The sequence below is a fragment of the Streptomyces chromofuscus genome (assembly GCF_015160875.1).
GTDB lineage: Bacteria > Actinomycetota > Actinomycetes > Streptomycetales > Streptomycetaceae > Streptomyces > Streptomyces chromofuscus.
This window is the reverse complement of the sequence record NZ_CP063374.1, coordinates 968,554-1,891,299: the sequence shown is the minus strand read 5'-3', so window position 1 is coordinate 1,891,299 and position 922,746 is coordinate 968,554. Positions and strand designations below refer to the sequence as shown.

Here is a 922,746-nt window from a genome sequence, read left to right as displayed (position 1 = left end):
CGATGTGCATCACGAACTCGTCGAACGCGTCGTCGTCCGGCTGCTCGTTCACCTGCAGGTCGTGGTGGAGCTCGGCCGCCTTGACGAGGGTCCAGATCTGCGCGCGCACTGCGGGCGCCTTCGCCGGGTCGAGGTCGGAGACCAGCGCGTACTCGTCGAGCAGCTGTTCCAGCTTGGCCAGGTCGCCGTACGTGTCCGCACGCGCCATCGGCGGCACGAGGTGGTCGACGACGGTGGCGTGACCGCGCCGCTTGGCCTGGGTGCCCTCGCCGGGGTCGTTGACGATGAACGGGTAGATCAGGGGCAGATCACCGAGGACGGCGTCCGCAGCGCAGCCTCGCGACAGCCCGAGTCCCTTGCCGGGCAGCCACTCCATCGTGCCGTGCTTGCCCATGTGCACGACCGCGTCGGCGCCGAAGCTGTTGTCCAGCCAGCGGTAGGCCGCCATGTAGTGGTGGGACGGCGGCATGTCGGGGTCGTGGTAGATCGCGATCGGGTTCTCGCCGAAGCCGCGCGGCGGCTGGATCATCACGACGACGTTCCCGAACCGCAGGGAGGCGAGCACGATGTCGTCACCGTCGACGTACAGCGAGCCCGGCGGGTCGCCCCACGCCTCGGCCATGGCGTCCCGCAGCTCCGGGTCCAGCTCGTCGAACCACGCTTGGTAGTCGGCGAGCGGGACGCGCGCCGGCGCGGCGGCCAGCTGGTCCTCCGTCAGCCACTCCACGTCGTGCCCGCCGGCCTCGATCAGCCGGTGGATCAGCTCGTCGCCGTTGTCGGGGTACCCGGTGACGCCGTACCCGGCGTCCCGCAGCGCGTCGAGCACCCGCACCGCCGACGCGGGCGTGTCCAGGCCCACCGCGTTGCCGACGCGCGAGTGCTTGGTCGGGTAGGCGGTGAAGACCAGCGCGATCCTCTTCTCGGCGTTCGGCCTGTGCCCCAGTCGGGCGTGCCGTACGGCGATCCCGGCCACCCGCGCGGCCCGCTCGGGGTCGGCGACGTACACGGGCACGTCGTCGGGGCCCTGCTCCTTGAAGGAGAACGGCACGGTGATCAGACGGCCGTCGAACTCGGGGATGGCCACCTGCATGGCCGCGTCCATGGGGGACAGGGCCGCGTCCGACTCGTCCCAGGCGGCCTTCGACGACGTCAGGCACAGGCCCTGCAGCACCGGCACGTTCAGCTCGGCGAGCGCGCCGATGTCCCAGGCCTCCTCGTCGCCGCCCGCCGAGGCCCGCGACGCGTGGGTGCCGCCGGCGGCGAGGACGGTGGCGACCAGGGCGTCGGTCCGCGCGAGGATCTCGTACAGCCCGGCGTCGGCCCCGCGCAGCGAACCGCAGTAGACCGGCAGGGCGTTGGCGCCGTGCACCTCGATCGCGTCGCAGAGGGTGTCGACGAAGGCGGTGTTGCCGCTCAGTTCGTGCGCCCGGTAGAAGAGCACGCCGACGGTCGGCCGGCCGTCCTGGAGCGGACGGGAGCCGTGGACGCCGTACTGCGGCATCTTCCGCGGCTCCTCGAAGCCCTCTCCCGTCAGCAGCACGGTGTCCGACAGGAACCGCGCCAGCTCGGTGAGGTTGGCGGGCCCGCCCTCGACGAGATAGCGCAGCGCCTCCGCCACGACTCCCGCGGGCACGGACGACTCCGCCATCAGCTCGGCGTCGGGCACGGCCTCCCCGCCGAGCAGCACGGTCGGAATCCCTGACGCCTTCAGCGCGGCCAGCCCGTCCTCCCAGGCACGCTTGCCGCCCAGCAGCCGTACGACGGCGACGTCCGCGCCCTCGATCAGCGTCGGCAGCTCGCCGGCGACGTCGACGCGGGTCGGGTTGCCGATCCGGTACGAGGCGCCGGAGGCACGGGCCGCCAGCAGATCGGTGTCCGCGGTCGACAACAACAACACAGTGCTCATGCGGGCGCTCCCGGTGGGATGAAGGGCAGTCCTTGCGGCGCGCCGGACTCGATGAGCCGCCACAGCGCGTCCGTGTCCGCGTGCTGTTCGATCAGGTCGCCGAGCCGGTCCAGCTGCTCCTCGCGCAGCGCGGCGAAGGAGGTGTCCGGCGCGGGCACGAAGCGGCGGCCCGCGGCGGCGGCCACCTCGCGCAGGAAGGCGCGCCGGAAGCCGTCCGACTCCAGGGAACCGTGCCAGTGGGTGCCCCAGGTCTGGCCGACCCGGCAGCCGTCCAGGAAGGGTTCACCGCCGTGGACGTCGGCGACGCCGTGGTGGATCTCGTAGCCCTCGACCGGCTCCCCGAGGGCCTCGCCGACGGGCCGGGTGAGGGTCTTCTCGCGGGCGAAGCGCACCCGCACGGGCAGGATCCCGAGGCCGTCGACGTGGCCGCGGCGGCTCTCGACGTCGTCCTCGATGTGCCCGCCGAGGATCTGGAAGCCCCCGCAGACGCCCAGCACCGGCCGGCCCTCGGCGGCTCTGCGGGCGAGGGCGTCCGCCAGCCCCCGCTCCCGCAGCCACTCCAGGGCCCGGACGGTGCCGCGCGTGCCCGGGACGACCACGAGGTCGGCGTCGGCCAGCTCCTCCGGGCGGTCCACGAACCGGACGACGACTCCGGGTTCGGCGGCCAGCGCGTCGACGTCGGTGAAGTTGGACATCAGGGGGATCGCGCACACGGCGACCCGCAGCACGTCCTCACCGACGGGCGGGGCGACGGCCGACTCCCGCACGGTGCCACGCAGCGACACCCTCAGACCGTCCTCCTCGTCGATGCCGAGACCGTGCCGGTACGGCAGCACGCCGTACGCGGGCCGACCGGTGAGGTCGCGCAGCATGTCGAGGCCGGGTGCGAGGAGGCTGACGTCCCCGCGGAACTTGTTGACGAGGAACCCGGCGACCAGGGCCTGGTCCTCGGGCGACAGCAGCGCCACCGTCCCGAAGAAGGAGGCGAAGACCCCGCCGCGGTCGATGTCGCCGACGACGAGCACGGGAAGCCCGGCGCCCCGGGCGATCCCCATGTTCACGATGTCGGTCCGCCGCAGGTTGATCTCGGCCGGACTGCCGGCCCCCTCACAGATCACCGCGTCATACGTGCCCCGCAGTTCGGCGAGGCAGTCGAGAACCGTCCCCAGCAGCCGCTGCTGCCGTCCGCCGTGGTACCCGCGCGCGCTCATCTCCCCGACGGGTTTGCCCAGCAGCACCACCTGGCTGCGCCGCTCCCCGCCCGGCTTGAGCAGCACCGGGTTCATCAGCGCGGTCGGCTCCACCCGGCACGCCTGCGCCTGCATGGCCTGCGCCCGCCCGATCTCGGCGCCCTCGCGGGTGACGAACGAGTTGAGCGACATGTTCTGCGCCTTGAACGGCGCGACCTTGACCCCCTGCCGCACCAGCCACCGGCAGATCCCGGCGGTGACGACGCTCTTGCCGGCATCGGAGGTGGTGCCGGCGACCAGCAGCCCACGGCCGGTCACGCGGGCCTCCCCGACAGCCGCGCCCACAGCAGCGCCCCCGCCGCGGTCACCCCGAACGCCAGCCCGCCGACCCGCCGGGACAACCGGACGGCCCGCTCGATGTCGGCCACTTGCACCGCACGCCCCCCACCGTTCAGTACGGGCCGGTGCTCGACCCGGCCCGCATACGACAACGTCCCCCCGAGCCGCACCCCCAACGCCCCGGCGAACGACGCCTCCACGGGCCCCGCGTTGGGACTCGGGTGCTTCGCGGCATCAGCCCGCCACGCCCGCACGGCGCCCCGCGGGTCACCACCCGCCAGCACGGCGAGGACTGCGGTCAACCGGGCCCCCGGCCACCCCGCGAGGTCGTCGAGCCGCGCCGAAGCCCACCCGTACTTCCGGTACGCGGGCGACCTGTGCCCCACCATCGCGTCCAGCGTGTTGACGGCCCGGAACCCGAGCAGCCCCGGCACCCCGCCGACGGCCCCCCACACCAACGCCCCCACCACGGCGTCGGAGGTGTTCTCCGCGACGGACTCCACCACCGCCCGCGCGATCCCGTCCGCGTCCAGCGCCTGAGGATCCCGCCCGCACAGGTGCGGCAGCCGCGCCCGCGCCCCCTCGACGTCCCCCGCCTCCAGGGCACGCCCGACGGCCCGGGCCTCCCGGCCGAGCGAAGTCCCGCCGACGACGGCCCAGGTGGCGACGCCGGTCAGCGCGACGGAAGCGGCGGGGGAGGAGCGTACGGACCGACGGGCCGCGGCGCCCAGCGCGACGGCGCCACCGGCGCACACGACGGTGTGCAGCACGCCCCACCCGCGGTGGTCCCGCCACAGCACCCGCTCCACGGCCCCGGCGGCGTGCCCGAACGCGGCGACCGGATGCCCGCGGCGTGGATCGCCGAGCAGGAGGTCGCCGAGGAGGCCGGCGGCGGCGCCGTACGCGAAGACGCGACCGGCACGCATGCGGCTCAGCCGGCCGTGGGGTCGGGCAGAGACCTGGTACGGGACCTGACTGGGCAGCCGAGCATCGCGTTATGTCCTCACTCAGGGTGTCCACGCCCTGGTTCGACGAGACCGGCGGTGAGAGTTCCTGGCTCCCGGGGGTTTCCTCCCCGGTCACAGTGGCGGGACCGCGCCGGATTCGCACCGGGCTTCCTCTCCTGCCGCCGTACATGGCTCCGGCAGTCCACCATGGGGCCGGAACACCCGTCAACTTGCCGTTGACCTGCGACGGGGCAAGTGTGCTGAGGCCCACACGGCACGGGCGGCACGGGTCTCCCGCACGTCCGCGCCCGTCCGTCGCGCCGCACGACGAAGCGCCCTGCCGGAGCCCTCGTCGAGGGCCCGCGCAGGGCGCGACAGCACCGAAGGCCGTCAGTGAGTGCCCTCAGGGACAATGTGACGGCCGTCGGGCCGCCAAGACGTAACTGCCGTCAGGCCGCCAAGAGGTGGCGGCCGTCGGGCACGACCTTGTGACGACCGTCAGGCGACGATCAGATAGATGCCGTATCCCACGGCCGCCGCGCAGGCCGCGAACGCGGTGTACGCGCCGGTGACGGCCAGCGCCGCCGACTCACCCCGCTCCGCGGCGCGTTCGCGCCGCGACAGGCCGGTGATACCGAGGGTGAACAGGCCCACCAGAGCCACCGTGACCACGAGGCTGACGCCGAAGACGGAGCCGAGGGCCGCCCAGTCGATCTTCATGTTGCTGCTGCTTCCTTCAGTAACCGGGTGCTCAGACGCTGGCCTGAGAGGGCGTCGGCTCCGCGGCCGGGGATTCGGGGCCCGCGGCGGGGGAGGGGATGGTGACCTGCGCCGCCGGGCCCTCCGCCGGGGTGCCGACCGGGGGCGGCGTCACCGCGGCCATCGCCGCGGTCACCACGCCGGCCGGTTCCTCGTCCGTGTCGTTGACGTTCGTGTGGTCGACGACCTCACGGCGGGAGATCTTCCAGATCGCGGCGCTGGAGGCGACCAGGAAGACCGCGACGAGGGCGGTGCCCCAGGAGCCGAAGCCGGTCACCCACTCGGCGATCGCGCCGACCAGCGCGGCGGCCGGGAGCGTCAGGCCCCAGGCGACGAACATCCGGGTCGCCGTCGACCAGCGGACCACGCCGCCCTTGCGGCCCAGGCCCGCGCCCATCACCGCGCCGGAGACCGAGTGCGTGGTGGAGAGGGAGAAGCCCAGGTGTGAGGAGGCCAGGATGACGGTGGCGGCGCTGGTCTGCGTGGCGAAGCCCTGCTGCGGCTGGAGGTCGGTCAGGCCCTTGCCCATCGTGCGGATGATGCGCCAGCCGCCGAGGTAGGTGCCGAGCGCGATGGCCAGGCCCGCGGAGAGGATGACCCACATCGGCGGGTCGGAGTCGGGGGCGAGGGTGCCGCCGGCGACCAGGGCGAGGGTGATGATGCCCATGGTCTTCTGCGCGTCGTTGGTGCCGTGGGCCAGGGAGACCAGGCCCGCGGAGGCGATCTGCCCGGCGCGGTAGCCCTTCGCGGCGGCCTTGCCGTCGGCCTTCCTGCCGAGCGTGTACGTCAGCCGCGTCGCGATCATCGCCGCGATGCCCGCGACCAGCGGAGCGGCGATCGCCGGGATCAGCACCTTGGTGACCAGCACGTCGCCGTGGACCGCGCCGACACCGGCCGAGGCGACGGTGGCGCCGATCAGGCCGCCCAGCAGGGCGTGCGAGGAGGAGGACGGCAGGCCGACCAGCCAGGTCATCAGGTTCCACAGGATCGCGCCGACCAGCGCGGCGAAGATGACCTCGGGACGCATGCCGCTCTCGTCCACCAGGCCCTTGGAGATCGTGTTGGCGACTTCCACGGAGAGGAAGGCGCCGACCAGGTTGAGGACGGCGGACATGGCCACCGCGACCTTGGGTCTGAGGGCACCTGTCGAGATGGTGGTGGCCATCGCGTTCGCGGTGTCGTGGAAACCGTTCGTGAAATCGAACGCGAGTGCGGTTACCACCACAATCGCGAGGATCAGCGAGATGCCTTCCATTTACCCAGGCAATCGTTCGAGGTCATTGGCTGGATGAACGTAGGTAACCTAGATGAACGAAAGGTGAACTGAGGGGGGCTTCCCGATGTCCTGAAGTGAGGGTGGACACAGCCCGGGGAATCGACGGTTCCCCGGACGGGGCCACGGGCCTTGCCCCACACGGCTGGACGCCCTTCGCGAACCGCCTCAGCCGGGTCGTCGACCCGGTGAAGAGATTCTGGTCACCCGGCACGCTGCCGCCGTCGTCGTACGGGTTGTATGCGATGTCCAGCGCCGGCGGCGGCGTCCTGCCGTCCGCCTGCCGTGCGTCCGCCGTCGCGGACGAAGTGGGGCGCCCTGATCGATCCCCGGCCAATCGGGGCAGCGGGGCGGGACGGCGATGCGCGCCCTGCCGGAGGGGGAGAGTTCCCCCTGCGGCGCGCCCGCGCCGGGACGCTCCTGCGGTTCGGCTGGCAGGATCGCGGCATGGCCGAACAGCGGTGGGAAGAGCGGGAAGAGCGGGAAGAGCGGGAAGCGCGGGGCGTCCCCGGCGACGCCCGGGAGGTGCGCGAGTCGCCGGGGAGCGGCGGGGTGGCGGAGGAGGCCCGGGCCTGGGAGGAGCTCGTGGCCACGGCGCGCCGGACCGTTTCCGAGGGACTGGTCGTCGGTACGTCCGGCAACGTCTCCGTCCGTGTCGGGGACACGGTCCTGCTCACCCCGTCGGGCGTCCCGTACGACCGCCTCACCCCGGACGACCTGACCGGTGTCGACCTCGACGGCCGGCAGGTGCGCGGCACACTCGTCCCGACCAGCGAGCTGCCCATGCACCTCGCCGTCTACCGCGTCACCGACGCCCGCGCCGTCGTCCACACCCACGCCGTGCACGCCACCGCCGTCTCCACGCTCGTCCCGGAGCTCCCGGTGATCCACTACATGGCCGGCGCGCTCGGCGGACCCGTCCGAGTCGCCCCGTACGCGACCTACGGCACCGACGAGTTGGCCGAGAACATGCTGCGCGCCCTGGCCGACCGTTCCGGCTGCCTCCTCCAGAACCACGGCACCATCACCTACGGCACGACCCTGGCCCAGGCCTACGACCGCACGGCCCAGCTGGAGTGGATGTGCCGCCTGTGGCTGACGGCGTCCTCCGTACCGGGCCTGTCGCCGTCCCTGCTGTCGGAGGAGCAGCTGCAGGAGGCGGCGGAACGGCTGCGGGGGTACGGGCAGCGGGGGTGACCGGGCGTGACTGCCGGGGGTGAGGGGGCGTGACTGCCGGTGCCGGTGCCGGTGCCGGTGCCGGTGCCGGTGTGGGCGCCGGGCGCTGGGTGCGGGGGTGCCGGCGGTGCGCGGCCAGGTGGCGGAGTGACCGTTCGTCGGCGTACCTCCCCGGTGCCGTTCTCCCGCCCGCGGCGTCGAACCCGCCCGTACCACCCGGAACCACCCCCGCACGCGCCGAGTCGCATCACACCGCCCTGTCCTTCCGCTGGCCGCCGGGCGGGTCGGACTGGACACTGGACCCGTGCGCACTGTCAAAGCGACGGCCGCTGCCGTCACCGCCATGACGGTGGCCGGCGCCGCAGCCGTGGCCGCCGGCCGGTTCGCCAGTGACGCCGCGCTGAAGGCACCGCCCGGTCGGCCCCTGCCCACCGAACCCCGGCTCACCGTGCACGGCACCGCCGCGGGCCGCGTCACCCTCACCCGCGCGCTCGCCTCCCTGCGCCCCGGCACCTACGGCCTCGCCGGCGCCGCCTCCCACGCGGTCGTCGGCCCCGTCCTGGACTCCGCCCCGCACCCCGCGGACTCGGTGGTACGCCGCCTCGAACGCGTCACCCACGGCACCCTCGAGCCCGGCGACAAGGTCTGGTTCACCCCGAGCCTGTACACCGGCGACCCCGGAGCGGCCCTCGGCCTGGACCACAGGGACGTCGAGGTACCCGGCGAACTCGGGCCCCTGCCCGCCTGGTTCGTGCCCGGCGCCCGGGACACCTGGGTCATCACCGCGCACGGTCTGGGCACCACCCGGGAACACCCCATGAACTTCATGGAGTTCCTGCACGACCTGCGCTTCCCGGTGCTCGACCTCTCCTACCGCGGCGACCTCGGCGCCCCGCGCCCCCCGGACGGCCTCAGTCATCTCGGCGAGACCGAGTGGCGCGACGTGGACGCGGCGATCCGGTACGCCATGAGCCACGGCGCCGCGCGCGTCGTCCTCTACGGCTGGTCCACCGGCGCCACCATGGCCCTGCGGGCCGCCGCGCACTCCACGGTGCGGGCCCGCATCCGCGGACTCGTCCTCGACTCACCGGTCCTCAACTGGGAGGCGACCCTGCGTGCCCTCGCCGCCGCCCGGCGGACCCCGGGACCCCTGTTGCCGCTGGCCGTCCGCGCCGCCCAGGGGCGCACCGGTCTGTACGGCGACGGCATCGACGAGGCCGCGCACCCCGAGCGGCTGAGGGTCCCGACCCTGATCTTCCACGGCCCCGACGACATGGTGTCCCCCTGGGTGTTCTCGCGCCGCCTGGCCGAACGCCGTCCCGACCTGGTCGCTCTCCGCACCGTCCGGCAGGCCCCGCACAACGCCATGTGGAACGCCGACCCGGCCGGATACGAAGAAGCCCTCCGCCGCTTCCTGACACCCCTGATGTGACGCCCTCTCTTACGGGGGTGTTTCTCACAGGGCCTGCCGCGACCACCTCACGGGGCCTGCCGACGGCCGGCGTGCGAACGTCGCACCAAGCACCAAGCACCAAGCACCAAGCGCCAAGCGCCAAGCACCGACCACCGACCACCGGGAACCCCCCTCCAACCCCCTCGCCCCACGACTCACCGCCCACGCCCGCCACCCCACTCCACGGTTCCGTTTAACGCCGTACCACTGTCCGGATTCCGTCCGGCACCTCCTCCCAACGCCCGTCCCTTGGCCACTCCCGTCGCCCCCCGTGACATTCCGTTTGGGTTTTCGGACCGTCAACCGGAAGACTGCACCCGTGACGTCCCGTATCCCGCGCGACTCCAGGCTCCGACTCGTCCGCCCGCGACCCCTGGCCGCCGCCCCCCGAGCGATGAACCAGCGGCGCTCGCGCCGCCCCGCCCCCCGCCCGCCGGAGGGCACACCGGCCCCGGCGGAGCTGGCCGGAATGGCACGCTCCAGGCTCGCCGGCGCGGCCCGCGTCGCCCGCTGGGCCGACGCCGCGCTGCGCCCCGGCAGGGGCAACGCGACCTCCGACGGCAAGGCCACCCTCGCCGACGCCACCACCCAACGCGCAGCCGTGGACCTCGGCCTGACACCGGCCCAGGTCCGGGCCGACTGGGACACCGCCCGCCTCGCCGGGCTCGTCGAGGTGCACGGCGGCAGCGCCCGCCCCGGCTGGCGGCTGCGTGCCTGGGACCGTGACGACACCGCCGTCCTGCGCGGCTGGGTCGCCCTCTTCGACGCCTGGTCGCTCGCCCATCCCGAGCCCGCCGAGCACGAGCCCGCCGCCGTCGCCGAGGTCGTGTCCGCGATGCCGCAGGTGCTCTCCTTCCTCCAGCTCTCGGCCGGCCCGGTCCCCGTCGAGCAACTCCTCGACCTCCTCCAGCAGCGCGTGCAGGAACTGCGCACCGAACGCTGCGAGGTCCCCTACGGCCCCCAGCGCGAACCCGCGAGCCCTCCGGAGCCCGGCACCGCGTCCGCCCACGACGCCGCGTCCGGTGACACCGCGCCCGAGGATGCCGAGCTCGCCCCGCTCCTCGACTGGGCCCTGCACGCCCTCGCCTCGGTCGGCGCCCTCACCTACGGCGAGGCACAGGCCACCCTGACCCCGCTGGGCAGCTGGGCGGTCTGGGTCAAGCTGGAGCAGATCTGCGTCGCCGCGCAGAGCCCCGCCGGCAACATCGAGGCCGCCGCCGAGGACATGCTGCGCGGCTGCGCCCAGCTGCGGCCCAACGCGGCCCGCGCGGAGTACCGCGCCTGGCTCGCGGCCCGCCCCGTCGGCAGCGCCGTCACCGAACTGCTCGACGCCGCACGCGGCGAGGACGCCCTGCTGCGCGGCCTGGCCTTCGAGGCCCTGCGCGTCGTCGGCGCCCCCGCCGAGCCCGACGTGCGGGCCGTGCTCGACGAGCCGACCCTGCGGCCGTACGCCCTGCTGTGGCTCGCCGAGCACGACGGCGCCGACCCCGAGGACGCCCACGAGGTGCTCACCCGTGAGGAGGCCACCTGGCTGTGGGTCGACACCGCCGCAGCCGTCGCCGACCACGGCGAGGCCCCGCTGCTGGTGCGGCATCTGGAGTCAGCCGTGCAGCCGACCGTGCCCGCCCTGCTCGACGAGGTGCGGGCGGTCGGCCACCCGCGCACCGTGCAGGTCCTGGTCGCGCTGGCCGCGGCGCACCCCGACCCCGCCCTGGCCAAGGCCGTGCGCCGCGCGGCCTTCCAGGTGCACACCGGGGGCAGTTGAGCCGCTCGGTCGCCGGGTGGGCGAGGTCAGTCGCCTGTCCGGGGTGCGTACGTGCCGAAGCTCCAGACGTTGCCCTCGGCGTCCCGGGCCATGTAGTCGCGCGACCCGTAGTCCTGGTCCGTCGGGGGCATCAGGATCTCCACGCCGTGGTCCAGGGCCCGCTGGTGGTGTGCGTCGACGTCGTCCACCACGACGTACACCCCGGCCGGACCCGCGTCCTTCATCACCGTGTCGTAGAGCCCGCCGCTCCCCTTCGAGCCGATCATCACCGCGCCGTTGCCCTGCGCCAGCTCGGCGTGGGTCACGGTGCCGCCCTCGCCCTCGTACACGGCCAGTTCCGTGAAGCCCAGGGCCTCCGTCAGCTGTTTGATCGCCGCCTTCGCGTCCGCGTAGAGCACCGTCGGGTAGATGCTCGGTCCACCACCGCTCGTGCCTGCCATGCCGATCACTCCTTCGTGTGTCGGGACCGCGAACCGTGGACTCATCCTGGCATCCGCCACTGACAGAGACACCACCCTCGGCCACCGCCCCCAGGCACCGCTCTCACCGGGCCTCCGCCCGTCCGGCGCCGGACGAGCGGCCGAACGGGCGACGCGCCCACCGCGGGCCCGTCACCTCCCGGCGGCGCCGCGCACCCCTGGCTACGCTCTGCGCCTGTCCGCGAGCACGGTCGTCGAAGGGAGCCCGGTGGTCGTCCTGCCGGCCGAGGCGATGCCGAACGATCCCCTCCGCCCGGACACGGCACCCGCCGTCCTCCCGGCCGCTGCGCGCGCCCGCCGCCTCCTGACGACCGTCGCCGCCCTGGTCCTCACGGCCCCGCTCCTCGCCACGGCCCACCAGTCCCGGCCGGCTCCTTACGGCGACCGCCTCACCGTGCACGCGCGCGTGCAGCACTCCGCGCCGCACCTGCGCATCCGCAGGGCGGCCGTCGAGGCGTACGACCGGGCCACCGGCGCGGTGCGCTGGCGCTACACCCGCGAGGCCCGCCGCCCCCTGAGCGTGCTCCTCACACGCGGGGAGGTGCTCACGCTCTGGGACGACGGGCTGGTCACCGACACCGACGGCACCTCCGTCCGCTGGCACCGCGCGCTGCCGGCGGCCGCCGACTGGCTTCCGGCGCACGGCGGCACCGGCGTCCTGCGCCCCCTGGGACGCGGCATCCTCGCCGCCGTCACCCCGCGCCGCGTCGCGGCGTACCGCACGGCCGACGGCGACCTGCGCTGGGTGCTGCCCGCCCGCCGGGGGTGCGTCTTCCGGCCCGAACGCGCGCTCCGCCGCGGCGGGGTCCTGCTGATCGCCCAGCCCTGCGCACGCGCCGCCTGGACCGCCCAGCTCGTCGCCGTCGACGACCTGGGCCGCGTCACCCCGCAACGCCCCCCCCTGGGCAACGCCGCACCGGGCCACCGCCCGCAAAGCCCGCCGCCCTCGCAGACCGAGGCCCCGCCGCCCCCGCACACGGAAGCCTCGCTCGCAGGTCCCGAAGGCCCGCACCCGACTCCGGACATCACCCCCCCATGACCCGAACACCCACCCCGGCGGCCCGGACGAACGAACGAACCCGCGAAAACTGGTTGCAGCACCCCGTTAGACTGGCCCTATGGCCATTCTCCTCGCGCATTAGACGGCGGGAACGTCCTCAGCCGCCTGTCCCGCCACCAACCCGCCCTGGAGTCTGTCCGTGATCTCCGCCTCCGGTATCGAGCTGCGCGCCGGTGCCCGCGTCCTCATCGAGTCCGCCACTTTCCGTGTCGCCAAGGGCGACCGCATCGGCCTGGTCGGCCGCAACGGCGCCGGCAAGACCACCCTCACCAAGGTGCTGGCGGGCGAGGGCATCCCCGCCGCGGGCGCCGTCACCCGCTCCGGCGAGGTCGGCTACCTCCCGCAGGACCCCCGCACCGGCGACCTCGACATACTCGCCCGTGACCGCATCCTCTCCGCGCGCGGTCTGGACGTGCTGATCCGCAAGATGCGCGACAACGAGCAGCGCATCGCCAGCGGCAAGGGCGCCACCCGCGAGAAGGCGATGAAGCAGTACGAGCGGCAGGAGACGGAGTTCCTGACCAAGGGCGGGTACGCCGCCGAGGCCGAGGCCGCCACCATCGCCGCCGCGCTGAACCTGCCCGACCGGGTGCTCGGCCAGCCCCTGCACACGCTCTCCGGCGGTCAGCGCCGCCGTATCGAGCTGGCCCGGATCCTGTTCTCGGACGCGGACACACTCCTGCTCGACGAGCCAACGAACCACCTCGACGCGGACTCGATCATCTGGCTGCGCGACTACCTCAAGACCTACCGCGGCGGCTTCATCGTCATCTCGCACGACGTCGACCTGGTCGAGACGGTCGTCAACAAGGTGTTCTACCTGGACGCCAACCGCGCCCAGATCGACATCTACAACATGGGCTGGAAGCTCTACCAGCAGCAGCGCGAGGCCGACGAGAAGCGCCGCAAGCGCGAGCGCGCCAATGCCGAGAAGAAGGCCGCCGCCCTGCATTCGCAGGCCGACAAGATGCGCGCCAAGGCCACCAAGACGGTCGCCGCGCAGAACATGGCCCGCCGCGCGGACAAGCTGCTGGCCGGTCTCGAAGCGGTGCGCCAGTCCGACAAGGTGGCCAAGCTGCGCTTCCCCGAGCCCGCGCCCTGCGGCAGGACCCCGCTGACCGCCGAGGGGCTGTCCAAGTCGTACGGCTCGCTGGAGATCTTCACCGACGTCGACCTGGCCATCGACAAGGGCTCCCGCGTGGTCATCCTCGGCCTCAACGGCGCCGGCAAGACCACCCTGCTGCGTCTGCTCGCCGGGGTGGAGAAGCCGGACACCGGCCAGGTGACCCCCGGCCACGGCCTGAAGCTGGGCTACTACGCCCAGGAGCACGAGACCCTCGACCCCGACCGCACGGTCCTGGAGAACATGCGCTCCGCCGCGCCCGACATGGACCTGGTCGAGGTCCGCAAGGTGCTCGGCTCGTTCCTGTTCTCCGGCGACGACGTCGACAAGCCGGCCGGAGTCCTCTCCGGCGGTGAGAAGACCCGGCTCGCCCTCGCCACGCTGGTGGTGTCGTCGGCGAACGTGCTGCTCCTCGACGAGCCGACCAACAACCTCGACCCGGCCAGCCGCGAGGAGATCCTCGGTGCGCTGCGCACCTACAAGGGCGCGGTCGTCCTCGTCACCCACGACGAGGGCGCCGTGGAGGCGCTCCAGCCGGAGCGGATCATCCTGCTGCCGGACGGCGTCGAGGATCTGTGGGGCGCGGACTACGCGGACCTGGTCGCCCTCGCCTGACCACCCGCACACGCGCTGGTGATCACTCGCACACCCGCCTGCCGGTTGATCGCTTGATCAACCGGTCAGCGCGGCGTGTTCGAATGGTTGATCCACTGCGTATGGATCATTCGGCCTAGCCGTGATCCATCATCTGTGTGAGATCTCCTCGTACCCGGGTGTGTCCTACACCGAATTTCCGGTGCGTCCCTTTATCGACAAGAGTTCGGCTGTGCCGCGTTCCTGACCTGCCACTTCACGGGACAACCCGTTCGGCCGTATGCGCGCCACTCCTAGGAACCACAGATTCCGCTTGTGGGGATGCGCTCCTGTCGTCACAACCCTGTCCCACGGACCTTGCCGAATGGGTGGCCATGAAGGCCCGGAGGGGTGATCATGAGGGGACCAGAGCGCACTTCCCATGAGGAGGCACGGGTGGCCGAGACTCTGAAGAAGGGCAGCCGGGTGACCGGCGCCGCGCGCGACAAGCTCGCGGCAGACCTGAAGAAGAAGTACGACGCCGGTGCGAGCATCCGGGCGTTGGCCGAGGAGACCGGCCGCTCGTATGGCTTCGTGCACCGCATGCTCAGCGAGTCGGGCGTCACGCTCCGTGGGCGTGGCGGGGCGACGCGGGGCAAGAAGGCCGCTTCGGCCTGACCCCCGGGTGCGCCCCTCGACTTCGACGGTGGCCACCCGGTCGGTCCGGTGATCGGCTGGGTGGTTACTGTGCAGTCACTTATGAGTGCCTCGGTACGGCACTCACGATGACCGCACCCATCGGAGGCGCCCCATGGCTTCGCTCGACCCGGTACTCGACAAGGACGGCGTACGGCTCACCGTCGACGACGCGATCGCCACGGTGACGCTGACCAACCCGGACAAGCGCAACGCGCAGAGCCCCGCTCTGTGGCGGGCGCTGGGCGAGGCGGGTCGGCTGCTGCCGGGAACCGTCCGTGTGGTCGTGCTGCGTGCCGAGGGCAAGTCCTTCTCGGCGGGCCTCGACCGGCAGGCCTTCACTCCCGAGGGCTTCGACGGCGAGCCGTCCTTCATCGACCTCGCGCGCGGCAGCGACGCGGAGTTGGACGCGACCATCGCCGAGTACCAGGAGGCGTTCACCTGGTGGCGGCGCAGCGACATCGTCTCCGTCGCCGCCGTGCAGGGGCATGCCATCGGCGCGGGCTTCCAGCTCGCCCTCGCCTGTGACCTGCGCGTCGTCGCCGACGATGTGCAGTTCGCCATGCGCGAGACCAGCCTGGGCCTGGTCCCGGACCTGACCGGCACTCATCCGCTGGTCGGGCTCGTCGGCTACGCCCGTGCGCTGGAGATCTGCGCCACGGGACGCTTCGTCCAGGCCGGCGAGGCCGTGACCACCGGGCTGGCGAACGTCGCCGTGCCGGCGGCCGAACTCGACGACGCGGTCCGCGATCTCACGGCCGCGCTGCTCGCCGCGCCGCGCGACGCGGTGATCGAGACCAAGGCGTTGCTGCGCGGCGCGGGGGAGCGGACGTACGAGGAACAGCGCGTCGCCGAACGCGCCGCGCAGGCACGGAGGTTGCGGGACCTCGCGGGCCTGGGCGAGTGACGCCTCACCCCACCGCCGTGATCAGTACCGCCACGGTCGGGTGATCCCGGAGCGCGATGCCCACCCTGGTGCGGACCTTGCGGGCCACCTCGACGGCCCGGTGGTCCGCGTCGACGGCCAGCTCCACCCGGACGTGACGACGCGGCAGCGCGGCGCCACCCGGGCTCTCCTCGATGTGCACCGCCCGGCCCGCCCCGCCCAGCACGCCGGTCAGGCAGGTGACGCCCGGCACCGCGAGGGCCGCGGCGGCGACCGCTCCCGCCTCGCCTTCCCCGGGTCGCCGCGCCCGAGCCGGTTGCGGCGGTCGGGCGGCGCCGGGTTCCGTCTCGTCCTCCAGCAGGGCCGTCACCCGCAGGTCGACCTCCGTCACCGTCAGCCCGAGCCGTTCCGTCGCGGCCGTCGACAGCGTCGTACGCAACCGGTCGGCCGTCGTCGGCAGCGGCTCGGTCGCCGTGGCCGCGAAGTCGGCCGTCAGCCGGAGCGGACCCGGCGGCAGGGCGCTCGGTGGCGGGGGTACGGCGGGGGCCTGGGCGGCGTCCGGGTCGGCCAGGGCGATCCGGAGCGCGCCGACGCGCACCCCCGGCACCGCCTCCGCCGCGCGCCGCAGGACCGTCCCGGCCGCCCCCTCGGAGATCCACGCGCCGTCGCGCGGCCCGCCCAGCGGGAGCAGTCGGCCGAGGCCCAGCTGCTGTTGTACTGCCTGTGTCCATCGGTCCGCCGTCATTGCTCCAGCGTGCCGCATTCCCGGCGCGGGACCTCGGAGCCTCACTTACCGTGGTCGCAGGACGACGGAAGGACGCACGGCGATGACCGACATGGACCCCAACGGGACGCAGACGGCCGAAGGCGAGACCGAGCCGCCGGCGCAGATCCGCAAGCCCGTCAGGCGCGGCGGCGGGGAACCGGGAACCCGGGGCAGGACCACCATCGCCGACGGGGTCGTGGAGAAGATCGCCGGGCTCGCCGCCCGCGACGTCGAGGGCGTCCACGCGATGGGCAGCGGACTGAGCCGCACCTTCGGGGCCGTGCGGGACCGGGTGCCCGGCGGGTCGAAGTCCGTGACGCGCGGGGTGAAGGCCGAGGTCGGCGAGGTGCAGACCGCTCTCGACCTGGAGATCGTCGTCGAGTACGGCGTGTCGATCGCGGACGTGGCACGCGGCGTGCGGGAGAACGTCGTCGCGGCCGTCGAGCGGATGACCGGCCTGGAGGTCGTCGAGGTCAACATCGCGGTGAGCGACGTCAAGCTCCCGGAGGACGAGGAAGAGGAACCGGAACCCCGAATCCAGTGACGTACCGTCACCCAGAGGCCGTAATGCGTCAGAATAGCAGCGAATACACCCAAACGGGCCCGAACGACCCGCACGGCTACGAGCTGAGGAGCGCACGATGAGCAGGGCCGTGGTCGGCATGATCGCCGGAATGGCGCTGGGCTTCGCCGGGTATTTCGGCGGGTTCGGCGCGTTCGTGCTGGTGGCGGCGCTGGGCGCCGTCGGGTTCGTCGTCGGCCGGTTCCTGGAAGGGGACCTCGAAGTCGGCGACTTCTTCCGCACCCGCGACCGGCGGCGGTGACGTCGGTGAGCAGCGGGGCCGTCGAACCCCGGGCGACGGGCACCGTCATCCCGGCGGGCGAGCGCGGGCAGACCACGGTCGCCGACCGGGTGGTGGCGAAGATCGCCGCGCAGGCCGCGAGCGAGGCCGTCGGAAGGCTCCCGCGCGAGGCGGCCCGTCCGAACGCCACGGTCGTCACCCACCACGACACCGCCCGCGTCCGTGTCCATCTCGAACTCGACTACCCCAGCGACATCGGCTCCCGGTGCGGGGAGGTGCGTCGTCATGTCGTCGAGCGGGTAGGCGCGTTGGTGGGAATGGAGGTTCCGGAGGTCGCCGTCCACGTGGAGCGGTTGCACCTGGCGGCGGCGTACGCGGCACAGGGGAGGACGCGATGAGCGAGCCCCAGGGCTCCGAGGGCACACAGAGACTGCCGGTGATCGAGAAGACCGAGCCGGACCTGGGCCAGTCCGCGTCCGCGGCCGCCTACGAGCCCCGGCCCGGACTCGACGGCGACGACGGCAGGACCCACCGCTTCTGGTCCGCCCGCCGCGTTCCCGCGGCCGTCGTCGCCGCACTGCTCCTGGCCCTGGCCGGTGTCTTCCTCTACGACATCGCAGCCGTGCGCGCCGGCCGCCCGGCCATGTTCTGGCGCCGCGAACTGGCCCGGCAGCTCGCCGAACGCCCCCTCGACGACATCTGGGTCCTGGTCGGCGCGGGCGTCGCCGCGGCCCTCGGCCTGTGGCTGCTCGTGCTCGCCGCCACACCCGGACTGCGCGACGTCCTGCCGATGCGGCGCACGCACCCCGACGTCCGCGCCGGACTGCACCGGGGGGCCGCCGCGACCGTCCTGCGCGACCGGGCCATGGAGGTGTCCGGCGTGCAGTCGGTACGGGTGCGGATGCGCCGCCGACGGGCCGACGTGCGGGCGGTGTCGCACTTCCGTGAACTGGACGACGTACGCGCCGACCTGGACGACGTGCTTGCCGACGCGATCCGGGCGCTGGGCCTGTCCCGCCGCCCCGCGCTGTCGGTGCACGTCCGGCGGCCCGGCCGGAAGGGGTGAGGACGGTGCTCAGGACCGTCAACCGGGTACTGCTCGGCCTCGTGGGACTCGTGCTGCTCGCGCTCGGCGGTGCGGTGCTGGCCGTCGGGCTGGGAGTCGAGGCGCCGTCCTGGTGGATCCACGACAGCCGCGACGACGTCCTGCTCAGCGGCGCCGAGCGGACCCGGTGGCGGGACGCCGGCTGGTGGTGGCCGGCCGTGCTCGCCGCCCTCGCGGTGCTCGTCCTGCTGGCCCTGTGGTGGCTGGTCGCGGCGGTGCGCCGGCGCCGGCTGGCGGAGGTGCTGGTCGACACCGGCGACGGCGAGGGCGCGCTGCTGCGGGGCCGGGCCCTGGAGCACGTACTCGCCGACGAGGCCGGCGCCCTCGACGGTGTCTCCCGCGCCCAGGTGCGCCTCACGGGCCGCCGCAGCGCCCCCGCGGCCCGCACGAGGCTCCTGCTGGAGCCCCATGTGGACCCGGGGGAGGCGCTGCACCATCTGACGACCCGGGCGCTCGCCCACGCCCGCAACTCGGCGGGGCTGGCGTCACTGCCGGCGGAAGTGCGCCTGAAGGGCGTCAGGCACCCGGCGGAAAGGGTCGGTTGACGGCCTCAGAAGCCGTGCCGTGCCCCACCGTCCACCGGCACCATGACCCCGGTCAGGTACGACGCGGCCGGCGACAGCAGGAAGGCCGCCGTGCGCCCGAACTCCTCCGGCGCGCCGTACCGCCGCAGCGGAATGCGTGACTCACTGGCCGCCCGGGTGGCCTCGGGATCCGCCGACAGCGCGTCCAGCTCCCGGACCCGGTCCGTGTCGATCCGCCCCGGCAGCAGGCCCACCACCCGGATGCCCCGCGGACCCAGCTCGTCCGACAGGGACTTGGCGAACCCGGCCAGCCCGGGCCTGAGCCCGTTGGAGATCGTCAGCCCCGGAATCGGCTCGTACACCGACCCCGACAGCACGAACCCGATGACGCCCCCGGCCTCCAGCTCCGCCGCCGCCGCACGGGCCAGCCGCACCGCGCCGAGGAACACCGACTCGAACGCCCCTTGCCACTGCTCGTCGGTGTTGTCGGCGACGAACCCCGCGGGCGGGCCGCCCACGCTCACGAGAATCCCGTCGAACCCGCCGAACCGTTCCCGCGCGGCACCGATCACCCGCGCCGCCGCCTCCGGGTCGGCGTTGTCCACGGCCACCCCGTGCGCGTTCGGCCCCAGCTCCGCCGCCGTCGCGGCGACCCGCTCCTCGTCCCGCCCCGTGACGACGACTTTCGCGCCGTCGGCCAGCAGCGCACGCGCGGAGGCGTTGCCCAGCCCGCGGGTGGCCCCGGTGACGACGTACACCCGGTCCTTCAGTCCAAGATCCATGGGCCCTATCCTGCCCCCTCGTCCCCGAACAGGGCGAGGGCCGTGTTCACCAGGCCGATGTGGCTGAACGCCTGCGGGAAGTTGCCGAGCTGACGGCCGGACACCGGGTCGTACTCCTCGGCCAGCAGCCCCACGTCGTTCGCCAGACCCACCAGCCGTTCGAACAACTCGCGGGCCTCCTTCCCGCGGCCCGTAGTGTGCAGCGCGTCCGCGAGCCAGAACGAGCACACCAGGAAGGCGCCCTCGCCGCCGGGCAGGCCGTCGACGCCCGTGCGGTCGGCGCTGTAGCGGTGCAGGAAGCCGCCCTCGCAGAGCTCGGCGCGGACCGCGTCGATGGTGCCCGTCACGCGTGGGTCGTCCGGTGGCAGGAAGCCCACCCGCGGGATGAGCAGTGTGGCGGCGTCGAGTTCACGGGAGCCGTAGAACTGCGTGAAGGTGTTCCGCCCGGGGTCGTAGCCCCGCTCGCACACCTCCCGGTGCACCTCCTCGCGCATCTCCCGCCAGCCCTCCAGATCGCCCTTCAGCTCCGGATGCCGTTCCATGGTGCGCACCGCGCGGTCGGCGGCCACCCACACCATCACCTTGGAGTGCACGAACTGCCGGCGGCCGCCGCGCACCTCCCACACCCCCTCGTCGGGCTGCCGCCACGCCGACCGCAGCCAGTCCATCAGGGCGCACTGGAGTGGCCACATGTGCGGCTTGACCGTCATCCCCGACGTCCGCGCCAGGGACAGCGAGTCCATCACCTGGCCGTACACGTCCAGCTGGAGCTGCCGCACGGCGTCGTTGCCGATCCGGACGGGGGCGGAACCGGCGAAACCGGTCAGCCAGGGCAACGCCGCCTCGGGCAGCCGTCGCTCGCCGGCCAGCCCGTACATGATCTGCAGGTCCGCCGGGGCGCCCGCGACCGCGCGCACCAGCCAGTCGCGCCAGGCCTCGGCCTCCTCGTGGTAGCCGGCTGCCAGCAGGGCGCCCAGGTTGAGGGTGGAGTCACGCAGCCAGCAGTAGCGGTAGTCCCAGTTGCGCACGCCGCCGATCTCCTCCGGCAGGGAGGTGGTGGGCGCCGCCACGATGCCGCCGGTCGGGGCGTAGGTGAGGGCCTTCAGGGTGATCAGCGAGCGGAGCACGGTGTCCCGGTGCGGGCCGTCGTAGCGGCAGCGGGCCGACCAGGCCTGCCAGTCCGCCACGCTGTGACGCAGTGCCTCGTGCGGGTCGACGAGGGGCGGGCGCGGCTCGTGGGAGGGGTGCCAGGTGAGCACGAACGCGACCTTCTCGCCCGCGCCGATCGTGAACTCCGAGTGCGTTCCGAACTTCTCGCCCCAGGTGGGCACGGGCGGTTCGCTGCGCAGCCACGCCGAGTCCGGGCCGGCGACGGCCACCCGGTGGCCGTCCGACCTGCGCATCCACGGCACGATCGAGCCGTAGTCGAACCGCAGGCGCAGCGTGCTGCGGACGGTCACGCGACCGCTGAGGCCCTCCACGACGCGTACCAGGTCGGGGGAGCGGTCGCGCTGCGGCATCAGGTCGGTGACCCGGACGGAGCCCTCCGGGGTGTCCCACTCGGTGTCCAGGACCAGCGTGCCGGGCCGGTAGGCACGCCGTGTGCAGCCGCGTGGGGTGCCGTCGGCGTCCTCGGCGTCCCTGGGGCCGATGCGCCAGTGGCCGTTCTCCTCGTCGCCGAGCAGCTTGGCGAAGCAGGCGGCCGAGTCGAAGCGGGGCAGGCACAGCCAGTCGACGGAGCCGTCCCTGCCGACGAGTGCGGCGGTCTGCTCGTCACCGATGAGGGCGTAGTCCTCGATGCGGCTCTTGGCGATGTCCTCGGCGGAGATCCTGGTGGGCTGGTGCACGGAGTGCGGGTTCCCGGAGGACCGCCCGGACAATCGGGCGAGGACCGGGTTGGGGGGCGCGCGACCCGTCCCGGCGGTGGTGCGGCACGGCGCGCGGGCTACACCGGCGCCGGCGCCGTCTCCTGTCGCCGCTGCTGCTCGGCCGCCGCCTGCGCGCGGTCCCGGGCCTCGCGGCGGACCAGGATCACCCAGCCGACGGGGACGCCCGCGGAGAACAGCCACCACTGGATGGCGTACGCCATGTGGTTGCCGATGCTGTCGTGGTCCGGCGCGGGGATCAGCTCGGGTGTGTCGCCCTGCGGCTCGGGCTCGGTCAGTTCGACGTACCCGCCGAGGACCTGCCTGCCGAGGCGCTCGCCCTCCCGCTCGCTGTCGATCAGCATGATCTGCCGGTCCGGCAGGCCCTCGACGTTCTTGATGCCGCTCTCGGCCGTCGTCTGGTCGGGCATCAGCCGCCCGGTGACGGTGATCTCACCCCGCGGGGGCGCCGGGATCTTCGGGAACGCCGTCTGGCTGAGCCCGTCGGAGGGCACCCAGCCCCGGTTGACCAGCAGCACCTTGCCGTCGGTGAGCACGAAGGGGGTCAGCACGTGGTAGCCGACCTTGTCGTCCGCGTTGGTACGGCGGCGTACGACGACCTCGTCCGCGGTGTCGAAACGCCCCTGCGCGGTCACGCGCCGGTACAGGTCCGCGTCCTGGACCGCGGCGCCGGGCGAGGTCAGCGACTCGACCGGCACGGGCTCGGCGGCCAGCGACTCGGCGATCACGTGGTTCAGCGCAACCCTGCGCTCGTGCCGGTGCAGCTGCCAGAAGCCCAGCTCGATCATCGTCGGGATCAGCGCGAGGACGACGAGGGTGAGGATCACCCACTGCCGGGACAACAGGAAGCGGTACACCCCACGACCGTACATCTCGGACCGTGGGGTGCGGTGGGTGGGGGTGGGTGGGGGCAGGCTCCCCGGGGCTCAGACGCGGTCGACGATGCCCACCCTCCCCTCCGCGCGGGCGCAGTGGGCGCCGCAGTACCAGTGGCCCTCGACCTCGACGCCCTGTCCGATGATCTGGACCCGGCAGTGCTCGCAGATCGGTGCCATGCGGTGGATCGCGCAGGCGAAGCAGTCGAAGACGTGCACCGCGCCCTGCGCGTGGACCTCGAAGGTCATTCCGTAGTTGTTGCCGCAAACCTCGCAAGTCGCCATGCGCCACAGGGTGAGCCGTCCCCGGGGCGCGGGCGAGCGGGCGCCGGGCGAGTCGCGTGCCAATCACCCGTCCGTACGGTCACGCCTCCGACGCCGGTTCCACATCCCCCAGGAGCTGCCCGAAGGCCGCCTCGTCGACCACCGGCGTGCCGTACTGCCGGGCCTTGACGACCTTCGAGGTGCCCGAGTCCGGGTCGTTCGTGACGAGCAGGCTCGTCAGCCGGGACAGGCTCGTCGCGACATGCAGACCGGCCTCGACGGCGCGGTCCTCCAGCAGCTCGCGTTCGACGGAGGTGTCCCCGGAGAAGGCGATCCGCATGCCCTGCTTGAGGCGTTTGCCCTCTTCGTACCGCCCCGGGTTGGGGTACGGGCAGGCGGGCCGCTTGCGCGACGGACGCCAACCGCCCGGGCGGTAGCCGCTGTAACCGCCGTGTCCGCCCGGCTGCTGCCCGATCCGGGCCGCGGGCCGCTCCACCCACTCGGTCAGCGGCCGGCACTCGTGCAGCGGCAGCCGCAGGCACCCCTCGGCCGCGGCCCGCAGGCTCGGCCGGAACGCCTCCGCCAGCACGCGCGCGTCGTCCAGCGCGTGGTGCGCCCGCCGCTGGACGACGCCGAAGTGGGCGGCCAGCGACTCCAGCTTGTGGTTGGGCAGCGGCAGTTCCAGCGCCTTGGACAGGGCGATGGTGCACAGCCGCTGACGCACCGGCGCCTCGCGCCGCACGCGCGCGTACTCACGGGCGATCATCTGCCAGTCGAACACCGCGTTGTGCGCGACGAGCACCCGGCCCTCCAGCCGGGTCGCGAACTCCTCCGCGACGTCGGCGAAGAGCGGCGCCCCTTCGAGCGCCTCGCTCGTCAGGCCGTGGATCCACACCGGCCCCGGGTCGCGCTCCGGATTCACCAGCGTGTACCAGTGGTCCTCGACCTCACCGCGTCCGTCCAGCCGGTAGACCGCCGCGGAGATGATCCGGTCGTCCCGGGCCAGGCCCGTGGTCTCCACGTCAACGACCGCGTATCCACGCGGATACGCGGCCGGCCAGACTGTCGGGGAGGGCGCTGCGGTCGTACGGTCTTCGAGCATGGTCACTGAGGATACGGGCCGGCACCGACACCGCTGCCCGTCAGGTCTCCTGCCCCGCCCGGCCGTTCGCGAGACGCCCCACCCCCGCGGGCGTGACGGCCGGTCAGGTGCGCGCCATTGGCGGAGATCGCCAACAAGCAAGCGCGTACCCACGGTAATACTTGTCGGTAACAACCCCTAGCCCTGGCGGTGTGGGGGTCCTACGGTGCACCCATGCCGAACCTCCCCAATGTCGTGGTCTGGTCCATACCGGCCTTCGTGCTGCTCGCCGTCATCGAGATGATCAGCGTCCGTCTCCACCCGGACGAGGACGCGGCCGGCTACGAGGCCAAGGACGCCGCCACGAGCGTCACCATGGGACTCGGCAGCCTCTTCTTCGACCTGCTGTGGAAGATCCCGGTCGTCGCCATCTACACGGCGGTCTACGAGCTGACGCCGCTGCGTGTGCCCGTGCTGTGGTGGACCGTCCTGCCGATGCTGCTCGCGCAGGACTTCTTCTACTACTGGTCGCACCGGGGACACCACGTCGTCCGCATCCTGTGGGCCTGTCACGTGGTCCACCACTCGAGTGAGAAGTTCAACCTGACCACCGCGCTGCGCCAGCCGTGGACGTCCTTGACCGTGTGGCCGTTCTACGTGCCTCTGATCGCTCTCGGCGTGCACCCGGCCGCGCTGGCGTTCTGCTCCTCCGCGAACCTCGTCTACCAGTTCTGGATCCACACCGAGCGGATCGACAGGATGCCCCGCTGGTTCGAGTTCGTGTTCAACACGCCCTCCCACCACCGGGTCCACCACGCCTCCCAAGGCGGCTACCTTGACCGCAACTTCGGCGGGATCCTCATCGTCTGGGACCGCCTCTTCGGCTCCTTCGTCGCCGAGACCGAGCGGCCGGTGTACGGACTGACCAAGAACATCAACACGTACAACCCGCTGAAGGTCGCCACCCACGAATACGTCTCCATCGCCAGGGACCTGAGGGCGGCCCGCGGTTGGCGCGAGCGCGCGGGGCGGCTGTTCCGCGGGCCGGGCTGGCAGCCGGCGCAGGCGCCGTCGCCCGCGCCGCCGCGGGCACCGGCCGGGGAGAGCGCGGCCGCGTGAGCGCCCTCCGCGTCCCGCGCGCCGACGCCGCTCCGGCGGTCCTGGCCGCCTTCGGCGTCGCCGCCGCCGTCGACCTCGCCTCCCTCGCCACCGGCTTCGAGGCCGGGCACACCGTCGCCAAGCCGCTCCTGATGCCGCTCCTGGCCACCTGGGCCGCCCTGCGCGGCGCGCCCCGGCTGCTCGTCGTCGCCCTGCTGTTCGGCTGGGGCGGGGACGTGCTGCTCCTGTCGGACGCCGAGCCGGCCTTCCTCGCCGGGATGGCCTCCTTCGCCGTGGGACACGTGTGCTACCTCGCCCTCTTCCGGGCACACGGGCGGCGCGAGACCGCACCACGCGCGCGTGCGGGCTTTGACGCCTCGGCCGTCGACGTGCACCCCGAGGAGGCAGCTCCACGCGCGCGTGCGGGCCTGGTCGCCCTCGGCTACGCCGCCGCCCTCACCGCGACCGTCGCCCTGCTCTGGCCCGACCTGCCCGCCGACCTGCGCGTCCCCGTGGCGGCCTACAGCGCGCTGCTCGCCGCCATGGCCCACGGCGCCCTCACCCGGCTCGGTCTCGTCGCCGGGCTCGGCGGCGCGCTGTTCCTGCTCTCCGACACGCTCATCGCCACCGGCGTGGCCGACTGGCCGCAGCTGCCCCGGCCGGACCTGTGGATCATGCTCACGTACCTCGCCGCGCAGTTCCTGCTGACCCGCGGCACGCTCGGCGGGCGGCGGACGCCGCCGTCGCCGGGGGCCACGGACGGCGCGCTCCGGCCGTCGGACGCCGGGGCGCGCCCCGGCGCGACGCCGATCGCGTGAGCGAGCAGCACGGCATGACGTCTCGTCAGCGGAGGGCGAACACCGCGACCACGAACGGCGGCCGGGCCGGACGGATGACCCGTCCGGCCCGGCCGGCCGTCACGTACGCCGTCGCGCGTCGTCCGCGCCCGGTCCCTACTTGGTCACCGCGTCCAGCGCGTCCGCCGTGCCCCAGCCGTAGAAGCCGTTGTAGTTCTTCGGCCCCTCGCACACGGCGTCGACCTTGCCGTCACCGTTGATGTCGTACGGGTCCGTGCACGCCGTGGCGTCCGCCTCGGCGTACAGCAGGGCCTTCACCAGGGCGGGCGGGGCGTACGGGTGCGTCGACTTGATCAGGGCGGCGACGCCCGCCACGTGCGGCGAGGCCATCGACGTACCCGCCATGTAACCCCACCTGCCGCCGGGCAGCGTGCCCAGGATCAGACCGCTGGTCGCGGGCGGCTCCGGCTTCTGGTACGCCGTCGAGTCGCCGCCGGGCGCGGCGATGTCGATGACGCCCAGACCGTGGTTGGAGAAGGACGACTTCAGGCCCTTCGCGCCGGTCGCCGCCACCGTCACGATGCCCGGCAACTGGGTCGGTATGTCGTAGCACTCGGACGGGTCGATCACCCGCTCGGTGGGCGTGGAGTCGTTGGGGGAGACCGGGTCGGTGATCTCGTCGGCCGCGAGGTCGTAGTTCTCGTTGCCGGCCGCGGCGACGTTCACCGCGCCCTTCCTCTCCGCGTACTTCGACGCCCGGGTGATGGCCTCCACGAGCGCCTTCTGGTCCGGGTCGTTCTTGCAGTTGAAGTACCAGGGGTCGGTGTAATAGCTGTTGTTCGTGACGTCCACGCCGTGCTCGGCGGCCCAGACGAAGCCGCAGACGACGGCCTCCGTGTAGAAGTAGCCGGCGGTGGTCGACACCTTGATGCCGGACACCTTCACGCCCGGTGCCACGCCCGTCATGCCGACGCCGTTCTTGGCGGCCGCTATCTCCCCGGCCACGTGGGTGCCGTGCGGGCTCTCCGCCGCGCCGGGCCGCCAGGCGCCGTCGGTGGTGTCCGGCTTGCCCGTGACGCAGTTGACGGACGCCTCGCGATCGAAGTTGGGGGCGATGTCCGGATGGGTGTCGTCCACGCCGGTGTCGATCACGGCGACGGTCACCCGATCGGAGCCGAGCGACTTCTCGTGCGCCTTGTCCGCCTTGATCGCCGGCAGGTCCCACTGGAGCGACTGGAGCGGGTCCTGCCCCTCGACGGCCTCCACCTCGGCCAGGTCCTCGGCCGTGAGCACCTTCGGCGTCCCCACGTCGGTGGTCGACTGAGCGGGCAGCGGCGCCGTCCGGGTGGCGCCCGCCGACTGGACCCCTCGTACCTTCCTGATCGTCGACGCGAACTCGCCGTTCGCCGCGTGCACGACGATCACACCGATCTGGTCGTACGACATGACGATCGTGCCGCCGGCCTCGGTGATCGCCTTCTTCACATGCGCGGGGGCGCCCTGTCCGGGGTGCACGTTGACGACGTAGCTGAGCGAGGTCGCGTCGGCGGCCACCTGGGCGGCGGGCTGCGCCGCCGACGCCGTGGCGTTCGGCAGGAACGCCAGGGCGGTCGCCATGGTCATCCCGACCGGGATCACCAGGGCACGGCGGTGGCGGGGCTGAGGCACTGTCATGGGTGCGTGTCTCCAGTTCGTTCGCGGTACGGGTGGTACGCGGCGGACCGTGCGGGAGTTCATGGGGCGGGCGGCGGGCGGCGGGCGGCGGGCGGCGGGCGGCGGGCGGCGGGCGGCGGCCGAAGGTCCGGCCGCGCCGCGGCCCGAGCGACTACTGGACCGCGCGCAGCGCGTTGACGATGCCGTGTCCGTAGAAACCGTTGACGCTTGTACCGCCCTCGCACACCGCGTCCTGTGTGCCGTCACCGTTCTGGTCGTACGACTCCGGGCAGGCCGTCCTGTCCGCCTGGGCCTTGAGCAGCAGCTGGAGCTCCTGCGGACTCGCCCACGGGTGCTCGGACTTCAGCAGCGCGGCGACACCGGCGGCGTGCGGCGAGGCCATCGAGGTGCCCTGGAGGAAGGCGTACTGGTTGTTCGGCATGGTCGACAGGATGCGGCCGTTCTTCGACGGCGTGTCCGGGATCTGGTAGAGCCGGTCGCCGCCCGGCGCCGCGACGTCGACGACGCCCTTGCCGTACGAGGAGTAGTACGACTTGAGGTTCTGCACGCCCGTGGCGCTGACCGTGACGATCCCCGGGAGCTGCGTCGGCACGTCGAAGCACTCGTGCGGGTCGATGGTGCGCTCGACCGGGGTGGAGTCGTCGGGGCTGCTGTCGTCGACGATGGCGTCGGCGTCGAGGTCGTGGTTGGAGTTGCCCGCCGACGCCAGGTGCAGGGTGCCCTTGCTCTGGGCGTACAGCTGGGCGCGGTTGACCGCGTCCACGATCGCCCGCTGGTCCGGGTCGTCCATGCAGTTGTACAGCCACGGGTCGACGTAGTAGCTGTTGTTCGTGATCTCGACGCCGTGGTCGGCCGCGAACACGAACGCGCACACCACGCTCTCCGGGTAGAACAGCCCGTTGTACGGGTCGCTCACCTTGATGCTGGAGACCTTCACGCCCGGCGCCACGCCGGCCACGCCGATGTCGTTGCGGGCCGCCGCGATCTCGCCGGCGACATGCGTGCCGTGGTAGTCGTCCGCGGTGTACGGCCGCCAGGCGCCCTCGCTGGTGTCCGCCACGCCGCCGACGCAGTTGGCGGACTGACCGGCGGAGAAGTTCGGGGCGAGGTCCGGGTGGGTGTCGTCGACGCCGGTGTCGATCACCGCGACGGTGACCTTGCGGCTGCCCGGGTTGATCTGCGCGGCCTTGTCGGCGCCGATCGCCCGCAGGTCCCACTGGTCGGCCTCGAGGGGCTCGCTCCCGGCGGTGGCGGCGGCCTCGACCTTCGCCGCCTCGGCGGCGGTCAGGTAGTCGGCCGCGCCCTGGTCGGTCGTGCCCGCCGAGACCAGGGGAGCGGTGCGGGTGGCGCCCGCCGACTGCACGCCGCGGACGGTACGTATCTGCGCGCCGAAGTCCGGGTTCGCCGAGTGCGCGACGATCACGCCGATCGTGTCGTACGTGATCACCACGGTGCCGCCGGCCGCGGCGATCGCCCGCTGCACCGAGGCGATCGTGCGGCCGTCCGTCGCGGTGTTGACCACGTACGCCAGCTTCGGGGCGTCCGCCGACTGGGCGGCGGACGCGGTGGCCGGGGCGGCCGTGGCGGCCGCCGGCAGGAAGCCGAGCGAGGCGGTCAGCGACAGCACGACGGGTACGGCGAGGGCGAGCCGGCGTCTGGAACGCAGATGAGCCATGGGGTCTCCACTTCATCCGGAAACGAAACCGGCCCGAGGCACAGGTGGTGCTCGGGCAGGTACATGACGGGTGTTGCAGGGTGAAGCTATCTCCCGACCTCGCGGGCCAGCAATCACTTCCGGCGACGACTTCGGAGTTTTCCGGCGGTGACTACCGAAAGAAGGCGGCGAGGTTGAACCGCTCCTCGCGTGGCGCCGTGACGTTGAACAGGGAAGCCGAGCACGATCGAGGCCCCCTGTCGGATCGCGCTCCCGGCCACTACCATCGCCGCCCGGTTCACGTGATCCACATCACTACCAACTGCACCGCATCCGCATTGCGAGGAGAACCCGTGGCCACCGACTCACCGCCCCACGCGAAGACAGAACATCGACTCCCCTCGACCGAGGAGTTCGTCGAGGTGCAGCAGAGCGCGGAGTTCGGTGAACTGCGCCGCTCCTACCGCTCCTTCGCCTTTCCGCTGACCGTCGCCTTCATCGCCTGGTACCTGCTGTACGTCCTGCTGTCCAACTACGCGGGCGGCTTCATGGGTACCAAGCTGTTCGGCAACATCAACGTCGCCTTCGTCTTCGGCATCGCCCAGTTCGTCACCACGTTCCTCATCGCCTGGTGGTACTCGCGGCACGCCGCCGCGAAGCTCGACCCCAAGGCGGAGGCCATCAAGTCCCGGATGGAGAGCGGCGCATGAGCCCCGTACAGCACACCGTTCTCGCGGCCAACGAGGCCGGCGAGCACCGCCCGCTCATCATCACGCTGTTCGCGGTGTTCGTCGTCGCGACCCTGTTCATCACCGTCTGGGCGGGCCGCCAGACCAAGGACGCGGCCGACTTCTACGCGGGCGGCCGCCAGTTCAGCGCCTTCCAGAACGGCCTCGCGGTCTCCGGCGACTACATGTCGGCCGCGTCGTTCCTCGGCATCGCCGGCGCGATCGCCCTGTTCGGCTACGACGGCTTCCTGTACTCCATCGGCTTCCTGGTCGCCTGGCTGGTCGCCCTGCTGCTGGTGGCCGAGCCGCTCAGGAACTCCGGCCGGTACACCATGGGCGACGTCCTCGCGTACCGCATGCGCCAGCGCCCGGTGCGCACCGCGGCCGGCACCTCCACGATCGTCGTGTCGATCTTCTACCTGCTCGCCCAGATGGCCGGCGCCGGCGTGCTCGTCTCGCTGCTGCTCGGCATCACGTCGGACGCGGGCAAGATCGGCATCGTGGCCCTCGTCGGCGTCCTGATGATCGTGTACGTCTCCATCGGCGGCATGAAGGGCACCACCTGGGTCCAGATGATCAAGGCCGTGCTGCTGATCGGCGGAACGATCCTGATCACCTTCCTGGTGCTGCTGAAGTTCAACTTCAACATCTCCGACCTGCTCGGCACCGCCGCCGAGAACAGCGGCAAGGGCGCCGCCTTCCTGGAGCCCGGCCTGCAGTACGGCGCGACCAGCACCTCCAAGCTCGACTTCATCTCCCTCGGCATCGCCCTGGTCCTGGGCACCGCGGGCCTGCCGCACATCCTGATCCGCTTCTACACGGTGCCGAACGCCAAGGCCGCCCGTAAGTCCGTGAACTGGGCGATCGGCATCATCGGCGCCTTCTACCTGATGACCATCGCCCTCGGCTTCGGCGCCGCCGCGCTGATCTCCCAGGACGAGATCATCGAGTCCAACCCGTCCGGCAACACGGCGGCGCCCCTGCTCGCCCTGCACCTCGGCGGCGTCGACTCGGCCTGGGGCGCGATCCTGCTGGCCACGATCTCCGCGGTGGCCTTCGCCACGATCCTCGCCGTGGTCGCCGGTCTCACCCTCGCCTCGTCGTCCTCCTTCGCGCACGACATCTACGCCAACGTCATCCGCAAGGGGCAGGCCACCGGCGAGGAGGAGGTCCGGGCGGCCCGCTGGGCGACCGTCTTCATCGGCATCGTCTCCATCGCCCTGGGCGCCCTCGCCCGCGACCTCAACGTTGCCGGCCTGGTGGCCCTGGCGTTCGCGGTCGCCGCGTCCGCCAACCTGCCGACCATCCTCTACAGCTTGTTCTGGAAGCGGTTCACCACCCAGGGCGCGCTGTGGTCGATCTACGGCGGTCTGATCGTCGCCGTCGGCCTGGTGCTGTTCTCGCCCGTGGTCTCCGGCGACCCGAAGGCGATGTTCCCCGGCGTCGACTTCGCCTGGTTCCCGCTGAAGAACCCGGGCCTCATCTCCATTCCGTTCGGCTTCCTGATGGGCTGGCTCGGCACCGTCCTGTCGAAGGACGAGCCGGACGCCGGCAAGTACGCCGAGCTGGAGGTCCGGTCCCTGACCGGCACCGGAGCCCACTGAGCACGCCCCCTGCAACACAGCCCTTGCGCACGGCCCCTGAGGCGGCCGCGTCGTCGGACTCCTGTGGGTCCCCACGACGCGGCCGCGTCCCACCTCGTGGGAACGGGCCTTAGCCGTTGTCAGTGGGGTCACGTAGGCTCGCAGTGTCGGAGATGATGTGCTCCGCTGCGTGTTCCGCCACGACGGGAGGGGCCACGTGCTCATCGACACCTATGGCCGGGTGGCCACCGACCTGAGGGTCTCGCTGACCGACCGCTGCAATCTGCGCTGCACGTACTGCATGCCCGAGGAGGGCTTGCAGTGGCTGGCCAAGCCCGACCTGCTCACGGACGACGAGATCGTGCGGCTGATCGACATCGCGGTCACCTCCCTGGGGATCGAGGAGGTCCGGTTCACCGGCGGCGAGCCGCTGTTGCGTCCGGGCCTGGTCGGCATCGTCGAGAGGGTCGCGGCCCTGCGGCCCCGCCCCCAGATGTCCCTCACCACCAACGGCATCGGCCTCAAGCGCACCGCGGCGGCCCTGAAGTCGGCCGGTCTGGACCGGGTGAACGTCTCGCTGGACACCCTCCGCCCCGACGTCTTCAAGGCCCTCACCCGACGGGACCGCCACAAGGACGTCATCGAGGGCCTGCACGCGGCGCGCGAGGCGGGCCTGACCCCGGTCAAGGTCAACTCGGTCCTGATGCCGGGCCTGAACGGCGACGAGGCCCCCGACCTGCTCGCCTGGGCCGTCGAGCACGACTACGAGCTGCGCTTCATCGAGCAGATGCCCCTGGACGCCCAGCACGGCTGGAAGCGCGACGGCATGATCACGGCGGGCGACATCCTGGCATCCCTGCGCACCCGATTCGACCTCACCCCCGAGGGCGACCAGGCGCGCGGCTCCGCCCCCGCCGAACGCTGGCTGGTCGACGGCGGCCCGCACCGCGTCGGCGTCATCGCCTCCGTCACCCGCCCGTTCTGCGCGGCCTGCGACCGCACCCGCCTTACGGCCGACGGCCAGATACGCACCTGCCTGTTCGCCACCGAGGAGACCGACCTGCGCGCCGCGCTCCGCTCCGACGCCCCCGACGAGGAAATCGCCCGCATCTGGCGTCTGGCGATGTGGGGCAAGAAGGCGGGCGCGGGCCTGGACGACCCGAGCTTCGTGCAGCCCACGAGGCCGATGTCGGCGATCGGCGGCTAGGAGCTCTCGGGCTCCCGCCAGTCCGCGAACTTGACGACGTCCTTCAGAAACCCCCGCACCCCGAGGAACTGCGACAGGTGCTCGCGATGCTCCTCGCACGCCAGCCAGGTCTTGCGTCGCTCCGGCGTGTGGATCTTCGGGTTGTTCCAGGCCAGCACCCACACGGCGTCGGCACGGCAGCCCTTCGCGGAACAGATCGGGGTCTCGTCACTCACGGGTTCGTCTCACCACTGCACCACACACGACGGCACGGAAAAGGCGACGCCGAGCAGCCACGGGGGGAGCTGCCCGGCGTCGGTCTCTCGCTCCGACGGGGGATGCGGAGCGCCTACGAAGTATGTCACGCGCAACCCGTCGCCGGGCACCTGAACAACGTGATTGAACGGAGCTTTTCCCCGGCTCGATGAAAAGCCCTGAGGCGGAAGCGCCTCATGTTCTCTGCTCGGGTCGGCCCTGCGCCGGATCGCCCACCACGTCCTCCGGTACGGACTCCGTGGAAGCGCCGTCGTCGTCCTCCTTCGGCGGCGCGAGCATCGGCCGGGGCGGAACGGCCACGAACGTCGACGGCAGCGACGGCGCGTTCTCCCGCCCGGCGTTGGCGACCACCACCGCGATGTAGGGGAGTACCGCACCCAGCACCAGCGCCACGATCGCGACGTGCCGTTCGACGTTCCACAGGGTCGCCGCGAGGATCACCGAGATCGTTCGGACCGACATCGAGATGACGTACCGCCGCTGCCGGGCGCGTACGTCCTCCTGGAGGCCCTGCCGGGCTCCGGTGATCCGGAAAACCTGGCCCTTGCCCTCGCCATGCCTGCTCCGCATCACATCCACCATCCGCCCGCCTCGGACTCTCCCGGCCCGTACCAGCTCCGCACCCGGCCGGAACCGCGGCCGCACAGCGTCCACGGTACGCCGCCCCCGCACCGCCGACGAGACCGGGCCCCCTCCTGCCTGCGCGAACGCCGCCGGACGCGACGCGGACGGCCGTACCCGACATGCGCCGTACGGCGGACGGCCCGAAACTGGGCGTAATGCTCACGTCGAGCCGTACGAGGAGGCAGCCATGGGCTGGTTGTGGGCGATCATCGTGGGTTTCGTACTGGGCCTCATCGCCAAGGCGGTCATTCCCGGCAAACAGCACATTCCCCTTTGGCTGACCACCATCCTGGGCATGATCGGCGCCATCGCGGGCAACGCGATCGCCCGGGGCTTCGGTGTGGCCGAGACGCCCGGCATCGACTGGAGCCGCCACATCTTCCAACTCGTGGCCGCGATCATCCTGGTCTTCCTGGGCGACATGGCGTACATGCAGCTGAGGGGCGGCAGGCGACGCGCCTGAGGCGAGGTGCGGCGCACTGAGGGATCGCAGGTGACGCGTCGGAGACGGAGAACGGAGAACGCCGAGCGGGGCGACCCTCCGTTACTCGGAGGACCGCCCCGCTCACGCGTACATGTCCGCTCAGGCGCCCGTGACCTCGACCGCCGCCAGGTTCTTCTTGCCCCGGCGCAACACCAGCCAGCGCCCGTGCAGCAGATCCTCCTCGGCCACCACCGCGTCCTCGGAGTCGACCTTCGTGTTGTTCACGTAGGCGCCGCCCTCCTTGACCGTGCGGCGCGCGGCGGACTTGCTGGCCACCAGGCCGACCTCGGCGAACAGGTCCACCACCGGCGCCGGCTCGGCGACCCGGATGTGCGGCACCTCGGACAGCGCCGCCGCCAGCGTCCGCTCGTCCAGCTCGGCCAGCTCACCCTGCCCGAAGAGGGCCTTGGACGCGGCGATCACGGCGGCCGTCTGGTCGGCGCCGTGCACCAGCGTCGTCAGCTCCTCGGCCAGCGCGCGCTGCGCCGCCCGCGCCTGGGGCCGCTCCTGCGTCTGCTGCTCCAGCTCCTCCAGCTCCGCGCGGGACTTGAAGGACAGGATCCGCATGTACGTCGAGATGTCCCGGTCGTCCACGTTCAGCCAGAACTGGTAGAACGCGTACGGCGTCGTCATCTCCGGGTCGAGCCAGATTGCGCCGCCCTCGGTCTTGCCGAACTTGGTGCCGTCCGCCTTGGTCATCAGCGGCGTCGCCAGCGCGTGCACGTTCGCGTGCGGCTCCAGCCGGTGGATCAGGTCCAGGCCGGCCGTGAGGTTGCCCCACTGGTCGCTGCCGCCCTGCTGGAGCGTGCAGCCGTACCGCCGGTAGAGCTGGAGGAAGTCCATGCCCTGCAGGAGCTGGTAGCTGAACTCGGTGTAGCTGATGCCCTCGGAGGACTCCAGGCGCCGGGCGACGGAGTCCTTCGTCAGCATCTTGTTGACGCGGAAGTGCTTGCCGATGTCCCGCAGGAACTCGATCGCGGAGAGGCCCTCCGTCCAGTCGAGGTTGTTGACCATCACGGCCGCGTTCTCGCCCTCGAAGGACAGGAACGGCTCGATCTGGCGGCGCAGCCTCTGCACCCAGCCGGCGACCGTCTCCGGGTCGTTCAGCGTGCGCTCCGCCGTCGGGCGCGGGTCGCCGATCAGGCCCGTCGCGCCGCCCACCAGCGCCAGCGGCCGGTGGCCGGCCTGCTGGAGCCGGCGCACGGTGAGCACCTGCACCAGGTGTCCCACGTGCAGGGAGGGCGCGGTCGGGTCGAAGCCGCAATAGAGCGTGACGGGACCGTCCGCGAGCGCCTTGCGCAGTGCTTCCTCGTCGGTGGAGAGGGCGAACAGCCCTCGCCACTTGAGCTCGTCGACGATGTCCGTCACGGTTCTCGCTTCTCCTTGATGATCTTCGGGCAGCCGGGTGACCGCCGCCTACGAGGTTATACGCCCTGGCTGACGGAGCTCATGTTGAAATCGGGGATCCGCAGCGGGGGCATCGCGGCCCTGGTGAACCAGTCGCTCCACTCCCGGGGCAGCGTCTTCTCCGTGCGCCCGGCCTCGGCGGCCCGGCCCAGCAGCCCGACCGGCGACTCGTTGAACCGGAAGTTGTTCACCTCGCCGGTCACCTCGCCGTTCTCGACGAGGTAGACGCCGTCCCGGGTCAGGCCGGTCAGCAACAGCGTCGCCGGATCGACCTCGCGGATGTACCACAGACAGGTCAGCAGCAGCCCGCGCCCGGTGCTCGCGACCATCTCCTCCAGGGAGCGGTCCTCGCCGCCGTCGAGGATCACGTTGTCGATGTGCGGCGCCAGCGGCAGCCCCGTCATCCCCGCGCTGTGCCGGCTGGTGAGCAGGTGCTTCAGCTCACCCTCGGCCACCCACTCCGTGGGGGTCAGCGGCAGGCCGTTGTCGAACACCGAGGAGTCGCCCCCGGAGGAGTGCGCGAGCACGAACGGCGCGGCCTGCAGGCCCGGCTCGTTCGGGTCGCTGCGGAGGGTCAGCGGCAGCTCGGTGAGCCGCTCACCCACGCGCGTGCCGCCGCCCGGCCTGGAGAACACCGTCCGGCCCTCGGCCGCGTCCCGGCCCGACGCCGACCACATCTGGTAGATCAGCAGGTCCGCGACGGCGGTAGGGGGCAGCAGCGTCTCGTACCGCCCGGCGGGCAGCTCCACGCGCCGCTCGGCCCAGCCGAGGCGTACGGCGAGCTCGGCGTCCAGCGCCGCGGGGTCGACGTCCTTGAAGTCCCGCGTGGAGCGGCCGGCCCACGCCGAGCGGGTGCGGTCCGGCGACTTGGCGTTGAGCTCCAGCGTCCCGTTGGGCTGGTCGTGCCGCAGCCGCAGCCCGGCCGACGTGCCCAGATAGCTGGACGTCAGCTCGTGGTTGGCGAAGCCGTACAGCTCGCGGCCACCCGTACGCGCGCGTGCGAACGCCTCGCCCAGCGCGGGTGCGAAGTCGGCGAACACGGCGGACGACGTCTCGGCGGGCGCGTCCGCGAAGTCGGGCGACTCCGGCACGCCCGTCACCAGCGGCTGCGCGTCCTCGGCGGGCCCGGCGCCCCGCGCGGCGGCCTCCGCCGCCCGCACCAGCGGCTCCAGCTCGTCCACGGTCACCGCGGACCGCGACACGACGCCCGACGCCGTGCCCTCCTGGCCGTCCACGGTCGCGACGACGGTGAGCGTACGGCCGCGCGTGACGCCGTTCGTCGTCAGCGCGTTGCCCGCCCAGCGCAGGTTGGTCGTGGAGTGCTCGTCGGCGATCACGACACAGCCGTCGGCCCGGGACAGCTCCAGGGCGCGCTCGACGATCTCGTGCGGCTTGTTCGTCGGGGCGCTCATCGGCCGGCCTCCTGGGTGGTGTTCAAAATGTTGACGCGCCTGAAGAGGGCGGACGGGCAGCCGTGCGACACGGCCGCGACCTGGCCCGGCTGGGCCTTGCCGCAGTTGAAGGCACCGCCCAGGACGTACGTCTGGGGACCGCCGACGGCCGCCATGGAGCCCCAGAAGTCGGTCGTCGTCGCCTGGTAGGCGACGTCCCGCAGCTGCCCGGCGAGCCGTCCGTTCTCGATCCGGAAGAAACGCTGACCGGTGAACTGGAAGTTGTAGCGCTGCATGTCGATCGACCAGGACCGGTCGCCGACGACGTAGATGCCCCGCTCCACGCCCCCGATGAGGTCCTCGGTCGACATCCCGGCCGGGTCCGGCCGCAGCGACACGTTGGCCATCCGCTGCACCGGCACATGCGCGGGGGAGTCGGCGTAGGCGCACCCGTTGGACCGCTCGAAGCCGGTCAGCCGGGCGATCCTGCGGTCGAGCTGGTAGCCGACGAGTGTGCCGTCCTTGACGAGGTCCCAGGACTGCGCCTCGACGCCCTCGTCGTCGTACCCGATGGTGGCGAGGCCGTGCTCGGCGGTGCGGTCGCCGGTGACGTTCATCAGCTCCGAGCCGTACCTCAACTTCCCGAGCTGGTCGAACGTGGCGAAGGAGGTACCGGCGTAGGCGGCCTCGTAGCCGAGGGCGCGGTCGAGTTCCGTGGCGTGGCCGATGGACTCGTGAATGGTCAGCCACAGGTTGGACGGGTCGACGACGAGGTCGTACAGGCCCGGCTCCACGCTCGGCGCCCGCATCTTCTCGGCGAGCAGCCCGGGCAGCTCGCCGAGTTCGGCGTCCCAGTCCCAGCCGGTGCCCGTGAGGTACTCCCAGCCGCGTCCCACGGGCGGTGCGATGGTGCGCATGGAGTCGAACTCGCCGGTCGACTCGTCGACCGACACCGCGGTCAGCTGCGGGTGCAGCCGTACGCGCTGCTGTGTGGTCACGGTCCCGGCCGTGTCGGCGTAGAACTTGTTCTCGTGCACGGTGAGCAGCGAGGCGTCGACGTGGTCCACCCCGTCGGCGGCGAGCAGCCGCCCGCTCCACTCGGCCAGCAGCCCCGACTTCTCCTCGTCGGGCACGGTGAAGGGATCGATCTCGTACGACGAGATCCACGTCCGGTCCGCGTGCACGGGCTCGTCGGCGAGCTCCACCCGCTCGTCCGACCCGGCGGCCTTGATCACCTGCGCGGACAGCTTCGCCATCGCCACGGCCTGGCCCGCCACCCTGGCGGCGGCGTCCATGGTCAGGTCCACGCCGGAGGCGAACCCCCACGTCCCGCCGTGCACGACCCGTACCGCGTACCCGAGGTCGGTGGTGTCCGACGACCCGGACGGCTTGCCGTCCCTGAGCCGCCAGGACGCGCTGCGCACCCGCTCCAGCCGGAAGTCGGCATGCTCCGCGCCCAGCGCACGCGCGCGTGCCAGCGCGGCGTCGGCCAGGGCGCGTGCGGGCAGCGCCAGGAATGATTGATCAACTTCATGGGGCACGGGCGGGAATCCCTTCGGGCGCATGCCTGTGGTGACCGTTGGAGGCAGTGAATCATGTCTCACGCCGCGGATTCCCGGGAGAAGTGCGGGGTTCCAGCCAAGGTGCAGCGAGGGGAAACCACCAGCGAAAAGGGGGTAGCGCGGCAGTAAGGTGGCTCAGTTGCGTGGTTCCGTCTCCCGCGGGGTCTGCTCCCGGGATGCGACGCGCGGGCAAGTGGACATAAGGAATCAAGGGGGCCCGGCCGACCCATGGACGTTTTCGGTGTCCATCACGACCTCATTGCCGAGTACGAGGCGTTCACCAGCTCCCTCGTCGCCGTGCGGGACCCGGACATCGAGCGTCACCTCGCCGGCGAGCGCGAGCGCAAAACCCGCTGGCCCGATCCCAAGCTTGCGCTGAATCCCACCTTCCGCAGCGGCGGAACGGTCGCCTCGCTGTGCGACGACGGTCTGCTGCACCCGATGTGCCGGGAGTACTTCCGGCACAAGAAGCACCCGAACGACCCCGGTACCCGCACCCTCTCCCTCCACCGGCACCAGCGCGAGGCCATCGCCGTGGCCGATCGCGGAGACTCGTACGTGCTGACCACGGGGACCGGCTCGGGCAAGAGCCTGACCTACATCGTGCCGATCGTCGACAAGGTGCTGCGGCACCCGAATCCCGACGGGATCTCGGCGATCGTCGTCTATCCCATGAACGCACTGGCCAACAGTCAGCTCCACGAGCTGGAGAAGTACCTCACGTGGGGCGTGCCCGAGGACCGCCGCAAGGTGACCTTTGCGCGGTACACCGGCCAGGAGAACTCCGAGCAAAAGCTCCAGGTACTGCGGAACAAGCCGGACATCCTGCTCACCAACTACGTGATGCTGGAGTACCTCCTCACCCGCCCCGACGAGCGGCGGGAGCTGATCGGCGCCGCTCGTGGCCTGCGCTTCCTCGCCCTCGACGAACTGCACACCTACCGGGGCCGCCAGGGAGCCGACGTCGCCCTCCTCGTCCGCCGGCTGCGGGACGCCTGCGAAGCACCCGCCCTTCAGTGCATCGGCACCTCGGCCACGATGGCGACCGGCGTCACCTTCGCCGAGGCCCGGGAGGAGATCGCCGACGTCGCCACACGCCTGTTCGGTACGAAGATCGAACCGAAGCGTGTCATCGGCGAGACCCTGGAGCGTTCGACCGACCCGGGCCCCGACGCCGTACCCGGGGTACATCCCCGCGAACCCCTCGCCGACGCGGTCCGCCGCGCCGCCGCCACACCCCACGAGCTTCCGGCCGACTACGAGGCCCTGAGCCGCGACCCCCTCGCGGTCTGGGTCGAGGACACCGTGGGGCTGGCCGTCGAGGAGTCCAGCGGGCGGCTCGTCCGCCGCCCACCGCTCACGATCCCACAGGCGTCCGCGCTGCTGGCCGACGCGAGCGGGGAGCCGACCGAGGTGTGCCACCGAGCCATCGAGACCGTGCTGCGCGTCGGTGCGAAGGCCAGGCACCGGGAGCTGGACCGACCCCTGTTCGCCTTCCGGCTGCACCAGTTCCTGTCCAAGGGCGACACCGTCTATGTCAGCTTCGAGCCACCCGGCCGCCGCCACCTCACCAGCCAGTACCAGATCCGGGTCCCCGAGCATCGCGACAAGCCGCTCGTTCCCCTGCACTTCTGCCGCGACTGCGGCAAGGAGTACCTGGTGGTCACCCGCCCCGCCGAGCACGAGGGCACGGTGTTCGAGGCCCGGGAGGACCCGGACGCCCCGGCCGCCGACGGTGACGGTTTCCTCTACGTCAGCGACGACCGGCCCTGGCCCGACGCGCACGACGAGGACGCCGTGTTCCGGCGCCTCCCGGCGAGCTGGGTCGAGACGGACGACGACGGCCGGTCGACGGTCCTGAAGGCCCGGTCCGGGGATCTTCCCGAGGAGGTGTGGGTCGGCCCGGACGGCCGGGCGACCGAGCCCGGCACGGGCCTGCGCGCCTGGTGGATCGCCGCCCCGTTCCGTTTCTGCCTGCACTGCCGCACCTCGTACGAGCAGCTGCGGCTCAAGGACCTCGCCAAGCTGGGCACCTTCTCCGCGGAGGGCCGCAGCTCCGCCGTCTCCCTGATCAGTTCCCGTGTTGTGCGCTCCCTCCGCGACCAGCCCGAGCTGACGAAGAGGGCACGCAAACTCCTCACCTTCGTCGACAACCGGCAGGACGCCAGCCTCCAGGCCGGCCACTTCAACGACTTCGCGCTGGTCAGCCAGGTGCGGGGTGCCCTGTACCGTGCCCTGGAGACGGCGGGGGAGCAGGGGCTGACTTATGACCGGCTCCCCCAGGCCGTGTTCGACACCCTCGCTCTCCCGCTGGAGACGTACGCCAGGGTGCCGACCGCCAAGTTCCACCAGCGCGACCTCGCCCACTCGGCCCTGCGCGAGGTCCTCGCCTACCGCGTCTACGCCGACCTGGAGCGCGGCTGGCGCGTCACCATGCCCAACCTCTCCCAGACCGGCCTGCTGCGCTTCGACTACACGTCCCTCGCCGAGATCGCGCACGACCCGGAGAGCTGGGAGGGCTGTCATCCCCTCCTTACCGGCGACACGCCCGCCCACCGCGAGCAGCTGGCCCGTGACCTGCTCGACGAGCTGCGGCGATCCCTCGCGGTGGAAGTGGAGTGCCTCACCCAGGAGGGCTTCGACCGGCTCGGCAGCATCAGCGAGACGCATCTCGTCGCCCCCTGGGCCCTGTCCGCACGCGAGCCGCGTGTCCGTTCCCGCCTGGCCTACGCGGGCCGCGGTCAGACCGGCGCGGCGGCCGACACCGTGCATCTCAGCGGTCTCGGCGGATACGGCCGCTATCTGCGCCGCATCGGTCAGTTCGCTGCTCTCCCCGGCCAGGCGGGCAAGCGTATAGCGGTGGCCGATGCCGACGTGGTCATCCGCGATCTGATGCGGGTGCTGCGCGAGTGCGGGCTGCTCGCCGTGGTCCAGGAGGAGCGTGACGGCTCCTACGGCCACCAGCTGCGCGCCTCCGCCCTGCGTTGGCTCCCCGGCGACGGCACGCGACCCGAACCGGACCCGGTGCGCAAGGTGACCGACGCGGAGGCCGACGTCCGCGTCAACCCGTACTTCCGCAACCTCTACCGCGCCGGGGCCGCCGGGCTCACCGGCATCAAGGCGCACGAGCACACCGCGCAGGTGGACTCCACGACCCGCCGCGTCCGTGAGGACGCGTTCCGCAAAGGCGACCTTGAGATCCTCTACTGCTCGCCGACGATGGAGCTGGGCGTCGACATCGCCGAGCTGAACGCGGTCGGCATGCGCAATGTCCCGCCGACTCCGGCCAACTACGCCCAGCGCTCCGGACGCGCCGGACGCAGTGGCCAGCCCGCGCTCGTCACCACGTACTGCTCGACCGGTTCCCCGCACGACCAGTACTACTTCCGCCGCCCCGGCCTCATGGTGTCCGGCAGCGTCACCCCGCCGCGCCTCGACCTGGCCAACGAGGAGCTGATCCGCTCCCACGTCCACTCGATCTGGCTCGCGGAGACGGGCGTCCACCTCGGCAGCCGCCTCACCGACGTGCTCGACGCGGAGACCGCCGACGCGGAAGGCCGGTGGCCGCTGGACCTGCTGCCGCGGGTACGGGACGACCTGGACAGCGAGACCGCCCGGCTGCGGGCCATCAGCCGGGCCACCGAAGTCCTCGCCCCGCTCCACGACGAGCTCTCGGACTCCTCCTGGTGGCACGAGGGCTGGGTCGAGCGCATCGTCCGCCAGGCGCTCGGCAGTCTCGATGCGGCGTGCGAGCGCTGGCGCCGCCTCTACCGCACCGCTCGCAGCGAGGTGGAACAGCAGCACCGCCGGGCCAACGACCTCTCCCTCAGTCGCAGGGACCGCGACCGGGCCGCGGGGCGGAGGGCCGAAGCCGAGAACCAGCTGAAGCTCCTGCGCAACGAGGCCGACAGCGAGTCGTACAGCGACTTCTACACCTACCGCTACTTCGCCTCCGAGGGTTTCCTGCCCGGCTACTCCTTCCCCCGCCTGCCCCTGGCCGCCTATGTGCCCGGGGAGCGTTCGGCCGGGATGTACGGACAGCGCAGCGGCGCCTACATCCAGCGCCCCCGCTTCATCGCGATCGGCGAATTCGGCCCCGGCGCGCTGATCTACCACGAGGGCAACCGCTACACCATCGACCGCGTGACCGTCCCGATGGGCGACCGCCCCGGACAGGTGGCGACCAGCGACATCAGGCTCTGCGAGGCCTGCGGCTACTGGCACGACCGGGTCGAGGGCGCCGACCGCTGCGAGAACTGCGCCGTCCCGCTCCACCGCACCCTGCCGAAACTGATGCAGCTCACGCAGGTGCACGCCGAGCCGCGTCGCCGGATCTCCTCCGACGAGGAGGAACGCCTGAAGCGGGGCTTCCACCTGCGGACCGTGTACCGGTACGCCCCCGGCGGCGCCTACGTGGCCCAGGTGCGCGGCGCGGACGGGGCGCCCCTCGCGGAGGTCACCTACGGGGACTCGGCGACCGTCCGCGTCCTCAACCTCGGTTACCGCAAACGCGACGCCCAGGACCGCTCGGGTCAGGGATTCTGGCTGGACCCGGTCAGCGGCAGGTGGCTGTCGGAGAGCAAGGCGGCCCGGCTGGCGAAGGAGGAGTCCGCGGAGGAGGAGTCACTGGCGTCCTTCGACCGCGCGCAGCGCACCCTCCAGGTCATCCCCTACGCACAGGACACCAAGAACATCGCCGTGGTGCGGCTGGCCGAGCCGGTCGACGACCTCACCGCCGTCTCCCTGCGCTACGCGCTGGAACGCGGGATCGAGGCGCACTTCCAGCTGGAGGACTCCGAGCTGGAGAGCGAGGACCTCCCCGACGCCGAGCGGCACGGCCGGACCCTCTTCGTCGAGAGCGCCGAGGGCGGAGCGGGCGTGCTGCGCCGCCTGTACGACGACGAGAACGCCCTCGCCCTGGTGGCGAAGGAAGCCCTGCGGATCATCCACTACGACGAGGACGGCAAGGACCTCGACCGGGCCGACGGCGCGGCCGAGCGCTGCGAACTCGGCTGCTACGACTGCCTGCTGTCGTACTCCAACCAGGGCTTCCACCGGCGCATCGACCGGCACCGTGCCGCGCCGTGGCTGGTGGCACTGGCCAGGTCCCGCACGAAGGACGAGTCGCGCCCGGAGCCATCGACGGCACCCGCTCCGCGCCGGGAGCAGGCACCGGACACACCCGTCGAGGCGTTCGTACGCCTTCTCGCGGACGGCGGTCACCGGCTCCCCGACGAGACGGCCACGGAGGTCGCGGACGTGGTCTTCCACCTCCCGGGCGCCGAGGTCGCCGTGTTCCTGGAGTACGACGGAGCACGGCGGCTCGGCGAGCAGGACGAGTACCGCATGATGGACGACGGCTGGCTGGTGATCAGGGCCGGAGCCGAACCCGACTGGAAGGACACCGTGCGCGCATATCCGGACGTCTTCGGCGTCGGCCGCGACCACAGGGGAGGCGACCGATGAGCACGCCGGCCGGCCACGCACCCGGCACCCTCGTACGCGCCCGGGACCGCGACTGGGTCGTCCTTCCGGGGAGCACCGAGGACCTGATCCTCGCCCAGCCCCTGGACGGCGACCGCGAGTTCGTCGCCGCCCTCTTCCCCGACGAGGTCCGCGAGCCGGGCTTCGGCCGCCCCAAGGCCCTGCCCGGTGAGGCCGGCGACTTCGCGTCCGCCTCACTGCTGCGCACCGCCCTGCGCATCGCCTCCACGGCGGGCGCCGGCCCCTTCCGCTCCCTGAACGCGGTCGCCGTCGAACCCCGCCGGTATCAGCTGGTTCCGCTGATGATGGCGCTGCGCATGGACCCCGTACGCCTCCTGATCGGTGACGACGTCGGCATCGGCAAGACCGTCGAGTCCGCGCTGATCGCGAAGGAACTCATGGAGCAGGGCTCCGCCCGCAACATGACCGTGCTCTGCTCCCCCTCGCTCGCCGAGCAGTGGCAGCGCGAGCTGCGCGACAAGTTCGGCATGGACCCCGAGCTGGTCCTGCCGTCCACGGCCGCACGGCTGCAGAAGGCGATCGACGACCCCGACCGGTCGATCTTCGACCACTACCCGGTCACGGTCGTCTCCACCGACTTCATCAAGCAGGACGAGCGCCGCGACGCGTTCCGCCGCCACTGCCCGGACGTGCTGATCGTCGACGAGGCACACACCTGCGTGGGCACCGGCGGCAACGAGCAGCAGAAACGGTACGAACTGCTGTCCGCGCTCGCCGACCGCACCGAGCGCGACCGCCACCTCATCCTGGTCACCGCGACCCCGCACAGCGGCGACCCGCAGGCGTTCTCGAAGCTCACCGGTCTCCTCGACCCGTCCCTGCGCACCCTGGACACCACCCGGTCCGCCGACCGCGACAAGCTGGCCCGCCACTTCGTCCAGCGCCGCCGTCACGACATCAAGCGGTACGTAGGCCAGGACACGCCCTTCCCCGAGGACCGGGACACCCAGGACGCCCTCTACCGGCTCGACGCCGACTACGCACGCTTCGTCGCCGACATCCTCGCCTACACCCGTCAGCAGGTGCGCGGCCCCGGCGGTGACCACCACCAGCGCATGTCCTGGTGGACGGCGCTCACCCTGCTGCGCTGCGTCCTGTCCTCTCCCGCCGCGGCCGCCGCGACCCTGCGCACCCGCTCTCTGATCGCCGCCACCCGCACCCCGGCCGAGGCCGACAAGCTGGGCCGGGCCGCCGCCTTCGAACTCGCCGACGACGAGACGGCCGAGGGCATGGACGTGGTGCCCGGCTCACTCCCGTCACTCCCGGACGAGGACGCCGCCACCCCGGAGGCGCCCCGCAAGGGACGCACGAGCGAGGCCAGGGCCCTCGCCGACTTCGCCGACCGGGCGGACGCCCTCGCCGGCCCCGCGACGGACGCCAAGCTGCGCACCCTCGTCGACCGGGTCAAGCGGCAGCTGGTCGACGGCTACGACCCGATCGTCTTCTGCCACTACATCCCGACCGCCGAGTACGTGGCCCGGCACCTCAAGGAGGAACTGGGCCGCAGCGCCAGCGTGGAGGCGGTCACCGGCACCCTGCACCCCGACGCCCGGCAGGCCCGCGTCGACGAGCTGACCGCCCGGCGCGGCCGGCACGTCCTGGTCGCCACCGACTGCCTCTCCGAGGGCGTCAACCTCCAGGAGCACTTCGGCGCCGTCATCCACTACGACCTGTCCTGGAACCCCACCCGCCACCTCCAGCGTGCGGGCCGCGTCGACCGGTTCGGCCAGCCCCGCCGCCGCGTCCGCGAGATCACCGTCTACGACACCGACACCGGCATCGACGGACTCGTCCTGAAGGTCCTCATCCAGAAGCACAAGGACATCGCCGACCAGACCGGTGTGGCCGTCCTCGTCCCCGACCAGGGCCGGGGCGTCCTGGAGGCCCTCGCCAGCGCCCTGCTGCTGCGGGGCAGACAGCCCGAGGGCCAGCTCACCCTCGACTTCGAGGACGACCCCGACTTCGGCCGGGCCCGCGAGGCCCTCCACAAGGAGTGGGAGTCGGCCGCCGAGCGTGAGTCGAAGGTCCTCACCAAGTTCGCCCACTCCGGTCTGCGCCCCGAGGAGGTGGAGGCCGAACTGGACGCACTGCGCCAGGCGTTGGGCGAACCCGGCGACATCGCCACGTTCACCCGCGAATCCCTGGCCCAGCTGGGCGCCCAGCCGATCGGCGACGCCCGCGACCGGGGCTTCAAGGCCCCCGTGGACCCGCTGCCCACCGGCCTCAAGCACGCCCTCGGCTTCTACGAGGACGCCGACCAGGCCGCCGCCCCGGGCGGAGCGGCCAGGGCGAAGGCCAAGGGCCACGCCAGGACCGCCGCCCGCGACCTCGTCTTCCGCGAGGACCTTCCTGTGGCACGCGGTGAACACGCCCTGTCCCGCACCGACCCGGCAGTGCGTGCCCTCGCCCGCTACCTGCTCGATGCGGCCGTCGACACCGGCCTGCCCCCCGAGGAGCGCCCGGCCCGCCGCCTCGGCGTGATCCGCACCGCCGCCGTCGACCGCCGCACGGTCCTGCTGCTCGCCCGCTACCGCTTCCGCCTCACCCTGCCCGGCCGCACGGCGAGCGACGACCCGCGCGTCCTGGTCGCCGACGACGCCCAGGTCCTCGCCTGGCGCACCGGCGACGACGGCGGCCGCACCTGGTTGTCCGACGAGGAGACCGCCGCCCTGCTCACCGCCACCCCCGACCTGAACACCCTGCCAGCCCTGCGCGACCAGCAGGCCGCCCGAGCCGCCGCGGAACTCGACGACGACGAGATCAACGACCACCTGAAGGCCCGCGGACAACTCCTCGCGGACCGGCTGCGCGAAGCCCACCAGCGGGTCCGCGAGGCCGCTGGCCAGCGCGGACGCGAACGCGGCGCCGCCGCCGTACGCCGCATCGACGTCCGGCCGTCCGGCGACCCGGACCTGCTCGGCGTGTACGTGTACCTCAGCGCCCCGGCCGCACAGCGCCCCGCCTCCGGAGGAGACCGGTGACCACCCTCGCCCCCGACCGCCTCCCCGCCTCCGCCGCCGTACGCGTCGAGGGCGGCCTGCTCTCCGCGGACCTCCTCACCAAGATCCGCGCCGGCGACCCCGAACTGCCCGGCAGCGCCCCCGCCGACTACGGGCTCGGACGCGGCGTGCGCATCGAGGACGCCGCGAGCCGCAAGTGGAACGCGCTGCGCGCCGCGTACACCTCGCTCCAGGAGGAGCTGAAGGAACTCGACGGCAAGGCCGACCCGACCAAGGCGACCCGCGTCTGGCTCCTCACCCTCCTGGAGGAGCTGGGCTACGGCCGCCTCGCCCCCCGGCGCGGCGGCATCCGGCTGCCCGGCCGCGAGCCGTACCAGGTCAGCCACCAGTGGATGGACCACCTCCCCGTCCACCTCCTGGGCTGGACCACCCCCCTCGACCGCTGGTCGGCGGGCAGCGCCCGCGTCCCCCAGTCGATGATGCAGGAACTGCTCAACGCCTCCCCGGACCACTTGTGGGGCATCCTCTCCAACGGCAAGGTGCTGCGCCTCCTGCGCGACTCCACGGCCCTGGTCGGTTCCGCGTACGTCGAATTCGACCTCGAAGCGATCTTCGGCGGCGGGGACTTCTCCGACTTCCTGCTGATGTACGCGCTGCTCCACGCATCCCGCCTGGAACTGGTGCCCAAGCCCGAGAAGAAGCGCCGGGGCGCGGCGGCGGCCGTGGCGGAGGACGAGGAAGAGGCCGACGAGGAGGAGGGCGACGGCCTCGCGGCTCCCGACGAGCTTCCGCTGACCCCCGCGGACTGCCGCCTGGAGTGGTGGCGCGACTTCGCCGTCGAGACCGGCATCCGCTCCCGCAACCTCCTGCGCGACCAAGTCGCCAAGGCGCTGAACGTCCTCGGCACGGGCTTCCTCCAGAACAACCCGGACCTGGCCGAGGCGATCACGGCCGGGGGCCGCCGTGCCCTGGACGACTTCCACCACGAACTGCTGCGCCTCGCCTATCAGCTGATCTTCCTCTTCGTCGCCGAGGACCGCGACGCGCTCCTCGAACACCCCGGTCCCGGGGCCACCAAGGCGGAGGTCAAGGCGAACCAGGCGGCACGCGAGCGCTACAACCTGTACTTCTCCACCGCCCGCCTGCGCCGGATCGCCTCCCGCCGCAAGGGCGACCACCACACCGACCTGTGGCAGGGCCTCGTCCGCGTCCTCGACGCCCTCGGCACCAATGGCGGGGAGCCCGCGCTGGCGCTGCCCGAACTCGGCGGCCTCTACTACCTCCCCGAGCCCGACGAGATCGACCAGGATGCCCAGTCCACCCGCCTCCCGGGCAGCCCGGAACCCCTGAGGGTCGCGAAGCTCCCCAACGAGCGTCTGCTGGAAGCCGTACGCCTGCTCTCGCGCATCAAGGACAAGGGCCGCACCACCCGCGTCGACTACCGGCACCTGGGCGCCGAGGAACTGGGCAGCGTCTACGAATCGCTGCTGGAACTCGTCCCCGCCCGGGAGCCGGAGAACGAGCTGTTCGAGCTGAAGGACCTCGTCGCGGGCAACAAGCGCAAGCTGACGGGTTCCTACTACACCCCGTCCTCCCTCATCGAGAAGCTGCTCGACACCGCCCTCGACCCGGTCATAGAGCGGTACGCCGCCTCCGGCGTCCCGGACCACCTGCTGAAGATCAACTTCGTCGACCCGTCCTGTGGGTCGGGCCACTTCCTGGTCGCGGCGGCCCGGCGCATCGCCTTGCGGTACGCGGTGATGGACCAGGGTGAGAGCCAGCCGGCCCCGGAGCGGGTCCGCGAGGCGATGGCCAAGGTCGTACGGCACTGCGTCCACGGCGTCGACATCAACCCGCTCGCCGCCGAACTGGCGAAGGTGTCGCTGTGGCTGGAGTCACTGACCCCCGGTGAGCCCCTCGCCTACCTGGACGACCGGATCAAGACGGGGAACGCCCTGCTGGGGGCGACCCCGGCCGTCCTGGAGCGGGGCATCCCGGACGGCGCCTTCGAAAAGCTGGAGGGCGACGAGCAGCGGGTCGTCACCGAGCTGCGCCAGCAGAACGACCGGGAGCGGAAGGGCGCGGAGCACCTGCCGTTCGCCGAGCGGGTCGTGCGGACGAGTACGGCAGTGGTGCGGGTGGAGGCAGAGAAGGTCGCGAAGATCGGCGACCACAGCCTCGCCGAGGTGCGCCGGCACGCCCGCGCGCACCGGGAGTTCGAGAAGCAGCCCGAACTGCGGCATCTGAAGCGGGTCGCGGACGTGTGGTGCGCTTCCTTCCTGTGGCCCAAGCACAAGGGCGCCCCCGCCGCCATCACGACGAACGTGCTGCGAGCCGTGGAGAAGGACGTGGAGGACGGGCCGCTGGTGGACGAGGGGGCGGAGACGATGCTGAGGGACATCGTCCGCCGCAACCAGTTCTTCCACTGGCACCTGGAGTTCCCGCGCGTCTTCCGGGTGGAGGAGTCCGAGGCCGAGGACGTCAACCCGGAGACCGGCTGGCAGGGCGGCTTCGACGTGGTGCTGGGGAATCCACCGTGGGAGCGGGTCAAGATTCAGAAGAAGGAGTGGTTCGCGGCACGGGACGAGAAGATCGCCGCGGCGGCCACGGCCAGCATCCGCGACCGCATGATCGAGGCGCTGGGGACGAGTGTGGACGAGGAGGGGCGTCCGAACGAGGGCGACCGTCAGTTGTACGTGGAATACCAGTTCGACCAACGGGAGTCCAAGGGCCAGGTCACCATGTACCGGAAGTCGGGGCTGTTCCCGAAGACCGGCTTCGGTGACGTCAACACGTACGCAGTCTTCGCGGAGAAGGCACGGCAGCTGATCGGCCCGGAGGGGATGGCGGGGCTGGTCCTGCCCACGGGGATCGCCACGGACAAGACGACGGCGCCATTCTTCTCGGATCTGGTGGAGACGCGGCAGATGGTGGCCGTGCTGGACATGGAGAACGAGGAGAAGCTGTTTTCGGCGGTCCACAACCAGTATCGGTTCAGTCTGTTCACGATGGCGGGCCGCGACCTCACCAGGCACTACCCAGCCGTGCGACTTGCCTTCCGTGCGCGGCGGCCGGATCAGTTGGATGCGCGGGAGTTCACGCTGGACGAGGAGGGATTCAAACGGATCAATCCGAACACGCGGACGGCGCCGGTTTGTGAAAGCCGGAGCCATCTCCTTGTGTTGGACGGTGTGCACGATCGGGTGCCGCTGCTGCGGCGGCATGTCAGTGGCGGCCCGGCAGATCCCTGGAAGCTGGGTAACGGCCCGTTTCTCCGCATGTTCGACATGGCTACGGCCTCCAAGAGGTTCCAGTCTGCCGAGACGCTCTTTGACCAGGGTGGAACGTGTGACGGCACGGTCTTCGTGAGTGACGACGTGCGCTATTTGCCTCTGTACGAGGGGAAGTTCCTCCACCAGTTTGACAGCCGCTTCGCGACCTTTGAGAACGCCACTCAGGCCCAGATCAACAAAGGCACCCTTCCAAGGCTCGACGGTGACGCTCATCGCGATCCATCTGCCGTTCCACTGCCGCGTCATTGGGTTCCTGAGGATGACGCCGAGGAACGATTGGCTGAAGACAGGTCTGTTCCCCGCAAGGCATGGCGGCATGGCTGGCTCATGGGCTGGCGTGATGTGTGCCGGGCATCGGACGATCGCACGGTGATCGCGACGGTGTTGCCAAGGACGGCTGTGGGGCACACCCAGCCCTTGCTGTTGCCAGTGTCTGCAGAAGAACCGATGTATGCCTTGCTGGCCAATCTTTCCGCTTTCGTGTTGGACTTCGCAGCCCGTCAAAAAGTGCAGGGCGCCCACCTCACGTATACCTACTTGGAGCAGCTTCCCGTCCTGCCTCCTGCCACCTACGACCTTTCCGCCCCCTGGACCCAGGACGCCCCCCTTGCCGACTGGATCCGATCCCGAGTCCTCGAACTCACCTACACGTCCTACGAAATGGCCCCCTGGGCGAAGTATCTCGGTGACGACGGTCCACCCTTCGTCTGGGACGAGAGGCGTCGTTTCCTGATGCGCGCGGAACTTGATGCCGCGTACTTCCACCTGTACGGGATTGAGCGCGCGGACGTGGACCTGGTCCTGGACAGCTTCCGGGCGTTCAAGAACAAGCAGCCCGCCGTCTTCCAGGACACGAAGGACGAGATCGTCCGCGTCTACGAGGCGATGGCCGAGGGGCGGACCTTCACCCACCCCTCCCTCACCCCGCCCCCGGCTCAGGGCCCACGCCACCCACCGGGCACCAGCCCGCTGACCCGCGTCATCCCGGCCGGGGGCCCGCCGAAGCGCCCGACTGCACTGGCGACCAAGAAGAAGCGCCGGGGCAAGTCCGCACCCGACCAGTTGGGCGGAGGCCTGTTCGGCCTGGACGAGGTCGAGGGTGGCGACATCCAGCTCGACATGCTCAACCTGTTCGGCGAGGACGAGCAGGAGTAGGACAGGCGGGCGCAGACCAACGGGCGGGCAGGGGATCGATTCCCGTGCCCGCCCGTGAGCGTCATGGACGACGCGAACTCAGCCGTCCAGAGACGAGCCGGCCGCGAGAGCCGTGAACGCCGCCCAGGCAGTCGGCGTGACGACGAGAGGGCGGAAGCGCTTGTCCTTGGAGTCGCGGATGCGGACGGCTTCGGGGCGCACGGCGACCTCAACGCAGTTGTCGCCCTCGCTGCCGCTGTAACTGCTCTTGAACCAGTGCGGCTCATCGATAGTGCTCATAGCGCTCCTCGCATCTGTTCCAGCAGCTTCACGGTAGCCCGGCAGTCCAAGGCCTGTGAACGCAGCTTGCCATAGCGCTGGAGCAGGACGCTGACGTCTTTGGGCGCAGAGATCAACGTGCTTGACCGCTGTCCTTCGGTGTATCCGACCCACTGATGAGAAGGAGTCTCGGCCAGATACATCTGACCGTCGATGCCGCAGTGGTCCTCCTGGAGGCTGGGCATGACCTGAATCTCGGCATTGCGCCGGGTGCCCACCTCAAGAAGGTGGTCGATGACCTGCCTGGTGACATCGCACCCTCCCATGCGCCGCACCAGGACGCTCTGCTCAATGACGAAGCTGAACGCGGTGTTCTGTCTGGTGGAGATGAGTTGCTGGCGGTCGAGCCGAGCCGCGACCTCGCGCTCGATCTGCTCCTCGGAGACAGGCGGCAAGCGCCGATCGAACACCGCCCGGATGTAACCTTCCGGCTGCAACAACCCAGGAACCGCCCGGCACTCATACGCATACAAGGAGATCGCCTCCTCCTCGATCCCTGCCCACTGCCGGAACCACGACGCCAGTCCAGCCCTCCGCGTCAGACTCTTCGCCGCCGCCGTAAGGACCTTGACCGCGACCGGCCCCAGTACTTCCTCCGCCCGCGCGGGCAGGTCCGCCGGCGGGAACCGCTTCCCCTGCTCGATCTTGGCGACGTACGCGGCCGAGTACCGCACCTGCAGAGCGAACTCTTCCTGCGTCAGGCCGGATTCCTCGCGCAGTGCCTTGAGGACCACGCCGAAGGTCTTGAGACTGTCGGAGAGCTCCGCTTCCGTGCCGTTCGTGCCGCCGTTTCCTCCTCCGCCGGGGTCCGCCCTCATCGCCACGTGCCTCCCGTGTCCGCGCTTTCACGCCTCGCTCAACCCCGCCCGACCCACCCGGGGGCACGGGGAGTTACCCACCCAGTCCAGAGTGTGCACTGGTACAGCCCTGCCTGTATGGGTGTCGTCCCTGTTGAGGGCCGGGAGGGGCCGGAACGCTGGGCGCATGCCAGCACCACGAGCCCAAGGGGCCGTAACCGTAAGTGTGTTCGCTCAGCGGTTCTCCGCCACGCGCCGCGGCGCGCGTCTCGCCCGCAGGCTCGCCACGCACCGGCTCGACCTGTGGCGCCTGCCCTACGGCAGTCCGGCGTCTGACACCGTCACCCTCGTCGTGGCCGAACTCGCCGCCAACGCGGTCCTCCACGGCCGCGTCCCGGGACGTGACTTCGAGCTGCGGCTCACGTACGACCGGACCGCGGGACTCGTCCGCGTGGAGGTGTCCGACACCCATCCGGGGCACCCGGAGCTCCCTGAGCCGGCGGTCCGGCTCTCTGCGGACACCGGCAGCGGGAGAGGCCTGCTCCTCGTGGAAGCAGTCGCCGACCGCTGGGGCGTGGTCGGGCGAACGGGGCCGGGCAAGACCGTGTGGGCCGAGTGCGCGGTCTTCATCCCATGCAACCCGCGTCCCGTAAAAACGTAGTTGACGATCATCTTCCGCAACGTCCCGCTGTACGTGCTGAGTTATGGTTTCGGCCAGTGTCAGTGGTGCCGGGTAGGCTTGTCGGCCTGTTCGAGTTGACGGTCAGCTCTGCGACGGGCGAAGGCTTGTGGAGGCGTACGTGGTCGGACGCGAGATCGCTGCGGCGGACCATCCGAGCAAGGAGGTCAGGGCGGTCCTCAAGCGGCTCGTCGCCGACGGGTGGGCGCTCACGTCGGAGGCCCACTGGGGCACGCTGTACTGCCCCTGCCCGGACCACTGCACGGTGATCCGCGTCGGGGGCACGCCGAGGAACCCCGGCCAGGAGGCCCGTCGAATAGCCCGCAAGGCGAAGTGGTGCCCGCTGCCTCCGGACGACCCGCGTGCGGCCCTCCGGGGCGGCGTTGTCAATTGACAACGCCGCCGGGCTCGGCGAAGCTTGCCACAGGGGGCGTTCCCTGGAGCGAGAGGCGCAGACACCGGAACCAGGAAGAGCGAACAGGCATACGCATGGGGGACTGGGGCGTCATGGAGTATGAATTCCACTTCGTCGTGGACGGGATCGAGGTGGACGACGACAAGGCCGTCGCGATCGTCCACGACACCTTCGACGGGGTACTGACCCGCCATCGCGGCCGGCACTTCCTGGACGTCTCCGAGAGCGGGGTCAACGCGATCGACGCGGCCCACCGCATCGTCGTACGGCTGCGCAAATCCCTGCCCGCCCTCAGACTGGTGCGCACCGACCCCGACCTCGTCGGCGTCTCGGACATCGCGGAGCGTGTCGATCGTTCCCGTCAGAACGTCCAGCAGTGGGTGAGCGGCGAGCGGCGGCAGGACAAGCTGCCCTTCCCGGACCCCGAGGGGATCACCGGACGCTCGCCGGTGTGGCGCTGGGGAGACGTCAACGCCTGGCTCGCCCAGTTCGACGAGGGCGACGAGGTGCACCCACCCACCCGTGAAGAGGCCCTGACCATCGACTTCCTGCTGCCCAAATGGCAGCGCACCCTGGACGACGGTCTTCCCCTGGTGCACTTCGCCGCCGCCGAGACCGGGGACGGCCGGGACGAGGAACGGGAGACCGTCCAGCGGCTGCTGGAGGGCACGCTGGCGCTGCCCGGCGTGCTGGAGCGGATCGCGGCGATCCCCGTCCCCAGGACGGAGCAGCAGCGGCTCACCGTCGTGTGCGCGGTCCTCCCCGACCGGCTGAGCAGCGTGGTGTCCCGCATCGGTCACGACGAGGTGTGGGCGGTCCTCGCCTACCAGGGCGCGGAGGGCGAGCTGCGGCTTCAGCCCGTCGGCACGGCGGACGCCCCGGGCGCCATCCCGGTCTCCCGCCTCGGTCTCGGCCGCGACGCCACGGTCGGTGACCTCCTGCTCGTCCAGACGAACGGCCCCGACGACATCCCGGTCACGCCGATCACCCCGGTCGGCCTGGACTGAGTCCGGGCGCGGCCGTCACCCCCCGTCTCCTGCGAAGAAAGGACGCCTTGGCCAGCATCACGACCGTCGTCGCCCAGGCCCTGCACACCGCCGCCATCGTCCTGCGGGAGGACGCGCCCCAGGACGGCATGGTCTTCCGAGAGCTGTGGGAGCGGGTTCTCGCCAGGAAACCGGGGCTGGAGGCGGGCTGGTTACAGGCGGTCGGCGAGTCCGAACAGGAGAACAACACTCCCTTCAAGGACTACGTGAACCGGAACGCGACCAACCTCGTCAAGGCCGGATGGCTGTACCGGGGCGCGCGCCGCTGGCAGCTGACCGGTATCGGCGTCGACGCCCTCGACCGTTGGCCCGACCCCGTCGACTTCTATCTCGATGCCTGCCGGCGCTACCGGCAGTGGGAGCGGCAGCAGCAGTACGTCTCGGTCGCGATGACCGCGCTGGAGCAGCTTCCGGACGGGGGGCACTGGGTCGCGCTGGAGGACCTGGCCGCGGAATTCACCGTCGACCCCGGCGTACTGGGGCCGGTGCTGCGTGGCGCGCGGCCGCCCGGCTGGTATCTGGCGCTGGGGGAGGACGGGCAGGCGGGCGCCGGGCTGCCCATGTGGCCCTTCGAGCGCGACCAGTGGCGCACCTTGCTCGACGAGGAAGGACTGCTCGACCAGGGCCGCAGCAGCCTGGACACTGTGCGAGCCCTGCCCGACCGGCGGATGCCCGTCTGGGAGGCGCTCAAGGCTGCCAAGCAACCGCTCGAAGAGACTGCGGCCGACCAGGAACTGCCCCGCCAGCTGTGGATCATTCGGGGCGTCGACGCCAACACCGGCGTTCCCCTCATCCGCGGCCTGTGGCGCGACGAATCCGTGGTCACCCTGGCAACGGGCTTCCAGCCTCCGACCGTCGCGGCGCGTGACCTGGAAAGCCTCCGAGCGGTCGTGGACACGGCCCTCCCCGCCACCGCACCGGCCCGTCGAGATGCCGTCGCCCGGGAACTCGACGCCTTCCTCAACCGCATGCGCAGGGGCGACATCGTGCTGTCCACCGACGGCTTCGAGACGTACGTCGGAGTGGTCGACGGCCCGGCTGCCCACCGCGCGGAGCGGCTGGAGCGCCGCGTCGACTGGCGCAACCTGAACAAGCCCCTGGACTTCCTCAAGGACCTGCCCTCCGGACTCGCGAGCGTGGTCCAGGACGCGGACTCCCAGGTCCTGGAGGCCACCGAGTACGCCGAGACCGTCCTCGCCCTGATCGGCGACATGCCGCGCACCGCCTCGCTGCCCACGGACCCGGCCGTCCTGCCCGACGCCACCCCCGAACTGGCCGAGGCTCTCCATATGCCCGACACGACCTGGCTCCAGGACTGCGTCGAACTCCTCCGCGCCACCCCGCAGCTGATCTTCCACGGGCCGCCCGGCACCGGAAAGACGTACACGGCGCTCGCCCTCGCCCGCCATCTGGCCGGCGCCTCCAGCGCCACCAACGTACGCCTCGTCCAGTTCCACCCCGCCTACGCCTACGAGGACTTCTTCGAGGGCATCCGCCCGCGCCTGGGCGGAGGACAGGACGGTGACACGGGCGGCGGGCTCGCCTACGACCTCGTCCGGGGCCCGCTGCGCAAGCTCGCCGACGAGGCGGAGCGGCGCCCGGCCGAGGTGTTCGTCCTGGTCATCGACGAGATCAACCGCGGTCATCTCGCCAAGATATTCGGCGAGCTGTACTTCCTCCTGGAGTACCGCAACGAGCGTGTCCACCTGCTGTACGGCTCTGACGACGGCCGGGGCTTCCGCCTCCCGCCCAACCTGTACATCCTCGGCACCATGAACACCGTCGACCGCTCGGTGGCGTACATGGACGCGGCCATGCGCCGCCGCTTCTCCTTCATGGAACTGCACCCCGACACCCCGCCGGTGGCCGGTTTGCTGGACTCCTGGCTGCGCGGGCGGGCGGAGGAACGGAGCGAGGACCCGGCCGCGTACGACGACTCCCACGCCCGCCTCCTCGACGAGATCAACCGCCTCCTCGCCGACGGAAGCCCCGGGGACCGCTCCTTCCGCGTCGGCCCCTCGTACTTCATGCAGGACCTCGCCCACACGGGTGACGGTGCTCTCGAACGGCTGTGGAAGACACAGATCATCCCGCTCCTCACCGAGCACCACTGGGGCGACGGCACCGACGTGGAGTTCACCTACGGACTGGACAAGCTGCGGGAGCAGCTCGGCATCCTGCCGCCCCCGGGTGAGACCTCCGGCTCCGAGGACTCTTGAACCCCCGCCGCACCCAGCCACGGGACTGCCGTGACACCGTCGCGCGCATCCGGCTCGCGGAGGGCGGCGGCTGGACCACCTGGGACCTCACTCCGGCCCAGGTCGCGACGCTCGCCGCCCACGACGGCCTCGTCCACCTGCACCCCGAGACCGCCACACGGTGGCGTCTGAAGGCCAGGGACCGCGTGGGCTCCGTACGCCTCGGCACGGGCGACGGCGCCCTCCAGCTGACGATCACCCCCAAGGTCCCGGTCGACCGTCTCCTCCACCTCGTCTCCTACGCCCCCGAACGCGTCGACTTCGATCCGCGCCCGGTCACCGCCGACGCGCGCCCGGACCTCCTCCCGGCCCTCGCGCACGCCTTCGTCTCCGCCGCCGAACGGGCCCTGCTGCACGGCGTCCTCCACGACTACCGGGAGACGTGCGACACGCTGCCCGTCGTCCGGGGCCGTATCCGCCACGCCGACCAGCTCCGCCGCAGACCGGGCGTCCCCGTGCCCCTGGAAGTCGCCTACGACGACCACACGCCCGACATACCGGAGAACCGCCTCCTCCTCGCCGCCGCTCGTCGCCTCCTGCGTGTGCCCGGCCTTGACCCGGCCCCGCGCTCCGCCCTCCAGCGCCTTACCGCCCGGCTCGACGGAGTCCGGCTCCTGCCCACCGGGGCGCCGACACCCCGGTGGACCCCCGGCCGGCGGAACGCCCGCTACGCCCACGCACTGGTCCTCGCCGAACTCGTCCTGCGCGGTGCCTCCTACGAACTCGGCGACGGCCGCGAGATCGCCGTCGACGGGATGCTCATGACCATGTGGCGCCTCTTCGAGGCCTACCTGGCCCGCGCCGTCGGCGAAGCCCTGCGCCTGCGCATCGGGGGCAGGCCCGAGCCGCAGGACCGGAATTTCTCCCTGGACGTCGCGGGCAGGCACGTCCTCAAGCCCGACCTCGTGCACTACCTGCCGTCGCCGCGCGACGGGTCGATGCGCCAGGCCGTCGTCCTGGACGCCAAGTTCAAGACCAGACCGCAGCGGGGCGACCTGTACCAGATGACCGCGTACTGCGTACGCCTCGGTCTCGCCGAGGGCCATCTCGTCTACGCCTCCGGCCGACCCGGAGTCGTGGAGGTGCCGGTGGGGGAGGGGCGGCTGAGGATCTGGCGACACGTCGTCGATCTCTCACGTCCCTGGCGGAACCTGGCCTCGGACATCGACGGTCTCGCCGAGTCGGTCGACACCGCGCGCAGCGGCGGAGCCATGTGAAAGCGACGGTGTCCCGGAAGCCGGAGGGCGGTGCGATCTTCGACGCTGCTGACCTCTCGGGCTTGTGGCCGTCGTGGTTCACGGAAGGGTGACGTCTCGACGCTGCGGCTGAATGCCGACGGAATGTAGGTACCATCAGGGGTATGTACGCACAACCTGCCCTGCTGTGAGGGGAGCGCGGTATGAGCACCATTTCCGTTCGCGAGTTCTCGTACAACCCCAGCGCGGTCTTCGCCCGCGTCGAGAAGGGCGAGGCGATCCAGGTCACCCGGCACGGCAACGTGATCGCGATACTGTCACCGGCCGGCAGTCCCATGGAGCGGTACGCGCACCTGGTGGCGCAGGGAAAGATCAAGCTGAAGCCGGTCACCGCCGCCGACCGCCACAGCATGCCGCACTACGAGGTGCCGGAAGACGTCGACCCCGTGGCGCTCCTGCTGGCCGAGCGCGAAGAGGACGACCGTTGATCTACATGGACACGTCCGCGCTGGTCACCTGGATGACCCGGCGCAGTCACTGGGGCGCGTTGGACGCCTTCCTTCAGGAGCGGGCCACGGAGCCGCTCGCCACCAGCACGCTCGGCTTCGTGGAGACCGTACGGACCCTGGACCTCATGGGGCACTTTCCAAAAGCCATGGAGGACCTGGATGCTCGGATCACCGAGATTCTCCTCACCCGAGAGGTACGTGACGCTGCGGCTCTGCTGGTCGGGCGTCTGAGGACGTTGGATGCGATTCACGTGGCCAGCGCACTCTCCCTGCGGGACGACCTGACCGCCGTGGTGACCTACGACCGCAGGATGCTCGAGACCGCTCGCGCCGAAGGGCTGTCGGCTCACGCACCGGGTATGGCGGACTGACCCGGGGCTGGACTGTAGGAACCCGACAGGAGGCCACGGGAGCCACTGTCGGTGCCCGAATGTCCCCCTGTGGGCCCAGACCGATAGGTTTTCGGAGAAGCCGCCTGTCATCGTTGCCTGTCATCCGGGCGTCCGGGCGGAGAACGAAACCGCTATCGAAAGGGTGATCCGTTGAGCCGCTCGGTTCTCGTCACCGGAGGCAACCGGGGCATCGGCCTCGCCATCGCCCGCGCTTTCGCCGACGCCGGCGACAAGGTCGCGATCACATACCGCTCGGGTGAGCCGCCGGCCGGCTTCCTCGCCGTCAAGTGCGACATCACCGACCCCGAGCAAGTGGAGCAGGCCTACAAGGAGATCGAGGCCGAACACGGCCCCGTCGAGGTCCTGGTCGCCAACGCCGGCGTCACCAGGGACCAGCTCCTGATGCGGATGTCCGAGGAGGACTTCACCTCGGTCGTCGACACCAACCTCACCGGCACCTTCCGCGTCGTCAAGCGCGCCAACCGCGGCATGCTGCGCGCCAAGAAGGGCCGCGTCGTCCTCATCTCGTCGGTGGTGGGCCTGTTCGGCTCCCCGGGCCAGGCGAACTACGCCGCCTCCAAGGCCGGCCTGGTCGGCTTCGCGCGCTCGCTCGCCCGTGAGCTGGGCTCGCGCAACATCACCTTCAACGTCGTCGCGCCGGGCTTCGTCGACACCGACATGACCCAGGCGCTGACCGACGAGCAGCGCGCGAACATCGTGTCGCAGGTGCCGCTCAACCGGTACGCGCAGCCCGAGGAGATCGCCGCGGCGGTGCGGTTCCTCGCCTCGGACGACGCCTCGTACATCACTGGAGCCGTCATCCCCGTAGACGGCGGACTGGGAATGGGTCACTGATCACCATGAGCGGAATTCTCGAGGGCAAGCGCGTCCTGATCACCGGTGTGCTGACGGAGGCCTCCATCGCCTTCCACACCGCCAAGCTGGCACAGGAGCAGGGCGCCGAGGTCATCCTCACCGCGTTCCCGCGGCCCACGCTGACCGAGCGCATCGCCAAGAAGCTCCCCAAGCCCACCAAGGTCGTCGAGCTCGACGTCACCAACGACGAGCACCTGGGCCGCCTCGCCGACGTCGTCGGCGAGGAGCTGGGCGGTCTGGACGGCGTCGTGCACTCCATCGGCTTCGCGCCCCAGGACGCGCTCGGCGGCAACTTCCTCAACACGCCGTTCGAGTCGGTGGCCACGGCCATGCACGTCTCGGCGTTCTCCCTGAAGTCGCTGACCATGGCCTGCCTGCCGCTGATGCAGAACGGCGGCTCGGTGGTCGGCCTCACGTTCGACGCCCAGTTCGCCTGGCCGCAGTACGACTGGATGGGACCCGCCAAGGCCGCCCTGGAGGCCACCAACCGCTACATGGCGCGTGACCTGGGCAAGCAGAACATCCGCTGCAACCTCGTCTCGGCGGGCCCGCTCGGCTCCATGGCCGCCAAGTCCATCCCGGGCTTCAGCGAGCTGGCGTCCGTGTGGGACACCCGCTCCCCGCTGGAGTGGGACCTGAAGGACCCGGAGCCGGCCGGCCGCGGTGTCGTCGCCCTGCTGAGCGACTGGTTCCCGAAGACCACGGGCGAGATCGTCCACGTGGACGGCGGTCTGCACGCGATCGGCGCCTGACCGGTCGATCGCCCGGTGATCGACCGATCACCGCTGATCGAGGGCTCGCATCCGACCGGGTGCGAGCCCTTGCTCGTCCCCCGTTCGGCCCATCCGGCCGGGCGGGGGCGGCGCCCGAGCGGGCACGCTGGGGGGAGCGTCACCACGCGTCCCTCCCCAGCACGGCCGAGGAGGTCCCCTTGTGCGCCTGTACCGCTGCCTGGCCTCAGTGACCGTCGCCGTGGCCGTCGTCCTGTCCGCGCCCTACGACGCGAAGCCGTACGCGCGCGGGGCGGCGGGGGAGGAGCAGGACCCGCCGCCGTTCGGCGCAGCCTGCCGCACCAGCATCGAGGGTTCGCACGTGGTCGCCCACTGCCACAACCCGTACGTGGACGTCGACCGGGTCCGCCTGCACATCGAGTGCGACCGGTGGTGGGACCTGGACACCGACAGCGCCCCGGTCGACGCCGAGCCCGCGATGACCGTGCGCCTGACCGGCCGCTGCTGGATGGAGGTCCGCTCGGTGTGGATCAGCCACCAGAACCGGGGGAGCTGAACCGGCCCGGGCGGCACTGGAACGGATAGCTCGCCGCCTCCGTCGCCGCCGTCCCGGCGTCGCCCGCGCGGATCGCGTCCAGCAGCCGGCCGTGGTCCATGTACGTCTCCGGGGTCAGCTCCTCGCCGACGTCCTCGCGCAGCCAGTCGCGCAGCACCTCGCCCAGGTCGGCGTACATCGCGGTCATCACGTCGTTGTGGGAGGCGGCCACCACGGCCAGGTGGAAGGTGGCGTCCGCCGCGACGAACGCCTCCGCGTCGCCCGACTCCCACGCCTCCTCGCGCCGCAGCAGCAGCGCGTCGAGCTGCTTGAGGTCCTTCTCCGTGCGCCGTTCGGCGGCCAGCTTCGCGGCGGCCGACTCCAGCGTGGAGCGCAGCTCGGCGATGTGCCGGGGGTCGGCGCCGGCGAAGCGGCGGTGCATCACGCCGGCCAGCTCGCTGGTGGCCACGACGTACGTGCCGGAGCCCTGGCGGATGTCCAGCAGGCCGTTGTGCGCCAGCGCCCGGACGGCCTCGCGGACCGTGTTGCGGGCGACCCCGAGCTGCTCGACCAGCTCGGGCTCCGTCGGGATGCGGGAGCCGACCGGCCACTCGCCCGAGGCGATCTGGTTGCGCAGCTCGGCGATGACCTGCTCGGACAGTGCCGAACGGCGGGGATGGCTCAAAGGCATGGCACACCTTCGCACGGGAGCGGCGGCCGCGGACCGCACCGGCATGGACAACCAATCATCCCATGATTCTATGATGGGCAGCATGGCAAGCGAGGACACCTGGACGCGGCACCACCCCGACATACGCGGTTCGGCCACGGCCGAGCCCCCGTGCGCGACGGAAGCCTCGCCCACACGCGCGGGGAACAGCGCGGCGGCCGGGACGCCGCCCGCGCGCGCGTGGACCACGCGGCTGATCGTCGTCGCCATCGTGCTGTCCGCCGTGAACCTCCGCCCCGCCATCACCAGCCTCGGCGCGCTCCTGGAGGAGGTCCGCGACGGGCTCGGCATGAGCGGCAGCGTGGCCGGCCTGCTCACCTCGGTGCCCCCGCTCTGTTTCGCCGTCTTCGGCGTCATGGCGCCGCGGCTGGCCCGCCGCTTCGGCCTCGGTGCGGTGGTGTGCGCCGGCATGGCCGCCATCACCGGCGGCCTGCTTCTGCGGCCGTACACCGGCGGCACGGCAGGCTTCCTGGCCGCCAGCGCGCTCGCCCTGATGGGCATCGCGGTCAGCAACGTGCTGATGCCGGTCATCGTCAAGCGCTGGTTCCCGGACCGGGTCGGCTCCATGACCGGCCTGTACTCGATGGCGCTGGCCCTCGGCACCTCCCTCGCGGCCGCGGCGACCGTGCCCATGACCGAGGTGCTGGGCGGCAGTTGGCAGTCGGGGCTCGCCGTGTGGGCGGTCCTGGCGGCCGTGGCCGTGGTGCCGTGGCTCCCGTTCGTACGGGACCGGCGGGACGTACGGGAGGGTGGGCCGGCGCCCGCCGCGAAGACGCCCGGACGTGAGCCGCACGCGCGCGAGGAGGCCGCCGCGGCTCCCGCGCTGCGGATCACCCGGAGCCGTACCGCCTGGGCACTCGCCGTCTTCTTCGGCCTCCAGGCCACCGCCGCGTACATCACGATGGGCTGGATGGCGCAGATCTTCCGCGACGCGGGCGTCGCAGCGGGCACGGCCGGACTGCTCCTCGCCGTCACCATGGTCATGGGCGTGCCGCTGGCCTTCGTCATCCCGCGCCTGGCCACCCGGCTGCCCCAGCAGGGCCCCATCGTGCTCGCGCTCGGCCTGTGCGGACTCGCCGGCTACGCCGGCCTGTACTTCGCGCCGGCCGGGGGCGCCTGGGCCTGGGCGCTGCTGCTCGGCGTCTCCAACTGCGCCTTCCCGCTCGCCCTCACCATGGTCGGGATGCGCGCCCGCACGGGTGCGGGTGTCGCCCAGCTGTCGGCGTTCGCGCAGAGCACCGGCTACCTGATCTCCATCCCCGGGCCGCTCCTGGTGGGCGTCCTCTACCAGCACAGCGGCGGCTGGGGCCTGCCGATCGCACTGATGGCCGCGCTCATGGTCCCGCAGATGGCGGTGGGCCTCCTGGCGGGCCGCGACCGCACGGTGGAGGACGAGGCGGCTCGCTGAGGCCGGGGAGATCGGAGGGGGCCGGGTGAGACCGGGGGAGGTCGGAGGCTGAGGCCGGGGAGATCGGAGGAGGCCGGGGAGATCGGAGGAGGCCGGGGGCTTGGCCGGGGAGGCCGGGAGGCTGAGGCCGGGGTGCGCTGGGGGCGGGCTGAGGCCGAGGGTGGGCTGGGGGTGCTGGGGCGTTGGCCGGAAGGCTGGGGGAGACCTGGTGGGTGCGCCAGGGGGCTCGCTCGCGTGGCGCGGGGGTCCGCTGCGTTGACCAGGAGGCTCGCCCCCGGGGCATGATCAGGCGGCTCGCCGACCCCCCGACGCCCCGACGCCCCCGCCCGGGCGCGGGGTGCGGGGGTCCGCTGCGTTGACCAGGAGGCTCGCCCCCGGGGGCATGATCAGGCGGCTCGCCGACCCCCCGACGCCCCCGCCCGGGCGCGGGGTGCGAGACTTGCCCCATGCCAGTGCTCGACCCGAACCCCCGCAACGGCCAGAAGAAGATGCTGCTCGTCTTCGGCTCGTTCCTCGCCATCTTCGTGATCATCGCCGTCATCGCGTCGATCGCCGCACCGTGACCAGGGCCGCCCGCGCGCGGATCCCCCACGACTGACCTCGCCGCTTCCGCGGGCCGCTCGTCCATGGCTGATCTTGCTGCTTCCGCGGGCCGCTCGTCCATGGCTGACCTCACCGCTGCCGTTCACCACGGCTGCCCCACCGCATGCCGCAGACCCGCCCCCTTCGGGGCATGGTGGGGCTAGCCCCCCATCCCCTAGGGGGTAAGGGTCAGGGTCAAGTGGGTGGATCACCCGATGGGTTGGCGGCTGTTGATTCCGTACCTTCGAAACGTGGCCGCGACAGGCGGGGCCACACCATCGAGGACGGACCACGGAGGCAGCATGCCGGCCAGCACGCACACCCCGCCCCGCTCGGCGACCACGGGCCGTGTCGACATGCGGCTGCCCTGGTGGGCCCTCGCCCTCCCGGCGCTCGCCTTCGTCGCCCTGCTGACCCTGATGCTGAACCCCGCCGACGCCCACGCCGCGAGCGGCGAGCCGGCGATCGCGCACCTCGTGGAACGCGCTCATCAGCTGATATCGCGCTGAGCACGCCCCAAGACGCCCGTCAACTCCCTGCGCCTCATGGCCTGTTTCATGCGAAGCTGGATCTCATGAGCGTCGCTGACCCCCGCAGGATTGTCCTCTTCCGGCATGCGAAAGCCGACTGGCCGCAGGTGAACGACCATGAGCGGCCGCTCGCCGAGCGGGGCCGAAAGGACGCCGCCGTCGCCGGACGCAAGCTGGCCGACTCCGGCATCTCCTTCGACCTGGCCCTCTGCTCCACCGCGACCCGGACCCGCGAGACGTGGAAGCTCGCCGTCCAGGAGTTCCCGCAGCGGCCGAAAACCGTCTACGAGGAGCGGGTCTACGAGGCCTCCCCGGGCGAGCTGATCGCCGTGCTGAACGAGACGCCGGACGACGCGCAGAACGTCCTCCTCATCGGCCACAACCCCGGCGTGCAGGGCCTGGCCGAGGTGCTGTCCGGCTCGGCCGACGGCGCCGCCCGCGAGCGGATGAGCCGCCGCGGCTTCCCGGCCGCCGCCTTCGCCGTGCTGTCCTTCACCGGCTCCTGGAAGTCCCTGGAACCCGGCGTGGCCACCCTGCTGGACTACTGGGCCCCCTCCGAGTGACCCACCGCGCACGTGAGGGGCCCGGCACCGTGCGGTGCCGGGCCCCTCACGTCCGGGCGTCGTCTCGGGTCCGAGCGCGTGTCCTCGCGGGTCCGGACGCGCGGAGGACTCAGTCCTCCTCGTGCGCGTCCGCCGCCTCGACCTCCTCGCGGGTGACACCGAGCAGATAGAGGACCGTGTCCAGGAACGGCACGTTCACCGCGGTGTGCGCCGCCTCCCGGACCACCGGCTTGGCGTTGAAGGCGACCCCGAGGCCGGCCGAGTTCAGCATGTCGAGGTCATTGGCGCCGTCACCGATCGCCACCGTCTGCGACAGCGGTACGCCCGCCTCCGCGGCGAACCGGCGCAGCAGCCGCGCCTTGCCCGCCCGGTCCACGATCTCGCCGGTGACCCGGCCGGTCAGCCTGCCGTCGACGATCTCCAGCGTGTTGGCCTGCGCGAAGTCCAGGCCAAGCCGCTCCTTGAGGTCGTCGGTGACCTGGGTGAACCCGCCGGATACGACCCCCACTTGGTAGCCGAGTCGTTTCAGCGTGCGGATCAGCGTGCGCGCGCCCGGCGTCAGCCGCACCTCACGGCGCACCTTGTCCACCACCGACGCGTCCAACCCCGTCAGCAGCGCCACGCGCGCGTGCAGCGACTGCTCGAAGTCCAGCTCCCCGCGCATCGCGGCCGCCGTCACCTCGGCGACCTCCGCCTCGCAGCCGGCGTGCGCGGCGAACAGCTCGATCACCTCGTCCTGGATGAGGGTCGAGTCCACGTCCATCACGACCAAGCGCTGAGCGCGCCGGTGCAGGCCCGCCGCGACAACCGCCACGTCCACGCCGAGTGCCGCCGCGTCGGTCACCAGGGCGGTGCGCAGCGGCTCGGTCTCCACGCCGGACACCGCGAACTCGACCGCAGTCACCGGGTACTTGGCGAGCCGGAAGATACGGTCGATGTTGCCGCCGGCCTTGGTGATCCGGCCGGCGATCGCGGCGGTCGCCTCGGCGGTGAGCGGATGCCCGAGCACCGTCACCAGGGACCGGCCGTGACCGCGGGGCCGGTTGTCGCCGTGGCCGGAGATGATCTCGGCCTGCATCTTCATCGACTCCGCCCAGCTGTGGACGGTCGCCCGCAGCTCGCCTTCCAGGCCCTGGGGCGGCTCGGTCACGAGCGCGCACAGCACCATCCGGCCTCGCGTCACGACCTGCTCGATGTCGACCACGTCGACGGAGTAGGCGGCGAGGGTGTCGAAGAGTCCGGCCGTGATGCCCGGCCTGTCCTTGCCGAAGATCTTGACAAGGAGAGTGGGGACGTCAGAGGTCTGCGAAGCGCTCATGGTGTTCCCACGGTAACCGGCACGGAGTGCCGACCGCCTGCGAGGTCCGCCTGGCGGACACGGAACACTCGATAACCCTGGATGTCGTTCCGGTGGCGAGCGCCTGACAGTTCGCCCCCGACGCCGCCCCCCCCGCACCCCCCTAAGGATCCCCGACTCACCGCCCCCGCCCGGGTCGTCCAGGAGGCGGCGGACCAGGAGGCGGAGGCCCCGGTGGCGGTGGGCCGTCCTCCGGCGGAGGCGACCCCGGGGGCCGCCTTCCGGGCGACGAGGCCCCCGGCGCGCCCGACCGTGACCGGGGAGGCGGCGGCTCGAAGGGCCGGGCGACCGTGGGGGCCCCGTACACGTCGTCGCCCTCCGCCGCTCGCGCGTGGTCGCTCCCGGCAGCCCGTCCGTGCTCGCTGCCCGGCCCCCGCACGTGGTCGCCGCCGATCGCCCGCCCGTCACCGCCTGCCCTTGGTACGGGGTCACCCCCGGCCCGTCCGCCGCCCGCCGCGCGTGCGGGGTCACCCCCGCTCGCCCATCCGTCGCCCCCGCCCGCCGCCGCGCCCGGTGGCCGTGCGTCCTCGGGCTCCCGCAGGCCGTCGGGCAGCCGCAGGTACGGATTGGTGTCGGGGTTCGGCGGCCGGTACGGCGTGCTCGGCACGTACGGCCCCGAGGTCTCCCCGTGCCCCCGCACCCCGGCCGCCGCGTCACTGAGTGCCGCCGGCGCCGCCCGTCGCCCGGCGGCCCCGGCCGCACACGCCAGCAGTGCCCCGACCGCCCCGGCGCCCGCCCCCCACAGTGCCCCGAGCAGCAGCGCGGCCGGAAGGTCGGAGCGCAACTCGATCCCGGCACCGAACGCGTCGAACCCCAGGACGGACAGCGAGGCGTCCACTGACACCTCCGTCAGCCACCCGAGCAGCGGCAACGCCACCGCGGTGACGCACCCGAGCCGCAGCGCGCACCACCCGGCGAACCACAGCGCAGCCGGACCCCGTACGCACCCCGCACCCGTGCCGGACGGCCCTCGCACCGCCCCCCGCGCGGCCGTCACCGCCCCCCGCGCACCCGTCACCGCCCCCCGCGCACCCGTCACCGCCCCCCGCGCACCCGTCACCGGCGTCCGCACCCCCGTCAGAACCCCTGCCAGCAGCATCATCAGGGCCGCCGCCACGCCCAGCAGCCACAGCCGCCCGTCCAACTCCGCGAGCCGTCCCAGGGTGACCTGCTGGTCCGAGTCGACGAGCAGGTCGTCCAGCGGATCCGGCAGGAAGCGGGTGAGCGCCCCCGACGCCTCGCCGTGCCACGGCACGAACAGGCCGAGGGGAACGCCCAGCCACACCCCGTTCGGGGCGCCCAGCAGCGCCGCGCCCGCGATCCGCCCGGGGTGGTCGTCGCCGATCGCCGCGTACGCCGCCGCCGCGAGCCCCGCCACCACCGCCACCAGCACCACCGTGACCAGCGCCGAAACGGCCGGCCGTACCCCCCGGTGCACGGCCTCCCAGCCGCGGGGCAGGGAAGTGCGGCGGGAGGCCAGCAGCGCGATCAGCAGCACGCCGACGGCCCAGCCCAGCCCGCCGAGCAGCGTCGGCGCGGGATCGACGGCGAAGCCCACCGCCGCCTCCGCGTCCACCAGGTCGCCGACCCGGTCCGGCAGCAGCCCCCCGACGTCCCCGACGTCACCGAGCCCGGGAATCTCGAGGCCCCCGGAACCCGAGCCGCCGGGCAGGTCGTCCAGACCGAGCGCGCCCCCGTCGATCGTGACGACGTCGTGCCCGGCCCATGCCAGTCCGCCCAGCGTCGCCACGAACAGCGCGGCCACCGCACCGGCGCGCGCGAGCAGTTCGGAGGCCGCGACCACAACTCCCGCCGCGCGCAGGGACCGTAGGAAGAACCAGGACAGCAGGAGAGCGCCGACCAGACTCACGCCCAATGGCGTGATCTCGATGGCCGTGGTGGCCTCCGCGCCGGTCAGTCCGAACGCCGACAGATCGCCGGACGGTGTGACGGAACCACCTGCCCCGAGGGCCACCACCGCCGCGGTCATCGGCCCCAGCGAACCGGCCGAGTCGGCCTCCAGCAGGCGCAGTCCGAGCGCCGCCGTCGCCGCCATCCCGATCAACGCCCAGCTCACGGAGGCGATCGCGGACAGCAGGATGTCGACCCAGGGCAACCTCGTGCCGTATCCGGCCTTCTCGACGCTCACGGCAGACCCCCCGATCCGCGGCACGGTGTCGCCGCCGCGCATGTCCCTCTCGCGTGGGATTACCACTCTCCGGGCTGGTTTCCACCCCGTCAACGGCGCACGGAGACATGTCCGTACGCCGTCTTCACAAGGCCCGACTTTTGGTCAGAGGGCCGCTCCTGAAATAGTTCCCCCCGATGTTCGACATCCCTAGACTCCCTGCGACGGGGGTAACTCGGGGGACAACTCAGTGGGGCATGGAGTGCCGGAACTCGTACTGCAAACCAATGGACGGACCTGGACGCTCGACCCGTCCAGGGCTTACACACTCGGACGCGATCCGCAGGGAGACATCGTGTTCGACGACGCCAGGGTGTCCTGGCGGCACGCCACGGTCAGTTTCAACGGCCGCAGTTGGGTCATCGAGGACCATGGCAGCACCAACGGCACGTTCGTGCACGGCCGACGGATCCACCAGACGGAGATCGGGCCCGGCTCGGCCCTCCACCTCGGCAACGCGACCGACGGACCGCAGGTGAGCCTGTCCGGCGCCGCGGCCGCCGTGACGCCCCAATCGCAGCCGCAGCAGCAGCCGTTGGCCGCGCAGGGCGCGAATCCGGGCTGGTCGCAGCAGGCGCCGCAGCAGCAGGCGCCGCAGGCCGGCCGGCAGCAGCCGCAGATTCCGCAGCAGCAGGGCCCCGGTGGTGCGGCGGGGGCACCACCGGTCTACGGCGACCGCAGCCCGACCACGTTCCACCAGTTCTCCCTCGGCCGCGTGATGCGCATCGGCCGTGCCCTGGAGAACGACCTGGTCGTCTCCGACCTCCAGGTCTCGCGCAACCACGCCGAGTTCCACTCGACGCCCGACGGGCGCATGGAGATCCGCGACCTCGGCTCGCACAACGGCACGTACGTCAACGGTCAGCCGATCCCCAAGGGCGGCTCCCAACTGCTCGGCCCCACCGACATCGTGGGCGTCGGCCACTCGACGTTCCGGATCGTCGGCGACCGGCTGGAGGAGTTCGTCGACACCGGTGAGGTGTCCTTCTCCGCCCGGCACCTGACCGTCACGGTCGACGGCGGCAAGCAGATCCTCAAGGACGTCTCCTTCGGCGTCCCCGAGAAGTCGCTGATCGCGGTCATCGGCCCGTCCGGCTCCGGCAAGTCGACCCTGCTGAAGGCGCTGACCGGCTACCGGCCTGCCAACCAGGGCGAAGTCCTGTACGACAACAGGAACCTGTACAAACAGTTCGCCGAACTCCGCCAGCGCATCGGCCTGGTGCCGCAGGACGACATCCTGCACAAGGAGCTGACCGTCAAGAAGGCCCTCAAGTACGCGGCCAAGCTGCGCTTCCCGGCCGACACCACGGCCGCCGAGCGCGAGGCCCGCATCGACGAGGTGCTGCGCGAGCTGAAGCTCGACATCCACAAGGACAAGAAGGTCACCTCCCTGTCCGGCGGCCAGCGCAAGCGTGTGTCCGTGGCCCTGGAGCTGCTGACCAAGCCGTCGCTGATCTTCCTCGACGAGCCGACCTCCGGCCTCGACCCGGGCATGGACCGCGATGTCATGCAGCTGCTGCGCGGCCTCGCCGACGACGGCCGTACGGTCCTCGTGGTCACCCACTCCGTGGCCGAGCTGGCCCTGTGCGACAAGCTCCTGGTGATGGCCCCGGGTGGCGCGGTCGCCTACTTCGGCCCGCCCGAGGAGGCGCTGAACTTCTTCGGCTACGACACCTGGGCCGACGTCTTCTCCGCCTTCGAGAACTACCGCGACTACGACTGGGCGGGCCGCTGGAAGGGCTCGCAGCACTACCAGATGTACGCCGCGGACATCGACGCCGTCGCCCCGCAGGCCGTACCGATGCCGGCCATGCAGGCGATGAAGCCGCCCAAGCCGCAGGGCTGGGTGTCGCAGTTCGCCACGCTGGTGCGCCGCTACGTCTCGGTCATCGCCTCGGACAAGGGCTTCCTGGCCCTGACGGTCATCCTGCCGCTCGTCCTCGGCTCGGTGAGCCTGCTCATCGACTCCGGCAAGGACCTCCTGGTCAACACGGAGATCAACCCGAACACCGGCAAGCCTGTCGCCAACGGCACGGCCCTCACCGTCCTGCTGATCCTCGCGGTGGGCGCCTGCTTCGCCGGTGCCGCCAACTCCGTCCGTGAGCTGATCAAGGAACGGGTCATCTACGAGCGGGAGCGCGCGACCGGCCTGTCCCGGTCCGCGTACCTGATGTCCAAGGTGTTCGTGCTCGGCCTGATCACCGTGCTCCAGGGCCTGATGGTCGGCGTCATCGGCTTCTCCAGCCGCACCATCCCGGACGAGGGGCTGATCCTCGGCAGCCAGATCCTGCTGGAGCTGTGCATTCCGATCATGGCGCTGGGCTTCACCGCGATGATGTTCGGCCTGATCATCTCGGCTCTGGTGAAGACCGCCGAGAAGACCATGCCGCTGCTGGTCATGTTCGCGATCGTCCAGGTCGTGTTCACCGGCTGTCTGTTCCCCCTGGCCGGCTCGGTCGGTGTCAACGAGTTCTCGTACCTGATGCCGTCGCGCTGGGCGGTCGCCGCCGCGGGCGCCACGCTCGACTTCAACAACATCAGCCCGCCCGCCAAGGGCGAGAGCAACGACCCGCTGTGGGAGCACACGGTCGGCGCGTGGACCCTGGACATGGTCGCCCTGATCGCGCTCGGCGTGATCTGCGGCTTCTTCGTGGCCCGCTTCCTGCGCCGCCACGAGCCGGAGGTCATGCGCAAGTAGTCGCCTGCGTGCCGACGCCGAAGGGCGGCACCCCGTCACAGGGGTGCCGCCCTTCGGCGTTCGTCGACCGCGACGTGCGGGAAGAGGTCCGCGCCGACCTCAGTACGCGCTGTTGACGTTGTCGATCGAGCCGTACCGGTCGGCCGCGTAGTTGGCGGCGGCGGCGATGTTGGCGACCGGGTCGTAGATGTTCCAGGACGTGCCCGGCACGTGGTACGCCTGGAAGGTCGGCGGGATCACCTGGAGCAGGCCCTTGGACGGGATGCCGTTGCGGGCGTTGATGTCCCAGTTGTTGATCGCGTTCGGGTTGCCCGAGGACTCGCGGATGATGTTCTTGTGCAGGCCGTGGTAGGAGCCCGGGATGCCCTTGGCCTTCATGATGGACAGCGCCTCGCGGATCCAGCCGTCGAGGTTGTTGGCGTAGGACTTGGCGGCGACGGTCTCGAACTCGATGCGCTCGGCGGACCGGTTCGCGGCGGCCTTCTCCTGGCGGCGCTGTTCCGCCTTCTTCTCGGCGGCGGCCTGCGCGGCGGCCGTCTTCGCGGCGGCCTCGGCGGCGGCCTTCTTGGCGGCGGCCTCGGCGGCGGCGGCCTCGGCGGCGGCCTTCTTCTTCGCCGCGAGGGCCTCGACCTTCAGACCGGCGTCGGCGAACTGGTCGGTGATGCCGGTCGTGACCACCTTGACCGGCTCGGAGCTGTAGGCGACGTTCGCCGGGAAGGCGGCCTCGGCGGTCGTGGTCTGCCCGCCCGAGGGCGCCGTGGTGAACGCGAGGGCCGCGGCGCCGAGCGTGGCCACACCGGCGAGAGCGATCTTGTTCTTGGCGTTGCCGGCCAGGGCGCGGCCACGGTCGCGGAAAATGTGCTGGGGCATGGGTGATGGACCTCTTCGAATAGCGCGGAGGTCGCTCACGTCCGGCGGGGGACAGGTGCTTCCCGCACGAACGCCGCGGGCGACAACCCGCGGCGCTGAGCGACGCAGCCATTCTTAGCGGCCGCAAAAACCCGTCGCAAAGGTGTGATCTACTAAGCCCGGTAGTGGATCAGGTGAGGGCAAAACGGGACAGATCAGACCGTCATTCCCGCTCGCCAGGGGTTCATTTGTCTCCTATCGCCCTTCGTACGTGACGTGCGCCCTATGTGCGGCCTCACACCTCCGACAGGGAAGACTCACCAGCAGTTGCTTGCGCAATGCTCTGTGTGACCGGTCTCGGCCGGAAGCAGGAGGTGCACGTCCCCGAACTCGTGCCACAGGTAGCGGTGGCGCAGCGCCTCCTCGTACCCGCGGTCGACCGCCGCCGCCCCGGCCACCGCCTCCAGCATCAGCAGATGCGAGGCCTCCGGCTCGTGCAGCCCGGTCAGCAGCCCGTCCACCACCCGTACCCCGCGCTCCGGCGTGACCACGAGATCCGTCCACCCCTCGGCAGCCCGGACCACCCCGTCCGACCCCGCGGCCGATTCCACGGCGCGCACGGCGGTCGTACCCACCGCGATCACCCTGCCGTCCCCGGCCCGCACCGCGTTGATCAGCCGCGCCGAAGTCTCCGGCACCGCGAACCGCTCCGGGTACGGCGGCTCGTGCGCCTCCGCCGAGGCCACCCCGGTGTGCAGCGTGACCGGCGCGAACTGCATGCCCCGGCTCACCATCTCGGCCACCGTCCGAGGCGTGAAGGGCCGCGCCGCACTCGGCATCTCCGCACTGCCCGCCCCGTCGGCCGACGGCAGCGCGAACACCGTCTGGTACACGGACAGCGGCTGATCCCGCTCCGTGTAGGAGTAGCGGATGGGCCGCCCGTACCGGTCGAGCAGCTCACGCACCTCCGCACCGGCCGCCCGGGCCCACCACAACCGTTCGCCCCGCGCGCTCAGCGGCTCCTCCAGCACCAGCCGCCCGCCGCCGGGCAACCGCACCTCCGTCCCCGCCGGACCGCCCGCACGCGCGCGCGTGGTGCCCTTTCCGTCCGGGTCCCGCAGCTCGACGGCCCACCGCCCGTCGTCGCCGCGCGTCGAGAAGTGCACCACCAGGCGCGCGTTCCCCGTCCACCCGTCCATGGCCGCGGCCAGCGTCGGAGAGGTGTTCACGACCAGCAGGTCGCCCGCCCGCAGCAGCCGCGGCAGCCGTGCGAACGCGTGGTGCGACACCTCGGTCCCGCGCGACACCAGGAGCCGTACGGCATCCCGGTTCAGCCCCGGCCCGCGCTGCTCGGCCGGCACGCGCGCGGACAGCTCCTCGGGCACGTGCCCCCACCCGCGCGCGGGCTCCACCGGTGGTGCTCCGAGCGCCGGCGTCATCGTGTCCCCTCCAGCAGGGCCGGCGCCCCGAAGCGACCGCTCGCCGGCCGCTCCTCCAGCAGCCGCAGGAACGCCGGCACCACATGCGCCGGCTCCGGCCGCGGATCGTCGTCCTCCGGTACGGCCGCCGCGTACAGCTCCGTCGCCATGTCCCCGGGATCGACCGCCCAGACCCGCAGCCCCGGCTCCTCCGCCGCGAGCACCGCCGCGAGCTGGTCCAGGGCCGCCTTCGACGCCCCGTAGCCGCCCCACGTCTCGTACGCCTCGGCGGCCGCGTCCGAGCTGACCGCGATCACCGCGGGCCGCCGCGACGCCCGCAGCAGCGGCAGCGCCTCCTGGATCAGGCCCAGCGCGGCCACCACGTTCACCTCCAGCGCCCGCCGCAGCCCGTCCAGCGGCAGCTGCTCCAGCCGCACCAGCGGCTCGGCGCCCAGCGCGCTCGCGTTGCTCACCACCAGATCGACGCCGCCCAGCCTCCAGGCCGCCGCCACCAGCTCCGACCGGTGCCCGGCGTCGGCGACGTCCCCGGCATGGGCCGCCACCCGGGTGCCGTGCGCCGTGAGCGCCGCCGCCGTCTCCTTCAGCGCCCGCTCGCCCCTGGCGTCCAGCACCAGGTCCCATCCGCGCGCTGCCAGGGCCTCGGCGAGCGCCCGCCCCAGCCCCTTCGACGCCCCCGTGATGATCGCTACCGGCATGACACGTTCCCCTCCTCCTCGACGCCGCTCGATCGGCGTGCCTTCAACGTAGGAACCGGGGACCCCGCCCCGCCTCGGGCGCGGGCCGCAAGGCGCCGGGTCCTTCGACCTAAGCCGCACGTCCACGACCGGCGGACTAGGCCCAGCGACCTAGGCGGCGGCCGTCACCAGTCGGATCCGCGCTGTCACACCCCGCCGGTAGCGTGGAAGCCATGAGTCAAGGTCCCCGGTCCGGCCTCGCCGCGGTGAGCTCCGCACTGCTGGCCATGAGCAGGCACCTCGAGGTGCGCGATGTCCTCAAGACGATCGTCGCCTCGGCCCGTGAGCTGCTCGACGCGCAGTACGCCGCGCTGGGCGTACCGGACGACCACGGCGGTTTCGCGCAGTTCGTGGTCGACGGCGTCAGCGACGCGCAGTGGAAGAGGATCGGCCCGCTGCCCCGCCAGCACGGCGTCCTCGCCGCGATGCTCCGCGACGCCAAGCCCCAGCGCCTGGCCGACGTCCGCACGGACCCCCGCTTCGAGGGCTGGCCGTCCGCCCACCCCGACCTGGCCGACTTCCTGGGGCTGCCCATCCGCGACGGCGACGAGGTCATCGGCGCCCTCTTCCTGGCGAACAAGAACTGCCCCAAACCCGAGGGCACCTGCGGCTTCACCGCCGACGACGAGGAACTGCTGTCGATCCTCGCCCAGCACGCCGCGATCGCCCTCACCAACGCCCGGCTCTACGAGCGCAGCCGCGAACTCACCATCGCCGAGGAGCGCTCCCGCCTGGCCCACGAGCTGCACGACGCCGTCAGTCAGAAGCTCTTCTCCCTGCGCCTGACCGCGCAGGCCGCCGCCGCCCTCGTCGACCGGGACCCGGCCCGCGCCAAGGGCGAACTGCAGCAGGTGGCCGCGCTCGCCGCCGAGGCCGCCGACGAGCTGCGCGCCGCGGTCGTCGAGCTGCGCCCCGCGGCCCTCGACGAGGACGGCCTCGTGGCCACCCTGCGCACGCAGGTGCAGGTCCTGGACCGCGCCCACAGCGCGCGCGTGACGTTCACCGCCCACGGTGTGCGCGCCCTGCCCGCCGCCCAGGAGGAGGCGCTGCTGCGCGTCGCCCAGGAAGCCCTGCACAACGCCCTGCGGCACTCGGGGGCCGAGCGGGTCGACGTGACCCTGTCCAGGCGCGGCACCGGCGCCGTCCTGCGCGTCACGGACGACGGCGGCGGCTTCGACCCCCGCGCGATACGCCGTGCCGGACGCCACCTGGGCCTGGTCTCCATGCGGGACCGGGCAGGCGGCGTGGGCGGCACGCTCACCGTGGAGTCGACGCCCGGCAAGGGCACCATGATCGAAATGGAGGTCCCCGGTGGCTGACGCAATCAGGGTGCTGCTCGTCGACGACCACCAAGTGGTCCGCCGCGGCCTGCGCACCTTCCTGGAAGTGCAGGACGACATCGAGGTGGTGGGCGAGGCGGCCGACGGCGCCGAGGGCGTCGCCCGCGCCGAGGAGCTCAAGCCCGACGTCGTCCTGATGGACGTCAAGATGCCCGGCATGGACGGCGTCGAGGCGCTGCGCAGACTTCGCGAGCTGGGCAACCCCGCGCGCGTGCTCATCGTGACCAGCTTCACCGAGCAGCGCACCGTCGTCCCGGCCCTGCGCGCGGGCGCCGCCGGGTACGTCTACAAGGACGTCGACCCGGACGCGCTGGCCGGCGCCATCCGCTCGGTGCACGCCGGGCACATCCTGCTCCAGCCCGAGGTGGCGGGCGCCCTGCTGTCCCAGGAGGAGACCAACACCGGCCAGGGCCGGGCCGGTTCGCTCACCGAGCGGGAGCGCGAGGTGCTGAGCCTGATAGCCGACGGCCGCTCCAACCGGGAGATCGCCCGCGCGCTGGTGCTCTCCGAGAAGACCGTCAAGACCCACGTCTCGAACATCCTGATGAAGCTCGACCTCGCCGACCGCACCCAGGCCGCCCTGTGGGCCGTGCGGCACGGCGTGACGGGCTGAAACAGGCAGAAAAGCACTCGGTACGGCAATACGGCTCGGTACGGCAATACGGAAGGTTCCGCTCCGGGCTGAGATTCATACCGTCGTGGGAATGTCCCCCGGATGGCGCACCCTCCGTGGAGCTCCGGCGTTCTTCAGTGCGTGCTGCGGCGACTGGCCGCGGTGATCGCATCAGAAGGGCTTACGAAGTGAAGAACCTGAAGAAGGCAGCGGCCGTGACGATGGTGGCCGGTGGTCTGGTGGCCGCCGGTGCCGGTATGGCCTCCGCCACCGACGGATCGCTGGCCACCGGCAAGGCCGAGGGCTCGCCGGGTGTCGTCTCGGGCAACCTCGTCCAGGCCCCCGTGCACGTTCCGGTCAACGCCGTCGGCAACAGCGTGAACGTCGTCGGCGTGCTGAACCCGGCCTTCGGCAACCTCGGCCTCAACCGCTGAGCTTCCCCCGCTTCGGCCGTCGGCCAGGACCACGTGGGTCGGCTCCCGACCCACGTCCCCCACGCCTGACGCCGACCGCCCGCCGAAGGGCCCCGCGAGTGAGCTCGACTCGCGGGGCCCTCAGCGTCTCAGCGACGGCGACGCGACCTCACCGCCGCTCCCGCTCCTCGACCATCGAGTTGTACGCCGCGACCTGCGCCCGCCGAGCCGTCCGCTCCACCGGCCGCAGCACCTCCGCCCTGGCGGCCATCTCCGAGGCGCTGACCGCGCCTCCGTGCCCGTTCTCGTACGCCACCGAGATCAGCAGCCCGACCCGCTGCGCCAGCTCCAGCACCCGCACCGCCCGCCCCGGATACCCCGGCGCCAGCACCTCCCGGCCCCGCTCGGCCCGCGCCCGGTAGGCGTCGATCGCCGCCTCGGCCACCGGCCCGGACCCGGCCACGTCCAGCCGCGTCAGCACCTCGGTCGCCTCCCGCAGCGCCTCCGCCAGCTCCCGCTCCGCCTCCCCGAGCGAGGGCACGTCTGCGGGCGGCGCCTCCCGCACCGGCAGGCAGTGCCACACGACCTCGACGTGTACGTCACCGTCGGGCCCGGCCTCGTGCACCTCGGGCACCAGCCCCAGCGCACCCCCGTGGCAGATCACCGCCTCCTCGGCCTCCAGCGCCCGCGCGTTGAACTCCGCCGGCCCGCTCAGCCCCAGTGGATGCCCGGGCGCAGGCAGCGCGACCCGCAGCCCGGTCACCCCCAGTGCCCGCAGCCGTCCCAGCGCGAGCGTCAGTCCGACCGGCGCCGGCTCCCCGGGCAACCCCTCCACCCGGTGCACGGCGTCCTCACCCAGGATGGCGAGCACGGCGTCGTCCGGAGAGACATTTCCGGCAAGAAGGGCGTTTCCCCAAGCGGCAAGGCGTCCAGAGCGCGGTTCCGAGAGCATGCTCCCACCCTAAGTACCGGGCCGAGGGAATGGACCGGCCGACCGGTGGCGTAGATTTCGTTGAAGGCTGCGCCCACCGGCGCGGCCGCCCGAGCCACAGGCGTACGCGACAGCCGAGACCGGCCACACTGCAAGGGGAGACAACGCGCTCATGAGCGATGTTCTGGAGCTTCAGGACGTATCCGTGATCCGTGAGGGCCGGGCTCTGGTGGACCAGGTCTCCTGGTCGGTCAAGGAGGGTGAGCGCTGGGTGATCCTCGGCCCCAACGGCGCCGGCAAGACCACCCTGCTCAATGTCGCGTCCAGCTACCTCTTCCCCAGCAAGGGCACCGCCACCATCCTCGGCGAGACCCTCGGCAAGGTCGACGTCTTCGAACTGCGACCCCGCATCGGCGTGGCGGGCATCGCCATGGCCGACAAGCTCCCCAAGCGCCAGACGGTCCTGGAGACCGTACTGACGGCCGCGTACGGCATGACGGCCGGCTGGCAGGAGGAGTACGAGGAGATCGACGAGCAGCGCGCCCGCGCCTTCCTCGACCGCCTCGGCATGTCCGACTACCTGGAGCGCCGGTTCGGCACCCTGTCCGAGGGCGAGCGCAAGCGCACCCTGATCGCCCGCGCCCTGATGACCGACCCCGAGCTCCTCCTGCTCGACGAGCCCGCGGCCGGCCTCGACCTCGGTGGCCGCGAGGACCTGGTCCGCCGTCTCGGCCGCCTCGCCCGCGACCCGATCGCACCCTCGATGATCATGGTCACGCACCACGTCGAGGAGATCGCCCCCGGCTTCACCCACGTCCTCATGATCCGCCAGGGCAAGGTCCTCGCCGCCGGTCCGCTGGAGCTCGAACTGACCTCCCGTAACCTCTCCCGCTGCTTCGGCCTGCCGCTCGTCGTCGAGCAGGTGGGCGACCGCTGGACCGCCCAGGGCCTGCCGCTGTCCTGAGCCGCCCAAGTCCCGCCGAGGCGCGGGTGAGAAGCCCGTCGCAAACCTGATCGCGCGCCCTGTCCGCGCACGTTCCGCGGTCCTACCATGACCGTGTGGAAATCGACGCGTGGGTTTGGTGGTTGGTCGCGGCGACCGGGCTCGGCATCGGGCTCGTGATCACCGCGATGCCCGAACTCGGCATGCTCGCGGTGGGCGCCGTCGCGGCCTCGGTGACCGCCGGCATCTTCGGCGGTGACGCCGTCTTCCAGGTCGTGGTCTTCGCCGTCGTCTCCACCGCCCTGATCGCGGTGGTACGCCCCATCGCCAACCGGCACCGCGCACAACGCCCTCAACTCGCCACAGGCGTGGAGGCGTTGAAGGGCAGGCAGGCCGTCGTACTCGAACGCGTCGACGGCTCGGGCGGACGCATCAAGCTCGCCGGAGAGGTCTGGTCGGCCCGCGCCCTCGACACCGACCGCGTCTACGAAGCGGGTCAGGAGGTCGACGTCGTGGACATCGAAGGAGCCACGGCGATCGTCATGTGACCTCGCCCGACGCAAGGTGGCCGAACACCGCACCTGCCGTGCGCCGGTCTGTCAGACTCGACCAGCAAGATCTTCAACAACCATAAGATCTGCATCAACTGGATCCGCCGACAGCGGATCCGCCGAACGCGCCGAGGCGGAGAAGGGTACGGGGAGCGACGATGGAACCGGTCATCATCGTCCTGATCATTCTGGTGGTGTTGGTCTTCATCGCCCTGATCAAGACGATTCAGGTCATCCCACAGGCCAGCGCCGCCATCGTGGAGCGCTTCGGCCGCTACACGCGGACGCTGAACGCGGGCCTCAACATCGTCGTCCCGTTCATCGACACCATCCGCAACCGCATCGACCTGCGCGAACAGGTCGTCCCCTTCCCGCCGCAGCCGGTGATCACGCAGGACAACCTGGTCGTCAACATCGACACGGTCATCTACTACCAGGTCACCGACGCGCGGGCCGCCACCTATGAAGTCGCCAGCTACATCCAGGCGATCGAGCAGCTGACCGTCACCACCCTGCGCAACATCATCGGCGGCATGGACCTGGAGCGCACGCTGACCTCCCGCGAGGAGATCAACGCCGCACTGCGCGGCGTCCTCGACGAGGCCACCGGCAAGTGGGGCATCCGCGTCAACCGCGTCGAACTCAAGGCGATCGAACCGCCCACCTCCATCCAGGACTCGATGGAGAAGCAGATGCGCGCCGACCGCGACAAGCGCGCCGCGATCCTTCAGGCCGAAGGTGTCCGGCAGTCCGAGATCCTGCGCGCCGAGGGTGAGAAGCAGTCCCAGATCCTGCGCGCCGAAGGTGAGGCCAAGGCCGCCGCGTTGCGCGCCGAGGGCGAGGCCCAGGCCGTCCGCACGGTCTTCGAGGCCATCCACGCCGGCGACCCGGACCAGAAGCTGCTCAGCTACCAGTACCTCCAGATGCTGCCGAAGATCGCCGAAGGCGACGCCAACAAGCTCTGGATCGTTCCCAGCGAGATCGGCGACGCCCTCAAGGGCCTCTCCGGCGCCATGGGCAACTTCGCGCCGCAGAGCGGGAATTCGGGCTCGGCGGGCAACGGCACCAGCGCGGGCCCGGAACGCCGGGAGAAGCCGAGCATCGACTAGGGGTGCGTCCGTACTCCGGTCGGTCCCCGCGCCGCCGTCTTCCAGGGGCGCGGGGCACTGCGTGACCAGCCACAGACAACCTCAGCCGACGAACCACCGCAACTCTCAAGCCGCAGCCGAGGCCAACCACTCAGGCAGCGCCTCGTAGTCGTCCTGCGCCAAAGCCAAGAGCATCGCATCCGCCGGCGTCGGCTCGAACGGCTCCCGGACCAGCGGCATCCCCGCCTCCTCGGGCGTCCGATTCGCCTTGCGGTGGTTGTCCTCCGCGCACGAGGCCACCGTGTTCAGCCAGGTGTCCTGACCCCCCTGGGACCGCGGCACCACGTGGTCCACGGTCGTCGCCCGACGACCGCAGTACGCGCACCTGTGCCGGTCCCGCACCAGCACACCCCGCCTCGACCACGGCGCTTGTCTTCGGAACGGCACCCTCACGTACCTGCACAACCTGATCACCCGAGGCGCCGGTATGTCGACCGCGGCTCCGCGCATGCGCAGTTCGGGGTGGGCCTGCTCGACGACGGCCTTGTCCTGAAGCACCAGAACGACGGCTCGGTTCAACGTCACCGTCGACAGCGGCTCGAAGCTCGCGTTCAGTACCAGCGTGTCCCGCATACCAGCCCACCTCCCGTGTGCACCGGCCCACCCCTTGGCGGGCTGGGATCAACTCTGGACGTGCACGCCGAGATGGACAACGCAATATCCGCTGCTCCACGAGGTACGACCCCGCGGCCCCCTGGCCACAAAAATGCCCGCCTCCGATCGCTCGTAGACCAGAGGCGGGCAAACGTTCGGTGAACGTCAGGCTTCGGCGGGCACCTCGTACTCACCGATGAGCTGGGCGCGCCCCAGCGTGTGGAACCGCAGGTTGAAGCCCACGACGGCTGGGCTGGCATCAGCGTCCGGGCCGAGCTTCTCCCGGTCCACGGCGTACACCGTGAACACATACCGGTGCGGCCCGTCCCCCGGCGGCGGCGCGGCACCGCCGAAGTCCTTCGTGCCGTAGTCGTTGCGCGCGTGAACGGCGCCCTCCGGCAGGCCCTCGAACCTCGAGCTGCCCGCACCCGCCGGCAGCTCCGTCACCGAGGCCGGGATGTCGAACAGCACCCAGTGCCAGAACCCGCTGCCCGTCGGGGCGTCCGGGTCGTAGCAGGTCACGGCGAAACTCTTGGTCTCGGCCGGGAAACCCTCCCACCGCAGGTGCGGTGAGATGTTGCCGGCCGCGTGGACCTGAGCGTCCTTGAGGGTCGCACCCTCCTGCACGTCCTCGCTCGTGACCGTGAACGACTGCACGGGCGGATGGAAGTCGTGGGGGAGCGGCCGCCTCTTGAGCTCGGTCACCTCGGTACCTCCTGATCGGATGGTTCAGTGGCTTCCGAGCCTAGAACCAGTTGCGCTTGCTGCCGACTTCGGACAGCCACTGGTTGAGGTAGGCCACCCAGTCGGTGCCCTGGTAGTCGTGCAGCCCCACCTGGAACGAACGGAAGGTGTCGCTGCCCTCGCTGAACAGGCCCGGCTTCTTGTCCATCTCCAGCACGACGTCCATCGCCTGCTCGTCGGCCACGAAGCTCAACTCGACCTGGTGCAGGCCCCGGTACTGCTGCGGCGGCAGGAACTCGATCTCCTGGTAGAACGGCAGCTGCTGCCGCGTACCGCGGATGTGACCGCGCTCCAGGTCCGCGTTCTTGAAGCGGAAGCCCAGCTGGATGAAGGCGTCCAGGATCGCCTTCTGCGCCGGCAGCGGGTGCACGTTGATCGGGTCCAGGTCACCGGAGTCGACCGCGCGCGCGATCTCCAGCTCCGTGGTCACACCGATGTGCATGCCGCGCAGCGCCTGCCCGTCGATCATCGTGACCGGCGTCTCCCACGGAATGTCCAGCCCGAACGGCACGGCGTGCACCGCTTCCGCCTGGAGCTCGAAGGCACCGCCGAGACGCACCTTCTTGAACTCGATGTCCTGCTTGTACTCGGTGTCCTGGCCCTCGACCTCGACCTTGGCCTGCAACCCGACCGACAGCGCCTCGATCCGCTGGTTCACGGACCCGCCCTGGATCCGGACCTCGCCCTGGACCACGCCGCCCGGAACGACGTTGACCTCGGTCAGCACCGTCTCGACCGAAGCCCCACCGGCTCCCAGACTCGCGAGCAGCTTCTTGAACGCCATGTCTCTCCCTCGATCACTACGTCTCTGATCACTACAAACGCGATCCGGCCACGACCGGTTCCGGGCCCCACCCTGGCAAGACCGACGCCCCCTCGCCACCCCGCCGCACCCACCCGCCTGCACTACCCTCGGACGGCATGATCGCGACCCCCGACCGTACGCTCCTGCCCCGGGAGTTCTTCGACCGGCCCGTACTGGAAGTGGCCCCCGACATCCTCGGCCGCATCCTCGTGGGCACGACACCGGACGGTCCGATCGCGCTGCGCCTGACAGAGGGCGAGGCCTACGACGGCCAGAACGACCCCGGCTCCCACGCCTACCGCGGCGGCACCCCCCGCAACGACGTGATGTTCGGTCCGCCCGGCCATGTGTACGTCTACCTCACCTACGGCATGTCAAGGCGGCCCGCATGAACGTCGACTTCCTCGCCCATCCTGCCGAAGAGGTCGCCCCCAAGCTGCTCGGGAGCGTCCTCACCTGCAAGACCCCCGAGGGAACCGTGAGCATCGCGATCACGGAGACCGAGGCGTACTCCGGTACGGCCGACCCGGCTTCCCATGCCTACCGAGGCCGGACACCCCGTAACGCCGTCATGTTCGGACCCGCAGGACACTTGTACGTCTACCGGTCCCACGGTCTCCACTGGTGCGCCAACATCGTCACCGGGACGGACGGCATCGCCTCAGCCGTCCTCATCCGGGCAGGCAGGGTCATCGAGGGGGAGGACCTGGCACGCAAGCGGCGAGGGGAGGGGGTCGAGAGCCCACGTCTTGCCCGAGGTCCGGGGAACTTCTGCCAGGCGCTCGGCGTCACGGGAGAGCACAACGGCGCGGACCTCCTGGCAGGTACCTCGGTCATGATGTCCGAGGGTGAGCCGGTACCCGCTGCGCTCATCCGGGTTGGCCCTCGGGTGGGCGTAAGCAAAGCCCACGACTGGCAGCACCGCTTCTACCTCGCCGGTGATCCGACGGTCTCGACGTACCGACTGAGCCCGAGAGCCAGGCCGCCCGCCGGGAACTGAGCCGCTCTGCGCCTTCCTCACGGCCCGCCGGTGAGTCGGTGCGGAGTGGGTCAGAAGATGCGCGATCGTTCGCGAGCGTGGGGCGTGACGCGTCCCGCCGGTCGAGCGACTGCCGACGTGCGCACCACGCGGGAGGGCTCCCTGAACAGGGTCCTCCCTCCATCTCAGATCCCTCGGCCAGGTCGCCGCCGTCGCTCCCGACCGCGCGAGACCGAGTCCAGGCCCGAAGGCTTGGGCGTCCGCCTGTGAAGAGACCCCGCCATCCGTGCATGGTCCACCCCCGCAGCGAAAGGGAGGCACATGTCCCGCCATCCCGGCGGGGTCACTGCCGCACGCGCGTGCGCCTCACAGGAAGAGACTGCCGACAGTGGGACACATCCCGTTTCCGTTCGAAGGCGACTTCGCCGCCGTGTCTCGGGAGGAAGCTGAACAAGATCCTTGCCGACAAGGACGGCAGCCGCCGGTGCCTCACACTCCACGCGGTCCCGACGGCACGGCGAGCGCCGTGCTGCTCCGCGCCGGCGAGATCATCGAGGGCGCCGAGCCGGCGCGCACCCGTCGACTCTCGGCCCGCAACGACAAGGAACTGGCCAAAGTTCCGGCTCGCCTGGCCACGGCCCTGGACGCGGACCGCACCCTGGACGGCACCGACGCCTGCGCCGTCGGCGACACCCCTCTGCGCATGCTGACAGGCACGCCCATGCCCTCTGACCAGGCACGCAATGGCCTCCGCACCGGAGTGGCCGACGACGAGGGCGACGGAGACGCCCACCCTGGCGGTCCCGGATCGCCAACGACCCGGCGGTGAGCCCCTACCGGGCCCACGTGCCGAGCTGCCGCCGCAGTTGACTCGCCCCCCGAAGGTGCGTAATGTAGCCCGAGCCGCTGAACCGGGTACTGCGATCGTCAGCAGCCGGAGCGGCCAACCCACTACCTAACGAGCGCCCCTTCAGCGGGGTCGATTCTGGTGTGTTCGCGCGCCTGAATTCGAATCCGCGACCCGATTATGAATCGGGCGGGGGAATCGGCTAACGTAGTGGATGTCGAAAGGCCGCAAGGCCGAAAGACAAACCCGCCGACCGGGAATCGGAACCAAAAGGTTCTGATAGAGTCGGAAACACCGAAGGGAAGCGCCCGGAGGAAAGCCCGAGAGAGTATCTCGGGTGAGTACGAAGGAAGCGTCCGTTCCTTGAGAACTCAACAGCGTGCCAAAAGTCAACGCCAGATATGTTGATACCCCGTCTCCGGTCATCAGACCGGGGCGTGGTTCCTTTGAAGAAAACACAGCGAGGACGCTGTGAACGGTCGGGCTTATTCCGCTCGACGGTTCCGCTCCCGTGTGTGTCACCGGATCACCGGTAAACATTCACGGAGAGTTTGATCCTGGCTCAGGACGAACGCTGGCGGCGTGCTTAACACATGCAAGTCGAACGATGAACCACTTCGGTGGGGATTAGTGGCGAACGGGTGAGTAACACGTGGGCAATCTGCCCTGCACTCTGGGACAAGCCCTGGAAACGGGGTCTAATACCGGATACGAGCCTCCTCCGCATGGTGGGGGTTGGAAAGCTCCGGCGGTGCAGGATGAGCCCGCGGCCTATCAGCTTGTTGGTGAGGTAACGGCTCACCAAGGCGACGACGGGTAGCCGGCCTGAGAGGGCGACCGGCCACACTGGGACTGAGACACGGCCCAGACTCCTACGGAGGCAGCAGTGGGAATATTGCACAATGGGCGCAAGCCTGATGCAGCGACGCCGCGTGAGGGATGACGGCCTTCGGGTTGTAAACCTCTTTCAGCAGGGAAGAAGCGCAAGTGACGGTACCTGCAGAAGAAGCGCCGGCTAACTACGTGCCAGCAGCCGCGGTAATACGTAGGGCGCAAGCGTTGTCCGGAATTATTGGGCGTAAAGAGCTCGTAGGCGGCTTGTCGCGTCGGTTGTGAAAGCCCGGGGCTTAACCCCGGGTCTGCAGTCGATACGGGCAGGCTAGAGTTCGGTAGGGGAGATCGGAATTCCTGGTGTAGCGGTGAAATGCGCAGATATCAGGAGGAACACCGGTGGCGAAGGCGGATCTCTGGGCCGATACTGACGCTGAGGAGCGAAAGCGTGGGGAGCGAACAGGATTAGATACCCTGGTAGTCCACGCCGTAAACGGTGGGCACTAGGTGTGGGCAACATTCCACGTTGTCCGTGCCGCAGCTAACGCATTAAGTGCCCCGCCTGGGGAGTACGGCCGCAAGGCTAAAACTCAAAGGAATTGACGGGGGCCCGCACAAGCGGCGGAGCATGTGGCTTAATTCGACGCAACGCGAAGAACCTTACCAAGGCTTGACATACACCGGAAACATCCAGAGATGGGTGCCCCCTTGTGGTCGGTGTACAGGTGGTGCATGGCTGTCGTCAGCTCGTGTCGTGAGATGTTGGGTTAAGTCCCGCAACGAGCGCAACCCTTGTCCCGTGTTGCCAGCAGGCCCTTGTGGTGCTGGGGACTCACGGGAGACCGCCGGGGTCAACTCGGAGGAAGGTGGGGACGACGTCAAGTCATCATGCCCCTTATGTCTTGGGCTGCACACGTGCTACAATGGCCGGTACAATGAGCTGCGATACCGCGAGGTGGAGCGAATCTCAAAAAGCCGGTCTCAGTTCGGATTGGGGTCTGCAACTCGACCCCATGAAGTCGGAGTCGCTAGTAATCGCAGATCAGCATTGCTGCGGTGAATACGTTCCCGGGCCTTGTACACACCGCCCGTCACGTCACGAAAGTCGGTAACACCCGAAGCCGGTGGCCCAACCCCTTGTGGGAGGGAGCTGTCGAAGGTGGGACTGGCGATTGGGACGAAGTCGTAACAAGGTAGCCGTACCGGAAGGTGCGGCTGGATCACCTCCTTTCTAAGGAGCACTTCTTACCGGGCTTCGGCTTGGTCAGAGGCCAGTACATCGGCGAGTGTCCGATGCTGGTTGCTCATGGGTGGAACGTTGACTACTCGGCACACTTCGGATGGATGAGAGCGTTAGTACTGCCCCTTGGGGCGTGGAACGCGAAGCTTGTCGGCGAGGGGTGTCGGGCACGCTGTTGGGTGTCTGAGGGCACGGCCGTTTGGTCTGTCTTCGGATTGCCGGCCCCAGTGAACTGCTGCTTCGGTGGTGGGTGATGGGTGGTTGGTCGTTGTTTGAGAACTGCACAGTGGACGCGAGCATCTGTGGCCAAGTTTTTAAGGGCGCACGGTGGATGCCTTGGCACCAGGAACCGATGAAGGACGTGGGAGGCCGCGATAGTCCCCGGGGAGTCGTCAACCAGGCTTTGATCCGGGGGTTTCCGAATGGGGAAACCCGGCAGTCGTCATGGGCTGTCACCTACTGCTGAACACATAGGCAGTGTGGAGGGAACGCGGGGAAGTGAAACATCTCAGTACCCGCAGGAAGAGAAAACAACCGTGATTCCGGGAGTAGTGGCGAGCGAAACTGGATGAGGCCAAACCGTATGTGTGTGAGACCCGGCAGGGGTTGCGCATGCGGGGTTGTGGGATCTCTCTTTCACGGTCTGCCGGCCGTGGGACGAGTCAGAAACCGTTGATGTAGGCGAAGGACATGCGAAAGGTCCGGCGTAGAGGGTAAGACCCCCGTAGTCGAAACGTCAGCGGCTCGTTTGAGAGACACCCAAGTAGCACGGGGCCCGAGAAATCCCGTGTGAATCTGGCGGGACCACCCGCTAAGCCTAAATATTCCCTGGTGACCGATAGCGGATAGTACCGTGAGGGAATGGTGAAAAGTACCCCGGGAGGGGAGTGAAATAGTACCTGAAACCGTGTGCCTACAAGCCGTGGGAGCGTCGGAGCCTTCGGGCTCTCGTGACTGCGTGCCTTTTGAAGAATGAGCCTGCGAGTTTGCGGTGTGTTGCGAGGTTAACCCGGGTGGGGTAGCCGTAGCGAAAGCGAGTCCGAATAGGGCGTTTCAGTAGCATGCTCAAGACCCGAAGCGGAGTGATCTAGCCATGGGCAGGTTGAAGCGGAGGTAAGACTTCGTGGAGGACCGAACCCACCAGGGTTGAAAACCTGGGGGATGACCTGTGGTTAGGGGTGAAAGGCCAATCAAACTCCGTGATAGCTGGTTCTCCCCGAAATGCATTTAGGTGCAGCGTCGTGTGTTTCTTGCCGGAGGTAGAGCACTGGATAGGCGATGGGCCCTACCGGGTTACTGACCTTAGCCAAACTCCGAATGCCGGTAAGTGAGAGCGCGGCAGTGAGACTGTGGGGGATAAGCTCCATGGTCGAGAGGGAAACAGCCCAGAGCATCGACTAAGGCCCCTAAGCGTACGCTAAGTGGGAAAGGATGTGGAGTCGCACAGACAACCAGGAGGTTGGCTTAGAAGCAGCCACCCTTGAAAGAGTGCGTAATAGCTCACTGGTCTAGTGATTCCGCGCCGACAATGTAGCGGGGCTCAAGCGTACCGCCGAAGTCGTGTCATTGCAGCATGAGGGCCAACGCCTGCTGTGATGGGTAGGGGAGCGTCGTCTGCCGGGTGAAGCAGCCGTGTAAGCGAGTTGTGGACGGTTGACGAGTGAGAATGCAGGCATGAGTAGCGATACAAACGTGAGAAACGTTTGCGCCGATTGACTAAGGGTTCCTGGGTCAAGCTGATCTGCCCAGGGTAAGTCGGGACCTAAGGCGAGGCCGACAGGCGTAGTCGATGGATAACCGGTTGATATTCCGGTACCCGCTGTGAAGCGTCAAACATCGAGCATCGTGATGCTAAGGCCGTGAAGCCGTTCCGGACCCTTCGGGGAAAGGAAAGTGGTGGAGCCGCCGGACCAAGCGGTTAGTAGGTGAGTGATGGGGTGACGCAGGAAGGTAGTCCATCCCGGGCGGTGGTTGTCCCGGGGTAAGGGTGTAGGCCGTGCGATAGGTAAATCCGTCGTACTTGTGGCTGAGACCTGATGCCGAGCCGATTGCGGTGAAGTGGATGATCCTATGCTGTCGAGAAAAGCCTCTAGCGAGTTTCATGGCGGCCCGTACCCTAAACCGACTCAGGTGGTCAGGTAGAGAATACCGAGGCGTTCGGGTGAACTATGGTTAAGGAACTCGGCAAAATGCCCCCGTAACTTCGGGAGAAGGGGGGCCACGCCTGGTGAGAGTACTTGCTGCTCGAGCTGGGGGTGGCCGCAGAGACCAGCGAGAAGCGACTGTTTACTAAAAACACAGGTCCGTGCGAAGCCGTAAGGCGATGTATACGGACTGACGCCTGCCCGTGCTGGAACGTTAAGGGGACCGGTTAGCTCCATTTCGGTGGGGCGAAGCTGAGAACTTAAGCGCCAGTAAACGGCGGTGGTAACTATAACCATCCTAAGGTAGCGAAATTCCTTGTCGGGTAAGTTCCGACCTGCACGAATGGCGTAACGACTTCTCGACTGTCTCAACCATAGGCCCGGTGAAATTGCACTACGAGTAAAGATGCTCGTTCCGCGCAGCAGGACGGAAAGACCCCGGGACCTTTACTACAGTTTGATATTGGTGTTCGGTTCGGCTTGTGTAGGATAGCTGGGAGACTTTGAAGCGGCCACGCCAGTGGTTGTGGAGTCGTCGTTGAAATACCAGTCTGGTCGTGCTGGATGTCTAACCTGGGTCCGTGATCCGGATCAGGGACAGTGTCTGATGGGTAGTTTAACTGGGGCGGTTGCCTCCTAAAGGGTAACGGAGGCGCCCAAAGGTTCCCTCAGCCTGGTTGGCAATCAGGTGTTGAGTGTAAGTGCACAAGGGAGCTTGACTGTGAGACCGACGGGTCGAGCAGGGACGAAAGTCGGGACTAGTGATCCGGCGGTGGCTTGTGGAAGCGCCGTCGCTCAACGGATAAAAGGTACCCCGGGGATAACAGGCTGATCTTCCCCAAGAGTCCATATCGACGGGATGGTTTGGCACCTCGATGTCGGCTCGTCGCATCCTGGGGCTGGAGTCGGTCCCAAGGGTTGGGCTGTTCGCCCATTAAAGCGGTACGCGAGCTGGGTTTAGAACGTCGTGAGACAGTTCGGTCCCTATCCGCTGTGCGCGTAGGAGTCTTGAGAAGGGCTGTCCCTAGTACGAGAGGACCGGGACGGACGAACCTCTGGTGTGCCAGTTGTTCTGCCAAGGGCATGGCTGGTTGGCTACGTTCGGGAGGGATAACCGCTGAAAGCATCTAAGCGGGAAGCCTGCTTCGAGATGAGGACTCCCACCCACTTGATGGGGTAAGGCTCCCAGTAGACGACTGGGTTGATAGGCCGGATATGGAAGCACGGTAACGTGTGGAGTTGACCGGTACTAATAGGCCGAGGGCTTGTCCTCAGTTGCTCGCGTCCACTGTGTTAGTTCTGAGGCAACGACCGTTGCCGGCTTTGAGTAGAACGCACAATTGAAGAGTGTGCTTGTTCGCTCGAAACCATTAGGGTTTCGGTGGTCATAGCGTGAGGGAAACGCCCGGTTACATTCCGAACCCGGAAGCTAAGCCTTACAGCGCCGATGGTACTGCAGGGGGGACCCTGTGGGAGAGTAGGACGCCGCCGAACAATTCTTGGAGGACCCCTGGTCACCAGCGTTCAGCTGGGACCAGGGGTCCTTTTGTTTTTCCGGAGCGCGCCGGATAGCCGGCAGCGCGAGAATGACTGCGGTACCAAAGACAGGAGTCACCGATGTCCACCAACTCTCCCGACGATCGACCGGAGCGCGACCAGCGGCACCGGGATGGTGGGGATCGCGGCGACCGTGGCGGCTTCCGACGCGACCGTGGTGAGCACGGCGATCGTGGCGACCGCGGCGGCTTCCGGCGTGACAACGACCGTGGTGGCTACGGCCGTCGGGACGACGACCGTGGTGGTCACGGCCGTCGGGACGACCGGGGGAGCGATCGCGGCGGGTACGGCCGGCGCGACGATCGGCGCGATGACCGTGGCGACCGCGGCGGCTTCCGAGGCGACGACCGCGATCGTGGGCCGCGCCGTGACGACCGGGGTGGACGTCCCGGTGGAGGGTTCCGCAGGGACGAGCGCGGCGACCGGCGTGACGACCGTCGCGGTGACGATCGTGGTGGGTTCCGGCGTGATGACCGTCGTGATGACCGGCGTGATGACCGGCGCGGTGATGATCGTGGTGGGTTCCGCCGCGATGACCGCCGTGGTGACGATCGTGGCGGGTTCCGGCGTGACGACCGCCGTAGTGACGATCGTGGTGGGTTCCGGCGTGACGACCGCCGTGGTGACGATCGTGGCGGGTTCCGGCGTGACGACCGGCGTGACGACCGGCGTGATGACCGGCGCGGTGATGACCGTGGTGGGTTCCGCCGCGATGACCGCCGTGGTGACGATCGCGGTGGGTTCCGTCGTGACGACCGCCGTAGTGACGATCGTGGCGGGTTCCGGCGTGACGACCGGCGTGACGACCGGCGTGATGACCGGCGCGGTGATGACCGTGGTGGGTTCCGCCGCGATGACCGCCGTGGTGACGATCGTGGCGGGTTCCGTCGTGACGACCGCCGTGATGAGCGGCGCGGTGACGATCGCGGTGGGTTCCGGCGTGACGACCGCCGTGATGAGCGGCGCGGTGATGACCGTGGCGGGTTCCGTCGTGACGACCGGCGTGACGACCGCCGCGAGGACAGGCGGGACGACCGCCGGGACGACAGGGACCGCGGTTTCCGGCGGGACGACCGGGGAGACCGCGCTGGGTACGGCCGGCGTGACGACCGGCGGGACGATCGACGCGACGACCGTGGCGAGCGGGGTGGTTTCCGGGGGCGTGACGACCGTGGGCGCGGTCCCCGTCGGGACGACCGGAGCGGTCGGCCCGGTGGATTCCGTGGGCGCGACGACCGGCGCGGTGGCGATGGAGGTCGGTTCCGCGAGGAGCGGGAAAGGGACCGTGAGCCGATCAAGCGGCTGCCGATTCCGGAGGACGTGACCGGCGACGAGATCGACAAGGACGTACGGCAGGAGCTGCAGAGTCTGCCGAAGACCCTCGCGGAGGATGTCGCCAAGAACCTGGTCATGGTCGCGCGGCTGATCGACGAGGACCCCGAGGGGGCTTACGGCTATTCCAGGGTTGCCCTGCGGCTGGCGTCGCGCGTCGCCGCCGTGCGGGAGGCCGCAGGGTTCGCGGCGTACGCGAACCAGAAGTACGGAGAGGCACTCGCCGAGTTCCGTGCGGCGCGGCGGATGACCGGCACCGTGGAGCTGTGGCCCGTGATGGCCGACTGCGAGCGCGGGCTGGGGCGTCCGGAGAAGGCGCTGGACATGGCCGGGGCGCCCGAGGTGCAGAAACTCGACAAGGCCGGGCAGGTGGAGATGCGGCTCGTCGCGGCGGGTGCCCGGCGTGACATGGGGCAGCTCGACGCGGCCATCGTGACGCTGCAGAGCCCGGAGCTGGCCTCCAGTTCCGTGCAGCCGTGGACCGCGCGGCTGCGGTACGCGTACGCGGACGCGCTGCTCGCGGCCGGGCGGGAGCGTGAGGCTCGGGAGTGGTTCGCGAAGGCGGTGGAGGCGGACCGGGACGGCAGCACCGACGCCTCGGACCGGCTGGCCGAGCTGGACGGCGTGGAGTTCGTCGACGCCCTCGACGAGACCCGGGACGACGAGGGCGAGGCCGCGGTCGAGGACGGCTCGGACTCGGGCCGTGACAGTGACGGCGACGGCGACCGGGACTGACGTACGGACGTGACCGTGGGCGGGACCTCGACCGAGGGGTCCCGCCCGCGTCGTGTGCGCGTCAGCCGTGCGTCAGAGGTCCAGGGCGCGCAGCACCAGGCCCGACGCCGGTTTCGGGCCGAAGGACGTCGACTTTCGGGGCATGGTGACACCCTGGCGGGCGAGGTCGCGCACGACGTCCTCGTGGACCGGGTGGAGCAGGACCGCCGTGCCGCCGTCCCGTTCCGCCTTGCGCACGGTGGCCGCCGCGTCGTGGATGTAGGCGATGTGGGCGGGGGAGTCCTCGGGCACGTGCCAGACGTGGGCGAGCAGCGTGGCGTGCAGGACGGTGGCGTCGAGGGTGCGCCAGGCCTCGGGGCGGTCGGCGGGGACCGTGCGGGTCAGCAGCTCCGGATCGGGGCGGTCGACCAGGTGGAACGTGCCGTCGCCGGCGAGCAGGAAGGCGTTGCCGGAGGACGCGGCCTCGGCGAGGGCCGTGAGGGCCTCGGGGAGCGGTGCGTCGACGTGGCGTACGCGGAAGTGGCCGTGGAGCGCGGAGAGGGCTTCCGGCACCGGCAGGCCGTGCAGGAGGCGGTGGATGGCGCGGACGCGCAGGGGGTAGCGGGCGGTGTCGACCAGGAGGACCAGGCCGTAGTCCCAGGGGCTGGGCGAGGGGTGCTCGGCGCGCAGGCGGCGGTAGGTGGCCCAGCGGTGGTGGCCGTCGGCGATCAGGGCCTGGTGGTGGGTGAGGTCGGACTGCACGCGGGCCACGTCGTCGGGGTCGGTCACGGACCAGAGGCGGTGGCTGAAGCCGTCCTCGGTGGTGGTGGCCAGCAGCGGGGGCTTCTCAACGGTCCGTTCCACGACCTCGCTCGCGGCCGCCAGGCCGTTGCCGCGGTAGGTCAGCAGCAGGGGTTCGAGGTTCGCGGAGGTCGCGCGCATCAGGTCGGCTCGGTCGGCGACGATGTGCGACATGACGTCCTCGTGCGGCAGGACCACGCCCTCCGACGGATCGGAGACCTGCAGGGCGCCGATGATTCCGCGCTGGAGCATGCCGTTGCCGTCGTGCTGTTCGTAGACGTACAGGCCGGGCTCCGGGTCGGCGGTCAGGACGCCCTCGGTGAGCCAGCGGTGCAGGGTGTCGGCGGCCTGGGCGTTGCGCGCGGCGGGGGTGGCGGCCTCGGGGAGGATCAGCCGGACGATGTTGTGCGGGTCTGCCGACTGCAACTGGTGCACGCCGTCGGGGCGTACGACGACGTCGTACGGAGGGGATGTCACGGCCGCCAGGCTGCCGACCCGGTCGGGGTCGTAGCGAAGGCCTCGGAACGGGGTGAGTTCGAGGCCTCGGCGCGTCGTCGCTTCCGGGTGACCTGCTGTGTTCATCTCGGCATCGTACGTGCGCCGCGTGTGTCAGTGGCATGGGGCATGATCGGGGGAAAGCCGGTGGACCGAGGAGCGGTGGGCAATGAGTCAGCAGGTCAGGACCAGGCCCGAGGGCAGCGGGCGGGCGCTGAGCGAGGCGTACGACACGGCGCTGCTCGACCTGGACGGGGTGGTGTACGCGGGCGGGGAGGCGATCGCGCACGCGGTCGACTCGCTCGGGACGGCCCGCGCGGGCGGGATGCATCTCGCGTACGTCACGAACAACGCGCTGCGTACGCCCGACGTCGTGGCCGCGCACCTGACCGAGCTGGGGATACCGGCGGAGGCCGGTGACGTCATCACCTCGGCGCAGGCGGTCGCGCGGCTGATCGCCGAGCAGGTGCCCGCGGGGGCGCGGGTGCTGGTCGTCGGGGGTGAGGGACTGCGGGTCGCGCTGCGGGAGCGGGGGCTCGTGCCGGTGGAGTCGGCGGACGACGATCCGGCGGCGGTCGTACAGGGGTACGGCGGGCCGGAGTTGCCGTGGGGGCGTTTCGCCGAGGCGTGTTATGCCGTCGCGCGCGGGGTGCCGTGGTTCGCGTCGAACACCGACCTGACGATTCCGAGTGCGCGCGGGATCGCGCCGGGGAACGGGGCGGCGGTGGCGGTGGTGCGAATCGCGACCGGGGCCGATCCTCAGGTGGCGGGCAAGCCACTGCCGCCGATGCACCGGGAGACGATTCTGCGCACCGGTGCGCGGCGGCCACTGGTGGTGGGGGACCGGCTGGACACGGACATCGAGGGCGCGTTCAACGGCGCCGTGGACTCGCTGCTCGTGCTCACCGGAGTGACCGACGGGCCGCAACTGCTCGCCGCGCCGCCCCAGCACCGGCCGACGTACGTCGACCGGGATCTGCGCGGACTGCTGACCGGGCAGTCGGAGGTCGTCGAGGCCGGAGCGGGCTTCAGGTGCGGTGGCTGGACGGCGGCGGCCGGGGACGGGCGGCTGGAGCTGGACGGCGAGGGGGAGGCGCTGGACGGGCTGCGGGCGTTGTGTGCGGCTGCCTGGACGGCGGCCGGGGAAGGGGTGTGCGTGCTGGACGGGGCCAAGGCGCTGGCGCGGCTGGCGTTGTAGGGGCTCGGCCGGCGCGGTCGGTGTCGGCGTTCGGCCGGCGTCGGGGCCTGGCTCGATCCGATCGGAACCTTGATCGAGAGCGAGGGTAGGCTAACCTAACTGCGTGTTGGTTGAGAGTCCCCCCGAAGAGCGCGCGGAAGTCGCCTCCGCGCCCCCAACCCGCCGGGCGATACGGTCCTTTGGGCTGCTCCTCGCCGTGCTCGTCATGGTGCTCGTCGCGTTGGCCAGCATCGCCGTCGGTGCGAAGGAGCTGTCTTTCGAGCAGGTCTGGCACGGCCTGTTCCAGGATTCGGGGACGTACAGCGACGTCGTGGTCGGCGAGCGGTTGTCCCGCACCCTGCTCGGGCTGCTCGCCGGTGCCGCGCTCGGCCTGTCCGGAGCCGTGCTCCAGGCGCTCACCCGCAATCCGCTGGCCGACCCCGGACTGCTCGGCATCAACGCCGGCGCGTCCGCGGCGGTCGTCACCGGCATCACCTTCTTCGGCGTCACCAGCCTCAGCGGCTATGTGTGGTTCGCGTTCTTCGGCGCCGCCGGGGTCGGGGCGCTGGTGTGGTTCCTGGGCGGCAGCCGGGGCGCCACTCCGGTGCGGCTCGCGCTCGCGGGTACGGCGATCAGCGCCGCGCTCTACGGCTATCTCCAGGCCCTGATGATCCTGGACGAGGCGGCGCTGGACCGGATGCGCTTCTGGACGGTCGGCTCACTGAGCGCGGCGACCGACCGCACCATCACGCAGGTGCTGCCGTTCCTGGTGGTCGGCTCGGTCCTGGCGCTCGCCCTCGCCCGCCCGCTCAACGCGATGGCCATGGGCGACGACACCGCCAAGGCCCTCGGCGCCAACCTCAACCGCACCCGGGCGCTGTCCATGCTCGCCGCCACCGTGTTGTGCGGGGCGGCGACCGCCGCTTGCGGGCCGATCGTGTTCGTCGGACTGATGGTGCCGCACGTCGTGCGGTCCTTCACCGGACCCGACCTGCGCTGGATCCTGCCGTACGCGGCCGTCCTGTCCCCGGTGCTGCTGCTCGGCGCCGACGTGCTCGGCCGGATCGTCGCGCGGCCCGCGGAACTCCAGGTCGGCATTGTGACCGCGATCCTCGGCGGCCCGGTCTTCATCTTTCTCGTACGACGGCGGAGGACGGCCCAGCTGTGACCACCAACCGTGCCAACCGTGCCGTACGGACGCCGGGCGGGCTGTCCGTGCGCCTGGACGTCCGGGCCCTCACCGTCGTCGTCCTGCTGCTCCTCGCCGCGCTCGCCGCGAGTGTGGTGCTGATCGGCACCGGCGACTTCCCGATCCCCGCCGCCGACGTGCTGAAGACGCTCGTCGGCAACGGGGACGCCGGGCAGGAGTTCATCGTCAACGAGCTGCGGCTGCCGCGGGTCCTGGTCGGGCTGCTGGTCGGCGCCTCGCTCGGCCTCGGCGGCGCGCTGTTCCAGTCCGTCTCCCGCAATCCGCTGGGCAGCCCGGACGTACTCGGCCTCGGGCAGGGCGCGACCGCCGGGGCGCTCGTGGTGATCGTGCTGTTCTCCGGCGACGCGAGCGCCGTCACCCTCGGCGCGCTGGTGGGTGGCCTGGCGACCGGGCTCGCGATCTACGTGCTCGCGTGGAAGCAGGGCGTGCACGGGTACCGGCTGGTGCTGGTCGGCATCGGCGTCTCCGCCATCGTCACCGCCGTCAACGGCTACCTGCTGACCAAGGCCGACATCGTCGACGCCGCCCGGGCCGTCGTGTGGATGACGGGGTCGCTCAGCGGCCGTGACTGGGCGCAGGTCTGGCCGCTGCTCGCGCTGTGCGCCGTCCTCGTCCCGCTCGTCCTCGCCAACGCGCGCGGGCTGCGGATGCTGGAGATGGGCGACGACGTGTCGTACTCCCTCGGAGTGCGCGTCGAGCGGGTACGGATGCTCCTGCTGGTGGCCGCGGTGCTGCTGACCGCCGCCGCCACCGCCGCCGCCGGTCCCGTCAGCTTCGTGGCGCTCACCGCGCCGCAGCTGGCCCGCCGACTGACCCGCTCGCCCGGCCCCAACCTGCTGCCGTCGCTGTGCATGGGCGCGGCCCTGCTGGTCACCGCCGACTGGGTCTCGCAGCGCGTCTTCGGCGCCGACCAGCTGCCCGTGGGCGTGGTCACCGGCGTCCTCGGCGGCGTCTACCTGCTGTGGCTGCTGGTCACCGAGCGCAGGGCGGGGCGGATATGAGCGGCCCCGCGCACCAGAACATCCAAAGGAGCACCGTGAACCGCCTGTCCGCCGAGAACGTCACCCTCGCCTACGACCAGCGCGTCATCGCCGAGCAGTTGTCGGTGGAGATCCCCGACAACTCGTTCACCGTGATCGTCGGTCCGAACGCCTGCGGCAAGTCGACGCTGCTGCGTGCCCTGTCGCGGATGCTCAAGCCCAGCCAGGGCCGGGTGCTGCTGGACGGGCAGCTCATCCAGTCGATGCCGGCGAAGAAGGTCGCCCGCACGCTGGGTCTGCTGCCCCAGTCGTCGATCGCGCCGGACGGGATCACGGTCGCCGACCTGGTGGGCCGGGGGCGCTATCCGCACCAGGGGATCCTGCGGCAGTGGTCGGCCGAGGACGAGCGGGTCGTGCAGGAGTCCATGGCGCAGACCGGGGTCGCCGAGCTCGCCGACCGCTATGTCGACGAGTTGTCCGGCGGTCAGCGGCAGCGGGTGTGGATCGCGATGGCGCTGGCCCAGCAGACGCCGCTGCTGCTGCTCGACGAGCCGACGACGTATCTGGACATCCAGCACCAGATCGACGTACTGGACCTGTGCGCGGAGCTGCACGAGGAGCAGGGGCGCACGCTCGTCGCCGTGCTGCACGACCTCAACCACGCCGCCCGGTACGCCACGCACCTCATCGCGCTGCGCGACGGCAAGGTGATCGCCGAGGGGGCACCGAACGACATCGTCACGGCCGACCTGGTGGAGCAGGTCTTCGGGCTGCGCTGCCAGGTCATCGACGATCCGGAGACGGGGACGCCGCTGGTGGTGCCGGCGGCGCGCAAGGCGCGTGCCGACCTGAGGAAGGTCGCCGCTACAGAAGTTTCCTGAGGCGGAACAGGTCCAGCAGGCTCGCCTCCACCTTGACCCGGCCCGACCCCCACGCCCTGGCGAAGTGCACCTCGCCGTCCACGAGGGCCACCAGGTCGTCGCCGGTCATGGCGAGCCGGATCTGCGCCTTCTCGCGCGGCGGTCCCTGGAGCGTCTCCTGAACCTTGATCCGCCGGTCCTGGAGGCGGCCGGCGAAGGTGACGTCCAGGTCGGTGATGTGGCAGCTCACGGAGCGGTCCAGTTCGGCGGCCGCGCGGACGTCGCCCTCGGCGTCCTGCATGTTGTCCGAAAGCTGTTCGAGCGCGGCGCGGCATTCCTCGATCGTTGCCATCGTGACCGACGGTACCGCAGGGCTTCGATGTAGCGTCGGGGCATGAACGACCCGGTTCCCCAGACGCCGGCCCCCGCGCCGGCCTCCGCGGAGGTTCCCCCGCGGGCCCCTGCCGAGGCTCCCCAGCAGGCGCCGCGGCCCGAGGACGACCCCGCCGCGCCCGCCCCGCTCGGCGTGCCCCGCGTCCCGACCGGCAACGCCGAGGTGGACGAGCGGCTGGAGCGGCTGGCCGACGCCGACCACCTGGCCACCGACGGACACGTCGAGGTGTACGAGGATGTACACAGGGGGCTGCGCGACGCGCTCACCGCGCTCGACGCCCGCCCGGGACCTCCGGCGCCCCCGTCGACGCATGGGACTAGGAGCTGAACCGAACGTGGCAGGAGTCGCACGCCGCCGTCTCGACGCGGAGCTGGTCCGCCGGAAGCTCGCGCGCTCGCGTGAGCACGCGAGCCAGCTGATCGCCGCCGGGCGGGTCAGCGTCGGCAAGACGGTCGCGACCAAGCCGGCCACCCAGGTGGAGACCGCCGCGGCGATCGTCGTCACGGCCGACGACAGCGATCCCGAGTACGTGTCCCGGGGCGGGCACAAGCTCGCGGGTGCGCTGGAGGCCTTCGTACCGCAAGGGCTGGTCGTCGAGGGGCGGCGGGCCCTGGACGCCGGGGCCTCCACCGGCGGCTTCACCGACGTGCTGCTGCGGGCGGGCGCCGCGCACGTCGTCGCCGTCGACGTCGGATACGGACAACTCGCCTGGACTCTGCAGAGCGATGAACGCGTCACCGTCAAGGACCGTACGAACGTACGGGAGTTGACGCTTGAAGCGATCGATGGGGAACCTGTGGATCTTGTCGTGGGGGATCTGTCCTTCATCCCGCTCGGGCTGGTCCTGCCCGCCCTCGTGCGCTGTGTGCGGCCGGACGCCGACCTGGTGATGATGGTCAAGCCGCAGTTCGAGGTGGGCAAGGAACGGCTGGGCAGCGGGGGAGTGGTACGGAGTCCGCAGCTGCGGGCCGAGGCCGTGTGCCAGGTGGCCGAGCGGGCCTGGGAGCTGGGACTCGGGGTGCGGGGCGTGACGGCCAGTCCGCTGCCCGGGCCCTCGGGGAATGTCGAGTACTTTCTGTGGCTGCGGGCCGGGGCTCCCCGACTGGACCCGGCCGACGTCGACCGTGCAGTTGCGGAGGGGCCGCGTTGACAGACAACCGAGCTCGTACTGTTTTCCTGCTCGCCCACACCGGACGGCCCGCGGCCGTGCGCAGCGCCGAACTGGTGGTCAAGGGCCTGCTGAGGTCCGGGATCGGCGTGCGGGTGCTGGAGGCGGAGGCGCTGGACCTGCCGCTGCCGGAGGAGGTGCAGCTGGTCAAGGAGGCGACCCCGCAGTGCCTCGACGGGTGCGAGCTGCTGATCGTCCTCGGCGGTGACGGCACGCTGCTGCGGGGCGCGGAGTTCGCGCGGGCGTCCGGGGTGCCGATGCTCGGCGTCAACCTCGGACGGGTCGGGTTCCTCGCCGAGGCCGAGCGGGACGACCTCGACAAGGTCGTCGACCGGGTGGTGACGCGGGCGTACGAGGTCGAGGAACGGATGACCGTCGACGTCGTCGTGCACAGCAACGGCGACATCGTGCACACCGACTGGGCGCTGAACGAGGCGGCGGTGCAGAAGGCCGGCGCCGAGAAGCTCCTCGAGGTCGTCCTCGAGATCGACGGGCGGCCGGTGACCGGGTTCGGGTGCGACGGGATCGTGCTGTCGACGCCGACCGGGTCGACGGCGTACGCGTTCTCCGCGGGTGGGCCGGTGGTGTGGCCGGAGGTGGAGGCGCTGCTGATGGTGCCGATCTCCGCGCACGCGCTGTTCGCCAAGCCACTCGTGACCTCGCCGGATTCCGTGCTGGCCGTGGAGGTGCTGCCGCACATCCCGCCTGGGGTCCTGTGGTGTGACGGACGGCGGACGGTGGAGTTGCCGGCCGGAGCGAGGGTGGAGGTGCGGCGAGGGGCCGTGCCGGTGCGGCTCGCCCGGCTGCACCACGCCTCGTTCACGGACCGGCTCGTCGCGAAGTTCGCCTTGCCGGTCTCCGGGTGGCGGGGGGTTCCGCACTAGCGGTTCGCCGTCGGGCGTCGGTGGGCGGGCGGCTGCGGGATCGCCGTGGCCGATCGCGCCCACGCGGCGGAGCCGCATATGGGTACAGTCCCCCGCCGCCCTGACGGCGTGCACTCGCGTGAGTGACAGGGGGGACCGGCGTCGCGCTTTCGGTGCCGGACCTCGTATGGTCGTGTCCGTGTTGGAGGAGATGCGGATACGGTCGCTCGGAGTCATCGACGATGCCGTCGTCGAGCTGTCGCCGGGGTTCACCGCCGTCACCGGTGAGACGGGTGCGGGCAAGACCATGGTGGTCACCAGCCTGGGGCTGTTGCTGGGCGGACGGGCGGATCCGGCGCTCGTGCGGATCGGGGCCGACAAGGCGGTCGTGGAGGGGCGGATCACCGTCCCCGCCGACGCCTCGGTCGCCGTACGGGCCGAGGAGGCCGGGGCCGAGTTCGACGACGGAGCCCTGCTGATCAGCCGTACCGTCTCCGCCGAAGGGCGGTCGCGGGCCCATCTCGGCGGGCGGTCCGTGCCCGTCGGGGTGCTGGCCGAGCTCGCCGACGAGCTGGTGGCCGTGCACGGGCAGACCGACCAGCAGGGGCTGCTGAAGCTGTCGCGGCAGCGGCAGGCGCTCGACCGGTACGCCGGTGACGCGGTGGCAGGCCCGCTGGCCAAGTACTCCGAGTCCTACCGGCGGCTGCGGGCCGTCTCCACCGAGCTCGAGGAGATCACCACACGCGCGCGTGAGCGGGCCCAGGAAGCCGACATGCTGCGGTACGGGCTCGACGAGATCGCCGCCGTCGAGCCGCGGGCCGGGGAGGACGTGGAGCTGGCCGAGGAGGCCGAGCGGCTGGGGCACGCGGAGGCCCTGGCGTCCGCCGCCACGGCCGCGCACGCGGCGCTCGCGGGGAACCCGGAGGATCCCGAGGGCGTCGACGCCTCGACGCTCGTCGCGGGGGCGCACCGTGCGCTGGAAGCCGTGCGGTCGCACGACCCCGCGCTGGCCGCGCTCGCCGACCGGATCGGCGAGATCGGCATTCTGCTGGGCGACGTGGCGGGCGAGTTGGCGGGATACGCCGACGACCTGGACGCCGACCCGCTGCGGCTGGCGGCGGTCGAGGAGCGGCGGGCCGCGCTGACCGCGCTGACCCGCAAGTACGGCGAGGACGTGGGCGCCGTGCTCGCCTGGGCCGAGCAGGGTGCCGCACGGCTCACCGAACTCGACGGCGACGACGAGCGGATCGGGGAGCTGACCGCCGAGCGGGACGCGCTGCGGACCGAACTGGGCGGACTGGCACAGGCGTTGACGGACGCGCGGACCGAGACGGCCGAGCGGTTCGCGGCTGCCGTGACCGCGGAGCTGGCCTCGCTCGCCATGCCGCACGCGCGCGTGTCGTTCGACATCCGGCAGACCGAGGACCCGGAGGGCGTCGAGGTCGGCGGGCGTCCCGTGGCGTACGGGCCGTCCGGAGCCGACGAGGTGGAGCTGCTGCTGGCGCCCCACCCCGGCGCGCCGCCTCGGCCCATCGCCAAGGGCGCCTCCGGTGGTGAGCTCTCGCGCGTGATGCTGGCCGTCGAGGTCGTCTTCGCGGGCACGGACCCGGTGCCGACGTACCTCTTCGACGAGGTGGACGCCGGCGTGGGCGGCAAGGCCGCGGTGGAGATCGGGCGGCGGCTGGCCCGGCTGGCGAAGACCGCGCAGGTGGTCGTGGTGACGCACCTGCCGCAGGTGGCCGCCTTCGCCGACCGGCAGTTGCTGGTCGAGAAGACGAACGACGGGTCGGTGACTCGGTCCGGCGTGAAGGTGCTGGAGGGCGAGGACCGGATCCGGGAACTGTCCCGGATGCTGGCCGGCCAGGAGGACTCGCAGACGGCCCGGGCCCATGCGGAGGAACTGCTGGAAACCGCTCGGGCGGAGGCCTGACAGGGCGTACGGTGGCGCGATGATCCCCCGCTCCGGCCGGGTGCCGAGGACCGCCTCCGTCGCGCTCACCGCCGCCCTCGCCCGCGCCGCACTCACCGCCCTGCGCGCCACCGCACCCGGCGGCCGGGAGCGCTGGGAGCGACGCAACCACGCCGGGCGGACCGTGGGGCTGCACGCCGGCCCCGCCACCGCCCTCGCCACGGCCGTCGGCGTGGGACGGATCAGCCCGCTCGCCGGAGCGGCCCTGATCGCCGTCGGCGGCTGCGGCGCGTACGACGACGTGGCCGGCGACCACCGCCGCGGCTTCCGGGCGCATCTGGCCGCGCTGCGGGAGGGCGAGGTCACCAGCGGAGCCGTCAAGCTCTTCGGGATCGGAGCGGCGGGACTGCTTGCGGGCGCGGTGCTCAAGGAGCGGCCGGTCGACAAGGTGCTGGCAGGAATCGTGATCGCCGGGGCGGCGCACTTCGTGAACCTCGTCGACGTACGGCCCGGCAGGGCCGCCGGAGCGGTCGTCGCGCTCGCGGTGCCCGGCCTGCTGTGCAAGGAACCGGGGGCGGCGGAGTCGGCCGCCGCCGTGCTCGGGGCCGCCGGGGCCGTGCTGCCCGAGGATCTCGGGGAGCGCGTGATGCTCGGGGACACGGGAGCGCATGCGCTGGGTGCGGCTCTGGGAGTGGTCGGTGCCGTGGCCGGTGGGCGGGCCGGGCTGGTCGGTCAAGCGGTCGGGGTCGTGGTCGCGGCGGTGTGCGGGGACCGGGTGAGCGGGCTCGCGAGGTCACTCGGATGAGTGACGCGGACCGGCGCGTTGCCCCGGCGTGCGGGAGCGTGTGATCCACGGCGTTGCCGGAACGGCGGTATGTCCTGGCATCCTTGGCCGGGTGCGCGGAGGACTCGCGCGGTACACCCCCTCCGCCGCATCCTTCTGTACGTTCTTCCGTGACCGTCGTGACCTTCGTGAAACCGCCCCGCGCCGAACCCAGGAGCCCCGGCCACGTGACCCCCGTGAGCAGCCACTCTCCGCACGGCCAGTCGATGCTGCGCACCGTGCAGGTGCTGGGCGGAGGCAACGCCGGCAGCAGCGCGCACGTGCGCTCACTGGCCGCGGGGCTCGTCGCGCGGGGCGTGCGGGTCACGGTGTGCGCCCCCGCCGAGGCGGAGCGCACCTACGACTTCGGCGGGGCCGGCGCCGAGCACGTCCATGTGCCGCGGAGCAGCGACCCGGGGTCGGTGGCGACGCTCCGGGCCGCCTGCACGGGCGCCGACGTGGTGCACGCGCACGGACTGCACGCCTCGTTCCGTGCCGCGCTCGCCCTGGCCGGACGGCGCACGCCGCTGATCGTGACCTGGCACGGCCGCGCCCACTCCGAGGGGGCCCGCGCCCACTTCCTGCGCATGCTGGAGCGCCGGGTGGTGCGGGTGGCGGCCGTGGTGCTCGGCACCACCTCGGACCTCGTCGACCGGGCGCGGAAGGCGGGCGCGCGCGACGCACGGCTCGCCGCCGTCGCCCTGCCGGCGCTCCGCACGCCCGACGAGCCCGAGCCACCCGATCCCGCGCGTCCCAAGGTCCGGGCCGAACTCGGGGCCACCGGACGCCCGTTGCTGATGGCCGTCGGCTCCCTCGACCCGCAGCGCGGGTACGACGTCCTGCTGGACGCCGCCCGCTGGTGGCGCCGGCTCGATCCCGTGCCACTGGTCGTCATCGCCGGTGAGGGGCCGCTGCGGGCGGTGCTGCAGCGCCGGATCGAGGACGAAGGGCTGCCGGTGAGGCTCATCGGGCGGCGCGACGACGTGGCGGAGCTGCTCGCCGCGGCCGATCTGGCGCTGCTGCCGAGCCGGTGGGAGCCGCGGTCCGTGCTGGCGCAGGAGGCCCTGCACGCGCGCGTGCCGCTGGTCGCCACCTCCGTCGGAGGTGTCCCCGAACTCGTCGGCGACGCGGCCGAACTCGTCCCGCCCGGGGACGCGCGGGCGTTCGCCGACGCCGTCGTGCGGCTGCTCGACGACCCGGAACGGCGGGAGCTGCTGCGGGAGAAGGGCCTCCGGCAGGCGGCGACCTGGCCGACCGAGGACGAGACGGTCGCTCAAGTGCTCAGCGTGTACGACGAGTTGACGCAGCCTCGGCCACTGATCTGAGCGTGACTGTCGGACCGGTCCCGACAGTTGCGTCACCGGCGCGTCCGACCTACCCCACGCCGCTCATCTGCCCCACGTGCCGGCGGGCCCGCAGGGCGAGGCTCAGTGCCAGCACCGTCTGCGGGTCGTCGAGGTCGGTGCCCAGCAACTCACCGATACGGGCGAGGCGGTTGTACAGCGTCTGCCGGTTGAGGTGCAGCTCGCGGGCGGTCTCCGCCTTGCGGCCCGCGTGCGCGAGGTAGGTCTCCAGGGTGGGCAGCAACGGCGGCCTGGACCGGCTGTCGTGGTCGCGGACCGGCCCGATCGCCCGGTCGACGAAGGCCGCCAGGTCGGGATGGTCGCGCAACCGCCACAGCAACAGGTCGATGTCCAGGCGGCGGGCGTCGTACCAGGGCCGGCCCGTGAGCCCTTGCGCCGCGGTCGCCGTCTCCGCCGCGTGCCGCAGCCCCGCCGATGCCGCCGCCCAGCCGCCGGCCACCCCGACGACCACGACCGGCGGCGGCGCCCCCGGACGTTGCATGCCGGCCCGCTCCACACCGGCCCGCAGCGCCGCCGCGACCCGGTCGGCGACCGCCGAGCGCTCCGACTCCGAGCGCAGGGCGAGCAGCACCGGGACCCGGCCCTCCACCGGACGCACGCCGAGCAGGACCGGTACGCCCACCGAGGCCAGTTCCTCCGAGACCGCGCGCGCCAGCACCGCCCAGCCTCCTCCGGGTGACAGCGCGTCGCCCAGCCGCATCACCACCGGCAGCAGCGGGCTGTCACCCGGTTTGAAGCCGAGCACGCGCGCCTGCGCGGGGGCGTCCTCGGCGGTGATCCGGCCCTCGGCGAGGTCCGTGAGGAAGTCGCCGCGCCCGCGTGCCGCCAGTTCCTCCTCCTGGCGGGCCTGCATCAGCACCACCGCCAGGATGCCCGCGGTCCGCTCGGCGGCGATCCGGTGCACCGGCGCCAGCGGCGCCCGCACCGGCAGCAGCACCAGCCTGGCCCGCGCCGAGCCCGTGCCCGAACCGGTCCCCGGTCCGCCCCCGGGCACGTCCACCAGTACCGACCCGGCCGGCGGAGCGTCCTTGTGCTGGGCGCGCAGCCCTTCCCATACCTGGAGCGGCTCCGCCCCTTCCGGCCCGGACCCGGCGGCGTACAGCAGTTGGCCGTCCGTGGTCTCCAGGAAGACCGGGTTGCCGCTGAAGTCGGCCAGGATGCCGAGGACCTGCGGAATGCCGCCGCCGCCCAGCAGGGCCTCCGTGCAGCGGCGGTGCACCTCCTCGGCGCGCTGGAGCAGCGCGTAGTGGCCGTTGACGATCTCGGTGTGGATCTCCTCGGTGACCGTCACGAACGGCACCTCGCGGTGGAGTTGGACCAGCGGGAGCCCGGCCGTGCGGGCCGTCTCGACCAGCGCGGCGGGCAGCCGGGTGAAGCGCGGGCCGAGCTCGACGACGAGGGCCGCGATGCCGCGCTCGGCCAGCGTCCGGACGAAGGCGCGCTGGTCCGCCGGGCGGGTGCCCAGGCCGTACCCCGTCGTCAGCAGCAGTTCGCCGCCCTTCAGCAGTGAGGCGATGTTCGGCACCTCGCCCGCGTGCACCCAGCGCACGGTCCGTTGCAGCCGCTCCGCGCCGGCGAGCACCTCGGGCAGCCCGCTGCGCAGGCCGGGCAGCTCCAGTGCCCGCTGAACGGTGACCCCGGCACCCGTGCTGTCGAATCGGCTGTCCATGCAGCGGACGCTACCCGCGGACACGTTCCGGCGACATCTCCGGGCGGTCAGGGCGACGATCACCGGGCCGCCCGGCGCGACTTTCCGTCGCCTCCCGCACCCGATGGCGCTGCCGCGTGCCGATGGTGGCGTCCGTCCCGCCCGACCACACTGACGTCCAGTGGCATCGGTGAGCGCCGTGGTGCTCGTCCGGGGCGTTCTGGCTGACCTGCCCGGATCCTTACATCCACCTGGACACACCGCCGGCGATCCTCGGCACGATGGCCAGCCTCGTCGTGCGGACCCCGTGCTCCTTCGCGGTCATCGGCTGCTTCCGCCACCACCCCGAGGACCGGCACTGGTTCCGCACCCTCGCGGCCCCGCCGCTCGGCGGGGTCGGCACGATCGCGGTCGTCGGGCTGCTGGAGGACGCGGCCGAGCGAGCGGACGACGACGAGGTCGCCGACACCTCCACGAGGGTCTGAACCGGCCTAAAGTGGCTTGACGTTGTGGTTGAAGCGGAAGACGTTGTCCGGGTCGTACCGCCGCTTCACCACACCGAGCCGCCACATGTTCTGCGGGCCCAGACCGGCCCGTACCCGGTCCCGTCCCTCGTCGCCGACGAAGTTCAGGGGGACCGCGCCGGTGCTCCACGGCCGGACGGCGGCACGGACGTCCCGCACCCACCCCGTGCACCGCTCGTCGTCCGCCGGGTCCGCCCAGCTGCCGAAGGCGTGCACGGCCCAGGCCGCGTCCCGGTACGGCACCTGGTGGTCGGCCGGGGCGTCGGCGACCGCGCCGCCCAGCGGGAACAGGACGAGCCGGCTGTCCGTGCGCGCGGGCAGGGAGTCGGCGAGGGCGCCGAAGACGTCCACGACGTCGTCGGGGGCGCCGGCCAGGCACTCCGCCGACCAGTGGTGGCGCAGTCCGGGTGCGGCGTCGAGCAGGCGCTGCACGTCGGCGTACGGGACCGCGGTGAGGACCTCCGACTCGTGCGGCAGCGCCAGCAGCGGCTCGGCCACCTTGCGCAGGTCCTCCTCGGACCCCGCGTAGGTCAGCAGCACGCAGCACAGCGGCCGGCCGGCCGGCGGCGGTACGAGTTCGGCGAGCGGGCCGGACTGGCAGACGACCGCACCGCTCGCCTCCAGCGGGCCGGAGTCGATGACCTCCCGGAAGGTGCGGATCGCCTCGCGGGCGTGCTCCGGGAGGTACCGCAGCAGGGCGAGGGCGAACTCCGGGAGCTCGTACAGCTTCAGGGTGAGGGCGGTGACGACGCCGAAGTTGCCGCCGCCGCCGTGCAGGGCCCAGAACAGCTCGGGGTTCTCGTCGGCGCTGGCGTGCGTCCGGTCGCCGTTCGCGGTGACCAGCTCGACGCCGAGCAGGTTGTCGGCGGCGACCCCGCAGGAGCGCTCCAGCCAGCCGCTGCCGCCGCCCAGCACACACCCGGCGACACCGGTGGTGGAGGCCCTGGCGCAGGTGGTCGCCAGGCCGTACGGCTGGGTCGCCCGGTCCAGGTCGCCCGTCGTGGCGCCGCCCTCGACGCGGACCGCCTCGGACGCGGGGTCGACGGTCACGCCGTGCATCCGGCGCAGATCGACGACCAGACCGGCGTCGTTCGTCCCCATGCCCGCCACGCTGTGCCCGCCGCCGCGCACCGCGACGTGCAGGTCCAGCTCCCGGGCGAACCGCACCGCCCGGACGACGTCGGCCTCGTGTGCGCACTGTGCGATCACCGCGGGCCGCCGGTCGATCATGGCGTTGAAGACGGCCCGGGCCTGGTCGTAGCCGGGATCCCACGGGGCGAACACGTCGCCGTCGAGATCCTCGCGCAGCTCGACGAGGGCCGTGTGCGCCTTGGAGGACATCGCCGCCTCCTTCCCCGAACAGGGCAGGTGCGGTTCCAGCCTAGGCGGGCACGGCCCCCCCGGCCTGCTCGGCAGCCGGTACGGCCACGGTGCTTCCGTCAGCCGCCGTACGCGCCCGACGCCGTCAGCCGCAGGGCCGTGTCGATCAGCGGGACGTGGCTGAAGGCCTGCGGGAAGTTGCCCACCTGCCGCTGGAGGCGGGGGTCCCACTCCTCGGCGAGCAGGCCGAGGTCGTTGCGCAGCGCCAGCAGCTTCTCGAACAGCTTGCGGGCCTCGTCGACGCGGCCGATCATCGCCAGGTCGTCGGCCATCCAGAACGAGCAGGCGAGGAAGGCGCCCTCGTCGCCCGGCAGACCGTCCACGCCGGCGTCCTCGCCGGAGGTCGGGTAGCGCAGGATGAAGCCGTCCGGCGTGGACAGCTCGCGCTGGATGGCCTCGATGGTCCCGATGACCCGCTTGTCGTCCGGCGGCAGGAAGCCCATCTGCGGGATCAGCAGCAGCGAGGCGTCCAGCTCCTTCGAGCCGTACGACTGCGTGAAGGTGTTGCGCTCCTTGTCGTAGCCCTTGTCGCACACGTCCCGGTGGATGTCGTCGCGCAGCTCGCGCCAGCGCTCCAGCGGGCCGTCCGCGTCGCCGGACTCCAGCAGCTTGATCGTGCGGTCCACGGCGACCCAGGCCATGACCTTGGAGTGCACGAAGTGGCGGCGCGGGCCGCGCACCTCCCAGATGCCCTCGTCCGGCTCCTGCCAGTGGTCCTCCAGGTAGCGGATGAGCTTCAGCTGGAGCAGCGAGGCGTAGTCGCTGCGGGCCAGGCCCGTCATGTGGGCCAGGTGCAGGGCCTCGGTGACCTCGCCGTACACGTCCAGCTGGAGCTGGTGGGCGGCGCCGTTGCCGACCCGGACCGGCGCGGAGTTCTCGTAGCCCGGCAGCCAGTCCAGCTCGGCCTCGCCCAGCTCGCGCTCGCCGGCGATGCCGTACATGATCTGGAGGTTCTCCGGGTCGCCGGCGACCGCGCGCAACAGCCACTCGCGCCAGGCGCGGGCCTCCTCGCGGTAGCCGGTGCGCAGCAGAGACGACAGGGTGATCGCGGCGTCGCGGAGCCAGGTGTAGCGGTAGTCCCAGTTGCGCACGCCACCGATCTCCTCGGGCAGCGAGGTCGTGGGCGCGGCGACGATGCCGCCCGTGGGCGCGTACGTCAGGGCCTTCAACGTGATGAGCGAGCGGACCACCGCTTCGCGGTACGGGCCGTGGTACGTACAGTGCTCCACCCACTCGCGCCAGAAGTCCTCCGTCGCCTCCAGCGACTGCTCCGGCTCCGGCAGCGGCGGCGGCTCGCGGTGCGAGGCCTGCCACGAGATGGTGAACGCGATCCGGTCGCCGGGCGCGACCGTGAAGTCCGCGTACGTGGTCAGCGCCTTGCCGTAGGTGTCGACGGCGGTGTCGAACCACACCGAGTCCGGACCCGCCACGGCGACCGTGCGGCCGTCGTGCTTGTGCACCCAGGGCACGATCCGGCCGTAGGAGAAACGCATGCGCAGCGCGGACCGCATGGGCACCCGGCCCGAGACGCCCTCGACGATCCGGATCAGCTGCGGGGCCCCGTCACGCGGCGGCATGAAGTCGATCACGCGGACCGTGCCGCGCGGGGTGTCCCACTCGGATTCGAGGATCAGCGAGTCGCCGCGGTAGTTGCGCCGCGCGGCGGTCGGCGGTTCGGCGTCGGCCGCGTGCGCGGGGCCGATCCGCCAGAAACCGTGCTCCTCGGTGCCCAGCAGACCGGCGAAGATGGCATGCGAGTCGAAGCGGGGCAGGCACAGCCAGTCGACTGTGCCGTCCCGGCAGACCAGGGCAGCGGTCTGCATGTCTCCGATGAGTGCGTAGTCTTCGATGCGCCCGGCCACGTGCAACTCCAGTCGAACGGCCACGTAGCCCCATTGGGGGGCTTTCGCTAGTGCGGTCAAGGGGTCGTTGTAATGCTTCGTTGAGCTGTGAAGTAAAACCGCCGCCCTTGCCCGGAGGCAAAACGACCGTCGTTGCTCAACGATCTGACGAGCTCGTGTTGTTCCGGTGCGTACGGGCGGGGGTGGTGCCGTGTTCGCCGGCTGGCTCGGCAGCGAGTGTCCGAGCAGGATACGACGCACGTAGATGATCTGCGTGCCCCTCCGGGCAACGCGCCTGCGCCGAACGAGTGAGCGCCGGGTGAGAAACACGTGAGCGGTACGCGTGCGTGGCGGGCCGTGCGCGGAGCGTGCGGGAAACGTGGCCGGACGCCGCCGGGTCCGGGCGCTGATACCCTGGTAGCCCGTGGACCGGTGGGCGCCCCCCGATGGAAACACATCCGAAGGGTCCCCCGAACCGCAGCGACGGCACCCCGGCACAGGCCGGTACGGCAGCCGCACCGCACCCCCAGACCGAGACCACGGGAGCCTCCTCTTGGCCATGCCGCCCAAATCCACGACGACCAAGCACATCTTCGTCACCGGGGGTGTCGCCTCCTCTCTCGGCAAGGGTCTGACCGCCTCCAGCCTGGGCATGCTGCTCAAGGCCCGGGGTCTGCGCGTCGTGATGCAGAAGCTCGACCCGTACATCAACGTCGACCCGGGCACGATGAACCCCTTCCAGCACGGTGAGGTGTTCGTCACCAACGACGGCGCCGAGACCGACCTGGACATCGGCCACTACGAGCGCTTCCTCGACCGCGACCTGGACGGCACCGCCAACGTCACCACCGGGCAGGTCTACTCGACGGTGATCGCCAAGGAGCGGCGCGGCGAGTACCTGGGCGACACCGTGCAGGTCATCCCGCACATCACCAACGAGATCAAGCACCGCATCCGCCGCATGGCCGCCGACGACGTCGACGTCGTGATCACCGAGGTCGGCGGCACGGTCGGCGACATCGAGTCGCTGCCGTTCCTGGAGACGGTCCGCCAGGTCCGGCACGAGGTCGGCCGGGACAACGTCTTCGTGGTGCACATCTCGCTGCTGCCGTACATCGGCCCCTCGGGAGAGCTGAAGACGAAGCCGACCCAGCACTCGGTCGCGGCCCTGCGCAACATCGGTATCCAGCCGGACGCCATCGTGCTGCGCTGCGACCGCGAGGTGCCGACCGCGATCAAGCGGAAGATCTCGCTGATGTGCGACGTCGACGAGGCCGCCGTCGTGGCCTGCCCCGACGCGCCGTCCATCTACGACATCCCCAAGGTCGTGCATTCCGAGGGCCTGGACGCGTACGCCGTGCGCCGCCTGGACCTGCCGTTCCGGGACGTCGACTGGACGACCTGGGACGACCTGCTCGACCGCGTCCACCGGCCGGACCACGAGATCAGCCTCGCCCTCGTCGGCAAATACATCGACCTGCCCGACGCCTACCTCTCGGTCACCGAGGCGCTGCGCGCGGGCGGCTTCGCCAACAAGACCCGCGTGAAGATCAAGTGGGTCACCTCCGACGACTGCCGCACCCCGGCCGGCGCCGAGGCGCAGCTGTCCGGCGTGGACGCCGTCTGCATCCCCGGCGGCTTCGGCGACCGCGGCGTCTCCGGCAAGGTCGGCGCCATCCGCTACGCCCGGGAGAACAGGATCCCGCTGCTCGGCCTCTGCCTCGGCCTGCAGTGCATCGTGATCGAGGCCGCGCGCAACCTGGCCGGCATCGCCGACGCCAACTCCACCGAGTTCGACCCGGCCACCTCCCACCCGGTCATCTCCACCATGGCCGAGCAGCTCGACATCGTCGCGGGCGAGGGCGACATGGGCGGAACGATGCGCCTGGGCATGTACCCGGCCAAGCTGGCCGAGGGCTCCATCGTGCGCGAGGTGTACGACGGCAAGGAGTACGTCGAGGAGCGGCACCGGCACCGCTACGAGGTGAACAACGCCTACCGCTCGGAGCTGGAGAAGAAGGCCGGCATCCTCTTCTCGGGCACCTCCCCGGACGGCAAACTCGTGGAGTACGTGGAGTACCCGCGCGACGTGCACCCGTATCTGGTCGCCACCCAGGCGCACCCGGAGCTGCGCTCGCGCCCGACGCGTCCGCACCCGCTGTTCGCCGGGCTGGTCAAGGCCGCGGTCGAGCGGAAGAACGCGAAGTAACCCACCAGTTGTACGGTGGCCGGGGTGCAGGCCTTCGACGGCACGCACCCCGGCTTTCCTTTGCACGTCGGCGGTACCTCCGGAAGGACAGGGCATGACGATCAAGGACACCCACGAGGAGTGGGAGATCCGGGCGACGGAGACCCCCTTCGTGGGCAACAAGACCTCGGTCCGCACGGACGACGTGGTCATGCCCGACGGCACGGTCGTGCGCCGCGACTACCAGGTCCACCCCGGCTCGGTGGCCGTCCTCGCCCTGGACGACGAGGGCCGGGTGCTGGTGCTGCGCCAGTACCGGCACCCGGTGCGCCAGAAGCTGTGGGAGATCCCGGCCGGTCTGCTCGACGTGCCCGGCGAGAACCCGCTGCACGCCGCCCAGCGCGAGCTGTACGAGGAGGCGCACGTCAAGGCCGAGGACTGGCGGGTGCTGACCGACGTCTACACCACCCCCGGCGGCTGCGACGAGGCCGTGCGCGTCTTCCTCGCCCGCGGCCTGTCCGACGCCGAGGGCGAGCGCTTCGAGGCCGAGCACGAGGAGACCGACCTGGAGCTGGCGCGGGTCCCGGTCGATGAGCTCGTACGGGGCGTCCTGGCCGGCGAGCTGCACAACACCTGCCTCGTCGTGGGCGTGCTCTCGCTGGTCGCCGCGCAGCGCGGCGACGGGCTCGAGGCGCTGCGCCCGGCCGAGGCGCCGTGGCCGGCGCGTCCCTTCGAGGCCTGAGCGCCCGTCTGCCGCATCCGGCGTCCTCCGGTGTGACGATCGCTTGATCCGATTGGGGGACGTCCCCGCCGTGCTCCGCCCGGTTCGTCGCAGAGCGTGAACTAGGCTCTCCGCGAGTGAGCCGAGAAGCAGGCGCAAGGCCTGAACCGGAGTCCCGGCGGGCTTTTGCGCGTGCGGTTGGACGGGAGTGTGGCCCGTGGCGGATCAGGCGGTGGACCCAGGCGACGTGCGGGTGTCGGGCATCCGTGCGCCGAGCCCGTTCCTGGGCCGCACGCGGGAGTTGAAGGAACTGCGCGCCGACATCGAGCGCGCGGGACTGGACACCCTGTCCGGCCGCAAGGCCCCACGCGCGCGCGTACTGCTGATCGCGGGCCGTCCCGGCTCCGGCCGTACCGCCCTCGCCGAGGAGTTGGTACGCCAGGTCGCCGAGCGTTACCCCGACGGGATCCTGCGCGCCCGGCTCAGCGAGCCCGACGGCACCCCCGTGCCGGTGGGCCGCGCCGCCGGGGACCTGCTCACCGCCCTGGATCTGCCGACCCCGCCCGGTGCCGCCGACGACGACCTGACGGCGGCGCTGCGCGAGGCGCTCGCCGGCCGCCGGGTGCTGCTCCTGCTGGACGACGCGGCCGACCCCGAGCAGGTCGACGCCCTGCTCCCGGACACCCCGGACTGCCTGGTCGTCGCCGTGGCCCAGCGCCCGCTGACCGGCATCCCGGACGTCCGCCCCTGCACCCTGGGCGGGCTCGACACCAAGTCCGCCGTCGAGCTGCTGTCCCGGCACACCGGCTCCGTCCGGATCACCGTCGACCCGCGGGCGGCGGAGGCACTCGTCGAGGCGTGCCAGGCCCAGCCGGCCGCGCTGGTGCTGGCCGGCGGCTGGCTCGCCGCCCGCCCCCAGGCGGCCGTCGCCGACCTCACCAAGCAGCTGCACGGCGAGGGGGACGACGGGACGCCCCTCGGCCGGGTCTTCCGGCTGATCTACTCCTCGCTGCCGGGCACCGCCGCCCGGATCCTGCGCCTTCTTTCCCTCGCCCCCGCCGGCCGCATCGACCCGCACACCGCCTCGGCGCTCGCCGGCTGCTCGGTCAACGGCGCCCGGCAGAGTCTGGACGAGTTCGTCGCCCTCGGTCTGCTGCGCACGGACGGCTCGCCGCTGCCGGAGTACGAGGTGCCCGGCTGTCTGCACCCGCTGCTGCGCGCCGTCTGCGAGAGGGAGGACCGCCCCGCCGAGCTGCAGCTGGCCCGCGCTCGGATGCTGGAGCGGACCGTGCGGCTGCTGCAGTCCTGCCGGGCGATCACCGAGACCGACAGCCCCCAGGCCCGCGAGAAGCTGGCCGGCACCCCACGCGCCCTGCGCTTCCCCACCCCCCGCGCGGCCGCCGACTGGCTGCGCGGGCGCCGCCCCGCGCTGCTCGCCTCGGCCCGGCTGGCGGTCGCCGACGGGGAGCTGGACACGCTGGCCCGGCGGCTGATGTCCCAGCTGGTGCGGGCGATGGTGGCCCACGTCGGGATGCAGGCCGCCGCCGTCGACCTGTACGGCATCCACCGGCTCGTCCTCGACGTGGCCGAGCGCCGGGACCTGCCCCGGGAGCAGGCGGCGGCGCTGCTGAATCTGGGCGATCTGGACGCCAGGACCGGCCGGACGGCCGACGCCCTGGTCCGTTACCGGGCCGCGCTGGACGCCGGACGCAGGGCGAACGACCCGTATGCGACCGGTCGCGCGATGGAATCCGTAGGAGGGGCGCACCAGGAGCTCGGCGATCACGACCGGGCCGCCGACTGGTTCGGCCGGGCACTGGCCGAGCGCCTGGCCCGCGGGGAGCGCGAGGAGGCCGCCCGGCTGTACGGCCGGATCGCGACCGCGCACACCTACGCCGGCCGCTACGGCGAGGCGCAGCGTAACTGGCGGGCCGCCATCGCCGGGTACCGCAGGCTGGGCGATGTGGCCGCCCACGCCCGGGCCCTGAGCGAGCTGGCGCGGGTCCAGGAGTACGCCGGGCGGCCCGAGGAGTCGCTGCGTACCTGCCAGGAAGCCGTCGAGTGGGCGCGGCGGGCGGAGGACGCACGCCTGCAGGCCGCGCTGCATCTGCGGCTGGCCGACACGCTGGAGCATCTCGGTGATCCGACGGCCGCCCTGCTGCACCGCCGGGCCGCGGAGCGCATGCTGGGGGAGGAGAGCCAGAAGCCCGAAACGCCAGATTCAGCCACGGAACAAGCCGCTAACGCCTGCGAAATCCGTAGTACATCAGCTGAAGATTGATGCAATGGAAGGCTAGACAGCTGGAACGCCTTCATTAAACTGGCTCTGCCGCACGTTCTCCTGCGGTGTCTCCCGGTGTGCCCCGAACATCCGGGTATGCCTGTAATACACCCCCTCTGAGCCAAGGACCGTGATCGACGTGAAGGTCGGCATCCCCCGCGAGGTCAAGAACAACGAGTTCCGGGTGGCCATCACCCCCGCCGGCGTGCACGAGCTGGTGCGCAACGGTCACCAGGTCGTCATCGAGCGCGGCGCCGGTCTGGGCTCCTCGATCACGGACGCCGAGTACGTGGCCGCCGGCGCCCGGATCCTGGAGACGGCCGACGAGGTGTGGGCCGCCGCCGACCTGCTGCTCAAGGTCAAGGAGCCCATCGCCGAGGAGTACCACCGCCTGCGCAAGGACCAGACGCTCTTCACCTACCTGCACCTGGCCGCCTCCAAGGAGTGCACGGACGCCCTGCTGGAGTCCGGCACCACCGCCATCGCCTACGAGACCGTCGAGCTGCCCAGCCGCGCCCTGCCGCTGCTGGCCCCGATGTCCGAGGTCGCCGGCCGTCTCGCCCCGCAGGTCGGCGCCTACCACCTGATGCGCGCGGCGGGCGGCCGCGGTGTGCTGCCGGGCGGCGTTCCCGGCGTGACCCCGGCCAAGGCCGTCGTCATCGGCGGTGGAGTCTCCGGCTGGAACGCCACCCAGATCGCCGTCGGCATGGGCTTCGACGTCACCCTGCTGGACCGCGACATCAACAAGCTGCGCGAGGCCGACCGGATCTTCGGTACGAAGGTCAAGGCGATCATGTCCAACTCCTTCGAGCTGGAGAAGGCCGTCCTCGACGCCGACCTCGTCATCGGCGCGGTGCTCATCCCCGGCGCCAAGGCCCCGAAGCTCGTCACCAACGAGCTGGTCTCCCGGATGAAGCCCGGAAGTGTCCTTGTCGACATCGCGATCGACCAGGGCGGCTGCTTCGAGGACTCCCGTCCCACCACGCACGCCGAGCCGACCTTCGAGGTCCACCAGTCGGTCTTCTACTGCGTCGCCAACATGCCGGGCGCCGTGCCGAACACCTCCACCAACGCGCTCACCAATGCCACGCTCCCGTACATCGTGGAGCTGGCCAACCGCGGCTGGGTCGAGGCGCTGCGGCGCGACCCCGCGCTGGCCAAGGGCCTCAACACGCATGACGGCAAGGTGGTTTACCGCGAGGTCGCCGAGGCGCACGGACTCGACCACGTGGAGCTGGAGTCCCTGCTCGGCTAAGTCATCATCTCGCAAAGGCGATACGTCAATACGGTTCGTCAACCGCCAGCACCCGGCCGGACCTTGCCCGACAAGGTCCGGCCGGATGTGTGTATGGTCACTTTGCGGCTCTCGGCCAACTCGCCTCGAACGTCACCCTTGAGCCGATTCGCACACCGGTGAAACCTGCCGTGCGACGGCCGTACGCCCTTGACAGAGGGATGTTTCATTGCCGACACATCCTGCCGGGTCCGGCGGATTGTGTTGCTGCGGACGCCCGACACGCCATAGAGTCGCCAACCGTCGGCATGGTGCCACGCTGACCTGTCTAGAAGTTTCCTGGTCACCAAGGAGGTAAGACGACTTGTGAATGAGTCGACATTTTCTCCCGGGGGTGGTCGACCAGGAAGCCTTGCGCGGGGCCAGGCTCCCGCGGGGTTCGAGGCTGTCGGCTCCGTAGCGGTGCGCACCTTCGCAGCCCACCAGAGTCACCACAAGTCAGGGGTGACTCAGCCAGCACACCAGAGCATGGATGGCCATCACGTGAACGCCATGGCCGGCGACGGAAGTGGCGCGCCCCACAACCACTTCGCCGACTACGACGAACTGCCCGACGGGCACTTCTACGACCCGGACGCCGAGTACGAGCCCGACCCGGAGTACGCGGCCACGCTCGCGCCCGACGCGGCCCGCCAGCGCCGAGAACGCATCGGCCCGACGGGGCGCCCGCTGCCGTACTTCCCGATCCCGGGCCCGCTGACCGACCACGGCCCCGCGACCATCATCGCGATGTGCAACCAGAAGGGCGGTGTGGGCAAGACCACGTCCACCATCAACCTGGGTGCCGCGCTCGCGGAGTACGGACGCCGGGTGCTGCTCGTGGACTTCGACCCGCAGGGCGCGCTGTCGGTCGGTCTCGGGGTCAACCCGATGGAGCTGGACCTCACCGTCTATAACCTGCTCATGGAGCGGGGCCTGTCGGCCGACGAGGTGCTGCTGAAGACCGCGGTCCCCAACATGGACCTGCTGCCCAGCAACATCGACCTGTCGGCCGCCGAGGTCCAGCTCGTCTCCGAGGTCGCCCGCGAGTCGTCGCTCCAGCGCGCGCTGAAGCCGCTGCTGCCAGACTACGACTACATCGTGATCGACTGTCAGCCCTCGCTCGGCCTGCTCACCGTGAACGCCCTGACGGCCGCGCACAAGGTGATCGTGCCGCTGGAGTGCGAGTTCTTCGCCCTGCGCGGTGTGGCGCTGCTGACCGAGACGATCGAGAAGGTGCAGGAGCGGCTCAACCCGGAGCTGGAGCTCGACGGCATCCTCGCCACCATGTACGACTCGCGCACCGTGCACAGCCGCGAGGTGCTCGCGCGGGTCGTCGAGGCGTTCGACGACCACGTCTACCACACGGTCATCGGGCGCACGGTCCGCTTCCCGGAGACCACGGTCGCCGGCGAGCCGATCACCACGTACGCCTCCAACTCCGTCGGTGCCGCCGCCTACCGCCAGCTCGCCAGGGAGGTGCTCGCCCGGTGTCACGCCGAGTGAGTTTGCCGGGGGCCGACGAACTGTTCCGTACGACAGGGGGAATGGCGCTCCAGGCATCCACTCCCCGGCGGGGCGCCAACGGCGAGGCCCGGGTACCGCCCCCCGCGGCGGAGGGCGACGCGGCGGCCGCAGTCTCGGAGGACACGCCGCAGTCCGTGCCCGCGCAGGGCGGGGACGGCGACGGGGCGGAGCACGTCGCGGCCGACGCGGAGCCGGCCGACACCGAGTCGCGCAGCCGGGGCGCGGAGCGCTCCTCGCGGCGGCAGGGGCAGGCGGCGGCGCAGGAAGGTTCTGCCGCGGCGACGCAGCGCAAGCGCGGGCGGGCGGCCACGCGGCGGCCCAGTGGACGTGAGCGGCACGACGAGAAGATCACGGTGTACGTGTCCGCCGAGGAGCTGATGGATCTGGAGCACGCGCGTCTCGTGCTCCGGGGTGAGCACGGGCTGGCCGTCGACCGGGGGCGCATCGTGCGCGAGGCGGTCGCCGTGGTGCTGGCCGACCTGGAGACCCGGGGGGACGCCAGCATCCTCGTACGTCGGCTGCGCGGGCGCTAGCGGTAGCCTGCGGGGGCCATGACCTCGCACGGTTCCCCAGTCTCCCCCTCCGGCCCGGCCGGCCGTCGGCGTGCGCTGGGCAGGGGCCCAGGGGCTCCGGCCGGACCTGCCCAGGCGCCGGTTCCCGAGCGAATCCCACCGGAGCAGAGCCCACCCGAACCGGTCCCACCCCAGCCGGTCCCTCCGGCGAGGCCGGAACCCGAGGCGCCCGAGCCCGCCGCAGCGGAACCGGATCGTGGACCCGAGGTTCCCGCTGAGCACGCGGAGGCTCACGCCGAGCTCGCGACGAGGCCCGTGGAGCCCGCTCAGGCCCTCGTGGAGCCCGCTCAGGCCCTCGTGGAGCCCGCTCAGGCCCTCGTGGAGCCCGCTCAGGCCCCCGTGGAGCCCACTCAGGCCCCCGTGGAGCCCGCTCAGGCCCCCGTGTGGTCCGCTGAGGCTCCGGCGGAGTCAGCTCAGGCTCCCGTGGGGTCCGCTCAGGTCCCCGTGTGGTCCGCTGAGGCTGCGGCGGAGTCAGCTCAGGCTCCCGTGGGGTCCGCTCAGGTCCCCGTGTGGTCCGCTGAGGCTGCGGCGGAGTCAGCTCAGGCTCCCGTGGGGTCCGCTCAGGTCCCAGTGGGGTCCGCTGAGGCTCCGGCGGAGTCAGCTCAGGCTCCCGTGGAGCCCGCTCAGGCCCCTGCGGAGTCCGTGCAAGCCCCTGCGGAGTTCACTGAGGCTCCCGAGGACGTCGGGGACGGTGATTCCGGTGGCTTCCGGGTGCGGCTGTCGAACTTCGAGGGCCCCTTCGACCTGCTGCTCCAGCTGATCTCGCGGCACAAGCTCGACGTCACCGAGGTCGCGCTGTCCAAGGTGACCGACGAGTTCATGGCGCACATCCGGGCGCTGGGGCAGCACTGGGACCTGGGCGAGACGACCGAGTTCCTGGTCGTCGCCGCCACCCTGCTCGACCTGAAGGCGGCGCGTCTGCTGCCCGCCGCCGAGGTGGAGGACGAGGCCGACCTGGCGTTGCTGGAGGCGCGCGACCTGCTGTTCGCGCGGCTGCTCCAGTACCGCGCGTACAAACAGGTCGCCGAGATCTTCGACCGCCGCCTGGACGAGGAGGCCCACCGCCACCCCCGTACCGTCGGCCTCGAACCGGAGCACGCCGAGCTGCTCCCCGAGGTCGTCATCAGCATCGGCCCGGAGGGGTTCGCCAGGCTCGCCGTCAAGGCGATGCAGCCGAAGCCCAAGCCGCAGGTGTACGTCGACCACATCCACGCGCCGCTGGTGAGCGTGCAGGAGCAGGCCGGGATCGTCGTCGCACGGCTGCGGGAACTCGGCGAGGCCAGCTTCCGCGCGCTCGTCGAGGACACCGACGACACCCTCACCGTCGTGGCGCGGTTCCTGGCGCTGCTGGAGCTGTACCGCGAGAAGGCCGTGGCGCTGGAGCAGGAGACCGCCCTCGGCGAGCTCCTGGTGCGCTGGACCGGCGGCGAGTCGGACGCCGGGCCGATGGTGACCGACGAGTTCGACCGACCGCCAGAGCAGCCCAAGGAGCAGGAGGAGAAGGAGTGAGCGAGGAGACCACCGAGCTGCCGCCCGGGCTGCGCGCCGTCGCCGACCTGGAGCTGAAGCCCGCCCTCGAGGCCGTCCTCATGGTCGTGGACGAACCCGCGACCGTGGAGCACCTCGCGAAGATACTGGAGCGGCCCAAGCGGCAGATCAGCACGGCGCTGCGGGAGCTGGCCGACGAGTACACCGCGCAGGGGCGCGGCTTCGAGCTGCGGGTCGTCGCCGGCGGCTGGCGCTTCTACACCCGCCCCGCGTACGCGCCCGCCGTCGAGCGGCTCGCCCTGGAGGGCCAGACCGCCCGGCTCACGCAGGCGGCGCTGGAGACGCTCGCGGTGGTGGCGTACCGCCAGCCGATCAGCCGCAGCCGCGTCTCCGCCGTGCGCGGAGTGAACTGCGACGGCGTCATGCGCACCCTGCTTCAGCGGGGTCTGGTGCAGGAGGCGGGCACGGAACCCGAAACAGGTGCGATCCTGTACACGACGACGAACTACTTCCTGGAGCGGATGGGCCTGCGCGGCCTGGACGAGCTCCCGGAGCTCGCGCCCTTCCTCCCGGAGGCCGAGGCGATCGAGGCCGAGACGCAGGAAGGCGTGCCGTCGTTCGATCCGGACGCTCCGGATTCCGAGGACGCAGACGACAAGACGACGGAACTTTGATGCGAAGCAGCGGCAGTGGCAAGAGTGGCGGGACCGGCGGGCGCGGCAACTACCGCGGCGCCGGCAACGACCGGGACCAGAAGCAGGGGCAGGGCCGCCCCCGCAAGCCCCGCCCCGAGGAGCGCCGCTACGACGTGGGCCCCGGGGCGACCAAGGACGGCCCGAAGGCCGGGCGCGGCGGCGCGGCCCGGGGCGGCGCCAAGGGCGGCCCGAAGAAGCCCCAGCAGGGCGGCCGTACGGCACCGGCGCGTTCCCGCGAGTACGAGACGCGGGTCGAGGAGCGCAACCGCGAGCGGTACGCGGGCAAGAAGGACGTCAAGCTGCCCAAGACCTTCCCGGGCGCCGAGCAGGAGGGCGAGCGGCTGCAGAAGGTGCTCGCGCGCGCCGGGTACGGTTCCCGGCGGGCCTGCGAGGAGCTGATCGACCAGGCCCGCGTCGAGGTCAACGGCGAGATCGTCACCGAGCAGGGCAAGCGGGTCGACCCCGAGAAGGACGAGGTCAAGGTCGACGGCCTGACCGTCGCGACCCAGTCGTACCAGTTCTTCTCGCTGAACAAGCCCGCCGGCGTCGTCTCGACGATGGAGGACCCCGAGGGCCGGCAGTGCCTCGGCGACTACGTCACCAACCGCGAGACGCGTCTCTTCCACGTCGGGCGGCTCGACACCGAGACCGAGGGCGTCATCCTGCTCACCAACCACGGCGAGCTGGCCCACCGGCTGACCCACCCCAAGTACGGCGTGAAGAAGACCTACCTGGCGCACATCGTCGGCCCGATCCCGCGCGACCTGGGCAAGCGCCTGAAGGACGGCATCCAGCTGGAGGACGGGTACGCCCGCGCCGACCACTTCCGGGTCGTCGAGCAGACCGGCAAGAACTACCTCGTCGAGGTCACGCTGCACGAGGGCCGCAAGCACATCGTGCGCCGCATGCTCGCGGAGGCCGGCTTCCCGGTCGACAAGCTGGTGCGCGTCGCCTTCGGCCCGATCACCCTGGGCGACCAGAAGTCGGGCTGGCTGCGGCGGCTGTCCAACACCGAGGTCGGGATGCTCATGCGCGAGGTCGAGCTGTAGCCGCGCGCGCACGTCGATCCGTCGGCCGGTCCCGGAGCGCCGGGGCCGGCCGATTCGCTTGTCCGGCGCGGGGGACGGGGCCCCGGGAACGGGTGGGCAAACGGGTTGTGCCGACCCGTCCGCGCTCTTTATAGTCTCAGTGACTATTAAGGAGGCGGGTGGAGTGAGTCTCGCGGAGATGCTCGAACCGTTGCAGCGACCGCTCGTCACCGTCATCGGCACCCCGGTCAGCTGGACGGAGGTGCTCGGATTCGGCAGCGGCGCGCTGTGCGTCTGGCTCGTCGCGCGGGCCCACATCGCCAACTGGCCCGTCGGGATCGCCAACAACCTGTTCTTCATCCTCCTGTTCACCGAGTCCGGACTGTACGCGGACGCCGGACTGCAGCTGGTCTTCATCACCCTCGCCGGGTACGGCTGGTGGACCTGGGCCCACGGGGGTGGTCCGGGCTCCGACGTCCTGCCGGTGCGGCGCACGAGCCGTACCGAGTGGGCGTGGCTGTGCGCGGCGGGGATGGTGAGCACGGCCGGCATCACGCTGCTCCTCGACCGGGCCACCGACTCGACGGTGCCGTTCTGGGACGCCCTCACCACCTCGCTGTCCCTGATGGCCACCTACGGCCAGTGCCGCAAGCGCCTGGAGTCCTGGTGGCTGTGGATCGCCGCTGACGTGGTCTACATCCCGCTGTACGCGTACAAGGACCTGTACCTCACGTCGATCCTTTACGCCGGCTTCCTCGCCCTGTGCGTGTTCGGGCTGCTCAACTGGCGCCGGGAGCTCGCGGCCCGGCCGCAGGCCGTGGAGGCGGTGGCATGAGCGAGGACGCGGCGGGCGCACGGCGGCGGTTCCGGCACGGGCTCGTGCTCGGCAAGTTCTATCCGCCGCACGCGGGCCACCACCATCTCGTCCGCAGCGCGGCCGACCGGTGCGACCGTCTGACCGTGCTGGTCTGCGCCTCGTCGGTCGAGTCGATCCCGCTGGCCGAGCGGACGGCGTGGATGCGGGAGGTCCATCCGGACGTACGTGTCGTGGGAGCCGTCGACGACATCCCCGTGGACGTCACCGATCCGGCGGTGTGGGACGCGCACATGGCGGTCTTCCGGGGCGCCGTGTCCGAGCGTGTGGACGCCGTGTTCACCTCGGAGGCGTACGGGGACGAACTCGCCCGGCGCTTCGGTGCCGTGTCCGTCTGCGTCGACCCGGAGCGGCGGCGCTTCCCGGTGTCCGGGACGGCGGTCCGCAAGGACCCGGTGGGCTCCTGGGAGTTCCTCGAAGCGCCGGTGCGCCGCGCCCTCGCCCGCCGCGTCGTCGTCCTCGGCGCCGAGTCCACCGGCACCACCACGATGGCCAGGGCCCTGACCGAGCACTACCGCGGCCGGGACGCGCTACGTGCCCGAGTACGGGCGCCGGTTCAGCGAGGACAAGCTCGCCGCCCTGCGGCGCGAGCACCCGGGCGCCGTCTGGGAGGACGTGGAGTTCACCTCGGAGGAGTTCCCGCTCATCGGCGCCCGGCAGAACGCCCTGGAGGACCGGGCGGGGGCCGAGGGCTCGCCCGTGCTCTTCTGCGACACGGACTCCTTCGCCACCACCGTCTGGCACGAGCGGTACGTCGGCGGACGCAACCCCGGCATCCCCGCGCCCCGCCGCCAGCACCTGTGGCTGCTCACCGACCACGAGGGCGTGCCCTTCGAGGACGACGGGCTGCGGGACGGCGAGGAGCTGCGGCCCTGGATGACCGAGCGCTTCCGGACGGAACTCACCCGCACCGGACGGCGGTTCCTCACCCTGACCGGCCCGCACGACAAGCGCCTGGCGACCGCCGTCGCGGCCGTCGACGACCTGCTCGCGGAGGGCTGGGACCTCGCCGATCCACTGCCGGAGAAGCGATGAGCGCGCCGGGCCGGCCGGTCCCCGGAAGTCCCGGCCGGGGGAAGGCGGAGGTGCCCGAGGGGCAGGGCGACGCGAAGGCGATGGTGCCGCCCGTGGGGCACGGCGGCGGGGAGGCTGTGGTCCCCGGGGGGCACGGCCGTGCGGAGGCGGAGGGGAAGGTGCCCGAGAGGCACGGCGACGCGAAGGCGATGGTGCCGCCCGTGGGGCACGGCGGCGGGGAGGCTGTGGTCCCCGGGGGGCACGGCCGTGCGGAGGGGAAGGTGCCCGAGGGGCACGGCGACGCGAAGGCGATGGTGCCGCCCGAGGGGCACGGCGGCGGGGAGGGGAAGGTGCCCGAGGGGCACGCCCGCGCGGAGGCACGGTTGCCCGACGGATACGACAAGTACGCCTTCGAGCCCTTCGCCGTCGCCGTCGACCTCGCCGTGTTCACCGTCCGCGGGGGCGAGATGCAGGCACTGCTCATCCGGCGCGGCCAGGAGCCGTACGCGGGCAGGTGGGCTCTGCCCGGCGGATTCGTACGGCCCGACGAGTCCGCCGAGACCGCCGCCCGGCGCGAACTCGCCGAGGAGACCGGCCTGTCCGGCACCGCGGCCGCCGGGCTGCACCTGGAGCAGCTGCGCACCTACAGCGAACCCGGCCGTGACCCGCGGATGCGCGTCGTCTCCGTCGCGTACACCGCGCTCGTGCCCGACCTGCCCGAGCCCCGTGGTGGCGGGGACGCGGCGCACGCCCAGTGGCTGCCTCTCTCCGGGCTCGGGATCCGCGCCGAGCACGAAGCGGTCCAGGCAGGCCGGGAGGGGGCTGTCGTCGACGACAGGGCCCTTTCCCGCGGCACGGTCCTCGCCTTCGACCACGACCGGATCCTCGCCCACGCCCGCGAACGGGTCCGGGCCAAGCTGGAGTACACCGGCCTGGCCACCTCGTTCTGCCCGCCCGAGTTCACCCTCGGCGAGCTCCAGCAGGTCTACGAAGCCGTCTGGGGCACCCCGCTCGACCGGCCCAACTTCCGGCGCAAGGTGCTCGCCACCCCCGGCCTCGTCGAACCGGTGCCCGGCGCCGCGCGCCTGACCAAGGGCCGCGGCAAACCCGCCGCCCTCTACCGCGCGGGCGGCGCCGCCGCCCTGCACCCGCCCCTCCTCCGCCCGTCCCGGGAAGGACGCCCCGCATGACCACGACCACCGTCCGCAAACGCGCCGCCACCGGCTCCCTGCTGGGCCTCGCCCTCGGCGACGCGCTCGGCTTCCCGACCGAGTTCCACGACGTGCCGTCGATCCTCGCCACGTGCGGCCCCTGGCGGGGGATGGAACTGCCCACGCCCGCGATCGTCACCGACGACACGCAGATGACGCTGGCGCTGGGGCGCGGGCTGCGGACGGCCATGGACCGGGGCGTCCTCGGGCCCGCCGAACTGGCCGAGCCCGTGCGGCGGGAGTTCATCGCCTGGAACCGCTCGCCGGAGAACAACCGGGCTCCCGGCAACACCTGCATCCGGGCCTGCGTCCTGCTGGAGCAGCCGGACCGGCGCTGGCAGGACGCCAGCCAGATCCACTCCAAGGGCTGCGGCGCCAACATGCGCGTCGCGCCGATCGGCCTGGTCCCCGGGCTGAGCGACGAACAGCGCGCAGGAGCAGCCCAGTTGCAGGCCGCCCTCACGCACGGGCATCCGACGGCGCTGGCCGCCTCCGACCTCACCGCGCACGCCGTGCGACTGCTCGCGCAGGGCGCCGAGCCGACCGGACTGGTCGGGCTGCTGCGGTCGTACGCCTACGAGAACCGCGAGCACTACCACGAGCGCTGGCTGGGCGATCTGTGGACGCGGGCCGAGGACGCCACGCCGGAGCGGTTCATCGCGCGCGGGTGGGACGAGTGCCTCGGCGTGCTCGACCGGCTGCGGGACGCCGTACGGACGATCTCGCCGGAGACCGACCCGTGCCTGGCCACGGGGCAGGGCTGGATCGCCGAGGAGGCTCTGGCCACGGGGCTGCTGTGCTTCCTGCTGTTCGTGGACGAGCCCCTCACCGCCCTGCGCCGGGCCGCGTGCACCTCCGGTGACTCGGACTCCCTCGCGTGTCTCGCCGGGGCCTTCGCGGGCGCGTACCTCGGCGCCGACGCCTGGCCCGCGCAGTGGGCGGACCGCATCGAGTACCGGAGCGAACTGGTGACGCTCGGCGCGCTCTGGGACCTCTGACTCCCGCGCCGCGCGCGGCTGCTCCGTCTCAGCGGGCGAGCGCCCCGCACCTGTCCGCACCGTGCTGACTAGGCTTGATGGACGAAAGCCGTTTTCGCACACCAGCAAGGAGCATCGCCGTGGCGGTACGAGCGGTCCGGGGCGCCGTCCAACTCGAACGGGACGAGGCCGCCCACATGGACGAGCAGGTCGGGGCCCTGCTCACCGCCGTCCTGGAACGGAACGGGCTGACCACCGACGACCTGATCAGCATCTGGTTCACGGCCACGCCCGATCTGCACAGCGACTTCCCGGCCGCCGCCGCCCGCAAGCTCGGCATCCTGGACGTGCCGCTGATCTGCGCCCAGGAACTGGACATCGAGGGCGCGATGCCCCGGGTCGTCCGCGTGCTCGCGCACATCGACTCCGACCGGCCGCGCGCCGAGATCAACCACGTCTACCTCGGTGCCGCGGCCGCCCTGCGCAAGGACATCGCCCAGTGAGGACCGCACTCGTCATCGGCACCGGGCTCATCGGCACCTCCGCCGCCCTGGCCCTCGCCCAGCGCGGTGTCGTCGTCCACCTCGCCGACCACGACCCCGAGCAGGCCCGCACGGCGGCGGCGCTCGGCGCCGGCACGGACGAGGCGCCCGAGGGGCCGGTGGACCTCGCGATCGTCGCCGCCCCGCCCGCGCACGTCGCCGCGGTGCTCGCGGACGCCATGCGGCGCGGACTCGCCCGCGGCTACCTCGACGTCGCCAGCGTCAAGGGCGGCCCGCGCCGCGAGCTGGAGGCACGCGGACTGGACCTGACCCGCTACCTCGGCACGCACCCCATGTCCGGCCGCGAGAAGTCCGGGCCGCTGGCCGCCACCGGCGACCTCTTCGAGGGCCGCCCCTGGGTGCTCACCCCCACGAGGGACACCGACACCGAGGTGTTGAACCTCGCCCTCGAACTGGTCTCGCACTGCCGGGCCGTCCCGGTCGTCATGGACGCCGACGCCCACGACCGGGCCGTGGCCCTCGTCTCGCACATGCCCCACCTGGTGTCCAGCATGGTCGCCGCGCGTCTGGAGCACGCCGAGGAGGCGGCCGTACGGCTGTGCGGGCAGGGCATCCGGGACGTGACCCGGATCGCCGCCTCCGACCCGAGGATGTGGATCGACATCCTCTCCGCGAACCCCGGACCGGTCGCCGACCTGCTCAGCGACGTCGCCGCCGACCTGGACGAGACCGTGCGGGCGCTGCGCGCCCTGCAGTCCTCCGACGAGGCCAAGCGCCGCGAGGGGACCTCCGGCATCCAGGACGTGCTGCGGCGGGGCAACGCCGGGCAGATCCGCGTGCCCGGCAAGCACGGCTCCGCGCCCCGCACGTACGAGGTCGTCGCGGTGCTCATCGACGACCAGCCCGGCCAGCTGGCCCGGATCTTCGCGGACGCGGGGCAGGCCGGGGTCAACATCGAGGACGTACGGATCGAGCACGCCACCGGGCAGCAGGCGGGTCTCGTGCAGCTGATGGTGGAGCCGAAGGCGGCGCCCGTGCTGAGCGCCGCGCTGCGGGACCGGGGATGGGCGCTGCGGCAGTAGGCGTTCGGGCCGAGGCGGGGACGCTGTCGTGCTCGAACGCCGGACGGCCCGCCGCAGCCGGTCGGCGCCCGGCGGGTGGGCCGGCCGGGTGACCCGCACCCAGTAACCTTGTGCGGGGCACCGTCACGCCCCCACCACCACCCCGGCCCAGGAAGGTCCCCACAGTGGAAAGCGCCCCGGCAGTGATTGTCGCCATCGACGGCCCCTCCGGCACGGGCAAGTCGAGCACGTCGAAGGCGGTGGCGGCGCAGCTCGGACTGAGCTATCTGGACACCGGTGCCCAGTACCGGGCGATCACCTGGTGGATGGTGACCAACGGGATCGACGTCGACGACCCGTCGGAGATCGCCGCCGTGGCCGGCAAGCCGGACATCGTCTCCGGCACCGACCCGGTCCAGCCGACGATCACGGTCGACGGCGTGGACGTCGCCGGCCCGATCCGCACGCAGGAGGTCACCGCCACGGTCAGCGCGGTCAGCGCGGTGCCCGAGGTGCGTGCCCGGATCACCGAGCTCCAGCGCTCCATCGCGGCCGGCGCGCGCAACGGCATCGTCGTCGAGGGCCGTGACATCGGTACGACGGTGCTGCCGGACGCCGACCTGAAGATCTTCCTCACCGCCTCCCCGGAGGCCCGCGCCGCCCGGCGCAGCGGGGAGCTGAAGAACGCGGACGTCGACGCCACCCGCGAGGCCCTGATCAAGCGGGACGCCGCCGACTCCGGCAGGAAGACCTCGCCGCTCGCCAAGGCGGACGACGCGGTCGAGGTGGACACCACCGACCTCACGCTGGCGCAGGTCATCGAGTGCGTCGTCACCCTCGTCGAGGAGAAGCGGGCGGCGAAGTGACCGAGGCACCGTCCCGGCGGGGCGCGGAGACCGGCCGGCGCATCGGCCTCTCGCTGATGCACGCGCTGTGGCGGCCCCGGGTGCTGGGCGCCTGGAAGGTCCCGGCGACCGGCCCGGCCATCTTCGCCGTCAACCACTCCCACAACATCGACGGTCCGATGGTGATGGGCGTCGCGCCCCGGCCGGTGCACTTCCTGATCAAGAAGGAGGCGTTCGTCGGCCCGCTCGACCCCTTCCTGACCAGGATCGGTCAGGTGAAGGTGGACCGGCAGAGCACCGACCGCACGGCCGTCACCCGGGCGCTGGACGTGCTGTCGGCCGGCGGCGTGCTGGGGATATTCCCCGAGGGCACCCGCGGGGAGGGAGACTTCGCCGCGCTGCGGGCCGGCCTCGCCTACTTCGCCGTGCGCAGCGGCGCCCCGGTCGTCCCGGTCGCCGTCCTGGGAAGTTCCGAACGGCCGGGACGGTTGATAAAGGGGCTGCCTCCGCTGCGGCACCGCGTCGACGTCGTCTTCGGCGAACCGCTCGAGGCGGGCGACGGCAGCGGGCGGCGTACGCGCACGGCGCTGGACGAGGCGACCGAGCGCATCCAGAAGCAGCTCACCGAGCACCTGGAGCAGGCCAGACGGCTCACCGGCCGGCTCGCCGCCCCCGGCGGGCGGGTCTGACGGTCCGGGAAGCGGGCCGAAAACGCCGGGCGCCCGACCGGGCGCTGGGCGACACTGAGTAGTGGATCACCCCGAACCGGGTGCTCCACCGATCACCACGATGAACGACGAGGTACGGACTTCATGAACGACCAGATCCAGCCCGACGGCTCGGACGCGTTCGAGCACGATCACGGGGCGCTCGGCGACGCCGAGTACGCGGAGTTCATGGAGCTCGCCGCCGAAGAGGGCTTCGACCTGGAGGACGTCGAGGGCGCCATCGAGGCGGCCGGGCACGGCCCGCTGCCCGTCCTCGCCGTGGTCGGCCGCCCGAACGTCGGCAAGTCGACTCTGGTGAACCGCATCATCGGCCGCCGCGAGGCCGTCGTCGAGGACAAGCCGGGCGTCACCCGCGACCGTGTCACCTACGAGGCCGAGTGGGCGGGTCGCCGCTTCAAGGTCGTCGACACCGGCGGCTGGGAGCAGGACGTCTTCGGCATCGACGCCTCCGTGGCCGCGCAGGCCGAGTTCGCCATCGAGGCGGCCGACGCGGTCGTCTTCGTGGTCGACGCCAAGGTGGGCGCCACCGACACCGACGAGGCGGTCGTCCGACTGCTGCGCAAGGCCGGCAAGCCCGTCGTGCTGTGCGCCAACAAGGTCGACGGCCCGAGCGGCGAGGCCGACGCGGCCTACCTGTGGTCCCTGGGCCTCGGCGAGCCCTACCCGGTGTCCGCGCTGCACGGCCGCGGCACCGGCGACATGCTGGACGCCGTCCTGGAGGCGCTGCCGGAGGCACCGCGCGACGCCGTCGGCGGCACCGGCGTCGGCGGTCCGCGCCGCATCGCCCTGATCGGCCGCCCGAACGTCGGCAAGTCCTCGCTGCTGAACAAGGTTGCAGGCGAGGAGCGCGTCGTCGTCAACGAACTCGCCGGCACCACGCGCGACCCGGTCGACGAACTGATCGAACTCGGTGGCACCACCTGGAAGTTCGTCGACACGGCGGGCATCCGCAAGCGGGTCCACCTCCAGCAGGGCGCCGACTACTACGCCTCCTTGCGCACCGCCGCCGCCGTAGAGAAGGCCGAGGTGGCCGTCGTCCTCATCGACGCCGCCGAGTCCATCTCGGTGCAGGACCAGCGGATCGTCACCATGGCCGTCGAGGCGGGCCGGGCGCTCGTCATCGCGTACAACAAGTGGGACACCCTCGACGAGGAGCGCCGCTACTACCTGGAGCGGGAGATCGAGACCGAGCTGGGCCAGGTCTCCTGGGCCCCCCGGGTGAACGTCTCGGCGCGCACCGGGCGGCACATGGAGAAGCTGGTCCCGGCGATCGAGACGGCGCTGGCGGGCTGGGAGACGCGTGTCCCGACGGGCCGGCTGAACGCGTTCCTGGGCGAGCTGGTCTCCGCCCATCCGCATCCGGTCCGGGGCGGCAAGCAGCCGCGCATCCTGTTCGGCACCCAGGCCGGCACGAAGCCGCCGCGGTTCGTGCTGTTCGCCTCCGGCTTCATCGAGGCGGGCTACCGGCGCTTCATCGAGCGGCGGCTGCGCGAGGAGTTCGGCTTCGAGGGCACGCCCATCCACATCTCGGTGCGGGTCCGCGAGAAGCGCGGCGCGAAGCGGAAGTAGCGGCAGAGCATGAAGAAGGGCGGCCCCGGCGGGGCCGCCCTTCTCAGATGCCGCGGCGGGGGCCGGGTGGCAGTGCGGGGACGTGGTGCGTCCCGGTGGACTGCTGCTGCCCGATCGTCCCGACCCGCTGCCAGGTCGGCTGGCCACCGCTGTGCCGGGTGCTCTGCGCGCCCGCGCTGTAGGCGCTGTAGGCGCTGCTGCCCGAGCCGTGCGGCAGGTTCCAGAACGCGGTGAACCCGAGGTTCTCCTCGCCGCGCCGATCGCCCGGCAGCGCACGGAAGTTCTTGACGTACTCGGCGTAGAGCGCGTCGTAGATCGGCGTGGCCGATGGCCCGCCGGAATGATCCTGACCGGACCGAGCGGACGGAATCGGCTGCAAGGACTGGCGGCGGGGAACGTCGTATGCGTGCACGTATGTCCAAACGACCCCGAAGGGGAAGGGATGCGGTCGGCGACGTCCCTCGCGGGGAGCGGTGCCGCGTGGCCAGCGGCGGACGGCCCCGAGGACGCCGGTGCTCCCGCGCCCCCTCCGGCGATCCGGTGATCACGTCCCGGCGAGCGGCAGCACGCCGGCGACCAGCTTGCCGTTGGCCGCGGCCTTGTCCAGGGCGTCCCGCAGCAGGTCCTCCCGGGGCTGACGCCCGATGGAGCCCACGGGTGCGGCGAACATCAGCACCTGCTGGTGCTTGTTGGCGGCCGTCCGCCACCCCTCGGTCACCTGCAGCGGCTGGTGCGCCTGCCACCACGCCACCGGCTGCCCGCCGTTGGCCCCCGGCTGGAGCACCGCGTGCAGCTGCCCCATGGCGAGCAGCACCGACCAGCCGTGCAGCACCGGAGGCACGGAGTTCAGCTCGGACACCGGCATGAAGCCCTGCTCGATCAGCAGCGGCAGGAAGTCGTCCCCGGCGGCGGTGGAGCCCGGACGCACGATGGGGCCGGTGGGTTCGACGACCAGCGCCGGGTGCAACTCACCGGCGATCAGCACGAGTCCGCTGGTGACCCCGAGCACGGCCTGCTCGGGCACGACCGTCTCGGGCTCCAGGTCGCCGCGGTTGCCGCTGATGGACCTCACGGCGCCCTGGAGCTGTTCCTCGGTGACCTGGACGACCTGCGAGGGCAGGCAGCCGGCGTGGGCGAAGGCGAGCACCGCGGTCTCGTCGCCGATGAACAGGACGGTGCTGGTGCGCTCGCGCTCGGAGTCGCCCGGAGTGCGGCAGGACGTGCAGTCGTAACTGCCCGGGGCGTTGTCTCCGGCGAGCAGCCGGTCGGCTTCTTCGTCGCCGATCTCGGCGCGAACCTCGTCGCTGACGTCGAGCATGCGCGGCACGGGTGGCTCCCTCGGGATGCGGTGCGTGGCGAGGCCGGGTGGCTCCCGGCCTGTGATCCGGGGTGGGTCCCCGGCTCATGAAGAAGACAACGGCCGAGCTGTGGCGGTAGTCACGCTGTCCGGCGAACGGAATCGAACCATCCTGCGCATACGGTCACGGCAGGCGCGGAATCGGGCACTCTCCGTCAAGTCCGTTCATTGCTGCGGGACTTGAGTCGGTGAGGTGAGTCACAGAACGGCGGAGGGAGTGGTCGACAAATCCGGAAATCGCCGAACGAAATGGGTGGCGGAAAAATGCCGCTACCGTGGGTAACTGTCAAGTGGCCTGGATGAACGGGCAGTTGGTTGATCCGGGCTCGTCCTGCTCCGTACATTCCTCGGCCGTGTGCAACGAGCACCGCTCGGGCACGTCCGCCGACCCGGACCGGCCGCAGCAGGCCGGTCCGCAGCACGACCTCCGGCGGACGGGGCCGGCGCGACGACCACGCCCTCGCGTGGGAACCGCGCACGGCCTGGGGGAACCCGGGTACGTCGAGAGGGAATTACATGTCCGAATGTGCCGATACCAGCCGCGACAACGTCCGTAAGGCGCGTACGACGGCGGTCCTCGCCGGGGCGGCCCTGCTGGCCCCGCTCGGACTGCTCGCCGCGAGCGGTCCCGCCACGGCGGCGGACGGCGGAGTGTGGGACCGCATCGCCCAGTGCGAGAGCGGCGGCAACTGGCACATCAACACCGGCAACGGCTACTACGGCGGACTGCAGTTCTCCGCCGACACCTGGCGCGCGTACGGCGGCACCGCCTACGCACCGACCGCCGACCAGGCGTCCAGGGAGCAGCAGATCGCCGTCGCCACCCACGTCCAGCGCGCCCAGGGATGGGGCGCCTGGCCGACCTGCTCGGTGCGTGCCGGGGCGTACGGCGGAGCGCCGGCCGCACCCGAGGCGTCCGCCGGCAACTCCGCCCCGACGCGGCCGTCCGAGCCCCGGTCGTCGGGGTCGTCGCAGCCCGCGCAGGCTCCGGTGCGCGACGCCGGGCACACCGACCGGGACGCCTCCCGCGGCGACTACACCGTCCGCCGGGGCGACACGCTGTGCGGCATCGCGACCCGCAACGGCACCACCTGGCAGCGGCTGTACGCCGCCAACAAGGCCGTCGTCGGCGGCGACCCCGACGTGATCGTGCCCGGGCAGCGGCTCGTCCTCTGAGCCGCATTCTCCCGCACGCGGCGACGGGCTCCAGCCGGTCCGCCGACCGGGTGGGGCCCCTCGGCGCAGCGGGCGCGGCGCGAACGGCCCACGTGGGGCGCTGCCTAGCGTGAGCCGATGCAACGCACACCTCTCACCCTGGCCCTCGCCGCCGCCCTGCTGACCGTCCTCGCCCCCGTCGCCGCCCACGCGGCGCCCCCGTCCCCGGCCCAGGCCCCGGCGATTGGAGCGTCCGCCCGGCACCTGCCCACGTCGTGCTCCGACGACCAGTGGCCCTGGGGATGTGTCGCCCAGTGCGAGAGCGGCGGGCGCTGGAACATCAACACCGGCAACGGCTACTACGGTGGCCTGCAGTTCTCGCAGGCCACCTGGAAGGCGTTCGGTGGCCTGAAGTACGCCCCGCGCGCGGACCTCGCCACCCGCGCGGAACAGATCGCGGTCGCGCGGGAAGTCGTCGCCGTGCAGGGATGGCAGGCCTGGCCGGTCTGCGCGAAGCGGTACGGCCTCAAGGGTCGCTGGTACACCGTGAAGCGCGGCGACACCCTGTACTCGATCGCCCGCACGTACAAGGTCGGGGGCGGCTGGAAAGCCCTCTACGACGCGAACAAGAAGACGATCGGGGCCAAGCCGGAACGGATCGAAGTCGGCATAACTCTGGTCATCCCGGGCTCTCCCGCCCGCCTGCAGGACGTCCCCGCGGTGTTCGGCCCGCCACTCGCCGGCTGAGCCGCCCGGACGGCTCCGGTACAGTCACGGTCAGTCCCCGTTCAGGCCGGGTCCACCCGCCCGTTATGACGATGTAATGACAACGTCATGACTCGCGGACCCGGCCGACGGTACGTTCGATCGTCCGGCTCCGGGGCGAACACCCGTACTCGGCCGGGTGACACCCCCTGAGCAAGGAGATCTCCACGGTGCCCGTCCGCCGCCTCGTGCACCCCGCGCGGCCTGCTTCCGATGACAGCCCGTCCGTTCCGGCACCGCGGGACGGTGCTTCCGCGGACCGCGGGAAACCGTCCGCTCCCACGGGCGGTCCCGGACTGAGACGGGACATCCAGGGCCTGCGCGCGGTCGCGGTCTCGCTCGTGGTGCTCTCCCACTCGGGGGTGCCCCACGTGGCCGGTGGATACATCGGCGTGGACGTCTTCTTCGTCATATCCGGGTTCCTGATCACCTCGCTGATGCTGCGTGAGTGGACCCGCGAGGGCCGCATATCGCTGGGCCGCTTCTACGCGCGCCGGGCGCTGCGCCTGCTGCCCGCCTCCACCCTCGTCGTCCTCGCGACCCTGGCGGGCTCCTGGCTCTTCCTGGGCCCGCTGCGCTTCGCGGACTACGCCAAGGACGCCATCGCCTCCGCCTGGTACGTCGTCAACTTCCGGCTGGCCGAGGCGGGCACCGACTACTTCAACGCGGACGTGCCGCCCTCGCCGTTCCAGCACTTCTGGTCACTGGCGGTCGAGGAGCAGTTCTATCTGATCTGGCCCATCGTCCTGATCGTCGCCCTCAAGCTCTTCCGGCGCCGGGTCCTGCTGGCGATCCCGCTGCTCGCCCTGGCCGCCGGCTCCTTCGCCCTGAACCTCCACCTCACCGAGACCTCCCCCTCCTGGGCCTACTTCGGGTCGCAGGGGCGGATCTGGGAGCTGGCGGTGGGCGCCCTGCTGGCCCTGGCGGCGCACCGCCTCGACGACATCCCGCGCCCGGTCGCGGCGGCCCTGAGCTGGGCCGGCCTGGCCGCCATCGCCTACGCGGCCGTGGCGTTCGACGAGAGCACCCCCTTCCCCGGCCACCACGCCGTCATCCCGGTCGCCGGCGCCGCCGCCGTCCTCGCCGGAGGGGCCGCCGCCGGCCGATACGGCGCGGGCGCGCTCCTGTCGCTGCGGCCCGCCGTCTGGATCGGCGGGATCTCCTACGCCTGGTACCTGTGGCACTGGCCGCTCATCCTCATCGTTCCGGCCGCCGCCGGATTCGGCGAGCACGACGGGCCGCTGCGGCTGATCGCCGCGCTGGGCGGCATCGTCCTCGCCTGGGGCACCCTGCACCTGGTCGAGAACCCGATGCGTTTCCACCGCGCGTTCAAGACCCGTGCCCGCCGGGGACTCTCGCTCGGCCTCGGCCTGTCGGCCGCCGCGGCCGCCGCCGCGGTGCTCGCCGCGCAGTTCCCGCCCGCCCTGAGCTCGGGCACGGCACGGCCCGACACGAAGGAGACCATCGCGAGCGCGTCCGACCCCCGTGCCGCACTGACCGAGCTGCTCGGGCAACCGGTGGAGAAGCTCCCGTCCAACCTCACGCCGAGCATGCGGGACACCGCCTACAAGAGGTCCGCCGTCTACACCGACGACTGCGCCCTGGAAATGACCGACAAGGTGCAGACACAGCCCTGTCTGTACGGCGACCGCACCGCCGACCGCTCCGTGGTCCTCTTCGGCGACTCGCACGTGGCGCAGTGGTTCCCGGCGCTCGACGCGATCGCCCGCAAGCACCACTGGCGGCTCTACTCGTTCACCAAGAACGCGTGCAAGATCTCCCAGATCACCATCGAGTGGCAGGGCGGCCCGTACTCCTCCTGCGACGACTGGCGTGCGGTGACCCTCGACAGGATCCGTGAGCTGGAGCCCGAGCTCGTCATCACGTCGAGCTCCAACTCGGCGAAGCTGTACGGGCCAGGCGACATGGCCGAGGTGTGGGGCCGGGGACAGGCCGAGACCTACCGGATGCTCCAGCAGGGCGGCCACACCAAGGTGCTCACCGTCCTGGACACCCCCTGGCCGAAGAACAACGCGGTGGACTGCGCGGTGGCGCACCCCGACAGCCTGAGCGACTGCGCCCGGCACCGTTCGAGCGCCGACCCCAAGCCCGAGGTCACCGAGGCGATCCGGGCCGCGGCGGCCGCCGAGGACGTGACGCTCATCGACCCCTACGACTGGATCTGCGCCCCGTCCGGCAACTGCCCGGTCGTGGTCGGCAACACCATGGTCTACCGGGACTTCGGTCACCTGGCGGACGGCTACGTCGCGGCGCTCACCCCGGTCGTGGAGGACGAACTGCTGCGGCTCTTCGGAGCGGACCTGAGCCGGCGTCCGGGTGGGTGATACTCGGGCGCATGCTCGAGACCTCCGCCCGTCTGCTGCGCCTGCTGTCCCTGCTCCAGGCGCACCGTGAGTGGTCCGGCGCCGAGCTGGCCGAGCGCCTGGGCGTCACCCCCAGGACCGTGCGCCGGGACGCCGAGCGGCTGCGCGAGCTGGGTTACCCGGTCAACGCCAGCCCGGGCACGGGCGGCGGCTATCGGCTGGGCGCGGGTGCCGAGCTGCCGCCGCTGCTGCTGGACGACGACGAGGCCGTCGCGGTCGCCGTCGGCCTGCGCACGGCGGCCGGGCAGGGCGTCGAGGGCATCGGCGAGAGCTCCGTCCGGGCGCTCGCCAAGCTGGAGCAGGTGCTGCCGTACCGGCTGCGCCGCCGGGTCGGCGCCCTCAACGCCTTCACCGTGCCGATGCTCCGGGCCCGCGGGCCGTCGTCGACCCTTCGCTGCTGACCGAGCCGGCGGGACTGTGCCGGGACGCCGAGCGGCTGCGCTTCGAGTACCTCGCGCACGACGGCGCCTCCACCCGCCGCACGGTCGAACCGCACCGCCTGGTGTGCACGGAACGGCGCTGGTACCTCGTCGCCTGGGATCTCGACCGGGACGACTGGCGGACGTTCCGCGTCGACCGCATCACGCCGAAACCGCCGCACGGCCCCCGCTGCGCCCCGCGCACCCCGCCCGCCGAGGACCTGGCCGCCTACGTGTCGCAGGGGGTCTCCACGCGCGCGTACGCCACGCGGGCCGTCGTACGGCTGCTGGTGCCGCTCGCGGAGGCGGCCGAGCGGGTCTCACCGTCCGACGGGACGCTGGAGCCCGACGGCGACGACGCGTGCGTCCTGCGCACCGGGGCGGCGAGCCTGGACGTGATGGTCCTCCACGTGATGCTGCTGGGCTTGGAGTTCGAGGTGCTGGAGCCGGCGGAACTGACCGAGGCGATCACGGTCGCCCGGGACCGCCTGAGCCGGGCCCTGCGACGCGGGGTGCCCGAATGGCGCGACGCTCGGCGCACCCCGGGTGGTGTGCGGTCGCACGTCGGGGCGGCCGTGGCCTCAAGGGCTGTCGACCTCGACGTTCCTGGCACTGACGCGCGCGCGGCCCCGGGCGCGACCAACGACGGCGCACGCGGATTCTGTGCCGAGAATGTGTATTTCCTGTGCGCCTGCGTGGCTGTCCCGGGCCCGTTCGGAATCGGAAGGAAAAGGCGTCCGGGGGCATTCGGTCGCGAAGTTTTGGGTCGCGCTATTCACGGCGCCACGGCCCCGCGCGAAAATTGCGTTCGTGTACGGCCGCAAGGGGGACGGAACCGCCCGTCCGTGTGACGGAGTTCCACTGAAACGCGTGTCGTGATCCTGTGACAGAAGCGTGACCGGAAGGGGACCAGTGACGGACGGTGCACGGCGTCCACTTCCCACGCCCGCCCCGCAGCGCCTAGCGTGGCGGCATGGCACCGTTCTCGACATCCGAACCCGATGACGATCCCGAGACCTACGTCGGTCTCCCGCAGGCCGACGCGGAGGAACGCGCGCGTGGGCGTGGCTGGACGACGGTGCGTTCGCTGCCGCCGGGGACGATCATCACGATGGAGTACCGGGTCGGCCGGCTGAACTTCGAGGTGAAGGACAGCACGGTGACACGGGCCTGGAAGGGCTGACCGGACACGCGGCTCCGCCACGCGGAAAGGCCCCGGTTCCCACTGCGGGAACCGGGGCCTTTCGGCCTGCGTCCGGGCCGGTCAGCCGCCCGTGAGGGGACGGGCCGCCGGGGTCGAGCCGCGCGTGGCGCGCTCGGGGTGCTGCGGTCGGCGGCTGCCGGCCGGGCTGACCGGCGTGCGCTCCGCGCGGGTGGTGTGCGGGCCCGGCGCCAGGAACACCGGCGCCCGCGGGGGGCGGGCCGCCGTCTGGGAGACGGTCTCGCGCGGCGGCGCCTCCTCCTCCGAGGCCGGGAGCGGGGCGACCGTGACGGGCACGGTGGCCGGCACCGGCGCGGCCTGCGGTGTCGTACGGCTCGCGCCGGCCGGCCAGCGGTCGCGCAGGCCCAGCAGCCAGGCCTCGGCACGGGCGATCGGCGGCTCGAACCACGGCAGTCCCAGCAGGATCAGCAGCCCCGCCGTCCAGCCCAGCAGCACATCGCTCAGCCAGTGCGTACCGAGATACACCGTGGTCAGGCCGACGCTGAGCGACAGCACGGCCGACAGGGCCGACAACCAGCGCCGGGCCCGCGGCGAGGTGGCCAGGTAGGCGAGGATGCCCCAGGTCACGACGGCGTTCGCGGTGTGTCCCGAGGGAAATATGTCACTGCCGGCTTGGAACCAGTGCCACATCTCGTTGGAGCCGACCTCGGTCGCGTAGTGCGGGCCCGAGCGGCCCAGGCCGTACTTCACGGCGCCCACGCTCACGTTCAGCAGCAGCAGGGCCGCGCCGAAGGCCAGCAGCGGCCGCAGGGTGTGCTGCCGCCAGGACCGCCAGCCGAGCCAGGCGGCGACCATCACGGCGGTCGGGCCGCGTTGGCCGAGCACCACCCAGTAGTCCAGGAACGCGTGGATCTCCGGCCACTGCTGGTACGGCCGGAAGAGCATCGCCTGCCAGTCGAACCGGACCAGCCACGAGGTGGTCACCACGGCCAGGACGATCGTGAGGTAGAAGGCGAGCGTCGCGCCGAAGAGCACCACCCGGTGCCGCGTCATGCGCGGCACGTCCAGGACCGGCCGTTCGGGTTCACGGTCCAGTCGGGCGAAGATCCGGTCGAGCCGGGTCAGCTTTGGTTCGGTACGCACACAATCGACGTTACAGCGAGTGAGCTCAGTTCCCCGCCGAATCACCGGGGTTGTAATGACGATGTGATGTGGGATTGCTCTCAGGAACGGGTTTATTTCCAGGAAGTCCGGCAATAAGCAGGTGCCCTCCGCCGCAATTCCTTTGATCATTCCAAAGCCAGTGTTTCGGCCTGCTTATGGAGTTGTTCACCAGGAGATCGAATGGAATTCCGCGCACGCTCACCGGGCGCCCTGGCCGGGTCACGGCGGACCCGAGCCGTTCAGCCAGAACGCCCCGTACACCGCCGACGCCACCGCGACCCCGCCGACGACCAGCGCGGACGCCGTGGTGCGCGGCCGGGCCAGGGCGAGCGCGAGGGGGAACAGCAGCGGGAACGCCGGGAGCAGCAGGCGCGGTTTGGAGCCGAAGTAGCTCGACGCGCACAGCGCCAGGGCGGTGACGACGCCCGTGTACACAAGGAGCGGGAGCGGTTGGCGCTGTCGGACGCAGACGACGTACAGCCGGATCACCAGGGCCACCCCGACGACGAGTCCGAGGCCGGCCAGGGCGGAGGGAAAGGACGTGAACTTCTCGGCGACGAAACGGGCGAAGGCGTACCCGCCGTCGAAGCCGTTGCGCCAGCCCGCCTGGACGTCGAGATAGCCGAGCGGGCCCCGGCCGGTGCGGTGACCGACCCACAGGACGTACCCGGCGGCGCCGAGGGGCGCGAGGAGCATGCCGACGGCGCACCGCCAGGCCGGTGCGCCGTCCTGGGGCGGCAACGGTGGGAGACAGGGGGCGTGCTGGGCCGGGCGCGCGCCGGGTTCGGGCCTCGCGCTGCGGTGGTGCGCGAATGGAGCAGTGCCGCGGTGCCGCTCCCGTAGTGCCCCGACAGGCGACGTTCGCCCCGTCGCGACGCCCGGCACGCCCTCTCGCCGTACCGGGCGAAAGCCCAGGTACGTCCAGAACGGGGACTTCCGGCCGGCGCACCGAGAGAACGCACCGGACGCCGCTCCTTGACGGGCACACGTTGCCTGCCGGGGCACTGGGGACGCGGCGATGCCGGCCGCCCACACCGCCGCGACCACCGCGAGACCCACCGGGCGCGTCAGCCCCGCCAGCAGCGCCAGGCTGCCCGCGGTGAGCCAGCGGCCGGTGAGGACCGCGTACAGCGACCAGGCGGCGAGCGCGGTGAACAGGGACTCGCTGTACGCCATCGACTGCACGATCCCGACCGGGAGCACCGCCCACAGCAGCACCGCGCAGACGCCCGCCCGCCGCCCGTACACGTGGTCGGCGACCGCGAAGATCCCCCAGGCCGCGGCGAGCGAGGCGAGCAGGGCCACGACGAAACCGGCGGCGGCGTACGACAGCGGGGTCACCGCGTGCAGCAGCCGCTCCAGCCAGGGCAGCAGCGGGAAGAAGGCGAGGTTGGAGTGCACGTCGCCGTTCGGCAGGCGCACCTCGTAGCCGTAGCCCAGCTCGGCGACCCGGGTGTACCAGAGGGAGTCCCAGCGGGCGGTCAGCAGGGTGTACGCGCTCTTGTCGCGCGCGGCGCTCCACAGAGCCAGCACGAGCAGGCCGAGGGCGCGGACGGCCGCGTACCCGAGCAGGGCCGGGGCCGCGCGCCGCAGCCACGCGGGTGCCACGCGTGTCACAAGATCGGTCACGGGCTCGATTATCGACGGACGCCGGAACCGGGCCGCCGGTCCCGACGTGGTCCGAGGGGCAGTAGTGGCACACGCCACATCGTTGCGCCATGTGGATGAGAGGTCCGCCACGCGACCCCGCCACGGACTCGCGTACGCTGACGTGTCACTCGCCAGTCGTTGCGCGGGCCGGAGACCACCGCTCCTCTCCGGCCGAGTCGCGGGAGGTCCCCCGCTCCCGCGAGCCCGCCGAACGCGAGGGAACATCTGGGAGGTACGTACATGTCCGGGACGACCACGGCTGCCGTCGGGCTGCGCCGTCGGGCGGCCGGGGCCGGTGCCAACCGCTGGGTCGTCCTCGTGGTCCTCTGCACCAGCCTGCTGCTGGTCGCGGTCGACGCGACGGTGCTGCACGTGGCGGTGCCCGCCGTCACCGAGGACCTCAAGCCCAGCGCGATAGAACTGCTCTGGATCGTCGACACCTACCCGCTCGTCTGCGCCGCGCTGCTGATCCTCTTCGGCACCCTCGGCGACCGGGTGGGCCGCAGACGGATCCTGCTGCTCGGGTACGCCCTGTTCGGCGTCGCCTCCGCCCTGGCCGCCGTCGCCCATGATCCGCAGGTGCTGATCCTGGCGCGGGCGCTGCTCGGTGTCGGCGGCGCGATGATCATGCCCGCGACGCTGTCGATCCTGCGCCAGGTCTTCCCCGACCGGCGTGAACGGGCGCTCGCCATCGGCATCTGGAGTGCGGTGGCCGCGGTCGGCGCGGCGGTCGGGCCGCTGCTCGGCGGTTTCCTCCTGGAGCACTACTGGTGGGGGTCGGTGTTCCTGGTCAACATCCCGTTGATGCTGGTCAGCCTGCCGGTGGGGCGCATGCTGCTGCCCGAGTCGACGGGCAGCGGGGACGGTCCCTGGGACGTACTCGGCGCGCTGATGGCCGCGGCCGGGCTGTTCGGGACGGTGCTCGCGGTGAAGCGGCTGGGCGGCGGGGAGCCGGCCGGCAGTGTGCTCACCGTGGTGCCGCTCGTGGCGGGCCTGGCACTGCTCGCGCTGTTCGTACGGCGGCAGCGGCGGCGCAGGCATCCCCTGGTGGACCTGCGGATGTTCGCGCGGCCGGCGTTCAGTACGTCGGTCGGGTGCATCGTGCTGGCGATGCTCGCCCTGGTGGGGCTGGAGCTGATCGCCGCGCAGTACCTGCAGCTGGTGCTCGGGCTGTCGCCGCTGCAGACGGGGCTCAGGCTGGTGCCGCTGACCGTGGCGGCGATGGCGGCCGGGCTGTTCGGGGCGCGGATGCTGCGCCGGTTCGGGCCGCGGCGAATGGTCTGCGCGGGTTTCTGCCTGACCGCGCTGGCGGTCGTGGTGCTGACGGCGATGGGGCGGGAGGACAACGCCCCGCTGATGCTGGCCGGGTTCGTGCTGCTGGGATTCGGGCTGGAGACGACGCTGTTCGGGGCGTACGAGTCCATGCTGAGCGAGGCGCCGCCGGAGCAGGCCGGGGGCGCGGCGGCGATCGGTGAGACGTCGTACCAGCTCGGGGCGGGGATCGGCATCGCGCTGCTGGGCAGCGTCATGAACGCGGCGTACACGCCCGGGTTGTCCGCCGTGCCGGGCGTGCCGGCTTCGGCTTCGGCGGCCGCCGGGCACTCGCTGGGCGAGGCGTACGACGTGGCCGGGGAGCTCGGCGGGCCCGCGGGAGTCGCCCTGCGGCGGGCGGCCCGGGACAGCTTCGTGCACGGGCTGCACGCGACGCTGCTGGTGAGCGCGGGGTTGCTGCTTCTGGGGGCGGTGATGGCTCTGCGATTGCCCCGGGTGATGCAGTGTGAGGCCGACGTGGCTGTCGAGGTGCCGTCGCCTCGTGCCGGTGCCGGGTCCGCCGGCCACGCACCAGCCGTGCGCCTGCGTTCGGAGGTGGACGTCGCCCGCCGGGGTTGATCGCCGTCGGCGGCCCGCGGGTGGTTGCTCCGTGGGTCCTCCCGTCGTAACGTCACCCCCAGTCCGTGACTAGCGGTGCTAGTTTGAGCTGCCCGGAGGATGCCCGTGTCCCCGAAGTTGCCCCCCTTCGACCCGTCCGATCCGCTCGGGATCGACGACCTGCTGGAGCCCGAGGACCTGGCCGTCCGGGACACCGTGCGCAGATGGGCGGCGGATCGCGTGCTGCCGCACGTGGCCGAGTGGTACGAGGCGGGGGAGCTGCCGGGCATCCGGGAGCTGGCGAAGGAGCTCGGGGGAATCGGGGCCCTCGGCATGTCGCTCAGCGGCTACGGGTGCGCGGGGGCCAGTGCCGTCCAGTACGGGCTCGCCTGTCTGGAGCTGGAGGCCGCGGACTCCGGGATCCGGTCGCTGGTGTCCGTGCAGGGCTCGCTGGCCATGTACGCCATCCACCGGTTCGGCTCCGAGGAACAGAAGCAGCGGTGGCTGCCCCCGATGGCCTCCGGGGACGTCATCGGGTGCTTCGGGCTGACCGAGCCCGACCACGGGTCCGACCCGGCCTCCATGCGGACGTACGCCAAGCGGGACGGCGGCGACTGGGTGCTGAGCGGGCGCAAGATGTGGATCACCAACGGGTCCGTCGCCTCCGTGGCCGTGGTGTGGGCGCAGACCGAGGACGGGATCCGCGGGTTCGTCGTGCCCACGGACGCCCCCGGGTTCTCGGCGCCCGAGATCAAGCACAAGTGGTCGCTGCGGGCGAGCGTCACCAGCGAGCTGGTGCTGGACGACGTGCGGCTGCCCGCCGATGCGGTGCTGCCGGAGGTGAGGGGGCTGCGGGGACCGCTCAGCTGTCTGTCGCACGCGCGGTACGGGATCGTGTGGGGGGCGATGGGGGCGGCGCGGGCCTGTTTCGAGGCCGCCGTCGACTACGCCAGGAGCCGGGAGCAGTTCGGGCGGCCCATCGGGGGGTTCCAGCTCACCCAGGCCAAGCTCGCCGACATGGCGGTCGAACTGCACAAGGGGATCCTGCTCGCCCATCACCTCGGGCGGCGGATGGACGCCGGGCGGCTGCGGCCGGAGCAGGTCAGCTTCGGCAAGCTCAACAACGTGCGGGAGGCCATCGACATCTGCCGTACGGCCCGGACGGTCCTCGGCGCCAACGGGATCTCACTGGAGTACCCGGTGATGCGGCACGCGACCAATCTGGAGTCGGTGCTCACCTATGAGGGCACCGTCGAGATGCACCAGCTCGTGCTGGGCAAGGCGCTCACCGGACTCGATGCCTTCCGGTAGCCCTCTCGGGGGCGGCTCCGGTGAGCGGCCCTGCCTCAGCTCTGGTTGAAGAATCCGTCCGCCCGGTGGGCGGCGGGCTCACCGCTGATGATCTCCGTGTCGGAGGGGCTCAGCAGGAACACACGGTTGGACACGCGGTCGATCGAACCGCGCAGCCCGAAGATCAGGCCGGCCGCGAAGTCCACCACGCGCTTGGCGTCGGCGGGCTCCATGGCCGTCAGGTTCATGATGACCGGCACGCCGTCCCGGAACAGCTCGCCGATGGCCCGGGCGTCCCGGAAGCTGTCCGGGGTCACCGTGGCGATCCGGCGCTCCTTCTGCTCGGCCGCGTCCGCGGCCACCTTCACCCGCGGGTCCGTGACCCAGGCGTCGCCGGGCTCGGTCCCCTCGGTGTACTCGTCGTCGTAGTAACGCTCGTCATCGTTGTCGTCGACGAGGCCGAGCCACGCACTCGCCTTGCGCACCGATCCCATGGACGCCTCCTCTCACAGCGGTCTCTTTTGCTTTCCGCATCCCTATGGTCATCCATGATGCGGACGGCGCGCCAAGTGGATAGACGCCGCGCGGGGGGTTTGTGACGGTACTGGTGCACGGCGGATACGTCGAGAGCCCGGATACCCCAAGGGTGTTGCCCTACACGGCTGCTGACTGTGAGTGAAATATGATTCTTCCCGGCGTACGGGTGAGCGGCGGGGCGTACGGGTGAACCGCGGGGGTCGATCCGATGTGAAAATCGGTCGATACGAGGAAAGCGCTCGACGCCGATACGATGCGGCCGCTCAACGTCGCGCGTATCACGGGGGATCATCGTGTTCGGAATAGTCAGGCCGTGCCGGCACCGGCTGGGGGAGCGGCTCAAGAACGAGTGGATGGCGCATTTGTGCGGGCTGTGTCTCGCGCTGCGCAGCGACCACGGGCAGTTCGCGCGCGTGGTGACCAATTACGACGGTCTTCTGGTCTCGGTTCTGACGGAGGCTCAGGCCCTCGCGCCGGAGGGCGGCCGGCTGCGGCGTACCGCCGGGCCGTGCCCGCTGCGCGGGATGCGGACCGCGTCCGTCGCCCGGGGCGAGGGAGCGCGGCTGGCCGCCGCCGTCTCGCTGGTGCTCGCCTCCGCCAAGGTGCGCGACCACGTGGCCGACGGGGACGGGCTGCTGTCCCGCGCGCCCGTGGCGCTCGCCGCGCGCCGGGTGGCGGACCGGTGGGGACGCGCGGGGGCACGCGGCGGGGCCGTCGTCGGCTTCGACACGGCGGTGCTGCTCGATGCCGTGGACCGGCAGTCCGGCATCGAGGCGCTCGCCGAACCCGGGACACCCGTACTGGCGGTCACCGAGCCGACCGAGACCGCGACCGCCGCCGCCTTCGCGCACACCGCCGTCCTGGCCGGACGGCCGGGCAACGTCGAGCCGCTCGCCGAGGCCGGACGGCTGTTCGGGAGGCTGGCGCATCTGCTGGACGCCGTGGAGGACCGGGAGGCCGACGCCGCGTCGGGTGCCTGGAACCCGCTCACCGCGACCGGCACCTCGCTCGCCGAGGCGCGGCGGCTCGCGGACGACGCCGTGCACGGGATCCGGCTCGCGCTGCGCGAGGTGGAGTTCTCGGACGGGCGGCTGGCGCACCGGCTGCTCGTCCATGAGCTGCCCGCCTCGGTCGACCGTGCCTTCGGCACCGCATCCTGCGGGCACCGGCCCGAGGCGGCCGGCCCCTACGCCCCGCCCGGCGGACCGGCCGGGCCGGGGGCGCCGCAGCCGCCCGAGCCGCCGCGCCGCGACCGGCGCGGACTGCTCGCGGGGTGCGCCGTGTGGCTGGGGCTGGCCTGCACGTGCCAGCTGTGCTGCGGCACGTACGAGGACCCGTGGACGCGCGAGCGGAAGGAAGGGTTCTGCAGCAGCTACGACTGCGCTGACTGCGGCTGTGACGGGTGCTGCAACTGCTGTGACTGCTGCGACAGTTGTGGGTGCGACGGGTGCAACTGCGGCTGCGACTGCTGAGAGGGCTCGACGACGCCAGGCCGACCGAGGAACACGCGGAGGGGTTTCCACCTGCTGGTCCTTGATGCCGGGTGAGTGAGCGGAACCACCCACAACCGTTCGGGGTGTCCGCAGTGACCAGGAAGGGGTCCATGACTCACTCCTGCTCACTGACCAGGAACGGTGACTTCCGGACATCCCGGAGTTCTGGGCGGCCGACGGTGACGCGGGCGTGCTCACCGTCGCACGGGACGGCGTCGGCAGCGGAAACGGCGGGTGCCGCCGCCGGTTTCCGCGCCCGGGCGCGCCCGGGCCGAGGGCCGTCCGGCGGCCGGCCTCCACCGTGGCGGAGCTGTCGCCGTGGCCTTTGCCCACCGCTCTCATCTCCCCTTTCCGCCGCCCGGCCGCACGCTCCGCGTGACGGCCGGGGCGGGAGAGCCCGACCTGCTCCGAGCCAATTCGAGGGCAAGGAGGGGCGGAGGGACAGGGACGGCCAATGCGCACAGTTGGTTCAAAGATTGACGGCCGAAAGGCGCCCTTGCGCCCGTCGGCCGCGCAGCCGAATACTCCCCCTCAGCGCTTGTCAGGGGCACGACGGGTTCGGAATCCGGACGATCATGCCACTGGCTGCGCCTCACGGGCCCCGACCCCCACGCGGGCCCCCGACTTCCCATGTGGAGGAACGAAAAGTGAGGATCAAGCGCACCACCCCCCGCAGCGGAATCACGAGACGGACCCGGCTGATCGCCGTTTCCACCGGACTCGTGGCTGCAGCCGCGATCGCGGTCCCCAGCGCGAACGCGTCCGACACTCCCACCGCTTTCAGCGCGGCCGAGCTCAAGGGCGTCAGCGGCTCCGTGCTGAAGGCCGACATCCCGGGCACCGCCTGGGCCGTCGACAGCAAGACCAACCGGGTGATCGTCACCGTCGACAGCACGGTGTCGCAGGCCGAGATCGCCGAGATCAAGCAGCAGGCCGGCGAGGACGCCGGTGCACTGACGATCAAGCGCACCCCGGGCAAGTTCAACAAGCTCATCCAGGGCGGCGACGCCATCTATGCGAGTAGCTGGCGCTGCTCCCTCGGCTTCAACGTCCGTGCCAGCAGCGGCGCCGAGTACTTCCTGACCGCCGGTCACTGCACCGACGGCGCGGGCACCTGGTACTCCAACTCCTCCCGCACCACGGTCATCGGCTCGACCGCCGGCTCCAGCTTCCCCGGCAACGACTACGGCATCGTGCGGTACTCCGGTTCCGTGACGAGGCCGGGCACCGCCAACGGCGTGGACATCACCCGCGCCGCCACCCCGAGCGTGGGCACCACCGTCATCCGTGACGGCTCCACCACGGGTACGCACAGCGGCCGGGTCACCGCGCTCAACGCGACCGTGAACTACGGCGGCGGCGACATCGTGTCGGGTCTCATCCAGACCACCGTCTGCGCCGAGCCGGGCGACTCCGGCGGCCCCCTCTACGGCAGCAGCGGTGTCGCGTACGGTCTGACCTCCGGCGGCAGCGGCAACTGCACCTCCGGTGGTACGACGTTCTTCCAGCCCGTCACCGAGGCGCTGAGCGCGTACGGCGTGAGCGTGTACTGAGCGCCGCGCCGGTGAGGGTCGTGGGCGGCCGCAGGTCGTCCGTGGCTTGTCGCGCCCACGCGGCGGCGGAGCCGCCGTTGGATGCGGCTCCCGCCTTTGGGGCGTCGGCGTAATCGGCAGCAAGTGGGCCCCCGCACGCACTTCGCGTGTGGGGGCTCTCTGCTGTCCGGACCCGGCCGGATCGAGTCTCGAGGGGCGAATACGAGACAGGAGTAGACCTCACGGAACGCATAGTGGTTACTCGCACGTAGTGTTTGCAGTGCGAAGGCTCCCGGTGCTGACCGTGGACAGTCAAGGTTGCGCAAGGCGTAAGGGGCGCACGTCAGTTGTCGTACGCGCGTCCTGAAGTCGACCTTGTGTGCTCCCTGTGGGCCTGGGAATAGTGGGCGCCCAGTCCACAGACCTTCTGATCCGCGAGGTCCCCATCACCTCCCGGATCGACCCCCCACAGGAGGACGTGAGTTGAAGCACCGACGCATACCCGGGCGGCGGGCGGCCGTGGCAGGCGCGGGCGTCGCCGCGCTCGTCGCCGCGGCAGTGACCTTCCAGAGTGCGAACGCCAGCGAGACCCCGGCCACCCCGGAGGTCAGGACGCTGTCGGTCCTGGCGGCCGGAAAGCTCGCCTCGACGCTCGACCGGGACCTCGGCGCCGACGCGGCGGGAACGTACTACGACGCCAAGGCCAGGAGTCTCGTGGTGAACGTGCTCGACGAGGCCGCCGCCCGGCTGGTCGAGGAGGCCGGCGCCGAGGCGAGAATCGTCGAGAACTCGCTCGCCGAGCTGAAGACCGCGCGCACCACCCTCGAGCGGGACGCGACCATCCCCGGCACCTCCTGGGTGACCGACCCGACCACCAACAAGGTCGTGGTGACCGCCGACCGGACCGTCTCCGCGGCCGAGTGGCAGAAGCTGGGCCAGGTCGTCGAGGAACTCGGCGGCACGGCGGAACTTCAGCGGACGAAGGGGGAGTTCAAGCCCTTCATCGCCGGTGGTGACGCGATCACGGGTGGCGGCGGGCGCTGCTCGCTCGGCTTCAACGTGGTCAAGGGCGGCGAGCCGTTCTTCCTGACCGCCGGTCACTGCACCGAGTCCATCTCCACCTGGTCCGACGCGTCCGGCACCGTCATCGGCGAGAACGCGGACTCCAGCTTCCCGGGCGACGACTACGGCCTGGTGAAGTACACCGCCGAGGTCGACCACCCGAGCGAGGTCAACCTCTACAACGGCTCGACGCAGCAGATCACCGGTGCGGCCGAGGCGACCGTCGGCATGCAGGTCACCCGGAGCGGTTCGACCACGCAGGTGCACTCCGGCACGGTCACCGGCCTGGACGCCACCGTGAACTACGGCAACGGCGACATCGTCAACGGGCTCATCCAGACGGACGTCTGCGCGGAGCCCGGGGACAGCGGCGGCTCACTGTTCTCCGGGGGCAACGCGATCGGGCTGACCTCCGGGGGCAGTGGTGACTGCACCTTCGGTGGGGAGACGTTCTTCCAGCCGGTGACCGAGGCGCTGTCGGCGACCGGCACACAGATCGGCTGACCGCGCCGCACGGCCTGTGCGCTGTGGAGTCCCGCCCCGTGCGCGAGGGGCGGGACTTTCGTCTGCGTGTGCGGTGCGTGTGCGTGTGCGTGCGTGGGCAGTGGGTGCTGCCGTGTTGCGTTCGCCGTGGGGGTTGCTTCGGCGGGGCGCTGCAGGGCGTCGCGGGCTTGTCGCGCAGCTCCCCGCGCCCCTTCATCGGCGCTGTGGTTCCGCCTGGGACCGTGCTCTGTACCGGGTGGCGGCCCGCACGCACCGTACGGCTGATCCGCTCCGGTCCGGCCCACGGCGCCGACGGCAGCCCGCCCTCCTGGGCCGGCGCCGCGATCGCGCCGCGCGCGGACTCGGCGAGCAGTCGCAGGGCCCGGTACAGGCTCGACTTGCCCGTGCCGTTCGCCCTCGTGATCACGTTCAGCCGGTCCAGGGGGCGATCAGGCGGCGTAGGGAGCGGTCGTTCTCGACGGCGAGAAGTGCGGATCATGCGTCCAGGCCGGCAGACGGGTCCCACAACGCCCGGTCGCTGTCATGTCCCCACCGTCCGGCGGAGCGCGTTTGCGCAGGTCGGACAGGCCCGGGCGGATGTCGCACAAGCGTTCGGAAATTGGTCTATGGTGGTGGTGAGAGAGTAGGGAACTGATGTTCGAGAGCCTGTTCGGGTTCACGAGTGCGGGAGGTGCGTGTGCCGGGTTTCACGCATCTGCACACCGTCTCCGGCTTCTCCCTGCGCTACGGCGCCTCGCACCCGGAGCGGCTGGCCGAGCGCGCCTCCGGGCGGGGCATGGAAGCCCTCGCGCTCACCGACCGTGACACCCTCGCCGGCGCCGTCCGCTTCGCCAAGGCCTGCGCGAAGGCGGGCGTCCGACCGCTGTTCGGGGCGGAGCTGGCGGTGGCGGACCCCGAACCCGGTCGCGTCCGGCAGGACCGGCGGCGCCGCACGCCCGCGCGCGGCGGTGCCTTCGTCGACGAGTCGACACCTCGGGTGACCTTCCTCGCCCGGGACGGCGCCCGTGGCTGGGCCGATCTGTGCAGAATCGTCACTGCGGCGCACGAGAACGAGGGCACACCCCTGCTGCCCTGGTCCGCCAACCACGCCGACGGCCTCACCGTCCTGCTCGGCCCCGACTCCGACGTCGGCCGCGCCCTCGCCGCGGGCCGCCCGGACCGCGCCGCGAAGCTCCTCGTGCCCTGGCGGGAGGTCTACGGCGACGCCCTGCGCCTGGAGGCCGTCTGGCACGGCCGCTCGGGCACCGGCCCCGGCTCCCTGCGCCTGGCCGCCCGTACCGTCGGTTTCGCCGCCGAGCAGCGCGTCCGACCCGTGCTCAGCAACGCCGTCCGGTACGCCGACCCCGGCGCGGGCCCGGTCGCCGACGTGCTGGACGCCGCCCGCCGCCTGGTGCCGATCGACCCGGCCAAGGAACTGGACTCCGGCGAGGCCTGGCTGAAGGACGCGGACGCCATGCTCGGGGTGGCGGAGCGGGTCGTCGAGGCCGCGGGCTTCCGGCGGGACACCGCCCACCGGCTGCTGGAGCAGACGCAGGCGTCCGCCGCCGAGTGCGTGGTCGACCCCGAGGACGACCTCGGCATCGGCACCGTGCACTTCCCCGAGCCGCATCTCGTCGGCGCGGGCCGGCGCAGCGCACAGCGGGTGCTCGCCTCCCGGGCGGCGGCGGGGATGGTGCGGCACGGCTACGCCGGCCGGCGCGCGTACTGGGAGCGCATGCACGACGAGCTGGACATCATCGCCCACCACGGTTTCGCCTCCTACTTCCTGACGGTCGCCCAGGTCGTCGAGGACGTGAAGAGGATGGGCATCCGGGTCGCCGCGCGCGGCTCCGGCGCGGGCTCCCTCGTCAACCACCTGCTCGGCATCGCCCACGCCGACCCGGTCGAGCACGGCCTGCTGATGGAGCGCTTCCTGTCCAAGCGCCGTCTGGTGCTGCCCGACATCGACATCGACGTGGAGTCCGCACGCCGCCTGGAGGTCTACCGGGCGATCATCGGCCGGTTCGGCGCCGAGCGGGTCGCGACGGTCGCGATGCCGGAGACCTACCGGGTCCGCCACGCCATCCGTGACGTGGGCGCGGCCCTGTCCATGGACCCCGCCGAGATCGACCGTATCGCCAAGTCCTTTCCGCACATCCGTGCGCGCGACGCCCGTGCCGCGCTCGACGAACTGCCCGAGCTCCGGCAGCTGGCGGCGGAGCGGGAGCGCTACGGGAAGATGTGGGAACTGGTCGAGGCACTGGACGCGCTCCCGCGCGGGGTCGCGATGCATCCGTGCGGGGTGCTCCTGTCCGACGCCTCGCTGCTGTCCCGCACGCCGGTGATGCCGACCAGCGGCGAGGGGCTGCCCATGTCGCAGTTCGACAAGGACGACGTCGAGGACCTCGGGCTGCTCAAGCTCGACGTGCTCGGGGTGCGGATGCAGTCGGCGATGGCGCACGCGGTCGCCGAGGTGGAGCGGGCGACGGGGGAGCGGATCGACCTGGACGGTGTGCGGGACGGCGATCCGGCGACGTACGGTCTCATCCGCTCCACCGAGACGCTGGGCTGCTTCCAGATCGAGTCGCCGGGGCAGCGGGACCTGGTCGGGCGGCTCCAGCCGGCCACCTTCCACGACCTGGTCGTGGACATCTCGCTCTTCCGGCCCGGTCCGGTCGCCGCCGACATGGTGCGGCCGTTCATCGAGGCACGGCACGGGCGGGCGCCGATCCGCTATCCGCACCCGGATCTGGAAGGGCCGCTGAAGGAGACGTACGGGGTCGTCGTCTTCCACGAGCAGATCATCCACATCGTCGACATCATGACCGGCTGCGGGCGCGACGAGGCGGACCGGGTGCGGCGCGGGCTGTCCGACCCGGAGTCGCAGGGGCGGATCAAGGTGTGGTTCGCGCAGCACGCGGCGGCGCGCGGATACGACGCGGAGACGATCCGGCGGACCTGGGAGATCGTCGAGGCGTTCGGTTCGTACGGCTTCTGCAAGGCGCACGCGGTCGCCTTCGCCGTGCCGACGTACCAGTCGGCGTGGCTGAAGGCGCATCACCCCGCCGCCTTCTACGCGGGGTTGCTCACGCACGACCCCGGCATGTACCCGAAGCGGCTGCTGCTGGCGGACGCGCGGCGGCGGGGGGTGCCGATCCTCCCGTTGGACGTGAACAAGTCGGGGGTCGCACACAGGATCGAACTGGTGTCTGAATCGGGAGTGTGGGGGCTCCGGTTGGCCCTCTCCGACGTGCACGGGATCAGCGCGGCCGAGGCGGCGCGGGTCGCGGACGGGCAGCCGTACGCCTCGCTGGTGGACTTCTGGGAGCGGGCGCGCCCCAGCCGGCCGCTGGCGCAGCGGCTGGCCCAGGTCGGCGCCCTGGACTCCTTCGGCGCCAACCGCCGTGACCTGCAACTGCACCTGACCGAGCTGCACCGGGCCGCCCGCAGTCGCGGCGGTGCCCAGCTCCCTCTGGCCGGCGGGCGGAAGACCGCGTCGGCCGGGCTGCCCGACCTGTCCGCGGCGGAACGGCTCAGCGCCGAGCTGGGCGTGCTGTCCATGGACGCCTCGCGCAACCTGATGGACGATCACCGCAGGTTCCTCGACGAACTGGGCGTGGTGCCGGCGCGGCGGCTGCGCGATGCCCGGCACGGTGAGACGGTGCTGGTCGCGGGCGCCAAGGCGGCCACGCAGACGCCGCCGATCCGGTCCGGCAAGCGGGTCATCTTCAGCACGCTGGACGACGGTACGGGCCTGGTCGACCTCGCCTTCTTCGACGACTCGCACGACGCCTGCGCGCACACCGTCTTCCACTCCTGGCTGCTGCTGGTGCGCGGGGTGGTGCAGCGGCGCGGGCCGCGCAGCCTCAGTGTGGTGGGGGCCGCCGCCTGGAACCTCGCCGAGCTGCTGGAAGTGCGCCGGGAGGAAGGGCTGGAGGGCGTCGCGGCCCGGCTCGCGCACGCGCGCGGCACCGGTCCCGGGACCGTCGGCGAAGACGGCGACGGACCGGCGCGCCGCCGGCTCGCCGGCTCCGAGGGACTTCCCGCGCCGGCCGGATCCGCGGCCCGTGACCCGATGGAGGCCCGCAGGGGCGCGGAGGGCGGCCGGCGGGAGACGGACGAGGCGAGCGGGGCGAGCGGGGCGGAGGACCGGGAGGGCACGGGGGGCCGGAAGATCCGGATGCCCACGGGGTACGAGATGCACCCCTGGGCCGATCTGCGCCCCGCGGGCGAAGGGCCCGCGGTGGGAAGGAAGTTGTGGCACCAGAGTCCGGGGAGTGCGGGATGACCATTCTCTGCGTACGTTTCCAGCTGCCGCCGATGCACGAGGCGGCCCTGCCCCGGCTGCTGGGGTTGCTGGAGGAGTTCACGCCGGTGGTCGAGGCGTTGCCGCCGGACGGGGCGCTGGCCGATCTGCGGGGCGCCGAGCGGTACTTCGGGCGCAGTGCCGTGGAGCTGGCCTCGGTGATCCGGGTGCGGGCGCTCGCCCACCACGGGGTCGACTGCGTGATCGGCGCGGGGCCCGGCCCGATGCTGGCCCGCGTGGCGCTGCGGTACGCCGAACCCGGGGTGACCCGCGTGGTGCCCGAGGAGCCGGACGCCATCGCCGAGTTCCTCGCCGACAAGCCCGTCGCCGTGCTGCCCGGCGTCGGAACGGCCACCGCCCGGACGCTGTGCGAGTACGGCCTCGACACCCTCGGCCGGGTCGCCGGCGCGCCGCTGTCCACACTCCAGCGGCTGATCGGCGCGAAGGCGGGCCGTGAGCTGCACGAGAAGGCCAACGGCATCGACCGCGGCCGGGTGGTCCCGAACGCCGTGTCGCGTTCGCTGGCCGCCGAACGGCCCTTCCCGCGCGACGAGCTGGACCCCGAGCGGCACCGCCGCGCGCTGCTCTCGGCCACCGAGGAACTGGGCAGCCGACTGCGTGCCGTGGAGAAGGTCTGCGGAGCCCTGACCCTCACCGTCCGCTACGCCGACCGCTCCTCGACCACCCGCACCCGCACCCTTCAGGAACCGACCGCGCACTCACCGGCGTTGACGCGCGCGGCGTACGGGATGTACGAAGCGCTCGGCCTCCAGCGCGCCCGGGTCCGGGCGGTCGCCCTGCGCGCGGAGGGGCTCACGCCCGCCGGGCAGGCCACCCACCAGCTGACCTTCGACCCCGTGGACGACAAGGTCCGCCGGATCGAGGAGGTCGCGGACCGCGCGCGGGCCAAGTTCGGGCCACGGGCGGTGATTCCGGGGTCGTTGGCGGCGTAGGCCCCGCTCTCGGTCGGCCCGCGGGGCGTGAGGCGGGTGCCGTCGTTCGGCTCCGCCTCCGGACCGAACCGGGCGTCGGTCGCATCGGGTGAGGGCGCGGGCACGGCTCGTCGTGCCGAACGGGCGGGGTGGGGTGGGTGTGGGGGACGGGGGTGCGCGCGGGCCGCGGACGAGGCGGCCCGGAGGCCTGCGGGCCCTCGGGGCGGGCTGCCCGGGCAGCGGGAAGTGCGGGCGCCGGGGCGCCACTTGCCGCGCAGCGCGCCGGACGGGCCCGTGGGGCCCATGGCGCCCTGCTCATGACCAGTTGTCACTGGAAGTTTTTACTGACGCGTAACTTCCCACTTGTACTACTCGCCCGTAACTTGACGAGTGAACAGCATCCTGGTGATCCGGATCACAGGGCGTAAGGCCATCGCACCTCCCTTGAGCCGCAAGGAGATCACCCGATGCTGCCCTGGAAACGAGTGCTCAGACCCGTCGTCGCGCTGCTGCTGACCGCCGCGATCGCCACCCTCCCCGCCGCCACCACCGCCAACGCCGCCACCGCCGCCCCCAGCGGGGGAGGCTGGAACGACTACTCCTGCAAGCCGTCCGCCGCTCATCCCCGCCCCGTCGTCCTTGTGCACGGCACGTTCGGCAACTCCGTCGACAACTGGCTGGGACTCGCCCCGTACCTGACGAAGCGCGGCTACTGCGTCTTCTCCCTCGACTACGGCCAGTTGGCCGGTGTCCCGTTCTTCCACGGGCTCGGCCCGATCGAGAAGTCGGCCGAACAGCTCGACGCGTTCGTCGACGAGGTCCTCGCCGCGACCGGCGCCGCCGAGGCCGACCTCGTCGGGCACTCGCAGGGCGGCATGATGCCCCGTCACTACCTCAAGTTCCTCGGCGGGGCGGCCGAGGTGAACGCCCTCGTCGGCATCGCCCCCGACAACCACGGCACGACCCTGTCCGGCCTCACCCGTCTGCTGCCGTACTTCCCGGGCGCCGAGGACCTGCTCTCCGCCGCCACCCCTGCCCTCGCCGACCAGATCGCCGGCTCCGCCTTCCTCACCAAGCTCAACGCGGGCGGCGACACCGTGCCAGGCGTGCGCTACACGGTCATCGCCACCAAGTACGACCAAGTGGTCACGCCGTACCGCAGCCAGTACCTGGACGGACCCGACGTGCGCAACGTGCTGCTCCAGGACCTGTGCCCGGTCGACCTCTCCGAGCACCTGGCGATCGGGCTGTTCGACCGGATCGCGTTCCACGAGGTGGCCAACGCCCTCGACCCGGCGCGGGCCCGGCCGACCACCTGCGCGTCGGCGTTCAGCTGACCGGCTGACGACTGCCGACCGTCGGCCGAACACCGCCGGGGCCCGACCGGCCTGAGCCGCCGGTCAGGCCCCGGAGTCCTGGTCTCAGCGGCCGTGCCGGCCGCCGCCCGCCGCCCGTCGGCGGACCGACGCGAACAGGGCCGCCGAGCCGAGCGCGAGCGCGGCGGCGCCGCCGACCGCGAGGTACGTGGTGCTGCTGTCGCCGCCGGTCTCGGCGAGGCTCTCGGAGGCCCCGGCGGCCGCGGCCCTCGGCTGGTTGGCCGAGGAGGCGTCCGCGGCGGTGTCCGGGGCGGCGGTCCGGGAGGCCGGCTCCGCGGCCGTGTCGGGGTCGTCGTCGCCGTGGCCGTGGTTCTCGACGGTGGAGTGCTCGGCGCCGGCCTCGATCTGCTCGTCGGTGGGCGCGGAGGCGGTGGGCGCGGGAACGGGTGCCGCGGACTCGCCGCCGGTGCCGCTGATGTCGTCGCCGCCGTCACCGGCGCTGTCGTCGGAGCCGCTTCCGGCGCCGTTGCCGCCGCCGAAGCTCACGTCGGAGCAGGAGTAGAAGGCCTCGGGGCTGTCCGAGCGCTGCCAGATCGCGTACAGGAGGTGCTTGCCGGAGCGCTCCGGGAGGGTGCCGGAGAAGGTGGAGAAACCGCCCGACGCGGCCGGGTCGGTGGCCGTCGCCACCGGGCTCGCCATGTCCAGGTCGTCCCAGCCGAGCGGCTGGGCGGGGTCGTAACCGGGCTTGGTGACGTAGACCGTGAAGGTGCCCTTGTGCGGGGCGGTCACGCGGTACTTGAAGGTGTACGAGCCACTACTCACGGACGTCGCGGGCCAGTCGGCGCGGGCCAGGTCGAGGCCCTTGAACGCCTCGTTGTTCGCGCTGCACAGCTTGCCGTCCGGGATGAGCGTCCGGTGCTGCCCGGCCGCGTTGCCGATGCGGACGCCGTTCCAGTCGTACAGCGCCTGGGTGCCGCCGGCCGCGACCGCCGCCTTGCACGCCTGCGACCGGGGGCTCTCCGGACCCTCCGCGTAGCACTGCGAGACCCGGCTGACCGGGTCGCCCATCGAGCCGTGCGCGGACGCGGGCGCGGTGGACAGCGCGGTCAGGGCGAGCGGGGCGATGCCGACGGCGGCGACGGCGGCGGCCTTGCGGCGTGCGGGCATGGGGGAACTCCTCGTAGCGGTCCCTGGGGGTGCATCCCGTGGGGGGCGCTTCGAAGCTAGCCCGTACAGACCGCTGAATCGCCTGCTGAAGGCGGTGCGGGGAGATCCTTATGGTCCCTTTAAGGGAGTCCTCAGGCTGCGCTGAGGTAGCGGAGGTCAGGGAGCCGGCCACCAGGTGCGGGCGATGTCCTTGCGCACCTCGGGCCGGCGTTCGTGAGTGGGCTCGTCGGTCTCCTCGCGGAGTCGACGGGCTTCCGTCTTCCGCGGGGGCTTGTGCACTGTGACTCGGCGCATGACTGCCTCCTTCAGTGCCTACCGTGTTCCGTGTTCTCACAGAGGTAGACCGTTTCGGGGAGAGTTCCTCATCGCGCCCGTTATGTCTGTGTCGGCCGTCACGATCCGACTGTCAGTGGCGGGTGTCACCCTGAGGGCCATGACGACTGACGCGAAGGACGCTTCGACTTCACCGGACGGCCATGACTGGGACGCGCTCGCCGCCGCCTTCGACGACGAGCCGGACCACGGGCTGCGCGACCCCGCCGTCCGGGAGGCCTGGGCGCGGCGGCTGCGGTCCTGGTTGCCCCGTACCGCCGGCGACGTCCTGGACCTCGGCTGCGGCACCGGCAGCCTGTCGCTCCTCGCGGCCGAAGACGGACACCGCGTCACCGGCGTCGACCTGTCCCCGGCCATGGTGGAACGGGCCCGCGCGAAGCTCGCCGGACGTGACGCCGTGTTCCTGCTCGGTGACGCGGCAGCGCCGCCGGTGGGGCAGCGGCGCTTCGACGTCGTCCTCGTACGGCACGTGCTGTGGACGCTGCCGGATCCCGGCCGCGCGCTGCGGCACTGGCGGGAGCTGCTGCGACCGGGCGGCCGGCTGGTGCTGGTGGAGGGGGTGTGGGGGACGGTCGCGCCGGTGGGCGTGGCGGCGGACCGGCTTCGGGAGCTTCTGGCGCCCGTCGCCGCCTCCGTGCGGGTGGAGCCGCTGGCGCAGGACGTGTCGCTGTGGGGGAGGGAGGTCCACGACGAGCGGTACGCCGTCGTCGCCCTGGTGTGACGTTCAGCCGCTGAGCAGAGCGTCGAATCCCTCGCCGCGGGCCAGGTCCTCCAGCTCGTCCAGCGCCGCCAGCGCCGCGGCGGCCGCCTCGGGGTCCGTCTCCGTCAGGCCGCTGTCCGCGAACTCGTCCTCGTCGAGGCGGCGTACGTCCGTGCCGTCGGCCGAGCGCCACAGGTCCAGGTCGAGGTCCTCGACGACCAGCTCCGTGCCGGAGAGGGCCGCCGGGCGGGCGATGTCGCAGTACCAGCCCTTCAGCCCGCCGGACGGGTCGCGGACCTCCATCACCGCGTACCAGCGGTCCCGCCAGTAGTACTCGGTGAAGATGTCGCCGGGCTCGAAGCGCACGAAGCCGAAGTCGCGCACGCCGGCGCCCGCGAAGGGGGCGCGGACCACGATCCGGGTGCCGTCGTCCTGGAGCAGCTCGGCCGGGTAACGGATCTTCGTCCGGCCGGCCTTGACCAGGACGACGTCCACCAGGGCGTTCGGCTCAGCCGAGGCGGCGGACATGGCGCACCTCCGTCGCGCGGATCTCGTACCCGAACCACTTGTTGATCGCGAGCATCGGGCCGTTGCCGGCGTCGTTGCCCGTCACCGCGTCCGTGTACCCGGCGGCGCGGGCACGGTGCAGGGAGTCGTTCTTGGCGAGCTTGGCCAGGCCCCGGCCGCGGAAGGCGCGGGCGGTGCCGGTCATGGCGGACGCGTACCAGGTGGCGCCGTCCGTGTAGGCCGCGCTGAAGGCGGCGGGCCGGCCGTCGACGAGCACCACCGAGGTGAGTGCGTGGTCGAGGAGCGGATGCTGCCAGGTCTCGGCGATCCAGGCGTCGTAGTCCGTGAACTCCACCGGGACGTCGCTCGGTTCGTCCGCCGTCGTCTCCGCGTCCAGGACGAACATCGGGCGAGGGTCGTCCGCGAAGTCGGCGGCCGTGCGCAGTTCGACGCCCGGCGGCGGGGTCCGCAGCGGCGGCAGGGCGCCGTTCGCCAGGTCCAGGCCGAGGAAGTGCGCGGAGCGGCTCGGGCGGTAGCCGTGGCGTTCGGCGAAGGCGCGGTTGGCCGGCTCGTCCAGCACCCAGGTGAACAGCGTCGTCGCTCCGTGCGTGGCCAGGTGCTCCTCGGCGACCCGGACCAGCAGCGAGCCCGCGCCGTGGCCGGTGCGCCGCGGGTCCACGTAGACGTTCAGGTAGCCCTGTCCCGGTTCCGTGCTGTCGTGGGCGATGCCCACCTGCGCCGTCCCGACGATCTCGCCGTCCAGCTCGGCCACGAGGGGGCGGAAGTGGGCGTCCGGGTGGGCGTGGGCGATGGTGTGGGCGACGGACTCCGGGGTGGACACCAGGTAGGGCAGGGCGAGGCGCCGTACCCGGGCGAAGGCCTCGACGTCGGCTCCCGTCCCGGGGCGCAGATCACGCACGATCACGGTCATGGGCCGGACGTTACGCGGGCAGGCGCCCGGATGCCTCTCATTTTGCGGCCGGTACGGGAGAATCGGGCGTGTGACGTTGCAGATCGACATCGATGAGGGTACGGCGGTGCCGCCGTACGAGCAGGTGCGGACCCAGATCTCCGCGCAGGCGCGGTCGGGGGAGTTGCCGGTGGGCTACCGCCTGCCGACGGTCCGGGGGCTCGCCGAGTCGCTGGGGCTGGCCGCCAACACGGTGGCGAAGGCGTACCGGGCGCTGGAGACGGACGGTGTGATCGAGACCCGGGGACGCAACGGCACGTTCGTCGCGGCGTCGGGGCCGGCCGCGGAGCGGGAGGCGGCGGGCGCGGCGCAGGCCTATGCCGAACGGGTGCGCAGGCTCGGGCTCGGGCAGGACGCGGCGCTGGACGCCGTGCGGGACGCGCTGCGGGCGGCGTACGGGCAGGAGCGGGGCTGAAGGACACGACACGCACCGTCGTCGGCGGTCTTGGCGGATGTGGGCAGCTCGCCGACGCCGACGCCGCACCGTCGTGAGCGGCCGGCGGTCTGAGCAGTTCCCCTGCGTCGGTGCCTTACCAGTGTCGGCGTCCCGGGTGGTGTGAGCGGCTCGCGCCGGTGGTCGGCGCGTTACCGGTGTCGGCGTCCCGGGTGGTGTGAGCGGCTCGCGCCGGTGGTCGGCGCCTTACCGGCGTCGGCGTCCCGGGTGGTGTGAGCGGCTGGCCGGTGGTCGGCGCGTTACCGGTGTCGGCGTCCCGGGCCGTGCGAGCGGCTCGCCGGTGGTGGCCTGGGTGCGACGTGCGCCGCGGCACCGGGTACCGGGCGGTGTCAACGCCGGGAGGCGAACAGCTCCCTCGGCGTCCGTGTGACCCTTCGCCCCGCCCTCCTCGCCAGCTCCGCGAACGTCATCGCGTCCTGGACCGCCGCCCCGCCCGGGTCGTTGTTGAAGTAGGCGTACACGTCGTGGTCGTCGGGGAAGGCGGCCGTGACGCGGTGCAGCCAGGTCTGCAGGGACTGACGGCCGTAGTGCGGCCAGGGCCGGGCGAGGCCCTGGTGGAAGCGGACGTAGCCCCAGTCGGTGGTGCGCCACAGCGGCGTCGCGGGGCGGGAGAGGACGTCGGCCCAGCACAGGGCCGCCTTCCGGGAGCGCAGGACCTCCTCCACCTCCGGCGTCCACCAGGAGTCGTGGCGCGGTTCGACCGCGACCCTCGTACCGGCGGGGAAACAGGCCAGGCAGGTGTCCAGCAGCGCGGGATCCGCGCGCAGGTTCGGCGGGAGCTGGAGGAGGACCGGGCCGAGCCGGTCGGCGAGGCCGGACGCGTGGCTCATCAGGCGGTGCACCGGTTCCTGCGGCTCCTTCAGGCGCTTGATGTGCGTCAGATAGCGGCTGGCCTTGACCGCCACCACGAAGTCCGACGGCACCCGGTCCCGCCACGCCTCGAACGTCTCCCGCGTCGGCAGCCGGTAGAACGCGTTGTTGATCTCGACCGTGGCGAACCCCTCGGCGTACTCCTCCAGCCACAGCCGGGTGGGGCAGCCGTCCGGGTACAACAGCCCCCGCCAGTCCTTGTACTGCCAGCCCGACGTACCGACGAACAGGGTCATACGTCCATCAAAGCACCGGCCGCGCCCCGACGGCCTGTCACAGGTACAGCCCCGCCTCCGAACCGCCCCGCGGCTCCGGCAGCGCCGTCGGCGACGTGCCCCGGCGCAGCGCGTACAGCTCGGCCAGCGTCGCACCCTCCCGGCCGACGCCCTCCTCGGTGCCCAGCCAGGTGACCGCCTCCCGCCGGGTCAGCGGACCCACCTCGATGCGGGCCAGGCAGCGGCCGGGGCGGACGACGGCGGGGTGCAGGCGTTCGAGGTCCTCGTTGGTCGTGACACCCACCAGCACGTTGCGGCCCTGGCCCAGCAGCCCGTCCGTCAGGTTCAGCAGCCGCGACAGCGCCTGCCCCGCCGTGTGCTTGGCCTCGCCGCGGATCAGTTCGTCGCAGTCCTCCAGCAACAGCAGCCGCCAGCGGCCCTTGCCGGTCGAGTCGTCCTCGCCGATCGCGATGTCCATCAGATAACCGACGTCGCTGAACAGCCGCTCCGGGTCCAGCACGCAGTCCACCTGACACCAGTCCCGCCACGACCGGGCGAGCGTGCGCAGCGCCGACGTCTTGCCGGTGCCCGGCGGGCCGTGCAGGAGCAGCAGCCGGCCCGCGATGTCCTCCGGCGTCGTCTTCATCAGCCGGTCCATGGCGTCCGCGACCGGCGCGGTGTAGTTGGGGCGCACCTCGTCCCACGTGCCCGCCGAGATCTGCCGGGTCGTGCGGTGCGGCCCGCGCCGCGGCGAGACGTACCAGAAGCCCATCGTCACGTTCTCCGGCTGCGGCTCGGGCTCGTCCGCCGCACCGTCCGTCGCCTGGTCGAGGACCTTCTTCGCCAGGTCGGCGCTGGTCGCGGTCACCGTGACGTCCGCGCCCCGGTTCCAGCGGGAGACCAGCAGGGTCCAGCCGTCGCCCTCCGCGAGCGTGGCGCTGCGGTCGTCGTCGCGGGCGACGCGCAGCACGCGCGCGTCCGCCGGCAGCAGCGTCGCCCCGGAGCGGACACGGTCGATGTTCGCCGCGTGCGAGTACGGCTGCTCGCCCGTCGCGAAGCGGCCGAGGAACAGCGCGTCGACGACGTCGGACGGCGAGTCGCTGTCGTCGACGTGGAGCCGGATCGGCAGAGCGTCGTGTGGGTTCGCAGACATGCCGCCATGATCGGGCACACGGGCGCCGCGTGCACCCGGTTTCCGTGGTGCGCGCGGAGTGTCGGCCGTGTGCCCCTCCTCCCGCTGTGCCCCGGTACACCCGGTTCGCGGGACCCGTGCGCGCGACCTCTGCCCCAACGCCCGCGCCCGCCGTTACTGTTGCCCTCGATGGGACGTCATGGGTGGACCACGGGGGAACGGCGGTGGCGGCTCACCGCGCTGCTCGGCGTGTCGGCGGTCCTGGTGGCCCTGGTGGTGACGCTGGTCGGCACACCGGGCGACCGCCCGAGCACCGCCGGCACCCCACCCGACGGCGACAAGGTGCACGGCACGCCCGTCGTCCCCTCCGGGGAGCCGCGACCCGACGTCGGCTGGGGCTTCACCCACACCCAGTTCAGCGCCGACGAGGGCTCCGCCGCTGCCGTCGCCCGGGTCACGTCGAGGCTGAAGCGGTCGGGGCCGGCGCAGAACCAGCACATCATGGGGTGGGGCGCCGACAACCCCGAGCCCGTCAAGGGCCGTTACGACTTCGCCGCCCTGGACCGCCGCATCGACTTCGTCCGCGCCTCCGGCGGCACCCCGGTCATCACCCTGTGCTGCGCCCCGGACTGGATGAAGGGCGGCGACGCCGGCGACACCGACTGGAGCCAGGCCGCCCTGGAGACCGCCCCGCGCCCCGAGCACTACGCCGACTTCGCCGCCCTCGCCGCGACCGTCGCCGAGCGCTATCCCGACGTGCGGCACTTCATCGTCTGGAACGAGTTCAAGGGCTTCTGGAACGACGCCGAGCAGCGCTGGGACCACGAGGGCTACACGGAGCTGTACAACCTGGTCCACCGGGCGCTGAAGGCCGTCGACCCGGACATCATGGTCGGCGGGCCCTACCTGGTGATGGACAGCGTCGACCCGCGCCGCACGGACATCGCCTCCACCACCCTCAAGGGCCCCTGGGGCGCCCTGGACCAGCGGGTCCTCGACGCCTTCGCCTACTGGAACGAGCACAAGGCCGGCGCCGACTTCGTGGTGGTGGACGGCTCGAGCTACACCACGGACGACGAACTGCTGCCGGACGAGTTCGCCGCCACGGAGAAGTTCACGGCCGTCGGGAGGTGGGTGCGGCGGCAGACCGGCGGCGCCCTGCCGCTGTGGTGGGCCGAATACTACGTCGAGCCCGCCGACGGCAACGACGACCGGCACGGCTGGTCCGAGCCCCGGCGCCGCGCCGTCCAGGCCGCCGCCATGATCGCCATGGCTGAGGGCGGCGCCTCCTCCGGCTTCTACTGGAACCCGCAGGAGGAGACCGGCCCCGACTGCCCCGGCTGCCTCTGGACGCCGACGGACAACGGCGACGGCGGCGGGGCGCTTCCCATGTACGAGCTGGTCGCCCGCTTCGGCGCCGAGTTCCCGCCGGGGACGGCGTACCGGACGGTGGCCGCCCCGGCGGACGTACGCGTCCTCGGCTCCGACCGGGTCGTGCTGGTGGTCAACACGCGTGACCGGACGGTCCGCGCCCGGATCGACGGCGAGCGGCTCGACCTGCGGCCGTACGAGGTGAAGTGGCTGAAGCGGTGACCGGCGCGGGCAGCCCTGTCTACTTCATCGTGACGAACCGCTGCACCAGCGCCGCGAGCAGCACCGCGAGCAGCGGCAGCGAGAACCAGAAGCTGCTCTGCAGCCAACGCAGGCGCCGCACGCCCGGCCGCACCGCCACCCGGACCACCTCCCGCGCCGACAGCAGCACGATCAGCGCGACCGCCGCGAGGGCCCCGACCACCGACCAGGGCGTCCAGGTCACCAGCGGTCCCGCCGGGCCGGGGTCCGCCTCGGGCACGGGGCCGGCCGGCTGCCTGTCCAGGGCGTAGATCGTCACGTCCTCGTTGACGAGGACCCTGCGCAGCTCGGGCCGCAGGTCCAGGCTCCGGACCAGCCGGGGCTCCCAGGTCGCCGGATACCCGGCGTCCATGCGGAGGTAGGTGATCTGACCCCGGTTGACCATCAGATACGAGTTCCGACCGGCCTCGTTCAACGCCTTGACCAGTCCCGCCACCTGCGCCGGGTCGGCCGGCGCGAGCGTCGGCACGTACTCCACCTTCTCCATGTCCCGGGCGCCCCACGGCATGGCGGGCGTCACACTCTGCACCGGGTCGTCGCTGAGCCACAGCAGCCGCACGCTCGGGTCGTCGTGCGCGTACACGAACTCCATGGCGGCGACCTCGCCGGGCCGCACCCGTTCGAACGGCTCGTTGCCCCACCGCGCCACCAGGAACCCGCCGATCAGCACCAGCCCCGCCGTCAGCGCGGCCAGCGGGGCGAGGACCACCCGGCCCCTGTTCCGCACCCCTTCGGCGACGCCGACGCGCGGGAAGAACGCGAGCCCCGCCAGCAGGGCGGCTCCGGGCAGCGCGAACAGGAAGACGCGCAGCGCCATCTCACCGCCGTACGACTGCGCGCCGAAGCCCAGGAACGGCACGAAGGTCAGCACCAGCAGCGACCGCTCGCGGTAGCGGTGCGCGCGCCGCCGCCACCAGCCGCAGCAGGCGAGGGCCAGCACACCGCCGGCCAGCGCCACGCGCGCGTACAGCACGAGCTTGTGGGTGGAACTGCCGCCCTCGATCCGCCCGGACACCGACGACGACACATTGCCGCCGACGCCGCCGAGCCCGCCGAACAACTCGTCGAAGTGCCCGGACCAGTACGGCTCGGCCATGAAGCCGATCCAGGCCGCGACCATCACCCCGAACAGCACCGGCAGTCCGCGCAGCTCGGACCTGCCGATCAGGACGAGGACCGCGAGCACGCCCAGCATCACGAACGGGGTCAGCTGGTGGGCCGGTACGGTCGCCGCGAACAGGCCGATCACGACGAGCAGCAGCACCACCCGCTGCCGCCGGCCGGCCGGCTCGACCTCCGCCTCACCGGGGTGGAACCTCGCTCCGACCACGCGCGGGGCGCGGAACCAGACCAGCAGGATCGCCACGAGGGCCAGGTACAGCAGATAGGTGAAGCCCTGCGGGGAGAAGTAGTCCTGCCCGACCCAGCCGCTCAGCACGAAGATCCAGACACCGGTCCACTTGGCGCGCCAGCCCGCCCGGAGTGCGCGGGTGAGCAGGAACAGCGGCGGCAGGTAGAGCAGTTGGACGGTCAGCGGCCACCAGCGGATGACCTCGGTGAGGTCGCCGACCCCGCACGCCTGGACGACCAGGGCGGCCGCCGCGAAGAAGCCGGGCCAGCTCCAGCGCGCGTCCAGGTCCGGTACGGCGGTCCCGGTGCGGTCGATGTGGTCGAGGAAGCCGAGGTGCTGCCAGGCCGTGGCGAACCGGGGCTCGGTCTCGATCACGGCGGGCAGGGCGTGCAGCGACACGACCGTCGCCAGCAGCGTGACCAGCAGCAGCGTCCGGTGCTCCCGGCGCGGCCACAGCAGCGCACCGAACACCACGGCCAGCAGCGCGGCGCCGGCCAGCGTCGGCAGGGGCAGGACGGAGATCAGGCCGAGCCCGCCCATGAGGTCCAGGTCGGCCTCGCCGAGGCGGGACGCCGGGACCCAGTACAGCAGGAGCGCGGCGACCAGCAGACAGCCGAGGACCACCCCGAGACGGGTCGGCATCAGACGCTGCCACCCAAGGAGCCGCGAGCCCTGAAACCCCGCGTCCGTGACCGAGGCGGGCTCGGGCTCGGGCTCGGGCTCGGGCGCGTCCGCCTCGTCCCCGTAGGTCCTGTCCGCCTTGGACGACGTGGGCTTCCCGTACGGGGCGTTCGCTCCGGCGTCCGGCACCGCGGGCACCCCCGTGGGCGGCGTCCCCGGGCCCGGTCGGACGTCGGGGCGGCGTTCCTGGTGGTCGAAGTCGACCGGCAGGCCGAGCACGAGGGTGTCGCTGTCGCGCGCCCAGGCCGGCCCGCGCCTGCGAGCCGGCCCGGACGCCACCGGGACCTCGCGCGCCCCCAGGTCGGCGAGGTCCTCGTCGGGTGCCGCACCCGGCGGCACGTCGGACGCGGCGCCCCGGACGATGCGGTACAGCCTGGGCGCGGCGATCGCCACGATCACCGAGAGGCTGGCGATCTCGGCGACGCCCGCGCCGCTCAGCCCCATCCGGGGGAGCAGCACCAGCGTCAGGCCCAGCACCAGCGCGCACAGCAGCCCCTGCAACCAGGCCAGCCCGGCGGTGCGGCTCTGCGCGCGCAGCACCGCGAAGTACGTCTCCATCACGACCCGCAGCACGGCCCCGACGGCGAACCAGCGCAGCAGCGGCGTGGCGGCGTCCGCGTACCCCGCGCCGAACACGCCGAGGATCCGGGGCGCGCCGAAGAACAGCACGGCGGCGACCGGCAGCATGATCCGGGCCATCCGCTTCAGCGCGGCCCGGGTGTCGGCGGCGAGCCGGCCCGGCGTGTGCGAGCCCTCGACGGTCAGCGAGGCGCCCATGTTGATGGCGAGCAGGTTGACCGTGCCGCCGATGGTCGCGGTGATGTAGAAGTACGCGTTGTCCTCGGCGCTGACCTGCGCGGCCACGATCACCGGCACGAGGTAGACCACGGCGAGCGAGAACAGCGACCCGGTGTAGTCGCCCGCGAGGAACTGCCCGACCTCCCTCACCGTCGGCGGCCGCGCGTGCCCCTCGGTCGCCGCCACGTGCCGGGGCACCAGCCGCCGGAACACCAGCCAGCCCAGCGGCAGCACCGACGTGGCGATCGCCGCGACCCAGGACACGAAGACGCCGGCCATGGGGACGGCCGCCGCGAACGCGATCAGCAGCCCCAGCTTCACCGCCGAGAACACCGTGTTCCCGAGCGGTACCCACAGCGCGCTGCGCAGCCCGGTGAGGACCCCGTCCTGGAGGGTGAGCAGGTTCCAGGCGACGACCGCCGCCACGAAACCCGCGGCGGGCAGCGGCGAGTGCAGGAAGCGGTACGACGGCCCCCACAGGGCCGGCGTCAGCAGGAACACGCCCGCCGCCAGCGCCACCACCAGCGAACTGCCCGCATACGTACGGAAGATCAGGCGCCCGGTGGCGCGGCCCGCGACCGGTATGAACCGGGCCAGGGCGCCGGTGAGCGTCACCGCGGTCAGTCCCGCGAGGAACTTCATCGCGGCGATCGCGGCGGACCCCTGGCCGACCGCCGCCTCGGAGTAGTGACGGGCGGCCAGCAGCCAGTAGCCGAGACCCAGTACGGCGGAGATGCCCGTGTTGAGCATCAGCGCGTAGGCGTTGCGCAGCAGCTGGCCGCCGCCCGGCGCCCGGCCGCGCCCGGGCAGCCGCAGCCGGCGCCCCGGTTGTCGCGGGATCTCCTTCTCGGTCGGTTCGGCCTGTGCTGCGGTCGTCGTGTCAGACACGGGTACGGGTGGCCTTCCGGCGGACCTGACGTGCTCGGCGGACCAGCGCGTACCCCTTGGTGAGCGCGCGGTCCCTGGCGAAGGTGCGGGCGATCGCACGGCCGTCGAGCAGCCGCTCGAACTCCTCGATCCCGGTGCTGCGGCGCACGGTGACGCGGCGCAGGGCGTACGGCCCCTGTCTTCGCCGGGCGAGGCCGTTGCCGACGGCGAGCGCCTGGGCGTACCCCGCCGCACGGACCTCCTCGCGCACCCGGCGGCTGGAGTAGCCGTAGGGGTAGGCGAAGGACACGGGCAGGGCGCCCAGTTCGCCGGCGACCACGTCCCGGCAGCGGGTCAGCTCGAAGCGCAGCGCCTCGTCGTCGAGCTGGTCGAGCTGCGGATGACTGTGGCTGTGCCCGCCGATCTCGACGCCGGCCCCGGCCAGTTCGCGCACCTGGTCCCAGTCGAGCATGCGGTCGAGGCCGCCGCCGGTGTCGTGGGCGCCCTGGATCCAGCCCGTGGAGACGAACAGCGTGGCCGGGAAGCCGTGCTTGGTGAGCACGGGCAGGGCCTGGCTGTGCACGCCCTCGTAGCCGTCGTCGAAGGTGACCAGGACCGGACGCGGCGGCAGCGGCCGGCCCGACCGCCAGCGCCCCGCGAGGTCGGCCGTGGTGATCGGGGTGAGGCCCAGGCGGACGACGGCCTCCATCTGCCGCGCGAAGGCCTCGGGGGTGACCGACAGGGCGCGGGTGGCGTCGTTCGGATCCACCGCGACCGCGTGGTACATCAGTATCGGCACGCGCGTGTCAGCCACGTCCGGGCTCCCCCTCGATCGGCGCCACCGAGAACGTCGTACCGCCGCGACGCGCCCGTACGCTGCCCACGACGTACCCGCCGGCCGCCGCGCACACGCCCGCGACGATCGCCCCCGCGCGGCCCGCACCGCCCGGCCGGGCCAGCAGCGCGTCCCCCAGGCCGCGCGCCACCCCGGCGGGCAGGACCCGGGTGGCGTACCGGCGTTCGGACTCCAGGCCCTTGACCGCGCCCACGCTCCGGGACACCAGTGCCTTCGACAGGCCCTCGGCGTACGCGCGGGTACGGAAGTAGGCGAACCGCTCGCGTCCCGACGGCACCCGGTGGTGGATCACCGCGCGGTCGTCGATCAGCAGGACCGCCTCGGGCACGGCGCGGGTGAGGCGGATGCACAGTTCCGTCTCCTCGCAGCCCAGCGGGCGTTTGTCGCCGTCGCGTCCGATGCCGGTGGCGAAGCCGCCCGCCGCGTCGAACGCCGTGCGGCGGAAGGACGCGTTGCCGCCCAGGACGTTGCGCACCCGCACCAGCCCGGACGGCAGGCCCCGGTAGGTGCAGCCGACCACCCAGTCGAACTCCTCCGGGAACCAGGCCGGCCGGCGCCCCGACGCCCAGACGGGCTCCGTACGGCCGCCGACCGCCATCACGCGCGGGTCGGCGTACGACACGGCGAAGTACCGCAGCCAGTCGCGTTCGGCGACGGCGTCGTCGTCGAGGAAGGCGATCACGTCACCGTGCGCGGCGGCGATTCCGGTGTTGCGGCCGGCGGACAGGCCGCGCGGGCCCGCGTTGGCGAGCACCCGCACGACGCCGCCTTCCTCGCACTCCTTGTACTCCCGGGCGAGGCGGTCCAGGAGCGCCTGGTTGTGGTCCACGACCAGGAGCGTCTCCAGGGCCGGCCGGGACTGCGCCCGCACCGAGGCGACCGCCGCGAGGATGTCCTCCCAGCGGTCCTCGGTGTAGACGCAGATCACGACGGAGATGTCGGGACCGCTCAAGACACCTCTCCCCGGACCGTGTCGAGCATCGGCGACGGGTGGCCGCGGCGGCGCAGCGCACGCCGGTTGGAGCGCTCCCGCAGGATCACCCGCAGTACCCGCAGTCCGTCGCGCACGGCGCTGAGGTTGCTGGTGCCGTGGATGCGCAGGTACTCGTGGCTGGGGATCTCCTGCACCCTCAGCCCGGCCTTGACCACCCGGATGTTCATCAGCGTCTCGACCTCGAAGCCGGTGCAGTCGAGCTCGATCTTGTCCAGGCAGTGCCGCCAGAAGGCGTTGTAGCCGTAGCACAGGTCGGTGTAGCGGGCGCCGAACTTGCGGTTGACGACCGCGCACAGGGCGCGGTTGCCCATCTTGCGGACGAAGGTCATGTCGTCGGTGCCGCCGCCGTTGGCGAACCGGGACCCCTTGGCGAAGTCCGCCCCGGAGACCAGCGCGGAGACGTAGCTGACGATCTCGTTGCCGTCGGCCGAGCCGTCCGCGTCGACCATCACGATGATGTCGCCGGTGCACGCCTCGAACCCGGTGATCAGCGCGTCACCCTTGCCCTTTCCGCGCTGTTCGACCACCTTCACGTCCGGCCACAGCTCACGGGCGACCTCGACGGTGGCGTCGGTGGAGTTGCCGTCCACCAGGACCACTTCGTGGATCCAGTCCGGCAGCGTCTTGAAGACGTAGGGAAGGTTCTCCGCCTCGTTCATGGCGGGAATCACCACGCTGACCGGCGGAGTAATGGCCAGGTGCGTGGATATCGGCCGGTAGGCGCCGGCCGTCGACGGATTCTGGTCGGTGGTCGCCGAGCCCAGAACAGAGCTCATGAGTCTGGTCCCTCTCGTCCGGTGGGCCGCCCACCCCCGGGCGGCCCGGCTCTTTGTCCGGTTCGAAAGGGGGGTTTGTCACTGGTCAAGCTCCCCGGCCCCGAGAACAGGGCAGCCGGTTGCGCGGAACGGCTCGGTCACGCGTCACGCCTCACGGTCACGTGTCACCGAGCACGGCACCCCCCTACCGCGCAGTTCCGCTGCGGCACCTCACCGCGGGCCCCGAGCCCTCCCCTGGTCCCGTCCGGTGATGGTCCGATGCGGAAGAGATGTATGAAGATATTGAGGAATCACTCCTTATGGCAAGACCTGAGACATGGCCTCACCTTTTAGTTGGTATGGCCGTTACTTTCCTCCTGACCGGATCCTGCCCATGTGCTTGAGCAGCTTGTCCGCCGGCTCGAACAGCTCCGGTCGCGACACCACGACGTTGCGCAGTGCGCGTACCGGCGCGCGCCGGGCGCGATGCCCGTACGCGACGGGATGACGGCGCGTCACCCACCCTTCCGACACATGGATCTCGCGTGTCTTCATGGAGTCCTTGTACTGCTTCTGGCCCCGCCCGAGATCCAGGTGGGCGATCCCGTCGGCGGCGGCCGCCTCGGCCATCCGCAGATGCAGCAACAGGCCCGGGGAGTACTTCGCGTACGCCGGGTCGTACGCGGGGAACCAGCAGACGAGCACGCGTTCGGTGCGCAGGCCGAAGTGCGCGGCGACCGGCTTGCCGTCCGCGTACAGCACCGACAGGATCCCGGCGAACGGCTCGGATCGGGTGTGGAACAGGTGCTGCACGAGCCGGGTGATCCAGTCGTGCGCGAAGCGGTCGCTGCGTCCGGTCCTGCGGTACTGCGCGGACTTCCAGCCCATCAGCGTGCGCAGCGCGGCGGGGTCCCGCTCGTCGTGGACGTACACGACCTCGCCGGCGTCCCGGCCGAGCTTGCGGCCCTTGGCGAGGGTGGACCTGGTGAACTTCGGGGACCGGCCGCGCAGATCGGCCAGATAGGCCTCGTACCCCTGGTCGAGGTCGATGACCGGGGACGGGAAGGTGCCGGAGGCGTGCGCCTCGAACGGCCGCTGTCCCTCGACCAGGTGGTCGAACTCCCATACGGAGAGCCCGCAGGCCCGCAGCAGGTCCCGGGCGTCCCAGGTGAACCCGGGCCGGTGCACCACGCCCTGGGCGTCGGACAGGCCCAGCCCGACGGCCCGGCCGACACCGGCGGCCGATCTCTGGAACGGGAAGAACGCGGCGGGCTCGCCGTCCTCGCGGACCACCGCGATACGCACACCACGTCTGCACCGGCCCACGGCCAGCGCGAACTCGGGGGACAGGAAAGGATTCGCGAGTTCGGGCGAGCCGTGCAGATGGGCCTTGGCCTGCATCGCCGTCCAGGCCGCCCGGTCGGTGGCGGTCAGCTCGCCGGGGCGGTACACACTGATGTCCACGTCAGGAGCCCTGTCTTCTCGTGGCACGGCCACCGAAGCGCCGCACCAGAACCAGCAGGAGAGTGAGGGCGCTGAAGACGGTCACGGCCACGACGCCGCCGCGCACCGACCACAGGTGCAGGGCCAGCAGGCCCTGGGCCACCAGCATGTCGACGGCGATCGCGCCCGCCAGCGCCGCGACGGCGCGGCCGAGCGGATCCAGCCCGTCGAGCGCGGCGGCGACGGCCAGGGCCGGCGCCGCCAGCAGGAAGAACAGCGTGAACGGACCGCGCAACGGCGAGTCGGACCCGGCGAGCGCGAGCAGCGCGCCGATCCCCGCGACGGCGGTCGCGGCGCCCGCGAGCGCGTGTCCCAGGTCCCTCCCCGAACCGGGTCGCGTCCGCTCGGCCCCGTCTGGTGCGTCTGATGCATCTGTCTTCGCACGGATGGTCTGCATTGGCGACTTTGCCCCCCGAAGCGCCGGATGCCGGGCTTCAATGTCGCGCAGCTCCCCGGGAGCCGTCAAGACGGGGAATGCGCTCTCCACGGCCTGAACGGACGTTCCCCGGAGGCGGTGTTCGGCCTCCGGGGAACGTCCTGTCACACCATGCTCAGGGGTGTCACGGAACGATCTCCTGCAGCCGGCTCGGGGAGCCGGAACCCGGACTCGTGAACGAGCGGGACAGTTGAGAACCTGTCAGCAAACTCGTCGTGAGCATGCCGTCGATGCCCGGTGAACGCGCGGATTGCGTACGGGTGCTGAGGGAAAAGTATTGGCATGGACACTTCCATTCAACACGCGTAGTTGGTACGACGGTTGAGGCAGAGATCCTGCTAAACGGAGGTTCCATGAGACGTTCCCGACTTGTCGTGTTCCTCGGCTCACTCCTCCTCGCCGCCACGGCCGCCCTCACCGGTGGCGCGGCGGCGCAGGCGTCGGAAGCCGCCGCCACCAACTATGTGGCGCTCGGCGACTCCTACTCGTCCGGCGTCGGCGCGGGCAGCTACATCAGCACCAGCGGTGACTGCAAGCGCAGCACGCGCGCGTACCCCTACCTCTGGGCCGCCGCCAACTCACCCTCGTCCTTCAACTTCACGGCCTGCTCGGGCGCCCGAACGGATGAAGTCCTCGCCGGTCAGCTGGCGCCCCTCAACACGAGCACCGGCCTGGTCTCGATCACCGTCGGCGGCAACGACGCCGGCTTCGCGGACGTCATGACGACGTGCGTCCTGCAGTCCGACAGCACCTGCATCTCCCGTATCAACACCGCGCGGGCGTACGTCGACACCACGCTCCCCGGCAAGCTCGACGCCGTGTACTCCGCGATCCGCAGCAAGGCGCCCTCCGCACACGTCGTCGTCATCGGCTACCCCCGCTTCTACAAGCTGGGCCAGGCCTGCCTGGGCCTGTCCGAGACCAAGCGCAAGGCCATCAACGATGCCTCCGACCACCTGAACACCGCCATCGAGAAGCGCGCCCTGAACCACGGCTTCACCTTCGCCGACGTCCGCACCACCTTCACCGGCCACGAGATCTGCTCCGGCGCCTCCTGGCTGCACAGCGTCAACTGGCTCAACATCGGCGAGTCGTACCACCCGACCGCGAGCGGACAGTCCGGCGGCTATCTGCCCATGTTCGACAACGTCGCCTGACCGTCACGGATCAGGCGAAGCCGAAGCGGAGGCCCCGCCCGTCGGGGTCTCCGTCACACAGGACACCGAGAACGCCACCGCGTCGGACGTGGTGCGCACCGGATCGCGGATCTCGACGCTGAGTGCGTTCTCGTAGGTCCCGCTCTCCTCGTACGTCGTCACGATCACCCGGTCCTGCCGGGTCCGCTCTCCGCCCTCGGGGAACGACAGCGTCTTCCAGCTCTCGACCTCCCCGTCCCTCGTCACCCAGCGGTAGTCCACCTCCGCCGGCAGCCGGCCCACCGTGAACGTCGCCGTGAACGTGGGCGCCTCCTCGCGCGGCGGCGGGCACGGGCCGGAGTACTCGGTGCGGTCACCCGTCAGGCTCACGCTCACCGTCTGGGGCGGCGGAGTCGACGTGGGGGTGTCGCTCGGGGCCGGGGTGGTGGCTCCGCCGCCGGGAGCCGTCTCCTCCTCCGGGGTCGTCTCCGTGGCCGCCGTCGTTCGAGGAACGGACGTGTCGGTGTCCCGCGCCGTGCCGCCGTTGCCGCCGCCGCCGTCGTCGTTGTCCAGAAGCGCGTACGTCAGTCCGCCGACCGCCAGCGCGAGCGCCACGATGCCCGCGATCAGAACGGTGGTGGTGCGGCGGTCGCGGTGGGGCCGGGTGGACGTCGTGGTCGCGGCCGGAGCGGTGTGCGGGGGCCCGGGTCGCGAAGGGGCGGAGTGCGGTGGCAGGGGCCGCGGCGGGGTGGCGGACCGCTGCTGCTCGTGGGCGGCGATCGTCGGGGGGTACGGCGTGTACGGCGTCGTCGGCGCGGTGTCCGCGCGGGGGGTGCCGCCCGCGCCGATCAACCGCAGGTCACCTTCGGCCCGTTCGGCCGACAGCCGATCCGCGGGGTCCTTGCGCAGCAGTCCCTCGACGACCGGGGCGAGCGGACCGGCCCGGCGCGGCGGCGGCAACTCGTCGTCGACGATCGCGCGCAGGGTGCTCAGGGGGGTGTCGTGCCGGAAGGGGGAGTGGCCCTCGACCGCCGCGTACAGCAGCACGCCCAGTGACCACAGGTCGGACTCCGGGCCCGGCGTCCGGCCCAGTGCCCGTTCCGGCGCGAGGAACTCCGGGGAGCCGACGACCTCGCCGGTCATGGTCAGCGCCGAACTGCCCTCGACCGTCGCGATACCGAAGTCGGTCAGGACGACCCGGCCGTCGTTCGACAGCAGCACGTTCGCCGGCTTCACGTCCCGGTGCAGCACCCCCGCGCCGTGCGCGGCGCGCAGCGCGGACAGCACCTCGGCGCCGATGTGCGCGGCGCGCCGCGGGGCCAGCGGGCCCTCGGCGTCGAGCAGATCGGCCAGCGAGATGCCGCGGACCAGTTCCATCACGACCCACGGCCGGCCCGCGTCCGTGGCCACGTCGTACACCGTCACGACGTTGCGGTTCGCGACCCGCGCCGCCGCCCAGGCCTCGCGTTCCAGGCGGGTGTACATGCGCTCGACGTCGGCGGCCGGCAGCCCGGCCGGGGCGCGCACCTCCTTGACGGCGACCTCGCGGTGCAGCACCTCGTCACGGGCGCGCCACACCGTGCCCATCCCGCCCTCGCCGAGCGGGGACAGCAGGCGGTAACGGCCGGCGATCACGCGTTCACTGCCCGGTGGTGCGGACACGGGCGCCCCCATTCGCAGCCGCGAGTGATGCATCGTGTGATTTCTCCCCAAAAGTAGCTCACCCGAATGCGGATGCCGCCCCCCTGAGCACCAATCCGGCACCCAGGGCCACGACGACGAACCCGGAACCCACGGGCGCGGCACGACGGACCAGCGCGGCCAGGGGGCCGGCCGTCCGGCGCGGCCGGACCAGGGCCCGGCTCACGCCGGCGCCCAGCTTCACGACGGCGAAACCGGCGGCGGTGAGGGTGAGCGCCAGCCCGGCGCCGTAGCCGACGACGAGCAACAGCCCGAACCAGGCGTGGCCGAGGGCGGCGGCCCCGACGAGCACGACGACCGCGGAGGGGCTGGGCACCAAGCCGCCGGCGAAGCCCATGAGGAGCGTGTCGCGGAGGGTGGGGGCGACGGGGTGCGTGTGGGTGTGGCCGCCATGGGTGTGAGTGTGGGGGTGCGTGCCCGGGTGTTCGTGCCCGTGCCCGTGCTCGCTGTCGTTCCCGTGCTCGTGGTCGTGCGCGTGTTCGTGCCGAGGCTCGGTGTCGTGGTCTTGCGCGTGTCCGTGGGCCCGGCCGCCTCCCCGTCGGCCGACCGACCGCCGGACCAGTCCCGCGCCCGCCAGCGTCACCAGCACGCCGCTCGCGATGCCCAGCCAGGCGACCACCGAGGGGGCCGCTGCGGAACCGGCCGTGACGAGGAGGCCGAGGGCCACCACGCCGAGGGTGTGGGTGACCGTGACGGAGGCGGCCAGGGGCAGGACGTCCTTCACGCGGGCCCGGCCGCCGTGGGCCGCCGCGGTCGCCGCCATCAGCGTCTTGCCGTGGCCCGGTGCCAGGGCGTGCATCGCGCCCAGGCCGACGGCGAGGAGCAGGGCGAGGGCGGCGAACCCGGCGGTGAGGTCGTGGCGGGCGACCAGGGAGTCCAGGGCCCGGGTCCAGCGGTCGGCGCCGCGCGGCAGGACGGACGCGGCGGGCGCGTCGCCGCGCTCCTCGGCCAGGGCGGGACCGCCGGGTCGCACCCGCAGGGTCGCGGAGCCGGTGTCGGCCGGGGACGACAGCAACTCCTCCGGATAGGCGGTCAGTTCGCGCGACGCCGACTGCTCCGGCACGTCCGACGCGACGAGCGTCGTACGGTCCCCGCGCGCGGTGATCTCCCGCCAGCCGGGGCCGGAGTCGGGGCCCGCGCCACGGAATCGGACGGTCACCGGGTCGTTCTCGGGGAGGGGAGCGGTCAGCCGGCACTCCACCCGCAGGGTGTCGAGACCCGCCTGACCGGGCCGCACGCGCGCGTGCCCACGGGTGACGCGGAGGGGGACCGTGCGTCCGTCGACGGTGACCTCGCCGTCCCGGGCGGCGGTGGCGCACCGCTGCCGTGCCCACGCCTTCACGCCGAGCCGTTCGACGTCGGGTCCGGCCTGGGTGGCCGGGATCTCGGCGAGGTCCTCCACGTGGTCGACGCGGAGTTCGCCGGGGGAGACCACCAGGCCGTCGTAGTGGTTGACCGTGAAGTTGCCGAGCGGGTGGGCGGACACGGCGCCGACGGGGACGAGCAGCAGGGCGCCGGCGGTGGCCAGGACGGCGAGGAGACGAGGCGGCGTCACCGGACCGCCTCCAGGGTCCGTGGTGCCGTACGGGGGTCCGCGGCGTCCAGGGTCCTCAGTGCCGCACGGGCCTCGCGGGCGCCCAGGGGGGAGAAGCCGGGGTTCAGCTCCAGGGCCGCCGTCAGGGAGGCGCGGGCCGCCTCCGTGCGGCCCGTGGCGAGCTCGATCATGCCGCGGTGGTGCAGGAAGGCGGCGTTGCGGTAGCCCGTGGCGGTGGCCCGGCGGGCGTACGGAAGGGCCTCCTCGTCGCGGCCGTTGACGTGCAACGCCCAGGCGAGCGCGTCCGCCGTGTGCACCGTCCGGCGCCGGTCCCACTCCGCGCGGGCGGCGCGCAGGGCGAGCTTCGCGTCGCCGTGGTCGGCGGCGGCGAGGGCGGTGTCGAGGTCGGCGTTGACGCCGCTGGCGCGCGCGAGCGCGCTCCAGGCGTCGACGAGGGCGTACTGCTCACGGGCCCGTGCCCGGTCGCCGCCCGCCTCGTACAGCTCGCCGAGCACCACGAGCGCGCCCGGCAGCGGGGCGCGGGCCACGACTGCCTCCATGCCGCGCACCGCCCGGGCCCGGTCGCCGATCGCCGCCCACGCGCGGGCCCGTCCCTCCAGTGCGGGCAGATGGCCGTCGTCGGCGGCCAGGGCACGGGCGTAGTGCCGCAGGGCGGTCTGGTGGTCGCCCTGGTGCCAGGCGAGTTGCCCGAGCGCGGTGGCGACGTACGCGGTGTCGCCGGGCGTGGCGGCGGCGGCGAGGGCCTGCTCCAGGACCCGGCGGGCGGTGCGGACGTCACCGCGCAGCTCGCGCACGTACGCGTACCGCGTGAAGGCGGGGATGCCCGGTCGACGGGAGTCGGCGGTCTCGGCGGCCTGCGCCGCCTCCTCGTACCGGCCGAGTTCGAGCAGGGCGTCGACACGGCTGCACAGGGCGCGTTCGTTGTGGGGGTTGCGGGCCAGGGCCCGGTCGGCGAACGCCAGGGCGCCGGGGAAGTCGTGGCGGGCGGCGGCGAGGGCGGCCCGGCCGGCCAGGGCCTGGTCGTTGCCGGGCCTGAGGGCGAGCGAGCGGTCCAGTGCCTCGTCGGCCCGTGGATAGCGTGCGGGGTCGCCGTCGACCCTGGCCTGCTCGACAAGGGCGAGCCCGAGGGTCGCCCAGGCGCCGAAGTCCCGGGGCTGGGCGCGGAGATGCGCCTGGAGCCCCGTGACGCTCGCGTCGAGGTCGCCGCCGCCCAGCAGAGCGGCGGGGGAGATGCCGCCGCCCGCCGTGGCCACGGCACGTCCGCCGTCGCCCCGCGTGTTCCCGAGCGCGATCGACCCTCCGGTGAGCGCCACGGTCAAAAGGACCACGCATCCGACGAGTTGAATCCGGCGGGGGCCGGCCGCCGAGACCCGCCTCGGGGCGGCGACCCGCTCGTCGGCGTCCGCCTTCCCGGAGGTGGCGGCGTCGGCCGTACCCGGGTCCTTCTCGCGCTCCGGGTCGTCGTCGTTGGTACGCGGGAGCATGCCTCTCCTCGGTGTGCCGGCAGGTCGGACGGTGGGAAAGGCGCGGCCCGCGCCGTGGAGGACGGGGAGGGACGGGCCGCGCCGGTCGGGGGGGCGTCAGTACGCGCGGCCCCGCATCCGGCGCCACCACATCAGGGCGACGCCGATCAGCAGGATTCCGCCCGCACCCGCGCCCGCGGAGGCGGCGATCAGGGTCGTGTCGTCCGAGCCGGTGGGCTGCAGGGCGTCCCCGATCTGGCTGCGGACGTCGTTGCCGCCCGACGTTCCCTTCGCGAGGGGGCCGCGCGAGCCCTCCGTCGGCAGGGCGACGTAGGGGAAGGCCTTCTCGAACTCCTTGTCGTTCGCGTCCACCGCGTCGCCCAGGTCGTTCTTGGCGCCGAGCAGCTCACCCTCCACCACCTGGAGGGCGGCGTCGATCACGTCGTCGGTGAGACGGCGGCCGTTGGGGAAGCCCGCGTTGTCACCGTCCAGGACGCCGAGGCGTTTCGGTGCGGCGGCCGGCTTGACGGACGTGTTCAGACGCAGCATCTCGGACGGGGTGACGTGCGGCGGCTGGTTGAGGCCCTCGACGCCCTTCAGGAACACGTCCACCAGGTCGTTGCGGGGCTCCTCGGGCGCCGGGATCTTGTAGATCGCCTCGATGAGCTTCGGCAGTTCGGGCTGGGTGACGTTGTCCAGGAACCGGGCGTCGTCCCACGGCCCGGACGCGTTGAACGTGTCCTTGTCCTCGATCGGGTTGACGACCTCGTTGACCAGCGGGTTGCCGAGCCGCGAGACCTGCCGGAAGTGGCCCTGGGCGTTCTTGCGCCGGGTCGTCGACCAGATGCCGACGACCGGCCGGCCGGCGGACTCCCGGATCAGGTGGTTGGGGACCTGAAGGGCGATGGAGTTGACGTTGTAGCCCTTGAGCGTGTCGTTGCCGACCTCGGAGAGGTTCCCGCCGTACAGGAGGTCGAAGACGCGCAGGTCCAGGAAGAAGGGGTCGTCGGCCTGACCGGCGAACGTCGTGGAGCCGCCCGCCAGTTCGTGCACGGCCTGCTCGCGGAGCTTGGCGTAGTCCGGCATGGACGCCTTGCCGACGTTCGAGGGCGCGACCGGCACGTCGTCCGCGATCTTGGTGCGGGACATCAGGTGCTGCTTCTTCAGCCGCAGCAGGTCGATGTCGTACGTCTGGGTGACGTTGAGGTCCTGGTCGTCCAGGCTCTCGACCGGGCCGGTGTTGTAGAGGAACGTCTTCTTGTTCTTGACGTGCGTTGTGAACGTGTAGCGGAACAGCAGCTCGCCCTGCGCGTCACCGTTGTTGTCGATATGGATGTCGTACTGCGCGTCCTCGGCGAACGTGAAGAAGTTCGGTCCGCCGGCCGGCTCCTCGAACGGGATCCAGTTGGCGATGATCGTCGTCGTGTCCGGTTTGTCCGGGCTGACGAACGCGTACACATCGGTGTTGTCGTACTGCGGGGTGCCCGAGATGAGCGGGGCCTCCCGGTGGCTGGAGGCGGCGGCCGCCCCCGGTTGCAGCGCGGTCGCGCCGGCGGCCGCGAGCCCTCCGGCGGCCAGCGCACCGCAGACGAGGGTGGCGACGCTCCGAAGTCCCGCGCCGCGCTTGGAGATTGCTGTCATGCCGTCCGTCCTCAGTGCCGACTTGCCTGACACGGGGGATTCGACGCCGGCGGCGGACCGGATTGGTCGGAGGAGGAAAATGATTTCGCGCCTGCCCGACCCGCGTTTCCGGCACGCTCATCCGTAATCCCGTCCGGAGGTGCGTGCGTTGCGAATGTCGGGTGTGACGGGGCGACCCGGGTGCGGTCGCGGGAAGGGGGAGCGGGTGGAGGCGGACAGACTGCTGATCCGCGTCGCGGGCGGGGACCACCAGGCGTTCGAGGAGCTCTACGCACTGGTGTCCGGACCGGTGTTCGGACTCGTCAAGCGGCTGGTGCGGGACCCGGCGCAGTCGGAGGAGGTGGCCCAGGAAGTGCTGCTCGAACTGTGGCGGTCCGCCGCCCGCTTCGACCCCGGCCGCGGCAGCGCCCTGTCCTGGATCCTCACCCTCGCCCACCGCCGCGCCGTCGACCGGGTGCGCAGCGCCCGCGCGGCCGGCGAGCGGGAGCAGCGTGAGGCGCTGCGTGCCGGGACGCCCGCCTTCGACCAGGTCGCCGAGGAGGTGGAGGCGGGCCTCGAACGCGAGTGGGTGCGCCGGTGCCTGAACCGGCTCACCGCCCTGCAGCGGGAGTCCGTCACCCTCGCCTACTACGACGGCTATACCTACCGTGAAGTCGCCGAACGGCTCTCCCTGCCGCTCGGCACGGTCAAGACCCGGATGCGCGACGGACTGACCCGGCTGCGCGAGTGCCTCGGAGGAGTCGCGTGAGCTTCCTGGACCGCCCGCCCGCCGACGGCCGAGGGGGTACGGCATGAGCCTGCTGAACCGACTGCGTGGCCGCGGCGACCTGCACAGCCTCGCCGCGCCCTACGCGCTCGACGCCCTGGAGCCCGGCGAGCGCGCCCGCTTCGAGCAGCACCTGGCGGGCTGCGAGCGCTGCGCGCGGGAGGTGCGGGCGCTCTCCGAGGACGCCGTGCGCCTCGCCTGGTCCACGGCCGCCCCCGCGCCGTCCGCCCTGCGCGACCGGGTCCTGGCCGCCGTACGCACCACGCCGCAGGAGCCCGCCCGCGTGCCCGAAACCCGGCTGCCGCCGCACGTGTGGGGCACGCAGCCGCCACCGGTGCGCGCGCGTGCGCCCCGAACGCGCCCCCTGTTCGTCCCGTTCGCCACCGCGACGGCCGCCGCGGCCCTCGTCGTGGCCGCCCTCTTCGCCGTCCAGGCGGACCGGACCGAGCGTCAACTGGCCGCCGAGCGGGACCGGTCACGTGAGATCGCCCACGTCCTCGCCGCTCCGGACGCCCGCGCGGCCACCGGGCGGGACGCCGAAGGGAGGACGCTCGGAGTGATCGCTTCCGTCTCCGTGGGGCGCGCGGTCGTCACCCTGAACGGGTACGACGACCTGCCGAGCGACCGCGTGCACCAACTGTGGCTCATGCGCCCCCAGGCGCAACCGCGCTCCCTCGGTCTGCTGGACGGCGACACGCCCTTCGTGGCGAACGGCCTGGACAGGGCGGCGACGTCACTCGCGGTGACGGTCGAGCCCGACGGGGGGTCACCCCGGCCCACCACCCCCCCGGTTGTCCAACTCGCCCTGAAATCGGTCGGATTCGGGTAGTGATCGAGAAGGGGTGGTCAACGCCCTTACGGGGAAGGTGAATCCTGTGACCGCGATACACGCGTGCCCCAAGGGGGAGATAGGGTTACCCTGCCCGGGCCGGGTGGACTCGTACGGGTGGGGAGTGACATGGAACAGATAACAGTGCGCAGCAGGGCGAGGGTCCCTGCGATCACCTGCGGGAGCAGCGCGACCAGTTCGCGCCTCGACCGTCATCTCTCGGTGCTGGCCGGCCCCGCCGTCCCGCAGCGGGAGGCGGCCGAGGCCACGTCGCTGATGCGTGAGATAACCGCACGTGACACCGCGCACGAGCGCAGCGACCGGGGCGCGCGGGTGAGTCGGGTCTCGCTCTTCGCGCCGCTGCGCCGGCTGCGCCGTTCGCTGTTCGGCGGGCGCTGACCCGCACAGGCGTCCCTGGGCGTCCCCTTTCAGGGCCCGCGTTCAGGCAGTCACACCGTCCCGGCGCAGCGCTGCGATCTCGTCGTCCGTCATCCCCACGGCACGCAGCAAAGCTTCGGTGTGCTGCCCGAGCGCGGGTACGTCCCCGTTCCGCGCCGGCTCCCCACCCGGCCAGGTGATCGGGGGCAGCGGCGCCCTCAGCGGCCCGACCGGCGAGCCCACCTCCCGCCACCGCTCCCGGGCCGCCAGCTGCGGATGCTCGGCCACCTCCCGTACGTCCCGCAGCCGGGCGCACGCGATCCCCGCGTCCACCAGCCGGGCCTGCGCCTCGTCGGCGGTCAGCGCGCCCAGCGCCCGCGCGACCTCCGCGTCCGTCCGGTCCCGGTTCGCCACCCGCGCCGCGTTCGTCGCGAACGCCGGGTCGGTCGCCAACCCCGGCCTGCGCAACACCTGTTCGGCGAGCCGCCGCCACTCCCGGTCGTTCTGCACCGACAGCAGCACCCGGCCGCCGTCCGCCGTGGCGTACGCGTCGTACGGCGCGATGACGGCGTGCGCCAGGCCCGTGCGCGCCGGGGGTGTGCCGTCGTGCATCACATGGTGCAGCGGATGCCCCATCCACTCCGTGAGCGCCTCCAGCATCGACACCTCCACCGGCCCGCCGCGCCCGGTGGTGCCGCGCCGCACCAGCGCCGCCAGCACGCCCGAGAAGGCGTACATGGCCGCCGCGATGTCCGCCGCCGGGATGCCCGCCTTCACCGGCTGCTCCGGCGTCCCGGTCACCGACACCAGCCCGGCCTCGCACTGCACGAGCATGTCGTACGCCCGCTTGTCCGCGTACGGCCCCGAAGCCCCGTATCCGGAGATGTCCACCGCGATCAGCCGCGGGTGCGCGGCGCACAGCGTGGCCGCGTCGAGCCCGAGGCGCGCCGCCGCCCCCTGCGCGAGGTTCTGCACGAACACGTCCGCGTCCGCCACCAGCCGCCGTACGACGTCCAGCCCGCGCGGGTCCTTCAGGTCCAGCGCGATGGACTCCTTGCCGAGGTTGCACCACACGAAGTGCGAGGCGAGACCGCGGGCGGAGGTGTCGTACCCGCGGGCGAAGTCACCGCCGTCGACCCGCTCGACCTTGATCACCCGGGCGCCGAGGTCGGCGAGCTGCCGGGTGGCGAAGGGGGCGGCGACGGCCTGCTCGACGGCGACGACGGTGATGCCCTCCAGGGGCAGGGGGAGACGATCCATGGGGTGGATCATGTCCCGGGCTCCGGAGGAGGTCCAGTGGATCCCGGAGGGCGGTCCAGTGGCTTAGAGGAGCGCCAGCTGCCCCTCCGGACCCTCCTCGTGGGTGTCCAGGACCGACGCGGGGCGGCGGGCGGAGGCGGGTACCGGCAGGACGCCGGCCGCGCGGAGGTCGGTCGCGGTGACGGTCGACTCCGCCTCCACGGAAGGCAGTTCGGAAGGCAGTTCGGACAGCAGCGTGAGGACCGTGATCAGCTCCAGCAGCTCCGACGTCCAGGCCTGCGGCCAGGTCGCCGGGCGGATCGCCAGGAGCGTGCCGGGCTCGCCCTCGGCCGTCCGGGCCGCGAACCACTGCTCCAGGACGCGGATCCCGCCCGTCTCGAAGTCCCAGGCCTGGGCGGGCACCGGCGAGACGCGGCCCTCGTCGAGGTGCAGCGTCTCCTCCTCGCGGTCGTAGTGCAGCGTGCGGGGGCGGCCGGGGAGCGGGGCGCGGACGTAGGGGCGGCGGCCGCCGGGCAGCTTGGGGCGGTCGCCGTCGCGGCGCAGCAGCCAGAGCATGCGGCGGCCCGTCTCGACGCCGGCCGACCACAGGCCGGGGTCGTCGGTGAGGGCAACCGTGAGGTCCGCCCGTACCGCGATCAGGATCCAGGCCAGGACATCGACCGGGTCGGGCGTCCGTCCGAGGCGGGTGGCCAGGTGCTCCAGCAGGCCCGGGGCCAGGTTCGGCTCCACGCCGCCGGGGCGGCGATACAGGGGGCGGACCCGGCCGGGGCGCAGCAGCGGGAGCAGCGAGGTGGCCAGCAGGTGGGGGCCGCCGCCCTCCGCCTGCTCCACGACGAACACCTGCCGCTCGTCGGCCACCCGCCACAACTCGACTCGCGCCGCGTCGATCAGACGGTGGTCCGGGATCAGCCACTGCTCGTCGAAGGGGGCCGACAGCACACGGACCGGCTCCGGGCAGGGGCCCTGCGCGCGCAGCAGCTTCTCCGTGCCCGTGGACCGGCCCGGCAACTGTCCGACCGCCGAGTGCAGGGTGCGCGAGCGGGTCGGCTCGAACAGCGCCTCCCGTTCCGCGCCCTCGGCCTTCATCAGGGAGTCCCAGCGGGCCCGGAGGGAGGACGGGTCGGGGGCCGTCGGCCACCCCCGGCCGAGCCGCGGCGGTGCGACGGACCACGGCATGAGGTCCGCGAGCAGCGGAGCGTCGTCGTGCGTCACGCCCGGCATCGTACGACGTGCCGCCGACAGACAGGGGCGGCCAGGCGGGTCAGGTGGCGTCCAGCGTCACCGTGAAGGAGAAGCGGTCGCCCCGGTAGTGGATGACGGCCACGTCCAGCACCCGCCCGGCCTCGTCGTACGTCACCCCCGTGTAGTGCAGGATCGGGCTCAGCAACGGCACGTTGAGCAGCCGCGCCGTCTCCGGGTCCGCGAGCCGCGCCTCCACCGTGTCCGTGATGCGGCTGATGTCCGCCCCGGCGACGTCCCGCAGCACCTTGGTCATCGGCCAGCGGGCCAGGTCGTCCGGGTCGATCCGGCCGGCCAGTTCCGGACGGACGTAGTTGTGGGCGTGGTTGGTCGGCTCGCCCGTCTTCTCGTCGCTGCGCAGCCGGTGGTACGTCGCCACCTCGCCGAGGTCCGGGAAGTACTCGCCGAGTTCGGCCGGCACCGGCGCGTGACCGTGGTCCAGCACTTCGGTGCTCATGCCGGACTGCTGGGCCACGATCGCGTCCACCGAGCCCAGCAGCCGCACCGGCGTGCCCCGGCGCGCGCTGGGCTCGATGAACGTGCCGCGCCTGCGGTGCCGGGTGATCAGGCCCTCGTCCTCCAGCTCCTTCAGCGCCTGCCGCATGGTCAGCACGCTCACGCCGTAGTGCCCCGCCAGCTGTTCCTCCGTCGGCAGGCGCAGCGGGTCCCGGGGCGAGCGGCCGAGTATCGAGGCGCGCAGCGACTGCGACACCTGGTACCAGAGCGGCAGCTTGCGGTTCAGGACGATCGAGTCCGGGGCGAAGGAGGTCACGGGGCCATCCGTACCGGCAGGGGAGGAGTCAGTGCAAGGGGCGGAAGTGCCGCTCCAGGCCCTGCCACACGTCGTCGTAGCGCCGTTGGAGGTGTTCCGCGCGGGCCGCCTGCGGTGTCAGCGTCACCGGCCAGCGGGTCTCGAACATGAACGCCAGCCCGTCGTCCACCTTCTGCGGCCGCAGCTCGGCGGCGCTCGCCCGGTCGAACGTCTCCCGGTCCGGGCCGTGCGCCGACATCATGTTGTGCAGCGAGCCGCCGCCCGGCACGAACCCTTCCGCCTTCGCGTCGTACGCGCCCTCGATCAGGCCCATGTACTCGCTCATCACGTTCCGGTGGAAGTACGGCGGCCGGAAGGTGTCCTCGCCCACCAGCCAGCGCGGCGCGAAGACCACGAAGTCGACGCCCGCGAGGCCCGGGGTGTCGGACGGGGAGGTGAGGACCGTGAAGATCGACGGGTCCGGGTGGTCGTACGAGATGGTGCCGAGCACATTGAAGCGGCGCAGGTCGTAGGCGTACGGCACATAGTTGCCGTGCCAGGCGACGACATCGAGCGGTGAGTGGTCGTACGTCGCCGTCCAGAGGTTGCCGCAGAACTTGTTGACCACCTCCACCGGGCCCTCGACGTCCTCGTAGGCGGCGACCGGCGCGCGGAAGTCCCGGGGGTTGGCGAGGCCGTTGGCGCCGATCGGGCCGAGGTCGGGGAGGCGGAAGGGGGCGCCGTAGTTCTCGCAGACGTAACCGCGCGCAAAGTCGTCGAGCAGCTCGACGCGGAAGCGGACCCCGCGCGGGACGAGCGCCACATGGCCGGGCTCCACCGCCAGCAGCCCGAACTCCGTGCGCAGCAGCAGCCCGCCGCGCTCCGGCACGATCAGCAGCTCCCCGTCCGCGTCGCTGAAGACGCGGTCCATGTCGGTGTCGGCGTGGTAGAGGTGCACGGCCATGCCGGTGCGCTGGGTGGCGTCGCCGTTGCCGCCCACGGTCCACAGGCCGGCCAGGAAGTCGGTGCCGGGCGGCGGTTCGGGCAGGGGGTTCCAGCGCAGCCGGTTCGGGTCGGGCGCGGTCTCGGCGAAGGGGGCCGTGCGCAGCCCGCCGTTGTCGGTGCGGGTGAACGCCGGGTGCGCGGCCGAGGGGCGGACGCGGTAGAGCCACGAACGGCGGTTGTGGGCGCGGGGTTCGGTGAAGGCCGTACCGCTGAGCTGCTCGGCGTACAGGCCGAGGGGTGCGCGCTGGGGTGAGTTGCGGCCCTCGGGCAGGGCTCCGGGGACGGCCTCGGAACTGTGCTCGTTACCGAATCCGAAGAGATGGGCCAGTCCTTCGGCGGTCTTCCGCGCTCCCCCGCGTTCGAACACGCTCGCGCGGGAGGTACCCCCATCGCTCATCATCGCTGCTCCCTTGCACGCCGATTCCTATGGTCCACCGTAGGATTGCGGTTGCCCCGGCGCAAGAGGGAGGTGCGGCCTCCCCTCGGCGGACGACGGAGGCCGGACGAGAACCAGACTCCAGGGGGATTCGAGGTGTCGTACCGGTGTTCTACGCTCGCCGGCATGTCGTGGACGCGTCGATCTCCTGCCGCGCTCGCGGTCTGTGCCCTGCTGCTGGCCGCGGCCGGGGGCTGCGGCACCAGTGACGCGGGGGAGCGGAAGAACGGGGAGTCGCCGCCGGCGGTGGGGCGGCTGCTGGACGACACCGACGAGGCCGGGCGGCCCTACCGTGAGGTGCGCGGCGCGGACGCGCCCGAGGTCGGCATCGAGGTCCAGCCCGACCCCTCCGGCGCCGGGTGGGACGTACGGCTGACCCTGCGCGACTTCCGCCTCTCCCCGGCCGGTACGGCGCCGACGGCGGTGCGCGGCCGGGGCGTCGCCCGTCTCTTCCTGGACGGCCGCCCCGTCGCCGAACTGCGCACCCCTGAGCACCACCTGGCCGCGGGGCTGGTCCCGCGCGGCACCCATCAGGTCACCGCGCGGCTGTACGCCGACGACGACAGCGTCTGGGCGGTCGACGGCGAGCCCGTCGAGCGCACGGCCGACATCACCGCCTCCGGCAGCGAGCCGACGGCCACGACGAGTCCGCCGGGCACGGGGATACGTACCGGGGGTAGCGGTTCACCCGGCCCCGGCGGAAAGGCATCATGAAGCCCGTGCCCCATCCGACCATGCTCCGCCGTGCGCCCGTCCAGCGGCGCAGCGCCGAACGCCTGACGCGCATCCTCGATGCCTGTGCCGACCTCCTCGACGAGATCGGTTACGACGCCCTGAGCACCCGTGCGGTGGCCGAGCGCGCCGGTGTCCCCATCGGCTCGGTCTACCGCTTCTTCGGCAACAAGCGGCAGATGGCCTGCGCGCTCGCGCAGCGCAACCTGGAGCGCTACGCCGAACGCGTCACCGAGCGCCTGCGGAACGCGGAGCGGGGCGACTGGCGGGCCGCCATGGACGCCGTGATCGACGAGTACCTCGCCATGAAGCGCACCGCGCCCGGCTTCTCGCTCGTCGACTTCGGCAATCAGATCCCCGTCGGCAGCCGCCAGGCCGAACCCAACTACCGGGTCGCCGACCGGCTCACCGACCTCCTCGCGAACTACCTCACCCGGGAACCGGACGCCGAACTGCGCCGCGCCTTCCTGATCGCCGTGGAGACCGCGGACGCGCTCGTTCGGTTGGCGTTCGGGGTGGATCCGGAGGGGGACGCGGACGTCATCGCGGAGATGCGGGAGATGCTGCGGGCGTACCTGGGGCGGGTCCTGGACTGAGGGCCCGTCCCGGCGGCGCGGGCGTTCCCGTTGCTCCTCCCGTTCGGGCCCTCCATGCACACGCAGTGACTGTCCCGCGGTCGAACATCCCTCGCGCTCCGGGGCTCCCCAACATGCGTACCGGTCGGTATGCTCGTCGCGTCCGTGCGCCGCCGTCGCCGCCAGACCCGGGAGGACCCGTGTCCCGCACCGCCCTGCGAATCTGCCCCCTGTGCGAGGCCACCTGCGGGCTGACCCTCACCATCGAGGGGACCCGCGTCACCGGGGCCCGCGGTGACCGTGACGACGTGTTCAGCCAGGGGTTCATCTGCCCCAAAGGCGCCTCCTTCGGGGCCGTCGACGGCGACCCCGACCGGCTGAGCGGACCGCTCGTGCGCAAGGGCGGTGAGTTGCGCGAGGCCAGTTGGGAGGAGGCGTTCGACGCCGTGGCCGCGGGGATCCGGCCCGTCGTCGAGCGGTACGGGGCGCACTCCGTCGGCGTCGTCCTCGGCAACCCCAACGTGCACACCATGGCCGGCGCGCTCTACCCGCCCGTCCTGCTCGGCGCCCTCGGCACCCGCAGCGTGTTCACCGCGTCCACGGTCGACCAGATGCCCAAGCACGTCTCCAGCGGCCTGCTCTACGGCGACGCGAACGCCATCCCCGTGCCCGACCTCGACCGCACCGACCATCTGCTGCTCATCGGCGCCAACCCCCTGGAGTCCAACGGCAGTCTGTGCACCGCACCGGACTTCCCCGGCAAGCTCAAGGCGCTCAAGGCGCGCGGCGGCACGCTCACCGTGATCGACCCGCGCCGCACCCGCACCGCCCGGCTCGCCGACCGGCACATCGCCATCCGGCCCGGCACGGACGCCCTGCTGCTCGCGGCGATGGCGCAGGTCCTCTTCGAGGAGGACCTGGTCGCGCTCGGGGACCTCGCGCCGCATGTCCAGGGCGTGGCCGAACTCCGCGAGGCGCTGCACGACTTCACCCCCGAGGCCGTCGCCGGTGCCTGCGACGTCGAACCCGACGTGACACGGACCCTCGCCCGGGAACTGGCCGCCGCCCCCACCGCCGCCGTCTACGGCCGCATCGGCAGCTGCACCGTCCCCCACGGCACGCTCGCCAGCTGGCTCGTCGACGTCCTCGACATCCTCACGGGCAATCTCGACCGGCCGGGCGGCGCCCTCTTCCCGCAGGCCGCCACCGACAGAACGCCCCGCCCGGCCGGACCCGGCCGCGGCTTCGCGCTCGGGCGCTGGCGGTCCCGGGTGAGCGGGCACCCCGAGGCGAAGGGAGAGCTGCCGCTCTCCGCTCTCGCCGAGGAGATCGACACCGCCACCGAGGAGGGGGAGCCCGTCCGGGCGCTGATCGCGATCGCCGCCAACCCGGTGCTGTCCGCACCCGACGGCGACCGGCTCGACAAGGCTCTCGGCTCCCTCGACTTCATGGTCAGCGTCGACCCGTACCTCAACGAGACCTCGCGCCACGCCCACGTCGTGCTGCCGCCGCCCCCGCCGTCCCAGAGCCCGCACCACGACTTCGCCTTCAACACCCTCGCCGTGCGCAACCAGGTCCGCTACACCCGTCCCGCCGTCCCGCCGGCGCCGGGCCGGATGGCGGAGACCGAGATCCTCGCCCGGCTGGTCCTCGCCGCCTCGGGCATGCACGGCGCCGACCCCGGCGCCGTCGACGCCATGGTCATCGACCAGACCCTCGGCAAGGCGGTCACGGAGCCCCACTCGCCGGTGCACGGCCGGGACCCGAAGGACCTCGCCGCCCGGCTCACCGGCGACAACGGCCCCGAGCGGCGGCTCGACATGATGCTGCGCCTCGGCCCCTACGGCGACGGCTTCGGCGCCCGCCCGGACGGGCTGAGCCTGGAGAAACTGCTCGCGCATCCGCACGGCATCGACCTCGGGCCGCTGCGGCCCCGGCTGCCGCAGCCGCTGAAGACGGCCGGCGGGAAGATCGAGCTGCTGCCGCCGCCCATCGCCGGCGACCTGCCGCGTCTGCGCCGGGCCATGGCGGAGCGCGCCGACGGTCTCGTCCTCGTCGGCCGCCGCCACCTGCGGTCCAACAACAGCTGGATGCACAACGTCCCGGCCCTGACCGGCGGCACCAACCGCTGCACCGTGCACATCCACCCCGAGGACGCCGAACGGCTCGGCGTGCGCGACGGGGCCCCGGTCCGGGTGAAGGGCGCCGGGCGAGAGGTGACGGCCCCCGCCGAGGTCACCGACGGCGTGCGGCCCGGCGTGATCAGCCTGCCGCACGGCTGGGGGCACGACCGCCCCGGCACCCGGCTCAGGCATGCCGCCCTCGACCCCGGCGTGAACGTCAACCAGCTGCTCGACGGCAGCCTGCTCGACCCGCTCTCCGGCAACGCGGTCCTCAACGGCGTGCCCGTGGAAGTCGTGCCGGTGCCCGAAAAGCCCACCGCTCTGACCTGAGCAAAGCTGTGACCAGCAGTTTTGCGCTTATTGCTCGCACGTCAACGTCTTGTTAACGCCGTTTGTCGGGACCTAACGTCGTCGCCACCGCCGGCCCAGGTGGGAGTTCAAGGGCGAACGTTAGGTATCCATTCATGCTCACCATCCTCGGCTTCGCCATGATCGCGACCTTCCTGGTCCTGATCATGATGAAGAAGATGTCGCCGATCGCGGCGCTCGTGCTCATCCCCGCACTGTTCTGTGTGGTCGTGGGCAAGGGCGCCCACCTCGGCGACTACGTCATCGACGGAGTCTCCAGCCTCGCCCCCACCGCGGCGATGCTCATGTTCGCGATCGTCTACTTCGGTGTGATGATCGACGTCGGTCTGTTCGACCCGATCGTCCGGGGCATCCTGAGGTTCTGCAAGGCCGACCCGATGCGGATCGTCGTCGGCACGGCCCTGCTCGCCGCGATCGTCTCGCTGGACGGTGACGGCTCGACCACCTTCATGATCACCGTCTCGGCGATGTACCCGCTGTACAAGCGGCTGAAGATGAGCCTCGTCGTCATGACCGGTGTCGCGGCGACCGCCAACGGCGTGATGAACACGCTGCCGTGGGGCGGTCCGACCGCCCGCGCCGCCACCGCCCTGAAGCTGGACGCGAGCGACATCTTCGTGCCGATGATCCCGGCCCTCGCCGTCGGCCTGGTCGTCGTCATCGCCCTGGCGTACGTCCTCGGTCTGCGCGAGCGCAGGCGGCTCGGCGTGCTGACGCTGGACGAGGTGCTGGAGGAGGAGAAGGAGACGGTGCTCGTCGGGACCGGCGCCGGCACGGGTTCCGCCACCGGCTCCGGCGCCGACGTCAAGCAGGTCACCGGCGGCTCGGGCGCCTCCGGCTCGGGCGCCTCCGGCTCGGGCCTCTCCGGCTCCGGTACCGATGCCGAAGTCCCCGAGAAGGACGACGACTTCCAGGGCCTCGACCCCGACCGTCCCACCCTGCGCCCCGGACTGCTCTGGTTCAACGCGCTGCTCACGGTCGGTCTGCTCACCGCCATGATCATGGAGCTGCTGCCGATCCCGGTGCTGTTCCTGATCGGCGCCGCCGTCGCGCTCACCGTCAACTTCCCGGAGATCCCGGACCAGAAGGCCCGCCTCGCCGCGCACGCCGACAACGTCCTCAACGTCTCCGGCATGGTCTTCGCCGCCGCCGTCTTCACCGGCGTCCTGCAGGGCACCGGCATGGTCGACAGCATGGCCAAGTGGCTCGTCGACATCATCCCCGGCAGCATGGGCCCGCACATGGCCCTGGTCACCGGCGTGCTGAGCCTTCCGCTCACCTACTTCATGTCCAACGACGGCTTCTACTTCGGCGTTCTGCCGGTCCTCGCCGAGGCCGGCGCCGCGCACGGCGTCACACCGCTGGAGATGGCCCGCGCCGCGCTGGTCGGCCAGCCGCTGCACATGTCCAGCCCGCTCGTCCCGGCCGTGTATGTGCTGGTCGGCATGGCGAAAGTCGAGTTCGGCGACCACACGCGGTTCGTCGTCAAGTGGGCGGCTCTGACCAGCCTGGTGATCCTCGGCGCCGGAATCCTGTTCGGCATCATCTGACCTGTCGGCATACGACTGCTCCGTCAGGAGGGACACGACCATGGGGCCCGGTGGGAACCGCGGCTGGCTGCTCCGCCTCGTCATCGCCTTCAGCTGCGCGCAGGGGGCGGTGTCGATGGCCCGGCCCGCCGTCTCCTACCGGGCCCTGGCGCTGGGCGCGGACGAGCGGGCGGTCGGTGTGATCGCGGCGGTGTACGCCCTGCTCCCGCTGTTCGCCGCCGTCCCGCTGGGCCGCCGTACCGACCACGGCCGCTGCGCGCCCCTGCTGCCCGTCGGCGTCGTCCTGATATCCGGCGGCTGCGCGCTCAGCGGCCTCGCCGGCTCGCTGTGGGCGATGGCGGTCTGGAGCGGCGTGATGGGCCTCGGCCACCTCAGCTTCGTCATCGGCGCCCAGTCCCTGGTGGCCCGCCAGTCCGCCCCGCACGAACAGGACCGCAACTTCGGCCACTTCACCATCGGCGCCTCCCTCGGCCAGCTGGTCGGCCCGATCGCGGCCGGAGCGCTGATCGGCGGCCACGACATGGCGCGCAGCAGCGCACTCGCCCTGTTCGGCGCGGGCGCGGTCGCCGCGGTCGCGTTCACGTCGCTGTGGCGCACAGAGCGTCGTACGCCATCCAAGTCCCGTACCGCACAAGGCGAACGCGTCCCCGTGTGGGGCATCCTGCGCGCGCGGGGCGTCCCCGCCGGCATCCTCATCAGCCTCTCCGTGCTGTCCGCGACGGATGTCCTCACCGCCTACCTTCCGGTGGTCGGCGAGCATCGGGGCATCGCCCCGTCGGTGATCGGCCTGCTGCTCAGCCTGCGCGCGGCGGCCACCATCGCCTGCCGTCTGGTGCTGACCCCGCTGCTGAAGCTGGGCCGCACCCTGCTGCTCACCCTGAGCTGTCTGCCGGCGGCCCTGTTGTGCGCCGGTATCGCGCTGCCGGTGCCGGTGTGGGTGCTGGCCCTGATCCTGGCCGCGCTCGGCTTCTGCCTCGGCGTCGGCCAACCCCTCTCCATGACGACGGTCGTCCGGGCGGCCCCCGAGGGAGCCCGCTCCACCGCCCTCGCCCTGCGGCTGACCGGCAACCGCCTCGGCCAGGTCGCCGCCCCGGCCACGGCCGGTCTGATCGCCGGAGTGGCGGGGGTGGCGGCACCGTTCGTGATGCTCGGCGGGCTGTTGCTGCTGTCGGCGGGGGTCGCGTTGCGCTCACCGACGCGACCGGCCGGGGACACGCCGTCCACCGACCGCCGCCCCTCGCCCCTCCCGACCGCACGCGGACGGGAACGGAACGGCGCCTGACAGCCTCGACAGCGCGCGTCAGGTCGGACCAAGCCCTTCGGCGGTGCCGTCCCGGCGCAGGGATCGCCACACCCGCTGGGCCCAGGAGAGGTCGTCCGCCGACGCGTGGGTGCAGAACACACCGGCGGCGGTGCCGCCGGTCGGCACCGTGAATCCGCGGGCGGCTCACCCGGTTGCCGCCGGTCAGGGACCACTCGGCCAGGCGGCGCCGGCCCGCACGGAGTTCTCAGGCGATGTCGTACCAGGGCTTGTTGGCCGCCCAGTGCCTGACCCAGCCGGCGAATCCCGGCTCGGCCGTCGTGAATCCGAACTCCGCCCCGAAGGGTCCGGCACCGACGTCGGTGATCAACCAGATGTGTCCACGGTGCGGGCCGGTCACGATCAGATGCCAGTTCATGGCGCACCCATCGGTGCCCAACACGATCGAGCCATGGTCGAAGACCTGATCGAGGATCGGGTCGATCTCCTCGGACGGCCTCGGGTCGTCCTCCCACAGCCAGCTCTCCGTCAGCGGGAAAGGCCGGCTCAGGTCCCGGTCCTGCCCGTCGTCACCCCAGTCGTCGGGCAGCTCCGCCAACGAGAGCAGCCCGGATTCCGGCGGCCCGGAGTACGACCCGTCGGTCATCTCGGCCACGAACGTCCGATACGGCTCGGGCAGCACGATGCCGTGCTCCGCCTCGAAGGCACGCACTTTCTCCCAGCCGAGCGCCGACTGGCCCCCGTCGTCCACGTCGAACGCCGCACGAAGCGCCGCGAGCTCATCAGGGTCGGCTTGATCAGTGTTCATGCGGCCCATGGATATCACCCGGCGGTGACAGCGGCTCCAGCCGGGCGCCAGCCGGGCGTTCCCGCCACCGGAGCCCGCTCACACGCCCCCGCCCACCCCCCCTGTGCGCCCCTCAGGCTCCCGTACGGCCCACGGATTGCCCGTCCTGCGGCGCGGCCGGCGTATCCCGTGGTGCGGAGCCCGGTAGGGAAGGGGCATGACTCTCCAACCCACCCGTACCCGCCTCGCGGTGGCGACCGTCGCGGCCCTGCTCGCCGTCGGCGCGCCCACCGCGTACGCCACCCTCGGCGAGGAGGGCCCCGCCGCCCCGACCCCGGTGCGCGGCGAACCGTACGCCGAGACCCGCCTCCTCTTCGGCACCGCACGCCCCGGCGGCGGACCGGTCGTGACGGACCGGCAGTTCATGGCCTTCGTCGACGAGGAAGTGACGCCGGACTTCCCGGACGGGCTGACCGTGCAGAGCGGACGCGGGCAGTGGCGGCACGCCGGCGGCACGATCGGGAAGGAGCGGTCGTACGAGCTCGTCCTGCTCTACCCGGTGGGCGAGGCGGCGAGCCGTGACCGGCGGATCGAGGAGATCCGCCGGGACTACGAGAAGGCCTTCGGCCAGGAGTCGGTCGGGCGCGTGGACCAACGCGTGCGGGTCGACTTCTGAGCCGGTCGGCGGGGTTGCCGTAGCCTCTCGGCGGGCCCTGGCGCGAAAAAACTATCGCCGCTAGTTTGGGTCCCCGACGACGCCGCTGTTCGGGAGGTGGGCCATGAAGGCCCGGGACGGGATGTACATCGACGGTGCCTGGCGGCCCGCCGCAGGCCGGGACGTGATCGAGGTCGTGAACCCGGCCGACGAGGAGATCATCGACCGGGTCCCCGCGGGCTCCGCCGAGGACGTCGACCGGGCCGTGCGGGCGGCCCGCGCCGCCCTGCCGGCCTGGTCCGCCACGCCGCCCGCCGAGCGGGCCGCGCGCCTGGCGGCCCTGCGCGACGTGCTGGCCGCCCGCAAGGACGAGATCGCCGCGACGATCACCGCCGAACTGGGCTCGCCGTTGCCCTTCTCACAGGCCGTGCACCTGGGCGCGCCGATCGCGGTCGCGGGCTCGTACGCCGAACTGGCCGCGACGCACGCCTTCGAGGAGAAGGTCGGCAACTCCACCGTCCACCACGAGCCGATCGGCGTGGTCGGCGCCATCACGCCTTGGAACTACCCCCTGCACCAGATCGTCGCCAAGGTCGCCCCGGCGCTCGCCGCGGGCTGCACGGTCGTCCTGAAGCCGGCCGAGGACACCCCGCTGACCGCGCAGGCGTTCGCGGAGGCCGTCCACGAGGCGGGCGTCCCGGCCGGTGTCTTCAACCTCGTCACCGGCCTCGGCCCGGTGGCCGGGCAGGCCCTCGCCGAGCACCCGGACGTCGACCTGGTCTCCTTCACCGGCTCCACGGCGGTCGGCAGCCGGATCGCCGCCACGGCGGGGGCCGCGGTGAAGAAGGTCGCCCTGGAGCTGGGCGGCAAGTCCGCCAACGTGGTCCTGCCCAGCGCCGACCTGGCCAAGGCGGTCAACGTCGGCGTCGCCAACGTGATGTCCAACTCCGGGCAGACGTGCAGCGCCTGGACCCGCATGCTCGTGCACTCCTCGCAGTACGCCGCCGCCGTGGAACTGGCCGTCGCCGCGGCCGCCAAGTACGGCGAGCGCATCGGGCCGCTCGTGAACGCCCGGCAGCGCGACCGGGTGCGCGGCTACATCGAGAAGGGCGTGGCCGAGGGCGCCCGCCTGGTCGCGGGCGGCGTCGAGCCGCCGCGTGAGCGCGGCTACTTCGTCAGCCCGACCGTCTTCGCCGACGTCACGCCGGAGATGACCATCGCGCAGGAGGAGATCTTCGGGCCGGTCCTGTCGATCCTGCGGTACGAGGACGAGGCGGACGCCCTGCGGATCGCGAACGGCACGGTGTACGGGCTCGCCGGCGCGGTCTGGGCGGGCGACGAGGCGGAGGCGGTGGCCTTCGCGCGCCGGATGGAGACGGGTCAGGTCGACATCAACGGCGGCCGTTTCAACCCGCTCGCCCCCTTCGGCGGCTACAAGCAGTCCGGCGTGGGCCGGGAACTCGGCGTGCACGGCCTGGCCGAGTACCTCCAGACCAAGTCCCTCCAGTTCTGAAGGAGTTCACTGTCATGGCTGTGCGTGCCGCCGTCCTTCCGGCTGTCGGTGCCCCGCTGGAGGTCACGGAGATCGACCTTCCCGCGCCCGGCCCCGGCCAGATCCGGGTCCGTCTCGCCGCGGCCGGGGTGTGCCACTCCGATCTCTCCCTGTCCAACGGCACCATGCGCCTGCCGGTCCCGGCCGTGCTCGGCCACGAGGGCGCGGGCACCGTGGTCGCCGTCGGCGAAGGGGTCACGCACCTCGCGCCGGGCGACGGCGTCGTCCTCAACTGGGCCCCGTCGTGCGGCGACTGCCCCGCCTGCGCCCGCGGCGAGGTGTGGCTGTGCGCCAACGCCCTGAACGGCTCCGCCGCCGTCCACGCCCACCGCACGTCCGACGGTGCCGAGCTGTACCCGGGCCTGAACGTGGCCGCGTTCGCCGAGGAGACGGTGGTGCCGACCTCCTGCGCGTTGCCGGCGCCGCCGGGCGTGCCCCTGACCGACGCGGCGCTCCTGGGCTGCGCGGTCCTCACGGGCTACGGGGCGGTGCACCACTCCGCGCAGGTCCGGCCCGGCGAGACGGTCGCGGTGTTCGGCGTCGGCGGGGTGGGTCTGGCGGCGCTGCAGTCGGCGCGGATCGCGGGCGCGTCGCGGATCGTCGCGGTGGACGTCTCCGCGGAGAAGGAGGAGCTGGCCCGTGGGGCCGGCGCCACCGACTACGTCGTCGCCTCCGACACCACCGCCCGCGACATCCGCGCCCTGACCGACAAGCAGGGGGTCGACGTGGCGGTGGAGTGCGTCGGGCGGGCGGTCACCATCCGCGCGGCCTGGGAGTCGACCCGCCGCGGCGGGCGCACGACGGTCGTCGGCATCGGCGGCAAGGACCAGCAGGTCACCTTCAACGCCCTGGAGATCTTCCACTGGGGCCGCACCCTCTCGGGCTGCGTCTACGGCAACTGCGACCCGCAGCGGGACCTGCCCGTCCTGGCCGAGCACATCCGCGCGGGCCGCCTGGACCTGTCGGCACTGGTCACGGAACGCATCGCGCTGGACGGCATTCCGGCGGCCTTCGACAACATGCTGGCGGGCAAGGGGGGCCGGGCGCTGGTCGTCTTCTAGCGCGCCCGCGCGCCGCCTCGGGAACGGGCACTCGCCGTACGAGGCGGGCTTCGACGTACGAGCCGGGCGCTCGGCGTTTTCGAGCCGGGCGCGGACCGTCCCGGGCCGGGCGCACGTCCCCGAACGGGCGCACCATGTCCGAGCAGGGCGCGCGCCTCTTACAGCTGGGCGCGCGCCGTCTTCCAGCCCGGACCCGCCGCGAACGGCGCCCCGCGGGGGCGCCCCGCGGGCCCGCGAAACTCCTGCCGCACAACCCGTTGACGTCCATACCGTCCGGGCCCCCAGGCCGTCCTGTTCGCCGAGCTGTTCACGCCCGAGATGCGCTGCACGGGCGCTTCGCTCGGCCACCAGATCGCGGCCGTGGGCGGCGGCGGACTCGCCCCGTTCGTCATGGTGCTGCTGATGGGGGCGACCGGTACGTCGATGGCCGTGTCCGGCTACGTCGTCGCGCTGTCCGCGATCGCGCTGCTGTCCATCATGGTCCTGTCGGGCCGGGCGAAGTCACGCTGACGTGGTGGCCTCCCGTTCGGTCCGCGACACCGGCTCGCTCGTCGGCGCCGCGGACCGCGGCCGGGACCGCGACACCGCCACCCCGGCCAGGCACAGCGCCCCGCCCGCCATCGTGAGCGGCCCGGGCACCTCGCCCAGCGCCAGCCACGACATCAGCACGACCAGGGCGGGAACGGCGTACGTCGTCGCGCCCATACGGCTGGCGGTCGTGCGCGACAGGGCGTACGCCCAGGTGGTGAAGGCGAGCGCGGTCGGGAAGACGCCCAGGTAGACCATGTTCAGGGTGGCCGACAGCGGAGCGCCGGCCGCCTCGGTCACCAGCTGCCAGGAGAACGGCAGGCAGCACACCGCCCCCACCAGGCAGCCGAACGTCGTCACCTGCAGCACGCTCGCCCGTCCGAGGGCCGGCTTCTGCGCGACGACCCCGCCGGCGTACGCCATCGCGGCCAGCAGGCACAGCGCCACCCCGAGCACCGACGAGCCGCCCTCGCCGGACATCGACAGCCCCACCGTCACCGCACCGGCGAACGACACCGCCATGCCCGCCAGCAGCCGCGGCGGCAGCGGATCGCCGAGCAGCCGGGCGCCGAGCAGCGCGATCAGGATGGGGCCGATGTTCACCACCAGGGCCGCCGTACCGGCGTCGACCTGCTGTTCGCCCCAGTTGAGGGCGACCATGTAGAAGCCGAACCACAGCACGCCCGATATCGCGATGCCGCGCCAGGCCGACCTCGGCGGCAACCCCTCCCGCCGCACCAGGAGGAACACCCCCAGCACGAGGGCTCCCGACAGCAGTCGCCCGAGGGCCAGCGCGCCGGGCGAGTACGCGGCGCCCGCGCTGCGGATCGAGACGAAGGCGGAGGCCCACAGCACGACGGTCACGGTGGCGGCGCCGGCGGCCAGCAGCGGGGTACGGGGTGAGACGCTCATCATGCTCCAGAGGCTAAGCGGGGGAGGGGGAGGGAAGCTCGCGGATTACGGACGCGGAGGGCGGAGCCCGGGCTCAGCGCAGCGCGGCCGGCTCGATGCCGAGCAGCCGCTACAGCGCGCGCTCGCCCGCGGGTGTCACCTTCACCGCCCGCTGGGAGCCGACGCGCACGCACCAGCCGGTGGTGAGGGCGTGCCGGCACAAGGCCGCGCCCGCGAGCCCCGCGAGATACGGGCGGCGTTCGGTCCCGTCCAGGCAGGCGCGGGCCGGCGGGCGGCGGCCGGTGCGGCCGAGGGCGATGCCCGCGTCGGCGAACCAGCGCACTCCGGCGACCGTGAGCACGAACCCGGTGGCCCGCTCGTCACCCGGCCACCCGCGGGCCGGGCCGACCGTCGACACCGGGAGCCCGTCGGCGCTCAGCGCTCCGGGCCGTGCGGTCGGATGCTCGCCCGCTGCCGGGAGCCCGGACGTCCCTACGCGGTCCGCCCGACCTGCTCGTACTGCTGCGCCAACCCGTCCAGCAGCGCGCAGAGCCCCGTCTCGAAGGCCCGCTCGTCGATCTTGTCCTGCCGCTCGGCGAGGAGGTGCGCCTGCCCGAGGTGGGGATAGTCGGCGGGGTCGTACGCGCTCTCGTCGGTCACGAAGCCCCCGGCGAACGAGCCGAGCGCGGAGCCCATGATGAAGTACCGCATCAGCGCGCCGATGGACGTGGCCTGCGCCGGTGGCCAGCCCGCCTCGACCATCGCGCCGTAGACCGCGTCCGCCAGCCGCAGCGCGGCCGGGCGACGGCCGGGCCCGCGGGCCAGCACGGGGACGATGTTCGGGTGGTCGCGCAGGGCGGCCCGGTAGGAGACCGCCCAGTCGTGCAGCGCGGTTCGCCAGTCCCGCCCGTCCTCGAACATCGACAGGTCGACCTGCGCGCTCACCGAGTCCGCGACCGCCTCCAGGATCTCGTCCTTGGTGCGGAAGTGGTTGTACAGCGACGGCCCGCTGACCCCCAGCTCCGCGGCCAGCCGACGGGTGGAGACGGCCGCGAGCCCCTCCGTGTCCACCAGCGTCCGGGCCGTCGCGACGATCCGGTCGGTGCTGAGCAAGGGCTTGCGCGGTCGGGCCATGGCGCACATAGTAGGGCGGAGCAAGAAACTAGCAGTGCTAATTAAAATGTACGCCCTTCAAGGGCCTCGATCTGTGGGGTGACCGGACGTGAACCTGGAGCTCAGCGAGGAGCAGAACGCCGTACGGCAGCTCGCCCGGGACTTCGTGGACCGCGAGATCGCCCCCCACGTCATCGCCTGGGACCGCGCGGAGGAGGTCGACCGGGGGATCGTCAAGAAGCTCGGCGAGGTCGGCTTCCTGGGGCTGACCGTCGACGAGGAGTACGGCGGCAGCGGCGGCGACCACCTCGCGTACTGCCTGATCACCGAGGAACTCGGCCGCGGGGACTCCTCCGTGCGCGGCATCGTCTCCGTCTCCCTCGGCCTGGTCGCCAAGACCGTCGCCGCCTGGGGCGGCGAGGAGCACAAGCGCCGCTGGCTGCCGGGGCTGACCTCCGGCGAGTACGTCGGCTGCTTCGGCCTCACCGAGCCGGGCACCGGCTCCGACGCCGGGAACCTCACGACCCGCGCGGTCCGCGACGGCGGTGACTACGTCATCAACGGCACAAAGATGTTCATCACCAACGGCACCTGGGCCGACGTCGTGCTGCTCTTCGCCCGGTCCACCGACGCCCCCGGCCACCAGGGCGTATCCGCCTTCCTCGTCCCGGCCGACACGCCCGGACTGACCCGCCGCACCGTCCACGGCAAGCTCGGGCTGCGCGGCCAGGCCACCGCCGAACTGGTCCTCCAGGACGTCCGGGTCCCGGCCTCCGCGATGCTCGGCCCGGAGGGCAAGGGGTTCTCCGTGGCGATGTCCGCTCTGGCGAAGGGGCGGATGTCGGTCGCGGCCGGCTGCGTCGGCATCGCCCAGGCCGCGCTCGACGCGGCGGTCCGGTACGCGGGGGAGCGCGAGCAGTTCGGCAGGTCCATCGCCCACCACCAGCTCGTCCAGGAGCTGATCAGCGACATCGCCGTGGACGTCGACGCGGCCCGCCTGCTGACCTGGCGGGTCGCCGACCTGGTCGACCGCGGCCTGCCCTTCACCACCGAGGCCTCCAAGGCCAAGCTCTTCGCCTCGGAGGCGGCCGTGCGCGCGGCCAACAACGCCCTGCAGGTCTTCGGCGGCTACGGCTACATCGACGAGTACCCCGCGGGCAAGCTGCTCCGCGACGCCCGCGTGATGACCCTCTACGAGGGCACGAGCCAGATCCAGAAGCTGCTCATCGGGCGGGCGCTGACGGGGGTGTCGGCGTTCTGAGTATCTTTTGAGTACCTCGGCGGATGTGGCGGGCGCCTCCTCCGCCGACCCTGTTCCCCATGAGTGACACACCGGTCAAGCAGCAGAGCACGGCCGCCTTCCACGGCCAGGCCGTGGCATCGTTCGCCATCGCCCTGGCCGCCACGGCCATCGGCATCTTCCAGCTCGAGGCCGACCCCTGGGTCCGGGCCTTCCTCGGGATCGCCGTCCTCTACCTCGTCACGTCCGCCTTCACGCTCGCCAAGGTCGTGCGGGACCGGCAGGAAGCGGGGCAGCTCGTCAGCCGGGTCGACCAGGCGCGGCTGGACAAGCTGCTCGCCCAGCACGACCCCTTCGAAAAGCTCTGAGGGCGCGCGTCCGCCCTGATCCCGGGCGGCCTCACTAAGCGCCCGCTCAGCTTCGGCGGTATGGTGGTGCCTCTGGTCGGCGAGAGGGGCGAGCGAGCGATGAGTACGGCGGAGGAGACGGCCGGCGGCGAGACGCCGTGGGCCGAGGTCACCCCTGAGGCGGCCCGGCGACTGCTGGTCGCCGCCGTGGAGGCCTTCGCCGAGCGCGGCTACCACGCCACGACGACCCGTGACATCGCGGGCCGCGCCGGGATGAGCCCGGCCGCGCTCTACATCCACTACAAAACCAAGGAAGAGCTGCTGCACCGCATCAGCCGGATCGGTCACGAGCGGGCCCTGGACATCCTGCGCACGGCGGCCCGGCGGGAGGGCACCGCCACCGACCGGCTCGCCGACGCGGTGAGCTCCTTCGTCCGCTGGCACGCCGGGGGGCGCACCACCGCACGCGTGGTGCAGTACGAGCTGGACTCGCTCGGCCCCGAGGCCCGCGCGGAGATCCTCGCGCTGCGCCGGCGGTGCGACGCCGAGGTGCGCGCGATCATCGAGGACGGCGTCGCCTCGGGCGAGTTCGAGGTGCTCGACGTGCGGGGCACCACCCTCGCCGTGCTGTCGCTGTGCATCGACGTGGCTCGCTGGTTCAACATCGAGGGGCCCTGGACGCCCGACGAGGTCGGCGCGCTCTACGCCGACCTCGTGCTGCGGATGGTGGGCGTGCGAAAGCCCCCGGCGGCTCAGAGGTAGTACCGCGCCACCGACTCCGCCACGCACACCGGCTTGTCGCCGCCCTCGCGCTCCACGGTGAAGGCGACGGAAACCTGCACGCCGCCGGTCACGTCCTCGACGCCGGTGATCGTCGCGGTGGCGCGCAGCCGGGAGCCGACCGGGACGGGGGCGGGGAAACGGACCTTGTTGGTGCCGTAGTTGACGCCCATCCGCACGCCCTCGACGCCGATCAGCTGCGGCCCGAACAGCGGCAGCAGGGACAGCGTGAGGTAGCCGTGCGCGATCGTCGTGCCGAAGGGGCCGGCGGCGGCCTTCTCCGGGTCGACGTGGATCCACTGGTGGTCACCGGTGGCCTCGGCGAACAGATCGATCCGCTTCTGGTCGACCTCCAGCCAGTCGGAGTACCCCAGCTGCTCGCCCACCGCCGCCTTCAGCTCGTCGACGGACGTGAAGATCCTCGGCTCTGCCATGTCCCGGCCTCCCGCGTAGCGCAGTCAGATGCATATGTCTAAGCAACTGCTTAGCATGGTGGCGGCCCCGGCCCCTGTCAACGGACCCGGCCCGTCACCGACTCGGTAGGCTTCGCGAGGTGCCCCAGCTTCCCGAGAAGATCCACGAGCTCACGGTCGGCCAGCTCGCCGCGCGCAGCGGCGCCGCCGTCTCCGCCCTGCACTTCTACGAGGCCAAGGGCCTGATCAGCAGCCGCCGCACCTCGGGCAACCAGCGCCGCTACACCCGCGACACGCTGCGCCGTGTCGCCTTCGTCCGGGCCGCCCAGCGCGTCGGCATCCCGCTGGCCACGATCCGTGAGGCCCTCGCCGAGCTGCCCGAGGAGCGCACCCCCACCCGGGACGACTGGGCCCGCCTGTCCGAGGCCTGGCGCTCGGAGCTGGACCAGCGGATCCGGCAGCTCAACCGCCTGCGCGACCACCTCACGGACTGCATCGGCTGCGGCTGCCTCTCGCTGGACACCTGCGTCCTGTCCAACCCCGACGACGTCTTCGGCGAACGCCTGGCGGGCTCGCGGCTGCTGGTGGAACGCCCCGGCACCGCCCCGCCGCGCGCGCCGCGCGGCCGGGAGCCGGAGCCGGAGCCGGAGGACAGCCTCTGACGGGAGGAGAGGCGCGCGCACCCCGCGAGACGCCGGGGCGCGCACCCCCGGGGGTCACTCGTATTCGGTGCCGCCCTTCCGCGTCAGATACGCCGGACTCACCGCCTTGGCGATCGCCCGGCCCCCGGTCACCGGGCTGTACCGTTCCACGGCCGGACGTATCACCACGCCCTCCCGCAGGTGCAGCTCCCGCCCGGACACCGTCTCGCGGCCCGAGGCGAACTCCAGCACCCGTCCGATGTCGTACGGGCCGTGGAACAGGCGGGGAACCAGGGGCAGTTCGCCGTCGAGCAGCTCCGCGGCGTCCAGCCACCGCACCTGCCCGTCGATCTCCGCCGACACGTCGAACACGGCGTACCCGAGCGTGTCGCGCCGCCCGTCCGCGCCGTACGTCAGGTCCTGCACCCCCGCGCCGTACACCTCACCGAAGATGCCGACCCGCCGTGCCCCCAGCCGCTCGGCTAGGCGCGCCGCGGCCCCGGCCACGTCGTGCCCGCGCACCGCGCGCCAGTACAGGTTGCGCGGGTCCTCCCGCAGCGCCAGGGACTTCGCCCCGAAGCCCTTGGAGGAGACGAACACCCGTTCCTCGTCGGCGAGATACGTCACCAGGCAGGCCGAGCCGTGCAGCTTCTCGGTCAGCACCACGGGTTCTCCCGGCGTGAAGATGTCCGGGTAGCGCTGGACGTTCTCGATGTCGACCCAGGGCAGCAGGTCCGGCGCCGGCTCGACGTCGCCGTTCATCGTGGGCGGTACCGGCGGCACCCACTTGGTGACGCCCAGCCGCTCCGCGAAGTCGGTCCCGGCCGTCGCGGCGGCGGCCAGGTCGACGTCCGCCAGCGCCCTCGGCCGGCACACGATGCCCTGGGACAGCTCACCGCGCAGCCGTACCGCCTTGACCCGGTCCGACCTGCTGCCCGCCAGCCGCCCGGTCAGCCCCAGCTCATCGATCAGCTCCTGCGGCAGCACGGCCTGCTCGGGAATGTAGAGCGCGGCGTCGCCGGTGCGGTACGCGTCCTTGGCGACGACGGCCCGGTACAGGCCCACCTGGGCCAGCTCCAGCGCATCGGCGTTCGGATGCTCGTGGACGGTCAGCACTTCGGCGGTGACGCGCAGCCTCGACATGCGGGACTCCTCGGTTCCTCAGCTGTGTTTCATCGCCTCCCACTGTCCGGGTCCGAAATGGCTGGTGCGAGCGGTTTACCGGCTGCTAGCGTCCCGGGCCTCGGCGTACTCCCGCAGCGCCTCGGCCACCAACCGCGCGTTGTCGGCGGCCTGTTGCCCGTCCGGCAGAGTCAGCGTGTCTTCCAGGCCGATGCGGGTCGCCAGCCCCAGGCGCCCCGCCAGCCGCAGCACCGGCCAGGCGCCGCCGTCCTGGCCGTGCAGCAGCACCGGCCGGCCGAAGGCGGAGCCGACGTCGTCCAGCAGGCGGCGGGGGCTCGCCCCGGCCGTGTCCGGCGAGGGGTCGGTCACTTCGGCGAGGACCCGCAGCACCTTCGGGCCGAGCGGCGAGCGCGCGAACCGCGCCGCTCCGTCGGTCCCGGACCAGATGCCGGCCTCAACGCCCACGCCCCGGTCGATGAGCGCGGCGGCCAGCTCCTCGGCACCCGGCTCGTGCCAGTTGACCGAGGCGTGGTCCGGCAGCACCGTCCAGCCGCGCACGCGCTCCAGCCGGGCCGCCGGATCGGGCTCGGCCCACGCGCCCGTGGTCACCCCGACCGGCACCGGCACCCGCCGCCGGATCGCCTCCAGCACCGGCGCCACCACGCGCGGGGACAGCGAGTCGTGTCCGCACGGTGTCTTGGGATGCACATGGACGTCGCAGGCCCCGGCCGCGACCGCTCGCGCCGCGTCCCGCGCCATCGCCTCGGGCGTCAACGGCACCCTCGTACCGTCGGCGGCCCCGCGCGTCCCGTTGAGACACACCTGCATGCTCACCACGTCCCGATGGTGCCGGCCGCCACGGACAAGCCCGGGCAGTGCCCGCCCGCGTGCGGGTAAAGTCGTCCGTCGTTCAGGGGGTGCGGCATCCCCTGCGCACCCCCGGTCGGTCCGCGGCGTCGGGCAAAGGCCCGCTGCGCACCCCCGTTCCCCCGTTCGTCGCGCTCGCGGCATGGTCAGGCGGACATCAGCAGCCGTTCGCGCCTGGCGTACGCCAGGGCCTCCGGCGTGAGCACGGGGCGCGGCACCAGGATTCCGCAGTCCGTGCAGACCGGACCCGAGGAGGGCTCGTGGTCCAGGTCGTACTTCCACATCAGACGCTCCCCGGCGCACACGGGGCACGTCGATCCGGGCTCGCGCTCCAGCGCGGCGATCAGCCGCCGCAGCACCTCGGCCAGCGGCTCGTCCGGGTGCACCTCGGGGTCGTCGCACCAGGCGACCCCGAAACCGCCCCAGGTCAGCCGGTGCCAGTCGTCCACCGTGCCCGGCCGGCGCAGCCCGTCGTGCTTCTCCTTCTTACGGCGTTCGGCGAAGTCGACCTCATAGGCCAGCCACACCGCGCGCGCCTCCTCCAGCTCCTCCAACGCGGCCACGAGCCGCGCCGGATCGGGAGAACGGTCCTCCGGGCCGAACCCGGCCCGGGTGCACAAGTGGTCCCAGGTCGCCCTGTGCCCGTAGGGGGCGAACCGCTCAAGGCACTTGCGCAGCGAATAGCGCCGTAGCGCCAGATCGCACCGGGGGTCGCGTACCTGTCTCGCCAGACTCCGGAAACCGGCCATCGCCCTGCACCTCCGTCACACCTGCACCTGTACTTCGGTCACTTCGGCGTCGTCGTACGGACGTCGACGAATAGACGTATCGACCAGCGATTCGGCTCCATCCGATGTCCTCCGTGCGACGACGACCGCCTCCGCCGGTCCGTGCGTCCCGTGCAAGTGACGCGTGTTCACCCTCCGGGCCGGGGACAACCGGCGGTGACGCCCGGACCGCCCCGTTTCGGGAGGAGCCGCCCTGCCACGGCGCACCCCACGCGACGCGCTCGACAGAGGGAGAACTCCCCACACATCCCACGGGTTCCTGAAGACGGCTTCCGTATGCGTCCTGATTGCCGGTCTTTTGTCCCCGCTGTCCCGAGCGGCGGCCGACGACCACGGCAACCGCACCCTCTTCGCCGGCGTGTCCCGCCGCGGTGACGTGACGATCGTCCGAGGGTGCTCCGGCGCATCGCGCCAGGTCGCCGCCTTCGGCAGCGGCCGGGTGCGGCGGGTGTGCGGCTATGTCGACACATGCATGCGTACGGTGCTCGGCGAGCGGGTCCAGGACCCGCTCGCCGAGCACCGTACGGAGCGGGTCCAGGACCCGCTCGCACCTAGGCCCCGGGCGAAGGGCTCAGCGGTACACGAGGTACTGGCCGCGCACCTCCCGGAACGCCGTCAGCTCCTGCTGCCACCCCGCCACGACGTCGTCGGTGCCCGCCCCGGCGTCGATCATCGTGCGGACGAGCGTGGAGCCGGTGAGCCTGTCGATCCAGTTGTCCGAGCGCCACGCGAAGCCGCTCCAGCTCCGCTTGGCGGTGATCAGCAGGGCGATCCCGGTGCGGACGGGGTCGAACGCCGCCCGGTCGTGGACGTGCAACTGGACGCCGCCGATGGTCCGGCCCTGGAACTTGGAGAAGGTGGGCGCGAAGTACGCCTCCCTGAAGTGCACGCCGGGCAGGCCGAGTTCGCCCGCCGCCTCGGCCCAACGACGGTCGACGCCCTCCGCGCCGAGCAGTTCGAAGGGGCGGGTGGTGCCACGCCCCTCGGAGAGGTTCGTGCCCTCGAACAGACACGTGCCCGCGTACACCAGAGCGGTGTCGGGCGTCGGCATGTTGGGGCTCGGCGGCACCCACGGCAGACCGGAGGCGTCGTAGAACTCCGACCGTCGCCACCCGGTCATGCGCACGGTGTCCAGGGGGACCGGCGAGGGCAGGAACTCCTCGTTGAACAGCAGCGCCAGCTCCACGACCGTCATGCCGTGCGCCTGGGAGATCGGCTGCCGGCCGACGAAGGTGGCGAACTCCCTGTGCAGCACCGGCCCTTCGGCCGAGACCCCGGTCACCGGGTTGGGCCGGTCGAGCACGACGACGCGCTTGCCCGCGAGCCGGGCCGCCTCCATGCAGTCGTACAGGGTCCAGATGTACGTGTAGAAGCGCGCGCCCACGTCCTGGATGTCGAAGACGACCGTGTCCACGCCGGACGCCGTGAAGATGTCGGCCAGCGGCTGACCGCTCTTCTGGTAGGTGTCGTAGACGGGCAGGCCGGTCGCCGGGTCGTCGTGGCGGCCCTCGGAGCCGCCGGCCTGGGCGGTGCCGCGGAAGCCGTGCTCCGGGCCGAAGACGGCGGTGAGGTTCACCCGGTCGTCGGCGTGCATCACGTCGACGATGTGGCGGGCGTCCCTGGTGATGCCGGTCGGGTTGGTGACGACACCGACGCGGTCGCCGTCGAGGAGCGCGTACCCTTCGGCGGCGAGGCGCTCGAATCCGGTGCGCAGCCGGCGACCCCCGCCTGTGGACGCGGCCGCCGCCGGGGCCGCCGATGCCGCGACCGCCGCGGTGGTGGTGGCGAGCAGGCTGCGTCTGGACAGCTTCATACGGAGGCCTCCGTGATCGCGGGCGGATGTCATGCTCACGCACGCTAGCGGCCCCGGGCCGCCACGGGAACGAACCGGGCCGGACTTCGGCCCGGCCGTCACCCTTCCCCCGCACATACCGACCGGTTAGTCTGGCCGCGCGGGGGCCGAGCCGAGCGCGTCGAAGGAGACCGATGGTGGGAGCCGTGCAGGGTGCCGGAGTGATCGTCACCGGGGCAGGGGGCGGGATCGGGGCCGCGTTGGCCCGCCGGTTCGCCGCCGAGGGCGGCCGGGTCGTCGTCAACGACCTGGACGCGGACCGGGCCAGAGCCGTCGCCGACGAGATCGGCGGCATCGCCGTCCCCGGGGACGCCTCAGCGATCGTGGCCGAGGCCAAGGACGCCCTCGGCGGGGCCGTGGACGTCTACTGCGCCAACGCCGGGGTCGGCTCCGGCGGCTCCGAGGCGGCCGGAGAAGAGGTCTGGCAGCTGGCCTGGGACGTCAACGTGATGGCACACGTGCGGGCCGCCCAGGCGCTGCTCCCCGACTGGGTGGAGCGCGGCAGCGGACGGTTCGTGTCCACCGTGTCGGCCGCCGGGCTGCTCACCATGATCGGCGCCGCGCCGTACAGCGTCACCAAGCACGGCGCCTACGCCTTCGCCGAGTGGCTGTCCCTGACGTACCGCCACCGGGGTGTGAAGGTGCACGCCATCTGCCCGCAGGGTGTGCGCACCGACATGCTCGCCGCCACCGGCAGCGCGGGCGACCTGGTGCTGGTGCCGACCGCGATCGAGCCGGAAGACGTCGCCGACGCCCTGTTCAAGGGCATCGAGGAGGACCGGTTCCTGATCCTGCCGCACCCCGAGGTCGCCGGGTACTACAAGGCCCGGGCCGCTGATCCGGAACGCTGGCTGACCAGCATGAACCACATCCAGCAGCGGTGGGAGGCGGCCCCGTGACCGGCTCCCGGTATGCCGCGAGGCCCTGGCTTGCCCTGCTCGACGAGGCCCAGCGCGCCCCCGTCAGCCCCGACGACTCGCTGGTCCACGCCCTGCGCCGGGTCGTCGCCGAGGCACCGGAGCGCACGTTCCTCGCCTACTTCGACGGACGTCTGAGTTATCGCGAGGTGGACGAGCTGAGCGACTCCGTCGCCGGGCACCTCGCCGCGCGGGGCGTGGCGCGGGGAGACCGCGTCGCCGTGCTGCTGCAGAACTCGCCGCACTTCGTGCTCGCCGTCCTGGGCGCCTGGAAGGCGGGCGCGGTGGTCGTGCCCGTCAACCCGATGTACAAGTCGGGGGAGGTCGGGCACGTGCTGCGGGACGGCGAGGTGACCGCGCTGATCTGCTCCGACCGCGCCTGGGATTCGTATCTGCGCGAGACGGCGGCCGGCTCGCCGGTGCGGAGCGTGCTCACCGCCTGCGAGCTGGACTTCCAGACGCGGAGCGACGCCCGCGTGCTGACCTTCGGACGGGCGGCGCGGGCCGCCGACGCCGACGACCTGACCGCCGTCGCGCGGGCCGGTCACAAGGCGCCGGACGGGCGCGCGCCGGGCCCCGACGACATCGCGCTGATCAGTTACACGTCCGGCACCAGCGGCACCCCCAAGGGGGCCACCAACACGCACGGCAACATCATGTACAACGCCGAACGGCAGCGGACCGGCCTGGGGCTGCCCGAGGCGCCGGTGTACTTCGCGATGGCGCCGCTGTTCCACATCACCGGCATGGTCTGCCAGCTCGGGGCGTGCCTGAACAGCGCAGGCACGCTGGTGCTGGCGTACCGCTTCGAGGCGGGGGTCGTCCTGGACGCGTTCGCCGAGCACCGGCCCCACTACACGGTCGGGCCGTCGACCGCCTTCATGGCACTGGCCGCGCATCCGTCGGTCACCCGGGAGCACTTCTCGTCGTTCCGGATCGTCTCCTCCGGCGGGGCGCCGCTGCCGCCCGCGCTGGTGGAGAAGTTCCGGGCCGGGTTCGGGCCGTACATCCGCAACGGCTACGGGCTCACCGAGTGCACCGCGCCCTGCGCCGCCGTGCCGCCCGGCCACGAGGCGCCCGTCGACCCGGCCTCGGGAACGCTCGCCGTGGGCGTGCCCGGCCCCGACGGCGTGGTGCGGATCGTCGACGACGCGGGCGAGGAGATGCCGTTCGGGGAGCAGGGCGAGATCGTCGTCAGCGGGCCGCAGGTCGTGCCCGGCTACTGGCGGCGGCCCGACGCCACCGCCGAGACCTTCCCCGGCGGGGAGCTGCGCACCGGGGACATCGGGTTCATGGACGCCGACGGGTGGCTGTACGTCGTCGACCGTAAGAAGGACATGATCAACGCCTCCGGGTTCAAGGTCTGGCCGCGCGAGGTCGAGGACGTGCTCTACACCCATCCGGCGGTGCGCGAGGCGGCCGTCGTCGGCGTGCCCGACGGCTACCGGGGCGAGACCGTCAAGGCCTACATCAGCCTGCGTCCGGGGACCACGCCGGACCCGGACGAACTCGCGGCGTACTGCAAGGAGAGACTGGCCGCCTACAAGTACCCGAGGCTGGTGGAGATCCTGCCCGACTTGCCGAAGACGGCAAGTGGGAAGATCCTCCGTCGGGAGTTGCGCTCCCGTTCTCACGAAAGTCAGTAGGACCTCACGGAAGGCAGGTGGCGGCAGTGCCCAGGACGACGGACACGGACGGGACGCCTGTGCCGCAGCGGCTGCTGGCCGCCGCCACCCGGCTCTTCGCCGAGCAGGGCTACGACCGCACCTCGGTGCAGGAGATCGTCGAGGCGGCCGGCGTCACCAAGGGAGCCCTGTATCACTACTTCGGCTCCAAGGACGACCTCCTGCACGAGGTCTACGCGCGCGTGCTGCGCGTCCAGCAGGAACGCCTGGACGCGTTCGCGGACGCCGACGAGCCGGTCGAGAAGCGGGTGCGGGACGCGGCCGCCGACGTGGTGGTGACGACCATCGAGAACCTCGACGACGCGATGATCTTCTTCCGCTCCATGCACCATCTGAGCCCGGAGAAGAACAAGCAGGTGCGGGCCGAGCGCCGGCGCTACCACGAACGCTTCCGTGCGCTCATCGAGGAGGGCCAGCAGGCGGGCGTCTTCTCCCGGGCGACTCCGGCCGACCTGGTGGTGGACTACCACTTCGGCTCCGTGCACCACCTGTCGACCTGGTACCGCCCCGACGGGCCGATGAGCCCCCAGGAGGTCGCCGACCACCTGGCCGACCTGCTGCTGCGGGCACTGCGGCCCTGAGCCCGCGCGGGCGGGGGGCGGTCGTGGCCGCCCCCCGCCCGTCGGCTCACAGGTACTTCTTCAGCTCCCGCCGCGCCAGCGACCGCTGGTGCACCTCGTCCGGGCCGTCCGCGATCATCAGCGTGCGGGCGCCCGCGTACAGCTCGGCCAGCGGGAAGTCCTGGCTCACACCGCCCGCGCCGTGCAGCTGGATCGCCTTGTCGAGGATGCCGACGACCGTGCGCGGAGTGGCGATCTTGATGGCCTGGATCTCCGTGTGCGCGCCCCGGTTGCCGACCGTGTCCATCATCCAGGCGGTCTTCAGCACCAGCAGCCGCAGCTGCTCCACCGCCACCCGCGCGTCGGCGATCCAGTTGTGCACCACGCCCTGCTGGGCCAGCGCCTTGCCGAACGCCTGGCGCTCGACCGCCCGCCGGCACATCAGCTCGATCGCCCGCTCCGCCATGCCGATCAGCCGCATGCAGTGGTGGATCCGGCCGGGGCCGAGCCGCGCCTGGGCGATGGCGAAGCCGCCGCCCTCCTCGCCGACGAGGTTCGACACCGGCACGCGCGCGTGGTCGAAGACCACCTCGGCGTGGCCGCCGTGGTAGTGGTCCTCGTACCCGAAGACCTGCATGGCCCGCTCGACCGTCACGCCCGGCGTGTCGCGGGGTACCAGGACCATGGACTGCTGGCGGCGGATGTCCGGTCCGTCCGGGTCGGTCTTGCCCATCACGATGAAGATCTTGCAGTCCGGGTTCATGGCCCCGGAGATGTACCACTTGCGGCCGGTGACGACGTACTCGTCGCCGTCCCGCTCGATGTGCGTGGTGATGTTCGTGGCGTCCGAGGAGGCCACCTCGGGCTCGGTCATCGCGAACGCCGACCGGATCTCACCGGCGAGCAAGGGCTGAAGCCACTGCTTCTTCTGCGCCTCGTCGCCGAACTGGGCGAGCACCTCCATGTTCCCGGTGTCCGGCGCCGCGCAGTTCGTCGCGGTGGGCGCGAGCTGCGGGGAACGGCCGGTGATCTCGGCGAGCGGGGCGTACTGGAGGTTGGTGAGGCCGGCGCCGTACTCGGAGTCGGGCAGGAAGAGGTTCCACAGGCCCTGCCGGCGCGCCTCGGCCTTCAGCTCCTCGACGACCGGCGGGGTGTCCCACGGCGAGGCGAGTCCGGCCCGCTGCTCGTGGGCGACCGCCTCCGCCGGGTACACGTACTCGTCCATGAAGGCGAGCAGCTTGGCGCGCAGCTCCTCGGTGCGCGCGTCGAACGCGAAGTCCATGCCGGTCAGCCTTCCTGGAGAGTGGTGAGACCGTGCTCGATGAAGACGGGAACCAGGTCGCCGATGCGGTCGAAACCGCGGCCGACCGTCTGGCCCAGGGTGTAGCGGTAGTGGATGCCCTCCAGGATCACGGCGAGCTTGAACCAGGCGAACGCCGTGTACCAGGAGACCGCGGATACGTCGCGTCCCGACCGGGCGGCGTAGCGCTCGATCAGCTCGGCCGGCGCCGGGTGCCCCGGGGCCTCGGCCGTGGTGGAGACCGGCGAGTCGGGCATGCCGAGCGGCATGCTGTACATCACCAGCAGGCCCAGGTCGGTCAGCGGGTCGCCGAGCGTGGACATCTCCCAGTCGAGGACGGCCGTGATCTCGTCGTCGCCGTTCACCAGGACGTTGTCGAGGCGGTAGTCGCCGTGCACGACGGCCGGGGCGGGCGAGGCGGGCAGGGCCCGGCCGAGCGCCGCGTGCAGTTCGTCGATGCCGGCCAGCTCCCGGTTGCGGGAGGCGTCCAGCTGCTTGCCCCAGCGGCGCAGCTGGCGGTCCAGGAAGCCCTCGGGGCGGCCGAAGTCGGCGAGGCCGACCTCCTGCGGGTCCACCGCGTGCAGGTCGACGAGCGTGTCCACCAGGGACAGGACCACGTCGCGGGTGCGCCCGGGGCCGAGCGGGGCGAGCTGGTCGGCGGTGCGGTACGGGGTGCCGGGCACGAACTCCATGACGTAGAACGGCGCTCCGAGCACCTCCTCGTCCTCGCAGAGCAGCAGCGTGCGCGGCACCGGGACCTTTGTCGGCCCGAGGGCGCTGATCACCCGGTGCTCGCGCCTCATGTCGTGCGCGGTGGCCAGGACGTGCCCGAGCGGGGGGCGTCGGACGACCCACTGCGACACGCCGTCGGAGACCGCGTAGGTGAGGTTCGACCGTCCGCCCTCGATCAGCCGGCCGGTCAGCGGGCCGCGCACCGGACCGGGCAGCTCGCGGTCGAGCAGGCCGCGCAGCCGGACGGGATCGAGGCCTGGCGGGTGGTCGGAAGCCATCGTCGCTCCTACGGACGTGTGAACAAGACTCGACTTATGATGCCGACCGGTCGGTATGCCGTCCAGAGCGCCGGTCGAACGTGATCGGCGCCACGATAAGCCGACAGCTCCCCGCGCGGGGAGGCGGGGAGCTGTCCGAAGGTGCTTCGGTGTGCAGGTCCGTGTGCTCTCGGGAGCTGCCGGCGGGCGGCGCAGGGGGCGCCCGCCTCAGTGGTCGTCCCAGTGACCCTCGTGCTCGGCGTGCCGGTGACCGTCGTGGAGGTAGTCCATGTGGTCGCCGTGCGGCACCCGCAGGTGGCCGCAGTCCTCGCCGTGCTGGTGGTCGTGGCCGTCGTGGGCGCTGTGCTGGGAGGGTTCGCACTCGTCCCAGTGGCCCTCGTGCGCACGGTGCAGATGGCCGTCGTGCGCGTAGTCGACGTGGTCGCCGTGCGGGACCTCGGCGTGCCCGCAGGCGGGGCCGTGGCTGTGCGGATGGGCGGAGTGCTCCTCGTGCAGGGTGGTCATGGCGTTCACCTTCCGGTGCGGGGGACGGACGACCGACAGGCTGCCACGGGAAGCGGGCATATCCGGGCATCCGGGCTTCGTGGCGTCCGGGTGCCCCACGGCCGTCGGGCACAGGGGCCGCCGGTCAGAGGACCAGCACCGATGCGCACACCGCGAGCGCCGCCGTGCACAGGGCCGCCGCGGCGGCGTACCGGGGGGTCAGGGCCGCGGGCCGGGCGGAGGACGCCAGCGCGCGGATGCGGCCGTGGGCGACGAGCAGGAGGCCCAGCCACAGGAGGCAGCACAGGGCGCCCACGAGGATCCGGGGCGCCGTGACGCCGCCGTGCAGGGCCGTGCGTGCCGCCAGCACCGCGGCGACGGTGCCCGAGAGGGTCGTACGCCGCCAGGCGAGCCGGGTCCGCTCCGGCTGGAGCCCGGGATCCCGGGCTCCGGCGTCGACGGCGCTCACCCCTCCCACCCGAACAGCACCACGACGACCATCGCCACGGCCACCACCGCGACGACCAGGCTCAGCAGCGCCGGGAACCGCGACACCGGCAGATCCTCGCCCCGCCGCATCGCGCGTTCGCAGCTCACCCAGTGGTTGACCGCCCGCAGCGAGCACAGCACGCCCGCTCCGAGCAGGGCGAGCGCCAGGCCGACCCGCCAGCCCCGGTTCAGGTCCGGCAGGAACTGGTCCACCGCGAACCCGCCGCCGATCAGCGCGAGCGCGGTGCGCAGCCAGGCCAGGAAGGTGCGCTCGTTCGCCAGGGAGAAGCGGTAGTCGGGCGTGTCGCCCTCCTCCCGGATCCGCTGGGGCCCGAACCAGAGCCGGACGTTGCGCACGAGTTCGCTCACGCGCACGACCCTATCGGGATCGCCGCGCCGGGCACGGTCAGCGCCGGAACGCCTCCAGCCGGTGGTACGCCGCCAGGCCGTCCGGCACCCACTCCCACGCGCCGAGCCGCCGCCGTACCTCCTCCTCCGGCAGGAAGTCGTGCCAGGCCACCTCCTCGGCCTGCGGGCTGACCGGAAGCTCGCAGCGGACCTCGTACACCGCGGACCACCAGCTGAGGCCGGCGCCGTCGTCGTACAGGAACTTGAAGAGGTACGAGGGGCGGGGCAGGCCGCTGACGCCGAGTTCCTCCTCGGCCTCGCGCAGGGCGGCGTCGTCGTAGGACTCGCCCGCGCCGACGACGCCGCCGACGAACATGTCGTAGAGGGAGGGGAAGACCAGCTTGGTGGGCGTGCGGCGGTGCACGAAGACACGGCCCTCGGCGTCCCGGGCCTGGACGAACACGCACCGGTGCCGCAGGCCGCGCGCGTACACCTCGCCGCGTGGGGACCGGCCGATCACGCGGTCCTGCTCGTCGACGACGTCGAGAATCTCGTCAGCAGCGCTCATGGGGCCATCCAAGCAGGCCACGCGACGGCGCTTGCGGCCGTTCGGGGGTGGGGAGGCCGGTCGGGCATGAGGGGCGTCGGTGAGCCGAGGGTTCGTCGTGTGCCGGTGGGGCGTCGGGCGGGCGAAGGTTGCTGAGTGCCGGGGGCGTCGGGCAGCCGAAGGTTGCTGAGTGCCGGGGGCGTCGGGCAGCCCAAGGTGACTCAGTGCCGGAGGGACGTCGGGGACCCGCGGGCTCTCCGGTCGTGGGGGCGTCGCGGCGGCTCACGACCGTCGGCTCCGCCGTGAGGGCATGCCGCGGTGGAGGACCGTCGGTTTCGCCGTGAGGGCATGCTGCGGTGGAGGACCGTCGGTTTCGCCGTGAGGGCATGCTGCGGTGCAGGGCCGCCGGTTTCGCCGTGAGGGCATGCCGCGGTGCAGGGCCGTCGGTTCCGCCGTCGGGGTGCGTCGGCGCCGGTCAGTGCGTCGCCGCGCCCTGCAGCACGGGCACCGGCACGCGGGCCTGGACGATCGTGCCGCGGGGCATCGCGGGGTGCAGGCCGAGGAGGACGATGCCCGTCACGACGGCCGCCAGCCCCGTCGCCTGCCAGGCCAGCGCGCCGGTGCCCGTCTGCAGCCGGTCGCCGAGGAAGCCGACTCCGCAGACGATGCCGGCCAGCGGCTGGGCGGCGGTGAGGGCGGGCAGCGACTTGCGCAGGGGCGCGGTCTCGAACGCGCTCTGCACCAGGATCAGCCCGGTGACGCCGATGACCAGCACCGCGTACGGCTGCCAGGAGGTGAGCAGTCCGCCCATGCCGCTCGCGGCGAAGCGGTCGCCGCTGACGCGGGTCAGCGCGTCCTGCACGCCGTAGAGCAGACCCGCCGCCAGGGCCAGCAGCACCGGACCCGAGCCGAGCCGGGAGCGCTTGGCGGACAGGGTCAGCAGCAGCGCCAGGCCGCCCATCGCGCCGATGATCAGCCACATGCGCGACGGATCCGCGACCGCCGTCCCGCTGCGCGGCTGACCGGCCACGATGAACGCGGTCACGCCGCCCGCCAGCAGCACGAGGCCGGCCCAGCCCTGGCGGCCGAGCGCCTGCCGGGTCTGGCGGCGGGACAGGGCGAGGGCGAACAGCAGGTTGGTCGCGAGAAGGGGCTCCACCAGGCAGAGCTGTCCCCGGCCGAGCGCGGCGGCGCCGAGGCCCATGCCGGCCACCATCAGCGCGATGCCGCCGAGCCAGCGCGGCACCTTCACCAGGTCCAGCAGCAGCCGGGGGGAGAGGAAGTCGTCGCGGGGGGCCTGCTGCGCCGCGTTCTGCTGCAGGACGAAGCCGAAGCCCAGGCAGCAGGCGGCGCTCACGGCGAGAACCAGGACCAGGACCGACAAGCTGGCCACCTCGTTGATCTTCGTGGGGGGTGGGGGACCGCGCCGGGCGGTGCGGGGACCGCGTCAGGCGGTCGTACCGGGTCACGGCGGCCGGCGCGCGGGCCGGAGGCGGCGTGACGTCCCAGCCATGGTCCGGGGTGCGCTGCCGTGGCGCCATGGCGCACGTCACACCCGCCCCTCGGGTGGCCGCTCACGCGGGTCCGTGCCTCGGCGGACGTGGCCGGGCGTGGTTACGGAAGTCTGACGTCGGCCCCGGAGCCCTGGTCCGGCCGCCCCCGCCGGTGCTCGAATGGTCGTGTGAACTCCGGACAACCCGAGCAGGAGGGCCGGCCGATCGGCCGCCGGGTCCTGCTCGGCACCCTCGGCCTGGGCGCCCTCGGCGTGGTCGCCGCGCCCGCCCTGCAACGCGGACTGGAGTCCTTCCTCGGCAGCGCCGCCGACAAGGACCCCACAGGCCTGACCGGCCTCCTCCCGAACGGCGGCGGCTTCCGCTACTACTCCGTAGCCGCCTCCGTACCGCACAAGAACGCCACCACCTACCGCCTCACGGTCGACGGCCTCGTCGACCGGCCGCGCACCTACACGCTGCCCGAGCTGCGTGCCCTGCCGCAGACCCGCCTGGTCCGGGACGTGCAGTGCGTCACCGGCTGGCGTGTCCCGGACACCCCCTTCGAGGGCGTACGGCTGTCGGCGCTGCTGGACGCGGCCGGCGTGCGCCCCACCGCGAAGGCGGTCCGCTTCACCTGCTTCGACGGCACCTACTCCGAGAGCCTCACCCTCGGCCAGGCCCGCCGCGCCGACGTCCTGGTCGCCCTGCGGATGCAGGACGAGGACGTCAGCCACGCGCACGGCGGCCCGGTCCGCCTCTATGTGGCGCCGATGTACTTCTACAAGTCCGCGAAGTGGCTCTCCGGCATCACCGTCACCGAGGACGTGGAGCCGGGCTACTGGGAGGAGCGCGGTTACGACATCGACGCCTGGGTCGGCCGTTCGAACGGACGGGACGATGAGCCTACGAGCTGACGCGCCCGTCCGGGCCACGGAGGTACGCCGGTTCAGCCGGGCCGAACGGTGGGTGCACCGCACGTCCGCCTTCCTGATGGGCGTGTGCGTACTGACGGCGGCCTGCCTGTACGTCCCCGAGCTCGCCGAGCTCGTCGGGCGCCGCGCTCTCGTCGTCACCGTCCACCAGTGGGCGGGCCTCGCGCTGCCGGTGCCGGTCCTGGCGGGGCTCGCCTCCCGCGCCTTCCGGGGCGATGTGCGGCTGCTGAACCGCTTCGGCCCGCACGACCGGGTCTGGCTGCGTGCCGCCCTGCGCCGGGACAAGCGGCACTCGGCGCGCCCGGCGGGGAAGTTCAACGCCGGGCAGAAGATCTACGCGGCCTGGATCGCCGGAGCGACGCTGGTGATGCTGGGCACGGGCCTGATCATGTGGTTCACCCACCTCACCCCACTGGTGTGGCGGACCAGCGCGACCTTCGTCCACGACTGGCTGGCCCTCACCATGGGCATCGTCCTGGCCGGTCACATCGGCATGGCGCTGGGGGACCCGGAGGCGCGGCGCGGGATGCGCACGGGCGCGGTGAGCCGGGAGTGGGCGGAACGGGAGCACTCCCAGTGGCGCACCTAGTCGTTACGGGAGCACTGCCGGCGGCGCACCTGGTCGATCAAGGACCGTGAGCACCCTCTGTGGCGCACCTGGTACTCCAGTTGGATCCGGCAGGCGCCGGGTCTCTGCCACGGTGAGCGGGACGAGGGCTGACCGTTTCTGCTGCCGCCCTTGGATCGCCGCCGGTCTGGGCGGCAGGGGCGGTGTGGGCGAGCGTGGCAGGGTGATGTGCTGATGCCGGCCGGGACAGCGGCGGACTCGTACTCGTCGAGGCCGCACTCGTTCTTCGCGGCGGCCGGCCCTTCTTCCGCTCGACCGGCGCCGGCAGACCACGCACCTGGTCCCGCATCCGCCGCCGTGCATCCACCCGGGCGAACCGGCCTGCCACCCGAGCGAACACCGACTCCAACTCATCCTGCCACTGGCCGACTTCAGCTGTCGCCTCCATACCCGGACAACGACAACCACCAGCTCACGACACGAAACCTGACCGGAGTACCAAGCCAGAAGGCCGTGCGGGGCGAGCGTACGCCCGCCCCGCACGGCCTTCTGGCCGCCCGCAGGTCACGCTTGGCGCTGTGGTCCTCTCGTGCGCCCGCCGCCAGAATCCGTGAACGGGAACCGTCGGTCTGCCGGCGCGCTCCAGAGCACCGTGCCGCGCCTATCGCCGACCCACTGTGAGCGGCACCTACGGCATCGTCACGGTTGTGACGGCGCTGGAGTCGAACTGGTTGATCGCTGACTGGGTCACGTCATGGGACGTGGAGAAGATTCCGGCGTCCTGCTTGGCTGCGGCCGAGGTCAACGTCACGGGCTGACCGATCGGGACATGGTTCGCGCCGTCGTAGGAGTATGACGCGCTGAACGAGGTGCCGGATCGGGTGAGCTTCACCCAGATGGGGCGGTAGACGTCGACACTGGCGCGGGCGTCGGCGTCCAGATACCCGTCGCCGTTGGTGTCCCACTGGAACACGACGCCGTTGCGAGCGGTAACCGCGACGACGGCATACCCGGCCGACCCTCCCGCTTCGGTCATGTCGTTGCGGACCATGACACCGGACTTGGCCCAGGCGTTGGCGTCGTTGACCGACACGACTCGGGTGGACACGCTCGAGTCGGCCCCGAACGAGCCGGCCCGATAGATCGAGCCGAACTGGTCGTCACGCTGACCGCCGGCACCCCATACGTCGGCGCCGGCCGCCGCGATCCCGAATCCGTCCCCGCTCTGGCCGAAGTACGAGCTGACGGCCGAATCTCCGGCAGTGGCGAAGCCGCCTGCCACCGGTGCGTCGACCTCGCACCCGCGGAAGCCGAACTGGTTGGCGTTGAGTGATGTCCGGTACTGCGGCGCGACCCCCGCCTGGCAGATCACTTCTCGTGCGCCCGCGGGCCAGTTGGCACCGTTGACCTTCACGTTGTTGATCAGCTTGTTGTTGTGCGCCTCGGCGTTCGGCGTGGAGGCTCCACCCGAGTTGTACCAGTTGTTCTGAATGACGTTGTCACTGGTGTTGTTGCGGAGGCTGTATGCGTTGGTGAAAAGGAAGGATCCGCCCTGGACCACATTGTTCTCATACGTCATCGACCGTGAGCCCTCGTCGAGATAGAGGCCGACTCCTGAGATGTTGAACAGGTAGTTCTTGGCGACCACGGTTCCCGGGCTGGCGGAGAGGTTGTAGATGGATCCGCCGTCGGCGAAACGTGCCTTCGTGTTGTGCACGAGGTTGCCCTCGATGCGGTTGTTCTTGAGCGTGGTCGGCGTCGTGTACAGCGTGTTCCACTTGTAGTAGCCACGGTCGACGTAGTCGTTCGACCCTCCGGCGTCGTTGATGCCCCAACCGTAGCCGGTGTCGATGCCGTCATAGGGAACGTTGGAGACCTCGTTGTGCAGGATGCGGGCGCCTGTGACGTAGGTGCTGAGGATGCCGCTGTTGTCCTTGTAGTCCACCGCTACGCGATTGATCGTGTTGTTCGCGATCAAGATGTTCTGGTTGGTCATTCTCGGGTCGCTGGGGTGGTGTGCGTCGGGCAGTGCGCCGCCGACCGCTATGCCGTGCCCACTGTTCTCCGTGAACCGGTTGCCGACCACGTCGATGTCGCTGGCGCCCAGCCCGACGCCGGTCCTCGTGGCGTTGGCGTCGTTTCCGACGCCCAGCGCCGACTGGCCGAGGTTGGTGAACGTGTTGCCGGTGAACGAGATGCGGCTGGCGGCGGAGACCTGCACGGCGGCGGGCTCCTGATACCAGCTGGTGCGCGCTCGTTCGAACATCTCGCAGCCGCGTGAGCAACTGGTGAAGGCGTCGGCGGGGCGGTACTCGTAGGCGCCCTTGATGAAGAGGCCGTTCTGCTGGACTGCATATCCGTCGGTCGAGGGGCCGAGCCAGGAGGTTCCGGAGAACTGGATGCCCTTGAAGGCAAGACCGGTCACCGGCTCGTCGTATGTCCCGCCGATGCTGATCAGTGTCTCCAGGCGGGGCAGCTCGATGTCGAGGTGGTTGGGGTCGACCCCGTCCGCCGGCTTGTAGTAGAGCTTCCCGGCGCCTGGATCTATGTACCACTGGCCGACCTGGGTGAGGAATTTCAGTGAGTTGTCGAGATACCAACTCGGTCCGGCCAGGAATGAGTTCTGGACGGTGTCCCAGCCCCATGTGTTGTTGTTCCACGCCGGTTGCGCCATCGTGATCTCGGTGGCACTGATGCTCTGAACCGGCGAGTAGCGGTTCGTGAAGTCGCCGAGGGACTCGAACTCGATGCGCCCTTGGTCGGGGAGCGTGGCGAGGTAGCTCAGGGCCGGGTTCTTGATGGTGAGGCCGGTTGCGGTCGGAGTGACGTCCGTGTTGGCCAGGCGGATGGCGGCGCGAGAGGCGATCACGCCGTTCACGTAGAGCTGGCGGGTGTCGAGGCCGCGGGGGGTATCCGCCTCCCAGATGCCTGACCCTGCCTCGGACTTGGCCCAGCCGGTGACCTTCGAGGCACCTGTGATGACGGGGTGGGCATCCGGGGCGGCGGTCCAGTGGATGGTGTGGCTGCCGCCGTCACTGTCGGGTCCGAATCGGAGGGGCTCGGAAAGGCGGTAGGTGCCGTCGGCAAGCTGAACGCTTACGTCACCATGCTTGGCAGCCCGGCCGGCAACATGCTGAGCCCGCTTGAGTGAGCATGGCTGCGACTGGCTGCAGTGTCCGGCGTCCTTACCGTCCGGCGCTGCGAAGTACACCGTCCGAGGCGCGGCTTGCGCCTGGAGGGGAATGAGCGCTGATGCAATGACGGCGCAGGCGCCGAGCGTCGCAAGGGTCCCTGCCCTGCGCCTCCATCGCCTGCTCACCGAGCGTGTCGAGTCTGACGTCGATGTCATGTTCGATCGCTTCCTGTGACTGGGGCGTTGATGCCCGCCACAGGGTTAGCATACGTATGATGTTTGCCACAAGATTCGTACGATGTTTCCTTGGGCCCTGGACCACTAGCTCGTGCGGGTGGGGTCCGGGACAAGTCCCGTGAAGTGCAGCTCCTCCCACAGTGCCTCCGGGATGACCGCCCGATACCGCGCGACATTGCTTCGCACGTGCTCCTGAGTGCGCATCCCTGTCACCACCGAGGTGACCGCGGGGTGACGCAGCGGGTATTGGACGGCGGCGGCGGGAAGCTCCACACCGTGTCGCTCGCAGACGGCGGCGATGCGGGCGGCGCGTTCGACGACGGACCGCGGCGCTGCCCCGTAGTCGTAGTACGCCGAGCCGTCCACGGCCGTACTGCTCAGCAGTCCGGAGTTGTAAACCGCCGCGGCGACGACGCCGACGCCGCGGACGCCTGCGACGGGCAGCAAGTCGTCCAGTGCCGATTGATCGAGAAGAGTGAACCGCCCGGCGACCATCACCAGATCGACGTCGGTCCGCCTCACGAACTCGGCCAGCATCGCCGCCTGGTTCATGCCGGCGCCGATGGCACCGACGACGCCCTGGTCCCGGAGCTCGGCCAGAGCGGCGATCCCGCTCGACGATGCCGGCCCCCAGTGGTCGTCCGGATCGTGCAGGTAGGCGATGTCGAGCCGGTCCGTCCCGAGCCGCGCCAGCGACTCTTCCACGGAACGAAAGATCCCGTCACGGCTGAAGTCCCAGACCCGTCTCTTCGTCGCCGGCACGACGAACCCGTCGTCGTCGAGTCGGTGAGCCGTGTCCGGGCTGTCCACGAGCAGACGCCCGACCTTCGAGGAGATGACCACACCTTGCCGAGTGGTCGCACGCAGGGCGGCCCCCAGACGGCGTTCGGACAGCCCGAGGCCGTAATGCGGCGCGGTGTCGAGGTAGCGGATCCCCTCCTCTGTTGCGGCTCCGACGGCGCGACACGACTCGTCGTCGGTCGTCTCGGTGAACAGATTGCCGAACTGGGCTGCACCCAGGCCCAATTCCGTGAGCTGGTGCCCGGTGCGCAGGCCCCGGACGGGCAGCGTCTTTTCCATGGATGTGTGGTCGCGCGGCGATTGCTTGCTGGTCACGAGGTCGAGTTCTACCATGACAGCATACGTATTATGTTTCGGTGCCGGGCTGTGGAGCCCGGGTGGGCCGGTGCGGCCTGCGACATGGCGAGGAGGAGCCGATCGGTATGTTGGCGGCAAACTACGTGGGCCCCCGCACGATGACCGTCGAGGAGCAGCAACCCGTTGAGCCGCGTGCGGGGGAGGTGCGAATCGCCGTGGCCTACGTAGGAATCTGCGGCACGGACCTCCACGTGTTCCACGGGGACATGGATGGTCGGGTCGGCAAGCGGGCGACGATCGGACACGAGATGTCAGGCATGATCGTCGCCCTCGGCGCCGGCGTGGAGGGTTGGTCGGTCGGTGATGCGGTGACCGTCATGCCGCTGGCCTGGGACGGCATCTGTCCGGCCTGCCGTGCGGGGAACGAGCACATCTGCCAGAACCTGGACTTCATAGGCATCGACAGCCCGGGAGCCCTTCAGGAGTACTGGAATGTACCGGCGTCGACACTCGTGCGGCTGCCACCGGAGATCTCGCTGCGAGACGCCGCGCTCGTGGAGCCCGTCGCGGTGGCCGTTCACGACGTGCGACGTTCCGAACTCGCCGCGGGCGACAAGGCCGTCGTCATCGGTGCGGGCCCGATCGGCGTTCTGATCGCGATCGTGGCTGCCGCCTTCGGTGCCGAGGTCGTGATCGCCGAGATCGACCCGACCAGGCGGGCCGCCGCCGAGGAGATGGGGCTGACGACGCTCGACCCCTCGTCGGTCGACCAGGTCGCCTGGGTGGAGGAGTGGACGGACGGCGCCGGAGCGGACGTCGTGTTCGAAGTCTCCGGCTCGCCCGCCGCCGTGCTCGGCGCCACCAGCCTGGCGAAGGTCCGCGGCACGCTCGTGGTGGTCGCCATCCACTCGCAACCGCGGCCGATCGACCTGCAGCGCGTGTTCTGGCGGGAACTGAGGTTGCTCGGTGCACGGGTCTACCAACGCCACGACTTCGAGCGCGCCATCGAGTTCTTGGCCGAGGGCGCCATCCCGGCCGAAAAGCTCATCACGGGCATCGTGCCCCTGAGAGAGGTCGAATCGGCCTTTGGCCTCCTCGAGACCGGGCAGGCGATGAAGCTGCTCGTCGAGGTGAGCGCGTCATGAACCCCTTCGACCTGACCGGGCGCCTCGCCGTCGTGACGGGGGCCAAGCGTGGAATCGGATTCGCCGTCGCCGAGGCTCTGGCCGCCGCCGGCGCCGACATCGTCGGACTCTCCGCCACCCTCGATCCGGCCTCATCGGCGATCGGCGACCGCGTGCGCCGGCTCGGCCGTGAGTTCTCCGGACACCGCGTCGACTTCGCGGACCGACGGCAGGTGACCCGGTTCGCCGAGGAACTCGCCGCAGGGGAGCGCCCGGTGGACATCCTGGTCAACAACGCCGGGACCATCCGCCGCGCGCCCGCGGCCGAGCACCCCCTGGAATGGTTCGACGAAGTGCTCGAAGTCGATCTCACGAGCACGTTCGTGCTCAGCCAGGTTCTCGGGCGGCGGATGTTGGAGGCGCGACACGGGCGTATCGTCTTCACCGCATCCCTGCTCTCGTTCCAGGGCGGGATCAATGTGCCGGGCTATGCGGCAGCCAAGTCCGGCGTGGCAGGACTGGTCCGGGCGCTCTCCAACGAGTGGGCCGGACGCGGTGTGACTGTCAACGGCATTGCCCCGGGCTACATCGCGACCGACAACACCCAGGCGCTTCAGGACGATCCCGACCGGTCCCGCGCGATCCTCGAGCGGATCCCGGCAGGGCGGTGGGGAACGGCGGAGGACATCGCCGGTGCTGCTGTTTTCTTGGCGTCGGACGCTGCGCGCTACGTCTCCGGGGCGATCCTGCCGGTCGACGGTGGCTGGCTCGGCCGATGAGGCCTCTCGCGCCACAGGAGTGCCGTTTGTCAGCGACGGCGTAATTCCCCACGGTCTGCATGATCCTGTCGGCGTAATTCCCCACCTGGGCTGAGCCCGGCACGGGCCGCCCGACTGCTGAGTGTGCGGCTGGCCCGGTCCGTCAAGGGCGCCTGCGGCGGCGCTTCGCGCTGGCCTTGCGGCCACCCTGGACTGCCCTGACCAGCAAACGACGGTCTGGCTGTCGGGCGGCCCGGGAACCTCCGGCGCCGTGGGGATCTCGGTGCGCGGCCACCGTCCCCATGGTCGCGGCAGTTCCCGCGCCGTCGTCCCCATGGCCCATTTTGTGGTGTTTCGAGTGGGGAATTACGCCGTCGTCGACACCGTTCCACCGGTTTCGAAAGCGCCGGCGGCCTCCGGACCGTGAAGACATCGACGCCCACCCGGCGCCGGTGTACCGCGAGGCGGCGGCCGCCGAGGATCTCGCGTGGGCAGTAGTGGACGGGGCCGTCCTGCTCGTTCTGCAGCCCGGATCGATCGATAGCTCCGCGGCCCAGAGCATGGTCGACGTGCTGGACACGTGAGGCACGCCCTTCGTCGACGGCGTACGGCGAAGAGGGGGCCGGGCGGGTGCGTCGGCGCGTCGGATCAGCGCGAGCGAGCGGCGACGGTCTGGCCGCGGCCGTCGTCACCCGCTCTGACGGATCACCATCGCCATCGCTGGTTCAGCCGTTCGGCATTCCGGGCAGCGGCAAGACAGGCGTCGACATAGTCCCGTGCCGCGTTCCGGTCACGGTGGCCGGCTCGCGCAGGGCGTCGGCGCTCAGCCGATGCAGGCGCTCGATGACCATCACCATGTAAGGGGACGCCCCGAGCGAGGTGAGCCGGGCGCCGACCTCCGACGGGTGGGAGGGCGCGGGGAGACCGACGGCTGTGACCACACCGGTGCACAGAGCGTGCAGCGCGCTCCAGGCTGTGGCCACGGCACCGGCAGGCGTGGCGTCCACTTCGTGGCGTGCCTCCCGCAGTTGGGTGCCGTGTGTGTGGGAGCCACCCGTTCCCGAACAGGGGGTGCTCCGCCGGACGGGGAGTGGGTGCCGGCCCGGACGCCCGTATTCGGCCCCGGCGCGGGCCGGTGCTCAGAGGGCGGCCCTCCCGGTTGCGGGTGATCGCCGGGTTCGCCGGCGCTTGCCCCGGTGGCGGCAGGAGTCGCCTGTGTGCCGGTGCCGAACAGTGGAGGCTGCCGGGTGGAGACGGGCTGCGGCACGGGAGTCTGCGGGCGAGCGGACATGGCGCTGCGCTCCGCCGCGGTCTCGGACTGCCGGAGTACGTCCCGCGCTGCGGCTGCGAATTCGATGGCCCCGACCGGTGTCTCCATCCGGGACATCCGCTCGATGGTGCCGCGCAGATGGGCCCGAAGGAACCGGGGCTCGATGCGTGTGACGGCGGGCCGGGCCAGTGCCTGCACATGCTTGAGGACGAGTCGGCTCACCGGAAAGGCGCCGGGCCGGTTCACGCGCGCGCGGTGTGTGACCGAGCGAGGCGGCGGGTGGGCGCCGGCCGGTCACAGGGCCGGGGTGAGCGGCCGGACGCGTACTGTCACCGGGCGATGCCGGACGGCAGCCACGAGGCCGCCGTTCGCTGCGGAACCCTCAGGACCGCACCGACAACAGCTGCTCGAAGGGAGATGTATCGAGCCCGTGACAAACATAATACGTATGCTCTACAGTCCTCGGCGCGGAGTCGTCAACGAAGTCGACAGGACAAAGGACATCTCATGGTCGGAATCCACACCGGGGTGCGTTCACGCCGCAGGGCGTCGACCGTCGCCGTGATGGGCGTAGCAACGGCGCTCCTCGCCCTCGCTGGTTGCGGCGGCGGAGGAAGCTCGGCGAACGGGAAGTACGGCTTTCCCGAAGCCAAGCAGGAGGCCTCCTCGACGATCACCGTCTGGGTGGACGCGGACCGACAGGCTGCCGCGCAGGCGTTCCAGAAGGCGAACCCCGACACCAAGATCAAGGTCGTCACCTATGACGGGTCGGCCAACGGGTCCAACTCCTTCCGAACGAAGATGCAGCTCTTCGACCGCGCCGGCAATGGCTGGCCTGACGTCGTCTTCTCCAGCCAGAACAACGACGCGGCATGGGCCAGTCAGAAGAACGGCGGCAAGCAGGCGTTCGCTGCTGTGTTGGACAAGGGCCTGGTCCCGAAGGAGACGCTCAGCAATTTCACCAAGGGCTCGCTCGACCCCTGCACGGTGGACGGCCGCGTGTACTGCCTGCGCAACGACCTCGCCCAGGCCGTGCTCTGGTACAACAAGCCCCTGCTGGAGCAGTTCGGCTACGCCCTCCCGACCACGTGGGAGGAGTACCAGGCGCTCGGCGAGAAGGTCGCCAAGGAGCACCCCGGCTACATCATCGGGACGGCTGGGGATGCCTGGACGCCCGAGGTGTTCATGTGGGCGAGCAAATGCCAGGCCAATGACGTGACCGGTCCCAAATCCGTCACCGTCAAGACCGACTCGACCGAGTGCAAGCGGGCGGCCTCGATGCTCGACGCCCTCCGCCGCAACGGGACCGTGCCGGTGGTCAGCGTGTTCACTCCCGAGTTCTTGAAGAAGTACTCCGGCAAGGTGCTGATGATGCCGGGTCCGGCGTGGTACGCCGGCGCGATCTTCCGCAACCCTGAGTCGCTCGACGTGCCGGCCGGGCAGCTCGGCGTTGCCGCGCCGTTGACGTGGAAGGGTGAGAGCGAGGCTGTGACGGGGAACGTGGGCGGCGGAACCTGGTTCATCTCCAGCCATTCGAAGAACCTGAAGGCTGCTGAGAATTTCGTACAGTTCGTCACCACAGCCGACGAGTATCAGGTCGACGCCGCGCCGGGTTACCCGGCGTACGCCCCCGCCGCAGAGAAGTGGATCGCCAAGCAGGAGGCGAGCAAGTACTACGCCACCTCGCTGCAGCCGGTGGTGACCGCGGCGTCGCGGGTCTGGGCCGGCTGGGGTTACCCCACATTCAGCCAGGAGGCGATCTGGGCGAAGACGATGACCCCTGGGGTCACCGGAGGCAAGTCGATCGTGGACCTGCTCCCGACGTGGCGGACGGCGATCGAGAACCAAGCCAAGGTCAACGGATACGTGGTGAACTGAGATGACCCTCGCTCCTTCGAGTGACCAGCTGACCGTCGATGCCTCAAGGGGTCGGCGGTCACGCCGGGGCGGCGGCAAGCCGGCCGGCCGCGCCTCCGCTCGCAGTCCGATCGGCTATGTCTTCGTTTCGCCCTACGCGTTGCTCACCATCGCCTTCGGGATCGTTCCCTCGCTCTACGCAGTACTACTGGCCTTCACGAACGCCGATGGCGGATTCGCGGGGTTCGACAACTTCACCAAGGTCATTGACGACTTCCGGTTCTGGCCGGCTGTGTTCCACGTGACCATCTACCTCGTCATCTGGCTCCTCGGGTTGGTCGTCTTCGTCGTCGGCCTGGCGTTGATGGTTCACGCCATCGGCGTCCGGTGGGTGAGCACGACCCTGCGCTTCGTCTACTACTTGCCCGGCGCGCTCGCGGGCGCCTCCAGCATCCTGTTGTGGCTCTTCGTCCTCGATCCGACGGCGAGCCCGGTCAGCGGTCTGCTCAGCGCGATGGGGTTCGACAGCTTCGTGCAGGTGATTCAACCGGGCAACCTTCCGGCAATCTTCGCCATCATCGCGTTCTGGACCGGAGCCGGTGGGTGGATCATCATCATGTACGGCGCGCTCAACAACATCAGCACCGAGGTGATCGAGGCCGCCCGCATCGACGGTGCGAACGCCGTCCAGATCGCGTTGCGGATCCAGCTTCCGATGCTGCGCAAGTGGGTCGCGTACATGGGCGTCATGTCGCTCGCGGCCGGCACCCAGCTGTTCGTCGAGCCACAGCTGCTCAGCCAGGCCAGCAACGCGGTGGTGCCCAACGACTACTCGCTCAACCAACTGGCTTACCAGTACGCGTTCCAGCAGAACGACTTCAACGGCGCGGCCGCGATCTCGTTGATCCTGCTGGTCGTCGCACTCCTGCTGTCCTGGGTGTTCGTGACCCGCGGCGGCCTGTTCGAGAAGGAATGACCATGGCAGCACTCTCCGCCGAACGCCGTCGGTCGAGCCTCAGCGGCTGGAGCGGGCGGTCCATCATCGGCGTCCTGCTCGTCGTCTTCGTCCTGTTCTTCGCCGTCCCGATCGTCTGGCTGCTCCTCGCGGTCACGAAGTCCTCGAAAACGCTCGTGGTCGCCCATCCGTTCTCTCCCGGGTCGTGGTCGGCCTTCGTCGCCAACTGGCATCAGCTGTTCGACTTCCAGGACGGTGCGGTCACGACATGGATAGGGAACTCCGCGCTGTATGCGATCGGCGCTCTGGTGATCACGCTCCTCGTGAGCATCCCCGCCGGCTACGCACTCGCGCTCACGGAGTTCAAGCTTCGGCAGGCGCTGCTCGTGCTGACACTCGTCGTCATGCTGATCCCCAGCACCGCATTGGTGCTGCCCATCTTCCTCGAGCTGAACAGTGTCGGTCTGATCGGCAGCCCGCTGTCGGTGATCCTGCCCATGTCGTTCTTCCCGTTCGGCGTCTATCTCACCTACATCTACTTCTCGACCAGCATCCCCCGCGACATCCTCGCCGCCGCGCGCATCGACGGCTGCAACGGGTTCCAGGTCTTCACCCGAGTCGCCCTTCCGCTGGCCGCCCCGATCGTCGCGCTGGTGGCGTTCTTCAGCTTTGTGCAGAACTGGAACAACTTCTTCCTCCCGTTCGTGATGCTCCCCTCCAGCGACGGCTACCCGATCCAGGTCGGGCTCACCTCGCTTCTGGCCGCAACCCCGGCTTTCAATCCCAGCTCCGCGGGATCCGACTCCGTTCAGCTGCCCACCCTGGCGCTGGGGACGATCGTGTCGATCCTGCCCGTCCTGATCGTCTTCCTGTTCTCCCAGCGATTCCTGGTCGCGGGCATGACAGCTGGAGGAACCAAGGAATGACAGCTAGCGCATGCAAGGAGAACCACTGCCGATGAAGATCACTGGGTACCGCAGCCTGAGCACCGTCCATGACTGGGGCAGAATCACCGGGGACGTCAACGGTGTCCAGCCCGGCCACGCGACGCCGATCCCGGTCCTCATCATCGAGACCGACACCGGAATCGAGGGGGTCGGTCTCGGGTCCCACGCCGACATCGCGCGTGTCTTCCCCGCGATCGAGGGCGATGACCCGCGGTCGGTCGTGGCGCTCTACGACCGGATGCTCGCCTGGGTGTTCAAGGCCGGTCACTCAGGATCCACCTTCGGCACCATCGGGGCCGTCGACATGGCCCTCTGGGACATCAAGGCCAAGGCCGCCGACGAGCCGCTTTGGCGGACCCTCGGGGCCCGCTCGCGCTTCGTTCCCGGGTATGCGTCCGGTCTCGAGTACGGCCTGACCGATGAAGAACTCGCCGATCTCTACGGTCGGTTCGCGGACCGCGGGTTCAAGGCCGGCAAGCTCAAAGGCGGCCGCGACCTCGACCGCGACCTGCCTCGGCTGGAGATCATGCGCGACATTCTCAGCCGCAACTCCCGCCGACCCGCGCTCATGTTCGACGCCAACGAGTCGTGGAACCACGCCCAGGCGGCCCGGTATGTAGCGGCCATCGAGCAACGCATGGACCTCACCTGGGTGGAGGAACCGCTACGCCGATGGGATGCGGCCGGAATGGCCGCGCTGCGCGGGAAGGTGCGCGCAGCGATCGCAAGCGGCGAGAACCTGACCGGGCTGGAGCAGTACCGCCCACTGTTGGACGCCAACGCGGTCGACATCGTGCAGGTCGGCAACGTGTGGGGGATCACCCACTTCCTCCGTGTCGCGACGCTCGCGCACGCCCACGATCTGCCGGTGAGTCCCGTCGCGTACAACGCGAACCCGGTGGCGCACGCAGCCGCCGCCGTGCCGAACCTTCTGACCTACGAAGTCCAGGACCTTCTCTTTCCCGTCGGTCTCGACGTCGACCAGCAGTTCGACGACGGAGGCATCGTCCTGGGCGATAGCCCAGGGATCGGGATTGTGGTCGACGAGTCCCGGATGTCACCAGCCGGCGCTGTGCAGCCCCGGCCCGCGGCCACCGGACCGCACATTCGGCCCGAACGCGCTGCCCTGCGGCTGGTGGCCGAGCCGGACCTGATGGACGCCCCGTTGCACCCCGGAGGCCGGCCCTCGTGACCCGTCGACCTGAGCGTCGGGCCTTCGTCGTGGGTGTGCGGCCCGAGAAGCGCGAGGAGTACCTGGCGCTGCACCGGGCCGTGTGGCCGAGCGTCGAGCGAAAGCTCACCGAATGCAACGTGCGCAACTACAGCATCTTCATATTCGGCGACATCCTGTTCGCCTACTACGAGTACGTCGGGGAGGACCATGAGGCGGACATGCGACGGATCGCTGACGACCCGGCTTCGCAGGAATGGTGGACGCACACCGACCCGTGTCAGGTGAGGATTGCGCAGGAGCGGGTTCCCCGGGCGCTGTGGCAGCCCATCGACGAAGTCTGGCACCTCGAATGAGTGCCGGTATCGACGCCCACGTGCACCTGTGGGACCGAGCCGTGGACCCGCAGGACTGGATCGACGCTGACACCATGGCTCCGATCGCCCGCGACTTCGGCCCGTTTGATCTGAGCGAGATGTTGGACTCGACCGGACTCGACCGTGCCGTGGTCGTGCAGTCGAGCAACAGCCTCGAAGAGAGCATCCGGCTCGCCAAGCTGGACTCACCAGCCATCGCCGGCCTCGTCGCGTGGGTCGACCTCGAGGCGGAGGTCGGACCTCAGCTCGACCAGATCCGCAAGAACGCTGCTGTTCCCGTCGTCGGGGTGCGGCATCTGGCCCACATCGACCCGGACCCGCAGTGGATGATGCGGGAGGAAATCAACGCGGGCCTCACCGTGCTCGAGCGTGAGGACCTCTGCTTCGACCTCGTCGTGCGCGAGTGGCAGCTCCCTCAGGCAACCCGCTTGGCCGCCCGCCACAGCGGACTCCGCTTCGTGCTCGATCACCTGGGCGGTCCGCCCGAGCCCGGGCGGGACGGGAGCAGCTGGGCGTCGCGGCTGCGGGAACTCGCGCGGCAACCGAACGTCGTTGCGAAGGTCTCGGGACTCACATCGGGCCTCGCCCCCGGGTCATGGCGTGCAGCCGATCTCGCCGCCCAGGTGACGTTCGCCCTGGAGTCCTTCGGCCCCGAGCGTCTTCTCTACGGCTCCGACTGGCCGTTGGCTGAGCTCGGCGGGGGAGCGGCACCCTGGAAGCGCGCTGTGGAAGCCCTGCTCGACGGGCTTTCCACCGCGGAACGCGCACGGGTGTTCGGCGGCAACGCTGCCGACGTCTACTCGCTTCCCTGACCGAGCGCCCGGCCGCGCGCCCGCGGCGCGTGGTCGGGCAGCCGACGACGCTCCCACGAAACGTGGATGTGATCATGCATCGCCTTCTGGGCGGCGGCGACGTCCTGCCGTGAGATGGCATCGACGATCGCCGCATGTTCCTTCAGCGTCAGTTCGAACGCGTCAGGCGGGTCGATGCCCTGGTAGCGGCTGGACTCCACGGCCCGCTTGTACAGATGCTTGGCGATGTTCTCCGCCAGCCGGTTGCCGGAGATCTCCATGAGCGCGAAGTGGAACACCACATCCGCCTGCCGGAAGGAGTCCGTCTCGGACGCACTTTCCCGCATCGTGGTCAACGCGTTCTCCAGCCTCCTCAGCCCGTCCGCGCTGCGAGATCCGGCAACCGCGCCCGCCATCGCCGACTCGAGGCTGGCCCGCACGATCGTCAGCTCGTCGAGGACGCCGAGCGTCTCATCGTTGTCGATCAACGCGGACAGCACCACCGGGTCGAGCATGTTCCAGTAGCCCGGCGCCCGCACCTGAGTGCCGCGACCCTGGGAAACGATTACCAGGCCCTTCTCCTCGAGCCGCTTCACCGATTCACGCAGGACCGTGCGACTCACGCCGAAGTGTTCGCTCAGCGGACCCTCCGGAGGCAGCAACTGGCCTTCCTTCAGCTGGCCCGTCACGATGAGGTCGACGAGCTCGGCAACGACGGCAACACCCAAGCGGCCGGCAGGCAGACGTCGCGGGAACAGAGGGGTTGCGGGCTGCGACTCGGTTGGCATACGTATGACCTTACCGCTCGCTCAGTCTGCTCCTGAAGAGGTTCCTGGTCCACGACATGTCGTCGGCTTCGACGCCCCGGCCGCAGAGGCGTTCACGACGCAGACCCTCGAAGTTGTCGGCGGTGGCTGGCGCATCAGGGCCTCGCCGACCGGGTCCGACCCCTTGCTCCCTGCGGCGTCACCACCGCCATCGCCACCTGCACGGAGTGGCGACAGCGCACGCGCCAGGCAGCTCGGCGTCCCAGACGCCGACGTGCGGCCCCAGCGTCCGGCCGGGTGCGTCGCCGTACCCAGGCGCTGAACTCCTGGTCCTCGACGAGGGGCCGGGTCGGTTCGGTCTCGATGCAGCCGGGGCCGAGGCCGTTGACCTGCACGCCGTGCGGGCCCCAGTCGGCGCACATGCCCTTGGTCAGCATCTTCAGGGCGCCCTTGGTGGCGGCGTAGGGCGCGATGCCGGGACGGGCCACCTCGCTCTGCGGCGAGCAGATGTTGATGATCTTGCCGTGGCCGCGTTCCGTCATCCGCCGGGCCGCCTCCCGGCCGACCAGGAACGCGCTGGTGAGATGGGTGTCCAGGACGCGGTGCCAGTCCGCGTCCGTGAACTCGAGCAGTGGGGCGCGCAGTTGCATGCCCGCGTTGTTGACCAGGATGTCGAGCGGGCCCACCCGCTCCTCGACCTCGGCGATCCCGGCGGCCACCGACGGGCCGTCCGTCACGTCGAACACCGCCGTGTGGACGTCGCCGGTGAGTCCGGACGCGGCCTCGGCGAGCCGGGTCCGCGTCCCGGCCGTTGAGGACGACTGTGCAGCCGGCCCGAAGCAGCCCGCGGGCCGGCGCCAGTCCGATGCCCCGGCTGGAGCCGGTGACCAGCGCGATCCGTCGCCGATGTCGAAGAGGGGGTGAGCCGTCATCGTCGTATCTCCGCAGGGCCTATATGACCAGGGACAACAGCAGCACGATCGCGCCCGCGACCACCGAGATGATCGTCTCCATCACGGACCAGGTCTTGATCGTCTGGCCGACGCTCAGCCCGAAGTACTCCTTCACCAGCCAGAACCCGGCGTCGTTCACATGGCTGAAGAAGAGCGAGCCGGCGCCGATGGCCAGCACCAGCAGGGCGGTCTCACCGGTCGACATGCCGGCCGCGAGCGGCGCGACCAGGCCGGCCGCCGAGACGGTCGCCACGGTTGCCGAGCCGGTCGCCAGCCGGATCGCCACCGCGATCAGCCAGGCCAGCAGCAGCGCCGGGATCGACCAGTCCTCGGAGATGTCCAGGATCATCTGGCCGACGCCGGTGTCGATCAGCGTCTGCTTGAAGCCGCCGCCCGCGCCGACGATCAGCAGGATGCCCGCGATGGGCGCGAGGCCCTTCTCCACGAGCCCGGAGACGCGCTCCTTGCCGAACCCGGCGGGGCGCAGCAGGGTGAAGATGCCGAGGAGCACCGAGGCGAGCAGGGCGATCAGCGGGGAGCCGACGACGTCGAAGACGCGCTGCGTCGTGTTCTCCTTGTCGTCGATGACGATGTCGACCAGTGCCTTGGACAGCATCAGGATGACCGGCAGCATGATGGTGATCAGCGTGGCGCCGAACCCGGGGCGCTTCTCCAGCTCCTCGGAGGCCCGCTGCGGGATCATGCGCTCCGGGGCCGGGACGTCCACCCACCGGGCCGCGTACCGGGAGAACAACGGACCGGCGATGATCACGGTCGGGATGGCGACCAGCACGCCGAGCGCCAGCGTCACGCCGAGGTCGGCCTTGACCGCGTCGATCGCGACCAGCGGGCCGGGATGCGGCGGGACCAGGCCGTGCATCACGGACAGACCCGCGAGCGCCGGGATGCCGATCCGCATCAGGGAGTAGTTGCCGCGCTTGGCGACCATCAGCACGACCGGGATCAGCAGCACGACGCCGACCTCGAAGAACAGCGGCAGGCCGATCACCGAGGCGATCAGCACCATCGCCCACGGCATCGAACGGCCGCCCGCCTTGGCGAGGATCGTGTCGACGATCTCATCGGCGCCGCCGGAGTCGGCGAGCATCTTGCCGAGGATCGCGCCCAGCGCGATCAGCACGCCCACGCCGGCGACCGTGGTGCCCAGGCCGGTGGTGAAGCTGGTGAGGACCTTGTCGAGGGGTGCCCCGGCGAAGGCTCCCAGCGCCAGCGACCCGATGGTCAGCGCCAGGAAGGCGTGCAGCTTGAACTTGGTGATGAGCAGCACGATGACGGCGATGCCCGCCAGTACCGCGATGCCCAGTTGCGCGTGTCCCGCCGAGGTGATCGGCTCGACGGGGTCCGCCGCCAGCATCTCGACGCTGAGTCTGGTCACGGGGTGTCCCTTGCAGTGATACGGGGGATGGGGGGAGGGGTCACGGCGCCGAGGGCGACGTGGAGTCGAGGGAGTCCAGCGCGGCGACGGCGCGGGCGGTGATCTCCCCGGGGGTGCCGGAGACGTCGACCGCGACTCCGGCCTCGTCCGCCTGGAGCGGCTGGAGCGTGGCGAACTGCGAGTCCAGCAGCGCGGTCGGCATGAAATGGCCCTGCCGCTGCGCCATCCGGGTCTCGATGAGCTCCCGGTCGCCGGTGAGGTGCACGAACACGACACCGGGTGCGGCGGCCCTGAGCCGGTCGCGGTACGACCGCTTCAGCGCCGAGCTGCTGACCACCCCGCCCAGCCCGGTCCGCTCGTGGGCCCAGACGCCGATGGCGTCCAGCCACGGCCACCGGTCCTCGTCCTCGAGCGGGGTCCCGGCCGACATCTTGGCGATGTTGGCCGCCGGGTGGAAGTCGTCGCCCTCGGCATAAGGGACGCCCAGCCGTGCGGCGAGCAGCGGACCGATGGTGGTCTTGCCCGTGCCGGCGACGCCCATCACCACGACGACGTGGGGGGTACGCATGACTGCCTCGCTGTCTTCCTCGACATACGACGTCGCAACCGACGTCGGCCACATGAAACCCATTAGGTACGACGAATTCAAGACTCTGTGATGAATAAGTCTGACTTTTTGATCGAGTGATCCGCCCCGTACGCTGTGTGCATGAGCACGATGGGCCGGGGCCTGCACGGCCGCGTACTGGACACCCTCGGCCCCGAGATCACGGCGGGCGAGTACCCTCCGGGCAGTGTGTTGCGCACCGACGAACTGGCGCAGCGTTTCGACGTGTCGCGCTCCGTGATGCGCGAGGCGGTGCGGGTGCTGGAGTCGATGCACCTGGTCGAGTCCCGCCGCAGGGTGGGCGTCACCGTCCGCGCCAAGGCCGAGTGGAACGTCTACGACCCCCAGGTCATCCGCTGGCGGCTGACCGGCGCCGACCGGCCCCACCAGCTGCGCTCCCTCACGGTGCTGCGCTCGGCGGTCGAACCGGTCGCGGCCGGACTGGCCGCCAGGAACGCCACCGCCGAGCAGTGCGCCGAACTCACCGAGTGCGCCCTCGGCATGGTCGCCCACTCACGGGGGCACCAGCTGGAGGGCTACCTCGTCCACGACGTGGCCTTCCACCGCGTGATCCTCAACGCCTCCGGCAACGAGATGTTCGCCCGCCTCGGTGACGTCGTCGCCGAGGTGCTGGCCGGCCGCACCCATCACGACGTGATGTTCGAGGACCCCGACCCGGCCGCCGTCACCCTGCACGTCCAGGTCGCGGAGGCGGTACGGCAGGGCGACGCGGCCCGCGCCGAGGAACTGACCCGGGAGATCACGGTCGGCGCGCTGCAGGAGCTGGACATCCTCGCCCCGTAGGGCCGTCGCTCAGTCGAGGAACTCGCCGTCGACGTACACCCACGCGCCGTCGACCCGCTCGAACCGGCTGCGCTCGTGCAGCGCGCCGCCGACGAAGGACGCCCGGAACGTCACCGTCCCCGTGCTGTGGAACGCCGACCCGTCGGTCGTGCCCAGGATCTCCAGCCCCGTCCACCGCATGCCGGGGTCCAGGTCGAGCCGTGCCGGCCGGGTGCGCGGGTGCCAGGTCCGCAGCAGGTACGCCTCGTCGCGCCGGACGAAGGCGGTGTAGCGCGAGCGCATCAGCGCCTCGGCGGTCGGTGCGGCGGCCCCACCCGTGCCGGTACCCCCGGTCCAGCCCGCCCGGGACTGGGAGAGGAATCGGCCACAGCACATCTCGAATGTCTCCGCAAGACCGCACGGGCATTCCGCAGGGTGGGCCGGAGCGGAGGGGCGTGGGCGGCGGGAACCGCCGGTGCGTCGGGACATGGGCCCCATTCTGCTGCACCACGGCACGTGTGGATTGTGTGCACGACCTGTCCCGACACGCGCACGTCGTGTGCGAGTCGCGTTCCCCGCCCCTTTCTGGAAACTCCCTCGGACCAGCCGCCGATCGGCATCAGCTGATCGAACAGCCAGGCGTGCTCGATCTCCGGGACGGCGTCGGCCTCGCGCCAGACGCGCAGGACGTCTTGGTAGTCGACCTGCATGGGGGCGGTCATGATCCCGAAGCGGGGTCGGAGCGTGTGCGACACGACGGTGTCGGTCCCTTCGGGGTCAGCGACGCCGCAGTGACGGGTCGAGGAGCGCGGGGGGAGTGTCGTGCTTCTCGTGCGCGGCCAGGTCGACCCCGGGCGCGACGATCGCGTCGAGGACGTCGGGGGAGAGCACGGTGTCCGCGGCGGCGAGCTGCGCGCGCAGATGGTCCACCGTGCGGGGGCCGACGAGCGCGCTGGTCACGCCCGGGTGCGCGGTCACGAAACCGAGCGCGAGCTGGATCAGCGTCAGGCCGGCCTCGTCGGCGACCGCGGCCAGCCGCTCGACCGCGTCGAGCCTGGCCCGGTTGGCGGGGAGGGCGGTGTCGAAGCGGTCCGGCATGAACGCCGAGCGGTTGGTGGTGATCTCCCGGCCCGCGCGGACGGCGCCGGACAGCCAGCCCGAGGCCAGTGGGCTCCAGACCAGCACGCCCATTCCGTACTCCTCCGTCACGGGCAGCACATGGGCCTCGATGCCGCGCTGCAGGATCGAGTAGCTGGGCTGCTCGGTGACGTAGCGGCTCAGACGATGCTCGCGGGCGGCCCACTGCGCCTGGACGATGCGGTGGGCGGGGAAGGTCGAGGAGCCGAAGTAGCGGATCTTTCCGGCTCGTTGCAGATCGGTCAGCGCCGACAGGGTCTCCTCGTCGCTGGTGCGCGGGTCCCAGCGGTGGATCTGGTAGAGGTCGACGTGGTCGACTCCGAGGCGGCGCAGGCTGTTGTCGAGCGCGGTGACCAGCCAGCGGCGCGACGCGCCCTGGTGGTTGCGCTCCTCGCCCATCGGCATGCTCGCCTTCGTGGCCAGCACGATGTCGTCGCGGCGGCCGGCGATGGCCTTGCCGACCATCTCCTCCGACACGCCGTCGCTGTACATGTCGGCGGTGTCGACGACATTGATCCCGCCCTCCAGGGCGGCGTCGACGATGGCGGTGGCCTCGTCCTGGGTGGTGCGTCCGATCCTGCCGAAGTTCATGGCGCCGAGCGCGAGGGCGCTGGCCTGCACTCCGGTGCGGCCCAAGGTGCGGTACTGCATGACTGTGCTCCTCCGTGGCATGATGAGCGAAACGGAACGTTGTTCCGGTGAAGGTGAGAGCGACGATACGGAACGCTGTTCCGCTTTTCAAGGGGCGGCGGCGGAGGGAGCTGCGCGGTGAACGCCAGTGACGAGAGCGCGGGGCGCACGAGCGCGCCCAGGCGCAAGGACGCCCGGCGCAACAAGGAGGCCCTGCTCGACGCGGCCGCCGCGGTCTTCGTCACGTCAGGGGTGGACGCGCCGGTCCGTGACATCGCGGCCGAGGCGGGCGTCGGGCTGGGCACGATCTACCGGCACTTCCCGACGCGGGCGGACCTGATCATCGCCGTCTACCGACACCAGGTCGACGCCTGCGCCGAGGCCGGACCGGCCCTGCTGGCGAACGGCGCGACCCCGCATGCCGCGCTGGCGCAATGGATCGATCTCTTCGTCGACTTCCTGGTCACCAAACACGGCCTCGCCGCCGTGCTCCAGTCCGAGAACGCGGGCTTCGACGCGCTGCACGCCTACTTCATCGACCGCCTCGTGCCCGTGTGCACCCAACTGCTCGAAGCGGCGGCCGAGGCCGGCGAGATCCGCTCCGACCTCACGGCCTACGAGCTCATGCGCGGCGTCGGGAACCTCTGCGTCGGCGCGGACAGCGACGCCCGCTACGACGCACGCCGCCTGGTCGAACTCCTCGTCGCAGGACTACGCCGGCCGCACTGACCGAAGCGCTCTCAGACGCCGGTCGGCGGAAAGGAGGGCCGCGCCGGGATGCGCACCTCCTGCTCGGGCAACGGCGGCAGCGCGGGCTCCTCCAGCCACGCCCGGAACAGCCCGTCCAGCGGCTCGGACGCGTAGCGCGCCGCATGCGCGGTGAAGGTCGCCGTCGTCACGGAACCACCTCGGTGCGTCGCCACCCATCCCCGCAGCATCCGGAAGAAGGCCTCGTCGCCCAGCGCACACCGCACGGCGTGCACCACGAGCCCGCCCCGCTGGTACAGCCGGTCGTCGAACATCGACTTGCGCCCGGGATCGGCCAGTTTCAGGTCCTGCGGCTGCCCCGACAGCGACCGGTGGGCGGCGGCCGCGTGCGTCTGCGCGGTCGGCCCCCCGGACCGCTCCGACCACAGCCACTCGGCGTACTTCGCGAACCCCTCGTTCAGCCAGATGTGCCGCCAGTCCGCGATGGACACACTGTTGCCGAACCACTGATGCGCCAGCTCGTGAGCGATCAGCCGCTCCCAACCCCGGGCCCCGTCCACATGGTTGGCGCCGAAGAGCGACAAGCCCTGTGCCTCGACCGGCACATCGAGCTCCTCCTCCGTCACGACGACGGCGTACTCCTCGAACGGATAGGTGCCGAACAACTCCTGGAACAGCTCCATCATCGCGGGCTGCCGGGCGAAGTCCCGCGAGAACTGCGGCAGCAGAGGCGCCGGAATGTGCCCGTGCTGCGGCACACCGCCGGGACCCGGGTCGCCCAGCAGCACCGTCTGGTACTTCCCGATGGCCAGCCCCACCAGATAGCTCGACGTCGGCGCCGGCTGCTCGTACACCCAGGTGGTCGTGGAGGCCTTCGTCGTTCGCGTCAGCAGTCGCCCACCGGCGACCACCGCGTAGGCCGACGGCGTGGTGATCGAGATCTGGTACGACGCCTTGTCGGCCGGCCGGTCGTTGCACGGGTACCACGACGGCGCCCCGACCGGCTGGCTCGCCACCAGCGCCCCGTCGAGCAGCTCCTCCCAACCGAGCCCGCCCCAGGGGCTGCTGACCGGCTTGGGATTGCCCGACCAGTGCACCTCCACCGTGAACGCGGCCCCGGCCCGCACCGCCTTGCCGGGTCGCACCCGCAGCCGGCCGCCCCGGTGCGTGTAGTGCGCCGGGCGGCCCTCCACCCGCACCCGCCCGACCTTGAAGTCGGCGAGATTGAGCTGGAACTCGGCGAGCGCGGCCCGCCCGGCGATGGCGTTGATCCGGGCCGTCCCCGCCAGCCGGTTGGGCCCCGGCCGGTAGTCCAGCGCGAGTTCGTAGCGGTGCACCCGGTACCGGTGGTCACCGTTGGCCGGAAAGTACGGGTCCGGACCCGCCGCCTGCTGTACCGCCACTGCCGCGTCTGCTCCCTGCCCTGTGCTCGTCGGACGTTCCTCGTCCCCCGACGCCGCGGGCACGCCTACCGGCGCCATGCCTCGATCGGGTTGCCCAGCCACCGGGTGTCGTCGGGGACGGACTCCGCCGCCATCACGAGCGACGCCGGACCGAGCGTGGTGCGGGCGCCCACGGTGCTGCCGGGCAGGACGATTCCGCCAGGACCCAGCGTCGCGCCCTCACGGAGAACCACAGTATCCGTCCGCAAGATCCGGTCGTGGAAGAGGTGCGTCTGCAGCACACAGCCCCGGTTCACGGTCACCGCGTCCTGGAGCGTCACCAGATCCGCCTCCGGCAGCCAGTAGCTCTCCACCCAGGTGCCCCGGCCGATCCGCGCCCCGAGCCCGCGCAGCCACGCGGTCATCACCGGCGTACCCGGCACGGCACCCGCCAGCCACGGCACGCCGAGCACCTCGACGAAGGTGTCCGCCAGCTCGTTGCGCCACACGAACCCGCTCCACAGCGGGTGCTCCCCGCTGCGGTGCCGCCCCACGAGCACCCACTTGGCCACCACGGACACGGCGCCCGCGAGCACACCCGCCGCGAACAGCACGGCACCGCCCAGCAGCCAGGCCCAGCCGCCCAGCGCACACAGCGCGGCCACCGTCAGCAGGGCCAGCCCCGCCGAGCAGAACACCGGCACGATCCGGCACAGCTCCACCAGCCCGCGCGCCCACAGCAACCGGGCCGGCGGGTCGTACGTCCGGCTCTGATCGCCGCCGGCGGCGCTGCGCGGCAGCCTCACCGGCGGCAGCCCCAGATAGGAGCTGCCCTTCTTCGCCTTCTTCGGCGCGGCCGACAGCACCCCGACCAGCCCGCCGTCCGGCACGCTGCGCCCCGGCGCGGTCATCCCCGAGTTCCCGAGGAACGCCCGCCGCCCGATCTGCGCGCGCCCGATCCGCATCCACCCGCCGCCGAGTTCGTACGGCGCGGTCAGCGTGTCGTCGGCGAGGAACGCCCCCTCACCGACCGTGGTCAGGCCGGGCAGCGCGAGCACCGTCGACACCTCCGCCCCCCGCCCGATCCGCATCCCGAGCAGCCGCAGCCACACGGGCGTGACCAGCCCGGCGTACAGCGGGAACAGCGTCTCCCGGGCCCGGTCCATCAGCTGGGTCACGGTCCACGCCTGCCACCCTGCCCTGCTGTGCGTGGGATACGTCCCCTCCCGCAGCCCCAGGCTCAGCAGCCGCACTCCGAGAAGGATCAGCAGCGCGTACGCCGACCCGAAGGCGAGCGTCGCCGGCACCAGCGCCAGCGCGCCACCGGCGAGGGCCCGCGCGAGCCCGTCACCCGGGGCGACGAACAGGCCCGTCACTCCCAGCGCGGCCCCGGCACCCAGCACCGGCAGCGCCGACAGCGCGAGCCCGGAGGCCCCGTACATCACCCGCCAGAGCACACCCCGCTCCGGCCGTTCCCTCGGCCAGTTCCGCTTGGCCCTGCCGAGCTTGACCGCGGGCGCGCCGGCCCACCGCTGCCCGGTGGGAATCTGCCCGGCGACCGCCGACCCGGGCGCCACCTCGGCCCGCTTGCCGACCCGCGCCCCCGGGAAGAGCACGCTGCGTGTACCGACGACGGCATGCGCGCCGACCCTCACCGGCCCGACCTCCAGCCGGTCCCCGTCCAGCCAGTACCCGGACAGGTCCACCTCGGACTCCACGGCCGCGCCCCGCCCCAGCCTGAGCATGCCGGTGACCGGCGGCAGCGAGTGCAGATCGACGTCCTGCCCGACCCTGGCGCCCAGCGCCCGCGCGTACCGCAGCAGCCACACCCCGGTCAGCGAGGTCGCGCCGCTCGCCTCGGCCAGCCGCTCCGCCGCCCACAGCCGCAGGTGCACGCCGCCACCGCGCGGATACCGCCCCGCCCGCACACCACGCAGCAACAGCCGCGCCCCGCCGGCGGCGACGGCGAGCCGCCCCGGCGGAGTGAACAACAGCACCGCCCCGGCGCCGACGACCCACCAGGGCGCCGTCGGCAGCCGGCCGTACCCGCTCAGCACGTTCCCGCAGGCGGCCAGGACGACCGTCCAGCGCAGCCCGGTCAACGCGAACAGCGGCACGAGGGCGAGCAGCTGGATGACCTGGGCGCGCCTCGGCACCGGGGCGATCGTCCGCCGCGCCGCGTCGTCCTGCGCCGACTCCTCCAGCCGCCGCGCCAGCTTCCGCAGGGTGGGCTGCTGGTAGATGTCCAGCACGGCCGCACTCGGATAGCGGGTCCGCAGCCGCGTGGTCAGCTGAGCGGCGGCGAGGCTGCCCCCGCCGATCGTGAAGAAGTCGTCGGAGGCCGCGGTGACCGGAATGCCGAGCACCTCGGTCCACTGCTCGGCGAGCCAGGCCTCGGTGCCGTACAGCCGCTCGGCCTCGCCGCCGGTCGCGACCCCCTCCAGGGGCCAGGGCAGCGCGTTCCGGTCGACCTTGCCGGACGTCCGGGTCGGCAGCTCGGCGACCGGCGCGAGCAGCGGCACCAGCGCCGCGGGCAGTTCGGCGCGCAGCCGTTCCACCGCCGCCCTGGCGTCCCACCCGTCCTGGGTGACGACGTACCCGACGAGCAGCTGGTTGCCGCTGCGCGCGGTCCGCACGGCCGCGGCGGCGCCCGCGACACCGGGCAGCGCCTGCAACGCGGCGTCCACCTCGCCCAGCTCGATCCGCCGCCCGCCGAGCTTGATCTGCTCGTCGGCCCGCCCGAGGAAGACCAGCCCTTCCGGCTCGGCGCGCACCAGATCACCGCTGCGGTACGCCCGTTGCCACCCCAGCGACTCGAGCGGCGCGTACTTCTCCGCGTCCTTCTCGGCGTCGAGGTAGCGGGCGAGCCCCACGCCCCCGATCACCAACTGCCCGCTGCCGCCCATCGCGACGGGCTCCCCGGCCTCGTCCACGACGGCCAGCTCCCAGCCCCGCAGCGGCAGCCCGATCCGCACCGGCTCCGCACCGCTCATCAGCGACGCGCACGCCACGACGGTCGCCTCGGTCGGCCCGTACGTGTTCCAGACCTCCCGCCCCTCGGTGACCAGCCGCTGCGCCAGCTCGGGCGGGCAGGCCTCACCGCCGAAGATCAGCAGCCGTACGTCGTTGAGGGTCTCCGGCTCCCACAGCGCGGCCAGCGTCGGCACGGTCGACACGACCGTGATCTCCTGCTCGACCAGCCACGGCCCGAGGTCGGCCCCGCTGCGCACCCGCGCCCGCGGCACCGGCACCAGGCAGGCCCCGTACCGCCAGGCCAGCCACATCTCCTCGCAGGACGCGTCGAACGCGACCGACAGCCCCGCCATGACCCGGTCCCCGGGCCCGATCGGCTCCTCGGTCAGGAACAGCGCGGCCTCGGCGTCCACGAAGGCGGCCGCGCTGCGATGACTGACGGCCACGCCCTTGGGCTTCCCGGTGGACCCGGACGTGAAGATGATCCAGGCGTCGTGCTCCGCGCCGGGCCGCGCGGCCGCGACGTCCGACCGGCCGTTCACGGTCAGCCGGTGCCCGGCCCCGACGACGGCCCGTACCCCCGCCTCCCCGAACACCAACTCGGCCCGCTCGTCGGGGTCCTCGGCATCCACGGGCACATAGGCGGCCCCGGCCGCGAGCACGGCGAGGATCGCGACGTACAGGTCATTCGTCCCCGACGGCACCCGGACCCCCACCCGGTCCCCGAGCCCCACCCCGGCCGCGGCGAGCCGCCCCCGCAGCCGCTCCACCTCCACGGCGAGCGCCCGGTAGGTGAGCCGGACCGCCCCGTCGTCCAGCGCGAGTTCGTCCGGATGTGCCCGCACGGACGCCTCGAAGACGTCCACCAGCGTCCGCGGGGAGGCGGCCGGCCCGCCGGAGAAACGCGCCCTGTCACCGAACCGCTCACGGATCTCTTCGTCGAGCAGGCCGAGAGCACTGCTCTCGTCTATGGCTGCCATCGGGTCCTCGCGTCTCGTTCCCGGAACCTCCGGGGCGCTGGCGGGCCCGCAGGTCTGCCTGGGGTTGTCCGGCTCCAGCTCGGTAACAAGCCGGAAATTTTAGTACGACGGTAGGTTCGACCTTCCTTGTCGGCCACCGGGGAGAGGCCGTTCGGGCTGTGCGGCAAGGGGCGTTGGGCGGTCGTGACCTCGGGATCTCCCGGCGGGCGAGAGATGGCCCACACCCAGCCCGGGATGCTTCCGGGCAACGCAAAAGACCCCTGGTGAACAGGGGTCTCAGCTGGTGTCCGAGGGGGGACTTGAACCCCCACGCCCGATAAAGGGCACTAGCACCTCAAGCTAGCGCGTCTGCCATTCCGCCACCCGGACAAGGTGTCTGTCGCGCTGGGTTTCCCCCGCGGCGACGACGTAAACATTACCAGGCTTTCGGAGGTGGCTGATCACACCCCCGTGCGCGCCCCGGGCGCCGTGAACGCCCTGTGACGGGCCGGGAGCGGTCTTGGGGCGGGGCCGGGCTCGGGGGGAGGATGAGGGAGACCACCAGCGGCGACTGCGGAAGGAAGCGGCGTGAGCGACACGGGCACGGCCGAAGGCGTCACCGGCGAGGACGAGGTCGTCGACCTCTGCCGCGAGCTGATCCGGATCGACACCAGCAACTACGGCGACCACTCGGGGCCGGGCGAGCGCGAGGCGGCCGAGTACGTCGCCGGCAAGCTCGCCGAGGTGGGCCTCGAACCGCGGATCATCGAGTCCCACAAGGGCCGGGCCTCCACGGTGGCCCGGATCGAGGGCGAGGACCCCTCCCGGCCCGCGCTGCTCATCCACGGTCACCTCGACGTCGTACCGGCCAACGCGGCCGACTGGACCCACCACCCCTTCTCCGGCGAGATCGCGGACGGGTGCGTGTGGGGCCGGGGCGCCGTCGACATGAAGGACATGGACGCGATGACCCTCGCGGTCGTCCGCGACCGGCTGCGCGCCGGACGCAAGCCCCCGCGCGACATCGTGCTCGCCTTCCTCGCCGACGAGGAGGCCGGCGGCACCTGGGGCGCGCGATACCTGGTCGACAAGCACCCCGACCTGTTCGAGGGCGTGACCGAGGGGATCGGCGAGGTCGGCGGGTTCTCCTTCACCGTCAACGAGCAGCTGCGCCTCTACCTCGTCGAGACCGCCCAGAAGGGCATGCACTGGATGCGGCTCACCGTGGACGGCACGGCCGGTCACGGCTCGATGACCAACCACGACAACGCGATCACCGAGCTGTGCGAGGCCGTCGGGCGGCTCGGCCGGCACACCTGGCCGGTGCGGGTCACCAAGACCGTGCGGTCCTTCCTCGACGAGCTCTCCGACGCGCTCGGCGTCGAACTCGACCCGGAGAACATGGACGAGACCCTCGCCAGGCTCGGCGGCATCGCCAAGATGATCGGCGCCACCCTGCGCAACTCGGCCGCGCCCACCATGCTCGGCGCGGGTTACAAGGTCAACGTCATTCCCGGCCAGGCCACCGCGCACGTCGACGGGCGGTTCCTGCCCGGCCACGAGGAGGAGTTCCTCGCCGACCTGGACCGGCTGCTCGGCCCGCGCGTGCGGCGCGAGGACGTGCACGCCGACAAGGCGCTGGAGACCGACTTCGACGGCAAGCTCGTCGGCGCCATGCAGAGCGCGCTCAGCGCCGAGGACCCGATCGCGCGGGCCGTGCCCTACATGCTCTCCGGCGGCACCGACGCCAAGTCCTTCGACGACCTCGGCATCCGCTGCTTCGGCTTCGCGCCGCTGAAGCTGCCGCCGGAGCTGGACTTCGCCGGGATGTTCCACGGCGTCGACGAACGCGTGCCCGTGGACGGGCTGAAGTTCGGCGTGCGGGTGCTCGACCGGTTCATCGATGCGTCCTGAATTGGCCCACTGAAACGACACTTCAGTATTCGCCCGTGTGTACCCGGCATGACCGTGGGGGGTGAATGCGCTCATCAGGTCGTAGCCCTATTAGTTCCTCCTCGTTACTGGTGATGCGATCAGCTACTTGTGATCGCATTGCCAACAAGGAGGAATAATGATCAAGAAGATCGTCGCCGCTGCGGCTGCCACCGGTGGCCTCGTTCTCGCGGGCGCGGGCCTCGCCGTCGCCGACTCCGGCGCCCAGGGTGCCGCCGTGGGTTCCCCGGGCGTCGTGTCCGGCAACGTGATTCAGGTTCCGGTGCACGTCCCCGTGAACGTCTGCGGCAACACGATCTCGGTGATCGGGCTGCTGAACCCCGCCTTCGGCAACACCTGCATCAACAAGTGACGCTGCCCTTCTGAGGTTCGTCCACGCCGTCGGTCCCGGAGCGCACGCCATGCGCCCCGGGACCGACCGGTCTTTTCACGTAGGTCAAGAGGGGGAAGGCAGGAATTCAGCAATGCGACAGGGCACCCGCAAGGGACTGATGACCGTGGCGGCGGCGACCGGCGTGATCGCCGCAGCGAGCGGCCACGCCCACGCCGACTCGGGCGCGAGCGGCTCCGCTTCGAACTCGCCGGGCGTGCTGTCCGGCAACACGGTGCAGGCCCCGGTGCACGTGCCGGTCAACTTCTGCGGCAACACCGTGAGCGTCGTCGGCATCCTGAACCCGGCGAACGGCAACGCGTGCGCCAACCAGGGCGGGGGCGACGGCTCGCCGGGCGGCCACGACGACGGGTACGGCGACTCGGGCAACCACGGCGGCTCCGGCGGCGGGGCGCACGCGGACGGGCACGCCGACGGCTCGCCCGGCGTCGGCTCCGGCAACCACGTCCAGGCGCCGGTCCACGTGCCGGTCAACGTCTGCGGCAACAGCGTCAACGTCATCGGCGTCGGCAACGCGGCCGTCGGCGGCGACTGCGTGAACGGCGGTGGCGCCGGCGACGGTCACACCACGCCGCCGGGGGGAGGCGGCGGTACGACCCCGCCGGGGACGCCGGGGACGCCGGGGACGCCGGGGACGCCGGGGACGCCGGGCAACCCGGGTGAGCCGGGCCGGCCCGGGCAGCCGGGGACGCCGGGCGACCGCGACGTCGACTCCGGCTCCGGCTCCCGGGACGACGGCGGCACCGGCACCGGGGACGACAACGGCTCCCGCGGCGGCGACCGCCCCGGCGCCGCGGCCGTCACCCAGCTCGGCGACGGCTCCGAGCTCGCCCGGACCGGCAGCGGCCTGCCAGTGGGCGCGGCCGCGTCGCTGGGCGCGGGGGCGCTGCTGGCGGGCGCCGTGCTCTACCGCAGGGCGCGCTCCTCGGCGGCGTAGCGACGTCCGGCGGCACCGCACCCGCCACCGGACGAACGGATCGGGCCCCGCATCCGGCGGGGCCCGCTCCGCTTCCGTTTCCGCCGCATCAGCTCACCACGTGGCCCGCACCTGGCGGATGATCCTGCGGCGCAGCCGCACCCTGCGGCTGCCGTCGCGCAGCAGGCTGAGGCGGTGCAACTCCCAGTGTCCGTACTCGGCATGGTCGGTCAGCAGGCGCGTGGCGTCCTTGCGGGAGACCCCGCGCGGTACGTACACGTCGACAAATTCGTATTCCGGCATCGCATCTATTGTGCGGGCAACGGCCCAGTACGGATAGCGTCTGCTCTATGTCTGATGCTGCGCAGCCCACCGCTGCCGAGGTACGTGCCGCCGTCGAGGCGGTCAAGACCGCGCTCGACCGTCATCTCGCGGCGGTCGAACGCAGGTCGGGTGAGGACGACCCGGCCGTCTACGAGGCGTTCAACCAGCTGGCGGCGGCCGCAGAGGCGTACGACGAGCTGCTCTACGACCGTTACGACGAGGTCACGCCCTTCGAGATCCCCGGCGCGGAGGACACGCTGCCGCCGTACACGGGGCCCGAGGAACCGAACGCCCTGAGTGTGCTGATCCGCCGCGACTACGCGGTGGCGGAGCCACAGCGACTGCTGGCGCAGGCCCAGCGGATCGAGGCGGCCGACGAGGACAGTACGGGCGCGGAGGCCGCGAGCACGATCCACGGGGCTCTGGGCATCCTGTTCGGGGAGTTCGAAGCCGACGAGATCGCTTCCCGGCACAAGGAGTTCGGCCTGGAGGAGGGCGACTCCACGCTGTGGGTCACGGCCGCGGAGGAACCCGCCGACCCCGGTGAGTGGCTGGAGGCGCCGTTCGAGGCCGTCGACCCGCAGACGGTGGTGTGCCGCTTCGACGTCAGCGCCGTCTTCGACGACGACGAGCCGGACGACGAGGACGAGCCGGACGATCTCGAGGACGACCTGGACCTGGACGAGGACGAGGATCTGGAACCCCTGGAGGCGGACCGCCGCTGACCAGGCACCCGGTGAACGAGGGGCGGCGGCCCCGGGGACTTCCCCGGGGCCGCCGCCTTCTGTCTCGGCCCGTCTTCGTCAGCCCGCCGCGGGCACCTGTGCCTCCAGCAGCACCGACAGGCGCGTCGTCCGGGGCTTCGCCGTGACCTCCGCGACCGCCCTCGGCAGGGCCTGCTCCACGCCGTGGACCACCGACAGGTGGCGTTCCGCGCGGCTGAACGCCGTGTACACCCAGGGCCGGCTGAGGGTCTGGGCGGCGTCGCCGGGCAGCACGGCGACCACCGCGGGCCAGCGGGTGCCCACCGCCTGGTGCGCGGTCAGGGCCCAGCCGTGGCGGACGGACTGCTCCACCCGCTCCTTCGGCACGATGACGGCGTCCCCGGCGCACGACAGGCGCAGCCCCTCGGCGTCGGCCCCGACCACCCGTCCCGGCAGTATCCGTCCCGGCACGGGGGAGTAGGCGACGCGGTCGCCGGGGTCGAAGCCGCCGAAGCGTCCCGGGCCGGGGTTGAGCCGCTCCTTCAGCGCGGCGTTCAGCGCCCGCGTCCCCGCCGCGCCGCCGTGCCCCGGCGTGATGACCACCGTTTCCTCCGGCGGCACGCCGATGGCCCGCGGCACCGAGTCGGCGACGAGCTGGACGGTCCGGTGCACCGCCTCGCCCGCGTCCCGCACCGGCACGATCACGACCTCCTTGCCGGGCGCCTCGACCTGGAGCAGCTCGCCGGCGCCGATTCCGGACACCAGCTCGCCCAGCGGGCCGGGGTCCGGTCGCCGCGACGCGACGTGGGGGCACCTGCGCACCGCCAGCAGGTCCGCGAAGACCCGCCCGGGACCGATGGACCACAGCACTGCCGGGTCCCCGGCCAGCACCAGCCGCGCCCCGTCCGGCAGCGACTCCACGAGCAGCGCGGCCGTCTCGACGTCGAGCTGAGGCGCGTCGAGCACGACGAGCAGATCGAGGTCGAGCGCCCCGTCGGCGTCCCGCCCCGGCCCGTCCGCCCCGCCCAGCAGCCCGGCGACCGTGACCACCCCGGCCGCCGCCCCGGCTGCCGTCGCCATCCCGATCTCCGGCCCGGGTGCCGCAGCCGCCGTGGCCTCGCCCCCGGCTGCCGTGGGCATCCCGGCCTCCGACCCGGCGACCGTCCCGGCCCCCGCCTCCGGCCCGCCCACGAGGGTCGCGAACCGCCCCCGCCCGACGGGACTGTGCGCGGCGGCCCAGACCCGCAGCCCAAGGCCCCGCGCGGCGCGCACCAGTTCGGCCGCCTCGGACCGGGACGCCTCGCCGCCGGTGTGCAGCACCAGCCCGTACCCGGCGACCGCCCGGATCAGCTCGCGGGCCGCTCCCCGGGCGCCGTCGGCCGCCCGTTCCCAGGCCTCGCCCCGACCGTCCTCCTTCGGCACGGAGTTGATCAACCGGGCCAGACCGTCGGCGAGGCTCTCCTCGGCGAGGGCGTACCGTTCCAGCCCGACGAGGACCCGGACAGGACGCTCCTCGCCTTGGCCCTCCTCCTCGTCCTCTTCGGCGGCGCCCTCCTCCAGCACGTCCTGGAAGGCCAGCGCGTCCCCCTCGGTGAGCGCACCCTGCACGGCGCCGTCCGGATCCGGCACCCCTCGCTGCGCCAGCGCGGCGGTCAGCGCGGGCATCTCCAGCGCGGTGTGCCCGGCGAGCGCCGCCTGCTCCAGGAGCCACACGGTGATCGCGCGACCCCGTCGTTCGTCGTCGGGTCCGCACTCCGGCCCCAGCAGGGCCCGCGCGAAACCGTCGGCCTGCTCCGGCCGCACCCCGCCGACCCGCAGCAGCTGCCAGGGGTCGGCCCGGAGCAGCTCGTCCGCCCCCTCGCCCAGCACCGCCGCGACCTGCTCGGCGAACGCCTCGGGGGCACCCCCCTCGCCCAGCACCCGCCGCGCGCCCTCCACGACCTCGGGCGCGGGCGCGCCGACCGTCACCGGCACCACCGGCTGCGTCCGCCGCACCGGCTCCGGAGCCTGCCGACGAGGCGGCGGCTCCTCGAACACGGTCGCGGGCGGCTTCTCCCCGCTCTCGACCGCACGCACGGCCGCGAGCAGTTCGGCGGCCTTCCCGCTGAGCTTCGCCCCGGCCCGGACGGGCCCCTGCCGCTCCGCCTTGCGGCGCTCGATCCGCTCCCGCTCCAGTCGCTGGGCCGCCAGCTCGGCCTCCGCCTCGGACAGCTCGCCCCTCGCGGAACCCGCCACGTCCGCCGGCTCATCGGCCCCGGCCTCCGGAGCCCCACCTCGCCCGGCGTCCGCGGCCTCGGGCTCCGGCCCCCCACCGTTTCCGGCGTCCGCGGCCCCGGCCCCCGGCCCCTGACCACCCTCCGTCCCCGCAGCCCCGGTCTCCGCAGCCCCGGTCTCCGCAGCCCCGGTCTCCGTGGCGTCCGGCTTCCTCGGCTCGGCGTCCTCGGTGGTCTCCGGCTCCGTGCTCACAGCGTGCTCCAGTCGTGATCGGGATAGCGGTGCACGGGCGCCGACACATCGTCGAGCGCCCTGCAGATCTCGACAGGAAGACTAAGCGCCTCCACTGACAACGCCGCCGTGAGCTGCTGCGCCGTACGCGCGCCCACGATCGGCGCGACCACCCCGGGCCGGTCCCGCACCCACGCGAGAGCCACCTGGAGCGGGGTGACCGCCAGCCCGTCCGCCGCCGTCGTCACGGCGTCCACGACGCGGCCGGCGGTGTCGTCGAGGTACGGCTCCACGAAGGGCGCCAGATGCTCCGAGGCCCCCCGCGAGTCCGGCGGCAGGGCGTTGCCCCGGTACTTCCCGGTCAGCACACCCCGCCCCAGCGGCGACGACGGCAGCAGCCCGAGGCCCAGGTCCAGCGCGGCCGGCAGCACCTCCCGCTCGACGCCGCGCTGGAGCAGCGAGTACTCCATCTGCGTGCTCGCCAGCCGGGTCCGCACCCCCGGCGCCGCCAGCTGCCAGGTCGCCGCCTTCGCCAGCTGCCAGCCGCAGAAGTTCGAGACCCCGGCGTACCGCGCCCGCCCGCTGCTGACCGCCAGGTCCAGCGCATGGAGGGTCTCCTCCAGCGGGGTGTCCGGGTCGAAGGCGTGGATGTGCCAGACGTCGACGTAGTCCGTGCCGAGCCGGGCGAGCGAGGCGTCCAGCGCGGCCAGCAGATGCCCCCGCGAGCCGTCGAACCGCCGGTCCGGGTCCGGCACGCTCCCCGCCTTGGTCGACAGCACCAGGTCACGACGCGGCACGAGCCCTTCCATCAGCCGCCCGAGCAGGTACTCGGACTCGCCGTTCCCGTAGACGTCCGCCGTGTCGACGAGGGTCCCGCCCGCTTCCCAGAACGTCTTCAGCAGGTCCGCGGCATCATGCTCGTCGGTGTCCCGCCCCCAGGTCAGGGTGCCGAGTCCGATCCGGGACACACGCAGGCCGGTACGGCCGAGATGCCTCTGCTCCATGACCGCCGAGATTACTGGCCAGAACTGGTGCCGTGGGTTGCCTGTGGACAACCGGTTTCCCCGAGCCGGGCGGCGAGTTCCCGGCCGGCCGACCCGTGGCCTGGGCGATCCACCACCCCCACGCTAGTGTCGACGCCACAACGACGTTACTGATCAGTAAGGGGAAGGCCATGCAGCTCGGGATCAACCTCGGCTACTGGGGCGCCGGAATGGACGCGGACAACCTCGCCGTCGCCCAGGAGGCCGACCGCCTCGGGTACGCCGTCTGCTGGGCCGCCGAGGCGTACGGCTCCGACGCCGCCACCGTGCTCAGCTGGGTCGCCGCCCAGACGGAACGCATCGACGTCGGCTCGGCCATCTTCCAGATCCCGGCGCGCCAGCCCGCGATGACCGCGATGACCGCCGCGACCCTGGACTCCCTGTCCGGCGGCCGGTTCCGCCTGGGCCTCGGAGTCTCCGGCCCGCAGGTCTCCGAGGGCTGGTACGGCGTCAAGTTCGACAAGCCGCTGGCCCGCACGCGTGAGTACGTCGAGATCGTCCGCAGGGCCATGACCCGCGAGCGCCTCACCTACGACGGCGAGCACTGGACGCTTCCCCTGCCCGGCGGCCCCGGCAAGCCGATCAAGCTCACCGTGCACCCGCAGCGCGAGCACATCCCGCTGTACATCGCCGCGATCGGCCCCAAGAACCTCGAACAGACCGGCGAGATCGCCGAGGGCGCCCTGCTGATCTTCCCGTCCGCCGACCACCTGGAGGACACCACGATCAGGCACCTGCGCGCGGGCCGCGAGAAGGCCGGCAAGACCATGGACGGCTTCGACGTCTGCCCCACCCTGCCCCTCGCCGTCGGCGACGACAAGGACGTGACCGCGCTCGCCGACACCTTCCGCCCCTACACCGCCCTGTACGTCGGCGGCATGGGCAGCCCCAAGCAGAACTTCTACAACCAGCTCGCCCGGCGCATGGGCTACGAGAAGGAGGCCGCCGAGATCCAGGAGAAGTACCTCTCCGGCGACAAGCACGGAGCCGCGGCCGCCGTACCGCACGAACTGATCGACCGGACGACGCTGCTCGGCTCCGTGGAGCGCATCGCCGACCGCATGAAGGCTTACGCCCAGGCCGGGGTCACGACGTTGTCGCTGGCGCCCGCCGGCTTCACGCTGGAGGAGCGGCTCACCTCGCTGCGGGCGGGTGCCGAGGCACTGGAGCGGTCCGGGCTCGCGTAACGCGTCGTACGCCGGCGAGGAGGTCTCCACGGCCGTGGTGGGGGCTCGGGGGTCTTCCCCGCCACGGCCGTCACCGGGAACAACGCGCCGACCCGCGCGCGGTTACGCATCCGACGCGCCCCCGTCGGTCCACCTTTCGGTGGAGTTGTCCGGCAGAACGGTTGCCGTGGGTCAGCGCGAGCATTTGACTCGTTCTTTGCGGAATCCTGCAGAGAGGTGCATCTCAGATGCTTTCGGCCAAGAGTCTGTTCCAGGAGATCCTCGACAACGACCGCTCGTTCCGGCTGTTCTGCTCCATCGCGGCCAGCGGTGAGGCGCAGGGCGGCTGGGAGAACGCCCGTATCGCCGCGCTCGTGCCCGCGAGCGAGCGCGACCTCGCCCCGAAGATCACCCGCCACGGGGCGGACGAGGACAAGCACGGGCGGATCTTCAACGCGCTGCTGAAGAAGCGCGGCCTCGAACCCGTCGAGGTCCCGCCGGAGACCGACTACACGATGCTGCTGGAGAAGCAGGGGATCGGGCTTCCCCACGCGAAGCTCCAGGCGGACCAGCCGCTCACCGTGCAGGACATCATCACCTACCTCGCCCACAGCCGTGTCACCGAGCAGCGCGCCGCCGAACAGATGCTGATGCTGAAGAAGTACTTCGCGGACCACCCGGACATCGGCAGGGCGGTCCGGATGATCTCCCAGGACGAGGACAACCACCTGGCGTACACGCACGAGGAACTGCTGCGCCTCGCCTCCGCCGGACACGGGCACTCCATCCGGCGCACCCTGCGCGAGACCGCCCTCGCCGAGATCCGCGTCTACCGCGACGTCAGCCTCGCGGTCATGGCCCGCATGGGCCGCGTCCTCGGCTGGTCCCGCCCGAAGGCCGCGGTGCTCGCGTTCGGCATCCACGCCGTGTACGGGTACGAGCGGCTGGGCGGCTGGCGGCGCATGGTCACCCTGAGGATGCCCGAACGCCGAGACGCCCTCGGCAGCGCGGCCGCCGCCCCCGAGTTCGCCTGACCGGCGGGACCCTCACATCCAGCCTCGCCCTTTGAAGGTCCGGTAGAGCAGGAGCACCAGGGCGGCCATGAGCGCGACCACCGCCGGATAGGCCCACACCCAGCGCAGCTCGGGCATGTGGTCGAAGTTCATGCCGTAGATCCCGGCGATCATCGTCGGTACCGCGGCCATGGCCGCCCACGCGGAGATCTTCCGCATGTCGTCGTTCTGCCGGACGCTCATCTGCGCCAGATGCGCCGACAGGACGTCCGACACCAGCCGGTCCAGGGCCTCCACCAACTCGTTCACCCGCGTCAGGTGGTCGTTGACGTCGCGGAAGAACGGGCGCGCCTTCTCGTTCACGAAGGGCACGGCGGCGCCGTACGTGCCCATGCCCGCCAGCCGGGTCAGCGGCATGCTCAGCGGTCCGGTGGCCCGGCGGAACTCCATGATCTGCCGCTTGAAGCCGTAGACGCGGGACGCGGAGTGCCGTGAGCCGCCACGGTCCGGCGAGAAGACCTCCGCCTCCAGCTCCTCCAGGTCGGTCTGCAACTCGCCCGCCACGTCCAGGTAGTGGTCCACGGTGGCGTCGGCGATCGCGTACAGCACGGAGGTGGGGCCCTTGCCGAGCAGCTCCGGCTCCCGTTCCAGCCGTTCGCGCACGGCGGCCAGTGGAAAGCCCACGCCGTGCCGGACGGTCACCACGAACGAGTCACCGAGGAAGATCATGACCTCGCCGGTCGAGACGACGTCGCTCTCCGGCTCGTACCCGACCGGCTTCAGGACCATGAACAGCGAGTCGTCGTACACCTCCAGCTTGGGCCGCTGGTGCGCCTTCAGGGCGTCCTCCACGGCCAGCGGATGCAGCGCGAACTCCTGGGTGACGTGCTCGAACTCCTTCTCGCCGGGCTCGTGCAGCCCGATCCACACGAACCCGCCGACCGAGCGCGCCTCGGCCAGGGCGTCCGAGAAGTCCTCGGGGCCCTTCGTCCGGTGTCCGTCACGGTAGATGGCACAGTCGACGATCACAGAGCGTGTTCTCCTCTCACCGCCACACCTTCCTTTTCCGGAGCTGCGCCTACCCTGGGCCGCATGCCCACCCTCATCCTCGTCCGGCACGGACGCTCCACCGCCAACACCGAGGGACTGCTCGCCGGCTGGACGCCCGGCGTGGCCCTCGACGAGCGCGGCGCCGCACAGGCGGCCGCACTGCCCGGGCGGCTCTCCGAGCTGCCCATCGCCGAGGTCGTCACCAGCCCGCTGCAGCGCTGCCAGGAGACCGTCCGGCCACTGCTCGACGCCCGCCCCGAGCTGCGCGCGCACACCGACGACCGGATCGGGGAGTGCGACTACGGCGACTGGTCCGGGCGCAAGCTCGCCGACCTCAAGGACGAGCCGCTGATGGAGGTGGTGCAGGCCCACCCCACGGCGGCCCGGTTCCCGGGCGGTGAGTCGATGCGGACGATGCAGCACCGCGCGGCGGAGGCGGTACGGGAGTGGAACGCGCGCGTGGAGCGCGACCACGGCGCCGACGCCGTGTACCTCATGTGCTCCCACGGGGACATCATCAAGGCTCTCGTCGCCGACGCACTCGGACTTCATCTCGACCTCTTCCAGCGGATCTCCGTAGAACCGTGTTCCATCACCGCCATCCGTTACACCCGTCTCAGGCCGTTCCTCGTGCGCCTCGGGGACACCGGCGACCTCGCCTCCCTGGTGCCGCGCGCGGAGCCGCCCGGCGGGGACGCACCGGTAGGAGGCGGTGCGGGCGCACCGTGATCGTCGGCCGCAGTAGGGTGAAGCGGTCGCAGTAACGCCGTACTTTTCCGCAGCCGAGCGTCCGCACGGCGGCCGGTCGGTTCTGCAGCCGATGTCGACCCCACGATCAATGGAGACAGGACGTGTCCCGTCAGGTGTTCCTCTACGACCCCCCGGACCGCTTCGTGGCCGGTACGGTCGGACTGCCCGGGCGCCGTACCTTTTTCCTCCAGGCCACCGCCGGCCAGCGGGTGACCAGCGTGGCCCTGGAGAAGACGCAGGTCGCAGCGCTCGCCGAGCGCATGGACGAGCTGCTCGACGAGGTGGTTCGCCGCAGCGGCGGCAGTGCCGCCGTGCCGGCCGTGGCACCCGCCGAGATCTCCGACACCGCCCCCCTGGAGACCCCCGTCGAGGAGGAGTTCCGGGTCGGCACCATGGCCCTCGCCTGGGACGGCGAGGAACAGCGCATGATCGTCGAGGCGCAGGCGCTGGTGGAACTCGACGCCGACACCGAGGAGGACCTCGCCGAGGCCGAGGAGCGGCTCCTGCAGGACGAGGAGAACGGGCCCCCGATGCTGCGGGTCCGGCTCACCGGCGCACAGGCCCGCGCCTTCGCCAAACGCGCCCTCGACGTCGTCAACGCCGGCCGGCCGCCCTGCCCGCTGTGCAGTCTGCCGCTCGACCCGGAAGGACACGTATGTCCGCGCCAGAACGGATACCGCCGCGGGGCATGACCTCCGAGGAGCTGCTCACCACCGGTGAGCTGGCCGTGCGCGGACGCATCCGTGAGGCCTCCAACGCGGCGCTGTACTGCACGATCACCCTCGACGGCCAGGAGGCCACCTGCGTCTACAAGCCCGTCGCGGGGGAGCGGCCCCTGTGGGACTTCCCCGACGGGACCCTCGCCCAGCGCGAGGTCGCCGCGTACGCCGTCTCCGAGGCGACCGGCTGGGGCCTGATCCCGACCACCGTGCTGCGCGACGGCCCGTACGGCGAGGGCATGTGCCAGCTGTGGATCGAGGCACGGCCGGACGCCGAGCTGCTCGCCCTGGTCGACGCCGAGGAACCCGGGCCCGGCTGGAAGGCGATCGGTTTCGCCGAGGTCGGCGACGGGAGGACGGCGCTGCTGGTCCATGCCGACGACGAGCGGCTGCGGCGGCTCGCCGTGCTCGACGCCGTGATCAACAACGCCGACCGCAAGGGCGGCCACCTGCTGCCGACCGGCGAAGGCCGGCTCTACGGCATCGACCACGGCGTCACCTTCAACGTCGAGAACAAGCTGCGCACGCTCCTGTGGGGCTGGGCCGGCGAACCGCTCCCCGCGGAGGCCGTGGAGGTCCTCCAGCGGCTCCGCGGGGAGCTGAAGGCGGGCGGGGCCCTGGCCGAGCGGCTGGGCGCGCTGATCACCGACGCCGAGATCGACGCCACCCGCGCGCGGGTGGACGTGCTGCTCGCCACGGGCGTGCATCCCGAGCCGAGCGGGGAGTGGCCGGCCATTCCGTGGCCCCCGGTGTGACGGCGCGGGCCGTCGGTGCGGCGACCACACCCCGGGCGATCGCACAAGGGTGCCTTACCGGCCATCCGGCCTGGTCCGGTTCGTATACGGAACTCCAGTCCGGTTAGGCTCATGTCATGCATGCCTGGCCCGCTTCCGAGGTCCCCGCCCTGCCTGGCAAGGGCCGCGACCTGAGGATCCACGACACAGCGACCGGTGGGCGCGTCACCCTCGCTCCCGGTCCCGTCGCCCGTATCTACGTCTGCGGCATCACCCCGTACGACGCGACCCACATCGGTCACGCGGCGACCTACAACGCGTTCGACCTCGTGCAGCGCGTGTGGCTCGACACCAAGCGGCAGGTCCACTACGTCCAGAACGTCACCGACGTCGACGATCCCCTCCTGCAGCGGGCGGACCGCGACGGCATCGACTGGGTCGCCCTCGCCGAGCGGGAGACCGCGCTGTTCCGCGAGGACATGACCGCCCTGCGGATGCTGCCCCCGCGGCACTACATCGGCGCCGTCGAGGCGATACCCGGCATCGTGCCGCTCGTGGAGCGGCTGCGCGACCTGGGCGCGGCCTACGAACTCGACGGCGACATCTACTTCTCCGTCGAGTCCGACCCCCACTTCGGCGGGGTGTCGCACCTGGACGCCGCCGCGATGCGGCTGCTGTCCGCCGAACGGGGCGGCGACCCGGACCGCCCCGGCAAGAAGAACCCCGTCGACCCGATGCTGTGGACGGCGGCCCGCGAGGGCGAGCCGAGCTGGGACGGCGGTTCGCTCGGCCGCGGCCGGCCCGGCTGGCACATCGAGTGCGTCGCCATCGCCCTCGACCACCTCGGGATGGGCTTCGACGTCCAGGGCGGCGGCTCCGACCTCGCCTTCCCGCACCACGAGATGGGCGCCTCGCACGCCCAGGTGCTGACCGGCGAGTTCCCCATGGCCCAGGCGTACGTGCACGCCGGCATGGTCGCCCTCGACGGCGAGAAGATGTCCAAGTCCAAGGGCAACCTGGTCTTCGTCTCCCGGCTGCGCCGCGAGGGCGTCGACCCGGCCGCCATCAGGCTCGCCCTGCTCGCCCACCACTACCGGGCGGACTGGGAGTGGACCGACCAGGTGCTCCGGGACGCCGTGGCCCGGCTCGACCGCTGGCGCTCCGCCGTCTCCCGGCCCGACGGACCGGACGCCGACGCGCTGGTCGAGGAGATCCGCGAGGCACTCGCCGACGACCTGGACGCCCCGGCCGCGCTCGCCGCGGTGGACCGCTGGGCGGACCGCCAGCAGGAGCGGGGCGGTACGGACACGGGCGCTCCCGGCGTCGTGACCCGTGCGGTGGACGCGCTGCTGGGCGTGGCGCTCTAGCGCTCCTCCCACCCAACGCCTGTGGGCCGCTGCCTCCTTGCGGAGGGAGCGGCCCACAGGGTTGCGATCACTCCTCGGACGAGTCCTCGTCGTCGTTGCCCGGCTTCGGCGGCCGGGCCCGGCCGCCCGGGTTGTCCCGCAGGTACGGCGGGCTGTCCCCGCCGTCCGCCGTGGCGTGTCCGCCCGGCGGGGTGCCGCCGTCCCGGCGCCGCAGGTACCGCTCGAACTCGCGGGCGATCGCCTCGCCCGACGCCTCCGGCAGCTCCGCGGTGTCCCGGGCCTCCTCCAGCGTCTGCACGTACTCCGCGACCTCGCTGTCCTCGGCGGCCAGCTGGTCCACCCCCACCTGCCAGGCGCGCGCGTCCTCGGGCAGCTCGCCCAGCGGGATGCGGACGTCGATCAGGTCCTCCAGGCGGTTGAGCAGGGCCAGCGTCGCCTTCGGGTTCGGCGGCTGCGACACGTAGTGCGGTACGGCCGCCCACAGCGACACGGCCGGCACGCCCGCGTGCGTGCACGCCTCCTGGAGGACGCCGACGATGCCCGTCGGGCCCTCGTACTTGGTCTCCTCCAGGTCCATCCGCTGGGCCAGGTCCGGGTCGGACGTGGTCCCGCTGATCGGTACCGGACGGGTGTGCGGGGTGTCGCCCAGCAGAGCGCCGAGGATCACCACCAGCTCCACGCCCAGCTCGTGCGCGAAGCCGAGCAGCTCGTTGCAGAACGAACGCCAGCGCATCGACGGTTCGATGCCGCGGACCAGCACCAGGTCTCGCGGCTTCTCGCCCCCGACCCGGACCACCGACAGGCGGGTGGTCGGCCAGGTGATCTTGCGGACGCCGTCGTCCATCCACACCGTGGGCCGGTTCACCTGGAAGTCGTAGTAGTCCTCGGCGTCGAGCGCCGCGAACACCTCGCCCTTCCACTCCCTCTCGAGATGCGCGACCGCGGTGGAGGCGGCGTCGCCGGCATCGTTCCAGCCCTCGAACGCGGCCACCATGACCGGGTCGATCAGCTCGGGAACCCCCTCGAGCTCGATCACCCAGTGCCTCCTTCCGACGTGCCCTCGCTTGACGTCCCAACCTTACGGCGTGCGGCGGGGGCGCCCGCAGCCCCCTTGCACGGGGGAGTGAACGGATCACTGCCCCGTTCGCCACCCCGGGACACCCCGCGATTCGTCCGAGCTGTCCCGCGTTCGCACACCCTTGCTCACGGCGAACCGCGCAGCCACCGCTCCACGCCCGCGATGTGCGCCGTGGCCCAGGAGCGGGCCCCCTCCGCGTCCCGGTCGCGCAGGGCGGCGAGGATCGCCCGGTGCTCGTGCAGGGTGCGGCCGACCGCGTCCCGCTGGGTCGGCCGGCGCCGGATCCGGGCCCGGGTGGTCGGCCCGGACAGCCCGTCGAGCAGTGAACACAGCACCGAGTTGCCCGACGCCCGCACGACGATCCGGTGGAACTCCAGGTCGCGGACGACGAGCTCCTCGACCGGGGGCGGGCCGCGCGCCCGGCGCGTCCAACTGGGCCGCGAGGGCGTCCAGTTCTTCGGCCCCGATGTGCTCGGCCGCCATCGCGGTGGCGGCCGGCTCCAGCATGCGGTGCACCGCCGGGAACTTCAGCGCGGTGTCGTCGCGGTGGAGGTCCATCACGAAGCCCAGCGCCGGCAGCGGCAGTTGCGGGTGCGTACGTCCAGAATGCTGATCAGCGACAACGCGCGTACGGCGCTCCCGCAGGGAGTTGCGGGACAGGCCCGGGCCGACGGCGAGTTCGCTCTCCTCGGGCGGGCCCACCAGGAGGGACGGGCGGGCAGCGGAAGGGGGCGGCTCCGTCGGCGTGGAGCCGCCCCCTTCCGCCGTACCGGCGCTACTTCTTGTCGAGCAGGTCCTGGACCCTGGCGCGGATGTCGTCCGTGGCCAGGCCGCGGATCGTCAGGGTCGTACGGCGGCGCAGCACGTCGTCCGCGGTCTCGGCCCACTCGTGGTCGCGGGCCCAGACGACCTGGGCCCAGATCTCCGGGGCGCCGGGGTGGACGCGCCGGCCGAGCTCGGGGTTCTCGTTGGCGATCCGGGCGATGTCGAAGGCGAGCGAACCGTAGTGCGTGGCCAGGTGCCTGGCGGTGTCCGCCGCCATGCGCGGGCCGGGCGCCGGGCCGTCGATCAGCAGCCGATGGGCCACCGCGCGCGGGTTGGCGACGCCCGGCAGCGGCAGCTTCTTCGGGAGCGCGGAGATCGGCTCGAAGTCCTCGCCGAGCGGGTGACCCGGCAGCGACTCCAGCTTCTTCATGACCGTGCGGCCGATGTGGCGGAAGGTCGTCCACTTGCCGCCCGCGACGGACAGCATCCCGGCCCGGCCCTCGGTGACGACCGTCTCGCGCTTGGCCTTGGCGGTGTCGCCGGGGCCGCCCGGCAGCACGCGCAGACCCGCGAAGGCGTACGTGATCAGGTCCCGGTGGAGCTGCTGGTCGCGGATGGAGAACGCGGCCTCGTCGAGGATCTGGGCTATGTCCCGGTCGTTGACCGCCACGTCGGCCGGGTCGCCCTCGTAGGCCTCGTCGGTCGTGCCGAGCAGCAGCATGTCCTCCCAGGGGAGGGCGAAGGTGATGCGGTACTTGTCGATCGGGGTGGCCAGCGCGGCCTTCCAGGGGGAGGTGCGCTTCAGGACCAGATGCGCGCCCTTCGACAGGCGGATGGACGGGGCGGCATTCGGATCCTCCATACGGCGCAGGTGGTCGACCCACGGGCCGGTCGCGTTCAGGACGAGGCGGGCGTTGACGCCGAACTCGGCGCCGGACAGCACGTCCTTCAGCTCGGCGCCCGTGACCCGGCCCTGGGTGAAGCGCAGGCCGGTGACCTGGGCGTGGTTCATGACGACCGCACCCGACTCGACGGCCGCGCGGACCGTCATCAGCGCCATTCGGGCGTCGTTCATCTGGTCGTCGCCGTAGACGGCCACGGCCTTGAGGTTCTCGGTGCGCAGCTCGGGCACGTCCGCCTGAGCCTTGGCGGGGGAGAGCAGGTGGCCGACGCCGTCGCCGAAGGCGGACAGCATCGAGTAGGCGAAGACGCCCGCGCCGAGCTTCGCGGCGCCGTGCGGGCCCCCCTTGTACACGGGGAGGTAGAAGGTGAGCGGGTTCGCCAGGTGGGGGGCCACCTGGCGGGAGACCGCACGGCGTTCGAAGTGGTTCTCCGCCACCAGCTTCACCGCACCGGTCTGCAGGTAGCGCAGACCGCCGTGGAGCAGCTTGGAGGAGGCGGAGGAGGTGGCGCCGGCGAAGTCGCCGGCATCGACCAGCGCCACCCTGAGGCCGGACTGCGCGGCGTGCCAGGCGGTGGAGATGCCCAGGATGCCGCCGCCGATCACGAGAAGGTCGTACGACGCCTTGGAGAGCTGCTCCCGGGTCTCGGCGCGGCTCGGGTTCGAGCCGGAGGCCGGGTGCGTGCCCAGGGCAGGCACGGTCTGCAGGGTGGACTGGCTGGTCATGTCGGGTTCTTACTCCTCGTCAGCCGACTGTGCGTCAGCTCTTCGTCGGATCAGCTGTCGTCGTCGTCGAGCCAGCCCATGGTCCGCTCGACGGCCTTGAGCCAGTTCTTGTACTCACGGTCGCGGACGGCCGCGTCCATGCGGGGGGTCCACTCGGCGGCCCGCCGCCAGTTGGCGCGCAGGTCGTCGGTGCTGTTCCAGAAGCCGACGGCGAGACCGGCGGCGTAGGCGGCGCCGAGGCAGGTGGTCTCGGCGACCAGCGGGCGCACCACGGGCGCGTCCAGGACGTCCGAGAGGGTCTGCATCAGCAGGTTGTTGGCGGTCATGCCGCCGTCGACCTTCAGGGCGGTGAGCTCGACACCGGAGTCCTTGGTCATGGCGTCGGCGATCTCCCGCGTCTGCCAGGCGGTGGCCTCCAGCACGGCGCGGGCCATGTGCGCCTTGGTGACGTACCGGGTCAGACCGGCGATCACACCGCGGGCGTCGGAACGCCAGTACGGGGCGAACAGGCCCGAGAAGGCCGGTACGAAGTAGGCGCCGCCGTTGTCCTCGACCGTGAGCGCGAGGGTTTCGATCTCGGCGGCGGTGGAGATCAGGCCCATCTGGTCGCGCATCCACTGCACCAGCGCACCGGTGATGGCGATCGAGCCCTCCAGGGCGTAGACCGGCGCCTGCCCGCCGATCTGGTAGCCGACGGTGGTCAGCAGCCCGCTGTAGGAGTTGATGATCTTGTCGCCGGTGTTCATCACCATGAACGTGCCGGTGCCGTACGTCGACTTGGTCTCGCCCTCGGAGAAGCAGGTCTGGCCGAACAGGGCCGCCTGCTGGTCGCCCAGCGCCGAGGCGACCGGGATCCCGCCGAGCAGGTCGCCCAGCTTGCCCCCGGTGATCTCGCCGTAGACCTCGGAGGAGGAGCGGATCTCGGGCAGCATCGCCAGCGGGACACCGATGGACTCGGCGATCTTCTCGTCCCACTGCATCGTGTGCAGGTTCATGAGGAGGGTGCGCGAGGCGTTGGTGACGTCGGTGACGTGGTGGCCGCCGTTGACACCGCCGGTCAGGTTCCAGATGACCCAGGTGTCCATGGTGCCGAAGAGGATGTCGCCCGCCTCGGCGCGCTCCTTCAGGCCCTCGACGTTGTCGAGCAGCCAGCGGGCCTTGGGGCCGGCGAAGTAGGAGGCGAGGGGGAGGCCCGTCTCGCGGCGGAAGCGGTCCTGGCCGACGTTGCGGCCGAGCTCGCGGCAGAGGGCGTCGGTGCGGGTGTCCTGCCAGACGATGGCGTTGTGGACGGGCTCACCGGTGTTCTTGTCCCACAGCACGGTGGTCTCGCGCTGGTTGGTGATGCCGATGGCCTTGATGTCGTCGCGGGTGATCCCGGCCTTCTCGATGGCTCCGGCGACGACCTCCTGGACGTTGGTCCAGATCTCGATCGCGTTGTGCTCGACCCAGCCCGGCTTGGGGAAGATCTGCTCGTGCTCCTTCTGGTCGACGGAGACGATCCGGCCGTCCCGGTCGAAGACGATGCAGCGGCTGGAGGTGGTGCCTTGGTCGATGGCGGCGATGAAGGGGCCGGCGGTGTGGGCGTCGGTCACTGTGTGCTCCTGGAGGTCCGTGTGGTCTGGGGCTGGTTACGGCGTGATGCGTGCGGCTGCGAGAGCGGACGTACCCGCTTCTCAGGCAAAAGCGACGTTGTAGAGGCCTGCAGCGGCTGCCGCGCCGATCAGCGGGCCGACCACCGGGATCCAGGCGTAGCCCCAGTCGGAACCGCCCTTGTTGGGCAGGGGCAGAAGGGCGTGCACGATGCGCGGACCGAGGTCACGGGCCGGGTTGATGGCGTAGCCGGTCGGACCGCCGAGGGAGAGGCCGATGCCGACCACCACGAGGGCGACCATCAGACCGCCGACAGCGCCGAGGCCGTTGCCCTCATTGTTCAGACCCTGCGTGACAACGGCGAGGACCAGCACGAACGTGCCGATGATCTCCGTGGCGAGGTTCATCGCCGCGTTGCGGATCTCCGGTCCGGTGGAGAAGACGCCGAGCACCGGGCCGGCGCCCTTCTCCCGCGCTTCGACCGCCTTGGCCTGCGCGTCGGCGGCGGCACCCACGATCTCTCTGTCGGTGAGGTGTGCGTGGAACTGGCCGTAGTAGGCGAGCCAGACCAGGGCCGCACCGATCATGGCGCCCAGCAGCTGCCCGGCCCAGTAGACGCCGACGTCGCCCCAGTCACCGCTGGTGATCGCGATGCCGAGCGTGACGGCCGGGTTGAGGTGGGCGCCGGACAGCGGCGCCGAGATGTAGACGGCGGTGAGTACCGCGAAACCCCACCCGAAGGTGATCGCGACCCAGCCGGCGTTACGGGCTTTGGAGGCCTTGAGAACCACGGCGGCGACAACGCCTCCGCCGAGGAGGATGAGTATGGCGGTACCGATGGTCTCGCCGATGAAGATGTCGGAGCTGGACACCCGCGACTCCTTTGTCCTTCGTCCAGGGGATGAACCCCGCGTCCCTTCCGGGGTCCGTCGGCCTCTGGCGTCGTCACACTCTAACGCGTATTGCCGGTAGGTGTTCGACAATGCCGACCGATGGACGGGAGTCTTGCCCCGGCGTTACGCGCAGTCAAGAGGTCTCTTGTCGAAAGAGCGATGGTGGTTGGTTGTGTTGAGTTATGGACCTATCGACCGTGTAGGCCGCGTTATGTCTTTTATGCCCGTTTCAGGGTAGGCCGAGAACCGGGATGCCGTACGGCGTCCCGGTGTCTCGTGCGGATATGACTCCTGTGCTGGTCAGCGCCCCTGTGGGCGGTCAGAACCGTCCGGCGCCCAGATCGCGGGACACGGCGCGGGCGCAGTCCCGGACCGCCGCGATCAGCTCGGGCCGCAGCTCCCCGTCCCGGTAGAGCCGCTCCACCGCCCCGGTGACGCCGACCGCGCCGACCGGCATGCGCCGCCGGTCGTGGATGGGCGCGGCGATGGAGGCGACGCCCTCCCAGGTCTCCTCGACGTCCGCGGCGTACCCCCGCGCGCGCGTGAGGTCCAGGACGTGCTCGAAGGCGGTCAGGTCGCACACCGTGCGGTCCGTGAACGCCTTGCGGTCGGACTCCGCGGCCTCGCTGTGCGCGACCGGGTCGTAGGCCGACAGGACCTTGCCCAGGGCCGTGGAGTGCAGCGGCTGCATCGCGCCGATCTCCAGCACCTGCCGGCTGTCGTCGGGCCGGAAGACGTGGTGCACGATCAGCACGCCCTGCTGGTGCAGCACGCCCAGGTAGACGCTCTCGCCGCTGGACCGGGCCAGGTCGTCCGTCCAGACCAGGGCACGCGCGCGCAGCTCGTGCACGTCGAGGTAGGTCGTGCCCAGGCGCAGCAGCTCGGCGCCCAGCTGGTAGCGCCCCGAGGCCTCGTCCTGCTCGACGAACCCCTCCTGCTGGAGGGTGCGCAGGATGCCGTGGGCGGTGCCCTTGGCCAGGCCCAGTGACGAGGCGATGTCCGACAGGCCCAGCCGCCGCTCACCCCCCGCGAGCAGACGCAGCATCGCGGCCGCCCGTTCGAGCGACTGGATGTTCCGTGCCATCGCCGTCCTGCCTCCGTCTCCTTCGACCGTCGAGCTGCGACGTCGCTGCCGCCGTACGGCAATGTCCAGTGTTCGGCAATGCCGAACACTACCGGTCCATGCCGACCTCTCGCCAATGGGCCGTCGGCAGTTGTCGTGTCCCGCGTCCCCGGACGCGCCCCCCGGGCCTCACCCGGCCGCCGTCCCGGTCCGTCTCGTGGACGCCCCTGACCATAGGCCGCCGGTCCCGGCTACCCTGGCCGCGTGCGCCCTTCCGGGACGTTCCGCGGGAGCGTCCGGGGCAAGCGCAAAGCCGACAGCCGTCGCATCCCAGGGAGCCCCTTACATGGCCTCGTCGCCGCAGTCCCCCTCCACCGACAGCCGGACCCGTGCGTCCGCCCTCCGTGCAGCGCTCGCCACCCGTGTGGTCGTCGCCGACGGAGCGATGGGCACCATGCTCCAGGCGCAGGACCCCACGCTCGAGGACTTCGAGAACCTCGAGGGCTGCAACGAGGTACTGAACGTCACCCGCCCGGACATCGTCCGCTCCGTGCACGCCGCGTACTTCGACGCGGGCGTGGACTGCGTGGAGACGAACACCTTCGGCGCCAACCTCTCCGCCCTCGGCGAGTACGACATCGCCCACCGGATCGGCGAGCTGTCCGAGGCCGGCGCCCGCATCGCGCGCGAGACGGCCGACGACTACGCGCGGCGCACCGGGCAGCAGCGCTGGGTGCTGGGCTCGATGGGCCCCGGCACCAAGCTGCCCACCCTCGGCCACACCACCTTCGCCGCGATCCGTGACGCCTACCAGCAGAACGCGGAGGGCCTGCTCGCCGGCGGCGCCGACGCCCTGCTCGTGGAGACCACGCAGGACCTGCTCCAGACCAAGGCCTCGGTCGTCGCCGCCCGCCGGGCGATGGAGACGGCCGGGTACGACGTACCGCTGATCGTCTCGGTGACCGTCGAGACCACCGGCACCATGCTTCTCGGCTCCGAGATCGGCGCCGCGCTGACCGCGCTGGAGCCGCTCGGCATCGACATGATCGGCCTGAACTGCGCGACCGGCCCGGCCGAGATGAGCGAGCACCTGCGCTTCCTGACCCGCCACTCCCGCGTCCCGCTGTCGTGCATGCCGAACGCCGGTCTGCCCGTGCTGACCGCGGCCGGCGCCCACTACCCGCTGACCGCTCCGGAGCTGGCCGACGCGCAGGAGAACTTCGTCCGCGACTACGGGCTCTCCCTGGTCGGCGGCTGCTGCGGTACGACGCCGGAGCACCTGCGCCAGGTCGTCGAGCGGGTCCGCGACCTCGCCCCGGCCGAGCGCGACCCGCGCCCGGAGCCGGGCGCCGCCTCCCTGTACCAGTCGGTGCCGTTCCGCCAGGACACCTCGTACCTGGCCATCGGCGAGCGCACCAACGCCAACGGATCGAAGAAGTTCCGCGAGGCCATGCTGGCCGGCCGCTGGGACGACTGCGTCGAGATGGCCCGTGAGCAGATCCGCGAGGGCGCGCACCTGCTCGACCTGTGCGTGGACTACGTCGGCCGGGACGGCGTCGCCGACATGGAGGAACTGGCCGGCCGCTTCGCCACCGCCTCCACGCTGCCGATCGTGCTGGACTCCACCGAGGTCGACGTGATCCGCGCCGGGCTGGAGAAGCTCGGCGGCCGCGCGGTGATCAACTCGGTCAACTACGAGGACGGCGACGGACCCGGGTCCCGCTTCGCCAAGGTCACCAGGCTGGCGCAGGAGCACGGCGCCGCGCTGATCGCGCTGACGATCGACGAGGAGGGCCAGGCCCGCACGGCGGAGAAGAAGGTCGAGATCGCCGAACGGATCATCGACGACCTGACCGGCAACTGGGGCATCCGCGAGGAGGACATCCTCATCGACTGCCTCACCTTCACGATCTGCACCGGCCAGGAGGAGTCCCGCCGGGACGGCATCGCCACCATCGAGGCGATCCGCGAGCTCAAGCGCCGTCACCCGGCCGTGCAGACCACGCTGGGCCTGTCGAACATCTCCTTCGGCCTCAACCCGGCCGCCCGCATCCTGCTCAACTCCGTCTTCCTCGACGAGTGCGTCAAGGCGGGCCTGGACTCGGCGATCGTGCACGCGTCCAAGATCCTGCCGATCGCCCGCTTCGACGAGGAGCAGGTGAACACCGCCCTCGACCTGATCCACGACCGCCGCAGCGAGGGCTACGACCCGCTGCAGAAGCTGATGGCGCTGTTCGAGGGCGCCACGGCCAAGTCGCTGAAGGCCGGCAAGGCCGAGGAGCTCGCCGCGCTGCCGCTGGAGGAGCGTCTGCAGCGGCGCATCATCGACGGCGAGCGCAACGGCCTGGAGCAGGACCTCGACGAGGCCCTCCAGGACCGTCCCGCCCTGGACATCGTCAACGACACCCTCCTGGAGGGCATGAAGGTCGTCGGCGAGCTGTTCGGTTCGGGCCAGATGCAGCTGCCGTTCGTGCTCCAGTCCGCCGAGGTGATGAAGGCCGCGGTGGCCTACCTCGAGCCGCACATGGAGAAGACGGACGACGAGGGCAAGGGCACGATCGTGCTGGCCACCGTGCGCGGCGACGTGCACGACATCGGCAAGAACCTCGTCGACATCATCCTGTCCAACAACGGCTACAACGTCGTCAACCTGGGCATCAAGCAGCCGGTCTCCGCGATCCTGGAAGCCGCCGAGGAGCACCGGGCCGACGTCATCGGCATGTCCGGCCTGCTGGTGAAGTCCACGGTGATCATGAAGGAGAACCTGGAGGAGCTCAACGCCCGGGGCCTGGCCGCCGGCTACCCGGTCATCCTCGGCGGCGCCGCGCTCACCAGGGCGTACGTCGAGCAGGACCTGCACGAGATCTACGAGGGCGAGGTCCGCTACGCCCGCGACGCCTTCGAGGGCCTGCGCCTGATGGACGCGCTGATCGGCGTCAAGCGGGGCGTGCCGGGGGCGAAGCTGCCGGAGCTGAGGCAGCGCCGGGTGCGGGCGGCCGCCGTCGAGGTGGAGGAGCGCCCGGAGGAGGGGCACGTCCGCTCCGACGTGGCCACCGACAACCCGATCCCCGAGCCGCCGTTCTGGGGCACCCGGGTCGTCAAGGGCATCCAGCTCAAGGAGTACGCGTCCTGGCTGGACGAGGGCGCGCTGTTCAAGGGCCAGTGGGGTCTGAAGCAGGCCCGCACCGGTGAGGGCCCCTCGTACGAGGAACTGGTCGAGACCGAGGGCAGGCCGCGGCTGCGCGGACTGCTGGACCGGCTCCAGACGGAGAACCTGCTGGAGGCGGCCGTGGTCTACGGCTACTTCCCGTGCGTCTCCAAGGACGACGACCTGATCATCCTCGACGAGGCGGGCAACGAGCGCACCCGCTTCACCTTCCCCCGCCAGCGCCGCGGTCGTCGGCTGTGCCTCGCGGACTTCTTCCGCCCGGAGGAGTCCGGGGAGACGGACGTCGTCGGTCTCCAGGTCGTCACCGTCGGCTCGCGGATCGGCGAGGAGACCGCCCGGCTGTTCGCGTCCGACTCCTACCGCGACTACCTGGAACTGCACGGTCTGTCCGTGCAGTTGGCCGAGGCGCTCGCCGAGTACTGGCACGCGCGCGTGCGCGGCGAACTCGGCTTCGCCGGGGAGGACCCGGGCGACATCGAGGACATGTTCGCGCTGAAGTACCGCGGCGCCCGCTTCTCGCTCGGCTACGGAGCCTGCCCCGACCTTGCGGACCGGGCCAAGATCGCCGACCTCCTGGAGCCGGAGCGGATCGGCGTGCGGCTGTCCGAGGAGTTCCAGCTGCACCCCGAGCAGTCCACCGACGCCATCGTCATCCACCACCCGGAGGCGAAGTACTTCAACGCACGGTGACGTCCGTCGCGACTCACCGTGATCTGTCTCACCGCACGCTGATCGGAATAGTCGTACACTGGTCGGTCCACTGAAGGCCGGTTCCCGACCCGGGAACCGGCCTGCTCGTCCCTCCAGGAGGTACGCCGGATGACGACGACGGTTCCCGCAATCGGCACCCGTACGGCCGAAGGCTCCGCCCTGCAGGCCGTGCTCCTCGACATGGACGGCACCCTGGTGGACACCGAGGGGTTCTGGTGGGACGTGGAGTGCGAGGTCTTCGCCGGCCTCGGCCACACCCTCGACGACGCGTGGCGCCATGTCGTGGTGGGCGGCCCGATGAGCCGCAGCGCGGGATTCCTGATCGAGGCCACCGGTGCCGACATCACCCTCGCCGAGCTGACCGTGCTGCTCAACCAGGGGTTCGAGGACCGGATCGACCGGACGCTGCCGATGATGCCGGGAGCCGCCCGGCTGCTGGCCGAGCTCGCCACGCACGAGATCCCGACGGCGCTGGTCTCGGCCTCCCACCGGCGCATCATCGACCGCGTCCTCGGCACCCTCGGGCCGCAGCACTTCGCCCTGACCGTGGCCGGCGACGAGGTCGCCCGGACCAAGCCGCACCCGGACCCCTACCTGTTCGCCGCCGCCGGACTCGGCGCGGATCCGGCCAGATGCGCGGTCGTCGAGGACACCGCCACCGGCGTGGCCGCGGCCGAGGCGGCGGGCTGCCACGTGGTGGCCGTCCCCTCGGTGGCCCCGATCGCCCCGGCCGCCCGGCGCACCGTGGTGCGCTCGCTCGAAGAGGTCGACCTGGCATTTCTGCGCAGTCTGCTGAACTGATGACACAAATGCGCGAGGCGTTCACCCACCGTGCGGCGGCGGGCGGACAACAATTCAATCGGGGAAGAATTCGCATCGTGCGGGTGGCCGAATTCCGGTACGCCCACACCTAGTTACCTGTGTGACGTTCCCCACGCCGGAAGGGGTCGACAGCGTGGCGCAGTTGTGCTGATCGACCCCATGACGGGGCGCTGGCCCCGCCTTTGTGTCCCGATTCATGGGACGCTGCACGAATCCTTCCCCTGTCGGGTTTTCGGTGCGTCCGCGCCCGGTTTCGCAGCGTGATGGACGCTCAACTCCGGTGGCCGCGAGCCCCGTCACGGGCGCGCACTAATCTCATTGCGAGAACCTCGCCCCCACCCCCGTGATCGGCCCGCGACACCCCTGTATGCCGGTTACACGGACCTGACAGCTGTGGAGAAAACCGAGCATGAACCGTAAGACCTTGGTGCTGCCTGCCGTGGTCGGTCTGCTGGCGCCCGCGCTCGCAGCCTGCGGCGGGTCGGACGGCAGCGGTGACGGCGGGGACGCGATCGTCGTCGGCACCACGGACCGCTTCGTGGCGACCAAGGACGCCCCGGCGCCCCTCGACCCTGCGTACGCCTACGACGTCGGCTCCTGGAACGTGCTCCGCCAGACCGTGCAGACCCTGATGGTCCAGCCCCGCGGCGAGGGCGACCCGGTCCCCGAGGCCGCCGAGAGCTGCGGCTTCACCGACTCCGGCAACGAGCGCTACGCCTGCAAGCTGCGCCCGGACCTGAAGTTCTCCAACGGCGACCCCATCACCGCGGCCGACGTGAAGTTCTCCGTCGACCGGGCCCTCGCCATCCAGGCGGACAGCGGTGTCTTCGCCCTGCTGTCCACCGTCGACACCGTGGAGACCAAGGGCGACAACGAAGTCATCTTCCACCTCAAGACCGCCGACGCCACCTTCCCGTACAAGCTGTCGACCCCGGTCGCGGGCATCGTGAACCCCGACAACTACAAGAAGAACAAGCTGCGCGACGGCTTCCAGGTGGACGGCTCCGGCCCGTACACCCTGCAGGCGGAGGAGAAGGACGGCGAGCTCGTCAAGGCCGTGTTCACCAGGAACCCTCACTACCAGGGGGCGCTGAAGGTGAACAACGAGAAGATCGACATGGTGTCGTACGAGGACGCCGACGCCATGGGCGACGCCCTCGACAAGGGCGACATCGACGTGATGAGCCGCACCATGACGCCGGAGCAGATCAACGACCTGGCCGCCGCCGACGGCGATGTCGACCTGGTCGAGATGCCCGGCCTGGAGATCCGCTACCTGGCCTTCAACACCGACGCCCCGACGGTGAGGAGCAAGGCCGTACGCCAGGCCATGGCGCAGCTCGTCAACCGCGACGAACTCGTCTCCGCGGTCTACGGCTCCCAGGCGGAACCCCTGTACTCGCTGGTCCCGGCCTCCATCACCGGCCACTCCAACGCGTTCTTCAACAAGTACGGCGACCCCAGCGTCGCCAAGGCCAAGGCCCTGCTCGAGGACGCCGGCGTGACCACCCCGGTGAAGCTCACCCTGCACTACACGACCGACCACTACGGCGCCGCCACCAAGAAGGAGTTCGAGCAGCTGCGCGAGCAGCTCAACGGCAGCGGCCTGTTCGACGTCGGTGTCGAGGGCGCGCCCTGGGACACGTTCGTCCCGGCCGAACGGAGCGGCGCGTACGACGTCTTCGGGATGGGCTGGTTCCCCGACTTCCCGGACGCCGACAGCTTCGTCGCCCCGTTCCTGGACAAGGACAACTTCCTCAAGTCGCCGTACGCCAACAGCGAGATCCGCAACACCCTCATCCCGGAGTCCCGACGCGAGGCCGACCGTCTCGCCGCCTCCGACAGCCTGAACCAGATTCAGGACATCGTGGCCGAGGACGTGCCCGTGCTGCCACTGTGGCAGGGCAAGCAGTACGTGGCCGCGCACGACGACATCACCGGTGTCGCCTACGCGCTGAACTCCTCCTCCACCCTTCAGCTGTGGGAGCTCGGCCGCGGTGTGAGCGGCTGACACCTCCCAGCACGCGCCCGGGACCTGGACGCGGCCCCGGGAACTTCGAGAACGACGTAAGGCACGCACGTGAACATGCGCAACCAGTGGCCGGTCCTGCCGATCGTGGCCGGTCTGGCCTCCGGCCTGCTGACCGGATGCGGTTCCGAATCCGGTAACACCGGGGAGAACGGCTCCACCGTGGTCGTGGGGATGTCCGACGACGTCCTCGCCACCGACCCGGCGTCCGGTTACGACCCCGGCTCCTGGCTGTTGTTCAACAACGTCTTCCAGTCCCTGCTCAGCTTCCCCAAGGGCGGCACCGAGCCGCAGCCGGAGCTGGCCCAGGGCTGCACCTTCACGGACGCCTCCGCAAAGGTCTACAAGTGCACCCTGAAGGACGGGCTGAAGTTCAGCAACGGTGACCCGCTCACCTCCAAGGACGTCAAGTACTCCTTCGACCGCATGCTGAAGGTCGACGACGAGGCCGGCCCGGCCATCATGTTCCCGATGCTCGACACCGTCGAGACGCCGGACGACAAGACCGTCGTGTTCAACCTGAAGTTCGCCGACGCCACCTTCCCCAGCAAGATCGCCTCCGGCGCCGGCTCCATCGTCAACCACCGCGAGTACGACGCCGACAAGCTCCGCACGGACGGCAAGGCCGTCGGCTCCGGCCCGTACAAGCTCGACTCGTTCACCGAGAACGAGGCCGTCTTCTCGGTCAACGAGAACTACCAGGGCACCGCCGAGGTGCAGAACGCCGGCGTCACCCTGAAGTTCTTCCACGGCGACCGCGGCGCGCTGAAGAAGGCGCTGCTCGCCGAGGAGGTCGACATCGCCTACCGAGGCCTGAGCGCGACCGACATCGCCGACGTCGAGAACGCCGCCTCCGACTCGGGCGTCAAGCTCATCGAGGGCAGCAGCGCCGAGGTGCAGCACCTGGTCTTCAACATGGACGACCCGGTCGCCGGACAGCTCGGCGTCCGCCAGGCCATCGCCCACCTGATCGACCGCGACGCCCTCATCCAGGATGTCTACCAGGGCACCGCCACCCCGCTGTACTCGATCATCCCGGCCGGTATCGGGGGCCACAACACCGCCTTCTTCGACACCTACGGCGACCGCCCCTCCAAGGCCAAGGCGGAGGCCGCGCTGCGCGCCGACGGCATCACCGACAAGGTGAAGCTCACCCTGTGGTCCACCCCGTCCCGCTACGGCCCCGCCACCGACGAGGAGTTGCAGGCCATAGCGGCCCAGCTGAACGCCAGCGGCCTGTTCGCCGCCGACGTGAAGTCCGTCGCCTTCGACCAGTACGAGAAGGACATCGCCAACGGCAAGTACGGCGTCTATGTCAAGGGCTGGGTGCCCGACTACCCGGACGCCGACAACTTCACCGCCCCGTTCTTCGGCGAGGGCAACGTGCTGGCGAACAACTACAGCAACGACACGATCACCGGCACGCTCATCCCGCGCACGGCCGCGCAGAGCGACCGCGCCGCCACCGACGACGAGTACGGCGAGCTGCAGGACATCGTCGCCGAGGAACTCCCCGTGCTGCCGGTGTGGCAGGCCAAGCAGTACGCGGTCGTCCGCGAGGAGGTCTACGGCCTGGAGTACTGCCTCGACGCCTCGACCGTCTTCCGCTTCTGGGAGATCAACAAGGGCTGAGGCCCGGCACGTCAGCGCCGAGGGCGCCCGCTTCCCAGAGGAAGCGGGCGCCCTCGGCGTCGTGGCACTCGTTCTTGTGCGGTCACTGCGCGCCGGGGCGCACCAGGCCGCTCTCGTAGGCGTAGACCGCGGCCTGCACCCGGTCGCGCAGCCCCAGCTTGGTGAGGACGTGCCCCACGTGCGTCTTGACGGTGGTCTCGCTGACGAACAGGTCCGCGGCGATCTCCGCGTTGGACAGGCCCCGCGCGACCAGCTTCAGCACCTCGACCTCCCGCTCGGTGAGCGTGCCCAGGGTGTCGGGCACCGGCTCCTCGCCGGACGGCAGATGCGTGGCGTACTTGTCGAGCAGGCGGCGCGTGATGCTCGGCGCGAGCATCGCCTCGCCGGCCGCGACCACGCGGATCGCCTGGACCAGCTCGTTGGCGGGCGCGTCCTTCAGCAGGAAGCCGCTGGCGCCGGCCCTGAGCGCCTCCACCACGTACTCGTCCAGGTCGAAGGTGGTCAGCACCAGGACCTTCGCCGGGCCGTCCCGGCCGGGGCCGGTGATCTGCCGGGTCGCCTCCACGCCGTCCATCCGCGGCATGCGGATGTCCATCAGCACCACGTCGGGCTGCAGGGCCCGCACCTGGTCGAGTGCCTGCAGGCCGTCCCCGGCCTCCCCGACGACCGCGATGTCCTGCTCGGCCTCCAGGATCATGCGGAAGCCCGTACGCAGCAGCGGCTGGTCGTCGACCAGTAGGACGCGGATGGCCACGTGAGTCTCCTTCGCCTCGCCTCGGCAGGTGCGCGTGCCAGGCCCCGCGTCTGCGGCGTGATCCGCGCGACAGGCCCTAGTCCGGCCCCATTCTGCCCTGCTCGGCCGCGGATGATTCGGGCGCCCTCTCGGACGCGGCCCGGGCGTCCCCGGTGCCGGCGCTCCGGCGCACCGGCAGCGGATACGCCGGGGGAGTGCCGCCGAACTCCGGGCAGTGCGCCCGGTGGTCGCACCAGCCGCACAGCTTGGTCGGCCGGGGCCGCCAGTCGCCCGTCTCGGTCGCCTGCCGGATCGCCTCCCACAGCGCCAGCAGCTTGCGCTCCACCCGCTCCAGGTCGGCGAGGACCGGGTCGTACGTCAGCACGTCACCGCTGCCGAGATAGACGAGCTGGAGCCGGCGCGGGACGACCTTCTTCAGCCGCCAGACGACCAGCGCGTAGAACTTCATCTGGAACAGGGCGCCCTCGGCGTACTCGGGCCGGGGTGCCTTGCCCGTCTTGTAGTCGACGATCCGCACCTCCCCGGTCGGCGCCACATCGACCCGGTCGATGATCCCGCGCAGCCGCAGCCCCGAGTCCAGCTCGGCCTCGACGAACAGCTCGCGCTCGGCCGGTTCAAGGCGGCTGGGGTCCTCCAGCGTGAACCAGCGCTCGACGAGCTGCTCGGCCTCCGTCAGCCAGCCCGCCAGCCGCTCGCCCTCCGGGTCGTCGGCGAACAGCTCCTCGACCTCCGGCCTGGCCTCGCGCAGGCGCTGCCACTGGCCGGGGATCAGCGACTTGGCGCGCGGCGGGGTGCGCTCCGCGGCGGGCGCGTCGAAGAGGCGCTCCAGGACCGAGTGCACCAGGGTGCCGCGGGTCGCAGCCGCGCTGGGCTTCTCGGGCAGCCGGTCGATCACCCGGAACCGGTACAGCAGGGGGCACTGCATGAAGTCGCCGGCACGCGAGGGGGAGAGCGAGGTGGGCGCTATGACGACGGGCTCGGCGACCGTGGTGGTCGCGGCGGCCTCGGCCGCGGCCGTCACCACCGCCATCGCGGTCTCCGTCGTAGGCTCGGCCATGACGGCCGGATCCGCCGCCTCGGCCCCGCCGCCGCTGTCGGGCCGGGCCGCGCCCTCGGTGCTGGTGTCCATGTCCACAGACCATACGGCCCGCCACTGACAGTGACCCAGCCGCCGTGGTGACAGGTGCGAAGTCGGGGGAAACAGAGGGGGTGCCGGGGCGGAACGCGTCCCGACGGACGCATACCATCGACCCGAGACCCTTCCGCCCGGCAGGCGCGGGAGACGCTGAGAACGAGGGGACACCGTGGACGAGAGCGGCGGGAGCGGGCAGCCGCGGCGGCCGGGCACCGACGAGTCGGAACGGCGCGAGTCAGGGCGGACGGCCCCGGCCACGGACCCCACACGCCCGGACCCGCCCCGTCCGGCACCCCCCGGCTCGACCACACACCCCGAGACCGGAACCCCGGCACCCACACCCCCGAACCCCGCCGACGCGTCCGCCCCCGGGGCGGACGGCACCCAACAGGAAGACGAACCGGCCGGACACGACGGCACGGAGAAGCCGGGCGGCGCAACCGCGGAACCCCGGGACGAGCATTGTCAGCCCTCCGGCGACGGCACCGACCGGCAGCCGGCCGGGCATGTCGGCGACGACCGGCCCCACCCCGACCGGCCCGCTCCGGCCGACCCCCACCGGCCCGCTCCCGCCGACCTCCACGACCCGGCACCCCCCACCCACCCGGCCCACCGCACCGTCGCCCACTCCGGTCCCGACAAGGACGCAGCCCCCCAGCGCGCCCCGGAGCCGCGTGGTGGGCTGTTGATGGGGCGGCTCTTCGGGGTGCCCGTGTACGTGGCCCCCAGCTGGTTCCTCGTCGCCGCGCTGATCACCTGGGTCTTCGGCGGGCAGCTGGAGCGGGTGCTGCCCGAGCTGGGCGCCGCCCGCTACCTGGTCTCCCTCTTCTTCGCCGTCGCCTTCTACGCCTCGGTGCTCGTGCACGAGCTGGCCCACACCGTGGCCGCCCTGCGCTACAAGCTCCCGGTCCGCCGTATTCAGCTCCAGTTCTTCGGCGGGGTCTCCGAGATCGAGAAGGAGGCCGAGACGCCGGGCCGCGAGTTCGTCCTCGCCTTCGTCGGCCCGCTGCTCTCCCTCGTCCTCGCCGGCCTCTTCTACCTCGCCCTGCAGCCGGTCGAGCCCGGCACCGTCCCCGGCGTCCTGCTGGCCGGCCTGATGATCTCCAACCTCATCGTGGCCGTCTTCAACCTCCTGCCCGGCCTCCCCCTGGACGGCGGCCGGATGCTCCGCGCCGTCGTCTGGAAGATCACCGGCAAGCCGATGAGCGGCACGGTCGCCGCCGCCTGGGTCGGCCGCGCCCTCGCCGTCTCCGTCCTGATCGGTCTGCCGCTGCTCACCCAGTCCGGCGCGCTCGGCCGGGACGCCGTGGACAACGTCGGCATGGACACCGTCATGGACGCCCTGCTGGCCGCCATCCTCGCCGCGATCATCTGGACCGGCGCCGGCAACAGCCTGCGCGTCGCCCGGCTGCGCGAGCACCTCCCCGAGCTGCACGCCCGCACGCTGACCCGGCGCGCGGTCCCGGTGCAGAGCGACACCCCCCTCTCGGAGGCCCTGCGCCGCGCCAACGCCGCCGGCGCCCGCGCCCTGGTCGTCGTCGACGCCGAGGGCAACCCCGTGTCCCTGGTCCGCGAGGCCGCCATCGTCGGCGTACCGGAACACCGCCGTCCCTGGGTCGCGGTCAGCGGTCTCGCCCAGGACCTCACCGACGGCATGCGCGTCTCGGCCGAGTTGGCCGGCGAGGACCTCCTGGAGGTGCTCCGGGCCACCCCCGCCACCGAGTACCTGGTGGTCGAGGACACCGGCGAGATCTACGGCGTGCTGTCCGCCGCGGACGTGGAGCGGGCCTTCGTGAAGGCCATGGCCCGGCCTTCGTAGTGGTCGGCGGCCCCGGCAAACGCCGGTAGGCTGGTCACATGTCCGAACCGACCGGTGCCGCCCGCAGGCGCGGGCCCTTCAAGGTCGGGGACCAGGTACAGCTGACCGACCCCAAGGGCCGCCACTACACGTTCACGCTCGAGGCCGGGAAGAACTTCCACACCCACAAGGGTTCCTTCCCGCACGACGAGCTGATCGGCGCTCCCGAGGGCAGCGTTGTCCGCACCACCGGAAACGTCGCCTACCTCGCGCTGCGCCCCCTGCTCCCCGACTACGTCCTGTCCATGCCCCGCGGGGCAGCCGTCGTCTACCCCAAGGACGCGGGGCAGATCCTGGCGTTCGCCGACATCTTCCCCGGCGCGCGCGTCGTGGAGGCCGGCGTCGGCTCCGGCTCGCTCAGCAGCTTCCTGCTGCGGGCCATCGGCGACCAGGGCATGCTGCACAGCTACGAGCGCCGCGCGGACTTCGCCGAGATCGCCCAGGCCAACGTGGAGCGCTACTTCGGCGGCCCGCACCCGGCCTGGCAGCTCACCGTCGGAGACCTGCAGGACAACCTGTCCGACACCGACGTCGACCGCGTCATCCTCGACATGCTCGCCCCCTGGGAGTGCCTGGAGGCCGTCTCCAAGGCGCTCGTGCCCGGCGGCATCCTGTGCTGCTACGTCGCCACCACCACCCAGCTCGCCCGGACCGTCGAGTCCATCCGCGAGATCGGCTGCTTCAACGAGCCGACCGCCTGGGAGACGATGATCCGCAACTGGCACATCGAGGGCCTGGCCGTCCGCCCGGACCACCGGATGATCGGCCACACCGGCTTCCTCCTCACCGCCCGCCGCCTCGCCGACGGCGTCGAGCCGCCCATGCGGCGCCGCCGCCCCGCCAAGGGCGCCTACGGCGAGGACTACGCCGGTCCCAACGCCGACGGAGGCATCGGCCGCTGAGCGGCTGGAGCCACTGACCGCCCGCCTGCCCCGTACAACGTCATGGCGCCGTGGCCGAGTTCCCGCAGTACGCCGGGAACGGGGCCACGGCGCCGCCGCGTTGACGTACCGCCAGGACCCCGCTCCCACACGGGCCGACCCCCGCCGTTCCCCAACACTGTGACGTGTGGCACCATGCTGGCCACCCCCACCGGCACAGCCCTCACGGGAGACACTCCTAGTGCAGCACTCCGCCGTCCCGGAACTGGCGCACACGCACACGCGCCCCATCCACTGGGTCGCCACCGCCACGGCTGTCGCCGGTGTCGTCGCCCTGTCCTCGCTGTTGCCGCCGGACTCGGCGACCGCCGCCCAGGAGCCGGGCCGTCCGACGCCTCCGGCCGTCGCACCGCCCGCCGTCGAGGGCGTCGACTTCCCCCTGGAATGCGGCCCCGTGAAGGCCGTGGTGGAGAAGCAGGCGTCCGGCGACCTCGACGGCGACGGGCGGCCGGAAACGGTCGCCGTGGTGCACTGCGACGCCGGCATCAGCACGCCACCCGACGGCGTCTACGTCCTCACCCACAGCGACGACGGGACCGAGCCGCGTGTGGTGGCCACGCTCGTCGACCCCAAGGACCGGTTCACCGTCAGCGACTTCGCCGTTCGCGAGGGAGCCGTCCTCGCGACCCTGCTCGGCTACTCCTCCTCCGACGTCCCGACCTGCTGCCCGGACGTGGAGGAGGGGGCGAAGTGGCAGTGGCGGAACGGTGCGTTCGTCCGCTCCTCACCGGCCGGGGCCCGGAGCGTCTGACGCGCGCGAGCCGGACATGTGAGAAATCAGACAGTCGTAACACGCCGTGAAGATCGGGTCACTCTGCGTCCGGACCGTAGACCTCGGCGCTGTCCGAAACCCGACGTACGTGGATGCACTCGCCAGGACACTCCTTCGCCGAGTCGATCACCTCCGTGAGGAGCGGCAGCGGTACGGGCGTTGTGGCCCCCCGGGCCTGCAACAACTCGTCGTCCGCGCTCTTCACGTAGGCCAGACCGTCGATGTCCAGCTCGAACACCTCCGGCGCGTACTGGGCGCAGATGCCGTCGCCGGTACAGAGATCCTGGTCGATCCAGACCTCCAGCGCCTCGCCGTCGACTCCGGCCTCCTGCTGCACGGTCACCTCTCCTGCCGTCTGCCCGCCCGGCCGCACGGGAATCCGGCCAGCTATGACGGGTGTTGAACACTTCGACCCTACCTTCGCTCGCTTTCGTCTCTCGTTCGCTGGGTATTCCCCTGGCGTGAGGGAGAGCGCAAGGGTGAAGATCGGACACACCCCGACAGTCTTTGTGATCTAGGGGTTTCAATCGACACCCACCCAGGTAGGGTCTGGAAGCGTCCAGCTCCCCTTGGAGGAGGTGAGGACCGTGGCAGCCCACGACGACGACATGAACCGCGGCATCCGCCCGGGACGCGGGTCCGACGACCCGGCCGGGCAGATTGCCTACCTTGAGCAGGAGATCGCCGTCCTGCGACGCAAGCTCGCCGACTCTCCGCGGCACACGAGGATTCTCGAGGAGCGGATCGTCGAGCTGCAGACCAACCTGGCCGGCGTGTCCGCACAGAACGAGCGACTCGCCAACACGCTCCGTGAGGCCCGTGACCAGATCGTGGCCCTCAAGGAAGAGGTCGACCGGCTCGCACAGCCACCGGCCGGCTTCGGTGTCTTCCTGCAGGCGAACGAGGACGGCACCGCCGACATCTTCACGGGGGGCCGCAAGCTCCGTGTGAACGTCAGCCCCAGCGTCGAACTCGAGGACCTGCGGCGCGGCCAGGAAGTCATGCTCAACGAGGCGCTCAACGTGGTCGAGGCCATGGAGTACGAGCGCGTCGGGGACATCGTCACCCTCAAGGAGATCCTCGAGGACGGCGAGCGCGCCCTGGTGCTCGGGCACACCGACGAGGAACGGGTGGTACGGCTCGCCGAGCCGCTGCTGGACGTCACCATCCGTCCCGGCGACGCCCTGCTGCTCGAACCCCGTTCCGGCTACGTCTACGAGGTCGTGCCCAAGAGCGAGGTCGAGGAACTCGTCCTCGAAGAGGTGCCCGACATCGGCTACGAGGCCATCGGCGGCCTCGGCAACCAGATCGAGGCCATCCGGGACGCGGTCGAGCTCCCGTACCTCTACCCGGACCTGTTCAAGGAGCACGAACTGCGCCCGCCCAAGGGGGTGCTGCTCTACGGGCCGCCCGGATGCGGCAAGACGCTCATCGCCAAGGCCGTCGCCAACTCGCTGGCCAAGAAGGTCGCCGAGGTCACCGGCCAGGCCGCGGGCAAGAGCTTCTTCCTGAACATCAAGGGCCCCGAGCTGCTGAACAAGTACGTCGGTGAGACGGAGCGGCAGATCCGCCTCGTCTTCCAGCGGGCCAGGGAGAAGGCCAGCGAGGGCACCCCCGTGATCGTCTTCTTCGACGAGATGGAGTCCCTCTTCCGCACCCGCGGCTCCGGTGTCAGCTCGGACGTGGAGAACACCATCGTCCCGCAGCTGCTCGCCGAGATCGACGGTGTGGAGGGCCTGCAGAACGTGGTCGTGATCGGCGCCTCCAACCGTGAGGACATGATCGACCCCGCGATCCTGCGCCCCGGCCGGCTCGACGTGAAGATCAAGATCGAGCGTCCGGACGCCGAGGCGGCCAAGGACATCTTCGGCAAGTACCTCACCGAGCGCCTTCCGCTGCACACCGACGATCTCACCGAACACGGTGGCGACAAGGCCATGACGGTCCAGAGCATGATCCAGACCGCTGTGGAACACATGTACGCCGAATCGGAGGAGAACCGCTTCCTCGAGGTGACCTACGCCAATGGTGACAAGGAAGTCCTGTACTTCAAGGACTTCAATTCCGGCGCCATGATCGAGAACATCGTCGGCCGGGCCAAGAAGATGGCGATCAAGGACTTCCTGGAGCACAACCAGAAGGGCCTGCGGGTTTCCCACATCCTTCAGGCCTGCGTGGACGAGTTCAAGGAAAACGAGGACCTGCCGAACACCACCAACCCGGACGACTGGGCCCGCATCTCCGGAAAGAAGGGCGAGCGGATCGTGTACATCCGTACGCTCATCACCGGAAAGCAGGGCGCGGACACCGGACGCTCCATCGACACGGTGGCGAACACCGGTCAGTACCTGTAAAAGGCAGGGCGGCTGCGGGTGCCCTCAGCGGGTACCCGCAGCCGACTGTTTTTCGGGCCACGGCTGGAGCAAGGCTAATGACGCAAATGATCTCCCCACCGGCGCGGAGGCGTTCTAGGCTCGTCGGTACCGCCGAGTCGCGCAGTGCGGGGACGGGCACCGCACACGCAACCGAGCGCCAGCGGTATCTGAGCGGCGTCCACGACCGAGGGCGCCGCCGGGCAAGGAGGGCCGCATGACCGTACGGCGAGTAATGGGCATCGAGACGGAGTACGGCATCTCCGTCCCCGGCCACCCGAACGCCAATGCCATGCTCACCTCGTCCCAGATCGTCAACGCCTACGCCGCGGCGATGCACCGGGCCCGCCGGGCCCGCTGGGACTTCGAGGAGGAGAATCCGCTGCGGGACGCACGGGGCTTCGACCTCGCCCGCGAGGCCGCCGACGCCAGCCAGCTCACCGACGAGGACATCGGCCTCGCGAACGTCATCCTGACCAACGGGGCCCGTCTCTACGTCGACCACGCGCACCCCGAGTACAGCGCTCCCGAGGTGACCAACCCCCGCGACGCCGTCCTCTGGGACAAGGCCGGTGAGCGGATCATGGCCGAGGCCGCCGAGCGGGCCGCCCAGCTGCCCGGTGCCCAGCCGATCCACCTGTACAAGAACAACACCGACAACAAGGGCGCGTCCTACGGCACGCACGAGAACTACCTGATGAAGCGGGAGACCCCCTTCTCGGACATCGTGCGCCACCTGACGCCCTTCTTCGTCTCCCGTCAGGTCTTCGCCGGAGCGGGCCGCGTCGGCATCGGCCAGGACGGGCACGAGCACGGCTTCCAGCTGAGTCAGCGCGCGGACTACTTCGAGGTCGAGGTCGGCCTGGAGACCACGCTGAAGCGCCCGATCATCAACACGCGCGACGAGCCGCACGCGGACGCCGAGAAGTACCGCCGGCTGCACGTGATCATCGGCGACGCGAACCTGTCGGAGATCTCGACGTACCTGAAGCTGGGCACCACGGCCCTGGTCCTGTCCATGATCGAGGACGGCTTCATCGCCGTCGACCTGGCCGTCGACCAGCCCGTGCGCACCCTGCACCAGGTCTCGCACGACCCCTCGCTGAAGCGTCTCGTCACGCTCCGCAGCGGCCGGGCCCTCACCGCGGTCCAGCTGCAGATGGAGTACTACGAGCTGGCGCGCAAGTACGTGGAGGAGCGCTTCGGCGCCGACGCCGACGAGCAGACCAAGGACGTCCTGCAGCGGTGGGAGGACACCCTCAACCGGCTGGAGCACGATCCGATGAGCCTGGCCGGCGAGCTGGACTGGGTCGCCAAGCGCGAGCTGATGGAGGGCTACCGGCGCCGTGACAGCCTCGACTGGGACGCCGCCCGGCTGCACCTGGTCGACCTGCAGTACGCCGACGTGCGCCCCGAGAAGGGCCTGTACAACCGGCTGGTCTCGCGCGGCCGGATGAAGCGCCTGCTGACCGAGGAGCAGGTCGAGCGGGCGAAGGCCAAGCCGCCGGAGGACACGCGCGCGTACTTCCGCGGGCGCTGCCTGGAGCAGTACGCCGACGACGTGGCCGCCGCCTCCTGGGACTCGGTGATCTTCGATCTGCCCGGCCGGGACTCCCTGCAGCGCGTCCCAACCCTGGAACCGCTTCGCGGAACGCGTAATCACGTCAAGGAGCTCCTGGACCGCTGTCGCACCGCCGAAGACCTGGTCAGGGTCCTGAGCGGCGGCTGAGCGGGTACTCGGGCGGGGCCGGGCGCACGGGTGGAAATCCCGGCGCCCGGGAATCATCGAGGTGGCCCCCGTACGTTGGAGAAACTGCGGGGCCATTGTCAGACCCGGCTTGTAGGGTCTGATCATGACCGATCGGCATGGATGCCGAAGATGTCGGGCGAACCGAGCGGGGTGAGGGTGATGGCAGCCAAGGACACCGGCGGCGGACAGCAGAAGGCGACGCGCAGCAGCGAGGAGGTCGAGGAGCAGGCGACAGAGGCGCAGGCTTCGGAGGACCTCAAGGAGCGGCACGAGAAGCTCTCGGACGACGTGGACTCGGTGCTGGACGAGATCGACGACGTCCTCGAGGAGAACGCCGAGGACTTCGTGCGGTCCTTCGTGCAAAAGGGCGGCCAGTAGTCGCGCTCATCCTTCGAATCGAAGGCCGGCGGGGGTTCGGGTCGTCCAAGGCCGAGCAGATGAGGTGCTGCGCACGGTGCGGTGGGTCCGGGCCGTGCGCAGCCTTCTTCGGCGGCTTGCTGTGATTCGACCGAGGGCTTCCGCCGTTCATGTGGATCACTGCCGTGGGACGGGTAGGGTCCGTGGCGTACCTTGCTTCAACTGCAACTCCGGCCTCGGCCTGTTGAGGGACGATCCCGAAGCCGCGAACCGAGCTGCCGACTATGTGGAAGGAAACGCGTGGAAGCCAACACTCGTAGCACCGGGCGTCTACCAGCTGCCTTCCTGACGCCTGGGTCCTCCTCCTTCATGGACTTCCTGGCCGAGCACCAGCCCGAGCTGCTGCCCGGCAAGCGGCAACTGCCGCCGACCCAGGGCGTGATCGAGGCGCCGCACGGCACCACGATCGTGGCCGCGACGTTCCCCGGCGGCGTGGTGCTGGCCGGTGACCGCCGCGCCACCATGGGCAACGTCATCGCGCAGCGGGACATCGAGAAGGTCTTCCCGGCGGACGAGTACTCGGCCGTCGGCATCGCCGGCACGGCTGGTCTGGCCGTCGAGATGGTCAAGCTCTTCCAGCTGGAGCTGGAGCACTTCGAGAAGGTCGAGGGCGCCCAGCTGTCCCTGGAGGGCAAGGCGAACCGGCTGTCGACGATGATCCGCTCCAACCTCGGCATGGCCATGCAGGGCCTGGCCGTGGTGCCCCTGTTCGCCGGTTACGACGTGGACCGCGGCAAGGGCCGCATCTTCTCCTACGACGTGACGGGCGGCCGCTCCGAGGAGCAGGGCTACGCGGCCACGGGCTCCGGCTCGATCTTCGCGCGCGGCGCCATGAAGAAGCTCTTCCGGGCCGACCTGACCGAGGACCAGGCCACGACCCTCGTGGTGCAGGCCCTGTACGACGCGGCAGACGACGACTCGGCGACCGGCGGTCCCGATGTCGCCCGCCGGATCTACCCGATCGTCACCGTGATCACCGAGGACGGCTTCCGCCGGCTCACCGAGGACGAGGCCTCCGAGATCGCCCGCTCGATCCTCGAGCGGCGGCTGGAGCAGCCCGACGGCCCGCGGGCCGCGCTGCTGTAGCCGGCGGCCGTCATTGAACGAGGGTGATCCAGTGACTTCGACAGAAAGGGACGGATAACCGGTGTCGACGCCGTTCTATGTCTCACCTCAGCAGGCGATGGCCGACCGGGCGGAGTACGCCCGCAAGGGCATCGCCCGGGGCCGCAGCCTGGTCGTGCTGCAGTACGCCGACGGCATCGTGTTCGTCGGTGAGAACCCGTCCCGCGCGCTGCACAAGTTCAGCGAGATCTACGACCGGATCGGCTTCGCCGCCGCCGGCAAGTACAACGAGTACGAAAACCTCCGCATCGGTGGCGTCCGCTACGCCGACCTGCGCGGTTACACCTACGACCGCGACGACGTGACCGCCCGCGGCCTCGCCAACGTCTACGCCCAGACGCTGGGCACGATCTTCTCCAGCGCGGCCGAGAAGCCCTACGAGGTGGAGCTGGTCGTCGCCGAGGTGGGGGAGACGCCCGAGGGAGACCAGATCTACCGGCTGCCGCACGACGGCTCGATCGTGGACGAGCACGGCTCGGTCGCGGTCGGCGGCAACGCCGAGCAGATCAGCAGCTACCTGGACCAGCGCCACCAGGACGGCATGACCCTCGCCGAGGCGCTGAAGCTGGCCGTGCAGGCCCTGTCCCGTGACACCAACGGCAGCCAGCGGGAGATCCCCGCCGAGCGCCTCGAGGTGGCGGTGCTGGACCGGACGCGCCCGCAGAAGCGCAAGTTCAAGCGGATCACCGGCCGCCAGCTCGCCCGGCTGCTGGACGCGGACGGCGCGTCGTCCGCCACGGACGCCGAGGACGAGACCACCGAGGACGAGTAGGCCCACCGCCCGACGCCCACCGACTCCTCTCCGGATGCCCCGGCCGTCGACGGCCGGGGCATCCGCCGTTCAGGGCGCCGGTGGCGGCGCCGTGGAGGCCCGTACGACCAGTTCGACCGGGATGTCACCGCGGTCCGGCTCCCGGCCCTCCAGGACCGCCAGCAGGGCCCGCATGCCACGCTCCCCGAACAGCTCGGCGTCCAGACGCACGGTCGTCAGCTCCGGGTCGAGCGCGGTGGCCAGGGCGAGGTCGTCGAGGCCGGTGACGGAGACGTCGTCGGGGACGCGCAGGCCGAGGCGCCGGACGGCCTTGTACACGCCGGCCGCGAGCTTGTCGTCGTCGCAGACGACCGCGGTGGCCCGGTGGCGCCCGAGCGCGGCCTCGGCGGCGCTCAGGGCGCCGTCGATGGACATGGGCGCGCGCGCCGTGTGCACGGTCGTGCCCGGCACGGCCCCCACGCGCGCGGCGAGCTCCCAGGCGCGCACCTCGAAGGTCCAGGAGGGGACGTCGGCCGCCAGGTGCAGGAAGCGGCGGTGGCCAAGGCCCAGCAGATGCTCGGCCACCTGGCGGACGCCGTCGGCGATGTCCAGGTTGACCGTCGCCGCGCCCAGGCTGCCCGCCGGGTCGCTGTCGAGCATCACCAGCGGCAGCTGGTCGCCGCGGATGGCCGTGAGGGCATCGGCGGCCATGGAGGACGCGATGACGCCGTCCAGGGCTGCCTGGGCGGACGCGAAGGGGTCACGGGCGGGCCCGACGCCCTCGGGGGAGGGGTAGAGCACCACGCCGAAGCCGTGCTCGGCGGCGACCCGCGCGGCGCCGGTGTAGACGCCCCCGAAGAACTCCGTGGTGAGGGCGGGGACCACCAGCAGGACCGTGCGCGTGCGTCCGAGGCGCAGGTTGCGGGCGGCCAGGTTGGGGCGGTAGCCCAGGTCGCGGGCGGCCTCCCGGACCCGTTCGGCGGTCGCCTCGGAGACGCGGCCGCGCCACTTCCCGCCCAGCACGAGGGAGACGGCGGCCTGCGAGACCCCGGCGGCCTCGGCGACGTCCCGGCTGGTGGGGCGGGTGCCGGATCGTGCCACTCGGGCTGCTCCTTCGTCGTATGGGGTCCGGGCTCCGCCTGGACGGGTGAACAGCGCACATGGTACGTATGGCAGTGGACGTTATACGTAAAACTTCTTCGGCGGAGGGGCAGGACATGGCCGCGGGATACGCGGAGATCCTCAGGACGAGACACGCCGCGAGACTGCTCACCGGCACGCTCGTGGGGCGGCTGCCCAACGCCACCGCCGCGATCGCGATCGTGCTGTTCGTCCGCGCCGAGGGCGGCTCCTACAGCCTGGCCGGGGCCCTGGCGGCCGTCTACGGAGTCGCCAACGCGGCAGGTCAGCCCCTGCTCGGACGGCTGGTCGACCTGCACGGTCAGCCGCGGGTCCAGCTGCCCGCGGCGGTGCTGTCGGCGCTCGCCATGGCCGTCTTCGCCTTCAGCGGCACCGAGGCGCCGGCGCTCTCCTACGCAGCGGTCGCCGCCGCCGGACTGTTCACGCCGCCCCTGGAGGGCGGTCTGCGCGCCCTGTGGCCGTCGGTGCTGCGCCGGGAGGACCAGGTGCACACGGCGTACGCCATGGACGCGGTGGCGCAGGAGGTGATGTTCACGGTCGGGCCGCTGCTGGTGACGCTCTGCGTGTCGCTGTGGTCGGCGCAGGCCGCGCTGCTGGTGCTGAACGTCGTCGGGGTCCTCGGCGCGCTCTCCGTGGTCCTGTCGCCGCCGTCGCGGGCCTGGCGGTCGGCGCCGCGCGAGGCCCACTGGCTGGGCGCGCTGCGCTCGCCGGGACTGCTCGCCCTGCTGGCGGCGTTCCTGTTCGTGGGCGTCGCGCTGGGCTCCATCACCGTCGCCGCCGTGTCCTACGCGGACGACCGCGGCGGTGACGCGGTGTACGGCTGGCTGCTGGCGGCCCTGGGGCTCGGCGCGCTGGTCGGGGGCGTCGGCTACGGGGCGCGGCAGTGGGCCGGCGCACCCGAGCGGCGACTTCGGGTGCTGGTCGCACTTCTGGCGGTCTGTTATCTGCCGCCGACGCTGATGCCGGGGCCGGTGGCGATGACGGCCCTGACCGCGCTGGCCGGTGTCTTCCTCGCACCCGCCATCGCATGCGCGTTCGTCATCGTCGACCGGCACGCTCCGCGAGGGACCGTCACCGAGGCGTTCTCCTGGCTTGTGACGACGTTCACCGTGGGCGCGTCCGTCGGAACGGGGCTGGCGGGGCCGGTCGTCGAGCGGGGCGGGGCCCTGTGGGGCTTCGCCGTGCCGAGCGCGGCGGGGGCCGTGTCGCTGCTGGTTCTGCTGGCCACGGGGCGGGTACTGGCAGCTCCCGCCAGAACAGCGGTCGTTGCGGCTTCATCGGAAAATGATCCAAATCGTGCTGCCGAACCCCGTTTCAGTTCAGGGGATCGGGCGTAATGTTCAGTCATGGACCGCCGCATTTTCGGGCTGGAGAACGAGTACGGCGTCACGTGCACGTTCAGGGGACAGCGCCGTCTGTCGCCTGACGAGGTGGCGCGGTACCTCTTCCGCCGTGTCGTGTCATGGGGCCGCAGCAGCAATGTGTTTCTGCGGAACGGCGCCCGCCTGTATCTCGATGTGGGCTCCCACCCGGAATACGCGACACCCGAATGTGACAACGTGATCGAGCTGGTCACCCACGACAAGGCCGGAGAGCGCATTCTCGAAGGCCTCCTGGTGGACGCGGAACGACGCCTGCACGAGGAGGGAATCGCGGGCGACGTCTACCTCTTCAAGAACAACACCGACTCCGCCGGCAACTCCTACGGCTGCCACGAGAACTATCTGGTGGCCCGGCACGGGGAGTTCTCCCGGCTCGCGGACATCCTCATCCCGTTCCTGGTCACCCGGCAGCTGCTGTGCGGCGCGGGCAAGGTGCTGCAGACACCGCGCGGCGCCGTCTACTGCGTCAGCCAGCGCGCCGAGCACATCTGGGAGGGCGTCTCCTCGGCGACGACCCGCTCCCGGCCCATCATCAACACCCGCGACGAACCGCACGCGGACGCCGAGCGCTACCGCAGGCTGCACGTCATCGTCGGCGACTCGAACATGTCCGAGACGACCATGCTGCTCAAGGTCGGCGCCACCGACCTGGTGCTGCGCATGATCGAGGCGGGCACGGTGATGCGCGACCTCACCCTGGAGAACCCCATCCGGGCGATCCGCGAGGTCAGCCACGACATAACGGGCCGGCGCAAGGTGCGCCTGGCGAGCGGCCGGGAGGCCTCGGCGCTGGAGGTGCAGCGCGAGTACTTCGAGAAGGCCGTCGACTTCTGCGAGCGGCGCGGCATCCGCACCGGCGTCGTGGAGCAGGTGCTGGAGCTGTGGGGCCGGGCGCTCGACGCGATCGAGGCCGAGGACCTGGACCGGATCGACACCGAGATCGACTGGGTCATGAAGTACAAGCTCATCGAGCGGTACCGGGCCAAGCACAACATGACCATGTCGCATCCGCGGGTCGCCCAGATAGACCTCGCCTACCACGACATCCACCGCCGCCGGGGCCTGTACTACCTGCTGGAGAAAAAGGGCCAAGCCGCCCGGATCTGCAACGACTTGAAGATCTTCGAGGGCAAGTCGGTCCCGCCGCAGACCACTCGGGCCCGGCTGCGCGGCGACTTCATCCGGCGGGCGCAGGAACAGCGCCGGGACTTCACCGTGGACTGGGTCCACCTCAAGCTCAACGACCAGGCCCAGCGCACGGTCCTGTGCAAGGACCCGTTCCGTTCGGTGGACGACCGGGTGGAGAAACTGATCGCCGGTATGTGAGCCATGCGTTTCGAGTGAAGCGGAACGCCACACGGGCGCCGTACGTTTCCCGTACGGCGCCTTCTCACGCCGTAGAGTTGCGCGCACGCCATCAATCAAGATCGACCGATTACGAGGCCCTCACCGTGCGCCGACGCTCACTCCTCATCGCCGTTCCCGCCGGACTGGTCACGCTCGCCGCATGCGGCGACGAAGGATCCGACTCCGGCAAGGCCAGCGACACCGCGTCGCCCTCGGACCCCGCCGCCTCCGCCTCGCCGGCGCCGAAGATCGTCGACGGCCCGCTGCCCGCGATCACCGCGGGCGTCAAGTTCGGCGAGAAGCCCACGGTGGCCAAGGGCAGCGGCGAGCCGTCGAAGGACCTGGCCGTGAAGACCGTCATCGCGGGCGGCGGCCGTACGGTCGCGGAGAACGACTACATCGTGGCCAACTACCTGGGCCAGATCTGGGCCACCGCGAAGGTGTTCGACAACTCCTACGACCGCGGGACTCCGCTGCTCATCCAGCTCAGCCAGGGCAGCATCATCGACGGCTGGCGCTACGCGCTGACCGGCAAGAAGACCGGCAGCCGCGTCCAGATGGCCGTGCCGCCCACCTTGGGCTACGGCCAGCAGGGCAACGCCCAGGCGGGCATCAAGGGCACCGACACGCTCGTCTTCGTCGTCGACATCGAGGGCACGTACAACGCCAACAGCTCCGCCAAGGGCACCGACGTCCCGCAGGACGACGCGAACCTGCCCAAGGTCGGCACCAACACCGACGGCAAGGCGCCCTCCATCGAGATCCCCGGCACCGACGCCCCGACCGATCTGGTGGCGAACTACGTCATCGAGGGCGACGGCGAGGAGGTCGGCGCCGACAGCACCGTGCTCGTGCAGTACAAGGGCGTGCTCTGGGACACCGGCAAGGAGTTCGACTCCTCGTACAGCCGCAAGGCGCTGACGTCGTTCTCCCTCCAGCAGGTCGTCAAGGGCTGGGCACAGGGCCTGACCGGCAAGAAGGTCGGCAGCCGCGTCCTGATCGTCATCCCGCCGGAGCTCGGGTACGGCGACAACCCGCCGCAGGGCAGCGGCATCGAGAAGGACTCCACGCTCGTCTTCTCGGTCGACATCCTGGCGAAGATGTGATCGCCGAAAGTGTAAGACTGTGCGTGTTCGCCCTTTCCACAGACAAGCAGGAGCAGAAGACGTGAGCATCGACAAGCCCGAGATCGACTTCCCGGGCGGCGAGCCCCCGGCGGACCTCGAGATCAAGGACATCTGGGAAGGCGACGGCCCGGTGGCGCAGGCCGGCCAGACGGTCACCGTGCACTACGTCGGTGTCGCCTTCAGCACGGGCGAGGAGTTCGACGCCAGCTGGAACCGGGGCACGCCGTTCCGCTTCCCGCTCGGCGGCGGCCGCGTCATCAAGGGCTGGGACCAGGGCGTGCAGGGCATGAAGGTCGGCGGCCGCCGCCAGCTGACCATCCCCGCGCACCTCGCCTACGGCAACCAGAGCCCGACCCCGGCGATCAAGCCCGGCGAGACGCTGATCTTCGTGGTCGACCTGCTCGGCGTCTGAGCGGGACCGACCGGAGCCGATCACCTGGGGCCCATGCCTGTTCGGGCGTGGGCCCTCGGCTTTTGCCACGGCCCCGCGGAGCGGTACGGTCATCGGTCGGGAGCACCAAAGGGAGGCGAAGGGCGTCGATGGCCATTGCCAAGGCCGAGCGGCTGATGAACCTGGCGCTGTGTCTGCTGGGAACGCGCCGTCCGCTCAGCAAGCGCGAGCTTCGAGAATCCATCGAGGCCTATCTCGAAGCGGGCAGCGACGACTCCTTCAACCGGATGTTCGAGCGGGACAAGGACGACCTGCGCGAGCTCGGGCTGGTCATCGAGACCGTGGAGAACCTCGACGGTGAGGTCGGCTACCTCGCCCGCCGCGACAGCAACCGTCTCCCGCCCATCACCCTGGACGCCGAGGAGGCCGCGGCCCTGGGCCTGGCGGCGAAGGTCTGGCAGCAGGCCCGGCTCGCCGGCGCGGCCAGCGGCGCCCTGCAGAAGCTGCGGGCCGCCGGCCTCCCCGAGGACGTCGACCCCTACGAGGCCCACGGCGCCCTGGAGCCGCGTATTCCGGTGCACGAGGCCGCCTTCGAGCCGCTGATGCTGGCCTGCCGCGACCGCCGCCCGGTCGCCTTCGAGTACCGCAAGGCCAACGCCGCCCAGCCCGAGACCCGACAGGTGGAGCCGTGGGCGCTGGAGTGCTGGCGCGGCCACTGGTACCTCGCCGGCTGGGACCGCGACCGCCGCGCCGAGCGCGTCTTCCGGCTGTCCCGGATCACCGGCAGGGTGCGCAGCCGCAGCGGCCGGTACACCGCGCCCGTCCCCGACGTGGTCACCGTGCGGGAGACCGTCGCCGGGTGGGCCGGGGAGACCGCCGACCGCAGCGCGCGGATCCGGCTGCGCTCCGGCGCCGGGTACCCCCTGCGGGCGAAGGCCACCGCCGTCCGGGAACTCGGCGGCGGCTGGGACGAGTTGGAGATTCCGTACGGCCACGGGCTGGACGCCTGGCTGGTGGAGTTCGGGCCGGACGTGGTGGTCCTGGAGCCCGCGGAGCTGCGGGCCGACGTGGTGGACCGGCTGCGTGCCGTGGCCAAGGGCTGAGGGGGAGCGGAAGAAGACAGTGGCCGGCAAACCGACAAGGCCCGCGAACGCCATCGACCAGACCCGGCGGATGCTCTCCCTGGTGACGTATCTCAGGGAGCGCCCCGGCGCCCGGGTGGAGGACGTCGCCCGCGCGTTCGGCATCACGGAGGACGAGCTGGTCTCCGACCTCGACGTGCTGCCGATGTGCGGCACCAGCTTCCGCGGCGGCGACCTGCTCGACATCGACACCGACGGCGAGCGCATCTGGTGGCACAACCCCGCCGCCCTGGGGGCGGAGGCGGCCGAGCCGCTGCGCCTCGCCGCCGACGAGGCGACCGCCCTGCTGGTCGCCGCGCGGGCCGTGTCCACCCTGCCCGGGCTGCGCGAAAGCGACCGGCAGGCGTTGCTGCGCGCCACCGCCAAGGTGGAGGCCGCGGCCGGCGAGGCGGCCGGCGCCAGCTCCCGGCTGTCGGTGACCTTCGAGTCCGAGGGCGGCGTCTTCGCCGACGTCGACCGGGCGATCTCGGAACGCCGCCGGCTGTGGATCCGCTACTACTCACCGGCCCGCGACGAGGTCACCGAACGCGAGGTCGACCCGATCCGCCTGGTCAGCGTCGGGCACACCTACGTCGAGGCCTGGTGCCGCCGCTCCGAGGCGCGCCGCACCTTCCGGCTCGACCGGGTCGCCGAGATCAAGGTCCTCGACGAGCCGTCCGCCCCGCCCGAGATCGAGCTGCGGGACCTGTCCGAAGGGCTGGTGCAGCCCGCGGCCGAGGACCCGGAGGTCGTCGTCGAGGTCGGTCCCGGCGGTCGCTGGGTCGCCGAATACTACCCGCACGACAGTGCGGAAGAGCTTCCGGACGGCGGGCTGCGCATCACCCTGCGCACACCCGACCCGGCGTCGCTGCGCCGCCTCGCCCTGCGCCTCGGCCGCGACGGGCGGATCGTCGCCCCGCGCGAGCTGGCGGACAGCGCCCGGCAGGCGGCCCGCGAGGCGCTGGCGGCGTACGACGGGATCGAGGCGGAGGTGACCGGGACGGTCGTCCCGGGCCCCGACGGACACGACAGGCAGGAGCAGACACTGTGAGCGAGTCGGCGTCCGGGGTGCGGGAGATGACGGTGGCGTCCGCGTTCGCGGGGATGACGGGCGTGACGCCCGTGGTGTTCCGGGCCGGCTGCCCGGACTGCCGGGGCCGCTTCGAGCTCGCCGCGAGCGCCCTGCGCCTGGCCATCGGCGCCACGAGCCGTACGACGTTCTACTCCTTCACCTGCCCCGAGTGCGGCGTGTCCGTCCGCAAGCCGGCGGGGGAGCGGATCGTCGAGCTGCTCACCGGGGGCGGGGTCCGGACCCTGCGGCTGCACTCGACTCTGTAGGAGCTGGGGCGCGGCTACCCGTGTGGCGGGGCGTCGCGCTGCCGCGTGGGGCGGGCCGGGATCCCGCGGCGCGGGTGTGCTCCAGGCTGTCTCACCCTGTGCACAGGGGACGCACCCCAGGCCCTAGGCTCAGGGGCATGTTCTGGCCGATGTTCGCGGTAGCCGTGGGTTTTCTGGGAATCGCCGTTCTCGGCGTGCTCGCCGTCCGGGTGTTCGTGGAGGCCCAGCGCCTCGGCAGGCAGGTGTCGGAGTCCGCGCGCCGTATCAGCCGGGCCGCGGAGGATCTGGAACGGGCGGCGGTGAGCACGGCGCGGTCTGTGGACGCGCTGTGAGTCGTCCTCTGCCGCTCTGTGATTCCTGCGCTTGATGTGCCTTTGGGTCGCTTCGCCCTGTCAACTTCCCCCAGGCGGAAGGTACGCTGCTGATCGCGGCCCGGAAAACGAGGCCCGGGCCGTGGACCGGGAGTACGCACGGGGATTGCCTCACGTTCACCCCCGAGCGTTACGATCGCTGTCAGCGCGACCGTTCGGACACTTGTCCGACCAGTCGGACAGCACCCCAGCCACCCGCCTCGGTGAGAAGGTAAAGACTTATGTTCGGAAGGCTCGGAGCCCCCGAGATCATTCTCATCCTCGTCGTCATCATCCTGCTGTTCGGCGCGAAGAAGCTTCCGGACATGGCCCGCTCGCTCGGCAAGTCCGCCCGCATTCTCAAGAGCGAGGCCAAGGCGATGAAGGACGACAACAAGTCGTCCGCCCCGGCCGACCCGCCGCACACCGACGAGCAGCAGCCCCCGGCTCAGCGCATCATCCAGGCCGCGCCCGGCGACGTGTCCAGCTCCCGCCCGGTCAATGAACCGACGGACACGACCAAGCGCTGACGCAGGGCCGGTGAGACCCCGGCCTGCCGCACGAGATGGGAACGTGGGTTGCTGAAGCCTGCCCGCAAGAAGGAGAAGGATCCGGAGGGGCGGATGCCCCTCGCGGAGCACCTGCGTGAGCTCCGCAACCGGCTCGCGAAGGCATTGCTGGCCATCGTCGGCGTCACGGTCGTCGCCGCCTTCTTCTACAACGACATCATCAACTTCTTCACCGAGCCGATCCTCGATTCGGTCGGCTGCTCGCAGTCGTTCGAGGAACTGGCCAGGGCGTCGGCCGACTCGGCCGAGAGCACCGAGCCGTGCGCCCAGATCACCATCAACGGTCTGCTCGCGCCGTTCACGCTGGCGCTGAAGGTGTCCCTGATGGCCGGCGTCGTGCTGGCCTCGCCGGTCTGGCTCTACCAGCTGTGGGCCTTCGTCGCCCCCGGCCTGCACCGGCACGAGAAGAAGTACGCCTACGCCTTCGTCGGCACCGGCTTCCCGCTCTTCCTCGGCGGCGCCTTCTTCGCCTACAAGGTGCTGCCCACCACCGCGAACGTGCTGATCGAGTTCACGCCGTTCGGCGTGGACAACCTGCTGCCGCTCGACGACCTGCTCGACCTCGTCACCCGCATGGTGCTCGTCTTCGGCCTCTCCTTCGAGCTGCCGCTGCTGCTGGTCATGCTCAACTTCACCGGCGCCATCTCCGGCAAGCGGATGCTCGGCTGGTGGCGGGCGATGATCATGGGTATCACGGTGTTCGCGGCGATCGCCACGCCCAGCACCGACCCGCTGACCATGCTGGCGCTGGCCGGACCCATCTGGATCCTGTACTTCGGCGCCGTGGTCGTCTCCCTCCTCAACGACCGGCGTCGGCGCCGCCGCGAGGCCCTGGGCCCCGCCGACGACGAGGCCTCGGAGCTGGACCTGACTCCGGAGGACATCGGCGAGGTGGAGACCGTCAGCGCGAGCCGTGCCCTGCCCGAGCAGTCGGGCAAGGAGCGGGTCAACGGGTACGACGACGTGACCTGAGCCAACGGTTATCACGGCGTGATCCGAAGATCGCCGGGCACCTCGTAGGGTCTCTGGCGTGACCAGCGAGATCACCCTCTTCGTCAACCCCACCGCGGGCCGCGGCCGGGGCGCCCACGCGGCGCAGCCGGCCGCTTCCGCTTTGCGGGAGGCCGGCTTCTCGGTGCGTACGGTCGTCGGGCGGGACGCCGGTGACGCACTGGCACGCGCGCGTGCCGCCGTCGCGGACGGCACCGGCGCGCTCGTCGCCGTCGGCGGCGACGGCATCGCCCACCTCGCCCTCCAGGCCGTCGCCGGTACGGACACCCCGCTCGGCCTGGTCGCCGTCGGCACCGGCAACGACTTCGCCCGCGCCCTCGGCCTGCCCGTGCGCGACCCGGCCGCGGCGGGCCGCACGATCGCCGCGGGTCTGAAGGGAGAGGGGGTGCGGGACATCGACCTCGGCCGGGTCGGGGACCGCTGGTTCGGCACGGTCCTCGCCTCCGGCTTCGACTCGCGCGTCAACGACCGGGGCAACCGGATGCGGCTGCCGGCCGGCCGCCTCAAGTACGACCTCGCGATGATCGCCGAACTGGCCGCGTTCCGCCCGTTCCCGTACCGGCTCACCCTCGACGACGGCGAGGTCCGGGAGATCGAGGCGACCCTCGTGGCGGTCGGGAACGGCTCGTCGTACGGCGGCGGCATGCGCATATGCCCGGGCGCGGACCTCGGCGACGGACTGTTCGACGTCACGGTGGTGGGGGACTGCAGCCGCAGGACGCTGCTGCGGGTGTTCCCGACGGTGTACCGGGGCCGGCACGTCGACCATCCGCAGGTCAGCGTCTACCGGGCGGCGCGGGTCGAGCTGGCGGCGGACGGGGTCACCGCCTACGCCGACGGGGAGCCGCTGGGGCCGCTGCCGGCGAGCGTGCGCTGCGTGCCCCGGGCGGTGCGGGTCGTGGGCCGCTGAGCTGCGGCTATCGCCGGATTCGAAGCATCGGATCCGGATAATGATCGTCCTGTTGTCAGTGCGGCCCGGTACGCTCGAAAGCACGATGACTGAGGACCTCTCCCCGGCCGAGCGGTACGCGGCGGCGCGGCGGCGCGCCGCCGAGCAGGCCACCGCGCTCGCGTCCTTCCGCGAGATGTACGACTTCGGCCTCGACCCCTTCCAGATCGAGGCCTGCCAGGCGCTCGAAGCGGGCAAGGGGGTGCTGGTCGCCGCGCCCACCGGTTCCGGCAAGACGATCGTGGGCGAGTTCGCGGTTCACCTCGCCCTGCAACAGGGCCGGAAGTGCTTCTACACGACACCCATCAAGGCGCTGTCGAACCAGAAGTACAACGACCTCTGCCGGCGCTACGGCAGTGGGAAGGTCGGCCTGCTCACCGGCGACAACAGCGTCAATTCCGACGCCCCGGTGGTCGTGATGACCACCGAGGTGCTGCGGAACATGCTCTACGCGGGCTCACAGACCCTCCTCGGCCTCGGCTACGTGGTCATGGACGAGGTGCACTACCTCTCCGACCGCTTCCGCGGCGCCGTGTGGGAGGAAGTGATCATCCACCTGCCCGAGTCGGTGACCCTCGTGTCACTGTCCGCGACCGTGTCCAACGCCGAGGAGTTCGGCGACTGGCTCGACACCGTCCGGGGCGACACCGAGGTGATCGTCTCCGAGCACCGGCCGGTGCCGCTGTTCCAGCACGTGCTCGCCGGGCGCCGGATGTACGACCTGTTCGAGGAGGGCGAGGGCCACAAGAAGGCCGTGAACCCCGACCTCACGCGCATGGCCCGCATGGAGGCCAGCCGGCCGTCGTACCAGGACCGCAGACGGGGCCGCGCCATGCGCGAGGCCGACCGGGAGCGGGAGCGGCGGCAGCGGTCGCGGGTGTGGACGCCGAGCCGGCCGGAGGTCATAGAACGGCTGGACGCGGAAGGTCTGCTGCCCGCGATCACGTTCATCTTCAGCCGGGCCGCCTGCGAGGCCGCCGTCCAGCAGTGCCTGTACGCCGGACTGCGGCTGAACGACGAGGAGGCGCGGGAGCAGGTCCGGGCGCTGGTGGAGGAGCGCACGGCCTCGATTCCGCCCGAGGACCTGCACGTGCTCGGGTACTACGAGTGGCTGGAGGGCCTGGAGCGCGGCATCGCCGCCCACCACGCGGGCATGCTGCCGACCTTCAAGGAGGTCGTCGAGGAGCTGTTCGTCCGCGGGCTGGTGAAGGCCGTCTTCGCCACCGAGACGCTGGCCCTGGGCATCAACATGCCCGCGCGGTCGGTGGTGCTGGAGAAGCTCGTCAAGTGGAACGGCGAGCAGCACGCCGACATCACCCCGGGCGAGTACACCCAGTTGACGGGGCGTGCGGGACGGCGCGGCATCGACATCGAGGGGCACGCCGTGGTGCTGTGGCAGCGCGGCATGAACCCGGAGGCCCTGGCGGGACTGGCGGGGACGCGGACGTATCCGCTGCGGTCCAGCTTCAAGCCGTCGTACAACATGGCGGTCAATCTGGTCGAGCAGTTCGGGCGGCACCGGTCGCGGGAGCTGCTGGAGACCTCGTTCGCGCAGTTCCAGGCCGACAAGTCGGTCGTCGGGATCTCCCGGCAGGTGCAGCGCAACGAGGAAGGGCTCGCCGGCTACAAGGAGTCGATGACCTGCCACCTCGGGGACTTCGAGGAGTACGCGCGGCTGCGGCGCGAACTGAAGGACCGCGAGACCGAGCTGGCGCGGCAGGGCGCCGTGCAGCGACGGGCGGAGGCGGCCGTCGCGCTGGAGAAGCTGCGGCCCGGTGACGTCATCCACGTGCCGAGCGGGAAGTACGCCGGGCTGGCGCTGGTGCTCGATCCGGGGCTGCCGGCCGGACGGTCCAACGGGCACCGGGGCTTCGAACACCACGACGGACCGCGGCCGTTGGTGCTGACCGCGGAGCGGCAGGTCAAGCGGCTGGCGTCGATCGACTTCCCGGTGCCGGTGGAGGCGCTGGAGCGGATGCGCATCCCGAAGTCCTTCAATGCCCGCTCACCGCAGTCCCGGCGGGACCTGGCGTCGGCGTTGCGCAGCAAGGCCGGGCACATCCCGCCGGAGCGGCAGCGCAAGCGGCGGTCGCAGGCCGCGGACGACCGGGAGATCGCGCGGCTGCGGGCCGCGCTCCGGGCGCACCCGTGTCACGGGTGCAACGACCGGGAGGACCACGCCCGTTGGGCCGAGCGCTACCACCGGCTGATGCGGGACACCTCGCAGCTGGAGCGGCGGATCGAAGGGCGTACGAACACGATCGCCCGGACGTTCGACCGGATCGTCGCGCTGCTGACCGAGCTGGACTATCTGCGCGGTGACGAGGTCACCGAGCACGGCAAGCGCCTGGCCCGGCTGTACGGCGAACTGGACCTGCTCGCCAGCGAGTGTCTGCGCGAGGGCGTCTGGGAGGGGCTGTCTCCGGCGGAACTCGCCGCGTGCGTTTCGGCGTTGGTGTTCGAGGCGCGGGTCTCCGACGACGCGATGGCGCCGAAGCTGCCCTCCGGCCAGGCCAAGGCCGCGCTCGGTGAGATGGTGCGCATCTGGGGGCGGCTGGACGCGCTGGAGGAGGAGTTCCGGATCACCCAGACCGAGGGTGTGGGGCAGCGGGAGCCCGACCTCGGGTTCGCCTGGGCCGCGTACATGTGGGCCTCCGGCAAGGGGCTCGACGAGGTGCTGCGAGAGGCGGAGATGCCGGCGGGGGACTTCGTGCGGTGGTGCAAGCAGGTCATCGACGTGCTGGGGCAGATCTCGGCGGCCGCGCCCGAGGGGTCGACGGTCGTGAAGAGTTCGCGCAAGGCCGTCGAGGGGCTGCTGCGGGGGGTCGTCGCCTACTCGTCGGTGGGGTGAGGGTTTCTCGGCGGGTGCGGGTGGACTGTCGCTGGGCGCGCAGTTCCCCGCACCTTGAGGGGCGTTGCCGCCCCGCCGGTCCCTGAGCGACCGGTCATTCACTCATCACGGTGAGTCGTTTTCGCATGCCCGCCCGCCGTCACGCAGGGTGTTCGAGTGTGACCCGTGCGTGTAAATGAGGTTGAGCGTACTCCTGTTGCGGGGGCCGTTTCAGGCGGTTGCTGAATATGACACGGCGATGATCCGGTCGGACTAAGCTCGCCCGCAGCGCACCGAGTTGCGGTGTATTCGTGCGCTTGTTCCAAAAATCCTGATGATCCCAACAGTCCCATGACGCATACCCCCACAAGCTCCCCCGACTCCCCGCCGACTGCTTTCAGAGGGCCCACATGGTGAGTGTTCAATCTCCACCCGCACGCCGTGAACTTCCCTACGCGCGCGTGCTGTTGCTCCCGGCGATACTGATGGCCGCGGCGACCGGAGCCGCCGTCGCCCTGGTGACGCCCTCGGCCCGGATCGCGGTCGGCGTGTGCGGCGCCGTCGCCACGCTCCTGGTGACCGCCACCGCGGCCGAAGCGGTGCGCCGCGGCCGCGCGCTGCGCGACGCACAGGTCGAACACCGCCGGCACAGCGCCGGTCTGGAGCAGCGGATCGCCGACCACCACGAGACCTGGGCCCGCTTCGGCGAGGAGATCGTGCCGACCGCGCTGCGGCGCATGGCCGGTGGTGTCACCGCCGTCGAGGTGATCCGCCAGCTCAGCCTGGTCGACCCGGCCTTCCGGGACATGCCGGACCCGCAGCGCCAGCTGCTGAAGAAGCTGATGCGCATCGTGGACCACGAGGAAGCCCTGCGTGACTCCGCCGCGAGCTCCTTCGTCACCATCGCCCGGCGCGTGCAGGCGATCGTCCACCAGCAGGCCAACGAACTGCGGGAGATGGAGGAGGACCACGGCCGCAACCCCGAGGTCTTCGACGACCTGTTGCGCATCGACCACGGCAACGCGCTGATCGGCCGGCTCGCCGACTCCATCTCCGTCCTCGGCGGCGGCCGACCCGGACGCCAGTGGCCCCTGCCGGTGTCGCTGTACAGCACGCTGCGCGGCGCCATGTCGCGCATCCTGGAGTACCGGCGCATCAAGCTGGACAACATCTGCCGCATCAGCGTCAAGGGCATCTACGTCGAGCCCGTCATCCACGCCTGCGCCGAGCTCTTCGACAACGCCACCCGCTACTCGCCGCCGAGCACCAAGGTGCACGTCACCGCCGTCCGGGTGCAGACCGGCATCGCCATCGAGATCGAGGACGCCGGCGTCAGCTTCAGCGAGGAGGCCCGGCTGCGGATCGAGGGCATGCTGGAGCGCGCCAAGGCCGGTGTCGACCTCCAGGACCTCGGTGACGCCCCGCGCCTCGGCCTCGCCGTCGTCGGCCGGCTGTGCCGGGCGTACAACATGCAGGTCGCCCTGCGGTCCTCGGCGTACGGCGGGGTCCGGGCCGTGGTCATCGTGCCCAGCAACATGCTGACCGACGAGCCCGGCGTCGGACTCGCCCACGGCATCGGCGCCACCTCCGTGCCCACCGTCTCGCCCGACGCGCTGGAGGGCCCCAAGCGTCCGCCGAAGCGACGCCGTCCCACCAGCCCGAAGATCCCCGCCTCGGTCTCCATGGAGGACGACGTCCCGGTCGTCACCGAGTGGACCGCCAATGGTCTGCCGCAGCGCCGCAGCCGGATGAAGACGCCGCTCAGCCAGCGGATCCGCGAGCAGTACGCCGCGGAGCGCGCCGAGAAGGAGGCCGCCGAACGGGAGGGACGTGAACCCCGGTCCGTCTGGGGCGCCCCGGAGCCCAAGCCCGAGAACAAGGACCAGCCCCCGCCCGGGATGTGGGTCGAGGCGTTCATGGAAGGGCTCAAACGACCGAAGCCGACCTCGTCCACCCAGCCGACCACCGAGCCGGCCCCAGCCCAGGCCGACGACGAGAGGGACTCCAACTGATGGCGTACCGAGCGAACTTCGACTGGATGCTCCAGGACCTCGCCAAGGGCGTGCCCGGCATCCAGATGATCGTGGTGCTCTCCGCCGACGGACTGCGCATCGCCCGCCACGGCGGCGACCCGGACACCGCCGACCGCGTCGCCGCGGCCTGCGCCGGACTCCAGAGCCTGGCGAGCGCCGTGGCCGACGAGATCCCGACCAGCGACGGCCAGATGCGCATGGTCCTCATCGAGGTCAACGGTGGCTACTTCTACCTGATGGCCGCGGGACCCAACGCCTATCTCGCGGTGCTCTCCAACATCGTCGCCGAGCCGGGGCTGATGAGCGCCCAGATGCGCGACCTGGTCGACCGGATCGGTCCCCACCTGACCAGTCCGCCGAGGCGCAACGGGAAGGCCGTATGACTCCTCCGCAACGCAAGCGGCGCTCCGCCAGGCCGGAGCCCCCACCGCAACCACAGCCGCAGCCGGTCCCCCGGGAGGCCGGCGCGGGCCACGAGAGCACGGACGGCAAGGACGGCAAACCTTCCAACCCCGAGCGCCTGTTCGTGATCGGTGAGGCGGACGGGGACCGCGCGGACCTCGACCTGGTGACGCTCATCGTGGCGCGCGCCGAGCCGAAGCCGTCCACCAGCCCGGAACAGGCGGCGGTGCTCCGGCTGTGCGCCGCCCCGCTCTCCGTGGCCGAGCTGTCGGCCTACCTCAGTCTGCCGTTCAGCGTGATCACCGTGCTGCTCACCGAGATGCTGACGGCCGAACTGGTGCAGGCGCGCGCCCCCGTCGTCCGCCAGGCGCTCCCCGACCGTTCCATCCTCGAAGCGGTGATGCATGGACTTCAAAAACTCTGACACCATCCCGGGCCCACGCACCGAGGACCACCTGCCGCACACGGCACAGGCCGCGGTGAAGATCGTCATCGTGGGCGGCTTCGGGGTCGGCAAGACCACCATGGTCGGCTCGGTCAGCGAGATCAAACCGCTGACCACCGAGGAGACCATGACGCAGGCCGGCGTCGGTGTCGACGACGACTACGGCTCCGACACCAAGACGGCCACCACCGTGGCGATGGACTTCGGCCGCATCAGCATCACGGAGCAGCTGGTGCTGTACCTCTTCGGCACGCCCGGTCAGGAACGCTTCTGGTTCCTGTGGAACGGGCTGTTCGAGGGCGCGCTGGGCGCGGTCGTCCTGGTCGACACCCGGCGGCTGGAGGTCAGTTTCGACGTCATGGGCCGGCTGGAGGAGTGCGGCGTGCCCTTCGTGGTCGCCGTCAACACCTTCCCGGACGGCCCCCGTTACCCCCTGGCGGAGCTGCGCACGGCGCTCGATCTGTCCGAGGAGATCCCGATCATCGAGTGCGACGCCCGTCGCCGCGCCTCCAGCAAGGAGGTGCTCATGACCCTGATGCGCTTCCTGCACTCCCTCGCCATGACCGGCCAGCTCACCTGACCCGCCCCGCATCGCCGCGGTCCATCTCCCCCGACAACGCTTCCCCTCCACAGTTTCCGAAAGCGACGCGCTGTGACGCCTGAATCCCACACCACGACCGACACGGACGACCTCGGCGTCAGTCCGCCCCCCGGCTGCCCGGCCCACAGCCTCGGCCCCGGCGGACTGCACCGGCTCTACGGCCCCGAGGCACAGGACCTGGGCGCCCTGTACGAGAGACTCCGCACCGAGCACGGCGCCGTGGCCCCGGTCCTGCTCCACGACGACGTCCCGATGTGGGTGGTCCTCGGCCACGCGGAGAACCTCCACATGGTCCGCTCGCCCGCCCAGTTCACCCGGGACAGCCGCATCTGGAGCCCGCTGCTGGAGGGCATGGTCAAGCCCGACCATCCCCTCATGCCGCACATCGCCTGGCAGCCGATCTGCTCGCACGCCGAGGGCGACGAGCACCTGCGGCTGCGCGGCGCGGTCACCGGCGCGCTGACCACCATCGACTTCCGCAGCCTGCGCCGGCACATCACCCGCTACACCCAGATTCTCGTCAACCGGTTCTGCGAGGCGGGCGAGGCCGACCTCGTCGGCCAGTACGCCGACCATCTGCCGATGGCCGTGATGTGCGAGATCCTCGGCATGCCCGACGAGTACGGCGACCGGATCGTGCACGCCGCCCGCGACATGCTCAAGGGCACCGAGACCGCGATCTCCAGCAACCAGTACATCGTCGACGCCCTCGGACGGCTCGCCGCCCAGCGCCGCGCCCAGCCCGAGGAAGACTTCACCAGCCATCTCGTCACCCACCCGGCCGGCCTCACCGACGACGAGGTCCGCGAACACCTGCGGGTGGTGCTCATCGCCGCCTACGAGGCCACCGCCAACCTCCTGGCCAACGTGCTGCGCACGGTGCTCACGGACCCGCGCTTCCGCGCCCAGCTCAACGGCGGCCAGATGACCGTGCCGGAGGCGGTCGAGCAGTCGCTGTGGGACGAGCCGCCGTTCAGCGCGGTCTTCGCCTACTTCGCCAAGCAGGAGACGGAGCTGGGCGGCCAGCGGATCCGCAAGGGCGACGGGCTGCTGTTCGCCCCCGCGCCGGGCAACGTCGACCCGAAGGTACGGCCCGACCTGACCGCCAACATGCAGGGCAACCGCTCGCACCTCGCCTTCGGCGGCGGACCGCACGAGTGCCCCGGACAGGACATCGGCCGTGCCATCGCCGACATCGGTGTGGACGCGCTGCTGATGCGGCTGCCGGACGTCGAACTCGACTGCGACGAAGAGGACCTGGACTGGTCCGAGTCGATCGCCTCACGTCACCTGGTGGAACTGCCGGTGCGGTTCGAGCCCAAGCCGCAGCAGGACGTGATGGAGAAGCCGGGCCTGCAGCCGGTGCACCACCGGCGCACCAACTGGCAGGTCGGCACCCCGGTCCCCGAGCCGGCGCCCGCCGCCGAGCCCGCGGCCGCCGCGGACCAGGCGGTCACCGCGCCGGCGGCGCCCCAGCAGCCCGTGCCCGCCGCGGAACCGGTCGGCGCCCGCAGGCCGGGCGCCTGGCAGCGGTTCCTGCGCTGGTGGCGGGGCTACTGACCGGCCCACTCCGGGTCCCCGGACCAGGCCGCCAGGGTCCGCCCAGTGCGGAAGACATGCGCCACTCCCGTGACCGGATCGGTGAACTCCAGCTCCCTCGCGAGCAGTTGCAGCGGGCGCCGGAAGTCACCGGCCGGCACGGGGTCGGTCACCACCGGGTACAGCGGATCACCGAGGAGGGGCACGCCCAGCGCGTTCATGTGCACCCGCAGCTGATGCGTCTGGCCGGTGCCCGGCACCAGCCGGTACCGGGCGAGGTCCGCACGGTGCTCGATCAGCTCGACGTGGCTCACCGCGTTCGGCTCGCCCTCGACCTCCCGGGCGGTCAGCGAGCCGCGCTCCTTCACGATCCGGCTGCGCACGCTCCGGGGCAGGGTGAGCGCCGGATCGTACGGCGCGACCGCCTCGTACACCTTGCGCACCCGCCGGTCGCGGAACAGCGTCTGGTACGCGCCCCGCTCCTCGGGCCGCACCGTGAACAGCACCAGCCCGGCGGTGAGCCGGTCCAGCCGGTGCGCGGCGGTCAGCGACGGAATGCCGAGCTCGCGGCGGAGCCGGGCGAGCGCGGTCTCCGCGACATGGCTGCCGCGTGGGGTGGTGGCGAGGAAGTGCGGTTTGTCGACGACGACGATGTGCTCGTCGCGGTGCACGATCCGCAGCTCGAACGGCACGCGCACCTCGGCGGGCAGCTCCCGGTGGAACCACACGAACATCCCCGGCACGTACGCCGCGTCCGGCGCCACCGCCGTCCCGTCCGCCCCGACGACCAGCCCCGCGTCGAACATCCCGTCGACGACCCCGTCGCCGGCGCCGGTCAGCCGCTCCACCAGATACTCCCGCACGGTCGGCCACGTGCCCCCGAAGGGCAGCCGCACCCGCACCGGGTCCACCCCTTCGCGCTGCGGCAACGGGGAGGGCGGAAGGGGGGTCCTGCGTCTCATCGCCGTCCAGCGTAGGCGCTCGCGCGGGGCCTTCCGTCCCCCGAGGACGCCGAAGCGGCGGCACCTCGGCGTGCCGCCGCTTTCGCCGCACCTGCGCCGGTGCGGCCGTCGCCCCGGCGGCTACGCGGCCGTCGCCCCGGTCTCCTGCTCCGCCTCGATCCGGGCGTTCCACTCCCGCTTGGACGCCTGCCAGCCGTCCTCGTTGTGCCCGAGCCGCCAGTAGCCGGAGATGGACAGGTCCTCGCGCGGCACCTGACGCTCCAGGCGCAGCAGAGCCCGCAGCTGCTTCACGAAGGCCGCCTCGCCGTGCACGAACGCGTGCACCCGGCCCTCGGGGCACTCCATCGTGCGCACCGCCTCGACCAGCAGCTCGCCGACGGGACGGTCGCCGCGGTGCAGCCAGACGACCTGCGCGTCGGAGTCGATCTTCTGCTCCTCCTCGGGCCCGGCGACCTCCACGAAGGCCCGTACCTCGGCGCCGTCGGGCAGCGACTCCAGGGCGGCCGCGATCGCGGGCAGCGCGCTCTCGTCACCGGCGAGCAGATGCCAGTCGGCGCTCGCGTCGGGGGCGTAGGCGCCGCCGGGGCCCATGAAGCGCAGGGTCTCACCAGGCTGGGCACGCATCGCCCAGGGGCCGGCCAGGCCCTCGTCGCCGTGCAGCACGAAGTCCAGGGTCAGCTCGCGCAGTTCCGGGTCCCAGCCGCGCACGGTGTACGTCCGGGTGACCGGCCACTGCTCGCGCGGGAGCTCCTCGCGGATCCGCTGGAGGTCGAAGGGCTCCGGATAGGTCACGCCCTCGGCGGGAGGGAAGAGCAGCTTCACATAGTGGTCGGTGCACGTGCCCGCGGTGAATTCGGCGAGGCCGTCGCCGCCGAGCACCACGCGCTGCATGTGCGGGGTCAGTCGCTCGGTGCGGACGACCTGGGCGGAGTGAGTCCTGCGCGGCTGGCGGGCCGGACGATCTGCCATGACGGCCTCCCTGATCCGAATAACTTAGGCTAACCTAAGCTAGCACTTCCGCCCTGTGGGCGCCTCTCACCTGTGCACGCGCGTCTCCCAGGTGTTCAAGTGTATGAGGCCGATTGCCTGAATCGTCATGGTTCAAGCGTGGTGAGCAGCCGCTGCAGCGCGCCGCCGAGCCCCCAGCGCCCCGACAACGCCTCGAGCGCCTCCGGGTCGCGCGGCCGGCGCGGCAGGGTCGTGTCGACGTCCGGCAGCGGCACGTCGGACGCCACCCGGACGACCGTCGGCGCCACCGCCAGGTAGGGACGCGCCTCGTCCAGCCGCCGGCGCTGGGCCGGCGTCAGCTTCGCCCCGCGGTCGTCGACCGCGGCCAGGATCCCGGCCAGGTCGCCGAACTCGGCGAGCAGCTTGGCGGCCGTCTTCTCGCCGATGCCCGGCACGCCCGGCAGTCCGTCGCTGGGGTCGCCGCGCAACAGGGCCAGATCCGCGTACCCGCTGCCGTCGACGCCGTACTTCTCGCGCAGCCAGGTCTCGTCCGTCAGCTGGAGACTGCCGACGCCCTTCAGCGGGTACAGCACCCGCACGCCGCGCGCGTCGTCCACCAGCTGGTACAGGTCACGGTCGCCCGTCACGATGTCGACCGGGCCGGTGGCCCGCGCGGTGAAGGTGCCGATGACGTCGTCCGCCTCGTACCCCGCGACCCCCACGCGCGCGATGCCCAGCGCGTCGAGGACCGCCTCGATCACCGGCACCTGCGGCGACAGCGTGTCCGGCACCTCCTCCACGTCCGGCCCGCTCTCCTGCTCCTCGGCGACCCGGTGCGCCTTGTACGACGGGATCAGGTCGACCCGCCACTTCGGGCGCCAGTCGGCGTCCATGCACGCCACCAGGTGCTCGGGGTGGTGGTCCCGGACCAGGCGGTCGATGAAGTCGAGCAGTCCGCGCACGGCGTTCACCGGCGTGCCGTCCGGCGCTCTCACCGAGTCCGGGACGCCGAAGTAGGCGCGGAAGTAGAGCGAGGCGGTGTCGAGGAGCATCAGTCGTCCGGTCACGTCCCGCATCATGCCGTACCCCGCCGACAGTCTCCCGGCGCCGGCCGGGGCGTGCCAGTCGTGAACGTCCTGTGAGCCGGATCACTGTCGTGTTTGCCGTGGAGGCGTCTGGGCAGGCGCCGCCTCGGAGCGACGTCGGTTGCACTTTCAACTGTTTGCGGCCCTCGTCCCCCTTCCTTGCCGTCCAGACGAGAGGCACGCGTGTCAGCCAGGCTTGAGGCCCAGCATCTCTACAAGGTGTTCGGCAGACGACCGGACGAGGCAGTGGACCGGCTCCGCGAGGGAGCCGACCGTCAGGAGCTGCGGGCCGACGGCACCACCGCCGCCGTGATCGACGCCTCCTTCACCGTGGAACCGGGCGAGATCTTCGTCGTCATGGGCCTGTCCGGCTCGGGCAAGTCCACGCTGCTGCGCATGCTCAACGGGCTGCTCGAGCCCACCGCCGGAACGGTCCGCTTCGACGGGCAGGACCTGACCGCGCTCTCCGGCCGCGAGCTGCGCGAGGTCCGCGCCCGGAAGATCAGCATGGTCTTCCAGCACTTCGCGCTGTTCCCGCACCGCAGCGTCCTGGAGAACGCCGCCTACGGCCTGGCCGTGCAGGGCGTGCCCCGCGCCGAGCGCGAGCGCCGCGCCGGCGAGGCGCTGGCCCTGTGCGGACTGGACGGCTGGGCGCGGTCCTGGCCCGACGAGCTGTCCGGCGGCATGCAGCAGCGCGTCGGCCTGGCCCGCGCCCTGGCCACCGACGCCGACCTGCTGCTGATGGACGAGTCCTTCAGCGCGCTCGACCCGCTGATCCGCCGCGACATGCAGGACCAGCTGCTCGAGCTCCAGCGGACGCTGAGGAAGACCATCGTCTTCATCACCCACGACCTGAACGAGGCCATGCGCCTGGGCGACCGGATCGCCGTCATGCGCGACGGGCGGATCGTGCAGACCGGCAGCGCCGAGGACATCCTGCTGCGCCCCGCGAACGACTACGTCGCCTCCTTCATCCAGGACGTCGACCGCTCGCGCGTGCTCACCGCGGGCGCCGTCATGGACACCGGCGTGCGCGGCGACGAGGCCGGCTGCGCCTGCGAGACCGCGACACCCGACACGCCGTTCACCGAGCTGTGCGCGATCAGCGCGCGCGTGCCCCACCCGGTCGCCGTCCTGGACGGCGGGCACAAACTCGTCGGCGTCGTCCCGAGGCAGCGCCTCGTCGGCTTCCTCGGCGACCAGGAGGGCGGAGCCACGCCCTGCGACAGCCCGCGCGAAGGGACGGTGACCGCCGATGCCTAGGCTGCGTCTCGGCGACTGGGTCGACTCCGGCGTCGACTGGCTCGTCCGCCACCTCTCCTGGCTGTTCGACGCGGTCAAGGCCGTCGTCGACGGCATGTACAACGGCATCAGCGACGTCCTCACCGCCCCCGAGCCGCTGCTCCTGGCCGGCATCCTCGCGGTGCTCGCCTGGTGGCTGCGCGGCCTGCTCGGCGGTGTCCTGGCCTTCGCCGGTTTCGCCCTCATCGACTCGCTCGAGCTGTGGGATCAGGCGATGTCGACCCTGTCCCTGGTGATCGTGGCGACCGTGATCGCCCTGGTGATCTCCATCCCGCTGGGCGTCTGGGCCGCCCGCTCCAAGACCGTCGGCGCGCTCGTCCGGCCCGTGCTGGACCTGCTCCAGACGATGCCGTCGATGGTCCTGCTGATCCCGGCGATCCTGTTCTTCGGCATGGGCGTGCCGGCCGGTGTGATCGCCACCCTGATCTTCGCGCTGGCCCCCGGCGTCCGCATGACCGAGCTGGGCATCCGGCAGGTCGACGCCGAACTCGTGGAGGCCGCCGAGGCGTTCGGCACCACGCCCCGCGACACCCTGCTGCGCGTGCAGCTCCCGCTCGCCCTGCCGACCATCATGGCCGGCGTCAACCAGGTCATCATGCTCGGCCTGTCCATGGTCGTCATCGCCGGCATGGTCGGCACCGGCGGTCTCGGCGGCGCCGTCAACGAGGCCATCGGCCAGCTCGACATCGGCCTCGGCTTCGAGGCGGGCCTCGGCATCGTCGTCCTCGCCATCTACCTGGACCGGATCACCGGCGCGCTCGGCGAGCAGATCTCCCCGCTCGGCCGCCGCGCCGCCGCCCGGGCCCGCGCCGCGGGCGACCGCCGGGCGTGGAACCACCGCCCCCGCCCGGTCGTCGCGGTCGTCGGCGTGGTCGTCCTCGCCCTGGTCGCCGGCGGCATGGGCGTCTTCGGCTCCTCCACCGGCCCCGCCGAGGCCTCCGCCACGAACATCGGCCGGGGCGAGGAGATCGAGCTGGGTTACATCCCCTGGGACGAGGGCATCGCCTCGACGTACCTGTGGAAGGAAATCCTGGAACGGCGTGGCTTCGAGGTCACCACCACGCAGTACACCGCCGGCCCGCTCTACACCGGCCTCGCCACCGGCCGGATCGACTTCCAGACCGACTCCTGGCTGCCGACCACGCACGCCGAGTACTGGAAGAAGTACGGCGACCGGCTGGAGGACCTCGGCTCCTGGTACGGCCCCACCTCCCTGGAGCTGACCGTCCCGTCGTACATGGAGGACGTGAACTCCCTGGAGGACCTGAAGGACCACGCCTCCGACGTCGACGGGAAGATCGTCGGCATCGAGCCGAGCGCCGGGATGATGGGCCTGCTCAAGGACAAGGTGCTCAAGGAGTACGGGCTCGAGGACTCCTACGAGGTCGTGGACGGCTCGACGCCCGCGATGCTGGCCGAGCTCGAGCGGGCGTACGCCAAGAAGCAGCCGATCGTCGTCACGCTCTGGTCGCCGCACTGGGCGTACAGCGACTACGACCTGAAGAAGCTCAAGGACCCCAAGGGCGCCTGGGGCGAGGGCGACGGCGTGCACACCCTGGCCCGCAAGGGCTTCGCCGAGGACAACCCCGAGGTCGGCGAGTGGCTGCGGAACTTCTCCATGACGGAGAAGCAGCTGACGGATCTGGAGGCGCAGATCCAGAAGGCCGGCAAGGGCGGCGAGCAGGACGCCGTGCGCACCTGGCTGGAGCGGCATCCCGGCCTGGTCGACAAGTGGGCCCCGGTGGGGGAGGGGCAGAGCCGGGCGGCCGGGTGACCTGACCGGTCCGGCCGCCGGGGCGAGGGGTGGGCAGCGACGTACACGCACGCGCGGGTGTGTGGCGGTCGCGCCCACCCCTCGTGGCGTCGCGGCCACCCGAGGTGCACCGTCGGTACGAAAAGGATCCGGACAACCACGCAGCGCTACGCCACCACCAGAACCCGGCCGTCAACTTCGGTGAGCGCACCCTTACTTGCGCGGCGCCCGACCACCTGGTCGGCTCAGGCCCGCTGCGGGAACATCGCGCACGGCTCGCGCATTGAACAGAACAGCGGCAGGCTCGTACTGAGCGACGGTCAGGGTCGAGGGCGCAGCCCGAGGCCCTGCGGCCGAGGTGGAGTCCGGCCCCCTGGTCAGCTCGTTCGCCGCGAAGGAGGAGCCGGCGGCCGGTGACGCCGGAAGGAGGTTCCGGTGGCGCGATCCATGAGGTCGCGGGCCACGCTGTGTGACTGCGATGTGACGGGCGCATGAAACGGTTTGCCGAACATGCGTAGGGTGCAGAGAACTCATCAGAAAGGGGTGCGCCCGGACAGCGGCGTACGAGGACCGACCGACGAGCGAAGGAGGGAGCCGGAGCGATGGGCGACCACAAAGAGCAGCCCCTTCGGGTGGGCGCGGCCGTGCGGCGGCGCCGTCGTGCCCTCGAGCTCACCCTCGCCGTCGTGGCCGAGCGCAGCGGCCTGTCGGTCCCCTTCCTGAGCCAGGTCGAGAACGACCGCGCCCGGCCCAGCCAGACCTCCCTGGAGAAGGTCGCCGACGCCCTGCGCACCACCGCCGTGGAGCTCCTCGCCGCCGCCGACCCGGCGTGCAGCGTCGACGTGGTGCGCGCCGACCCCACCGAGCCGGGCCCGCAGCCGCAGGTGCGTTCCCTGGTGCGCGGTCACCACCAGATGCACGCCTCCGAGTTCACCGGCGACCACGAGGCGGGCCGTGAATTCCAGTACCGCAACGACCAGTTGATGTATGTCGCCGACGGCGCCGCAGAGATCGAGGCGGAGGGCCGCGCCTATCGCCTGGGCCGCGGCGACACCCTGTACCTCACGGGCGGCGTGCGGCACCGCTGGCGGGCCACCGTGCCGGACACGCGCGTGCTGGTCGTCGCCGTCGCCGAGCACATCGAGGCCCTCCGGGACCGGCGCCGTTAGCCGTGCGCGTCGTCTCGCTGGTGCCCTCCCTCACGGAGGCCGTGGCGGTGTCCGCTCCCGGCGTACTCGTCGGCGCGACGGACTGGTGCACCCATCCGGCGGACCTCGACGTCACCCGCGTCGGTGGGACCAAGAACCCCCGCCTCGACCGTGTCCTCGCGCTCGCCCCCGACCTGGTGGTCGCCAACGAGGAGGAGAACCGGGCCCCCGACCTCGACATCCTGCGCGCGGCCGGCGCGGAGGTGCTGGTGACCGAGGTGCGGGACCTGCCGCAGGCCTTCGGCGAGCTGGCGCGGGTGCTCGACGCCTGCGGAGCCTCTCCGCGCCCCGCGTGGCTGCGGGACGCGGAGCGGGCCTGGGCGCGGCTGCCGGCGCCGGCCCCGCGCACCACGGCCGTGGTGCCGATCTGGCGGCGGCCCTGGATGGTGCTGGGCCGTGCCACCTTCGCCGGTGACGTCCTCGCCCGCCTGGGCGTGGACCAGCTCTACGCGGGCCACCCGGACCGCTACCCGCGGATCCCGCTCGACGCCCTGCGCGCCGCCGCCCCGGACCTGGTCGTCCTGCCGGACGAGCCCTACCGCTTCACCGCCGACGACGGCCCGGAGGCCTTCGAGCCGCTGCCCTGCGCGCTCGTCAGCGGCCGGCACCTGACCTGGTACGGGCCGTCGCTGGCCGAGGCCCCCCGGGTGCTGGGGGAGGCCCTGCGAGCAGTGTTCCGCTGAGCAGACCGCGCGCCGTCCGCACGGCGACGAGGGCCCAGGCGGCGACCAGGACGCCGTACAGACCGATCGCGAGCCAGTCGAAGGCGGCGAGGCCGGTGTGCCGGCCCAGGGGCCTCGGCGCCGGTCACACAGGTGCCGACGGGGAACGTGAACGCCCACCACGTCATCGCGAAGCCCATGCCGTGCCGGCGGGCCCTCAGCACGAGCGCCGTGGCCAGGCCGCACCACAGCAGCGCGAAGCCCATCACGGGCACCCCGTACAGGGCGACGAGGCCGCTTCCCCCGTGCGCGGCGTCCGTGATGGTGCCGACGGCGGTCGTGGACTGCCCCAGCGGGCCGAGCACCAGGAACAGCGTCGGGGTGAGGGGGAGCGGCAGCGGACCGGCCGTGAGCAGACGGGCGAAGATCACCGGCAGCATGAGCAGGGTGGCCAGCAGGCTCAGCCCGAACATCGCCGCGCAGGCGAACAGCAGCGTCCGGCGGAGCTGCCCCGACGGCACGTACGGCACGAGCAGCGGCCCGACGGCCGCGAACACCATGGGCGCGACCAGCGGAAGCAGCCAGGCGGGAGTGGCCTGGCGGGAGTGGCCTGGCGGATGTCCGGCCGGTGGTGCACGACCATCAGGTACGGGACGGCGACGGCGGCCGTCAGCCCGAGGAGAGTCCCGGCCGTGAACAGCACGGCGTCGAGGGCGACCGCCGCCCCGGTGCCCGTCCAGTCCCGGCCCACAGTGATCGTTCCACCGCCGACAGCGAGCAGGGCCATGGCCGGACAGCCATAGAAAGGGGCCGTCGCCGGGTTCATGAGGTGGGCGCGCGCCCGGTCGCGGTGGTGGGCCCAGTGCAGGGCGCGGGCGGCGAGCAGGGCCACGAGCCCGATCAGGGACAGGGCCCAGACGGCCGTGCAGGCCGTGCGCAGTCCCGCAAGGCGCACGGGGAGCGCGGCGCCGGCGGTGGCGACGACGGCGGTGCCCATGACGCAGGCGTACCAGTTCGGTCCGAGGTGACGGACGGCGAGGGCACGCCGGGCGGGGCGCGGCAGGGGGTGGGCGAGGGTGACCATGTCCTCACCGTCTCCCCGCTGCCGGGCCGTCACCAGGGACCACGTCCCGGTGGGGGCATAAGGTGGGGTTATGAGCAGGTCGCAGGGGCAGGAGAACGGACGGTCGTCCCCGGGTGCGGGTTCGCTGGCGCACCGGGTGCCGGATCTGGGGGCGCTGGAGCTGCTGCTGGCCGTGGCGCGGCTGGGGAGTCTCGGCGCGGCGGCCCGGGAGGTCGGTGTCACGCAGCCCGCGGCGAGCAGCCGCATCCGTTCCATGGAACGGCAGTTGGGGGTGGCGCTGGTGGACCGTTCGCCGCGCGGCTCCCGGCTCACCGACACCGGTGTGCTGGTGACGGACTGGGCGCGGCGCGTGGTGGAGGCGGCGGAGGCCTTCGACGCCGGGGCCCAGGCGCTGCGCGACCGGCGGGACTCTCGGCTGCGGGTCGCGGCGAGCATGACCATCGCCGAGTACCTGCTGCCGGGCTGGCTGCTGGCGCTGCGTGCGGCGCGGCCCGACACCGCGGTGTCGCTGCTCGCGGGGAACTCGGCGGCCGTCGCGGACCGGCTCCTGTCCGACGAGGCGGACCTGGGCTTCGTGGAAGGGCTGACGGTCCCGACGGGACTGGACTCGGTGGTCGTCGGCCACGACCACCTCGTCGTCGTGACGGCGCCGGGCCATCCCTGGGCCCGTCGGCGCCGCCCGCTGTCGGCGGACGAACTGGCGGCGACCCCGCTGGTGCTGCGTGAGAAGGGCTCGGGCACCCGCCAGGTCCTGGACGCGGCCCTGGGCGGCCTCGCCCGCCCGCTGATCGAGCTGTCCTCGACGACGGCCGTGAAGGCGTCGGCGGTCGGCGGCGCGGGACCGGCGGTGCTGAGCGAACTGGCGGTCGGCGAGGAACTGGCGACCCGGCGCCTGGTCGGCGTCCCCGTGGAGGGCGCCGGCCTGCGCCGGGACCTGCGGGCGGTGTGGCGGACGGGCCACCGCCCGGTGGGACCGGCGCGGGAACTGCTGGGGCTGACGCGGAAGTCGTCCAAGGGACGATGAACGCCCCGAAGGGGCGCGCGGAACTGCGCGCCCGGCCAGCCGCGCGGGGACCTGCGCGACCGCCGTCGCACGCGGAAGTGCGCGACCGGCCACGGCGGGGGACCTGCGCGACCGCCGTCGCACGCGGGCCTGCGCGACCGGCAACCGAAGGAGCGGCACCCGACATCCGGCCAGGGCGCCGAACCCTCTGGCGCGCCCCGGCTACCCGGCGGCCTCCGCGGCCTCCACCAGCCCCCGCATCACCCGCACGTCCTCGCCCATCTCCGGATGCCACTGCACCCCCAGCACCCAGTGCTCTCCGGGCAGTTCGACGGCCTCCACGGTCCCGTCCGCCGCGTGCGCCGAGGCCACCAGCCCCGTACCGAGCAGCTCCACGGACTGGTGGTGGTACGTCGGCACGGTCGTCTCCTCCGGCACGAGACCGGCGTACAACGACCCCGAAACCGGCTTGACGGCGTGGCCGCCGAAGACCCCGACCAGCTCCGCGTGCCCGTCCAGGTGCTGTACCAGCGTCCCGCCCAGGGCGACGTTCAGCAACTGCATGCCCCGGCAGATGCCCAGCACCGGCACCCGTGCCGCCAAGGCGGCGCCGATCAGGGCGAGTTCCCAGGTGTCGCGCTCCCGCGCGGGCGGCCCGGTGCGCGGGTCGCGTGCGGCACCGTAGCGGACCGGGTCGACGTCCGGGCCGCCCGCGATCACCAGGCCGTCGAGGCGGGAAACCGTCGCCGCCGCGTGCTCCGGCGTGTCCGGCGGCAGCATCGCGGCCAGCCCGCCCGCCCGCTGCACCAGCCGCGGATACCCCGCGGGCAGCAGTGCCGCGTCCAGCTCCCACACGCCCCAGCGCGCCCCGGCCTCCAGATACGTGCTGACGCCGATCAGCGGCCTGCCGGCCATACGTCCTCCCGCTGCCCTCAATGGATCGTCCACATACCTTTGCGGTAGCGGCCGCCGCGTGCAAGGCCTCACGTGAGGAATCCGCGCAGCAGCGCCGCCGTCCCCGCGCAGTGCTCCCGCATGATCTCCCGCGCCCCGTCCGCGTCCCCGTCCAGCACCGCCTCCACCAGCGCCGCGTGCTGGCGCTGGGAGTGCTCCAGGTTCCGCACCAGCAGCGGGATGCAGTCCAGCAGGTCGTTCACCGTGGCGCGGACCGCTGCGTACTGCGCGGTCAGCGTCGGCGACCCGCACAGCTCGGCGAGCGTGAGGTGCAGCAGCGTGTCCAGGCGCCGGTAGTCGCCGAGGGGCGCGTCGTGCGTGCGGGCCAGCGCGGCGCGCAGCCGCAGCGAGCGCTCGCCGGTCAGCCCGTCCGCCGCGCACAGCCCGGCCGCGCCCACCTCCAGCACCTCCCGGAAGCGCAGGACGTCCTCGATGTCGACCCCGGCGACCCGGCGGCGCAGCTCGTCCTGGCCGCCGCCGTCCGCGCGGGGCAGCACGAACGTTCCGCCGTACCGCCCCCGCCGCGCCTCCACCAGACCCTGGTCCTGGAGCACCTTCAGCACCTCGCGCAGCGTCACCCGGCTGATCCCGAGCCGCTCCGCCAGCTCCCGCTCGGCGGGCAGCCGCTCGCCGCCGGGGACCAGGCCGAGCCGCAGCACCTGGAGGATCTGCTCCAGCGCCTCCTCGAAGCCGTTGCCGGCGCGCACCGGCCGCAGCACCGGCGTCAGCGGGTCCTCCCGGCCCGGAACCGGACCTTCCGGCCCGTCGCCCACCCGATCCACCGACATACGGCCGTGCCCCCTTCCCAACCAATGGTTCTCGCCAATACCTTATGGCTCTCGGCCCGGCCGACACAGCGCGCAGAAGCCCGAAGGAGGCCCTTCCCGTGGCAGAACGCACACCCCCGCTCGGCGTCGAGGAGCTGCACGCCCTCGTCGCCGGCGGTGAGATCGACACCGTCGTCCTGGCCTTCCCGGACATGCAGGGGCGCCTCCAGGGCAAGCGGTTCGCGGCGCGCTTCTTCCTCGACGAGGTACTGGAGCACGGCACGGAGGGCTGCAACTACCTCCTCGCCGTCGACACCGAGATGAACACCGTCGACGGCTACGCGATGTCCTCCTGGGACCGCGGCTACGGCGACTTCGCCATGCGGCCCGACCTCAGCACCCTGCGCCGCGTCCCGTGGAACGAGGGCACCGCGATGGTCGTCGCCGACCTCGCCTGGGACGACGGCTCCCCGGTCGTGGCCGCGCCCCGCCAGATCCTGCGCCGTCAGCTGGAGCGCCTCGCCGAGCTCGGCCTCACCGCGCAGGTCGGCACCGAGCTGGAGTTCATCGTCTTCAAGGACACCTACGAGCAGGCCTGGGACGCCGGCTACCGGGGACTCACCCCGGCCAACCAGTACAACATCGACTACTCGGTCCTCGGCACCGGCCGCGTCGAGCCTCTGCTGCGCCGCATCCGCAACGAGATGGCCGGCGCCGGCATGACCGTCGAGTCCGCCAAGGGCGAGTGCAACCCGGGCCAGCACGAGATCGCCTTCCGGTACGCCGAGGCCCTGGTCACCTGCGACCAGCACGCGATCTACAAGACCGGCGCCAAGGAGATCGCCGCCCAGGAGGGCGTGTCGATCACCTTCATGGCCAAGTACAACGAGCGCGAGGGCAACTCCTGTCACATCCATCTGTCGCTGGCCGACGACACCGGCCGCACCGTGATGCCGGGCGACGACGGGATGTCCGAGGTCATGCGGCACTTCCTCGCCGGACAGCTCGCCGCGCTGCGGGACTTCTCGCTGCTGTACGCGCCGCACGTCAACTCGTACAAGCGGTTCCAGCCGGGGTCCTTCGCGCCGACCGCCGTCGCCTGGGGTCACGACAACCGCACCTGCGCGCTGCGGGTCGTCGGTCACGGCCGCTCGCTGCGGTTCGAGAACCGGCTGCCCGGCGGTGACGTCAACCCGTACCTCGCCGTCGCGGGGATGGTGGCGGCGGGTCTGCACGGGATCGAGCGGAAGCTGGAACTGCCCGACCCGTGCCCCGGCAACGCCTACACGGCCGGCTTCGCGCACGTCCCGACCACCCTGCGCGAGGCCGCAGAGCTGTGGGAGAACAGCCCGGTCGCCGAGGCGGCGTTCGGTGACGAGGTGGTCGCGCACTACCGCAACATGGCGCGCGTCGAGCTGGAGGCCTTCGACGCCGCGGTGACCGACTGGGAGCTGCGCCGCTCCTTCGAACGCATGTGAGGCCCTTCGTGTCCGAACAGCTCCAGGTACTGAACCCGGCGACCGAGGAGGTCGTCGCCACGATCCCGGCGGCGTCGGTGGCCGACGTCCACATGGCGGTCGTCCGGGCCACGCGAGCGCAGGAAGGTTGGGCCGCGCTGGCTCCCGGCGACCGCGCCCGTCTGCTGCGCCGCTTCGCCGTCACGGTGGACGCTCACGTCGAGGAACTGGCCCGGCTGGAGGTCCGCGAGGCCGGGCACGTGATCGGCAACGCCCGCTGGGAGGCCGGCAACGTCCGCGACCTGCTCGACTACGCGGCCGGGGGAGTGGAACGGCTGACCGGTCGCCAGATCCCGGTGCCGGGCGGGCTCGACGTCACGATCCTCGAACCGCTGGGCGTCGTCGGCGTCATCGCGCCCTGGAACTTCCCCATGCCGATCGCCGCCTGGGGCACGGCGCCGGCCCTCGCGGCGGGCAACGCGGTGATCCTGAAGCCCGCCGAGACCACTCCGCTGACCGCGCTGCGCCTCGCCGAACTCGCCCGGGAGGCAGGGCTCCCGGAAGGGCTGTTCCAGGTGCTCCCCGGGCGCGGCCCCGTCGCGGGCAGAGCCCTCGTCGAGCACCCCGGCGTCGCGAAGATCGTCTTCACCGGATCAACGGCCGTGGGCAAAGAGGTGTTGGCGAGGGGTTCGAACCTCCTCAAGCGCGTCACCCTCGAACTCGGCGGCAAGAACCCCAACATCGTCTTCGCCGACGCCGACCTCGAAGCCGCCGCGGCCGCCGCCCCCATGGCCTTCCTCGACAACTCCGGCCAGGACTGCTGCGCCCGCACCCGCATCCTCGTCCAGCGCGGCGCCCACGACCGCTTCCTCGACCTCCTCGCCCCCGCGATCGAGGCGGTCACGGTCGGCGACCCCGCCGACGCGACCACGGACATGGGCCCGCTCATCTCCAGGACCCAGCTGGACCGGGTCCGTTCCTACGTCCCCGAAGGCGCCGAGGGCATCCGCGGCAAGGCCCCCGAAGGCCCCGGCTTCTGGTTCCCGCCCACCGTCCTCACCGGTGTCGGCCCGGAGGCGCGGGTGGCCGTCGAGGAGGTCTTCGGTCCCGTCGCCGTCGTCCTGCCCTTCGACGACGAGGCCGACGCCGTCCGCCTGGCCAACGCCACCGACTACGGCCTCTCCGGCTCCGTCTGGACCCGCGACGTCGGCCGCGCCCTGCGCGTCTCGCGAGCCGTCCGGGCGGGCAACCTGTCCGTCAACTCCCACTCCAGCGTGCGCTACTGGACCCCCTTCGGCGGCTTCAAACAGTCCGGCATCGGCCGTGAACTCGGCCCGGACGCGCTCGCCGCCTTCACCGAGACCAAGAACGTCTTCATCAGCACGGAGGGTCCCCAGTGACCGAAGAGATCATCTGCCGCCGACTGGTCGGCCGCACCGCCGTCCTCACCGGAGCCGGCAGCGGCATCGGTCTCGCCACCGCCCGCCGGCTCGCCTCCGAAGGCGCCCACGTCGTCTGCGGAGACGTCGACGAGACGCGCGGCAAGGCGGCCGCCGAGGAGGTCGGCGGCATCTACGTGAACGTCGACGTCACAGACCCCGAGCAGGTCGAGGCGCTGTTCCGGACGGCGTACGAGACGTACGGCAGCGTCGACGTCGCCTTCAACAACGCCGGTATCTCCCCGCCCGACGACGACTCCATCCTGGAGACCGGCCTGGAGGCCTGGAAGCGCGTCCAGGAGGTCAACCTCACCTCCGTCTACCTGTGCTGCAAGGCGGCGATCCCCTACATGCGCCGCCAGGGCAAGGGCTCCATCATCAACACGGCGTCCTTCGTGGCCCGGATGGGCGCGGCCACCTCGCAGATCTCGTACACCGCGTCCAAGGGCGGCGTCCTCGCCATGTCCCGGGAACTGGGCGTGCAGTTCGCCCGCGAGGGCATCCGCGTCAACGCGCTGTGCCCCGGCCCGGTCAACACCCCGCTGCTGCAGGAGCTGTTCGCCAAGGACCCGGAGCGCGCCGCGCGCCGCCTGGTGCACATCCCGCTCGGCCGGTTCGCCGAGGCCGAGGAGATCGCCGCCGCCGTCGCCTTCCTGGCCAGCGACGACTCCTCCTTCGTCAACGCCAGCGACTTCCTGGTGGACGGCGGGATCTCGGGGGCGTACGTCACACCGCTGTAGCCGTCGGCCTACAGTGCCCGGGTGAGCACGACACCTCCGCCCGGCTGGTACCGCGACCCGTCGGCTCCGCATCTCGAGCGCTGGTGGGACGGAACGGCCTGGACCGAGCACCGGCGCCCGCCCGAGCCCGCCGGCCCGCCGCCCCCGGCCGCCCGCGGCGCCCGGTCCCCGCGCGCGAGGGCCGGGGCCCTCACCGCCGCCGGGATACTGCTGGTGGCCGTGCTCGGCACGGCCGTCGCCGTCCTCGGCGGCGGCCTGGGCGGCGACGAGTCCGGCGGCGACGGAAGCGGCGGCACGCGGGCGAACACCGCGCCGCCGACCGCGGCGACCACGGCTGCGCCCCCGCCCTCCGAGGCCGCCCCCGCACCCTCCACGGACGACCCGGCCGTCGTCGTCGACGAACTCAACGGCATCACCCTGCCGTTGCTCGACGGCTGGGTCCGGCCGGAGAACATCAGCGTGGACCACGTCATGATGACCACCGACGGCACGTACGACTGCCCGGGCGACGCCGGGGTCTGCCGGCACGGCCTGGTCATCTCCCGCACGGCCACCGAGACCGACGAGACGTCCCCCGAGGCGCTGGCGAAGGCGGACATCGCGGACGCGGCCGACGAGGCGTACGACCGGGACGTCGTCGGCCGGCGCCCCTACGGCGGCATCGAGTCGCACCGGGTCGTCAAGGCCGGGCCGGTCGCGGTGGCGGGCCGCGCCGGGTACTTCGTGCGCTGGCGCGTCGACACCGCCGAGGGGCCCGGCGGTTACGTGCAGTCCCTCGCCTTCCAGTCCAGCGTCGGTACGGAGGCGCCGGTCATCGTGCGGTACGTGTTCGACGCCGGTCCGGACGGGCCGCCGCCGTCCGACATGGACCGCATCACGGACGGCATCCGGCCGGTCGGCGACGCGGACACCGGCGGCGGGGTGGGCGCGGGCATCGGGCCGACCGGCTGACGCGTCAGGGCGAGCGGGGAGCGGGGGCGCGGTGCGAGACACGGTCGGCCCGGCCGGCCGGTGCGTCACAGGAACGTGCGGCCCTCGCCCCGGTACGTCGGCACCGTCGCCGTGACCCGGTCGCCCTCGACCAGGTGCAGCGCGTCGAAGCGCTCGCACAGCTCACCGGCCTTGGCGTGCCGGAACCACACCTTGTCGCCGACCAGCAGGTCGTCGGCCGGGGAGCCCAGAAGCGGCGTCTGCACCTCCCCGGCGCCCTCCTGGGCGTCGTAGCGCAGCCCCTGCGGCAGGTACGGCACCGGCAGCCGGTCGGTCCCGGCCGCGCCGGACGCCGGGTAGCCGCCGCCGAGGACGGTCACCACCCCGACGCCGGGCCTGCGCACCACCGGCAGGGCGAACAGCGCCGCCGGACGGCCGCTGAACGACGTGTAGTTGTCGAACAGCCGCGGGACGTACAGCCCCGAACCGGCGCCGATCTCGGTCACCGCGTCCTCCGCGGCGGTGTGCTGCACGCTGCCCGTGCCGCCGCCGTTGACGAACTCCAGCCCCGGCGCCACGGCCCGCACCGCGCGCACCACCGCCGCGCGCCGCTCGGCCAGTTCCCGCCGGGCGGCGGTCTGCATCAGCCGCACCGCCCGCGAGCGCACCGGCCGTCCGGCGATCGCGTCCCCGACGCCCGCGACGTGCCCCTCGTACGCCATGATCCCGACGACCTCGAACCCCGGCCGCCGGGCCACCGCCCGGGCCAGGTCGGCGACGTCGGCGGGGGAGTGCAGCGGCGAGCGGCGCGCCCCGATGCGCACGCGCCCGCCGAGCAGCTTCAGGGAGGTGTCCAACTCCAGGCACACCCGCACGACTTCGCGACCGCCGTCCCGGGCCGCGTCGATGAGGGCGAGCTGGGCGGGGTCGTCCACCACGACCGTGACGGCGGCGGCGAGCTTGGGGTCGGAGGTCAGTTCGGCGAAACCGGCGCGGTCGGCCGACGGATAGGCGAGGAGGACGTCCTCGAAACCGGAGCGGGCCAGCCACAGGGACTCGGCGAGCGTGAACGACATGATCCCTGCGAAGCCGTCCCGGGCCAGGACGCGTTCCAGCAGCGCACGACAGCGTACGGACTTGCTGGCGACGCGGATCGGCTTGCCGCCCGCGCGACGGACCAGGTCGTCCGCGTTGGCGTCGAAGGCGTCCAGGTCCACGATCGCAACGGGGGCGTCGAGATGGGCGGTGGCCCGGTCGTAACGGGCCCGGTCGGCGGCGCGCGCAGTCATGAACGAAGCCTGCCAGACTGGATTACCGCAGGGTAGGGGGATGTTCCGGGCAGATGCCCCGGGCTCGTGGACTGGTTCCCGCATCGGCCGGGGCAACCCGTAGAGTGACGCGCACGCACGGAGCAACGACTCCGCCCGCCGCCGCGCCGGGATGCCGGACCGTGCGCGCGGGTATGCGTGCGACTACCTGACGAGGACGGCCCGCGTACGAGGAGACGGGCACGGCACGAGGAAACGGGGGGTGCATGAGCACGGAGGCGCAGCACGCCGCGATCCCTCCCCGGCCGACGACCCCACCACGGCCCGCACAGCCGCCGAGGACCCCCGACGGGCACCCGGACAGCGAGCCCCGCCTGCCGGAGCCAAGGTCCCCGGAACAGCGACGCCGGCATCCGGACTCCCATTCCCCGGAGCGGCGCCTTCAGCCGCCGGAGTTCCAGTCCCCGGAGCGGCGCCTTCAGCCGCCGGAGTTCCAGTCCGCGGAGCGGCGCCTTCAGCCGCCGGAGTTCCAGTCCGCGGAGCGGCGCCTTCAGCCGCCGGAGTTCCAGTCCGCGGAGCGGCGCCTTCAGCCGCCGGAGTTCCAGTCCGCGGAGCGGCGCCTTCAGCCGCCGGAGTTCCAGTCCGCGGAGCGGCGCCTTCAGCCGCCGGAGTTCCAGTCCGCGGAGCGGCGCCTTCAGCCGCCGGAGTTCCAGTCCGCGGAGCGGCGCCTTCAGCCGCCGGAGTTCCAGTCCCCGGAGCGGCGCCCTCAGCCGCCGGACTCCCATTCCCCGGAGCAGCGCCCTCAGCCGCCGGAGTTCCAGTCCGCGGAGCGGGACAGGAACCGCCCCTCGCCCCCGCACGGCGACATCACCCGCCGCGACGCCACGCCGCCCGGCGAGGACCACCGTCCCGATTCCCCGACGCCGGGTCACACCACGCAGCCCGGCTCCCCGTCCCCGGGCAACGGTCGGCTCCCCGGCTCCCCGGCCTCGCGTCCTGGCGCACGCCCCGGGTCTGCGGCGTCGGGCGACGACGCCCGCCACGGGTCCCACGCGTCAGGCGACGGTACCCGCCCCGCATCCCCGGCCCCCGGCAACGGCTCGCCCTCCCCGGGCACCCGTTTCCCGGCCCTCCCCGCCCCGCCGATCCCGGACGCCGGCCCTCTCACCCCGCCCCCGCCTCCGGCTTCGGCCCGCTTTCCCGACGCTCCGCCGCGTCCGGGCCGGCGGCCCCTGCCGACGGCGCGTGACGGTGCCGCGCCCGCCGAGAGTCCCGCGGACACGACCCGGCGACTGCGCCCCGTCCCGGAGGCCCGGCCCGCCCGGGCGGCCACCTCGGAGCCCGCCGCCCCCATGAGCCCGGACCCCGCCCACTCCTGGGGCGCCCAGCACCCGTCGGGCGGGACGTTCGACTCGGGGCGGCCCGTGGTCACCCTCGCCGAACCCGAGGCGTTCGACGACCGCGGGCGGACCGGCCTGTCCGGCGTCCTGATCCGGCGGCGCACCCTCACGGCCGCCGTCTGCCTCGTCCTCGGGGCCGGGCTCATCGGCGGTGCCGTGACCGGGAGTTGGCTGGCCGGAGACTCCGGTGAGGCCGAGGAGCGCGGGACCTTCGCGGCCGCCGGCAGCCTGTGGCACAGCGCGCCGGTCGACCAGCTGTTCCCGCCCACCGTGCAGGGCCGCGGCGCCGGACCCGGCGGGGCCGACCGGATCTGGACGCGTATTGCCGTCGCCCCGGACAGCGACTGCGTCGACGCCCTCGACCCGCTGCTGCGCAAGGCCCTCGCCCCGGTCGGCTGCGAGCGCCTGCTGCGCGCCACCTACACCGACGCCACCGAGAGCTATGTCACCACGGTCGGCCTGCTCTTCACCAAGGCCGACGCGACCGCCATGCGCGCGCTGGACGCCCGCTTCGAGCGGGACGGCCTCGGCCGGCGCACGGACCTGATGCCGCGCCCCTACGCGGCGAAGGACACCGTCGCCGCGGGCTTCGGCGACGAGCAGCGGGCCTCCTGGACGGTCTCCGTGCTCACCGACGCCCCGGTCGTCGTGTACGCCGTCTCCGGCTGGGCCGACGCCCGGACCGTCGACGAACCGCAGCCTGCCGCCGAGGCGATGCGCTCCGGCGTCACCACCGCCGCCGCCCAGGCGGGCCTGGGCCACGAGGCGAAGGGCCTCGCCGACCGTGCGGAGCGCAGCCTGCGCAAGTCCGTCACGTCCTCCACGGAACAGGCCTCATGAAGCCCACGACCCGCAGGGCCGGGCTGCTCGGTGCCCTGCTCGCCGCCTCCGTCGCCCTGGTCCCGCCCACCGCCGCCCACGCCGACGGCATCCGCGCCCAGCAGTGGGCCCTGGAGGCCATGCACACCGAGGAGGCCTGGCGGACCACCAAGGGCGCGGGCATCACCGTCGCCGTCCTGGACACCGGCGTCGACGACGACCATCCCGACCTGGCCCGCAACGTCCTGCCCACCAAGGACATGGTCGGCTTCGGCGCCGGCCGCGGAGACCGCGCCTGGGCCCGGCACGGCACCGCCATGGCCGGCATCATCGCGGGACACGGCCACGGCGCCGACAACGCCGACGGCGTCATGGGCATCGCCCCCGAGGCGCGCATCCTCCCCGTCCGCGTCATCCTCGAGGACGGCGACCCCGCCCGCGCCAAGGCCCGCAAGACCCGCGGCAACGCCCTCGCGGACGGCATCCGCTGGGCCGCCGACCAGGGCGCCGACGTCATCAACCTCTCCCTCGGCGACGACTCCGCCTCCGCCCACCCGGAGCCCGCCGAGGACGAGGCCGTCCAGTACGCGCTGAAGAAGGGCTCTGTGGTCGTCGCCTCGGCCGGCAACGGCGGCGAGAAGGGCGACCACATCTCCTACCCGGCCGCCTACCCCGGCGTGATCGCCGCGACCGCCGTCGACCGCTACGGCACCCGCGCCTCCTTCTCCACCCGCCGCTGGTACGCCACGGTCAGCGCCCCCGGCGTCGACGTGGTGATCGCCGATCCGGACCGCAAGTACTACGAGGGCTGGGGCACCAGCGCCGCCGCGGCCTTCGTCTCCGGCGCCGTCGCGCTCGTCAAGGCCGCCCACCCCGGCCTCACCCCCGCCCAGATCAAACGGCTCCTGGAGGACACCGCCCGCGACGCCCCGGCCGACGGCCGTGACGACTCCCGCGGCTTCGGCTTCGTCGACCCGGCCGCCGCCATCGAGGAGGCCGGGCGCCTGAAGCCACAGGGCCTGCGCTCGGCGGCGTACGGCGAGAAGTACTTCGGTGCCGGTCCGGACACCGCCCGCGACGACGACGACCCCGCGAGTTGGGCGGGCCCCCTCGCCGGCAGCGTGGGCGGCGTCCTGCTGGTCGCGGCGGTCGTGCTGTGGCGGACCCGCCGCACGTACGACGGCTTCTAGGAACAGCCCTCAGGAGAGGTGCCGCGGGACGCGGCGCCGCCCCGAAGGTGCCGACGGCCCGCGGGGGTCGTTCCGCCGCCGCGTCCCCCGGCTCCGGGTGACCGCGTACGCCTCGCGACCGGTTCCCCGGCTCCGGGCGACCGCCTCGCGATCCGCCCCGCGCGTCCCGCGGCGGCGGGGCGCAGTAGGCCGCCGGGGCCGTCGACGACCACTCCCGGTCGGCTAGCCCGCGGTCGCGGACGCCGTGGCCGAGGGCGACGCCTGCCCGGTCAGCACCGACACGGCCGCCCGTGCCGCCGCCTCGACCAGCGAGACGCCCTTGTCCTTCGTCGTGTTGCCGTCCGACAGCACGGCCACCAGGACGCCACGGCCGCCGACCGTCACCCGGCCGATGCTGTTGATGTCCCACAACCCGGTCGCGGTGCGCGGCAGCCAGCCGTTCTTCAGCGCCCACCCCGACCCGTCCCCGGCCGCCGACACGCCCCACCGCTGACCGACGGCGATCCGCCCCATCAGCTCGCGGATGTACGACCGCGAGGCCGCGCTCAGTTCGGAGTCGTCGCCGAACACCTGCCGCAGCAGGGCGAGTTGGTCGGCCGCCGTCGTCCGGGTCAGCCCCCACAGCATCCCGTCACCGCCCTCGGTCCCGGTCAGCCCGAACCGCTCGTTCGCCGCGTCCAGCCCTTCCGCCCGGCCGATCGTCCGCCACAAGGCCGACGCCGAGTCGTTGTCGCTGCGCTCGATCATCGCGGTGGCGTAGGACTTCTCCGCCGCCGTCAGCTCCCGGCCCGCGTCCTGCGTCTGGAGCAGCAGCGCCGCCAGGATGTCCACCTTGACGATGCTCGCCGTGTCGAAGGCGCCCTCGCCGTACGCGGCGCCCTGCCCGGACTGAAGGTCCAGCACCGCCACCGACACCTCGGCCCCGTCCTCCACCGGCACGCTCGCCATGGCCTCCGCCAGCAGCGCGTCCCGGTCGACGCTCGGCCGCGCCACAGGCTCCACCGCTGCCTCCCCGCTCGCCGATGCCGACGGCGTCACCGCAGACGATACGGCCCGCACCGCGGGGTGCGCCCGCGCCTGCACATACGCGGTGCCCGCCGCCGTACCGCCCACGGCGACGGCGGACGCGACGGCGGCGCACATCAGGCCGCGGCGGATTCTGGGACGAGCCATACCTCCAGAGTGGGGGCGGCGCATGTGCGGGCGATGAGACGGACGTGACATCTGTGTCAGCGACGGCTGAGAAACCGGTGAGTGGGTCACGGCCGTGTTACCGGGCCCGCACAGGCCCCGCCCGACTGCCCCTATAGGGTCGTGACCGTGGCGAACAAGAACATTCCCGACCCCGGCTTCTCCGACGACGACGGCTCCGCCGACCCCCGGCTGAGCGCGGCGCTCGCGGCGTGGGCCGAGGACCGCACCGCCGTGGGACCCGTGCTGGCCGCGCTGAAGGGCGCCCGGCTGCTCGTCCCCGTGGTCGCCGTGCTCGGCGAGGTCGAACAGGACGAGAACGGGCTGCGCCGCGAGAAGACCAGCGACATGGCCGTGCCGACCCTGAAGGCCGGCGGGCGCACCGCCCTGCCCGCGTTCACGTCCACCGACGCGCTGGCCCGCTGGGACCCGCAGGCCCGCCCCGTGGCCGTACCGCTGCACCAGGCCCTCCAGGCCGCCGCGCACGAGAAGGCGGACACGGTCGTGCTGGACCTGGCCGGGCCCGTGCCGTTCGAGCTGACCGGGCCCGCGCTGCTGGCGCTGGCGGAGGGCCGCACGAGCACCGACCCGCTCGCCGACCCCGCGGTCGTCGCCGCGGTACGGGCCGCCGTGGCCGCCGAGCCCGCTGTGCTCCGCGCCCACCTCGGGCCCGGAGAGGCGGACGGCACCCTGGCCCTCGTCCTGGACCCGGCCGCCGCCCCCGCCGAGGCCGCCCGCGCGGTGGCGCGGCGCATGGCCGCCGACGAGACACTGAGGGCCCGCCTGGTGCGCGGCCTCGACCTGGCACTGCTGCCGGCCGGATCCGCGCCACCGGGCGAGCCCCTGTACGTACGAGGGTGACCCGTCCGTGGGTCGACTAGGCGTAGACCGGCCCCGTGTACTTCTCGCCCGGCCCCTGCCCCGGGTCGTCGGGCACGAGGGACGCCTCGCGGAACGCCAGCTGGAGCGACTTCAGGCCGTCCCGCAGCGGCGCCGCGTGGAAGGAGCTGATCTCGGTCGCGCTCGCGTCCAGCAGCCCCGCGAGGGCGTGGATCAGCTTGCGGGCCTCGTCCAGGTCCTTGTGCTTCTCGCCCTCCTCGGTCAGACCGAGCTTCACCGCGGCCGCGCTCATCAGGTTGACGGCGACCGTCACGATCACCTCGACCGCGGGGACCTCGGCGATGTCGCGGGTCATGGCGTTGAAGTCGGGCGTCTCTTCACTCATGCCGTTCACCATAGGGGCAGGGCGCGCGTCGGCCCCAGTCGGCCCCGTTCGGTCTCGGTTAGCCCTTTGTGGCCGAGGCTGCTAGCCTTGTGTAACGACCGGTCGGACACGTATGCCTCACGGCCCACGAGCCCGACCTACAAGTGGAGGCTTTCGAACTCCCACCTGACCGCCCCTTCGGGCGGCGGGTCACCGGTCAGGCGGCCCCGTCCCCAGTGACGGCGTCCGCCCGAAAGTGCGCCCCGCGGTCACCGCGGCGGTCGCTCCGGTAGTTCGAGGAGCCCCGCCTGTGATCGTCCGGGGCATTTTTTGTGCTTCGGCGCGGTTAGGTCTTACGCATACAGACGTTACGCGGCTGTCCGCCAGACCGCCGTGTGGTGCTACCGAGGAGGATCCATCAGCGCCGAGCCCCGCATCAACGACCGGATTCGCGTTCCCGAGGTGCGACTTGTCGGTCCCAGTGGCGAGCAGGTGGGCATCGTCCCGCTCGCTAAGGCACTGGAGCTTGCGCAGGAGTACGACCTGGACCTGGTCGAGGTCGCGGCGAACGCCCGTCCGCCCGTGTGCAAGCTCATGGACTACGGGAAGTTCAAGTACGAGTCGGCCATGAAGGCCCGTGAGGCGCGCAAGAACCAGGCGCACACGGTCATCAAGGAGATGAAGCTCCGGCCGAAGATCGACCCGCACGACTATGACACCAAGAAGGGTCACGTCGTTCGGTTCCTCAAGCAGGGCGACAAGGTCAAGATCACGATCATGTTCCGTGGTCGCGAGCAGTCCCGGCCCGAGCTGGGCTACCGGCTGCTGCAGCGGCTCGCGGAGGACGTCCAGGACCTCGGTTTCGTGGAGTCGAACCCGAAGCAGGACGGCCGCAACATGATCATGGTCCTCGGTCCGCACAAGAAGAAGACCGAGGCGATGGCCGAGGCTCGCCAGGCGCAGGAGGCCCGCAAGGCGTCCGCGAAGGCCAATCCCGGTCGCTCGCAGAACCCCGCCGATGCAGAGGCGCCCGCCGAGGAGCCTGCCGAGGCGTGATCCCCGGGACGACAGTCCCAGGACGTAACCGAAACAAGAGCGACGCTCCACCGTGCCCGGTTTTCGCGACCGGGCACCGGAGCGCCACCGACGAGGAGAGAACGGCGCTATGCCGAAGAACAAGTCGCACAGCGGTGCCAGCAAGCGCTTCAAGGTCACCGGCTCCGGCAAGGTGCTCCGTGAGCGCGCCGGCAAGCGCCACCTGCTCGAGCACAAGTCGTCCCGTCTGACGCGTCGCCTCACCGGCAACGCCGAGATGGCCCCGGGCGACGCCAAGAAGATCAAGAAGCTTCTCGGCAAGTGACGCTCCGGCGCCCCTTGAGCGCCGTACGTCTGGACCGGGACCCAATCGATTCCGGGCCGTGTGACGACACCCACGGCCCCGCTACAAGGAGTTAAAAAGTGGCACGCGTCAAGCGGGCAGTGAACGCCCACAAGAAGCGCCGGGCGATCCTCGAGCAGGCCTCCGGCTACCGCGGTCAGCGTTCGCGCCTGTACCGCAAGGCCAAGGAGCAGGTCACCCACTCGCTGGTCTACAACTACAACGACCGCAAGAAGCGCAAGGGTGACTTCCGCCAGCTGTGGATCCAGCGCATCAACGCCGCTGCCCGCGCCAACGGCATCACGTACAACCGCTTCATCCAGGGCCTGAAGGCCGCGAACGTCGAGGTCGACCGCAAGATCCTCGCCGAGCTCGCCGTGAACGACGCCACCGCGTTCGCCGCGCTGGTCGAGGTCGCGCAGAAGGCGCTGCCGGCGGACGTCAACGCGCCGAAGGCCGCGTGACGCCGCGCCGGGCTTGAGCCGAAGCCGAGGTGACTGAACGGACCCGTGGGTTTGCCTGCGGGTCCGTTGTTCTGTGAGAAGCGGCCGTTTCGGCATCGCTGTTCCGTGAGAAGCGGCAGGTTCGCCACCGCCGTTCCGAGAGCAGCGGCCGGTTCGGCACCGCCGGACCGTGCCGTCGTGGTCGAGCGCCGTTGCGGCGGAGAAGTCGTTGTGAAGGTGAGCTGAGATGTCCCCCGCCGTTCCCGAGCTGATCTCCCCCCGTTCCCCCCGGGTCCTGGCCGCGCGGCGGCTGGCCAGGCGGAACTTCCGGGGCAAGGAGCGGCTGTTCCTCGCGGAGGGGCCCCAGGCCGTGCGGGAGGCCGGGGCGCAGCCGGGGACGCTCGTGGAGCTGTTCGCGACCGTCGAGGCGGCCGATCGGTACGCCGACATCATCGGCGAGGCCCGGGGCACCGGCGCCCGGGTGCACCTCGCCTCCGAGCAGGTCATCGCCGACATCTCCACGACCGTGACCCCGCAGGGGCTGGTCGGGATCTGCCGGTTCCTGGACACGCCCTTCGAGAAGATCCTCGCCGCCCGGCCCCGGCTCGTCGCCGTGCTCGCGCACGTGCGGGACCCCGGCAACGCCGGGACCGTGCTGCGCTGCGCGGACGCCGCCGGTGCCGAGGCCGTCGTCCTGACCGACGCCTCCGTCGACCTGTACAACCCCAAGGCCGTACGCGCCTCCGTCGGGTCGCTGTTCCATCTGCCGGTCGCCGTCGGGGTGCCCGTCGAGCGGGCCGTGGCGGGACTGAAGGAGGCCGGGGTGCGCGTCCTGGCCGCCGACGGGGCCGGGCAGCACGACCTCGACGACGAGCTCGACAAGCAGACCATGGGCGGGCCCACCGCCTGGGTCTTCGGCAACGAGGCGTGGGGCCTGCCCGAGGAGACCCGCACGCTCGCGGACGCCGTCGTCCGCGTCCCGATCCACGGGAAGGCCGAGAGCCTGAACCTCGCGACCGCCGCAGCCGTATGCCTCTACGCGTCGGCCCGTGCACAGCGCGCCCCCGGAGGCTGCCGCTCCGTCACCGGGAACTAGTAGGGTGACCGGCTCGGGGGCCTCCTGCGCCGTCTGAGAGGTGGGGTACGCGGATGAGCGTCGGCACGAGCAGCGCTCCGGGGGGACGGGACGTGCGGCGTCCGCCCGCGTCCCGGTACGGCGATCCCGCCGAGCTCGGCATCGACCCCGACGACCTGCCCGACGGCCTCGTCGTCGCCGACGAGCACGGCCAGGTCGTCTGCTTCAACGCCGCCGCCGAACGCGTCACCGCCCTGACCGCCGCCGACGCGCTCGGGCAGCCGCTCGACAAGGCGCTGCCGCTGGAGGACCTCGAGGGCAGGCGCTGGTGGCAGCTGACCGACCCCTATGGCGGCCTCGCCACCCGGGTCCGGCAGCCGGAGCGGAACCTGCTGCTGCCGGGCGGGCGGGAGGTGCTCGTCTCGGCGCGGTACGTCCGCACCGAACCCACCGGCCCCGTCCGCCGGGTCGTCGTCTCGCTGCGCGACACCGAGGCCCGGCGCCGCACCGAGCGCAGTCACGCCGAACTGATCGCCACCGTCGCCCACGAGCTGCGCTCCCCGCTCACCTCCGTCAAAGGGTTCACGGCCACGCTGCTCGCCAAGTGGGAGCGGTTCACCGACGACCAGAAACGCCTGATGCTGGAGACGGTCGACGCCGACGCCGACCGCGTCACCCGGCTCATCGCCGAGCTGCTGGACATCTCGCGCATCGACTCGGGCCGGCTGGAGGTGCGCCGCCAGCCCGTCGACATCGGCGCCGCCGTCGGCCGGCACATCCAGGCGTACGTCGCCGCGGGCCTGCCCGCCGACCGGTTCCTGCTCCGCGTCGAGCAGCCGCTGCCCGACCTGTGGGCCGACCCCGACAAGATCGACCAGGTGCTCAGCAACCTCATCGAAAATGCCGTGCGCCACGGCGAGGGAACTGTCACGATCGACGTCACGCCCACCGCCTCCCCGCGCGAAGGGGAGGACGTCGGCACGTCGGTCACCGTGAGCGACGAGGGCACCGGCATCCCGGAGGAGTCCATGAACCGCGTCTTCACCCGCTTCTGGCGGGGCAGCAAGCGCGGCGGCACGGGCCTCGGGCTGTACATCGTCAAGGGCATCGTCGAGGCCCACGGCGGCACCATCACGGTCGGCCGCGCCCCCGGCGGCGGCGCGCAGTTCCGATTTACGCTGCCCGTGGCGGCTCCGGCGTATCTCGCCTGACGGCCACGGGCGCGTCCGCGTATCCCCACCCCGTTAGACTCGGCCTTTGGCACCTTTGTGTCCCGAAAACCGTGAGCACTGTCCATGAGTCGGTGACGGGGACCTTCAGCCAGCCAATCGGAAGCACGGGAAGAGATGTCGGCACCCAATAAGTCGTACGACCCAGTCGAGGTCGAGGCGTTGAAACCGGAAGAGATCGAGCGCATGCGGGACGAGGCGCTCGCCGCCTTCGTCGCCGCGGACTCCCTCGACGCGCTCCAGGAGGCCAAGGTCGCCCACACCGGCGGCGCCTCCCCGCTGGCGCTGGCCAACCGCGAGATCGGCGCCCTGCCCCCGCACGCCAAGGCCGAGGTCGGCAAGCGCGTCGGCCAGGCCCGTGGCGCCGTCAACAAGGCCCTGGCCGCCCGCCAGGCCGAACTGGAGGCCGAGCGGGACGCCCGGGTGCTGGTCGAGGAGGCGGTGGACGTCACGCTGCCCTACGACCGTGTGCCCGCCGGCGCCCGCCACCCGTTGACCACGCTCTCCGAGCGCATCGAGGACATCTTCGTGGCCATGGGCTACGAGGTCGCCGAGGGCCCGCAGGTCGAGGCCGAGTGGTTCAACTTCGACGCCCTCAACATCGGCCCGGACCATCCGGCGCGCGGCGAGGCCGACACCTTCTTCGTGCAGGGCCCGGACGGCGGCTCGGAGTCCGGGGTCGTGCTGCGCACCCACACCTCGCCCGTGCAGATCCGCTCCCTGCTCGACCGCGAGCTGCCGGTCTACGTGATCTGCCCGGGCCGCGTGTACCGCACCGACGAGCTGGACGCGACGCACACCCCGGTGTTCCACCAGGTGGAGCTGCTCGCGGTGGACGAGGGCCTGACCATGGCCGACCTCAAGGGCACGCTCGACCACATGGTCCAGTCGCTGTTCGGCGAGGGCATGAAGACCCGGCTGCGGCCGAACTTCTTCCCGTTCACCGAGCCGTCCGCCGAGATGGACATGGTGTGCTACGTCTGCCGCGGCGAGTCCGTCGGCAACCCCGACCGGCCCTGCCGCACCTGCTCCAGCGAGGGCTGGATCGAGCTGGGCGGCTGCGGCATGGTCAACCCGCGGGTGCTCACCGCCTGCGGCGTCGACCCGGAGAGGTACAGCGGCTTCGCCTTCGGGTTCGGCATCGAGCGGATGCTGATGTTCCGCCACAACGTCGAGGACATGCGAGACATGGTCGAGGGTGACGTCCGGTTCACCCGGCCGTTCGGGATGGAGATCTGATGCGGGTCCCGCTTTCTTGGCTGCGGGAGTACGTCGACCTGCCGGAGACGGAGACCGGTCGTGACGTGCAGGCCAAGCTCATTTCGGCTGGGCTCGAGGTGGAGACCGTCGAGCAGCTGGGCGACGGCCTCAAGGGCCCCCTGGTCGTCGGCCAGGTGCTCACCATCGAGGAACTGACGGAGTTCAAGAAGCCGATCCGCTTCTGCACCGTCGACGTCGGCGGGGCCAACGGCACCGGTGAGCCCCAGGAGATCGTCTGCGGCGCCCGGAACTTCGCCGTCGGCGACAAGGTCGTCGTGGTCCTCCCGGGCGCCGTGCTGCCCGGCGGCTTCGCGATCAGCGCGCGCAAGACCTACGGCCGTACCTCGCACGGCATGATCTGCTCCAGCGACGAGCTGGGCATGGGCGACGACGGCACCAAGGGCATCATCGTGCTGCCGCCCGAGACCGAGGTCGGCAAGGACGCGATCGAGCTGCTGGAGCTGGTCGACGAGGTGCTGGACATCGCCGTCACCGCCAACCGCGGCGACTGTCTGTCCATCCGCGGCGTCGCCCGCGAGACCGCCATCGCCTACGGCCTGCCGCTGCGCGACCCCGCCCTGCTCGACGTGCCCGCGCCGAACGCCTACGGCTACCCGGTGAAGGTCTCCGAGCCGATGGGCTGCGACCGCTTCACCGCCCGCACGGTGTCCGGCCTGCAGCCCGAGGCCCGCTCCCCGATCTGGCTGAAGCGCCGCCTGCAGAAGGTCGGCATGCGCCCGATCTCGCTCGCCGTCGACGTCACCAACTACGTGATGACGGAGCTCGGCCAGCCGCTGCACGCCTACGACCGGGGGCTCGTCCGGGGCCCGATCGGCGTGCGCCGGGCCGAGGAGGGCGAGAGGATCGTCACCCTCGACGGCGTCGAGCGGAAGCTGCACGCCGAGGACCTGGTGATCACCGACGAGCGCGGCCCCATCGGCCTCGCGGGCGTCATGGGCGGCGCCGACACCGAGATCGCCGACCACGACGCCACCGAGGGTTCGACCACGGACGTCGTGATCGAGGCCGCGCACTTCGACGCGGTGTCCATCGCGCGTACGGCCCGCCGTCACAAGCTGTCCTCCGAGGCCTCCCGCCGCTTCGAGCGCGGCGTCGACCCGCAGGCCGCATCCGCAGCCGCACAGCGCACGGTCGACCTGCTCGTGCTCCTCGCGGGCGGCACCGCCGACGCCGGTGTCACCGAGATCATGGCTCCGTCCGCGCCGCACACCATCGCCATGCCGGCCGACCACCCGGACAGGGTCGCGGGCGTCGAGTACGGCCGCGAGACCGTCGTACGCCGGCTGCAGGAGGTCGGCTGCGACGTGTACGGGCAGGACGAGCTGATCGTCACCGTGCCGTCCTGGCGGCCGGACCTGCTCGAGCAGAACGACCTCGCCGAAGAGGTCATCCGCCTGGAGGGTTACGAGAACCTGCCCTCCACGCTTCCCAAGCCTCCGTCGCAGCGCGGTCTCACCCACCGGCAGCGGCTGCACCGCCGGGTCGGGCGGGCGCTGGCCGGGGCGGGCTACGTCGAGGCGCCGAACTACCCGTTCGTCAGCGAGCAGGTCTTCGACCAGCTCGGCCTGGACGCCGCCGACCCCGCCCGCCGCGTGGTGAAGCTGGTCAACCCCCTCAACGACGAGGAGCCCGCGCTGCGCACGTCGCTGCTGCCGGGGCTGCTCGGCGCGCTGCGCCGCAACGACGGGCGCGGTGCGCACGACCTCGCGCTGTTCGAGACCGGGCTGGTCTTCCTGCCGCGCGCGGACCAGGGCGGCGCGGCCACGCATCTGCCGGTCGACCGCCGACCGACCGACGAGGAGATCGCCGCGCTCGACGCCGCGCTGCCCGAGCAGCCGCGCCATGTCGCCGTCGTCCTCGCGGGCGCCCGCGAGCAGGCCGGCTGGTGGGGCAAGGGCCGTCCGGGCGACTGGGCCGACGCGGTCGAGGCGGCGCGTACGGTTGCCCGCGAGGCGGGTGCCGAGCTCGTCGTACGCAAGGGCCAGTACGGGCCGTGGCACCCGGGCCGCTGCGCCGAACTCGTGGTCGCCGCCGACGGCGCCGAGCGGGTCGTCGGCCACGCCGGCGAACTGCACCCACGCGTCCTGAAGGCCCTGGGCCTGCCCGAGCGCACCTGCGCGATGGAGCTGAACCTGGACGCCCTGGAGCAGGTCGGCGACGGCACCCCGCAGGCGCCGAGCATCTCCGCCTTCCCGGTGGCCACGCAGGACGTCGCGCTGGTCGTCGACCGGGCGGTCGTGCAGGCGGACGTCGAGGCCGCGCTGCGCGAGGGCGCGGGTGAACTGCTGGAGTCCATCCGGCTGTTCGACGTGTACGAGAACGCCGATCAGCTCGGCGCGGACCGCAAGTCGCTGGCGTACGCGCTGCGGTTCCGGGCCGGTGACCGGACGCTCACCGTCGACGAGGCGTCCGCGGCGCGGGACGCGGCGGTGGCGTTGGCCGCGGAGCGTACGGGCGCGGTGCTGCGCAGCTAGTGCCCCTACAGGCGACGTTCGCCCCGTCGCGACGCCCGGCACGCCCTCTCGCCGCACCGGCCGAAAGCCCTGGTACGTCCAGTACGAGGACTTCCGGCCGGCGCACCGAGAGAACGCACCGGACGCCGCTCCTCGACGGGCACACGTTGCCTGCCGGGGCACTGGTCGCTCGCGGGGGACTGCGCGTCTTCGGCCGCGGGCCGTCCGTGGCTGGTCGCGCAGTTCCCGCGCCCCTTGTGGGGGGCCGTGCCCCCGCGCCCCTCATCGGGCCCCTCACTCGTTCGGGTGGGACGTTCCGTTGATCTGGTCCTACCGGGCCGTGCGGGGACAGAATCGGACCGGCCTTTCGGGGTCGGTCTGCGCTGTCACCGCCTACATGGGGGGCCACCGGCATGATCCGTATCAGGGCCCTGAGGCTGCCCACCCTGTGGGGTGCCCCGGCGATCACGTACAAGCCGGCCTGCTCGCTCGCCGGGCAGACCTCCCGCGGTGCGCGGATCGCCACCGGCGCCGTGTTCTTCGCCGTCGGAACCGGCCTCGTCCTCCGTGTGCGCAGAACACTGCTGCGCGCACTGCGGCAGGCCCGCCGCGTCGGGGGAGCCGCGCAGAGCACGCTGTTGTGGCCACTGCCCCCGCGCATCGACGAACTGAACGTCGCCGCCGCCCAACTGTCCGCCGGCCGTGCCTCCTCCGCGGGCGGCGACCTGTACGAGGTGATCCCCACCGAGCACGGGGTGCGGGTGCTGATGGGCGACGTGCGGGGGCATGGACCGGAGGCGATCGGGACGGTCGCCGCCGTGCTGGGCAGCTTCCGGGAGGCCGTGCACGACGAGCCCGAACTCGGCCGGGTGCTGCGCAGACTCGACCGCGCCCTGGCCCGGCATCTACGCGGGCGTCCGCCCGTCGAGCAGGCCGAGGAGTTCGTCACCGTCCTGCTGCTGGAGATCGGCCGGGACGGCGAGGTACGGGCGCTGAACTGCGGGCATCCCTGGCCGTACCGGCTGGGGGAGAGCGGGGTCGAGCCGCTGGACCGCGCCGAGCCGCTGCCGCCGCTCGGGCCGTTCCCGCTCCCGGCCGACCTGCCGGCCGTACGCCACGGCGAACTGCGGCCCGGTGAGGTTCTGTTCCTCTACACGGACGGAGCCGAGGACGCCCGCGACGCCCGTGGCCGGTTCTTTCCGCTGCCGGACGTGCTGACGGAGGCGGTGCGCTCCGGCGCCACCTCTCCCCAGGCCGTTCTGGGCGCCGTCTTCACGCGCCTGTTACGGCATGCCGGCGGCAGTCCGCCCGATGACGTGGCCCTGCTGGTCCTGGGCAACGAACGCCACCTCCGACGCCCTCCTCAGGCGCGGCAGGCCGCGCCGCACCCGACAACGCACCGCTAGCCCTGCGACGTCCCGCGCAGCCCCGGCCGGGCCACCGCACTGTACGAGGGGGAGCCGGTGGCCCGGTCGGCCTCTTTCGAGGCATTTCAGTCAACCGGTCGGAAACTCTGCGCGACAGCGCGCGCACAGCCCGGATTCGCGCACTCCGTTCACACCCCGTGTGAAGCCGCATTCACTACGCTGTCGGCACCGAGCCACCCGGGGGGCCTCCCATGCAGCCCAACACTCTGCTCGACGCGATCCTGGACGAGGCGGGGATCTCGCACGCCGGACTCGCGGCGCATGTGAACCAGGCCGGACGCGCGCGTGGGCTCGCGCTCCGCTACGAACACACCGCCGTGGCGCGCTGGTTGAAGGGCCAGCGGCCGCGCGGTCAGGTGCCCGACCTGATCTGCGAGGTGCTCGCCGCCCGCCTGCACCGGCCCGTCACCCTGGACGACATCGGCCTGGGGGTCCCGGGCGAGCCCGCCGGCCCGCACGCCGGCTCCCTGTCCGGGTTCGTGGAACGTGCCACCGCCCTGTGGCGCTCCGACGAACAGCAGCGCCCGCACGTGCTCGGCGCCCCCGCGGTGACCGGGACGCCCGCCGTGATGCCGGTCTGGGAGTGGGAGAACCCGCCCGAGGACGTGGACGTCTCCCGCGGTGGCCGGCACCGGGTCACCCCGGCAGACATCGAGATGCTGCGCGCCGCCCGCGCCCACTACGAGCAGATGTACCGCAAGGCCGGGGGCGTCGCGACCCGCGCCCGGATCGTCGGCTTCCTCAACGCCGAGGCCGCGCCGCTGCTGCGCGGCAGCTACACCGACGCCACCGGCCGCCAACTCCACCGTGCCACCGGCGGACTGGTGGCGGTCGCCGGGATCTGCGCGTACGACTCCGACGCGCACGGCCTCGCCCAGCGCTACTTCCACCAGGCGCTGCGGCTCGCCAAGGCCAGCGGCGACCGGGGACTCGGCGCGTACGTGATCGCCCTGCTGGTCAACCAGTCGCTGTTCATGCGGGAGTACCGCCAGGCCGTCGCCTTCGCCGAGGCCGCCCTGCGCGCCGCCGGCAAGCACATCACCCCGGCCCTCGCCTCCGACCTGTACGCGATGCAGGCCAAGGCGTACGCCCACCTCGGGGACGGCACGGGCGCTCTGTCCTGCATCCGGCGGGCCGAGCAGGCAGCCGAACGCATCCGGCGCGGACACGAACCCGACGAGACGGGCTATGTCCAGCCGGGCCTGGTCAACGTCCAGGTGGCGGAGGCGCTGCTCAGCCTCGGCGAGCTGGCGGCCGCCGGGGAGCACGCCGCGGCCGCCGTGGACACCCCGGCGCACGACCGGGGCCGGGTGCACCGGCTGGCCATGCTCAGCACCGTCGAACTGCGCCAGGGCAACACGGAGAAGGCGGTGGCCACCGCGGTGCAGATGGCGGAGCAGGCCCGCGGCATGGAGTCCCAGCGGCTGCGCGACAGACTCAGGGCGGTGCGCGAGCACCTGGCGCGCAGTGGCGGCGCGGGCACGGCCGAGGCCGCCGAACTGATCGACGGCGCCCTGCGCGTACCGCTGTAGGCGTTCCTGGTCCCTGTCACACAGTCCCTGCTGCGATATTGCCACTTACTCGACGGAAGGTGGCAGAACCGTGCAGTGGACGAAACAGAACGAACAAACTGTGTATGAAAACCGCTGGTTCAGCGTCAACCTGGCAGACGTGGAGCTGCCGGACGGCCGGCATCTCGACCACTTCCTGATACGACTGCGGCCGGTCGCGGTGGCCACGGTCGTGAACGAGGCCAACGAGGTGCTCCTGCTGTGGCGGCACCGCTTCATCACCGACAGCTGGGGGTGGGAACTCGCGGCCGGGGTCGTCGAGGACGGCGAGGACATCGCCGTCGCGGCCGCCCGGGAGCTGGAGGAGGAGACGGGCTGGCGCCCGGGACCCCTGCGGCACTTGATGAGCGTCGAGCCGTCCAACGGCCTCACGGACGCCCGGCACCACATCTACTGGGCCGACGAGGGCGAGTACGTCGGACACCCGGTGGACGACTTCGAGTCGGACCGCAGGGAGTGGGTCCCCCTCAAGGTCGTCCCCGACCTGGTCGCCCGCGGCGAGGTCCCGGCCGCCAACATGGCTGCCGCGCTGCTGTTACTGCACCACCTCAGGCTCGGGCAGGACACCTTGCTCTGAGCTATCGCCCCAGGGCCTGCCAGAGGGACACGACCAGGGCGCCCACGGCCGTGACGGCCGCGACCGAGGGCAACGGCCAGCGGGCGTGTTCCAGCGTGACGAGCCGGGTGTTCAGCTCGTCCAGCTCCTTGGTGGTCTCCTCGGTGCGGTGACTGAGCAGGGCCAGCCCGCCCTCGACGCGGGCGTACGCCACGTCGAGCCGGCGCCGTAACTCTGCGAGTTCTCCGTGGACGACGGAATGCTCGGGATCGGCGGTCACGAACCGCTCCTTTCCGTAGTCGAATCACATCCCTTGCATGGGCACCACGAGTCAACTCGCCTGGTGGGCGCGTGGGGAGAGTGTGCGAGGGGCATATGCGTGCCCGGCGCGCACACGGTGTGTGAATGCAGCGGGCCCGGCACCGGGGAAACGGTGCCGGGCCCGCGCATGGCCGGAAATATACGGTCGGTAATCAGCCGTACGAGTAGAAGCCCGAGCCGCTCTTGCGGCCGAGCCGGCCGGCGTCCACCATCCGCTGGAGCAGCGGGGGAGCGGCGTACAGCGGCTCCTTGTACTCCTCGTACATGCTCTGCGCCACCGAGGCCACCGTGTCCAGACCGATCAGGTCGGACAGCTTCAGCGGGCCCATCGGGTGGGCGCAGCCCATCTCCATGCCGTTGTCGATGTCCTCACGGCTGGCGATGCCCGACTCGAACATCCGGATCGCCGAGAGCAGATAGGGGATCAGCAGCGCGTTGACCACGAACCCGGAGCGGTCCTGGGCGCGGATGCTGTGCTTGCCGAGCGTCTTCTCGGTGAACAGCTGCGCCCGGCTGAGCGTGCCCTCGGACGTGGTCAGCGCCGGGATCAGCTCGACCAGCTGCTGCACCGGCGCCGGGTTGAAGAAGTGGATGCCGACGACCTGGTCGGGGCGCGAGGTGGCGACCGCCAGCTTCACCAGCGGGATGGAGGAGGTGTTCGACGCGAGGACGGCGTCCGGGCGGGTCACCACCTGGTCGAGCACCTGGAAGATCTCGGTCTTGACCTGCTCGTTCTCGACGACGGCCTCGATCACCAGGTCGCGGTCGGCGAACTCCCCGAGGTCGGTGGTGAAGGCGAGGCGCGCCTGGGTCGCCGCCCGCTCCTCCTCGCTGATCTTGCCGCGCTCGGCCGCCTTGGACAGGGAGTTGAACAGCCGGGTACGGCCGATCTCCAGGGCCTCGCCGGTGGTCTCGGCGACCTTCACGTCCAGTCCGGCGCGGGCGCACACCTCGGCGATGCCCGCCCCCATCTGGCCGCAGCCCACCACTCCGACGCGCGTGATGTCTCCCGCTGGGATGCCCGTCACATCGTCCCCTTCGCTGATCTACGGCTTCGGCAGGTAAGCCGGGTTTCGGTGCCTGCTCCGTTCGAGCACGTTACCCGTAAGTATCGATGATCGATCGCCGGGGGCCGGGCATGCTGGGCCGCGGAGACGATCCGTGACCGAGTGGATCCGCTGTGTAGAGGGGTGGTCCGTCCATGGGACGGCTGTCACGTCGCGCGTTCGCGCTGGCCGCACTGTCGACACTGATGAGCGGGGCCGACGCGGGCGCGGCCCCCGCGCGCCGGCCACGCGCCGGCACGGAGATGCGGGCCGTGTGGCTGGCCACCGTGACCAATCGGGACTGGCCGTCGCGCACGGGCATGAGCGCGGCACAGCAGAGCGCCGAGCTGCTCGCCCACCTCGACACGGCGGCACGGCGCCGGCTCAACACGGTGATCCTCCAGGTGCGGCCGACGGCCGACGCGCTGTGGCCCTCGCCGCACGAGCCGTGGTCGCAGTACCTCACCGGCACCCAGGGCAGGGACCCCGGCTGGGACCCGCTCGGCACCGCCGTCGCCGAGGCGCACGCCCGGGGGCTGGAGCTGCACGCCTGGTTCAACCCGCTGCGCGTCGCGGTGCACGCCGACCCGAGCAGGCTCGCCGCCTCCCACCCGGCCCGGCGGCATCCGGAGTGGGTGGTGGCGTACGGCGGGAAGCTCTACTACAACCCGGGGCTGCCGGAAGTCCGGGCGTTCGTGCAGGACGCGATGCTGGACGCGGTGGCGAAGTACCCGGTCGACGCCGTCCACTTCGACGACTACTTCTACCCGTATCCGGTCGCCGGCCAGACCTTCGACGACGACGAGGCCTACGACACCCACGGCGGCGCCTTCGCGAGCCGCGCGGACTGGCGGCGCGACAACATCGACCGGCTGGTGCGCGACACCGCCGCCCGCATCAGAAGCGTCCGCCCCGGCACGCGGTTCGGGATCAGTCCGTTCGGGGTCTGGCGCAACGCCGCCACCGACCCGCGTGGCTCGGACACCCGGGCGCTCCAGTCGTACGACGACGTGTACGCGGACACCCGCAAGTGGGTCCGGGAGAACTGGATCGACTACATCTGCCCACAGCTGTACTGGCACATCGGCAACTCCAGCGCCGACTACGCCAAGCTCGTGCCCTGGTGGGCGGAGGTGGCGCGGGGCAGCGGGACGCAGCTGTACGTGGGAGAGGCGCTGTACAAGGCCGGTGACCCGGCGCAGCCCGCGCGCTGGCAGGACCCGGCCGAGCTGTCCCGGCACCTGGCCTTCGCCCGGGACTTCCCGGAGGTGGGCGGGCATGCGTTCTTCGCCGCCCGGGAGATGGAGGTGGACGCCCACGGGGCAATGGCGCGGGTCGTCGCCGACCACTACCAGCAGCCGGCGATGCCCCCGCGCTGATTCACTGCCCGGTCATGGTCTCCCGGTGCCGGATCTCGGTGTCGGGGCCTGGTGAGCACACACCCTCGTGCCCGTCCTGGAAGCGGACGCGGTACGGGGGTTCGCCCTTCTTGCCCATCACTTCGACGATTTCGCCGACCTTGTCGTGCTGTCCGACCACCCTGCCGTGCTGGACAAGCTGGTCGCCCACGCTCGCGCGCATCTGGGGCCTCCTCACGCTGTGCGGAAGCAGCGTCCGTGACTTTGAGTCTACGGCGGACACCGCCGGTCGCTACCGGTGCGAACGCCGCTCAACCTCGCGCCCGTTGCGTGACGGCGATGCAGACGAGCACGGCCGCGGCCGTCAACGGGGCGGCCAATGTCAGGTGCTCACCCAGCAGCAGCACCGACCACACCAGTGTGAGCAGCGGCTGTGCCAACTGCAACTGGCTGGCCTTGGGGATGCCGATGGCCGCCATCCCCCGGTACCAGACGACCAGGCCCAGGAACTGCGAGGCCGCGGCGACCCACAGCACGCCGGTCACGCTGTGGAAGGTGAGCTGCACGGGTTCGTACGACAGCGCCAGCGCGGCGGCGGGCACGGTCAGCGGCAGGCACAGCGCCAGCGCCCAGCCGATCACCTGCCAGCCCGCCATGACGTGCGCCAGCCGCCCGCCCTCGGTGTAGCCGGCCGCGCAGACCAGGAGCGCGGCGAAGAGGTACAGGTCGGCGGTGGTCAGGGCGCCGCCGCTCTGCTGGATCGTGAACGCCAGCACCGCGACCGCGCCCGCGAGCGCCGCCACCCAGAACGTGCGGGAGGGGCGGGTGCCGATGCGCAGGGCGGACATCACCGCGGTGGTCAGCGGCAGCAGGCCGACCACGACGGCGGCGTGCGCGGTGGTCGACGTCTCCAGGGCGAGGGTGGTGAGCAGCGGGAAGCCGAAGACGACGCCGCCGGCGACGACCGCGAGGCCCGTCCAGTGCTGCCGGGCGGGCAGCGGGACGCGCAGGGCCAGCAGGCAGGCGCCCGCGATGAGCGCCGCGAGCACGGTCCGCACGGCGACCAGCGACCAGGGGCCGAAGCCCTCCAGGCCCCACGCGGTGGCCGGGAAGGTGAGGGAGAAGGCGGTGACGCCGGCAGCGGCCTGGAGGGTGCCGCAGGTGGCCTGTGGCCGACCGCTGACTGCTATCCGGGTCGGTGCGATAGCGCTACTCTTGGTTCTCATGCACGAGAGTAGCAGTGTCGGTGACCTGGTGAAACAGCTGCGACGAGAGCTGGACCACTACTCTCCTGGTGGAAAGCTCCCGTCCAGCCGGGCACTCGTCGAACGCTTCCGGGTGAGCCCCGTGACCGTCTCCCGGGCCCTCGCCCAGCTCGCCGCCGAGGGACTGGTGGTCACCCGGCCCGGAGCCGGCGCCTTCCGGGCGCGGCCCCGCGGCGGGGGCGCTCCCGCGGGCGACACCTCGTGGCAGGAGGTGGCCCTCAGCGCGGACGGCGCCGCCGACCTCGTACCGCGCACGGTGGACGCCTCCGGGGTCACCGTCTCCCTCGCTGCTCCGCCGCCGGGGGTGATCGAGTTCAACGGCGGCTATCTGCACCCCTCGCTGCAGCCGGAGAAGGCGATGGCGGCGGCGCTCTCCCGGGCCGGCCGGCGTCCGGGCGCGTGGGGGCGACCGCCGCTGGACGGGCTGCCGGAGCTGCGCGAGTGGTTCGCGCGCACCATCGGCGACACGGTCACGGCCGCCGATGTGCTGATCACGGCGGGCGGGCAGTCGGGGCTGACGACGGCCCTGCGCGCTCTGGCCCCGCCCGGTGCCCCGGTCCTGGTGGAGTCGCCGACCTACCCGGGCATGCTGGCGATCGCCCGTGCTGCGGGCCTGCGGCCCGTGCCGGTACCGGTGGACGCGGACGGGGTGAGGCCGACGCTGCTCGCCGACGCCTTCCGGGCGACCGGGGCGCGGGTCTTCGTCTGCCAGCCGCTGTTCCAGAACCCCACCGGCGCGGTGCTCGCCCCCGAGCGGCGGGGCGAGGTGCTGCGGATCGCCCGGAAGGCCGGCGCATTCGTGGTCGAGGACGACTTCGTACGACGGCTGGTGCACGCGGACGCCGGGCCGCTGCCGCGTCCACTGGCCGCCGACGACCCCGACGGCGTGGTGGTGCACGTCGGTTCGCTGACGAAGGTGACGTCGCCGAGCTTCCGGGTGAGCGCGCTGGCCGCGCGTGGGCCGGTACTGGAGCGGCTGCGGGCCATCCAGGTGGTCGACACCTTCTTCGTGCCCAGGCCCCTCCAGGATGCGGCGCTGGAACTGGTCGGCTCGCCTGCCTGGCCCCGCCATCTGCGCACGGTCTCGACGGAACTGAAGGCCCGCAGGGACGCGATGACGGCGGCGCTCGGCGTGCACCTGCCCGAGCTCGCCCTGCCCCACATCCCCTCGGGCGGCTACCACCTCTGGCTCCGCCTCCCCGACGGCACCGACGAATCCGCCTTCACCGCCGCCGCCCTCCGCGCCGGCGTGGCCCTCGCCCCGGGCCGCCCGTACTTCAGTGCCGAACCCCCCGCGGGCCACGTCCGCCTCAGCTTCGCGGCGGTGGCGGGTGCGGGCGAGATCACGGAGGGGGTGCGGAGGCTGCGGGGGGCTTGTGACGAGGTGTTCTAGGTGCGCCGGGCTGTCGCGAGGGGGTGTTCGGCGTTCCGGCGGGCCGGTCGGCGAGGCTCTGAGCAGGGCCCGGGCGCGGGCGCGGTGGGGTGGCGGAGGCGCGGTGGGGCTGCCGGACGTGCGGTGCGGGTGGCGGACGTGCGGTGCGGGTGGCGGGCGTGCGGTGCGGGTGGACGGCGGTGCGGGTGGCGGGCGTGCGGTGCGCGTGATGGGCGTGCGGTGCGGGTGGCGGGCGTGCGGTGCGCGTGATGGGCGTGCGGTGCGGGTGGCGGGCGTGCGGTTCGGGTGGCGGACGCGTCGTGTGGGTGGCGGGCGTGCGGTGCGCGTGGCCGAGGGCGTGGTGGTCGGCCGGGGCGCGGCGCGGCGCGCGGGGTCTACCGTCGAGTAACATCGCCGCCACGTCATCCCGAGGAGGCACCGTGGCCCGGTCGAAGCGCTCGCCCCTGTTGCTCGCCGGTCTGTTGGCGACCGCCGGCGTGGCCCACTTCGTCGCCCCGCGGCAGTTCGACGCGATCGTCCCGCGGGCGGTGCCGGGCTCGCCGCGGACCTGGACGTACGCGAGCGGCGCCGTGGAACTCGCGCTGGCGGCCGGGCTGGCCCTGCCGCGGACCCGGCGTGCCTCCGCGCGGGTCGCGACGGCGTTCTTCGTCGGGGTCTTCCCCGCCAACGTCCAGATGGCGCTGGACTGGCGCCACCGCCCCGCACCCCTGCGGACCGCGGCCTACGCGCGGCTGCCGCTGCAGGTGCCGCTGGTGCTCTGGGCGCGCGGCGTCGCCCGCGACGCCCGGCCCGGCCCGCACCGGGACTGAGAGCGGCGCCCTGCACCCGGCGCCCGCACCGAAAACGACTCGACCTCACCGCCCTCGATTTGCGAGCCTCCCGGCATGAGTCATGTGCCGAGTCCCGTCGAGGGATACGAGATCTCCACCGACAGCGGGCGGATCGACGCCGAGCGGGTGCACCGGTGGCTGTCCGGCGACGCGTACTGGGCGATCGGGCGAACCCGGGAGAAGCAGGACCGGGCCATCGCCGGGTCGCTCAACTTCGGGGTGTACGAGATCGTCTCCGGCGAGCAGGTCGCCTGTGCGCGGGTCATCACCGACCGGGCGACCTTCGCCTGGCTGTGCGACGTCTACGTCGATCCGTCGGTCCGCGGGAAGGGCATCGGCACGGCGCTCGCCGAGGCCGTGCGCGACCACCTGCGGGCGTACGGACTGCGCCGCGTCCTGCTGGCCACGCACGACGCGCACGGCGTGTACGAGAAGGTCGGTTTCACTCCGCTGGAGCGGCCGCAGGAATGGATGGCGCTGAGTTTCGAGTGACTTGTCCGGCAGATCCCGACGTACCGGCAAGGTTTCGAGCCGCCTCCATAACTCACGCGTAACGCCTCTTGACCTGCCCACTTTCCCGGCCCACGATCCCCGCATGGCACTTCGGGTCACGTTCGTCGCCGCCGCGCGCAGCGCCCCGCTGCTCGCGGAACGCTTCGAGGACGACCGGCCGCTGGATCAGGCGGGCTGGGACGAGGTGCAGCGCGTCGCCCGCGACCTCGTGCCGCTCGCGGCGGCCGAGCTGCGCTACTGCTCGCCCACCCCCCGCAGCCGCGCCACCGGCGACGCCCTCGGCTACGCCCCGCTGGCGCAGCTGGCCCTGCGCGACTGCGACATGGGCCGCTGGCGCGGGCTCACGCTGGGGGAGGCGATGGCCCGGGAGCCGGAAGCGGTGGACACCTGGCTCGCCGACCCCCGCTCCACACCGCACGGCGGCGAGTCCCTGCTCGCCTTCATCGGCCGCGTCGGCGGCTGGCTGGACACCCGGCCCGTCGAGGACGGCGGCCGGATCGTCGCCGTCGCCGAGCCCTCGGTGATCCGCGCGGCCCTGGTGTACGCCCTGAAGGTGCCGCCCTCGACGTACTGGAGCATCGACGTCTGCTCCCTGTCGACGACCACCGTCACGGGCCGTGCGGGGCGCTGGAGCCTGCGCTTCGAGGGCGCTCCGACTCAGCCCTCGCGCCCGTAGTCCGTCGTCAGTACGAGCTCCTTCGCCGGGCCGCGCACCCGCCAGACCGTCCGCCAGTGGTCCGCGTCCCGGACGGTGAACTCGCCGCGGTAGAGGTCGGCCGAGCAGGGGTGGTCGGCGACGTGCCGGCCGGTGGTCAGGTCGAGGTCGTGGAAGGGGCGGCCGTCGGCGAAGCGGACGTCCGCCGTCCCGCGCGCGGGCCCGGGCAGGAAGAGCAGGGTCCGCTCGGCCGGGCGGGCCACGCCCCGCCAGACGAACGTCCCGCCCTCCTCGTGCAGCAGGCCGCCGCCCTCCAGCGGCCCGAAGACCGTCGTGCCGTCGAAGCGGCCCTCGTCGCCGCTCGCGAGGTCCCGGACCGATCGCGCCACCCGCCAGCGCCCGGCCAGATACGCCAGCGCATCCGGCACTGGCCAGAACTCGCCCATCACGCCCCCCTCTCCGTCCCGTCCGTTGCGCGCGACCCATTGACGCGCCTGCGCCCTCTCCTATCTTGCCGTTCGAGGTTCCGGCCAAGGTCCGACATGACGAACGGTTCTCTCCGGCTCCGGCTCCGGCTCCGGCCTTGGCGATCAGGCGGCGCCGACCCGCCGGGCGGCCCGGGCGACGTCGCTGCGGGCCCGGGTCGGCCGCAGGTGGCCGCTGCCCGCGTTCTCGCAAAGGTTCGAAAGGTTCGGCTGCCCGCCCCCTCGCCGTCACCGGCGTCGGGGGAGGGTGGCTGGATCGCGCTGCCCGATGGGTGGCCCGGGTGCGGTCGCGCATCGACCGAGGGCGCGGGATTGCATAAACGTGCAGAGAAACGTATAGTCATGCCATCCAGGAGGAGGGTCCATGACGGTACGTGCGGCGGTGGCCGGAGCGAGCGGATACGCGGGCGGAGAGCTGCTGCGGCTGCTCCTGACGCACCCCGAGGTCGAGATCGGCGCCCTGACCGGCAACTCCAACGCCGGCAAGCGGCTCGGCGCGCTCCAGCCGCAGCTGCTGCCGCTGGCCGACCGGACGCTGAGCGAGACCTCCGCCGAGGCGCTCGCCGGGCACGACGTGGTGTTCCTCGCGCTGCCGCACGGGCAGTCCGCCGCCGTCGCCGAGCAGCTCGGGCCGGACGTGCTCGTCGTCGACATGGGCGCCGACTTCCGGCTGGAGGACGCCGGCGACTGGGAGAGGTTCTACGGCTCCCCGCACGCCGGGACCTGGCCCTACGGCCTCCCCGAACTGCCGGGCTGCCGCGCCGCGCTGGAGGGGTCCAAGCGCATCGCGGTGCCCGGTTGCTACCCCACGGCCGTCTCCCTTGCGCTGTACCCGGCGTACGCCGCGGGGCTGGCCGGGCCCGACGCCGTGATCGTCGCCGCGTCCGGCGCCTCCGGAGCGGGCAGGACGCCGAAGCCGCACCTGCTCGGCTCCGAGGTCATGGGGTCCATGTCGCCGTACGGCGTCGGCGGGGTCCACCGGCACACCCCCGAGATGATCCAGAACCTCAGCGCCGCCGCCGGTGAGCGCGTCACCGTGTCCTTCACACCGACCCTCGCCCCGATGTCGCGCGGCATCCTCGCCACGTGCAGCGCCACCGCCACGGAGGGGGTCACCGGCGAGTCGCTGCGCGCCGCCTACACCAAGGCCTACGCCGACGAGCCCTTCGTCCACCTGCTCCCCGAGGGCCAGTGGCCCGCCACCGCGTCCGTCCACGGTTCCAACGCCGTTCAGGTGCAGGTCGCGCACGACGAGGCCGCGGGGCGGATCATCGCGATCAGCGCCATCGACAACCTGACCAAGGGCACCGCGGGCGGTGCCGTCCAGAGCATGAACATCGCCCTCGGCCTCCCCGAGGACACGGGACTTTCCACGATCGGAGTCGCACCGTGAGTGTCACGGCAGCACAGGGATTCACGGCGGCCGGCATCGCCGCCGGGATCAAGGAGAACGGCAACCCGGACCTGGCCCTCGTGGTCAACACCGGGCCACGCCGCGCCGCCGCGGGCGTCTTCACCTCCAACCGCGTCAAGGCCGCGCCCGTGCTCTGGTCGGAGCAGGTGCTGAAGGGCGGCCAGGTCTCCGCCGTCGTCCTCAACTCCGGCGGCGCCAACGCCTGCACCGGGCCGAAGGGCTTCCAGGACACCCACGCCACCGCCGAGAAGGCCGCCGAGGTGCTCGGCCGGGGCGCCATCGAGGTCGCCGTCTGCTCCACCGGCCTCATCGGCGTCCTGCTCCCGATGGACAAGCTGCTCCCCGGCGTCGAGACGGCCGCCGCCCAGCTCTCCGAGCACGGCGGCGAGAAGGCCGCCATCGCCATCAAGACCACCGACACCGTCCACAAGACGTCCGTCGTCACCGGGGACGGCTGGACCGTCGGCGGCATGGCCAAGGGCGCCGGCATGCTCGCCCCGGGCCTCGCCACCATGCTCGTCGTCCTCACCACCGACGCCGACCTGGACAGCGCGACGCTGGACAAGGCCCTGCGCGCGGCCACCCGGGTCACCTTCGACCGCGTCGACTCCGACGGCTGCATGTCGACCAACGACACCGTCCTGCTGCTGGCCTCCGGTTCGTCCGGGGTCACCCCCGGCTACGAGGAGTTCGCCGACGCCCTACGGCAGGTCTGCGACGACCTCGGGCAGCAGCTCGTCCGGGACGCCGAGGGCGCCAGCAAGGACATCAGGGTCGAGGTGATCAACGCCGCTACCGAGGACGACGCCGTCGAGGTGGGCCGCTCCATCGCCCGCAACAACCTCCTCAAGTGCGCCATCCACGGCGAGGACCCCAACTGGGGCCGTGTCCTGTCCGCGATCGGCACCACGTCCGCCGCGTTCGAGCCCGACCGGCTCAACGTCGCCATCAACGGCGTCTGGGTCTGCAAGAACGGCGGCGTCGGCGAGGACCGCGAGAAGGTCGACATGCGCTACCGCGAGGTGCACATCGTCGCCGACCTCGCCGCCGGGTCCGAGACCGCCACCATCTGGACCAACGACCTCACCGCCGACTACGTCCACGAGAACAGCGCCTACTCCTCATGACCACGACGCGTAAACACACCGCGCTGCCCAAGGCGCAGATCCTCATCGAGGCGCTGCCGTGGCTGACCCGGCACCACGGCAAGACGGTCGTCATCAAGTTCGGCGGCAACGCCATGGTGAACGAGGAGCTGAAGGCCGCCTTCGCGCAGGACGTCGTGTTCCTGCGGCACGCCGGGCTCAAGCCCGTCGTCGTGCACGGCGGCGGCCCGCAGATCAGCGCCGCCCTCGACCGGCACGGCATCGTCAGCGAGTTCCGGGCGGGCCTGCGCGTCACCACCGAGGACGCCATGGACGTCGTCCGCATGGTGCTCGCAGGGCAGGTACAGCGGGAGCTGGTCGGGCTGCTCAACCAGCACGGCCCGCTCGCCGTCGGTCTCACCGGCGAGGACGCGCACACCATGACCGCCACCAAGCACCAGCCCCGGATCGACGGCGAGCTCGTCGACATCGGGCGGGTCGGCGAGATCACCGAGATCGACACGGGCGCGATCGAGGCACTGCTCGCCGACGGCCGGATCCCGGTCGTGTCGTCGATCGCCCGTTCCCAGGACGACGGACATGTCTACAACATCAATGCTGATACGGCGGCTGCGGCACTCGCTGCTGCGCTGGGCGCCGAGACCCTCATGGTCCTCACCGACGTCGAGGGCCTCTACGAGGACTGGCCCGACAGCGACGAGGTGATCAGCCGCCTCACCGCTTCCCAGCTGGAGAAGCTGCTGCCGGAGCTGTCGTCCGGCATGGTGCCGAAGATGGAGGGCTGCCTGCACGCCGTGCGCAATGGCGTGCGCAACGCCCGCGTCATCGACGGCCGGGTCCAGCACTCGATCCTGCTGGAGATCTTCACCGACGAGGGCATCGGCACGATGGTCGTGCCGGACGCGCACGAGGGGGACGCCGTATGAGTGCCAACCAGGACCTGACCGCCCGGTGGCAGGGCGCGCTCATGAACAACTACGGCACCCCGCGACTGCCGCTCGTGCGCGGCGAGGGCGCGCGGCTGTGGGACGCCGACGGCAACGAGTACGCCGACTTCGTCGGCGGTATCGCGGTCAACGCGCTCGGGCACGCGCACCCCGCGGTGGTCGAGGCGGTCAGCAAGCAGATCGCGTCGCTGGGGCACGTCTCCAACCTGTTCGTCGCCGAGCCGCCCGTCGCGCTCGCCGAACGGCTGCTCCAACTGTTCGGCCGGGACGGCAAGGTCTACTTCTGCAACTCCGGCGCCGAGGCCAACGAGGGTGCCTTCAAGATCGGCCGGCTGACCGGGCGGACCCACATGGTCGCCACCGAGGGCGGTTTCCACGGCCGCACCATGGGCGCCCTCGCCCTCACCGGCCAGCCCGCCAAGCAGGAGCCGTTCCTGCCGCTGCCCGGCGACGTCACGCACGTCCCGTACGGCGACGCCCAGGCGCTGGCCGCCGCGGTCACCGAGGAGACGGCCCTCGTCGTCATCGAGCCGGTCCAGGGCGAGAACGGGGTCGTCGTCCCGCCCGCCGGCTATCTGAAGGCGGCCCGCGCCATCACGGCCGCGACCGGCTCGCTGCTGGTCCTCGACGAAGTGCAGACCGGGATCGGGCGGACCGGACACTGGTTCGAGTACCAGGCCCACGAGGGAGTCCTGCCGGACGTCGTCACGCTCGCCAAGGGCCTCGGCGGCGGGCTGCCGCTCGGCGCCACGGTGGCGTTCGGAAGGGCGGCCGAGCTGCTCAAGCCCGGTCAGCACGGCACGACGTTCGGCGGCAACCCCGTCGCCTGCGCCGCGGGACTCGCCGTGCTCGACACCATCGCGAACGAGGGACTGCTGGAGAACGTCAAGCGGCAGGGCGAGAGGTTGCGGGACGGAATCGAGTCCCTGAACCACGGATTGATCGACCATGTACGGGGTGCGGGACTCCTCCTGGGTATCGTGCTCACCGAGCCGCTCGCGCCGCAGGTGCAGCAGGCGGCTCAGGACGCCGGCTTCCTGGTCAACGCGCCCGCCCCCGATGTCGTACGGCTCATGCCGCCGCTGAACCTCGGCGACGACGAGGTGGAGGCGCTGCTCCGGGCGCTGCCCGGTGTCCTCGACGCAGGGCACGGGGACGGACGAGCCGGAGAATGAGACGACGATGAGCCACGCGCAGGACCAAGGGCAGGCGGGGGTCAACGGACCTGCCGTGCCGCAGACCCGCACCGCACGTCACCGCCGGATCGTCGACATCCTCAACCGGCAACCGGTGCGCTCCCAGAGCCAGCTGGCGAAGCTGCTCGCCGACGACGGGCTGACCGTCACCCAGGCGACGCTCTCCCGGGACCTGGACGAGCTCAACGCGGTGAAGATCCGCAACAACGACGGCGACCTCATCTACGCCGTCCCCAGCGAGGGCGGCTTCCGCACGCCGCGCGCGCCGCTGGGGGAGTCGGCGAAGGAGGAGCGGATGCGGCGCCTCTCCCAGGAGCTGTTGATCTCCGCGGAGGCCTCCGCCAACCTCGTGGTCCTGCGCACCCCGCCGGGTGCGGCCCAGTTCCTCGCCTCGGCGATCGACCAGGCCGAGCTGCACGACATCCTCGGCACCATCGCCGGGGACGACACGCTGCTGCTGATCAGCCGTCATCCGGACGGGGGCCAGGCGCTCGCCGACCACCTGCTGCGGCTGGCGCAGAACGGCCACTGAGCCCACCCGGCGCCGCGCTCGTCGCGCCCGACTCCGCAGCCCGCAACAGGCGGCGGAAGGTCGGGCACTCCATGTGGCTCGGCGCGGGGCAGTCCGCGGCGTGCCGCAGCCCGTCGCGCAGGGCGGTCAGCCGGCGGATCGTCCGGTCCAGCTCGTCCGCCTTCGCCGCCAGCATCCCCCGGTCGATCCGGGGCCGGCCGTCCGGCGCGAACATCAGCGCGATCTCGTCGAGCGAGAAACCCGCAGCGCGGCCCATCGCGATCAGCGCCAGCCGCTGCGTCACACCGGGGTCGAAGACACGCCGGCCCGCCCGTCTGCCGGTCGAGGCGATCAGGCCCTTCTCCTCGTAGAAGCGCAAGGTGGAGGCAGGCAGGCCGGAGCGCCGCGCCACTTCCGCGATGTCCGGATCGTCCATGCTCTTGACCTCAAGTCGACTTGAACTGGCACCGTACGGCTACGGCCTTTCCAGGGCAAGCGAAGGGAGACGGACATGACTGCCGAACGCCGGGACGCGCAGGCACTCAAGGCGCTGTGGAGCGGGGTCGCGGGACGCAACTGGGTCGCGGCGCAGGATGTGCTCGACGAGCTGTTCCGGCCGTTCGAGCCGCTGCTCGCCGAGCCGGTCGGGCTCGGTGCGCGCGTCCTCGACGTCGGCTGCGGCACCGGTGCCACGACCGTCGCCGCCGCTCGGCGAGCGGGCGCGGAGGGTGACTGCGTCGGCGTCGACATCGCCGAGCCGATGATCGAGGCCGCCCGGGCGCGCGCCGAGCGGGAGGGCGTGCCGGCCCGCTTCGTCCAGGCCGACGCCGCGACCCACGCCTTCGCCCCGGGCGGCTTCGACCTGGTCGTCTCGCGGTTCGGCGTGATGTTCTTCGAGGACTTCACCGGCGCGTTCACCAACCTGCGGCGCGCCGCACGCCCCGGCGCGGGACTCCGGCTGATCGTCTGGCGCGGCCCCGAGGAAAACCCCTTCATGACGACGGCCGAGCGGGCCGCGGCGCCGCTGCTGCCGGACCTGCCGTCCCGGGACCCCGACGCGCCCGGCCAGTTCGCCTTCGCGCGGGAGGACCGGGTGCGCGGCATCCTCGACGCGAGCGGCTGGACGGACGTCGCCGTCGAGCCGCTCGACGTCGCGTGCGCCATGCCGGAGCGGCAGCTGGAGCGCTACTTCACCCTGCTCGGGCCTGTGGGCCGGGTGCTGCACGAAGTGGACGAGCGGACCCGCGCGCAGGTCGTCGAAACGCTGCACACCGCCTTCGCCCCGTACGTGCGGGAGAGCGAGGTCGGGTTCACGGCGGCGTGCTGGCTGGTCCGGGCTTCGGCGTAGGCGCCGGTGACGGTCCGACCGAGGTCACGCCCACGCGTCGGCCGTGTCGGGTGGCGGTCCGGTCCTGTTGACGCCAGTGGTTGCGGTGCTCCGGGCATCGGCTCGGCGCCGCCACAGCCTGGTCAGCGACAGTCCGCATGCCCCGCCGCTGCGCACTGCGCCCTGTTCCTCGTCCTCACCCCAGCCACCCGGCCAGCCCGCCCGTGCACCACACCTCGTCGCCTGCCGTGATCAGCAGGGCCTCCACGTCCGGCAATGACTCCAGCCAGGCCAGTCCGTCGCGTGAGCCCCTCGCGAAGGCCGCTGTCGCCCAGCAGTCCGCCCACGTCAGGCGAGGAGCGACGACGGTCACCGCGAGCAGGTCCGTCACCGCCGACTTCCCGGTGCGCGGATCGACGATGTGGGCGCCGCGCTCGGCCGTGCCGGAGGTGGCGACGGCCAGCTCGCCGACGCCGCCCGCGGAGACGACCGCCGCCAGCCCGCCCGGCCGCAGGGGGTCCGACACGCCGACCCGCCAGGGCCGCCCCGCCCCGGGCGCGCCGAGCAGCTGGACGTCCCCGCCGCCGTTGACGCTGACCCCGCTCGCCCCGGCCGCCGCCAGCAGCCGCGCCGCCCGTTCGACGGCCCAGCCCTTGACGATCCCGGTCGGGTCGAGCCGGCCCTCGTACGTCGTGCTGAACCACCCCTCGCTGACCCGTTCCGCCTCGGCGGCCAGCTCCAGCACCTCGGCGACCTCGGGGTCGCACTCCTCGACGCCCACCTCGCCACGCCCCAGCCGGGAGATCTGGCTGTCCTGCCGGTAGGTGCTGAACACCAGGTCGACCCGGTGCAGTCCGGCGACGGCCTCGTCGAGTGCCGCTCGCACGGCAGTGGGATCCCCGCCGCGGACGTCGAAGGAGAAGACGGTCCCCATCACCTCCTCCGCCCGGCGTACCGCGGCGGGAGCCTGCGCGGGCTCCGTCACCGGCTCAGCCACCGGCCTGGTCCAGGGCCGACTGGAGCGACTGCCGGTACCCGCTGCTGGTGTACGTGGCCCCGGACACGGCGTCGATGTCGGCGCTGCCCGCGGCGACGGCCGCCTGGTTGAGCCGGGGCACGGCGTCGGCGGTGATCTGGCTGCTTTGGCCCCCGCTGGGCGCCTGCACCGCCTCCGCCCGGGTGATCCTGCCGCCGCTGACGGTGATGCGGACCTGCACGGGCCCGTACTGCGTCTGGGTCACGGCACCGGTGACCGTGCGCGCCGCCTGGGCGCCGCCCGCGCCCGCGTCGGCGGAGCCGCCGCCCGCCGGCATCCGGTCCAGGGCCGACTGGAGGGACTCCTGGTAGCCGGCGCTCGTGTACGTCGCCCCCGACACCGCGTCGATCCGAGCGCTCTGCGCCGCGAGGGCCGCCTGGTTGAGCCGGGGCACGGCGTCGGCGGTGACCTGGCTGCTCCGGCCCCCGCTGGGCGCCTGCACCGCCTCCGCCCGGGTGATCCTCCCGTCGCTCACGGTCAGCCGGACCTGCACGGGACCGTACTGCGTCCTGGCGACGGCGCCGGTGACCGTCGCGGTGCCCGCGGCCTGCGCTCCGCCCTGCGGCGCCGCCGCCCCCGCGGGGGGTGCCGCGCCGCCCGCCGCCGCGGCGGATCCGGGGTCGGTCGCCGGCTTCAGCGACAGCAGCAGCACGATGCCGGACACGGTGGCGGCGGTGGCGAGCACCGCACGCCGCACGGGGTGGCTCTTCTTCATGGTTGCCGGTCTCCTGGTGACCCGTCGCTCACATCTCGAACGACTCGTGATGGATACGGCGGGCGGGGACCCCCGCGCCGCGCAGTGCCTCGTAGACGGACTGGGCGAAGCCGGGCGGCCCGCACAGGAACACGTCGTGGCGGTCGATGTCCGGGATCTTCCGCTCCAGCGACTCGGCGGAGATGTCCGGGCGCTCCCCGTCCGGGCTGTTGACCGCGTACATCAGCCGGGCGCCCCGCTCGTCGGCGATCTTCGCCAGCTCGCCCCACAGGGCCAGATCCTGGGTGCTGTTGGCCCGGTAGAGGAGGGTGATGTCACCGGCCGCGCCGGGAAGCGTCTCGAACAGGGCCCGCATCGGCGTGATCCCGACGCCGCCCGCCACCAGCAGCACCTTGCCGCGGCTGCGCCGCTGGGCGGTCAGCGCGCCGTACGGCCCCTCGGCCCACACCCGGGTGCCGGGTTCCAGCTCGCGCAGCCGGGCACTGTGGTCGCCGATCGCCTTCACGGTGATCCGCAGCATGCCGGGGCGGGGTGCCGCCGACAGCGAGTACGGGTGGGAGCTGAACCGCATCCCCGGCGCCAGGAACCGCCACCGGAAGAACTGCCCCGCCTCCGCGCCCATCCGGTGCAGCTTCCGCCCGCCGATCAGCACCGACACGATCCCGGGCGTCTCCTCGACGACCGCCTCGACCCGCATCCGGTGCCTCAGGTTCAGCCTGACCGGCGTGATGATCCGGAACCACACCACCAGCGCGGTGACGGTCCCGTACAGCCCGTACCAGAACGTCTTGGCGGCGGGCTCGACGGCGAAGTCGTTGCCACTGCTGATCTGGTGCCAGAACGTCAGGTACACCGCGGTGTACGTCATCAGATGGACGTGGTACCAGGTGTCGTACGGCATCCTGCGGCGGACCGGGCCGATCGAGACGAGGCCGATGAGCACCAGCAGGCCGGTGCCGATCGCGGCCTTGCCCATGTCGGGCAGCTGGTTGACGGAGTCGACGGTCTGCTGCACGACGTCGCCGAGGGTCTTGCCGGCCTGCAACGCGTAGCCCCACATGGTGAGGAAGACGTGCGCGAGGACCAGACAGAGGGTGTAGCGGCCGGTCATCGCGTGCCAGCGCGCCACCCGGTCGGAGCCCACCCGCCGCTCCAGCGCGGGCACCCGGGCCATCTGGAGCACCACCAGCGCCATCAGGTACCCGGCGAGCAGCCCGGTGATCCGGCCCGCGTTGAGGATGCGTCCGGTGGTGTCGGCGACGGAGGGGGTGTTCTGCCACCACAGCCCCAGCACCGCGGCCGCTCCGGCCCACACGGCGAGCAGCAGCGGGACGGCGGGGGAGCGGCGCGGGCGGATACGGCGCATGGTCTGCCGCCGGGCGGCACGGCCGCCTGCGAGCGTGGTGGTCACGGTTCCTCCGGGGACGGGGGCAACGGTTCGTCGTGGTCCCTTGGCCCAGAGATACGTGCGGTGGCGGCGGTGTGTTCAGTCAGTACCGGGTGATCGCGGTGGGTCCGCTCTCCGTTCCCACCGCGATGTGCGGCCTGCCCCGGGCCTTCGCCCACAGCAGGATCCGGCGCATCGCGTCCTTTGGCACCGACACGCAACCCGCCGTCGGGCCTTCGCCCCTGACATGCAGGAAGATGCCGGCTCCGCGCCCGCGTACCGGCGTGTGGTAGTTGAAGCCGATGACCAGCGCATGGGCGTAGAGCGGCCCGTAGGACATCAGGTGTTCGGCCTCCTGTGCCCGGCAGTCGGCGGGTCGGGGCTCGGTCCAGCGGTTGTAGGCGCGCGAGTCGTTGTCCTGGCACCACCAGGAACTCTCGTGCACGGGCCGGTACTTGTACGTCGTCCCGGCCGGCGCCGCCTCGATGCCGAAGGCGTACGGCAGCGTGAACAGCCCCGTCGGCGTGGTGTCAGTGCCCTGCGTACGGGCAGCGCCCTCGACGAGCCCGTTCGCCCCGAACCGGGCCGGCGCCGAACCGGCCTCGACCCAGCGTCCGTCCCGCCGGTCCCACCACGTCACCGTTCCCGTCGTCGAGGACGCCGAGGGCGCCACGGCGGTGATCAGCTGACTGCCGGGGCCGGTGTCGGCCATGCGGTCGGGCAGCGCATCCCCCTCGGCGGGGGCGGCGCCGAGGAGGGTGGCGCAGACGAGGACGGACACGGCGGCGGTGACGGCGAGGCGCATGATCACGACGCTAACGGCGGCTTCCCGCGACGGCAGTGCGGATGGTCCGTTCGGGCCCGGGAGGGGTCACACCTGCGGCGCGTTCGGCGGCAGGGGAGCTGACGGTGTGCCACCGGACCACCGGACGGGTCAGACCGGGCGTCCGTCATGGGTGACGGGCGGCAGCGGCAGCGGCACTCCGGGCAGCCCGTCCAGGCTCGTGGCGATGTGGTCCTTGCCCGCGAAGTACGTGCTCAGCGACGCGCTGTCCTCGCGCGCGAAGCGCCGGGCATGCAGCTCGCGATCACCGTCGTACGTCATCAGCGGCACCGCGAACCCGCAGCTGTCGCGAACGAGTTCGGCCGTCACGACGACGATGGCGCGCAGCCCGTGCTCGCCCGGGTCGATGTCGGGGAAGTGCGTGAGCAGCTCCCCGAAGCGCGGATCGTCACGGAACACCGGCTCCCCGCGTCCGTGCACCCGGACGATGTTCGGCGGGCCCTGGAAGGCGCACCACATGAGGGTGATGCGTCCGTTCTCCCGCAGATGCGCGACCGTCTCGGCGTTGGAGCCGGCGAAGTCGAGATAGGCGACGGTGAGTTCGTCGAGCACCACGAACGAGCCCTTGAGGCCCTTGGGGGAGAGGTTGACCGTGCCGTCGCCGGACAGCGGGGCGGTCGCGGTGAAGAAGAGGGGCTGCTCCTCGATGAACGAACGGAGTCTGCCGTCTATGCGCTCATAGGTCTTTCCCATGGCAGGTGATTATCCGTGAAGTTAGTTCGTCTGCCTAAGGGTTTGGGCCGGTTTCTCTCGCCGTGGCCGCCCCGGCCGGCGCTGCAACGGGGCGGCCACAGCGCCTGTCACGTCACCGGGTGAGCGTGCAGGCGGCCAGGGAGCCGAGTCCCTGGGGCTCGGCGGCCGTACGGCCGATGGCGAGGACGATCCGCTCGATCGCCGCCGCCCGCTTGTCCTGGAGCGGCCCGAGGAGGGCGTTCCGCACGAAGTCCGGTCCGCCCTCGCCGACGCTCTCCCGCAGGCGTTCCTCGGCCTCGACGACCTGGGTGTCGAGCAGCGCGAGATCGCGATCGGCCTCGGCCCGCGCGGAGACGGGGACTGCCGGGAGGCGGGACGGCACGTCGGGGCAGGAGATCGCACCCGCACCCGCGCCCATGCCCGGCCCCGCACCGCCGGTGCTGCCGCCGGACGTCTGGCTCGCGGACGCGGTGGCGCCGGCTGGGCCGCCGCCCGCGCCCTCAGCGCCGACCGTGCAGGGCGCGAGCGCGGCCAGGCCCTGCGGCCGGGCGGCGAGGCGGCCGATCGCCGTGGCGATGCGGTCGACGCCGGCGACCCGCTTGTCCTGGAGCGGCCCGAGGACGGCGGACCGCACGCAGTCCGCACCGCCGTGGCCGACGGTCTCCCGCAGGCGTCCTGCGGCCTCGGCGATCTGGGTGTCGAGCAGCGCGAGATCGCGGTTGGCCTCGGCCCGCGCGGGGACGGGCGGGAGGTTCGGCGGCACCGCCGGGCAGGTGACGGTGCCGGCCGTGGCCTGCGCCGACGCCCGCGCCGCGTCGTTCCCGGGCGCCTCCCCGGCCAGGGTGGCGTCGGCGATCAAGGCCGCGGACATCACCACCGCGGACACGCCGCCGATCATGCCTGTGCGGCGCCTGTGGGTCTTCGGGAGAGCCCTGGACATGCGAAAGCCTCACGGGGTGGGGTGACTTGGGGTCGCCGGCGTTCGGTGGGGAGTACGGGAAAGCGATCTCGCATGTTCAGCAGGCGCCGGATTCCCGGCCCATCGGCCCGAGATTGACGAATCATGCAGACTCCTGCATACTCATGCATGTCAGCGAATGCAGTGTGAGGAGAAACCCGTGACCGAGCGCGTCGTACTCGCCTACTCCGGCGGTCTGGACACCTCCGTCGCCATCGGCTGGATCGCCGAGGAGACCGGCGCCGAGGTCATCGCCGTCGCCGTGGACGTCGGCCAGGGCGGCGAGGACCTGGACGTCATCCGCAAGCGCGCGCTCGCCTGCGGTGCCGTCGAGGCCGAGGTCGCGGACGCCAAGGACGAGTTCGCCGAGGAGTACTGCCTCCCGGCGATCAAGGCCAACGCCCTCTACATGGACCGCTACCCGCTGGTCTCCGCCCTCTCCCGCCCGACGATCGTCAAGCACCTCGTCGCCGCCGCCAAGAAGCACGGCGCCACCACGGTCGCCCACGGCTGCACCGGCAAGGGCAACGACCAGGTCCGCTTCGAGGCCGGCATCGTCGCCCTCGCGCCCGACCTGAAGTGCATCGCCCCGGTCCGCGACTACGCGATGACCCGCGACAAGGCCATCGCGTTCTGCGAGGAGAAGAACCTCCCGATCGCCACCACCAAGAAGTCCCCGTACTCCATCGACCAGAACGTCTTCGGGCGCGCCGTCGAGACGGGCTTCCTGGAGGACATCTGGAACGCCCCGATCGAGGACATCTACGAGTACACCCAGAACCCGGCGACCCCGCGCGACGCCGACGAGGTGATCATCACCTTCAAGGAGGGTGTCCCGGTCGCCGTCGACGGCAAGCCCGTCACCGTGCTCCAGGCGATCCAGCAGCTCAACGAGCGCGCCGGCGCCCAGGGCATCGGCCGGATCGACATGGTCGAGGACCGTCTCGTCGGCATCAAGTCCCGCGAGGTGTACGAGGCTCCTGGCGCGATCGCCCTGATCACCGCCCACCAGGAGCTGGAGAACGTCACCGTCGAGCGCGAGCTGGCCCGCTACAAGCGGCAGGTCGAGCAGCGCTGGGGCGAGCTGGTCTACGACGGCCTGTGGTTCTCCCCGCTCAAGCGCGCCCTGGACGGCTTCATCAACGAGGCCAACCAGCACGTCTCCGGCGACATCCGGCTGACCCTGCACGGCGGTCGCGCGGTGGTCACCGGCCGGCGCTCCGAGGCCTCGCTGTACGACTTCAACCTCGCGACCTACGACACGGGCGACACGTTCGACCAGTCCGCGGCGAAGGGCTTCATCGACATCTACAGCCTGTCGTCGAAGATCGCGGCCAAGCGCGACCTCGCGTAGGACGCCGGCGCACACCTCACCCGCACCAGCCCGACCGCCGCCTCCTCGCTCACCGACAGTGGGGAGGCGGTCGCACATCGCCATCTTCCGAGGAGCACGCAAGTGAGCAGCAACAGCGGTGACGTACGGCTCTGGGGCGGCCGTTTCGCCGACGGTCCCGCCGAGGCCCTGGCGAAGCTGTCCGCGTCCGTCCACTTCGACTGGCGGCTCGCGCCGTACGACATCGCCGGTTCCCGCGCGCACGCGCGCGTGCTGCACGCGGCGGGCCTGCTCACGGAGGACGAGCTGCGCCGGATGATCGCCGGACTCGACCAGCTCGAGGCGGACGTGGCGGCGGGCGACTTCATGGGCACCATCGCCGACGAGGACGTGCACACCGCCTTGGAGCGCGGCCTGCTGGAGCGGCTCGGTCCCGACCTGGGCGGCAAGCTGCGGGCGGGACGGTCGAGGAACGACCAGGTCGCCACCCTCTTCCGCATGTACCTGCGGGACCACGCCCGCGTCATCGGCGGCCTGATCGCCGACCTCCAGGACGCCCTGGTGGGCCTCGCCGAGGCCCACCCGGACGTCGCGATGCCCGGCCGCACCCACCTCCAGCACGCCCAGCCGGTGCTCTTCGCCCACCACGTCCTCGCGCACGTGCAGTCCCTGTCCCGGGACGCCGAGCGCCTGCGCCAGTGGGACGAGCGGACGGCCGTGTCGCCGTACGGCTCCGGCGCCCTCGCGGGCAGCAGCCTCGGCCTGGACCCGGAGGCGGTCGCGCGGGACCTCGGCTTCGAGCACGGCAGCGCCGCCAACTCCATCGACGGCACGGCCTCCCGCGACTTCGTCGCCGAGTTCGCCTTCATCACCGCGATGATCGGGGTGAACCTCTCCCGGATCGCCGAGGAGGTCATCATCTGGAACACGAAGGAGTTCTCCTTCGTGACCCTGCACGACGCCTTCTCCACCGGCTCGTCGATCATGCCGCAGAAGAAGAACCCGGACATCGCGGAGCTGGCGCGCGGCAAGTCCGGCCGCCTGATCGGCAACCTCACCGGCCTGATGGCCACCCTCAAGGCCCTCCCGCTCGCGTACAACCGCGACCTGCAGGAGGACAAGGAGCCGGTCTTCGACTCCATCGACCAGCTGGAGGTCCTGCTCCCCGCCTTCACCGGCATGATGGCGACCCTCACCGTCCACCGCGAGCGCATGGAAGAGCTGGCCCCGGCCGGGTTCTCGCTCGCCACGGACATCGCGGAGTGGCTGGTCAAGCAGGGCGTGCCGTTCCGGGTCGCGCACGAGGTCGCCGGCGAGTGCGTGAAGGTCGCCGAGGCCGAGGGCAAGGAGCTGGACGAGCTGACCGACGAGCAGTTCGCGAAGATCTCCGCCCACCTGACACCGCAGGTGCGGACGGTCCTGAACGTCCCCGGCGCCCTCGCCTCCCGCAACGGCCGAGGCGGTACGGCACCGAGCGCGGTCGCCGTCCAACTGGCAGAGCTGAAGCAGGACGTCGCGACCCAGCACGAGTGGGCCAATAAGAAGCGGTAAGGGGAACGCCCTCCAGGGGCGCGGGGAACCGCGCGACAAGCCACGACGCACCCGCACTCGCCACACCACCCAACGAACCGAGTCCTGAGGCGAAGGTCATCCCGGGTTACGTTGGTCGACAGCCGCACCGCAGCCGACCGAAACGGAGCCCGCGATGCCCTTCGCCCGACTCGCGACAGCGACGACCCCGACCTGCCACATCGGACTCGGCCTCGCCGCCGTCGGCCGCCCCGGCTACATCAACCTCGGCCGGGAGCACGACCTCGGTGAGGACCGCAGCGTCGAGGCCCTGCGCACCCGCAGCCACGCGCTCCTCGACGCCGCCTACGCCCAGGGCGTGCGCTACGTCGACGTCGCCCGCTCCTACGGCCGCTCCGAGGAGTTCCTCGCCGACTGGCTGAACGCGCATCCCGAGATCGACGACATCGTCGTCGGCAGCAAGTGGGGCTACACCTACACCGCCGGCTGGTCCACCGACGCCGAGCGGCACGAGGTCAAGGACCACGGCCTCGCCACCTTCGAACGGCAGCGCGCCGAGAGCGCCGGGCTGCTCGGCGACCGGCTCGACCTGTACCAGATCCACTCAATCACCCCCGACAGCCCTGCCCTCGGCGACAAGAAGCTGCACGCCGCGCTCGCCGAGGCCGCCGCCCAGGGCCTGACGATCGGCTTCTCCACGAGCGGCCCCGCCCAGGCCGACGCGATCAGGGCGGCCCTGGAGGTGACGGTGGAGGGCCGGCCCCTCTTCCGTACCGTCCAGTCCACCTACAACGCCCTGGAGACCTCGGCCGCGCCCGCCCTCGCCGAGGCCCACGACGCCGGGCTCACGGTCATCGTCAAGGAGGCGATGGCCAACGGGCGGCTCGCCGAGCCGTACGCCCCGGACGCGCTGAGGGCCGTGGCCGCGGAGACGTCGCTGGGCTGCGACGCCGTGGCCCTCGCCCTGGTCCTGCGCGAGCCGTGGGCGGGCGTGGTCCTGTCCGGCGCCGCGACCACCGTCCAGCTCGCCTCCAACCTGCACGCCGCCGTCGTGGACCTGGACGACGACCAGCTGGCGCGGCTCGCCGGGCTCGTCGAGGAGCCGAGGGCGTACTGGGAGCGGCGCGGGCAGCTGCCCTGGCACTGAGACCCGCCTGGAGCACGCATTGTGAGTCACGCATGCCCAGTGTGAGACATAGATGTCTCACTTGGGTTATTGTTGTCTCATGGCCGTCGATCGTGAACACGTCCTGCGCACCGCCGCAGCCCTGCTGACCCGCAAATCCACCGCGACCATGGACGAGGTCGCCAAGGCCGCCGGGATCAGCCGGGCCACGCTGCACCGCCACTTCGCCGGGCGCGACGCGCTGGTCCGGGCACTGGAGGCGCTCGGTATCGCCGAGTGCGAGGCCGCGCTCGAGGCGGCCCGCCTGGACGAGGGCGGCGCGAGTGACGCCGTACGGCGCCTGGTGCGCGAGATCGAGCCCGCCGCCGGACTCCTCTCCTTCCTCTACACCGAGAACCAGCTGTTCGAGGGTGAGGAGCAGAACGAGGGCTGGGCCCGGCTCGACGCCCGGATCGCCGCCCTGTTCCGGCGCGGCCAGGCGAGTGGCGAGTTCCGCATCGACCTGACCCCGGCATGGCTGACCGAGGCGCTGTACGGCCTGATGGCCTCCGGTGCCTGGGCCGTGCAGGAGGGCCGGGTGGCCGCCAACGACTTCACCCACATGATCGTCGAGCTGTTGCTCGGCGGCGCGACTCGGAGAGAGGAATCATGACCAGCACCCTGCAGCCGGCAACCGCGAACGAGGCGGTGAAGCGCCCGGGCCGCTGGCTGGCGCTGTCCGTGCTCGTGCTCGCCGTGCTGCTGGTGGCCGTGGACGCCACCGTGCTCGGACTCGCGACCCCGTACATATCGGAGGACCTCGGCCCGTCCGGCACCCAACTGCTGTGGATCGGCGACGTCTACTCCTTCGTCATCGCCGGTCTGCTGGTCTCCATGGGCAGCCTCGGCGACCGCATCGGCCGCAAGCGGATCCTGCTGGTCGGCGCCACGGCGTTCGGCGCGGTGTCCGTGCTCAACGCCTACGCGACCACGCCGGAGACGCTGATCGCGGCCCGGGCGCTGCTCGGCGTCGCGGGCGCGACCCTGATGCCGGCCACCCTCGCCCTGATCCGCAACCTCTTCCACGACCCGCGTGAGCGCAGCCTCGCCATCGGCATCTGGGGCGCCACCGCGTCCGCCGGTACGGCGGTCGGCCCGATCGCCGGTGGCTTCCTGCTGGAGCACTTCTGGTGGGGCTCGGTCTTCCTGATCAACCTGCCCGTGATGGCCGTCCTCGTCCTCGTCGGCAGCAGGCTGCTGCCCGAGTCGAAGAACGCCGCCCCCGGCCCCTGGGACCTGCTCAGTGTCCTGCTGTCCCTGGTCGGGATGATCGCCGTGGTGTACGCGGTGAAGGAGGCCGCCACGCACGGATTCGCCGGGGAGACCCTCGCCGCGGCCCTGCTGGGTGCCGCCGCCCTGTACGGGTTCGTCCGGCGTCAGCTCACGCTGGTGGCCCCGCTGCTCGACATGCGCCTGTTCCGCAACCGCGGCTTCAGCGGCGCGGTGCTCGCCGACCTGCTGACCGTCCTCGGCATGTCCGGCCTGGTCTTCTTCCTCTCGCAGTTCCTGCAACTGGTGCAGGGCAGGCGGCCCTTCGAGGCGGGCCTGGCCGAACTGCCCGCCGCCCTCGGCGCGGTGGCGGCCGGTCTGGTCGCCGGGCGGGCGGCACGCCGGTGGTCCGTACGGGTCGTGGTGGCGGGCGGGCTCGCCGCGGTCGGCCTGGCGCTGGGCGCGCTCGGCCTGATCGGGCAGCACACCGGCTATCCGCTGCTCGGGGCGGCGCTGCTGGTCGTCGGGGTCGGCGCCGGATTCTCGTTCACGGTGACCGCCGACGTCATCCTCGCGTCCGTGCCCAAGGAGCAGGCGGGCGCCGCGTCGGCCGTGTCCGAGACGGCGTACGAACTCGGCGCCGCCCTCGGCATCGCCCTGCTCGGCTCGATCGTGACGGGCGTCTACAAGGACTTCGTCGCACCGGCGGGCACCCCGCAGGCCGCGCACGAGTCACTGGGCGGAGCGGTCGAGGCGGCCGCGGGCCTGCCCGCATCCACGTCCGAGGCGCTGCTGGACGCGGCCCGCCAGTCCTTCGTCGACGGCCTGACCCTGGCGTCGAGCGTGGGCGCACTGGTCCTGCTGAGCGCGGCTGTGGCGGCATGGTTCCTGCTGCGCAACCAGCACTTGGAAGGCACCGAGCACCCCTACGCGTAAGCCCCGACTATGGGACGCACGGCTGAACAGCCGACCTTCAGGGGCGCGGGGAACTGCGCGACCAGCCCGGACGAACCCGCAGCCGAGAGACCCCCGCACCCCCGCAACCCCCCGGCGCAACCAGCGGAGCTACGCCGCTTCCTTGGCCTTCGTGGCGTACATGTCCACATACTCCTGCCCGGACAGCCGCATGACCTCGGTCATCACGGAGTCCGTCACGGCCCGCAGCACGTACCGGTCCCGGTCCATCCCCTCGTAGCGGGAGAACTCCAGCGCCGCACCGAAGCGCACCGTCACCCGGGCGGGCCGGGGGAACCCGGCCCCGCCCGGCTGGATCCGGTCCGTGCCGATCATGGCGAACGGCACGACGGGCGCACCGGTCATCAGGGTGAGCCGGGCGATCCCGGTGCGCCCCCGGTACAGACGGCCGTCGGGGGAGCGGGTGCCCTCCGGGTAGATGCCGAAGACCTTGCCCTCCTCCAGGATCCGCCGCCCGGTCATCAGCGCCGCGACCCCGCCCTTGCCGCCGTCCCGGTCGACCGGGATCATGCCGACGCCGGTGAAGAACCAGGCCATCAGCCGGCCCTTGAGGCCCTTGCCGGTGACGTACTCGTCCTTGCCGATGAAGAACACCTGACGGTCGCAGACCAGCGGCAGGATCATCGAGTCGATGAACGTGAGGTGGTTGCCGGCGAGGATCACCGGGCCGTCGCCCGGGATGTGCTCCACGCCCTCCACCCGGGGGCGGAACATCAGGCGCATGATCGGACCGAGCACTGCCTTGATGAGCGCGAAGCGGGACAACGGACCCTCCGTGGTCAAGGGATGCGGTATGAGTCTGTGCAGGTGAGGACGATACTCGCGGCCCCCGGGCCGACGCACATCGGGGACACCGGGTTCACCGAGGTCTTACGCACTGTTGACGTGCGTTCACCTGCGGTGGCGTGCCGAAGCCTACGCGTAACCCGGCGGCGACGCTGTGACCGACATCGCGCGGGGACGTACCGACCGGCTACCCCGTGGCTCACCTTCGAAGCCGACGATGCGTCACATCGGCCGGACCTACGGTTCTCATACGACATCCGTCGTCATCCATGCGTTCGAAATGACGCCTCCCGGCTGACACGTCGACACCCCTACGATCTGCCAGCGACAACGACACGCACGGCAGGGAGGCCGCTGATGGGTACGCAGAAGTCGAACGAGCAGCCGCAGGAGCAGGCGCACACCGGGCGACGGGCGCTCCTCGGGGCCGCCGTGCTCGGCGCGGGCGGAGCGGTCCTCGGTCTGTCCGGCACGGCGAGAGCCGATGCGCGTCATGGAGGCCGAGGAATGGAGAGCCTGCCCGTGCCGACGATCGTCGGCCACCGCGGCGCCAGCGGCTACCGTCCCGAGCACACCCTCGGCTCGTACCAGCTGGCCCTCGACATGGGCGCCGACATCGTCGAGGCCGGCGACCTGGTGCCCACCAAGGACGGTCACCTCGTCTGCCGGCACGAGCCCGAGATCGGCGGTACCACGGACGTCGCCGACCACCCCGAGTTCGCCGACCGCAAGAAGACCAAGACGCTCGACGGCGTGCCCACCACCGGCTGGTTCACCGAGGACTTCACCCTCGCCGAGCTGAAGACCCTGCGCGCCACCGAGCGCATCCCGGCCAACCGCCCGCACAACACCCTCTACGACGGCCGCTGGGAGATCCCCACCTTCGAAGAGGTGCTCCAGTGGCAGGACGAGCAGACCCGGCTGCGCGGCAAGCAGGTCTGGATCTACCCGGAGCTCAAGCACCCCACCTACTTCCGCAAGCTCGGCCTGTCCCTGGAGGAGCGGGTCGCCAAGCTGCTGCGCAAGTACCGCAAGGACCGCTGGAACTCGCCGGTCATCCTGCAGTCCTTCGAGCCGACCAGCATCCAGCGCCTGCACAAGCTGGTCGACAACCCGCTCGTGGTGCTGCTGTCCGGCGCGAGCACCCGTCCCTGGGACTTCGTCGAGACCGGTGACCCGCGCACCGTCGCCGACCTGGTCAAGCCGGCCGGCCTGCGCGAGATCGCCTCCTACGCCCAGGGCATCGGCCCCACCCTGGACCTGATCATCCCGCGGGACGCCGCCGGCCACCTCACCCGGCCGACCACCCTCGTCGCCGACGCCCACAAGGTCGGCCTCAAGCTGCACCCCTACACGTTGCGCAACGAGAACCCGTTCCTGCCCGCCGACTTCCGCAAGGGCACCGACGCGGACGGCTACGGCGATGTCTTCGGCGCCTGCAAGGCGTACTTCGCCACCGGCATCGACGGCATCTTCACCGACCACCCGGACACCGCCCTGCTGGCCCGCGAGGACTTCGTCAACAACTGAACCACTTCACCCCGGTCGGGGTGACAAACCGGCCGCCCGGGCAACCCACTGCCCGGGCGGCCGCGTCGTGCCGGACATGACGCACGACCTGCTCATCTCCCTGCGCCCTCTGCTCGCCGCCGAGGCCTCCGCCGAGGCGCACGCCGCCGGCACCGAGCCCGGCGACCTGGAACAGGCGGTCTGGCTCCGCCTTTTGGAACTCCTCGACGCCGACGGCCCGCCCCGCGACCCCGAGCGCTGGCTGCGCCGCGCCGTCCGCTTCGAGGCCCGCCGTTCCCGTCGTACGACCCGATGCGAACAGCCGTACGACACCGATCCCGCCGACGAGGCCGGTCCCACCCCCGAACAGCTTGCCCTCGCCGCGACGCGCGCCCGTGCCCTGCGCGCGGCGGTCCGCCGGCTGCCCGGCCGCTGTCCGGCCCTCCTGGAAGCCCTGATGTCCCCCAAGGACCTCACATACCGTGAGATCGCGGGGGAGTTGGGTATCTCACAGGGCAGTCTGGGGCCGGAACGTTCCAGATGTCTGGGATGTCTGCGGCGATTGCTCGCCGCGGAGGTTGCGGCTCGCGGAGCACGGGGATAGGAGTGAGGGACAACAGGCGACAGGTGAGCGGGAGGCGTGCACACATGGGCATGAGCGTGACCATCTCCGAGGCGACCGACCAGGACGTCGAGCAGATCTTCAAGCTTCAGTACCTGTGCTTCCAGAGCGAGGCGGCGCTGTACGGCAACTACCGCATCGACCCGCTCGTGCAGACCCTCGACTCGGTCCGCCGGGAGGTCGCCGAGGACTGCGTCTTCGTGGCCCGGCTGGGCGACGAGGTGATCGGCTCGGTGCGCGGCGCGGTCACCGAGGACGGCGCGGCCTCCATCGCCCGCCTGTGCGTCCACCCCCGCCTCCAGGGGCACGGCATCGGCGCCCGTCTCCTGCGCGCGGCGGAGTCGGCCCTCGCCGAGCAGCGCGGCGCCAAGAAGTTCCGCCTGCACACCGGCCACCGCAGCGAGGGCAACCTGCGCCTGTACCGCAAGGTGGGGTACGAGACGGTGGGCACGTCCGAGGGCACGGACGGCGTCCCCATGATCGTCCTGGAGAAGCAGGCGGGCCCGTACGCCACCACGGCGTGAGGTGACGTCCCCTCAGGAGCGCGGGGCCGTACCGGCCTGCCTGCCGGGCGCCCTCCGCAACCACCACAGAGCGGAAGCCGGTAGCAGCACCGGGATGAACAAGTAGCCCATGCCGAAGTCGGACCAGACGGTCGCGTCCGGGAAGGCGCCGGGATCGACCAGCGTCCACGTGCCCACGACCAGTACACCCGCCAACTCGGCGGCGCAGCAGACCTGCGCCGCCCTGCGGGCCGTCTCCCCGCCCCGCACCAGGGTGTACGTGATGAACCCGTACACGACTCCGGCGACCGCGGACAGCGAGTAGGCGAGCGGGGCCCGGTCGAACTCCGTGGCGATCTGGTACACGGACCGCGACACGGCCCCGACGACCATCACCCCGTACAACCAGACGAGCAGCACCCCGGGCCCGCTGATCAGCCGCGTCCTGGCCGTCGTGGCCACCTCAGCCTCCCCAGATGTCATGGAGCCGCACCTCCAGGACGGCCAGCACCACACCGCCGGCGGCCACCGTCACCGAGCCCCACTTGGACCGCTCGGCCAGCGACATGAACCCCGCGGCCGGGACGCACGCGAACGCCCCCAGCAGGTACGCCACGAAGATGGTCGTCCCCTGCTCCGGCTTCTCGCCCCGCGCCAGCTGCACGACGCCGACCACCAGCTGGACCAGCGCCAGCACCGACACCACGGCCATCCCGATGAAGTGCCAGTCCTTGGTCGGCTGGTCCCGGTAGGCGGCCCAGCCGCACCACGCGGCGAGCAGCAGCGCGGCGACCGCGATCGCCACCGTCAGGGCATCAAGCATGGGGCGACCCTATTACGGGCCAAAAGACCTGATGCCGCCGCCCCCGGGGTGCCCCGTAGGGTCGAGGGCATGAAGATCCGCGCACAGGCACTCCTGTTCGACAACGACGGCACCCTGGTCTCCTCCCTCGCGTCCGTGCGCCGCTGCTGGACCCGCTGGGCCGGCGAGTACGGCATCACCGCGGAACGCTTCGCGCGGGTCGAACTGCACGGCCGGACCGCGGCCGAGGCAGCCGCGGACCTGCTGCCGCCCGAGGTCGTGCCGGAGGCCGTGGCGCGGATCGAGACGCTGGAGGTGGAGGACGTGGCCAACGGGGGCGTGCACCTGCTTCCCGGCACCCGCGACCTCCTCACCGCCCTGCCCGCCGACCGCTGGGCCGTCGTCACCTCGGCCACCCGTCGCCTGGCCGAGGCCCGCCTGGACGCCGTCGGCATCCTCCCCAAGACCCTGGTCGCCGCCGACGACGTCACGCGCGGCAAGCCCGACCCCGAGCCCTATCTGCTGGCCGCCCGCGCGCTGGGCGTCGACCCGGCGGAATGCGTCGTCTTCGAGGACGCGCCCGCCGGACTCCGGGCCGGCCGCGCCGCGGGGATGACCACCGTGGCCTTGACCACAACCCACCCCGCCCACGAACTGACCGCCGACCTCGTGGTCGAGGACCTGTCGGCCGTGTCCGTGCTGGTCACCGCCGACGGCGTGGAGCTCTCCGCCCGCCGCTGAGAACCGTCCACCGCTGTCCGCAATGCGGACAGCGGTTCCCGGTCGACTTCATACGTCTGCTTTACTGATCGCATGACCACGACGAGCAGCCGCATTCCTGCGACCGAGGCGACTATGACGCCCGGTGCTCGCTGTATGTGTCGTCGAATGTGCGCCTTCTAGAGGGCCCCCGCATCCCCTGAGCCTCGCGCCCCGAAGCGAGCCGCCGTGGCACGTCCGTACCTCTTCCGCCGTACGTGACCCCCCTGCCCCGCGCACCTCTTCCTCCCGTACCAGGGCACACCCACGCCCGCGTACTCGACAGTGACGGAAAACCCACGTGATCACCACATCGGGCCTGACCAAGGTCTACCGCTCACGCGGCCGCGAGGTCACCGCCCTCGACGGCGTCGATCTGCACGTCCGTGAAGGCGAGGTGTACGGCGTCATCGGCCAGTCCGGCGCCGGCAAGTCCTCGCTCATCCGCTGCGTCAACCTCCTGGAGCGCCCCACCTCCGGCACGGTCACCGTCGCGGGCCAGGACCTCACCGCCCTCGCCGGGCGCGGCCCGCGCGCGGGCCGGGAACTGCGCCAGGCGCGCAGCCGTATCGGCATGGTCTTCCAGCACTTCAACCTGCTGTCCTCGCGGACCGTGCAGGACAACGTCGAGCTGCCGCTCGAAATCCTCGGCAAGGCGGGGAAGGAACGTTCCCGCAGGGCGCTCGAACTGCTCGACCTCGTCGGCCTCGCCGACAAGGCCAAGGCCTACCCCGCCCAGCTCTCCGGCGGCCAGAAACAGCGCGTCGGCATCGCCCGCGCCCTGGCCGGCGACCCCAAGGTGCTGCTCTCCGACGAGGCCACCAGTGCCCTCGACCCGGAGACCACCCGCTCGATCCTGCAGCTGCTGCGCGACCTGAACCAGCAACTCGGCCTGACGGTCCTGCTCATCACGCACGAGATGGACGTCGTCAAGAGCATCTGCGACTCGGCCGCCCTCATGGACAAGGGCCGCATCGTCGAGTCCGGCACGGTCGCCGAGCTGCTCGCCACCCCGGGCTCCGAGCTGGCCGCCGCGCTCTTCCCGGTGGGCGGCGAGGCCTCCGCGGACGACCGCACCGTCCTCGACGTCACCTTCCACGGCGAGTCGGCCACCCAGCCCGTCATCTCCCAGCTGGCCCGCACCTACAACATCGACATCTCCATCCTCGGCGCCGCCATCGACACCGTCGGCGGCCTCCAGGTCGGCCGGATGCGCATCGAACTGCCCGGCCGCTACGAGGACAACGTCGTGCCGATCGGCTTCCTGCGCGAACAGGGCCTGCAGATCGACGTGCTCGGCGCCGCGGACGACGCGCCGCTGCTGGTGAAGGAAGGTGCCAAGTGACCTGGTCCGAGATGCAGCCCCTGCTGGAGCAGGCGTGTACCGAGACGCTGGTCATGGTCGGCTGGTCCACCCTGATCGCCGTCGTCGCCGGCCTGCCCATCGGTGTCCTGCTCGTTCTCACGGACCGGGGCGGCCTGCTGCAGAACACCGTGGTGAACAAGGTCACCGGGCAGATCGTGAACATCGGCCGCTCACTGCCGTTCATCATCCTGATGGTCGCCCTGATGAGCTTCACCCGCTGGGTCACCGGTACCACCATCGGCAGCGGGGCCGCGATCGTGCCGCTGGCCATCGGCGGCATCCCGTTCTTCGCCCGCCTGGTCGAGACGGCCGTCCGCGAGGTGGACCACGGGCTGGTCGAGGCCGTCCAGTCGATGGGCGGCAACACCTGGACCATCGTCCGCAAGATCCTCGTCCCCGAGGCCCTGCCGTCCCTGATCGCCTCCACGACCACCACGGTCATCGCCCTCATCGGCTACTCCGCCATGGCCGGCACGGTCGGTGGCGGCGGCCTGGGCGACCTCGCCGTCCGCTACGGCTACCAGCGCTTCGAGACCGGCCTGATGTGGATCACCGTGGCGATCCTCGCGGTCGTCATCTCCGTCATCCAGTTCGCCGGCGACTACGCGGCCCGCTCCCTGCACCGCCGCGGCGGCCGCTCCGGCCCCGGGCCCAGGCTCCGCCTGCTGAAGGCGGAGGAGCCCGCGGCGGCCGACGTCGGCAAGGCCGCCTGACCCCACAGACTCCCCGTCCCCCCACGACGGGGCCGCACCACCCGAAGCAAGGAAAGGCACTTTTCGTGCGTAACACTGCCAAGATCACCGCCGCTGCCCTCGCCGCCGGAGCCCTCACCTTCGGGCTCACCGCCTGCGGCTCGGGCGCCGACGCCGCCTCCGACACCTCCGGACCGCTCGTCGTCGCCGCGACGCCCGTCCCGCACGCCGAGGTCCTGAACTACGTCAGGGACAACCTGGCCGAGAAGGCCGGCCTGGACCTCGAGATCAAGGAGTTCACCGACTACGTCACGCCGAACACGGCGACGGAGGACGGCTCGGTGGGCGCCAACTACTTCCAGACCGCGCCCTACCTCGAGGACTTCAACAAGAAGAACGGCACCCACCTGGTGTCGGTCGCCTCGGTCCACCTCGAGCCCCTCGGCCTGTACTCCGAGAAGACCGACAAGGTCGACGGCCTGAAGAACGGCGCCACCATCGCCGTCCCCAACGACACCGTCACCGAGGCGCGTGCCCTGCAACTGCTCGACGCCAACGGTCTGATCACCCTCAAGGACGGCATCGGCACCGCGGCCACCACCGCCGACATCACCGAGAACCCGAAGAATCTCAAGTTCAAGGAGCTGGAGGCGGCGCTGACCCCCCGCTCCCTGAAGGACGTCGACGCGGCCGTGATCAACGGCAACTACGCGCTGGAGGCCGACCTCAAGCCGGCCGAGGACGCCCTCGTCCTGGAGTCCCCGGAGAACAACCCGAACGTCAACCTCCTCGTCGTGAAGGAGGGCAACGAGGACGACCCGCGTGTGCAGAAGCTCGCGAAGCTCCTCACCTCCGCCGAGGTCAGGAAGTTCATCGAGGACGAGTACGACGGCTCGGTCATCCCCTCCTCCTGAGTCAGGCCCGCACCCGCGCACCCGGGGTCCGCTCGCGCACACCGCGCGGACCCCGGGTGTGTGGTTCAGTGCTTTCATGCTGCATGCTGGGCAGTTCAGCATCCTGACGGTTCGAAGGTTACGGAGCGGCGTCATGACGAGCACCTTCCCCACCATCTCCATCAGCACGGAGCGGTTGGTGCTGCGTCCACTCGACGAGGACGACGTCCCCGCCCTCGCCGAGATGATGAACGACGAGCAGGTCGTCGCCTGGACCGACGTGCAGCAGCCCTTCACCGAGGAGAAGGCCCACGCCTGGATCACCGAGCACGCCCCCGCCGAGCGCGCGGCGGGGCGCGGTCTCGCCCTCGCCGTCACCGAGTTCCTCACCCAGCGCCTGGTCGGCCTCGTCCAACTGACCCGCGCCAACTGGCACGTACGCTCCACCGAGCTGTCGTACGTCGTCGCCCCCTGGGCCCGCGGCGAGGGCTACGCCTCCGAGGCCGCCCTCGCCACCGCCCAATGGCTCTTCGGCGACCAGAAGTTCGAGCGCATCGAGCTGCGCACCGCCGCGGACAACACCGCCTCCCAGCAGGTCGCCCAGAAGATCGGCTGCATCAGCGAGGGCGTGCTGCGCGGCGCCTGCATAGCGCGCAGCCGCACCGACGACGGCGCCTGGACCGAGGTGCGCACCGACTACATCGTGTGGAGCCTGCTGCCCGAGGACCTGGAGGGCGCGGGCGAGCAACTGGCGGACACCGGCGGATTCGCGTCCTACTCCGACTGGAACTGACGGCACCGGGGACGCCGCCCGAGCGCACCCGGGTGGCACCAGGTACTCTCACGGAGCCCGCCCGAGCGCGGGCTGCCCCCGACGACCTGCGCGAATCCCCTGGAGACTGACGACGATGGCCGACCGGGTCACGGTGATCGGCTGGGACGGCTCTCCGCTGACCGCCGCGGCACGCGCCGCCCTGGGCGCCGCCACCCTGGTGGCCGGTGCCGCACACCACCTGGAACTGCCGGAGCTGCCGCCCACCGCCGAGCGCGTCCGCCTCGGCAGCCTCGCCCTCGCCGCCCGTCGGATCGCCGGCCACCGCGGCACCGCGGTGGTGTTCGCCGACGGCGACCCCGGCTTCTTCGGCGTCGTACGGACACTGCGCGCTCCCGAGTTCGGCCTGGAGGTCGAGGTCGTCCCCGCCGTCTCCTCCGTGGCCGCCGCGTTCGCGCGCGCGGGCATGCCCTGGGACGACGCCCACGTGGTCGTCGCACATCCCCGCACCCTGCGACGCGCGGTGAACGTATGCCGCGCCCACACCAAGGTCGCGGTCCTCACCTCACCCGGCGCCGGCCCCGCCGAACTGGGCCTGCTCCTCGACGGCGTCCACCGCACGTTCGTCATCTGCGAGGAGCTCGGCACCGCCCGCGAACAGGTCACCGTCGTCACCTCCGACAAGGCCGCCGACCACACCTGGCGCGACCCGAACGTCGTCATCGTCATCGGCGGTCCCGTCGGGGCGCAGGACGGCGGCGGCTGGATCGCCGGCCGCGACCCGGCCGCGGGCCCCCGCGGCTGGACCCTCCCGCCCGAGGCCTACGACGGCGAACTCGGCGAAGGCGAGACCCAACCGCTGCGCGCGGCCCAACTCGCCCGCCTCGGACCCCACGTCGGCGACCTGGTCTGGGACATCGGCTGCGGCAGCGGCGCCTTCGCCACCGAGGCCGCCCGGGCCGGCGCCGCCGTCATCGCCGTCGACCGGGACCCCGGCGCCTGCGCGCGCACGGACGCCGCCGCACGTCGCTTCGCGGTCCAGCTGCAGATCGTCCACGGCACCGCCCCGCACGTCCTGGAGAACCTGCCCGAACCCGACGTCGTCCGGGTCGGCGGCGGGGGAGCGGCCGTGGTCTCCGCGGTCGCCGACCGCCGCCCGCAGCGCATCGTCACTCACGCCGCCACCCGCGACGCGGCCGAACGCATCGGGCGTGACCTCACCGAGCACGGCTACGAGGTCGAGTGCGCCCTGCTGCAGTCCGTGGAACTCGACACCCGGTCGTGGGCGGAGAAGGAGCGGAGCGTCGCGTTCCTGCTCACCGGGGAACTGCCGCGCCGCGAAGCGCCCCGCTGAGGCGGGTGCCCCGGCGACGGACGGGCGGGGACCGATCGCGCCCCGTGATCCGCTTGTCGTACCGCTCGCGGTAGGCTGGCCGATCGTTGTACCGCACTCGGACGCCCGGCGCTTCGTCGCCAATGTCCGGAAAGCGCGCTCGTTTTGGGCGGGGTGTGGTACGGCAGAACCTGAGGGCGCGCAACGTGGCGCAGTCCACAACGGGCCGTCGCGAATGCAGCTGACGTGACGGCGGAAGGGCCGCGACAATGCCACCGAATGGCTTTGTCGCCTTTTCCGGCGGGTCGTTCGTGCCGCTGGGCACGCGCGCTCGTTCTTCACAGCGGGGCGGTCGATGCGCCGTTCCGGGTGAGCTGGTCGTAGGAGCATCAACCGATGGGCGAGGGGTACGCATGACCGACACCGGCCAGGTCCCGGGCGAAGGGCTGCCGGAGAACGCAGGCCAGGTGGAGCAGCCGGGCGTCTCCGTTCCCGGCGCGTACACCTACCTCTCCGAGTCACCCGCCGAGGACGAAGACCTGCTGCTGCCCGGCGCGCAGGGCGCCTGGGGCCACGAGGTGGCCCCGCCCGCACCCGAGCCGGTCGTCGAGGCCGTCCACGAGCCCGGGGCGCACGAGATGTCCGGCCGTGACAGCGGCTCCGTCGACCTGACCGGCGTACGCCTGCCGGGTCCGACGCCGCCCCCGCCGTCGCCCGCCCCCGCCGCCGCGCCGCGCCGTCCGCTGCACCTGGGCCCGCCGATCCCCGACGCCTCCGCGAGCCCGGTCCGCTCCCTGGCCGACCGCGGCCCCGCGGGCGCACCCGTACGGCAGCCGGTGCCGTCCGCCGGACCCGAGTACCTCGACGGCCCGCGCCCGCCCGAGACGCCGGCGCAGGGTGCGGTGCAGTGGGGCGGCACGCAGGCGCCCGCCATGCAGCCCGCCGCGGCGCGGCCTGCCGTGACGCAGACGCCGGTGGGCGCGGAGGTGACGGCTGCGGAAACGGTTGTTCCGGCCGGGCAGGCGCAGGGGCACGCACAGGCGCAGGCCCAGGTGCTGGCGCAGGCGGAGGCACCGGCACAGGTTCGGGTGCAGGCGGAGGCGCAGGCGCCGGTGGAGGCGCTCGCCCAGGCCCAGGCTCAGGCCGAGGCGTACGCGCAGGTCGAGGCCCAGGCGCCGGCACAGGCGCATGAGCACGAGCAGGCCCAGGCACAGGCCCACGCGCACGTACCGGCGGAGACGCCTCAGGCGCAGGTCGCTCCGGAGCCGGTGGACGCGGCGCAGGCCGCGGTCGCGCGGCTCGCCTCCGGGGCCGGGGCTTCCGGTCCGGGGGAGGCCCCCGCCGGGGAGCCGGGACCTGCCGCCGACCAGACGTTCGGCCCTGACGCGGGGGCCGCTCCCCAGGCGGTGCTTCCGACGGACGCGGGGGCCGCTGACGCGGTGGTTCCGACGGACGCGGGCCCCGCCGAGGACGCGGTGGTCGCCGCAGATCCGAACCCCGCCGACGCGCAGCCGTTCGTGCCGGACGCCGAGGAGGCCCCGAGCGCCCCCGCCGTGGCGAACGAAGCGGGGCCGGTCGCGGAGCCCGTGCCCGCCCCCGAGCCCGAGCAGCTCCCCGAGGTCCCCGAGGGCGCGCCCGCTCACGGTGCCGAGGACTCCGCTGCCGTACCCGCCGCTTCGGAGCCGGAGCAGTACGCGAGCGCCGAGGGGCCGCAGCCCCCGGAGGCGGCCCTGGCCGATCAGCCCGCGCCCGCGACCGCCCCGGAGCCCGCTCCCGCCGCCGAGCCCGAGCCCGTCCATGCCCCGGCCGTCGAACTGCCGAACGCCGCCGAGCCGGTCGCAGCGGTCCCCACCCCGGAGCCCGCCCTCCCGCCCGAGCCGCCGGCCGCCGTGGCCGCGGACGCGCAGGGGATGGTCCCGGCCCCGGACGAGCCCGCCGCGCAGCCCGTCCCGCACCCCGGGCAGGCCGCCCCCGAATCGGACCTCGGCGCGAGCGCCGAGCAGCCGCAGCCGCAGGACTTCGCGCCCGACGCCGTCCCGGCGCCGCAGCCGGAGCAGCCGCTGGGCCAGTTCGTCCCGGTGGAGGGCTCGGTGCCGACCACCCCGCACCTCGCGCCCACCCCGCCGCACCCCGTCGTCCTGCCCGCCCAGGAGCAGGCGCCCGCGCCCCCGGCGCGGCCGGAAGCCGTGGCCACGGTCCCCGGCCCCCGCGAGGCCGACCCGGCCCCGGCCCCGGCGCCCGTACAACTGGTGCAGAACGCGGAGGACCTGGACACCCGGGCCGCCGACCAGGAAGACGAGCGAGACCAGCAGAACCAGCAGAACCAGCAGGAAATGAGCACGGCCCCCGTCGCAGAAGCACGACAGTCCACCGGCCCGGCCGCGCCCGCCTACGACGACGCCGAGCGCGAGGCCGTGCTGAAGGTCATGCGCGAGCGCCGCGACATCCGCAACGGATTCCGCAGCGACCCGATCCCGCACGAGGTCCTGCTCCGCGTGCTGGAGGCCGCCCACACCGCGCCCTCCGTGGGCCACTCCCAGCCCTGGGACTTCGTCGTCATCCGGTCCGCCGAGACCCGGCGCACGATGCACGAACTGGCCATGCGCCAGCGCGAGGCCTACGCCAAGTCCCTGCCGAAGGGCCGGGCGAAGCAGTTCAAGGAACTGAAGATCGAGGCCATCCTCGACACTCCGGTGAACATCGTCGTCACCGCCGACCCGACCCGCGGCGGCCGCCACACCCTCGGCCGCCACACCCAGCCGCAGATGGCGCCGTACTCCGCCGCCCTCGCGGTGGAGAACCTGTGGCTCGCCGCCCGCGCGGAGGGCCTCGGCGTCGGCTGGGTCAGCTTCTTCGACGAGCGCGAGATGGTCCGCGCCCTCGGCCTGCCCGAGCACCTGGAGGTCATCGCGTACCTGTGCGTCGGGTACGTCGACGAGTTCCCGGACGAGCCCGAGCTGATGCAGGCGGGCTGGTCCAAGCGCCGCCCGCTGTCCTGGGTGGTGCACGAGGAGACGTACGGCCGTCGCGCCCTGCCCGGCGAGGAGCCGCACGACCTGCTCGCCGAGACCGTCTCCCAGATCCGCCCGCTGGACGCCAAGGCGCTCGGCGAGGCCTGGGAGCGGCAGAAGCGGATGACCAAGCCGGCCGGCGCGCTCGGCATGCTGGAGATCATCTCCGCCCAGCTGTCCGGTTTGTCCCGACAGTGCCCGCCGCCGATCCCGGAGCCCGCGGCCGTCGCCATCTTCGCGGGCGACCACGGGGTGCACGCCCAGGGCGTCACCCCCTGGCCGCAGGAGGTCACCGCCCAGATGGTGGCGAACTTCCTCGGCGGGGGAGCGGTCTGCAACGCCTTCGCCAACCAGGTCGGCGCGGAGGTGTGCATCGTCGACGTGGGTGTCGCCGCGGAGCTGCCGTCCACTCCGGGCCTGCTGCCGCGCAAGGTCCGCCCGGGCACCGCCGACATGACCACCGGCCCCGCCATGACCCGCGAGGAGGCCAGGCAGGCCATCGAGGTGGGCATCGAGACGGCCCGTGACCTGGTGGCGGCCGGTAACAAGGCCCTGCTCACCGGCGAGATGGGCATCGCCAACACCACCGCGTCCGCGGCCCTCATCTCGGTCTTCACGGGCACGGACCCGGCGGAGGTCACGGGCCGGGGCACCGGCATCAACGACGAGACCCTCGCCCGCAAGACCGAGGTCGTCCGCCGCGCCATCGAACTGCACCAGCCGGACCCGGCCGACCCCATCGGCGTGCTCGCCGCGCTCGGCGGCCTCGAACACGCCGCCATCGTCGGCCTGCTCCTCGGCGGCGCGTCGCTGCGCACGCCGGTGATCCTGGACGGCGTCAGCGCCGGCGCCGCCGCCCTGGTCGCCCGTGCCATCGCCCCCGAGGTCCTCGCGGCCTGCATCGCCGGCCACAGAAGCGCGGAGCCCGGCCACGTGGCCGCCCTCAACAAGCTCGGCCTGCGCCCTCTGGTCGACCTCGACCTCCGCCTCGGCGAGGGCACGGGCGCGCTGCTGGCCCTCCCGCTGGTCCAGAGCACGGCCCGGGCGATGCACGAGGTGGCGACGTTCGACTCCGCCGGGGTCACCGAGAAGTAGGTTCCCCGGCCGAAGCGAGCCGGGTGGGCGCTCCTCGCGCCCACCCGACCCCGGCCGTACGCTGAACGCACTCTAAGATCCGCACGTCAGGGCTGCTCCAGAGCCGTAGCGCCCATCGCACGCCCGCACGAGGAGCCGCACCCTCATGGCCGAACACCCCGCCTACCCCGTAGGCCTCCGCCTCACCGGCCGCCGCGTGGTCGTCCTCGGTGGCGGCCAGGTCGCCCAGCGCCGCCTGCCCGCGCTGATCGCGGCCGGCGCGGACGTCGTCCTCGTGTCCCCGCAGGCCACGCCCTCGGTCGAAGCGATGGCGGACGCGGGGGAGATCGCCTGGGAGAAGCGGCCCTACGCCGAAGGCGACCTCGCCGGCGCCTGGTACGCCCTGATCGCCACCAGCGACCACGAGGCGAACACCCGTGCCTCGGCGGAGGGGGAGCGACACCGTGTCTGGTGCGTCCGCTCCGACGACGCCGATGCAGCGACCGCGTGGACCCCGGCCACCGGTCACAGCGAGGGCGTCACCGTCGCGGTCCTCACGACCGACACCAGGTCCCGCGACCCGCGCCACACCGCCGCCATCCGCGACGCCGTCGTCGAGGGCCTGCGCGACGGCACCCTGGTCGCCCCGCACCACCGCACGCGCACTCCCGGCGTCGCCCTCGTCGGCGGCGGCCCCGGCGACCCCGACCTGATCACGGTCCGCGGCCGTCGTCTGCTCGCCGAGGCCGACGTCGTCATCGCCGACCGCCTCGGCCCGCGCGACCTGCTCGCCGAGCTGCCCCCGCACGTCGAGGTGATCGACGCGGCGAAGATCCCGTACGGCCGCTACATGGCCCAGGAGGCCATCAATCAAACCCTGATAGAACACGCCAAGCAGGGCAAGTCGGTCGTCCGGCTCAAGGGCGGCGACCCCTTCGTCTTCGGCCGTGGCATGGAGGAGGCCCAGGCGCTCGCCGACGCCGGCATCCCCTGCACGGTCGTCCCCGGCATCTCCAGCTCCATCTCGGTCCCGGGCGCGGCCGGCATCCCGGTCACCCACCGCGGGGTCGCGCACGAGTTCACCGTGGTCAGCGGCCATGTCGCCCCCGACGACGAGCGGTCGCTCGTGGACTGGCCGTCCCTGGCCAAGCTCACCGGCACGCTGGTGATCCTGATGGGCGTCGACAAGATCGGCAAGATCGCCGAGACCCTCGTCGCCCACGGCAAGCCGGCCGGTACGCCCGTCGCCCTTGTCCAGGAGGGCACCACCGCGGCGCAGCGCCGCGTCGACGCGACGCTGGCGACGGTCGCCGAGACGGTGCGCGCGCAGGAGGTCAGGCCGCCTGCGGTGATCATCGTCGGCGAGGTCGTCGGCGTGGGCCCGCAGACCTCCGCGTAACCGCGGGTAACACACACCGTCCCGAGCCTTTGGCACCGTACGCACGACAAGGCAGTATCACTCTGTGGCCGATCTCATCACCGTCGAGGATCCCGACGACCCGCGCCTGCGCGACTACACGGGCCTGACCGACGTCGAACTGCGCCGCAAGCGCGAGCCCGCCGAGGGTCTGTTCATCGCCGAGGGCGAGAAGGTCGTCCGGCGGGCGAAGGACGCGGGCTACGAGATGCGGTCGATGCTGCTGTCCGCCAAGTGGGTCGACGTCATGCGCGACGTCATCGACGAACTCCCCGCCCCCGTCTACGTGGTCAGCCCGGAACTCGCCGAACAGGTCACCGGCTACCACGTGCACCGGGGCGCCCTCGCCTCCATGCAGCGCAAGCCCCTGCCCGCGGCCGCCGAACTGCTGCGGACCGCCCGACGGGTCGTGGTCATGGAGTCGGTCAACGACCACACCAACATCGGCGCGATCTTCCGCTCGGCCGCCGCGCTCGGCATGGACGCGGTCCTGCTCTCACCCGACTGCGCCGACCCGCTCTACCGCCGGAGCGTCAAGGTCTCGATGGGCGCGGTCTTCTCGGTGCCGTACGCCCGTCTGGACACCTGGCCCAAGGGCCTGGAGTCGGTCCGCGAGGCCGGTCTCACGCTGCTCGCCCTGACGCCCGACGAGAAGGCCAGGCCGCTGGACGAGGCAGCTCCGCACCGGATGGACCGCGTCGCCCTGATGCTCGGCGCGGAGGGCGACGGCCTGTCCAGGCAGGCCCTGGTCGCCGCCGACGAGTGGGTCCGCATCCCGATGTCCCACGGCGTCGACTCCCTCAACGTGGGCGCGGCGGCGGCGGTCGCCTTCTACGCCGTCACCACGGGCCGCCCGACGCCGTAGAGGCCGCGGCGGAACCAGTCGTGCCGGGCCGACGCCAAGCCGAAGGCGGCTTCTGGCGAGCGCTCGGAGCAGGCTGCTCACGCGGGGGAGGCTGTTGGTGAGGGTTCGCATCAGGTCGCTCACGCGGGGGAGGCTGTTGGTGAGGGTTCGCATCAGGCTGCTCACGCGGGGGGTGGCTGTCGGCGAGCGCTCGGAGCAGGCTGCTCACGCGGGGGAGGCTGTTGGTGAGGGTTCGCATCAGGTCGCTCACGCGGGGGGTGGCTGTCGGCGAGCGCATGTACTTGGCTGCCCAGGGCGAAGCAGGCTGTCGGCGAGCGCTTGTACGAGGCCGCCCAAGCCGAACGAAGCCTCGGCGAGCTGTCGCCACGAGCCGCGCACGGCGGTGCAAGGCCTTGCGGGAGCGGTCGCCACGAGCCGCGCACGGCGGTGCAAGGCCTTGCGGGAGCGGTCGCCACGGGCCCGCCCGGGTTTGGGGTCGAGCAGTCACGGCCCCGCCCGGCCCTGGGTGACCGGTCATCACTGGGCGCCCGCAGCGCCGCCCGCAGCGGTAAGAACCCCTTGCGCGACCGCTCGTCACAGGGCCCTTCGAAGCCGCCGGCTGCCCTACTGCGAGGCCTCGAGCGTCGACTCGTGTCGCTCGGACATCATCGCTTCCTCGTCCAGCGGCCGGTGCTCGGGCTGGACGTGCTCCTGGCGCTCGCGGACGCCGCCCGGCTCGTCGCCGAGTCCGCGCGGCGACCCCTGGCAGCCCTGCACCACACCGATGCCGAGCGCCACCAGCAGCGTCACCACCACGAACACGAACAGCCGCTGCCGCAGCAGCCGGGGATTGGCCGGCCGCCGCCCGGTCCCGGTGGGCCGGGGCGCCGGACGGCCGCCACTGCCGCGCGGCGCCGTACGGCTGCCGCTGCCGCCGCCGGAGCGGGTCGTGTTGCGCGCCGGCGTGTTCCGCGAGACGGGCGTGGGCCGCGCCCCGGACCGCGTCGGCGTACCGCCGCTGCGGGAGGGAGCACCGCCGCCCCGGGACGGGGCCCCGCCGCGCAGCGGCGCGGGACCACGCGAGCTGCCCGCGCTCCGGGGCGCCGGAGTGCCCGGCCCGCCCTGCTGCCGGCGCGGTGCGCGGTCGGGATAGGTGTCGGCGAGCAGTCCGGTGGGCCGGTCGGCCTCACCGGAACGCGGCGCGGGCGGCCGCCCCTCGATCAGACCGTGCGCCTCCCGGGCGGCGATCTCCTTCAGCCGCAGCGACAGCTCCAGCGTGCTCGGCCGCTCCTCGGGGTCCTTCGCCAGGCAGGCCCGCACCAGCGGAGCCAGGGCGTCCGGCACGCCGTGCAGCTGGGGCTCCTCGTGGACGACCCGGTACAGCATCACCTCGGAACTGCCCTGCCCGAAGGGCGAGTCGGCGGTCGAGGCGTACGCCAGGGTGGCGCCCAGCGAGAACACGTCCGTGGCCGGCGTGACCGCGGCGCCGCGCACCTGCTCGGGCGCGAGGAAGCCGGGCGAGCCGACGGCCGTGCCGACATGGGTGAGCGTCGAGGCCCCGGTCGCCCAGGCGATGCCGAAGTCGATGATCCGGGGGCCCTTGGGCGAGAGCAGGATGTTGGACGGCTTCAAATCCCGGTGGACGACCCCGGCCTCGTGCACCGCGACCAGCCCTTCCGACAGGGCGGCCCCGACCATGGCGACGTCGGCCGCGCCGAGCGGCCCCTCGTCGGCGACCTTGTCGTGCAGGGAGGGCCCGGGCACGTACTGGGTGGCGAACCACGGCCGTTCCGCCTCAAGGTCCGCGGCGACGAGCCGCGCGGTGCACCCGCCCCGGATCCGTCGCGCCGCGGAGACCTCGCGGGCGAACCGCGACCGGAACTCCTGGTCCTCCGCCAGGTCCGGCCGGATCACCTTCAGGGCGACCCGCTGCCCCTTCTTGTCGGAGCCCAGGTAGACCACGCCCATACCGCCCGCGCCGAGCCGTCTGTGCAGCCTGAACGAGCCGACGACGCGCGGGTCCTCGCGCCTCAGGCGCATCATCGCCATGTTCATCCCCGCTGCCCGGTCCGTGTGACGTGGCACAGCTTACGTTTCCGTGGCCGCCTGCGCGCAGAGGCCGCGCCCTCTCGGCCGGACGGATTGTCAGTGCCGGGTGCGAGAATTGAGGGGTGGTCAGGGAGCGCGCCGACAGGGCGCCTTCGCGCCGTACGCGCTACCAACCGCCTGTCGCGGAAGGGGGATTGAACCCGTGAAGGGTGACCGTGTGGAGATAGTCGTGGACGCCGGGGACACGACACGTACGTATGAGGTGGTGGCGAGCAGGGCGGGCCGCCGGGTGGAGACGGCGGTACGCCGAGGCGTCGTGGAAGTGAGCGAAGTCACGCGAACCGGCGTTGTGGTCCGTACGGCGCGGTTCATGGCGAACCGGGTGCTGGCCCTGGTCGAGCAGCCCGTGCCCCGCGAGGACAGCTCGGAAAAGCCCGGACACACCGGGCGCCCCCTCCGGGAAGACCCCTAGACCCGCACCTTCTTCTCCACCCAGGGGAGTACACCTCCTGCCGCGGCTCATCCTCCGGGAGGCCCGCCAATCGGTACGAGGGCATGACGCCCAGTACCTCCTCGCGCACCTAGATTTGAGGTCAAGCGGCGGGTGCAGCACTCGTCCCCCGAGGTCAGACGCCCGCCGCTGCCAACGACAACTGAGCACGGTCAGGAGAGGGACCATGGCCTACACGGCACCGCGGACACTGATCCGCGAGCAGGGACGCAGGGCGCACGCCGCGTTCCGCCCGCGCCGCACGGGCCGCCGCCACCCCCTGGTGGCAACGGCCATGGCCCTTCCCCTGGCGGTCCTGCTCCTCGTCGTCTTCGACGGCTGGGAGACAGTGGCCACACAGGCGTCGTCCGTGGGCGTGATGCTGGGGCGCTGAGCGGCGACCCCAGGCCCGGAAGAGCGGTCCGGGCGGGGACATCCACACCCATTACCCCGTGGGGACGGGGGTGCGGCGGACGGCAAAATGCCGGCGCAGCTGGGGAGCTGCGCCGGCATTGCTTTTGCCCGGACCCACGCCGGCCAGATCTTCGGGGGCTCGCCGCACAGCACAAGGCGCACCCGCCGACCAGAGCTCCGGGCTCGCCTCACGTCTCAAAGGGCGCACGCCGGCCAGGTCTCAGGGGCTCGCCTCGACTTACCCGGGGGCGCACGCCGGCCAAGTCTCCGAGCGCTCGGACACGTCACGTCCGGGCGCACACCGGCCAGGTCCCCGGGGCTCGCCTCACGTCGCGTCCGGGCGCACGTCACGCATCCGTCCAGGAGCTGACCTCGGTCACCTGCCCGCCGAGCCATGCCATGCCGCGGTCACCGGGCCGTCGCCCACCGGCGTACCCTCACCAGCACCCGCCCCGCTCCGAGGAAACCTTGTGACGACACCCCTCCTGACCGACCTGGCCGCCCGGGCCAGGACCGCGGCCCACCCGCACGCCGACGCCTGCGCCTGCGGAGCGGTGCTCACCCTCGCCGACCGCGCCGACGCCACGGTCGTCCGGCACGCCGGTACCGTCGCCAAGGCCCATGCCCCGGACACCGACTCCGCCGAACTCGCCGCCCGTCTGACGACGGCCGCCCGCATACCCGGCGTCCTGCTCCCCCCGCTCGATGCGGCGCCCGTCACCCTGCACGGCAGGCCCGTGACCTTCTGGCCCTACGGCAGCCCCGTCGACCCCGGCACCCCGGACGCCGCCCCCTGGGAGGCCGCCGCCGCCCTCCTCGCCCGCCTGCACCGCACCCCGCCCCCCGTCCCGTTCCCTGCCATGCGCGGCCCCGCGAAGGCCGCCCGCGCGATCGCCCGGCTCCGCGCGGCCGCCCCGCACCCGGCCACCGCCGCGGTACTGCGGGCCTGGGCCGGTCTCCCCGCCTGGGCCCGCGACGAGAGCCCGCTCCCGGACACCGGCACCCTCTGCCACGGCGATCTCCACCTGGGCCAGCTCGTCCGCCACCCGGCCCCCGGCGGCCCCTGGCTGCTGATCGACGTCGACGACCTCGGCGTGGGCCCCGCGGCCTGGGACCTCGCCCGCCCGGCTGCCTGGTACGCCTGCGGACTGCTGCCGCCCGACGAGTGGGCCCGTTTCCTCGGCGCCTACCGCGCGGCCGGCGGCCCGGCCGTCCCCTCGGACGGCGACCCCTGGTCCGCCCTGGACGTCCCGGCCCGCGCCCTCACCGTCCAGACCGCCGCCCGGGCCGTGACGAAGGCCGTCGCGGCGCGGCGGCCGCTGGACGAGGTGGAGCAGTCGCTCGTCGACGCCTGTGCCCGAATGCCCTCCGTCCCCGCCCAGTTGCCCAGGAACCTCGCGAAGTAGGGTGCAACCGACCGCAGCCGGACAGAGTCTGTCCTGGCGATACGCGAAGCAGGACCGACCGGCGAGGAGTTGAGCCGACCATGCAGTGCCCGAAGTGTCACGCACCCATGCACACGTACAACCGCAACGGCGTTCAGATCGAGCAGTGCTCGAACTGTCGGGGGATCTTCCTGGACTACGGCGAGCTGGAGGCGCTGACCCGTCTCGAGTCCCAGTGGTCCCAGCCGGGCCCGCCGCCCGCCGCGCAGGCGTACCCGGCCCCGCCCGCCCCCGCCTGGGGCGCCCCGCACGGCGGTCACCACGGCGGTCACCACGGCCGGCACAAGAGCTTCGGCCACATGCTCTTCTCAAGCTGAGTGGCCCGCACCCACGACGAAGCCCCCGGCCGGACGGCCGGGGGCTTCGATGCGTGTGGACGATACTGGGATTGAACCAGTGACCTCTTCCGTGTCAGGGAAGCGCTCTCCCGCTGAGCTAATCGTCCTCGGGACCACGATCGTGACTCCATGGAGCCGGTCGTGGGCACTGCGTGCGCGATACTGGGATTGAACCAGTGACCTCTTCCGTGTCAGGGAAGCGCTCTCCCGCTGAGCTAATCGCGCGGGTGGGACCTTCGAGAAGATCCAGTGGACGATACTGGGATTGAACCAGTGACCTCTTCCGTGTCAGGGAAGCGCTCTCCCGCTGAGCTAATCGTCCTTGGAGGTGGAGACGGGATTTGAACCCGTGTAGACGGCTTTGCAGGCCGTTGCCTCGCCTCTCGGCCACTCCACCAGGAGTGTAGGGGACCGGGAGGACCCCTCTTCCTGCGAGCGGACGACGAGGCTCGAACTCGCGACCTCAACCTTGGCAAGGTTGCGCTCTACCAACTGAGCTACGTCCGCCTGTCGTTTCGGTCCGCTTGCGCGGCCCGGCGACGTGTTGAACTCTAGCGGATTCCGGGGCCAGTACAAAAACGCGTTTGTGCAGCGTGCTGCGCTGCACCTGGTCACGGACGTGGCCGGACCACCGGAAAGGACACGGAAGCGCCACCTGCGGGACACCCGCCATAGACTCGACAGCGTGCTCGACCTCCCTCCTCTCGCCCGCTTCGGCGACCGCGTCGCCACCGGCCTGCTCGACGTCACCAGTGATCCCGCGGCCCTGGACTCCACCGGTTTCTGGGCCGTCGCCGCCGACTTCGAGGGCCGCCTGACCTGCGCGCGCTTCGCGGACGTACGAGAGGAACCCGTGCCGGCCCCCACGCCGGGCGGCTGGCGCGGCCCGGCCGTCGACGACTGGACGTCGTCCCTCGACCGCGCCGCGTACACGGAGGGGGTGCGCCGGATACGGCGGCACATCGCGGCCGGCGAGGTCTACCAGGCGAACCTCTGCCGCGTTCTGTCCGCGCCCGTCGCCCCGGACGCCGACCCCGACGCCCTCACCGCGTTGCTCGCCCGCGGCAACCCGGCGCCGTACGCCGGAACGATCCGGCTGCCCGGCCACGGCGTGGAGATAGCGAGCGCGTCCCCCGAGCTCTTCCTGCGCCGGGAGGGCCGCATCGTCGAGTCGGGCCCGATCAAGGGCACCGGCCGCACCGAGGCGGACCTCCTGGAGAAGGACTACGCCGAGAACGTCATGATCGTGGACCTGGTCCGCAACGACCTCGGTCGCGTCTGCGCCCCGGGCACGGTGACCGTCCCCGATCTGTGCGCCGTGGAGAAGCACCCCGGGCTGGTCCACCTGGTGTCCACCGTGCGCGGCGAGCTGCGCCCCGACGCGGACTGGCCGGAGCTGCTCGCCGCGGCCTTCCCGCCCGGCTCGGTCACCGGCGCGCCGAAGTCGAGCGCCCTGGGGATCATCGACGCCCTGGAGACGGCGCCCCGGGGGCCCTACTGCGGCGGCATCGGCTGGGTCGACGCCGACCGGGAGAGAGGCGAGCTGGCCGTGGGTATCCGTACCTTCTGGATCGACCGGGCCGAGGGCGTGCTGCGCTTCGGTACGGGCGCGGGCATCACCTGGGGGTCGGACCCCGAGGGTGAATGGCGGGAGACCGAACTGAAGGCCGCCCGGCTGCTCGCGGTAGCGTCAGGGGCGTACGAGATGAGTGAAGAGGGACTGTGATCGTGCTGTGTCCATCCGGGGGACGACCTCCGGGCCCCGGTCGCAGCCAGGTCCCCGGCGCGGACAGGTGAGGTGGGGAGCAGTGAAGATCTGGCTCGACGGCGGGCTCCAGGACGTCGAATCCGCCCGTGTCTCCGTCTTCGACCACGGGCTGACCGTGGGCGACGGCATCTTCGAGACGGTCAAGGCCGTCGACGGCACGCCGTTCGCGCTCACCCGCCATCTCGACCGGCTGACCCGCTCGGCCCGCGGCCTCGGCCTGCCCGACCCCGACCACGACGAGGTACGCCGCGCCTGCGCCGCCGTCCTGGCCGCCAACCCCGTCCCGCTCGGCCGGCTCCGCATCACGTACACCGGCGGTCACGGCCCGCTCGGATCCGACCGCGGCGAGCACGGCCCGACCCTGGTGGTCGCCCTCGGCGAGACCCGGCGCCGGCCCGAGTCCACCGCCGTGATCACCGTCCCCTGGACCCGCAACGAGCGCGGCGCCCTCACCGGACTGAAGACCACCTCGTACGCCGAGAACGTCGTCGCCCTGGCCCGCGCCCACGAACACGGTGCCTCCGAGGCGCTGTTCGCGAACACCGTCGGGCAGCTCTGCGAGGGCACCGGCTCCAACGTCTTCGTCGTCCTCGACGGCGAGATCCACACCCCGCCGATCGCCTCCGGCTGCCTCGCGGGCATCACGCGCGCGCTGACGGTGGAGTGGACCGGCGCCAAGGAGACCGACCTGCCGCTCGACGTGCTGGAGCGGGCCGACGAGGTCTTCGTCACGTCCACCCTGCGCGACGTCCAGGCCGTCCACCGCGTCGACGACCGCGAACTGCCCGGCGCCCCGGGGCCGGTGACCGCGAAGGCCATGCGGATCTTCGAGGAGCGGGCCGGGGACGACCTCGACCCGTAGAACGCCGGAACGCCGCCCCGTGGAACGCCGGGGCATCCGGCGCACGTGACGGTCCGGACCGGGTAGAACACCCCTGATGACCACCACTCTGCGGCCGACCGAGCCGCTTCAGCGCGCGGCCGACGGGACGCGCTCCCGCCACTACCAGGTGTGCGTGAACAGCCGTCCCGTCGGTGCGATACACCTCGGCACGTCACCCGTCTTCGGCGACTCGGTGGCGCGGATCCTCGACCTGCGCATAGCGGAGCCGGACCGCCGGCGAGGCCGCGGCACGGTCGCCGCGCTCGCCGCGGAGGAGGTGGCGCGCGGCTGGGGCTGCCGGCAGATCGAGGCGGCCGTCCCGGGCGACGCCGAGGCCGGGCTCCGGCTGCTCACGGCACTCGGCTACGTCCTGCGCAACCGCGTCATGGAGAAGCACCTCGGCGACACCCTGCCCGGGCTGCCGCCGGGCAGCGGCGCGCGCCCCATGACCGAGGCCGAGTTCGCCTTGTGGTACGTGCACGAGTCGGAGCACTACGCGCGCACCTGGATCGACCGGGGTGTGCCCGAGGCCGAGGCGTACGCCAAGGCCCGACGCGACCACGAGCAGCTGCTGCCGGACGGGCCGGCCACCGAGGACATGCTGTTCAGCGTCCTGGAACAGGACGGCACGCGCGTGGGCACCCTGTGGGTGGCGCTGCAGGAGGACAGGGCCTACGTCTTCGACGTGGAGACCGACGCCGCACACCGCGGACGCGGCCACGGCCGTGCGCTCATGCTGCTGGCCGAGCGTCAGACGGTCGAGGCGGGCCTGCGCGTCCTCGGCCTCAACGTGTTCGCGGGGAACACCCCGGCCGAGCGGCTCTACGAGTCGCTCGGCTACACGACGACGCGATACACCCTGTACAAGAACCTGCTGTGAAGTGCCCGGCGGCCCAGGCCGTCACTCCTGCTCGGCCAGCAGCCGGTCGGCGATCTCCTCGATGCGCTCACGCAACCCTTCCTGGCTCTTGCCGCCGTCGAGCCGCCGTCCGTCGATGACGTACGTCGGGGTGCCGGTCACGCCGATCGCCTTGCCCTCGGCCTGGTCGGCGTCGACGATCAGGATGTGCCGGCCGTCGATCAGCGCGGTGTCGAACTCCTCGGCGTCCAGGCCGAGTTCCCGGGCCACCTCGACCAGGAAGGGTTCTCCCGCGCGGTCCAGTTCGTCGACCCGGGCCAGCACCGCCTCGACGTACGGCCATCCCTGCCCCTGCGCCATGGCCTCCTCGGCGGCCTGCGCGGCGGCGAAGGCGTGCTTGTGCTTCTCCAGCGGGAAGTGCCGCAGCCGCAGCTCGAGCCGGTCGCCGTAGCGGGCACGCAGGGCGCGGAGATCGTCCAGGGCGCTGCGGCAGTCCGAGCATTGCAGTTCGCACCAGACGTCGAGGACGGGCGCGGGCCGGACGGGGGAGGAGTCGTTCATGGGTTCAGTCTCCCAGCAGTGGCGCGCCGGACCCAATCGGCTCCCTCGCCGTCGGGCGTACGACCCCGTCGCCGTCCCACGTCGTACGGGAGCGGTACGGCCCCGACCCGCCCCGCAGTGGTACGGCCCCACCGGCACCTGCGGAGGAGCCGACCCGGAGATGTCCCTGATGTCCGGGCGGGGCATGGCCTGTCGGGGTTCGGGGGGTGCAGGATGGAGGGAGCGGCGCGACCCGCCCGCCCAGCCGAGCCTGCCCTGGAGGACCGGATGATTGCCGAGACCGTGTGTTCCGCCGTAGCAGCGGCCGGCCTGGGCATCGCGGCGGTGACGGCGTTCCGCAGGCGGTTCCTCACGGCCACCCGTATCGCGGCCTATGCGCTGATCCCCCTCGGCCTGGTGATGACCGGTGTCGTGCAGTGGGCCGCGGACACCGCCTTCAGCCCGGTGGCATGGGCGGGCTTCGGTGTGCTCGGCGGTGCCTGGCTGCTCTTCACGACCACGCGGGCGGTGGAGCGGCGACGTGGCCGCAAGGGGGGCGCGGCGGCCGCGGCGGCCCCGCACGACCCGGTGGCCGCACAGGCCTCGGCCCCCGCCTTGGGCCCGGCGTCCCGCACCACGGGCAAGGCCCGCACCAAGCCGCAGGCCACGTCCCGCGGCGACGCCTCGGACGACTTCAGCGACATCGAGGCCATTCTCAAGAAGCACGGCATATGACGCCGGCGCCGCCGACTGAAACGACCCAACGCTCCCGCTGATCGGAAGCTGTCCGGCTCGCACCACAGATGTGCAGGTGATCACGGATTTCGGCGAACTCCCGCATCTTGGTGCGTCTTGATCGCGCCGGGGCCGCCACCTGCGTCATCATCGCCGCGAGATGCTGGACACGACACAGAGCGATGCCGCGCCGCCGAAGGACGAGCCGCGCGGGTGCCTCTTCGCCCTTTCCCAGCCACCGCTGATGATCTTCCTTGCGGTGATCGGGTGTCTGCTGCTCATGGCTGCGTTGCACGATCTGTTCCTGCTGTGAGCCGTACGCGCGGTCCCCGGCGCCACCCGCCGGGAACCGCGTCGGCATCGACGTCTCCGCCGAGCGCTCGCCGCCGCTGTCTCCCGGCGGCCGTCAGCCCGTGGTGGCCTCCCTGCGGCGCGCCCGGTAGGCGGCCACGTGCAGACGGTTGCCGCAGGTGCGGCTGTCGCAGTAGCGCCGGGAGCGGTTGCGGGAGAGGTCGACGAAGGCGCGTCGGCAGTCCGGGGCCTCACAGCGGCGCAGCCGCTCGCGCTCGCCCGCGACCACGAAGAAGGCCAGCGCCATCCCGCAGTCGGCGGCCAGGTGGTCGGCGACGGAGGCGCCGGGCGCGAAGTAGTGCACATGCCAGTCGTAGCCGTCGTGGTCCGTGAGGCGGGGCGTGGTGCCGGCGGCGGCGACCAGCTCGTTGATCATCCCGGCCGCGGTCCGGACGTCCTGGGCCGCGAAGATCCCGGCGAACCGGCCGCGGATCTTGCGCACCGCCGCTAGGTCGAACTCCGAGAGCACCCCGACATCGCTGATCTCGTGGTTCCGTACGAACTCCGCGAGCGCCGCGACGTCCGGCAGCCCTTCCGGCGTCGTCTCGTCCTCCGGTGCGGTGTTCACCAGATCGACCACGGTATCGAGCGCGCACCGGGTGTCGTGGGTGATCAGCACGTTTCGCTCCCTGGCCTGGGTGTCGGGCGGGCGCCCGCCGATGCTGGCCGATGGTAGTGGCTTCCGCGCCCCTTACCATCGCCTCGGCCGCACCCGGCCCGCGCCTGCCCCTAGAACGCCACGGAAGCGTGTCGTGGTTCCCGACGGTCCCGAGGTGGGCGGTCGCCGCCCTTGAGCGCCCCGGAGGGGTCCGTCGGCCCGTGATCACCGTGCCCGGACGCCACGCATACCGGCGCCGCCCTCCGCACGGATGCGCGGTGGCGGCGCCGGTGTGTGCCGTATGCGGTTGTCCTGGGCGCCTGGGGGCCTGTCCGGAGGATCCTGCCGGAGAGACGGGCCCTGGCACGCTTCACTCCGGCAGGATCAGTGCCGTCGGCTTGCTCCGACCCGATCCGCCGGACAGGCCCGAGCCGTCTCCCCGAGTGGACGGCCGGGCGGCTTGGTGTGCTCCCGCTCGCCCTAGCTTTCCGCCAGGATGTGCGAGAGCTCCTGGTCGAGGTCGAAGTGCCGGTGTTCCGTGCCGGGGGGCACGGCGGCGTCGGTTCGCTTCAGGAACGACTCCAGGGCCCGCGCCGGGGCCTCGAGCAGCGCCTCCCCCTCCGGGGAGCTCAGGGCGATGCAGACGACGCCCTGACCATGGCTGCGCGACGGCCAGACACGGACGTCGCCGGTTCCTGTGGGCCGGTGAAGCCCCTCGGCGAGGAGGTCGCGGGCGAACACCCACTCGACGGTCTCCTCGGCTCCGGTGTGGAAGGTGGCGTGCACGGCGTAGGGGTCGGCCGTGTCGTACCGCAGGCCTGCGGGGACAGGCAGGGAGGACTCGCTCGACACAACGAGGCGCAGGTGCAGCTCGCAGCTGACCGTGGTGTTCATAAGCGCCAGGGCCTTTCGCTCAGTGTGCGCTCGGGGATTCGCACGTCGGCGAAATCGACATGCCACCTACGGTGCCGTTGTAAACCCCTCTGAGCGGTTTGCCTGTGTTTACGTAACTCTTCCGGCCGAGAACCGGTTCGCCCGGTGCGCCCATTCCGGTGACTGGAATCGGTCAGGTAGGTTTGGCCGTATGAATACGGGGAGTAGCAACCCTGGTGAGGTTGCCATGGCGGCGGACGGGACGGGGACGGACGAGGTGCACGGCGAGCGGGAGCTCGGCTCCCGGGCGCCGGAATTCATCAAGTCGCGGCGCCTGCTCCACGTCAGCTGGCAGGTGGGTGTCTTCCTCGTCGGCCTCGGGGTCGTCGGCACCGGCATCGTCCTGCTGCCGTTGCCCGGTCCGGGCTGGGTGATCATCTTCGGCGGCATGGCGATCTGGGCGACCGAGTTCGTCTGGGCCCAGCTGGTCCTGCGCTGGACCAAGCGCAAGGTCACCGAGGCGGCCCAGCGTGCGCTCGACCCCAAGGTGCGCCGGCGCAACATCATCCTGACGGCGGTCGGCTGCGTGATCGTGGCCGCGATCGTCGGCTTCTACGTCTGGAAGTTCGGCTTCATGATGCCGTGGAAGATCAAGGACCAGTGATCCGCGGCGAGGTGCGGAGCCGGCCCACCGTGGTCAACCGCGCCCTCTGACATGGGGTAATGTTCTTCCTGCACCCGGGCGATTAGCTCAGTGGGAGAGCGCTTCGTTCACACCGAAGAGGTCACTGGTTCGAACCCAGTATCGCCCACCCGGAAACACGGCCCACCTGCGAGACAGCAGGTGGGCCGTTGTCGTGTCCGGTGTTTGCCGCTCGGGGCATGCGGGGTGGCCGTCGCTGTGGTATCGACCCGCTTTTCTGCGGGGCCGACCGTTACTGGGGGTGTCCATTGACCTCGCGAGGCGGCCGCCACCGGGGGTGCCCGTGGGCCGTGCGAGACGGTTCCCACCGCGGGTGGCCGCGCTCTGTACGGGCGGCCGTCACGGTCGGTCGCGACGCGTTCGACCGGAGGTGGGGCGTCGCTGAGGGTGGCCGCGTGATGACCGGGATGGCTTATCGCTCCGGGCGACGACCGGCGGTGACGTGGGGTCCGCGTCCTGGGTGACGCATGGTGGTGATCGTGGGGCCGTCTCCCTCGCGGCCGTCGTCCCGCGTCGCGGGATCCGAACGCTCGTCGGTGACGCCTCACGCGTCTTCGGTGCCGAACGTTCGTTGCGCTGCCTCGCATGCCACGTGGCGAAACGTGCGCCTCAGTCGACGGACAGCCGTCGCTCCGGGTGTCGCTGCGTCGTGTGCGGTCGGTTGTGGACGCATGTGGTTCGCGTACCGCCACAGGAGCGGCCGTCACTGCCGGTCACCCAGCCCCGGGTCTTGCCGATCCGGCAAGTACTCGCCGGCCACATTCGCGGACCGACGGTTCCCCCCGCTCACTGCCGCCCTCCGGCCGGACCCCCGTCGGCTCAACATCACGCCCCGGACCACCGCCTCCCTCGCGCCCGTCACCGACCCCCTGCGCCGGGACCCGCCCCCCTGCGCCGGGACCCGCCCCCGACCCGCTGCCGCCCTGCCCGCCCCGCCGTCCCTCGCCCAGCTTGCCGCCCGGCCGGGCCTTACAGCCCTCTACGACTGGCCTGCCCCGCCGCGCCCGCACCCCGTACCGGGTACCCGCCAAGCCGTCCCTCCCCGCCGCGCCCTCTCCTGTCGAGCCCTTACCCCTCCCAAGCCCCTCCCACCTGCGCCGTCACCACTCGCCATCCGCCCCCGCCCCTCTGACCCCCGCCACACCGCCCACCACACTCCCGCGGAATTTCCTGCCCGAATCATTGACGCACCCCAGCCCTTCCGTACGGCGTGCCGGCAGCGCATGCGTGAAACGATTCATGAAGCGGCGACGGCGCTGTGGGGAGGGGTCCGGCCATGGGCAACGGGAATGTTGAGACGCGGACGATCCTGAAGGCGGCGGCGGCCTCCCTGGTGACGGTCGGCTTGACCGCCGCCACCGGATGCTGCGGCAACAGCGGTGCCGGGGACGGCACGGTGACGATCCGTTACACCTGGTGATGCCCGGAGAAGCGGACCAAGCGGATCAACCGCACCATCGCGCTCTTCGAGAAGAAGTAGCCGAAGATCAAGGCCGAGACGGACTTCCAGGATTTCGCCGCCTTTTGGGAGAAGTTCCAGACCCGGGCCGCCGGCGGAAATCCGCCCGACGTTTCCAGAACTCCGTCGCCTTTCTCCGGAAGTACGACAAGAGGGGCGTGCTTCTCGACCTCAAGTCCCAGGCGGACGCCGGAAACCTGAGCACGGACAACTTCCGCGACGGAGTCGCAGAGGTCGGCGAGGTCGACGGAAAGCTGCTCGGTGTCCCCGTCGGATCCAACACGGTGTCACTCGTCATCGACGAGAAGGTCTTCGAGAAGGCCTGGAGACCATCCACTCCTTCCAGATCTTCGATTCGGCGTACGTCGTCTCCAACGCCACCTGCGGACCGGCGGACGCCACGCTCGTCTACACCTGTTACCTGTACCAGAAGGGCTTCAATGAGGCCCAGATGGGCTTCGCCTCCGCGATGGCCTGGATGCTGCTGCTCGCCGTGGCGCTGGTGACGGGGGTCCTCTCCTGGTCCCAGAAGCGGTGGGTGCACTACGAGGAGGCCGCCCGATGAGCACCACCATGACACCCGTGGCTTCGGCTCCCTGCTGCTGTTCCAGGGCCACTCACGGCTGGACGCGTACGCCGCCGTCCGGACCGGCGACGACAGGTTCGTCACGCGCGCGTGGAGCGAGTCCTGCGACTCCGACGGCTACAAGGAGTCCGCGTCCCGGAGGACGCGGGAGCTGAGCGGCCCGGTCACCTTGGTGCCGCGCAGCGAGGCCGCCTGGGTGTCGACCAACGACACCGCCCCCTACGGGCTCGCCGCGATCGAGAACCTGGCACTGCTCGGGGACAGGATGCACGGGTAGCGGGGCGTGGAGGAGAGCGCCGCCGCACGGGCGGCGGCGCTCCTCCTGGAGTGTGGTCCAGGTCACCCCGTACGCCATGAGTACGCGTACTCATGGCGTACTCGGATCAGGCACGGAAATGCCCACCTCGGGGCAGACTCCGCGCATGGACTGGACCCACTACCGCTTCCGCAGCCTGTGGCCCCTGCCCGCCCCGCCCGCCGCCGTGTACGCCGTGCTGGAACGGACCGAGGAGTATCCGCGCTGGTGGCGACAGGTACGGGAGGTCGAGCGGAGGGACGACGCCACGGGCGTGATCCGCGTCCGGTCGCTCCTGCCGTACGACCTGACCTTCACCGCGCGCGAGGTGCGCCGTGACCCGGGCGCCGGAGTGCTCCAAGTCGCGATGTACGGCGACATCGAGGGCTGGGCCGGCTGGACGGTCACCCCGACGGGGAGCGGGTGCCTGGCCCGCTACGACCAGGTGGTGGACGTGCGCAAGCCGCTGCTGCGGCGGTTGGCCGTGCCCGGGCGGCCGGTCTTCCGGGCCAACCACTGGCTGATGATGCGGGCCGGACGGCGCGGCCTGCTGGCGTACCTGGGGCGTCCGTCGGAAGCGGTTTGAAGGAAGCGCGGGGACACCTGTATTGTTCAGTGCGTTCCCGGGCGATTAGCTCAGTGGGAGAGCGCTTCGTTCACACCGAAGAGGTCACTGGTTCGAACCCAGTATCGCCCACCATGCCGATGGCGGCTCGCGCCTGCACACAAGCAGGCCGAGTCGCCATCGTCGCGTTCCGCGCGATGTCGCACGGCGCGCACCCCTGAGGCGGGCCGGTGCGGCCGTCCGCCGCGAGGCTCACGCCGCCGCCGACAGGCCAGGGCGCAGGGGCCACGCCGGGTCCACCGCCTCCTCGCTGCCGCTGCGCGCGAACCACGCCTGCAGGCCCCGCGCCTGCGCCGCGTGCCACACCGCCTGCAGGGTGTGCAGCTCGGCGGGGGAGAGGCGCTCCATCCGCGACGCGAAACGGCGCCCTATGGCCCGTACGAGCTCCAGGGAGGCCATCGCGTCCGCGGCCGCGTCGTGCGCGCCGTCGAGCGCGACGCCGTAGTGCGCGCACAGGTCGGTGAGCGTGCGGCGGCCCTTGCGGTAGCGGTCCAGGTGCTTGTCCAGGACCCGGGGGTCCAGGACCAGCAACGGGACCGACTCGAACCAGCGGCCCAGCGACGAAGCCCGGTGCCGGCGCAGCTCGCGGTCCAGCAGCGTCAGGTCGAACGGCGCGTTCATCACCACCAACGGCCGCCCGGATGAGACCTGTTCGGCCAGCTCGGTGACTATCTCGTGCATCACCGGTGCCGGCCAGCGGCCGTTGCGCGCCAGGTGATCCTCCGTCAGTCCGTGTACTGCCGTCGCCTCCGCCGGCACGGGGACGCCCGGGTTCACCAGCCAGCGGTGCACCCGGGTGCGCGTGCCAGGGGCGTCCTGGACGACGAGGGCGGCCGACACGATGCGGTCGGTCTCGACGTCCACGCCCGTCGTCTCCGTGTCGAATGCCGCCAGAGGGCCCTCGTACCAGCACGTCATACCTACACAACTCCTCGTTCACCCACGGCAGCTGACGCACCGTCTTCTGCCTGTTCGGTGATACCCGGGCTGTTTGCGCCGTACGCCGGGAGGAGACAACAGAAGTACGGGTCCGCGCAGTTCAGCGGCATGTTCCGCGGGCACGGCCCGACGCGGGGACATTCACCTTGCCTGGAAGGCTGTTGGTCATGGCGATAGCGCAGCCCGAGCGGGGCGGGCTGCTGCCCGAACGCACGGCTCCCCATCGCGGTTCACTCGCCACCACCGCCTGCATGGAGACACTGCAGGTGGGTTATCTGCACGCCGTCGCGGCCGCCGCCGGCTGCTCCCTGTCCCAGCCCTTTCCGGACAACGGCATCGACTGGCACGTCAGCCACAGCGCGCCCGGGCACACGGTCGACGACGAGGTCACCATCAAGGTGCAGCTGAAGGCCACCTACCAGATCGCACCCAAGCCGCCCGGCCGCTTCTTCTCCTTCACCCTCGACAACGACCACCTGGCGAAACTCGCCCGCACCCCGGTCTCGGTGCACAAGATCCTCGTCGTGATGCTCGTCCCGCGCTCGCAGGACGACTGGCTGCGCGCCAGCCACGACCGGCTCGACCTCAGGCACTGCTGCTACTGGGTCAACCTCGCCGGTCACCCCGTCACCGGCCGGCACCGGACCAACGTCCGCATACCGACCGCACGCATCTTCGACGACCGGGCGCTGTGCGAGATCATGACGCGGGTCGGGACGGGAGGCAGACCATGACGCACCGCCCGCTCGACGAGTCCTTGAGGCCCGTGCGGCCGCACCCCGAGGTCCCCTGGGACCAGCCGCCCCAGCCCGGCCAGGTCGACCCCGCCGTCCTCGGCGCGCTGCTGCGCCGGCACGGCTGGCAGCGGCGCGGCGGCGCCGCCGGGCGCTACGGCCGCTGGACCCCGCCCGGGCCGGGAGCGGGCGGCACCAGCCTGCTCGTCCCCGAGAGCCGTGCCTTCCCCGACAGCGACGACCTGCTCGGCGAGGCGCTCGTCGCCCTGTCCCGCAGCGCCACGCCGTCCGCACGCGAGGTGCTGGTCGGCCTCAGCGTGCCCAGCGACGAGATCCGCTGGTGGCGTGACGTACCCGGCGGGCCGGCCGGAGCGGCCGCCTGGACCGTCGAGGAGCAGCTGCGCGCCGCCGCCCGGCAGATGCTGCTCGCCGGGGCGCTCGCCGCACGCGCGCGTGCGGGCTACTACGGCGCCCGGCACAGGCGCGCCGCCGCCGTGATGCTGGAGAGCGTCCTGGTCGGCGCCGCGACCGGCGGACGCGGCCTCACCGCGTTCGTGCCCGTCGCGCCCGCCCGCCCGCTCGCCGTCCGCCTCCACCAGGCGCTGTACGCCGTCCGCGAGGCCATCGACTACCAGCGCGCCACCGGTGGCATGGACGCCTTCGACGGGGCCGTCGAGGCGGGTGTGAGCCGCGAGCTGACCGAGGCCCTCATCACGCTGGTGCGGGGCACGGAGGGCGCGCGCGTCGCCGTCGAGTGGGCACCCGGCGCCGGCCCGCCCGAGGGCGGCGCCGCCCGCGACGAGGCGGTCGAGTTCTCGCCGGGCGATCTGCCCGTGCTGCGTGAGGCGGGGGCCCGCTATCTGCGCGAGGAGCCGTCCGTGCCGGTGCGCATCACCGGCGAGGTGGTCCGCATGCGCCGTTCCGAGCGGCGTGGCGAGGGCACCGTACGGCTGCGCGTGCTGGCCGGGGCCGAGATACCGCACGTGCGGCTCACCCTGGACGAGGAGGACTACCGGATCGCCGGGCAGGCGCACCTCGTCGGGCTGCCGGTGCGGGTGCACGGGCGGCTGGAGAGCCGGGGCGGATTCCGCCGGCTGACGGGCGCCTCCGGAGTCGTACCGGTGCAGGTGGACGAGGCGGAGCGGGACCGGCTGATGAAGTCGCTGCAGGAGAACCTCGACTTCTTCGAGGAGGCGTGCACCGGGGAATGATTTCGCCTGGGGCGGCCCGGGGTCGGTACGATCCCTTATGGCGCTCGCTCTCGTACGGCGCCGCATCCACCTTCAGTCAGGAGAGACCGGTGTCAGACGTCCGTGTGATCATCCAACGCGATTCCGAGCGGGAAGAGCGCACGGTGACGACGGGCACCACGGCGGCCGACCTCTTCGCCGGCGAGCGCTCGATCATCGCCGCGCGCGTGGGCGGCGAGCTGAAGGACCTGGCCCACGAGCTCGCCGACGGGGACCAGGTCGAGGGCGTCGAGATCTCCTCCGAGGACGGCCTGAACATCCTGCGCCACTCCACCGCGCACGTCCTGGCGCAGGCCGTGCAGGAGCTGTTCCCCGAGGCCAAGCTGGGCATCGGCCCGCCCGTCAAGGACGGCTTCTACTACGACTTCGACGTCGAGAAGCCGTTCACGCCCGAGGATCTCAAGGCCATCGAGAAGAAGATGCAGGAGATCCAGAAGCGGGGGCAGAGGTTCGCCCGCCGCGTGGTGACCGACGAGGCCGCCCGCGAGGAGCTGGCCGACGAGCCGTACAAGCTGGAGCTGATCGGCCTCAAGGGCTCCGCCTCCAGCGACGACGGCGCGGACGTCGAGGTCGGCGCCGGTGAGCTGACGATCTACGACAACCTGGACGCGAAGACCGGCGAGCTGTGCTGGAAGGACCTCTGCCGGGGTCCCCACCTGCCCTCCACCCGCCTCATCCCGGCGTTCAAGCTGATGCGCAACGCCGCCGCCTACTGGCGCGGCAGCGAGAAGAACCCGATGCTCCAGCGCATCTACGGCACCGCCTGGCCGTCGAAGGACGAGCTGAAGGCGTACCTGGACTTCCTGGCCGAGGCCGAGAAGCGCGACCACCGCAAGCTGGGCAGCGAACTCGACCTGTTCTCGATCCCGGAGCAGATCGGCTCCGGCCTCGCCGTCTTCCACCCCAAGGGCGGCATCGTCCGCCGGGTCATGGAGGACTACTCGCGGCGCCGCCACGAGGAGGAGGGCTACGAGTTCGTCTACACCCCGCACGCGACGAAGGGGAAGCTCTTCGAGACGTCGGGCCACCTGGACTGGTACGCCGACGGCATGTACCCGCCCATGCAGCTCGACGAGGGCGTGGACTACTACCTCAAGCCCATGAACTGCCCGATGCACAACCTGATCTTCGACGCGCGCGGGCGTTCGTACCGCGAGCTGCCGCTGCGTCTGTTCGAATTCGGGACGGTGTACCGGTACGAGAAGTCGGGCGTCGTGCACGGCCTCACCCGCGCGCGTGGCTTCACGCAGGACGACGCGCACATCTACTGCACGCGTGAGCAGATGTCCGAGGAACTGGACACGACGCTCACCTTCGTCCTCGGCCTGCTGCGCGACTACGGCCTGACCGACTTCTACCTGGAGCTGTCCACCAAGGACCCGGAGAAGTTCGTCGGCTCCGACGAGGCCTGGGAGGAGGCGACCGAGACGCTGCGCCAGGTCGCCGAGAAGCAGGGCCTGCCCCTGGTCCCGGACCCGGGCGGTGCCGCCTTCTACGGGCCGAAGATCTCCGTCCAGGCCAAGGACGCCATCGGCCGCACCTGGCAGATGTCGACCATCCAGCTCGACTTCAACCTGCCGGAGCGGTTCGACCTGGAGTACACCGCGGCGGACGGTTCCAAGCAGCGGCCGGTCATGATCCACCGCGCGCTGTTCGGGTCCATCGAGCGGTTCTTCGCGGTGCTGCTGGAGCACTACGCGGGCGCCTTCCCGGCGTGGCTCGCGCCCGTCCAGGCGATCGGCATCCCGATCGGTGACGCCCACGTCGAGTACCTGGAGAAGTTCGCCGTGGCCGCGAGGAAGAAGGGCCTGCGCGTCGAGGTCGACTCCTCGTCCGACCGGATGCAGAAGAAGATCCGCAACGCCCAGAAGCAGAAGGTGCCCTTCATGGTCATCGCGGGCGACGAGGACATGGCCAACGGCGCCGTCTCCTTCCGCTACCGCGACGGCTCGCAGGAGAACGGCATCCCCGTCGACGAGGCCATCGCCAAGATCGCGAAGGTCGTCGAGGAGCGGGTGCAGCTCTGACGGAGCGAGGTGCGCCTCCGGGAGGCCGTCCGGCCTGCCGGAGGCGCACCGAGGAGGGCCCTCGGGCGGCTGTTCAGCGTGCCGGGGGCCCTTCCGTCGTCCTCCTCACCGGGAGAGCACCTGGATCACCCAGGACGCGAACGACCCCGCGACCGCGCCCAGCGGCGCCGGCCCGCCGGCCACGGCGCGGCTACGAAGCCCTGGCCCCACCCTCCGAGTCGTCGGCGCACCGAGTGGTCCACGGCGAACAGCACCCACACGGCGAGCGGCGCCGCGAAGCGGAGGTCGCCCATCGGCCCGGCGAGCCCCGGCGACACGCCGAGAACGGGCGAAGCCATATGCTGCCTTGCATGACGAGTGAGCCGGAGCAGCAGATCGGAGTGGGGACGCAGGACGCGTTCCAGCGCCTGTGGACGCCCCACCGGATGGCGTACATCCAGGGCGAGAACAAGCCGACCGGTCCGGGGGCCGACGACGGCTGCCCCTTCTGCTCGATTCCGGCGAAGTCCGACGAGGACGGGCTGATCGTCCGGCGCGGTGCGCAGGTGTACGCGGTGCTGAACCTGTACCCGTACAACGGCGGCCACCTCATGGTCGTGCCGTACCGCCATGTCGCCGACTACACCGACCTCACCGAGCCCGAGACGGCGGAGCTGGCCGCGCTGACCAAGCAGGCGATGACGGCCCTGCGCACCGCGTCGGGCGCCCAGGGGTTCAACATCGGCATGAACCAGGGCTCGGTCGCCGGCGCGGGCATCGCCGCGCATCTGCACCAGCACATCGTCCCGCGCTGGGGCGGCGACACGAACTTCATGCCGGTCGTGGGGCACACGCGCGTGCTGCCGCAGCTGCTGGCGGACACGCGCAAGATGCTGGCGGAGGCCTGGCCGGCGGCGTAGGCGCCGGGGTTCCGGGCGGTGCGGTCGGCCGAGGGCAGGAGAAGGCGAGCCGGTCGGCGTATCAGGGCGTGGCCGTCCAGGCCGACGAGTCCGGGGGCGGAGGCCCGAGGGACTCCAGCCCCGCGTACCCGCAGGCGAGAACGGCCCGGCCGCCGCAGGCCTACGCGTCGTACAGGTCCGCCTTGCGCGGCGAGGGGTCCTGCACCGCCGTGCTGAGGAACGCCGAGCGCGTGCCGAACTTCTCGGTGTCCACGCCGTTCTCCTCCAGCACCCGGATCGCCGCCGAGTGGACCACCCGGAGCACCGGGGTGGCGGCGCGCAGGGCGTCGTCGGCCATGAACCGGTGCCGCCACGGCTTGGCCGCCCACGCGTGCCGCAGACCGAACGGCTCCGGCAGGGCCAGCGACCCGCCGAGCCAGTTCAGCAGCGGCGGGTACCAGGTCAGCGGGGCCCGGGCGGCGAGCCGTACCACCTCGTCGGCGTCGACCAGCGGCAGCTGCACCTTCCGCGTCTCCCACCGCTTCAGGGACTTCTGCACCGCCTTCTCCTTCGCCGCCGGCTTGGAGGTGAACAGCGGGTGCACGGGTCCCAGGGCGTGGCCGGTGACCTCGATGCGCAGCGTCTCGTACAGCACCGTCACGGTGATCAGCATGGTGATCACGAGCTGACCGTCCCAGAGCGTCCACTGCACGCCCAGGTAGTGCCGGTCGCCGCTGCCGAACTGCTGCTTGTTGCAGATGTCCTGGACGGCGTGCGACTTGATCTGGTAGGCCTCGACGTCCGTGCCCTCGGGCCGGGACACCGCCGTGGCGTTCTCGCCGATCGGCGTCACGATCCAGTGCCGTATCGACGGCTTGGGGAAACCGCCCGTGTTCAGCGGGCCGCGTTCGAGCATCCGCAGCTGGTCGTGGATGGACCGTATGACGTCCCAGCTGCGGAACGGATGGATCTCCCGGTCCGGGTCGGCGGGTGCGAGGTCCTCCGCGAGCTGCCAGCTGCCCCAGCGGGTGCCCATGCCGAGTATGCCCTTGGGGCCGGCGTAGAAGACGGAGTTGGACTGCTGCTCGGCGCTGAGCCGGGCGAGAGCCTGGCGCAGCTGCTCCGCGGCGGTCTCGCCGGGGCTGCTCGGCACCGCCTCGGGCACCTTCGCGCCGACGCTGCTGCCCGCGAGCAGGCTGTCCCACCGCTCCCGCAGGTCCTTCGCCGTGCGCTCGCAGACCTGCTTGGCCCAGAACCAGCCGATCACCGGCATGACGACCGACGCCCGCGCGTACCAGGCCCAGAAGCCGGTGAACGGCATCTGGATCAGGAAGATCACGGCCAGTGCGGCCACCGCGACGAGCAGGGTTGTCGCGAGCGTCGAGGCGCGCTTGTCCTCGCGCCGGGCGATGGTGGTGCGGATCGTGAACACCATCAGCCAGACCAGCAGTCCGGGCAGGAAGATCACGCCGCACAGGACCATGATGATCGTGAGCAGGTTGTCGCGTTCCCGGCGGATGCGGTTCGCCGCGAGGCAGTGCTCGACGACGACCTGGGGCTCCGTGCCGAAGGACTGGATCAGCGGTGCCCGGCCCGAGCCGAGCATGCGGTCGACCACGGCCCGGGAGAACGCCTCACCGAGGTTCGGGCGGAAGATCTTCGCCCACCGCTGACCGGGCTTCACGGTCGACTCGTGCCACTCGTTGTTGGCCTTGAGTATCTCCTCGACCTCGTTGTCCCGGTAGGCCGCCGAGGCCAGCGCGAACGTCGCCGTCTGCCCCTCGTCGCCCGTGCGCGGCACCTGCGGTCCGAAGATGTCCGCGTAACCGCTGTCAACGGTCATTCCCGCCCCCGATCGCCGCCACTGTCGCTCCTGCGGCCTTCCCGACTTCCGTGCTCCGCACACCTGTTGATCAGGTCATCAGCGTATCCGCAGGCACCGACATGTGTCGGCGGACGGCCGAAGCCGCCCGCCGATCCGGAGGAAATCGCTTCGCACCGGCCACGTTCGTGCGCCCGGTCACAACCAGGTGGCGCCGTACGCCCGTTGTGCGCCTCCTAGGAAGCGGCCTGCTCCAGTTTGCGCAGGCGCTCGGCGACTTGGGGAGGCATCGGCTCGTGCCGCGCGTACCGCCGGCTGAACCGCGCGGTGCCGTGCGAGAGCGAGCGCAGATCGACGGCGTACCGCCCGATCTCGATCTCGGGCACCTCGGCGCGTACGAGGGTGCGCCCGCCGGCGGTCTGCTCGGTGCCCAGCACCCTGCCGCGCCGCCCGGACAGGTCGCTCATCACCGCGCCCACGTAGTCGTCGCCGACCAGCACGCTCACCTCGGCCACCGGCTCCAGCAGATGGATCTTCGCGTCGGCCGCGGCCTCCCGCAGCGCGAGCGCGCCCGCCGTCTGGAACGCGGCGTCCGAGGAGTCGACCGAGTGCGCCTTGCCGTCCAGCAGCGTGACCCGCACGTCGACGAGCGCGTGTCCCGCGGCGACCCCCTTGACGGCCTGCGCGCGGACGCCCTTCTCCACGGACGGGATGAACTGGCGGGGCACCGCGCCGCCGACGACCTTGTCGACGAACTCGATGCCCGAGCCGCCGGGCAGCGGCTCCACCTCGATCTCGCAGATGGCGTACTGCCCGTGCCCGCCCGACTGCTTCACGTGCCGGCCCCGGCCGGCCGCCTTGGTCGCGAACGTCTCCCTGAGGGACACCTTGTGCGGGACGACGTCGACCTGGACGCCGTAGCGGGTGCGCAGCCGTTCCAACGCGACGTCGGCGTGGGCCTCGCCCAGGCACCACAGGACCACCTGGTGGGTGTCCTGGTTCTGCTCCAGCCGCATGGTCGGGTCCTCGGCGACCAGCCGGGCCAGGCCCTGCGAGAGCTTGTCCTCGTCGGGCTTGCTGTGGGCCTGGATGGCGACGGGCAGCAGCGGGTCGGGCATGTCCCAGGGCTCCATCAGGAGCGGGTCGTCCTTGGCGGAGAGGGTGTCGCCGGTCTCCGCGCGGTTCAGCTTGGCCACGCAGGCGAGGTCACCCGCGACGCAGTGCGACACCGGGCGCTGCTGTTTGCCGAACGGTGTGGACAGGGCGCCGACGCGTTCGTCGACGTCGTGGTCCTCGTGGCCCCGGTCGGCCAGTCCGTGCCCCGAGACGTGGACCGTCTCGTCCGGCCGCAGGGTGCCGGAGAAGACCCGCACGAGCGAGACGCGGCCGACGTACGGGTCGGACGAGGTGCGCACGACCTCCGCGACCAGCGGCCCGTCCGGGTCGCACGGCTTCACCTCGCGCGGCCTGCCGTCGACGGTGGTGACCCGGGGCTGGTCGTGCTCCAGCGGGGTCGGGAACCCGCCGGTGACGAGCTCCAGCAGCTCGACCGTGCCGAGGCCCTGCCGGGCGCCGTCGGCGGCGGGGGCGGCGGCCAGGACGGGGAAGAACGTCCCGCGCGCGACAGCCCGCTCCAGGTCCTCCACGAGCGTCTTGACGTCGATCCGCTCACCGCCGAGATAGCGGTCCATGAGGGTCTCGTCCTCGCTCTCCGCAATGATCCCCTCGATCAGCCGGTTGCGGGCCTCCTCGATCAGCGGCAGCTGGTCCTCGACGGGCTCGGACTCCTTGCGCTCGCCGGTCGAGTAGTCGAACAGCTTCTGCGACAGCAGGCCGATCAGTCCGGTCACGGGCGCGTGCCCGTCCGGGGCCTGTGGGCCGTGCAGCGGCAGGTACAGCGGCAGCACGGCGTCGGGGTCGTCGGCGCCGAAGGCCTCCGCGCAGATCCGCGTCATCTCCTCGAAGTCCGCGCGGGCGGCCTCCAGGTGCGTGACGACGATGGCGCGCGGCATGCCGACGGCGGCGCACTCCTCCCACACCATGCGGGTCGAGCCGTCCACGCCGTCCGAGGCGGAGACGACGAAGAGGGCCGCGTCCGCCGCGCGCAGACCGGCCCGCAGTTCCCCGACGAAGTCGGCGTATCCGGGGGTGTCGAGAAGGTTGACCTTGATGCCGTTCCACTGGACCGGCACCAGGGAGAGCTGCACCGAGCGCTGCTGGCGGTGCTCGATGTCGTCGTAGTCGGAGACGGTGCCGCCGTCCTCCACGCGGCCCGCCCGGTTCACCGCCCCTGCGGTCAGTGCGAGGGCTTCCACCAGTGTGGTCTTGCCCGCTCCGGAGTGGCCGACCAGCACCACATTCCGTACGGACGCGGGTTGGTCGGCCGCCACTGCCCTGCCGGCGGCTCCGGGGTGTGCGTTGGTCTTGTCGCCCATGATCCTGCCTCCCGTGCACGGTGAGGTCACTGTGGGCGCGGACACGCGGGACCCGCGTGCTGGGCGGCTCCGGCGACGCCCGCGATTCTTCGAGCTTTCCACTCTCGTCACGGGGCGTCCATACAGAGGACGGGAAGGCGCCAGCCACCGTGGGTTGCGGGCCATGAACCTGACGGCCCGGACCGCTGTGGGTGCCGGGCGGTCGCCCGCACGCGCGCGTGGCTACGATGGGCCAGCCGACGGCCAGCAGGGGCCGCGCGGCGCCAGCGACCCCTCGGGAAGGCCATGCTGAACAAGTACGCGCGTGCATTCTTCACGCGTGTCCTCACACCGTTCGCCGCGTTTCTCATCCGCCGGGGCGTGAGCCCCGACACGGTCACGCTGATCGGCACCGCGGGCGTGATGGCGGGCGCGCTGGTCTTCTACCCCCGGGGCGAGTTCTTCTGGGGCACGGTCGTCATCACCCTGTTCGTCTTCTCCGACCTCGTCGACGGCAACATGGCCCGCCAGCTGGGCCGCTCCAGCCGCTGGGGCGCCTTCCTGGACTCCACGCTGGACCGGGTCGCCGACGGCGCGATCTTCGGCGGCTTCGCCCTGTGGTACGCCGGTGGCGGCGACAACCTCGTCCTGTGCGCCGTCTCGATCTTCTGCCTGGCCAGCGGGCAGGTGGTGTCGTACACCAAGGCGCGCGGCGAGTCGATCGGCCTGCCGGTCGCGGTGAACGGGCTCGTGGAGCGGGCCGAGCGCCTGGTGATCTCCCTGGTCGCGGCCGGGCTCGCGGGCCTGCACGCGTTCGGCGTGCCGGGCATCGACGTGCTGCTGCCGATCGCCCTGTGGCTCGTCGCCGTGGGCAGCCTGATCACGCTGATCCAGCGGGTCGTCACCGTCCGCCGGGAGTCCGCCGAGGCGGAGGCGGCGGAGCGCGGAAAGGCCGACAACGCCTCCCAGGGGAGGGAGACGGCCAAATGAGCGCGCGGGACACCCTGACGGATGCCCTGTACGGCCTCGGCTGGAGCACCGTGAAGCGGCTTCCCGAGCCGGTGGCCGTGCGGCTGGGTGACACCGTGGCCGACCTGGCCTGGAAGCAGCGCGGCAAGGGCGTGGAGCGGCTGGAGAGCAACTACGCGCGCGTGGTGCCCGAAGCGACCCCGCAGCGGCTCGCCGAGCTGTCGCGCGCGGGCATGCGCTCGTACCTGCGTTACTGGATGGAGTCCTTCCGGCTGCCGGCCTGGAACGCCGACCGCGTCAGGAACTCCTTCGACGCCGAGGACCTGCACCTGCTGACCGACGGCATGGCCGCGGGCAAGGGCGTCGTCCTGGCGCTGCCGCACCTGGCCAACTGGGACCTGGCCGGCGCCTGGCTCACCACCGCGCTGGGCATCCCGTTCACCACGGTCGCCGAGCGCCTGAAGCCGGAGACGCTCTACGACCGTTTCGTCGCCTACCGCTCGGGCCTCGGCATGGAGGTCCTGCCGCACAGCGGCGGCTCCACCTTCGGCACCCTGGCCCGGCGGCTGCGTGACGGCGGCCTGGTCTGCCTGGTCGCCGACCGCGACCTGTCCGCGTCCGGGGTCGAGGTGCAGTTCTTCGGCGACACCGCCCGGATGCCGGCCGGACCGGCCCTGCTGGCCCAGCAGACCGGCGCCGTGCTGCTGCCGGTGACGCTCTGGTACGAAACCGCACCCGCCATGCGCGGTCGCGTGCACCCCCCGGTCGAGGTACCGCAGTCAGGTACGCGCGCCGAGAAGACGTCCGTCATGACACAGGCGCTGGCGGACGCCTTCGCCTCGGGGATCGCCGAGCATCCGGAGGACTGGCACATGCTGCAGCGGTTGTGGCTGAAGGACCTCGACCCGGCGAAGGACCGCCCGGCGCCCGGTTCCGCGAAGGGGACCACGTGAGAATCGGCATCGTCTGCCCCTACTCCTGGGACGTGCCGGGCGGCGTCCAGTTCCACATCCGGGACCTGGCCGAGTACTTCATCCGCCTCGGGCACGAGGTGTCCGTCCTCGCCCCCGCCGACGACGACACGCCCCTGCCGCCGTACGTCGTCTCGGCCGGCCGCGCGGTCCCGGTGCCGTACAACGGCTCGGTGGCCCGGCTGAACTTCGGCTTCCTGTCGGCCGCGCGGGTACGCCGCTGGCTGCACGACGGCGCCTTCGACGTGATCCACATCCACGAACCGGCGTCCCCGTCGCTCGGTCTGCTGACCTGCTGGGCCGCGCAGGGCCCGATCGTCGCCACCTTCCACACCTCCAACCCCCGCTCACGCGCGATGATCGCCGCGTACGCGATCCTGCAGGCGGCGCTGGAGAAGATCAGCGCCCGGATCGCGGTCAGCGAGTACGCCCGCCGCACCCTGGTCGAGCACCTCGGCGGGGACGCCGTCGTGATCCCCAACGGCGTCGACGTCGACTTCTTCGCCAAGGCCGAGCCCCACCCCGACTGGCAGGGCGACACCATCGGCTTCGTCGGCCGCATCGACGAGCCCCGCAAGGGCCTGCCGGTGCTCATGCAGGCGCTGCCGAAGATTCTCGCCGAGCGGCCGCAGACGCGGCTGCTGGTCGCCGGCCGCGGGGACGAGGAGCAGGCCGTCGAGTCGCTGCCGGCCGAGCTGCGCTCCCGGGTGGAGTTCCTCGGCATGGTGAGCGACGAGGACAAGGCCCGCTTCCTGCGCAGCGTCGACCTCTACGTGGCGCCCAACACCGGCGGCGAGAGCTTCGGGATCATCCTGGTCGAGGCGATGTCGGCGGGCGCGCCCGTGCTGGCCTCGGACCTGGACGCCTTCGCGCAGGTCCTCGACCAGGGCGCGGCGGGGGAGCTGTTCGCCAACGAGGACGCGGACGCGCTGGCCGACGCGGCGCTGCGACTGCTGGGCGACCCCGGGCGGCGACAGGAACTGCGCGAGCGGGGCAGCGCGCACGTGCGCCGGTTCGACTGGTCGACGGTCGGCGCGGACATCCTCTCCGTCTACGAGACGGTGACGGACGGGACCACGGCGGTCGCCGCCGACGACCGCTCCGTCGGACTGTGGGGGCGGTTCGGGCTGGCCCGCGACTGACCGATCGCCCCGGAGGGCACCCCGGTAGCCTTGCCGCCCGTGACCGCAACCCTCATCTGGATCCTCGTCGCCCTCATCGCCGTCGGCGTGTACCTGAGCTGGACGGCGGGCCGGCTGGACCGGCTGCACGCCCGGATCGACGCCACCCGCGCCGCCCTGGACGCCCAGCTGCTGCGCCGCGCGTCCGTGGCGCAGGAACTGGCCACCTCCGGGGTGCTCGACCCGGCCGCCTCGATCGTCCTGTACGAGGCCGCGCACGCGGCCCGGCAGGCCGAGGAGGAGCAGCGAGAGGTCGCCGAGAGCGAGCTGAGCCAGGCCCTGCGCGCGGTGTTCGCCGAGCCGCAGCAGGTCGAGGCGGTCCGGGAGGCGCCCGGGGGCGAGGCGGCGGCCCGGGAACTGACCGAGGCGGTGCGCCGGGTGCCGATGGCCCGGCGCTTCCACAACGACGCGGTGGGAGCCGCCCGCAGGCTGCGCGAGCACCGCAAGGTGCGCTGGTTCCGGCTGGCCGGCCACGCCCCCTTCCCCATGGCCTTCGAGATGGACGACCAGCCACCGGCTGCCCTGGTGGACCGGGCCGCCTAGCCGGCCGTACGGCAAAACGATCCACCGGCTGCACATTGGCCCTTGCTGTGGCCTGCACATCTCCCGTTTCCTCGGTGTTTGCAGAAACCCTCTTTCCCTTCAGCGAGGTCACCCGTGTCCAGCACGCTCTCCGAAAACCAGGCCCCCGCCACCGGCACCGCGCGCGTGAAGCGCGGCATGGCCGAGCAGCTCAAGGGTGGCGTGATCATGGACGTCGTCACGCCGGAGCAGGCGAAGATCGCCGAGGACGCGGGCGCCGTCGCCGTCATGGCCCTGGAGCGGGTCCCGGCCGACATCCGCAAGGACGGCGGCGTGGCCCGCATGTCCGACCCGGACATGATCGAGGGCATCATCGACGCCGTCTCGATCCCGGTCATGGCCAAGTCCCGCATCGGCCACTTCGTCGAGGCCCAGGTCCTGCAGTCGCTCGGCGTGGACTACATCGACGAGTCCGAGGTCCTCACCCCGGCCGACGAGGTCAACCACTCCGACAAGTGGGCCTTCACCACCCCGTTCGTCTGCGGCGCCACCAACCTCGGTGAGGCCCTGCGCCGGATCGCCGAGGGCGCGGCCATGATCCGCTCCAAGGGCGAGGCCGGCACCGGCAACGTCGTCGAGGCCGTCCGCCACCTGCGCCAGATCAAGAACGAGATCGCCCGCCTGCGCGGCTACGACAACCACGAGCTGTACGCCGCCGCCAAGGAGCTGCGCGCCCCGTACGAGCTGGTCAAGGAGGTCGCCGAGCTCGGCAAGCTGCCGGTCGTGCTGTTCTCCGCCGGCGGTGTGGCCACCCCCGCCGACGCCGCGCTGATGCGCCAGCTCGGCGCCGAGGGCGTCTTCGTCGGCTCCGGCATCTTCAAGTCCGGCGACCCGGCCAAGCGCGCCGCCGCCATCGTGAAGGCGACCACCTTCTACGACGACCCGAAGATCATCGCCGACGCGTCCCGCAACCTCGGCGAGGCCATGGTCGGCATCAACTGCGACACCCTCCCCGAGACCGAGCGCTACGCCAACCGCGGCTGGTAAGGCACTGGATCCCATGAGCGACACCCCCGTCATCGGCGTCCTGGCCCTCCAGGGCGACGTACGGGAGCACCTCATCGCCCTGGCCGCGGCCGACGCCGTGGCCAGGGCGGTCAGGCGCCCCGAAGAGCTCGCCGAGGTCGACGGCCTCGTCATCCCCGGCGGCGAGTCCACGACCATCTCCAAGCTGGCCGTCCTGTTCGGCGTGATGGAGCCCCTCCGCGCGCGCGTGCGGGACGGTATGCCCGTCTACGGCACCTGCGCGGGCATGATCATGCTGGCCGACAAGATCCTCGACCCGCGCTCGGGCCAGGAGACGATCGGCGGCATCGACATGATCGTGCGCCGCAACGCCTTCGGACGGCAGAACGAGTCCTTCGAGGCGGCGGTCGACGTCAAGGGCGTCACGGGCGATCCTGTGGAGGGCGTCTTCATCCGCGCCCCCTGGGTCGAGTCCGTCGGCGCCGGGGCCGAGGTGCTCGCCGAGCACGACGGTCACATCGTCGCGGTCCGCCAGGGCAACGTGCTCGCCACGTCGTTCCACCCGGAGCTGACCGGCGACCACCGCGTGCACAGCCTGTTCGTCGACATGGTGCGAGCGAACCGGACGGCGGAGTCCTTGTAGGATCTCTGGCGTCGTTGCAGAGATGGGTTACGCGAAGGAGACAGGCAGATGTCCGGCCACTCTAAATGGGCCACGACGAAGCACAAGAAGGCCGTGATCGATGCCAAGCGCGGCAAGCTCTTCGCGAAGCTGATCAAGAACATCGAGGTCGCGGCCCGGATGGGCGGTGCGGACCCCGAGGGCAACCCGACACTGTACGACGCCATCCAGAAGGCCAAGAAGTCGTCGGTCCCGAACAAGAACATCGACTCCGCGGTCAAGCGCGGCGCCGGCCTGGAGGCCGGTGGCGCCGACTACGAGACGATCATGTACGAAGGCTACGGCCCGAACGGCGTCGCGGTGCTCATCGAGTGCCTCACCGACAACCGCAACCGCGCCGCCTCCGAGGTCCGCGTCGCCATGACCCGCAACGGCGGCTCCATGGCGGACCCGGGCTCGGTGTCGTACCTGTTCAACCGCAAGGGCGTCGTCATCGTCCCCAAGGGCGAGCTGACCGAGGACGACGTCCTGGGCGCCGTCCTCGACGCGGGCGCCGAGGAGGTCAACGACCTCGGTGAGTCCTTCGAGGTGCTCAGCGAGGCCACCGACCTGGTCGCGGTCCGCTCGTCCCTGCAGGACGCCGGCATCGACTACGACTCCGCCGAGGCCAACTTCGTCCCGACCATGCAGGTCGAACTGGACGAGGAGGGCGCGAAGAAGATCTTCAAGCTGATCGACGCGCTGGAGGACAGCGACGACGTGCAGAACGTCTTCGCCAACTTCGACGTGAGCGACGAGATCATGGAGAAGGTCGACGCGTAGGGCCGCGAGCGGACTCCAGCGTGCTCCACGGGCCGACGGGACACACCCGTCGGCCCGTCGCGTTGTCGGTGGCACCCGATAGCCTGCACGAACTGGGGGTACCGCCCAGCGGAGCTGGGAGATCGAAGGAGGGGCGGGGTGCGCGTACTGGGTGTGGACCCGGGACTGACCCGGTGCGGGGTCGGCGTCGTGGACGGGGTGGCCGGACGCCCGCTGACCATGCTCGGCGTCGGGGTCGTTCGCACGCCGGCCGACGCGGAGCTGGGACAGCGCCTGGTCGCCGTCGAGCAGGGCATCGAGCGGTGGCTGGACGAGCACCGGCCCGAATGCGTCGCCGTGGAGCGGGTGTTCAGCCAGCACAACGTGCGCACGGTGATGGGCACGGCCCAGGCCAGTGCCGTCGCCATGCTCTGCGCCGCCCGCCGCGGCATCCCCGTCGCCCTGCACACCCCCAGCGAGGTCAAGGCCGCCGTCACCGGCTCCGGACGCGCCGACAAGGCTCAGGTCGGCGCCATGATCACCCGGCTGCTGCGGCTCGACGCGCCGCCGAAACCGGCCGACGCCGCCGACGCCCTCGCGCTCGCCATCTGCCACATCTGGCGCGCCCCGGCCCAGAACCGGCTCCAGCAGGCCGTCGCCCTGCACACAGCACAAGCAACCGCATCGAAAGGCCGTACGGCATGATCGCCTTCGTCAGCGGCACGGTCGCCGCCCTCGCTCCCGACACCGCGGTGGTCGAGGTCGGCGGCGTCGGCATGGCCGTGCAGTGCACGCCCGACACGCTGTCGAAGCTCCGTGTCGGCCACCCCGCCAAGCTCGCCACCTCCCTCGTCGTCCGGGAGGACTCGCTGACGCTGTACGGCTTCGCGGACGACGACGAGCGCCAGGTCTTCGAACTGCTGCAGACCGCGAGCGGGGTCGGCCCCCGGCTCGCCCAGGCCATGCTCGCCGTGCACACCCCGGACGCCCTGCGCCGCGCCGTCGCGACCGGCGACGAGAAGGCGCTCACCGCCGTTCCCGGCATCGGCAAGAAGGGCGCGCAGAAGCTCCTGCTGGAGCTGAAGGACCGCCTGGGCGCGCCCGTCGGCGCCCCCGCCGTGGGAGCCCCGGTCAGCAACGGCTGGCGCGACCAGCTGCACGCCGCGTTGATCGGCCTGGGATACGCCACCCGCGAGGCCGACGAGGCGGTCGCCGCCGTCACGCCGCAGGCGGAGGCCGCCGAGGGCACGCCTCAAGTGGGCCAGCTGCTGAAGGCGGCCCTGCAGACGCTGAACCGAGCGCGCTGAAACAGGCGGGGCCGCTCGCACCAGAACGGCCGGACATCACCCACCGCACGACCACCCGACCGCGCAACCACCCGAGGCACACTCCATGAACTGGGACGACTCGACCGACACCCCCGCCCCCGAGCGGCTCGTCGGTGCGTCCGCCGACCGTGAGGACCAGGCCGTCGAGGCCGCGCTGCGGCCCAAGGACCTGGACGAGTTCATCGGCCAGGAGAAGGTCCGCGAGCAGCTGGACCTCGTGCTGCGTGCCGCCCGCGCGCGGGGCGCCACCGCCGACCACGTGCTGCTCTCCGGCGCTCCCGGCCTCGGCAAGACCACCCTCTCCATGATCATCGCGGCCGAGATGGGCGCCCCCATCCGCATCACCTCCGGCCCCGCCATCCAGCACGCCGGCGACCTGGCCGCGATCCTGTCCTCCCTCCAGGAGGGCGAGGTCCTCTTCCTCGACGAGATCCACCGCATGTCCCGGCCCGCCGAGGAGATGCTGTACATGGCGATGGAGGACTTCCGCGTCGACGTCATCGTCGGCAAGGGCCCCGGCGCCACCGCCATCCCCCTTGAGCTGCCCCCGTTCACCCTGGTCGGCGCCACCACGCGCGCGGGCCTGCTGCCGCCCCCGCTGCGCGACCGCTTCGGCTTCACCGCGCACATGGAGTTCTACGAGCCCGCCGAACTGGAGCGGGTCATCCACCGCTCGGCGACCCTGCTCGACGTCGATATCGACACCGACGGCGCCGCCGAGATTGCCGGCCGCTCCCGGGGCACGCCCCGGATCGCCAACCGGCTGCTGCGCCGTGTCCGGGACTACGCGCAGGTCAAGGCCGACGGGATCATCACGCGCGACATCGCGGCGGCGGCGTTGCAGGTCTACGAGGTCGACGCCCGCGGGCTCGACCGCCTCGACCGCGCCGTGCTCGAAGCGCTGCTCAAGCTGTTCGGCGGCGGACCCGTCGGTCTGTCCACGCTCGCCGTCGCGGTGGGGGAGGAGCGCGAGACCGTCGAAGAGGTCGCCGAGCCGTTCCTCGTCCGGGAGGGACTGCTCGCCCGGACCCCGCGCGGCCGGGTCGCCACCCCCGCGGCCTGGGAGCATCTCGGCCTGACCCCGCCCCGCTCCGGCGCCGCGGGAAACGGACAACAGGACCTGTTCGGGGCGTGACGGCGAGGGCATTGGCCGGACCAGGAACCCGGGTGCCATGCTGAGCGTTGTTCCATGCGCACGGACTCGCTTAGACTCCGCCGATGCCGCCTTCTCCGGCGGCTGACACACCCCCATCCAACAGGCCGCCCATCTGCGCGGTCGTGCGAAGGAAACTGTCCCGTGAATAGCCTCGTGACCCTCCTCCCGTTCATCGTGCTCATCGGGGCCATGATCCTGATGACCCGCTCGGCCAAGAAGAAGCAGCAGCAGGCCGTCGACATGCGGAACCAGATGCAGCCCGGTTCCGGCGTGCGCACCATCGGGGGCATGTACGCAACGGTCAAGGAGGTCAACGAGGACACGGTCCTCGTCGACGCCGGTCCCGGGGTCGAGCTCCTCTTCGCCAAGAACTCCATCGGCGCGGTGCTCTCCGACGACGAGTACAACCGCATCGTGCACGGCATCGAGCACGACCTGAAGGCCGACGCGGACACCGTCCCGGACGACGCCTCCTCCCTCACCGAGACCGAAGCGACGGTCGACGCCGCCCCCTCCGACGAGAAGTCCGTCGACCTCGGCAAGAAGGACGCGGCCGAGGAGCCCGCCGAGGCGAAGCGGGACGAGGAGCCGAAGAAGACCGACGGCGACGCCGACGCGAAGTAGTCATGTCCCGGAGTGCGCGGGCCGGGCTCGCGTGCCCGGGACATGCGCATCCCGCACGGGATCCCGACACCACGTCATGGCCGTCCGCCCGCTGACCCGGAGTGAGGCGGCCCGAGAGGGAGTACGAGAAGGTGGCAGCACCTAATAAGGGCCGGAGCTCGAGCGCTCAGAGCAAGCCATGGCGCTCGCTGGCCCTGATCCTGATCGCCATCGTGGCGCTCACCGGGGGAATGTTCGCCTCCGGACACACCACTCCGCGTCTCGGCATCGACCTGGCCGGTGGTACGAGCATCACGCTCGGGGCTGTGCCCGAGAACGGCAACGAGGCCGCGATCAACCCGACCAACATGAACACCGCGGTCCAGATCATGGAGCGCCGCGTCAACGGTCTGGGCGTCTCCGAGGCCGAGGTCCAGACGCAGGGCGACCGCAACATCATCGTCAACATTCCCAAGGGCACCAACTCGCAGCAGGCCCGGGAACAGGTCGGCACCACTGCCAAGCTCTACTTCCGCCCGGTCCTGGCCACCGAGCCCTCCGGCGGCAGCGCGACGACGAACCCCTCGCCGAGCGCCTCGTCCTCCGGCGACCCGGACAAGGCCACCGGCTCGGAGAGCCCCTCGGCCTCGGCCTCGGACTCGGCGAGCCAGGGCGCCACGCCCTCGGCCGGCGCCACCACCCAGGGCCGCGCCGTCACGGACGCCCTGAAGGCCGACCCCTCCCCCTCGTCGTCCGGCTCCGCCTCGCCCAGCGCCTCCCCCTCGGCGAGCGGCAGCGCCACCGGCGACGCCGACGGCAAGCTCCAGGCGCAGTACGCGGCGCTCGACTGCTCCAAGGAGTCGGTCCGCGCCACCACCGGCGAGGGCGCCAAGCCCACCGACTCCACCGTGGGCTGCGGCGAGATCCAGGGCGTCTGGTACAAGTACCTGCTCGGCCCGGCCGCGGTCGACGGCACCGAGGTCGACGACGCCCAGGCCGTCTACGACACGCAGAGCGGCGCCGGCTGGAAGGTCCAGATGGACTTCACCTCCGCCGGTGCCAAGAAGTTCGCCGACATCACCGGCAAGCTCGCGCAGAACCAGTCGCCGCAGAACCAGTTCGGCATCGTCCTCGACGGCGAGGTCGTCTCCAGCCCGTACGTCAGCCAGTCGATCACCGGCGGCAACGCCGAGATCTCCGGCAGCTTCACGCAGGAGGAGGCCCAGGGCCTCGCCAACATGCTGTCGTACGGTGCCCTGCCGCTGACCTTCCGCGAGGAGAGCGTCACCACGGTGACCGCGGCCCTCGGCGGCGACCAGCTGCAGGCCGGTCTGATCGCGGGCGCCATCGGTCTCGCCCTCGTCGTGATCTACCTGCTGGTGTACTACCGCGGCCTGTCGTTCATCGCGATCCTCTCGCTGATCGTCTCCGCCGCCCTCACCTACGTGATCATGTCGCTGCTCGGCCCGGCCATCGGCTTCGCGCTGAACCTGCCGGCCGTGTGCGGCGCCATCGTCGCCATCGGCATCACGGCCGACTCGTTCATCGTGTACTTCGAACGGGTCCGCGACGAGATCCGCGAGGGCCGCTCGCTGCGCCCCGCCGTCGAGCGGGCCTGGCCGCGCGCCCGGCGCACCATCCTGGTCTCCGACTTCGTGTCGTTCCTGGCCGCCGCGGTGCTGTTCATCGTCACCGTCGGCAAGGTCCAGGGCTTCGCGTTCACGCTCGGCCTGACCACCCTGCTCGACGTCGTGGTCGTGTTCCTGTTCACGAAGCCGCTGCTGACGCTCATGGCCCGCCGGAAGTTCTTCGCGAGCGGCCACCCGTGGTCCGGCCTAGACCCCAAGCGCCTGGGTGCCCGGCCGCCGCTGCGCCGCACCCGCCGTCCCGCCGCTGGCCCCGTCGAAACGAAGGAGGCGTGAGATGTCGAAGCTCGGCAACCTCGGCGCCCGACTGCACCGCGGCGAGGTCGGCTACGACTTCGTCGGCAATCGCAAGATCTGGTACGGCATCTCCATCCTGATCACCATCACGGCCATCGTCGGCCTGGCGGTGCGCGGCCTGAACATGGGCATCGAGTTCCAGGGCGGCGCGGTCTTCACCACGCCGAAGACGTCCGTCTCGGTCTCCCAGGCCAAGGAGTTCGCGGAGGAGGCCTCCGGGCACGACGCGATCGTCCAGCAGCTCGGCAACGGCAGCCTCCGCATCCAGATCGCGGGCATCGACACGGGCCAGGCGGACCGGATCAACCAGGCGCTGGCCGAGGACATGAAGGTCGACGCCGAGAAGATCAACGCCGAACTGGTCGGCCCGAGCTGGGGCGAGCAGATCGCCAACAAGGCCTGGCAGGGCCTCGGGATCTTCCTGGTCCTCGTCGTGATCTATCTGGCGATCGCGTTCGAGTGGCGCATGGCCGTCGCGGCGTTCGTCGCCCTGATCCACGACATCACGATCACCGTCGGCATCTACGCCCTCGTGGGCTTCGAGGTCACGCCGGGCACGGTGATCGGTCTGCTGACCATCCTCGGTTACTCGTTGTACGACACGGTCGTCGTCTTCGACAGCCTCAAGGAACAGACGAGGGACATCACCAAGCAGACCCGCTGGACCTACAGCGACATCGCCAACCGGTCCATCAACAGCACCCTGGTCCGCTCGATCAACACCACGGTGGTCGCGCTGCTGCCGGTCGGGGGCCTGCTGTTCATCGGCGGCGGTGTGCTCGGCGCCGGCGTGCTCAACGACATCTCGCTGTCGCTGTTCGTCGGCCTCGCGGCGGGTGCCTACTCCTCGATCTTCATCGCCACGCCGCTCGTCGCCGACCTCAAGGAACGCGAGCCGCAGCTGAAGGCGCTCAGGAAGCGGGTCCTCGCCAAGCGGGCCCAGGGCGCCGACCGGGGCGAGACGGTCGCCGTCGACGACGCCGGCGCTCCGTTCGACGACCATCCTGAGGACGCCGCTCCCGCGGTCGTCGGCCCGCGCGACCAGCCCGCGCCCCGCACCCGCGGGCGCGGCCGACCCTCGGGGAAGCGGCGATGACCGACATCCAGGAGCTGCTGCTCAGCCGCATCCGTGACGTGGCCGACTACCCGGAGCCGGGCGTGATGTTCAAGGACATCACCCCGCTCCTGGCGGACCCGGCGGCGTTCACCGCGCTGACGGACGCGCTGGCCGAGACCGTGGAGCGCACCGGCGCCACCAAGGTCGTCGGCCTGGAGGCCCGCGGCTTCATCCTCGGTGCCCCGGTCGCCGTCCGCGCGGGCGTCGGCTTCATCCCCGTGCGCAAGGCGGGCAAGCTCCCCGGCGCGACGCTGCGCCAGGCGTACGACCTGGAATACGGCTCCGCCGAGATCGAGGTGCACGCCGAGGACCTGACCGAGGGCGACCGCGTGCTGGTCGTCGACGACGTGCTCGCCACCGGCGGCACGGCGGAGGCCTCCCTGGAGCTCATCCGTCGGGCCGGCGCCCAGGTCGCGGGCGTGACCGTCCTCATGGAGCTGGCCTTCCTGAACGGCCGTGCCCGCCTGGAGGCGGCGCTGGCCGGAGCCCCGCTGGAGGCCCTCCTCACGGTGTGACGACGGGACAATCCCGCCGGAGGCGCCCCTCACCGACCCGAGGGGCGCCTCCGCCGTTGTGCGCACCTCGCACCTCGTCGCACCTCGCACGTCGTATCGCGTGCCAGGCCCCGTCGTCTTCGGCCCCTCGCTCCTGGCCGCCCCCGTCTCGTGTCCAGCACGTCGCCCCTCGCCCCGGGCGTCCGGCGCCTTCCCCTTGCCCCGCCCTCCGCCCCCTCGCCCCTCATCCGCACCCGACTCCGGACCCCGCCCCGACCACCCGCGCGCAAGCTCTGCGACGAGCCCGTGCAGGGCGTTCGCAAGCTGCCTGACATGCACAGGAAAGGCGTGCGCAAGGTGTGTGACACCGTAGAGGTGTGGTGGAGGAATCCGCGGGCCGTCCCGAGCGTTCCCGGGGTACACGGCCCTCACATCGGCCTGAAGGCGATCCTGGAGCCCAGGATCGCTACCATGGGGTCTCCGGAGCCTGACCGGGGGACCCGGATCGCGCACGAGGAGCCCTCTTGCCAGACGAGGCCCAGCACCTGACCGCCGCCAAGCCCGAGCGCGCCTCGGACTCCGCGGCCCAGCCCGCGCAGCACACGAAGAGCGACACCCGCGGGTCGGTCGAGCACGCCCAGTCGGCGCCCGTGGCGAAGGCCGCCGAGCAGTCGCGTCCCAAGCCCGCCCCTCCCGAGCGCTCCGCGCAGACGGCCCCGATCCGCCCCGCCGCGACACCCCAGACGCCGCGTTCCGCCTCCTCCAACCGCGTCCGCGCCCGCCTGGCCCGCCTCGGCGTGCAGCGCGCCAACCCGTACAACCCGGTCCTGGAGCCGCTGCTCCGTATAGTCCGCAGCAACGACCCCAAGATCGAGACGTCGACGCTGCGGCAGATCGAGAAGGCCTACCAGGTCGCCGAGCGCTGGCACCGCGGCCAGAAGCGCAAGAGCGGCGACCCGTACATCACCCACCCGCTCGCGGTGACGACGATCCTCGCCGAGCTGGGCATGGATCCGGCCACCCTCATGGCCGGCCTGCTGCACGACACCGTCGAGGACACCGAGTACGGCTTGGAGGACCTGCGCCGCGACTTCGGCGACGTGGTCGCCCTGCTCGTCGACGGCGTCACCAAGCTGGACAAGGTCAAGTTCGGCGAGGCGGCGCAGGCGGAGACCGTGCGGAAGATGGTCGTCGCCATGGCCAAGGACCCGCGCGTCCTGGTCATCAAGCTCGCCGACCGCCTGCACAACATGCGCACCATGCGCTACCTCAAGCGCGAGAAGCAGGAGAAGAAGGCGCGCGAGACCCTCGAGATCTACGCGCCCCTCGCCCACCGCCTCGGCATGAACACCATCAAGTGGGAGCTGGAGGACCTCGCCTTCGCGATCCTCTACCCCAAGATGTACGACGAGATCGTACGGCTGGTGGCCGAGCGGGCACCGAAGCGTGACGAGTACCTGGCCATAGTGACCGACGAGGTGCAGCAGGACCTGCGCGCCGCCCGCATCAAGGCGACCGTCACCGGCCGGCCCAAGCACTACTACAGCGTCTACCAGAAGATGATCGTCCGAGGCCGTGACTTCGCGGAGATCTACGACCTGGTGGGCATCCGCGTCCTCGTGGACACCGTCCGCGACTGCTACGCGGCCCTCGGCACCGTGCACGCGCGATGGAACCCGGTCCCCGGCCGGTTCAAGGACTACATCGCGATGCCCAAGTTCAACATGTACCAGTCGCTGCACACGACGGTGATCGGGCCCAACGGCAAGCCGGTCGAACTGCAGATCCGCACGTTCGACATGCACCGCCGCGCCGAGTACGGCATCGCCGCGCACTGGAAGTACAAGCAGGAGGCCGTCGCCGGCGCCTCGAAGGTGCGCACCGACGTGCCGAGGGCGTCCGGCAAGGACAAGGACGCCATCAACGACATGGCGTGGCTGCGGCAGCTCCTCGACTGGCAGAAGGAGACCGAGGACCCCAGCGAGTTCCTGGAGTCGCTGCGCTTCGACCTCTCCCGCAACGAGGTCTTCGTCTTCACCCCGAAGGGTGACGTCATAGCGCTCCCGGCGGGTGCCACCCCCGTGGACTTCGCCTACGCCGTCCACACGGAGGTCGGTCACCGCACCATCGGGGCGCGCGTCAACGGCCGTCTCGTACCGCTGGAATCCACCCTGGACAACGGCGACCTGGTGGAGGTCTTCACCTCCAAGGCAGCCGGCGCGGGTCCGTCCCGCGACTGGCTCGGCTTCGTGAAGTCGCCGCGCGCCCGCAACAAGATCCGGGCGTGGTTCTCCAAGGAGCGCCGCGACGAGGCGATCGAGCAGGGCAAGGACGCGATCGTCCGCGCGATGCGCAAGCAGAACCTGCCGATCCAGCGCATCCTCACCGGCGACTCCCTCGTCACGCTCGCGCACGAGATGCGCTACCCGGACATCTCCGCGCTGTACGCGGCGATCGGCGAGGGCCATGTCTCCGCGCAGAACGTCGTGCAGAAGCTCGTCCAGGCCTTCGGCGGCGAGGAGGCGGCCACCGAGGAGATCGACGAGAGCGTGCCGCCCGCGCGCGGACGCAGCCGCAAGCGCCGCACCAGCGCCGACCCCGGTGTGGTCGTCAAGGGCGTCGACGACGTGTGGGTCAAGCTGGCCCGCTGCTGTACGCCCGTCCCCGGCGACCCGATCATCGGTTTCGTCACGCGAGGTAGTGGCGTATCGGTTCACCGCAGCGACTGTGTGAACGTCGAGTCACTGTCGCGCGAGCCCGAGCGCATCCTCGACGTCGAGTGGGCACCGACCCAGTCGTCGGTCTTCCTGGTCGCCATCCAGGTCGAGGCGCTGGACCGTTCCCGGCTGCTGTCGGACGTCACGCGCGTGCTGTCCGACCAGCACGTCAACATCCTCTCCGCGGCCGTCCAGACCTCCCGCGACCGGGTCGCCACCTCGCGCTTCACCTTCGAGATGGGCGACCCGAAGCACCTCGGCCACGTCCTGAAGGCCGTCCGGGGCGTGGAGGGCGTCTACGACGTGTACCGGGTGACGTCGGCGCGCAGCCGGTCGTAGAGGCCCGGCGAGAAGCAGCCCGCCGATCGCCTGACGTACGACAAAGGGCCCCGTACCTCTCGGTACGGGGCCCGTCGTCATGAGGGGGCGTGCGCGTCAGCCGCCGAACTCCTGCAGGCCCTTCAGCGCCTGGTCCAGCAGTGCCTGGCGGCCCTCCAGCTCCTTCTCGAGCTTGTCGGCCTTGGCGTTGTTGCCCTGGGCGCGCGCCTGGTCGATCTGCTTCCGGAGCTTGTCGACCGCGGCCTGGAGCTGGCCCGTCAGACCCTCGGCACGCGCGCGTGCCTCCGGGTTCGTCCGGCGCCACTCGGCCTCCTCGGCCTCCTGGATGGCCCGCTCCACTGCGTGCATCCGGCCCTCGACCTTCGGCCGGGCGTCGCGCGGCACATGGCCGATGGCCTCCCAGCGCTCGTTGACCGAGCGGAAGGCGGCACGCGCGGCCTTCAGATCGGTGACCGGGAGGATCTTCTCGGCCTCCTCGGCCAGCTCCTCCTTGAGCTTGAGGTTCTCCGCCTGCTCCGCGTCCCGCTCGGCGAAGACCGAGCTGCGGGCGGCGAAGAAGACGTCCTGGGCGCCGCGGAAGCGGTTCCACAGGTCGTCCTCGTGCTCGCGCTGGGCGCGGCCCGCCGCCTTCCACTCCGCCATCAGCTCGCGGTAGCGCGCGGCCGTCGGGCCCCAGTCCGTCGAGCTCGACAGCTCCTCGGCCTCGGCGACCAGCCGCTCCTTGGTCCTGCGAGCCTCCTCGCGCTGCGCGTCGAGCTGCGCGAAGTGCGCCTTGCGGCGCTTGGAGAACGCCGACCGGGCGTGCGAGAAGCGGTGCCACAGCTCGTCGTCCGACTTGCGGTCCAGCCGGGGCAGCCCCTTCCACGTGTCCACCAGCGCCCGCAGCCGCTCACCGGCCGCCCGCCACTGGTCGGACTGGGCCAGGTCCTCCGCCTCGGCGACCAGCGCCTCCTTGGCGTGCCGGGCCTCGTCGGTCTGCCGCGCCCGCTGCGCCTTGCGCTCCTCGCGGCGCGCCTCGACGGTCCGCACGAGCTTGTCCAGCCGGGCCCGCAGCGCGTCCAGATCGCCGACCGCGTGGTGCGCGTCGACCTGCTCGCGCAGATGGTCGATGGCCGCCGTCGCGTCCTTCGCCGACAGGTCGGTGGTTTGCACTCGCTTCTCGAGGAGGCCGATCTCGACAACCAGGCCCTCGTACTTGCGCTCGAAGTAGGCCAACGCTTCCTCGGGGGAGCCGGCCTGCCAGGAACCGACGACCTGCTCGCCGTCGGCCGTACGCACGTACACGGTCCCCGTCTCGTCGACGCGGCCCCACGGGTCGCTGCTCACAGCGCCTCCTCCACATGATGCCTGCGGGGGGCCTCAGCTCCCCCGGGCATCGTCCACAGTTTCGTCACGGCCAACATAGGCGACCGGCGGGTTGCCTGTCCGCATCCCGCGCGACCGAAATTACGCAGTTGGCGGTCAGGATTTCGTGATGGTTGCCTTGTTGATGACAACCGTCGCGTTCGGGGCTCCGTCACCCGCTCCGGTGTTCTCTCCGGCGTCGGCGATCTTCTTCAGAACCGTCATGCCGGACTCGGAAACCGTTCCGAACGGTGTGTAGCTGGGCGGCAGCTCACTGTCCTGGTAGACGAGGAAGAACTGGCTGCCGCCGGAGTTCGGCTGGCCGGTGTTCGCCATCGCGACGGTTCCCGCGGGATAGACGTGGTCCTTGAGGCTCTTGTCCCTCAGGTTCTCGTCCGGAATCGTGTAGCCGGGACCCCCGCTGCCGCTGCCCGTCGGGTCGCCGCACTGGAGCACGTAGATCCCGTTCGTGGTCAGCCGGTGGCACTTGGTGTGGTCGAAGTAGCCCTTGCCGGCCAGGAACTCGAACGAGTTCACCGTGTGCGGGGCCGCCGACGCCTTCAGGGCGACGTCTATGTCACCGCACGTCGTCGCGAGCTTCATCGTGTAGTCGGCCGACTTGTCGATGGTCATCGCCGGCTCCTTCTTCCAGGTCTCCGACGCGACCTTGCCCGCGGCCGGCTTGTCGCACGGGTCCGGTGCCTTCGACGGCGAGGCGCTCTGCGTGACCTCCGCGGCCGCGTTGGTCTTGTCGTCGTCCTTGAGCACGCCGGTCGTGTACAGCGCGAGGCTGCCGATCAGGACCACGCCGAGCGCCGAAGCGATCACGGCGTTGCGCATGCGCGACTTGCGCCGGGCGTCGGTGCGCCGCTGCTGCTGCCGCAAGAACTTCTCCCGGGCGAGCTGACGCCGCCGCTGTTCCTGGCTGACCACCGGATTTACTCCTCATGCGTCTAGAACGTCGACCGGTACGCGTGCGTCTGGTGAGACGACCGCCTGCGTGTGCCCCGTACCGTATATGGGTTCGCTGAGGAATCGGCAGCGCCGGTAGGCTCTTGACGTCAGGCGCAGCCGTCGCCGAGTCCGCCGAATCGACACAACGAAGGACGATCGTGCTCATTGCCGGGTTCCCCGCCGGGGCCTGGGGGACGAACTGTTATCTCGTCGCCCCCGCCGCCGGTGAGGAGTGCGTGATCATCGACCCGGGCCATCAGGCGGCCCCCGGAGTCGAGGAAGCACTGAAGAAGCATCGGCTCAAGCCCGTCGCCGTCGTCCTCACCCACGGGCACATCGACCACGTGGCCTCGGTCGTCCCGGTCTGCGGAGCGCACGACGTACCGGCCTGGATCCACCCCGAGGACCGCTACATGATGAGCGACCCGGCGAAGGCCATCGGCCTGTCCGTCGGGACGCCGCTCATGGGTGAGCTGACCGTGGGGGAGCCGGACGACGTCAGGGAGCTGGCCGACGGAACGAAGCTGGAGCTGGCGGGGCTGCAGTTCTCCGTCGCGCACGCGCCGGGCCATACCAAGGGGTCGGTGACCTTCCGGATGCCCGAGGCCGCGGACGTCCCGTCCGTGTTCTTCTCCGGGGATCTGCTCTTCGCCGGCTCCATCGGACGCACCGACCTGCCCGGCGGTGACATGGCCGAGATGCTCGACTCGCTGGCCCGCGTGTGCCTGCCGCTCGACGACTCGACCGTGGTGCTGTCCGGCCACGGCCCCCAGACCACCATCGGCCAGGAACGCGCCACCAACCCGTATCTGCGGCAGGTGGCCGCCGGCCAGGGAGATGCTCAGCAGGCTCCCCGACGAGGAATGTGACGAGAACTTCCGTGAGCACCTTCAAGGCCCCCAAGGGCACGTACGACCTGATCCCGCCGGACAGCGCCAAGTTCCTGGCCGTCCGCGAGGCGATCGCCGCCCCGCTGCGCAACTCCGGCTACGGCTACATCGAGACGCCCGGCTTCGAGAACGTCGAGCTGTTCGCGCGCGGCGTCGGTGAGTCGACCGACATCGTCACCAAGGAGATGTACGCCTTCGAGACCAAGGGCGGCGACAGGCTCGCCCTGCGTCCCGAGGGCACGGCGTCGGTGCTGCGCGCCGCTCTGGAGGCCAACCTCCACAAGGCGGGCAACCTGCCGGTCAAGCTCTGGTACTCCGGCTCCTACTACCGCTACGAGCGCCCCCAGAAGGGCCGCTACCGCCACTTCTCCCAGGTCGGCGCCGAGGCGATCGGGGCCGAGGACCCTGCCCTGGACGCCGAGTTGATCATCCTGGCGGACCAGGCGTACCGCTCGCTGGGACTGAGCGACTTCCGCATCCTGCTCAACAGCCTGGGCGACAAGGAGTGCCGTCCCGTCTACCGGGCCGCCCTCCAGGACTTCCTCCGCGGCCTGGACCTCGACGAGGACACCCTGCGCCGCGCCGAGATCAACCCGCTGCGCGTCCTCGACGACAAGCGCCCGGACGTGCAGAAGCAGCTCACCGACGCCCCGCTGCTGCGCGACTACCTTTGCGACGCCTGCAAGGCCTATCACGAGGAGGTCCGCGAGCTGATCACCGCGGCGGGCGTCGCCTTCGAGGACGACCCGAAGCTGGTACGCGGACTGGACTACTACACGCGCACCACCTTCGAGTTCGTCCACGACGGCCTCGGCTCGCAGTCCGCGGTGGGCGGCGGCGGCCGCTACGACGGCCTGTCCGAGATGATCGGCGGCCCCGCGCTGCCGTCCGTCGGCTGGGCCCTCGGCGTCGACCGCACGGTGCTCGCCCTGGAGGCGGAGGGAATCGAGCTGGAACTGCCCGCCGCCACCAGCGTGTTCGCGGTGCCGCTCGGCGAGGAGGCCCGCCGGGTGCTGTTCGCCAAGGTCACCGAGCTGCGCAAGCAGGGCGTCGCCGCGGACTTCTCCTACGGCGCCAAGGGCCTCAAGGGCGCCATGAAGAGCGCCAACCGCAGCGGTGCCCGCTACGCGATCGTGGCCGGCGAACGCGACCTCGCGGAGGGCGTGGTCCAGCTCAAGGACATGGCGTCCGGCGAGCAGACCGCCGTCGGCGTCAACGAGATCGTGGCCGAACTGGAAGCCCGCCTCGGCTGACCACGTCCGTGCGGGCGCCGGAGGTCCCACGAGGCACCCGGCACCCGCACGCGTGTCCGGAACCGATCGGCGGCCGGTACGTCCTTATGTGCAGCGAACGGTGGACTTACGCGCGCGTGCGGCACAATGTCCCCTGCCGGAAGCAGGTCTCCCCTCAACTGACGGAATCGGCGTGATGAGCAAGACGACAGTCAAGGACGTCTCCACCGAGCCCGAGCCGCGCAGCGCCGCCGCCGAGCCGCGCACGGTCGGCGGCAGCCGGGCCTTCGCCCTGCTGTTGGTGATCACTGGCGCGGCGGGCCTGCTCGCCGCGTGGGTCATCACGCTCGACAAGTTCAAGATCCTCGAAGCCAAGGCCCGGGGCGAGACGTTCACGCCGAGCTGCAGCCTCAACCCGATCGTCTCCTGCGGCAGCGTCATGGAGAGCGCCCAGGCCTCCGCCTTCGGCTTCCCCAACCCGATGCTGGGCCTGGTCACCTACGGCATCGTGATCTGCGTCGGCATGAGCCTGCTGGCCCGCGCCCGCTTCCCGCGCTGGTACTGGCTCACCTTCAACGCCGGCACACTCTTCGGCGTCGTCTTCTGCGCCTGGCTGATGTTCCAGTCGCTGTACCGGATCAACGCGCTGTGCCTGTGGTGCTCGCTGGCCTGGGTCGCCACGATCGTCATGTTCTGGTACGTGACCTCGTTCAACGTCCGCAACGGCTTCCTGCCGGCAACGGACGGGCTGAAGCGGTTCTTCGCCGAGTTCACCTGGGTGCTGCCGGTCACGCACGTCGGCATCATCGTGATGCTGATCCTGACCCGCTGGGGCAGCCAGCTCTGGGCCTGAGGCCGGGGCCGGCCGGCGTTGTCAGTGCGGTGATTTAGGGTTTCTGGCGTGGAGCCCGACCTGTTCACCGCCGCCGCCGAAGAACGCCAGGAGAAGGACCCGACCGCGAGTCCCCTGGCGGTGCGCATGCGCCCGCGCACCCTCGACGAGGTCGTGGGCCAGCAGCACCTGCTGAAGCCCGGCTCACCCCTGCGCCGGCTGGTCGGGGAAGGCGCCGGGGGACCGGCGGGCCCGTCGTCGGTGATCCTCTGGGGCCCGCCCGGCACCGGCAAGACGACCCTGGCGTACGTCGTCTCCAAGGCGACCAACAAGCGGTTCGTGGAGCTGTCCGCGATCACCGCCGGCGTCAAGGAGGTCCGCGCGGTCATCGACGGCGCCCGCCGCGCCACCGGTGGCTTCGGCAAGGAGACCGTCCTCTTCCTCGACGAGATCCACCGCTTCAGCAAGGCCCAGCAGGACTCGCTCCTGCCCGCCGTCGAGAACCGCTGGGTCACGCTGATCGCGGCGACGACCGAGAACCCGTACTTCTCGGTGATCTCCCCCCTGCTCTCCCGCTCCCTGCTGCTGACCCTCGAACCCCTCACCGACGACGACGTGCGCGGCCTCGTCCGGCGCGCCGTCACCGCCGAACGCGGCCTGAACGGCGCCGTCACCCTCCCCGAGGACACCGAGGCCCACCTGCTGAGGATCGCCGGCGGCGACGCCCGCCGCGCCCTGACCGCTCTGGAGGCCGCCGCCGGGGCCGCCCTGGACAAGGGCGAGAGCGAGATCGGCCTCACGACGCTCGAGGAGACCGTCGACCGCGCCGCGGTGACGTACGACCGCGACGGCGACCAGCACTACGACGTGGCCAGCGCCCTGATCAAGTCGATCCGCGGCTCCGACGTCGACGCCGCGCTGCACTATCTGGCCCGGATGATCGAGGCCGGCGAGGACCCTCGTTTCATCGCGCGCCGACTGATGATCTCCGCCAGCGAGGACATCGGCCTGGCCGATCCGAACGCCCTGCCGATCGCGGTCGCCGCCGCCCAGGCCGTGGCCATGATCGGCTTCCCCGAGGCCGCCCTCACCCTCAGCCACGCCACCATCGCCCTCGCCCTGGCGCCCAAGTCCAACGCCGCGACGACCGCGATCGGCGCGGCTGTGGACGACGTGCGGAAGGGGCTCGCGGGGCCGGTGCCCGCCCACCTGCGCGACTCCCACTACAAGGGCGCGGGCAAGCTCGGGCACGGGCAGGGGTACCTCTACCCGCACGACCTGCCCGAGGGCATCGCCGAGCAGCAGTACGCGCCGGACGCCCTCAAGGACCGGGAGTACTACACGCCCACCCGGCACGGGGCGGAGGCGCGGTACGCGGACGCCGTCGAGTGGACCAGGAAACACCTCGGTCGTAAGCGGTCCTGAACACCCTGTAGACTTGCGCGAAGCGCTGCGTCCCGTGCCCGGTGCCTCGAAAGAGGAGCCGGCACCACCAGAACGGGACATCCAGCCGGAGAACCCGGCCCCCGGGCAGGGATCTCCAGGAGCGTCGCGCACCGGCGAACGGTGTCGCGGGCCGCCCACCACCACCCGGAGTCCCGGAGCGGTCGGTGGGCCACTCGCGTGCTGCACGTATGTGCCCAGACCAGGGGAGCGGCTGCCCGGCAGGTCCGTCATCGGACCCGTGGGGTTTCCCCGGCTGCGGATGCGACCTCCCCTAACCCTGGTGAAGCCGTCTTCGCAAAGAAACACGAGGTGTTCGGTTCCATGGCGAACCAGTCCCGCCCCAAGGTCAAGAAGTCGCGTGCCCTCGGCATCGCGCTGACCCCGAAGGCCGTCAAGTACTTCGAGGCCCGTCCGTACCCGCCCGGTGAGCACGGCCGTGGCCGCAAGCAGAACTCGGACTACAAGGTCCGTCTGCTGGAGAAGCAGCGTCTGCGCGCGCAGTACGACATCTCCGAGCGCCAGCTGGTCCGTGCCTACGAGCGTGCCTCCAAGGTCCAGGGCAAGACCGGTGAGGCCCTGATCGTGGAGCTCGAGCGCCGTCTCGACGCCCTGGTCCTGCGTTCGGGCATCGCCCGCACCATCTACCAGGCCCGTCAGATGGTCGTTCACGGCCACATCGAGGTCAACGGCCAGAAGGTCGACAAGCCGTCGTTCCGTGTCCGTCCCGACGACGTCGTGATGGTCCGCGAGCGCAGCCGCGAGAAGACCCTCTTCTCGATCGCCCGCGAGGGTGGTTTCGCCCCCGACGGCGAGACCCCGCGCTACCTCCAGGTGAACCTCAAGGCCCTGGCGTTCCGCCTGGACCGTGAGCCGAACCGCAAGGAGATCCCGGTGATCTGCGACGAGCAGCTCGTCGTCGAGTACTACGCCCGCTGACCCGGACGCAGACACCCGCGCATCAGCCCGCCGTCTCCCCGCCCTTCCGGGCGGGCGAGGCGGCGGGTTCGCGCATGCGGGCCACGCCCCGCGTCCACCGCACCGGCCCGCGCGGCCCCGGCTCGCACCAGGTGGTGAGGCCCGCGTACCAGTCGCGGTGCCGTCCGCGCAGCCGGTCCTCGTCGCCGGCCGCCGCCAGCCACTCGGCGCCGTACGCGCGAACTGTGTCCGGCATGCGGTAGCGCACTCCGGACGGGCTCGCGGGCCACCACGGACTGTGCGATCAGCTCGGTCAGCACGTCGAGGACGTCGTCGGCGCGCAGTCCGCCGCCGCTGCACACCTACTCCGTGGCCTCCAGGTCGAACGCGCCGGCGAACACCGACCCGCCGGCTCGATCGCCGGCGGGATGCCGTCCAGACGCCGGCACTCCTCCCGTACCGTCCGGTCGTCGCCGCGTGCCACCCCCTGCTGCGCGGCGCGGTCCGCGAACAGCCGGGCCGCCTCCGCCTCGCCCAGGGATGCCAGCGGGAACAGCCGCTCACCGGCCACCCCGAGCGGTCTGCGCCCCACCGAGAGCACCCGCACTCCCGGCACCCGCCGCAGCAGCTCGGTCACCAGCGAGGCGCACGCCTCCAGCAGGTGCTCGAACCCGTGAAACCAACAGCAGCCGGTGGGCGGCGAGATGGGCGAGGAGCGTCTCGCGCGGCAGCCGCGTGGTGTGGTCGGTCAGCCCCAGCGCCTCCACGACCGCGCACTCGACGAACTCCGGGTCGCGGACCGGCGCCAGATCCACGGGCCACGCCCCGCCGGGCGGCGCGGAGCGGGCGGCGGCCCGCGCCGCGAGCCGCGACGTGCCGACGCCGCCGGTCCCGGTGACGGTGACCAGCCGGGAGGCTCTCAGTGCCCGCACCAGCCCGGCGAGTTCGGCCGACCGTCCCACGAACGCGTCCAGTTCCAGAGGAAGACTGCCGGGCGCGGGCCCGCCGTCGCGGTGGGAAGACGGCAAGGGGCACGGAGCGTACTGAACCGTGTTCGGCGCGTACAATCGCTTCCCGCAACTCCGCCCCGACCGCGCCCGTAATCCGGTACGGAGCGCAAGCCCCGGCGCGATAGGCTCGGTGCACGACTTTTTCGATGTTCAGGCACGTTTAGGGAGCGGGTGCGCAGTGTCCGGTGGAGAGGTGGCCGGCATCCTGGTGGCCGTCTTCTGGGCGATCCTGGTCTCCTTCCTCGCGGTGGCCCTGGCGAGGCTGGCCCAGACGCTCAGAGCGACGACCAAGCTGGTGGCGGACGTGACCGACCAGGCCGTCCCGCTGCTGGCGGAGGCCTCCTCGGCGGTGCGCTCCGCGCAGACCCAGATCGACCGGGTCGACGCCATCGCCTCCGACGTCCAGGAGGTCACGTCGAACGCGTCCGCGCTGTCCACCACCGTCGCCTCCACCTTCGGCGGCCCGCTGGTCAAGGTCGCCGCCTTCGGGTACGGCGTGCGCCGGGCCCTCGGCGGCCGCAAGGAGCACGCGCCCGCGAAGTCGCCGAGGCGTACCGTGATCGTGGGCCGGACCGTCCCGGCCGCGCGGCGGGCCAAGCGGAAGAAGGACTGAGACCAGCGATGTTCCGCCGTACGTTCTGGTTCACCACGGGCGTCGCCGCCGGCGTGTGGGCCACCACCAAGGTCAACCGCAAGCTCAAGCAGCTGACCCCCGAGAGCCTCGCCGTCACGGCCGCGAACAAGGCGATCGGGGCGGGTCACCGGCTCAAGGACCGGGCCGTGGGTTTCGCCCTCGACGTCCGCGCCAACATGGCCCAGCGGGAGGCCGAACTGGGGGACGCGCTGGGCCTGCACGCGGACCCCGAGCTTCCCCCCTCGCGGCGCTACGCCGCCATCGAGAACCGCAACAAGCCGAAGACGTACGTCATCGACGACACGACGTACTCGTACAACCGGAATGAGGACCACTGATGGAGTCGGCTGAGATCCGCCGCCGCTGGCTGAGCTTCTTCGAGGAGCGCGGGCACACCGTCGTGCCTTCGGCGTCGCTCATCGCGGACGACCCGACTCTGCTCCTCGTCCCGGCCGGCATGGTGCCCTTCAAGCCCTACTTCCTGGGCGAGGTCAAGCCGCCGTTCCCGCGCGCCACCAGCGTGCAGAAGTGCGTGCGCACGCCGGACATCGAGGAGGTCGGCAAGACCACCCGGCACGGCACGTTCTTCCAGATGTGCGGCAACTTCTCCTTCGGCGACTACTTCAAGGAAGGCGCCGTCAAGCTCGCCTGGGAGCTGCTCACCGCGCCCCAGAACAAGGGCGGTTACGGCCTCGACCCCGAGCGTCTGTGGATCACCGTCTACAAGGACGACGACGAGGCCGAGCGCATCTGGCACGAGGTCGTCGGTGTGCCCATGGAGCGCATCCAGCGCCTGGGCATGAAGGACAACTTCTGGTCCATGGGCGTCCCCGGCCCGTGCGGCCCCTGCTCCGAGATCAACTACGACCGCGGCCCCGAGTTCGGTGTCGAGGGCGGCCCCGCCGTCAACGACGAGCGGTACGTGGAGATCTGGAACCTCGTCTTCATGCAGTACGAGCGCGGCGAGGGCACCGGCAAGGACAACTTCGAGATCCTCGGCGACCTGCCGAGCAAGAACATCGACACCGGGCTCGGCCTGGAGCGGCTCGCCATGATTCTGCAGGGCGTGCAGAACATGTACGAGATCGACACCTCCATGGCCGTCATCAAGAAGGCCACCGAGCTGACCGGCGTGGCCTACGGCGACGCCCACGACTCGGACGTCTCCCTGCGCGTGGTCACCGACCACATGCGCACGTCCGTGATGCTCATCGGCGACGGCGTCAGCCCCGGCAACGAGGGCCGCGGCTACGTGCTGCGCCGCATCATGCGCCGGGCCATCCGCAACATGCGCCTGCTCGGCGCCACCGGCCCGGTCGTCAAGGAGCTGATCGACACGGTCATCGAGATGATGGGCCAGCAGTACCCCGAGCTCATCACCGACCGCGAGCGGATCGAGAAGGTCGCCGTCGCCGAGGAGAACGCCTTCCTCAAGACCCTGAAGGCCGGCACCAACATCCTCGACACCGCGGTCAGCGACACCAAGGCCGCCGGCGGCACCGTCCTGCCCGGCGACAAGGCCTTCCTGCTCCACGACACCTGGGGCTTCCCGATCGACCTCACCCTGGAGATGGCCGCCGAGCAGGGCCTGTCCGTGGACGAGGACGGCTTCCGGCGCCTGATGAAGGAGCAGCGGGAGCGCGCCAAGGCCGACGCGCAGGCCAAGAAGACCGGCCACGCCGACCTCGGCGCCTACCGGGAGATCGCCGACCGCGCCGGCGAGACCGACTTCATCGGCTACACCGACACCGAGGGCGAGTCCACGATCGTCGGCATCCTGGTCGACGGAGTCTCCTCGCCCGCCGCCACCGAGGGCGACGAGGTCGAGATCGTCCTCGACCGCACCCCGTTCTACGCCGAGGGCGGCGGCCAGATCGGCGACACCGGCCGCATCAGGGTCGACTCCGGGGCCGTCATCGAGGTCCGCGACTGCCAGAAGCCGGTCCCGGGCGTCTACGTCCACAAGGGCGTCGTCCAGGTCGGCGAGGTCACCGTCGGGGCCAAGGCCCACGCCACGATCGACGCCCGCCGCCGCACGGCCATCGCGCGCGCCCACTCGGCCACCCACCTCACCCACCAGGCCCTGCGCGACGCCCTCGGCCCGACGGCCGCCCAGGCCGGTTCCGAGAACCAGCCCGGCCGCTTCCGCTTCGACTTCGGTTCCCCGTCCGCCGTTCCGACGGCCGTGATGACCGACGTCGAGCAGAAGATCAACGAGGTGCTCGCCCGCGACCTCGACGTGCGCGCCGACATCATGGGCATCGACGAGGCCAGGAAGCAGGGCGCCATCGCCGAGTTCGGCGAGAAGTACGGCGAGCGGGTGCGGGTCGTCACCATCGGCGACTTCTCCAAGGAGCTGTGCGGCGGCACCCACGTGCACAACACCGCACAGCTGGGCCTGGTGAAGCTGCTTGGCGAGTCCTCCATCGGCTCCGGTGTGCGCCGTATCGAGGCCCTGGTCGGCGTGGACGCCTACAACTTCCTCGCCCGGGAGCACACGGTCGTCGCCCAGCTCCAGGAGCTGATCAAGGGCCGTCCGGAGGAACTCCCGGAGAAGGTCTCCGCGATGCTCGGCAAGCTGAAGGACGCCGAGAAGGAGATCGAGAAGTTCCGCGCCGAGAAGGTGCTCCAGGCCGCCGCGGGCCTCGCCGAGTCCGCCAAGGACGTGCACGGCGTCGCCCTGGTCACCGGCCAGGTCCCGGACGGCACCACCGCCGACGACCTGCGCAAGCTGGTCCTCGACGTGCGAGGCCGCATCCGGGGCGGCCGGGCCGCCGTGGTCGCCCTGTTCACGGTCAACAACGGCAAGCCGCTGACGGTCATCGCCACCAACGAGGCCGCCCGCGAGCGCGGCCTGAAGGCCGGCGACCTGGTCCGGACGGCCGCCAAGACCCTCGGGGGCGGCGGTGGCGGCAAGCCGGACGTCGCCCAGGGCGGCGGCCAGAACCCCGCCGCCGTCGGTGAGGCCGTCGACGCCGTCGAGCGGCTCGTGGCGGAGACGGCCAAGTAAGGGTCTGGTGGAGATGCGCAGAGGACGCCGCCTGGCGATCGACGTCGGGGACGCCCGCATCGGGGTCGCGTCGTGCGACCCCGACGGGATCCTCGCCACCCCCGTCGAGACGGTCCCCGGGCGGGACATCCCCGCAGCTCACCGTCGGCTGAGGCAACTCGTCGAGGAGTACGAGCCGATCGAGGTCGTCGTCGGTCTCCCTCGCTCCCTCAAGGGGGGCGAGGGCCCCGCCGCCGCCAAGGTGCGCGGGTTCGTCCAGGAGCTGGCCAGGGGCATCGCGCCGGTCCCGGTCCGGCTCGTCGACGAGCGGATGACGACGGTGACCGCCGGGCAGAGTCTGCGCGCCTCCGGCATGACGTCGAAGAAGGGCCGCGCGGTCATCGATCAGGCCGCCGCCGTCATCATCCTGCAGCAGGCCCTGGAATCCGAACGGGTGTCAGGCAAGGCACCCGGCGAGGGCGTCGAAGTGGTCATCTGATCGCGATACGGTAACGTTCCGCGCGATGCGGCGGCATTCGAACAGCCGCCGCACAGCAAGAGGCGGGACGGAAGCCGAGCCCGAAGCCAGGCGACCGCCGCCTCGCGGCTCTAGGGGATCGATGACTGAGTATGGCCGGGGCCCGGGCCCCGAACCGTGGCATCCGGAGGACCCGTTGTACGGGGACGGCGGATGGGGAGGACAGCAGGCCCGGACGGGTCAGCAGTCCCCCTACGGCGGCCAGCCGCAGCACTATCCGCAGCAGCCGCAGCAGCCGCAGTACGGCGACTGGGGCACCGGCCAGCACCCCGGCTACGGTCAGGCGCAGCAGCAGTACCAGCACCCCGGCCAGCAGTACGCCGGGCAGGGGCAGCAGTACGGCGCCCAGCAGCCGTACGACACCGGCGGCTGGCCCACCGGCGCACAGCCGCACCTGCCGTACCCCGCCGACCCGACCGACCCGTATCCCCAGCAGCCGGCCGCCTACGGCGGTGGGCAGCCGGACTTCTACAACACGCCCGACGCCTATCCGCCGCCCGAGCCGCCCGGCCGCCGGCGCCCCGAGCCGGAGCCCACGACCGACTGGGACCCCGGCCCCGACCAGGGCGAGCACGCCTTCTTCGCGGGCGGGGACGATGACGACGACGAGCCGGGGGACCGGCGCGGACGCGGCGAACGGCGGGGCCGGGGCGGCAAGAACAAGCGCAGCCGCAACGGCTGCGCCTGCCTGGTCGTGGCCCTGGTCTTCGGCGGCGGTCTGGCCGGCGTCACCTATTTCGGCTACCAGTTCTACCAGGATCGTTTCGGCGCGGCCCCGGACTACGCGGGCGAGGGCACCAAGGAGCAGGTGACCGTCGAGATCCCCAAGGGAGCGGGCGGCGCCGAGATCGGCCGGCGGCTGAAGGCGGCGGGCGTCGTCAAGAGCGTCGACGCGTTCGTGGCCGCGCAGTCGCAGAACCCCGACGGGCAGTCCATCCAGGCCGGCGCCTACCTGCTGAACAAGCAGATGTCCGCCAAGAGCGCCGTCGAGATGATGCTCGACCCGAAGAGCCAGAACAACGTGATGGTCACCCCGGGGCAGCGCAACGGGGCCGTCTACAACGCCATCGACGAGAAGCTCGGCCTGGAGTCCGGCACCACCAAGGACGTCGCCCAGAAGCAGTACAAGAGCCTCGGCCTGCCCAGCTGGGCGAACAACGGCAGCGAGATCAAGGACCCGCTGGAAGGCTTCCTCTTCCCGGGCACCTATCCGGCGGCCAAGGGCATGAAGCCCGAGGCGGTCCTCAAGGAGATGATCACGCAGGCCAACCGGCAGTACGGCCAGTACGACCTCGCCGCCAAGGCCAAGGCGCTGGACCTGGAGAACCCGCTGCAGGTCATCACGGTCGCCAGCCTCGTCCAGGCGGAGGGCAAGACGGAGGACGACTTCCGCAAGATGGCCGAGGTGGTCTACAACCGCCTCTCGCCGGACAACACGGAGACCTACCAACTGCTCCAGTTCGACTCGACCTTCAACTACCTGAAGGGCGAGAGCAACATCAACATCAGCGAATCCGAGATCAACAGCAACCAGGACCCCTACAACACGTACACCCAGAAGGGCCTACCGCCGGGACCGATCGGCAACCCCGGTGCGGAGGCGCTGAAGGCGACACTGAACCCGACCGACGACGGCTGGCTGTACTTCGTGGCGACCGACGGCCGCAACAGGACCGAGTTCGCCCGGACGCACGACGAATTCCTCGAGCTGAAGGCCAAGTTCAATGAAAGCTCGGGCAACTGAAGCCCGCCGGGCCGCCGTGCTCGGCTCGCCCATCGCCCACTCCCTGTCCCCGGTGCTGCACCGCACGGCGTACCAGGAGCTGGGGCTGACGGGCTGGACGTACGACCGCTTCGAGGTCGACGAGGAGGGGCTGCCGGGCTTCTTCGCGCAACTCGGCCCCGAGTGGGCCGGGCTGTCGCTGACCATGCCGCTGAAGCGGGCCGTGATCCCGCTGCTGGACGAGATCAGCGACACCGCCGCCTCGGTCGAGGCGGTCAACACGGTCGTCCTCACCGACGACGGCCGCCGCGTCGGCGACAACACCGACATCCCCGGCATGGTGGCGGCCCTTCGCGAGCACGGCATCGAGCAGGCCGGCTCGGCCGCCATCCTCGGCGCCGGCGCCACGGCGTCCTCGGCGCTGGCCGCGCTGGCCCGGATCTGCACCGGCGAAATCGTGGTCCACGTGCGCAGCGCGGCCCGGGCCGCCGAGATGCGTCAGTGGGGCGAGCGGCTGGAGGTCGACGTGCGGATCGCCGACTGGGCGGACGCCGCCGAGGCGCTGCACCACCCGCTGGTCGTGGCCACCACCCCGGCCGGGACGACCGACGCGCTCGCCGCCGCCGTGCCGGAGCGGCCCGCGACGCTCTTCGACGTGCTGTACGACCCGTGGCCGACGACGCTCGCTGCGCGCTGGTCGGCGTACGGCGGGGCCGTCGTCGGCGGGCTCGACCTGCTGGTCCACCAGGCGGTGCTCCAGGTCGAGCAGGTGACCGGCCGCGTGCCCGCGCCGCTGGACGCGATGCGCAAGGCCGGGGAGCACGCCCTCGCCGGCCGGTAGGAACCGCCGGCCTCCGGGACGGCGTGCCGGCCCGCGGCGGCGCTCCTCGCCCGCGGGAGCGTGGGCGCGCCTTCGCCCCCCTTCCCGACGCACGGGCGTCCGCCTGCTGGACCGGCGGGCTGACCGGCGGCCCGGACGTGGGAGGATCGAATGTGGCGGGCCAGGGCCGCGCACCCCGGTCGCGCCATCGCGACGCGCGAGCAGCGCGTACGCGAGGCAGTACCGGGCGCGAGCTTAGAGGAGCACCGTTGAGCAGGTTGCGCTGGCTGACCGCGGGGGAGTCCCACGGTCCCGCACTCGTCGCGACGCTGGAGGGCCTTCCCGCCGGCGTGCCGATCACCACGGAGATGGTGGCGGACCACCTGGCGCGGCGACGGCTCGGCTATGGACGCGGTGCGCGCATGAAGTTCGAGCGGGACGAGGTCACCTTCCTCGGCGGCGTCCGGCACGGCCTGACCCTGGGCTCGCCGGTCGCCGTCATGGTCGGCAACACCGAGTGGCCGAAGTGGGACAAGGTCATGGCGGCCGACCCGGTGGACCCGGCGGAGCTCGCCGAGCTGGCCCGCAACGCGCCGCTGACCCGCCCCCGGCCCGGTCACGCCGACCTCGCCGGCATGCAGAAGTACGGCTTCGACGAGGCCCGTCCGGTGCTGGAGCGGGCGTCGGCGCGGGAGACCGCGGCCCGGGTGGCGCTCGGCGCGGTCGCGCGGTCGTACCTGAAGGAGACCGCCGGCATCGAGATCGTCAGCCATGTCGTGGAGCTCGCGGCGGCGAAGGCGCCCTACGGCGTCTACCCGACCCCGGCGGACGTCGAGAAGCTCGACGCCGACCCGGTGCGCTGCCTGGACGCCGACGCCTCGAAGGCGATGGTCGCGGAGATCGACCAGGCCCACAAGGACGGCGACACCCTCGGCGGCGTCGTCGAGGTCCTCGCGTACGGGGTGCCGGTGGGCCTCGGCTCGCACGTGCACTGGGATCGCCGGCTGGACGCCCGCCTCGCCGCCGCCCTGATGGGCATCCAGGCGATCAAGGGCGTCGAGGTCGGCGACGGCTTCGAGCTGGCGCGGGTGCCGGGCTCCCAGGCGCACGACGAGATCGTCACCACCGGCGAGGGCATCCGGCGCGCCACCGGCCGCTCCGGCGGCACCGAGGGCGGACTGACCACCGGCGAGCTGCTGCGGGTGCGCGCGGCGATGAAGCCGATCGCGACCGTGCCGCGGGCGCTGCGGACGGTCGACGTGATCACCGGCGAGCCCGCCCAGGCCCACCACCAGCGCTCCGACGTGTGCGCGGTCCCGGCCGCCGGCATCGTCGCCGAGGCGATGGTCGCGCTGGTCCTCGCCGACGCGGTCGCGGAGAAGTTCGGCGGCGACAGCGTCACCGAGACCGCCCGCAACGTGCGGTCCTACCTCGACAACCTGGCGATCCGGTGAGCGCGCCCCTGGCCGTGCTGGTCGGCCCCATGGGGGTCGGCAAGTCCACCGTGGGCCTGCTGCTCGCCGAGCGGCTCGGCGTGGGCTTCCGGGACACCGACGACGACATCGTGGCCGCGCAGGGCCGCACCGTCGCCGACATCTTCGTCGAGGACGGCGAGGCCGCCTTCCGGGCGATCGAGAAGCAGGCGGTGCGCGCGGCGCTCGCCGAGCACACCGGGGTGCTGGCGCTGGGCGGCGGCGCCGTCCTCGACGCGGGCACCCGTGGGCTGCTCGCCGGGCACCACGTCGTGTACCTGGCCATGGACGTCGAGGAGGCGGCCCGGCGCACCGGACTGAACACCGCCCGGCCGCTGCTGGCCATCAACCCGCGCAAGCAGTGGCGCGAGCTGATGGAGGCCCGGCGGCACCTGTACGAGGAGGTGGCCCGCTCGGTCGTGGCCACCGACGACCGCACGCCCGAAGAGGTCACCCAAGAGGTCCTCAGCGCCCTGGAGTTGAAGGAAGCATGAGCGAGTCAGTGACGCGGATCCAGGTCGGCGGCACCGCGGGCTGGGGGCACCTCCCAGCGGTAGCCGGGGGAGAGCCGTACGAGGTCCTGGTCGGCCGCCAACTGCTCGGCGAGCTCGGCGGTCTGGTGGGCGACAAGGCCAAGCGGGTCGCCGTCATCCACCCCGAGGCACTGGCCGAGACCGGCGAGGCGCTCCGTGCCGACCTGGGCGAGCAGGGCTACGAGGCGATCGCCATCCAGGTGCCCAACGCCGAGGAGGCCAAGACCGCCGAGGTCGCCGCCTACTGCTGGAAGGCGCTGGGCCAGTCCGGCTTCACCCGCACCGACGTCGTGGTCGGCGTCGGCGGCGGTGCCACCACCGACCTCGCGGGCTTCGTGGCCGCGACCTGGCTGCGCGGGGTGCGCTGGATCGCGATCCCCACCACCGTCCTGGCCATGGTCGACGCGGCCGTCGGCGGCAAGACCGGCGTCAACACGGCCGAGGGCAAGAACCTGGTCGGCGCCTTCCACCCGCCCGCGGGCGTCCTGTGCGACCTCGCCGCGCTGGACTCCCTGCCGGTCAACGACTACGTCTCCGGACTGGCCGAGGTCATCAAGGCGGGCTTCATCGCCGACCCGGCCATCCTCGAGCTCATCGAGTCCGACCCGCAGGCCGCGCGCACCCCGGCGGGCCCGCACACGGCCGAGCTCATCGAGCGCTCCATCCGCGTCAAGGCCGACGTCGTCTCCTGCGACCTGAAGGAGTCGGGCCTGCGCGAGATCCTCAACTACGGCCACACCCTCGGCCACGCCATCGAGAAGAACGAGCGCTACCAGTGGCGGCACGGCGCCGCGGTCGCCGTGGGCATGCACTTCGCCGCTGAACTGGGCCGTCTGGCGGGCCGGTTGGACGACGCCACGGCCGACCGGCACCGCACGATCCTGGAAGCGGTCGGGCTGCCGCTGCACTATCGCCACGACCAGTGGCCCAAGCTGCTGCAGACGATGAAGGTCGACAAGAAGTCCCGCGGCGACCTGCTGCGCTTCATCGTCCTCGACGGGCTCGCCAAGCCGACCGTCCTGGAGGGACCCGACCCGGCGATGCTGCTGGCGGCGTACGGCGAGGTCGGGCAGTAGCCCGGTCGGCCTCGGCCGCGGCGGCCGAGGCCCGGAACGTCCCACGGGACCCCTTCCGCCCCATTTCCCCTTGCCCCGCCGGGCACTTCGGGCCGTCCCCCGCCGTTCACCAAACGGCGGCGGGGGACGGTACCGTTCGGTAGCGGGCGGGTTCGCACCCCGCTGCCAGCGCCAATTGCCTGCCGAGGAACACGAGACGGAGTGGCACCGGATGCAGCACGCAGTGGGGTCTCCGCTGCCGCCGCCCCACCAGCCGGGGCACGGACCGGCCGCCGGCTGGTCGCCGGCCGCACAGCACCCGGGTCCGGGTCCGCACCACCAGGGACCCGCGCCCGTGCCGCAGGGCTCCGCCCCCGTGCCCCCGCCTCCCGGCTTCACCGGAGCCCCGCCGTCGGCCCCGCACCACCCCCCGATGGCGCCCCCGCCGCCCCCGGACACCACGGGCCACATCCAGCTTCCCCCCGGCGGCCCGGTGCCGATGCCCCCCGCACCAGCCGCCACCACCGCACCCGACCCGGCGACCACCACCCTCGCGGTGCTGCTCATCGGCCCGGCGGGCGCGGGCAAGACCAGCGTGGCCAAGTACTGGGCGGACCACCGCAGGGTTCCCACGGCCCACATCAGTCTCGACGACGTCCGCGAATGGGTCCGCTCCGGCTTCGCCGACCCCCAGTCCGGCTGGAACGACCACTCCGAGGCCCAGTACCGCCTGGCCCGCCGCACCTGCGGGTTCGCCGCGCGCAACTTCCTGGCCAACGGCATCTCGTGCATCCTCGACGACGCCGTCTTCCCCGACCGCCCGGTCGTGGGCCTCGGCGGCTGGAAACGCCACGTGGGCCCGGGCCTGCTGCCCGTCGTCCTCCTGCCCGGCCTGGACATCGTCCTGGAGCGCAACGCGGAGCGCTCGGGCAACCGCCGTCTCACCGACGAGGAGGTGGCCCGCATCCACGGCCGCATGGCCGGCTGGTACGGCTCGGGCCTGCCCATCATCGACAACTCCCAGCTCGACGTCCCCGGCACGGCCCGCGTCCTGGACGAGGTCCTGGCGAGGTCGATAGCAAGCCCTCCGGCCTGGTGACGCAGGGGACCGCCCCCCTGAAGGGGCGCGGGGAGCTGCGCGCCAAGCCCTCGCACTCCCGCAGACGGCACACCACATCGAGTGACACCCCCTAACCCGCATGAAGCGGGCACCGCCCACTCAGCCCCCCTCAACCGGCGCGAACCCGGCGAAGCTCGTACGCTCGGCACATGTCAGAGGTGTACGCGACACGCCGAACCCGGCTACGGGAGCGCTGCAACGCGGGCGGCAGCGCGGCGGCGCTGGTCTCCCGGCCCGCCAACGTGCGCTACCTCGCGGGCTCGGCGCCCCCCGGCGCCGTTCTGCTGCTGGGCAAGCGCGAAGACCTGCTGGTCTGCTCCGGCCCGCCGGACGACCGCCCCACCGAGGGCCGTCCCGACGAGGCCCTGCGTCTGCACGTCCTCCCCGCGGCCGGCGGCGACCCCGCCGTCGCCGCCGCCGACCTCGCCACGGCCCAGGGGGCGGACTCCCTCGCCGTCGAGGAACACCACCTCACCGTCGCCCGCCACAGAGCGATCGGCTCGGTCGCCCCCGGCCTGCGCCTCGCCGACCTCGGCAACGCGGTCGAACAGCTCAGGGTCGTCAAGGACGAGGAGGAGATCTCCTGCCTGCGCATCGGCGCCGAGATCGCCGACCAGGCCCTCGGTGAGCTCCTGGAGTCCATCCTCGTGGGCCGCACCGAACGCCACCTCGCCCTGGAGCTGGAACGCCGCCTGGTCGACCACGGCGCCGACGGGCCCGCCTTCCCCACCTCGGTCGCCACCGGCGCGAACTCCGGCAGACGAGGTCACCGCCCCACCGACCGCCGCGTCGAGGAGGGCGACTTCCTCTCCGTCTGCCTGGGCGCCACCTACCGCGGCTACCGCTGCGAGATCGGCCGCACCTTCGTCATCGGCACCTCCCCGGCGGACTGGCAGATCGAGCTCTACGACCTGGTCTTCGCCGCCCAGCGGGCCGGCCGCGAGATGCTCGCACCCGGCGCCGCCTACCGCGACGTGGACCGTGCCGCACGCCAGGTGCTGGACTCCGCCGGGTACGGCGAGGGCCTCCCGGCGCTCATCGGCCACGGCGTGGGGCTCGAAATCGACGAGGACCCTCAGCTTGCCCCCACGGCCATGGGTAAACTGGACGCTTGCGTGCCGGTCACCGTCGAACCGGGGGTCCACCTCCCGGGCCGGGGCGGTGTCCGGATCGATGACACGCTCGTCGTACGCCCCGAGGCGGACGGCGGACCCGAGCTACTCACCATCACGACCAAGGAGCTGCTCGCGCTCTAGCCTCAGAGCTGTCGCGCCTGCCCCGGGGTCGTCCACGTAAGTCCAGGAGATTGAAGCAACCGTGGCTTCCACGAACGACCTCAAGAACGGCATGGTGCTCAAGCTCGACGGCGGCCAGCTCTGGTCCGTCGTCGAGTTCCAGCACGTCAAGCCCGGCAAGGGCCCGGCCTTCGTGCGCACCAAGCTCAAGAACGTCCTCTCGGGCAAGGTCGTCGACAAGACCTTCAACGCCGGCGTGAAGGTCGAGACGGCCACCGTCGACAAGCGCGACATGCAGTTCTCCTACATGGACGGCGACTACTTCGTCTTCATGGACATGGAGACCTACGACCAGCTGCACATCGAGCGCAAGGTCGTCGGTGACGCCGCCAACTTCCTCATCGAGGGCTTCGAGGCCACCGTCGCGCAGCACGAGGGCGAGGTGCTCTTCGTCGAGCTCCCGGCCGCGGTCGAGCTGACCATCGCCGAGACCGAGCCCGGCGTCCAGGGCGACCGCTCCACCGGCGGCACCAAGCCCGCCACCCTCGAGACCGGTCACCAGATCCAGGTCCCGCTCTTCATCACCACCGGTGAGAAGATCAAGGTCGACACCCGCACCAGCGACTACCTCGGCCGGGTGAACAGCTAACCGTGGCTGCCCGCAACACGGCCCGCAAGCGCGCCTTCCAGATCCTCTTCGAGGGCGACCAGCGCGACGCCGACGTCCTGACGGTCCTCGCGGACTGGATCCGGCACTCGCGGACCGACACCCGGCAGCCGCCGGTGAGCGAGTACACGATGCAGCTGGTCGAGGGCTACGCGGAACACGCGACGCGCATCGACGAGCTGATCGCCCAGTACTCGGTCGGCTGGACGCTGGACCGGATGCCGGTCGTCGACCGCAACATCCTGCGGCTCGGCGCGTACGAGCTGATCTGGGTCGACGAGACCCCGGACGCCGTCGTGCTGGACGAGATGGTGCAGCTGGCGAAGGAGTTCTCGACGGACGAGTCGCCCTCGTTCGTCAACGGGCTGCTCGGCCGGCTGAAGGACCTCAAGCCCTCGCTGCGACGCACCGCCGAGGACTGAGACACCACAGAACGCCGGAGGGCCGCAGCGCACGCTGCGGCCCTCCGGCGTTCTCCTGTCACCGGGGCCCCACGGGCACGTCCGTGGGGCCCGAGGCGCTCAGAACGCCGCCGGGGTGGCCGGAACCGTGAAGTTCCGGCCACCCCGGCGGCACGTTTCTGCTGAAGCGGTCGGGCGCTCAGCCCTCCTCGTGCGAAGCCACCGCGCGGCGCGCGTCCGCGTCCAGCACGCCCCAGCTGATCAGCTGCTCGGTGAGGACCGAGGGCGACTGGTCGTAGATGACGGCGAGTGTGCGCAGGTCGTCCTGGCGGATCGAGAGCACCTTGCCGTTGTAGTCACCGCGCTGCGACTGGATCGTCGCCGCGTACCGCTGCAGGGGGCCCGCCTTCTCGGCCGGCACCGTGGCCAGGCGCTCCAGGTCCAGGACCAGCTTGGGCGGCGGCTCGGCGGCGCCGCCCGGGGTGGTGCCCGGGAGGAGCTCCTGCACGGGAACGCCGTAGAAGTCCGCCAGCTCGGCAAGGCGCTGCACGGTCACGGCGCGGTCGCCGCGCTCGTACGACCCGACCACGACCGCCTTCCAGCGTCCCTGGGACTTCTCCTCGACACCGTGGAGGGAAAGGCCCTGCTGGGTGCGGATGGCCCGGAGCTTGGCCCCGAGCTGTTTGGCGTATTCGCTGGACATATGGCTCCCCGGACACTGTGTCGACGCGACTGGTGTGGTTCCATGCCGCGCGGCTGGTAACTCACTGTGAGGTTACGCAGCGTTACTCTGCCGCGTCAAGCCGAATGGTCCGCACCGACTCTTCCGTGGTATCGCCCGCCGACTGGGCCAACCGGGTGATTCCGGTGGCCCGCAGGGGGGTGATCCGGGGTGTCGCTGCGGCCTGCTACGGTTGATGGCGCAATCCCGACGTCCTTTAAGGTCCGTCCCGTGAGGCGGAGAAGGAGGTCCGTTTCGTATGGACACGCAAGCGTCCGATGCGCGGCCCGTGCTCGAAGGGCCCGACATCGCGCGGGTGCTGACCCGCATCGCCCACGAGATCGTCGAGCGCGCCAAGGGCGCCGACGACGTGGTGCTCCTCGGCATTCCGACCCGAGGCGTCTTCCTCGCCCAGCGGCTCGCCGCCAAGCTGGAACAGATCACCGAGCGCAAAGTCCCGTGCGGTTCGCTGGACATCACGATGTACCGCGACGACCTGCGCCTGCACCCGCCGCGCGCGCTGGCCCGTACCGACATCCCCGGTGACGGCATCGACGGCAAGCTGGTCGTCCTCGTCGACGACGTCCTCTTCTCCGGCCGCACCATCCGCGCCGCCCTCGACGCGCTGAACGACATCGGGCGCCCGCGCGCCGTCCAGCTCGCGGTCCTCGTCGACCGCGGCCACCGCGAACTGCCCATCCGCGCCGACTACGTCGGCAAGAACCTCCCCACGTCGCTGCGGGAGACGGTCAAGGTCCAGCTCGCCGAGGAGGACGGTCGTGACACCGTGCTGCTCGGCGTGAAGCAGACCGCCCAGTAGCAACCGAAGGCGTACGGCCGCCGCCGCGCGCCGCTCCGGCGCGCCCCAGCACGCGCCCGGTTGCCCGAATTCTCCCGAATGAACTGCCTTACGGAGCCTGAAAGATGCAGCGCCATCTCATCTCGGCCGCCGACCTCACCCGCGACGACGCCGTTCTGATCCTCGACACCGCCGAGGAGATGTCCCGGGTCGCCGACCGGCCGATCAAGAAGCTGCCGACCCTGCGCGGCCGCACCGTGGTGAACCTCTTCTTCGAGGACTCCACCCGCACCCGGATCTCCTTCGAGGCCGCCGAGAAGCGGCTGTCCGCGGACGTCATCAACTTCTCCGCCAAGGGATCCTCGGTGTCCAAGGGCGAGTCCCTGAAGGACACCGCCCAGACCCTGGAGGCCATGGGCGTCGACGCGGTCGTCATCCGGCACGGCGCCTCCGGCGCCCCGTACCGGCTGGCCAACTCCGGCTGGATCGACGCGGCCGTGATCAACGCGGGCGACGGCACCCACCAGCACCCCACCCAGGCGTTGCTCGACGCGTTCACCATGCGCCGCCGCCTCGTCGGCCGGGACGCCGGCCTCGGCCACGACCTGGCCGGCAGGCGCGTCACCATCGTCGGCGACGTCCTGCACAGCCGGGTCGCCCGCTCCAACGTCGACCTGCTGCACACCCTCGGCGCCGAGGTCACCCTCGTCGCCCCGCCCACCCTGCTGCCGGTCGGCATCGAGACCTGGCCCTGCGCGGTGTCGTACGACCTCGACAGCACGCTGCCCAAGTCCGACGCGGTGATGATGCTGCGCGTGCAGCGCGAGCGGATGAACGCCGCGTTCTTCCCGACCGAGCGCGAGTACTCGCGGCGCTACGGCCTGGACGGCGACCGGATGGCGAGGATGCCGGAGCACGCCATCGTGATGCACCCCGGCCCGATGGTCCGTGGCATGGAGATCACCGCGCAGGTCGCCGACTCCGAGCGCTGCACCGCCATCGAGCAGGTCGCAAACGGAGTCTCCATCCGGATGGCCGTGCTGTACCTGCTGCTCGGCGGAAACGAACCCGCGACCACCACCCGCCCGCCCGTCTCCCACCACCACCCTTCCGACGAGCGCTCCGCGCACACCCTTTCCGCGGACGAGGAGAAGTAAGACAGATGAGCAAGATCCTGATCCGTGGTGCGAAGGTGCTCGGCGGCGAGCCGCAGGACGTGCTGATCGAGGGCTCGACGATCGCCGCCGTGGGCCACGGCCTGCCGGACGGGGGCGCCGAGGTCGTCGAGGCCGGCGGCCAGGTGCTCCTGCCGGGCCTGGTCGACCTGCACACCCATCTGCGCGAGCCCGGCCGCGAGGACTCCGAGACCGTGCTCACCGGCACGCGCGCGGCGGCCTCCGGCGGCTACACCGCCGTGTTCGCCATGGCCAACACCTTCCCGGTCGCGGACACCGCCGGTGTCGTCGAGCAGGTCTGGCGTCTGGGCCGGGAGCACGGCTACTGCGACGTGCAGCCGATCGGCGCCGTCACCGTCGGCCTGGAGGGCAGGAAGCTCGCCGAGTTGGGCGCCATGCACGAGTCGGCGGCCGGCGTCACCGTCTTCTCCGACGACGGCAAGTGCGTCGACGACGCCGTGATCATGCGGCGGGCGCTGGAGTACGTGAAGGCCTTCGACGGGGTCGTCGCCCAGCACGCGCAGGAGCCGCGGCTGACCGAGGGCGCCCAGATGAACGAGGGGATCGTCTCCGCCGAGCTCGGTCTCGGGGGCTGGCCCGCGGTGGCCGAGGAGTCGATCATCGCCCGGGACGTCCTGCTCGCCGAGCACGTCGGCTCCCGCGTGCACATCTGCCACCTGTCGACCGCCGGGTCCGTGGAGATCGTGCGCTGGGCCAAGTCCCGCGGCATCCGGGTCACCGCCGAGGTCACCCCGCACCACCTCCTGCTCACCGACGAGCTGGTGCGCACGTACAACCCGGTCTACAAGGTGAACCCGCCGCTGCGCACCGAACGGGACGTGCTGGCGCTGCGCGAGGCGCTCGCCGACGGCACGATCGACATCGTCGCCACCGACCACGCCCCGCACCCGCACGAGGACAAGGACTGCGAGTGGGCCGCCGCCGCGATGGGGATGGTCGGCCTGGAGACCGCGTTGTCAGTGGTCCAGGAGACGATGGTCGACACAGGGCTGCTCGACTGGGCGGGCGTGGCGGACCGGATGTCCTTCACGCCGGCCCGGATCGGGCAGGCCACGGGGCACGGACGTCCCGTCTCGGCAGGTGAGCCCGCCAACCTCACCCTCGTCGACACGGCATACCGTGGGCCCGTGGACCCCGCGGGCTTCGCCTCGCGCAGCCGCAACACCCCCTACGAGGGCCGTGAGCTGCCGGGCCGTGTCACGCACACATGGCTCCGGGGCAAGGCCACGCTCGTCGACGGGAAGCTCACGTGACACCTGTAATCCTGCTGGCCGCCGAGAAGGAATCGGCGGAAGTGACCGACTGGGCCGCCCGCATCGGCTGGGTCGTCGGCCTCGCCCTGTTCGTCGCGCTCGTCTACTGGCTGATGCGCGAGGGCTGGAAGTGGCGGGGAACCCTCCAGGGCGACCTGCCGGAGCTGCCCGGCGCGCCGGACGAGCCCGGCGCGGCGAAACTGACGATGACCGGCCGCTACCACGGCTCCACCACCGCCGGTCAGTGGCTGGACCGCATCGTGGCGCACGGCCTGGGCACCCGCAGCCGGGTCGAGCTCACGCTGACGGACGCGGGACTCGACGTCGTACGCCCCGGGGCGAGCGACTTCTTCGTCCCCGCCGCGGCCCTGCGCGAGGCCCGGCTCGACAAGGGCATCGCGGGCAAGGTCCTGACCGAGGGCGGACTGCTCGTCGTGACCTGGGCGCACGGCGAGCGGCTCATCGACTCCGGGTTCCGCTCCGACCGCGCGGCCGAGCACGGCGCATGGGTCGACGCAATCAACTCCATGATCAACACCAGCACCACGGAAGGCGCCGAACGATGACGACCTCCACAGGGGGAACCACGAAGGTCCCCGCCGTACTCGTCCTGGAGGACGGCCGGATCTTCCGCGGCCGTGCCTACGGGGCCGTGGGGGAGACCTTCGGCGAGGCCGTGTTCTCCACCGGCATGACCGGCTACCAGGAGACCCTCACCGACCCGTCCTACCACCGCCAGGTGGTCGTGATGACCGCCCCGCACGTCGGCAACACAGGCGTCAACGACGAGGACATGGAGTCCAGGAGGATCTGGGTCTCCGGCTACGTCGTGCGCGACCCCGCGCGCGTGCCGTCCAGCTGGCGCTCCCGGCGCACGCTGGACGAGGAGCTGGACGCCCAGGGCGTCGTCGGCATCAGCGGCATCGACACCCGCGCCCTCACCCGCCACCTGCGCGAGCGCGGCGCCATGCGCGTCGGCATCTTCAGCGGCGACGCCATCCAGGACGACGCCGCGCTGCTGGCCCGCGTCCAAAAGGCCCCGCAGATGAAGGGCGCCGACCTCGCCGCCGAGGTCGCCACCACCGAGCCGTACGTCGTCCCCGCGATCGGCGACAAGAAGTTCACCGTCGCCGCCGTCGACCTCGGCATCAAGGGCATGACCCCGCACCGGATGGCCGAGCGCGGCATCGAGGTGCACGTGCTCCCCGCCACGGCGAGCGTCGAGGACGTGTACGCCGTCAACCCCGACGGCGTGTTCTTCTCCAACGGCCCGGGCGACCCGGCCACCGCCGACCACCCCGTCTCCGTGATGCAGGGCGTGCTGGAGCGCGGCACGCCGCTGTTCGGCATCTGCTTCGGCAACCAGATCCTGGGCCGCGCTCTCGGCTTCGGCACCTACAAGCTGAAGTACGGCCACCGCGGCATCAACCAGCCGGTACAGGACCGTACGACCGGAAAGGTCGAGGTCACCGCGCACAACCACGGCTTCGCCGTCGACGCCCCGCTCGACGAGGTGTCCGACACCCCCTTCGGCCGCGCCGAGGTCTCCCACGTCTGCCTCAACGACAACGTGGTGGAGGGCCTGCAGCTCCTCGACAAGCCGGCCTTCAGCGTCCAGTACCACCCCGAAGCGGCAGCGGGCCCGCACGACGCCGCCTACCTGTTCGACCGCTTCGTGAAGCTCATGGAGGGCCAGCGTGCCTAAGCGCACCGATATCCAGTCCGTCCTGGTCATCGGCTCCGGCCCGATCGTCATCGGCCAGGCCGCCGAGTTCGACTACTCCGGCACCCAGGCGTGCCGCGTGCTGAAGTCCGAGGGCCTGCGGGTCGTCCTGGTGAACTCCAACCCGGCGACGATCATGACCGACCCGGAGATCGCCGACGCCACCTACGTCGAGCCGATCACCCCGGAGTTCGTCGAGAAGATCATCGCCAAGGAGCAGCCCGACGCGCTGCTGCCCACCCTGGGCGGCCAGACGGCGCTCAACACCGCCATCTCGCTGCACGAGAACGGCGTGCTGGAGAAGTACGGCGTCGAGCTGATCGGCGCCAACGTCGAGGCCATCCACAAGGGGGAGGACCGCGACCAGTTCAAGCTCGTCGTGGAGGAGGTCCGCAAGAAGATCGGGCACGGCGAGTCCGCCCGCTCGGTCATCTGCCACTCCATGGACGACGTCCTCGCCGGCGTCGACACGCTCGGCGGCTACCCGGTCGTCGTCCGCCCCTCCTTCACCATGGGCGGCGCCGGCTCCGGCTTCGCGCACGACGAGGAGGAGCTGCGCCGCATCGCCGGCCAGGGCCTGACGCTCTCCCCGACCACCGAGGTGCTCCTGGAAGAGTCCATCCTCGGCTGGAAGGAGTACGAGCTGGAGCTGATGCGCGACAAGCACGACAACGTCGTGGTCGTCTGCTCCATCGAGAACTTCGACCCGATGGGCGTGCACACCGGCGACTCGATCACCGTCGCGCCCGCGATGACGCTCACCGACCGCGAGTACCAGATCCTGCGGGACATCGGCATCGCCGTGATCCGCGAGGTCGGCGTCGACACCGGCGGCTGCAACATTCAGTTCGCCGTGAACCCCGTCGACGGCCGCGTCAACGTCATCGAGATGAACCCCCGCGTGTCGCGTTCGTCGGCCCTCGCTTCCAAGGCCACCGGCTTCCCGATCGCGAAGATCGCCGCCAAGCTCGCCGTCGGCTACACCCTCGACGAGATCCCCAACGACATCACCCAGGAGACCCCGGCGTCCTTCGAGCCGACCCTGGACTACGTCGTCGTCAAGGCGCCCCGCTTCGCCTTCGAGAAGTTCCCGCAGGCCGACTCCACGCTGACCACCACCATGAAGTCGGTCGGCGAGGCCATGGCCATCGGCCGCAACTTCACCGAGGCGTTCCAGAAGGCGCTGCGCTCGCTGGAGAAGAAGGGCAGCCAGTTCGCCTTCGTCGGCGAGACCGGCGACAAGGACGAGCTGCTGCGCGCGGCGGTCCGCCCGACCGACGGCCGGATCAACACCGTCATGCAGGCGATCCGCGCGGGCGCCACGCCCGAGGAGGTCTTCGAGTACACGAAGATCGACCCCTGGTTCGTCGACCAGCTCTTCCTGATCAAGGAGATCGCCGACGAGCTGGCCGAGGCGCCCGAGCTGACCCGCGAGCTGCTCGCCGAGGCCAAGCGGCACGGCTTCTCCGACCAGCAGATCGGCGAGATCCGCGGCCTGCGCGAGGACGTCGTCCGCGAGGTGCGGCACGCGCTCGGCATCCGGCCGGTGTACAAGACGGTCGACACCTGCGCCGCCGAGTTCGCCGCGAAGACGCCGTACTTCTACTCCTCCTACGACGAGGAGACCGAGGTCGCGCCCCGCGAGAAGCCGGCCGTCATCATCCTGGGCTCCGGCCCCAACCGCATCGGCCAGGGCATCGAGTTCGACTACTCCTGCGTGCACGCCTCCTTCGCGCTGAGCGACGCCGGGTTCGAGACCGTGATGGTCAACTGCAACCCGGAGACGGTCTCCACGGACTACGACACCTCCGACCGTCTGTACTTCGAGCCGCTGACGCTGGAGGACGTGCTGGAGATCGTGCACGCCGAGCAGCAGGCCGGCCCGGTCGCGGGCGTGGTCGTGCAGCTGGGCGGCCAGACCCCGCTGGGCCTGGCGCAGGCCCTGAAGGACAACGGCGTGCCGATCGTCGGCACGCCCCCGGAGGCCATCCACGCCGCCGAGGACCGCGGCGCCTTCGGTCAGGTCCTCAAGGAGGCCGGTCTGCCGGCCCCCAAGCACGGCACGGCCACCACCTTCACCGAGGCCAAGGCCATCGCCGACGAGATCGGTTACCCGGTCCTCGTCCGGCCGTCGTACGTCCTGGGCGGCCGGGGCATGGAGATCGTCTACGACGAGGCCCGGCTGTCGTCCTACATCGCCGAGTCCACCGAGATCAGCCCCTCCCGGCCGGTGCTGGTGGACCGGTTCCTCGACGACGCGATCGAGATCGACGTCGACGCGCTGTACGACGGCGAGGAGCTGTACCTCGGCGGCGTCATGGAGCACATCGAGGAGGCCGGCATCCACTCCGGCGACTCGGCGTGCGCCCTGCCCCCGATCACGCTCGGCGGCTTCGACATCAAGCGCCTGCGCGCCTCCACGGAGGCGATCGCCAAGGGCGTCGGCGTCCGCGGCCTGATCAACATCCAGTTCGCGATGGCGGGCGACATCCTGTACGTCCTCGAGGCCAACCCGCGCGCGTCGCGCACGGTCCCCTTTACCTCGAAGGCGACCGCGGTGCCGCTGGCCAAGGCCGCCGCCCGGATCTCGCTGGGCGCGACCATCGCCGAGCTGCGCGCCGAGGGCCTGCTGCCCGCGCACGGGGACGGCGGCGAGCTGCCGCTGGACGCTCCGATCTCCGTCAAGGAGGCCGTGATGCCCTGGAGCCGCTTCCGGGACACCTCCGGACGCGGCGTCGACACCGTCCTCGGCCCGGAGATGCGCTCCACCGGCGAGGTCATGGGCATCGACTCCGTCTTCGGCACGGCGTACGCCAAGTCGCAGGCCGGCGCCTACGGCCCGCTGCCCACCAAGGGCCGCGCCTTCATCTCGGTCGCCAACCGCGACAAGCGCTCGATGATCTTCCCGGCGCGTGAGCTGGTCGCGCACGGCTTCGAGCTGCTCGCCACGTCCGGCACCGCCGAGGTGCTCAAGCGCAACGGCATCCACGCCACCGTCGTGCGCAAGCAGTCCGAGGGCACCGGCCCGAACGGGGAGCGGACCATCGTCCAGCTCATCCACGACGGCGAGGTCGACCTCATCGTCAACACCCCGTACGGCACCGGCGGCCGTCTCGACGGCTACGAGATCCGTACGGCGGCCGTGGCACGGTCCGTGCCCTGCCTGACGACCGTCCAGGCACTGGCCGCCGCCGTCCAGGGCATCGACGCGCTCAACCACGGGGACGTGGGCGTCCGATCGCTCCAGGAACACGCGGATCTGCTGACCGCGGCCCGCGACTAGCAGCCCCGAGGGGGACACCGGAAACGGTGTCCCCCTCTTCGCGAGGACACCTGTCTTCGCATCTGTCTTCGTGAGGACACATGTACAAGATCTTCTTCAATCTCGTCTTCAAGCGCATGGACCCGGAGCGGTCGCACCACCTCGCCTTCCGCTGGATCCGGCTCGCCGCGCGCGTCCCCGTACTGCGCACCTTCGTCGCGGCCGTGCTGGCCCCCCGCCACAAGGAGCTGCGCACGGAGGCCCTCGGACTGCGCATGCACGGCCCCTTCGGCCTCGCCGCCGGATTCGACAAGAACGCCGTCGCCATCGACGGCATGTCGATGCTCGGCTTCGACCACGTGGAGATCGGCACCGTGACGGGCGAGCCGCAGCCCGGCAACCCCGCCAAGCGGCTGTTCCGGCTGGTACCGGACCGGGCGCTGATCAACCGCATGGGTTTCAACAACGACGGCTCGCTGGCCGTCGCCGCCCGCCTGGCCTCGCGCGAGCCGGTCTTCCGGACCGTCGTGGGCGTCAACATCGGCAAGACCAAGGTGGTCCCCGAGGCCGAGGCCGTCGCGGACTACGTGAAGTCGGCCGAGCGGCTGGCGCCGTACGCCGACTATCTCGTGGTCAACGTCTCCTCGCCCAACACCCCGGGGCTGCGCAACCTCCAGGCGGTGGAGCATCTGCGGCCCCTGCTGACGGCCGTCCGCGAGGCGGCCGACCGCATGGTGACCTCCCGGCATGTCCCTCTCCTGGTGAAGATCGCGCCCGACCTGGCCGACGAGGACATCGACGCCGTCGCCGACCTCGCCGTCGAACTGGGCCTGGACGGGATCATCGCCACGAACACCACCATCGCGCGGGCGGGCCTCGGTCTGACCTCCGCGCCCTCCCTGGTCAAGGAGACGGGCGGCCTCTCCGGCGCCCCGCTGAAGGCCCGCTCGCTTCAGGTGCTGCGCCGCCTGTACGCGCGCGTGGGCGACCGCATCACCCTGGTGGGCGTCGGCGGCATCGAGAACGCCGAGGACGCCTGGCAGCGCATCCTGGCCGGCGCCACCCTCGTGCAGGGCTACAGCGCCTTCGTCTACGAGGGCCCCTTCTGGGCCCGCGGGATCCACAAGGGCCTCGCCGCACGGCTGCGCACGAGCCCCTACGCCACGCTCGCCGACGCCGTCGGCGCCGATGTGAGGAAGGCAGCATGAGCCAGGAACCCTTCGGCGCACGCCTGCGCCGCGCCATGGACGAGCGCGGCCCGCTCTGCGTCGGCATCGACCCGCACGCCTCCCTGCTCGCCGACTGGGGGCTGAACGACGACGTCACGGGACTGGAGCGGTTCAGCCGCACGGTCGTCGAGGCGATGGCCGACCGGGTCGCCGTCCTCAAGCCGCAGAGCGCCTTCTTCGAGCGCTTCGGCTCGCGCGGCGTGGCCGTCCTGGAGAAGGCGGTCGAGGAGGCGCGGGCGGCGGGCACGCTGGTCGTCATGGACGCCAAGCGCGGCGACATCGGCTCCACCATGGCCGCGTACGCCGAGTCGTTCCTGCACAAGGACGCCCCGCTGTTCTCCGACGCGCTGACCGTCTCGCCGTACCTCGGCTACGGCTCGCTGCGGCCCGCGGTGGAGCTGGCGCGCGAGAACGGCGCGGGTCTGTTCGTGCTGGCGCTGACGTCGAACCCCGAGGGCGCGGAGGTCCAGCACGCCGTCCGCGCGGACGGCCGCACCGTCGGCGCCACCGTGCTGGCCCACCTGGCCGCCGAGAACGCGGGAGAGCAGCCGATGGGATCCTTCGGCGCGGTCGTCGGGGCCACGCTCGGTGACCTCTCGTCCTACGACCTCGACATCAACGGTCCCCTCCTGGCCCCCGGGATCGGGGCCCAGGGGGCGACTCCGGCCGATCTGCCCGGGGTGTTCGGGGCCGCCGTGCGCAACGTCGTGCCGAACGTCAGCCGGGGTGTGCTGCGTCACGGACCCGACGTGGTCGCTCTGCGTACCGCGGCGGACCGCTTCGCGGAGGAGATCAGGGCCGCGGTGGAGGCGGCCTGAGGGTCCCGACCCGGGGCCGAGGCCGACTTGAGGCTGGATACATCCTCAAATCCAGGGCAGTATGTCTGAAACATCCAGTCCTGACAGAGGCTGACCAGGACTTTTCCGCTGTTCTCGCTGACTCTGGCGGACTTGACCGCTAGTCTCCGACGAGTGGGGGCACCTCCCGCGCCCCTCAAGGCAGTGGGGGAGGCCGGGCAGCGTGTTGCTCGTAGCTCCCCAGGTGTGGGGCGACTAGGTTCCTCACCGGTCCGTATCCGACAGTTCGACATCCGAGGTGACGTAGGCGTGGCTCTTCCGCCCCTTACCCCCGAACAGCGCGCAGCCGCGCTCGAAAAGGCCGCCGCGGCTCGCCGGGAGCGGGCCGAGGTCAAGAATCGACTCAAGCACTCCGGCGCCTCCCTTCACGAGGTCATCAAGCAGGGCCAGGAAAACGACGTCATCGGCAAGATGAAGGTCTCCGCCCTGCTCGAGTCCCTGCCGGGCGTGGGCAAGGTCCGCGCCAAGCAGATCATGGAGCGACTCGGTATCTCCGAGAGCCGCCGCGTGCGTGGTCTCGGTTCCAACCAGATCGCCTCCCTCGAGCGCGAGTTCGGCAGCACCGGTTCCTGATCCCCCGGAGCTCTCCGGGACTGGTCCCGGGCACTCCGGGATTGCTGGAATAATCGCTGCATGAGTGAACGTCCGCGGCTGACCGTGCTCTCCGGTCCCTCCGGGGTCGGCAAGAGCACGGTCGTCGCCCATATGCGCAAGGAACACCCCGGGGTCTGGCTCTCGGTGTCGGCCACGACCCGCAGGCCGCGTCCCGGCGAGCAGCACGGAGTCCACTACTTCTTCGTCACCGACGAGGAGATGGACAAGCTGATCGCCAACGGCGAGCTGCTGGAGTGGGCCGAGTTCGCCGGCAACCGCTACGGCACGCCGCGCGCGGCCGTCCTGGAGCGGCTGGAGAAGGGTGAGCCCGTCCTGCTGGAGATCGACCTCCAGGGTGCCCGGCAGGTGCGGGAGTCGATGCCCGACGCCCAGCTGGTGTTCCTGGCTCCGCCCTCCTGGGAGGAGCTGGTGCGCAGACTCACCGGCCGGGGCACCGAGCCGCCCGAGGTGATCGAGCGCCGGCTTGCCGCGGCGAAGGTCGAACTGGCGGCGGAGCCGGAGTTCGACGAGACGCTGGTCAACACCTCCGTCGAGGACGTGGCGCGTGAGCTGCTAGCCTTGATGGAGGTTGTGTGATCGTGATCGATCATCAACCTGAATCTTTCCCATCCATCGGAAGGTAGAGCGTGTCCTCTTCCATCTCCGCGCCCGAGGGCATCATCAACCCGCCGATCGACGAGCTCCTCGAGGCAACCGACTCGAAGTACAGCCTCGTGATCTACGCGGCCAAGCGGGCCCGCCAGATCAACGCGTACTACTCGCAGCTCGGCGAGGGCCTCCTCGAGTACGTCGGTCCGCTCGTCGACACCCACGTCCACGAGAAGCCGCTCTCGATCGCCCTGCGCGAGATCAACGCGGGTCTGCTGACGTCCGAGGCCGTCGAGGGCCCGGCGCAGTAAGCGCAGCATCCAGCACCACTGGGTAGTACTTTCTGCTCGAGCAGATTGTTCCCACAGGCCCGGCAGCGCGACTGCCGGGCCTGTGGTGTGTCATAGACGCGTACGCGGTACATGTCGAGTCCGGGGAGAGACGGTGGACAAGCCCAAGGTCGTTCTGGGGGTCAGCGGTGGCATCGCCGCGTACAAGGCCTGCGAGCTGCTGCGGCGGCTGACAGAGTCGGGCCACGACGTGCGCGTCGTCCCCACCGCCTCCGCGCTGCACTTCGTCGGCGCCGCGACCTGGTCCGCGCTCTCCGGCCACCCCGTCTCCACGGAGGTCTGGGCGGACGTCCACGAGGTCCCGCACGTCCGCATCGGCCAGCAGGCCGACTTGGTGGTCGTCGCCCCGGCCACCGCAGACATGCTCGCCAGGGCCGCCCACGGCCTCGCCGACGACCTGCTGACGAACACCCTGCTCACGGCCCGCTGTCCGGTCGTCTTCGCCCCCGCCATGCACACCGAGATGTGGGAGCACCCGGCCACCCAGGAGAACGTCGCGACGCTGCGCCGCCGGGGCGCCGTCGTCATCGAGCCCGCCGTCGGCCGCCTCACCGGCGTCGACACCGGCAAGGGCCGGCTGCCCGAGCCCGCCGAGATCTTCGAGGTCTGCCGCCGCGTGCTGGCGCGCGGTGTCACCGAGCCCGACCTGCGGGGCCGCCACGTCGTCGTCAGCGCCGGCGGCACCCGGGAGCCGCTGGACCCTGTCCGCTTCCTCGGCAACCGCTCCTCCGGCAAGCAGGGCTACGCCCTCGCGCGCACGGCCGCCGCCCGGGGCGCGCGCGTCACGCTGGTCGCCGCCAACACCACCGGTCTGCCCGACCCGGCGGGCGTGGACGTCGTCCAGGTCGGCACGGCCGTGCAGCTGCGTGAGGCGGTGCTGAAGGCGGCCGCGGACGCCGACGCGGTCGTCATGGCCGCCGCGGTCGCCGACTTCCGCCCGGCGACGTACGCGGCCGGGAAGATCAAGAAGCGGGACGGCCAGGACCCGGAACCGGTCGTGCTGGTCAGGAATCCGGACATCCTCGCGGAGATCTCGGCCGACCGCGCCCGCCCGGGCCAGGTGATCGTCGGCTTCGCCGCCGAGACCGACGACGTCCTCGCCAACGGTCGCAGGAAGCTGGAGCGCAAGGGCTGCGACCTCCTCGTCGTGAACGAGGTCGGCGAGCGCAAGACCTTCGGCTCGGAAGAGAACGAAGCGGTGGTGCTGGGCGTCGACGGCAGTGAGACCCCGGTGCCGTACGGCCCGAAGGAAGCGCTGGCCGACACCGTCTGGGACCTGGTGGCGAAGCGTCTGGGGTGACGGTGACCGGGCCCGCGCGGCGCCCGTCACCCCGCACATTGCCGGTGTGGCGCCCCTGGCCAACATCGCCGCTTATTGGGCAGAATGCCCGTGCCGCAGGTCACAGGGCTCCCGAGAGGCGAGACGGTGCCCCGGCGGCGGAGAGCGACCGATAAACTGTGGGCGGACGTCGGCGGGCGCAGCTCCCGTCCCGTCCACACATGATCAGCCAGCAGCCGCTGCAACCCCAGGGAGCGTTGTGTCCCGTCGCCTGTTCACCTCGGAGTCCGTGACCGAGGGTCACCCCGACAAGATCGCTGACCAGATCAGCGACACCATCCTCGACGCGCTTCTGCGCGAGGACCCGACGTCCCGGGTCGCCGTCGAGACCCTGATCACGACCGGTCTGGTGCACGTGGCCGGCGAGGTCACGACCAAGGCCTACGCACCGATCCCGCAGCTGGTCCGGGACAAGATCCTGGAGATCGGCTACGACTCCTCCAAGAAGGGCTTCGACGGCGCCTCCTGCGGTGTCTCGGTGTCGATCGGCGCGCAGTCCCCGGACATCGCGCAGGGTGTGGACACGGCGTACGAGAGCCGGGTCGAGGGCGACGACGACGAGCTGGACCGGCAGGGCGCCGGTGACCAGGGCCTGATGTTCGGCTACGCCTCGGACGAGACGCCGACGCTGATGCCGCTGCCGATCTTCCTGGCGCACCGCCTGTCGAAGCGCCTGTCGGACGTGCGCAAGAACGGCACGATCCCCTACCTGCGCCCGGACGGCAAGACGCAGGTCACCATCGAGTACGACGGCGACAAGGCCGTCCGCCTGGACACGGTGGTCGTCTCCTCGCAGCACGCCAGCGACATCGACCTGGAGTCCCTGCTCGCGCCCGACATCCGCGAGTTCGTCGTGGAGCCGGAGCTGAAGGCGCTCCTCGACGACGGCATCAAGCTCGACACCGAGGGCTACCGCCTGCTGGTCAACCCCACCGGCCGCTTCGAGATCGGTGGCCCGATGGGTGACGCCGGCCTCACCGGCCGCAAGATCATCATCGACACCTACGGCGGCATGGCCCGCCACGGCGGCGGCGCCTTCTCCGGCAAGGACCCGTCCAAGGTGGACCGCTCGGCGGCGTACGCGATGCGCTGGGTCGCCAAGAACGTCGTCGCCGCGGGCCTCGCGTCCCGCTGCGAGGTCCAGGTGGCCTACGCCATCGGCAAGGCCGAGCCCGTCGGTCTGTTCGTCGAGACCTTCGGCACCCACAAGGTCGAGACCGAGAAGATCGAGAAGGCGATCGAGGAGGTCTTCGACCTCCGTCCGGCCGCGATCATCCGCGACCTGGACCTGCTCCGCCCGATCTACGCCCAGACCGCGGCGTACGGCCACTTCGGCCGTGAGCTTCCGGACTTCACCTGGGAGCGCACGGACCGCGTGGACGCGCTGCGCGCGGCCGCGGGTCTGTAAGCACTTCCTCGGCGCCTCGAGAGGCCCGGTTCCCCGCGGGGAACCGGGCCTCGGTGCGTGCCGGGCCCGCGGCGGGAAGCGGGTCGCCCAGGGCCGGGCCGCTCCGCCGGCCGTGATCTCCCGGTGCGAAGGCCTCGGACTTCGAGACTGGAACGCGTATCGGCGCCGCCTCGGCCTCGCAAGGAGCGGCGTCGCGGCGGCCGGCGTGGTCCCCGGCCGGCGTCGGTTGTCAGTGGGGTTTGGTAAGAATGCAAGCGTGAGCAGCGAGAACAGCCCGGGGGACGGGGGCGCGGAGGGCGCGCCGCCGGAGCAGCTCGCGTTCATCCGGGAGAGCGTCCGCAAGGCCAGGGCCCCCCGCGCCAAGCCGCGTACGTGGCGAGGGGCCGCGCTGGCCAGGGACCTGCCCGTCGCCCGCGTGCTCGTGGACAAGGGCGTGCTCCATCTCGACCGGTACTTCGACTACGCCGTGCCCGAGGAGCTCGACGCCGACGCGCAGCCCGGCGTGCGGGTGCGGGTGCGTTTCGGGGCCGGGCGGCATCGTGTGCGGGAGGGGCGGCGCGAGGGCGGCGGCCTGATCGACGGGTTCCTCGTCGAGCGGCTCGCCGAGTCCGACTACTCGGGGCCGCTGGCGGCGCTGGCCCAGGTCGTGTCGCCGGAGCCGGTGCTGAGCGAGGAACTGCTGGGCCTGGCCCGGGCCGTGGCCGACCGGTACGCCGGAAGCCTCGCCGATGTGCTGCAGCTCGCCGTGCCGCCGCGCAGCGCCCGCGCCGAGCAGCGGCCGTCGCCCGCGCCGCTGCCCCCGCCCCCGGCGCCCGCCGCGGGCTCCTGGACGCGTTACGAACGGGGGGCCGCGTTCCTGGAGGCGCTGGCCTCGGGGGGCGCTCCACGGGCGGTGTGGAACGCCCTTCCCGGGCCCGAGTGGAGCGCGGAGCTGGCCCGCGCCGTCGCCGCGACCCTGGCCTCGGGACGCGGCGCGCTGGTTGTCGTACCGGATGGCCGGACGGCTTCCCGGCTCGACGCCGCGTTGACGGCCCTCCTGGGTGAGGGGCGGCACGCCTTGTTGACGGCCGACGCGGGGCCCGAGAAGCGGTACCGGGAGTGGCTCGCCGTGCGGCGCGGGTCGGTGCGGGCCGTGGTGGGCACGCGGGCCGCCATGTTCGCGCCCGTCCAGGACCTCGGGCTGGTCGCCGTCTGGGACGACGGGGACGACAGCCACAGCGAGCAGCACGCGCCGCAGCCGCATGCCCGGGACGTGCTGCTGCTGCGCGCCGCCCAGGACAAGTGCGCCTTCCTGCTGGGCAGTTGGAGCTGCACCGTGGAGGCCGCGCAGCTGGTGGAGAGCGGCTGGGCGAGCCCGCTGGTCGCCGTGCGGGAGCAGGTACGTGCCGCCGCTCCGCTGATCAGGACCGTGGGGGACCAGGAGCTGGCGCGGGACGAGGCCGCGCGGGCCGCCCGGCTGCCGACCCTCGCCTGGCAGGTGGTCCGTGACGGGCTGCGGCACGGGCCGGTGCTCGTGCAGGTGCCGCGGCGCGGGTACGTGCCGCGGATGGCCTGTGCGCAGTGCCGGGCGCCCGCGCGGTGCCGGCACTGCGCCGGGCCGCTGCAGGCCCAGGACGCCGGGGCGCTGCGCTGCGGGTGGTGCGGGCGCGAGGAGAGCTCCTGGCACTGCCCGGAGTGCGGCGCGTTCCGGTTGCGGGCGCAGGTCGTGGGGGCGCGGCGCACCGCCGAGGAGCTGGGGCGGGCGTTTCCCGCAGTGCCCGTGCGGACCTCCGGGCGGGAGCACGTGCTGGACACCGTGCCCGGGGCGCCGGCGCTGGTGGTGAGCACACCGGGGGCCGAGCCCGTCGCCGAGGGCGGGTACGCGGCGGCGTTGCTGCTCGACGGGTGGGCCATGCTCGGGCGGCCCGATCTGCGGGCCGGTGAGGACGCGCTGCGGCGCTGGATCGGCGCCGCAGCGCTGGTACGGCCGCAGGGCGACGGGGGAACCGTGGTCGTCGTCGCCGAGCCGACGCTGCGGCCCGTGCAGGCCCTGGTGCGGTGGGACCCCGTGGGGCACGCGGTGCGGGAGCTGGCGGAGCGCGCCGAGCTGGGCTTTCCTCCGGTGTCGCGGATGGCGGCGGTGTCGGGGGCGGCGGAGGCGGTCGCCGAGTTCCTGGGAATGGTCGAACTGCCTGCGGAGGCCGAGGTGTTGGGGCCCGTGCCGCTGCCCGTCACGCCGGTCGCGGCCGGGCGGTCGCGGCGTGCGGGGGCGCCGCCGGCGGGGGAGCAGTGGGTGCGGGCGCTGATCCGGGTGCCACCGGGGCGGGGAGCCGCGCTGGCGGCCGCCCTGAAGGCCGCTCAGGCGGCGCGGATGGCACGGGGGACCGGGGCGGCGGTGTGGGTGCGGATCGATCCGCCCGACATCGGCTGAGCGGGCCCGTCCGGCTGGGGGCGGTTTCTCGAGCCGCACGGCTGCCCTCCCGGTCACGCCGGGAGGGCGGGTCTGGCAGCCGGGATGGGGGTCAGCCGTTGCGGGGGCCGGGGAAGGCGGTGGGCCTGACCTCGTCGCGCAGCGACGGGCTGCCCGCCGTGGGCTGGGTCGGCATGGAGCGGGCCGCCGGGACCGTCGGCACCGTGGTGATGCCGGAGCCGACGTTCACCGCGCGGGTTCCCGACGGCTCCGTGCTCCGCTCGGCCTCGGCGGCCGCCTGGGCGGTGGCCCGGCGGGAGCCGTAACGGCGGTGCACCGCCTGCTTGGTGACCCCGAGGGCGGAGCCCACCGCGTCCCACGAGAAACCGAGTGAACGGTCGAAGTCCACCGCTGCCGTGACCAGGGTCTCGACACTGTCCCGCAGTTCCTGGGCGAGGCGGACCGTCGGGGCGGGGGCGCGTCCGTAGACGACGAAGCCCGTGGAGGGGCCGGAGCGGCGCGGGCGGTAGACGTTGCCCAACTGGGCGGTGAGCGTGCGCAGTGCGTCCACCTGCCGGCGGACCCGCTCGATGTCCCGCACCAGCAAGTGCAGGCTGGCCCGTGCCTGGGCGTCGTGGGTTGCGTGGTCGGCCATGAACAAGCCTCTCGAACCGGCGTTGAGGAGAAAGGATCGGGCCGCTGGGCGGCCCGTTGGTCAACTCTTTCTTGACCAACGCGTCTGCCCTCCCGTGGTCACGGTGTGGGGGCGCGGGAGCATATGCGCGCGCCGTCCCCGGCCGCGGTGCGCGGCGGGGTGTTCCTCCGGTGCCCTGCTCTGCTCTGCGGTGCTCTGCGGTGCTCTGTCGCAGGCGTCCGGTGCTCTGTGGTGGGCTCAGGTGCTCTCCCTTGCACTCCCGCCCCGGCGTCACTCGGTCCCCGCCGGGTGAGAGTCGGGTGCGAGGTTGACCTCCGCGGCGGGGGGTTGCTCGTCGTCGGCGTCGTCGAGGGCTCCTAGACTTGTGCGTTGCCCCCGACCACCCCCAGCCGAGAGGCCCGTGTCCGCACATGAAGCTCGTCTTCGCCGGTACCCCCGAGGTCGCTGTTCCCGCTCTGGACGCCCTGCTCGACTCCGGGCGGCACGAGGTGGTCGCCGTCGTCACGCGCCCCGACGCGCCGGCCGGGCGGGGTCGCAGGCTGGTCGCCTCTCCGGTGGCGGAGCGGGCCGAGGAGGCCGGCATCGAGGTGCTGAAGCCCGTCAGGCCCCGGGAGCCGGAGTTCCTGGAGCGGCTGCGGGAGATCGGCCCCGACTGCTGCCCCGTCGTCGCCTACGGCGCGCTGCTGCCCCGTGTCGCCCTCGACATCCCCACCCACGGCTGGGTCAACCTGCACTTCTCGCTGCTGCCCGCCTGGCGCGGCGCCGCGCCCGTGCAGCACGCCCTCATGGCGGGCGACGAGATCACGGGCGCCTCGACGTTCCTCATCGAGGAGGGGCTCGACTCGGGGCCGGTCTACGGCACCGTGACCGAGACCATTCGCCCCACCGACACCAGCGGGGACCTGCTGACCCGGCTCGCCTTCGCCGGCGCCGGGCTGCTCGCCGCGACCATGGACGGCATCGCCGACGGCACCGTGAAGGCCGTCCCGCAGCCCGCCGACGGCGTGACCCTCGCGCCGAAGATCACCGTCGAGGACGCCCGGGTCGACTGGGCGACCCCCGCCCTGCGCGTCGACCGGGTGGTGCGCGGCTGCACCCCGGCGCCCGGCGCCTGGACCGCCTTCCGTGGCGAGCGGCTCAAGCTCGTGCAGGTCGCGCTCGTGCCCGACCGCACGGATCTCGCCCCGGGGCGGCTGTCCGCCGGGAAGAACAACGTGTACGTCGGGACCGGCTCGCACGCCGTCGAGCTGCTGTGGGTGCAGGGCCAGGGCAAGAAGCCGATGCGGGCGGCGGACTGGGCGCGCGGAGTGCGGATCGCGGACGGTGAGACGCTCGGGGGCTGATCCCCCGCCGGCGGCCGATCGACGTACGCTGGGCCGCACACCGTATACAGAAACCCGGAGCACCTTTACGTGAGCGACACCTCCCGTCGGCCCCGCAAACCCGGCAAGCCCTATCGGCGGCCCAAGAAGGATCCCGTCCGCATCCTCGCCTTCGAGGCGCTGCGGGCCGTCGACGAGAGGGACGCGTACGCCAACCTGGTGCTGCCGCCGCTGCTGCGCAAGGCACGGGAGCGCGAGGACTTCGACGGGCGGGACGCGGCGCTGGCGACCGAGCTGGTGTACGGGACGCTGCGGCGCCAGGGGACGTACGACGCCGTGATCGCGGAGTGCGTGGACCGTCCGCTGCGGGAGGTCGATCCGCCGGTCCTGGACGTGCTCAGCCTCGGTGCGCACCAGTTGCTCGGGACGCGGATCCCCTCGCACGCCGCCGTGTCCGCCACCGTGGAGCTGGCCCGGGTCGTGCTCGGCGACGGGCGCGCCAAGTTCGTGAACGCCGTCCTGCGCAAGGTCGCCCAGCACGATCTCGACGGGTGGCTGGAGCGGGTCGCGCCGCCCTACGACGAGGACCCCGAGGACCATCTCGCCGTCGTGCACTCGCACCCGCGCTGGGTCGTCTCCGCGCTGTGGGACTCGCTCGGCGGCGGCCGGGCCGGCATCGAGCAGCTGCTGGCGGCCGACAACGAGCGGCCGGAGGTGACACTGGTCGCGCGGCCGGGCCGGGCCACGACCGAGGAACTGCTGCGTGAGGACGCCGCCGTGCCGGGTCGCTGGTCGCCGTACGCGGTGCGGCTCACCGAGGGCGGGGAGCCCGGGGCCGTCGAGGCCGTGCGGGAGGGCCGGGCCGGCGTGCAGGACGAGGGCAGTCAGCTGGTCGCGCTGGCCCTCGCGAACGCGCCGCTCGAGGGGCCCGACGAGAAGTGGCTGGACGGGTGTGCCGGGCCGGGCGGCAAGGCGGCGCTGCTCGCCGCGCTCGCCGCCGAGCGGGGAGCCCTGCTGCTCGCCTCGGAGAAGCAGCCGCACCGGGCGGGGCTGGTGGCGAAGGCGCTGCACGGCAACCCCGGGCCGTACCAGGTCATCGCCGCCGACGGGACCCGGCCGCCGTGGCGCCCCGGTGCGTTCGACCGCGTGCTGATGGACGTGCCCTGCACCGGGCTCGGCGCGCTGCGCCGGCGGCCCGAGGCCCGCTGGCGGCGCCGCCCGGACGACCTCGACGGGTTCGCCCCGCTCCAGCGCGGGCTGCTGCGCAGCGCCCTGGAGTCCGTGCGGGTCGGCGGAGTCGTCGGGTACGCCACGTGCTCGCCGCACCTCGCGGAGACCCGGGCCGTGGTCGCCGACGTGCTCAAACAGTTCCCGGCCGCGGAACTGGTCGACGCCCGGCCGCTGCTGCCGGACGTGCCGGGACTCGGCGACGGACCCGACGTACAGCTGTGGCCGCATCTGCACGGGACGGACGCCATGTATCTGGCGATCGTCCGGCGGACCGGCTGAGGCCGTCGGCCGGCCGCAGTGCCCTTCCCGCGCTTCTCAACCCCCGGCCCCCCGAGCGCGGCGCAGCGCATACGCTTGGGGCATGGCCGTGCAGATCAACCCCAGCATCCTGTCCGCCGACTTCGCCCGTCTCGCCGACGAGGCGCGGGCGGTCGAAGGGGCCGACTGGCTCCATGTCGACGTCATGGACAACCATTTCGTCCCGAACCTCACGCTCGGTGTGCCGATCGTGGAGTCGCTGGCCCGTGCGACGGACATCCCGCTGGACTGCCATCTGATGATCGAGGCCCCCGATCGGTGGGCCCCTCAGTACGTCGAGGCGGGTGCTTCCTCGGTCACCTTCCACGTCGAGGCGGCCGCCGCGCCGGTACGGCTGGCCCGGGAGATCCGGGCCAAGGGCGCGCGCGCGTCGATGGCGCTGAAGCCGGCGACGCCCATCGAGCCGTACGAGGATCTGCTGCCCGAGCTCGACATGCTGCTGATCATGACGGTCGAGCCCGGCTTCGGCGGGCAGGCGTTCCTCGACATCATGCTGCCGAAGATCCGCCGCACCCGTGAACTGATCGGCAAGCACGGCCTGGAACTGTGGCTCCAGGTCGACGGCGGGGTCTCGGACGCGACGATCGAGCGCTGCGCGGAGGCGGGCGCCGATGTCTTCGTGGCCGGTTCCGCCGTGTACGGGGCCGACGACCCGGCCGCCGCGGTGCGTGCCCTGCGCACCAAGTCGGAGGCCGCGACGAAGCACGCGGCATGGGCGTGCGACCACTGAGCCACGGTTACGTGAACGGCGCCCGTCGGGCGCCCAGCAGGGCTGATCAAGCGCGCCGCATCTGCAAGGATGAACGGCGAACCCAGAGTGTGAACAGCAGTGAGGAGATCGCCGTGTCGGGTATGTCGGCGGGCCGGTCAGCCATGCGGATGGGACCCGCAGAGCTGGTGCAGGCGGCGGCCATGGCCCGCCGCTTCTACCTCGAGGGCAAGTCCAAGATCCAGATCGCGGAGGAGTTCGGCGTCAGCCGCTTCAAGGTGGCCCGGGTCCTGGAGACGGCCCTCGAACGGGATCTCGTACGCATCGAGATCCGTGTGCCCGCCGAGCTGGACGCCGAGCGCTCGGACGCGCTGCGCGCCCGCTACGGCCTCAGGCACGCCGTCGTGGTCGAGTCCCCGGCCGAGGCCGAGGAGACCCCCGACCCGGAGAACCTGGGCGAAGTGGCCGCCGACCTGCTCGCCGAGCTGGTCGACGAGGGCGATGTGCTCGGGCTGGCCTGGGGCCGGTCCACCATCCACATGGCCGCCGCCCTCGACAAGCTCCCGCCCTGCACGGTGGTTCAGCTGACGGGCGTGTACGACGCCGGGACCGCCGAGCGCGGCTCCGTCGAGGCCGTCCGCCGGGCCGCCCAGGTCTCCGGCGGCGACGCCCACCCCATCTACGCGCCGATGCTGCTGCCGGACGCCGCCACCGCCGCCGCGCTGCGCCACCAGACGGGGATCGCCCGCGCCTTCGAGTACTTCGACAAGGTCACCGTCGCCTGTGTCTCCATCGGCTCCTGGGAGCCCGGCATCTCCACCGTGCACGACATGCTCAGCGACGAGGAACGCTCCCACTACGCGTCCCTCGGTGTCGCCGCCGAGATGTCCGCGCACCTCTTCGACGCCGACGGCCGCCGGGTCGGACGGGATCTGGGCGAGCGGTGCATCACGGTCAAGGCCGACCAGCTCCGCCGCATCCCCGAGGTCGTCGCGATCGCGGGCGGGCAGCGCAAGGCGGCGGCGATCGACGCAGTGCTGCGTTCGGGGCTCGTCACCAGCCTGGTCACGGACACCTCCGCGGCCGACTACCTGATGACCGCCGGACCGACGCCGAGGCCGGCGCTGAACCGCGCCGACCCCGACGGCCCCTGACAACGGGCCCCGCGAAGAGCCGTGGCGGCCCCTCCGCCACGGCTCGTCCCTCACGACGACGGGCACCGAGCTGACGGATCACGTGGTCACCCTCGTCCTCGACGGTGTCACGGACAAGGCCGGCCTGATGAACCGCTGCGCCCGGGCGCTTCGGCTGCCCGACTGGTTCGGCCGCCCCTGGGACGCGCTCGCCGACAGCCTCTCCGACCAGGGACCGTGGCCCGGGGACGCCGTCGAGCGGGGGCTGCTGGTCGTCGTACGGAACTGCCGGCCGCACGCGACGGCGCGGCCCGACGAGTGGGAGACCGCCCAGCAGGTGTACCGGCAGGCCGCTGACGCGGCACCGGGGCCGGCCGTGGCGCCGGCCCTTGGAGGATCCTCCTAAAGAGCCCCTGACCTGCCTGGACGAACTCACCGGGCATCGCATTCCGGTCCCCATGGGAGAATGAAGTACGTGCTCTTCTCCCCTGGCTGACCTGTCCGGGGGCCACCTCTGATCGACTGGGATGTGCAGCACGTGCGTTTCCTCAACGACATCCAGCCCTCGTACGACCTGACGTACGACGACGTGTTCATGGTGCCGAGCCGCAGCGCGGTGGGCTCCCGTCAGGGCGTGGACCTCAGCTCCCCGGACGGCACGGGCACCACGATTCCGCTCGTCGTCGCCAACATGACCGCCATCGCCGGCCGCCGCATGGCCGAGACCGTGGCGCGGCGCGGCGGACTAGTGGTCATCCCGCAGGACATCCCGATCGACGTCGTCACCGACGTCGTCTCCTGGGTGAAGAGCCGCCACCTCGTCCTCGACACCCCCATCGTGCTGGCCCCGCACCAGACCGTCGCCGACGCGCTGTCGCTGCTGCACAAGCGGGCGCACAACGCCGGTGTCGTCGTGGACGAGGAGCACCGCCCCATCGGTGTCGTCACCGACCGGGACCTCACCGGCGTCGACCGCTTCACCCAGCTCGAAGTGGTCATGTCCAAGGACCTGCTGCTGCTCGACGCCGACATGGACCCGCGCGAGGCGTTCAACACCCTCGACCACCACAACCGGCGCTACGCCCCCGCCGTCGACGCCGACGGCAAGCTCGTCGGCATCCTCACCCGCAAGGGCGCGCTGCGCGCCACGCTGTACACGCCGGCCGTCGACGCGCGGGGCAGGCTGCGCGTCGCCGCCGCCGTCGGCATCAACGGCGACGTCGCGGGCAAGGCCAAGCAGGTGCTCGACGCGGGCGTCGACACGCTCGTCATCGACACCGCGCACGGCCACCAGGAGTCGATGATCAGCGCCATCAAGCTGGTGCGCGACCTCGACCCGCAGGTGCCGATCGTGGCCGGCAACATCGTCTCGGCCGAGGGCGTGCGCGACCTGATCGAGGCGGGCGCCGACATCGTCAAGGTCGGTGTCGGTCCGGGCGCCATGTGCACCACCCGGATGATGACCGGCGTCGGCCGTCCGCAGTTCTCGGCCGTGCTGGAGTGCGCCGCCGAGGCGAAGAAGTACGGCAAGCACGTCTGGGCGGACGGCGGTGTCCGGCACCCGCGCGACGTGGCGATGGCGCTGGCCGCCGGTGCCTCCAACGTGATGGTCGGTTCCTGGTTCGCGGGGACGTACGAGTCGCCGGGCGACCTCCAGCAGGACGCGAACGGGCGCTTCTACAAGGAGTCGTTCGGCATGGCGTCCGCGCGCGCCGTGGCCAACCGCACCTCCGAGGAGTCCGCGTACGACCGCGCCCGCAAGGGCCTGTTCGAGGAGGGCATCTCCACCTCCCGCATGTTCCTCGACCCGGCCCGGCCCGGCGTCGAGGACCTGATCGACTCGATCATCGCGGGCGTCCGCTCCTCCTGCACCTACGCAGGCGCCGCCTCCCTGGAGGAGTTCGCCGAGAAGGCCGTCGTCGGCATCCAGAGCGCCGCCGGCTACGCCGAGGGCAAGCCCCTGCACGCCAGCTGGAACTGATCGACTCCCGTTCGTACCGCCCCCGTTGGACCTCCGGTGAGGACCGACGGGGGCCGTCGTCGTGTCCGGCCGAGGCGTTGTCCGGGTGGGCCCGGGATGTCCGATACGCAACAGGCGACAGTCGCCGTGCAACGAACACCCGCCCGCCGCCGAGGACCCCAATGATCTTGCGGGCACACGCAAGGTTGCTGCATTACAACGGCAACGCCGCTGCTCGTAGGCTGTCGCCTCGTACGTGGCGTGGCGGGGACCCCGCTCGGTGGGTCCCCTGTCGGAAGGGGATGCCGCCGGTCCCCGTCCCCCTGACCGGCAGCACCAAAGGAGCCAGCACGTGCCCGACCAAGGCGCACCCCCGCGGCACGGCAGTCCGACCGGCCCCACGTCCCTCGGGGTCGGCGCGCGCCTGATGCGCCGCAAGCCCGTGGAACGCCTGGTCGCGGAGGGCGGCCAGGGCGAGGGAGGCTCGCTGCGGCGCTCCCTCGGCCTGTGGCAGCTCACCATGATCGGCATCGGTGCCACACTCGGCACCGGCATCTTCGTCGTCCTCGGCGACGCCGTCCCCGAGGCGGGCCCTGCGGTCACCGTCGCGGCCGTCGCCGTCGGCGCCTGGCGACGTCAGCGGCCAGAGCTTCTGGGGCACCCTGCTCGCCCTCGGCGCGGTCATCTCCATCGCCGGCGTCGTCCTCACCGTGCTCTACGGCCAGACCCGCATCCTCTTCGCCATGTCCCGCGACGGCCTGGTGCCCAAGGCGCTCGGCAAGGTCCACGAGAAGACCGGCGCGCCCCGCCTCAACACGGTGATCGTCTCCCTGTTCTGCGGTGTGCTCGCCGCCCTCATCCCGCTGGGCAAGCTCGTCGACGCCACCAGCATCGGCACCCTGTTCGCCTTCGCGCTGGTCAACATCGCGGTGATCGTGCTGCGGTACCGGCGGCCGAACCTGGAGCGCACCTTCAAGGTGCCGTTCGGGCCCGTGCTGCCGGTCCTGGGCTTCGCCTTCTGCGCGTACAACATGTTCAGCCTCGACAGCGTGACCTGGGTGGTCTTCGGGTTCTGGATGGCCGCCGGTCTCGTGGTCTACTTCCTGTACGGCTACCGCCGTTCCCGTCTCGCCGTACCCGAAGCGAAGTGAACCGCCCGCAGTGCTGAACGATCTCGACGAACGCATCGTGCACGCCCTCGCCGAGGACGCCCGCCGCTCCTACGCGGACATCGGGCAGCTCGTCGGCCTGTCCGCGCCGGCCGTCAAACGGCGCGTGGACCGGCTGCGCGCGACCGGCGCCATCACCGGGTTCACCGTCCGGGTGGACCCGTCGGCGCTCGGCTGGGAGACCGAGGGGTTCGTCGAGATCTACTGCCGCCGCAACACGTCGCCGGAGACCATCCAGCGGGGCCTGGAGCGCTACCAGGAGGTCGTGGCCGCGTCCACCGTCACCGGGGACGCGGACGCGGTCGCCCAGGTGTTCGCCTCCGACATGCGGCACTTCGAGCGGGTCCTGGAGCGGATCGCGGGGGAGCCGTTCGTGGAGCGGACCAAGTCCGTGCTCGTGCTGTCGCCGCTGCTGCGGCGCTTCTCCTCCGGATCGCCCACCTGATCCGTTCGTGCGGTCTAGCATCGGTCGCATGACGTGGCGACATTGACCTTCACCCGCCCCTGAGCCCCGCGTCCGGCGGCTGACCCGGACGCTGTACGGCTACGCCTTCCTGGACGACTTCGTCCTGCTGTACCCGGTCTACGCCCTGCTCTTCGACGACACCGGACTGTCCCTCGGGCAGACCTCCTCCCTCTTCGCCCTCTGGTCGGTCACCGGCGTGCTGCTGGAGGTCCCCTCCGGCGCCTGGGCCGACGCCGTCTCCCGTCGGCTGCTGCTGTGGCTCGGCCCGCTGCTGACCGCCGTCGGCTTCGCCCTGTGGGTGCTCGTCCCCTCGTACGGGGCGTTCGCGCTCGGCTTCGTCCTCTGGGGCGCCGGCGGAGCCCTGGGCTCCGGCGCGCTGGAGGCGCTGGTCTACGAGGAACTGGACCGGCTCGGCGCCGGTGAGGACTACGCCCGCGTGATGGGCCGGGCGCGTGCCGCGGGCCTCGTCGGCGTGATGGCCGCGATGGGACTGGCCGGGCCCGTGCTCGCGGTGGGCGGTTATTCGGCGGTCGGCGCGGCCGGCGTGCTGACCTGTCTGCTGACTGCGGCCGTGGCGACCCGCTTCCCCGAGCAGCGGTCGGCGACGGCCCGGAGCGAGAGCTGGTACGGCGCCCTGCGCGCCGTCGGCCGCCCCGGCCGGCCGGTCATCGCGGCCCTGCTGCTGGTCGCGGCCGTCGGCTCGGTGTGGGGCGCGCTCGACGAGTACACGCCGCTGCTGGTCCGCGACAGCGGAGTGCCGGACTGGGCCGGGCCCTATGCGCTTCTGCTGGTCTGGGCGGGGGCCACCGCGGGCAGCCTGCTCGCCGGTCCGGGCGAACGCCTCGGCGCGGCCGGGTTCGCGGGCCTGCTCGCCGGTTCCGCGCTGGCCCTCGCCGCCGGAGCCCTGGCCCGGGCGCCGGCCGGCCTGCTGCTGGTGGCCGTCGCCTTCGGCGGCTTCCAGCTGGCGACCGTGCTGGCCGACGCCCGGTTCCAGCGGCGGATCGACGACGGGGCGCGGGCCACCGTCACGTCGATCGCGGGGCTCGGCACGGAGCTGGCCACCGTCGCCGTGTTCGGCGCCTACGCGGCCATCGGTTCAAGGACCGGGCACAGCACGGCCTTCGCTGTGTTCGCGGCGCCGTACCTGGTGACGGCGACCCTGGTCGCGGGCACGGGCGTGGCGGGCCGCGGCCGAGGGGACCGAGCCTGAGGCACGGCCTTTTGGTCGCGGGCACGGGCGGGGCGGGCCGGAGACGAGCGGGTTCGCAGCGCGGGCTGGGGTGTGGCGGGCCGGTGGGGAGCGGGTCGGCGCGGGTGTGGCGGGCCGGAGACGAGCGGGTTCGCAGCGCGGGCTGGGGTGTGGCGGGCCGGTGGGGAGCGGGTCGGCGCGGGTGTGGCGGGCCGGAGACGAGCGGGTTCGTAGGGCGGGCTGGGGTGTGGCGGGCCGGTGGGGAGCGGGTCGGCGCGGGTGTGGCGGGCCGGAGACGAGCGGGTTCGCAGCGCGGGCTGGGGTGTGGCGGGCCGGTGGGGAGCGGGTCGGCGCGGGTGTGGCTGGTTGCCGTCGGGGGGAGCGGGCCGGCAGGGCGGGCTGGGGTGTGGCAGGCCGGAGGGGAGCAGGCCGACGCGGGAGTGGCTGGTCGCCGTCGAGGGGAGCGGGCCTGATGCGCGGCCCGGTCTCGCCTTGCGCCCGAGACGAGGAGACGCATGACAGGGGCGCGCAACGAATCGCCGGGTAACGCCGAACGGACGCAACGAACCGGCCATGAGCGCGCAACGGCTCCTCCTTGTCCGGCCGCGCCCGCCGCCCGTACCGTCTACGTGGCCCCCACACCCATTCGTCCTGGTGAGGAACACGCATGCGCACCGCCCTGCTCCAGAGCTCCGGCCGGCCCGGCTCCACCGTCGAGAACCTGAAGGTCCTCGACGACGCCGCGGGCCGCGCCGCCGCCGCCGGCGCGGGGCTGCTCGTCGCGCCGGAGATGTTCCTGACCGGATACGCCATCGGCGAGGACATCGCCCGCCTCGCCGAGCCCGCCGACGGCGACGCCGCCGACGCGATCGCGGAAACCGCCTCGCGGCACGGCCTGGCCATCGCCTACGGCTACCCGGAGCGCTCCGCGGACGTGGTCTTCAACTCCGCCCAGCTGATCTCCGCCGACGGCACACGGCTGGCCAACTACCGCAAGACCCACCTCTTCGGCTGCTTCGAGCGCGATCACTTCGCGCCGGGCGACCAGCCGGTCGTCCAGGCCGAGCTGGACGGGCTGAGGGTCGGCATCATGATCTGCTACGACGTGGAGTTCCCGGAGAACGTCCGCGCGCACGCCCTGGCCGGCACCGACCTGCTGCTGGTCCCGACCGCGCAGATGCACCCGTTCCAGTTCGTCGCCGAGTCGCTGGTGCCGGTGCGGGCCTTCGAGAACCAGATGTACGTGGCGTACGTCAATCGGGTCGGCCAGGAAGGCGAGTTCGAGTTCGTGGGGCTGTCCACCCTCGCCGGGCCGGACGGGTTCGCCCGCACGCGCGCCGGGCGCGGCGAGGATCTCGTCCTCGCCGACGTGGACCCCGCCTTCCTCGCCGCCTCGCGGGAGGCGAACCCGTACCTGAAGGACCGCCGCCCCGGCCTCTACGGGTCCTTGGTCTGAACCCCGCCCTCCTCACCCCTCGTACTTCGTTTCGCGCAAGGAGCCCGAACCCCATGACGTCCACGGTGCCCAACGCCGTCGAGCACGCCGACGCGCAGCAGCCGCCGATCACCATGTTCGGCCCGGACTTCCCGTACGCGTACGACGACTTCCTCGCCCACCCGGCGGGCCTCGGCCAGATCCCGGCGACCGAGCACGGCACCGAGGTCGCGGTCATCGGCGGTGGCCTGTCCGGCATCGTGGCGGCGTACGAGCTGATGAAGATGGGCCTCAAGCCCGTCGTCTACGAGGCCGACCGGATCGGCGGGCGACTGCGCACCGTCGGTTTCGAGGGCTGCGACCCGTCGCTGACCGCGGAGATGGGCGCGATGCGCTTTCCGCCGTCCTCCACGGCCCTGCAGCACTACATCGACCTGGTGGGCCTGGAGACGCGGCCCTTCCCCAACCCGCTGGCCGAGACGACCCCCTCGACCGTCGTCGACCTCAAGGGCGAGTCGCACTACGCCGAGACCATCGACGACCTGCCGCAGGTCTACCGCGACGTCGCCGACGCGTGGAACAAGTGCCTCGAAGAGGGCGCCGACTTCTCCGACATGAACCGGGCCATGCGCGAGCGGGACGTCAAGCGCATCCGCGAGATCTGGTCCCGGCTCGTCGAGAAGCTCGACAACCAGACCTTCTACGGCTTCCTGTGCGACTCCGAGGCCTTCAAGTCCTTCCGGCACCGGGAGATCTTCGGCCAGGTCGGCTTCGGCACCGGCGGCTGGGACACCGACTTCCCCAACTCCATCCTGGAGATCCTGCGGGTCGTCTACACCGAGGCCGACGACCACCACCGCGGCATCGTCGGGGGCTCGCAGCAGCTGCCGCTGCGGCTGTGGGAGCGCGAGCCGGAGAAGATCGTGCACTGGCCGTACGGCACCTCGCTGGCCTCGCTGCACGTGGGCGGCGAGCCCCGCCCGGCCGTGACGCGGCTGCACCGCACCGCGGGCAACCGGATCACCGTGACGGACGCGAACGGCGACATCCGCACCTACCAGGCCGCGATCTTCACCGCCCAGTCGTGGATGCTGCTGTCCAAGATCCAGTGCGACGACTCACTGTTCCCCATCGACCACTGGACCGCGATCGAGCGCACCCACTACATGGAGTCGTCCAAGCTCTTCGTGCCCGTGGACCGGCCGTTCTGGCTGGACAAGGACGAGGAGACCGGCCGCGACGTCATGTCGATGACGCTCACCGACCGGATGACCCGCGGCACCTACCTGCTGGACGACGGTCCGGACCAGCCGGCCGTGATCTGCCTGTCGTACACCTGGTGCGACGACAGCCTGAAGTGGCTGCCGCTGTCCGCGAACGAGCGGATGGAGGTCATGCTGAAGTCGCTCGGCGAGATCTACCCGAAGGTCGACATCCGCAAGCACATCATCGGCAACCCGGTGACCGTGTCCTGGGAGAACGAGCCCTATTTCATGGGTGCGTTCAAGGCAAACCTGCCCGGCCACTACCGCTACCAGCGGCGCCTGTTCACGCACTTCATGCAGGACCGGCTGCCCGAGGACAAGCGGGGCATCTTCCTCGCCGGTGACGACATCTCCTGGACGGCGGGCTGGGCCGAGGGCGCCGTCCAGACCGCGCTGAACGCGGTCTGGGGCGTCATGCACCACTTCGGCGGGACGACCGACGCGGCCAACCCCGGCCCCGGCGACGTCTACGACGAGATCGCGCCGGTGGAGCTCCCGGAGGACTGACCGGCGGTCACACCCCGGCCGCGCGGGCCCTCTCGTAGACCTGCGCGGCCACGTCCTTCAGCTCCTCGGCGTCCCTCGGGGTGGACTGGAGGTCCACGAGGACCTCATCCAGGCCGATCCCGGCGTACGGTACGAGGTCCTCGACGATCTGGTCGACGTCGCCCTGGAAGGGCCGGCGGTCCGGGCCGTCGTACGGCTTCGCGGAGTACTCCGCGTTCACCCGTACCACCGTCCGGATCGGCTCCGTACGCCCCCGCTCCTGCGCCAGCTCCTGCAGCCGGCGCCACTGCGCGGCCAGGCCCTCGGGGTCCATGCCGACCGGGAGCCAGCCGTCGGCGTGATCGACGAGCCGACGCTGTGCCTTGGGGCTGCTCGCGGCCAGCAGGAGGGGGATGGACCGGGCGGGCTTGGGGCCGACCAGCGCCGGCGCGATTTTCGTGAGCCGCCCGTCGTACGCGACCGGGTCCGGTCCCCAGACCGCGCGGCACACGCCGATCAGCTCGTCCAGGACCTGGCCGCGCTCCTCGAACGGACGGACCGACGCGGCCGCGTACTCGTCGAGGGACCAGCCCGTGCCGAGTCCGGCGATCACCCGGCCGCCGCTCGCCGCGTCCAGGCTCGCGAGGGCCTTGGCGAGCTGGAACGGCACGTGCAGCGGCGCCACCAGCACGCTGGTGCCGAGCTCGGCCCGCTCGGTGGCCGCGGCGGCCAGCGTGAGCGTCACCAAGGGGTCGGCGACGTGCCGGTAGGAGTCGGGCCAGGGCAGGCCCTCGATGCCGTACAGGCCCTGCGTGGCGGGCTCGGGGAACAGGGCCCGCTCGAACACCCACAGGCTGTCGTAACCGATCCGCTCGGCCGCGCGCGCCACGTCGGGCACGTCCCTGCCGAGGTCGTACTGCCGCATCTGGGGGAGGCTGAGACCGAGCCGGATCGCCATGCCTTGTGCTCCTTCGCAGTCGGGGTACCAGAAGACTCAACGCCCGGGACGGGCACGGTGATTCCGGGCGTGAGGGCCGGGAAGCGGACGCGTCAGTCCGGCAGCGGCGTGAGCATCATGCGTCCCGCGAGGCCCACCGCCGCGTCCAGCCGCTCGGTGAACTCCGCGGCGAGGTCCGGCAGTCGGCGCAGCGCCCACAGGGCCCGCGCCGCCGACCAGGTGGCGTCCCGGGCGCGCTCCAGGCTCCAGGCGCCGAGCAGATGGGTGAGCGGGTCGGCGATCTGGAGCAGGTCGGGACCCGGCATCAGATCCTCGCGGATGCGCTCCTCCAGCGTCACGAGGAGGTCGCCCACGTGGTCGAACTCGTCCTCCAGCTCGGCCGGTTCACAGTCGAGCGTACGACAGGCGTCCACGACGGCGAGCGCCAGATCGTGGCCGATGTGCGCGTTGACGCCCGCGAGCGCGAACTGCAGTGGCCGTACGCCGGGATGGCGGCGCAACTGGAACAGGGGCCGCCAGCAGGCCGGTGGACGCCGGCCGGCCGCTGCCGCGTCGACGGCCGCCAGGTAACGCTCCGCGAACCGTACGTCCAGCGTGGTCGCGGCACGCGCGTCGGGGAAGGCGCCGGTGCCGATGCGGTGGCCGACGGCCTCGGTGACGGCGAGGTAGACACGGTTGAAGACCGCGACCCCGTCCTGTGCGGGCAGGGCCGCGGCCAGCGCGCGCATCCGGGAGACGACCGCGTCGACGGGAGTGGTGAACTCTTCCAACTGCGTCATGGGGGCAGGGTCGCAGCCCTGGGCCGGCCCGGGTGCCGGCGAGCCCGACGCTTCCCCAGAACGGGGGAACGGTGCCGCCGCACGGGGGAAGCGCGGGGGAGAGCAGGGGGAACCGCTCGTGTCCGGCTCACCTGCCCAGCGCCTGGCCGCCCACCGGGCCGCGCGCAGGCGCCGTCCGGCGCGACGCCATGGTGGCGGCGGCCTCCGTCGTGACAGCGGTCGCCACCGTGACCGGCGTGCTGACCGCGCCGGCCCTCGCCGCGTCCATCCTTCCTCGGCGCCGTCCGCCGCCACTCCGTCGAAGGAGACCGCCACGCCACGCCCCGCCCGGCCGCACCGAACGGGAGCGGCGCACCGGTGTCGCGCGCACCCGCCTCTACCGCCATCCCGACCCACAGGTCCTGGACCGGGTCCGCGCCCACCCCGACGATCCCCGGCGCGCGTTCGTCGCCCGGAGCGACTGGATCGAGCGGTTCGCGGTCGGGCTGGGCTCCGGCGAGGTCGTCGTGATCCTGGAGCCCGACTCCGTCGCCCGGGCCGGCTGCCTGTCCGCCGCCGACCGCGCCGCGCGTTTCGCCTCACTGGCCCGCGCGGGCCGCGTCCTGAAGGCCGCACCCCCGAGGCGCGGGTGTACGACGACGCCGGCCACTCCGGCAGGAACCCCGCCGGCCGGCAGGTCGCGCTGCTGAGACAGCAGGGGGCGGTCTCGCCCGTCTCCTCCGACGGCGTCTTCGGCAAGGTCTCCACCTTCCACCGCACCGCCTACGAGATCGCCCACGACCGGTGGGTGCTGGACGCCCTCGGGGCCGTCATCGATGCCAGCCGCAATGGCGACGGGGCACCGGCGGACCGCGCGTGGTGCGACCCGCCCGGCCGGAAGATCGGCCGGACGCCCACCCTGTACACGGCGAGGCACGGATCGACGCCTACCTGTGGGTCAAGCTACGGGGGGCGGACGGGCGCCGGGGCGCGCCGGGGACCTTCCCCCTCCCTGCCTACGACTTCGCGTCGTCGTAGCGGGAGGTGCCCTCGTCCAGGAGCGGCTGCTGCGTCTTCAGATGGGCGGGGGCGAACGCCCGCAGTGCGTGGTAGCCGGTGATGACGACGAGCGTGCCGAGGGCGATGCCGCTCAGCGAGAACGTGTCGGTGAACTTGAGCGAGACGTTGCCGACGCCGATGATGATGCCCGCCGCGGCCGGCACGAGGTTCAGCGGATTGCGCAGGTCCACCTTGGAGTTGATCCAGATCTGCGCGCCGAGCAGCCCGATCATGCCGTACAGGATGACGGTGATGCCGCCGAGGACCCCGCCCGGGATCGCGGCCACCACCGCGCCGAACTTCGGGCACAGGCCGAACAGCAGGGCGAAGCCGGCGGCGGCCCAGTAGGCGGCCGTGGAGTAGACGCGGGTCGCGGCCATCACGCCGATGTTCTCGGAGTACGTCGTGGTGGGCGGGCCGCCGACCGCGGTGGACAGCATCGAGCCGACGCCGTCGGCGGCGATCGCCGTGCCGAGCTTGTCGTCCAGCGGGTCGCCGGTCATCTCGCCGACCGCCTTGACGTGCCCGGCGTTCTCCGCGACCAGCGCGATCACGACCGGCAGCGCGACGAGGACCGCCGACCACTCGAAGGACGGCCCGTGGAAGGCGGGCAGACCGATCCAGTCGGCCTCGGCGACGCCGGAGAGGTCGAGGCGCCAGTGGTCGGTGACCTTGCCGCTCGCGTCGACCGAGTGGATCCGGCCGAACACCAGGTCGAAGGCCCAGGAGATGCCGTAGCCGAAGATCAGGCCGAGGAAGATGGCGATGCGGGACCAGAAACCCCGCAGACAGACGACGGCCAGGCCGGTGAACAGCATCACCAGCAGGGCCGTCCACTGGTCCTGCGGCCAGTACGTGGACGCCGTGACCGGAGCGAGGTTGAAGCCGATCAGCATCACCACCGCGCCGGTCACGATCGGCGGCATCGTCGCGTGGATGATGCGCGCGCCGAACCGCCGCACGGCGAGGCCCACGACGAACAGCGCGGCGCCGACCACGAGGACCGCGCCGGTCACCGTGGCGCTCGTGCCGCCCTGCGCCCGGATCACCGCCGCGACGCCCACGAAGGACAGCGAGCAGCCGAGGTAGCTGGGCACCCGGCCGCGGGTGGCGAGCAGGAACACGACCGTGGCGACGCCCGACATCATGATCGCGAGGTTGGGGTCCAGGCCCATCAGGACCGGCGCCACGAAGGAGGCCCCGAACATCGCCACCACGTGCTGGGCGCCGAGCCCGGCCGTGCGGGGCCAGGACAGCCGCTCGTCGGGCCGGACCACCGCTCCCGGTGCCGGGGTGCGTCCGTCGCCGTGCAGTTTCCAGCGGACGCCGAGATCCATGGCAGGTGTCGCTTTCGTCGTACGTGCAGTCCGCACCATTGTCAGGGCTGGTCGTGGGTGCTCCGTACACGTGCGCGGTCGTTCACGATCTTCGGGCGGTCCCGGTCCCCGGAGCGCAGCACGCCCGCGAACGCCACGAGCCCGCTCGACAGGACGGTCACCAGGGCGAACGACACCACGAGGCTGGTCGCCTGGGCCAGCGTGCCGATCGCGCTCGGGGCGACCAGGCCGGAGGTGTACGTGATGGTCGCGACGCCCGCGATGGCCAGGCTGGGGTTCGGGCCGCTGCGGCCCGCCGCCGCGAAGCACAGCGGGACGACCACGGCGATGCCCAGACCCATCAGCGCGAAGCCCGCCATCACCCACGCCGGGTGGTCGGTGAGGACGATCAGCAGACCGCCGCAGGTGGCGAGGACGCCGCCGGAGCGGACGGTGCGGACCGAGCCGTAGCGGTCCACCACCTTGTCGCCGGCGATCCGGGCGAGCGCCATGGTGAGCGTGAAGCCGGTCGTGCAGGCCGCCGCGAGACCCGCCGACGTGCCCAGCTCGTCCTCCAGGTAGACCGCCGACCAGTCGAGGCTCGCCCCTTCCGCGAACACCGCGCAGAACCCGACAGCGCCGATCAGCAGCGCCGACCTGGGCGGCAGCGCGAAGCGGGGCGGCGGCTCCTCGTCCTCGGCGGGCTGCAGGTCCAGCACCCAGGTGCAGGCGATCAGGCCCAGCAGGGTCAGGCACGCGGCCGCCAGGGCGTGGTGCAGGCGGGCGTCCGTGCCCAGGTGCGCCGCGAGCGTGCCGCCGGCCGAGCCGATCAGGGCGCCCGCGCTCCACATGCCGTGCAGGCCGGACATGATGGAGCGGCCGAGACGGTTCTCGACCTCCACGCCGAGCGCGTTCATCGCGACGTCCGACATGCCGGCCGTGGCACCGAAGGCGAACAGGGCCAGGCAGAGCGCGAGCAGGTCGGGGGCGAGGGACGGCAGGGTCAGCGTCAGCGTCCACAGCGCGAGCAGTCCGCGCAGGGCGGTGCGGGCGCCGAAGCGGTGGCTGATCCGGCCCGCGAGCGGCATCGCGACGGAGGCGCCGAGGGCGGGGAAGGCGAGCGCGAGGCCGAGCTGGCCCGGGCTCACGGAGGCGTGGTCCTGGATCCAGGGGACCCGGGTGGCGAACGAGCCGGTGACCGCGCCGTGCACGGCGAACACGGCGGCCACGGCGTACCGGGCGCGTATCACCTCTCGGTGCTGGTGGACCACGTCCTTCATGTTCCCGCCCCTTGTCGTCGTTCGGCGCCGGCCGCGTTCGTCGGGTAAATTATCAGGGACCCTGCCTGATAGATAGAGGGCGTGGCGCGACCGGCCCGTCTGGAAGGATCCCGGCATGCCCGCATCCCCGAGCACCGCCCGAGCGATCAACGACCGGCTCGCGCTGCGGCTGCTGCAGCAGCAGGGGCCGTTGACGGCCGGGCAGCTGAAGCAGCTGACCGGCCTGTCCCGGCCGACGGTCGCCGACCTCGTCGAACGGCTCTCCGCCGCCGGCCTGATCGAGGTGGTCGGCGAGGCGGGGGAGCAGCGGCGCGGACCCAACGCGAAGCTGTACGGCATCGTCGCCGGCCGCGCGCACCTCGCGGCGCTGGACGTCCGTACCGAGGGCGTCTCCGTGATCGTGTCCGACCTGCTGGGCCGGGTGCTCGCCGAGGCGTCCGTGCCGATCGGCGACGACACCGGCACCGGGCCCGCGGTGGAGCAGGCGGTGGCGCTGGTCGAACGGGCGGCGAAGGAGGCGGGGGCGGACCGGCTGCACACCGTCGGCATCGGCGCGCCCGGCCTGATCGACCCCGCCACCGGCGAACTGCGGGACTCCTCCGGCCTGCCCGCCTGGCACCGGCGCCTGGTGGCGGCCCTCCAGGAGCGCCTGCCCGACGCCCGGGTGATCGTCGAGAACGAGACCAACCTCGCCGCGCTGGCGGAACAGCGGGAGGGGGCGGCGCGGGACCGCGACACGTTCGTGCTGCTGTGGCTGGGGCAGGGGACGGGCGCGGCGGTGGTCCTCGACGGGGCGCTCAGGCGGGGGGCGTCCGGAGGAACCGGCGAGATCGGGTTCCTGCCGGTGCCGGGAACGAACGGGGTCCCGTCGGCGACGGACTGCGCGGGCGGATTCCACTCGCTGGCGTCGGCGGGCGCGATCGCGGGGTTGGCGGGGGAGTGGGGGCTGGGGGCGGACGGGGGCGGTTCGGGAGCCGCGGAGCTGGTGCGGGGGGCCGTGGCGGCGGTCGGTGGTGCCGGGGCGGCGGGGGGTGGGTCCGCTGCGGTGCCCGAGACCTCCGCCGCCCGCTTCCTCCACGCCCTGGCCGATCGCCTCGCCATCGGCGTCGCCTCCGTCGTCGCCGTGCTGGACCCCGGGTGCGTGGTGCTCGGCGGGGAGGTCGGGCAGGCCGGCGGGGAGGTGCTCGCCGGGCTGGTGGAGGAACGGGTGCGGCGGATGTCGCCACTGGCCACCGAGGTGCGGGCCAGTGCCCTGGGCGGCGGTGCCGTGCTGCGCGGGGCGCTGCTGACCGCGCGGGACGGGGCCCAGGACGAACTGTTCGCACGGCCCGGACGGTAGGGCCGCGCCCCGTGGCGGCCCCGAGATGTGCGTCGTGCGGGGGTGGGGTCGCGTCCGCACTGTCTGGACGGTGGGGTCGCGCCCTGTGGCGGCCCCGCGATGTGCGCGGTGCGGGGGGTGGGGTCGCGCCCCGTGGCGGCCCCGCGATGTGCGCGGTGCGGGGGGTGGGGTCGCGCCCCGTGGCGGCCCCGAGACGTGCGCCGCGCGGGCGGTGGGGTCACGCCCTGTGGCGGCCCCGCGATGTGCGCGGTGCGGGGGGTGGGGTCGCGCCCCGTGGCGGCCCCGAGACGTGCGCCGCGCGGGCGGTGGGGTCACGCCCTGTGGCGGCCCCGAGACGTGCGCCGCGCGGGGGGGTGGGGTCGCGCCCTGTGGCGGCCCCGCGATGTGCGCGGTGCGGGGGGTGGGGTCGCGCCCCGTGGCGGCCCCGAGACGTGCGCCGCGCGGGCGGTGGGGTCACGCCCTGCGGTGGCCCCCGACGCGCACCGCCAGGTACTCCTCGAACGTGCCCTTCCCCACGGCCTGCGCCGGCGCGAGATGACCACCGTCACGGAAGGCGCGGTACGTCCGGCCCCACAGCGGCACGTTCACGATCGCCCGCCGGCGCCCCGTGGCCCTCAGATACGAGCGGGCCAGCGACTCGAACGTCCGGACCTCGGGGCCGCCCATGTCCTCGACCCGCCCGGCGGGCCGGCCCGAGGCCAGTTCCGCGAGCCGCGCCGCGACCTCGGCGGCCTCGATGGGCTGGTCCTTCAGCCCGGCCGGCAGCAGCACGACCGGCGGCTTGGCGAGGCTGTCGAACAACCGCAGGAGCAGATCGTGGAACTGCGTCGTGCGCAGCACGGTCCAGCCCAGACCCGACTCCTCGATCAGCCGCTCCACGGCGAACTTCGTCTCGTAGTAGCCGAGCGGCACCCGGTCGACCCCGACGATCGATATGTAGACGAGGTGCCCCACGCCGGCCCTGCGCGCCGCCGCGATCAGATGGGCCGCTGCCTCCTCGTCGCCGCCACCCTGCGTGGTCGCGCAGTGCACGATCGTGCCCACGCCCGCGACGGCCGCGTCCAGTACGGTGCCGCCCTCGCGCAGGTCGACGGCGTACGGCTGGGCGTGCCGGCTGAGCACCCGCATCTCGTGCCCGTCCGCGCGCAGCCGCTCGGTGACGAGCCGGCCGAGGGTTCCGGTGCCGCCGGTCACCAGGATCGTGGTCATGCTGCTCAGCCCCTTAGGACGCCGTGCGCTCCTTCCAGCTTGGCCGGGTCGAGCCCGGCGCGCAGGTCGGTGCCGGCACCCTCGCGCGGGCAAGGGCCGGCAGGCGACGGCCCGGAGCGCGAGGGCGCCCCTAGGGGAGACCCGGCGGCGGGCAAGGGCCGTCGTCACCGCCGCCGGGCCCGTCCTTGACCGGGGTCAGCAGGTACCGAGGTCCTGCCAGACCCCCACTCGCCGGTGGTGCCGGGCTCCTCGCCCTTCGTCCACCACTTGGCCTTCCACGAGTGCCCACGAAGGGCCACCGTGCTGCCTCCGCCGTACTCGGTCAGCGCGTTCCAGGCCGGAGCCGTGCACTGCCCCGTACCGCCTGTCGGCGTCGGCGTCGGCGTCGGCGGCCGCGAGCAGGGCGGGTCTGGATCGGTGACCTGAGGGGGACAGCACGGTCGGTTCCTCTCCACGAAGTTGCGCAGACCCTAGAGAGGACTAGACCAGTGCGTCAATAGGTCTGTACCAACTTAACCGAGCGTGCCGGGAGGGGAGTTGTGGCCGGTCCGGCCGTCCGGGATGTCCGGCGACGCGGCCTGTGAGACACCCCACACGGCCCGCCCGCATGGAAGGCGATCGGTCGTGGCACACTGGCCGTGTACCAATAGCAGCGCACTCCGGGGTCGGTGAAAGTCCGAACCGGCGGTTACAGTCCGCGACCCGGTCGCCTCCAGCGGCCGGTTGACCAGGTGAAATTCCTGGACCGACGGTTAAAGTCCGGATGGGAGGCAGTGCGCGGCGAGCGGGCATTCGTGCGCGCCGCCGACCGTGATCGTCCCGTGGGGGACGAGTCCGTCCGGTGTCGCCCCCGGTGTCTCGCTCGTACATTCTGTCGTCTCGACAGCCCCGGAGTCCGTGCCCGAAGAGGCAGGAGGACCCGGGAAGTGTTCACCGGAATCGTCGAAGAGCTGGGCGAGGTCACCGCCGTCGAGAATCTCGGCGACGCCTCCCGCTTCCGGCTTCGCGGCCCCGTCGTCACCGAGGGGGCACGACACGGCGACTCCATCGCCGTCAACGGCGTCTGCCTCACGGTCGTCGACCACGAGGGCGACGAGTTCACCGCCGACGTCATGGCCGAGACCCTCAAGCGCTCCAGCCTTGGCGTGCTCACGGTCGGCTCCCGCGTCAACCTCGAACGGCCCACCGCCGTGGGCGCCCGCCTCGGCGGCCACATCGTGCAGGGCCACGTCGACGGAACCGGCACCGTCCTGGAGCGGACCCCCTCCGAGCACTGGGAGATCGTGCGGATCTCGCTCCCCGCGGACCTCTCGCGCTACGTCGTCGAGAAGGGCTCCATCACCGTCGACGGCATCAGCCTCACCGTCGTCGAGGCCGGTCCCGACTACTTCACCGTCAGCCTGATCCCCACCACCCTCGCCCTGACCACCCTCGGCCTCAAGCAGCCCGGCGACCCGGTCAACCTCGAAGTCGACGTCATCGCCAAGTACGTGGAGCGGCTGCTGGCCGATCAGGGGGCCACCCGGTGAACTGGCTCAACTCCGAGGCCTTCACCCTCTTCGGCCAGCACATCAAGTGGTCGGACATGATCGGCAACGTGATCGGCCTCATCGCCCTGGCGCTCGGCTGGCGCCGCTCGATATGGACCTGGCCCGCCCAGTTCGTCTCCGGCCTGATCCTCTTCGCCGCCTTCGCCACCGCCCACCTCTCCGGAAGCGCGGGCAAGCAGGTCGTCGTGATGCTCGTCGCCGGCTACGGATTCTGGCAGTGGAACCGCGGCCGGCAGCAGGGGCAGGACGGCTCGATCGCCGTCCGCTTCGCCACCTGGCGCGAGCGGGCCGTGCTGCTCGGCGCGGCGGCGCTCGGCACTCTCGCGGTCGGCGGCCTGTTCACCGCGTACCCGACCCTGTCCTGGGACCCCTGGCCGGACGCCTACATCTTCGTCGGCACCGTCGTCGCCATGTACGCCCAGGCGCGCGGCATGGTCGAGTTCTGGCTTGCCTGGCTGCTCGTCGACCTCGTCGGCGTCCCCCTGAACTTCGCCAACGGCTTCGCCTTCTCCGGCTTCGTCTACGTCATCTACGGCGCGCTCGTCCTGTGGGGCCTGCGCGACTGGTGGCTGCGCTCCCGCCGGGACGCGCGGCCCGTCCTGGAAGGAGCACCGGCATGACCGCGGCCACCGTCCTCTACAGCACGGACGACTTCGACCTCACCCTCGACCCGGTCGAGCAGGCCGTCGCCGACATCGCCGCCGGCCGCCCGGTCGTGGTCGTCGACGACGCGGACCGCGAGAACGAGGGCGACCTCGTCATCGCCGCCGAGAAGGCGACCCCCGAGATCGTCGCCTTCATGATGAGCGAGTGCCGCGGACTGATCTGCGCCCCCATGGAGGGCGAGGAACTGGACCGGCTGCGGCTGCCGCAGATGGTCGACGACAACACCGAGTCGATGAAGACCGCGTTCACCGTCTCCGTCGACGCCTCCGCCGCCCACGGCGTGAGCACCGGCATCTCCGCGTCCGACCGGGCGACCACGCTCCAGCTGCTCGCGAGCGGCACGGCCGAGCCCACCGACCTCGTCCGCCCCGGCCACGTCTTCCCGCTGCGCGCCAAGCCCGGCGGCGTCCTCACCCGCAACGGCCACACCGAGGCAGCCGTCGACCTCGCCCGCCTCGCGGGCCTGCGCCCGGCCGGTGCCATCGTCGAGATCGCCGGCGAGGACGGCCGGATGCTCCGCCTGCCGGAGCTCGTGCCGTTCGCCCGCAAGCACGGCCTGACGATCATCTCCATCGAGGACCTGATCGCCTACCGGCGCAGCTCCGAGCCCACCGTCCGCCGCGAGGCCGAGACCCGGCTCCCCACCGCCCACGGCACCTTCACGGCGTACGGCTACCGCTCCACCGTGGACGGCGTCGAGCACATCGCCCTCGTCCACGGTGACCTCGGCGACGGCGAGGACGTCCTGGTCCGAATCCACTCCGAGTGCCTCACCGGCGACGTCTTCCACTCCCTGCGCTGCGACTGCGGCCCCCAGCTGGAGACCTCCCTGGAGCGCATCGCCACCGAGGGGCGGGGCGTGGTGGTCTATCTGCGCGGACACGAGGGACGCGGCATCGGCCTGCTGTCCAAGCTGCGCGCCTACGAGCTCCAGGAGCGCGGCCGGGACACCCTCGACGCCAACCTGGAGCTGGGCCTGCCCGCCGACGCCCGCGACTACGCGGCCGGCGCGCAGATCCTGACGGACCTCGGCGTGCGCAGCGTGCGCCTGATGACCAACAACCCCGAGAAGACCGACGCGCTCGTCCGGCACGGCATCGAGGTCACCGAGCGCGAGCCGATGCCCGTGACGGCGGGCGAGCACAACCTCCGCTACCTGCGCACCAAGCGGGACCGGATGGGCCACGACCTGCCGTGGTTGGACACGCCCGCCGTGACCACCTGCGGCAACCAGTAACACAGCGGCAAGAGAGCAACGAGGAGCAACGTGAGCGGCAAGGGCGCACCGGAACTGTCCGTACGCAACGTGGGTGACCTGCGGGTCGCCGTCATCGCGGCGCAGTGGCACGAGAAGGTGATGGACGGACTGGTCGACGGCGCGCTGCGCGCCCTGCGCGACCTGGGCATCGACGAGCCGACCCTGCTGCGGGTCCCCGGCAGCTGGGAGCTCCCGGTCGTCGCCAAGGTCCTCGCGGGCCGCGGCTACGACGCGGTCGTCGCCCTCGGCGTCGTCATCCGCGGTGGCACCCCCCACTTCGACTACGTGTGCCAGGGAGTCACCCAGGGCCTCACCCAGGTGTCCGTCGACACCGGCGTCCCCGTCGGCTTCGGCGTGCTCACGTGCGACACGGAGGAGCAGGCCCTGGACCGGGCCGGCCTGGAGGGCTCCAGCGAGGACAAGGGGCACGAGGCCGTGACCGCGGCGGTGGCGACCGCGGCTACGCTCCGTTCAGTATCCGAGCCCTGGCGTTAACCGGGCCGGAGCAACCCGTAGAGTGGGCGTCACCATGTCCAAGAAGACGTTCGAGGAGCTCTTCACCGAGCTCCAGCACAAGGCCGCCCACGGCGACCCCGCCACTTCCCGCACCGCGGAACTGGTCGAGAAGGGCGTCCACGCCATCGGCAAGAAGGTCGTCGAAGAGGCCGCCGAGGTCTGGATGGCCGCCGAGTACGAGGGCAAGGAGGCGGCCGCCGAGGAGATCTCCCAGCTGCTGTACCACGTCCAGGTGATGATGGTCGCCCGCGGGATCTCCCTCGACGACGTCTACGCCCACCTCTGAAGCCCGACCCCACAGCACACCGCGAAACACTGCGAACGAAGGAAGCCGACCTCATGCTGCGCATCGCCGTCCCCAACAAGGGTTCCCTCTCCGGCCCTGCGGCGGACATGCTGCATGAGGCCGGCTACCAGCAGCGCCGCGAGTCCAAGGAGCTGCGGATCGTCGACCCGGTGAACGACGTCGAGTTCTTCTACCTCCGCCCCCGCGACATCGCGATCTACGTCGCCTCCGGCCGGCTCGACATCGGCATCACCGGCCGCGACCTGCTGATCGACTCCGGAGCCAACGCCGAGGAGATCCTGCCGCTCGGCTTCGCACGCTCCACCTTCCGCTACGCCACCAAGCCCGGCACGATCGACGGCCCGGCGGACCTGAACGGGAAGACGGTCGCCACCTCCTACGAGGGCATCGTCGCCAAGCACCTCGCCGACAGCGGCATCGACGCCTCCGTCGTCCACCTCGACGGCGCCGTCGAGACCGCCATCCAGCTCGGCGTCGCCCAGGTCATCGCGGACGTCGTCGAGACCGGCACCAGCCTGCGCAACGCGGGACTGGAGGTCGTCGGCGAGCCGATCATGACCTCCGAGGCCGTGGTCATCCGCCGTACCGGCACGGACGGTGAGGAGCCCAAGGTGCAGCAGTTCCTGCGCCGGCTCCAGGGCGTCCTGGTCGCCCGGACGTACGTGATGATGGACTACGACTGCCGCGTGGAGCAGCTGGAGAAGGCCGTCGCGCTCACTCCCGGCCTGGAGTCGCCGACCATCTCGCCCCTGCACAACGAGGGCTGGGTCGCCGTCCGCGCCATGGTGCCCGCCAAGGACGCCCAGGGGATCATGGACGACCTGTACGACATCGGCGCGCGGGCCATCCTGACCACCGCCATCCACGCCTGCCGTCTCTGAGGAACACCGCACCGATGTCGGACCTGCCCACGCTGCCCGTCACCTTCCGGCCGGGCCGCACCCGCGCCGTCCTGCTCACCGCGGCCGTCGCGATCTTCGTCATCGTGTCGTCGATCGCACTGCTGCTGGACCGGCTCGGCCCCGGCGAGCGGATGAGTTTCGTCTTCCTGGCGGCCCTGCTGGCGGCCGTGGCGCTGATGCTGGCCCGCCCGAAGGTCGTCGCCGACGACACCGGCGTCACCGTCGTGAACTTCGCCAGCACCCGCCGGCTGGCCTGGGCGGAGATCGTCCAGGTGCACCTGCGGGTCGGCGACCCCTGGGTGTTCCTGGACCTCAGCGACGGCACCAGCCTGGCCGCGATCGGCATTCAGCCCGGTATCGCCAAGGCGCAGGCCGTCGCCGACGCGCGGGCGCTGCGCGCGCTGGTCGAGGCCCGTTCCGGCGAATCCCGGGACTGACTCGGCGCCGTTCACCCTGCCGCACCGGCCGGTGTCTTGATTAATCTGTTGGCGGAGGCGTTGTCAGTGACGCCTCCGCCCCTGTCGTGCCGGCCGGCGCACAGGGGTTCCTGCTACCCGAGGAGTGACCCTCTCCGGCGATGGACGGATCGTCCTGTAGTACCTGCGCCGCCCCCTGCCCACATAGCGCGGAGGCGGCGGCATCATGACCATCCCCCTGCTGCTGCTCGCAGCCGCTTTCCTGCTCATCCTCGCCAACGGCTTCTTCGTCGCGGCCGAGTTCGGCCTGGTCACGGTCGACCGCCCGGACGCCGAGCGGGCCGCCGCCGGGGGCGACCGACGGGCCCGCCGGGTCGTCGAGTCGCTGAAGGAGCTGTCCTTCCAGCTCTCCGGCACCCAGTTGGGCATCACCATCACCTCCCTGGTCGTCGGCATGCTCGCCGAACCGGCCCTCGCCCAGCTGCTGGACGGCCCCCTCACCGCCGTCGGCGTCCCCGACGGCGCGGTTTCCGGGGTGGCCGTGGTCATCGGCATGCTGCTGGCCTCGGCCGTGCAGATGGTGGTCGGTGAGCTCGTCCCCAAGAACTGGGCGGTGTCCCGCCCCATGCAGGTCGCGCGCTTCGTCGCCGGTCCGCAGCGTCTGTTCGCACGTGCGTTCAGGCCGGTGATCGCGGGGCTGAACTCCGTCGCCAACCGTCTGGTCCGCGCGCTCGGCGTCGAGCCCACCGAGGAGCTGGCCTCCGCCCGCACCCCCGGCGAGCTCGTCTCCCTGGCCCGGCACTCCGCGCGCGCCGGTGCCCTGGAGCAGGACACCGCGGACCTGTTCGTCCGCACGCTGTCGCTCGGCGAGCTGACCGCGCAGCACGTGATGACCCCGCGCGTGCGGGTCAGCGCCCTGCAGTCCTCGGCGACCGCCGAGGACGTGGTCAACCTGACCCGCGCCACCGGCCTGTCCCGCTTCCCCGTCTACCGGGAACGGATCGACGAGGTCGTCGGCATGGTCCACCTGAAGGACGCGCTCGCCGTCCCCGCGCCGGAGCGGCTGCGCACCCCCGTCGGCCGGATCGCCCGGCCGCCGCTGCTGGTCCCCGAGACGCTGCCGGTGCGGCCGCTGCTCGCCCGGTTGCGCAGCGAACAGCCGATCGCGGTCGTCGTCGACGAGTACGGCGGCACGGCCGGTGTCGTCACGCTGGAGGACATCGTCGAGGAGCTCGTCGGCGAGGTCCGTGACGAGCACGACGGTCACGACCTGCCCGAGCTGGCCTCCGCCCCGCCGGAGGACGGCCGCCCGGCCTGGGACGCCGACGGCAGCTGCCGGGTCGACGTCCTGCGGCGGATAGGCCTCGACGTGCCCGAGGGGCCGTACGAGACGGTCGCCGGTCTGATCGCCGACCTGCTCGGCCGGATCCCGGCCGTCGGCGACAGCGCCGAGCTGCCCGGCTGGCGGCTGTCCGTGCGCCGGGTCGGGCACTACCGCGCCGAGCGGGTGCGCATCGTGCGCACCGCCCCCGTCATGGAGGCCGTGCGATGAGCGTGCTCCAGCTCCTGTTCGCGGCGCTGCTCGTGCTCGCCAACGGCTTCTTCGTCGGCGCCGAGTTCGCGCTGGTCTCGGTCCGCCGCTCCCAGATCGAACCGCTCGGCACGACTCGGGCCCGCCAGGTGCTGTACGGCCTGGAGCGGCTGCCGCAGATGATGGCCGCCGCCCAGTTCGGCATCACCGTCTGCTCGCTGACGCTTGGCGCGGTCGCCGAGCCGACCGTGGCGCACCTGCTGGAACCGGTCTTCGCGTGGATCCACCTGCCCCATGCGGTGATCCATCCGCTGGGGTACGTCATCGCGCTCGCCACCGTCGTCTTCTTCCACCTCGTCATCGGCGAGATGGTCCCGAAGAACCTGGCGATGGCGGCGCCGGAGAAGGCCGCGCTGTGGCTGAGCCCCGGCCTGGTCGCCTTCGCCCGCCTCTGCCGCCCGATCACGGTCGCCCTCGGCGCCTGCGCCCAGGGCGTGCTGCGGCTCTTCCGGGTCGAGCCGAAGGACGAGGTCGAGGCGGTGTTCACCAGCGAGCAGCTCAACCGGCTCGTGGAGGACGCCGGTCAGGCCGGCCTGCTCGACCCCGAGGAGGCCGAACGGCTGGAGGACGCGCTGGAACTGGGCTCCCGCCCGGTCACCGACGTGCTCCTCGAGCGCGAGTCGCTGGTCACGGTCAGCCCTTCGGTCACCCCCGGCCGGATCATCGAGCTGACCGCCCGCACCGGGTACTCCCGTTTTCCGGTGGCCGCGCAGAACGGGGCCTTCATGGGGTACCTGCACGTGAAGGACGTCCTCGACCTGGAGGAGTCGGAACGGGCCGTCCCGCAGCATCTGTGGCGGCCGATGACGACACTCCGGTCCGAGCTGCCCCTGGACGACGCGCTCACCGTCATGCGCCGCGCCGCGACGCACCTGGCGCAGGTGGCGGACGGCTCCGGGCGGGTGCTGGGGCTGGTCGCGCTGGAGGACGTGCTCGAACTGCTGGTCGGTGAGGTACGGGACCCGGCGCACCGGGAGCCGCCGCCCGCACCGGCGGTGTCCGAGCCGCGGTCGGGCGAGGAGGTGCTCGCGGGCTGACGGCACGGGCCGCGGGATCCGTCACATGGCCGACGGGTCCTGCGGCCCCCTCCCCGACAGCACCTCGCCGTACGCCTGCATCAGATCCGGCAGCCGCAGCGTCGCCAGGTCCTCCCGCGACAGCGACCCCGGACAGGTCGACAGGCGCAGATCCCGGTACGCGCAGCTCTTCTCGTACAGCGTCCGCAGGAACCGCCCGTTGCCCAGCTCGTCGATCCACTCCTGGTCGACCACGTGTCCCGCGATCGAGCGCAGCTCCTCCAGCGACTCCTCGTCCCACGCGTCGCCGTTCTCGGCGGCCAGCACCTCGCCGATCGCGGTGAGTTCGAGGGGCCGGTACGAGGGGAAGTCCACGCGGGTCGTGAAGCGGGAGGACAGGCCGGGGTTGGCGGCGAGGAGGCGGTCCATGCCCTCCGGGTAGCCGGCCAGGATCACCACCAGGTGGTCCCGGTTGTCCTCCGCCCGCTTCAGCAGCACCTGCAACGCCTCGTCGCCGTACGCGTCGCCCTTGCCGTAGCCGGAGTTGGACAGCGCGTAGGCCTCGTCGACGAACAGCACCCCGCCGAGCGCGGAGTCGATCAGCTCGTTGGCCTTCACGGCGGTCTGCCCGAGGTACTCGCCGACCAGGTCCGCCCGCTGGGCCTCCACGAGGTGGTCGCCGCCGAGCAGTCCGAGGGCGTAGAAGACGCGGCCCAGGATGCGGGCGACCGTGGTCTTGCCGGTGCCGGACGGGCCGGAGAAGACGAAGTGCCGCTTCGGCGGCTGTACCGGCAGGCCCTGACCGGCCCGCAGCCGGGCCATGTTCAACTGTGCCGACAGGGCCTTGACCTGGCGTTTCACCGGTTCCAGGCCCACCATGCGCTCGAGTTCGGCGAGCGCCTCCTCGAGTAAGGCGGGGTCGGTCGGCCCGGAGGGCAACGGCTGGGAGGGCACCAAGCTCTTCTCCCGTACCGCCGGACCGGTGACCGACGGCGGCGGCCCGGCGGGCGGCGGCGCGGAATCGGTCGGTCTCAGGTCCCGGCCCTCGAGGCCGAACAGCGGGTCGAGCACGTCGGGGCCGTCGACGCTGTCCTGCCCGGCGCCGGTGAGCGTGATCGAGGCGAGGTCGGCGGAGTCGTCGTACCCGTCGCCCTCGGCGATCGCCGCCAGCCGGGCGGAAGTGTCCATGAAGGCGGGGTCGACGCGGTGCACCGCCCGGTACAGGGGGAGTGCGGCGGCGGAGCGGCCGGTGCCCTCATGGGCGCGGGCGAGCCAGTAGCGCAGCTCCTTGCGTTGCGGCTGTTCGCTGCGGCACCGCATCAGGGCCGCCGACAGCAGCGGCTCGGCCTGCCCGTACATCTCCAGGCGGACCCTGGCCATGCCGCCGAAGAGACCGGCCTCGATGCCGAGCAGCGGGTCGTCGAGGAGCGGGTCGGTGTGCCGTACCAACTGCTCCCAGTCCTTGACCAGATAGGCCCGGCAGGCGTGCAGGAACCGCACCTGGTGGTCGGTGTCGATGGGCGGCAGGCCCGCCAGCGCGCGGTCCAGCTCGGGGACGTGGCGGCCGTCCAGCCAGTGCGAGGCGTGCGCCAGCAGCAGGTCGCGCGGGGTCTCCAGCACGGGCTGCACCCACCAGCCCAGCCAGTACCAGGAGTTGAGGGTGCGCCGGTGTCGGGTGCGCTGTTCGCCGAAGCGCTCCCGGTGCCGGAACATCCGCAGCAGCGCGGTCGTCGTGTCCACCCGCAGCGCGTGCAGCCCGAGCCAGCCGTCGGCCATCCCGGGATCCAGCCGGACCGCGGCCCGGAACTCCTCCTCGGCCTGCGGGTAGGCGCCCATGGTGTAGGCGTCCACGCCGCGCAGCCAGGCCAGGTCGGCCGGGGCCTCGGGGCCCTGCGTGCCGAAGTCCATGACGTCCCCCCACAAACCGAGCCCCCGCTGGTTCGCCGCCGGGCCGTCGCCCGTCGGCCGACTACGCTCGAACCTCCGTGCCGCGGACCGGAGTTGCAACGGTGCGCGGAGCAGCCGTTCACAGGTCGCACCGAGGGCATCGTACCCGCGGGTCGGTGCCCGCCGTAGGGTGCGGCACGGGGCGTTCGACGAGGTGGGAGCGGAGGTGGCGCGGCACGCATGGTGACCGAGGGTGAGCGGAAGACGCCTCGGAGCGTCCGGCGGAAGTGAATGAGGGCAGAACGAAGCCCCCGATCACGGGGGAACAACCGGGGGCTTCGCGTCTGTCGGCGACCGCGCTGGGCCGCTCATTGAGAACGTAAGTCCTGTACGGCCCCCCGGTCAAGCCGAGTTGAGGCACTCGGCCAAGTTCAGCCGCAAGGGTCTTCACACGTTCAGCACAATGGGGACGGCCCGTCACCGTCCGTCACATCCTGGTCCGGACCAGGCTGTCCCGCTGGTCCCGGCAGCACCTCATAACCCCTGGGCAACGCGTGCACCAGGAGGTCCGCGAAGGGGCGCGTGGGGTCGTCGGCGAAATGCCGCCGCTCCGCCCGGACCCACCCGGCCCAGAACTCCTGCTGTTCCTCCCCGTCCCGCAACTGCCCCCGAGCCCAGGCGTCCTCGTGCGGCAACTCCAGCCACAGCAGTCGCGCCAGGTGGGGACGCAGGGCGCGGCGGCCGGCGCCGACGCCCTCGACGACGACCACCGGCGCGGGCGGCAGCGGGCGGGGCGGACCGAACCGGCGGGCGCGCCAGTCGTAGGGGGCGTAGTGCGCGCTCTCGCCCCGGCCGAGGGGTTCGATGACCTGGCTGAGCAGGCGGCCGGTCCACGCGAACAGCTCGTCGTGGCTGGCGATGTCGTCGAGGTGCAGCACCGGGGCGCCGCCCAGCGCGTCCGCCAACCGACCGGCGAACGTGGTCTTTCCGGAGCCCGCATGCCCGTCGACGCCGATCAGGCGGACGGGGCCGCAGGACGGGGGCAGGCCGCGCAGCAGGCGGGCGAGCCCGGACAGCGAGGCGGCCGGGGTGAGGCGGTGGGAGTGCGACACGTTCCCATCATCCCCCAGCTCATGCCAGTGGTCCCGACCAATATTGCCGGGCGCGGCATGGTCCGAAGTGCTGGCAGTGGCGGCCTCCTGCGGCCATAGTTGGCGCACACATCCATGCACTGGACCTGCCCCGACTCCGACCCCGGGAGCCAACCGCCCATGAGCAGAGCCGAACAGCCGTCCCGCAGAGCCCTGCTGGCCGCCGCGGTCGTCGCCGCCGTCGCCGGCGGCGCGGGCCCGGCGGCCGCCGCCTCCTCAGCCCCCGCCGGCGACCCGGTGACGGCCGATCCCACCGAGGCGCCGGCCCGTCGGGTCGACAACCGCTTCTGGACGACGTACACCGACTGGCGCGGCGGTGCCGCCCAGGGCGCCCGTGCCGTCCCCGGCGTCCGCCCCGGAGTGGTGCTCGCCACCCCGGCCGGCACCACCGCCTACCCCGACCCGCACACCGGGAAGACCTCCACCTGGGAGTACGCGACCTGGACCTCCCCGGTCCACCGGCTCGCCGTTCCCGCGACCGAGGTGATCGCCTCCTGGAACGCGCACACCCCGGCCGGCACCTGGATCCAGGTCGACCTGCGCGGCACCTACTCCGACGGCACGGACACGCCCTGGTACGTCATGGGCCGCTGGGCGGCCGGCGACCAGGACATCAGGCGCACCTCCGTGGACGACCAGACCGACGGCAAGAGCACGATCTGGACCGACACGTTCGCCGTCGACGACCCGGCGTCGGGCCTGCGCCTCACCTCGTACCGCCTGCGTCTGACCCTCTACCGCGAGCCCGGCACCCGGCTCACGCCCACGGTCTGGCGGCTCGGCGCGATGGGTTCCGACGTCCCGGACCGGTTCACGGTCCCAGCCTCCACGCCGCGCCTCGCCGAGGAGCTGGTCGTGCCGAGGTACTCACAGGAGATTCACAAGGGGCAGTACCCCGAGTACGACAACGGCGGCGAGGCCTGGTGCAGCCCCACCTCCTCGCAGATGATCATCGAGTACTGGGGCGGCCGGCTCACCGAGGAGCAGCTGGCCTGGGTCGATCCGAGCTACGCCGACCCGCAGGTGTGCCACGCGGCCCGCTCCACGTACGACTACCAGTACGCCGGCTGCGGCAACTGGCCTTTCAACGCCGCCTACGCGGCCACCTTCCCCGGCCTGCAGGGCGTGGTCACCCGGCTCGGCTCGCTCACCGACCTGGAGACGCTGATCGCGGCCGGCATCCCGGCCATAACGTCCCAGTCGTTCCTGGCGAGCGAGCTGACGGGCGCGGGCTACGGCACCTCCGGCCACCTGATGACCGTCATCGGCTTCACCGCCGACGGCGACGTGATCGCCAACGACCCGGCGTCGCCGAGCAACCAGGCCGTCCGCCGGGTCTACGACCGACGCGAATTCGAGAACATCTGGCTGCGCACCAAGCGGTACAACGCCTCCGGCAACGTCGCTTCCGGCACCGGCGGGGTGTGCTACCTCTACTTCCCGGCGCTGCCGACCGGCCGCCAGCGGCTGGCGCTCGAAGCGGTGGGCGTTCGCTGAAGCCGGCGCCCGACGGCCCCCGGATCCCCTCCGGGGGCCGTCGTCCGCTGTGACCAACGTCTCCGCCGCAAAAGCCGCTCCTGGTGGCAAGGTGGACAGAACGGTGGGGGGAGTCCACTGCACGCACGACAGACCGGCGAGAGACCATGACCGCACACACCGCCACCGCCACCCGCGTCCGTACCGGCGGCCCCAAGGACGACGGCCCGAAGATCGTCGAACACATCATGGGCTGGACCCTTGTCGTGGTGCTGGCGATGCTGGTGACACAGCTGGGACTGATGTGACCTGACGGGGAGGTCGGCCTGCCATACTGCGGAGGTCCCGCCGCCCGTTGGAACCAGGGTCGAGAGTGAATATCAGCCACCAGCGCGACGCCGCCCGGCCCCGGGCGCGCGGCACCGAACGGTCGGCGGCGCGCCGCGCCGAACTCCTCGCGATCGGGCGGAGGTTGTTCGCCGACACGTCCTACGACGCGCTCTCGATGGACGACATCGCCCGGCAGGCCCATGTCGCCAAGGGCTTGATCTACTACTACTTCCACTCCAAGCGCGGCTACTACCTGGCCATCGTCCAGGACTCCGTCGCCGATCTGGTCGCCTTCGCGGCCGGCGGTCTGGAACTCGCCCCCGTCGACCGGGTGCACCGCACGATCGACGGCTACCTGCGCTACGCCGAGCACAACCAGGCCGCGTACCGCACGATCGTCAGCGGCGGCGTCGGATTCGACACCGAGGTGCAGGCCATCCGGGACTCGGTGCGCGAGGTGATCGTCGAGACCATCGCCGAAGGGGCCTACGGACACCGGGAGATCGCGCCGCTCGCCCGCATGGGCCTGCTCGGCTGGGTGTGCGGCGTCGAGGGCACCACCCTCGACTGGATCGACCGCCCCGAACTCACCCGCGACACCATGCGCGGGCTGCTGGTCAAGACCCTGGGCGGCACCATGCGGGCGATCGAGGAACTCGACCCGTCGTATCCGGCCCCCGGGCCCGCTCGCCGGGACGCATGAAAAAGGGGCGGAAGCCCGGCCGGACCTCCGCCCCCTGCGCGCCGGCGGCTACTGGATCGCCTTGATCAGCTCACCGTTCGCGGTGTCCCCGCTCAGCTCCCAGAAGAACGTGCCGCCCAGGCCCTGCTGGTTCTTGTACGTCATCTTGGTCGCGACGGTCGCGGGGGTGTCGTAACTCCACCAGTTGTTGCCGCACTTGGCGTACGCGGTGCCGCCCACCGTGCCCGTCGCCGGGCACTTGGTCTTCAGCACCTTGTAGTCCTCGATGCCCGGCTCGTACGTCCCTGCCGCCGGACCGGTGGCCGTGCCGCCGGGCGCCGACTGGGTGACGCCGGTCCAGCCGCGGCCGTAGAAGCCGATGCCCAGCAGCAGCTTCGAGGCCGGGATGCCGAGGCCCTTGAGCCTGGCGATCGTGGCCGAGGTGTGCAGGTTCGGCTTCGGGATGCCGGAGTACGAGGTCAGCGCCGAGTGCGGGGCGGTCGGGCCGGCGGCGTCCCAGGCGCCGAAGAAGTCGTACGTCATCGGGTTGTACCAGTCGACGTACTGCGCCGCGCCCGCGTAGTCCGCCGCGTCGATCTTGCCGCCGGGCGTGGCGTCGGCGGTGATCGCCGCGGTGACCAGGTTGCCGGAGCCGAACGTGGCCCGGACGGCCGCCATCAGGTTCTTGAACGCCGCCCGGCCGCTGGTGTCGCAGGTGGCGCCGCAGGCGTTGGGGTACTCCCAGTCGATGTCGATGCCGTCGAAGACGTCGGCCCACCGGGAGTTCTCGACCAGGTCGTAGCAGGACTGGGCGAACGCCGCCGGGTTCCTCGCGGCCTCGCCGAAGCCTGCCGACCAGCTCCAGCCGCCGAACGACCAGAGGATCTTGAGGTTCGGGTGCTTCTTCTTCAGCTTGCGCAGCTGGTTGAAGTTGCCGCGCAGCGGCTGGTCCCAGGTGTCCGCCACGCCGTCCACCGACTCGGCGGCGGTGTGGGCGCGGTCGGTGGCGGCGTAGGCGTCGCCCATCGCGCACTTCCCGCCGGTGACATTGCCGAAGGCGTAGTTGATGTGGGTCAGCCTGGCGCCGGAGCCGGAGGTCTCGATGTTCTTGACCAGGTACTTGCGGTCGTAGGTGCCCCATTCGGTGAAGTAGCCGACGACCTTGGAACCGGCGGCCGCCCGGGCGGCGGAGGCGACGGGCTTCTCGGCCGCGGGGGCGGCCGTGGCCGTGCCGATGCCGGTGAGCAGGCCCGCGCCGAGGGCGGCCGAACACGCGGCGGCGACGAGCGCCCGGAACCGGACACGGGGACGGAGGCGAATGTGCATCGGGTGTCTCCTCGTGGGGGAGAGGGGGACTGCCGATTGGCATGAACGCGATGAGGCGCTGATGATCCGCCACAGTAGGAGGACTAGACCAGTTGGGTCAATGGTGCGGACCAATTTCGCGGGACGGGGAATTCTGGAAGTGAGCGGTCGTTAACCGGTGACGCGGTGCGTCGAATCGGGCATACTCACAGCGCGCAGCCGCTGGTCAGCAGCCTTCCGCGACCCGGGAGCACGACATCGGCCGCATCAGTGAGACCCGGCGGAGTCGCCCACCCACGGCGCACGTCCGCCGCCGCGCCCGAAAGGGAGGAGAGCGTCGCCATGCCCGACCGCGCCCCGCAGCCGGTGGACCGACTACTGCCCACGGACGAGGCCCGGGATCTGATCTCGCTCGTCCGCGACATCGCGCAGCGCGAGATCGCCCCGCAGGCGGCCGAGCAGGAGGACGCCGGACGCTTCCCGCGTGACGTCTTCACCCTGCTCTCGCAGTCGGGGCTACTCGGCCTGCCCTACGACCCCGAGTACGGCGGTGGCGACCAGCCGTACGAGGTCTACCTCCAGGTCCTCGAAGAGCTCGCCATGGCCCGGCTGACGGTCGGCCTCGGCGTCAGCGTGCACACCCTCGCCTCCTACGCCCTCGCCGCCTACGGCTCCAAGGAGCAGCAGGTCGAACACCTGCCCGCCATCCTGGGCGGCGGTCTGCTCGGCGCCTACTGCCTGTCCGAGCCGGCGTCCGGCTCCGACGCGGCCTCGCTGCGCACCAAGGCCGTCCGGGACGGCGACGACTGGGTGATCACCGGCACCAAGGCCTGGATCACGCACGGCGGCGTCGCCGACTTCTACACCGTCATGGCCCGCACCGGCGAGGAGGGCCCGCGCGGGATCACGGCCTTCCTGGTGCCCGGCGACGCCGAGGGACTGAGCGCGGCGGCGCCCGAGAAGAAGATGGGCATGAAGGGCTCGCCCACCGCCCAGGTCCACCTCGACGGTGTGCGCGTCCCCGACGCCCGGCGCATCGGCGAGGAGGGGCAGGGCTTCGCGATCGCCCTGTCCGCGCTCGACTCCGGCCGGCTCGGCATCGCGGCCTGCGCGATCGGCCTGGCCCAGGCGGCGCTGGACGAGGCGGTCTCGTACGCCACCCAGCGCCGGCAGTTCGGCCGGCCGATCGCCGACTTCCAGGGGCTGCGCTTCATGCTCGCCGACATGGCGACGCAGATCGAGGCGGGCCGCGCGCTCTACCTCGCGGCGGCCCGGCTGCGCGACGCCGGGCGCCCGTTCGCCCGGCAGGCGGCGATGGCCAAGCTGCACTGCACCGACACCGCGATGAAGGTCACCACGGACGCCGTGCAGATCCTCGGCGGCTACGGCTACACGGCCGACTTCCCGGCCGAGCGCTACATGCGCGAGGCCAAGGTCCTGCAGATCGTCGAGGGCACCAACCAGATCCAGCGGATGGTCATCGCCCGTCATCTCGCGGGTCCGGAGACGCGCTGAACTGACCCGGCCCGACCAGGGGCGCCGCCAGCCGGATCCACTCCGGGTCGTGGCGCCCCGGCAGGGTGCGGCCACGGTGCGCCCAGGTGCGCATCAGGTCGCGGTAGATGGGCGGGTCGGGGAGCGGCTGCGGGGCCGGGGCCGGGGCGGAGGCCTGGGCCGGGCGCTGGTCGCGCGGAAGCGCTTCTGCGTACCGGGGAGCGAACGTGCGGTACTGACGCCCGGTCGTGGTGGAGGTGGGGGTCATATCTGGGCAACGCGACGGTATGAGGACAGGTCACCCGCACGCGGAATCGGGTGTGAGTTCGTAGACCGTCCTGGGGCCGGGCTCCGGCGGGCGGTACGGCTTCCGGGGCGGCCCCGTCCTGTTTCGCCTCCCGCCCCGTCCTGTTCCGTGTCCCGGCGGTGGGTGTCCCGGATCCCGGGCCGGTGCTCTTCGTGCCGTTCCGTCTCTGGCCGTCCGCCTTCCCCTGACTTACCGTTAATCACCATGCATTCAGCGCGTTTTGCCGTGACCGACGACCGTTCGGTGCCGCTCGACGACCACCCGGTCCACCAGGACCGCTTCCGGCTGGAGGGCGAGACCGGGTACGGCATCTTCGAGCACGGCTCGTTCGGACGGCACGACCCGAGTGGGGTCACGGGCTTCGACTCGGGCGCGCCGTAGTCAGCTGCTCGACCACGTGCCTCGACCAAGTGCTCCGCTTCGACGTCGAGTTGAACCGGTTGCGCGGGATGCGGTGCCGCACTGCGCCGCCTTGTCGGGGCACAACGCGCCTCCTGCGCACGGTGATCGACGTTTTGCCCGCTCACCGCTCACCGCTCACCGCTCACCGCTCACCGCGGGCCGCGTGAAGTCGCAGACCCTGTCGACCCGGACACGCCGATCCCGCACCACGGCAGTCTGCGAGCCATGGTGCAGGGGCGGCTACGGGGTGGAGCCGGCGAGACGGCTCAGGCGGCGTGACGCCGCATCGCGGGGACCCTCATCGGGCGCGAGCCCGGGCCGCCGACGTGCGAGAACGGCTGCATCCGCCAGTCCAGCCCCTGAGGGAGCGTCAACAGGAGGGCGGTGTCCTGCTCCTGGGGCTCGAAGGACTCGTCCGCGGGCCGCGCCTCGGCGGCCCGGCGGCCCGTACCGGCGCAGACCGTGAGTCCGAACGGGTTCCACGGTGAGGCGCACAGCGCGTGCTCCGGGAGGAAGTCCTCGTCCGCGAGCAGGGCGATGGGCTGTGCACAGTCCGGGCAGATCACCCGGTACATCTCGAAGGTGTCGTACGCGTCGAGTTCGTCGGCTTCCTCGGCGTCGAAGGCGTCGGGTTCGACGCCCTCCGGCTCGGGCTCGACGACCGGCTGCCGGCGCTTGGGTGCGGTACGACCAGGGCGCTTAAGACTCTGCATGGGATTCTCCCCCTCGGGCTGGGCCGTGAAGGCGCTGCGGCCTCGACCACAGCAAGCACTTCCCAACCGCTTCCCGGGGTAATCACGACTTCATCACGGGAACTGTTCGAAGCTTGTGGCGTTCGTCACATGCCGCCCGCAGGTGCCCTGTGCGGCGCGTTCTGTCCCCCGGGCGGCGCACAGGCTGCTCACCGCGACATCACGAACCGGGCATGACCTGCGCCGCTGAGGTATCCCATGAGGTCAGGCGCACTGTAGGTTCTTGCGCCATGGAGGAGCTGGACCGACAGATCGTGCAGCTGCTCGTCAAGGACGGGCGGATGAGCTACACCGACCTGGGCAAGGCCACGGGGCTGTCCACGTCGGCCGTGCACCAGCGGGTGCGCCGGCTGGAACAGCGTGGCGTCATCCGTGGGTACGCCGCGGTCGTGGACCCCGAGGCGGTCGGGCTGCCGATGACCGCCTTCATCTCGGTGAAACCGTTCGACCCCAGCGCCCCCGACGACATCGCGGACCGGCTCGCCGGCGTCCCCGAGATCGAGGCCTGCCACAGTGTCGCGGGCGACGAGAACTACATCCTCAAGGTGCGCGTCGCCACGCCGCACGAGCTGGAGGAACTGCTGGCGCGGCTGCGGTCGCTGGCGGGGGTGTCGACGCGGACGACGGTGGTGCTGTCCACGCCGTACGAGGCCCGGCCGCCGCGGATCTGAGGGACCCGGTTCCCTCGGGGCCGGCCCGAGGCGCCGGCGCCCCGCCCGCCACGACGGGTTCCGGGGCACCTGCGTGCACCGGGGTGCGTGTGAGGCGCGAGACTGTCTTCCATGAGTGAACGCACCGCCCCGCCCCAGACCGTCCTGCTCCGCCGCGGAGAGGTCCACAGTCCCGCCGACCCCTTCGCGACCGCGATGGTCGTCGAACGCGGCCAGGTCGCCTGGGTCGGCTCCGAGGGCGCGGCCGACGCCTTCGCGGACGGCGTGGACGAGGTGATCGACCTGGACGGGGCCCTGGTCACCCCGGCGTTCACCGACGCCCACGTGCACACCACCTCCACCGGCCTGGCCCTGACCGGTCTCGACCTGTCCGGCGCCGGCTCCCTGGACGAGGCACTGACCCGTGTCCGCGCCTTCGCCGCCGCCCGCCCCCACGACCGGGTCCTGCTCGGTCACGGCTGGGACGCCGCACGCTGGCCCGGCGGGCGCCCCCCGACGCGCGCCGAACTCGACGAGGCCACCGGCAGCCGCCCCCTCTACCTCAGCCGCATCGACGTCCACTCGGCGGTCGTCAGCACGGCCCTGCTCGACCTCGTGCCCGGCCTGGAGCGGCAGGACGACGCCCCCCTCACCCGCAACGCCCATCACGCCGTCCGCGCCGCCGCGTTCGCGGCCGTGACGCCCGCCCAGCGCGCCGAGGCCCAGCGCGCCGCCCTCGCGCACGCCGCATCCCTCGGCATCGGCTCGGTGCACGAGTGCGCCGGACCGGACATCTCCTCCGAGGACGACTTCACCGCCCTGCTGCGACTCGCCACCGAGGAGCCCGGCCCGCGCGTCGTCGGCTACTGGGCCGAGCGCGACGCCGACAAGGCGCGCGAGCTGGGCGCGGTCGGCGCCGCCGGCGACCTGTTCGTCGACGGCGCCCTCGGCTCCCACACCGCCTGCCTGCACGCGCCGTACGCCGACGCGGACCACACCGGCACCGCCTACCTGGACGCCGACGCCGTCGCCGCGCACGTCGTCGGCTGCACCGAGGCCGGCCTCCAGGCGGGCTTCCACGCGATCGGCGACGCCGCCGTGACCACCGTCGTCGAGGGGGTGCGCGCCGCCGCCGAAAAGCTCGGCCTCGCCCGGATCCGCGCCGCCCGCCACCGCGTCGAACACGCCGAGATGCTCACCCCCGACACCATCGCGGCCTTCGCCGAACTCGGCCTCACCGCGTCCGTCCAGCCCGCCTTCGACGCGTTGTGGGGCGGCACGGACGGCATGTACGCCCAGCGCCTCGGGGCCGAACGCGCCCGCCTGCTCAACCCCTTTGCCGCGCTGCTGCGCGCCGGAGTTCCGCTCGCGCTCGGCTCCGACAGTCCGGTGACGCCCCTCGACCCGTGGGGCACCGTCCGCGCCGCCGCCTTCCACCGCACGCCCGAGCACCGGGTCTCCGTCCGCGCCGCCTTCACGGCGCACACGCGGGGTGGCTGGCGGGCGATCGGACGGGACGACGCGGGCGTCCTCGTGCCCGGCGCGCCCGCGGACTACGCCGTGTGGCACACCGGCGAGCTCATCGTCCAGGCGCCCGACGACCGGGTCGCGCGCTGGTCGACCGACCCGCGCTCCGGCACCCCCGGCCTGCCCGATCTCACCCCCGGCTCCGACCTGCCCGTCTGCCTGCGGACCGTCGTGGGTGGCCGGACCGTCTACGTGCGGCCGAGCGAGTGATCTCCCGGGGTGGCGCGACCGGGGATCGGCGCCCGAAACGGTGTCCCAGACCTGCGTATCTCCGGGCCGGTCACTAACGGGCGGGAAAACGCGCAGATCACACGGCTGTTGACAGGCGGCGGCCCGGGGCGGGTAGGTTCGGCCGAGTCCACCACGGGACGCCCGACCGGGCAACGTCCGCACACCCCTCGCGGCGCCGCTGGGTCAGGGACGGTGTACCGCACCGGGGCACCGTCACTGGGAGCCAGGCACAGCGACCGCGCCACGGCGGGGGAACGTTCCGGCCAGGTCGGCACGGTGTGACCGGGATGGGGCCCGGACGCTCAGTAGACAACGGCTTCAGGTCGATCCGCAGCCAGCGGGTCCCAGGTCGGCCCGAAGGGTGCCGGGCCCCCATCCGCAGCGAGTCGAGCCGATCCCCTTGTCCCGCGTCTCCTTGTCCCCCGTCCCCTTGTCCCCGTCATCCCGCGTGAGGCGGCGCCGCATGTGGGGGTGGGCCGGTACGGAGGGCGGTGGCGCTCAGAGGGGCGCCGAGCAGAGGCCGATTTCGCACAGCGAGCGGTGCGGCGGACGCACACAGGGCGGTGCCCAAGAGGAGCGGCGGCGGTGCCGCACGAGGAGCGTCGGCGGTGCCGCAAGAGGCGCGGTGGAGGCCCCGGATGTGGGGCCCACACATATGCGCGGCGCCCGCATAGAGGGCAAAGGCGCATCCTTACCCCGCGCTCGCCGAATCGACACCACCATACGAACGTCCCATCGCGTCGGCGCAGGCGGCGGCCACTATGGTGGACCTCTGCGTACGGACACGAAGGGGCAGCAGTGAACGACGGCGAGGGGACCCGCGCGGCAGAGGCCCAGGGGAGGCGCTTCGGCCCACTCGGCACGACCTTGGTGATCATTCCGACCTACAACGAGGCGGAGAACATCAAGACCATCGTCGGCCGGGTGCGGAAGGCGGTTCCCGAGGCCCATGTGCTCGTGGCCGACGACAACAGCCCCGACGGCACCGGCAAGCTCGCCGACGAACTCGCCGTCGGAGACGAGCAGGTCCACGTGCTGCACCGCAAGGGCAAGGAAGGGCTCGGGGCCGCCTACCTCGCCGGCTTCCGGTGGGGCATGGAGCACGATTTCGGCGTACTGATCGAGATGGACGCCGACGGGTCCCACCAGCCCGAGGAACTGCCCCGGCTGCTGACCGCGCTCAAGGGCGCCGACCTGGTGCTCGGCTCCCGCTGGGTGCCCGGCGGGCGCGTCGTGAACTGGCCCAGGTCGCGCGAGTTCATCTCCCGCGGCGGCAGCCTGTACTCGCGCGTCCTGCTGGACGTGCCGATCCGTGACGTGACCGGCGGCTACCGCGCCTTCCGCCGCGAGACGCTGGAGGGCCTCGGCCTCGGGGAGGTCGCCTCCCAGGGCTACTGCTTCCAGGTCGACCTCGCCCGCCGCGCCGTCAAGGCCGGCTACCACGTCGTCGAGGTCCCCATCACCTTCGTCGAACGCGAACTCGGCGACTCCAAGATGAGCCGCGACATCCTGGTCGAGGCCCTGTGGCGGGTCACGACGTGGGGCGTGGGCGAGCGCGTCGGCAAGATCCTGGGCGGCGGCAAGGACGGTCCCGCGCGGTCGTGAGGCGTACGAGGCGCCGGGCGTCGCCTGATCGCGGGCCGGCGCACGGGCCGTGCACGCATCGGGCGGGAGAGGTGCGAGAGGCGTGAGGTTCGGGCCGATGACGCGGGCCTTCATGGTCACCCTGTCGATACCGGCAGGCGTACGCGGCACGGGGCGCCGTAGCCCCGCGGGTCGCGCCTCGCGCGGTGCGGCTCATGGCTTGCGCCTCGTCGGTCCGGTCGCTGACGCGGTCGTCGGTCGCGACGCCGACTGCCGCTCGGTCGTCCCGGGCCTGCTGGTCGGCCGCTCGGTCGTCCCGGTCCTGCCGGTCGGCGCTTATCCCGTGCTGAGCGGGCGGCAGGCACACTGGGGGCATGACGACTGGCGCATCGACCCCTCCCTACCCCGCTCGGCCCCGGCGCTCACGGCTGCGTACGTTCCTTCCGCTGGGCATCGCCGCGTGGCTGGTGCTGGAGATCTGGCTGCTGACCCTGGTCGCGGGCGCGGCGGGCGGGTTCACGGTGTTCCTGCTGCTGATCGCCGGGTTCGTGCTGGGCTCGGTCGTGATCAAGCGGGCGGGCCGGCGTGCCTTCCAGAACCTCAACGAGGCGCTCCAGCGCGGCGCACCGCCGTCCAGCGGTGGCGGCAGCGGACTGATGATGCTGGGCGGGCTGCTGCTGATGCTGCCCGGCCTGGTCTCGGACGCGGCCGGCCTGCTCCTGCTGCTCCCGCCGGTCCAGAAGGCCGTCGGCCGCTACGCGGAGCGGACCGTGGACCGCAAGCTCCGCCGCGCCACCCCCGGAAGTTTCGGAGACGCCTTCCAGCAGGCCCGTATTCACCGCCCGGACGGCAAGGTCGTGCAGGGTGAGGTCGTCCGGGACGAGCCGGGTGGGACTCCCCGGGAGCAGTACCCGCCGCTGAACCGCTGAGCCGGCAGGCGCGCCGCCGAGCGAGCCGGTGAGCGCACCGTTGACCCAAGGGCCGCCCGCCGACCGCGGGCGCCTGCTGCCACACGCGTCGGCCCAGCAAGCGCACGCCAATGACCGCGGGCGCCGTACGTCATTGTCACGTACGGCGCCCGCGGTCATTGGCGTGCGCTGTTGAACCCCGCCCGAGCCCGGTGGGAACTACGCGGACTTGCGGCTGTCTCGGGGGTGCACCGCGATGTTCATGGCGCCGGAGCGCAGAACGGCCAGACGCTCCTCGAGGACCTCTTCGAGCTCCTCACGGGTGCGCCGTTCCATCAGCATGTCCCAATGCGTACGCGCCGGCTTGGCCTTCTTCTCCTCCGGGCCGTCGCCATCCACCAGGAGTGCCAAGGCCCCGCAGACCTTGCACTCCCACTCCGGCGGGATCTCCGCCTCGACCGAGAAGGGCATCTCGAACCGGTGCCCCTTCTCGCATGCGTACTCCACGGCCTGGCGCGGGGCCAGGTCGATGCCGCGGTCCGTCTCGTAGCTGGTCACCACGAGGCGCGTGCCGCGAAGAGCTCGCTCACTCATGAATCGTGCCTCCCGGGCTTGTCGCCCACAGGACAGGTGTCGCTGTCGTCGTCATCCGGTCAACGTCCGGTCGGCGGTAAAGATTCCCGTTCGGAGTCCCGTTCCGGGTCATGCGTCGCCGTCGTAGCCGCCCATGTTGTACCCACCAGCGCCCGGTTTGTCACATCTGGCAGCAGATGTCACCCAGCGTTTCGGCATCTTTGACGCGCAGTAACGGTACGCCTGGCAGGCCAAACGCGTACACTACAGCCCTTTCGCCGTGAGCGCTAAATCGGTTCCGGGACCGGGTTCCCCGCCTCCGCGACGGCACGCCGCACCGGCACCCGCGCCAGCAGCACGAACCCGAGCACGAAGAACGCCACCAGCGAGATGATCGCGTCCCGGTAGCTCCCGGTCAGCTGGTAGGTGAGCCCGAACAGCAGCGGCCCCAGCCAGCTCATCCCGCGGTCGCTCAGCTCGTACGCCGAGAAGTACTCGGCCTCCTTGCCGGGCGGGACCAGGTGGGAGAAGAGCGAACGGGACAGGGCCTGACTGCCGCCGAGGACGAGGCCGATCCCGGCCGCCAGCACGAAGAACCACACCGGTGCCCCGGCGGGCAGGAAGTACCCGGCGGCCAGGATGACCGTCCAGGCGATCAGCGAGCCCAGGATGGCGCGCTTCGCGCCGTACCGCCGGGCCAGCCGCCCCAGCCCCAGCGCCCCGAACACCGCGAGGACCTGGACGAGCAGGACCGCCCCGATGAGCGTCGACTGGCCGAGGCCCAGCTCCTTCGAGCCGTAGACGGACGCCTGGGTGATCACCGTCTGGATGCCGTCGTTGTAGACGAGATACGCCAGCAGGAAGGACAGCGTCAGCGGATGGCGGCGCATGTCGCGGATCGTCGCCGCGAGCTGCCGCCAGCCGGTGACCGTCGTCTCGCGCGCGGGGGAGCGGCGGTCGCGCAGGCGCCGCAGCGGGATCAGCGCGAACGCGCCCCACCACAGACCCGCCGAGGCCAGGCAGATGCGCACGGCCATGCTCTCCGAGACGCCGAAGGTGTCGTGGGCGAGGTAGAGGACCAGGTTGGCCACCAGGACCAGGGCCCCTGCCGCGTAGCCGAAGGCCCAGCCGCGGGAGGAGACCGCGTCGCGTTCCTCGGGCGGGGCGATCTGCGGCAGGTAGGAGTTGTAGAGCATCATCGCCACCGACTGCGCGGCGTTCGCGACGACCAGCAGGACGCCGCCGAGCAGATAGCGGTCGCCGTCCAGTAGGAACATGCCCGCCGTGGCCGCGGCGCCGAGGTAGGCGGCGGCGCCCAGGAGCGGCTTCTTGCGGCCGGTGCGGTCGGCGGCGGCGCCCACCAGGGGCATCACCAGCACGGCCACGATCACCGACAGGGACACCGAGTAGGCGAAGAAGGACCCGGCGCGGACCGGGATCCCCAGTGGGTGGACGAAGCCGTCCGCGTCCGCCGCCGCCTCGGCCACCGATGTCAGGTAGGGGCCCAGGAAGACGGTGAGCACGCTCGTCGAATAGACGGAGCACGCCCAGTCGTAGAAGTACCAGCCGCGCTGCTCGCGCCGCCGTCCGGCCGCGTCGTCGGCCGCCGCTGTCCGCACGGTCTCGGTGCCCACCCCTGCCCCTCGCCTCGTTCCGACCTGCCGTGCGCGGGGCGCGGCCCCGGGCGTCACACCCAGACGCCCCGGTCCTCCATGACCTTGCGCAACGTGTCGATGTGATCGGTCATGATGCCATCGACTCCGAGGTCCAGGAGCCGGTGCATCCGCTCCGCCTCGTTGATCGTCCACACGTGCACCTGCAGGTCGCGCGCGTGGGCGGCCCGGACGAACCGATGGTCGACGACCTGGATGCCGGACTGGGTCTCCGGCACCTGCGCGGCGACCGCGGACCGGCGCAGCGCGGCAGGCACCCCCCAGGAGCGCAGCCGCAGGTTGAGCACGCCCCGCGTGCCGTACGACGTCGCCAGGCGCGGCCCGGCCAGGCGCTGGGCGCGGACGACGCGGGCCTCGGAGAAGGAGCCGACGCAGATCCGGTCCCACGCATCGGTGCGGGCGATCAGGTTCAGGAAGGGGTGGAGGGCCGACTCGGACTTCAGGTCGACGTTCCAGCGCACCTCCGGGAAGGTCTCCAGGAGTTCCTCGAAGAGGGGCACCGGCTCGCTGCCCGCCACGCGCGCCTGTCGTACCTCGTCCCAGGGCAGGTCGGCGATCCGCCCCGCCCCGTCGGTCACCCGGTCCAGCGTCGCGTCGTGGAACGCCACGATCCGCCCGTCCCGCGTGGTGTGGACGTCGGTCTCGATGTACCGGTAGCCCGCCTCCACCGCGCGCCGGAACTGCAGCACGGTGTTCTCCAGCCCGTCCGCGGCGCCGCCCCGGTGGGCGAAGGGGATGGGGCCGGGGTGGTCGAGATAGGGATGACGTATGCGCGTGCTCACGGACGCAGTATCGCGCGCGGGGGTTGACCTCCGGCAACGACGGCGCTGCCGCCGGATGCCGAGGGGGCGGCGAACATGTCGGAGTGGGTCGGCCTCCCCGTGTCCCCGTTGGTGCCGGTGGCCTGACACGTGGCACCCTGTGGCAGGGGAGAGGACGCCCGGAGGGGCCAATTCGGGGAAGGTGGACTGATCGTCATGGGGCAGTGGACCTCGGCGGTGGGCGCGGCGCAGCTGGCCCGGCAGCTCAAGTCGCAGCAGGACCGCCCGGCGGGCCCGGGCTCGCGCCGTCCGCCGGCCTACCGCGCGCTCGCCGACGGCATCCGGCTGCTGGTGCTCGAAGGACGGGTGCCGGTGGCCGCGCGCCTGCCCGCGGAGCGGGAACTCGCGCTCGCCCTGTCCGTCAGCCGTACGACGGTCGCGGCGGCGTACGAGGCGTTGCGCTCCGAGGGGTTCCTGGAGTCCCGGCGCGGCGCGGGCAGCTGGACCGCCGTGCCAGCCGGCAATCCGCTTCCCGCGCGCGGACTGGAGCCGCTGCCGCCCGAGGCGCTCGGCTCGATGATCGACCTCGGCTGCGCCGCGCTGCCCGCGCCCGAGCCCTGGCTCACCCGCGCCGTCCAGGGCGCACTGGAGGAGTTGCCGCCGTACGCGCACACGCACGGCGACTATCCGGCCGGGCTCCCCGCGCTGCGCGCGATGCTCGCCGAGCGCTACACCGCGCGCGGCATCCCCACCATGCCGGAACAGATCATGGTCACGACCGGTGCGATGGGCGCCATCGACGCCATCTGCCATCTCTTCGCGGGCCGCGGCGAGCGCATCGCCGTCGAGTCGCCGTCGTACGCCAACATCCTGCAGCTGATGCGGGTGGCGGGTGCCCGTCTGGTGCCCGTGGCGATGGCCGAAGGGCTCGTCGGGTGGGACATGGACCGCTGGCGGCAGGTGCTGCGGGACGCCGCGCCGCGCATCGCCTATGTCGTCGCCGACTTCCACAACCCGACCGGGGCGCTCGCCGACGAGGATCAGCGCCGGCGGCTGGTCGAGGCGGCCCGGTCGGCGGGAACCGTGATCGTCGCCGACGAGACGATGAACGAGCTGTGGATGGACCGGGACGTGGAGATGCCGCGCCCCGTGTGCGCCTTCGACCCGGCCGGGTCCACCGTCATCACCGTCGGCTCCGCCAGCAAGGCGTTCTGGGCCGGGATGCGCATCGGCTGGGTACGGGCCGCCCCGGACGTCATCCGCAACCTCGTCGCCGCGCGCGCGTACGCCGATCTGGGCACGCCGGTGCTGGAGCAGCTCGCCGTGCACTGGCTGTTCGGCACCGGGGGGTGGGAGCAGGCCGTGGACATCCGGCGCGGGCAGGCGCGGGACAACCGCGACGCACTGGTCGCCGCCGTGCGCCGTGAGCTGCCCGACTGGGAGTTCGAGGTGCCGCGGGGCGGGCTCACGCTGTGGGTGCGGACCGGGGGACTGTCGGGCTCGCGCCTCGCGGAGGCGGGGGAGCGGGTGGGCGTCCGGGTACCGTCCGGGCCCCGCTTCGGTGTGGACGGCGCCTTCGAGGGGTATGTGCGGCTGCCGTTCACCGTGGGGGGCGCGGTGGCGGAGGAGGCGGCGGTACGACTGGCCGCGGCGGCCCGCCTGGTGCGGAGCGGGGGGACTGCGGGGGCCGAGGCACCGCGGACCTTCGTGGCGTAGCAGGCGGGGCGCCTTGAGAGCGGCGCCGTGGCGTGGCGGCGCTTGCGTGCGTCCGTCCACGCTCGTGGTCGGCGTGATCGGCCGCAGATCGGCCGCCGCGCGCGTCCCGGTGGCCGGCCGGTCAGGGGCTCTTCGCCACCGCTGCCTCCGCCGGGACCGGTTCCGGCTCGGCGGGCGGCGGGAGCCGGTCCGGTTCCGCGTCCGCCGGGGTCGTGCGGGGCGGGAGCAGGTCCATGACCGCCTGGCGGTGCGCTTCGCTCGTGGCGTCGTCGTACGGGTCCGGGGTCGCCGGGACCTGGAGGCGCAGCACCGGACCCGCGCCCAGGCGGGCGTAGCCGCGACCGGGCGGGACCTGCGCGACCGGCGTGGTGCTCGGTGGCGCGCCCAGGACCGCCGTGAGCTGTTCCCCGGTGGCGGGCCCGAGGACCACCCGCGCGCGGGTGTGCTGCAGGACGGAATCGCTCAGGGCGTCCAGGCTGTCGAACTGCTCGGCGACAACGACCGTGACGTTCGCTGCGCGGCCGTGCCGCAGCGGCGCCTGGAGCAGCGACTGCGGGTCCTTGTGGCCGTCGGCGGCGGCGACGTGGGCCAGCGTGCTCGGACGGTCCAGCAGGATCCACAGCGGCCGCTGGGTGTCGTCCGGGGGCGGGTGACCCGCCTGACGTGCGCGGTTGACCGCGATCAGCCGGCGTTCCGTCTCGGTCGCGGCCCACTCCAGGCTCGCCAGCGCCCCGGCCAGCGCGCACTCGACGGCCAGGACGCCGTCCCGGCCGGTCAGGCAGGCGAAGTCGCCGGTGCCGCCGCCGTCGACGACGACCACGTCGCCGTACTGCAGGGCCTGGAGCGCCACCGAGCGCAGCAGGGTGGACGTGCCGCTGCCGGGCTGGCCGACGGCGAGCAGATGGGGCTCGGTCGAGCGGATGCCCGTGCGCCACACGACGGGCGGCATCTCGCACCGCTCCTCGCCCCGCTCGAGCGGCAGCGTGCGCTGGACCTCGCTCGCGTCGGTGAGACCGAGGACCGTCTCACCGGGTGCCGTGACGAATCGCTGGGCGGCGATGTCGGTGGGCAGTGGCGCGAGGACGGCGACCGTGAGCTGATTGCCCTCCTCGTGCCATGTGAAGCGGTACTCTCGGCCGCGGCCCGACTTGGCCGCCAGCAGATGCTCGACACGCGCGCGTGCCTCCGGTTCGCCGTCCGGGAAGTACGCCGGGTACTGGATCACCAGGTGCGTGATCCGGTCCCCCCTGTCGAACTCGTACGCCGGGAACGCCTTGTCCCACTCCCCGCCGTGGGCGTACAGGGGAGCAGGGTCCTCGGCGATCGAGAAGAACGGGACCAGCGCCTCGTACAGCGACCGCAGGCGCTGCGTCTGGATCTCGTCGGGTCCCTCGGGGGCCGGCGGGGTGCGGTCGCGGCCGTACCAGGCTGCCGCCGCCATCAGGATGATGACGGCGAGCAGCGGGCCGTACGGCGCGAGCGCCACGACGAGGATCACCGACGCCACCGGGAACAGCAGCTGGCCGCGCTTGTCCTTCGGCGTGTCGGACCACCTGCGCCGCCCGGCCGCCGCCAGCCGGCGCAGTCCCCGGGTGATGGTGATCAGCGGGTGGAGGACGTCGGTGGCGCTGTCGGCCGCCGTCCGGGCCAGCTCCCGGCTCCGGGCGAGCTGCGCGCCGCCGTTGCTCAGAATGCGGGGGAGGGGGCGCCGGGCCACAGGTGTCTCCTGACGATGCGTACGGGCGGGGAGGTGGGTGCGGGTGGGCGGGGCGTCAAAAGTTGAGGCCGCCCAGCAGGCCCGCAAAACTCTCGCCGCCCGCCTTGATGCTCGGCGCAACCGCTGTGCTCGAGATGTAGAACCCGAACAGGGCCGACACACAGGCGTGGGACGCCTTGAGTCCGTCCTTGCGGTAGAAGATGAAGACGACGATGCCGAGCATGATGACGCCTGAGATGGACAGAACCATGAGTTCTCCTGGTGTCGAGGGGGACAGTCACCATGAGTACTTCCATGCTCACAGGATGTATCCATACGATAAAAGGTGCAACTGGGTGAGATCCGGCGGATTTCCTCCCGATGGCGGAGCCGTGGCGATTCCGGGTCCGACGGAGCTTGCGTACGACGGGCGCGTCGGTGATCTTTGCCTCGGGTGGAGCCCGTCATGTCCGCGCGCAGCCAGTACGCTGGCGATTCACCCATAGGGCCCAGCAGTGCGGTCAGGTGTTGTTCGTACTCGTATGTATGGAGAGGCGGTCCGGCCGATGACTGAAGCCCCCGACCCCGAGGTCGTGGAGCTCGCGACCAAGATCTTCGATCTGGCACGGCAGGGGCAGGCCGAAGCGCTCGTGGCGTACGTCGACGCGGGCGTTCCGGTCAACCTCACCAACGACCGCGGCGACTCCCTTGTGATGCTCGCCGCCTACCACGGGCACGCCGACACGGTGCGGGCGCTCCTCGCCCGCGGCGCCGAGGCGAACCGGGTCAACGACCGGGGCCAGACACCCCTCGCCGGGGCGGTCTTCAAGGGCGAGGAAGCAGTGATCAAAGCGCTGCTGGAAGGCGGCGCCGACCCGGCCGCGGGTACCCCGTCGGCCGTCGACACCGCCCGGATGTTCGGCAAGACGGAGCTGCTGGAACTGTTCGGAGCGCACTGAGCCGAACGCCCTGATCAGGCAGAAGAAGCCCTGCTGATCAGGTACGACACGGAAAACGGGGGAGGCGGTGAAGGACCGCCGGAAATTTCGGTCGCGGCATCGCAAAGCGCCGGGTCATCATGACGTCGTGATTCACGGACGCGAGGGCTGGGCAGGTGTTGCCGCACCGCGCGGGCCGTGATGCGGCCCGCATGGGCCACCGACGAGAGGCAGAGGAAGATGGTCTACAGCAAGCAGAAGACGGCGGGCGCCCCGACGTGTTGTCACGCGGCCAGGTAGAGCACGTTCCCCGGTTGCGTCGACGCTTGATGTGAGGCTGTTTCCCATGTTCGATCCGGTCATAGCGCCCAGCGGTACGCTGCTCGGCCTGCTTCAGCGGGGCCGCGGCGACGGCACGCTGCACGCGCTCACCGCCCCCAGGACCGAGGCGCTCGCGGCCCTGAACCACTGTGTGCTGCGCGACCCCCGCCACGACTGGCAGGTGGAGAACCGCTCCCTGTACTACGCCCGCCTCTACCTCGACCTGAACGGCGAGCTGGACGCGATCGAGGCGCACCTCTTCGACGCCGAGGACATCCTCGACAGCGACGAGTCCCGCACCGGGCTCTCCCTCGCCGTCCTCGGCCACCTCGCCTCCTACGGGCGGCGCGACGCGCTCGACCTGCTGCGCAGGTACGCCGCCCAGGGCTCGAACTGGGCCTGGGCCCTGGACGAACTCGCCCTGCGCGACGACGACGCGGGCCTGCGCGCCCTGGCCGTGCCCGTGCTGGCCCGCTTCCCGGCCGACGCCGAGGGCGAGGCCGAGCTGGCCGCCGCCGTGCGCGACTCCTTCGAACCCCGGCCGTGGCGGCTGTGGGCCGAGGATCCGCGCGAGTCGATCGCCACGCGCGTGCGTGCGGCCCAGGAGGCCGGCTGCTTCGACCGCTGGCAGCGGCAGATGCGGCCGACAGGCCCTCGCCCGGGATGGAGCGTGCGAGCCGTGTTCGAGTGGGCCCAGCAGGGCGTCGAACGCGGTGTGGCGCTGCACGTCCCGGCCGCCCGCTGTCTCACGGCCGTCGCCGGACCGGAGGACCGGCCCGAGATCGTCGAGGCCGCCCGGCACGGCACCGACGGCGCACGCTGTACCGCCCTGCGGTACCTGGCCGACAGCAACGACCCCGAGGCCCTCGACCTGATCGAGGCGGCCGTCGTCACCGGCCCGGCGTTCGTCGTGGAGGCGGCCGTCGACGCCTTCGAACGGATGCGCAGCGTGGCCGCCGTCGACCGGGCGCGCGGCTGGGCCCGCCGCCCCGATCCGCTGGGCGCCGCCGCGGGACGCGTGCTCGCCTGCCAGGGCGGCGCGAAGGACAGCGACCTGGTCCTCGGCGCGCTGCGGGAGGCCGTGCGGGGCGAGGGACCCGACGCGCCGACCCTGTGGACCCTCGTCGACGGCGCCGGCCGGCTCGGCATCGGGTGCGCCGCACCGGTTTTGCGCCACGTCTACCGCGAGACCGCCTCGTCCCATCTGCGGGGCAGGGCCGCCCGCGCCCTCGCCGCCACCGACCCCTCCTTCCCCTCCGGGTTCGCCGTCGAGTGCCTCTGGGACTGCGAGGAGACCACCCGGGAACTCGCCGCCCGGCACGCCGAGACCGGAGACACCCGCGTCGTCGAGCAACTGCGCCGGCTCGCCTCCGACCCCGCCGAGGAGGCGGAGGTGCAGACGGCGGTACGCAGCCGCATCGGACCCGACACCATGTGAACGCCCCCCTTTCCCGCCCGCAGGACGACGGGGGACCGGACCGCCCACCGGGTGAACAGCGGGTGACCCGGGACTCAGGCGCACATGGCCGCGGGCCGACGCGCCCGGGTGCGCAGCGCAACGCTCATGGATCGTTCCCCCTTCGGAAAGATCGACGTTGACGCGGGCACGTCCAGCGTGGCGACAACAGCCCTATGCGTGTCGTCATCGTGACCGAATCCTTTCCCCCCGATGTGAACGGAGTGGCCCACTGCGCGCTTCAGACCGCCCGACACCTCGTCGATCGCGGTCACGCTCCCCTCGTCGTCGCCCCGGCCCCCGCTCCCGGGAGCAAGGCAGACGCCCTCGCGCCGTGCCCCGTCGTCCACATCCCGTCCCTTCCGCTCCCCGGCTACCCCCAGGTCCGGGTCGCCCTGCCCAGCCGGCGCCTCGCCGCAGCGTTCCTGGCGCACCGGCCCGACATCGTGCACCTGGCAAGCCCCTTCATCCTCGGCGTCCGCGGCATGGCCGCCGCGGCCCGGCTCGGCGTACCGGCCGTCGCCGTCTACCAGACGGACCTGGCCGGATACGCCCGCACCTACGTGGGCGCCGGTGAGGCCGCGGCCTGGCGGCGCATCCGCTCGGTGCACGCCGCCGCCGACCGCACCCTCGCCCCCTCCAGCGCCTCCCAGGGCGACCTCGAGGCCCACGGCGTGCCCCGGGTCCACCTGTGGCGGCGCGGTGTCGACACCGGGCGCTTCCGCCCCGGCCTGCGGGACGACGCGCTGCGCCGGGAACTCGCCCCGAACGGCGAGCTGATCGTCGGCTATGTCGGGCGGCTCGCGCCCGAGAAGCACGTCGAGCTGCTCGCCGGCGTCTGCGGGCTGCCCGGCGTGCGCGTGGTGGTCGTCGGTGACGGGCCGAGCCGGCCCGGCCTGGCCGAGGCGCTGCCCGGCGCGGTCTTCCTGGGCCGCCGCACCGGCGACGAACTCGCCCGGATCTTCGCCTCGCTGGACGTCTTCGCCCACACCGGCCCCTTCGAGACCTTCTGCCAGACCGTGCAGGAGGCCATGGCGAGCGGCGTCCCCGTGGTCGCGCCCGCGGCGGGAGGCCCCAGGGACCTGGTCGACCACGGCCGCACCGGGTTCCTCGTGCCGCCGCGCGACGCGGACGCCGTACGGGAGGCCGTGGCCGCCCTGGCAGCCGACCCCGCGATGCGCACCGCGTTCGGGACCACCGCGCGCGCCACCGTCGAGGGCCGCACCTGGGCCGCCGTCGGTGACCAGCTCATCGCGCACTACGAGGCCGTCCTCGAGGCGCGCAGGCCGACGGTGGCGGCATGACCATGACCACCTCCCTGCGCATCGTCCGGCTGGCGAACTTCGTCGCCCCCGCGTCCGGCGGCCTGCGCACCGCGCTGCGCGAGCTGGGCAAGGGCTTCAAGGTCGCGGGCCACGACCCCGTCCTGATCGTGCCCGGCGAGAAGTACAGCGACCGGGACACCGAGCAGGGCCGGGTGATCACCCTGCCCGGCCCGGTGCTGCCCGGCACCGGCGGCTACCGCGTACTCATCGACAGGCGTCGCGTCGCCGCCCTCCTGGAGGAGCTCGGCCCGGACCGCCTGGAGGTCTCGGACCGTACGACGCTGCGGTGGACGGGCAAGTGGGCGCGGCGCGCCCGGGTGCCCGCCGTGATGGTCTCCCACGAGACCGCCGACGGCGTGCTGCGCACCTGGGGCCTGTCGGAGAACCTCTCCCGGCGCGCCGCCGACGCCCTCAACGTCCGCACCGCCCACACCTACTCCAAGGTCGTGTGCACCACGGAATTCGCCGAGCGGGAGTTCGTCCGGATCGGCGCCCGCAACGTCGTACGGGCTCCCCTGGGCGTCGACCTGATGAACCGGCGCCCCACCCTGCGCGACGCGGCGCTGCGCGACACCCACGCGCGGGCGGACGAGAAGCTGCTGGTGATGTGCTCCCGGCTCTCGGTGGAGAAGCGGCCGGGCACCGCCCTCGACGCGTTGGAGTCGCTGCGCCAGCGCGGGGTGCGCGCGGTGCTCGTGGTGGCCGGCAACGGGCCGCTGCGCCCGGGGCTGGAGAAGCGGGCGCAGGAACGCGACCTGCCGGTGACCTTCCTCGGTCACGTCGGCGACCGCAGCCTGCTCGGCGCGCTCCAGGCCACCGCCGACGTGTGCCTGGCCCCAGGGCCGGCCGAGACCTTCGGCCTCGCCGCGCTGGAGGCCATGGCCTGCGGCACGCCCGTCGTGGCCAGCGCCTCCTCCGCGCTGCCCGAGGTGATCGGATCCGCCGGGGCCACCGCGGCGGACAACGGGGACGCCTTCGCGGACGCCGTGGATATGCTCCTCGACCGTCCCGAGCGCGAGCGCCGGGAGGCGGCACGCGCGCGTGCGGAGTGCTTCGGCTGGGGCACGGCGGTGGACGCCTTCCTCGCCGTGCACGACGCGGCGGTGCCCGAACGACCCTTCGTCCGTGCGGAGGGCGCGGCATGAGAGCCGTCCGTTACGTCGCCCTCGGGGACTCGCTGACCGAGGGGGTGGGCGATCCCGTGGGGAATGGGTGGCGCGGCTGGGCCGCGCTGCTCGCCGGCGGACTGTCCGAACCGCCCGCCGAATTCACCAACCTCGCGGTCAGCGGAGCGCAGACCCGCGACGTGCTGGAGACCCAGCTGCCCGCCGCGCTGGCCCTGCGGCCCGACGTCGCCTCCGTCCTGGTCGGCGTCAACGACACGCTGCGCCGCACGTTCGACATCCAGCACGTCGCGGAACGCCTGGACAAGGTGTACGCCGCCTTCACCCGGCAGGGCACGGCCGTCCTCACCGCCTGCCTGCCCGACCCGGGCGCGATGCTCGGACTGCCCGGGGTGCTGGCCAAGCCGCTGGCCCGGCGGCAGCGGGCGGTGAACACCGTCGTCCACGCGCTCTCCGAGCGGTACGGGGCCGTGCACCTGCACGCGGCCGAGGGGGACTGGGTCGACGACCGGGCCATGTGGAGCTCGGACCGGCTGCACCCGGGGGAGCAGGGGCACCGGCAGCTGGCCCTCCGGTTCCACGCGCTGCTGGCGGACGCCGGGGTCGCGACGGGCGCCGCGCCCGCCGCCGAGCCCGAGTTCCCGCCGCCCACCAGGTCGGCGAGCCTGCTGTGGCTGGCCACCGCGGGCACCGCCTGGGTGCTGCGCCGTTGCAACGACCTGCTGCCCCAGCTGCTGCGCCTCGCCGCCGCCGAGGTACGGCACCGCGCGCGCGGCACCAGCGCCCGGCTGGACCTGCGCGCCTCGCACGCCGTGTCGACGGCGCTGGCCGCGCTGTCGGTGCCGGAGCCGAAGCCTGGGCAGTGCCCATGGCAGGGCAGGCTGCTTCTGCCCGAGGGGCTGTCGATGCCCGGGCCGCGATCGGCGCCGGACCACCGGTCCGTGCCCGATCAGCGTGCGACGCCGGAGGGGTTGTCCGTGGCCCCGCAGCCGGCGCCGGAGGCGGCGTAGGGCACGGGGACGCTCGAGCGGGACGCGGACCGACCACTTGGGGACCCGGCGCCGACGGGAGAGGTGCGACGACGTCGGCCCGGGCGCCCGCGGGCGGTCAGCGGCGGCGTACCGCCACGAAGCGGACCGGTGTGCCGGGAACAGCCTGTGCGGCCGCGGGGAGGTCGGTGTCCCGGACGACGGCGAGGACCGGGTAGCCGCCGGTGGTCGGATGGTCGGCGAGGAACACGACCGGCCGGCCGTCGGGCGGTACCTGGACCGCGCCGAGGACCACTCCCTCGCTGGGGAGTTCACCCGGCAGTGCCCGCTGCAGGGCCGGTCCCTCCGTGCGCAGCCCGATGCGGTTGCTCGCGGCGGACACCCGGTACACGCGGGACGTGAACATCCGTACAGCCGCACGCGTGAACCAGTCGTCGCGCGGTCCGAGCGTCACGCGCAGGACCAGTTCGGCCGGGGGCGCCGGCTGCGGGGCGAGGTCCACGCGCGCGTGGGGGCCGACGACACGCCCCAGGGGGAGCACCGCGCCGTCCGTGAGCGGTGGCGGGCCCAGCCCCGACAGCAGGTCCGTGGAGCGGCTGCCGAGCACCGGCTCGACGGCGATGCCGCCGGAGACGGCCACATAGCCGCGTACCCCGAGGGTCGCCGGGCCCACGTCCAGGACCGCTCCCGCGGACAGTCGCACCGGTGCGCCCCAGGCGACCGGACGTCCGTCCACCGTGACCGGGCAGGGCGCGCCGGTGACCGCCACCGTCACCGGGGAACGGGGCCGCACCGCGCAGCCGTTGAGGGTGGTCTCCAGGACGGCCGCGTCGGGCGGATTGCCGACCAGCCGGTTGGCGAGCGCCGCCGCGGGCGCGTCGAGTGCCCCGGAGCGCGGCACGCCGAGATGGGCGTGCCCCGGGCGGCCCCGGTCCTGCACGGTGGTCAGCGCCCCGGCCCGTACGACGGCGAGCGCACGGTCCGTCATGACCGCCCCACCGGGCTCCCGTGGCCGTCCACCGGGACGAACCGCACGCGCGCGCCCGGCGACAGCAGAGCGGCCGGCACGCGCGCGTGGTCCCACAGCACGGCGTCCGTGCTGCCGATCAGCTGCCAGCCGCCCGGCGACGTGTGCGGGTACACGCCGGTGTACGGGCCGGCCAGTGCCACCGAACCGGCCGGGACGGCGGTGCGCGGGGTGACCCGCCGCGGGACGTCGTAGCGCGGCGGCAGGCCGGTCAGGTAGCCGAAGCCGGGGGCGAACCCGCAGAAGGCGACCCGGAACTCGGTGTCGGCGTGGATGCGGGCCACCTCCTGCTCGGTCACCTCCCACAGGGTGGCGACGTCCGCCAGGTCCGGGCCGTCGTAGCGCACGGGCAGCTCGACGACCTCCCCCGCGCGCGGGGGAGCGGACGGCACCTCGGCGGCGGTCAGTTCGCAAGCCAGCCGGACGGGGTCCGGCAGACCGTCCAGGAGGACGGTACGGGCCGCGGGCACGATCTCGCGGACCGCGAGCGACCCCTCCGCGCGGCGGCGCAGCAACTCCGCGTGCAGTGCCTGTGCCTCGTCCCCCGAGGAGACCTCGACGAGCAGAGCGCCGTCCCCGACCGGCAGCACCCTCATGCGAAGGCCTCCACCCGGACACCGGCCTCCTCCAGCCGCCGCCGGACCCGCCGGGCCAGCTCCACCGCTCCGGGCGTGTCGCCGTGCAGACACAGGGAACGCGCGCGTACGTCGACAGGTGACCCGGCGTGGGAGACGACGGTCCCGGAACGGGCCATGCTCACCGAGCGTTCCACCACGGCGTCGGAGTCGGTCAGGACGGCGCCCTCCCGGCCCCGCGGCACGAGGGTGCCCTCGTCGGTGTAGGCGCGGTCCGCGAACGCCTCCGGGACGGCCGGGAGCCCCGCCTCGGCCGCCAGCTTCAGCAGCCGTGAGCCGGGCAGTCCGAGTAGGGGCAGTGAGCCGTCGGCGAGGAGCACGCCGTCGACGACCGCGGCGGCCTGCTCCTCGTCGTGCACCACGCGGTTGTACAGGGCGCCGTGCGGTTTGACGTACGCGACCCGGGCGCCGGCCGCGCGGGCGAACACCTCCAGGGCGCCGATCTGGTAGGCCACTTCGGCCGCCAGTTCGGCGGGCGGCACGTCCATCGCGCGTCGGCCGAACCCGGCCAGGTCGCGGTAGGAGACCTGAGCGCCGATCGTCACCCCGCGCGCGGCCGCCAGTTCGCACACCCGCCGCATGGTGGCCGCGTCACCGGCGTGGAAGCCGCAGGCCACGTTGGCGCTGGTGACGACGGACAGCAACTGCTCGTCGTCGGTCAGCCGCCAGCGGCCGAAGCCCTCGCCCAGGTCGGCGTTCAGATCGATCGCGGTCATGGTCACCCTCGCTGCTCAGGCCACGCGGTACTGCTCGTCGCGGGCGTCGGTGAGGAACATCTGGCCCGGCGCGTGGGTGATGGCGAACGGCGGCCGGGAGGCCGTCACCGCCGCCTGCGGGGTCACCCCGCAGGCCCAGAACACTGGGATGTCGTCCGGTTCGACGGTCACCGGATCGCCGAAGTCGGGCCGGCCGAGGTCGTCGATGCCGAGCGCCGACGGATCGCCGCAGTGCACAGGGCTGCCGTGCACCGCCGGGAGCAGACTGCTCTCCCGGATCGCCGCCGCCAGGTGCGCGGGCGGCACCGGGCGCATGGACACCACCATCGGCCCGTGCAGCCGTCCCGCCGGACGGCACTGGCGGCTCGTGACGTACATCGGCACGTTCCGTCCCTGCTCGATGTGGCGCAGCGGCACACCCGCCCCGGCCAGCGCCCACTCGAAGGTGAAGCTGCAGCCGATCAGGAACGACACGAGGTCCTGCCGCCAGTGCCCGAGCACATCCGTCGGCTCGTCCACCAGCTCGCCGTCCCGCCACACGCGGTAGCGCGGCAGATCGGTCCGCAGATCCGCCCCGGCCGCGAGGACGGTCGTCCACGCACCCCCGTCCGTGACGTCCAGGACCGGGCAGGGTTTGGGGTTGCGCTGACAGAACAGCAGCATGTCGTAGGCCCAGTCGGCGGGCACCGCGATCAGGTTGACCTGGGTGTGGCCGGCCGCGACGCCCGCCGTGGGGCCGGTCAGTCCCGCGCGGAAACGGGTCCGGGCCGCCGCGGGGGTCCACGCGTGCGCGTGCTCGTCGACGAGGGTCAGGGGGCGGTCGTCGATGCGGTTCACACCAGCTCCTTCCCGCGCGTCTCGGGCAGACCGAGCAGCGCCAGCGCCGCGAGCCCGTAGCCGATCGCGCCGAAGACCAGGGCGCCGCCCACACCCCAACTGTCCGCCAGGAAGCCTACGGTGGTGGGGAAGACCGCTCCGACGGCACGGCCGGTGTTGTACGTGAAGCCCTGCCCCGTACCGCGCACGGCGGTCGGGTACAGCTCGCTCAGGAACGACCCGAAGCCGCTGAAGATGGCCGACATGCAGAACCCGAGCGGGAAGCCGAGCACCAGCACGAGGGAGTTGGCCCCGCCGGGGATGTTCGCGTACGCCAGGATGCACACCGCGGACAGCAGGGCGAACAGCCAGATGTTGCGCCGCCGGCCCAGCCGGTCGGTGAGGTAACCGCCCGTCAGGTAACCGGCGAAGGCGCCGGAGATCAGGAACGTCAGATAGCCGCCGGTGCCGACGACGGACAGATCGCGCTCCGTCTTCAGGTACGTGGGCACCCAGGTCGCCAGCGTGTAGTAGCCGCCCTGGACGCCGGTGGAGAGCAGCACAGCGAACAGCGTGGTGCGCAGCAGGCCGGGTGCATCGGCCGTACCCGGCTTGAAAATCACGGCGAATGAACCCTTTTGCGGGCTTTTCTCCCGTGCGGCGATCGCCTCGGGGGCGTCGTGCACGCGGCGCCGCATCCAGATCACCAGCAGCGCGGGCAGCGCGCCGGTCCAGAACATCACACGCCAGGCCAGGTCCTCGTCGAGGAACGAGAAGACCAGCGTGTACACGATCGCTGCGAGGGCCCAGCCCACGGCCCACGAACTCTGGATGACCCCGAGGGTGCGGCCCCGGTGCTTGGCGCTCGCGTACTCGGCGACCAGGATCGCGCCGACCGCCCACTCGCCGCCGAAGCCCAGCCCCTGCAGGGCCCGGAAGACCAGCAGCGTCTCGTAGTTGGGTGCGAAGCCGCAGGCCACGGTGAAGACGGCGTACGTCACCACCGTGATCATCAGCGCCTTGACGCGGCCGATCCGGTCGGCCAGCACGCCCGCGAGGGCGCCGCCGATCGCGGACACGACGAGCGTGACGGTGGTGAACAGGCCCGTCTGTCCGCTGTCCAGGCCGAAGTAGGCGGCCAGCGCGACCATGCTCAGCGGGAGCGTGAAGTAGTCGTACGAGTCGAGGGCGTAGCCGCCGAACGCGCCGGCGAAGGCGCGGCGGCCCCGCGGGCCGAGGGCGCGCAGCCAGCCGAACGCGCCGTCGCTTTCGGGCTGTTCACCCTTGTCCGGGTGGGCACCGGTGGTCAGGGCCTGCGGTGGAGGGGTCGTGCTCATGTGCACCTCGCAATGGGAGGACGGAGGGTGCTGGGGACGTGAGCCGTGCCGTGCGGGAGTCGGCGGCGCCGCGTGTGAGGGAAGGGCGGCGCCGTTCGCAGCAAGGTAGAGGATCGTTGAACGATCCCTCAATACCCATGTTGTTTCGTTCTTGTATCTGCGATTGAATTCCGGGCATGGCAGAGCAGCTGACGGGACTGGCGGACGACCGGGCCCTCCTGGGGCGCACCAGCACCGCCGAGCGCGTCTCGGACATCCTCAGGAGCCGTATCGCCGAGGGGTACTTCCCGCCCGGGACGCGGCTGTCGGAGGACAGCATCGGCGGGGCGCTCGGCGTCTCCCGTAACACGCTGCGCGAGGCGTTCCGGCTGCTCACGCACGAACGTCTGCTGGTGCACGAGCTCAACCGGGGCGTCTTCGTGCGGGTCCTCGCCGTGGAGGACGTCGAGGACATCTACCGCACCCGGCGCCTGGTCGAGTGCGCCGTCGTCCGGGGGCTCGGCGAGCCGCCGTACGCGCTCGACGGGCTCGCGTCGGCCGTGACGGAGGGGCAGCGGGCGGCGGCCGAACATGACTGGAAAGGCCTCGGTACGGCCAACATCCACTTCCACCGGGAACTGGTCGCCCTCGCCGGGAGCGAGCGCACCGACGAGCTGATGCGCAGCGTGTTCGCCGAACTCCGGCTCGCCTTCCACGTCGTGGACGACCCGAGGCGGCTGCACGAGCCGTACCTCACGCGCAACCGCCAGATCCTCCAGGCCCTTCAGGACGGCGACCGCGGCGAGGCCCAGCGGCTGCTGGAGGTGTACCTCGACGACTCGCTGGAGCGGGTCGTGGAGGTCTACCGGCGGCGGGTGGGCGACGACGCCTGACGCGTCCCGGGGCCCCGGGGCGACTGTGCTGCCGCCCGGGGCATCTGCGTCGTTTGGGTCCTTGTCAGACCGAGGACCTACTCTGTGCACCGTGACTTCGCCTGCATCCACGGACAGCGTTCCGCCCCAGTTCAGCGCAGGGCCGCGCCCTGCCCTGGGGCCGGCCGCCGACGAGGGACTGGCACGGCGGCTGCGCGCGCTCGCCTGCACCGCGCCCCTGCACGACCTCGACGCACGCAAGGCCAACCTCGCGGGCGAGTACTCGGTGTACGGGATGGCGGAGGTCGCCCTCGCCGCGATCGACCTCGTCACGCTGAACATGGACTTCGACACCGGCGCCGACCACGACCAGGTGGTGGCCCGGCTCGTCCCGCGCATCGCGGCGCAGGCCCCGCGGCGACCGGCCGCCGAACACGAGCGGGTCGCGCGCTGGGTGCTGGAGAACCTCATCAACGTGGGCAGCGTGGACCGCGGATTCCGCGCGGTCTACGGCGCTTTCGCACCGGATGGCACATATGTCCGGCGGGACTACGACTTCAAGCTGATCGAGGAGGTGCCCGGTCCCGGCGGCAGCGTCTACCTCCGTACGACCGACGAGGCGGTGAACGTCCTCGTCGGCGCCCTCGACACCGATGTCACCAGCGCCCAGATCGCGGCCGAGGTCAAGCTGGAGGTGCTGATCAACCGAGGCCGGCTCGCGGACGCCCAACTGGCGGCCGAACAGGCGCGCTACCGGACCGTGCAGTACTCGGAGACGCTCCGCAGGGCACTGGAGGCGACCCGGCGCAACGTCCGCGCGGTGGACTGGCTCACCACCGTCCCCGACATGATCGCCGAGGCGCTGGACCACGTCGCCGACCGGTACCGGCACGAGAACGCCATCCTCACCAACATCCGCAGGGCGCGCGACGAGTCGGAGGACCCCGAGCACAAGCGGCGGGCCGCCGAGCTGGTCGACATCGTCAAGGACTGCATCCGGCGGCACACCCAGTTGCAGTCGCGACTGCTGGAGGCCGGGCCGCTGTTCCGCGCCGAGCAGGACAGGCAGGCCTTCGCGACGCCGATGTCCACGGCCGGTATCGACCTGTACGGGCACCTGGTCGCGCCGGTGCTGCCGCTGCCGCTGGAGCAGGCGATCCGCGTCACGGACGCGTTCTTCGCCAAGGGGACCGGACTGCGGACGCCGGTGTCCGTCCGCGTCGGTGACCTGGTCGACATACTGCTCACCCCGCCGGCGGAGCGGGAGCACCTCGGCGCGGAGATGCCGGAGCCGGATCTGATCGCCACACCGGACGACAGCCGGTTCAGCGAGGAGCAGCTGGCCGCGGCGAAGGCGCTGCTGGACCTGCCGGCGGACGCGCCGCGGCGCCTGTCGGGGCTGCTGGCCGAGGCCCGCAGGACCGATCCCGACCTGCCGTACCTGGTCGCGCTGATGGCGGTGCACGCGGCCAGCCCGCCGGTGGGAACGGCCTATCGGCAGGGGGAGGAGAAGCTGTTGTTCTCCGTGGACGACGGGACCGAGCTGGACGATCCCGAGTTCGGCGGGGCCGACCTGATCGTCGGCACGGCCCTGCTGGACGCGGCGGGGATGACAGCGGACCGGACGGAGGCCGCCTGATGATGTCTGAGGAGTTGCAGTCGTGAGCGAGCACGTTGAGCCGGAGGGTGCCGGGACGCCGGGCAGCGCCGCCGTCACCCCCGCCGACGCCGCCGACGCCGCGCGGCTCGTCGCCTTCGGGTTGCAGCCGAAGCTGCTGCCCGCACGCGACCAGGAGTACGCCGACCTGCTGCGCCGGTACCGGGAGGATCCGGCGTTCGCGCGGCTCGCGGACGCCGTGGCCGCCGGGCTGGGCCTGGTCGTGCTGGAGGTGTCCCCGCGCGCGGGGATGGCCGTGACCGCCGCCGAGGACTCCGTCTTCGCCGTGCGGATGGGCGACTACGCGCGGCGGACGGCAGCCGACTCCGGCGACCGGTTCCTGCACGGGCTCGCGCACCTCGCCGTCGCCGCCATGGCGTTCCCGCGCCCCGAGGACCTCGCCGACGACGGGTACATCGGCCGCGTGACGGTCAACGGCGTCGACGCGTTCGTACGGCAGGCCTGCCGGCGGCTGGAGGAGCGGGCCGCCGAGCAGGGGGAGAACACCGACCCCGCGACCGACGCGCCCGGGCTGGAGGCCGCCTGGCGGATCTGGGTCAGACGCAGTGCCACCGGCGCCACCAAGGACGCCCGACGGCTCGCCGGGTCCACGACCGGCATCGTCGGCAAGGCCGTGGCCTTCCTCACCGACTCCGGGTTCCTGCAGCGGACCGGCGACGACAACGGCGGCACCTACCGGACGACCGCGCGCTACCAGCTCCAGGTGCGGGACATGGCCGGCAGCGCCGCCATGGCCGAGCTGCTGGAGCTGGGGGTCGTCCCGGTGACCGACGGCACGCCGACGCTGCTGCCCCCGCGCGACGGCGACGACCTGGAGCTGGTGGCCGATGCCGGGCTGCCCTTCCACTCCGGCTGACCGTCGCCGCGCCCCCGCCCGAACTTCCCCGATCTGCCGAAGACTTACGAGAGTCCGCCATGTACGAGCTGTCCCGGGTCCGTCTCTACTCCATCGGGCCCGCCGGGGCGCGCTACGCCGACACCGTGCTTGACCTGCGCGGTGTGGGCGAGCCCGTGCCCGACCCCGCGCCGACGCAGGCGGAGTTCTTCGAGGAGGAGCCGGTCGGCCCGCCGCGCCGGCCCGCGCCCGCCGGGGTGCTCTTCCTGGAGAACGGCGGCGGCAAGTCCGTGCTGCTCAAGCTGATCTTCTCGGTGATGCTGCCGGGCCACCGGAACACGCTGGGCGGCGCGAGCTCCGGTGTGCTGCGCAAGTTCCTGCTCGCGGACGACTGCGGGCACGTGGCCCTGGAGTGGCAGCACGTGCTGACCGGCGAGTGCGTCGTCGTCGGCAAGGTGAGCGAGTGGCGCGGACGTCAGGTCTCCAACGACCCGCGCAAGTTCGCCGAGGCCTGGTACTCCTTCCGGCCCGGCCCCGGGCTCACCCTGGACAACCTGCCGGTCGCCGAGGCCACCGCCGTACGGCCGCCCGCCGATGGCCAGTCCGGGGCACAGGGACGGCGACGCACCATGAAGGGCTTCCGGGACGCGCTCGCCGAGGCGGGCAAGGCGTATCCGCACCTCGAAGTGCACTGGGAGGAGATCCACGAACGCTGGACCGAGCACCTCGGCGACCTCGGCCTCGACCCCGAACTCTTCCGCTACCAGCGGGAGATGAACGCCGACGAGGGCGAGGCGGCCGGCCTCTTCGCGGTGAAGAAGGACTCCGACTTCACCGACCTGCTGCTGCGCGCCGTCACCGACGCACGGGACACCGACGGGCTCGCCGACCTCGTCAGCGGCTTCGGCAACAAGCTGGGACGGCGGGCGGAGCTGATCGCCGAACGCGACTTCACCGCCGGGTCGGTCGACCTGCTCGGGCGGATCGTGGAGGCCGCCGACGCACGCGCACGCGCGCGTGACATCCATGCCGGCGCCGAACGGCGCACGCGCACGCTGGCGCGGCGGCTGTCCGCGCGCGGCGCCCAGGAGCGGTCGCGGGCCGCCGACCTCGCCCAGCGGGTCACGGGCGCCGCCCACGCCGTGACCCACGCCGAGTCGGCGCGCGAGCGCAGCGCCCTGATCGCCGCCGAACTCGCCTACCGGCACGCCTCGCTGGCGCTCGCCGCGGCCGAGAAGTCGGCCGCCGCGCAGAAGCGTGAGCTCGCCGACGCGCGCACCCTGCACTCGGCCTGGCAGGCCGCCGAGGCGGTGCTGCGCCACCGCGCCGCCGCCGACCGGGTCGCCCGCGTGGCCGCCGCGATCCAGGAGGCCGAACGCGACGCCGCCCCCGCCCTCGCCGCGCGGACCAAGGCCGCCGTGGATCTCGTACGGGCCCTGCACGCTGCGGCGGACAGCGCCGAGACGCTCGCGAACGAGACGGAGGAGCGGTCCGCCGCCCTCCAGGAGGTCAGCGACAGCGCGTACCGGGACTCCACCGCCGCCGCCACCGAGGCGCAGCGGGCCCGCAGCGAGGCAGGGCACCTGCGGCAGCGCCTCACCGAGGTCGAGCAGGAGACCGCCGAGGCGGTCCGCGCGGGCTGGCTCGACGACAGTGCCCCCGACGCCGACCCGGCCCGTGCCGCCCTCGCCGCCAGTGACGCCGAGAAGTCCGCGGTGGCCGCCTGGGACACGGCCCGCGAGGCGTCCCGCCGGGCGAGCGAGCACGCGCGCGAGGCGGCGTCCGCCGAGACCCGGGCCGAGCTGACGGCGGCCCGCGCGGCGGACGCGGCGACCGCGGCCGAACGGGCCTACGACGGCGAGCGGCGCACGGCCGAGGCGCTGGCGACGGAGGAACGACTGGCGGAGCTGCTCGGGCTGCCTGGAGGCGCGGGTTCGGGCTCCGGCGCGGGCACGGGTTCGGGCTCTGGCTCGGGCTCCGGTACGGGTTTCGGTTCCGGTTTGGCGTCCGGCTCCGACCCCGGCATGGGGTCCGGCTCCGGCCGTAGAGCGGCCGGAGGTGTGCCGGCGCCCCGCGCGGGCGCAGGCGCCGTAGCCGACGCCGCGGCCGGGCTGCGGGGCGCGGACGATATGACGGCCCAGGCCGACGGCCGGGCCGGGCAGCAGGCCGCCGCGGGCCGGGCGATCGCCGGCGACGCGACCGACGCCGCCAACACCGCCAATACCCGCGCGCGGGTCACGTGTCCCGCCGACTCATCCCGCCCCCGCACCGACGTCCCCCTCACCCCCGAGGAACTCGACCGCTTCGCCGACGAATTGCGCGAGTTGCTCGACGAGGCCGTCTCCTCGGCCGAGCGCCAGTTGTTCGAGCTGCGCACCGCCGCCGCCGACGACGCCCGCATCCTGGGCGCGCTCGGTGACGGAGGCCTGCTGCCGCCCGGACCGGACGTGCTGGCCACCGTCGAGTTCCTCGGCGAGCACGGCATCCCGGCCCTGCCCGGCTGGCGCTACCTGGCGCAGGCCGTCGACCCCGCCGACCACGCGCGCGTGCTGGCCGCCCGCCCCGAACTGGTCGACGGCGTCATCATCACCGACCCCGCCTCGCACGCACGCGCGCGGGCGGCGCTCGGGGACGCCGCGCTGCTGCCCCGGTCCGCCGTGGCCGTCGGCACGGCCGCCGCCCTGCTCGCGCCCACCCCGGCCCCGGACGCCGAATCCGACGGGGACGTCTTCCTCGTACCGCCGAACCCCGCCATGCACGACGAGCACGCCGCCGACGAGGAGCGGCAGGCGCTGCGCGCGCGGGCGACCGAGCGGGACGAGGAGATCCGCACGCTCGCGGCGCGTCTCGGCAAGGACCGTGAGCTGGCCGCGCGGCTCGCCTCGTGGCGCACCGGCTGTCCGGCCGGGCGGCTGGTGGAGCTGGCGCACGCCGCGCGGGAGGCGCGCGCGTTCGCCGAGGAGGCCGAGGCCGAGCTGGCCGAGGCGCGAACCGTGCGGGCCGAGGCCGAGGAGGCCGCCGCCGAGGCCGCGCAGGTGCGCGAGGAGCGGCAGGAGGCCGCGCAGAAGGCCCGCCGCTCCGCCGACGCCCTCGCCGGGCTCGCCTTCCGGCTGCGCGAACGGGCCGGCTGGCAGGTCAAGCTGCGCGAACTTGCCGACGAGGCCACCGAGTCGGAGGCGCGCGCCCAGTCCTGCCTGGAGCGGGCGCGTGCCGCCGACGAGGACCGGCGCGCCGCCCAGCGGGCCGCCGACGACGCCCGCCGCACCGCGCGGGCGCTGCGCGCCGAGCGCGCCGAGATCGCCGGCGCCCCCGACGACGTACCCGAGGACGATGCGGGCGCGCCCAAGGCGTCCCTGCCGGCCCTGCGTGAGGCGTACCGGGCGGCCTCCCAGCTGTACGAGAAGGTCGGCGTCGGTGCCGACCTGCGGGCCGAGCAGGCGCGGGCGGAGAGCGACGAGAGCGCGGCGCGCGCGGAGCTGGACCGGCTGAGCAACAAGGTCCGTACGCGCGCGGAGCAGCTGCTGCAGTCCCCCGACGGGGCCGACGGGCCGTCCCGGCAGGCCGCCGCCGCGCGCGCGGAGGAACTGGTGCAACTGCTGGAGACCCGGATGTCCAGCGCGAGCGAGCAGCTCGGCCGGCTGCGCGGCGAGGCCGAACGTCACGCGCCCGAGGAGGGCGAGGCGCACACCGAGCTGCCCGAGGAGCTCCAGCCGCGCGACGCCGAGCACGCGCAGTCGCTGCTGCGCACGGCGACCGCCGAACTCGCCTCCCGCAACGAGGCCCTGACCCAGGCCCGGGAGGCGCACGCCGAGCTGCTCGACGCGCACCGCGCGGCGGAGGACGCGGCGAGCGGATTCGACGAGATCGCCGCGCTGCTGCGCGACCTGCTGCGCGAGCACGCCGGCGAGGAGGAGCAGCAGGCGCCGGAGCCGTACCCGGGAAGCCTTGAGGACGCCCGGCAGTCCGCCGCCGAGGCCCGCCGGTCGCTGCGCGGCTGCGCCGGCGACCTGTCCGCGGCCGAGGCTGCCGTGCGTGAGGCGAGCGACATCCTCGTACGCCACGCCAACTCCACCCGTTACGAGCAGGTACGCACCCCCGCGCGCCAGCAGATCCGCGAACTGCCCGCGTCAGCGCTGCCCGAGCACGCGCAGAAGTGGGCCGACGCCTTCGCGCCCCGGCTGCGGGTCCTCACCGACGAACTGGAGCAACTGGAGCGCAACCGGGACTCGATCGTGGACCGGCTGCGAGGGCTCGTCGAATCGGCGCTGGCCACGCTCAGGTCCGCGCAGCGGCTCTCCCGTCTGCCGGAAGGGCTCGGTGAGTGGTCTGGGCAGGAGTTCCTGCGGATCCGCTTCGAGGAGCCCGACCAGGCCACGCTCACCGAGCGCCTCGGCGACGTCATCGACGAGGCGACCCGGGCCGCCGTGAAAAAGAACTCCGACCTGCGCCGCGACGGCATGTCCCTGCTGCTGCGGAGCGTGGCCGCGGCCCTGCAGCCCAAGGGGGTGGCCGTCGAGATCCTCAAGCCTGACGCCGTACTGCGGGCCGAGCGCGTGCCCGTCGGGCAGATGGGCGACGTGTTCTCCGGCGGCCAGCTGCTGACCGCGGCCATCGCCCTGTACTGCACGATGGCCGCGCTGCGCTCCAACGACCGGGGTCGCGCCCGGCACCGGCACGCCGGCACCCTCTTCCTCGACAATCCGATCGGCCGTGCCAACGCCACGTACCTGCTGGAACTGCAGCGCGCGGTGTCCGACGCGCTGGGCGTGCAGCTCCTGTACACCACCGGGCTGTTCGACACCACGGCACTGGCCGAGTTCCCGCTGGTCATCCGGTTGCGCAATGACGCCGACCTGCGGGCGGGACTGAAGTACATCAGCGTGGAGGAGCACCTCAGGCCGGGCTTGCCGCAGCAGTCCCAGGCCGGTGAGGCGGTGCACAGCGAGATCACGGCGACCCGGATGTTCAAGCGGCCCGCCCAGCAGCCGGACCCAGGCGCGTGAACCGGCTGTCGATCACCGGCAGTCATCTCGGCAGGCGCCGCAGACCAGTGGCTGTGACCACCGGCAGGCGGCGAAGACCAGGGCTGTGACCACCGGCAGGCGGTGAAGACCAGGGCTGTGACCACCGGCAGGTGCCGAGCACCGGCGGCCCGACCACTGGTGCGTGAGCCGCCGCGAGCACGTCCCCTGCGGGTCGGGCCGGTGGGGCAACGCGGCGCGGTCCCAACCCAACCCGCTCACCGGGCCGGTCCGCGCCGCCGAACCGCCTCAGGAGTGCGACAGCTGGCCCGCCCCGCGCCGCCTGCGTATCCGCCCCTGCGTCCGCTCGGCGACCCGGGCCTGCCGCCGGACCCGGCGGCGTTCGCGGCGCAGGGCCCGCGCGGTGCTGCTCGGGGTCGACACCACGCCGTTGCGCTGGTTCCACACCTGGCGCGTCACCCACACGTCGAGCACGCTCCACGTGGCCACCACGGTGCTGGCGATGCTGCTGAGCACCATGGGGAACGCGAGCCAGCTTCCGGCCATGGTGCACAGGAACGCCACCATCGCCTGTATCAGCGTCACGGCGATGATCAGGACCGCCCGCACGGCCGCCGTCCGCACCGGGTCCGGCAGCCGGCGCCGCTTCGCAGGCTCCTCGATCCACAACGGCCGGTACTGCGCACGCTCTTGGGGCGCCTCCGGCTCAGCGGACCGCTCGGCGCCCTCGTTGGCCGCTACCCGTCCTGCCCCGGCCGTCCCTTCACTCTTCTCCGCCGCGAGGTCTCTGTTCGAGGCCGTCGCTCCACCCACCCGCATGTCGTGCTCCGGCGCCCCGGCGCCCCGCCGCGCCGTCAGTTGTGCGACCGCACCCGTTGCACGTGCCTCGTGCCGCTCCGCCGTGCCCATCACCGTGTCACTCCCCACCGCCAGCAGACCGATCGCCCCGGCCCGAAGACCCGACTCCCCAGTGGCTGCCCGGCTTGCGCTGTTTTACGCCGCCCGGGTGCAGGATGCGGCTCCTGTGGCCGATTCCGCCCCCCATTTCCTGTGGAGAAGGACGAACGGTGCGCCCCGAAGATTCCCAACAGGCGAAAAATTCCGGCCAAAGACACAGACTCGCCGATCTGGTCCGACTTCGCCGACGCCACCGGCTCGAGGCGGCAATCTCCCGCAATGACCGGACAACTCGCCCTGTCCGCGCGGCAAACGGAACCCCGCCTTCCAGGACGCCCTTCGAGTTACGGGTGCGTCGGTAGTAGGCTCGCGCCGTTTGTTGACGCACATGTGTACCCCCTGTCGGTGGGGGCGAGCTGGGGGAGGCCATGCGCTTTCGCGGGAAGTCCATCCGCCGGAAGATCGTGGCGCTGCTTCTCGTGCCGTTGGTGTCCCTGAGTGCCATCTGGGCCTTCGCTTCGGCGCTGACGGGTCGTGAGGCGGCCCAGCTGTTCAGCGCGTCGTCCGTTGTCGAGAAGGTCGGCTATCCCACCGAGGACATGGTCCGGGTCCTACAGCAGGAACGCCGGCAGACCCTGGTCTACCTCGCCGACCCGCGTGCCTCCGACGGACTCGCCGCGCTCGGACGCAGCCGTGCCGCCACCGACGAGGCCATCGCCGAAGTCCGTCGCAACGCCTCCAGTACGGAGGTGCGTGACGCACTCGGCGAGGCCTCGGGCGAACGACTGACCGCCGTGCTGGACGCGTTCGACGGCATCGAATCGCTGCGCCAGAGCGTGGAGGACGGCACCGTCAACCGTTCCCAGGCACTCGATCTCTACAACCGCCTGGTCGACCCGTGCTTCGTTCTCCTCGGTGACCTCCACGTCGTCGACAACGTGGCGATGGACACCCAGTACCGCGCCCTCGTCAACCTGGTCCGCGCCCGCGAACTCCTCGCCCGCGAAGACGCCCTCCTCGGCTCCGCCCTGGTCGTCGGCAAACTGTCCCGCGCCGAGACCCGTGACGTCTCCGACCTCGTGGCCCAGCGGAACGTCCTGTACGACGCCAACCTGCCGATGCTGCCCAGTTCGGAGCGTGAGCGGTACGAGCGCTTCTGGAGGAACGCTGCCACCGCTCCCCTCCGCGTGGCCGAGGAGTCCGCCGTGGCCTCCTCGGGCGACGCCGGCGGACTCTCCGCGCGGACCTGGGACACCACAGCGGGCAACGTCCTCGACGAACTCGGTGCCCTCGACGACGAGGCGGCGGACCGCTATCAGGACCGGGTCGGCCCGATCGCCACCGGCATCGTCGTCAAGGCCGTCGTCGCCGGTGTCCTCGGCCTGATCGCCGTACTCGCCTCGCTGATCGTCTCCATACGCATCGGCCGCGGCCTCATCCGCGATCTGCGGCAACTGCGCCTTGAAGCCCATGAGGCCTCTGGCGTCCGGCTGCCCAGCGTGATGCGCCGCCTCTCGGTGGGCGAGCAGGTCGACGTGGAGACCGAGGTCCCGCGCCTGGAGTACGACAAGAACGAGATCGGCGAGGTCGGTCACGCCCTCAACACCCTGCAGCGCGCCGCCGTCGAAGCCGCCGTCAAGCAGGCCGAGCTCCGCGCCGGCGTGTCCGAGGTGTTCGTGAACCTCGCCCGCCGCAGTCAGGTCCTCCTCCACAAGCAGCTCACGCTGCTCGACACCATGGAGCGCCGGACGGAGGACACCGAGGAACTCGCCGACCTCTTCCGCCTCGACCACCTCACCACGCGCATGCGCCGGCACGCCGAGGGCCTGGTGATCCTCTCCGGCGCCGCGCCCTCCCGGCAGTGGCGCAAGCCCATCCAGCTGATGGACGTCGTCCGGGCCGCTGTCGCCGAGGTCGAGGACTACGAGCGCATCGAGGTCCGCCGCCTGCCCCGGATCGCGGTCACCGGTCCGGCGGTCGCGGACCTCACCCATCTCGTGGCCGAGCTCCTGGAGAACGCGACCGTCTTCTCGCCGCCGCACACGGCCGTGCAGGTCCTAGGCGAGCGTGTGGCCAACGGCTTCACCCTGGAGATCCACGACCGTGGCCTCGGCATGGCCGCCGAAGCCCTGCTGGACGCCAACCTCCGGCTGGCCGAGACCCCGGAGTTCGAGCTGTCCGACACCGACCGGCTCGGGCTGTTCGTGGTCAGCCGGCTCGCGCAGCGGCAGAACGTCCGGGTCTCGCTGCAGCCCTCCCCGTACGGCGGGACCACCGCCGTCGTCTTCATCCCCGACGCGCTGCTGACCGACGAGGTGCCCGACACCAACGGCGTCGGCTTCCGGCTCGACCGGCCGCGCCCGTCCAAGGAGGCCGAGCTCGAGGAGAGCCGCAGGACGGCGCTCTCCCATGTGCCGGTGCAACTGCCCGGTCTGCCCGCCGCGCTGCTGGACGGGCCGGTCGAACTGGAGGGCCCCGTCGATCTGGACGCCGTCGACGACTTCCCGGGCGCACTCGACGACGGCGAGGGCAGCGAACACGGCGGACTGTTCCACCCGCGCCGCGCCCTCACCCACGGGGACGACGAGGCCACCTCCCGCGCCGACGCCACCTCCCGCGCCGACGTCCGCGGGGGGCCTGCCCGCCCGGAAGCGGACGATCATGTCAACACCCCGGTGCCGTTGCCCCGCCGCCGCACACCCAAGCTCGTCAGCTCGCACGGCCGCCCGGTCATCGACCAGCGGTCCCGCCGTCCGGAGACCGACGAGGAGCCCGCGGCCGGCCGTGCCTCGCGCCGCGCGGAACAGGACCGCACGCCACCCCTGCCGACCCGCCGTCGCGGCGCCTCTCCCCTCAGCCGGACGCCGGGCCCGGCCGGGCGCCTCGTCGACCGGGACCAACCGGCGAATCGGGACGTCCCCGAGCCTTCCGAGCGGCCTGCCAAGCTGTCGGGCAAGCGCGCGGGCGGCGGCTCCAGGGCGGAGGGCACGAGGGGACGGCCCGACATCCCGGCCGACAAGAGCGGCCTGACCGACGACAGCCGCCTGACCGACGACGGCGGCGCGCGCCCGCCGTCCGTCGGTCGCAACCGCGGCGAGGGCGTCGAGCCTCCGCTTCTCCACCGCGGTCCCGGCGCCGAGCCCCGGACCCATGACGTGGGCCCGGACGACACCGCCGGGCACCCGCGGCCGGACGAGGCCGGATCGGACCAATCCGGCACGGGACCTCTGCCGCGCCGCGTCCGCCAGGCCAACCTGGCGCCGCAGCTGAGGCAGGACCCCGGCCGCGGTACCGACGACCGAACGGCTCCCGCGGAACGGGACGCCGACGAGGTCCGCAGCCGTATGGCCTCGCTCCAGCGCGGCTGGCAGCGCGGACGCCAGGAGAACGCCGCCGGGGACGACGCCGGCGGCACAGCACCACAGGGAACGACAAAGGGGGACGGTCGATGACCGCACCGAAGGCGACCGACCACACCGCGTACGGGAAGTCCGGCGAACTCAACTGGCTCCTCGACGACCTCGTGGACCGCGTCGCGAGCGTCCGCAAGGCCGTCGTCCTCTCCGGCGACGGTCTGGCGACGGGAGTCTCCAAGGACCTGACCAGGGAGGACGGCGAGCACCTGGCCGCCGTCGCGTCCGGGTTCCACAGCCTCGCCAAGGGCGTGGGCCGGCACTTCGAGGCGGGCAGCGTCCGGCAGACGGTCGTCGAGCTGGACGACGCCTTCCTCTTCGTCACCGCCGCCGGCGACGGCAGCTGCCTCGCCGTCCTGTCCGACGCCGACTCGGACGTCGGCCAGGTCGCCTACGAGATGACGCTGCTCGTGAAGCGGGTCGGCGCGCATCTGGCCACCGCTCCGCGCACCGATCTGCCCTCGGGTGGGTAGTGGGATGGCATGAGCGCAGACGGTCAGGCAACAAGCCACTGGTTCGACGACGAGGCAGGACCGGTCGTCCGTCCCTACGCCATGACGCGGGGCCGCACCAGCCACGCGGCCCAGCACCGCCTCGATCTGATCGCGGTGGTCGTGACGGAACCGCACGCGGACGACCCGGAAGCGGACCCGACCCTGTCCCCGGAGCATGTGGACATCGTCGAGCTGTGCCGTGCCGCCCCGCAGTCGGTCGCAGAACTCGCGTCCGGACTCGATCTGCCCATAGGAGTGGTACGGGTCCTCGTCGGGGACCTGACGGACGCGGAACTGGTGCATGTGACCCGGCCCGTACCCGCGGCCGAGCTTCCGGACGAGAGTATTCTGCGCGACGTGATCAACGGCCTCCGGGCGCTGTGAGCAGCGCGGAAGCGAGGTGGAGACGTGACAGGCTGGCAGTTCTGGGTCGACCGGGGCGGCACCTTCACCGACATCGTCGCGCGGCGCCCGGACGGACGGCTGCTGATCCACAAGCTGCTGTCCGACAATCCGGCGCACTCTCCCGCCGGGCTTCGCTCGAGCGGGGGGACCCCCGTCTCCGACGCGGCCGTCGCGGGTGTACGCGAGCTCTTGTCGGGCTCCGAGGACCCCATCGAAGCGGTGCGCATGGGAACCACCGTCGCCACCAACGCCCTGCTGGAACGCAAGGGTGAACGCACCCTCCTCGTCATCACGCGCGGCTTCCGTGACGCACTGCGCATCGCCTACCAGAACCGCCCGCGGATCTTCGCCCGCTGTATCGAGCTTCCCGAGTTGCTCTACGAGCGGGTCGTCGAGGTCGACGAGCGCATCGCCCCCGACGGCACCGTCCTGACGGCGCCCGACCTGGACGCACTCGCCGAGCCGCTCCGTCAGGCGTACGACGACGGGATCCGCGCCGTCGCGGTGGTCTGCCTGCACAGTCATCTCCACCCCGCCCACGAGAGGGCCGTCGGGGAGCTGGCCGCCCGCATCGGCTTCCCGCAGATCTCGCTGTCCAGCGAGGTCAGCCCGCTGATGAAACTCGTCCCGCGCGGGGACACCGCCGTCGTCGACGCCTACCTGTCGCCGGTGCTGCGCCGCTATGTGCAGCGCGTCGCCGACCAGCTCGAAGGCGTACGGCTGATGTTCATGCAGTCCAACGGTGGTCTCGCCGAAGCCGGCCAGTTCCGCGGCAAGGACGCGATCCTGTCCGGGCCCGCGGGCGGCATCGTCGGCATGGCCCGCATGTCGCAGCTCGCGGGCTTCGACCGGGTCATCGGCTTCGACATGGGCGGCACCTCCACCGACGTGTCCCACTACGCCGGTGCCTACGAACGCGTCTTCACCACGCAGATCGCCGGCATCCGACTGCGCGCGCCCATGCTCGACATCCACACCGTCGCCGCAGGCGGCGGCTCGATCCTCCACTTCGACGGCTCCCGCTACCGCGTAGGGCCGGACTCGGCGGGCGCGGACCCGGGCCCCGCCTGCTACCGCGCGGGCGGTCCCCTCGCCGTCACCGACGCCAACGTCATGCTCGGCCGCATCCAGCCCGACCACTTCCCCCGTGTGTTCGGCCCCGACGGCGACCAGCCCCTCGACGCGCCCGTCGTCCGCGAGCGCTTCACCGCCCTCGCGCGCGAGATCCGCGAGCGGACCGGCGACGACCGTACGCCCGAACAGGTCGCCGAGGGCTACCTGCAGATCGCCGTGGCCAACATCGCCAACGCCGTGAAGCGGATCTCCGTCCAGAAGGGCCACGACGTCACCCGCTACGCACTGACCACCTTCGGCGGCGCCGGCGGGCAGCACGCGTGCATGGTGGCCGACCTGCTCGGCATCCGGACCGTCCTCGTGCCGCCCATGGCCGGTGTTCTCTCCGCGCTCGGCATCGGCCTCGCCGACACCACCGCCATGCGGGAACAGTCCGTGGAAGCACCCCTGGGACCGGACTCCATGCCCGCCGTGACCAAGACGGCGGACGACCTGGAGGCCGCGGCACGTGCCGAACTGCTCGCCGAGGACATCCCGGAGAACCGCATCGAGGTCACCCGCCGGGCCCAGCTCCGCTACGACGGCACCGACACCACGCTCACCGTCGAGCTGACCGAGCCCGGCACCATGAAGCACGCCTTCGAAGAACGTCATCGCGCCACGTACTCCTTCACGCTCGACCGCCCGATCGTCGTCGAAGCCCTCTCCGTGGAAGCCACCGGCATCACTGAACCCCCCGATCTCTCCGCTCTCGCACCGCACGGGACCGCCCGCACGGGTCGTCCCGCCGCACCGCACACCGTCCGCCTCCACACCGAGGGCGCCTGGCGCGACGTGCCCCTGCACCGCCGCGAGGACCTGCCCCCGGGCCACACCGTCACCGGACCCGCGATCATCGCCGAGTCCGGCGCGACGACCGTCGTCGACAACGGCTGGCGGGCCGCTGCGACCGACGACGGGCATCTGGTCTTGGAACGTGCGGCGGTTACGGAGAGTTCCGAACTCGACACGAAGGCGGACCCGGTTCTCCTGGAGGTCTTCAACAACCTCTTCGTGTCCATCGCCGAGCAGATGGGCGCCCGGCTCGAGTCCACGGCGCAGTCCGTCAACATCAAAGAACGCCTGGACTTCTCCTGCGCGCTGTTCGACCCGGACGGAAACCTGGTGGCCAACGCCCCCCACATCCCCGTCCATCTCGGCTCGATGGGTACCAGTGTCAAGGAGGTCGTCCGACGCAGCGGCAGCGCCATGCGGCCGGGGGACGCGTACGCCGTCAACGACCCGTACCACGGCGGCACCCACCTTCCCGACGTCACCGTGATCACCCCGGTCTTCGACACGGGCGGCCCGGCGGACACGGAAAGTGACCGGATTTTGTTCTACGTCGCCTCCCGCGGGCACCATGCGGAGATCGGCGGCATCGCGCCGGGCTCCATGCCCGCGGACAGCCGCACGATCGAGGAGGAAGGCGTCCTCTTCGACAACTGGCTGCTCGTGGAGAACGGCAGCTTCCGTGAGGAGCAGACCCACCGCCTGCTCACCAAGGCACCCCACCCCTCACGCAACCCGGCGACCAACCTCGCCGACCTGCGTGCCCAGATCGCCGCCAACAACAAGGGCGTCGAGGAAGTCTCCCGCATGATCGAGGACTTCGGCCTCGACGTCGTCCAGGCGTACATGCGGCATGTCCAGGACAACGCCGAGGAAGCCGTGCGCCGGGTCATCGACGTCCTCGAAGACGGCGAGTACGCCTACGAGACCGACTCGGGCGCCGTCATTCACGTACGCGTGCGCGTGGACCGCGACAACCGCCGCGCCACTGTCGACTTCACCGGTACCTCCCCGCAGCTGACCACCAACTTCAACGCCCCGTACTCGGTGGTCAACGCGGCCGTCCTCTACGTCTTCCGCACCCTGGTCGCCGACGACATCCCCCTGAACGACGGATGCCTGCGCCCGATCCGCATCATCGTGCCGTCCGGCTCGATGCTCTCGCCCGAGCCGCCCGCCGCGGTGGTCGCCGGCAACGTGGAGACCTCCCAGGCCATCACCGGCGCCCTGTACGCCGCGCTCGGCGTGCAGGCGGAGGGCTCCGGCACGATGAACAACGTCACCTTCGGCAACGAGCGCCACCAGTACTACGAGACCGTCGCCTCCGGTTCCGGCGCGGGCGACGGCTTCCCCGGGGCGAGCGTCGTCCAGACCCACATGACCAACTCCCGGCTCACCGACCCCGAGGTCCTGGAGTGGCGTCTGCCCGTGTGCCTGGAGGAGTTCGCGGTGCGGCGCGGCAGCGGAGGCGCGGGGCGGTGGCGTGGCGGGGACGGGGCGGTCCGCCGTATCCGTTTCAAGGAGCCGATGACCGTCTCCACGCTCTCCCAGCACCGCAGGGTGCCCCCGTACGGCATGGCGGGCGGTGAGCCCGGTGCCCTCGGCTCCAACCGCGTCGAGCGCGCGGACGGCACGACCACCGCCCTCGGCGGAAGCGACGCGACGGACGTCGGCCCCGGCGACGTGCTCGTCGTCGAAACCCCTGGCGGCGGAGGCTACGGGCCACCGCCGCGCGATCCCCATCAAGCAGGAGAAGAGATCGATGATCCTCGGGCGTTCTGAGCGCGGCAAGCCCCCGGTCGAGCCCGTCACGCTCAAGATCCTGGTGGCCGGCGGCTTCGGGGTCGGCAAGACGACCCTGGTCGGCGCGGTCAGCGAGATCAGGCCGCTGCGCACCGAGGAACTGCTCACCGAAGCCGGGCGCCCGGTCGACGACACCAGCGGCGTGGAAGGCAAGCACAGCACGACGGTGGCCATGGACTTCGGCCGCATCACGGTGCGCGAGGACCTCGTGCTGTACCTGTTCGGCACGCCCGGCCAGGAGCGGTTCTGGTTCATGTGGGACGAGCTCTCCGAGGGCGCGCTGGGCGCCGTCGTGCTCGCCGACACCCGCCGCCTGGAGGACTGCTTCGCCGCCGTCGACTACTTCGAGCGACGCTCCATACCGTTCCTCGTCGCCGTCAACTGCTTCGAGGACGCGCCGCGTTACCCGGCGGAGGAGGTGCGCCAGGCCCTCGACCTCGACGAGGACGTGCCGCTGCTGCTGTGCGACGCGCGTGACCGGGAGTCGGTCAAGGAGATCCTCGTCGGTGTCGTCCGGCACGCCATGTCGTACACGGCGGACCGCCGCCAGGCCGTGACGACCTGATGCACGGGTACGGCCCGTACCCCCGCCGACCGGGATACGGGCCGCGGTCCCGGGGTGGCTCCAGGGACGCGCACGCGCGCGTGTGCCTAGCTGTCGCCGTCCTCCAGCCAGCCGAAGCTCTTCTCCACCGCCTTGCGCCAGTTGTGGTACTCGCGGTCGCGCACCGACGCCTCCATGGCCGGCGTCCACTCCGCGTCCTTCTGCCAGTGCGCCTTGAGCTCGTCGAGGCCGTTCCACACGCCCGTGGCGAGTCCGGCCGCGTAGGCGGCCCCCAGGCAGGTCGTCTCGGACACCTTGGGCCGGATCACGGGTACGTCCAGGACGTCCGCCTGGTGCTGCATCAGAAGGTTGTTCTTCGTCATGCCGCCGTCCACCTTCAGGGCGGTGATGTGCACGCCCGAGTCCTGGTACATGGCGTCCACGACCTCACGCGTTTGCCAGCTCGTCGCCTCCAGCACCGCACGCGCGAGGTGGCCCTTGGTGACGTAACGGGTCAGTCCGGCGACGACGCCGCGCGCGTCGGAGCGCCAGTACGGCGCGAACAGGCCGGAGAACGCGGGCACGATGTACGCGCCGCCGTTGTCCTCGACGCTCGCCGCCAGGGTCTCGATCTCGTCGGCGGTGCGGATGATGCCGAGCTGATCGCGGAACCACTGCACGAGCGCGCCCGTTATCGCGATGGAACCCTCCAGGCAGTACACCGGCGCCTCACTGCCGATCTTGTAGCCCATCGTCGTCAACAGCCCGCTCTTGGACGGCACCGGCCGGCTGCCGGTGTTGAGCAGCAGGAAACTGCCCGTGCCGTACGTGTTCTTCGCCGACCCCACGTCGTAGCACGCCTGCCCGAAGACGGCCGCCTGCTGGTCGCCCAGCGCGGACGCCACGGGCACGCCCGAGAGCTGGCCCACGGCCGTTCCGTACACCTCGGCCGAGGACTTGATCTCGGGCAGCACGGCCTCGGGCACGTTCATGGCGGAGAGGATGGAGGGGTCCCATTGGAGGGTTTCCAGGTTCATCAGCATGGTGCGCCCGGCGTTGGTGACGTCGGTGACGTGCCGGCCGCCGTCGGTGCCGCCGGTGAGGTTCCAGATCAGCCAGGAGTCGATCGTGCCGAAGGCGATCTCGCCCTGCTCGGCGCGGGTCCGCAGGCCGGGCACGTTGTCCAGCAGCCAGGCCGCCTTGGGCCCGGAGAAATAGCTGGCCAACGGCAGTCCGGTCTGCTCGCGGAACCGGTCCTGGCCGTCCGCACCGCCCAGTTCGTTGCAGAGCGCGGCGGTGCGGGTGTCCTGCCACACGATGGCGTTGTGGACGGGTTTGCCGGTCGAGCGGTCCCAGAGCACGGTCGTCTCGCGCTGGTTGGTGATGCCGAGCGCGCTGAGCTGCTCGGCGCGCAGTCCCGCCTTGGCGACCGCCCCGGCGACCACCGCCTGCACTTTGGACCAGATCTCGGTGGCGTCGTGCTCGACCCACCCGGGCTTGGGGAAGATCTGCCGGTGCTCGCGCTGGTCCACGGCGACGATCGCGCCGTTCTGGTCGAAGATGATGCAGCGGCTCGACGTGGTGCCCTGGTCGATCGCGGCCACGTACTTCTCGGCGTTGTTCGTCATGGCTACCCCTTGGGCTCGGTTCAGAAGGCTGCGTGGTTTATGGGGCCGGCGAGTGTTCCTCCGACGAGCGGCCCGACGACCGAAACCCGGGCGCAGCTCCATTTGGGTGTGCCCATGTCCGGGGTCGGCAGGAACGCGCGCACGAGGCGCGGACCGAGGTCGCGCGCCGATTTGATCGCATGGCCGGTGGGCCCGCCGGGGGAGAGGCCGATGCCGAGGACCAGCAGCGAGACGATCAGGACGGTGGTGCCGGACGCGCCCAGTCCTTCGGTCGGCCCGAAGGCGAGGACCGGCAGGACCACGGCGGCCATCGCGATGATCTCCGTGATCAGGTCGGCGGCGGGCTTCCGGATCTCCGGGATCGCGGAGAAGACGCCGAGTGCCGGCGTCGGCTCGTCAGTCGTGCGCTCCATGGTGCCCGTCGTACGGACAGTGGCCTGGAACCGGGCGATCCACCCCGCCGCCCGGGCCTTGGAGTGCCTGAGCGTGAGCGCCGCGCGGACACCGGCACCGAAGAGGACGAGGATCGAGGTGCCGATGATCTCGCCGACGAGGATGTCTCCGTTGCTCATGGCGGCTCCTAGGCCGTGGACGGGGGCTCGGACCCCGGTCCTCTCCGTGCAGGGTGCGTCGCATTGCTCCCGTGCCGATCAGCCGGAGCCAGGGGTCCCGCGCCCCGCCCGGCATCCGTGACGAGCGTGCCGTCCCGGCCGAACCGGCCGGGGAGTGGGCCTCGGCTCAGAAGCCCGTACGGCGCAGTGCCGGAATATGCCATTAATGTACGGCGATGTCGGCTGACAACGGGAAGTGTTCACCGGCGCTCAGAGGGCGTCAAGGTCGCCGACGACACCCGTTCACGCCACCGCGCCGCCCCGGCGCGCGAGTACGCGCCCGCAGAGCCGCCCCACCGCGACCGCACGGGCGCCGCGGCCACGACGGGGGTGACGCCGGCGCCGGCTCGCAGCGCCGCTCACCCGCTGCCGGGCTCTCCCACCGCGCATCCGGCTCCGCTGGGAGCCGGGTCGGCGCCGCGCCGGATCTGGTGCCCCGGCAGACCCGCGTGGCCCAGCACCCAGCTGGCCCCGCTCAGCGACTTCGCGGCCTTCCTCAGGGGTGCCAGGCAGGCCGCCGCCTCCCGGTGGTCCGTCACGCTGCCCAGTGGGCACAGCACGGTGGCCAAGGACAGCGTCACGGGCAGTCCGCCGGCCGACCACGGCTTGTCCAGAACCGAGGCGGCGAGCGGATCCAGCCCTTCCGGCTCCGCCAGCACCAGGAACTCGTCGCCGCCGGAGTGGCCCACGCGGGTGCTGCCGGAGGCCGCGAGCCGCAGCGCCCGCCCCACCGACCGGATCAGCTCGTCGCCCGCCGTGAACCCGGCCCCGTCGTTCACCTGCTTGAAGTGGTCGACGTCCAGCCGGCTCAGCGCGAAGATGCGGCCGTCCGCGATCCGCCGGTCCACTTCACCGGTGATCGCGTCCGACCCGGGCAGTCGCGTGAGCGGATTGAGCCCGGCCGCTTCCTCGACCCGTGTCTCGGCCAGCGCCCGCACGAGGTCGGCCAGCCGGACGACGCCCACGCACCGCCCGTACGCGTCCACGACGGCCACGTCGTCCGACGTACGGTCCCGCCCGCCGTCCGCCACCACCTCCAGCACGTCCCAGGCGGTCGCGTCGATGCGCACCGTGCGCGGCGGATCGCCCAGCTTGGCGGCGGGCCGGTCGGCGTACAGCGCGTGGCCGTAGCGGCCCGACATGGACAGCAGGAAGCGCGACCGGTGCAGGGACCGCACGGGCACCCCGTGCCGGTCCACGAGCAGCACCCCGGACACGTCCGGCGACCCGGTCAGCAGCGCCCGCACCCCGGCCGCGGACGCGTTCGCGGGCAACAACGCGGCGGGCCGCAGGAACTCCCGCACCAGCGGTCCCGAGGGCGACGGCGCCTCGGCCTCGGGGGGAGCGCGGCGGAACGTACACGTCCGCCGCCGGCAGCCTGGCCGGCGGCGCGAACAGCTGGCGAACCAGCCATCGACCGCAATCCCAAGGCGCGTACCTGGCGAAGCGTCAGGAGCACCTCGCGGCCTCGGAGCCGGCGTCAGGGATCTCGACGGCCAAGCCGTTCAGGCCCTGCCCACGTCACTCGGCACCTGGTGGAGACGGGCCCGGCAAGATCGGATACAGTCCGCCGCGTGTCCGAAACTCAGCACTCCGCCCCCAACCCCGCGCCGGGCTCCCACTGTTCGAGCTGCGGGTCGCCCTACGGAGAGGGCGTCACCGGCTGGCCCCGCAGCTGCCCGGCCTGCGGCACCGTCGCCTACCGCAATCCGCTGCCGGTCGCGGTCGCACTCCAGCCGGTGTACGACACCAAGGGCACCGCTCTGGTCGTCATCACCCGAACCGTGGCACCCGCGCGCGGGGGCATCGCGCTGCCCGGCGGTTACGTCGACGACCGTGAGGACTGGCGGCAGGCACTCGTCCGTGAGCTCAAGGAGGAGACCGGCATCGACGCGGCGAGCCGCGACGTGCGGCTCGTCGACGCGCTGAGCTCCCCCGACGGCCATCTGCTGCTCTTCGGCGTCCTCCCTGAACGCCCCGCCGACCGCCTGCCCGAGCCCACCGCCACGGCCGAGACGGAGGGCTGGCACCTGCTGCGCAGGCCCGAGGAACTCGCCTTCCCGCTGCACACGCTCGCCGTGCGGGCCTGGTTCGAGGGCCGGTACGCCTGAGTCAGCGCTCCCCGAGCCCGCGTACCCGCACCGGGTGGGGCGGCTCCCCGCCGCCCCCCTCCCGCTCGACGACCACCCGCGAGCCCGCCCAGCGCGACACGTAGCGTTCGACCTCGGGTTCCTCCCATCCGTCCCCGGCGTCCGGCACCACCAGCCCGGCACCGGTCCGCCCCCGGGCGGGGGCCCACACCTCCAGTTCCAGCCCGCCGTCCGCGCCCCGCGTCGGAATCACGGCACCCGCGCGCGCGAGCACCGGAATCCGCGCCAACGGGGCGTCGACGAGAACCTGCGCCGGACCCTCGTACGCCTGCTCCGTCGCCGTGTCGTACCAGAGCCCCCGCGGCAACTGGACCGCACGCCGGTCCGTGCCCGGGTCGAGGACGGGGGCCACCAGGAGGCAGTCGCCCAGCAGGAAGGCGTCCTCGCAGTCACGCAGCGCCCTGTCCTCGGGCGACCCCCACCACACCGGCCGCACATAGGGAGCACCCGTACGGCGGGCCAGGTGTGCCAGCGTCATGAAGTACGGCAGCAGCCGGCGGCGCTCGACGAGCGCCACGCGCGCGTGCTGCAGCACCTCGGCACCGAACTCCCACGGCTCCCTGCGCCCCGCCCGCAGACTCGCGTGCGTGCGGAACAGCGGCAGGTACGCGCCGAGCTGGAACCAGCGCAAGTACAGCTCCGGCGAGGGGCTCCCGTCGAAGCCGCCCACGTCCGGCCCGGAGTACGGCACCCCGCACAGCCCGAGACCCATGACCAGCGACAGCGAAGCCCGCAACCCCGGCCAGCCGGTCGCGACGTCGCCGGACCACGTGCCCCCGAACCGCTGCATGCCGACCCAGCCGGACCGCGAGAACAGGAACGGCCGGTGTCGCGGCGACAGTTCACGCAGCCCCTCGTAGCCCGCCCTGGCCATGCACAGCCCGTACACGTTGTGCGCCTCGCGATGGTCCCCGCCCCGCTCCTCCAGGCCATGCCGGGCCGAACGCGGCAGCGTCGGCTCCCCGAACGCGGCGAACGACGTCGGCTCGTTCATGTCGTGCCAGAACCCCGAGAACCCCTGAGTGAGCCGCTCCTCGTAGAGGCCACCCCACCACGTGCGCACGCGCGCGTGCGTGAAGTCCGGATACACCACCTCGCCGGGCCACACCACACCCCGCACCGGCTGCCCCGACGCGTCTCGCACGAAGGCGTCGTGGGCCGTGCCGCTGTCGTACACCTCGTTGCCCGGCTCGGCCTTCACCGCGCAGTCGACGATCGACACCAGCCGGATCCCGTCCCGCCGCAGCTCCTCGGCGAGCGCCGGCAGCTTCGGGAACCGGTCCCGGTCGACGGTGAACACCTGATGGCCGTCGTAGTGGTCGATGTCCAGGTGCACCGCGTCGAGCGGGAGACCACGCTCCCGGTACCCCGCGACGATCCGCCGTACTTCCTGCTCGCTGCCGAAACCCCACCGCGCGTGATGGTGGCCGAGCGCCCACGCCGGCGGCAGCGCCGGAGCCCCGGTGAGCGAGGCCCAGGTGAGCAGCACGCGCGCGGGAGTGCCCACGATCACCCAGCAACGCAGTGGGCCGCCCTCCATGCGCGTCTCGCACATGCCCGCACGGTCGTGCCCGGAACCCGCCCCCTCCTCGCCCTCCCGCAGGGCCACCGTGCCGTCCCACGAGGTGTCGTGGAAGACCAGGTGCGTGCCCGCGTCGGCCACCACCAGCTGCACCGGCATGGTGATGTACAGCGGATCGTCGCCAGGCGCGAACGCGCGCCCCGGGTCGGTGTTCCACAGCCGGTACGCGCCGTCCCGCAGCCGGGGCCCCGACGAACGGCCGCCCAGCCCGAAGAAGCGGGCGTCCGAAGACACCTCGGACCGCTGCATCCAACGCGCCCGTCCGCCCCCGACCGGCTCCCACCACCGCGGGGGCGAGTCCCTGCGCAGCGTCACGCCACCAGGGGTGCGCACCTCGACCGCGCCGTTCCGTGACACCACGACCGTCACCCGTTCGGCCACGACCCGCCAGCCGCCGTCCTTGTCCGGCTCGAGCACCGCCCGCGGATCCGGCTCCGGACAGCGGCCCGCGAGCGCGTACGACGGCTCGGGCGCCGCACCGTCCCAACCCCAGAAGACAGCCCCGTTCACCGCGACGGTGACCTGCAGCTCGGACCGGCTGAACCGCAGAACGCCGCCACCCGGGCCGGGTGTCACCTCCCGCACCTGCCCGGGCACCCGCGCGCGTTCCGCGCCCCGCGGGGGCAGCCCGGCGGCGTCCGCGCGGCGCCTGCGCCACGCCGCGCGCACGGTACGCAACCCCTGGGCCGCCCCCACGAAACCGACCGTTCTCACCGAATGCACCAGGTCGCGACCGTCCATGCTGCTCACCCTGCCATTGACCGGCGTACGCGCGGGTGTCGTTCAACTGCCGTTCACCCGTGCCAGGAGCACACCTTCACGACACGGACTATGTGGGCGGCACCCTGGTGCAGAAATGGATCACATGGCATCGTCCGTATCAGCCGCGTCACGCGCACACCCCAGCACGTGCGCGGGCGACGCACACGACGCGCACAGTCCGGGAGCCGCCCCATGTCGACCGTGAACCCCCAGCCGCTCTGGCAGCCCGATCCCGAACGCATCGCCCAGGCGCAGATCACCTCGTTCCAGGCCTGGGCGGCCGAGCACCACGGCGCCCCGAGCGAGGGCGGCTACGCGGCCCTGCACCGCTGGTCCGTCGACGAACTGGACACGTTCTGGAAAGCCGTCACGGAATGGTTCGACGTACGGTTCTCGACGCCCTACACGCGCGTGCTGGCCGACCGATCGATGCCCGGCGCGCAATGGTTCCCCGGCGCGACCCTGAACTACGCCGAACACGCCCTGCGCGCGGCCGCGACCCGCCCGGACGAACCGGCCCTCCTGTGCGTCGACGAGTCCCACGAGCCACGCCCGGTCACCTGGTCCGCACTCCGCCGTCAGGTGGGCTCACTGGCTGCCGAACTGCGCGCTCTCGGCGTACGCCCCGGAGACCGGGTCAGCGGTTACCTCCCCAACATCCCCGAGGCCGTCGTCGCCCTCCTCGCCACGGCCGCCGTGGGCGGCGTCTGGACCTCCTGCGCCCCCGACTTCGGCGCCCGCAGCGTCCTCGACCGCTTCCAGCAGGTGGAGCCCGTCGTCCTCTTCACCGTCGACGGCTACCGCTACGGCGGCAAGGAGCACGACCGGCGTGACGTCGTCGCCGAACTGCGCCGCGAGCTGCCCACGCTGCGCGCGGTCGTCCACATTCCCCTCCTCGGCACGGAGGCTCCCGAGGGCGCCCTGGAGTGGTCGGCACTGACGAGCGCGGACACGGAGCCCGTCTTCGAACAGGTGCCCTTCGACCACCCTCTGTGGGTGCTGTACTCCTCCGGCACGACCGGCCTCCCCAAGGCCATCGTCCAGTCCCAGGGCGGCATCCTCGTCGAACACCTCAAGCAGCTCGGCCTGCACTGCGACCTGGGCCCCGAGGACCGCTTCTTCTGGTACACCTCCACCGGCTGGATGATGTGGAACTTCCTCGTCTCCGGCCTGCTGACCGGCACGACGATCGTCCTCTACGACGGCAGCCCCGGCCATCCCGACACCGGCGCCCAGTGGCGGATCGCCGAACGCACGGGCGCCACCCTCTACGGCACCTCCGCCGCGTACGTCATGGCCTGCCGCAAGGCGGACATCCACCCGGGCCGGGACTACGACCTGTCCCGCGTGCGGTGCGTGGCCACCACCGGCTCCCCCCTCCCGCCCGACGGCTTCCGCTGGCTGCACGACGAGGTCCGCGACGACCTGTGGATCGCCTCCGTCAGCGGCGGCACGGACGTCTGCTCGTGCTTCGCGGGGGCCGTACCGACACTGCCCGTGTACATCGGCGAACTCCAGGCCCCCGGACTGGGCACCGACCTGCAGTCCTGGGATCCGAGCGGCAAACCCCTGACCGACGAGGTGGGCGAACTCGTCGTCACCAACCCCATGCCGTCCATGCCGATCTACTTCTGGAACGACGGCGACGGCAGCCGCTACCACGACAGCTACTTCGACACCTACCCCGGCGTCTGGCGCCACGGCGACTGGATCACCGTGACGTCCCGGGGCTCCGTGGTCATCCACGGCCGCTCCGACTCCACACTCAACCGGCAGGGCGTACGGATGGGCTCGGCCGACATCTACGAGGCCGTGGAACGCCTCCCCGAGATCAAGGAATCCCTCGTCATCGGTATCGAGCAGCCCGACGGCGGGTACTGGATGCCCCTCTTCGTGCACCTGGTGCCCGGAGCCGTCCTGGACGAGGCCCTCCTGAACCGCATCAAGCAGACCATCCGCGAGCAGCTCTCACCCCGCCACGTCCCCGACGAGATCATCGAAGTGCCGGGAGTCCCGCACACCCTCACCGGAAAACGCATCGAGGTCCCGGTCAAGCGCCTGCTCCAGGGCACCCCGATGGACAAGGCGGTCAACCCCGGCTCCATCGACGACCTCGAGCTGCTGCACTTCTACGAGGACCTCGCCCGCAGGCGGAACTGACCCCACAAGGGCTCAGACCAATCCCGCAGAGGCCTCGGACTCACCGACCGCGACGTCGACGTCCCAGGCCTCTGCCCGCACACACGCCAAGTGACCTGCGCTTTCCCTCCGCAGTGCCATCGCTCGACGCCCGTTGTCAGTGCGACCGGTTACTGTGAGTGAGCATTGATCGACTGCCCACAGGGGGAAAGATGCCGCAGACCGAGCACCAGACCACGCGACGCGCTCTGCACCGGGAGATCGCCGGCACGATCGGCCTGCTCACGGACGAGTACGACTTCCGAGCGATGCGGCGCTATCGCAGCTTCACGTTCGACGACCACGAGAGCTACTTGCAGCAGGTAGAGGCGGTACTCACCGCACGCGCCGCCCAGGGCAGCCACACCACGGTGGCCCTCTTCGACCCGCAGGAGTACAGCGACTTCTGCGAGGACCGGGGCATCGACCCCGATCTCCCGTCCAGCCGCACCCGCTTCACGGCCGAACTCGCGGCCACCGGACCCACAGTCCCCTACGAAGGCCAAAAGCTCGCCGACCTCGTACCCGTCCTCGTGGACGAAGCCGTACGACAGGCGACCTGGGAGTACGCCTCGACACTCCTGGCCCGTGCCGGCCTCTGCGCGACCTGCGGCGAGGACATCGGACGTGCCGCCTTCGCGCGGGCCTCGAAGCTCCTCGCCCGCATCCTCGACACGGCTCCGCCCGGCAACCGGCACCTCGTCTGCAGCGTCTCCCGCACACCCGAAACACTGGTCGCCGCCCTGCACGCGGACCAGGACACCGACGGCGCCACGCAACTCGACGAGGCCGAGGCCCTCGAATTCACCACCGTCCTGGCCCTGGGCATGGCCACCCGCCGCCCTGGTGGTCTGGTCATGCGGACGTCCGCCCCAGGCACCCAGGACCGCGTCTACGGCTGGCGCCTGCGTGGAGACGGCCTGGAGCCGCTGACAGCCGGCGAGGTCTTCGACGCCTACTGCACCGACGTCGAGTCGGGTGACCTCATCTCCCCGGAGTCAGGTGTCGACTACTGCGTGCCGCCCGACCTCGGGGAAGAAGCGCGGTCCGGAGAGCCGGGAGAGGAAGGAGGAGAGGGACCGGCCGCGCGGCATCGCCACTGAGCATGGGCCCACGACACGGACGGGGCGCCCCACCAACAGGTGGAGCGCCCCGGAACAGGAACCGTCGCCGGCCCGGTCCGCCTACTCGCCGGACAGCACCGCCTGCGCCGCGGTGCGCGCATCCTCCGCGGTCTCGGCCGCGCGCGCGGCCGCGGCGGCCCGCTCGCACTGCGCGAGCGTGTACTTCGCCAGCGTCGCCCGGACGTAGGGAATCGCGGCCGCACCCATCGAAAGGGAGGTGACACCCAGACCGGTCAGCACGCACGCGAGCAGCGGGTCGGACGCCGCCTCACCGCAGACACCGCAGCTCTTGCCCTCGGCCTTGGCCGCCTCGGCGGACAACGCGACCAGGTCGAGAAGCGCGGGCTGCCAGGGGTCCTGAAGCCGGGACACCGCGCCCACCTGACGGTCGGCGGCGAAGGTGTACTGCGCCAGGTCGTTCGTCCCCAGCGACAGGAACTCGACCTCCTGCAGGATCGAACGCGCCCGGAGCGCCGCCGACGGAATCTCGACCATCACGCCGAACTTCGCCCGCAGCCCGGCCTCCCGGCACGCGTCCGCGAACGCCTTGGCGTCGGTACGGTCCGCGACCATCGGGGCCATCACTTCGAGATACACCGGCAGCCCTTCGGCCGCCTTCGCCAGCGCGGTCAGCTGGGTACGCAGCACCTCCGGGTGGTCGAGCAGCGTCCGCAGGCCTCGTACGCCCAGAGCCGGGTTCGGCTCGTCCGCCGGAGTCAGGAACTCGAGCGGCTTGTCCGCGCCGGCATCCAGCACCCGCACCACGACCCTGCCCTCGGGAAACGCCTCGAGAACCTGCCGATAGGCCTCGACCTGCTTCTCCTCGGCCGGCGCCTTCTTGTTGTCGTCCAGGAAGAGGAACTCGGTCCGGAACAGGCCGACACCCTCGGCACCGGCGTCGACTGCGGCGGCGATGTCCGCAGGACCGCCGATGTTCGCGAGCAGCGGCACCTTGTGACCGTCGGAGGTGGCACCCGGACCCGTCGACGCGGCCAGCGCGGCCCTGCGCTCGGCGGCAGCGGCCTCCAACTGTGCCCTCTTCTCGTCGCCGGGCTCCACGAAGATCTCGCCGGTGCTGCCGTCGACGGCGATCATCGTGCCCTCGGCCAGCTCACCGGCACCCGGCAGCGCGACCACGGCAGGAACCCCGAGCGCTCGCGCCAGAATCGCGCTGTGACTGGTCGGCCCACCCTCCTCGGTGACGAAACCGAGAACCAGGGTGGGGTCCAACAGTGCCGTGTCCGCCGGCGCCAGATCGCGGGCGATCAGGACGTACGGCTCGTCACTGTCCGGCACACCCGGCATCGGCACACCGAGCAGACGGGCGACGATACGATTCCGCACGTCATCGAGGTCGGCCACGCGCCCGGCCAGATACTCACCGGCACCGGCCAGCAGATCCCGGTACGCCGCGAAAGCGTCGTAGACCGCACGCTCGGCGGTGCTGCCGACGGCGATCCGCCGCTCCACGTCCGCCATCAGCTCCGGGTCCTGAGCCATCATGGCCTGCGCCTCGAGCACCGCCTGGGCTTCGCCCCCCGCCAGATTGCCGCGCGCCATCAGGTCGGCCGCCACAGCCTCGACAGCCTGACGGGCGCGCCCCTGTTCGCGCTCCGCCTCCTCGGCCGGGATCTGCTTGGCAGGCGGTTCGAGCACCGCCGTCCCCATGTGCCGCACCTCGCCGATCGCCACACCGTGGCTCACGCCGACGCCTCGCAGCGTTGTCTCCATCTCACCCGTCTCCGCTAGTGCGGCGAGCCCTGCCGCCGCGGTGGTTGTCCTACCTGCCGTCATACGACGGCCATGACGTCACTTCCAGACGAAGAGGCTGTCGCCAGCCTTGACGTCGCCATCCTCGCGGAGATCGGAGAGGGCCTCGACGGTGGCCTCCAGCGCCACGACCGGGCACACCGGGGACTTGCCGGCGGCCTCGACGGCGGTCGGGTCCCACCGCACGACGGCCTGCCCACGGGTCACGGTGTCGCCCTTGTTGACGAGCAGCTCGAAGCCCTCGCCGTTCAGCTGCACGGTGTCGATGCCGAGGTGGGTGAGCACGCCGTGCCCGTCCGCGTCCACGACGACGAAGGCGTGCGGGTGGAGGGAGACGATCACTCCGTCCACCGGCGCGACGGCCTCCGAGGGCTCACGCACGGGGTCGATGGCGGTGCCCGGGCCAACCATGGCCCCGGAGAAGACCGGATCCGGCACTGCAGTCAGTCCGATGGCGCGTCCGGCGAGCGGGGACGTCACGGTGGTCATGGGAGCCTCCCAGGGGTGGAGATTCATATAGGGGCCGTCACTGTCCCGGACGGCCCACTGTTGAGCAGGGTATGTCATGGGAAGTCCCGGTTCGGTGCGAGAGCTCCCCATGAGAGGTCTAGACCACCACAGCCTAATCGATTTGCACGCGCTCCGCGGCCACGTGTACAGTCGTACCCCTGCTTGGGGCTGAGTGATGCGAACAGCATCCTCGTTGCCCGGCAGTAATCAACTTGTCAGATCCTATCTCGGGTCTCCTTCTGCATGCCCGCAGAACGGTGGTCAGAGAGACGGAAAAACACTGATAGAGTTGGAAACACCGAAGGGAAGCGCCCGGAGGAAAGCCCGAGAGAGTATCTCGGGTGAGTACGAAGGAAGCGTCCGTTCCTTGAGAACTCAACAGCGTGCCAAAAGTCAACGCCAGATATGTTGATACCCCGTCTCCGGTCATCAGACCGGGGCGTGGTTCCTTTGAAGAAAACACAGCGAGGACGTTGTGAACGGTCGGGCTTATTCCGCTCGACGGTTCCGCTCCCGTGTGTGTCACCGGATCACCGGTAAACATTCACGGAGAGTTTGATCCTGGCTCAGGACGAACGCTGGCGGCGTGCTTAACACATGCAAGTCGAACGATGAACCACTTCGGTGGGGATTAGTGGCGAACGGGTGAGTAACACGTGGGCAATCTGCCCTGCACTCTGGGACAAGCCCTGGAAACGGGGTCTAATACCGGATACGAGCCTCCTCCGCATGGTGGGGGTTGGAAAGCTCCGGCGGTGCAGGATGAGCCCGCGGCCTATCAGCTTGTTGGTGAGGTAACGGCTCACCAAGGCGACGACGGGTAGCCGGCCTGAGAGGGCGACCGGCCACACTGGGACTGAGACACGGCCCAGACTCCTACGGGAGGCAGCAGTGGGGAATATTGCACAATGGGCGCAAGCCTGATGCAGCGACGCCGCGTGAGGGATGACGGCCTTCGGGTTGTAAACCTCTTTCAGCAGGGAAGAAGCGCAAGTGACGGTACCTGCAGAAGAAGCGCCGGCTAACTACGTGCCAGCAGCCGCGGTAATACGTAGGGCGCAAGCGTTGTCCGGAATTATTGGGCGTAAAGAGCTCGTAGGCGGCTTGTCGCGTCGGTTAGAAAGCCCGGGCTTAACCCCGGGTCTGCAGTCGATACGGGCAGGCTAGAGTTCGGTAGGGGAGATCGGAATTCCTGGTGTAGCGGTGAAATGCGCAGATATCAGGAGGAACACCGGTGGCGAAGGCGGATCTCTGGGCCGATACTGACGCTGAGGAGCGAAAGCGTGGGGAGCGAACAGGATTAGATACCCTGGTAGTCCACGCCGTAAACGGTGGGCACTAGGTGTGGGCAACATTCCACGTTGTCCGTGCCGCAGCTAACGCATTAAGTGCCCCGCCTGGGGAGTACGGCCGCAAGGCTAAAACTCAAAGGAATTGACGGGGGCCCGCACAAGCGGCGGAGCATGTGGCTTAATTCGACGCAACGCGAAGAACCTTACCAAGGCTTGACATACACCGGAAACATCCAGAGATGGGTGCCCCCTTGTGGTCGGTGTACAGGTGGTGCATGGCTGTCGTCAGCTCGTGTCGTGAGATGTTGGGTTAAGTCCCGCAACGAGCGCAACCCTTGTCCCGTGTTGCCAGCAGGCCCTTGTGGTGCTGGGGACTCACGGGAGACCGCCGGGGTCAACTCGGAGGAAGGTGGGGACGACGTCAAGTCATCATGCCCCTTATGTCTTGGGCTGCACACGTGCTACAATGGCCGGTACAATGAGCTGCGATACCGCGAGGTGGAGCGAATCTCAAAAAGCCGGTCTCAGTTCGGATTGGGGTCTGCAACTCGACCCCATGAAGTCGGAGTCGCTAGTAATCGCAGATCAGCATTGCTGCGGTGAATACGTTCCCGGGCCTTGTACACACCGCCCGTCACGTCACGAAAGTCGGTAACACCCGAAGCCGGTGGCTCAACCCCTTGTGGGAGGGAGCTGTCGAAGGTGGGACTGGCGATTGGGACGAAGTCGTAACAAGGTAGCCGTACCGGAAGGTGCGGCTGGATCACCTCCTTTCTAAGGAGCACTTCTCACCGATCCCCTCCGGGGGTGAGGTCAGAGGCCAGTACATCGGCGAACGTCTGATGCTGGTTGCTCATGGGTGGAACGTTGACTACTCGGCCAGGTTCTGGGTCGGAGGCTGCTAGTACTGCTCTTCGGAGCGTGGAACGCATGATCTTCGGGTGGGAGCTGGTCGGGCACGCTGTTGGGTGTCTGAAGGCACGGCCGCATGGTCGCCTTCAGTGCCGGCCCCAGTGCACTCGAGCCGATGGTTCGGGGTGATGGGTGGTTGGTCGTTGTTTGAGAACTGCACAGTGGACGCGAGCATCTGTGGCCAAGTTTTTAAGGGCGCACGGTGGATGCCTTGGCACCAGGAACCGATGAAGGACGTGGGAGGCCGCGATAGTCCCCGGGGAGTCGTCAACCAGGCTTTGATCCGGGGGTTTCCGAATGGGGAAACCCGGCAGTCGTCATGGGCTGTCACCTACTGCTGAACACATAGGCAGTGTGGAGGGAACGCGGGGAAGTGAAACATCTCAGTACCCGCAGGAAGAGAAAACAACCGTGATTCCGGGAGTAGTGGCGAGCGAAACTGGATGAGGCCAAACCGTATGTGTGTGAGACCCGGCAGGGGTTGCGCATGCGGGGTTGTGGGATCTCTCTTTCACGGTCTGCCGGCCGTGGGACGAGTCAGAAACCGTTGATGTAGGCGAAGGACATGCGAAAGGTCCGGCGTAGAGGGTAAGACCCCCGTAGTCGAAACGTCAGCGGCTCGTTTGAGAGACACCCAAGTAGCACGGGGCCCGAGAAATCCCGTGTGAATCTGGCGGGACCACCCGCTAAGCCTAAATATTCCTGGTGACCGATAGCGGATAGTACCGTGAGGGAATGGTGAAAAGTACCCGGGAGGAGTGAAATAGTACCTGAAACCGTGTGCCTACAAGCCGTGGGAGCGTCGCGCAGGGATTTGTCCTTGCGTCGTGACTGCGTGCCTTTTGAAGAATGAGCCTGCGAGTTTGCGGTGTGTTGCGAGGTTAACCCGGGTGGGGTAGCCGTAGCGAAAGCGAGTCCGAATAGGGCGTTTCAGTAGCATGCTCAAGACCCGAAGCGGAGTGATCTAGCCATGGGCAGGTTGAAGCGGAGGTAAGACTTCGTGGAGGACCGAACCCACCAGGGTTGAAAACCTGGGGGATGACCTGTGGTTAGGGGTGAAAGGCCAATCAAACTCCGTGATAGCTGGTTCTCCCCGAAATGCATTTAGGTGCAGCGTCGTGTGTTTCTTGCCGGAGGTAGAGCACTGGATAGGCGATGGGCCCTACCGGGTTACTGACCTTAGCCAAACTCCGAATGCCGGTAAGTGAGAGCGCGGCAGTGAGACTGTGGGGGATAAGCTCCATGGTCGAGAGGGAAACAGCCCAGAGCATCGACTAAGGCCCCTAAGCGTACGCTAAGTGGGAAAGGATGTGGAGTCGCACAGACAACCAGGAGGTTGGCTTAGAAGCAGCCACCCTTGAAAGAGTGCGTAATAGCTCACTGGTCTAGTGATTCCGCGCCGACAATGTAGCGGGGCTCAAGCGTACCGCCGAAGTCGTGTCATTGCAGCATGAGGGCCAACGCCTGCTGTGATGGGTAGGGGAGCGTCGTCTGCCGGGTGAAGCAGCCGTGTAAGCGAGTTGTGGACGGTTGACGAGTGAGAATGCAGGCATGAGTAGCGATACAAACGTGAGAAACGTTTGCGCCGATTGACTAAGGGTTCCTGGGTCAAGCTGATCTGCCCAGGGTAAGTCGGGACCTAAGGCGAGGCCGACAGGCGTAGTCGATGGATAACCGGTTGATATTCCGGTACCCGCTGTGAAGCGTCAAACATCGAGCATCGTGATGCTAAGGCCGTGAAGCCGTTCCGGACCCTTCGGGAAAGGAAAGTGGTGGAGCCGCCGCCCAAGCGGTTAGTAGGTGAGTGATGGGGTGACGCAGGAAGGTAGTCCATCCCGGGCGGTGGTTGTCCCGGGGTAAGGGTGTAGGCCGTGCGACAGGTAAATCCGTCGTACTTGTGGCTGAGACCTGATGCCGAGCCGATTGCGGTGAAGTGGATGATCCTATGCTGTCGAGAAAAGCCTCTAGCGAGTTTCATGGCGGCCCGTACCCTAAACCGACTCAGGTGGTCAGGTAGAGAATACCGAGGCGTTCGGGTGAACTATGGTTAAGGAACTCGGCAAAATGCCCCCGTAACTTCGGGAGAAGGGGGGCCACGCCTGGTGAGAGTACTTGCTGCTCGAGCTGGGGGTGGCCGCAGAGACCAGCGAGAAGCGACTGTTTACTAAAAACACAGGTCCGTGCGAAGCCGTAAGGCGATGTATACGGACTGACGCCTGCCCGGTGCTGGAACGTTAAGGGGACCGGTTAGCTCCATTTCGGTGGGGCGAAGCTGAGAACTTAAGCGCCAGTAAACGGCGGTGGTAACTATAACCATCCTAAGGTAGCGAAATTCCTTGTCGGGTAAGTTCCGACCTGCACGAATGGCGTAACGACTTCTCGACTGTCTCAACCATAGGCCCGGTGAAATTGCACTACGAGTAAAGATGCTCGTTTCGCGCAGCAGGACGGAAAGACCCCGGGACCTTTACTACAGTTTGATATTGGTGTTCGGTTCGGCTTGTGTAGGATAGCTGGGAGACTTTGAAGCGGCCACGCCAGTGGTTGTGGAGTCGTCGTTGAAATACCAGTCTGGTCGTGCTGGATGTCTAACCTGGGTCCGTGATCCGGATCAGGGACAGTGTCTGATGGGTAGTTTAACTGGGGCGGTTGCCTCCTAAAGGGTAACGGAGGCGCCCAAAGGTTCCCTCAGCCTGGTTGGCAATCAGGTGTTGAGTGTAAGTGCACAAGGGAGCTTGACTGTGAGACCGACGGGTCGAGCAGGGACGAAAGTCGGGACTAGTGATCCGGCGGTGGCTTGTGGAAGCGCCGTCGCTCAACGGATAAAAGGTACCCCGGGGATAACAGGCTGATCTTCCCCAAGAGTCCATATCGACGGGATGGTTTGGCACCTCGATGTCGGCTCGTCGCATCCTGGGGCTGGAGTCGGTCCCAAGGGTTGGGCTGTTCGCCCATTAAAGCGGTACGCGAGCTGGGTTTAGAACGTCGTGAGACAGTTCGGTCCCTATCCGCTGTGCGCGTAGGAGTCTTGAGAAGGGCTGTCCCTAGTACGAGAGGACCGGGACGGACGAACCTCTGGTGTGCCAGTTGTTCTGCCAAGGGCATGGCTGGTTGGCTACGTTCGGGAGGGATAACCGCTGAAAGCATCTAAGCGGGAAGCCTGCTTCGAGATGAGGACTCCCACCCACTTGATGGGGTAAGGCTCCCAGTAGACGACTGGGTTGATAGGCCGGATATGGAAGCACGGTAACGTGTGGAGTTGACCGGTACTAATAGGCCGAGGGCTTGTCCTCAGTTGCTCGCGTCCACTGTGTTGGTTCTGAAACCACGAACAACTCCGCCCTGATGGGTGGTGCGGTTGTGTTTCATAGTGTTTCGGTGGTCATAGCGTGAGGGAAACGCCCGGTTACATTCCGAACCCGGAAGCTAAGCCTTACAGCGCCGATGGTACTGCAGGGGGGACCCTGTGGGAGAGTAGGACGCCGCCGAACTACCTTTACAGCTCCGGCTCTTGGGCACACGCCCAGGAGCCGGAGCTTTTTTGTGTTGAGGTAGGGTCGGGGGGCATCGTTGGTCCGTTTTCGACAGGAGGCCCCCGGTTGGAGGTCCAGGAGACCCGCGTTCAGACGGACCGGGTCCTCACCATCCCGAACATCCTGAGCATGGCTCGGCTCGTCGGCGTACCCCTGTTCCTGTGGTTGATCCTCAGGCCGGAGTTCGGGGGACCGAAGAGCGACGGCTGGGCGCTGCTGGTGCTCGCTCTGAGCGGGATCAGTGACTACCTGGACGGCAAACTGGCACGGCGCTGGAATCAGATCAGCAGCCTGGGCCGGCTTCTCGATCCCGCCGCGGACCGGCTCTACATTCTGTCGACCTTGGTCGGCCTGACCTGGCGCGACATTCTGCCGTTGTGGTTGACCGCTGTACTGCTGGCGCGAGAACTGGTTCTTCTGGTGATGGTGGGCATCCTCAGGCGGCACGGCTATCCCCCGCCGCAGGTGAACTTCCTGGGCAAGGCCGCCACCTTCAACCTGATGTACGCCTTCCCGCTGCTGCTGCTCAGTGACGGAAGCGGATGGATCTCGTCACTCGCTGCGATTTTCGGATGGGCGTTCGCCGGATGGGGTACAACCCTCTATTGGTGGGCAGGAGTCCTCTACGTGGTACAAGTCCGTCGTCTGGTTCGTGCGGACGCCATGGCCGATTGAGCTCGCCGATTGTGGGGCCGTCGTGGTGCGTTGGCCCGCGAGAGAAAAGTGCGGGACAATTCGGACGGGTGAAGTCGGCTAGACCGTCGTCTCTTCTAGGAGGACGCTTCCGACATGAAGGCCGTCGTGATGGCCGGTGGCGAAGGCACACGCCTTCGTCCTATGACCTCAAGCATGCCCAAGCCGCTCCTGCCGGTGGCCAACCGGCCGATCATGGAGCACGTTCTGCGGCTGCTCAAAAGGCATGGGCTCAACGAGACCGTCGTCACTGTCCAGTTCCTTGCCTCACTGGTCAAGAACTACTTCGGTGACGGCGAAGAGCTCGGTATGGAGCTCACCTATGCCAACGAGGAGAAGCCACTCGGTACCGCCGGAAGCGTCAAGAACGCTGAAGAGGCGTTGAAGGACGACACCTTCCTCGTCATCTCCGGTGATGCCCTGACCGACTTCGACCTCACCGAACTGATCAACTTCCACAAGGAAAAGGGTGCGCTGGTCACGGTCTGTCTGACCCGCGTGCCGAACCCCTTGGAATTCGGCATCACGATCGTCGACGAAGACGGCAAGGTCGAGCGCTTCCTGGAGAAGCCGACCTGGGGCCAGGTTTTCTCCGACACCGTGAACACCGGTATCTACGTCATGGAGCCCGAGGTCTTCGACTACGTCGAGGCCGATGTGCCCGTCGACTGGTCCGGCGATGTCTTCCCGCAGCTCATGAAGGAAGGCAAGCCGATCTACGGCTATGTCGCCGAGGGCTACTGGGAGGATGTCGGCACGCACGAGAGCTATGTGAAGGCGCAGGCCGATGTCCTCGAGCGCAAGGTCGACGTCGAGATCGACGGATTCGAGATCTCCCCGGGTGTGTGGGTGGCCGAAGGCGCCGAGGTGCATCCCGACGCGCAGCTGCGAGGGCCGCTTTACATCGGTGACTACGCGAAGGTCGAGGCCGGCGCGGAAATCCGGGAACACACGGTCGTCGGCTCGAACGTCGTCGTCAAGAGCGGGGCGTTCCTGCACAAGGCCGTCGTGCACGACAACGTGTATGTCGGGCAGCACAGCAATCTGCGGGGCTGCGTCGTCGGGAAGAACACCGACATCATGCGTGCGGCGAGGATCGAGGACGGCGCCGTCATCGGGGACGAGTGCCTGATCGGTGAAGAATCGATCGTGCAGGGCAATGTGCGGGTCTACCCGTTCAAGACGATCGAGGCCGGTGCCTTCGTCAACACCTCGGTCATCTGGGAGTCGCGGGGGCAGGCCCACCTCTTCGGTGCCCGTGGGGTGTCCGGCATCCTGAACGTCGAGATCACGCCGGAGCTGGCCGTGCGACTGGCCGGCGCCTACGCGACGACGCTCAAGAAGGGCTCCACGGTCACGACGGCCCGCGACCACTCCCGTGGTGCCCGTGCACTGAAGCGGGCCGTGATCTCGGCGCTGCAGGCCAGCGCCATCGACGTACGCGACCTGGAGAACGTACCGCTGCCGGTCGCGCGGCAGCAGACCGCACGGGGCAGTGCGGGCGGCATCATGATCCGGACCACGCCCGGCGTGCCGGATTCCGTGGACATCATGTTCTTCGACGGGCAGGGCGCCGACCTTTCGCAGGGGAGCCAGCGGAAGCTGGACCGGGTGTTCGCGCGCCAGGAGTACCGGCGGGCGTTCCCCGGCGAGATCGGTGATCTGCACTTCCCGTCCAGTGTGTTCGACTCGTACACCGGGTCGCTGCTGCGGAACGTCGACACCACCGGGATCGCCGAGTCCGGTCTGAAGGTCGTCGTCGACGCCTCCAACGGAAGCGCGGGACTGGTGCTGCCCAGTCTGCTCGGCAAGCTGGGTGTGGACTCGCTGACGATCAATCCCGGTCTGGACGAGTCCAGGCCGACGGAGTCGGCGGAGGCGCGGCGCTCCGGGCTGGTGCGGCTGGGAGAGATCGTGGCGTCGGCGAGGGCCGCGTTCGGTGTGCGGTTCGACCCCGTCGGCGAGCGGCTGTCGCTGGTCGACGAGAAGGGCCGGATCGTCGAGGACGACCGGGCGCTGCTCGTGATGCTCGACCTGGTCGCGGCGGAGCGCCGCAGCGGGCGGGTCGCGCTGCCGGTGACCACGACGAGGATCGCGGAGCAGGTGGCGGCGTACCACGGCACCCAGGTGGAGTGGACCACCACGTCGCCCGACGATCTGACCCGGGTCGGCGGGGACGAGTCGACGATCTTCGGTGGGGACGGCAAGGGCGGCTTCATCGTCCCGGAGTTCAGCAGTGTCTTCGACGGTACGGCGGCCTTCGTGCGGCTGATCGGGCTGGTGGCGCGGACGCAGCTCACGCTGAGCCAGATCGACGCGCGTATTCCGCGTGCGCACGTCCTCAAGCGGGATCTGGCGACTCCGTGGGCCGTCAAGGGACTGGTGATGCGGCGGGTCGTCGAGGAGGCCGGAGATCGCGACGTGGACACCACGGACGGTGTGCGCGTGGTCGAGGCCGACGGGCGCTGGGTGATGGTGCTGCCCGACCCGGCCGAGGCGGTCACCCACCTGTGGGCCGAGGGGCCGGACGACGCCTCCGCGCAGGCCCTGCTCGACGAGTGGTCGACGGTCGTGGACAGCGCCGGCCGGTAGAAAGGCAGCACGCGCGCGTGCCGGACAAGTGTCCCCAAGAGGGCCTGTCCGGCACGCCGGTGGGGCCATTCGGAGGTAGCGGGCGCGACGTGCGACGATGTGCGGCATGCCGCAGCAGCCCCCCGTTCGGAGCACCCCCGCACGCTCCTCGCGCCCGGACGCGTCCATGTCGCTGCTCACCAACGTCATGGATCACAGCCTCGACGACGGTTACGCCGAGGCGGCGGCCCGGAAGAGGGCCGCGGGCGCCGGGGGCATGCCCAAGACCCTCAGGGCCAAGCTCGGGCTCGCCGCCGGACTGGTGCTCGCGGCTCTGGTGGTGACCGTCGGCGCGGCACAGGCCCGGGTGGCGGCGCCGGTCGTGGCGAAGGAGCGCGAGGAGCTCATCGACCGGATCGGCCGGGAGACCGCCGCGGCCGACGAGCTGGAGAGCGCCGTCGACAAGCTGCGGGACGACGTGAGCGCCCGGCAGCGGGAGGCGCTCAAACACAGCGGCGGCGACGACCGGACCGACCTGGTCGGCATCCTGTCCGGCGCCACGGAAGTGCATGGCCGCGGTGTGAGATTGGTCGTGAACGACGCCAAGGAGGCCGCTGCCGACGGGGACAGCGACCCGCGTGGCACCTCCGGCTTCTCCGACACGGGACGTGTGCGCGACCGGGACATGCAGCGCGTGGTGAACGGGCTGTGGGAGTCGGGCGCCGAAGCCGTCTCGATCAACGGGCAGCGGCTGACGGCGTTGTCCGCGATCCGGGCCGCGGGTGACGCGATACTGGTCGACAACCGGCCGCTGGTGCCGCCGTACACGGTGCTCGCGGTGGGGGACGGCGAGGGGTTGAGCACGACGTTCCAGAACAGCGCCGACGGGCTCTACCTCCATGCCCTCCAGGAGAACTTCGGCATCCGGACCAGCATTTCCGTGGAGGAGGACGTCCGGCTGCCGGCCGCGCCGAGTGTGATCGTTCGCACAGCACAGCCGATAACCGAGTCAGCACAGCAGAGCACTGAGAAAGGCACATCGTGATCGCCGTACTGGGCCTCGTCGTGGGAGTCGTGGCCGGCCTGTTGGTCCGGCCCGAGGTTCCGGCGGTCGTCGAGCCTTATCTGCCGATCGCCGTCGTGGCGGCCCTCGACGCCGTCTTCGGAGGACTGCGGGCCATGCTCGACGGGATCTTCGACGACAAGGTCTTCGTGGTGTCGTTCCTGTCGAACGTGGTCGTCGCCGCGCTGATCGTGTTCCTGGGCGACAAGTTGGGTGTCGGTGCCCAGCTGTCCACCGGTGTCGTGGTCGTCCTCGGCATCCGGATCTTCTCCAATGCCGCGGCGATCCGCCGGCACGTATTCCGGGCGTGAGGCCGATGAGCGACCAGGACGAGAAGACGGGCGAGTACCGGCTGCGCCGGGAGCTGCCCGACGAGGTGCCGGCCGAGGCGACGCCGAACGGACACCATGCGGCCGGCGCGGTCGAGGAGAACCCTCCGCCGGAGATCACCGGGCGGCAGCGGCTCATCAACGGGCTGTGGCCGCCGCGGGTCACCCGGGCACAACTCATCGTCGCGCTGCTGCTGTTCGGGCTCGGCTTCGGGCTGGCCGTGCAGGTCGCCTCGAACAGCGACGGCGACAGCGCGCTGCGTGGCGCCCGGCAGGAGGATCTCGTGCGGATCCTCGATGAACTGGACGACCGTACTCAGCGTCTTGAGGACGAGAAGCAGGGTCTCGAAAAGCAGCGGGACGAGTTGGAGAACAGCTCGAACCAGGCCGAGGAGGCCCGGCGGCAGACGATCGAGAAGGAACGGCAACTCGGGGTGCTGGCGGGCACGGTGGCGGCACAGGGGCCCGGCATCACGATGACCATCGACGACACGAAGGGGACGGTCGAGGCGGACATGCTGCTCGACGCGATCCAGGAGCTGCGCGCGGCCGGCGCCGAGGCGATCCAGGTGAACGGCGTGCGGGTCGTCGCGAGTACCTATCTGACGGACTCGGGGCAAAGTGTGAGCGTCGACGGGAACAAGATCAACGCTCCCTTTCGTTTCAAGGTCATCGGCAAGCCGCAGGATCTCGAACCGGCGCTCAACATCCCAGGAGGCGTGGTGCAGACGCTTGAGAAGGAGCAGGCCACCGTGACGGTCGAGCGGTCGGACAAGATCGTCGTGGATGCCTTGCGAGCGGCGAAGCGACCTGACTACGCTCGGTCGTCCTCCCAGTGAACCGGGGGCGCATGGGGGACGTCCGCGGAGGGCATCACGTTGCGGGGGGTCGACGCACCGATTGGGTGGTGCGTGGTGGAAACTGTCTGGTGGATACGGACGTTGTGAGGATGTCCGGGTCGGCCAGAGTGTGCAATCAGGGTTCGTCCTGCCCCACGGGCGGGTCTGTTTCGGTCAAGGGGAATCGCCCGTGAAGTTGTTTGCGAAGTTGTTCGGCAAGAGCGCGCGAGAGGGCCGCGACAACGCGACCGCTCGTCATCGCGCACAGCCTGACGCGGAGGGCCGGCGCCCGCTGTTCCGGGACCAGCTCGCTGGTCCGGGTGGGGACATTTCCGGTGGTCAGGGCGCGCCGTCGGTTGACCCTGCCCAGGCCGGAGGCATAGGTTTCGGGCAACCGTCAACCTCAAGTGCGGGTGGAGGGTTTTCCGCCGACCCGTACGCGTCCCACGCCCCTGCGGGGCAGCCGCGGCAGGAGGATCCATCCATGTCGGCCCTGGTTTGTACGAGGTGCGGTAACCGCAACGCGGAGAGCAGCCGCTTCTGTTCCCACTGCGGTGCGCCGCTGCGGGCGGGGGTGGCGGCCGAGCGTCCGTCCGAGACGACGTCCACGATCTCCATCAGCGGTCTCGAGGCGTACGACGCCGAGGTCACCGGTCAGACGGCGATGCCGACGCTGTCCCCCGAGGCGCAGGCCGCGGTGGACGCGCTGCCGCTGGGGTCCGCGCTGCTGGTGGTGCGGCGGGGGCCGAACTCGGGCAGCCGCTTCCTGCTGGACAGCGACCTGACGACGGCCGGGCGGCACCCGCAGAGCGACATCTTCCTGGACGACGTGACGGTCTCGCGACGCCATGTGGAGTTCCGGCGCAGCCCGGACGGGTCGTTCACGGTGGCCGACGTGGGCAGCCTCAACGGCACCTACGTCAACCGGGAGCGGATCGACCAGGTCGCCCTGTCGAACGGTGACGAGGTGCAGATCGGCAAGTACCGGCTGGTCTTCTACGCGAGCCGGCAGGGCATCTGACCCTCCTCCGAACCCGTCCGGAGGGACTTCCAGGGAAGGTCCATGCGTCACACACCGAGCGGCGGCACCGGGTACGGTGCCGCCGCCACGGACAGCGGGCTGATGAGTATCGGCACGGTGTTGAACGTGCTGCGCGAGGAGTTCCCCGAGGTCACGATCTCCAAGATCCGGTTCCTGGAGTCGGAGGGCCTGATCGAGCCGCAGCGGACGCCCTCCGGGTACCGGAAGTTCAGCGCGGGGGATGTCGAACGGCTCGGGCATGTGCTGCGCATGCAGCGCGACCACTATCTGCCGCTCAAGGTGATCCGTGAGTACCTCGACGCGATGGAGCGTGGGGAGCAGGTACGGCTGCCGACGCTGGGCCGACAGCGTGACGGCGAGGCGGTGTCCGACGTCGAGGCGTCCGACGGGCCGACGGCGGCGCGGATCGGGCGGGCCGAGTTGCTGGCGGCGGCCGGTGTCGATGAGCGGGCGTTCGCCGAGTGGGAGTCGTACGGGCTGCTCACTCAGGTGGCGGACGGGGTGTACGACGCCGAGGCGGTCACCGTTGCGGCGCTCATCGTCGAGCTGGGGCGGTTCGGGATCGAGCCGCGCCATCTGCGGGCGATGAAGGCAGCGGCCGACCGCGAGGCGGGGCTCGTGGAGCAGGTGGTGGCCCCACTGAAGCGGCATCGCAATCCGCAGACCAGGGCGCACGCGGAGGCGCGGGCCAAGGAGCTCGCGAGCCTGACGGTGAAGCTGCATGCGGCGTTGGTGCAGAGTGCGCTCGGGGTTCGGCTGCCCTGAGCGAGGGTGCTGCGGTCGAGGCCGCTGAAGCCCCGGAGCTGCTGGTCCGAGCCCGGCCCGGCTGTGAGCGGACCGGTGGGCTCGCTCGGGGCTTCGAGGCTGCTGGAACGGTTCCGGACAGTGCTGGACGATGCGCCGGGCCGTGCAGGCGGTGCAGTGGTGCTTCAGGCGGGCAGCGGGGCGGTCCGGCATGCCTCCGGGCCGGGGCGGCGGTACCCCCGGCCCCGGCTGTGGCTGACGTGCAGGCGGTGGGCGTCTCCCGGCTGGGCTGTGGCTTGGGAGCCGCGGCTGCCGGGCTGCGGGGCACGCGATCTGAGCGGCGCTGTCGGGGCCCTGAACGGCTGAGCCCTGCCGGAGTCGGAGGTCACGTGTCGGCTGTGGGCGTGCCCGCGCCCTTGAAGGCGGCAGGGGCAGCGAGCTGCTTCGGTTTGCACTCCTTCCCTCGAGGATTCACGAAGGGCGCTGGTGACGGCCGGATCCTGTGGGGGATCGTGGCCCGACTACCCAAACGTCCCGAGCACGGCCTAGGGTTGCTGTGTGAACGAGCTCGATGTCGTAGGTGTCCGGGTCGAAATGCCCTCCAACCAACCGATCGTGCTCCTGCGCGAAGTGGGAGGCGACCGTTACCTCCCCATCTGGATCGGGCCGGGGGAGGCGACGGCGATCGCCTTCGCCCAGCAGGGCATGGCCCCCGCGCGACCGCTGACCCACGACCTGTTCAAGGACGTGCTGGAGGCCGTCGGCCAGGAGCTCACCGAAGTACGCATCACGGACCTGCGTGAAGGCGTCTTCTACGCCGAGCTGGTCTTCGCCAGCGGCGTCGAGGTGAGCGCCCGTCCTTCCGATGCCATAGCGCTTGCCCTGCGCACCGGAACGCCGATCTACGGCAGTGACGGGGTGCTCGACGACGCCGGTATCGCGATCCCCGACGAGCAGGAGGACGAGGTGGAGAAGTTCCGGGAGTTCCTCGACCAGATCTCCCCCGAGGACTTCGGCACCAGCAGCCAGTGAGAAGTGGCCGGCCCGGGCGGACCCGAGGTCCGTGGCGGGCCGGTGTGTGCCGGGCGGCGGCTCGCGGCCCGGCACGTGCCAGTGGCGAGTGAGAGCGTCCTGCGGCTTCCCATCAGAGCATTCGGCTAGCCTTTCCCCGCGGTGGGGTGCGGGAAACCACTCTTAGGGTGATTATCACTCGGCGTGCCGAGTGTGGCGATCGTTGACGCACCCTCGGTGACTGCCTACCGTCGAGAAGGCAGGTCAAGGACGGAGGTCGGCGTGAGAAGCAGCGGCGACGGTACGGCTGGGGGTGCCCCCGGACGCAGTTTTGGGGAGAGCGGTCCGTACCCTCCCCAGAGCTCTCGGCTCCGCCCGAGTGGGGGGTACGCCCCGCACGGCAGGGTGACTGATCACGCTGCGCAGCGACCGACGGCCGTTTTCGGCGGCGGAGGGGCGGCGCCCATGGCGTCCGAGGAGATCGGCTACCGCGGTCCGACGGCCTGCGCGGCCGCCGGCATCACCTATCGGCAACTGGACTACTGGGCCCGCACCGGCCTCGTCGAACCGAGCGTGCGGCCCGCCCACGGCTCCGGGACACAGCGCCTGTACAGCTTTCGTGATGTCGTCGTTCTGAAGATCGTCAAGCGGTTCCTCGACACCGGGGTGTCGCTGCAGAACATCCGCACCGCCGTCCAGCACCTGCGGGAGCGCGGCTTTCGGGACCTGGAGCGGATGACGCTCATGAGCGACGGCGCCACGGTCTACGAGTGCACCTCGCCCGACGAGGTCCACGCACTGCTCCAGGGAGGTCAGGGCGTCTTCGGGATCGCCGTCGGCGTGGTGTGGCGGGACGTCGAGAGCGCCCTGTCGCAGCTGCACGGCGAGCGCATCGACACCGGGGAGACGCTCGTCGGCCACAATCCGGCGGACGAGCTGGCGCGGCGGCGCAACCGGGCCGTCTGAGGCCCTGCGCGCGGCTGCCGGCGGCTGCGGGGCACTGTCAGTGGCGTGAGGCAGCATCGGACATGTGAGAACCGCGCCCACGATCCTGCATCTCGACATGGATGCCTTCTTCGCCTCGGTGGAGCAGGCGTCCAAGCCGAGCCTGCGCGGCAAAGCCGTGATCGTGGGCGGGCTCGGGCCGCGCGGGGTGGTGGCGACCTGCTCGTACGAGGCGCGGGTGTTCGGGGTGCATTCGGCGATGCCGATGGCCCAGGCGCGCCGGCTCGCGCCGAACGCCGCGTATCTGGTGCCGCGCTTCGGCTTCTACCGGACGATCAGCGAGCAGGTCATGGGCCTGCTCCGGGCGCTGTCGCCGCTGGTGGAGCCGTTGAGCCTGGACGAGGCGTTCGTGGACCTGGAGGCCGGGGGGACCGCCTGGGACCGGCAGTCCGCACGGCTGGCGGGGATCAAGCTGCGGGCCGACATCCGGGCCGGCACCGGCCTCACCGGGTCCGTGGGCCTCGCCGCCTCCAAGATGCTCGCGAAGATCGCCTCCGAGCAGGCCAAACCGGACGGTCTGGTGCTGATCGAGCCGGGCACCGAGCGGGCGCTGCTCGGGCCGATGCCGGTGCGGACCCTGCCGGGGGTGGGTCCGGCGACCGGCGATCATCTGCGGCGGGCCGGGATCACCACGGTCGACGAGATCGCCGAGGCGGGCGAGGACGAGCTCGTCCGGCTGCTGGGCAAGGCGCACGGGCACGCGCTGTACGCCATGGCGCTGGCCCGCGACGACCGGCCGGTGGTCGCCGAACGGGAGGCGAAGTCCGTGTCGGTCGAGGACACCTACGACGTGGACATCCACGACCGGGTCCGGGTCGGGCTGGAGGTGCAGCGGCTTGCCGACCGGTGCGTGCGCCGGCTGCGCGGGGCCGGGCTGTCGGGGCGGACGATCGTCCTGAAGGTACGGCGGTACGACTTCTCGACGCTGACCCGTTCCGAGACGCTGCGCGGGCCGACGGACGATCCGGCGGTGGTGCGGGAGGCTGCGGCACGGCTGCTGGAGTCCGTGGACACGACAGGGGGTGTGCGGCTGCTCGGGGTGGGGGTGACCGGGCTGGCCGACTACACGCAGGAAGATCTCTTCGCTCAGGCGGCGGGGGAGCGGGCCGAGGGAGGCGAGGACGACATCGCTGAGGAGGCGGAGACGGAGGAGGCCGAGCCCGTCGAGCGGCGGTGGGCTGCCGGGCACGACGTGCGGCACGCCGAGTACGGGCACGGGTGGGTGCAGGGCAGCGGGCTGGGCAGGGTGACCGTGCGGTTCGAGACGCCCGACTCGGAGCCCGGGCGGGTACGGACCTTCCGGATCGACGATCCCGCGCTGGAGCCGGCGGAGCCGCTGCCGCTGGTTGCGCGAAGACCCGAGCCGCAGGGCTGAGCCGTGCAGGTCACGTCTCCTCCGAGCCGGCCAGCTTGCCGAACTCGCGGTCCGGGAGCGCCGGAGGAGCGGCCACGTCGAGGCCGTAGTGGTGGTAGAGCTGGAGTTCCTGCTCGGGGGAGAGATGCCGGCCCACGCCGAAGTCGGGGGCGTCCTTGATCAGGGCGCGGTCGAAGGGGACGTGCAGACTGCCGTCGATCAGCTCGCTGGGCTCCAGTGGCACGAAGGCGTCCCTGCTGAACAGGCCCGTCCGTATGGCGGCCCACTCCGGGACACCCGTCGCGTCGTCGAGGTAGACCTCGTCGATGGTGCCGATCTTGGTGCCGTGGCGGTCGAATGCCTTGCGGCCGATCAGGTTGCGCGGATCGATGTCGGTCTGCACGGGCCCTCCACTGGCTAGCACCTCATCCGTAAGCACTACGAAAGAGCACAATGCGGAAGGCGGCCACTCGAAGGTCCGGGCGTTGACCTCGCTGGTAGTCTGACAAACGGCTGCTGACCCCGTGCGGGAGAGTCCTCCGGACATCACCGGAGGCGCCGAAGGAGCAAATCCTCCCCGGAATCTCTCAGGCCCACGTACCGCACGGACGAGGTCACTCTGGAAAGCAGAGCGGGTGTCACGGCTCCCGCTCTCACCGACGGTGCAAGCCGGACGTCCCTCGGGCGGCCGGTGAAGCTCTCAGGTTGAGATGACAGAGGGGGAGGCCGTCGGGGCACCCGTGCCGTGGTGTCCCTCGAAGGTCGCGTCAGACCAGGAGGCCTCCGCAATGACCGCCCATCGCATTCCGCTCTCCGAACTCGAAGCGGGCATCCCCTTCGAGCAGCGCCACATCGGGCCCGACCAGGAGGCGCGGGCCAAGATGCTCGCGCAGGTCGGCTACGGCTCGCTCGACGAGCTCACCGCCGCCGCGGTACCGGATGTGATCAAGAACGCCGACGCCCTGGACCTGCCGGGCGCCCGCACCGAGGCCGAGGTGCTGCGCGAGCTGCGCTCCCTCGCCGACCGCAACCAGGTCCTGGGGTCCATGATCGGCCTCGGCTACTACGGGACGATCACCCCGCCCGTCGTCCTGCGCAACGTCATGGAGAACCCGGCCTGGTACACGGCGTACACCCCGTACCAGCCGGAGATCTCGCAGGGCCGCCTGGAGGCGCTGCTGAACTTCCAGACCGTGGTCGCCGACCTCACGGGCCTGCCGACCTCCGGCGCCTCCCTGCTGGACGAGGGCACGGCCGCGGCCGAGGCGATGGCGCTGTCCCGGCGCATGGGCAAGAACAAGAAGGGCCTGTTCCTGGTCGACGCGGACGCGCTGCCGCAGACCATCGCCGTGATCGAGACCCGCGCCGAGCCGACCGGCGTCGAGGTCGTCGTCGCCGACCTCAGCGAGGGCATCCCGGCCGACGTCGCCGAGCGTGAGATCAACGGCGTGCTGATTCAGTACCCGGGCGCCTCCGGCACCGTGCGCGACATCAAGCCGGTCATCGACCAGGCGCACGAGCTGGGCGCGCTCGTCACCGTCGCCGCCGACCTGCTGGCGCTGACGCTGCTGAAGTCGCCGGGTGAGCTGGGCGCCGACATCGCGGTCGGCACGACGCAGCGGTTCGGTGTGCCGATGGGCTTCGGCGGGCCGCACGCCGGTTACATGGCGGTCCAGGAGAAGTTCGCGCGCAGCCTGCCCGGGCGGCTCGTGGGCGTGTCCGTCGACGCCGACGGGAACAAGGCCTACCGGCTCGCACTGCAGACGCGTGAGCAGCACATCCGGCGCGAGAAGGCGACCAGCAACATCTGCACCGCGCAGGTGCTGCTGGCGGTGATGGCCGGGATGTACGCGGTGTACCACGGGCCCGAGGGCCTGAAGGGCATCGCGCGGCGCACGCACCGGTACGCCGCGATCCTCGCCGCGGGCCTCCGGGTCGGCGGCGTCGAGATCGTCGACGGCGCCTACTTCGACACCGTCACCACGCGAGTGCCGGGGCGTGCGGCCGAGGTCGTCGCCGCCGCGCGCGAGAACGGTGTCAACCTGCGGCTCGTGGACGCCGACCACGTCTCCATGGCCTGCGACGAAACCACCACGCGGGCCGAACTGGCCGCCGTGTGGGCCGCGTTCGGCGTCGCGGGGGACATCGAGGCGCTGGACGGCGTCGCGGAGGACGCGCTGCCGGGCGGGCTGCTGCGCACCGACGACTACCTGACCCACCCGGTCTTCCACCAGCACCGCTCCGAGACCGCGATGCTGCGCTACCTGCGCCGGCTAGCCGACCGCGACTACGCGCTCGACCGCGGCATGATCCCGCTGGGCTCCTGCACCATGAAGCTCAACGCGACCACGGAGATGGAGCCGGTCACCTGGCCGGAGTTCGGGCAGATGCATCCGTTCGCGCCCGCCGAGCAGGCCCAGGGATACCTGACGCTCATTCGTGAGCTGGAGGACCGTCTCGCCGAGGTCACCGGGTACGACAAGGTGTCGTTGCAGCCCAACGCGGGCTCGCAGGGCGAGCTGGCCGGACTGCTCGCCGTGCGCGGGTACCACCGGGCCAACGGCGACGAGCAGCGGACCGTGTGTCTGATCCCGTCGTCGGCGCACGGCACGAACGCCGCGAGCGCCGTCATGGCCGGGATGAAGGTCCTCGTCGTGAAGACCGCCGAGGACGGCGAGATCGACGTCGAGGACCTGCGGGCGAAGATCGAGCAGTACCGCGACGAGCTGTCGGTGCTGATGATCACCTACCCGTCCACGCACGGTGTGTTCGAGGAGCACGTCGCCGACATCTGCGCCCAGGTGCACGACGCCGGCGGGCAGGTGTACGTCGACGGGGCCAACCTCAACGCGCTGGTGGGGCTGGCGAAGCCGGGTCACTTCGGGGGCGACGTCTCCCACCTCAACCTGCACAAGACGTTCTGCATCCCGCACGGCGGCGGTGGGCCGGGCGTCGGCCCGGTGGCCGTACGGTCGCACCTGGCGCCGTACCTGCCGAACCACCCCCTGCAGCCCGAGGCCGGGCCGGAGACCGGGGTGGGGCCGATCTCGGCCGCGCCGTGGGGGTCGGCGGGCATTCTGCCGATCTCCTGGGCCTACGTGCGGCTCATGGGCGGCGAAGGGCTGAAGCGGGCCACGCAGGTGGCCGTGCTGAGCGCCAACTACATCGCCAAGCGGCTGGAGCCGCACTACCCGGTGCTGTACACCGGTCCGGGCGGGCTGGTCGCGCACGAGTGCATCATCGATCTGCGGCCGTTGACCAAGGCGACGGGCGTGAGCGTCGACGACGTGGCCAAGCGGCTGATCGACTACGGGTTCCACGCGCCGACGATGTCGTTCCCGGTGGCCGGGACGCTGATGATCGAGCCGACCGAGTCCGAGGACCTGACCGAACTCGACCGGTTCTGCGACGCGATGATCGCGATTCGGGCGGAGATCGAGAAGGTCGGGGCGGGCGAGTGGCCGGCCGACGACAACCCGCTGCGGAACGCTCCGCACACCGCCGCCGCGCTGGGTGGCGCGTGGGAGCACGCGTACTCGCGTGACGAGGCCGTCTTCCCGGGCGGGGTGTCGGTGGCCGACAAGTACTGGCCGCCGGTGCGGCGCATCGACCAGGCGTTCGGTGACCGGAACCTGGTGTGTTCCTGCCCGCCGTTGGACGCGTACGAGGACTGAGGCGGCGCGGGCCGACGACGGCCGCGGCAGGCCGGCCCCTGACGAGGGCTGAGGCCGGCCGGCGCGTCGGCGCGGGTCCAGGCACGTGAACGAGGGCTCCCGTTGAGGGAGCCCTCGTCGCGTTTCAGGCGGGGTAGGCGTGTGTCTGGGTGGCCTTGACCGCGGCCCAGACCAAGGCGCCGGGGTGCAGGTCGAGTTCCGCGGCGGCGACCGTGGTGAGGTCGGCGGTGAGGGGGAGTTCGCCGGTGAGGGCGGCGCGGATCTGGTCGCCGTGGGTCTCCAGGCCGGCGACCTCGCAGCGCCAGAGGTTGCGGGCGCTGGAGGCGGTGGGGCGGTCGCGGTAGAGGGTCACCGCGCTCGGGGGGAAGGCGACGAAGACGGCGCCCTTCAGGTCCTCGGTCGTGGTGAGCGCGGGGCCGGCTTCCAGGTGGACCGTGTGGCCCTCGGCGGTGCCCTTGTAGAGGTTGAGGCCGACCAGCTGGGCCACGTAGTCGGTGCGGGGGCGGCGAGCGATCTCGGAGGGGGTGCCCTCCTGGACGACGCTGCCGTGTTCGACGACGATCAGGCGGTCGGCCAGGACCATGGCGTCCAGCGGGTCGTGGGTGACGAGTACGGCCACCGCCTCGAAGTCGGCGAGGTGGCGTCGGAGTTGGGCGCGCACCTCCAGACGGGTGCGGGCGTCGAGGGCGGCGAGCGGTTCGTCCAGGAGGAGCAGCCGGGGCCGGGTGGCCAGGGCGCGGGCGAGGGCGACGCGTTGAGCCTGGCCGCCGGAGAGATGCCGGGGTCTCGCGGAGGCGTGGGCGGTCAGGCCCATGCGGGCCAGCCATGCGGCTGCCTCGGCGCGGGCCTGTGGCTTGGTGGCGCCGTGACAGCGGGGGCCGAAGGCGACGTTGTCCAGGGCCGTGAGGTGGGGGAAGAGGAGGTAGTCCTGGAAGACGACGCCGATCGGGCGGGACTCGGGGGGTGTGTCGTGCAGGTCGGTGCCGTCCAGGTGGAGGTCGCCGGCGGTGAGGGGAGTCAGGCCGGCCAGGGCGCGCAGGGCGGTGGTCTTGCCCGCGCCGTTGGGACCCAGGAGGGCCACCACTTCGCCGGGCGTGGCGGTGAGCGTGATGTCCAGCCGGAAGGGGGGGTGGTCGACGACCAGGTGGGCGTGCAGGCCCTCCGTGCGGGGGCGGGTGGGTGTCGTGTCGTCGACGTCGGTCATGGCGTGGGTGTCCTGGCGGTGGGTGTGCGGGGTGGGTGTTCCCAGGCCAAGTGTGCGGCGGGACCGCCCGCGGCCATGGCGGCTGCGGCGGCGGAGGGGGCGTTCATGAGGGCGTGATCCAGCGGTCCTTGAGGGCTGCGAGTACGGCGATGGAGACCGTGAGGAGGACCAGGCTGAGGGCGATCGCCGCCGCCGGGTCGTTCTGGAGGGCCAGGTAGACCGCAAGGGGCATGGTCTGGGTGCGGCCGGGGAAGTTGCCGGCGAAGGTGATCGTCGCGCCGAACTCGCCGAGGGCGCGGGCCCAGGCCAGGACCGAGCCCGCCGCGATGCCGGGGGCGATCAGGGGCAGGGTGACGCGGCGGAACGCCGTGAAGCGGGAGGCGCCCAGGGTCGTGGCCGCCTCCTCGTAGCGGGGGTCGGCGGCGCGCAGGGTGCCCTCGACGCTGATGACGAGGAACGGCATCGCCACGAACGTCTCCGCGATCACCACGCCCGCCGTCGTGAACGGCAGGGTGATCCCGAACCACGCGTCGAGCCACTGCCCGACCACGCCGTTGCGGCCGAGCGCGAGGAGGAGGGCCACGCCGCCGACCACCGGCGGCAGGACCAGCGGCAGGGTCACCAGGGCCCGGACCAGGCCGCGGCCGGGGAAGTCCGTGCGGGCCAACAGCCAGGCCAGCGGGACGCCGATGACCAGGCTCAGCGCGGTCGCCATCGTGGCGCAGACCAGGGAGAGCCGCAGGGCCTGCCAGACGCCGGGGCTGGTGAGCTGTCCGGGCAGGGTGCTCCACGGTGTGCGGATGAGGAGGGCGACGAGCGGGAGCAGCAGGAACGCCAGGCCCAGCAGGGCGGGCAGGAGCAGGGCGAGCGGTACCGTCCGCGGACGCGGTCCCGTGCGGGTGCGACCGCCCTCCAGGGTGGCGGCGGACTTCCTCATGGCTCGAGGAACCCGGCCTCGGTCAGCACCTTCTGGCCGTCGGCCGACTTCACCAGGTCGATGAAGGCCTGCGCCGCCTCGGCGTTGGGCGCGTCCTCGAGCAGGGCGATCGGGTAGTCGTTGACGGCGTCGGCCGACTCGGGGAAGTCCACGCCCTCCACCTTGTCACCGGCCGCCCGCACGTCGGTCTTGTAGACGACGGCGGCGTCGGCCTCCTTCAGCTCGACCTTCGTCAGGGCGCTCTTGACGTCCTGCTCGTAGGAGACCGGCGTGAGCTTGAGCTTGCCGGCGTCCAGTGCCTTCCTGGCGGCGGCGCCGCACGGCACGGACTCGTCGCACAGGACGACCTTCAGACCGGACTGGGTGAGGTCCTTGAGGGAGGAGATGTTGTCGGGGTTGCCCGGCAGGGTGGCGATCTCCAGCTGGTTGCGGACGAAGGTGGCGGGGGTGCCGGACGTGCCGCCGGCGTCGGTGACGACCTTCATCGTCTTGGGGCTGGCCGACGCGAAGACGTCCGCCGGGGCGCCGCCCGTGATGCTCGCGGCCAGCGAGTCGCTGCCACCGAAGCTGAAGGTGACCTTCGTCCCCGGGTGCCGCTGCTCGAACCGCTCGCCCAGCTTCGTGAAGCCCTCCTCGAGGGAGGCGGCGGCGAAGACGGTGACCGTGCCGGAGGGGTTCGCGGGGGCCGCGGCGGAGGAACCCGACTTCGCGGTGGCGTTCGTGTCGGACGAGGAGGCGCAGGCGCTCAGGGCGAGCAGCAGGGCGGCTCCCGCGCCGCCCGCCCGAAGGGTGCGGCGGCTCCGGCGGGTGGACAGGGTCTGCACGGGGCGACTCCTCGGCTGCTCGCTGTCGGGGATGAGCGCGAGCGGCTTCCCGGGAAAGCGATCGGCGCAACGCCGCGGGAACGTCGCGGGACAGCGGCCCCTCGCGGGAAGCGGCCGTTCGGGCTCATCCGATACGCCGATGATACTGGCGCAGATGCAAGTCGAAAGTCCTCGGTCGTATCGCATGAGCGGGGAAAGCCGGGGATGGATGATCGCATGTGCGAGGTGGCAGGGTACTCAGGCGCGGTCGATGTGCACGTTCGTCGACTTCACGCGGGCCGTGGCTTCCATGCCGACCTCCAGGCCCAGCTCCTCGACGGCCTCGCGGGTGAGGAGCGAGACCAGGCGGTGCGGGCCGGCCTGGATCTCGACCTGGGCGGCGACGTCGCCGAGCTTGATCGCGGTCACGATGCCGGGGAAGGCGTTGCGGGCCGAGGTGTACGGGGGCTCCTCCTCGCCGCTTCCCGTCCGGGCGAGTTCGACCGAGAACGCGGCCAGGTCGCGGCCGTCGATGAGCCGACGTCCGCTGTCGTCGCGGTGGGTGGCGACCCGGCCCGCGTCCGCCCAGCGGCGTGCGGTGTCGGGGCTCACGCCGAGGAGCCGTGCGGCCTGGCCGATCGTGTAGGAGTGCATGCCGGTCACGATAGGGCGGCGAGCGGAGACGGGGGTCCAGGGGTTGGCCGCCGGTCGTCCCGGTGGACCTCACCCGGTCTGCACCCGTGGGTGGCCCTCACCCCGTATGCACCCGCGGTCGCCGGGTCACGTCCGGTTCCGCCTCGCGCAGGACCTCTCGGGTGACCGGGGCCACCTCGCCCTGACCGAAGAGGAAGAAGCGCAGGAAGTTGGCGAACGGGTTGCCCTCGGTCCATTCGAAGTAGATGTGCGGGGTGCGGCCCGTGGTGTCGCGGACGTGCAGGAGCAGGGCGGCGAGGGCGTTGGGGACGGAGGAGGACTCGAGGGTCAGGACCCGGTACCGGTCGTGCATGACCGTGCCGTGGACCGTGAGGCCGGCCTCGAACTCGGACGGGTCGGTCACCGTGACCTCCACGAAGACGAAGTCCTCCTGGGCGGCGACGTCGGTGTCCCGGCGGATCTGCTCGACCTTGGCGCGGTAGTCGGCGATGTCGCGGTTCTCGGGCTCGTTCGCGATGAAACGGATCTTGCGGCTGGCGATGTCCCGGACGAACCGTTCCGCCATGGGGTCCAGCGTCACGCTGGTGACCCGCAGCTCGAAGGCCCGGGCCAGCCGGGACGCCAGGGAAAGGATCATGATGCCCGCGATGAAGCAGGCGCCGATCTTCACACCGTCCGGGCGCTCGATGACGTTCACGACCGTGGTGTAGACGAACACCGTCGAGATCACCCCGAAGGCGATGGTCCAGTGCCGTTCTGCGGCTCTGCGCGCGGCGATGGTCACCGCGATCGCGGCGGAGCTGATCAGCACCAGCACGCCGGTGGCGTACGCGCCGCCCTGCGCGTCGACGTCGGCGTTGAAGATCCAGGTGACCAGGAAGGCGACCAGGGTGAACACGATGACCATGGGGCGGACCGCCCGCGCCCAGTGCGGGGCCATGCCGTAGCGGGGGAGGTAGCGGGGCATCAGGTTGAGCAGTCCCGCCATCGCCGAGGCGCCGGCGAACCACAGGATGGCGATGGTCGAGACGTCGTACACCGTGCCGAAGGCGTTGCCGAGGTACTCGTGCGCCAGAAACGCCAGCGCACGGCCGTTGGCCTGGCCGCCCTCCTCGAACTCGCGCGCCGGGATGAGCAGGGTGGTGATGAAGCTGGTCGTGATCAGGAAGCAGCTCATGATCAGGGCGGCGGTGGTGAGAAGCTTCTTGGTGCCGTGGATCCGGCCCTTCGGGTGCTGCTCGGTGTCGCCGATGTCGCCCTTGACGTGGGGCATCACGGCGACGCCGGTCTCGAAGCCGGAGAGGCCGAGGGCGAGTTTCGGGAACACGATCAGGGCCACGCCGATCATCACGAAGACGTTGCCGTGGTCGGCGGTCAGGGCGTGGGACCAGTCCGTGACGACGTGGCTCCCGGTGGCGATGTGCCAGAGGCCGACCACGACGACGACCGCGTTCAGTGCGAGGTAGGCGGCCACGAGGGCCACCGCGACGCCGATCGCCTCCAGGAAGCCCTTGAGGAACACCGCGCCGAGCAGGGCGATCAGCACCAGGGTGATCAGCATCTGCTGGTCGTGCAGGACCTCGTTCAGGTGCGGGTTCTCGATCAGGTGGGTGGACGCGTCCGCGGCCGAGAGCGTGATGGTGATGAGGAAGTCCGTGGCGGCGAAGCCCAGCAGGGTGAGGACGAACAGCTTGCCCTTCCAGAAGGTGAGCAGGCGTTCCAGCATCGCGATCGAGCCCTGGCCGTGCGGGCTCTCCTCGGCCACTCTCCGGTACACGGGCAGGGCGCCCGCCAGGGTGACGATCACCAGCACCACGGTCGCGACGGGCGAGAGCAGGCCAGCGGCGAGGGCGGCGATGCCGGGCTGGTAGCCGAGGGTGGAGAAGTAGTCGACGCCGGTCAGGCACATCACCCGGTACCAGGGCCGGCCCTCGTGAGCGGGCGCCGGTGCGGCGTGCGGGCCCTGGTGGCCGCCGGCCCTGCCCATGTCGGACAGCCCCTCCAGCATCCAGGCGCGCAGGCGGCCGGGCGCGGGGTGTTCGGTCGGGGCCATCGACGTGCTCCTGATGTGCGGCTCGGCATGCCATGCCATCCCGGCCGTCACATGGACGGCGCCCTCAGCGTAAGCGGAGAGTGACAGCCGGGCCCGCGGTCGCGCCGGCCCGGGGCGTCAGGGTCGCGTCGAGAGTGGCCGGTGGCACGGGGCGGCGCACCAGGAGGGCGGCCGCGGACCGACTTGGACCTCGCTGGGCCGTACGGGGGACGGAAGGCCCTTCGCCTACTCCAGCAGCCCCGACACCTTGAACACCGTCCACGCCGTCTCGCGGTCGATCCGCTCCGACACCCGCCGCAGCGCCGTCGCCCCGCACAGCAACTCCCCGTGCGCCACCGACCGGTGGGCGTCCTCGTCGAGGCGGTGCCACAGTGCGGGGTTGTCGACGAGGACCCGCGGGTCGATCTCGACGCGGTCGACGAACGCGTCGCGCAGCACCAGCCGCCGGCAGACGCCGTCCGGGCAGCGCACCGACACCAGCCGGTCGGTGCGCACGACGCAGGTGCACAGCAGGAGCGCGACGCGAGCCAGCCGGTGCCGGCCGAGACGCGGGGCGGGCACAGCACCGCGAAGAGCAGTGCGCGAGCGTCCACCAGAGGAGGGCGCGCCACAGGGCGAGGGTGCCGGCGGCCCAGTCGACGTGGAGAAGCAGGGCCAGGAGCATGGCCGCGCAGCGCACCGCGCTGTAGAGGTCCCGTGTCCAGCGGCGGTCGTACGCCTCGGTGCCGGAGTGCCTTTCGGGTGCGCGGGAGAGTCCGTGTCGCACGTCGTCGGGGGTTCCATGCCATCGACCCCAGGACGCCGTGAGGCTCGGCGGCCCCGCTCGACGGGACCCTGATGGGCGCTGGGTCGTTTCTTGACGCCTTGAGAGCGCGGCGACCCGGAGGCGTCCTTCGCAGCCGCGTCCGGACTTCGTCAAGCGGGACGAACCAGCGGGGTGCCGTCGTCGCGGACGCGGTACGCCGGGAGGCGGATGCGGTGACCGCCGGTTGCGGTTCCGGCCGTCCTGAGATCTGCGCCGCACGACCCGTAAGAGACCCGTCAAAGCCGCGCAGCGCCCCGTCAGGGAGCCGTCAACGACGGTCGAAACCGGTCGCAGGGGCGGTTTCCTCTCATTGTCACTGTTCAACCGAACCTCGACTCCAGGAGCTCACGATGGCCGACCTGGCCTTCGTCGTCACCACGCTCGCGCTCTTTGCGCTGGTGGCCCTCGTCGCCAAGGGGAGACGAAGCTGTGACCGCCGAAAACGTCGTCGGCCTGGTCGTGGCCGTCGCCCTGCTGGGCTATCTCGTCCTCGCCCTGATCTTCCCGGAGAGGTTCTGAGCACAGCATGGGTCCCGTACTCGCAGGCGTCCTCCAGCTGGTCGCCCTGACAGGCGCCCTGGCGATCGCCTACGTCCCCCTCGGCACCTACATGGCCAAGGTCTACTCCTCCGGCCGGCACTGGCGTGTCGAGCGGTGGATCTACAAGGGCATCGGCGCCAACCCCGACGCCGAGATGCGCTGGACCGCGTACCTGCGCGGTCTGCTCGCCTTCTCGGCGGCCGGTGTTCTCTTCCTCTACCTGCTGCAGCGGCTCCAGGGCGTGCTGCCCGGCTCGCTCGGCTTCGCCTCGATCGACCCGGACCAGGCGTTCAACACCGCCGTGTCCTTCGTCACCAACACCAACTGGCAGTCGTACTACGGCGAACAGGCCATGGGCCACGTCGTGCAGACCGCCGGTCTGGCGGTGCAGAACTTCGTCTCCGCCGCCGTCGGCATGGCCGTCGCGGTGGCGCTGGTACGGGGGTTCGCCCGCCCCCGCAGTGGCGAACTGGGCAACTTCTGGGCCGACATGGTCCGCGGCGTCACCCGCGTCCTGCTGCCGCTGGCGTTCGTCGCCGCGATCGTGCTGGTCGCCTGCGGTGCCATCCAGAACTTCTCCGGCATCCACGAGGTCGGTCAGTTCCTGGGCGGCTCGCAGCAGTGGAACGGCGGTGCCGTCGCCTCGCAGGAGGCCATCAAGGAGCTGGGCACGAACGGTGGCGGCTACTTCAACGCCAACTCCGCCCACCCCTTCGAGAACCCGACGCCGTTCTCCAACCTGTTCGAGATCTTCCTGATCCTGGTGATCCCGTTCTCGCTGACCCGCACCTTCGGTGTCATGGTCGGCTCGGTGAAGCAGGGCTACGCGATCCTCGCGACCATGGCCACCATCTGGATCGCCTTCATCGGCCTGATGTGGTGGACCGAGTTCGCCCACCGCGCCCCGGCCTTCGAGATCGCCGGTGCCGCGATGGAGGGCAAGGAGGTCCGCTTCGGCGTCGGCGCCTCGTCGGTCTTCGCCGTGTCGACCACGCTCACCTCGACCGGTGCCGTGGACTCCTTCCACTCCTCCTTCACCGGCCTCGGCGGCGGGATCACCATGCTCGGCATGATGCTGGGCGAGATCGCGCCCGGCGGTGTCGGCTCCGGCCTCTACGGCATCCTGATCATGGCGGTCATCGCGGTGTTCATCGCGGGTCTGATGGTCGGCCGCACACCCGAATACCTGGGCAAGAAGATCGGCACTCGCGAGATCAAACTGGCGGCCTGCTACCTCCTCATCACCCCGGCGCTGGTCCTCGTCCTCACCGCCTTCGCGATGGCGCTGCCGACCCCGCCGCACTCGATGCTCAACTCCGGCGCGCACGGATTCTCCGAGATCCTGTACGCCTACACCTCCGCCGCGAACAACAACGGCTCGGCTTTCGCCGGTCTGAACGCGGACACGCAGTGGTTCAACACCACCCTCGGCATCGCGATGCTGCTCGGCCGGTTCGTGCCGATGGTGTTCGTGCTGGCGCTGGCCGGTTCGCTCGGCGAGCAGAAGCCGGTCCCGGTCACCGCGGGCACCCTGCGCACCGAGAAGCCGCTGTTCACCGGCCTGTTGGTGGGCGCAATCCTGATCATCACCGGTCTGACGTACTTCCCGGCCCTCGCGCTCGGGCCCGTGGCCGAGGGGCTGGCGTCATGACCACTCGTACTGCGAATCAAGAGGACTCCATGTCCACAGCCACTCCGACCCGGGCGCCGCACAGTGACCTGCCGACCGGGCACAAGACCTCCGAAGCCCGTGTCGGCGCGGGTCTGTTCGATCCCAAGCAGCTGGTCAAGTCGCTGCCGGACGCCTTCCGCAAGCTCGACCCGCGGGTGATGATCAAGTCTCCCGTGATGTTCGTGGTGCTGGTCGGGTCCGTGCTGACCACCGTGTTCTCCTTCACGGACCCGACCGACTGGTTCGGCTGGACCATCAGCGCCTGGCTCTGGCTGACCGTGATCTTCGCCAACCTGGCGGAGGCGGTCGCCGAGGGCCGCGGCAAGGCGCAGGCGGACACCCTGCGCAGGGCCAAGACGGACTCCGTGGCACGCAAGGTCGACGGGACCGTGGTGCCGGGCACCGAGCTGAAGGTCGGCGACCTGGTCGTCTGCAAGGCCGGGGACGTCATCCCCGGTGACGGCGACGTCGTCGAGGGTGTCGCCTCGGTCGACGAGTCGGCCATCACCGGTGAGTCGGCGCCGGTCATCCGGGAGTCCGGCGGCGACCGCAGCGCGGTCACCGGCGGCACGAAGGTGCTCTCCGACCGGATCGTCATCAAGATCACCACAAGGCCGGGCGACACCTTCATCGACCGGATGATCCGCCTGGTCGAGGGCGCGGCACGGCAGAAGACGCCGAACGAGATCGCGCTGAACATCCTGCTGGCCTCGCTCACGATCGCCTTCCTGCTGGCGGTCGCGACCCTGCCGCCGTTCGCGGACTACGCGGGCACCCGACTGACGATGGTCGTGCTGGTCGCGCTGCTGGTCTGCCTCATCCCGACCACCATCGGCGCCCTGCTCTCCGCGATCGGCATCGCCGGCATGGACCGCCTGGTGCAGCGCAATGTGCTCGCCATGTCGGGTCGCGCGGTCGAGGCCGCCGGTGACGTATCCACGCTGCTGCTGGACAAGACCGGCACCATCACGCTGGGCAACCGGCAGGCGTCGGAGTTCGTGCCGGTGAGCGGCGCCACCGACGCCGAGCTCGCGGACGCCGCCCAGCTGTCGTCGCTGGCCGACGAGACGCCCGAGGGCCGCTCCGTCGTCGTACTGGCGAAGGCGAAGTACGGCCTGCGCGAACGGCACCAGGGCGAGCTGGCGGGCGCCGAGTGGATCGAGTTCACCGCCCAGACCCGGATGTCGGGTGTGAACGTCGACGGACGCAGGATCCGCAAGGGCGCGGCCGGTTCGGTGATCGCCTGGGTCGAGGAGCGCGGCGGCGAGGTCGCCGAGGACGCGGACAGGCTCGCCAACAGGATCTCCGAGGCGGGCGGTACGCCGCTCCTGGTCGCGGTCGAGGACGGCGCCGGGGCCCGGATCCTGGGCGTCATCCACCTCAAGGACGTCGTCAAGGACGGCATGCGCGAGCGGTTCGACGAGCTGCGCCGCATGGGCATCAGGACCGTCATGATCACCGGTGACAACCCGCTCACCGCCAAGGCGATCGCCGAGGAAGCGGGCGTCGACGACTTCCTCGCGGAGGCGACGCCCGAGGACAAGATGGCGCTGATCAAGCGGGAGCAGGCCGGCGGCAAGCTGGTCGCGATGACCGGTGACGGCACGAACGACGCCCCCGCGCTGGCGCAGGCGGACGTCGGTGTGGCGATGAACACCGGCACGTCGGCCGCCAAGGAAGCCGGCAACATGGTCGACCTCGACTCCAACCCGACCAAGCTCATCGAGATCGTCGAGATCGGCAAGCAGTTGCTGATCACGCGCGGCGCGCTGACGACGTTCTCCATCGCCAACGACGTCGCGAAGTACTTCGCGATCATCCCGGCGCTGTTCGCGGCCGTCCACCCGGGCCTGGACAAGCTGAACATCATGCAGCTGTCCTCGCCGGACTCGGCGATCCTGTCGGCAGTCGTCTTCAATGCGCTGATCATCATCGCGCTGGTGCCGCTGGCCCTGCGGGGCGTGCAGTACCGGCCGGTGAGCGCCGACCGGATGCTCCGCCGCAACCTCGGGATCTACGGCCTGGGCGGGCTGACAGCCCCGTTCGTCGGCATCAAGCTCGTCGACATGCTCATCTCGCTGATCCCCGGGATCGGGTGAAGGACCATGAACAACTCCCTTGTGAACACCGGCCGGTTGTTCGGGGCGGGCCTGCGGGCGCTCCTCGTGCTGACCGTGCTCACCGGCATCCTCTATCCGCTGGCCGTCACAGGCGTGGGCCAGGCGCTGTTCAACGACAAGGCGAACGGCTCGGAGATCACGTCGGCCGGCAAGGTCGTCGGCTCCTCGTTGATCGGCCAACAGAACTACGGCCTGGACTACTTCCAGCCGCGCCCCGCCGGCGGACTCGGTGAGAACAGCGTCAACACCCAGTACGAGCTGCTCCTGTCCGGCGCGACGAACCGCTCCGGCGACAACGCCGAACTCATCCAGATGGTCAAGGAAGCCAAGGCCAAGGTCGTCAAGGACAACTCCACGGCCGACTACAAGGTCACGCCGTCCCAGGTGCCCGCCGACGCGGTGCTGTCCTCCGGTTCCGGACTGGACCCGGACATCTCCCCGCAGTACGCAGAGCTCCAGGTCCACCGGGTTGCGGAGCGCAACGACCTGTCCGTCGCCGACGTGCAGAAACTGGTGGACCGGCACGTCCAGGGCCGCACCCTCGGCTTCATCGGCGAGCCCCGGGTGAACGTCCTGGAACTCAACATCGCGCTCAAGGGACTTGTGGCGAACAGCGGTTGAGGGCGATGTCCGGCTCCGGCGGCTCGTACGACTGGAAGGCGCACACCCATGACCCGGGTGCTGGTGGTGGAGGACGACCCGCGGCTCGTCCGGGCCCCGTTGATCAACATGCAGGCCAGCCGGTACGGAGTGGACGCCGCCCCCGACGGCGTCACCGCCCTGGCCCGCCGCGTCCGCGCCGAGCTGACCGAGGCCTGTACGGCGGCCGGGCTTCCCGTGCTACGCCTGCTCCTGGAACCGGGCCGGGCGATCGTGGGCCCGGCGGGCATCGCCCTGTACCGCGTCCTGGCCGTCAAGCGCACTGGCTCGCACCTGTTCGTCGCCGTCGACGACGGCATGAGCGACAACCCCCGGCCCGCCCTCTACGGCGGGCGGTACGCGCCACGCCTCATCGGCCGCCCTGGAACGGCACCCGTGGCCCCGATGACCGTCGTCGGCCGGCACCGCGAGGCGGGCGACGTCCTGGCCGCCGACGTCGAACTCCCCGCCGCCGTCCGCCCCGGGCGACCTGCTCGCCGTCCCCGTGGCCGGCGCTTACCAGCTGTCCATGGCCTCCGGCTACAACCTGGTCGGCCGCCCACCGCTGGCCGCGGTCGCGACGGCCACGCCCGGCTGCTGGTACGCCGGGAGTCGCCGGCGGACATCCGCAGCAGGGACGTGGGCTGTAGTCGGCCCCTGTGCGGAACCGGTGCCACCTCCGGGCGAGTGACGTCCTGGCCTCGCCCGGAGGTGGCCGTGCCCCTTGCCGGGTGCGGAAGAGGCCTCCTAGGGTGCCTGTCCGGGAATCAGGTGTGGGGAGCGACGCGTATGCGGACGTACGGGAATCCGGTCATCGGCGGCTTTCATCCGGACCCCAGCGTCTGCCGGGTCGGCGAGGACCACTACCTCGTGTGCTCCAGCTTCGAGTATTTCCCGGGCGTACCGATCTTCCACAGCCGTGACCTCGTGCACTGGCGGCAGATCGGCAATGTGCTGGACCGCCCGGAGCAGTTGAGTCTCTCCGACGACACGCGCGCCTCCGACGGCATCTACGCCCCGACCATCCGGCACCACGACGGCCGCTTCCACGTCATCACCACTGACGTCGGCGGCAAAGGCACTTTCATCGTCACCAGCGAGCGGCCCGAGGGACCGTGGTCCGACCCGGTGCTGGTCGAGCTGCCCGGCATCGATCCCGACCTCGCGTGGGACGACGACGGCTCCTGCTGGTGCGCGGTCGCGGGCGTTTCGGTGGCGCGCATCGACCCCGGCACCGGGAAGGTGCTCGAAGGCCCGCTGCCGGTGTGGTCCGGATCGGGTCTGAAGGACCCGGAGGCCCCACACCTCTACCGCATCGGTGACTGGTGGTACCTGCTCCTCGCCGAGGGCGGCACGGCCCGCGAGCACTCCGTCTCCGTCGCTCGGGCCCGCTCCCCCCGGGGACCGTACGAAGCGGCGCCGCACAACCCCGTCCTCTCCCACCGGGGCCTGGGCCTGCCCATCCAGAGCACCGGCCACGCCGACCTGGTCCAGGCGCCCGACGGCACCTGGTGGATGGTGCTGCTGGGCACCCGGCCGAAGGGCTACTTCCCGCAGTTCCACGTCCTCGGCCGGGAGACGTTCCTGACCCCGGTGCGCTGGGTGGACGGCTGGCCGCGGGTCGGCCCGGTGCTGGAGCGCCACGAGGCGCCGGCCGCCTGGCACCCGCTCGCCGCCGAGCCGGGACGCGACGACTTCGACGCCACGCACCTCGCCCCGTACTGGATCTCGCCGCGCCGCCGCCCGGACGGCTCCTGGTCGCTGACCGAGCGTCCCGGGTGGCTGACGCTGACCGCGACGGGCAGCAGTCTCGACCGACCCGGGCACACGTTCGTGGGACGCCGGCAGCAGCATCACGACTGCCGGGTCACCGCCCTCCTCGACCCCGGTGCGGGACGGGCCGGGCTGTCCGTGCGCATGGACGACGCGCACCACTACGACCTGGAGGTGAGCGGGGGAGAGGCGGCCGTGATCGCCAGGATCGGTCCCGTACGGCAGACGGTCGCCCGGCACGCCGTGGCGCCGGGGCCGCTCACGCTCACCGTCGACATCCGCACCACCGGCGTCCTGGCGCCCACGGTCACGGCCGCCGCAGAGGCCGCTCCGGGCATCAGGGCCGGCGGACCCGACACGATCGGCTTCTCGGTCGGCGGGGTCCGGTTGGCCGAGCTGGACGGACGGTATCTGTCCACCGAGGTGGCGGGCGGCTTCACCGGGCGGGTGATCGGCATGTACGCCACCGAGGGCCGCGCCGCGTTCGACTGGTTCGCCCATGTGCCCGGTCCGGGGCCGGACGACCACCGCGAGTGACGGCACCCGGACACGCGTCGGGGCCGGTGCGCGAGGAACTGCGCGTCCGGCCCCAGATGTGTCCGGGCGGTGCTCCGAGCAGCCGCCCCCGGTGTGCTCAGGCGGCGGTCATCACCTGGCTGCCGGCCGGCAGCCGGTGCGGGGCGATGATCTGGCCGTCCGGCAGGAGCTCACCGGTGTCCTCGAAGAGCACGACACCGTTGCACAGCAGGCTCCAGCCCTGCTCCGGGTGGTGCGCCACGAGACGGGCGGATTCCCGGTCGGCGGAGTCGGCGGTCGGGCACGGTGGCTGGTGCTGGCACATGGAAGGAATCTCTCGCTCGGTCGTGTCGTCCGGAATTGCTGTCGTGTCTGTGCCGCGGCGTGAAGCGTCGTTCATGGCCGCCCCCCGTTGTGATAAGTCGGTCGAACCCAGTGTTGCCCTACGGGCGTCTTTCCGCAGGGATTTCGCTGCACCGCCTCTTCACAGGTTGATGACGCCTCATCCGCGCGGACGGTTCATCCAACTGCACTGTCCCTTCGGGTGGTTCGGGGTGGCCTGATGGGGCTAGTCCGGACGGACCGGAAAGCGTTTCCGGCTCATCCGAGCGAATAGTCACTCACCCGAGCCAATGAGACCGCTCGGGTGAGTAGAGGGGTGCTCCTACGAGCAATTCCCTGCGCTGGAAACACGGCAAAAGCGTAAATGCGCAACAGCGGAAACGCCAGGAACGGCGAAAACAGCCGCAACAGCAACGCACCCCGCCACCGGGATCCGGTGGCGGGGTGCGGGAGACGGAGTTGCCGCGGGACGTCCGATCGGCCGTCAGGCCGGTGAGCCGAGCAGGGGGGTGGGCGGGGCCGGCGGCACCCGGAGGGTCAGCACCGGGAGCAGTTCGGCGACCCGGTGCGGCCGGTTGGCCGCGATGCCGGGCGGGGCGGGGGCCAGCGGGACCAGCAGATCGGTGGCCGCCGGGTGGCCGACGGCGCCGTCGGCGCTGCAGTCGCCGTGCAGCCAGAGCGTGAGCATGTACAGGCCGGGCACGGACAGCAGGCGCGGTTGGTACGACTGGGTGAGCGTCTCGGCCTGGCGCAGTGCGCGTTCGGTGGAGACGACGTACGGCCCTTCGAAGAAGTGCGAGAAGGCCCAGCCGTCCGGCGTCAGCATCGTCTCCGCGGCGGCCACCGCGTGGTCGCCGGAGCGGATCAGGAAACGCCAGCCGGCCAGTCGGGTGACCGGCTCGCCCTTGGCCGTGATCCGGTCCAGTACATGGACCGGCAGCGGCAACTCGGGGGTGACGGGGCCCTGGGCGCTGCGCAGGGCGGGGGTTCGGGCCTCGCGGACCGCGGTCGGGGAACCGAGCGCGGTGAGGACGGAGCGAAGTGCGGGCGCGGGCGCCGGAGGGACATGCAGCGGCATGGTGGGTCGCCTCTCATTCGACAGGCAGGGTGACGCGAGGGGGCGGGGGCGGACAGCGCTGTCAGCTCACGGGGACAGAGAGGCGGGGCCGCGGTCTGCGAACGATGGTGTGGGTGTGAGGCCCGCCGGGCGTGATCGCGGCGGCGGTTTCCTCCGACCATGGGCGCCAGCCTTCTGCCCTGTCGACCGAGTTTATACGACATTTGTTCAGCCGGTGTTTCGTCTAACCGTTTCCGGGCACTCGCACAAGAGTTCATTCGGTCAGCGATACGTGAAAATCATCCCGATTCCCCAGGGGGGACACCGCCATGACCTCGGAGAATGTCGACGCCGCGGTCGGCCAATTCTCGTCGGCGTTTTTCACGAGGCTGTCGGCGGCGGAAAGTGCACGCAGCGTCATGCCCGGTGAATGTGCCGCCGGTCTTCTACACCCCAGGTGGCCAGAGTAGCGGCTGCGGACGTTCACCGAAGGCGTTATCGATCGCTCGGGCTGGGCATCATCCACCCTGACCCGGACACCGGCGGCCGGATCATTCGGCCCGCCCACCGAGGAGGGACTTCGATGGGGGAGAAGGTCGTGGCGGGCGCGTTCGACCTGTCCGATCGCCAGCGCTACCGCACGAAGCTCCAGCAGTGCCTGCGGGGGCTGGAGCGACTGCTGAAGGAGGAGCGGTTCGATCGCCCGAAGAACCTCATGGGTCTGGAGATCGAACTCAACCTCGCCGGTCCCGACGGCATGCCCAGAATGCTCAACGGGCAGGTCCTGGAAAGGATCGCGAGCCGCGACTTCCAAACAGAACTCGCCATGTTCAACCTGGAAGTCAACATCGCTCCGCACCGGCTGGGCGGGCGGGTATTCGACCGGCTCGCGGAGGAACTCCGGACGTCCCTGGCCTATGCGCACCGGAAAGCGGGCGAGGTGGACGCCGGTATCGTGATGATCGGCATTCTGCCGACCCTCGAACGGGACGACCTGGTCTCCTCGAACCTCTCCGACGTGGACCGCTACGTCCTGCTCAACGACCAGATCGTGGCCGCCCGGGGCGAGGACTTCACACTCGACATCGACGGCGTGGAACACCTGACCTGCACCTCGAAGTCGATCGTGCCGGAGGCCGCCTGCACGTCCGTGCAACTGCACCTCCAGGTCACGCCGGGACGGTTCGCCGACGTGTGGAACGCCGCGCAGGCCGCCGTCGCCCCGCAGATAGCCGTGGGCGCCAACTCTCCGTTCCTGTTCGGCCGCGAGCTGTGGCGCGAGTCCCGGCCGCCGCTGTTCCAGCAGTCCACCGACACCCGCCCGCCCGAGCTCCAGGCGCAGGGCGTCCGGCCGCGCACCTGGTTCGGCGAGCGGTGGATCGGCTCGGCGCTGGACCTCTTCGAGGAGAACCTGCGCTACTACCCGGCGCTGCTGCCGATCTGCGACGACGAGGACCCGCTGGCCGTGCTCGACGCGGGCGGCGTGCCGAAACTCGCCGAACTGGTACTGCACAACGGCACGGTGTACCGCTGGAACCGGCCCGTCTACGGCATCGCCGACGGCGTCCCCCACCTGCGCGTCGAGAACCGGGTCCTGCCCGCCGGGCCGACCGTCACCGACGTCCTCGCCAACGCCGCCTTCTACTACGGCCTCATCCGCGCGCTCGCCGAGGACGCCCGGCCGGTGTGGACCCGGCTGCCGTTCGAGGCCGCCGCGGCCAACTTCGACGCGGCGTGCCGGTACGGCATCGACGCGCGCTTCACCTGGCCGCGGCGGGGGCGGTACGGCGGCACGGCGGAGGTCGACGCGGTGAGCCTCGTACGGGACGAACTGCTGCCGCTCGCCGAGGCCGGGCTGGACGCGTGGGGAGTCGAACCGGCCGACCGCGACTTCTACCTCGGCGTGATCGACGAGCGCTGCCGGCGCCGGGTGAACGGGGCGTCCTGGCAGGTCGCCACCTTCCACCGGGCCATGGAGACGGGGATGTCCCGCGAGGCGGCCCTGGCCGCGACGACACGGCGATACGCCGAGCTGTCGCACCAGGGGGAGCCGGTGCATTCCTGGCCGGTGGGCGTGCCGGAGGCTGCCCGGCTGGGTTAGGGGTGTGTCGTCGGCCGGGCCCCGGGTTCGTGGTGCTCGGCGCTGCTGTGCCTCGCCGGTGGGGCGGGGCCTCTCGGTGTCCGGTGGTGTGTTTCGCCGATCGGGCCGGGGGCTTGGTGTACGTGACCGTGCCTCGCCGATCGGGTTGGGAGCTTGGTGTGCGTGACCGTGCCTCGCCGATCGGGCCGGGGGCTTGGTGTACGTGACCGTGCCTCGCCGATCGGGCCGGGGGCTTGGTGGACGTGCCTCGCCGAGCGGGCCGGGGGCTTGGTGTACGTGACCGTGCCTCGCCGTGTTGTCGTCCGTCGCCGTCGGTGCGCGCTGTGACGGCTGGACCTCGTCGAGGCTGTGTGAGGCCGGTGCAGGGGGTGGGCGCCGGTGCACAGCTGCGTCTGCGAGGCTGTCGGGTGGGATCTTCGTGGCTCGGGCGAGGCGGCTCGGGTGAAGATGTGCGCTGAACTACTCGACTGGAGGCGGGCGTGCAGGGTGAGGCCGGAACCGTGGAGGGGACCCCGTCGGGCGAGGCGCCCTCGCGGCGGGTGCTGCGGGACGAGACCTTGCTCGTGCTCGCGGTCTCACTGGGCGCCAGCGCCGTGTCCGCGCTCATCAGTTTCGTCGGCTCCCTCACGAGACCCGGTGGACTGAAGGACCAGGCCGCCACCCTCAACGCCTCCGCCGCCCCCGGCCGCCCCTGGCTGGATCTGGCGTGGCAGCTGTTCGGAATCGCCACCGCGCTCGTTCCCGTCGCCCTCGTCGCGCACTTCCTGTTGCGCGAGGGACGAAGTCTCAGGACCCTCGGTTTCGACCGCACCCGCCCCTGGTCCGACCTCGGACGCGGTGCCGTCCTCGCCGCCGTGATCGGCAGCACCGGCATCGTCTTCTACCTCGCCGCGCGCGGCCTCGGATTCAACCTCACGGTCGTCCCCGAGGCCCTGCCCGACGTGTGGTGGAAGCACCCGGTGCTGATCCTGTCGGCCCTGCAGAACTCGATCCTCGAAGAGGTCGTGGTCGTCGGCTATCTGCTGCGCCGGCTCGACCAACTGGGCTGGTCGCCCGGCGCCGCGATGGCCGCCAGCTCCGTGCTGCGCGGGTCGTACCACCTCTACCAGGGCATCGGCGGCTTCATCGGCAACATGGTGATGGGCGTTGTCTTCGTCTACCTCTACCGCCGCTGGGGCCGGGTCGGCCCCCTGGTGGTCGCCCACTCGCTGCTCGACATCGGGGCGTTCGTGGGGTACGCGCTGCTCGCCGGCAAGGTGGACTGGCTGCCCACGGCGTGACGCACTAGGCCAGCAGCTCGCCCTCGATCACCGTCACCGCCCGGCCGCTCAGCAGCGTACGGTCGCCGCGCAGTTCCGTGCGGACGCGGCCGGAGCGGGGCGAGGCCTGGAGCCCGGTCAGCTCGGCGCGGCCGATGCGCTCGGACCAGAAGGGGGCCAGCGCGGTGTGGGCGCTGCCGGTGACCGGGTCCTCGTGGACGCCGACGTTCGGGAAGAAGCACCGGGAGACGTAGTCGTAGCCGAGGGCCGGATTCTCCGCGCGGGCGGTGGCGATGACGCCGCGCGTGGAGTGGGCGCCGATGGCCCGGTGATCGGGGCGCAGGGCGTGGACGGTCCGCTCGTCGGTGAGCTCCACCAGCAGGTCCCCGACGTTCGGGCCGGTGTCGAGGGCCGTCAGCGGCTGCGCGCCCAGCGCCTCGGCGAGCCCTTCGGGGACGTCGACCGGTGTGAGCGGGGCGGTCGGGAAGTCCAGGGTGATCGAGCCGTCGTCGCGGGGCGTCGCCACGAGGACGCCGCTGCGCGTGGCGAACCGTACCGGGCCCTCCTGGGCGGCCGTGGTGTGCAGGACGTGGGCCGTCGCGAGGGTGGCGTGGCCGCACATCGCGACCTCGGCCGCCGGGGTGAACCAGCGCAGCGCCCAGTCGGCCTCGCCGCCCTCGGGCAGCGGGTGGGCGAAGGCCGTCTCGGCGTGGTTGACCTCCAGGGCCACCTGCTGCATCCGGTCGTCCTCGGGGAAGGCGTCCAGAAGCACGACCCCGGCCGGGTTGCCGGTGAACGGGCGGTCGGTGAAGGCGTCGACGATTCGAATCCGCATGGGCCTCGACGGTAGGAGCTGCGCGACGCCGCAGACCAAGGCCAATGCGCCATCACTGGACCGTTTCCCAGGGCGGTTGCTTGCCGACGGGGCTTGCTGCACCCCCTCTTCCGATATATCGTTGAAGCATCGCGACAGATCAACGGTAGATCTGCGTCAAATCTTCGCCAGATCACGAACAGATGGAGTGATGGACGTGCACAACCACGGATACGAGCGTGGACACGGCGGCCCCCGGCGTGCTCGGGGCGACTTCGACGGACGGCGCGAGGCCTTCGGGCCCTTCGGTCCGGGCGGACACGGCTTCGGTCACGGCGGCCCCGGGGGTTTCGGTGGCTTCGGTCCCGGACCCTGGGGCGGGCGCGGCCGAGGCGGGCCGAGGGGGAGGGCGCGGCGCGGTGACGTACGCGCCTCGATCCTGGCCCTGCTGAAGGACCGGCCGATGCACGGCTACGAGATGATCCAGGAGATCGCCGAGCGCAGCGGCGGGGCGTGGAAGCCCAGCCCCGGCTCGGTGTACCCCACCCTTCAACTGCTGGAGGACGAGGGGCTGATCGTCAGCGAGTCCGAGGGCGGCAAGAAGCTGTTCTCGCTGACAGAGGCGGGCCGCACGGCGGCCGGGGAAGGCCCGGAGGCTCCCTGGGAGGAGGCCTCGCGCGGCGTCGACTGGGAGGCCCTCGGTGAGATCCGCCAGGCCGGCTTCGGACTGATGGAGGCCTTCGGGCAGGTCTGGAAGACGGGCGACAAGGAGCAGCGCGAGAAGGCGCTCGCCGTGATCAACGAGGCCCGCAAGAAGCTGTACCTGATCCTCGCCGACGAGGACTGACACGGCCGTACGCCGCGACGAGGACCGGCGCTGCCCATACGGCACCGAAGGCGATCCGCGGGGCGCCTTCGGTGCCGCCCGTTCGGGCCACGAGCTTCGCGGCTTCCGCAGGGACTCGTTCGGCGCCGCCGTCGCCGAGTCCTTGAGCCGGATCCGCGCAGCGGGCGGCAACGAACCCGGCACGAAGAGGGGATCGCATGGCCGAAGTCGGCGGGGAGCGTCTCCCGCGCCCCGACCGGCACGGCCTGATTCTCCTCCGTAAGGAGGAGAATGCGGCGAGGGACGTCCGCTCTGCGTGGGACGCGAAAATGGTTCCGGCCGGGGATGACCGGATCGCGGGGGGCTGATGGGGTGAGGGTGTGCACCATCCCATCCCCCGGCAGCAGGCCGACGAACACTCCGGCGCGGACAACGATGCCTGCCTCAGCGCGGAACTGGCCGCTGTGCTCGCCGGTGCCCGCAGACGGGCGGTGCGGGACGGGGACCGGCAGGTCGACACCGCCCATCTCCTCCACTCCCTCCTGGAGTACGACCCGGAGGTGCGCGCCGCCTTCGACGGTGAACCCCGACTCGCCCGGCTGCTCGGCTACCTCGTGCAGCGCAGCATCGGCTACGGCCTGCGCTGGCAGACCACCGTCGAGGACTCCGGGGCGATCCCCGTCGTGACCGGGGCCGCGGGCCACTCGCCGCCGGCCGCCACGGCGATGTCGTACGCCGGGGAACGCGCCGCGCGCCGCGGTGACGGACCGGCCCGCGGCGTCGATCTGCTGGCGGGGATCGTCGTGGACCCGCGCTCGCGGGCCGTCGAGGTGCTGGAGCGGGCCGGGATCGACGTGCCCGAGCTGTTCATGCGGATCGAGCGGGGCTCGCATGAGTGCCTGGGAGGCGCCGAGGCCGGTTGCTGACCAGGGACCTGAGGTCCAGCCGATGAGACAGGAGTCATCAGGGGTGACGGTCATGTCGTCGCCTGTCATCATGTCCGGGTGCATACGTCAGTCAGCAGTCGGGGCAGCCACGGCAAGGGCGTCGGGCTCGCGCTCGCCCTCGGGTCGGCGCTCGCCTTCGGCGGATCGGGAGTCGCGGCCAAGCCGCTCATCGAGGCGGGCCTGGACCCGCTGCACGTGGTGTGGCTGCGGGTGGCCGGCGCGGCCCTGGTGATGCTGCCGCTCGCCGTGCGCCACCGCGCGCTGCTGCGCCGCCGGCCCGCGCTGCTCGCCGGGTTCGGGCTGCTGGCCGTCGCCGGCGTGCAGGCCTGCTACTTCGCGGCGATCTCCCGTATCCCGGTGGGAGTCGCGCTGCTCGTCGAGTACCTCGCGCCCGCCCTGGTGCTCGGCTGGGTTCGGTTCGTGCAGCGGCGGCCCGTGACGCGCGCGGCGGCGCTCGGCGTGGTCCTCGCCGTCGGCGGACTGGCCTGCGTGGTCGAGGTCTGGGCCGGTCTGGGCTTCGACGCCCTCGGGTTGCTGCTCGCCCTCGGCGCCGCCTGCTGCCAGGTCGGCTACTTCGTGCTCTCCGACCAGGGCAGCGACTCGGGCGCCGACGCCCCGGACCCGCTCGGCGTGATCGCGTACGGCCTGCTGATCGGGGCCGCCGTGCTGACCGTCGTGGCCCGGCCCTGGGGCATGGACTGGTCGGTACTCGCGGGCTCCGCGCACATGGACGGCGACGCCGTCCCCGCCGTGCTGCTGCTGGCCTGGATCGTGCTGGTCGCCACCGTCGTCGCGTACGTCACCGGCGTGCTGTCCGTGCGCCGGCTCTCTCCGCAGGTCGCGGGTGTGGTGGCGTGCCTGGAGGCGGTCATCGCGACGGTCCTGGCCTGGGTGCTGCTCGGCGAGCACCTCTCGGCGCCGCAGATCGTCGGCGGCGTGATCGTCCTGGTCGGGGCCTTCATCGCGCAGTCCTCGACGCCCGCGAAGGGCTCGCCGGCCCCGGTGACGGGCGGCGGGCCCGAAAGGGAGTTGTCCGCGCGGGGGACGGCGGCCTAGGGTGGCGATCATGCACACGGACGCACGCGTTCTTCCGCCCCCGGCCGTCTGAGGCGGGCTTTCAGGACCTCCACGCCCCGCGGCCCCACGCCGGGCGGAACGGTGCTGCCCGCGGAAGACGTCCCCGGACCCCGCTGAGCGGCGGTCCTCCCCGATCTTCTGCGCTTCGGCGCTCCTGCGGAGAAACGTGTGTCCACTGTTGCTTCCGGCCTGCCCGTCGGGCGGGGCCTGCTGTATCTGATCGTCGCCGGTGCCGCCTGGGGCACCGCGGGCGCGGCCGCCTCACTGGTCTACCGCGCCAGTGACATGGGCTCCGTCGCCCTGTCCTTCTGGCGGTGCGCCGCCGGACTGCTCCTCCTCCTCGCGGCCCGCCACCTGCTCCCGCGGGCGGTCGCCGCTCCCGAGCCGCGGGTCCGCAAGGCGATGCGGATCGGCGCCACCGGCCTCGGGCTCGCGGTGTTCCAGACGGCCTACTTCGCCGCCGTGTCCGCCACCGGCCTCGCCGTCGCCACCGTCGTCACGCTCGGCGCCGGGCCCGTGCTCATCGCCCTCGGCGCACGCCTGACCATGGGCGAGCGGCTCGGCCGCACCGGCGTGTCGGCCGTCGCCGGCGCGCTCACCGGGCTCGGGGTGCTGGTGTTCGGCGGCGGGGACGCCGTCGTACGCCCGTCGGGGGTCGCGCTCGCGCTGCTGTCCGCCGCCGGGTACAGCGCGATGACCCTGCTCACCCGCTACTGGGGCCGCGACGGCGGCGCCGACGCCTCCGGCACCACCGTCTGGGCGTTCGCGGTGACGACCCTGTGCCTGCTGCCGTTCGCGCTGATGGAGGGTCTGGTGCCGCAGACGGCCGAACCGGCCCTGCTGGTGTGGCTCCTCGTCTACATCGCGGCGATCCCCACCGCCCTCGCGTACGCGCTGTACTTCGCGGGCGCGGCCGTCGTACGGTCGGCCACCGTGTCCGTGATCATGCTGCTGGAGCCGGTCAGCGCGGCGGTCCTGGCCGTCACCCTGCTCGGCGAACAGCTCACCGCCGCCACGCTGGCCGGAACCCTGCTGATGCTGGGCTCGGTCGCGGGGCTGGCGGTCGCCGAGACACGCGCGGCGCGGGCGGACCCGGCTGCCGGCTGACCACCCCGGGCACATGGGGGCCGTCCCTCCCCGTTCGGGCCGCCCCCGTGAGCTTACGGCATCGTGAGGTAGTCGGGCAGCTCGGTCCCGGGCGCCAGGTCGGCGGCCGGGACCGGCGTCCCGTACCCCTTGCGCAGGGGCACCACGCCCGCCCAGTGGGGAAGGGCCAGGTCCTCGGGCTCGTCGTCCACACCGCCGGTGCGGAACTTGGCGGAGACCTCGTCGAGGTCCAGGCGGATCACGGCGGTGGCCGCGAGTTCCTTCCTGTTCGCGGGCCGGGAGTCGCGTGACCGGCCCGGCACGACATGGTCGACCAGCGCGTCCAGCGCCAGCCGCTTCTCCTCGGGGTCCGTGACGTCGTGGGCGACGCCGTGCACCACCACGGACCGGTAGTTGATCGAGTGGTGGAAGGCCGAGCGGGCCAGGACCAGGGCGTCGACGTGCGTCACCGTCAGGCACACCGGGAGGCCGGGGCCGGCCTGACCGGTCATCCGCAGCGGGCGGGAACCGGTGGAGCCGTGCACGTAGAGCCGCTCGCCGACCCGGCCGTACAGCGTCGGCAGGACCACCGGCGCGCCGTCGCGGACGAAGCCGAGGTGGCAGACGTAAGCCTGGTCGAGTATCGCGTGCACCAGTTCCTTGTCGTACGCCGCGCGGTCCGGGGAGCGGGTGGGGACGGTGCGGTCGGTCCGGGTGTAGGCGGCGGACGGTGACGTCGTCTCCTGGGTCCCCTGCATGGCGCCCTCCATTGCACTAGTGCATACTTGGCTTTGTGCTAGGAGGCTATCCGATCGAAGGGCGGCGCGCAGCGGACATTTCCGCGAGCGTGGAGCGCGCGGTGGCGGCGGGCGCGCTGGCGCCCGGGCAACTGCTGCCTCCCATGCGCGAGTTGGCGTCCCGGCTCGGGGTGAACCCGAACACGGTGGCCGCCGCCTACCGGACCCTGCGTGAGCGCGGGGTCATCGAGACCGACGGGCGGCGCGGCAGCCGGGTGCGACACAGACCCGCCACCACCGGACGCGAGGAGATCGGCGTGGACGTCCCGGAGGGCGTACGGGACATGGCCGCCGGGAACCCCGACCCCGCGTTGCTGCCGTCACTGGTGGCCGCGTTCGCCCAGGCGGCGGGCGGGGAGCCGGTGCTGTACGGGGAGGCGCCCGTGGAGCCCGAACTGGCGCGGCCGGCGCGGGCCGAGATGGAGGCCGGGGGAGTGCCCGCGGGCCCGATCGCGGTGACATCCGGCTCGCTGGACGCCATCGAACGGGTGCTGGCCGCCCACCTCAGGCCCGGGGACGCCGTCGCCGTGGAGGACCCCGGGTGGGGCGGCCTGCTCGACCTGGTCCCGGCGCTCGGACTGCGCACCCTGCCGGTCGCCCTCGACGACGAGGGACCGCTTCCCGACCAGGTGGACCGCGCCCTCACCGCGGGCGCCCGGGCCCTCGTCGTCACGGACCGCGCGCAGAACCCCACCGGGGCCGCGCTGAGCGCCGCACGCGCGCGTGCCCTGCGTTCCGTGCTGCGCGACCATCCGGAAGTGCTGCTGATCGAGGACGACCACGGCCACGGCATCGTCGACCTGCCCCTGCATCCGCTGGCCGGCGCCACCCGGCACTGGGCCTTCGTCCGCTCGGCGGCCAAGGCCTACGGACCCGACCTGCGGCTCGCCGTGGTCACCGGCGACGAGGTCACGCTGGACCGGGTACGCGGCCGCCAGCGGCTCGGGCCCGGCTGGGTCAGCCGGATCACCCAGCGGGCCGCGGCGTGGCTGTGGAGTCACGACGCGGTGGACACGGCGGTGGTGGCGGCCGCGTACGGAGCGCGCCGGAGCGCGCTCGTCGAGGCGCTCGCGCGGCGGGGTGTGGCGGCGACCGGGCGCAGCGGCCTGAACGTCTGGGTGCCGGTGCCGGACGAGACCGCGGCCGTCTCCCGGCTGCTGCACGCCGGTTGGGCCGTCGCCCCCGGCGCCCGCTTCCGGATGAGCGCCCCGCCCGGCATCCGGGTCACCGTCTCCACCCTCACCGAGGCCGAGACGGAACCCCTGGCCGACGCGATCGCCGCGGCCGTACGTCCGGCGGCGCTGCGCAGTTACGTGTAGGCCGTGGTGGGCGGCGCGGTTACGTGCGTACCGCGGTGCACGGCTCAGCCGCATGTGGAACCGCGGTGCGCGGTGCGGTCACGTGTGGCTGCTCACCGGCCGGGTGCGGGCCGCGGGCCGGGTCACCCCCTCGGCCGGACCTGCGTCAGTGCCGCCCCCGCCAGGACGATCGCCGCGCCGACCGGGGTGGACCACGTCAGGGACTCGCCGAGGACGGTGACGCCCGCGGCCGTGGCGATGACCGGGATGAAGTAGGTGACCATCTGGGCGGTGGTCGGGCCGACCTCCGCGACCAGGCCGTACTGGATGAGCACCGCGAACCCCGTGCCCAGGGCGCCCAGCGCCGCGACGGCGAGCAGCGGCACCACCGGGAAGCGGGTCGGCATGCTGGTGAACAGCGGCGTGACGACCGCGAGTTGCAGCGTGGCCAGCAGCAGCTGGGCCCCCGTCAGGGACAGGTGCGAGGCGCCGGACCCGGCGAGCGTGCGGCGGACGTAGATCCAGCCGACGGGGTAGCTGAGCGAGGCCAGCAGAGCCAGGGCCGTGCCCGTGGGGTCGACGCCGGTGAAGCCCTGCCAGGCGCCGAGCACGGTCAGCACTCCGAGGAAGCCCAGGCCCAGACCGGCGACCCGGACCCGGGTGGGCCGGTCCTCGGAGAGGGCGACCAGGGACAGCGCCATGCCCCACAGCGGTGAGGTGGCGTTGCAGATACCGGCGAGCGTGGACGGGATCGTCAGCTCGGCGAACGCGAACAGCGAGAACGGCAGCGCGTTGAGCAGGAACGCGGCGACCGTCAGATGCGCCCAGGTACGGGCCCCGCGCGGCAGCCGCTGGCGCTTCACGGCCATCGCCGCGGCCAGGACCGCCGTACCGAACACCAGGCGGCCGAGGGTCACCTGAAAAGGGGCGTAGCCGTCGGTGCCCACCTTGATTAGCAGGAAGCTGAAGCCCCAGACCAGCGACAGGGCGGCGAAGCGGACCTTCCAGTCGAGGGCGCGGCGGGCGCGGATGCGGACAGGCGTGCGGGCGGCGTCGCTCGTGGCGGTGGTCACGGAAGCAACGATGCTGGACACAACCTCGTAGAACAAGCGAGATTTCACACGCTGTATCTCGTAGCATCGCTTACATGTTGAGCCTGGACCGTCTCCGCACCCTCGACGCTCTCGCCCGGCACGGCTCGGTGAGCGGCGCGGCCGAGGCGCTGCACATCACGACGTCGGCCGTGTCCCAGCAACTGGCGAAGCTGGAGCGCGAGGTGAGCCAGCAACTGCTCGCCAAGAACGGTCGGGGCGTCCGGCTCACCGACGCCGGCCGGCTGCTCGCCGAGCACGCGGCGCGCATCCTGTCGCAGGTCGCCCTCGCCCAGTCCGACCTGGAGGCGCAGCGTGGCCAGGTCGCCGGCGAGCTTCGCCTGTCGGCGTTCCCGACCGCCGCGCGCGGACTGTTCCCCACCGCCCTCGCCACCCTGCGTGCCGCCCACCCCGGCCTGCGGCTGCGCACGTGCGAGCTGGAACCGGAGCGTTGCATCCAGGGCGTGGTCCGCGGCGACCTGGATCTCGCCGTGGTCCTGGACTGGTACAACAAGCCGATGGCGCTGCCCGACGGCCTGGTCAAGGCGTCGATCCTGGACGATCCCGCCGACGTGGCGATGCCCGCCGGGCATCCGCTGGCCGGACGTGACGAGGTGGACCTCGGGGAGTTCGCCGAGGACGAGTGGATCACCTGGGGCCAGGGCGAGTTCTGCCACGAGTGGCTGATGTTCACCCTGCGCTCACGCGGCGTCGAGCCGATCGTCAGCCACCGCGCCCCCGAGACGCACACCCAGCTCGCGCTGGTCGCCGCCGGGCTGGGGGTGTGCATCGCCCCGCTCCTGGGGCGCCATCCGATACCCGCCGGAGTCGTCACCGTGCCGCTGAAGCAGCGGGTGCGGCGGCACGTGTACGTGGTCTGGCGGGCGGACGCCGACCGCCGGCCGTCGATCCGGGCGGCGGTGGCGGCACTGCGGGCGGCGGGCGAGCGTGTCGGCTGACCGCGGGCGGCGGCGGACTCCTCGGCTGCCGCGGGCTACAGCGACCCCAGCTTGCGGAAGTCCCAGGAGACCGTTTTCGACGGGGTGAGCCGCACCCACGCGTGCCGCCCGTCGTGCGGCATCTCCTCCAGCCCGAAGTTCTTGCGGGCGAACAGCGTCTCCGGCGCGTCCAGTTCGGCGCACAGCTCCCCGGTGCGCGGGATCTCGCCCACGAACTCGACGCTCCCGGACAGCTCGACGCCGCGCAGTTCGTCGTACTCCTCACCGGTGTCGACCACGATCGCCACCCGCGGATCACGGCGCAGATCGGCCCACCGCTTGCTGCGCACCACGGAGTACAGCCACATCGACGTGCCGTCCCAGGCGAACCACAGGGTGCTGACGTGCGGTGCCCCGTCGGCCGACACCGTGGCGACCCGGCAGGTGCGCTGGCCGGTCAGGAACTCGTCCAGCTCGCCCGGTGTCATCATGATCTTCCGGCCCCGGCGCTGAGTGGCTGTCATGCGCTTCCCCTCGACTTCCCCTCGGACAGAACGGCACCTGACGGTACGTCGGGCACGATGGGCCGTCTGGCGTCTTCGTGCAATGGTGGTCGATGTCTCAGGCGATGGCGTGGATCACCCGGACGCCGCTGTCGTGGGCGGCGCCACCGGCCGGGCCACCCGGCAGCAGGGCGTGTCGGCCCGGCCGGCGCCCTGCCGGAGCCGGCGACGCCGCCCCGACGGCCGGGGCGCGAGCCGTGACGCCCGCCTCTTGCGCGCCGCCGAACCGCTGCCCGTGCGGCAGATCGCGGCTCCACGGCGGTGCGCGCAGCGCCCCGGTCGAGGTCGCCGAGGAGGACCTCGTCGTACGTCGGCCGCGCGGCCGTGGTGCCGTCCACGCCGTCGCGGGGGTGTCCGCCGACCACACCCCCGCGATGATCCCCGACACCCTCGCGTTGGGCGCCACGGTCGCGACCACGGACGAGGTGCTCGGCGGCCCGAAGCGGCCCCGGTGGCGACGGCCGTCAGGTGAGACGGATCTCGTCGCCCGCCACGGTGATCTTCGCGGCGGCCAGCGCCTGGGTCGCCGGCCCCTGCTGCACGCTGCCGTCGGTGGCGGAGAACCTGCTGTTGTGACAGGGGCAGACGATGACCCCGTCCTGGACGTCCTTCACCGCGCAGCCCTGGTGGGTGCACTTGGAGGAGAACGCCTTGTACTCGCCCGCCGTCGGCTGGGTGACCACCACGTCCCCGAACACCTTCCCCCCGCCCTCGGGGATGTCGGAGGTCTTGCCGAGCACGGCTCCGGCGCCGGCCCCGGCACCCGCCTCGACGTCGGAGCCGGAGCCGGAGCCGGCACCGGAGGAGTCCTCGCCCGCCCCGCACGCGGTCAGTGCGACGGTGAGTCCGGCGGCCCCGGCAGCCGCCATGACGGTGCGACGGGCAGGACCCGACGGGGTGTGAAGCGATTCGCTGGGCATGCTGACGTTTCCTTCCACGGACACGGGGTGATCTCTGCCGATCTGTTCAGCAGTACGGCCGTGAGGCGGCCGGAGTTCAGTGGCGGGACGCAACTTCACTCGATCGAGATGTACCAGGAACGTCCGGAACGCGGTAATCGCGGGGCCGGTCGGCGGGCCGCGAACGCCCCAGTAACCTGGGGCGATGCTCAAGGAAGTCATCGCGACCCGCTACATCATGCCGCTGCGTGAGGGCGGCTCGCTGCCGGGACTCGTCGAGGCCGACGACCTCGGCACGTACGTGATGAAGTTCACCGGCGCCGGCCAGGGCCGCAAGACGCTCGTCGCGGAGGTCGTCTGCGGCGAACTCGCCCATCGGCTGGGCTTCCGCGTGCCCCGCCTGGTGGCTGTCGACCTGGACCCCGTGCTCGGGCTCGGTGAGCCCGACCAGCAGGTCCAGGACCTGATCAGGTCCAGCGGCGGCACCAACCTCGGCATGGACTTCCTGTCCGGCGCGCTCGGCTTCGACCCCCTCGCCTTCGCGGTCGGCCCCGAGGAGGCCGGGCGCATCGTCTGGTTCGACGCGCTGGTCAACAACGTCGACCGGTCCTGGCGCAATCCCAACCTGCTCATGTGGCACGGCGACCTGTGGCTCATCGACCACGGCGCCACCATGATCTGGCACCACAACTGGCCGGGCGCCACCGCCTCCGCCGCCCGCCCGTACGACGCCTCCGACCACGCCCTGCGGTCCTTCGCGCCGGACGTCGCCGGGGCCGCCGCCGCGCTGGCGCCGCTGGTCACCGAGGAACTGCTGGCCGAGGTCACCGCCGCGATCCCCGACGCCTGGCTGACCGGCGAACCGGGCTTCGACACGCCGGACGACCTGCGCCGGGCCTACGCGCGGCCACTGCTCGCGCGCGCCGCCGTCATCCACGAACGCGTCGAGGGGGTCAAGTGAGCGAGCGCCACATCACCAGGGCCGGCCAGGGCGGCGGGCGGGACGTCTTCGAGTACGCGCTGCTGCGGGTCGTCCCGCGCGTCGAGCGGGGCGAGTGCATCAACGCGGGCGTGCTCGTGTACTGCCGCGCCAAGGCCTACGTCGGTGCCCGCACCCACCTCGACGAGGCGCGGCTGCTGGCCCTCGACCCGAACGCGGACGTGGCCGGGGTGCGGGCCGCGCTGCGCGCCGTGGAGAGCGTGTGCGGCGGCGGGGAGGCGGCCGGGCAGGCGGCGGGCGACGACGCCGGGCGGCGTTTCCGCTGGCTGATCGCGCCCCGGTCCACGGTCGTCCAGCCCGGGCCCGTGCACACGGGGCTGACCGTCGATCCGGCGGCCGAGACCGAACGGCTGCTCGACCTGCTGGTGCGGTGATGGATCACATGCACCCGATGGGCCGTTGACACCGGGTGCCAGGGCTTCTAGCGTCACGTCTGCTGAAGGTACTAAGCGGTCGCTCATTGGGGAGCGCGCCGCTGGGCCGCATCCCAAGGCGAGGAGAAGCAGCAATGCCCACCACTGAGCAGCGGGTCGCAGTCGTCACCGGTGCCGCGCGCGGCATCGGCGCCGCCACCGCCGTACGCCTGGCGGCCGAGGGCCGCGCGGTCGCCGTGCTGGACCTCGACGAGGCCGCCTGCAAGGACACCGTGGAGAAGATCACCGCGGCGGGCGGCAAGGCCATCGCGGTCGGCTGCGACGTCTCCGACGAGGCGCAGGTCGAGGCGGCCGTCGCACGCGTCGCCGAGGAGCTCGGCGCGCCGACGATCCTCGTCAACAACGCGGGCGTGCTCCGCGACAACCTGCTGTTCAAGATGAGCGTCGCCGACTGGGACACCGTCATGAACGTGCACCTGCGCGGCGCCTTCCTGATGTCGAAGGCCTGTCAGAAGTACATGGTGGACGCGGGCTTCGGCCGGATCGTCAACCTCTCCTCCTCCTCCGCCCTCGGCAACCGCGGCCAGGTCAACTACTCGGCCGCCAAGGCCGGTCTGCAGGGCTTCACCAAGACCCTCGCCAAGGAGCTCGGCAAGTTCGGCGTCACCGCGAACGCCGTCGCCCCCGGCTTCATCGCCACCGACATGACCGCCGCGACCGCCGAGCGGGTCGGCATGGGCTTCGAGGACTTCAAGGCCGCCGCAGCGTCCATGATCCCCGTCCAGCGGGTCGGCGAGCCCGACGACATCGCCAACGCCATCGCCTTCTTCACCGGCGACGCGGCCGGATTCGTCTCCGGCCAGGTGCTGTACGTCGCCGGCGGACCGCTCGACTAGGGATCACGGACATGACTGAACTGCCTGAACTCTCCGGCAAGGTCGCGCTCGTCACGGGCGCCAGCCGCGGCATCGGCCACGGCATCGCCGAGGCGCTGGTGGCACGCGGTGACCGCGTCTGCATCACCGGCCGCAACGAGGAGGCCCTGAAGGAGGCCGTCGAACGGCTCGGCGCCGAGCGGGTCATCGGCGTCGCCGGCAAGGCCCACGACGTCGACCACCAGGCCGTCGCCGTCGAGCGCACGATGGAGGCCTTCGGCCGGGTCGACTACCTGGTCAACAACGCCGGTACCAACCCGGTGTTCGGGCCGATCGCCGACCTGGACCTCGACGTGGCGCGCAAGGTCTTCGAGACCAACGTCGTCTCGGCGCTCGGGTTCGCCCAGAAGACCTGGCACGCCTGGCAGAAGGACAACGGCGGCGCCATCGTCAACATCGCGTCCGTGGCCGGCGTCTCCGCCTCGCCCTTCATCGGCGCGTACGGCATCAGCAAGGCCGCAATGATCAACCTGACCCTCCAGCTGGCGCACGAGTTCGCGCCCCGGGTGCGGGTCAACGCCATCGCCCCCGCCGTCGTGAAGACCAAGTTCGCGCAGGCCCTTTACGAGGGCCGGGAGGAGGAGGCCGCCGCGGCCTACCCGCTCGGCCGGCTCGGGGTGCCCTCAGACATCGGCGGCGCCGCCGCGTTCCTCACCTCCGAGCAGGCCGACTGGATCACCGGGCAGACGCTCGTCGTGGACGGCGGCATCTTCCTCAACGCGGGGGTCGGCTGACCGGATCGGGTCCTTTCGGACAGGGGCGCCGGCTCCGTCCACGGTGGTCGTGTGACGCGATTCCGTCGACGGAAACGGCGCCCCTGTCGACATGTCGTCGCCGTACAGGCCCATGACAACGTCGTCATCGAAAAGCTGATCACTTACCTCGCGCAAGAACGTTTCAGGTCGTCCAGGGCTGCGATAGGGTCTGCCGACCCTTGGTATGGCAGATCGAGGAGCGTGCGCGTGTTCAACCGGAACCGAGGCTTGCGGCAAGTGGCCGCCATCGCTTCCATATCCCTGGTGGCCGGGTGCAGCCTGTTTTCGGACGGTGACCCCGCTGAAGGGGGACCGATCGTCGTGGGCACCACCAGTGCCCCCAGCACGCTGGATCCGGCCGCTTCCTGGGACGGCTCCTGGGAGCTGTTCCGCAACATCTACCAGACGCTGCTGAGCTACCCCACCGGCGCGACCGCACCCCAGCCGGACGCGGCCGAGAGCTGCGCGTTCACCGACGCGACCAACCGGGTGTACCGCTGCGAGCTGCGCGAAGGGCTGACCTTCTCCGACGGCGACGCGCTGGACGCCGAGGCCGTCAAGCACTCCATCGACCGGATCCTGGCCATCAACGCGCCGAGCGGTCCCGCCGGGCTGCTGGGCAGCCTGGAGCGGGTGCAGGCGCGCGGCGACCGCGAGGTGGTCTTCCACCTCAAGAGCCCCGACGCGACCTTCCCGTTCGTGCTGGCCACCCCGGCCATGTCCGTGGTCGACCCCGACGACTACCCGGCCGACGCCCTGCGCGAGGACGGCGGCGTCACCGGCTCCGGGCCGTACGTCCTCGACTCCTACAAGGAGGGCGCGGAGGCCGAACTCGTCCGCAACGACCGCTACAAGGGCTTCGCCGAGCGAAGAAACGATGCGGTCACGATCCGCTACTTCAAGGACTCCGGCGCCATGGTCCAGGCCCTGCGCGCCCAGGACATCGACCTGACCTACCGAGGTCTCGCCGCCGACGACATCGTCGCGCTCCAGGGCAAGGACACCGACGAGACCCTGCAACTCGTCGAGGGCGCGGGCGCCGACATCAGCTACCTGGTGTTCAACCCGAAGGACGAGTGGGCCGGCAAGACGGCCGTGCGCAAGGCCGTCGCCCAGGTCATCGACCGGCCGACCATCGCCCACACCATCTACAAGGACACCGTCGACCCGCTGTACTCGATGGTCCCCAAGGGCCTCACCGGCCACACCACCGGCTACTTCGACAATTTCGGCGACCCCGACCCGGACAAGGCCCGCGACATCCTCGCCGAGGCCGGCATCACCGAGCCGGTCCCGCTCATTTTCTGGTACACCAGCGACCGCTACGGCTCCGAGACCGCCGTTCTGTTCAAGGAGCTCAAGCGCCAGCTGGAGGCCTCCGGGCTGTTCAAGATCACCCTCAAGAGCCGGCCCTGGAAGGAGTACGTCGAGGGCTACCAGAAGGGCGAGTACCCGGTGTTCGGGCGCGGCTGGTTCCCCGACTTCCCGGACGCCGACAACTACATCGCGCCCTTCGTCGGCGAGCAGAACGCCCTCGGTACGCCGTACGTCACGCCGAAGATCACCGGGGAACTGCTGCCCCGCTCCCGTCGGGAGAGCGACCGCGGCCAGGTGGAGACCGACTTCGAGGAGGCCCAGCACATCCTCGTCCAGGACGTACGGCTGCTGCCGCTGTGGCAGGGCAAGCAGTACGTCGCCGCCAGCGTGGAGATCTCCGGCGCCGAGCGTTCCCTGGACCCGTCGACCATCATGATGATGTGGGAGCTGTCCCGGAAGACCAGCTGGTGAGGCTGGGGAGACGGCCCGCGGCGCCCGTTGTCAGTGGTCGCCGGTAGGTTCTGTGGTCTGCAACCGACCGCACACCGTAAGGAAGTTGACGTGACCGACATCGCCATGCTGCCCGAGTCCTGGCGCGGGGTCCTGGGCGACGAACTGCACAAGCCCTACTTCAAGGAGCTGGTGGAGTTCGTGGAGGAGGAGCGGGCGAAGGGTCCCGTTCATCCCCCGCGCGAGGAGGTCTTCGCGGCGCTCGACGCCACGCCGTACGAGCGGGTGAAGGTCCTGATCCTCGGCCAGGACCCCTACCACGGCGAGGGGCAGGGCCACGGGCTGTGCTTCTCGGTCCGCCCCGGGGTGAAGACCCCGCCCTCGCTGCGCAACATCTACAAGGAGATGCAGGAGGAGCTCGGCCTGCCGGTCCCGGACAACGGCTATCTCATGCCGTGGGCCCGGCAGGGCGTGCTGTTGCTCAACGCGGTGCTGACGGTCCGGGGCGGCGAGGCGAACTCGCACAAGGGCAAGGGCTGGGAGAAGTTCACCGACGCGGTGATCCGCGCGGTGGCCGAGCGGCCCGACCCGGCGGTGTTCGTGCTGTGGGGGAACTACGCGCAGAAGAAGCTGCCGTTGATCGACGAGGCCCGGCACGTGGTGGTGAAGGGCGCGCACCCCTCGCCGCTGTCGGCGAAGAAGTTCTTCGGTTCCCGGCCGTTCACGCAGATCAACGAGGCGATCGCGCGGCAGGGGCACGAGCCGGTGGACTGGCGCATCCCGAACCTGGCCGAACTGGCCTGACCTGCGCCGCCCGCGGGCGGGCCGACGTCACGGGTCGGCCCCGCCTCGCGGGGAATGCCGCTGGTGGCCGTTAGCGTCGGGACCGACGGACGTCGGTGAGTGCACGGAGGGTGCGGTGTCGGAGCGACAGGAGCAGGCGGCGCCGGACGCCGTGATGACGCGGATCGGGCAGGTCGTCATGCTGCACCACGCGGGGGACAGGGAGGAGGCCCGGCACCGGTTCCTCCAGATCTGGGCGGAGATCGGCGAGGACGGCGACCCGCTGCACCGCTGCACGCTGGCCCACTACATGGCCGACACCCAGGACGACCCCGGCGACGAACTGGCGTGGGATCTGAGGGCGTTGGGCGCGGCGGAGGAACTGACCGACGACCGGCTCGCCGCCCACGAAGGCGCGTTGGCGGTCCGTGCCCTGTATCCCTCCCTGCACCTCAACCTCGCCGCGGACTACGTCAAGCTCGGGCGCTCGGACGCCGCGCGCACGCATCTGCGGCGGGCCCGCGGGGCGGCGGACACCCTGGCCGACGACCCGTACGGGGAGGGGGTGCGGGCGGCCATCGGACGGCTGGAGCTACGGCTCGGGGAAGGGGGTTCGCCGGGCGGGGGAGGGTGGCGGCCGCCTCGGCAGCGGCCGTGAAGGTCGAAGGTGGCGGGCGGGCGTGAGGTGCGCCAGGTGGCCGCAAGAGGTGGCGGGCGGCGGCTGTGAGGGGCGTGCCGGTCGTGTGCCGCGCCGGGGGTCCCTGGGGTTGGGTGGCGCGGTGAGCGTGCCGGGTGCCGGCCGGAGAGGCGTCCTCGCCGAGGAGGTGCCGGGCGCCGTGCACCGGCGTCCCACCCTCGTCGTCCAGACGGGCGGCCGGGGTGCCTTCACCGCCCGTACGTCTGCTCGCAGATCACCGCCTCCGGGCTGTCCGGGCGCCAGCCGCCGTACTTGCTGCCGAGGGCGCACACGTCGGTGTCCTCGCGGACCGGGGCGGTGACGTCCGGGACGTCGGCGGGCGGTGGCCGGCGCGGGCGGCGGGGTTCGGGGCGCGGTGGGTCGGAGGGCGGGCGGGAGTGCGTGCGCGGCGACGGGGCGTGCCGGGCCGGTGAGGGAACCTGCGCGGTCGGGCGGCGTGGTTCCGGCGTGGCCGGATCGGGCCGGCGGGACGGGCCGATCATCTCCAGGGCCTCCCGGGCCGGGGCCTGCACGATCTGCGGCTCGCTGTCGCCCTCCGGGCTCGGTGCCGACGTCGGCGGCACGGCGGTGGGGCCTTGCTGGACGGTCGTACAGCCGGACACGGCCGAGAGGGCCACGGTGACGAGCAGCGTCGCGGTCGTCGTCGTTCGATGCACCCGCGCAACTCTGGTGGCTGGGGCCCCGCATGACCCGGTGGAGGAGCGGAGTTTGCTCCGGATGGGTGAAGTACGCCCCCGCAGGGAGGGCGCGCGCCCCGCCGAGCTGACGTCCGCGTCCCGTCCGGCGAATCGGACGTCTGCGCCCGTTCCGGTGGATGGTGCCGGGCGCGGCGGAGACGCAGGGCCTGTCGTTTGGATCACGCCGCAGACGCGGGGTCCGGCATGTGCGTCTGCACGCACCAGACCCCGCTCACCGGCACCGATCAGCACCGGCGACTCCCTGCGACCTGATCCCAACGACAGGATCCAGGAGAGGGCTTCCGGCCGGCACTCCCCCGGCCTCCGGCCGGGGGACCCCCAGAGCACGCACCGGACGGCGCTCCTTGCCGGCAAACGTCGCCTGCCGCGGCCCTAGTCGCCCGTCATGCCGTCGATGCGCTCGCGGAGGAGATCCGCGTGTCCGTTGTGACGGGCGTACTCCTCGATCATGTGGGTGTAGATCCAGCGCAGGCTGAACGGCTCGTCGGTGGAGCGGCCTCGGCCCCTGGAGAGGTCGTCCAGTGCGAAGCCGGCCGCGTTGCGCCGGGCGATCACGATCTCCGCCTGCCAGGTGGCGTACGCCTCCGCCCAGGTGTCGGCGTCGGTGAGGTGGAACTCGCCGTCGCGGTCCTCCTCGGTGTAGTAGATCGGCCCCGGGGCGTCCCCCACCAGCACCTTGCGGAACCAGCCCCGTTCCACCTCCGCCATGTGCCGCACGAGGCCCATCAGGGACAGCTCGGACGGCTCCACGGCCGTGCTCCGCAGTTGCGCGTCGCTCAGCCCCTCGCACTTCCACGCCAGGGTCTGCCGGTGATACTCCAACCAGCCCTCCAGCATGGTCCGTTCGTCCGCGTTCCGGGCGGGCTCGCTGCGCTGTGTCGTCATGAGCACATCCTCACGCGGCGCCGACGAATCCACCAGGAGCCCTACGAGCGCCCCGGCGCCCCGTCGAGCGCCCTGTCGCCGAACATCCCGCCGAGCAGCTCCCGCAGCCCCGCCCGCACCTCGTCCAGGCTCGGCACCTCCGCGTTGAAGGACCCGGCCACGCAGCTGAACATCAGCCCGTCCGCCCAGGCGACCAGCATCAGCACATGCCGCGCCGGGTCGGTGGAGCCCAGCGCCGTCACCAGGCCGGTGAGCTGGTCGCGGAAGCGGGCGCCGGTGGCGTCGTAGAACGCGCGCAGCGCGGGGCGCCGGGTGGCCTCCAGGGCGAGCTCGTAGCGGGCGACGACCAGTTCGCGGTTGCGGGTGAGGGAGCGGTGCACCGCCAGGGCGAGGCCGTCGACCAGGGAGTCGAGCCCGCCGCTCGGGTCCGGCATTTCGTGCAGGGCGAGGACCCGGGCCTCCCGCTCGGCGTGCCGGCGCACGGCGAGTTCCAGCAGCGCCTGGCGGGTGCGGGCCACGTTCGAGGTGGAGCCCTGGGGGAGTCCGGCCGCCTCGTCCACCGCCCGGTGGGTCAGCCCGCGCATCCCGCGCTCCGCGAGCAGGGCGAGGGCGGTGTCGGCGACGAGGTCGGCGCGGGAGGCGCCCGTGGTGCGTACGGACATGCCGCCCAACCTACCCGCCTCACTACATCCGTAGTACTGTCGACGCAGAGGCACTACGGATGTAGTGAAGCGAGAGGACGAGGGGATCCCATGGCACCGTCACCCACCCCGCTCCGAGCCGTCGTCATCGGCGGTGGCATCGGTGGCCTGACCGCCGCCGTCGCCCTGCACCAGAGTGGCTGGCAGGTCACCGTCCTGGAACGCGCCCACTCCCTGGCCCCGGTCGGCGCCGCCATCTCCCTCGCCCCCAACTCCCTGCGCGCCCTGGACGTCGTCGGCCTCGGCGACGACATCCGCGCCCTGGCGGCCTGGCAGGGCGACGGAGGGCTGCGCACCCCGGGCGGACGCTGGCTGTCCCGGACCAGTGCCACTGCCGCGGCCGAGCGCTTCGGCGGCCCCCTGGTCCTGCTGCACCGCGCCACCCTCGTCGAGGCCCTCGCCGCGCGCCTTCCCGAGGGCTGCGTCCGTACGTCCGCCGCCGCGACCCTCGCCGACCCCGGAGACGCCGACCGCCCGGCCCGGGTCACCACGCCCGGCGGCGGGTGGGAGGCCGACCTGGTGGTGGCCGCCGACGGCGTCAACTCCGCCGTACGCCGCACCCTGTTCCCGGACCATCCGGGGCCCGAGTACGCCGGATTCACCACCTGGCGGGTCGTCGTCCCCGTGCCCGGCGTGCCGTTCGCCTCGCACGAGACCTGGGGGCGGGGCCGGATCTGGGGCACGCACCCGCTCAAGGACGGCCGTGTCTACGCGTACGCGGCCGCCGTCACGCCCGCCGGGCAGCACGCCCGGGACGACGAGAAGGCCGAGCTGGTACGGCTGTTCGGCGACTGGCACGCCCCGATCCCCGCCGTGCTCGCCGCCGCCCGCCCCGAGGACGTGCTGCGCCACGACGTGCACCACATCGCCGAGCCGCTGCCCGCGTACCACCGCGGCCGGGTGGCGCTCGTCGGCGACGCCGCCCACGCGATGGCGCCGACCCTCGGCCAGGGCGGCAACCAGGCCGTCGAGGACGCCGTCGTCCTCGCGCTCACCCTTCCCGGCTCCGCCGGCACAGGGGGGAGCCTCGTCGTCGCCGACCTCGCCGCGTACACCGCCGCCCGGCTGCCCCGTACGACGGCCATCGCCCGCCAGGCCGTGAAGGTCGCGCGGCTGAACATGATGCGCAACCGCGTAGGCAGGGCCACGCGCGACGCCGTGATCGCCGCCCTGTCGAAGGCCGGACCCGCGTTGTTCCTGCGCGGCTTCGACGGCATCGCCGACTGGCGGCCGCCGGGGCCCCCGTATGCTTCCGAGCGGACCCCAGCAGGCAAGCAGTGAAGGAGCCCCCGTGAAGGTCGGCTGCATCGGACTCGGTGACATCGCGCAGAAGGCGTACCTGCCGGTGCTCGGGGTTCAGCCCGGGGTCGAGCTGCACCTGCAGACCCGCACGCCCGCCACGCTGGACCGCGTCGGCGACAGCCTCCACCTGCCCCGCACGCAGCGCCACAGCACCCTGGACGCGCTCCTCGCCCAGGACCTCGACGCCGCCTTCGTGCACGCGCCCACCGACGTGCACCCCGAGATCGTCACCCGGCTGCTGGAGGCGGGCGTCCCGACGTACGTCGACAAGCCGCTGGCCTACGAACTCGCCGACTCCGAGCGGCTGGTGGCGCTCGCCGAGGAGCGGGGCGTGAGCCTCGCCGTCGGCTTCAACCGGCGGCACGCGCCCGCCTACGCGCAGTGCGCCGAGCATCCGCGCGAGCTGATCCTCATGCAGAAGAACCGGGTCGGGCTGCCGGAGGATCCGCGCACGATGATCCTGGACGACTTCATCCACGTCGTGGACACCCTGCGCTTCCTGGTGCCGGGCCAGATCGACGACGTGACCGTGCGCGCCCGCACCGAGGACGGACTGCTGCACCACGTCGTGCTCCAGCTCGCCGGGGACGGGTTCACCGCGATCGGGGTGATGAACCGGCTCAGCGGCTCGGCCGAGGAGATCCTCGAGGTCTCCGGGCAGGACACCAAGCGGCAGGTGATCAACCTCGCCGAGGTGATCGACCACAAGGGCCAGCCGAGCCTGCGGCGGCGCGGCGACTGGGTGCCGGTCGCCCGGCAGCGGGGCATCGAGCAGGCGGCGCTGGGCTTCCTCGACGCCGTGCGCGCCGGCAAGCCGCTCAGCGCCCGGGACGCGCTGGCGACCCACGAACTGTGCGAGCGGGTGGCACTCGCCGTTCTGGAGCGCTCCGGCGGGGCCGCCTGACGGACCGCCCGCCCTCGGCCAGGCCCAGGGCGAGCAGCACGAGTCCGGCGAGGTACACCGGCCAGGCGCCCAGGCGGGCGTAGAGCGTGACCCCGTCGGCCAGCGGCACCTCGTACACACGCGCGGTGCTCGCGTCCGTTCCGACCGGTCCGACCGGCGGGCCGATGCGCCGGCCCTCGGGGCCGTACACGGCCGAGACGCCGGTCAGGGTCGCGTGCACCATCGGGCGGCCGGTCTCCGCGGCGCGCAGCGCGGCCAGTGAGGCGTGCTGCGCGGGCGCCCAGCTCTGCTGGAACGTCGAGGTCGCCGACTGGGCGACCAGGACGTCGGCGCCGTCGCGCGCCAGGCTGCGGCTCATGTCGGGGAACGCCGACTCGAAGCAGACCATCGGGCCGACCCGCAGCCCGCCGCCGACGTCCATCACGACCTGCCGGCTGCCACGCCTGCGGTCCTCGGCGGCGGCCTCGCCGACGGAGGTCGCCCAGCCGAGCAGCGAGCGGAACGGGACGTACTCGCCGAACGGGACCAGCCGCATCTTGTCGTACCGGTCGCCGGTCGGGCCGTCCGGGCCGATGAGCACGGAGCTCTTGTAGATGCCGGGCCGGTCCGAGCGGCGGGCGTCCACGTTGACCAGGACCGGGGCTCCGGTCTCCCGGGACAGCGCCGCGATGCGCCGGGCCAGGTCGGGCCGGTCGCCGAGGTCGTGGCCGACGCTGCTCTCACCCCAGACGACCAGGTCCACGGCCTGGCCGGCCAGCTGCCGGGTGAGCTGTTCCTCGCGGTCGAACCGGGGCCCGGGGCCGGGGACGACACCGGGCTGCACGAGGGCCACCCGGGTCTCACCGCCGACGTGCGGGCGCGGCGCCCAGGCCCAGGCGGCCGACGCGGCCACGACGGTGGCGAGCAGCGCGGCCAGGGCGGGAGTGCGCGAGGGGCGCACCGCGACGAGCACGGCGACCGCGACGTTGACGGCCACCAGCAGCAGGCTCAGCAGCCACACCCCGCCCACCGAGGCCAGCCGGAGCGCCGGTTCCACCTGCCACTGACTGGCGCCCAGCATCCCCCAGGGGCCGCCCAGACCCTGCCAGGACCGCACCAGCTCGACCGTCAGCCAGCCCGACGGCAGCACCAGCAACGCGGCCACGATCCGGCCCGGCGAGGGCGCTCCGCCGAGGAACCGGCGGACGAGCCAGGCCCACGGCGCCCACAGCACGCCGAGCAGGGCCGCGAGGACGAACGTGAACACGTGCAGGTTGGGCAACAGCCAGTGGTGCACCGCCAGTACGAAGCCGAAGCCGCCCCACCAGCCGTCGTACAGCGCACGCCGCCCGGTCGGCGCGGTGCGGACGAGCAGGAGCCAGGGGACCAGGGCGACGTAAGCGAACCACCACAGGGACGGAGCCGGGAAGGCGAGCATGGGCAGGGCGCCCGCCACCGCGGCGACCGCGGAGCGCCGCCACGGGGAGTCGAGCCAGCGGCCCAGCGTCTTCATGCGGCGCCTCCCTACCGTGGATCCCAGTGTGCGCGCAGCCGGCGATCTCGGTACAGAGGTGCCCGCTCAGTTGATCACATGTACCCCGGAGCCCTCGGACACACGCCGCCACTTCTCCCGCACGATCACCTCGCGCAGTCGCCAGCCGTCGTCCGTGCGCCGCAGCCCGAACGCGTACCGCCCGCCGCACACGACGTCGGGCGCCGCCGCGCCGTCACCGCGCAGGCGCATCGGACTGACGTAGTCGGCCTGGACCTGGGCGGTGTCCCCGGTGTCCCGCTCCAGGACCCCGAACCGGACCCGGCGGTTGACGATGAGGTGCTGGCGCACGGCGTACGCCCGCATGCTCTCGGCCAGCCACGCGGCGACCCTCCCGGCGTCCCCGTCGATGCCGCCGGCCGAGCGGTAGTCCGCCCGCCCGTCCGGGGTGAACAGCTGCCGGTACGCCTCCCAGTCGCCGTCGTCCACCGCCACGGCGTAGTCGGTGACCAGACCGTCGACGGCCAGCCGGTCCATCACGGTCGCGAGCTCCACGCGCTGCGTCATCGGCTCAGTGTTGGGCACGGGGCGGGCCGCGCCAAGAGGGCGTGCCGTGATATTCGGTGGTCGTGGTCCCACCGCGTCCGCGAGGCCGTCCGGCGTGGACGACCGGACCGGCGAGCCGGAGCGCATGCCGCGTCCGAGCCCGTCACACGGATGCCACGCTCACCGTCCACCAGGCGTACCCCCCCGGCATCGGGCGACCGGTGGCCCGCGACGGCCGCTTCCCCGCCACCTGCAAGCGCGAGCCCGAACCTGTGGGGCGCCTCTGCTCGGTGGCTCCGTGGCGGCGGAGGACCGTCCTGCGGGGTGTCGCGGCACTTGCGAGGGCTGCCGGACCCTGCGCAGGGACGTGCGTCCGGGCCGGCGGACGCCGTTCGGATCACCCGGCGCTGCCCTTCGGGTGATGGCCGGACGCCTCACGAGCCGGACAGTCGTCGCAGGGGTACGACCTCTCGGCGAAGGGCAGATCCAGAACGCCGTAGGGAGCTTCGCCATGTATGCAGCAGTCCGGCGGTACGAAGGGGTGACCGATCCGGCCGAGGCGGCACGTCTTGTGAACGAGGGGTTCGTGCCGCTCATGCGCCGGGTGTCCGGCTTCGTGGCCTACTACTGGATCGATGCCGGGGACGGCGTGATGGTCTCGACCAGCGTCTTCCAGGACCGGGCCGGTGTCGAAGAATCGATCTCGAGGGCTGCGGACTTCGTGCGGGACAACCTTGCGTCACTGCTGCCCAACCCTCCCGAGGTCATGGCCGGCGAGGTGGTGGCTTCCGCATGACGGCGTTCGGTGCCGTCGGCCGCGAAGAGGGCTGTGAACCGAGGCGCCCTGGACGCGGACGTGCCGGCCGGTGGGCGCCGTCGGGCGGGCTCAGCCGCTGTCGCGCAGGCGCTGGAAGGCCGTCGGGGTGGGTCTGGACGGCAGGAAGTCCCTGATCAGGCGGGCGCATTCGGCGGGATCCGCGACGCCGGTGTCGCACTCGACGTCGTAGACGCCGTGCGCGTGGACCTGCCGCAGCTGGCGCGCGGCGAGACCCGGCGGCCGGTTGCCGCGCTCGCGCTCCCGCCGCTCCAGCTCGTCCGGGGGGCAGTGCACGCCGACGAGGACCACGTCCCGCGGATCGAAGAGCGACAGACAGTCTCTGAGTCGCCACTCGGCGCTGAGGATGTGGTCCATGACGACGTTGTTGCCGGCGGCGGCCATGCCCGCGACCGCGCGGTGGTAGCCCTGCCAGGTGCGGTGCAGGACGGTGTCGAGCTCCTGCGGCGGCACGGGGGCGTGGGACCGCATCGCGTGGAAGGCGTCGACGGGCATGTGGAAGTACGGCTCGTCGAGCATGCGCAGCAGTTCGGTCGCGATGCTCGACTTGCCCGAACTGGACGTGCCGTTCAGGAAGATGATCAGGCCACGGCGCGGTGGCACCTCGGTGAGATGTCTCATGGACATCGGTCCGGCACTTCGGGATCCCGTCCTCAGGCCGCCTCGACGACCTCGCCGCGGATCGCCGCGGCCCACTCGACCACCAACAACTCGTACTCCGCCCGCTCCCGTGCCGACAGCGAGCCGCCCGCGCGCAGCCACAGCGCCCGGATCCGCTCGTTCACCTCGGCGGCGGACCGCACGGAACCAGAGGTCATGACATCGGGGGACATGCGGGCAAGCCTAGGCGCAAGCACTGACACTGCGCTACCGCACTGCTACTCCAGCCGTAGGGACCCGGCCAAGGAGTGACGGCCCCGGGGATCGACCCCCGGGGGCTGCCGGCCCCGGGGGATCGAGCCCGAAGGCCGCCGAGTCAGCCTGCCGACTCCGCCGCGTGCGGACTGAGCACGCCGAACGTCACCAGGGCGATGATGACGAGGCCGAGTGCGACGCGGTACCAGACGAACGGCATGAAGCTCTTCGTCGAGATGAACTTCATGAACCAGGCGATCACCGCGTAGCCGCTGACGAAGGCGATCACCGTGGCGAAGACCGTCGGCCCCCATGACACATGGCCGGTCTCCATGGCGTCTTTGAGCTCGAACAGTCCGGAGGCGAGCACCGCCGGGATGGCGAGCAGGAACGAGTAACGGGCCGCGGCCTCACGGTTGTAGCCCATGAACAGGCCGCCGGTGATGGTCGCGCCGGAGCGGGAGACGCCGGGCACGAGCGCCATGGCCTGGCAGAGGCCGAAGATGAGGCCGTCGCGCACGCCCAGTTCCTTGAGCGTCTTGCGCTCCTTGGCCGCCCGGTGGCGTCCGCCGGTCTCGTCGCGCGCCGCGATCCGGTCGGCGATGCCCATGATCACGCCGACCACGATCAGCATGGTGGCGGTGATGCGCAGATCACGGAACGGCCCGACGATCTGGTCCTTGAACGTCACGCCGAGCACGCCGATCGGTATCGAGCCGACGATCACCAGCCAGCCCATGCGCGCGTCGTGGTCCTTGCGGTACGCCTTGTCGTAGAGCGACCGGGTCCACGCCGCCAGGATGCGCCCGATGTCCTTGCGGAAGTAGATCAGCACGGCTGCCTCCGTGCCGATCTGGGTGATCGCCGTGAAGGCGGCGCCGGGGTCCTCCCAGCCGGAGAAGGCCGCGGTCAGGCGCAGGTGCGCGCTGGAGGAGACGGGAAGGAACTCGGTCAGCCCCTGGACGAGTCCGAGGATGAGTGATTCGAACCAAGACATGGATTTACGGAGTCCAAGTGCCGATCGTGGAACGGACGGAGGACACACCGGGCCCCCGCGCGCGGTGATCGGGTGTGTTGAGGGGCAGCGTAGCGTCCCGCTCCGAGACGCCCGACACAGGGGTTTGCCCGGCGCACCAGGAGGTGCCCGCACGACCGGCCCACGGATCGTCCACGCGCACGGCGACCGGATCACCGTCGTGGAACCCGCCGCGGGCGTCGAGCTGTTCGCCTACGTCTACCGGCCCGAGGCGGCCCGGGAGGCTCCGAAGCCGTATCTGCACCCCGTGCGGACCCTGGGCGACGCGGTCGTCACGACTCGCAGACGTACGCCGCCGCCACCACTACCCCGGTGGACGCGCCGGTCGCCGAGCAGGAGCGCGTGGTCCGCGCCCGGCGCGACCTCACTCTGGAGGGCTCCCGTGCGCTGCGCGCCTCCGGTCCCGGAGCGCCGGCCGCGTTCCACCGGGCCGCGTCGGCGCTGGTACGGCCCCGGCTCGCCGAGGCAGCGGCCGCGGCGACGGGTGAGCAGCTCGACCGGCTGGAGCGGGGTCACGTGTCCCAACTCGCGGGGGCGGTCGTGCGGGCGGAACAGCCGTCGGCGCGCGGCAGGTTCGGCATGTGCGGACGGCTGGACGTGTACTCCGCGCACGAGGTGCGTCGATCCGCGGCGCCTTTCACGCGGTCCAGGGGGGCCTTTCACGCGGTTGAGGGGCGTCGTTCGCGCGGTTCGGCGGTGTCGTTCACGCGGTTGAGGGGCGTCGTTCGCGCGGTTGTGGGGCGACGGGCAGGCCCCGGCCGGGACTACGCCGCCGTCGGGCCGGTGACGGTCCAGCCCGGGGACTGGGGGTGCGGGGTCAGGTCCTCGTGCTGGACCGGGTCGCCGCAGGCCCGGCAGGTGACGAGCGGGACCAGTTCATGGCCGCACGCGTGCTCGACGACCATGGGGCGGTCGTCCCGGCGCAGATGGCGGTTGCCCCAGTCCATGAGGGTGAGCAGCACCGGCTCCAGTTCGAGGCCCGCACGGGTGGGCTGGTACTCGAAGCGCTGCGGGCGCTCGCTGTAGGCCCGCTTGGTGAGGATGCCGGCGTCGACCAGGCGGCGCAGCCGGGTGGCCAGGATGTCGCGCGGGGCCCCGATGTTGCGCACCAGCTGGTCGAAACGCCCGTTGCCGAGGCACACCTCCCGCAGCACGAGCAGCGAGTACTTCTCGCCGACGAGCGCCAGGGCGTCGGCGATGGAGCAGGGGCGCGGGTCCTTCGTGGCGGCCATGCGGCCCAGTCTAGGTGAGGGTTTGATTTTCCAACTGACCGAGCTATGGTGAGTTCGGATTTCCTACTCACTGGTAATCGCTCCGGCGGCCAAGGAGGCCCGCAGCATGCGTGACGCAGTCATCGTCGAAGCCGTACGCACGCCGATAGGCAAGGGCAAGCCCAACGGTTCGCTCGCGCACGTCCACCCCGTCGAACTCCTCGCCCACACCCTGCGCACCCTCGTCGAGCGCTCCGGCGTCGACCCGGCGCTGATCGACGACGTCATCGGCGGCACCGTCGACCAGGTCGGCGAGCAGGCCATGAACACCACCCGGTACGCCGTGCTGTCTGCGGGCTTCCCCGAGACGGTCCCCGCGACGACCGTGGACCGCCAGTGCGGCTCCTCCCAGCAGGCCGTGCACTTCGCCGCGCAGGGCGTGCTCTCGGGCGCGTACGACCTCGTGGTCGCCTGCGGCGTCGAGTCCATGAGCCGCGTGCCGATGTGGTCGAACGTCCCGCCCGGCAAGGACCCGTTCGGCCCCGGTGTCGCCGAGCGCTACCCCGAGGGCCTCGTCCCGCAGGGCATCAGCGCCGAGCTGATCGCCGCCAAGTGGTCGATCACCCGCGAGCAGATGGACGCCTTCGCCGTGTCCTCGCACCGCAAGGCGGCCGCGGCCTGGGACGGCGGTCTGTTCGACGCCGAGGTCGCGCCCCTGGACGGGGTCGCGCGCGACGAGTGCGTACGCCCGGACAGCACGCCCGAGACCCTGGCCGGCCTCAGGCCCGCGTACCACGACCCCGGGTTCGCCGAGCGCTTCCCGCAGATCGAGTGGAACGTCACCGCGGGCAACGCCAGCCCCATCAACGACGGCGCCTCCGCCGTGCTCATCACCTCGAGCGAGACCGCCGCCCGGCTCGGCCTGCGCCCCCTCGCCCGGCTGCACAGCTTCGCCGTCACCGGCTCCGACCCGCTGCTGATGCTCACCGGCGTCGTCCCGGCGACCGAGAAGGTGCTGCGCAGGGCCGGTCTGACCCTGGACGACATCGACCTGTTCGAGGTCAACGAGGCGTTCTCCAGCGTCGTCCTCGCCTGGCAGCAGGAGACCGGCGCCGACCTGGCCAAGGTCAACGTGCACGGCGGCGCCATCGCCCTCGGGCACCCGCTGGGCGCGAGCGGCACCCGGCTGACGACCACGCTCGTGCACGCCATGCGGGAGCGCGGCGCCCGCTACGCCCTGCAGACGATGTGCGAGGCGGGCGGGCTGGCCAACGCGATGATCCTGGAAGCCCCGTAAGCCCCCTGACCGGTGGTCAGCCGCGCAGGTGGTGGCGCTTGCGCCAGGCCACCACCGCGCCCGCCACAGCTGGGACGGCGATGGCGGCCATCGCGATCAGGAACACCGGCGACGTGGGTGTCGAGGCGCGGGCGCCCGCGACGACGTACGCGGCGGTGTTCGGCAGCGAGCCGAGCGCCGTCGCGAGCAGGAACGGCAGCCAGCCCATTTTCGAGACGGCGGCGCAGTAGTTCGCCGCCCAGAACGGCACGCCCGGGAACAGCCGCACCGCCAGCATGGAGCGGAAACCGTGCCGGCTGAACTGCCGGTCGACGCCCTTCAGGAACCTGCCGCGCAGCAGCGGGCGCAGCGCGTCCTGGCCGAGGAACCGGCCGAGCCCGAAGGCGAGCCCGGCGCCGATGACCGAGCCGCCGACCGCCGCGGCGATGCCCAGTTCGGAGCCGAACAGCGCGCCCGCCGCCAGGTTGAGCAGGGGGCGCGGCACGAACGCCACGGTGATCAGGCCGTACGCGACCGCGAAGACGAGGGCGGCCACGAACCCGCCGAGCTGCGGTGGCCAGCCGTGCGCGAGCAGCCGCTGCGGCTCGAAGAGCAGCACCGTCGCCGCGGCCCCGACCAGCAGGGCGACCAGCACGGAGAAACGGGCCCAGGGCGAGAGCAGGAGTCTCGCACAGCGGGCGGCGAGGCCGAGGCGGACGGCCGCGGCGCCGGTGGGGACGGGGACGGCGGCCGTGGGGACGGGGACGGCGGCCGCGAGTTCGGTGGCGGTGGCCCGGGGAGAGGCCGGTGCGGTGCCCCCAGAGCGGGTGTGGGCATCGAGCATTCAGTGACACTAACCGACAAATATGTGTGATCGCCGTATGGTTCGTCTCATGAGCGTCACAGGTGCGGGAACGGTGGGTGTCCCGCGCAGCACCCTCGCCGACACGCTGCTGGAACGGCTCACCGCCACGTACGGCGCGGCGGCCGACCCGGAGCGCGCGGCGCCCATGCGGGCGTACATGAAGGACGTCGCGCCGTTCCTCGGCCTGACCACGCCCCTGCGCCGCGCCCTGTCCCGCACCGTCGTCGCGGGCACGCCGCGCCCGGACGAGACCGCATGCGCCGCCGTCGCCCTGCGCTGCTGGCGGCTGCCGGAGCGCGAGTACCACTACTTCGCCGTCGACTACCTGCGCCGCCATGTGGGCCGCTGCTCGTCCGCCTTCCTGCCGGTGGCCCGGCAGCTCGTCACCACCGTCCCGTGGTGGGACACCGTCGACCCGGTCGCCGCCCATGTCGTGGGCCCACTGGTCGCCGCCGACCCCGCGCTGAAGGCGGAGATGGACGCCTGGATCGTGGACGACGACCTGTGGCTCGTCCGCACGGCCCTGCTGCACCAACTGCGCTACCAGGAGCGCACCGACACCGAACGCCTCTTCGCCTACTGCCTGCGCCAGTCCGGTCACCCCGACTTCTTCGTCCGCAAGGCGATCGGCTGGTGCCTGCGGGAGTACGCCAAGACCGACCCCGACGCCGTGCGCGGCTTCCTCGCGCGCGAGCGGGGAAGGTTCGCGCCGCTGTCGGTGCGGGAGGCGCTGAGGAACATCGGGCCGTGACCACCGGCACGGGCGGGCCGGCCCGTGACCGCACCACCCGGAAAACCATTCGACGCGCCCCCGGGCGTCGGCGATGATCGACGCATGTTCCGGCACGCCTTCCTTCTCGCAGCATCCGCGGCAGCGGATGCCCAGAAGGCTGCCGTCGTGATCCTCCTGGCCGCTGTCGACGGCGCCCGAAGCTGACCCTCCCCGGATCGTCCGGCGGACCCCGCAGGGGGAGGGTCGGCGGGTTCTCGGGGTCCCGGCCACCAGCGACACGCTACGAGGTATCGCCATGCCCAAGACGGCTTACGTACGCACCAAACCGCATCTCAACATCGGCACGATGGGTCACGTCGACCACGGCAAGACCACCCTGACGGCCGCCATCACCAAGGTCCTCGCCGAGCGCGGCACCGGCACCTTCGTGCCGTTCGACCGTATCGACCGCGCCCCCGAGGAGGCGGCGCGCGGCATCACCATCAACATCGCGCACGTCGAGTACGAGACCGACACCCGGCACTACGCGCACATCGACATGCCGGGCCACGCCGACTACGTCAAGAACATGGTCACCGGCGCGGCGCAGCTCGACGGGGCGATCCTCGTCGTCTCCGCGCTCGACGGGATCATGCCGCAGACCGCCGAGCACGTGCTGCTCGCCCGGCAGGTGGGCGTCGACCACATCGTCGTCGCCCTCAACAAGGCGGACGGCACCGGCGACGAGGAGCTCATCGACCTCGTCGAGCTGGAAGTGCGCGACCTGCTCACCCAGCACGGCTACGGCGGTGACTCCGTACCGGTCGTGCGGGTGTCCGGATTGCGGGCGCTGGAGGGCGACCCGCGGTGGACGGCGTCCGTCGAGGCGCTGCTCGACGCGGTGGACACGTATGTGCCCATGCCCGAGCGGTATCTGGACGCGCCGTTCCTGCTGCCGGTGGAGAACGTGCTGACCATCACCGGGCGCGGCACCGTCGTCACCGGTGCGGTGGAGCGCGGGACCGTGCGGATCGGTGACCGGGTCGAGGTGCTCGGGGCGGACCTGGAGTCCGTCGTCACCGGGCTCGAGACCTTCGGCAAGCCGATGGAGGAGGCGCAGGCCGGGGACAACGTGGCGCTGCTGCTGCGGGGAGTCCCGCGGGACGCGGTCCGTCGCGGGCACGTGGTGGCCGCGCCGGGGAGTGTGGTGCCGAGGCGTCGGTTCTCCGCGCGGGTGTACGTGCTGTCGGCGCGCGAGGGCGGCCGCACGACGCCGGTGTCGAGCGGGTACCGGCCGCAGTTCTACATTCGTACGGCGGACGTGGTGGGTGACATCGACCTCGGTGAGGTGGGGGTCGCCCGGCCCGGCGAGACCGTGACGGTGAACGTGGAGCTGGGTCGGGAGGTGCCCCTGGAGGCGGGACTCGGGTTCGCCATGCGTGAGGGTGGGCGGACCGTGGGGGCCGGGACCGTCACCGCCGTTTCGTAGGGGTGTGCTGCGGGCGGGGGACTGCGGGCCGTGTGTGGCGGTCGCGCAGTTCCCCGCGCCCCTTACGCGGTGTCGCACCAGCCGCACAATGGAGGGGTGAACGAGGCCATTCCCGTCAGTCGTACCGTCGATCACGGTTTCGCCAAGCTGATGCCCGACGTCGACCGTGAGCGGGCCTGGCTGCTGACCGTCGACGGGGCGCCGCAGTCCTACGTCGATCTGGACGAGCCGACGCATCTGGAGTTCGAGTACGCCCGGCGGCTCGGGCACGTGCTGGACACCGTCGCGGAGGCGGAGCGGCCGGTGGATGCGGTGCATCTCGGTGGGGGTGCGCTCACCCTGCCGCGGTACGTGGCGGCGACGCGGGCCGGCTCGCGGCAGGACGTCGTCGAGGCCGACCGGGGGCTGGCGGAGCTGGTCGGCGAGTTCCTGCCGGTCGGGGCGGGCTCCGGGATCGCCGTGCACGTCGCGGACGCGCGCGGCTGGTTGGCCGGCGCCCCGGCGGACTCGGCGGACGTCGTCGTCGGTGACGTCTTCGGCGGCTCACGCGTCCCCGCCGGGTTCACGTCCGTCGGCTACGCCCGCGAGGCCGAGCGGGTGCTGCGGGCCGACGGGGTCTACACGGCCAATCTGGCCGACGCCGCGCCGTTCGCCTTCCTCCGCTCCCAACTCGCCACGTTCGCCACCGTCTTCGGGGAACTCGCGCTGATCGCCGAGCCGGGCGTGCTGCGTGGGCGCCGGTTCGGCAACGCGGTGCTGGTCGCCGCGCACCGTCCGCTCGACACGGCGGCCCTGGCCCGGCGCACCGCCGCCGACGCGTTCCCGGCCCGCGTCGAACACGGGCCCGCGCTGCGGGCGTTCATCGGGGACGCCCGGCCGGTTGCGGACGAGGACGCCGTGGCGTCACCCGAGCCCCCCGACGGGGCGTTCGGCATCGGCTGAGTCGACCGGTACCCCCATGGCCACGGGGTGGGTACGACGTCGCAGGTTCCGTACGTCCGGCACGCACAGCACCGCCGCCGTGACCACCACGACCAGCGTCGCGCAGCCCCACAGCGCCGCCGTCCGCCCGAACGCCGCCTCGGCGGGGCCCGCCAAAGCGGTCGCCAGCGGCACCAGGGCGACCGAGCCGAACCAGTCGTACGCCGACACGCGCGAGAGCTTGTCCTCGGGGACCTCCTGGTGCAGGGCGGTCATCCAGGAGACGCCGAAGATCTCCAGCGTCACGCCGGTCACGAACATCACCACGCACAGGGCCCAGGCCGGCACCGGCACCGCCAGCGCCGCGGACGGCAGGGCCAGCGGGAAGACGCAGAGGGTGCCCGCGAACAGCAAGCGGTGTGGCTTCCAGCGGGTCATCAGCAGCGCGCCCACGACCGTGCCCGCGCCGAAGGCGCCCAGCGCCAGGCCCCACGGCGCCGCTCCGCCCAGGTGGTCCCGGGCGACCAGGGGTCCGTACACCGCGTCGGCGGCCGCCACCACCGCGTTGGCGAGCGAGAACTGGACGACGACCCCCCACAGCCAGGGCCGCCCGGCGACCTCCCGCCAGCCCTCCCGGAGGTCCGCGACCAGCCCTCCGCCCGGCTCGCGCGGCGGGATGTGGCTCACGTCGAGGAAGGCCCGCAGCGCCCCGGCGACGGCGAAGGCGGCCGCGTCCGCGGCGAGCACCCAGCCCGGGCCGACCGTGGCGACCATCGCACCGCCGAGGGCGGCACCGCCCAGGGCCGCGCCCTGCATCGCCATCCGGAACACCGCGAACGCGCGGCTCACCTGCTCGCCCTGCACCGAGGACATCAGCATGCCCTCGGCGGCCGGGCTGAAGAACGCCTGGCCGGTGCCGCCCAGCGCGCTCAGCAGCATCATCTGCCACAGTTGCGGCTCGCCGGCCAGGACGAGCAGGGCGAACAGGCCCTGCGAGACGCAGTTGAGTCCGTTGGCGGCGACCATCACACGGTGCCGGGGCAGCCGGTCCGCGACCGCGCCGCCTATCAGCAGGAAGAGCACCAGCGGCAATGTGCGGGCGGCGGCCACCAGGCCCACGTCGCCGCCGTCGCCGCCCTCCTGGAGCACCGCGAACGCGGCCGCGACCAGCGCGCCGTTGCTGCCGAGGTGGGTGACGACGGCGGCGCTGGTCAGCAGGGTGTAGTTGCGGCCCGCCCAGGCGGGCCTGCGTCGGCGGAGAGCGTCGGTGGCGGTGTTCACCGACCGACTATCACCGCCCGACCCCCGACTTGCCAAACTGCTGGTCCGTCAGCCTCCGGTGGGCTCCCCGTGCAGCCGCACGGTGCTCAGGATCTGCATGATGGTCGCCTTCGGAACCTCGCCCTTGACGCCCTTGGCCCCGTAGAAGTTCCACGACACGAAGTCGCCGGCGGAGTTCTTGAAGCCGAACGTGACCGCCTTGCCGTCGCTGGCGCACTTGCCCTTCTGGGGCGTGTTCGTCGACTCCGCCCAGGCGACGCTGCCCTCGATCCCCGACTTGGTGGTGTACGGCTCGGCCTTCTCCTCGGACTTGATGCTCTTCTTGTCGGGTTGCGTGTAGCCGCCGTAGACCCACCAGGGGACCGTGTTGACGGCGACCTCGTCGGTGTCCTTGGCGCCGTCGGCACCCTTGGTGCCCACGGCCGCCAGGTGGGTGTCCTCGGTCCGGCCGTCCCTGTTCTCGTCGGTCGTGCACCACTTCGACTTGTAGTACGCGGGCGCCGACATCACGATCAGCGGTTCGGCGCTGTCCGACTTGTCGTCCTCGAAGCCGATCGTCACCCCCGGCGACTCGACCTCCCAGTCCGCCGGCACGTCGAACGCGACGCCGCGCTTGGGATTGACGACGACCTTCCAGCCCGCGATCGTCGGCTGCTCGGTCTCGTTGCTGCGCGGGTTGTCGTCCGACCCCGACGCCGACTTGCTGGGCTTGGCGGAGTCCGACGGCGACTGGCTCGCCTTCGACTTGTCCCCGCCGTCGGCCTGGTCGTCCTTGTCGCCGCCGAGCACCAGGAAACCCGTGACACCGGCGGTCAGGACCACGGCGGCGGCCGCGATGATCGCGACGAGCCTGGTCCGGTTGCCACCACCGCTCCCGCCGGGCTGCGGCTGCGCCGGCCCCATTGGCGCCGGAGTGCCCCACTGCGGCTGCTGCGCATAGGGGTTGGGCTGCTGGTACCCGGCCTGCTGGTACGGGTTCGGCTGCTGGTACCCCGGCTGCTGATACGGGTTGTTCTGCCCTTGCGGGTTCTGCTCGCCCCCGGGCGGCTGCTGTCCTGGCCACATGAGCGGTAACCCTAGTGGGGCCCCGGACACGATTCGGTCACCGGGCTTTGTCAGGGACGTAGCAATCACGGTCTCGGGGGCCGATGTTCGGCCGCGCCGTGCCGGGCCGCTCGCCGGCCGCACGGCAACGACGACGCGGCGATCGCCCCGTGCGTCTGGCCAGCTTGGCTACTCGCGGGTAACCTGCGGTCATGAGCGCAGATCAGATGTCGATCGGCGAGTTGCTCGCCGCCACGGTGCCGATGGTTCGGACGCTGAACCTGGAGTACCTGGAGACCACTCCGGAGAAGGCCGTACTGGCGCTGCCGGACCAGAGCGAGTACCGCAACCACGTCGGCGGGCCGCACGCGGGGGCCATGTTCACGCTGGGCGAGTCGGCCAGCGGCGCGATCGTGCTGGCCGCGTTCGGCGACCAGCTCTCGCGTGCCGTGCCACTGCCGGTGCACGCCGAGATCGCGTTCAAGAAGATCGCGCTGGGGCCGGTCACGGCCACCGCGACGCTCGGACGTCCGGCCGCCGAGGTCGTCGCCGAACTCGACGAGGGCAAGCGCCCCGAGTTCCCCGTGGCCGTCGCCATCCAGCGGGAGGACGGGGCCGTTACCACGGAGATGACCGTGGTGTGGACGCTGCGTCCCAACAGCTGAGGGGCGCGTGGTGAGGCAGGCCCCGGCCGTGCGCCGGGGCCACTCGTGCAACAGGCCCGCGGGGGTGGGCCGTTCGGCCTCGTGACAGGATGGCGCCCGCACGGGCCGAGGTCCGCACAGCGCACCGTTCACATCACAGAAGGAGAGCGAGCGGCATGGCCGTACTTGTCCTGTCCGTTGTTCTCCTGCTCGTCGTCGGCGGGTGCGTCTGCGTCGTGTGGGCGTCGCGGGGCGGCCCGCGCTGGGTGCGCGTGGTGGCGGCCGTGACGCTGGGAGCGGGTGAACTGGCGCGCCGGTCGGGGGGATCGCGCCGAGGACCGGGGGCGGACGACTAGGGGCAGGCCCTGGCGGGAGGCGTCGAGCCGGTCGGCGGGCGCTTCGCTCAGGCGGCGGGCCGCCTGCCCGAAGCCGAGGACTGGGGCGGGGCGAAGCCGAGGCCGGGGCGAAGTTGGGGGGCGAGGCCGGGGCCGGCCGCGGCGGCCTCCTCGACGACGTACTGGATGGCGGGCTTGTCGACGACCGGCAGCATCTCCTTCGGGGCACGGGCGAGGTGCTCATGCGGCCCATCGGGGGGCGCCCGGATGAGAGATCACCGAGAGCCGGACGGGAGAGCCCGGTGAGCTGCTGCGGTCGGAAGTCGGAGATCGTGTGCGTCGACGCTCCGCCAGGACAGGGGCGAGCTCGTCGCTCCCAGCCCGGGCGGTGAACGGGTCGCCCAAAGAGGAAGGGGAGGGGCGGAGGGGCCGGGAGGCGTGGCCCAGTTCGTGGGGCCGGGGAGTGTCGGTGTGACCCGGTAGGCTTCGCGGCGTGCGCCCGGTTCCGGGCGCGCGCCGGCTGTGCAGGGACGCAATTCGGGAGGAACCGGCGGTGCACGTCCAGGAGTGGCTCGAGACCGTACCCGCGGTCGCCGTCTATGTGCTGGTGGGAGTGGTCATCGGCCTGGAGAGCCTGGGCATCCCGCTGCCGGGCGAGATCATTTTGGTCTCCTCCGCGCTGCTCGCCTCCCAGCACGGGGACATCGACCCGTTCGTCCTGGGCGCGTGCGCCACCGCAGGAGCGATCATCGGCGACTCCATCGGCTACGCGATCGGCCGCAAGGGCGGCCGGCCGCTGCTCGCCTGGCTCGGCGGGAAGTTCCCCCGGCACTTCAGCGAGGCGCACATCGCCACGGCCGAGCGCTCCTTCGAGAAGTGGGGCATGTGGGCCGTCTTCTTCGGCCGCTTCGTCGCCCTGCTCCGCATCTTCGCGGGCCCGCTCGCCGGTGTGCTGCGGATGCCCTACTGGAAGTTCCTGGTCGCCAACGTCTTCGGCGGCATCCTGTGGGCGGGCGGCACGACGGCGGTCATCTACTACGTGGGTGTCGTCGCCGAGGCGTGGTTGAAGCGCTTCTCCTGGGTGGGCCTGGTGCTGGCGGTCCTCGTCGGCCTGACCTCGATGCTGGTCCTCAAGCGCAAGGCGAGGAAGGCGGCGGCGGGGCAGCAGGCGCCCGAACGGGAACCGGTCGCCGCCGGGGAGTAGGCGTGTCCGGCGGGTAGGCACACCTCCGTGTCCGGCGGGTAGGCGCACCCCAAGGGTCTCAGCCGTGCACCTCCTGGTGCGCCTTGCCCAACTCCGCGTACATCGTCCCGTTCAGCGTGATCCCCTCCCGCTCCTCCTCGCTGAGCATGCGCCGCACCTTCGCCGGGACCCCGGCCACGAGTGATCCCGGCGGGACCACCATCCCCTGCGGCACCAGCGCCTGCGCGGCGACCAGCGACCCGGCCCCGATCACCGCCCCGTTGAGCACGGTCGCGCCCATCCCGATCAGGCAGTCGTCCTCCACGGTCGCCCCGTGGACCACGGCGTTGTGCCCGATGGACACCCGCTCGCCGACGCTCACCGGGAACCCGGGGTCGGCGTGCAGCGTGCAGTTGTCCTGCACGTTGCTGTCGGCCCCTACGGAGATCCGCTCGACGTCGCCCCGCAGCACGGCCCCGTACCAGACGCTCGTCCCGGCGCCCAGCGTGACGTCCCCGATCACCGCGGCCGTCGGCGCGACGAACGCCTCCTGAGGGACCCTCGGCTCCTTGCCGCCGATACCGGTGATCAGTGCCTGCCGTGTCATCTCATCTCCCTCGTCGTCGAGTACGAGGGAACGGTACGCCACGCCCTGGGGCGAAGATCACAGGCCCATGCCCTCATGACGGGACCCCGCGCTGAGTAACGTGAGCGGGTGCCGAAGCGCAAGAACACGTTCTCATCCTGGCGTCGCCGCCAAGCGCAGCGCGCCGTCCACGCGGGCTGGGCCTGGGTGCAGCGCACGGCTTCCGTCACCGCCGAGCACCCGGGGCGGTTCCGCTTCGGCGCGATGGGAACGGGGACCCGGCTCGCCTTCCCGCTCGGCACCGTCTTCGGGGAGCCCTGGATCCACCTCGGCGCCCACTGCATCGTCGGCGAGCAGGTCACCCTGACGGCCGGTCTGATGCCCGACCTCGACCTCGGTCCGGAGCCCATCCTGCGCATCGGCGACGGTGTCGTGCTGGGCCGGGGCAGCCACGTCATCGCCGACACGGCCGTCACCATCGGCAGCGACTGCTACTTCGGGCCGTACGTCTACGTCACGTCCACCAACCACTCGTACGACGATCCGCACCAGCCCATCGGCAAGCAGTGGCCCCGGATGGAACCGGTGGAGATCGGTCCGGGCTGCTGGATCGGCACGGGTGCCGTGATCCTGCCGGGCGCGCGGATCGGGCGGAACGTCGTGGTGGCCGCGGGGGCGGTGGTACGCGGGGTGGTGCCCGACCACGCCGTGGTGGCGGGGGCGCCCGCCCGGATCGTACGACGCTGGACTCCCGTCGACGGCTGGCAGCCGCCGCTGCGGACACCGGCGCCGGTGCCGATACCGGAAGGCGTCACGTCCGGCGATTTGATGGCGCTCGCGGACCTCGACGAGGAGGCGGTCGCACGGCTGGCGGAACTGGAGCCGGAGGCCTGACCTCCGCCGGTCGGCGGCTGCCGGTGGGGGTCGGTGGGGTCGGTGGCGTTGGCGGTCGGAGACATGACCTCAGGTGGTCGCCGGCAGTTGGCGGTGCGGCCCGCGGAGGCGGAAGTCGTTGGCCTGGCGTCGGCCGGTCTCAATGATCGGCCCCCCGGCTGACTGGGCCGGCGCCGGGGGCCGGGCCTCTCCCGGATCGCAGGAGTCGGCGGCGCGGCCGGGCGAGTCGGAGCCGGCGGCCCGACCTCAGCCCGTCGCCAGGAGCAACGTGCCGGCGAGGGCGAGTCCCGCGCCCGCCGCCTGTACGGCGCGCAGTCGTTCGCTGAGGAAGCCGCGGGCCGCCAGTGCCGTCACCACCGGGTAGAGCGAGGCGAGAACGGCGGCGACCGTGACCGGCCCGTGCTGGGCGGCGATCGAGTACGTGCCGTTGGCCGCCACGTCCGCGAGGCCGACGAAGGCGAGCGCCGGGAGCGAGGCCCAGGGGAAGCCGTCCGCGGGAAGGGCGGGGGAGCCGCGCCGCACCGAGACGTACAGGGCGGTGCCGCCCGCGACGACGTTGGTGACGCGCTGCACGAACAGGGCGAGGAACAGCCCGGTGAGCGTCGTCGACGCCTCCGCGATCAAGGCCATCACGGCGCCGAAGCCGAAGGCCGCGAGCAGCGTGAACAGCACGGCCTGCCGCTGCACCGGCGCACCCCTGAACTGCGGCCCGCCCGCGAGCACGACCCCGGCCACGGCGACGACGACGCCGGCGACCTGGAGCAGCCCCGGACGCTCGCCCAGAACCAGGCCCGCACCCACCGGCACCGCCACACCGAGCGACCCCAGCGGCGAGACGACGCCCATCGGGCCCAGGGCGAGCGCCTTGTAGAACGCGAGCATCGCCACCGGGCCCACCAGACCGGCCCCCACGGCGAACCACAGCAGCGGTCCCGCCTCGCTCCAGCCGCCGGTCGCGACCACGACCGCGCCGAGGACGGCCACCGCGATGGACTGCGAGACGACGACCACGGTCAGCGCGGGCGTTCGCCGCGTCAGCAGTCCGCCGCCGAAGTCGGCCAGACCCCACAGGAGGCTGGTGGCCAGGGCGAAGAGTGCCGTCATCGGGTGGCCTCGCAGTACAGTTCAGTGAACGATTGGGTGCACCACACCATAGTTCAATGAATTGAACACTGTCATCTAAAATAATGGACGGAATGTGTCGGACCTCGACCTGCTGACCCAGTCCCTGGCGCGGAACGTCAAACGCTGGCGCACCGAGCGCGGCTTCACCCTGGACACCCTCGCCGCCCGTGCGGGGGTCAGCCGCGGCATGCTGATCCAGATCGAGCAGGCCCGCACCAACCCCAGCCTCGGCACCGTCGTCAAGATCGGCGACGCGCTGGGCATCAGCATCACCACCCTGCTCGACTACGAGCAGGGTCCCAAGGTCCGCATCGTCCCCGCCGACCAGGCCGTACGGATGTGGCACACCGACGCGGGCAGCTACAACCGGCTGCTGGCCGGAACCGAGGCCCCCGGCCCGCTGGAGCTGTGGGACTGGCGGCTGATGCCGGGCGAGAGCAGCTCCTCCGACCCCCACCCGGCCGGCACGGTCGAACTCGTCCACGTCACGGCCGGCGCACTCACGCTCACCGTCGACGCCATGGCCTACGACGTCCCCGCGGGTGCCAGCGCCTCCTTCGATGCCGGGGTGCCGCACACGTACGGCAACGAGGGCGACGTACCGATGGAGATGGTGCTGGCCGTGTCGGTGCCGCCCGTGCACTGAGACGGGCCGTCACCGGACGCGCGGCGGCTGTTAGCGTGCCGGCATGCGCGCACCCATCGGACACTTCGACCGGGCGACTCCCGCCCCCGACTGCCTCGACGAGCTGACCGTCCCGGTCGCCGACGCCGTACGGCGCTGGCGCGGCAGTGTCCCCGCCGAGCAGATCGTCTACGTCGACACCGACCCGCAGTGGGCCGACACCGACGTCTTCGTCGAGCACTACGGCCAGGAACTGCTGGAGCAGTCCGCCAACTGCGTCGTCGTCGCCGGCAAGCGCGGCGGCGAGACCACGCTGGCCGCCTGCGTCGTCCTCTCCACCACTCGCGTCGACGTCAACGGCGTCGTCCGCCGTCAACTCGGCGCCCGCAAGGCCTCCTTCGCCTCGATGGACGCGGCGACCGGCGAGACCGGCATGGAGTACGGCGGTATCACGCCGGTCGGACTGCCCGCCGACTGGCCGGTGCTGGTCGACTCGGCGGTGATCGACCTGCCCTACGTCCTCGTCGGCAGCGGCCGGCGCCGCGGCAAGCTGCTCGTGCCGGGCAAGGCCTTCGTGGAACTGCCGGGCGCGGTCGTCCTGGACGGGCTGGGCATCGCCTGATCCCCGGCCTCCCCCGGCCTCCCCCGGCCTCACGCCGTGGCGTGGTGGGCCAGCGGCAGATGCGGATCCGCCTCGCCGGACGTGTGCGCCGGATCGGCGTGCACCAGGGCCGCCGTGAGGCGCGGTACGGCGTGCAGCAGGGCGTGTTCGGCCTCGACGGCGATCCCGTGGGCCGCACGTACCGTCACGTCCCCGTCCACGACCACCGCCACCTCGGCCCGCAGCCGGTGCCCGATCCAGCGCAGCCGCAGTTCTCCCACCTCCTGCACGCCCGGCACCGCCCGCAGCGCTTGTTCGGCCCGGTCCACCAGGGCCGGGTCGACGGCGTCCAGCACCCGACGGAACACCTCCCGCGCCGCGTCCCGCAGCACCAGCGTGATCGCCGCGGTGATCGCGAGCCCCACGATCGGGTCGGCCAGGTGCCAGCCCAGCGCCGCGCCCCCCGCGCCCAGCAGCACGGCAAGCGACGTGAATCCGTCCGTACGCGCGTGCAGCCCGTCGGCGACCAGTGCCGCCGAGCCGATCGAGCGGCCGACGCGGATCCGGTAGCGGGCCACCCACTCGTTGCCCGCGAAGCCGACCAGGGCCGCCGCCGCGACCGCCGGGAGGTGCTGCACCGGACGCGGGTCGAGCAGCCGCTCGATCGCCGTCCAGCCCGCGAACGCCGCCGACGCGGCGATCGTCAGCACGATCACGATCCCCGCCAGGTCCTCCGCACGCCCGTAGCCGTAGGTGAAGCGGCGGGTCGCCGCGCGACGGCCCAGCAGAAAGGCGATCCCGAGCGGTACGGCCGTCAGCGCGTCCGCGGCGTTGTGCACCGTGTCGCCGAGCAGCGCCACCGACCCGGACGCCACGACCACGACGGCCTGCGCGAGCGCGGTCACGCCGAGCACCGCCAGCGAGATCCACAGGGCACGCATGCCACGGGCGGAGGACTCCAGGGCCGAGTCCACCTTGTCGGCGGTGTCGTGCGAGTGCGGCGTGAGGAGGTGGGCGAGACGGTGGGGGAGGCGGCGGAAACGGCGGCCGAGGCCGGCGGGGGTGTGGACGTGGGGGTGGTCGTGGCGGGTGCGGACGTGCTGGTGGCTGTGTTCGCCGTGTTGGTGAGGCGGGTGGCCGTCTTCGCCGTGCTGGTGAGGCGTGTGGACCCGGCCGTGGCCGGCGTGCTGGTGAGGCGTGTGGCCGTGCTCGTGCCCGTGCCCGTGGTCGTGGCGGTCGCTCACGGTTGCTCCCCTTCCGGTGGGCGTCGGTGGACGTACCCCGTCCTCTCCAGCATTATGTGCGTATGAGCGCACGCATGCACCTGTCACCTGCGCACGATGCGCATCCGCGCACCCCCGGCGAGGAGCAGTTCGCGCTCGCGGCCGAGCTCCTGGCCCTGCTCGGCGACCGCACCCGGCTCACGCTGCTGCACGCGCTGAGCAGCGGCGAGGCGGACGTGTCGACGCTCACCGAGGCCTGCGGCGCCGCACGGCCCGCGGTCAGTCAGCATCTGGCCCGGCTGCGGCTGGCCGGGCTGGTGACCACGCGCAAGGAGGGCCGCCGGGTGATCTACGCGCTGCGCGACGGCCATCTGCGCAGGGTCGTGGACGAGGCACTGAACCTCGCCGACCACCGGCTCACCGGCAGGCCGGAGCACGACTGAACGCTCCGGGCGGACTCAGAGCCCAGGGTCCGTCCCGAGGTACTGCTCCACGAACGCGGACGCGGCGGCGGGCGAGGTGAACAGGCGGCGCAGCCGGGCCAGGGTCGTGCCCGCGTGATACGCGTCCCCCGAGGCCGTGCCGTGGTACACGTCGGACAGCCACTGGGAGAACTCCTGGTAGTCCCAGACCCGCGCCAGGCAGTCGGCCGAGTAGCCGTCCAGCCCGCCGGTGTCGCCCTTCGTGAGGTACGCGGTGAGCGCGTCGCCGAGCAGGAACGCGTCGTGCAGGGCGAGGTTCATGCCCTTCGCGGCGATCGGCGCGGTGAGGTGGGCCGCGTCACCGGCCAGGAACAGCCGCCCGAACGCCATCGGCTCGACCACGTAGCCGTGCATGTCGAGCACACGCTTCTCGATCAGCCGGCCCTCGGTCAGCGGCGGGGTGTCCCGTGCGCCCAGGCGTTCCCGGAGTTCGGCCCAGACGCGCTCGTGCGACCAGTTCTCCGGGTCGTCGCCGGGTGGGCACTGGAGGTAGTAGCGGGTCACCTCGGGGCTGCGGGCCATGTGCCCGGCGAAGCCGCGGGGGTGGATGCCGAACACCACGCAGTCCGAGGACGGCGGAGCCTCGGCGAGCAGCGCCAGCCAGCCGATGCCGTAGTCGTGCCGGGCGACGCGGACCCGCTCCGGCGGCAGCGCGGTGCGTGTCACACCCCGTGCCCCGTCACAGCCGGCCACGAACTCGCCCAGCACCACGTGCCGTTCACCGCTCTCGGGGCAGGTATACGACACCGAGGGCCGGTCGGTGTCCAGGTCGTGGAGCTCGACGTCCCGCACGCCGAACCGTATGTCGCCGCCGCGGACGTCGGCGTACTCCCGCACGAGATCCGTCACCAGCAGCGGCTGCGGGTAGATCCAGTGGTGCTGCCCCGTCAGTTCGGCGTACGACAGCCGGTAGCGCTCACCGGCGAAGCGGAACTCGCACTGGGTGTGCCGCTGTGCCCGCTCCAGCAGGTGGCCCGCCAGGCCCCGTCGTTCGAGCCCGCGCACGGCCCACTCCTCCAGGACCCCGGCTCGTGGCCGCTGTTCGATGAACTCCCTGCTCTCCGCCTCCAGCACGACACAGTCGACGGACGCGGCGCGCAGGATGTTGCCGAGCGTCAGACCGGCGGGTCCGGCACCCACGACGACGACCGTCTTCCGTTGCGGGGAGGGGGAGTTGGGGTGGGGGGAAGGTGTGGCCACGCGAGCATTATGACGGTGGCCCGACAGGTGCAGGAGGCCTTCGCCGCGTCAGCCGAGGCGCGGTATCTCGATGGCGGGGCAGCGATCCATCACCATGGCGAGGCCGGCGGCGCGGGTGCGCGCGTAGGCGTCCTCGTCGACGACGCCGAGCTGGAACCAGACCGCCTTGGCGCCCTTGGCGACCGCCTCGTCGGCGACGCCGCCCGCCACGTCGCCGTTGACGAAGACGTCGACCACGTCCACGTCGAAGGGGATGTCGGCGAGGGAGGGGTAGCCCTGCTCGCCGTGCACCGTCTCCGCCTTGGGATGCACCGGCACGATCCGCTTGCCGAACCGTTGGAGCACCTGCGCGACGCCGTACGCCGCGCGGGACTGGTTCGCCGACAGGCCCACGACGGCCCAGGTGTCGCCGAGCTCGGTGAGGATTTTGCGGACCGTCGCGTCGTCGCCGTACACCAGGGGCCTCCTTCGGCCAGTCGCCTCGTCGTCACGTACTGCAACGGACGAGCACACGCCGGAATTCCCGCGTCCGGTCGTGGATGCCCGGGTCCCTCGCCGCGCGCGGGCAGGCCCGCGCGCGGGCCTGCCCGGAACGCGCGTCGTGCGCGCCGCGGTCGGTGGGCCTAGGCTCACTGCGTGCTGCGCATCATCGACGCCCGGACCGGCGAACCCGTCGACGCGTCCACGACCCGGCGGGGACTGACCTGTGTCGAGGCCCACGCCCCCGCCCTCGACCTGACCGCCCTGCGTGTCCTGCTGGTCGCCGACGTGCTGGTCCGCGCCCTGGAACTGGGCGGGACACCGGTGTGGGGTCTGCTGTCGGGGGACCGGGACCGGGCGGAACTCCGCGAGGCCGCCGCGGCCCTCGGCATCCGGCCCTTCGAGGACCGCCACGACGCGGGGGCCGGGCTTGGGGAGCGGCAGGTCATCCATGTGGTGGGGGAGGGCGGAGCGAATCCCGACGGGGTGCGCGTCGCGGTGGCACGCGTGTCGGGTGGTCTCGGGGTACCGGTGGGGGACGGTTTTGCTGGGCCGGTGAGAGGCGATTCCGGGATGCCCGTGGGACACGGCCCCGGGATGCCGGAGTCGGGAGGTCTCCGGGTGCCGGTGGGGGACGGCTCCCGGGCCCCGCTGGGCGACGATCCCGCCGTGCTGCGTCTGGCGCTGCTGTCCCGGCCGCGCAGCGTTCCCGCGCGGGTCGACGACACGGCCCTGAGCGAGGCGCGCGACACGCTCGCCCGCTGGCGGCGAGCCGTCGCCGACTGGGCGCGGCACCCGTCACGGCCGGTGCCCGAGGAGGTGCGCGGACAACTCCGCACCGCCTGGGAGGACGACCTGGACATCCCCTCGGTGCTCGGCGTGCTGCGCCGGGTGGAGGGCGCACCTGGCCTGCCGGACGGCGCCCGTTTCGAGACGTACGCCTACGCGGACCGGCTGCTCGCGCTCGACCTGACCCGCGACCTCGGAGCGCCGGCATGATCCCGCGCGCGGGAGCCGGCCCGCTGCGCCGCATGGTCGTCCTGCGGCACGCCAAGTCGGCCCGGCCGCCGGACGTCGCCGACCACGAACGCCCGCTCGCGCCCCGGGGCCGCCGGGACGCGTCGGCCGCGGGCCGCGCGCTCGCCGAGGCGGACTGCCTGCCCGACCTCGCCCTGTGCTCCACCGCCGTCCGCGCCCGCCACACCTGGCAGCTGGCGTCCGCCCAGTGGGGCACCCCGCCACCGGTACGGCACGACCCGCTGCTGTACGCCGCCGACGTGCCCGACCTGCTGACCGTCGTGCACGCGGTGGCTCCCGAGATCCGGACGCTGCTCCTCGTCGGGCACAACCCCGGCCTCGAGGACCTGGTCCTGACGCTCGCCGGGGACGGTGTCGGTGACACGCTGGACCGGGTGCGGGCGAAGTTCCCCACCTCGGCGATCGCCGTGCTGGCCTGGCACGGCGGCGGGTGGGAGGAGCTGCGGCCCGGCGCGGCAGTGCTGACGGAGGTGCTGGTGCCTCGGGGGAAGAAGAAGTAGGGCGGCCTGCGGGGGCCTCATCGCGGGGCGAGGCGGTCCCGCGGTCCCCGGGAAGCGGCTCGGCCCGTCGCAAGACACGCGCCGGCGCGCGGAAACACCTTTCGTTGCCGTGCCGTCCAATCGGTTTCGGGCCTTGGCGGCCGGTGCGTTCGCACACCTCTGGTCGGGCGAAGGGGGCAGGACCTCGTACTCGCCGGCGACGATGAGGACCGTGGGGGACCTGGCCTGTACCGGCCCGAACCCGCCGCGTTGGCGGCACCACCGGCCAACGCTCCCGGTGGCACCGACCCACGTGCCCGGCTTCTTCTCCGCCCGGTCCTGGGCGTCCCCCTGTCCACGGCAGGCCGAGACCTGTCGTGAGGACCGCGATCGTCGGGCCCCCGTCGAATGGGGACGCCGTCGTGCCGGCCCGAACGGTCAACCGCCTGTCCGCCGCTGCCCGGACCGCGACCATCTCACACAGCCAGTCGTGGACATGCCCGCCACCCAGAGACGCCGCGGCACGCGCGCGTTCGGGCAGCGGGCGGCCCAGTTGCGGCCACTCGTCGAGGCAGGACGCCATCCCCAGGACGAGCACCCCCGATGGCGCCCCCACGACTCCGAGGTCGACGTCGGGTTCAGTCATGCGCCGATTGAGTTCTCGCCCACCGTTCGGACCAAGGTTCGGCGGCGTCAGCGACGGTGGCCGCCGGAGAGTGTCGGCTGTCCGCCGTGAAGCGGGCCGAGCGGCGTCCGCCCCTCCGAGACCCCCGCGACCACGGATTAGGCTGTTCGGATGCAGGACGAGTACCGCACGGTGGCCCGCGTGGGCGTGCACGAGACCGAGGTCAACCGCTCGCGCTTTCTGTGCGCCCTCGCCCCGGCGGCCACCGAGCAGGAGGCGCAGGACTTCGTCGCCGCCGTGCGCAGGGAGCACGCCGACGCCACGCACAACTGCTGGGCGTACGTCATCGGCGCCGACGCCGCCGTCCAGAGGGCGAGCGACGACGGCGAGCCGGGCGGCACGGCCGGCGTTCCCATGCTGCAGATGCTGCTGCGCCGCGACATGCGGTACGTCGTCGCCGTCGTCACCCGCTATTACGGCGGGGTGAAGCTCGGCGCGGGCGGGCTGATCCGGGCGTACGGCGGCGCGGTCGGCGAGGCCCTCGACGCCCTCGGCACCCTGACGCGGCGCCGCTTCCGGCTGGCCACGGTGACCGTCGACCACCAGCGCGCGGGCAAGGTGCAGAACGAGCTGCACGCCACCGGGCGCGACGTGCGGGACGTGCGCTACGGCGAGACGGTCACGATCGAGATCGGGCTGCCGGACGCCGACGTGGACGCCTTCCGGGCATGGCTCGCGGACGTGACCGCGGGGACCGCACGGTTCGAGCCGGGTGGAGAGGCGTACGGGGACGCCTAGTTCACGGGGCTTTCGTGATCGATAGGGTGAAACGCCCTTAACGGACACGTCTCGAGCCGGTCATGACGGGCGATACGGGAGTAACCGCCCGGGGTGTCAGACCCGGCCGTTAGTCTCGGGGATCATGAGACTGCTGCACACTTCCGACTGGCATCTCGGCCGGGCGTTCCACCGGGTGAGCATGCTCGGGGCCCAGGCCGAGTTCATCGGCCATCTCGTCACGACCGTGCGCGAGCGCGACGTGGACGCGGTGGTCGTGTCGGGAGACGTGTACGACCGGGCGGTGCCGCCGCTGACGGCGGTCGAGCTGTTCGACGACGCCCTCCACCGGCTCGCCGACCTCGGCGTGCCGACGATGATGATCTCCGGGAACCACGACTCCGCCCGCCGCCTCGGCGTCGGCGCCGGGCTCATCGGGCGCGCGGGCATCCACCTGCGCACAGAGCCGTCGGCGTGCGGCACGCCGGTGGTGCTGCGGGACGCGTTCGGTGACGTCGCGTTCTACGGGCTGCCGTATCTCGAACCCGCCCTCGTGAAGGACGAGTTCCAAGTGGAGAGGGCCGGCCACGAGGCGGTGCTCGCCGCCGCCATGGAGCGGGTCCGGGCCGACCTCGCCGCACGCGCGCGGGGCACCCGGTCCGTCGTCCTCACGCACGCCTTCGTCACCGGCGGCCAGGCCAGCGACAGTGAGCGGGACATCACCGTCGGCGGGGTGGCGGCCGTACCGTCCGGCGTCTTCGACGGCGTGGACTACGTGGCGCTCGGGCACCTGCACGGCTGCCAGACCATCACCGAACGCGTGCGGTACTCCGGTTCCCCGCTGGCCTACTCCTTCTCGGAAGCCGGGCACCGCAAGAGCATGTGGCTCGTCGACCTCGACGCCGAGGGGTCCGTCACCGCGGAGCGCGTCGACTGTCCGGTGCCGCGCCCGCTGGCCCGGATCCGGGGACCGCTGGAGGAACTGCTCGCCGACGCGGCGCTCGCACCGCACGAGGAGGCCTGGGTCGAGGCGACGCTCACCGACCCGGTCCGCCCGGCCGATCCCATGGCGCGCCTCACCGAGCGCTTCCCGCACACCCTCAGCCTCGTCTTCGCGCCCGAGCGGGCCCCCGAAGAGCCCACAGTGTCGTACGCCGGCCGGCTCGCCGACCGCAGCGACCAGCAGATCGCCGAGGACTTCGTGACGCACGTGCGCGGAGCGGGGCCCGACGAGCACGAACAGGCCGTGCTGCGGGAGGCGTTCGACGCCGTACGCGCGGACCAGGCCGTGCGGGAGATGGCCCGGTGAGGCTGCACCGGCTCGACATCACCGCCTTCGGGCCGTTCGGCGGCACCCAGAGCGTCGACTTCGACGAACTGTCCGCCGCGGGACTCTTCCTGCTGCACGGACCGACCGGCGCGGGCAAGACCTCCGTCCTGGACGCCGTGTGCTACGCGCTGTACGGCTCCGTGCCGGGCGCCCGGCAGAACGGCCAGGGCACCGCCCTGCGCAGCGACCACGCCGCGCCCGGCACGCGCACCTCCGTCACGCTGGAACTGACCGTCGCCGGACGCCGTTTGGAGATCACCCGCCAGCCGCCCTGGGCGCGTCCCAAGAAGCGCGGCACCGGCACCACGCTCGACAAGGCGCAGACCTGGCTGCGCGAGTACGACACCGGCGCCTGGAAGGACCTCAGCCGCTCCCACCAGGAGATCGGCGAGGAGATCACGCAGCTGCTCGGCATGAGCCGCGAGCAGTTCTGCCAGGTGGTGCTGCTGCCGCAGGGCGACTTCGCGCGGTTCCTGCGCGCCGACGCCGAGGCCCGCGGCCGGCTGCTGGGCCGCCTCTTCGACACCCACCGGTTCGCGGAGGTGGAGAAGCGGCTCGCCGAACGCCGACGCGCCACCGAGGCGGACGTGCGCGACGGGGACGCGGACCTGCTGGCCGACGCCCACCGCATGCAGCAGGCGGCGGACGGCGCGATGGAGCTGCCCGAGCTGGCGCCCGGCGACCCGGGGCTGGCCGAGGCCGTGCTGAGCGCCGCCGCCGTCGCCCGCAGCACCGCGCGGGAACGGCTGACGGTCGCCCGGTGCCGGCTCGCCGCCGCCGAGTCCGCCCGGGCCGTGGCCGACCGTGCCCTGGACGACGTACGCGAACTGGAACGTCTGCAGCGCCGGTTCGCGGATGCCCGGGAGCGGGCCCGGCTGCTGGAGGAGCGGGGCGAGGCGCACCGCGCGGACCGGGAACGCATGGAGCGGTCCCGGCGGGCGGAGGCCGTCGCGCCCGCGCTGGAGCTGCGGGAGTCGGCCGACGCCGAGCACCGCGCGGCCACCGCTGCGGAGGCACGCGCGCGTGCCGCGCTGCCGGCAGGTCACGCCGAGGCGGGCGCCGCCGGTCTGGCGGCCGCCGCGCGCCGGACCGCCGAGGAGCTGGGCGGCCTGGACGCCGCACGCCGGGCCGAGCGGCGGCTGGCCGACGTCCGCGCCGAGCGCGCCGACCTGGACCGGCAGGAGCGCACCGACGAGGAGGTGCTGCACGAGGCCGAGGTCTGGCTCGCCGGATGGGAGGCGGACCGGGCCGGCCTCCAGGACCGTATCGACGCCGCTCAGGAGGCCGCCTCCCGGGCCGAGCAGCTCGCCGTGCGCCGCGAACCGGTGCAGAGGCGGCTCGGCGCCGCACGGATGCGCGACCAGCTGGCCGGGGACACCGAGGAGGCCCGGAAGCAGGCCCTCGCCTCGGGCGAGCGTGCGCTCCAGGCGCGTGCCCACTGGCTCGACCTGAAGGAACAGCGCCTCGACGGCATCGCCGCCGAACTGGCCGCGAACCTGCAGGACGGCGAACCCTGCGCCGTCTGCGGCGCCACCGAGCACCCCGCCCCCGCGCGGAAGGTCGCGGGGCACGTCGACCGGGAGACGGAGGAGCGGGCGCACGCCGCCTGCCGGCGCGCGGAGGAGGCGCACGCCGAGAACGAGCGGCGTCTCGGCGTCGTGCGGGAGGCGCTGGCCGCCGCGACCGCCGAGGCGGGCGACACGCCGACCGGCCGACTCGCCGAGGAGGCCGAGGAACTGGAGCGGCAGCACGCACGGGCCCGGCGGGAGGCGTCCGGGCTGCACGCCGCGCGCGAGGAACTGCGCCGGGCCGAGCAGGAGCACGACCGCAGGGCCGCCGCACGCCGGGACGCCGAGCTCAGGGTCGCCTCCCGGCTGGCCCGCCGTGAGGCCCTGGAACGGGAGAGAGTGTCGCTCGAAGGCGAGCTGGCGCATGCGCGGGGCTCCAGCGGGAGCGTGGCCGCGCGGGCCGCCGAACTCGAACGCCGGGCCGCACGGCTCACCGAGGCGGCCGAGGCCGCGCGGCGCGCCGAGGACACCGCCCAGCGCCTCAAGGACGCCGACGCCCGCCTCGCCGACGCGGCCTTCCGCGCCGGTTTCGACACCCCCCAGGCCGCGGCCGCAGCGCTGCTGGACGCCACCGCCCACCGCGAGCTGCAACGACGGCTCGACGCCCGGCAGGCCGAGGAGGCCGCCGTGCGCGCGGTGCTCGCCGAGACCGACACCGCGGCCGCCGCCCAACGGCGGCCCGCGGACCTCACCGCCGCCGAGCAGGCCGCCGCGGCGGCGGAGAAGCGGGTGCGTGACGCCGCCTCCGCCTGCGATGCCGCCACCCGCCGCTGCACCGAACTCGACCGGCTCTCCGCGAGAGCCGCCGCGGGGGTACGCCGGCTCGGGCCGCTGCGCGACGCGTACGACCGGGTGGCCCGGCTGGCCGCCCTCGCGGCCGGCACCTCCGCCGAGAACGAACGCCGGATGCGCCTGGAGTCGTACGTCCTCGCCGCCCGGCTGGAACAGGTGGCGGCCGCCGCGACCGTGCGGCTGCAACGGATGTCGTCCGGCCGCTACACGCTGGTCCACTCCGACGACCGGTCGGGGCGCGGGCGCAGTGGTCTCGGGCTGCACGTCGTCGACGCCTGGACCGGGCGGGAGCGGGACACGGCGACCCTGTCGGGCGGTGAGACGTTCTTCGCCTCCCTCGCCCTCGCCCTCGGCCTCGCGGACGTGGTCACCGACGAGACGGGCGGCGTGCGGCTGGACACGCTCTTCATCGACGAGGGCTTCGGCAGCCTCGACGACCAGACCCTCGACGAGGTGCTGGACGTGCTCGACTCCCTGCGCGAGCGCGACCGCAGCGTCGGCATCGTGAGCCACGTGGCCGACCTGAGGCGGCGGATTCACGCGCAGCTGGAGGTGGTGAAGGGGAGGTCCGGGTCGGTGCTGAGGCAGCGGGGCACGGGCTGACCTCACTGGCCGAGGGGGCGTCGGGGGAGGGGCGACGAGTAGACGACACTCGTCGTCACCGAGCCCAGCGCACCGATCCTGCCCGTGACCTCCTCCAGGTGGCGCATCGAGCGGGCGACGACCTTGATCACGAAGCAGTACGTCCTGCGCGTCGCTCCCGCCGCCCCGGCCGAGGCCGCCGCCCACTTCCGCGCGAGCCTCGCCTTCCACGCCGACGTCTCCGACGTGGCCGCCGCGCTCGCGGCCGACGGCGATCCCGGGTTCGTCGTCGTGGACTCCCGCTCGACAAAGGCCTGGGACCAGGGCCACCTCCCCGGCGCGATCCACCTCCCCACCGCGCTCGTCCCCCAGCAGGCCGGAAACCTGCTCGACAAGTCGGTGCCGGTGGTGACGTACTGCTGGGGTCCCGGCTGCAACGGCGCCACCCGGGCCGCGCTCGCCCTCGCCGAACTCGGTTACCGGGTCAAGGAGATGCTCGGCGGCTTCGAGTACTGGGCGCGCGAGGGCTTCGCGTACGAGACCTGGCAGGGGCCCGACCGGCGGCAGGCCGACCCGCTGACCGCTCCGGTGGGCGCGGACGACTGCGGCTGCTGACGGCGGGCCGCAGACTGCGGGGGTGCTGACGTTGGCTGCGGGCTGCACACCGTGGGTTGCTGACGGCGGGGCGAAATCCGCGTGCGCGCCGCCCGTTCGTCGCCCATCATGGTCCGCCGTGCCTCACCTTCCGCATCCGGCCCCCGAAGACCTCCGCCGCGACCCGTTGCCCCTGCGCGGCCGTACCGCCCTGGTCACCGGCGCCAGCCGGCGCGGTGGCATCGGTCATGCCGTGGCACGGCGCCTCGCCGCGTACGGGGCGGACGTCTATCTGCACCACCACGTGCCGCACGACGCCGCCATGCCCTGGGGCGCCGACCGGATCGAGGACGTGATCGCCTCCGTGCGGGCCGCCGCCGGTGATCCGGAGGCCCGGGTCGTCGCCGGGCCCGGTGACCTCGCCGATCCGGCAGCGCCCGCCGAACTGATCGCCACCGCCACCGCGGCGCTCGGCGGACGGCTGGACATTCTCGTCGCCAATCACGCCCTCAGCGGGTCCGACGGACCGCTCGACGCGATCGACGCCGGCATGCTCGACGCGCACTGGGCGGTCGACACGCGGTCGGTGCTGCTCCTGATCCAGTCCTTCGCCCGGCAGGCGAACCGGCCCCGTGGCGGGCGCGTGGTGACGATGACGTCGGGACAGGACATCGCGGGCGGGATGCCCGGCGAGATCGCGTACGCCCTCCAGAAGGGCGCGCTCGCGTCGATCACCCGCTCGCTGGCGACAACACTCGCCGAGCGGGGCATCACGGTGAACACCGTGAACCCGGGTCCCGTCGACACCGGTTACCTGACCGGCGAGGCCCACGCGGCCGTCGCCGCGCTCTTCCCCGCCGGGCGGTGGGGGATGCCCGACGACCCGGCCCGCCTCATCGCCTGGCTCGCGACGGACGAGGCGGACTGGGTCACCGGTCAGGTGATCAACTCGGAGGGCGGCTTCCGGCGTTGACGTGAGGGTCAGAGGCGGGACAACTCGTCCACCAGGTCGTCCAGACCCAGGGAGCCCTGGGAGAGGGCGGCCATGTGCCACGCCTTGAGGTCGAAGGCGTCGCCGTGCCGCGCGCGGGCGTTCTCGCGGCCCAGCAGCCAGGCGCGTTCGCCCAGCTTGTAGCCGATCGCCTGGCCGGGGATCGTGAGGTAGCGGGTCAGCTCGCTCTCCACGAAGTCCGCCGGGCGGCTGCTGTGCGCGCCGAAGAACTCCTCGGCCAGCTCGGGGGTCCAGCGCTCGCCCGGGTGGAAGGGTGAGTCCGCCGGGATCTCCAACTCCAGGTGCATGCCGATGTCGACGATGACCCGGGCGGCCCGCATCATCTGCGCGTCGAGGTAGCCGAGCCGCTGCTCCGGGTCGGTGAGGAAGCCCAGCTCGTCCATCAGGCGCTCCGCGTACAGCGCCCAGCCCTCGGCGTTGGCACTCACGCCGCCGATGGTGGCCTGGTAGCGGGAGAGGTTGCCTGCCACGTGCGCCCACTGGGCGAGCTGGAGGTGATGACCGGGAACGCCCTCGTGGTACCAGGTCGACACCAGGTCGTAGACCGGGAACCGGGTCTGTCCCATTGTCGGCAGCCAGGTCCGGCCCGGGCGGGAGAAGTCTTCCGACGGGGGCGTGTAGTAGGGGGCGGCGGCGCTGCCCGGCGGGGCGATGCAGGACTCCACCTTCCGTACCCGCTCGGCGAGTTCGAAGTGCGTGCCGTCCAGCGCCTCGATCGCCTGGTCCATCAGGCCCTGCAGCCACTCCCGGACCTCGTCGACGCCCTCGATGTGCTTGCCGTGCTCGTCGAGGTGGGCGAGCGCCACCCACGGCGTCTCGGCGCCCGGCAGGATCTTCTCGGCCTCCTGCTTCATCTCGCCGAGGATGCGGTGGAACTCCGACCAGCCGTACGCGTACGCCTCGTCCAGGTCGAGGTCGGTGCCGTTGAAGTAGCGCGACCAGCGGGCGTACCGCTCCCGGCCCACCGTGTTCGGTGCGCCCTCGACCGTCGGCGCGTACACGCCACGCATCCAGTCGCGCAGCTCCACCACGGCCGCGGTCGCCCCACGGGCGGCCTCGTCCAGCTCCCCGCGCAGCGCCTCCGGTCCGGCCGAGGCGAAGTCCTCGAACCAGCCGCGCCCCTCGCCGGTGTCGGCCCACTCGCCGAGCTGGTCGATGAAGGTGGCCGTGGGGCGGGGGCCCGCGTACAGCTTGCGTTCCAGACCCAGCGCGAGGGACTCGCGGTAGCCCGCCAGCGCGGCCGGCACCGCGCGCAGCCGCTGCGCGATCGCGGCCCAGTCCTCCTCCGTCTCCGCCGGCGTCACGGTGAACACCTCGCGCACCGAGTGCACGATCGTGCCCAGGTTGCCGACCGAACGGAGACCCTCGTCGGCCTCGTGCACGGCGAGCTCGGCGGTGAGGCGCTCGCGCAACAGGCGCGCGCACCGGCGCTCGATGTCGCTGTCCGCGCCGGGCGTGCGCTCGGCCTCGTCGAGCTGGGCGAGGGTCTCCCGCGCCAGCTCGGCGATCGCCTCCTGGCCCGCGGGCGAGATGTCGGGCAGGCGGCTCGAACTCTCCTTCACGCCGAGGTAGGTACCGGTGACCGGGTCGAGGGCGATGAGGGCGTCGACGTAGGCGTCGGCGACCTCTCGGGGCAGCGGGCTCTTGGTGTCTGACATGTGGACCATCCTCGTACGGGGGCCCACAGCGCGTCACCCCGATTGAGCCGAGGGCGAAGGCGGCAGCAGGGGGCCGCAGTCCCACTGCTGGAAGATCAACCGGGTCTCCACGCGCGCCACTTCGCGGCGGGCCGTGAACTCGTCGAGCACCAGCCGTTGCAGATCCGCCATGTCCGCCACCGCGACATGCACCAGGTAGTCGTCGGGACCGGTGAGGTGGAAGACGGTCAGCGACTCCGGCAGCGCCCGGATCCGCTCCACGAACGGCCCGACGAGCTCTCGCCGGTGCGGCCTGACCTGCACCGACAGCAGAGCCTGCAACCCGCGCCCCAGCTTGGCCGGATCCAGTCGCAGCTGATGCCCGAGGATCACGCCCGCCCGGCGCAGCCGGGTCACCCGGTCCAGGCACGTCGACGGCGCGACGCCCACCTGCGCCGCGAGATCGCGGTACGTCGTCCGGGCGTCGTTCTGCAACAGCCGCAGCAGATCGAGGTCCACCGGATCCAGTACGACAGATTCAGCCATTGGCCGAACATAGCACGGGCACGGCTTCGTGCGGCCCGGTCGGTGTTCACTCTGCGGGGCATGGAGACGAGAGCGCTGGACAGCGGGGAGGCCGGAGGCGTGGACATCGTGGAGGGCGGGGCCATGAGTGCCGGGGAGATGACGGCGCCGGCGGACGACGGGGTGCCCGCGTCGGCCGGGGCGCGCATACCGGCCGCCGGGGGAGCGCCGACGACGGCCGACGAGCGTCGTGCCCGACGATTCGCCACCGAGGCCGTGCACGCCGGACGCGACGACCTCGCCCACCGCGGCCTGCACACCCCGCCCATAGACCTGTCCACCACCTACCCGTCGTACGACAGCCGGGCCGAGGCCGCCCGCATCGACGCCTTCGCCACCACCGGCGCCGAACCGGACGGCCCGCCCGTCTACGCCCGGCTGGGCAACCCGACCGTCGCCCGCTTCGAGACCGCCCTCGCCCGTCTCGAGGGCACCGAGTCAGCCGTCGCCTTCGCCAGCGGCATGGCCGCGCTCAGCGCGGTCCTTCTCGTACGGGCCTCCCTCGGCCTGCGCCACGTCGTGGCCGTTCGCCCCCTCTACGGCTGCAGCGACCACCTCCTCACCGCCGGTCTGCTCGGCTCGGAGGTCACCTGGACCGACCCGGCCGGCATCGCGGACGCGCTGCGCCCCGACACCGGGCTGGTCCTGGTGGAGTCCCCGGCGAACCCGACCCTCGCCGAGATCGACCTGCGGGCCGCCGCGCACGCCTGCGGTTCGGTACCGCTGCTGGTAGACAACACCTTCGCCACCCCCGTACTCCAGCGCCCCGTCGAGCAGGGCGCGCGACTGGTGCTGCACAGCGCCACCAAGTACCTCGGCGGGCACGGCGACGTACTCGCCGGAGTCGTCGCCTGCGACGAGGAGTTCGCGGGGCGGCTCCGGCAGGTGCGGTTCGCCACGGGCGGGGTGCTGCATCCGCTGGCCGGCTACCTGCTGCTGCGCGGCCTCGCGACCCTGCCCGTGCGGGTGCGGGCGGCGTCCGCGAACGCGGCCGAACTCGTCCGCCGCCTCGCCGCCGACCCGCGCGTCGCCCGCGTCCACTACCCGCGCATCGGCGGCGCCATGATCGCCTTCGAGGTGCACGGCGACCCGCACGAGGTCATCGCCGGTGTCCGTCTGATCACGCCCGCCGTGAGCCTCGGCAGCGTCGACACCCTCATCCAGCACCCGGCGTCCATCAGCCATCGCATCGTGGACGCGGACGACCGCCGCGGCGCCGGGGTCGGCGACCGCCTGCTCAGGTTGTCGGTGGGGCTGGAGGACGTCGAGGACCTGTGGGCCGACCTCGACTCCGCGCTGGGGGAGCCGGCGCCGGCACGGACGGCGTCCGGGGTGTGGCACGCCTGACGGTCGAGGGCGCGGGTGGCCCAAGGAGGGCTCGGTGTCCGGGTACCGCGCCGTTTTCGAGCCGCCCCGGCCCCTGCGTCACCTCACTCCCGTACGATCCGCTCGCCGAGCCGCTCGACGTCGTACGGGAGTCCGGGGCGAACCGGCGTCGCTTCCAGCCGGGCCGTGATCACCAGCGTGCCCTCCTCGATCTGGTAGTCGAGGGGCAGGTCCAGTCCGCGCATCGCGGCGACCATGCCGGTGTTGGACGCCTGCGTCACGGCGTACACGCTCTCGCAGCCCGCCTCGGCCGCCATCGCCACCAGGCGGCCGAGCAGTTCGGTCCCGATGCCCCGGCGCTGCCACTCGTCCTCGACGAGCAGCGCGACCTCCGTCTCGTCCCCGTCCCACAGCAGGTGGCCGAGCCCGACGATCCGCCCCGACGCCGTCTGCACGGCGAGCGTCCGCCCGAAGCGCGGGCTGAGCAGATGGTTGAGGTAGCGGTCGGCGTCCCCGACCGGCCCGTGGTAGCGCATGGACAGCGTGCGCGCCGAGCAGCGGCCGTGCATCTCCTTCGCGGCCCGGACGTCGTCCGTGTCGGCGCGGCGCACGGTGATGGCGCCGCCCTGCGGCAGGGTCAGCACGTCCTGGCTGCGCGGGATGCGCGGCCCGAGTCGCGCGTCCAGCTCCACCAGGGCCCGCGCCCGCGCGAACTCGGTCGGCGTGAACGGCAGATACGGCCGCTCCACGGTGATCACTCCGCCTTCCGGTGCCCGCAACCGCATCACGGTGTCCTCCAGTACCCCCTCCACCGGCACGCCGTCCGCCGCGCGCCCGCCGCCGGCGGGGGTCGCGGGCAGGGAGCGGATCGTGCACCGGCCGAGCAACTGCCGCAGCGCCAGCGGCAGTTCGGCCGCGTCCAGGGCCGTGCGGGTGGCCAGGCCCAGGATTCGGGTGGGAGCGTCGACCAGGTCGTGGGCGTCGGCCCGCTCGATCCAGGTGCCCGAACCGCCCGCCCGGGACGCCGCGCGGGTCAGTTCGGCCGCCGCGAGCCCGGAGGGGGCCCGCAGCAGGAACTCGTCCACCGTGCCGTCGCCCAGCGGATGCGTCTGCAGGCTGAGGATGTCGACCCGGTGCCCGGCCAGCGCCGTGCACAGCGCGGCCAGCGAACCGGGCTCGTCCTTCACCGTCGTCCGCATCCGCCACAGCGCGCCCTCGCCGGCTTCCGGCTCCCGGTTCGCCGGGACCGGCGCGGACGGCCCGGCCTGCCGCTCCGAGGAGCGCGGCCGGGCGCCGATATCACTCGTCGGCGGTGCGTGACCGTGGCGGCGTGACCACCAGATGTGGAAAGCCGCCGTGGCCAGCAGGACGATCGCGGAGATCACCAGCAGCTGCGGGCCGTTGGGACCGTGACCGATCAGGTTGGCCACGGCGTCCGCCACCGCGACGGCGGTGAACAGGGCGGCGAGTTCCACGACGTCCCGGCGCCAGTGGTGCACGGGGCGGCCGTGTTTCGCACGGGTCACATCAGACATGTCTCGACTCATGCACCCACTGTGAAGGAACGGTGTTGCGTGATCACGAACGCTCTGTGACTGATCGGTAAAGCGTGGATCTGCCCGTTTTGTTGTTCTTTCTATGACTGTGGGGTTCGGACTCGGCGACCTGCGGTGACATGTGTGTCCCTCTCGCCTCCTGTACCAGGTGGCCTACGTCATGCGGCCACCTCCTCGCCCAGTGCACTGCGCAGCCGGCGCGCCTGTGTCGCCAGACGCGAGGAGCCACGCCGGGCCGCCGCCTGGGCCAGGTGGGGCAGTTCGCCGCGCGCCCCGGACCGCTCGGCGCACTCGGCCGCGACCGCCAGCAGCTCCCCGAGCCCTCTGGCCGGAGCGGCCGTCCCGCCGGTCGCGAGGTCGGCGAGCAGGATGGGCAGGGTTCGGCTGAGGACGCTCCATATGGTGGCGTTGGCGCCGGTGACCGCCGCCGTCCGCGCCGCATCGGCCAGCCGCTGCGTCTTCACCGCGCCGCGCCGGACCAGCTGTCCGAGGTCCGCGCCCAGCCGGGCCGCGTCCAGATGCCCGCGCGCGGCGAGCACCAGCAGCGCGTCCACGGCGGCGAGCCGGTCCTCCGCGTGCCGCGCGCCGAGCCCGTAGGCCACGCCCAGATGGACGGCCTCGCCCGCCTCGCCGCCGGACTCGGCGAGCGACGGCAGTGCGGCGGCGGCACCTCGGAAGTCGTCCACGGCCAGGTCGGACAGGTCCCGCAGCAGGCGCGCCGCCACCAGTTCGCGCCGCTCCGGGAGAAGGGCCGACCAGTGCTGCCGCATGTCGTCGTCCCAGTGGTAGCACCACCGGCGTTCCTCGAAGACGCTCGTCGGCCGGCCCAGCGGCCGGAACTCCGCCGGGAAGTCGTGCTGCAGGTCGAGCACCTCGCCGAGCTCGACCAGGACACGCCGCCCCGAGGTCCGCCGCCGGAACGTGGGCAGCGCGGGTGGGCCCGAGGCCAGCCAGGCGGCTAGCCGTGTCCCCTCCGCCGTGCCGAGGGCCGCGGCCCGCCGGGCCGCGGACTCGGCCGCGTCCCGGTCCGCGCGGCGCACCCGCAGCAGGGCCTGCGCGAAGTCGGTGGCCGCGACCCGGGCGCCCAGCCGCCGGTAGGTGTCGAGGCGGTCGACCAGCTCGGCCGGTTCCAGCAGGCCTGTGCTCCAGGTCGGGGTGGACAGCAGCAAGGGCAGTGGATCGGTGCGCATCCGGTACGCCACCTCCCACAGCCGGCACTCGAACGCCCTGAAGAGGGCACCGTGCACACAGTCGCGGGAGGCCGAACCCCGCTGCACACGCGCGTGCAGTGTGGCGGTGCGGACCTTGCCGCGCAGGGTGGCGAGCACGAGGTCGAGACCGTCGGCAGCTTCGGACACGGCGCCGTACGAACCGCCGAAGCGGTCGTCCGACACGACGCCGGCGGCGCTGTCCCACCAGCGCCGGGCGACCACCGGCTCCAGCGCCGACAGCAAGGCCTCGCGGTCCCGGTACGCGTGCCGCACCAGACCGTCCAGGGCACGCTCGAATCCCGTCACGCCGGGCTCGGCGGCCAGCGCCGCGCCCACCTCCTCGGCCAGCTCCACCGCGGACGCGGCGGCGGGGGCCAGGCGCGCCGGCCGGGGTGGCGGAGGCAGCAGCTCCTCGTGGCCCGTCGGCTCCGGGTCCGCGGGTGCCGCGCCGAGCGCCCCGACCGCCCTGGCGCGCAGTAGCGGGATCAACTGCTCGGCCGCGAGGGCGAGATCTGTCCGTGCCTGGACCGAGTCGAGCTTCCGGACATGCCGTTCGGCCAGCTTCAGCGCCCGTTCCTGGACTTCCGCGTCCTCGTGCCCGAAGGCCCGGGCGACGGCCGGCAGCAGCTCGCCTGCCGTGGACGCGTCCCGCGTGAGCACCTTTCCCAGCAGCACGAGCTGCGCCCGCACGAGCTTCCGCTCGGTCCGGAACAGCACTGCCTCCGACATCTCCGCCACCTGACGTGGGGCCAGACCGCCGTCCAGGGCCAGGGCCCCGAGGACCGACTGGGCGTGCGAGGCCACCGTCGACGCGGCGTCCGAGGCCAGCGCGAGCCAGTCGGCCGTCCGCTGCCGCTCCTCGTCCGGGGTGAGCGCGAGGCACTTCAGCAGCCGGAGGAACACCCGCTGATCGGCGGCCGGACCACCCCGCAGCAGCCGGGCCACGCACGCGTCGACCGTCGCCCCGCGGTCGAGGGCGCCCTCGACGGTCAGCTGCGCCAGCGCGCCGGTCCAGCTGTCCGGGCCTTCCTGGGTCGGCCACTGCAACCGGCTGCCGATGTCGTCGGTCTCGAACAGTGCGGCGACGAGCTCCCGCAGATGCGGGTCCTGCCGCAGCCGGTCGAGCAGCGTGCCCCCGCGCTGCCACGAGCCGTGCAGATGATCGACCCAGCCCCGGACGTAGGCGTCGGTCGTCGGCACCGGGCAGCCGGAGAGCCGCACCAGACCGGCCATCAACTCGTACGGCACCGAGGCGGTTACCGGGCGCCGCGCCAGCCGGTGCGTCACGTCCGCCAGCCAGTCGGTCTCCCGGTCGCCCAGGACGTGCAGCAGCACGCCCGGCGAGACCCGCGACCACCGCAGGTCGGCGGCCGCGATCCAGGCGGCCACCCCCGCCGCCCCCGTCTGGCACGCCGCTCCGGCCGCGTGCAGGGCGGGATACGCACGACGCGCGTCCGCCTCCCAGGGCGCCGCCCGCAACTCCTTGCGCAACGCCTTCAATTCCGGAAAGCAGGACCGCCGTTCGGCGTCCGTCATCCCGTCCAGCAGGCCCACCACCTCGACCGTGCGGCCCGCTCGTACCAGCTCCATCAGCGCACTCATCGCGCACCCCCGTCGACCCGCTCCGTCTGCCCGGCCTGCTCCGCGGCGACCCCGCGCCGCACCATGCGTACCGCCAGCGCGTGTTTGCACGGCCCGCGCCCGCCCCGGTACTTCGCCCACCACAGGCAGCTGCAGCTCAGCACCCCTGCTTGTTCGCGCACCCGGTGCACATGCCCGTCCTCCGCCGTCACCGTGGCCACCGCGCCGTCCAGGGCGACCGCGCCCGCCGCCACCAGGGCGCGGGCGGACCGCAGGCGCGGGTTGTGCCGCTCCACGCGCTCGGCGTCGTAGGGCAGTTCGCGGTGGAAGTAGGCCGCCTCCGCCACGTCGTAGCCGACGCGGCCCGAGGTGCCGAGGCGGACCAGGGCCGCCCGGACGCGTTCGGCGGTCAGCCCGGAGGCCGCGGCGAGGTCGGGGACGTCGACGCGGGGCTCCCAGGCCAGCAGCACGGAGATCAGCTCGGCGTCCTCGGCGGCCTCGTCGGTGGTCAGGGCGTCCAGGACACCGCCCTCGCCGGAGAATCCGCGTGAGGCGTCGGGGGACAGCGTCAGGGTGAGCCGCATGCCGGGCAGGACGACCTCCCAGGCCGAGGCCGTCGCGGCGGTGTCGCCGGTGACCGCCGGGCCGTGGACCCGCAGGGCCGTCGCGTGCCGCAGCACCCGCTGGAGCGCGATCAGCCGTTCCGGGCCGGGCAGGCACACCGCACCCGGGACGGCCCGGGTGCTCGGCCGCAGCCCGCGACCGGCCGGCACCACCCAGCGGGCGCCGCCCGACGCGCCGCGCCCGCCTCCACGGGGCAGCGACCGCAGGAACCGCACCGCCTCGGGGGCCGGCAGCTCGGCCCGCAGGTCGAAGCCGGCGGCGACGACCTGGGCCTCGGCGAACCCCCGCAGCCAGCGGTCCGGAAGCGGGACCTTCTTCTCCACGACCGGGCCGTCCAGCGTGGTCACCGCCAGTTCGTCAGGGCCGACCCGGAGGTGGAGCGGGTCGGTGGAGCCCATCCGCGACAGCGCCTCGCGCAGCGGGTTGTTGACGTCGACGTTCGTCGTCCCGTGCCCCACCGCGTCGCCGTCGAGTCCCGCCTCCAGAACGTCCAGGCGCGCGTACACCCCGCCGCAGCCGGAGAACGACTCGAAGCGCAGCCGGTCGCCGTTGCCCGTCACCACCGGGTCGAGCGAGGCGCGCAGCTGCCGCTGGTAGTACCGCGCGGCCGCTACGTCCGCCACCGCCAGCAGGCCCGCGGACGCTGCTTGAGGTGTCGTCAGAAAGCCCGTGAAGAACCGTGGATGGTCGCGCACACCCGAGGGCGTCGCTCCTCGTGAGGTCTCCAGACCCAGTCGCTGTCCGTCCGCCGCGGACTCCAGCACGGAGGGTCGCCGATAGGCCACGGCCTGCAAAGATCGCGTCATGGAAAAACCGTAGAGGCGACCACTGACAATCCCTCTGGCCTGCGAAAACGCCCTTGCGGCGGCGGAGTTGCGGCGGATGCGACCGTGCCGCGCACCGGGGGATGACGCCGGTGCGCGGCACGTGTTCTCGAGCGTACGGCAGCTACTGGCCGGCCCGGCCCGGCCGCAGCGCCTTGGTGAACAGCACGGAGCCGTCCTGCTCGCGCAGGCGGACGGTCAGCTCGCCGGTGTCGCCGTCGATCTCGACCTCGCCGAAGAACTGGTAGCCGTCGGCGGGGGAGACGTTGGCGGCCGTCGGCGCCTTCGCGAACACCCGCTCCGGGCCGACGGTGTTGTCGAGCGCGTTCCCCGGGAAGGCGCCGGCGTTGAGCGGGCCCGACATGCACTTCCAGAACGGCTCGAAGTCCGTGAACGCCGCAGCTGCCGCGGACTTCGGTGCACCGGGAACGGTTGACCGTCGCCAGGAAGGGTCGACCGTCGCCGGGAACGGTTGGTCGTCGCCGGCACCGGTTGGCCGTCGCGGGGACGGACCTCAGGGCGTCTGCGTCGCCACGGACCGGCTGCCGTCGAGCAGTACGCGCGCGACGAGCGCCGGGTCGTCGTTCATGGGGACGTGACCGCAGCCGGGCAGCCGGACCAGCCGGGCCTTGGGCAGGACGTACTTGGCCCGGATTCCCTGCCGGGGCACCAGCAGCCGGTCCCTGCTGCCCCAGGCGACGGTGACGGGAATGCCGGTGATGGTGTCGGTGAACCGAACCTCCCGGCCGCTCCGGAGGGTCTCCGAGAACCCTTGGGCGCGGGCCAGCGCCAGCGTCTCGGCGACCACCGCCTCGGGCGATCGGCGCCCCGGGCGGGCGTAGATGGTGCTCGTCAGGAGGGTGCGGCCCACCGCTGGCCGGGCGAGTGCCTCGACGACGGGCGGCGGCATCCGCCGCGCGATCTGCCGCATCGCCATCAGCACGGTGAAGGCGTAACGCCGCTCCGCCTGCGACCAGAACCCGGCGGGCGACAGAGCGGTGACGGAGCGCACCAGCCGGTCCCGGCCGAGCTGGAGGGCCAGCAGGCCGCCCAGCGAATTGCCCGCCACGTGGGGGCGGTCCAGCCCCAGCGCCTCGCACAGGGCGCCGAGCACGGCGGTCGTCGTCGGCAGGTCGTACGCCAGCCCGCCCGGGAGCGCCGGGGACTCACCGCACCCCGGCAGGTCCACGCAGATCACGTCCCGCTCGACGGCCAGGACGGGCACGACCGGGTCCCACACCTGCCGGTGGTGACCTATGCCGTGCAGCAGGACCAGCGGTTCACCAGTGCCCACGCGCGTGTACGCCAGGTTCATGGTGCGCGGACCGCGCGGGGTGGGGACCTCGAAGGAGACGGTGGCGGACATACAGCTCCTCGCCGGGGACTCGGGACCGGACATGGTGGAGACACCTTGTCAGCAACGGCTACCGACGGGTAGCCCCCGGTCGCGGCCGACCGCGTGGCCGAACGCACCGCCGTGACCACGGCGTTGCGCACAACATTTGGCACGGCCGTAGGAACGGCCGACACGCGCGGGTGCGCCGCAACCGCCTGGACACGACCGGACGGGTCGGGTGGGATGAAACGGTGACCGCCGACACCGCCACCGAGGTCTTCGAAAAGCATCGCTCCGTCCTGCTGGGCGTCGCCTACCGCATGCTCGGCCGCGTCGCCGACGCGGAAGACGTGGTCCAGGACGCCTGGCTGCGCTGGTCCGGCGCCGACCACGCGGACGTCCGCGATTCGCGCGGATACCTGGTGCGCGTCACCACCCGCCTCTCCCTCGACCGGCTGCGCCAGATCAAGTCCCGCAACGAGGCGTACGTCGGCCCCTGGCTGCCCGAGCCGTACCTCACCGAGTTCGGGGACACCGCACCCGACAGCGCGGAGCGGGCCGTGCTCGCGGACTCCGTCTCCTTCGCCGTCCTCGTCGTCCTGGAGTCGTTGTCGCCGCTTGAGCGGGCGGTGTTCGTGCTGCGGGAGGCCTTCGGCTACCCCTACGCCGACATCGCCGCCATGCTCGACCGCGCCGAGCCCGCCGTACGGCAGCTCGCCGCGCGGGCCCGCCGGCACGTCGAGGAGCGGCGGCCGCGCTACGACGTGGACCCCGCCCAGCGCCGCGACCTCACCGAGCGGTTCCTCGCCGCGGCGGGGGACGGCGACCTCGACGGCCTCATGGCGCTGCTCGCGCCCGACGTCCGCCTCGTCGGCGACAGTGGCGGCAAGGCCAGGGCGCCGCTGCGGGTGCTGGAGGGCGCCGACCACGTCGGCCGCTTCCTTGCCGGGGCCGCCCGCAAGGGCATCGCGGACATGTCGTTCCGGTTCCTGGAAGTGAACGGCGGTCCCGCGCTCCTGGTCCTGTCCGGCGGCAAGCCCGACATGGTGTTCCAGCTGGACGTCCTGGACGGACGCGTCCAGGCGGTCTACGTCATCCGTAACCCCGACAAGCTGCGGTCGCTGGCCATCGCCTAGACGCCGTGGTGTCACGTGAGTGGCGCGGTGCGAACGGCCCGTGAACGCTCGGCCGCATCCCACCTGCGCGCCGCCCGAGGGAACGAGGATTGGTCTTGACCAAGGGTGAGGGCCGCCCTATGGTCGCAGATAAGTACAACAACCTTTAATAAACAAGGGCGCTAAAACGCCGCCGGATTCGGCGATCGCGGAGGACAGGGTGGGGACCACGCAGCTGGAATCGGTGCCGGAACCTAAGTACTGGCATCTCAAGACCGTGCTCACGGAGGCACTGGACTCCGAGTTCTCGGTGGGCGAGATCCTGCCCAACGAGCGCGACCTCGCCGCCCGCTTCGGCGTGGCCCGCGCCACGCTCCGCCAGGCCCTGGAACAGCTGGAACTGGAAGGCAGGCTGCAACGCCGCCGCGGTGTCGGCACGACCGTCGCCCCGCCGCGCGTGGGCGTCGACGTCGGCACCGAACAGCACGCGTGGCCCGGCGTGCCCGGTGACGCCTGGCAGGCCGTCGATTGCTCCGTCGCGGCCCCGCCGGCCGCGGTCGCCGACGCCCTGGAGACCGGTCGCGACGAGCCCGTCCACATCGTGCGCCGCACCCGTACGACCCACGGGCAGCCGGTCGCCGCCGAGCTGCTGTACGTCCCCCAGGCGTCGGTCGCGGGCCTGTCCGCCATCGACGCCCCGTCGGGTGCCGCACGCGCGCGTGCGGTGCTGCGCGAACTGCAGCACCTGGACCTGGAGGGTCAGGACCGTGCCGTCGAGCTGGGCTCGGCCCGCGCCGACGACGCCAAGGAGCTCGACCGCCTGCCGGGCGCCCCGGTCCTGGTCGTCACCACCCGCTTCCACGCCGCCGGCCGCACCGCGGCGGTCTCCGTGGCCACGTACCGCGCGGACACCTGCCGGCTGACGTTCGGCGACTCGGGAGGCGTGGAGATCCACGAGGACCCGCAGCGCCGGGCGTCCTGAGCGCGGCCGTGGGTGGCGGATGCCGCGGGGCGTCTTGGGCGCCGCCACGCTCCGGACGCCGTCAGGCGTTCTGGACGACGAAGCCTTCCGCCCGCGCCCCGGGTTGGCCCGGGGCGCGGTGCCGTCGTGCCGGGGCCCGGGCCGCCGTCGGTCCTCGCACGCAACCCGGTCGCGCACGGGTCCGAAGCGTCACCGGCGCGCGGTGACGGTGCCGTCCACCGCGAACAGCTGCTCCTCGACATGGTCCAGGGCCAGCCGCAGCGCCCCGGTCGCCACCGCGGCCTCGCCCAGCATCGACAGCGCCACCTTCGGCGGCCGCAGACAATAGCGGGCCAGTTCCCGCCGCAGCGGATCCAGGACGCCGTCCAGCCCCGCCGCCCAGCCGCCGATGACGACCAACTCCGGGTCCAGGGCCAGCACGAGCGCGGCCACGTCGTGCACGAGCCGCTGGATGAACCGTTCGACGGCGGCCATGGCCCGCTGGTCGCCCTCGCGCGCCTGCGCGAAGACCTGGGCGACCGCCTGCTCGTCCAGCGGGTGCAGGGGTTCGTCCGTGGTGGACAGCAACGTCTCCGGCGTCGCCTCACGGCCCAGCAGGTGCAGTGCGCCGATCTCACCGGCCGCCCCGCCGTACCCCCGGTGCAGCCGCCCGCCGATCAGCGAACCGGCGCCCGGGCTCAGCCCCGCCAGCACGAACACCACGTCGTCGGACTCGGTGGCGGACCCCTTCCAGTGCTCGGCGACCGCCGCCGCGTTGGCGTCGTTCTCCACCAGCACCGGGCACTTGAACGAGCGGCTCAGCCGTTCCCCGAGGCGCAGCCCGGTCCAGCCCGGCAGCGCGGTGCCCAGCCTCACGGTGCCGTCCGCCTCGACGATGCCGGGCGTCGCCGCCCCCACCGCCCGCAGCGAGCCCCGCGCGACCCCGGCCCGGCGCAGCAGCTCGGCGACGGCGGTGCGCAGCCGCTCCAGCCGCTCGTCGGCGTCAGCCGTCTCGTCGACGTCCTTGGCCTGCGCGCCGACGATCCGCCCGTCCAGGTCCGCGAGCAGCGCGGCCACCCGGTGCGGCCCGATCTCCAGCCCCAGCAGGTGCCCGGCCTCGGCCCGGAACCGGAACCGCCGCGCCGGCCGCCCCTGACGCCGTGCGGCACCCTCCTCCGCCGCCTTCTCGACCACGAGACCGGCTTCGATCAGCCCCTCGACCACGCCCTCGACGGTGGGCCGGGACAGCCCGGTCACCCGGGTGATCTCCGTCAGCGTCGCGCAGTCCGTGGCACGCAGCGCGTGCAGCACCACCGCGGAATTGATCCTTCGCAGCAGCGAGGGATCCCCGCCGGTCAGCCGCCCCAACGTCCGTCCTCCCAGCTCGTGCGCGTGTTGGCCGGATGGTACTCGGCACCGGCGGACAGCGGCGAGTGCCGCAGCGCTCCCGGTCCGCCGGGCCCGGAGCAGTGGTGGACCGCGACGAGCGGCCGCGGCCGGTTCCCCCGCGGCCCCGGGTCAGCCGGGCGAGACGAACCCCGACTCGTACGCCGTGATCACCGCCTGCGTGCGGTCCCGCGCCCCGAGCTTCGCCAGAACGGCGCTGACGTGCGACTTCACCGTCTCCGTGCCGACGACCAGGCGCCCGGCGATCTCCGCGTTCGACAGCCCGCGGGTCATCAGCCGCAGCACCTCCGCCTCCCGCTCGGTCAGGTGCGCCCGCTCCAGCACCGCCCGGGCCGCGCGGTTCCCGCCGCTGTCGCCGTACTCCGCGGCCAACTGCCGTACCGACGCGGGGAACAGCAGCGACTCGCCCTCGGCGACCAGGCGCACCGCGTGCACGATCTCGGCGGGCCGCGCCCGCTTCAGCAGGAACCCCGCCGCCCCGGACCGCAGTGCCGCGTACACGAACTCGTCGTTCTCGAACGTCGTCACGACCAGGATCTTCGGCGGCTCCTCGACCGTCCGCAGGACCGCGCGCGTGGCCTCGATGCCGTCCAGCAGCGGCATCCGCACGTCCATCGCGACCACGTCCGGGCGCAGTTGCCGGACCAGCGGAATCACCGCGGCCCCGTCGGCCGCCTCGCCGACGACCTCGATGTCGGGCTGTGCCTCCAGCACGGCCCGCAGACCTGCCCGTACGAGCGGTTCGTCGTCGACGAGGAGAACGGTGACCGGCATCCGGCCAGCCTAGATCAGCGCAACGGCAGCTCCACGCGCACCTGCCAGTCACCCTCGTCCGCACCGGTTCGCGCGCGCCCGCCGAGCAGGGCCGCGCGCTCGCGTATGCCCCGCAGGCCGCTGCCCCGCCCCGGTCCGGGTGACGCCCCGGACAGGGGATTGCGGACGTCCAGTGTCAGGACGCCGTCCGCCACGTCGACCCGCACGCGGACCGGGACGGCTCCCGCGTGCCGCAGCACGTTGGTCAGCGACTCCTGGAGGATGCGGTATCCCTCGCGTGAGACCGGGCCCGGCACGGTGTCCACCGGGCCGGTCACCTCCGCGTCGACCTTCGCCCCGGACGCGCGCGCCGACTCCAGCAGCCGCTCGGCGTCGGCCAGAGTGGGCCGCGAGCTCACCGGGCGCTCCGACTCGCGCAGGACGCCCAGCACGCGCTCCAGGTCCTCCAGAGCGGCCCGCCCGGTCTCCTCGATCGCGACCAGGGCACGCTCGGTGAACGCGGGGTCGCCCGCCGTCCGCGCCGCGCCCGCCTGCACCACCGCCACGGTGAGGGCATGACCGATGGAGTCGTGCAACTCACGGGCGATACGCGTGCGTTCCAGCAGTTGCTCGGTGCGCTCCTCCAGTGCGGCGAGCTGTTCGGCCGCGGAGGGGCCGAGGAGCCGGCGTGCCGCAGCGGTGACCATGTGACCGAGGGCGACCACCGCGGCGTACAGCGCGATCAGGGGCAGCGGCACCAGCAGGCCGTAGAGCCACGCGGGCAGACCGGTCCACAGCAGGGGGTTGTCGTCGAACTGCGGGTGCCCCAGCGCGGTGGCGGTCAGGTCGGCGGACGTGATGGGCAGCCAGACCGACGCGAACGCGACCGCCGCGCCGAGCGCCAGCCGGATCTCCAGCCACAACACGGTGCGCCACCGGTCCCGCCAGGTCGACGACGGCGCCGTGGACATCCCCGGACTGGCCTCGCCGGGCGTGAGCAGCAGCTGAGCCTGCACTCCCTCGCCCGTCCGCACGGCCGGTATCAGCCCGGCGGGGACGGCCAGCAGCGCGGGCACCCATGGCCTCGACATGTCGATGAAGAGCCAAACACTCACCACGAACACCGGCACCCACAGGTGCAGCAAGCGTGTGTACGTCGTCCCCCGCAGCAAGGGGCGCAGCAGCCGGCCCATTTCCTCATCGTGCCAGCCGCCACCGACAACGGTCTCCCCCGGGCGGGGGAGACCGACTCCCCGCGCGGGGGAGGAGACGGAACCCGCCCACCGGCCACGCTGACGCCATGACCAGCATTCACGTCCAGGACCTCACCAAGGAGTACGGCTCCCGGCGCGCCGTGGACCACCTCACCTTCACCGTCGAGCCCGGCCGCGTCACCGGCTTCCTCGGCCCCAACGGCGCCGGCAAGTCCACCACCATGCGGCTCGTCCTCGGCCTCGACCGGCCCACCTCCGGCACGGCGACGGTCGGCGGCCGCCCCTATGCCACGCTCCACGAGCCGCTCCGCCTGGTGGGCGCCCTGCTCGACGCCGGCGCCGCGCACGGTGCCCGCACCGGACGCGACCACCTGCGCACGCTGGCGGTCGCCAATCGTCTCCCGGCACGCCGCGTGGACGAGGTGCTGGAGGAGACGGGCCTCACATCGGTCGCCCGCCGCCGCGTCAAGACGTACTCCCTGGGCATGCGTCAACGCCTCGGCATCGCGGCGGCCCTGCTCGGCGACCCGTCCGTGATCATGCTGGACGAGCCGTCGAACGGCCTCGACCCCGAGGGGATCGTCTGGATCCGCAGTCTGCTGCGCCGGCTCGCCGATGAGGGACGGACGGTTCTGGTCTCCAGTCATCTGATGAACGAGACCGCGTCGTTCGCGGACCACCTCGTGGTTCTCGGCCGGGGCCGGCTGCTCGCGGACACGCCGATGCGGGAGTTCATCGACGCGCGCGTGCAGCCCCGTGTCCGGGTCCGCACCACCGACCCGGCCGCCCTCGAGGAACTGCTCGACCGGAACGGCTACGAGGCCGCGCAGAGCGAGGACGGCACCTGGACGGTGCTGCACGCGCGCGTGGAGGACATCGGCCGCCTCACGTCCGAGGCACGGGTGCCGGTCGTCGAACTCACCACCGCCGAAGGGACGCTGGAGCAGGCCTACCTCAACCTCACCGCGTCCGAGACCGAGTTCACCGCCCAGCCGCAGGAGGCCTGACCATGCCCTTCACCCCCGTGCTCCACTCCGAATGGCTGAAGATCCGCACGCTGCGCTCGCTGTGCGGCGCCCTGTTCGCCCTGTTCGCCGTCTCCACGGCCTTCTCCGCGTCGGCCGGTGCCTCCAGTACCTCCGACCCGCAATTCGACCCGCTGTCCACGGCGCTCACCGGCCTCCTGCCCGGTCAGATCGCCGCCGTCGCCTTCGGCGCCATGGCCGTCTCCGCCGAGTTCCACGGGGGCGCGCTCCGCGTCTCCCTGTGTGCGGTGCCGCAGCGCGGGCGCTGGTTCGCGGCCAAGCTCACCGCCATCGCCGTGCCGGCGTTCCTCGTGGGGCTGCTCACGACTGGGGCGTCCCTCGCCGTGGGACGAAGCGGTCTGGGGGAGGCCGCGGCCGGACTCACGGCCGGGGAGCAGGCGCGCGGCGTGCTCGGCGGCGGGATCTACCTCGTGCTGATGGCGCTGTTCGCGGCAGGTGTCGCCGCGCTGCTGCGCAGCGGGGCCGCGGCGCTCGGCATCATCATTCCGTTCATCCTGATCGTGTCGTTCGTCATCGGCGACGCGGCGGGCAAGGCGGTGGAGTTCCTGCCGGACCGGGCCGGGCAGCTCGTCCTGCAGGAGACGACGAACGGCACCCTCGGTCCGTGGACGGGTCTGGCGGTCACCGGCGCGTGGACGGCGGCGGCGCTGGCGGCGGGCGCGTGGAGCGTGCGGCGCCGGGACGCCTGAGGCCGGGCCGGGGCGCGACGCCGGACGCGTCCGCCGGGACGCCCGACGCCGGGCCGACACCGCGATCGTGAGGCCGGGCCGGGACGCCGGACAGGTCCGCCGGGACGCCGGACGCGTCCGCCGGGACGTCCGACGCGGGCCGCGACGCCGACAGGCGTCCGCCGGGACGTCCGACGCCGGGCCGCGACGCCGACACCGCGATCGTGAGGCCGGGCCGGGACGCCGGACAGGTCCGCCGGGACGTCCGATGCCGGGCCGCGACGCCGACACCGCGATCGTGAGGCCGGGCCGGGACGCTGGACAGGTCCGCCGGGACGTCCGATGCCGGGCCGCGACGCCGACACCGCGATCGTGAGGCCGGGCCGGGACGCTGGACAGGTCCGCCGGGACGTCCGATGCCGGGCCGCGACGCCGACACCGCGATCGTGAGGCCGGGCCGGGACGCCGGACGCGTCCGCCGGGACGTCCGACGCCGGGCCGCGACGCCGACGCCGCATCCGCCCGGACGTCTGACGCGCCGCCAATTGTCAGTGGCCCCCGCTTTACTGGGGGTCATGAACATCGCACGGTGCCTGGACACGATCGACCGGCTGTGCTCCCGCCCCTTTCCGGCGGAGCGCGGCTGGTCGGACGTCGGCCGAGGAGGGCCGGGCTACTACATAGCGGAGTTGGGAGCCGCCGACCCCCGTTGCGACCACGGGGAGCGCACGGCCGAGGACGTGGAAGCCTTCAGGGAGGGGATCGCCCAGCGACTCGACGCACGATGGGGGGCCAATCCCCGATGGGGCATGCTCACCCTCCGGGTGCGCGGCGAGCGGGGCGAGGAGATACCGGAGCCCTGGGCGAGCGTCAGCGCCCTGACCGACGACCTGTACGTGTGGGAGGCGACCGGAACGGGCCGCTGGGTCGCGCTCGGTGTCGCCGACGGGGGCGAGGCGGACCCGGCCCGGCTGCTCGCCGTGATCACGGATGTGGACCCCGCCTGATCGGCGCGACCGGTCGGCCGCGAGGCCGTGAAGGCAGGCACCGCCGCCGCGTCAAGGTCGGCCGGCTGTGAGGGAGGTGCTGCTCACCACGAACGCCGCGCAGCCCGCCCGCGGTACGCCGGCGGCGAGGACGCCCACGTGGCCGACGCCTCGCGCACAACAGAGGCGCCGCGTGAGCGCCCCACCGCGCGACCGACGCGAGCCATGGGGCGGGACTCGACGGGGCCCCGATGACCGTCAGCAGGGTGACCTCCCCGCTGACGGAGTGCCGGACCGAGCCGGTCTGCGGACACCGTGTGACCTGCCACGGCTTGGTCGGTGCGGCCCAATTCGGGGGACGCCCAGCACTGCCCGGTCAGCCGGAAAAGGGAATGATCACTGCGTTTGCAAGCTGTCTGCGCCGCCAGCAGCATGGTGCGTGGGACACGTGTCGCACTGACGCAAGGCGCGCGGGCGGAACGCAGAGGGCAACGGTGCGACACCCCGCCGGAACGCTGATTCCGCTGCGAGAGGCCATCGCCTTGTCCGGTAGCTCTCACCACGGAGGCTCAATCCGATGAAGACGCCGAGTGAGACATACCTCAGCGACCACCAGGCGCAGCAGGATGCGATCGACCACAATGCGGATCTTCCCTCCACGGCACGAGGCTGCCGCGCAACACGTCATCCATGAACCGCTCAGGACCGACGGTGACGGCAGGTCACCCGACGTGATGACGATGCACCGGCACCTGCGTGACCCTCTGGTGCAACACCCGGATTCCGTCCCCTCTCACCCCGCTCTTTCGCAATAGCAGGGCCGCCGCAGGCCGCGGCCGCCGACCTGGTCGTACGAGAGGGCTGCCGCACGGGCCCGCGCCATGCGACCGAAGCGCACGGAGACCCTGCGGGAACCCCTGTCCCGGTGGCCGGTACACGCACTGCACGGCACTGCCCCGCACCACCACACCCACAGGCTGTGATCACCCCCCGAGGAGTTACACGTGGCGGCAAAATCCAGCGAGGTCACCACGGACGTTCCGCCCGAGCCCGCGGCCACCGCGAGCGGACGCGCCGGCACGGCGGCGGGCACCGAGACGACCCTCGCCGAGCTGCTGGCCGACGTGGTGCGCGTCGACCGGGTCCCGGTCGACAGCCACTTCTTCGACGACCTGGGCGCCAACTCACTGCTCATGGCGCACTTCTGCGCCCGGGTCAGGAAACGGGCGGATCTGCCGTCGGTGTCGATGAGGGACGTCTACCGGCACCCGACGATCCGCTCGCTCGCTCAGGCCCTCGCGGACACCCCGCCCCCACCGGCCGCGGAACCGGCCCCCACCTCGGAACAGGCACCGCCCGCGCACGGCACACGACGTTATGTGTTGTGCGGGACGGCACAGTTGCTGTTCTTCTGCGGCTACTGCCTCTTCGTCGGATTCGTTCTCGCGCGCGGCTACACCTGGGTGTCCGGCGGTGGGGGATTGGTCGGCGTCTACCTGCGCGCGGTCGCCTTCGGCAGCGCCGTCTTCGTCGGCGCCTGCGCGTTGCCCGTCGTGGCCAAGTGGACGCTCGTCGGGCGCTGGAGACCCGGCGAGTTCCCGGTGTGGGGGCCGGCCTACCTCCGCCTGTGGATCGTCAGGGTGCTGCTGCACGCCAACCCCATGGTCCTGCTCGTCGGCAACCCGTTGTACGTGCTGTACCTGCGGGCCCTCGGCGCGCGCATCGGCAAGGGGGTCACGATCCTCACCCGCTTCGGGCCGGTCTGCACCGACCTGTTGACCGTCGGCGCGGGCACCGTGATCCGCAAGGACTGCTCCGTCTCCTGCTACCGGGCTCACGCCGGACGCATCCAGACCGGCCCGGTCGTCCTGGGCAGGGATGTCGTCGTGGGTGAGCGGACCGTGATCGACATCGACACCGCGATGGGCGACGGAGCGCAGCTCGGCCACGCGTCGGCCCTGCACCGGGGCATGTCGGTCCCGGCGGGCCAGCGGTGGCACGGCTCGCCGGCACAGCGGACGGACGTGAGCCTTCCGCGCATCGCGCCGGCGGACTGCGGCACGGCGCGCCGAGCGACCTACGGCATCGTCACCCTGCTCCAGATGTTCCTGGTGTACCTGCCGCTGGCCTTCGGCGGCTCGTACATGCTGTTCACCTGGCTGCCGGGGCTGGACACCCTGCTCGACCCCGCCGTACACGACATCGCCTCGGCGTCGTTCTACGGCAATGCGCTGGCCCTGTCCTTCGTGCTGTTCTTCGGTCTGCTGACCGCCGGCCTCGTCGCCGTGACCGTACTGCCCCGCCTGATGAACCTGCTGGTCCGCCCGGACCGTGTCTACCCGCTGTACGGGCTGCACTACTCGGTGCACCGCGCGGTCGCCCGGGTGAGCAACAGCAAGCTGCTGACCTGGCTGTTCGGCGACAGCTCCTACATCGTCCACTACCTGCGGGCCATCGGCTACGACCTCTCGCACGTGGAGCAGACCGGTTCGAACTTCGGCACCGAACTGAAGCACGAGAGCCCGTCCCTGACGTCCGTCGGCAGGGGCACGATGGTCGCCGACGGACTGTCGGTCCTCAACGCCGAGTACTCGAGCACCTCGTTCCGCCTGGCACGGGTGTCGATCGGACCGCACAACTTCCTCGGCAACAACATCGCCTATCCCCCCGGGGGCAGGACGGGCGACAACTGCCTCCTGGCGACGAAGGTGATGGTCCCGCTCGACGGGCCCGTGCGCGAGGGAGTGGGGCTGCTCGGCTCCCCGCCCTTCGAGATCCCCCGCTCGGTGGAGCGCGACACCCGCTTCGACCACCTGCGGAGCGGCGACGAGCAGCGCCGCCGCCTGGCCGCGAAGAACCGGTACAACCTGCGCTCGATGGGCCAGTTCCTCGTCCTGCGCTGGCTGCACTCCTTCGGGCTCGTGGTGATCGGCACCGCCGCCGTCACCACCTACGACCCGCAGAGCGTCGCCGGACAGCTGCTGATCGCCGCATCCGTCGCGGCCGGCGTGATCTTCCCCGTCCTCTACTTCGTCCTCGTGGAGCGCGTCATCCTGCGGTTCGGCGGACTGCGTCCGCAGCTGTGCTCCATCTACGACCCGTACTTCTGGTGGCACGAGCGTCTGTGGAAGGTGCCCGACAAGCACCTCGTCGTGTTCAACGGCACTCCGTTCAAGAACGTCGTCTGGCGGCTGATGGGCGTCCGGATCGGCCGCAGGGTCTTCGACGACGGCTGCTACATCACCGAGCGGACGCTCACCGCCATCGGCGACGACACCACACTGAACGCGGGCAGCAAGATCCAGTGCCACTCCCAGGAGGACGGCACGTTCAAGTCCGACCACGTCACGATCGGCGCGGGCTGCACGCTCGGCGTCGGCGCCTTCGTCCACTACGGCGTGACGCTGGGCGACGGTGCCGAACTCGCCGCCGACTCCTTCCTCATGAAGGGCGAGGAGGTCCCGCCGAGTGCGCGGTGGGGCGGCAATCCGGCCGTCGAGCGGACCAGCGCCTCCCACTGCGCGGACCCGACCGCGTGACCGGGACGGGAAGGGAACCCATGGACTACTCAGCCGACGCGTCCCGGGACTTCTGGCGCGGGGTGCTCACCGCCGGCGGGGTCACCCGGATCCCGCGGTGGACCCGTGCGCCCGAGCCGGGCACCGCGGAAGTCAAGACGGCCGTACCCCACGACGTCCTGACGGGCCTGCGGCGCTTGCCGGTGCCGCCGGAGACCGCGCTGCTCGCCGCCCACGCGAAGGTGCTCGCCGCGCTCTCGGGCGAGCAGGAGGTCACGACCGGTCTGGTGACCTTGCCGGGCGCCCGCCCCCTGCCCTGCAGGCTGACGACCGCGCCCCGCTCCTGGCGGGCCCTGGTGCGACGTACCCGCGCGGCCGAGTCCGAGCTGGTGGCGCACCAGGAGTTCCCGGTCGACGCCCTCGCGCGTGAACTCCGCCACGAACAGAGGCTGTTCGAGACCGTGTGCGACCCGACCGGCGTCGGCGGCGCAAGCGGTGACGGACTGGCCGAGGGCACCGTGCTGCGCGTGGGCGCCGTCCGGCACGGCGACCGGCTCGCCCTCCTGCTGCGATACCGCACCGACGTGCTCGACGCCGACTGCGCCGCCCGCATCGCCGGCTACCACCTCGTCGCGCTCACGTCCATCGCCGCCGATCCGGACGCCGAGCACGGACGGCAGAGCCTGCTGTCGCCGCAGGAGACGGCCTTCCAGCTCGACGGCCTGGCCGGTCCGCGGCGCGAGTTGCCCGACCGCCGCGTGCACGAGTTGTTCGAGGAGCGGGTGCGGCTGCATCCGGACGCCGTCGCCGTCGCGCAGGGCAACCGGCAGTGGACCTACGGGGAGCTCAACTCGCGTGCCAACCGGCTGAGCAGGGCGCTGCTGGTGCGAGGGCTGGAGCCCGAGGGGGTCGTCGCGGTGGTCACCGAGCGCACCCTGGAGTGGGCGGTCGCCGTCCTGGGTGTCCTCAAGGCGGGCGGCGCCTACCTGCCCGTCGAGCCGCACTTCCCGCCCGAGCGCATCGCGGCCATGCTCCACCGGGCCGGATGCCGCCTGGCACTGACCGGACGCGGGCCCGTCCACCTCCCCCCGGACGTGCGGGCCCTCCGTGTCGAGGACGCCTGCGCGGAGGCCCATGCCGACGACGACCCGCCTGTGGCCGTCGCCGCCGGCCAACTCGCGTACATCTTCTTCACCTCGGGCTCCACCGGCGAGCCCAAGGGCGCGATGTGCGAGCACGCGGGCTTCGTCAACCACGTCCTGGCCAAGATCGACGACCTGGGGATCGGCGAGGGACAGGTCGTCGCCCAGACCGCGCCCCAGTGCTTCGACATCTCCCTGTGGCAGCTGGTCGCCGCCCTCACGGTGGGCGGTCGCACGCTGCTGGTCGAGCAGGAGGCGATCCTGGACACCGCGCGCTTCGTCGACACCGTCGCCCGGGGGCGGGTCAACGTCCTGCAACTCGTGCCGTCGTATCTCGAGACCGTCCTCGCCGAGCTGGAACAGCACCCGCGCCCGCTGCCGGACCTGCGGTGCGTGTCGGCCACCGGTGAGGCGCTGAAGGCGGAGCTCGTACGGCGCTGGTTCAGGGCCCGGCCCGCGACCCGGCTGGTCAACGCCTACGGGCTGACGGAGACCTCCGACGACACCAACCACGAGGTGATGGACGAGGCGCCGGCCCACGACAGCGTCCCGCTGGGCCGTCCCGTCGGCAACGTGCACGTCTACGTGGTCGATGAGCACCTCGCACCGGTGCCGCTCGGCGCTCCGGGAGAGATCGTCTTCTCCGGGATCTGCGTCGGGCGCGGGTACGTGGGCGACCCGGAGCGCACGATGGCCGCGTTCACCGAGGATCCGCACCGCCCGGGCCGGCGGCTCTACCGCAGCGGTGACCGCGGCCGCTGGCTGCCCGACGGCAAACTGGAGTACCTCGGTCGCCGGGACACCCAGGTCAAGATCCGTGGCTTCCGGATCGAGATCGGCGAGATCGAGAACGTGGTGCTGCGGACGCCGGGAGTCCGGGAGTGCGCGGTGGTGGTCGCCGGGGGCGGGCACCTGGTGGCCTTCTGCGCCGGACAGCGGCCGGTCCCACCGGACGCGCTCCGGGACCGACTGACCGCGTCGCTGCCCGGATACATGATCCCGTCGTCCTTCCACTGGCGGGACCAGCTGCCGCTGACCGCCAACGGCAAGACCGATCGAGCGGCACTGACCGCCCTCGCCGAGGAACTCGACACCGCCGGGGACGACGGGCAGGCTCCGGGCACCCCGGCCGAGCGGCGCCTGGCAGCCGCCTGGGCGGAGGTGCTCGGCATCCCGCCGCGGCGGATCGGCCGCCGGGACCACTTCTTCGACCGGGGCGGCACGTCACTGTCGGCGGTCAGGCTGGCGATCGCCCTCGACCGGGCCGTCGACGTCAAGGACATCACCCGTCACCCGGTCCTCGCGGACCTGGCCCGGCTGCTCGACGGCGGGACGGCATCCCGCACCTGCGTCGCCACCCCGTCCACCACCCCGTCGACCCCCGCCTGACCGGCAACCGAAAGGAACCAGAGATGCGCCCCTCACCTCCCGCACCCCCGGCGCTGCTGCCCGACGTCGACCTGCGTCCCGGCAGGCCCCCGGTCCTGCTGGTCCAGGACGCCGGTGACCCGACCCACTGGGCGGCCGAGTACAAGGACGCACTGCGTGCCGTGGTCGCCGAGCACGGAGCGGTGCTCGTACGCGGCCTCGGACTCTACGACCCCGAAAGCGCCGGGGCCGCCTTCCGGGCGCTGACCACCGGCCTGATGGCCGAACGGGAGGCCTTCGCGCCACGCCGCTCCTACGGCGACGGCGTGTACTCCTCCGCCAAGTGGCCGTCCAACCAGCCGATGTGCATGCACCACGAGCTGAGCTACACCCTCCGGTTCCCCGGCCTGATGCTGTTCGCGTGCCTCGAGGCGCCCGCCGACGGCGGAGCGACGGGCCTGGCCGACGCCGCGGCCGTGCTCCGGGCACTGCCCGTCCCGCTGGCCGAGCGCTTCCTGCGGGAGGGCTGGCTTCTCGACCGCGCCTACAACGACGAGATCGGGGCATCCGTCGCCGAGGCCTTCGGCACCGACGACCGCGCCGCCGTCGAGCGCTACTGCCGCGACAACGGGATCGACTGTGCGTGGGGGCCGGACGGACGGCTGCGTACCAGCCAGCGGCGCAGCGCCGTGGTGCGTCACCCGGTCACCGGGCGGCACTGCTGGTTCAACCAGATCGCCTTCCTGAGCGAGTGGACGATCGACCCCGAGATACGGGAGTACCTGGTGGACGTCTACGGCGCCGACGCGCTGCCGTTCACCACCCGGTTCGGCGGCGGCGAGGCGATCGGAGAGGACGTCGTCCGCCTGCTCAACGACGTCTACGAGGCCCACACCCTGCGCGAGCCGTGGCAGGACGGAGACCTCATGCTCGTCGACAACGTCCGCATGGCGCACAGCAGGGAGCCGTACGAGGGCCCGCGCGAGGTGCTGGTCGCCATGGCCGAGCCGCTGGGCCCGGCCGGGAGCGCACCGGCCTCCGAGGTGACCGCGCGATGACCGCCACGGACTCCACGCCGGCCACGGCGCCCACCGAGGCGGCCGGACCGCGGTTCGCGGTGATCTCCGGCGCCCAGGTCCAGCGGGCCCTGCTGGGGCGCGAACGGGAGATCGTCGACCTGGTCGAAGCCGTGTACCGGTTGCACGGCGACGGTGAGACGGTCAATCCGCCGTCGTACTTCCTGCGCTTTCCGGACCGCCCGGAGGCACGGATCATCGCGCTGCCCGCGTCGATGGGCGGGCCGCTGCGCGTCGACGGCCTGAAGTGGATAGCGAGCTTCCCCGAGAACACGACGTCCGGGCTCCCGCGCGCGTCGGCCGTCGTCATCCTCAACGACCCCGACACCGGTTACCCGTACGCCTGCCTGGAGGGTTCGGTCATCAGCGCCGGCCGCACGGCGGCCTCCGCGGCCCTGGCGGCCGACCGGCTCAGCCGCACCCGTCCGCGTCCGCGACGCGTCGGTTTCATCGGCACCGGCCTGATCGCCCGCTACCTCCACTCCCATCTCACCGCCACCGGCTGGACGTTCGAGGAGACCGGCGTCCACGACCTGTCGACGGACCACGCGGCGGGCTTCCGCGGCTACCTGCGCAGGACGGGGACGGAGGGCCGCATCACCCTGCACGACACCGCCGAGGCGCTCATCCGCTCGAGCGACCTGGTGGTCTTCGCGACGGTCGCGGGCCGGCCGCACGTTCACGACCCGTCGTGGTTCGCGCACCACCCGCTGGTGCTGCACATCTCCCTGCGCGACCTGGACCCGCGGATCCTGCTCGCGTCCGCCAACTTCGTCGACGACGTCGAGCACTGCCTCAAGGCCGGCACCTCGCCGCACCTCGCCGAACAGCTGGCCGGGAACCGGGAGTTCGTCGACGGCACCCTGCACGACGTCCTGACCGGGCGCACCTCGGCACCCGCGGACCGGACGGTGGTGTTCTCACCGTTCGGCCTGGGGGTGCTGGACCTCGCCGTCGGCAGGTACGTCCACGACGCGGTGGCCCGGCGGGGCGAGCTGTGCGTGATCGACGGCTTCTTCAACGAACTGCGCCGGTACGGCTGACCGGCCGTCATGAACGAGGGGACCGCCATGCCCGTCATCTCCGAGCCCACCGACTTCAACGAGGAGGAGCTCTACGTCGACTTGCGGGCGACCTTCGGCATCCCGCTCTTCCTGAAGTGCGAGGGCTTCAACTTCGCCGGCTCCATCAAGCTGAAGGCCGCCGCCGAGATGCTCCGGTCCGCCGAACAGGAGGGCGCCCTGAAGCCCGGCTCGATCCTGGTCGAGTCCTCCTCCGGCAACCTCGGCGTGGCACTGAGCATGATCGCGGCGAGCCGGGGCTACCGATTCCTGTGCGTCACCGACACCCGCTGCAACCTGCCGACCAGGCGGCTGATGGAGGCGCTGGGCAGCACGGTCCACGTGATCGACAAACCCGCTCTGCACGGCGGTTTCCTGGGCGCCCGCCTCGCCCACGTGCGTGCGCTGTGCGCCTCCGACGACCGGTACCTCTGGCTCAACCAGTACGCCAACCCCAACAACTGGAAGGCGCACTACCGCACGACGGCCCCGGCGATCGCCCGCCGCTTCCCCCAGCTGGACGTCCTCTTCGTGGGAGCCGGCACCACGGGCACACTGATGGGGTGCGCGCGCTGGTTCTGGCAGTGGCGCCGGCGGGTGCGGATCGTGGCCGTGGACGCGGCCGGCTCGGTGACCTTCGGCGGGAAGCCCGGTCGCCGGCTGATTCCGGGTCTGGGCACCAGCGTCCGTCCCTCCCTGCTGGACGAGTCCTACGTCAACGAGGTGGTGCACGTGGGGGAGGCGGAAACCATCCGCGCCTGCCGCCGGCTGGCCGGCCGGGGCTTCCTCTTCGGCGGCTCCACCGGAACGGTGGTCAGCGGAGCGTCGGACTGGCTGGCCCGTCACCCGGAACGGCCACTGACCGCGGTGGCGATCGCCCCGGACCTCGGTGAGCGCTACCTGGACACCGTGTACCAGGCGGGCTGGCCGCACGACGCCCTGAGCGACGAGGCAGGCGTCCGGGCGGGGTCGGACGCCGTGTTCCAGTGGGTCTGACGCGCCGCCGCAGTCGTCGACCTGGTCCGCACCATCGGCCTGCCCGTCCCGGCCACCCTGCTGCCCCGGCGTCGGCCACGACCCGACCCGGCCGCCGACTGCGCGGCCTCGCGGCTAGCCGGTCGCCGTTACCCGCAGCCGTGCGTACTCCTCCGCCATCGTCCGCGCGGTCCAGTGCGCGTTCAGCCCGGAGGGATTGGGCAGCACCCACACGCGCGTGTCGCCGAGCGTCCGCGCCTGCGGCCCCACCCGCGCCGTGCGGTCGTCGAAGGCGGCCCGGTACGCGGTGACCCCCACGACCGCCAGCCAACGCGGCCGGAGCCGCGCGACCTTCAGCGACAGCAGCCGCCCGCCCTCGCAGTACTCCTCGGCGCTCAACTCGTCGGCCCGGGCCGTCGCCCGCGCCACCACGTTGGTGATGCCGAGCCCGTACGACAGCAACTCGCCCTGCTCGGACGGTCTCAACAGCCGGGGCGTGAAGCCGGACAGGTGCAGCACCGGCCAGAAGCGGTTGCCGGGCCGCGCGAAGTGGTGGCCCGTCGCCGCGGTCATGAGACCAGGGTTGATGCCGCAGAACAGCACGCGCAGGCCGTCCGCGACCACGTCCGGGACGAGTCGGTCGCGGGCGGCCTCGAGCTCCTGCGGGGTGAAACGCGTCAGAGGATCGCTCCCGGTGTGTAGCCCGCCGCCTCCGGGCTCTGCTTCACGATCTCCTCGATCCGGCCGACCACCACTCCGACCTGGTCGGCGGCGGCACCGGTGAAGGACAGCTTGTCCGCCATCAGCTCGTCGAGCCGGGCCCGGTCGAGCGGGATGCGCTCGTCGGCGGCGAGCCTGTCCAGCAGCTCGTTGCGCTCGGCGCCCTGCTCCCGCATCGCGAGGGCGCACGCCACGGCGTTCTCCTTGATCGCCTCGTGCGCGACCTCACGGCCGACACCGGCGCGCACCGAGGCCATGAGGACCTTGGTCGTGGCGAGGAACGGCAGGTAGCGGTCCAGCTCACGCGCGACGACCGCCGGGAACGCGCCGAACTCGTCGAGGACCGTCAGGAACGTCTCCAGCAGCCCGTCCAGCGCGAAGAACGCGTCCGGCAGCGCGACCCGGCGCACCACCGAGCAGGACACGTCGCCCTCGTTCCACTGGTCGCCCGCCAGCTCGCCGGTCATCGAGGCGTAGCCGCGCAGGATCACCATCAGGCCGTTGACGCGCTCGCAGGAGCGGGTGTTCATCTTGTGCGGCATCGCGGAGGATCCGACCTGACCCGGCTTGAAGCCCTCCGTCACCAGCTCGTGCCCGGCCATCAGCCGGATCGTCTTCGCCAGCGACGAGGGAGCGGCGGCCAGCTGCACGAGCGTGGTGACGACCTCGTAGTCGAGCGAGCGGGGGTAGACCTGGCCGACCGAGGTGAACGCCTGCGAGAAGCCCAGGTGCCCGGCGATCCGCTGCTCCAGCTCCGCGAGCTTGGCGGCGTCCCCGCCGAGCAGGTCCAGCATGTCCTGCGCGGTGCCGACCGGGCCCTTGATGCCGCGCAGCGGGTAGCGGCCGAGCAGCTCCTCGATCCGGCCGTGGGCGACAAGCAGCTCGTCGGCGGCCGTGGCGAACCGCTTGCCCAGGGTGGTGGCCTGCGCGGCGACGTTGTGCGAGCGGCCGGCCATGACCAGCTCGCCGTACTCCCCGGCGAGCTTGCCCAGACGCGCGAGCACGGCCACCGTACGGTCGCGCATCAGCTCCAGCGAGAGCCGGATCTGCAGCTGCTCCACGTTCTCGGTCAGGTCGCGGGAGGTCATGCCCTTGTGCACCTGCTCGTGCCCGGCGAGGTCGTTGAACTCCTCGATCCGCGCCTTCACGTCGTGCCGCGTGACCTTCTCGCGCTCGGCGATGGAGGCCAGGTCGACCTCGTCGAGCACGCGCTCGTAGTCGGCGATCGCCGCGTCCGGCACCTCGATCCCGAGGTCGCGCTGGGCTCGCAGCACGGCGAGCCAGAGCTGCCGCTCCAGCTTCACCTTCTGCTCGGGCGACCAGAGCGTGGCGAGCTCGGTGGAGGCGTAGCGTCCGGCGAGGACGTTCGGGATGCGGGGCTTGGCGGGCGCAGAAGTCACGTAACCGGATTCTACTGGCGGTTCGTGCAGGCCGGCGCCACGGGCGGGTTCGTCGGATCCTACGAGGCGGTCCCCGGAGTCTCGGCCAGGCGATCCCCGCGCGGCCGACTCGGCCAACTCCGCCAGTACGTCCGCGTGGCAGGGCTGTGGCGCACACCAGCAGGCCAGCGTCCGCCCGCGCAGGTCCGGCACGAGGTCGAGCAGGTCCGGGCGCTCCAGCAGATACGCCCGGTACAGGGCGATCACCTCGGCCCGGGTGCCGTCCCGCTTGCGCGTGGCCGTGTCCGGGACGAACGGGTTGTACAGCGGGTGCCGGGGCAGGTCCCAGCCGCCCAGCGTCCAGCGGCGGCCGACGTAGACGACGTCCGCGGGCGCGCGTTCGAGCCGGGGACCGAAGTCGTGCATCCTGCCCTTGAGGCTGATCACCCGCGTGGTCACGGTGGGCCTAGGTCAGATCCTCGTAGGGCAGCAGCTCCGGCCGCTTCGGCGGGCGGCCGTCCCCCGAGGAGCGGCCCGTGAGCCGGCGTCCTATCCACGGAATCAGATGCTGCCGCGCGAACCGCACGTCCGCGACCCGTCGCGTCACCCACCCCGGCGGCAGCGTGACCGGTACCGGCACCCGCCAGTGCGGGTCCTCCGGCTCGTACCCGAGCCCCTGCCACACCGCCTCCGCGACCCGGCGGTGCCCCTCGGCCGTCAGGTGCAGCCGGTCGACGTCCCACATGCGCGGGTCGCCGAGCGACGCCGCCCCGTACAGGTCGATCACCAGCGCGTCGTGCCGCGCGGCCAGCTCGTCGACGCAGGCGAACAGCTCCTCCATGCGCGGCCGGAACCGCTCCAGCACCGGCCCCTGCCGTCCCGGGCTGCGCATCAGCACCAGCTGCTTGCAGGCCGGGGCCAGCCGCTCCACGGCCTCCTCCAGCAGCCCCCGGACCCGGCCCATGTCGCACTTGGGCCGCAGGGTGTCGTTCAGCCCGCCGACGAGGGTGATCACATCGGCGCCCATGGCGGCCGCCACGTCCACCTGCTCGTCGACGATCTGCCCGATCAGCTTGCCGCGCACGGCCAGGTTGGCGTAGCGGAAGCCGGGCGTGCGGGCGGCCATCCGCGCCGCGAGGAGGTCGGCCCAGCCCCGGTAGGTGCCGTCGGGGAGCAGGTCCGACATGCCCTCGGTGAAGGAGTCGCCGACCGCGACCAGGCTGCTGTATGTGGGTGAGGCGTTCGTCTCCATGGCGTCAGAGATGGTAACCCGAGGCGCATACCCGCCGGTCGGTCACCCTCCTTGTGCCGAGCACCGCCCGGCTCCGGACCAGCCCGGCCCGGCCTCAGGCCCACTGCCCGAACAGCTCCCGCAGCACGTCCTCCATGGTCACCAGCCCCGCCAGTCGCCCGTCGGAGCCCAGGACGGCCGCCAGGTGCGTGCGGCTGCCCCGCATCGCGGTGAGGACGTCGTCCAGCGGCGTGCTCTCCCGTACGCGCGCGATGGGCCGCATGTCCCGCAGCCGGAAGGGCAGGTCCCGCGGCGAGGCGTCCAGCGCGTCCTTCACGTGCAGGTAGCCGACGATCCGGCGCCCCTCGTCCACGACGGGGAAGCGGGAGAACCCGGACTGCGCGGACAGCCCCTCCAGCTCCTCCGGGGTGACGCCCACGCGCGCGTACATCACGCGTTCCAGCGGGAGCACGACATCGCGCACCGGCCGGCGGCCCAGTTCGAGCGCGTCGTGCAGCCGTTCCCGCGCACGGTCGTCGATCAGCCCGGCGTCGCCGGAGTCCTTCACGATCCGGGCGAGTTCCGCGTCCGAGAAGGTCGCCGTGACCTCGTCCTTGGTCTCGATCCGCAGCAGCTTCAGCAACGCGTTCGCGAACGCGTTGATGGTGAAGATCACCGGCCGCAGCGCCCGGGACAGCGTCACCAGCGGCGGGCCGAGCAGCAGCGCGCTGCGCACCGGCTCGGCGAGCGCGATGTTCTTCGGCACCATCTCGCCGAGCAGCATGTGCAGATACGTCGCCAGGGCCAGCGCGATCACGAAGGACACCGCGTGTCCCGCACCGCTCGGCACACCCAGGGCATGGAAGACCGGCTCCAGCAGATGGGCGATCGCCGGTTCCGCGACCACACCGAGCACCAGGGTGCACAGGGTGATGCCGAGCTGCGCCGCCGCCATCAGCGCGGACACGTGCTCCAGGCCCCACAGCACGCTCTTCGCGCGCCGGTCGCCCTGCTCGGCGTACGGCTCGATCTGGGAGCGGCGCACGGAGATCAGCGCGAACTCGGCGCCCACGAAGAAGGCGTTCACCACCAGCGTCGCCAGACCGATCAGCAGCTGTACGACGGTCATGCCGGCGCCCCCTTCTCGCGCTGTTCGCCCCGCTCGTCGTCGAGCGGCGCGTGCAGCAGCACGCGTGCGGCCCGGCGGCCTCCGGCGTCCAGCACCTCCAGCCGCCAGCCGGCGACCGCGACGCTGTCGCCCACGGCGGGGATACGGCCGAGCGCGGTCGCGATGAGACCGGCGAGCGTCTCGTACGGTCCCTCCGGCGGCCGCAGGCCGACGCGCGCGAGCTGGTCGATGCGGGCCGCGCCGTCCGCCGCGTACAGGGCGTGGCCGTCCTCGTCGGCGCCGGCCGCGGCGAGGTCGGGCGTCTCGTGCGGGTCGTGCTCGTCGCGCACCTCGCCGACGACCTCCTCGACGATGTCCTCAAGGGTCGCCACGCCCGCCGTGCCGCCGTACTCGTCGATGACCACGGCCATCGTGCGCTTGCCGGAGAGCCGGTCCAGCAGCCGGTCCACGGTCAGCGACTCGGGGACGAGCAGCGGTTCGCGCATCATGTCGGCGACCGACACCCGCGGCCGGCGCTCCGCGGGCACGGTCAGGATGTCCTTGATGTGGGCGGTGCCCACGACCGAGTCGAGGCTGCCGCGGTAGACCGGGAACCGGGACAGGCCCGTCGCCCGGGTCGCGTTCGCGACGTCCTCGCAGGTCGCCTGCGCGTCGAGGGCGACGACCTGCACGCGCGGCGTCATCACGTTCTCCGCGGTGAGGTCCGCGAGGTTCAGGGTCCGGACGAACAGTTCGGCGGTGTCCGGCTCCAGGGCGCCCTGGCGGGCGGAGTGCCGGGCCAGCGCGGCCAGTTCCTGCGGCCCCCGCGCGGAGGCCAGCTCCTCGGCGGGTTCGACACCGAGGCGGCGCACCAGACGGTTGGCCGTGTTGTTCAGGTGGGTGATGAACGGCCGGAAGACCGCGCTGAACCAGCGCTGGGCGTTGCCCACCCGCCTGGCGACCGTCAGCGGCGAGGAGATCGCCCAGTTCTTGGGCACCAGCTCGCCCACGACCATCAGGAACACGGTCGACAGGGCCGTGCCCAGCACCAGCGCGATCGAGGACGCGGTGGAGCGGGGGATGCCGATCTCGCTCAGCGGGCCGGCGATCAGGCTCGCGATGGACGGCTCCGCGAGCATGCCGACCACCAGGTTCGTGACGGTGATGCCGAGCTGCGCCCCGGAGAGCTGGAAGGTGAGGTTGCGGACGGCCTTCAGCGCACCGGAGGCGCCGCGCTCGCCGCGTTCCACGGCCCGTTCCAGGTCGCTGCGCTCGACCGTGGTCAGCGAGAACTCGGCCGCGACGAAGGCGCCGCAGGCGAGTGAGAGCAGAACCGCCACCAGCAGGAGAAGCACTTCGGTCATCGGGTCACCCCCGTCCCATGGTCCGGCAGTGCGGGAGGGATCGCTCGATGTCCGGTACCGGGAGGCTCGCCCATGGGCGGACGCTCACACCTTTCGCTGAGGGCCGGTGTCCTGGGGGACCGGGTTGCCCTTCCAGAGTAAAGGATCGGCAAAGAGCGTTGGTCAGCGGCTTCACCCAGCGCCGCCACTGCTCCTGCGGCGAGTACCCCGCCGCACGCCAGGCGTGCTGCGCGGTCACGTTCCGGGTCAGCACCGTGGCGTCCCCGCGACGCCCGCCGAGTCGTGCGAAACGGTCCTCCGCGGCGGCGAGCAGGGCGCCGCCGATGCCCTGGCGGCGGTGCTGCGGGTGCACCGCGAGCCGGTAGAGGTGGCAGCGCCAGCCGTCGAAGCCCGCGATCACCGTGCCGACCAGTTCGCCCTCCCGCTCGGCCAGGATCAGCGCCAGCGGGTCGCGGGCGACCAGCCGATCCACGCCGTCGCGGTCGTCGCTGATGCTGGTGCCCTCGGCGGCGGTCCTCCAGAAGGCCAGCACGGTGTCCAGGTCGTCGGGCGTCGCGGCCCGTATCCGCAGCTCGGTCACGCCGCGATCCCCTCACCGGCCGACACCGCGCCGCCCGCGCATGTCAGCATCCGGACGGGCGTCGCCGGTCACGCGAGGGAGGCATGCGCCCTCACCCGGTCGGACGCCCGGCCCGACGCCCCCGGTCACTCGTGCGCGATCGCCGCCAGCACGTTCATCCGCGACGCCCGCAGCGCCGGCAGCAGGGCCGCGACGACACCGACCACCGCCGATCCGAGCACGACCGCGACGATCGTCCCCCACGGGACGGCCAGCGCGGTCATGCCCTCCAGGGCCAGCACCTGCTGGGTGCACAGACCCCACACCAGGCCCAGCGCGAGCCCGAGCACCGCGCCGAACACCGCGATCACCACCGACTCCAGCCGGATCATCCGGCGCAGCTGCCTGCGGGCCAGCCCGATGGCCCGCAGCAGCCCGATCTCCCGGGTGCGCTCGACGACGGACAGGGCGAGGGTGTTGACCACCCCCAGCACCGCGATCACGATCGCCAGCCCGAGCAGGGCGTACACGAGGTAGAGCAGCACCGCTATCTGCTCGTGGACGAGTTGCTTGTAGTCGGCCAGGTCCCGCACCTGCACCTGCGGGTACGTCTCCAGCGTCCCCTCCAGGCCGGCGCGCAGGTCGTCCGCGCCGGTGCCGGGCGCGCCGTTGACGTACAGTGCGGAGTCCTGGGCGCCCGGCGCGTAGCGCTCCAGCGTGGCGAGCCCGAAGTAGACCCCGCCCTGCATGCCGAAGCCGTCGGAGGACTCCTGGTCGGTGAGCGCGCCGACGGTCAGTTCGGCCCGGCGTCCGCCCTGGAACTCGACGGGGATCGCGCTGCCGACCCGCACACCGTGCTCCCGCGCGAAGTCCAGGTCCATCGCCATCCGCCCGGGGGCCAGCGCGGCGGCGCTGCCCCCTTGCGCGTAGGTGATGTTCGCGACCTCGTCCAGCCGCGGGTCGTAGCCGGCGGCCGTCGTCTCGACCCGGTCGCTGTCGGGCAGGGTCAGCGCGATCGGCGCGAACCGCGAGCGAACGACCAGGCCGACGCCCTCGGTGTCCCGCACCCGTTCGGTCACCTCCCGCGGGAAGGGCAGGAAGTTGGCGTTCTGGAGCACGAAGTCCGCGCCCAGCGTCCGGTCGATCTGCTCGTCGAACGACTTCGTCATCGAGGCGCTCGCCACCGACATCCCGCCGACCAGCGCGAGCCCCACCATGAGCGCGGCAGCGGTGGCGCCCGTACGGCGCGGGTTGCGCAGCGCGTTGCGCTGGCTCATCCGGCCGATCGAGCCGAACAGCGCCGGGAACCACCCGCCCAGCACCCGGATCACCGGCCGTACCAGCAGCGGTCCCGCGATCACGGTCGCGACCAGCGTCAGGACCACGCCGACGCCGAGCAGGGACGCGGCCGACGCCGTCTCGGACGACACCGCACACCCCACCAGGGCCGCCACGCCGGCCGCCGCGACGACCGTGCCCACGACCGCGCGCACCTTCAGGGGCCGGCCCACTCCGGCGACCTCCGCGTCCGCGAGCGCCGCCATCGGCGAGACGGCGGCGGCGCGGCGGGCCGGGAGGTACGCGGCGACGAAGGTGACGCCGACGCCGACGGCGTACGCCGTGACCGGTGTCGCCCAGCCGATGACCATCTCGGTGGACTTGATGTTCATGCCGAGCACGCCCATCAGCCCGATCAGCCCGGCGGCGAGTCCGATGCCGGCGGCCAGGCCCAGGGTGGAGCCGACCAGGCCGAGCAGCAGCGCCTCGGTGAGCACCGAGCGGCGGACCTGCCGGCGGTCGGCGCCCAGCGCGCGCAGCAGGCCCAGCTCGCGGGTGCGCTGCGCGATCAGCATGGAGAAGGTGTTGACGATCAGGAACACGCCCACCAGCACCGCGATCCCTGCGAAGCCGAGCATCACCCACTTGATGACGTCCAGGAAGCCGCCGAGCTGTTCGACGTCCGACTGCGCCTGTTCGCCCGCGGTGCGCAGGTCGTAGCGTTCGCCGCCGAGCGTGTCCGCCACGCGCTCCTTGAGCGTCTCGTCGCTGACGCCCGGCGCCGCGTCCACGGTGATGGAGGTGGCGCCGTCCGGGACGCCGAGGAGCTTGGTCCGCGCGGTCGGCGTGTCCATGTAGAGCAGGGCGGCGCCGGGGTTGGTGGTGGTGAAGGTGACGATGCCGACGACCTCGACCTTGAAGGAGCCGGGCGTGGCGATCACCGTCAGGGTGTCCCCGACCCGTACGTTCGCGCGCTCGGCGGTCTCGGAGTCGATCAGGGCCTCGGTGGGCCCGCGCGGGGCGTGACCCGAGGTCAGCTCCACGGGGCTGCGGTCGGTCGGGTTCCAGTCGTTGCCGAGCGTGGGGGCGCCGGTCGTCGGACTGACCGGCTCGTTGCGTTCGTCGACGACGGTGATGTTCTGGACCTCGACCTCCGCGCGGGCGGCGGCCACCCCGTCGACGCGGGCGACCCGCTCGGCGAGATCCGCCGGCAGGGTGGACGTCGCGCCGGACGGTATGGCCTCGTCGAGGTTCTCCTTGGGGCTGACGGTGACGTCGGCCGCGGTCGACGCGAAGAGCCGGTCGAAGGTCCGGCCGACGGTGTCGGAGAAGATCAGGCTGCCCGCCACGAACGCGACGGACAGCAGCACGGCCAGCGCCGAGAGGAGCAGCCGCCCTTTGTGGGCGAGAAAGCTTCTGAGCGTCGCCTTCAGCACGGGTTCAGTCTCCCTGAGCGGTCACGCCGTCGTCGTGCCGGCGGCGGATCGCGTCGGCCCCGTCGGTCCTGGGGGCGCCCCCGGTGAACAGGCGCATCCGCTCCAGCACCGCCTCCGCCGTCGGCTGCCGCATCTCGTCGACGATCCGTCCGTCGCCGAGGAAGAGCACCAGGTCGGAGTGGGCGGCGGCGCCCGGGTCGTGGGTGACCATGACGACGGTCTGCCCGAGTGCGTCGACGGCCTCGCGCAGGAAGCCGAGGACTTCCAGGCCGGCCCGCGAGTCGAGGTTGCCGGTCGGCTCGTCCGCGAAGATCAGCTCCGGGCGGGAGGCGAGGGCGCGGGCACAGGCGACACGCTGCTGCTGCCCGCCGGACAGCTGCGACGGGCGGTGCGTGAGCCGGTCCCTCAACCCGAGGGTGTCGATGACCTGGTCGAGCCACGTCCGGTCGGGCTTCCGGCCCGCGATGTCCATGGGGAGCGTGATGTTCTCGAGCGCGTTCAGCGTCGGTATCAGGTTGAAGGACTGGAACATGAAACCGATCCGGTCCCGGCGCAGCCGGGTCAGCTCGCGCTCCTTCAGCCCGGTGATCTCGACGTCACCGAGCCACACCTGGCCCGACGACACGGTGTCGAGCCCGGCCAGACAGTGCATGAGGGTGGACTTGCCGGATCCCGACGGGCCCATCACGGAGGTGAAGCGCCCGCGCGCGATGTCCACGTCCACCGAGTCCAGGGCGAGCACCGTCGTCTCGCCCGAGCCGTACGCCTTGGTGAGACCGCGGGCGCGGGCCGCGACCCCGTCGGCCGGGGCGACCCCGGGTGCGTGCTCCGCAGCAGGTGTGGACAAGGGTTCCTCCTTGGTCGCTCCGTGCTCGTGGACGTCCCGCGTTCCCGGCCGACGGCCTTCGTGCTGGGGCCGACAGTAATGTGACACGCGGCACACGCGGTATCCCCCCGAGGTCCCGGGCGGTGTCCTGCCCAGGTCGGGTGCAGGGGTCTGTTGTAAGGGGCACTCAACCGGCCGTGCGGGCGCCCTTGCCGTGCTGGCACTCCGGCGCTGGCCTCAAGGTATGGCCAAGACCCAGTTGAGCGTCCGCGTCGACGAGGACACCGCCCGCGCGGCCCGCGAACGCGTCCTCGCGCGCGGGACGAGCGTCAACCGCTGCATCGAGGAACTCGTCAAGCAGGACACCGGCGAGGTCGGCCACACCTTCGTGGGGCCGCCGCCGACTTCATGAAGCAGTACGAGTCGGTCTTCGCCGAGGAGTTCGGCGCCGACCACGAGGGCCGGGTGGGCGGAAGCCGGGCGAGTGGGAGCCGGGCGAGCGAGGGCCGCGTGGGCGCGGCGCGTGTGAAGGACGGCCGTGACGGCCGCGCGAGCGAAGGTCGCCGCTGAGTCCGTTGGGCGACCTGACCATCGACCTCGCCTGGCTGCTGATGCTCGCCTAGCAGAAGACGCCGGGAGACCCCCAGGTCACCGACCGGGGCGCCCTCGTCGCCGCCGTCGCGCGCCACCAGGAGCACGTATTCGACGTCCCTGTCTACGACACCCCGCACGCCCGCGCCGCGGCCCTGCTCCAGCTGCTGATCCACGTCCCGCGCTGGAGCGCTCCAACGCCCTGTTCGCCTCCGCCGTGGCGTACGCCTACCTGGTCGCGAGCGGTGCCAACGTCGTCACCTCGCCCGAGCAGGTACGCGACCTGGCCCGGCTGGTCAAGAGCGGCGAGGCGTCGGTGCACGACATCGCGCGCGAGCCGCGCCAGTGGAGCCTGAGAGGCGCCCGCCTACCGCGGCGGGCGCCACGCGGTGCCGAGCACGCAGAAGGAGGTGGGCAGCACGGGTCCTTTCTCCGGCATCAGCAGCCGCCGGTACGGGCCCAGTTCGAGTCCCGCGTCCCGGAACGCGCCCACCGGGTCCCGGGACAGATGGCAGCCGCCGTTCAGCACCGGCCACACCGTGCGGTCCAGCGCGCGCTGCGTGAAGCCCATCGCGCGGCCACCGCCCCGGCCGTGCTCGAAGAACCGCACCTGACCGCCGGGCCGCAGCACGCGCCGCACCTCGCCGAGGGCACGTGGCACGTCCCGCACGCTGCACAGCACCAGCGACAGCACCACGGCGTCGAAGCCCTCGCTCTTGACCGGCAGCGCCTCCGCCGCGCCCGGCACCACGTCGACGGGCACGTCGGCGCGCAGGGCGGCCTCCACCGCCAGCTGCCGCAGACCCCGCTCCGGTTCGATGGCGACGACCTCCGCGACCGTGCGCGGGTAGTGCGAGAAGTTCAGGCCGTTGCCCGCGCCGATCTCGATCACTCGTCCGGACAGTCCGGCGAGCAGCCGCTCGCGCACCCCGGCCATGCCCATCCGGGTCTCGGCGGCCACGCTGAGGCTGGCGTAGTAACGGGCGAACAGCGGGTGGTGCACGGCATCCCGCGCCACCTTGCCGGGACCGGCGGACCGCAGCGGCATGGAAACCTCCCGGGCAGGACGGGCCTTACGGGGGATTCTCCCCCGGATGCGCCCCGTGCACCCCCGCTCGCCGCTCACCCCGCGAAGTCGCACACCGCCCGGGGACACGGTGGCCGTCGTCCCCGCCGGTGCGCCTGAGGCGGCCGCCTGCGGCATCGGGCGCGCCGTTCGGCGGAGCGGGGCGGTCGGCAGGTGATCGGGCGCGTCCGCCGTGCGCGGATCGGGCGGCCGGCGTACGGCAGTCACGCCGCCGCACGCACCCGCCCGCCCGGCCCGATCGGGCGGCCGGACGACACCTCGTGGGCCTCGACGACGCCCCGTCAGCCGTCCCTCACCGGAACGCCTGCGGCGTCTCCCGTACCCGGAACGCCTCCGCGTCCCACGTCCCGTCCAGCCGCGGCGCCAGCCACCCGGGCGCGGCCCTGCGGAAGACCTCCGGCGCCAGCGCCCCCGCCCCGGCCGGCAGGGCGCCCAGCAGCGGCGCGTCCGCCGCCTCCGGCAGATCCGCGAGATTGCAGCGCGAGGCCAGGTCGGGCTCGGAGGGCCAGCTGCCGATCACCACGCCCGCCAGGCCGAGGTCCCGGCGACGCACCTCACGCGTCGTCAGCTCCGTGGCGTTCAGCGTCCCCAGCCCTGCCGCGGCCACCACGAGCACCGGCGCCGCCAGCAGCCGGGCCGCGTCCGCCAGCGTGCCGCCCGCCGGGTCGAACCGCACGAGCAGCCCGCCCGCGCCCTCCACCAGCACCAGTTCGTGCTCGGTGGCCAGCTTCGCCGCGGCTTCGGCGACGTCGTGCGGATGCACCGGCGCCCGCCCGGCCCGCCGCGCCGCGGTGCCCGGCGCCAACGGCTCGGGGTAGCGGGCGAGTTCGGTCGCCGTGACCGGACCCGCCAGTCGCGCGACCTCCTGGGCGTCCCCGCGCTCGTCCGGTCGTACGCCCGTCTGTGCGGCCTTCAGGACGGCGACCGTACGACCCGCCGCGACCGCCGACGCGGCGACCGCGGCCGTCGTGACCGTTTTGCCGACCTCCGTGCCCGTCCCCGTGATCACCAGGATCGGCATGTCATCCCTCCCGTGCGGCCGCGCACACCGCGCGCCCGATCCGTGCCAGGTCGGCGTCGCCCGTGACGTAGGGCGGCATGGTGTAGACGAGGTCGCGGAACGGCCGCAGCCACACGCCCTCGCGGACCGCCGCCCGCGTCGCCGCCGCCATGTCGACCTCGTGGTCGAGCTGGACGACGCCGATGGCGCCCAGCACCCGGACGTCCCGTACCCCCGGCAGGTCCGCGGCCGGTGCCAGCCCGTCCCGCAGTCCCGCCTCGATCCGCTTGACCTCGGCGCGCCAGTCCTGGCCGAGCAGCAGCCCGATCGAGGCGCAGGCGACGGCCGCCGCCAGCGGATTGCCCATGAACGTCGGCCCGTGCGCCAGCACCGGCACCTCGCCGCGGGAGATGCCGTCGGCCACCCGTGTCGTGCACAGCGTCGCCGCCATCGTCAGGTATCCGCCGGTCAGCGCCTTGCCGACGCACATCACGTCCGGCGTCACCGCCGCGTGCTCCGCCGCGAACAGCGCGCCCGTACGCCCGAAGCCGGTCGCGATCTCGTCGAAGACCAGCAGCACGTCGTGGGCGTCGCACGCCTCGCGCAGCACCCGCAGGTACGCGGGGGAGTGGAACCGCATCCCGCCCGCGCCCTGCACCACCGGCTCGACGACGACGGCGGCCAGCTCGTCGGCGTGCCGCGCGATCAGCTCGCGCAGCTCTGCGGCGTACGACTCCTCGTACGCGGCCGGCGGCGGACCCGCGAACACCTGCCGGGGCAGCGCGCCGCTCCACAGTTCGTGCATGCCGCCCTCGGGGTCGCACACCGACATCGGCATCCAGGTGTCGCCGTGGTAGCCGCCCCGCCACGTCAACAGACGCTGCTTCCGCGGCCGGCCGAGCGAACGCCAGTACTGCAGGCACATCTTGATCGCCACCTCGACCGACACCGAGCCGGAGTCGGCGAGGAACACGTGCTCCAGTCCGTCGGGTGACATGTCGACAAGGAGCTTCGTGAGACGCACGGCGGGCTCGTGCGTGAGTCCGCCGAACATCACGTGGCTCATCCGCGCCAGCTGCTCGTGCGCGGCCTCGTCGAGCACCGGGTGGTGGTAGCCGTGGATCGCCGACCACCAGGACGACATCCCGTCGATCAGCTCGCCCGAGCCGTCCGCGAGCCGCAGCCGGACCCCGCTCGCCGACTCCACGACGAGCGGTTCCTGCCGGCCGGGCATGGGGCCGTACGGATGCCAGACGTGCCGCCGGTCGATGTCCAGCAGCTCGGCCAGGGTCAGGTCAGGCATTGGGCGCGAGATCCGTTCCGGCTCCCCGACGGCGTACGGCCACCAGGTCCGTACGCGGCTCGGCGGCCTGCGGGGCCGGAGCGGAACCACAAATGCCGCCGCCTGCGTGCGACCCGCACCCGGCGCTCTCGTCACCCCCGTGCGACCCGCACCCGGCGCCGATCGCGTGCGCCGCGTTCCCCGCGCCCTCGTGCGAGCCGCAGCCGCCGCCCGCCCGGTGCTCCGGCAGTGTCACCTGGCCGGTGCCCTCCACCTCGAACCCGGCGTCGGCGATCATCTCCAGGTCGGCCTTGCCCGCCTGCCCCTCGCTGGTGAGGTAGTCGCCGAGAAAGATGGAGTTGGCCAGGTGCAGCGCGAGCGGCTGCATCGAGCGCAGATGGACCTCGCGCCCGCCCGCGATGCGCACCTCGACGTCCGGGCACACGAACCGCACCATCGCCAGGATCCGCAGACAGCGCTGCGGGGTGAGGTGCCACTCCTTGGCGAGCGGGGTCCCCTCGAACGGGATCAGGAAGTTGACCGGCACCGAGTCCGGGTCCAGCTCGCGCAGCGCGAAGACGACGTCGACCAGGTCCTCGTCCGACTCGCCCATGCCCGCGATCAGTCCGGAGCAGGCGGACAGCCCGGCCGCGTGCGCCTTGGTCACGGTGTCCACCCGGTCGGCGTAGGTGTGGGTGGTCGTGATGTCCGCGTACGTCCCCTCAGACGTGTTGAGGTTGTGGTTGTAGGCGTCCGCGCCGGCCTCGCGCAGCCGCTCCGCCTGCCCGTCGGAGAGCAGCCCGAGGCAGGCGCACACCTCGACGCCCTCGTTCTGCTCCTTGATCGTCTTGATGGTCTCCGAGACCCGGTCCACGTCACGGTCCGTCGGACCGCGTCCGCTGGCCACCAGGCAGACCCGCTTGGCGCCGCCCGCGAGCCCCGCGGCCGCGGCCCGGGAGGCCTCGTCGGGCTTCAGCCAGGTGTACTTGAGGATGTCGGCCTTGGAGCCGAGCCGTTGGGAGCAGTACGAGCAGTCCTCCGGGCACAGGCCCGACTTGAGGTTGACGAGGTAGTTGAGCTTCACCCGTCGGCCGAACCAGTGGCGGCGCACCTTGCCGGCCGCGGCCACCACATCGAGTACGTCGTCGTCGGAAGTGGCGAGGACGGCCAGTGCTTCCTCGCGGGTCGGCGTCTCGCGCCGAAGCCCTTTGTCCACCAGCGTGTTCAGCAGGTCCATGAAAGCTGATCCTGTCCTAACGGACGGCCTTCGGCCAAGAGGAGACTTCACACAACCGTGAGCCGTCGACGTGTGGGTATTGCCACACCCTGAGCCGCGTTGGTCCCCGCTAGGGTCTGTGCACTGCCTACAAAAACACCGGAGGACGGACCCCATGGCGTTCGGCTGGATCGACGAGCAGGCGGAGCTGCGCCGCCGCGCGGGCCTCGTACGGAGCCTGCGACCCCGCCCGGCCGACTCGCCGCTGCTGGACCTGGCGAGCAACGACTACCTGGGGCTGGCCCGGCATCCCGAGGTCGTCGAGGGCGCCGCGCGGGCGGCGCGGAGGTGGGGCGGCGGGTCGACCGGCTCCCGCCTCGTCACCGGCACCACCGAGCTGCACACGGAACTCGAGCGTGAGCTGGCCGGCTTCTGCGGCGTCGAGGCGGCGCTCGTCTTCTCCTCCGGATACGCCGCCAACCTCGCCGCGGTCACCGCGCTGGCGCCGCACGGCACGCTGGTCGTCTCCGACGCGGGCAACCACGCCTCGCTGATCGACGGCTGCCGGCTGGCCCGCGGGACCACGCAGGTCGTCGCGCACGCCGACCCGGACGCGGTGCGCAAGGCGCTGCACACGCACGACGGGCCGGCCGTCGCCGTGTCCGACACGATCTTCTCGGTCGACGGTGACGCGGCCCCCCTCGCGGCGTTGGCCGAGGTGTGCCGCGAGCGCGGCGCGGGACTCGTCCTGGACGACGCCCACGGCCTCGGCGTGCTCGGCGACGGCGGCCGGGGCGCCCCGCACGCGGCGGGGCTCGCCGGCGCGGACGACGTGGTCGTCACGGTCACGCTGTCCAAGTCGCTCGGCAGCCAGGGCGGAGCCGTGCTCGGCCCCGCGCGGGTGATCGACCATCTGGTCAACGCGGCCCGGACGTTCATCTTCGACACGGGACTGGCTCCCGCCGCCGCGGGAGCGGCGCTGGCGGCGCTCGGGCTGCTGCGCCGTGAGCCCGAACGGGCTGCGCGGGCGCGGGCGGTGGCGGATGAGCTGCACGCCCGACTGACGGCCCTCGGGCTTCAGGCGGTACGGCCGGACGCCGCGGTCGTCTCCGTGCGCGCGCCGTCCCCGGAGAGCGCCGTGCGCTGGGCGGCCGACTGCCGCGCCGAGGGGCTCGCCGTGGGCTGCTTCCGGCCTCCCTCCGTGCCCGACGGCATCTCCCGGCTGCGGCTGACGGCCCGCGCGGACCTCTCCGAGGACCAGATCGAACGCGCTGTACGAGTCATCGGCGACACGCGACCATGAGTCGGCGAACCACGGCCGTGCGTCATGCCGTACGGAACTGATCAGAGATGATCGTTGCTGATCGGGGTAGGTCGATGGGAGAAGTTGTCAGGACCGTCAGAGGTGAGCCGTGAAGCCCGCCCAGCTCTCGGGGGAGAAGAGCAGCGCGGGTCCGGCCGGGTCCTTGGAGTCGCGTACGGCGAGCAGTCCGGTCCAGGGGCCCAGAGCAGGCCGGGCCGTCTCGACGCAGTTGTTCGCGCCGGTGCTGTAGCTGCTGCGCAGCCAGTGCACACCGAGCAGTTGAGTGCTGATGGGTACGTTCCGAGGCAGTGCGGTCATGGTGCCTCCTTACGCGCCGTCACCTATCCCGGCGATGTAGTCCAACGAATCCTCGGGCGAAAGGGCGTGGAACCGAAGGGCGTTGAAGGCCTCGATGTAGGCCTCTACGTCTTCTTTCCTTTCGAGGTAGAGGCTACTCGTCAAGTGGTCGAGAACCACAACATCCAGATCAGAAGTGCTCGAAAATGAGAAGATAACGAAAGGCCCCGTGATGCCGATGTGCGCCCCCGCCGCGAAGGGCAGCACTTGCAGGCGCACTTGGGGCAGTCGCGCGGCCTCCACGAGCCGCTCCAGCTGGCGCGCCATCACCTCGGGGCCGCCGACCTCCCGGCGCAGCACCGCCTCGTCGAGCACCGCGCTCAGCGTCAGCGGCGGCTGCGAACGCAGCACGTCCTGCCGGGCCAGACGTACCTCCACCAGGGCGTCCAGACGGTCCTCGTCGACGCCCTCCACCGCGGCGCGGGTCACGGCGCGGGCGTACTCGGGGGTCTGGAGCAGGCCCGGGACGACGGAGGTCTCCAGCGTGCGCATCGCGCCGGCCTGCGACTCCAGGCTGATGAAGTCCCGGTAGGTGGGGGGCAGCACCCCCTTGTAGGCGTGCCACCAGTGGTCCCGGCCGTGGCCGCCGCCGGAACCCGCCAAGGCCAGCAGGAGGTCCCTGAGCTGGGCGTCGTCCACCCCGTAGGCGTCCAGGAGTAACCGGACGTCGGCGGGTTTCACGCCGCTCGCGCCGGTCTCGATACGGCTCACTTTCGACTGGTGCCAGCCCACCAGGCGGGCCGCCTCACCGCTTGTGAGGCCCGCGCGGCCTCGCAGTGTGCGCAATTCGGCGCCCAGTTTCCGGCGGCGAACCGCGGGACCGTGCTGCATGGGCTACTCCCTACTCCCTCCGAGCCGCCCAAATACGCTCTGCCGTCGCAGAGTTCACCGCTTCGAGCGACAGATATATGCATATCTTGGTGGATCGCCACCGCTACCGGTCCGTGAGTGGCAGTCTGGCGAAGAAGCACCAGTCCGGGACCGTACTCGAACCATCCGCTCCGTGTCGGACTGCGGTCCCGTGGGAAAGGGACGACGTCGCCATGGCAGACCACCTGGAAGCATCCGTCACCCTGCCGAGCGATCCCGCCTCGGTCTCCGCCGCCCGCACCTACGTCGTCAGCACCCTGGCGGAATGGGGACTGCCGCCGGAGACGGAGGCGGCCGACACGATCCGGCTCATCGTCTCCGAACTCGCCACCAACGCCGTCCAGCACACCCTCGGTCAGTCGCCCACCTTCACGGTCGCCATGGAGCTCGACCGCGACGAGCAGCTTCGCATCGGCGTGACCGACAGTCACCCCCGTTTCCCGAAGCGGCTCCCGGCCGCCGTCCAGCAGGACAACGGCCGCGGTCTGGTCATCATCCGCTGGCTGACCGCCGAGTGCGGCGGCCGTCTGAGAGTCCGCCCGACCCGTGAGGGGGGCAAGACGGTCTCCATCGAGCTGCCGTGGACGGTACCGGCACGACCGATCCCGCTGGCGGGCCAGCAGGAGACTTAGGCCGCCGGCGAGCGGGGTCAGTGTGCCGGGGTGGGCGTCGCCGGTGTCGGGTCAGGAGTCGTCGTCTTCCGGGCCAGGGGGGCATTGTCGCCCTCGGGCCAATCCTCGGAGGCCACCGCGTCAGACGTCGTCGGCTCCCGGCCCGGGCGCCGGCCGCTTCCGGGCCGGGCGTCGTCGTCCACGGCCGAGCGTCGTCGGCCTCGGAGTGGGCATCGTCCGCTTCCGGGCCGGGCGTCGGCCGTTCTCCGGCCGGGTGCGGGCCGCTGGGCGCGGCGGAGGCGTTGTGGAGCAGGGCGTGGGGGCCGTCTCGCCGGAGTGGTGCGGGATCGAGATCGTCCGGCGCACCGAGCCGCCGACAGCGGGGGCACCCAGACCGGCGTGGCCGCCGTACGCGCCACCAGCTCCGGTACGACCCTCATCCCGAGCCCGCACCGACCGGCGCGCACACCACGGCGTCCCCGGTGTCGCGGTCGGCGCCGCAGACCGGGGATCCCACCGCCGCCCAGCCCCTGCGCCAGCGGGCCCAGCTTCTGCCGCTGGAGGGTCTGCGCGTTCTCGTTGGCCGCGGGCCGGCGACGCACCCGCGTGGGGCGGTGTCGGACCGACGCCCTGCCGGGTCGGATGGTCCGGCGCCCTGCTGAGCGCAGCCTCTGCCGCTGGAGGGTCTGCGCGTTCTCGTTGGCCGCGGGCCGGCGACGCACCCGCGTGGGGCGGTGTCGGACCGACGCCCTGCCGGGTCGGATGGTCCGGCGCCCTGCTGAGCGGTGGCTGCCCGGCCGGGAGCCGGCGCCGCCGAGGGCATGACGGCTGCTGCTGGGCAGGCCGCAGGCCGCTCGCGCCCTGGAGGGCGGCACGGGCGCCGCGCTGACGGTGCTGGGTGCCGCCGCCCCGCCACGGGAGGCGGGACGCGGCCTGAGCCCGCGTCAGGGGCCGGGACGGCGGCGGCGCGTCAGGGGCGCCACCACCGCCCCCAAGGGTTACTTGACGCGGCCGTACCACACGCTCTTCGTCCAGATCTTCTGCAGCCTCACCACGTCCCCGGTCTTCGGGGCGTGCCAGATCTTCCCCTTACCGGCGTAGATCCCGACGTGGTACACGTTCGACCCCGAGTGGAAAAACACGAGGTCGCCGGCCTTGCGGCTCCTCGCCGAGATGTGACGGGTCTTGTTGTACTGCTGAGCGGCCGTGCGGGGCAGCTTCTTGCCCGCCTTCTTGTACGAGTACAGCGTCAGGCCGGAGCAGTCGAACCGGCGCGGACCGGTGGCGCCCCACCTGTACGGGGAGCCCTTCTTCGAGGCCGCGACCTGGAGGGCCTTCGTCGCCGGCGTGGCGGCCGCGGCCTCCGGGGCGAAGCCCGGAGCCACGACGGAGCCGCCCACCGCGGCGAGGGTGAGGGCCGAGGCCGTACCGGCGCGGGCCATGAGCGACGGGACACGATTGAGCGCGGTCATGCGCAACCCTTCGTCAGCCGCCTGTGAAGGATGACCTGTCGGATTCGGGCTGGCGAAGTTGCCCGGCCGCGGTGTCGCGGCTTCACCCCAAGGGCCGCTCGGAACGTGTGCTCCGGCGACCCGTCGTGCTCGGGTCCTCCACTCCTGCCGATCCACTCCTGTCGACCGGTCATCCGGGCGGCGGCAGGATTCGGCGTCCGCCCGGACCGCCCCGCCGCGGTGGCGGGGGCTTGTCGTCAGTCAGGGATCTTGGCTTACACAAGTCCGAAAATCCCAACGCAACCGGGGATTTGTGGCGTTACTCACCACTCACCCGTTCGGGTGGACAGTCTGGTGTGCGAACAGGTGTCAAGGGCGCCGCGCCACCCCGGACCAGGGGCGGAAGGTCGCGTTCCGCCCGCAAGCAGGTCTCGCCGCGCAACCGCAAGGGCCCCGGAACAGCACGTCAGGATCCATCGGACGGCGGTAGCCCTTTTGGTCCCTGTCGACGGCTGTCCGGACGTCCCGCCGTGTCGCCTTGCGGTCCGCGGCGACGGCGGCTGTGCCGGCCGTGCCTCAACTGTCCGAGCGCGGTGGGACGGTGATCCGCGCCGTGCGGCGTTCGCCGTCCAGCACGCGCAGCGCCCGCGCAAGGGTTCGGGCGTGGAGTTCGGTCTCGCCCCGCTGGTGCATCAGCGCGAGCGCGTCGCGCAGTTCGGCGGCCCTGCGCACCAGCGCCTGTGCGGCGCGCAGTCCACGGTACGTGTCGCCGTCGTGCGCCGGGTTGATCCGGCTGAGCAGGTCGACGACGTCCAGGTAACGGTCGATCAGCTCGCCCTCGGCGCGGGTGAGGGCAGGCAGCGGCGGCAGCTCGGGCGGCAGCATCCGCGGCTCACCGCTCGCCGGGTGCCGGGCGGGTGGCCTTGCGGTCGGGGACGATCCGGTCGATCAGGCCGTACTCCAGGGCCTCCTGCGACGTGAGGATCCTGTCCCGCTCGATGTCCGCGCCGACCTGTGCACGGGTGCGCCCGGTGTGCCGTACGAGCAGCTCCTCCAGGCGGGTGCGCACCCACGCCAGCTCCTCCGCCGGGACCGCGAGATCACTCGCCCGTCCCTCGACGGGCTCGTGCAGCGCCGGCTGACTGAGCGCCATCCGGGCGCCGGGGAGGGCGCATCGCTTGCCCGGGGTGCCGGCGGCGAGCAGGACGGCGGCGGTCGATCCGGCCTGCCCGAGGCAGATCGTCTCCACGTCGCAGGCAGACAGGAAGTCGGCGAGCAACCGCCGGGCGGCAAGCAGCCGCAACAAGTCGCCGGGCGGCAAGCCCAGCGCGGCAAAAGGCCGTGCGCCCCGTCCGCTACGGCGGGGCGCACGGCGTTCGGGGTCAGCCGGCCGGCACCGGCCTCGGGGCGGCCGCGGTGTCGTCGGCGTGGGTCGTACGCGGCCTCAGCGTGCTGCCCAGCAGCACTGCCCCGAGCCCCAGCGCGGCCCACCAGGTGAGGGTCAGCGCCGGGCCCAGTGCCGCCGCTCCGTCGAAGTACGACACCGAGCGCAGCAGCGTCGTCCCGGCGCCGGGCGGCAGCCACTGGCCGATCGCCCCGGCCGGCTCGGGCAGCATCTGCGGTGCCGAACCCGCCCCCGAGAACGGGTTGCCGAGCAGCATCAGCACACCCGCGACGATGCCGACGCCGGCCTTGCCCATGAGCGCGGCCAGGCCCGCGACCGCGGCGCTCACCGCCAGCGTGGACAGCCCGAGGGCCGCCGCCTCCGCCCACCAGTCGCCGGTGAGCACCTCCAGCCAGCTGTGCGCGATCGCGGCCACGGTGACGCCGACCAGACCCGAGGTGACCACCAGCGCGATCACCGCGCGGACGCCGCTCAGCCCGATGGTGAAGACGGCCGAGCCGGCCGCTATCCCGGCCAGCGCCAGCGGCAGCACACTCGCGCCGAGGGCCGCGCCCCGCGGGTCGCTCTCGGGGGCCGCCACGACGTCCTCCGCGCGGGGCTCGGCGCCCCCGGCGGACGCGGCCTGTCGCAGCAGCTGTGCGACCAGCGGGCTCCCGGCCGACGCGGTCAGCAGCTCGGGTCCCCGCTCGGTGACGACGATCGCGCCGTACACCGACCGGTCCTCGACGGCCTCCCGGGCGGCGGCCTCGTCCGGGTAGCGGTGGATCTCGAAGGCGCCCTGATGCTGGGCCAGCCCCCGCTCGACCTGCGCCGTGGCGGCGGCCGGGCCCGCGACACCCAGTGGGAGGTCGCGGGGCGCGGTGCGGGCGGCGGGCCAGGCGAAGGCCCACAGCGCCAGGGCCACGAGCAGCGGAGCGAGGACGACGACCGCGATCAGGCGACGGGGGTCCGGGCGGGTGGGGTGCGTGCCGGATGGCGTGGACATGGGTGTGCCCCTCGAGTGGGATCCAAAAAGAAGGATCGTTCGTTTTTGCTTCCGCACCACCGTGCGCCCGCGGTGGCGACTTGTCAAGAATGAATGTTCGTTTTAGCTTGGGGGCATGGCCCGCGTATCCCAGGAACACCTCGACGCCCGTCGTCGGCAGATCCTCGACGGCGCCGCCGTCTGCTTCGCCCGCAACGGGTTCCACGCCACGTCCATGCAGGACGTGCTCAAGGAGGTGGATCTCTCCGCCGGGGCCGTCTACCGCTACTTCAGCGGCAAGGAGGAACTGATCGCCGCGATCGTCGGCGAGGTGCTCAACTCGGTCCGCGGGGCCTTCGAGGAGGCGGCACGGCAGAGCCCGCCCCCGCCGCCGGACGAACTCGTCGCCGCGGTCCTCGGCCGGACGCTCGCCGCCCGGGAGAACCTGACCGTCGACGGCCGGCCCGCCTTTCCGCGGCTCGTGATCCAGGTGTGGACGGAGACCCTGCGCAACGAGGAACTGGCGGCCCTCCTGCGCGAGGGGTACGTCTCGGTGCGCGCGGCCTGGTCGCGGATCGTCGAGGGCTACCAGGACGCCGGGATGATGCGCCCGGACGTCGCCCCGGACCACGTGGCCCGCACGATGATCGCCGCCGTGATGGGCTTCCTCGCTCAGCAGTCCCTCTTCGGACCCGCCCCGGTCGACGTACTCCGCGACGGGCTGCGGGCGTTGGGGACCATGCGGCACGAGGACACCGCGACGCGCGGATCACAGCTTGGTTAACGTGCTCGAAACTCGTGCCGACTAGCCTGCCCCTCCACGCCACCAGGGACGTTGCCGGTGGCCGCGGCCACCGGGCCCCGCACGGCCCGGAGCGAGGAGGTGAGGTGGGACGTGCAACTGACCCCGCACGAGCAGGAGAGGCTGCTGATCCACGTGGCGGCCGACGTTGCCGAGAAGCGCCGCGCCCGCGGGCTGCGACTGAACCACCCCGAAGCCGTGGCCCTCATCACGTCGCACATCCTCGAAGGCGCCCGTGACGGCCGCACCGTCGCCGAACTCATGGCCTCCGGACGCGAACTCCTCACCAGGGACGACGTCATGGAGGGCATCTCGGAGATGATCCACGACGTGCAGGTCGAGGCGACCTTCCCGGACGGCACCAAGCTCGTCACCGTCCACGACCCGATCGTGTGAGGGGCCCGCGATGATCCCCGGAGAGATCCTGTTCGGCGACGGCCCGATTGCCTACAACGCGGGCCGCGAGGTCACCCGCCTCACCGTGCTCAACGCCGCCGACCGGCCCGTCCAGGTCGGCTCCCACTACCACTTCGCCGAGGCCAACCCCGGCCTGGAGTTCGACCGCGCCGCCGCGCGCGGCAAGCGGCTCAACGTCGCCGCCGGCACGGCCGTACGCTTCGAACCCGGCATCCCCGTCGACGTCGAACTCGTGCCCCTCGCGGGCGCCCGTGTGGTGCCCGGACTGCGCGGGGAGACCGGAGGTGCCCTCGATGCCTGAGATCTCGCGGGCCGCTTACGCCGACCTGTTCGGCCCGACCACCGGTGACCGCATCCGGCTCGCCGACACCGATCTGCTGGTCGAGATCGAGGAGGACCGCAGCGGCGGGCCCGGACTGTCGGGCGACGAGGCGGTGTTCGGCGGCGGCAAGGTCATCCGCGAGTCCATGGGACAGGCGCGCGCCACGCGCGCGGACGGCACGCCCGACACGGTCGTCACCGGCGCGGTGATCGTCGACCACTGGGGGATCGTCAAGGCCGACGTCGGCATCCGCGACGGCCGGATCACCGGGATCGGGAAGGCGGGCAACCCGGACACGATGGACGGCGTCCACCCGGACCTGGTCATCGGACCGGAGACCGAGGTCATCGCGGGCAACGGGCGGATCCTGACGGCCGGGGCCATCGACGCCCACGTCCACTTCATCTGCCCGCAGATCGCCGACGAGGCGCTGGCGGCGGGCATCACGACCCTCGTCGGTGGCGGCACCGGACCGGCCGAGGGTTCCAAGGCGACCACGGTCACGCCCGGCCCCTGGCACCTGGCCCGGATGCTGGAGGCGATGGAGCGGTACCCGCTCAACATCGGCTTCCTCGGCAAGGGCAACACCGTCTCCCACGAGGCGATGCTGTCCCAGATCCGTGGCGGCGCACTCGGCCTGAAACTGCACGAGGACTGGGGCTCCACCCCGGCCGTCATCGACGCCTCGCTGACCGTCGCCGAACAGACTGGCATCCAGGTCGCCCTCCACACCGACACGCTGAACGAAGCCGGCTTCGTCGGCGACACGCTGGCCGCGATCGGCGGACGGGGCATCCACGCATACCACACGGAGGGCGCGGGCGGCGGGCACGCCCCCGACATCATGACCGTGGTCGCCGAGCCACACGTGCTGCCCAGCTCCACGAACCCGACGCGGCCGTTCACCGTCAACACCGCCGAGGAACACCTCGACATGCTGATGGTGTGCCACCACCTCAACCCGGCGGTGCCGGAGGACCTGGCCTTCGCCGAGTCCCGGATCAGGCCGTCCACGATCGGCGCTGAGGACATCCTGCACGACCTGGGCGCGATCTCGATCATCTCGTCGGACTCCCAGGCCATGGGCCGGGTCGGCGAGGTCGTCATGCGCACCTGGCAGACCGCCCATGTGATGAAGCGGCGGCGCGGCGCACTGCCCGGCGACGGACAGGCGGACAACCACCGGGTACGTCGCTATGTCGCCAAGTACACGATCAACCCGGCGCTCGCCCAGGGCCTCGCGCGCGAGGTCGGCTCCGTGGAGACCGGCAAGCTCGCCGACCTGGTGCTCTGGGAGCCCGCGTTCTTCGGCGTCAAGCCGCACCTCGTCCTGAAGGGCGGGCAGATCGCGTACGCGCAGATGGGCGACGCCAACGCCTCGATCCCCACGCCCCAGCCGATCCTGCCCCGGCCGATGTACGGGGCGATCGGGCGGGCACCGGCCTCGAACTCCGTCAACTTCGTGGCGCCGCTCGCCATCGAGGACGGGCTCCCGGAGCGGCTCGGCCTCGGGAAGCGGTTCGTCGCCATCGAGTCGACCCGCAGCGTGACCAAGGCCGACATGCGGGAGAACGACGCGCGGCCCCACGTGCGCGTCGACCCCGACAGCTTCGCCGTGCACATCGACGGGGAACTCGTCGAGGCGACACCGGCCGCCGAACTGCCCATGGCCCAGCGGTACTTCCTCTTCTGAGGTGCGGTGATGTCACGAGCGGCGCTCCTCGTCCTCGCCGACGGCCGCTTCCCCGCCGGCGGGCACGCGCACTCCGGCGGGGCCGAGGCCGCGGTGAAGGCGGGACGGATCACCGGCGCGGCGAGCCTGGAGGACTTCTGCCGGGGCCGCCTGCACACGGCGGGGCTGGTGTCGGCGGCCCTCGCCGCGGCGGCGGCGCTCGGCGTCGACCCGCGCGAGCTGGACGCGGCGGCGGACGCGCGGACGCCGTCCCCGGCGCTCCGACTGACGGCGCGCAAGCTGGGACGGCAGATGCTGCGGGCCGCGCGCGCCACCTGGCCGTCCGCCGAACTGGACGCCCTGGCACGGGCGTTCCCCAAGGGGGCGCATCAGCCGGTGGTGCTCGGCCTCGCGGCGCGGGCGGCCGGGCTGAGGGCCCTCGACGCCGCCTACTGCGCGGCGTACGAGAGTGTGAGCGGACCGGCGAGCGCGACGGTGCGGTTGCTGAGTCTCGATCCGTTCGACGCGACCGGGGTGCTGGCACGGCTGGCGCCCGAGGTGGACCGCGTCGCGGACCGGTCGGGGGAGGCCGCGCGGGCCGCCGTCCATGAGGGGGTGGACGTACTGCCCGCCGCTTCGGCTCCGCTGCTGGAGATCGGGGCGGAGGCTCATGCCGGATGGGGGGTGCGGCTGTTCGCCTCGTGAGTTCGCTCGGACCCCACACATAGTGCCCCCCTGACCCCCGTCGGCCTGAACGGCCCCGTCCTCGATCAGCCGGACGGGCCGGGAAGCAGGCCGGCTTCACAAGGAGCCGCATCGATGCACGTCGACCACTCCCACCACGACACCCCTGCCGTCAGCGCCGACGCCCACCGCCCGGACGGCCGCCGTCGTGCCCTGCGGATCGGGCTCGGTGGGCCCGTGGGGTCCGGCAAGACCGCCACCGTCGCCGCGCTCTGCCGCGCGCTGCGGGACGAGCTCTCCCTGGCCGTCGTCACCAACGACATCTACACCCGCGAGGACGCCGAGTTCCTCCGGCGGGAGGCCGTGCTGCCGTCGGAGCGGATCACCGCCGTGGAGACGGGGGCCTGCCCGCACACCGCGATCCGGGACGACATCTCCGCCAACCTCGAAGCGGTCGAGGACCTGGAGGACGAAGTCGGGCCGCTGGACCTGATCCTGGTCGAGTCCGGCGGCGACAACCTCACCGCCACCTTCTCCAAGGGCCTCGTCGACGCACAGATCTTCGTCATCGACGTGGCCGGCGGAGACGACATCCCGCGCAAGGGCGGCCCCGGCGTCACCACCGCCGACCTGCTCGTCGTCAACAAGACCGACCTCGCCCCGTACGTCGGCTCCGACCTGGCGCGGATGGCCGCCGACGCCAAGGCCCAACGGGCCGAACTGCCGGTCGTCTTCCAGTCGCTGCGCGGCGAGCCGGGCGTGCGGGACGTGGCCGACTGGGTGCGCGCGCGGCTCACCGCGTGGACGGCATGAGCGCGGCGACCAGCGGCGTGCGCGCCACCGCCCGCATCCTCGCCCGCCCCGACGGGCGCGGCGGTACGGCCCTGCCCGTACTGGCGGGTGAAGGGCCGCTGGCGTTGCGCCGGACGCGGGGCAGCGCCGACGAGGCCCGGGTCATGGTGATCGGCGCGATGAGCGGCCCCCTCGGCGGCGACCACCTCACGATCGAGGCCGGCGTCGAGGACGGCGCCCGGCTGCACGTCGGGTCGGCCGCCGCCACCCTCGCACTGCCCGGCCAGGCCAAGGGCGAGGCCCGCTACGACGTCCGTCTCACGGTGGCCGACGGTGGTGAACTGCGATGGCTACCCGAGCAGTTGATCTCCGCGTACGACAGCGACCTGCACGTGCGCACCCGGGCCGACCTTGGCCCGGCCGCCCGTCTCGTGCTGCGCGAGGAGCAGGTTCTCGGTCGGGCGGGTGAGGAACCCGGGCGGCTCACCAGCCGGCTGTCCGTGCGGATCGCCGGGCGGACCGTGCTCGACCAGGAGCTGTCCTGCGGTCCGGGCGCCCCCGGCGGCTGGGACGGTCCCGCCGGGCTCGGCGGTCGCCGTGCCGTGGGGCAACTGGTCGTCGTACGGCCGGAGTTCGCCGAACACCCGGTGTCGGCACGGGTGGTGGGGGAGGGCGCCGCGGTCCTGCCGCTCGCCGGACCCGCCGCGTTGGTGACCGCCGTCGCCTCGGACGCGCTGCGGCTGCGGCGGCTGCTGGACGAGGCGCTGGACTCGATCGGGTGAAGATCCGTCCAGCGAAGGTGCCTCACCGGTGGTCGGATTGGCAAAGAAGCCCCACCGTCCCTGTTCTCGGCGACCTCACGGCGGACAGGATCGCCCGGACTCCCAGGTGGACGGCTACCTGCTCACCGGCGCGCTGGACACCGAGGACGTGACGTGCGCCCCGCACGCCACGCCCAAGCCGTGACCGGCGGTCATACGGTGTCGGAGGTGGCCGGCGGACCGGCCGGCCGCCCCTCGCCGAACCAGGCGTCCTCGGCCGCGTAGTCGAAGAGGTCGCCGTACGCCTGAAACATCTTTGGGTACGCCTCCCGCCAGTCACGGCCGGACAGCCGGCGCTCGATCCACTCGACCGTCTCCGGGAGCGTGGCGGCGTGGCGCACCACCGGGCGGTAGCCCAGCTCCCGTTGCGCCGCCGACATGTCACAGACCACCGGTGCCGGGACCGACCACGGGCTGTCGCCCACCCCCGGCACCGGCGGAGGCCCGTCGACGAGCACCGTCTCCGTCTCGACCCCCATCACGGCGTCGATCGCGGTCGCGATCTCCAGCACCGGTGGCGCCTCGTCGTCACAGGCGTTGAGGACCCGCGAGCCGGGCCGGGCCGCCGCGAGCCGGATCAGTTCGGCGAGGGTGTGCACGCTCACCGGGTGGAAGCGGCTCCGCCCGCCGTGGGCGAGGACGCGCCGACGGCGGCCGTCGAGGTTGCGTTTGACGAAGTACAGCTCGCGGGGTGTGCGGCAGTGCGGGCCGTGCACCGCGCCGGCGCGCAGCAGCGTGGTGGGCAACCGGTCGCCCGCGGCGAGCAGTTCGCGTTCCAGGGCCGCCTTGCGGGTGCTGTACGACGCCTCGCCGGGCGTCACCGTCCGTTGGCTCTCCGGGACGGGCACCGGGTACACGGGGAAGCCGTCCGGTTCGGCCTGGGTGTCGAAGCCGCGGCCGTTGTCGTCCTCGTACACCGACACGCTGGAGATCACCACGGCCGAGCCGATCCGCCCGGCCAGGCCCGTCAACTGCCGGGCGTGTTCCGCGCCGTAGGCGACGACGTCGACCACGAGGTCGCAGCCGTCGCCGACCACCGCGGCCAGCGCCGCGTCGTCGTCCCGGTCCAGCCGTACCGCCCGTACCTCCCCGGGCCAGGTCTCGTCCCGTCCGCCGCCCCGCGAGGCGGCCGTCACCTCCCAGCCGTCCCGCGCGAGCGCGTGCACCGCCGGGCGCCCGATCTGCCCCGTCGCTCCGATCACCACAGCACGTTTCATGGGGCGACCGTATGCCGCGACGGCCGCGCGGGCCATGGTGCTCTGCCCTGAGCAGACGTCAGCTGAGCGGCATGCGCCGGAACCTGCGCTCCCGCTGGTCCGTCCGCGCCGCGGCCTCCGCCTTGACGACGGCCGCGTACTGGTCGACGTACTCCTGCTCGGAGAGCGTCAGGATGGCGTACATGATCTCGTCGGTGACGGCGCGCAGTACGGCCTTCTCGTTCTCCATGCCGGCGTAGCGGGAGAAGTCGAGGGGTTTGCCGAAGCGGATGGCGACGGGATGGACGCGGGGGACGACCTTGCCCGGCGGCTGGGCCTCGAAGGTGCCGATCATCGCGCAGGGGACGACCGGCACGCCGGCCTTGAGGGCCATCACCGCGACGCCGACCTTGCCCTTGTAGAGGCGGCCGTCGTGCGAGCGGGTGCCCTCCGGGTAGATGCCGAGCAGTTCACCCTTGCGCAGCACCCCCAGGCCCTCGCGGATCGCGGCCTGGCCGGCGTCCTTGCCGGAGCGGTCGACCGGGATCTGCCCGGCGCTGCGGAAGAACGCCGCGGTCAGCCGGCCCTTGATGCCGGGGCCGGTGAAGTACTCGGCCTTGGCCAGGAAGGTGATCCGGCGCTTGAGGATCGCCGGCATCAGGAAGTGGTCCGAGAACGACAGATGGTTGCCCGCGACGATGGCCGGGCCCGATGCCGGCACGTGCTCCAGGCCCTCGATGCGGGGCCGGAAGACGCCTCTGAGCAGCGGCCCGAGAAGGACGTATTTGAGCAGGTAGTAGAACAACGGGTGGCTCCTCACTCCGTCGGTTCGGCGCACCGCAGCGTTCTCGCAGGTCAACCAGCACGTCGTGAGGTGTCAGTGTAGGCGCGCGCCGGGTGGGGGGAAACCGGTACGACCCGAGGGGGTGGCAGCGGTCCCGGCTCCGTCGAGGGCGCTGAGCGACCAGTGCGGGCTGCTGCCGGTGAGCCGACAGGTGAGGAAGTACAGCGGTATCGGCGGGGTGTACGGCGAGCCGTCCTCGGGGGAGTGGATCAGGCGCGGATGGTCCGTGCCCGGCTTCGGACGCGTGGCCGTCCAGGACGGGTCGCCCATCCGGGCGCCGATCGCGTACGTGGTGCTCGGCGGCCAGGTGATCCCGATGTGGGATCCGGACGGGACGATCCACCACCAGTGCCGGTCGTCGGCGAAGACGCAGCCGACGCGGGGAAGGCTGTCCAGGATGCTCTCGCCGTGTTCCCGGGGGGTGCCCACGGCGTCGTGGCCCAGGCTCGTGGGGAAGTGTGGAGGGATCGGCAGGCGCGGGCTGTCCCGCCGGACGGGCGCGGGGCGGAGCGCGGGACGGGGCGAGTGCGGGTCACGACTGTGCGGTCGGGGCATGCGGTACGGATCCTTCGGCCGAGTGGGGGATGGGCCGGGCCGGCGGTGCGGTGGGGACGGGAGTGGGGACGGGGGTGGTCGGGGCGGGACGGGGGTGCGTCGTCGTCAGGTCGGCCCAGACGACGCGTCCGGAGCGGTCCGCGGCGGGCCGGACCCCCCAGTCGTCGCAGAGCGTCTCGACGAGGAGGAGCCCACGGCCGTTCTGGTCGTCGGGGCAGGCCTGCCGCGGCGCGGGGAGGGTGGCGGCGCGGTTCTGGTCCTCGACCTCGACGCGGAGGCGGTTCCCGGTGGCGTGCACCCAGCACACGATCCGCTCGCTGCCCGAGTGCGTGACCGCGTTGGTGACGAGCTCGGAGGTCACCAGGACAGCGTTGTCGACGTCGTCGGGGTGGATGTGCCACGAGGTCAGCGTTTCGCGCACGGTCCGTCGGGCGACGCCGGCCGACTCCGGTGCCGCCGGGAGGACGAACATGTGGGTCGGACGGGCGGGCTGGTCCCCGGAGGCGAGCCGGTCGGGGCCTTTCGGCCCGGGGAGTCGACTGCTGAACTCGCCTCCGGGTGGCTGGATGGAGCGCGTCGCCTTCGACGGCGCCCGGAGCGTGTGCTCGGAGCCGGGCGGTGGGCGCAAGGGGTCGGCGCCGGACAGGCGGAGGGCCTGTCGCGGGGTGGGCAGGTGGTCGGGGAGCTCGTTCCCGGGCAGTCGGTCCAGCCGGTGGGGGAGGGAGGGCGAAGCCATCGCCGTACGCCTTTCGTCTGCCATGTGCGTCATCGCCGTACAGCTGTCCGGTCGGCCTGCTGTGGGTGGGCGCGGGCAGGGGCAACAACTAGCGCCGGTAAACGATAAGTTGTGGCCAATCTTCCCCCAACTGGACCGGCTCGCCTCACTGTTCGGCGAGCCGGGGACAGTGGGTCCACTGTGGCACCCGCCGACAACCGCTCGCAACCTGCAAGTTGAAAATTGCAATTGGCCAGGTGCATGCTGCTCCCGCCAGGAAATGATCGAGTGGCACTCCGTATGTGACCGCGTGAGACGGTGACCCTGGAACCGACGGCGTGAGGGGGCAGGGCGTGACCGCGGAAACCGACTGGGGCGGTGCCCCTTCCGTGCTGCGCATGATCCTCGGCAGGCAGCTGGAGGAGCTGCGGACCCGGGCCGGACTGACGTACGAGCAGGCCGGCGCCGCCATCGGCGTCAGCCACTCCACGATCCGCCGGATGGAGGCCGCCAAGGTGGCCCGGCTCCGGCTCCCGGACGCCGAGAAGCTGCTCCAGGTGTACGGCGTGACGGACCGGCAGGAGATCGACACGTTCCTGAAGTCGGTCCGCGAGGCCAACAAGCGCGGCTGGTGGCACACCTACCGCGACGTGCTGCCCGACTGGTTCGCCGCGTATCTGAGCCTGGAACAGGCCGCGTTGCAGATCCGCGCCTACGAAAACCAGTTCGTACACGGGCTGCTGCAGACGGAGAGTTACGCACGGGCCCTGCTCGGCGCCGGCAACCCGCACGCCCCCGCCGAGGCGACGGAACGCCGGGTCGCGTTGCGCATGCGGCGCCAGGAGCTGCTGACCCGTGAAGCGCCGCCGCGGCTGTGGGTCGTGATGGACGAGACCGTGCTGCGCTGGCCGGTCGGCGGCACCGATGTGATGCGCGCGCAGATCGACCATCTGATCGAGGTGAACCGGCTGCCGCACGTGACCCTGCAGATCATGCGGTTCTCGAACGGGCCGCACCCGGCGATGCGGGCGGGCGCGTTCCACCTCTTCCGGTTCCGGGCGCGCGAACTGCCCGACATCGTCTACCTCAGCGGCCTGGTGGGCGCCGTCTACCTGGACAAGAGCGACGACGTCGTGGTGTACCGCGAGGCCCTGGACCGGCTGGGCGCCCAGGCGGCGCCCGCCGGCAAGACCGAGTCCCAACTCGGCGCTATTCGCAAGGAGCTCTGACGTGCACCACCCCATACGCAACGGCATGCCGGCCCCCGAACTGGGCGCTCGCGGCTGGTCCAAGCCGTGGAGCGACGACGCCGGAGGCGCCTGTGTGGAAGTGCTGAGACTCGACGACGGGCGGGTCGCCGTCCGCCAGTCGACCGACCCCGAGGGCCCGGCCCTGCTCTTCACGCCCCTGGAGGTGACGACCTTCCTGACGGGCGTGAAGGCGGGTGAGGCCGACTTCCTGCTCTGACGGCTACGGTCCTCCTCGGACCGAGTTCTCACAACCGCGTTGCCCTTGCTGAGCGTTCCCCGCAGACCCCCGACCCGAATGGGAGACACGGCGTTGCCCGACAACGGATGGCCGGCCGACCGCATCGACACCGAGAACGCGCACTCCGCGCGGATCTACGACTACATCCTCGGCGGCAAGGACTACTACCCCGCGGACAAGGAGGCGGGCGACGCCATGTCCCGGGAGTGGCCCGCCCTGCCGGTCCACATGCGCGCCAACCGCGACTGGATGAACCGCGCCGTGCGCTGGCTCGCCGAGGAGGCGGGGGTGCGCCAGTTCCTGGACGTCGGCACCGGCATACCCACCTCGCCGAACCTGCACGAGATCGCCCAGGCGGTGGCTCCCGAGTCGCGGGTCGTCTACGTGGACAACGACCCCATCGTCCTCACCCTCTCCCAGGGCCTGCTGGCCAGCACCCCCGAAGGGCGGACCGCCTACATCGAGGCCGACTTCCGCGACCCGGGCAGCATCCTGGACGCCCCCGAACTGCGCGAGACCCTCGACCTCACGCAGCCGGTGGCGCTCACCGTGATCGCGATCGTCCACTTCATGCTCGACGAGGACGACGCGGTCGGCATCGTCCGCCGCCTGCTGGAGCCGCTGCCCTCGGGCAGCTACCTGGCGATGTCCATCGGCACCGCCGAGTTCGCGCCGGAGGAGGTGGGCCGCGTCGCCCGCGAGTACGCCGCCCGCAACATGCCGATGCGGCTGCGCACCATCGACGAGGCCCACGAGTTCTTCGACGGCCTGGACCTCGTCGAACCCGGCATCGTCCAGGTGCACAAGTGGCGCCCCGACGGCACGGGGGAGCAGGGCATCCGGGACCAGGACATCGCCATGTACGGGGCGGTGGCACGCAAGCCGTAGCCCGTGGGCCGTGGCGGGGCGGGGCGACGTCGGTTCCGCCCCGCCACGGCGACCCGGCGGGACGCTCACAGGCGCACGATGATCAGCGCGGTGTCGTCGGTGGCGCCGTCGGGCGGCAGCAGTTCGAGCAGGACGGCGTCCGCGAGGTCCTCCGGGTCCGCGTCCCGGTGCCGGACGAGGGACTCGGCGAGCCGGTTCAGGCCCTTGTCGATGTCCTCCCCGCGCCGCTCGACCAGGCCGTCGGTGTAGAGGGCGAGGACGCCGCCGGGGGTGAACGTGGTGTCGGCCTGCGGGCGGGGCCGCGGGTCGGGACGGGCGTCGAGCGGCGGATCGGTGGCCCGGTCGAGGAACTCGACGCGCCCGTCGGGGTGCACGAGCACCGGCGGCAGGTGACCCGCGCTGCTGTAGGTGATGGTCAGCCGGTCGCAGTCGATGAACGTCGTCACCGCCGTGGCCGACTCGGCCCCGTCGACCACATGGGCGTACCGCCCCAGCACGTCGAGCGCCTGGGCCGGCCCCGCCGCCACCCGGGAGGCCGCGCTCAGCGCGCTGCGCAGCTGGCCCATGACGCCCGCGGCGGCCAGGCCGTGGCCGACCACGTCGCCGACCGAGACGCCGATGCGGTTGCCGCCCACCAGGTCGACCAGGTCGTACCAGTCGCCGCACACGTGCAGCGCGCCGACCGCCGGCCGGTAGCGCACCGCCGCCCCGTGGTGCCCCACCTGCCGGCGGGCGGGCAGCATCGCCTCCTGCAGGGCCAGTGCCACCTCGCGTTCCCGGGCGTGCGCCCGGCGCAGCCGGTCGTTGAGCTCCTGGAGCTCGAGGGCGCGGGTGTACAGCTCGCCCTCCAGCACCTGGGCATTGTCGCCGCCGGGGCCGCCCCGGTCCCGGATCAGCTCGGTGACCTCCTCCACCCGGTGCACCAGCAGCACGACGTCCCCGTCCGGGCCGATGACCGGCGCGTTGACGGGGCTCCAGTACCGCTCGTCCCAGTGCCCGGGCCGGCCGGGGTACTCCACGTCGTACCGCTGGAGGGCCATGGCGTCCCGTCGGCCGGTGGTGAGCACCCGGCGCAGCGAGGCCTCCAGGTTGCGCATGCCGGTCGCGGCCGGGTCGTGGGGGTTGTCCGGGAAGACGTCGAACAGATGGCGGCCGACCACGTCCTCCCGGCGGCGCCCGGACATCCGCAGATACTCCTCGTTGACGTCCGCGTACACCAGCTCGGGCGTGAGCAGCGCGACCATGCCGGGCAGGGACTGGAACACCGCCCCGTAGTCGATCGCCGCATCGTCCATGGCTTCCGCCTCACCGCCGCTGTCCCACCAGTTTTCCACGCCCGGCGGCGACCGACCTGCCGTGTCAGTCCAGGAGGCCGACCATGTCGAACGCCAGGCCGGTCAGCGGCTGCTCGGCCCAGATGACCTTGCCGTCGGGCACGAACCGGGTGCCCCACCGTTGGGTGAGCTGCGAGACCAGCAGCAGTCCGCGCCCGCCCTCGTCGGTGGTGCGCGGATGCCGCAGATGGGGGGTGGTGGCGCCGCCGTCGAACACCTCGCAGACCAGCGTGTCCGCCCTGATCAGCCGCAGCCGGATCGGGTCGGTGGCGTGCCGGATGGCGTTGGTGACCAGCTCGCTCACGACCAGCTCGGTGGTGAAGGTCAGCTCGTCCAGATCCCACTCCGACAGCTGCCGGCAGGCCGTCTTGCGGGCGTCGGCGACCACGGCCGGATCGGGGCGCAGATCCCAGCTCGCCACCCGGTCGGCGCCGAGCATCCGGGTGCGCGCCAGCAGCAGGGCCACGTCGTCGTGCGGGCGCGCGGGCACCAGCGCGTCGACCACGGACCGGCAGCGCTGCTCCAGCGAGGCCGCCGACCGCTCCAGCGCACCGCGGAGCCGGTCCCGGCCCACGTCGACGGCCCACGCCTCGTCGTCCGCGCTGGCCAGCAGCCCGTCGGTGTACAGCGCGAGCATGCTGCCCTCGGGCAGGGTCATCTCCACCGACTCGAACGGCGGCCCGCCCACGCCGAGCGCCGGTCCCTGCGGCAGCTCGGCCCAGACGACCTTGCCGTCGGGCCCGATGACGGCCGGCGGGGGGTGCCCGGCGGCAGCCATCGTGCACCGGCCGTCGACCGGGTCGTAGACGACGTACAGGCAGCTGGACCCGACGGACTCGGAGCCGCCGGTGTCCTCTCCGTGCAGTAGGCACCGGCTGCCGTCCGCCCCGCCCGCGTCCGGGACGACCCCCTCGTCGGGCGTGCCCATGGCCACCAGGTCGTCGAGGTGGCCGAGCACCTCCTCCGGCGGCAGGTCCAGCGCCGCGAGGGTACGCACGGCGGTCCGCAGCCGTCCCATGGCCGCCGCCGCGGGGATGCCGTGCCCGGCGACCTCACCGACCACGAGGGCGAGCCGTGCCCCCGACAGCGGGATCAGGTCGTACCAGTCCCCGCCGAGGCCGGTCAGCTCGTCGGCGGGGCGGTAGCAGGCCGTCACCTCCGCGGCCTCCTGCTGCGCCAGCCGGTGCGGCAGCAGGCTGCGCTGCAGCACCAGGGCCGCGTCCCGCTCGCGGGTGTAGCGCCGGGCGTTGTCCACGCACACGGCCGCGCGTGAGACGAGATCCTCGGCGAGGCTGAGGTCCCCCGCGTCGAAGTGCTCGTGGCGGCGGCGCCGGAAGAACGTGGTGACGCCCAGGGTGGCGCCGCGCGCGCGGATCGGCACGATCATCGCGCTGTGCAGGCCCAGCTCCAGGAAGATCGACCGCCGGCCGCCGCGCGCGTCGACGGCCCATTCCTCGCCGAGCGGGTCGAGCCGTTCCTCGCGCCAGGACCTGCCCGTCATGAGGCAGCGGATCGGCGGCGAACCGGCCAGATACGTCGCCACCTCGCCGATCCTCACGTCGGCCTCCGGGACGGACCGGTCGAGCGACCGGTGACCGGCGCGGCGCAGCGGCACGAGGGCCGTGTCGCGCGGCGGCCCCGGCTCGGGCTCCGCGCCGCGCAGCACCGACTCCAGCAGGTCCACGGTCACGAAGTCGGCGAGCTCGGGCACCGCGACGTCGGCCAGCTCCTGCGCGGTCAGCGTGATGTCCAGGGTCCGGCCGATGCGCTCGCCGGCCCGGTCGAGCAGGGCGAGGCGCTGGCGGGCGCGGTGCCGGTCGGTGATGTCGACGACGGTGTAGTACACGCCCATGGGGTGGCCGTGGCCGTCGTCGAGCCGGGTGAACGACATCATGTGCGCGGTCTCGCGGAACGGGGCGGACCGTACGTGGCCCACGTGCTCGTAGCCGACGACCGACTCGCCGGTCGCCAGGACGTGCAGCATCTGCGCCTCGATCGCCTCGGTGTCCAGGCCGGGCTGGATGTCCGCCAGCCGCAGCCCCAGCCGGTGGCCGGGCGGGCCGCCGCCGAACTGGGCGAGGGCGGCGTTCGACCAGACGTAACGCAGATTGGTGTCGACGATCGCTATGCCGACGGGGGAACGGGCCACCAGCTGCTCCAGCATGCCGCGGCTCATGTCCCAGCCGGGCGCCTCGTGCAGTTCCGACAGCAGCACCAGCCAGCGCGAGGGGCCCTGCCTCTCCAGCGCGGAGGTGATCCGCACCATCACCCGGACCGGCACCCCGTCCTCGCGCCGGGCCGTCAGCAGGCCCGCCCAGCTGCCGTCCCTGGTGCAGCGCTCGAACAGTTCGGGCACGCGCGGCGCGTCCTCGGCCGTCAGCAGCTCGGCGACTCCGAGACCGACGGCCTGCTCGGGGGCGTAGCCCAGCAGGCGCTGGGCGTCCCTCGTCCAGCTCGTCACCACGCCCCGGGCGTCCAGCAGCACGGGAGCCGCGTCCGCCACGTCGAACCGCCGACGGTCGACGTCGCGCTCCTCGTATGTGCCCACGGCTGACCTCTCTGTCGCTGAGAGTGGTCTACCACCTCTTGCTCCCATCTTCACCCCAGCGGCTATGGGGTTGCCGCGTCGACCGCCGCGGGGGGCGCCACATTGGGGGACGCGCCCGCGCCTGGCGGGGCGGGCGGCTGTGGAGGGTGGCGGGTGTGTGGGGCGGGGCGGGCGGCTGCGAGGGGGCGGCGGGTGTGTGGGGTGGCGGGGGGGAAGGGGCGGCCCGGTGAGGGCGACGCCGTCGCCCGCCTTCGGAGCCGCCCCGTCCCTCCGCTCAGGCCTGCCCGAGCACCACGCCCAGCGCGTCCACCGCCGACCGCAGTTCCTCGGCCGTGATGGTCAGGGGAGGGGCCAGCCGGACGGTGGAGCCGTGGGTGTCCTTCACCAGCACGCCCTCGTGCATCAGGCGTTCACTGATCTCACGCCCCGTGCCGATCGCCGGGTCGATGTCGACCCCGGCCCACAGCCCTCGCGCCCGGAAGCCGACGACGCCCTTGCCGACCAGCTCCTCGAGGCCCTCACGCAGCGACTCGCCCAGCTCGGCGGCCCGGCGCTGGAACTCGCCGGTCTCCAGGAGCTCGACCACGGCCGTGCCGACCGCCGCGGCCAGCGGGTTGCCGCCGAACGTCGAACCGTGCTCACCCGGCCCCAGCACCCCGAGTACCTCGCGGCGCGCGACCACCGCCGACACCGGCACGATGCCCCCGCCCAGCGCCTTGCCGAGCAGCAGCACGTCGGGGACGACGCCCTCGTGCTCGACGGCGAGCGTCCGGCCCGTACGGCCCAGGCCCGACTGGATCTCGTCCGCGACGAACAGGCAGCCCGCGCGCCGCGTCAGCTCCCGCACGCCCGCCAGATAGCCGTCGTCCGGGACGACGACCCCGGCCTCGCCCTGGATCGGCTCGATCAGCACCGCCGCCGTCGTCTCGTCGACCGCCGCCTCCAGCGCGGCGAGGTCGTTGTACGGCACGATCCGAAAGCCCGGTGTGAACGGCCCGAACCCCGCCCGCGCCGTCTCGTCCGTCGAGAAGCTCACGATCGTCGTCGTACGGCCGTGGAAGTTCTCCGCCGCGACCACGATCGTCGCCCGGTCGGCGGGCACGCCCTTCACGTCGTACGCCCACTTGCGGGCCACCTTGATGCCGCTCTCGACCGCTTCCGCGCCCGTGTTCATGGGCAGCACCATGTCCAGGCCGGTCAGCCCGGCCAGCCGCTCGGCGAACTCGGCGAGCCGGTCGTTGTGGAAGGCGCGGGAGGTCAGCGTGAGGCGGTCCAGCTGGCGGTGGGCGGCGTCGATCAGGGCGGGGTGGCGGTGGCCGAAGTTGAGGGCCGAGTAGCCGGCCAGCATGTCGAGGTAGCGGCGGCCCTCGACGTCCTCCACCCAGGTGCCCTCGGCGCGGGCCACGACCACGGGCAGCGGGTGGTAGTTGTGCGCGAGCACCGGCTCCTCGGCGCGGATCAGCTCGGCGGAGTCGCGGGTACGGGCGGGTGCGGTCATGAACGGATCTCCCGGATTTCCTGGGTGCAGCACTTGATGCCCCCGCCGGCCTTGTGGAACTCGGACAGGTCCACGGGGACGGGCACGTAGCCGCGGTCGGCGAGCTGCGCGGCGAGTCCCTCGGCGCGGGGTGAGATGAAGACGTGACGTCCGTCGGAGACGGAGTTCAGCCCGAACGTCATCGCGTCCTCGCGCGTGCCGAGCACCGCGTCCGGGTACAGCCGGGCGAGCACCTCACGGCTGCCGGGCGAGAACGCGTCCGGGTAGTAGGCGATGTTTTCGTCGTCGAGCACGAACAGCGCCGTGTCGAGGTGGTAGAGGTACGGATCCACCAGGGTCAGGGAGATCACCGGCACCCCGAGGTACTCCTGCACCTCACGATGCGCCTCACGGGTGGTGCGGAAACCGGTCCCGGCCAGGACGTACCGGCCCGTCGGGACGAGATCGCCCTCGCCCTCGCAGACGTTCTCCGGACGGTAGACGTCGAAGCCCGCCGCCTTGAACCAGGTGTCGTAGTACGAGGACTCCGGGCGCCGCTCGGGCGCCTGGAACAGGGAGCCGAACACGCGGCCGTCGACGACGACCGCCGAGTTGGCGGCGAAGACCATGTCCGGCAGACCCGGCACCGGCGGCACGGTCTCGACCGTGTGACCGTGGTCCTCGTAGACGCGGATCAGCGTCCGCCACTGCTTCTGGGCCAGATCGACGTCGACGCGGACGTCGGGGTGCATCCAGGGATTGATCGCGTACTGCACGGCGAAATATCTGGGTTCGCAGACGAGGAAGCGCCGCCGGCGCGGCACACGGTTCTCGGGCACAGAGGGGTTCCTCCGCTTCCTGCGGTGTCGAACGGGGGTGACACCACGGTAGGAACGGCGCAGAAGCCCGACAAGAAACAAAAGCTGCGTGTCCGCGCAGGATCGCTGCGCAGTTCGACGGCCTAACGCACGTCTGGTGCGCGTTCCGGCGCGGGTTGGCTCGCACCCGCCTCCGGACTCTCCGGGATGAGATGGGACAGCACCATCACGCTGATCGTCTTGCGGATGAACGGCTCCGTACGGATCCGCTCCAGCACCTCCTCGAAGTGCTCCACATCCCGCGCCCGCACGTGCAGCAGCGCGTCAGCCCCGCCGGTCACGGTCATGGCCGCCGCGATCTCGGGATACCCGCGCACCACCTCCGCCAGCCGCCGGGGCGGGGCCGCGCCCTCGCAGTACACCTCGACGTACGCCTCCGTGCGCCAGCCCAGCGCCGACGGCTCCACCGTCGCCGTGAACCCGGTGATCACACCGGTCTCGCGCAGCCGGTCCACCCGGCGCTTCACGGCCGTCGAGGACAGCCCGATCGCCGCGCCGATCTCGGCGAAGCTCGTCCGGGAGTTCGCCATCAACGCGGTGATGATCTTCCGGTCCAGTTCGTCGAAGGGTGCCGCCCTGCTGTTCATAACGGCACTGTATCCAGCGGAAACGGCCACGTCCGGCACGTGTGCAGGCGTACGGATTGCTCCTAGACTCCACGTTCATGCTGCGCGCCCTGGCTGTCGACGACGAACGCCCCTCCCTCGAGGAACTCGTGTACCTGCTGAACGCGGACCCGCGGATCGGCAGCGCCGAGGGCGCCGGCGACGCGACCGAGGCGCTGCGCCGGATCACCCGGGCCCTGGAGTCCGGACCGGACGGACCCGAGGCGATCGACGTCGTCTTCCTCGACATCAACATGCCCGGCCTCGACGGTCTCGACCTGGCCCGCCTGCTCACCGGGTTCGCCCAGCCCCCGCTGGTCGTCTTCGTCACCGCGCACGAGGACTTCGCCGTGCAGGCGTTCGACCTGAAGGCGGTCGACTACGTCCTCAAGCCGGTCCGCAAGGAACGCCTCGCCGAGGCGGTGCGCCGGGCCGCCGAGCAGCGCGGCACCACCCCGCGCGTCCCCGTGCACGAGCCCGATCCCGACCACATACCCGTCGAACTGGGCGGCGTGACCCGTTTCGTCGCCGTCGACGACATCACCCACGTCGAGGCCCAGGGCGACTACGCCCGGCTGCACACCGGCAAGGGCAGCCACCTGGTGCGCATCCCGCTGTCCACCCTGGAGGACCGCTGGCGCTCCCGGGGCTTCGTGCGCATCCACCGCCGCCACCTGGTCGCCCTGCGGCACATAGGCGAACTCCGCCTGGACGCGGGCACGGTGAGCGTGCTGGTCGGCACCGAGGAACTCCAGGTCAGCCGCCGCCACGCCCGCGAACTGAGGGATCTGCTCATGAGGAGGCCGTGACGGTGCCCCAGGAGCCCACCGAACGCCGCGTCGTCGTCACCGGCCCGGCTCGCCGCGGCCTCCCCCACGCCCGGCTCCGCTCGCGCGGGCGGTACCCCCATGCCTCCGGTTACTACCGGCCGCGCACCGAGATCGATGAACAGACCACTCTCGGCCACACCTACGTCCGTTCCCTGATGCGCACCCAATTGCGCGCCGCCCTCACCGTGTCCGCCGTCCTCGTGCTGCTCGTCGGCCCCCTGCCGCTGGTGTTCGCGACCGCCCCCGGCGCCCGCCGGCTGGAGTGGCTCGTCCTCGGCTTCTGCCTGTACGCGCCCCTGGTCCTGCTGGCCCGCTGGTACGTCGCCCGCGCCGAACGCAACGAACGCGACTTCGTCCGGCTGGTCGAGGACCGCTGAGGACGTAGGCCCGTGTACTCCGGTTACGCCGTCCCCGCCGTCGCCCTGGTCGTCGTGGCGACCGTCCTCGTCGGCGCGTTCGGCCTGCGCATATCCCGGACCACCTCCGATTTCTACGTCGCCTCCCGCACCGTCGGCCCCCGCCTGAACGCCGCCGCGATCAGCGGCGAGTACCTCTCCGCCGCCTCCTTCCTCGGCATCGCGGGACTGGTCCTCGTGCAGGGCCCGGACATGCTCTGGTACCCGGTCGGCTACACGGCCGGGTACCTGGTGCTCCTCGTGTTCGTCGCCGCGCCCCTGCGCCGCTCCGGCGCGTACACGCTGCCCGACTTCGCCGAGGCCCGACTCGCCTCCCCGGCGGTACGGCGGCTCGCGGGCGCCTTCGTCGTCGGCGTGGGCTGGCTCTACCTGCTGCCCCAACTCCAGGGCGCCGGTCTGACGTTGACAGTGCTGACCGGTGCGCCCGACTCGTTCGGCGGAATCATCGTCGCCGTCGTCGTCACCGCGATCGTCGCGGCGGGCGGCATGCGCAGCATCACCTTCGTGCAGGCCTTCCAGTACTGGCTCAAGCTCACCGCCCTCCTGGTCCCCGTCCTCTTCCTCGTCCTCGCCTGGCAGGGCGACGGCGCCCCGCGCGACGTCTTCGACGAACCGGCCGCCTTCCGCGAACAGCGGGTCGTCCGCGTCGACGACACCCTCGACCTCAGGCTCGACAGCCCGCTGACGGTGACGGCCACCGGCACGGTCGACGGACGGGCCCACGAGGAGCGGCGAATCGACCTCCCGGCCGGCACCCACCGCATCGAACAGGGCACCCGCCTCACCTTCGGCGCGGGCACCCCCGTTCCCACGGCCGACACCGCGAGCGGCGGTGGGATGTCGCCGTCGCGAGCCGAGAGCCGTGAGGACCGTCCGCTGTACGCCACGTACGGACTGATCCTCGCCACCTTCCTCGGCACCATGGGCCTGCCGCACGTCGTCGTGCGCTTCTACACGAGCCCGCACGGCGTTGCCGCCCGCCGCACCACGGTCGCCGTACTGGCCCTGATCGGCGGCTTCTACCTGCTGCCGCCGGTCTACGGCGCCCTCGGCCGCATCTACGCCCCCGAACTCACCCTCACCGGCCACGCGGACGCGGCGGTCCTGCTGCTGCCGGAGCGCATGATCGGCGGCCTCGGCGGCGATCTGCTCGGCGCACTGGTGGCGGGCGGGGCCTTCGCGGCGTTCCTGTCCACCGCGTCGGGGCTGACCATGGCGGTGGCCGGCGTCCTCACGCAGGACGTCCTGCCGACCCGCGGCGTGCGGCACTTCCGGCTCGGCACGGTCCTCGCGATGGCCGTGCCGCTCGCGGCGAGTGTGCTGGTCGGCGGGCTGCCGGTCGCGGACGCGGTGGGGCTGGCCTTCGCCGTGTCGGCGTCGTCCTTCTGTCCCCTGCTGGTGCTCGGCATCTGGTGGCGGCGGCTGACGCCGCCGGGCGCGGCGGCCGGGATGCTGGTGGGCGGCGGTTCGGCCTTCCTCGCGGTGGCCGCGACCATGGCGGGCTTCCCCGGCGCGGGCCCGCTGCACGCGCTGCTCGCCTGGCCCGCGCTGTGGTCGGTGCCGTTGGGCTTCCTGACGATGGTGCTGGTGTCGCTCGCCACCCCGAGCCGGGTCCCGGCGGGGACGGCGGCGATCCTGGCACGGTTCCATCTGCCGGAGGAGGTACGGGCGGAGGTGAAGGCATGAACGACCGCTCGACACTGACGCTTCGAGGGCTTTGGGGCGTGGTGTGTGGGACGTCCCGAGGACTCCTGGGCGCCGTGCGTGTGAGTGCTCGGGGACGTCGTCGGCCTGGGGTCGGCGTGCGGGACCGCTCGGGGTGTTCGGGGAGGGAGGCGGCGTGAGCGGCTTCGTCGCCGGGCTCTGTGTCGCCGTGCTGCCGCTGCTCGCCGCGGGCTTCTGGCTGGGCCGGCGCACGGCCCGCCCGGAAAGCCTCGGCGGCCTCGGCAGTCCCGTCGAGCACGCCACGTTCCAGACCCTGCACACCGCGTCCCTCGCCGCACCCCCGCTGCGCGCCGGCCTCACCGAGGAAACGGCCCGCAAGTCCGCCCGCAGACTGCGCTCCCTCCTCGGCACGGACGCCCTGTGCCTCACCGACGACACACACGTCCTCGCCTGGGACGGTGTCGGCGCCCATCACCGCGCCGAGATCGTGGAGCGCCTGGCCGGCACCCTGGAGACCGGCCGCGGCGAGGCCTTCCGGCTGGCCTGCGACGCCCCCGACTGCCCCCTGCGTTGGGCCGTGATCGCGCCGCTCACCGTCGACGACCGCGTCCACGGCGCCCTCGTCGCCTGCGCGCCCCGCGAGTCCGCCGTCCTCGTCCGGGCCGCCGGCGAGGTGGCCCGCTGGGTCTCCGTCCAGCTCGAACTCGCCGACCTCGACCAGTCCCGCACCCGCCTCATCGAGGCCGAGATCAAGGCCCTGCGCGCCCAGATCTCCCCGCACTTCATCTTCAACTCGCTCGCGGTGATCGCCTCGTTCGTCCGCACCGACCCCGAGCGGGCCCGCGAACTGCTGCTGGAGTTCGCCGACTTCACCCGCTACTCGTTCCGCCGGCACGGCGACTTCACCACCCTCGCCGACGAACTCCACGCCATCGACCACTACTTGGCGCTCGTCCGGGCACGCTTCGGCGACCGCCTCTCCGTCACGCTCCAGATCGCCCCCGAAGTCCTCCCCGTGGCCCTGCCCTTCCTCTGCCTCCAGCCGCTCGTCGAGAACGCCGTCAAGCACGGTCTCGAAGGCAAGGCCGACAAGTGCCACATCAGCATCACCGCCCAGGACACCGGCGCCGAGGCCCTCGTGGTCATCGAGGACGACGGCGCCGGAATGGACCCCGGCCTGCTGCGCCGCATCCTCGCCGGGGAGATCAGCCCGTCGGGCGGCATCGGCCTGTCCAATGTCGACGACCGGCTACGGCAGGTCTACGGCGACGACTACGGCCTCGTCATCGAGACCGCCGTCGGCGCGGGCATGAAGGTCACCGCCCGGCTGCCGAAGTACCAGCCGGGGGTGCACTCGGCGGGGCGGCTCACCCGCGGGTGAGCGGCCTCAGGTGCTGCGGGTGGCCACCATCCCCAAGGTGATCAGGCCCAGCACGACCCAGCCGAACCACAGCCAGCCGTTGCTGCCGAGCGCCACCGTGTAGGCGGTCACCACGACGAGTCCGCCGACGGTGAGCACCCCCATCGCTTTCGTGGAACCGTCCGTAGATCCGGGCATCGCAACACCCTCCTCATGGTTCGTTCCCTCCCATGGTGCCCCCGTTCTGCCTCCGCACGGTGCACACGGCGAAATGAGTGCCGGAATTCCCCGTGCCCCCGGCGGTCCAGGAGGCGGCCTTGTGGATGGAAGGGTCGCATCCCCATCGGCGGGCGGCACGTCCCGCGCACACGCCGCGTCCGAGCGGATACGCGCCCGGGCGAGCGTGAGGCCGCCGTGGAGCCGAGTGAAATCGAGCGCCTGTTCACGAAACAAGTCTTCGCGGGAGGTCATGGCCGGGCCTCCGGGAAGACCGGGCGTCCAGGGAGTCGCGCCGCTGCACGCTCGCCGTGGCCGCGAACGCCGTTCCCAGCCGCCGATGACCGCCGAGCGGCTCGTACACCGGCCCGTGGCCGTCCAGCCCCAGGCAGCCGGCCCACCCTCGGCGACCTCGAACCCGGCCCGTGTCGGCACGACGGCGAAGGACCGCACGTCCGCCGGCCGGTCCCGGACCTCCCGCGTCAGCTCCTCGCAGCGGACCGCCAGCCGTGCCTCGTCGGCCGACGCGTCCTCGATGAAGGCCGTCACCTGGCCGTCGGGCGCCTGGTCGCGACACGCCCGGTCGAGCGCCAGGCGGGGGCGTGCCCGTGAAGCGCGGCCCGGGCCGGTCGGCGAGCACGCGGTCCCCGTCCCGCAGCGGCTCGGCGAGCCCCACGGTGTCGACGTACGGTGGCGCAGCCCCGCCGCTGCCTTCGGCACGGTCGGCCGGTGCGTGTCAGGCACCGCACAGCGCCGGCACCAGCCCGAGCCCGCCCGCGACGACGCCCCGCGACGCCCGGGCCCCGGTGCGCCGCCGGTGTCCCGTCGTCACCGACGGCGGGGCCGACGCTTCGCCCCCGTGCGGCTGCGTGCCGAGATCGGCCTGGGCCCGACCGACCCGTCGCCCTGCGGCGTCACGATGCGCGCCGGCGCGGCTGCCGCCTCCGGCGCCCCGTCCGCCGCACCGGATCCAGCGGCGACTCCGCAAGGGGGCAGGGCCGCCCGGAAGGGCGGGGTCAGCGGCCGTGTGCGTTCAGTGAGGCCAAATAGGCGTTGTAGGCCTCGAGTTCCTTGTCGCCGTCACGGTCGGCGGCCCGGTCCTGGCGCCGCGCCTGCCGCTGCTCCGAGGCGTACCACTGGAACAGCAGCGCGATCAGCACCAGAACGGACGGGATCTCACTGAACGCCCAGGCGATACCGCCGGCCGCGTTCTGGTCGGCGAGCGCGTCGATGCCCAGGGAGGCGGGCGGGTCGGCGTAGGTCTTCACCATCGGCGTCGTCGCCATCATCAGCGCGATGCCGAAGAACGCGTGGAACGGCATGCCCGCGAACAACTCCAGCATCCGCATCAGGTGGCCGGGCCGGTGCGGTCCCGGGTCCACACCGATGATCGGCCAGAAGAACACCAGGCCGACGGCGAGGAAGTGCACCATCATCGCGATGTGCCCCGGCTTGGAGCCCATCAGGAAGTCGAAGATGGACGAGAAATACAGCGCGTAGAGGCTGGCGATGAACAGCGGGATGGTGAACGCCGGGTGCGTGATGATCCGCATGTACCGGCTGTGCAGCAGCGCCAGCAGCAGCTCGCGCGGTCCCTTGCGGCCACGGCCGGCCGGCGGCAGCGCGCGCAGGGCGAGCGTGATGGGGCCGCCGAGCAGGATCAGGATCGGCGACAGCATGCTGATCACCATGTGCTGCACCATGTGCACGCTGAACATGACCATGCCGTAGTCGTTCAGCCGGGTGCACATCATCAGCCCGATGGTCAGCACACCGGCGACGTAGGACACGGTCCGCGCGAGCGGCCAGGCGTCCCCGCGCCGCCGCAGCCGGACGACGCCCCACCCGTACAGCGCGAGCCCCAGCAGGCAGGCCACGAGGAAGAAGGGCTCCGCCGACCACTGAAGCCCTCGCCCCAGCGTGAACGGCGGCAAGTCCATGGGCATGCCGTGTCCGCTGTGATCCATGCGACGGCTCCTGATTCGTGCGGGTTGTGCTGTCTGTCCGCCCCAAGACTAGAACCGCCCCCGGCGACCTCTGTCACCGGGGGCGGCACAGTCGACCCGAGGGGCGCGGGGAAACGCGCCGACAGTCACCACGCACTCGCCGGACGGCTACAGCACGCACTCCGCTTCCACGTACCTGTCCTCCGGCACGGTCTTGAGGGTCTCCACCGCCTCCGCGAGGGACACCATGACGATCTCGGTCCCCCGCAGAGCCGTCATCTTCCCGAACTCGCCCCGGTGCGCGGCCTCCACCGCGTGCCACCCGAACCGGGTGGCGAGCACCCGGTCGTAGGCGGTGGGCGTTCCACCCCGCTGCACATGCCCGAGGATGACCGGCCGCGCCTCCTTGCCGAGCCGGTTCTCCAACTCGACGGACAGCTGCCGCGCGACGCCCGCGAACCTCTCGTGCCCGTACACGTCCTTGCCGCCCTCGTCGAACGCCATGGTCCCGGGCTTCGGCTTCGCCCCCTCCGCCGCGACGACGATCGCGAACCGCTTGCCCGCCTGGAACCGCTCGCCGACCTTCGCGGTCAGCTCGTCGATGTCGAAGGGCCGCTCGGGGACGACGACGGCGTGGGCGCCCGCCGCCATGCCGGAGTGCAGGGCGATCCACCCGGTGTGCCGGCCCATGACCTCCACGATCAGCACCCGCTGGTGGGACTCGGCGGTGGTCTTCAGCCGGTCCAGCGCCTCCGTCGCGACGGTCACGGCGGTGTCGAAGCCGAACGTCACGTCGGTCACGGCGATGTCGTTGTCGATCGTCTTCGGCACGCCCACGACGGGCAGTCCGCCGTCCGACAGCAGCCGGGCCGCCTTGAGCGTGCCCTCGCCGCCGATCGGGATGATCGCGTCCAGGCCGAGTTCCCGGACGTGCCCCCTGGCCCGCTCCACGCCGTCCCGCAGATGCTCGGGACGGACCCGGGACGAGCCGAGGATGGTGCCGCCGCGCGCCAGGATGCCGCCCACCGCGTCAAGGTCGAGCTTGAGGTAGTCGCACTCCAGGAGGCCTTTCCAGCCGTCGCGGAAGCCGATGACCTCGTCGCCGTGGTCGGCCACGGCACGGTGCACGACGGACCGGATGACGGCGTTCAGACCGGGGCAGTCGCCGCCGGACGTGAGGACACCAATGCGCATAGCCCGAAATACCTTCTCGACGTGGGCCGGGTCCGGACCACGTTGTCCGGCTCGATCCCCGCCACCCTAGCGGCACAGGGGGGCGGGGCCGAAGCGTGCGTCCGACTGCTGGACGACCCCGCTCACCTGTGCGGACGGTCCGTCAGACGGGCTCGTCGCGCGGCGCCGGACCGCGGGCTGACGCGCCTCAGGCGGGCTGCTGCTCCGCCGCCGCGATGCGTTCGTCGCGCAGCGCCTCGTACCAGCGGTCGTCGGTCGGCGGCAGCGCGTTGACGTCGAGCGCCAGCTTCAGCAGCAGGTCGGCGATCTGCGGGTTGCGGGCCAGCACCGGGCCGTGCATGTAGGTGCCGAAGACCGTCTCGTTGTAGGCGCCCTCGGTGCCGTCGCCCGTGCCGTTGCCGTTGCCGAAGCGCACCTTCGCCAGCGGGCGCGCGGTGGGGCCGAGGTGGGTGACGCCCTGGTGGTTCTCGAAGCCGGTCAGCGGCGGCAGGCCCAGGCGGGGGTCGATGTCGCCGAGCACGTCGCCGACGCACCGCGCGCCCTCGCCGCGCACCGAGACCACGTCGAGCAGGCCCAGACCGGGCTCGCGCTGGCCGAGGTCGTTGATGAACTCGTGGCCGAGGATCTGGTAGCCCGCGCACACGGAGAAGACGATGGCGCCGTTCCCCACGGCGCGGTGCAGACCGCCGTCCCGGCGCAGCCGCTCGGCCGCGAGCCGCTGCGGACGGTCCTCACCGCCGCCGATCAGGTAGATGTCGCCGGAGGTCGGGATGGGCTGGTCGCTGCGCACGTCGAGGCGCGCCACGTCCAGGCCGCGCTGCCGGGCGCGGCGCTCCACGACCAGGGCGTTGCCCTGGTCGCCGTAGGTGCTGAGCAGGTCCGGGTAGATCCAGACGACCCGCAGTTGGTTGTCGCTCACGAATATCCCCTGAGGTCTCGTCAGTTGCCGACGCGGCGGCGCAGGTCCTGGAACGCGGTGTAGTTGGCGATGACCTCGATGCGGCCCGGCGGGGCCGTCTGCACGGCCTGGTCGAGGTTGTCGCACACCTGGAAGTGCTGGTTGGCGACCTCCAGCCGCACCGCGAGGTCGAGCTTGCGGTCACCGATGACGAAGATCGGGTGGCCGGTCAGCCGCGTGTAGTCGACGTCCCACAGCCAGGAGGTGTCCGTGCCGTCGGCGGAGCGCGCGTTCACGGACAGGATCACCGGCGTCGGCGGCGGGTCGATGAGGGAGAACGTCTCGAGCCACCCGGCCGGGTTCTTGGCGAGCAGCAGCCGCAGATCGCGCTGCATGAACTGCACCACGTCGTACCGGCCGGCCACGGCCTGCACCTGGTACATCCGCTCCAGGGCGACCTGCGGCGGCACGCCGAACACCGCGGCCACGGCGGCCGAGGAGGTGGCGTTGGCCTTGTTGGCGCGGCCCGGCAGCTGGAGGTGGATCGGCCAGGCCGAGCCGTGCGGGTCGAGCACGTGGTCGCCGGACAGGGCCCAGCTCGGGGTGGGCCGGCGGAAGCCGCACTCGCCGCAGAACCAGTCGTCGCCGGGACGTTGCATCACACCGCCGCAGGACGGGCAGGACCAGGCGTCGTCCTTCCACATCTGCCCGGCGGCGACCCAGATCACGTTGGGGGAGGAGGACGCCGCCCACACCACCAGCGGGTCGTCCGCGTTGGCCACGACGACGGCCTTCGTCCCGGCGAGGCCCTCGCGCCAGTTCTCGGCGAGCATCCGGGTCTCGGCGGCACGGTCGAGCTGGTCGCGGGAGAGGTTCAGCAGCGCGATGCACTTCGGGTCGGTGTCCCGGGCCACACCGGCCAGGTACTTCTCGTCGACCTCGATCACACCGAACTTCGCGTCCGAGCTTCCGGCCAGCGCCGAGGTGATGCCGGCGGGCATGTTGGCCCCGAGCGCGTTGGACACGACGGGACCCGCGGCGCGCAGCGCCTCGGCGATGAGCCGGGTGGTCGTGGTCTTGCCGTTGGTCGCCGACACCAGGATCACGTCCAGGTTCTGGGCGAGTCGGGCCAAGAGGTCGGGGTCGAGTTTGAGGGCCACCCGGCCACCGATCACCGAACCGCTGCCGCGCCCCGCGGCGCGGGATGCCGCAGCGACCGCCTTGCCCGCGGTCACGGCCAGCTTGGCCCGCGGCGTGAGCGGGTCCGAGTTGCCTGCCATCAGTTCTCGATCCTCCTTGCGTACGCGCCGCGCCGAAGCATCCGGCAACGTGGTGAGGCCTCAGCCTATCGAGATCCACTCACCTGCCCGAATCGCGGCCCGCGCCTGCGCGGCGGACGTGGGCCGAGGGAACCGTACCCTTGCCGTCATGCGACACGGCTCGATCCCGGGCGCCCACGGGCGCGTCCGGCCCCTCACCCTGCTCGGCGACCCCCTGCTGCACCGGCCCTGCCGGGAGGTGAGCGACTTCGACGGCGGACTGGCGGATCTGGTGGAGGACCTGTTCGCGACGATGTACGCCGCGGGCGGGGTGGGCCTGGCGGCCAACCAGATCGGCCAGCCGTGGCGGGTGTTCGTGTTCGACTGCCCCGACGACGATGACGTACGTCACCTGGGCCATGTGGTCAACCCGCGCCTGGTGGAGGCGGACGGCGTCGTGGTCCGGGGGCCGGAGGGCTGTTTGTCCCTCCCGGGCCTGGAGGCGGGCACGGAGCGCTACGACCACGCGGTGGTGGAGGGCGTCACGATGACCGGGGAGCCGGTCACGATCCACGGCACGGGTTTCTTCGCACGGTGCCTGCAGCACGAGTGCGACCATCTCGAGGGCCGGGTGTACGCGGACCGGGTGGCGGGCCGGCGCCACCGCCGCCTGATGCGACAGGTGGCCCGAGCGTCCTGGCGCCGGTGAACTGCACGTCCCTCGGGCGCGCGGAGCCGTGGCGAGGTGCGGCTCCGTCGCGTGGCCGCGGGCGGCGCGCACGACCTGCGGACGCCCCGACGGTCAGAACCCCGGACCCCCGATCCGGTCACCTGCGGCCGCGAGGCGGCCCCACAGCAGGTCGGCCAGACTCCGCACCAACTCGGCCCGGGAACAGGGCCGTTCTCCCAGCCACCAGTCCCCGGCGGCATGCATCATCCCGACGATCCCGTGCCCCCACACCCGGGCCAGTTGCTGACTCCCCGGACCGAGGTCCAGCCGCTCCTCGATCACCTGGGCCAGTTCCTCACCCATCCGCCGCAGCAACGGCGCCGAGTGCTTGCCCACGTCGAAGCCCTGGTCCCCCGGCGAGCCCTCCGCCGGATGCATCAGGAACCGGTACACCTGGGGCCGCGCCTCGATCGCCGCGAGGTAGGTGTCCAGGGTGGCCTCCACCCGCTCGCGCCGCTCCGCCGGAGCGTCCAGTGCGGCCCGCAGCGACGCCAGCAAGGCGTCCGTGTGTCTCTTGGCCAAGGCTGCGTAAAGTCCGCCCTTGTCACCGAAGTGGCGGTAAAGGATCGGCTTCGTGATGCCCGCCTCCGCGGCGATGGCGTTCATCGACGCCTGCGGACCGTCCCGCAGCACGACGCGGTCGGCGGCCTCCAGCAGCTCGCGCCGTCGGCGGTCGGCGGACCGCTGCTGCTCGGTCCGCTGCGTGGTCTCCATGTGCTCTCCCCACCCGTGCTGATTCGGTGACGCCAGCGCAAACTAACACTCACCACGCCGGGTACCTCGAACGGGCTGCCGGGCATCCGTCGCGAGTTGACTTCTCCTACCCATCGGTAACAGACTGCGGTTACCGCAAGTAACATGCTTGGTGCGCCGCTGGAGGGGACATGGCCGAGTTCACCATGGAGCTCAACGACGAACAGAAGGAGGTCAGGGACTGGCTGCACGGCTTCGCCGCCGACGTCATCCGCCCCGCGGCCGCCGAATGGGACGAGCGTGAGGAGACTCCCTGGCCGGTCATCCAGGAGGCCGCCAAGGTCGGCATCTACTCCCTCGACTTCTACGCCCAGCAGTACTTCGACCCCACCGGCCTCGGCATCCCGATGGCCATGGAGGAGCTGTTCTGGGGCGACGCCGGCATCGCCCTGTCGATCGTCGGCACCGGACTGGCGGCCGTGGGTGTGCTCGCCAACGGCACCGAGGAGCAGATCGGCACCTGGCTCCCCCAGATGTACGGCGATGCCAACGATGTCAAGGTGGCCGCCTTCTGCTCCTCCGAGCCCGACGCCGGCTCCGACGTGGCGTCCTTGCGCACGCGCGCGGTCTACGACGAGGCCAAGGACGAGTGGGTGATCAACGGCACCAAGACCTGGGCGACCAATGGCGGCATCGCCAACGTCCACGTCGTCGTCGCGGTCGTCGACCCGGATCTGGGCTCCAAGGGCCACGCCTCCTTCATCGTCCCGCCGAACTCGCCGGGGCTGTCCCAGGGGCAGAAGTTCAGGAAGCACGGCATTCGCGCCTCCCATACCGCCGAGGTCGTCCTCGACGACGTCCGCGTCCCCGGCTCCTGCCTGCTCGGCGGCAAGGAGAAGCTGGACGAGCGGCTGGCACGCGCCCGCGAGAAGGCGAGGTCGGGTGGGACGGGGGTCCCCCCGCTCGAGCGAAGCCGAGAGTGGGGGAGGGTGAAGAACGCGGCGATGGCCACGTTCGAGGCGTCCCGCCCCGCCGTCGGCGCGATGGCGGTGGGCACCGCCCGGGCCGCGTACGAAGTGGCGCTGGAGTACGCGACGACCCGTGAGCAGTTCGGCCGGCCGATCATCGACAACCAGGGGGTCGCGTTCCAGCTCGCGGACATGCGGACGTCCATCGACGCGGCGCGGCTGCTGGTGTGGCGGGCGTCCTGGATGGCGATCAACGGGAAGCCGTTCACGGCGGCCGAGGGCTCCATGTCCAAGCTGTTCGCCAGCGAGACGGCCAAGAAGGTCACCGCCCAGGCCATCCAGATCCTGGGCGGCAACGGCTACACCCGTGAGTACCCCGTGGAGCGGATGCACCGGGACGCCGCGATCTACACGATCTTCGAGGGGACCAGTGAGATCCAGCGGCTGGTGATCGCCCGTACGGTCTCGGGGATGCCCATTCGGTGAGGGACGCCCCCTCGGCGAGGGGATGCCCGCTCGGGCTCACGCGCCTGCGAGGAGGCGCGCTCACCGGTGCTTCAGGGGTGTGAGCTGCTCGATGTCGTAGCGAGCCCGCAGTTTCTCGATCGCCTCCTGATCCGGTGGGCCCCCGTCGCGGAGGATCTCCAGCAGTTCCTCGAAGTACTGCTCGTGGTCGGGGGGCGGGGACGCCTGGAAGAACATCTTCGCGGGCGTCTCCGTCGGATTGGCGAACGCGTGCGGGCAGCCGGGCGGTACGACGATCACCGTGCCCGGTGTCGCCCGGACCACCCGCCTGCCCGAAGAGGACTCCCACGTCCGCCAGTTGTCGGGAGTGCGGACGCGGGGCTCGAAGGCGAGGACGTCCAGCTCGCCTTCGAGCACGTAGAACAACTCCTCGCTGCGGGTGTGCACATGGGCGCCGACGTCGAAGCCCGGGGGGACGAGCACCTCGAACGTGGACGCCGTCCGTGAATGCGTGCCGGTCACCTTGAACGTGACGTGCTGCGCCGGCGTCTCGACGACCCGGCCGTGGCCCGGCGGCACCAGCAGTCCCTCGGTCGCGGTCACCTCGGCTCACCTCACCAGGTCACGGGCAGCGCCGCGGGCCCGCGGATCAACGCGCCCTCACGGAACGGAACTTCCTCCGGCGCCACCGCCAGTCTGAGCCCCGGCACCCGGTCGAGCAGGGCGTCGAGCAGCAGCTCGGACTCCAGCTTCGCCAGCATCCCGCCCAGGCAGTAGTGGGGTCCGAAACCGAACGCCACATGCGGGTTGGGGCTGCGGGAGAAGTCGATCGTGTCCGGGTCGGGAAAGACGCCCGGGTCCCGGTTGGCCGCGAGGTACGACACGTAGACCGCGTCGCCCGCGCGGATCCGCCGGTCCCCGATCTCCACGTCCTCCCGGGCGATCCTGGTCAGGCCGACGGCGTTGCGGTGCGGGATCCACCGCAGCAGCTCGTCGATGGCCCCGGGGCGCAGGGCCGGCTCGGCGCGCAGCTGCTCGGCGAGGCCGGGCCGGGTGAGCAGGACGTAGAACATCTGCCCGCTGTTGTGGGTGACCGCCTCGCCGCCGATCTGGATCAGCACGGCGAGGCCCACGGCCTCCTCCAGGGTGATCTCACCCCGGCCCACGGCGGCGCCGAGCAGGGAGGTCACGTCCTCGCCCGTGCCGTCCTCCTTGCGGCCGACGAGATCGCGGAAGCAGGCGCCCATGTCCTTCTTGGCCCGCTCGCTGACGTCCGCCCCGTGCGAGGAGGACAGGATCAGCTGCGTCCAGACGTGCATGCTGTGCCGGTCGGCGACCGGGACGCCCATCAGCTCGCAGATCACCGCGGTCGGGAACGGGCCGAGCACGGCCGCCGTGAGGTCGGCGGGCGGGCCGTCCTGGAGCAGCTCGTTCACCAGCTCGTCGAGCATCCGCCGGGACTTCTCCCGCACCCGCTCCACGCCCCGCGCCGTGAAGGCGGAGGCCACCGTGCGGGGCAGCCGGGTGTGGTCCGGCGGGTCCAGGAGGCCGACCGCGCCACGGGCCGGGACGAAGTGCGGAGCGAGCCGGGTGACCGGCCGGTCCATGACCGTCGCGCGGCCGAACCGGGGGTCGTTGGCCACCGTCCGCACGTCGTCGTGGCGGGTGACCAGCCAGGCCCAGCCCTCACCGTTCGGCAGCCTGATCCGGGTGACCGGCTCCTCGTCCATCAGTTCGCGCAGCACCGGATCGAAGTCCACTCCGTTCAGGTCCGGCGCCGGCCACGGCCGGACGGGCGGCGGCGCCGCCCCCGGCGTGGCCTCGCCCGTGCCGCGCCGGACGGGCGGCGGCACGGTCTCGGTGATCGTCTCCTCGGCCATGTCAGGCCTTGTCGTCGATCTGCCAGCGGCCCACGGACATCTCCGCGGTGATGCCGGGTCCGAACCCGGCGAGCAGCCCGCGCGCCCGGTGCTCGGCGCCGCCGTCGTCGAACATCCTGCGCAGCGCGTCCAGGACGACGGCGCTGGCGATGTTGCCGTACTCGGTGAGGGTGGCCCGGCTGAACCGGAAGGCGTGCGGCTCGACCTGGAGGAACTTGCTGAGGTCGTCGAGGATGCGCGGCCCGCCGGCGTGGATGATGTAGAAGTCCAGGTCGGAGGCGTCCCAGCCGTGGGCGCCGGCCAGCTCGTGCAGTGCCGGCGCGAGCGGCTCCATGGTGCCGGGCACCCGCTTGTCCAGCAGGAAGTGGAAGCCCGTGGCCCGGACGTCGTACGAGATCCAGTCCTCGGTCTTGGGGATCAGGTACGACCCGTTGCGCTCCAGCTTGACGCCGGTGCCGCCCCGGCCGCGGACCACGGCGGCGGCGATCCCGTCGCCGAACAGTCCGTTGGACAGCAGGGATCCGACGCCGATGTCGGTGGGCTGGTAGCACAGCGAGCAGAACTCGCAGGCCACGATCAGCACGTTGCCCTCGGGGTAGGCCATGCAGAAGTCGTGCGCGCGGTTGATCGCCGCGCCACCGGCCGCACAGCCCAGCTGGGCTATGGGTATCTGACGGGTGTTGCTGGAGAAGTCCATCTCGTTGATCAGCCAGGCCGTGAGCGAGGGCATCATGAAGCCCGTGCACGACACGTAGATGATCACGTCGATGTCGCTGGTGAGCAGCTCCGCGTCGTCGAGCGCCCGCTGCACGACCGCCGGGACGCGGGCCTTGGCCTCGGCCTCGTAGATCTTGTTGCGCGTCTCGAAGCCGGGGTGCTTGAGGGTCTCCTCAATGGGCTGCACGATGTGCCGGGTACGCACGCCGGTGTTCTCGATCAGTCGGAGAGCCAGCGGGAGTTGGGGATGGTCCGCGTGGCGGGAGCGTGCCAGCTCCAGCGTCTCTTCCATCGTGATCACGTGTTCTGGAACGGACACCGAGGGTCTGCACAAAGTCGCCATGAACCGTGCCTGCTTTCGCCGTCCGGAAGGCTCTTGGCCCCGGTCAGAAGGTGGTTCACCTCTGAGAAGGTGTAAACCCACGATCACCCGGGAGCGGCACGATCTCTCGCCGGGTTACTCCGTACAGGCGACGCCGCATTGTCGCCCCGGCACACAACGCGCAGGTCAGAGGCGGTGCAAGCGGGGTTACGAACCGGCTCCGCTGCTGTGCGCGATGCACGCCACGTCGATCCGGTCGGCCAGCTTCGCCAGCTCGATGGTCAGCGCGGCCACCGTGTCCTCGTCGAGCCCGTCCTGCCCGGCCTCGACGAGACGCAGCCACCTGCCGCCCACGGTGCGGAGCAGCTTGCTCACGTCGGCCGCGGCCACCTGCAAGGTACCGCGGTCGTCGACGATCAGAGGCAGAGTCACTTCGCGGTTCACAAAGGGGATCGTAGCCCCGGAAGCCTCACGCTCCGTGCCATACGGTCGTGATGTTGCAGAACTCGCGGATTCCGTGCCCGGACAGCTCACGCCCGTACCCGGACCGCTTCACACCGCCGAACGGGAACGCGGGGTGGGAGGCCGTCATCCCGTTGACGTACACCCCGCCCGCCTCCAGGTCCCGCACGAACCGGTCGACGTCCGCCTCCTCGCGCGTCCAGACGTTTGAACTCAGCCCGAACAGCGAGTCGTTGGCGATGAGCACCGCCTCGTCCAGGTCACCCGCCCGGTACAGCGTGGCGACCGGCCCGAACGCCTCCTCGCGGTGGATGCGCATCTCGCGGGTGATCCCGGTGAGGACCGTCGGCGGGTAGTACCAGCCGTCCCCCGCCGGCCGCCGGCCGCCGCACAGCACCGTCGCGCCGGTGCGCGTGGCGTCGTCCACCAGTTCCTCCAGATCGGCCCGGCCCCGCTCGCTGGCCAGCGGCCCGACCTCCGTCTCCTCCGCCATCGGGTCGCCGAGCTTCAGCGCCTTCATGCCCTCGGTGAACCGCTCGGCGAAGGCGTCGTACACGTCGGTGTGCACGATGAACCGCTTGGCGGCGATGCACGACTGCCCGTTGTTCTGCACCCGCGCCGTCACCGCGACGCGCGCCGCCTGTTCGACGTCCGCCGACGGCATCACGATGAACGGGTCGCTGCCGCCCAGTTCCAGCACCGTCTTCTTGACCATCTCCCCGGCCGTGGACGCCACCGCGCGCCCGGCGGGCTCGCTGCCGGTCAGCGTCGCCGCCTTGACACGCTCGTCGCGCAGGATCTCGTCCACCGTCGCGGAGCCGATGAGGAGGGTCTGGAAGCAGCCCTCGGCGAAGCCCGCCCGGTGGAACAGGTCCTCCAGGTAGAGAGCCGTCTGGGGCACGTTCGAGGCGTGCTTGAGGAGACCGACGTTGCCCGCCATCAGCGCGGGCGCGGCGAAGCGGATCACCTGCCACAGCGGGAAGTTCCACGGCATCACCGCGAGCACCGGGCCGAGCGGCCGGTAGCGGACGCGGACCCACGAGGCGCCGGAGTCCTTGACGTCGGAGTCGGCCGGCTGCTCGTCGGCGAGCAGGCGCTCGGCGTTCTCCGCGTACCAGCGCATCGCCTTGGCGCACTTCGCGGCCTCCGCGCGGGCCTGGGTGACCGGCTTGCCCATCTCGGTGGTGAGCACGCGGGCGATGTCCTGCCGGTCCTCGTCCAGGAGGTCCGCCGCCCGGTTCAGCAGCCGCGCTCGATCGGCGAAGCCGCTCTCCCGGTACGTGCGGAACGTGGCCTCGGCGAGCTGGAGCCGGCGCTCGATCTCCTCGGTGCCCATGGCCTCGTACGTTTTGATCGTCTCGCCGTTCGCCGGGTTCACCGTTGCGATGGGCATGACTGACCTCCTCGGGAACGACCGTGCTTCGACCTTCCCGCGCGGCGGTGGGGGCCGCAACGCGGCAGGCCCGTCGTCAGGCCGAGTGCTCCGCCAGCCGGTCGAGAAACGCCGTCTGCGCCGTGACGATCACCTCTCGGGCCCGCTCCAGGCCGAACCAGGCGACGCGGTCCAGCTCGGGGAACTCCTGGGTGCGTCCCGACCTCGGCGGCCACTCCATCGTGAAGGTGCCGGGGTCGACGGAGCCCGGGTCGAGGTCGGCCTCCACCGCCCACACCGTGACGATCTTGCCGCCCGCCTGCCGGACCTCCCCCAGCGGCACCGCCTCGCCGTCCGGCGGCGGCAGCCCCAGCTCCTCCTGGAACTCCCGGCGCGCCGCCTCCCAGGCCGGCTCCTCGGGGTCGTACTCGCCCTTCGGCACGGTCCACGCGCCCGCGTCCCGCCGGGCGAAGAACGGTCCGCCCATGTGGCCGAGCAGCACCTCCAGGCCGCCGTCGGCGCGGCGGAAGAGGAGCAGGCCCGCGCTGTACCCGCCCCGGCTCATGGCGCGACCTGCGGGTGCGCGGCCAGCACCGTCTCGACGGTGTCGGCCTCCTGCGGGCTCTTGTCCACGCGGTAGCGGATCACGCGGGCGAAGCGGAGGGTGACGCCGGCCGGGTAGCGGCTGGACCTCTGCAGCCCGTCGTAGGCGATCTCCACGACGAGCTCGGGGCGTACGGTCACCACGTGTCCGCGTGACGCGACGGCCAGTTCCTGGAGCCGCTCGGTCTGCCAGGCCAGCATCGCGTCGGTCATGCCCTTGAACGTCTTGCCGAGCATCGCGAAGCCGCCGTCGGCCGTGCGGGCGCCGAGGTGGAGGTTGGAGAGCCGGCCGGTGCGGCGGCCGTGGCCCCACTCGGCGGCCAGGACCACGAGGTCGAGGGTGTGCACGGGCTTGACCTTCAGCCAGGCGGCGCCGCGCCGCCCCGCGCTGTAGGGGGCGTCGAGGGCCTTGACCACGACGCCCTCGTGGCCGCGTTCCAGGGTCTCGGCGAGGAAGGCCTCGGCGGCGGGCAGGTCGCCGGCGCCGGACACCACGGTCCGCCGTACCCGCATCGGCTCGGGGACCAGCCGGGCCAGCTCCGCGTGCCGCGCGGTGAACGGCAGGTCGAGCAGATCACGGCCGTCGACGGCGAGCGCGTCGAAGAAGACGGGGGAGACCGGGACCTCGCGGGCGGCCGTGGCCACGTCCACCCGGGAGCCGACCCGGCCGGCGGTCTCCTGGAACGAGCGCGGCCGGCCGCGCTCGTCGAAGGCGATCACCTCGCCGTCCAGCACGAACCGCTCCCCGCGCAGCTCGAGCGCGGCCGAGGTCAGCTCGGGCAGGCGGTCGGTGATGTCCTCCAGGGTGCGGGTGTAGAGGCGCACGTCGTCGCCGTCCCGGTGGACCTGGACGCGGATGCCGTCCAGCTTCTCCTCCACCGCGCAGGCACCGAGCTTGCCGACCGCCTCGGTCACCGAGGACGCGGTGTGCGCGAGCATCGGCAGCACCGGGCGGCCCACGGTGAGGCGGAAGCGGTCCAGGGCCTCGGGTCCGTCGGCGAGCAGCGCCTGCGCCACGGTCTGCAACGACCCCGCCAGCATCACCGCCCGCCGCACGTCCGTGCCGGGCGCCCCGGTCGCCTGCGCCAGCCCTTCGACGGCGATCGCGTCGAGCGCGCCCTGCCGGACCTCGCCGGTGATCAGGCCGAGCAGGAAGCGCTGCTCGCCGTCGGTGGCCGCGCCCATCAACTCGCCGACCAGCCGGGCCCGCTCGGCCTGCGAGCCGGTGCCCGTGACCTCGCCGATCTCCGTGAGCCGGGCGTCCACCTCGCGCACGGCCAGGGTCGGCTCGGCGGCCGGGTCGACCTGCCGGCCGAGCACCTTCCAGCCGATGCCGAGCCGGCCCTGGGGCAGCCGGCCCGCGAGATACGGGATGACGATCGGCACGTCGTCCGGCTCCGCGTCCCGGAACAGCTCGGCGAGCAGGGCGATCTTGCGGGACCGCGCCGAGGTGGCGGCGACCTCCCGGGACACGTCGGCGAGCCGGGTCAGCAGCATGCAGTCATGGTGCACCGGCCGGGCGGGGCCTACACCTGGACGGCCGCGTCGAGATCGGACATCAGCAGCTCCCCGTTGATCGTGGCGCCCGCGCGGTAGCCGCCGCTCGCCGCGTTCACCACCTGCTCGGCGAAGCCGACGGCGTTGCCGGCGGCCCACACGCCGGGCACGGTCGTCTGGCCCGTCGCGTCCACCACCGGGTACGCGCCGAACGGCGTCTCGTGCAGCTCGGCGCCCAGCCGTTGCAGCAGTCCGGTCCGCGGGACGGCGCGGGGCGCGGTGAACACCACGTCCCGGTCGTGGACCGTGCCGTCCGCGAGCCGGACGCCGGTGAGCCGGTCGCCCTCGACGACCAGCCCCGCGACCGCGCCGGGCACGACCTTGACCCCGGCCGCGGCGAGCCGGCGCAGATCGTCGTCGGACAGGTCCTCCTCGGCGACCTCGTGCAGGAAGAACGCCACGTCCCCGGACCACTGGGTGACGATCAGCGCCTGGTGCACGCTCGCCGGGCTGGTGGCGAGCACGCCGAAGGCCTGGTCACGGACCTCCCAGCCGTGGCAGTACGGGCAGTGCAGCACATCACGGCCGAACCGCTCCGCGACTCCGGGCACCGCCGGCAGCTCGTCCTTCAGGCCGGTCGTGACGACCAGGCGCCGGGCGCGCACGGTCCGGCCACTCGCCAGCTCCACCGCGAAGTCCGCGCCGCGCCCGACGTCCACCGCCCGGTCGCGGACCAGTTCCACGCCGTACCGCGCGATCTCCGCGCGGCCGACGGCGAGGAACTCGGCGGGCGGCATGCCGTCCCGGGACAGATAGCCCTGCATGTGCGCGGCGGGCGCGTTGCGCGGCTCGCCGGCGTCGACGACCAGGGTGCGGCGCCTGGCCCGGCCCAGGACGAGCGCGGCGGACAGGCCCGCCGTGCCGCCGCCGATGACGACCACTTCGTACGACTCGCTCGTTTCGGTCATGGTGACCACCTCCACGGAGACGGTCGCTCCACTGGTGCGGGATTGACAAACATCTTTGCCGAAACTGCAATGGCGGCATGACGACCGACGACGTGCTGGCAGGTGTGGGGCCGAGGCTGCGGCGGATCCGCAAGGAGCGGGAGGTGACGCTCGCCGGGCTGTCCGAGGCCACCGGCATCTCGGTGAGCACGCTCTCCCGGCTGGAGTCGGGCCTGCGCAAGCCCAGCCTGGAGCTGCTGCTGCCGATCGCCCAGGCCCATCAGGTGCCGCTGGACGAACTGGTCGGTGCGCCGCCGGTGAGCGATCCGCGGGTACGGGCCAAGCCGATCGTGCGGCACGGACGCACCTACCTGCCCCTCACCCGCCAGCCCGGCGGGCTCCAGGCCTACAAGATCGTCGTGCCGCAGCAGCAGGCCGACCCGTCCCCGCGGACGCACGAGGGCTACGAGTGGCTGTACGTGATGTCCGGGAAGCTGCGCGTCGTGCTCGGGGACCACGACGTGGTGCTGGTCGCGGGGGAGGCGGCCGAGTTCGACACCCGGGTGCCGCACTGGTTCGGGTCGACGGGGGAGGGGCCGGTGGAGTTCCTGAGCCTGTTCGGGCCCCAGGGCGAGCGGATGCACGTGCGGGCGCGGCCGAAGCAGGCGTGACGCACCCGACTGTTCCCCGATCGGCAAGCGACCGCTTAGTATGCGGTGCGACCCGGTCAGACGACGCAGTCCCCCGTGGAGGCCCCGCATGCAGGCATGGCAGGTGCACGAGAACGGCGAGCCGAGCGAGGTGATGCGCCTGAACGAGGTGGCGGCGCCCGCGCCCGGCGACGGCCAGGTCCTGCTGAAGGTGCGGGCCGCGAACGTCAACTTCCCGGACGCCCTGCTGTGCCGGGGCCAGTACCAGGTCCGGCCGCCGCTGCCCTTCACCCCCGGTGTGGAGATCTGCGGGGAGACCGAGGACGGCCGCCGGGTGATCGCCAACCCGGCGCTGCCCCACGGGGGTTTCGCCGAGTACGCCGTCGCCGACGCCGCCGCCCTGCTGCCCGCGCCCGACGCCCTGGACGACGCCGAGGCCGCCGCGCTGCACATCGGCTACCAGACCGGCTGGTTCGGCCTGCACCGGCGGGCCCGGCTGGAGGCCGGCGAGACGCTGCTCGTGCATGCCGCCGCCGGCGGGGTCGGCAGCGCGGCCGTCCAGCTCGGCAAGGCGGCCGGCGCCACGGTCATCGGCGTCGTGGGCGGCGCCCAGAAGGCCACCGTGGCCCGGGAGCTGGGCTGTGACGTCGTGATCGACCGGCGTGCCGACGACGTCGTCGCGGCGGTGAAGGAGGCCACCGGAGGCCGGGGCGCCGACGTGGTCTACGACCCCGTGGGCGGCGAGGCGTACACGCAGTCCGCCAAGACGGTCGCCTTCGAGGGCCGGATCGTGGTCGTCGGCTTCGCGAGCGGCACGATCCCGAACCCCGCCCTCAACCACGCCCTGGTCAAGAACTACTCGATCCTCGGCCTGCACTGGGGCCTGTACAACACCAAGAACCCCAAGCTGGTCCAGCACTGCCACGAGCAGCTCACCGAGCTGGCCGCCCGGGGCGCCATCAGGCCGCTGGTGAGCGAGCGGGTGCCGCTGGGCGAGGCCGCGGCCGCCGTGCAGAAGGTGGCGGACGGCCGCAGCACGGGCCGGATCGCCGTCGTGATGGAGGAGACCCGATGACCGACGCCGCCGAACTGCGCCGGCGCACCCAGGAGTTCCTGGCCGCGAACCCGCCGGCCCGCACCGACCCGCTGGACTTCCTGCGGGCCCGCTTCGACGCGGGACTCGCCTGGGTGCACTTCCCGGAGGGCCTCGGCGGCCTGGGCTCCCCGCGCTCCCTCCAGGCCGTCGTCGACGCCGAGCTGGAGGCGGCCGCGGCCCCCGACAACGACCCCCGGCGCATCGGCATCGGCCTCGGCATGGCCGCGCCGACCATCCTCCAGTACGGCACGCAGGAGCAGAAGCGGCGCTTCCTGCGGCCCCTGTGGACCGGCGAGGAGGTCTGGTGCCAGCTGTTCAGCGAGCCCGGCGCCGGGTCCGACCTCGCGGCGCTGGGCACCCGGGCCGTCCGTGAGGGCGACACGTGGGTGGTGAACGGGCAGAAGGTGTGGACGTCCAGCGCGCATCTCGCCCGCTGGGCCATCCTCATCGCCCGCACCGACCCGGACGTGCCCAAGCACCAGGGCATCACGTACTTCGTCTGCGACATGACCGACCCCGGAGTCGACGTCCGGCCGCTGCGCCAGATCACCGGCGAGGCCGAGTTCAACGAGGTGTTCCTCACCGACGTCCGCATCCCCGACGCCCATCGCCTCGGCGGGATCGGCGACGGCTGGCGGGTCGCGCAGACCACCCTGAACAACGAACGCGTCGCCATCGGCGGCATGCGGCTGCCCCGCGAGGGCGGCATGATCGGCCCGGTCGCCAGGACCTGGCGCGAACGTCCCGACCTGCGCACCCACGACCTGCACCAGCGCCTCCTGGGGCTCTGGGTCGAGGCCGAGGTCGCCCGGCTCACCGGCGAACGGCTGCGCCAGCAACTCGTCGCGGGCCAGCCCGGCCCCGAGGGCTCCGGCATGAAGCTCGCCTTCGCCCGCCTCAACCAGGAGATCAGCGGCCTGGAGGTGGAACTCCTCGGCGAAGAGGGACTCCTGTACGGCGACTGGACGATGCGGCGCCCCGAGCATGTGGACTTCACCGGCCGCGACGCCGGCTACCGCTACCTCCGCTCCAAGGGCAACAGCATCGAGGGCGGGACCAGCGAGGTCCTGCTGAACATCGTCGCCGAACGCGTCCTCGGACTGCCCGCCGAGCCGCGCACCGACAAGGACGTCGCCTGGAAGGACCTGGCCCGATGAGCACACAGCCCGATCTGCTCTACTCGGAGGAGGAACAGGCCCTCCGCGCCGCCGTCAGGGACCTGCTCACCGACCACTGCGGCGCGCCCGACGTGATCGCCCGCGGCGAGTCCGACACTCCGCACGACGCGGAGCTGTGGAAGCTCCTCACCGACGGCATGGGCCTCGCCGGACTGCTGGTCCCGGAGGACCAGGGCGGGCAGGGGGCCTCGCACCGCGAAGTCGCCGTCATCCTGGAGGAGCTGGGGCGGGCGGTCGCGCCGGTCCCGTACCTCACGAGCGCCGTCGTCGCCACCGAGGCGCTGCTGGCCTGCGACGGCTCCGCCGAACTGCTCACCCGGCTGGCGTCGGGCCGCACCGTCGGCGCCGTCGCCGTCGCCCTGCACCTTGCCCCCGGCGCCGCCTTCCCCGTCGTACGACTCGACGACGGTCGCCTGCACGGCGAGTTGACCGGCATCGCGGACGCGCAGGCCGCCGACGTACTGCTGGTGCCCGCGGACGACGGCGGGCTGTACGCCGTGGAGGCCGGCGCCGTGACGGTCGTGCCGCAGGTGTCGCTGGACCTGACGCGGCCCGTGGCGCGGGTGCTGTTCCAGGGCGCCGCGGGACAGCGGGTGGGCGATGCCGAGCCCGCCGTACGACGTGCGCTGCGTGCGGCGGCCGGGCTGCTGGCGTCGGAGCAACTGGGCCTGGCCGACCGGTCGCTGGCCGAGACCGTGCGCTATCTGAAGGAACGCAAGCAGTTCAACCGGCCCGTCGGCGGGTTCCAGGCGCTCAAGCACCGGCTCGCCCGGCTGTGGCTGGAGGTCGTCCACCTGCGGGCCGCCGCACGCGGCGCGGCGGACGCGCTGGCGACCGGCGAGGACGTGGACGTCTCGGTCGCGGTCGCGCAGGCCTACGCCGCGCCCGTGGCCGTGCGCGCCGCCGAGGAGGCGCTGCAACTGCACGGCGGTATCGGGATGACCTGGGAGCACCCGGCGCACCTGTATCTGAAGCGGGCGAAGGCGGACTCGCTCGCCTACGGCGCCGCGGGCGCCCACCGCGCCGCCCTGGCCGAACTGGTGGACCTTCAGGCCCCCTGACGTACACCGGGAAACCCGCGGCCGACGCGCGCGAAAACCCCAAGAGAAGCCCGTCCCACCTGGGGCGGGCTTTTCGGTGCGCGTGCGCCGGAGAAGTGAACTCATGGCGGCGGTCCGGCCAACTCACCCGTGCACATCTGCCAGTTGACCCACGGCGCATCGCATACTCGCTGAGGTCCAACGCCCACACCAGGGAGGCAGAGCATGGCCCTCACCACCCGCCGCAGAGCCCTCACCACCCTCGGCGCCGCCCTCGCGGGCGCGGTCGCCCTGCCCGGCGCGAGCGCGCTGGCCGACGACCGGAAGCGCTCCCCCCGGCCCCTGTGGCGCGCCCACGCGCACAACGACTACGAGCACCCCCGGCCGCTCCTCGACGCCCTCGACCACCGCTTCGGCAGCGTCGAGGCCGACATCCACCTCGTCGGCGACCAGCTCCTCGTCGCCCACGACCCCGAGGACCTCGACCCCGCCCGCACCCTGGAGTCCCTCTACCTCGACACCCTCGCCGCCCGCGTCAAGGCCAACCACGGCTCGGTGTACCGCGGTCACCGCGGGTCGCTCCAGCTGCTGATCGACATCAAGACCGAGGGCGCCTCGACCTACCTCGAACTCGACCGTCATCTGCGCCGCTACCGGCACCTGTTCACCACGTACGCCCACGGCAAGGTCTTCCCCGGACCGGTCACCGCCGTCATCTCCGGCCACCGGGCGGCGCGCGTACCGATGGAGGCCCAGACGGTACGCCGCGCCTTCTACGACGGCCGGCTGGCCGACCTCGGCAGCGCGGCGCCCGCCTCCTTCGTCCCGCTGATCAGCGACAACTGGACGCTGAACTTCACCTGGCGGGGCGCGGGCGAGTTCCCGGCGGCCGAGCGGCAGAAGCTGCACGGCATCATGCGGGCCGCGCACGCGCGCGGGCAGAAGGTGCGGTTCTGGGCAACCCCCGACCTGGCCGGCCCCGAACGGGACGCGCTGTGGACCGAGCTGCTCGCCGCGGACGTCGACTTCGTCAACACCGACGACCTGCTCGGACTGGAGGCGTTCCTGGACGCCCACGAGCGGGCGTAGGCCTCGCACGTCCGTCGGTCACGGACATCACTCTTTCGGAGTACAGGTCAGCCGCCCGGAGGAACCCTCCGCTACGCCACACTTGCGGCCGAACGCCGCGAAGCGGACGTGGCGGAGGAGGTTGACGATGGCCATTTCCATCTCTGTGGTGCTGCTGCTGTTCATCCTGGCGGTGATCTTCGTGCGCAACGGAGGGCTCAAGCTCACGCACGCGATCGTCTGCCTGCTGCTCGGCTTCTACCTCGCCGGTTCCAGCATCGCCCCGACCATCCACAGCGGCCTCACGGCCACGGCCGACATCGTGAGCGGCCTCAAACCGTGAGGCCGGTGCGGCCTTGCGCGTCAGCCGCGGAAGAACACCCCGATGCCGTTCGGCACAGGGCGCTCCACGCCGCCGCTCGGGTGGTTGCGCACGGAGACGGTGCCGGCCCCCCGGTGCGCGGGCGACCAGCGTCGACGAACCGCCGCCGTCCAGACTGAACCCCTGCACCGATCCCAGCCGCCGCATCGTGTCCGCCACCTCGGCGATCGTCAGGCCGGTGCGGTACTCGGGCGCGCCGTCCACCGCGAGCCCCGGCGTGATCCGGGTGCCGTCCGCGGCGGCGCCGGCCGGTGCGGCCCCGCCAGGGCGGCACCGACCGGCGCACCGAGCGCGGTGAGAGCCGCGATGAACGTTCTGCCCGATCCGTCTCGCTTCCGCTTCCGACGGTGCCTCACCTATTGCTCTGAGGTCACGTCAACTGTGGCAGTGCGCGGGAGAAGGGCGCCAGACGGTGATGTCCGCAGGGGTGACCGGGAGCCGACCGGGTGAGAACGGGTGGGAGAACGGGCGTCGGGAGCGCGGGGTGGGGCCGTCGTGAGCTGCGTCGGGACTTCGGGCCTCGGGACCGTCGGTGTCGGGGCGCGGCCGTTTCGGCGCCGGCCAGGGCGCGTGGGGCGCCGTGTCAAACGCAGCTTCGTGTGGCACGGCAGTGGCGGGCGGCCGAATATGAAAGCGGGCCGGTGGGGCACTCGGGCCGCCGCCGGGAGTGGCGCACCAGGGGCGGCCCCGGCCGGGAGTCCCCGACAGGCGACCGCGGCAGGAGGCCTTCGGTGAGTGGTCTTCGGCAGGGGGTCTTCCGAACGGGGTCTTCGGCCTCGTCGGCGGAAGGAAGGTCGAGCTGATGACGACGACGATGACGTTCTCGGCGATGTCGACTGCGCGGCCCGGCTGGAAGCGGGCCCTGGTGACCGGCGGGGCCGGATTCCTCGGCTCGCACCTGTGCGAACGCCTGCTCGACGGCGGTGTCGGCGTCGACTGCGTGGACAACCTGTCGTCCGGGTCGGCCGACCACGTGCGGCACCTCGCCGGCCGTCCGGGCTTCCGTTTGCTGCAGCTCGACGTGGCGGACCCCGGCGCTCCGGACGCCCTGGCCGGCCCCTACGACCTGGTACTGCACTGCGCGGGCCCCGCCTCACCGGCGGACTGCCGGGACCGGCCGCTGGACGTGCTCGACACCGCCGGCCTCGGCACCCGCAACGCGCTGGCCGTCGCGGACCGGGCCGGGGCGCGGTTCCTGCTCGCCTCGGCGGGGCGGGTGCACGGGGACCCCCTCGGCGTGCCCCGACCGCAGGAGGTGCGGGGTGACGCCGGTCCCGACGGGCCGTGCGAGGTGTACGACGTGGCCAAGCGCTTCTCCGAGGCCCTGACCGCCGCCTACGCCACCGCCCACGGCACGGACGCCGGGATCGTGCGCCTGTTCGACACCTATGGCCCGCGGATGCGGACGGACGACCCGCAGTCGATCCCGGCCTTCGTCGAGCAGGCCCTCACGGGCGGACCGGTCATCGTCACGGACGACGGCACCGGCGCTCGCTCCCTGTGCTACGTCGACGACGTGGTCGACGGCGTGCTCCGGGTGGCCGCGAGCAGGTCCCTGCGGCCCGTCGACATCGGCGGCGGGGACGAGACGACCGTGCAGGAGATCGCCCGCCGGGTGATCGATCTGACGGGTTCCCGCGCGGACCTGCGGTTCGGTACGGCTCATGCCCCCGACCGCGCCCGGCGGCGGCCCGACCCGTCCTTCGCCTGCGAGCTGTTCGGCTGGATGCCCAGGGTGTCCTGGGAGGAAGGTTTCAAGCGGACGATCGCCCACGTCGCGGGCGGGCGGCAGGGAGCGGGCGGGCGCGAGCGGACGGGCGGCCCGTCGCCCCTTCCCGAAGGAGGCACCCGGCATGCGTGCTGCTGGTGAACCGCGCCGGGAGCCGGGGGAGCGGTCGCGGTGAAGGCCCTCGTCGTGCGTCTCGACGGCTTCGGCGGCGTGCTGCTGGCCGGACCGGCCGTGCGCGCCGTGGCCGCGCGGGCCGACCGGGTGACCCTGCTGTGCACACCGGGTGGCGCGCCCGCCGCGCGGCTGCTGCCGCACGTCGACGAGGTGATCGTTCGACAGGCGCCGTCCGACGGGACCGCGCGCGAGGCGCCCCGCGCGTCCGACGGCGCCGACGGGCCCGCCGGGGAACCGCCGGACGAGGGCGCCCTCCTCCGGCGCCTGCGGGCCGAGGCCTACGACGTGGCGCTCGTCCTCGCCCCCTACGGGCAGAGCGCGCTGCCCGCCGTGCGACTCCTCCGCGAGGCGCGGGTGCCCCGCATCGGTGCCGACGGGCGCGACGGCACGCGGCCGCCGGGCGGGCACGACGTCGACGCCGCCCTCGACACGGCCGCGGCCATGGGCTTCACGCCCAGGGCCGGGGACGACGGACGGCTGCGGGTGGTGCCCCCGCCGGACACCGTCGGCCTCACCGGCAACGGCCCCTACGTCGTCGTCCACCCGGGAGGATCGGGGGACGGGGAACCCTGTGCGCCGGACCGGTACGCGGAGTCGGTCGCGCTGCTCGCCGACGCCGGGCACCGGGTCGTCGTCACCGGCGGTCCGCGGGAGTCCGCGCTGACCGGGTACGTCAGCGGCGGCACGGCGGTCGACCTCGGGGGCCGTACCGACGCGCGGCGGCTGTCCGGCGTGCTGCGGGCCGCGGACGTCGTCGTGGCCGGGGCCGCCGGAGCGGTCCACCTCGCCGCGGCCAACGGCACGCCGGTCGTCTCGCTCCTGCCCCCGGCGCCGGCTCCCGAGCACCGGGGCCCCTACCGCGTCCCGGCCGCCCTGCTCGGCCGGGACGACGTCACCGCCCAGGACGTGGCGGCTGCCGTACGGAAGCTGGTCCACACGTGACCTCCGCGGGCGCGACACGCGTACGTGCCACCCGGTACGTGAACCGGCGCACGCGCGGACCCGCGCACGTCTGCCCCCGTGACGTCCGGAGCGTGGGCGTGCGTGACTCGGCGTGCGGGGGGCCGGGGAGGTTTTCGCCGCGTCTGCGGCGGTACGCGGTGCCCCCGGAGCCACCGCCCGTCCTCGACCACCTCACCTGGAGGAGCCCGTGGCCGAAGCCGTCGACTCCCGGCCTCCCGCGGCCGGCCGGCGCTCCCGCCGGGTGACCGTCGCGATGATCACCCGCAACCGGCGCCGGAGCGTGCTGCGCACCCTGGACCGGCTGGCCGCGCTGCCCGAGCGTCCCGAGGTCGTCGTCGTCGACAACGGCTCCGTCGACGGGACGGTGGACGCGGTGCGCGGGCACCCGGTGGGCGCGCGGGTGCTGGCCCTCGGCCGCAACACCGGCGCGCTGGGCCGCAACCTCGCGGTGCGGCACGCCACGACGCCCTACGTGGCCTTCAGCGACGACGACTCCTGGTGGGCGCCCGGGGCGCTGGACCACGCCGCCGACCTCCTCGACGCCCACCCACGCCTGGGCCTGCTGGCCGCGCGGACGCTGGTCGGCCCCGACGCCGTCGAGGACCCCCTGAACTCCGTGCTCGCCGAGTCCCCGCTGCCGCCCGCCGCCGACCTGCCGGGCCGTCCGGTCCTGGGTTTCCTGGCGTGCGCGGCCGTGGTCCGGCGGCGGGCGTTCCTGGAGGCCGGCGGTTACCACCGGGTGCTGTTCTTCGGCGGCGAGGAGACCCTGCTCGCCTACGACCTGGTGGCCAGGGGCTGGGGCGTGAACCATGTGCCCTCGGTGACGGCCGTGCACCACCCGGACCCGGGCGAGCGCCCCGGCCGCTCGGCCGTCCAGCTGCGGAACGCCCTGCTCACCGCCTGGCTGCGCCGCCCAGTGCCGGTCGCCCTGCGGCACACCGCCCGGCTGTGCGCCGCGGCGGCCCGGGGCGAACGGCAGGCCGGCGCCGCCCTGCGCGGCACACTCGCCCGGCTCCCCGCCGCGCTGCGGGACCGCCGCACGCTTCCCGACCGCATCGAACACGCCGCCCGGCTGCTGGACCGGGCGGCCCCGTGAGCGCCGCCGATGCGGAAGGAGCACCCATGGCGCACGACCCCCGGCGAGCCCACCGCGGCTCCGGCCGCCCGGACCCCGGCGGGGTCACCGCCCCCGGGACCTGCGAAGACCCCCGTACGACGGTCGTGGTGATCACCAAGGACCGTCGTGTCGAACTGCTGCGCACCCTGCGCATCATGGGGGACCTCCCCGAGCGGCCCCGAATCGTGGTCACCGACAACGACTCCGGCGACGGCACCGCCGAAGCCGTCGCCCGGGACTTCCCGGACGTCCTGCTGCTGCGCCCGGGGCGGAACCTGGGCGCCGTGGGGCGGAACCTCGCGATCCGGCACGTGCGGACGCCGTACGTGGCCTTCTGCGACGACGACACGTGGTGGGATCCGGGCTCCCTGCGGCGGGCCGCGGACCTGCTCGACGCGCACCCGCAGCTGGCGGCCGTCACGGCCCGTATCGTCGTCGAGCCGTCCGGGGAGGAGGACCCCGTGGTCGCCGAACTGCGCGACTCGCCCCTGACCGGTCCCGACTGGCTGCCCGGGCCGGCCCTCGGGTCGTTCCTCGCCGCGGCGACGGTGATGCGCGTCGACGCCTTCCGCGCGGTGGGCGGCTTCCACGCCGGGCTGTGGATCGGCGGGGAGGAGGAACTGCTGGCCACCGACCTGCTGCGCCGGGGGCACTGGCTGTGCTACGCACCGGAACTGACCATCCACCACGCCGCGTCGCCGCTCCGCGACAGCACCGCCCGGCGCGTGCTCGGCCTGCGCAACACCCTGTGGTTCACCTGGCTGCGCCGCCCCTGGCGCTCCGCCCTGCGCCGCACGGGCCATCTGCTGCGGACCGTCCCCCGGGACCGGGCGTCCGTACGGGCCTTCGCGCTGGCGGCGGCCGGGCTGCCCTGGGTGCTCAAGCAGCGCGACCCCGTCCCGGCCGACCTCGAGGCGCGCCTGATGGCGCTGGAGCGGGCGCGCCGGCACTCGCCCGCGCGCAGGTACGTCGGCTGAACGGGCTCGCACGCCGATCGGCGGCCGGCGCGCTGATCGGCCGCCGGGAAGAGGACGGGCCGTACACCTACCGGCGGCCGGGAAGAGGGCAGTCCGCACACGCGACGGCGGCCGGGCGCCGGGCCCGGCCGCCGCGAGGGCCGTGTGTCACTCGTTCTGGAAGACGGCCTTGCTGACCTCGGCGGGGTTTTCGTACTTCTTCTTGCCGAGGTGCTCGATCCGCTCGGTGACCTCCTTGGACGCGTGGTTGTTCCGGGCCACCTTGACCAGCTGGTCGCGGTCGGCCGGGTACTCCGCGCCGGACAGGGCCTTCTGCAGATCCGGGGGGCTGATTCCAGCCATGACTCCTCCACTGTGGTGAGGTTTCGATTCCCCGCGTTCCCGTGACGTGCGTCGCATAACGGGATCAGCCCGGGAACCTGTGAGCAAGTGCACAGATAGGGGCAAATGCCCACGTGAGGGGGCCGGTTGGCGTTCGTGGATCTTCCCGGAGCGAGCGCGGCGGTCCCGACTCACAAGTCCCGTCTGCCACGATGGGCGGCGCCCAGATCCAGGTGGAGCGACTCCCGCAGTGCAGCCGGTGTTCCGAGCTCGGCCGGATTGAACGACCTTCCGCGCCGACCGCGCCCCTGTCATCCGAGTGCTCCTGTGCCTTCCTCACCTGCCTCCGCCCCGCCTCCCGACGCCGGCTCCCGCTCTCCCTGGCGCTCCCTGAAGTACCGCAGCATGCGCTGGTGGTCACTGGCGAACTTCGTGTCCAACGCCGGTACGTGGATGCAGCTCACGGTGCAGAACCTGCTGGTGCTCCAGATCACCGGGTCGGCCGCCGCCACCGGGCTGTCCGTGTCGGTGCAGGCCGCGCCCGCCCTCCTGGTGAGCCTCGCGGGCGGCGCCGCCGTCGACCGCTGGCCCCGCAAGCTCACCGCCCTCGTCAGTCAGGCGTTGCTCGGCGTGGTCGCCCTCGTGACGGCCGTCCTGGTGGCGACCGACCGGCTCGACCTGGCGGTCCTGCTGGTGCTCGCGGCCGTCACCGGGACCATCGCCACGGTCGACGGCCCCGCCTGCGCCCTGCTGGGCAACGACCTCGTCCCCCCCGAGGACGTGCCCTCCGCCATCGGCGTGGGTTCGCTGGTGCACAGTGCCGGCCGGCTCGTCGGCACGGCGCTCGCCGGTGTCGCCGTCGGCTTCCTCGGCACAGCCGCCGCCTACGCGGCCAACGGGCTGTCCTTCCTCTTCGTCGCCGCGGTCATCCCGTTCCTGCGTCCCGCCGCCGGCGCGGTCACGCATGTCGTCCCCGCCCAGCGGGGCTCCGGGGCGGCGGCACGGAAGTCCGCCGGGCCGGACATGGGCGTGCGGCAGGGCCTCGCCTACTTCGTGCGCCGTCCCCGGCTGGTCGCGCTCGCCGGCATCACCGGGATCAGCGCGGTCTTCGGCCGGAACTACGGCCTGACCCTCGCCGTCCTCGTCACCGGCCCGCTCGCGGCCGGGGCGGGCGCCTTCGGTACCGTCTCGACGGTCCTCGCCGTCGGCGGCATCGTCGGCGCGGTGCTCGGCGCGCGGCTGCGCAAGCCCTCGGTGCGGCTGGTGGGCGCCCTGGCGGCGACCGGCGCGCTGCTCCAGTCGGTGGCGGGACTGTCCCCGTCGGTCGCCGTCCTGCTCGTGCTCGTGCTGCCCATGGCCGTCGTGGAGTCCGTCTCCGACACCGCCGGCACGACCGTGCTCCAGACCGACCCGCCCGCCCACATGCGCGGCCGTGTCCTCGGCGTCTGGGGCAGCATCAGCACCGCCTGGGGCCTCGCCGGTCCGCCGCTGCTGGGTCTGCTGATGGAAGTCGCCGGGGCCCGGGGCGCGCTGGTGATCGGCGGCCTGGTCATCGCCGGCGCCCTGGGCACGGGCTACCTGCTGCGGGAGCGCCGCACGAGGACGCCGGTGACCCTGCGGACCGGTGAGCGCGAGGGCACGGCACAGCAGCCGGCGCTGAGCACGGCCGCCTGAGCCCACGAACGGCTCCACGCCTCGGCCTGGTGCCCGAGGTGCGCCTCGACGCTGGTTGACACCGGCCGGCGTCGGGCGGGCCCGTCAGCCGCGTACCGACCCGGTGACCGGTGCGTCCGCCGCACCGGCCGTCACCGCCCGCACCGCCTCGACGACCTCCTCGACGCCGATCCGCAGCAGCCGGGCGTCCGGCGTCCGGCCGTGGGCGTCGCCCGGGCGGGGGGAGTCGTCCTGCCCGGGATGCCACAGCACCCGGTGGCGCGGGTCGGGCGGCGGGCCCCACAGCCGAGGGGCGACCGGGCCGAAGAGGACGACTGAGCAGGTGCCCAGGGCCGTGGCCAGATGGGCGAGCCCGGTGTCGCCCACCACCACGCAGCGGGCCTGCGCGACCAGTGCGGCCAGCTGGTCGAACGGCACGTCACCGGTGCCGCCGAGGACCGCCGACGGCGCCAGCCCGGCCCGCTCCGCCACGTACCCGGCCAGCGCGCCCTCGCCCGCCCCCGCGGTGACCACGACGTCGTGACCGGACCGGCGCAGTTCCCGGGCCACGGCCGCGAACCGCTCCTTCGGCCAGCGGCGTGCGGCGGCGTCGGCGCCGGGATGCACGACGACGGCGCCCGGCGCGGGAGACGGTGGCGTCGGCGCCGGGATGCGCAGGTCCAGGGGGTCGGCCGGGACGTCGTACCAGTGCAGCAGCCGGCACCAGCGGTCCCGTTCGTGCTCGTCCTCCCGCCAGCGGGGACCGGTGATGGTGGGCGTGTCCGGATTGACGTAGGCGAACAGGCGATCTGGGTGCAGGTGTTCGAGGAGGCGATGGCTCGGCGGGCCGTTGCCGTGCAGGTCGACGGCGAGTTCGGGCGGCGGGCCCGTCCAGGGCAGCTCGGCCGGCACCTCGCGGCCCGGGGCCGAGGTGGGCAGCAGCCGGTCGACCAGGCCGGTGGCGGCGGCCGGTCCCGACAGGCGCCGCGGGGCGGCCAGCACCAGCTCGTGGCCGGGGACGTGCCGGCGCAGCGCCCGCAGGGCGGGGACCGCGGTCAGCAGATCGCCCAGGCCGAGCGCGCGCAGCACCAGCACCCGGGGGGTCGGCGGCGCCGTCACGGGGCGGCGGCGCGGGCCGCGCGGCGGGCCAGCACGGTCGTGGACCGGCCGTCCAGGTAGGGCAGGACCACCGCCTGGCCGCCCCACGCCCGCAGGACCTCGGCCTCGGGCAGGTCCTGGACGGAGTAGTCGCCGCCCTTCACCCACACGTCGGGCCGCAGCCGGGCGAGCAGCTCCCCGGGGGTGTCCTCGTCGAAGACCGCCACGGCGTCGACGCTGCCGAGGGCCTGCAGGACGCGGACGCGGTCCGCGACCGGGTTGAGCGGCCGTCCCGGGCCCTTGAGACGGGCCACGGAGGCGTCCGAGTTGACGCAGACGATCAGACAGTCGCCGACGCCGCGGGCGCTGTCCAGCAGCCCGACGTGCCCGGCGTGCAGCAGGTCGAAGCAGCCGCCGGTGGCGACCACCGTCCCGCCGCGCGTCCGGACCTGCTCGGCGAGGGCGAAGGGGTCGGTGCCCGGCGCGTCGGGGGCGGGCGAGGGGGGCGTGGTCCGCCACAGCGCCGGGTTGCCGGCCCCGCCCTCCGACACGAACGCCGCCGCTTCGGCCACCGCCCGCTGCAGCGCCTCCTCCGGCAGCGCGCCGTCCGCCAGCGCGGAGGCGGTCGTCGCGGCGAAGCAGTCACCGGCGCCGCACGGGTCGCCGGTGGCCCGGTACGGCGGCGGAATCAGCATCGGCGTGCCGTCGCCGGGCCGGGCCAGCAGGACACCCCGGTCGCCGAGCGTCACCGCGACGCCCGCCGCCTGCCAGCGTTCCGCGAGCGCCACTCCGCGTTCGGCGTGGGCGCGCAGCGAGTCGGCGGAGCCCGCCGGGCCCCCGGATCCCACGGGGCCCACGGAGGGGCACAGACCGCGCGCCTCGCCCGCGTTGGGCGTGACCAGCCGGGCGCCCGGCACGGGTTCCTCGCCCCTGGGGTGCGGGTCCCACACCAGGGGCGTGCGCGGGACGACCGCGGCCAGGTGCTGCCGCACGGCTCGCACCGTGTGCCGCCCGTAGTCGGCGACGAGCACGGCGTGCGCCTGGGTGAGCGCCTCCCGTACCGCCTCGTCGGGTTCGCCCGGCGTGCCGCCACCCCGGTCGATGCGCACCAGCGGGCGCCCGCCCGCCATCACCCGCGTCTTCACCGGCAGGCTGCCGGTCAGCGGGATCTCCACCAGCCGGACCCGGCCGCGCAGCTGACCGCGTACCGCTTCGCTCGCCTCGTCGTCGCCGAGCGCGGTCACCAGCACCACTTCGCGCCCGCCCCGGGCGGCCAGCGCGGCGGCCAGGCCCGCCCCGCCGGGATGGGTGCTGTCCTGGGTGACGTCGACGACCGGGGCGGGCGCGTCCGGGGCCAGGCGGGTGGCGACGCCCTCGATGTCCTCGTCGAGCAGGACGTCCCCGACGACCACCAGGGGCTTCGGCCCCGTCACGACGCTCTCCCGTGGGCGGCGACGGCGCGGGTCGCGGCACCGGGGGCGAGCGCCGCGTCGAACGCCTCGCACAGCAGGTGCACGGCGACCAGATGGGCCTCCTGGACGGTCGCCGCGGTGTCGGCGTCGATGCACAGCGCCTCGTCCGCGGCCTCGGCCAGCGGGTTCGGCTGCGGCCCCGTCATCGCCCAGACGCGCAGCCCCGCCGTGCGGGCGGTCACGGCCGCGCTGATCAGGTTGGCGCTGCGGCCGGAGGTGGACAGCAGCACCAGGACGTCCCCGGGACGGCCGTGGGCGGCCACCTGGCGGGCGTACACCTGGTCGAATCCGTAGTCGTTGCCGAGCGCGGTGAGGCTGGAGGTCTCGGCGTGCAGGGAGATCGCCGAGTAGGCGGGCCGCTCCCTGCGGTACCGGCCCACGAGCTCGGCGGTCAGATGCTGGGCCTGGGCGGCGCTGCCGCCGTTGCCCGCGGCCAGGAGGCGGCCGCCGGCGGGCAGGACGGCGGCGAGCCGGCCGCCCCAGTCGGCTATGCGGCCGAGCCCGTCCCGGCGCAGCCGGACCAGGGCCTGTTCCAGGGACCGGCAGTGGCCCCGCGCGGCCTCCAGCGCCGCCGCCGGGGTGGAGACGGGGGACGCGGCGGACGCGGGGGTTACGGGGAGATCGCTCATGCTGGTCGGGCGTACCGCGTCGCGCGCGACGGCGGCCGGACCCGCACCTCCTTCGGGCGTCGGTGCTGGGCGGTGGGTCGGAACGCTGTCGAAGGCCGGGCGGGCCGCCCGGGCCGGCGGGCGTCGATGGCTCACACCACCTCCGTCACGGCGTGGCGGGCGTCCAGGACGGCGCAGTACGCCGCCTCCGTCTCGGCCGCGACTCGGTTCCAGCCGTAGCGGCGCAGCACACGCCGGCGTCCGGCCGCGCCGCACGCCGCCCGTACCTCGGGCCGGGCCAGCAGGTCGGCGACGGCACGGGCGAGCGCCTCGGGGTCCCGGGGCGGCACGAGCCGTCCGGTGGCCGGGTCGGCGACGGTGTCGAGGTGGCCGCCCACCGCGCTGGCGACGACCGGCCGGCCGCAGGCCATCGCCTCCAGCGGCACGATGCCGAAGGGCTCGTAGTCGGCCGGACACAGCACCACGTCGGAGCTGCGCAGCAGCGCGGGCACCTGGCGGCTGGACACCCCGCCGGTGAAGTGGACCCGGTCGCCGACGCCGGCCCGGTGGGCGAGGGCGCGCAGGCGCCGTACCTCGGGATCCTCGCCGAGCCGGTCCTTCGGTGGGCCGCCGACGACGAGGAGTTCGGTGTCCGGCAGCCGGGTCAGCGCGTCGATGGAGACGGCCGCGCCCTTGCGGGGGACGAGCCGGCCCAGCTGCAGCAGCCGGTAGCGCTGGGTGCGGCGCCCGGCGGCCGGTCCCCGGGGGGTGAACAGCTCGGTGTCGACGCCGCACGGCACGACGCTGACCTTGTCGGCGGGGATGCCCATCCGGGACAGCTCCAGCATCTCGTCGCGGCAGGTGGCCACGACCCGGTCGCACCCGAGGCCGACGTCCGTCTCGTGGTCGATCCGCTGCGGCGGGCTGGTGTCGGCGAGCTGCTGGTGGCGCCGCTTCACCGTGCCCAGCGCGTGGTAGGTGTGCAGCAGCGGCAGGTCCAGCGGGCCCACCGCGCGCAGGGAGGTGAGTCCCGACATCCAGAAGTGCGAGTGCACGACGTCGGGCCTCCCGGACCGCCAGACGCGGGTCAGGTGGCGGGCGAAGTCGTGCATGTGAGGCAGCAGTTCGTCCTTGGGGATCGGCTCCGGCGGCCCGGCCGGCACGTGGTGCACGTCCACGCCGTCGCGCAGGGGCACGGTGTCCGGCAGGTCGGGGTCGTCGCGGCGGGTGTGCACGGTCACCCGGTGGCCCCGGTCGGCCAGCGCGCTCGCGAGGCAGGCGACGTGCACGTTCTGCCCGCCCGCGTCGACTCCGCCCAGCACGGCCAGCGGGCTCGCGTGCTCGGAGACGAGCGCGACGGACAGGGATCCCGGCCCGTCGCCGTCGAGGTGGGTGTGCACCAGGGATCCGATTGATGACGTCATGAGCGCACCTCCGTCAACAGGCGCTCCCAGTCGTCCAAGAAGCGCTTGAGCCCGTACCGTTCCAGGGCCGCCTGGCGCGCCCGTGCGCCGTCCTCGGCGGCGGCCTCGGGCTCTTCGAGGTAGCGCCGGGCGGCCCGGGCCAGCACCTCGGGGCGGGTGGACAGCGTGCCCGCGTCCGGCGGGACCGCCTCGACCACCTCCGTGGTGGCGAGCGCCACGACCGGCATGCCCAGGTGCATGGCCTCCAGCAGCGCCAGGCCGAGGGACGTCCAGCGCACCGGGTGCAGGTACAACCGGCGTTCGGCCATGGCAGGGTGCAGCTCGCCCTGCGGCAGATCGGCGGAGCGGCAGCGTTCCTCGGGCAGGCCGAGGTGGTCGGCGAGACCTTCGGTGCGCATGCCGAAGACGTCCAGCGGCGCCGCGCGGGCCAGTTCGGGCAGCAGGTCGGTACCGGTGCAACGGGCTCGGCGCACGGGCTCGTTGACGACGACGGCCGCCCGCGGGAGGCGGCCGGTGTAGCGGTGGCCCGGGTCGACGATGCCGTGCTCGATCACCACGGTGCGGGTGCCGCCGCAGTCCCAGAACAGGCGGTTGAAGGGGGTGACGTGCACCAGCGTCAGGTCGTCGCGGTCGGCGAACGGGTGCCGGGTCGTGGGCACGTCGCCGTCCGGCGCGTTGTGCTCCAGGTAGACGGCGGGCAGGTCACGGCCGGGGCGCCGGCCGCCCAGCCAGCGTTCGGCGAGCTGCAGCTCGTGCGGGCGCTGGAGGACCACCAGGTCCACCTCCGCGTCCCGCAGCTGGGCGGGCGTCAGTTCCCTTACCGTCGCGGGCCAGGTGTACGTGCGGGCACGGCCCAGTCCGTCCGCGTCGCGGTCGGGGGTGACAGGAACGAGGTAGGTGTGCGGTCCCTGGACGAACGCCGTGGTCCAGGAGCCGTGCACATGCCACAACAGAATGTTCATTTGGTCGCTCCTCGTTCCGTTCCGGCCCGGCCGCCCGGTCCGTACGGGGCGGCGGGCCCGGACGACGGGCCCTGGTCCACTACGGGGCCTGTCCGCTTCGTCTTCCTTGTCTGCATGAAGTCATTCATCCCAACTGGTCGGTTCGCGCAGAGCGCGGTCACCGCGGCCTGCACTTCCGCGTCCCCGATCCGGTCGAGACACGGGTGGCCGGGCGTGGGGCAGTTGCGCGCCCTGGTGCCCGCGCACACCGCCTCCTGGTCGCCCAGCAGTACATGCGGCACCCCGTACGGCCGCCAGCGCTCCGCCGGCACCACCGGCGCGAACAGGGACACCACCGGAGTGCCCACGGCCGCCGCCAGATGCGCCGGCCCGGTGTTCCCCACCACCGCGACCCGCGCCGCGGCGAGCACGCCGGCCAGCTGCTCCAGATCGGTGAGCCCGCCCAGGTCCACGGCGTGCGTCCCGGCCACCCGGGCGGTCAGCTCCCGCTCCCCGGGGCCGCCGGTGACCACGAGGCGGTACCCGGCGGCGGACAGCGCGGCCGAGGCCCTGACCGCCCGCTCGGGGCTCCATGCCCGCGCGGGCACGGCGGCGCCGGGATGCAGCACCACGTACGGCTCGGACCCGGTCAGGTGGGTCATGTCCGGCGGCGGCGCGATGCGCAGCGCCCCGTCGTCGTCCGGCGGCAGCGCGTACCCCGCGTCGCGGGCCAGGTCCAGGGCCGCGAGCACCTCGTGCCGGTGCTGCTGCCGGTGGTGGCGCAGGTCGAGCAGGGCACCCGGGTAGTCCTCGCTGTCGGCGGCCGTCCAGCCGACCCCCGCCAGCTTCAGCAGCAGCGCCGCGGGCAACGGGCTCTGGTGGTACGACGCCAGCACCAGGGCCCGGTCGAAGCGACGGGCCGTCAGCGTGTCCAGCAGTTTCCGGGTCGCCTGCCGGGAGACCGGCGCCGGCTCCAGGCCCACCCATGGAGCGTCGTGCACCAGCACCTCGTCCACGCCCGGCAACAGCCGTCCCGCGCCGGCCCCCTGCGGCCCGCACAGCAGCGCCGTGTACGACGAACCCGCGGCCACGGCCCGCACGGCGGGACCGGCCAGCAGGACGTCGCCGGCGCTGTCCAGGCGGACGACCAGCGAGCGGGGCAGGGTTCGGGAATCGGCCGTCATGACTCTCCCGGGACGAGGTCGGGCGCCGGGGTCAGCGCCAGGTGGACCGCCGTGCGCAGGTCGGGAGCGGTGGTTTCGGCGTGCGCGGTCTCCTCGGGGCGGGTCACCGGCGTCGGCACCAGCACGCCCCGGGCGCCGGCGGCGCGGGCGGCGGTCACGTCGGCCCCGATGTCGCCGATGACGACCGTGCGCCCGGCGGGGGCGCCCAGCCGTGCGCACGCGGCCAGCACCAGGCCCGGCGCGGGCTTGCGGCAGCCGCAGCCGTCGTCCGGGCCGTGCGGGCACACCGCCCACACCGCGAACGGGCCGAGCAGCTCCTCCACCCGCCGCCGCACCGCGGCGACCTGACCGTAGGTCAACACACCGCGGGCGACGCCCGACTGATTGCTCACCACGCCGACCGGGATGCCCCGCGCCCGGACCGCCGCCACGGCCTCGCGTGCCGTCGGCATCGGCACGACCCGCGCCGGGTCGCCGTTGTACGGGACGTCGACGACGAGGGTGCCGTCCCGGTCGAACAGGACGGCCGCCGGGAAGCCGTCGGGCACGTCCTGCGGGGGACCGTCGAACAGCCACGGTCCCGGTCCCGGGCCCGGCCGGCGGGGCGTCGTGAGCGGTGTCACGAGGGCACCCGCTCCCGGTCCGGTGCCCGAGGGGAACGCGGCGGCTCGCCCGGCCCGTGGGCGGTGACGGGCTCGGTGTTCCGGTGGGCCACCTGGCCGCGCAGCCAGTGCCACACGGCGGCGGGCGGGACGGCGACGCTGGTCACGGCCATCGTGACGACCTCGTCCCGGGTGCGCGGCCCCGGCCCGATGCGGGCCAGCGCGAACTCGGCCGTCCCGGCCAGCCACAGCCCGGCGCACGCGGTGGCCGCCCGCCGCCGGCCCAGGGCCGCGCAGGCCAGAGCCGTCACCGCCGCTGCGGTCACCGCCAGATGCGCGGGCAGCCGGCCGCGCGGCGCGCCCGCCCGACTCCACCAGGTCCTGCCGTGCAGCCGGGTCATCAGCACGTCGTCCGCGTTGCCCGCCTGCAGCCGCACCGAGACCCAGCGGTCGGCGGGCCGCACCGGGTGCGTCGTACGGCGGTCCCCGGCCGTCACCGTCCAGCCGGCCGCGATGACCCGCAGGGCGAGGTCGGCGTCCTCCCGGAAGGCGCGCCGGAAGCGTTCGTCGAATCCGCCGACCGCCTCCAGAGCCGTCCTGCGGTAGGCCATGTCGGCGGTGATCCAGCGGGCGGTGGCGAGCCCGGCGGTGTTGCGTTCCCAGTCCGTGGGGCGGCGGTCCGGCGGCAGCGGGACGTCGATCCGCGCCGTGACCGCGCCCGTCCGGTACGTCGCCCCGGCCAGGTCGAGAGCCAGGTCCTCGGCCCAGGAGGGGCTGGGCAGCACGTCGTCGTCCAGGAAGACGATCCAGGGCACGCGTCCGGCTGCCCGCCATCCGGCGTTGCGGGCGGCCGCGGGACCCCGGGCGCCGCCGCGGACGACCGTGGTGAGCGGGCGCAACTGCTCGGGAATCTCGTCCGTGAGCGCTGCCACCGAGGCGTCCGGGCGGTCGTCGACGAGGACCAGGCGCACCGGGCGGGGACCGCCGGACCGGGCCAGGGCGCGCAGGCAGGCGGCCAGGCTGGGGCGGCCCAGCGTGGGGATCACCACCGCGTAGGCGTCCTCGGCGTACTCGGTGCCGTCCGGCGCTGCTGCCTCGGTCATCGGTGCCTCCCGGGGGCGCGTACGGCAAGGGTGAAGGGGGTGCAGGGGTGGCAGGGGCTGTGGGGTGCGGCGTGGGCGGCGGACCGGGGCGTGGGGCGGGACGTCGCGCGGGTCGCGTTCTCCGTCACGGGGTGCGCCCTCCGAGTCGTGTGCTCCCGCATCAGGCCGCCCTCCCGTCGCCGCCGGCGCGGAAGAGGTCGCCGCGCCGGATCGCGTACGGACCGATGGCGAGCAGGTCCACCGGCGAGGAGCCGAAGCACTCCAGGGCGTCGCGCGGATCGTCGACCATCGGCCGGCCGGCCGTGTTGAGGCTGGTGTTGACCACCACCGGCAGTCCCGTGCGCCGCTCGAAGGCGCCCAGCATGCGGGCGACCAGCGGCTCCCGCGCCGGATCCACGGTCTGGATGCGGGCCGTGCCGTCGACGTGCACCACCGCCGGGATGCGCTCCCGCCAGGACTCGGCCACGTCGTGCACGAACAGCATGTACGGGCTGGGCAGCGGCCCGTCGAAGATCTCGGCGGCCCGGTCGGCCAGCACCATGGGCGCCACCGGCCGGAACTGCTCGCGGCCCTTCACGTCGTTCAGCCGTTCGAGATTGCCCGCGTGCCCGGGATGCGCCAGCAGCGAGCGGTGGCCGAGCGCCCGGGGACCGTACTCGGCACGCCCCTGGAACCAGGCGACGACGGCGTTGTCCGCGAGGGCCTGCGCCACCGTCTCCGCTATGTCCACGGGCCGATCGAACGGCACGGCCGCCGTCTTCAGCCACGCGCCCAGCTCCGCGTCGGTCCAGTCCCGGCCCAGGTCGGCGCCCGACATCGGCTCCGGCGCGTCCCCCGCGCCCGCCGCCAGCAGCAGCGCACCGCCCAGCGCCGTGCCCGCGTCACCGGCCGCCGGCTGCACCCACACCTGCGAGAAGGGGCCCTCGCGGGCGATCCGGGAGTTGGCGACACAGTTCAGCGCCACGCCCCCGGCGAGGGTCAGCACGCCGTGGTGGGTCCGGCCGTGCAGCCAGCGGACCAGGTCGAGCAGCGTCTCCTCCAGCACGGCCTGCGCGCTCGCGGCCACGTCCGCGTGCTCCTGCGTCCACGGCTCGTCCGCGCCGCGCCGCGGGCAGAACTCGTGCCAGGGGACGCCGGTCGCGTGGAACCCGCCGTCTCCGGTGGGGTACACGTACCGGCGCAGCTCCGCCAGCATCCGCGGCCTGCCGTGCGAGGCCAGCGCCATCACCTTGAACTCGTCCGACGAGTGCAGGAAGCCGAGATGGTCGGTCAGCTCCTCGTAGACCAGGCCGAGGGAGTGCGGCAGTTCCTGCGCGTGCAGCGCCTCCAGCCGGTCCCCGACCCGCCGCGCCGCCAGGTGCGAGGCCCGTTCCCCGCGGCCGTCCAGGACCAGGACGGAGGAGTCCGCGGCGTCGGGCGCGGCGAAGGCGCTCGACGCGGCGTGCGCCATGTGATGGGGGACGAAGCGGACCTTGTCGGCGGTGAGTCCCGGCAGCGCGGCCGCCAGGAAGCCGGGGGCCTCACGGGCGTAGGTCTGCCGCAGGTGGTCCCAGGGGTCGTCCAGGCCCATCGCCTCGGCGGGCCGGGCGAGCTGAGGGTCGTAGGAGTAGGCGACCGCGTCGAGGTCCTGCGGACGCAGGCCGGCCCGGCGCAGGCACCATGCGGCGGCCTTCTCCGGCAGCTCCCAGGCGGAGAACGGAACCGGCCGCTTGCCGTGCTTGCGGCGTGAGAACCGCTCCTCCTCGGCGGCGGCCACGGTGCGGCCGTCGATCACCAGGGCGGCGGCGGGATCGTGGAAGAGGGCGTTGATTCCGAGGATGCGCATGGGGGTCCCGGGGTGTGCGGTGGGGTGTGGGGGTCAGGAGTGGGGCGTCGCGGTCGGCGGGGTCGGTGGGTTCGGGGGAGTGGGGATGTCGGCCTGGTGAGTGGGGCGTCGGGGGAGCCGGGGGGGTCGGCCGGGCGAGGGAGGCCCGGCGGGCTGCGGGGATGGGCGGGGTTGGGAGGCCGCGGGGAGCGGGGCGTCGGCGGGGCGGCGGACCTTCGCCGAGGTGATCCGTCTCCAGCCGCTCCGCTCGGCGGGCGGTCCAGTGGGCCGCGTTTCACCTGACGGCGTTCCACTCGGCGGCGTTCCACCGGGCGGATCTCCGCTCGGCGGCGTTCCGCCCGGGCCGTTCGCCCTGGGGCGTTCCGGCGCCCGCCGGGCGGCCGGTGCGCCTCAGCGTTCGCCGGCCGTGGTGCGGAACCACTCGATCGTGCGGCGCAGGCCTTCCTCCGCGTCCACCTCGGGCTCCCAGCCGAGCTTGTCGCGGGCCAGCGTGATGTCGGGGCAGCGGATCGCCGGGTCGTCGGTCGGCCGTTCGATGAAGCGGACCTCCGAGGAGGAGTCGGCCAGCCGGACGACCAGTCGGGCGAGGTCCAGCATGGTGATCTCGCCCGGATTGCCGATGTTCACCGGGCCGCGCATGCCGTGCGCCGCCGCCGCGAGGATGCCCCGGACGGTGTCGTCGACGTAGCACAGCGACCGCGTCTGGCGGCCGTCGCCGGTGACCGTGAGAGGTTCGCCGTCCAGCGCCTGGCGGACGAAGGTCGGTACCGCCCGGCCGTCATGGCCGCGCATCCGCGGGCCGTAGGTGTTGAACAGCCGCACGATGCACGTGTCGGTGCCCTCCGCCTCCGCGTGCGCCGTGGTGAGCGCCTCGCCGAACCGCTTGGCCTCGTCGTACACACTGCGCGGTCCGACCGGGTTGACGTTCCCCCAGTACCGCTCGTCCTGCGGGTTCTGCTGCGGGTCGCCGTACACCTCGGACGTCGACGCGAGCACGAAGCGTGCGCCGTGGTCATGGGCGAGTTCCAGGGCGTGGCGGGTGCCGAGGCTGCCGGTCTCCATCGTGTGCAGGGGCAGCCGCAGATAGTCGGCAGGGGACGCGGGGGAGGCGAAGTGCAGGACGAGATCGGGGGGCTGCTTGACGGGCAGTTGTTCGGCGACGTTCGCGTGCACCAGCGTGAACCCGGGGCGGTCGAGCAGCGGGGAGACGTTCTCGGGCCGGCCGGTACTGAAGTCGTCCACGCAGGTGACCGCCGCGCCGGAGTCCAGCAGGGCGGCGCACAGGTGCGAGCCGACGAAGCCCGCGCCGCCGGTGACGACGGCGTGTTCCCAGGTACGTGACGATGCGCTGGTCATTCAGGTCTCCTCTGCACATGACGACGACGGCCTGTCGGATGCCTGGCGCCGATCGGGGACCCTGGTAGTCGCTGTGTCGACCCCGCTTTCTCCGTCTTCTCTCCGACGCCGGGCGTGGGCGCCGAGAGAGCGCCCAGTACCCAGATCAGCGTCCTCCGTCCGGGCCCGGGTGGCTCGGAGGCGTACGGCATACGGGTGACGCACGCAGCGTGAGGCCCTCGACGCGCGAGGCCGGAGAGACTCGGGCCATGGCATGACACGCCGGTCTGCCCACCGGACGGGACCCAACCACCGGGATCCCGAAACCCCGGTGCCGCCGGGTGGCCCCGCGCTGCGATGGTGGGGGGACCGAACCCGTGAAAGGATGACGCTGCCTTGTCGGAACGTACCTGGTCGGGGGTTTCTCCCCGCCTGGGGGTTTCCCGTGCGCGGGTCGGGCAACCCGAGCCCGGCCCGGTGGCAGCGGCCCACGAAGCTTCGACCCGACCCCCGCCGCGCCCGCGCGGATGTCCCGGTCCCCCCCGTACCGCACGTCAGCTCCTGAACAGGAGTTCCGGATGACCACCATCACACAGACTCGCCGGTCCGCCGGGCCGGGCCCGCGCATCGGCCTGCTCGGCTCGTACGGCGGCTTCAACCTCGGCGACGAGGCCATCCTGACCTGCGTCCTCGGCTGCCTGCGGGCCCATCGCCCGCAGGCACGGCTCGTCGTCTTCAGCCGGAACGCCGAGCACACCCGCACCCACCAGCTCGCCGCCGACGAGGTGGTCGACTGGGAGGGAGTCCCGCAGAAACAGATCCTCGACGTGCTGTCGGGCCTGGACCTGCTGGTGCTCGGCGGCGGCGGCATCCTCTACGACGGTGAGGCCCGCCGCTATCTGCGCCTGGTGGGCGCGGCCCAGGCCCGGGGGGTACGCACCTTCGCGTACGCCGTCGGGGCGGGCCCGCTGCGCGAGGCGGAGGACCGGGAGGCGGTCCGCGCCGTGCTGTCGGCGATGGACGAGGTCGTCGTGCGTGACGAGGAGTCCCGGCTGGTGCTGGAGGAGGCCGGGCTCGACCGGGACGTCGTCGTGACGGCCGATCCGGCGTTGCTGCTGCCGCCGGAGCCCTTCACCGACCAGATGATGCGGCAGGAGGGCATTCCCGCAGACACCCGGCTGGTGGGCATGTCGGTCCGGGAACCGGGCCGGGCGGCGGAGAAGCTCGACGAGAGCGACTACCACGCCCTGCTCGCCGACGTCGCCGACTTCCTGGTACGGCGCCTGGAGGCCCACGTGGTCTTCGTGCCGATGGAACGCCAGGACGTCCACCACGCGCACGGCGTGCTCTCCCGCATGACCGCACCCGACCGGGGGCGCATCCTGCACAGCGTCTACAGCCCCGGCCAGGTTCTCGGTTTCATGAACCACCTCGATCTCGCCGTCGGTATGCGCCTGCACTTCGTGATCTTCGCCGCGCTCTCCGGGCTGCCGGTGCTGCCGCTGCCGTACTCCGGCAAGGTCTTCGACTTCTCCCGCCGTATCGGGGCGCCGGCGCTGGTCGGTGTGGCACGCGAGCAGGCCGGGCTGATGCTGGCGGAGGTGGACCGGCTGTGGGACGAGTTCCCGCAGCGCCGTGACGATCTCGACGCGCGCGTGCAGGCGTTGCGGGGAGCCGCCCGGGAGACCTGCGTCCGGTGCGCGGTGGTCCTCGACTCCCTGGACGAGCGGAACGAGGCCGTTTCCGTGCCGGACACCGAACGACCGGGCCTGCACCTGCTGCGGCCGGGTACCGGAACGGTGAACTGACGCCCGCCGGGACGCCCGGCGCCTTCGGCACACGTCCGACGGGAAGAACCGATGCCGATCCTGCAACGACCTCCACAGCCACGGACCGTCACCCTGCCCCCGCGCGACGCCCACCACGGCGGCCGGACGGAGGTCCTGGTCGTCGGGGGAGGCCCGGCCGGGACCGCCGCCGCGTACGCCGCTGCCGACGCCGGCGCCGACGTGGTCCTGGTGGAGCGGTACGGCTTCCTGGGCGGCAATGCCACCGTGGCGCTCGTCATGCCCCTGATGTCCTTCCACAACGAGCAGAAGCAGGCCGTCTTCGCCGCGCCCGGTGAGGAAGGCGAGGAACTGCTCCCCAACGACCACGGCGAGGGCGAGGCCGTCGTCGCCGGGTTCCTGTGGCGGCTGCTGGACCGGCTGAACGAGCGCGGCGGCTGCATCCCGCCCTCCCTCAAGACCGGCTACACCGTGCCCTTCGACCCGGAGATCTACAAGCTCGTCCTCCTCGACCTGCTCGACGAGGCCGGCGTCCGCATGCTCTTCCACTCCTTCGCGTCCACCGCCCTGCCCCTCGACAAGGGCTGGCGAGTCGTCTTCGAGACCAAGTCCGGGCCGGTGGTGATCGACGCCGATGTCGTCGTCGACGGCACGGGTGACGGTGACGTGGCCGCCGCCTGCGGAGCGCCGAGCGAGATCGGCCGGCCCGAGGACGGGCTGGTGCAGCCGATGACGCTCATGTTCCGCGTCGTCGACTTCCTGCGGCCGAAGTTCGCCGAGTACGTCCACGACCACCCCGACCAGTGGCGGGGCGTGCACGGTCTGTGGGACCTCGTCGAGGAGGCCACCAAGGCGGGCGAACTGGAACTGCCCCGCGAGGACATCCTCTTCTTCGGCACCCCCCGTCCGCGCGAGGTCGCCGTCAACAGCACCCGCATCACCCGTGCCCTCGGCATCGACGTGTGGGACCTGAGCCGCGCCGAGTACAGTGCCCGCCGCCAGCTGGAGCAGATCGACCGCTTCCTGCGCACCCGCGTCCCGGGCTTCGAGGAGTCCTACGTCGCGCAGAGCGGCACCCAGATCGGCGTACGGGAGACCCGGCGCATCCTCGGCGACTACCACCTCACCGGCCACGACATCCTCGGGGCGCGTGCCTTCCCCGACGTCGTCGCGCACGGCGCCTACCCGGTGGACATCCACAACCCCGAGGGCAGCGGTACCATCCTCAAACGCGTCCCCCGCGGCCGCTACTACGACATCCCCCTGCGCTGTCTGCTGCCTCGCGACACGGACCACCTGCTCGTCGCCGGCCGCTGCATCTCCGGTTCCCACGTTGCGCACTCCTCCTATCGCGTGATGCCCATCGCCATGGCGACCGGTCAGGCGGCGGGCGTCTGCGCCGCGTTGGCCAGCCGCATCAACCGCAGCCCCCGGCAGGTGCCGCACGCCCTGGTCCAGCAGGAGCTGGTGCGCCAGGGGGCGCGGCTGCGCCTGGCGACCGGGGCGGCAGCGCAGAGCGGCTGAGGCCGAGGTCTGCGCACGGCGGCTGAGGCGGAGGTCTGTGCACGGCGGCTGAGCCGAAGCTGTGCGCACCGGGGTTGTCTCCGACCGTCGTCCCCGTTCACCGTCTGCCGCTCGTGTGGCGGGGCGGTTCGGTGTCGTCCTACAGATGGTTCTCCCGTCCTGCCCCGTGCTGCGTGGTCGTCAACCAGACCAGCGGCACCGGGGTGGCCGGGCCGCCCCGGTTGCACAGCACGAAGCAGGTGGCACCGCGGCCGGCGCCGATCAGGGACACGCCGCTGCGCCAGACGGTGGGCCGGTCCCGCATCGCACAACGGCCCGGTGGCACGTACAGGGTCCGCGGGCGGCCGTCCTCGGCGCAGGCCGCGCCCAGCGCGTCCACCAGTTCCGCGAACGCCGGCTGGTCGTTGGTGATGCCGTCACCGAGCAGACCCGTGCTCGCCGGCGTCCACCGTCAACGGCATCGACATCGACATGGACAGCTCCTTACTGGAGGGGGCGGGGCAGACGGCAGCCCGGACTGCCGGCCAGTGGCGCCGTGGGGCACCGAGTACCAGTGAGCGGGTGGGCCCCATCATCGGGCGGTCGCCCAGCGCCGGCCCACCGCCGCTCCGTGCCGCACCAGGGGCGGCGGTTCGTGACTGCGCTGCGGGCGCGCCGTCCGGGTCGGACGGACCTGACCTGCCGTATGTAGCGCGTCCGGGTCAGACGGACCTGACCAGCCGTATGTAGCGCGTCCAGTCCCAGTGCGGGCCGGGGTCCGTGTGGTCGGTCCCTGGTATCTCGTAGTGGCCGATGATGTGCGCGCGGTCCCTCGGAATGCCGTACTTCGTGCAGACCGCGGCGGTGAGCGCGGCCGACCGTTCGTACATGGCGTCGGTGAAGTAGCCGGGCTGGTCCACCCAGCCCTCGTGCTCGATGCCGATGCTGCGTGTGTTGTGCTCCCAACTCCCGGCGTGCCAGGCGATGTCCGCCTCGCGGACGCACTGCGCCACATGTCCGTCGGCGGACCGGACGACATAGTGTGCGGACACCTTCTTGCGAGGGTGCTGGAAGACGGCCAGAGTCCCGGAGTAGTCCGTCTGCGTGACGTGGATGACCACCAGGTCGACGGGGTGAGCCGTCGGACGGCTCGCCGCCGTGTAGTTGGCGGGGCTCGCCGGCTGCCACTCGCCGAGCGGGTAGTCGGGAGCAGGCGTCTGGGCACCGGCTCTGGGGCCGGGCAGCAGGGCATAGGGGACGGCCGCGAGGGCGGCGCCCTTGAGGATGCGTCGCCGGGCAGGGAAAGGCCTTGCCCGTTCCACCGAGGTCTCACCCACGACCGACATCGTTCGTCCCCCTCGCATCACCGGTCCCGCACAGCCGACGTCGTCTCCGCACGACGGCTGCGCCTCGCGGTATTCACCGTACGGGGCGCCGCGGTTGGGCCGGAGGCCGTGCCGCCGTTCCGTGGATCACCGCGGCGTTGTGGACAACTCGCTCACCCGATCGGGTGGCGGGTGGCTCTTGGGGCAAGGCTCGTAATGTTCGAGGGCGGCTGAGCAATCGAACGGGTCAAGCGGTGAACGGACCTCAGCCCTGCGCCCTCAGCTCAGCCACCCCCGCCGGATCATCCAGCACCCCGCGCACCACCCAGTGCGCGGCCCCCAGCAACGGCCCCTCGGAACCGAGCCGGGACACGGACACCGGGCAGGCCGGGCCCGCCGTGCGGCGGGCCAGTTCGGACCGCAGCGACGGCAGCAGCCACGGCGCGAGCCCGGCCAGCGCACCGCCCAGCACGACGCTCTCGGGGTCCAGCAGATTCACCGCGCCGGTCAGTGCCACACCGAGCGCCTCTCCCGCGTCGCGCAGCGCCCGCCGTACGTCCTCGTCACCGTCCGCGGCACGCCCGGCCAGCAGTCCGACCCGGTCCTCGCCGAGCTGCAGGCCGGCCGCGCGCAGCACTGCCTCCTCACCGGCGTACTGCTCCAGGCACCCGCGCCCGCCGCAGGCGCACTCCGGCCCGTCCGGCCGGACCGGGACGTGCCCCAACTCGCCCGCGAAGCCGCGCGTTCCGCGCAGCAGCCGGCCGTCCACGACCACGCCGGCACCGATACCGATCTCGGCCGAGACGTGCAGGAAGTCCCGCGGAGTGTCCTCGCCGAGCCAGAGCTCCGCCAGCGCGCCGAAGTTGGCCTCGTTGTCCACGGTCAACGGCAGCTCCGCGGGCAGCAGCGCCGCGAGGTCGGTGTCGTGCCAGCCCAGGTTGGGGGCGCGCAGAACGGTCCGGGCGTCACGCGCCACCAGACCGGGCACGGCCACCGCGAGCCCCGCCGGCCACAGTCCCTCGCCGTCCGCCTCGGCGACGACCCGGCGTACCAGCCCGGCGAGCTCCGCGATCACCGGCTCGGGCGAGCGGTCGCGGTTCGTGCCGTGCCGGACGATCCGCGCGCGCACCTCTCCACGCAGGTCGACCGCGCAGACCGCGAGATGGTCGACGCCGACCTCCGCGCCGATCCCCGCCGGTCCGCGCCCGCTGACCGCCAGAGCGAAACCGGGACGTCCCCGGCCCACGCGGCCGGGACGTTCGGGACCCAGTTCCTCCAGCAGGCCCGAGCGGACGAGCTCGTCGACCAGGGTCGAGACCGCCGCACGCGTCAGCCCGATGCGCGACGCCACCGCCGCGCGGGAGAGCGGACCCGCCGCGCCGACCGTGTGCATCACCCGGGCGAGATTGCGGCGCCGCATGCCCTGTTGGGTGTCCGGCAACGCGCGCCCCGGACCGGCCGGGTGGGCCTCGTGCAGCGGTGCGGTCATGCCTTTCGTCCTCGTCCGTGGGCTCAGCGGCTCTCAGGGCTCCGCTCCAGCAGCGGGGCCGCGTCGGAGAGTACCCCGGAGATCCTGGCCAGCGTCTCCTCGTCCCGCTCGACCGCGTCCAGCACCGGCCCACGCGCGGTGTTCCAGCGCCGGGCGACCGCGGCGGGGTCCTCGCCGGTGAGCAGGCCGGCCGCCTGGGCCGCCGCGCCGAGCGCGACGAGTTCCCGGGCCTCGGGAACCTGGACGGGGCGCCCGGAGAGGCGTCGTACGGTCTGCTGCCAGGCCGTGCCACGGGCGCCGCCACCGATCAGCAGCAGCGGCGCGGACGGGTCGGCGTCCGTGTCGAGGACCAGGTCCAGCGCGCCCAGCAGCGCGTGCACGGCACCGTCGTACGCCGCCTGGAGGAGCTGACCGGCGGTGGTGTCGTGCCGCAGGCCGTGCAGCAGGCCCGCGGCGTTCGGCAGGTCGGGGGTGCGTTCGCCGTCCAGGTAGGGCAGCAGGGTCACGTGCGTGCCGGGTTCGACGGCCTCGCGGTCCAGGCCCAGCAGGGTCGCGATGCGGTCGACGGCGAGCGTGCAGTTCAGGGTGCAGGCCAGCGGCAGCCAGTCCCCGCGCGCGTCGGCGAAGCCCGCCACCGTGCCGGTCGGGTCGGCAGGGCGATGCCGGGACACCGCGTACACCGTCCCGGACGTGCCCAGGCTCATGACGGGGGTGCCGGGGCGCAGCCCGAGGCCGAGCGCGGCGGCGGCGTTGTCGCCGGTGCCGGGGGCGACGAGGGTGCCCTTCGAGAACGGCAGGTCATGGCTGTCGTGGACGGTGCCCGCCACCTCGCCGGGCCGGACCACGCGCGGCAGCAGGGCCGGATCGAGCCCCACGCGCGCGAGGATCTCCTCGTCGTAGGACTCGCTGCCGGATGCCCACCAGCCCGTCCCGGAGGCGTCACCGCGGTCGGTCGTGGCCAGCCCCGTGAGGCGTTCGGTGAGGTAGTCGTGGGGGAGCCGCACGGCCTTCGTGGCGCGGACCGCCTCCGGCTCGTGCTCGGCGAGCCAGGCCCACTTGGTGACCGTGAACGACGCGGCCGGCACGCTGCCCGTGCGGTCCGCCCAGAACTTCGCGCCGCCCAGTTCCTCGACCAGCCGGCGCGCCTGCGGCGCCGAGCGCACGTCGTTCCACAACAGGGCGGGGCGTACCGGCTCGCCCCGGTCGTCCAGCGTCACCAGGCCGTGCTGCTGCCCGCCGATCGACACCGCGGCGGCCTCGTGGGCCGGCTCGCCGCACTGGTCGAGCGCCTCGCACAGGGCTTCCCACCACTGCCGTGGGTCACTCTCCCGGCCGGCGCCGGAGGTGACGGTGTGCGGCGCCTGGCCGCTCGCCACGACCTCGCCGGTGGCCGCGTCGACGACCAGCGCCTTGGTGGACTGGGTGGACGTGTCCACGCCGACGACGAGCGGTCCCTCGGCTGCTGACATCGCGCTCTCCCTGCTTCTGCGGCTCGTGTCCGGGACGTCCGCGGCTCGTCGTCCCGGTAGAAGACACCTAGGTCTCTTCCCCGGACGCGCCGGTCTCTTCCCAGCGGTGCGTCTGCATACTAATTTGTAAACCGCCATGACGAAATAGTCGTGCGCGACAGTCGCAAGCGAGCAAGGGAGCCGCGGCATGAACTACCAGCCCACCCCCGAGGACAGGTTCACCTTCGGCCTGTGGACCGTCGGCTGGCAGGGAAGGGACCCGTTCGGCGACGCCACGCGGAGTGCCCTCGACCCGGTCGAGACGGTGCAGCGCCTGGCCGAGCTCGGCGCCCACGGAGTGACCTTCCACGACGACGACCTGATTCCCTTCGGGTCTTCGGACACCGAGCGCGAGTCGCACATCAAGCGCTTCCGCCAGGCCCTGGACGCGACCGGCATGACCGTCCCGATGGCCACCACGAACCTCTTCACGCACCCCGTCTTCAAGGACGGCGCCTTCACCGCCAACGACCGCGACGTGCGCCGGTACGCGCTGCGCAAGACCATCCGCAACATCGACCTGGCGGTGGAGCTGGGCGCCAAGACGTATGTCGCCTGGGGCGGGCGCGAGGGCGCCGAGTCCGGTGCCGCCAAGGACGTACGCGCCGCACTCGACCGCATGAAGGAGGCGTTCGACCTGCTCGGCGAGTACGTCACCTCCCAGGGGTACGACCTGCGCTTCGCGATCGAGCCGAAGCCGAACGAGCCGCGCGGCGACATCCTGCTGCCCACCGTCGGCCACGCCCTGGCGTTCATCGAGCGCCTGGAGCGGCCGGAGCTGTACGGCGTCAACCCCGAGGTCGGGCACGAGCAGATGGCCGGGCTGAACTTCCCGCACGGCATCGCGCAGGCCCTGTGGGCGGGCAAGCTGTTCCACATCGACCTCAACGGCCAGTCCGGCATCAAGTACGACCAGGACCTGCGCTTCGGCGCCGGCGACCTGCGCGCTGCCTTCTGGCTGGTCGACCTGCTGGAGAGCGCCGGTTACGAGGGCCCGCGCCACTTCGACTTCAAGCCGCCGCGGACCGAGGACCTGGACGGGGTGTGGGCGTCGGCCGCGGGCTGCATGCGCAACTACCTCATCCTGAAGGAGCGCGCGGCCGCCTTCCGTGCAGACCCCGAGGTCCAGGAGGCCCTGCGCGCCTCCCGCCTCGACGAGCTGGCCCAGCCCACGGCGGCGGACGGGCTTCAGGCCCTGCTCGCCGACAGCTCGGCGTTCGAGGAGTTCGACGTCGAGGCGGCCGCCGCGCGCGGGATGGCGTTCGAGCGGCTCGACCAGCTGGCGATGGACCATCTGCTGGGCGCTCGCGGCTGAGGCCGTCCATGGCGATGTCCGACCTCCGCGCGGAATGCCACGGAATCGTGCGATCCATGGCATGAGTCCGTGTCAACCTCCGCGCGGGGGTCGCGGCGGGGGCCGCCGGCCCGCGAACCTGATCGCCATGGCCATGCCGCCCGTACCGCCCCAGCCGCCCGGACCGCCGGGTGACACGCCGCCTTCGGGTGGCGGTTTCGGACCGCCCACCACGGAATTCGGCTCCCCACCGCCGCCGCGGCGGCGGCGCAGCCCTGTCCTCCTTGCCCTGGCCGTGCTCGTGGCCGTCGCGGTCGTCGTCGCCGTCGTGGTCCTGACGGGGTCGGGGAGTGACGAGTCACCGGACGGGAGGCCGAGCTCCAGCAGCACCCCGGCGGAGCCGACCTTCGGCCTCCCGACCGAGCTGCCCACCAGGCTGCCGAGCGGATTGCCGTCGCTCCCGTCGCAGTTCCCCACGGAGCTGCCCAGTGGACTCCCCAGCGACTTGCCGAGCGAGGTGCCGAGCGACCTGGAATCCCTGATCCCGGACCTCCCGGTCGACGCACTGTCCTAGAAGCCGAGCTCTGCCGACGGGTTCGTCGTGCCGCACACGCGTGTACGGCACCAGGGACAGGCGTGCCGCACAGGGTGTACGGCGGTACGACGGACCCCGGCGGGTCAGATCCCGCGCGGCAGCCGCACGTAGACCACGGTCGTCTCGACCCCGCTGTCGACCAGTCGGCCCTGCGCGTCGAACGCCTGTGCGCCGTCCGTCATGCCGAAGTCGTTGTCGTTGATCAGCGCGAGGGTGTCGCCGTTCACGCGCGCGACGCCCTCGATCTTGCCGGGCACGCCGTCGACCTCGCCGAGGTCGACCACCAGCTTCTTGCCGAGCACCGGCACGCCCGCGGCGGCCGGGTCGTCGAGCTGCTCCAGCGACGGGGAGGTGGCCGCGTCGTCCCACGAGCCGCCGAGGATGTTGGCGTCGCGGTCGAGGCGCACGAGCTGGAGCCGGGCGGCCTTGTCAGTGCGCTCCTCGACCAGCAGCCGGTCACCGCCCACCGCGACCACCGAGGAGATCTTGAGTTCGGAGGTGTCGTCCTCGCCCGGGTCGACGACGTCGACCGGGTCGAAGCGGTACGCGTACTCGGCGGTGACGGCCTGCTTCTTCGGCGAGAACCGCAGCAGCCGCGTCGTGCGCGACGCTTCTCCCGCGTCCTTGTCCGGCAGGGAGAGCGGGCTCTGCACCGCCATCACCAGGTCGCCGCACGGCAGCAACGCGAGCCCTTCGAAGCCGCGGTTGATCTTCCGGTGCAGCAGCACCGCGGGCAGCGCCTCCACGACCGGGTAGTCCGCGCCGGCGAGGTTCAGCCCTTCGGGGACGTACCGCTCGAGCACCTTGCCGCGCGCCGACACGTGCACGAGCGAGGGCCCGTACTCGTCGACGAGCCAGAAGCTGCCGTCCTTCGCGCGGACGATGCCCTCGGTGTCCAGCCCGTTCGGGTGGTACGTCAGTGGCGTCCGGGCGTCGTAGGAGTACGGCGCCTCGTCGCGTCCCTCCTGGTTCGACAAGCCGGTGACGGGCTTTCCGGAGGAGGTGGTGACCGGGATCGCCTCCAGGACCCGCACCGAGTCGCCGGACACCCGGACCTTCACGATCGCCGGGTCGAAGCCCGGCACCGGGAAGGTGCGGCGGTTCTTGCCGTCCACCTTGATCTGGCCGTTGGGCCCGCGGTCGGTGACCGTCCAGAACTCGCCCTCGCGGCCGGCCGGATAGATGTCGCTGCCGATTCCGCCCAGGTCCACACCCCTGTCGTCGGGGACCGTGCCGGGCAGCAGCGCGTTGCTGAACGCGCCGAGCGGGAGGTCGCCGAGAGTGGCCGTGCGGACCACTCGCGCGTCCTGGGGCGGCGCGCCGGTGGCCGGGGTCGCCGCCAGCAGAGCGGCGACCACGGCGAGGGGGACACCCGCCGAGACGGAACGGTGGACACGGCTCCGGCCGGTGGCGTACGGGGACATCGGGCCTCCTGTGGACCAAGTTCGTTGACAACGGCCACATTTGAAGCCGGTGAGGAACATGGGAGAACCGTCGCGTGAACGCCGAGCGTCGACCGCCGGTCCGGCGGACGCCACTTCGGCGGAGGCCCGGCGCGCGGGGCAGTCTCATCGCGTGCGGGTGGCGTGCTCGTGAACGGGTCCACGAGCACGTGACGAGCCGACGAGCACGCAGAGCCGACGAGTACGGGGTGAGCCCACGAGCCCGCGGTGAGCGCCGACGCCGACTCAGCAGGCGTCCTCCGCGGGCGTGGCCTCCGTTGCCGCCAGCGCCGTCGCCGGGTCCTGGTCCCCGCATCCCGCAGGCACCCACCGGCCGTCTTCCCGCCGGTACGGCCACCAGCGACCGTCGCGCCCGAGCCGCAGCTGGGCCGGCGAGCCGACGACCGTCCACCGGTTGGCCTGCGCACGCAGCGTCGGCCGCTCGGCGTCGTCCCACGCCGCTTCCAGAGCGGCACGCGCGCGTGCGAGGGTCTCGCCCTCGACCGCCCACTCCTCCTCGAGCACGGACAGCCCGGCCACACCGCCGTACTCCCACGCCCGTACGGCCGACGCCAGCTCCCGCGGGTCGCGTCCGGTCCCCTGGGCGAGGCGATCGCGCAGGTGCCGTACGGGAGAACCGGCAGCCAGCCGGACGGCGTCCTGGTCCACCGTCGGCTCCTCCTGGGACACGCCCGCCCGCAGCGCCTCGGCCAGCAGACGGTGCGCCGCCACCGCGGTCCGGGCAGCCAGGAACTCCAGGGCGGCCGCGTCGACGCCGGGCGCGGGAGGTGCCTCGGTGTCCAGGGCGGGCGGAAGGCCGGGCTTTGCCGGGAACTCGGGCGGGTCGGGCAGCGCGGGCAGGATGTCACCGGCCGCGTATGCCTCCGAGGCGTCCACCCCCTCCGGATCCGACGGTGCTTCGGCGATAGCCTCCGCGGGCGCCGCACCGCGGGTCTGGAGATCATCCAGCAGGTCCCGTTCACCGCGCCCGCGCACCAGCAGCAGGACGAACGGATCCTCGTCGAGCAGGCGGGCCACCTGATAGCACAGCGCCGCCGTGTGCCCGCAGTGGTCCCAGGCGCCGCAGTCGCACGTGGGCTCCAGATCGCCCATGCCCGGCAGCAGTTCGACACCCGCTGCCGCGGCGTCCTCGACGAGGTGCGGCGGCATGTCCCGGTCGAGCAGCGCCGCGACATGCCCGGCCCGCTCGACCGCCATCTCCAGGAAGCGGTCCCACTGCTCGCCCGACAGCTCCTCCAGCAGCACATCGGCCCGGTGCGCCGTGCCGTCCCGGTCCTGTACGACCGCGGTGATCCGCCCCGGCCGCACCGACACCGCGCCCACAGCGCCGGCGCGTGCGAGCCGACGGCCCGTCTTCACCTGCTGCGCATCCAGTGCGGCGTCCTCCAGGGACTTCAGCCAGGCCCGGCCCCAAGAGGTGAGCGCGAACGCCTTCCCGCGCGCGGGCGGCAGAGCGGCGAACGTTCGTTCCGTCGCGTCGTACTGATTCATCGCGCCGCACCTCGCAGCTCCACCAGATCGGCCAGTTCCGCGTCCGTCAGCTCCGTGAGTGCGGCCTCACCGGAACCCAGCACCGCGTCGGCCAGCTCCCGTTTACGGTTCAGCATCTCGGCGATGCGGTCCTCGATGGTCCCCTCGGCGATCAGCCGGTGCACCTGCACGGGCCGGTCCTGGCCGATGCGGTACGCGCGGTCCGTCGCCTGGGCCTCGACGGCGGGGTTCCACCAGCGGTCGTAGTGCACGACATGCTCGGCCCGGGTGAGGTTCAGGCCCGTGCCCGCGGCCTTGAGGGACAGCAGGAACACGGGGACCTCGCCGTCCTGGAAGCGCCGCACCATCGCCTCGCGCTCGGGCACCGGCGTCCCGCCGTGCAGGAACTGCGAGGGCAGGCCACGGTCCGCCAGATGCCGTTCGATCAGCCGGGCCATGCCCACGTACTGGGTGAAGAGCAGGACGCTCGCCCCCGCGGAGAGGATGGTGTCGAGCAACTCGTCGAGCAGCTCCAGCTTTCCGGAGCGTCCGGCGATCCTCGGCCGCTCCTCCTTGAGGTACTGCGCCGGGTGGTTGCAGATCTGCTTCAGGCCCGTCAGCAGCTTCATGATCAGTCCGCGCCGCGCCATGCTGTCCGCCTCCGCGATACGGGTGAGCGTCTCCCGCACCACGGCCTTGTAGAGCCCCGCCTGTTCCGCGGTGAGCGAGACCGCCCGATCGGTCTCGGTCTTCGGCGGGAGCTCGGGCGCGACCCCCGGATCCGACTTCCGGCGGCGCAGCAGGAACGGCCGCACGAGCCGGGACAGCCGCTCCGCCGCGGCCGGGTCCCGGCCGCCTTCGACGGCCTGGGCATAGCGGGTGCGGAACGTGCCGAGGCGACCGAGCAGCCCGGGGGTGGTCCAGTCGAGGATCGCCCACAGCTCCGAGAGGTTGTTCTCGACCGGTGTGCCACTGAGCGCCACACGCGCGCGTGCGCCGATGGAACGCAGCGCCCGCGCGGTCGCCGAGTAGGGGTTCTTCACGTGCTGGGCCTCGTCCGCCACCACCAGTCCCCACGGCACCCCGGCCAGCCGCGGCGCGTCGAGCCGCATCGTGCCGTACGTCGTCAGGACGAACTCCCCGTCGGCCACCTCGTCCAGGTCACGCCGCGAGCCGTGGAAGCGGCGCACCGGCGTGCCGGGCGCGAACCTCTCGATCTCCCGCTGCCAGTTGCCCATCAGGGACGTCGGACAGACCACCAGCGTCGGACCGGCGGCCGACGGGTCGGTCTGCCGGTGCAGATGCAGGGCGATCAGGGTGATCGTCTTGCCGAGCCCCATGTCGTCGGCGAGACAGCAGCCGAGCCCCAGGGAGGTCGTCCTCGCCAGCCAGGACAGGCCCCGCCGCTGGTAGTCGCGCAGTTCGGCGGCGAGCGCCGCGGGCTGGTCGACCGGGTCCTGCGCCTCCGGGTCCACGAGCTGCTCCCGCAGCGCCGCCAGCCATCCGGTCGGCTCCACCTCGACCCGGCGGCCGTCGACCTCCGTGGAGCCCGTGAGGGCGGCGCCGAGCGCGTCGAGGGGCGTGACCTTGCGGTCCTGCTGCGCGCGGGCGCGGCGCACCTCGTGCGGGTCGATCAGCACCCATTGGTCATGCAGCCGCACCAGAGGGCGGTTCGCCTCGGCGAGCCGGTTCAGCTCCTCGCGCGTGAGCCGCTGGTCGCCCAGCGCGAACCGCCAGTCGAAGGCGAGCAGCGCGTCCGCCGAGAGGAACGACGGCACGTCCGAGGAGAGCTTCCCGTCCTGCGGCGGGCCGACGACCGCGCGGGCGGTCAGGTCACGGGTGAGCTCCCTGGGCCAGTGCACGTCGACACCGGCGCCGGCGAGGGCCGTCGAGCCCTCGCCGAGGAGCTCGCCGACCTCCTCGTCGGCGAGTTCCACGGCACTCGGTACGGCTGCCGACAGCAGGGGAGTGAGCGCGGGCCAGGCCCGGGCCGCGCGCCTCAGGGCGAGCAGGGTGTCCATCCGCGCCCGCGGGCCGAAGGCCCGGCTGGTCGCGTCGGTCCCGGCCCACACCTCGGCCGCGTCCGCGACGAGCGAGGGGTCGCCCACGCTGTGCACCTGGAGCACGGCCCGGAAGGTCAGTGCCGTGTCGTCCCCCGCCAGGGCCAGGCCGGGCACGTCGATCCGCAGCGAGATCCGTATGCCCGCGTCATGACCGGCGGCCACGTCGGCGGCCCACGCCCGCTGCCCGGGCAGGTGCTGCGGCTCCGCGACGGCGTAGGCGCGGCCACCGGTCACGAGCGAGGCGGCGGGGGAGCGGGGCAGCGTGTCGGCCACCGCGTCCAGGAAGGCCCGCAGCAGGCGCTCCGGGTCGGGCAGCTGCGGCGGCCCGGCGCCGTCCAGTGGTACGGCGTGCGCTTCGGGCGGCATCGCGGCGGCCAGCCGGCGGACGTGATCGACGTCCTCGGCGCGCAGCGGTCCCACGCGCCAGGCGTCGTGATCGCCGGGGGACAGGCCGGGCAACAGCAGCCCCCGGGCCACGAACTGCAGGCCCAGCACGGCCGCCGCGCCCCAGAACACCGCTGCCCGGTGTCCCTCCTGGGCGGCACGCGCGCGGGTGAGCACGGGCAGCGCCGCGCGCACGGGTAGCGAGACGGCCGGCACGCCGGCCCGCTCCGCGCCGGCGCGGCCGGGTACCACGACGGTCATCTCCTCGACGGTGCCGCCGTTCACGTCCGGCGGCGCGGCGCCGTCGGGGCGCCAGAACACTACGCGGCCGGTGCGGGCCGGGTCGCCGGGTACGAAGACGGAACCGCAGCGGGCCAGTTCGGAGATTTCGGAGTGGGTCGCCGGGGGAATCCTCTGCACAGGGATGGCCGTATTCCTCAAATTTGACTACTGGGGCAAGGTCGCCGAGGATACAGCATTGTGTCGATTTACCCGGCATGATTGAGGTGTGACCTCGATCACCCAACGTCTCTCGGGGGAGGCTCGGGGTCGAGTGTCAGGGATGTCTCAGGGTGCCTCTCAGGGGCGCGGTCGGAACCGCCGGAAACGCGAGCCCGTTTCCAGAACAGAGAGCGGCAGTGGCCGCGAAGGAGGCGACGCACATGTCGAAGAACGCGAAGATCGCCGCAGGGGGTGTGGCGGTCGGGCTCATCCTGTTGATCTGGCTGCCGTGGTGGGCCGCGCTGCTGATAGTGCTGGGTGTCCCGGCCGCCGCATACCTCACGCTGGACCCGTCGCAGCGCCGCAGGCTGCGCCGGGTCTCGCGCAAGGAACTCGGCCGCTGACGGCCTACCGACCCGCAGCCGTCACGCCGTCGAGCGCACAGGAGTCGACCACATCACCGCCCGCGGGCCGGCCGACGGTCCGGTCCGCGGGCGGCCGGGTGCCGCGCTCCACCCAGGCCACCAGCGCGTCGAAGGCCGATCGGTAGCAGGGCAGGATCGGCCGGAGCCGGTCGGGATAGGTGTCGTACAGCCCGTCGACATGCGTACCGCCCTGCACCGAGTAGTAGCGGTGCAGCGGCCCCCGCCCCCGCACGTCGACCATGTGCGCGTACACGTCGGAGTCGGCGGACTTGGGCAGCAGCGTGTCCATGTCCCCGTGCAGCGTGATCAGCGGCTTGCCGATGCGCCCCGTCAGCGCCACCCGGGCCACGGCGCGATGAACGGAGGACGGTCGCGCGGCGTAGTCGTAGGCGGCATCGGACGCGCAGGGCGCCAGGATCTGCTCGGCCGTGCTGCCGACGGACGGTCCGGGGCAGCCGGGGTCGTACGACGGGTCGAACTCCGCGCGGTACGTCTTCTGTGTGACACCCCAGTACGCCTTCTCGTGGTACGGCCACAGGAACTCCGAGCCGCGCGCGAAGCCCACCGCGTACATGTCCGCGTCCGACGCCGCGCCGTACGTCCGCGCCACCGCCGTGGGCAGGGAGGTCAGCAGGTTCGGGCCGTTCGCCGTCCAGAGGGCGCCCTCCCAGTCCACCCCGCCGTCGTACAGTTCCGGATGGTTCTCCAACTGCCAGCGCGTGAGGTAGCCGCCGTTGGAGATGCCGGTCATGTAGGTGCGGCGCGGGGCGTGCCCGTAGCGCTGGGCCACTACCCTGCGGGCCGCGCGGGTGAGCTCGGTCGTGCGCGCGTTCCACTCGGCGACCGCGTCCCCGGGCCGGTCGCCGTCACGGTAGAAGTCGGGGCTGGAGTTGCCCTTGTCGGTCGCGGCGTACGCATAGCCCTGGGCCAGCACCCGGTCGGAGATCGCCTTGTCCGTCGCGTACTGCCTGCGGGTGCCCGGCGCCCCGGTGACGACGAGGCCGCCGTTCCACCGGTCCGGCAGCCGGATCACGAACTGCGCGTCATGCCGCCAGCCGTGCGTGGCGTTGAACGTGGACGAGTCCGGGAAGTACCCGTCCACCTGCACACCCGGCACCCCGGAGGGCGTACGGGTGGCCTGGGCCGTCAGTCCCGCCTGGTCGGCCAGGTCGGTGTACGGGGTACCCGCGAGGCCCGTGGTGGTCAGGTCGTCCAGACAGGCCGTCTGCTGGAACGCCGCGCCGGGCACCCGTACGCGGTCCTGACGCGCGCAGTGGGAGCCGCCGGTCTCCTGGGCGGCGGCCGGGACCGGCCCGGTGAAGGCCGCGGCCAGCAGAGCGGCGGCGAGCAGGGGGACGCCGGGGGACGGACGCATGCGGACCTCCAGGGCGGAACGACGGGGCACGGCAGGGGGCCGAGCCGAGGGCTGCCCCATCGTGCGGCGGGCACCGCGCGCCTTCCATGGAGTGGCACCACATGCCGTCAAGTCGCAGCATGGCTTGGCGACATACGTCGACAGGTCGTGAACTCCCCTGCCATACAGGGAAAGGCGCTGCCGACGCGACGTCCCTGTCAGACGGGCCGGGGCTGCGGCCTGCCTCAGCTCGGCCGTACGGCCAACTTGTCCAGAGCTTCCAGCAGAGCCGGCAACTTGGGCCCCCGGCCCACCGGCAGGACCTCACCGGGCTTCTCGTCGAGCAGCAGGAACGCCATGTCGTCGGTCCTCGCCACCAGCGACCAGCCCGGGCCGTCCGCGCGCAGCGTCCGGGCGGCGCCCGGCGCGAAGGAGGACCGGACGCGGCCAAGGGGCGGCGGCGTGTCCACGTAGGCGTGCGCCTCGGCGAGGATGCGCCGGATCACACCGCGCTCCGGGCCCGCATCCTCGCCCTCGGCCGGCTCGGACTCGTCCTCGGGATACACGAACTCCTTGTCGCTCACCTGTTCCCGCCACAGCGTCCACTGCACCGCAATCTCGTCCGCCCCCAGGCGACGCTGCGCCGACCCCCAGCCGGTGGTGTCCGGCGGCGACAGCGGCTCGCAGCCCGCGACCTCGGGATCGGGGTCGTGCGGCGCGGGCACGCCCGGAGCCGCGACGGCGACCGCGAGTGGCCAGCCCGGCAGGGCGGCGACCACGGACCGTTCGTCGGGCGACAGGTCGTACTCCATGCCGCAGTCCCAGGAGGCGATGGCGACCGCGACCAGCGACACGTCGTCGGTGACGACCGTCCACCGCGCGCCCTCGCCGTCCTGCCCGAGCACCAGGCCGTACCCGTCGGCCGCCGGAGCGAGACCCAGCGCCGAGCAGGCCTCCGGGTAGTCGTCGCCCAGTACGCTCGGGAACTTCGCCGGCGTCAGCAGCACCGCCGTGAGCACATAGAGCGCGTCGTCCGCGGCGGCGACGGCGTCCTCGTCCGTCCCGGCCATCCCAGCCTCCCCAGGGGTTCGCCCAACGGCGCGCACCCTAGTGCGACCGGAAGCCCCTTGTCACGACTCCGTTGACCACCGGACCTGCGGTTGTCCGGCCGTGCAGGGCCTGGACGACCTGTGGTTGTCCGGCCGTGCAGGGCCTGGACGACCTGTGGTTGTCCTGCCGCCACGGGCCGGGAGACCTGTGGTTGTCGTCCCGCCCCGGGGCGGGACGACTTCTGGTTGTCCGACCGCCAGGGGCCGCGACCACTGGCGGCCGGCGCACCGGACCAGGGCGACGTGAGGCGACGGCCGGCTGTCGCACGGGTCAGCGGCGGGACGTCCTTCTCCCCGTGCCTCACGTCGCCGGCAGCCCCAGCAGCTCGCGGGCGACGGTCCGCGGCGACTCGTCGCGTTCGCGTGCCAGGGCGATGACGGCCCGGCACGCCAACTCGTTCACCCCGAACGACAGCGCCTCCGGCGACACCCATCCCGCTGCCTCGTCGATGCGCTCCTGGTCGTCCTCCGCGCACGCCGACACGTACGCGGCGGCGGCCTCGAACAAGTTGTGAGCACGCCGGTCCGGCCCGGCCTTCCGCTCCGCGCGCGCGGCCTCCCGGAACCCGGCCCAGGCCTTGCGAACCCTGTCGAACACAGTGACCACCTTCCCCCTTCGTGGCTTGCCTCGCCGATCGCTCACCCGCTGCCCCCAACGTAGAGTTGGACCTGCGGCGGCAGAAGGGGGAAGGCGCGGTGAAGCCCCCGGGGCAGGCCGCTCAGCTGTCCCAGGAGGCCTGCCGGCCCACCCCGCTCAGCGCTCCCGGACGGCCAGGGCGAGGAAGCGGTCGTCCTCGTCGACGTACGACGTCATGGTCCACCCCGAACCGGCCAGCAGGCGCCTGAGGTTGGGCTCCGCCCGCAGGTCGTCCGGCGTGATCCGACGGCCCTGACGGGCGGCGAGCGCCGCGCGGCCGATCGGGTGGAAGAGGGCCAGCGTGCCGCCGGGGCGCACCACGCGCGCCAACTCCCGCAGGTTCTCCGACGGGCGGGGCAGGTGGGCGATCAGGCCCGCCGCGAACACCGCGTCGAGCGACTCCGAGTGCAGCGGCAGCGCCGCCACGTCGGCCAGGAGCAGCCGCCCGTCACGGTCGCGTCCGGCCCGTACGGCCGCCTTCAGCATGGCGGGGGTGACATCGGCCCCGAGGACCACTCCCGAGGCTCCCACGGCGGTCCGGAGCGCGGGCAGGGCGCGCCCCGTGCCGCAGCCGGCGTCGAGGACGCGGTCGCCCTCCCGCAGGCCGAGCTCGGCGACCGCGGCCGCGTAGGCGGGTCCGTCGTCGGGGAAACGGCTGTCCCAGTCGGCGGCGCGCGCCGTGAAGAACTCCTGGACGTGCGTACGGTCGTCGCTCATGTTCGGCATGATCCCTCACTGGCACGGAGGAGGCCCCGGCGCACATGTTCGAGCGGGAGGCGATCGTTCAGGCGCATCTCTGTGTCATATTCCATCACCTTTCGAAATGCGCCCCCTTTGTGCATCTGTGCTCCCACTAGCGTCCCGTGGCCATGGGACACCTGGACCACGCCGCCTTGGGCTGGCTGACCCCCGTACTGTCGTACGTCATGGCCTGCACAGGCGCCGCACTGGGCCTGCGCTGCACCGTCCGCGCACTCGCCGCCACCGGCCGCTCGCGCCGCAACTGGCTGATCACGGCCGCCTCGGCCATCGGCACCGGCATCTGGACCATGCACTTCGTGGCCATGCTCGGCTTCAGCGTCAGCGGCACCGAGATCCGCTACGACGTGCCGCTCACCGTCCTCAGTCTGCTCGTGGCCATGATCGTCGTCTGCGCCGGCGTCTTCGCGGTCGGCTACGGCCGCGAGCGGGCCCGCGCGCTGCTCCTCGGCGGCCTCACCACGGGCCTGGGCGTCGCGAGCATGCACTACCTGGGCATGGCGGCGGTACGCCTGCACGGTGACGTGACCTACGACCCGATGCGCGTCGCCCTCTCCGTCGTGATCGCCGTCGTCGCGGCGACCGCGGCCCTGTGGGCGGCGCTCAACATCAAGTCGCCCGTCGCGGTCACCGTCGCGTCCCTCGTCATGGGCGTGGCCGTGAGCAGCATGCACTACACCGGGATGTTCGCGGTGCGCGTGCAGGTCACGCCCTCCGGCGAGGTCCTGCCCGGGGCCACGGCGATGCAGTTCGTCTTCCCCCTCGCCGTCGGCCTCGGGTCCTATCTCTTCCTGACCTCCGCCTTCGTGGCGCTGTCGCCGACGGCGGGGGAGCGTGAGGCATCCGCATCGGCCCAGCGGCCCGTGGAGAGCGTCGCCCACTGACGGCGCACCCGCACCGGCACGCCATCGAACCCCTTCCGAGCGAGGAGGCCATGCGCACACCCCGTAGGAACCCCGGCCCAGGCGCCGAGACGCCGTCCCCAGCTCCCGTGCGCGGCCGCCGCGCCCACGCCGGACCCCCGGCCGACGAAGGCCCGCAGGACCCCTCGGGCGCGGATGCGGCAGACGGTCCCTGGCGCGCGGGGCAGCGCTGGCACATACGTCCGCGCACCGTGCGCGCAAAGATCGTCTGCCTGCTGATGGTGCCGGTCGTGTCGCTGCTGGCGCTGTGGGCGTACGCCACCGTCAGCACCGTCCAGGACATCGCCCGGCTACGGCAGCTGCAGCGCGTCGACTCCGACGTCCGCGCCCCCGTCGCGGCCACCGTGGCCGCGCTCCAGGCCGAGCGCGCCGCCGCCGTACGGCACGCCACCCACCCCTCCGCCGAGGCCGGCGCGGAGCTGAAGCGTCTCGCCGACCGCACCGACAAGGCGGTGGCACAACTGCGGCTCGGTGACCGCAACACGGTCGCCGACGGTCAGGAACTGCCCGACGGAGTCGCCCAGCGGCTGGAAACCTTCGTCACGGGCACCGAGCGACTGCGGTCGCTGCGGGCCGACGTGCTGGACCGACGCGCCGGATGGGACGCAACCTACGAGCAGTACACGAAGACCATCTCCACGGCCTTCGGAGTGGGCGGCGCCCTCACCGGCATCCAGGACGCCGAACTGGGCTCCGACGCGCGCGTACTGCTGGAGTTCTCCCGCGCGGGCGAGGTCCTGGCCCGGGAGGACGTACTGCTGTCGAGCGCCCGGCTCGCGGGTGGCCTCGACGACGAGCGGCTCAGGCTGTTCACGGGCGCGGTCGACACCCGCCGAGCTCTCACCGAGGCGGCCGTCGCCGACCTGCGTGGCGACGAGCGCGCCGCCTGGCGGGACCTCGCACAGGGCGGTGACTACGCCGCAGTGATCGCCATCGAGGACAAGGTGCTGGCCGGCCGGCCAGGACGCGGGGCGCTCGAAGCCGCGCCCGAGACCGTCTGGGAGGCCGCACACGCGCGCGTGCAGGGCGGCCTGCGCACCATCGAGCAGGACGCCGCACGGGGCGTCGCCGACCGGGCCGATCCGTTCGCGCGCGGCCTGCTCACCCCCGCCGGCGCCGCCGTCGTGTTCGGTCTCGCCGCGGTCGCCGCGTCCCTCGTCATCTCCGTACGCATCGGACGCGGCCTCGTCGTCGAACTGATCAGTCTGCGCAACAGCGCCCTGGAGATCGCGCGCCGCAAACTCCCGGACGCCATGCGGAAGCTGCGCGCCGGGGAAGAGATCGACGTCCGGGCCGAGGCCCCGCCCGGGCCGCCCGCCGAGGACGAGGTCGGCCAGGTCGCCGAGGCCCTCGGCACCGTGCACCGGGCCGCGCTGCGCGCCGCCGTGGAGCGCGCCGAGCTCGCCAGCGGGATCTCCGGCGTCTTCGTCAACCTCGCCCGCCGCAGCCAGGTCCTCGTCCACCGCCAGCTGAGCCTGCTGGACAGCATGGAACGCCGCTCCGACGACCCGAGCGAACTGAGCGACCTGTTCCGGCTCGACCACCTCACCACCCGTATGCGGCGCCACGCCGAGAGCCTGATCATCCTCTCCGGCGCCGCCCCGGGGAGGGCCTGGCGCATGCCGGTGTCCCTGACGAACGTGGTCCGTGCGGCCGTCTCGGAGATCGAGGACTACGCGCGCGTGGAGGTACGGCAGCTCCCCGAAGCGCTCGTCATCGGCGCCGCCGTCGCCGACGTCACCCACCTGCTGGCCGAGCTCGTGGAGAACGCCGCGCAGTTCTCGCCCCCGCACACGCGCGTGCGCATCACCGGAGAGCCCGTCGGCAACGGCTACGCCATCGAGGTCGAGGATCGCGGCCTGGGCATGGGCAAGGAGACGCTCACCGAGGCCAACCGCCGTATCGCCCAGTCGGAAGCCCTCGACCTGTTCGACAGCGACCGGCTCGGCCTCTTCGTCGTCAGCAGGCTCGCCGCACGCCACGAGATCAAGGTTCATCTGCGCACCTCGCCCTACGGCGGCACCACCGCGGTCGTCCTGCTGCCCACGGCCCTGCTGCACAGCGGCGTGCCGGAACGTTCCGGCGAGAAGGCCGCGGACCCGGAGCACGCGTACGCGCGCGTGCCCGGCGGACCCCTCCCCGAGGAGGCCGCCCCCGCCACCGGCGACCGGCCCGCCCTGGTGGCCCCCGTCCGGGCAGCGGCGCAGACCGGCCCCGACATCCCGCCCCCCGGAGTCGCCACCTTGCGTCTGCACCGTCCCCCCGAGCCCGACGATGGCTCCGACGACCTGCCCCGCCGGGTACGGCAGGCCCACCTCGCACCCCAACTGCGCGACCGGCGCCCGCCGGAGACGGCACAGCCGTCCGCTCCCCGGAACGACGACCGGCGCACCCCCGAACTCGTACGCGACCGCATGACGGCCTACCGCGACGGATGGGCGCGCGGCGGCGGCCGCCGACCCGGCCGCGGCGCCACGCCCGGCCCCGCAGGTGGCAGTGACAGCAGCGAAGGAGACCCCGCATGATCCAGGACCCCAGCATGAGAGCCGCCCAGCGGTCCGGTGAACTCGACTGGCTGCTGGACGACTTGGTGCTGCGCGTGCACGAGGTACGGCACGCCGTGGTGCTCTCCAACGACGGACTCGCCGTGGGCGCGTCCAGCGACCTCCGCCGCGAGGACGCCGAACACCTCGCCGCCGTCGCCTCCGGCTTCCACAGCCTGGCCAAGGGGGCGGGCCGGCACTTCGGCGCGGGCGGCGTGCGGCAGACCATGGTGGAGATGGACGACGCCTTCCTGTTCGTGGCCGCCGCGGGCGACGGCTCCTGCCTGGCCGTCCTCACCGCCGTCACGGCCGACATAGGCCTGGTGGCGTACGAGATGGCCCGGCTGGTCAAGCGCGTCGGCGAGCACCTCTACACGGCGCCGCGCACAAGCTCGCGGCCACCCGCCGCCGGATGAGGCGAGGAGGCGGTCCGCACAGATGACCGAGGACATCAAGGGCAGCCCCCACGAGCGGGGCAGCCAGTGGTACGACGGCGAGGCCGGCCCGCTCGTCCGGCCGTACGCCATGACGGGCGGACGCACCAAACCCGGCCCGACCGGGGTGCGCTTCGACCTCATCGCCCTGGTCACCCTCGATCCGGGCGCTCCGCACCTCGACGACGACCCCGCGCTGGGCCCGGAACACCGGGCGCTGATCGACCTGTGCCGCATCGAGACCCAGTCGGTCGCCGAACTCGCCGCGGGCGCCGACCTGCCCGTCGGTGTGGTCCGGGTGCTCCTGGGTGACCTCCTGGAACTCGGCCGGGTCACCGTCAGCCGTCCGGTACCGCCCACGCAGCTGCCCGACGAGCGGATCCTGCGCGAGGTCATCGACGGACTGCGGGCGCTGTAGATGAACGTTCACGACAACCCGCGCGCGTACGACCGCCTGGACCGCCGACTTGCGCACCTTTGTGGGCTCGGAACGCAACCGAGTCGGTCAGATCGGGCAAAGAGCGGTCCCGGCACCCGCAGGAGACCGGCCGTTGTCATGATGCTGACTTCGCACACGTGCGCCCCAGCCGTGCGCGGACGCCGTGCCCGGGGGCGGCACGCGCGTACCGACGTCGACCCTTGCCGGCACTCCCGAGAGAAGTGATCGATGGTCTTTGAGACGTCCGACGCCACCGAGGGCGAGACCGCCGCCCTGGCGTTGAAGATACTGGTCGCCGGCGGATTCGGCGTGGGCAAGACCACCCTGGTGGGAGCGGTCAGCGAGATCAGGCCGCTGCGCACCGAGGAACTGCTGAGCGAGGCCGGCCAGTTGGTCGACGACACCGACGGCGTCGACCACAAGGTCACCACGACGGTCGCCATGGACTTCGGCCGCATCACCATCCGCTCCGGCCTCTCCCTCTACCTGTTCGGTACGCCGGGACAGGACCGCTTCTGGTTCCTGTGGGACGAGCTGTCGCAGGGAGCTCTGGGGGCGGTGGTCCTGGCCGACACCCGGCGCCTGGAGGACTGCTTCCCCGCGGTGGACTACTTCGAGCACCGGCACATCCCCTTCGTCGTGGCCGTCAACTGCTTTGCCGGCGCCCGCACCTACGGAGCCCAGGACGTCTGCCGCGCGTTGGACCTCGACCGGGGAACGCCGGTCGTGCTCTGCGACGCGCGCGACCGTGACTCGGGCAAGGAGGTGCTGATCCGGCTCGTGGAGTACGCCGGACGGGTGCACACCGCCCGGCTGCTCGACTCCGTGAGCTGACCGGTCCGGCCGGCCGCGGCGTCAGCCCGCGACGGCCTTCTGCGCCAGGACCTTGTCGATCGTGACCCGGACCACGAGCTCTCCCGGCACGCCGTTGCGCGCCCCGAACTCCTCGGCACGCTCCTCACCCATGTACCGCGCGGCGATACGGGTGGCCCACGACCGGAGTTCGCCGAGATCCTCCGAAAGCCGGGCCCGCCCCTGCAGCACGACGAAGTCGAACGGCGGACGGTCGTCGTCCACACAGAGGGCCACCCGCCCGTCCCGGGCCAGATTGCGCCCCTTCACGCTTTCCTTGGAGGTGTTGAACACCACCTCGTCGCCGTCGAGCAGGAACCAGATCGGCGCCACATGCGGGCTGCCGTCAGCCCTGACGGTCGACAGCTTTCCGGTGCGGGTGCCCTGGGACACGAACGCCCGCCATTCCGTGTCGGTCATCTTCTGTGCCATGCCCCCATCCTCCTTGCCCGTCAGCCGGTCGTGGGGAAGGCTGGCGGAGAGATCCTCCGGCCAGGGGGAGTCGTCACACGGGGAGTTCGAACACATGGCGCACAAGGGACTGGGCTGGCTACTGGACGACCTGACCGAGCGCGTGGAACACGTGCGGCACGCACTGGTCCTTTCCAACGACGGACTGGTGACCGGGGCGAGCACGGGGCTGCGGCGCGAGGATGCCGAGCACCTCGCCGCCGTCGCTTCCGGACTGCACAGCCTGGCCAAGGGATCGGGACGCCACTTCGGCGCCGGACAGGTGCGTCAGACGATGGTGGAGTTCGACGACGCGGTGCTGTTCGTGACGGCCGCCGGCAGCGGCAGTTGCCTGTGCGTCCTCAGCGCTGCGGAAGCCGACATCGGCCAGATCGCCTACGAGATGGCCCTGCTCGTGAACCGGGTCGGCGAGCACCTCGGCGTGGACGCCCGACAGCCCGAGCGGTTCCCGACCACAGAGCTCTGACCTGCACATTCGCGTCCCCCGCGGAGTTATCCACAGGCTCGTCGCAGGACCGGCCGGAACGGCTACGGTGGTGTGACGGCGAGCGCACCGAGCGTGAGCGCGCCGCAGAGACTCCACGACTCCACGGGGGAGAAGCGCCATGTCAGGCAACACCGTCGTCCGACCCGACAGCCTCACGTGCACGCCGAGCCGCGCCGCACGCGAACTGGGTTTGAAGCGACGCGAGTTCGATCTCGCGGTGAACCTCGGACGCATCCGCACGGTGCCCGACGACGGCGGCGGAGGGCTCCGCGTCGAGTGGACCGAGATCGAACGGTTGCGCGCGGAGGACGGCTTCCCCGAAGCGCTCCTCGACCGGGTGCGCAGCGTGAGCACGAGCGAGGCCGCGGGCATCATGGTCGTGTCGGGTGACCGATTCACGCGCCTGGCCCGCCTCGGGCTGGTGGTGCCGGTCGCGTTCTACTACAACCGCTACCGGACACTGGTGTGGCTCTACCTGGCCGAGGAGTTGCGCCAGTTCGCGGCCGACGAGAAGAACGCGCCACTGCTCAAGAAGCGTTCCCTGCCCGAGGGCCTGCGGCGTCAGCTGGCGGGCGGGCTGGACCGGCGTGCCCGCAACTGGCGGGGACGGCACCTGGGGTTCCTGCTCCGCCGGGCCGACGATCCTTGGGAGCGTGCCGGTGCCCTGGCCGCGCTGCTGGATCCCGTCCAGATCGCGGACATCGTGAGGGACCCCTACGAGCGTGCCCATGTGAACCGGTTCCGTCCGGGGCCGCCCACGCACAGCGCGCCCGGCTCGCCGACGGCGCAGCTCGCCGAGCGGATCATGACGGCCGACGATCCGGACGAGATCAGTTGGCTCAGGGCCGACCTCGCCCAGGCACTGGACGAGGCTCGCGCGCACCGCCCCGTGCCCCGTCCGGCACCTCGCGCGGAACGCCGCGCCCAACCCGGTCACGCGCACACCGCCGAGCACCGGCCTGCCCCGCGCGCTCACCACGGGGTCGAACACGGTCGAGCACGCGGGACCGGGCACCGGTCCGCGCCGTGTCCCACGCCCGCCGCCGTGGCCGCGCGGGAGAACGGCGCGGACCATGCGCCGCACGCTCCACGACCCGACCCACAGGCCCACAAGCAGGGGCGCCCCCGCGGCCTGCTGGGCTGGCTGCGCCGCACAGGCCCGTCCGCGCGGCTGAGCCCCTCCTACAGCGCCCGGAAGAGTCCTTCCTGGACGACCGACACCAGCAATCGGCCCTCCAGGTCGTAGATCCGCCCACGGGCGAGCCCTCGCCCGCCGGTCGCGATCGGGGACTCCTGGTCGTACAGGAACCACTCGTCCGCGCGGAACGGCCGGTGGAACCACATCGCGTGATCCAGCGACGCCATGTCGAAGCCGCGCGGGCCCCACAGCGGCTCCACCGGAATCCGCACGGCGTCCAGCAGGGTCATGTCACTCGCGTACGTCAGCGCGCAGGTGTGCACCAGCGGGTCGTCACCGAGCGGTCCGACCGCGCGCATCCACACGGCGCTGCGCGGCTCGGCGCCCTTGATGTCCTCGGGCGTCCAGCGCAGCCGGTCCACATACCGGATGTCGAACGGCTGGCGGCGTGCCATCCGCTCCAACTGCTCGGGCAGCGCGCCCAGATGCTCCCGGATCTCCTCTACGACCGTCGGCAGGGACTCGGGGTCCGGCACCTCGCGCGCCGGCGGCAGCTGGTGCTCGAAGCTCCCTTCCTCAGGCTTGTGAAAGGAGGCGGTGAGATTGAAGATCGTGCGGCCCTGCTGCACGGCCGTGACCCGGCGGGTCGTGAACGACCGCCCGTCCCGGACCCGTTCGACCTGGTACACGATCGGCACACCCGGCCGGCCGGGGCGCAGGAAGTACGCGTGCAGGGAGTGCACCGGGCGATCGCCCTCCGTGGTGCGCCCGGCTGCGACCAGTGCCTGCCCGGCGACCTGGCCGCCGAAGACGCGCTGCAGCGACTCCTGGGGACTGCGGCCTCGGAAGATGTTGACCTCGATCTGCTCCAGGTCGAGCAGGTCGACGAGTCTCTCGGCCGGGTTTGTCATGACTGTCTGTCTCCTGTGCTCACAGCTGGCCGACGTCGGTGACGCGGACCACGGCGCGGCCATCGGCGTCGGAGGCCGCGAGGTCGATCTCGGCGCTGATGCCCCAGTCGTGATCGTCGTTGGGGTCGTCGAAGATCTGCCGAACGCGCCACAGCCCGTTCTCCGGCTCCTCCTCGATCAGCAGCAGCTTGGGACCGCGCGCGTCGGGTCCGGTGCCGAGGTCGTCGTACTCGTCCCAGTACTTGTCCATGGCCTCGCCCCAGGCGTCGGCGTCCCAGCCGGACTCGGCGTCCAGCTCGCCCAGCTCGTCCACCTGGTCCAGGGCGGCGAGCTCCACGCGGCGGAACATGGCGTTGCGGACCAGCACCCGGAAGGCCCGCGCGTTCGACGTGACCGGCTTGACCTGGTCGGCCTTCTCCTGGGCCTCCTCGGCGGTCATCTCCTCCGGGTTGGCGAGCTGCTCCCACTCGTCCAGCAGGCTGGAGTCGACCTGGCGCACCATCTCGCCGAGCCACTCGATCAGGTCCTGCAGGTCCTCGGACTTCAGGTCGTCCGGGATGTTGTGCTCGAGGGTCTTGTAGGCGCCGGCCAGGTAGCGCAGCACGATGCCCTCGGTCCGGGCCAGCTCGTAGAAGGACACCAACTCCGTGAACGACAGAGCCCGTTCGTACATGTCACGGATGACGGACTTCGGCGACAGCGGATGGTCACCGACCCAGGGGTGGCTCTTGCGGTACGTGTTGTACGCGTGGAAGAGCAACTCCTCCAGCGGCTTCGGGTACGTGATGTCCTGGAGGCGCTCCATGCGCTCCTCGTACTCGACGCCGTCCGCCTTCATGGCGGCCACGGCCTCGCCACGCGCCTTGTTCTGCTGGGCGACGAGGATCTGCCGCGGGTCGTCCAGCGTGGACTCCACGACGGACACCATGTCCAGCGCGTACGACGGCGACTCGGGGTCCAGCAGTTCGAACGCGGCGAGCGCGAAGGTGGACAGCGGCTGGTTGAGCGCGAAGTCCTGCTGGAGGTCGACGGTGAGCCGCACGATCCGGCCCTCGGCGTCCGGCTTGTCGAGCTTCTCGACGATGCCGCCGTCCAGCAGCGAGCGGTAGATGGCGATCGCGCGCCGGATGTGCCGCAGCTGCTGCTTGCGCGGCTCGTGGTTGTCCTCCAGGAGATGCCGCATGGCCTCGAAGGCGTTGCCGGGCCGGGCGATCACCGACAGCAGCATGGTGTGCGTGACCCGGAAGCGGGACGTCAGCGGCTCGGGCTCGGAGGCGATGAGCTTGTCGAAGGTGTCCTCGCTCCAGGCGACGAAACCCTCCGGCGCCTTCTTGCGAACGACCTTGCGGCGCTTCTTCGGGTCGTCGCCCGCCTTGGCGAGCGCCTTCTCGTTCTCGATGACGTGCTCGGGGGCCTGGGCGACCACGAAGCCGGCCGTGTCGAAGCCCGCGCGCCCGGCGCGACCGGCGATCTGATGGAACTCACGGGCGCGCAGCGTGCGCACCCGGCTGCCGTCGTACTTGGTGAGCGCGGTGAACAGCACGGTGCGGATGGGCACGTTGACGCCGACGCCCAGGGTGTCCGTGCCACAGATGACCTTCAGCAGACCGGCCTGGGCGAGTTTCTCGACCAGGCGGCGGTACTTGGGCAGCATGCCGGCGTGGTGCACGCCGATGCCGTGCCGGACATAACGGGACAGATTGCGACCGAACTTGGTGGTGAAGCGGAAGTTGCCGATGAGCTCGGCGATCTGGTCCTTCTCCTCACGCGAGCACATGTTGATGCTCATCAGCGCCTGCGCCCGCTCCACCGCCTGCGCCTGCGTGAAGTGGACGATGTAGACGGGCGCCTGCTTGGTCTCCAGCAGCTCGGTCAGCGTCTCGGTCAGCGGGGTGCGCCGGTACGCGTAGGACAGCGGTACCGGACGGGTCGCCGAGCGGACCACCGAGGTCGGGCGGCCGGTGCGCCGGGTGAGGTCCTTTTCGAACATCGAGACGTCGCCGAGCGTGGCCGACATGAGGACGAACTGCGCCTGGGGCAGTTCCAGCAGCGGAATCTGCCAGGCCCAGCCGCGGTCCGGCTCCGCGTAGAAGTGGAACTCGTCCATGACGACCTGGCCGATGTCCGCGTGCCTGCCGTCGCGCAGCGCGATCGAGGCCAGGACCTCGGCGGTGCAGCAGATGACCGGGGCGTCCGCGTTGACCGAGGCGTCACCGGTGAGCATGCCGACGTTCTCGGTGCCGAACAGCTTGCACAGCTCGAAGAACTTCTCCGAGACCAGCGCCTTGATCGGAGCCGTGTAGAAGGTGACCTCGTCCCGGGCCAGCGCGGCGAAGTGGGCGCCCGCGGCGATCATGCTCTTGCCGGACCCGGTGGGCGTCGACACGATCACGTTCGCGCCGGAGACCACCTCGATCAGCGCCTCCTCCTGGTGGGGGTAGAGCGTGAGACCGCGCTCCTGCGCCCACGACTCGAAGGCTTCGTAGAGGGCGTCGGGGTCGGCGGTCTGCGGCAGCTGATCGATGAGGGTCACGCCCCCATCTTGCCTGGCCTCCTGGCCGATGCGGGAATCGGATACCCGCACGAAGATCGCGAACGCTACGCTGTGTCGCCGACACGAAGTCAGCGCACCAAGTCAACTGGACAGCGGCGCACGAAGAATGAGGCGGACAGCGGCGATGATGGGACCAGCACACTCTCTCTCGGGCGCCGCGGCCTGGCTCGGCGTCGGAGCCGCCGCCACCGCGGCAGGGCACGGGATGCCCTGGCCGGTCCTGCTGTGCGGCGCGCTGATCTGTGCCGGCGCCGCACTCGCCCCCGACCTCGACCACAAGGCCGCCACGATCTCGCGTTCCTTCGGACCGCTGTCGCGCTGGCTGTGCGAGGTCGTCGACAAGCTCTCGTACACCGTCTACAAGGCGACGAAGAAGCCGGGCGACGCGCGCCGCTCCGGCGGGCACCGCACGTTGACGCACACCTGGCTGTGGGCGGTGCTGATCGGTGCGGTGACCTCGGTGTCGGCGATCGTCGGGGGGCGCTGGGCGGTGCTGGCCATCCTCTTCGTCCACCTGGTGCTGGCCATCGAGGGGCTGCTGTGGCGGGCGACCCGCGGTGCCAGCGCCGACGTCCTGGTGTGGCTGCTGGCCGCGACCAGCGCCTGGATCATCGCGGGTGTCCTGGACCAGCCGGGCAACGGGGCGGACTGGCTCTTCACGGCGCCGGGCCAGGAGTACCTGTGGCTGGGGCTGCCAGTCGTACTCGGCGCGCTGGTGCACGACATCGGGGACGCGCTCACCGTCTCCGGCTGCCCGGTGCTCTGGCCGATCCCGGTCGGCCGCAAGCGCTGGTACCCGATCGGGCCGCCGAAGGCGATGCGGTTCCGGGCGGGCAGCTGGGTGGAGCTCAGGGTGCTGATGCCGGCGTTCATGGTGCTCGGGGGAGTGGGCGGCGCGGCGGCACTCAACGTGATCTGAGCCCGCGCACGGCGCCCCCGGCGTCAGTCGGGGCCTCGACGCGCACCTTCCCCGTACTGCCGCTCGAAGCGGGCGACGCGGCCCTCGGTGTCCACCGTGCGGGCCTTGCCGGTGTAGAAGGGGTGGCTCTCGGAGGAGATCTCGACGTCCACGACGGGGTAGGTTTCGCCGTCGTCCCACTCGATGGTCTGGTCGCTGGTTGCGGTGGACCGGGTCAGGAAGGCGTAGCCGGCGGCGCGGTCCCGGAAGACGACCGGATGGTAGTCGGGGTGCTTGTCCTGCTGCATGGCTGCTCCTGGTGCGGCGGGGGCATGGGCTTCGGACGGGCGGGGCCGGGGTCAGCCGGACACGGCGTCCTCGTCGACGATGTGGATGGCGGCCTCCTCGGCGGAGGCGGCCGCGCCGTCGATGCCGACGTCCGTGGCGATCAGTGCGGACTCGTCGTCCTCGTGCGCTCCCTCATCCGGGGCGACGAGCCTTCCGGAGCGGGTGGCGCCGACCTCGTTGTCCAGCAGTTCTCCGTCGGTGTCGCGGTCGCCGATGCCGTCCCCGTCGGGTACGGCCGACTCCGGCAGTTCCTCGGCCAGCCGCTGGTCGAGGGTCTCGCCTCGAACCCGCTCGGCCGCCGTCACGCCGGTGTGCTCGACCGCCCAGGGCCGCTCCGGAGGGGACCAGCCGCGGTCCAGCGGGTCGCTGACACCGTCGTACTCAAGGGTGTCCTCCCCGTCGAGCAGCCCGGTGTCCTCCCGCTGCTCGGATCCGTCTGGCTGGTAGACGTCGTCTCCCCATCCGTCGGCGCTGTTCACGGGTACCTCCAGGTGGTGAGGACGGGGCCGCTCCCGCCACGGTCGGCGGCGTGCCGCACGTGCCGGGGACACAGACTGCGTCCGACGCGGTCCCGCGTGTGTCGCGGACGCTCCCCGAGCCTGCGCCGCTTTCCAGCCTTCCACCCCTGTTCGCCACCGCGCAACGGCACGGGCACCGACATCGGACGGCCCGCCGAGGTGGCGGGGACCCGCGGGGACACGCCGGCCGTGGGGTCGGTCCTCAGGGCGGGGGCGCGCGGTGGTGGCGGGGCGGTCCCGGGCGGTTCGCTGTGCGGCGGGTGCTGGGGTCGAAGTGGGGTGCAACGGGGTCAGGGCCGGCCCGGGGTGGTCCGCGACGGGGCACAGAGCCGGCACGGGGCCGGCCGCCACGCCGACCAGACACTCGGTTGGAGTTGGTGCGCCGCGGGGTTCGGGCCCGGCCCGGGATGGTGGGCGCCCGGGTACGGGGGCCGGCCCGGGGTGTCTGCGGTGGACCCCCGGGCCGGGCGTCGTCGCGCGTCAGCCGTGCCACGACCTCCACAGCGCCGCGTACGCCCCGTCCGCTGCGACGAGCTCGCCGTGGCTGCCCAGTTCGCTGATACGGCCGTTCTCCACGACGGCGATGACGTCGGCGTCGTGCGCCGTGTGAAGGCGGTGGGCGATGGCGACGACGGTGCGGCCGTCGAGGACACGCGCCAGGGAGCGCTCCAGGTGGCGTGCCGCACGCGGGTCGAGCAGCGACGTCGCCTCGTCCAGGACCAGCGTGTGCGGGTCGGCCAGCACCAGCCGGGCCAGCGCGATCTGCTGGGCCTGTGCCGGGGTGAGCGCCAGCCCGCCCGAGCCGACCTCGGTGTCCAGCCCTTCCTCCAGCGCACGGGCCCACCCGTCCGCGTCGACCGCCGCGAGCGCCGCCCACAGCTCGGCAGCCACGGCGTCGACGGAGGTCCCCGCGCCCGGAAGAGGCCGGGAGTGGGGGAGCGCGAGCAGCAGGTTGTCGCGCAGGGTGCCGACGAAGACGTGGTGCTCCTGGTTGACGAGGGCCACGTGCGAACGGACCCGTTCCGCGGGCATGCGGGACAGTTCCGCCCCGCCGAGGGTGATCCTGCCCTCCCGCGGCGCGTAGATCCCGGCGAGCAGCCGGCCCAGCGTGGACTTGCCCGCCCCGGAGGGACCCACCAGCGCCAGCCGGGTGCCCGGGGCGACCTCCAGCGACACCCGGCGCAGCACGTCGACGCCCTCGACGTAGCCGAAGTGCACCCGGTCGGCGTGCACGTTCCGCCCGTCGGGCAGCACCGTCGGGTCCCCGGCGTCCGGTTCGATGTCACGGACGCCGACGAGCCGGGCCAGCGACACCTGGGCCACCTGGAGCTCGTCGTACCAGCGCAGGATCAGACCGACCGGATCGACCAGCATCTGCGCGATCAGCGCGCCCGTGGTCAGCTGTCCCACCCCGAGCCGGCCCTGGAGCACGAACACCCCTCCGACCATCAGGACGGAGGCGAGCACGGTCACATGGGTTACGTTGATGACCGGGAACAGCACCGACCGCAGCCAGAGCGTGTAGCGCTCCCAGGCCGTCCACTCCTTGATCCGCCGCTCCGACAGTTCCACCCGGCGGGCGCCGAGCCGGTGCGCCTCGACGGTGCGCCCGGCGTCCACGGTCTCGGCGAGCGCGGCGGCCACCGCGGCGTACCCGGCGGACTCCGACCGGTAGGCGGACGGCGCCCGCCGGAAGTACCAGCGGCAGCCGATGACCAGCAGCGGCAGGGCGAGCAGCACGGCGGCCGCCAGCGGAGGTGCCGTGACGACCAGGCCGCCCAGCAGCAGCGCCACCCACACCACACCGATGGCCAGCTGGGGCACGGCCTCGCGCATGGCGTTGGCCAGCCGGTCGATGTCGGTGGTGATCCGGGACAGCAGGTCACCCGTGCCGGCCCGCTCCAGGACACCCGGCGGCAGGCCGACCGACCGGACGAGGAAGTCCTCGCGCAGATCGGCCAGCATCCGCTCGCCGAGCACGGCCCCGCGCAGCCGCACCTCGCGCACGAAGACGGCCTGCACCACCAGGGCGACCAGGAAGAAGGTCACCGTGAGCCCCAGACGCAGCTCGCGCGCGCCGTCCGACACCCGTTCGACGAGATCGCCCAGGAGATAGGGACCCGCCATGGAGGCGACCACGGCGACCGTGTTGACGGCGACGAGGAGCACGAAGGCCCGCCGGTGCCGGCGGAACAGCTCGGTCACATAGGCGCGTACGGTCGCGGGGGCGCCGACGGGCAGGGTGTGTGCCGTCGTCGGGGCCGCCGGGTCGTACACCGGTGGCGCCACGCCGATCATGCGGTCTCCTCGATCTCGTCCAGTTCCTCCATGTCGAGCTCGTCGAGCTCGACGAGTACGCCGCTCAGCGCGGCCTTTTCCTCGTCGGTCTCCCGGGTCACCACCGCCCGGTACCGGGGCTCCTGGTGGACCAGCTCCCGGTGCACGCCGACCGCCGCCACCTCGCCCTCGTGCACCAGCACCACCCGGTCCGCGCGGTCCAGCAGCAGCGGCGAGGAGGTGAACACGACCGTCGTGCGTCCGGCGCGCAGGTCGCGGACGCCTTCCGCGATCCGTGCCTCGGTGTGGGAGTCGACGGCGGAGGTCGGTTCGTCCAGGACGAGCACCTCCGGGTCGGTGATCAGCGACCGGGCGAGGGCGAGCCGCTGGTGCTGGCCACCGGAGAGGGAGCGCCCGCGTTCGGTGATTCGGGCGTCCATCGGGTCGCCGGCGTCGAGGGAGCCCTGCGCGAGCGCGGCGAGCACGTCCTCGCACTGCGCGGCCCGCAGCGCCTCGTCGGCGCCGACGTTTCCGGACGCGGGGACGTCGAGCAGTTCGCGCAGCGAGCCCGACAGCAGCACCGGGTCCTTGTCCTGGACCAGGACGGCCGCCCGTGCGCGGTCGAGCGGCAGTTCGTCGAGGGGTACGCCGCCGAGCAGCACCGACGTACCCGCCTCCGAGGGATGGCCGCCGAGACGCTCGGCCAGCCGCCCTGCCGTGTCCGGGTCGCCGCACACCACGGCGGTGAGCCGCCCGTACGGTGCGAGCAGACCGGTCGCCGGGTCGTACAGGTCCCCGGAGGGCAGCCCGCCCGAGCGCGAGTCCACGACGGATGCCTCACCAGAGCCCTCACCGCAGGCCTCGTGCGAGCCGTCACGCACTCCCTCGGCGTCCGTCACCCGCTCCAGGGACAGCACCCTCGCCGCCCGTTTGGCCGAGGGCCGGGAGAAGGAGTACGCCATCGCGATCTCCTCGAAGTGCCGCAGGGGATAGGTGAGGATCATGACCGAGCTGTAGACGGTGACGAGCTCGCCGACGGTGATCCGGCCCTGCCTCGCCAGCTGCACGCCGTACCAGACGACCGCGATCAGCAGCAGGCCGGGCAGCAGTACCTGGATCGCCGCGATCAGCGACCACATACGGGCACTGCGTACGGCCGCGTGACGCACCTCCTGGGAGGCGCGGCGGTAGCGGTCGAGGAACAGTTCCTCACCCCCGATGCCGCGCAGGACGCGCAGCCCGGCGACGGTGTCCGAGGCGAGTTCGGTGGCGTACCCGGCCTTCTCCCGCTGGAAGTCGGCCCGCCGGGTCGCCCGGGGAAGCAACGGCAGTACCGCGACCGCCAGCAGGGGCAGGCCGAGGGCGACCACGACGCCGAGGGCCGGCTGGTACACGACGAGCCCGACGCAGACCAGCACGATCGTGACCGCGGCGGCGGTGAAGCGCGAGACGGCCTCCACAAACCAGCCGATCTTCTCGACGTCACCCGTGGAGACGGCCACCACCTCGCCCGCCGCGACCCGCCGGGTCAGCGCCGAGCCCAGCTGGGTGGCCTTGCGGGCCAGGAGCTGCTGGACCCGGGCGGCAGCAGTGATCCAGTTGGTGACGGCGGCCCGGTGCAGGAAGGTGTCGCCGATGGCGTTGCCCGCGCAGGCCAGTGCGAGCAGCCCGCCCGCGAGGGCGAGCCGTGCGCCGGAGCGGTCGACCACGGCCTGGACGGCGAAGCCGACGCAGAACGGCAGCGCGGAGACCGACACGAAGTGCAGCAGCCCCCAGGCCAGCGAGACGAGCTGGCTGCGCAACTGGTTCCGGCCCAGCCACCACAGAAATCGCGGCCCCGAACGCACGTCCGGCACACCGGGGTCGGGATACGGAAGGTCTTGAATCTGCATGACGTCCCAGTGGCTCGTATGTCGTATCAGGGGCGGAGAGGGAGGGAGAGAATGGGGCGGCGTCCAGTCGAAACAGGACGGACCGCGCATGTCGCTGACAAGCCGTGAAAGGCTCGCGCCACAGCGTGGTCCCAGGCAACCGGTTTTCCGCATCGCCGCACAGAACCGGCTACCGCCGGGCGCAAGTCACCGGAATCAACCGCCTCGCACGTCCGCACCGGTACCGGTGCGGACCGACGACGGGTACGGCGGATGACCGCACCTGCCGAAGCTCGTCGGCCATACCGTGCGCCGCGGGTTCGGCATCCCGGTGCGGACCTGCTGCATCCGACCGGAATCGGACGGCGAACAGTCGTGAGAAACCGTGCGATGGCTCTCAGCACGGGCGCAGCTCGCAGCCCCCGGCTGGGCGGAAGGATTCAGCACCGCCCCTCGCCGCCGCCCGCACCACCGCCCCCACCGTCCACCAACGTGTCCAGCAACGTCCCCAGTACCCGCCGCTCCACGTCCGTCAGCGGCGCGAGGATCTCCTCCGCCGCCGACCTCCTGGCCCCGTGCAGTTCGCGCAGCGTCTCGTGTCCGTCGTCGGTGAGCTCGATGCGGATGACCCGGCGGTTGGTCGGGTCGGGCACCCGGCGCACCTTGCCGCTCGCCTCGAGCCCGTCGACCAGCGTGGTCACCGCCCGCGGCACGACCTCCAGCCGCCCGGCGAGGTCGGCCATCCGGGGCGGAGTGTCGTACTCCGCGAGGGTGCGCAGCAGACGTGACTGGGCCGGGGTGATACCGAGGACGCGCTGCTGCAGGTGGCGCTTCTGGATCCGGTGCACCCGGCGGGTGAGACGCAGCAACTGCTCGGCGAGCAGTCCGTCGGGGTCGGGTGTGGTCATGCGGGAACAATATCAGGACGGCATTCATTGTGAGCATAGGTAACAATGAGCTATGCTCCTTTCAGTCAGCGTCGACCCATCTCGTAGGAGCCCATGAAGCCCGACCTGGAACCCGCCTGGACCCCGCCTGCCGACAGCGAAGGGCGGCCGAGGCAGGTGCGTCGCATCCTCAGACTCTTCCGTCCCTACCGAGGCCGCCTGGCCGTCGTGGGCCTGCTCGTGGCCGCCGCGTCGGTGGTCTCGGTCGCCACGCCCTTCCTGCTGAAGGCGATCCTCGACACCGCCATCCCCCAGGGCCGCACCGGCCTGCTGACCCTGCTGGCCCTCGGCATGATCCTCAGTGCCGTGCTGAACAGCGTCTTCGGCGTCCTGCAGACGCTCATCTCCACCACGGTCGGCCAGCGCGTCATGCATGACCTGCGCACAGCGGTCTACGGCCGTCTGCAGCGCATGTCGCTCGCCTTCTTCACCCGCACCCGCACCGGCGAGGTGCAGTCCCGCATCGCGAACGACATCGGCGGCATGCAGGCGACGGTCACGTCGACCGCCACCTCCCTGGTCTCCAACTTCACCAGCGTCGTCGCCACGGTCGTCGCGATGCTCGCCCTCGACTGGCGGCTGACTCTCGTCTCGCTGCTCCTGCTGCCGGTGTTCGTGTGGATCAGCCGCCGGGTCGGTGACGAGCGCAGAAAGATCACCACTCAGCGCCAGAAGCAGATGGCCGCGATGGCGGCGACGGTCACCGAGTCGCTCTCGGTCAGCGGCATCCTGCTCGGCCGCACCATGGGCCGGGCCGAGTCACTGACGCAGTCCTTCGCGCGGGAGTCGGACCGACTGGTCGATCTGGAAGTGCGCTCGAACATGGCCGGCCGCTGGCGGATGGCCGTCATCACGATCGTCATGGCCGCCATGCCGGCCGTCATCTACTGGACCGCCGGTCTCACGCTCCACCTCGGCGGCCCGGGCGTCTCCATCGGCACCATCGTCGCCTTCGTCTCCCTCCAGCAGGGCCTGTTCCGGCCCACCGTCAGCCTCCTGAGCACGGGCGTGCAGATCCAGACCTCGCTGGCCCTCTTCCAGCGCATCTTCGAGTACCTCGACCTGCCCGTCGACATCACCGAACGAGAGCGGCCCACCCGCCTCGAGCGCGTCAGGGGCGAGGTCCGCTTCGAGGACGTCGAGTTCCGCTACGACGGCAAGGACGGCCCGATCCTCGACGGCATCGACCTGACCGTCCCCGCCGGCGGCAGCCTCGCGATCGTCGGCCCGACCGGCGCCGGGAAGTCCACCCTCGGCTATCTCGTGCCGCGGCTGTACGACGTGACGGGAGGCCGTGTCACCCTCGACGGCGTCGACGTCCGCGATCTCGACTTCGACACCCTCGCCCGAGCGGTCGGCGTCGTCTCGCAGGAGACGTACCTCTTCCACGCCTCGGTCGCCGACAACCTCCGCTTCGCCAAGCCGGACGCCACCGACGAGGAGTTGCACGCGGCGGCCCGGGCGGCTCAGATCCACGACCACATCGCGGCCCTGCCCGACGGCTACGACACGGTCGTCGGCGAGCGCGGCCACCGTTTCTCCGGGGGCGAGAAGCAGCGCCTGGCCATCGCCCGCACCATCCTGCGCGATCCGCCGGTGCTCATCCTCGACGAGGCGACCAGCGCGCTGGACACCCGCACGGAGCACGCCGTGCAGGAGGCGATCGACGCCCTGTCGGCGAACCGGACGACGCTCACCATCGCGCACCGGCTGTCCACCGTTCGGGGCGCCGACCGGATCGTGGTCCTGGACACCGGCCGCGCGGTCGAACAGGGCACGCACGAGGAGCTGTTGGCGCTGGACGGGAAGTATGCGGCGCTGGTCCGCCGGGACGCCCAACTTGAGCCGACGAGATGAAGATATGCCGGGTTTGTAGCGATATGCGGGTTACCGTGCCCGCATGCAGACGAACACTCCACCACGGAGCACGACTCGCACGATTCGACTGACGCGCCGGGGCCGCGCCGCCCTCGTCGTGACCGGAGCCGTCGTGGCCGGCACCGCCGTGGCGGTGCCGCTGCTGATGCTCAAAGGCGAGGAGAAACCGGCGAAGCCCGCCGCCACTTTGGTGATCCCGGAGGGCTGGCGCGCCGGTCAGGTGTACGCCGCCGTCGACAAGGCCCTCGCCCTGCCTTCCGGTACGACGAAGAAGGCCGTCCCCCGAGCCCACCTCAAACTGCCGAACGACGCCGAGGGCAACCCGGAGGGCTTCCTCTTCCCGGCGACGTATCCGGTGCCGGAGAAGGCAACGCCGGAGCAGTTGCTGGCGACGATGGTCGACACCGCCAACAAGAAGTTCAACGGGGCACCGATCGCCGCCGGCGCGCAGCGCAACGCCATGAACGTCTACCAGGCGGTCACCATCGCCAGCATCGTGCAGGCCGAGGCCGCCGACAAGGCCGACATGGGGAAGGTGGCGCGGGTCATCTTCAACCGGCTGGAGCGCGGCATGCCGCTGCAGATGGACTCGACCATCAACTACGCCCTCAACCGCCACACGCTCAGGACGACGCTGAGCGACACGCGCATCAACAACCCCTACAACTCGTACCAGCGCATGGGTCTGCCGCCCACGCCCATCGACAACCCCGGTGCAGAGGCCATGCGCGCCGCGATCAACCCGACCCCGGGCAACTGGCTGTACTTCATCACGGTCAAGCCGGGCGACACCCGTTTCACGGACGACTACGCACAGCACCAGCGCAACGTCGCCGAGTTCAACGCCCAGCACAGAAGCCCGAGCACGTCGCCGTCACGGTGAGTCGAGGCATCACCATGACCGGTCCGCCCCGGTCGGGCGGCGTGGTGTCCGGTATCAGCGGCCCGTCACGCGGCGGCCGCCCGGCCCTGCGCCTGCGCCAGCAGTTGTCTGATCTCCCGTACCGCCGCCCGTCCCGCCCGGTTCGCACCGATGGTGCTGGCCGACGGACCATAGCCGACGAGGTGGACACGCGGATCGGCCACCGCACGCGTCCCGTCGACCCGGATGCCGCCGCCCGGCTCCCGCAGCCGCAGCGGTGCCAGGTGCTCGATGGCGGGCCGGAAGCCGGTCGCCCACAGGATGACGTCGGCGTCCACGTGCCGCCCGTCGTTCCAGTCCACACCGTCCGGAGTGATCCGGTCGAACATCGGCTGCCGGTCCAGCACCCCGTCGGCCAGGCCCTGCCGGACGGCGTCGTTCAGCGGCAGCCCCGTCACGGACACCACACTCCTCGGCGGCAGCCCCTGCCGTACCCGCTCCTCCACGAGGGCGACCGCCGCGCGCCCGGCGTTCTCGTCGAACGGCCCCTCCCGGAAGACCGGCGGCCGGCGGGTCACCCAGGTGGTCGCGGCCGCGTACGGTGCGATCTCCAGCAGGTGCTGGGTACCGGAGGCGCCGCCGCCCACCACGACCACCCGCTGCCCCGCGAACGCCTCGGGCCCCGGGTACTGGGCGGTGTGCACCTGCCGTCCGCGAAAGGTCTCCTGGCCCGGATAGCGCGGCCAGAACGGCCGGTCCCAGGTCCCCGTCGCGTTGATCAGCGCCCGCGTGGCCCAGTCACCGTCGGACGTCTCGACGAGCAGCCGCCCGCCCGGGCCCTCCCGGACGGCCCGTACGTCGACGGGCCGACGCACCCGCAGGTCGAACTCCCGCTCGTACGCCGTGAAGTACTCCGGGATCACCTCCGACGACGGCCGCGCCGGATCCGCGCCGGTCAGCTCCATCCCCGGCAGCGCGTGCATCCCGTGCACCTTGCCGTACGTCAGTGAGGGCCACCGGAACTGCCAGGCGCCGCCCGGCCCGGGGGAGTGGTCCAGCACCACGAAGTCACGGTCCGGCTCGAACCCGGTCCGCCGCAGGTGATAGGCGCCGGCCAGACCTGCCTGGCCGGCGCCTATGACGACTACCTCGACCTCGCGCGTGCTGTTCACGCTTCTACGAACAGCGCGAGGGCCGTGGATCTTCCCCCGGGCCGCTTACCCCGGGACGAGCCGGGCCCGTCGATCGGCGACCAGGTCCGCGGCGACCTCGGCGATACGCCCGGGCGAGGCGAGCACGTCGGCGGTCAGCACGCCCGTGGAGTTGAGCAGTTGCCACAGCGCGAGCAGGAGGAGAGGGCCGGTGGTGCAGCGGAGCCAGCGGGGGACGCGGGTGCGGTGGGAGGAGCTGGGGAGGAGACGTTCGAGGCGAGGGTCGGCGTCGGGGGCGGCGGCGCCCTTGACGTGCGATGCCGACGGGCCGGCCGATGGAGGAGAGATATCGGGTTCGGGCGAGTGGGGTGGGGCATGGCTGATGCTCATGGCTGCTCCAGAGCGGTGGGGTGAGACGGTGCTACGGCGGTATGGGGATAACGGCGGTATGGGGATACGGCGGTATGGGGAGACGGTGTCACCGCACGCGCCCCACGGCACGCGCGCCCCCCCCCGCGCACGCACGGCGCCAACGCGCCAAGGAACCGAGGGCTCAAGGCGCCGGGGCGATGCCGGGTGTACGGCAGCTGAACGGTGGTGGTGCGTGGCGGACGCCTGTGCGCTCCCGCTCACGACCCGATCAGTTCACCCGTCGGACCCCCCGACCCCGTGGACACACGGACACACGGACACACGGACACCCGGGCGTACGGTCAGGACGCGAAAGGCGCAAGGGGGAAGCGCGAAGGGAGCGTGGAAGGAAGAACGCGTCAGCGTCAGTGGCCGCGGCGACACGCGGCGGAGGCCACCCGCAGCAGGTCGATGTGACCGCGCGTGGTGAGCAGAGCTGAACGCAACAGGCCGCTGAACGTGGCCAGATGGCATGTCCCCGGTCAACGGGCGTCTCGCCCACTGGACCCTTCGCATCGGCTTCCGGGCGGCCGGCCGGGCATCGGCTCCGGGGCATGAGTCAGGATGGAAGGCATGTCAGACGCGTTCACCACCCGAGTGCTCCAGGTCGCTTCCGGCTCCGACGAGACGGTCGTCGACCTCACCCGTGACTGCGAGTCCTTCTTGAGCGAGGTGGCCGCGGGCCGCGACGGCCTGCTCAACGTCTTCGTCCCGCACGCGACGGCCGGCATCGCGATCATCGAGACAGGCGCCGGCAGCGACGCCGACCTCCTCGCCGCGCTGCACACCCTCCTCCCCGCCGACGACCGCTGGCAGCACCGCCACGGCAGCCCCGGCCACGGCCGCGACCACGTCCTCCCGGCGATCGTCCCGCCCCACGCGACGCTGCCGGTGGTGGGCGGGCGGCTGGAGCTGGGGACGTGGCAGTCGGTTTGCCTGGTGGATACAAACAGGGATAACCACAACCGTCAGGTCCGGCTGAGCTTCCTTGGCTGACGCATGACGGAATCACAGCGTCGAATCCCGGCCGCAGCCATGTCCATCCGCCCGCGCGTGATCAGCCCGTGAGCGGCACGTTCCCCGGTGCGGTCGGGTGACGGGATTTGAACCCACGACCTCTTCCGCCCGAGCGGGATTCGATCATGTTGCGCACCTGTCGAGGACAGTATCTGTGCAGGTAAGAGCGCTGATCCTGGTTGGTCTCGGGTCGTGTCGCGAGGGGTCTGGGAGAAGATCCTCTCCCTTCGCTGCGGCATCCAGGACGTCTCCGAGCCGCAACCATGCCCGTCGGACCGGAGCAGGACGCCGGGCTGGTGGCGAAGCGGGACCACGCGTCGTCGTTGTCGCCGAGTGCAGCGAGGACGGTCGACGCGACGGCGGTGTGCGGGGTTCCGTGGCAGGCGCTTCCGAGGGCGAGGGCAGTTCAGGTCAGCAGGGCATGCACGAGTCCCGGCGTGCAATCCGGGAGTGCCAGCACCTCTCGAGCCCAGGTCTCCCTCAAGTTGGGGTTACCGCCCAGGCGTCGGCGGAGGTCCCCCGGTGAGCTGCCGCAGAGCCGCTTCCGGCGCGAATGGCGTGCCAGGACGTCTGAGAAAGAGGGCGTCGACTGATACGAAGGTCTCGGTCACGTGCGCGAGGTGGCCGGTCCAGCGCCGTCATCCCGGCGCACATAGTGGGCCTGGAACTCGTGGGGCGATTTGATCCGGACATTCGCGGGCGGCTGGCCGTAGCGCTCGGTGCGCGGCCGCAATCGGCCGCGGGCGTCGACCAGGAAGTGCTACACCATTATCCGGCGCAGTGCTTCAAGTCCTCGACTGCGGTCGGACCGGTCGTCCTGGGCGAGGCGGTTGCGGAAGTCGGACAGCATGTTCTTGTGGAAGCCTGGGGCATCCAACTCCAGTCCCAGGACGTGCTGGAAGTCGATGCGGCAGCGCACCGCCTCGGCCGCCCGCCGGTCGCACAGATTGTCGAGGAACTGTAGGGCGCACACGGTGGCGAGTTGGGCGGGCGAGAACCCCGGCCGTCCGTCACGCGGGTACCAGGCGGCGAAGTCCTCGCCGCCTACACCCGTTAAACCGGTCGCGTAGCCACATTGCCGCCCTACCCCGGGAGTTGCTCGCCCGCGTCACCTGCGCGGTCAGGGCGGGGGGCTGCACCGAAGGGGGCACGGCTGGACACAGGCGTCTCACGTACGGCCGTCGACTTTCGAACCGGCCCGAGCAGGGAAAATGATCATGGTGGCGTGCCTGGGTCTCCAATATTCCGAGCAGAGTCCTTCATTGAGTAAGAAGGAGGCTGTGATGCCGTCTCGCCTGCCATAATCACGGCAAGCCTCGATCCCTCATGGCATTGCGTCAGTGCATTCGGCGACCTGTGGCACCGCGTCGCAGACCGTGCACGATCATGCCGTACGGACGAAACGGGCATCCATCGTATCGTTGTGGGTGAGGGACTTGCGTGGAGACGAAGCGGGGGTGTTTTCATGGCAGACGTAGTCGCAGTGCATGGCATTTTCGCCAACAGATCGAGCCGTGACGAGATGCACGATTCTTGGCTGGCCGCTCTGCGCGAGGGCCTGCGAAATGTCAGGTTTGCGGGGGCCGAGGATCTCACCATGGAGTGCGCGTTCTACGGACACCTGTACAACGACGGGAAGGCCGGTGCCGCCTGGCAGTACGTGATCGGCGACCTGCGGCCGGGAGTCGAGGAGGATCTCCTGGTCGCGCTGGCCGAAGCGGTCGAGGACCCGTCACACGAGGCGGCGGGCAAGGCGGGATACGCCCCGCAGAGCGTGCAGTGGGCGATCCGCGTTCTCCAGTCGCGCAAGTTCTTCGGCGGCACGGCCGCCGGGATCATCGGCTTCGTCAAGCAGGTGGCCCGCTATCTGCGGGACGACGACTTCAAGAAGGCGGTCCGCGCCGAGTTCAGCGCCGCCATGGAGTCCCGGCCCCGTCTGGTGATCGCCCACTCGCTGGGGAGCGTGGTCGCCTACGACTGGTTGAGATCCCACACGGCGACTTCAGCAACGACCCTGATCACCCTCGGCTCCCCGCTGGGGCTGCGTCCGGTGTTGCGTGAACTGCATCCGTTCGTCGACGCGTGTCAGGCTCCCTGGCCCACCGGCATCGCCACCTGGGTCAACGTCGCCGCGAAGGAGGATGTCGTCGCCTCAGTCAAGGAACTGCACGGCCTGTTCGCCGGGAAGATTCAAGACCTACCGGCGTCCAACTCCCGTGGCACCGCCCATGACGTCACCGCTTACCTGAAGAATGTCCACACCGCCCGGTCGGTGAAGGTGACACTTGGCTGAGAGCGCTAGGCAGGCGGGGTACTTCTGTATTTCCGGGCGCCCCGTGTACGGCGGGTCGTTCGCGAACCTCGAGAAGGTGCCGGAGGAGGTCCGAGCCGTCCGCGCGGGTCTCGGCGCGCTCGGGCTGACCGAGTTGTTCCCCGGCGTGGACGGCGACGGAGACGCGCTTTCCCACAGCGACCTCCGGGATGCCCTGTTCGCCTGGAGTAAAGGCGCCGCCGATTACACGGGCGCGCGAACGGCGACCCTAGTCATCTACGCCACGGGCCATGGCTTCGAGCTGGGAACGGACTGGGTACTGGCGCCTACGGAATACGAGGCCCCCGATGACCAGCAGAACACGGACCCCGGGGCCGTCACCAAACCGGCTAGTTTTATCAGGGCGTTGCGGCAGCGCGGAGATCTCGCCCAGGTCCTGCTGATCCTGGACGCGTGCGGTGCCGCCCCCGGTGGCGAGCAGGCCCTGCTGGACACCATCGCGCAGGCGCCCTACCAGACCATTGACGACCAGCTGGACCTGTGGGTCGTGGCGGCGGCGCGGCGGTCCGAGAAGGCCCTGGAAACTGTCTTCTCCCGGGCCTTCACCACCGCTCTGCGCGACGCCACCGCCCCCTCCACCGACCAACCGCACCTGGACCTGACCCAGGTGATGGAGTCCGTGCAGGATGCCCTGAGTCGCACCCATCAGAAGGCCCGGACCGTGGCCGGTCACGGCGATCCGCGCTGCCGGGCGCTGCCCAACCCCCGCTACATGCCGCCCGAGCCGCCGGCCTGGCTTCCTCCCGGCTGGGGCTGGGTCTCCCGTGGCGTGGTCAACGACGCGGCGCCCGGCTGGTACTTCACCGGCCGCGAAGCCGCGCTGCGCACCGTTCTTGATCACCTGACCGGGACCGGAACGGCCCCTCCGCTGTGGCTGACCGGCTCGCACGGCAGCGGCAAGACCGCGGTCCTGGGCCGCGTCGTCACCACGGCGACCGCCGAACTGCGCGCCGCGCTCCCCGTAGTGGCCCGGCACGGCGTCCTTCCGACCGACGACCTGATCCTGGCCGCGGTCGACGTCCGCGGCCGTACGGCCGACCGGCTGGTCGCCGACATCGCCAGGTCGCTGGGGCTCACCGCCGCAAGCGTCCCCGGCCTGCTGGCCGAGCTCAGGCGTCCCGGCTCAGGGGCCGTCCGCGGCATTGTCGTCGACCACCTGGACGAGGCTAAGGAGTCCGCCGCCGTACTCACCGAACTGGTCGAGTCGCTGGCCGCGCTGCCGGCCGTCCGGGTGGTGGTGGGTGCCGCTCGTCAGCTGCCCGACCGGCCCGCACGCCTTATCCTCGATCTGGACGATCCGGCGCACCAGGGGGCCTCGTCCGTGGGCACCTATCTGCGGACCCGACTCGCCTACGGCGGGCACGTCTCCGAAGGTGCCGTCGCCGCCCTGGAGGCGATCTGCGGCGGCTGTTTCGCCGCGGCCGTCGCCGCGGCGGACGTCCTGGTCCGAGAGGGCACCGGCTCTCTGGAACGCGCCTGCGAGGCCGCCGTCGCCCGGCTCGACGGCCTGCTCCGCCGCACGCTGCAGGAGCTCTTCCCGCGGACCGGCGCAGCGGTGGCGGACACCCTGACCGTGCTGTGCTCCTTCGGCGACGACCTTTTCCTCGACGCGCGGACCTGGGCCGCCGTCGCTTCACGTTTGGTCGGCACTTCTGTGCCCACCCCGTTGTCGCCGCGGGAGCTGGCGGCCTGCCTGCCTGCCTGCGGGACCCTCCTCGTGCGGCGGGACGCCCCCGGCAGGGAACCGGGACCGGGGGACGCGGGGGACGTCCACGGTGCATGGCGGCCACGCCACCCGCCACCCGCCGCCCGCCGGCGGGCAGGCGCCCCGCCGTACCGTGCTGCGCCACCTGCTCGACGAACTCCGCGTGGCCGACCAAGGCTGGGACAACGCCCCGCCACACCTGCTCGCCGTCCTCGCGGCCGCCGCGGTCGATCCGACCAGCGGTATGCAATTCCTCCTGGACGACCCTGACTTCCTGCTCGCGCTGCCCCGCTCCACCATGACACGAACGGTCCGCGCCCTGCGCGGCCCGGACCAGGCAGCCCGTACCGCCGTATGGAACACCCAGCCTCGGCGCGGGACGCCGCAGCAACGGCGGTTTGCCCTCGCACTCACGGCCACCCGGAGGGGGCTCACCGATCTCGCCCGCGCGGCCGTGCCCGTCATCGCGCCCTGCGGGTCACTGGAGGTGCTCTGGGCGAACCCGGGAGTCCGTGACCGCCATACGACCACGCGCGTGTCGGCGGCAGGGGAACCCGGGCCTGGCTCCCTCATCACCGCGCACGACGACGGCACGCTGGTCTGGTGGGACGGCGCCAGCGGCGAGCAGGTGGCGTCGCGGTCCGGCGTCGGACCGCTCAGGGACCTGCACGCGTTCTCGGAGACCGGGAACGCAGAGGAAACCGAGGCCGCCGGGGACGCCGACGGTGCGTGCGCGCTGCTTGTCCTCACGGACGGCTCCGTGCTCCGATGTACGCGGGACGCCGCCGACGTCGGCCAGGTGCTGCGGAAGGGATCCGGTGAGCTGCCCGGTCCCTCCGCGTCCCACCCGGCCGGCCTGCTCGCCCTGGCCGACGGCCGGGCCGTCGAGGTGTTGTCCACCTCCGGTGCCGATCCGGTGAGTGTCGAGGTTTTCCGGAAGCCTGTCGTCGCCCTGGCCATGGCTGGCCGGCGGGAGGATCCAGTCGTCTGGGCGGCCACCCTCGACGGAGTGATCCACCGGTGGGCCCCGGCCGGTCCGGCCAATCCCAAGAGGGTGGCACTGTGCCCGAATCCCGTGCGCCTGGTGGCCTCGGCCGACGGCGCAACGGCGGTGATCGTGGACGCCGGTGGCGCCTGCACCTTCGTGGGGGGCGCCGCCCCGCTCGCGGGCTCCGTGCGACCGCTCGGAAACGCCGTACGGGCCGTCCTCCTGACGGCCGATTGGTTCGCGGTCGCCGGTGGCGACCGGGACGGCAGTTGGCTGGACACCTACAGTGCCGTCGACGGGCTCGGGGCCCGTTGGCCGCTCGACGGACTGCCGGCCGGCATGTGTTCGCACGGCCCCGACGGCCTGGTCGTGGCGACGTCCGGCGCGCTCGCCCTGCTGCGCGCCCGCGCCGGTCAGAGCCTCGCGTCAGGTAGGTCGCGGTAACGGCACCAGGGAGGTAACCCGGATGACAACAGCGCCGCACTCCGCGGCTCGTACGCCCGGCAGCGCGTTCGTCCGCGATCGGCTGGCCGGACTCCTCCTGCTGCTGAACCAGGCAGCCACCCAGGACATCGGCGAGTCGGAACTCATTGCCGCACTGGGTGAGTTCGACCTCGAAGGCGGCTGGATCGGCAGACTGCTGAACGGGCCGGACGCCGCCGCCGTAGTCGCCTCCCTGCCCGACTGGCTGACCGTGGCCGAGAAAAGCGGCCTCGCCCTCGTCGCCGACGCCTACTTCGACGGTGACGTCTATGACGCCACGGCGGAGTCGCCGGACCCGGACGGCTCAGCGGGGACGCCCGGCACGATGCGCCGCGTCGTCAATGAGCTGTCCATGGAAGTACTGGAGCAGCTTGCGACGTTGTGGGCCCAATGCCCCGCGACCTTCCCACAGGAGGACGGGTATGACGGAGCGGGCTCCCGGAGGGGTCCGGCGCACGCGGCGGTGTTCGAGGCGCCCGGGGGACGCCTCGCGATCACCCTGACCGGCGAACCGACCGCGGCGGCGCTGACGGGAGCGGCCTCGGACGGTCCGTTCCCGGCCGGTTCGCCCGGGTGGGTCAGGTCCCTGGAGTGGGCCGGCCCGCACCTCATGGCGGTGTGGGAGGCGGTGGCGGGGCTGCTCGGGACGTTCGGAGCCGCCGGCCCAGTCGGGAGACCACCACTGCCGGCCGGGATGTGGCCCGCGTCGCAACCCGCCGAGGACCCCGCGATCGGGCTCGGCTATGCACTCGACATCCTCGCGGAGGCCACCGGACTACCCTGTCCGGACGTCCTGGCCGTCGGCGCCCGGACGGAGGGGCAGAGCTTCGCGTCTATGCCGGCGGCGGAGCTGTCCGGCCGGGTGGAGGCGCTTGAAAAGGTGGGCGTCACCACCGTCCTCGCTCCCACTGAGAACGGCTGGGTTTTGGCCGGCCCGGGAGACCGACGGACGTACCCCGCCGACGTGCCCGCCGAGCCGACCCTGGACGCTGCCGCCACCGCCGTGTGGGGCGAGCGCTGGGCCGACTGGAAGCGCGCCCGCCGCACTGAGGAGCTGGCCCGCCTGGGCTGGGCGCCCGACCCGCTGGGGCCACGGTCCGGTGACATCCCGATGAACGAGGTCGACGAGCTTCTGAAGTTCTTCCACGGGGAGAAGCCGAAACAGTCCGGACCGATCGGTGCGCACGGCACCGCAAAGGACGCGGTCAGAAAGCAGCCCGCCGCCCGGAAGCGGGCCGCGAAGGGCAGGCGCCTGGCCGTCGTCGGCGGCACCGCGCGCAGCGGGAAGACCACCATAGCCCGGCTGCTGGCCGAAGAGCTGCGGGGCCAGGGCTGGCAGGTGCAGGCGATCCGGTCCCGGCACGGCGAACTGACCGACCGTGACCCGTTGATCGAGGCCTGCCACCACGCGACCGCTCTGCTGGAGCACGACGGGACCAGGCCCTTCCTGCTGATCCTGGATGGTCTCCTGCCGCTCCAGGGCGGCAACAATGCGGTGGGCGCCCTGCTGCCCATGGTGTCGGAATCCGTCCGGGCGAGCGTACTTGCCGTTCTCGAGTACGACCTCTCCGCCGCCAATGAGTGGAAGACGGAGAACATCGACATCGTCCCGTCCCTCGTGGGCAAGCCTCGCCTGAAGGCCTTCGTCGAGCGGGCGGACCGCGCTCACCCCGGCACTCTGGACCGCCGGGCAGGGCTGGCGGAGGTCGAACGGGAGGACGGCACCCGGGATCCCGGAGTGCTCATCAGGAAGATGCGCACCGGCGGAGGCGACGACCCCGTCCTCGCCTGCTTCGACGGACTCGGCCTTCGGGAGCAGGAGGCGGTGGCCCGGGCCGCGGCGACCTCGTTGATCCATGCGGGGGTTCCCGAGGAGCCCCTCACCGACCTCACCGATGACGAGCGGCGGGTCCTCGGTATCGAGTACCTCGCCGGGCAGGACCTGGCGAGGATCGCGAGCGTCGAGGACAGCGAGCGGATCCTGCGACGGGTACTGCAGATCGAGGAGGACCTCGACGCGCCCGACCTGGTTCCCCTCGCGGGTGAGGGACGGGTGCGGGAGAAAGTCGTCGAACTGGTGCTGCCCCAGGTTGAGACGCTGATGCGCGAGGCCCCCCGCGAGGTCGTGCCGTGGTTGCTCGGCGCCCGGCTGTACCGCGCCCAGGTGGCGGCGGAACTCCTCGACCGCACCCGCGCCGGCGGCGCGCTCCACGACTGGCTCCAGCGAGCGCAGACGGCCGAACTGGCCCGCTGCCTGACTGCGCTCGGCACCTCGCTCGATGAGGGGATGACCGACGACTTCGTCCTGCAGTTGACCCAGCGGCTCAAGGAGGACCCTTCCCCCCTGCGGTTGCACGACCTGGTGCACGTCATCCGCGGGATCCGGCAGGCCATGTCCACTGGCCGGCTCCACCTCAACGAGGTCGCCCCATGGCTCAAGGTCCAAGTGAACGTCGCCGTCAGCAGCGGCGAGGGCACCACTCAGGAACGCCTGCACCTGCTCAGTCTGATCGAGTGGTTCCAGAGCGCCCATCTGAACGAGATCATCGTCAAACGGGTCGCGGAGGTCGTCACCGATCTGAGTCCCACCCGGGCCGCCGACTACTTCCTGGTGCTGCAGGCCCTGAGGCTGCAACGCCGACTGTGGCGGCGCGTGGCAGAGGACACCGACGTCCACTACGAGGACGCCGCCGGATACCACCCGGTCGACCAGGAACCGGGTCCGGAGTCACTGGTTGAGTACCGGGTGAAGGCGGAGGACGGATTCGCTGTGATGCTCGCCGGGATGATGCTGCGCCGTCAGGTGGAGCGGACCGAGTGGGCGGAGATGATCGACGAGTACCAGCACCTCCTCCAGCCGGCCCTGGACCACAGCAGCCCCCGCGACGTCATCACCGCGCTGCAGGAACTGCGGCGAACCTCGGGCATGCACCGCAACGAGATCTTCAAACGGGCCGTGGACACCCGTTGGGACCGGGGCCGCTATCTGGACGCGCTCCGTGCCTTGCTGCGCCGCGCCTCGCCGATGGAGACCGTCGAACTCCTGCGTGTCGTGCAGAGCCTGCACGCCTGGTGCGCCTGCCTGCTGCTGTCGGCCCCCACTCGAGGACCGGTGCGCAGTGCTGCCGACCTCGTACCCGACGAGGAGTTCGTCAGGAACCTGGCCCAGGCGGCGAGGAACGACCCCAGGGCGGCGGGGATGCTGCTGTCCGTGACGTATGCGGTGGAAGATCCTTACCACCAGCACGGCAAGACCTTCGCGCAGCGGCTGGGCGACGCATTCGGCGAGCAGACCGTGGTCGACTGGCTGCACAGCGATCCGCGTCCCTCCGTGAAGTACCACGTGGTGAAGGGCTTGTGGGAGGCGCAGGTCTCGTTCCGCGCGACCTGCCTGGATCTCATGGTCGACATCGTCACGCAGGCGCTCACCACGTCCCGCCGGGTATGGGGTCCGCGGCTCGCCCTACGGCTCGGAGTCGATCCCGAGCTGGGTGCGAGCTTCCTGGAGAGCTTGCGAGAGAAGGTCGGTATCGACGATCTGCTGGCGGGCATGAGCGTCTGGTATCCCCCGGACGCACAGGCAGAGTTCCACCGGCTGGCCCGCGCCCTCTACCCCAATGCCCCCCGCCGGTACGCCCGGACGTTCGATGTCCGCGAACTGGCGCAGCGTTTGGCCAACGCGCCGACCATCCCGGTCGCTGAGGCCTGCCGGGAAATCGCCCGCACGATGCGGCACACCGAGGGGATCTCCGGGGCGGCCCTCCTGCAGAAGACGAGCAAGATCATCGGTCGGCCGGATGTCTGGGTGGACCGGCTCGACTCGGTGCGGACCGGCGGGGAGTTCACCCAGCTGCTGCGCATTCTCGACCATGTCGACCGGGGTTTCGTCGGCCGTCTGCTCACCAAGTATGGCGAACTCACGATGCGCACCGTCCACTCGACGGAGGAGTCGCGTCTGGCCTGGCGGGCCCGCAGCGAGATGTACCAGAACCCGGTGGCGGCGGCCGGGCTGCTCGCGGCCCTCGAGGACATCGCGGGACTGGGAGAGCCCGTCTACCAAGGGCTCACCGGCGAAGCGGTGCTGATGAAGATCTTCACCGAGGAACTGCAGTTGCTGCAAAACCCGTCCGAGCAGTACATGGCGGCGCTTCACCTCGCGCGCATCGGGGTCGGACCCAGCCAGGCGCTCAACGCGGACTGGACCACAACGACGTATGAGCTGAAGAAGCTCATCATCACCACCGTCTCCAGCCCGCGGGTCATCCGGGACATTCTGCGCACCATGGCGCTGTGGGAGCGGCGCTGGGTGCTCGAACTGGTGCCGAAGATCGACCACACCAAGCTGGAACGGCGGCTCCGGCTGGGCGTGATCGCCGACCTGGAACCGGCCATTGGCCTCGCTGGCCTCCTGACCAGCCTCGACGACAATGTGGGGGCACCAATGGTGTTCGACGCGCTCAAGGAGGTCGGCTGGGCGAGGGTGGTGGAGCACGTCGCCCTGCCCTCAGGGGTGCTGTTGCTGCGGCTGGCGGCCCGGCTGCAGCCTCAGCACGCCGGTGCCGTCGCGTCGGCCGTCAATGACCGGATCGTCTCCCTGCTGTCCCGCGAGATCGTCCTCGACGACCGGACCATGTGGTGGGAAGTGGGCCATGCCTGCCAGGCTCTGTCGACGTTCGGTTTCGGCGTACGGAACCTCGGTGGTCCGCCGGCCCGGGAGCCACTGGTCGCGGACGCCCCGTCGGTCTCCCGCGCCCTGAGCTGGCTGCCCGCCACCCCATGGCGCAAACGTCACCAGACCCTGGCGGTGGAGCGTCTCCTCAGCCACCCACCGCGCTCGCCCCGCCATCTGACCCTGGGGCTGGCCGGAGCCGCCGCGGCCGGTCGTCTCGGCGAGCTCCTCGAACAGCTCGGCGACCTCAGCCGACTCTCCAGCGCCGCCACCAGGGACCTTGCCGACCTGACCGAGTTCGCCGAGTCCCATCCCGACCTCGCCGTGGCGCTCCGGCCGTACCACGCCTGCTTCGAAGCGCATCTCCAGGCCGCTACCTCGGTGGCGTCGCTGGACACCCGCCGCCTCCGCCAGAGCATCACCAGGCTCACGTCCGGCAGGACGGCGAACGACGCCAGTTGATTCACCAGCAGACCGAACGACTGAAAGACAGCCGGCGGATGGTCGAGCGCTTGAAACGGCGAGGCCTCAGAAGGTGCCGGCCGCAGAGTCTGCCGGGGTCACTTGTTCTTCTTCTCGCCGTTCTGGGACGGGGCGTTGTACGTGGCGAGCTGGTCGAGTAGCACGGAGAGTTCTTCGTGCACCTCCAGCACGGTGCGGGCCTTGCTCGGCTCAGCCTTCAGCCGGGCCGTCTCTGCCTTCAGCCGGGCGATCTCCTTGTCCTCGGGTCCGCCTTCGGCCGCCCGGCCCGTGAGGCGAGCGCATCCAGGGTGCCCCTGGCCCGCTGCGCCGCCACGTCGCGCAGGCACTTGTCCGTCCAGCCACTCCTGTGTGAGTCATGCGACGAGCCGATGGCGTCGGCCGCTTGCTCCGAGCCTTCCACCCGCCGGCCGCGTCCCCCACCTCACAAGGCGATACAGCTGGGCGACCGCCGTGCGCAACGCCGTCCACGAGCGTGAGAAGAGATCCACGTCGGGACGGTAGTGCGGCGCCACGAGGTCGTACAAGCGCTTTCACGGTCGGCGGTCGGGCGCTGCCCTGCCGTGCCTGGCGAAGGCCGGCCGGGGGGACTCCCGGCCGGAGGAGTCGGCCCGTGCCGACCCTCGGGCGGGGCCACGAGCTAGGTGAAAATTCAACTTGACTACACTTCGAGCATGGCGGAAAAGAGGCGGTGGCTGGTCGCACAGCAGCGACTCGCACAGCACCGGCTCGCGCGGCCCGACCGCGTGCGGCCGCACGGGCGCGGCGGAGCTGTGGGCACCGGACCGGACCGCCGATCGCCCGGTCGTCGGTGGAGACGACGATCCGGTGTGAGAACGAACGAAGTGGGCGGAAGGTGGTCGTGGTGAGCAACGTGGAAGCCGAACCCTCGGCAGTGAGGTGCGGCGCGCCGCTCGATGACACGCGGCCGGCCGAGGTGCCTCGGGTCGACGTACTCTCCCCGCGCGAGGTGCCCCTGGGCGGGCCCCGGGCGATGCCGGTACGGCGGACGCTGCCCCAGCGCGCCCGGTCGCTGATCGGTGCCTGGTGCTTCGCCGACCACTACGGCCCGGACGACGTCTCCCTGACGGGCGGCATGGACGTCGCCCCCCATCCGCACACCGGGCTGCAGACGGTGAGCTGGCTGTTCAGCGGGGAGATCGAGCACCGTGACAGTCTCGGCAGCCACGCCTTCGTACGGCCCGGTGAGCTGAACCTGATGACCGGCGGACACGGCATCGCCCACTCGGAGGTCTCCACCCCGCGCACCACCGTCCTCCACGGCGTCCAGCTGTGGGTGGCGCTGCCCGAGGAGCACCGGAACGCCGAACGCGACTTCCAGCACTACGCGCCCGAGCCCGTACGGATCGACGGCGCCGAGATCAGGGTCTTCCTCGGCTCACTCGCCGGGGACACCTCCCCGGTGCCGACGTTCTCGCCGTTGCTCGGCGCCGAGATCACCCTCGCGCCGCACGCGGAGATCACCCTGGCCGTGGACGCCGGCTTCGAGCACGGCCTCCTCGTCGACAGCGGGGACGTCCGCCTGGCCGACACCCGGCTGAGCCCGGCGGAACTGGGCTACGTCCACCCCGGGACCGAGGCCCTGACGCTGGTGAACGAGTCGGACAGCCCCGCCCGGACGGTCCTGCTCGGCGGCCCCCCGTTCGACGAGGAGATCGTCATGTGGTGGAACTTCGTCGGCCGCAGCCACGAGGACATCGTCCAGGCCCGGCAGGCCTGGGAGGCGTCCTCCGACCGCTTCGGCGCCGTCGAGGGCTACCCGGGCGACCGCCTCCCCGCGCCCAGCCTGCCCAACGCCGTCATCAGGCCGCGCAGGAACCCTCCACGCCACTGAAATCCGGAAGTCGACGCCTTGGGCGCGGCCATCCTGCCCGATCTCAGGCCCCACTCCCCGGATCACAGCAGCCCTCGCGCCGCATCAGGCGGCCGACCTCGAGCCAGTCCGCCGCCGCGGCGGCGCCGCGCTCGGAGGCGAACGCGACCGGGTGCCGTGCGGCGACCAGGCCGGGCCCCGGGTCGTCCCACGGGCCGTCGTCCCGGGTCGTCCCACGGGCCGTCGTCCCGGGTCGTCCCACGGGCCGTCGGCGAGCTGCCGCGGCCCGGTGCCGTCGGGGCGCGGCGTCCACAGGTGGAAGCCTCCGCCGCGGTAGGCGCAGACGACGAGAGGGCTGTCGTCGGGCGAGAACTGGGGCCGCGTCGGTTCGAGGCCCGCCGCCGTGACCGGCACAGCGGTGCCGCCGCCACGCGGGACGGACCAGAGCACGCCCTGCACCTCCGCGACGAGCCGGTCACCGGTCGGGGAGAGGGCCGCGGAACCGCCCGAGGCGGTGGTGAAGGAGAGGACGGTTCTACCGGAGGCGGCGGCCACGCCCGGCGCGCCGACGTCGGCGCGCGCCGTCACCGTGGCGGTGGCCTGCAGGAAGCCACGGCGGGAGAGGGGGCCGCGCCGAGCGGCGTCCGAGGCGCGGACGACGGTGCTCCCGGTCGTGCCTTCGCCGGTGTTCTGGTTGGCGCTCTCGTCGGTGTTACCGGTCGCGCTTGCGCTGGTGTTTCGGTCGGTGCTCTCGGCGGTGCCTTCGTCGGTGCCTTCGTCGGTTCTTGTGATGTCCAGGGGAACTCTGCGAGGGGTTGCTCTGCCGGACGGCACAGAGCACTGGTGGCAACGTAGGGGGGGCGGCGCCGGCCCGCGGATCCCGCTCCGGCGGATCTCGGCCGATCTTCACCCCTGAGTGCGGATCGAGGACCTGACCCCCGTCCGCCCCGTTTCCTGCCCTAACCTATGGCGGGTGAACGCACCGGGGGACGTGATCGACGGGCGCTTCGAGCTGATCGAGCGGCTCGGCAGCGGGGGTATGGGCACGGTCTGGCGGGCCCGGGACACGGTGCTGCACCGCGAGGTCGCCCTCAAGGCGGTGCGGCCGGACGCCGAGACCTCCGAGGCCGTACGGGAACGGGTCATGCGCGAGGCGAGGGCACTGGCCCGGCTCAGCAACCCGTACGTGGTGACCGTCCATCAGATCATCGAGGCCGATCCCCATCCGTGGATCGTGATGGAGCTGGTCCCGGGCGTCTCGCTGCAACAACGGCTCGGCGACGGCCCCTTCAGTCCGGTGGAGGCGGCTCGTATCGGCCGTCAGGTGCTCTCCGGGCTGCGCGCGGCGCACGCGGCCGGCATCCAGCACCGCGACGTCAAGCCCGCCAACGTGCTGCTCCGCCCCGACGGCACCGCCGTCCTCACCGACTTCGGCATCGCCGCCCTCCAGGGCGCCACCGCGCTGACGGTCACCGGTGAACTCGTCGGCTCGCCCGAGTACATGGCGCCCGAGCGCGTCCGCGGCCACGGCGACGATCCCGCGGCCGACCTGTGGTCTCTCGGGCTCGTCCTGTACGTCTGCGTGGAGGGCGTCAGCCCTCTGCGCCGCGAGTCGACCCTCGCCACGCTGGCCGCGGTCCTCGACGACCCGGTGCCCCCGCCCGTCCGCTCCGGGCCGCTCGCTCCCGTCCTGCAGTCCCTCCTCGTACGTGACCCGGCGGCACGCCCCGGTGCCGAGCAGTTGGACGCGATGCTGGCCCAGGTCGAGTCCGGCAACGCTCCGCACTGGGCCCAGCCGACGCGAACGATGACGCCGATGCCGGCTCCGGCACCCGGACCGGCACCGACGCCGTCACCGACGCAGCTGGACACCCCGCGTCCCGGGCGCCCGCCCCGTGGCCGGAGAGCGGCCCTCGTCGCCGTCACCGCCCTGCTGGCTGTCGGCGCGGTCACCGCACTCGTCCTCAGCCTGCGCGGCCCCGACGACGGGAAGAAGGACGACCAGCAGGGCGTGGGGGCGCAGGGCAGCTCCGGGGCGGGTATTTCGTCGGCGCCGACCGACGCCGCGACCTCGCCGAGCCCGCAGCCGTCGCCCAGCGCGACACCCACGCCCACACCCACGCCGACACCCACTCCGACGGTGTCTTCCGAGCCGCCGCCCGCCCCGGTCGAAGGCGGCCGCTGGATCGCCCAGCTGTACTCCGAGCCCATCTCCTCGGGCACCGCCGCCCGCGACCAGCGCCTGGCCCGGATCCGCGAGACCGTGCCCGAGGCCGTCTTCCTCCGCAGCGACGACTACGCCTCACTCCGCCCGGGCTACTGGGTGATCTACGCCCCGGGCCCGTTCGCCGACGGCAGGGCGGCGCTGACCTTCTGCGCCGCACGTGGCCGCACCACGGCGAATGCCTGCATGGGCCGCTACCTGAGCACCAGCCCGGACGACTTCGCCCTCCAGTGCCGCCCCCCGGCGACCAGCCCGACGGGCCGCTGCACGCGGGGTACCTAGCCGTACCCGGACACTCCGGGGGCGCACGTACGGGAAGACGCTCACGACCCCGACGGACGAGGCCGCGGGAAAGTCTCCAAAGCGCGCGCCAGCCCCGCCGCGTCCGTCCCCACCTTGCGGTACACCAGGGACAGCAACTGCCGCACCCCCTGCTCGGTGAGCTGCAGTTCCTTCGCCACGACCGCCACCGGCTTGCCCAGCGCGGTCAGCTCAGCGGCCCGGCGCTCCGGGGCCGTGAGGGTGTCCGTCTGGGCGTAGCGCAGCGGCAGGGGCCGCAGACCGGCGGCCGAGAGCTCGTCCCGGGCGCGCCGCGCCAGGGCCTCCGCACCGCAGTGCACGGCGCCCTCCAGACCCTGGTACAGCCGGTCGGCGGCCTCCTGCACCCGGCCGTTGCGGGACAGCGCGGCGCCGTGACCGACCAGCGCACGGGCCAGTTCGTACGCCGCCGGCGACCGCTGGAGTTCGGCGACCGCCTCGGCGTACAGGTCCAGCGCGGCCGTCCCGCCGGTCACCTCGGCCTCGGTGTGCAGTGCCTGGCCGATCGCGGAGGCCGCCCCGAAGTCGCGGGCCCGCTTGACGGCGTCCCGCGCGAGCCGCACCGCCCGGTCCGGCGCGGACGGCGCGACGGCGTACGCCAGGTGCAGCTGCCACGGACACCAGGCGGGGTTGCGCCAGGCTCGCGCCTCCAGCCGGTCCCCGACGGCGCTCAGCAGACGCTCCGCCTCGACGTGCTGGCCCTCGGCGACGAGCAGTTCGGAGTAGACCGTGCGGGGGTCCGGGTAGATGACGGCGTTCGGGACGACGTCGCCGTACCGGTACGAGTCGGCGACCGCGCGGGCGTCGGCGATGCGGCCGCGGGCGAGCAGGGTCTGGATGAGAATGCCGATGGCGAACCATTGGGCGGGCACGGCGCCCTCCACGCGCTCGGCGGTGCGCAGGCCCTCCCGCACCCAGTGCTCCGCCTCGGTCAGCAGGCCCCGGCGGTAACGGATGTAGCCGAACAGGGTCTGGCCGACGGCCAGGTGAGAGCCGCGCCAGCCCTTGCGCGCGCACTCGGCCATGCCCTTGGTGAACAGTTCCTCGGCGCGTCCCGGCTGGTCGCCGTACATGAACACCAGGGCCACCGAGACGGGGACCTCGAACCCGCGGTTCTCCTCGGTCCAGCTCATCCCGCCGCGCAGGGCTTCCTCGGCGCAGGTGAGGGCGGTGTGCCGCGGCTCGCCGCGTACCAGGGCGTCCCAGCCCCGCAGACCCAGGATGTAACGCTCCTCCAGGCCCCGGCCGGCGAGCCGTTCGGCGAGCCGTGTCAGCTTGCGTGAGCGGGCGGGGGAGTCGGGTTCGTCGGCCCGGAACATGCTCCACACGAAGTGATCCGCCTGCATGCGCAGCTTGACCCTCGCGTTGGTGGCCTGACGCGCTTCCTGTTCGGCCACCGCCGCGGCCTCCGCCATCTGGTCCGTGTGGGCCAGCGCCTGGGTCAGCCGGTAGACGATGGAGGCACGCAGGCCCGGGTCGATGTCCGGCTCGGTGAGCGCCCCCCGAAGATGGCTGACCGTGGCCGTCGGCTCGATCAGGAAGGTGGAGCAGGCGAGGTCGTGCAGGAGCGCGGCGCGCTCCTCCGGGTCGGGCGGCTCCTGCAGCGCTCGGGCGAGCAGCCTGCGGGCGGCCTCCGGGGCACCGGCGCGCAAGTATTCGCGGGCGGCCTCCCACAGGCAGGCGACCGCCTCGGCGTTGCCTTCGCAGGGCACCTCCAGCAGATGCCGGGCCGCAGCGGTGGGGCCGAGGCCGGCCGCGCGGATCGCGACGGCGGCGGCGTTGTGCATGCCGGCCCGGAACGGAGGGCGGATCGACCGGTAGATCGTGGTGGCGATCAGCGGGTGTACGAACTCCAATGCCCCGCCTGGCGCGTGGCCCTCGGCGAGGATGCGGACGGCGCGCAGCTGTTCGGTCGCTTCGACCGCCTGCTCGCTGCCGACGCACGCGATGGTGGCGGCGATGTCCGGCCGGAACGGCGCACCCAGCACGGCCCCGGCCTCGGCGAAGTGGACGGTGCTCGTGCTGAGCCGTCCCAGGCGCTCGATGAGGCCCGGCCCTTTGACCGCCGCCGCGAGCTCCCGCATGACCGGCAGCTCATGGGGAGCGCCTATCAGTTCGCGCTCGCCGAGCCTGATGGCGAGTTCGACGGTCTCGAACGGGCTGCCGCCGGTGACTTCCCAGCATTCTCTGCAGAACTGCTTGTCGGCCGCCTCCCCCACTTCCTGCCGAACGATCCGCGCCACGGCGTCACGGCTCAGCGGTGCCAGCGAGTAGGGGTGGGTCGCCTGACCTGTCACGAGCGCGCGGAAGGGGGCGGCCTCGGGCGGCAGTTCGTTGGGCCGGTAGGCGACGACGATGAGCAGGGGCAGGTCCTCGGCCCGCGCGGCGAAGGCGGTGAGCCAGCTGAGCGACTCGACGTCGGCCCAGTGCAGGTCGTCCAGGAGCAGGACCACCGGAGCGTTCATCACCGTCAGCCGGGTCATGACCCAGTCGAGTCCGTCACGTACTCCCGTGGGGTCCGGCATCTGGCCGGTGTCCGTCGCTTCCAGTCCGAGCGCCACGGCGACGATGTCGTACCAGCTGCCCAGGAAGGTACGGAGCTGCTGCTGATCCATGGCCGCCAGGGCGGGCTGAACGAGCTGGCGCACGACGTGGAACGCCAGCTCCTGTTCGTTCTCGCCGCCCCTGCCGGAGAACACGGTGAACCCGTGCGCGACGGCCCGGGCGCGCGCCTCCGCGAGGAGCCTGGTCTTGCCCATCCCGCCAGGACCGGTGAAGGCCAGCACCCTGCCCTGCCCCGCGCGGGACGTACCGTCGGCAGCGCCACGGAGGTCCGACAACGCGGCTTCCAGTCCGTCAAGTTCCCGGTCGCGCTCGAACAACGACCGGGGCTCCGTGATCGGATGTCGCGACACTCGCGCCATGTGCGCTACCGCTTCCTGTCAATGATCCTCGGAGGACAGCGCTGAGAGTACGCCTCCGTCGACGCTCCGTGGCCAAAATGAGGTTTGAGGATGACAGGGAAGGGTGAATCATCCGACCGCGTGGTTTGATTGTCTGTTCTCCGGGTACAGCCCTTCGATCGTCGGCGTCGTTCGGAACTCACGGGCGTGATGGCGCCACGGCCGCGTCCGCGTAGCGCGGGACGGTCCGGGACCAGTAGTAGCAGCCGCGGATCCAGCCGACCATGCCCTCGACGTAACCGACGCCCGCGGGGCTCAACTCCGGTTCGATCTCCTGGCAGAGCGTCTCGAACTCGCTGATCGTCGCGTTGACCTGCCGGACGGCCAGGCTCACCGCCATAGGCAGGGAGCACCCTTGCGCGCGCTGGTGGGCCAGCGCCAGATTGATCATTCCGCCGGCCCGTTGTTCCTTCACCGCGGAGAAGAGATCGGCCGTCCACACGGCGGCGTCGACCGACAGCCGCCGCAGCCGCTCCATGACGGGGTGGTAATACTCCTCGCTGGTCAGCTCTTGGGACTGCGCCGCCTCGTACAGCGGGTAGAAGGGCTCCACGCCCGCGGTGAGCGAACGTATGGTCGTGCATACCCCGGTCGACAGAGGCGCGGCGTGCGTCTGGGCCACCGATTCGTACAGCAGGCCGTGCACGTACTCGCGGCTGTGCCAGTCCCATCGCGCCGCCTGGGCGGGGGTGCACCGCTCCTGCACCTGGCGGCGGAGGTCGGTCAGCGCGGCGCCGAGCGGAGTGCTGGGCGGCCGGCCGTCGCGCAGGATGCCGATGCTCTCGCTGAGCATGGGCAGCAGCCGGCCCGGCCACCGCCGGCCGACTTCCTCGGCGCGGTCGTCGAAGACGAATTGATAGGCGATCTGGTGCGCCACGATCTGGAGAATGCCGCGGTCCACCGCCGGGCTGTTGTAGGACGCGAGCTGGGCGGGCCGAGTGCGGACGATCATGTCCGCCACGGCCGGGTCGTCGGTCAATCCCCAGGCGCGCAACCAGGCGTCCACGCCTGCAGCGACTTCGGCGTCATATGGATTGCTGAGAAAGGGAAAGGGCATGTAGAGCGAGGAATCTATGAGTTCCTTGAGAGTGCCTCCGGACGGTCCGCCGTGCGCTGCGGCCGGGATTTCCTGCTGCACTGTGTGCATCGTTCTCACCTGCCGTTCGAAAGTCCTGTCATGCCTGACGCGGCTCGCAGATCATCACCAGCGCCCTCGGCCCCAGCGTCGCCGCCGGACGCAGTCGGTCGTCGTGTCCCGTCACCGGCCGCAGGCGCCAGTGCGCCGCCACCGTCGCGACGCCCACCATCGCCTCCGCCATGGCGAACCTGTCGCCGATGCACTTGCGGTTTCCCGCGGCGAACGGCAGCATCGCGCCCTTCGGCACGGCCGTCCGCCGCTCCGGGAGCCAGCGTTCGGGAAGGAACCGCTCGGGTTCGGGGAAGGACGCCGGGTCGTGGTGCAGGAGGTAGGGGCTGTACAGGATCATCGCCCCCCGCGGCAACCGCTGACCGCCGAGTTCCGTGTCGCGGGTGGTGACCCGGGTGAACAGCCAGCCGGGCGGCCACACGCGCAGCGTCTCGGTGACCACGCACCGGGTGTACTCGAGGCGCGCCAGGTCCTCGTGGCCCGGCGCCTGCCCGTCGGGGAGGACGGCGTCGAGCTCGCGGTGCAGGGCTCGCTCCGTCTCCGGGTTTCGGGCCAGCAGTCCGAACGCCGAGGCGAGGCACATCGCCGTGGTCTCCACGCCGGTGAGCAGCAGCGTGATCAGCTGGTCGTGGATCTCCCGGTCGGTGACCGGCCTCTGCGTGGCGCCGTCCCCCTCGCGCGTCGACAGCAGGGTGCTCAGCAGGTCGTCGCGGGGCGGGGCGTTCCGCCGTTCGGCGATGATCGCGTCCACCAGCGCGTGCAGGCGGCGCAGCGCGTGTCGGTAGCGCCGGTTGGCGGGCGTGGGGACGCGGAAGACGGCGTCGACCGGCACGACCGTACGGGCGAACAGGCCCCGCACCACGGCGGCCAGGCTCTCCCGCACGAGGGCCGCCCGCTCGGCGTCCAGCGAGCCGGAGAACAACACCCGGCTGGTCACCCGCGTCGTCAGCGCCATCATCGCCCCGGTGACGTCGACCCACAGGCCGGCCCGCCACTCACCACACAGCGCCTGTGCCTCCTCGGCCATCAGCGCGGTGTACGCGGGGATGCGCGACGGGTGGAAGCCGGGCTGCAGGAGCGTGCGCTGGCGGCGGTGCTCGGACTGCGGGCAGGTGACGAGGCCGTTGCCCATCAGCGCGCCGAGCCGGTCGTACTGCGTGCCGCCCTTGTCGAAGGTGTGCGGGTCCATGAGCATCCGCTGGACCAGCTGCGGTTCGCAGATCACCCAGGCGCGCCGGGGACCCAGGCGTAACTCCACAAGATCCCCGTGCGCGGGTAAGGAATTCAGGAAGTCCAGCGGACGCCGGAACAGGGCGATAGCATGGCTGACGGATGGGAATATGCCTGGTGCAGTACCCACGGTCGATGCTCGCGCAGGCTCGGTCACGGCACCACTCATCGAATACCCCCTGCCTCAGCCGACGCACACATACGGTGACTGCTCACGTCCTGGCGCTTGAGTCATTGTTCTGCCCAGTCCAACCCGGGGTCGGCCCCCGCAATGCATATTTCCCGGGGGCGCACGGAAGCACAAAGAAGCATCCGTGAACGGCAGTTGATATGGCCTACACAGAACGACTATTGACTTTCGCGGAATCCGGTGTCTCGTCCACGGGGGCGGCGCCTCACCGCCCCGGAGCCCTCGCCCGCAGCCCGTCCATCACCAGGTCCAGCAGACGCGCCGCGCGCGGTTGCCAGTCGGTGTGCGGGTCGATCTGCCACAGGCCGGAGATGGCGAGAACGAAGTCGTCGGCGGTCACCCCGGGCCGGATGGTGCCGGCCTCCTCGGCGGCGTGCAGCAGCAGTTCGGCGGCGGCGACCACCGGCGTGTGTCCGGGCTTCTGCGTCCCCGCCCCGATGGCCTGCCGGAACGCCTCGGCGAGCCCCGCCTTCGTCATCGCGAACCGGGCGAGGTGGTCCATCCACTCGCGCAGCGCCTCGTCCGGCTCCCGGCGCTCCAGCAGCTCGGCCGCGCTGTCGGCGACGTGCTGCATCTCGTGCCGGTAGATCTCCAGGACCAGCGCCTCGCGGTTGGGGAAGTTCCGGTAGAAAGTGCCCTGCCCGACGCCCGCTTTCTTGGCGATCGCGCTCAGCGGGGCGTTCGGGCGGTGGGTCAGCTCGCCCACCGCGACCTCCAGGATCCGCTCCCGGTTCCGCTGCGCGTCCGAGCGCTGAGGCGCCTCCTGCTTCTCCCGCACTCGTCCTCCTCGCGGGCCACGGCCGGAACCCGGTCTTGCTAAGCGGACAACTGTCCGGTACGTTTCCAGTTAGCGGACAGCTGTCCGGTTGACTTCACCATAGCGGCGATCGAGCGGTTCTCGCCACGTCCTGCGCCGTCACGGCGCTCCCTGTTGCCGACATCACCCCCTGCTCCTTTCCCGTTTTTCAACCGTCTGCGTGCCTCGGATACGCGAAAGAAGGCTGATCATGGCCCCATCGACGTCCAGCGCCATCACCTTGAACATCAACGGCGAGAAGTACCCGCTGTCCGTCGACCACCGCACCACCCTGCTCGACGCACTGCGCGAACGCCTCGATCTCACCGGCACGAAGAAGGGCTGTGACCAGGGGCAATGCGGTGCCTGCACCGTCCTGGTCGACGGCCGCCGCGCCGTGTCCTGCCTCCAGCTCGCGGTCGCGGCCGACGGGCGGGAGATCACCACCATCGAGGGCGTGGCGGACGGTGACCGGCTGCATCCGGTGCAGCAGGCGTTCCTCGACCTCGACGGCTTCCAGTGCGGCTACTGCACACCCGGACAGATCTGCTCGGCCATCGCCGTCATCGAGGAGCACGCGGCCGGCTGGCCGAGCGCCGTCACCGACGACGTACGGCCCGAAGCGGGACCGCCGCCCCTGACGCCGGAGGAGATCCGCGAGCGGATGAGCGGCAACCTGTGCCGTTGCGGGGCATACGTGTCGATCGTGCAGGCCGTCGGCCGGGCGGCCGACGGCCAGGAGGACACCGAGGGAGCGGCGGCATGAAGGAGTTCGGCTACCAACGGGCCTTCGACGTCTCCGGCGCGGTCGCGCTGCTCGGCGCCGACCCGGACGCCCGCTTCCTCGGCGGCGGCACCAACCTCGTCGACCTGATGAAGACCGGCGTCGAGCGCCCCGCCCGCCTCGTCGACGTCCGTGAACTGCCGCTCGACCGGATCGAGCCGACCGAGGACGGCGGTCTGCGCATCGGCGCCACCGTCACCAACAGCGACCTCGCCGCCCACCCCGAGGTCCGCCGCCGCTACCCGGTGCTCACGCAGGCGGTACTCGCCGGCGCGTCCGGGCAGCTGCGCAACATGGCCACCGTCGGCGGCAATCTGCTCCAGCGCACCCGCTGCGGCTACTTCGCCGACGTGACCCAGCCCTGCAACAAGCGCGTCCCCGGCAGCGGCTGCCCCGCCGTCGAGGGAGAGCACCACAACCACGCGATCCTGGGCGCCTCCGGGCACTGTGTGGCCACGCACCCCTCGGACATGGCGGTCGCGCTCACCGCCCTCGACGCCGTCGTGTCCTACGAAACGGCGGACGGGCCTGGGGAGTTGCCGCTCACCCAGCTCTACCGGCCGGTGGGCGACACCCCGCACCTGGAGACCGACCTGCCGCCGGGCGCGCTGATCACCGCCGTCACCCTGCCGCCGGCGCCGGTCGCCGCCCGCTCGCGCTACCGCAAGGTGCGTGAGCGCGCCTCGTACGCCTTCGCGATCGGCTCCGTCGCCGCCGCGCTCGACGTCCACGACGGTGTCGTACGGGACGTGCGGCTGGCGTTCGGCGCGGTCGCCTCGCGGCCGTGGCGGGCGCGCACCGCCGAGCGACTGCTCACCGGAGCCCCGGCCGACGCCGGCACCTTCGCCGCCGCGGCGGACGCCGAACTGGCCGCCGCCCAGCCGCTGCCGGACAACCGATACAAGGTGACCCTCATGCGCAATCTCGTGGTGGCCGTACTCACCGAACTCGCCGAGGAGGCCGCTCGATGACCGTCACTCCCCTGAAGCCGTCCGTCGGCACCGCCCACACCCGCGTCGAGGGCCGGGAGAAGGTCACCGGCGCCGCCCGCTACGCGGCGGAGATCCCCTTCGCCGAACTCGCCCACGGCTGGCTGGCGTTGTCGACGGTCGCCCGCGGCCGCATCGCCGCGCTGGAGACCGACAGCGCCCTCGCCATGCCCGGCGTCCTCGCCGTCCTGCACCACGGCAACGCCCCCCGCGTCGACACCGGGCACATCGGTCTGCTGGGCGTCCCGCCGGATCCGTCGGCCGCCCTCTTCCAGAGCGACCGGGTGCCGCACGCGGGATGGCCGGTGGCGCTCGTCGTCGCCGAGACGCCGGAGCAGGCGCGGGAGGCCGCCGAGGCCCTGGTCGTGCACTACGAGCAGGAGCCGCACGACGTCGCCTTCTCCGCCGACCGCCCGGATGCCCAGCCGGTCGACGGCCATATGCCGGCGGTGACCGGGAAGGGCGAACTGGAGGCCGAGCTCGCCGCGTCCGCCGTCGTCGTGGACGCCGAGTACACCACCCCGGAGGAGCACCACAACCCCATGGAGCCGCACGCGGCGACGGCACGCTGGGACGGCGGCAGGCTCGACGTCATCGACTCCAACCAGGGCGCCACGTGGATCCAGGACGCCCTCGCGAAGATCTTCTCCCTCGACCCGAGCGCCGTTCGCGTGCGCTCCGAGCACGTGGGGGGCGGCTTCGGCAGCAAGGGCATCCGCGCCCACCAGGTGGCCGCGGTGATGGCCGCCACCGCCCTCCAGCGCCCGGTGCGGGTCGTGCTGACCCGCCGCCAGATGTTCTCGCTGGCCGGCCACCGCAGCCCCACGACACAGCGAGTCCGGCTCGGCGCCGACCCCGACGGCCGGCTGCGGGCCCTGGAACACCGCTCCGTGAACCACACGTCCACGGTGTTCGACTTCGTCGAGCCCGCCGCCGGTGTGGCCCGGGTGATGTACGACGCCGACGCTCACCACACCGCCAACCACGTCGTACGGCTCGATGTGCCGACCCCGACCTGGATGCGGGCGCCGGGTGAGGCACCGGGGGCGTTCGCGCTGGAGTCGGCGGTCGACGAACTCGCCGCGAAGTGCGGCATCGACCCGATCGCGCTGCGCGCCCGCAACGAACCCACGGCCGGGCCGGTCTCCGGGCTGCCGTTCAGCAGCCGCAACCTGCTCGCCTGCTTCGAGGAGGGCGCCCGCCGATTCGGCTGGGCGGATCGTGACCCGCGCCCCGGCGTGCGCCGCGACGGACACCGGCTGATCGGCACCGGCACCGCGGCGTCCTCCTTCTTCGCCGGAGCCGGGCCCTCGACGGCGGCGGTGACGGCGGAGGCGGACGGCACCTTCACGGTGCGCACCGCCGCTTCGGACATCGGCACCGGAGCCCGTACGGCCCTCACCCTGATCGCCGCCGACGCGCTGGAGGTGCCGCCGGACCGCGTCCGGGTGCGGATCGGGGACAGCGACTTCGGGCCGGCGATGATCGCCGGTGGGTCCATGGGCACCCGCTCCTGGGCCTGGTCGATCACGGTGGCGGCCGCCGAGCTGCGCGAACGGCTCGCCCTGGGCGCGGACATCCCGCCGGAGGGCATCACCGTACGGTCGGACACCACCGAGGCGCTCGCCGCCCTGGCGCAGAAGGAACGGCACTCCTTCGGCGCGCAGTTCGCCGAGGTGGCCGTGGACGTCACCACCGGCGAGGTGCGCGTGCGGCGCATGCTCGGCATCTTCGCCGCGGGCCGGATCGTCAATCCGCTGACCGCGCGCAACCAGCTGGTCGGCGGCATGATCTGGGGTATCTCCATGGCCCTGCACGAGGGAGCCGTCCGCGACCGCGCCTCCGGCGGCAACATCGGCGCAGACCTGGCCGGTTACCACGTCGCGGCGCACGCCGACATACCGCACATCGAGGTGGACTGGGTGGACGATCCGGACCCGGACGACCCCGTCGGCATCAAGGGCATCGGCGAGATCGGCATCGTCGGCGCGGCGGCAGCGATCGCCAACGCCGTCTGGCACGCGACCGGCGTACGCCACCGCAGCCTGCCCATCCGGCCCGACCGCGTCCTGATGGCGGGCACCGATGCTTGACATCGCCGACGAGCTGCACCGCTGGGCCGAGGAGGGCCGGGACTTCGCCGTCGCGACGGTCGTCGCCGTCGACCGGAGCGCGCCACGCGCCCCCGGCGCCGCCCTCGCCGTCGACACCGAGGGCAGGGTTATCGGCTCGGTCTCCGGCGGTTGCGTCGAGGGAGCGGTGTACGACCTGTGCGTGCAGTCCCTCGAGGACGGCCGGCCGGTCCTCGAGCGCTTCGGCTACAGCGACGAGGACGCCTTCGCGGTGGGCCTGACCTGCGGCGGCGAGATCGAGGTCCTGATCACACCGGTCACGCACGACCGCCAGGTCGTCACCGACGCGCTGAAGGCCGCGTCCCGGGGTGAGGCGGTGGCTCTGGCACGAGTGACGAGGGGCCCGGCGGGACTGCTGGGCACACCGGTGCTGGTCCACCCGGACGGCACGTACGCGCCCCGTGCGGCGGGAGAACCGGGCGACCGGCCACACGACCGCGGCACCCGCCCACCGGCAGCACCGCTGGAACGCATCGCGGCCGAGGCCCGCGCCATGCTGGAAGCGGGCCGCACCGGCACCCTCGACGTCTGCGACCTCACGATCCTCGTGGAGTCGAAAGTCCCCCCGCCCCGAATGATCGTCTTCGGTGCCGTCGACTTCGCCGCTGCTCTCGTCCGCGCCGGGAAGTTCCTCGGCTACCACGTCACCCTCTGCGACGCCCGCCCCGTCTTCGCCACCCGCACCCGCTTTCCCGAGGCCGACGACATCGTCGTCGACTGGCCGCACCGCTATCTGCGCCGCACCCGGACCGACGCGCGCACGGTGCTGTGCGTCCTGACGCACGACGCCAAGTTCGACGTTCCGCTGCTCACCGAGGCCCTCCGGCTGCCCGTCGCCTACGTCGGCGCGATGGGCTCCCGCCGGACCCATGAGGACCGCGACGGACGGCTGCGGGAAGCCGGCCTCGGGGAGCGGGAGTTGGCCCGGCTGCGGTCACCGATCGGCCTGGATCTGGGCGCCCGTACGCCGGAGGAGACCGCCGTGTCGATCGCCGCCGAGATCGTCGCCGCCCGCCGCGGCGGCACGGGCGCGCCGCTGACGGGCTCGGGGACGCCGATCCACCGGGAGGGAGCCGTGGCGGCGGCGTAGACCCGACCGGATCGACGGGATCCAGCCGCGTTCCCCCGTGTTCCAGCCGCCCAGCGACACGGGCTCGACCGCTTCTGGCGCGACACCCGGATCCACACCCTGCGGGAATCGGTCGCCCGCCGGCTCCGGGAGGTCGGCGAGTACTTCCTCAACGGCGGGCATCCCGCGTTCGCCCTGCCTTGAGCGGGAACGGGCCGTCCGCCGTAAGGGCCGGGAGGCGTGCTCAGGGCCGGGACGCGGTCAGGGGCGGGACCTGCTCGGGGGTCCGGATGCGGCGGGGCGGAACGTGCTCAGGGGCGGAACCCTCAGGGCCGGGACGCGTGCGCCCAACAGGGCTTGCGGTCCCACCCGGTCTCGTGGTCCTCAGGAACGCTCGGCCTTCTTCTGCTTCAGCCGGGCCGCCTCCTTGCGCACCTCCACCTGCGTGGCCTGCTCCTTCTCCAGCCACTCGGGACGCTCCTGCCTCAGCGTCTCGATCTGCTCGGTGGTCAGCGCCTCGGTCACCCCGCCGCGTGCGAGACCCGCGATGGACACGCCCAACCTCGCCGCGACCACCGGGCGCGGGTGCGGTCCGTTGCGTCGCAGCTCCCGCAGCCACTCGGGCGGGTCGGCCTGCAGCTCGTTCAGCTCGGCGCGGGAGACGACGCCCTGCTGGAACTCGGCGGGGGTGGCGGGGAGGTAGACACCCAGCTTCTTCGCCGCGGTCGCGGGCTTCATCGTCTGGGTGGTCTGGTGCGACTTCATGCACTCCAGACTATCCGCCGGATACGAGACGTCCGACCACAGCCGGTAACCTGGCGAGGTGACAGGCTCGAAAGCACCCTCCCCGTTCCGGCTCGCGTACGTCCCTGGGGCGACACCCGGCAAGTGGGTGCGGATCTGGAACGAACGCCTGCCCGACGTCCCCCTCGCCTTGGTCTCCGTGACGGCCGCCGAGGCATCCGCTGTGTTGCGCGACGGCGGCGCGGACGCGGGGATCGTACGACTGCCCGTGGACCGCGAGGTCTTCAGCGCGATTCCGCTCTACACCGAGTCCACGGTCGTCGTCGTGCCCAAGGACCACCTGATCACGGCGGCGGACGAGGTGACGGTCGAGGACCTCGCCGACGAGGTCGTGCTGCACCCCCTCGACGACGTCCTCGGCTGGGAGCAGCCGCCCGGGGAGCCCGCCTTCGAACGCCCCGCCACCACCGCCGACGCCGTCGAACTCGTCGCCGCGGGCATCGGCGTCCTCGCCGTGCCCCAGTCCCTGGCGCGGCTGCACCACCGCAGGGACCTCACCTACCGGACGCTGGTGGACGCGCCCCAGTCGGGCGTGGCCCTGTCCTGGCCGGAGGCCGCGCACACCGACCTGGTCGAGGAGTTCATCGGCATCGTGCGCGGCCGGACGGTGAACAGCACCCGTGGCCGCACCCAGCCGGCCGCGCAGCCGAAGGAGAAGGGCCGAGCCGAGCCCGCCGCGCGCCGGAAGCCGGCGGCACGGCAGAACCCGCGGTCCGGCACCGCCAAGGGCGGCCGCCGCGGCAAGCCCCGCCGCCGTTCCTAGCCCTGGGTACGTGGACCCGCGTCCCTACGACATACGCGTCCCGGGCCGCTGCTCGGGCAGGCGTGGGTCAGGACGCGGGGACCGTACGCGTCAGCCAGTCGTACGCCGCCCGCGCCGTGAACTCCGCCTGACCGCCCCGCACCAGCAGGTCGGCGGTCGCGAACTCGGGGCCGTCCGCCTGGTCGGGGACGTAGGGCAGGGCGATACAGCGCATGCCGGCCGCGTGGGCGGCTGCCGCGCCCGGGGCGGCGTCCTCGACGACGACGCAGTCGACGGGGTCCGCATGGAGCCGGCGGGCGGCCTCGAGGAAGACGTCGGGTGCGGGCTTGCCGTGCGCGACCTCGTCGGCCGACACCAGGGTGCGCAGATGGGCGTCCAGTCCCGTGCCCGCCAGGACCGCCGCGATGGCCTCTGACGAGGAACCCGACGCCACGGCCATCGGGACGCCCTCGGTGGCCAGCAGCTCCACGAACTTCCGCATCTCCGGGTAGGCGCGCGTGGAGGCGCGGGCGAGATCCAGGTAGCGGCTGTTCTTGGCGGCGAGGAGTTCGGCTGCCGGGGCGCGCAGGTCGTAGCGGCGCTGCCAGTCGACGATCGTGTCGAGCGTGCTGATGCCGATGTACCGCTCGTGGTCGGCCCAGGTGTAGTCGGGCACGCCGTGCTCGGCGAGGGTCAGCCGGCCCGCTTCGTAGTAGTTCGGCTCGCTGTCCACGAGCGTTCCGTCGAGATCGAAGATGACCGAGAGGCCGGCGAGGTGGCTCATGGGGTCATGATGTCAAGGGCTGCTTCCGCGCCGTCCGCCCGATCGACTCGACGAGCGGCAGCAGCCGGTGCGGGACGCGTTCGCGCAGCGCCACCTCGGTGCGCGTGCGGACGACCCCCGGCATGCTGATCAGCTTCTGGATCACGTCTTCCAGATGCTCGTTGTCCCGCGCCACGACCCGGGTGAGCAGATCGCCGCCGCCCGTGATGGAGAACGCCTCGACGATCTCCGGTACGGCGGCCAGGGCGTCGCCCACCTCGTCCAGGTGCCCCTGCGTGACCTCGATGTGCACGAAGGCCAGCACCGGGTGGCCGAGTGCGGCGGCGGAGAGCGCCGGGCCCGTGCCGGTGATCACGCCGTCCCGTTCCAGCCGGTCCAGCCGGGCCTGGAGGGTGCCGCGGGCGACGCCGAGGATGCGGGCGTACTCGCGCACGCTCGTGCGGGGCTGCTCCAGCAGCAGCCGCAGGATGCGGGTGTCCAGCTCGTCCACGGCCATGGTGCCCGCCTCCTCCTTCGGTGATCGTCGCCGACTGTACCAATGGCTCACCCGGCCCCTCGTCGGGTACACCGTCCGACGTGGGCCGATGGACCGGTGGCCGCCCGCAGGCGCCGCACGTTGTTGTGCCAATGGCCCAGTGCCTCGGGGTGGACTTGAGCCAGTGGGCGAACTGATGCTGTCATGGAGGCGTCGATGGCGCTGCGGAACTCCGCGGCGCCTTTTTCATGCCGGTCGGAGCAGGGACGGGAAGCAGTGCTGAAGAGGGTGTTCGTGGCGCCGGACCCGGGGCGGGCGCGGCTGCGCTTCGCCGCGCGGGCCGTGCTCGGCATCGGGCTCGCGGTCGTCGTCTGCGGGCTCGCGGGTCACTCCCTCGTCGGCGCCGTCACCGGAGGGCTGGCCGCGCTGCTCGCCCTGTTCACGGTCACGGACGCCACCGTGCGGGGGCAGGCCGTCACGACCGCCTTGCTGCCCACCGTCGGGCTGCCGGTGCTGGCCGCCGCTGCCGGCCTGCACGACCATCCCGTGGCACGCGACCTCACCTTCCTCGCCGTGGTGGGTGGGGGCGTCTACGCCCGACGCTGGGGACCGCGCGGGCACAGCCTCGGCGTGTTCGCGTTCATGACCTTCTTCGTCGCGCAGTTCCTCCAGGCCACCCCCGCACAGCTGCCCGAGTTGACGGCCGCCGTCCTGCTGTCCGTCCTCAGCGCTGCCGCGGTGCGCTTCGGGCTGTGGTGCTACGAGCGTCGTACGCCCCCCGCCCCGGCGGTCGCCCCGCCCGACGGGATCGGACTGGCCCGTATCACCACGCGGCAGGCGGTCCAGGCGACCGTCGGCGCGGGCTTCGCGCTGGTCGTGGGCCAGCTGGTGTCCGAGGAACGCTGGTACTGGGCCGTCGGCGCCACGTGGTGGATCTTCGTCAACACCGCCTCGCGCGGCGAGACCCTGGTCCGCGGGTTCCGGCGCGTCCTCGGCACGGTGCTCGGCATCGGCCTCGGCCTGCTGGTCGCCGTCCCGCTGGACGGTGCCGCCGTCCCGTCGGCGGTGCTCGTCGCCGCGTGCGTGTTCGGCATCTTCTACACCGCCGCCGTGTCGTACACCTGGATGATGCTGTGCGTCACCCTGCTTGCCGAGTTGCTCTACGGCCTGCTGGGCGTGCTGCAGCCCGCGCTGCTCGCCCTGAGGCTGGCCGAGACCGGCGTCGGGGCGCTGGGCGCCGTGCTGGCCGTGCTGTTCGTGCTGCCGGTCACCACCCACACCGTGAACAACGCCTGGATCCGGCGCGCCCTGCGCTGCGTCCACGCCTGCACCGCCGAGGCGACGGCGCGCCTCGCCGGCGACACCGCCGCCGACCCGTCCTCGCGCGTGACCGAGCTGGAACAGCTCCTCGGCCGGGCACGGCTCGCGCTCGCCCCGCTCGTCCACCCGCTGAACCCCCTGATCGGCCGCAAGCGCCGTGCCCGGCAGGTGATCGCCCTGCTCGACGAGTGCGCCCGTGAGATCCGCGGCCTGGTCGCCGTCGCCGCCGACCCGGAGGCCTCCCACGACGACCGCCTGACCGCCGCCTGCCGGCGGGTGCAGGCCGCGGTGGAGGCGCTCACGGACGGTCCGTCGGAGCGGGCCGTCTCCCTCGCGCCCGAGCCGCCGGCCGAACCGGCCGCCCTTGCCCACCTGCACGGCCTGGAGCGCGCCCTGACGGAACTCGCCACGCCGCTGCGCACGCCGCCCGGGTCTCCGCTGGTCGGGGCCTGACGTCCGCGGTGCCGCTCGGTGGGGCGGGGCCGGGCGCAAGGCCCGGCGGACAAGCCCTCGTCCCACGGCCCGATCAGGCGGGCACCCGTCGCGTGGTCCGGCCGGGCGGGCACCCGTCGTGTGGTCCGGCCGGGCGGGCACTCGTTCCGTGGTCCGGCCGGGCGGGCACCCGTCGAGCGGCCGGCCTGCCCATCACCCCTCTTGGTCTAGACCGCGCGTGATCAACTGCTAGCGTCGGCTGCGACACCCGACAACCGAGAGGGGACAGCGGTGGCAGACGGCGGGCGGGCGTTCATCGGGTCGTTCACGGCGGCCGGCGGCCCCGGGGTGGTGACGGCGGCGGTGGACCCGGCGAGCGGCGCGCTGACGGTGCTGGGCAGCCTGAACGGCGTGCCCGACCCCTCGTACCTCGCTCTCTCACCCGGCGGCGACACCCTCTACGCGATCAGTGAGACGGCCGACGGCGCGGTTGCGGCGTACCGCGTCACCGGCGCCGTGCCCGAACCGGCGGGCCGTTCCGTTCCCGTCGGCGGGAACGGGCCGACCCACCTCAGCGTCTTCGCGGGCCACGTCCTGACCGCCAACTACGGCTCCGGCAGCGTCACCGCCGTCCCGCTGCGCCCCGACGGCACCCTCGCCGCCGCCCCGTCCGGCGTGTTCCGGCACACCGGCTCCGGCCCGCACACCCCCCGCCAGCAGGGGCCGCACGCCCATCAGGTGCAGCCCGATCCGAGCGGCCGCTGGGTGGTCAGCGTCGACCTGGGCACGGACTCCGTGCGCGTGTGCACGCTGGAGGACGGCGGTCTCGTCCTGCACCGGGAAACCGCCCTGCGCCCCGGCTCCGGCCCCCGCCACCTGGCGTTCCACCCGCGCGGCGGCCACGCCTACGTGGTGAACGAACTCGCCCCGACCGTCACCGTCTGCCGCTGGGACGCCTCGGACGGCTCGCTGAAGCCGCTCACCGAGACCTCGGTGCTGCCCGGCGGCCCGACCGGGGACGCCTACCCCTCGGGTGTCGTCGTCTCGCCCGACGGCCGCTTCGTGTGGACCGCGACACGGGGGGAGGACGTGCTGTCGGTGTTCGCCGTCGAAGGGGAGGGGCTGCGGCTGACCGGGACGGTGGCGTGCGGCGGCCGCTGGCCGCGGGCGATCGCGCAGTCGGGCGGATTCCTGTACGTGGCCAACGAGCGCTCCGGCGATGTCACGTGGTTCGCGCTCGACCCGGACACAGGGCTGCCGCGTCGGGCCGGCGCGATCGCGGTGGCGGCGGCGTCCTGCGTGGTGTTCGGCTGACCTGCCACCGCAGAGGGGGGATCACGGCCGAGGGGGGAACGGGCAGGGCGGGTGCCGGTGGTCGCGGCGATGGCTGACGGTCGCGACCAGGGTCGGCGGGGCGCGGTGCATGGCTGGAAGTCGCGACCAGGGCCGGCGGGCGCGGTGCATGGCCGGCGGTCGCGCGACCTGGGCCGGTGGGGCAGCGAATGGCCGACGGTCGCGACCTGGGCCGGTGGGGCAGTGAACGGCCGGCGGTGGTCCCGGACGCCGGTGGTCCACCGTTCAGGACGGCCGAGGGCGGCCGGTGCCGCAGAGCCCGAGGGCCCGCTCCGGCATGCGGGCGGGCCCTCGGCCGGGCGACTGTCCAGGGTCAGCGCACCGGCGTACCCTGCGGCTGCTGCGGGGCGATGCCCAGCGCCGTCGTGTACTTGGCCAGCGCGAGCTTGCCGATCGCCGGGTAGGGGCCGAGCGCCTCGGAGGCCGGGCAGTCCGCCTCCTTCGCGGCCTCCTCGATCAGGCCCGGGTCGATCTCGGGGCCGATCAGGTACGGGGCGAGCGCCAGCTGCTGCGAGCCCGAGGAGCGCAGCTGCTCGGCGACGGACGCGATCGAGCCCTCCTGGTCGAGGGCCGCCGCCATCACCGGCACGGCGAGCCGCGCGGCGAGCAGCATGCCCGTGATCCCGGCCGCCTGCACGGCCTCCTCGCCGCCCACGGAGGCCAGGATGATGCCGTCCGCGGCGGTCGCCACGGTGAACAGCCGCGCCCGGTCGGCGCGGGCCAGACCCGCCTCCGACAGCCGCACGTGCAGGGCCTCGGCGAGCAGCGGGTGCGGGCCGAGCACGTCGGTCAGCTCGGCGGCGACCCGGCTGTCCATCACGGCCTGGCGGACCTGACGCAGCAGCGCGCTGTCCGGACCGGCCAGCAGCGGCACCACCACGGCGACCGGGCCGTCGGGCTCCTTGACGTCCATCCCCGCGGCCAGCGCCTGCTCGTAGCGGGCCGTGCGCTCCTCGGCGGCGTGCGCGAGCACGGCCTGCAGCGTGGGGAACTCCGAGCCGTCCCCGTCGACGTAGCCGATGCGGGCGTCGAGGCCGGGGAGCTCGGAGCGGGCGATGCTCACGACCTCCTCGGCGAGACCGCGCGCGGTGGCGCTGGGCGTGCCGGGGACCGCGAGGACGAGCGCGGGCGCGCCCTCGGGAGCCGCCAGCGGCTCGGGTCGGCGGTGCCGCCCGGGCTGGCGGGGTCGCGGCATTCGTACTGGCAGGCCGGACGCGGGCCCAGTGGGGGAGCTCATGGCGCCGCATGTTACTGGCTTACTGGGCTCCCCTGTTTGGGGAGGGTGCAGGTGAGCGGTATCCGTCCGGTTTTGTCTGATGAGTTACGTGCGGATCGGAAGTGATCAGCGGGTTTCCGTACGGTGAACGACGATCGGTGGGAACGAACGGGGACAAGACGGAGAATCAGTCCCCTTGTGTGCTCACCACGTACAGCATCTTCTCGTCACGTGGCAGGGTGAGCGTCCCGGCAGCCAGCTCGGTCGCGATCCGCACCGAGCCGTGCAGCGGATCGCCCTCGGCCGGCACCCGGTGTGCGTGCGGCAGCCGTGTGGCCAGTTCCTCGGTGAGCGGTACGAGGAGCGGGGCGCCCAGCTTGAACAGGCCGCCTGTGAGAGCCACTTGGGCCTCGTCCTCCGTCGGGCAGACGGCGGCCGCGGAGTCGGCCATGTGCCGGGCGGCCGCGCGCAGGACGGCCACCGCGACCGGATCGCCCTCGTCGGCGCAGGCCGCCACCCGGGGCGCGAAGGAGGCGAGCACGGCGGGCCGGTCCGGGCGCGGGTACAGCCGGCCGGGCAACCCCTGGATCGGGCCGAACAACTCCTCGGCGCACTCAAGCAGTCGGGCCGAGCCGCCCTCCCGGCCGTCGTGCGCGCGCAGCGCGGCCTCCAGCCCGGCCCGCCCGATCCAGGCACCGCCGCCGCAGTCGCCGAGCAGATGTCCCCAGCCGTCCGCCCGCCGCCACCTGGTCAGGTCCGTGCCGACGGCGATCAGTCCCGTCCCCGCGGCGACCACGGCACCGGGCCGTGACCCCAGTGCCCCCGCGTACGCGGTGACCGCGTCGGCGGCGAGGGCCACCGTCCGGATGCCGCACTCCCGGCGCAGGGCACCGGGAAGCTCGGCACGCAACTGTTCACCGAGCGTGCTGAAACCGGCGGCACCGACGGCGGCGGTGCCAAGCGCCGGGACTCCGGTCTCCTCGGCCAATTCACGTACTAGCGGAACCAGTTGCTCCATCAGGTGCCCCGCGTCGATCCCCCGGGCACCCGTGCGCACCGGCACCCCCGACTCCCGCACGTCGAGCGGCCCCCGCCGCACGTCCCCGACGACGACCCGCAGCCCGGAGCCCCCGGAGTCGACGGCGAGAAAACCGCCGGCGCCCGTGGGACCGGGGCCGTTTCCGTCGTCCGTCACGGCAGACGCCAGTCCACCGGTTGACCCCCCTGGCGCATGAGCAGGTCGTTGGCGCGGCTGAACGGGCGGGACCCGAAGAAGCCGCGGTCGGCCGACATGGGGGAGGGGTGCGCGGACTCGACCGACGGGAGGTCGCCGAGCAGGGGGCGCAGGTTGCGGGCGTCGCGGCCCCAGAGGATGGACACCAGCGGCTTGCCGCGCGCCGCCAGTGCCCGTATCGCCTGCTCGGTGACCTCCTCCCAGCCCTTGCCCCGGTGGGCGCCCGGACGCCGCGGGGCCGTGGTGAGCGCTCTGTTGAGCAGCAGCACGCCCTGCTGGGTCCACGGCGTGAGGTCGCCGCTGGACGGCTGGGGCAGTCCCAGGTCGGTGTTCAGCTCCCGGAAGATGTTGATCAGACTGCCGGGCAGCGGGCGCACATCCGGTGCGACGGAGAAGGACAGCCCCACCGCGTGCCCCGGAGTCGGGTACGGGTCCTGCCCGACGATCAGAACGCGTACGTCGTCGAAGGGCTGCTTGAAGGCCCGAAGGACATTCGGCCCGGCCGGGAGATAGGTGCGTCCCGCGGCGATCTCCGCGCGCAGGAAGTCACCCATCTCCGCGATCCGCCCGGCCACGGGTTCCAGGGCCTGCGCCCAGCCCGCTTCGACGATTTCATGCAAGGGTCGTGGTGCCACGGCGTCACCCTACTGCCGTACGGGCAGCGGCGATCAACCAGTGGCCGAGGCGGGACGACCGCCTTCCCCCCGTCCGCCTCATCCCACCACCGCGGCCCGAACGCACAGCACGTCCGGCAGATGCGCCGCCAACTGCCGCCAGCTGTCGCCGTCGTCGGCGGAGGCGTACACCTCGCCGTTGCGGTTGCCGAAGTACACGCCCGCCGGGTCGGCGTCGTCCGTGCACATCGCGTCCCGCAACACCGTGCCGTAGTGGTCCTCCTGGGGCAGGCCCGCCGTCAGCGGCTCCCAGGACTTGCCCGCGTCGGCCGTACGGAACACCCGGCAGCGTCGGCCGGCGGGCACCCGGTCGGAGTCGGCGCTGATCGGGAAGACGTACGCCGTGTCCCCGCGGCGCGGATGGGTCACGGCGGCGAAACCGAACGTCGACGGCAGGCCCTCACCGATGTCGGTCCAGTGCGCGCCCGCGTCGTCGCTGCGGTACACACCCCAGTGGTTCTGCAGATACAGCCGGTCCGGCGTCGCCGCGTCCCGTGCGATCTTGTGCACGCACTGGCCGAACTCGGGGTTGGGGTCCGGCAGGAACACCGCGGAGACGCCGGAGTTGGACGGCGTCCAGCTCCCGCCGCCGTCGGTCGTACGGAACACGCCGGCCGCCGACACCGCGACCGTCACGGCCCGCGGATCGCGCTTGTCGGTGATCACGGTGTGCAGGCCCTCGCCCCCGCCGCCCGGCTGCCACTGCGAGCGCGTCGGGTGCTCCCACAGCGGACGGACCAGCTCGAACGTCTCTCCCCTGTCCTCCGAGCGGTACAGCGCCGCCGGTTCCGTGCCCGCGTAGACCACGTCCGGCTCGGCGGCCGCCGGGTGCAGCTGCCACACGCGCTCCAGCGAAGCGCCCGTCTCCTTGGGGAACTTGACGGCCGGCTGCGCCGGTTCGGTCCAGGTGCGTCCCAGGTCGTCGGAGTGGAACACCGACGGCCCCCAGTGCGCGCTGTCGCCGCCGGCCAGCAGCCGCGGGGTGCCGGCGCGGGTGTCGATGGCGACCGAGTACACGGCCTGTGCGTTGAAGTAGGGGCCTTCGTCGAACTCCCAGGCGCCACCGCGCCTGCGCCCGATGAACAGGCCTTTGCGCGTGCCCACGGCGAGCAGTACTTCGGTCATGCCGATCACCTCCGCGACGTCTTTGTCCCAGACACCGGCCAGTCTGCACCCCACCACTGACAGTCACCCCGGCTTGGGGCTTCGTCGCAGGTCAGGGCGGTGTCGTCGCATCCGCGAGGAATTCGCGCCGAGCCGTCCGCGCGGCGACCTGCGCGCTCGGCGAACGTCATCGTCGTCGACTCGACCTGAGCATCGGCGAGCCGTCCGCCGTATGGGAGGGCGGTCGGGGATGTCCGTCGCTCAGAAGGAGGAAGCCCTCGATGGCGTTCCGGGGTCCGAAGGTGTGGCTGTGGCGCTGGCGGCGCAACCCGCTCAGGCGCCGCTCCGACAGGGTGGAGGCCTGGGTCCTGCTCGGTGCCTGGGCACTCGCCGCTCTGGTCGGGGTGCTCGCCGGGGCGACGGTGAGCCGGACCGTCGAAGGGCAGCTGGCCCGGGAGCGCGTCGAGTGGCGCACGGTCGAGGCGCGGCTGACCGAGCCGGTGCCCGGACCGTCCCCAGCGAGGTCCGGCGCGCCGAGCACCGAGCGGGTGTGGGCCGAGGTGCGCTGGCCCGCGCCGGACGGCTCCGACCGTTCCGGCCAGGCGCGGGTCAGGCCCGGCAGCCCCGCCGGCACGCCGGTCACCGTCTGGACGGACCGGCAGGGCCGCCTCGTGACCGAGCCCACCAGCCCGTCCGAGGCCCGCGTACGAGCCGACCTGACCGGCACGCTCGCGGGCGTCGGCGCAGCCGCCGTGCCGCTCGCCGGCGCCCGCCTCCTGCGCGGCCGACTGGAACGCGGGCGCCTGGACCAGTGGGAGGCCGACTGGGCCCGCTTCGACGCGCTGTGGCGGCGCCAGACCGGCTGAACGGCGAGCGCGCCGACCGGATCCGGCGGGCCGGAGTCCGCCGGGGCCTGGTCCGATGGGCTGTGCCGGCGTCATGCGGGCCGAGCGACATGTGCGTTCGCCGGATCGACCGGGGCGGAGTCCGCCGGGGCCTGGTCCGATGGGCTGTGCCGGCGTCATGCGGGCCGAGCGACATGCGCGTTCGCCGGATCGACCGGGGCGGACTCCGCCGGGGCCTGGTCCGACGCGTTGTGGCGGCGTCAGGGCGGGCCGAGTGACACGGGTGTTCGCCGGATCGGGCGGGGGGAGTCCGCCGCGGCTTGGTCCACGGTGCTGGGGCGGCGTCAGACGTGCTGGAAGAAAGGCGCACCTGCCGGCCTGGACAGGGCGGAGTCCGCCCCGGTCGATCCGGCGGGGTCAGGCGGGCTGAGAGGGCGCCCGCCGACAGTCAGGGCGGTGGCCGCCGCGGCCCGTCCGGCGCACTGTGGCGGCGTCAGGCAAGCTGCGCCGCGGCCGTGTTCGACGGATCAGGCGCGGGCAGTGCCCTTTCCAGGATCGCGTCGACTCCCGCCCCGTCGGGCAGGGTGCCGAAGGCGTGTCCCCAGTCGCCGCCCAGCCGGGTCGCGCAGAACGCGTCGGCGACCGCGGGCGGAGCGTGCCGGACCAGCAGCGACCCCTGAAGGGTCAGCGCCATCCACTCCACCAGCCGGCGTGCCCCCGACTGCGAGCCCTCCGCGAGCATGCCCTTGAGCCGCGTCACGGCCGCGTCCAGCCGGGCGTCCGAGCCCTGCGCCAGCGCCAGTTCGGCGAACAGCGCCTCCGCCGTGTCCGGCTCGCGGCTCAACGCGCGCAGCACGTCGAGGGCGTTGACGTTCCCGGAGCCCTCCCAAATGGACAGCAGCGGCGCCTCGCGGTAATGGCGGGGCATGCCCGAGTCCTCCACGTAGCCGTTGCCGCCCAGGCACTCGAGGGCCTCCGCGGTGAAGGCCGGGCCGCGCTTGGTGACCCAGTACTTGCCCACGGCCGTGGCGATCCGGCGGAACGCGGCCTCGCCCGTGTCCCCGCGCACCGCCCGGTCGGCCGCGCCCGCCAGGCGCAGGGTGAGCGTCGTGGCGGCCTCCGACTCCAGGGCCAGGTCGGCCAGCACGTTGCGCATCAGCGGCTGGTCCACCAGCCGTGCCCCGAACGCGCTGCGGTGCCGCGCGTGGTGTCCCGCCTCCACCAGCGTCCTGCGCATCAGCGTCGCCGAGGCCATCACGCAGTCCAGGCGGGTGCAGTTGACCATCTCGATGATCGTCTTGACGCCCTGTCCCTCGGGTCCGACCAGCCAGGCGACGGTCCCGTCGAACTCCGGCTCCGAGGAGGCGTTCGAACGGTTGCCGAGCTTGTCCTTCAGCCGCTGGATGCGGAAGGCGTTGCGGCTGCCGTCGGGCAGCACGCGCGGCACCAGGAAGCAGGACAGCCCGTCGGGAGCCTGTGCCAGCACCAGGAACACGTCGCACATCGGGGCGGACGTGAACCACTTGTGCCCGCGCAGGGTGTACACGCCGGGCTCGGCGGTGGGCGTCGCGGTCGTGGTGTTCGTACGGACGTCCGAGCCGCCCTGCTTCTCGGTCATCCCCATGCCGGCCAGCAGACCGCTCTTCCGAGTCGGAACACCGAGTTCCGGGTCGTACTCGCGGCTGGTCAGCAACGGTTCGTAGACCTTCGCGAGGTCCGGCTCGCGGCGCAGCGCGGGGACGGCGGCGTAGGTCATCGACGTCGGGCAGCCGTGTCCGGCCTCGGCGTGCCCCCACACCAGCCCGCCCGCCGTGCGCGCGACGTGGGCCCCCGGCCGGTCGTCGGCCCACGGGGCGCCCGCCAGGCCCTCGGCCACCGCGACGCGCATCAGATGGTGCCAGCTCGGGTGGAAGTCGACCTCGTCGATCCGGTTGCCGTAGCGGTCGTGGGTGCGCAGCACCGGCTCGTGCCGGTTGGCCAGCTCACCCCACTCCTGCGCCTCCGCGCTGCCGGCCTGCCGACCGAGTCGCCGCACGTCCTCCTCGGCCCACCCGGCGCCCTCGCGCCGCAGCCCCTCCAGCAGGGCCCGGTCGTCGGACGCGTCGTACGGGGCCAGGGCAGGGGGCTGGTTGAAGACGACGTGGGTGTCGCCGCCGGGTGCGCCATCGTGTGTCGAGACCATGGGGCGAGTGTTGCACCGTCGATACGACCGCAGCAATACTGCAACGCGAGAAGGGGCCCCGTAGGGTACGTGCCCATGCGCATCGACGAGACCACGCGGCCCGGCGGCGCCGCACTGCGCCCGCTGTCGGCCCGGTCCGTCGTGCTGAGCGTGCTGCTCGGCGCCCACCCGCCCGAGCTGGCGGTGCGGGACCTCGCCCGCGTCGTGGAGCCGTTCGGTGTCGGCGGCTCCACCCTGCGGGCCGCGCTCAGCCGGATGACGGCCGCCGGGGACCTGCTGCGCACGGACACCGGCTACCGGATCGGCGACCGGCTGCTGGAGCGCCAACGCCGGCAGGACGACGCCCTGCATCCAGGTGAGCGCGCGTGGGACGGGGACTGGGAGATGGCCGTGATCACCGCGATCGGCCGCGGGCCCGCCGAACGCGCCGACCTCCGCTCCCGGCTGACCGTCCTGCGGCTCGCCGAGCTCCGCGAGGGCGTCTGGCTGCGCCCCGCCAACCTGCGCCGGCCGTTGCCGGACGACCTGGGAGCCGTACTCCAGTCCTTCACGGCCCGGCCCGCGCAGCCGGCACGCGACCTGGCGGCGGAGCTGTGGCCGCTCGGCGACTGGGCCGCCACGGCCCGCGCGCTGCTCGACCGGGCCGCACGCGCGGAGCGCCCCGCCGAACGGCTGACCGTCTTCGCGGCCGTCGTGCGCCACCTGCTCGCCGACCCCGTCCTGCCGCCGGCCCTCCTGCCCGCCGGCTGGCCGGGTCCCGCGCTGCGCACCGCGTACGCCGCCTACCAGCGGGAGTTGACGAGGGCCGTGCGGCGGACATGACGCGGGACGTGCGAAGCGTCCCGCCGCAGACGCTCCGCAGGGCCGCACTCCCCGTTGGGCACGTGTGCCGCACTTCCCGAGAGGAGGGCACCTGTGCCGCGCTCACCGTGGGGAGATCACCTGTCGGTGATGTCCGAGGTGGCGTACTTGCCGTAGGTGCCGTCCGGGCCCGAGGCGTTCGTCGTCGGCTCGTCGCCGTCGTCGTGCCGGGTGGGTCGTGGAAAGCGGCCGGAAGGTGCCGTGGGGGTGCGGAGGTGCCCGTTTGCCGGAGCATCCGCGGGGTTTGCGCGTCCCCGCGGCGCGAGCTCCCGTAGGCTCTATTTGTCTGGATTGTCGGAGTTTCCCTCATTCGTGCGGGTGACACGTCGTACCGAGGGAACCCGTCGGGGTGAGACATGGATCTGCCAGGGAGCGTGAGCGTCATGGAACGGCAGAAGACCTCGCCCGAGCTCCCGGCACCACTGCGCGCACCCGTGACGGCGCTGCGCAAGGTGCCCGGGGCCGGAATGGTGACCAAGGCGGCCGGCGGTGCGCTTGACGCGGTCGGCGCCGTGTCGCCGCGTGGCCGCCGCGTGGCCGTGTACACCGGGGCCGGGATTCTCGGAGTCGCGGGCGTGGTGGAGTGGCCCGTCGCCCTGACGATGGCGGGCGTGGCGTGGCTGACCCAGCCGAAGCCCCGGCACGAGGGCAACGGAGCGGCCACCACGACGACCACGACGCCGGGCGGTGCCGAGGCGACAGCCGTCAAGTCGCCCACCACCCGGCGTACGGCGACCAGCAGTGGGAAGTCGGCGCCCGCAAGCCGGCGCACGACGTCGACGAGCAGGCGTACGACGTCCGGCGCCGGGAAGTCGACAGCGGCCGGCGCACGGAGTGCGTCCAGCAGCGGTCGGCGCAAGGCGACCACCAGCGGCGCATAGGGAACGGCGGGCCGGAGACCGGTCGTCCGGCCCGCCCGACACACAAGCAAAGGGCGTGAAATGGGGCTTTGGTTGCTGACGGGCTCATCGGCGGTCGTCACCGACATCGTCATGGCCGGGCCGCGCCTGCTGGTACGCGGCACCGCGCCGGCGGTCGGGGCGGCCGCCGGCGCCGTGGCCGGGACCGCGCGCGCCGGAGTGCGCAGCGCGGAGGCCATGGTGCGGGTGTCGCGGGTGGCCCGTGGGGCGCTGCCCGGCGGGGGGCGCCACTGGAGGGCCGGCAGCCGGGTGCATCTGGCGCTGCAGGCGGCTCCCGAGGTGCGGGAGGCGGAGCGAGTGGCTCCCGAGGCGGAGCGGGCGGCTCCCGAGCTGAAGGAGGCGGCGGAGCAGGCGGCTCCCGAGTCCGGGGAGGCGGCGGAGCGTGCGGCTGCCGAGCCGGGGGAACAAGCGGCGCCTGCGCCGGGGGAAGCGGAGCAGGCGGCTGCCGAGCCGGGGGAGGCGGAGCGGGCGGAGCGGACGCGCCGGGCCGCAGCCACCGCGCGGGCGGCGCGGCGCGTCGCCGAGGCCCTCGCCGAGCACCCGGACGTCGCCTACGCGTACTGGGACGGCGGGCTGGCCCGGCTGGTGGTCGTCGCCGGCGAGGCGGCCTTGACCGACCGGGTGCTGGAGCGGGCGAACGAACTCGCCGACCAGCACCGACTGGTGCCCGCGGACTTCCCGGTCGAGGAGTTCGCGCACCCCGGTGACCCGGCCGAGGTGCGGGCCGTGTCGGCGGCCATGGTGGCCGACGCCGCGGGCATCGTCGCCGCGGTCGCCGGGTCCATGCTGCGGCTGCCGGCCTCGCCCCGGTTCGTGACCGCGGGCGTGACCCTGTTGCGTGAGAACCCCCGGTTCCGCGGCTGGATGCGGTCCCGGTTCGGCCGTTCCCGTACCGACCTGATCCTCGCGGTCGCCAACGCGGCCGCCCACGGCGCCGGGCAGACCCCGACGTCCCTGGTGCTGGACGGTATCCTGCGCTCCCTCCAGCTCGCGGAGGCGCTGGCGCGCGGGGCCGCCTTCGACTGGGTGCACGACCAGGTGTGCCGGCCCGAACGCGACGACGTGGCGGCCCACCGCTTCCCGCGCCCGCCGCTGCGTCCCGCGCCCGCCCAGGAGTACGCCGTCCACGCCGAGACCGGCAGCGTGCTGGGCGCCGCCGCGACGCTGCTGGTCAAGCACAGTGGCGCCGAGGCGGCCGAAGCGGTCCTCGCCGGCTCCCCGAAGGCCGCCCGCTACGGCCCCGCCGCCTTCCACGCGGTGCTGGGCTGCGCGCTGGCCCGCACGGGCGTGCTGGTGCGCGACATGGACCGGCTGCGCCAGCTGGAGACGGCCCGAACGGTCTTCCTGCATCCGAGCGCCCTGCACAGTGCGGACGGCAGCGCGGACCCGATGGCCGAGGCCGTCCTCGACGCGGCGCGGCGCGCCGGGCTGCGGGTCGTGGTGGTCGCGGACCCCGCGCTCGGCGAGTTCACCGCCCTGGCGGACCACATCGTCGCCGCGGACCGGGCGCCCGGCGAGGTGGTGGCAGGGCTGCGGGATCGCGGCGGTGTCATCACGGTGGCCCGGCCCTCCTCCTCCGACGACACCGAAGCGCTGTCAGGGCTGCTCGCCGGGGACGTGGCCGTCGCGCTGGCCGACGGCGACGCGGCCGTCGCCTGGGGCTCCGACCTGGTCGCGCCGGGCGGACTGGCCGACGTGTGGCGGCTGCTCCGGGCGGTGCCCGCGGCCCGCGGAGTCGGCCGGCGCTCCCAGGTGCTGGCGCGGTCCGGCGCCGCCCTGTCCGGACTGCTGGTCGCCGTCGGCGAGGCCGGGCGCGGCACCGGCATCCCGCTCGTCGGCCTGCGGCACGCGCCCGTCGACATCGGCGCCGCGCTCGCCCTGCTGAGCGGCGCGCGGTCGGCCGTCGGCGTCGCCGTGGCGCGGGCGCCGCACCCGCGGCCACGGGTGCCCTGGCACGCCCTCAAGGTGAGCGACGTACGCGAACGGCTGGAACGCCGGACGGACGAGGAGACGACGGCCGTCGTCGCGGCCACCGGCCGGGTCCGCAAGGCGGCGCGTTCGGCCGTGCACGCCCCCGGGATGGCCCCGGTCCGCTGGACGCTCGAACTCGGACGCGCCGTACGCGGCGAACTGGACGATCCGCTCACGCCCGTGCTGGCGGTCGGCTCGGCCGCGTCCGCGATCCTCGGCTCCATGGTGGACGCCCTGCTGGTCGTCGGCGCCCTCGACCTGAACGCCCTGGTCGGCGGTGTGCAACGGCTGCGCGCCGAAAGGGCGTTGGCCGGACTGGTCGCCGAGCAGAAACAGAAGGCCCGCGTCACCAACGGTGACGCGACCGGTGCGCGCACCGTGGACGCCACCCGGCTCCACCCCGGAGACGTGATCGAGCTCAAGGCCGACGACGTCGTACCGGCCGACGCGCGCCTGCTGTGGGAGGACGGCCTGGAGGTGGACGAGTCGGCGCTGACCGGTGAGTCGCTGCCCGTCGACAAGCAGACGGAGCCCACGCCCCGCGCCTCCGTCGCCGACCGCCGCTGCATGGTGTTCGAGGGCACCACCGTCGTCGCCGGACAGGCGCGGGCCGTGGTCGTGGAGACCGGCGAGCGCACCGAGGCGGCCCGCGCCGTCCACCTCGCCGCCCGCAAGCCCCCGGCCGCGGGCGTCCAGGCCCGGTTGCAGGAACTCACCAGCAGGGCACTGCCGTTGACGATGGCGGGCGGCGCCGCGGTGACCAGCCTGTCGCTGCTGCGCGGCACGCCGATCCGGGAGGCCGTCAGCGGTGGCGTGGCGGTGGCGGTGGCCGCGGTTCCCGAGGGCCTGCCGCTGGTCGCCACGGTGGCCCAGTTGGCGGCCGCCCGCCGGCTGAGCCGGCGGGGTGTCCTGGTGCGGGCGCCGCGCACGCTGGAGGCGCTCGGCCGGATGGACACGGTCTGCTTCGACAAGACCGGCACCCTCACGGAGAACAAGCTGCGCCTGGTGCGCGTGGCCGACGCCGACGGCGAGACCCGTCCGCCCGACGATGCCAAGGACACCGTGACCATGAAGGTCGCGGTGCGCGCCTGCCCGCAGCCCGAGGAGGGCCCCGACACGCCGGTGCACGCCACCGACGAGGCCGTCCTGGACGCGGCCGGGCGCGACCCCGAGTGGGTGCAGACCGAGGGCCGGCCGTTCGAGGCGGGCCGTGGATATGCCGGTGCGGTGGGCCACGCGGGCGACGGCAGGCGGATGTTCGTCGTCAAGGGCGCGCCGGAGACCGTGCTGCCGGCCTGCCGTGACGTCCCCGACCACGCTCACGACCAGGCGCACGAGCTGGCTGCCGAGGGCCTGCGGGTGCTGGCGGTCGCGCAACGGCCGCTGGCCGAGGGGGAGAAGGACGCGCAGGTTGGTGAAGAGCCCTTGGAGGGACTGGAGTTCCTCGGCCTGCTCGCGCTGGCGGACGTGCCGCGCGAGACGTCCACCGCACTCGTGCACGGGCTGCGCGACGCGGGCGCACGACCGGTCATGCTCACCGGTGACCACCCGCAGACCGCGCGCGCGATCGCCCTTCAGCTGGGCTGGCCGGAGGACACCACCGTGGTCACCGGCGAGGAGATCGCCGCCGCCGACCGTTCGGAGCGCGCCCGGATGCTGCACGACGTGGGCGTGGTCGCCCGTGTCGCGCCGGAGCAGAAGCTCCAGGTCGTCGAGGCGCTGATGGAGTCCGGCCGGGTGGTCGGCATGGTGGGCGACGGGGCCAACGACGCGGCCGCCATCCGCGCCGCCGACGTGGGGGTGGGCATCAGCGCCCGCGGTTCGGCCGCCGCCCGCAACGCCGCCGACCTGGTGCTCACCAACGGCGACATGACGGTCCTGGTCGAGGCTGTCTCCGAGGGACGAGCCCTGTGGCGCAGCGTCGCGGACGCCGTCGCCATCCTGATCGGCGGCAACGCGGGCGAGGTCGGCTTCGGGATCGTCGGCAGCCTGCTCGGTGGCGCGGCGCCGATGTCGACCCGTCAGATGCTGCTGGTGAACCTGTTCACGGACCTGTTCCCGGCGATGGCGGTGGCGGTCACGCCGCAGAAGGACGTGGGCGAGGAGACGAACGCGGGCAGCGAGCCGATGGGTACGTCGCTGCTGGGCGCGCCGCTGATGCGGCAGATCCGGCACCGGGCGATGACCACCTGCCTGGGCGCGGTCGTGGCCTGGCTGATCGGCCGCTTCACTCCCGGGACGGCGCGCCGCACCACCACGATGGCCCTGTGCGCGGTCGTCGGCACCCAGCTCGCCCAGACCCTCGCCGACCGCCGTGGGAGCCCCCTGGTCCGCCTGACGGTCCTCGGCTCCGCCGTGGCCCTGGTCGCCGTGGTCGAGACCCCGGGCGTGAGCCAGGCCCTCGGCTGCACCCCGCTCGGCCCGGTCGCCTGGGCGGGCGTCGTCGCGGCCATCGCCCTGGCGGTCACGGGACAGCGGGCACTGCCGCACATCGAGCGGGCGGTCGTGCGGCTGGGCGAGGGCGCACCGGAGGGCCTCAAGACGGCTCTGGCACGCGTCGGCCGGTGAGTCGGGCGCGGGAGCGTCTGTGGCGAGCCAAGGCGACTCGCGCGCACGTCGCTTGGCGAGTTGGGCCCCGGAGTACCTGTGCAGGGTCCAACGCGGCCTTCGCGCACGTCGGTCGGTGAGTCGGGTGCAGCAGTGTCCGCGGGTCAAGACGGCTCTCGCGGCCGTCGGTCGGCGAGTCGGGCTCGGGAGTCCCTGTGCGGCTCAGGACGGTCCTCGGGCGCGTCGGCCCCCGGGACGGGCGTGGGCCGAGCCCATGAGGCCCGGCGCGCCGACGATGCGTCAGACCGCCACCGTCAGCTCGCGCCGCAGCCGGCCGGATCGCCCACCTGGGCCGCCGCAGAAGCCCCGCTGCCCGGAGTGGTGCGGGCGCCGCTGCCCGCACCGGTTCACGCGGCCGGGACCGGCGTGGCCCGCCGCCCGCCCGTGCCGCCTCACACCGACCGGTGATACTGATCCGGCACCCGGACCTCGCCCCCCAGCTCGCGTGCCGCGTGCCTCGCCCACGACGGGTTGCGCAACAGCTCGCGGCCCAGCAGGACGGCGTCGGCCTCGCCGTTGATGATGATCTGACACCCGCCGCCCCGACCACCAGCACCCGTGCCCTGCCGCACCCGGCGCGCGAGGACATCCGGCTGGAAGGCGTGCTGCACGCGCTCTCCGACCCGATGCGGCTGCGCATCGTGCGCGAGCTCGTCGCCGGCGCCGGCGACGAGCTCTCCTGTTCGCACTTCGACCTGCCGGTCACCAAGTCCACGACCACGCACCACTTCCGGGTACTGCGCGAGAGCGGTGTGATCCGGCAGGTCTACCGCGGAACGGCCAAGATGAACGGCCTGCGCCGGGACGACCTGGACGATCTCTTTCCCGGACTCCTCGACAGCCTGCTCGCCGCCGCCGCCGCCGCCGACCGGCAGGCCGCCCGACTCGGCCTCACTGGCTGAACGGTCCCTGAGGGGAAGGTGGTTGAAGAGCAGGTTGAGTACGATCGCGGTGAGGCAGCCCGCGCTGATCCCGCTGTGCATGACGGTCTGGAACCAGTCCGGGAACCGGTCGTAGACCGTCGGCACCCCGACCGGCAGCGCGCCCACCGCCACCGACACGGCCACCACGGTGAGGTTGTGGTTGCCCCTGAAGCCGACCTCGGCCGGCGTCCTCAGGCCGCTCGCCGCGACCGTCCCGAACATCACCAGTCCCGCGCCGCCGAGCACCGGCGGCGGAATCGCCGCCACCACCGCGCCCAGCTTGGGCAGCAGCCCGAGCAGCACGAGCATGCCGCCCGCCGCCGCGACCACCCAGCGGCTGCGCACCCGGGTCATGCCGACCAGGCCGACGTTCTGCGCGTACGCCGTGTACGGGAAGGTGTTGAAGACGCCGCCGAGCACGGTCGACAGGCCGTCGGCCCACAGCCTGTCCGCCATCGGGTGCGGCTCGACCTTCCGCCTCGGCCGGCGTCCTCAGGCCGCTCGCCGCGACTGTCCCGAACATCACCAGTCCCGCGCCGCCGAGCACCGGCGGCGGAATCGCCGCCACCACCGCGCCCAGCTTGGGCAGCAGCCCGAGCAGCACGAGCATGCCGCCCGCCGCCGCGACCACCCAGCGGCTGCGCACCCGGGTCATGCCGACCAGGCCGACGTTCTGCGCGTACGCCGTGTACGGGAAGGTGTTGAAGACGCCGCCGAGCACGGTCGACAGGCCGTCGGCCCACAGCCTGTCCGCCATCGGGTGCGGCTCGACCTTCCGCCTGGTCATCGCGTCGAGCGGGAACGTCCGAACAGCCAGAGACCGTATGCGCCTTGAACGGTATGTTGATGTCCGGTGTGTTGCCTCCGTGTGTCACGGCCACCCGTCGCGGCGCGGCCACCCGTCGCGGCACGGCCGCGCTACGACGCGCCGCGCGCCGCCGCCCGCAGGGAGTCCCAGTCCGGCAGCTTGACCACACCACGCCCGAGCGAGGCGCCGAGCTCGGCCTCCGCCCGCTCGATGGCCCGCCACCCGGACCACTCCACCGGCTCCACCCCGGCGGCCCGCAGCGCCCCCAGCGGGTCGTCGGGAATCTCCTTGCGCACGAGTACGGCGGCGTCCTCGACCAGCGACAGCACCGTCTCCTTGGCGCACGGGCGGTTGGTGCCGATGACGCCCGTCGGGCCGCGCTTGATCCAGCCCGCCACGTACTCGCCCGGCGCGACGACACCGCCGCGCACCACGCGCCCGGCCAGATGCGGCACGGTGCCGGTCGCCGGATCGAACGGCAGCCCCTCCAGCGGCACTCCGCGGTAACCCACCGACCGCAGCACCAGCTGGGCCTCGATGTCCTCGTACCGGCCCGTCCCGGTCACCCCGCCCCGCCCGTCCGGCAGCGTCCGCTCGAACCGCACCGCGCCGACCCGCCCGTCGTCGGCCAGCACCTCCACCGGGCGCAGGAAGAACCGCAGCCGGATCCGGCGCGGCAGCCCCTTCGCCGGCTCGGCCGCCCAGCCGCGCAGCACCTCCACGTTGCGGCGCTGCACGGCCGGCAGCGCGGAGGGCTCGACGTACGCCGGGTCCAGCGCCAACTCGTCCGCGTCCACCTCCACTTCGGCGCCCGGTACGGTCCCCAGCTCCCGCAGCTCCTTGGTGGTGAAGCGGGCCTGTGAGGGGCCGCGCCGCCCCACCATGTGGATGGCGTTCACCCGGCTCGCCGTCAGCGCGCTCAGGGCCGCCTGCGGCATGTCGGTGCAGCTGAGCTCGGCCGCGCCGCGCGCCAGGATCCGGGTGACGTCCACGGCGACGTTCCCGACGCCGATGACCACGGCCGACCGCGCGCCGAGCACGAAACCGTCGGCCACGGCGTCCGGATGGGCGCTGTACCAGGACACGAACTCGGTCGCCGAGAAGCTGCCCGGCAGGTCCTCGCCGGGGATGCCGAGGTGGCGGTCGGTGGCGGCGCCCACGCAGTACACCACCGCGTGGTACAGCTCCCGCAGCTGGGCGGCCGGCACCCCGCCGGAGCCGATCTGCACACCGCCGAGGAAGCGCACCCGCTCGTGCTCCAGTACCGTGCGCAAATTGTTCTGCAGCGACTTGATCTTCTCGTGGTCGGGCGCCACCCCGTACCGCACCAGCCCGTAGGGGCAGGGCAGCCGGTCCAGCACGTCGACGAGCACGGTGGGGTCCTGCTGGACGAGGGTCTGGGCGCAGTAGACCCCGCTCGGTCCGGAGCCGACGACGGCGACACGCAGCACGGCGGAACTCCTTCGTCCGGTGGGCACCGGGGGCTCGTCCGGTGCGGCACAGGAGGTCGCTGATGGCTCCAGCATTGCACCGCAACCGCTCCGCTGACAGGGTGCCGGGCACGGAACGCCATGCGTGTCCCGCCATGTCCCACCGAATGGAGTGTGATCGCGCGCTCACGTTCCGTGTGTACCGGAGGGGTCCCTTTCCCGCCGTGCCGTCGCCGGCCGACCTGATCGCGCTCGTCCTGCGGGGACGTCGAAACAGAAGGGCGCCGACCCGGGTCCCCCTGGTGACGTGCGCGACCGGGCGCAGCCGCCACAGGCCGCTGCGGCTGTCGTGCGAGCCCGCGACGTCGGCCTGCTGACCCCGCGTCACGCCCGCCGCCGACCGGGCCGGTCGTCCCTCACAGCATCGTGCGCATCCGGCTGATCTCGCTCGTCTGCTGGGCGATCACGTCGTCGGCCATCTCCTCGACCCGGACGTTGTTCCCCTGCGCCTTCACCTCCGCGGCCATGGTGATCGCTCCCTCGTGGTGCGTGATCATCAGCGAGAGGAAGAGGCGGTCGAACGCCTTCCCCCGCGCCGCCTTCAGCTCGGCCAACTGCGCCTCGGTGGCCATGCCCGGCATCGTGGCATGGTCGTGACCACCGCCCTGCTCGGCCTCGCCGTGCTCCTTCAGCCAGCCGCGCATGACCTCGATCTCCGGTTGCTGCGCGGCCTCGATGCGCTCGGCGACCTTCTTCACCTGCGACGACTCGGCGCGATCGGGGACGAGTTGGGTCATGTCCAGCGCCTGTGAGTGGTGCTCGATCATCATGCGCGCGTAGTCGACGTCGGCGGAGTTGGGGGAGTCGTCGTCGGCGCGATGCCGAGCGGCGTCCTCGGCGGAAAGGGTCCGGTTGGCCTCGCCCGGCGCCCCCGGCACGATCACCGACGGGCCGCTCTTCCCGTTCGGTTCGGCGTCCGCGCCGGAGTCGCAGGCCGTGAGGCCGAGCACGGCCAGAGCGGTCAGGGGCACGGTCACGCGCATCGCCCGGACGAAAACCTGAGTGACATATCGGTTTCCCTCTATTGATCTGAGCATGGCGACGACGATACTGCGGGAGTCCGTGAACCGTTCCTGGCGAACGGAAGAAGGGAAGACGCAGTGACCCTGTCGAAAGATCCCCGCACCCGGCTCAGACGGCTGGGTGTCGTCAGCGCCGCGGCCGGCCTCCTGGCCGCCCTGCTGACGGCCCATCCGGCGATCGCGACCCCCGACCCGGGGGACGGCCCGCCCGCCGAGAAGGAGGTCTCCCGCAGCGCCCAGGCAGAGGTGCGCGAGGCGCTGGCGTCCGGGGAGATACCCGGCCAGGACGAGATCGTCCACTCCGCCAACGTCGAGCACCTCACCAACATCCCCAAGGACGCATTGCCAGGCACCAACTCGGACCTGGCCTTCCAGGGCCGGTACGCCTTCGCCGGCAACTACGACGGCTTCCGCATCTTCGACATCAGCAACCCCAGGGCGCCGAAGACGGTCGCCCAGGTGCTGTGCCCCGGCTCGCAGAACGACATCTCCGTCTCCGGCAACCTGCTGTTCCTGTCCACCGACTCCTCGCGCAGCGACAGCAGTTGCAACAGCACCACGCAGCCGGTGACCGAGAAGTCCTCCTGGGAGGGCATGAAGGTCTTCGACATCAGCGACAAGCGCAACCCGCGCTACGTCGCCGCCGTCGAGACCGCCTGCGGCTCGCACACCCACACGCTGCTGCCCGAGCGCCGCAACGTGTACATCTACGTCTCCTCGTACTCGCCCAACGCCGCCTACCCCGACTGCCAGCCGCCGCACGACGGCATCTCGGTCATCAAGGTGCCGCGGCACGCCCCCGAGAAGGCGGCGGTCGTCGGCTTCCCGGTGCTCTTCCCCGGCGAAGGCCCCGACGGCGGCGGCAACCCGGGCGGACCCACCAACCCGGGCGTCTCCAAGACCACCGGCTGCCACGACATCACGGTGCTGCCGTCGAAGGACCTGGCGGCGGGCGCCTGCATGGGTGACGGCATCCTGATGTCGGTCGCGGACCCGGAGCACCCGAAGGTCATCGACCGGGTGCAGGACAACGTCAACTTCGCGTTCTGGCACTCGGCGACGTTCAACCAGAAGGCGAACAAGGTCGTCTTCACCGACGAGCTGGGCGGTGGCGGCGCGGCCACCTGCAACGCGGAGATCGGCCCCAACCGGGGCGCCGACGGCATCTACGACATCGTCGGCCGGGGCGACGAGCGCAAGCTCGTCTTCCGCAGCTACTACAAGATCCCCCGGCACCAGGCGAACACCGAGAACTGCGTCGCCCACAACGGCTCGCTGATCCCGGTCCACGGCAGGGACATCATGGTCCAGGCCTGGTACCAGGGTGGCGTGTCGGTCTGGGACTTCACCAACTCCGCCAACCCCAAGGAGATCGCCTACTTCGAGCGCGGCCCGATCAGCACCGAGACGATCTCCACCGGCGGCTCCTGGTCGGCGTACTACTACAACGGCTACATCTACTCGAACGACATCGCCAAGGGCTTCGACGTGCTGAAGCTCAGTGACCGGCGCACGGACCCCGCGCGGTGGGTCGAGATGGACGAGCTGAACGTGCAGACGCAGCCGGACTACTTCGATTCCGACAGGGACTGATGGCCGGTGGGCGGCACGGGCGCGCCCCGCGTCCGGGCCGCTCCGCCGGTACCGGTCGGTTCGGACGCCCCGCTCGTTCCGGTGGGTCCGGCCGTTCCGGTGGGTCCGGCCGTCCCGGTCGCCCGGGCCGTTCCCGTGGCGAAGAACCGGGACACGTCCGTGTCACAGGTCCCGCCGGGCGCCTCGGCGTCCGGCGGGACACCCTGCTCCCAGTCGAGCCGGTAGCGCCGGAACAGCTCGGCGCGCAAGGGGGTGATCGGCATCCCCACGTTCGGCAGCACCATCGCGTAGACCGAGCCCATCAGCAGCGCGCGCAGCATGGGGTAGTCGGCCCCGATGTCGCCCGAGCCGTGCCGGGCGACGGTGTCCCGCAGCAGTTCGGCGAGCCGCTGCTGCTCGGGGCACTGCACGAACCCCTCGGTGTCCAGCAGCCCGGCCATGTGCTGGCGCATCAGCACGGTGCGGTCCCGGGCCAGCCCCAGGACGGCGTCGATGGCCCGCGCCATCCGCTCCCGGCCGTCCTCGGTGCGCGGCTCGCGCTCCAGAGCCTCCTCGAGCGTGCGGTGCATCAGCCGGTGCACCGCGGACTGGACCAACTGGCGCTTGCCAGGGAAGTAGTAGGACACCAGTCCCCGCGCCGACCCGGCCCGGTCCGCGATGTCCGCGAGCGTCGTCGCCTCGTACCCGCGCTCGCTCACCAGCTCGACCGCCGCCTGCAGAAGCCGCTCCCGGGAACGCCGCCGCAACTCTTCATTGACCGAGGCGCTACGGGGGGTCATGCTGTAACTCCTGCGTTGACTGGCTGCCAGCCAACTATACTCAGAACGTCGGTTCCGGCCCCTGAGCGGCCGCTGCCGGTGGTGCCGTCCTGCCCCGGGCGACGCGGGGGATCGTCCGGGGTGGGCGGTGATGTGGCGGGTCGGCGCACCCCGCCGGGCCGGGGGGACCCGTCCCGGGGTCAGCGCACCAGGTCGAGCACCGGGCGCAGCCCGTCCGGTCGGCGGTCGGCCGGCAGATGGTCCACGAAGTGCACCGCGCAGCCCAGCGCCGCCGCACCGCCGTCCGCCCGCCGGTCGTCGCCCACCATCAGCACCTCCCGCGGGTCCGCGCCGAGATCGGCGCAGGCGGCCGCGAACAGCCGCGGATCCGGCTTGTGCATGCGGTGCTCGTACGACAGGACGTACGTGTCCACGTACCGGTCGAGCCCGTGCGCGCGGAAGACCGGACGCAGGTCCCAGCCGATGTTGCTGACCACACCGACGCCGATCCCGCGCTCCCGCAGCGCGCCCAGCACCTCGGCGGCGTCCGGGTACGGCGTCCACGCGTCCGGCGACATGTGGCGCTCGTAGAGGGCGTCGTGCAGGCGGGGGTCGGGCAGCGGTACCCGGCGGGAGAGGCCGGTGAAGGCGGCCCGGTGCTCCTCCGGGGTCCGGTCGCGGACCTCCCACACCGCGGCGAGCTCCGCGGGGACGTGCTGCGGGGCCGCGCCGCCGGGCAGCGCGCCCGCCGCCTCCAGGGCCTGCGCGGTCTTGGTGAACTCCTGCTCGGACAGGACGACCCGGGCCTCGGCGAGTACCGCACGCAGCCAGGTCTCGGTGGACTCGACGCGGAAGAGGGTTCCGGAGAAGTCGAACAGAACGGCGGTCATGCGGTGATCCTAGGGGCCGCCGCTCGACGCCCCGTGCCGGGAACCGTGCGCGTGCTGTCCCGGACGCGCACGCGCACGCGAAGGACGCACGGGACGACGTACGCCGGGAGCCCTCGGAGCACCGCCGGCCCGGTCAGGGGTGCCGCCGTTTGTGGGCCGCCACCGCCAGGGCCACCACCGCCGCCCCGAGCAGCCAGCCGCCGACCACGTCCGTCGGCCAGTGCACGCCGAGCCACACGCGGGTCACGCCGACGCCGGCCACCGAGACCACGGCCACGGCGACGGCCGTGCGGAAGAGGGCTCGAGGGGCGCCGTGGTGGTGGAGCAGCCACAGCAGCAGGCCCAGGACGACCGTGGCGGTCATGGCGTGGCCGGACGGGAAGGCCGCGTAGTGGGCCGAGTCGACGGGGTCGGGCCAGTCGGGGCGCTCCCGGCCGACCACGGCCTTCATGGTCTGTTGCACACCGGTGCTCAGCGCCACCGTGACCACCAGCCACAGCGCCGTCCACCACGCCGCGTACCGCACCACCAGCCACAACACCACAGCGGTGCACAGGATGCGCATCGTGAGCGGGTCCCACACCCAGTCCGTGAGGATCCGGCACATCTGCGTGAGCCCGGAGTCCTCGACCGCCCGCCCGTGGGCGGCCCGTGAGATCTCGACGTCCAGGGCGATCACCGGGCCCCACTCGGCGGCGACCAGGACGAGGAGCAGCAGCGAGACCGACGCCAGCGCCATCGCCGCGCGGACGGCCGTGCGGAGGTCGGGCGGACGGGGCGGGGAGTCGACGGACGGGATGTGCATAGTGCGATCTTTGCCGACTCTTGGGGTCTTAAGCCAATGTCCGAGGGTGCTGAGGCGTGGGAAGGCTTGATATGAACGCCCGATTGCCGGGATCGGGCCCCGAGGTGTTGCCGCGCGGCTACGGTTGTCCCAGCGCCCGCAACGCCGGTACGAACGTCACCAGTACCGGCACCACCGGCACCAGGGCCGCCGTCGCCGTCAGGCGCAGGCGGCGGGCCGCGGTCAGGCGGGCCGGGGGAGTGAGCAGGCGGTGCACCCGCTGCGGCACGTGCGCGTGCCCGGCCGGGCCCGGACCGAACACGCCTCGGTCCTCGTTGAGTTCCACCAGTGCGAGGGCGGTGGTCAGCCGGCCGAAGCGGCGGGAGGCCGCGTCGTCCGCCGCGAGTTCCACCAGCCGGTGCATCTCGTCGCGGAACGCGGCGAACACCGGCACCTGGGGGAACCCGCCCGCCAGCGCGGCCGAGCAGTGCAGCAGCCAGTGGTGCCGGGCCCGCGCGTGGCCCTGCTCGTGCGCGAGGACGGCGTCCAGCTGCCGCCCTTTCAGCCGGCGCAACGCGGCGGTGGTGACGACGAGCCGGGGCGCCGCGCCGGGCAGCCACCAGGCGTCCGGCCGCTCACCCTCCAGGACGACGAGCCGTCCGCCGGCGGGTTCCTCGCCGGGCAACAGCGGCGCGCGAACGAGCAGTTCGGCCCGCTGTCGCCGCCGCAGCGCACGGGCCCGTACGACCTCCCGGACCAGCATCGCCGCGCTCCACACCGCGCCGCACGCGAGCGACACCGCGGTCGCCGCCGCCCACGGGACGGCCGCACCCAGCGCGTACGCCTCGACGACCGCACTCGGCGCCGGCGCGAACACGTGCCCACGCACCGCCTGCCAGGCCGCCGCCGCGCTGAGCGTCATCGACAGCGCGCAGCACAGCAGGACGCCCGCCACCACGCACTGCCACACCCACAGGGCCACCACCGGTTCGCGGTCCGGCCAGTCGGCCCGGGCGAGCAGCCGCGGGGCCAGGACGGCGGTCAGGGCGCCGAGCAGCAGCAGGGCCGCGGGGACCATCATGGGGACACCCTATGAGCGGCAGGCTACTCAGGGGTACGACTCCTTCCGTCAAGTGACGCAGACCACGGCCGCGCTCACGACGGCGCGGCGCACGGGGTGGGTTCTCACAGCGTGAGGAGCATCGCGACCATGGCGATGCTCATCGACAGGCGGCAGGCCCGCGCCAGTTCCGGCCGGTCGCCCCATCCGGCGGGATGCGGGCCGCCCGCCACGGCGGGCACCGGGACGAGCCGGGCCCCGCCCAGCAGGACGTACCCGGTGAAGTAGAGCAGCAGGGCGCCGGTCACCGGCGGGAGTCCGGAGCCGCCGTGACCGTGCCCCGGTGCGGCGGCCATCGCCCACGCCATGTAGACCATGGCCGAGGCGCCCACCAGGTGGTGCAGGTGGTGCCCGCCGGTGCGCGCCGCCCACAGGGCGCGCAGCCCCGCCGCGCCGAAGACGACCGCGTAGACGGGCCAGGCCCACTGCGGCGGGGTGTAGACCGCCGCCGGAACGGCCATCGCGGCCATGCCGAAGCCCATCAGCGCCTCGTCCCCGGCGGTACGGCGCTGCTCCTCGACACCGCTGCGCAGGCGCAGCAGACAGTAGGCGCCGGTCGCCGCGCACAGCGCGACCAGCAGCCATCCCGACGTGGCCGGTCCGTGCATCCGCACCTCCCCGCTCGACGGTGGGTCAAGATGTGCCCGGTTCATAGGGATGCCCGGTTTGTGTGGCGCTCACGCGAGCGCAAGGGTGTACGCGGGGAGCGCTCGGCGGAGCGGGAATCGTTCGCGCATTCGTTTACTGGTACAACACCTGCTGACATTCCTGCATGAGCAGTGCGACACCCACCCCTGCGACCCCCACCCCGGGACCCGGCGCCTACGCCGGCTCCCGCTCGCCGGTGTGCTGTGCGTCGGCCGGCTCCCTGTGCGCCCTGTACGCCCACGACCGTCCCTACGCCGCCCGTGCCCGGGTGCATGCGTGGGTCGTGCTCGGCATGCCCGGCGGACTCGCCGTCGCGCTGGTCACCGCGGCGCTCACCACGCCGTCGTGCTGGTCACCGTCGGCGCCCTCCTGGCCGCCGCCCAGAAGACGCTCTGCGACGCCACCCGGCTCGGCCCGCCCGGCAACGTCGTCCTCACCTTCGTCAGCTCCGCCGCGCTGTTCGCCCCGCAGTCCCTGGAGCAGGTGCCCGGGCCCTGACGCTGGGCGTCGCCGCCGGCGCGTGGGCCTGGCTCGTCGGCATGGCGCCGGGCCTGGTCCGGCCGCACGGACCGGAGCGCCGCGCCACCGCCCAGGCCCTGAACACCGCCGCCGCGTACGCCGACACACGCGGCACCGGAGAGGGGCACGCCCGGGCCCGCGCCGCCGCGGCCGCCGCCGTGCAGGTCGCCCGGCAGTCGCTGCTGTCCGCCGGGAACCGCCCCACGACCCGGCGTGCCCTGCGCGCCCTCGTCGTCCGCGCCGAGGTCGCGCTCGCCGCTCCCACAGAGACCGACCCGGCACGGCTGCGCGCCCGGGCCCGTGAGCGGCGCGGAGCCCGGCCCGTGCCGTACGCCGGGGGCCGGGACGGCGAGGAACTGTCCGGCGTGGACCTGGAGCCGGCCGCCCCGCGTCCGCCGTTGTGGCGCGCCCTCGCGCCCCTCGGCCCGATCGCCGCGCGCACCGCCCTCGGCTGTGCCCTCGCCGACTACGCGTCCCTGGCCTTCGGCCTCGGCCGTCCCCACTGGGCGCTGGTCACGGCGTCCGCCCTCTACCAGGCCGACGTCACCCTCACCTGGAACCGGGCCGTGCAGCGCGTCGTCGGCAACCTCGTCGGCGTGCTCGTGTTCGCCGCCCTCGTCCCGCTCGTCCACCTCGGCCGGACGGTGCTCGTGCCGTGCTGCCTCGCCTGCCGTTTCGGCGCCGAGGCGCTGATCAGCCGCAACTACTGGCTCGGCAGCGTCTGCGTCACGCCGATGGCGCTGCTGATCACCGAGTTCACCGGCTTCCAGAACCCCGGTGCGCTGATCGCCGAACGGGTCGTGGACACCTTCGTCGGCGCGCTGGTCGGCTTCGCCGCCGCGGTCGCCGTCACCAACCGGAGCGCCGGTGCCCGCCTCGAGCCCGCCCTGACCGCCACCGAACGGGTCCGCGAGCGCACCGCCCGTCTGCCGGCCGAGCCGCAGCCGACCGCCGACGCGCTGGGAGCCGTCCGCCGCGCCCTCGCCGCCGCCCTCGTCGAGCTGCGCGCCACCGCGGACGCCGCGTCCGGCGAGTGGTGGCCACGCGCCCTGCCCCAGGAGCGGGTCGTCGCCGCCGAGCAGGCAGGACACCGTACGCTCGCGGCGACGCTACGACGCCAGGGACTGCTCCTTGACCAGGACGCCGACAGGACGACGGAGGACGCACGGCCATGACGGGGACGAACGTGTGGGGGGCCGACGGGGGAGACGCGGCGGGACGGCCCGTCCCGGGCGGAACGGCCCACCCCGGTGTCACCGCCGACCCGCATCACACGACCGAAGTGCCCCGCCCCGGCGGTGCCGGCCGTCGTGACACCGTCGCCGGTGTCGTCGCCCAGTGGCAGACCGTGCGGCCCGATCTCGACACCGGCCCCATGGAGATCATCGGCCGGGTCAACCGCTGTGCCGCGCTGCTCCAGCAGGCCGAGGACGCGCCGCTGCGCCGGGCCGGGCTCAGCCGGTCGGAGTTCGACCTGCTCGGGGCGCTGCGCCGCACCGGGCACGAGCTGACGCCCAGCGAATTGGCCCGCGAGACGTTCTCCTCCGGGGCCGCCGTCACCAAGCGGCTCAAGCAGCTCACCGAGCGCGCCCTGGTCGAACGGCGGGGCGACGACCGGGACCGCCGCGTCGCCCACCTCCGCCTCACGGACGCCGGACGCGACCTCGTCGACGCCGTCCTGCCCGAGCAGCTCGCCTACGAGAGCGCCGTACTGTCCGGACTGGACAGCACGCGGCAGGACGAACTCGCCGGACTGCTGGGTGAGTTGCTCGGACAGTTGGAGGGGCGTCCGGGCGCGCTGCGGGGGTGAGGGACGTCGAGCGGTCGGTGCCCGCGACGCCAGGAACCGGTTGCGCCGCGAGAGGGAACCCCGGCCGTCGGGTCAGCCCCGCTCCCCCGCCAGGTAGACGCCGAAGACCGCGCCCCGCGTATCGCGCAGCACCGCGATCCGCGGACCGTCTGGCAGGGAGGTGGGCTCCATCAGGACCGTCCCGCCCGCCCCGGTCGCCGTCGCGGTGGCGGCGTCGACGTCGGCCACCGCGAAGTACGGCAGCCAGTGCGGCGGCACCTCGGGCGGGAACTTGTCGTCCATGACCATCATGCCGCCGAAGTCCTGGCCCGCGAGGCCCCACTGGGTGTACCGCTCCGAGGCGTTGACGGTCCAGCCGAAGACGGTCGTGTAGAAGTCGCGCGCGTGTGCGGGCTCCCGGGTGAGCAGTTCCACCCAGCCCAGCGCGCCGGGCGCGCTGAACAGCGCGGCCCCCTCGAAGGACCGTGGCTGCCACAGCGCGAAGGCGGCCCCGGACGGGTCGGCGGCCACCGCGAAGCGGCCCATGTCGAACACGTCCACCGGGCCCATCAGCACCGTGCCGCCGGCCACCGTCACCTGCCGTCCGGTCTCGTCGGCGTCCCGGACGGCGAACGACACGGTCCACGCCACCGGCTGCCCCTCCTGGTACAGCGGCGTCAGCGCGGCCACCGCCGCGTCCCCCAGGTGCGCGACCGTGTAGCCGCCCGCCTCCTGACGCGGGTCCGTCTCCGACCGCCAGCCGAACAGCTCGGCGTAGAACGCCTTGGCCGCCTCCATGTCATCGGTGCCCAGTTCGACCCAGCAGGGCCCGCCGATCACCGGTTTGTCGAGCTTCATCGGACGTTCCTTCCGCAGCGAGGACCTCCACCAGCACGCTAGTGCCGCGACAGGCGACGTTCACCCCGTCGCGCCGCCCGGCACGCCGAGAGCACGCACCGGACGCCGCTCCTTGCCGGGCAAAACGTTGCCTGCCGCGGCACTGGTCCCGGCCACTGACAGCGGCCACCGGCACTCGTGATCGCGGGAGCCGACCTGCACCGCGCCGGGAGCGCCGCCCGGCGTGAGACGTCGTCAGATGCCCGGCCGGTACCGGATCGGGTGCTCGGCCGGCACCTCCACCAGCACGATCGGCACGCCGTCGGGATCCGCGATCCACATCTCGATCAGCCCCCACGGCTCCCGGACCGGCGGCCGGACGATCTCCACGCCCTTGCCGCGCAGTTCGTCGTGCGCGGCGGACACGTCCTCGACCTGGAGCCACAGCCGTACCGCCGGGGACGGCGGGGTCTCGGAGCGGCCGGAGACCTCCAGGTGGCCGCCGCCGATGAAGTACACGGTGCCGCGTTCCGGCCCCGTGCCGAACTCGCGGTAGACGGCGAGGCCCAGCTGCTCGCCGTAGAAGACACGGGACCGCTCGGGGTCGGTGGGGCGGAGCAGGATCCGGCCGCTCAGTACGTGCACCATGCACCCGGAGCCTAGTGGCAGGATTACGCTCGTCGATGTCCCAGCCGCGCCGGAAAATCGGAGAGACACCCCCCATGGACAGCGCCACCGCCCACGGACTGACCTTCCGCGACGCCATCGACACCGACGTGGACACGCTGGTGGCGCTGATCCAGTCGGCGTACCGGGGCGACTCCAGCCGGGCCGGGTGGACCACCGAGGCGGACATCCTGCAGGGGCAGCGGACCGACCCGGAGGGTGTGCTGACCGTGATCAAGGCGCCGGACAGCAGGCTGCTGACGGCGGAGCGGGACGGCGCCGTCGTCGCCTGCTGCCAGCTCGAACGCCGTGGCGCGCACGCCTATTTCGGCATGTTCGCGGTCAGCCCCCGGCTCCAGGGCTCCGGCCTCGGCAAGAGCATCATCGCGGAGGCGGAGCGGCGGGTCCGCGCGGAATGGGGCGCCACGGAGATGCACATGACCGTGATCTCCGTGCGCGAGGACCTCATCGCCTGGTACGAGCGGCGCGGCTACCGTCGTACGGGACGGATGACCCCCTTCCCCTACGGCGACGAGCGGTTCGGCATCCCGCAGCGCGACGACCTTCAGTTCGAACTGCTGGTGAAGGAACTCGCGTAGCCCCTATGCCGTGAACCGGCCGGTGCGCTTGATCTCCGGGTAGTCGGTCGTCGCGCCGTCCAGTTCCAGCGCCCGTACCAGGCGCAGGTTCTCCTGCGTGTTGACCACCCAGCCGATGATCCGCAGGCCCGCCGCGCGCGCGTGCTCGACGATCTCCAGGGTGAGCCGCCGGATGTCGAGGCAGACGGTCGCCGCACCGGCCTCGACGGCGCGTTCCACGACGTCCGTGCCGTACCGGCTCGCGACGAGCGCGGTGCGTACGCCGGGCACCAGCCGGGCGGTCTCGGCGATCGCCTCGTCGTGGAACGAGGACACCTCGACCCGGCCGGCCAGGTCGCGCTCCCGCAGTACGGCGGCGAGCGCCCTCGCCGCCTGCACGTCCTTGATCTCGGCCTGCAGCGGCGCCCGGACCGCGTCCACAACCTCCTCGAACACCGGGACGCGTTCGCCCCGGCCGGCGTCCAGGGCGCGCAGTTCGGCGAGGGTCTTCTCGGCGATCGGCCCGGAGCCGTCCGTCGTACGGTCCACGTCGGTGTCGTGCATGACGACGAGGGCCCCGTCCTTGCTCAGATGGAGGTCGAGTTCGATCGCGTCGAGTCCGGCCTCCTGGGCGGCGACAAAGGACCGGAGGGTGTTCTCGGGTTCGACACCCATGACTCCGCGGTGCCCGATGGTGAGGAAGTTCAAGGTTCGACTCGCTTCCGTCGACGGCGGCGGTGGGGGCCACCGAGGCCCCTTGTGGACCGTAGCCGCCCGAGGGCGTGCCGGGGAGAGGTGGCGGCGGGGAGATCCGCCCGCGCCTTCCCCGTTGCCCGCAGGAAAAAGTGCGGTGAAGGTGGGGGTGTCGCAGAATAATTTCCCGAGGGCCCCCTTGCTGGGTGAAACCTCGTATGTATACGGTCTCCTTACGCGAGGTTCTCCCGTGGAGGATGGGACATGACGGAAATTCTTGTGCAGGTGGGTTCGGAGGCGAAGGTTCCTCCCGTGACCAGGGTGGTGGAGCACCCGGCGTGGCCCGTGCTCAAGGATGCCGTGGAGCGGGTCCGGCCATGGCAGACCAAGGACGGGTCGATCGACTTCGACGCCGAGGGCGCCCCGGACCGCTCGGAGGCCGAACTGGCCGTACGCCGCGTCGTCGACGCCGTCGAGGAGCTCTCCCCGCTGCTGCCCCACGACGCCGCCTACCACGGGGCCCTCGTGCGGGACCTGCGCCGCTGGGCCGACGGCGGCTTCGAGGTGCCGGACTTCCTGGACTCGCTGCTCGCGTTCCAGCCCGCCGCCGACCGCCAGGACGGCCTCCAGCACCTGGTCGTCTTCCCGATGTACACGCAGAACGGCAACCCCGACCGCAACCTCGAAGCGGTCGTCCTGCGCATGGTCTGGCCGGACTGGCTGGCCGAGCTGGAGCGCACCCGCTACGACAACCCGCTGTTCTGCGGCATCACCTTCGAGGACTTCACGGCCGGGTACGACACGAACTCCGCCGTCCTCTTCCCCGAGACGATCGCCGTGCGCGAGGCCCCCGAGCGCTTCACCTGGGGCGGCATCTTCTGCGACCGCGAGGCGGCCCGCTTCCGCCGGGTCACCGAGGCCGCCGTCGGCCTGCTGGGGCTGGAGCTGCCCGAGGACATCGCCGCCATGGTCCACGACCAGAAGCGCTGCGAAGAGGCCTTCGTGCTGTGGGACATGGTCCACGACCGCACGCACAGCCACGGCGACCTGCCGTTCGACCCGTTCATGATCAAGCAGCGCCAGCCGTTCTGGATGTACGGCCTGGAGGAGCTGCGCTGCGACCTCACCGCCTTCAAGGAGGCCGTGAAGCTGGCCGGCGAAGGCGTCCCGCAGGCCCGTGACGTGCAGTACGCGGTCCTGTTCGACCGCATGTTCCGCTTCCCGGTCACCGGCGAGCGGGTCCGCAACTACGACGGTCTCGGCGGCCAGCTGCTCTTCGCCCACCTGCACAAGCACGACGTGGTCCGCTGGACCGACAACAAGCTGTCCATCGACTGGGAGCGCGCGCCGCAGGTCACCAACCAGCTGTGCGCCGAGATCGAGAAGCTCTACCGGGACGGCATCGACCGCCCGAAGCTCGTGCACTGGTTCGCCGGGTACGAGCTGGTCTCCACCTACCTCGCCCCGCACCCGGGCTCCAAGTGGGCCAAGGGCCCCGACGCCCTGGACCTGACCCAGCCGCCGCGCAAGCTGGTCGATGACGTGCTTCCGGACGAGTTTCCGCTGAGCATGTTCTATGAGGCGCTGTCCAAGAAGCTCAAGAACGTGATTGCCTCCACCAAGGGCATCACGGCGGACACCGCCGAACGGGTGGCCGCGTGAGCGACCGCGACACCGGCGACACTGCTCAGGAGGCGAGGAACATGGTGGGGAACGGGGCTCTCAGCGGTGCGGTGATCGCAGTGGCCGGCGCGGGCGGACCCGCAGGCCGGGCGACGCTGCACCGGCTGGCCGAAGCGGGCGCGATCGTCGTCGGATCGGACAACGACCCGGAGCGCCTGGCGGAGGCCGTGGACGCGGCCAGCTACGCGCACGGCGGCGCCACCGTCGTCGGTGACACCGTCGACCTGCTCGATCTGAAGGCCGCCGAGGAGTGGGCCGGCCGCATCGAGAAGGACTTCGGGCGCGTGGACGGCCTGGTCCACCTGGTGGGCGGCTGGCGTGGCAGCGAGACCTTCACCAAGACGCGGCTCGACGACTGGGACCTGCTGGAGCTGCTGCTCATCCGCACCGTCCAGCACACCTCCCTCGCCTTCCACGAGGCGCTCCAGCGCAGCGACCGCGGCCGGTACGTGCTGATCAGCGCCGCGGGCGCCAGCAAGCCCACCGCGGGCAACGCCGCGTACGCCGCCGCGAAGGCCGCAGCCGAGGCGTGGACCCTGGCCATGGCCGACTACTTCGCCAAGGCCGGGGGCGAGCAGGGGCCGAACGCGGCGGCTGCCATCCTGGTGGTGAAGGCACTGGTGCACGAGGCCATGCGCGCCGACCGGCCCCACGCGAAGTTCGCGGGCTTCACCGACGTCGAGGATCTGGCGGAGGCGATCGCCGGTGTCTGGGACAAGCCCGCCGCCGAAGTGAACGGACAACGTCTGTGGCTCACCGAGAAGCCGTGAATCCCCCGAAGACCGACGCGCGTCGCCATCACGACCCGGAGGTCCGCGGTTTCGCCAGTGACAACTACGCCGGAGTGCATCCGGAGGTGCTCGCCGCCCTGGCCGTGGCCAACGGCGGGCACCAGGTCGCGTACGGCGGGGACGCGTACACCGACAATCTCCAGCGTGTCGTCCGCAGCCACTTCGGGGCCACCGCGGAGGCGTTCCCGGTGTTCAACGGCACCGGCGCCAACGTGGTCGCCCTCCAGGCGGTCACCGACCGCTGGGGTGCGGTGATCTGCGCCGAGAGCGCGCACATCAACGTCGATGAGGGCGGCGCCCCCGAGCGTATGGGCGGCCTGAAGCTGCTCACCGTGCCGACGCCGGACGGCAAGCTCACCCCCGAGCTGATCGACAAGCAGGCCTGGGGCTGGGAAGACGAGCACCGCGCGATGCCGCAGGTCGTGTCCATCACCCAGGCCACGGAACTCGGCACGGTCTACACGCCGGACGAGATCCGCGCCATCTGCGAGCACGCCCACGCACACGGGATGAAGGTCCACCTGGACGGCTCCCGCCTCGCCAACGCCGCCGCCTCCCTGGACGTCCCGATGCGGACCTTCACCAACGCGGCCGGCGTCGACATCCTCTCCCTGGGCGGCACCAAGAACGGCGCCCTGTTCGGTGAGGCGGTCGTGGTCGTCAACCAGGACGCCGTCAGTCACATGAAGCACCTGCGCAAGCTGTCCATGCAGCTCGCCTCCAAGATGCGTTTCGTGTCGGTGCAGCTGGAGGCGTTGCTCGCCGGGGACCTGTGGCTGCGCAACGCCCGCCACTCCAACGAGATGGCCCAGCGGCTCGCCGAGGGCGTACGGGCGGTGCACGGCGTCGAGCTGCTCTACCCGGTGCAGGCCAACGCCGTCTTCGCGCGGCTGCCGCACGACGTGAGCGAGCGCCTGCAGAAGCGGTTCCGGTTCTACTTCTGGGACGAGGCCGCCGGTGACGTGCGCTGGATGTGCTCCTTCGACACCACGGAGGACGACGTCGACGCCTTCGTCGCGGCGCTCAAGGAGGAGATGGCGCGGTAGACGCGACCGACAAATTGCATGGATATGCGGTCATCTGAAGAGTCATTGACGTTCGGGTGATCGCGTTTCTATGCTCTGCGGGCACGGAGCTGATCCAGGAAACCCCCGACTTGACCGCCTACTTGGCTGCCGGCGAGGCCATCGACCACGATCATCCGCGGGTGCGGAGGGCGGCTGCCCGGTTGGCGGCATCGGCCGAAGACTCGTATGACTGTGCGCGGATGACGTTCGAGTTCGTGCGCGACGCCGTCCCGCACTCCCAGGACTCCGGCGACCTCCGTGTCACCTGGCGCGCGTCCGACGTCCTGGAGCGGCGCACGGGCATCTGCTACGCCAAGGCCCACGCGCCGGCCGCGCTTTCCTCAACCGGCTGGGCGGGCACACCGTCCGGCAGTGCGAGGGCGTCGTCCGGCGGAGCGGAGAGCTGGTACGTGTCGAACCAGCGCACGACAGCCTGTTGTGCCGTCCGCGCCCGCCGACTCGCGCTTGAGCCACCGGGCGGTTCCCGCGACGGCTTCGACGATCACGCCCGCAGCGATTTCGGCCGGCACGGAACTCGGGCCCCCTCCCCGCGACGTGGTCTGTACGGGAACGTAGCCGCGGGTGGACCGGTCGTCCAGGGGGCGGGGGCAGCGGTGCAAGCGCCGGGCGCGTGCGCCGGTTCGTGCCGCGCGGGGCGGCCGTCAGCGGGTCTCGGACTCGCGGACCTGTTCCGGGGTGGGGGCCGTGCCGCCGAGGTGGGCGGGGAGCCACCAGGTGTCGTCCGCGCCGCGGGGGCGACCGGGGTAGGCGCGCTGGGCCGCGTCCAGCATCTCCTGGACGTGCTCGCGCAGTCGGCGGGTGATGGCGCCCGCGTACTGGTCGCGAGGGGCTTCGACGGCCTCGCCGACCCGGATCGTGACCGGGATGTGGCTGCGCTTGAAGTTGCGCGGGTGGCCCTTGGTCCACAGCCGCTGCGTGCCCCACACCGCCATCGGGATCAGCGGGACGCCCGCCTCCTGAGCCAGGCGCGCCGCACCCGACTTGAAGCTCTTGAGGGTGAACGACTGCGAGATCGTGGCCTCCGGGAACACGCCGACGATCTCGCCGGAGCGCAGCGAGTCCAGAGCGTGCCGATAGGCCGCCTCGCCCTGCTTGCGGTCCACCGGGATGTGCCGCATGCCGCGCATCAGCGGACCGGAGACGCGGTGGCGGAAGACCGACTCCTTCGCCATGAAGCGCACCAGGCGCTTCTGCGGGAGCGCCGCCAGACCGTTGAAGACGAAGTCCAGATAGCTGATGTGATTGCTCACCAGCACTGCGCCGCCCGCGCGCGGGATGTTGTGCGACCCCTGGCAGTCGATCTTCAGGTCCCAGACCTTGAACAAGGTCCGCGCGAGACCGACGACGGGACGGTAGACGAGTTCTGCCATGGGCGGGGTGGACCCTTCCTGCTCCGCTCGGGAAAGTGCTCCCGGCCAGAAAGTTACGCAGCCGTAGGTTTACGGCATCTCGCAGATGGTGCCCCAAGAACGGGCGGGTAGCCAGTCCTGGTGCCCGGGCGCGGCGAGATCCTCGTCACGTCCGCGTATCCGCCCACCTCGTGCTTTTGCGGCGCCTTTACTCCGTTGGGACGGCGACCCGCCGAGCGAGCAGATACATCCGGCAGGCCGCGCGGAACCCCGACACCGCGTTGACGAAGGCGGCGGCGAGCGCGGCCCCGGTCGCCGCCACGCCCAGCCAGACGGGCCCCAGCGTGTAGCCGACCAGGCCGACTCCGGCGAACACCAGCCCCACCGCCTGGGCGAACCGGGACGGTTCGGACGCCTCGAACTTCCACCGCCGGAGCGATCCGGCGCCGTACGACATGGTCGAACGCCCAGCCGTACGGCGCGTGGCCCACGCCGCCCGCCCGCGCCCCACGCGAACACCAGCGTCTGCGCCGCCAGCAGCCAGGCGCTATGGGTGAACAGAACGACCGTCAGAACGGCGCTCGTCACGGCCGCCCCGAAGCGTGGTCCCCTCACGCCGATCTCCATGACCTCAGGATTCCGCAGCGAAAGGACCCCCGGGGGGCGGGAATCGTTGCGGTCGCGATAACGCTTGTACCGGTCAGGACGAAACGAGTGACAGGACGGGTGGTGGGTGCGCGTGCGGGACGAGGGCGAGCGGCTCGGCGCGGCCGAGCTGGGTGCCGAACTCGGTGAGCGCGCCACACTGGTGCAGTTCTCCAGCGCCTTCTGCGCGCCCTGCCGGGCGACCCGGCGCATCCTCGGTGAGGTGGCACGACTGGTCCCCGGCGTCACGCACGTCGAGATCGACGCCGAGGCGCGTCTGCACCTCGTGCGCGCCCTGGGCATCGTCAGAACCCCGACCGTGCTGGTGCTGGACGCCGACGGCCGGATCGTGCGGCGCGCCACGGGGCAGCCGCACAAGGCCGATGTGATCGCCGCGCTCGGACACGTGGTGTGAGCAAGTGGTGTGAAACCGGGCGCACGGGTCTCAGTCGTCTGTCCTGGATCACGGGAGGAATTTGACTGTGCGCAGCATCTATCGTCAGCTTGACCGTATGCCATCGGAAGTCCTTCGCTTCGGCCGGGTCCACGTCGACCTCGTCCGCACCGCGAGCGCGCGCTGTCCGGGTCGCTAGACGACCCAGGATCCGCTCGCCCCCCGCAGAAGGTCACTCCATGCCGGCCACCCCCGACCCAGCCGCCTCCTCCCCGCGCGCCGCCGCCACCGACCTTTTCCGTGCCGTCTTCCGGCAGCACGCGGCCGGCGTGGCGGTGATCACCGCGCGGGGCGACTCCGGCCCGGTCGGCTTTACCGCCACCTCCCTCGCCTCGGTCTCCGCCGAACCGCCGCTGCTCTCCTTCAACACCCGCACCGCCTCGTCCAGCTGGGCGGTGCTCTCCGGGGCCGCCCACATAGGCGTGCACATACTCGGCGAGCACCAGCAGGAGATGGCCGCCACCTTCGCGCGCAGCGGCGCCGACCGGTTCGGCCCGCCCACCGTCTGGCGTGACGGCCCCGAAGGCGTGCCCGTGCTCGACGGTGTGCCGGCCTGGCTGGTGTGCAGGGTGCACGCGCGCGTGCCCGCGGGTGATCACCGTCTCGTGATCGCGGAGGTCGTCGGCGGCGACCCGGCCGGCGCGGGCCGGCCGCTGCTGTACCACCAGGGACGTTTCACCGCGTTGCGGGAGTGAGCGGACCTGCGGAACGGTCCAGTTCCGGTTACGCTGCGTTGCGAAGGTCACAGTTCAAAGCGCTTGCTTAGCGGGCAGGAACTGGATGTACTGACGAGTAATATCTCGCTCGGAGCGCGCGGCGCCCCGACCGGGATCCGCCGCCAGGGGCGCCTATGCTGCCTGCAAGAAGGCAGCCTGAAATTGACGATGCAGTAGGAGAGCCGGCGTGAGCTTGAGGATCGTTGTCACTGTGAAGTACGTGCCCGACGCCACTGGCGACCGGCACTTCGCCGATGACCTGACCGTCGACCGGGACGACGTGGACGGTCTGCTCTCCGAGCTGGACGAGTACGCCGTCGAGCAGGCGCTGCAGATCGCCGAGGACGCCGACGACGCCGAGGTCACCGTGCTGACCGTGGGCCCGGAGGACGCCAAGGACGCCCTGCGCAAGGCGCTGTCGATGGGCGCCGACAAGGCGATCCACGTCGAGGACGACGACCTGCACGGGACCGACGCCATCGGCACCTCCCTGGTGCTGGCCAAGGCGATCGAGAAGGCCGGTTACGACCTGGTCATCTCCGGTATGGCCTCCACCGACGGCACCATGGGCGTCGTGCCGGCGCTGCTGGCCGAGCGTCTGGGTGTCCCGCAGGTCACCCTGCTGTCCGAGGTCTCCGTCGAGGACGGCACGGTCACGGGCCGCCGTGACGGTGACACGGCCTCGGAGCAGCTTCAGGCTTCGCTTCCGGCGGTCGTCTCCGTCACCGACCAGTCGGGCGAGGCGCGTTACCCGTCCTTCAAGGGCATCATGGCGGCCAAGAAGAAGCCCGTGGAGTCCTGGGACCTGTCCGACCTGGACATCGACGCCGACGAGGTCGGCCTGGAGAACGCGTACACGACGGTCGACGCCGCGACGGAGCGTCCGGCCCGCACCGCCGGCACGATCGTCAAGGACGAGGGCGAGGGCGGCAAGCAGCTCGCTGAGTTCCTCGCGAGCCAGAAGTTCATCTGAGCCCTGAGCTCGACTTCGCTGACCGCCCCTCACACTTCGCAAGCAGGAGAGAAGAAGTCCCATGGCTGAAGTTCTCGTCTACGTCGACCACGTGGACGGTGCCGTCCGCAAGCCCACCCTGGAGCTGCTGACCCTGGCCCGCCGCATCGGCGAGCCCGTCGCCGTCGCCCTGGGCAACGGCGCCGCCGACACCGTCGCCGCGCTCGCCGAGCACGGCGCGGTCAAGGTCCTCACGCACGAGGCCGCCGAGTACGCCGACTACCTGGTCGTCCCGAAGGTCGACGCCCTCCAGGCCGCCGTCGAGGCCGTCTCCCCGGCCGCCGTGCTGGTGCCGTCCTCCGCCGAGGGCAAGGAGATCGCGGCCCGCCTGGCGCTGCGCATCGGCTCCGGCATCATCACCGACGCCGTCGACCTGGAGGCCGGCGACGAGGGCCCGGTGGCCACCCAGTCGGTGTTCGCCGCGTCCTACTCCACCAAGTCCCGTGTCACCAAGGGCACGCCGGTCATCATGGTCAAGCCGAACAGCGCCGCCGTGGAAGCCGCGCCGGCGGCCGGCGCCGTCGAGGCGCTGTCGGTGACCTTCTCCGACAAGGCCACCGGCACCAAGATCACCTCGCGCACGGCGCGTGAGTCGACCGGCCGCCCGGAGCTGACCGAGGCCGCGATCGTGGTCTCCGGCGGCCGTGGCGTGGGCGGCGCGGACAACTTCGCGCTCATCGAGGCCCTTGCCGACTCGCTCGGCGCGGCCGTCGGCGCCTCGCGTGCCGCGGTGGACGCGGGCTGGTACCCGCACACCAACCAGGTCGGCCAGACCGGCAAGTCCGTCTCGCCGCAGCTCTACATCGCCTCCGGCATCTCCGGCGCCATCCAGCACCGGGCCGGCATGCAGACCTCGAAGACGATCGTGGCGGTCAACAAGGACGCCGAGGCGCCGATCTTCGAGCTGGTCGACTACGGCGTCGTCGGCGACCTGTTCGACGTCGTCCCGCAGCTGACCGAGGAGATCAAGGCCCGCAAGGGCTGATCGTCCGCACGCTGTACGAGGCCCCCGCGACCGTCGCCGGTCACGGGGGTCTCGGCTCATCCCAGGGTCAGCGACGCCTGCACGGGCAGGTGGTCGCTGGGGAACTGGCCGTCCACCGAGAAGGTGTTGATGTCCGCCCGGTGCACGGTGACGCCGGGCGAGGCGAGGATCCAGTCGATGCGGTCGCCGTCCGGCGTCAGCGGCCGGTAGCCGTGGAAGGTCGCGTACAGGTCGCCGCGCTCGGCGGCCGTCTCCCAGGTGTCGACGAGTCCGGCGCCCAGCATCGTGTCGTAGACCGGGTTCTTGTGCGCGGCGACGTTGAAGTCGCCGGTCACCAGCAGCGGAAGCGAGCGGTCCAGTCCGGCGATCCGCTGCACGATCAGCGCGGCGGCACGCGCGCGTGCGTCCTGGCTGCGGTTGTCCAGGTGGGTGTCGAGGAAGTAGAACTGGCGGCCGCCGTCGCGCAGATCGCGGAAGCGGACCCAGGTGACCATGCGGATGGAGCCGCCGCCCCAGGTGTTCGAACCGATCACGTCCGGGGTGTCGGAGAGCCAGAAGTGGTCGTACTCCAGCGGGGCGAGGCGCCGGGTGTCGTAGTAGATCGCCATGAACTCGTCGCGGCTGCCGCCCGCACGCCCGGTGCCGATCCAGTCGTAGTACGGGCCGAGGTCGGTCTCGATGTCCAGCAGCTGCTGGTAGAGCCCCTCCTGGGTACCGAGGAGGTGCGGGCGATCGCGGCGCAGCAGCTCGCGCATCACGGGTCTGCGCACGGCCCAGCTGTTGGGTTCGGTGGTACTCGCGAAACGCAGGTTGAAGGACATGGTCTCCAGCCGGCGGCCGCCGCGCTCCGCCGCCGGCACGACGTCGCGCTCCTCCGCCGAGGCCGCCGAGGGCGACAGTGCTGTACTGGAGAGGGGTACGGCGGCCGCGGCGGCCAACGCTGTCTTCAGGCCCAGGCGGCGTGTGACTCGGCTCTGGTTCGGCACGGAGGCTCCTTCGACGGGGGCGGCCGGGAGAGTCGGCGTACGAGAGTGTTCTACCGCTCCATGAGATGGACGTGAACATGCCGAAAGGTCGGGTGGCCCGGCAAGGAAGGGGTGTTGACCAGGCGGAAGATCCCCGGATAGCTTCATTCTACGGATTGTTGATTCCGTATAGCGGAAAATAGGAGGGTGTGGGATGGGTCAGGGCCGGCAGGAGCACATCGCGACGAGCCTCGCGGGCACGGTCAGCGCGGAGATCAGCGCCTCCCTCGCGCCGGTCGACGCCGAACTGGAGCGCCGCTACCCCGGAGACCCCGGCACCCGTCAGCCCGTCCACACCGTCTACGTCCCCGGTGACGCCTTCGCCACCGACACCGTCCGCTCCTGGGGCGACCGGGCACTCGCCGCCCTCGACGAACACGCCCCGGACGCCGCGTCGTTCGCCGCCGTCCTGGGACTCGCCGACGACCTCGCCGAACCCGTCTACGCGCGCGTGCGCGCCAAGCTGGGACGCGAGCCCGTCGAGGACCTGCGCGTCGACTTCGAGGACGGCTACGGCCCCCGCCCCGACACCGAGGAGGACGAGGCGGCCGCCCGCGCGGCACGACTGATCGCGCAGGCGTACGCGAACGGCACCGCGGCGCCGTACATGGGCATCCGCATGAAGTGCATGGAGGCGCCGGTGCGCGACCGGGGCATCCGCACCCTCGACATCTTCCTCACCGGCCTGATGAGGGCCGGCGGCCTGCCCGACGGGCTGGTGCTCACCCTGCCGAAGGTGACCTGCTCCGAGCAGGTCACCGCCATGGTCCGGCTGCTGGAGGCCTTCGAGAAGGCGCACGCCCTGGAGCCCGGCCGGCTCGGCTTCGAAATCCAGATCGAGACCAGCCAGTCCATCCTGGCCGCCGACGGCACCGCCACCGTCGCCCGGATGATCCAAGCCGCCGAGGGCCGCGCCACCGGGCTGCACTACGGCACCTTCGACTACAGCGCCTGTCTCGGCGTGTCCGCCGCCTACCAGGCCGGCGACCATCCGGCCGCCGACCACGCCAAGGCGATCATGCAGGTCGCCGCCGCGGGCACCGGTGTCCGCGTCTCCGACGGCTCCACCAACGTCCTGCCGGTCGGCCCGACCGCGAAGGTCCACGACGCCTGGCGGCTGCACTACGGTCTCACCCGCCGCGCCCTGGCCCGCGCCTACTACCAGGGCTGGGACATGCACCCCGGCCACATACCGACCCGCTACGCGGCCGTCTTCGCCTTCTACCGCGAGGGCTTCGAACAGGCCGCCGGCCGCCTCGCCCGCTACGCCAACCGGGCCGGCGGCGACGTCATGGACGAGCCCGCCACCGCCAAGGCCCTCAGCGGTTACCTGCTGCGCGGCCTGGACTGCGGCGCCCTCGACATCGCCGAGGTCGCCCGGCTGACCGGGCTGACACGGGCCGACCTGGAAGGCTTCGCCGCGCCCCGATGGGGCGACCTCACGGCGTCCGCCAAGTAGATCGCGGGCGCGCCACGGACGCGACCGGCACCGCGCCGTCGTCGGTTCTCCGGGGTGATGGGCAGGCCGACGTGCAGACACACGCCCGACGTGCCAATATGCCGACTTGCCGATATGTCGCTGGACGTATCACAGGCGGGGCGGGGTGGGGCAGCGGTGCCCTCCGGGCGGCACGGACACCGCGGCCGGTGGTCTGCTGCCGGGACGCCGCGGCGCGCGGTCTGCTGCGGGGACGCCGCGGCTTGTGGTCTGCTGCGGGGATGCTGCGGCCGGTGGTCTGCTGCGGGGACGCCGCGGCGCGCGGTCTGCTGCGGGGACGCTGCGGCTTGTGGTCTGAGGCGCGGACGCTGCGGCCTGTGGCTTGCTGCGGGGACGCCGCGGCGCGCGGTCTGCTGCGGGGACGCTGCGGCTTGTGGTCTGAGGCGCGGACGCTGCGGCCCGTTGTCTGCTGCGGGGACGCTGCGGCTTGTGGTCTGCTGCGGGGACGCCGCGGCCCATGTTCTGCGGCGCGCACACGTGGCCGGTGGTCTCCGGCGGGGACGCCGTGGCCCGTGGTCCTTGGGGACGGCGCGCACCGTAAGCCGCCTCGCGGTGGCTCGGGAGGCCGTCAGTGCCTGGTTCGCGTGAGTGCACTCGCATGAGCCTCTGCGCGTGGTCGGCGACCACCGCGCTCTCCGTCCGTGGACCGGTCACGTCCACCGGCTGCTCGGCCCGCGGCGAGCACACGCGATCCTTCCCGCGGAGTGATCACGCGCGCGGGCCGCTCGGCCCGCCGTGAGCACGCCCGCTCACCCCCCGTCGAGCACCGCCCGCTCAGTCCGCCGGCGGCAGTTCCCCCGAGCCGCGGGTGATCAGCCGCGTCGGGAGTTCGATCCTGTCCGGGAGGGCCAGGGAGCCGTCCAGCTGGCGGAACAGCCGTTCCGCGGCCGTGCGGCCCAGCGTCGCCGCGTCCTGCGCGACGACCGTGACGCCCGGCTGGAGCAGGTCGGCCAGCTCGATGTCGTCGAAGCCGACGAACGCGACCCGGCGCGGATGCTCGGCCAGGACCCGGATCACGGTGACCGTCACCCGGTTGTTGCCCGCGAAGATCGCGGTGACGGGGGACGGGCCGGTCAGCATCTCCTCGGCCGCGCGCCGCACGCGCAGCGGATCGGTGGCCCCCAGGGACATCCAGGCGTCCTCGACCGGTATGCCGGCGTCCTCCATGGCCGCCCGGTAGCCGCGCAGACGCTCGGCGGCGGTGTGGATGCGGGGCATGTCGCCGATGAAGCCGATCCGCCGGTGCCCGTGCGCGATGAGGTGGGCGACGCCGTCGCGGGCGCCTCCGTAGTTGTCCGACAGGACGACGTCGGCGTCGATCTTCCCGGCCGGACGGTCCACGAACACCGTGGCGACGCCCGCCTTCAGCTCGGGCTCCAGATAGCGATGGTCGTCGCCCGCCGGGATGACCACGAGCCCGTCCACCCGCCGCGCGCACAACGCCAGCACCAGTTCCTGCTCGCGGTCCGGGTCCTCGGCGCTGGAGCCGTTGATCAGCAGGGCGCCGTGGGCGCGGGCCACCTCCTCCACGGCGCGGCTCAGCGGGCCGTAGAACGGGTCGGCGAGGTCCTCGAGGACCAGCCCGATGCTCGCCGTACGGCCTTTGCGCAGCACCCGCGCGCTGTCGTTGCGGCGGAAACCGAGCGCCTCGATGGCCTCCTGGACACGCCGTTCGGTCTCCGGGGTCACCCCCGGCTCCCCGTTCACGACCCGCGAAACCGTCTTCAGTCCGACTCCTGCTCGGGCCGCTACGTCCTTCATCGTGGGCCGGTTTCCATAGCGGGTTCCGGTGAGGCGGTGGGTTTCGGGCACTGTGCGGCGTCCTGTCCTGTGGTCCACGGGGATGCGTCGGTCCATGGTTTGTATGAGGATGTGGCGTCGAGCATAGAGCCTGGACAACGTTGTCAGCAGCGGGAGACACTGTCCAGCGCACTTCCCGGCCCGCGCCCCACCGCGGGCCGGCCGGTCCTTTTCCCAAGGTTGACGGGGGATCCCACACTGATGCACACCGACCTCGTGGCAGCGCTCGACATCGGCGGCACCAAGATCGCAGGCGCGCTGGTGGACGGCGGCGGCCGGATCGTGGTGCGCGCGCAGCGCCCCACACCCGCCCAGCAGGACGGCGACACCGTGATGCGGGCCGTCGAGGAGGTGATCGGCGAGCTCACCGCGTCCCCGCTGTGGGCCCGCGCCGAGGCGGTGGGCATCGGCAGCGCGGGCCCGGTGGACGCCTCCGCGGGCACGGTCAGCCCGGTGAACGTGCCCGGCTGGCGGGACTATCCGCTGGTGTCCCGGGTGCGGGCTGCGGCCGGCGGACTGCCCGTCGAGCTGATCGGCGACGGCGTGGCCATCACCGCCGCCGAACACTGGCAGGGCGCGGCACGCGGCCACGACAATGCGCTCTGCATGGTCGTCTCCACCGGCGTCGGGGGCGGCCTCGTCCTCAACGGACGCCTGCACCCCGGCCCCACCGGCAACGCGGGGCACATCGGGCACATCAGCGTCGACCTCGACGGCGACCCCTGCCCCTGCGGTGCGCGCGGCTGCGTGGAGCGGATCGCCAGCGGCCCCAACATCGCCCGGCGCGCTGTGGAGGCCGGCTGGGTGCCCGGCCCCGACGGCGACACCTCCGCCGCCGCGGTGGCTGCCGCCGCCCGCGCGGGCGACCCGGTCGCCGTGGCCTCCTTCGAACGAGCCGCCCAGGCCCTGGCCGCCGGCATCGCGGCCACCGCGACCCTGGTCGAGATCGACATCGCCGTGATCGGCGGGGGAGTGGGCAAGGCGGGCGAGGTGCTCTTCGCGCCGCTGCGCAAGACCCTCGCCGACTACGCGACCCTGTCGTTCGTCCGGCGTCTGAGCGTGGTGCCCGCCCAGATGGGCACCGACGCGGGTCTGGTCGGGGCCGCCGCGGCGGCGCTGGGCAGGAGGGCGGACGCCGCGGCGGCGGGTGTGTGAGGGGTGCGAGGCGCGCTTCGGCAGGTTGTGACGGGCAGGTTTGCGAGGGGCGAGGCGGCAGGCTTGTGACAGGCAGTCGTGTGAGTGGCGCGTCGGCAGAGCTGTGACAGGTTCGGCGGCAGGAACGTTCAGCCGGAACCGCGCCGGCAGTCGGAGCCCGGGGAACCGTATCCGTGCGTGACCCCGGCCCGGGTACATCAGTTGATCGGGGCATGAAGAAGCGCAGCATGCTCGCCATCGCCTCCCTCGCCACCGGCTTCGTCGTCGCGGCGGTCACCCCCTCCCACGCCCTCGGTGAGGGGCTGGGCAACCTCAACGTCGGCGACACCCTCAAGAAGCTCGACAAGACCATCGCCACCGACGAAAGCCTCCTGGACGACGACGCACTCGGGGGCGACCGGAGCGACACGGGCAGCGGACAGCGGGGTCACAAGCGCCGCTGAGACGGCGGACACCGACACGGCGAAGCGCCGGACCCCGGTCAAGGGGCGCCGGCGCTTCCGCTTGTGCACCCTCAACTGGGGCTGGTTTCCGTGGCAGGGTTGAGCGGGCAAGGCACAGGGGGCCAACAGAAGAGGGGGAACCGTGATCGTCTGGATCAACGGCGCGTTCGGTGCGGGGAAGACCACCACCGCACGGGAACTGATCGACCTGATCCCGAACAGCACGCTCTTCGACCCCGAGGTCATCGGCGGCACACTCGCGCACCTGCTGCCGGCCAAACGCCTCGCCGAGGTCGGCGACTTCCAGGATCTGCCGATCTGGCGCCGCCTCGTCATCGACACGGCCGCCGCGATGCTCGCCGACCTCGGCGGCACGCTCGTCGTGCCCATGACCCTGCTGCGCCAGGAGTACCGGGACGAGATCTTCGGCGGTCTCGCCGCCCGCCGGATCACCGTCCGGCATGTGCTCCTCGCCCCGGCCGAAACGATCCTGCGCGAGCGGATAGCCGACCGTGAGATACCCGAGGACCTGCCCGACGGCGAGATACGGGTGCGGCAGTGGTCGTACGACCAGATCGAGCCGTACAAGTCCGCCCTCGCCTCCTGGCTCACCGCCGACGCCCACCCGGTCGACAACGGCGCCCTCACCCCCCACGAGACCGCCGCCCGGATCGCCGAGGCGGTCGGCTCCGGTGCCGTGCCCGTCTGCGACATCGTGCAGACCCCCGAACCCACCGCCGAGACACTCGCAGCCGGCGTCCTCCTCTTCGACGAGCAGGACCGCGTGCTGCTCGTCGACCCGACCTACAAGGCCGGCTGGGAGTTCCCCGGCGGCGTCGTCGAACCCGGCGAGGCGCCCGCCCGCGCCGGCATCCGCGAGGTCGCCGAGGAGACCGGGCTGCACCTGGACGACGTACCGCGCCTGCTCGTCGTCGACTGGGAGCCGCCCGCGCCTCCCGGGTACGGCGGACTGCGCCTCCTCTTCGACGGCGGAAGCCTCGACAGCGAGAAGGCACGGCGGTTACTCCTGCCCGGCCCCGAACTGCGCGGGTGGCGTTTCGTCACCGAGGAGGAGGCGGCCGGACTGCTGCCGCCGGTCCGCTACGAGCGGCTGCGCTGGGCGCTGCGGGCCCGGGAGCGCGGCGCGGCGCTGTACCTGGAGGCGGGGGTTCCGGTCGGCTGAGGGCCGGCGACGCGTTTGCGGGGCTGCCGCGCCGTACTTCGGCCGCCGTGAGTCATGGCGGTCCTGTCGGGCGGTGCGCAGCACGTCCGCGAGCCGGCCGCCGGTGCGGCGGGCCTCGGCGCAGTCGTCGACCCGGTGACCCGGCCCGCCGTGCACGAGGACGGCACCGACACGGGCGACCGGCATGCCCGCCGCGCCGACGGCGGGTCACCGGCCGGACGATCGCCGTCCGGCCGGTTCCCCCGGCCCGTCCGCCATCAGGTGGGGCCAGGGGCTCAGCCCGCCGCGTAGTTGCGCAGGAAGAGCGCCTCCGCCACGGAGAGCCGCTCGAGTTCCTCCGGGGACACGCTCTCGTTCACGGCGTGGATCTGGGCCTCCGGCTCGCTCAGGCCGATGAGCAGGATCTCCGCGCGGGGGTAGAGCGCGGCGAGGGTGTTGCACAGCGGGATGGAGCCGCCCTGGCCGGCGTACTGCATCTCCTGCCCCGGGTACGCCACTGCCATCGCGTCGGCCATCGCCTGGTACGCCGGGCTCGACGTGTCCGCGCGGAACGCCTGGCCCTGACCGATCTGCTCGGTGCTCACCCGGGCGCCCCACGGCGTGTGCGCCTCGATGTGCGCCTGGAGCAGCTTGGTCGCCTCGGCGGCGTCCACGCCCGGCGGCACCCGCAGGCTGACCAGCGCGCGAGCGCTCGCCTGCACGGACGGGGTGGCGCCGACGACCGGCGGGCAGTCGATGCCGAGGACGGTGACGGCCGGGCGCGCCCAGATACGGTCGGCGACCGTACCGGAGCCGATCAGCCCGACCCCGTCCAGCACCTTGGCGTCCTCGCGGAACTGCCCCTCGTCGTACTGGAGGCCGTCCCACCGCTCCTCGGAGGCCAGCCCCTCGACCGTCGTCGAACCGTCCTCGGCGCGCAGCGAGTCCAGTACGCGGATCAGCGCGGCCAGCGCGTCCGGCGCGGCGCCGCCGAACTGGCCGGAGTGCAGGTTGCCCGCCAGCGTGTCGACCCGGACGCGCAGGAGCGTCATACCGCGCAGGGTCGAGGTCACCGTGGGCAGTCCGACGCGGAAGTTGCCCGCGTCGCCGATCACGATCGTGTCGGCCGCGAGCAGCTCCGGGTGCTCCTCCGCGTAGCGCTCCAGGCCGCCCGTGCCCATCTCCTCCGAGCCCTCGGCGATCACCTTGACGTGCACGGGCACGCCGCCGTTGGCCTTGAGGGCGCGCAGCGCCAGCAGGTGCATGATCACCCCGCCCTTGCAGTCGGCGGCGCCACGGCCGTACCAGCGGCCGTCCCGCTCGGTCAGCTCGAACGGCGGCGTCGTCCAGCCGGACTCGTCCAGCGGCGGCTGCACGTCGTAGTGGGCGTAGAGCAGCACGGTCCTCGCGCCCGCCGGGCCGGGCAGGTAGCCGTACACCGACTGCGTCCCGTCCGGGGTGTCGAGCAGCGCCACGTCCTCGAAGCCCTCGGCCCGCAGCGCGTCAGCGACCCAGCTCGCGGCCCCCTCGCTCTCACTGCGCGGGAACTGGTCGAAGTCCGCCACCGACTTGAAGGCCACCAGCTCGGCCAGCTCCTCCTTCGCCCTGGGCATCAGCGAGGCGACGGTCTCGGCGACCGGATTCGACGACATGGGCACGCTCCTCGTAGGTGCGACGTTGTATTTCTCTGTACGGGATTCACTTTCCTGCGCACGGGCGGATGCTCTGTCGGGCGTCCGGGACCGCGCGAGTGCAGGCGCGTCCTGGTGTGCGGGGCGCATACGGTGCCGATCCTCCCACAGCGGCCCGCGGCGATCACCGCCGTAGGATGCGGGGGACAGATCGGCAGGCGGCGGATCGGGAGCAGTAGACCATCGTGAGCAGCGAGAACTCTTCGGCGGACGACGGGCAGCAGGTGTGGGACGTCGTCGTGGTGGGCGCGGGACCCGCGGGGGCCTCGGCGGCCTACGCGGCGGCGGTCGCGGGACGGCGCGTCCTGCTGCTGGAGAAGGCCGAGCTGCCCCGCTACAAGACGTGCGGCGGCGGCATCATCGGCCCCTCGCGCGACGCGCTGCCGCCCGGGTTCGAACTGCCGCTGCGCGACCGGGTGCACGCGGTGACGTTCTCCCACAACGGCCGCTTCAGCCGCACCCGGCGGTCCAGGCAGATGCTCTTCGGGCTGATCAACCGGCCCGAGTTCGACCAGCAGCTCGTCGAGCACGCGCAGAAGGCGGGCGCCGAGCTGCGCACGGGCGTCACGGTGTCACGGGTCGAGCAGCACGGCTCGGCGGTGCCGGACCGGCGCACGGTCGCCGTGGTGCTGCAGGGCGGTGAGACGCTGCTGGCACGGGCCGTGGTCGGCGCGGACGGCAGCGCCAGCCGCATAGGCGCCCACGTCGGGGTCAAGCTCGAGCAGGTCGATCTCGGCCTGGAGCTGGAGATCCCGGTGCCGGACACGGTCGCGGAGGACTGGCAGGGGCGGGTCCTCATCGACTGGGGCCCGATCCCGGGCAGTTACGGGTGGGTCTTCCCCAAGGGCGACACGCTGACGGTTGGAGTGATCTCGGCGCGCGGCGAAGGCGCCGCGACCAAGCGGTACTTGGCGGACTTCGTCGGGCGGCTGGGACTCGCCGGTTTCGAGCCGAGCATCTCCTCCGGGCACCTGACCCGCTGCCGCGCCGACGACTCGCCGCTGTCGCGCGGGCGCGTGCTGGTGTGCGGGGACGCGGCGGGGCTGCTGGAGCCGTGGACGCGGGAGGGCATCTCGTTCGCGCTGCGGTCGGGGCGGCTCGCGGGGGAGTGGGCGGTACGGATCGCCGAGGCGCACGACGCGGTGGACACGCGCAGGCAGGCCCTGAACTACGCGTTCGCGATCAAGGCCGGGCTGGGTGTGGAGATGGCGGTCGGCAAGCGGCTGCTGACGGTGTTCGAACGGCGGCCCGGACTCATCCACGCGATCCTGACCGGGTTCCGGCCGGCCTGGAAGGCGTTCATGGACATCACGCGCGGTGCGACGTCGCTCGGCGAGATCGTGCGCACCCATCCGATGGCCCAGCGCGCCCTGACCGCGCTGGACCGCCGGGTTGCGGGCGGGACGGCCGCTGAGGCCGACGAGGTCAGTTCTTGAGGTCCTTGACGTCGTTGACGTCGTTGACGTCGTTGACGGCGTTGGTGGCCTTGGTGGCGGTGGTGGCCCCGGCGGCGGTCGCGTCGTTGGTGCTCCTGGCGTCGGCGGTGCCCGTGGGGGCTGGCGCGTTCGTGTAGGTGACCTCGAAGATGGGGTGGTCGGGGGCGATTCGGCGCAGTTCCTCGTCGGAGGAGTTGGGGCCGACGCCCTTGAAGAAGGCGCCCACTTCGGCCTTCCAGCGCTTGAGATAGGCGCGCAGGAGCGGGGGCTTGTCGTCGTCGGCGACCTCGGTCGCCGTGAAGGTGTCCACGTTGGCGCCGAGTCGCAGTTCCCCGCCGCCCGCGGCGCGCATGTTGTGCGTCCACTGGACGTGGCCGCGGGGGGCCACGAGGTACTGCCGGCCGTCGACCGTCAGCAGGTTCACGGGCGTAGTGCGCCAGGTGCCGCTCTTGCGGCCGCGCACGGCGAGGACGCGGGAGCCCCAGATGCTGATGCCGCGGCGGGTCAGCCACGCGACCGCGCGGTTGAAGATGTTGACCGTGAACCAGCCGGGCTTCTGGACGTGCGTGGACATGGCGTGCTCCTGGGACGTGACAGCGGTGCAGGACGCGAGAGCGGTGCTCTCGCTTGGGGCTCAGTCTGGGGGAGAGCGGTGCTCTGTAGCAAGAGCGGTGCTCTCGTTTCAGGCGGCTTGGGTGTTCTTTTGGTCTCAGGCGGCGCTTTCACTTGGGGTGGGTGGGCGTTTCTTCGGTCGTGAAGGGCCTCTCGGTCGGGACGATCAGGTGCCGTCTCGATCGAGAGCGCTGCTCCCGCTCGGGTGGGCGGAGGGCGGGCGCGCTTACTTCCGAGAGCGCTGCTCCGAATGCAGAACACCGCTCCGAGTTCGGAGCGCTGCTCACTTTCGAGTGCACTGCTCCGTAGAACATGGCATCCTCCCCCCATGACCAGCAGCACTCCCCACGGCGCACGTGCCCGAGCCAGGATCGAAGTCACCGCGGCCATCAAGGACGAGGCCCGTAGACAGCTCGCGGCCGAGGGTGCCGTCAAGCTCTCCCTGCGCGCCGTCGCCCGCGAGCTCGGCATGGTCTCCTCCGCCGTCTACCGTTACTTCCCCAGTCGCGACGAACTCCTCACCGCGCTCATCATCGACGCCTACGACTCCCTCGGCGCCGCCGCGGAGGCCGCGCACGACGAGGTCGCGGACGCCGGCCCGGTGCAGCGCTGGATGAAGGTCTGCGAGGCGGTGCGCGGCTGGGCTCTGGCGCATCCGCACGAGTACGCGTTGATCTACGGGTCGCCGGTTCCCGGGTACACGGCGCCCCGGACGACGGTTCCGCCCGCAGCCCGGGTCGGGCACCTGCTCATCGCCATCGTGCGGGACGCGCACCAAGGGCTCGGCCTGGCCAAGCCGCGGTTGGCGGAGGACGTGAGGCCGGAGGCGGTGCGGATGGCCGCGGATCTCGCGCCCGATCTGCCGCCCGAGGCGGTGGTGACGCTGGTGGCGGCGTGGGCGCAGCTGTACGGGCTGGTGGGGTTCGAGGTGTTCGGGCAGTTCACCAGGATCGTGGAGGAGCGCGAGCCGTTCTTCCGGCACGCCGTGGGACAGCTCGCCCACACCGTCGGCCTCGTCTACCCGCAGGAGGGCCGGGCGGCGCAGAGCCGGGGGCGTCAGAGCAGCGGCAATGGCACGGGGAGCGGCACCGGCGGTAGGGGGCGCGGGCCCGGCGGTAGGGGGCGCGGGCCCGGGGCCTGACCTGGTGTCCGGGCACTGCGTCGGGCCGGTGAGCTCGCACGCCGACCGCACCAACAGCCACGCCCGGCGGATCGAGGTCATGCACGACCCGGAGAATCCCTCCCGGGCCGTGGTCTGCGACTCCCTCGCGACGCGCGCCGGGAGCGCCGTGCCTGGCCCTCGTGAGGCTCGCCGTCCTCGGAGGTCTTCTCCGGTACGCGTACCGGGTGATCAGCGACGCGTTCACCGGCTGAACCCTGGCCCACGAGCATCGACCCCCCGGTGGGCCGGAGCATGGGCCGATGCGTTGGCCCCTGTGGGGGCCGAGGTACGGCTTCGGTGGAAGCGTACTTCGGTGGGAGTACGTGTGATCACCTCGCCCGGCTGACGCCCTCCGGCGCGGGGGCGGTCTAGCGTGGCGGACATGGAGGAGCAGCCAGGGCGTCGTCGCGGGGGTGGTGGCGGGTGGTGGCGGCACGGGCCGTCGCGGCCGGCCCACGGGGACGAGAGGCGGCCGGAACCGTGGGGCGGGAGGCGGCCGGGACCGTGGGGCGGGAGGCGGCCGGGACCGTGGGGCGGGAGGCGGCCGGGACCGTGGGACGAGAGGCAGCCGGGGCCGTCGGATGCGAATCGGCCGCAGCCGTGGGGTGAGGGGTGGTCGAGGCGCTGGCCCTGGCGATCCACCGTGCTGCTCACCGCCTTCGTGCTTGTGGGCTCCTCCTTCGCCGCGCACGCCCAGCAGGGCGAGCGGGCGGCCCTCGACCCCTTCGCGCGCGTGCTGCTGGTCGTGGCGGCGGGGGTGCTGCTGTGGCGGCATCGTTTCCCGGTGGCCGTGGTGTTCGGGAACGCGGCGGCCGTGGCGGTGTACCTGGGCGCCGGGTATCCGTACGGGCCGGTGCTGCTCATGGTCGCCGTCGCCTGTTTCAGCGCGATCGTCGCCGGGCACCGCAGGGCCGCATGGGCGGCGCTGGGCCTGTTGTGGGCGGCGCACGTGCTGGTCGCGCACTGGCTCTACCGGTGGCTGCCGCCCTCCGGGGACGCGCCCGCCGCCTGGACGCAGGAGATCGTGATCGCCACCTGGGTGGTCGCGGTCGTGGCGCTGTCGGAGCTGGTCCGGACCCGGCGTGAGCAGTGGGCGCGCGAGCGGGCCGAGCGGGCGCAGGCGGCACGGCGGCGGGCCGACGAGGAGCGCTTGCGGATCGCGCGCGAACTGCACGACGTGCTCGCGCACAGCATCTCCGTGATCAACGTGCAGGCGGGCGTCGGTCTCGCCCTCCTCGACAGCGACCCGGAGCAGGCGCGCAGCGCACTCACCACCATCAAGGCCGCCAGCAAGGAGGCGCTCGGCGAGGTCCGCCAGGTGCTCGACACCCTGCGCATGCCGGGGGACGCGCCGCGCACTCCGGCACCCGGCCTGGACCGGCTGCCCGAACTGGTCGAACAGGCGGCGAGCACCGGGCTGACCGTCACGGTCGAGGGCGAGGCGCCCCGCCTGCAGCCCGGAACGGATCTCGCCGCGTTCCGGATCGTCCAGGAGGCCCTCACCAACGTCGTACGGCACTCCGGGTCGCGGCACGCGCGCGTGCGCCTGGATCACACGGGCGGCGCGCTGCGGCTGCGCGTCGACGACGACGGGCCGGCGACCGGCGCCGACGCGGGCGGCAGCGGCAACGGACTGGCCGGAATGCGGGAACGGGCCGCCGCGCTGGGTGGCTCGATCGAGGCGGGCCCGCGACCCGACGGCGGCTTCCGGGTGCTCGCCACCCTGCCGCTCACGCGAAAGGACGACGACCGGTGATCCGCGTAACCCTCGCCGACGACCAGGCACTGGTCCGGGCCGGCTTCAAGGCGCTGCTGGACGCGCAGCCGGACATCGAGGTGGCAGGGGAGGCCGCCGACGGTGAGGAGGCGTTGCGCACGGTGCGCGCACTGCGGCCCGACGTCGTCCTGATGGACATCCGCATGCCCCTCCTCGACGGGCTGGCCGCGACCCGGCGCATCACCGAGGACGCGGCCCTGAAGGACGTCAAGGTGGTGATGCTGACCACCTTCGAACTGGACGAGTACGTCTTCGAGGCGATCCGCTCCGGCGCCTCCGGCTTCCTGGTCAAGGACACGGAACCGGACGAACTGCTGCGCGCGGTACGGGCGGTGGTCGCAGGCGACGCGCTGCTCTCACCGGGTGTGACGCGGCGGCTCATCGCCGAGTTCGCGGCCCGCTCCAAGGAGCCCGCGGCCGTCGGCGCCCTCGCCGGACTCACCGAGCGGGAGCGGGAGGTGATGGCCCTGGTCGGCATCGGCCTGTCCAACGAGGAGATCGCCCGCCGTCTGGTCGTCAGCCCTCTCACCGCGAAGACCCACGTCAGCCGCACGATGGTGAAGCTGGGCGCGCGGGACAGGGCCCAGTTGGTGGTGCTGGCCTACGAGTCGGGGCTGGTGCGGCCGGGCTGGCTCGGCTGAGTTGCGTGCCGGAAACGGACCAGTACGGCGATCACTCGTACGACGAACAGCACCAGCCCGAGGGCCAGACCCGCCCGGACCAGCGCCGTGTCCACCGCGCGGGGCAGTCCGAAGAGCCACGCCGGACCGGCGACCGCCCCGAAGACCACGGCCGCCGCGAACGCCGCGCTGCACAGCGCGTACCCGATCTCGACGGTGATCGCGTCCCGCTCGGCCTGCGTACGCCGTCCCCCGTAGCTCTCCATGACGCGCATCAAACAGGCGGGCGCCCTGCGGAGCAAGTAGGCCCCGCAGGGCACCTGTTGGATTCGGCTTCCCGGCCGCTGCCGGGCCTCCGTTCCGACGTGCAGCCGCACGAGCCGCGCCCCCTCAACTGCAGCGCCGCTCAGGAACCGTCGGGGCCTCTGGGCCTCATCCCGCCGGACGCGGGACTCGATCGGCCGGTAGGGAGACTCGATCCGCCGGACGGGGGACCCCAGCCGCCGGACAGACGCTAGTCGCGGACCGGAACGCGCTCCGCTTCCGTCCCCTCCACCCCGGACTCCTCCACCCCGGACACCTTCACCACGGACCGGGCGGCCACGACCGACGGCTGCGCACGCTTCGTCCGCAGGCCCGTCAGGGCGATCAGCAGGCCCGCGACGGCGATTGCCGCCACCACGACCAGGCCCGGCCGGTAGCTGTCGAGGACGGCCTGCGGGGTGGGGTCCGCCGGGGCGCCCGCGGTCACCACCGCCGTCACCACGGCGAGGAAGATCGCGCCGCCGACCTGTACGGATGTGTTCAGCAGGCCGGAGACCATGCCCTGCTCGTGGTCGTCGACCCCGTTGGTGGCCTGGATGTTGAGCGACGGGAAGACCAGCGCGCAGGCCGCGCCGATCAGCAGCATGCTCGGCAGGATGGCGGCGGCGTAGACCGGGTCGAGGTCGACGCCGAGGAACAGCGCGTAGCCGACGACCATCAGCGCGAAGCCCACCGCGAGGAGGCGCTGCGTGCCGAACCGGTCCACGATCGAGCCCACGCTCGTCGACGACAGCGCCACCAGCGCGCCCGCAGGCAGGAACGCGAGCGCCGTGTGCAGCGCGGACCAGCCGAGCAGGGACTGCATGTAGAGCGTGACCAGGAACTGGAAGCCGACGTAGGAGCCGAAGAAGGTCATGGCCCCGAGCTGCGCGCGGATCTGGGTGCCCGAACGCAGCACACCGAGCCGGACCAGCGGTCCGGGGGAGCGCCGCTCGATCACGACGAACACCGTCAGAAGGACCGCGACGGCGAGGAACGACAGCAGGGTGCGGGCGGAGGCCCAGCCGACCTCCGGCGCCTGGACGACGGTGAAGACCAGCAGCAGCATCGAGGCGGTGCCGATGACGGCGCCGGGGATGTCGTAGCCGTTGTGGTCGCGTTCGCGGGAGCTGCGCGGCAGCAGTTTCAGGCCGGCGACCAGGGCTATCAGGGCGATCGGCGCGGGCAGCAGCATGGTCAGGCGCCAACTGGCCTCGGTGAGCAGGCCGGACAGCACCAGGCCCATCGAGAAGCCGGTGGCGGCGCAGGTGGTGTAGATGGACAGGGCGCGATTGCGCAGCGGGCCCTCGGGGAACGTCGTCGTGATGATCGACAGGCCGGCGGGGGCGGTGAAGGCCGCGCTGAGACCCTTGATGAAGCGGCTGGCGATCAGCAGCGGGCCGGAGTCGACGAGACCGCCGAGCAGTGAGGCGAGAGCGAACACGCCCAGGGCCACGAGGAACACCTGGCGCCGGCCGAGCAGGTCCGCGGTGCGTCCGCCGAGCAGGAGCAGGCCGCCGTAGCCGAGGATGTAGCCGCTGACGACCCATTGCAGGGCCGAGGTGGACAGACCGAGATCGGAGCCGATGGACGGCAGGGCGACGCCGACCATCGAGACGTCCAGCGCGTCGAGGAACATCGCGGCGCAGAGCACCAGCAGGGTGCCCCACAGGCGAGGGGTCCAGCGCCCCTCGGGCGCCGAAGTGGTGAGCGGAGAAGTCATGGCGCGAGACTACATGCACATGCATCCATTGCAAGCGCATTTAATGATGGTGCAATAGATTTCGGCTCTCTGCTACGGTGCGGTCATGGCGGCGGAGAAGGTCGAGCAGGCGCTCGTCGAGCAGTGGCGGGACATCCTGGCCCTGCATGCGCGCACGCAGTGCGAGATTGACCGCGAACTGCACCAACACGGCCTGTGTGCCAGCGACTTCGAGGTGCTCGACGTGCTCGTCTCCGGCCCCGCGTCCGGCGCCTGCTCACTGCGCGTCCAGGAGATCTCCGAGCGGGTGCACCTCAGCCAGAGCGCGCTGTCCCGGCTGATCGCCCGACTGGAGAAGGGCGGGCTCCTGGAACGCGCCATGTGTCCCGAGGACCGGCGCGGGGTCCGCGTGGCGCTCACGCAGAAGGGGCGCGCCCTGCACGGCGAGGTGCTGCCGGTGCAGCGCGCGGTCCTGACACGGATGCTGGCGGACTGAGCCGGGCGCCCGCGACCAGCGGCGGCTGACCTCGCTCACGGCGGCGCGCCGTGCCGGGTGGCGGTCACGCCGCCGGCGCTCAGCTCCAGACGATCCCGGACTTCTCCCGCCACAGGTCGGCCAGCGCGCCGTCCCCGACGACCTCGGGGAACGGCAGCCGGTTCCACAGCGAGAGATAGAGCCGTACGGCCGGTCCGCTGAGCTCGCAGTCGGCGGAACCGGCGTCGTTCCGCTCGGTCACGGGCGGTTCCGCGGACAGTCGTACGGTCCACACCGCGTCGTCCGCGTCGCCGGCGTCGTCCACCTCGCCGCCGTCGGTCACCCGTACCCGCAGCACCCTCGGTTCCTCGGTGCGTACAGCGCTCTTACGGCGCGCGTGGAAGCCGCGCAGCAGTTCGTCGATGCCGTCCAGGGCGACGTCGCGGGCGATCTCCGTGAGTGAACCGCCGCGCGCCGCCTCGGCGTCGACGCGGTGCACCGTTGTCTCGTGCGCCTGCCGCCGCGCCCAGCAAAGGAGCGGGGACGGGGCGGGCAGCACCTGCCAGCACTGCACGTCGGGCGGCGCGGTGGTGAGGGTGTCCACGAGCCGGCGGTGCGCCTCCCGGTACCAGCTCAGCAGGTCGTCGTCGTCGAGGTCGGGCAGTTCCTCTCCGGGCTGGTACGAGGTCCGCGCCTCGGCGACGAAGGCGGTCGCCCAGCGGTGCACCATGCCCGTGTGCCGCAGCAGGTCACTGACCTGCCAGTCCGGGCAGGTCGGCACCTTGGCGTCGGTCCCGGCCTCGGCGGCGGCCGCGGCGAGCAACCGGCCTTCCCGGTCGAGGGTGTTGATGAAGTCGGCGGTCTCCATGCGGGTGAGTCTGCCGCATGGAGCGCGGTCGAGGGGGAGCGTTTTTTGCTGTGCCACCTGGTGCAATTCGGCGGATTCACGTACGCGTCGCTGCGCCCCGGGTGCCCTGCCGGGCGGTCGACGTCTCGGCCCCGCCCTCCTCGACGTATCAGCGCTCGGCCACCCCACGCGTGGCGAACCCGATCACGGCGGCGATGCCCGCCAGTACCGCCACGCTCGTCAGCGCGGTCGGCAGTGAGAACCAGTCGGCCATGAACCCGATGGCGGGCGGCCCGAGCAGCATGCCGCCGTACCCGAGTGTCGACGCCGTGGCGACGCCGCTCGGGCCGGCGAGCGCGCCCGCCCGTTCGACGGCCACCGGGAAGAGGTTGGCCAGACCGAGCCCGGCGACCGCGAAGCCGAGGAGCGCGGCCCACAGGGAGTTCGCGAGCGAGCCGACCAGCATCCCGGCCGCCGCGGTCGTGCCGCCGGCGATCACGGTGCGGGTGCGGCCGAGGCGTTCGAGCAGCGCGGTCCCGGTGAGCCGGCCCACCGTCATGGCGAGGGCGAAGCAGGAGTAGCCGACGGCCGCCACCCCGGGCGAGGCGTGCAGGTCCTGCTCCAGGTGCAGGGCGCCCCAGTCGGCCAAGGCGCCTTCGCCGTAGGCCGTGCAGAGCGCGATCAGGCCGAAGACGAGCACGAGGCCGCGGGTCCGCGCACCGGTCCGACGGGGAGCCCGCACGTCGGACGGCATCCGTTCCGGCGGCGACGGCGGTTTCCGGCGCAGCAGCGTCGGTCCCGCCAGGGCGGTGACCAGCAGGCCGACGAGGGTGAGCCCGAGCAGGTGCCGGGTGGGGGAGAGGGACCCTGCGACCAGTGCGCCGAGGCCGGCGCCGACCATGCCGCCGAGGCTGAAGGCGGCGTGGAAGCTGGGCATCACCGGTCGCCGCAGGGCGGTGACGAGATCGACGGCGGCGCTGTTGAAGGCGACGTTGATGCCGCCGTAGGCCGCGCCGAAGAGCAGCAGTACGGCGCCGAGGGCGGTCACGGAGTGGGTGAGCGGCGGCAGGGCGACGGTGAGGGAGAGCAGGACGGCGCAGACCACGGTCACCGGGTGGCTGCCGAAGCGACGGCACAGGCGTCCGGTGAGCATCATCGTGACCACCGCGCCGGCGGAGACGCAGAGCAGGGCGAGCCCGAGGGTGCTGGCGGAGGCGCCGGTCTGTTCCTTGATGGCGGGGATGCGGACGACCCAGCCGGCGAAGACGAAGCCGTCGAGGGCGAAGAAGGTGGTCAGGGCGATGCGGAGGCGGGTGAGTCCATGGTCGTTGCCCGGCACGGCGTTGTGCGAACGGGTTTTGTTTATTGGCGGCACAAAGTGAGGTTAGGTCGGTGACGGGGAGCGGGGCAAGGGGCCGGAACCGTGTCCCGGACGCGACGGCTCGAAGCCCTGCGCGCCCCGTGCTTCCCCGGGGCGCTCCACGCGCGCTCCACGGGCACTCACCGAGCGCCGGGTGCCGGCGACCCGATGACCACCACCCGGGCCCACTCCGGCGGTGAGTCCGGGACGTACTCGGGATCGTCCTCGTCGTCCCCCGGCCGGGACGTGTGCTGCCGGGGGAAGAGACCCACCACCGTCCGGCACGGTGGCCGCGTGCTCGGCCAGGGCGTCCGGCCGTCGGTCAGGACCACGAGGGCGTCCGGGCGGGGCCGGGTCCGCAGCGCCTTGGCGAAGCCCGTGCGCAGATCCGTCCCGCCGCCGCCCACCAGCCCGATCCCCTCGTCGCGGCACAGCGGGGCCACGAACCGGGCGGCCGCGTCGCACGAGAGCACGGTGATCAGGTCCCGCCGCCCGCCCACGGCTCGGGTGATCGCCGCCACCTCGCGGAGCGCGCCGCCCAACTCGGCGTCGCTGACCGAGGCGGAGGTGTCGATGACCACGCACACGCGCGGCGGCCTGCGGCGCAGGCTCGGCAGCACGGCGCCGGGCACGCCGGCCGAGCGCCGCGCCGGACGGCCGTAGGTGTAGTCCTCGCCGACGCCCGGGCCGGAGGTGGCCGAGCGCACCGCCGCGCCCAGCAACTCACGCCAGGGCTGCGGCGGTTGGAAGGCCTCCTCCGCCCACCGCCGCCATCCCCGCGGGGCGCTGCCCGGGCGGCCGTTGATGCCCTGGGCCACCCGGAACCGCACCGCGTCCCGCTCCTGCGCGCTGAGGCCGTGCGCGCCGTCGGGTCCCAGGTCCCAGGCACGTTCGAGTCCGTCGGCGCCGCTGCCGCAGTCCAGCCAGGCGAGGTGCTGCAGGCGCGGCCCGAGCCGGAACTGACGCAGGTAGTCCTCCAAGAGCTGCCCCTCGGGCAGCATCAGGGACCGCGGCTCGACCGCGCCCTCGGGGCGGACCAGTCCGTCGCCGAACACGTCGTCGTTGATCTCGAGGTCAGCGGCGATGTTCATCCGCAGCCGTTCCCCGGGGCCGCTCAGCCCGCGTTCGCGCGCGACGCGGTCGCTGCGTCCGTGGTGGTCGCGCAGCAGGTGCGACACCTCGTGCACCCACACGCCCGCCAGTTCCTCGACCGGGGTCCGGTCCACGAACGCCGGCGAGACGTAGCACCGCCAGTGCGGGTCGACGGCCATCGTCGACACCTGCCGCGACGCCACCGGGTGCAGGGCGAACAGCGCGGTCGCCAGGTAGGGGCGGGCCCGGGCGGCCTGGAGCCGGGCGGCGAACAGCTTGTCGAGGTCCAGCGTCCCCGGTGCGGACGGGTTCATCGGCCGGCCTGCGCGGGGACGGCGGCCACCCGGGCGGCGGCCCGGTCCGCGCGCCGGGACAGGGAGACAACTCCGGCGAGCCGCTCGATCGATGCGGGCACGTCCCAGTCCTCCCGGCGCAGCGTGGCGAGGGTGGTCGCGGGGACGACCACCAGGTCCGGAGCCCCGGTCTCCACCGCCCGCACCAGGAGCGCCCACGCCGCGTCCCAGCGGGACCTGTCCGGGTGCCTGCGGACCGCCGCGACCACGCCGTCGAGGACGGCCTGGCGCAGGTCCCCCCGCTCGGGCAGCACGGCGCCCGCCGGGTCGGCGAGGAGGTCCTCGGGATCGGGCAGGTCCATCCGGTCCAGGCTCGCCAGCAGCTCCAGCCCCGGACCGTCGCCGACGGCGCCCCTGACGAGCAGGGACAGCACCTCCCGGGAGGTACTGGCCGCGGTCGCGAAGGCGATCAGGCGCAGGGCCGTCTCCCAGCTCCGGGGCGACGGCCAGGCCCCACCCCGGCGTGTCTCGGTGCTGGGCAGCTGGTGCACGAGCTTCGGACGTGCGCTGAGCAGGCCGCACACCGCGCGGCGGGCGAAGTCCACGGCCTCCGGCAGCTTCTCCGGGTCGAGCCGGGGCAGTGTCGCCCGGGGCCATGTCCCACCCAGGCCGCGTACGACGACCTCGTGGTCGTGGGTCCACTGGAGATGGACGAACCGGTTGGCCAGCGGCGGGCTCAGCTCCCAGCCGTCGGCCGCCGAGGATGGCGGATTGGCGGCCGCCACGACGCGCACGTCCGGCGGCAACCGCAGGGCGCCGACCCGTCGTTCGAGGACCAGGCGGAGCAGGGCGGCCTGCACGGCGGGTGCCGCGGTGGACAACTCGTCGAGGAACAGCAGCCCGCGGCCGGCCCGTACGAGGCGCACCGCCCAGTCCGGCGGGGCCATCGGGACGCCCTGCGCGGCGGGATCGTCCCCGACGACGGGCAGCCCGGAGAAGTCGGACGGCTCGTGGACGCTGGCGACGACCGTGGTCAGCGGAAGGTCCAGGGTCGCGGCGAGCTGGGTGAGGGCCGCGGTCTTGCCGATGCCCGGCTCGCCCCACAGGAGCACGGGAAGGTCGGCGGCGACGGCCAGGGTCAGGGCTTCCAGTTGGGGGTCGGTGCGGGGTTCGGTGGCGGTGGTGCGCAGGAGGGTCGACAGCGCGTCGGCCACCACCAGTGGGGAGGGATGCGCCTCGGCGGCGGCCGGTCGGGAGGACGGTGTCGAGCGGGACGGGGTGTGCGTGGGCATGGTTGGTCACCTTCGGGTCGTAGTGAGCTGAAGCTGGGAGAGGAGCGAGGGGGGCGGGCCGACGGGCCGGTGGGCGTGGTCAGGGGCGCGTCGCGTGGCGCGGGTGCGTGCGGTGGTCCCGGGGACGGCGCCGACCCGGGCGGAGGTCGCCGGGTCCGGGGCCGAACAGGCCCGCCCTGTACAGGCCGTAGGTGATCCGCTGTCGAGCGGCCGCCTCCCGTTCCTCGCGCGCCGCGTCGACGGCCTGCAGGCAGGGCAGGGGAGTTCCGGTCAGCTCGGCGAGCAGTTCCTCGCGGCGGATCTCGGCCGGGTCGTGGTCCAGCGGGGTCGGCTCGCCGTCGACCAGGCCGATACGGTGCTGAGCCCCTCGGCACTGCACGAGCCGCGGCTGCCCCGGCGAGCCTGCGGGCGGCAGGGGAGGGGACGGACGGAGCGGCGGGTGGTCCGGCAGCAACGCCGCGGCGACCAGCGGATGCAACTGGTGCGCCTCGGTCAGACCGGCGCGGACCAGCTCCAGGTCGGGCGGCACCCAGGTCGCCGCGTCGGGGAGGACCGGCAGCGCGGAGGTGTCACCGCCCGAGGAGGGCGCCGAGATCCGCAGGGCCGGCGCCGCCGCGTCGTGGTCGAGGACCAGCCGTCGCCGTGTCCCGAGCCGCACGGCGACGGAACCGGCGGACCGCCCCTCGGCCCGGAGCACGATGCCGGCCTCGGCCGCCCACCGGTCGACGGCACAGCCGTGCCCGCGAAGATCCGGTTCCTCGGCGCGACAGCCGTCGCCCGGCGGCCGGTCGGCCCCCGACCGCGTCCGCAGCTCCTCCGCCCTGTGCGCGTCCCAGAGATGACGGTGCAGGTCGAGGCGGAAGCGTCGGCTGGGATGCGGGTGCGGGTGACGGCGGGCCCCGGCTTCGGACCGGGAGCCGTCCCACAACGCGAGGCTGAACCGCTGCCCGGCGTCCGCCCAGGCAGGCGGCGTCCGGGCCACGAGGTGGGCCGGCTCCGCGTCGTCGCCTTCGGCGTCGTACCGTGCCAGGGCGATGGTCAGACCCGGGCGCAGCACCCCGTCGGGCGCGATTCTCGGCATGTGCCAGCGCAGCAGATCCGGGGCCAGACGGCGCAGATCGGCCCGCAGCCGTGCCGCCAGTTCCCGGCCGTGCGTACGCGCCGCGCCACGCAGGTCGAGGTCGACGTCGATGCCTGCGGCGGCGCACGCTCCCGCCCAGTCCCCGGCGTGACGGCGGGCGGTCGCGGTCTCGATCATGGAGGGCGGCACGGCGCACTCGCGCACGCGCAGCCAGAGGGAAAGGCGGGCATCCCGGTTCCCGGTCGCGGTGAGCATCAGCACTCACCTGACGCGGACGGGACCCCCAATCTGCCAAGGGAATGAGTCGTCATCGCGCGAGAGCGTAGCGACGCCTCGTCGGGCCCGCCACGTGTTTTTGGACCGGTCGACGGGCGGTGCCCGCCGGCTGCTCGGTTCCCGGGGACGGTCGTGACGCCCGGCCGACCGGGAAACCCCACGCGTCCACCTGGTGAATGAGCGAAGCGGTGGTGTGGTTAGCATATGAGCGCCACCTAGCTCGAAAGATAGGCCCGTGACTGTCAACGACGACTCGTTCACCAACTGGAAGAACCGCGAGGAGATCGCGGAGTCGATGATTCCGATCATCGGGAAGCTGCACCGCGAGCGGGATGTCACCGTCCTGTTGCACAGCCGCTCCTTGGTGAACAAGTCGGTCATCAGCATCCTCAAAGCCCACCGGTTCGCCCGCCAGATCGCCGGCGCCGAACTCTCGGTCACCGAGACGATGCCCTTCCTCAAGGCGCTCACCACCCTCGACCTGGGTCCGTCCCAGATCGACATCGGCATGCTCGCCGCCACGTACAAGACGGACGACCGCGGCCTCGGCGTCGAGGAGTTCACCGCGGAGGCCGTCGCCGGGGCCACCGGCGCCGACAGGATCGGGCGCCGCGAGCCGCGCGACGTCGTGCTCTACGGCTTCGGCCGCATCGGCCGGCTCGTCGCCCGCCTGCTGATCGAGAAGGCCGGTTCCGGCAACGGGCTGCGGCTGCGCGCCATCGTCGTCCGGGGTGGCGGAGAGCAGGACATCGTCAAGCGCGCCTCGCTGCTGCGCCGCGACTCCATCCACGGCCAGTTCCAGGGCACGATCACCGTCGACGAGGCCAACAGCACGATCGTCGCCAACGGCAACGAGATCAAGGTGATCTACTCCGACGACCCGACGTCGGTGGACTACACGGCGTACGGCATCAAGGACGCCATCCTCATCGACAACACCGGCAAGTGGCGCGACCGCGAAGGGCTGTCCAAGCACCTCAGGCCCGGTGTCGCCAAGGTCGTGCTGACCGCGCCCGGCAAGGGCGACGTCCCGAACATCGTGCACGGCGTCAACCACGACACCCTCAAGCCGGACGAGGACGTCCTGTCCTGCGCGTCCTGCACCACCAACGCGATCGTCCCGCCGCTGAAGGCGATGGACGACGAGTTCGGCGTGCTGCGCGGCCACGTGGAGACCGTCCACTCGTTCACCAACGACCAGAACCTGCTGGACAACTACCACAAGGCCGACCGTCGCGGCCGGTCCGCGCCGCTCAACATGGTCATCACCGAGACCGGCGCCGCCTCCGCCGTCGCCAAGGCGCTGCCCGACCTCAAGGCGAGGATCACCGGCAGCTCGATCCGCGTCCCGGTGCCGGACGTCTCGATCGCGATCCTCAACCTCCAACTCGCCCGCGAGACCACCCGCGAGGAGGTCCTCGACCACCTGCGCGAGGTGTCGCTGACCTCGCCGCTCAAGCGCCAGATCGACTTCACCAGCGCCCCCGACGCGGTCTCCAGCGACTTCATCGGCTCGCGCCATGCCTCGATCGTCGACGCCGGCGCCACCAAGGTCGAGGGCGACAACGCGATCCTCTACCTCTGGTACGACAACGAGTTCGGCTACTCCTGCCAGGTCGTCCGCGTCGTCCAGTACGTCTCCGGAGTCGAGTACCCGACCTATCCCGCCCCGGTGGCCTGAACCTCACGCCGGCCCGCCGGCCGGCGACGGGAAACGGACGTCACCCTCGGCGCCCGGACCACGCACCCCCGTGGACCGGGCGCCGAGTCGGTCCACCCATGACGGCCGCGGCAGCCGGCCGGCGCAGGGCGACGCCTCCGTGCCGGCCGGAACCAGCGCACCGGCACGGCGGACATGCGCACGAACCGGTCGCACGAGCCTGGCCGACAATGTGCTCGACGAGCCCCGGCATCGCTCTACTGTGTCCTTCATGGAGACGACCACGCTTGAGAGGGCGGGGACTTGACGGCGCGTCGCCGCGAGCCGGCCCGGGTCCAGTCCCTTCACCGGCAGGCAACACGCCGTACCCCATGGCCGTCACCTCCCGGGCAACTTGTCGCCCGGTGGGGGCCGTTGTTAACCGGAACGGTGGTGCGGGGCCAACTTGCGCAATGGCGGCCGTTGCTTGCGGCTCGCAGCCTCGCGAGCATGACAACGACCTCGTACCGAGCCGGACTGTCGCGTGCCGCCGCGGCCACCGCCGCCGCCCTGGCCTTCCTGTCCGCACCCTCCGCCCAGGCCGCGGACAACGACCCGGGCCTGCCCCTGGGCGACGCCGACCTCGTGGAGACCCGTACCAGCCACGCCCTCGCCGACGGCGTCACCCTCACCCGTATCGTCCGGGGCACCGAGCCCGCCCCGGCCGACCAGATCAACACCACGACCCGCGGCCCGTGGGTGGTCAACGTCCTGACCATCGACCCGCGCAAGGCCGGCGGTCACCTGGAGGCCGTCTACGGCCCCGACCTTGCCCGCACCGAGAACACCACCGACCTCGTCGGCGCCGCCGGCGCGCTCGCGGGAGTCAACGCCTCCTTCTTCACCTTCACCGCCAACCCCCAGTACCCGGGCGACCCGGTGGGGCTCGGCCTGTACGGCGGCAAGCTGCTCAGCGAGCCGACCAGCGACCCCGCCGAGGTCAACTTCGTCGTGGACTCCCGCAGCGACCGGGTCCTCATGGGCAAGCTCAGCTGGACCGGCAGCGTGCGCAACCGCGAGACCGGGGCGAGCCTGCCGCTGGAGTACCTCAACCACCCGCCGGTCGTCCCCGCCGGCTGCACCACCCTCCCGGACCAGACCCAGTGCACCCAGCCCGGTGACGTCGTCCGCTTCACGCCCGAATTCGCCGCCTCCACCCCGTCCGGCGCCGGCGTCGAGGTGGTCCTCGACCGGCGCGGCTGCGTGGTGCGCACCGCGGCGACCCGGGGCACGCAGCTGACCGCCGGTCAGACGTCCCTCCAGGCGACCGGGCGCGAGGTGGCCACCCTGCGGCAGGTGGCCGGGGGTGGCTGCCTGCAGACCAGGTCCGACCTCGTCGACGAGAAGGGCGAGAGGGTCCCGGTGCGCAAGAGTCTGTCCGGCGTCAACGGCCGTTACCGGCTCACGGCCGGCGGCGAGATCGTGGTCCCGGACGGTTCGGGCAGCTTCTTCGCCCGCAACCCCCGCACCATCGCCGGTACGACGCAGGACGGCACGATCGTCCTCGCGACCATCGACGGCCGCATGACGACCAGCGTCGGCACCACGATGGACGAGACCGCGGCCGTCGCCCAGGCGCTGGGCATGCACGACGCGGTCAACCTCGACGGCGGCGGCTCGACCACCATGTCCGTCCGCGGTGAGCTGGTGAACCAGCCGAGCGGCACGACCCAGCGGCCCGTCGGCGACGTCCTGGTCCTCCGCGACTGACGACGTCCTCCACCCCGCTGACCGGCCGGCCCGCCCCAGGGGGCGGCCGGTCGGCCCTTGGGACAGGCCGGTCGGCCCTCGGGGCAGGCCGGTCAGCCGAGGGCCTTGTCCAGGTTGAACGCCGCGCTGATGAGCGCGAGATGCGTGAACGCCTGCGGGAAGTTGCCCTGTTGCTCACCGGTATGGCTGATCTCCTCGGCGTACAGACCGAGATGGTTGGCGTAGGTCACCATCTTCTCGAACGCCAGCCGCGCCTCGTCGACCCGACCCGCACGCACCATGGCCTCGACGTACCAGAACGAGCAGATCGAGAACGTGCCCTCGTCGCCGCGTAGGCCGTCGGGGCTGGCCACCGGGTCGTAGCGGTAGACCAGCGAGTCGGACACCAGGTCCTGGGTGAGGGCGTCCAGGGTGGACAGCCACTTGGGGTCCGTGGGCGCGATGAACTTCGACAGCGGCATCATCAGCACCGCCGCGTCGAGCACCTCGTCGTCCTCGTGCTGGACGAACGCCTGCCGCCGCTCGGACCAGCCGTGGCTCATGATCCGCCGGTAGATCGTGTCGCGCACGCCCCGCCACCGGACGATGTCCGCGGGCAGACCGCGCCGGTTGGCCATCCGGACGGCCCGCTCGATCGCCACCCAGCACATCAGCCGCGAGTACAGGAACTTCTTGCGGCCGCCGCGGGTCTCCCAGATGCCCTCGTCCGGCTGGTCCCAGTTCTCGCACACCCAGTCGACCAGCGCGCACACGTCGTCCCACTGGGCGCTGGAGATCGGCTGCGCCCACTTGTCGTACAGGTAGATCGAGTCGATGAGCGCGCCGTAGATGTCGAGCTGGAGCTGGTCGGCGGCGGCGTTGCCGACCCGGACCGGGGCCGAACCCTCGTGTCCCTCCCAGTGTTCGAGTTCACGTTCGGGCAGGTCGGTGCGGCCGTCGATGCCGTACATGATCTGCAGCGGGCCCGAGGGCTTGCCGTCGCCGGGACTGATGTGCCGGGTCAGGAACGCCATGAACTCGGTGGCCTCGTCGGTGAAGCCCAGCCGCAGCAGCGCGTACACGCAGAACGCGGCGTCGCGCACCCAGACGTACCGGTAGTCCCAGTTGCGTTCGCCGCCCAGGTCCTCGGGCAGGCTGGTGGTCGGCGCCGCCACGATCGCGCCGGTGGGCGCGTAGGTGAGCAGCTTCAGGGTGAGCGCGGAGCGGTGCACCATCTCGCGCCAGCGGCCCCGGTACTTGGAGGCGGACAGCCAGCGCCGCCAGTACGCCACCGTCGCCGCGAACTGCTCCTCCGCCTCCTGGTTCGGGCAGCAGCGCGGCGTCACGTCGCCGCCGACCCGGTCCAGCGCGAACACCGCCGACTCGCCCTCGGAAAGCTTGAAGTCGCCGTGCGCGTCGAACTCGTCGGCCTCCAGGGGGACCGTCGCGGTGAGCCCCAGCGACATCTTCTCGGACTCGAACACCGCCACGGCGCCGACCATGTGCACGGTGTGCGGTTGGGTGCCGTAGTCGAATCGGGGCGCCACCCGCGCGTGGAACGGGATGGAACCGCGCACGCACAGCACACGCCGGATCAGCCGGTGCCGGGCCGCCTCGCGCGACTCGCCGGTGATCGGCATGAAGTCCTGCACCTCGCCGACTCCGTCGTCGGTGAAGAAGCGGGTGATCAGGACGTTGGTGTCGGGGAAGTAGAACTGTTTGGTCCGGGCGGGCACGGCCGCCGCCAGCTCGAAGCAGCCGCCCCGCTCGGCGTCCAGGATCGACGCGAAGACGCTCGGCGCGTCGAACGCCGGGCAGCAGTACCAGTCGATCGTGCCGTCGGTGCCCACGAGGGCGACGCTGCGCAGATCGCCGATCAGGCCGTGCTCGGCGATCGGCAGGTAGCGGGGGCGTCCGGACGTCCCGTCGCTCGGTGTTCCGACCATCGTCGCCGCCTCCCGGATGGGCCCTACAGCGCGACTTCCAGCTTAGGCGCGATCGGACGGGCGGGCGGGTCGAACGAGGGCTCCGGCGGATCAGGGGTGAGGACCCGGGTGAAGTGGCTGCACGGCGCGCACGCCGGACCGGTGCGCGGGACGCGTGCACCGGGTGGGCGCGCTGGGCACTGAGCCGGGGGTGGGCATGCAGCGCGCACGCCGACTGGGCACGCGAGGCGCCCCACGCCCGGGTGGGCGTGCAGGGACCCGCGCCAGGTGGGCATGCAGCGCACCGCACGCCGACTGGGCACGCGAGGCGCCCCACGCCCGGGTGTGCGTGCAGGGACCTGCGCCAGGTGGGCGTGCAGGGACACCGCACGCCGACTGGGCACGCGAGGCGCCCCACGCCGGGTGGACCGATCAGACAGCGATCATGCCAGGTCGGCCCGCGTCCGGGGGCCCGGTCAGACCGCGACCACCCGCACCCCCGCCTCCTCGAACCGCCGCACGGTCTCCGCGTCCGCCGCCGTGTCCGTGACCAGCGTGTCCACCAGCTCGATGCCGCAGATGCGGGCGAAGGCGCGCCGTCCCAGCTTGCTGGAGTCGGCCGCGACGACCACCCGCTCGGCGCGCTCGCACAGCAGCCGGTTGATCCCGGCCTCCGCCTCGTCGTGGGCCGCGGCCCCGTCCACGACGTCCAGGGCGACGACCCCGAGCACCGCCACGTCCAGCGTGATCTGGCCGAGCACCCCGTCCGCGAGCGGCCCGATGAGCTCGTACGACTGGGCGCGGGCCACCCCGCCCGTCACGACGATCTTGAACTGGGGTCGGACGGCCAGCTCGTTGGCGATGTTCAGCGCGTTGGTGACGACGGTGAGCGCGGGCGAGCCGGACGCGAGGTCGCCGCGCACGGCCAGGGCCCGCGCCACCTCGGTGGTGGTCGTGCCGCCGGTCAGCCCGACCGCCTCGCCGGGCGCGACCAGGTCCGCGACCGCCCGGGCGATGCGCTGCTTCTCGGAGGCGCGGCGAGCCGTCTTGTACCGCAGGGGCAGCTCGTACGACACCCCGTGCACGACCGCGCCGCCACGCGTGCGGACCAGCATCTGCTGCTCGGCGAGCCGGTCGAAGTCCCGGCGGATCGTCGCCGCCGACACCTCCAGTTCGGCGGCGGCCTCCTCGACGTCCAGCCGGCCGCGCTCGACGAGCAGTTCCAGCAGCGCCTTCCAGCGGGCGTCCCGCGACATCCGCACCTCCATCCGCGTTCCTCGTACCGGGTGACCCTAGCGCAGCACTCTGTTCATCGGATTGCTTGATCCTGCTCGAAAGCGCGCTGTATCTTGCAGGAACAATCACGTGCAGGGAGGGGCACGGCATGACACATGTCGAGGAGGAGCTGCGCAGCCAGCCGGAGTGCTGGACCCGGGCCGCGGAGCTCGCACCCAAGCTCCGCGCGGCGCTGCCGGCGGCGGGGGAGCGGGTCGCGATCGTCGGATGCGGCACCTCGTACTTCATGGCGCAGTCCGCCGCCGCCTTGCGCGAGGGCGCCGGGCAGGGCGAGACGGACGCCTTCGCCGCCTCGGAGTTCCCTCACGGCCGGACCTACGACCGGATCCTCGCCCTCAGCCGCTCCGGCACCACCACCGAGGTGCTCGACCTGCTGCGGAAGCTGCACGGACGTACCCGCACCTCGGCGATCACCGCCGACCCGCACACGCCCGTCATGGACGCCGCCGACGACGTGGCCGTACTCGACTTCGCCGACGAGCGGTCGGTCGTGCAGACCCGCTTCGCCACCACCGCGCTCACCCTGCTCCGCGCGCACCTCGGCCTGCACACCGACGCCGTGGTCGAGGACGCCCGCACCGCGCTGGACACCGGCCTGCCCGAAGGGCTCGTGGACAGCTCCCAGTTCACCTTCCTCGGCACCGGCTGGACCGTGGGACTCGCCCACGAGGCGGCCCTGAAGATGCGCGAGGCGGCCCAGGCCTGGACCGAGTCCTACCCGGCGATGGAGTACCGGCACGGCCCCCTCAGCATCACCACCCGCGGCACGGCCACCTGGATGCTCGGTGCCGCGCCCGAGGGACTCGCCGCACAGGTGCGGGCCACCGGCGGGCAGTGGGTGGAGGGCGGCCTGGACCCGCTCGCCGAACTCGTCCGCGCCCAGCGCCTCGCCGTCGCGGTGGCGACGGCCCAGGGTCTCGACCCCGACCGGCCCCGCCACCTCACCCGCTCGGTGATCCTCCGAGCCGAGCCGGTGCGGCGGGCCGGCCGCCACTGACCGTGCCGTCCGGTGAGCCGGGCGCGCGAGAGGTGGCCCGCCGTCCCTGCCCGCCTGGTCCGGTGAGCCGCGTCCGCCCGACGGGGGCCGTTGCGTTCCCGTGCCCCAGAGCGCTCCGGTGAGCCCTGCCCGAGAGGCGGGCCCTTCCGCCTCCGACCCCGTGGTCCGGTGACCCGTGCCCGGAAGGAGAGGCGGCCGTGCCGCCCCGCCCGCGTGATCCTGCGCAGCAGCAAGGAGAAGCCGTGCCCCTCGTGACCACCGGCGAACTCGTCAGGCGCGCCGCCGAGGCCCGCTCCGCCGTCGCCGCCTTCAACATCATCACGCTGGAACACGTCGAGGCCGTCGTCGCCGGCGCCGAATCGGTCCCGAGCCCCGTCGTCCTCCAAGTCAGCGAGAACGCCGTCACGTTCCGCTACGGCCGACTGCTCCCGCTCGCCCGGGCCGCCGTCGCCGCCGCGGAACGGGCCGCCGTACCCGTCGCGTTGCACCTCGACCACATCCAGAGCGACAGCCTGCTCCGCCAGGCGCCGGACGCCGGGTTCAGCTCCGTCATGTACGACGCCGCGCGCCTGCCCTACGCCGAGAACCTCGCCGCGACCCGCGCCGCCGCTGACTGGGCGCACGCTCAAGGGCTCTGGATCGAGGCCGAGTTGGGGCAGGTCGGCGGCAAGGACGGACAGCCACCGCTGGACGCCCACGCGCCCGGCGCCCGTACCGACCCCGCCCAGGCATGTGCCTTCGTCGCGGACACGGCCGTGGACGCGCTGGCCGTCGCCATCGGCAGCAGCCACGCCATGACCACCCGCACGGCCACACTCGACCACACCCTGCTCAAACGACTCTCCGGCACCCTGGACGTCCCCCTCGTGCTGCACGGCTCCTCCGGAGTCCCGGACGGCGAACTGACGGCGGCGGTCGCGGGCGGCATCACCAAGGTCAACGTCGGCACCGCCCTCAACATCGCCATGACAGGAGCGATCAGGCAGTTCCTCGCCGCGCACCCGGAGGCCGTCGACTCGCGCGCGTACCTGGGCGTGGGCCGCGAGGCGATGGCGCGCACGGTCGCGGACATCCTGCGGACGCTCGGCGCGCCCCCTACCGCTTGACGGCCTTCAGCACCACGAACTTCGGGTCGCTCGCCACGAGCCGGCTGTTCCCGAACAGCCTCCGCAGCTTCACGTGGTACCCGAGATGCCGGTTGCCGATCACCCACAACTCGCCCCCCGGCCGCAACGCCCGCCGGGCCTGCGTGAACATGCGCCACGCGGTCGCGTCCGTCGTCGCCTGGTGCGAGTGGAACGGCGGATTGTTCAGCACCAGGTCGACACTGCCGGACGGCACCCCCGCCAGCCCGTCCCCGACCCGGAACTCGGCGTGCCCGCGCACGCCGCTCGCCCGGTACGTGTCCTGTGCCGAGGCCACGGCCTGGAACGACTCGTCCACGAACAGCACATCGGCCGCCGGATCGGCCAGCGCCACCGCGGTGCCGACGACCCCGTTGCCGCACCCCAGGTCCACCACCCGGCGCGCCCCGCCCGCCCGCGGCAGATGCGCGAGGAAGAACCGCGTGCCGATGTCGAGCCGGTCGGCGCAGAAGACGCCCGCGTGGTTGACGACCGTGTGCCCGGACACCGGTCCGACCCCCTCGGGCAGCGCGTAGCGGTACGGCCACGGGTTCCCGGGCCGCTCAAGCGACGGATCGGGCGTGCAGAGGATCAGCCGTGCCTTCTTCTCGGCGAGCGAGGTGCGGGTCGGACCGAGGACCCGCTCGAACAGGTCCAGCGTCGAGGTGTGGATCTCCTTCGCCATGCCGGTGCCGACGACGACCGTGCCCTCGTGCACGGCGGGCGCCAGCCGCAGCAGCTGGTCCTCCAGCAGCGCCAGGCTCTTCGGGACGCGCACGAGGAGCACGTCGATCCGCTCGGGCGGCGCGTCCCGCGTGGTGAGCAGCGACACGGCGCCCGGTTCCACGCCGTTGCGGGCGAGGTTCGCCCGGGTCGCCTCCTGGGTGAGGTACGAGTCGGTGATCTGCACCGGCGCGTGCGGCGCGAGGGCCGTGACCAGCGCGCCCCAGCGGTCCCCGAGCACCACGACCGTGCCGGCCGGGGGGACGCCCCGGTCCGCGAGATGCCTGAGCAGATACTCGTCGGAGGCGTCCCACGCGCGCAGGCGGTCGCGCGGGTCCTCGGGGAAACGGGCCAGCGCGAGCTCGCCCCATGGCGTCGTCATACGGTCGTTCATCGTGCCGTCCAGGCTAGCCGTCGCAGCTCACGGGCGGTGCGAGAGGATGGAGGGCATGGAACTGTTCCCCCGGGAGCGCACGGAGATCGCGCCCGGCGCGGTGCACGTGCCGGACTGGCTGGACGGGCACGGTCAGCGTGAGCTGCTGCGCGCCTGCCGGGAGTGGGCGCGTCCGCCCGCCGGGCTACGCACGGTCCGCACCCCGGGCGGCGGCACCATGACCGCCCGGCAGGTCTGCCTCGGCTGGCACTGGTACCCGTACGCCTACGCTCGCACGGTCGTCGACGGCGACGGCACCCCGGTGAAGCCCTTCCCGGCCTGGCTCGGCGCACTGGGCCGGCGCGCGGTCACCGACGCGCTCGGCCCGGAGGTGGCGGCCGGAGCCCCGTACGACATCGCGCTGATCAACTTCTACGACGGCGACGCCCGCATGGGCATGCACCGTGACGGCGACGAGGAGTCGGACGCGCCGGTGGTGTCCCTGAGCCTCGGTGACACCTGCGTCTTCCGCTTCGGCAACACCGAGACCCGGTCGCGCCCGTACACGGACGTCGAGCTGCGCAGCGGCGACCTGTTCGTCTTCGGGGGGCCGTCGCGGCTCGCCTATCACGGGGTGCCCCGCGTGCGTCCGGGGACGGCGCCCGGCGGGCTGGGACTGACCGGGCGGCTGAACGTCACCCTGCGGGTGAGCGGCTTCTAGACGGCCGGCCGCCCGACGGACGGATCATGGGAGACTCGCCCTCATGAGCGGCAAGGCGGACCCCCGGACGGCGGGGGAAGGGACCACCTCGAGAACGCGGTTGGACCGGGGGCGTGGAGCACTCGGGCCCGCGTTGGAGCTCGTGCACACCGGGCGGGCCCCGACCCGCGCCGTCCTCACCGCCGAACTCGGCGTCACCCGGGCCACGGCCGGCGCGGTCGCCGCGGAGCTGGAGGCGCTGGGTCTGATCCGTGTCGACGCCCGGCCCGGCGCCGCCGCCGGGTCCCAGGGCCGCCCCTCGCACCGACTGGAACTCGCCGGGGACGGCCCCGTGGCCCTCGCCGCCCAGGTGCACGCCGACGGCTTCCGGGCCGCGCTGGTCGGCCTCGGCGGACGGATCGTCGCCACCGCGCCCGGCTGCGAGACCGTCGACGCCGATCCGGCGAAGGTGCTCGGTTCGGTGGTGGCGGCGGGCGCCGAACTGCTGCGCGAAACGGGGCGGCGGTGCGTCGGCGCGGGGCTCGCCGTGCCGTCGGCGGTCGCCGAACCGGCGGGGCTGGCGCTGAACCCGCTGCACCTGGCCTGGCCGGCGGGGGCGCCCGTGCGGGAGATCTTCGCCGACTGCGTCCGCGCGGCCGGGATCGACGGGCCCGCGTTCGCCGCCAACGACGTCAACCTCGCCGCGCTCGCCGAGCACCGGCACGGGGCCGGGAGGGGCGCCCGCGACCTGCTGTGCGTGGCCACCGGGCACCGGGGTGTGGGCGGTGCGCTGGTGCTCGACGGACGGCTGCACACGGGCAGTTCGGGCCTGGCGCTGGAGGTCGGGCACCTCACCGTCAACCCCGAGGGCCGCCCCTGTCACTGCGGCAGCCGCGGCTGCCTCGACGTCGAGGCCGACCCGCTGGCGTTCCTCACCACGGCCGGCCGCGACCCCGGCCCCGAGGTGTCGCTGCTGAAGCAGGCCGACGACCTGATCCGGCACGAGTACGCCGACCCCGCCGTCCGCCGGGCCGCCGAGGCGCTCATCGACCGGCTCGGTCTGGGGCTCGCCGGTCTGGTGAACATCCTCAACCCCGACCGGATCATCCTGGGCGGCCTGCACCGCACCCTCCTCGACGCCGATCCCGAGCGGCTGCGGGCGGTGGTTGCCGACCGCAGCCTGTGGGGGCAGAGCGGGGGAGTGCCGATCCTCGCCTGCTCCCTGGACCACAACAGCCTCGTCGGCGCGGCGGAGTTGGCGTGGCAGCCGGTGCTGGACGATCCGCTGCGGGCGTTGGCGGGCGCGTGAGGCAGCGCGCCTGCGTCGCCGACGCGTAGCGGTTCGGTTCCGCCCGCCCTACGCACAGCCCGGTCGGGAACGGCCCCGGCGGCGGGGCGACGGGGATCACCGCGTGCGCGTACGGCGTTCGGCATGCGTCAGTCCGGCGTGATGGGTGCGCGACGAACCGTCGAAGGCGAGACGGGCGCCCGCCTCGGCGGCCTTGCGGTGCACGGCGGGGGTCGGGGCGCTGCTCCCGGCGCTTGGAGGCCCTGCCGCGAGAAGGAGCAGCCGACCCGCCCGCGTACTCCCAGGGACGTATCCGTGCGGCCGCCGCCCGCACGATGACCCGGGGCCTCTGCGGCGGGAGTCTCGAGTCGTCGACGAACGACCGGCGAGACGAATGGAGATGACCCGCGATGCTGACACTCGCACACTGGGACGGCGCCGGCCCCGGCCCGTGGATCCTGCTCTTCCCGATGATCTGGGCAGCCGTGACCGTCGGGGCTGTCACCGTGCTGCGCCGCACCGTCCGGCAGGGCGGCCGGATGCCGTGGCGCGTAACGGACGACGGTGGCCCGTCCGGCGACTCGCCCATCGCCATCATCGGCCGCCGCTTCGCCTCGGGCGAGATCGACGAGGACGAGTACTGGCGCCGGCTGTCCGTCCTGGACGAGCAGTTCGGCCGCCTCCGCAAGGGCGGCGCGACATGACCGCAGGGGGTCCCCCGGGCGCCCGGTCCCATGGTCAGGGGCGATCGGGGGAACGTCTCGCGGGCGATCGTCGCCGAGCGCTGTCGTTCAGCGAGTCCTTGGTGGTCCCCTCACCGCCCGGTCAGCCGACAACGGCCGACCGGGCGGGAGTGTGTTCGGGCGCGCGGCCGACGGGCTCGACCTCCGCGAACCGGCGCGCCGGCTCCGCGACCGGACGGCGGGCCGGGCGCAGCGGTGCCTTCAGGGCGGAAGCCGTCGTGGGCAGCGTGAACCACACGACCTTGCCGTCGTCCCCGTCCGGCCGCACGCCCCAGCTCTCGCTCATCGCCGCCACCATCGCGAGCCCGCGCCCGCAGGTGGCCAGCGGATCCGCGTCCGCCACGACGGGCAGGCGCGGGTCATGGTCGCGCACCGAGACCGTGAGCCGGTCGAGCAGCAGCTCGATCTCCACGGTGCACGTCTTGTCGGGTTGGGCGTGTCGGTGGACGTTCGAGAGCAGTTCCGTCACACCGAGCGCCGCTCGGTCTATCAGTGGATCCAGATGCCAGTAGCGCAACTGCGCAGATACGATTCTGCGGACCTGGCCGATCCGCGACGGCAGGGCTTGGAGCTCCACCGTGCAGTGCCTGCTTGGGTGACTGATCACGGCTGCGACTCCCCGACGTGAGGTCCGGAAGAACACGGAGTTCGGATCCAGCAGCGCCTGCGTGAAACGGCCGCCTGCTGTCGTGGCCGGCGGGCTGGTTCGCAGCGTTATCGCCGGTAAACCCAGAGTGACGTGAGACCAGAGTGACGCAAGGGGTGGGGGGCCGCAACTCGCCGCGTCGGGAACGGGGGACGACTCCGACGGTTCTCGGCCACCGCGGTCCGTCGCTGCCGTCCTCGGCCCGGACCCCGTTCACTCGTCAGGCCCCACCGCGCGCCGCCCTGCGCACGGCCTCGATGAACCGGCGTGCCGCGGGTGGCCCCGGCTCGCCCGGGGCGGGGTCCTGCTCGCCCAGGGTCAGCACATAGCGCTTGCCGTTGAGGTCGGCCAGTGCGCGGTCCCCGGAGGCGAACCAGGGCTTCGACGCGCGCACCGCCTGCACCGGCGCGCTGTCGATCTCGCTGCCGTAGCTGGTCAGCAATTCCACCCGGCCGCCGCTGATCCGGACCTGCCCGGCCCGGGTGAGCGAGCGCAAACCCTTCCCGATCCGCACTCCCAAGGCCGTGAACTCCGGCTCCCCCATGGCCTCCTGCCCCCTCGTCCGCCGCGGTTGCTGTGCGGGGTGTCCGTCCCACCCGGTGCAGTTTGCATGCCGCCGAAGTCGCGCACCAGTGCGCACGTCACCCGGGCATAAGCCACCCGGTGCACTCACGCGAATGCGCCCCCGGGGAGATCGGGACGCGATGCGCGAGGGTCATGGGAGGCGGTGCCCGACGGGGCCACGGGCGCCTGCCCGGCGGCCCTGGGCGCCGGCACGACGACCGCCCCGATGCCGGCGCGAAGGCCCCGGGCATCCGCCCGACGGCCCCAGGCGTCGGTACGACCGCCCCCGGCCGGGTGACGCGCACCCCCGGGCGGGTGACGCACCCCGCGGCCGAGCCGCCCACCACCCCACCCCAGCCCGCCCTTTGACCAGCCCAAAGATGCGTTTATGCAGGTGAGAAGCGTGCGCGGGCTGCTTATCATCGGTGTGTCGGCCGCGCGACCCGCCGTCGGCGCAGCCTAAAGGAGCCCTCGCCGTGACCACCCCGCAGCAGACCCTGACCGGCGCCACACTCGACGTCGACCGCACCGACGCCGCCTACCGCCTCTGGCTCAAGGACGCCGTGCGCAAGGTCCAGGCCGACGCCAACCGCTCCGCCGACACGCACCTCCTGCGCTTCCCACTGCCGGAACACTGGGGCATCGACCTCTACCTCAAGGACGAGTCGACGCACCCCACCGGCAGCCTCAAGCACCGCCTCGCCCGCTCCCTCTTCCTCTACGGCCTGTGCAACGGCTGGATCCGTCCGGGCCGCCCGGTGATCGAGGCGTCCAGCGGCTCCACGGCGGTCTCCGAGGCGTACTTCGCGAAGCTGATCGGCGTGCCCTTCATCGCGGTGATGCCGCGCACGACCAGCGCCGAGAAATGCCGCCTGATCGAGTTTCACGGCGGCCGGTGCCACTTCGTGGACGACTCGCGCAGGATGTACGAGGAGTCCGCCCGCCTCGCGGCCGAGACCGGCGGCCACTACATGGACCAGTTCACCTACGCGGAACGGGCCACGGACTGGCGCGGCAACAACAACATCGCCGAATCCATCTTCCGCCAGCTGGAGTTGGAGCGGTATCCGGAGCCCACGTGGATCGTCGCCACGGCCGGCACCGGCGGCACGTCCGCCACCATCGCCCGCTACGTCCACTACATGCAGTACGACACCCGCGTCTGCGTGGCCGACCCGGAGAACTCCTGCTTCTTCGAGGGCTGGACCACCGGCGATCCGGACGTCACCTGCGACTGCGGCTCCCGTATCGAGGGCATCGGCCGACCCCGTATGGAACCGAGCTTCGTGCCCGGCGCCGTCGACCGCATGATGAAGGTGCCGGACGCGGCGAGCGTCGCCGCGGTGCGCGCCCTGGAGCGGGCCATCGGCCGCAAGGCGGGCGGCTCGACGGGCACCGGCCTGTGGAGCGCCCTGAAGATCGTCGCCGAGATGGTGGCCGGGGGACGTACCGGCAGCGTGGTCACCCTGCTGTGCGACCCCGGCGACCGCTACCTCGACAAGTACTACTCGGACGCCTGGCTGGCCGAGCAGGGCCTGGACATCTCCCCGTACACCGCGGCGATCGACACGCTGCTGGCCACGGGCGTCTGGCCGGACTGAGGCGCCTGACCGGAGTGAGGCATCGGGACAAGACGTCCGGCTCGGGTGACGCGCTCGGCAGGAGTGACACGCCCGGCCGCGGCGAGCGGGGACGACTCACCGCGGCAGCCGCCGGCCGGCGCCGTCATCGCGTCCCGGAAGGCCCTCCCGTACCGGGCCGCGCCAGTCTCAGCACCGCCCGGAACACGGGCGTGCCGTCGGCCGCTAACGTCCTCTGCACCCGCGTACCGTCACCGGCCGCGGCGAGCGGGGACGACTCACCGCGCCAGCGGCCGGTCCGGCGCCGTCATCGCGTCCCGGAAGGCCCTCCCGTACCGGGCCGCGCCAGTCTCAGCACCGCCCGGAACACGGGCGTGCCGTCGGCCGTGAACGTCCTCTGCACCCGCGTACCGTCACCGGCCGGCGCGAGCCGCCGCTCCTGGACGAGCGCGCGGGCGCCCGGCACGTTGGTCTCGTCGACGCGATACGCGTACACGCCGGGCGACTTCGCCACGAGGATCGTCCCCCTGAACCGGGAGCCGCCCCGCAGCCGGATCTGCCGGCCCGCACCGGCGTCGGTCGGCCCGGCCGGCGTCACCGCCGAGAACCACTCCGCCCATCCGGACACGTCCTCGGCGAGCGGAGCGGCGACCTCCCGCGCGAAGTCCAGCCGTACCGGAGCGGACCGGACGAAGTCGGCATCCACCGGACGCAGACGGCGCGCCATGGGAACCCCCTGTGTGACGAAGAGGGACCGGGCGCCTCAACCTGGTTCACGGTCCGTCGGATGTCTGCGCCCCGGGACGGCGTCAGAGCTCGTCGGCGCCCTCGTCCTCGCCCGCGACGACCAGCTGCCGCAGATGCTCCGCGATCTCCCGACGCGCCTCTGCCGCCAGCCCCGCGTCGGTGACCAGCGTGTCGACCTGGTCCAGCGTCGCGAAGGAACTCAGGCCCACCGTGCCCCACTTGGTGTGGTCGGCGACCACCACGACCCGGCGCGCCGACTGCACCAGCCGCCGGTTGGTCTCGGCCTCCGCGAGGTTCGGCGTCGACAGACCGGCCTCCGCCGATATCCCGTGCACGCCGAGGAACAGGACGTCGAAGTGGAGCGCGCCGATCGCCTGGTCGGCCACCGGCCCCACCAGGGAGTCGGACGGCGTGCGCACCCCGCCGGTCAGCACCACCGTGGCCGCGCCCTGCCGCGGGCCCGAGGACCGCTGCGCCGCGTGGAAGACGTCCGCCACCCGCACCGAGTTCGTGACCACGGTGAGGTCGGAGACCTCCAGCAGGTGATGGGCGAGCGCGTACGTCGTCGTACCGCCCGACAGTGCGATCGCGGAACCCGGAGCCACCAGTTCCGCCGCGGCCCGCGCGATGTCCTCCTTGGCGCTCAGCTCCAGACCCGACTTGGCCTCGAAGCCCGGCTCGTGCGTGCTCGCCTCCAGCACCGGCACCGCACCGCCGTGCACCTTCTCCAGAACGCCCTGGCGGGCCAGCGCGTCCAGGTCGCGGCGGACGGTCATGTCCGACACGCCGAGCTTGCGGGTGAGCTCGTTGACCCGCACGCCGCCGCGCCGCCGCACCTCGTCCAGGATCAGGGCGCGCCGCTGCTCCGCGAGGAGGTTCTGATTCTCACTCACGTACGCTCCGGTCCTTTCCTCAAGCCGTCCCCCACGCCCTCGCACCTGCTCCGACTAGGACATTCTCCCGCGCCCGGTGCATGGGCGTCCCATATTCGCACGGCTCGACCCGCGTCGCGCCACCGGCTGCGCGACGCGCACATGTCACTTTCGTCTCATCCGTTGCTCGTTCCTCACACGGATCGGGGAGATTCCGTGTCGGGGGGTGTGCGGCGTCCTTCCAGCGGCGATCCTGGTCCCGCATGGACATGCTGACAGCGCGTCCAGGGACAGTGCGGAAGACACGGGGGAAGTGCGAACAGTGGAAAGCGCGCAGGAACGTGGCGTGAACGACGGGGCGGAATGCCCCCCACCCCGGCCGGCGGGAACCGGGGCGACCCTGGAACTGCTGGTCCACGGCGTGGGCGGTGCCACGCCCGAGCACATGCTGGACGACCCGCGCACGGTGCGGGTCTCCGGGGACGACACGGCGGCCGTCTTCCGCCGCGCCGACGACGTGGAGGCGGAGAACCGTCCCACCGGCCCCGCCACCGACGGCCGCCCGGTGCCCGAGGCGTACGTCTGGTGCAACCTCACCTCCGGGAACGGCGCTCGAGCCCTGTGGCTGCTGCTCCTGCCGTTCATGGTGGCCAACCTCGCCCACTGGATGCGCCCCTCGGCCCACGACCGTGCGCGCACCGTCCGGCTCTACGGGCTGCTGGTGCGGCTCGTCGGCCTCAGCCTGACCGTGCTGCTGGTCGCGGCGGCCTGCGAGGTCGCCCTTGACCTCACGGCATGGCAGTGCGCGGGCACGCGCGCGTGCGCCGAGCGGCACACCTGGCTGGGTTTTCTGTCACCCACCGCCTCGGGCGACGGCTGGTGGAGCCCGCCGGGCCGCCGCCTGGCCCTGGCGTCCCTGGTGCCCACGGTCCTGGTCGGCCTGCTCTGGTACCTGTCGCGGCGCACCTGGAGCGCGTACGAGTCCGAGCAGCCGCTGGTCCGCGAACCCGGCGAGGACACCGCTCGCAGCGCGCTGGGCCGCCCCGGCTTCTGGTACGGCCGGCGCCTCGTCGCCCGGCTGCGCGGCGCCCACACCGCCGCGGGCCTGCTGACGGTGGCCGCCGCCGTCGTCCGGGCCACCGCCCGGTACGACCGTGGGACGGGCGGCCCGGCCGCGCTTCAGACCCTGGGACGGCTGCTGGAGGTGGCGCTGGTGCTGGGCGCGGCCGCGGTCGTGGCGGTCATCTGCCGGCGCGGCCGCAGCGAAAGGCACCTCGACCGGAAGCTCGACGCCACCCTCGTGCGGCACCTGCCGCTCGGCGCCCTCGTCCTGCTCGTCCTCACCCTGGTCCACGCCTGCTGGGAGCGCCCGGGGTGGGCCTCGGACGGCCGGCTGCCGGGCGACGCGGCCTTCGGCGGCATCACCCTGGCCCAGGGCCTGCTGGTGATCGTCCTCGCGGTCGTCGCCCACCTGCTGTACCGCAGCGATCCCGATCCGCGCACCGCGATGCGGGGCCTGGCCGGGCCGGCCGTCGCGTTGCTGGCCTGCGCACTGGGCGGCGTGATGTCCGGAGGCGTGTCCCAGCGGGTCGCCGACTGGCTGGACGGCACCCGGGCGTCCATCCCCGGGGCGCCGGTCGTGCTGACCTGGCAGGCGTCCGTCATCCCGCCGCTGCTCGTGGTCCTGCTGCTGTTCGCCGCCTGGCAGGCGTGGCGCACCCTGCGGCTGGCCCGCGCCGAGCGTGCCGTCGTGGAACAGGACTACGCGGGGGAGGCCGACGACCCGGACCGCACCCGCCGTATCGCCCGCACGCGCGCGATGGCCACGCTCACCGACCGCGGCCCCCTCTTCGTCGCCGCCCTCTCCGCCGTCTCCCTGGTCCTGGGCACCGCGGCGCTGGTGGGCGCGATGACGACGGGCCGGACCCCGAGCGACGCCGCCCGCACCACCCACCCGTTCGTCCACGGCGCCGCGGACACCGCCCAGGCACTCGGCTCCTGGCTGATCGGCTTCGGCTTCATCCTGTTCGTCACCCTGGGCCGGCGCGCCTACAAGGACATGTCGGCCCGGCGCACCGTCGGCGTCCTGTGGGACGTCGGCACCTTCTGGCCGCGCGCCGCCCACCCCTTCTCACCGCCCTGCTACGCCGAGCGCGCGGTGCCCGACCTGACCTGGCGCATCACCACCTGGACCCGCTCCACGGGCGGCCGTCTGGTGATCTCCGGCCACTCCCAGGGCAGCGTGCTCGCCGCCGCGGCGGCCTGGCAGCTGACCCCGGCCGTGCGCAAGCGGGTCGCGCTGCTGACGTACGGCTCACCGCTGGAGCGCCTGTACGGCCGCTGGTTCCCGGCCCACTTCGGTCCGGCCGCCCTCGCCGCCCTGCACGACGAGGTCGACTGCTGGCGCAACCTGTACCGCGTCACCGATCCGATCGGCGGCCCCGTGCAGGTGCCCGCCGGCGACGGCCCGCAGGTCGACTGCGAGCCGATGAGGGACCCGCTGGCCCATGCCCGTAGCGATCTCCACCCGCTGCCGGCGCCGATCCTCGGCCACTCCGACTACCAGGCCGACCCGGCCTTCGACCGGGAACGCGGCCGACTGCTCGACCGGCTCCGCCCCGGTCTGCCGGGCCAGCGCCCGGGCGGCTCGCTCTGACGAACGGCGGCCACCCCCGCGGGGTTCGCGCTCACGCGAGGTCCGGCAGATCCTCCGCATACAGCAGGGTCAGGTCGTCCGTGCTCGGCTCGTCGAGCTGGGCGACCCGGCTCGCGTGACGCTCCACCATCGCCTCGAACGTCTGGCGCGCGGTACGGCCGTTGCCGAACGCGGGCCCCTTCGGGAGCGCCGTGAAGTACTTCAGCAGGGCCTCCGGGGCACCCGGCGCCAGCCGGTACTCGTGCTCCTCCGCCTGCTGCTCCACGATCCGCAGCAGCTCCTCGGGGCCGTAGTCGCTGAAGGTGATGGTGCGTGAGAAGCGGGAGGCGACCCCGGGGTTGACGGACAGGAAGCGCTCCATCTCGGCCGTGTAGCCCGCGACGATCACCACGACCGCGTCCCGGTGGTCCTCCATCAGCTTCACGAGCGTGTCGATGGCCTCCTTGCCGAAGTCCCGGCCCGCGTCCTCCGGGGACAGCGCGTACGCCTCGTCGATGAACAGCACGCCGCCGCGCGCCCGTTCGAAGGCCTCCTGGGTGCGGATGGCGGTGGAGCCGATGTGCTCGCCGACCAGGTCGACCCGGGACACCTCGACCAGGTGGCCCTTGTCCAGCACCCCGAGCGAGGCGAGGATCTCGCCGTACAGCCGCGCGACCGTGGTCTTGCCGGTGCCGGGGGAGCCCGTGAAGACCAAGTGCCGCTTGACCGACGCGGCCTTCAGCCCCGCCTGCTGCCGACGCCGGCCCACCTCGATCATGTCGGTGAGGGCCCGCACCTCGCGTTTGACGCTCTCCAGGCCCACCAGGGCGTCCAGTTCGCCGAGGACGGCCTTGGAGGTCCGCACCGGTGTCTGCGGCTGTGCGGCGGCGACGAGCGGCTCCTGCTCGGTGCTGCGCTGCCCGGGGATCGCCCCCAGCAGGCCCGGCGACTGACCCGCCGTCTGCACGGCGGGCTCGGAAGGGGCCGTGGGCGTGCGCAGCCCCGCACTCTCGTCGCTGGTGCAGTCCTCGACGACCGGGCCGGTGCCCGACCCGGCGTCCGGACCGCCGTCCGCGAACTCGTAACCGCCGCGCGCACAGCGCTCCGTACGGCACTTCCTGAGCGTCGTGCGGCAGCCGTCGAGCACGTGGAAACCGTATCCGCCGCTGCCCCGCACCCGGCAGTCGAGGAAGCTGCCGCGGCCGCCCGCCGAGACGTAGAAGCCGGCCTCGGCGGGGGAGTCGACGGTGCACCGCTCGATGGTGGGGTCGGCGCCCTTGGTGACGATCACGCCGGTCTGGGTGCCGTCCAGCGTGCAGTTGCTGAGGGTGCCGCCGCTGCCGTGGTCGCGGAACCACGCGCCCGTCGCGGCGTCCCGGATCCGGCAGTCGTCGAGCTGCGCGGTCGCCCCGTCGCTCACCGACACGGCCGTGTTGCGCACCTGGGACAGGTCGCTGTCGACGACGTCCGCGCGCGAGCCGCGGTCGAGGACGAACAGCGCGTCGGGCACGTCGTGCACCCGGCAGGAGTCCAGCACCGCCGTGGCGCCGTCGCTGACCCACACAGCCGGGTAGTCGCCGGTGCTGTCGAAGATCTCGCACTGGTTGGCGTCCACGCGCGTGCCCGGGTCCCACACCGACAGGCCGTTGCGCCCGAACTGGCGCACGCTGGTGCGGGTCAGGGTCAGGACCGAGCGGGAGCGCAGGTCGACCGCGTTCTCGGGGATGTCGTGGATACGGCAGTCGGCGAGGGTGAGCACGGCGTCCGTGTCGAGGGTGACGCCGTCGGCCGTGGTGCGGTGGACGTCGCAGTCGGTGAGGTGGGCGGTGGCCCGGCCGGTGATCTGCACACCGCTGCCGCGCACCTCGTACACCTCGCAACCCACGGCCTCCAGCGCCGAGTTCTCACCGGTCGCGGTGAGGCCCGAACCCGAGGCGTGGTGCACCCGGCAGCGCTCCAGACGCGGATGCCCGCCGCCGCGCACGGCCACGCCGGCCTGTCCGGCCGCGACCACCTCGCAGTCCTCGAACACCCCGGCCCCGCCGTCGACCACCGCGATCCCGATGCCCGCCGGGTTGTCGACGGTGCACCGCCGCACGGTCGGCCGCGCGCTGCCGCGCACCTCGATCCCGGTGGCGGACCGCGTGACGACCCGCACGTCGGTCAGCTCCGGCGTGCCCTCCTCCACCAGCAGCGCGGGCGCCGCCGCGTCCTGGCCCTCCACGTGCAGGTCCTGGACCACCGCCGAGGCACGCACGGTGAGCGGCACCCCGTCGACGGGCGCGATCCGCACGGAGCCGGGGGAGCCCTCGGGCCCGCGCAGCGTCACCGCCCGCTGGACGACGAGGTTCTCCCGGTAGGTCCCCGGGGCGATGGTGAGCACGTCACCGTCGGCCGCGGCCTCCAGGGCGGCGGCGAGCGATGCGTACTCACCCGTGCGGCGCCGCCACCGCGATGTACCGGCGTGCGTCACCTGGACCGTGCCCTGTGCCATGGCGTTGCTGTGCCCCCACCTCGGTCGTACGGATGGCTCGTTCGCCTCGTGGCCCCACAGCCGGCGCCGGGACCCGCGAACGCGCCCGCCCCGAGGGGCTCTCGCGCGCTCGCGCGCTCGACACCGGCGCGCCCCTGAAGCTCGCTCGCGCGCAGGTCGATGCCGAAGTTCGCTTCGGCCGGTCCACCGTAGCGTGCGCGCGGACGCCGGGTTGACCGGAGCCGGAAGGCTGTCAGCTGCCCGTGCCGGTCCTGCCCCAGTCCGGGCCCGCCCGGTCCCAGGCCTGGTCCCAACGCGCGTACCGGCGAAGGACCATGCGCCGGACGATCAACCGTCTGCCGCCCTCGACCAGGCAGGCGGTCAGCAGCGTCGCGCCGAGCCCGGCGAGCACGGCGTGCGTCGTCGCCGTGGCGGGGTCCAGCGGGCGGACCACGGTGCGCCCCTGCGCGTCGGTCCACAGCGCGAACCGGTCCCCTGGTTCGGGGGACTTGAGGTGGGTGACGACCGGGCCGTTCTGCCCGGTGCCGTCCGGCGCGGTCCAGTGGGCGAGCACGCGCGTGCCGCTGTCCCGCAGCGCCGCCTCGGGGTCGGCGGCGACCGTGGCAGGCTCCAGCTCCCGGACGACGGTGGCTGTGACCGGGTGCCGGGACTCGCGCTGCTCACGGACGGACCGCTGAAGGCTGTCCTGGGCGGCGGAGCCCGTGAGGGAGCCGATGACCGGCGCGACGAGCAGTATCAGCAGCAGGGCGGCCAGCGAAACCCAGCCCTCCACGAGATCGGTCGTGCGGCGCAGCGGATTGTGCCGCCAGCGCCACAGGCCGCGAACAGCGCGCATCTCCGCACCCCCTTCCCGCTCCATGACAACCCCCGGCGGAGCCGTTCACACGCGATCCGGGTGAAAGAGAGAGCGACATCACCTGTGGCCCGGGGCTTTCATGAACGTCTCACGAAAACCCAACGCCCGGGTCGCACCCGCGGGTTCCCGCGCCCTCGCACTTCCCGGCGACAGCGCTCAGGCGAGGACACGGACCGGGTCACCGACCCGGATGGTGCCCGGGGACCGGGGCACGAGGTTCTGCCCGAAGACCAGGCTGCCGCCGATCCGTCGGTGCCGCCCGAGGGTGCGCAGGGGCTCCCGGCCGCGCTCGGCGGTGCCCTGGTCGGTCGTCGTGACCACGCACCGGCCGCACGCCTTGGCGACGCGGAACTCGACCTCGCCGATCGCGATGCGCCGCCAGTCGTCCTCGGCCCAGGGCGCGGTGCCCGCGACGACCACGTTCGGCCGGAAGCGGTTCATCGGCAGCGGGCCCTCCTCGGCCAGACCGTCCTCGGCTATCAGCGCGTTCAGGGCGTCCAGCGAGGCGACCGAGGTGAGCAGCAGGGGGTAGCCGTCGGCGAACGTGACCGTCTCGCCGGGCAGGGCGTACTCCGGGTCGACCGGACGGCGGGTCGCCGGGTCGTCCATGTGGACCAGACGGGTGTCTTCCCCGACGTACGCGCTGCACCACGCGTGCGCGACGTCGTCGGCGAGGACCCCCTGCACCTTGTCCCCGAAGATGTCGAGCACCACCGTCTCGGCCGGCTCCGGGACGGACACGGTCAGCGGGTCGAGGCCGGGCGCGGACAGCCGGACGCCGCCGGGCACGAGCTCGGCGGCGGCCAGCGCGAGGCGCGGTCGCTGGCGTTGCGTGACGACCTTTCCCCCGTCGTCGATCAGCACCCAGCGTCTGTCTCCGGCCAGCCCCCAGGGCTCCACGACGGCCTCACGGGACTCCAGGCCCCGCAACGCCTTGACCGGATGAACATGAATCGACTGCAGCTCCGCGCTCCCCATGAGGCCATCGTGCCAGGCGGCACCGACAACCGGCGGAGCGATCAGTAACCGCGGTACTGCTGGTTGTTGTACGGGTCCTGGTACGGCGCCGGGGCAGGCCGGGGAGCGGCCGGGCGCATTGCCTCGTAACCCGTGGGGCCGGGCGCCGCGGGACGCGGCTGCTGGGGCTGCTGCGGGCCGGGGTAACCGCGCGGCGCGGCGGCCTGCTGCGGGATGTACGCGGTCGGCGCCTGCTGCAGCGGTGCGGGCTGCGGCGCCTGGGGGTAGCCGTAGGCGGGCTGGGAGGGGGCCGCCGGGAGGGCGGGCAGCGCGGACGGGAGGGCGGGCAGGTGGCTGCCCGGCGTGTCGTACGCGGCGGGGACCCGGATCGGGGCGATCTGCGGGGTGCCCCGCTCGGCCACGAGCGAGTCATAGATCGGGGTGTCCGGGAAGGAGGCGGAGTAGTAGCCGCCGCCATAGGTGGAGCGGGGGGAGGTCATGGCACATAAGTTAAGCCCACGATGTGCTGGTTGGGGAGACCGATAAGAGGGTTGTTTTCCGTGTCCGCGGTGACGTGGGATCCCCAATGCGAGCGAACTTGGGAAAAAAGGGCACCGAGTGGCGCTCGGATCGTGTAAAGGCTCAGTTCCCGGGGGGTTACCGGCGGTTGGCCACTTGTCTTTTCGCGCTCCTGATGGGCCTTCGACGCCCTGGGTCATAAGTTTGGAGCGGAGAGATGACCCGATGGCTGCCGGGGCTCGACCTGGCGTGGTGATCAGGTGATGGGGGCGGACATGTCAATGCCTAAGGGATCGAACGTCCCGGTGCCGACGACGGCGCTGCGGGTGGAACTGGGATGGCGCTCCGGGCCCGGGGTGCCCGACACCGACGCCTCGGCGCTGCTGCTGGTGGGCGGAAAGGTCCGATCGGACGCGGACTTCGTTTTTTACAACCAGCCCCAGCACTCCTCCGGAGCGATCCGGCACGAGGGCAAGCGGGACGCCGGCGGCCGGGTCACCGACGCCGTGCTGGTCGACCTCGCGCGCGTGGAGCCCGCCGTGGAGACGGTGGTGCTCGCCGCGTCCGCGGACGGCGGGACGTTCGCGCAGGTACCCGGGCTGTACATCGAGGTCAAGGACGCCGGTGGCACGGTGGTGGCGCGATTCGAGAGCACGGGCGCGACCGTCGAAACGGCCTACGTGCTCGGCGAGTTCTACCGGCGCCAGGGCGCCTGGAAGTTCCGCGCCGTCGGACAGGGGTACAGCAGCGGCCTGGAGGGCCTGGCGACGGACTTCGGCATCACGGTGGACGAGCCGCAGCACACGGCACCCAGTGCGCCGCCGACGCCCACCACCCCGCCCGCCCCCACGGCCCCGCCGCCCGCGCCCGTGCGGCTCACCAAGGTCACGCTCACCAAGGCCTCCCCGTCGGTCTCGCTCAGCAAGCAGGGCGGAACGTCGGGTGCCATGCGCGTGAACCTCAACTGGCAGGTACGCAAACAGTTCTCCGGGTGGGGCAGCAAGCGGGGCCGTGCGGTCGCCCTGCACTCGGACCTCGACCTCGACCTGTGCGCCCTGTTCGAACTGAACGACGGCAGCAAGGGCGTCGTCCAGGCCCTTGGCAACGCGTTCGGGTCGCTGCACCAGCCGCCGTACATCCACCTCGACGGGGACGACCGCACCGGTGCCGTGGAGAGCGGCGAGAACCTCACCATCAACCTCGACCACCAGCACGCCTTCCGGCGCATCCTCGTCTTCGTCACCATCTACGAGGGCGCCCGGTCCTTCGCCGACCTGCACGCGACGGTCACCCTGCATCCGCAGTTCGGCGCGCCGATCGAGTTCTCCCTGGACGAGTGCACGGTCCCGTCCCCGGTGTGCGCGCTCGCGCTCATCACCAACACCGGCACGGACCTGGTCGTCCAGCGCGAGGCCCGCTACCTGGTGCCCGATCGCGGGGTGAGCATGCAGCGGGCCGTCGACCGCGCCTACGGATGGGGCATGAACTGGACGCCCGGCCGGAAGTGAGTCCCGGCCGCGTCACCCCTCGTCGGGGACCGTGTCCGGGCGGGTGTACGTGCGGCCCTTCCAGGCCGCACCGCGTCCCCTGTAGTGCTGCACCGCGGAATCGACCGTCATGAGGAGGTACAGCAACGCCGTGAACGGCAGCAGGGGAGCGAGCCACGGCGGCTGCCCGTAGTAGCGGAGCATCGGCAGGTACGTCCCCGTCATCACCAGCCACGCCAGTGCGCCCAGCACCGCGGTCGCCGTACTGCCCAGGGCCGGGCCCACGACGAGCGCCACGGGCGGGACCAGGTACACCACCACCAGTCCGGCGACCGTCCCGGCCAGCAGCAGCGGGTCGTGCCGCAGCTGGGCGTAGGCGCTGCGCGAGACCATGCGCCACAGGTCGTGCAGCCGGGGATAGGGCCGCACGCTGTCCACCCGCTCGGCGAGCCCCAGCCAGAGGTGCCCGCCGCTGCCGCGCACGGCCCGCGCGACGGCCACGTCGTCGATCACGGCGTGCCGGACGGCGTCCGGGATCCGCGCCCGCTCGACGGCCTCCATGCGCAGCAGTACGCAACCGCCCGCCGCGGCGGCGGTCCGGGCTCCCTTCCGCCCGATCCGGCGGAACGGATACAGCTGTGCGAAGAAGTAGACGAAGGCCGGCACGACGAGCCGCTCCCACAGGCTCTCCACACGCAGCCGCGCCATCTGCGAGACCAGGTCGAAGCCGCCGGTGCGCGCCGCGGCCACCAGCTCCCGCAGGCTGTCCGGGGCGTGCGCGATGTCGGCGTCCGTCAGCAGCAGGTACTCGGGGGCACGCGCGCGTGCGAGGCCGATGCCGTGTCGCACCGCCCACAGCTTGCCGGTCCAGCCCGGGGGCGGCTCACCGGGCGAGTCCACGGTCAGCGGCAGCCCGCCGTACCGACGCGACAGCTCGCGCGCCAGCTGCCCGGTGCCGTCCGTGCTGCCGTCGTCCACCAGGAAGATCTCGGCCCGCCCCGGGTAGTCCTGCGTCAACAGCGACGGCAGGCCGGCCGGCAGCACCGAGGCCTCGTCGCGCGCGGGGACGACGACGCAGACGGACGGCCAGACCGCGGGGTCCGTCCGGGGCGGCAGCCGCACGTCCGTACGCCAGAAGCCACCCTGAAAGAGCAGCAGCCACAGCCACGCGGCGAGGGATCCGGCGGCGATCCACAGCAAGGCGCTCACCCGCGCAGTGTGCCCCACCGGACCGGCCGCCAGAGGCCCATCGTCTATCGTGACCGGGTGAAGATCGCGCTCATGGACTCCGGTATCGGTCTGCTGGCGGCCACCGCAGCGGTACGGCGCCTGCGCCCCGACGCCGATCTTGTACTCTCCCTCGACCCCGACGGCATGCCCTGGGGGCCCCGCACCCCGGAGGACCTCACCGAGCGTGCCCTGGCCGTCGCCGAGGCCGCCGCCGTGCACCGGCCCGACGCGCTCATCGTCGGCTGCAACACCGCGACTGTGCACGCCCTCACCGCCCTGCGCTCCCGCCTCGAACCCGCGCTGCCCGTCATCGGCACGGTCCCCGCGATCAAGCCCGCCGCGGCGGGCGGGGGACCCGTCGCCATCTGGGCCACGCCCGCCACGACCGGCAGCCCTTACCAGCGCGGACTCATCGAGAACTTCGCCGACGGTGTGGACGTCACCGAGGTGCCGTGCTGGGGGCTCGCGGAGGCGGTCGAACGCGCGGACGAGACGGCCGTCGACGCCGCCGTTGTCGCGGCCGCCGAGCTGACCCCGGACGACGTCACGACCGTCGTCCTGGGCTGCACCCACTACGAACTGGTCGCCGAGCGCATCCGTGCCGCCGTGCAGCGTCCCGGCCTGCCCCCGCTCGTCCTGCACGGCTCCGCAGGAGCGGTGGCCGCCCAGGCGCTGCGCCGGCTCGGCGTGCACCCCGAGCCCGGGGCCACGCCCCTCGGCAGTGTGACAGTGCTGCTGAGCGGCCGCGAGGGCGTGCTGCCCGCACCCGCCCTGACCTACGAGGAAGGCCGGCTGCTGACGGCCGCCAGTCCCGTGCGGTGACCATCGGCCACTGATCGGAGCCCCTCGGTCCGCATCGGTTCGGGACGCGCCGGTCACTGTGTGCGACCCGCTACCCGCTCAGCGAAACATGAGTACGCTCGATGACATGAGGGACCACCCCCACGGCGAGCACACCCCGCCTCCCGACGTCTGGACCGGCCGGGCCACCAACCGGGTCCAGTGGTTGCTGGCGTTGGTCGGCGCGGCCTGCCTGGCGCTCGGCATCGAGCTGGCCGTCGCCTCCGCGTGGACGGACGAAGGCCTGGCACCGCTGGTGATGTCCGTCGTCGGCTGCATCGCGGCCGGGCTGCTGGTGCTGTTCGGCACCCTGGCGTTCGTGCACGTCGCCCTGCGGGTGGACACGGAGTGCCTCGAAGTGCGCTGCGGCCACATCGGCGTGCCGCGCCGGCGCATCCCGCTGTCGCACGTCGTCGGCGCGGAGTTCGTGCCGCACGTCACTCCCCGGCACTGGGGCGGCTGGGGCTACCGCTGGCGGCCCGAGAAGGGCACCGCCGTCGTCGTACGGCGTGGGGAGGGCGTGGCGCTGCGCCTGTGGGACGGGCACACGTTCACGATCACCGTCGACAACGCGGAGACGGCCGTACGGGTCATCAAGGAGCGGCTGCGGCCGACGACCCCCGGGCCGGTGCGCTGACGCACGGGTGCGGTCGGCGAGGTCACGGCACGAGCCGTCCACGCGCTGGACGGGCCGCCGAGACACGGGAAGCGGTGCGCCGAGGGCCCTCCACCACCCGCGGTGACGGCGAGCTGAGGCACAGGGAAGCTGTCGGGCGAGGTCACGGCATCGGCCGGTCTCGCGGTACGACGCTCTGCTGCCGGGCCGGCTCCGCCGTCAGCGGGCGGGCCGTGGCCAGGCCCGCGAGCAACCCGGCGCCCACCGACACCGCCGTGAAGCTGAGCGCGTTGCCCACCGACGCGACGGACGCGAGCGCCGTCAGTGCCGCGCCCGCGCTCAGCGCGACCGCTGTGGGCCGCGCGGTACGCCACAGCGCGTACAGCATCCAGCAGAAGGCGGCCGCCAGCAGCGCCACTCCAATGGCCCCCTGCTCGGCCGCCTGTTGCAGAAGCGCCGAGTGGGGCTTGCCGTCGGACAGCGGGGACGCCCCCGAGGTCGCGCTGAGCTCCCCGAAGCGCCCCGGGCCGACTCCCACGGCAGGTTCCTGCCGGGCCAGCGCCAGCGCGTCCTGCCACAACTCCACCCTGTGCCGGGTCAGCGGCCCCTCCAACGACGCGGCCGGCCCGCCGGGCAGCGCACCGCTCGCGACCGCCCAGGTCAAGCCGGTCACCGACGCCGCCACCACCGCAAGCCCGGCGAGTCCCGCACCCCGGTGGGACACCCGGCCGGCCGCCAGCGACCACAGCAGTACCGCGGCACCGGCGAGTACCCCGGTGGTCGTGCCGAGCACGGCCGCGGTCGCCACGATCCCCGCCGCCACTGCCCACAGGCCCGGCCGCAGCGCCGGTACGGCCGTGGACCAGGCGGCGCAGCACGCGGCACCCGTGGCCAGCGCGAGCAGGGCGGCGGTGGCCCCCGCGTGCCCCAGCGGTGCACCGGGCTGCGGACCCGGGGCGAGGTGCGGAACGCCGATCGTCAGCGCGGCTCCGGCCAGCGCCCCGGTCAGGGGCGCGGCGACCGGCGCGAGCGCCCCGCAGATGCGCCCCGCCGCGTAACCGGCGGCCACGGCCAGCACCGCCAGCAGCACACCCTCCGGACGCCCGCTGTGCGCGGCCGCCGTGATCAGCGACCAGAGCGCACAGGCGCCGAGCACGGCGACCCCGGCCGCGTCGGAGGAGCTGCGTCTCGCGCCGTCCGCGTCCGCGTCGGCCACGGACGTCACACCAGTGGACCCCACCCGTCCCCCCGCAACCGGCCGCTTCCCGACCTGTGCCGGCCCGGGCCGTCCTGCCGCGCGACCTGGGCTCGGGCACACGGTAGCGGCTTGTGGGCGGTTTGTGGATGAGTGCCACCGACTTGTGCAGAAACGATGCATCGCCGACGGCGGGCAGGGCTGCGGCTGCCCAGTGATGGCGGTCACCGCGACGGCGGGCAGGGACCGGAGCGCGCCGCGGCTGCCCAATGGACGGGTCTCACCGACCGGCACGCAAAGGGGTGCGTCACCAGCGGCAGGGACCGCCGGGGCCGTGCTGTCGGCTGCCGCGCAGGCCGCCGTAGACTCCCGGAGTGACCGTCACCGCAACCTCCGTGGACGAGTCGGGCGCCGCACGCCCGCGCACCGCACCCGCACCGCGCGCCGCGCGGTCGCTGCGCCGCCTCGTCCCGGCCGCCGCCGCAGCGCTCTCCGGAGTGCTCCTCTACCTCAGCTTCCCGCCGCGCACCCTGTGGTGGCTGGCGCTGCCGGCCTTCGCCGCCTTCGGCTGGGTGCTGCGCGGCCGCGGCTGGAAGGCGGCCCTCGGCCTCGGCTACCTCTTCGGCCTCGGCTTCCTGCTGCCGCTGCTGGTGTGGACCGGCGTGGAGGTCGGACCGGGGCCCTGGCTCGCCCTGGTGGTGATCGAGGCGATCTTCGTCGCCCTGGTGGGCGCGGGGATCGCCGCGGTGTCCGGGCTGCCCGGGTGGCCCGTGTGGGCGGCCGCGGTGTGGATCGCCGGGGAGGCGGCACGCGCGCGTGTGCCGTTCGACGGGTTCCCCTGGGGCAAGATCGCCTTCGGGCAGGCGGACGGTGTCTTCCTGCCGCTGGCCGCGCTCGGCGGCACACCGGTGCTCGGCTTCGCGGTCGTCCTGTGCGGGTTCGGCCTGTACGACGTGGTACGCCTGGGGCTGCAGGCGCGCCGCACGCGCGCGGTGCGGCGGGGAGCGGCGGTCGTGGCCCTGATCGCCGTGGCCGTGCCGGTGCTGGGTGCCCTCGCCGCGCGCCCCTTGGTGAGCGACGCGGCCGAGGACGGCACCACCACCGTCGCCGTGGTCCAGGGCAACGTCCCGCGCGCGGGTCTCGACTTCAACTCCCAGCGGCGGGCCGTGCTCGACTACCACGCGCGCGAGACGCGGCGGCTGGCCGCCGACGTCGAGGCGGGCAAGGTGGCACGACCCGACTTCGTGCTCTGGCCGGAGAACTCCTCCGACATCGACCCCTTCGCCAACCCCGACGCCCATGCGGTCATCGACGGCGCGGCCAAGGCGATCGGTGTGCCCATCTCGGTCGGCGGAGTCGTCGAGCGCGACGGCAGGCTCCTCAACGAGCAGATCCTGTGGGACCCGCGGAAGGGGCCCGTCGACACCTACGACAAGCGGCAGATCCAGCCGTTCGGCGAGTACCTGCCGCTGCGCTCGTTGCTCGACATGATCAACAAGGACTGGACGTCGATGGTGCGCCAGGACTTCAGCCGGGGCAGCGAGCCGGGCGTGTTCTCCATGGACGGCGCCACGGTCGGCCTCGTCACCTGCTACGAGGCGGCGTTCGACTGGACCGTGCGCTCCGAGGTCGTCGACGGGGCCCAGCTGATCTCCGTGCCCAGCAACAACGCGACGTTCGGCCGCAGCGAGATGACCTACCAGCAGCTCGCCATGTCCCGCATCCGCGCCGTCGAGCACAGCC

Annotated in this window: 796 protein-coding genes, 8 tRNA genes, 6 rRNA genes, 42 pseudogenes and 4 riboswitches (2 of these 856 cut by a window edge); of the genes and pseudogenes, 504 read left to right on the top strand and 348 right to left on the bottom strand. The window is 72.2% G+C overall.

The features are described 5' to 3' along the window. The 5 genes from cobN to IPT68_RS08510 form a co-directional block, all read right to left on the bottom strand. Positions 1-1,906 carry the 5' portion of a cobaltochelatase subunit CobN gene (gene cobN / locus IPT68_RS08530; protein ID WP_189698772.1) on the bottom strand. The gene continues 1,748 nt to the left of window position 1, outside the view, so only the first 1,906 of its 3,654 coding nucleotides appear in the window; the start codon lies at positions 1,904-1,906; its stop codon lies beyond the left edge, outside the window. Next, positions 1,903-3,414, bottom strand: a complete 1,512-nt coding sequence (locus IPT68_RS08525) for a cobyric acid synthase (RefSeq protein WP_189698771.1) — start codon at positions 3,412-3,414, stop codon at positions 1,903-1,905. The genes cobN and IPT68_RS08525 overlap by 4 nt, the downstream gene beginning before the upstream one ends. Next, positions 3,411-4,361, bottom strand: a complete 951-nt coding sequence (locus tag IPT68_RS08520) for a cobalamin biosynthesis protein (protein ID WP_189698770.1) — start codon at positions 4,359-4,361, stop codon at positions 3,411-3,413. Before IPT68_RS08520 ends, IPT68_RS08525 begins: the two co-directional genes overlap by 4 nt. 102 nt (positions 4,362-4,463) lie before the next feature. Then, positions 4,464-4,604: riboswitch (cobalamin riboswitch) on the bottom strand. A 276-nt stretch (positions 4,605-4,880) separates the two neighbouring features. After that, positions 4,881-5,102, bottom strand: a complete 222-nt coding sequence (locus IPT68_RS08515; RefSeq protein WP_189698769.1) for a hypothetical protein — start codon at positions 5,100-5,102, stop codon at positions 4,881-4,883. A gap of 31 nt (positions 5,103-5,133) precedes the next feature. After that, positions 5,134-6,396 carry an inorganic phosphate transporter gene (locus IPT68_RS08510; protein WP_189698768.1) on the bottom strand — a complete coding sequence of 421 codons (1,263 nt, stop codon included), beginning with the start codon at positions 6,394-6,396 and terminating at the stop codon, positions 5,134-5,136. A 465-nt stretch (positions 6,397-6,861) separates the two neighbouring features. On the opposite strand from IPT68_RS08510, the gene IPT68_RS08505 reads away from it, so the two are divergent. The 3 genes from IPT68_RS08505 (at position 6,862) to IPT68_RS08495 (ending at position 10,808) form a co-directional block, all read left to right on the top strand. Next, positions 6,862-7,611 (top strand): class II aldolase/adducin family protein, encoded by a 750-nt coding sequence (locus tag IPT68_RS08505; protein WP_189698767.1) that lies wholly within the window; start codon positions 6,862-6,864, stop codon positions 7,609-7,611. A 283-nt stretch (positions 7,612-7,894) separates the two neighbouring features. Next, entirely contained in the window at positions 7,895-9,022 is a 1,128-nt protein-coding gene (locus tag IPT68_RS08500) for an alpha/beta hydrolase (RefSeq protein WP_189698766.1), read from the top strand. A gap of 340 nt (positions 9,023-9,362) precedes the next feature. Further along, positions 9,363-10,808 (top strand): hypothetical protein, encoded by a 1,446-nt coding sequence (locus IPT68_RS08495; RefSeq protein WP_189698765.1) that lies wholly within the window; start codon positions 9,363-9,365, stop codon positions 10,806-10,808. A 26-nt stretch (positions 10,809-10,834) separates the two neighbouring features. Here the strand turns inward: IPT68_RS08495 and IPT68_RS08490 are convergent, their stop codons facing one another. Next, complete coding sequence (locus IPT68_RS08490; protein ID WP_189698764.1) at positions 10,835-11,248, bottom strand: VOC family protein; 414 nt, start codon at positions 11,246-11,248, stop codon at positions 10,835-10,837. A 247-nt stretch (positions 11,249-11,495) separates the two neighbouring features. Here IPT68_RS08490 and IPT68_RS08485 point away from each other — a divergent pair, with 247 nt between their 5' ends. From IPT68_RS08485 to IPT68_RS08470, 4 genes are all read left to right on the top strand, one after another. Next, the gene (locus tag IPT68_RS08485; RefSeq protein WP_228040321.1) at positions 11,496-12,326 is read left to right on the top strand and encodes a PQQ-like beta-propeller repeat protein; all 831 of its coding nucleotides are present in this window, start codon (positions 11,496-11,498) and stop codon (positions 12,324-12,326) included. 160 nt (positions 12,327-12,486) lie between these two features. After that, a complete protein-coding gene (locus tag IPT68_RS08480) occupies positions 12,487-14,085 on the top strand; it encodes an ABC-F family ATP-binding cassette domain-containing protein (protein ID WP_189698763.1) in 1,599 nt (532 codons plus the stop codon). A gap of 414 nt (positions 14,086-14,499) precedes the next feature. Continuing rightward, positions 14,500-14,721: a helix-turn-helix domain-containing protein gene (locus IPT68_RS08475; RefSeq protein ID WP_018567695.1), complete on the top strand. Its 222-nt coding sequence runs from the start codon at positions 14,500-14,502 to the stop codon at positions 14,719-14,721. 133 nt (positions 14,722-14,854) lie between these two features. Further along, on the top strand, positions 14,855-15,646 hold the full coding sequence (locus tag IPT68_RS08470; RefSeq protein WP_189698762.1) for an enoyl-CoA hydratase/isomerase family protein: 792 nt from the start codon (positions 14,855-14,857) through the stop codon (positions 15,644-15,646). Between the two features lie 4 nt (positions 15,647-15,650). Here the strand turns inward: IPT68_RS08470 and IPT68_RS08465 are convergent, their stop codons facing one another. Next, on the bottom strand, positions 15,651-16,370 hold the full coding sequence (locus tag IPT68_RS08465; RefSeq protein ID WP_194074062.1) for a nucleopolyhedrovirus P10 family protein: 720 nt from the start codon (positions 16,368-16,370) through the stop codon (positions 15,651-15,653). 82 nt (positions 16,371-16,452) lie between these two features. Between IPT68_RS08465 and IPT68_RS08460 the strand changes: the two genes are divergently transcribed. The 5 genes from IPT68_RS08460 to amaP all read left to right on the top strand — a co-directional run bounded on the left by IPT68_RS08460 (position 16,453) and on the right by amaP (position 18,844). Further along, complete coding sequence (locus IPT68_RS08460; RefSeq protein WP_189701843.1) at positions 16,453-16,935, top strand: Asp23/Gls24 family envelope stress response protein; 483 nt, start codon at positions 16,453-16,455, stop codon at positions 16,933-16,935. Between the two features lie 97 nt (positions 16,936-17,032). Next, entirely contained in the window at positions 17,033-17,215 is a 183-nt protein-coding gene (locus tag IPT68_RS08455; RefSeq protein WP_189701844.1) for a hypothetical protein, read from the top strand. Continuing rightward, positions 17,212-17,592, top strand: a complete 381-nt coding sequence (locus IPT68_RS08450) for an Asp23/Gls24 family envelope stress response protein (RefSeq protein WP_189701845.1) — start codon at positions 17,212-17,214, stop codon at positions 17,590-17,592. The genes IPT68_RS08455 and IPT68_RS08450 overlap by 4 nt, the downstream gene beginning before the upstream one ends. Then, positions 17,589-18,260 carry a DUF6286 domain-containing protein gene (locus IPT68_RS08445; protein WP_189701846.1) on the top strand — a complete coding sequence of 224 codons (672 nt, stop codon included), beginning with the start codon at positions 17,589-17,591 and terminating at the stop codon, positions 18,258-18,260. The genes IPT68_RS08450 and IPT68_RS08445 overlap by 4 nt, the downstream gene beginning before the upstream one ends. Then, positions 18,257-18,844, top strand: a complete 588-nt coding sequence (amaP, locus tag IPT68_RS08440; RefSeq protein WP_189701847.1) for an alkaline shock response membrane anchor protein AmaP — start codon at positions 18,257-18,259, stop codon at positions 18,842-18,844. Before IPT68_RS08445 ends, amaP begins: the two co-directional genes overlap by 4 nt. Positions 18,845-18,849: 5 nt before the next feature. On the opposite strand, the gene IPT68_RS08435 is transcribed toward amaP, so the two are convergent. The 5 genes from IPT68_RS08435 to IPT68_RS08415 all read right to left on the bottom strand — a co-directional run bounded on the left by IPT68_RS08435 (position 18,850) and on the right by IPT68_RS08415 (position 23,732). Then, complete coding sequence (locus IPT68_RS08435) at positions 18,850-19,605, bottom strand: SDR family oxidoreductase (protein ID WP_189701848.1); 756 nt, start codon at positions 19,603-19,605, stop codon at positions 18,850-18,852. Positions 19,606-19,610: 5 nt separating this feature from the next. Beyond that, entirely contained in the window at positions 19,611-21,452 is a 1,842-nt protein-coding gene (locus IPT68_RS08430) for a glycoside hydrolase family 15 protein (protein ID WP_228040319.1), read from the bottom strand. 98 nt (positions 21,453-21,550) lie between these two features. Next, positions 21,551-22,348 carry an SURF1 family cytochrome oxidase biogenesis protein gene (locus tag IPT68_RS08425; RefSeq protein WP_189701849.1) on the bottom strand — a complete coding sequence of 266 codons (798 nt, stop codon included), beginning with the start codon at positions 22,346-22,348 and terminating at the stop codon, positions 21,551-21,553. Between the two features lie 69 nt (positions 22,349-22,417). Beyond that, entirely contained in the window at positions 22,418-22,651 is a 234-nt protein-coding gene (locus IPT68_RS08420) for a hypothetical protein (RefSeq protein ID WP_141309083.1), read from the bottom strand. Positions 22,652-22,730: 79 nt separating this feature from the next. After that, positions 22,731-23,732, bottom strand: a complete 1,002-nt coding sequence (locus tag IPT68_RS08415; RefSeq protein WP_189701850.1) for a DEDDh family exonuclease — start codon at positions 23,730-23,732, stop codon at positions 22,731-22,733. 213 nt (positions 23,733-23,945) lie between these two features. Here IPT68_RS08415 and IPT68_RS08410 point away from each other — a divergent pair, with 213 nt between their 5' ends. Together IPT68_RS08410 and IPT68_RS08405 are read left to right on the top strand one after the other, a co-directional pair. Next, on the top strand, positions 23,946-24,830 hold the full coding sequence (locus IPT68_RS08410) for a sterol desaturase family protein (protein WP_189701851.1): 885 nt from the start codon (positions 23,946-23,948) through the stop codon (positions 24,828-24,830). Continuing rightward, entirely contained in the window at positions 24,827-25,627 is an 801-nt protein-coding gene (locus IPT68_RS08405) for a lysoplasmalogenase (RefSeq protein WP_189701852.1), read from the top strand. The genes IPT68_RS08410 and IPT68_RS08405 overlap by 4 nt, the downstream gene beginning before the upstream one ends. A 135-nt stretch (positions 25,628-25,762) precedes the next feature. Here IPT68_RS08405 and IPT68_RS08400 read toward each other — a convergent pair whose 3' ends face one another. Together IPT68_RS08400 and IPT68_RS08395 are read right to left on the bottom strand one after the other, a co-directional pair. Next, on the bottom strand, positions 25,763-27,280 hold the full coding sequence (locus IPT68_RS08400; protein ID WP_194074061.1) for a S8 family peptidase: 1,518 nt from the start codon (positions 27,278-27,280) through the stop codon (positions 25,763-25,765). A gap of 151 nt (positions 27,281-27,431) precedes the next feature. Then, a complete protein-coding gene (locus IPT68_RS08395) occupies positions 27,432-28,955 on the bottom strand; it encodes a S8 family serine peptidase (RefSeq protein WP_194074060.1) in 1,524 nt (507 codons plus the stop codon). A gap of 332 nt (positions 28,956-29,287) precedes the next feature. Between IPT68_RS08395 and IPT68_RS08390 the strand changes: the two genes are divergently transcribed. The 3 genes from IPT68_RS08390 (at position 29,288) to moaA (ending at position 32,452) form a co-directional block, all read left to right on the top strand. Then, positions 29,288-29,644 (top strand): DUF485 domain-containing protein, encoded by a 357-nt coding sequence (locus IPT68_RS08390; protein WP_189701854.1) that lies wholly within the window; start codon positions 29,288-29,290, stop codon positions 29,642-29,644. Next, complete coding sequence (locus IPT68_RS08385; RefSeq protein WP_189701855.1) at positions 29,641-31,266, top strand: solute symporter family protein; 1,626 nt, start codon at positions 29,641-29,643, stop codon at positions 31,264-31,266. The genes IPT68_RS08390 and IPT68_RS08385 overlap by 4 nt, the downstream gene beginning before the upstream one ends. A 196-nt stretch (positions 31,267-31,462) precedes the next feature. Then, positions 31,463-32,452, top strand: coding sequence for a GTP 3',8-cyclase MoaA (gene moaA, locus IPT68_RS08380; protein ID WP_189701856.1), 990 nt, complete (start codon positions 31,463-31,465; stop codon positions 32,450-32,452). Here moaA and IPT68_RS08375 read toward each other — a convergent pair. Both IPT68_RS08375 and IPT68_RS08370 read right to left on the bottom strand, forming a co-directional pair. Next, positions 32,449-32,667 (bottom strand): hypothetical protein, encoded by a 219-nt coding sequence (locus tag IPT68_RS08375; protein WP_189701857.1) that lies wholly within the window; start codon positions 32,665-32,667, stop codon positions 32,449-32,451. The genes moaA and IPT68_RS08375 overlap by 4 nt on opposite strands. Before the next feature lie 214 nt (positions 32,668-32,881). Then, positions 32,882-33,277, bottom strand: coding sequence for a DUF3099 domain-containing protein (locus IPT68_RS08370; protein ID WP_189701858.1), 396 nt, complete (start codon positions 33,275-33,277; stop codon positions 32,882-32,884). Between the two features lie 241 nt (positions 33,278-33,518). On the opposite strand from IPT68_RS08370, the gene IPT68_RS08365 reads away from it, so the two are divergent. Beyond that, complete coding sequence (locus tag IPT68_RS08365; protein ID WP_189701859.1) at positions 33,519-33,794, top strand: GlsB/YeaQ/YmgE family stress response membrane protein; 276 nt, start codon at positions 33,519-33,521, stop codon at positions 33,792-33,794. A gap of 120 nt (positions 33,795-33,914) precedes the next feature. On the opposite strand, the gene tyrS is transcribed toward IPT68_RS08365, so the two are convergent. Genes tyrS through IPT68_RS08350 form a run of 3 tightly spaced genes read right to left on the bottom strand, consistent with a single transcriptional unit; the run spans position 33,915 to position 38,154 of the window. Beyond that, positions 33,915-35,183 carry a tyrosine--tRNA ligase gene (gene tyrS, locus IPT68_RS08360; protein ID WP_189701860.1) on the bottom strand — a complete coding sequence of 423 codons (1,269 nt, stop codon included), beginning with the start codon at positions 35,181-35,183 and terminating at the stop codon, positions 33,915-33,917. Between the two features lie 56 nt (positions 35,184-35,239). Continuing rightward, complete coding sequence (locus IPT68_RS08355) at positions 35,240-36,634, bottom strand: metallopeptidase TldD-related protein (protein ID WP_189701861.1); 1,395 nt, start codon at positions 36,632-36,634, stop codon at positions 35,240-35,242. Further along, the gene (locus IPT68_RS08350) at positions 36,631-38,154 is read right to left on the bottom strand and encodes a TldD/PmbA family protein (RefSeq protein WP_189701862.1); all 1,524 of its coding nucleotides are present in this window, start codon (positions 38,152-38,154) and stop codon (positions 36,631-36,633) included. The genes IPT68_RS08355 and IPT68_RS08350 overlap by 4 nt, the downstream gene beginning before the upstream one ends. A gap of 249 nt (positions 38,155-38,403) precedes the next feature. On the opposite strand from IPT68_RS08350, the gene IPT68_RS08345 reads away from it, so the two are divergent. The 3 genes from IPT68_RS08345 to IPT68_RS08335 are packed head-to-tail and all read left to right on the top strand — an operon-like array spanning position 38,404 to position 51,088. Beyond that, complete coding sequence (locus IPT68_RS08345) at positions 38,404-43,641, top strand: DEAD/DEAH box helicase (protein ID WP_189701863.1); 5,238 nt, start codon at positions 38,404-38,406, stop codon at positions 43,639-43,641. Next, on the top strand, positions 43,638-46,661 hold the full coding sequence (locus tag IPT68_RS08340) for a helicase-related protein (RefSeq protein WP_189701864.1): 3,024 nt from the start codon (positions 43,638-43,640) through the stop codon (positions 46,659-46,661). The genes IPT68_RS08345 and IPT68_RS08340 overlap by 4 nt, the downstream gene beginning before the upstream one ends. Continuing rightward, complete coding sequence (locus IPT68_RS08335; protein WP_189701865.1) at positions 46,658-51,088, top strand: Eco57I restriction-modification methylase domain-containing protein; 4,431 nt, start codon at positions 46,658-46,660, stop codon at positions 51,086-51,088. Before IPT68_RS08340 ends, IPT68_RS08335 begins: the two co-directional genes overlap by 4 nt. Positions 51,089-51,166: 78 nt before the next feature. Here the strand turns inward: IPT68_RS08335 and IPT68_RS08330 are convergent, their stop codons facing one another. Beyond that, on the bottom strand, positions 51,167-51,367 hold the full coding sequence (locus IPT68_RS08330) for a DUF397 domain-containing protein (protein ID WP_189701866.1): 201 nt from the start codon (positions 51,365-51,367) through the stop codon (positions 51,167-51,169). Continuing rightward, entirely contained in the window at positions 51,364-52,224 is an 861-nt protein-coding gene (locus IPT68_RS08325) for a helix-turn-helix domain-containing protein (protein WP_189701867.1), read from the bottom strand. The genes IPT68_RS08330 and IPT68_RS08325 overlap by 4 nt, the downstream gene beginning before the upstream one ends. 166 nt (positions 52,225-52,390) lie before the next feature. Here IPT68_RS08325 and IPT68_RS08320 point away from each other — a divergent pair, with 166 nt between their 5' ends. From IPT68_RS08320 to IPT68_RS08275, 10 genes are all read left to right on the top strand, one after another. After that, complete coding sequence (locus tag IPT68_RS08320) at positions 52,391-52,864, top strand: ATP-binding protein (protein ID WP_189701868.1); 474 nt, start codon at positions 52,391-52,393, stop codon at positions 52,862-52,864. A gap of 139 nt (positions 52,865-53,003) precedes the next feature. Then, positions 53,004-53,276: a hypothetical protein gene (locus IPT68_RS08315; protein ID WP_189701869.1), complete on the top strand. Its 273-nt coding sequence runs from the start codon at positions 53,004-53,006 to the stop codon at positions 53,274-53,276. A gap of 113 nt (positions 53,277-53,389) precedes the next feature. Continuing rightward, entirely contained in the window at positions 53,390-54,304 is a 915-nt protein-coding gene (locus IPT68_RS08310; RefSeq protein WP_189701870.1) for a helix-turn-helix transcriptional regulator, read from the top strand. Between the two features lie 47 nt (positions 54,305-54,351). Then, positions 54,352-56,562, top strand: a complete 2,211-nt coding sequence (locus IPT68_RS08305) for an McrB family protein (protein ID WP_189701871.1) — start codon at positions 54,352-54,354, stop codon at positions 56,560-56,562. Beyond that, positions 56,559-57,818 carry an McrC family protein gene (locus tag IPT68_RS08300; RefSeq protein WP_189701872.1) on the top strand — a complete coding sequence of 420 codons (1,260 nt, stop codon included), beginning with the start codon at positions 56,559-56,561 and terminating at the stop codon, positions 57,816-57,818. The genes IPT68_RS08305 and IPT68_RS08300 overlap by 4 nt, the downstream gene beginning before the upstream one ends. A 182-nt stretch (positions 57,819-58,000) precedes the next feature. Next, entirely contained in the window at positions 58,001-58,285 is a 285-nt protein-coding gene (locus IPT68_RS08295; RefSeq protein WP_189701873.1) for a type II toxin-antitoxin system Phd/YefM family antitoxin, read from the top strand. A 5-nt stretch (positions 58,286-58,290) separates the two neighbouring features. Next, complete coding sequence (locus IPT68_RS08290) at positions 58,291-58,677, top strand: type II toxin-antitoxin system VapC family toxin (RefSeq protein ID WP_228040507.1); 387 nt, start codon at positions 58,291-58,293, stop codon at positions 58,675-58,677. Between the two features lie 171 nt (positions 58,678-58,848). Then, positions 58,849-59,553: a 3-oxoacyl-[acyl-carrier-protein] reductase gene (fabG, locus tag IPT68_RS08285; RefSeq protein WP_189701875.1), complete on the top strand. Its 705-nt coding sequence runs from the start codon at positions 58,849-58,851 to the stop codon at positions 59,551-59,553. Positions 59,554-59,558: 5 nt separating this feature from the next. Further along, positions 59,559-60,326: an enoyl-ACP reductase FabI gene (fabI, locus tag IPT68_RS08280; RefSeq protein WP_189701876.1), complete on the top strand. Its 768-nt coding sequence runs from the start codon at positions 59,559-59,561 to the stop codon at positions 60,324-60,326. Between the two features lie 181 nt (positions 60,327-60,507). Next, a complete protein-coding gene (locus tag IPT68_RS08275; protein WP_189701877.1) occupies positions 60,508-60,861 on the top strand; it encodes a hypothetical protein in 354 nt (117 codons plus the stop codon). On the opposite strand, the gene IPT68_RS08270 is transcribed toward IPT68_RS08275, so the two are convergent. Beyond that, positions 60,836-61,531, bottom strand: coding sequence for a FadR/GntR family transcriptional regulator (locus IPT68_RS08270; protein WP_189701878.1), 696 nt, complete (start codon positions 61,529-61,531; stop codon positions 60,836-60,838). The two genes, IPT68_RS08275 and IPT68_RS08270, sit on opposite strands and share 26 nt — an antisense overlap. A gap of 70 nt (positions 61,532-61,601) precedes the next feature. On the opposite strand from IPT68_RS08270, the gene IPT68_RS08265 reads away from it, so the two are divergent. From IPT68_RS08265 to IPT68_RS08255, 4 genes are all read left to right on the top strand, one after another. Continuing rightward, a complete protein-coding gene (locus tag IPT68_RS08265) occupies positions 61,602-62,978 on the top strand; it encodes a CynX/NimT family MFS transporter (protein WP_189701879.1) in 1,377 nt (458 codons plus the stop codon). A 446-nt stretch (positions 62,979-63,424) separates the two neighbouring features. Further along, positions 63,425-63,541, top strand: a complete 117-nt coding sequence (locus tag IPT68_RS34600) for an SGM_5486 family transporter-associated protein (RefSeq protein WP_265583930.1) — start codon at positions 63,425-63,427, stop codon at positions 63,539-63,541. A 321-nt stretch (positions 63,542-63,862) separates the two neighbouring features. Beyond that, positions 63,863-64,069 (top strand): hypothetical protein, encoded by a 207-nt coding sequence (locus tag IPT68_RS08260; RefSeq protein WP_189701880.1) that lies wholly within the window; start codon positions 63,863-63,865, stop codon positions 64,067-64,069. A 65-nt stretch (positions 64,070-64,134) separates the two neighbouring features. Then, positions 64,135-64,653 (top strand): SixA phosphatase family protein, encoded by a 519-nt coding sequence (locus tag IPT68_RS08255; protein WP_189701881.1) that lies wholly within the window; start codon positions 64,135-64,137, stop codon positions 64,651-64,653. A gap of 109 nt (positions 64,654-64,762) precedes the next feature. Here IPT68_RS08255 and serB read toward each other — a convergent pair whose 3' ends face one another. Both serB and IPT68_RS08245 read right to left on the bottom strand, forming a co-directional pair. Continuing rightward, complete coding sequence (gene serB / locus IPT68_RS08250; protein WP_189701882.1) at positions 64,763-65,971, bottom strand: phosphoserine phosphatase SerB; 1,209 nt, start codon at positions 65,969-65,971, stop codon at positions 64,763-64,765. Between the two features lie 157 nt (positions 65,972-66,128). Then, positions 66,129-68,201 (bottom strand): streptophobe family protein, encoded by a 2,073-nt coding sequence (locus IPT68_RS08245; RefSeq protein WP_189701883.1) that lies wholly within the window; start codon positions 68,199-68,201, stop codon positions 66,129-66,131. Between the two features lie 199 nt (positions 68,202-68,400). On the opposite strand from IPT68_RS08245, the gene IPT68_RS08240 reads away from it, so the two are divergent. Then, entirely contained in the window at positions 68,401-70,896 is a 2,496-nt protein-coding gene (locus tag IPT68_RS08240) for an ABC transporter ATP-binding protein/permease (protein ID WP_189701884.1), read from the top strand. A gap of 99 nt (positions 70,897-70,995) precedes the next feature. Here the strand turns inward: IPT68_RS08240 and IPT68_RS08235 are convergent, their stop codons facing one another. The 3 genes from IPT68_RS08235 to IPT68_RS08225 form a co-directional block, all read right to left on the bottom strand. Then, positions 70,996-71,766, bottom strand: coding sequence for a transglycosylase SLT domain-containing protein (locus IPT68_RS08235; RefSeq protein WP_189701885.1), 771 nt, complete (start codon positions 71,764-71,766; stop codon positions 70,996-70,998). 296 nt (positions 71,767-72,062) lie between these two features. Further along, a complete protein-coding gene (locus IPT68_RS08230) occupies positions 72,063-73,184 on the bottom strand; it encodes an S-adenosylmethionine:tRNA ribosyltransferase-isomerase (RefSeq protein ID WP_189701886.1) in 1,122 nt (373 codons plus the stop codon). Continuing rightward, the gene (locus tag IPT68_RS08225) at positions 73,181-73,879 is read right to left on the bottom strand and encodes an SDR family NAD(P)-dependent oxidoreductase (RefSeq protein WP_189701887.1); all 699 of its coding nucleotides are present in this window, start codon (positions 73,877-73,879) and stop codon (positions 73,181-73,183) included. The genes IPT68_RS08230 and IPT68_RS08225 overlap by 4 nt, the downstream gene beginning before the upstream one ends. A 212-nt stretch (positions 73,880-74,091) precedes the next feature. Between IPT68_RS08225 and IPT68_RS08220 the strand changes: the two genes are divergently transcribed. The 3 genes from IPT68_RS08220 (at position 74,092) to chpE (ending at position 76,305) form a co-directional block, all read left to right on the top strand. Continuing rightward, positions 74,092-75,237: a GAF domain-containing sensor histidine kinase gene (locus tag IPT68_RS08220; RefSeq protein ID WP_189701888.1), complete on the top strand. Its 1,146-nt coding sequence runs from the start codon at positions 74,092-74,094 to the stop codon at positions 75,235-75,237. After that, the gene (locus IPT68_RS08215; protein ID WP_189701889.1) at positions 75,230-75,871 is read left to right on the top strand and encodes a response regulator; all 642 of its coding nucleotides are present in this window, start codon (positions 75,230-75,232) and stop codon (positions 75,869-75,871) included. The genes IPT68_RS08220 and IPT68_RS08215 overlap by 8 nt, the downstream gene beginning before the upstream one ends. Before the next feature lie 188 nt (positions 75,872-76,059). Then, positions 76,060-76,305, top strand: coding sequence for a chaplin ChpE (gene chpE / locus IPT68_RS08210; protein ID WP_189701890.1), 246 nt, complete (start codon positions 76,060-76,062; stop codon positions 76,303-76,305). A gap of 148 nt (positions 76,306-76,453) precedes the next feature. Here chpE and IPT68_RS08205 read toward each other — a convergent pair whose 3' ends face one another. Continuing rightward, complete coding sequence (locus IPT68_RS08205; RefSeq protein ID WP_228040316.1) at positions 76,454-77,236, bottom strand: hypothetical protein; 783 nt, start codon at positions 77,234-77,236, stop codon at positions 76,454-76,456. Between the two features lie 151 nt (positions 77,237-77,387). Here IPT68_RS08205 and IPT68_RS08200 point away from each other — a divergent pair, with 151 nt between their 5' ends. The 3 genes from IPT68_RS08200 to IPT68_RS08190 all read left to right on the top strand — a co-directional run bounded on the left by IPT68_RS08200 (position 77,388) and on the right by IPT68_RS08190 (position 79,818). Continuing rightward, a complete protein-coding gene (locus IPT68_RS08200) occupies positions 77,388-78,179 on the top strand; it encodes an ABC transporter ATP-binding protein (RefSeq protein ID WP_189701892.1) in 792 nt (263 codons plus the stop codon). A gap of 95 nt (positions 78,180-78,274) precedes the next feature. Next, positions 78,275-78,706, top strand: coding sequence for an NfeD family protein (locus tag IPT68_RS08195; protein ID WP_189701893.1), 432 nt, complete (start codon positions 78,275-78,277; stop codon positions 78,704-78,706). A 161-nt stretch (positions 78,707-78,867) separates the two neighbouring features. After that, on the top strand, positions 78,868-79,818 hold the full coding sequence (locus IPT68_RS08190; protein WP_189701894.1) for an SPFH domain-containing protein: 951 nt from the start codon (positions 78,868-78,870) through the stop codon (positions 79,816-79,818). Positions 79,819-79,923: 105 nt separating this feature from the next. Here IPT68_RS08190 and IPT68_RS08185 read toward each other — a convergent pair whose 3' ends face one another. The 3 genes from IPT68_RS08185 to IPT68_RS08175 all read right to left on the bottom strand — a co-directional run bounded on the left by IPT68_RS08185 (position 79,924) and on the right by IPT68_RS08175 (position 81,979). Next, positions 79,924-80,430 carry an HNH endonuclease gene (locus IPT68_RS08185; RefSeq protein WP_189701895.1) on the bottom strand — a complete coding sequence of 169 codons (507 nt, stop codon included), beginning with the start codon at positions 80,428-80,430 and terminating at the stop codon, positions 79,924-79,926. A 186-nt stretch (positions 80,431-80,616) separates the two neighbouring features. Next, positions 80,617-81,156 (bottom strand): YbhB/YbcL family Raf kinase inhibitor-like protein, encoded by a 540-nt coding sequence (locus tag IPT68_RS08180; protein WP_189701896.1) that lies wholly within the window; start codon positions 81,154-81,156, stop codon positions 80,617-80,619. Between the two features lie 40 nt (positions 81,157-81,196). Continuing rightward, a complete protein-coding gene (locus IPT68_RS08175) occupies positions 81,197-81,979 on the bottom strand; it encodes a sporulation protein (RefSeq protein WP_189701897.1) in 783 nt (260 codons plus the stop codon). 137 nt (positions 81,980-82,116) lie between these two features. Between IPT68_RS08175 and IPT68_RS08170 the strand changes: the two are divergent. The 8 genes and pseudogenes from IPT68_RS08170 to IPT68_RS08135 all read left to right on the top strand — a co-directional run. Continuing rightward, positions 82,117-82,374: pseudogene (locus tag IPT68_RS08170) on the top strand (DNA-3-methyladenine glycosylase); the annotation flags it as partial. Positions 82,375-82,388: 14 nt separating this feature from the next. Beyond that, positions 82,389-83,000: a DNA-3-methyladenine glycosylase gene (locus tag IPT68_RS08165; RefSeq protein ID WP_189701898.1), complete on the top strand. Its 612-nt coding sequence runs from the start codon at positions 82,389-82,391 to the stop codon at positions 82,998-83,000. Positions 83,001-83,481: 481 nt separating this feature from the next. Further along, positions 83,482-83,849 (top strand): annotated as a pseudogene (locus tag IPT68_RS08160) (DNA-3-methyladenine glycosylase); the annotation flags it as partial. A 516-nt stretch (positions 83,850-84,365) separates the two neighbouring features. After that, a 16S ribosomal RNA gene (locus tag IPT68_RS08155) occupies positions 84,366-85,888 on the top strand. Positions 85,889-86,201: 313 nt separating this feature from the next. After that, positions 86,202-89,314, top strand: a 23S ribosomal RNA gene (locus IPT68_RS08150). A 104-nt stretch (positions 89,315-89,418) separates the two neighbouring features. Beyond that, positions 89,419-89,535 (top strand): 5S ribosomal RNA (gene rrf, locus IPT68_RS08145). Together the 16S, 23S and 5S rRNA genes form the textbook arrangement of a ribosomal RNA operon. A 196-nt stretch (positions 89,536-89,731) precedes the next feature. After that, on the top strand, positions 89,732-90,922 hold the full coding sequence (locus IPT68_RS08140) for a hypothetical protein (RefSeq protein WP_194074131.1): 1,191 nt from the start codon (positions 89,732-89,734) through the stop codon (positions 90,920-90,922). After that, entirely contained in the window at positions 90,901-91,665 is a 765-nt protein-coding gene (locus tag IPT68_RS08135) for a tetratricopeptide repeat protein (protein WP_194074111.1), read from the top strand. The genes IPT68_RS08140 and IPT68_RS08135 overlap by 22 nt, the downstream gene beginning before the upstream one ends. 72 nt (positions 91,666-91,737) lie before the next feature. Here IPT68_RS08135 and IPT68_RS08130 read toward each other — a convergent pair whose 3' ends face one another. After that, a complete protein-coding gene (locus tag IPT68_RS08130) occupies positions 91,738-93,027 on the bottom strand; it encodes a DUF1015 family protein (RefSeq protein ID WP_189699586.1) in 1,290 nt (429 codons plus the stop codon). Between the two features lie 82 nt (positions 93,028-93,109). On the opposite strand from IPT68_RS08130, the gene IPT68_RS08125 reads away from it, so the two are divergent. From IPT68_RS08125 to IPT68_RS08110, 4 genes are all read left to right on the top strand, one after another. Beyond that, entirely contained in the window at positions 93,110-94,138 is a 1,029-nt protein-coding gene (locus IPT68_RS08125) for an HAD hydrolase-like protein (protein ID WP_189699585.1), read from the top strand. A 103-nt stretch (positions 94,139-94,241) separates the two neighbouring features. Continuing rightward, the gene (locus tag IPT68_RS08120; RefSeq protein ID WP_189699584.1) at positions 94,242-95,285 is read left to right on the top strand and encodes a FecCD family ABC transporter permease; all 1,044 of its coding nucleotides are present in this window, start codon (positions 94,242-94,244) and stop codon (positions 95,283-95,285) included. Further along, positions 95,282-96,328, top strand: a complete 1,047-nt coding sequence (locus IPT68_RS08115; protein ID WP_189699583.1) for a FecCD family ABC transporter permease — start codon at positions 95,282-95,284, stop codon at positions 96,326-96,328. The genes IPT68_RS08120 and IPT68_RS08115 overlap by 4 nt, the downstream gene beginning before the upstream one ends. Beyond that, positions 96,325-97,188, top strand: a complete 864-nt coding sequence (locus IPT68_RS08110) for an ABC transporter ATP-binding protein (RefSeq protein ID WP_189699582.1) — start codon at positions 96,325-96,327, stop codon at positions 97,186-97,188. The genes IPT68_RS08115 and IPT68_RS08110 overlap by 4 nt, the downstream gene beginning before the upstream one ends. Here the strand turns inward: IPT68_RS08110 and IPT68_RS08105 are convergent. Continuing rightward, positions 97,172-97,519 carry an SCP2 sterol-binding domain-containing protein gene (locus tag IPT68_RS08105; protein WP_189699581.1) on the bottom strand — a complete coding sequence of 116 codons (348 nt, stop codon included), beginning with the start codon at positions 97,517-97,519 and terminating at the stop codon, positions 97,172-97,174. The two genes, IPT68_RS08110 and IPT68_RS08105, sit on opposite strands and share 17 nt — an antisense overlap. 42 nt (positions 97,520-97,561) lie before the next feature. On the opposite strand from IPT68_RS08105, the gene IPT68_RS08100 reads away from it, so the two are divergent. From IPT68_RS08100 to IPT68_RS08075, 6 genes are all read left to right on the top strand, one after another. After that, positions 97,562-97,888, top strand: coding sequence for a hypothetical protein (locus IPT68_RS08100; RefSeq protein WP_189699580.1), 327 nt, complete (start codon positions 97,562-97,564; stop codon positions 97,886-97,888). Between the two features lie 7 nt (positions 97,889-97,895). Beyond that, positions 97,896-98,711 carry a TlyA family RNA methyltransferase gene (locus IPT68_RS08095; protein WP_189699579.1) on the top strand — a complete coding sequence of 272 codons (816 nt, stop codon included), beginning with the start codon at positions 97,896-97,898 and terminating at the stop codon, positions 98,709-98,711. Next, positions 98,708-99,613, top strand: coding sequence for an NAD kinase (locus IPT68_RS08090; RefSeq protein WP_189699578.1), 906 nt, complete (start codon positions 98,708-98,710; stop codon positions 99,611-99,613). Before IPT68_RS08095 ends, IPT68_RS08090 begins: the two co-directional genes overlap by 4 nt. A gap of 166 nt (positions 99,614-99,779) precedes the next feature. Next, on the top strand, positions 99,780-101,522 hold the full coding sequence (recN, locus tag IPT68_RS08085) for a DNA repair protein RecN (protein WP_189699577.1): 1,743 nt from the start codon (positions 99,780-99,782) through the stop codon (positions 101,520-101,522). 19 nt (positions 101,523-101,541) lie between these two features. Further along, complete coding sequence (locus IPT68_RS08080) at positions 101,542-102,306, top strand: hypothetical protein (protein ID WP_189699576.1); 765 nt, start codon at positions 101,542-101,544, stop codon at positions 102,304-102,306. A 206-nt stretch (positions 102,307-102,512) separates the two neighbouring features. Beyond that, a complete protein-coding gene (locus IPT68_RS08075) occupies positions 102,513-103,649 on the top strand; it encodes a glycosyltransferase family 4 protein (RefSeq protein ID WP_189699575.1) in 1,137 nt (378 codons plus the stop codon). A gap of 49 nt (positions 103,650-103,698) precedes the next feature. Here IPT68_RS08075 and IPT68_RS08070 read toward each other — a convergent pair whose 3' ends face one another. Beyond that, complete coding sequence (locus IPT68_RS08070; protein WP_189699574.1) at positions 103,699-105,357, bottom strand: PucR family transcriptional regulator; 1,659 nt, start codon at positions 105,355-105,357, stop codon at positions 103,699-103,701. 194 nt (positions 105,358-105,551) lie between these two features. On the opposite strand from IPT68_RS08070, the pseudogene IPT68_RS08065 reads away from it, so the two are divergent. Then, positions 105,552-105,761, top strand: a pseudogene (locus IPT68_RS08065) (amino acid permease); the annotation flags it as partial. 66 nt (positions 105,762-105,827) lie between these two features. Here the strand turns inward: IPT68_RS08065 and IPT68_RS08060 are convergent. After that, a complete protein-coding gene (locus IPT68_RS08060; protein ID WP_189699573.1) occupies positions 105,828-107,201 on the bottom strand; it encodes an FAD-binding oxidoreductase in 1,374 nt (457 codons plus the stop codon). Positions 107,202-107,299: 98 nt separating this feature from the next. After that, complete coding sequence (locus IPT68_RS08055; protein ID WP_189699601.1) at positions 107,300-109,102, bottom strand: glycoside hydrolase family 15 protein; 1,803 nt, start codon at positions 109,100-109,102, stop codon at positions 107,300-107,302. 538 nt (positions 109,103-109,640) lie between these two features. Here IPT68_RS08055 and IPT68_RS08050 point away from each other — a divergent pair. The 18 genes and pseudogenes from IPT68_RS08050 (at position 109,641) to der (ending at position 129,636) form a co-directional block, all read left to right on the top strand. Then, positions 109,641-111,290, top strand: a complete 1,650-nt coding sequence (locus tag IPT68_RS08050; protein WP_189699572.1) for a CTP synthase — start codon at positions 109,641-109,643, stop codon at positions 111,288-111,290. 94 nt (positions 111,291-111,384) lie between these two features. After that, positions 111,385-112,011 carry an NUDIX domain-containing protein gene (locus IPT68_RS08045; protein ID WP_189699571.1) on the top strand — a complete coding sequence of 209 codons (627 nt, stop codon included), beginning with the start codon at positions 111,385-111,387 and terminating at the stop codon, positions 112,009-112,011. A gap of 196 nt (positions 112,012-112,207) precedes the next feature. Then, positions 112,208-114,271, top strand: a complete 2,064-nt coding sequence (locus IPT68_RS08040) for a tetratricopeptide repeat protein (RefSeq protein WP_189699570.1) — start codon at positions 112,208-112,210, stop codon at positions 114,269-114,271. A gap of 130 nt (positions 114,272-114,401) precedes the next feature. After that, a complete protein-coding gene (gene ald, locus IPT68_RS08035) occupies positions 114,402-115,526 on the top strand; it encodes an alanine dehydrogenase (RefSeq protein WP_189699569.1) in 1,125 nt (374 codons plus the stop codon). Positions 115,527-116,057: 531 nt separating this feature from the next. Next, positions 116,058-117,050 carry a ParA family protein gene (locus tag IPT68_RS08030; protein ID WP_407699463.1) on the top strand — a complete coding sequence of 331 codons (993 nt, stop codon included), beginning with the start codon at positions 116,058-116,060 and terminating at the stop codon, positions 117,048-117,050. Further along, positions 117,035-117,604 (top strand): hypothetical protein, encoded by a 570-nt coding sequence (locus IPT68_RS08025; RefSeq protein ID WP_189699567.1) that lies wholly within the window; start codon positions 117,035-117,037, stop codon positions 117,602-117,604. The genes IPT68_RS08030 and IPT68_RS08025 overlap by 16 nt, the downstream gene beginning before the upstream one ends. Before the next feature lie 483 nt (positions 117,605-118,087). Next, on the top strand, positions 118,088-119,152 hold the full coding sequence (locus tag IPT68_RS08020) for a segregation and condensation protein A (protein WP_373300649.1): 1,065 nt from the start codon (positions 118,088-118,090) through the stop codon (positions 119,150-119,152). Next, entirely contained in the window at positions 119,149-119,805 is a 657-nt protein-coding gene (gene scpB, locus IPT68_RS08015; protein WP_189699565.1) for an SMC-Scp complex subunit ScpB, read from the top strand. Before IPT68_RS08020 ends, scpB begins: the two co-directional genes overlap by 4 nt. Further along, complete coding sequence (locus IPT68_RS08010) at positions 119,805-120,875, top strand: pseudouridine synthase (protein WP_189699564.1); 1,071 nt, start codon at positions 119,805-119,807, stop codon at positions 120,873-120,875. Before scpB ends, IPT68_RS08010 begins: the two co-directional genes overlap by 1 nt. Positions 120,876-121,038: 163 nt before the next feature. Continuing rightward, positions 121,039-121,689 carry a nicotinamide riboside transporter PnuC gene (gene pnuC / locus IPT68_RS08005; RefSeq protein WP_189699563.1) on the top strand — a complete coding sequence of 217 codons (651 nt, stop codon included), beginning with the start codon at positions 121,039-121,041 and terminating at the stop codon, positions 121,687-121,689. Then, positions 121,686-122,763, top strand: a pseudogene (locus IPT68_RS08000) (AAA family ATPase). Before pnuC ends, IPT68_RS08000 begins: the two are co-directional and overlap by 4 nt. 188 nt (positions 122,764-122,951) lie before the next feature. Continuing rightward, complete coding sequence (locus IPT68_RS07995; RefSeq protein WP_373300652.1) at positions 122,952-123,932, top strand: NUDIX hydrolase; 981 nt, start codon at positions 122,952-122,954, stop codon at positions 123,930-123,932. After that, on the top strand, positions 123,929-124,951 hold the full coding sequence (locus IPT68_RS07990) for an ADP-ribosylglycohydrolase family protein (RefSeq protein ID WP_189699562.1): 1,023 nt from the start codon (positions 123,929-123,931) through the stop codon (positions 124,949-124,951). Before IPT68_RS07995 ends, IPT68_RS07990 begins: the two co-directional genes overlap by 4 nt. 119 nt (positions 124,952-125,070) lie before the next feature. Then, a complete protein-coding gene (aroH, locus tag IPT68_RS07985) occupies positions 125,071-125,433 on the top strand; it encodes a chorismate mutase (RefSeq protein WP_189699561.1) in 363 nt (120 codons plus the stop codon). Then, positions 125,430-126,515 carry a prephenate dehydrogenase gene (locus IPT68_RS07980; RefSeq protein WP_189699560.1) on the top strand — a complete coding sequence of 362 codons (1,086 nt, stop codon included), beginning with the start codon at positions 125,430-125,432 and terminating at the stop codon, positions 126,513-126,515. The genes aroH and IPT68_RS07980 overlap by 4 nt, the downstream gene beginning before the upstream one ends. A gap of 164 nt (positions 126,516-126,679) precedes the next feature. Further along, a complete protein-coding gene (gene cmk / locus IPT68_RS07975; RefSeq protein ID WP_189699559.1) occupies positions 126,680-127,360 on the top strand; it encodes a (d)CMP kinase in 681 nt (226 codons plus the stop codon). 56 nt (positions 127,361-127,416) lie between these two features. Then, on the top strand, positions 127,417-128,028 hold the full coding sequence (locus IPT68_RS07970) for a lysophospholipid acyltransferase family protein (RefSeq protein ID WP_373300651.1): 612 nt from the start codon (positions 127,417-127,419) through the stop codon (positions 128,026-128,028). Between the two features lie 123 nt (positions 128,029-128,151). Then, positions 128,152-129,636 (top strand): ribosome biogenesis GTPase Der, encoded by a 1,485-nt coding sequence (gene der / locus IPT68_RS07965; RefSeq protein ID WP_189699557.1) that lies wholly within the window; start codon positions 128,152-128,154, stop codon positions 129,634-129,636. A 43-nt stretch (positions 129,637-129,679) separates the two neighbouring features. Here the strand turns inward: der and IPT68_RS07960 are convergent, their stop codons facing one another. After that, a complete protein-coding gene (locus IPT68_RS07960) occupies positions 129,680-130,048 on the bottom strand; it encodes a hypothetical protein (protein ID WP_189699556.1) in 369 nt (122 codons plus the stop codon). Positions 130,049-130,180: 132 nt separating this feature from the next. Beyond that, positions 130,181-130,963 (bottom strand): hypothetical protein, encoded by a 783-nt coding sequence (locus tag IPT68_RS07955; RefSeq protein WP_189699555.1) that lies wholly within the window; start codon positions 130,961-130,963, stop codon positions 130,181-130,183. 546 nt (positions 130,964-131,509) lie between these two features. Between IPT68_RS07955 and IPT68_RS07950 the strand changes: the two genes are divergently transcribed. The 5 genes and pseudogenes from IPT68_RS07950 (at position 131,510) to IPT68_RS07930 (ending at position 136,899) form a co-directional block, all read left to right on the top strand. Next, positions 131,510-132,169, top strand: coding sequence for a LysM peptidoglycan-binding domain-containing protein (locus IPT68_RS07950; RefSeq protein WP_189699554.1), 660 nt, complete (start codon positions 131,510-131,512; stop codon positions 132,167-132,169). 117 nt (positions 132,170-132,286) lie between these two features. Beyond that, positions 132,287-132,895: a LysM peptidoglycan-binding domain-containing protein gene (locus IPT68_RS07945; RefSeq protein WP_189699553.1), complete on the top strand. Its 609-nt coding sequence runs from the start codon at positions 132,287-132,289 to the stop codon at positions 132,893-132,895. Between the two features lie 188 nt (positions 132,896-133,083). After that, on the top strand, positions 133,084-135,258 hold the full coding sequence (locus IPT68_RS07940) for an acyltransferase family protein (protein ID WP_308438802.1): 2,175 nt from the start codon (positions 133,084-133,086) through the stop codon (positions 135,256-135,258). A gap of 11 nt (positions 135,259-135,269) precedes the next feature. After that, a pseudogene (locus IPT68_RS07935) lies at positions 135,270-136,225 on the top strand (helix-turn-helix transcriptional regulator); the annotation flags it as partial. Positions 136,226-136,689: 464 nt separating this feature from the next. Then, positions 136,690-136,899 (top strand): I78 family peptidase inhibitor, encoded by a 210-nt coding sequence (locus IPT68_RS07930; protein ID WP_189699552.1) that lies wholly within the window; start codon positions 136,690-136,692, stop codon positions 136,897-136,899. 81 nt (positions 136,900-136,980) lie between these two features. On the opposite strand, the gene IPT68_RS07925 is transcribed toward IPT68_RS07930, so the two are convergent. Both IPT68_RS07925 and IPT68_RS07920 read right to left on the bottom strand, forming a co-directional pair. Further along, complete coding sequence (locus tag IPT68_RS07925) at positions 136,981-138,021, bottom strand: phosphatase PAP2 family protein (protein ID WP_189699551.1); 1,041 nt, start codon at positions 138,019-138,021, stop codon at positions 136,981-136,983. A 240-nt stretch (positions 138,022-138,261) separates the two neighbouring features. After that, a complete protein-coding gene (locus IPT68_RS07920; RefSeq protein WP_189699550.1) occupies positions 138,262-139,671 on the bottom strand; it encodes a hypothetical protein in 1,410 nt (469 codons plus the stop codon). A gap of 261 nt (positions 139,672-139,932) precedes the next feature. Here IPT68_RS07920 and IPT68_RS07915 point away from each other — a divergent pair, with 261 nt between their 5' ends. Both IPT68_RS07915 and IPT68_RS07910 read left to right on the top strand, forming a co-directional pair. Beyond that, a complete protein-coding gene (locus IPT68_RS07915) occupies positions 139,933-141,582 on the top strand; it encodes an MFS transporter (protein WP_189699549.1) in 1,650 nt (549 codons plus the stop codon). Positions 141,583-141,681: 99 nt separating this feature from the next. Beyond that, positions 141,682-142,872, top strand: a complete 1,191-nt coding sequence (locus IPT68_RS07910; RefSeq protein ID WP_194074059.1) for an acyl-CoA dehydrogenase family protein — start codon at positions 141,682-141,684, stop codon at positions 142,870-142,872. A gap of 35 nt (positions 142,873-142,907) precedes the next feature. Here the strand turns inward: IPT68_RS07910 and IPT68_RS07905 are convergent, their stop codons facing one another. Then, positions 142,908-143,345 carry a cell division protein SepF gene (locus IPT68_RS07905; RefSeq protein ID WP_189699547.1) on the bottom strand — a complete coding sequence of 146 codons (438 nt, stop codon included), beginning with the start codon at positions 143,343-143,345 and terminating at the stop codon, positions 142,908-142,910. Positions 143,346-143,681: 336 nt separating this feature from the next. Here IPT68_RS07905 and IPT68_RS07900 point away from each other — a divergent pair, with 336 nt between their 5' ends. The 6 genes from IPT68_RS07900 (at position 143,682) to IPT68_RS07875 (ending at position 154,533) form a co-directional block, all read left to right on the top strand. Continuing rightward, the gene (locus IPT68_RS07900; RefSeq protein WP_189699546.1) at positions 143,682-144,860 is read left to right on the top strand and encodes a DUF5685 family protein; all 1,179 of its coding nucleotides are present in this window, start codon (positions 143,682-143,684) and stop codon (positions 144,858-144,860) included. Positions 144,861-145,528: 668 nt separating this feature from the next. Beyond that, positions 145,529-146,434 carry a S1 family peptidase gene (locus tag IPT68_RS07895; protein ID WP_189699545.1) on the top strand — a complete coding sequence of 302 codons (906 nt, stop codon included), beginning with the start codon at positions 145,529-145,531 and terminating at the stop codon, positions 146,432-146,434. A 462-nt stretch (positions 146,435-146,896) separates the two neighbouring features. Further along, entirely contained in the window at positions 146,897-147,979 is a 1,083-nt protein-coding gene (locus IPT68_RS07890; protein WP_228040310.1) for a S1 family peptidase, read from the top strand. Positions 147,980-148,655: 676 nt separating this feature from the next. Further along, positions 148,656-152,246 (top strand): DNA polymerase III subunit alpha, encoded by a 3,591-nt coding sequence (locus IPT68_RS07885; protein ID WP_189699543.1) that lies wholly within the window; start codon positions 148,656-148,658, stop codon positions 152,244-152,246. Then, on the top strand, positions 152,243-153,217 hold the full coding sequence (locus IPT68_RS07880) for a DNA polymerase Y family protein (protein ID WP_189699542.1): 975 nt from the start codon (positions 152,243-152,245) through the stop codon (positions 153,215-153,217). Before IPT68_RS07885 ends, IPT68_RS07880 begins: the two co-directional genes overlap by 4 nt. A 446-nt stretch (positions 153,218-153,663) precedes the next feature. Next, positions 153,664-154,533 carry a lipase family alpha/beta hydrolase gene (locus tag IPT68_RS07875; RefSeq protein ID WP_189699541.1) on the top strand — a complete coding sequence of 290 codons (870 nt, stop codon included), beginning with the start codon at positions 153,664-153,666 and terminating at the stop codon, positions 154,531-154,533. A gap of 84 nt (positions 154,534-154,617) precedes the next feature. Here IPT68_RS07875 and IPT68_RS07870 read toward each other — a convergent pair whose 3' ends face one another. Both IPT68_RS07870 and IPT68_RS07865 read right to left on the bottom strand, forming a co-directional pair. Then, complete coding sequence (locus IPT68_RS07870; RefSeq protein WP_189699540.1) at positions 154,618-155,679, bottom strand: lytic polysaccharide monooxygenase auxiliary activity family 9 protein; 1,062 nt, start codon at positions 155,677-155,679, stop codon at positions 154,618-154,620. 156 nt (positions 155,680-155,835) lie between these two features. Continuing rightward, positions 155,836-155,973 carry a hypothetical protein gene (locus tag IPT68_RS07865; protein WP_189699539.1) on the bottom strand — a complete coding sequence of 46 codons (138 nt, stop codon included), beginning with the start codon at positions 155,971-155,973 and terminating at the stop codon, positions 155,836-155,838. 139 nt (positions 155,974-156,112) lie between these two features. On the opposite strand from IPT68_RS07865, the gene IPT68_RS07860 reads away from it, so the two are divergent. Then, entirely contained in the window at positions 156,113-156,733 is a 621-nt protein-coding gene (locus tag IPT68_RS07860) for a class I SAM-dependent methyltransferase (RefSeq protein ID WP_189699538.1), read from the top strand. Between the two features lie 3 nt (positions 156,734-156,736). Here the strand turns inward: IPT68_RS07860 and IPT68_RS07855 are convergent, their stop codons facing one another. Both IPT68_RS07855 and IPT68_RS07850 read right to left on the bottom strand, forming a co-directional pair. After that, the gene (locus IPT68_RS07855) at positions 156,737-157,240 is read right to left on the bottom strand and encodes a DUF402 domain-containing protein (RefSeq protein ID WP_189699537.1); all 504 of its coding nucleotides are present in this window, start codon (positions 157,238-157,240) and stop codon (positions 156,737-156,739) included. Further along, entirely contained in the window at positions 157,221-158,150 is a 930-nt protein-coding gene (locus IPT68_RS07850; RefSeq protein WP_189699536.1) for a GNAT family N-acetyltransferase, read from the bottom strand. Before IPT68_RS07850 ends, IPT68_RS07855 begins: the two co-directional genes overlap by 20 nt. A 70-nt stretch (positions 158,151-158,220) precedes the next feature. Here IPT68_RS07850 and IPT68_RS07845 point away from each other — a divergent pair, with 70 nt between their 5' ends. Next, positions 158,221-158,604: a GntR family transcriptional regulator gene (locus tag IPT68_RS07845; protein ID WP_189699535.1), complete on the top strand. Its 384-nt coding sequence runs from the start codon at positions 158,221-158,223 to the stop codon at positions 158,602-158,604. Positions 158,605-158,972: 368 nt separating this feature from the next. Here the strand turns inward: IPT68_RS07845 and IPT68_RS07840 are convergent, their stop codons facing one another. Further along, positions 158,973-159,749 (bottom strand): DUF72 domain-containing protein, encoded by a 777-nt coding sequence (locus IPT68_RS07840; protein ID WP_189699534.1) that lies wholly within the window; start codon positions 159,747-159,749, stop codon positions 158,973-158,975. A 37-nt stretch (positions 159,750-159,786) separates the two neighbouring features. Then, positions 159,787-160,881, bottom strand: coding sequence for a DUF5925 domain-containing protein (locus IPT68_RS07835; protein ID WP_189699533.1), 1,095 nt, complete (start codon positions 160,879-160,881; stop codon positions 159,787-159,789). A gap of 168 nt (positions 160,882-161,049) precedes the next feature. On the opposite strand from IPT68_RS07835, the gene IPT68_RS07830 reads away from it, so the two are divergent. Continuing rightward, entirely contained in the window at positions 161,050-162,453 is a 1,404-nt protein-coding gene (locus tag IPT68_RS07830) for a GH39 family glycosyl hydrolase (protein ID WP_189699532.1), read from the top strand. A 19-nt stretch (positions 162,454-162,472) separates the two neighbouring features. Here the strand turns inward: IPT68_RS07830 and IPT68_RS07825 are convergent, their stop codons facing one another. The 6 genes from IPT68_RS07825 to IPT68_RS07800 form a co-directional block, all read right to left on the bottom strand. Next, the gene (locus IPT68_RS07825; RefSeq protein WP_189699531.1) at positions 162,473-166,210 is read right to left on the bottom strand and encodes a lipopolysaccharide biosynthesis protein; all 3,738 of its coding nucleotides are present in this window, start codon (positions 166,208-166,210) and stop codon (positions 162,473-162,475) included. Continuing rightward, positions 166,203-167,003, bottom strand: a complete 801-nt coding sequence (locus tag IPT68_RS07820) for a polysaccharide deacetylase family protein (RefSeq protein ID WP_228040308.1) — start codon at positions 167,001-167,003, stop codon at positions 166,203-166,205. Before IPT68_RS07820 ends, IPT68_RS07825 begins: the two co-directional genes overlap by 8 nt. Next, positions 166,996-167,997 (bottom strand): glycosyltransferase family 2 protein, encoded by a 1,002-nt coding sequence (locus IPT68_RS07815; RefSeq protein ID WP_189699530.1) that lies wholly within the window; start codon positions 167,995-167,997, stop codon positions 166,996-166,998. The genes IPT68_RS07820 and IPT68_RS07815 overlap by 8 nt, the downstream gene beginning before the upstream one ends. Further along, positions 167,994-168,815, bottom strand: coding sequence for a glycosyltransferase family 2 protein (locus tag IPT68_RS07810; RefSeq protein WP_189699529.1), 822 nt, complete (start codon positions 168,813-168,815; stop codon positions 167,994-167,996). The genes IPT68_RS07815 and IPT68_RS07810 overlap by 4 nt, the downstream gene beginning before the upstream one ends. Positions 168,816-169,160: 345 nt before the next feature. Continuing rightward, positions 169,161-170,258: a GNAT family N-acetyltransferase gene (locus IPT68_RS07805; protein ID WP_189699528.1), complete on the bottom strand. Its 1,098-nt coding sequence runs from the start codon at positions 170,256-170,258 to the stop codon at positions 169,161-169,163. A gap of 1 nt (position 170,259) precedes the next feature. Next, entirely contained in the window at positions 170,260-170,694 is a 435-nt protein-coding gene (locus tag IPT68_RS07800) for a hypothetical protein (protein ID WP_228040306.1), read from the bottom strand. 392 nt (positions 170,695-171,086) lie between these two features. Here IPT68_RS07800 and IPT68_RS07795 point away from each other — a divergent pair, with 392 nt between their 5' ends. Beyond that, a complete protein-coding gene (locus tag IPT68_RS07795; RefSeq protein ID WP_189699527.1) occupies positions 171,087-171,890 on the top strand; it encodes an SGNH/GDSL hydrolase family protein in 804 nt (267 codons plus the stop codon). Positions 171,891-171,893: 3 nt separating this feature from the next. Here IPT68_RS07795 and IPT68_RS07790 read toward each other — a convergent pair whose 3' ends face one another. From IPT68_RS07790 to IPT68_RS07775, 4 genes are all read right to left on the bottom strand, one after another. After that, positions 171,894-173,543 carry a serine/threonine-protein kinase gene (locus tag IPT68_RS07790; protein WP_189699596.1) on the bottom strand — a complete coding sequence of 550 codons (1,650 nt, stop codon included), beginning with the start codon at positions 173,541-173,543 and terminating at the stop codon, positions 171,894-171,896. 46 nt (positions 173,544-173,589) lie between these two features. Beyond that, positions 173,590-175,125: a HoxN/HupN/NixA family nickel/cobalt transporter gene (locus tag IPT68_RS07785; protein WP_189699526.1), complete on the bottom strand. Its 1,536-nt coding sequence runs from the start codon at positions 175,123-175,125 to the stop codon at positions 173,590-173,592. After that, positions 175,122-176,609 (bottom strand): tetratricopeptide repeat protein, encoded by a 1,488-nt coding sequence (locus IPT68_RS07780; RefSeq protein ID WP_189699525.1) that lies wholly within the window; start codon positions 176,607-176,609, stop codon positions 175,122-175,124. Before IPT68_RS07780 ends, IPT68_RS07785 begins: the two co-directional genes overlap by 4 nt. 96 nt (positions 176,610-176,705) lie before the next feature. Beyond that, positions 176,706-178,229, bottom strand: coding sequence for a DUF4331 domain-containing protein (locus tag IPT68_RS07775; RefSeq protein ID WP_189699524.1), 1,524 nt, complete (start codon positions 178,227-178,229; stop codon positions 176,706-176,708). A gap of 205 nt (positions 178,230-178,434) precedes the next feature. On the opposite strand from IPT68_RS07775, the gene IPT68_RS07770 reads away from it, so the two are divergent. The 3 genes from IPT68_RS07770 (at position 178,435) to IPT68_RS07760 (ending at position 180,223) form a co-directional block, all read left to right on the top strand. Further along, positions 178,435-178,977, top strand: coding sequence for a sigma-70 family RNA polymerase sigma factor (locus IPT68_RS07770; protein ID WP_189699523.1), 543 nt, complete (start codon positions 178,435-178,437; stop codon positions 178,975-178,977). A 43-nt stretch (positions 178,978-179,020) separates the two neighbouring features. Continuing rightward, positions 179,021-179,824 (top strand): anti-sigma factor, encoded by an 804-nt coding sequence (locus IPT68_RS07765; RefSeq protein ID WP_189699522.1) that lies wholly within the window; start codon positions 179,021-179,023, stop codon positions 179,822-179,824. 129 nt (positions 179,825-179,953) lie between these two features. After that, a complete protein-coding gene (locus IPT68_RS07760; RefSeq protein ID WP_189699521.1) occupies positions 179,954-180,223 on the top strand; it encodes a hypothetical protein in 270 nt (89 codons plus the stop codon). 42 nt (positions 180,224-180,265) lie between these two features. Here the strand turns inward: IPT68_RS07760 and IPT68_RS07755 are convergent, their stop codons facing one another. From IPT68_RS07755 to hmgA, 4 genes are all read right to left on the bottom strand, one after another. After that, positions 180,266-181,462, bottom strand: a complete 1,197-nt coding sequence (locus IPT68_RS07755; protein WP_189699520.1) for a CaiB/BaiF CoA transferase family protein — start codon at positions 181,460-181,462, stop codon at positions 180,266-180,268. Positions 181,463-181,525: 63 nt separating this feature from the next. After that, positions 181,526-182,683 carry a type ISP restriction/modification enzyme gene (locus IPT68_RS07750; protein ID WP_189699519.1) on the bottom strand — a complete coding sequence of 386 codons (1,158 nt, stop codon included), beginning with the start codon at positions 182,681-182,683 and terminating at the stop codon, positions 181,526-181,528. Positions 182,684-182,723: 40 nt separating this feature from the next. Then, complete coding sequence (locus IPT68_RS07745; RefSeq protein ID WP_189699518.1) at positions 182,724-183,473, bottom strand: GntR family transcriptional regulator; 750 nt, start codon at positions 183,471-183,473, stop codon at positions 182,724-182,726. Between the two features lie 28 nt (positions 183,474-183,501). Beyond that, positions 183,502-184,854 (bottom strand): homogentisate 1,2-dioxygenase, encoded by a 1,353-nt coding sequence (hmgA, locus tag IPT68_RS07740; RefSeq protein ID WP_189699517.1) that lies wholly within the window; start codon positions 184,852-184,854, stop codon positions 183,502-183,504. Between the two features lie 165 nt (positions 184,855-185,019). Between hmgA and IPT68_RS07735 the strand changes: the two genes are divergently transcribed. The 5 genes from IPT68_RS07735 to IPT68_RS07715 all read left to right on the top strand — a co-directional run bounded on the left by IPT68_RS07735 (position 185,020) and on the right by IPT68_RS07715 (position 191,524). Next, positions 185,020-185,607, top strand: coding sequence for a hypothetical protein (locus tag IPT68_RS07735; protein ID WP_189699516.1), 588 nt, complete (start codon positions 185,020-185,022; stop codon positions 185,605-185,607). Then, positions 185,604-186,221, top strand: a complete 618-nt coding sequence (locus IPT68_RS07730) for a TetR/AcrR family transcriptional regulator (protein ID WP_189699515.1) — start codon at positions 185,604-185,606, stop codon at positions 186,219-186,221. The genes IPT68_RS07735 and IPT68_RS07730 overlap by 4 nt, the downstream gene beginning before the upstream one ends. A 179-nt stretch (positions 186,222-186,400) precedes the next feature. Further along, entirely contained in the window at positions 186,401-188,653 is a 2,253-nt protein-coding gene (locus IPT68_RS07725) for a molybdopterin-dependent oxidoreductase (protein WP_189699514.1), read from the top strand. A gap of 134 nt (positions 188,654-188,787) precedes the next feature. Beyond that, on the top strand, positions 188,788-190,242 hold the full coding sequence (locus IPT68_RS07720; protein ID WP_189699513.1) for a CitMHS family transporter: 1,455 nt from the start codon (positions 188,788-188,790) through the stop codon (positions 190,240-190,242). Positions 190,243-190,282: 40 nt separating this feature from the next. Continuing rightward, positions 190,283-191,524 (top strand): MFS transporter, encoded by a 1,242-nt coding sequence (locus IPT68_RS07715; protein WP_189699512.1) that lies wholly within the window; start codon positions 190,283-190,285, stop codon positions 191,522-191,524. 18 nt (positions 191,525-191,542) lie between these two features. Here IPT68_RS07715 and IPT68_RS34595 read toward each other — a convergent pair whose 3' ends face one another. Continuing rightward, a complete protein-coding gene (locus tag IPT68_RS34595) occupies positions 191,543-191,671 on the bottom strand; it encodes a hypothetical protein (RefSeq protein ID WP_265583927.1) in 129 nt (42 codons plus the stop codon). A 79-nt stretch (positions 191,672-191,750) separates the two neighbouring features. After that, complete coding sequence (locus IPT68_RS07710) at positions 191,751-192,311, bottom strand: SMI1/KNR4 family protein (protein WP_189699511.1); 561 nt, start codon at positions 192,309-192,311, stop codon at positions 191,751-191,753. A 196-nt stretch (positions 192,312-192,507) separates the two neighbouring features. On the opposite strand from IPT68_RS07710, the gene IPT68_RS07705 reads away from it, so the two are divergent. The 4 genes and pseudogenes from IPT68_RS07705 to IPT68_RS07690 form a co-directional block, all read left to right on the top strand. Further along, entirely contained in the window at positions 192,508-192,966 is a 459-nt protein-coding gene (locus IPT68_RS07705) for a DUF3574 domain-containing protein (RefSeq protein ID WP_189699510.1), read from the top strand. A gap of 103 nt (positions 192,967-193,069) precedes the next feature. Next, complete coding sequence (locus tag IPT68_RS07700) at positions 193,070-194,458, top strand: aldehyde dehydrogenase family protein (RefSeq protein WP_189699509.1); 1,389 nt, start codon at positions 193,070-193,072, stop codon at positions 194,456-194,458. A 14-nt stretch (positions 194,459-194,472) separates the two neighbouring features. Further along, the gene (locus tag IPT68_RS07695; RefSeq protein WP_189699508.1) at positions 194,473-195,558 is read left to right on the top strand and encodes a Zn-dependent alcohol dehydrogenase; all 1,086 of its coding nucleotides are present in this window, start codon (positions 194,473-194,475) and stop codon (positions 195,556-195,558) included. Between the two features lie 276 nt (positions 195,559-195,834). Beyond that, positions 195,835-196,068, top strand: a pseudogene (locus tag IPT68_RS07690) (MFS transporter); the annotation flags it as partial. Here the strand turns inward: IPT68_RS07690 and IPT68_RS07685 are convergent. From IPT68_RS07685 to IPT68_RS07675, 3 genes and pseudogenes are all read right to left on the bottom strand, one after another. After that, positions 196,060-197,001: a DMT family transporter gene (locus IPT68_RS07685; protein WP_373300648.1), complete on the bottom strand. Its 942-nt coding sequence runs from the start codon at positions 196,999-197,001 to the stop codon at positions 196,060-196,062. The pseudogene IPT68_RS07690 and the gene IPT68_RS07685 sit on opposite strands and share 9 nt — an antisense overlap. Positions 197,002-197,107: 106 nt before the next feature. Next, positions 197,108-197,347: pseudogene (locus tag IPT68_RS07680) on the bottom strand (transcriptional regulator); the annotation flags it as partial. A 122-nt stretch (positions 197,348-197,469) separates the two neighbouring features. Next, entirely contained in the window at positions 197,470-198,111 is a 642-nt protein-coding gene (locus IPT68_RS07675; protein WP_189699507.1) for a TetR/AcrR family transcriptional regulator, read from the bottom strand. An 88-nt stretch (positions 198,112-198,199) separates the two neighbouring features. Between IPT68_RS07675 and IPT68_RS07670 the strand changes: the two genes are divergently transcribed. The 3 genes from IPT68_RS07670 (at position 198,200) to IPT68_RS07660 (ending at position 200,439) form a co-directional block, all read left to right on the top strand. After that, entirely contained in the window at positions 198,200-199,351 is a 1,152-nt protein-coding gene (locus tag IPT68_RS07670; protein WP_189699506.1) for an acyl-CoA dehydrogenase family protein, read from the top strand. Positions 199,352-199,410: 59 nt separating this feature from the next. Further along, the gene (locus IPT68_RS07665; protein ID WP_189699505.1) at positions 199,411-199,698 is read left to right on the top strand and encodes a YiaA/YiaB family inner membrane protein; all 288 of its coding nucleotides are present in this window, start codon (positions 199,411-199,413) and stop codon (positions 199,696-199,698) included. Between the two features lie 99 nt (positions 199,699-199,797). Then, the gene (locus tag IPT68_RS07660) at positions 199,798-200,439 is read left to right on the top strand and encodes a TetR/AcrR family transcriptional regulator (protein WP_189699504.1); all 642 of its coding nucleotides are present in this window, start codon (positions 199,798-199,800) and stop codon (positions 200,437-200,439) included. Here the strand turns inward: IPT68_RS07660 and IPT68_RS07655 are convergent. Continuing rightward, entirely contained in the window at positions 200,430-200,891 is a 462-nt protein-coding gene (locus tag IPT68_RS07655; RefSeq protein WP_189699503.1) for a MaoC family dehydratase, read from the bottom strand. The genes IPT68_RS07660 and IPT68_RS07655 overlap by 10 nt on opposite strands. 119 nt (positions 200,892-201,010) lie before the next feature. Between IPT68_RS07655 and soxR the strand changes: the two genes are divergently transcribed. Further along, complete coding sequence (soxR, locus tag IPT68_RS07650; RefSeq protein WP_189699502.1) at positions 201,011-201,532, top strand: redox-sensitive transcriptional activator SoxR; 522 nt, start codon at positions 201,011-201,013, stop codon at positions 201,530-201,532. A 54-nt stretch (positions 201,533-201,586) separates the two neighbouring features. On the opposite strand, the gene IPT68_RS07645 is transcribed toward soxR, so the two are convergent. The 4 genes from IPT68_RS07645 to IPT68_RS07630 form a co-directional block, all read right to left on the bottom strand. After that, positions 201,587-202,654, bottom strand: a complete 1,068-nt coding sequence (locus IPT68_RS07645) for an RNA ligase (ATP) (RefSeq protein ID WP_189699501.1) — start codon at positions 202,652-202,654, stop codon at positions 201,587-201,589. Between the two features lie 75 nt (positions 202,655-202,729). After that, positions 202,730-203,461 (bottom strand): 3-keto-5-aminohexanoate cleavage protein, encoded by a 732-nt coding sequence (locus tag IPT68_RS07640; RefSeq protein ID WP_189699594.1) that lies wholly within the window; start codon positions 203,459-203,461, stop codon positions 202,730-202,732. A 185-nt stretch (positions 203,462-203,646) separates the two neighbouring features. Beyond that, the gene (locus tag IPT68_RS07635; protein ID WP_189699500.1) at positions 203,647-204,249 is read right to left on the bottom strand and encodes a hypothetical protein; all 603 of its coding nucleotides are present in this window, start codon (positions 204,247-204,249) and stop codon (positions 203,647-203,649) included. A gap of 610 nt (positions 204,250-204,859) precedes the next feature. Continuing rightward, complete coding sequence (locus IPT68_RS07630; protein ID WP_189699499.1) at positions 204,860-206,101, bottom strand: exo-beta-N-acetylmuramidase NamZ family protein; 1,242 nt, start codon at positions 206,099-206,101, stop codon at positions 204,860-204,862. A gap of 173 nt (positions 206,102-206,274) precedes the next feature. Between IPT68_RS07630 and IPT68_RS07625 the strand changes: the two genes are divergently transcribed. The 3 genes from IPT68_RS07625 to IPT68_RS07615 are packed head-to-tail and all read left to right on the top strand — an operon-like array spanning position 206,275 to position 209,323. Continuing rightward, the gene (locus tag IPT68_RS07625; protein WP_189699498.1) at positions 206,275-207,039 is read left to right on the top strand and encodes an SDR family oxidoreductase; all 765 of its coding nucleotides are present in this window, start codon (positions 206,275-206,277) and stop codon (positions 207,037-207,039) included. Then, a complete protein-coding gene (locus IPT68_RS07620; RefSeq protein WP_189699497.1) occupies positions 207,036-208,703 on the top strand; it encodes a class I adenylate-forming enzyme family protein in 1,668 nt (555 codons plus the stop codon). The genes IPT68_RS07625 and IPT68_RS07620 overlap by 4 nt, the downstream gene beginning before the upstream one ends. Before the next feature lie 26 nt (positions 208,704-208,729). Next, positions 208,730-209,323 (top strand): TetR/AcrR family transcriptional regulator, encoded by a 594-nt coding sequence (locus IPT68_RS07615; protein WP_189699496.1) that lies wholly within the window; start codon positions 208,730-208,732, stop codon positions 209,321-209,323. A 46-nt stretch (positions 209,324-209,369) separates the two neighbouring features. Here the strand turns inward: IPT68_RS07615 and IPT68_RS07610 are convergent, their stop codons facing one another. The 7 genes from IPT68_RS07610 to IPT68_RS07580 all read right to left on the bottom strand — a co-directional run bounded on the left by IPT68_RS07610 (position 209,370) and on the right by IPT68_RS07580 (position 214,863). Continuing rightward, positions 209,370-210,584, bottom strand: coding sequence for an acyl-CoA dehydrogenase family protein (locus IPT68_RS07610; protein WP_189699495.1), 1,215 nt, complete (start codon positions 210,582-210,584; stop codon positions 209,370-209,372). Positions 210,585-210,589: 5 nt separating this feature from the next. Continuing rightward, the gene (locus IPT68_RS07605; RefSeq protein WP_189699494.1) at positions 210,590-211,612 is read right to left on the bottom strand and encodes a phosphotransferase family protein; all 1,023 of its coding nucleotides are present in this window, start codon (positions 211,610-211,612) and stop codon (positions 210,590-210,592) included. A gap of 207 nt (positions 211,613-211,819) precedes the next feature. Further along, a complete protein-coding gene (locus IPT68_RS07600) occupies positions 211,820-212,116 on the bottom strand; it encodes a hypothetical protein (RefSeq protein ID WP_189699493.1) in 297 nt (98 codons plus the stop codon). Between the two features lie 124 nt (positions 212,117-212,240). Then, entirely contained in the window at positions 212,241-212,573 is a 333-nt protein-coding gene (locus IPT68_RS07595; RefSeq protein ID WP_373300646.1) for a DUF202 domain-containing protein, read from the bottom strand. Beyond that, the gene (locus IPT68_RS07590; protein ID WP_189699491.1) at positions 212,561-212,953 is read right to left on the bottom strand and encodes a YidH family protein; all 393 of its coding nucleotides are present in this window, start codon (positions 212,951-212,953) and stop codon (positions 212,561-212,563) included. The genes IPT68_RS07595 and IPT68_RS07590 overlap by 13 nt, the downstream gene beginning before the upstream one ends. Positions 212,954-212,990: 37 nt before the next feature. Next, on the bottom strand, positions 212,991-213,500 hold the full coding sequence (locus tag IPT68_RS07585) for an NUDIX hydrolase (protein ID WP_189699490.1): 510 nt from the start codon (positions 213,498-213,500) through the stop codon (positions 212,991-212,993). 454 nt (positions 213,501-213,954) lie between these two features. Beyond that, entirely contained in the window at positions 213,955-214,863 is a 909-nt protein-coding gene (locus IPT68_RS07580; protein ID WP_189699593.1) for a DMT family transporter, read from the bottom strand. Between the two features lie 297 nt (positions 214,864-215,160). Between IPT68_RS07580 and IPT68_RS07575 the strand changes: the two genes are divergently transcribed. Together IPT68_RS07575 and IPT68_RS07570 are read left to right on the top strand one after the other, a co-directional pair. Beyond that, entirely contained in the window at positions 215,161-215,886 is a 726-nt protein-coding gene (locus tag IPT68_RS07575; RefSeq protein WP_189699489.1) for a molybdopterin-dependent oxidoreductase, read from the top strand. Then, complete coding sequence (locus IPT68_RS07570) at positions 215,870-216,493, top strand: cytochrome b/b6 domain-containing protein (RefSeq protein ID WP_189699488.1); 624 nt, start codon at positions 215,870-215,872, stop codon at positions 216,491-216,493. The genes IPT68_RS07575 and IPT68_RS07570 overlap by 17 nt, the downstream gene beginning before the upstream one ends. Before the next feature lie 277 nt (positions 216,494-216,770). On the opposite strand, the pseudogene IPT68_RS35195 reads toward IPT68_RS07570, so the two are convergent. From IPT68_RS35195 to IPT68_RS07560, 3 genes and pseudogenes are all read right to left on the bottom strand, one after another. After that, positions 216,771-216,920, bottom strand: a pseudogene (locus tag IPT68_RS35195) (IS701 family transposase); the annotation flags it as partial. Positions 216,921-217,160: 240 nt separating this feature from the next. Further along, positions 217,161-219,683 carry a right-handed parallel beta-helix repeat-containing protein gene (locus IPT68_RS07565; protein WP_228040304.1) on the bottom strand — a complete coding sequence of 841 codons (2,523 nt, stop codon included), beginning with the start codon at positions 219,681-219,683 and terminating at the stop codon, positions 217,161-217,163. 243 nt (positions 219,684-219,926) lie between these two features. Next, on the bottom strand, positions 219,927-220,922 hold the full coding sequence (locus IPT68_RS07560; RefSeq protein WP_189699487.1) for an aldo/keto reductase: 996 nt from the start codon (positions 220,920-220,922) through the stop codon (positions 219,927-219,929). A 143-nt stretch (positions 220,923-221,065) separates the two neighbouring features. Between IPT68_RS07560 and IPT68_RS07555 the strand changes: the two genes are divergently transcribed. Together IPT68_RS07555 and IPT68_RS07550 are read left to right on the top strand one after the other, a co-directional pair. Beyond that, positions 221,066-222,085, top strand: a complete 1,020-nt coding sequence (locus IPT68_RS07555; protein ID WP_189699591.1) for a zinc-dependent alcohol dehydrogenase — start codon at positions 221,066-221,068, stop codon at positions 222,083-222,085. Continuing rightward, entirely contained in the window at positions 222,082-222,843 is a 762-nt protein-coding gene (locus IPT68_RS07550; protein WP_189699486.1) for an SDR family oxidoreductase, read from the top strand. Before IPT68_RS07555 ends, IPT68_RS07550 begins: the two co-directional genes overlap by 4 nt. A gap of 704 nt (positions 222,844-223,547) precedes the next feature. On the opposite strand, the gene IPT68_RS07545 is transcribed toward IPT68_RS07550, so the two are convergent. Then, positions 223,548-223,829 carry a hypothetical protein gene (locus IPT68_RS07545; protein WP_189699484.1) on the bottom strand — a complete coding sequence of 94 codons (282 nt, stop codon included), beginning with the start codon at positions 223,827-223,829 and terminating at the stop codon, positions 223,548-223,550. Positions 223,830-224,599: 770 nt separating this feature from the next. On the opposite strand from IPT68_RS07545, the gene IPT68_RS07540 reads away from it, so the two are divergent. The 6 genes from IPT68_RS07540 to IPT68_RS07515 are packed head-to-tail and all read left to right on the top strand — an operon-like array spanning position 224,600 to position 230,211. Then, on the top strand, positions 224,600-225,970 hold the full coding sequence (locus IPT68_RS07540; protein ID WP_189699590.1) for an ABC transporter substrate-binding protein: 1,371 nt from the start codon (positions 224,600-224,602) through the stop codon (positions 225,968-225,970). Between the two features lies 1 nt (position 225,971). Next, positions 225,972-226,925, top strand: a complete 954-nt coding sequence (locus tag IPT68_RS07535) for a carbohydrate ABC transporter permease (protein ID WP_189699483.1) — start codon at positions 225,972-225,974, stop codon at positions 226,923-226,925. A 2-nt stretch (positions 226,926-226,927) separates the two neighbouring features. Further along, complete coding sequence (locus IPT68_RS07530) at positions 226,928-227,830, top strand: carbohydrate ABC transporter permease (RefSeq protein WP_228040300.1); 903 nt, start codon at positions 226,928-226,930, stop codon at positions 227,828-227,830. A 10-nt stretch (positions 227,831-227,840) separates the two neighbouring features. Beyond that, positions 227,841-229,043 carry a mandelate racemase/muconate lactonizing enzyme family protein gene (locus IPT68_RS07525; protein WP_308438800.1) on the top strand — a complete coding sequence of 401 codons (1,203 nt, stop codon included), beginning with the start codon at positions 227,841-227,843 and terminating at the stop codon, positions 229,041-229,043. After that, entirely contained in the window at positions 229,040-229,378 is a 339-nt protein-coding gene (locus IPT68_RS07520) for an L-rhamnose mutarotase (RefSeq protein WP_189699480.1), read from the top strand. The genes IPT68_RS07525 and IPT68_RS07520 overlap by 4 nt, the downstream gene beginning before the upstream one ends. 41 nt (positions 229,379-229,419) lie before the next feature. Further along, the gene (locus IPT68_RS07515; RefSeq protein ID WP_229818452.1) at positions 229,420-230,211 is read left to right on the top strand and encodes an amidohydrolase family protein; all 792 of its coding nucleotides are present in this window, start codon (positions 229,420-229,422) and stop codon (positions 230,209-230,211) included. Here the strand turns inward: IPT68_RS07515 and IPT68_RS07510 are convergent. The 4 genes and pseudogenes from IPT68_RS07510 to IPT68_RS07495 all read right to left on the bottom strand — a co-directional run bounded on the left by IPT68_RS07510 (position 230,196) and on the right by IPT68_RS07495 (position 233,874). Continuing rightward, a complete protein-coding gene (locus IPT68_RS07510; RefSeq protein ID WP_189699478.1) occupies positions 230,196-230,978 on the bottom strand; it encodes a FadR/GntR family transcriptional regulator in 783 nt (260 codons plus the stop codon). The genes IPT68_RS07515 and IPT68_RS07510 overlap by 16 nt on opposite strands. A gap of 252 nt (positions 230,979-231,230) precedes the next feature. Next, a pseudogene (locus tag IPT68_RS07505) lies at positions 231,231-231,889 on the bottom strand (SDR family NAD(P)-dependent oxidoreductase); the annotation flags it as partial. A gap of 19 nt (positions 231,890-231,908) precedes the next feature. Then, positions 231,909-233,306, bottom strand: a complete 1,398-nt coding sequence (locus IPT68_RS07500) for a GntP family permease (protein WP_189699477.1) — start codon at positions 233,304-233,306, stop codon at positions 231,909-231,911. A 40-nt stretch (positions 233,307-233,346) separates the two neighbouring features. Then, positions 233,347-233,874, bottom strand: coding sequence for a gluconokinase (locus IPT68_RS07495; RefSeq protein WP_189699476.1), 528 nt, complete (start codon positions 233,872-233,874; stop codon positions 233,347-233,349). A gap of 141 nt (positions 233,875-234,015) precedes the next feature. On the opposite strand from IPT68_RS07495, the gene IPT68_RS07490 reads away from it, so the two are divergent. Continuing rightward, positions 234,016-234,717: a FadR/GntR family transcriptional regulator gene (locus IPT68_RS07490; protein ID WP_189699475.1), complete on the top strand. Its 702-nt coding sequence runs from the start codon at positions 234,016-234,018 to the stop codon at positions 234,715-234,717. Positions 234,718-234,726: 9 nt separating this feature from the next. On the opposite strand, the gene IPT68_RS07485 is transcribed toward IPT68_RS07490, so the two are convergent. Beyond that, the gene (locus IPT68_RS07485) at positions 234,727-235,185 is read right to left on the bottom strand and encodes a YchJ family protein (RefSeq protein WP_373300645.1); all 459 of its coding nucleotides are present in this window, start codon (positions 235,183-235,185) and stop codon (positions 234,727-234,729) included. A 288-nt stretch (positions 235,186-235,473) separates the two neighbouring features. Further along, complete coding sequence (locus tag IPT68_RS07480; RefSeq protein ID WP_189699473.1) at positions 235,474-236,484, bottom strand: aldo/keto reductase; 1,011 nt, start codon at positions 236,482-236,484, stop codon at positions 235,474-235,476. A gap of 117 nt (positions 236,485-236,601) precedes the next feature. Between IPT68_RS07480 and IPT68_RS07475 the strand changes: the two genes are divergently transcribed. Continuing rightward, positions 236,602-237,192: a TetR/AcrR family transcriptional regulator gene (locus tag IPT68_RS07475; protein WP_189699472.1), complete on the top strand. Its 591-nt coding sequence runs from the start codon at positions 236,602-236,604 to the stop codon at positions 237,190-237,192. Positions 237,193-237,203: 11 nt separating this feature from the next. Here IPT68_RS07475 and IPT68_RS07470 read toward each other — a convergent pair whose 3' ends face one another. From IPT68_RS07470 to IPT68_RS07460, 3 genes are all read right to left on the bottom strand, one after another. Beyond that, complete coding sequence (locus IPT68_RS07470) at positions 237,204-238,574, bottom strand: M1 family metallopeptidase (protein WP_189699471.1); 1,371 nt, start codon at positions 238,572-238,574, stop codon at positions 237,204-237,206. Positions 238,575-238,639: 65 nt separating this feature from the next. Then, entirely contained in the window at positions 238,640-242,506 is a 3,867-nt protein-coding gene (locus IPT68_RS07465; RefSeq protein WP_189699470.1) for a Pls/PosA family non-ribosomal peptide synthetase, read from the bottom strand. 281 nt (positions 242,507-242,787) lie between these two features. Next, positions 242,788-242,875: transfer RNA gene (locus IPT68_RS07460), tRNA-Leu, on the bottom strand. Positions 242,876-243,073: 198 nt separating this feature from the next. Here IPT68_RS07460 and IPT68_RS07455 point away from each other — a divergent pair. The 3 genes from IPT68_RS07455 to IPT68_RS34785 all read left to right on the top strand — a co-directional run bounded on the left by IPT68_RS07455 (position 243,074) and on the right by IPT68_RS34785 (position 245,766). Next, entirely contained in the window at positions 243,074-244,399 is a 1,326-nt protein-coding gene (locus IPT68_RS07455; protein ID WP_189699469.1) for a M20/M25/M40 family metallo-hydrolase, read from the top strand. A 157-nt stretch (positions 244,400-244,556) separates the two neighbouring features. Then, positions 244,557-244,790: a chaplin ChpH gene (chpH, locus tag IPT68_RS07450; protein ID WP_189699468.1), complete on the top strand. Its 234-nt coding sequence runs from the start codon at positions 244,557-244,559 to the stop codon at positions 244,788-244,790. A 112-nt stretch (positions 244,791-244,902) separates the two neighbouring features. After that, complete coding sequence (locus IPT68_RS34785; RefSeq protein ID WP_189699467.1) at positions 244,903-245,766, top strand: chaplin; 864 nt, start codon at positions 244,903-244,905, stop codon at positions 245,764-245,766. Positions 245,767-245,859: 93 nt separating this feature from the next. Here IPT68_RS34785 and IPT68_RS07440 read toward each other — a convergent pair whose 3' ends face one another. Continuing rightward, the gene (locus tag IPT68_RS07440) at positions 245,860-246,048 is read right to left on the bottom strand and encodes a DUF5703 family protein (protein ID WP_043499282.1); all 189 of its coding nucleotides are present in this window, start codon (positions 246,046-246,048) and stop codon (positions 245,860-245,862) included. Positions 246,049-246,095: 47 nt separating this feature from the next. Between IPT68_RS07440 and IPT68_RS07435 the strand changes: the two genes are divergently transcribed. Then, complete coding sequence (locus tag IPT68_RS07435) at positions 246,096-246,794, top strand: hypothetical protein (protein ID WP_194074058.1); 699 nt, start codon at positions 246,096-246,098, stop codon at positions 246,792-246,794. Positions 246,795-246,872: 78 nt separating this feature from the next. On the opposite strand, the gene IPT68_RS07430 is transcribed toward IPT68_RS07435, so the two are convergent. Both IPT68_RS07430 and IPT68_RS07425 read right to left on the bottom strand, forming a co-directional pair. After that, on the bottom strand, positions 246,873-249,239 hold the full coding sequence (locus IPT68_RS07430; RefSeq protein ID WP_189699465.1) for a helix-hairpin-helix domain-containing protein: 2,367 nt from the start codon (positions 249,237-249,239) through the stop codon (positions 246,873-246,875). Beyond that, positions 249,236-250,222 (bottom strand): aldo/keto reductase, encoded by a 987-nt coding sequence (locus IPT68_RS07425; protein WP_189699464.1) that lies wholly within the window; start codon positions 250,220-250,222, stop codon positions 249,236-249,238. Before IPT68_RS07425 ends, IPT68_RS07430 begins: the two co-directional genes overlap by 4 nt. A 170-nt stretch (positions 250,223-250,392) precedes the next feature. On the opposite strand from IPT68_RS07425, the gene IPT68_RS07420 reads away from it, so the two are divergent. Both IPT68_RS07420 and IPT68_RS07415 read left to right on the top strand, forming a co-directional pair. Beyond that, positions 250,393-251,448, top strand: a complete 1,056-nt coding sequence (locus IPT68_RS07420; RefSeq protein ID WP_189699463.1) for an LLM class F420-dependent oxidoreductase — start codon at positions 250,393-250,395, stop codon at positions 251,446-251,448. 227 nt (positions 251,449-251,675) lie between these two features. Next, positions 251,676-252,461: a ferritin family protein gene (locus IPT68_RS07415; protein WP_189699462.1), complete on the top strand. Its 786-nt coding sequence runs from the start codon at positions 251,676-251,678 to the stop codon at positions 252,459-252,461. A gap of 12 nt (positions 252,462-252,473) precedes the next feature. Here IPT68_RS07415 and corA read toward each other — a convergent pair whose 3' ends face one another. Then, positions 252,474-253,469, bottom strand: a complete 996-nt coding sequence (gene corA, locus IPT68_RS07410) for a magnesium/cobalt transporter CorA (protein ID WP_189699461.1) — start codon at positions 253,467-253,469, stop codon at positions 252,474-252,476. Between the two features lie 63 nt (positions 253,470-253,532). On the opposite strand from corA, the gene IPT68_RS07405 reads away from it, so the two are divergent. From IPT68_RS07405 to mshC, 4 genes are all read left to right on the top strand, one after another. Continuing rightward, a complete protein-coding gene (locus IPT68_RS07405) occupies positions 253,533-254,219 on the top strand; it encodes a histidine phosphatase family protein (RefSeq protein ID WP_189699460.1) in 687 nt (228 codons plus the stop codon). Between the two features lie 122 nt (positions 254,220-254,341). Beyond that, complete coding sequence (locus tag IPT68_RS07400; protein ID WP_189699459.1) at positions 254,342-254,932, top strand: DUF3090 domain-containing protein; 591 nt, start codon at positions 254,342-254,344, stop codon at positions 254,930-254,932. Beyond that, positions 254,896-255,714 (top strand): SCO1664 family protein, encoded by an 819-nt coding sequence (locus IPT68_RS07395; RefSeq protein WP_189699458.1) that lies wholly within the window; start codon positions 254,896-254,898, stop codon positions 255,712-255,714. The genes IPT68_RS07400 and IPT68_RS07395 overlap by 37 nt, the downstream gene beginning before the upstream one ends. 116 nt (positions 255,715-255,830) lie before the next feature. Beyond that, entirely contained in the window at positions 255,831-257,060 is a 1,230-nt protein-coding gene (gene mshC / locus IPT68_RS07390) for a cysteine--1-D-myo-inosityl 2-amino-2-deoxy-alpha-D-glucopyranoside ligase (protein WP_189699457.1), read from the top strand. Between the two features lie 67 nt (positions 257,061-257,127). Here the strand turns inward: mshC and IPT68_RS07385 are convergent, their stop codons facing one another. The 6 genes and pseudogenes from IPT68_RS07385 to IPT68_RS07360 all read right to left on the bottom strand — a co-directional run bounded on the left by IPT68_RS07385 (position 257,128) and on the right by IPT68_RS07360 (position 264,097). Continuing rightward, positions 257,128-258,096: a PAC2 family protein gene (locus IPT68_RS07385; protein ID WP_189699456.1), complete on the bottom strand. Its 969-nt coding sequence runs from the start codon at positions 258,094-258,096 to the stop codon at positions 257,128-257,130. 167 nt (positions 258,097-258,263) lie between these two features. Then, a pseudogene (locus tag IPT68_RS07380) lies at positions 258,264-258,843 on the bottom strand (FadR/GntR family transcriptional regulator). Between the two features lie 70 nt (positions 258,844-258,913). Then, positions 258,914-260,530 (bottom strand): glycerol-3-phosphate dehydrogenase/oxidase, encoded by a 1,617-nt coding sequence (locus IPT68_RS07375; RefSeq protein ID WP_189699455.1) that lies wholly within the window; start codon positions 260,528-260,530, stop codon positions 258,914-258,916. A gap of 50 nt (positions 260,531-260,580) precedes the next feature. After that, positions 260,581-262,122 (bottom strand): glycerol kinase GlpK, encoded by a 1,542-nt coding sequence (gene glpK / locus IPT68_RS07370; RefSeq protein ID WP_189699454.1) that lies wholly within the window; start codon positions 262,120-262,122, stop codon positions 260,581-260,583. Positions 262,123-262,203: 81 nt separating this feature from the next. Then, the gene (locus IPT68_RS07365; RefSeq protein WP_189699453.1) at positions 262,204-262,992 is read right to left on the bottom strand and encodes an MIP/aquaporin family protein; all 789 of its coding nucleotides are present in this window, start codon (positions 262,990-262,992) and stop codon (positions 262,204-262,206) included. A gap of 340 nt (positions 262,993-263,332) precedes the next feature. Continuing rightward, complete coding sequence (locus IPT68_RS07360) at positions 263,333-264,097, bottom strand: IclR family transcriptional regulator (protein WP_189699452.1); 765 nt, start codon at positions 264,095-264,097, stop codon at positions 263,333-263,335. Between the two features lie 325 nt (positions 264,098-264,422). On the opposite strand from IPT68_RS07360, the gene metH reads away from it, so the two are divergent. The 4 genes from metH (at position 264,423) to IPT68_RS07340 (ending at position 272,439) form a co-directional block, all read left to right on the top strand. Beyond that, the gene (gene metH / locus IPT68_RS07355; RefSeq protein ID WP_189699451.1) at positions 264,423-267,935 is read left to right on the top strand and encodes a methionine synthase; all 3,513 of its coding nucleotides are present in this window, start codon (positions 264,423-264,425) and stop codon (positions 267,933-267,935) included. 129 nt (positions 267,936-268,064) lie between these two features. Then, a complete protein-coding gene (locus IPT68_RS07350; protein ID WP_189699450.1) occupies positions 268,065-268,757 on the top strand; it encodes an HAD family hydrolase in 693 nt (230 codons plus the stop codon). 430 nt (positions 268,758-269,187) lie between these two features. Continuing rightward, positions 269,188-270,789, top strand: coding sequence for an ABC transporter substrate-binding protein (locus IPT68_RS07345; protein WP_189699449.1), 1,602 nt, complete (start codon positions 269,188-269,190; stop codon positions 270,787-270,789). Positions 270,790-270,858: 69 nt separating this feature from the next. Then, positions 270,859-272,439 (top strand): ABC transporter substrate-binding protein, encoded by a 1,581-nt coding sequence (locus IPT68_RS07340; RefSeq protein WP_194074057.1) that lies wholly within the window; start codon positions 270,859-270,861, stop codon positions 272,437-272,439. Between the two features lie 82 nt (positions 272,440-272,521). Here the strand turns inward: IPT68_RS07340 and IPT68_RS07335 are convergent, their stop codons facing one another. Both IPT68_RS07335 and IPT68_RS07330 read right to left on the bottom strand, forming a co-directional pair. Continuing rightward, complete coding sequence (locus tag IPT68_RS07335; RefSeq protein WP_189699447.1) at positions 272,522-273,193, bottom strand: response regulator; 672 nt, start codon at positions 273,191-273,193, stop codon at positions 272,522-272,524. A 76-nt stretch (positions 273,194-273,269) separates the two neighbouring features. Then, positions 273,270-274,322, bottom strand: a complete 1,053-nt coding sequence (locus IPT68_RS07330) for a RecB family exonuclease (protein ID WP_189699446.1) — start codon at positions 274,320-274,322, stop codon at positions 273,270-273,272. 175 nt (positions 274,323-274,497) lie between these two features. On the opposite strand from IPT68_RS07330, the gene IPT68_RS07325 reads away from it, so the two are divergent. The 3 genes from IPT68_RS07325 (at position 274,498) to IPT68_RS07315 (ending at position 277,878) form a co-directional block, all read left to right on the top strand. After that, positions 274,498-276,147 carry a site-2 protease family protein gene (locus IPT68_RS07325; protein ID WP_189699445.1) on the top strand — a complete coding sequence of 550 codons (1,650 nt, stop codon included), beginning with the start codon at positions 274,498-274,500 and terminating at the stop codon, positions 276,145-276,147. Positions 276,148-276,185: 38 nt separating this feature from the next. Beyond that, positions 276,186-277,088: a tRNA (adenine-N1)-methyltransferase gene (locus IPT68_RS07320; protein ID WP_189699444.1), complete on the top strand. Its 903-nt coding sequence runs from the start codon at positions 276,186-276,188 to the stop codon at positions 277,086-277,088. Positions 277,089-277,308: 220 nt separating this feature from the next. Next, the gene (locus IPT68_RS07315) at positions 277,309-277,878 is read left to right on the top strand and encodes a hypothetical protein (protein WP_189699443.1); all 570 of its coding nucleotides are present in this window, start codon (positions 277,309-277,311) and stop codon (positions 277,876-277,878) included. A gap of 58 nt (positions 277,879-277,936) precedes the next feature. Here the strand turns inward: IPT68_RS07315 and IPT68_RS07310 are convergent, their stop codons facing one another. Beyond that, positions 277,937-278,242 carry a ferredoxin gene (locus IPT68_RS07310; RefSeq protein ID WP_189699442.1) on the bottom strand — a complete coding sequence of 102 codons (306 nt, stop codon included), beginning with the start codon at positions 278,240-278,242 and terminating at the stop codon, positions 277,937-277,939. Positions 278,243-278,486: 244 nt separating this feature from the next. Between IPT68_RS07310 and arc the strand changes: the two genes are divergently transcribed. From arc to prcA, 6 genes are all read left to right on the top strand, one after another. Further along, complete coding sequence (arc, locus tag IPT68_RS07305; protein ID WP_189699441.1) at positions 278,487-280,253, top strand: proteasome ATPase; 1,767 nt, start codon at positions 278,487-278,489, stop codon at positions 280,251-280,253. Positions 280,254-280,488: 235 nt separating this feature from the next. Continuing rightward, positions 280,489-282,000, top strand: a complete 1,512-nt coding sequence (gene dop, locus IPT68_RS07300) for a depupylase/deamidase Dop (RefSeq protein WP_373300643.1) — start codon at positions 280,489-280,491, stop codon at positions 281,998-282,000. A 180-nt stretch (positions 282,001-282,180) separates the two neighbouring features. Next, positions 282,181-282,399: a ubiquitin-like protein Pup gene (locus IPT68_RS07295; RefSeq protein WP_189699440.1), complete on the top strand. Its 219-nt coding sequence runs from the start codon at positions 282,181-282,183 to the stop codon at positions 282,397-282,399. A gap of 64 nt (positions 282,400-282,463) precedes the next feature. Next, positions 282,464-282,727, top strand: coding sequence for an endonuclease domain-containing protein (locus IPT68_RS07290; RefSeq protein ID WP_189699439.1), 264 nt, complete (start codon positions 282,464-282,466; stop codon positions 282,725-282,727). Then, complete coding sequence (gene prcB / locus IPT68_RS07285) at positions 282,679-283,524, top strand: proteasome subunit beta (protein WP_189699438.1); 846 nt, start codon at positions 282,679-282,681, stop codon at positions 283,522-283,524. The genes IPT68_RS07290 and prcB overlap by 49 nt, the downstream gene beginning before the upstream one ends. Before the next feature lie 61 nt (positions 283,525-283,585). Further along, positions 283,586-284,335: a proteasome subunit alpha gene (gene prcA, locus IPT68_RS07280; protein ID WP_189699437.1), complete on the top strand. Its 750-nt coding sequence runs from the start codon at positions 283,586-283,588 to the stop codon at positions 284,333-284,335. Between the two features lie 69 nt (positions 284,336-284,404). Here the strand turns inward: prcA and IPT68_RS07275 are convergent, their stop codons facing one another. After that, positions 284,405-285,415: a LacI family DNA-binding transcriptional regulator gene (locus tag IPT68_RS07275; protein WP_189699436.1), complete on the bottom strand. Its 1,011-nt coding sequence runs from the start codon at positions 285,413-285,415 to the stop codon at positions 284,405-284,407. A 116-nt stretch (positions 285,416-285,531) separates the two neighbouring features. Between IPT68_RS07275 and IPT68_RS07270 the strand changes: the two genes are divergently transcribed. The 17 genes from IPT68_RS07270 (at position 285,532) to IPT68_RS07190 (ending at position 302,910) form a co-directional block, all read left to right on the top strand. Beyond that, positions 285,532-286,791, top strand: a complete 1,260-nt coding sequence (locus IPT68_RS07270) for an MFS transporter (protein ID WP_189699435.1) — start codon at positions 285,532-285,534, stop codon at positions 286,789-286,791. A gap of 9 nt (positions 286,792-286,800) precedes the next feature. Continuing rightward, complete coding sequence (pafA, locus tag IPT68_RS07265; RefSeq protein WP_189699434.1) at positions 286,801-288,162, top strand: Pup--protein ligase; 1,362 nt, start codon at positions 286,801-286,803, stop codon at positions 288,160-288,162. A gap of 125 nt (positions 288,163-288,287) precedes the next feature. Then, on the top strand, positions 288,288-289,289 hold the full coding sequence (locus tag IPT68_RS07260) for an FKBP-type peptidyl-prolyl cis-trans isomerase (protein ID WP_189699433.1): 1,002 nt from the start codon (positions 288,288-288,290) through the stop codon (positions 289,287-289,289). Positions 289,290-289,350: 61 nt separating this feature from the next. Continuing rightward, a complete protein-coding gene (locus tag IPT68_RS07255) occupies positions 289,351-289,722 on the top strand; it encodes an FKBP-type peptidyl-prolyl cis-trans isomerase (protein WP_019754140.1) in 372 nt (123 codons plus the stop codon). A 128-nt stretch (positions 289,723-289,850) separates the two neighbouring features. Beyond that, positions 289,851-290,804 carry a helix-turn-helix transcriptional regulator gene (locus IPT68_RS07250; RefSeq protein WP_189699432.1) on the top strand — a complete coding sequence of 318 codons (954 nt, stop codon included), beginning with the start codon at positions 289,851-289,853 and terminating at the stop codon, positions 290,802-290,804. A gap of 19 nt (positions 290,805-290,823) precedes the next feature. Continuing rightward, positions 290,824-291,873: a helix-turn-helix transcriptional regulator gene (locus tag IPT68_RS07245; RefSeq protein ID WP_189699431.1), complete on the top strand. Its 1,050-nt coding sequence runs from the start codon at positions 290,824-290,826 to the stop codon at positions 291,871-291,873. Continuing rightward, positions 291,870-292,160 (top strand): hypothetical protein, encoded by a 291-nt coding sequence (locus tag IPT68_RS07240; protein WP_189699430.1) that lies wholly within the window; start codon positions 291,870-291,872, stop codon positions 292,158-292,160. Before IPT68_RS07245 ends, IPT68_RS07240 begins: the two co-directional genes overlap by 4 nt. A gap of 137 nt (positions 292,161-292,297) precedes the next feature. Beyond that, a complete protein-coding gene (locus tag IPT68_RS07235) occupies positions 292,298-292,492 on the top strand; it encodes a hypothetical protein (RefSeq protein WP_189699429.1) in 195 nt (64 codons plus the stop codon). Between the two features lie 260 nt (positions 292,493-292,752). Beyond that, a complete protein-coding gene (tatA, locus tag IPT68_RS07230; RefSeq protein ID WP_189699428.1) occupies positions 292,753-293,040 on the top strand; it encodes a Sec-independent protein translocase subunit TatA in 288 nt (95 codons plus the stop codon). Between the two features lie 48 nt (positions 293,041-293,088). Next, the gene (gene tatC / locus IPT68_RS07225; protein WP_189699427.1) at positions 293,089-294,051 is read left to right on the top strand and encodes a twin-arginine translocase subunit TatC; all 963 of its coding nucleotides are present in this window, start codon (positions 293,089-293,091) and stop codon (positions 294,049-294,051) included. A 58-nt stretch (positions 294,052-294,109) separates the two neighbouring features. Next, positions 294,110-295,000, top strand: coding sequence for a diacylglycerol kinase (locus tag IPT68_RS07220; protein WP_189699426.1), 891 nt, complete (start codon positions 294,110-294,112; stop codon positions 294,998-295,000). Positions 295,001-295,040: 40 nt separating this feature from the next. Then, positions 295,041-297,890, top strand: a complete 2,850-nt coding sequence (locus tag IPT68_RS07215; protein WP_189699425.1) for a DEAD/DEAH box helicase — start codon at positions 295,041-295,043, stop codon at positions 297,888-297,890. 389 nt (positions 297,891-298,279) lie between these two features. Continuing rightward, a complete protein-coding gene (locus IPT68_RS07210) occupies positions 298,280-299,881 on the top strand; it encodes a sensor histidine kinase (RefSeq protein ID WP_189699424.1) in 1,602 nt (533 codons plus the stop codon). Next, positions 299,878-300,285, top strand: coding sequence for a roadblock/LC7 domain-containing protein (locus tag IPT68_RS07205; protein ID WP_189699588.1), 408 nt, complete (start codon positions 299,878-299,880; stop codon positions 300,283-300,285). The genes IPT68_RS07210 and IPT68_RS07205 overlap by 4 nt, the downstream gene beginning before the upstream one ends. After that, the gene (locus IPT68_RS07200) at positions 300,282-300,728 is read left to right on the top strand and encodes a DUF742 domain-containing protein (RefSeq protein ID WP_189699423.1); all 447 of its coding nucleotides are present in this window, start codon (positions 300,282-300,284) and stop codon (positions 300,726-300,728) included. The genes IPT68_RS07205 and IPT68_RS07200 overlap by 4 nt, the downstream gene beginning before the upstream one ends. Continuing rightward, positions 300,709-301,329, top strand: coding sequence for a GTP-binding protein (locus IPT68_RS07195; RefSeq protein ID WP_189699422.1), 621 nt, complete (start codon positions 300,709-300,711; stop codon positions 301,327-301,329). The genes IPT68_RS07200 and IPT68_RS07195 overlap by 20 nt, the downstream gene beginning before the upstream one ends. Positions 301,330-301,401: 72 nt before the next feature. Further along, positions 301,402-302,910, top strand: a complete 1,509-nt coding sequence (locus IPT68_RS07190; RefSeq protein WP_189699421.1) for a cytochrome P450 — start codon at positions 301,402-301,404, stop codon at positions 302,908-302,910. On the opposite strand, the gene IPT68_RS07185 is transcribed toward IPT68_RS07190, so the two are convergent. The 3 genes from IPT68_RS07185 to IPT68_RS07175 all read right to left on the bottom strand — a co-directional run bounded on the left by IPT68_RS07185 (position 302,904) and on the right by IPT68_RS07175 (position 305,875). Then, entirely contained in the window at positions 302,904-303,851 is a 948-nt protein-coding gene (locus IPT68_RS07185) for an RluA family pseudouridine synthase (RefSeq protein ID WP_189699420.1), read from the bottom strand. The genes IPT68_RS07190 and IPT68_RS07185 overlap by 7 nt on opposite strands. A 120-nt stretch (positions 303,852-303,971) precedes the next feature. Beyond that, positions 303,972-304,820, bottom strand: a complete 849-nt coding sequence (locus IPT68_RS07180; protein ID WP_189699419.1) for a siderophore-interacting protein — start codon at positions 304,818-304,820, stop codon at positions 303,972-303,974. Between the two features lie 125 nt (positions 304,821-304,945). Continuing rightward, positions 304,946-305,875: a 5'-3' exonuclease gene (locus tag IPT68_RS07175; protein WP_228040501.1), complete on the bottom strand. Its 930-nt coding sequence runs from the start codon at positions 305,873-305,875 to the stop codon at positions 304,946-304,948. 192 nt (positions 305,876-306,067) lie between these two features. On the opposite strand from IPT68_RS07175, the gene IPT68_RS07170 reads away from it, so the two are divergent. From IPT68_RS07170 to IPT68_RS07155, 4 genes are all read left to right on the top strand, one after another. After that, a complete protein-coding gene (locus tag IPT68_RS07170) occupies positions 306,068-307,147 on the top strand; it encodes a quaternary amine ABC transporter ATP-binding protein (RefSeq protein ID WP_189699417.1) in 1,080 nt (359 codons plus the stop codon). After that, positions 307,140-308,960, top strand: coding sequence for an ABC transporter permease/substrate binding protein (locus tag IPT68_RS07165; protein WP_189699416.1), 1,821 nt, complete (start codon positions 307,140-307,142; stop codon positions 308,958-308,960). The genes IPT68_RS07170 and IPT68_RS07165 overlap by 8 nt, the downstream gene beginning before the upstream one ends. A 581-nt stretch (positions 308,961-309,541) precedes the next feature. After that, positions 309,542-310,108: a helix-turn-helix domain-containing protein gene (locus IPT68_RS07160; protein WP_189699415.1), complete on the top strand. Its 567-nt coding sequence runs from the start codon at positions 309,542-309,544 to the stop codon at positions 310,106-310,108. Between the two features lie 2 nt (positions 310,109-310,110). Next, positions 310,111-310,830, top strand: coding sequence for a helical backbone metal receptor (locus IPT68_RS07155; protein ID WP_189699414.1), 720 nt, complete (start codon positions 310,111-310,113; stop codon positions 310,828-310,830). On the opposite strand, the pseudogene IPT68_RS07150 reads toward IPT68_RS07155, so the two are convergent. Then, positions 310,742-311,893: pseudogene (locus IPT68_RS07150) on the bottom strand (TDT family transporter). The gene IPT68_RS07155 and the pseudogene IPT68_RS07150 overlap by 89 nt on opposite strands. Positions 311,894-311,963: 70 nt before the next feature. On the opposite strand from IPT68_RS07150, the gene IPT68_RS07145 reads away from it, so the two are divergent. Next, complete coding sequence (locus IPT68_RS07145; protein WP_189699413.1) at positions 311,964-312,917, top strand: LysR family transcriptional regulator; 954 nt, start codon at positions 311,964-311,966, stop codon at positions 312,915-312,917. 201 nt (positions 312,918-313,118) lie between these two features. On the opposite strand, the gene IPT68_RS07140 is transcribed toward IPT68_RS07145, so the two are convergent. Together IPT68_RS07140 and IPT68_RS07135 are read right to left on the bottom strand one after the other, a co-directional pair. Next, positions 313,119-313,811 (bottom strand): gamma-glutamyl-gamma-aminobutyrate hydrolase family protein, encoded by a 693-nt coding sequence (locus IPT68_RS07140; RefSeq protein ID WP_189699412.1) that lies wholly within the window; start codon positions 313,809-313,811, stop codon positions 313,119-313,121. 68 nt (positions 313,812-313,879) lie between these two features. Beyond that, entirely contained in the window at positions 313,880-314,638 is a 759-nt protein-coding gene (locus IPT68_RS07135; protein WP_189699411.1) for a FadR/GntR family transcriptional regulator, read from the bottom strand. A 98-nt stretch (positions 314,639-314,736) separates the two neighbouring features. Between IPT68_RS07135 and IPT68_RS07130 the strand changes: the two genes are divergently transcribed. From IPT68_RS07130 to IPT68_RS07115, 4 genes are read left to right on the top strand one after another with little or no spacing between them, the layout of a single operon-like run. Further along, positions 314,737-316,095: a glutamine synthetase family protein gene (locus IPT68_RS07130; RefSeq protein WP_189699410.1), complete on the top strand. Its 1,359-nt coding sequence runs from the start codon at positions 314,737-314,739 to the stop codon at positions 316,093-316,095. Positions 316,096-316,103: 8 nt separating this feature from the next. Continuing rightward, the gene (locus IPT68_RS07125) at positions 316,104-317,474 is read left to right on the top strand and encodes an aldehyde dehydrogenase family protein (RefSeq protein ID WP_228040296.1); all 1,371 of its coding nucleotides are present in this window, start codon (positions 316,104-316,106) and stop codon (positions 317,472-317,474) included. Then, positions 317,471-318,253, top strand: a complete 783-nt coding sequence (locus IPT68_RS07120) for a 3-oxoacyl-ACP reductase (protein WP_189699408.1) — start codon at positions 317,471-317,473, stop codon at positions 318,251-318,253. Before IPT68_RS07125 ends, IPT68_RS07120 begins: the two co-directional genes overlap by 4 nt. Before the next feature lie 21 nt (positions 318,254-318,274). Beyond that, on the top strand, positions 318,275-319,204 hold the full coding sequence (locus tag IPT68_RS07115; protein WP_189699407.1) for a DUF2510 domain-containing protein: 930 nt from the start codon (positions 318,275-318,277) through the stop codon (positions 319,202-319,204). A 65-nt stretch (positions 319,205-319,269) separates the two neighbouring features. Here the strand turns inward: IPT68_RS07115 and IPT68_RS07110 are convergent, their stop codons facing one another. Next, a complete protein-coding gene (locus IPT68_RS07110; RefSeq protein WP_189699406.1) occupies positions 319,270-320,472 on the bottom strand; it encodes an amino acid deaminase/aldolase in 1,203 nt (400 codons plus the stop codon). 245 nt (positions 320,473-320,717) lie between these two features. Between IPT68_RS07110 and IPT68_RS34950 the strand changes: the two genes are divergently transcribed. Beyond that, positions 320,718-322,691 carry a hypothetical protein gene (locus tag IPT68_RS34950; protein WP_407699461.1) on the top strand — a complete coding sequence of 658 codons (1,974 nt, stop codon included), beginning with the start codon at positions 320,718-320,720 and terminating at the stop codon, positions 322,689-322,691. Further along, complete coding sequence (gene mycP, locus IPT68_RS07100; protein ID WP_189699603.1) at positions 322,688-323,860, top strand: type VII secretion-associated serine protease mycosin; 1,173 nt, start codon at positions 322,688-322,690, stop codon at positions 323,858-323,860. The genes IPT68_RS34950 and mycP overlap by 4 nt, the downstream gene beginning before the upstream one ends. Positions 323,861-324,082: 222 nt before the next feature. Here mycP and IPT68_RS07095 read toward each other — a convergent pair whose 3' ends face one another. After that, complete coding sequence (locus IPT68_RS07095) at positions 324,083-325,033, bottom strand: serine hydrolase (protein WP_189699604.1); 951 nt, start codon at positions 325,031-325,033, stop codon at positions 324,083-324,085. Positions 325,034-325,180: 147 nt separating this feature from the next. On the opposite strand from IPT68_RS07095, the gene IPT68_RS07090 reads away from it, so the two are divergent. Further along, on the top strand, positions 325,181-325,912 hold the full coding sequence (locus IPT68_RS07090) for an SseB family protein (RefSeq protein WP_189699605.1): 732 nt from the start codon (positions 325,181-325,183) through the stop codon (positions 325,910-325,912). Between the two features lie 16 nt (positions 325,913-325,928). On the opposite strand, the gene IPT68_RS07085 is transcribed toward IPT68_RS07090, so the two are convergent. Next, positions 325,929-326,276, bottom strand: coding sequence for a DUF1844 domain-containing protein (locus IPT68_RS07085; protein WP_228040294.1), 348 nt, complete (start codon positions 326,274-326,276; stop codon positions 325,929-325,931). 372 nt (positions 326,277-326,648) lie between these two features. On the opposite strand from IPT68_RS07085, the gene infC reads away from it, so the two are divergent. From infC to IPT68_RS07035, 10 genes are all read left to right on the top strand, one after another. Continuing rightward, on the top strand, positions 326,649-327,311 hold the full coding sequence (gene infC, locus IPT68_RS07080) for a translation initiation factor IF-3 (protein ID WP_189699607.1): 663 nt from the start codon (positions 326,649-326,651) through the stop codon (positions 327,309-327,311). A gap of 109 nt (positions 327,312-327,420) precedes the next feature. Further along, positions 327,421-327,615 carry a 50S ribosomal protein L35 gene (gene rpmI / locus IPT68_RS07075; RefSeq protein WP_007829094.1) on the top strand — a complete coding sequence of 65 codons (195 nt, stop codon included), beginning with the start codon at positions 327,421-327,423 and terminating at the stop codon, positions 327,613-327,615. 98 nt (positions 327,616-327,713) lie between these two features. Beyond that, positions 327,714-328,097, top strand: a complete 384-nt coding sequence (gene rplT / locus IPT68_RS07070; protein ID WP_004933571.1) for a 50S ribosomal protein L20 — start codon at positions 327,714-327,716, stop codon at positions 328,095-328,097. Positions 328,098-328,323: 226 nt separating this feature from the next. Next, positions 328,324-329,172, top strand: a complete 849-nt coding sequence (locus IPT68_RS07065) for a TrmH family RNA methyltransferase (RefSeq protein WP_189699608.1) — start codon at positions 328,324-328,326, stop codon at positions 329,170-329,172. Positions 329,173-329,225: 53 nt separating this feature from the next. After that, the gene (locus tag IPT68_RS07060) at positions 329,226-330,362 is read left to right on the top strand and encodes a sensor histidine kinase (RefSeq protein WP_189699609.1); all 1,137 of its coding nucleotides are present in this window, start codon (positions 329,226-329,228) and stop codon (positions 330,360-330,362) included. Between the two features lie 135 nt (positions 330,363-330,497). Then, the gene (gene pheS, locus IPT68_RS07055) at positions 330,498-331,619 is read left to right on the top strand and encodes a phenylalanine--tRNA ligase subunit alpha (protein ID WP_189699610.1); all 1,122 of its coding nucleotides are present in this window, start codon (positions 330,498-330,500) and stop codon (positions 331,617-331,619) included. Further along, the gene (gene pheT, locus IPT68_RS07050; protein ID WP_189699611.1) at positions 331,619-334,135 is read left to right on the top strand and encodes a phenylalanine--tRNA ligase subunit beta; all 2,517 of its coding nucleotides are present in this window, start codon (positions 331,619-331,621) and stop codon (positions 334,133-334,135) included. The genes pheS and pheT overlap by 1 nt, the downstream gene beginning before the upstream one ends. 392 nt (positions 334,136-334,527) lie before the next feature. Beyond that, complete coding sequence (locus tag IPT68_RS07045) at positions 334,528-335,520, top strand: PP2C family protein-serine/threonine phosphatase (RefSeq protein WP_189699612.1); 993 nt, start codon at positions 334,528-334,530, stop codon at positions 335,518-335,520. Positions 335,521-335,732: 212 nt separating this feature from the next. Next, positions 335,733-337,073, top strand: a complete 1,341-nt coding sequence (locus IPT68_RS07040; protein ID WP_189699613.1) for a transcriptional regulator — start codon at positions 335,733-335,735, stop codon at positions 337,071-337,073. A 70-nt stretch (positions 337,074-337,143) separates the two neighbouring features. After that, positions 337,144-337,689, top strand: a complete 546-nt coding sequence (locus IPT68_RS07035; protein WP_189699614.1) for an NUDIX hydrolase — start codon at positions 337,144-337,146, stop codon at positions 337,687-337,689. A gap of 1 nt (position 337,690) precedes the next feature. Here IPT68_RS07035 and IPT68_RS07030 read toward each other — a convergent pair whose 3' ends face one another. Both IPT68_RS07030 and IPT68_RS07025 read right to left on the bottom strand, forming a co-directional pair. Then, positions 337,691-337,948 carry a hypothetical protein gene (locus tag IPT68_RS07030; protein WP_189699615.1) on the bottom strand — a complete coding sequence of 86 codons (258 nt, stop codon included), beginning with the start codon at positions 337,946-337,948 and terminating at the stop codon, positions 337,691-337,693. A gap of 193 nt (positions 337,949-338,141) precedes the next feature. Continuing rightward, positions 338,142-339,017: a 3-hydroxybutyryl-CoA dehydrogenase gene (locus IPT68_RS07025; protein WP_189699616.1), complete on the bottom strand. Its 876-nt coding sequence runs from the start codon at positions 339,015-339,017 to the stop codon at positions 338,142-338,144. 173 nt (positions 339,018-339,190) lie between these two features. On the opposite strand from IPT68_RS07025, the gene IPT68_RS07020 reads away from it, so the two are divergent. Further along, positions 339,191-340,414: a glycoside hydrolase family 10 protein gene (locus IPT68_RS07020; RefSeq protein WP_189699617.1), complete on the top strand. Its 1,224-nt coding sequence runs from the start codon at positions 339,191-339,193 to the stop codon at positions 340,412-340,414. A 1-nt stretch (position 340,415) separates the two neighbouring features. Here IPT68_RS07020 and IPT68_RS07015 read toward each other — a convergent pair whose 3' ends face one another. Both IPT68_RS07015 and IPT68_RS07010 read right to left on the bottom strand, forming a co-directional pair. Continuing rightward, on the bottom strand, positions 340,416-340,616 hold the full coding sequence (locus IPT68_RS07015) for a DUF1918 domain-containing protein (protein ID WP_189699618.1): 201 nt from the start codon (positions 340,614-340,616) through the stop codon (positions 340,416-340,418). 88 nt (positions 340,617-340,704) lie between these two features. Next, the gene (locus IPT68_RS07010) at positions 340,705-341,619 is read right to left on the bottom strand and encodes a DMT family transporter (protein WP_189699619.1); all 915 of its coding nucleotides are present in this window, start codon (positions 341,617-341,619) and stop codon (positions 340,705-340,707) included. Here IPT68_RS07010 and IPT68_RS07005 point away from each other — a divergent pair. The 4 genes from IPT68_RS07005 (at position 341,618) to IPT68_RS06990 (ending at position 345,070) form a co-directional block, all read left to right on the top strand. Next, positions 341,618-343,051: an aminotransferase-like domain-containing protein gene (locus IPT68_RS07005; protein WP_189699620.1), complete on the top strand. Its 1,434-nt coding sequence runs from the start codon at positions 341,618-341,620 to the stop codon at positions 343,049-343,051. The genes IPT68_RS07010 and IPT68_RS07005 overlap by 2 nt on opposite strands. Before the next feature lie 419 nt (positions 343,052-343,470). After that, positions 343,471-343,860: a DoxX family protein gene (locus IPT68_RS07000; protein ID WP_189699621.1), complete on the top strand. Its 390-nt coding sequence runs from the start codon at positions 343,471-343,473 to the stop codon at positions 343,858-343,860. A 75-nt stretch (positions 343,861-343,935) separates the two neighbouring features. Next, positions 343,936-344,373, top strand: a complete 438-nt coding sequence (locus IPT68_RS06995; RefSeq protein WP_189699622.1) for a GNAT family N-acetyltransferase — start codon at positions 343,936-343,938, stop codon at positions 344,371-344,373. Positions 344,374-344,476: 103 nt separating this feature from the next. Next, positions 344,477-345,070, top strand: a complete 594-nt coding sequence (locus IPT68_RS06990) for a histidine phosphatase family protein (RefSeq protein ID WP_189699623.1) — start codon at positions 344,477-344,479, stop codon at positions 345,068-345,070. On the opposite strand, the gene IPT68_RS06985 is transcribed toward IPT68_RS06990, so the two are convergent. Further along, on the bottom strand, positions 345,052-345,495 hold the full coding sequence (locus tag IPT68_RS06985; protein ID WP_189699624.1) for a DUF6314 family protein: 444 nt from the start codon (positions 345,493-345,495) through the stop codon (positions 345,052-345,054). The two genes, IPT68_RS06990 and IPT68_RS06985, sit on opposite strands and share 19 nt — an antisense overlap. A 403-nt stretch (positions 345,496-345,898) precedes the next feature. Between IPT68_RS06985 and argC the strand changes: the two genes are divergently transcribed. From argC to IPT68_RS06960, 5 genes are read left to right on the top strand one after another with little or no spacing between them, the layout of a single operon-like run. Then, complete coding sequence (gene argC, locus IPT68_RS06980) at positions 345,899-346,927, top strand: N-acetyl-gamma-glutamyl-phosphate reductase (protein WP_189699625.1); 1,029 nt, start codon at positions 345,899-345,901, stop codon at positions 346,925-346,927. Continuing rightward, on the top strand, positions 346,924-348,075 hold the full coding sequence (gene argJ, locus IPT68_RS06975) for a bifunctional glutamate N-acetyltransferase/amino-acid acetyltransferase ArgJ (RefSeq protein WP_189699626.1): 1,152 nt from the start codon (positions 346,924-346,926) through the stop codon (positions 348,073-348,075). Before argC ends, argJ begins: the two co-directional genes overlap by 4 nt. Continuing rightward, positions 348,072-348,980 (top strand): acetylglutamate kinase, encoded by a 909-nt coding sequence (gene argB / locus IPT68_RS06970; RefSeq protein ID WP_189699627.1) that lies wholly within the window; start codon positions 348,072-348,074, stop codon positions 348,978-348,980. Before argJ ends, argB begins: the two co-directional genes overlap by 4 nt. Then, entirely contained in the window at positions 348,977-350,176 is a 1,200-nt protein-coding gene (locus tag IPT68_RS06965; RefSeq protein WP_189699628.1) for an acetylornithine transaminase, read from the top strand. The genes argB and IPT68_RS06965 overlap by 4 nt, the downstream gene beginning before the upstream one ends. Positions 350,177-350,183: 7 nt before the next feature. After that, complete coding sequence (locus tag IPT68_RS06960) at positions 350,184-350,729, top strand: arginine repressor (RefSeq protein WP_189699629.1); 546 nt, start codon at positions 350,184-350,186, stop codon at positions 350,727-350,729. Here the strand turns inward: IPT68_RS06960 and IPT68_RS06955 are convergent. Beyond that, complete coding sequence (locus tag IPT68_RS06955) at positions 350,659-351,144, bottom strand: helix-turn-helix domain-containing protein (RefSeq protein WP_189699630.1); 486 nt, start codon at positions 351,142-351,144, stop codon at positions 350,659-350,661. The genes IPT68_RS06960 and IPT68_RS06955 overlap by 71 nt on opposite strands. A gap of 75 nt (positions 351,145-351,219) precedes the next feature. On the opposite strand from IPT68_RS06955, the gene IPT68_RS06950 reads away from it, so the two are divergent. Next, entirely contained in the window at positions 351,220-352,056 is an 837-nt protein-coding gene (locus IPT68_RS06950) for a class I SAM-dependent methyltransferase (RefSeq protein WP_189699631.1), read from the top strand. A gap of 175 nt (positions 352,057-352,231) precedes the next feature. On the opposite strand, the gene IPT68_RS06945 is transcribed toward IPT68_RS06950, so the two are convergent. The 6 genes from IPT68_RS06945 to IPT68_RS06920 form a co-directional block, all read right to left on the bottom strand. Continuing rightward, positions 352,232-353,032 carry an FAD:protein FMN transferase gene (locus tag IPT68_RS06945; RefSeq protein WP_189699632.1) on the bottom strand — a complete coding sequence of 267 codons (801 nt, stop codon included), beginning with the start codon at positions 353,030-353,032 and terminating at the stop codon, positions 352,232-352,234. Further along, the gene (locus tag IPT68_RS06940) at positions 353,025-353,786 is read right to left on the bottom strand and encodes an FMN-binding protein (RefSeq protein WP_189699633.1); all 762 of its coding nucleotides are present in this window, start codon (positions 353,784-353,786) and stop codon (positions 353,025-353,027) included. The genes IPT68_RS06945 and IPT68_RS06940 overlap by 8 nt, the downstream gene beginning before the upstream one ends. 28 nt (positions 353,787-353,814) lie before the next feature. Further along, positions 353,815-355,197 (bottom strand): ferredoxin reductase family protein, encoded by a 1,383-nt coding sequence (locus IPT68_RS06935; protein WP_189699634.1) that lies wholly within the window; start codon positions 355,195-355,197, stop codon positions 353,815-353,817. 79 nt (positions 355,198-355,276) lie between these two features. After that, a complete protein-coding gene (locus IPT68_RS06930; RefSeq protein ID WP_189699635.1) occupies positions 355,277-355,978 on the bottom strand; it encodes a L,D-transpeptidase family protein in 702 nt (233 codons plus the stop codon). A 129-nt stretch (positions 355,979-356,107) separates the two neighbouring features. Next, entirely contained in the window at positions 356,108-356,710 is a 603-nt protein-coding gene (locus IPT68_RS06925; RefSeq protein ID WP_189699636.1) for a pyridoxamine 5'-phosphate oxidase family protein, read from the bottom strand. A 112-nt stretch (positions 356,711-356,822) separates the two neighbouring features. Beyond that, positions 356,823-357,596, bottom strand: a complete 774-nt coding sequence (locus IPT68_RS06920; RefSeq protein WP_308438803.1) for a hypothetical protein — start codon at positions 357,594-357,596, stop codon at positions 356,823-356,825. 232 nt (positions 357,597-357,828) lie between these two features. Between IPT68_RS06920 and IPT68_RS06915 the strand changes: the two genes are divergently transcribed. The 5 genes from IPT68_RS06915 (at position 357,829) to IPT68_RS06895 (ending at position 363,841) form a co-directional block, all read left to right on the top strand. Continuing rightward, a complete protein-coding gene (locus IPT68_RS06915; protein WP_189699638.1) occupies positions 357,829-359,022 on the top strand; it encodes an argininosuccinate synthase in 1,194 nt (397 codons plus the stop codon). 102 nt (positions 359,023-359,124) lie between these two features. Then, a complete protein-coding gene (gene argH, locus IPT68_RS06910) occupies positions 359,125-360,552 on the top strand; it encodes an argininosuccinate lyase (protein WP_189699639.1) in 1,428 nt (475 codons plus the stop codon). 154 nt (positions 360,553-360,706) lie between these two features. Continuing rightward, the gene (locus IPT68_RS06905; RefSeq protein ID WP_189699640.1) at positions 360,707-361,678 is read left to right on the top strand and encodes an aldo/keto reductase; all 972 of its coding nucleotides are present in this window, start codon (positions 360,707-360,709) and stop codon (positions 361,676-361,678) included. Between the two features lie 79 nt (positions 361,679-361,757). Then, on the top strand, positions 361,758-362,309 hold the full coding sequence (locus tag IPT68_RS06900; protein WP_228040293.1) for a TetR/AcrR family transcriptional regulator: 552 nt from the start codon (positions 361,758-361,760) through the stop codon (positions 362,307-362,309). Further along, complete coding sequence (locus IPT68_RS06895) at positions 362,306-363,841, top strand: MFS transporter (RefSeq protein WP_189699642.1); 1,536 nt, start codon at positions 362,306-362,308, stop codon at positions 363,839-363,841. The genes IPT68_RS06900 and IPT68_RS06895 overlap by 4 nt, the downstream gene beginning before the upstream one ends. A 129-nt stretch (positions 363,842-363,970) precedes the next feature. Here IPT68_RS06895 and IPT68_RS06890 read toward each other — a convergent pair whose 3' ends face one another. Beyond that, on the bottom strand, positions 363,971-364,645 hold the full coding sequence (locus tag IPT68_RS06890) for a lysophospholipid acyltransferase family protein (RefSeq protein ID WP_189699786.1): 675 nt from the start codon (positions 364,643-364,645) through the stop codon (positions 363,971-363,973). Positions 364,646-365,023: 378 nt separating this feature from the next. On the opposite strand from IPT68_RS06890, the gene IPT68_RS06885 reads away from it, so the two are divergent. The 3 genes from IPT68_RS06885 (at position 365,024) to IPT68_RS06875 (ending at position 367,321) form a co-directional block, all read left to right on the top strand. Then, complete coding sequence (locus IPT68_RS06885) at positions 365,024-366,196, top strand: glycerophosphodiester phosphodiesterase (protein ID WP_189699643.1); 1,173 nt, start codon at positions 365,024-365,026, stop codon at positions 366,194-366,196. Positions 366,197-366,272: 76 nt separating this feature from the next. Then, positions 366,273-366,779 (top strand): RNA polymerase sigma factor, encoded by a 507-nt coding sequence (locus IPT68_RS06880; RefSeq protein ID WP_189699644.1) that lies wholly within the window; start codon positions 366,273-366,275, stop codon positions 366,777-366,779. Between the two features lie 44 nt (positions 366,780-366,823). Further along, positions 366,824-367,321, top strand: a complete 498-nt coding sequence (locus tag IPT68_RS06875; RefSeq protein ID WP_189699645.1) for a GNAT family N-acetyltransferase — start codon at positions 366,824-366,826, stop codon at positions 367,319-367,321. Positions 367,322-367,333: 12 nt separating this feature from the next. On the opposite strand, the gene IPT68_RS06870 is transcribed toward IPT68_RS06875, so the two are convergent. Then, positions 367,334-367,783: a hypothetical protein gene (locus IPT68_RS06870; protein ID WP_189699646.1), complete on the bottom strand. Its 450-nt coding sequence runs from the start codon at positions 367,781-367,783 to the stop codon at positions 367,334-367,336. Then, positions 367,764-368,123, bottom strand: coding sequence for a hypothetical protein (locus IPT68_RS06865; protein ID WP_189699647.1), 360 nt, complete (start codon positions 368,121-368,123; stop codon positions 367,764-367,766). Before IPT68_RS06865 ends, IPT68_RS06870 begins: the two co-directional genes overlap by 20 nt. A 69-nt stretch (positions 368,124-368,192) precedes the next feature. Here IPT68_RS06865 and IPT68_RS06860 point away from each other — a divergent pair, with 69 nt between their 5' ends. From IPT68_RS06860 to IPT68_RS06820, 9 genes are all read left to right on the top strand, one after another. Further along, positions 368,193-368,843, top strand: coding sequence for an HAD family hydrolase (locus IPT68_RS06860; RefSeq protein WP_189699648.1), 651 nt, complete (start codon positions 368,193-368,195; stop codon positions 368,841-368,843). 319 nt (positions 368,844-369,162) lie between these two features. After that, the gene (locus IPT68_RS06855; protein WP_189699649.1) at positions 369,163-370,206 is read left to right on the top strand and encodes a methionine ABC transporter ATP-binding protein; all 1,044 of its coding nucleotides are present in this window, start codon (positions 369,163-369,165) and stop codon (positions 370,204-370,206) included. Beyond that, positions 370,203-370,940, top strand: a complete 738-nt coding sequence (locus tag IPT68_RS06850; RefSeq protein WP_189699650.1) for a methionine ABC transporter permease — start codon at positions 370,203-370,205, stop codon at positions 370,938-370,940. Before IPT68_RS06855 ends, IPT68_RS06850 begins: the two co-directional genes overlap by 4 nt. Before the next feature lie 65 nt (positions 370,941-371,005). Further along, entirely contained in the window at positions 371,006-371,833 is an 828-nt protein-coding gene (locus IPT68_RS06845; protein WP_189699651.1) for a MetQ/NlpA family ABC transporter substrate-binding protein, read from the top strand. 133 nt (positions 371,834-371,966) lie between these two features. Next, positions 371,967-372,605: a GNAT family N-acetyltransferase gene (locus tag IPT68_RS06840; RefSeq protein ID WP_189699652.1), complete on the top strand. Its 639-nt coding sequence runs from the start codon at positions 371,967-371,969 to the stop codon at positions 372,603-372,605. Positions 372,606-372,720: 115 nt separating this feature from the next. Next, positions 372,721-373,938: a precorrin-6y C5,15-methyltransferase (decarboxylating) subunit CbiE gene (gene cbiE, locus IPT68_RS06835; protein ID WP_189699653.1), complete on the top strand. Its 1,218-nt coding sequence runs from the start codon at positions 372,721-372,723 to the stop codon at positions 373,936-373,938. A gap of 392 nt (positions 373,939-374,330) precedes the next feature. Next, positions 374,331-378,023: a nicotinate-nucleotide--dimethylbenzimidazole phosphoribosyltransferase gene (gene cobT, locus IPT68_RS06830; RefSeq protein WP_189699654.1), complete on the top strand. Its 3,693-nt coding sequence runs from the start codon at positions 374,331-374,333 to the stop codon at positions 378,021-378,023. A gap of 145 nt (positions 378,024-378,168) precedes the next feature. Continuing rightward, a complete protein-coding gene (gene cobA / locus IPT68_RS06825; protein ID WP_189699655.1) occupies positions 378,169-379,401 on the top strand; it encodes a uroporphyrinogen-III C-methyltransferase in 1,233 nt (410 codons plus the stop codon). Positions 379,402-379,465: 64 nt separating this feature from the next. After that, positions 379,466-380,284 carry a TrmH family RNA methyltransferase gene (locus IPT68_RS06820; protein ID WP_189699656.1) on the top strand — a complete coding sequence of 273 codons (819 nt, stop codon included), beginning with the start codon at positions 379,466-379,468 and terminating at the stop codon, positions 380,282-380,284. 603 nt (positions 380,285-380,887) lie between these two features. On the opposite strand, the gene IPT68_RS06815 is transcribed toward IPT68_RS06820, so the two are convergent. Then, positions 380,888-382,318: a serine/threonine-protein kinase gene (locus IPT68_RS06815; RefSeq protein ID WP_189699787.1), complete on the bottom strand. Its 1,431-nt coding sequence runs from the start codon at positions 382,316-382,318 to the stop codon at positions 380,888-380,890. A 196-nt stretch (positions 382,319-382,514) separates the two neighbouring features. On the opposite strand from IPT68_RS06815, the gene IPT68_RS33895 reads away from it, so the two are divergent. From IPT68_RS33895 to IPT68_RS06800, 4 genes are all read left to right on the top strand, one after another. Further along, a complete protein-coding gene (locus tag IPT68_RS33895) occupies positions 382,515-382,784 on the top strand; it encodes a hypothetical protein (protein ID WP_141309333.1) in 270 nt (89 codons plus the stop codon). A gap of 205 nt (positions 382,785-382,989) precedes the next feature. After that, entirely contained in the window at positions 382,990-383,196 is a 207-nt protein-coding gene (locus IPT68_RS06810; protein WP_189699657.1) for a hypothetical protein, read from the top strand. A gap of 490 nt (positions 383,197-383,686) precedes the next feature. Beyond that, positions 383,687-384,622, top strand: coding sequence for a phosphotransferase family protein (locus IPT68_RS06805; protein WP_189699658.1), 936 nt, complete (start codon positions 383,687-383,689; stop codon positions 384,620-384,622). Positions 384,623-384,702: 80 nt separating this feature from the next. Beyond that, positions 384,703-384,978: a TFIIB-type zinc ribbon-containing protein gene (locus IPT68_RS06800; protein WP_189699659.1), complete on the top strand. Its 276-nt coding sequence runs from the start codon at positions 384,703-384,705 to the stop codon at positions 384,976-384,978. A gap of 56 nt (positions 384,979-385,034) precedes the next feature. On the opposite strand, the gene IPT68_RS06795 is transcribed toward IPT68_RS06800, so the two are convergent. The 5 genes from IPT68_RS06795 to IPT68_RS06775 form a co-directional block, all read right to left on the bottom strand. Beyond that, positions 385,035-385,106, bottom strand: a tRNA-Val gene (locus tag IPT68_RS06795). Positions 385,107-385,152: 46 nt separating this feature from the next. Next, a tRNA-Val gene (locus IPT68_RS06790) sits at positions 385,153-385,224 on the bottom strand. Positions 385,225-385,249: 25 nt separating this feature from the next. Then, positions 385,250-385,321: transfer RNA gene (locus IPT68_RS06785), tRNA-Val, on the bottom strand. 1 nt (position 385,322) lies between these two features. Then, positions 385,323-385,396: transfer RNA gene (locus IPT68_RS06780), tRNA-Cys, on the bottom strand. A 37-nt stretch (positions 385,397-385,433) separates the two neighbouring features. Further along, a tRNA-Gly gene (locus IPT68_RS06775) sits at positions 385,434-385,506 on the bottom strand. Between the two features lie 178 nt (positions 385,507-385,684). Here IPT68_RS06775 and IPT68_RS06770 point away from each other — a divergent pair. The 3 genes from IPT68_RS06770 (at position 385,685) to IPT68_RS06760 (ending at position 388,530) form a co-directional block, all read left to right on the top strand. Beyond that, positions 385,685-386,725 (top strand): chorismate-binding protein, encoded by a 1,041-nt coding sequence (locus IPT68_RS06770; RefSeq protein ID WP_189699660.1) that lies wholly within the window; start codon positions 385,685-385,687, stop codon positions 386,723-386,725. Between the two features lie 82 nt (positions 386,726-386,807). Further along, positions 386,808-387,629 (top strand): aminotransferase class IV, encoded by an 822-nt coding sequence (locus tag IPT68_RS06765; protein ID WP_189699661.1) that lies wholly within the window; start codon positions 386,808-386,810, stop codon positions 387,627-387,629. Positions 387,630-387,705: 76 nt separating this feature from the next. After that, positions 387,706-388,530: a GNAT family N-acetyltransferase gene (locus IPT68_RS06760; RefSeq protein WP_189699662.1), complete on the top strand. Its 825-nt coding sequence runs from the start codon at positions 387,706-387,708 to the stop codon at positions 388,528-388,530. 21 nt (positions 388,531-388,551) lie between these two features. On the opposite strand, the gene IPT68_RS06755 is transcribed toward IPT68_RS06760, so the two are convergent. Next, entirely contained in the window at positions 388,552-389,070 is a 519-nt protein-coding gene (locus IPT68_RS06755; RefSeq protein ID WP_189699663.1) for a DsbA family protein, read from the bottom strand. 267 nt (positions 389,071-389,337) lie between these two features. On the opposite strand from IPT68_RS06755, the gene IPT68_RS06750 reads away from it, so the two are divergent. Both IPT68_RS06750 and IPT68_RS06745 read left to right on the top strand, forming a co-directional pair. Next, entirely contained in the window at positions 389,338-389,784 is a 447-nt protein-coding gene (locus IPT68_RS06750) for a hypothetical protein (protein ID WP_189699664.1), read from the top strand. A gap of 160 nt (positions 389,785-389,944) precedes the next feature. Then, positions 389,945-390,097 (top strand): hypothetical protein, encoded by a 153-nt coding sequence (locus tag IPT68_RS06745; protein ID WP_189699665.1) that lies wholly within the window; start codon positions 389,945-389,947, stop codon positions 390,095-390,097. Positions 390,098-390,190: 93 nt separating this feature from the next. Here IPT68_RS06745 and IPT68_RS06740 read toward each other — a convergent pair whose 3' ends face one another. Both IPT68_RS06740 and IPT68_RS06735 read right to left on the bottom strand, forming a co-directional pair. Further along, a complete protein-coding gene (locus tag IPT68_RS06740) occupies positions 390,191-390,754 on the bottom strand; it encodes a CGNR zinc finger domain-containing protein (RefSeq protein WP_189699666.1) in 564 nt (187 codons plus the stop codon). A 459-nt stretch (positions 390,755-391,213) separates the two neighbouring features. After that, positions 391,214-391,627 (bottom strand): SsgA family sporulation/cell division regulator, encoded by a 414-nt coding sequence (locus tag IPT68_RS06735; protein ID WP_004002642.1) that lies wholly within the window; start codon positions 391,625-391,627, stop codon positions 391,214-391,216. A 190-nt stretch (positions 391,628-391,817) separates the two neighbouring features. On the opposite strand from IPT68_RS06735, the gene IPT68_RS06730 reads away from it, so the two are divergent. From IPT68_RS06730 to IPT68_RS06700, 8 genes and pseudogenes are all read left to right on the top strand, one after another. Further along, positions 391,818-392,270, top strand: a complete 453-nt coding sequence (locus IPT68_RS06730) for a TIGR02611 family protein (RefSeq protein WP_189699667.1) — start codon at positions 391,818-391,820, stop codon at positions 392,268-392,270. 76 nt (positions 392,271-392,346) lie between these two features. Next, positions 392,347-392,418 (top strand) — tRNA-Val (locus IPT68_RS06725). Positions 392,419-393,585: 1,167 nt separating this feature from the next. Then, positions 393,586-393,729, top strand: coding sequence for a hypothetical protein (locus IPT68_RS33890; protein ID WP_228040292.1), 144 nt, complete (start codon positions 393,586-393,588; stop codon positions 393,727-393,729). Positions 393,730-393,753: 24 nt separating this feature from the next. Further along, a pseudogene (locus tag IPT68_RS06720) lies at positions 393,754-394,091 on the top strand (ABC transporter substrate-binding protein); the annotation flags it as partial. Then, positions 394,091-394,333 (top strand): annotated as a pseudogene (locus tag IPT68_RS06715) (ABC transporter permease); the annotation flags it as partial. The pseudogenes IPT68_RS06720 and IPT68_RS06715, both read left to right, overlap by 1 nt. Before the next feature lie 22 nt (positions 394,334-394,355). After that, a pseudogene (locus IPT68_RS06710) lies at positions 394,356-394,631 on the top strand (exo-rhamnogalacturonan lyase family protein); the annotation flags it as partial. A gap of 145 nt (positions 394,632-394,776) precedes the next feature. Continuing rightward, on the top strand, positions 394,777-395,235 hold the full coding sequence (locus tag IPT68_RS06705) for an SRPBCC family protein (protein WP_189699668.1): 459 nt from the start codon (positions 394,777-394,779) through the stop codon (positions 395,233-395,235). A 39-nt stretch (positions 395,236-395,274) separates the two neighbouring features. Then, positions 395,275-395,349, top strand: a tRNA-Val gene (locus IPT68_RS06700). A 117-nt stretch (positions 395,350-395,466) separates the two neighbouring features. Here the strand turns inward: IPT68_RS06700 and IPT68_RS06695 are convergent. Next, the gene (locus IPT68_RS06695) at positions 395,467-396,192 is read right to left on the bottom strand and encodes a 3'-5' exonuclease (protein ID WP_189699669.1); all 726 of its coding nucleotides are present in this window, start codon (positions 396,190-396,192) and stop codon (positions 395,467-395,469) included. A gap of 188 nt (positions 396,193-396,380) precedes the next feature. Between IPT68_RS06695 and IPT68_RS06690 the strand changes: the two genes are divergently transcribed. The 4 genes from IPT68_RS06690 (at position 396,381) to IPT68_RS06675 (ending at position 401,123) form a co-directional block, all read left to right on the top strand. Next, positions 396,381-396,947 (top strand): DUF4365 domain-containing protein, encoded by a 567-nt coding sequence (locus IPT68_RS06690; protein ID WP_189699670.1) that lies wholly within the window; start codon positions 396,381-396,383, stop codon positions 396,945-396,947. Then, positions 396,944-398,158: a hypothetical protein gene (locus tag IPT68_RS06685; RefSeq protein WP_189699671.1), complete on the top strand. Its 1,215-nt coding sequence runs from the start codon at positions 396,944-396,946 to the stop codon at positions 398,156-398,158. The genes IPT68_RS06690 and IPT68_RS06685 overlap by 4 nt, the downstream gene beginning before the upstream one ends. Positions 398,159-398,247: 89 nt before the next feature. Further along, complete coding sequence (gene thrS / locus IPT68_RS06680) at positions 398,248-400,224, top strand: threonine--tRNA ligase (protein ID WP_189699672.1); 1,977 nt, start codon at positions 398,248-398,250, stop codon at positions 400,222-400,224. A 338-nt stretch (positions 400,225-400,562) separates the two neighbouring features. Further along, complete coding sequence (locus IPT68_RS06675) at positions 400,563-401,123, top strand: HIT family protein (protein ID WP_189699673.1); 561 nt, start codon at positions 400,563-400,565, stop codon at positions 401,121-401,123. Between the two features lie 160 nt (positions 401,124-401,283). On the opposite strand, the gene IPT68_RS06670 is transcribed toward IPT68_RS06675, so the two are convergent. Together IPT68_RS06670 and IPT68_RS06665 are read right to left on the bottom strand one after the other, a co-directional pair. Further along, positions 401,284-402,945, bottom strand: a complete 1,662-nt coding sequence (locus tag IPT68_RS06670) for a hypothetical protein (RefSeq protein WP_189699674.1) — start codon at positions 402,943-402,945, stop codon at positions 401,284-401,286. A gap of 215 nt (positions 402,946-403,160) precedes the next feature. Beyond that, positions 403,161-405,359 (bottom strand): elongation factor G-like protein EF-G2, encoded by a 2,199-nt coding sequence (locus IPT68_RS06665; RefSeq protein ID WP_189699675.1) that lies wholly within the window; start codon positions 405,357-405,359, stop codon positions 403,161-403,163. Between the two features lie 285 nt (positions 405,360-405,644). On the opposite strand from IPT68_RS06665, the gene pgsA reads away from it, so the two are divergent. The 15 genes from pgsA (at position 405,645) to IPT68_RS06590 (ending at position 421,127) form a co-directional block, all read left to right on the top strand. Next, positions 405,645-406,328, top strand: coding sequence for a phosphatidylinositol phosphate synthase (pgsA, locus tag IPT68_RS06660; protein WP_189699676.1), 684 nt, complete (start codon positions 405,645-405,647; stop codon positions 406,326-406,328). Then, entirely contained in the window at positions 406,325-407,260 is a 936-nt protein-coding gene (locus IPT68_RS06655) for a phosphatidylinositol mannoside acyltransferase (protein ID WP_189699677.1), read from the top strand. The genes pgsA and IPT68_RS06655 overlap by 4 nt, the downstream gene beginning before the upstream one ends. After that, complete coding sequence (locus IPT68_RS06650; RefSeq protein WP_189699678.1) at positions 407,257-408,420, top strand: glycosyltransferase family 4 protein; 1,164 nt, start codon at positions 407,257-407,259, stop codon at positions 408,418-408,420. Before IPT68_RS06655 ends, IPT68_RS06650 begins: the two co-directional genes overlap by 4 nt. 39 nt (positions 408,421-408,459) lie before the next feature. Then, positions 408,460-409,002, top strand: coding sequence for a LemA family protein (locus IPT68_RS06645; protein WP_189699679.1), 543 nt, complete (start codon positions 408,460-408,462; stop codon positions 409,000-409,002). Between the two features lie 177 nt (positions 409,003-409,179). Beyond that, on the top strand, positions 409,180-410,028 hold the full coding sequence (gene pdxS, locus IPT68_RS06640) for a pyridoxal 5'-phosphate synthase lyase subunit PdxS (RefSeq protein ID WP_229818454.1): 849 nt from the start codon (positions 409,180-409,182) through the stop codon (positions 410,026-410,028). A gap of 13 nt (positions 410,029-410,041) precedes the next feature. Continuing rightward, positions 410,042-410,650, top strand: coding sequence for a pyridoxal 5'-phosphate synthase glutaminase subunit PdxT (gene pdxT, locus IPT68_RS06635; protein ID WP_189699681.1), 609 nt, complete (start codon positions 410,042-410,044; stop codon positions 410,648-410,650). Positions 410,651-410,698: 48 nt separating this feature from the next. Beyond that, positions 410,699-411,451 carry a YebC/PmpR family DNA-binding transcriptional regulator gene (locus IPT68_RS06630; RefSeq protein WP_189699682.1) on the top strand — a complete coding sequence of 251 codons (753 nt, stop codon included), beginning with the start codon at positions 410,699-410,701 and terminating at the stop codon, positions 411,449-411,451. Positions 411,452-411,589: 138 nt separating this feature from the next. Then, a complete protein-coding gene (gene ruvC / locus IPT68_RS06625; RefSeq protein ID WP_189699683.1) occupies positions 411,590-412,135 on the top strand; it encodes a crossover junction endodeoxyribonuclease RuvC in 546 nt (181 codons plus the stop codon). After that, positions 412,132-412,737 (top strand): Holliday junction branch migration protein RuvA, encoded by a 606-nt coding sequence (gene ruvA, locus IPT68_RS06620; RefSeq protein ID WP_189699684.1) that lies wholly within the window; start codon positions 412,132-412,134, stop codon positions 412,735-412,737. The genes ruvC and ruvA overlap by 4 nt, the downstream gene beginning before the upstream one ends. 85 nt (positions 412,738-412,822) lie before the next feature. Beyond that, complete coding sequence (gene ruvB / locus IPT68_RS06615) at positions 412,823-413,893, top strand: Holliday junction branch migration DNA helicase RuvB (RefSeq protein WP_189699685.1); 1,071 nt, start codon at positions 412,823-412,825, stop codon at positions 413,891-413,893. 210 nt (positions 413,894-414,103) lie between these two features. Beyond that, the gene (locus tag IPT68_RS06610; RefSeq protein ID WP_229818455.1) at positions 414,104-414,538 is read left to right on the top strand and encodes a preprotein translocase subunit YajC; all 435 of its coding nucleotides are present in this window, start codon (positions 414,104-414,106) and stop codon (positions 414,536-414,538) included. Positions 414,539-414,669: 131 nt separating this feature from the next. Then, complete coding sequence (secD, locus tag IPT68_RS06605; RefSeq protein WP_189699687.1) at positions 414,670-416,439, top strand: protein translocase subunit SecD; 1,770 nt, start codon at positions 414,670-414,672, stop codon at positions 416,437-416,439. Between the two features lies 1 nt (position 416,440). Next, positions 416,441-417,556 (top strand): protein translocase subunit SecF, encoded by a 1,116-nt coding sequence (secF, locus tag IPT68_RS06600; protein WP_189699688.1) that lies wholly within the window; start codon positions 416,441-416,443, stop codon positions 417,554-417,556. Continuing rightward, positions 417,553-418,092: an adenine phosphoribosyltransferase gene (locus tag IPT68_RS06595; protein WP_189699689.1), complete on the top strand. Its 540-nt coding sequence runs from the start codon at positions 417,553-417,555 to the stop codon at positions 418,090-418,092. Before secF ends, IPT68_RS06595 begins: the two co-directional genes overlap by 4 nt. 503 nt (positions 418,093-418,595) lie before the next feature. After that, entirely contained in the window at positions 418,596-421,127 is a 2,532-nt protein-coding gene (locus IPT68_RS06590) for a RelA/SpoT family protein (RefSeq protein ID WP_189699690.1), read from the top strand. Between the two features lie 96 nt (positions 421,128-421,223). Here IPT68_RS06590 and IPT68_RS06585 read toward each other — a convergent pair whose 3' ends face one another. Then, positions 421,224-422,453 (bottom strand): DUF349 domain-containing protein, encoded by a 1,230-nt coding sequence (locus tag IPT68_RS06585; RefSeq protein ID WP_189699691.1) that lies wholly within the window; start codon positions 422,451-422,453, stop codon positions 421,224-421,226. Positions 422,454-422,588: 135 nt separating this feature from the next. Beyond that, positions 422,589-423,404, bottom strand: coding sequence for a peptidylprolyl isomerase (locus IPT68_RS06580; RefSeq protein WP_189699692.1), 816 nt, complete (start codon positions 423,402-423,404; stop codon positions 422,589-422,591). Between the two features lie 179 nt (positions 423,405-423,583). On the opposite strand from IPT68_RS06580, the gene IPT68_RS06575 reads away from it, so the two are divergent. From IPT68_RS06575 to rpsD, 5 genes are all read left to right on the top strand, one after another. Next, the gene (locus IPT68_RS06575; protein ID WP_189699693.1) at positions 423,584-424,294 is read left to right on the top strand and encodes an MBL fold metallo-hydrolase; all 711 of its coding nucleotides are present in this window, start codon (positions 423,584-423,586) and stop codon (positions 424,292-424,294) included. Positions 424,295-424,305: 11 nt separating this feature from the next. After that, positions 424,306-425,568, top strand: coding sequence for a histidine--tRNA ligase (gene hisS / locus IPT68_RS06570; protein ID WP_189699694.1), 1,263 nt, complete (start codon positions 424,306-424,308; stop codon positions 425,566-425,568). Between the two features lie 175 nt (positions 425,569-425,743). Further along, the gene (locus tag IPT68_RS06565) at positions 425,744-426,400 is read left to right on the top strand and encodes a vitamin K epoxide reductase family protein (RefSeq protein WP_189699695.1); all 657 of its coding nucleotides are present in this window, start codon (positions 425,744-425,746) and stop codon (positions 426,398-426,400) included. Between the two features lie 48 nt (positions 426,401-426,448). Further along, positions 426,449-427,804: a replication-associated recombination protein A gene (locus tag IPT68_RS06560; protein ID WP_189699696.1), complete on the top strand. Its 1,356-nt coding sequence runs from the start codon at positions 426,449-426,451 to the stop codon at positions 427,802-427,804. Between the two features lie 342 nt (positions 427,805-428,146). Further along, the gene (rpsD, locus tag IPT68_RS06555; RefSeq protein ID WP_189699697.1) at positions 428,147-428,761 is read left to right on the top strand and encodes a 30S ribosomal protein S4; all 615 of its coding nucleotides are present in this window, start codon (positions 428,147-428,149) and stop codon (positions 428,759-428,761) included. Positions 428,762-428,882: 121 nt separating this feature from the next. On the opposite strand, the pseudogene IPT68_RS06550 reads toward rpsD, so the two are convergent. Next, positions 428,883-429,768, bottom strand: a pseudogene (locus tag IPT68_RS06550) (regulator); the annotation flags it as partial. Between the two features lie 160 nt (positions 429,769-429,928). Between IPT68_RS06550 and IPT68_RS06545 the strand changes: the two are divergent. The 13 genes from IPT68_RS06545 (at position 429,929) to nusB (ending at position 442,958) form a co-directional block, all read left to right on the top strand. Further along, on the top strand, positions 429,929-430,363 hold the full coding sequence (locus IPT68_RS06545; RefSeq protein ID WP_189699698.1) for a DUF948 domain-containing protein: 435 nt from the start codon (positions 429,929-429,931) through the stop codon (positions 430,361-430,363). 8 nt (positions 430,364-430,371) lie between these two features. Continuing rightward, positions 430,372-430,722 (top strand): hypothetical protein, encoded by a 351-nt coding sequence (locus IPT68_RS06540; RefSeq protein ID WP_189699699.1) that lies wholly within the window; start codon positions 430,372-430,374, stop codon positions 430,720-430,722. Beyond that, a complete protein-coding gene (gene alaS / locus IPT68_RS06535) occupies positions 430,722-433,394 on the top strand; it encodes an alanine--tRNA ligase (protein ID WP_189699700.1) in 2,673 nt (890 codons plus the stop codon). Before IPT68_RS06540 ends, alaS begins: the two co-directional genes overlap by 1 nt. A 13-nt stretch (positions 433,395-433,407) precedes the next feature. Beyond that, the gene (gene ruvX, locus IPT68_RS06530; protein ID WP_189699701.1) at positions 433,408-433,872 is read left to right on the top strand and encodes a Holliday junction resolvase RuvX; all 465 of its coding nucleotides are present in this window, start codon (positions 433,408-433,410) and stop codon (positions 433,870-433,872) included. 121 nt (positions 433,873-433,993) lie between these two features. Then, positions 433,994-435,655 (top strand): endolytic transglycosylase MltG, encoded by a 1,662-nt coding sequence (mltG, locus tag IPT68_RS06525; protein WP_189699702.1) that lies wholly within the window; start codon positions 433,994-433,996, stop codon positions 435,653-435,655. Beyond that, positions 435,636-436,475 (top strand): shikimate dehydrogenase, encoded by an 840-nt coding sequence (locus IPT68_RS06520; RefSeq protein ID WP_189699703.1) that lies wholly within the window; start codon positions 435,636-435,638, stop codon positions 436,473-436,475. The genes mltG (IPT68_RS06525) and IPT68_RS06520 overlap by 20 nt, the downstream gene beginning before the upstream one ends. A 248-nt stretch (positions 436,476-436,723) precedes the next feature. Then, complete coding sequence (gene aroC / locus IPT68_RS06515; protein ID WP_189699704.1) at positions 436,724-437,908, top strand: chorismate synthase; 1,185 nt, start codon at positions 436,724-436,726, stop codon at positions 437,906-437,908. Continuing rightward, entirely contained in the window at positions 437,905-438,420 is a 516-nt protein-coding gene (locus IPT68_RS06510) for a shikimate kinase (protein WP_189699705.1), read from the top strand. The genes aroC and IPT68_RS06510 overlap by 4 nt, the downstream gene beginning before the upstream one ends. Next, a complete protein-coding gene (gene aroB, locus IPT68_RS06505) occupies positions 438,417-439,535 on the top strand; it encodes a 3-dehydroquinate synthase (protein WP_189699706.1) in 1,119 nt (372 codons plus the stop codon). The genes IPT68_RS06510 and aroB overlap by 4 nt, the downstream gene beginning before the upstream one ends. A 211-nt stretch (positions 439,536-439,746) precedes the next feature. After that, a complete protein-coding gene (locus tag IPT68_RS06500) occupies positions 439,747-440,613 on the top strand; it encodes a Pro-rich N-terminal domain-containing protein (protein WP_189699707.1) in 867 nt (288 codons plus the stop codon). Positions 440,614-440,783: 170 nt separating this feature from the next. Continuing rightward, positions 440,784-441,890: an aminopeptidase P family protein gene (locus IPT68_RS06495; protein ID WP_189699708.1), complete on the top strand. Its 1,107-nt coding sequence runs from the start codon at positions 440,784-440,786 to the stop codon at positions 441,888-441,890. Positions 441,891-441,951: 61 nt separating this feature from the next. Continuing rightward, a complete protein-coding gene (efp, locus tag IPT68_RS06490; RefSeq protein ID WP_189699709.1) occupies positions 441,952-442,518 on the top strand; it encodes an elongation factor P in 567 nt (188 codons plus the stop codon). A 2-nt stretch (positions 442,519-442,520) separates the two neighbouring features. Next, a complete protein-coding gene (nusB, locus tag IPT68_RS06485) occupies positions 442,521-442,958 on the top strand; it encodes a transcription antitermination factor NusB (RefSeq protein ID WP_189699710.1) in 438 nt (145 codons plus the stop codon). A 178-nt stretch (positions 442,959-443,136) separates the two neighbouring features. On the opposite strand, the gene bldD is transcribed toward nusB, so the two are convergent. Further along, positions 443,137-443,640 carry a transcriptional regulator BldD gene (gene bldD, locus IPT68_RS06480; RefSeq protein WP_030166512.1) on the bottom strand — a complete coding sequence of 168 codons (504 nt, stop codon included), beginning with the start codon at positions 443,638-443,640 and terminating at the stop codon, positions 443,137-443,139. Between the two features lie 277 nt (positions 443,641-443,917). Between bldD and pyrR the strand changes: the two genes are divergently transcribed. The 14 genes from pyrR (at position 443,918) to IPT68_RS06410 (ending at position 460,687) form a co-directional block, all read left to right on the top strand. Further along, positions 443,918-444,478: a bifunctional pyr operon transcriptional regulator/uracil phosphoribosyltransferase PyrR gene (gene pyrR, locus IPT68_RS06475; protein ID WP_189699711.1), complete on the top strand. Its 561-nt coding sequence runs from the start codon at positions 443,918-443,920 to the stop codon at positions 444,476-444,478. 104 nt (positions 444,479-444,582) lie between these two features. After that, positions 444,583-445,614, top strand: a complete 1,032-nt coding sequence (locus IPT68_RS06470; RefSeq protein WP_189699712.1) for an aspartate carbamoyltransferase catalytic subunit — start codon at positions 444,583-444,585, stop codon at positions 445,612-445,614. A 5-nt stretch (positions 445,615-445,619) separates the two neighbouring features. Further along, positions 445,620-446,906 (top strand): dihydroorotase, encoded by a 1,287-nt coding sequence (locus IPT68_RS06465; protein WP_189699713.1) that lies wholly within the window; start codon positions 445,620-445,622, stop codon positions 446,904-446,906. Then, positions 446,903-447,472, top strand: coding sequence for a PH-like domain-containing protein (locus tag IPT68_RS06460; protein ID WP_189699714.1), 570 nt, complete (start codon positions 446,903-446,905; stop codon positions 447,470-447,472). The genes IPT68_RS06465 and IPT68_RS06460 overlap by 4 nt, the downstream gene beginning before the upstream one ends. Beyond that, positions 447,469-448,611: a glutamine-hydrolyzing carbamoyl-phosphate synthase small subunit gene (gene carA, locus IPT68_RS06455; RefSeq protein WP_189699715.1), complete on the top strand. Its 1,143-nt coding sequence runs from the start codon at positions 447,469-447,471 to the stop codon at positions 448,609-448,611. The genes IPT68_RS06460 and carA overlap by 4 nt, the downstream gene beginning before the upstream one ends. Next, a complete protein-coding gene (gene carB / locus IPT68_RS06450; RefSeq protein ID WP_189699716.1) occupies positions 448,604-451,912 on the top strand; it encodes a carbamoyl-phosphate synthase large subunit in 3,309 nt (1,102 codons plus the stop codon). The genes carA and carB overlap by 8 nt, the downstream gene beginning before the upstream one ends. Before the next feature lie 80 nt (positions 451,913-451,992). Continuing rightward, positions 451,993-453,099 (top strand): quinone-dependent dihydroorotate dehydrogenase, encoded by a 1,107-nt coding sequence (locus IPT68_RS06445; RefSeq protein WP_189699717.1) that lies wholly within the window; start codon positions 451,993-451,995, stop codon positions 453,097-453,099. After that, positions 453,096-453,938 (top strand): orotidine-5'-phosphate decarboxylase, encoded by an 843-nt coding sequence (gene pyrF / locus IPT68_RS06440; protein WP_189699718.1) that lies wholly within the window; start codon positions 453,096-453,098, stop codon positions 453,936-453,938. The genes IPT68_RS06445 and pyrF overlap by 4 nt, the downstream gene beginning before the upstream one ends. 288 nt (positions 453,939-454,226) lie before the next feature. Beyond that, on the top strand, positions 454,227-454,550 hold the full coding sequence (locus IPT68_RS06435) for an integration host factor (RefSeq protein WP_003977346.1): 324 nt from the start codon (positions 454,227-454,229) through the stop codon (positions 454,548-454,550). 60 nt (positions 454,551-454,610) lie between these two features. Further along, a complete protein-coding gene (gene gmk / locus IPT68_RS06430; RefSeq protein ID WP_189699719.1) occupies positions 454,611-455,168 on the top strand; it encodes a guanylate kinase in 558 nt (185 codons plus the stop codon). Positions 455,169-455,218: 50 nt separating this feature from the next. Next, on the top strand, positions 455,219-455,491 hold the full coding sequence (rpoZ, locus tag IPT68_RS06425; RefSeq protein WP_003988945.1) for a DNA-directed RNA polymerase subunit omega: 273 nt from the start codon (positions 455,219-455,221) through the stop codon (positions 455,489-455,491). A gap of 133 nt (positions 455,492-455,624) precedes the next feature. Further along, positions 455,625-456,830 carry a bifunctional phosphopantothenoylcysteine decarboxylase/phosphopantothenate--cysteine ligase CoaBC gene (gene coaBC, locus IPT68_RS06420; protein WP_189699720.1) on the top strand — a complete coding sequence of 402 codons (1,206 nt, stop codon included), beginning with the start codon at positions 455,625-455,627 and terminating at the stop codon, positions 456,828-456,830. A gap of 238 nt (positions 456,831-457,068) precedes the next feature. After that, complete coding sequence (gene metK / locus IPT68_RS06415) at positions 457,069-458,277, top strand: methionine adenosyltransferase (protein ID WP_189699721.1); 1,209 nt, start codon at positions 457,069-457,071, stop codon at positions 458,275-458,277. Positions 458,278-458,533: 256 nt separating this feature from the next. Beyond that, positions 458,534-460,687, top strand: a complete 2,154-nt coding sequence (locus IPT68_RS06410) for a primosomal protein N' (protein ID WP_189699722.1) — start codon at positions 458,534-458,536, stop codon at positions 460,685-460,687. A 91-nt stretch (positions 460,688-460,778) separates the two neighbouring features. Here the strand turns inward: IPT68_RS06410 and IPT68_RS06405 are convergent, their stop codons facing one another. Further along, the gene (locus IPT68_RS06405; RefSeq protein WP_189699723.1) at positions 460,779-461,321 is read right to left on the bottom strand and encodes a hypothetical protein; all 543 of its coding nucleotides are present in this window, start codon (positions 461,319-461,321) and stop codon (positions 460,779-460,781) included. Positions 461,322-461,731: 410 nt separating this feature from the next. On the opposite strand from IPT68_RS06405, the gene fmt reads away from it, so the two are divergent. The 11 genes and pseudogenes from fmt (at position 461,732) to IPT68_RS06350 (ending at position 474,024) form a co-directional block, all read left to right on the top strand. Then, positions 461,732-462,664, top strand: a complete 933-nt coding sequence (fmt, locus tag IPT68_RS06400) for a methionyl-tRNA formyltransferase (RefSeq protein WP_189699724.1) — start codon at positions 461,732-461,734, stop codon at positions 462,662-462,664. A 69-nt stretch (positions 462,665-462,733) separates the two neighbouring features. After that, complete coding sequence (locus IPT68_RS06395; protein WP_189699725.1) at positions 462,734-464,152, top strand: RsmB/NOP family class I SAM-dependent RNA methyltransferase; 1,419 nt, start codon at positions 462,734-462,736, stop codon at positions 464,150-464,152. An 82-nt stretch (positions 464,153-464,234) separates the two neighbouring features. Continuing rightward, positions 464,235-464,921 (top strand): ribulose-phosphate 3-epimerase, encoded by a 687-nt coding sequence (gene rpe, locus IPT68_RS06390; protein ID WP_189699726.1) that lies wholly within the window; start codon positions 464,235-464,237, stop codon positions 464,919-464,921. Between the two features lie 89 nt (positions 464,922-465,010). Beyond that, a complete protein-coding gene (locus IPT68_RS06385) occupies positions 465,011-466,054 on the top strand; it encodes a sugar-binding transcriptional regulator (protein ID WP_189699727.1) in 1,044 nt (347 codons plus the stop codon). A gap of 70 nt (positions 466,055-466,124) precedes the next feature. Then, positions 466,125-466,439, top strand: coding sequence for a barstar family protein (locus IPT68_RS06380; RefSeq protein WP_189699788.1), 315 nt, complete (start codon positions 466,125-466,127; stop codon positions 466,437-466,439). Positions 466,440-466,571: 132 nt separating this feature from the next. Continuing rightward, entirely contained in the window at positions 466,572-468,014 is a 1,443-nt protein-coding gene (locus tag IPT68_RS06375) for a GuaB1 family IMP dehydrogenase-related protein (protein ID WP_189699789.1), read from the top strand. Between the two features lie 331 nt (positions 468,015-468,345). After that, positions 468,346-469,144 (top strand): annotated as a pseudogene (locus IPT68_RS06370) (amino acid permease). Between the two features lie 10 nt (positions 469,145-469,154). Next, on the top strand, positions 469,155-469,607 hold the full coding sequence (locus IPT68_RS06365; RefSeq protein WP_043498934.1) for an Lrp/AsnC family transcriptional regulator: 453 nt from the start codon (positions 469,155-469,157) through the stop codon (positions 469,605-469,607). Between the two features lie 79 nt (positions 469,608-469,686). Next, positions 469,687-470,838, top strand: a complete 1,152-nt coding sequence (locus tag IPT68_RS06360) for an MFS transporter (protein WP_189699790.1) — start codon at positions 469,687-469,689, stop codon at positions 470,836-470,838. A gap of 646 nt (positions 470,839-471,484) precedes the next feature. Continuing rightward, the gene (locus tag IPT68_RS06355) at positions 471,485-472,273 is read left to right on the top strand and encodes a carbon-nitrogen hydrolase family protein (protein WP_189699728.1); all 789 of its coding nucleotides are present in this window, start codon (positions 471,485-471,487) and stop codon (positions 472,271-472,273) included. 53 nt (positions 472,274-472,326) lie between these two features. After that, positions 472,327-474,024, top strand: a complete 1,698-nt coding sequence (locus IPT68_RS06350) for a flavin monoamine oxidase family protein (protein WP_189699729.1) — start codon at positions 472,327-472,329, stop codon at positions 474,022-474,024. Between the two features lie 7 nt (positions 474,025-474,031). On the opposite strand, the gene IPT68_RS06345 is transcribed toward IPT68_RS06350, so the two are convergent. Then, positions 474,032-474,961, bottom strand: coding sequence for an LLM class F420-dependent oxidoreductase (locus IPT68_RS06345; RefSeq protein WP_189699730.1), 930 nt, complete (start codon positions 474,959-474,961; stop codon positions 474,032-474,034). Between the two features lie 92 nt (positions 474,962-475,053). After that, positions 475,054-475,740: a DUF5995 family protein gene (locus IPT68_RS06340; RefSeq protein ID WP_189699731.1), complete on the bottom strand. Its 687-nt coding sequence runs from the start codon at positions 475,738-475,740 to the stop codon at positions 475,054-475,056. 188 nt (positions 475,741-475,928) lie between these two features. Between IPT68_RS06340 and IPT68_RS06335 the strand changes: the two are divergent. After that, a pseudogene (locus IPT68_RS06335) lies at positions 475,929-476,757 on the top strand (glycoside hydrolase family 6 protein). Here the strand turns inward: IPT68_RS06335 and IPT68_RS06330 are convergent. Then, the gene (locus IPT68_RS06330; RefSeq protein ID WP_189699732.1) at positions 476,736-478,115 is read right to left on the bottom strand and encodes a uracil-xanthine permease family protein; all 1,380 of its coding nucleotides are present in this window, start codon (positions 478,113-478,115) and stop codon (positions 476,736-476,738) included. The pseudogene IPT68_RS06335 and the gene IPT68_RS06330 overlap by 22 nt on opposite strands. Before the next feature lie 41 nt (positions 478,116-478,156). Further along, positions 478,157-479,374, bottom strand: coding sequence for an MFS transporter (locus IPT68_RS06325; RefSeq protein WP_189699733.1), 1,218 nt, complete (start codon positions 479,372-479,374; stop codon positions 478,157-478,159). A 115-nt stretch (positions 479,375-479,489) separates the two neighbouring features. Here IPT68_RS06325 and IPT68_RS06320 point away from each other — a divergent pair, with 115 nt between their 5' ends. Beyond that, positions 479,490-480,713, top strand: a complete 1,224-nt coding sequence (locus IPT68_RS06320) for an ROK family transcriptional regulator (RefSeq protein ID WP_189699734.1) — start codon at positions 479,490-479,492, stop codon at positions 480,711-480,713. A gap of 453 nt (positions 480,714-481,166) precedes the next feature. Here the strand turns inward: IPT68_RS06320 and IPT68_RS06315 are convergent, their stop codons facing one another. Continuing rightward, positions 481,167-481,922, bottom strand: a complete 756-nt coding sequence (locus IPT68_RS06315) for an SDR family oxidoreductase (RefSeq protein WP_189699735.1) — start codon at positions 481,920-481,922, stop codon at positions 481,167-481,169. Between the two features lie 195 nt (positions 481,923-482,117). Then, a pseudogene (locus tag IPT68_RS06310) lies at positions 482,118-482,314 on the bottom strand (carbohydrate-binding protein); the annotation flags it as partial. 258 nt (positions 482,315-482,572) lie between these two features. Further along, positions 482,573-482,703: riboswitch (FMN riboswitch) on the top strand. Positions 482,704-482,848: 145 nt separating this feature from the next. Here IPT68_RS06310 and IPT68_RS06305 point away from each other — a divergent pair. From IPT68_RS06305 to IPT68_RS06265, 9 genes are all read left to right on the top strand, one after another. Next, the gene (locus IPT68_RS06305) at positions 482,849-483,451 is read left to right on the top strand and encodes a riboflavin synthase (protein ID WP_189699736.1); all 603 of its coding nucleotides are present in this window, start codon (positions 482,849-482,851) and stop codon (positions 483,449-483,451) included. Next, a complete protein-coding gene (locus IPT68_RS06300) occupies positions 483,448-484,092 on the top strand; it encodes a nicotinamide mononucleotide transporter family protein (RefSeq protein WP_189699737.1) in 645 nt (214 codons plus the stop codon). The genes IPT68_RS06305 and IPT68_RS06300 overlap by 4 nt, the downstream gene beginning before the upstream one ends. Next, positions 484,089-485,375 (top strand): bifunctional 3,4-dihydroxy-2-butanone-4-phosphate synthase/GTP cyclohydrolase II, encoded by a 1,287-nt coding sequence (locus IPT68_RS06295; RefSeq protein ID WP_189699738.1) that lies wholly within the window; start codon positions 484,089-484,091, stop codon positions 485,373-485,375. Before IPT68_RS06300 ends, IPT68_RS06295 begins: the two co-directional genes overlap by 4 nt. 30 nt (positions 485,376-485,405) lie before the next feature. Next, complete coding sequence (gene ribH, locus IPT68_RS06290; protein ID WP_189699739.1) at positions 485,406-485,891, top strand: 6,7-dimethyl-8-ribityllumazine synthase; 486 nt, start codon at positions 485,406-485,408, stop codon at positions 485,889-485,891. Positions 485,892-485,925: 34 nt separating this feature from the next. Then, positions 485,926-486,198, top strand: coding sequence for a phosphoribosyl-ATP diphosphatase (locus tag IPT68_RS06285; protein WP_048458133.1), 273 nt, complete (start codon positions 485,926-485,928; stop codon positions 486,196-486,198). 53 nt (positions 486,199-486,251) lie between these two features. After that, on the top strand, positions 486,252-487,100 hold the full coding sequence (gene hisG, locus IPT68_RS06280; RefSeq protein WP_189699740.1) for an ATP phosphoribosyltransferase: 849 nt from the start codon (positions 486,252-486,254) through the stop codon (positions 487,098-487,100). Between the two features lie 14 nt (positions 487,101-487,114). Further along, positions 487,115-487,558, top strand: coding sequence for a PH domain-containing protein (locus IPT68_RS06275; protein WP_189699741.1), 444 nt, complete (start codon positions 487,115-487,117; stop codon positions 487,556-487,558). A 205-nt stretch (positions 487,559-487,763) separates the two neighbouring features. After that, positions 487,764-489,089, top strand: coding sequence for a hemolysin family protein (locus IPT68_RS06270; protein ID WP_189699742.1), 1,326 nt, complete (start codon positions 487,764-487,766; stop codon positions 489,087-489,089). Next, positions 489,086-490,165 carry a hemolysin family protein gene (locus IPT68_RS06265; protein WP_189699743.1) on the top strand — a complete coding sequence of 360 codons (1,080 nt, stop codon included), beginning with the start codon at positions 489,086-489,088 and terminating at the stop codon, positions 490,163-490,165. Before IPT68_RS06270 ends, IPT68_RS06265 begins: the two co-directional genes overlap by 4 nt. 21 nt (positions 490,166-490,186) lie before the next feature. Here the strand turns inward: IPT68_RS06265 and IPT68_RS06260 are convergent, their stop codons facing one another. Both IPT68_RS06260 and IPT68_RS06255 read right to left on the bottom strand, forming a co-directional pair. Continuing rightward, a complete protein-coding gene (locus tag IPT68_RS06260; RefSeq protein WP_189699744.1) occupies positions 490,187-492,052 on the bottom strand; it encodes an AAA family ATPase in 1,866 nt (621 codons plus the stop codon). Between the two features lie 434 nt (positions 492,053-492,486). Then, positions 492,487-493,143, bottom strand: a complete 657-nt coding sequence (locus IPT68_RS06255) for a uridine kinase family protein (protein ID WP_228040291.1) — start codon at positions 493,141-493,143, stop codon at positions 492,487-492,489. Between the two features lie 159 nt (positions 493,144-493,302). Here IPT68_RS06255 and IPT68_RS06250 point away from each other — a divergent pair, with 159 nt between their 5' ends. The 3 genes from IPT68_RS06250 to IPT68_RS06240 all read left to right on the top strand — a co-directional run bounded on the left by IPT68_RS06250 (position 493,303) and on the right by IPT68_RS06240 (position 495,691). Next, positions 493,303-494,679, top strand: coding sequence for a peptidase C39 family protein (locus IPT68_RS06250; protein WP_194074056.1), 1,377 nt, complete (start codon positions 493,303-493,305; stop codon positions 494,677-494,679). 146 nt (positions 494,680-494,825) lie between these two features. Continuing rightward, on the top strand, positions 494,826-494,966 hold the full coding sequence (locus IPT68_RS06245; protein ID WP_189699746.1) for an SCO1431 family membrane protein: 141 nt from the start codon (positions 494,826-494,828) through the stop codon (positions 494,964-494,966). A 65-nt stretch (positions 494,967-495,031) separates the two neighbouring features. Continuing rightward, the gene (locus tag IPT68_RS06240) at positions 495,032-495,691 is read left to right on the top strand and encodes a TetR/AcrR family transcriptional regulator (protein WP_189699747.1); all 660 of its coding nucleotides are present in this window, start codon (positions 495,032-495,034) and stop codon (positions 495,689-495,691) included. Positions 495,692-495,739: 48 nt separating this feature from the next. Here IPT68_RS06240 and IPT68_RS06235 read toward each other — a convergent pair whose 3' ends face one another. Continuing rightward, positions 495,740-496,996 (bottom strand): glycoside hydrolase family 18 protein, encoded by a 1,257-nt coding sequence (locus IPT68_RS06235; RefSeq protein WP_189699748.1) that lies wholly within the window; start codon positions 496,994-496,996, stop codon positions 495,740-495,742. Positions 496,997-497,317: 321 nt separating this feature from the next. Between IPT68_RS06235 and IPT68_RS06230 the strand changes: the two genes are divergently transcribed. Beyond that, entirely contained in the window at positions 497,318-498,490 is a 1,173-nt protein-coding gene (locus IPT68_RS06230) for an acyl-CoA dehydrogenase family protein (protein WP_189699749.1), read from the top strand. On the opposite strand, the gene IPT68_RS06225 is transcribed toward IPT68_RS06230, so the two are convergent. After that, positions 498,453-498,737, bottom strand: a complete 285-nt coding sequence (locus IPT68_RS06225; protein ID WP_189699750.1) for a hypothetical protein — start codon at positions 498,735-498,737, stop codon at positions 498,453-498,455. The two genes, IPT68_RS06230 and IPT68_RS06225, sit on opposite strands and share 38 nt — an antisense overlap. Positions 498,738-499,001: 264 nt before the next feature. Here IPT68_RS06225 and IPT68_RS06220 point away from each other — a divergent pair, with 264 nt between their 5' ends. Next, positions 499,002-499,157, top strand: coding sequence for a hypothetical protein (locus tag IPT68_RS06220; protein WP_194074129.1), 156 nt, complete (start codon positions 499,002-499,004; stop codon positions 499,155-499,157). Between the two features lie 287 nt (positions 499,158-499,444). Here the strand turns inward: IPT68_RS06220 and IPT68_RS06215 are convergent, their stop codons facing one another. Beyond that, positions 499,445-499,891, bottom strand: a complete 447-nt coding sequence (locus tag IPT68_RS06215; protein WP_189699751.1) for a hypothetical protein — start codon at positions 499,889-499,891, stop codon at positions 499,445-499,447. Between the two features lie 269 nt (positions 499,892-500,160). On the opposite strand from IPT68_RS06215, the gene IPT68_RS06210 reads away from it, so the two are divergent. The 4 genes from IPT68_RS06210 to fxsA all read left to right on the top strand — a co-directional run bounded on the left by IPT68_RS06210 (position 500,161) and on the right by fxsA (position 504,851). Then, positions 500,161-500,601 (top strand): Lrp/AsnC family transcriptional regulator, encoded by a 441-nt coding sequence (locus IPT68_RS06210; protein ID WP_004002750.1) that lies wholly within the window; start codon positions 500,161-500,163, stop codon positions 500,599-500,601. 111 nt (positions 500,602-500,712) lie between these two features. Then, positions 500,713-502,317, top strand: a complete 1,605-nt coding sequence (locus tag IPT68_RS06205) for an amidohydrolase (RefSeq protein WP_189699752.1) — start codon at positions 500,713-500,715, stop codon at positions 502,315-502,317. Between the two features lie 819 nt (positions 502,318-503,136). After that, positions 503,137-503,943 carry a polyprenol monophosphomannose synthase gene (locus IPT68_RS06200; protein WP_189699753.1) on the top strand — a complete coding sequence of 269 codons (807 nt, stop codon included), beginning with the start codon at positions 503,137-503,139 and terminating at the stop codon, positions 503,941-503,943. A gap of 353 nt (positions 503,944-504,296) precedes the next feature. Beyond that, positions 504,297-504,851 (top strand): FxsA family membrane protein, encoded by a 555-nt coding sequence (gene fxsA, locus IPT68_RS06195; protein WP_189699754.1) that lies wholly within the window; start codon positions 504,297-504,299, stop codon positions 504,849-504,851. Positions 504,852-505,049: 198 nt separating this feature from the next. On the opposite strand, the gene IPT68_RS06190 is transcribed toward fxsA, so the two are convergent. The 3 genes from IPT68_RS06190 to IPT68_RS06180 all read right to left on the bottom strand — a co-directional run bounded on the left by IPT68_RS06190 (position 505,050) and on the right by IPT68_RS06180 (position 507,858). Continuing rightward, positions 505,050-505,424, bottom strand: a complete 375-nt coding sequence (locus IPT68_RS06190; RefSeq protein WP_181807911.1) for an RNA polymerase-binding protein RbpA — start codon at positions 505,422-505,424, stop codon at positions 505,050-505,052. A gap of 266 nt (positions 505,425-505,690) precedes the next feature. Continuing rightward, complete coding sequence (locus IPT68_RS06185; RefSeq protein ID WP_189699755.1) at positions 505,691-507,037, bottom strand: MFS transporter; 1,347 nt, start codon at positions 507,035-507,037, stop codon at positions 505,691-505,693. A gap of 53 nt (positions 507,038-507,090) precedes the next feature. Then, positions 507,091-507,858 (bottom strand): glycerophosphodiester phosphodiesterase, encoded by a 768-nt coding sequence (locus tag IPT68_RS06180; protein WP_189699756.1) that lies wholly within the window; start codon positions 507,856-507,858, stop codon positions 507,091-507,093. Positions 507,859-508,053: 195 nt separating this feature from the next. Between IPT68_RS06180 and IPT68_RS06175 the strand changes: the two genes are divergently transcribed. After that, positions 508,054-509,553 (top strand): SCO1417 family PLP biosynthesis transcription factor, encoded by a 1,500-nt coding sequence (locus tag IPT68_RS06175; protein WP_189699757.1) that lies wholly within the window; start codon positions 508,054-508,056, stop codon positions 509,551-509,553. A 121-nt stretch (positions 509,554-509,674) separates the two neighbouring features. Here the strand turns inward: IPT68_RS06175 and IPT68_RS06170 are convergent, their stop codons facing one another. Together IPT68_RS06170 and IPT68_RS06165 are read right to left on the bottom strand one after the other, a co-directional pair. Continuing rightward, positions 509,675-511,270 (bottom strand): hypothetical protein, encoded by a 1,596-nt coding sequence (locus tag IPT68_RS06170; protein ID WP_189699758.1) that lies wholly within the window; start codon positions 511,268-511,270, stop codon positions 509,675-509,677. Positions 511,271-511,325: 55 nt separating this feature from the next. Next, a complete protein-coding gene (locus IPT68_RS06165) occupies positions 511,326-511,520 on the bottom strand; it encodes a hypothetical protein (RefSeq protein WP_189699759.1) in 195 nt (64 codons plus the stop codon). Positions 511,521-511,815: 295 nt separating this feature from the next. Between IPT68_RS06165 and IPT68_RS06160 the strand changes: the two genes are divergently transcribed. The 5 genes from IPT68_RS06160 (at position 511,816) to IPT68_RS06140 (ending at position 517,423) form a co-directional block, all read left to right on the top strand. Continuing rightward, positions 511,816-512,208 (top strand): ankyrin repeat domain-containing protein, encoded by a 393-nt coding sequence (locus IPT68_RS06160; RefSeq protein ID WP_189699760.1) that lies wholly within the window; start codon positions 511,816-511,818, stop codon positions 512,206-512,208. Between the two features lie 325 nt (positions 512,209-512,533). Further along, positions 512,534-513,946: a HEAT repeat domain-containing protein gene (locus IPT68_RS06155; RefSeq protein WP_189699761.1), complete on the top strand. Its 1,413-nt coding sequence runs from the start codon at positions 512,534-512,536 to the stop codon at positions 513,944-513,946. 194 nt (positions 513,947-514,140) lie between these two features. Then, positions 514,141-515,268: a glycosyltransferase family 4 protein gene (locus IPT68_RS06150; RefSeq protein WP_189699762.1), complete on the top strand. Its 1,128-nt coding sequence runs from the start codon at positions 514,141-514,143 to the stop codon at positions 515,266-515,268. Next, positions 515,265-516,434, top strand: coding sequence for a glycosyltransferase (locus IPT68_RS06145; RefSeq protein WP_373300659.1), 1,170 nt, complete (start codon positions 515,265-515,267; stop codon positions 516,432-516,434). The genes IPT68_RS06150 and IPT68_RS06145 overlap by 4 nt, the downstream gene beginning before the upstream one ends. Continuing rightward, positions 516,431-517,423: an SGNH/GDSL hydrolase family protein gene (locus IPT68_RS06140; protein ID WP_189699763.1), complete on the top strand. Its 993-nt coding sequence runs from the start codon at positions 516,431-516,433 to the stop codon at positions 517,421-517,423. Before IPT68_RS06145 ends, IPT68_RS06140 begins: the two co-directional genes overlap by 4 nt. Before the next feature lie 97 nt (positions 517,424-517,520). Here IPT68_RS06140 and IPT68_RS06135 read toward each other — a convergent pair whose 3' ends face one another. From IPT68_RS06135 to IPT68_RS06115, 5 genes are read right to left on the bottom strand one after another with little or no spacing between them, the layout of a single operon-like run. Further along, entirely contained in the window at positions 517,521-518,390 is an 870-nt protein-coding gene (locus tag IPT68_RS06135) for a 5-oxoprolinase subunit C family protein (RefSeq protein WP_189699764.1), read from the bottom strand. Continuing rightward, positions 518,387-519,025 (bottom strand): 5-oxoprolinase subunit B family protein, encoded by a 639-nt coding sequence (locus tag IPT68_RS06130; RefSeq protein WP_189699765.1) that lies wholly within the window; start codon positions 519,023-519,025, stop codon positions 518,387-518,389. The genes IPT68_RS06135 and IPT68_RS06130 overlap by 4 nt, the downstream gene beginning before the upstream one ends. Further along, complete coding sequence (locus tag IPT68_RS06125) at positions 519,022-519,780, bottom strand: LamB/YcsF family protein (RefSeq protein WP_189699766.1); 759 nt, start codon at positions 519,778-519,780, stop codon at positions 519,022-519,024. The genes IPT68_RS06130 and IPT68_RS06125 overlap by 4 nt, the downstream gene beginning before the upstream one ends. Positions 519,781-519,795: 15 nt before the next feature. Next, positions 519,796-520,617, bottom strand: coding sequence for a putative hydro-lyase (locus tag IPT68_RS06120; protein ID WP_189699767.1), 822 nt, complete (start codon positions 520,615-520,617; stop codon positions 519,796-519,798). Further along, the gene (locus tag IPT68_RS06115; RefSeq protein WP_194074055.1) at positions 520,614-521,933 is read right to left on the bottom strand and encodes an MFS transporter; all 1,320 of its coding nucleotides are present in this window, start codon (positions 521,931-521,933) and stop codon (positions 520,614-520,616) included. The genes IPT68_RS06120 and IPT68_RS06115 overlap by 4 nt, the downstream gene beginning before the upstream one ends. A 176-nt stretch (positions 521,934-522,109) precedes the next feature. Between IPT68_RS06115 and IPT68_RS06110 the strand changes: the two genes are divergently transcribed. The 4 genes from IPT68_RS06110 to IPT68_RS06095 all read left to right on the top strand — a co-directional run bounded on the left by IPT68_RS06110 (position 522,110) and on the right by IPT68_RS06095 (position 530,300). Further along, positions 522,110-522,805: a GntR family transcriptional regulator gene (locus tag IPT68_RS06110; RefSeq protein ID WP_189699768.1), complete on the top strand. Its 696-nt coding sequence runs from the start codon at positions 522,110-522,112 to the stop codon at positions 522,803-522,805. Positions 522,806-522,896: 91 nt separating this feature from the next. After that, positions 522,897-524,423 (top strand): hypothetical protein, encoded by a 1,527-nt coding sequence (locus IPT68_RS06105; RefSeq protein WP_189699769.1) that lies wholly within the window; start codon positions 522,897-522,899, stop codon positions 524,421-524,423. A 22-nt stretch (positions 524,424-524,445) separates the two neighbouring features. Further along, positions 524,446-525,318: a hypothetical protein gene (locus IPT68_RS06100; protein WP_189699770.1), complete on the top strand. Its 873-nt coding sequence runs from the start codon at positions 524,446-524,448 to the stop codon at positions 525,316-525,318. Positions 525,319-525,377: 59 nt separating this feature from the next. Next, complete coding sequence (locus tag IPT68_RS06095) at positions 525,378-530,300, top strand: coiled-coil domain-containing protein (protein ID WP_189699771.1); 4,923 nt, start codon at positions 525,378-525,380, stop codon at positions 530,298-530,300. 267 nt (positions 530,301-530,567) lie between these two features. Here IPT68_RS06095 and IPT68_RS06090 read toward each other — a convergent pair whose 3' ends face one another. After that, positions 530,568-531,188 carry a hypothetical protein gene (locus IPT68_RS06090; protein WP_189699772.1) on the bottom strand — a complete coding sequence of 207 codons (621 nt, stop codon included), beginning with the start codon at positions 531,186-531,188 and terminating at the stop codon, positions 530,568-530,570. A gap of 416 nt (positions 531,189-531,604) precedes the next feature. Here IPT68_RS06090 and IPT68_RS06085 point away from each other — a divergent pair, with 416 nt between their 5' ends. The 5 genes from IPT68_RS06085 to IPT68_RS06065 are packed head-to-tail and all read left to right on the top strand — an operon-like array spanning position 531,605 to position 539,761. Then, the gene (locus IPT68_RS06085; protein ID WP_189699773.1) at positions 531,605-534,628 is read left to right on the top strand and encodes a nitrate- and nitrite sensing domain-containing protein; all 3,024 of its coding nucleotides are present in this window, start codon (positions 531,605-531,607) and stop codon (positions 534,626-534,628) included. Further along, positions 534,625-535,062: a roadblock/LC7 domain-containing protein gene (locus tag IPT68_RS06080; RefSeq protein WP_189699774.1), complete on the top strand. Its 438-nt coding sequence runs from the start codon at positions 534,625-534,627 to the stop codon at positions 535,060-535,062. The genes IPT68_RS06085 and IPT68_RS06080 overlap by 4 nt, the downstream gene beginning before the upstream one ends. A gap of 9 nt (positions 535,063-535,071) precedes the next feature. Continuing rightward, positions 535,072-535,467 carry a DUF742 domain-containing protein gene (locus IPT68_RS06075; RefSeq protein ID WP_189699775.1) on the top strand — a complete coding sequence of 132 codons (396 nt, stop codon included), beginning with the start codon at positions 535,072-535,074 and terminating at the stop codon, positions 535,465-535,467. Positions 535,468-535,491: 24 nt separating this feature from the next. Beyond that, positions 535,492-539,175, top strand: a complete 3,684-nt coding sequence (locus IPT68_RS06070) for a hydantoinase B/oxoprolinase family protein (RefSeq protein WP_189699776.1) — start codon at positions 535,492-535,494, stop codon at positions 539,173-539,175. Next, complete coding sequence (locus tag IPT68_RS06065; protein WP_189699777.1) at positions 539,156-539,761, top strand: GTP-binding protein; 606 nt, start codon at positions 539,156-539,158, stop codon at positions 539,759-539,761. The genes IPT68_RS06070 and IPT68_RS06065 overlap by 20 nt, the downstream gene beginning before the upstream one ends. 86 nt (positions 539,762-539,847) lie before the next feature. Here IPT68_RS06065 and glpK (IPT68_RS06060) read toward each other — a convergent pair whose 3' ends face one another. The 3 genes and pseudogenes from glpK (IPT68_RS06060) to IPT68_RS06050 form a co-directional block, all read right to left on the bottom strand. Then, positions 539,848-541,368: a glycerol kinase GlpK gene (glpK, locus tag IPT68_RS06060; RefSeq protein ID WP_189699778.1), complete on the bottom strand. Its 1,521-nt coding sequence runs from the start codon at positions 541,366-541,368 to the stop codon at positions 539,848-539,850. Positions 541,369-541,388: 20 nt separating this feature from the next. Beyond that, positions 541,389-541,940 (bottom strand): aquaporin, encoded by a 552-nt coding sequence (locus IPT68_RS06055; protein WP_189699779.1) that lies wholly within the window; start codon positions 541,938-541,940, stop codon positions 541,389-541,391. A 398-nt stretch (positions 541,941-542,338) separates the two neighbouring features. Beyond that, a pseudogene (locus IPT68_RS06050) lies at positions 542,339-543,380 on the bottom strand (diguanylate cyclase); the annotation flags it as partial. A gap of 173 nt (positions 543,381-543,553) precedes the next feature. Here IPT68_RS06050 and IPT68_RS06045 point away from each other — a divergent pair. Beyond that, entirely contained in the window at positions 543,554-544,090 is a 537-nt protein-coding gene (locus IPT68_RS06045) for an NUDIX domain-containing protein (RefSeq protein ID WP_189699780.1), read from the top strand. Between the two features lies 1 nt (position 544,091). Here the strand turns inward: IPT68_RS06045 and IPT68_RS06040 are convergent, their stop codons facing one another. Beyond that, positions 544,092-546,452, bottom strand: a complete 2,361-nt coding sequence (locus tag IPT68_RS06040) for a glycoside hydrolase family 31 protein (protein ID WP_189699781.1) — start codon at positions 546,450-546,452, stop codon at positions 544,092-544,094. A 213-nt stretch (positions 546,453-546,665) separates the two neighbouring features. Here IPT68_RS06040 and IPT68_RS06035 point away from each other — a divergent pair, with 213 nt between their 5' ends. Then, positions 546,666-548,633 carry an acetoacetate--CoA ligase gene (locus tag IPT68_RS06035; protein ID WP_189699782.1) on the top strand — a complete coding sequence of 656 codons (1,968 nt, stop codon included), beginning with the start codon at positions 546,666-546,668 and terminating at the stop codon, positions 548,631-548,633. A 191-nt stretch (positions 548,634-548,824) separates the two neighbouring features. After that, on the top strand, positions 548,825-549,754 hold the full coding sequence (locus IPT68_RS06030; RefSeq protein ID WP_189699783.1) for a hypothetical protein: 930 nt from the start codon (positions 548,825-548,827) through the stop codon (positions 549,752-549,754). 81 nt (positions 549,755-549,835) lie between these two features. On the opposite strand, the gene ptsP is transcribed toward IPT68_RS06030, so the two are convergent. Beyond that, positions 549,836-551,506, bottom strand: a complete 1,671-nt coding sequence (gene ptsP, locus IPT68_RS06025; RefSeq protein ID WP_189699784.1) for a phosphoenolpyruvate--protein phosphotransferase — start codon at positions 551,504-551,506, stop codon at positions 549,836-549,838. A 78-nt stretch (positions 551,507-551,584) separates the two neighbouring features. Then, positions 551,585-552,034 carry a PTS sugar transporter subunit IIA gene (locus IPT68_RS06020; protein ID WP_189699785.1) on the bottom strand — a complete coding sequence of 150 codons (450 nt, stop codon included), beginning with the start codon at positions 552,032-552,034 and terminating at the stop codon, positions 551,585-551,587. A gap of 564 nt (positions 552,035-552,598) precedes the next feature. On the opposite strand from IPT68_RS06020, the gene IPT68_RS06015 reads away from it, so the two are divergent. From IPT68_RS06015 to IPT68_RS05955, 13 genes and pseudogenes are all read left to right on the top strand, one after another. Next, positions 552,599-554,121 (top strand): 16S ribosomal RNA (locus IPT68_RS06015). Between the two features lie 317 nt (positions 554,122-554,438). Continuing rightward, positions 554,439-557,552 (top strand): 23S ribosomal RNA (locus IPT68_RS06010). An 81-nt stretch (positions 557,553-557,633) separates the two neighbouring features. Further along, positions 557,634-557,750: ribosomal RNA gene (gene rrf, locus IPT68_RS06005) — 5S ribosomal RNA — on the top strand. A gap of 108 nt (positions 557,751-557,858) precedes the next feature. Beyond that, the gene (locus IPT68_RS06000; protein ID WP_189697092.1) at positions 557,859-558,467 is read left to right on the top strand and encodes a CDP-alcohol phosphatidyltransferase family protein; all 609 of its coding nucleotides are present in this window, start codon (positions 557,859-557,861) and stop codon (positions 558,465-558,467) included. 114 nt (positions 558,468-558,581) lie between these two features. Next, on the top strand, positions 558,582-561,077 hold the full coding sequence (locus tag IPT68_RS05995; RefSeq protein WP_189697093.1) for a mannose-1-phosphate guanyltransferase: 2,496 nt from the start codon (positions 558,582-558,584) through the stop codon (positions 561,075-561,077). Positions 561,078-561,174: 97 nt separating this feature from the next. Continuing rightward, positions 561,175-562,101, top strand: coding sequence for a DUF881 domain-containing protein (locus tag IPT68_RS05990; RefSeq protein WP_189697094.1), 927 nt, complete (start codon positions 561,175-561,177; stop codon positions 562,099-562,101). Next, positions 562,098-562,430 carry a small basic family protein gene (locus IPT68_RS05985; RefSeq protein WP_003988855.1) on the top strand — a complete coding sequence of 111 codons (333 nt, stop codon included), beginning with the start codon at positions 562,098-562,100 and terminating at the stop codon, positions 562,428-562,430. Before IPT68_RS05990 ends, IPT68_RS05985 begins: the two co-directional genes overlap by 4 nt. Before the next feature lie 5 nt (positions 562,431-562,435). After that, complete coding sequence (locus IPT68_RS05980) at positions 562,436-563,287, top strand: DUF881 domain-containing protein (protein ID WP_189697095.1); 852 nt, start codon at positions 562,436-562,438, stop codon at positions 563,285-563,287. A gap of 61 nt (positions 563,288-563,348) precedes the next feature. Next, positions 563,349-564,308 (top strand): FHA domain-containing protein, encoded by a 960-nt coding sequence (locus IPT68_RS05975; protein ID WP_189697096.1) that lies wholly within the window; start codon positions 563,349-563,351, stop codon positions 564,306-564,308. Positions 564,309-564,350: 42 nt separating this feature from the next. Continuing rightward, positions 564,351-565,094: a transcriptional regulator FtsR gene (gene ftsR / locus IPT68_RS05970; protein ID WP_189697097.1), complete on the top strand. Its 744-nt coding sequence runs from the start codon at positions 564,351-564,353 to the stop codon at positions 565,092-565,094. 537 nt (positions 565,095-565,631) lie between these two features. After that, complete coding sequence (locus IPT68_RS05965) at positions 565,632-566,105, top strand: bifunctional nuclease family protein (protein WP_004002801.1); 474 nt, start codon at positions 565,632-565,634, stop codon at positions 566,103-566,105. Between the two features lie 261 nt (positions 566,106-566,366). Next, positions 566,367-567,050 (top strand): MerR family transcriptional regulator, encoded by a 684-nt coding sequence (locus tag IPT68_RS05960; RefSeq protein ID WP_189697098.1) that lies wholly within the window; start codon positions 566,367-566,369, stop codon positions 567,048-567,050. Positions 567,051-567,114: 64 nt separating this feature from the next. Beyond that, a pseudogene (locus tag IPT68_RS05955) lies at positions 567,115-568,553 on the top strand (DNA polymerase IV). Here the strand turns inward: IPT68_RS05955 and IPT68_RS05950 are convergent. After that, complete coding sequence (locus tag IPT68_RS05950) at positions 568,475-568,846, bottom strand: PRC-barrel domain-containing protein (RefSeq protein WP_189697100.1); 372 nt, start codon at positions 568,844-568,846, stop codon at positions 568,475-568,477. The pseudogene IPT68_RS05955 and the gene IPT68_RS05950 overlap by 79 nt on opposite strands. Positions 568,847-568,960: 114 nt before the next feature. After that, positions 568,961-569,056, top strand: a riboswitch (glycine riboswitch). A 175-nt stretch (positions 569,057-569,231) separates the two neighbouring features. Here IPT68_RS05950 and gcvP point away from each other — a divergent pair. Then, on the top strand, positions 569,232-572,117 hold the full coding sequence (gene gcvP, locus IPT68_RS05945; RefSeq protein ID WP_189697101.1) for an aminomethyl-transferring glycine dehydrogenase: 2,886 nt from the start codon (positions 569,232-569,234) through the stop codon (positions 572,115-572,117). Between the two features lie 124 nt (positions 572,118-572,241). On the opposite strand, the gene IPT68_RS05940 is transcribed toward gcvP, so the two are convergent. From IPT68_RS05940 to IPT68_RS33885, 6 genes are all read right to left on the bottom strand, one after another. After that, the gene (locus IPT68_RS05940; protein ID WP_189697102.1) at positions 572,242-573,321 is read right to left on the bottom strand and encodes an ABC transporter ATP-binding protein; all 1,080 of its coding nucleotides are present in this window, start codon (positions 573,319-573,321) and stop codon (positions 572,242-572,244) included. Positions 573,322-573,424: 103 nt separating this feature from the next. Further along, positions 573,425-574,258 carry an ABC transporter permease gene (locus IPT68_RS05935; protein WP_189697103.1) on the bottom strand — a complete coding sequence of 278 codons (834 nt, stop codon included), beginning with the start codon at positions 574,256-574,258 and terminating at the stop codon, positions 573,425-573,427. Then, positions 574,255-575,082, bottom strand: a complete 828-nt coding sequence (gene modA, locus IPT68_RS05930) for a molybdate ABC transporter substrate-binding protein (RefSeq protein WP_189697104.1) — start codon at positions 575,080-575,082, stop codon at positions 574,255-574,257. The genes IPT68_RS05935 and modA overlap by 4 nt, the downstream gene beginning before the upstream one ends. A 237-nt stretch (positions 575,083-575,319) precedes the next feature. Beyond that, complete coding sequence (locus tag IPT68_RS05925; RefSeq protein WP_189697105.1) at positions 575,320-575,715, bottom strand: TOBE domain-containing protein; 396 nt, start codon at positions 575,713-575,715, stop codon at positions 575,320-575,322. A gap of 97 nt (positions 575,716-575,812) precedes the next feature. Then, the gene (locus IPT68_RS05920; protein WP_189697106.1) at positions 575,813-577,768 is read right to left on the bottom strand and encodes an APC family permease; all 1,956 of its coding nucleotides are present in this window, start codon (positions 577,766-577,768) and stop codon (positions 575,813-575,815) included. Positions 577,769-577,993: 225 nt separating this feature from the next. After that, positions 577,994-578,329 (bottom strand): hypothetical protein, encoded by a 336-nt coding sequence (locus IPT68_RS33885; RefSeq protein ID WP_228040290.1) that lies wholly within the window; start codon positions 578,327-578,329, stop codon positions 577,994-577,996. A 673-nt stretch (positions 578,330-579,002) separates the two neighbouring features. Here IPT68_RS33885 and kdpF point away from each other — a divergent pair. The 6 genes and pseudogenes from kdpF to IPT68_RS05885 all read left to right on the top strand — a co-directional run bounded on the left by kdpF (position 579,003) and on the right by IPT68_RS05885 (position 585,854). Then, positions 579,003-579,092 carry a K(+)-transporting ATPase subunit F gene (kdpF, locus tag IPT68_RS05910; protein WP_009326374.1) on the top strand — a complete coding sequence of 30 codons (90 nt, stop codon included), beginning with the start codon at positions 579,003-579,005 and terminating at the stop codon, positions 579,090-579,092. Positions 579,093-579,099: 7 nt separating this feature from the next. After that, positions 579,100-580,764 (top strand): potassium-transporting ATPase subunit KdpA, encoded by a 1,665-nt coding sequence (gene kdpA / locus IPT68_RS05905; RefSeq protein ID WP_189697107.1) that lies wholly within the window; start codon positions 579,100-579,102, stop codon positions 580,762-580,764. Beyond that, a complete protein-coding gene (kdpB, locus tag IPT68_RS05900) occupies positions 580,761-582,884 on the top strand; it encodes a potassium-transporting ATPase subunit KdpB (protein WP_189697108.1) in 2,124 nt (707 codons plus the stop codon). Before kdpA ends, kdpB begins: the two co-directional genes overlap by 4 nt. A 6-nt stretch (positions 582,885-582,890) precedes the next feature. Further along, positions 582,891-583,526, top strand: coding sequence for a potassium-transporting ATPase subunit C (locus IPT68_RS05895; RefSeq protein WP_189697109.1), 636 nt, complete (start codon positions 582,891-582,893; stop codon positions 583,524-583,526). Positions 583,527-583,574: 48 nt separating this feature from the next. Continuing rightward, positions 583,575-583,970 (top strand): annotated as a pseudogene (locus IPT68_RS35190) (hypothetical protein); the annotation flags it as partial. 363 nt (positions 583,971-584,333) lie between these two features. Beyond that, positions 584,334-585,854 carry a glycoside hydrolase family 43 protein gene (locus IPT68_RS05885; protein WP_189697404.1) on the top strand — a complete coding sequence of 507 codons (1,521 nt, stop codon included), beginning with the start codon at positions 584,334-584,336 and terminating at the stop codon, positions 585,852-585,854. 97 nt (positions 585,855-585,951) lie between these two features. Here IPT68_RS05885 and IPT68_RS05880 read toward each other — a convergent pair whose 3' ends face one another. The 3 genes from IPT68_RS05880 to IPT68_RS05870 form a co-directional block, all read right to left on the bottom strand. Beyond that, complete coding sequence (locus IPT68_RS05880; RefSeq protein ID WP_141311624.1) at positions 585,952-586,158, bottom strand: DUF5999 family protein; 207 nt, start codon at positions 586,156-586,158, stop codon at positions 585,952-585,954. 501 nt (positions 586,159-586,659) lie between these two features. Next, positions 586,660-587,253 (bottom strand): hypothetical protein, encoded by a 594-nt coding sequence (locus tag IPT68_RS05875; RefSeq protein WP_189697110.1) that lies wholly within the window; start codon positions 587,251-587,253, stop codon positions 586,660-586,662. 253 nt (positions 587,254-587,506) lie between these two features. Next, the gene (locus IPT68_RS05870; protein WP_189697111.1) at positions 587,507-587,653 is read right to left on the bottom strand and encodes a hypothetical protein; all 147 of its coding nucleotides are present in this window, start codon (positions 587,651-587,653) and stop codon (positions 587,507-587,509) included. A 162-nt stretch (positions 587,654-587,815) separates the two neighbouring features. Between IPT68_RS05870 and IPT68_RS05865 the strand changes: the two genes are divergently transcribed. Both IPT68_RS05865 and IPT68_RS05860 read left to right on the top strand, forming a co-directional pair. Further along, the gene (locus tag IPT68_RS05865; protein ID WP_189697112.1) at positions 587,816-589,333 is read left to right on the top strand and encodes a glutamate--cysteine ligase; all 1,518 of its coding nucleotides are present in this window, start codon (positions 587,816-587,818) and stop codon (positions 589,331-589,333) included. 479 nt (positions 589,334-589,812) lie between these two features. Then, the gene (locus IPT68_RS05860) at positions 589,813-590,613 is read left to right on the top strand and encodes a CPBP family intramembrane glutamic endopeptidase (protein WP_189697113.1); all 801 of its coding nucleotides are present in this window, start codon (positions 589,813-589,815) and stop codon (positions 590,611-590,613) included. Between the two features lie 4 nt (positions 590,614-590,617). On the opposite strand, the gene IPT68_RS05855 is transcribed toward IPT68_RS05860, so the two are convergent. Continuing rightward, positions 590,618-591,427, bottom strand: a complete 810-nt coding sequence (locus tag IPT68_RS05855) for a PhzF family phenazine biosynthesis protein (RefSeq protein WP_189697114.1) — start codon at positions 591,425-591,427, stop codon at positions 590,618-590,620. A 190-nt stretch (positions 591,428-591,617) separates the two neighbouring features. Here IPT68_RS05855 and IPT68_RS05850 point away from each other — a divergent pair, with 190 nt between their 5' ends. From IPT68_RS05850 to IPT68_RS05835, 4 genes are all read left to right on the top strand, one after another. Then, positions 591,618-592,253, top strand: coding sequence for a PadR family transcriptional regulator (locus tag IPT68_RS05850; protein ID WP_189697115.1), 636 nt, complete (start codon positions 591,618-591,620; stop codon positions 592,251-592,253). 359 nt (positions 592,254-592,612) lie between these two features. Further along, a complete protein-coding gene (locus IPT68_RS05845; RefSeq protein WP_189697116.1) occupies positions 592,613-593,158 on the top strand; it encodes a Clp protease N-terminal domain-containing protein in 546 nt (181 codons plus the stop codon). A gap of 78 nt (positions 593,159-593,236) precedes the next feature. Beyond that, on the top strand, positions 593,237-594,235 hold the full coding sequence (locus IPT68_RS05840; RefSeq protein WP_189697117.1) for an EamA family transporter: 999 nt from the start codon (positions 593,237-593,239) through the stop codon (positions 594,233-594,235). A gap of 189 nt (positions 594,236-594,424) precedes the next feature. Continuing rightward, positions 594,425-595,363 (top strand): DMT family transporter, encoded by a 939-nt coding sequence (locus IPT68_RS05835; RefSeq protein WP_189697118.1) that lies wholly within the window; start codon positions 594,425-594,427, stop codon positions 595,361-595,363. Between the two features lie 53 nt (positions 595,364-595,416). On the opposite strand, the gene IPT68_RS05830 is transcribed toward IPT68_RS05835, so the two are convergent. Further along, entirely contained in the window at positions 595,417-596,100 is a 684-nt protein-coding gene (locus IPT68_RS05830) for a pyridoxamine 5'-phosphate oxidase family protein (protein ID WP_189697119.1), read from the bottom strand. A 35-nt stretch (positions 596,101-596,135) separates the two neighbouring features. Here IPT68_RS05830 and IPT68_RS05825 point away from each other — a divergent pair, with 35 nt between their 5' ends. Continuing rightward, the gene (locus IPT68_RS05825; protein WP_189697120.1) at positions 596,136-597,458 is read left to right on the top strand and encodes an aminotransferase class I/II-fold pyridoxal phosphate-dependent enzyme; all 1,323 of its coding nucleotides are present in this window, start codon (positions 596,136-596,138) and stop codon (positions 597,456-597,458) included. A gap of 122 nt (positions 597,459-597,580) precedes the next feature. Here IPT68_RS05825 and IPT68_RS05820 read toward each other — a convergent pair whose 3' ends face one another. Continuing rightward, the gene (locus IPT68_RS05820; protein ID WP_228040286.1) at positions 597,581-598,510 is read right to left on the bottom strand and encodes a DMT family transporter; all 930 of its coding nucleotides are present in this window, start codon (positions 598,508-598,510) and stop codon (positions 597,581-597,583) included. A gap of 74 nt (positions 598,511-598,584) precedes the next feature. Here IPT68_RS05820 and IPT68_RS05815 point away from each other — a divergent pair, with 74 nt between their 5' ends. Then, positions 598,585-599,487, top strand: coding sequence for a LysR family transcriptional regulator (locus IPT68_RS05815; RefSeq protein ID WP_189697121.1), 903 nt, complete (start codon positions 598,585-598,587; stop codon positions 599,485-599,487). 35 nt (positions 599,488-599,522) lie between these two features. Here the strand turns inward: IPT68_RS05815 and IPT68_RS05810 are convergent, their stop codons facing one another. Beyond that, positions 599,523-599,990, bottom strand: coding sequence for a pyridoxamine 5'-phosphate oxidase family protein (locus IPT68_RS05810; protein WP_189697122.1), 468 nt, complete (start codon positions 599,988-599,990; stop codon positions 599,523-599,525). A 208-nt stretch (positions 599,991-600,198) separates the two neighbouring features. Between IPT68_RS05810 and IPT68_RS33880 the strand changes: the two are divergent. Next, positions 600,199-600,481: pseudogene (locus IPT68_RS33880) on the top strand (cysteine hydrolase); the annotation flags it as partial. 12 nt (positions 600,482-600,493) lie between these two features. Here IPT68_RS33880 and IPT68_RS05800 read toward each other — a convergent pair. Next, a complete protein-coding gene (locus IPT68_RS05800) occupies positions 600,494-600,949 on the bottom strand; it encodes a Rieske (2Fe-2S) protein (protein WP_189697124.1) in 456 nt (151 codons plus the stop codon). Positions 600,950-601,133: 184 nt separating this feature from the next. On the opposite strand from IPT68_RS05800, the gene IPT68_RS05795 reads away from it, so the two are divergent. The 7 genes from IPT68_RS05795 (at position 601,134) to IPT68_RS05765 (ending at position 607,200) form a co-directional block, all read left to right on the top strand. Continuing rightward, positions 601,134-601,889, top strand: coding sequence for a HipA family kinase (locus tag IPT68_RS05795; RefSeq protein WP_189697125.1), 756 nt, complete (start codon positions 601,134-601,136; stop codon positions 601,887-601,889). Continuing rightward, positions 601,886-602,302, top strand: a complete 417-nt coding sequence (locus IPT68_RS05790; RefSeq protein WP_189697126.1) for a DUF3037 domain-containing protein — start codon at positions 601,886-601,888, stop codon at positions 602,300-602,302. The genes IPT68_RS05795 and IPT68_RS05790 overlap by 4 nt, the downstream gene beginning before the upstream one ends. Before the next feature lie 134 nt (positions 602,303-602,436). Continuing rightward, on the top strand, positions 602,437-603,198 hold the full coding sequence (gene fabG / locus IPT68_RS05785; RefSeq protein WP_189697127.1) for a 3-oxoacyl-ACP reductase FabG: 762 nt from the start codon (positions 602,437-602,439) through the stop codon (positions 603,196-603,198). 11 nt (positions 603,199-603,209) lie between these two features. Beyond that, positions 603,210-603,971, top strand: a complete 762-nt coding sequence (locus IPT68_RS05780; protein WP_189697128.1) for an SDR family oxidoreductase — start codon at positions 603,210-603,212, stop codon at positions 603,969-603,971. A 228-nt stretch (positions 603,972-604,199) separates the two neighbouring features. Beyond that, entirely contained in the window at positions 604,200-605,780 is a 1,581-nt protein-coding gene (locus IPT68_RS05775) for an ABC transporter substrate-binding protein (protein WP_189697129.1), read from the top strand. A 90-nt stretch (positions 605,781-605,870) separates the two neighbouring features. Next, entirely contained in the window at positions 605,871-606,563 is a 693-nt protein-coding gene (locus tag IPT68_RS05770) for a uracil-DNA glycosylase (RefSeq protein ID WP_189697130.1), read from the top strand. A 115-nt stretch (positions 606,564-606,678) separates the two neighbouring features. Then, positions 606,679-607,200, top strand: a complete 522-nt coding sequence (locus IPT68_RS05765; protein ID WP_189697131.1) for a tetratricopeptide repeat protein — start codon at positions 606,679-606,681, stop codon at positions 607,198-607,200. 227 nt (positions 607,201-607,427) lie between these two features. On the opposite strand, the gene IPT68_RS05760 is transcribed toward IPT68_RS05765, so the two are convergent. The 3 genes from IPT68_RS05760 to IPT68_RS05750 form a co-directional block, all read right to left on the bottom strand. Beyond that, positions 607,428-607,895, bottom strand: a complete 468-nt coding sequence (locus IPT68_RS05760) for a hypothetical protein (protein ID WP_189697132.1) — start codon at positions 607,893-607,895, stop codon at positions 607,428-607,430. Positions 607,896-608,309: 414 nt separating this feature from the next. Beyond that, the gene (locus tag IPT68_RS05755; protein ID WP_189697133.1) at positions 608,310-608,822 is read right to left on the bottom strand and encodes a DinB family protein; all 513 of its coding nucleotides are present in this window, start codon (positions 608,820-608,822) and stop codon (positions 608,310-608,312) included. A gap of 41 nt (positions 608,823-608,863) precedes the next feature. Continuing rightward, the gene (locus IPT68_RS05750) at positions 608,864-609,484 is read right to left on the bottom strand and encodes a TetR/AcrR family transcriptional regulator (RefSeq protein WP_189697134.1); all 621 of its coding nucleotides are present in this window, start codon (positions 609,482-609,484) and stop codon (positions 608,864-608,866) included. A 90-nt stretch (positions 609,485-609,574) separates the two neighbouring features. On the opposite strand from IPT68_RS05750, the gene IPT68_RS05745 reads away from it, so the two are divergent. Both IPT68_RS05745 and IPT68_RS05740 read left to right on the top strand, forming a co-directional pair. Beyond that, positions 609,575-610,804: an FAD-dependent monooxygenase gene (locus tag IPT68_RS05745; RefSeq protein WP_189697135.1), complete on the top strand. Its 1,230-nt coding sequence runs from the start codon at positions 609,575-609,577 to the stop codon at positions 610,802-610,804. 10 nt (positions 610,805-610,814) lie between these two features. Then, complete coding sequence (locus tag IPT68_RS05740; RefSeq protein ID WP_189697136.1) at positions 610,815-611,729, top strand: Gfo/Idh/MocA family protein; 915 nt, start codon at positions 610,815-610,817, stop codon at positions 611,727-611,729. Here IPT68_RS05740 and lnt (IPT68_RS05735) read toward each other — a convergent pair. Beyond that, on the bottom strand, positions 611,644-613,221 hold the full coding sequence (gene lnt, locus IPT68_RS05735; RefSeq protein WP_189697137.1) for an apolipoprotein N-acyltransferase: 1,578 nt from the start codon (positions 613,219-613,221) through the stop codon (positions 611,644-611,646). The genes IPT68_RS05740 and lnt (IPT68_RS05735) overlap by 86 nt on opposite strands. A 66-nt stretch (positions 613,222-613,287) precedes the next feature. After that, positions 613,288-613,767, bottom strand: a complete 480-nt coding sequence (locus IPT68_RS05730; RefSeq protein ID WP_189697138.1) for a nuclear transport factor 2 family protein — start codon at positions 613,765-613,767, stop codon at positions 613,288-613,290. A gap of 490 nt (positions 613,768-614,257) precedes the next feature. Here IPT68_RS05730 and IPT68_RS05725 point away from each other — a divergent pair, with 490 nt between their 5' ends. Continuing rightward, positions 614,258-614,542, top strand: a complete 285-nt coding sequence (locus IPT68_RS05725) for a hypothetical protein (RefSeq protein ID WP_189697139.1) — start codon at positions 614,258-614,260, stop codon at positions 614,540-614,542. A gap of 90 nt (positions 614,543-614,632) precedes the next feature. On the opposite strand, the gene IPT68_RS05720 is transcribed toward IPT68_RS05725, so the two are convergent. The 3 genes from IPT68_RS05720 to IPT68_RS05710 all read right to left on the bottom strand — a co-directional run bounded on the left by IPT68_RS05720 (position 614,633) and on the right by IPT68_RS05710 (position 616,433). Beyond that, positions 614,633-615,202, bottom strand: coding sequence for a chloramphenicol phosphotransferase CPT family protein (locus IPT68_RS05720; protein WP_189697140.1), 570 nt, complete (start codon positions 615,200-615,202; stop codon positions 614,633-614,635). A 32-nt stretch (positions 615,203-615,234) separates the two neighbouring features. Continuing rightward, positions 615,235-615,414, bottom strand: coding sequence for a hypothetical protein (locus tag IPT68_RS05715; protein WP_189697141.1), 180 nt, complete (start codon positions 615,412-615,414; stop codon positions 615,235-615,237). A 143-nt stretch (positions 615,415-615,557) separates the two neighbouring features. Next, the gene (locus IPT68_RS05710) at positions 615,558-616,433 is read right to left on the bottom strand and encodes an undecaprenyl-diphosphate phosphatase (RefSeq protein ID WP_189697142.1); all 876 of its coding nucleotides are present in this window, start codon (positions 616,431-616,433) and stop codon (positions 615,558-615,560) included. Positions 616,434-616,557: 124 nt separating this feature from the next. Here IPT68_RS05710 and IPT68_RS33870 point away from each other — a divergent pair. Both IPT68_RS33870 and IPT68_RS33865 read left to right on the top strand, forming a co-directional pair. After that, positions 616,558-616,758 (top strand): annotated as a pseudogene (locus IPT68_RS33870) (DUF6807 family protein); the annotation flags it as partial. Next, a pseudogene (locus IPT68_RS33865) lies at positions 616,749-617,075 on the top strand (cupin); the annotation flags it as partial. The pseudogenes IPT68_RS33870 and IPT68_RS33865, both read left to right, overlap by 10 nt. Positions 617,076-617,236: 161 nt before the next feature. On the opposite strand, the gene IPT68_RS05700 reads toward IPT68_RS33865, so the two are convergent. Beyond that, on the bottom strand, positions 617,237-617,704 hold the full coding sequence (locus IPT68_RS05700; RefSeq protein ID WP_189697143.1) for a winged helix-turn-helix transcriptional regulator: 468 nt from the start codon (positions 617,702-617,704) through the stop codon (positions 617,237-617,239). Between the two features lie 106 nt (positions 617,705-617,810). Here IPT68_RS05700 and IPT68_RS05695 point away from each other — a divergent pair, with 106 nt between their 5' ends. Then, positions 617,811-618,980, top strand: a complete 1,170-nt coding sequence (locus IPT68_RS05695; protein WP_189697144.1) for a thiolase family protein — start codon at positions 617,811-617,813, stop codon at positions 618,978-618,980. 16 nt (positions 618,981-618,996) lie between these two features. Here the strand turns inward: IPT68_RS05695 and IPT68_RS05690 are convergent, their stop codons facing one another. After that, positions 618,997-619,803 carry a TVP38/TMEM64 family protein gene (locus IPT68_RS05690; protein ID WP_189697145.1) on the bottom strand — a complete coding sequence of 269 codons (807 nt, stop codon included), beginning with the start codon at positions 619,801-619,803 and terminating at the stop codon, positions 618,997-618,999. 49 nt (positions 619,804-619,852) lie between these two features. Between IPT68_RS05690 and IPT68_RS05685 the strand changes: the two genes are divergently transcribed. The 3 genes from IPT68_RS05685 (at position 619,853) to IPT68_RS05675 (ending at position 622,967) form a co-directional block, all read left to right on the top strand. Beyond that, positions 619,853-620,575 (top strand): DNA alkylation repair protein, encoded by a 723-nt coding sequence (locus IPT68_RS05685; RefSeq protein WP_189697146.1) that lies wholly within the window; start codon positions 619,853-619,855, stop codon positions 620,573-620,575. 277 nt (positions 620,576-620,852) lie between these two features. Continuing rightward, positions 620,853-622,025 carry an elongation factor Tu gene (gene tuf, locus IPT68_RS05680; protein WP_189697147.1) on the top strand — a complete coding sequence of 391 codons (1,173 nt, stop codon included), beginning with the start codon at positions 620,853-620,855 and terminating at the stop codon, positions 622,023-622,025. A gap of 96 nt (positions 622,026-622,121) precedes the next feature. After that, on the top strand, positions 622,122-622,967 hold the full coding sequence (locus IPT68_RS05675) for a spermidine synthase (RefSeq protein ID WP_189697148.1): 846 nt from the start codon (positions 622,122-622,124) through the stop codon (positions 622,965-622,967). On the opposite strand, the gene IPT68_RS05670 is transcribed toward IPT68_RS05675, so the two are convergent. Both IPT68_RS05670 and IPT68_RS05665 read right to left on the bottom strand, forming a co-directional pair. Further along, entirely contained in the window at positions 622,929-624,227 is a 1,299-nt protein-coding gene (locus IPT68_RS05670; RefSeq protein ID WP_228040284.1) for an MFS transporter, read from the bottom strand. The genes IPT68_RS05675 and IPT68_RS05670 overlap by 39 nt on opposite strands. A 48-nt stretch (positions 624,228-624,275) precedes the next feature. After that, positions 624,276-625,292 (bottom strand): hypothetical protein, encoded by a 1,017-nt coding sequence (locus IPT68_RS05665; RefSeq protein ID WP_189697150.1) that lies wholly within the window; start codon positions 625,290-625,292, stop codon positions 624,276-624,278. Between the two features lie 206 nt (positions 625,293-625,498). On the opposite strand from IPT68_RS05665, the gene IPT68_RS05660 reads away from it, so the two are divergent. Together IPT68_RS05660 and IPT68_RS05655 are read left to right on the top strand one after the other, a co-directional pair. Beyond that, a complete protein-coding gene (locus IPT68_RS05660; protein ID WP_129797489.1) occupies positions 625,499-625,936 on the top strand; it encodes a DUF4442 domain-containing protein in 438 nt (145 codons plus the stop codon). Positions 625,937-626,091: 155 nt separating this feature from the next. Next, a complete protein-coding gene (locus IPT68_RS05655) occupies positions 626,092-626,271 on the top strand; it encodes a hypothetical protein (protein WP_189697151.1) in 180 nt (59 codons plus the stop codon). A gap of 47 nt (positions 626,272-626,318) precedes the next feature. Here IPT68_RS05655 and IPT68_RS05650 read toward each other — a convergent pair whose 3' ends face one another. Further along, entirely contained in the window at positions 626,319-626,465 is a 147-nt protein-coding gene (locus IPT68_RS05650) for a hypothetical protein (RefSeq protein WP_189697152.1), read from the bottom strand. A gap of 338 nt (positions 626,466-626,803) precedes the next feature. On the opposite strand from IPT68_RS05650, the gene IPT68_RS05645 reads away from it, so the two are divergent. Next, positions 626,804-627,454: a DedA family protein gene (locus IPT68_RS05645; protein WP_189697153.1), complete on the top strand. Its 651-nt coding sequence runs from the start codon at positions 626,804-626,806 to the stop codon at positions 627,452-627,454. 58 nt (positions 627,455-627,512) lie between these two features. Here IPT68_RS05645 and IPT68_RS05640 read toward each other — a convergent pair whose 3' ends face one another. Further along, positions 627,513-628,040, bottom strand: coding sequence for a gamma carbonic anhydrase family protein (locus IPT68_RS05640; protein ID WP_189697154.1), 528 nt, complete (start codon positions 628,038-628,040; stop codon positions 627,513-627,515). A 108-nt stretch (positions 628,041-628,148) separates the two neighbouring features. On the opposite strand from IPT68_RS05640, the gene IPT68_RS05635 reads away from it, so the two are divergent. Beyond that, positions 628,149-628,913, top strand: a complete 765-nt coding sequence (locus tag IPT68_RS05635; protein ID WP_189697155.1) for an acyltransferase — start codon at positions 628,149-628,151, stop codon at positions 628,911-628,913. Between the two features lie 246 nt (positions 628,914-629,159). On the opposite strand, the gene IPT68_RS05630 is transcribed toward IPT68_RS05635, so the two are convergent. Continuing rightward, positions 629,160-630,017: a DMT family transporter gene (locus IPT68_RS05630; RefSeq protein WP_189697156.1), complete on the bottom strand. Its 858-nt coding sequence runs from the start codon at positions 630,015-630,017 to the stop codon at positions 629,160-629,162. Positions 630,018-630,111: 94 nt separating this feature from the next. On the opposite strand from IPT68_RS05630, the gene IPT68_RS05625 reads away from it, so the two are divergent. Both IPT68_RS05625 and IPT68_RS05620 read left to right on the top strand, forming a co-directional pair. Beyond that, entirely contained in the window at positions 630,112-630,684 is a 573-nt protein-coding gene (locus IPT68_RS05625) for a helix-turn-helix domain-containing protein (RefSeq protein WP_189697157.1), read from the top strand. A 43-nt stretch (positions 630,685-630,727) separates the two neighbouring features. Next, a complete protein-coding gene (locus tag IPT68_RS05620; protein WP_189697158.1) occupies positions 630,728-631,285 on the top strand; it encodes a YbaK/EbsC family protein in 558 nt (185 codons plus the stop codon). A gap of 29 nt (positions 631,286-631,314) precedes the next feature. On the opposite strand, the gene IPT68_RS05615 is transcribed toward IPT68_RS05620, so the two are convergent. Then, positions 631,315-632,508 carry a cation diffusion facilitator family transporter gene (locus IPT68_RS05615; RefSeq protein WP_189697159.1) on the bottom strand — a complete coding sequence of 398 codons (1,194 nt, stop codon included), beginning with the start codon at positions 632,506-632,508 and terminating at the stop codon, positions 631,315-631,317. 62 nt (positions 632,509-632,570) lie between these two features. On the opposite strand from IPT68_RS05615, the gene IPT68_RS05610 reads away from it, so the two are divergent. Next, positions 632,571-632,930, top strand: coding sequence for an ArsR/SmtB family transcription factor (locus IPT68_RS05610; protein ID WP_189697160.1), 360 nt, complete (start codon positions 632,571-632,573; stop codon positions 632,928-632,930). Positions 632,931-632,945: 15 nt separating this feature from the next. On the opposite strand, the gene IPT68_RS05605 is transcribed toward IPT68_RS05610, so the two are convergent. Together IPT68_RS05605 and IPT68_RS05600 are read right to left on the bottom strand one after the other, a co-directional pair. Further along, positions 632,946-634,169 carry a 4-hydroxybenzoate 3-monooxygenase gene (locus IPT68_RS05605; protein ID WP_189697161.1) on the bottom strand — a complete coding sequence of 408 codons (1,224 nt, stop codon included), beginning with the start codon at positions 634,167-634,169 and terminating at the stop codon, positions 632,946-632,948. A gap of 48 nt (positions 634,170-634,217) precedes the next feature. Further along, entirely contained in the window at positions 634,218-634,625 is a 408-nt protein-coding gene (locus IPT68_RS05600) for a CoA-binding protein (protein ID WP_189697162.1), read from the bottom strand. A 180-nt stretch (positions 634,626-634,805) separates the two neighbouring features. On the opposite strand from IPT68_RS05600, the gene IPT68_RS05595 reads away from it, so the two are divergent. The 5 genes from IPT68_RS05595 (at position 634,806) to IPT68_RS05575 (ending at position 641,861) form a co-directional block, all read left to right on the top strand. After that, positions 634,806-635,648 carry a hypothetical protein gene (locus tag IPT68_RS05595; RefSeq protein ID WP_189697163.1) on the top strand — a complete coding sequence of 281 codons (843 nt, stop codon included), beginning with the start codon at positions 634,806-634,808 and terminating at the stop codon, positions 635,646-635,648. After that, positions 635,645-636,187, top strand: coding sequence for a SixA phosphatase family protein (locus IPT68_RS05590; RefSeq protein ID WP_189697164.1), 543 nt, complete (start codon positions 635,645-635,647; stop codon positions 636,185-636,187). The genes IPT68_RS05595 and IPT68_RS05590 overlap by 4 nt, the downstream gene beginning before the upstream one ends. A 775-nt stretch (positions 636,188-636,962) precedes the next feature. Then, entirely contained in the window at positions 636,963-637,589 is a 627-nt protein-coding gene (locus IPT68_RS05585; RefSeq protein WP_189697165.1) for a YigZ family protein, read from the top strand. A gap of 124 nt (positions 637,590-637,713) precedes the next feature. Beyond that, positions 637,714-638,877, top strand: coding sequence for an exonuclease SbcCD subunit D (locus IPT68_RS05580; protein WP_189697166.1), 1,164 nt, complete (start codon positions 637,714-637,716; stop codon positions 638,875-638,877). Continuing rightward, on the top strand, positions 638,874-641,861 hold the full coding sequence (locus IPT68_RS05575; RefSeq protein WP_189697167.1) for an AAA family ATPase: 2,988 nt from the start codon (positions 638,874-638,876) through the stop codon (positions 641,859-641,861). Before IPT68_RS05580 ends, IPT68_RS05575 begins: the two co-directional genes overlap by 4 nt. A gap of 2 nt (positions 641,862-641,863) precedes the next feature. Here the strand turns inward: IPT68_RS05575 and IPT68_RS05570 are convergent. Continuing rightward, positions 641,864-641,998 (bottom strand): annotated as a pseudogene (locus tag IPT68_RS05570) (Lrp/AsnC family transcriptional regulator); the annotation flags it as partial. Here IPT68_RS05570 and IPT68_RS05565 point away from each other — a divergent pair. Next, on the top strand, positions 641,985-642,455 hold the full coding sequence (locus tag IPT68_RS05565) for a rhodanese-like domain-containing protein (RefSeq protein ID WP_189697406.1): 471 nt from the start codon (positions 641,985-641,987) through the stop codon (positions 642,453-642,455). The pseudogene IPT68_RS05570 and the gene IPT68_RS05565 sit on opposite strands and share 14 nt — an antisense overlap. 118 nt (positions 642,456-642,573) lie before the next feature. After that, positions 642,574-643,407: an SDR family oxidoreductase gene (locus IPT68_RS05560; RefSeq protein WP_189697168.1), complete on the top strand. Its 834-nt coding sequence runs from the start codon at positions 642,574-642,576 to the stop codon at positions 643,405-643,407. An 8-nt stretch (positions 643,408-643,415) separates the two neighbouring features. On the opposite strand, the gene IPT68_RS05555 is transcribed toward IPT68_RS05560, so the two are convergent. Both IPT68_RS05555 and IPT68_RS05550 read right to left on the bottom strand, forming a co-directional pair. After that, the gene (locus IPT68_RS05555) at positions 643,416-645,104 is read right to left on the bottom strand and encodes a DUF885 domain-containing protein (protein WP_189697169.1); all 1,689 of its coding nucleotides are present in this window, start codon (positions 645,102-645,104) and stop codon (positions 643,416-643,418) included. Positions 645,105-645,137: 33 nt separating this feature from the next. Next, positions 645,138-645,629 carry an Lrp/AsnC family transcriptional regulator gene (locus tag IPT68_RS05550; protein ID WP_141310310.1) on the bottom strand — a complete coding sequence of 164 codons (492 nt, stop codon included), beginning with the start codon at positions 645,627-645,629 and terminating at the stop codon, positions 645,138-645,140. Between the two features lie 60 nt (positions 645,630-645,689). On the opposite strand from IPT68_RS05550, the gene IPT68_RS05545 reads away from it, so the two are divergent. After that, complete coding sequence (locus tag IPT68_RS05545) at positions 645,690-647,015, top strand: trans-sulfuration enzyme family protein (protein WP_228040283.1); 1,326 nt, start codon at positions 645,690-645,692, stop codon at positions 647,013-647,015. Positions 647,016-647,098: 83 nt separating this feature from the next. On the opposite strand, the gene IPT68_RS05540 is transcribed toward IPT68_RS05545, so the two are convergent. From IPT68_RS05540 to IPT68_RS05520, 5 genes and pseudogenes are all read right to left on the bottom strand, one after another. After that, entirely contained in the window at positions 647,099-648,493 is a 1,395-nt protein-coding gene (locus IPT68_RS05540; RefSeq protein WP_189697408.1) for a GNAT family N-acetyltransferase, read from the bottom strand. A gap of 215 nt (positions 648,494-648,708) precedes the next feature. Further along, positions 648,709-651,363 (bottom strand): DUF7824 domain-containing protein, encoded by a 2,655-nt coding sequence (locus IPT68_RS05535; protein ID WP_189697170.1) that lies wholly within the window; start codon positions 651,361-651,363, stop codon positions 648,709-648,711. Further along, positions 651,360-652,772 (bottom strand): SWIM zinc finger family protein, encoded by a 1,413-nt coding sequence (locus IPT68_RS05530; protein ID WP_189697171.1) that lies wholly within the window; start codon positions 652,770-652,772, stop codon positions 651,360-651,362. Before IPT68_RS05530 ends, IPT68_RS05535 begins: the two co-directional genes overlap by 4 nt. A 142-nt stretch (positions 652,773-652,914) precedes the next feature. Then, positions 652,915-653,190, bottom strand: a pseudogene (locus IPT68_RS05525) (alkaline phosphatase D family protein); the annotation flags it as partial. Positions 653,191-653,304: 114 nt separating this feature from the next. Next, positions 653,305-654,156, bottom strand: a complete 852-nt coding sequence (locus IPT68_RS05520) for an alpha/beta fold hydrolase (RefSeq protein ID WP_189697172.1) — start codon at positions 654,154-654,156, stop codon at positions 653,305-653,307. Between the two features lie 221 nt (positions 654,157-654,377). Here IPT68_RS05520 and IPT68_RS05515 point away from each other — a divergent pair, with 221 nt between their 5' ends. Both IPT68_RS05515 and IPT68_RS05510 read left to right on the top strand, forming a co-directional pair. Further along, complete coding sequence (locus IPT68_RS05515) at positions 654,378-655,262, top strand: RNA polymerase sigma-70 factor (RefSeq protein ID WP_189697173.1); 885 nt, start codon at positions 654,378-654,380, stop codon at positions 655,260-655,262. A 199-nt stretch (positions 655,263-655,461) separates the two neighbouring features. After that, a complete protein-coding gene (locus tag IPT68_RS05510) occupies positions 655,462-656,223 on the top strand; it encodes a GntR family transcriptional regulator (RefSeq protein ID WP_189697174.1) in 762 nt (253 codons plus the stop codon). A 189-nt stretch (positions 656,224-656,412) separates the two neighbouring features. Here IPT68_RS05510 and IPT68_RS05505 read toward each other — a convergent pair whose 3' ends face one another. The 3 genes from IPT68_RS05505 to IPT68_RS05495 all read right to left on the bottom strand — a co-directional run bounded on the left by IPT68_RS05505 (position 656,413) and on the right by IPT68_RS05495 (position 659,555). Then, positions 656,413-657,570 carry an ROK family transcriptional regulator gene (locus IPT68_RS05505; protein ID WP_189697175.1) on the bottom strand — a complete coding sequence of 386 codons (1,158 nt, stop codon included), beginning with the start codon at positions 657,568-657,570 and terminating at the stop codon, positions 656,413-656,415. 150 nt (positions 657,571-657,720) lie between these two features. Continuing rightward, complete coding sequence (locus IPT68_RS05500) at positions 657,721-658,383, bottom strand: response regulator transcription factor (RefSeq protein ID WP_189697176.1); 663 nt, start codon at positions 658,381-658,383, stop codon at positions 657,721-657,723. Positions 658,384-658,397: 14 nt separating this feature from the next. Continuing rightward, a complete protein-coding gene (locus IPT68_RS05495) occupies positions 658,398-659,555 on the bottom strand; it encodes a sensor histidine kinase (protein ID WP_189697177.1) in 1,158 nt (385 codons plus the stop codon). Positions 659,556-659,662: 107 nt separating this feature from the next. Between IPT68_RS05495 and IPT68_RS05490 the strand changes: the two genes are divergently transcribed. The 8 genes from IPT68_RS05490 to sbnA all read left to right on the top strand — a co-directional run bounded on the left by IPT68_RS05490 (position 659,663) and on the right by sbnA (position 671,437). Further along, the gene (locus IPT68_RS05490; protein WP_189697178.1) at positions 659,663-660,583 is read left to right on the top strand and encodes an ABC transporter ATP-binding protein; all 921 of its coding nucleotides are present in this window, start codon (positions 659,663-659,665) and stop codon (positions 660,581-660,583) included. A 2-nt stretch (positions 660,584-660,585) separates the two neighbouring features. Beyond that, positions 660,586-661,311, top strand: coding sequence for an ABC transporter permease subunit (locus tag IPT68_RS05485; protein ID WP_189697179.1), 726 nt, complete (start codon positions 660,586-660,588; stop codon positions 661,309-661,311). A 554-nt stretch (positions 661,312-661,865) separates the two neighbouring features. Further along, complete coding sequence (locus tag IPT68_RS05480; protein ID WP_189697180.1) at positions 661,866-662,297, top strand: hypothetical protein; 432 nt, start codon at positions 661,866-661,868, stop codon at positions 662,295-662,297. 983 nt (positions 662,298-663,280) lie between these two features. Then, positions 663,281-665,815 (top strand): Pls/PosA family non-ribosomal peptide synthetase, encoded by a 2,535-nt coding sequence (locus IPT68_RS05475; RefSeq protein ID WP_189697181.1) that lies wholly within the window; start codon positions 663,281-663,283, stop codon positions 665,813-665,815. Between the two features lie 20 nt (positions 665,816-665,835). Further along, positions 665,836-668,325: a non-ribosomal peptide synthetase gene (locus tag IPT68_RS05470; protein ID WP_189697182.1), complete on the top strand. Its 2,490-nt coding sequence runs from the start codon at positions 665,836-665,838 to the stop codon at positions 668,323-668,325. Positions 668,326-668,348: 23 nt separating this feature from the next. After that, positions 668,349-669,362, top strand: coding sequence for a TauD/TfdA family dioxygenase (locus tag IPT68_RS05465; protein ID WP_189697183.1), 1,014 nt, complete (start codon positions 668,349-668,351; stop codon positions 669,360-669,362). After that, complete coding sequence (sbnB, locus tag IPT68_RS05460; protein ID WP_189697184.1) at positions 669,359-670,423, top strand: 2,3-diaminopropionate biosynthesis protein SbnB; 1,065 nt, start codon at positions 669,359-669,361, stop codon at positions 670,421-670,423. Before IPT68_RS05465 ends, sbnB begins: the two co-directional genes overlap by 4 nt. A 27-nt stretch (positions 670,424-670,450) precedes the next feature. Then, positions 670,451-671,437 carry a 2,3-diaminopropionate biosynthesis protein SbnA gene (gene sbnA, locus IPT68_RS05455; protein WP_189697185.1) on the top strand — a complete coding sequence of 329 codons (987 nt, stop codon included), beginning with the start codon at positions 670,451-670,453 and terminating at the stop codon, positions 671,435-671,437. A gap of 114 nt (positions 671,438-671,551) precedes the next feature. Here the strand turns inward: sbnA and mug are convergent, their stop codons facing one another. The 9 genes and pseudogenes from mug to IPT68_RS05415 all read right to left on the bottom strand — a co-directional run bounded on the left by mug (position 671,552) and on the right by IPT68_RS05415 (position 681,338). After that, entirely contained in the window at positions 671,552-672,097 is a 546-nt protein-coding gene (mug, locus tag IPT68_RS05450) for a G/U mismatch-specific DNA glycosylase (protein ID WP_189697409.1), read from the bottom strand. Beyond that, positions 672,094-673,536, bottom strand: a complete 1,443-nt coding sequence (purB, locus tag IPT68_RS05445; protein ID WP_228040734.1) for an adenylosuccinate lyase — start codon at positions 673,534-673,536, stop codon at positions 672,094-672,096. Before purB ends, mug begins: the two co-directional genes overlap by 4 nt. A gap of 99 nt (positions 673,537-673,635) precedes the next feature. Further along, positions 673,636-673,974, bottom strand: a pseudogene (locus tag IPT68_RS33860) (DUF4326 domain-containing protein); the annotation flags it as partial. Positions 673,975-673,981: 7 nt separating this feature from the next. Continuing rightward, on the bottom strand, positions 673,982-674,767 hold the full coding sequence (locus tag IPT68_RS05440; protein WP_189697187.1) for an SGNH/GDSL hydrolase family protein: 786 nt from the start codon (positions 674,765-674,767) through the stop codon (positions 673,982-673,984). A gap of 94 nt (positions 674,768-674,861) precedes the next feature. After that, positions 674,862-675,875, bottom strand: coding sequence for a hemolysin family protein (locus IPT68_RS05435; protein ID WP_189697188.1), 1,014 nt, complete (start codon positions 675,873-675,875; stop codon positions 674,862-674,864). Next, positions 675,872-677,218, bottom strand: a complete 1,347-nt coding sequence (locus tag IPT68_RS05430) for a hemolysin family protein (protein WP_189697189.1) — start codon at positions 677,216-677,218, stop codon at positions 675,872-675,874. The genes IPT68_RS05435 and IPT68_RS05430 overlap by 4 nt, the downstream gene beginning before the upstream one ends. Before the next feature lie 160 nt (positions 677,219-677,378). Further along, positions 677,379-677,798, bottom strand: a pseudogene (locus IPT68_RS05425) (GNAT family N-acetyltransferase); the annotation flags it as partial. Positions 677,799-677,923: 125 nt separating this feature from the next. Further along, on the bottom strand, positions 677,924-680,491 hold the full coding sequence (locus IPT68_RS05420; RefSeq protein ID WP_189697191.1) for an ABC transporter permease: 2,568 nt from the start codon (positions 680,489-680,491) through the stop codon (positions 677,924-677,926). A 4-nt stretch (positions 680,492-680,495) separates the two neighbouring features. Next, the gene (locus tag IPT68_RS05415) at positions 680,496-681,338 is read right to left on the bottom strand and encodes an ABC transporter ATP-binding protein (RefSeq protein ID WP_189697192.1); all 843 of its coding nucleotides are present in this window, start codon (positions 681,336-681,338) and stop codon (positions 680,496-680,498) included. Between the two features lie 223 nt (positions 681,339-681,561). On the opposite strand from IPT68_RS05415, the pseudogene IPT68_RS05410 reads away from it, so the two are divergent. Both IPT68_RS05410 and IPT68_RS33855 read left to right on the top strand, forming a co-directional pair. Next, positions 681,562-681,779 (top strand): annotated as a pseudogene (locus IPT68_RS05410) (toxin-antitoxin system HicB family antitoxin); the annotation flags it as partial. Positions 681,780-681,892: 113 nt separating this feature from the next. Further along, positions 681,893-682,263, top strand: a pseudogene (locus tag IPT68_RS33855) (fic family toxin-antitoxin system, toxin component); the annotation flags it as partial. Positions 682,264-682,275: 12 nt separating this feature from the next. Here the strand turns inward: IPT68_RS33855 and IPT68_RS05405 are convergent. From IPT68_RS05405 to bioB, 4 genes are all read right to left on the bottom strand, one after another. Beyond that, positions 682,276-682,956, bottom strand: coding sequence for a class I SAM-dependent methyltransferase (locus IPT68_RS05405; protein WP_189697193.1), 681 nt, complete (start codon positions 682,954-682,956; stop codon positions 682,276-682,278). A 331-nt stretch (positions 682,957-683,287) separates the two neighbouring features. After that, the gene (bioD, locus tag IPT68_RS05400; protein WP_189697194.1) at positions 683,288-684,016 is read right to left on the bottom strand and encodes a dethiobiotin synthase; all 729 of its coding nucleotides are present in this window, start codon (positions 684,014-684,016) and stop codon (positions 683,288-683,290) included. Between the two features lies 1 nt (position 684,017). Beyond that, the gene (locus tag IPT68_RS05395) at positions 684,018-685,298 is read right to left on the bottom strand and encodes an adenosylmethionine--8-amino-7-oxononanoate transaminase (protein WP_189697195.1); all 1,281 of its coding nucleotides are present in this window, start codon (positions 685,296-685,298) and stop codon (positions 684,018-684,020) included. Next, positions 685,291-686,514 carry a biotin synthase BioB gene (bioB, locus tag IPT68_RS05390; RefSeq protein WP_189697196.1) on the bottom strand — a complete coding sequence of 408 codons (1,224 nt, stop codon included), beginning with the start codon at positions 686,512-686,514 and terminating at the stop codon, positions 685,291-685,293. The genes IPT68_RS05395 and bioB overlap by 8 nt, the downstream gene beginning before the upstream one ends. A gap of 154 nt (positions 686,515-686,668) precedes the next feature. On the opposite strand from bioB, the gene IPT68_RS05385 reads away from it, so the two are divergent. Next, entirely contained in the window at positions 686,669-687,796 is a 1,128-nt protein-coding gene (locus IPT68_RS05385) for an 8-amino-7-oxononanoate synthase (RefSeq protein ID WP_189697197.1), read from the top strand. A 96-nt stretch (positions 687,797-687,892) separates the two neighbouring features. Here IPT68_RS05385 and IPT68_RS05380 read toward each other — a convergent pair whose 3' ends face one another. Both IPT68_RS05380 and IPT68_RS05375 read right to left on the bottom strand, forming a co-directional pair. Next, positions 687,893-688,114, bottom strand: a complete 222-nt coding sequence (locus IPT68_RS05380) for a DUF397 domain-containing protein (protein ID WP_189697198.1) — start codon at positions 688,112-688,114, stop codon at positions 687,893-687,895. A gap of 9 nt (positions 688,115-688,123) precedes the next feature. Continuing rightward, positions 688,124-688,984, bottom strand: coding sequence for a helix-turn-helix domain-containing protein (locus tag IPT68_RS05375; protein WP_189697199.1), 861 nt, complete (start codon positions 688,982-688,984; stop codon positions 688,124-688,126). A gap of 212 nt (positions 688,985-689,196) precedes the next feature. Here IPT68_RS05375 and IPT68_RS05370 point away from each other — a divergent pair, with 212 nt between their 5' ends. Beyond that, positions 689,197-689,655 carry an ATP-binding protein gene (locus IPT68_RS05370; protein ID WP_189697200.1) on the top strand — a complete coding sequence of 153 codons (459 nt, stop codon included), beginning with the start codon at positions 689,197-689,199 and terminating at the stop codon, positions 689,653-689,655. A 479-nt stretch (positions 689,656-690,134) separates the two neighbouring features. Here the strand turns inward: IPT68_RS05370 and IPT68_RS05365 are convergent. From IPT68_RS05365 to IPT68_RS05345, 5 genes and pseudogenes are all read right to left on the bottom strand, one after another. After that, positions 690,135-690,221 (bottom strand): annotated as a pseudogene (locus tag IPT68_RS05365) (YbaB/EbfC family nucleoid-associated protein); the annotation flags it as partial. Between the two features lie 411 nt (positions 690,222-690,632). Further along, on the bottom strand, positions 690,633-691,106 hold the full coding sequence (locus IPT68_RS05360; RefSeq protein WP_189697201.1) for a C40 family peptidase: 474 nt from the start codon (positions 691,104-691,106) through the stop codon (positions 690,633-690,635). A 3-nt stretch (positions 691,107-691,109) separates the two neighbouring features. Further along, positions 691,110-691,312, bottom strand: a riboswitch (cyclic di-AMP (ydaO/yuaA leader). A gap of 349 nt (positions 691,313-691,661) precedes the next feature. Next, positions 691,662-691,970 (bottom strand): hypothetical protein, encoded by a 309-nt coding sequence (locus tag IPT68_RS05355; RefSeq protein ID WP_189697202.1) that lies wholly within the window; start codon positions 691,968-691,970, stop codon positions 691,662-691,664. A gap of 7 nt (positions 691,971-691,977) precedes the next feature. Continuing rightward, positions 691,978-692,340: pseudogene (locus tag IPT68_RS05350) on the bottom strand (ATP-dependent Clp protease proteolytic subunit); the annotation flags it as partial. Between the two features lie 127 nt (positions 692,341-692,467). Beyond that, positions 692,468-693,475 (bottom strand): ABC transporter permease, encoded by a 1,008-nt coding sequence (locus tag IPT68_RS05345; RefSeq protein WP_189697203.1) that lies wholly within the window; start codon positions 693,473-693,475, stop codon positions 692,468-692,470. A gap of 115 nt (positions 693,476-693,590) precedes the next feature. Here IPT68_RS05345 and IPT68_RS05340 point away from each other — a divergent pair, with 115 nt between their 5' ends. From IPT68_RS05340 to IPT68_RS05305, 8 genes are all read left to right on the top strand, one after another. Next, entirely contained in the window at positions 693,591-694,238 is a 648-nt protein-coding gene (locus IPT68_RS05340) for a TetR/AcrR family transcriptional regulator (protein WP_189697204.1), read from the top strand. Positions 694,239-694,349: 111 nt separating this feature from the next. Continuing rightward, positions 694,350-694,652: an urease subunit gamma gene (locus tag IPT68_RS05335; protein ID WP_189697205.1), complete on the top strand. Its 303-nt coding sequence runs from the start codon at positions 694,350-694,352 to the stop codon at positions 694,650-694,652. Between the two features lie 10 nt (positions 694,653-694,662). After that, positions 694,663-694,974 carry an urease subunit beta gene (locus IPT68_RS05330; protein WP_189697206.1) on the top strand — a complete coding sequence of 104 codons (312 nt, stop codon included), beginning with the start codon at positions 694,663-694,665 and terminating at the stop codon, positions 694,972-694,974. Then, complete coding sequence (locus tag IPT68_RS05325) at positions 694,967-696,688, top strand: urease subunit alpha (protein WP_189697207.1); 1,722 nt, start codon at positions 694,967-694,969, stop codon at positions 696,686-696,688. Before IPT68_RS05330 ends, IPT68_RS05325 begins: the two co-directional genes overlap by 8 nt. 9 nt (positions 696,689-696,697) lie before the next feature. Further along, positions 696,698-697,372 (top strand): urease accessory protein UreF, encoded by a 675-nt coding sequence (locus IPT68_RS05320; RefSeq protein ID WP_189697208.1) that lies wholly within the window; start codon positions 696,698-696,700, stop codon positions 697,370-697,372. Positions 697,373-697,486: 114 nt separating this feature from the next. Next, positions 697,487-698,164 (top strand): urease accessory protein UreG, encoded by a 678-nt coding sequence (ureG, locus tag IPT68_RS05315; protein ID WP_189697209.1) that lies wholly within the window; start codon positions 697,487-697,489, stop codon positions 698,162-698,164. Beyond that, the gene (locus IPT68_RS05310; protein ID WP_189697210.1) at positions 698,161-698,925 is read left to right on the top strand and encodes an urease accessory protein UreD; all 765 of its coding nucleotides are present in this window, start codon (positions 698,161-698,163) and stop codon (positions 698,923-698,925) included. The genes ureG and IPT68_RS05310 overlap by 4 nt, the downstream gene beginning before the upstream one ends. 28 nt (positions 698,926-698,953) lie before the next feature. Beyond that, on the top strand, positions 698,954-699,109 hold the full coding sequence (locus IPT68_RS05305; protein WP_189697430.1) for a hypothetical protein: 156 nt from the start codon (positions 698,954-698,956) through the stop codon (positions 699,107-699,109). A gap of 7 nt (positions 699,110-699,116) precedes the next feature. On the opposite strand, the gene IPT68_RS05300 is transcribed toward IPT68_RS05305, so the two are convergent. The 4 genes from IPT68_RS05300 to IPT68_RS05285 all read right to left on the bottom strand — a co-directional run bounded on the left by IPT68_RS05300 (position 699,117) and on the right by IPT68_RS05285 (position 702,295). After that, entirely contained in the window at positions 699,117-700,169 is a 1,053-nt protein-coding gene (locus IPT68_RS05300; protein ID WP_189697411.1) for an NAD-dependent epimerase/dehydratase family protein, read from the bottom strand. Positions 700,170-700,239: 70 nt separating this feature from the next. After that, a complete protein-coding gene (locus tag IPT68_RS05295) occupies positions 700,240-700,965 on the bottom strand; it encodes a lysophospholipid acyltransferase family protein (protein WP_189697211.1) in 726 nt (241 codons plus the stop codon). 72 nt (positions 700,966-701,037) lie between these two features. Further along, positions 701,038-701,559 carry a hypothetical protein gene (locus IPT68_RS05290; protein WP_228040282.1) on the bottom strand — a complete coding sequence of 174 codons (522 nt, stop codon included), beginning with the start codon at positions 701,557-701,559 and terminating at the stop codon, positions 701,038-701,040. After that, positions 701,537-702,295, bottom strand: a complete 759-nt coding sequence (locus tag IPT68_RS05285; RefSeq protein ID WP_228040280.1) for an ATP-binding protein — start codon at positions 702,293-702,295, stop codon at positions 701,537-701,539. Before IPT68_RS05285 ends, IPT68_RS05290 begins: the two co-directional genes overlap by 23 nt. A gap of 332 nt (positions 702,296-702,627) precedes the next feature. Between IPT68_RS05285 and IPT68_RS05280 the strand changes: the two genes are divergently transcribed. The 3 genes from IPT68_RS05280 (at position 702,628) to IPT68_RS05270 (ending at position 704,650) form a co-directional block, all read left to right on the top strand. Continuing rightward, positions 702,628-703,503, top strand: a complete 876-nt coding sequence (locus IPT68_RS05280; RefSeq protein ID WP_189697212.1) for a helix-turn-helix domain-containing protein — start codon at positions 702,628-702,630, stop codon at positions 703,501-703,503. A 25-nt stretch (positions 703,504-703,528) separates the two neighbouring features. Further along, complete coding sequence (locus tag IPT68_RS05275; RefSeq protein ID WP_189697414.1) at positions 703,529-703,741, top strand: DUF397 domain-containing protein; 213 nt, start codon at positions 703,529-703,531, stop codon at positions 703,739-703,741. Between the two features lie 93 nt (positions 703,742-703,834). Beyond that, positions 703,835-704,650, top strand: a complete 816-nt coding sequence (locus IPT68_RS05270; RefSeq protein WP_189697213.1) for an SAM-dependent methyltransferase — start codon at positions 703,835-703,837, stop codon at positions 704,648-704,650. A 65-nt stretch (positions 704,651-704,715) separates the two neighbouring features. On the opposite strand, the gene IPT68_RS05265 is transcribed toward IPT68_RS05270, so the two are convergent. The 5 genes from IPT68_RS05265 to IPT68_RS05245 form a co-directional block, all read right to left on the bottom strand. Next, the gene (locus IPT68_RS05265) at positions 704,716-705,945 is read right to left on the bottom strand and encodes a PP2C family protein-serine/threonine phosphatase (RefSeq protein ID WP_189697214.1); all 1,230 of its coding nucleotides are present in this window, start codon (positions 705,943-705,945) and stop codon (positions 704,716-704,718) included. A gap of 64 nt (positions 705,946-706,009) precedes the next feature. Further along, positions 706,010-708,532 carry a SpoIIE family protein phosphatase gene (locus tag IPT68_RS05260; RefSeq protein WP_189697215.1) on the bottom strand — a complete coding sequence of 841 codons (2,523 nt, stop codon included), beginning with the start codon at positions 708,530-708,532 and terminating at the stop codon, positions 706,010-706,012. A 274-nt stretch (positions 708,533-708,806) separates the two neighbouring features. Continuing rightward, positions 708,807-710,030 (bottom strand): ornithine--oxo-acid transaminase, encoded by a 1,224-nt coding sequence (gene rocD / locus IPT68_RS05255; protein ID WP_189697216.1) that lies wholly within the window; start codon positions 710,028-710,030, stop codon positions 708,807-708,809. Next, positions 710,027-710,848 (bottom strand): dimethylargininase, encoded by an 822-nt coding sequence (gene ddaH / locus IPT68_RS05250; RefSeq protein WP_189697217.1) that lies wholly within the window; start codon positions 710,846-710,848, stop codon positions 710,027-710,029. Before ddaH ends, rocD begins: the two co-directional genes overlap by 4 nt. Positions 710,849-710,970: 122 nt before the next feature. Beyond that, the gene (locus IPT68_RS05245) at positions 710,971-711,474 is read right to left on the bottom strand and encodes an Lrp/AsnC family transcriptional regulator (protein ID WP_189697218.1); all 504 of its coding nucleotides are present in this window, start codon (positions 711,472-711,474) and stop codon (positions 710,971-710,973) included. A 77-nt stretch (positions 711,475-711,551) separates the two neighbouring features. Here IPT68_RS05245 and IPT68_RS05240 point away from each other — a divergent pair, with 77 nt between their 5' ends. From IPT68_RS05240 to IPT68_RS05225, 4 genes are all read left to right on the top strand, one after another. Then, positions 711,552-712,301: a LytR/AlgR family response regulator transcription factor gene (locus IPT68_RS05240; RefSeq protein ID WP_189697219.1), complete on the top strand. Its 750-nt coding sequence runs from the start codon at positions 711,552-711,554 to the stop codon at positions 712,299-712,301. A 2-nt stretch (positions 712,302-712,303) separates the two neighbouring features. Next, entirely contained in the window at positions 712,304-712,699 is a 396-nt protein-coding gene (locus IPT68_RS05235; protein ID WP_189697415.1) for a hypothetical protein, read from the top strand. A gap of 12 nt (positions 712,700-712,711) precedes the next feature. Continuing rightward, positions 712,712-714,424, top strand: coding sequence for a sodium/solute symporter (locus IPT68_RS05230; RefSeq protein WP_189697220.1), 1,713 nt, complete (start codon positions 712,712-712,714; stop codon positions 714,422-714,424). A gap of 154 nt (positions 714,425-714,578) precedes the next feature. Then, entirely contained in the window at positions 714,579-715,784 is a 1,206-nt protein-coding gene (locus tag IPT68_RS05225) for a sensor histidine kinase (RefSeq protein ID WP_189697221.1), read from the top strand. Between the two features lie 6 nt (positions 715,785-715,790). On the opposite strand, the gene IPT68_RS05220 is transcribed toward IPT68_RS05225, so the two are convergent. From IPT68_RS05220 to IPT68_RS05200, 5 genes are all read right to left on the bottom strand, one after another. After that, positions 715,791-715,961, bottom strand: coding sequence for a hypothetical protein (locus IPT68_RS05220; protein WP_141310231.1), 171 nt, complete (start codon positions 715,959-715,961; stop codon positions 715,791-715,793). A 1,034-nt stretch (positions 715,962-716,995) separates the two neighbouring features. Continuing rightward, entirely contained in the window at positions 716,996-717,946 is a 951-nt protein-coding gene (locus IPT68_RS05215; protein WP_189697222.1) for a cytochrome c oxidase assembly protein, read from the bottom strand. Between the two features lie 147 nt (positions 717,947-718,093). Beyond that, positions 718,094-719,119 (bottom strand): 6-phosphofructokinase, encoded by a 1,026-nt coding sequence (locus IPT68_RS05210; protein ID WP_189697223.1) that lies wholly within the window; start codon positions 719,117-719,119, stop codon positions 718,094-718,096. 187 nt (positions 719,120-719,306) lie between these two features. Beyond that, complete coding sequence (locus tag IPT68_RS05205) at positions 719,307-720,038, bottom strand: type 1 glutamine amidotransferase (RefSeq protein WP_189697224.1); 732 nt, start codon at positions 720,036-720,038, stop codon at positions 719,307-719,309. A 20-nt stretch (positions 720,039-720,058) separates the two neighbouring features. Then, positions 720,059-721,297 carry a MurT ligase domain-containing protein gene (locus IPT68_RS05200; protein WP_189697225.1) on the bottom strand — a complete coding sequence of 413 codons (1,239 nt, stop codon included), beginning with the start codon at positions 721,295-721,297 and terminating at the stop codon, positions 720,059-720,061. 148 nt (positions 721,298-721,445) lie between these two features. Between IPT68_RS05200 and def the strand changes: the two genes are divergently transcribed. After that, on the top strand, positions 721,446-721,985 hold the full coding sequence (def, locus tag IPT68_RS05195) for a peptide deformylase (RefSeq protein WP_189697226.1): 540 nt from the start codon (positions 721,446-721,448) through the stop codon (positions 721,983-721,985). Between the two features lie 93 nt (positions 721,986-722,078). On the opposite strand, the gene IPT68_RS05190 is transcribed toward def, so the two are convergent. After that, complete coding sequence (locus tag IPT68_RS05190) at positions 722,079-722,720, bottom strand: TetR family transcriptional regulator (protein WP_189697227.1); 642 nt, start codon at positions 722,718-722,720, stop codon at positions 722,079-722,081. 170 nt (positions 722,721-722,890) lie between these two features. Between IPT68_RS05190 and IPT68_RS05185 the strand changes: the two genes are divergently transcribed. Continuing rightward, entirely contained in the window at positions 722,891-724,153 is a 1,263-nt protein-coding gene (locus IPT68_RS05185; protein WP_189697228.1) for an acyl-CoA dehydrogenase family protein, read from the top strand. Positions 724,154-724,213: 60 nt separating this feature from the next. Here IPT68_RS05185 and IPT68_RS05180 read toward each other — a convergent pair whose 3' ends face one another. The 8 genes from IPT68_RS05180 to IPT68_RS05145 all read right to left on the bottom strand — a co-directional run bounded on the left by IPT68_RS05180 (position 724,214) and on the right by IPT68_RS05145 (position 731,953). Beyond that, the gene (locus tag IPT68_RS05180) at positions 724,214-724,735 is read right to left on the bottom strand and encodes a cupin domain-containing protein (RefSeq protein ID WP_189697229.1); all 522 of its coding nucleotides are present in this window, start codon (positions 724,733-724,735) and stop codon (positions 724,214-724,216) included. An 11-nt stretch (positions 724,736-724,746) separates the two neighbouring features. Next, the gene (locus IPT68_RS05175; RefSeq protein WP_189697230.1) at positions 724,747-726,012 is read right to left on the bottom strand and encodes a cytochrome P450; all 1,266 of its coding nucleotides are present in this window, start codon (positions 726,010-726,012) and stop codon (positions 724,747-724,749) included. Position 726,013: 1 nt separating this feature from the next. Further along, a complete protein-coding gene (locus IPT68_RS05170) occupies positions 726,014-727,072 on the bottom strand; it encodes a type III polyketide synthase (protein ID WP_189697231.1) in 1,059 nt (352 codons plus the stop codon). 186 nt (positions 727,073-727,258) lie between these two features. Next, the gene (locus IPT68_RS05165; protein ID WP_189697232.1) at positions 727,259-727,495 is read right to left on the bottom strand and encodes a DUF6213 family protein; all 237 of its coding nucleotides are present in this window, start codon (positions 727,493-727,495) and stop codon (positions 727,259-727,261) included. Positions 727,496-727,520: 25 nt separating this feature from the next. Continuing rightward, positions 727,521-728,906 (bottom strand): NADP-dependent succinic semialdehyde dehydrogenase, encoded by a 1,386-nt coding sequence (locus IPT68_RS05160; RefSeq protein ID WP_189697233.1) that lies wholly within the window; start codon positions 728,904-728,906, stop codon positions 727,521-727,523. A gap of 76 nt (positions 728,907-728,982) precedes the next feature. Further along, the gene (locus IPT68_RS05155) at positions 728,983-729,450 is read right to left on the bottom strand and encodes an NUDIX domain-containing protein (RefSeq protein WP_189697234.1); all 468 of its coding nucleotides are present in this window, start codon (positions 729,448-729,450) and stop codon (positions 728,983-728,985) included. After that, positions 729,447-730,985 (bottom strand): ATP-dependent DNA ligase, encoded by a 1,539-nt coding sequence (locus IPT68_RS05150; RefSeq protein ID WP_189697235.1) that lies wholly within the window; start codon positions 730,983-730,985, stop codon positions 729,447-729,449. Before IPT68_RS05150 ends, IPT68_RS05155 begins: the two co-directional genes overlap by 4 nt. 29 nt (positions 730,986-731,014) lie before the next feature. Then, positions 731,015-731,953, bottom strand: a complete 939-nt coding sequence (locus IPT68_RS05145; protein ID WP_189697236.1) for an NAD(P)/FAD-dependent oxidoreductase — start codon at positions 731,951-731,953, stop codon at positions 731,015-731,017. A 77-nt stretch (positions 731,954-732,030) separates the two neighbouring features. Here IPT68_RS05145 and IPT68_RS05140 point away from each other — a divergent pair, with 77 nt between their 5' ends. From IPT68_RS05140 to IPT68_RS05115, 6 genes are all read left to right on the top strand, one after another. Then, positions 732,031-732,603 carry a helix-turn-helix domain-containing protein gene (locus tag IPT68_RS05140; RefSeq protein ID WP_189697237.1) on the top strand — a complete coding sequence of 191 codons (573 nt, stop codon included), beginning with the start codon at positions 732,031-732,033 and terminating at the stop codon, positions 732,601-732,603. A gap of 88 nt (positions 732,604-732,691) precedes the next feature. Next, positions 732,692-733,657 (top strand): NADPH:quinone oxidoreductase family protein, encoded by a 966-nt coding sequence (locus IPT68_RS05135; RefSeq protein ID WP_189697238.1) that lies wholly within the window; start codon positions 732,692-732,694, stop codon positions 733,655-733,657. Further along, the gene (locus tag IPT68_RS05130) at positions 733,654-734,835 is read left to right on the top strand and encodes an acyl-CoA dehydrogenase family protein (protein WP_189697239.1); all 1,182 of its coding nucleotides are present in this window, start codon (positions 733,654-733,656) and stop codon (positions 734,833-734,835) included. The genes IPT68_RS05135 and IPT68_RS05130 overlap by 4 nt, the downstream gene beginning before the upstream one ends. After that, positions 734,832-735,917: an acyl-CoA dehydrogenase family protein gene (locus IPT68_RS05125; RefSeq protein ID WP_189697240.1), complete on the top strand. Its 1,086-nt coding sequence runs from the start codon at positions 734,832-734,834 to the stop codon at positions 735,915-735,917. The genes IPT68_RS05130 and IPT68_RS05125 overlap by 4 nt, the downstream gene beginning before the upstream one ends. A gap of 204 nt (positions 735,918-736,121) precedes the next feature. Beyond that, the gene (locus IPT68_RS05120) at positions 736,122-736,985 is read left to right on the top strand and encodes a phosphatidylinositol-specific phospholipase C/glycerophosphodiester phosphodiesterase family protein (RefSeq protein WP_189697241.1); all 864 of its coding nucleotides are present in this window, start codon (positions 736,122-736,124) and stop codon (positions 736,983-736,985) included. A gap of 127 nt (positions 736,986-737,112) precedes the next feature. After that, a complete protein-coding gene (locus IPT68_RS05115; RefSeq protein WP_189697242.1) occupies positions 737,113-737,307 on the top strand; it encodes a hypothetical protein in 195 nt (64 codons plus the stop codon). A gap of 20 nt (positions 737,308-737,327) precedes the next feature. Here the strand turns inward: IPT68_RS05115 and IPT68_RS05110 are convergent. After that, positions 737,328-737,556, bottom strand: a pseudogene (locus tag IPT68_RS05110) (phosphodiester glycosidase family protein); the annotation flags it as partial. A gap of 592 nt (positions 737,557-738,148) precedes the next feature. Here IPT68_RS05110 and IPT68_RS05105 point away from each other — a divergent pair. The 4 genes from IPT68_RS05105 to IPT68_RS05090 all read left to right on the top strand — a co-directional run bounded on the left by IPT68_RS05105 (position 738,149) and on the right by IPT68_RS05090 (position 742,306). Further along, positions 738,149-739,216: an NAD-dependent epimerase/dehydratase family protein gene (locus IPT68_RS05105; protein ID WP_228040276.1), complete on the top strand. Its 1,068-nt coding sequence runs from the start codon at positions 738,149-738,151 to the stop codon at positions 739,214-739,216. Positions 739,217-739,246: 30 nt separating this feature from the next. Continuing rightward, positions 739,247-740,191, top strand: a complete 945-nt coding sequence (locus IPT68_RS05100; protein WP_189697243.1) for a glycosyltransferase family 9 protein — start codon at positions 739,247-739,249, stop codon at positions 740,189-740,191. A gap of 274 nt (positions 740,192-740,465) precedes the next feature. Continuing rightward, on the top strand, positions 740,466-741,308 hold the full coding sequence (locus tag IPT68_RS05095) for a glycosyltransferase (RefSeq protein ID WP_189697417.1): 843 nt from the start codon (positions 740,466-740,468) through the stop codon (positions 741,306-741,308). Between the two features lie 26 nt (positions 741,309-741,334). After that, positions 741,335-742,306 (top strand): glycosyltransferase family 2 protein, encoded by a 972-nt coding sequence (locus IPT68_RS05090; RefSeq protein ID WP_189697244.1) that lies wholly within the window; start codon positions 741,335-741,337, stop codon positions 742,304-742,306. A gap of 147 nt (positions 742,307-742,453) precedes the next feature. Here the strand turns inward: IPT68_RS05090 and IPT68_RS05085 are convergent, their stop codons facing one another. Further along, a complete protein-coding gene (locus tag IPT68_RS05085) occupies positions 742,454-742,648 on the bottom strand; it encodes a DUF2795 domain-containing protein (protein ID WP_189697245.1) in 195 nt (64 codons plus the stop codon). Between the two features lie 384 nt (positions 742,649-743,032). Between IPT68_RS05085 and IPT68_RS05080 the strand changes: the two genes are divergently transcribed. Continuing rightward, complete coding sequence (locus IPT68_RS05080) at positions 743,033-744,301, top strand: MFS transporter (RefSeq protein ID WP_229818355.1); 1,269 nt, start codon at positions 743,033-743,035, stop codon at positions 744,299-744,301. An 84-nt stretch (positions 744,302-744,385) separates the two neighbouring features. On the opposite strand, the gene IPT68_RS05075 is transcribed toward IPT68_RS05080, so the two are convergent. From IPT68_RS05075 to IPT68_RS05030, 10 genes are all read right to left on the bottom strand, one after another. Next, entirely contained in the window at positions 744,386-745,399 is a 1,014-nt protein-coding gene (locus IPT68_RS05075; protein ID WP_228040272.1) for a glycosyltransferase family 9 protein, read from the bottom strand. Beyond that, a complete protein-coding gene (gene rfaE2, locus IPT68_RS05070; protein ID WP_189697247.1) occupies positions 745,396-746,811 on the bottom strand; it encodes a D-glycero-beta-D-manno-heptose 1-phosphate adenylyltransferase in 1,416 nt (471 codons plus the stop codon). The genes IPT68_RS05075 and rfaE2 overlap by 4 nt, the downstream gene beginning before the upstream one ends. Then, positions 746,808-747,479: a D-sedoheptulose-7-phosphate isomerase gene (locus IPT68_RS05065; protein ID WP_189697248.1), complete on the bottom strand. Its 672-nt coding sequence runs from the start codon at positions 747,477-747,479 to the stop codon at positions 746,808-746,810. Before IPT68_RS05065 ends, rfaE2 begins: the two co-directional genes overlap by 4 nt. Positions 747,480-747,610: 131 nt before the next feature. After that, positions 747,611-748,882 (bottom strand): glycosyltransferase, encoded by a 1,272-nt coding sequence (locus IPT68_RS05060; protein WP_189697249.1) that lies wholly within the window; start codon positions 748,880-748,882, stop codon positions 747,611-747,613. Next, complete coding sequence (locus IPT68_RS05055; protein WP_189697250.1) at positions 748,879-749,844, bottom strand: glycosyltransferase; 966 nt, start codon at positions 749,842-749,844, stop codon at positions 748,879-748,881. The genes IPT68_RS05060 and IPT68_RS05055 overlap by 4 nt, the downstream gene beginning before the upstream one ends. Then, on the bottom strand, positions 749,841-751,007 hold the full coding sequence (locus IPT68_RS05050) for a glycosyltransferase family 9 protein (protein WP_189697251.1): 1,167 nt from the start codon (positions 751,005-751,007) through the stop codon (positions 749,841-749,843). Before IPT68_RS05050 ends, IPT68_RS05055 begins: the two co-directional genes overlap by 4 nt. Further along, complete coding sequence (locus IPT68_RS05045) at positions 751,004-751,630, bottom strand: HAD family hydrolase (RefSeq protein WP_189697252.1); 627 nt, start codon at positions 751,628-751,630, stop codon at positions 751,004-751,006. The genes IPT68_RS05050 and IPT68_RS05045 overlap by 4 nt, the downstream gene beginning before the upstream one ends. Then, positions 751,627-752,712 carry a glycosyltransferase family 2 protein gene (locus tag IPT68_RS05040; protein ID WP_189697253.1) on the bottom strand — a complete coding sequence of 362 codons (1,086 nt, stop codon included), beginning with the start codon at positions 752,710-752,712 and terminating at the stop codon, positions 751,627-751,629. Before IPT68_RS05040 ends, IPT68_RS05045 begins: the two co-directional genes overlap by 4 nt. 160 nt (positions 752,713-752,872) lie before the next feature. Continuing rightward, complete coding sequence (locus tag IPT68_RS05035) at positions 752,873-754,537, bottom strand: carbamoyltransferase family protein (RefSeq protein ID WP_189697254.1); 1,665 nt, start codon at positions 754,535-754,537, stop codon at positions 752,873-752,875. A 390-nt stretch (positions 754,538-754,927) separates the two neighbouring features. Next, positions 754,928-755,893 carry an NAD-dependent epimerase/dehydratase family protein gene (locus IPT68_RS05030; RefSeq protein WP_189697255.1) on the bottom strand — a complete coding sequence of 322 codons (966 nt, stop codon included), beginning with the start codon at positions 755,891-755,893 and terminating at the stop codon, positions 754,928-754,930. A gap of 557 nt (positions 755,894-756,450) precedes the next feature. On the opposite strand from IPT68_RS05030, the gene IPT68_RS05025 reads away from it, so the two are divergent. Both IPT68_RS05025 and IPT68_RS05020 read left to right on the top strand, forming a co-directional pair. After that, complete coding sequence (locus IPT68_RS05025) at positions 756,451-757,680, top strand: polysaccharide pyruvyl transferase family protein (RefSeq protein WP_189697256.1); 1,230 nt, start codon at positions 756,451-756,453, stop codon at positions 757,678-757,680. 51 nt (positions 757,681-757,731) lie between these two features. Beyond that, entirely contained in the window at positions 757,732-759,183 is a 1,452-nt protein-coding gene (locus IPT68_RS05020; RefSeq protein WP_189697257.1) for an FAD-dependent oxidoreductase, read from the top strand. A 139-nt stretch (positions 759,184-759,322) separates the two neighbouring features. Here the strand turns inward: IPT68_RS05020 and IPT68_RS33850 are convergent, their stop codons facing one another. The 4 genes from IPT68_RS33850 to xylB form a co-directional block, all read right to left on the bottom strand. Next, positions 759,323-759,487, bottom strand: a complete 165-nt coding sequence (locus IPT68_RS33850; protein WP_228040270.1) for a hypothetical protein — start codon at positions 759,485-759,487, stop codon at positions 759,323-759,325. Between the two features lie 397 nt (positions 759,488-759,884). Further along, the gene (locus tag IPT68_RS05010) at positions 759,885-760,484 is read right to left on the bottom strand and encodes an N-acetylmuramoyl-L-alanine amidase (protein WP_189697419.1); all 600 of its coding nucleotides are present in this window, start codon (positions 760,482-760,484) and stop codon (positions 759,885-759,887) included. Between the two features lie 268 nt (positions 760,485-760,752). Then, positions 760,753-761,976: an ROK family transcriptional regulator gene (locus IPT68_RS05005; RefSeq protein WP_189697258.1), complete on the bottom strand. Its 1,224-nt coding sequence runs from the start codon at positions 761,974-761,976 to the stop codon at positions 760,753-760,755. Between the two features lie 23 nt (positions 761,977-761,999). Further along, positions 762,000-763,445, bottom strand: coding sequence for a xylulokinase (gene xylB / locus IPT68_RS05000; protein ID WP_189697259.1), 1,446 nt, complete (start codon positions 763,443-763,445; stop codon positions 762,000-762,002). 187 nt (positions 763,446-763,632) lie between these two features. Here xylB and xylA point away from each other — a divergent pair, with 187 nt between their 5' ends. Next, positions 763,633-764,799, top strand: a complete 1,167-nt coding sequence (gene xylA, locus IPT68_RS04995) for a xylose isomerase (RefSeq protein ID WP_189697260.1) — start codon at positions 763,633-763,635, stop codon at positions 764,797-764,799. Positions 764,800-764,926: 127 nt separating this feature from the next. Further along, a complete protein-coding gene (locus tag IPT68_RS04990; RefSeq protein ID WP_189697261.1) occupies positions 764,927-765,352 on the top strand; it encodes a hypothetical protein in 426 nt (141 codons plus the stop codon). A 104-nt stretch (positions 765,353-765,456) separates the two neighbouring features. On the opposite strand, the gene IPT68_RS04985 is transcribed toward IPT68_RS04990, so the two are convergent. The 3 genes from IPT68_RS04985 to IPT68_RS04975 all read right to left on the bottom strand — a co-directional run bounded on the left by IPT68_RS04985 (position 765,457) and on the right by IPT68_RS04975 (position 771,173). Further along, positions 765,457-766,797 (bottom strand): esterase-like activity of phytase family protein, encoded by a 1,341-nt coding sequence (locus IPT68_RS04985; RefSeq protein WP_189697262.1) that lies wholly within the window; start codon positions 766,795-766,797, stop codon positions 765,457-765,459. 264 nt (positions 766,798-767,061) lie between these two features. Next, complete coding sequence (locus tag IPT68_RS04980; RefSeq protein ID WP_189697263.1) at positions 767,062-768,327, bottom strand: SWIM zinc finger family protein; 1,266 nt, start codon at positions 768,325-768,327, stop codon at positions 767,062-767,064. Then, the gene (locus tag IPT68_RS04975; RefSeq protein WP_189697264.1) at positions 768,324-771,173 is read right to left on the bottom strand and encodes a DEAD/DEAH box helicase; all 2,850 of its coding nucleotides are present in this window, start codon (positions 771,171-771,173) and stop codon (positions 768,324-768,326) included. The genes IPT68_RS04980 and IPT68_RS04975 overlap by 4 nt, the downstream gene beginning before the upstream one ends. Positions 771,174-771,415: 242 nt before the next feature. Between IPT68_RS04975 and IPT68_RS04970 the strand changes: the two genes are divergently transcribed. Beyond that, positions 771,416-771,598: a hypothetical protein gene (locus IPT68_RS04970; protein WP_189697265.1), complete on the top strand. Its 183-nt coding sequence runs from the start codon at positions 771,416-771,418 to the stop codon at positions 771,596-771,598. Positions 771,599-771,602: 4 nt separating this feature from the next. On the opposite strand, the gene IPT68_RS04965 is transcribed toward IPT68_RS04970, so the two are convergent. The 4 genes from IPT68_RS04965 to IPT68_RS04950 form a co-directional block, all read right to left on the bottom strand. Continuing rightward, entirely contained in the window at positions 771,603-772,994 is a 1,392-nt protein-coding gene (locus tag IPT68_RS04965; protein ID WP_189697266.1) for a tannase/feruloyl esterase family alpha/beta hydrolase, read from the bottom strand. A gap of 224 nt (positions 772,995-773,218) precedes the next feature. After that, positions 773,219-774,043 (bottom strand): hypothetical protein, encoded by an 825-nt coding sequence (locus IPT68_RS04960; RefSeq protein ID WP_189697267.1) that lies wholly within the window; start codon positions 774,041-774,043, stop codon positions 773,219-773,221. 340 nt (positions 774,044-774,383) lie between these two features. After that, entirely contained in the window at positions 774,384-774,680 is a 297-nt protein-coding gene (locus IPT68_RS04955; protein WP_189697268.1) for a hypothetical protein, read from the bottom strand. Positions 774,681-774,836: 156 nt separating this feature from the next. Continuing rightward, positions 774,837-775,436, bottom strand: coding sequence for a class I SAM-dependent methyltransferase (locus tag IPT68_RS04950; RefSeq protein ID WP_189697269.1), 600 nt, complete (start codon positions 775,434-775,436; stop codon positions 774,837-774,839). Positions 775,437-775,588: 152 nt separating this feature from the next. Here IPT68_RS04950 and IPT68_RS04945 point away from each other — a divergent pair, with 152 nt between their 5' ends. The 5 genes from IPT68_RS04945 (at position 775,589) to IPT68_RS04925 (ending at position 780,651) form a co-directional block, all read left to right on the top strand. After that, complete coding sequence (locus tag IPT68_RS04945) at positions 775,589-776,362, top strand: MHYT domain-containing protein (protein ID WP_189697270.1); 774 nt, start codon at positions 775,589-775,591, stop codon at positions 776,360-776,362. 50 nt (positions 776,363-776,412) lie between these two features. Further along, complete coding sequence (locus tag IPT68_RS04940; protein WP_189697271.1) at positions 776,413-778,926, top strand: sensor histidine kinase; 2,514 nt, start codon at positions 776,413-776,415, stop codon at positions 778,924-778,926. Beyond that, a complete protein-coding gene (locus tag IPT68_RS04935; RefSeq protein WP_189697272.1) occupies positions 778,923-779,360 on the top strand; it encodes a roadblock/LC7 domain-containing protein in 438 nt (145 codons plus the stop codon). The genes IPT68_RS04940 and IPT68_RS04935 overlap by 4 nt, the downstream gene beginning before the upstream one ends. Before the next feature lie 22 nt (positions 779,361-779,382). After that, positions 779,383-779,796 carry a DUF742 domain-containing protein gene (locus tag IPT68_RS04930; RefSeq protein WP_189697273.1) on the top strand — a complete coding sequence of 138 codons (414 nt, stop codon included), beginning with the start codon at positions 779,383-779,385 and terminating at the stop codon, positions 779,794-779,796. Between the two features lie 249 nt (positions 779,797-780,045). Next, positions 780,046-780,651 carry a GTP-binding protein gene (locus IPT68_RS04925; RefSeq protein WP_189697274.1) on the top strand — a complete coding sequence of 202 codons (606 nt, stop codon included), beginning with the start codon at positions 780,046-780,048 and terminating at the stop codon, positions 780,649-780,651. 21 nt (positions 780,652-780,672) lie between these two features. On the opposite strand, the gene IPT68_RS04920 is transcribed toward IPT68_RS04925, so the two are convergent. Beyond that, positions 780,673-781,101, bottom strand: coding sequence for a PPOX class F420-dependent oxidoreductase (locus IPT68_RS04920; RefSeq protein WP_189697275.1), 429 nt, complete (start codon positions 781,099-781,101; stop codon positions 780,673-780,675). Positions 781,102-781,195: 94 nt separating this feature from the next. On the opposite strand from IPT68_RS04920, the gene IPT68_RS04915 reads away from it, so the two are divergent. Further along, positions 781,196-781,606 carry a roadblock/LC7 domain-containing protein gene (locus IPT68_RS04915; protein WP_189697276.1) on the top strand — a complete coding sequence of 137 codons (411 nt, stop codon included), beginning with the start codon at positions 781,196-781,198 and terminating at the stop codon, positions 781,604-781,606. A gap of 139 nt (positions 781,607-781,745) precedes the next feature. Further along, positions 781,746-782,873, top strand: coding sequence for a DUF6397 family protein (locus tag IPT68_RS04910; RefSeq protein ID WP_373300520.1), 1,128 nt, complete (start codon positions 781,746-781,748; stop codon positions 782,871-782,873). Here the strand turns inward: IPT68_RS04910 and IPT68_RS04905 are convergent. Together IPT68_RS04905 and IPT68_RS04900 are read right to left on the bottom strand one after the other, a co-directional pair. After that, on the bottom strand, positions 782,810-783,676 hold the full coding sequence (locus IPT68_RS04905) for an acyl-CoA thioesterase (RefSeq protein WP_189697277.1): 867 nt from the start codon (positions 783,674-783,676) through the stop codon (positions 782,810-782,812). The genes IPT68_RS04910 and IPT68_RS04905 overlap by 64 nt on opposite strands. 19 nt (positions 783,677-783,695) lie before the next feature. Next, positions 783,696-786,209 (bottom strand): DEAD/DEAH box helicase, encoded by a 2,514-nt coding sequence (locus tag IPT68_RS04900; protein ID WP_189697278.1) that lies wholly within the window; start codon positions 786,207-786,209, stop codon positions 783,696-783,698. A 145-nt stretch (positions 786,210-786,354) separates the two neighbouring features. On the opposite strand from IPT68_RS04900, the gene IPT68_RS04895 reads away from it, so the two are divergent. Further along, positions 786,355-787,149, top strand: coding sequence for a metal-dependent hydrolase (locus tag IPT68_RS04895; protein ID WP_189697279.1), 795 nt, complete (start codon positions 786,355-786,357; stop codon positions 787,147-787,149). Between the two features lie 23 nt (positions 787,150-787,172). Here the strand turns inward: IPT68_RS04895 and IPT68_RS04890 are convergent, their stop codons facing one another. The 5 genes from IPT68_RS04890 to IPT68_RS04870 form a co-directional block, all read right to left on the bottom strand. Then, complete coding sequence (locus tag IPT68_RS04890; protein WP_189697280.1) at positions 787,173-787,436, bottom strand: type B 50S ribosomal protein L31; 264 nt, start codon at positions 787,434-787,436, stop codon at positions 787,173-787,175. Positions 787,437-787,487: 51 nt separating this feature from the next. Beyond that, positions 787,488-787,955, bottom strand: coding sequence for a DUF5709 domain-containing protein (locus IPT68_RS04885; RefSeq protein WP_189697281.1), 468 nt, complete (start codon positions 787,953-787,955; stop codon positions 787,488-787,490). 519 nt (positions 787,956-788,474) lie between these two features. After that, on the bottom strand, positions 788,475-790,292 hold the full coding sequence (locus IPT68_RS04880; protein WP_189697282.1) for an ABC transporter ATP-binding protein: 1,818 nt from the start codon (positions 790,290-790,292) through the stop codon (positions 788,475-788,477). Further along, the gene (locus IPT68_RS04875; RefSeq protein WP_189697283.1) at positions 790,289-792,163 is read right to left on the bottom strand and encodes an ABC transporter transmembrane domain-containing protein; all 1,875 of its coding nucleotides are present in this window, start codon (positions 792,161-792,163) and stop codon (positions 790,289-790,291) included. The genes IPT68_RS04880 and IPT68_RS04875 overlap by 4 nt, the downstream gene beginning before the upstream one ends. Positions 792,164-792,582: 419 nt before the next feature. Beyond that, positions 792,583-793,050: a MarR family winged helix-turn-helix transcriptional regulator gene (locus IPT68_RS04870; protein ID WP_189697284.1), complete on the bottom strand. Its 468-nt coding sequence runs from the start codon at positions 793,048-793,050 to the stop codon at positions 792,583-792,585. A gap of 93 nt (positions 793,051-793,143) precedes the next feature. On the opposite strand from IPT68_RS04870, the gene IPT68_RS04865 reads away from it, so the two are divergent. Both IPT68_RS04865 and mltG (IPT68_RS04860) read left to right on the top strand, forming a co-directional pair. Further along, complete coding sequence (locus IPT68_RS04865; RefSeq protein ID WP_189697285.1) at positions 793,144-794,946, top strand: ABC transporter ATP-binding protein; 1,803 nt, start codon at positions 793,144-793,146, stop codon at positions 794,944-794,946. A gap of 43 nt (positions 794,947-794,989) precedes the next feature. Further along, complete coding sequence (gene mltG, locus IPT68_RS04860) at positions 794,990-795,850, top strand: endolytic transglycosylase MltG (protein WP_189697286.1); 861 nt, start codon at positions 794,990-794,992, stop codon at positions 795,848-795,850. A gap of 65 nt (positions 795,851-795,915) precedes the next feature. Here mltG (IPT68_RS04860) and IPT68_RS04855 read toward each other — a convergent pair whose 3' ends face one another. The 3 genes and pseudogenes from IPT68_RS04855 to IPT68_RS34940 form a co-directional block, all read right to left on the bottom strand. Continuing rightward, a complete protein-coding gene (locus IPT68_RS04855) occupies positions 795,916-797,001 on the bottom strand; it encodes an NAD(P)-binding domain-containing protein (protein ID WP_189697287.1) in 1,086 nt (361 codons plus the stop codon). 72 nt (positions 797,002-797,073) lie between these two features. Next, positions 797,074-797,370: pseudogene (locus tag IPT68_RS04850) on the bottom strand (ABC transporter permease); the annotation flags it as partial. Positions 797,371-797,756: 386 nt separating this feature from the next. Next, positions 797,757-797,837 (bottom strand): putative leader peptide, encoded by an 81-nt coding sequence (locus tag IPT68_RS34940; protein WP_373300526.1) that lies wholly within the window; start codon positions 797,835-797,837, stop codon positions 797,757-797,759. Between the two features lie 127 nt (positions 797,838-797,964). Between IPT68_RS34940 and IPT68_RS04845 the strand changes: the two genes are divergently transcribed. Beyond that, positions 797,965-798,387, top strand: coding sequence for a secondary thiamine-phosphate synthase enzyme YjbQ (locus IPT68_RS04845; RefSeq protein WP_189697288.1), 423 nt, complete (start codon positions 797,965-797,967; stop codon positions 798,385-798,387). 781 nt (positions 798,388-799,168) lie between these two features. Here the strand turns inward: IPT68_RS04845 and IPT68_RS04840 are convergent. Then, a complete protein-coding gene (locus IPT68_RS04840) occupies positions 799,169-799,381 on the bottom strand; it encodes a transposase (RefSeq protein WP_189697289.1) in 213 nt (70 codons plus the stop codon). Between the two features lie 624 nt (positions 799,382-800,005). Between IPT68_RS04840 and IPT68_RS04835 the strand changes: the two genes are divergently transcribed. The 4 genes from IPT68_RS04835 to IPT68_RS04820 are packed head-to-tail and all read left to right on the top strand — an operon-like array spanning position 800,006 to position 809,047. Then, entirely contained in the window at positions 800,006-800,701 is a 696-nt protein-coding gene (locus IPT68_RS04835) for a hypothetical protein (protein WP_189697290.1), read from the top strand. Beyond that, positions 800,694-802,715, top strand: a complete 2,022-nt coding sequence (locus tag IPT68_RS04830; protein WP_189697291.1) for an ATP-binding protein — start codon at positions 800,694-800,696, stop codon at positions 802,713-802,715. The genes IPT68_RS04835 and IPT68_RS04830 overlap by 8 nt, the downstream gene beginning before the upstream one ends. Continuing rightward, positions 802,609-803,877: a hypothetical protein gene (locus tag IPT68_RS04825; RefSeq protein WP_189697292.1), complete on the top strand. Its 1,269-nt coding sequence runs from the start codon at positions 802,609-802,611 to the stop codon at positions 803,875-803,877. The genes IPT68_RS04830 and IPT68_RS04825 overlap by 107 nt, the downstream gene beginning before the upstream one ends. A 22-nt stretch (positions 803,878-803,899) precedes the next feature. Next, on the top strand, positions 803,900-809,047 hold the full coding sequence (locus tag IPT68_RS04820; RefSeq protein ID WP_189697293.1) for a hypothetical protein: 5,148 nt from the start codon (positions 803,900-803,902) through the stop codon (positions 809,045-809,047). 98 nt (positions 809,048-809,145) lie between these two features. Here the strand turns inward: IPT68_RS04820 and IPT68_RS04815 are convergent, their stop codons facing one another. Next, positions 809,146-809,394: a hypothetical protein gene (locus IPT68_RS04815; RefSeq protein WP_189697294.1), complete on the bottom strand. Its 249-nt coding sequence runs from the start codon at positions 809,392-809,394 to the stop codon at positions 809,146-809,148. A gap of 536 nt (positions 809,395-809,930) precedes the next feature. Here IPT68_RS04815 and IPT68_RS04810 point away from each other — a divergent pair. Continuing rightward, the gene (locus IPT68_RS04810; protein WP_189697295.1) at positions 809,931-810,920 is read left to right on the top strand and encodes a pirin family protein; all 990 of its coding nucleotides are present in this window, start codon (positions 809,931-809,933) and stop codon (positions 810,918-810,920) included. 124 nt (positions 810,921-811,044) lie between these two features. On the opposite strand, the pseudogene IPT68_RS04805 reads toward IPT68_RS04810, so the two are convergent. After that, positions 811,045-811,505: pseudogene (locus IPT68_RS04805) on the bottom strand (TolB family protein); the annotation flags it as partial. A 367-nt stretch (positions 811,506-811,872) separates the two neighbouring features. Here IPT68_RS04805 and IPT68_RS04800 point away from each other — a divergent pair. Continuing rightward, entirely contained in the window at positions 811,873-813,405 is a 1,533-nt protein-coding gene (locus tag IPT68_RS04800) for a serine/threonine-protein kinase (protein WP_189697296.1), read from the top strand. 41 nt (positions 813,406-813,446) lie between these two features. Here IPT68_RS04800 and IPT68_RS04795 read toward each other — a convergent pair whose 3' ends face one another. From IPT68_RS04795 to IPT68_RS04780, 4 genes are all read right to left on the bottom strand, one after another. Next, on the bottom strand, positions 813,447-816,365 hold the full coding sequence (locus IPT68_RS04795) for an ATP-binding protein (RefSeq protein WP_189697297.1): 2,919 nt from the start codon (positions 816,363-816,365) through the stop codon (positions 813,447-813,449). Between the two features lie 178 nt (positions 816,366-816,543). Next, positions 816,544-817,551 (bottom strand): (-)-alpha-amorphene synthase, encoded by a 1,008-nt coding sequence (locus IPT68_RS04790; RefSeq protein WP_228040267.1) that lies wholly within the window; start codon positions 817,549-817,551, stop codon positions 816,544-816,546. A 28-nt stretch (positions 817,552-817,579) separates the two neighbouring features. Then, positions 817,580-818,776, bottom strand: a complete 1,197-nt coding sequence (locus IPT68_RS04785; protein WP_407699460.1) for a cytochrome P450 — start codon at positions 818,774-818,776, stop codon at positions 817,580-817,582. A 400-nt stretch (positions 818,777-819,176) separates the two neighbouring features. Further along, positions 819,177-819,749, bottom strand: coding sequence for a TetR/AcrR family transcriptional regulator (locus IPT68_RS04780; protein WP_189697299.1), 573 nt, complete (start codon positions 819,747-819,749; stop codon positions 819,177-819,179). A gap of 229 nt (positions 819,750-819,978) precedes the next feature. Between IPT68_RS04780 and IPT68_RS04775 the strand changes: the two genes are divergently transcribed. The 4 genes from IPT68_RS04775 to IPT68_RS04760 are packed head-to-tail and all read left to right on the top strand — an operon-like array spanning position 819,979 to position 824,762. Then, positions 819,979-820,533 (top strand): (2Fe-2S)-binding protein, encoded by a 555-nt coding sequence (locus tag IPT68_RS04775; protein WP_189697300.1) that lies wholly within the window; start codon positions 819,979-819,981, stop codon positions 820,531-820,533. After that, positions 820,530-821,522, top strand: coding sequence for an FAD binding domain-containing protein (locus tag IPT68_RS04770; protein ID WP_189697301.1), 993 nt, complete (start codon positions 820,530-820,532; stop codon positions 821,520-821,522). The genes IPT68_RS04775 and IPT68_RS04770 overlap by 4 nt, the downstream gene beginning before the upstream one ends. Continuing rightward, positions 821,519-823,633, top strand: a complete 2,115-nt coding sequence (locus IPT68_RS04765; protein ID WP_189697302.1) for a xanthine dehydrogenase family protein molybdopterin-binding subunit — start codon at positions 821,519-821,521, stop codon at positions 823,631-823,633. The genes IPT68_RS04770 and IPT68_RS04765 overlap by 4 nt, the downstream gene beginning before the upstream one ends. Next, complete coding sequence (locus tag IPT68_RS04760; protein ID WP_189697303.1) at positions 823,626-824,762, top strand: XdhC family protein; 1,137 nt, start codon at positions 823,626-823,628, stop codon at positions 824,760-824,762. Before IPT68_RS04765 ends, IPT68_RS04760 begins: the two co-directional genes overlap by 8 nt. A 363-nt stretch (positions 824,763-825,125) precedes the next feature. On the opposite strand, the gene IPT68_RS04755 is transcribed toward IPT68_RS04760, so the two are convergent. Beyond that, on the bottom strand, positions 825,126-825,506 hold the full coding sequence (locus IPT68_RS04755) for a DUF5997 family protein (RefSeq protein ID WP_189697304.1): 381 nt from the start codon (positions 825,504-825,506) through the stop codon (positions 825,126-825,128). A 58-nt stretch (positions 825,507-825,564) separates the two neighbouring features. Here IPT68_RS04755 and IPT68_RS04750 point away from each other — a divergent pair, with 58 nt between their 5' ends. Next, positions 825,565-826,308 carry a LysR family substrate-binding domain-containing protein gene (locus tag IPT68_RS04750; protein WP_189697305.1) on the top strand — a complete coding sequence of 248 codons (744 nt, stop codon included), beginning with the start codon at positions 825,565-825,567 and terminating at the stop codon, positions 826,306-826,308. 67 nt (positions 826,309-826,375) lie between these two features. On the opposite strand, the gene IPT68_RS04745 is transcribed toward IPT68_RS04750, so the two are convergent. Next, the gene (locus IPT68_RS04745; protein WP_189697306.1) at positions 826,376-827,071 is read right to left on the bottom strand and encodes an HAD family hydrolase; all 696 of its coding nucleotides are present in this window, start codon (positions 827,069-827,071) and stop codon (positions 826,376-826,378) included. A gap of 4 nt (positions 827,072-827,075) precedes the next feature. Further along, positions 827,076-827,567 (bottom strand): Lrp/AsnC family transcriptional regulator, encoded by a 492-nt coding sequence (locus IPT68_RS04740; protein ID WP_189697307.1) that lies wholly within the window; start codon positions 827,565-827,567, stop codon positions 827,076-827,078. A 255-nt stretch (positions 827,568-827,822) separates the two neighbouring features. On the opposite strand from IPT68_RS04740, the gene IPT68_RS04735 reads away from it, so the two are divergent. Together IPT68_RS04735 and IPT68_RS04730 are read left to right on the top strand one after the other, a co-directional pair. Continuing rightward, on the top strand, positions 827,823-829,319 hold the full coding sequence (locus IPT68_RS04735; protein ID WP_189697308.1) for an FUSC family protein: 1,497 nt from the start codon (positions 827,823-827,825) through the stop codon (positions 829,317-829,319). 270 nt (positions 829,320-829,589) lie between these two features. After that, positions 829,590-830,612, top strand: coding sequence for a lactonase family protein (locus IPT68_RS04730; RefSeq protein ID WP_189697309.1), 1,023 nt, complete (start codon positions 829,590-829,592; stop codon positions 830,610-830,612). A gap of 352 nt (positions 830,613-830,964) precedes the next feature. On the opposite strand, the gene IPT68_RS04725 is transcribed toward IPT68_RS04730, so the two are convergent. The 4 genes from IPT68_RS04725 to IPT68_RS04710 form a co-directional block, all read right to left on the bottom strand. After that, positions 830,965-831,888 carry a sirohydrochlorin chelatase gene (locus IPT68_RS04725; protein WP_189697310.1) on the bottom strand — a complete coding sequence of 308 codons (924 nt, stop codon included), beginning with the start codon at positions 831,886-831,888 and terminating at the stop codon, positions 830,965-830,967. A 166-nt stretch (positions 831,889-832,054) separates the two neighbouring features. Continuing rightward, complete coding sequence (locus IPT68_RS04720; RefSeq protein ID WP_189697311.1) at positions 832,055-833,062, bottom strand: N-acetylglucosamine kinase; 1,008 nt, start codon at positions 833,060-833,062, stop codon at positions 832,055-832,057. Beyond that, positions 833,059-833,736 carry a uracil-DNA glycosylase gene (locus IPT68_RS04715; RefSeq protein WP_189697312.1) on the bottom strand — a complete coding sequence of 226 codons (678 nt, stop codon included), beginning with the start codon at positions 833,734-833,736 and terminating at the stop codon, positions 833,059-833,061. The genes IPT68_RS04720 and IPT68_RS04715 overlap by 4 nt, the downstream gene beginning before the upstream one ends. Before the next feature lie 78 nt (positions 833,737-833,814). Then, a complete protein-coding gene (locus tag IPT68_RS04710; protein ID WP_189697313.1) occupies positions 833,815-834,957 on the bottom strand; it encodes a WD40/YVTN/BNR-like repeat-containing protein in 1,143 nt (380 codons plus the stop codon). A gap of 203 nt (positions 834,958-835,160) precedes the next feature. Between IPT68_RS04710 and IPT68_RS04705 the strand changes: the two genes are divergently transcribed. Beyond that, positions 835,161-835,745 carry an Rv1733c family protein gene (locus tag IPT68_RS04705; RefSeq protein WP_189697314.1) on the top strand — a complete coding sequence of 195 codons (585 nt, stop codon included), beginning with the start codon at positions 835,161-835,163 and terminating at the stop codon, positions 835,743-835,745. Between the two features lie 472 nt (positions 835,746-836,217). Here the strand turns inward: IPT68_RS04705 and IPT68_RS04700 are convergent, their stop codons facing one another. Next, positions 836,218-837,906 carry a DNA alkylation response protein gene (locus tag IPT68_RS04700; protein ID WP_189697315.1) on the bottom strand — a complete coding sequence of 563 codons (1,689 nt, stop codon included), beginning with the start codon at positions 837,904-837,906 and terminating at the stop codon, positions 836,218-836,220. A gap of 75 nt (positions 837,907-837,981) precedes the next feature. Here IPT68_RS04700 and IPT68_RS04695 point away from each other — a divergent pair, with 75 nt between their 5' ends. The 4 genes from IPT68_RS04695 (at position 837,982) to IPT68_RS04680 (ending at position 845,167) form a co-directional block, all read left to right on the top strand. Next, positions 837,982-838,728, top strand: a complete 747-nt coding sequence (locus IPT68_RS04695; protein ID WP_189697316.1) for a PaaX family transcriptional regulator C-terminal domain-containing protein — start codon at positions 837,982-837,984, stop codon at positions 838,726-838,728. Positions 838,729-839,150: 422 nt separating this feature from the next. Then, positions 839,151-839,648: a hypothetical protein gene (locus tag IPT68_RS33840; protein WP_228040265.1), complete on the top strand. Its 498-nt coding sequence runs from the start codon at positions 839,151-839,153 to the stop codon at positions 839,646-839,648. A gap of 60 nt (positions 839,649-839,708) precedes the next feature. Then, a complete protein-coding gene (locus IPT68_RS04685) occupies positions 839,709-844,226 on the top strand; it encodes a cation-translocating P-type ATPase (protein WP_189697317.1) in 4,518 nt (1,505 codons plus the stop codon). A 566-nt stretch (positions 844,227-844,792) separates the two neighbouring features. Next, the gene (locus IPT68_RS04680) at positions 844,793-845,167 is read left to right on the top strand and encodes an ArsR/SmtB family transcription factor (RefSeq protein ID WP_189697421.1); all 375 of its coding nucleotides are present in this window, start codon (positions 844,793-844,795) and stop codon (positions 845,165-845,167) included. Here the strand turns inward: IPT68_RS04680 and IPT68_RS04675 are convergent. From IPT68_RS04675 to IPT68_RS04660, 4 genes and pseudogenes are all read right to left on the bottom strand, one after another. Then, positions 845,078-845,680 (bottom strand): annotated as a pseudogene (locus IPT68_RS04675) (solute carrier family 23 protein); the annotation flags it as partial. The gene IPT68_RS04680 and the pseudogene IPT68_RS04675 overlap by 90 nt on opposite strands. A gap of 55 nt (positions 845,681-845,735) precedes the next feature. Continuing rightward, positions 845,736-845,945: pseudogene (locus IPT68_RS04670) on the bottom strand (solute carrier family 23 protein); the annotation flags it as partial. 161 nt (positions 845,946-846,106) lie between these two features. Then, the gene (locus IPT68_RS04665) at positions 846,107-847,447 is read right to left on the bottom strand and encodes an FAD-dependent oxidoreductase (protein ID WP_189697318.1); all 1,341 of its coding nucleotides are present in this window, start codon (positions 847,445-847,447) and stop codon (positions 846,107-846,109) included. A gap of 395 nt (positions 847,448-847,842) precedes the next feature. Beyond that, positions 847,843-848,469 (bottom strand): DUF305 domain-containing protein, encoded by a 627-nt coding sequence (locus IPT68_RS04660; RefSeq protein WP_228040263.1) that lies wholly within the window; start codon positions 848,467-848,469, stop codon positions 847,843-847,845. Between the two features lie 117 nt (positions 848,470-848,586). On the opposite strand from IPT68_RS04660, the gene IPT68_RS04655 reads away from it, so the two are divergent. Beyond that, positions 848,587-850,101, top strand: a complete 1,515-nt coding sequence (locus IPT68_RS04655; protein WP_189697320.1) for an LVIVD repeat-containing protein — start codon at positions 848,587-848,589, stop codon at positions 850,099-850,101. Here IPT68_RS04655 and IPT68_RS04650 read toward each other — a convergent pair. The 5 genes from IPT68_RS04650 to IPT68_RS04630 form a co-directional block, all read right to left on the bottom strand. Then, positions 850,077-850,880: a TetR/AcrR family transcriptional regulator gene (locus IPT68_RS04650; protein WP_189697321.1), complete on the bottom strand. Its 804-nt coding sequence runs from the start codon at positions 850,878-850,880 to the stop codon at positions 850,077-850,079. The genes IPT68_RS04655 and IPT68_RS04650 overlap by 25 nt on opposite strands. A 179-nt stretch (positions 850,881-851,059) precedes the next feature. After that, the gene (locus IPT68_RS04645; RefSeq protein WP_189697322.1) at positions 851,060-851,749 is read right to left on the bottom strand and encodes an HAD family hydrolase; all 690 of its coding nucleotides are present in this window, start codon (positions 851,747-851,749) and stop codon (positions 851,060-851,062) included. A 133-nt stretch (positions 851,750-851,882) separates the two neighbouring features. Next, complete coding sequence (locus tag IPT68_RS04640; protein ID WP_189697323.1) at positions 851,883-852,554, bottom strand: phosphatase PAP2 family protein; 672 nt, start codon at positions 852,552-852,554, stop codon at positions 851,883-851,885. A gap of 118 nt (positions 852,555-852,672) precedes the next feature. Further along, positions 852,673-853,614 (bottom strand): M56 family metallopeptidase, encoded by a 942-nt coding sequence (locus tag IPT68_RS04635; protein WP_189697324.1) that lies wholly within the window; start codon positions 853,612-853,614, stop codon positions 852,673-852,675. Positions 853,615-853,718: 104 nt separating this feature from the next. Further along, the gene (locus IPT68_RS04630; protein WP_189697325.1) at positions 853,719-854,261 is read right to left on the bottom strand and encodes a DUF5134 domain-containing protein; all 543 of its coding nucleotides are present in this window, start codon (positions 854,259-854,261) and stop codon (positions 853,719-853,721) included. A 251-nt stretch (positions 854,262-854,512) separates the two neighbouring features. On the opposite strand from IPT68_RS04630, the pseudogene IPT68_RS04625 reads away from it, so the two are divergent. Both IPT68_RS04625 and IPT68_RS04620 read left to right on the top strand, forming a co-directional pair. Continuing rightward, positions 854,513-855,995 (top strand): annotated as a pseudogene (locus IPT68_RS04625) (FUSC family protein); the annotation flags it as partial. Then, complete coding sequence (locus tag IPT68_RS04620; protein WP_189697326.1) at positions 855,992-856,630, top strand: MarR family winged helix-turn-helix transcriptional regulator; 639 nt, start codon at positions 855,992-855,994, stop codon at positions 856,628-856,630. The pseudogene IPT68_RS04625 and the gene IPT68_RS04620, both read left to right, overlap by 4 nt. Before the next feature lie 72 nt (positions 856,631-856,702). On the opposite strand, the gene IPT68_RS04615 is transcribed toward IPT68_RS04620, so the two are convergent. Both IPT68_RS04615 and IPT68_RS04610 read right to left on the bottom strand, forming a co-directional pair. Continuing rightward, positions 856,703-857,467 (bottom strand): VOC family protein, encoded by a 765-nt coding sequence (locus IPT68_RS04615; protein WP_189697327.1) that lies wholly within the window; start codon positions 857,465-857,467, stop codon positions 856,703-856,705. Between the two features lie 234 nt (positions 857,468-857,701). Then, entirely contained in the window at positions 857,702-858,094 is a 393-nt protein-coding gene (locus tag IPT68_RS04610; protein WP_189697328.1) for a VOC family protein, read from the bottom strand. 74 nt (positions 858,095-858,168) lie between these two features. On the opposite strand from IPT68_RS04610, the gene IPT68_RS04605 reads away from it, so the two are divergent. After that, positions 858,169-858,711 (top strand): GNAT family N-acetyltransferase, encoded by a 543-nt coding sequence (locus tag IPT68_RS04605; RefSeq protein WP_189697329.1) that lies wholly within the window; start codon positions 858,169-858,171, stop codon positions 858,709-858,711. Between the two features lie 3 nt (positions 858,712-858,714). Here the strand turns inward: IPT68_RS04605 and IPT68_RS04600 are convergent, their stop codons facing one another. Beyond that, positions 858,715-859,398 (bottom strand): glycerophosphodiester phosphodiesterase, encoded by a 684-nt coding sequence (locus tag IPT68_RS04600; protein WP_189697330.1) that lies wholly within the window; start codon positions 859,396-859,398, stop codon positions 858,715-858,717. Positions 859,399-859,647: 249 nt separating this feature from the next. Here IPT68_RS04600 and IPT68_RS04595 point away from each other — a divergent pair, with 249 nt between their 5' ends. From IPT68_RS04595 to IPT68_RS33835, 4 genes and pseudogenes are all read left to right on the top strand, one after another. After that, positions 859,648-861,045 (top strand): DUF6421 family protein, encoded by a 1,398-nt coding sequence (locus IPT68_RS04595; RefSeq protein WP_189697331.1) that lies wholly within the window; start codon positions 859,648-859,650, stop codon positions 861,043-861,045. A 44-nt stretch (positions 861,046-861,089) separates the two neighbouring features. Next, entirely contained in the window at positions 861,090-861,836 is a 747-nt protein-coding gene (locus tag IPT68_RS04590) for an SDR family NAD(P)-dependent oxidoreductase (RefSeq protein WP_189697422.1), read from the top strand. Then, the gene (locus IPT68_RS04585; RefSeq protein ID WP_189697332.1) at positions 861,833-862,903 is read left to right on the top strand and encodes a threonine aldolase family protein; all 1,071 of its coding nucleotides are present in this window, start codon (positions 861,833-861,835) and stop codon (positions 862,901-862,903) included. Before IPT68_RS04590 ends, IPT68_RS04585 begins: the two co-directional genes overlap by 4 nt. Before the next feature lie 56 nt (positions 862,904-862,959). Further along, positions 862,960-863,262: pseudogene (locus tag IPT68_RS33835) on the top strand (transglutaminase); the annotation flags it as partial. A 324-nt stretch (positions 863,263-863,586) separates the two neighbouring features. Here IPT68_RS33835 and IPT68_RS04580 read toward each other — a convergent pair. After that, a complete protein-coding gene (locus tag IPT68_RS04580) occupies positions 863,587-864,315 on the bottom strand; it encodes a lysophospholipid acyltransferase family protein (protein WP_189697333.1) in 729 nt (242 codons plus the stop codon). 187 nt (positions 864,316-864,502) lie between these two features. Beyond that, positions 864,503-864,921, bottom strand: a pseudogene (locus IPT68_RS04575) (DUF4395 domain-containing protein). A gap of 106 nt (positions 864,922-865,027) precedes the next feature. On the opposite strand from IPT68_RS04575, the gene IPT68_RS04570 reads away from it, so the two are divergent. The 4 genes from IPT68_RS04570 (at position 865,028) to IPT68_RS04555 (ending at position 868,106) form a co-directional block, all read left to right on the top strand. Next, entirely contained in the window at positions 865,028-865,354 is a 327-nt protein-coding gene (locus IPT68_RS04570) for a TlpA family protein disulfide reductase (RefSeq protein WP_189697334.1), read from the top strand. 218 nt (positions 865,355-865,572) lie between these two features. After that, positions 865,573-866,088: a flavin reductase family protein gene (locus IPT68_RS04565; protein ID WP_189697335.1), complete on the top strand. Its 516-nt coding sequence runs from the start codon at positions 865,573-865,575 to the stop codon at positions 866,086-866,088. A gap of 208 nt (positions 866,089-866,296) precedes the next feature. Further along, positions 866,297-867,082 (top strand): electron transfer flavoprotein subunit beta/FixA family protein, encoded by a 786-nt coding sequence (locus tag IPT68_RS04560; RefSeq protein WP_189697336.1) that lies wholly within the window; start codon positions 866,297-866,299, stop codon positions 867,080-867,082. A 61-nt stretch (positions 867,083-867,143) separates the two neighbouring features. Continuing rightward, positions 867,144-868,106 carry an electron transfer flavoprotein subunit alpha/FixB family protein gene (locus IPT68_RS04555; protein ID WP_189697337.1) on the top strand — a complete coding sequence of 321 codons (963 nt, stop codon included), beginning with the start codon at positions 867,144-867,146 and terminating at the stop codon, positions 868,104-868,106. 56 nt (positions 868,107-868,162) lie between these two features. Here the strand turns inward: IPT68_RS04555 and IPT68_RS04550 are convergent, their stop codons facing one another. Further along, positions 868,163-869,092: an endonuclease/exonuclease/phosphatase family protein gene (locus IPT68_RS04550; protein WP_189697338.1), complete on the bottom strand. Its 930-nt coding sequence runs from the start codon at positions 869,090-869,092 to the stop codon at positions 868,163-868,165. A 193-nt stretch (positions 869,093-869,285) separates the two neighbouring features. Between IPT68_RS04550 and IPT68_RS04545 the strand changes: the two genes are divergently transcribed. After that, positions 869,286-870,590, top strand: a complete 1,305-nt coding sequence (locus IPT68_RS04545) for a DUF6986 family protein (protein WP_189697339.1) — start codon at positions 869,286-869,288, stop codon at positions 870,588-870,590. 813 nt (positions 870,591-871,403) lie between these two features. Here the strand turns inward: IPT68_RS04545 and IPT68_RS04540 are convergent. Beyond that, positions 871,404-872,441 carry a LacI family DNA-binding transcriptional regulator gene (locus IPT68_RS04540; RefSeq protein ID WP_189697340.1) on the bottom strand — a complete coding sequence of 346 codons (1,038 nt, stop codon included), beginning with the start codon at positions 872,439-872,441 and terminating at the stop codon, positions 871,404-871,406. Between the two features lie 189 nt (positions 872,442-872,630). Between IPT68_RS04540 and IPT68_RS04535 the strand changes: the two genes are divergently transcribed. The 3 genes from IPT68_RS04535 to IPT68_RS04525 all read left to right on the top strand — a co-directional run bounded on the left by IPT68_RS04535 (position 872,631) and on the right by IPT68_RS04525 (position 875,210). Then, the gene (locus tag IPT68_RS04535) at positions 872,631-873,584 is read left to right on the top strand and encodes an ROK family protein (protein WP_189697341.1); all 954 of its coding nucleotides are present in this window, start codon (positions 872,631-872,633) and stop codon (positions 873,582-873,584) included. Between the two features lie 212 nt (positions 873,585-873,796). Beyond that, the gene (locus IPT68_RS04530) at positions 873,797-874,027 is read left to right on the top strand and encodes a hypothetical protein (RefSeq protein WP_189697342.1); all 231 of its coding nucleotides are present in this window, start codon (positions 873,797-873,799) and stop codon (positions 874,025-874,027) included. A gap of 142 nt (positions 874,028-874,169) precedes the next feature. Beyond that, positions 874,170-875,210: an NUDIX hydrolase gene (locus IPT68_RS04525; RefSeq protein WP_189697343.1), complete on the top strand. Its 1,041-nt coding sequence runs from the start codon at positions 874,170-874,172 to the stop codon at positions 875,208-875,210. A gap of 275 nt (positions 875,211-875,485) precedes the next feature. Here IPT68_RS04525 and IPT68_RS04520 read toward each other — a convergent pair whose 3' ends face one another. Next, the gene (locus IPT68_RS04520; protein ID WP_189697344.1) at positions 875,486-876,841 is read right to left on the bottom strand and encodes a dipeptidase; all 1,356 of its coding nucleotides are present in this window, start codon (positions 876,839-876,841) and stop codon (positions 875,486-875,488) included. A 224-nt stretch (positions 876,842-877,065) separates the two neighbouring features. On the opposite strand from IPT68_RS04520, the gene IPT68_RS04515 reads away from it, so the two are divergent. Then, a complete protein-coding gene (locus IPT68_RS04515) occupies positions 877,066-878,316 on the top strand; it encodes a geranylgeranyl reductase family protein (RefSeq protein WP_189697345.1) in 1,251 nt (416 codons plus the stop codon). 136 nt (positions 878,317-878,452) lie between these two features. On the opposite strand, the pseudogene IPT68_RS04510 reads toward IPT68_RS04515, so the two are convergent. Next, a pseudogene (locus IPT68_RS04510) lies at positions 878,453-878,890 on the bottom strand (nitroreductase family deazaflavin-dependent oxidoreductase); the annotation flags it as partial. A gap of 366 nt (positions 878,891-879,256) precedes the next feature. Here IPT68_RS04510 and IPT68_RS04505 point away from each other — a divergent pair. From IPT68_RS04505 to IPT68_RS04495, 3 genes are all read left to right on the top strand, one after another. After that, on the top strand, positions 879,257-880,069 hold the full coding sequence (locus IPT68_RS04505) for a TetR/AcrR family transcriptional regulator (RefSeq protein ID WP_189697347.1): 813 nt from the start codon (positions 879,257-879,259) through the stop codon (positions 880,067-880,069). A gap of 403 nt (positions 880,070-880,472) precedes the next feature. Next, entirely contained in the window at positions 880,473-881,846 is a 1,374-nt protein-coding gene (locus IPT68_RS04500) for a sensor histidine kinase (protein ID WP_228040262.1), read from the top strand. Continuing rightward, on the top strand, positions 881,843-882,508 hold the full coding sequence (locus IPT68_RS04495; protein ID WP_189697349.1) for a response regulator: 666 nt from the start codon (positions 881,843-881,845) through the stop codon (positions 882,506-882,508). Before IPT68_RS04500 ends, IPT68_RS04495 begins: the two co-directional genes overlap by 4 nt. Here the strand turns inward: IPT68_RS04495 and IPT68_RS04490 are convergent. Then, positions 882,469-882,753, bottom strand: a complete 285-nt coding sequence (locus IPT68_RS04490; protein ID WP_189697350.1) for a DUF6332 family protein — start codon at positions 882,751-882,753, stop codon at positions 882,469-882,471. The genes IPT68_RS04495 and IPT68_RS04490 overlap by 40 nt on opposite strands. Positions 882,754-883,001: 248 nt before the next feature. Further along, complete coding sequence (locus IPT68_RS04485; RefSeq protein WP_228040260.1) at positions 883,002-884,513, bottom strand: MFS transporter; 1,512 nt, start codon at positions 884,511-884,513, stop codon at positions 883,002-883,004. 85 nt (positions 884,514-884,598) lie between these two features. Here IPT68_RS04485 and IPT68_RS04480 point away from each other — a divergent pair, with 85 nt between their 5' ends. Then, the gene (locus tag IPT68_RS04480; protein WP_189697351.1) at positions 884,599-884,988 is read left to right on the top strand and encodes a MarR family winged helix-turn-helix transcriptional regulator; all 390 of its coding nucleotides are present in this window, start codon (positions 884,599-884,601) and stop codon (positions 884,986-884,988) included. 79 nt (positions 884,989-885,067) lie between these two features. Here the strand turns inward: IPT68_RS04480 and IPT68_RS04475 are convergent, their stop codons facing one another. From IPT68_RS04475 to IPT68_RS04455, 5 genes are all read right to left on the bottom strand, one after another. Beyond that, positions 885,068-885,835 carry a maleylpyruvate isomerase family mycothiol-dependent enzyme gene (locus IPT68_RS04475; protein WP_189697352.1) on the bottom strand — a complete coding sequence of 256 codons (768 nt, stop codon included), beginning with the start codon at positions 885,833-885,835 and terminating at the stop codon, positions 885,068-885,070. Between the two features lie 148 nt (positions 885,836-885,983). Further along, positions 885,984-887,189 (bottom strand): MFS transporter, encoded by a 1,206-nt coding sequence (locus IPT68_RS04470; RefSeq protein ID WP_373300521.1) that lies wholly within the window; start codon positions 887,187-887,189, stop codon positions 885,984-885,986. A gap of 125 nt (positions 887,190-887,314) precedes the next feature. Continuing rightward, positions 887,315-888,580 (bottom strand): vWA domain-containing protein, encoded by a 1,266-nt coding sequence (locus IPT68_RS04465; protein WP_189697353.1) that lies wholly within the window; start codon positions 888,578-888,580, stop codon positions 887,315-887,317. Next, complete coding sequence (locus tag IPT68_RS04460; RefSeq protein ID WP_189697354.1) at positions 888,577-889,851, bottom strand: AAA family ATPase; 1,275 nt, start codon at positions 889,849-889,851, stop codon at positions 888,577-888,579. The genes IPT68_RS04465 and IPT68_RS04460 overlap by 4 nt, the downstream gene beginning before the upstream one ends. A 79-nt stretch (positions 889,852-889,930) precedes the next feature. After that, the gene (locus IPT68_RS04455; RefSeq protein WP_189697355.1) at positions 889,931-891,187 is read right to left on the bottom strand and encodes a hypothetical protein; all 1,257 of its coding nucleotides are present in this window, start codon (positions 891,185-891,187) and stop codon (positions 889,931-889,933) included. Between the two features lie 256 nt (positions 891,188-891,443). Here IPT68_RS04455 and IPT68_RS04450 point away from each other — a divergent pair, with 256 nt between their 5' ends. Next, positions 891,444-892,889 (top strand): glyceraldehyde-3-phosphate dehydrogenase, encoded by a 1,446-nt coding sequence (locus IPT68_RS04450; RefSeq protein ID WP_189697356.1) that lies wholly within the window; start codon positions 891,444-891,446, stop codon positions 892,887-892,889. 468 nt (positions 892,890-893,357) lie between these two features. Then, entirely contained in the window at positions 893,358-894,617 is a 1,260-nt protein-coding gene (locus IPT68_RS34580) for a phosphodiester glycosidase family protein (protein ID WP_189697357.1), read from the top strand. Positions 894,618-894,709: 92 nt separating this feature from the next. Here the strand turns inward: IPT68_RS34580 and IPT68_RS04440 are convergent, their stop codons facing one another. Together IPT68_RS04440 and IPT68_RS04435 are read right to left on the bottom strand one after the other, a co-directional pair. Further along, positions 894,710-896,542 (bottom strand): glycoside hydrolase family 15 protein, encoded by a 1,833-nt coding sequence (locus IPT68_RS04440; RefSeq protein WP_189697358.1) that lies wholly within the window; start codon positions 896,540-896,542, stop codon positions 894,710-894,712. 455 nt (positions 896,543-896,997) lie between these two features. Beyond that, a complete protein-coding gene (locus tag IPT68_RS04435; RefSeq protein ID WP_189697424.1) occupies positions 896,998-897,777 on the bottom strand; it encodes a DeoR/GlpR family DNA-binding transcription regulator in 780 nt (259 codons plus the stop codon). 128 nt (positions 897,778-897,905) lie between these two features. On the opposite strand from IPT68_RS04435, the gene IPT68_RS04430 reads away from it, so the two are divergent. Both IPT68_RS04430 and IPT68_RS04425 read left to right on the top strand, forming a co-directional pair. Continuing rightward, positions 897,906-898,814, top strand: a complete 909-nt coding sequence (locus IPT68_RS04430) for an SIS domain-containing protein (RefSeq protein WP_189697359.1) — start codon at positions 897,906-897,908, stop codon at positions 898,812-898,814. 242 nt (positions 898,815-899,056) lie between these two features. Further along, positions 899,057-899,920, top strand: coding sequence for a class II fructose-bisphosphate aldolase (locus tag IPT68_RS04425; RefSeq protein WP_189697360.1), 864 nt, complete (start codon positions 899,057-899,059; stop codon positions 899,918-899,920). On the opposite strand, the gene IPT68_RS04420 is transcribed toward IPT68_RS04425, so the two are convergent. Next, positions 899,910-901,043: a methyltransferase gene (locus tag IPT68_RS04420; RefSeq protein WP_189697425.1), complete on the bottom strand. Its 1,134-nt coding sequence runs from the start codon at positions 901,041-901,043 to the stop codon at positions 899,910-899,912. The genes IPT68_RS04425 and IPT68_RS04420 overlap by 11 nt on opposite strands. Before the next feature lie 67 nt (positions 901,044-901,110). Between IPT68_RS04420 and IPT68_RS04415 the strand changes: the two genes are divergently transcribed. From IPT68_RS04415 to IPT68_RS04405, 3 genes are all read left to right on the top strand, one after another. Further along, positions 901,111-901,755: an alpha-ketoglutarate-dependent dioxygenase AlkB family protein gene (locus tag IPT68_RS04415; RefSeq protein WP_373300522.1), complete on the top strand. Its 645-nt coding sequence runs from the start codon at positions 901,111-901,113 to the stop codon at positions 901,753-901,755. Positions 901,756-901,798: 43 nt separating this feature from the next. Continuing rightward, entirely contained in the window at positions 901,799-903,043 is a 1,245-nt protein-coding gene (locus IPT68_RS04410; protein WP_189697362.1) for an ROK family protein, read from the top strand. Positions 903,044-903,432: 389 nt separating this feature from the next. Further along, positions 903,433-903,726 (top strand): SHOCT domain-containing protein, encoded by a 294-nt coding sequence (locus IPT68_RS04405; protein ID WP_189697363.1) that lies wholly within the window; start codon positions 903,433-903,435, stop codon positions 903,724-903,726. Between the two features lie 121 nt (positions 903,727-903,847). Here IPT68_RS04405 and IPT68_RS04400 read toward each other — a convergent pair whose 3' ends face one another. After that, a complete protein-coding gene (locus tag IPT68_RS04400; protein WP_189697364.1) occupies positions 903,848-904,372 on the bottom strand; it encodes an ATP-binding protein in 525 nt (174 codons plus the stop codon). Positions 904,373-904,631: 259 nt separating this feature from the next. Then, the gene (locus tag IPT68_RS04395) at positions 904,632-904,955 is read right to left on the bottom strand and encodes a hypothetical protein (protein ID WP_189697365.1); all 324 of its coding nucleotides are present in this window, start codon (positions 904,953-904,955) and stop codon (positions 904,632-904,634) included. Between the two features lie 496 nt (positions 904,956-905,451). Here IPT68_RS04395 and cds1 point away from each other — a divergent pair, with 496 nt between their 5' ends. Further along, a complete protein-coding gene (gene cds1, locus IPT68_RS04390; protein WP_189697366.1) occupies positions 905,452-906,576 on the top strand; it encodes an L-cysteine desulfhydrase Cds1 in 1,125 nt (374 codons plus the stop codon). 257 nt (positions 906,577-906,833) lie between these two features. Here the strand turns inward: cds1 and IPT68_RS04385 are convergent. Beyond that, a pseudogene (locus IPT68_RS04385) lies at positions 906,834-907,282 on the bottom strand (SRPBCC family protein). An 82-nt stretch (positions 907,283-907,364) separates the two neighbouring features. Further along, positions 907,365-908,195, bottom strand: coding sequence for a DeoR/GlpR family DNA-binding transcription regulator (locus tag IPT68_RS04380; protein ID WP_189697367.1), 831 nt, complete (start codon positions 908,193-908,195; stop codon positions 907,365-907,367). 301 nt (positions 908,196-908,496) lie between these two features. On the opposite strand from IPT68_RS04380, the gene IPT68_RS04375 reads away from it, so the two are divergent. Further along, positions 908,497-910,830 (top strand): hypothetical protein, encoded by a 2,334-nt coding sequence (locus IPT68_RS04375; RefSeq protein ID WP_373300523.1) that lies wholly within the window; start codon positions 908,497-908,499, stop codon positions 910,828-910,830. A 31-nt stretch (positions 910,831-910,861) separates the two neighbouring features. Here the strand turns inward: IPT68_RS04375 and IPT68_RS04370 are convergent, their stop codons facing one another. From IPT68_RS04370 to IPT68_RS04355, 4 genes are all read right to left on the bottom strand, one after another. Beyond that, the gene (locus tag IPT68_RS04370) at positions 910,862-913,303 is read right to left on the bottom strand and encodes a right-handed parallel beta-helix repeat-containing protein (protein ID WP_189697369.1); all 2,442 of its coding nucleotides are present in this window, start codon (positions 913,301-913,303) and stop codon (positions 910,862-910,864) included. Between the two features lie 232 nt (positions 913,304-913,535). Then, positions 913,536-914,138 carry an Rv1733c family protein gene (locus tag IPT68_RS04365; protein ID WP_189697370.1) on the bottom strand — a complete coding sequence of 201 codons (603 nt, stop codon included), beginning with the start codon at positions 914,136-914,138 and terminating at the stop codon, positions 913,536-913,538. Between the two features lie 177 nt (positions 914,139-914,315). Further along, a complete protein-coding gene (locus tag IPT68_RS04360; protein WP_189697371.1) occupies positions 914,316-915,137 on the bottom strand; it encodes an MOSC domain-containing protein in 822 nt (273 codons plus the stop codon). 41 nt (positions 915,138-915,178) lie between these two features. Beyond that, positions 915,179-915,616 carry a DUF6643 family protein gene (locus tag IPT68_RS04355; protein WP_189697372.1) on the bottom strand — a complete coding sequence of 146 codons (438 nt, stop codon included), beginning with the start codon at positions 915,614-915,616 and terminating at the stop codon, positions 915,179-915,181. A 300-nt stretch (positions 915,617-915,916) separates the two neighbouring features. Here IPT68_RS04355 and IPT68_RS04350 point away from each other — a divergent pair, with 300 nt between their 5' ends. Beyond that, positions 915,917-917,143 carry a TerD family protein gene (locus IPT68_RS04350; protein WP_189697426.1) on the top strand — a complete coding sequence of 409 codons (1,227 nt, stop codon included), beginning with the start codon at positions 915,917-915,919 and terminating at the stop codon, positions 917,141-917,143. Positions 917,144-917,155: 12 nt separating this feature from the next. On the opposite strand, the gene IPT68_RS04345 is transcribed toward IPT68_RS04350, so the two are convergent. After that, a complete protein-coding gene (locus IPT68_RS04345; RefSeq protein ID WP_189697373.1) occupies positions 917,156-918,349 on the bottom strand; it encodes a glycosyltransferase in 1,194 nt (397 codons plus the stop codon). A gap of 39 nt (positions 918,350-918,388) precedes the next feature. Here IPT68_RS04345 and IPT68_RS04340 point away from each other — a divergent pair, with 39 nt between their 5' ends. Both IPT68_RS04340 and IPT68_RS04335 read left to right on the top strand, forming a co-directional pair. Further along, positions 918,389-919,174 (top strand): glutamate racemase, encoded by a 786-nt coding sequence (locus IPT68_RS04340; protein WP_189697374.1) that lies wholly within the window; start codon positions 918,389-918,391, stop codon positions 919,172-919,174. A gap of 106 nt (positions 919,175-919,280) precedes the next feature. Then, positions 919,281-919,829 carry a hypothetical protein gene (locus IPT68_RS04335; protein WP_189697375.1) on the top strand — a complete coding sequence of 183 codons (549 nt, stop codon included), beginning with the start codon at positions 919,281-919,283 and terminating at the stop codon, positions 919,827-919,829. A 142-nt stretch (positions 919,830-919,971) separates the two neighbouring features. On the opposite strand, the gene IPT68_RS04330 is transcribed toward IPT68_RS04335, so the two are convergent. Beyond that, the gene (locus tag IPT68_RS04330; protein ID WP_373300524.1) at positions 919,972-921,033 is read right to left on the bottom strand and encodes an O-antigen ligase family protein; all 1,062 of its coding nucleotides are present in this window, start codon (positions 921,031-921,033) and stop codon (positions 919,972-919,974) included. A gap of 344 nt (positions 921,034-921,377) precedes the next feature. Here IPT68_RS04330 and lnt (IPT68_RS04325) point away from each other — a divergent pair, with 344 nt between their 5' ends. Continuing rightward, a protein-coding gene (gene lnt, locus IPT68_RS04325; protein WP_189697376.1) for an apolipoprotein N-acyltransferase crosses the window boundary here: on the top strand, positions 921,378-922,746 show its 5' portion. Its footprint extends 245 nt past the window's final position; only the first 1,369 of its 1,614 coding nucleotides appear in the window; it begins with the start codon at positions 921,378-921,380; its stop codon lies off the right edge, out of view.

Coding starts and splice junctions, on each gene's coding strand:
- IPT68_RS05055 (WP_189697250.1), bottom strand. CDS start 749,844: ATGAACATTCTGTTGTGGCATGTGCACGGCTCCTGGACCACGGCGTTC.
- IPT68_RS05660 (WP_129797489.1), top strand. CDS start 625,499: ATGTCGATCGGCGAGTTGCTCGCCGCCACGGTGCCGATGGTTCGGACG.
- IPT68_RS06265 (WP_189699743.1), top strand. CDS start 489,086: ATGAGCGTGCTCCAGCTCCTGTTCGCGGCGCTGCTCGTGCTCGCCAAC.
- carA (WP_189699715.1), top strand. CDS start 447,469: ATGACGACCTCCACAGGGGGAACCACGAAGGTCCCCGCCGTACTCGTC.
- IPT68_RS08415 (WP_189701850.1), bottom strand. CDS start 23,732: ATGCTCGAAGACCGTACGACCGCAGCGCCCTCCCCGACAGTCTGGCCG.
- IPT68_RS04925 (WP_189697274.1), top strand. CDS start 780,046: ATGGTCTTTGAGACGTCCGACGCCACCGAGGGCGAGACCGCCGCCCTG.
- IPT68_RS07480 (WP_189699473.1), bottom strand. CDS start 236,484: ATGCAGTACCGCACCTTGGGCCGCACCGGAGTGCAGGCCAGCGCCCTC.
- IPT68_RS06610 (WP_229818455.1), top strand. CDS start 414,104: ATGATCCTGATGACCCGCTCGGCCAAGAAGAAGCAGCAGCAGGCCGTC.
- IPT68_RS04365 (WP_189697370.1), bottom strand. CDS start 914,138: ATGCGCGCTGTTCGCGGCCTGTGGCGCTGGCGGCACAATCCGCTGCGC.
- IPT68_RS05130 (WP_189697239.1), top strand. CDS start 733,654: ATGACCGACGCCGCCGAACTGCGCCGGCGCACCCAGGAGTTCCTGGCC.
- IPT68_RS05750 (WP_189697134.1), bottom strand. CDS start 609,484: ATGTCCGTACGCACCACGGGCGCCTCCCGCGCCGACCTCGTCGCCGAC.
- IPT68_RS06245 (WP_189699746.1), top strand. CDS start 494,826: ATGACCGCACACACCGCCACCGCCACCCGCGTCCGTACCGGCGGCCCC.
- IPT68_RS05090 (WP_189697244.1), top strand. CDS start 741,335: ATGGCGCACGACCCCCGGCGAGCCCACCGCGGCTCCGGCCGCCCGGAC.
- IPT68_RS08265 (WP_189701879.1), top strand. CDS start 61,602: ATGATGGGCAGCATGGCAAGCGAGGACACCTGGACGCGGCACCACCCC.
- IPT68_RS08010 (WP_189699564.1), top strand. CDS start 119,805: ATGCGAAGCAGCGGCAGTGGCAAGAGTGGCGGGACCGGCGGGCGCGGC.
- IPT68_RS07015 (WP_189699618.1), bottom strand. CDS start 340,616: ATGCGCGCGAGCGTGGGCGACCAGCTTGTCCAGCACGGCAGGGTGGTC.
- IPT68_RS06665 (WP_189699675.1), bottom strand. CDS start 405,359: ATGGGCGACAAGACCAACGCACACCCCGGAGCCGCCGGCAGGGCAGTG.
- IPT68_RS04765 (WP_189697302.1), top strand. CDS start 821,519: ATGACCGTCACTCCCCTGAAGCCGTCCGTCGGCACCGCCCACACCCGC.
- IPT68_RS06880 (WP_189699644.1), top strand. CDS start 366,273: ATGACGCACGACCTGCTCATCTCCCTGCGCCCTCTGCTCGCCGCCGAG.
- IPT68_RS07510 (WP_189699478.1), bottom strand. CDS start 230,978: ATGCCAACCGAGTCGCAGCCCGCAACCCCTCTGTTCCCGCGACGTCTG.
- IPT68_RS06130 (WP_189699765.1), bottom strand. CDS start 519,025: ATGAGGGTGCTGCCGGTCGGGGACGGCGCTCTGCTCGTCGAGGTCTCC.
- ruvX (WP_189699701.1), top strand. CDS start 433,408: ATGCGCAGAGGACGCCGCCTGGCGATCGACGTCGGGGACGCCCGCATC.
- IPT68_RS08370 (WP_189701858.1), bottom strand. CDS start 33,277: ATGCGGAGCAGGCATGGCGAGGGCAAGGGCCAGGTTTTCCGGATCACC.
- IPT68_RS05630 (WP_189697156.1), bottom strand. CDS start 630,017: ATGACGGCACTCTTCGCCCTGGCCACCAGCCTCCTGTGGGGTCTGGCC.
- IPT68_RS05520 (WP_189697172.1), bottom strand. CDS start 654,156: ATGTCCGCCACCGTCTCCTTCGAGGTCCCCACCCCGCGCGGTCCGCGC.
- sbnB (WP_189697184.1), top strand. CDS start 669,359: ATGACCGCCACGGACTCCACGCCGGCCACGGCGCCCACCGAGGCGGCC.
- IPT68_RS05030 (WP_189697255.1), bottom strand. CDS start 755,893: ATGACCAGCGCATCGTCACGTACCTGGGAACACGCCGTCGTCACCGGC.
- IPT68_RS05020 (WP_189697257.1), top strand. CDS start 757,732: ATGCCGATCCTGCAACGACCTCCACAGCCACGGACCGTCACCCTGCCC.
- IPT68_RS07295 (WP_189699440.1), top strand. CDS start 282,181: ATGGCAGCCAAGGACACCGGCGGCGGACAGCAGAAGGCGACGCGCAGC.
- IPT68_RS05065 (WP_189697248.1), bottom strand. CDS start 747,479: ATGAGCGATCTCCCCGTAACCCCCGCGTCCGCCGCGTCCCCCGTCTCC.
- IPT68_RS07705 (WP_189699510.1), top strand. CDS start 192,508: ATGACTCTCCAACCCACCCGTACCCGCCTCGCGGTGGCGACCGTCGCG.
- IPT68_RS04920 (WP_189697275.1), bottom strand. CDS start 781,101: ATGGCACAGAAGATGACCGACACGGAATGGCGGGCGTTCGTGTCCCAG.
- IPT68_RS07855 (WP_189699537.1), bottom strand. CDS start 157,240: ATGTCCGCCGCCTCGGCTGAGCCGAACGCCCTGGTGGACGTCGTCCTG.
- IPT68_RS05380 (WP_189697198.1), bottom strand. CDS start 688,114: ATGACCGCACTGCCTCGGAACGTACCCATCAGCACTCAACTGCTCGGT.
- IPT68_RS04990 (WP_189697261.1), top strand. CDS start 764,927: ATGGCCATGCCGCCCGTACCGCCCCAGCCGCCCGGACCGCCGGGTGAC.
- IPT68_RS07135 (WP_189699411.1), bottom strand. CDS start 314,638: ATGTCGGTGGATCGGGTGGGCGACGGGCCGGAAGGTCCGGTTCCGGGC.
- IPT68_RS06210 (WP_004002750.1), top strand. CDS start 500,161: ATGGAGGAGCTGGACCGACAGATCGTGCAGCTGCTCGTCAAGGACGGG.
- cbiE (WP_189699653.1), top strand. CDS start 372,721: ATGGCCGACCGGGTCACGGTGATCGGCTGGGACGGCTCTCCGCTGACC.
- IPT68_RS06895 (WP_189699642.1), top strand. CDS start 362,306: ATGACCAGCACCCTGCAGCCGGCAACCGCGAACGAGGCGGTGAAGCGC.
- IPT68_RS07540 (WP_189699590.1), top strand. CDS start 224,600: ATGGTCGGAATCCACACCGGGGTGCGTTCACGCCGCAGGGCGTCGACC.
- bioB (WP_189697196.1), bottom strand. CDS start 686,514: ATGGACCTGCTGAACACGCTGGTGGACAAAGGGCTTCGGCGCGAGACG.
- fmt (WP_189699724.1), top strand. CDS start 461,732: ATGAAGCTCGTCTTCGCCGGTACCCCCGAGGTCGCTGTTCCCGCTCTG.
- IPT68_RS05690 (WP_189697145.1), bottom strand. CDS start 619,803: ATGCTCGATGCCCACACCCGCTCTGGGGGCACCGCACCGGCCTCTCCC.
- IPT68_RS06930 (WP_189699635.1), bottom strand. CDS start 355,978: ATGCGCCTCGCCGTCACCGCCGCCGTGTCCGTCCTCGTCTGCGCCACC.
- IPT68_RS04605 (WP_189697329.1), top strand. CDS start 858,169: ATGGACAGCGCCACCGCCCACGGACTGACCTTCCGCGACGCCATCGAC.
- IPT68_RS07835 (WP_189699533.1), bottom strand. CDS start 160,881: ATGTCTGCGAACCCACACGACGCTCTGCCGATCCGGCTCCACGTCGAC.
- IPT68_RS06205 (WP_189699752.1), top strand. CDS start 500,713: ATGAGTGAACGCACCGCCCCGCCCCAGACCGTCCTGCTCCGCCGCGGA.
- IPT68_RS06145 (WP_373300659.1), top strand. CDS start 515,265: ATGACCATGACCACCTCCCTGCGCATCGTCCGGCTGGCGAACTTCGTC.
- IPT68_RS07750 (WP_189699519.1), bottom strand. CDS start 182,683: ATGCCGGGCGTGACGCACGACGACGCTCCGCTGCTCGCGGACCTCATG.
- xylA (WP_189697260.1), top strand. CDS start 763,633: ATGAACTACCAGCCCACCCCCGAGGACAGGTTCACCTTCGGCCTGTGG.
- IPT68_RS06270 (WP_189699742.1), top strand. CDS start 487,764: ATGACCATCCCCCTGCTGCTGCTCGCAGCCGCTTTCCTGCTCATCCTC.
- IPT68_RS08130 (WP_189699586.1), bottom strand. CDS start 93,027: ATGAACACAGCAGGTCACCCGGAAGCGACGACGCGCCGAGGCCTCGAA.
- IPT68_RS07555 (WP_189699591.1), top strand. CDS start 221,066: ATGTTGGCGGCAAACTACGTGGGCCCCCGCACGATGACCGTCGAGGAG.
- IPT68_RS34950 (WP_407699461.1), top strand. CDS start 320,718: ATGAGCACGGAGGCGCAGCACGCCGCGATCCCTCCCCGGCCGACGACC.
- IPT68_RS04965 (WP_189697266.1), bottom strand. CDS start 772,994: ATGCGTCCGTCCCCCGGCGTCCCCCTGCTCGCCGCCGCTCTGCTGGCC.
- IPT68_RS08270 (WP_189701878.1), bottom strand. CDS start 61,531: ATGCCTTTGAGCCATCCCCGCCGTTCGGCACTGTCCGAGCAGGTCATC.
- IPT68_RS08325 (WP_189701867.1), bottom strand. CDS start 52,224: ATGAGGGCGGACCCCGGCGGAGGAGGAAACGGCGGCACGAACGGCACG.
- IPT68_RS07425 (WP_189699464.1), bottom strand. CDS start 250,222: ATGGAGCAGAGGCATCTCGGCCGTACCGGCCTGCGTGTGTCCCGGATC.
- IPT68_RS05485 (WP_189697179.1), top strand. CDS start 660,586: ATGCCCTTCACCCCCGTGCTCCACTCCGAATGGCTGAAGATCCGCACG.
- IPT68_RS05170 (WP_189697231.1), bottom strand. CDS start 727,072: ATGGCGACTTTGTGCAGACCCTCGGTGTCCGTTCCAGAACACGTGATC.
- IPT68_RS05385 (WP_189697197.1), top strand. CDS start 686,669: ATGGCGTTCGGCTGGATCGACGAGCAGGCGGAGCTGCGCCGCCGCGCG.
- IPT68_RS05155 (WP_189697234.1), bottom strand. CDS start 729,450: ATGAGCCGGGGCGGGTACAGCGCGGGCCTGCTCCTCTTCCGCCGCGCC.
- IPT68_RS04480 (WP_189697351.1), top strand. CDS start 884,599: ATGGCGGCGGAGAAGGTCGAGCAGGCGCTCGTCGAGCAGTGGCGGGAC.
- IPT68_RS07950 (WP_189699554.1), top strand. CDS start 131,510: ATGTCCGAATGTGCCGATACCAGCCGCGACAACGTCCGTAAGGCGCGT.
- IPT68_RS04420 (WP_189697425.1), bottom strand. CDS start 901,043: ATGACGACGCCATGGGGCGAGCTCGCGCTGGCCCGTTTCCCCGAGGAC.
- IPT68_RS06960 (WP_189699629.1), top strand. CDS start 350,184: ATGAGCCACGCGCAGGACCAAGGGCAGGCGGGGGTCAACGGACCTGCC.
- IPT68_RS04355 (WP_189697372.1), bottom strand. CDS start 915,616: ATGACCTCCCCCCGCTCCACCTATGGCGGCGGCTACTACTCCGCCTCC.
- IPT68_RS05285 (WP_228040280.1), bottom strand. CDS start 702,295: ATGGCTTCGCCCTCCCTCCCCCACCGGCTGGACCGACTGCCCGGGAAC.
- IPT68_RS06175 (WP_189699757.1), top strand. CDS start 508,054: ATGGGGCAGTGGACCTCGGCGGTGGGCGCGGCGCAGCTGGCCCGGCAG.
- IPT68_RS06815 (WP_189699787.1), bottom strand. CDS start 382,318: ATGAACATGGCGATGATGCGCCTGAGGCGCGAGGACCCGCGCGTCGTC.
- IPT68_RS05940 (WP_189697102.1), bottom strand. CDS start 573,321: ATGACCGACGTCGACGACACGACACCCACCCGCCCCCGCACGGAGGGC.
- IPT68_RS07675 (WP_189699507.1), bottom strand. CDS start 198,111: ATGGCCCGACCGCGCAAGCCCTTGCTCAGCACCGACCGGATCGTCGCG.
- bldD (WP_030166512.1), bottom strand. CDS start 443,640: ATGTCCAGCGAATACGCCAAACAGCTCGGGGCCAAGCTCCGGGCCATC.
- IPT68_RS04895 (WP_189697279.1), top strand. CDS start 786,355: ATGATGGGACCAGCACACTCTCTCTCGGGCGCCGCGGCCTGGCTCGGC.
- pgsA (WP_189699676.1), top strand. CDS start 405,645: ATGCTGAACAAGTACGCGCGTGCATTCTTCACGCGTGTCCTCACACCG.
- IPT68_RS04640 (WP_189697323.1), bottom strand. CDS start 852,554: ATGCACATCCCGTCCGTCGACTCCCCGCCCCGTCCGCCCGACCTCCGC.
- IPT68_RS04775 (WP_189697300.1), top strand. CDS start 819,979: ATGGCCCCATCGACGTCCAGCGCCATCACCTTGAACATCAACGGCGAG.
- cobT (WP_189699654.1), top strand. CDS start 374,331: ATGACCGACACCGGCCAGGTCCCGGGCGAAGGGCTGCCGGAGAACGCA.
- IPT68_RS33890 (WP_228040292.1), top strand. CDS start 393,586: ATGGGCAACGGGAATGTTGAGACGCGGACGATCCTGAAGGCGGCGGCG.
- IPT68_RS06690 (WP_189699670.1), top strand. CDS start 396,381: ATGGCGATAGCGCAGCCCGAGCGGGGCGGGCTGCTGCCCGAACGCACG.
- IPT68_RS06230 (WP_189699749.1), top strand. CDS start 497,318: ATGCCCGACCGCGCCCCGCAGCCGGTGGACCGACTACTGCCCACGGAC.
- IPT68_RS05720 (WP_189697140.1), bottom strand. CDS start 615,202: ATGAGACATCTCACCGAGGTGCCACCGCGCCGTGGCCTGATCATCTTC.
- pdxT (WP_189699681.1), top strand. CDS start 410,042: ATGAGCGACACCCCCGTCATCGGCGTCCTGGCCCTCCAGGGCGACGTA.
- IPT68_RS05060 (WP_189697249.1), bottom strand. CDS start 748,882: ATGACGTCATCAATCGGATCCCTGGTGCACACCCACCTCGACGGCGAC.
- IPT68_RS08460 (WP_189701843.1), top strand. CDS start 16,453: ATGACCGACATGGACCCCAACGGGACGCAGACGGCCGAAGGCGAGACC.
- IPT68_RS08190 (WP_189701894.1), top strand. CDS start 78,868: ATGGAACCGGTCATCATCGTCCTGATCATTCTGGTGGTGTTGGTCTTC.
- IPT68_RS05080 (WP_229818355.1), top strand. CDS start 743,033: ATGCGCTGGTGGTCACTGGCGAACTTCGTGTCCAACGCCGGTACGTGG.
- IPT68_RS06695 (WP_189699669.1), bottom strand. CDS start 396,192: ATGACGTGCTGGTACGAGGGCCCTCTGGCGGCATTCGACACGGAGACG.
- IPT68_RS08060 (WP_189699573.1), bottom strand. CDS start 107,201: ATGTCCTCCAAGGCGCACACGGCCCTCGTCGAGCTGCGCGAGGATCTC.
- IPT68_RS06870 (WP_189699646.1), bottom strand. CDS start 367,783: ATGACATCTGGGGAGGCTGAGGTGGCCACGACGGCCAGGACGCGGCTG.
- IPT68_RS08175 (WP_189701897.1), bottom strand. CDS start 81,979: ATGGCGTTCAAGAAGCTGCTCGCGAGTCTGGGAGCCGGTGGGGCTTCG.
- IPT68_RS05755 (WP_189697133.1), bottom strand. CDS start 608,822: ATGACGACACAGCGCAGCGAGCCCGCCCGGAACGCGGACGAACGGACC.
- IPT68_RS05895 (WP_189697109.1), top strand. CDS start 582,891: ATGAACAACTCCCTTGTGAACACCGGCCGGTTGTTCGGGGCGGGCCTG.
- IPT68_RS06990 (WP_189699623.1), top strand. CDS start 344,477: ATGGCACTTCGGGTCACGTTCGTCGCCGCCGCGCGCAGCGCCCCGCTG.
- pheT (WP_189699611.1), top strand. CDS start 331,619: ATGCGGGTCCCGCTTTCTTGGCTGCGGGAGTACGTCGACCTGCCGGAG.
- IPT68_RS04740 (WP_189697307.1), bottom strand. CDS start 827,567: ATGGCCGTGGACGAGCTGGACACCCGCATCCTGCGGCTGCTGCTGGAG.
- IPT68_RS08295 (WP_189701873.1), top strand. CDS start 58,001: ATGAGCACCATTTCCGTTCGCGAGTTCTCGTACAACCCCAGCGCGGTC.
- IPT68_RS06955 (WP_189699630.1), bottom strand. CDS start 351,144: ATGGACGATCCGGACATCGCGGAAGTGGCGCGGCGCTCCGGCCTGCCT.
- IPT68_RS05220 (WP_141310231.1), bottom strand. CDS start 715,961: ATGCCCGGATCTACGGACGGTTCCACGAAAGCGATGGGGGTGCTCACC.
- IPT68_RS08245 (WP_189701883.1), bottom strand. CDS start 68,201: ATGCGCGGCGGCGACACCGTGCCGCGGATCGGGGGGTCTGCCGTGAGC.
- IPT68_RS06030 (WP_189699783.1), top strand. CDS start 548,825: ATGCCGCAGACCGAGCACCAGACCACGCGACGCGCTCTGCACCGGGAG.
- IPT68_RS06670 (WP_189699674.1), bottom strand. CDS start 402,945: ATGACCGTTGACAGCGGTTACGCGGACATCTTCGGACCGCAGGTGCCG.
- IPT68_RS07865 (WP_189699539.1), bottom strand. CDS start 155,973: ATGCGCCGAGTCACAGTGCACAAGCCCCCGCGGAAGACGGAAGCCCGT.
- gcvP (WP_189697101.1), top strand. CDS start 569,232: ATGACCGCCCATCGCATTCCGCTCTCCGAACTCGAAGCGGGCATCCCC.
- secF (WP_189699688.1), top strand. CDS start 416,441: ATGTCGAAGCTCGGCAACCTCGGCGCCCGACTGCACCGCGGCGAGGTC.
- IPT68_RS07350 (WP_189699450.1), top strand. CDS start 268,065: ATGACGACGACGGTTCCCGCAATCGGCACCCGTACGGCCGAAGGCTCC.
- IPT68_RS07085 (WP_228040294.1), bottom strand. CDS start 326,276: ATGAGTGAAGAGACGCCCGACTTCAACGCCATGACCCGCGACATCGCC.
- IPT68_RS05240 (WP_189697219.1), top strand. CDS start 711,552: ATGCTGCGCGCCCTGGCTGTCGACGACGAACGCCCCTCCCTCGAGGAA.
- IPT68_RS04915 (WP_189697276.1), top strand. CDS start 781,196: ATGGCGCACAAGGGACTGGGCTGGCTACTGGACGACCTGACCGAGCGC.
- IPT68_RS05500 (WP_189697176.1), bottom strand. CDS start 658,383: ATGCCGGTCACCGTTCTCCTCGTCGACGACGAACCGCTCGTACGGGCA.
- IPT68_RS06275 (WP_189699741.1), top strand. CDS start 487,115: ATGTCGGACCTGCCCACGCTGCCCGTCACCTTCCGGCCGGGCCGCACC.
- IPT68_RS05715 (WP_189697141.1), bottom strand. CDS start 615,414: ATGTCCCCCGATGTCATGACCTCTGGTTCCGTGCGGTCCGCCGCCGAG.
- IPT68_RS07780 (WP_189699525.1), bottom strand. CDS start 176,609: ATGCTCCCGCGTACCAACGACGACGACCCGGAGCGCGAGAAGGACCCG.
- IPT68_RS05405 (WP_189697193.1), bottom strand. CDS start 682,956: ATGCCGCTGCGGTCCGCCGGTCCCGGCAAGGTGGCGCGGGATGCCGTG.
- IPT68_RS07910 (WP_194074059.1), top strand. CDS start 141,682: ATGCCCGTGTCCCCGAAGTTGCCCCCCTTCGACCCGTCCGATCCGCTC.
- IPT68_RS04870 (WP_189697284.1), bottom strand. CDS start 793,050: ATGACCACACCCGACCCCGACGGACTGCTCGCCGAGCAGTTGCTGCGT.
- der (WP_189699557.1), top strand. CDS start 128,152: ATGAACGACCAGATCCAGCCCGACGGCTCGGACGCGTTCGAGCACGAT.
- IPT68_RS05085 (WP_189697245.1), bottom strand. CDS start 742,648: ATGGCTGGAATCAGCCCCCCGGATCTGCAGAAGGCCCTGTCCGGCGCG.
- IPT68_RS04790 (WP_228040267.1), bottom strand. CDS start 817,551: ATGCACACAGTGCAGCAGGAAATCCCGGCCGCAGCGCACGGCGGACCG.
- IPT68_RS07830 (WP_189699532.1), top strand. CDS start 161,050: ATGGGACGTCATGGGTGGACCACGGGGGAACGGCGGTGGCGGCTCACC.
- IPT68_RS08030 (WP_407699463.1), top strand. CDS start 116,058: ATGGCCGGCGACGGAAGTGGCGCGCCCCACAACCACTTCGCCGACTAC.
- rpmI (WP_007829094.1), top strand. CDS start 327,421: ATGCCGAAGAACAAGTCGCACAGCGGTGCCAGCAAGCGCTTCAAGGTC.
- IPT68_RS07585 (WP_189699490.1), bottom strand. CDS start 213,500: ATGAGCGCTGCTGACGAGATTCTCGACGTCGTCGACGAGCAGGACCGC.
- IPT68_RS08330 (WP_189701866.1), bottom strand. CDS start 51,367: ATGAGCACTATCGATGAGCCGCACTGGTTCAAGAGCAGTTACAGCGGC.
- IPT68_RS04835 (WP_189697290.1), top strand. CDS start 800,006: ATGGAGTGCGCGTTCTACGGACACCTGTACAACGACGGGAAGGCCGGT.
- IPT68_RS04475 (WP_189697352.1), bottom strand. CDS start 885,835: ATGGAGACCGCCGACTTCATCAACACCCTCGACCGGGAAGGCCGGTTG.
- IPT68_RS05345 (WP_189697203.1), bottom strand. CDS start 693,475: ATGTCCACGCCATCCGGCACGCACCCCACCCGCCCGGACCCCCGTCGC.
- IPT68_RS05105 (WP_228040276.1), top strand. CDS start 738,149: ATGACGACGACGATGACGTTCTCGGCGATGTCGACTGCGCGGCCCGGC.
- IPT68_RS05745 (WP_189697135.1), top strand. CDS start 609,575: ATGGCACCGTCACCCACCCCGCTCCGAGCCGTCGTCATCGGCGGTGGC.
- IPT68_RS07560 (WP_189699487.1), bottom strand. CDS start 220,922: ATGGAAAAGACGCTGCCCGTCCGGGGCCTGCGCACCGGGCACCAGCTC.
- IPT68_RS06340 (WP_189699731.1), bottom strand. CDS start 475,740: ATGACGCAGTTGGAAGAGTTCACCACTCCCGTCGACGCGGTCGTCTCC.
- metH (WP_189699451.1), top strand. CDS start 264,423: ATGGCCTCGTCGCCGCAGTCCCCCTCCACCGACAGCCGGACCCGTGCG.
- IPT68_RS05885 (WP_189697404.1), top strand. CDS start 584,334: ATGCGGACGTACGGGAATCCGGTCATCGGCGGCTTTCATCCGGACCCC.
- IPT68_RS04430 (WP_189697359.1), top strand. CDS start 897,906: ATGACACATGTCGAGGAGGAGCTGCGCAGCCAGCCGGAGTGCTGGACC.
- IPT68_RS04985 (WP_189697262.1), bottom strand. CDS start 766,797: ATGTCCCCGTACGCCACCGGCCGGAGCCGTGTCCACCGTTCCGTCTCG.
- IPT68_RS08165 (WP_189701898.1), top strand. CDS start 82,389: ATGAACGTCGACTTCCTCGCCCATCCTGCCGAAGAGGTCGCCCCCAAG.
- mycP (WP_189699603.1), top strand. CDS start 322,688: ATGAAGCCCACGACCCGCAGGGCCGGGCTGCTCGGTGCCCTGCTCGCC.
- IPT68_RS05550 (WP_141310310.1), bottom strand. CDS start 645,629: ATGGCTGAATCTGTCGTACTGGATCCGGTGGACCTCGATCTGCTGCGG.
- IPT68_RS06020 (WP_189699785.1), bottom strand. CDS start 552,034: ATGACCACCGTGACGTCCCCGCTCGCCGGACGCGCCATCGGACTGACT.
- IPT68_RS05655 (WP_189697151.1), top strand. CDS start 626,092: ATGGCCGTACTTGTCCTGTCCGTTGTTCTCCTGCTCGTCGTCGGCGGG.
- IPT68_RS04650 (WP_189697321.1), bottom strand. CDS start 850,880: ATGACCCCCCGTAGCGCCTCGGTCAATGAAGAGTTGCGGCGGCGTTCC.
- IPT68_RS05125 (WP_189697240.1), top strand. CDS start 734,832: ATGAGCACACAGCCCGATCTGCTCTACTCGGAGGAGGAACAGGCCCTC.
- IPT68_RS05175 (WP_189697230.1), bottom strand. CDS start 726,012: ATGGCCGAGGAGACGATCACCGAGACCGTGCCGCCGCCCGTCCGGCGC.
- IPT68_RS05700 (WP_189697143.1), bottom strand. CDS start 617,704: ATGGCCGCCACGAAGGACCCGCGCCCCTGCTCCATCGCCGACGCCCTG.
- IPT68_RS05855 (WP_189697114.1), bottom strand. CDS start 591,427: ATGCGGATTCGAATCGTCGACGCCTTCACCGACCGCCCGTTCACCGGC.
- IPT68_RS08455 (WP_189701844.1), top strand. CDS start 17,033: ATGAGCAGGGCCGTGGTCGGCATGATCGCCGGAATGGCGCTGGGCTTC.
- IPT68_RS04935 (WP_189697272.1), top strand. CDS start 778,923: ATGATCCAGGACCCCAGCATGAGAGCCGCCCAGCGGTCCGGTGAACTC.
- alaS (WP_189699700.1), top strand. CDS start 430,722: ATGGAGTCGGCTGAGATCCGCCGCCGCTGGCTGAGCTTCTTCGAGGAG.
- IPT68_RS06190 (WP_181807911.1), bottom strand. CDS start 505,424: ATGAGTGAGCGAGCTCTTCGCGGCACGCGCCTCGTGGTGACCAGCTAC.
- IPT68_RS04645 (WP_189697322.1), bottom strand. CDS start 851,749: ATGACCGCCGTTCTGTTCGACTTCTCCGGAACCCTCTTCCGCGTCGAG.
- IPT68_RS07760 (WP_189699521.1), top strand. CDS start 179,954: ATGGAACAGATAACAGTGCGCAGCAGGGCGAGGGTCCCTGCGATCACC.
- hmgA (WP_189699517.1), bottom strand. CDS start 184,854: ATGAGCGATGGGGGTACCTCCCGCGCGAGCGTGTTCGAACGCGGGGGA.
- IPT68_RS08400 (WP_194074061.1), bottom strand. CDS start 27,280: ATGACAGTGCCTCAGCCCCGCCACCGCCGTGCCCTGGTGATCCCGGTC.
- IPT68_RS06750 (WP_189699664.1), top strand. CDS start 389,338: ATGATTGCCGAGACCGTGTGTTCCGCCGTAGCAGCGGCCGGCCTGGGC.
- IPT68_RS04760 (WP_189697303.1), top strand. CDS start 823,626: ATGCTTGACATCGCCGACGAGCTGCACCGCTGGGCCGAGGAGGGCCGG.
- IPT68_RS07945 (WP_189699553.1), top strand. CDS start 132,287: ATGCAACGCACACCTCTCACCCTGGCCCTCGCCGCCGCCCTGCTGACC.
- IPT68_RS07110 (WP_189699406.1), bottom strand. CDS start 320,472: ATGACTGCGCGCGCCGCCGACCGGGCCCGTTACGACCGGGCCACCGCC.
- IPT68_RS07485 (WP_373300645.1), bottom strand. CDS start 235,185: ATGTCCCGACGCACCGGCGGTTCCCGCCGCCCACGCCCCTCCGCTCCG.
- IPT68_RS04865 (WP_189697285.1), top strand. CDS start 793,144: ATGAAGCCCGACCTGGAACCCGCCTGGACCCCGCCTGCCGACAGCGAA.
- IPT68_RS06905 (WP_189699640.1), top strand. CDS start 360,707: ATGCCCTTCGCCCGACTCGCGACAGCGACGACCCCGACCTGCCACATC.
- def (WP_189697226.1), top strand. CDS start 721,446: ATGCGACACGGCTCGATCCCGGGCGCCCACGGGCGCGTCCGGCCCCTC.
- IPT68_RS06755 (WP_189699663.1), bottom strand. CDS start 389,070: ATGAACGACTCCTCCCCCGTCCGGCCCGCGCCCGTCCTCGACGTCTGG.
- IPT68_RS07765 (WP_189699522.1), top strand. CDS start 179,021: ATGAGCCTGCTGAACCGACTGCGTGGCCGCGGCGACCTGCACAGCCTC.
- IPT68_RS05370 (WP_189697200.1), top strand. CDS start 689,197: ATGGCAGACCACCTGGAAGCATCCGTCACCCTGCCGAGCGATCCCGCC.
- IPT68_RS07905 (WP_189699547.1), bottom strand. CDS start 143,345: ATGGGATCGGTGCGCAAGGCGAGTGCGTGGCTCGGCCTCGTCGACGAC.
- IPT68_RS08510 (WP_189698768.1), bottom strand. CDS start 6,396: ATGGAAGGCATCTCGCTGATCCTCGCGATTGTGGTGGTAACCGCACTC.
- IPT68_RS07630 (WP_189699499.1), bottom strand. CDS start 206,101: ATGAAGCTGTCCAGACGCAGCCTGCTCGCCACCACCACCGCGGCGGTC.
- IPT68_RS04890 (WP_189697280.1), bottom strand. CDS start 787,436: ATGCAGCAGGACAAGCACCCCGACTACCATCCGGTCGTCTTCCGGGAC.
- IPT68_RS04435 (WP_189697424.1), bottom strand. CDS start 897,777: ATGTCGCGGGACGCCCGCTGGAAGGCGCTGCTGGAACTGCTCGTCGAG.
- IPT68_RS06730 (WP_189699667.1), top strand. CDS start 391,818: ATGAATACGGGGAGTAGCAACCCTGGTGAGGTTGCCATGGCGGCGGAC.
- IPT68_RS05375 (WP_189697199.1), bottom strand. CDS start 688,984: ATGCAGCACGGTCCCGCGGTTCGCCGCCGGAAACTGGGCGCCGAATTG.
- IPT68_RS05555 (WP_189697169.1), bottom strand. CDS start 645,104: ATGTCAGACACCAAGAGCCCGCTGCCCCGAGAGGTCGCCGACGCCTAC.
- IPT68_RS05830 (WP_189697119.1), bottom strand. CDS start 596,100: ATGCAGGGGACCCAGGAGACGACGTCACCGTCCGCCGCCTACACCCGG.
- IPT68_RS08105 (WP_189699581.1), bottom strand. CDS start 97,519: ATGGCAACGATCGAGGAATGCCGCGCCGCGCTCGAACAGCTTTCGGAC.
- IPT68_RS04350 (WP_189697426.1), top strand. CDS start 915,917: ATGCCTAAGGGATCGAACGTCCCGGTGCCGACGACGGCGCTGCGGGTG.
- IPT68_RS05810 (WP_189697122.1), bottom strand. CDS start 599,990: ATGACAGCCACTCAGCGCCGGGGCCGGAAGATCATGATGACACCGGGC.
- IPT68_RS08225 (WP_189701887.1), bottom strand. CDS start 73,879: ATGCCGGTAGCGATCATCACGGGGGCGTCGAAGGGGCTGGGGCGGGCG.
- IPT68_RS07185 (WP_189699420.1), bottom strand. CDS start 303,851: ATGAGACGCAGGACCCCCCTTCCGCCCTCCCCGTTGCCGCAGCGCGAA.
- IPT68_RS34785 (WP_189699467.1), top strand. CDS start 244,903: ATGCGACAGGGCACCCGCAAGGGACTGATGACCGTGGCGGCGGCGACC.
- IPT68_RS07210 (WP_189699424.1), top strand. CDS start 298,280: ATGGTGAGTGTTCAATCTCCACCCGCACGCCGTGAACTTCCCTACGCG.
- pheS (WP_189699610.1), top strand. CDS start 330,498: ATGTCGGCACCCAATAAGTCGTACGACCCAGTCGAGGTCGAGGCGTTG.
- IPT68_RS06995 (WP_189699622.1), top strand. CDS start 343,936: ATGAGTCATGTGCCGAGTCCCGTCGAGGGATACGAGATCTCCACCGAC.
- argB (WP_189699627.1), top strand. CDS start 348,072: ATGACCACGACGCGTAAACACACCGCGCTGCCCAAGGCGCAGATCCTC.
- IPT68_RS06445 (WP_189699717.1), top strand. CDS start 451,993: ATGTACAAGATCTTCTTCAATCTCGTCTTCAAGCGCATGGACCCGGAG.
- IPT68_RS04545 (WP_189697339.1), top strand. CDS start 869,286: ATGGGTCAGGGCCGGCAGGAGCACATCGCGACGAGCCTCGCGGGCACG.
- IPT68_RS04845 (WP_189697288.1), top strand. CDS start 797,965: ATGTCAGACGCGTTCACCACCCGAGTGCTCCAGGTCGCTTCCGGCTCC.
- IPT68_RS08290 (WP_228040507.1), top strand. CDS start 58,291: ATGGACACGTCCGCGCTGGTCACCTGGATGACCCGGCGCAGTCACTGG.
- IPT68_RS06350 (WP_189699729.1), top strand. CDS start 472,327: ATGACGTCCACGGTGCCCAACGCCGTCGAGCACGCCGACGCGCAGCAG.
- IPT68_RS08465 (WP_194074062.1), bottom strand. CDS start 16,370: ATGACGGCGGACCGATGGACACAGGCAGTACAACAGCAGCTGGGCCTC.
- IPT68_RS05995 (WP_189697093.1), top strand. CDS start 558,582: ATGAAGGCCGTCGTGATGGCCGGTGGCGAAGGCACACGCCTTCGTCCT.
- IPT68_RS07665 (WP_189699505.1), top strand. CDS start 199,411: ATGAGTGACACACCGGTCAAGCAGCAGAGCACGGCCGCCTTCCACGGC.
- IPT68_RS05665 (WP_189697150.1), bottom strand. CDS start 625,292: ATGTGGCCAGGACAGCAGCCGCCCGGGGGCGAGCAGAACCCGCAAGGG.
- IPT68_RS05990 (WP_189697094.1), top strand. CDS start 561,175: ATGTGCGGCATGCCGCAGCAGCCCCCCGTTCGGAGCACCCCCGCACGC.
- IPT68_RS04770 (WP_189697301.1), top strand. CDS start 820,530: ATGAAGGAGTTCGGCTACCAACGGGCCTTCGACGTCTCCGGCGCGGTC.
- IPT68_RS06655 (WP_189699677.1), top strand. CDS start 406,325: ATGAGCGCGCGGGACACCCTGACGGATGCCCTGTACGGCCTCGGCTGG.
- IPT68_RS06810 (WP_189699657.1), top strand. CDS start 382,990: ATGGCCTACACGGCACCGCGGACACTGATCCGCGAGCAGGGACGCAGG.
- IPT68_RS08260 (WP_189701880.1), top strand. CDS start 63,863: ATGCCGGCCAGCACGCACACCCCGCCCCGCTCGGCGACCACGGGCCGT.
- IPT68_RS05535 (WP_189697170.1), bottom strand. CDS start 651,363: ATGAGTGCGCTGATGGAGCTGGTACGAGCGGGCCGCACGGTCGAGGTG.
- IPT68_RS04500 (WP_228040262.1), top strand. CDS start 880,473: ATGGAGGAGCAGCCAGGGCGTCGTCGCGGGGGTGGTGGCGGGTGGTGG.
- IPT68_RS04980 (WP_189697263.1), bottom strand. CDS start 768,327: ATGAATCAGTACGACGCGACGGAACGAACGTTCGCCGCTCTGCCGCCC.
- pyrF (WP_189699718.1), top strand. CDS start 453,096: ATGAGCCAGGAACCCTTCGGCGCACGCCTGCGCCGCGCCATGGACGAG.
- argC (WP_189699625.1), top strand. CDS start 345,899: ATGACGGTACGTGCGGCGGTGGCCGGAGCGAGCGGATACGCGGGCGGA.
- IPT68_RS06150 (WP_189699762.1), top strand. CDS start 514,141: ATGCGTGTCGTCATCGTGACCGAATCCTTTCCCCCCGATGTGAACGGA.
- IPT68_RS06260 (WP_189699744.1), bottom strand. CDS start 492,052: ATGGACTTCGGCACGCAGGGCCCCGAGGCCCCGGCCGACCTGGCCTGG.
- IPT68_RS06405 (WP_189699723.1), bottom strand. CDS start 461,321: ATGGCCGACCACGCAACCCACGACGCCCAGGCACGGGCCAGCCTGCAC.
- glpK (WP_189699778.1), bottom strand. CDS start 541,368: ATGACGAACAACGCCGAGAAGTACGTGGCCGCGATCGACCAGGGCACC.
- IPT68_RS05480 (WP_189697180.1), top strand. CDS start 661,866: ATGAACATCGCACGGTGCCTGGACACGATCGACCGGCTGTGCTCCCGC.
- IPT68_RS06330 (WP_189699732.1), bottom strand. CDS start 478,115: ATGGATCTCGGCGTCCGCTGGAAACTGCACGGCGACGGACGCACCCCG.
- rocD (WP_189697216.1), bottom strand. CDS start 710,030: ATGACCGCACCCGCCCGTACCCGCGACTCCGCCGAGCTGATCCGCGCC.
- IPT68_RS04610 (WP_189697328.1), bottom strand. CDS start 858,094: ATGGTGCACGTACTGAGCGGCCGGATCCTGCTCCGCCCCACCGACCCC.
- IPT68_RS07875 (WP_189699541.1), top strand. CDS start 153,664: ATGCTGCCCTGGAAACGAGTGCTCAGACCCGTCGTCGCGCTGCTGCTG.
- chpH (WP_189699468.1), top strand. CDS start 244,557: ATGATCAAGAAGATCGTCGCCGCTGCGGCTGCCACCGGTGGCCTCGTT.
- IPT68_RS06965 (WP_189699628.1), top strand. CDS start 348,977: ATGAGTGCCAACCAGGACCTGACCGCCCGGTGGCAGGGCGCGCTCATG.
- IPT68_RS05685 (WP_189697146.1), top strand. CDS start 619,853: ATGAGCGTCACAGGTGCGGGAACGGTGGGTGTCCCGCGCAGCACCCTC.
- gmk (WP_189699719.1), top strand. CDS start 454,611: ATGAGTGAACGTCCGCGGCTGACCGTGCTCTCCGGTCCCTCCGGGGTC.
- IPT68_RS06875 (WP_189699645.1), top strand. CDS start 366,824: ATGGGCATGAGCGTGACCATCTCCGAGGCGACCGACCAGGACGTCGAG.
- IPT68_RS07175 (WP_228040501.1), bottom strand. CDS start 305,875: ATGCGGGACGTGACCGGACGACTGATGCTCCTCGACACCGCCTCGCTC.
- IPT68_RS04660 (WP_228040263.1), bottom strand. CDS start 848,469: ATGCGCGTGACCGTGCCCCTGACCGCTCTGGCCGTGCTCGGCCTCACG.
- IPT68_RS07250 (WP_189699432.1), top strand. CDS start 289,851: ATGGCCATTGCCAAGGCCGAGCGGCTGATGAACCTGGCGCTGTGTCTG.
- IPT68_RS04725 (WP_189697310.1), bottom strand. CDS start 831,888: ATGAGCTCCCCCACTGGGCCCGCGTCCGGCCTGCCAGTACGAATGCCG.
- ftsR (WP_189697097.1), top strand. CDS start 564,351: ATGCGTCACACACCGAGCGGCGGCACCGGGTACGGTGCCGCCGCCACG.
- IPT68_RS07570 (WP_189699488.1), top strand. CDS start 215,870: ATGAGCCTACGAGCTGACGCGCCCGTCCGGGCCACGGAGGTACGCCGG.
- IPT68_RS07800 (WP_228040306.1), bottom strand. CDS start 170,694: ATGCAGACCATCCGTGCGAAGACAGATGCATCAGACGCACCAGACGGG.
- IPT68_RS05290 (WP_228040282.1), bottom strand. CDS start 701,559: ATGCCCCGACCGCACAGTCGTGACCCGCACTCGCCCCGTCCCGCGCTC.
- IPT68_RS04820 (WP_189697293.1), top strand. CDS start 803,900: ATGACAACAGCGCCGCACTCCGCGGCTCGTACGCCCGGCAGCGCGTTC.
- IPT68_RS06865 (WP_189699647.1), bottom strand. CDS start 368,123: ATGCTTGATGCCCTGACGGTGGCGATCGCGGTCGCCGCGCTGCTGCTC.
- dop (WP_373300643.1), top strand. CDS start 280,489: ATGACCGTACGGCGAGTAATGGGCATCGAGACGGAGTACGGCATCTCC.
- IPT68_RS06140 (WP_189699763.1), top strand. CDS start 516,431: ATGAGAGCCGTCCGTTACGTCGCCCTCGGGGACTCGCTGACCGAGGGG.
- IPT68_RS08235 (WP_189701885.1), bottom strand. CDS start 71,766: ATGCCCCAGCACATTTTCCGCGACCGTGGCCGCGCCCTGGCCGGCAAC.
- IPT68_RS04405 (WP_189697363.1), top strand. CDS start 903,433: ATGCTGACACTCGCACACTGGGACGGCGCCGGCCCCGGCCCGTGGATC.
- IPT68_RS04395 (WP_189697365.1), bottom strand. CDS start 904,955: ATGGGGGAGCCGGAGTTCACGGCCTTGGGAGTGCGGATCGGGAAGGGT.
- IPT68_RS06295 (WP_189699738.1), top strand. CDS start 484,089: ATGACCGCGGCCACCGTCCTCTACAGCACGGACGACTTCGACCTCACC.
- serB (WP_189701882.1), bottom strand. CDS start 65,971: ATGAGCGCTTCGCAGACCTCTGACGTCCCCACTCTCCTTGTCAAGATC.
- IPT68_RS05210 (WP_189697223.1), bottom strand. CDS start 719,119: ATGCGCATTGGTGTCCTCACGTCCGGCGGCGACTGCCCCGGTCTGAAC.
- IPT68_RS06675 (WP_189699673.1), top strand. CDS start 400,563: ATGCTGCCTTGCATGACGAGTGAGCCGGAGCAGCAGATCGGAGTGGGG.
- IPT68_RS04905 (WP_189697277.1), bottom strand. CDS start 783,676: ATGACAAACCCGGCCGAGAGACTCGTCGACCTGCTCGACCTGGAGCAG.
- IPT68_RS07795 (WP_189699527.1), top strand. CDS start 171,087: ATGAGACGTTCCCGACTTGTCGTGTTCCTCGGCTCACTCCTCCTCGCC.
- IPT68_RS08125 (WP_189699585.1), top strand. CDS start 93,110: ATGAGTCAGCAGGTCAGGACCAGGCCCGAGGGCAGCGGGCGGGCGCTG.
- IPT68_RS07970 (WP_373300651.1), top strand. CDS start 127,417: ATGCACGCGCTGTGGCGGCCCCGGGTGCTGGGCGCCTGGAAGGTCCCG.
- IPT68_RS05135 (WP_189697238.1), top strand. CDS start 732,692: ATGCAGGCATGGCAGGTGCACGAGAACGGCGAGCCGAGCGAGGTGATG.
- IPT68_RS06125 (WP_189699766.1), bottom strand. CDS start 519,780: ATGACCGCGATCGATCTGAACGCCGACCTGGGCGAGGGCTTCGGCCGC.
- IPT68_RS05190 (WP_189697227.1), bottom strand. CDS start 722,720: ATGGAGACCACGCAGCGGACCGAGCAGCAGCGGTCCGCCGACCGCCGA.
- IPT68_RS06465 (WP_189699713.1), top strand. CDS start 445,620: ATGAGCAAGATCCTGATCCGTGGTGCGAAGGTGCTCGGCGGCGAGCCG.
- IPT68_RS05340 (WP_189697204.1), top strand. CDS start 693,591: ATGGCCCGCGTATCCCAGGAACACCTCGACGCCCGTCGTCGGCAGATC.
- ptsP (WP_189699784.1), bottom strand. CDS start 551,506: ATGGAGACAACGCTGCGAGGCGTCGGCGTGAGCCACGGTGTGGCGATC.
- mltG (WP_189697286.1), top strand. CDS start 794,990: ATGCAGACGAACACTCCACCACGGAGCACGACTCGCACGATTCGACTG.
- IPT68_RS08080 (WP_189699576.1), top strand. CDS start 101,542: ATGATCCCCCGCTCCGGCCGGGTGCCGAGGACCGCCTCCGTCGCGCTC.
- IPT68_RS06285 (WP_048458133.1), top strand. CDS start 485,926: ATGTCCAAGAAGACGTTCGAGGAGCTCTTCACCGAGCTCCAGCACAAG.
- IPT68_RS07420 (WP_189699463.1), top strand. CDS start 250,393: ATGCAGCTCGGGATCAACCTCGGCTACTGGGGCGCCGGAATGGACGCG.
- IPT68_RS07330 (WP_189699446.1), bottom strand. CDS start 274,322: ATGGACACCAGCACCGAGGGCGCGGCCCGGCCCGACAGCGGCGGCGGG.
- IPT68_RS06355 (WP_189699728.1), top strand. CDS start 471,485: ATGCGCACCGCCCTGCTCCAGAGCTCCGGCCGGCCCGGCTCCACCGTC.
- IPT68_RS07465 (WP_189699470.1), bottom strand. CDS start 242,506: ATGGCAGCCATAGACGAGAGCAGTGCTCTCGGCCTGCTCGACGAAGAG.
- IPT68_RS06565 (WP_189699695.1), top strand. CDS start 425,744: ATGAGCAAGACGACAGTCAAGGACGTCTCCACCGAGCCCGAGCCGCGC.
- IPT68_RS08395 (WP_194074060.1), bottom strand. CDS start 28,955: ATGGCTCATCTGCGTTCCAGACGCCGGCTCGCCCTCGCCGTACCCGTC.
- IPT68_RS05215 (WP_189697222.1), bottom strand. CDS start 717,946: ATGGATCACAGCGGACACGGCATGCCCATGGACTTGCCGCCGTTCACG.
- IPT68_RS06065 (WP_189699777.1), top strand. CDS start 539,156: ATGATCCTCGGGCGTTCTGAGCGCGGCAAGCCCCCGGTCGAGCCCGTC.
- IPT68_RS08045 (WP_189699571.1), top strand. CDS start 111,385: ATGACGATCAAGGACACCCACGAGGAGTGGGAGATCCGGGCGACGGAG.
- IPT68_RS07730 (WP_189699515.1), top strand. CDS start 185,604: ATGAAGCCCGTGCCCCATCCGACCATGCTCCGCCGTGCGCCCGTCCAG.
- pyrR (WP_189699711.1), top strand. CDS start 443,918: ATGGACACGCAAGCGTCCGATGCGCGGCCCGTGCTCGAAGGGCCCGAC.
- IPT68_RS07645 (WP_189699501.1), bottom strand. CDS start 202,654: ATGTCGAGGCTGCGCGTCACCGCCGAAGTGCTGACCGTCCACGAGCAT.
- IPT68_RS04880 (WP_189697282.1), bottom strand. CDS start 790,292: ATGATCGGCGTGGCGCCACCGGTGTACGACCCGGCGGCCCCGACGACG.
- IPT68_RS08185 (WP_189701895.1), bottom strand. CDS start 80,430: ATGCGGGACACGCTGGTACTGAACGCGAGCTTCGAGCCGCTGTCGACG.
- IPT68_RS06745 (WP_189699665.1), top strand. CDS start 389,945: ATGCTGGACACGACACAGAGCGATGCCGCGCCGCCGAAGGACGAGCCG.
- IPT68_RS07720 (WP_189699513.1), top strand. CDS start 188,788: ATGCTCACCATCCTCGGCTTCGCCATGATCGCGACCTTCCTGGTCCTG.
- cobA (WP_189699655.1), top strand. CDS start 378,169: ATGGCCGAACACCCCGCCTACCCCGTAGGCCTCCGCCTCACCGGCCGC.
- IPT68_RS06215 (WP_189699751.1), bottom strand. CDS start 499,891: ATGCAGAGTCTTAAGCGCCCTGGTCGTACCGCACCCAAGCGCCGGCAG.
- IPT68_RS04795 (WP_189697297.1), bottom strand. CDS start 816,365: ATGGCGCGAGTGTCGCGACATCCGATCACGGAGCCCCGGTCGTTGTTC.
- IPT68_RS04700 (WP_189697315.1), bottom strand. CDS start 837,906: ATGGTCTCGACACACGATGGCGCACCCGGCGGCGACACCCACGTCGTC.
- IPT68_RS07755 (WP_189699520.1), bottom strand. CDS start 181,462: ATGGATCGTCTCCCCCTGCCCCTGGAGGGCATCACCGTCGTCGCCGTC.
- IPT68_RS04970 (WP_189697265.1), top strand. CDS start 771,416: ATGTCGAAGAACGCGAAGATCGCCGCAGGGGGTGTGGCGGTCGGGCTC.
- IPT68_RS05780 (WP_189697128.1), top strand. CDS start 603,210: ATGACTGAACTGCCTGAACTCTCCGGCAAGGTCGCGCTCGTCACGGGC.
- IPT68_RS06085 (WP_189699773.1), top strand. CDS start 531,605: ATGCGCTTTCGCGGGAAGTCCATCCGCCGGAAGATCGTGGCGCTGCTT.
- IPT68_RS04875 (WP_189697283.1), bottom strand. CDS start 792,163: ATGCAGATTCAAGACCTTCCGTATCCCGACCCCGGTGTGCCGGACGTG.
- IPT68_RS05920 (WP_189697106.1), bottom strand. CDS start 577,768: ATGGCCCCGACCGAACACCCCGCGCCCGGCCGCCTGCGCGCCTGGATG.
- ruvA (WP_189699684.1), top strand. CDS start 412,132: ATGATCGCCTTCGTCAGCGGCACGGTCGCCGCCCTCGCTCCCGACACC.
- IPT68_RS08110 (WP_189699582.1), top strand. CDS start 96,325: ATGAGCGGCCCCGCGCACCAGAACATCCAAAGGAGCACCGTGAACCGC.
- IPT68_RS05265 (WP_189697214.1), bottom strand. CDS start 705,945: ATGGACGATGCGGCGATCGACTACGGGGCGGTGTTCCAGTCCCTGCCC.
- IPT68_RS07640 (WP_189699594.1), bottom strand. CDS start 203,461: ATGCAGGTGTGTCTCAACGGGACGCGCGGGGCCGCCGACGGTACGAGG.
- IPT68_RS04535 (WP_189697341.1), top strand. CDS start 872,631: ATGCACACCGACCTCGTGGCAGCGCTCGACATCGGCGGCACCAAGATC.
- IPT68_RS05035 (WP_189697254.1), bottom strand. CDS start 754,537: ATGCGCATCCTCGGAATCAACGCCCTCTTCCACGATCCCGCCGCCGCC.
- IPT68_RS04620 (WP_189697326.1), top strand. CDS start 855,992: ATGACGGGGACGAACGTGTGGGGGGCCGACGGGGGAGACGCGGCGGGA.
- IPT68_RS07360 (WP_189699452.1), bottom strand. CDS start 264,097: ATGGCACGGAACATCCAGTCGCTCGAACGGGCGGCCGCGATGCTGCGT.
- IPT68_RS05545 (WP_228040283.1), top strand. CDS start 645,690: ATGGAGACGAGAGCGCTGGACAGCGGGGAGGCCGGAGGCGTGGACATC.
- IPT68_RS06320 (WP_189699734.1), top strand. CDS start 479,490: ATGCCCGCATCCCCGAGCACCGCCCGAGCGATCAACGACCGGCTCGCG.
- IPT68_RS07550 (WP_189699486.1), top strand. CDS start 222,082: ATGAACCCCTTCGACCTGACCGGGCGCCTCGCCGTCGTGACGGGGGCC.
- IPT68_RS07040 (WP_189699613.1), top strand. CDS start 335,733: ATGCAGCCCAACACTCTGCTCGACGCGATCCTGGACGAGGCGGGGATC.
- IPT68_RS04360 (WP_189697371.1), bottom strand. CDS start 915,137: ATGGGGAGCGCGGAGCTGCAGTCGATTCATGTTCATCCGGTCAAGGCG.
- IPT68_RS05870 (WP_189697111.1), bottom strand. CDS start 587,653: ATGACGCTGCGTGCACTTTCCGCCGCCGACAGCCTCGTGAAAAACGCC.
- IPT68_RS04520 (WP_189697344.1), bottom strand. CDS start 876,841: ATGTCGTCGAATCCGGTCGCCGAGACCGTCGCCTCGCTGATGCCCAGG.
- IPT68_RS07605 (WP_189699494.1), bottom strand. CDS start 211,612: ATGGCTTCCGACCACCCGCCAGGCCTCGATCCCGTCCGGCTGCGCGGC.
- IPT68_RS05470 (WP_189697182.1), top strand. CDS start 665,836: ATGGACTACTCAGCCGACGCGTCCCGGGACTTCTGGCGCGGGGTGCTC.
- IPT68_RS07165 (WP_189699416.1), top strand. CDS start 307,140: ATGCCTAGGCTGCGTCTCGGCGACTGGGTCGACTCCGGCGTCGACTGG.
- IPT68_RS06500 (WP_189699707.1), top strand. CDS start 439,747: ATGCAGCACGCAGTGGGGTCTCCGCTGCCGCCGCCCCACCAGCCGGGG.
- IPT68_RS04695 (WP_189697316.1), top strand. CDS start 837,982: ATGCGCATCGACGAGACCACGCGGCCCGGCGGCGCCGCACTGCGCCCG.
- IPT68_RS04635 (WP_189697324.1), bottom strand. CDS start 853,614: ATGATGGTCCCCGCGGCCCTGCTGCTGCTCGGCGCCCTGACCGCCGTC.
- IPT68_RS06630 (WP_189699682.1), top strand. CDS start 410,699: ATGTCCGGCCACTCTAAATGGGCCACGACGAAGCACAAGAAGGCCGTG.
- IPT68_RS06090 (WP_189699772.1), bottom strand. CDS start 531,188: ATGGGCACGGCGGAGCGGCACGAGGCACGTGCAACGGGTGCGGTCGCA.
- IPT68_RS06860 (WP_189699648.1), top strand. CDS start 368,193: ATGAAGATCCGCGCACAGGCACTCCTGTTCGACAACGACGGCACCCTG.
- IPT68_RS06110 (WP_189699768.1), top strand. CDS start 522,110: ATGGCAGAGCAGCTGACGGGACTGGCGGACGACCGGGCCCTCCTGGGG.
- IPT68_RS06095 (WP_189699771.1), top strand. CDS start 525,378: ATGTACGAGCTGTCCCGGGTCCGTCTCTACTCCATCGGGCCCGCCGGG.
- kdpB (WP_189697108.1), top strand. CDS start 580,761: ATGACCACTCGTACTGCGAATCAAGAGGACTCCATGTCCACAGCCACT.
- IPT68_RS08345 (WP_189701863.1), top strand. CDS start 38,404: ATGGACGTTTTCGGTGTCCATCACGACCTCATTGCCGAGTACGAGGCG.
- IPT68_RS08340 (WP_189701864.1), top strand. CDS start 43,638: ATGAGCACGCCGGCCGGCCACGCACCCGGCACCCTCGTACGCGCCCGG.
- IPT68_RS06840 (WP_189699652.1), top strand. CDS start 371,967: ATGACGAGCACCTTCCCCACCATCTCCATCAGCACGGAGCGGTTGGTG.
- IPT68_RS06155 (WP_189699761.1), top strand. CDS start 512,534: ATGTTCGATCCGGTCATAGCGCCCAGCGGTACGCTGCTCGGCCTGCTT.
- IPT68_RS08490 (WP_189698764.1), bottom strand. CDS start 11,248: ATGGCAGGCACGAGCGGTGGTGGACCGAGCATCTACCCGACGGTGCTC.
- IPT68_RS06135 (WP_189699764.1), bottom strand. CDS start 518,390: ATGACGGACCGTGCGCTCGCCGTCGTACGGGCCGGGGCGCTGACCACC.
- IPT68_RS04455 (WP_189697355.1), bottom strand. CDS start 891,187: ATGCTCACCGCGACCGGGAACCGGGATGCCCGCCTTTCCCTCTGGCTG.
- IPT68_RS06160 (WP_189699760.1), top strand. CDS start 511,816: ATGACTGAAGCCCCCGACCCCGAGGTCGTGGAGCTCGCGACCAAGATC.
- IPT68_RS05145 (WP_189697236.1), bottom strand. CDS start 731,953: ATGACCGAAACGAGCGAGTCGTACGAAGTGGTCGTCATCGGCGGCGGC.
- IPT68_RS04595 (WP_189697331.1), top strand. CDS start 859,648: ATGACGGAAATTCTTGTGCAGGTGGGTTCGGAGGCGAAGGTTCCTCCC.
- IPT68_RS07140 (WP_189699412.1), bottom strand. CDS start 313,811: ATGGCCGGCAGGCCGCTGATCGGCGTCAGCACGTATCTGGAGGCCGGG.
- IPT68_RS06900 (WP_228040293.1), top strand. CDS start 361,758: ATGGCCGTCGATCGTGAACACGTCCTGCGCACCGCCGCAGCCCTGCTG.
- IPT68_RS06115 (WP_194074055.1), bottom strand. CDS start 521,933: ATGAGCACGACCCCTCCACCGCAGGCCCTGACCACCGGTGCCCACCCG.
- IPT68_RS06225 (WP_189699750.1), bottom strand. CDS start 498,737: ATGACCCCCACCTCCACCACGACCGGGCGTCAGTACCGCACGTTCGCT.
- sbnA (WP_189697185.1), top strand. CDS start 670,451: ATGCCCGTCATCTCCGAGCCCACCGACTTCAACGAGGAGGAGCTCTAC.
- IPT68_RS07735 (WP_189699516.1), top strand. CDS start 185,020: ATGTCGTGGACGCGTCGATCTCCTGCCGCGCTCGCGGTCTGTGCCCTG.
- IPT68_RS07270 (WP_189699435.1), top strand. CDS start 285,532: ATGGCCGCGGGATACGCGGAGATCCTCAGGACGAGACACGCCGCGAGA.
- IPT68_RS04745 (WP_189697306.1), bottom strand. CDS start 827,071: ATGAGCCACCTCGCCGGCCTCTCGGTCATCTTCGATCTCGACGGAACG.
- IPT68_RS06055 (WP_189699779.1), bottom strand. CDS start 541,940: ATGAGCAACGGAGACATCCTCGTCGGCGAGATCATCGGCACCTCGATC.
- IPT68_RS07535 (WP_189699483.1), top strand. CDS start 225,972: ATGACCCTCGCTCCTTCGAGTGACCAGCTGACCGTCGATGCCTCAAGG.
- rpsD (WP_189699697.1), top strand. CDS start 428,147: ATGGCGAACCAGTCCCGCCCCAAGGTCAAGAAGTCGCGTGCCCTCGGC.
- IPT68_RS05710 (WP_189697142.1), bottom strand. CDS start 616,433: ATGTCTTGGTTCGAATCACTCATCCTCGGACTCGTCCAGGGGCTGACC.
- IPT68_RS06595 (WP_189699689.1), top strand. CDS start 417,553: ATGACCGACATCCAGGAGCTGCTGCTCAGCCGCATCCGTGACGTGGCC.
- IPT68_RS06080 (WP_189699774.1), top strand. CDS start 534,625: ATGACCGCACCGAAGGCGACCGACCACACCGCGTACGGGAAGTCCGGC.
- IPT68_RS07600 (WP_189699493.1), bottom strand. CDS start 212,116: ATGACCACCCTGCACGAGGAGCACTCCGCCCATCCGCACAGCCACGGC.
- fxsA (WP_189699754.1), top strand. CDS start 504,297: ATGACGACTGGCGCATCGACCCCTCCCTACCCCGCTCGGCCCCGGCGC.
- IPT68_RS05800 (WP_189697124.1), bottom strand. CDS start 600,949: ATGCCCAGCGAATCGCTTCACACCCCGTCGGGTCCTGCCCGTCGCACC.
- IPT68_RS06760 (WP_189699662.1), top strand. CDS start 387,706: ATGACCACCACTCTGCGGCCGACCGAGCCGCTTCAGCGCGCGGCCGAC.
- IPT68_RS04960 (WP_189697267.1), bottom strand. CDS start 774,043: ATGGCCGGGACGGACGAGGACGCCGTCGCCGCCGCGGACGACGCGCTC.
- IPT68_RS07715 (WP_189699512.1), top strand. CDS start 190,283: ATGGGGCCCGGTGGGAACCGCGGCTGGCTGCTCCGCCTCGTCATCGCC.
- IPT68_RS04465 (WP_189697353.1), bottom strand. CDS start 888,580: ATGAACCCGTCCGCACCGGGGACGCTGGACCTCGACAAGCTGTTCGCC.
- IPT68_RS07660 (WP_189699504.1), top strand. CDS start 199,798: ATGAGTACGGCGGAGGAGACGGCCGGCGGCGAGACGCCGTGGGCCGAG.
- IPT68_RS33850 (WP_228040270.1), bottom strand. CDS start 759,487: ATGCGGGACCGGCCCACCGTCTGGCGCAGCGGCGTGTCCCTGATCGGC.
- IPT68_RS08050 (WP_189699572.1), top strand. CDS start 109,641: ATGCCGCCCAAATCCACGACGACCAAGCACATCTTCGTCACCGGGGGT.
- IPT68_RS06685 (WP_189699671.1), top strand. CDS start 396,944: ATGACGCACCGCCCGCTCGACGAGTCCTTGAGGCCCGTGCGGCCGCAC.
- IPT68_RS07685 (WP_373300648.1), bottom strand. CDS start 197,001: ATGATGAGCGTCTCACCCCGTACCCCGCTGCTGGCCGCCGGCGCCGCC.
- IPT68_RS07060 (WP_189699609.1), top strand. CDS start 329,226: ATGAGCGTCGGCACGAGCAGCGCTCCGGGGGGACGGGACGTGCGGCGT.
- IPT68_RS05430 (WP_189697189.1), bottom strand. CDS start 677,218: ATGACCGAAGTGCTTCTCCTGCTGGTGGCGGTTCTGCTCTCACTCGCC.
- IPT68_RS08205 (WP_228040316.1), bottom strand. CDS start 77,236: ATGCTCTCGGAACCGCGCTCTGGACGCCTTGCCGCTTGGGGAAACGCC.
- IPT68_RS04930 (WP_189697273.1), top strand. CDS start 779,383: ATGACCGAGGACATCAAGGGCAGCCCCCACGAGCGGGGCAGCCAGTGG.
- kdpA (WP_189697107.1), top strand. CDS start 579,100: ATGGGTCCCGTACTCGCAGGCGTCCTCCAGCTGGTCGCCCTGACAGGC.
- IPT68_RS04950 (WP_189697269.1), bottom strand. CDS start 775,436: ATGAGCGACGACCGTACGCACGTCCAGGAGTTCTTCACGGCGCGCGCC.
- IPT68_RS05650 (WP_189697152.1), bottom strand. CDS start 626,465: ATGCTGCCGGTCGTCGACAAGCCCGCCATCCAGTACGTCGTCGAGGAG.
- IPT68_RS05095 (WP_189697417.1), top strand. CDS start 740,466: ATGATCACCCGCAACCGGCGCCGGAGCGTGCTGCGCACCCTGGACCGG.
- IPT68_RS07530 (WP_228040300.1), top strand. CDS start 226,928: ATGGCAGCACTCTCCGCCGAACGCCGTCGGTCGAGCCTCAGCGGCTGG.
- IPT68_RS06345 (WP_189699730.1), bottom strand. CDS start 474,961: ATGGCGATCCGGCTCGGTCTCAGCCTCCCCCAGATGCGGCAGTACGAC.
- IPT68_RS34600 (WP_265583930.1), top strand. CDS start 63,425: ATGCCAGTGCTCGACCCGAACCCCCGCAACGGCCAGAAGAAGATGCTG.
- mshC (WP_189699457.1), top strand. CDS start 255,831: ATGCATGCCTGGCCCGCTTCCGAGGTCCCCGCCCTGCCTGGCAAGGGC.
- IPT68_RS04565 (WP_189697335.1), top strand. CDS start 865,573: ATGCCGGCCACCCCCGACCCAGCCGCCTCCTCCCCGCGCGCCGCCGCC.
- IPT68_RS07850 (WP_189699536.1), bottom strand. CDS start 158,150: ATGACCGTGATCGTGCGTGATCTGCGCCCCGGGACGGGAGCCGACGTC.
- IPT68_RS08365 (WP_189701859.1), top strand. CDS start 33,519: ATGGGCTGGTTGTGGGCGATCATCGTGGGTTTCGTACTGGGCCTCATC.
- IPT68_RS08255 (WP_189701881.1), top strand. CDS start 64,135: ATGAGCGTCGCTGACCCCCGCAGGATTGTCCTCTTCCGGCATGCGAAA.
- IPT68_RS07345 (WP_189699449.1), top strand. CDS start 269,188: ATGAACCGTAAGACCTTGGTGCTGCCTGCCGTGGTCGGTCTGCTGGCG.
- IPT68_RS08320 (WP_189701868.1), top strand. CDS start 52,391: ATGCCAGCACCACGAGCCCAAGGGGCCGTAACCGTAAGTGTGTTCGCT.
- IPT68_RS05140 (WP_189697237.1), top strand. CDS start 732,031: ATGACGACCGACGACGTGCTGGCAGGTGTGGGGCCGAGGCTGCGGCGG.
- IPT68_RS07635 (WP_189699500.1), bottom strand. CDS start 204,249: ATGGCCGGTTTCCGGAGTCTGGCGAGACAGGTACGCGACCCCCGGTGC.
- IPT68_RS07995 (WP_373300652.1), top strand. CDS start 122,952: ATGGTGCCGCCCGTGGGGCACGGCGGCGGGGAGGCTGTGGTCCCCGGG.
- IPT68_RS05355 (WP_189697202.1), bottom strand. CDS start 691,970: ATGCTGCCGCCCGAGCTGCCGCCGCTGCCTGCCCTCACCCGCGCCGAG.
- IPT68_RS05610 (WP_189697160.1), top strand. CDS start 632,571: ATGAGCGCACGCATGCACCTGTCACCTGCGCACGATGCGCATCCGCGC.
- mltG (WP_189699702.1), top strand. CDS start 433,994: ATGACTGAGTATGGCCGGGGCCCGGGCCCCGAACCGTGGCATCCGGAG.
- IPT68_RS05275 (WP_189697414.1), top strand. CDS start 703,529: ATGCCGGCCCCCGAACTGGGCGCTCGCGGCTGGTCCAAGCCGTGGAGC.
- aroB (WP_189699706.1), top strand. CDS start 438,417: ATGAGCGAGTCAGTGACGCGGATCCAGGTCGGCGGCACCGCGGGCTGG.
- recN (WP_189699577.1), top strand. CDS start 99,780: ATGGTCGTGTCCGTGTTGGAGGAGATGCGGATACGGTCGCTCGGAGTC.
- rpe (WP_189699726.1), top strand. CDS start 464,235: ATGGCCGTGCAGATCAACCCCAGCATCCTGTCCGCCGACTTCGCCCGT.
- IPT68_RS05325 (WP_189697207.1), top strand. CDS start 694,967: ATGCCTGAGATCTCGCGGGCCGCTTACGCCGACCTGTTCGGCCCGACC.
- IPT68_RS08310 (WP_189701870.1), top strand. CDS start 53,390: ATGGAGTATGAATTCCACTTCGTCGTGGACGGGATCGAGGTGGACGAC.
- IPT68_RS08100 (WP_189699580.1), top strand. CDS start 97,562: ATGAACGACCCGGTTCCCCAGACGCCGGCCCCCGCGCCGGCCTCCGCG.
- IPT68_RS08230 (WP_189701886.1), bottom strand. CDS start 73,184: ATGACGCCGGCGCTCGGAGCACCACCGGTGGAGCCCGCGCGCGGGTGG.
- IPT68_RS05925 (WP_189697105.1), bottom strand. CDS start 575,715: ATGCACTCCTACACGATCGGCCAGGCCGCACGGCTCCTCGGCGTGAGC.
- IPT68_RS08520 (WP_189698770.1), bottom strand. CDS start 4,361: ATGCGTGCCGGTCGCGTCTTCGCGTACGGCGCCGCCGCCGGCCTCCTC.
- IPT68_RS08385 (WP_189701855.1), top strand. CDS start 29,641: ATGAGCCCCGTACAGCACACCGTTCTCGCGGCCAACGAGGCCGGCGAG.
- IPT68_RS07870 (WP_189699540.1), bottom strand. CDS start 155,679: ATGCCCGCACGCCGCAAGGCCGCCGCCGTCGCCGCCGTCGGCATCGCC.
- IPT68_RS05695 (WP_189697144.1), top strand. CDS start 617,811: ATGCGTGACGCAGTCATCGTCGAAGCCGTACGCACGCCGATAGGCAAG.
- IPT68_RS33840 (WP_228040265.1), top strand. CDS start 839,151: ATGGAACGGCAGAAGACCTCGCCCGAGCTCCCGGCACCACTGCGCGCA.
- IPT68_RS08355 (WP_189701861.1), bottom strand. CDS start 36,634: ATGAGCGCCCCGACGAACAAGCCGCACGAGATCGTCGAGCGCGCCCTG.
- IPT68_RS05005 (WP_189697258.1), bottom strand. CDS start 761,976: ATGACCGCACCGCTGCACGAGGCCCACCCGGCCGGTCCGGGGCGCGCG.
- IPT68_RS06735 (WP_004002642.1), bottom strand. CDS start 391,627: ATGAACACCACGGTCAGCTGCGAGCTGCACCTGCGCCTCGTTGTGTCG.
- fabI (WP_189701876.1), top strand. CDS start 59,559: ATGAGCGGAATTCTCGAGGGCAAGCGCGTCCTGATCACCGGTGTGCTG.
- IPT68_RS06540 (WP_189699699.1), top strand. CDS start 430,372: ATGTTCCGCCGTACGTTCTGGTTCACCACGGGCGTCGCCGCCGGCGTG.
- IPT68_RS05495 (WP_189697177.1), bottom strand. CDS start 659,555: ATGGGCCGGCTGCTGCGCCCCTTGCTGCGGGGGACGACGTACACACGC.
- IPT68_RS05440 (WP_189697187.1), bottom strand. CDS start 674,767: ATGGAGACGAACGCCTCACCCACATACAGCAGCCTGGTCGCGGTCGGC.
- pafA (WP_189699434.1), top strand. CDS start 286,801: ATGGACCGCCGCATTTTCGGGCTGGAGAACGAGTACGGCGTCACGTGC.
- IPT68_RS06235 (WP_189699748.1), bottom strand. CDS start 496,996: ATGCACATTCGCCTCCGTCCCCGTGTCCGGTTCCGGGCGCTCGTCGCC.
- IPT68_RS07145 (WP_189699413.1), top strand. CDS start 311,964: ATGAGCAGGTCGCAGGGGCAGGAGAACGGACGGTCGTCCCCGGGTGCG.
- IPT68_RS06035 (WP_189699782.1), top strand. CDS start 546,666: ATGTCGACCGTGAACCCCCAGCCGCTCTGGCAGCCCGATCCCGAACGC.
- IPT68_RS07440 (WP_043499282.1), bottom strand. CDS start 246,048: ATGCCGGAATACGAATTTGTCGACGTGTACGTACCGCGCGGGGTCTCC.
- IPT68_RS07235 (WP_189699429.1), top strand. CDS start 292,298: ATGTTCTGGCCGATGTTCGCGGTAGCCGTGGGTTTTCTGGGAATCGCC.
- IPT68_RS07005 (WP_189699620.1), top strand. CDS start 341,618: ATGCACGAGAGTAGCAGTGTCGGTGACCTGGTGAAACAGCTGCGACGA.
- IPT68_RS05730 (WP_189697138.1), bottom strand. CDS start 613,767: ATGACGCAGCGCGTGGAGCTCGCGACCGTGATGGACCGGCTGGCCGTC.
- IPT68_RS06940 (WP_189699633.1), bottom strand. CDS start 353,786: ATGAAGAAGAGCCACCCCGTGCGGCGTGCGGTGCTCGCCACCGCCGCC.
- IPT68_RS08220 (WP_189701888.1), top strand. CDS start 74,092: ATGAGTCAAGGTCCCCGGTCCGGCCTCGCCGCGGTGAGCTCCGCACTG.
- IPT68_RS08435 (WP_189701848.1), bottom strand. CDS start 19,605: ATGGATCTTGGACTGAAGGACCGGGTGTACGTCGTCACCGGGGCCACC.
- IPT68_RS04945 (WP_189697270.1), top strand. CDS start 775,589: ATGGGACACCTGGACCACGCCGCCTTGGGCTGGCTGACCCCCGTACTG.
- IPT68_RS07810 (WP_189699529.1), bottom strand. CDS start 168,815: ATGAGCTCTGTTCTGGGCTCGGCGACCACCGACCAGAATCCGTCGACG.
- IPT68_RS05590 (WP_189697164.1), top strand. CDS start 635,645: ATGATCCCGCGCGCGGGAGCCGGCCCGCTGCGCCGCATGGTCGTCCTG.
- IPT68_RS34580 (WP_189697357.1), top strand. CDS start 893,358: ATGACAACGACCTCGTACCGAGCCGGACTGTCGCGTGCCGCCGCGGCC.
- IPT68_RS08515 (WP_189698769.1), bottom strand. CDS start 5,102: ATGAAGATCGACTGGGCGGCCCTCGGCTCCGTCTTCGGCGTCAGCCTC.
- IPT68_RS06075 (WP_189699775.1), top strand. CDS start 535,072: ATGAGCGCAGACGGTCAGGCAACAAGCCACTGGTTCGACGACGAGGCA.
- IPT68_RS07915 (WP_189699549.1), top strand. CDS start 139,933: ATGTCCGGGACGACCACGGCTGCCGTCGGGCTGCGCCGTCGGGCGGCC.
- IPT68_RS07700 (WP_189699509.1), top strand. CDS start 193,070: ATGAAGGCCCGGGACGGGATGTACATCGACGGTGCCTGGCGGCCCGCC.
- IPT68_RS07020 (WP_189699617.1), top strand. CDS start 339,191: ATGGGACGGCTGTCACGTCGCGCGTTCGCGCTGGCCGCACTGTCGACA.
- IPT68_RS07710 (WP_189699511.1), bottom strand. CDS start 192,311: ATGAACACTGATCAAGCCGACCCTGATGAGCTCGCGGCGCTTCGTGCG.
- IPT68_RS06250 (WP_194074056.1), top strand. CDS start 493,303: ATGAGCAGAGCCGAACAGCCGTCCCGCAGAGCCCTGCTGGCCGCCGCG.
- IPT68_RS07065 (WP_189699608.1), top strand. CDS start 328,324: ATGTCCCCCGCCGTTCCCGAGCTGATCTCCCCCCGTTCCCCCCGGGTC.
- IPT68_RS04415 (WP_373300522.1), top strand. CDS start 901,111: ATGGAACTGTTCCCCCGGGAGCGCACGGAGATCGCGCCCGGCGCGGTG.
- IPT68_RS06495 (WP_189699708.1), top strand. CDS start 440,784: ATGTCAGAGGTGTACGCGACACGCCGAACCCGGCTACGGGAGCGCTGC.
- IPT68_RS07860 (WP_189699538.1), top strand. CDS start 156,113: ATGACGACTGACGCGAAGGACGCTTCGACTTCACCGGACGGCCATGAC.
- IPT68_RS05980 (WP_189697095.1), top strand. CDS start 562,436: ATGAGCGACCAGGACGAGAAGACGGGCGAGTACCGGCTGCGCCGGGAG.
- IPT68_RS07525 (WP_308438800.1), top strand. CDS start 227,841: ATGCAAGGAGAACCACTGCCGATGAAGATCACTGGGTACCGCAGCCTG.
- IPT68_RS06040 (WP_189699781.1), bottom strand. CDS start 546,452: ATGGACGGTCGCGACCTGGTGCATTCGGTGAGAACGGTCGGTTTCGTG.
- IPT68_RS05200 (WP_189697225.1), bottom strand. CDS start 721,297: ATGGCAGGCAACTCGGACCCGCTCACGCCGCGGGCCAAGCTGGCCGTG.
- IPT68_RS05880 (WP_141311624.1), bottom strand. CDS start 586,158: ATGTGCCAGCACCAGCCACCGTGCCCGACCGCCGACTCCGCCGACCGG.
- IPT68_RS07045 (WP_189699612.1), top strand. CDS start 334,528: ATGATCCGTATCAGGGCCCTGAGGCTGCCCACCCTGTGGGGTGCCCCG.
- IPT68_RS04440 (WP_189697358.1), bottom strand. CDS start 896,542: ATGGTCGGAACACCGAGCGACGGGACGTCCGGACGCCCCCGCTACCTG.
- xylB (WP_189697259.1), bottom strand. CDS start 763,445: ATGTCAGCAGCCGAGGGACCGCTCGTCGTCGGCGTGGACACGTCCACC.
- IPT68_RS05875 (WP_189697110.1), bottom strand. CDS start 587,253: ATGCCGCTGCATGTCCCTCCGGCGCCCGCGCCCGCACTTCGCTCCGTC.
- IPT68_RS07405 (WP_189699460.1), top strand. CDS start 253,533: ATGCCCACCCTCATCCTCGTCCGGCACGGACGCTCCACCGCCAACACC.
- IPT68_RS07625 (WP_189699498.1), top strand. CDS start 206,275: ATGGTGGGAGCCGTGCAGGGTGCCGGAGTGATCGTCACCGGGGCAGGG.
- IPT68_RS06315 (WP_189699735.1), bottom strand. CDS start 481,922: ATGACCACGATCCTGGTGACCGGCGGCACCGGAACCCTCGGCCGGCTC.
- hisG (WP_189699740.1), top strand. CDS start 486,252: ATGCTGCGCATCGCCGTCCCCAACAAGGGTTCCCTCTCCGGCCCTGCG.
- IPT68_RS05330 (WP_189697206.1), top strand. CDS start 694,663: ATGATCCCCGGAGAGATCCTGTTCGGCGACGGCCCGATTGCCTACAAC.
- IPT68_RS07435 (WP_194074058.1), top strand. CDS start 246,096: ATGTCTGATGCTGCGCAGCCCACCGCTGCCGAGGTACGTGCCGCCGTC.
- IPT68_RS05815 (WP_189697121.1), top strand. CDS start 598,585: ATGTTGAGCCTGGACCGTCTCCGCACCCTCGACGCTCTCGCCCGGCAC.
- IPT68_RS04615 (WP_189697327.1), bottom strand. CDS start 857,467: ATGAAGCTCGACAAACCGGTGATCGGCGGGCCCTGCTGGGTCGAACTG.
- IPT68_RS06470 (WP_189699712.1), top strand. CDS start 444,583: ATGCAGCGCCATCTCATCTCGGCCGCCGACCTCACCCGCGACGACGCC.
- IPT68_RS07395 (WP_189699458.1), top strand. CDS start 254,896: ATGTCCGCGCCAGAACGGATACCGCCGCGGGGCATGACCTCCGAGGAG.
- IPT68_RS07990 (WP_189699562.1), top strand. CDS start 123,929: ATGACCACGACCACCGTCCGCAAACGCGCCGCCACCGGCTCCCTGCTG.
- IPT68_RS05040 (WP_189697253.1), bottom strand. CDS start 752,712: ATGACCGAGGCAGCAGCGCCGGACGGCACCGAGTACGCCGAGGACGCC.
- IPT68_RS06520 (WP_189699703.1), top strand. CDS start 435,636: ATGAAAGCTCGGGCAACTGAAGCCCGCCGGGCCGCCGTGCTCGGCTCG.
- IPT68_RS07775 (WP_189699524.1), bottom strand. CDS start 178,229: ATGACAGCAATCTCCAAGCGCGGCGCGGGACTTCGGAGCGTCGCCACC.
- IPT68_RS05115 (WP_189697242.1), top strand. CDS start 737,113: ATGGCCATTTCCATCTCTGTGGTGCTGCTGCTGTTCATCCTGGCGGTG.
- IPT68_RS08200 (WP_189701892.1), top strand. CDS start 77,388: ATGAGCGATGTTCTGGAGCTTCAGGACGTATCCGTGATCCGTGAGGGC.
- IPT68_RS04705 (WP_189697314.1), top strand. CDS start 835,161: ATGGCGTTCCGGGGTCCGAAGGTGTGGCTGTGGCGCTGGCGGCGCAAC.
- IPT68_RS05245 (WP_189697218.1), bottom strand. CDS start 711,474: ATGAACAGCAGGGCGGCACCCTTCGACGAACTGGACCGGAAGATCATC.
- IPT68_RS05150 (WP_189697235.1), bottom strand. CDS start 730,985: ATGCTGCTGACCCGGCTCGCCGACGTGTCCCGGGAGGTCGCCGCCACC.
- IPT68_RS04460 (WP_189697354.1), bottom strand. CDS start 889,851: ATGCCCACGCACACCCCGTCCCGCTCGACACCGTCCTCCCGACCGGCC.
- IPT68_RS04530 (WP_189697342.1), top strand. CDS start 873,797: ATGAAGAAGCGCAGCATGCTCGCCATCGCCTCCCTCGCCACCGGCTTC.
- ruvB (WP_189699685.1), top strand. CDS start 412,823: ATGAACTGGGACGACTCGACCGACACCCCCGCCCCCGAGCGGCTCGTC.
- IPT68_RS07320 (WP_189699444.1), top strand. CDS start 276,186: ATGTCCGAACCGACCGGTGCCGCCCGCAGGCGCGGGCCCTTCAAGGTC.
- IPT68_RS05050 (WP_189697251.1), bottom strand. CDS start 751,007: ATGACGGCCGATTCCCGAACCCTGCCCCGCTCGCTGGTCGTCCGCCTG.
- IPT68_RS07610 (WP_189699495.1), bottom strand. CDS start 210,584: ATGGACTTCGCGTTCGACGCGCGCACCGAGGAGCTGCGCGCCAAGCTG.
- IPT68_RS07095 (WP_189699604.1), bottom strand. CDS start 325,033: ATGGCTCGTCCCAGAATCCGCCGCGGCCTGATGTGCGCCGCCGTCGCG.
- IPT68_RS05865 (WP_189697112.1), top strand. CDS start 587,816: ATGGGGGAGAAGGTCGTGGCGGGCGCGTTCGACCTGTCCGATCGCCAG.
- IPT68_RS04580 (WP_189697333.1), bottom strand. CDS start 864,315: ATGGCAGAACTCGTCTACCGTCCCGTCGTCGGTCTCGCGCGGACCTTG.
- IPT68_RS04370 (WP_189697369.1), bottom strand. CDS start 913,303: ATGGCACAGGGCACGGTCCAGGTGACGCACGCCGGTACATCGCGGTGG.
- IPT68_RS05530 (WP_189697171.1), bottom strand. CDS start 652,772: ATGACGCGATCTTTGCAGGCCGTGGCCTATCGGCGACCCTCCGTGCTG.
- IPT68_RS04335 (WP_189697375.1), top strand. CDS start 919,281: ATGAGGGACCACCCCCACGGCGAGCACACCCCGCCTCCCGACGTCTGG.
- IPT68_RS05185 (WP_189697228.1), top strand. CDS start 722,891: ATGGCCGAGTTCACCATGGAGCTCAACGACGAACAGAAGGAGGTCAGG.
- IPT68_RS07790 (WP_189699596.1), bottom strand. CDS start 173,543: ATGGGGGCGCCCGTGTCCGCACCACCGGGCAGTGAACGCGTGATCGCC.
- IPT68_RS05795 (WP_189697125.1), top strand. CDS start 601,134: ATGCTCAAGGAAGTCATCGCGACCCGCTACATCATGCCGCTGCGTGAG.
- IPT68_RS04940 (WP_189697271.1), top strand. CDS start 776,413: ATGCGCACACCCCGTAGGAACCCCGGCCCAGGCGCCGAGACGCCGTCC.
- IPT68_RS04630 (WP_189697325.1), bottom strand. CDS start 854,261: ATGCACGGACCGGCCACGTCGGGATGGCTGCTGGTCGCGCTGTGCGCG.
- IPT68_RS05025 (WP_189697256.1), top strand. CDS start 756,451: ATGACCACCATCACACAGACTCGCCGGTCCGCCGGGCCGGGCCCGCGC.
- IPT68_RS08420 (WP_141309083.1), bottom strand. CDS start 22,651: ATGGCGACTTGCGAGGTTTGCGGCAACAACTACGGAATGACCTTCGAG.
- tuf (WP_189697147.1), top strand. CDS start 620,853: ATGCCCAAGACGGCTTACGTACGCACCAAACCGCATCTCAACATCGGC.
- pdxS (WP_229818454.1), top strand. CDS start 409,180: ATGGCCGAGCAGCTCAAGGGTGGCGTGATCATGGACGTCGTCACGCCG.
- IPT68_RS08410 (WP_189701851.1), top strand. CDS start 23,946: ATGCCGAACCTCCCCAATGTCGTGGTCTGGTCCATACCGGCCTTCGTG.
- IPT68_RS07880 (WP_189699542.1), top strand. CDS start 152,243: ATGACCATTCTCTGCGTACGTTTCCAGCTGCCGCCGATGCACGAGGCG.
- IPT68_RS05395 (WP_189697195.1), bottom strand. CDS start 685,298: ATGCCTGACCTGACCCTGGCCGAGCTGCTGGACATCGACCGGCGGCAC.
- IPT68_RS07200 (WP_189699423.1), top strand. CDS start 300,282: ATGACTCCTCCGCAACGCAAGCGGCGCTCCGCCAGGCCGGAGCCCCCA.
- IPT68_RS06950 (WP_189699631.1), top strand. CDS start 351,220: ATGACTGCCGAACGCCGGGACGCGCAGGCACTCAAGGCGCTGTGGAGC.
- IPT68_RS04485 (WP_228040260.1), bottom strand. CDS start 884,513: ATGACTTCTCCGCTCACCACTTCGGCGCCCGAGGGGCGCTGGACCCCT.
- IPT68_RS05725 (WP_189697139.1), top strand. CDS start 614,258: ATGTATGCAGCAGTCCGGCGGTACGAAGGGGTGACCGATCCGGCCGAG.
- IPT68_RS04685 (WP_189697317.1), top strand. CDS start 839,709: ATGGGGCTTTGGTTGCTGACGGGCTCATCGGCGGTCGTCACCGACATC.
- IPT68_RS05360 (WP_189697201.1), bottom strand. CDS start 691,106: ATGACCGCGCTCAATCGTGTCCCGTCGCTCATGGCCCGCGCCGGTACG.
- IPT68_RS04410 (WP_189697362.1), top strand. CDS start 901,799: ATGAGCGGCAAGGCGGACCCCCGGACGGCGGGGGAAGGGACCACCTCG.
- IPT68_RS05310 (WP_189697210.1), top strand. CDS start 698,161: ATGAGCGCGGCGACCAGCGGCGTGCGCGCCACCGCCCGCATCCTCGCC.
- lnt (WP_189697137.1), bottom strand. CDS start 613,221: ATGAAGACGCTGGGCCGCTGGCTCGACTCCCCGTGGCGGCGCTCCGCG.
- IPT68_RS05640 (WP_189697154.1), bottom strand. CDS start 628,040: ATGACACGGCAGGCACTGATCACCGGTATCGGCGGCAAGGAGCCGAGG.
- IPT68_RS04505 (WP_189697347.1), top strand. CDS start 879,257: ATGACCAGCAGCACTCCCCACGGCGCACGTGCCCGAGCCAGGATCGAA.
- IPT68_RS05935 (WP_189697103.1), bottom strand. CDS start 574,258: ATGAGGAAGTCCGCCGCCACCCTGGAGGGCGGTCGCACCCGCACGGGA.
- IPT68_RS07160 (WP_189699415.1), top strand. CDS start 309,542: ATGGGCGACCACAAAGAGCAGCCCCTTCGGGTGGGCGCGGCCGTGCGG.
- IPT68_RS06705 (WP_189699668.1), top strand. CDS start 394,777: ATGGACTGGACCCACTACCGCTTCCGCAGCCTGTGGCCCCTGCCCGCC.
- fabG (WP_189697127.1), top strand. CDS start 602,437: ATGCCCACCACTGAGCAGCGGGTCGCAGTCGTCACCGGTGCCGCGCGC.
- IPT68_RS08445 (WP_189701846.1), top strand. CDS start 17,589: ATGAGCGAGCCCCAGGGCTCCGAGGGCACACAGAGACTGCCGGTGATC.
- IPT68_RS07195 (WP_189699422.1), top strand. CDS start 300,709: ATGGACTTCAAAAACTCTGACACCATCCCGGGCCCACGCACCGAGGAC.
- IPT68_RS07215 (WP_189699425.1), top strand. CDS start 295,041: ATGATCGTCCTGTTGTCAGTGCGGCCCGGTACGCTCGAAAGCACGATG.
- IPT68_RS08505 (WP_189698767.1), top strand. CDS start 6,862: ATGGCCGAACAGCGGTGGGAAGAGCGGGAAGAGCGGGAAGAGCGGGAA.
- bioD (WP_189697194.1), bottom strand. CDS start 684,016: ATGCCGATCCTGGTGATCACGGGGACGGGCACGGAGGTCGGCAAAACG.
- IPT68_RS05490 (WP_189697178.1), top strand. CDS start 659,663: ATGACCAGCATTCACGTCCAGGACCTCACCAAGGAGTACGGCTCCCGG.
- IPT68_RS05585 (WP_189697165.1), top strand. CDS start 636,963: ATGCAGGACGAGTACCGCACGGTGGCCCGCGTGGGCGTGCACGAGACC.
- IPT68_RS04490 (WP_189697350.1), bottom strand. CDS start 882,753: ATGGAGAGCTACGGGGGACGGCGTACGCAGGCCGAGCGGGACGCGATC.
- IPT68_RS05465 (WP_189697183.1), top strand. CDS start 668,349: ATGCGCCCCTCACCTCCCGCACCCCCGGCGCTGCTGCCCGACGTCGAC.
- IPT68_RS07930 (WP_189699552.1), top strand. CDS start 136,690: ATGGCACCGTTCTCGACATCCGAACCCGATGACGATCCCGAGACCTAC.
- IPT68_RS07415 (WP_189699462.1), top strand. CDS start 251,676: ATGCTTTCGGCCAAGAGTCTGTTCCAGGAGATCCTCGACAACGACCGC.
- IPT68_RS07375 (WP_189699455.1), bottom strand. CDS start 260,530: ATGACCAGCCAGTCCACCCTGCAGACCGTGCCTGCCCTGGGCACGCAC.
- IPT68_RS08470 (WP_189698762.1), top strand. CDS start 14,855: ATGGCTTCGCTCGACCCGGTACTCGACAAGGACGGCGTACGGCTCACC.
- IPT68_RS07695 (WP_189699508.1), top strand. CDS start 194,473: ATGGCTGTGCGTGCCGCCGTCCTTCCGGCTGTCGGTGCCCCGCTGGAG.
- IPT68_RS07180 (WP_189699419.1), bottom strand. CDS start 304,820: ATGGCAGATCGTCCGGCCCGCCAGCCGCGCAGGACTCACTCCGCCCAG.
- IPT68_RS06800 (WP_189699659.1), top strand. CDS start 384,703: ATGCAGTGCCCGAAGTGTCACGCACCCATGCACACGTACAACCGCAAC.
- IPT68_RS05320 (WP_189697208.1), top strand. CDS start 696,698: ATGTCACGAGCGGCGCTCCTCGTCCTCGCCGACGGCCGCTTCCCCGCC.
- IPT68_RS05160 (WP_189697233.1), bottom strand. CDS start 728,906: ATGCCCATCGCAACGGTGAACCCGGCGAACGGCGAGACGATCAAAACG.
- IPT68_RS07840 (WP_189699534.1), bottom strand. CDS start 159,749: ATGACCCTGTTCGTCGGTACGTCGGGCTGGCAGTACAAGGACTGGCGG.
- IPT68_RS06925 (WP_189699636.1), bottom strand. CDS start 356,710: ATGGGAAAGACCTATGAGCGCATAGACGGCAGACTCCGTTCGTTCATC.
- IPT68_RS05620 (WP_189697158.1), top strand. CDS start 630,728: ATGCGCGCACCCATCGGACACTTCGACCGGGCGACTCCCGCCCCCGAC.
- IPT68_RS08070 (WP_189699574.1), bottom strand. CDS start 105,357: ATGGACAGCCGATTCGACAGCACGGGTGCCGGGGTCACCGTTCAGCGG.
- IPT68_RS07010 (WP_189699619.1), bottom strand. CDS start 341,619: ATGAGAACCAAGAGTAGCGCTATCGCACCGACCCGGATAGCAGTCAGC.
- IPT68_RS04910 (WP_373300520.1), top strand. CDS start 781,746: ATGTCAGGCAACACCGTCGTCCGACCCGACAGCCTCACGTGCACGCCG.
- ureG (WP_189697209.1), top strand. CDS start 697,487: ATGCACGTCGACCACTCCCACCACGACACCCCTGCCGTCAGCGCCGAC.
- IPT68_RS06325 (WP_189699733.1), bottom strand. CDS start 479,374: ATGAAGGACGTGGTCCACCAGCACCGAGAGGTGATACGCGCCCGGTAC.
- IPT68_RS04755 (WP_189697304.1), bottom strand. CDS start 825,506: ATGAAGTCGCACCAGACCACCCAGACGATGAAGCCCGCGACCGCGGCG.
- tatA (WP_189699428.1), top strand. CDS start 292,753: ATGTTCGGAAGGCTCGGAGCCCCCGAGATCATTCTCATCCTCGTCGTC.
- IPT68_RS05850 (WP_189697115.1), top strand. CDS start 591,618: ATGGACGTGCACAACCACGGATACGAGCGTGGACACGGCGGCCCCCGG.
- IPT68_RS07490 (WP_189699475.1), top strand. CDS start 234,016: ATGAGCACGATGGGCCGGGGCCTGCACGGCCGCGTACTGGACACCCTC.
- IPT68_RS07495 (WP_189699476.1), bottom strand. CDS start 233,874: ATGCGTACCCCCCACGTCGTCGTGGTGATGGGCGTCGCCGGCACGGGC.
- IPT68_RS06885 (WP_189699643.1), top strand. CDS start 365,024: ATGGGTACGCAGAAGTCGAACGAGCAGCCGCAGGAGCAGGCGCACACC.
- IPT68_RS06165 (WP_189699759.1), bottom strand. CDS start 511,520: ATGGTTCTGTCCATCTCAGGCGTCATCATGCTCGGCATCGTCGTCTTC.
- IPT68_RS04555 (WP_189697337.1), top strand. CDS start 867,144: ATGGCTGAAGTTCTCGTCTACGTCGACCACGTGGACGGTGCCGTCCGC.
- IPT68_RS06985 (WP_189699624.1), bottom strand. CDS start 345,495: ATGGGCGAGTTCTGGCCAGTGCCGGATGCGCTGGCGTATCTGGCCGGG.
- IPT68_RS05120 (WP_189697241.1), top strand. CDS start 736,122: ATGGCCCTCACCACCCGCCGCAGAGCCCTCACCACCCTCGGCGCCGCC.
- IPT68_RS07655 (WP_189699503.1), bottom strand. CDS start 200,891: ATGGCAGAGCCGAGGATCTTCACGTCCGTCGACGAGCTGAAGGCGGCG.
- IPT68_RS05435 (WP_189697188.1), bottom strand. CDS start 675,875: ATGACCGTCGTACAGCTGCTGATCGGTCTGGCGACGCTGGTGGTGAAC.
- IPT68_RS05580 (WP_189697166.1), top strand. CDS start 637,714: ATGAGACTGCTGCACACTTCCGACTGGCATCTCGGCCGGGCGTTCCAC.